The following is a 915880-nucleotide window of genomic DNA, read 5'->3' as shown; positions in this document are numbered from 1 at the left end:
ATCGAGCAACACTTCGGCCGGCCGATTGGCGTGGTGGACCAGCAGGTGAGGGCGGTGGTGCTGGCACCGGAGATTGCTCGCCACCTGCATGCCGAGGTGGGCTCGCCGGGGTTGAATATCCTGCGCCAGTACCGCGACGAGGCGGGGGTGACCATGGCGGTCTCGGAGACGTTGCACCCGGCGGACCGGTTTACTCTGGTGACGCAGATGCGGCGCGAGAAGGCGCCGGAGGCCTGATCCCGCGACAGGCGGCGTCTGCATCGCGGCCAAGGCCGGCTCCTACCACCGACCGTGTAGGAGCCGACTTTAGTCGCGATACAGACGACGCGGTATCAAGACAGTCCGTGAAGCTATTGATGGACAATTCACGGCTCACCCTCCAATCATCTATCCTCGGAAGCAACCTACGATGACGGCCCCATGATCCTGCGCCATTTCACCACCATCCGCGGCCAGATCCTGGCGCTCGTGACCGGCTCGTCCGTGGTCACGTTCCTGATCTTCCTGGGCCTGCTGTTCCTGCCCGGCGGCCCGCCCAGCCCGCCGTGGCCGTGGCAGACCACCTACCGGGTGACCAGCCTGGTGCAGATGCTGCGGGCCACCCCGCCCGAGGAGCGCGAGCATCTGCAGGGTGCCGCCCAGGCCCTGGGCCTGAAGATGACCCTGCTACCCAGCATCGCGCCGTGCCCGGACAGCAACCTCAATTCCCGCGACCTGCAAAAGGCCTTGCGCGATGAACTGGGGCCTGAGCAGCCGGTCAGCGCCCACGCCTGCAACCCCGACGCCGATCAGGCCAATATCCAGATTCTGGTACCGTTGGGCGAGCAGACGCTGGAGGTGCGCACCATGCGCATCGAGCGCGAGCCGCCGCGTTTTTCTTTCCCGTTCTTCGGTGCCTTGCTGTTTCTGTGCGTGGGCGTGGCCGCGCTGTCGGCCTGGGCCGCGTTGCGGGTGGTGCGCCCGTTGCGGCGGCTGTCCGACCAGGCCGAGGCCTTTGGCCGCGACATCGTGGTGGCGCCGATCGTGGAGGAGGGCCCGCTGGAAATTCGCCGCGCCGCCCACGCCTTCAATCTGATGCAGCAGCGCATCACCGCCTCCATCGAAGGCCGCACGCGCATGCTCGCCGCCGTCAGCCACGACCTGCGCACGCCGCTGACGCGCATGCGCCTGCAACTGGAAACCGACCGCAAGGAAATTTCCCGGGACAAACTGATCCGCGACATCAGCCTGCTGCAGACCATGGTCAGCTCGGCGCTGGCGTACCTGAGCAGCAGTTCCCATGCCGAGAAAAAGGAGCGCCTGGACCTGGGCGCGTTGCTGTCGACCTTGTGCGACGACTACGAGGACGCCGGCGCCAACATTGCCTACGATGGGCCGTTGCAATTGACCTTCCTGTGCCGCCCGGACGCGATCCAGCGAGTGATGTGCAACCTGATCGACAACGCCCTGGGTTTCGCCACGCAGGTGATGGTCAGTGCCACGGCGGTGGACGGCGTGATCACCGTCGAAGTGGCCGACAACGGCCCCGGCATCGACCCGGCGCGGCTCAAGGATGTGATCGAACCGTTCTTCCGCCTCGACCCGTCACGCGGCGACCGGCCTGGCAGCGTCGGCCTGGGGCTGTCCATCGTCAATGACATCGTGCAGGCGCACAACGGCACCCTGAGCCTGTCCAACCGCACCCCTCATGGGCTGTTGGCGCGCATAGTGTTCAGTTAAAACCAGCCCCATCGCAGCAGCGACACCTTACCCTCCTGTGTGGGACCGGGCGAAGCTCGGGAAGGGAACGACTCGCTGCTCCTGCCAACCGCTTCCCGAGCTTCGCCCGGTCCCACATGGGTTTACGCCTGAGGAAAACTCAGGGTGAAGGTGGTGCCAGCCTGCGCTTGTGAGCACACCGCTACGCTGCCCCCATGGGCGGCAGCAATTTCCCTGACGATGAACAGCCCCAGCCCCACGCTGCGCAGGTCATCATGAATGTGCGTGCCGCGGGTCATGGGCTCGAACAAGTCCGCGATCAGCGGTTCACTGATCGGCGGACCGAAGTTGTGCACGGCAATGACGGTCTCGGCGGCCGTTATCCGCGAGGTCACCGTGATGGGGTGGCTGCAGTCGCCGTACGCCACGCTGTTGGCGACCAGGTTGCCGATGATCTGCGACACGCGGTCGGCGTCCAGGCACGCGGTGCCCGCGCCTTCGCAGACATGGCGCAGGTTGGCCTGGACAAACGCCACCCGCAGCTCTTCCACGCAATGGGCCACCAGCGGGTGCGGGTCGATCGGCGCCGGTACTACGGTGATGCCGCGGCCCACGCGTGCCACCGCCAGGTCCAGCAGGTCGGAGACCATGCGCGTGGCGCGGTCCGCCGAACCTTCGATGCTGCCCAGCAACCGGGTTTCCTGCGGCGTGCGCTGCCCGCGGTTGAGGAACTGGGTGGCCATCTTGATGGCGGTCAGCGGGTTTTTCAGGTCATGGCTGACAATCGCCACCATCTGCTCGGCAAAGGTGGCCCGGCGTTGCGCCTTGGCGTAGGCCTGGGTGAGCTCGTCCTGGGCCGCCCGCAAGGCCTGCTCGGTGGCGGACTTTTCCTGGAGCAGCTGTTCGGCCGTTTTGCGCGCCTGCAGCAGTTCGCGCTCGTACTTGTCGCGATCGGCGGTGGCGAAGAAGGCCAGCTCCACGAACACGCCGGCCTCCCGCTCACGCCGCACACCGTTGACCAGCAGGGTGATGAGCCGGCCGTCGTGGTGAATCAGGTCGAGTTTTACCTCCGCCACCGAGCCTTGCATCTTGAGCAGCGGCGCCAGGTGCGTCTGGTGGAAGATTTTGCCGCCCATGGTCAGCAGGTCCTGGAAACGACGTGCGTGCACGGCCTGGTCACTGAGGCCCAGCCACTGGCTGAAGGTACGGTTGGCGCGCAGGATCTGACCATTTTCCGTGGTGACCAGCAGGCCGCAGGGGGCCTCTTCAAACAATGCTTCGGTACTGGGGCTACCGGCATCAGCACTCATGCCCGGCCTCCCAGGGCGTGAGGAAGGCATCCATGGCTTGCGAACAGGCGGTGGGCACGCTCATGTGCGGGCAGTGCCCCACGTTTTCCACCAGGCACAGGGTGCTGTTGGGCATGACCGCGTGCAGATGCTCACCGACCGCGATGGGGGCGATCAGGTCGTCCGTGGATTGCAGAATCAAGGTGGGTGTCTGCAGGCCCGCCACGTCGCGGCGGTTGTCGGACAGGAAGGTCGCCCGGGCGAACTGCTTGGCAATGTCCGGCTCGGTGCGGCAGAAACTGTTGGTCAGTTCCTCCCCCAGCGCCGGTTGGCCCGGGGCGCCCATGATGACCGGGGCCATGGTGCTGGACCAGCCCAGGTAATTGCTGTCCAGGGTGTCGAGCAGCGAGGCGATATCCGCCTCGTTGAACCCGCCGATATAACTGCCGTCGTTGATGTAGCAGGGCGACGGGCCGATCATCACATGCCCGGCGATGCGCCCCGGCAATTGCCGGTCGGCCAGTACACCGATCATGGCGCTGACGGAGTGCCCCACGACGATGACCGGGGCCTGGTCCAGCGATTCGATCAGTTCGACCAGGTCGGCCGCGTAACCGGCCAGCGAGCTGTATTTGCCCGCGTCGTACTGGCTGATATCCGACTTGCCCGCGCCCACCAGATCGTACAGCACCACACGAAAGCGCCCGCTGAAGTGCGGGGCAAGGTAGCGCCACATGGATTGGTCGCAGCCAAACCCGTGGGAAAAGACCAGCGTCGCCGCGCCGTTTCCGCAGATGTGGACATTGTTGCGATGCTGGACAGACATGAGAATTCCGCAGTTTTACCGTTGCTGTGCACCTGCAAAATACCGTATCGAGGTATGTGCATCAGTGGCTGGATTAACCTTGGGATGTTAGCAGCCTTGCCCCAGTGGCGGGGCAATTAGTTGCGGGCTGGACAACCGGGGCCCCTGTAGCCGCTGCCGCCAGGCGGCGCTGGCCGGTGTGCCCCCTGAAAATCTCCAGTGGTGCACAGGGCCAGCGCAGCCTGACGGCAGCGGCTACGGGCGATCCAGCCCTAGGGGCCGTAGCCGGTTCCGCCAGGCCAGGCGGCGGTGATTACTGCACGGTGATGGGTACGGTCACCGATTTACCGAACGTTGAGTTGACGGTCACCGTCGGGCTGGCGGCCGGGCCGTTGCCGGTGGTGGTCACCGTGATTCGCCAGCGGGCGCCGGTGGAGGTGGTGGTCAATGTGGCGGTGCCCAGGTTCAGCGGGCCGCCGGTGGTGGCCGCCACCACGCTCAAGGTGTTGCCCGTGCCGCGCGTGGTGGTGCCCGACAGGTCCCACACATACCGGTTGCCGCTGCGGGCGGTGACTGAGGCGCTGCTGACCACCAAGTCCTCATTGACCGTCGTCGGTGCCGCCACCGCTACCGTCACGCTGGCTGCGGCGTCCGAGATCGCCCCCTTGGCGTCGCGGGCCCGGTAGGTGAAGCTGGCGTTGAACGCGGCAGCGATCGTGGTGGGCGGGGTGTAGGTCACGCGGGTACCGTCGGTGCTGACCACGCCCATGCCCGAGTCCGGCTGTTCCAGGCCGACTACGGTGAGCGGCACGTTGCCGTCCGGATCGGTGTCGTTGGCCAGCACGTTGATGCTCACCGGCTGGCCATTGCTGCTGGCGGCGGTGTCGGGGTTGGCGACGGGTTTCTTGTTGTCCGGCGGGGTGTCGTCCTCGTTGTCGTCGCCATCACCGTCGCCATCGCTATCAGCGCCACCACCGGTCCGGAAGGTGGGCAGGGCCACAGAGTTGACGTATTTCACCCCGTCCCAGCCCGGCAGCGGGGTGGGCATCAGCTGGAACTGGCCAGGGTTTTCAATGTCCCAGCGCAGCAGCATGGAGGAGTCCTCGTGCTGGGTGTTGTGGCAATGCTCCACAAAGGTACCGGCGAATTCGCGGAAACGAATGGCCATTTCCACTTCCACCGAACTGTCTACCTCCGGGCCCACGCGATACACGTCCTTGCGTGCCCATTTTTCCCAGTCGGGGGGCGCCTTGCCGTCGCGGCTCAGGATCACGCCTTCTTCGAAGTGCACGTGCACGGGGTGGCTCCAGCCGTTGCCGCCGTTCTTGATCTTCCACACTTCCAGCGTACCGTCCCCGGAGAAGCCGGCGTCGGTAGGGCCGTTAGCCAGTTGCGGGGCGGCGGTGATGCGCCGTGGGTCCATGGCATAGCCGATGCCGCCGTCGGTCTTGACCGTCCAGGGGGCTTCGTCGGTGCCATCGGAGCGGCCGAAGATGAACTCACGGTGGCGCGCTGCCTTGAGTTTAGACTGCATGGTCGCATCGTCGCGGTTCACGGTCAGCGGGATCATTTTCTTGCCCGCGGCCTTGCCGGGTTTGGCCGGCTCGTAGTCGGCAGGGTTCATGCTCACGTCCTGGCCGCTGTAGGACTGCACCACCAGTTGCAGGAACTTGCCCACCACCGGGTCGCCTTTGTCCCACTGTGGGCCCTTGCTGCTGGCCTTGAGCACGGCCTTGTATTTTTCCGACAGCACTTCGGCCAGGCTCACTTCCTCTTTCTCGGGGCCCTTGCCGGTTTTGTGCTCCATCAGGTTGACGAAGTACAGCTTGTCCCCGGTCTTGATCCCGTTTTTGGCGAAGTTAATGATGATGTCGTAGCGCTCGGCAATGGCCTGGGTGGGCAGGATGCCGTTGTGCTCCCTGGTATTGCCGTCGCCGTCCAGGTCCATGCTGCCGTCGAAGGGGACGGCGTGCTCCATGATGTTGCCGTCGTTGCCGATCATGTGGAACGGCACGCGGGCGTAGGACACGCCCGAGCCCGATGGCCCGGGGAACTCGCCGCCGGTGCCGGCGATTTCACGCACCACGGCCAGCTTGAAGTAGCGCGATACCGAGCCGTTGAGGATGCGGAAACGATAGGCGCGCGCCCGCACTTTCAGGCGCGGCTGGTACTGCCAGTTCACCAGCATCTGGTCACCCAGGAAGCCGTCGGTGTTGAAGGGGTTGAACCACAATTGGCCATTGGCGTCCCAGGCCTTGTCGGCCAGCACCAGGTTGACATCGTAGTCACGGTTGCCCCAGGGCATGGCCGAGCCGCTGGGCAGGCGCAGGTTGACGCCGTCTTCCAGCGCCTCGTTGCCGCGGTCCAGGGCGCTGTAGTAGTTCATCATCACCGCGTTGCCCTTGTAGACGTTCTGCGCGGTGAAATCGAGCATATGGTCGTGGAACCAGTGGGTGCTCATGGTCTCGCGCCAGTCGCCGCGGATCTTGATGGTGCCGTTGTTGCAGGTTTTCAGGCCGGGGCTTGTGTCATTCACCCACAAGGTTTCACCCGGCGCGCACGGGAAGGCGGCGCGCGGGTCCTGGGCGCTGGTGTTGATGGTGTCGTAGCCGGCCAGTTGCACCGGCCAGCGATAGTCGTAGTACTGGCCCGGGAAGAAGAAGGCGTTGGCGAAGCCGTCGCTTTCGGCCGGGGAGTGGCCGTTGTGTTCGTGGGTGCTGATGGTGTGCAGGCCAAAACCCATGTTCGCCGATGGGTCGATGGGCAGGGCGTTGTAGTGACGCATCAGCACTGGCTGGCCGTAGCGCACCATCAGCAGCTTGGCGGGGAAGGTGCCGTCGAAGGTCCACAGGGCGTTGTGGTTCTGCAGCGGGAAGTTGGGGTGGAAGCGCGTGTCGATGCCCTTGGTGGTGCCGGTGGTGGCCGGGATGTCGGAGGTCTGGTAGTACAGGCCGCCAGGGCCGAACTCGCCCACCGCGTAGTTGTGCAGTTGACGACGGTCACGCATGCCGGTGTTGATACGCGCGCCGGCCTGCGCGGTCTTGTACGCCACCTGGGGGTAGAACTCGTTCCAGCGCTGGTGCGACCAGCCTTTTCCTGGCGGCCGCCCTTCGGCGGGCGAACCGACCGGGTGGCGGTTGAGGAACATCTCGATCTGCGCCTTCCAGGGGTTGCGGTCCAGCACGTTGGAATACTGGGTGGGGAACGGCGACAGGCCGGGCTGACGCAGGAAGGCATCCAGCGCCGCGCCGGCGGGGCCGCTGCGGGCCACGTTGTTAGGGTCCTGGGCAGGCGCCGGGCCGATGGTGGGCACGGGGAAGGTCAACGACTGCGGCGGCGTGGTGGGGTCGAGTTTTTCCGTGCCGAATTCTTCGAACAACAGCAGTTGCTGGGTAAACGGCAGCGCGCCGAACAGGGGGCTGGGCTTGCCGTTGGTGGGGAAGTTGAACGAGGTCTGCACGCTGGGTGGCAGCACGTTCTCGACGCGCGTGGTGGCGCGGTCACCGAAGGCGCCATTGGGCAGTTCCAGGGATTCGTGGTTGGCCTCGGGCATCAGCTCCAGGGCTTCGAGCGCCGCCTTCGGGTCATCCGGGGGATTGGCGTAGGCCGAGACGTCGGTGGGCGGTGGGGCGCTGACGTCATCGATGGGGGAGGCTTCGGCGGTGCTGAGGCTTAAGTGCAGCAGCAAGGCGGCGGTGATCCCCGGTTTCTTGAAAAAGGGTGGGGCGGTAGTGGGTGTCATGGTGGGGCTCCCGGTGGTCCGTTTGGGCGGCAGACTCTGTTGGGAGGCAGATTGCAAAAGTGGAGCCAATGTCTTTTTTGATAAAAACTCGCACTTAAATCAATGGGGTAGGTGTTTGCGAAGGCTTTTGATTGGGTGGGGAACTTTCCGGTGCGGTGGGTGTAGTCCCCCATTCCCGGTGGCGGGCCCACCGCCCGTAGCCGCTGCCGAAGGCTGCGCTGGCCCCGTGTCCCACTGCAGATTTTCAGGATACAGACGGGCCAGCGCAGCCTGGCGGCAGCGGCTACGGGGCGTCAGGCGGCCTTGGTTTCCACCTCGCAGGCTTCATCCATCGCCGCCTGCAAATCTTCGGTCACCCGCAACTCCACCCCGGTCGGCGACATCTGCGCCGCTGCTGCAAACGGCGCGGCGCTTTCCGGCGCGGCGCGCTGGGTACGGCGCCAGGCAAAGTAGCCCACCATCAGCAGGTTGAGCAGGGCGAAGGCCCAGAACAGCCCGTCGTCGCCGACCTTGGCCATCAACTGGCCCACGGTCATGGGGCTCAGCGCCGAGCCGATGGAGTTGATCAGCAGCAAGCCCTGAATCATCGGCACCACGGCGCCCGCCGGCGCGCGGTCGGCCGAGTGGCTGACGGCCACCGGGTAGATGGCGAAAATCCCGCCACCGAGCAGGAACAGCGTAGCGCCCAGCAGCCAGCCGGAGATCGGCAGCGCGATAATGGCCAGTGACAGCACCAGGCACGCGGCGCACAACACCATCAGCACCCATTGCCGGTCCTGACGGTCAGACCAGCGTCCCACGGGGTATTGCAGCACCATGGCGCCCAGGATCACGCACGCCATCATCCGGCCCACCTCGCTCAGGTCCATGCCCCGGTGCTGCAGGTACAGTGGCAACAGGGTGTAGACCGCCGCGATCGCCACGCCGGAACCAAAGCAGCCCATCACCCCGGTTGGGGTGACGCGCAGCAGTTGCCGTGGGCTCAGGGCTTCAACGCGCTCCACCAGCGGCGTCACGCGCGGGATCATCACCACCGGCATCACCGACAGCGACGCCAGCATGCCGATGATCAGGAAGGGGGCGCTGTCGCCCATGCCCGACACCAGACCGATGGCCGCCTGGCCAAACATGCCCGAGCCGTACAGCGCAATCATGTACACCGCCAGCACGCGGCCGCGGGCCTTGGGGTCGGAAGCCAGCAGCAGCCAGCTCTCGATCACCAGGTACACGCCCACGCAGGCCCAGCCATTGATCAGACGCAAGATGAACCAGGCGCTGATGTCGTTGCCCAGCCCCTGCAACATCACGGTGACGGCGATCATCGAGGCGAAGCAGCTGTAGGCGCGGATGTGGCCGATGCGCAGGATCAGGCGGTCGTTGAAAAACGAACCCAGGGTCAGGCCGATGAAATAGGCAGAGGACACCAGCCCGATCTGCAGGGCAGAGGCGCCGGCGGCGTCCAGGCGCAGGGTGGTGATGGACGACAGCAGGCCGTTGCCCATGCTGACGATGAACAGCCCAAGCAAAGGCGCCAGCGCCATGGCCAGGAGTTGTGGAGACATTGAAACCTCGGGAGTGAAAACGCTGACGCGACGGGGCGATGGGCTGCTGGCGATGGAAACGGGCGGCGCAAAAGGCTTGAGTACGCGGCCGCCGGAAATGGCGGCGCGCAGATTCTATGGATTTTTTGGCGTTTGGCTAGTGCCGTCTGGCGTGGTGCCTGCCAAGCAATGGTGGTTGAGACGTTTTGTCGCAGCGGCGGGCTGGCAGGTAATCTGTAGCCGCTGCCGCAGGCTGCGCTGGCCCTGAGCCCCGCTGCAGATCTTCAGGGTTCACACCGGCCAGCGCAGCCTGGCGGCAGCGGCTACAGCGCGATTCATCTGTGGGACCGGGCGAAGCTCGGGAAGGGTTCGGCGCGGAAGGCGGGTGGGCCGCTTCCCGAGCTTCGCCCGGTCCCACAGGGAAGGGGGCAACCGTACGTAGCCGCTGCCGCAGGCTGCGCTGGCCCTGAGCCCCGCTGCCGATCTTCAGGGTTCACACCGGCCAGCGCAGCCTGGCGGCAGCGGCTACAGCGCGATTCATGTGTGGGACCGGGCGAAGCTCGGGAAGGGTTCGGCGCGGAAGACGGGTTGGCCGCTTCCCGAGCTTCGCCCGGTCCCACAGGGAAAGGGGCAACCGTACGTAGCCGCTGCCGCAGGCTGCGCTGGCCCTGAGCCCCGCTGCAGATCTTCAGGGTTCACACCGGCCAGCGCAGCCCGGCGGCGGCTACGCGCGATTCATGTGTGGGACCGGGCGAAGCTCGGGAAGGGTTCGGCGCGGAAGACGGGTTGGCCGCTTCCCGAGCTTCGCCCGGTCCCACAGGGAAGGGGGCAACCGTACGTAGCCGCTGCCGCAGGCTGCGCTGGCCCTGAGCCCCACTGAAGATCTTCAGGGTTCACACCGGCCAGCGCAGCCTGGCGGCAGCGGCTACAGCGCGATTCATCTGTGGGACCGGGCGAAGCTCGGGAAGGGTTCGGCGCGGAAGGCGGGTGGGCCGCTTCCCGAGCTTCGCCCGGTCCCACAGGGAAGGGGGCAACCGTACGTAGCCGCTGCCGCAGGCTGCGCTGGCCCTAAGCCCCACTGGAGATCTTCAGGGTTAACACCGGCCAGCGCAGCCCGGCGGCTACGCGCGATTCATGTGTGGGACCGGGCGAAGCTCGGGAAGAGTTCGGCGCGGAAGACGGGTTGGCCGTTTCCCGAGCTTCGCCCGGTCCCACAGGGAAGGGGGCAACCGTACGTAGCCGCTGCCGCAGGCTGCGCTGGCCCTGAGCCCCGCTGCAGATTTTCAGGGTTCACACCGGCCAGCGCCGCCTGGCGGCAGCGGCTACAGCGTGATTCATGTGTGGGGCCGGGCGAAGCTGACGTGGGGCTACGGGGGGCTCGGCGTGGCGACCAGTTCGCGGCAGGTCGCCATCAGCAGCGAACGCAGCCACTGATGCCCCGCGTCCCGATGGCTGCGCTCATGCCAGGCCAGGGTCTTGGAAAAACCGGGTATGTCCACCGGCGGTTCCTTCATCACCAGCCCGGGCTGATTGAGCGCCAGGCGCTGCGGCACCACGGCAATCAGGTCGCTGACCCGCAGGATTTCCGGCAGCACCAGGAAGCTGGTCACCGAGGTGACCACCCGGCGGGTGTGGCCGATGCGGGCCAGCGCCGCGTCGGTGACGCCGGCGAAGGCGCCGCCGGACGACGACACCAGCACATGATCCAGCGCGCAGAAACGCTCCAGTGTCAGCTCAGCTGCCGAGGCGTCCGGATGATCGGCGCGCATCAGGCACACATAGCGTTCGTCGAACAGGGTGGCGGCATGCAACCCCGGGCTCAGGCTGTCCGGGGTGATCAGCGCAAGGTCGACATCGCCGCGGTCCATCTGCCCATCCAGCGCCTGATAATCAATGGGCCGCACGGCCACGCGGATGTTGGGCGCCTGCTCGCGCAAGGCGGCGAGAAACGGCACCACCACGGCGCGAAGGGCATAGTCGGTGGAGGCCAGGGTAACGGTCATCGCTGCGCTCGACGGCTCGAACGCTTGCGGGCGCAGCATCGTCTCGATGTCGCTGAGCAACTGTTTGACCGGCGCAGCCAATGCCTGGGCGCGCAGGGTAGGGACGATACCCCGTTGCGCGCGCACAAACAGCGGGTCGTCGAAGCTTTCGCGCAGGCGCGTGAGCATGCCGCTGACCGCCGGCTGCGTCAGCGACAGGCGCTGGGCCGCCCGGGTCACGCTGCGCTCGTCCAGCAGGGCGTCGAGTGCCTTGAGCAGGTTGAAGTCCAGGTGCTTGATATCAGGGTTCATGATGGGTCTGCCCAGCGGGCTTTTGATAGGCTTATGTCACGGTAGCAGCCAGTGTTCTGGGCAGTCCAGTCTGATTTCGTCTACCCAACGCGGACACGCCGAGGTCGCGCCGCCGTGTAGCAGCGGCCGCCAGGCCGCGTCACAGGCACTACGGTCCACGTGATACACCGCGTGCACCAGACGCAGCCTTCGGCAGCTGCTACAGAGGCAGGCTCCCACAGTGTGACCTCCACAAGACAGTTGCTCCCACATAGACAACAGGACGGCGTCGTCTGCATCGCGGCCAAGGCCGGCTCCTACCTCGGATGGCGTAGGAGCCGGCCTTGGCCGCGATGCAGGCGACGCGATCTACACGACCAGGCTCGACCAGAAGGCTTCGGCCACCGTGCCAAGGGGCATGCGCGGCCGGAAGATGCGGATGTCGGTAGCGATATCCGGCAACGCAACCTGCGCCCGCACCAGACGCCCGGAAGCCAGCTCCGTGGCCGCCAGGCTGTCGGGCAGCCACGCCACGCCCTTGGCCTGCAAGGCCATGGACAGCAGCACCGCCGCCAGGTGGGAGCTGAACACCGTGTCCATTTTCGGTTGATCAAGCTGCGCCTGCAGGTGCGAGGCCACGATCCGTCCCAGGCCCGATTCTGCGGTGTAGGCCAGGAACGGGATGCGTTCATCAAGCGCCAGCTCGGGCGATTGCAACGCCTGCAACGTGTCGCTGCCGATCACCTTGCTGTCGAACCGCGAGGTGTCAAAGCGCGGTGGCACGCCGGGGTGCTGGTGGCAGATCAGGAATTGCACCTGGCCGCCCAACAGCAATTGCTCACACGCCGCCATGTTGTCCGAATGCAGGCTGATGCCTTCCAGGGGCGCGCCATTTTCCACCGCCCTGATCCAGCCGGGAAAGAAGGTGAAGGACAGCGAATGGGTGGCGGCAAAGTGCAGGGTACGCACCGCCTTGCCCGCTACCTCCTGCACATCAGCACGCATCTGATGCAGCCGCCGGGTTAACTCACGGGCGTTGTCCAGCATGCTCAAGCCAGCTTCGGTCAAGGTTGCGCCCTGGGTGGTGCGCTCGAACAAGTCGACGCCCACCCAGCTCTCCAACGCTCGAATCCGGCGGCTGAACGCCGGCTGGGTCACGTGTCGCAACTCCGCAGCCCGGGAAAAGTTTTCGCTCTCCACCAGGGCGTTGAAATCCTCCAACCACACCAATTCCATGAGTGATGCCTTGTACGCATAGGGTGCCTCATTAATAGCATTGGCTTGAATTTTGAGTCCAGCCTTAGAGTTCTCTCGCACCCACCTGGCCCGCCAGGCACAACAATCAGAGAGGACTTTCCCCATGCGCATCGTCGACATTCGCGAGAAGACGGTTTCCATCGCATCCCCCATTGCCAATGCCTATATCGACTTTTCCAAGATGACCTGCTCGGTGGTCGCGGTGATCACCGATGTGATTCGCGATGGCAAGCCAGTGATTGGCTACGGCTTCAACTCTAACGGCCGCTACGGTCAGGGTGCGTTGATGCGTGACCGCTTCCTGGCGCGTATCACTGAAGCCGATCCCGAGACGCTGATCGACAAGGAGCACAACAACCTCGACCCGTTCGCCATCTGGAAAACCCTGATGACCAACGAGAAGCCCGGCGGCCACGGCGAGCGGTCGGTGGCCGTGGGCACGATCGACATGGCGGTGTGGGATGCCGTGGCGAAGATCGAGGGCAAGCCGCTGTATCGGCTGCTGGCGGACCGTTACCGCAACGGCGTTGCCGATGACAAGGTGTGGGTGTACGCCGCAGGTGGCTACTACTACCCCGGCAAGGACCATGGCAAGCTCAAGGCCGAGATGCAGAGCTACCTGGACCGCGGCTACGACGTAGTGAAGATGAAGATCGGCGCCGCGCCCCTGGACGAGGACCTGCGCCGCATCGAGGCGGTGCTGGAGGTGGTGGGCGACGGCCGCCGCCTGGCGGTGGACGCCAACGGCCGTTTCGACCTGCAGACGGCCCTGGCCTATGCCGAGGCCATCAAGCCCTACAACCTGTTCTGGTACGAAGAAGTCGGCGACCCGCTGGATTATGCCTTGCAGGCCGAGCTGGCCAACCACTACGAGTTGCCGATGGCCACCGGCGAGAATCTGTTTTCCCACCAGGACGCCCGCAACCTGCTGCGTCACGGTGGCATGCGCCCGGACCGCGACTACGTGCAATTCGACTGCGCACTGTCTTATGGTCTGGTGGAGTACATGCGCACGCTTGACGTGATGAAGGAACTGGGCTGGTCATCGCGCCGCGTGGTGCCCCACGGCGGCCACCAGATGTCGCTGAACATCGCCGCCGGCCTGCATCTGGGTGGCAACGAATCCTACCCGGACGTGTTCCAGCCCTTCGGCGGCTTCGCCGACGGCATTCGCGTGGAGAACGGCTACGTGGGCCTGCCGGACATTCCCGGCGTGGGCTTTGAAGCCAAATCCGAGCTGTACACACTGATGCGCGAACTCGGCGAGGGCTGATCCCCCTGGCTGTCAGGCGGCCCCCACGCACGGGGGCTGCTTTTGTCCTCATACAAAAACAACATCGAGGTACAACCATGAACACGGCCAAGCGCTGGTACACGCTTTTGTATGTCCAGGTGCTGTTCGGCATCATCATCGGTGGCCTTATCGGCTACCTGGTGCCGGACGTGGGCGCCAAACTGCAACCGCTCGCCGACGGCTTCATCAAGCTGATCAAGATGCTGTTGGCACCGATTATTTTCGGCACGGTGGTGGTCGGAATTGCCAAGATGGGCAGCATCAAGGAAGTGGGGCGCATCGGCGGCAAGGCGCTGCTTTACTTCGAAGTGGTCTCCACCATCGCCCTGGTGATCGGCCTGGTGGTGGTCAACATCATGAAGCCGGGCGCGGGCATGAACATCGACGTTGGCTCGCTGAACGCCGATGCCATCAAGGGCTATGCCCAGACGGCCCATGACCAGGGCGGCGCCATCGCCTTCTTCATGAACATCATCCCCACCACCTTCGTCGACGCCTTCGCCAAGGGCGCCATGTTGCAGGTCATCTTCATCTCCGTGCTGCTGGGCATCGCCCTGGTGCAGATCGGCGAGCCGGCCAAACCACTGATCAACGTCATCGACCTGTTGCTGCAGGGGCTGTTCCGCATCGTCGCCATGGTGATGCGCCTGGCCCCTATAGGCGCCGGGGCGGGCATGGCCTTCACCATCGGCAAATACGGCATCGGCACGCTGGTGTCCCTGGGGCACCTGATGCTGGCGCTGTATGTCACCACGTTGCTGTTCATCGTGGTGGTGCTGGGCAGCATCGCGCGCTGGTCGGGCATACCGCTGTTCACCTTCGTGCGCTATTTCAAGGACGAGATCCTGGTCACCCTGGGCACCTGCTCCACCGAAGCGGTGCTGCCGCGCATGATGATCAAGCTGGAGAAACTGGGTTGCCGCAAGTCAGTGGTCGGCATGGTGCTGCCCACCGGCTACACCTTCAACTCCGACGGCACCTGCATCTACCTGACCATGGCCGCCATCTTCGTGGCCCAGGCCACCAACACGCCGCTGACCCTGGCGGACCAGTTGGTGGTGTTGGGTGTGCTGTTGCTCACCTCCAAGGGCTCGGCCGGGGTGGCAGGGGCAGGCTTCGTGACGCTGGCGGCGACGCTGTCGGTGATCCCGGAAATTCCGCTGGTGGGGTTGGTGTTGCTGCTGGGGGTGGATCGGTTTCTCAATGAGGCGAGGGCGGTGACCAACTTGTTGGGCAATGGCATTGGGACGTTGGCGATTGCCAAGTGGGATGGGGCGCTGGACCAGGGTATGGCCCAGCGCGAGATTGCCTTGATGAACCAGCCACGAGGGGAGGCGGTGGTGCCGGTGGTCAAGGCGGGTAGTCACCTCTGATAAACGCGTAGCCGCTGCCGCCAGGCTGCGCTGGCCCTGTGGCTCGCTGAAGATCCTCAGGGTTCACACCGGCCAGCGCAGCCTGTCGGCAGCGGCTACGGGTTACCAGGTGCCATAGGGGATGCCGTATTTCTCGATGTAGGCTTTGTTTGCGGGCTCCATGGGGATGTATTGGCCGTTGCTTTTGCCGCCGTAGGGGCCGCGTGGGTCGACTTCGGCCTGGTAGCGGCCGACTTCCTTGTAGCCGAGGCAGCCGGCGCCTAACCAGACTTTGACGATGCCGCCTGGGGCCATGCCCAGGGTGAGGGTGTGGGGATAGAGGGTCATATCCCTTCGGGCAGGGACGCAGTACATGTGTGTTGGTTCTATCATTTCGTCACGGACCCATTGGGGGATATCTATCTTGATTCGGTAGGTTTGCGGCTCCACCAACGATTGCCATCGTAAAACGACCTGCACGGGCAAATCGATATTATTGATGGGCATGGTTTTTCCAACACCGCGATTCCAGCCCTCCGGTGTGGAGGCATACCCCGCAACTCCTCCAAAAACATCGAAATATAACTTTCGGCTTCTATCAAATACGTCCACACTTTCAACCCACACCTCCATGTGCCTCGGCGCGGAAAGACCGATGTACCAAGCGTTGTAGGGTAACTTTCGCCGCTCATTGGAGGGCCATCCACTTACACAGCCGACTAAGCAAAAAAACAGCCCAATGACTAGGCAAAGACGTTTCATTGCGGGTACCCCTTTTGAGGCTCGTGAGGATAAATATTGCGCTGGCTGGTGGGCGTCGGTTTGTTGACTGCCAACCCTAAGCGAAGGCTCCAATTTGCCGATTGATGGATGTAACGACTAATCAGCAATTTTTCCTGGTTAACGTCGAGGTCAGCGCTTTTGCCTCCCAATGCTTGTCCCAAAATGAGATCGGCGACGTCTTGCAGTTCTGCCGGCAAAGCCAAGTCAGGGCGCCCTTCAAGTCCTTTGAATGGCACTGCGTGACGAACAGCCAACTCACGCATCACCCGTAGCGAAACCAGGCTCAACTCACCACGCACCGAGCGATCCAATGTGATCACCATCCAGTGTTCCTTGGCCGCCATGGCGCGTCCTCGCGGCGGGTGTGGGGTTTCCCAGGTAACAACACCAATCTTGCCATCGCCAACGAGCGCGCTGGCGCGCAGCGTTTCGGCCCGATCATTGATCTGCCGCCATTGCGTGCTGTTTTCCAGCTTTTCGTTAAGCCCAAGCGTTACGCGAGCAGGTTGGGTCAACCACATCCGTTCCTGGCCCACGGGCAAATAACCACCGCCGATGTCAGAGTGCACCCCCGGCAGTTCTATCTCTTGGTGATCTTCCTTCACACTGTTAAGCGCGAAGTTCAACCGTACTTCGTCACGTGCCGTGAGCTGGAGCACTTTGCGGGCACAACCTGGAGGCAGATACAGGTTGACGCCTGGATTAAGGGCGTCAGTAATATTGAAGTTTGCCCTGCGTGGGTCCGCAACGGCGGCCACGGTGTCAAACAGGCCAATGAAGTTGAGCGTAACGTCGTTGGATGGGTCGAAATTTGGTAATATCCCTTGCTGCCCCCCTTTCAATACCCCGCTGAAGATACCGCGTCGCGGCTTGAGTAACTCATTAGCGCAGTGTCTAGCGGCTGCAGCGCCGCGACTGAACCCGAAAATGTCGAACTCGATCTTGCGGATCGTTTTCATGGGATTGGTTATCACGAAGCTCAGCAACTGCGCTGCAATCGCTTCAGGCGCTTCCTGCACCCTAGCTACTACACCTGTTTCTCCTTGGCCAAAGCCCTGTCCATAGTTGTTATCACCGTGGCCACTCCGAGTGCCGATGCCTTCCACGTAAATTGGAAAAAATGCCATCTCCGCATTGTCGGGAACACCTTCGATGGCGTGGTCTGGATACAACCGGTAAAGGTGAACCACATTACTCAGCGAATTTCCAAAGCTGCTGTCTGGTGCCGCCTTGAACCTCCCTTCCGAATACTCCTCATACCCAAGCTCCTTGCATTGCTCGATCAGCATCTTCAACGCTTCCCGATCAAACAACTCCGCATCCTCGCGTTGACACTGTTGAGCCGCCGCCGCATTGGACAAGTTGTTCCCCGTCCCATCGAAAAACAGCCCGATCCGCAGGGTAATACCCTCAGGCCGCTCTTCCTCCTCTTCTTCCTCTTCCTCCGGCAGGTCATAGCTGATCGACAGATCCGTCTCATCGACCGTCCACACCCGCGCGGTCAGCCCCTCCTCATCGGAAACCCCACGCCATTCCTGCGCCCCATCATGTGTCTTGATCACATACCGCGAGTTGGCCACTGGCATCTGCCCATCCGGCCGCAGCAACTGAAATTGCTGGCTGTACTCAAACGGCGGGTTATTGGGTGTGGGCAGGTCCGGCAACGTTGGCGCGTTGCGACACTTTTCGTTGTGGTAGGCGAAATACACCGACCGTAGATTGATCTCGCCTTCCGAGGCCGCTTCGATGCCGTAGCGGTCCATCTGGATGTAACTGCCATTCGCATTGAGGGTGATCTTTTTCCTCGCAGTAATACGAATCTCATCCTCGCTACTGGTGATATCCAACCCATGCCGCGCCAACAACTCCAACTTGTCGTTCTGCGCCTGAACACTCACCGGTCCCTGGTTGGCGATCAGCTTGATGCCCAGCTTGTCGACAAACGCACTCAACCCCGCGCCAATTCCCAAAAACAGCCGCTTCACCACGCTGACATCGGCCTGGCCGCCCGCGTTGAGGATCAGGTTCTGCTGCGCCGCCAGTTGAAGATGCTTGCCACTGGTAACGGCGATGCCATTGGGCGCGCTGAGCAAGGCGACCGCGCCGCGCAGTTGCTCGACTTCCTCGCGCAGCAGGGCCATCTGATGGTGAACTTCGGCGGGGTCAGCGCCGCAAGCTTCGGCTTCGCGGGACAGTTTGTAGCTCTGCTCACCGGCATCCTTGAGGCGATTGACGGCGGCTTTCATGTCCAGCACCGGGCCGCCAGCCTTCGGTTGGGCATCGGCGCTGATGAACACCCCTTGGCCGGCACGCAGGGCACCGTGGGCGTCGGTACGAAGCTCGAATCCGGCACCGCGTTTCTTTTTCGTGGAATCGACCACATGACCCAGGTTGAGCTGGGTCTTGCCGCCATGCTCGGTCGCCAGCTTCACATGCTCTTCGCCCCGCGTATCCTCCATGCGCAGCTTGTTGTTGGCCGGCGTGCGCAGGATGTTGCGCTTTTCGTTCTTGTAGTTGATGTGATCGGGGTGATCGCTGTCGTGCAGGGCATGGGCGATATAGGGCTTGTCGGGATCGCCATTTTCAAACGCGATCGCTACTTCCGTACCAATGATCAGCGGCAGGTGCAGGCCATGAGTATCACCGGCATACGGCCGTGCCAGGCGTAGCCAAGTACTTTCTTGCCCTTGTGGCCAAGTGTCGCGATCGAACAAGAAGCGCACGTGGTAGCGCCCTTGTTCATCAGTGTCGGCGTACTGGTTGTACTGCTGCTCACTGGAAATCCGCGCCGCCACCGTGCCCGCCATCACCGGCTTGGGCTTGAGCGCCGGACGGAAGCACACATCGCGGTCGTAGGGCATGCCGGTAAAGCAGGCAATAAAGCTGCTATCCCGCGCCGCCCGGGTGGTCAGTCCGACGATCACCGCGCCCGGCGCAAATGCCGCTGGCGCGTCGCCTTTCAGCGTCAGGCATTGGCCCGGTGCCAGAATGGGACTGCTGGTGGTCCCACTCAGCCGGGTCCGGTCATTGAGATAGCGCTCATGATGCAACCGCGCCAGGCCAATCCCGGTTTCCGGTTCTTGCTCATGCCGAAAGGCGTATCGGTCGCCCATGGCCGTAAACGCATCGCCGACATGGTGAGCATCGCCGTAAGTGGTAGTCGCCCCACGGGTCTGATCGATATCCCCCTCAAGCTTCGCGTAGACATCGTTCGGGTCATAGGTACGAACATGAATGTGCTTCTCGACCACCTGATGATGCGACTGCAATTGCCAGATAGCGTCCTGCTCACCACTCGATAAGCCCGACCCCGAACGGCACGGCAATTCCACGTCAAACCGGTAAAACCGCTGCTCATCATGAAACTCCAAGACCCCGATATTCAGGCGCTCGTCAGTCCCAAAGCGATACCAGATCCCCACCTCGGCCAACAATCGTTCAATAAAGGCCAGATCACTCTCGCCGTACTGCATCACCTGCAACCGCCGCGGATACTCGTACAACAGGTCAAACAGAAAATGCTGCCCCAGATAACCATGCCGGCTGCGCAGGATGCTTTCGACAATCTCCGGCACCGACTGCTGCTGATAGAGGCGGTATTCACGACCGCGCCCCAACAAAGCCAGGCGCGGTTGCAACACCACCTCGTAGCGCGCCTCGTCACGCGATGAAGACAAGCGCTTGAACTCCGTGATCACCCCATGCACCTTGCGCAACGGTACCGGCGCAGGCACCTGCATGCCGCGATACAGCGGCTTCTGCGGTAGCGGATACAAGCTGAAGTAGGCCTCATGGCCCAGGATGTCTTCGGCCGGAATGTCCTGCACCGCACTGGTGAATTCGATGCGGTACTTGAAGCACTGGCTCAACCGCTCCTCACCCTCGAACGCCAGCACATCAATCGGCGCCTTACAGTTGTACACCTTGAGCCGATGCCGGCTGTGGTCGAAGAAAACCGTGGGTTGCAAGGACATGGATTCCCCCTGTCATGATCAATGAGAGGAGGACTCTGGCAGCGCGCCCAGGGCAAAGCTGTAGGACGTTTCCCAAGGTTGCGCAGGCCCTTGTAGCCGCTGCCGCCAGGCTGCGCTGGCCCTTGAGTACGCTTAACATCTCCAGCGAGGCACAGTGCCAGCGCAGCCTGGCGGCAGCGGCTACGGGGTGGTTGATAAGTTAAACAAATTGTTTAATATTGAATGATATGTTGAATTTACAAGGCGTCTGCCCATGCCATCACCCGCCGTCCTCTCGCACCGCCACCTGGTGCTGCAAGTACTCAAAGCCACCCTCACCACCCTGGGCAGCGTCATCGGCCGCAACACCGAAATCGTCCTCCACGACCTCGAGAACCCCGAACACTCGGTGCTGGCCATCGTCAACGGCCAGGTCTCGGGCCGCGTGGTGGGCAGCCCGGTGCTGGGCGGCCCCCAGCAGGACCGTGGCTTTGCCGCAGTGATGCAGGCGTCGGCCGGGCAGGGCGGTGGCGAGCCGGTGGTGATCCCCGATTACCCCACGCACCTCAACGGCCGAACCCTGCGCAGCGCCACGGCGGTGTTTCGCGATGCCGATGGCACGCCGTTCGCCAGCCTGTGCGTGAACGCCGACATCACCGGCCTCAGTGCCGCCCAGGCCCTCCTGGACCAGTTGCAGCCCATGCTGCAGCCCGCCGCCCCGGCGACGGCTGAGCCTGCGGACATGGCGGTGCTGATGGGCCAGATCATCCAGGACTCACTGGCGCGCCATGGCCTGGGCAAGATGACCAAGCAGGCCAAGGTCGAGGCCGTGCGGGTGATGCAGGAGCGCGGGCTGTTCATCGTCAAGGGCGGGGTGGAAAAAGCCGCTGCCGCCCTGGGGGTCAGCCGCTTCACCGTTTACAACTACCTTGAGCAATTGCGCACCCCCATTGATGCTGCCCGGTAAACCTTCATGACCCTGCATATCCAGACCCCGCTGTACGAATCCCGCCCCATGAGTGCCAGCGCCGGCTGCCAGGTGTGGCTAAAACTCGACGCCCTGCAACCGTGCGGCTCGTTCAAGCTGCGCGGCGTGGGCCATGCGTGCGAAGTGCACCATGGCCGCGGCGCCCGGCATTTTGTCTCGTCCTCGGGCGGCAACGCCGGCCTGGCGGTGGCCTACGCCGGGCGCCGTCTGGGCGTTGCGGTTACCGTGGTGGTGCCGGAAACCACCACCGCACGGGCCAAGGAGTTGCTGGCACTGGAGGGCGCCAAGGTGATCGTCCACGGCGCCAGTTGGCAGGAGGCCAACGAGCTGGCGCAGAGCCTGATGGGCCCTGGCGACGCCTTCATCCACCCCTTCGATGACCCGCTGTTGTGGGCCGGTCACGCCAGCCTGATCGACGAAGTGGCCCAGGCCGGCGAGAAACCCGATGCGGTGGTGCTGTCGGTAGGTGGCGGCGGACTGTTGTGCGGGGTGATCGAAGGATTGCGGCGCAACGGTTGGCACGATGTGCCGGTGATTGCCGTCGAGACCCATGGCGCTGCGTCCTTGCATGCGGCGGTGCAGGCCGGGCATGGCGTGGCCATCGACCGTATCGAGTCGATCGCCACGTCCCTGGGCGCAAAGCGGGTGTGCGACCAAGCGGTGAAGGAACTGGCGGCGCACCCGATCCACAGCGTACTGGTGTCCGACCAGCAGGCGTTGCAGGCCTGCGAGCGCTTTTTGGAGGACCATCGCGTGCTGGTGGAGCCCGCCTGTGGCGCGGCCCTGGCCCTGGCCAGTCAGCCCGCGGCCCTGTCCGGTTACGGCAAGGTGCTGATGGTGGTGTGCGGCGGTGCCACGGCGACGCTGGCGCAGATCCGTCAGTGGTCGGCTGCCGTCGGGGCATAAGGCAACCCGCGCCAGATCGACTACCTTATGGTGCTGCAACGCAATAATCCGACCACAAGAAGGAGTGCACACCATGACCGATCAAGCCAGACGTCCGTTGCTGGTGCCTTTTGCCGGCCCTACCTTGTTGGGCACGCCGCTGCTCAATAAAGGCACCGCCTTCAGCGAGCAGGAGCGTGCCGAACTGGGCCTCAAAGGCCTGTTGCCCGCCCAGGTCGAGACCATCGACGAGCAGGCCCGGCGCGCCTTCGCCCAGTTCGAAGCCTGCTCCACAGACCTTGAGAAACACGTGCTGCTGCGCTCCATCCAGGACTTCAACGAAACCCTGTTCTACAAGCTGGTGGATGACCACCTGGACCGCATGCTGCCGATTATCTACACCCCCACAGTGGGCAAGGCGTGCCAGGAATTTTCGCGCATCTACCGCAGCCACCGCGGCCTGTTTATCAGCATCGACGACGGCCAGCGCATCGATGAAATCCTCAACAACGTCACCAAGGACAACGTCAAGGTGATCGTGGTCAGCGACTGCGAGCGCATCCTTGGCCTGGGCGACCAGGGCGTGGGCGGCATGGGCATCCCCATCGGCAAGCTGTCGCTGTACACCGCCTGCGGCGGCATTAGCCCGGCGCACACGCTGCCAGTGGTGCTGGACGTGGGCACCAACAACCCTGAGCGTGTGGCCGACCCGCTGTATTTCGGCCTGCGGCATGAGCGTGTGCGTGGGCAAGCCTATGACGATTTCGTCCAGGCGTTCATCGACGGCGTGAAACGGCGCTGGCCCAAGGCGATCGTGCAGTTCGAAGACTTCGCGCTGGCCCAGGCCATGCCACTGCTGGACCGGTTCCGCGATCAGCTGTGCTGTTTCAATGACGATATTCAGGGCACTGCGGCGGTTACCGTGGGCACCTTATTGGCTGCGTGCAAGGTCAAGGGCCAGCGTCTGGCAGACCAGGTGGTGGCGTTCGTGGGTGCAGGCTCAGCCGGTTGCGGTATCGCCGAGCAGATCATTGCCGCCATGCAGCTGGAAGGCGTGAGCGAGGCCCAGGCGCGGCGCCAGGTGTTCCTGATCAACAGCAAGGGGCTGCTCACCGATCGCCAGACCGGCCTGTACGATTTCCAGGCGCGCCTGGCCCATCCCAGTGACAGCCTGACGGGCTGGCAGTACGACGGTGACTGGCCGTCGCTGCAGGAGGTGGTCAGCAATGCGCGGCCCACCGTGCTGATTGGCGTGTCCGGCAAGGCCGGGCTGTTTACCCAGCAGATCATCGAGACCCTGCACCAGGGCTGCCCTCAGCCGATCGTGATGCCGCTGTCCAACCCCACCTCGCAGATCGAGGCGCACCCCAAGGACATCCTGCAATGGACCGACGGGCAGGCGCTGGTGGCCACCGGCAGCCCATTCTTGCCGGTTGAAGTGTTGGGCAAGGTGTTCCCCATTGCCCAGTGCAACAACTCCTACATCTTCCCGGGCGTGGGCTTGGGCGCCATTGTCAGCCAGGCCACGCGCATTACCGACGGCATGCTGATGGCTTCGGCCCACGCATTGGCCGATTGCGCGCGGGAGGGGCAGATGCTGCCGGCGCTGCGTGAGGTGCAGACGGTCAGCAAACGCATCGCCTTCGCCGTGGCCAAGGCAGCGCAGGCCGATGGGGTGGCAGTGCCGCAGGGTGATGACGATTTGAATGCGGCCATCGAGGCGCAGTTCTGGAAGCCGGTGTACCGCCAGTACAAACGCCGGTCGGAGGTGTAGCAGCGGCCGCCAGGTCGCGTCACGGACCCCGCGCATGTGCTGACCCTGCGCGCTGTCTGTGACGTCCGCTTCGGCAGCTGCGGGGATGCGGTTTCAAGACAGTGGCTGCCAATTTTCCCGTTTGTATAAAAACGTCAGTGTAAGTTCATCTGCCTGCGTTGAATGCCTAAAATTTAAACTCCGACAGTGGCTGTGTGGGAGGGGGCGATCTTCACTTCACGTTGTCCATAGTGAAATTTTATGAGGAAAACCACTGCGTTCTACTTGCACGTAGACGCGCAATCTACCTTAGTGATGGGTGCCCACCACTGGAATAGCAGTGGTGGGAACACCCTGTTGTAACTATTTTGCTTCGACTATATTGGTGCATTTTTTCCCAAATACGTGACGACATTGTCCAGTAGCACCGACCCTGCACCATCCACTGTGAACCGTAATGCCTTGACCTCAATGTTTACAGGGTACTCGATATCAATTCGTACCCCCTCAAGACCGCCGTCATAAGGTGTCTCGTATACAACGTCGCCGGACCTGTTCAAGCAAGCGAAGGTTCCACGGGTGCCGGGTAGCGCATAAGCACTCGGTTGGCCACCGGTAACCTCGTCATTCCAAGTGAAAGTGGCCGAAGCGTTGTTTCTGATGACAATGGCTTTCCCGGATATCAGGGGGGAATAGCGCTCGCCAAAATCCTCAATGGCGGCAGACCCGATAGGGAGGAGCCAAAAGTGAGAGAAAATGGCGGGAGAATAGGACGGAAGTTCACGCGGTATTTCGCTCTCAAAGGTTTCCGTCGGTGGCTGGTCAGGGTTCGGAGAAATCCCTACGTTGTCTAGGAGTACTGCACCATTCGCCTCAACCTGCCAGCGCAGCACTTTGGGGTTGAACCATACGGGAATATCGACATTGATAATGGTTCCCAGCGTGCCACCGTCAAACGAAGCTTCCTCTTCAACCACCCCCGACGGCGATAAAAAAGCATAGGTGCCCACGGTGCCTGGCAAGGCGAAAGCCCGCTGGGGTCTGAAGTGCGATTGGTCATCCAAAATGAGACTTACGGCTGAGTTGTGCCCGACGGACATGGCCTTGCCAGAAACCGCCGGGGTGTAAGTCTCGCCGAAATCCTCGATGGCCACCGAGCCTGAGGGCAGCGCCCAGAATAGCGAGAAGTAGGCGGGGGAGTTTGCGGGAAGTTGGCGGATGGTTTCGGTGTCGAAGGTTTCTGTCGGTTGTTCATTGAGTGAATATCTATTTTCACTTTTCATGGTCTAACTCCGTAGGTGAAAGTTCCAGGCGATCGAAGCAAAAAAGCAACCAAGCAGTTGGCTGGCTGCAGATGTCACCATTGCTGGCTGTGCCAGTTTTGATGGGCTGATTTAAAAGATCAACTGTAAGAAATGACAGGTGACTAGGTCGTGGCTAAGTCGCACTGCTTTTCCGATAACGTTAGGTGACAGCGCTGGGGCTTCACGTTACTCAATTTCATTAGTGCCCTCCCAGAACCCAGAGCGGACGGGATTGGAGCCAGACCGCGTCGCCTGCATCGAGACAATCTTTGCTGCTACAAGTGCACGTTCTGTAGGACCAGGCGAAGCTCGGAAAGGGGCTCGTCCGCCCATCCGCTTCGCCCGCTTCCCGAGCTGGCGCCCGGTCCCACAGGAGTGGGCTAGTTGCTGAAATCAGGCGGGAATCCCATGGCGATTCATGAATTAGAATTAAGAATGTAGTAAATCTGAGTTAACCCTGCGGCCTTGCGCAATCCCTATAGTCGCTCCACACAACAACAATTGAGTGGAGTTGACCATGAAGACTTACAACATTGCTGCCGTGCCAGGCGACGGTATCGGCGTGGAAGTGATCGATGCCGGTATCGAGGTGCTCAAGGCCCTGGCCCAGCGCGCCGGCACCTTCGCCCTGAACTTCAAGCAGTTTGACTGGAATTCCGACAACTTCCTCAAGCACGGCCACTACATCCCCGAAGGCGGCCTGGAAGAACTGAAAACCTTCGATTCGATCTTCTTCGGCGCCGTGGGTGCGCTCAATGTGCCCGATCACGTGTCGCTGTGGGGCCTGCGCCTGCCCATCTGTCAAGGCTTCGACCAGTACGCCAACGTGCGCCCGGCGCGCGTGCTGCCGGGGGTGAAGAGTCCGCTGCACAACGGCCACGAGATCGACTGGGTGGTGATCCGCGAGAACTCCGAAGGCGAGTATTCGGGCAACGGCGGCCGCGTGCACCGTGGCCTCCCCGAAGAGGTAGCTACCGAAGTGTCGGTGTTCACCCGCACCGGCGTCGAGCGTATCCACCGCTTTGCCTTCGAGCTGGCGCGCACCCGGCCACGCAAGCACCTGACCCTGGTGACCAAGTCCAATGCTCAGCGCCACGGCATGGTGCTGTGGGACGAGATTTTCTACGAAGTCGCCAAGGATTTCCCCGACGTCAAGGTCGACAAGGAACTGGTGGATGCCGTCACCACGCGCATGGTGCTCAAGCCATCGACCCTGGACGTGATCGTGGCCACCAACCTACACGCCGACATCCTTTCGGACCTGGCGGCGGCGCTGTCCGGCAGCCTGGGCATTGCGCCCACGGCCAACCTCAACCCCGGCAAGCGCTTCCCGTCCATGTTCGAGCCTATCCACGGTTCGGCCTTCGATATCACCGGCAAGGGCGTGGCCAACCCCATCGCCACGTTCTGGACCGCGGCGATGATGCTTGAGCACCTGGGCGAGCCGGCCGCCGCGCGGCAGCTGATGTCGGCCATCGAGGCGGTGACCGAGGCGGGCGTGCACACCCCGGACCTGGGCGGCACCGCGACCACGCGGCAAGTGACCGATGCCGTCATCGAGCTGATCAAGCGCTGATCCGCCACACGCCTACCCACGCTGTGGCGGCAGTCGCTCGCGGCTGCACGCCATGGCGCACCTGACAACAATAACAATCAGGGCCTGTCATGAAACGCATACTCGGCAAACTCTACGTACAAGTGCTCATCGCCGTGGTACTGGGCGCCATCGTCGGCGTGCTGTTCCCGGATACCGGCACCGCGCTCAAGCCAATCGGTGACGGCTTCATCAAACTGATCAAGATGCTGTTGGCACCGGTGATCTTCCTCACGGTGGTCAGCGGCATCGCCCGCATGGAAAACATGAAGGAACTGGGCCGCGTCGGTGTGCGCGCCTTGCTGTACTTCGAAGTGGTGTCCACCTTGGCCCTGGCCATCGGCCTGATCGTGGTGGATGTGTTCAAGCCCGGCGCCGGCATGAACATCGACGCCAAGGCGCTGGACACCTCCAGCATCGCCACCTACACCACCCAGGCGCCGCACAACTCGTTCATGGACTTCATCCTCAGCATCATTCCCGACACCATCGTCGGGGCGTTCGCCCAGGGCAACGTGCTGCAGATTCTGCTGTTCTCCATCCTGCTGGGCGTGGCGCTGGCCAACGCCGGGCCGCGGGCCAGGATCTTCATTGACGTGATCGACAGCCTGATGAAGGGCATGTTCAACATCGTCAACATGGTGATGCGCCTGGCGCCCATCGGTGCGTTCGGGGCCATTGCCTTCACCATCGGCAAGTACGGCTTTGGCTCGATGTTCTCGCTGGGCAAGTTGATGGCCTGCGTGTATCTGACCTGCGTGGTGTTCGTGATCTTCATCCTGGGGCCGATCTGCCGCTACAGCGGCTTCAGCCTGTGGAAGTTTTTGCGCTTCATCAAGGAAGAGCTGTTCACCGTGCTGGGCACCAGCTCGTCCGAATCGGTGCTGCCGCAGATGATCACCAAGATGGAACGGGCAGGGTGCTCAAAGCCGGTGGCCGGCATGATGATTCCCGCCGGGTTGAGCTTCAACCCGGACGGCCAGGCGATCTACTACACCATCGCCGCCATCTTCATCGCCCAGGCCACCAACACGCCGTTGACCCTGACCGATCAGTTGATCGTGCTGGCGGTGTTGATGTTCACCTCCAAGGGCTCGGCGGGTGTCAGCGGCTCGGGGTTCATCATCCTGGCGGCGACCCTGGCGTCGCTGGGCAAGATCCCGGTGTCGGGGATGGTCTTGCTGTTGGGCGTGGACCGCTTCATGTCCGAGGCGCGCGCCATTACCAATACCATCGGCAATGGCGTCGGTACCCTGGCAATTGCCAAGTGGGTGGGGGCGCTGGACATGGTCAAGCTCAACCGGGCGCTGGAGGGCAAGGATGAGGCGGTTGAGGAAACCGTGGCGGCCAAGCCTGCCGGGTTTGCCTTGCCGCCGCAGACCGAGGCTGCCAGCCGCAGCTGACCTGTAGCCGCTGCCGCCAGGCGGCGCTGGCCCTGTGTCCCACTGTGGATCTTCAGGGTCAACACTGGCCAGCGCAGCCGGGCGGCAGCGGCTACGGGCTATGTAGAACTGTCGCGGTCGGCGATGTTGTCGATGTGCCGGAAACGCTCGATCAAAAAATCGATCAGGCTGCGCACCCGCGCCGACAGGTGCAGCTGCTGCGGGTACACCGCGTACACGTCCGCGCGGGTCGGGGTGTGGTCTTCCAGCACCAGCCGCAGGCGCCCGCTGCGCACGTATTTGGCGATGTCCCACTCGGCGCGCAGCAGCAGGCCATACCCCTCCAACGCCCAGTTCAGGGCCACCTCACCATCGTTGCAGCCCAGCGCGCCGTGCACCTTGATGTTCTCGGTGCGCGAGCCGTTGCTGAAGGTCCACACGCCATAGGGCGATTCGTTCTGGCGAATGAAAATGCAGTTGTGATTCTGCAGGTCACTGAGGCTTTGTGGCACGCCGTGCTTCTCCAGGTACAGCGGCGAGGCGCACAGCAGCCGGCGGTTGGAGGCGATCTTGCGGGCATGCAGCGCGGCGTCCGGCAAGGTGCCGAAACGGATGCCCAGGTCAAAGCCGTGGGTGGTCAGGTCCAGTGGGTGGTCGCTGATCTCCAGCTGGATTTCCACCTCGGGGTACATCGCATAAAACGCTGCCAGCGCCGGGCCGATATGGCGGCGGCCAAACCCCAGGGAGGCATTGACCCGCAGCAGTCCCTTGGGCGTGCCACGGCTGCTGCTGACCAACTGCTCGACTTCGTCGATCTGGGTGAGGATGCGCGCGACATGGGCGTAGTACAGCTCACCCTCGGTGGTCAGGCTCATGGAGCGGGTGGTGCGATTGACCAGGCGCACGCCCAGGCGCGCCTCCAGTGCCGCCAGGCGCTTGCTGACCGCCGGCGGCGTCACGCCCAGCTCGCGGGCGGTGGCGACGAGGCTGCCCTGCTTGGCCAGCAGGTGGAAAAACCCCAAATCCTGGGCGTTGTTCATTCGTGACTCCAGGTTAATTGTCTCGGTATTTCAGGTTAACCATCGACTCCAAGTCACTACATATACTCCACCCGGCCTGTGGTTGAACACCCCCGTGCTCACTCATGACAACTATAAAAATCAGGAAACAAGATGAAACGTGTATTAAGCAAACTGTATGTACAGGTGCTGCTCGCCGTTGTACTGGGCATCACTGTCGGCGCCGTTTGGCCGGCAGCCGGCGAGGCACTTGCGCCGTTGGGCGATGGCTTCATCAAGCTGATCAAGATGCTGTTGGCACCGGTTATCTTCCTGACCGTGGTCAGTGGTATCGCCAGCATGGAAAACATGAAGGAACTGGGCCGTGTCGGTGCCCGGGCGCTGATCTATTACGAAGTGCTGTCCACCCTGGCGCTGGCCATCGGGCTGGTGGTGGTCAATCTGCTCAAGCCCGGCGTGGGCATGAACATCGATGCGAGGACGCTGGATACCTCCAGCATCGCCCTGTACACCACGGCTGGGCACCACAGTTCGGTCACCGGCTTCCTGCTGGGGATCATCCCCGACACCGTGGTGGACGCGTTTGCCAAAGGCAACGTGCTGCAGATCCTGATGTTCTCGATTTTGCTCGGTATCGCCCTGGCCAACGCCGGGCCGAGGGCCAAGCCCTTTATCGACGTGATGGACAGCCTGATGCGCGGCATGTTCAACATCGTCAACATGGTGATGCGCCTGGCGCCCATCGGCGCCTTCGGGGCCATGGCCTTCACGGTCGGCAAGTACGGCCTGGGCAGCATGTTCTCGCTGGGCAAACTGATGGGCTGCGTGTACCTGACGTGCATCCTGTTCGTGGCCCTGGTGCTGGGGCCCATCTGCCGCTATTCGGGCTTCAGCCTGTGGAAACTGCTGCGCTACCTCAAGGATGAGTTGCTGACCGTGCTGGGCACCAGTTCGTCGGAATCGGTGGTGCCGCAATTGATCACCAAAATGGAACGCGCCGGCTGTTCCAAGCCGGTGGCGGGGATGATGGTGCCGGCGGGGCTGAGCTTCAACCCGGATGGCCAGGCCATCTACTACACCATCGCCGCGATCTTCATTGCCCAGGCCACCAACACGCCGCTGACGCTGACCGATCAGCTGATTGTGCTGGGGGTATTGATGTTCACCTCCAAGGGCTCGGCGGGTGTCAGCGGGTCGGGGTTCATTATCCTGGCGGCCACCCTGGCGTCACTGGGCACCATCCCGGTGTCCGGGATGGTGCTGTTGTTGGGCGTGGACCGTTTCATGTCCGGCGCCAGGGCGTTGACCAACACCATCGGCAATGGCGTCGGTACCCTGGTGATTGCCAAGTGGGTAGGGGCGCTGGATACCGCCCGGTTGCACAAGGTGCTGGAAGGCGAGGAGGTGACGGCGCCAGTGGTGCCGCTGCCGGTGGAGGCCCAGGCGGAGCATGAGGTGCTTGAAGGCAAGGCCGCAAGGCGCGGTTGAGGCGACGGCCCTTTTACATTCCCTGGGAAAGCTGACAACGCGCCCGCACTCTGCAATACCTGTAGCCGCTGCCGCCAGGCTGCGCTGGCCCCATGCCTCACTGGAGATCTTCAGTGTTCGCACAGGCCAGCGCAGCCTGGCGGCAGCGGCTACGGGATCGGTGTTGTCACAGCACCTGCTTGAGATAATCCCGCGCCCACGCCGCATAGGTCTCGGCACCCGCATAATGGGCAGCCAGCGCCGTCGCATCGTAATACTCGTGCACCTTCAACCCCCGCTGCTCGCGCAGGCGTTCGTAGGTGGCCTTGATGGCCGCAAAATACGGCGCATGGCCGTCCAGCACGATACGCACGCCCAACTCCGCCAGCAGTTGGTCGTCGCTCAGCGCCGGGTTGCCGTAGGCCACCAGCATCAGCGGCACGCACAGGGTTTCGGCGATGGCGTGCAAGTGTTCCGCATCCTTCACCCCCACCAGGCAAATGGCGTCGGCACCGGCGTCTTCATAGGCGCGCGCCCGGTCGATGACGTCGGCCAGCGGCTGCACGCCTGCGTGGGTGCGGGCGATGATCGCCAGGGCCGGGTCCTGGCGCGCGCGCAGGGCGGCGCGCAGTTTGCCTACGCCTTCGGCCAGGCTGATCAGGTCGCTGGCCTTGCAGCCGAACTGGGCTGGCAGCACAGTATCTTCCAGGGTCAGGGCGGCGACGCCGGCGCGTTCCAGCTCGGCCACGGTCCGCATGGTGTTCAGCGCGTTGCCGTAGCCGTGGTCGGCGTCGACAATCAGCGGCAGGCGTGCCACCCGGCCGATGCGGGTGGCCTGTTCGGCGAACTCGCTCAACGTGATCAGGGCGACGTCCGGGGCGCCGAGCACCTGCAGGGAGGCCACCGAGCCGCCAAGGATCCCCACTTCAAACCCCAGGTCGGCGGCCATGCGCGCGGACAGCGGGTCGAAGATCGAGGCGGTGTGGTAACAGAAAGGGCCGGCTAGCAAGGCCTGAAAGGCGTTGCGCAGTTCATGGTGACTGGCGTTGTGCATAAGGAGTATCTGCGTCGGTAAGGGAAAGGGGCGGTCCAGGCAGGGCGAAGTGCAGGGGGCCGCGAAGTGCAGGGGGCTCTGCGAACACACCTGGAGCGGTGGGGGAAAGGGTGCGACGTTGCCCTGTCGGCGCTGCGTGGGCGCCGACAGGGCGTCGGTGCGGGGCGCTCAAGGGCGGCCCCGACGGATCATTGGCTGAACCGCCTTATTTGATGAACCGGACCTGGGCGTTGATCTTCTCGATGATCGCGCCTTTGCGATCGTTGAAGCGCACCTTGTTCTGCTCGAACAGGTTGTTGCCCTTGGTATCGATCGAGATGATCAGCGGGCCGAACTCGCGCACACGGTTCACCCACAGGGTTTCCGGCATGCCCAGGTCTTGCCATTCGGCGCGTTCAATCTCTTCCACCTTGGTGGCGGCCAGCACCGCGCAGCCACCGGGGAATACCGCGTGCACCGCCTTGTTCTCCAGGCAGCCGGCGGTGGTTTCCGGGCCCATGCCGCCCTTGCCAATGATCATCTTCACGCCGGTTTCTTCGATGAACTGCTTCTCGAATTTTTCCATGCGCATGCTGGTGGTGGGGCCGATGGAAACCATCTCGAAGCTGCCGTCGTCCTTCTTGCGCACGATGGGGCCGGCATGGAAGATCGCGCCACCGCGCAGGTCCACCGGCAGTTCGCGCTTGAGCTCGATCAGGCGGCGGTGGGCCACGTCGCGGCAGGTCACCAACTGGCCGGTCAGGTACACCACGTCGCCGACGTTGAGGTCGGCCAGGTCCTCGTCCTTGATAGGGGTATTAAGGACTTTGATCACAGTACTACTCCTTCGTGGGAGAGGATGTCGTAGGTCAGGTCGGCGTTGATGCGGATTTTGCCGCGCCGGTGTGCCCAGCAACCGGTGGACACGGCCACGCCGATGGTGGAGGGGTGGCGTGCCGAAGACTCAATGTTCACGCCCATCACGCTGCTGTTGCCGGTCAGGCCTTGCGGGCCGATGCCGACTTCGTTCAGGCCTTCTTCGAGCAGTTGTTCCATCAGCGCCGCGCTGGCGTTGGGGTGGCTGGAGTCGACCGGGCGCAGGATGGCGCGCTTGGACAAACGCGCCGCGGTTTCCACCGACGTCGACACGCCCACGCCCACCAGCAGCGGCGGGCAGGCGTTGACGCCGCGGGAGGTGATCACGTCAAAGACGAACTCGGTCACGCCTTCATAACCCTGGCCAGGCATCAGCACCTTGGCAGAGCCTGGCAGGGTACAGCCGCCGCCGGCCATGTACACGTCGATCAGCGCGTAATCGGCGTCGGGGATGATCTCCCAGTCCAGCCACGGGATTTTCGAGCCGGTGTTGGTGCCGGTGTTTTTCTCGATGAAGGTTTCCACCGCGTTGTGGCGCAGCGGGCCCTTGATGGTCGCTTCCTTGGTGGCGTTTTCCAGGATGTTTTCCAGCTCACCCAGCAGCGGGAAGCGGGCGCCGGCGCTGATGAAGTACTGGATCACCCCGGTGTCCTGGCAGCTGGGACGGTCCAGCTTGTCGGCGTAGTCCTGGTTCTCGGCCATGGAGTCGTACACGGCGATCGCCAGCGGGTTGGTCTCGGCGGCGCGCAGTTGCGCGGTCTTTTTCTTCACATCGGTCGGCAGGCGCTTGCCGATGTAGGCCGTGAACTTGGCCATGACATCGGTCAACGAATCAACGGCTGATTCTTTGTCCATCGTGTTCTCCTCAGTGCATCACAAGGCTTGTTATTGAAAGCAGGGTGGTTAGTGCGGACGTGGATACCCTGTAGTTCGTGTGGTTATTGCACTGAGTTAAAATTATCAGCTTTGCTCAAAGGATTTAATGGGTTGAAAGTTATTACACTAGTTCCTGCAAGTTAATTATCCGGACGATGTAGCCGCTGCCGCCAGGCTGCGCTGGCCTGTGTGAACCCTGAAGATTTTCAGTGAGGCACCGGGCCAGCGCAGCCTGGCGGCAGCGGCTACAGGATTGTTCATGAATCGTGTTCTGTCGGTTCACGGAAGCGATCTTGATGCAGATACGGCAGGCAATATGCTCTTGGCCACGTCCTCAACCAAAAAGACGACCGTGCCGCCATGACCAGCCCCCGCACCCTGTACCAGAAACACATCGACAGCCACACCGTCTGCACCCTGGACGACCAAGGCCACGTACTGCTGTACATCGACCGCCAGGTGGCCAACGAATACACCAGCCCGCAAGCCTTCAGCGGCTTGCGCGAAGCCGGCCGCGGCGTATGGCGCCCGGCGGCGACCTTGTGCGTGGTGGATCACGTCAACCCCACCACGCCCCGGCGCGACGGCACCGTACCCGACGCCGGCGGCGCTCGCCAGGTGGCCTACTTTGCGGAAAACTGCCGCGACTTCGGCATCGAGCTGTTCGACGTGCTGGACCCGCGCCAAGGCATCGAGCACGTGGTGGCGCCGGAGCAGGGCTTTATCCTGCCTGGCATGGTGGTGGCCGCAGGCGACAGCCACACCACCACCTATGGCGCATTGGGCGCCTTCGGTTTCGGCATCGGTACCTCGGAAATCGAGCACGTGCTGGCGACCCAGACGCTGGTCTACAAACGCCTGAAAACCCTGCGCGTCACCGTCAAGGGCCAGCTGGGTCCGGGCGTTACGGCCAAGGACATCATCATGGCGCTGATCGAGCAGATCGGCGCGTCAGGGGCCACTGGCTTCGCCATTGAATTCGACGGGCCGGTGATCACCGCGCTCAGCGTCGAGGCTCGCATGACCATCTGCAACATGGCCGTGGAAGCCGGTGCCCGCGGCGCCTTCATGGCACCGGACGACAAGGTGTTCGCCTACCTCAAAAGCAAGCCGCGCGCGCCCAAGGACGCGTTGTGGGAGCAGGCCGAACGCACTGGGCGCACGCTGTACACCGACCAGGGCGCGGTGTTTGATCGCGAGGTACTGGTCGACGTCGACACGCTGGAGCCCATGGTGACCTGGGGCACCAGCCCCGACCAGGCAGCGCCGGTCAGCGGCCGCGTGCCGGACCCGGCGCAGCAAGCCGATCCCATCCTGCGCCACGGCTTGCAGCGCGCCCTGAACTACATGGGCCTGCACGCCGGCATGGCCCTGAGCGACATCACCATCAGCCATGCCTTTATCGGCTCGTGCACCAATGCGCGCATTGAAGACCTGCGCGAGGTGGCCAGGGTAGTGGAGGGCAGGCACGTGGCATCCAGCGTACGAGCGATGATCGTCCCAGGCTCCAGCCTGGTGCGCGCCCAGGCCGAAGCAGAGGGCCTGGCACGCATCTTCCAGGACGCCGGCTTCGAGTGGCGCCAGTCAGGCTGCTCCATGTGCCTGGCCATGAACGACGATGTGCTGGCCCCCGGCGACCGCTGCGCGTCCAGCACCAACCGCAACTTCGAGGGCCGGCAGGGTGCCGGTGCCCGTACCCACCTGATGAGCCCGGCGATGGTCGCGGCCGCGGCGATCCGTGGCCACCTGGTCGATGTCCGTCACTTTGCCCAGGAGGCCTGAGCATGCAAGCGTTCACCCTTGTCACCGGCCAGGCCGCCCCGATGCTGGCGGCCAACATCGACACCGACATCATCATGCCCAAGCAGTTTCTCAAGGGCATTGACCGCAGTGGACTGGACAAAGGCGCGTTCTTTGACCTGCGTTTTTTGCCGTCAGGCGAACTCGACCCTGCATTCGTGCTCAATCAACCGGCGTGGCGCGAGGCGGCGTTCCTGGTGGTGGGGCCCAATTTCGGCTGCGGCTCCAGCCGTGAACACGCCGTGTGGGGCCTCAAGCAACTGGGTATCCGCGCCCTGATCGGCACAAGCTTCGCCGGGATCTTCTTCGACAACTGCCAGCGCAACGGCGTGCTCGCCATCCAGTTGCCCGAGCCGCAACTGCAGCGCCTGGGGCAGGTGATCAGCCAGCCGGCCACCGCCACCCTGCGTGTCGACCTGCCCGCCCAGCGCATCGAATTGGCCGACGGCAGCGTCATCGAGTTTGCCATCGACGGCCTGCGCAAACAGTCGCTGCTGCTGGGCCTGGATGCCGTGGGCAGCACCCTGCAACGCGCCGAGCAGATCCGCGCCTTCGAGGCACGGCACCTGGCCGAGCACCCTTGGCTGTAAACCTTTCAGGCCAATGAAAGCGTGCGAAAGTGTTCCTCAAAGAACGCCACGCACGCTTTCAACTTGGCCGACTCACTCAGCCGCCCCGGGTACACCGCCCACACGTTGGCGCTTTGCGAGTAGTCAGGCAGCACTTGCACCAGCTGACCGCTGTCCAACATCGGTTTCACATCCCACAGCGACCGCAGAATGATCCCGGCCCCGCTCAAGGCCCATTGCAGGACGATCTCGCCGTTGTTGGACGACAGCGGGCCGCTGACTCGCACCGACTCTACCTTGCGCCCCTCGCGGGCCAGCTCCCAGATACCGAAGGCATAGTTGCGTTCCTTCAGCACCAGGCAGTCGTGCCCGGCCAGCTCGTCGAGCTGTTGGGGTGTGCCTCGACGGGCCAAATAGTCGGGGGTGGCACACAGCACCCGGCGGTTCTTGACCAGTTGCGTGCCGTGAAACTGCTCGGGCAGGTCGTCGCCCACCAGGATTTCCAGGTCGAAACCTTCGTTGATGATATCGACCACCCGGTCGAATACATCCAGGCGAATGTCGAGTTGCGGGTAGCGCTGCGACAACAGGGTAATGGCCGGGGCCACGTGATTGCGGCCGAAGCCAAAGCTGCTGCACATATGCAGGGCGCCGCGCAGTTGGTGGGGGGCGTCGTTTAACTGGCCGAGGAAGTCGTCCATGTCGTCGAGCAGGCGGGTGGCCCAGGTCAGGGTCTGTTCGCCTTGGTCGGTCAGGGCGATGCGCCGCGTAGTGCGGTGCAGCAGGCGGGTGCCAAGGGTGGCTTCCAATACGCCGATGCGCTTGCTGATGTAGGCGGGCGAGTAGCCCAGGGCCTCGGCGGCGCTGGCGAAGCCGTTGTTGCGCACCACGGCGAGGAATACCCGCAGGTCGTCGGGGAGGGGAGATTGGCCACGGTGTGTGTTCATGCGGGTGCTGGCGTTGGCTGTTTATACGACGAAGTATGAAGTAGCGGCGTGGAAAACGCTCGGGCATAACGCTGAACGCCGACATTTGCGGGTAATATTGCGCAGTAGGGTCGCACCGCAGGGTGGCGTGCCAGGTGCCTGGAAGGTGGCCCGAATTTATTTCTTCAAAAGCATTTCTGGAGCGGGTGTGTGAAAAACGGCAAGAACGCGCTATACGACGACCTCAAGCGTCAGATCCTCACCATGGAGTTGAGCCCCGACGAGGTGCTGGACGAGGTTGGCCTGAGCGAGCGTTACGGGCTGTCGCGCACCCCCGTACGTGAAGTCTTCCGTCGTCTGGCGGGTGAGGGGTACATCGACATCCAGGAAAACCGTGGCGCCCGCGTGATTGCCATGAACTATGCCACCCTGCGCAACTTTTTCCTGGTGGCGCCGATGATCTACGCCGCCGTCGCCCGTCTGGCCGTGCACAACTTCAAGCCTGCGCAGCTGGAAGACCTCAAGCAGACCCAGGTACGCTTCCGCCAGGCCACCCGCAGCGGTGACGCGCTGGCCATGGTGCTGGAGAACAACCGCTTCCACGAAATCATGGGCGAAATGGCCGGCAACCAGTACCTGGAGCCCAGCCTGGGGCGCCTGCTGATCGACCACGGTCGTATCGGCCATACCTTCTACCGCCCACGCGACACGCAAATGGAGCAGCGCCTGGACCTGTCTGCCGACCACCATGACGCCTTCATCGAAGCGATCGAGCGGCGCGATGAAGACGCCGTGGTGGAGCTGGTGTTCGAACACTGGGAATTGTCGCGTGCCAACATGGAAATGTTCATCGCGCCCCAGGGCCTGGGCGCGGATGGCCTGGGCGATATCGCCCGCAGCCTGAAAACCCTCAAAGGCGCCTGAAGCCGCCCCCAACCCGCATAGCCGCTGCCGCCAGGCTACGCTGGCCTGCGTAAACGCTGAAAATTTCCAGTGGGGCATAGGCCCAGCGCAGCCTCCGGCAGCGGCTACGGTGAGGCCCCCTGTGGGACCGGGCGAAGCTCGGGAAGCGGCCAACCCGTCTTCCGCGCCATACCGTTCCCGAGCTTCGCCCCGTCCCACACCTGACCCGCGTAGCCGCTGCCGCCAGGCTGCGCTGGCCTGCGTGAACCCTGAAGATTTCCAGTGGGGCATAGGGCCAGCGCAGCCTCCGGCAGCGGCTACGGTTACGCTCCCTTTGGGGCCGGGCGAAGCCCGGGAAGCGGCCAACTCGCCTTCCGCGCCATACCCTTCATGATCCGCGTAGCCGCTGCCGCCAGGCTGCGCTGGCCTGCGTAAACGCTGAAAATTTCCAGTGGGGCATAGGCCCAGCGCAGCCTCCGGCAGCGGCTACGGTGAGGCCCCCTGTGGGACCGGGCGAAGCCCGGGAAGCGGCCAACCCGCCTTCCGCGCCGTACCCTTCATGATCCGCGTAGCCGCTGCCGCCAGGCTGCGCTGGCCTGCGTGAACCCTGAAGATTTCCAGTGGGGCATAGGCCCAGCGCAGCCTCCGGCAGCGGCTACGGTTACACTCCCTGTGGGACCGGCCGAAGCCCGGGAAGCGGCCAACCCGCCTTCCGCGCCGTACCCTTCATGATCCGCGTAGCCGCTGCCGCCAGGCTGCGCTGGCCTGCGTGAACCCTGAAGATTTCCAGTGGGGCATAGGCCCAGCGCAGCCTCCGGCAGCGGCTACGGTTACGCTCCCCTGTGGGACCGGGCGAAGCCCGGGAAGCGGCCAACCCGTCTTCCGCGCCATACCCATCATGATCCGCGTAGCCGCTGCCGCCAGGCTGCGCTGGCCTGCGTGAACCCTGAAGATTTCCAGTGGGGCATAGGCCCAGCGCAGCCTCCGGCAGCGGCTACGGTTACACTCCCTGTGGGACCGGGCGAAGCCCGGGAAGCGGCCAACCCGCCTTCCGCGCCGTACCCTTCATGATCCGCGTAGCCGCTGCCGCCAGGCTGCGCTGGCCTGCGTGAACGCTGAAGATTTCCAGTGGGGCATAGGCCCAGCGCAGCCTCCGGCAGCGGCTACGGTCCCACATAGGAATCGCGTTGTAGTCGCTGCCGCTGTTGAATTTTCCTCACTACATCGTTCATTTAAAGCGGGATTGTTGAGTATCGCCCATCAAAATAAGCTGTTGCGCATCCAGTCGCCCCTATCAGGAGCCCGTTTCAATGAGCAACAACATTTCCGAAAAAGTAGTGGTCATCACCGGCGCCAGCAGTGGCCTGGGCGAGGCCACCGCCCGCCATCTCGCCGCCCAGGGCGCGCGCGTGGTGCTGGGCGCACGGCGCCTGGAGCGCATCGATGGGGTGGCGCACGCCATTCGCGCCCGTGGCGGCGAAGCCATTGCGGTACAGACCGATGTCACCGACCCTGCCGCCGTCAAGGCGCTGGTGGACCAGGCGGTCAGCACCTTTGGCCGTATCGACGTGATGATCAACAACGCCGGGCTGATGCCTCATTCCCCGTTGCAGCGGCTGAAGATCGAGGACTGGCACCGGACCATCGACGTCAATATCAAAGGCGTGCTGCACGGCATCGCCGCCGCGCTGCCTTACATGACCGCGCAAAAGGGCGGGCAGATCATCAATGTGTCTTCCGTGGCGGGCCACAAGGTGCGCCCGGGCAGCGCGGTGTACGCGGCCACCAAAAGCGCCGTGCTGGCGCTGTCCGAAGGCTTGCGCCAAGAGGTCAAGCCCTACGATATCCGCACCACGGTCATCTCCCCGGGCGCCTTGGCCACGGAGCTGCCCGCCAGCATCACCGAAGCCGATATCGCCGGCCACATCCAGCGGTTCTACGACGAGTTCGCGATCCCTGCCGAATCGTTTGCCCGGGCCGTCGCCTTTGCCATCAGCCAGCCGGCGGAAGTGGACATCAACGAGATTCTGTTCCGCCCCACCCGTCAGGAGGGTTGAGGGCGGTTGTCCCGCCAGCGGCTATCGCTTGGTGGATTTGCCGTTGGTGGGCTGCGACGTCTGCGCCGTGCTCTGGGCCGTTGAATCGCGGCCAGGCGCTCCCGGCTTGCTGGGGCGGTGGGCGTCGTTGTCGCGTTCCACTTCGCCTGGGGGTTGGGCCTGAGTCGCGTCGGGCCCCGCATTTTTGTGCGAACTCATCATGGGTACTCCTCTTGGTTGTGATGCAACTGCCAACTGCCGTGGACGGATGGCGGCCACGGCATCGTCAATCACAAAATCGGCTTGCCACCGGTAACGCCGTAGCGAGTGCCAGAGATATAGCTGCCTTCATCCGAGGCCAGCAGCACGTAGATTGGCGCCACTTCCACCGGCTGTCCCGGGCGGCCCAGCGGGGTCTGGGCACCGAACTGGGTCACCTCTTCATCGGGCATGGTCGACACGATCAAGGGTGTCCAGACCGGCCCTGGGGCCACGCTGTTGACGCGGATATTGCGCTCGCCCAGCAGCTGCGCCAGGCCCGCGCTGAAGTTGGCGATGGCGCCCTTGGTGGCGGCATAGGCCAGCAACGTTGGCTTGGGCGTATCGGAATTTACCGAGCTGGTGTTGATGATGGAGCTGCCCGCAGTCATGAACGGCACGGCGGCCTGGCACAGGCGGAACATGGCGGTGATGTTGATATCGAAGGTCTTCACCCACTCTTCGTCCTTGATGTCCTCGAAGCGCTCGTGGGTCATCTGGAAGGCGGCGTTATTGACCAGCACGTCGATGCGGCCGAAGCGCGCCACCGTGTCATTGACCAGCTGCTGGCACACCGACTTGCGTGCCACGTCGCCTGGCAACAGCAGGCATTGGCGCCCAGCCGCTTCCACCCAGCGCGCGGTTTCGCGGGCGTCTTCGTGTTCATCCAGGTACGCCACGGCAACGTCCGCGCCTTCACGGGCAAAGGCGATGGCCACGGCGCGGCCGATGCCGCTGTCAGCGCCGGTGATGAGCGCAATCTTGCCGGCCAGGCGGCCGCTGCCCTGGTAGCTTTGCTCGCCGCAATCGGGCGCGGGGTCCATTTTGCGCTGCGAGCCAGGCACGCTTTGCGGTTGGCGGGGGAAGGGTGGTTTGGGGTAATCGCGCATGGACGCTTCTCCTTGGCGTGGATAGGGCATGTGATTGAGAGGGCGAGCATGGGCAAAAGGTTGGATCGGATACGGGTGTCGGCTCGACGAGTGGACGGATGCCAGTGCCCGCGCGGTGTTCTTTTCGCGGGTAGAACCTGCTCTCACGCAACGGGGTGGCATCTGCCTCAGTGCGGCGTGCGGATTTTCCCCGCGAACAAGCTGAAGCCAAAGGTGTTGTACGCCAAGGTTATCGGCACCAGGACCGCGAACCCCACCAGCACGAAGGCTTGGGTGTGCGGCCCCGCCGCCGCCTGGGCCAGGGTCAGGTCGGGCGGTACGATCAGTGGGAACAAGGCCACCACCATCAGCGTGAAACCCTCCACCACCAGGCACAGTGCTGCCATCAGCGGCAGGTAATCGCGGCGGCCGCGCAGCCCGCCGGCGAAGACGCCCAGCAGCAGGGCGGTCAACCCGGCTGCAGGTGCCAGCACCCCCGGGCGTAGCAGGTTGCGCGCGTACTGGTCGTCAAGCCTCAGGCTCCAGGCCAGGACGGCCGTCAACAGCATCAGCGACAGCACGCCCAGCCACACGGCCTGCCGTCTGACGCGTTGCTGCAAGTGGCCCTCAGTGCGCCAGTACAGCCAGCAGGCGCCCAGCCACAGGTAGCCGCTGACGTGTGCCACGGCACACAGCAGTGTGAAAGCGCTCAGGTGAGACCCGCTGCCGTCGAGGTGCCCGTGCCCTGGGCCGGGCGCCAACGTGATGCCCTGCACCAGCGTGCCCATGATGATCCCCTGGCAGGCCGTGGCCAGCAGTGAGCCGCTCACCAGGGCCGCGTCTGCCAGGTGCTTGCGGACCAGGTGCTCACGGAACTCCAGCGCCATGGCGCGGACGATCAGCGCCGCAAACATCAACAGAAATGGCCCGTACAGCGCCGGCAGCAGCAGCCCATAAGCTTGCGGAAACAAGGCCAGCAGGCCACCGCCGCCCAGTACCAGCCAGGTCTCATTGGCGTCCCACACGGGCAGGATCGACAGCACCATCACGTGCCGATGCCGGTCGCTTCGGGCCAGCCCCACCAGCATGCCGACCCCCAGGTCGGTGCCGTCCAGCAGCACGTAGGTCAGCACCGATAGTGCCAGCGCCGCAGCGCTGAGTTGGGTCAGCCAGTCGAGTTCGGCCACCGTCAGGGCTCCCTGGAAAAACCGGGTTGCGGTCCGGGCTCGTTCTCACGTAGCGGCTGCCTGAGGAGCCGCAACAGCACCCATAGGCCGATGCCGAACACCCCCGCATAAAACACCAGAATGGCCACGGTGGCCGACAGCACCTGCGCGCTGGACACCGCCGACAGGCTGTCGGCAGTGCGCAGCAGGCCATACACGGTAAAGGGCTGTCGACCCATTTCAGTCACTACCCAGCCGCTGAGCATGGCCAGAAAACCGGCAGGGGCCATCGCGACACTGAAGCGCTGCAACCAGCGACCTGTGACCAAGCGCTTGCGCCAGCGCAGCACCAGGCTGGCGACGCCTTGCACGCACATCAGCACGCCAAGCCCCACCATTGCCCGGAATGCCATGAACACCGGCAGCATGGGTGGATTATCAGCGGCGGGGAACTCATCGAGACCGGCGATGGTGCCGTGCAGGTCATGGGTGAGGTACAGCGAGGCCAGGCGCGGGATGGCCAATTCGTAATCATTGCGGCGCGCTTGCATGTCCGGTATCGCGAACAGCCGAAGCGGTTCACCGGCCCCCGGCGGCGGTCGCTGCCACGAGCCCTCGATAGCGGCCACTTTTTGCGGCTGCACGCGCAGGCTGTGTTGACCGTGCAAGTCGCCCACCACGATCTGCAGGGGCGCGGCCACCGCCAGCGCCCACAACGCCATGGAATATTGCAGCCTGGCTCGCGGGTTGCCGGGATCGCGCAGCAGGTGCCAGGCACCCACGGCGGCTACCAGGGTGGCAGTGCCCAGCACCGCCGCCAGCAGCATGTGCGCAAAGCGGTAGGGGAAGGAGGGGTTGAACACAATCGCCCACCAGTTTTGGGCGACAAAGCGCCCGGCGCTGTCGATGGAGTAGCCGGCAGGGGTCTGCATCCAGGAATTGGCCGCCAGAATCCAGAAGGCGCTTGCTACTGAGCCCACCGCGACCGCAGCCGTGGCAAAGCAGTGCAAGCGCGGCCCGACCTTGTTCAAGCCAAACAGCATCACGCCGAGAAAACCCGCCTCCAGAAAGAACGCCACCAGCACCTCATACAGCATCAGCGGCCCGATCACCGCGCCGGCCTGAGTGGACAGCCGCGACCAGTTGAGGCCGAACTGGTACTCCATCACCAGCCCGGAGGCGGTGCCCACCGCCACGGTCAGGGCGAATACCTTCAGCCACTGGCGGTACAGGTTCATGGCATGGGCATTGCCGCGCCACAGCCATAGCACCTCCAGCGTCAGCAGCCACTGGGCCAGCCCCAGGCTGAACGCCGCCAGCACGATATGGAAACTGATGGTGATGCCGAACTGCGCCCGTGCCGCCAGCAGGGCGGTGGCGCCATCCGCCAGTTCAGACAAGCTGGTCACCCGCCGGCAGTCCCCGGGCACGCTCGGCCGCCGACGGCGTGGCGGCGTGCAGGGTGATGGGGATGGACTTGGCCGCCGGCACCTTGCTGCGTTCCGCGTAGTGCCACAGCGGCACCAGGGCGTTGCACTCGGGGTAGTAGGCCGCCGCGCAGCCGGCCGGGATGTCGTAGGCAATGATCTGGAAAGGGCCCACCTGGCGCCGGATCTGCGGCTCAATGGCGGTGCGCAAGGTCACCCAGTCACCGGGCGCCAGGCCCAGGCGGACGATGTCGTTGCGGTTGAGCAGCACCACGCTGCGGGTGCCTTTCACCCCGCGAAAGCGATCGTCGTAGCCGTACACGGTGGTGTTGAACTGGTCATTGCTGCGGATCGTCATCAACAGCAGCACATCACGGCGCGACGGGTCGACGGCCACGTCGCTGTCTTCGTCGAGGCTGCGGGGGGTAATGAACCGCGCCTTGCCCGATTCGGTCAGCCATTGCCGCTGGCTGGCGGGCAGCGGGCGATGGAAGCCGCCTGCTTCCCACATGCGGGTTTCCATGTCGTGGAAAATCTGCGGGTAGACCTGGCCAATCGCGCTGCGAATCAAGGCATAATCGCGCCGCCATGCGTCCCAGGGAACAGTGGTCTGCGCCCCCAGCGTGGCCTGCGCCAGGCCTGCGATGATCGCCACTTCCGAGCGCAGGTGCTCGCTGGCCGGCTCACTGGTGCCTTTCCAACCATGCACGCAGCCGGTGCTGTCTTCGGTGCTGTACACCTGCAGGGTGCCGTCCTGGCGGTCGCGCTCGATGCGTCCCAGGCAGGGCAGCAACCACGCGCGCTGGCCCGGCAGCAAATGGGTACGGTTGAGTTTGGTCGCCACTTCGACATGCACGGCCAGGTTGGCCCAGGCCGGTTCCATGCGCAGCGTGTCGGGCACCGCCCGCAGAAAGTTGCCCCCCAGGCCGATGAAACCCTTGATGCTGCCGTCCAGCACCCCGGCACAGGCATCGACGGTGCTGGTGCCTTTGTTGGGCGGCACACTGAAGCCAAACAGCTGCTTGATCGTGTCCCCCGGCACTTTGCCTGGGTCTTCGGTGATGCCCACGGTGCGCTGGCCCTGCACGTTGGAGTGGCCGCGCACCGGGCAGATACCGGCGCCGGGCTTGCCGATGTTGCCGCGCAGCAGCAACAGGTTGACCAGCATCTGCACGTTCTCTACGCCGTGCCGGTGCTGGGTCATGCCCATGCCATACACCACCATCACCCGCTGGCTGCGCGCGTACACCGTGGCGGCCGCCTCCATGGCGCTGCGGGCAAGCCCTGAGCGACGTTCAAGCTCGGCCCAGTCGTGCTGCTCCACGTGGGCCATGAAGGCTTCCAAACCCTGGGTATGTTCCGCGATGAAGGCGTGGTCGAGCACCGCAGGCAAGCCTTGCGCCGTCGCCGTGCGGTCCAGGTCCAACAGGTGCTTGGCCATGCCGATCACCGCCGCCGTGTCGCCGCCGATGGCCACCTGGTGATACTGGGTACTGATCACCGTGGCGTCCGGGCCAAGCATCTGCGTGGGTGACTGCGGATTGACGAAACGCTCCAGGCCGCGTTCACGCAGGGGGTTGAAGGTAATCACCGGCACGTTGCGTTTGCGCGCCGCCTGCAACGGATGGAGCATGCGCGGGCTGTTGCTGCCCACGTTCTGGCCGAAGAAAAACAGGCAGTCGGTACGCTCGAAGTCGGCCAGGGTCACGGTGCCCACCGGCACGCCGATGCTTTCCTGCAGCCCCACCGAGGTACTTTCGTGGCACATGTTGGAGCTGTCCGGCAGGTTGTTGGTGCCATAGGCACGGGCCAGCAGCTGGTACATGAACGAGGCTTCCAGCGAGGCCCGGCCCGAGGCGTAGAACACCACTTGGTCGGGGGGCAGGCGATGCAGCTGTTCGGCGATCTCGCGGTAGGCCTGCTCCCAGCTGGTGGGCAGGTAACGGTCGCTGGCGCTGTCGTAGCGCAGCGGATGGGTGAGGCGACCGTGCTGCTCCAGGGCGTTGTCGCTCCAGGTGCGCAGTTGCGTCAGCGTGTGGGCGGCGAAAAAATCCGGCCCCGTGCGGTAAGACGTCAGTTCCCAGGCCGTCGCCTTGGCACCGTTCTCGCAAAACTCCAACGCATGGGGGTTGCCCGGCTTGGCCCAGGCGCAGCTGACGCAGGCAAAGCCGCCAGGCTTGTTCTGCCGCCATAACGCGGTGGGCGCACGCTGCAGCGCTTGCTCACGCCACAGAATGGACATCACCGAATGCGCAGAGCCCCAGCCACCGGAGGCATGGGTGTAGGGACGGTAGTGGGCAGTGGGGTGCAGAAGGTGCATGGGTATCCCTCGTTGCGCCGCCGGAGCTCGGTGACGGTCTGCAGCATAGGCAAGCAATAAAGCGCGATCATTCGACGGCAATGATCGCGCTTCATGGCGATGGCGCGGCGCGGCTCAGAACGCCGGAGCTGCGTCGGGCGCCCCAATGACGGGGGAGGGGATCAAGCCGTCGCCCGGCGTGAGGATGACCTTGCGGCAGTCCTCCTCTTTTTTGTCGAACATCTTGTAACCCTCAGCGGCCTGTTCCAGGGACAGGCGGTGGCTGATGATGGCCTCCGGCGCCAGCGCGCCGGTTTCGATATGGCCCAGCAGCTCGGGCAGGTAGCGCTGCACATGGGTCTGCCCCATGCGGAACGTGAGGCCCTTGTCGAAGGCGTCGCCAAACAGGAAGCCGTGGATGAACCCCGCATAGACGCCCGGTACGTTGACCACGCCGCCGCGGCGCACCGCCGCGATGCATTGGCGCAACGCCTTGCCGCTGCTGCCTTCCAGCTTGAGGGTGGCCAGCACGGTTTCGGTGGTACTGCCCTTGGCCTCGAACCCCACCGCATCGACTACCCCATCCACCCCGCGCGAGCCTGGGGTCTGGCGGATGATGGTGTCGGCGGGGTCGTCGTCCTCGTCGAAGTTGATCGGGATGACACCGTAGGTCTGCTGGGCGTAGGCCAGCCGGTAGGGGTGGTGGTCCACCATGAAAATACGCTCGGCGCCGAGCATCCGCGCCACGGCCGCGCACAGCAGGCCTACGGGACCGGCGCCATAAATGGCGATACTTGAGCCGGCACCGATTTCAGTGTTTTTCACTGCCTGGAATGCCGTGGGCAGGATGTCGGAGAGGAACAGCACTTTCTCATCGGCCAAGGTGCCCGGTACCTTGAATGGCCCGGTATTGGCCTTGGGCACCCGCACGTATTCGGCCTGGCCGCCGGGAATGCCCCCGTAGAGGTGGCTGAACCCAAACAGCGCCGCGCCCGGCGGGATGCTTTTCTTGTTCAGGATCGAGCCGCGGCCGGTGTTGGTGGTTTCGCAGGCAGCAAACAGGTCGTGCTGGCAGAAGAAGCAACTGCCACAGGCAATCACGAACGGGATGACCACCCGATCGCCGCGCTGTACGGCGGTGACCGCGCTGCCCACTTCCTCGACAATGCCCATGAACTCATGACCAAAGATATCGCCGTGCTCGGTTTGGGGGATCTTGCCGCGGTACAGGTGCAAGTCCGAACCGCAGATAGCGGTAGCCGTCACTCGCAGGATGATGTCATCGGTGTCGGCCAGGACCGGGTCCGGCACGGTGTCGACTTTGACGTTGTGGGCGCCGTGGTAGGTGAGTGCTCGCATGGTGGGGGTATCCTTGGGTTGGGGATACACAGCTGAGGAGGGGCCCGACGCGTTAGTTCAACCCGATCTACCAGCGGCGCCGGTGCCCCCAGCCCTATACACCACAAACCCGTCATGCCCTCAGCGTTCCGCCTCCGGCGCCCAGGGTTGCGGCTGCTCCAGATTGGTAAAGAAGATGCACCCCACCAGCCGCGCGAACAGCTCCAGGGTCTCCACCAGGTCCGGGTCCTCGAACAGCACGGCACGCGAATCCAGGGCGCACAATGCCCCGAATAGCCTGCCGTCTGGGAGGATGATCGGCACGCCGGCATAGCTCTCGATGCCGTAGCGCTTGACGATCGGGCGGCTGCAGAAGCGCTGGTTTTCGCTGATCTGCGACAGGAACAGCGCCTGCGGGTTGCGCCTGAATTCACTGCACAGGGTGGTTTCAATCTCAACGGTATCGCCGGCCTCGATACCGAACTGGGTAGGGTCGTAGACCGAGCACACCACCCATTCACTGTCGGTAAACTTGGCGATGCCGGCAAAGCGCAAGGTGGTCAGGCGTGTCACCAGCCTCAAGATACTGGTGGTGGCTTCGATTTCGGCGATGGCCGCGCGTTCTGCAACGGTCAGCAAATCGCTGGCCGCCAAGGTCAATCCGTTCATTGGTTACTCCTGTCCCGGGTGGCTGTACTGCCGTCCCTCGTGTGCGCTAATGCTTGCCGAACACGGCATGCAGCAGGTCATGCAATTCCCTCCATGGCCGGGGGTTCACTTGCTCGCGAGCGGGGCAATCGACGGTGTGGACAAAGGCTTTTTCGCCGTCCCGCCGTTCCTGCCCACGCCCACATTGCGCGCATTGCACGCAACTTCCAACCAGTCTCCATGACGCGTTCCATCTCCTTAGCTTCATGGGCCGATCTGGCATCATAGCCGCCTAAGCAGTGGCAAAACGTCATCATGGATCAGCCGATTGCCGTAAGTCCATGACAAAACTGACTAAACGGCGGCTCAATGAAGGGAATCGGACGACAGGTCAAGCGCCCGCCCGGCGAGGTGCTGGAGCAGGCGCGAGTGCTGGGCCTGACGCAGATCAACGTGATCGACACCTGAGGGGTCAGCGCTTGCGGCCTTGGCTCAGGCGATACAGCCAGCTTGCGCCAAGCCCCACCGCAAAGCCTGCAGCCACTGTCCACAGCACTGAGTGCTTCTGGCCTACCTGCGACAGGTCTTCGTCAAGGTCTGCGGCAGGTTCGGCGCGAACCTGCAATTCATGCAGGCCCAGCTGTACGCCGTCCGCCATGGTCAACGTAAGGCCTTCGATCGTGCCCGCCACGCGGTCGGGAAACACCGGCTCACCGGCTGCGTCCAGTTCGTCATACAGGAACTGCTGGCCCTCCAGCCAACCCACCGCCGTGAGCAATTCGGGCCCCAGGTAATATTTGCCATCCAGGAAAAACCCGGGGAACTGCTTGGTGCGCTCCAGGCTTTCTACCCCGTAGCGTTCGCCTGACTTCATGCCGGTCGCTGAATGGATCATCGCACACCCCTTGTTTGAGATTGAGAGCGGTAGTGGGTCGGTACTTCAGTCGTGATACTGATCTGAAATCGACCGCAGCCGGATAATTCAACTCAATTCACAAAAGGTCATCAGGCGCCCGTCAACGGCTGGAACGCTGGCTTTTGGCGTCCCTGCGTGGTGCGTGCATCAGTATCAATGTGCGGTCATGCGTGCCGTCGACGAATGCCTTGCCCCTGTCGATGCCCCACGCCATGGCTTGCGCCGGCGTCTGGTTGGACAAGGCATTCTGGTACTCCTCGATCAGCATCACCCCTAAAGCGTCATAGACCCCCAGAAACAGCTGAGTGATACCGACGCGCGAGACGCGCACTACCACGTCGATCTGATACCCCACACCATAGTCTTCAACGTGGGCGCAGTTAGCCAGTTGGCTGTCCGCCCATTGATAATAAGATGCCCCTCGCATGCGCATGACTGAGCGCCTCCCACGTTATATTCAGGAAGTTGTGTTGATTGGCAGGGAATACCGAGTCGCGCTACCCGGTGCGCGGCAAACTGGTGGCCAGCCAGCGCGCCCGTTCCACGCCGGTGAGCAGCGCTTCGCTGAGGCTGTCGGCGTCGGATTTCTTGTTGTACTCCTCGAAAATGGCCTGGCCGGCAGTGCCGTACACGCCGATGAACACCTGCAGGGCGCCCGTGGGATTCAGGCGCACCTCCACGTCTATTTCGTTGCCGTTGGCAAGCTCTTCGGCATGACACCGGCTATGGAGCTGTGAGTCCACCCACTCCCAATACTTCTCGCCACGCTGCCTCACGTTACTTCTCCTCGATTGAAAACAAGGTTTAATAATGTTAGTCGAGCTGTCGATATTGGAAAGTTGTTTGAGTGTGGGTTTTAGTTGCTCCCGATCAATGGATTTAAAACTTGTACAAGTAATTAAGTTTTGCAAAATACCCTGTATAACTTTTAAGTAACTGGGGCGATACACCTGTTGCCGGCGTGAAACAGACGCCTGGCCGCTGGCGCAGGCTGCGCTGGGCCTGTGCCTCGCTGAAAATCTCCAGGGTTCACAGTGGTCAGCGCAGCCTGGCGGCAGCGGCTACAGGCGGGGGACTATCTGAACTGTTGAATCACTGCCACCAGACGCTCCAGATTGATCGGCTTGCCCACGTGTTCATTCATGCCCGCTGCCAGGCATTGTTCGCGGTCCTGTTCGGAGACGTTGGCGGTCATGGCGATGATCGGCAACTGTTCGGCACTGATGGCCTGACGGATGCGGCGGGTCGCTTCCTGGCCATCGATGTCGGGCATGCGCAGGTCCATCAGTACCAGATCGTAGGGCGGCTGCGCCTGCACGGCACGCTCCACCCCGGCCATGCCGCAATCAGCCAGGTCGACGCTGGCGCCCTCGGCTTTGAGCAGGCCGGCGGCGACCATCTGGTTGACGGCGTTGTCTTCCACCAGCAGCAAGCGCAGCCCGGCCAGGCGCTTGGGGCGCCCGGGCTTGCTGGCGGGTTTGACCGGCGCCGGGCCTGCGGCCGGGTGCAGGTCGACGAGGTGCCTGGCCAGTTGACGCGGGGTCAGGGGTTTGGTCAGCAGCAGGGGTGGTGGCAACCCGGCTGCCTGCAAGGCATGGGTGGCGGCGTCGCGGGTGAACGCGGTCACCAACAGCACCCGATGACGCACATCCTGCAATGAGGTCAGCGTCTCTGCCGTCTGGTTGGCAACGGTTTGCCAATCAATCACCAGTACATCGAACGAATGCGCTGCCACCTGGGCGCAGTCAGTGACCCGCGCAGCCTGCCAGCCCAGGCCCTCCAGGTTGCGCGTGAGGATGACGCCTGCCAGGGCGTTGTTGTCAACGATCAGCACCTTCAGCGCCGGCAAGGGGGCGGCAGGTGCCTGCGCAGGGTCGATGGCCAGGTCCAATTCGAACCAGAAGCGGCTACCCAGGCCCGATTCGCTTTCAACCCGCAACTGGCTGCCCATCAGATCGGTGAGGCGCTTGCAGATCAGCAGGCCCAACCCCGAACCGCCGAACTTGCGCGCGGTGGATGCGTCCCCCTGGCTGAAGGCCTGGAAGATGCGCGCCAGTTGCTCGGCGCTCATGCCGATGCCGCTGTCTGCCACGGCGAACTCGATGCACACCCGGCCGTTGCTGCGCCGCACTTGCCGCACACTGATGATGACGTGTCCCGCTTCGGTGAACTTCAGGGCATTGCCCGCCAGGTTGATCAGCACCTGCTGCAACCTGAGGCTGTCGCCAATCAGGCCTTGGGGCAGTTGTGGGTCAGTGTCGAAAATCAGCTCGACGCCATTGGCCGGCTGATTGCCCGACAGCACCACGCCCAGGTCACGCAGCAACGCTTCCAGGTCGAACGGGTGCTCGTCGACCTGCAGTTTGCCGGCCTCGATTTTCGAGTAGTCGAGGATGTCGTTAAGCAGGCCCAGCAACAGGGTGGCGGCGGTTTGCGCGCGGCTGACGAAGTCCTGCTGGTCGGGGTTGAGGCCCGATTGCGCCGCCAGTTGCAGCATGCCCAGCACCGCGTTCATGGGCGTGCGGATTTCATGGCTCATGCTGGCCAGGAACGCCGACTTGGCCATGTTGGCCTTTTCTGCCTCGACCTTGGCCTTCTGCAGGCTGATCTCCAGTTCGCGCTGGGCGCTGACGTCGATGGCAAACCCCAGGTAGCCGGTGATGGCCTCGGTGTGGTCGCGCATCACGGTGACCACCAGGTGCACCAGCAGGTAGCTGCCGTCCTTGCGCCGGTAGTGGCACTGGAACACCTGCGGTTCGGCCTGGTGGCGGGTTTGCGCCACGTAGCCGTCGATGCCATGGAAGGGCTCGCCGAAACGGGCGGCCATCAGCTGGTTCTGCACGCGCAATTCGTCGGCGTCGTGCATCAATTCGGGGGTGAAGCGGCCGATCACTTCATCTGCCGTATAGCCGAGCATGCGCTCGGCGCCGCGGTTGAACACGCGGATAATGCGGTCCGGGTCGGTGGCGATGATCGAGACGCCGGTGGCGGCGTCGAGGATGTTCTTGAGCAGCAAGTCCAGGTCCTGCAGGGCCTGGGTGCGCTGATTGACTTCGCTCTCCAGGGTCTGTGCCAGCTGCTGGGCACGGGCATTGGACGCTTTCTGCGCGGTGATATCGCGCAGCAGTCGGTGGCGCAGCAATTGCACCAGCAGGGCCAGCAACAGGCTGCTGAGCAGACCCAGCGCCAGGATCAGCCCCGGCGCCGTGGGGTGCAATTGGCGCACGAAGGCCGGGTAGACGGTGAGGGTGATGGCCCAGGTGCGGCCAAACAGCTGTCGCTGCGTGCTGTAGCGGCCAAGGGCAACGGTGTCCTGTGGCCCCGGCGCCTGCTGGTAGAAGGGCGGGGAGGGGGGCGTGTCGGTGACGTCGCTGATCTCCAGCCCCGTACCGGCACTGCGCCGATTCAAGTCGCCCAGCACGTCCTTGATCAGCAACGACACATAACTCCAGCCCACCCCTTGGGCTGTGCGTTGCGCGGCCTCGTCTGGCGGGCGGGGCGTGCGGTACACCGGCATCACCATCAGGAACCCGCGGCGTACCTCGCCTTCGCTTTGCACCAGCGTCACCGGCCCGGTCAGTTGCGGCTGGCCACTGAGCAGCGCATCGTCGGCAGCCTTGCGGCGGTTGGGTTCCGAGGCGATGTCCAGCCCCTGGGCGATGTTGATCGGGCCAGGCGGCTCCACATAACGTATTACGTACAGATCGCCGTCGTGGGGCCCGAAACCGTGCACGGCAAAATGACTGTCACCGGCCGCCACGGCCTGGCGAGTGAAGTCCGCAAGTTGCGCAGGCGTCACCTTGCGCACCAGGCCAAAGCTCAGGGCGCCGGGGAACTCCACCGTCACATTGCGGGTGACGTTGTAGGCGGCGAACTGCGCCGGACTCAGAACGTCCAGGCCCACGCTGTGCCACAGCCCGCGCAGCGAGCGCAGGCCGTACTGGTACAGCGTCAAACGCTCAACCACCCGGTCGGCGATTTGATTGGCCTGTTGGGCGACGGCTTCGTCGAGCTCCTGCTGGTTGGTGTCCAGGCGCTGCCATACTGCCAGGGCGGTCAGCGCCAGCCCCGCCAGCAGGGCGGCGATAGCCCAACCGGGATTGGCGCGCAGCCTGGCGGCTTTGGTGTCTGAGGCCATGAAAGGGCCCTTGTGCCGCGGTGATGGTTGTTATCAATCTAGTCGTGATCGGCGGGGTGGGGAAATTTAAGGTGGGAACCGCCTCGCTTGAATCGCCAGCAGTCGGCCCTGATCTCGAACACGATCCAACACGTAGCCGCTGCCGCAGGCTGCGCTGGCCCTCTGCCTCACTGCTGATCTTCAAGGTTCACACCGGCCAGCGCAGCCTGGCGGCAGCGGCTAAGCTGGGGGTACACAAGGAGGTTTGCCCCATGTCCTGCCCACAAGTCTGCGCCGGTGCCACCCTGCAATGCTCCTTCGGCGCGGCGCCGTGCGTGCTCAACGTGCTGCCCGTGAACCGCACGCTCACCAGCAGCATGCCCGCGGCCACCATCATGGACCATATCCCGCTGGTCAACATCACCACCTTCGGCATGTGCCAGAGCCTGGCCAACCCCATGGTCGCCGCTGCAACGGCAGCCGCCCTGGGGGTGCTCACCCCCATGCCGTGCATTCCGGCCACGGCCTCGCCGTGGATACCCGGCGGTGCGCCGACGCTGTTGATTGGCAACATGCCGGCCATCGACAGCAACAGCATGTTGATGTGCAGCTGGGCCGGTGTGATCAAGGTGGTGGTGCCGGGGCAGGTGCAGATGTTGATTCCCTGATCGGCAGCGCCGTGGCAGCCACTGTCTTGAGACGGCGGTGTCTGCATCGCGAGCAAGGGCTAGGCGCCCCCCTTTCTCCGACAGCGTACGCCGCACCTCTGTAGCAGCTGCCGAAGGCTGCGTCACAGGCGGCGCGATGGATCAGACAGTGCGCGGCGTCAGTGACGCGGCCGGACGGCCGCTGCTACAGGTTGCCCAACACCATAGAATCTCCCACAGTGCCAAGGCAAACCCCACAGCACGGTCTAGCAGTCGCCGCGATGCTGACGCCCTGCGCCGCAGTGCTGCGGCCTACAGCGCTTCAGAATGCCTGACCCACCACCATTTCCACCGCGCCATCGGCTTGCCTTGCGCATCCAGCGGCCGACCGTCTTCGGCATAGGGCTGCGCCTGTCCCACCACCTGACCGTTGGCGTACTGCGCGCTGACTGCCACTTGCCCGTTGGCATGAAAGCGCTGATACGCCCCATCGCGCACGCCACTGCAATACCACTCGCGCTCCGCCACCTGACCATCGGGAAAGTAGGTGCAGGCCTCACCGTGCAGCAGGCCGCGCTGGTACTGCGCCTTGCGTTGCAACGCGCCTTCAGGTGAGTAAAACGTCGCCAGTCCCTGCACCTTGCCATCGACAAACGGCATCTGCGCGCTGGGCTTGCCGTTGGGGTGGTACATCGTCACCGGGCCGTTCAGTTCGCCCTGGTCGTAGCTAAGCTGCGCCAGCGGCCGGCCGGCTTCCTCGACCCGCACCGGGCCTTGCAGTTGGCCGTCCACTTGCTGGCCTTGCAGGGTGCTGTCACCGCGTTGTACATCGATGGGTGTTCGGGTTGCCATGTGCGAGCCTCAATTGACTTTGACGATGCCGCCCTTGATGGTCAGCATGCCGCCGCCGTCCACGGTCTGCTCGGCGCCGCCCTTGTTGGTCAGGCTGATGCCGGCGTCGTTGGTCAGCGTGGTGGCCGCCTTGTTCACCATCGACGTGCCGGCCTGGTTGGTGAAGGCAGTGCCGGACTTCTGCGTCAGGTCCATGGCCGCCTGGGCGGTCAGGCTGTCGGCAGTCTTGATCAGCAGGCTGCCGTCGCTTTGCAGGGTGAGGGTGCCGGCGACCTTGATGGTCATGTTGCCGTCCACGGTCAGGCTGTAATTGCCGGTGACCTGGTGGGCGTAGTCGCCGCCGGTGCTCTGCTTGTGGTCGCTGCCCACCTTGACGGTGCGGGTGTCCTTCACGTCCAAGGTGTCGCTGCCGGTCTGGATGGTTACGCTACGCTTGCCTTTTTCCAGGGTCACGGTCTCGTCGCCCTCCTTCACGGTACGGATGCGGGCGTTCTGTACGGTGAGGGTTTCGTCGTGGCCGACGGTGGCGGTGGTGTCGTTGAGCACGTTGATCTTCAGGTCTTTCTGCGCCTGCAAAAACACTTCCTCGGCGTCCTTCTTGTCCTCGAAACGCAATTCGTTGAACCCACCGCCGCCCTTGGACGACTGGGTCTTGATGCCCGATTGCGTCTGGTTGGCCGGCAGCGCATAGGGCAGGGCGTTGTCGCCGTTGTACACGCAGCCGGTCACCAGCGGCCGGTCCGGGTCGCCATCGATGAAGGTGACGATCACCTCCTGGCCAATGCGCGGCACGAACTGCATGCCGAAGCCCTTGCCGCTCCAGGGCAACGCCACGCGGACCCAGCAGGATGAGGCCTCGTCGTTTTTGCCGTCGCGGTCCCAGGGGAACTGGATCTTGATGCGGCCGTACTCGTCGGTCCAGATTTCCTCGCCGGCCTTGCCTACCACTTTGGCGGTCTGGGTGTGCATGCGCGGTTTGGGTGTTACGCGGGCTGGGCGGTAGGCGGTGGCCTTGGGGATGGCTTCGAAGCGGTTGCGGTAGTGCTCGTGATCAGCTTCGTGGCTGACTGAGGTCACCACCCAGTCTATATTCAGCGCCGCGTCGTCGTGGCCGGTGAGGGTGAACCAGTGGCCGGGGATCAGCCAGCGGCAGTCGCTTTCGCCCACAAGGCGTTTTTCCTGGGTGCGCAGGCCGTCGATGCGTTGTTTGGTGAGGGCGTCGCCGCGGGCCTTGGCGGTGTAGCCGCCGGGGTGCTCGTAGACAGAGCGGGGGCCGGCCACGGCTTCGGCTTGGCCGTAGAGTGAGGTGGTGGGTGTGGTGAACTCGTAGTCGGTGGCGCGGTACACCCCGGCTACCGCCTGCACGCACAGTTGCCCGGAGCGGATGCCGTGCATTTCCCGCACCCCGACTTGTTGGCCTAGGTAGGGGACTGTTGGGCCATTGGGGATTTGGAGGAAAGCGTCGTTGCTGTCAGCCAGCACCAGGGTGTGCTTGCCGGGTTCGTGGGTGAAGAACCAGAAGATGCCTTCTTCCTCCAGCAGGCGGGAGACGAAAGCGAAGTCGGTTTCGGCGTATTGGACGCAGTATTCCCGGGGCGTGTAACTGCCCGTCAGCGACAGCTTGAAGTCGGTGAAACCGTGGGCTTTGAAGATGGTCGTGACGATGTCGGAGGTGGTGAGGTTCTGGAAGACACGGTTGTTGCTGGCCAGGGTCAGCCACCAGAGCCAGGGGCGCAGCAGCAACTGGTAGCGTTCGGCGGTGGCGTCGGCGGGGAGTTGGCGAATCTCGGCTACCAAGAAATCCATCGGGCGTTGTTGGGCATCTTTACACAGGCTGGCGGTGACGTGAGTGGCAATGGTACCAAGCAAGGTAAAGGCGGTGCTGTCATTGAGCCCCTGGAGCGCATGCGTGCCGAGCGCATTTAGTCGTTCCTCGCCCGACAGCGACTCGGGGTAGAGCGCTGTGAGCGAGGAGGCAGTGAGGGAGAGTGTGGTGTTGGTGTCAGAGTTGCGGGGCATTGCGTTTCCTCGCCAACAGGCTGGGGCTTACAATCATTATTTGAATATTTTATAGATGGTCACGTTGTCCAGTTTTTCCAGAATTTGCACTGCTGCGATAGCCTTGGGTCTAGTGCTGAACTTTCCATAATAATCCAGATATGAAATGTTCCATTGAATCCGGTCACCGCACCCCTTGATGAATTTTGCCAACTTGGGGGCGCAGCCCTTAGGCCATAGCCCGAAGTCGTCGGCGTAGGCATTGGATGCATCCAGGCAAGGACTGTCCGTAAGGAAGAGATCGACTACAAATGGATCATCCTGTTTTTCTACTTCTTCTCGATAACCATCCCAACTGCGAATCATTATTTCCTCGGCATGCCCACCAAGCACGCAAGGTGTACAGGATCGAATCTGGCCGTTTTTTAGTTTCTCGAGACGGTCTGCGGGCCTGCGTCTATAGGGAGGTGTTACTGGCGCGTTGGAGTACGACTCTGACCAGATTGTCCAGAACATGCTGTCATTGTTGTCCCAGCGCATAAGTAAACCCACTTCGCCTGGTTTTTTATGATGGATCATTGCGTTAATGGCCTTGACAAACGTAGGAGAAAAATCTGTTTCTGGCATTTTATTGTCCCCTCGTCATCAACGACTGTTTCGGATGCTAGTGCTCAGGGTGATGACATAGTTTGCATTGTCCAGGATTCCCATCTCTGAACAGTACTGCACCCGAGCAGCGGCTTTTATGCCCAACGACAGAGAGTCGTTTGGGAAAGCATATTCATATTTTTTTGATGACATGACGACGTGCCGCACCCCGGATACATCTGTGCAGTTCAGTCTGACTACCATCACTCGCCCTTTATGACTTGGCATTTGCTTCTCCTTGAGTAATTATTTATCCAACACCCACTCCGCTAACTTCCCCGTCACCTGCGTCATCAACACATTCTCAATATCCCTGGCCCCAGCCCCACTGCACTTGGCCAGCACCGCCTTCACAATCCGATCATCAAACTCAAACTGCTTCCCAGTCGCCGCCCGGTACCGCGCGCGCAGCTTCTCAAGCTTGGCCAGCACAATCCCTTCCAGCGTGGCCTCATCCAGCGGCCGATACGCCACCACTGTCATGCGCGCCAGAAACGCCGGGCGGAAAGCTTTGAGCAGCACATGCCGCAGGGTCTCATTGAAAACATCAGAACCCAGCTGCGCCGGTGGGGTATCCAGCAACAAGTCAGCGCCCACATTGCTGGTCGCCAGCATCACCGTGTTCTTGAAGTCCACCACCAACCCGGTGCCGTCCTCCATCACGCCCTTGTCGAAGACGTTGTAGAACGCCTCCAGCACATCAGGGTGGGCCTTCTCGATTTCATCCAGCAGCACCACCGAATAGGGCTTGCGGCGCACGGCCTCGGTCAGCACGCCGCCCGTGCCGTAACCGACATAACCTGGCGGGGCGCCCTTGAGTTGGCTGACGGTGTGCGCTTCCTGGTACTCGGAAAGGTTGATGCTGATCAGGTTGCGTTCACCGCCGTACAAGGCGTCGGCCAGGGCATAGGCGGTTTCGGTCTTGCCTACGCCGGTGGGGCCGACCAGCAAAAACACGCCCACCGGTTTCTGCGGGTCGGTGAGCCCCGCACGATAGGCCTGCAACCGCTGGGCAATGGTGTTCAACGCCGTGGTCTGCCCCATCACCCGCTGCCCCATGCGCTGCCCCACGGTACGCACGGCATGGGCTTCGTCGGCGAGCATCTTGCCCACGGGTATGCCGGTCCACCCGGCGATGACGGCGGCCACGGTCTTGGCATCCACCTGCTCGGGCACCAAGGGATCATCCTGGCGGATCGCGTCCAGCCCGGCTTCGAGTCGCAGCAGTTCGGCGGCCAGATCGTCGAGGCGCCCGTCCGTATCCGGCGTGCCATCTGCCTGCTCAGTCAGTGCCAGAAGCTCCCGTCGCGTCACCAGCAATAACCTCACGGCCTCGCGCTCTTCACTCCAGCGGCTTTCCAGCTCGCGCATGGCGCGCTGGTTCTGCACCGATTCACTTTCCAGCAGGGTGATGCGCTCGCGATGATCCAGCCCCGTAGCCTGTTCCCGGCGCAGCCGATCAACCTCCTCATCAAGACTCTGCTCGCGATGCCTCAGGCTTTCCAGCGCAGGCGGCACATCATGCTGCGCCAAGGCCACGCGGGCGCATGCGGTATCCAGCACACTGATGGCCTTGTCCGGCAACTGCCGCCCGGAGATGTAGCGGTGGGATAGTTTTACCGCTTCGTGAATGGCCGCATCCATCACCTGCACACCGTGGTGCTGCTCCAGCTTGGTCGCCACCCCGCGCAGCATCTCCACAGCGGTGATCTCATCCGGCTCTTCCACTTGCACCAGTTGAAAGCGGCGGGCCAGGGCAGGGTCTTTCTCGAAGTACTTTTTGTATTCCAGCCAAGTGGTGGCCGCCAAGGTGCGCAGTTCGCCACGGGCCAGGGCAGGCTTAAGCAGGTTGGCGGCATCGCTGCCACCTTCGGCGCCGCCCGCGCCGATTAGCGTATGGGCTTCGTCGATGAACAGGATGATGGGCTTTTCCGCGCTGGCCACGGCATCGATAACGCCTTTGAGCCGCTGTTCGAACTCGCCTTTGACGCCGGCGCCTGCCTGCAACAACCCAAGGTCGAGCACCCGCAAGGTCACTTCCTGCAACGACGGCGGCACATCCCCGGCGGCGATGCGCAACGCCAGGCCTTCCACCACCGCGGTCTTGCCTACGCCCGGCGCGCCCACCAATATCGGGTTGTTCTGCCGCCGACGCAGCAGGATGTCGATGCACTGGCGAATCTCGCCATCGCGGCCAACAATGGGGTCGATGCGACCGTTGCGGGCGTCGGCGGTGAGGTCCTGGGTGTACTGGTCAAGCTGCGATTCCACGGCGGCGGCCACGGCTTTCTTGCCGCTCGCTTCACGCGACGTTTCAGTCCATTCCAGCCAATGATCACGCAACCCCTCACGAGGAATGCGCAGCAGGGACGAAGCACTGTTGAGCAGCAACGCCCGAAGCTCGTCACGCTCCAACAGCGCCAATAGCAACAGCCCCGAGCGAATCGACGGCAGATTCAGCACACTGGCCTGCACCACCGCATCCTCCAGCAGCCCGATGGTGTGCGAGGACAAGGCCGGGGTGCGGGTGCTGCCGGCCTTGAACAGCTCCAGCGAGCGATTGATTTCGCTAGCCACGGCATCGCGCTCAAGCCCGAAACGCGGCAACAGGCAGGCCAGGTCGCCGCCTTCGATGTCGAGCATTTCCAGCAGCAGGTGTTCGATCTCGACGAAGTGATGGGTGCGCAGCAGGCAGCGTTGGGCAGCGCGCTCAAGGGCGGCGCGGCAGGCGGGGTTGAGGCGGGCGATCAGGCCACTCAGTTCCATGTCGGTGTCCCGTGCAAGGGGAGGGTCAGGCGCTCTTCATGGTCATCGGCCACCCGCTGCAACCCGCCGCTCCAGCGCAGGCGCGCCTGGCCAAGTATTTGCGGCACCCGCCCGCGTACGCGCAGTTCGAGGGTGCAGTCCAGGTCCGGGCCGAAATACAGCGCGTGCAGGTCGGCCAGTTGCGTGTGGGCCTCGGCGCCGGGCAGGAACCCCTGGGCCTGATCGCGGCTCAACGGCCCCAACACCAGGCGGATGGCGGCGTGTTCGTCCCATACCCGTGAGCCGGCCACGGCGTTACGGCCCAGGGTCAGGTTGCGCCCGTGGCGCTTGATGATGCTGCGGCTCGCCGGAGGGATCTCCCGCCACGCGCCTTCGTAGGCCCGCGTGGCCACCTGCAGGCCGAAGTGTTGGCGAACGATGGCGGCAAAACCTGCCAGCGAACGCCGCCCACCGGCGAACAACGCGCTACGTGCCAGCACCGCTGCGTCGGGTAACGCCTGGCGCTCCTGAAGATCCTGCGGCAGCAAGCCGGTCAGGGCACGCAGCTGCCGATGGACTGGGCTGTCGGTGGGCGCGCTGAACCCAGCGGCCACCCGGTGCTTGCGCATGACTCGGTACAGCAGGCTCAACAGCCGATGCTGGAACATGTCCAGGAACGCCGCCGGGGCGTCGTCCTTCAGGCGCGCGCGCTGCTGCAACCACTCTTGATAGGCATAAGGCAACGGCCCATCCGGCCCGCCCAAGCCAAAGATCGGTGTGGTCAGCACTGGCTGGTCGCTGCCTTGATCCTCCAGGCGCTGCACTTCGCTGGCCGCAAACAAGGGTGTCAGCGGCCCACGCAGGCGCAACGCCTCGGCGTGGGGCGCGGTGCCAGTGCCCAGGGCTTCGGCCTGGGGTTGTTCCTGTTCCAGCACCAGCAACGCCTGCAGGAACTCGAAGGCGTGGGGGGTGGCGCGCAGGCGCTGGCTTACAGCGTCAGCGGCATCCCGGCTTGGGGTTCCCATGCCTTGATCTCCTTGTCATCGGCCACCAGCACTGTGCGCACAAAGCGGTTGGCGCTGGCGTAAAGGGAAAAGAACTGGGCCAGCACGGCGGAAAACAGCACCGCGCTGCTGCCGGCGAAATGCTGCGGGTCCAGGGTCAGGTTGACCTGCAAACCGTTGCGCCAGCCGCGCCAGGCGTCCCGGCCCACCTGCGCCACCACGCGCTCGCACAGCAGGCGCTGGATGCCGTCGATCTGTCGCTGGGCGCTGGCTTCGCCGCGCAGGTCGTGCAGGGCGAGCATTTCCTGCAGTGCTTGCAGGGCGTTGGGGCCTTCCACCAGGGACAAGTGATTGAGGGTCAGTTGCGACACCAGCCGCCAGCGCGATTCGCCGCCCAGCGCCGGTTGGCTCTGGGGCGTGGGCGGGTTGCGCAGGCGCGCCCAGGCCACCGGGCCGGGGCGTTCGAAGCCCAGTACGGTGCCGGCGCCCAGTTGCTGCGCCAGGTGGCGGTTGGTGCACCACAGCTCGCCGGTGACGCTGTATTCGCCGCTGTCCTGGTGCGGTTTGAAACCGCTGTCCACCAGGCTGACCAGCAGGTCGCTGCCCAGGCGGCCAGGGTTGAGGCCGTGCACCCGGCGGGCGTGCCAGTAGCGCTTGCCCGGCTGCTGGCTGTGCTGGGTGCCGTAGTAGGGCGCGATCAGTTCGGCGCGCATATCGCGGCTGGCGCGCAGGGCGCGGATGCTGTGGATCTCCACGCTGCTCTCGCGGTGGCTGTCGGCGACCAGGCGGTATTCGCTGCGGGTGCCGTCCACGCGCAGCGGCTCGGAGGTGCGCGGGAACAGGTTGATGACCGGCGCGCAGCCCAGTTGCACGTCGCTGGGTTGCAAGCGCAGGCGGCTGGCGGGGGCCTGGTCGAACACCAGGTACAGGTCCAGGTGCTGGGTGTCTTCGGCCGCCGCGCGCAGGGGCAGGTCGAAGAAGTGGAATTTGTCGGGGAAGCTGAAGTATTCGGCCAGCAGGCGCAGGGCTGGGTGCACGCCGTCTTCTTCAGGCAGCAGCGCCTGCTGGTCGGCAAAGCCGACGATGCCTGGCAGGCCGTCATGGGCCACCAGCGTGCCGTCCGGCGTGGCGCTGAAGACCTTCACACAGTGCGCTGCCAGCAGGTCGTAGAGCTGGGCGGTGATCACCGGTGAAGCGCTCAGGTGCACGCGCAACTGGCGCAGCGACAGGTCGGCCCAGCGTGTTTCGCCCAGGCAGCGCAGGCTGATGCGCAGGGCCGAGCGCGCCTGGGGCACACCCGTGAGACGGCGTGTTTCGTCGGCGTCGAGCATCAGCAGTTCATCAATGCGCAGCGGCCACAAGTCCACCTCGGCGGTGGTGCGCCAGTGGATGCTGTCGCCCTTGTCGGTGGTGACAAACAGCGGCGTGTCGCGCGGCAGCCGGTAGCCGGCGCTGAGGTCGCCCTTGCTGGTGTCCGGCTCGAACTGGGCGATGGCGCACGAGGGCAGGGGGCGCAGGGCCAGGGGATACAGTTGCTCCAGCAGCGCGTCGCTGAACTCGGCGTAGTCGTCGTCCAGGCGACGTTGCAGGCGCGCGGCCAACAGCGCGAAGCCTTCCAGCAGGCGCTCCACGTGGGGGTCGGGACACTCACCGGGCGACAGTTCCAAACGCCGCGCCACCTTGGGGTAGCGTTCGGCGAAGCTGGCGCCGGCGTGGCGCAGCCAGGTCAGTTCGCGCTGGTAGTAGTCCAGCAATTGGGCGTCGATGGAGTCACTCATGCCGCACCTCCAGGCCGTCGCCGGCCTGCTCGATCACCAGCACCAGCGGCCAGTGCTGCTGACCATTGCGCAGTTGCCCGCGCAGGCGCACGGCCAGTTGCTGCGGGTGCTGGGGGTGGGCGATCAGTTCAACCTCGGCCAGGTGCAGCCGCGGTTCGAAATGCACGATGGCGCGGCGGATCTCGCGCGCCAGTTGGTTGCGGTCGGTGCTGCGCTGGGCCTGCAGGTGCGCCCAGTCGAGAATGCCGTAGTCCACCACGCTGGGCGTGGTGGTGGCGCGTTCACTGCGGCGGGTGTTGAGCAGGCTCAGCAGCTCCTGGCAAATCGAGGCCACCAGCGCCCCGTGGTCGAACGCGGGGCGCAGGGCACCCAGGCGTTCTTCGGGGCTTGAGGCCAGGCGCTCGAGCAGCGGGGCGCGCAATTCGCCCTGCGGGCTTGCCGGGAGTGCTGGCATGGCGTCAGGCCTTGATCAGTTTGTTGGCGGCCAGGTCCCAGGTGGTGGCGGCCGTGCCTTCCTTGGTGCCGTCGTCTTTCTGCGCGGTGAGCTCCCATTTGATCTTGGTGAAGTTCAGCGACAGGGTTTCCACCGGTTTGCCGCCGGTGCCGCCGCTGACGCTGACGTTGGAAAGCACCACGTTGTTGAGGGTGTAGATGATGAACGGCAACAGCTTGCCATCGCCCTCGGCGGCGTTGCGGCCCACGGTGATTTTCACCTCGGGCAGCGGCTTGCCGGCGCAGGTGAATTCGTTCAGCGAGGGGGTGGCCGAGTCGACGAACTTGGTCAGGGTGAACTCACCGATGTGCGGCTTGCCGGAGGTGCGTTCCGAGTTGCTGACGTCGTTGGTCACCTGCATGGCAACGTTGTGGCTGTAGGACATGATCTCGATCTTGTCCTTGTAGCCTTCCAGCAGGCAGTCGCCTTTGATGTCGCCGCCCAGGTCGAGAATGATTGCATCCATGGCGTGTGGCTCCGAAAAATGATCAGGCAGTAGGGCCCCGCCGACGACGTCGGCGGGGTGTCAGCAGGGTCAGGCGGCGACCGGTGGCGGCAGGCTTGCGACCAGGCGGATCGAGGCGGTCAGCTCTTCAAGCTGGAAGTGCGGCCGCAAAAACACCGTGGCGCGGTAGGCGCCGGGCTTGCCGGCCACCTCGGTGACGTCCACGCGGGCTTCGCGCAGCGGGTATTGGGCCTTGATCTCCTGGGGGGCGTTGTCGTTGATCAGCACGTAGTCGGCGATCCAGTTGTTGAGGTAGGTCTGCACGTTGTCGCGGGTCATGAAGCTGCCCACCTTGTCGCGCATGATCACCTTCAGGTAGTGGGCAAAGCGCGAAGCGGCCAGCACGTACGGCAGCATGGCCGAGACGCGGGCGTTGGCGTTGGCCTCGTTGGTGTTGTACACCTTGGCCTTGTTGGTGGTCTGGCCGCCGAAGAACACCGCCAGATCGGTGTTTTTCTTGTGGCACAGGGCGATGAAGCCCAGGTCGTTGAGCTCTTTTTCGCGGCGGTCGGTGATCGCCACTTCGGTGGGGCACTTGAGCGAGATATCGCCGGAGCTGGTGCGGAAGGTGTGCGCCGGCAGGCCTGCCACCGCACCACCGCCTTCGGCGCCACGGATGGCCGCGCACCAGCCGTACTGGGCGAAGGCCTCGGTGATGCGCTGGCCCAGGGCCCAGGCGGCATTGCCCCACAGGTATTTGCCGTGGTCGCTGCCGTTGACGTCTTCCACGTAGTTGATGCCTTCCACCGGCACGGTGTCGGGGCCGTAGGGCAGGCGCAGCAGGAAGTGCGGCAGCACCAGGGACACGTAGCGCGAGTCCTCGCTTTCGCGGAACGAGCGCCATTTGATCAATTCGGCGCTCTCGAACACCTTGGCCAGGTCACGTGGCACGGCCAGTTCGGTGAAGCTGCTCATGTCGAACAGGCGCGGGTCGGCGGCGGCAATGAACGGCGCGTGGGCCGCGGCGGCGACGTTGGACAGCTTCTCCAACAGGCCGATGTCCTGGGGGTGGCGACCGAAGCTGTAGTCACCCACCAGCAGGCTGAAGGGGTGGCCGCCAAAGGTGCCGTACTCTTCTTCGTAGACCTTCTTGAACAGCGCGCTCTGGTCGAATTCGACGGCCTTTTCCAGGTCGTTCTGCAGCTCTTTCTGGGTGACGTTGAGCAGGCGCAGCTTGAGCCGGGTGCTGGTCTCGGTGTTCTGCACCAGCAGGTGCAGGCCGCGCCAGGAGGCTTCCAGTTTCTGCAGCTCGGGGTGGTGCAGAATCTCGTTGAGCTGTTCGCTGATCAGCGCATCGATCTGGGCGATGCGGTCGTTGATCATGGCCACGGTGCCCTTGTCCACGGTCAGGCGCTCATCGAGCACCTGGGTGGCGAATTCGGCGAGCATGTCGCGGGCGTAGACCTGCTGGCTCTCGTCATGGGCCATGCGCCCTTCGGCGACGATCTGGTCCAGCAGCGACAGCACGCCAGCGGCGGGGTGTTCGGCAACCTGGGTGGTGGTTGCGGCAGCGGATGAATTGGGCACGGCAAATCCTCCTTGAAAGGGTCAGGGGTCAGGCCTGGGGTTCGGCGTCGGGGGCGTCGGCGGCGGGGGCTTCCAGGGCGATCTGCGAGTCGTTGTCGGCCTGGGCGGCCTTGAGCTGTTCCAGACCTTCGGTGTTGGCGACGATCTCGAACAGCAGCTGGTCCAGGCGGTCATTGCCGTCCAGCTTGGTCAGCAGGTCACGCAAGCGATTGCGCGCCACCAGCAACTTGTTCAGCGGCGCCACCTGCTTCACCAGTTCCACGGGGGAGAAGCTGTCGATGTGGTTGAAGTTGAGCTCGACGTTGATCTGGCTGTCGTCCTTGGCCAGGGTGTTCTTGACCTGCAGCGTCGCCCGCGGGGCGATGGAGGCCATGACGTCGTTGAAGTTGTCGCGGTCGATCTCGACGAAGCGGCGCTCGCCCAGCTTGCCTTGATCCTTCAGCGATTTGCCCGCCAGGTCCGAGAGGATGCCCACCACCAGCGGCAGTTCCTTCTTCTCGATGGCGTCGCCGATTTCGACGTCGTAGGTGATCTGCACACGCGGCGGTCGCACGCGGTCCAGTTTGTGTTGGGTGCTTTGGGCCATGCTGTTTTATCTCCCGGCGGTAGGCGGACGCAATGCACCGGAGAGGGCCCGTTCATCGCAATCCATTGCTGAAAAACAGGCATGACGGCTCGTACGGCAGGTCGCTGTCATGTCTCTAATCGATTATCAGATTCGACTGCTGGACGAACTACCAATTAACCTAGAACAGGTCTATAAAAACGCAAGGGCAAACTTTTATTGGACTGCCATGAAGCGCAAAGATTTCAATTTCAGGACGAAAATTCTCGGTTTGCTGCTGGCAGTTGCCTGCCTGGGCGGCTGTTCCTGGTACGGCCCGCGCGTAGGCGTCGACCGCCTGACCCTGGACGTGGCCCCCAAGGCCAACAACGATGCGCCCATCGCCGTGGACTTCGTCGCCATCAAAGACCCCGACCTGCTCAAGCAACTGTCCGGGATCACCGCGCGCCAGTGGTTCGATCAGCGCGAGCAATTGCAGCGCGACTACCGTGATCAATTGAGTGTGTGGAGCCTGGAGCTGGTGCCCGGGCAACTGCTGGACAACCACGACTTCCCCTTGGGCGGGGAGAAGGCCGTGGGGCTGCTGGTGTTCGCCGATTACGCCAACCCGGGGCCCCATCGGCTGAGGTTATACGAACAGCGTTCGGCCTGGCTGAAATTCGACAGCCGGGACATGAACCTGCTCAAGGGCAAGGACGGCTGAGCTGCCCGGCGCCGGCGATCGATCACCTGACCACAGACAACCACGAAAGGATTTCGCATGACGGGGCTACCGGACGCAGTGTGCTGGTCGGAGGGCATGCAGTTGCTGCCCCAGCATTTCCAGTTGCAGGGCTTGCGCGCCGAGGTGCTGGCGGCGCAATTGGCCGCTGCCGCCAACCCCTGGTTCTGGGGCGTGCGCCGCCTGACGGTGGACCCCTCGGCGCTGAGTACCGGGCAGGTGCGATTGCTGGCGCTTGAGGCGACCTTGCCCGACGGGTTGAGCGTAAGCCACGTGGCGGGTGAGGGGCCGGTGCTGGAACTGGACGTCAGCGAGGCCATCGCCGCCAGCAGCGACGCCACCGCCATGGTTTATCTGGCGGTGACGCCGTTGGCCCGCGGCGGGCAATTGCTGCCGTTGCAGGGGCGCATGAACTCGGTGGTGGGGCCGGCGGTGCCGGATCTGGCCAGCGGGCTCTATCCGGAACCCATCACCGTGTGGCGGCCCAACTTGCGCCTGTGCACCGAACGTACCCGCGCCGACAATGTGTGCCTACCGCTGTTGCGCGTCAGTCGTGAGGGCGGCGGATTCATCCTGCGCAACTACCTGCCGCCCACGCCCGTGATCGAGCGCGATTCGCCGCTGGGGCGCAGGGTCAGCCAGCTGTGCGCGCGGGTGCGGGAAAAGGCCCTGTTCCTGGCCGGGCGCCTGCGCCAGAACCAGCAGGCCGGGCGCTTTGACGACGCCGCCGAAATCCGCCGTCAGCTGGAAGCGCTGTGGGTGCGCCTGCCCGAGGTGGAAGGCCTGCTGGCCAGCGGCACGGCCACGCCGCTGGCCCTGCACGGCCTGTTGCTGGGGGTGGCCGGGGCCTGGTCGGTGCTGGACCCGCTGGCCGGCGTGCCGGCGTTCGCGCCGCTGGACTTTCTCGACCTGCAGCACAGCTATGACGAACTGCTGGACTGGTTGTCGCGCACCCTGGAGTTGATCCGCGCCGGTTATCGCTGCCTGCCGTTCGACAAGCAAGAGCAGGTGTACAGCCTGCAACTGCCCGACGCCGACAGCCGCCAGCGCCTGGTGATCGGCCTGCGCATGCCGCCCGGCGCCAGTGACCAGGCCGCCGGGGAGTGGCTGTCGCGGGCCATCATCGCCAGCCAGGGCCACGTGCCGGTGCTGGCGCGCCAGCGCATGAGCGGCCTGGCGCATCAGGCCATGGGCCGCCAGGAGCAAATCGGCTACAGCGTGGGCGAAGACACGCGGCTGTTCGTGGTGCAGGCCACGGCGCCCTGGTTCGACCCTGCCCAGCCGCTGAGCATTGTCGCCGCGGCCAGCGCCAGTGGCGCCAGCCCGTGGCAAATCGTGTTGTTCATCGCCAACTCGGAAGTCGATGCGTAAACCTTCAAGGAGCCGTTCATGTTGCAAGCCCTGTTCGACGATGAACGTCAGGCGCCGCTGACCCAGGCATTCCGTCAGGCCTGGCTGCAGTGGCAGGCAGAGTGGCAAGAGTTGGACAAGGCCGTGGACGACCCCGCGCCGCTGGTGGACAAGGTGCTGGACATCACCTCGCGCCTGACCCGACGCCTGTGGCGCAGCGCTTTTGCCAGTGTCGGCGACGCCAACGGCGGCCAGGCCAAGGCCATGGTCTACGCCTTTGTGGCGCTGCTGGACGAAACCCTGGTATTCACCCCCTGGCCTGGGCAGCTTGCCTGGCAACAGGCGCCGCTGGAGGCCAGCCTGTACAACACCCGTCAGGCCGGCGAGCGGGTGCCCCTGGCGATCAAGAAACTGCTGGACCAGCGCAGCCCCCACAGCCGCGACCTGGCCAACGTCTACCTGCAGTGCCTGATCCTGGGCTTCAAGGGCCGCCTGCGTGGCAGCGGCGGTGAAGCCCTGCACGAAAAATGGCGCCACGCCCTGTTCGCCCTGGTCTACGACCGCGATCCGGACCTGCAGGCCGCCAGCGAGCGCCTGGAGCGCCCCACGCGCACGCCACCGGCGCAGTTGCCGCTGCGCCAGTCACTGCCCGACGGCCTGCGCCTGGGCCTCACCATCCTGGCCGGGCTGTTCGTGCTGCTGGTGATGGGGCACTGGTTTTGGCATGACATTGGCCAGTCGCTGGAACCGGCGCTGCGCCTGGTCAGCCTGCATGCCCAGAGCGGAGACGGCGCATGAACGGACTGTGGCTGTTCCTCATCGTGGCGCTGGTGCTGATCGTGCTGGCGGCGGGCTTGCTGTGGTGGCTGCGCAGCCAGGGCGGTACGGCGCTGCGCAGTTTCTATTCGGCCGTGCGGCAGATGGAGCACGAGCAAGGCGTCAGCGATCGCTACCAATCGCCGTGGTTGTTGATGCTGGGCGACGAGGGGCAGGGCGCACAGCTGTGCCGTGACTGGCAACTGCAACCTTCGGAGCACCCCGGCTGGTTCGGCCGTTGGTGGGCCGACGCCGATGGCGCAGTGCTGGTGGTGCCCCAGGCGCTGTTCCTGCCGCCCCAGGGCATGCGCTTGCACAGCGGCGCCTGGTGGCGGCTGCTGGGCTTGCTGGTGCGCCTGCGCGCGCGGCGGCCGCTGGATGGCATCCTCTGGAGCGTACCGGCGCCGACGCTGTTCGATGAGGCCGCCGCCGCTGCCTTGGGCCAGGCGGCGCGCAAGCGCTTCATCGACATTCAGCAACGCCTGGGCCTGAGCCTGCCGGTGTATGTGCTGGTGACCGGCCTTGAAGACCTGCCCGGCGGCCAGGCGCTGATCGGCGCGCTGCCGCCCAAGGGCCGCGAGCGCAGCCTGGGCTGGTCATCGCCGCACCCGGGTCAATCCCTGTGGCAAAGCGCCCAGGCGGGGCAGGCGCTGGACAGCATCTGCCAGGCCCTGTCCCTGGCCATCGTTGAACTGGGCACCTTGCATGGCCAACTCGACAGTGAACTGTATGGCTTGCCCGAGCACCTGGCGAAGGCCCGCTTCAATCTACAGGCGGTGCTGGACCCGGTGTTCCACGGCAACGCCCAGGGCGAGGCGCCCAATTTTCGCGGCCTGTACTTCACCGCCAGCCATGCGCTGGAGCCGGGCCTGGAACCGCTGAGCCATGTGGAACCCGCGCAGCAGCGGGTGTTCGCCCGCACCCTGTGGCAACAGCGGGTGGTGGCCGAGCGCGGGCTGGCCATGGTCATCCCCCGGCTGTTGCGCCTGCGCCAACGCTGGCAACGCGCGGTGGCGGTGGGGGCGGTGGTACTGGGCGTGGTCTGGGCCGTGGCCATGCTGTGGACCTGGCGCGAGGCGCGTCTGGATGCCGAAGAGCTCTCGCGCCTGACCCGCGATTTGCAGAAAGATTACGTGGCCTACACCGATGACAGTCACTTGCAGGAGCAGGCCCGGGAAAACGCCGACAGCCTGTGGTACCTGCTGGAAAACTCCCCGCGCTGGCACTACAGCTCGGTGTTCCTGCCGGCGTCGTGGTTCTCCGACCGCGACGAGCAGCTGGACCTGGCCCTGAAGACGGCAGCCAATCGTTACTGGCTGGAGCCGCTGTACCACATGATGAACCGCGACCTGCAGGCCTTGCTGGCGATCAGCGCCTCGGGGCGGCGCAACAGCGACGACGTGGAGGGCGATGATCCCGCACGCTGGGCGACTTACGTGCGGGCGCGCGACCTGATCAACCGTGCGGTGCAATTGCAGGAGCACAACCACCTGCTCACCGAGGCGCTGGCCAACAGCAAGACGCCCTTGGACGAGCTGGTGCAACTGAGCAACAGCGCGCTGGGGCAGAACTTCAACGTCACCACCCTGCGCCTGGCGCCGCTGTACAACCGTGTGCTGCTGGACGGCGAACACGAAACCCTCAAGCCCCTGGACCTGGCCGCGCAGCGCCCGGTGGTGTCGCAACACCTGCAGGAACTGATGCAGGCGTGGCTGGACCAGTACTTCCTGGCCGATAACTTCGTGCGCCCCGCAGGCTACCTGAAGCTGCATCTGGCGCGTTTGCAGGCGGGCAACGAAGGTACGCTGTCGGACCTGGAAGACATCGATGCGTTGATCGACACCTTGCAGAACCGTGTCGACGCCACCAACGCCGCCTGGTCCCATGGCGCGCCGGGGGAACTGGTCAGCGGCTACCAGGCGCTGCTGGCCAAGGTGCACGACAACGTGATGCTCGGCGCCACGGTGTCCGACACCCTCGACAGCCAGGCCGCCAGCTTGCAGCAGCGCTTCCGCGATCAGTGGATTGCCCGCGACGGCTCGGGCGACAAGCTGCTGATGCAGCAGGGCAACAGTCAGTTGGCCTTGCAGGGTAGCGTCAGCGCGCTGAATACCGCGATCGACACGCTGTTCAAGCGCGACTTCGTCGCCATGGCCCTGCGCGCCAACGACGCCACGGCCTTCGAAATCGACAGCATCGACACCGATGGTCTTAATCGCGCCCTGAGCTATTTCAACAGCTACAAGACCTACGCCGACCAGCAGTTGCCGCAGATCCCGGCCAACTACCGCACGCCCTTGCTCAAGGCCGCCCAGAGCGCCGCGGCCCAGGCCATGCTGGCCAGTTTGCAGGCGCCCAGCGGCGCGGTCGCCAGCCTGGACAACGACAGCTTCAACCTGTCCACCGACCAGGCCATGCTGCTGTACAACGCCTTCGCCGACGTGCAGCACCCGGAACTGGCGACGCTGTTGCGCAACCACCTCAACGACCGGGCGCTGGCCGACATTGGTGCCGCGTTGCGCGAGATCGATGCCCAGCCGCTGTTCCGTGGCCGGGTCGATGTGGCCAGTTGGGACGGTAGCAAAAACCTGGGCCTGCGCCTGTTCCGCGCCACCGATGTGCAAAGCCTGAAGCAGGACCTGGGGCAGCAGTTCTCCGCTATCACCGACATCGCCGAGCGTCGTGCCCCGGCCGTGGCCTGGCTCAAATTGCAAACCCAGGGGCTGTCGGCCGCCGACGCTGACCAGATGCGGCGCCTGGCCGAACTGCAGGACGAATCGCGCAAATACAAGGAGCAGAACCCGGCCAGCTCCCCGGCCCTGGTGGAGCAGCTGGTGGCCCGTGACTTCAATGACATGGACACCGGCAGTTGCCTGCAGATACTGACTTCGGCCAATGTGCCACGCGGTTTTGGCGAGCTCAGCCGCCTGGCCCAGGGCCTGCAGCAACAGGCGCTCAACCGCTGCCGTCAGTTGCAGGTGCAGCGTGCGTCCACGGCATGGGCGGCCCTGGCCGATTACTTCAACCAGTACCTGGCGGGTCGTTTCCCCTTTGCCCCCGGCACCCAGGCCAACGACGCCGACCCTGCGCGGGTGCAGCACTTGCTGGCACTGATCGACGCCAACCTGGCCGATGCCCAGGCCGGGCTGGCCATGGCTGACCCGTTGGCGCGCAGCAGTGCCCAGGATTTCCTGGCGCGTTTGCAGCAGTTGCGGCCGTGGCTGGGGGCCATGTTGCTGCGCGACAAGAGTGGCCTGACCGGTGTCGACCTGGACGTGCGCTGGCGCACCGACCGTGATCAGGAGCGCGGTGCCGACCAGGTCATCGCCTGGGGGCTGAACAGCGGCAACCAGCAGGTGATTTACCCCGCGGCCGATCAGCCGGCCCTGCGCTGGAACGTGGGCGACCCACTGCGCCTGACCCTGCGCTGGGCCAAGAACAGCACCCAGCGCCCGGTCAGCGACCCGTCGCAGCCCAGCCTTGCGGTCAACGACCTGCAGGCCGGTTGGGAGTACGAAGGCCCCTGGGCGCTGCTGCGTCTGATGCGCAGCCATGATGCTGCCCAGCGCCAACCCAACCTGGACTTCACCGACTTCCCCCTCAGCCTGCAACTGCCGGTGCATAACCCGGCCACCACTGAAAACCTGGCTCGGCTGTACGTGCGCCTGTCATTGATGAGCCAGGGCACCAAGCTGCCGCTGTCGATCCAGCCGCTGCCGTGGCGCGCGCCGCCATCGCCCTATGCCACCCTGAACCTGCCGGCGCCGCTGGCCAGCAACGAGGCCACCCCATGACCCCCGCAACCCTGGCGCTGGCGCCGGACGATGACCTGCTGGCGCCCATCCCCGGCCCCCAGCCGTGCGGCGCCAGCCTGCGTTACGACGCAGACTATGACCGCCTGCGCGAACTGCGCCGCGCCGACGACGACAGCCTGCCCACCGGCGTGTGGCAGGCCACCCTCAAACAGGCGGACTGGAGCGCCGTCGAGACCCTGGCCAGCCGCCTGCTGACTGAGCGCGCCAAAGATCTGATGGTCAGCGCCTGGCTGGGCGAAGCCTGGCTGCACCGCCAAGGCTTGCCGGGGCTGGAGGCGGCGCTGGCCTTGGTGTGCAGCCTGTGCGAGCGCTACCCCCATGACCTGCACCCGCAGCCCGAGGAAGGCGACCAGTCCTGGCGGGTCACGCCGCTGGACTGGCTGGTGCGCCGTTATGCCGAAGTGCTGCTGGTGCAGGTACCGCTGTACGCCGACAGCGATGCCCCCAGCCTGCACGCCTGGCAACAGGTACAACAGCACCTGGTGCAGGCCAACGACACCAAGGCCGCCAAGGCCCGCGCCGAAGAGGCCGCACTGCAGCGCAAAAAACTGATGGAGCGTGTGCGTCAGCTGCCGCCCGCCACCTGGCGCGACAGCCTGCAGCACCTGGAGCACAGCCAGCAATGGCTGCTGCGCCTGGAGCAGTGGAGCGACACCTGGCTGGACATCCTGGCGCCCACCGTGGCGCCCCTGCGGGAGATCATCAAGGCCTACATGGCCGTGCTCAAGGAGTTCGTTGCCATGCACCCGTCTGCCGTGATCGAGCCTGAGGTGATTGAAGAAACCGTGATTGCCGTACCGGCCACCGTGCCAACGGGGGTGCCGGTCAACCGCGAAGATGCCTACCGACAGCTCACCGTGATCGCCGATTACCTGGCGCGCACCGAGCCCCACAGCCCGGTGCCTTACCTGATCAAGCGGGCAGTGGAGTGGGGAAACAAACCGCTCAATGAGTTGCTGTCCGAACTGATCAGCGCCGACGCCGAGGCCCGCCGCGTGTGGACGCTGATGGGCGTGCTGTAGCAGTCCTGTGGGAGATTCTATGGTTTCGGGCAAACATTCAGTCACCCGAGTCACCTTGAACTGAGCCCGGTCCCACGGTGATGTGGCAAACACCGATGTGAGCCGCACCACTGTGGGAGATTCTATGGTGTTGAGCAACCTGTGGGAGCGGGTTCTACCCGCGAAAAGAACACCGCGAAGTATCTGGAATACCGCGGTGCTTTCTTCGCGGGCAGAGCCCGCTCCCACAATGCCAATGCCAACAACGATGTGAGCCTTGGCACTGTGGCAAAGCTTGCTCGCGATGGCAGCGACGCCGCAGTCCAGAAAAACCGCATCGCCTGCATCGCGGCCAAGGCCGGCTCCTACCACGATCGGCGTAGGAGCCGACCTTGGTCGCGATGCAGGCACCGCTACTTGTCCTGACACCATCCCGCACCAGCGCAATCGCGTAGCCGCTGCCGATAGGCTGCGCTGGCCCTGAGCCTCGCTGAAGATTTTCAGGGTTCACACGGGCCAGCGCAGCCTGGCGGCAGCGGCTACAGCAGTTACGCCAGCAAACGCTGCGTAGTGGCTGACTCACCGCGCCGCTTGTGACGCAGCCTTCGGCAGCTCCCACAAGACAGTTGCTGCTACAGAACGGCGTCGTTCACATCGCGGCCAAGGCCGGCTCCTACCACGATCGGCGTAGGAGCCGACCTTGGTCGCGATGCAGGCACCGCTACTTGTCCAGACACCATCCCGCACTAGCGCAGTCGCGTAGCCGCTGCCGATAGGCTGCGCTGGCCCTGAGCCTCGCTGAAGATTTTCAGAATTCACACGGGCCAGCGCAGCCTGGCGGCAGCGGCTACAGCCGTTACGCCAGCAAACGCTGCGCAGTGGCTGACTCACCGCGCCGCTTGTGACGCAGCTTTCGGCAGTTCCCACAAGACAGTTGCTGCTACGGGTTGTCGATAGCGGTGCCTGACACCATCCCGCACCAGCGCAATCGCGTAGCCGCTGCCGATAGGCTGCGCTGGCCCTGAGCCTCGCTGAAGATTTTCAGAATTCACACGGGCCAGCGCAGCCTGGCGGCAGCGGCTACAGCCGTTACGCCAGCAAACGCTGCGTAGTGGCTGACTCACCGCGCCGCCTGTGACGCAGCCTTCGGCAGTTCCCACAAGACAGTTGCTGCTACGGGTTGTCGATAGCGGTGCCTGCATCGCGGCCAAGGCCGGCTCCTACCACGGACGGTGTAGGAGCCGGCCTTGGCCGCGATGCAGACGACGCGAGGCAAGGGCTACTCCGGCTTGCCCCCCGGCATCCACTTCTCGGTGTGCCGGAACAGGAAGTACTGCGACGTATCAGCGCTCGACAGTTCGCTGCGCGCCTGCCAGGTGTCATCGTGCAGGTCCATGTCGGCGTCGTATTCCACGTGGCACCCCAACGGGCTGTTGAAGTACCAGAACCAGTTGGAGCCCAGCTGATGGCGCCCCGGGCCCCAGAAGGACTGGTAACCCTTTTCCACGAACCGGCTGCCCGCGACCATGACTTCGGTCGGCCCCGCCATGTGGAAGGTGAAGTGCTCGATGCCTTTCATGAACCCAGGGGTCTGAATGAAGAACAGCGTGTGATGGTCCTGGGTACCGGCCGGGCGCAGGAAAGGGCCGGTACCGATGAAACGGTCGGTGCACACGAATCCCAGACGGACATAGAAGGCTTCGGCCTTGTCTGCGTCAGGCACAAAGCACACCACATGGGACAAGCTGCGCGGCCGCGCCGGCATGTCGTTGCTGGCGCCCAGGCTGTTGATCGCACGCAGGGTGGCGGAGCCGGGGGCGTTGCTGACCTCGCCGGCCAGGCTCAGCTCGCGGCGTTGGGTGATGCGAAATCCCAGGGCAAAGCCCATGTCGTCGACGGCGCGCAGTACGCCATCCTCGCCACGGCTGACGTGACGGTCTTTGCTCAATTCGGTTTCGATGGCGTGCAGGGCGGCTTCATCCGCCACGCCATACACGGTTTCACGCAAGGTGGTGCCGGTCTCCAGTGGGGCAGGCAGGCGCGCGTCGCCGCGGTGGCGAATCACGATGCCCGTGCCATCCAGCGCTTCCAGGTAGCCACCCGTAGCATCGACGTCCACCGGGGTCAGGCCGTAATCGATCAAATACTGGACGCACGCGGTCACGTCGTCCACGCCAAATACCAGGTAATCCGGGCCAATAATGTTCATGAGCAGGTTCTCCAATGCGCAGTCAGGCCGTATGGCCACCCAGGGTTTCGCTGATCCAGTCGGCGATGTAGTGACCGGCGTTGATGCTGTTGTCGAAGCTGGAGTGCTGCACGCCGCCCTCACGCTCGGTGAAAATCTTCAGCTCGCGTTTCGGGCTGTTGACCAGCTGCTCATAGGTGCGCTCGGCCCATTTGAGCGGGATCTGGCTGTCCTTCTCGCCGTGGGTGACCAGGAACGGCACCTTGATGCGATCGAGGATGCCGTCCAGGTGGACGTTTTCGGCGATGGTGAAGAACTCGTCCATGTCCTTGGCGCCCCATACCCAACGCACGTGCGCCCAATAGTGCGGCACCGGCAGGTTGCCCTCGTTGGCCAGGCGGCGCTTTTGCACCTCGCGCCAATCGTGGTTGGCACCCCACACCACGCCGCAGGCGAAGCGCGGTTCGAAGGCCACGGCGCGCGGGCAGTAGTAGCCGCCCAGTGAAACACCCTCAAGGCCGATGCGCTTGGGGTCCACCTCGGGGCGGGTTTCCAGCCAGTCGACCACGCGGCTGGCCCAGTGCTCGCTGTCGTAGCGGGCGTGAAGGCCGTGCAGGCGCAGCGCTTCACCGGTACCCGGCTGGTCGATGACCAGTGAAGAGATGCCGCGCTTGGCCAGCCACGCCGGCAGGCCCACGCGGTATTTCATTTCTTTGGTGGAGTCCAGGCCGTTCACCTGCACCAGCAGCGGAGCAGGGCCGGTGACGCCTTCGGCGCGGGTGTACAGGCCAGCCAGGTGGGTGCCCTCGTACGGGATCTCCACGCGCTCGCAGTTTTCCGCAGACAAGGTGAAGCCGCGCTCGAAAGTGTCCAGAAAGCGCTGGTACAACGCCTCGCGGGCAGGCGCCCCGTGGGCCTGCAAGCGCTCGCAGGTGATGTAGTAGGTGGCGGCGCGGTTGTATTTTTCACCGGCCGACAGCAGGCGGCCACGGGCCTCATCCTCGGCGGCCAGGGCGCACAGCTTGTCGGCCATCTTCGCCCAGGTTTCACGGAAGGCCTGGGTGCCGGCGGCGTCGGGCTGTTTGGCGCTTTCCTGCAGCGGCGCGCACATCGCTTCGATCTCGCCGATGCGGGCACCCATCTCGATGGCCAGGTCGACCGACAGGTTCCAGACGTAGTTGGTGGGGAAGTAACGGAACATATTGTTATTGTCCTTTTCTCGATTCCAGAGTAGGGCGGCCCCGGGCGCTGGATCAGTGCGGCGGGGCGGCGCCTGCGGTGGAAACTCGCACGCCTGATGGGCATCGACAAATTGCGTGTTCGGATGCCAGCCATCACGTTTCGCAATAGGTCGCGCGGCGTGGCGCATCAGCATGCGCAGGGGTCAGGACAATACGGGGGGCTCGATACTCTGCACGGCGTCCAGCAGTTTGCTGCGCAACCAGGCCAGCATGGCGTCACTGTCCAGGCTGCGGTGCCAGCCCATGTGCTCGCGCATCACCGGCAATTGCACCGGCGGTGGCAGCAGGCGCAAGGGCAGCAATTTGGCGTACAGCGACGCCAGGCGGCTGTGCATGGTCGCGACGCGGTTGGAACCGATCAGCAGGTGGGGCAGGGTGTTGAAGTCATGGGTGGTGATCTCCAGGCGGCGTTTACAGCCGTACTGGTTCATGAACCACTCTTCCACGGCCGGTGTGCGACTGCGGCCAAAGGCGGCGGCCACGTGGCCCAGTTCCAGGTAGTTCTCCAGCGTGAAGGGATCGCGGACCAGGGTATTGCCTTCCCACACCACGCACACGTGCTGCTCCTCGAACAGCAGTTGCGAGGGATGGTCGGCGACGATGTGTTGCTCGGGCGCGATCATCAGGTCGATCTCGCCGCGCGTGAGCATCTCGCGCGCCGACTCGCTGGGGCTCACCAATTCGAACGTGACGTTGGGTGCCTCGGCGTTGACCCGGCGGATCACCTCGGCAAACAGCACATTGATCAGGTAGTCGGACGCCATGATGCGGAAGTGGCGCTTGCTTTGTGCCACGTCGAACACCGGCCGCGCGGCGATGGACGTCTGGATGCGCAGCAGCACTTCGCGCACCGGCGTCTGCAGGTCCTTGCCCAGCAGCGTGGGCGCCATGGTGCGGCCGACCTGCACCAACAGGTCATCTTCGAAATAGGAACGCAGGCGTCGCAGGATGCCGCTCAGCGCCGACTGGGTCATGTGCAGGCGCACGGCGGCGCGGGTGATGTTCTGCTCTTCGAGCAGCACGTCCAGGGCGACCAGCAGGTTGAGGTCCAGGTGGTTGAAACGCATGGGAGCAGGCTCATGTTGTATTTATTTTCAAAATACTTTCCATGCCGATACACCATTAGTCAACGCTTCGTTTCATCCCTATCTTCGCCGCAGGTACAACAAAAACAAGGTAGCCCGAATGAGCGAAGTCAATAAAATCCTGGTGGTAGGTGGCGGCATCGGTGGCCTGTGCGCGGCCATTGCCCTGCGCCGTCAGGGCATTGCAGTGGACCTGGTGGAGATCAAATCCGACTGGACGGTGTACGGGGTGGGCATCATCCAGCAGAGCAATGTGGTGCGGGAAATGGCGCGCCTGGGCGTGCTGGACCGCTACCTGGATGCCGCCTATAGCTTCGAGGACGTGGGTATCTACGACCTGCAGGGCACGCCCCTGGCGCGCATCCCCGGCCAGCGCCTGGCCGGTGAGCAATACCCGGCCAATGTCGGCATCTCCCGCCTGGCCTTGCACAAGGTATTGAGCGAGACGGCCATCGAACTGGGCGCCACCGTGCGCCTGGGCCTGAGTGTAGAGGCCTTCGAACAGGACGCTGAGGGCGTGCAGGTTAGCTTCACCGACGGCACCCAGGGACGTTACGAACTGGTGGTGGGCGCCGACGGCGTCTACTCGAAAGTGCGTGGCCTGCTGTTTGGCGAACAATACACGCCGCGCTTCACGGGCCAGGCGGTGTGGCGCTACAACTTCAAGCGTGATCCGTCCATCGACCACCTGGCCAGCTTCATGGGCGCAGACGGCAACGCAGGCCTGGTGCCGCTTTCGGACGAGCTGATGTACATGTTTTCCACCTCTCATGAGCCGCACAACCCGTGGTATCAGACCGAGCAACTGGCCGGCCTGATGCGCGAGCGTATCGGCCGCATCGGTGGCCTGATCGGCGACCTGCGCGAGCAGATCACCGACAACGCCCAGGTGGTGTACAAACCCATGGAGGTGGTGTTCGTCGACGAGCCGTGGTTCAAGGGCCGGGTGTTGCTGATCGGCGATGCGGCGCACGCCACCACCCCGCACCTGGGGCAGGGTGCGGGCATGGCTATCGAGGATGCGCTGGTGCTGAGCCTGGAGTTGGTCGGGCAGGGCAGCCTGGAGGAAAAACTGCAGCGCTTCATGGCGCGACGCTTCGAGCGCTGCAAGTTCATCAGCGAAAAATCGATCCTGGCCGGCGAGCGGGAAATGGCCCAGGACCCGACGTTCGATCGCATCGGCCTGACCAAGCAGATGCTCAAGCTCACTGCCGAGCCGATCTGACGCGGTGCAGGGTGTTTATTTATGCCCGGCCCAGGCGGTGGGCGAGGGCAGTGCGCTCGGGTTTGATCCGTTCGGCCTGGGTCGCGACACCCTGTTGCTGGTGCGCTGGCAGGGCCAGCTGCGGGCCTGGCGCAACCGCTGCCCGCACCTTGAGGTGCCCATGCATTACCGCAAGGACCGATTCATGGCCGCTGATGGCCAGCGCATCGTCTGCTTCGCCCACGGCGCGCAGTTCCGGCCCGACAACGGCTTGTGCGTGCTGGGGCCTTGCCTGGGGCAGTCATTGCAGCCTCTGGCTTTGCATGTGGACGAGCAGGGGGATGTCTGGCTGCTGGATACCCCGCTGTAGCCGAAACTGTCTTGCAACCGCGTCGCCTGCATCGCGACTAAAGTCGGCTCCTACGCCGTGCGTGTTTCGACGCGGTTTGGGGGTCGACGAGGTAGGTGGCACATCCACGGGCCGATGTGGGAGCAAAGCTTGCTCGCGATGCAGGCGACGCGGTCTGGCTGGGCTTGAGGCTCAGCGCCCACTTCCCCTGTGGGACCGGGCGAAGCTCGGGAAGCGCCAACCCGCCTTCCGCGCCGAACCCTTCCCGAGCTTCGCCCGGTCCCACACATGGATCGCGTTGTAGCAGCACCCGCATGCACGCATCACCACCCGTGTAGTAGGCACCGGTCAAGTATCGCGGTTTGAAATACATCGCATCAGAAGAGTCGATTAGTCAGACCGGCAAGTTCCAGACAAGCTCTACCCAACCGCTGCCCACGACGGCAGACAGGCTTACAACAATAAAAACAGTGTGAGGACTCCATGATCCCCGACCATGACCCGCTGACCTGGCAACCGACAATTCGCACACCCGCGCCACCCCCCTGATCATTGCAACGCTTGCACGGCCGTCCCCGGCCGCTGGCAGGCAAGAAAACCTGCGGATAAAAACAATAAAGAGGGTTCTTCGATGGTGAACAGCTATCGGGCAAAGGTACACCTGCGCCCCCATTTTGCACGCAATCCCCTGGTGCTGGCCCTGGCGGCATTCGTCACCGGTCTGCCGGTGGCCCAGGCATTTGAATTCGACAGCGGCAACCCGGATATCCGCACCCGTTGGGACAACACCCTCAAGTACAGCGCCGCCTGGCGCACCGAGGGCCGCAGCGACCAGCTCACTACCGGCACCACGGCGGTCAACGGCGACGATGGCGACCGCAACTTCAGCGGCGGCATGATCTCCGATCGCCTGGACCTGCTGTCCGAATTCGACATCAGCTACCAGAACGTCGGCGCCCGGATCAGCGGCGCCGCCTGGTACGACGACGTCTACAACAAGCGCAACGACAACAACTCGCCGGACACCAACAACAGCACCTCGGTGGACTACGACCACTTCACCGACAAGACCCGCAAGCTGCACGGCCGCGAGGGCGAGATCCTCGACGCCTTCATTTACGGCAAGGCCGACTGGGGCGATATGCCCGTGTCGGGCCGCATCGGCCAGTACGCCATGCAGTGGGGCGAAAGCCTGTTCTACGGCATGAACGGCATCGCCGGCGGCATGGCACCCACCGACGTGGTCAAGGGCCTGTCGGTACCCAACACCCAGTTCAAGGAGCTGATCCGGCCGGTGCGGCAGATGTCCGGCCAGTTCCAGCTGACCCCGGACGTATCGGTCGGTGCTTACTACCAGTTCGAGTGGGAGGCCAACCGCCTGCCAGCGGCGGGCAGCTACTTCTCCAGCTTCGACAGCGTCGGCAGCGGCAATGAGCGCCTGTTCGCCGGCAGCCCGGTGATCCCCGGCGGCGAGCCGTTGGCGTTCTACAGCGGCGGCAACAAGAACGCCAAGGACTCGGGGCAGGGCGGCGTGCAGATCAAGTGGCGCACCGAGACCGTGGACTACGGCGTCTACGCCATCCGCTTCCATGACAAGAACCCGCAGTTGCTGGTGCGCCCGGACTTCGCCAACCTCAACCCGGTCACCGGCCAGGCGGGCGAGTACTACTGGGTGTACCCCGAAGGCATCGAGGCGCTGGGCGCAAGCTTCTCCACCACGCTGGCCCAGTTCAACATCGCCGGCGAGTTGTCCACCCGCTGGCATCAGCCCCTGGCGTCCACCAACCAGCGCACCTTGCTGGCCGGCGAAAGCCTGGCCAACGAAGCCGACGACGCCCTGTACGCCACTGGCCACACGCTGCACGCCAACCTCAGCTGGCTGGCCAGTTTTGGCCCCACCTTCGTGGCCATGGAGTCCAGCTTCATCGGCGAGCTGGCGTGGAACCGCACCTTGAGCGTGACCCGCAACCCCGACGCCGTGGACCCCAACGCCACCCGCGACGCCTGGAGCCTGCGCACGGTGTACGAGCCCATGTACCGGCAGTTCTTCCCCGGCATGGACGTGAGCATCCCGGTGGGCATCAGCTACACCCACGGCGCCTCCGAAGCCCTGGGCACCGCGTTCGGCAGCAACCGCGGCGGCGACATGAACATCGGCATCAAGGGCAACTACCTCAACACCTGGAACCTGGGCCTGACCTACACCCACTACTACGGGCCGGCCAATACCTTTCTCGATGAAAACAACAACTACACCTTCGAACAGTCGCTCAAGGACCGTGATTTCGTGGCCTTCAGCGTCAGCCGTACTTTCTGAACCGAGGATCAGTCGATGAAAACCGTCACCTTGCTGCTCACTGCCCTGGCGTCATCGCTGTTGCTGGCCCACGGCGTCATGGCCGCCGTCCCGGCCAGCGAAGCCGATACCCTGAAAACCACCCTCACACCCCTGGGCGCCACCCGCGCCGGTAACGCCGACAACAGCATCCCGGCCTGGAACGGCGGCTTGACCCAGACCGACCCGGCCTACAAGGACGGCGGCAAGCGCAGCGATCCGTTCGCGGCGGAAAAACCGCTGTTCACCATCACCGCCCAGAACGCTGGCCAATACGCCGACAAGCTCTCGGCGGGCACCCTGGCCATGCTGAAGAAATACCCCGACAGCTACCATTTGGACGTCTACCCCACGCACCGCACTGCTGCAGCACCACAAGCGGTCTACGACGCGACCTACAAGAATGCCCTGAACGGCACCCTGGTGGACGGCGCCGCCGGCCCCATGCCGCAGAACGCCCAGGGCGGCATTCCGTTCCCCATCCCCAAAAGCGGTGCCGAGGCCATCTGGAACCACCTGCTGCGCTGGCGCGGGGCGTCCTGGCACGCCGAGTTCACGCAGTACCTGACCACCGCCGATGGCAAGCATGTGCTGACCAACGACTCCAAGGCCGACCTGCAAATGCCTTGGTACCTGCCTGACGGCGGCCAGAAGGATGGTGTGTTCTGGACCATCCGCATGACCAACGACGGCCCACCACTGCGGGCCGGCGAAGCCATCACCGGCCGTGAAAACCTCAACGCCGACAACGCCGGCGTCTGGACCTACCTGCCAGGCCAGCGCCGGGTACGCCGCCTGCCCAACGCCTGCTGCGATACCCCCACCCCGGCCACCGCAGGGGTGATGAGCTTTGACGAATTGTACGTGTTCAACGGCCGCATCGACGGCTTCGACTGGAAGCTGGTGGGCAAGAAGGAGCTGTACATTCCGTACAACTCCAACAAAGTGTTCACCGCCGCCAACCCCACCGACCTGCTGGGCGAGCACCATTTGAACCCGGCCGACATTCGCTGGGAGCTGCACCGGGTGTGGGTGGTGGAGGCCACCCTCAAGCCTGGCAAGCGCCACGTGATGCCGCACAGCACCTACTACCTCGACGAGGACACTTGGGCGGCCGTGCTGGGTGAACGCTACGACGCCCAGAACCAACTGGCCAAGGCGCTGTGGACCACGCCGGTGGTACTGCCCGACATGCCGGGCGTGGTGACCTTGACCAACGGCTTCTACGACCTGCTGTCCGGGGCCTGGTTTACCGGGGACATCTTCGCCGGCAAGCGCGAACAGTACCGCGTGGTGCAGGCCTACAAGGACACGGTATTCACCCCCGATGCCTTGGCTGGCGAAGGTGTGCGCTGAGATGAACCGCACCCTCATGATCAGTGCGCTGTGCCTGGCGCTGGCCGGCCAGGGCGCTCAGGCGGCCGATGTGCTGGCCCAGCCGGCGGTGCAATCGGCCCAGGCGCTGCACGCCGTGCTGCTGGCCGTGACCCGGGCCGGGGCGCGGCTGGTGGCGGTGGGCGAGCGCGGCACCGTGCTGCTGTCGGACAACAACGGCACCAGCTGGCGCCAGGCGCCGGTGCCGGTCAGCACCAGCCTCACGGCCGTGCAATTCATCGACGGCCAGCGAGGTTGGGCCGTGGGCCATGGCGGCGTGGTGCTGCACAGCGCCGACGGTGGCGAGCATTGGCAGTTGCAACTCGATGGCCATAAGGGCGCCGCGCTGGAGCTGGCAGCGGCGCAGTTGGCGGGCAACCCGCAGCGGCTGGCGGCGGCGCAGCGGCTGGTGGCCGACGGCGCCGACAAGCCATTGCTGGCGGCCAGCTTCACTGACGCCCGGCATGGCCTGGTCACCGGCGCCTATGGCCTGGCGCTTTACACCGAGGATGGCGGCGCCACCTGGAGCAGCTGGGCCGGGCGCCTGCCCAACCCCCAGGGCCTGCACCTGTACGCCGTCGCCCAGCGCGGCAGTGATCTGTGGATTGCCGGCGAGCAGGGCCTGGTGCTGCATTCCGGCGACGGTGGCCAGCACTTCCAGGCCCTGACCAGCCCCTATGACGGCAGCTACTTCAGCCTGGCCCTGCTGGCCGACGGCGACCTGTTGCTGGGCGGGCTGCGCGGCCATCTGTTCACCCTCAGGGGCGAGCATTTCAGTGAGGTCGGCAACCCTGTGCCGGTGTCCATCAACGCCGCCTGGGTCGGCGATCGACGCCTGCTGCTGGTCAACCAGGCCGGCACGGTGCTGCAGGGCCGCCTGGACGGCACCGGCCTTGTGCCCTTGCCGCTGGCGGCCGGCGCGCCGCTGTCGGCGGTGGTCGAGGCCAGCGATGGCGCCCTGGTGGGCGTGGGCTTTGCCGGCCCGTTGCGCCTGAGTTCGGCGCCCACCCAGTCTATAGCGGAGTAAGCCCATGCATGCCCCTCGTAATACCCAGGCGGCGCCGCACGGCGGGCGCCTGGCCGATTTCGACAGCCGCTCCGGCTCGCTGCTCGAACGCGCACTGTTCAACCACCGGCGCATCGTGCTGCTGTTGTGCCTGCTGGCCACTGTGGTGCTGGGCTGGCAGGCCACGCGCCTGACCCTCAATGCCAGCTTCGAGAAGATGATCCCCGGTGACCAGCCCTTCATCGCCAACTACCTGGCCCACCGCCAGGAGCTGTCGGGGCTGGGCAATGCCGTGCGCATCGCGGTCATCAATACCCGCGGCAGCGTGTACGACAAGGACTACCTGCACACCCTGCAGCAGCTCAATGACGAGGTCTACCTGCTGCCCGGGGTCGACCGCGCCTACATGAAATCCCTCTGGACCCCGGCCACGCGCTGGGTGGGCGTGACCGAGGAAGGCCTGGAAGGCGGCCCGGTGATTCCCGATGGCTACGACGGCAGCGCAGCCAGCCTCGATGCGCTCAAGCGCAATGTGGAGCGCAGCAACGAGATCGGCCAACTGGTGGCCTTCGACCAGCACTCGAGCATGCTCTATGTGCCGTTGCTGGCCACCACCGCTGACGGCAAGGCCCTGGACTACAGCGCCCTGGCCACGCGACTGGAGGCGCTGCGCAGCAAGTATCAAAGCCCGCGCATTGACATTCGCATCACCGGCTTCGCCAAGGTGGTGGGCGACCTGATCGACGGCTTGCGCCAGATCCTGCTGTTCTTCGCCGCCGCCATCGTCATCACCGCCGTGGTGCTGTACGGCTACACCCGCTGCCTGCGCAGCACGGCGCTGGTGATGAGCTGTTCGCTGGTGGCGGTGGTGTGGCAACTGGGCCTGCTGCCGGTGCTGGGCTTTGAGCTGGACCCTTACTCGGTGCTGGTGCCGTTCCTGGTGTTCGCCATCGGCATGAGCCACGGCGCGCAGAAAATGAACGGCATCATGCAGGACATTGGCCGCGGCATGCACCGCCTGGTGGCGGCACGGTTCACTTTCCGGCGGCTGTTCATGGCCGGGCTGACGGCGCTGCTGTGCGATGCGGTGGGCTTTGCCGTGCTGATGATCATCAAGATCCAGGTGATCCAGGACCTGGCACTGATCGCCAGCCTGGGCGTGGCGGTGTTGATCTTCACCAACCTGATCCTGCTGCCGGTGCTGTTGTCCTACGTGGGCGTCAGCGCCACGGCGGCCAAGCGCAGCCTGCGCGGCGAACAAGCCGAGGCGGCGGGCGCCGTGCGTCACCCGGCCTGGCGCTTTCTGGATCTGTTCACCCAGCGCCGCTGGGCCAGCGTGTGCGTGGCGGTGGCTGCGGTGCTGGCGGTGGGCGGTTACCTGGTCAGCCTGAACCTCAAGGTGGGCGACCTGGACGCCGGGGCACCGGAGCTGCGCGCCGACTCGCGCTACAACCGCGACAACGCCTACCTGACCGCGCACTACGGCGCCAGCAGCGATGTGTTTGCGCTGATGGTCAAGACGTCGCCGGGTGGCTGTTCCAGCTACGACACCTTGCAACGGGTGGACAACCTGGACTGGCAGCTGCGCGGCCTGCCAGGCGTGGACTCCACCAACTCCCTGGCCTTGCTCAACCGTCGGGTGCTGGTGGGGCTGTCCGAGGGCAACCCGCGCTGGTACGAGTTGCTGCACAACCAGGCCACCCTGAACATGGTCACCGCCGGTGCGCCACGCGGGCTGTACAACGAAGATTGCAGCCTGCTGACCGTCTATGCCTACCTCACCGATCACAAGGCCGACACCTTGACCCGCCTGGTCGACAGCGTGCAGGCCTTCGCCAAGGCCAACGACAGCGACCAGGCGCAGTTCCTGCTGGCGGCCGGCAGCGCCGGTATCGAGGCGGCCACCAACATCGTGGTCAAGCAGGCCAGCCATGAAATGCTGTGGTGGGTGTACGGCGCCGTGGTGCTGCTGTGCCTGATTACCTTTCGCTCGTGGCGCGCGGTGCTGTGTGCGGTGCTGCCGCTGATGCTGACGTCGATCCTGTGCGAGGCGCTGATGGTGTGGCTGGGTATCGGCGTCAAGGTCGCCACCTTGCCGGTGATCGCCCTGGGCGTGGGCATTGGCGTGGACTACGCGCTGTACGTGATGAGCATCGTGCTGGCGCAGATGCGCGCCGGCGCCAGCCTGTCCCAGGCCTACTACCAGGCTCTGCAGTTCACCGGCAAGGTGGTGATGCTCACCGGCGTCACCCTGGCCATCGGCGTGGGCACCTGGATGTTCTCTCCCATCAAGTTCCAGGCTGACATGGGCGTGCTGCTGGCGTTCATGTTTGTGTGGAACATGGTGGGCGCGCTGATCCTGCTGCCCGCGCTGGCGTACTTTCTGTTGCCCCGCCAACCGCAGTTGCAGGCTCAGGCGACGTCCCAGGCTGCGGCGGACAGCCGCGACAAACCCCAATCCTTGAGCCTGGAGGTGGCCCATGGACGCTGATCGTCACCCAGGCCTGCCGCAGTCGCTGCTGTTGCTGTTGGGCAGCTGCCTGCCGGTGCTGGGCGCTGTGCTGCTGGCCCCGGTACTGCCGCGCATGCAGGCGCATTTCACCGACACACCCGGCGTCGCCGTGCTGGTGCCCATCGCCTTGACGCTGCCGGCCCTGGTGATAGCCCTGCTGGCGCCGTTTGCCGGGGTGATCGCCGACCGGGTCGGGCGCAAGCCGCTGCTGCTGTGGGCCATGGCGCTGTACGCGCTGTGCGGCACGCTGCCGCTGTGGTTGCAGTCGCTGCCGGCCATCGTTGCCAGCCGTGCCGGCATCGGCCTGGCCGAGGCGGCGATCATGACCGGCTGCACCACGCTGATGGGCGACTACTACAGCGGCGCCCGCCGCGAGCGCCTGTTCGCCCTGCAAATGGTCGCCACCTCGCTGTCGGCGGCGCTGTTCATGGGCCTGGGCGGTCACCTGGGGCAAGACAACTGGCGCGCGCCGTTTGCCCTGTACGCGGTGGGGCTGGTGTTCCTGCCGTTGATGGCAAGGCTGCTGTGGGAGCCCGTGGCCCCGGTACAGGTCCAGCGCGATGCAACCGGCCTTGCGTGGCGCGCCTTGGCGCCGCTGTACCTGCTGGCGCTGCTGGCCGGTGCCAGCCTGTTTATCGTGCCGGTACAGGCCGGCTTCATCCTCAGCCTGCTGGGCATCGACGCCCCGCAGCAGGTCGGCCTGACCATGGGTGGCAACCAGCTGGGCGTGGTGGCAGGGGCCTTGAGCTTCCGACTGATCGGTCGTATCGCGCCTGCGCGGCTGTTGCTGCTGGCCTTTGGGCTGGCCGGTTGCGGCGGCGTGCTGATGGGCTGCGCCACCACGCATCTGCAGGTGGTGGTGGCGGTGGTGGTCAACGGCCTGGGCATTGGCCTGATGTTGCCCACCTTGATCACCTGGATCATGGCCCAGGTCGGCTTCCGTCAGCGAGGCCGGGCGACCGGGCTGTTCACTGCAGCCATTTTCGCCGGCGAATTCGCCAGCCCGCTGCTGGTGCTGGCCATCAGTGCCGGTGAGGTGTCGGCGGTGCCCCACGCAGTGCTGATGGTCGGCCTGCTGCAGGGGGTGGTGGCGCTCAGTTGTCTGATTGTGCCGCGCTGGTGCGGCGCGCGTTTGCAAGGAGAGCATGCATGAAACTGTTTGACCTCAGTGGCCAAGTGGCCCTGATCACCGGCGCCACCCGTGGTATTGGCTTGGCCATAGCCCGTGCGTACGGGCAGGCGGGTGCGCGCGTGGCCATCAGCAGCGAAAACCCCGAGGACTGTCGCCACGTGGCGGCGCAACTGGCCGAGGAGGGCATCGACGCCTGGCCCATGGCCGCGGACATGGCCTCCCGGGCGCAGGTCCAGGCCTTGGCCGAAGCAGTGCTGGGGCACTTCGGCCAGCTGGACATTCTGGTCTGCAACGCCGGCATCGCCCCGCACATGGGCCCCCTGGCCAGTGCCAGCGACGCCCAGTGGCAAGACACCCTGACCGTCAACCTGCACAGCGCGGCCTGGCTGACCGCCGCGCTGATCCCGGCCATGGTCGCGCGCGGCGGCGGCAGCGTGGTGTTGATGGCCAGCATCGCCGGCGTGCGCGGTAACCGCGGGCTGGGCCTGTACGGTCTGTCCAAGGCGGCGCTGGCCCAGCTGGCGCGCAACCTGGCGGTGGAGTGGGGGCCCAGCAACGTCCGGGTCAACGCCATCAGCCCAGGCGTGGTGCAGACCGAGTTTGCCCGCCCGCTTACCGATCAACCCCAGGTGATGGACAAGCGCCTGGCCCTCACGCCCTTGCGGCGCGTGGGCCGGCCCGAGGAAATCGCCGCCGTGGCCTTGCTGTTGGCCGCCCCCGGCGGGGCCTTCATCACTGGCCAGAACCTGATCGTCGACGGTGGCACCACCATCGGCGACGGCAATTGAACAAGGACTTTAGCGATGCAGACACTTCCCGGTTTCAAGCGTGTGGTCACCGGCCACGACGCCAACGGCAAGGCCACCGTGGCCATCAGCGGGCCTACGCCCAGTGTGTTCAATCTGCAAGCGGTGCCCGGCACGGTGTTCCATGAAATCTGGAACACCAGCGCCGCGCCCGCGTTGATCGACAACGCCGACGACCCCACCCTCAAGCCGCTGCAACTGAGCCCCGGGGCGTTGGGCAGCGTGATCCGGGTGGTCGACATTCCACCGGACGCCGTACAGAACGCAGTATCCCCTGAAGCCGCCGCCCAGGCATTCGCGGAAATCGGTCAGGCCCACGCGGGTACCGGGAACGCCGACAGCCGCCACCGGCTGATGCACCGCACCGAAACCGTCGACTACGGCATCGTCACCGAAGGTGAGGTGTGGCTGGTGCTGGACGATCAGGACGTGCACTTGCGCTGCGGCGACGTGGTGGTGCAGCGCGGCACCAACCATGCCTGGAGCAACCGCACCGAGCACATGGCGCGCATGGTGTTCATCCTGCTGGACGGGCAATTTGCACAAGGAATCGCACCATGAAACTGGCCACCTTGAAAGACGGCAGCCGCGATGGTCGGTTGGTGGTGGTGTCGCGGGACCTGGGCCGCTGCGTGTGCGCCAGTGCCATTGCGGCATCGTTGCAACAGGCGGTTGACGCCTGGGCCACCTGCGCACCCCGGCTGCAAGCCCTGTACCGGTTGCTGGAGGAGGGCCGCGCCCCGGGCGTGCAGCCATTCGACCCGCGCCAGGCCATGGCGCCGCTGCCGCGCGCCTATCAATGGTGCGACGCCTCGGCCTTCCTCAACCACGGCACGCTGATGCAGAAGGCTTTCAACCTCGACCCCATCGACGGCGCCGAGCGCACGCCGTTGATGTACCAGGGTGCGGGCGACGATTTTTACGGTGGCCGCGACGACGTGCGGCTGCCCAGCGAAGCCCAGGGCATCGACTTCGAGGGCGAGTTTGTGGTGTTGGTGGACGACGTGCCGCTGGGCTGTTCGGCGGCGCAGGCGGCCGGGCACATCCAGCTGGTGCTGCAGGTCAACGACGTCAGCCTGCGGGCCCTGGCCCCGCGGGAAATGCAGACCGGCTTCGGCTTCCTCCAGGCCAAACCGTCTTCCAGCTTCGCCCCGGTGGCGGTCACGCCTGACGAGCTGGGCGCGGCGTGGGTCGATGGCCGTGTGCAGTTACCGTTGCAGGTGCAGCGCAACGGTGAGTGGTTCGGCCACCCCCACGGCGGCGAGATGAATTTCAGCTTCGGCCAACTGATCGCCCACGCCGCGCTGACCCGCCGCCTGGGCGCGGGCACCCTGGTGGGTTCGGGCACCGTGTCCAATAAAGACCGATCGGTCGGCTCGGCCTGCATCGCCGAGCGTCGCGCCATTGAAATGATTGAGCACGGCAGCCCTCGTACCGCGTTTCTGCACTTTGGCGAGCGGGTGCACATGGACGTTATCGGCCTGGATGGCCAGTCGGTGTTTGGTGCCATTGATCAGCATGTCATCCAGGCCGACGAATAAGGGGGCGCCCATGCGTGTACTGATTACCGGAGCCAATGGCTTCGTCGGTCGGCAACTGGCGTTGCGGCTGTTGGCGCGCGGGCAACTGTGCGGGCGTGCACTGGACACGCTGCTGTTGCTCGACACCCAGCTCGACGCATTCGCCGCCGACCCACGCCTGCGGCTGCACGTCGGCAGCCTGACCGACTATGCGTTGGTGCGCCGGGTGTTGGCCGACGGCGTGGATGTGGTGTTCCACCTGGTGAGCGTGCCGGGCGGTGCTGCCGAGCAGGCGTACGAGGTGGGCTATCAGGTCAACCTGATGGCCAGCCTGGAGCTGTTGGACCAGTTGCGCGACAACCGCCGCCCACCGGTGTTGGTGTATGCCAGCAGCGTGGCGGTCTATGGCAGCGAGCTGCCCGTGCGGATGAACGAATCGGCTGTCACTCGGCCGCAGCTGTCGTACGGTGCCCACAAGTTGATGGTCGAGACGGCGCTGTGTGACCTGGCGCGCCGCGGCGAGGTCGACGGCCGCGCCCTGCGGTTGCCGGGCATCGTCGCGCGGCCATGGCAGCCCAACGGCTTGCGTTCGGCGTTCATGAGCGATGTGCTGCACGCTTACGCCGCAGGCCAGCCTTACACCTGCCCGGTGTCGCCCCAGGCCACCGCCTGGTGGATGTCGGCGCACTGCTGCGTCGCCAACCTGATTCACGCCGCCGAGTTGACGGGCCTGCCGATGGACAGCGAGCGGGTGTGGCAATTGCCCGTGCTGCACCTGTCGCTGGCCCAGGTAATCGATGCCCTGGCCAAACGCTTCGGCGAGCACCGCCGGGGCCTGGTGAGCTTCGCCCCGGACCCTGAGCTGCAAGCCCTGTTCGGCGCCATGCCGCCGTTGAAAACCACCCGTTCGCGGGCCGCCGGTTTCTGCCATGACGGCAACGCCGCCGGCCTTGTGCGCCATGCCCTGAACCTACCGAATACGAGGGTCGCTTTATGATCACTGCCAACCGTCGCCTGATCGATCTGTCGGTCACGCTGGAAAACAACCCGTACACCGATCCGCCGCCGCTGTTGCCGCACATCGAGTACATGGACCATCAGCAGGGCTGGCCGGAAATGGCGGCGATGTTCCCGGGCCTGACCCTGGAGCAGATGCCCGGCCACGAAGCCTGGGCGGCCGAACGCCTGACCATCACCACCCACAGCGGCACCCACATGGACGCGCCCTGGCATTACGCGTCCACCACCGATGGCGGTCAACCGGCCTGGGGCATCGACCAACTGCCGCTGGAGTGGTGCCTGCAAGCGGGGGTAAAGCTGGATTTTCGCCACTTGCCCGATGGTCATGTGGTCACCGCCCTGGAGGTGGAAGCGGAGCTTGCGCGCATCGGCCATGTGCTCACGCCGCTGGACATCGTGCTGGTCCAGACCCGCGCCGGCGAGCTGTTCGGCCAGCCCGGCTACCTGGACGCGGGCGTGGGCATCGGCCGGGAAGCCACGCTGTACCTGCTGGACCGCGGCGTACGCATCGTCGGCACCGATGCCTGGAGCTGGGACGCGCCGTTCAAATACACCCGTGAACGCTTCGCCGCCAGCGGCGACGCCTCGATCATCTGGGAAGGCCACAAAGCCGGGCGCGACGTGGGCTACGGGCAAATGGAGAAACTGGCCAACCTGGGCGCGCTGCCTGACAGCGGCTTCGTCGTCTCCTGCTTTCCATACAAAATCAAGAACGCCTCGGCAGGATTCGTCCGGGCGGTGGCGATCATCAATGAGTGAGGGCTGATGCCCGCGAAGGCCATAACGTCGCGTCGCCTGCATCGCGGCCAAGGCCGGCTCCTACCACCACGTACGGCGTAGGAGCCGACTTTAGTCGCGATGCAGGCGACGCGGTCTTTCAGGGTTGGCGCAAATCATGTAGCCGCTGCCGCCAGGCTGCGCTGGCCGGTGTGAACCCTGCGGATTTCCAGTGAGGCTGAAGGCCAGCGCAGCCTATCGGCAGCGGCTACGGTCGCGTCCCAGACTCCGCGCACTGGCTGATCCACAGCGCGCCTGATGCATGGATCCGGTCGCCTGCATCGCGGCCAAGGCCGGCTCCTACGCGGTGCGTGGTAGGAGCCGGCGGGGATTGCCACCATTCGCAAGTAAAACGCGTAGCCGCTGCCGCAGGCTGCGCTGGCCCTGTGCCTCGCTGTAGATGTTCAGGGTTCACAAGGGTGGTGGGTTCGAGAGGTGCATGTCTTGGGAATTATGGCGCGCATGAGATCGCGCGCCGCCCGCGCGGCGCTTCCCGAGCTTCGCCGGATGGCCGGCCCCCCGCTCCCACATCTGTTTCGGGCCAGTCATGCCAGTGAGATCACCTCGACCGCCGTGTCTGCACCACCACAAATCCGCAGTGAAAAAACAAGGCGGACCAGGTGATGCCACAGACATAATTGGCCCGAAACAAATGTAGGACCGGGCTTGCGCGTGAGGCGGGGAAGCGCCGCGCGGGCGGCGCGCGATCTCATCAACGCCACACATCCCAAGCCATGAGTTACACACCCCCCAGCCAACCGCCCCCCAACGCGCCATACAACGTCACCTCGGCCGCCCACTGCGCGAGCTGGTCGTTGATCAGCCCCTCCTGCGCGGTGAACAGCGAACGCTGCGCGTCCAAGTACACCAGGTGGCTGTCCAGGCCGGCGCGGTAGCGGTGGCGTGCCAGGTCGTAGTAGCGTTGCGTGGCCGCCACCAGGGCGCGCTGGGCCGTCAGCTGGTGCTGATACGTGGCGCGCGCGGCGAGGCCGTCGGCGACTTCGCGGAAGGCGTCCTGGATGGTCTTTTCGTAGTTGGCCACCTGCGTGTTCTGTTGCAGGCGGGCGTAGTCCAGGCTCGCGCGCAGGCTGCCAGCGGTGAAGATGGGCACGCTTAGCTGGGGTTCGAACGTCCAGGCGCCGGCACCCCCGCGCAGCAGGCCGGACAGTTCGCTGCTGGCACCGCCGGCACTGGCGGTCAGGCTGATGCTGGGGAAAAACGCTGCACGAGCGGCGCCGATGGCGGCACGGGCGGCCTGCAGCTGGTATTCGGCTTCGCGGATGTCGGGGCGCCGTTGCAGCAGGTCAGACGGCAGCCCCGCAGGCACAGGCGTGATCGGTGGCTGGTCGAAGGGCAGGTCGGCAGGGCGATCGGCCACGGGCACGCTCACCAGGGCGCTCAGCAGGTTGAGGTCCTGAGCCACCTGGCGGCGATATTTGGCCTGGGCGGCACGGGTACTGTGCACCGGCGTACGCGCCTGCACCTCGTCCAGCGCCGACACCGTGCCCACCTGGCGTTGGCGCCGGGTCAGGCGCAGGCTCTGTTCGTCGGCGTCCAGGGTCTGCTCGGCCAGCGCCAGCAGTGCCTGGTCGGCGCGCCAGGTCAGGTACGCGTTGGCCACGCTGCTCACCAGGCTCAGCTGTACGCTGCGCCGTGCCTGCTCACTGCCCAGGTACGTCAGCAAGGCCTGGTCGCGCAGGCTGCGCACGCGGCCGAACAGGTCAAGCTCGTAGGCACTGATGCCCAGGGTCAGGGAGTCGCTTTCAGTGATGGCCGCAGCGCCAGTGCCAGTCAGGCTGGCCGGTACCCGTTCGCGGTCCATCTGGGCGTTGGCGCTCACCTGGGGCAGCAGGGCTGCGCGCTGAATGCGGTACTGGGCCCGGTAGCTGCTGACGGTCAGGGCGGCCACGCGCAGGTCACGGTTGTTGGCCAGGGCGCTGTCGATCAGCTGCACCAACTGCGGGTCGCGAAACACTTGGTGCCAGTCGCCGCGCAGTGACTCGCTGTGCAGTGACTCGCTGCGCAGTGACGGGGCGCCGACGGGATGCGCGTAGGCGGGGCTATCCGGATAGGTCGCCGGTACCGGCAAGGTGGCGACCGGCGCATCCGGCACCAGCGTGCAGCCGGCCAGCAACAGCGCCGGCCAGGCGAAAGGGAAACGGGGCATGGGCAGTCTCTTGAAGTGGGGGCGTCAGGCGTTGGCCATCCAGCGGGCCAGGCCATGGCGGCCACTGACCCCAAGCTTGGCCGTGGCGCGCTTGAGGTAGGTTTCCACCGAGCTGTGCTTGACGTTCAGCCGCACCGCCATCTGTGCCACGGTGACGCCCTTGAGCAGGCCGATGCACACCTCCTGCTCACGGGCCGACAGGCTCACGGCGTCGTGGGCCAGCTTGCCGTTGAACGTCTGGTGCAGCACACCGCCATCCGGGTCGGCCAGGGTGGCCGGCGCGCCCGTGGCGCCGATCAGTTGCGCGTGGTGCTGGACCAGCGGCAGCAGGGTGTCGGACAAGGTCTTGAGCAACGACAGTTCGGCCAGCGAGAAGGCACGCAGGCTGGCCTGGCGATGAAAGCCGATGACCCAGCGCAGGTCGCCAAGGCGCGAGACCACGTAGCACTGATGGACACTGCCTTGGGGGTGATGGCCGCCCTGGTCGGCCCGCAGCTGGATCAACAAGGGTGCTTCCATGCGCATCACGCTGTGCAGCAGGGGGCGTGGCACATCCTGCGCATCGGTGACCGCGCTTTGCGGGCCCGTCAGGCCAAGACTTTTTATCTGCAGCGCCGCCGGCTGGTGCGGGGGCAGCGTCCACTCGGCCGTGTCCAGGCCATGGATGGCCACGCGGCTGTTGACGAAGGTCAGCATGCGTTCGGCGAAGTGTGCTTCGCCGGCGCTGGCCACCAGCTCGCCCAGGCGCAGGTACAGGTTGGGGTCATGCAGGTCATTGGGGCTGCTTGTCAGTTTCATCTGTATCTTCCTTGATTCTGACCCATCGAGAGGGTGCGGTCCGCAACACCCTGCCAAATGACGATACCGCTATTCAAACCCAGAGCAGCTGCTGGCGTCTGTACCGGAAAACAGGGACAAGCCTGCACCGGTTTGGCCACCGCCAGCAAGCATAGCCCCATCGTGTAACGCTTCGGCGACAAGGCGCCTGGCCAGCGCCTGGCCCCTGCGGCAGGGCGCCCCCATGGCCGCCATGTCCGGGTTTCAGGGGACATACAAAGGCGCGCCGGCGGTGCTTGAATCGGCTGCTAATCCCGCCAAGAAGGACCTTGTGCCATGTCTGCCGTCGACGCCTTGCCCCTCACCGCCGCCCAGCGCGACATCTGGCTGGACCAGATTGGTCACGGTGACTCGCCGCTGTACAACATCGGCGGTTACGTCGAGCTCACGGGCCCGCTGAACCCGGCGTTGCTGCAGCAAGCGCTGGAGCAACTGGTGGCGGCCCACGACGGCCTGCGTACGCAGCTGTTGCCGGGCGCGGGCGAGGGGGGGCTCCCGCTGCAGACCTTCGCCGCCCATCTGCCGGTGGCGTTGCCGGTGCATGACTTGCGCGGGCACCCCCAGCCGGCGGCCACGGCACTGGCGATGATCAGTGCGCAGATGCGCAAGCCTTACGTGCTGGAGGGCGGCCCGTTGTGGCGGTTCAGCCTGATCTGCCTGGGCCCCGACCACCACTGGCTGGTGACCGAGGCGCATCACCTGATCCTCGACGGCTGGGGCTTCGGGCACATGCTCAAGGCCCTGGGCGACCATTACACGGCCCTGACTCAAGGTGGCTGCGTGGCCAGCCCGGCACCGTCCTACGGTGAATTCATTGTGGATGACCGCCGCTATCAGGGCTCGCCCCGTCACGCCCTGGACCGGGCGTACTGGCTGGACAAATACCGCGACCTGCCCGAACCGCTGTTGGCGCCGCGCTACCACAACCGCCGGGCCACCGACCCGGCGCCGTCGCACACCTGCGTACAGGCCTTTCCGGCTGCCCTGCACGTGCGCATGCAGCAGTTTGCCGAGCGCTGCGGTGCCTCGGCGTTCCATGTGTTGCTGGCCGCCCTGCACGTGTATTTCACCCGCACCGCCCAGCGCGACGACTGGGTGGTGGGCCTGCCGCTGCTCAACCGCGGCGGGGCGCGGTTCAAGACCACCCTGGGCCACTTTGCGCAGATCAGCGCGGTGCGCCTGGGGTTTGCCCAGGACATGGACTTCGAGCAGCTGGTGCTGGCCGTGCGCGATACCCTCAAGCGCGACTTTCGCCATCAGCGCCTGCCGCTTGATGAGCTGAACCGCAGCCTGGGCCTGTCGCGCGAAGCGCGTGCGCAGTTGTTCGAAGTGTCGCTGTCCTATGAGCAGGACGACCATGATTACCGCTACGGCGAAGCCCGCGCCCACACGGTGAAGGTCTCCAACGGCCACGAGGCCACGCCGCTGGCTATCCACCTGCGCACCAACCGCTACAACGACAAGGCCTGGCTGCATCTGGTGCACCACCGTGCCTGGTTCGACACTGCCGAGGTGCAGGCCCTGGCCGAACGCTTGGTGCATGTGCTGGAGCAAGGCCTGGAACGACCCACCCTGGCGCTGACGGATTTCGAGCTGCGCACGGCCGCTGAACAACACCACCTGCAGCAATGGAACGACACCGCGGTGGCCTTTGCCGATGCACCGCTGATCCACCGGCGTATCGAGGCCCAGGCTGCCTTGCACCCCGACGCCATCGCGGCGCTGCACGATGGCCAGCCCCTGAGCTACGGCCAGTTGAACCGTCGCGCCAATGGCCTGGCCGAGCAGCTGATTGCCCTGGGGGTGCGCCCCGAGGACCGCGTCGCGGTGGTGGCCCGCCGCAGCCTTGATACCTTGGCCGGCCTGCTGGCCTGCCTCAAGGCCGGCGCGGCCTACGTGCCCATCGACCCGGCGCAGCCCCATGAACGCCTGGCCTATCTGCTGGCGGACAGCGCGCCCGTGGTGGTGCTGACCCAGGCGGCGCTGGTCGAGCGCCTGCCCACCCTGCGCCAGCCGTTGGTGGTGCTGGACAGTGATCAGGGCCGCCACGATGTCGACCGCAACCCAGCGGTGCCGGGCCTGACCCGCCACGCCCTGGTGTACGTCATCTACACCTCCGGCTCCACCGGCCAGCCCAAGGGCGTGATGGTGGAACACCACACCTTGGCCAACCTGGTCGACTGGCACTGCCAGGCGTTTTCCCTGGTGGCGGGCGATCAGGTGTCCTGCCTGGCCGGTTTCGGCTTCGATGCCATGGCCTGGGAGGTGTGGCCGACCCTGTGCGCCGGCGCCACCCTGCACCTGGCGCCGGTGCAGGACGGCGGCGAAGACCTGGACACGCTGCTGCGCTGGTGGCGGGCGCAGCCCCTGGACATCAGTTTTCTGCCCACGCCGGTGGCCGAGTACGCCTTCGGCCTGGCCTGGGAGCATCCCACCTTGCGCACGCTGCTGATCGGCGGCGACCGCCTGCGCCAGTTCAGCCGTGACCGCCGCTACGCAGTGATCAACAACTACGGCCCCACCGAGGCCACCGTGGTGGCCACCTCCGGCGCGGTCTCGGCCAGCGGCAGCCTGCACATCGGCGGGCCCATCGCCAACACCCGGGTCCATGTGCTGGACGCCCGGCGGCAAGCGGTGCCGCCGGGGGTGCCGGGCGAACTGTACATTGGCGGTGCCGGCGTGGCGCGCGGCTACCTCAACCGGGCGCAACTGACCCAGGAGCGCTTCGTCGCCGACCCGTTCAGTGATGACCCCAAGGCGCGCCTTTACCGTACCGGCGACCTGGTGCGCTGGAACCCGGACGGTACCCTGGATTACCTGGGGCGTAACGACGATCAGGTGAAAATCCGTGGCATGCGCATCGAACTCGGCGAAATCGAAGCCGTGCTGGCGTCCCATCCTGCGATCAAGGACGCCGTGGTGCTGGTCCGCGATCAGCATTTGCTGGCCTGGTACACCGAATTGTCGCCGGTGCCCCCCAGCGAATTGCGCGAGGCCCTGCGCGCGCAGTTGCCCGGCTACATGGTGCCCCGCGCCTTGATGCGCCTGGGTGCGCTGCCCTTGACCCAGAACGGCAAGCTGGACCGTCGGCGCTTGCCCGACCCAGACCCGGCGGCCCTGGCCGCGCGTGACTACCAGGCCCCGCAAGGCGCGGTGGAAACCGCCATGGCGGCGATCTGGGCGCACGTGCTGGGCGTGGAACGGGTAGGGCGCCACGACAACTTCTTCGAGCTGGGCGGCCATTCGCTGCTGGCGGTCAACCTGGTGGCGCAATTGCGCAAGGCCGGGCTGGCGGCGGATGTCCAGGTGCTGTTGGGCCAGCCGACCGTGGCCGCGCTGGCGGCCTGCGAGGCGGACGGCGGCGCGCTGTCGGTGCCGCCCAATCGCGTGCCGATGGGGTGCACGCGCATTACCCCGGACATGCTGAGCCTGACGCAGTTGGACCAGACAGCCATCGACCGCATCGTCGCCAAAGTACCGGGCGGGGCGGCGAATGTGCAGGAGATCTACCCCCTGGCGCCGTTGCAGGAAGGCATCGTTTACCACCATTTGAGCGCCGAGCACGGTGACCCCTACCTGCTGCAGTGGCGCCTGGCGTTTGACAGCCCGGCACGCCTGCAGGCCTGGGCGGCGGCATTGCAGCAGGTGATCGACCGCCACGACATTTTGCGCAGTGCCGTGGTGTGGGACGGCCTGGAGCGCCCTCAGCAAGTGGTGTGGCGCCAGGCCACGCTGCCGGTGGAAGCCATCGAGCTGCCTGCCGGCGACGCCCCGGTGATCGAGCGCTTGCAGCAACGCTTCGATGCCCGCCGGCATCGCCTGGACCTGGGCCAGGCGCCGCTGCTGCGCCTGGTGCATGCCGACGACCCGGCCCAGGGCGAGGTGGCGGCGGTCTTGCTGTTCCACCATCTGGTGCTGGACAACACCGCCATGGCGCTCGTCGCTGGCGAATTGAAGGCTTTGCTGGAGCCGGGACAAGCGCCATTGGCGCCGCCCGTACCCTATCGCCATTACGTGGCGCACGTGTGCCTGGGCCGTGATCAGGCCAGCCACGACGCCTTCTTCCGCGCCATGCTGGGCGACATCGACGAGCCAACCCTGCCGTTGCAGCAGCACGATGTGCGCGGCGAGGGCCATGACATCGAGGAAGTGCGCCAGGGCCTGGACGCCGACCTGGCCCTGCGCCTGCGCGAGCAGGCACGGCAGTTGGGCGTGAGCGCCGCCAGCCTGTTGCACGTGGCCTGGGCGCGGGTGCTGGCGGTGCTGGCCGGGCGTCGTGACCTGGTGTTCGGCACCGTGCTGATGGGCCGCCTGCGAGGTGGCGAAGGTGCCGACCAGGCCTTGGGCGTGTTCATCAACACCTTGCCGCTGCGGGTCGACACCGACCTGAGCGTGCGCGAAGCCGTCAAAGCGGTGCACGGCCGCTTGACCGCACTGCTGACCCACGAGCAGGCTTCCCTGGCCCAGGCCCTGCGCTGCAGCGGCCTGCCGGCGGGCGCGCCGTTGTTCAGTGCCTTGCTCAACTACCGCCACAGCGCTGGGGTGCAGGCCGTGCAATGGCCAGGGGTGCGGGTGATGGGCGGCGAGGTGCGCAGCAACTACCCCCTGACCCTGAGCGTCGATGACCTGGGGGCAGGCTTCGACCTGCAGGTGCTGGCCGCGCCCGGCATGGGCGCCGAACGCATCTGCGGCTGGGTGCAGGCCACCCTGGCGCGCCTGGTGGTTGCCCTGCAGCAAGCGCGTCCGGTGGCGCTGGCGGACCTGCCGCTGTTGACCGCGCAACAACAACGGCACTTGCTGCACGACTTCAACGCCACGGCCCAGTCCTTCGCCACCGGGCACACCGTGCACGCGCTGGTGCAAGCCCAGGTGGCGCGCACGCCGGATGCGCCGGCGCTGGTGCAGGGCGATCGGGTGCTCACTTACGCCGCCCTCAACCAGCAGGCCAATCGCCTGGCGCACTATTTGATCGGCCTGGGCATTCAGCCTGGCGACCTCGTGGCCCTGTGCTTGCAGCGCGGGCCGGCACGGGTGGCCGGGTTGCTGGCCGTGCTCAAGGCCGGCGCCGCCTACGTGCCGATTGACCCCGGCTACCCCCAGGAGCGTATCGCCTACCTGGTGCAGGACAGCGCGCCGCGCCTGGTGCTGACCGACGCGGCCAGCAGTGCCCGGCTCGGCACGGAGCGGCAGGTCAACCTGGACCGCGACGCCTGGTACGCCGAGGCCGACACCAACCCGGACGTGCCGGGCATCCAGGCCTCGGATTTAGCCTATGTGGTCTATACCTCGGGGTCCACGGGCCAGCCCAAGGGCGTGATGGTGGAGCACGGCACCCTGGCCAACCTGGTGCACTGGCATTGCCAGGCCTTCGCGCTGGGGGCGGGCAGCCACACCAGCAGCGTTGCCGGCTTTGGCTTTGATGCCATGGCCTGGGAAACCTGGCCGGCGCTGTGCGCCGGGGCGGTGCTGCACCTGCCACCGGTGGCTATCGGCAACGAGCATGTCGATGAACTGCTGGACTGGTGGCTGCAGCAGCCGCTGGCGGTGAGCTTCCTGCCCACGCCGGTGGCCGAGCAGGCCCTGGCGCGGCCGCATCAGCACCCGACGTTGCGCTGCCTGCTGATTGGCGGCGATCGCCTGCGCCAGTTCGACCGTGACCCAGGCTTTGCCGTCATCAACAACTACGGCCCCACCGAAACCACCGTGGTCGCCACCTCCGGCGCGTTGCGCGTAGGCGGCGCCCTGGACATTGGCCGACCCATCGCCAACACCTGCGTGTATGTGCTGGACGCGCAGCGCCAGCTGGTGCCGCAGGGCGTGGCGGGCGAGCTGTATATCGGCGGGGCAGGCGTGGCCCGGGGCTACCTCAATCGCCCACAGCTGACCCAGGAGCGCTTCGTCGCCGATCCGTTCAGCGAGCGGCCAGGCGCTCGCCTGTACCGCAGCGGCGACCTGGTGCGCTGGAATCCCGACGGTACCCTGGACTACCTGGGGCGCAACGACGACCAGGTGAAAATTCGCGGCATGCGCATCGAGCCCGGCGAAATCGAAGCGACGCTGACAGCCCAGCCCGGGGTGCGCGAGGCCGTGGTGCTGGTGCGCGGCGACCGCTTGCTGGCCTGGTTCGTCGCCGACGGGCCGCAGGCCACCGAGCCGTTGCGCGAGGCCCTGCGTGAGCGCCTGCCTGGCTACATGGTTCCGCTGGCGTTGCTGCAATTGCCCAGCCTGCCCCTGACCCCCCACGGCAAGCTGGACCGCCGGGCACTGCCCGACCCTGATCCGAGCGCGCTGGCCAGCCGCCCCTTCGAGGCGCCGCAGGGCCCGCTGGAGCAGGCCATGGCGGCGATCTGGGCGCAGGTGCTGGGCCTGGAGCGGGTAGGCCGCCACGACAACTTTTTCGAGCTGGGCGGCCACTCCCTGCTAGCGGTGGCCCTGGTGGAACGCTTGCGCATGGCGGGCCTGGGTGTCGACGTGCGGGTGCTGCTCGGCCAGCCCAGTGTCGCCGCACTGGCGGCGTCGGTGGGCAGCGACCGTGAGGTGGCGGTGCCGGCCAACCGCGTGCCGGCGGGCTGCGCGCACATCACACCGGACCTGCTGAGCCTGACCCAGCTGGACCAGGCGGTCATCGATGGCATCGTTGCCGCCGTGCCCGGTGGCGCGTCCAACGTGCAGGAAATCTACCCGCTGGCGCCTTTGCAGGAAGGCATCCTTTATCATTACCTGACGGCCGAGGGGCATGACCCCTATCTGCTGCACCTGCGGTTGCGCTTCGACAGCCCCCTGCGGCTGCAGGCCGTGGCCGCCGCGCTGCAGGGCATCATCGCCCGCCATGACAGCCTGCGTACCGCCATCGCCTGGCAGGGCCTGCAGATACCGCAGCAGGTGGTGTGGCGATCGGCGCCGTTGCCGGTGGAGCAGGTCGTGGATGCCGCGGCCACCCAGGTGACGCAGATCGACCTGGGCCAGGCGCCGCTGATGCGCCTGGTGTATTGCGTGGAGCATGACGGCACGGTCGCCGCGACCCTGCTGTTCCATCACATCGTGCTCGATGCCACCTCGCTGGACGTGGTGCGTGAAGAGTTGCTGGCCGCCCTCCAGGGCGTGCCGGGCGACCCACGCCCGCCAGTGCCGTACCGCCATTACGTGGCCCAGGCACGCCTGGCGGGTCGTGAGGCAGAGCACGAGGCGTATTTCCGCGCGCAACTGGGCGACGTCGACGAGCCGACCCTGGCCTTCGGCGTGCGCCGCTTGCAGGGCCATGTGCAACAGGCGCAACAGCCGGTGCCCCCGGCACTGACCCGTGCCTTGCGCAGCCAGGCGCGGCAGTTGGGTGTCAGCGTCGCCAGCCTGATGCATCTGGCGTGGGCCCGCGTACTGGCGGCCGCCACCGGCCAGCAAAGGGTGGTGTTCGGGACCGTGCTGCTGGGCCGTCTGCAAGCCGGGGCCGGCGCGGACCGCGGCCTGGGCATGTTCATCAACACCTTGCCGCTGCGCGTGGACCTGGCAGGGGTGGGCGTGCGCGACGGCGCCCGCGCCACCCATGGCCGGCTGGCCGCGCTGCTGGCCCATGAGCATGCGTCGCTGGCCCAGGCCCAGCGCTGCAGCGGCGTACCGGCGCCGCTGCCGCTGTTCAGCGCCATCCTCAACTACCGCCATGCCCAGGCCCAGGCCCGCCAGGACGCCCGTGAAAACGCCTGGGAAGGCGTGCAGGTGGAGCCCTGCGCCACACACAGCAATTACCCCCTGAGTCTGGACATCGATGACCTGGGCGACGACCTGCGGCTGATCGTCAGCGCGCCGGCCGAGGTCGGCGCCACGCGGGTTGTCGGCTATGTGCTGCAAAGCCTGGAGGCCCTGGCCGCGGCCTTGCACACCCAGCCCGACCTGCCATTGCTGCACCTGCCGGTGCTGCCGCCCTCAGAGCGCCAGCAAGTGTTGCAGGCCTTCAACGCCAGCGACCGGCCGGTGGACGCACGGCAGACGGTGCACGGCCTGTTCCAAGCCCGCGCCGCCGCCACGCCCCAGGCCATCGCCGTGCGTGACGAGCATGGCGAGCTCAGCTATCGCCAACTCAATGATCAGGCCAACCGCCTGGCCCACCACCTGATCGAACAGGGCGTGCGCGCCGATGATCGCGTGGCCATCTGCGTGGAGCGCGGCTTGCCCATGGTGGTCGGCCTGCTGGCCATTCTCAAGGCCGGTGGCGCCTACGTGCCGCTGGACCCCGGCTACCCGCTGGAACGCCTGCGCGGCATGCTGGCCGACAGCGCCCCGGTGGCGATGCTGGTGCAGGCCAGCACCCGCGACTTGCTCGGTGGCGCAGCGGTTGCCCAGGTGGACCTGGCCGATGACGTCTGGCAACACCACAGCACCCGCAACCCCCAGGTCGACGGCCTGGCCTCGCACCACTTGGCGTACGTCATGTATACCTCCGGTTCCACCGGCACGCCCAAGGGGGTGATGGTGGAGCATCGCAACGTGGTCAACCTGGTGCAGTGGGCCTGCGACCTGTGCCCGGTGGGCCGCGACGGCGCGCTGCTGCACAAGACCCCGCTCAGCTTCGATGCCTCGGTGTGGGAACTGTTCTGGCCGCTGTGCGCCGGGTTACCGCTGGTGTTGGCGCGGCCCGACGGCCAGCGCGATCCGGCCTACCTGGCGCGGCTTATCCAGCATCAGCACATCAGCGTGGTGCAATTCGTGCCAGTGCTCCTGCAGCAATTCCTTGACCTTGAGGACAGCGCCGTGTGCACCAGCCTGACCGACATCGTCTGCGGCGGCGGCGAGCTGACCCACGCCCTGGCCTGCCAGGTGCGCCAACGCTTGCCGGGCGTGCGCCTGCACAATGTCTACGGCCCCACCGAAACCACCGTCGATTGCAGCGTGTGGAGCCTGGCGCCGGACCAGCCGGTGCCCGCCGGCACATTGCCCATTGGCCGGCCGATCGCCAATACCCGCCTGTACGTACTCGACAGCGGCGACCAGCCGGTGCCCCTGGGCGTGGTCGGCCACCTGCACATTGGCGGTGCCGGCGTTGCCCGCGGCTACCGCAGCCTGCCGGCCGCCGACGCCGAGCGCTTCATCGCCAGCCCCTTCAATGCGGGCGAGCGCCTGTACCGCAGTGGCGACCTGGTGCGCCAGCGCGCAGACGGCCTGCTGGAATTCATGGGCCGCAACGACGACCAGATCAAGGTTAATGGACTGCGCATCGAGCCGGGCGATATCCAGGCCTGCCTGCTGCGTCAGCCGGGCATCGAGCAGGCCGTGGTCATGGCCCGCGACGATCTGCCCGGTGGCCAACGCCTGGTGGCGTACTACAGCGGCGCGCCGGTGCCGGTCGACACCCTGCGCCACGAGGTGGCCAGCCAGGTGCCCGACTACATGGTGCCGGCGCTGTTCGTGCACCTGCACACCTGGCCGTTGAGCCCCAACGGCAAGCTCGACCGGCAGGCGCTGCCGATACCGGGCGCCGACGCCGGCCTGGCCCGTGCCTTCGCGGCCCCCCAGGGCGACACCGAGGCCTTGCTGGCCCGGTTGTGGGCCGAACTGCTGGGCCTTGAGCGGGTAGGGCGGCATGACAACTTTTTCGAACTGGGCGGCCACTCGCTGCTGGCGGTGAGCCTCACCGCCCGCCTGCGTCAGGAAGGCCTGGAGGCCGACGTACGCGCCCTGTTCGAGCACCCCACGCTGGCCGCTTACGCCGCCATCACAGAGAGCATGGAGATAACCCTGTGAGCATCACTGAACTGCTGGCCACACTATCGGCCCACGGCATCCACCTGTCGATCAAGGACGGGCAACTGGTGGTGCAAGGCAACCGCCGCGCGCTGAGCGACAACGGCCTGGTGCAGCACCTGCGCGACCACAAGGCGGCGCTGATGGCCCTGATCGAGCAAGGCGGCTACCAGGCCGGCGCGCGGGGGCGGGTGGCGGTGCCGGCCAATGGCATCGATGCTGCGGCCACGCGCATCACCCCGGCCATGCTGCCCCTGGTCAGCCTCGACCAGGCGACAATAGACCGTCTGGTCGACAGCGTGCCGGGCGGTGTTGCCAACGTTCAGGACATCTACCCCCTGGCGCCTTTGCAGCAGGGCATCCTCTACCACCATGCCAGCGCCGAGGGCGCCGACCCCTACGTGATGCAGGTGCAGTTCGCCTTTGCCGACCGCAGCCGGCTGGACGCCTTTGCCCAGGCCCTGCGCCAGGTGATCGCCCGGCATGACATCCTGCGCACCTCGGTGCATTGGCAGGGCCTGGCCACGCCGGTGCAGGTGGTGTGGCGCCACGCCGAGCTGCAGGTGGGCCCGCTGGCGTCCGCGGCACGCCTGGACCTGGGCCAGGCGCCGCTGTTGCGCCTGGTGCCCGGCCATGACCTGGACGGCGGGCCGGTGCGCGCCACGCTGCTGTTCCATCACATCGCCATGGACCACAGCGCCCTGGAGGTGGTGCGCCAGGAAATTCACGCCTGCCTGCAGGGGCAGGCCGAACAACTGGGCAGCCCCGTGCCGTTTCGCAACTACGTGGCCCAGGCGCTGTTGGGGGTCACCGAGCAAGAACACGAGGCGTTTTTCAGCGACATGCTAGGCGACCTCGACGAGCCGACCCTGGCTTACGATCGCCAGGACCTGAGCGGTGACGAGGGGATCAGCGAGCACAGCGTCACCCTCGACCACGTGCTGGGCCAGCGCCTGCGCAGCCAGGCGCGCAGCCTGGGCGTCAGCGTCGCCAGCCTGTTCCACCTGGGCTGGGCGCGGGTGCTGGCCGGGCTTACCGGCCGCGACAGCGTGGTGTTCGGCACGGTGCTGATGGGCCGCCTGCTGGGCGCCGAGGCCACCGAGCGCGCGCTGGGCATGTTCATCAATACCTTGCCGCTGCGCCTGGACCTGCAAGGCCAGGACGTGCGCAGCGCCGTGAGCCGCACCCACCAGCGCCTCACCGCGCTGATGCGCCACGAGCATGCGCCCCTGGCGCTGGCCCAGCGTTGCAGCGGCGTGGCGGCGCCCACGCCGTTGTTCAATGCCTTGCTCAACTACCGCCACAGCGCCGGCGTACAGGCGGCGGGTGAAACCTGGCAGGGCATCGAGGTGCTGCAGGCGCGCGAGCGCAGCAACTACCCCCTGGTGATGAGCGTCGACGATTTGGGCGACGCGTTCGGCTTCAGCGCCCAGGCCGCCGCCGGCATTGATGCCCACCGCTTGTGCGGATACCTGGCCTGCGCCATGGAGCATTTGCTGCAAGCGTTAGAGCAGGCACCGCACACCCTGGTCAGCGCGGTGTCGGTACTGCCGGCTGGCGAGCGCGCCCAACTGCTGCGTACCTTCAAGGGCCAACACCGCACCCCGGTCAGTGCCCAGACCGTGCACGGCCGCATCGAACGGCAGGCCGCCTTGACGCCCCAGGCCATCGCTGTGCAGGTAGGCCCGCACAGCCTGACTTATCAGGCCCTGAACGAGCAGGCCAACGCCTTGGCCCACCAGTTGATCGCCTTGGGCGTGCGCCCCGATGACCGGGTGGCCGTGCTGGCGCGCCGTGGCCTGGAGACGTTGACGGGGCTGCTGGCCGTGCTCAAGGCCGGCGCCGGTTATGTGCCCGTGGACCCGGCGCACCCCGACGAGCGTCTGCGTTACCTGTTGGACGACAGCCAGCCGCGGGTGGTGCTGACCCAGCTCGCCTTGCGCCAGCGGGTGCCGGACCTGGGCGTGGCGGTGTTGAACCTCGACCAGCCGACCTGGCCCCAGCGCCAGGACAACCCCCAGGTGCCCGGCCTGGGCGTGCAGCACCTGGCCTACGTCATCTACACCTCGGGCTCCACCGGCCAGCCCAAAGGCGTGATGGTGGAACATCATAGCGTCAGCCACCTGGTGGACTGGCATTGCCAAGCGTTCGACCTGCACGCCGGCAGCCACACGGCCAGCGTCGCCGGCTTTGGCTTTGACGCCATGGCCTGGGAAGTCTGGCCCGCCCTGTGCGCCGGGGCCACGCTGCATGTGCCGCCGGCCCAGGTCAATAACGAACAGCTCGACGCCTTGCTCGAGTGGTGGCTGGCGCAGCCGCTGCACGTGGCGTTCCTGCCCACGCCCGTGGCCGAATACGCCTTCAGCCGCGACCTGCGCCACCCCACCTTGCACACCCTGCTGATAGGCGGTGACCGCCTGCGCCAGTTCAACCATGACCCGGGTGTGCGGGTGATCAACAACTATGGCCCCACCGAAGCTACCGTGGTGGCGACGTCCGGTGCCTTGCTGCCGGGCGGTGCACTGCACATCGGCAAGCCCATCGACAACACCCAGGGCTACCTGCTGGACGCACACCAGCAACTGGTGCCCCTGGGCGTGGCCGGCGAACTCTACGTCGGCGGCGCGGGCGTGGCGCGCGGTTACCTCAACCGCCCGCAACTGAGTGCCGAGCGTTTCCTGGCCGACCCGTTCAGCGCCGATCCCCAGGCACGCATGTATCGCACGGGCGATCTGGCACGCTGGAACGCCGACGGTACCCTGGATTACCTGGGCCGCAACGATGACCAGGTGAAGCTGCGCGGGGTGCGCGTGGAATTGGGTGAAATTGAGGCACAACTGAGCCAGTTGCCCGGCATCGAGGAGGCCCTGGTGCTGGTGCGCGAGGACGTGCCGGGCCAGCCACGCTTGATCGCCTACTGCATCCACGCCCCCGACACGGCAGCCCAGGACGACCAGGCCTTGCGCGCGGCGCTGCAAGCGCGCTTGCCGGCGTACATGGTGCCGGCCGCGTTCATCCGCCTGGCGGCCTGGCCCCTGACCGCCAACGGCAAGGTCGACCGCCGTGCATTGCCCGCGCCTGGCCACGACAGCCTGGCCGGCGCAGGGTATCAGCCGCCCGAGGGCGAGGTGGAAACAGCCCTGGCGCAGGTGTGGGCCCAGTTGCTGCAGGTGGAGCGGGTAGGGCGCCAGGATCACTTCTTCGACCTGGGCGGCCATTCGCTGTTGGCCATGCGCCTGGTGTCCCAGGTGCGTGAACGCCTGGCCGTGGACCTGAGCCTGGCGCAGTTGTTCGCCCAGCCGCGCCTGGCCGACCTGGCAGGGGTGCTGGCCCAGGCCAAGGGCGCGGTGCACTCGCCGATCGTGGCGGTGCCGCGCGAGCAGCCTCTGCCCTTGTCCTTTGCCCAGCAGCGCCTGTGGTTCCTGGCGCAACTGGGTGACGAGCACAGCGCCTACCACATTCCTGCTGCCCTGCGCCTGCGCGGTGCGCTGGACCCGGTGGCGCTGGCACGGGCGCTGGACCGCATCGTCGCCCGGCATGAAGCGTTGCGTACCACCTTTGTACTGGGGCCGGATGAGGTAGCGCAGCAGCGGATTGCCCCGGCGGACGCAGGCTTTGCCTTGCGCCAGCAGGACCTGGCCGGCCAGCCGGATGCCGAACGCCTGTTGCAGGCGCTGACGCTGGAGGAAGCCACGGCGCCCTTCGACCTGGCGCACGGCCCGCTGGCGCGCGGCCGCCTGGTGCGCATGGGCGAGGGTGACCACGCGCTGCTGTTGACCCTGCACCACATCATCGCCGACGGCTGGTCGGCCGGTGTGCTGACCCGGGAGTTGGGCCTGCTGTACCACGCCTTCCGCCAGGGCGCGCCGGACCCACTGCCGGCGCTTGCGGTGCAATACGCCGACTACGCGCACTGGCAACGGGGCTGGCTGACCGCCGAGGTGGTGCAGCAACAAGGGCAGTACTGGCAACAGACCCTGGCCGGTGCGCCCAGCGTACTGGCCCTGCCCACTGATCGCCCGCGTCCGCCACAGCAGGACTACCGTGGTCAGCGCTTGGCGCTGGTGATCGACGCGCCGCTGACCCACAGCCTCAAGGCCCTGAGCCAGCGCCACGGCACCACGCTGTTCATGACCGTGCTGGCGGCGTGGGCCGCCGTGCTGGGCCGCCTGGCCGGCCAGGAAGATGTGGTCATCGGCACCCCGGCGGCCAACCGCCGCCACGCGCAGGTCGAGCAACTGATCGGCTTCTTCGTCAACACCCTGGCCGTGCGCATCGACCTGGCGGCTACCCCGCAGGTGGCGGCACTGCTGCAGCAAGTCAAACAGCAAGTGCTGGCCGCCCAGGCCCACCAGGACTTGCCCTTTGAACAAGTGGTGGAAGTGCTGCGCCCCGAGCGCAGCCTGGCCCATACGCCGGTCTTCCAGGCGATGCTGGCCTGGCAGGGCGCTGGCCACGGGCCGCTGGCGCTGGGCGAACTGAGCGTGGAAAACCTGGAACCGGCCCATGGCGCGGCCAAGTTCGACCTGCTGCTGGACCTGGCCGAGATCGACGACCAGTTGCAGGGCAGCCTGGAATACGCCACCGCCTTGTTCGATGAGAGTACCGTGCAGCGCTGCCTGGGTTATCTGCAGGCCATGCTGCGCGGCATGGTCGCCGATGACCGGGCCAGCGTGGCCAGCGTTGACCTGCTGGACGCCGGGCAACGCCGGCAACTGCTGGAAGGGTTCAACGCCACCGCCGTCGAGTATCCCCAGGGCCTGACCCTGCACAGCCTGTTCGAAGCCCAGGTGGCCCGTTGCGGCGCCGCCGTGGCGGTGCAGGACGAGCACGGCAGCCTCACCTACCAGGCCCTCAACGAGCAGGCCAACCGCATTGCGCACCGCCTGATCGGCCTGGGCATAGGCCCCGACGACCGCGTGGCGATCTGCCTGGAGCGTGGCCAGGCCATGGTGGCCGGCTTGCTGGGCATTCTCAAGGCCGGCGCCGCGTACGTGCCCCTGGACCCGGACTACCCGGCCACGCGCCTGAGCTATATGCTGGAAAACAGTGCCCCGGCAGTGATTCTCAGCCAGCAGTCGTTGCAAGGCCTGTTGCCGCCTGACGCGGCGCCGCTGCTGTTGCTCGATGCCGAGCATGCCCAGCGCGAGGGGTTGCTCGACCAGCCGCCGGGCAACCCCGGGCGTGCCGACGTCAGCCCTGAGCACCTGTGCTACGTGATCTACACCTCCGGCTCCACCGGCCGGCCCAAGGGCGTGATGAACCAGCATGGCGCGGTGGTCAACCGCCTGCTGTGGATGCAGCAGCAGTACCGCCTGGACGCTGCCGACCGGGTGCTGCAAAAGACCCCGTTCAGCTTCGACGTGTCGGTGTGGGAGTTCTTCTGGCCGCTGTTCACCGGCGCCCGGCTGATCATGGCCCGCCCCGGCGGCCACCGTGACCCGGCCTACCTGCACCAGGTGATCGCCGAGCAGGGCATCACCACGTTGCACTTCGTGCCCTCGATGCTCGACCTGTTCCTGGCCCACGGTGCGCCGGGCCATGCCGGGCTGCGCCGGGTAATGTGCAGTGGCGAGGCGCTGCCGGGGTCGCTGGTGCGGCGCTTCCGCCAGCAGTGGCCGGACAGCGGGCTGTTCAACCTGTACGGCCCCACCGAAGCGGCCGTCGACGTCACGGCCTGGGATTGCAACGGCCCGCTGGCGAGCATCCCGGATAACACGCCCATCGGCACGCCCATTGCCAATACCCGGATGTACGTGCTCGACGCCCACCGCCAGCCGGTGCCGCTGGGCGTGGCCGGGGAGTTGTACATTGGCGGCGTGCAGGTGGCGCGCGGCTACCTCAACCAACCGCAGCTGACCGCCGAGCGCTTCCTCGATGACCCGTTCTGCAAGGGCCGCCTGTACCGTACCGGTGACCTGGGGCGCTACCTGGCCGACGGCACCCTGGAATACCTGGGGCGCAACGATGACCAGGTGAAAATCCGTGGCCTGCGCATCGAGCTGGGCGAGATCCAGGCGCGCCTGGCCACCGCGCCCGGCGTGCAGGAGTGCGTGGTGGTGGCCCAGGGCGATGGCCTGGGCGACAAACGCCTGGTGGCCTACGTCACCGCACGCCAGGCGCAAGCTGTGCTGGATATCGCCGAACTGCGCGCCCATGTGCACGGCGTGCTGCCCGACTACATGGTGCCGGCCGCCTACGTGCAGCTTGATGCCTTGCCGCTGACCCCCAACGGCAAGCTCGACCGCAAGGCCCTGCCGGCCGCCGACGCCCGAGCCCTGGTACGCCGGGACTACCAGGCTCCCCAGGGGGCCACCGAAGCCACCCTGGCGCAGCTGTGGGCCGAGTTGCTCAAGGTTGAACGGGTAGGGCGCCAGGATCATTTCTTCGAGCAGGGCGGGCACTCGCTGATGGCGGTGACCTTGCTGGCGCGCATGCGCCAGGTGGGGCTGAACGCCGACATCCGCGTGCTGTTCGCGCAACCCACCCTGGCCGCCTTCGCCGCCGCCGTGGGGGAGCTGGTTGACGCCCAGGTGCCGGTGAACCGCATCGCCGCCGATTGCAGGCACCTGACCCCCGACCTGCTGCCCTTGGTCAGCCTCGACCAGGCGACCCTGGACCGCATCGTTGCCCAGGTGCCGGGCGGTGCTGCCAATGTGCAGGATATCTACCCGCTGGGCCCCTTGCAGGCGGGCATTCTCTACCATCACCTGAGTGGCGGTGACCAAGACCCCTACGTGCAGCAAGCGCGCTTTGCCTTCGCCGACCATGACCGCCTGGCTGCCTTCTGCCAGGCCTTGGAGGGGGTGATCGCCCGCCACGACACCCTGCGCACCTCGTTGTTCTGGGAGGGGCTGGCGACGCCGGTGCAAGTGGTGTGGCGCCAGGCGCCGCTGCAGGTGCGCTCGGTGCCGCTGGCCGAACTGGACAGCACCACGGGGCTGGATTTGAGCCAGGCGCCCCTGCTGCAGCTACTGCACGCCGATGGGCCCGGACAGCAGCCGATCCTGGCCGTGCTGCGCTTCCACCACGTGATCATGGACCACGTAGCGCTGGAGGTGCTCAGCCATGAACTCCAAGCACTGCTGCTGGGCCAGGCGCAACAGCTGACGGCGCCGGTGCCGTACCGCAACTACATCGCCCACGTGGTGCAAGGGACCGATGAGGCCGCCCAGGCCGCGTTCTTCAGTGAGCAACTGGGCGATCTTGACGAACCGACCCTGCCTTACGATCGGTTACCGACCACGCTGGCAAGCCTGCCCCGCGAGGCGCGGCAGACGCTGGATGGCGACCTGGCCCGGGGCCTGCGTGAACAGGCGCGGCACTGGGGCGTCAGCGCCGCCAGCCTCTGGCACCTCGCCTGGGGCCAGGTGCTGGGGCAACTGGCCGGCCGCGACAGCGTGGTGTTCGGCACCGTGCTGATGGGCCGCTTGCACGGCGGTGAAGGGGTGGAGCGGGCCCTGGGGGTATTCATCAACACCCTGCCGTTGCGCCTGGAGGTGGCCGGCCTTGCCGTGGCCGACGCGGTGCGCGCTACCCAGCAACGCCTGACGGCCTTGCTGGCCCACGAGCACGCGCCACTGGCCCTGGCCCAGCGCTGCAGCGGCCTGCCGGCGGGCGCGCCACTGTTCACCACGTTGCTCAACTACCGCCATGGCAGCGCCGCGCACGCCCAGGGCGAAGCCTGGCAGGGCATCGAACTGCTGGCCACCGAGGAGCGCAGCAACTACCCCTTGAGCATCAGCGTCGACGACCTGGGCCAGGGCTTCAGCCTGACGGTCCAGGCCACCGACGGGCTGGACCCGCAGCGCATCGGTGAGTACTTGCACAAGGCCGTGGCGGACCTGGTGGCCGCGTTGGCCGCCCAGCCCAGCCTGGCGCTGGAGCAGTTGCAGGTGGTGCCGCAGGCAGAGCGCCAGCGCTTGCTGACGCAGTTCAACCCTGGCCCCCGCGCTTACCCGCGCGCGCCCGTGCACCAGCTGTTCGAGCAATGGGCGCATCGCCAACCCGATGCGCTGGCCGCGGTGCACGAGGGCACCCGCCTGAGCTATGGCGAACTGAACGCCCAGGCCAATCGCCTGGCGCATTACTTGATCGCCCATGGCGTGCAGCCCGGCGACCATGTGGCGCTGCTGCTGCCGCGATCGCTGGCGCTGTTGGTGGGCCAACTGGCCATCAGCAAATGCGCCGCGGCCTATGTGCCGCTGGACACCAGCGCCCCGGCCGAACGCCAGGGCTACATGCTGCTGGATTGCGAGGCCGTGGCGGTGCTCAGCCACAGCGCCACGCCTACCGAATTGGCGTGCCGGCGCATCGACCTGGACGCGCTGGAGCTGTCCGATCAGCCCAGCGATAACCCTGGCCTGGCCCAGGATGCCGACACCACCGCCTACGTGATGTACACCTCCGGCTCCACCGGCATGCCCAAAGGTGTGCGCATCGCCCACCGTGGCATCGTCCGGCTGGTGCTGAACAATGGCTACGCCGAGTTTGACGCCCAGGACCGCTTCGCCTTTGCCTCCAACCCGGCCTTCGACGCCAGCACGCTGGAAGTGTGGGGGGCGCTGCTCAACGGCGGCCAGGTGCGGGTGATCGATCACGACACCCTGGTGCAGCCCGAACGTTTCGGCCAGGCCCTGCGCCAGGGTGAGGTGAGCGTGTTGTTCATGACCACCGCGCTGTTCAATCAGTACGCGCAACTGTGCCCCGATGCGCTGGCAGGCCTGCGGGTACTGCTCACCGGTGGCGAGCCTGCCGACCCGGTGGCCTTCCAGGCCTTGCTGGCGCGGGCGCCGCAGTTGCAACTGCTCAATGCCTACGGCCCCACCGAAACCACCACGTTCGCCACCACCTTCCCGGTGCGTGCGGTGGCCGAGGGCGCGCTGACGCTGCCCATCGGCCAACCGATCGGCAACACCACGGTGTACGTGCTGGACACCCACGGGCGCCTGGCGCCGACGGGGGTGACCGGTGAGCTGTACATCGGCGGTGACGGCGTGGCCCTGGGGTACTTGAACCGTTCGGCGCTGAGCGCCGAACGCTTTGTGGCTGATCCATTCAGCGATCGTCCCGGCGCCCTGATGTACCGCACCGGCGACCTGGGCCGCTGGGCTGATGACGGCCTGCTCGACTGCCTGGGCCGCAACGATGACCAAGTCAAAATCCGTGGCTTTCGCATCGAACTGGGCGAGATCGTCAGCCGTCTGCATGGCTTGCCGGGCATCAACGAAGCCGTGGTGCTGGCCCGCGAGGATGAACCCGGGCACGTGATGCTGGCGGCCTATTACACGGTGCAGCCGGGGCAGCAGGCGGCGCCCCCCGCCAGCTTGCGTGCCAGCCTGCAGGGGCTGTTGCCGGCGTACATGGTGCCGGCGGCGTTCGTGGAACTGGCGGCGCTGCCACTGACCGCTAACGGCAAGCTGGACCGCCGCGCCTTGCCGCGCCCCGAGCGTTCAGCGCTGTTCGAGCACCGCTATGTGGCCCCCGAGGGCGCACTGGAGACCGCGCTGGCGCAGATCTGGGCCCAGGTGCTGCAAGTGGAACGGGTAGGGCGTCACGACCACTTCTTTGACCTGGGCGGTCATTCGCTGCTGGCCATGCGCTTGGTGTCGCAGGTGCGTCAGCAACTGGGTATCGAACTGCCGCTGGGCGAGCTGTTCGCCCAGGGTGAACTGGCGGCCGTCGCCCGCGCCGTGGCCGGTGGCGAACGCAGCGCACTGCCGGAGATCGTCGCGGTGCCGCGCGACCAACCGCTGCCGGCCTCGTTTGCACAGCAGCGGTTGTGGTTCCTGGCGCAGATCGACGGCGCCAGCCAGGCCTACACCATTGCCCTGGCGCTGGGGCTGCGCGGGCCACTGGACGTGGCCGCGCTGAGGCTGGCGGTGGATGGCCTGGTGCAGCGCCACGAAGCCCTGCGCAGCCGCTTCGCGGCCGTCGACGAAGGTGCATGGGTGACGTTGGCGCAGGGCGTTGAAGGCGGGCTGCACTGCCACGACCTGCGCGACCAGCCCGATGCCTTGCACGGGCGGCTGACCGAGCTGAGCGCCCGGCCCTTCGACTTGAGCCAGGGCCCCTTGCTGCGGGCCGAACTGATGCAGGTGGGTGATGAGCATCACGTATTGGCGCTGACCCTGCACCACATTGCGGCGGATGGTTGGTCCATGGCCGTGCTGACCCGCGAGCTGCTGGCGCTGTACGCCGCCTTCAGGCAGGGCGCGCCCAACCCGCTGCCGGCCCAGGCACTGAGCTACGGCGACTACGCCGCCTGGCAGCGCCGCTGGCTGAGCGGCGAGCGCCTGCAGGCACAGGCCGCCTACTGGCAGCAGGCGCTGGAGGGGGCACCGGCCTTGCTGATGCTGCCCACTGACCGGCCGCGTCCGGCGCGCCAGGATTTCAGCGGTGCCAGTGTCGCGGTGCACATTGAACCGTCGCTGGCCGCGGGGCTGCGGGCCTTGTCCCAACGTCACGGCGCCACCTTGTACATGACCTTGATGAGCGCCTGGGCCAGCGTGCTGGCGCGATTGTCCGGGCAGACTGACGTGGTCATCGGCAGCCCGGTGGCCGGCCGCGGCCGGGTGGAGCTGGAGGCCATGGTCGGGTTGTTCGTCAACACCCTGGCGGTGCGCATCCAGGTCGATCCGCACGCCAGCGGCGAAGCGCTGCTGGCCCAGGTCCGCACCCAGGTGCTGGCGGCCCAGGCCCATCAGGACTTGCCGTTCGAGCAGGTGGTGGAAATCGTCCGTCCGGCGCGCAGCCTGGCCCACGCACCGCTGTTCCAGACCACCCTGAACTGGCTGCCGGGCCAGGTGCAGTTGCCGCACCTGGACGAGCTGGTGGTGACGGTGCAGGAGCAGGCGGTGCAGGTGGCCAAATTCGATCTGTCGCTGAACCTGGGTGAACAGGGCCAGGCCCTGGTCGGCACGCTGGAATACGCCACGGCGCTGTTCGATGAAGCCCGAGTGCATCGCCTGGTGGGTTACTTCCAATGCCTGCTGCGCGCGCTGGTGGCCGATGACCAGGCGCCGCTGGCCCAGGCCGCGCTGGTGGCGGAGCCCGAGCGCCGGCAGTTGCTCGATACCTTCAACCCCCCGGCCGTGGCCATGCCCCAGGGGCACACACTGCATGCCCAGATCGAGGCCCGGGCGCTGGAGTATCCCGACGCAGTGGCGGCGCAGGCGGGTGAACAACGTCTGACCTACGCCGACCTGAACCAGCGTGCCAACGCCCTGGCCCATCATTTGCTCGCCCAGGGCGTGCGCCCCGACGATCGCGTGGCAGTGGTGGCCCGTCGTGGCCTGCAGACCCTGGTGGCGCTGTTGGCCGTGCTCAAGGCGGGCGCCGCCTATGTGCCGGTGGACCCGGCACACCCGGATGAGCGCGTGCACTACCTGCTGGGCGACAGCGCGCCGGTGGCGGTGCTGGTCGAGCACGCTTTGTGCCAGCGCCTGCCGGTGCTGCAGGTGCCGGTGATCGCCCTGGACCGGCCTACCTGGCCCGCCCAGGCGCACAACCCGCAGGTGCCTGGGCTGACCCCGGCGCACCTGGCTTACGTGATCTACACCTCCGGCTCCACCGGCCAGCCCAAGGGCGTGATGGTGGAACACCAGAGCCTCAACCACCTGGTGCACTGGCACTGCCAGGCCTTCGACCTGCGCGCCGGCAGCCACACCGCCAGCGTCGCCGGTTTTGGCTTCGATGCCATGGCCTGGGAAATCTGGCCGGCCCTGTGCGTGGGGGCCACGGTGCACTTGCCGCCCGCCCAGGACGGCGCCGAACACATCGATGGCTTGCTGGCCTGGTGGCAAGCGCAGCCGCTGGACGTCAGCTTCCTGCCCACACCGGTGGCCGAGCACGCCTTCAGCCAGGGCCTGCGGCACCCGACGCTGCGCACCCTGCTGATCGGCGGCGACCGCTTGCGCCGGTTCCCGCAGGACCCGGGCTTTGCCGTGATCAACAACTACGGCCCCACCGAGGCCACCGTGGTAGCGACATCGGGCCGGCTGTGGCCGGGTGGGCGGCTGGACATCGGCAAGCCGGTGGGCAACACCCGTGTCTACCTGCTGGACGCCCACCGGCAACTGGTGCCCCAGGGCGTCAGTGGTGAGTTGTACGTGGGCGGCGCGGGCGTGGCGCGCGGCTACCTGCATCGCCCTGAGCTGACCGCCGAACGCTTTATCGATGACCCGTTCCAGGCGCAGTTGGGCGCACGCCTGTACCGCACCGGCGACCTGGCGCGCTGGAACGCCGATGGCACCCTGGAATACCTGGGGCGCAATGACGACCAGGTGAAGGTGCGCGGGGTGCGCATCGAACTGGGCGAAATCGACAGCCTGCTGGGCCAGTTGCCCGGCGTGGAAGCGGCGTTGGTGGTGGCCCGCGAAGACCAGCCAGGGCAGCCGCGGCTGGTCGGCTACTTCAGCGGCCCGGCCAGGGTCGATGACTTGCGCGCCGCCCTGCAGGCGCGCTTGCCGGCCTACATGGTGCCTACCGCGCTTGTGCGGCTGACGGCCTGGCCGCTGACCGCCAACGGCAAGGTCGATCGTCGTGCGTTGCCTGTCCCGGACCGCGAGGCGTTGTTCAGCCACGACTACCAAGCCCCGCAAACGGACCTCGAGCAGGTGCTGGCCCAGGTCTGGGCCACGTTGTTGCAGGTGGAGCGGGTAGGGCGCAACGACCACTTCTTCGAGCTGGGCGGCCATTCGCTGCTGGCCGTGACGCTGGTGTCGCGCCTGCGGGAGCTGGGCCTGAAAGTGGACGTCGGCACGCTGTTCGCGCAGCCGACCCTGGCCGCGCTGGCAGCCAGCGTGGAAGCGGCGGCCGGCCATCTGGCCCCGGCCAACCTGATCCCCGAACATTGCCCGCGCATCACCCCGGACATGCTGCCGCTGGTGGCCCTGGACCAGACGGCCATCGACCGCCTGGTGGCCGGGGTGCCAGGCGGTGCAGCCAACGTGCAGGATATCTACCCGCTGGGGCCGTTGCAGGCGGGCATTTTTTACCATCACCTCAGCGCGGGCGCGGACGACCCCTATCAATTGCAGGTGCGCTTCGCCTTCGATAACCCTTCCCGGCTGACGGCGTTCTGCCAGGCGCTGGAACAGGTGATTGCCCGCCACGACATCTTGCGCACCGCGCTGTTCTGGGACGGTCTGGAAACCCCGGTGCAGGTGGTGTGGCGGCAGGCGCCGCTGGTCACGCGGGCGGTGACACTGGACGAACTGGAACAGCCGCCGGCCCTGGACCTGGGCCAGGCACCGCTGTTGCGCGTGCTGCACGCCCAGGCACCTGCCAGCGACCGGCGGGTGGCCGTGCTGTGTTTCCATCACGTGATCCTCGACCACATGGCCCTGGAGCTGCTGGCCCACGAGCTGCAACACGTGCTGCTGGGGCAGCAGGACCGCTTGCTGGCGCCGGTGCCGTATCGCAACTACGTGGCGCAGACCCTGCACGGCCTGGGCGGAGCGGCCCATGAAGGGTTTTTCCGCGCCCAACTGGCCGATATCGACGAGCCGACCCTGCCGTATGGCATCGCGCCGACTGCCGACCACGGCCAGCCGGACGAGGCCCGTCTGCCGCTGGCGCCAGCCCTGAGTCGGCGCCTGCGTGAACAGGCCCGGCAGTGGGGCGTAAGCCCGGCCAGCCTGATGCACCTGGCCTGGGGCCAGGTGGTGGGCCAGCTCAGCGGCCGCCAGCAGGTGGTGTTCGGCACCGTGCTGCTGGGTCGCCTGCAAGGCGGCGAAGGCATGGAACGTGCCTTGGGGGTGTTCATCAACACCTTGCCGCTGCGCCTGGACCTGGGCGACCGGCCGCTGCGCGAAGCGTTGCTGGACACCCATCGGCGCCTGACCGGGCTGTTGGCCCACGAGCATGCACCACTGGCCCTGGCCCAGCGCTGCAGCGCCCTGCCGGCCGGCGCGCCGCTGTTTGGCGCACTGCTCAACTACCGCCACAGCGCCCCGGCTGCCGACGCCAGCGCCCAGGCGGCCTGGCAGGGGATCGAGCTGCTGCGGGCCGAGGAACGCAGCAACTACCCGCTGACCCTGAGCGTGGACGATCGTGGTGAGGGCTTCGAGTTGAGCGCTCTGACCACGGCGGGCATCGACGCCCGGCGCATCTGCGCCTACCTTGCGCAGGCACTGGCCAGCCTCGCCGATGCCTTGGCGTCGGACCCGCAGGTGTCGCTGCTGGCCATCGACGTGATCGCGCCGCAGGAACGCCAGCAACTGCTGGAAGGCTTCAACGCCAATGTCGCCGCGTATGCCACGGGCCAGACCCTGGCGCGGCGCATCGAGCAGCAGGCCGCCCAGCGGCCGCACGCCACCGCCGTGCAGGTGGGCGATCAGGCCTTGAGCTACGGCGCGCTCAACCAGCGCGCCAATGGCCTGGCCGAGCACCTGATCAGCCAGGGCGTGCGCCCGGATGACCGCGTGGCGGTGCTGGCCCGACGCGGGCTGGACACCCTGGTCAGCCTGCTGGCGGTGCTCAAGGCGGGCGCCGGCTATGTGCCGCTGGACCCGGCGCACCCCGACGAGCGCCTACAGTACCTGCTGGCCGACAGCCTGCCGGCCGCGGTCATCACGCAGCAGGACCTGGCCGCACGCCTGCCGGCGCTCAGTGTGCCTGTCATCGTCCAGGACACGCCGACGTGGCCACCGGCCCACGGCAACCCGAGCGTGCCGGGGCTGACCGAGGCACACCTGGCCTACGTGATCTACACCTCCGGCTCCACCGGGCAGCCCAAGGGCGTGATGGTGGAGCACCGTACGGTCAACAACCTGGTGGACTGGCATTGCCAGGCCTTCGACCTGCGCGCCGGCAGCCACACCGCCAGTGTCGCCGGCTTTGGCTTCGACGCCATGGCCTGGGAAGTCTGGCCTGCCCTGTGCGCCGGGGCGACCTTGCACCTGCCACCGGCCGACATCGGCAACGAACAGCTGGACGCCTTGCTTGACTGGTGGCGGGCGCAGCCGTTGCAGGTGGCTTTCCTGCCCACGCCGGTGGCCGAATACGCCTTCAGCCACGGCCTGCGCCACCCCACGCTGCGCACGCTGCTGATCGGCGGCGACCGCCTACGGCAGTTCAACCGCGACCCGGGTTACCGGGTGGTCAACAATTATGGCCCTACCGAAGCCACGGTGGTCGCCAGCTCCGGGGAGGTCAGCGTGGACGGTGTGTTGCACATCGGCAAGCCCATCACCAATGCGCGCCTGTATGTGTTGGACGAACATCGTCAGCCGGTGCCCCTGGGCGTGGCCGGCGAGCTTTATGTGGGCGGCGCAGGCGTGGCCCGCGGCTACCTGAACCGCGACCAGTTGAACGCCGAGCGTTTCGTGGCAGACCCCTTCAACCCGGCAGCGGGCGCGCGCATGTATCGCACGGGCGACCGTGTCCGCTGGCTGGCCGATGGCAACCTCGACTACCTGGGGCGCGATGATGATCAGGTGAAAATCCGTGGCGTGCGCATCGAGCCAGGCGAGGCCGAACAGGCCTTGCTGCACTGCCCGGGGATCCTTGAGGCCGTGGTGGTGGCGCAGGTGCTGGAGCAGGGCGACCCACGCCTGGTGGCGTACTTTACCCACCAGGGCCCGGCGCCGGACATTGCCGCCTTGCGTCAGCAATTGCAGGCGCGGCTGCCCGATTACCTGGTACCGGTCGCCTTTGTGCGCCTGGCGGCCCTGCCGCTGACCGCCAATGGCAAGGTCGACCGCCGCGCGCTGCCGGCGCCGGGCGTGGATGCATTGCCAAGCCGCGAGTACCAGGCCCCGGTGGGTGAACTGGAAGCGCGCCTGGCGCAGATCTGGGCCGCGCTGCTGGCCGTGGAACGGGTGGGCCGCCACGATAACTTCTTCGAGCTGGGCGGCCATTCGCTGTCGGCCATCCGCCTGGTCAGCCTGCTGCGCAAGGCGGACCTCAACGTGACCCTGGCCGAGCTGTTCCGCCACCCCAGTGTCGCCGACCTGGCGCACTGGCTGCACACCCAGCAAGCCGGCGATGAGGCGCCGCCGGTGACGGTGGTGCGCGCCGCCGGCAGCCAGCCGCCGCTGTTCCTGATTCACGATTTCACCGGCCTGGACGCCTATTTTCCGGTACTGGGCCAGCACCTGCCGGACGGTTATCCGGTGTACGGCCTGGTCGGCGTGCCACTGGGCCAGCCGCAGCCCGATACCTTGCAGGGCCTGGCGGCACGCCTGGTGACGCACATTCGCCAGCAGCAGCCGCAGGGGCCGTATCGCCTGGCCGGCTGGTCGTTCGGCGGGGTGCTGGCGTATGAGGTGGCCACGCAATTGCTGGGTATGGACCAGTCGGTCGCCTTTCTTGGCCTGATCGACACCTACGCGCCACGCCTGATTGACCAGGGCAAGGCGCGCTGGCAGGGCACGGACCTGTTGTCGCGGCAGCTGGTTGGCCATTTGACCGGGTACTGTCAGGACGAGGCACAGCGGGCCAGCCTGCGACTGCTGGCCGGTGATGCCAGCGGTTTTGACGAGGTGTTGCGCCAGTGCCGCGAGCAAGGTTTGCTTTACCAGGAGCTGGCCGAGGCCTCGGATGCCCAGGTACGCGATTACCTGGCCCGCGAGGTGGCCCACGGACATGCCCTGGCCCATTACCGTGTGGAGCCGCTGCCTGTGCCGGTGCACCTGTTCTGCGCCGAGCAGCGTGATGCACTGCGCGCCAACGGCAGTGCCGTCCTGGGCTGGGAGGCGCACGTGGCCGCCGAGCAGTTGCACGCCATCAGCGTGCCGGGTGATCACCTGAGCATGATGCAGGCGCCCCACGTCCAGGTACTGGGCCGCGCCCTGGGCCAGGCGCTGGAGGCGGCAATGCAGGCGCCCGCCGCGCCGCCGTCGGTGGCCGACTATCAGCCGGTGCTGGCGATCCAGAGTGGCATGGCCGGCCAGGCGCCGCTGTTCTGCGTGCCGGGGGCGGGCGACAGTGTCACCAGCTTCATTGGCCTGGCGGAGGCACTGGGGGCTCATTGGCCGGTGTATGGGATACAGCCCCGGGGGTTGGTGGGCCAGGCGGTGCCCCATAGCCGCGTCGAGGCCGCCGCCGATTGCCACGTGAAGGCCATCGACGCGTTGTACCCGGACGGTCCCCTGCACCTGGTGGGCCACTCGTTTGGCGGGTGGGTGGCCCATGCCATGGCGGTGCGCCTGCAGGCGCGCGGTCGGCAGGTGTTGTCGCTGACCCTGGTGGACAGCGAGGGGCCCGGTGACGGCAGGTCTTACACCACCACCCAGGCGTTGCAGCGTTTGCTCGAGTCGCTGCAGTTGGCCAGCGGCAAACGCCTGGGGCTGTCACCCCAGGTGTTTGCCGAGGCCGATGATGCCGCGCAGCTGACGCTGCTGCATGGGGCCATGGTCAAGGCCGAGCTGTTGCCGCCGCGCATGGCGCCCCAGGCGCTGCAGGCCATTGCCCGGACCTTCGCCAGTGCCCTGCGCACGCCGTATCGCCCCCAGGGCGGTTACGACGGGCCCGCCAGCCTGGTGTTGGTGGCGGACCCGGTGCTGGACAGCGCCGGCAACCAGCGCGAACAGGCCTCGATGCTCAGCCGCTGGCAGCAGGTGTTGCCCCAACTGGTGCCTTGGGACGGTCCCGGCAATCACTTCAGTGTGCTCAAGGCGCCGCATGTGTACAGCCTGGCCGCATGGTGGTTCGACGGCCAGGCCGTGGCCCTGGCGCGCAGCCCGTCCTGACAACCTCAGGCGGGGCTTGCCTGGCAAGCCCCGCCGCCCACGCAAGCAGGCAACCATGAACAGTTCAAACGTACGCAAGATTGCAATCGGCAGCGCCCTGGCCCTGGTGGCCTGCGCTGCCCTGTATGCCGTGGGTGGCTCACGCAAGCCACCTGCTTACATCACCGCCCAGGTGGAGCGCGGCGACCTTGAGAACGCGGTACTGGCCACCGGGGTGCTGGAAGGCATCAAGCAAGTGGATGTCGGTGCCCAGGTGTCGGGCCAGCTCAAGTCGTTGAAGATCAAACTGGGCGACAAGGTGAAAAAGGGCCAATGGCTGGCCGAAATCGACCCGTTGGTGTTGCGCAACACCCTGCGCCAGGCGGAGGTCGATGAAGAGAAGCTGCAGGCCGAGCGCCTGTCCACCGAGGTGCAGATGAAGCAGGCGCGGCGCCTGTACGAGCGCTACAAGGATTTGCAGGCCGATGAGTCCATCTCGCGCCAGGACTTCGATAACGCCCAGTCCGACTACGAGGTGCAGCAGGCCAACCTGCGCTCCCTGGACGCGCAGATCAAAAGTGCGCAGGTGCAGATCGACACCGCCAAGGTCAACCTGGGGTACACGCGCATCATCGCGCCCATCGACGGCGACGTGGTGGGCATCGTTACCCAGGAGGGCCAGACCGTGATCGCCAACCAGCTGGCGCCCGTGCTGCTGAAACTGGCGGACCTGGACACCATGACCATCAAGGCCCAGGTGTCGGAGGCCGACGTGATCCATATCCATCCCGGGCAGCCGGTGTATTTCACCATCCTGGGCGAGGATAAGCGTTACTACGCCACCCTGCGCGGCACGGAGCCGGCGCCGCAGAACTACCTGGACACCGACGCCACCGGGGCCAAGGCCAAGCAGGACAGTGCGGTGTTCTACAACGCGCTGTTCGAGGTGCCCAATGCCGACCATCGTCTGCGCATTGCCATGACCGCCCAGGTGCGCATCGTACTCGCCACCGCGCAGCAGGCCTTGAGTGTACCGGTGGCGGCACTGGGGGCCCGCGCCGGCGATGGCAGCGTCCAGGTGCAGGTGCTGGACAAGGACGGCTTCGCCCAGCCGCGGCAGGTCAGGACCGGTATCAACAACAATGTCCAGGTGCAGATCACCGAAGGCCTTGCCGAGGGTGATCGGGTGGTGATCGGCGAGCTGGCGGCCGCCACGGCGGGGAGCTGAGCATGAACCTCAAGGTAGAGCTGACGCCGCTGCACCCGACGGCCACCGATGTCGCGCCCCCCTTGCTGCGCCTGGCTGGCGTGAGCCGCAGCTTTCGCGCCGGCGACCGCGAGTTCCTGGCCCTCAAGCAGATCGACCTGCAGATTCACGCTGGCGAGCTGGTGGCGATCATCGGCGCGTCGGGCTCGGGCAAGTCGACCCTGATGAACATCCTCGGCTGCCTGGACCATGCCAGTGCCGGCAGTTACCAGGTGCACGGCCAGGAAACCCGCGAGCTGGACGATGAGGCCCTGGCGGCGCTGCGCCGGGACCATTTCGGTTTTATCTTTCAGCGCTATCACTTGCTGCCGCACCTTGACGCGGTGCGCAACGTCGAGATCCCGGCGGTGTATGCCGGCAGCGCCCAGGCCCAGCGTCACCAGCGTGCCCGCGAGCTGCTGGGCCGCCTGGGCCTGGCCGGGCACCTGCAGCATCGGCCCAGTCAACTGTCCGGGGGCCAGCAGCAGCGCGTCAGTATCGCCCGCGCGCTGATGAACGGCGGTCAAGTGATCCTGGCCGACGAGCCCACCGGCGCCCTGGATACCCACAGCGGCAAGGAGGTGATGCGCATCCTGCTGGAGCTGCATGCGGCAGGGCATACGGTGATCCTGGTGACCCACGACCCCAAGGTAGCGGCCAACGCCGAGCGGGTGATCGAAGTCAGCGACGGCCAGATCATCGCGGACCGGCGCACACCGCGTCCGCCGGCGCTGACTGACCCTGCCACCGAGCCACCGGCGCCCGCCCCACGGCGCCTGCTGGCCAGCCTGGGGTTGTTTCGCGAAGCCTTCAACATGGCCTGGGTGGCGCTGGTGTCGCACCGCATGCGCACGCTGCTGACGATGCTGGGCATTGTCATCGGCATCACCTCGGTGGTGTCGATTTCGGCGATTGGCGAGGGCGCCAAGGGCTATGTGCTCAAGGACATTCAGGCCATCGGCAGCAACACCATCGATGTCTACGCCGGGGCCAACTTTGGTGACAGTCGGGCCAAGTCCATCGAAACCCTGGTGCTGGCCGATGTCACCGCGCTCAATCAGCTGTATTACATCGACAGCGCCACGCCGGTGATCGGCCGCAGCACGCTGGTGCGCTACCGCAACATCGACGTCGATGCCCAGCTCAACGGCGTCAGCAACCGCTATTTCCAGGTGCGCAACATTCGCCTGGCCGCAGGTATTACCTTCAGCGAGGACGACGCGCGGCGTCAGGCACAGGTGGTGGTCATCGACCACAACACCGCCCAGCGCCTGTTCGGGCCGGGTGTGGAGCCGTTGGGGCAGGTGATTTTGATCGGTAACCTGCCGTGCACGGTGATTGGCGTGGCGGCCGACAACAAGAACCTGTTTGTCGCCAACAAGAGCCTGAACATCTGGGTGCCGTATGAAACGGCTGCCGGGCGGGTGCTGGGGCAGCGTCACCTGGACAGCATCAGCGTGCGGATCAAGGACGGCATGCCCAGCAAGATGGTCGACGAGCAGGTCAACAAACTGATGCTGCAACGCCACGGTACCAAGGATTTCTTCACCAACAACCTCGACAGCGTGATGCAGACCGTGGAGAAGACCAGTCGATCGCTGACCCTGTTGCTGTCGCTGATCGCGGTGATATCCCTGGTGGTGGGGGGGATCGGGGTGATGAACATCATGCTGGTGTCGGTGACCGAGCGCACCCGCGAGATCGGCATTCGCATGGCCGTGGGCGCGCGGCAATCGGACATTCGCCAGCAGTTCCTGGTGGAGGCGGTGATGGTGTGCCTGATGGGCGGGGTGGTGGGGATCGCGTTGTCCTATGCGATCGGCTATTTGTTCACCCTGTTCGTGAAACAGTGGCACATGGTGTTTTCCCCAGCGTCGGTGCTCACTGCGTTTGCCTGCTCCACCCTGATTGGCGTGGTCTTCGGCTTCGTGCCGGCGCGCAACGCCGCGCGCCTGGACCCGATCGAAGCACTGGCACGCGATTGAGTGCCGTGTGGGACCGAGCGAAGCTCGGGAAGGGTACGACTCGAGCTTAGGCTCTGTAATAAATGTGTACAGCGTCCGTGGAAAACTGTGGGAGCTGGCTCGCCAGCGAGCTTTTGAGGCCCGAAAAGCTCGCTGGCAAGCCAGCTCCCACACCAGAACCCGCCGTCACATGCTTTTTCATACGGACCCTAGTGTCGTACGCTTCCCGAGCTTCGCTCGGTCCCACATGCAGGGGGAGCGAAGACACTTAGCTGTCGCGCAGGGCTTCGTACAGCCATCGGGTCAGGGCGTGGCGGCCGCTGATGCCCAGTTTCTGCGCGGCGCGGCGTTGGTAGCTGCCTACGGTGTGAACGGTGAGGGTCAGGCGGTCGGCCTGCTGCTGGGCGGTGAGCCCTGCCAGCAGGCCCAGGCACACCTGGGTTTCGCGCTCGGACAAGCTCAGGCCTGCCTGGCACAGGCGTTCCTGGAAACGTCGGGCCAGGTTTTCCGGTGTCGAGGCTTCGGCGGCGGTGCAGGCGGCGCGCGAAGCGGTCACGTGCTGGTCCAGAATGGAAAACAACAGCGGTGACAGGACCCTCAGCCGCCGCCGTTCAGCCAAGGTGAACCCGCACTGCGGTGTGGCACGCAGCACGGTGATCTCGGCGCCCCCTGCGCCAGGCTCGTCAGGGGCCCGCAGGCACAGTGAACTGCCCTCTGCCACGTCCTTGCCATCGGATAACCAGCACACCTGTGTGGCGGCACTGGCCAACTGGGTATTGATCAGCTCACGCAGCGCGCAGGGGAAACCCTGGCTGCCGATCTGGGCAATGACGTTGCCGATTTGCGGAAAGGGCGTCGGGTGCATGGTGGGTCCCTCGCAGTCACGGCCTATTAACGGGATGTCGAACCCAGCGTCAGTTTTTGCGCCTTCTGGCCTCGCAGGTTGAGCAGTTGCAGCAGCACCCCGACGAAGGCCACCGCCCCAGCGCCGATGGCCAGGCTCCAGGTGGGCCACTGGGCCAACAGCAGCAGGCCGCCCACGGCCGCGCCAATGGCGCTGCCCAGGTACAAGGCCGATTCGTTCAGGGCCACGGCCAGGTTGCCGTCGCCATGCTCATCACGGGCAGCGATCAGCTCGTTGTTCTGCGGCACCTGCAACGCCCAGCCCACAGCCCCCCACACGGCAATCGGCAACATGGCCAACCAGGGCGTCACGGCCGCGGCAGCCGGAAGCAGCAGCAGCGCGACGGTCAGTACTACCATGATCAGCCAGGTCAGCATGGGCCCCTTGATGACGTCCACCAGCGGCCCCACCATGAAACTGCCGGCCACGCCGCCCAAGCCCCACACCCACAGGTAGGGCGTGACGTTGAAACTCGAGGCGCCGGTAGCATCGCTCATCAACGGCGCGATAAAGGTGTACAAGCCCAGGCTGGAAACGGCCGCCAGCAACGAGACGGCCAGGATGGTCAGCACCCGGGTATCGCCCAGCAGTGCCAGTTTGCGTTTCAGCGGCACCTGGGGCCCACCAGCGATGGCCGGCAACTGGAACAGCAGGCCCAGCCAGGCAACCAGGCCCAGCGCCGCCACCAGCCACAAGGCCGCCTGCCAGCCCAGATGATCGGCCAGGATCAGGCTCAGGGGTACGCCCAGCACCGTGCCGCTGGCCATGCCGGCCATGATCACGGCAATGGCCTTGCCCCGCCGCTGGGGCTCGGACACCGCAGCCGAGGCGGCGATACCGGTGGCCAGGTACACGCCGGCGCCCAGGCCGGCCACGGCGCGACACGCCAGCAACAAGGCGTAATCATCCACCAGCGCGCTGGCGGCGTTGGCCAGTACGAACACCGCCAGCGCCAGCAGCAGGCCCAGGCGTTGACGGTGCGCGGGCAGCACGGCCACCACCAGCGGTGAGCCGATGCCATAGGCCAGGGTGAAGGCGGTCACCAGTTGGGCGGCCACCGCCACTTGCACGTCGAAGGCGTGCTGGATCATCGGCAGCAGGCCGGCGGTCACGTAGGACGCCATGCCCAGCGCGAACGCGCCAACCGCGATCAGGTACACCGAAGGGGAGGTTGAATTGCTCATGTGTTTCTCCATTACTTGCTACAAGGCAGGCGGCCAGGGCCGCCCACCGGCTTCCATTCAAAGGCTGAGGTTGACGTCGTACTCGTTGAGCCAGGCGTTGAGGCCAACCGCCAGTTCCATGCCCATGCGGTCGTACATCGGCGAGTTGCTGCCCAGTGGCCGCGCCAGGGTGTCCTTGACCTGCCCGGCATCGAGCAGCGCCCGCACCGGGGCGTGGGTGTCGGCCATGATCGCGGCCAGGTCGCTGCGCAACGCGGCCTCGTAGGCCGGGTCCTGGGTGGAGGGGTAGGGGCTCTTGACCCGGTCGCTGATCGACGCGGGCAGCAGGTCGCGGGTGGCGGCACGCAGGATGCTTTTTTCTCGGCCATCGAAGGCTTTCATCGCCCACGGGATGTTGAAGGCGTACTCGACCAGGCGGTGGTCGCAGAACGGCACGCGCACTTCCAGGCCCACGGCCATGCTCATGCGGTCCTTGCGGTCGAGCAGGGTCTGCACGAAGCGGGTCAGGTTGACATAGGTCATCTGCCGCATGCGCACGTCGGTGGCGCTTTCGCCCGGCAGTACCGGTACTTCGGCCAGTGCCTGCTGGTACGAGTCACCGAGGAATTCGCTCATCTGCAGCTTGTCCATCAGGCCACGACTGAACAGCGGCTTGCCGTCGAAGTATTTGCCGGTCACCGACGTCAGCCACGGGAAGGTCTGCGCACCGATGGCGTCGGGGTCGTGGAACCAGCGATAGCCGCCGAAGACTTCGTCGGCCGACTCCCCCGACAGGGCCACGGTGGAATGGCGCCGCACTTCCTCGAACAGACGATACAGCGACGGCCACATGTCGCCCCAGAACGCCGGCGGCAGGTCCAGGGCGCGGATGATGCTGGTGCGCAGCTGCGGGTCGGCCATTTCCCGGCTGTCGAGCAGGATCTCGCCGTGGGTGGAGCGGATTTTCTCCACCAGGTCTTTGACGAAGGGTGCATCGGGCGTGCCGCGCACCGCGTCGCCGGTAAAACCGCCGCCGTGATCGACGAAGTCCAGCGAGAACGAACGGATATTCTCCTTGCCCGCCGCCAGCAGTTTTTTCGAGGCCAATGCCGTGATGATCGAGGAGTCCAACCCGCCGGACAGCAGGCTGCACAGAGGCACGTCGGCGACGATCTGGCGGTCGACGATGTCTTCGAGCAAATCGCGGGTATGGGCGATGGTCTGCTGCAGGTCATCGGTGTGCTCGCGGGCTTCGAGCTGCCAGTAACGGTGGCGCTTCAGGCCATTGCGGTCGACGGTGATGAACTCGCCCGGCAGCACTTCATGCATGCCTTCAAAGATGGCGTGCCCGGGGGTTTTAACCATCTCGAAGATTTCCCGCAGGCCGCTGGCACCGACCGTGCGCGGCACCAGCGGGTTGGCCAGCAGGGCCTTGGGCTCGGAGCCGAAGATTACGCCGTCGGCGGTGGGGTAGTAGTACAGCGGCTTGACCCCCATGCGGTCACGCACCAGGTGCAGGGCCTGGCTGCGCGCGTCCCAGATGGCGAACGCGTACATGCCGTTGAGCTGTTCGGTGAAGGCCACGCCCCATTCCAGGTAGGCGCGCAGCACCACTTCGGTATCGCTGTCGGTTTCGAACTGATGGCCGCGGCTGCGCAACTCGTTGCGCAGCTCGCGGAAGTTGTACACCTCGCCGCTGTAAGTGATGGTGGCGGCGAGCTTGCCGCCTTGGCGGCCGAGCATCGGTTGGCGGCCGCCCTCAAGGTCGATGATCGACAGGCGACGGTGACCCAGGCCCACGGGGCCGTCGATCCACAGCCCTCCGGCGTCGGGGCCGCGGTTGGCCATGGTCAGGGTCATGCGCTCAAGCACGTCGCGCTGGTGCGACAGGTCCTGGCCAAACGCGAGCCATCCGGCAATTCCACACATAGGTTCAACTCCTTGTAATCGGGTTCAGCCGAGGCTTTCGAGGTCGGCATTTTCGGGAATGAGGGTGCGCTGGCCGTTGACGATGTAGCGCACCGGCGCCGCGCTCAGGGAGCGGGCGTGAATGTCGTTGAGCAGGGTTTGCAAGCCGATGGTGGTGTCCAGCCCGGCGAATGGCTGGCGTGGCGGCTTGCCGGCGGCCACCTGGCCCAGCACGTCCTCGCACAGGCGCGTCAACTTGACGATGGTGGCCAGCGCCGGGTCGGTGCTGCCGCTGTAGTGGCGTTGCTCAAGCTCCACCAGCGCGCCGCTGGCGTTGCGGGTCCAGACCCGCAGATGGTCCACGTCCCAGTTGGGCTCGTCGAATTCCAGACGCGCATGAATGATGGCGCCGGCGGGGTCGGCAAAACTGAAGTCCAGGGTGCGCTGGCGGTGGATGTTGACGAAGCTGGCGTAGCCGGCCACGGTGGCCGCGCCCAGGCCTGCGCTGAACATCACGGTGTCCTGCACGCGGTCGCCGGAAATCGAAAAGTCCGAATCGATGCCGATCGCGTGGTGCAGACGCATGGGCTCGTGCGTCGGGCAGATCCAGCTGACCAGGTCCAGGGCATGGATGACCTCGCTGATCACGCCGCAGGTTGGGCGGTAGTCGTTGAGACGGTCCTTGCCCCAATGGAAGCTGGCACGCAGCAGGCGCCACTGGTCACGCTGCACCATGGCCTTGAGCAACGCCGTGGCCTCGGAATAGCGTTCCACCAGGTCCAGGGCAAAGCCGCTGGCACCGCGTAGGCCGGCGGCCAGGCCAGGCAGGTCGTCGCCGGGCACCAGCATCGGCTTTTCGCAGAGGATGAAGCCCCGGTACCCGTTCAGGTCGGCCAGTACATTGGCATGCTGGACATCATTGGCACTGACCACGACGATCTCGGGTTGCAGCTCCTGGAGGGCCTCCTTGAGGTTTGAGTAATAGGGTAGGGATGAGTGTTTCTGGCGCCGCGAGCAATACGCCAGGTGCAACGGGTATCGGCTGGCCAGGTGTTCAAAGGCGCGCTGGAAGCGCAAGCCGGCGTATCCCAGGCCGATGATCAGTACGTTCATGCGGCCGCCCCCCGAGGTTGCCAGGCCCACACCGTTTCATCGCTGCATCTGTAACCCAGGCGTTCGTACAAGGGTTCTGCGGCGCGGGTGGATTGCAGCATCACCTTGCAGACCGGGTGCTGGTCGAACCAGCTCATCAATGCCTCCATCAACTGCCGGGACAGGCCGGTGCCGCGGTGTGCGGGGTCGACCACCAGCGATTGCACCCAGCCACAGCGCCCGTTGAGGCAGTCGGGGCCCGGTGCGCGGGTGTCGACAAAGCCGGTCACGCAGCCCAGCACCTGGCTACCCCGTAGCGCCACCAGCACGCAGGTGTCGCCAGGCTGGGGCAGGGTGGTGGTCAGCCAGTCACGGTAGGCGGCGCGCCACTGCTGGCGCAGCGCCGGGTCGTGGCAGGCGTAGCTGGCCGTGGAGCCTTCCAGCAGCAGCGCCCGCAGGTTGATCAAGGCGTCGACGTGTTCCGTGGCGGCGGGTTGTACCGTGGCGCGGCTCACGCAACACCTCGCAGCAGGCTGTATTCGGCCAGGGGGAGGTCGAAGTGGCGGAAGGTTTCCTGGATGGCGCTGGCCAGGTGTTCGATCTGCTGCAGGCTGTGGTTGGGCGTGACGTTGACCCGGAAGCGTTCGCTGCCCACCGGCACCGACGGCGAATTGATGGGCTGCAGGTACACCCCATGGACGTTGAGCAGTCGCTCGGCGGCCAGTTTGCACAGGTGACCGTCGCCAACCAGAATCGGCAACACGTGGGTGGTGGAACCCGGCATCACCTCGATGCCCGCGCGCGCCAGGCAGTCGCGCAGCTGGCGCGTCTTGTCGTGCAGGGCCTGGCGTTCGCCCTCGTGATATTTCAGGTGCTCGATGCTGGCCAGGCAACCGCCCACCACGGCCGGCGGCAGGGCGGTGGTGAAGATGAACCCCGTGCACAGTGAGCGAATCGCGTCGACCAGGGTGCTGGTGGAGGCGATATAGCCGCCGATGATGCCGATGGCCTTGGCCATGGTGCCCTGAACGATGTCGACCTGGTCCAGCACCCCCAGCTCTGCGGCCAGGCCCGCGCCGCGCGGCCCGTACATGCCCACGGCGTGCACTTCGTCCAGGTAGGTCAGGGCGTTGTACTGCTTCGCCACCTTGACGATCTCGACGATGGGCGCACGGTCGCCGTCCATGGAATAGATGGACTCGAACACCACCACTTTCGGCCGCTCCAGGGGGTAGCTGGCCAGCAGCTGGCGCAGGTGCTCGACGTCGTTGTGACGGAACACCTGGCGCTCGCCGCCGGCGGCCCGAATGCCGTTGATGATCGAGGCATGGTTGAGCGCATCGCTGAACACCACACAATCGGGCAAGGCCCGCAGCAGGCATTGCAGGGTGGCGTCGTTGGAGCCGAAACCGGTGGGGAATACCAGCGCCGCTTGCTTGTCGTGCCACTCGGCCAACGCCGTTTCCAGGCGGTCGAACAATTGGTGCGTGCCGCCGATGTTGCGTGAACCACCGGCGCCGGCGCCGTACTGGTCCACGGCTTCGTGCATGGCCGCACGTACGCTGGGGTGCTGGGACATGCCCAGGTAATCATTACTGCACCAAACCACGACCTCGCTGTCATTCTTCTCTGGAAGACGAGCCATCGGGTAGCGCCCACAGACGCGGTTCAGTGTCGTGAAATGACGGTATTGCCCGGAGAGGCGCAAAGCCTCCAGTTGCTCCTGCAGAATTGCTTGATACATCTTGTACAACTCCTTGGCAGAATCCCGCGACGAGTCCCTGGCGGGCAAAAAGGGCCAGCAATGCTGGCAACGTGATTCTTAAGGAGGAAAAGAATCGTTACAATGAGTACCGTTTATGCTGTTACTAGGAGTTACTGGGCTATGGGACGGACACTCGAACGAACGCGTGATGACCTTGCGCAGTTCCTGCGCAGCCGTCGTGAACGGGTCACGCCTGAAGAAGTAGGGCTGCCTGGAACCGGCCGCCGCCGCACCCCCGGGCTGCGTCGCGAAGAGGTCGCAGCCCTGGCTGGCGTGGGGGTTACCTGGTACACCTGGTTTGAGCAAGGCCGTGACATAGGGGTGTCGGCCGCGTTCCTGGACAACCTGTGCCGGGTGCTCAAACTGGACGCGATGGAGCGTCGCCATCTGTACTTGCTGGCCTTCCAGCGCCCGCCCGCCGAGGTGGGCGAAACCTGGTGCGTGGTGCCGAAAATCATCATGCGCATGCTCGACGATCTCCCCTTGCGCCCCGCCTATGTGCTGAACCTGCGCTGGGACGTGCTGGCCTGGAACCCCGCGGCAGACAAAATCTTCGGTTTTTCACGCATGCTCCCCGAGCACCGCAATGTGTTGTGGATGCTGTTCATGGACGAGCACACCCGTTCGCTGTTCGAGCCCTGGGATGACCAGGCACTGCAGATGCTGTCCAGCTTCCGCCGCGATTACGTGCATGCGTCCAAGGAAAGTGACGTCGCCACCCTGGTCAAGGACCTGGAACGCATGGCGCCGCAATTCAAGGACTGGTGGAACCGCCAGGAAATCCACGGGCCTTGCCAGGGCATCCGTTACATGGCGGTCGAGTCGTTGGGGCCGTTGGTGCTTGAACACACCACCTTGACCGTGGACGTGGATCGGCACCTGCGGCTGGTGTATTACACCCCGGACGCCAAGGGGGGCTCGGTGTCCCGGTTTGAGCGGTGGTTGCAGGGGGAGGGGCAGGTGGTGAAGGCGAAGATATTGGCCGGTGGGTTGGCGTATTGAGGAGCGGCTGAGCGGTAACGTGGGGTGCCGTAGCCGCTGCCGAAGGCTGCGCTGGGCCTGTGCCTTGCTGGAGATTTTCAGGGTTCACACGGGCCAGCGCAGCCTGGCGGCAGCGGCTACAGGGCGCGGAACTGCGGTGTCTGTATCGCGACCAAGGTCCGCTTCTACGCCGACCGTGGTAGGAGCCGGCCTTGGCCGCGATGGGGACGCCGCCGCTCGCCAGCAAAGCGCGTAGCCGCTGCCGAAGGCTGCGCTGGCCCTCTCCCTCGCTGGAGATGTTCAGGGTTCACGAGGGCCAGCGCAGCCTGGCGGCAGCGGCTACGGGCGCAGAACTGCGGCGCCTGCATCGCGACCAAGGTCGGCTCCTACGCCGACCGTGGTAGGAGCCGGCCTTGGCCGCGATGGGGACGCCGCCGCTCGCCAGCAAAGCGCGTAGCCGCTGCCGAAGGCTGCGCTGGCCCTGTCCCTCGCTGGAGATGTTCAGGGTTCACGAGGGCCAGCGCAGCCTGGCGGCAGCGGCTACAGGGCCCGGAACTGCGGCGCCTGTATCGCGACCAAGGTCGGCTCCTACGCCGGCCTTGGCCGCGATGGGGATTACCGTCGTTCGCATGCAAAACACGTAGCCGCTGCCGAAGGCTGCGCTGGGCCTGTGCCTCGCTGGAGATTTTCAGGGTTCACACGGGCCAGCGCAGCCTGGCGGCAGCGGCTACAGGGCCCGGAACTGCGGTGTCTGTATCGCGACCAAGGTCGGCTCCTACCACGGCCGACGTAGGAGCCGGCCTTGGCCGCGATCGGGGTGCCGCCGTTCGCAAGCAAAACACGTAGCCGCTGCCGAAGGCTGCGCTGGGCCTGTGCCTCGCTGGAGATTTTCAGGGTTTACACGGGCCAGCGCAGCCTGGCGGCAGCGGCTACGGGGCCCAAAATTGCGTTGCCTGCATCGCGACCAAGGTCGGCTCCTACGCCGACCGTGGTAGGAGCCGGCCTTGGCCGCGATGGGGACGCCGCCGCTCGCCAGCAAAGCGCGTAGCCGCTGCCGAAGGCTGCGCTGGGCCTGTGCCTTGCTGGAGATTTTCAGGGTTCACACGGGCCAGCGCAGCCTGGCGGCAGCGGCTACAGGGCTCATGACCGCGGCGGCTGTATCGCGACCAAGGTCGGCTCCTACGCCGACCGTGGTAGGAGCCGGCCTTGGCTGCGATGGGATTACCGCCGTTCGCCTGCAAAGCGTCTGGCCCTTTGTATCGCCGCAGTCAGCGGATCTGCGATCAGCCGCGTGCCTTGAACGCGGCGGCCACCAGCCCGTCCAGCCAGTCCTGGTGGCCATTGATCATCGGGTTGGGCTTGGCGTTGTGCAGCTCAATGGCCGGCTGACCTTTCTGGGTTTCCTGGGTGAGGATGCGCACCCGGCCGCCTTCCAGGTTCTCGACCAGCCAGGCATGGTGCACATCCAGGCGTGTATCGCCTTCACCGGCCCAGCCTTGCCAGGCCACGCGGCCCGGCTGGCCGGCAGTGGGGGCGATGAATTCGTTGCACTGGGCCTCCACGGGGAAACCGAAGGTTTCAAAGTAGAACCGCACGCCGTCGGCCAGCGCCGGGCCTCGGTGGTCGTAGAAACGAGTGTTGGCGCTGTTGGCATAGTAAGTGGGCCACTGCGCTGGCACGACCAGCAACGGCCATACGTCGGCGGCGCTGAGGCCGGCGACGATCACTTCGTTGGACACATAGTTTTCGGTGAAACCGGGGACGAACCCTTCGGGCCAGTGAATGGCATTCTGCATGGCAGCTCCTGAGCAATGACGTGTCTTGGATGGGCAGAGGATGATCCTGGCCCTGAAATAAAACCAATCGTCATTTGTTATCCAGAGCATCACGCAGGCTGATATCAGCAGGCCGATTTCCGCCCCTGACCGTGCGCGGGCACGAGGGGGCGTCCGGGAGGTCGATATGGCAACTAATATTAGCTTATGAAATTTATGTCTTTTGCTCATCTTGTTTTGGATCCTAAGATCCTTGCACCCCACCACGGGATCACAGCCGAGCGCTGCACAGCGCCGAGGATAGGAAGAATGCTCATACGGATGACGACTGATGACCCATGCTGCCCGCCTGTTTCTGCGTATCACCCCCACCGCCGGCCTGCCGCTGGCCGCCGCCATCCCGAGTGCACCGTTACCCGCTGACCAGGCCCTCGAGGCCAGGACAGTGCCCCGGTTGCAGGTTCAGGGTTCGGTTCCACTGCCAGGGAGAACGGTCAATGCTCACCACCATCAGCGCTGATGCGCTGTCGCCGCCACTCATACACGACCTGCTGGAACACCGTATCTACGGTATCCGTATCCCCGGGTTCTGTAGCCAGCACAGCTTGCAGGCTGCCCGTGAAGGGCTGTTCGACCACCCGCAGCGCGGCGCCCTGGGGCACGCCCGTGAGTTCACCCGGCTGGGAATCGCCTATGCCGAAGTGAAAAGCGAAGCGGTGCGCAGCGCTTACCACCAGAACGCACGGGCGAACATCCAGCGGGTGCGCAGCCTGTTCACGCCATACCTGTCGCCCATCGACCTGGTCAACCGCCAGGGCTTCGCCTCGTGCACCATTGCCGTGACCGACATTCTGCAGCGTCACAACCTGAGCAATTACAGCTACGAAGAGGTGTACAAGGTCAGTACCGCCGCAGGCGACCAGTGGCTTGAACGCAATCAGTCGGCCATCAACCGCCTGGCCACCGTGACCCGTATCCTGCGCTGGGAGCAGTGCCTGCTGGACCCGGGCTATCGGCCATTGCTGGACCGCGTGCAGTTCGAGTACGAAAACAACCGGGCCTATCGCACCGAGGTCGACGGCACCATCGGCCTGTTCCTGGAGCGCCTGCACAAGCGCGATGCCCAGGCCGACCTCGATGAGGCCAAGTACCGCTGCCTCACCTACCTGATTGAAGAGTGCCCCATCATCATGCCGCTGTGGGCTTCCCAGGGCATCGACTTCGTCATCTACCCCCAGCCCATGACCCGGGCCATGGCCGATACCCGGCGGCTGTTCGTGGAACCGCATTATCCGGATCACGGGCACTGGCTGTCGCTGAAATTCAAGAAGCGCGCCGCTGCTGCCGACCAGCCTCGGCCAGTGGCCGCTCACCCTGTGTGGGCCACTGCCGCGTTCGCCATTTGACCGGCTCGGGGAGTTCGCTCCCCGACCTGATGGGAGTCAAGCATGAGTCATTCTGCAAACGATCACCGCCGGTGGTGGGCACTGGCCGGCGTCAGCATCGCCAGTTTCCTGGGCTGCGTGGATTTCACCATCGTCAACACCGCGCTGCCGGCGCTGCAAGCCCAGTTGGACGTGCCGGTCAGCACCTTGCAATGGGTGATCAACGGCTTTCTGCTGGCCATGTCCAGCTTCATGGTGTTGGTGGGGCGCCTGGCCGACCTGCACGGCCGCAAGCGTGTGTTATCCCTGGGGTTGGTGGTGTTCGGGTTGGCCTCGCTGGTGGCGGGACTGGCCCAGGGGGCTGGGGTGTTGGTGGCCGCCCGGGTGGCCCAGGGCCTGGCCTGCGCGGTGCTGTACACCGCGTCCGGGGCCATCGTGGCGCAGGCCTTTGCCGCCCATGAACAGGGCAGGGCGTTCGGGGTGCTGTTTGGTTTCAATGGTGTGGGCCTGGCCGTGGGCCCTGTGTTGGGGGGTGTGCTGACCCAGGCCTTCGGCTGGCCGTGGATTTTCCTGGTCAATGTGCCCTTCGTGCTGCTCAGCTTGCTGCTGATTGCGGTCAATGTCGATGAGTCGCGTGCGCATGAACCGCGTCAAAGCCTGGACTGGGCCGGGGTCATTGTGTTGCTGATCGGCCTGCCCAGCCTGGTGCTGTTGATTGTGCAGGGCGACGCGTGGGGCTGGGCGTCTGCGCAGAGCCTGGGGTTGCTGAGCGTGGCCGTTGTCGCCCTGGCACTGTTTGTTTGGGTGGAACGGCGTGTCGCAGCGCCCATCATCAACCTGCAGCTGTTCGCCAACCGGCACTTCGTGGCCGCCGTGCTGGCCAGCTTCAGCCTGGCGGTGTTCTATTGCGTGGCGTTTTTCGTCATGCCCCTGTACCTGACCCACGTGCGCGGCGCCGACGTGCAGGCCAGCGGCCTGTTGCTGTTGCCCACCACCCTGGGCGTGGCGTTGTTGTCGCCCTGGGTGGGCCGCTGGGTAGACCGCAAGGGCGCAGCGCCGCTGATCCAGACGGGGCTGCTGCTGTTCGCAGGCTCTGCGCTGCTGCAGATTGCCTTTGCGCCCACCACGTCGCTGCTCTACGTGCTGGCCGCCTTTGCGCTGATGGGCCTGGGCTGGGCCTGCCTGCTGGGGCCGTCCACGGTATTGGGCGTCAGTGCGGTGCCCGAGCAGTTTGGCTCGGTGGCCGTGGGCTCGCTGATGACGCTGCATAATGTCGGCGGCGGCCTGGGCCTGGCGTTAGGGGTGAGTGTGCTGCGGCATTACACCGGGCCTGGGCAGTCGACGCAGCCTGCGGCGTTGCTGGAAGGGTACCACGCGGTAATGCTCGCGCTGGCGCTGGTGATGCTGGTGGCGTGGGCGGGGCAGCGGTGGTTGCTGCGGGCGGGCGGTGTGCCGGTGCCGGCGCACCATCCGTAGCCGCTGCCGCCAGGCTGCGTCACAGGCGCCACGCTAGGCCTGATGCAGCGGGTGGACCAGACGCCGCCTTCGGCAGCTACACCCCCTCTGTGGGAGCGGGTTCTACCCGCGAAAAGAACACCGCGTAATACCTGGCACCCTGTGGCGTCCTTTTCGCGGGTAGAACCCGCTCCCACAAAGACAGTTGCTGCTACGGGACCGCGTCGTCTGTATCGCGGCCAAGGCCGGCTCCTACCATGGACGACGTAGGAGCCGACCTTGGTCGCGATGCAGGCGACGCGGTTTCAAGACAGTTGCGAATAAAGGGTCGCAGAGGATGGCCTGTCAGCGCTCGACCCCATGGGTGCGGTCGTACCCACTGACCTGCGGCGCGGTCCATCCTGCGGGCTGCTGCGCCGCTTCGTAGATTTCCACCAGCAGTGGGTAGCACTTGGCCGTATCGGATGAGTGTTCGGCAGAGCAGTCACCGCCCGGGCAAGCCGACAGGCAGCCCAACAGGTCGATCTCGGCAAAAAACTCGAGATAGTCGCCAGGCTGCACCGGGCTGGCCTTCATGAAGTACTGGCCGGTGTCGCGGGTAAAACCGGTGCACATGAACACGTTCAACACATCATGCACATGGGGTTCGGCGTCATGCAGGGCCAGCCCGGAGGAGGCCGACAAGGCGCGGGTCAGGTTGGAGTGGCAGCAATGGTGATACTGGCCGCCGCCACTGAGCAGGTTGTGGGTGTAGGGGTCGCACCGCGTGCCGATCACGTCGTGCACCGAACCGCCAAACTCATCGAAACCGTACCAGTCCAGCGTGTCATGGGTGATGGTCGCCATGGGGCGCAGGGTGGGGAAGCTTGAGAACAACTGGTCGCCCACGCCCAGGTGCGTGCCGTTGAGTGCGCGGGTCTTGCCGGTATAAAAGCGTTCGGTCAGATCATGCTGGTTGAACAGGTTCAGGTCACCGACTTGCGGCCCCTCGGTGGAGACGATGCGGAAGAAGCTGCCTGCCGGAACGGTGAAGGTGGCGGCGTCGCGGGCGGGTACCACCACGGTGCGGACGTGCTTGAGCCCATCGCGCACGGCGCGGTATGTACTGATGTCCGGGCGGGGCAAGGTCTCGACCGGGTAGCACAGCACGGGTTTGATGGCCTTGCGCTGGGCGGCGTCGACAGGGGCTTTGGAAAGTGGGGCAGGCTTCATGGGCTTCTCCATTGGTTGCACGCGTGCAGGTCTGTAGCGCTATGCACGGGTAGGGTGGCTTAACAGGTCGAGCAGGGCGTGCTCGGAATCGTCGAGGTAACGGTTCATGGCTTCGGCGGCCGCAGCGCGGTGGCCGGCCGCAAGCAGGTCATGGATTTCGTGGTCGCGCGCCAGCCACGGGCGCTGGAAGTTTTCTTCGTCGGGTGCGATGGCGAACACCAGGCGCATCTGCGCCGCGACGTTGGTGAAGAAGGCATCCAGCAGCGGGCTGCGCAGCAGGCCCACGATGTGCTGGTGGAAGCGCAGGCTGTGAGTGCCGAAGGCTTGCCAGTCTTCACGGTCGCGGGCCAGTTCAGCCGCTTCGATGGCGTCGAGCATGCGGTCGGACTGGTATTCGCGCAGCGGCTGGCTGCCCAGGATGGCCTGGATCTCCAGGGTGCGACGCACCAGGAACAGGTCGCGCACTTCGGCCACGCCCAGGCGGCGCACCATCACGCCTTTGTTGCGCACGTAGGTGGCCAGGCCCTCGCGGCCCAACTGGTGCAGGGCCTCGCGCACGGTGTTGCGCGAGGCGTTGTAGCGGTTCACCAGCTCGGCCTCGACCAGGGCCATGCCCGACAGCAGGCGGCCGCCGATGATGTCTTCGCGCAGCTCATGGGCCACCTGGTCGGCCAGGGACAGGCCGCCGGCGGCGTGTTCGGAAAGTTTTTCAGTCATGCCAGCTGTACATCCTTGAGGAAGCGGCCCATGCGTTCGCTGCGGTTATCCAGCAGTTCACGCGGCGCGCCGGCCTGCACGATCTGCCCGCGCTCCATGAACACCACCCGGTCGGAGACCTGGAAGGCGAACTTCATTTCGTGGGTGACAATGATCATGGTCATGCCGTCGCGGGCCAGGTCTTCGATGACCTTCAGCACATCGCCCACCAGTTCCGGGTCCAGCGCCGAGGTCGGTTCGTCAAACAACATCACTTGCGGGCGCATGGCCAGGGCGCGGGCGATGGCCACGCGTTGCTGCTGGCCGCCCGACAGCTGGTGCGGGTATTTGCCGGCGTGGTCGCGCAGGCCGACCTTGGTCAGCAGGGCCAGGCCCAGGGCGCGCAGCTCGCTGTCACTGCCATGGCCGTGATGGCGCGGGGCGAGCAACACGTTGTCGAGCACGGTCTTGTGCGGGAACAGGTTGAAGCCCTGGAACACCATGCCCACCTGGACAATGCCCGCCATGTGCACCCGTGGCCCCAGGCCGCCGCCCGGCTCGCCGCTGCCGCGCAGGAAGGGCGCGCCACACAGCTCCACCGTGCCGGCGTCCAGCCCTTCCAGGCCGTTGAGGGTGCGGATCAGTGTAGTCTTGCCCGAGCCTGATGGGCCGATGATGGACACCACTTCGCCGAAGCGCACGTCCAGGTCGATGCCCTTGAGCACTTCCAGCGGACCGTAGTGCTTGCGCGCGCCACGCACCCGCAGCGCATGCTCGCCCTGGCGCGCGGGCGCGGCGAGCTGTGCGGCTGGCGCGCCGGTGCTGTCGGGCACCACGCGGGGGGTGCGCTGGCTGACGTCCAGGTAGCGCTCCAGGCGTCGCAGCAGGTAGCTGAACACGGTGACGATCAGCACGTAATAGAACGCCACCGCCAGCATGGTTTCCATCACCAGAAAGTTCTGTGTGTACAGCTGCTGGCCCACCAGCAAAATCTCCGACAGCGAGATCACCGACACCAGCGAGGTCAGCTTGACGATGGTGATGTATTCGTTGGCCAGGGTGGGCAGCGCCACCCGCAGTGCTTGCGGGATGACGATCAGACGCTGCACGCCGCGGTAGCGGATGCCTAGGGCCTTGCCGGCTTCCAGTTGCCCCTTGTTCACCGCCAGCAGACCGCCGCGGTGAATCTCGGCGATGTAGGCCGCCTCGCTCAGCACCAGGGCGATGAGCCCGGCGGCGTAGGGGTTGGACAGCAGCACGCTGGTGGCCGGGAACACCTGGGGCAGGTTGTAGACGAAAATCAGCAGCACCAGCAGCGGCAGGCTGCGGAAGAACCAGATGTACACGGCGGCGGCGCGGTTGAGGCTGCGCCGTGGCGATTGCCGGGCCAGGGCCAGGACAAAGCCCAGCACGATGCCCAGCACCCAGGTTTCCAGGCTCAGTTCGACCACCGTGCCCACGGCTTTCCAGAAGTCGCCGTTGACCAGCAGGCTGGCGGCGTAATGCCAATCGAATTGCATGGGGGTTACTCCGGTTTACTGCGCGGCTTGCGGGTTCTGGCCCAGGGCCTGGGCGATCTCGGCGGCGCTGGGTTCACCCAGGTTGTACTGGCCCAGCAGGGTCTGGTATTCACCGCTGTCCTTCATGGCCGTGAAGCCCTGGCGCAACTCGGCCATCAGGGCGTCGTTACCCTTGTGCACGGCCAGGCCGATGACCACCGGGTAGATCAGGGCGGTGGAGCTGATGGTCACCCGGCCCTTGAGCTTGTCGGTGGTGATGCGCGCCACCGCGGCGTCCTCGAATTGCACGTCCACGGCCTTGGCCAGCAAGGCCTGGGCGGCTTCCGGCGAGGTGGGGAATTCACGCGAGTCGATCGGCGCCTGGCCGTTGGCCTGGCAGTAGTCCTTGGACAGGGCGGCCAGTTTGGGAATCCACGAACCGCCCTTGATCGACGCCACGCGCTTGCCGCACAGGTCCTGTGGCTGCTGGGGGCGGAAGCTGTCGTCGCTGCGCACCATCAGCGAGGCACCGCTTTTGAGGTAGGGCAGGAAGTCCACTTGCGCGGCGCGCTCGGGCGTCACGTACAGCGCCGAGGCCACCAGGTCGAAGCGCCGCGCGTTGACGCCCATCACCAGGTTGGCGAAGCGGGTGTCGACGAACTGTGGCTGAAGGTTGAGGTGGTGGCTGAGCAGGGTCATGAATGCCGGGTCGAAGCCGGCGGGCTTGCCTTGGTCCAGGAACGTGTAGGGCGGGTAGGTCAGGTCCGAACCGATGCTCAAGCGCTGTGGTTGCAGCGTGGCGGTGTCGGCCTGGGCGCAGGCACTGGCGATCAGGGACAGGGCAAGCAGCGAACGGGTAAAGCGTGCACGTGGGGACATGATGAGGCTCCGCAGGGACTGGATTGTTCAACAATCGATAATCAATGCGTAATCAATACCCGTGCCAACCGTTAAATAGTGAGCAGGCTGGCATGTACTAGAGGAAGGGTTTTCCGCCGGCGCCCGGGCCGCGGTGCGCCGTGATGGGGCATGATCGTTACGGTCGGGAACCTTGTGGTGCGCCGTTCAGCGCACCCGCACATGCCCCTCCGGCAGGCCTGCGGCATGCTCGGCGACCGCCTGGCGTGCCACCTCCACCAGGCTGCCCGCCATTTCCAGGCCCACGCCGGTGCGCCAGGTGGCGTACATTTCCAGGTCGGCGGGTACGGGCAGCACGTTCAGCTGGCACAGGCTGCCAGCGGCCAGCGCATCATTGACCAGCGCCGGGGGCAGGGCGGCGATGCCGAAATCCTCGGCCAGCAGCCGCTCCATCGCCGCTACCGAGTTGATGCAGCACAGCCGTGGCGCACGCAGGTCGTGAGCATGCAACAGGCCGAGCAGGTCCTGGTGCGGCCGGGAGTGACGGGAAAAAGTGATCAGCCGCTGGTGGGCCAGCATGGCCAGGCTGTCGCCGCGGTGCACGCCGTTGGTGCGGGCCAGCCAGGCCATGGGGTAGCTGGCCAGGTGGGTGTTGCGCAGGCCTTCATCGGGAAGCGGGTCGGTCTGCAGGATCAGATCCAACTGACCGCGGCGCAGTTGTTCGGCCAGGTTGCGCGCGGTATCGGCCTGCAAATCCAGTTCAAGGTGCGGGTGCGCGCTGCCAATGCGCTGGATGAACGGGCCGAGCCAGGTATGGATCACGCTCTCCATCACGCCCACGCGAACCCGTCCGGGATTGCCGGCATCCACCGCCTGACGCAATGCCTGGGTGCTGTCCAGCACCTGCTCGGCATACCCCAGCAGGGTCTGGCCGCGGGGGGTGAGGGTGGCACCGCGGGTGTCGCGGTCGAACAAGCGCACGCCCAACTCGTCTTCCAGCGCGGCGATGCGGTTGGACACCGCCGCCTGAGTGCTGAACAACTTCTGCGCCGCCAGGCGGAAGCTGCCCAGGCGCGCGACCCAGATGAAGGTTTCGAGAAACTTGAGGTTCATGGCATCGGCATCCCGGGGGCGTAGACGCTGATCATAACGGTGATCGACTTTTGTTATCACCCCTGTTGCGAATAACCCGCTGGACCTTGCGAGACCTCCACGTGAACAATTTGCCCATCAGCCCTCTGCGGAGCCTCACATGAAACGTCCCTTGCTCAACTGTGATATCGGCGAAAGCTTCGGTGCCTGGCCCATGGGGCTGGATGCGGAGGTGATGCCGCTGATCGACTGCGCCAACATCGCCTGCGGTTTCCACGCTGGCGACCCTGGCACCATGCGCCGCACCGTGGCCTTGGCGGTCAGCCACCAGGTGCGCATTGGCGCCCATCCCGCGTACCCCGACCTGGTGGGTTTCGGCCGGCGCAGCATGGCTTGCTCGGCGCAAGAGATCGAAGACATGGTGCTGTACCAGATCGGCGCCCTGGATGCGATGTGCCGCGCCGAAGGCAGCCGCGTGCAGTACGTCAAACCCCATGGGGCGATGTACAACGACATGATGGCCGACCCGGTGCGCCTGGGTGCGGTGATGCGTGCCGTGCATGCTTATGATCCGCAGCTGCCGTTGATGCTGATGGCTACCGCTGATACACGCGCCAGCCAATCCCTGGCCGACGAGATGGGCTTGTCACTGTGGTTCGAGGCGTTCGCCGACCGCGCCTACGAGCCCGATGGCCAGCTGGTCAGCCGCCGCCTGCCCGGCGCCGTGCACCATGACCCTGCGCAGGTGGTGGCTCAGGCCTTGGGCCTGGCCCGGGGCGAGCCGCTGGTGACCCGCGACGGCAGCGCCCTGCGCCTGCACGTCGACACCCTGTGCGTGCACGGTGATAACCCGGCGTCGGTGGCTGCGGTGCGGCAGATCCGCCAGGCGCTGGATGGCTTGTCGGCATGAAAGCGCGCATCGAGGTGGCGGCCATCGATTGCCTGACCCTGCGCTTGTTCGAGGTGATCGACGAAGCCAACGTGCCGTGGCTGCTGGCGGCGGCCGAGCGCTTGCGTGCCACGTTCGCGGACGCGCTGGTGGAGCTGGTGCCGTCTTACACCACGCTGATGCTGCAGTATGACCTGGCCCAGTTGGATGACGCCCAGGCCCGGGCTTTGTGCGATCAGGCCCTGACCGGGCTTGAGCCGGCTGCTGCCGACGGCGGCCGGGAGCTGGCCTTGCCCGTGTGGTACCACGCCAGCGTCGGCCCGGACCTTGAAGCATTGGCGCGCCAGCGCGGGTTGCCCGTGGATCAGGTGATTGCCTTGCACAGCGGCCGCGCCTACTCGGTGTTTGCCCTGGGCTTTGCCCCGGGGTTCGGCTTCATGGGCCTGGTGGACCCGCGCCTGGCCAGCCCGCGCCTGGCCACGCCACGGCAGCGGGTGGCGGCCGGCAGCGTGGGGATTGCCGAGCGGCAGACGGCGATCTACCCGGCAGTCTCGCCGGGTGGCTGGAACCTGATCGGGCGCAGCCCGGCGCGCCTGTTCGATCCGGCATTGGCAGGCTTCAGCCTGTTGCGCCCTGGCGATCGGGTGCGCTTCGTGCCGATACAACGCGATGAATTCCTTCGCCTGGGTGGCGATGACACGCCCATGGAGGCACAGGCATGAACGCATTGATCGTGGAAAAGCCCGGGCCCCAGGCCAGCGTGCAGGATGGCGGCCGCTTTGGCGTGCGCCACCTGGGCCTGACCCAAGGCGGCGCCCTGGACTGGCTGGCCCAGCACTGGGCCAACTGGATGCTGGGAAACCGCCTGGACGCCGCGGTGGTGGAAGTCACCCTGGGCGGCCTGCAGTTGCGCTGTGAAGGCGAGGGCTGGCTGGCGCTGGCCGGCGCCGACCTGGGCGCCACCCTGGACGGCCAATTGCTGGATGTGTGGCGACCGTTCAAGGTCATGGCCGGGCAGCGCCTGGGCTTTGCCAGCCCGCGCCTGGGTGCGCGGGCCTACCTGGCGTTGCCGGGCGGCGTCGATGCGCCATTGCTGGCGGGCAGTTGCGCGACCGTCGCCCGTGAGGGTGTCGGCGGTCTGGATGGCCAAGGCAGCAACCTGGCACTGGGCGACCGGCTGGCCTGGGGCAGCGAGCCTGGCGCGGTGCGCGCCGTACCACCGGCGTTGATCCCCGACCTGCGCGCCCCGGCGCAGCTGGAGCTGATCGTGGGGGCGCAGGCCAGCGGTTTCAGCGGCCAGAGCCTGTTCGATGCCTTCAACCAGGCGTGGACCGTGGACACCCGCAGCGACCGCATGGGGCTGCGCCTGACCGGCACGCCGCTGTGCTATGACGGCCCGGGGCTGGTGTCTGAGGGCATTCCGCTGGGCGCGGTCCAGGTGCCGCCCGATGGGCAGCCGTTCATATTGCTCAACGACCGCCAGACCATTGGTGGCTACCCCCGGCTGGGCGCCTTGAGCCCGCTGGCGGTGGCGCGCCTCGCGCAGTGCCTGCCGGGGGAGGCCGTGAGGCTGTGGCCGCAGGTGGCGTATGCGGCGCAGCAGCGGCATCAACGCTGTGTGCGTGAATTGTGCCGGGCTCAGTAGCCCGAACCGCGTTGTCTGCATCGCGACTAAAGTCGGCTCCTACGCCGTCCGTGGTAGGCGCCGGCCTTGGCCGCAATGCGGGCGACGCGATCGATAGGTTATACGCGCTACCGTAGCCGCTGCCTCCAGGCTGCGCTGGCCGGTGTGAGCGCTGGAGATTTTCAGCGAGGCGCAGGGGCAGCGCAGCCTGCGGCAGCGGCTACAACGGCGCGTTGCCTGCTCCTACGCCGTTCGTGGTAGGAGCCGGCCTTGGCCGCGATGGGGACGACGCCGTTTTTCTGAATTACGCCGTCGATGCCATCGCGAGCAAGGTCAAGGTTCGCATCGTTATTGGCATTGGCACTGTGGGAGCGGGCTCTGCCCGCGAAGAGCGCGCCGCGGTGTTTCAGATACTTCGCGGTGTTCTTTTCGCGGGTAGAACCCGCTCCCACGGGTTGCTCATCGCCATAGAATAACTGTCTGCATCGCGACTAAAGTCGGGTCTTACCCGGTGCGTAGGTGTTTCAACTCATCATGGAGCAGGGCAACTCATCGCAGATTCTGAAGCTCGTTTCGCACGATCTGCGCGCCGACACTCAACGCATTCAACTTGCCCCTGGCAACTCGCCGAGGCAAGGGCGCCATGCCGCAGTTGGTGCACGGGTACAGTTTATCGGCGTCTACAAACGCAAGTGCCTTGCGCAAGGTTTCGGCCACTTGCTCAGGCGTTTCGATGGTGTGGGTTGCCACGTCGATGGCCCCTACCATGACCTTCTTGCCGCGAATCAGCTCGATGAGCTCCATGGGCACGTGCGAGTTGTGGCACTCCAGCGAGACGATATCGATATTGGACTTCTGCAGTTTGGGGAACGCCTCTTCATACTGGCGCCACTCTGACCCCAGGGTCTTCTTCCAATCGGTATTGGCCTTGATGCCGTAGCCGTAGCAGATATGCACGGCCGTTTCGCATTTCAGCCCCTCAATGGCTCGTTCCAGCGTGGCCACGCCCCAGTCGTTCACCTCGTCGAAGAACACGTTGAAGGCCGGCTCATCGAACTGGATGATGTCGACACCGGCAGCCTCAAGCTCTCGAGCTTCCTGATTGAGGATCCCGGCGAATTCCCACGCCAGCTTTTCGCGACTTTTATAGTGGTTGTCATACAGCGTATCGATCATCGTCATGGGCCCCGGCAGTGCCCATTTGATGGGCTGCGTGGTTTGCCGGCGCAGGAACTTCGCGTCTTCGACGAACACCGGCTTTTGCCGCGCCACGGCACCCACCACGGTCGGTACACTTGCGTCATACCGATCACGAATCCTGACGGTCTCACGCTTTTCGAAATCGACACCGCTCAGGTGCTCGATAAACGTGGTAACGAAGTGCTGCCGCGTTTGTTCACCGTCGCTGACGATGTCGATGCCTGCCTGTTGTTGTTCTTGCAGGGACAGTCGCAATGCATCCTGCTTACCTTCGATCAGTTCTTCATCCTGCAACTTCCAGGGTGACCAAAGTGTTTCTGGCTGCGCAAGCCATGAGGGTTTGGGCAAGCTGCCGGCAGTTGAGGTGGGTAGCAGTTTTTTCATGTTTGAAAGCCTTGTCTATTCGAAGAATCAAAGTGCGCAGCGAGACGACCAGCGCTCAAGAACGGTCTGGTAGGGTTTGATGAAGTGCTCCTCGGCAAACCTGCCTTGTTCCATGGCCAGACGGCCACGCTCTTCGCGATCGTAAATAATTCGAGTTAGAGAATAATCCTGATGTTTCAAACTGGGCTGATAGGATTTGCCTGCCGCCGAATTGGCGTTGTAAATCTCCGGCCGGTAAATTTTCTGGAACGTATCCATTGTGCTGATGGTGCTGATCAGTTCAAGGTTGGTGTAGTCACCGAGCAAATCGCCGATAAAATAAAAGGCCAATGGCGCGACACTGCCGGCAGGCATGAAGTAACGAACCTTCAATCCCATTTTGCTGAAGTATTCATCCGTCAGCGAGTATTCATCCTGCTGGTACTCAGCCCCCAGTACAGGGTGTCTGTTTTCAGTGCGATGGTAGGTCTTGCTGCTCGAAACGCTCAGGCAAATCACCGGTGGTTTGCTGAAGTGTTGCCTGTAGGCGCTTGACGTCACGAAGCACTTGAACAGTTTTCCATGCAGATCGCCGAAATCGGCCGGGGTGCTGAAACCGGGCTGCCCCTGGTTGTGCCCTGACAGGCGTACGCTGAAGTCGTAATCGCGCACGTAGGATGAGAAGTTGTTGCCGACAATGCCGTCAATTCGCCCATGGGTCTCGCGGTCATGCACCGTGGTTTTCAATATCTCGATCAGAGGCAGGGCCTGTTCACTGCGCCGACTGTCAATATTCATCTCGACGGAAATGATTTCAAGCGTGACGCTGTAACGAGTGCCTGCGGGATTGTCCCAGTGCGCCAGCGCGTTGAAGCGGTTATCAATCATCATCAAGGTATTGCGCAAGTTTTCCTGGCGATTATTGCCCCTCGCCAGGTTGGCGAAGTTGGTGGTGATGCGCGTAGTGTTCGATGGGGTGTAGTGTTCATCGAAGTCAATACTGTTGATGGTGAAAGTAAAGTCATCGCTCATTGATCTGGCATCCTGGTCTGTGCTGTTTCACAGTGTGCCTGCACTGTTGTCGAGCGATATTCTAGGCGTGGCCATTGAACCAGGGCTAATGAATTGATTTCACAAAACCTTTAGGCATCTTCATGTGTGTGAACGCTGGAACTCTTCAGTGAGGTTGAGGGCCAGCGCAGCCTGCGGCAGCGGCTACAGGTGCAATTTCAAGTTCTGATAAACCCAATCAGTGCCTGCAACGCCGGTGGCACGTGTCGGCGGCTGGAATAGTACAGGTAGAAATGGCTGGCGGGTGCTTGCCAGTCGTTGAGCACTTGAGTCAGCCTGCCGTGGCCCAGATCCTCCAAGACCATGGCCTCGTAGACGGCCTTGGTGTCGTTTTCTCTGCTGGCCGGTGGCAGCTTTTGCATGTGGCTGGTATCCACGGGGCAAATCGTCTGCTACTTCATGCTCACCGCCGTGGCCAGCCTGGGGATAGGAGGGTTGCTCGTGTCCATCACCGGGATGATGGCCGAAATGGGTGATGCCGTGGAGGCCGGACACGGGCAGCGCGTTGACGGCGTGCTGTTCTCCCTGAACGCCTTGGCGATGCAAACCGGTTTTGCCGTATCGGCACTCTTGGCAGGGGTAATGATGAAGTTTTTCGGGTATGTCCCCAATGCCGCTGTTCAATCCCTGGGAGCCTTGTCGGCCATTCAGGGCATTCGGTGCCTGGGGCCAGCGGTGATTTGCCTGCTGGGTCTAGTTGCACTGCGCGCTTACTGGAAGTGCCAGGGCAACTCGCCACCGCTCAACCAGCCCGAGCATGTGAAAACACCGATCCGCTCGCAGGTCTAGCCGTGGGCACGCAAACGTTTTGATGACACTTGCGGTCCTTGCTGGACAGTGTAGTCCGTTCAACTACATTCACTTAGTCATCCCCATCGATCACGTCTGCGCCCCTTGGCCTGCGGACTGGAGAGCACACGACCATGAACACCCCCGCTACAGGATCAGGTCTTAGAACATTTACCGTGATTGTCGCCGCCCTGATCGGGTTGGTCCTGCTGCTTGGCGGGGTTTGGCTGACGGTCCTGGGCGGTTCCTTCTACTATGTGGTCGCAGGCTTGGCGCTGCTGGTGTTCGCGTTGTTGCTGCGGCGAAGCTCCGGCGCAGCGCTGTGGCTATACGGCGCGCTGATGCTGGTGACCACCCTGTGGGGCCTGTGGGAGGCCGGGTCGGACTTCTGGGCGCTGGTACCGCGCCTGGATATCCTTGGTGTGCTGGGGATCTGGCTGCTGGTGCCTGCCGTGACCCGGGGCTTGGGTGTCGACCTGAAGGCCGGCAGGACATTCCTGGTGGTGACGCTGGCCTTTGCGATTGCCGTGCTGGTGTATTCGATCTTCAACGACCCGCAGGAAATCAAGGGCACCCTCGCCGCGTCGCAGCCAGCCCAGGCCCAGGCCATCGACGGGGTTGCGCCAGGTGATTGGCCGGCGTACGGCAGGACCCAGGCGGGTACCCGCTATTCGCCGCTGAGCCAGATCAATGAAACGAACGTGGCGAATCTGGAGGTGGCCTGGACCTTCCGCAGTGGCGAAAGCAAGACGGCCAATGACTCAGGCGAGACCACCAACGAACTGACGCCGATCAAGATCGGCGACAACATGTTCATTTGCACCACCCACCAGATCCTGGTCGCGCTGGATCCCGCCACGGGCAAGGAGAAGTGGCGGTTCGATCCCAAGCTTCAGGCTGATCCGTCGTTCCAGCACCTGACCTGCCGCGGGGTGGCTTATTACGATAGCGCCAACACCGCCGAGTTCGCGACCAGCCTTGCCAGCGCGGCACCTGTGCAAAGTGAGTGCCCGCGCAAGGTGTTCCTGCCGGTCAACGACGGCCGCCTGTTCGCCGTCAATGCCGACAACGGCAAGCCGTGCAGCGACTTCGCCAACAAGGGCGAACTGGACCTCAAGCACATGCATCCCTACACCTATCCGGGTGGTCTGGAGCCTACCTCGCCTCCGGTGGTCACCGGTACCACGGTGGTGATCGGCGGCTCGGTGACGGACAACCTGTCGATCCATGAGCCGTCGGGCGCGCTGCGCGGCTACGACGTCAATACCGGGGCGCTGCGCTGGGTGTTCGATACCGGCGCCGAGAACCCCAATGCCGTGCCGGGCGACGGGCATACCCTGGTCAACAACTCACCCAACGCCTGGGCGCCGCTGGCGTACGATGCCAAGACCGACGTGGTGTACATCCCCACCGGTAACCCGACGCCGGACATCTGGGGTGGCAACCGCACCCCGGTCATGGAGCGTTACGCCAGTTCGGTGGTGGCGCTGAATGCCTCCACGGGCAAGCTGGTGTGGAGCTTCCAGACCACCCACCATGACCTCTGGGACATGGATGTGCCGTCCCAGCCAACCCTGGCCGACGTGAAGGTGGACTCAGGCGAAGCGGTACCGGCCGTCTATGTGCCGACCAAGGCCGGCAACCTGTTTGTACTCGACCGTCGCGACGGCAAGCCCATCGTGCCCGTCACGGAAGTGCCGGTGCCCTCGACCCAGGCGGCGCCGGGTGACCGCGCCAGCCCCACCCAGCCACGCTCGGGCTTGAACCTGACCTCCGTGCAAACCCTGACGGACAAGAACATGTGGGGCGCCACGATGTTCGACCAGTTGATGTGCCGGGTGATCTTCAAGCGCTTGTCCTATGCGGGCCAGTACACCCCGCCGTCGGAGCAGGGCACCCTGGTGTTCCCGGGCAACCTGGGCGTGTTCGAATGGGGCGGCATTTCGGTCAACCCTGATCGCCAGGTGGCGCTGATGAACCCGATGGCCTTGCCGTTCGTGTCCAAGCTGATCCCTCGCGGCCCCAACAACCCGCTGTGGCCAAAAGAGGGCGCCGCCGGTGGCAGTTCGGGCACCGAGATGGGCATCCAACCCCAGTATGGCGTGCCCTACGGCGTCGAGATCAACGCGTTCCTGTCGCCTTTGGGCTTGCCTTGCAAAGCCCCGGCCTGGGGTTATGTGGCGGGGGTGGACCTGAAAACCCACCAGGTGGCCTGGCGCAAACGGATCGGCACAGTGCGCGACAGCTTGCCGGGCATTCAATTGCCGCCGCTCAAAATCGGCGTGCCGATGCTCGGCGGCCCCATCTCGACCGCGGGTAATCTGATGTTCATCGCGGGCACCCAGGATAACTACCTGCGCGCCTACAACGTCACCAATGGTGATCTGGTGTGGGAAGCGCGCCTGCCTGCCGGGGGCCAGGCCACCCCGATGACCTACGAGGCCAATGGCAAGCAGTACGTCGTGATCATGGCCGGCGGGCATGGGTCGTTCGGGACCAAGATGGGTGATTATTTGATTGCCTATGCGTTGCCTTCCAGTCGTTAAGGCAGAAGGGGGCGCACACCTCGTAGCCGCTGCCGCCAGGCTGCGCTGGCCGGTGTGAGCGCTGGAGATTTTCAGCGCGGCGCAGGGCCAGCGCAGCCTGCGGCAGCGGCTACAACGCGACTAACGTCGGCGCCTACACCATCCGTGGTAGGAGCCGGCCTTGGCCGCGATGCAGGCGACGCGAACGATAGGTTATACGTGCTGCCGTAGCCGCTGCCGCCAGGCTGCGCTGGCTGGTGTGAGCGCTGAAGATTTTCAGCGAGGCGCAGGGCCAGCGCAGCCTGCGGCAGCGGCTACAACGCGACTAAGGTCGGCGCCTACGCCGTGCGTGGTAGGAGCCGGCCTTGGCCGCGATGCAGGCGACGCGATCGATAGGTAATGCCCCCCGTAGCCGCTGCCGCCAGGCTGCGCTGGCCGGTGTGAGCACTGAAGATTTTCAGCGAGGCGCAGGGCCAGCGCAGCCTGCGGCAGCGGCTACAACGCGACTAAAGTCGGCGCCTACGCCGTACGTGGTAGGAGCCGGCCTTGGCCGCGATGCAGGCGACGCGATCTATCGGTAATACCCCCCGTAGCCGCTGCCGCCAGGCTGCGCTGGCCGGTGTGAGCACTGAAGATTTTCAGCGAGGCGCAGAGCCACTGCAGCCTGCGGCAGCGGCTACAACGCGACTAAAGTCGGCGCCTACGCCATCCGTGGTAGGAGCCGGCCTTGGCCGCGATGCAAAGTCGGCTCCTACGCCGACCGTGGTAGGAGCTGGCCTTGGCCGCGATGCGGGCGACGCGATCGATAAGTTATACGCCCGCCCGTAGCCGCTGCCGCCAGGCTGCGCTGGCCGGTGTGAACACTGGAGATTTTCAGCGAAGCACGGGGCCAGCGCAGCCTGCGGCAGCGGCTACAGCAGCGCGGCGTCTGCATCGCGACTAAAGTCGGCTCCTACGCCGACCGTGGTAGGAGCTGGCCTTGGCCGCGATGCGGGCGACGCGATCGATAGGTTATACGCCCGCCCGTAGCCGCTGCCGCCAGGCTGCGCTGGCCGGTGTGAACACTGGAGATTTTCAGCGAAGCACGGGGCCAGCGCAGCCTGCGGCAGCGGCTACAACGGCGCGGTGTCTGCATCGCGACTAAAGTCGGCTCCTACACCATGCGTGGTAGGAGCCGGCCTTGGCCGCGATCGATAGGTTATACGCACCCCCCTACGGTGTACTCCCCGGCGCACCACCCCCTGACCCCGCGCCAGGCGGCACCTGCGGCGCTTGCGAGACGGTTTGGGTAAACACCACATCGTCCGTCTGGTCCGGCCCCGTTCCGGTGGCGGTGGCCCGTACGGCCCGCTGTACCGACTGCGGCAGCGGGTTGCTGTTGCTGACCGACAACTGTTGCCGGAACGGGCTCAACACGCGGGTGCGCAAGCGGGCGTCATTGGAGGCGCCGCCCACGGCGATGTTGAACACATCCGCGTCCACCACCCAGGCGTTGCGGTTGGGGTTGTAATACGCGAGTGAGCGCCCATTGAGCTCGATGGTCACGCGCTGCGTCTGGCCAGGTTGCAGGAGCACTTTCTGGAAGCCCTTGAGCTCCTTGACCGGCCGCGTCAGGCGTGGGTTGCGTTGACCGACGTACAACTGCGCGACCTCGGCCCCGGCGCGCTGCCCCGTGTTGGTGACGTTGAACGACACCCTGATGGGCGAGTTGCCGAACGCCACCGGCGGGTTGACCCTGATGTCCGAATAGCGGAACCGGGTATAGGACAGCCCATAGCCGAACGGGTAGAGGGGCGTGGTGCCCAGTTTTTCGTAGCCACGGTAGCCCAGCAACAGGTCGCCGGCGTAGCTGATCTCGGTGAGTGTGCCGTTGTTGTCAAACGCCGGGAAGAAGTTGTACAGGGGATTATCCTGCAGGTTGCGCTCCAGGCTGATCGGCAACTTGGCCGAGGGGTTGACCTGCCCGAAGAGGATCTCCGCCAGCGCCTGGCCGCCGTTCTGGCCCGGATAGAAGGCATGCAGCAGACCGGCCACCTGGTCGACCCAGTCGTTGACCTTGAGCCCCGTGCCGCCGTGCAGCGCGACGATGGTATGGGGGTTCTGGCTGGCGATGCTCTGGATCAGTTGCCCTTGGAACTCCGGCAACTCCCACATGTGGTCGAACCCTTCGCCCTCGTATTCGTTGCTGTTGCCTGCGGCAACCAGCACCGCGTCGTAGGTGCCAATGTCACTGGGCGCCACCAGCGAAGCCCAGCTCATCTGCACGCCGGTCAAGCCGCCCAGGCTGGCGATATAGCCCGGCCGGCGCGAGTATTCCAGCACCACGGTATAGGCCTGGCCGGCCTGGAGGTCGACCTTGGCGTATACCGGAATGGTCGGCGGTATCTGGTTGTCGGGCAGTGGCGCGCCGTCACCGTTGGCCAGGATCTCATTGCCATTGACGGTCAGGCGGATCAAGCCGTCGGCGCGCACCTTGAACACATGTTCGCCACTGACCGTGGGGGTGACGTTGCCGGTCCAGCGGATCGAGGTATTGGCCGTGTCGCCGTTGGTGGGCAGGTTCGCGTCGCTGTTCCAGTCAAGGTTGACGAAGGTGTCGGTGCGGGTCGTGGCTGGCGAGCCGGTCCAGGTCGGGTTAGTGAAGTATTCGGCGGTCATGCCGGGCACTTCGCTGGCGCCATCGGTGTGGGTCCAGGTGACGGCGGCGGGGTCCAGGGACAACCCGTCGAGGAACGTCACCTGGGCCTGGGGAGCGGCTTGCGCCAGGCCACTGGTTTCGCTGATGTAATTGAGCGCCGACGCATAAGCGCTGCCGAAACCACTGGGCGGCGCGTACTTGCCAAGCACGCCCACCACGGCAATTTTCTGCACGGTGGCGGGGTTGAGGGGCAGGAAATTGTTCTGGTTTTTCAGCAGCACAATCCCTTCACGGGCGGTGTTCAACGAGGCCTGGTTGCTGGCCAGGCTATTGGTGTCATGGACCGTGGGAGGCACGTAGGTGTCAAAGTCGAACAGGTAAATCTGGCGCAGTATGCGCCGGACTTTGTCATTGATAGTGGCGACGGCCAGGACATTACTGTCCAGATAAGGCGTCAATACCGTCGCGTTCATTTGCAAGCCAAACAACATGTCGATGTCAGTGCCGGCCTGGGCTGCTTTGAGGCCATCGAGGATGGCACCGTAGTCAGTTTGCACAAACCCGGTGAACCCCCACTGGTCTTTCAGTATCTCGCGCACTAAATGCGAGTTCTCACAGACGTGGTCGCCGTTGACCGCTTGAAACGAACACATCACCAACGCCACTTTGCCGTTCTTGGAGGCAGACTCGAATGGCGGCAGCGTTATTTCCCGCAATACGCGCTCAGGGATACTTTCATTGAGGGTAAAACGGTTGGTTTCCTGGTCGTTGGCCGCATAGTGTTTGGCATCGGCCCATACGCCCCGCGACTGGATAGCGTTGATGACCGCCGGCGCCATGCTGGCCCCGAGGAAGGGGTCTTCGCCGCTGACATATTCAAAGTTCCGTCCGCCGTAGGGCATGCGGTACATGTTCATCCCGGGGCCGGTGATGTAGTAGTAGCCACCGCTGGCGGTGTCATAACCCAGGGCACGGCCGAAATCCAACGCCCGCTGCAGGTTGAATGAGGCCGCCAGGCTGGGGCCGCTGGGGTAGACCACCCCCTGGTCGTTGCCCTGATTGGTGTAGCGCAGCCCCAGTCCGCCATCGGCGCCCAGGATCTGTGGCAGGTTGAAGCGTGGCAGGGGTTTGATGTCCCAGCCTCCGGTACCGCCGATATAGTCCAGTTTCTCCGCCAGGGTCATTTGATTGAGGGTTTGTTGTGCCAGCACATTGGCCTGCTGCAAGGTGCGCGCCCATGCCTGCTGCGTGCATATTTGGGCGACGCCCAGGGCCAACAAGGTAAATGAAGTGGCAAGTGTGGGTAGACGTGTTCTTCTCATTTTAATTACTCCCACCGACGACCCTTGAGGTAGGGCCGGGTGTAATAAATACAACGAGGGCGAACTTGTAAAGCGGGCGAAACAGAATCCGTTTCAAGTAGCCTTTAAAAAGGCTGGCATTTGATGCATATCAAGCTGCGCTGAAGTTTGGATCCGTTAGAGCCTGCTTCGGTTTTATTTTTTGCCATCGGGATGGCAAGTCAACGCTATAACGAGTAGTGAATGGGACTCCTGTGGGCAGTGGGTGTCAAACTTTAATGGCGCAACGGTTATTGTTTTTTCATCTGAGCTGGGGTGTGTTGCATGTATTTAGGTATTTAGCCGGTTTTTTTTGTAGCAGTAAGTCTTGCTGGGCTAATTGCCAATCGCAGTCGGCCTTAGTTGCATGGCTAACTAAGGTACAATTTTCATCGTCGCTGCATGCCTAAAGCTGAAATCAGAGTAAACAGTCCATTTTCGTCCTGCCTTTGCAGGCGCGCCATGCAACGAGAGATCACTGCACAAGATCGTTATGCCGATGATTGCGCGGCCAGCGCAATGCGCACATGGTCGATGGCCCGCTGTGCCCGCAGCGACAAGGGCCATTCCGCCCGATGGATCAGCCACAGCGTGTCCCGCACCGTAGCCCTGCAGGCCACTACGTTGATCTGCCCCTGCCGCCCAAACGCTTGGCGGGCATAGCGCGGCAGCACCGTGAAGCCCAGCCCACGGGCCACCGGCTCCAGGATCAGGCTGATCTGGTTGCTGAAACCGTGCTGGGGCAGGGTGCGGATGCCGGGGTTGCCGGGGAAGGCGCGGCTGAGCAGGCGGCTGGCCATGGCCTGGCCATCGGGGTGGTCGATGAAGCCCAACTGTTGCAGGTCCTGCCAGTGTTCGGCCGGGGTACCGGCGGGCACGATCAACTCCAACGGCTCCTCGGCGAAATGCTCGGCCACCAGGCGCGGGTCATCGGGCTTGAGGGTGACCAGGCCCAGCTCGAAGCGGTTCTCCAGCACGGCGGCCAGCACTTCGTTGTCGGGCGCGAAGCGGTGGCGCAACGTCAGGCCGGGATGGCGTTGTTGCCACTCCAGCAGCAATGGGTACAGGCACAGGCCGATGCTGCCGGGGCTGATCAGGCTCAGGTCGCCCTGGTCGGCATCGGTTTCGCACAGGCGCAGTTTCAGGCGGCGATCGGCCTGGGACAGTTCGGCGCAATAATCCAGCAGCGCAAGGCCGGCGGGCGTCAGCTCCAGCTGGCGGGTACGGCGGATGATCAGCGGCCCCAAGGCGTCTTCCAGGTGCCGCACGTGCTGGCTCACTGCTGCCTGGGTCAGGCCCAGGCGTTCGCCGGTGCGGGTGAAGTTGCGCTCCTCGGCCAGGGCGCTGAAGGTGCGCAGCCATTGCAGGTTAAGCATAAGGATCTCTTATCAAAGCGATAACGGGGCGGTGGTTCTAATTATGATTGAGCCACTCTACGCTACTACCATCGTTTCGTGCAGAGAGCCTTGTCATGTCCCAAACCTACCCACGCAGTTTTTCCCACATCGGCCTGTCGGTCACCGACCTGGATGCCGCCGTCAAGTTCTACACCGAGGTACTGGGCTGGTACCTGATCATGCCGCCCACCACCATCAGCGAAGATGACAGCGCCATCGGCGTGATGTGCACCGATGTATTCGGCGCCCAGTGGGGCTCGTTCCGCATCGCGCACCTGTCCACCGGCGACCGCATCGGCGTGGAAATCTTCGAGTTCCGCAACGCCCAGCGTCCGGAGAACAACTTCGAATACTGGAAGACCGGAGTATTCCACTTCTGCGTACAGGACCCGGACGTGGAAGGCCTGGCCGCGAAAATTGTCGCCGCCGGTGGCAAGCAGCGCATGCCGGTGCGCGAATACTTCCCCGGCGAGAAGCCATACCGCATGGTGTACATGGAAGATCCGTTCGGCAACATTCTGGAAATCTACAGCCACAGCTATGAGCTGACCTATGGTGCCGGGGCTTACCAGTAAGCCGCCTGGAGGTGCTCAACGTCAGCCTCGGTTTCTTCACTCCGGATGGGTCATTCCCTTGGGGGCCGCCGATGCGTCGGCTGGACATGCCGGGAAGGCCACAGGACGGTTGAACAATCCGGCCCGCAGGCCGCTCCAATGGTGACATTGGAGAGGATTGATCATGTATCCGCACATCGTCGGCTTGGACCTGCAGGGCGCCCGTGAATAGCCATGCCTGCGAGTAAGCTCGCACGTCCTGAACCGCACGCCGTCGCCACCGACGGTCCGCCGCAGCGCGGGCGCAGCAATTCGGCAGTGTTCCGGCTGACGTTGGGGTTCCTGTTGCTGGTGGTCATGACCTTTACGGCGGTGGAAGGTTGGCGGGCCTGGCGTGATTATCGGCAGGCTTACGCCATGGCGAAGGATTCGGTTCGCAACCTGGCGCGGGCCACTGCACAGCATGCTGAGGACGCCGTGCGCCAGGTCGACGTGGTCACGGCCGGCCTGCGCGAGCGCGTGGAAGGCGATGGCCTGCAGCACATCGACATTCCCCGGATTCGCTCAGTGCTTGAGCAACAGACGCAGCTGATGCCCCAGCTACAGGGCCTGTTCATTTATGCAGCCAATGGCGACTGGATCGTCACCAGCCAGTACGTGACGCCGGAAACGGCCAACAACGCAGACCGCGACTATTTCATTTACCACCGCACCCACCGGGACCGGGAGATCCGCGTCGGCAATGTGGTGAGGAGCCGCTCGTCACGGGAGCTGGTGATACCGATATCCCGGCGGCTGGACAACCCCGATGGTTCATTTGGCGGCGTGCTGTTGGGCACCCTGAAGGTCAGCTATTTCCTGGATTATTACGGCGACTTCCAGATCGATGACAAGGGTGCGCTGGTGCTGGCGATGCGCAGCGGCGAGGTGTTGGTGCGGCGTCCGTTCATTGCGCCCGGTGCGGGGCAGAGCCTGGCCGAGAGCGAGATCTTCAAACGCTACCTGCCCGTCTCCAACGAAGGCGTCGCCGAGGTCAAGGCGGTGATCGACAACACGCAGCGCTTGTATGCCTACCGGGCGCTGACCTCCTACCCGTTGGTGGTCGAAGCCGGTTTGTCCCGTGAATCATTTGTGGGGCCCTGGCGCCATGACCTGTTCAAGACCGGGATGGTATTACTGCTGTTGGTGGTGGGGTTGAGCGGGTTTGGCGTGCTGGTGCTCAGCCAGCTGCGCGCGCGGATGGTGCTGGAAAAAGAGATCAGCATCGCCCACCAGACGGTGCGGGACATGGCCTTGACCGACAGCCTGACCGGCCTGGCAAACCGCGGCAAGCTGGACCTGGCGCTGGCGCGGGAGATTGAGCGGGCGCGACGGCAGGATTCGCCCCTGGCGCTGATCATGCTCGATGTGGACTATTTCAAGCGCTTCAATGATTGCTACGGTCATCCCGCCGGTGACGATTGCTTGCAGCAGGTCGCGCACGCTATCCAGGCCGCGCTGAGGCGGCCGGCCGACTTCGCTGCGCGTTATGGCGGCGAGGAGTTTACCGTGCTGTTGCCCGATACCCACCTGGAAGGGGCGGGCAAGATTGCCGAAGATATCCTGCAGGCTATCCGCGCGCTCAACCTGGAACACGCGGATCATCCGCTGCGCAGGGTGACAGCCAGTGCCGGCGTGGCCTCGAGCATGCCCGCCAGGGAACTCACCACCCCGGCAGGCATGATCAAGGCGGCGGATGCCTGCCTGTACGTTGCCAAACACAATGGCCGCAACCGCTGGTACGCCGGGGCGGGTTCATCGCAAGGGGGGGCCGCCGCGGATCGGTAAGGTCAGAATCCCACCCTTTGATGGCCCCTTTAGGGTGCAGGGAATGCGGCTTTGTCGGGGAGCGTTTCAGGCATCCGCGTGACGGTCAGCAGTACTGCGGCGATGCGTTCCGCAGTGCGGTACCCGGGCGTTTCCAGTTCTTCCCCGAACACGTCGGGGTCCAGTTCCCGGTAGACCCATACCAACCCTGGTGCCGCCAGCTGAGGTTGAACCTGCTGGAAGAACAGGTCCTGGCCGTCCACGCACGGCGCCCCGGTATACAGCAACAGCGTGCCGCCCACCCGCAAGCGCGCCAATGCCTGTTCGACAATGCGCACCGACAACGCCGAGCCCATGCCTTCACCACCGTCGCGGTAGGCTCGGCCCTGGGTGTCCTGCATGTACGGCGGGTTGGCGACGATCAAGTCAAAGTCGCCTTCGGTGCCGGCCAATATATCGCTGTGCCAGGCCGTTACGTTGGCCACCCCGGCCAAGGCGGCGTTGACGGCAGTGAAGCGCAGTGCCGCAGGGTTGATGTCGACTGCCAACACCTGGGCCTCGCCACGGGCGCGGCCAATCAACAGGGCGCCGGCGCCGCTGCCGCAGCCAATGTCCACTGCGCGTTCGATGGGCTGGGTGCACGCCTGCAGGTGTGCCTCGATGGCCTGGGCAAAACGGTAGGTGTCAGGCCCCAGGAACACGGCGTCATGGGCCACCGTGGGGAAGGCGGAATGCACCAGCAGCAGATCGGCCAGGCTGGACCAGCGGATATCACTGGCCCACAGCCCGGCGTGCTCGCGCAGCACGCCACCGGTTGCCAAGGCATCGAAGTCGGCCGGGGCGAGTAATTCGCGGGCGAAGGGCCGGCTCCAGCCGAAGACATCGCGCGCACTTCGGGCCCTATGGTTTTCGGGACGAGCGTTGTTGCGCTGGTGGCTCAGCGGGGTAATGGTGGTAAAGCGGTAGCCTGCCGCCTGCAAGCGGCGGCCCAGTTGCAGGAGGGCGAGGTCGCAGCCCAGGTCGTCGACGTCGGCGACCGGGGGCGCGGCAGGGGTGGGCAACGATTGCATCAGTGGGCTCCCGTGGTGGTGAGCATACGGCTGAAGGTGCGGGTGGCCCGCAGGCCATCGGGGGTTGCATGGTGGGCAGGACTGAGCTGCGGCACCAGGCTGCGCAACGTGGCAGGGGCGCTGGCCAGCCGCTCGGCAGCTTCGCCCGCGGGCTGGCGCCCGGTGCGGTGGCGAAACTGCGCGCGGAAGGGCTGGCTGTCGCGGCCGGTTTGCCAAGTGCCAGCGATCCAGTCGTGCAGCAGTTGTTGCTCATAGCCGTTGAACACCCCGAACATCGGGGCGCCTGGGCCGTCTATCAGCTGCCAGAACCGGCTCAGGGCGGGGTCCTGATGGCGCTTTATCCAGCCGCGGGCTTGAAGGGTGTCGAGAAACGCCGGGATCTGCCCAGGCGTCTGCAGCCACTGGTTGACGGTCTTGCCATCCAGCCGGCAGTAGTCCGAATGCGTGTGCTGGCCGAACTCGCGTTTGCGCTCGAGCATGGCCACCACTTCGTGCGCCAGGTCGAAACCCTGAATCACCGCGGTGGAGCCCACGCCCAACTCGTTGAGGTTGTAGCCAGCGCGCAGGCGCTGCAGGAAGTGGGCGGGCGCCGTGCTGTCGGCCAGAAACGCGCAGGCGGCTTCGATGGCCTTGCGCGCGTGGCCGCAACTGGCGTTGTCGATGGTGACGTGCAGGGTGAAATAGTAGGGGTCGATGCCCAGCTCGTTAAGTTCGAACGAAGTGATCAGCAAGTGCAGCGGCAGCTGTTCGTAGCCCAGGTTGTAGCCAATCAGCTCAGGCAGGTAATCGTCGCCCACCGTACCCAGCGCCAGTTGCACCGCGCCCTGCACGTAATGGCCGGCGTCCAGGGGCTGGGTCGCGGCGCAATCATGGTCGGCGAGCAGTGTGCGGTACAGCGCTACATGGTTGAGGGCTGGATCACCGTCGCCCAACTCCTCGAGGTAGGTGCGAATCAAACCGTGATAACGCCAGTCGTCGGTGTGCTGCAAGGTACCGTAAAGCCAGGCGCCATCCACCAGTTTGGTAGGGGCCACGCGCTGCAGAAAGTACAGTGCATGGGCCTTGCAGGTGAAGTAGCGGCGCGGGGCGCCCGCGTGGCGCTGTTCCAGGTAGTGGGCATAGTCCTGCGCGACATGGTTCACTTTCGCGGTCATCCAGCCGGCAAACGTCGCGGGGTCATCCGGCAGTTCGCAGGGCAGGTCGGCTGCAGCCGCCAGGTGCTGGTTGAGGAACGCACGCAGGCCGTCGTCATCGACGTGCCGCGGGCCGTGCAGCAGGTCGTGGTAGACGTTCGCTGCGTCACGCGATTGGGCGCAGGGCAGGGTGGCACTGGCAGCAAGAGGCTTGAGAACGGTCATGGCTGGGTACTTCGTCGTTGTGTACCCATGAGAAAACCGTGGGGCCAGGATAATTCAACCGGCTTCGCGGACGGTCGTGTCGGCGCCCAGGTGGGCTCACACGGCATGGGGCTGCGCGTGTTCATGGGCCAGCGTGCATTGCCAGCGCCAGGCATCGATGAGCATCACTTCCAGCGAGCGCTGCGCCCGCCACCCCAGGTCGCGTGACGCCTTGCCCGGGTCAGCCCAGCACTGGGCGATGTCGCCAGGGCGGCGAGGTTGGTGGCTAAGGGGGACGGCCCGGCCGCAGACGCGCTCGAAGGTCTGCACCACCTCCAGCACCGAGTGGCCGCGGCCCGTGCCCAGGTTCCACACATGCACCCCGTGCCTGCCTTGCAGCGCCTGCAGGGCCGCGCGGTGCCCTTCGGCCAGATCCATCACGTGGACATAGTCGCGCACCCCGGTGCCGTCCGGGGTTGCATAGTCACGGCCAAACACCGCCAACGCCGGGCGTTCGCCACTCGCCACCTGCAGCAGGTAAGGCAACAGGTTGTTGGGTGTGAGGTTGGGGGCCTCGCCCAGGCGCCCGCTGTCGTGGGCGCCAATGGGGTTGAAGTAGCGCAGCAGCGCCACGCACCAGCGCGGGTCGGACGCAGCCAGGCTGGTCAGCACATGCTCGGCCATCAATTTGGATTGCCCGTAGGGGCTGGTGGGCTTGCCAGTGGCGCACTGCTCGTCGATCGGCATCACGGCCCGGTCGCCATACACGGTGGCTGAAGAACTGAAGATCAGGTTGAACACTTTGGCGTCAGCCATGGCCTGGCACAAGGTCACGCTGCCGCCCACGTTGGTATCGAAGTAGCGCAGCGGCTCGCGTACGCTTTCGCCCACCGCTTTCAAGCCTGCACAGTGGACCACCGCGCTGATGTCATGGGTGCTGAACAGTGCGTCCAGCACGGCGCGGCGTCTGACATCGCCGCGAATAAAGCCTGGCCGGCGGCCACTGATCGCGCTGATGCGCTGCACCACGCGGCGTGAACTGTTGCACAGGTTGTCCAGAATCAGCACTGCCTGGCCCTGCGCCTGCAAGGCCAGTACCACGTGGGAGCCAATGTAGCCCGTACCGCCGGTCACCAAAATCATCGTGCTCTCCCGTCGCCGCGCAGGCGACCGCAGTTAACTCGACGTCTGTTGCATGTAACCGCCGACGGCGCGAGGGATTAAGGCGTATGAAGCTTGGGGAGGGCAATGCGGCCAAGAGTTCAGCTGCAATGCCGGGCGGTCGCGACAGCCCATCGCGTGCCAGCCTATTAAATGGAACGCACGCAGCCGCGCCGGTCTCCATACCTTACCAGTGCGCGTTGCCCGCCGTTGTGACGACGGACGACTGTGGCTGCCCCCGGGTGTATTCGAAGCTGACAGGACGACTGGCTTTTGTCCCGTCCCTGCGTTTCGAGGTCATACCGATGAATTTACTGGCCCAGGCTTTACCGCTGTCTACCCGCCCGCTCGCCACCCCCACTCGCGAGGCCAGGCCGACATTGCTGTGCCTGTCGCACCTGCGCTGGGGGTTTGTGTACCAGCGTCCCCAGCATGTGATGTCGCGGCTGTGCGAGAGCTACGACGTGCTGTTTTTCGAAGAACCCTTGTTCGGCGACACCGCCCAGCCAAGGTTGGAAGTGTCGACCCCTGCCAGCGGCATCCGTGTATTGGTACCTCGCTTGCCGCACGGCCTGGACCCTATTCAGGTTGCGACCGCCCAGCGCGAATTGCTCGACGACTACCTGGGCCAGCAAGGCTCAGGCGAGCTGCTGCTGTGGTACCTGACGCCCATGAGTCTGGGCTTTACCGACCATCTGCAGGCCCAGGTGACCGTATTCGACTGCATGGACGAACTGTCGGCCTTCCTGGGTGCGCCGGCCGAGCTGATCGATAACGAACGGCGCCTGCTGGCGCGTGCCGATGTGGTGTTCACTGGTGGGTACAGCCTGTGGGAGGCCAAGCGAAGCCAGCACGGCAATGCCCATGCGATGCCCAGCAGCGTCGACATCGCGCATTTCGCGGCGGCCCGCCAAGGGTTGCCCGAGCCGGCGGATCAGGCCGCCATAGGCCATCCGCGCCTGGGTTTCTTTGGCGTCATCGATGAGCGCTTCGACATCGAGCTGGTCGGCGAGCTGGCGCGACAGCGCCCTGCCTGGAACATCGTGCTGATAGGCCCCGTGGTCAAGATCGACCCGGCGACGTTGCCGCGCCACGCCAATATCCATTACCTGGGGGCCAAGGGCTACGATGAGCTGCCCGCGTACCTGTCGGGATGGGACGTCGCGCTGATGCCCTTCGCCATCAATGAATCCACCCGCTACATCAGCCCCACCAAGACCCCTGAGTACCTGGCGGGTGGGTGCCCGGTGGTGTCCACGCCGATCCGCGATGTGGTCAACGGCTATGGCGGTTGCGCGGTGGTGAGCATCGCGGCCGGTATTGCGGCCTTCATCGACGCCGTGGAGCAGGCCTTGGGCGCCAAGGCTGATGGCCGGGTGGCAATCCATGCGGACGCAGCGCTGGATGGCATGTCCTGGGACAAAACCTGCAACGCCATGAAGGAGCAGGTCGAATGTTTCAGATCGCGCTAGACAGCCTCGGCGCCACGGGCGCCGAACCCTATGACTACCTCATCGTCGGCGCCGGCTTTGCCGGCAGCGTCATGGCCGAGCGCCTCGCCGCAGGCATGGGCAAGCGTGTGTTGCTCATCGACCGCCGCGACCACGTGGGCGGCAATGCCTACGATCACCTGGACGCGGCCGGCGTCATGGTGCATCGCTATGGGCCGCATATCTTCCACACCAACGCCCAGCGCATTGTCGATTACCTGTCGCGCTTTACGCAGTGGCGCGCCTACGAACATCGCGTCCTGGCCAGGGTGGACGAGCACTTGCTGCCTATCCCCATCAACCTGGATACCCTCAACGGCCTGTTCGGCTTGACCATGAACGAAGCCGAGGCCGAGGTGTTCCTGGCCCGGCGGGCGGAACCCGTGGCGGTGATCAATACCTCCGAAGACGTGGTCATCAACCAGATCGGCCGCGAGCTGTACGAAAAATTCTTTCAGGGCTACACCCGCAAACAATGGGGCCTGGACCCCTCGCAGCTGGACAAGTCGGTGACGGCCAGAGTGCCCACGCGCACCAATCGGGACGACCGCTACTTCACCGACACCCTGCAGATGATGCCCTTGCACGGCTATACCGCGATGTTCGAACGCATGCTCGATCACCCGGGCATCGAGGTGCTGTTGGGCGTGGATTTTGCCACGGTGCGCCAGCACGCGCGTTTCCGCGAGCTGATCTTCTGTGGCCCTATCGACGAATACTTCGGCTTCAGCCTGGGCCGCCTGCCGTACCGTTCGTTGCGCTTCGAGCATGAGACCCTGCCACAGGCCCAGTTCCAGTCGGTGGCGGTGGTCAATTACCCGGACCCCTCGGTGCCCTATACGCGCATTACCGAATACAAGCACCTGACCGGGCAGGTGCACCCGCTCACCAGCATCAGCTATGAGTTTCCCTGCGCCGAGGGCGATCCCTATTACCCTATCCCGCGCCAGGCCAATGCCGAGCTGTATCAGCGCTACAAGGCGCTGGCGGACGCAACGCCCGGGGTCCACTTCTTGGGCCGGCTGGGCACCTATAAGTACTACAACATGGACCAGGTGGTGGGCCAGGCGTTGGCACACTACCAGCGCCTGGCGCAGCGCGACGGCGTCGAGGCGTCGGCTGCCCTGGCCGCGGCCAAGTGAGCGGCGCAAGCCCCTTCAGCTCGTTTGTGATGGCCGGCTTCGAGTGTGCCAGCCAGCGCCGCGGCGATGGCCAGCGGGTGGATGTACTGGCCAGCACCGGCCATGACCGCTGGGCCGCGCAGGATTACGCCCGGCTGGCAGCGCTGGGCATCAACTGCGCGCGGGACGGCTTGCGCTGGCACTTGATTGAACGCAGCCCCGGGCACTATGACTGGAGCAGTTTCCTGCCCATGTTGCGCGCCGCGCAGGCGTGCGGGATACAGGTCGTCTGGGACCTGGCTCACTATGGCTACCCGGACGGCCTGGATACCTGGACGCCGGCGTTTGTCGAGCGGTTTGGGCGGTTTGCCGGCGCGGTGGCGCAACTCATGGTGGCGGAAGGCGTGGCGGTGCCGTTGCTGTCGCCCATCAATGAGATATCGTTCTGGAGTTGGGCCGGCGGGCAGGTGGGCTACTTCAACCCCGGTGCCCATGGCCGTGGGCAGGAACTCAAGCATCAGCTGGTGCGCGCCAGCATCGCCGCCATCGACGCCGTGCGCCTGCACGCGCCGCACGCGCGGTTCGTGCAGTGCGACCCGCTGATCCATGTGCTTGCCGCAACCTCAAGGGCCGACGAAATCAACGCCGCCGAAGCCTACCGACTGTCCCAGTTCGAGGCCTGGGACCTGCTGGCCGGGCGGCAGTGGCCGGGGCTGGGGGGCGCGGAAGGGTACCTGGATATTCTGGGGGTCAATTTCTACCCGCAGAACCAGTGGTACCTCGATGGCACGCGGGTGATGCGTGGCGAACCGGGCTACCGGCCCCTGGTCGGGCTGTTGGCGGAGGTATGGCAACGTTACCGGCGGCCACTGCTACTGGCCGAAACCGGTGCCGAAGGCGACCAGCGTGTGCCCTGGCTGGGCTACATTGCCCAACAGCTGACCTTCGCCCAGGCGCGGGGCATCGACATCCATGGACTGTGCTGGTACCCGTTTCTGGACTATCCGGGCTGGGATGATGGCCGGTATTGCCCGGCGGGGGTATTTGGCTATGCGGACGGCGAGGGAAGCCGTGCGGCGTGTCACCCCTTGCACCAGGCGATGCAAGGGCTGCGACGGCCATGACACCGGCGGGGCATCGAGCCCCGCCGTTTGCGTCCTCAGGCATCTTCAGGGTCCGGCTGGCCCCCTGAGCCCAGGTCGGCACCGGTGATGGGGTCACTGGCAGGGTCCGACTCGGTGCGGCTGGCGAGTTGCAGCAGCAACGCCTGGTCCTCTTCGTCCAGCTCGACGCTGGCGGTGCCGTCACCGCCATCCACGGCCGGTTCAGGGTTGGCCACGAATTCCCATTCCTCGCCCGAATTCCACGGCCCGCGCATTTCGCCGTCCCCCTGGGACAGGTTGAAGTACACGTTGGTGAACTCCGGCATGCCGGGTAGCTTGCCTTGGGGGAAGTTGGGCTGGATCGCGTGCAGCGCTTTCTCGAAGGACAGTTGGTGGGCGATCTCGCGCGTCATCAAAAAACCCAGCGCTTCCTTCACACCCGGGTCGTCGGTGACGTTCATCAGCCGTTCGTAGACAATCTTGGCGCGCGATTCGGCGGCTATGTTCGAGCGCAGGTCGGCGGTGGGCTCGCCAATGGTGTCCACGTAGGCAGAGGTCCAGGGTACGCCGGCGGAGTTGGTCAGCGGTGCGCCGCAGCCATACAGCAGGGCGGTGATGTGCGAGTCATTGCCGGCGCCGTTGATGGCGCGGTACAGCTCGCCTTCCTCGTCGACGCCTTCTGCCAGGTGGCCCTTGGCGCCCTTGTTGAGCATGACGATGATGGAGCCGACGATTTCCAGGTGGCTGAGCTCTTCGGTGGCGATGTCCATCAACAGGTCTTTGCGGCCTGGATCATCCTCGGCCAGGGCCTGGGTGAAGTAGCGCGACGCAGCGGCCAGTTCACCCTGGGCGCCGCCGAACTGCTCAAGCAGCAGATTGGCCAGGCCCGGATTGGGCTGCGCGACGCGCACGGTGTATTGCAGACGTTTGTTATGCAGGAACATGGTGGTGACCTCTCAGGCGAGGTGGGCGCGCACGGGTCAGGACGACATGGCGGCTCCCTCATACTGTCCGAGTGGGTCCGTTGCACCATCGTTACATTTGTTTGTGTTGCGTGTGACCGACGGGAACGACCCTGGTGCTGCCTGGTTCGTCCCTTCAGGGTGACAATCGGTACGCGGCGCGAGCGCTGAATCCGCCGTGAGAAACCTAAAAGGCACGGTGGCGCTGGAGCATGGGTTGGTAGCGGGCGGCATTCTCCGAGTCAGCGTATATTCTTAATGGGCATATATTATGTGTTTTTTATTCTTTTATTTTTAAAAATCACGCCATCATAGTAGCCCCCTTTTCAAGCGAAACGCTTTAAGTCCGGGAGGCAGGTGATGGATATCGATCATATTTCCCGCAATCAGGTGATCGATCAGTGGTTCAAAAAGGAGTATCGCTGGTTGCGGGGTTGGGTCAGGAAAGACACCGACTGCCCGCACAGCGCCGAGGATATTGCCTCCGAGACATTCGTTCAGGCCTTGACGTTGAAAGACTTGCTGGCCGTGCGCGCACCCAGGCCTTTGCTGAGCACCATCGCACGCCGATTGATGTACGAAGGGTGGCGCCGTCGCGATCTTGAGCGGGCGTACATGGCGCGGTTGAGCGCGCAGGCCGAAGGGTTGCACCCTTCACCTGAAGAACAGCATCTGATCCTGGAAGCCTTGTACGCGGTGGACCGCCTGCTGGATGGGCTGTCCAGCAACGCGCGCACGGCCTTCCTCTACCACCAGATGGACGGCATGACGTACGCCGACATCGGTCGGTTGCTGGGCGTGTCTGCCACCCGCGTGCAGCAGTACATGGCCCAGGCCATCAAATGTATTTATCGGGTGATGGAGCAGGCATGAGCCACAACGACCACCGCGCCATCGATGAAGCCGCGCAATGGCTGGCACTGCTGATGTCTGGCCACGCCAGCCAGGACGAGCAGCAAGCCTTTGCCACCTGGCGAGATAGCCACCCACGGCATGCCGAACTGATCGCGCGGATGGGCGGCGGGCTGGCACAGCTGCCGCTCGACGCCTTGCGTGCGGTGCCGCGGCAAACCGTGCTTGGCACGGTCAATACACCGTCCACGCGCCGCCGGTTCCTGGGTAAAAGCCTGTCGGTGGTGGGCCTGGGTGCGCTGGGCTGGAGCCTGGGCCGGCTGTACGGTTTCATCCCCGAGGCCGGGCAATTGCAGACCAGTACCGGCGAGCGCCGTTCGCTGACGCTGGATGACGGCAGTGCGTTGACCTTGAACGCACAAAGCCGAGTGGTGGTGCGTTTTGATAGTGCCCAGCGCCTGGTGTTGCTGCGTTGCGGCGAATTGCTGGTGGATGTAGCGCGTGACCCTGGCAGGCCGTTCGTGGTGGAAACCGAGCATGGGCGCATGCAGGCCTTGGGCACGCGTTTCCTGGTGCAGCGCAGGGGCGATCGCACTCGCCTGGTGATGTTGCATTCGGAGGTTGAGATCACCACCCGCTCAGGGCTCAAGCGGGTGGTCAAGGCTGGCGAGGCGGCCAGCTTCGATGACCACGGCTACTTGTCCGTGGAGCCTGCCAGTGGTTACGAGGATGCCTGGTCCGAGGGCCTGCTGGAGGTGCGTGAAAGCAGGCTCGGCGATGTGGTGGAGCATCTGCGCAAGTATCGGCGGGGCATCATTGTGGTCAGCCCGCAGGTGGCCGAGCTGCGCGTTACGGGGCTGTACTTTCTGGACGACAGCGACCGCACCTTGAAACTGCTGGAACGCTCGTTGCCGCTGAGCGTTCATTACTACTCGCCTTACTGGGTCAACATCGAGCCACGCGGCTGACGCTTGGCGCTCAAAGCGTCTGTGACGCGGCCTTGTAGCCGCTGCCGCCAGGCTGCGCTGGCCGGTGTGAACCCTGGGGATTTGCAGCGGGTCGCAGTGCCAGCGCAGCCTACCGGCAGCGGCTACGGGGTGTGGTCGTTGCAGCGGCGGTGCCTGGGCTGGTGTCATCGCGGTGTGCTGGAGGAATCGCGGCCTTGCGGCCGCTGCTACAGGTACTGGGGGTAAACCTTGTAGCAACCGCGTCGCCTGCATCGCGGCCAAGGCCGGCTCCTACCACGGATGGCGTAGGAGCCGACTTTAGTCGCGATGCAGACGACGCGGTCTGTCTGGTCTTCGACGTCGATGCCATGGCGACACTGTGGGAGCGGGCTCTGCCCGCGAAGAAAGCACCGTGGTGTTTCAGATACTTCACGGCGTTCTTTTCGCGGGTAGAACCCGCTCCCACGGGGTGCTCGACGCCATGGATTCTCCCGCAGGTGTAGCAGCAACTGCCTTGAAATCGCGTCGCCTGCATCGCGGCCAAGGCCGGCTCCTACCACGGATGGCGTAGGAGCCGACTTTAGTCGCGATGCAGGCGACGCGGTCTGTCTGGTCTTCGACGTCGATGCCATGGCGACACTGTGGGAGCGGGCTCTGCCCGCGAAGAAAGCACCGTGGTGTTTCAGATACTTCACGGCGTTCTTTTCGCGGGTAGAACCCGCTCCCACGGGGTGCTCGACGCCATGGATTCTCCCGCAGGTGTAGCAGCAACTGCCTTGAAATCGCGTCGTCTGCATCGCGGCCAAGGCCGGCTCCTACCACGGATGGCGTAGGAGCCGACTTTAGTCGCGATGCAGGCGACGCGGTTTTTCTGGTCGCCATCGCGAGCAAGGTCTAGCGCGACCCCGGTTGCTGACACCATAGGATCTGCCACAGCACGGTGTAGCAGCTGCCTTGTGGCCTGTCAGCTTGGCGACCTGAATAATTTTTTTTGCGCCCCCCTGTTTATTTCCCGAGGTTGTTTCACCTATCCCCATCAAAACACGTTTGCAGAGGCGATGTATGGGGTATCTGAAGGGATCGGTATTGGCGCTCGGGCTGCTCAGCGGCGCCTGCCTGGGGCAGGCTACGGCGGCCCCGGTGTCACCGGACAACGTAGTTCACTTCGACTTGGCCGCGTCAGCCCTGGACCAGACGCTGCTGCAGATATCCCGGCAGGCCGGCGTGCCCATCTCGTTTCAGGGGCGCACGCTGCAAGGTCTCAAGAGCAATCCGGTGAAGGGCGAGCTGACCGTGGAGCAGGCCGTCGACCAGGCGCTGCGGGGCACTGGCCTGCACGGCGTGCAGAGCGACATTGGCCTGAGCATCGAGCCCGATGCCGCCCCCGTCAGTACCGACACCCGTTTGAAGACGGTCACCGTGACGGGTCAGCAAACGCGCCAGCCCGCAGTCAATTCCGGGGCATTGGGCAGCGCCAGCGCCCTGGATACCCCATTTTCGGTGGTGCAGGTTGACAGTCAGGAGCTCAAGGACCGTCAGGTCAAGGCATTGAACAAGGTGTTTGTCGGCGACTCGACGGTGCAAAGCAACGGCGATACCTACTCCCTGACGGCCAGCAACCTCACCGTGCGCGGTGTGCGCCTGGACAACGCCGGCAGCTACAAGATCAACGGCTTGCCGATTTTCATCACCACCCTCGAACTGCCGATGGAGACGTTCGAGTCGGTGCAGTTGCTCAAGGGCGCCACGGGCTTCATGTATGGCTTCGGGGCGCCGGGGGGCGTGGTGAACTTCGTCACCAAGAAGCCCACCGACGAAACCACTCTGAGCGTGGATGCCGGTGTGCGTTCCAACAGTGTCTGGAGCGAGCACGTGGATGTGGGTGGTCGCACTGGGCCGGAAGATACCTTCGGCTACCGTCTCAATGCCACCCATGAAGAGGGTGAAACGCCCACACGCTCACACGTCAATCGTGACTCGTATTCGTTGTCCCTGGATGCGCGCATCAACCCGGACCTGACCTGGACCGCCGACACGATGTATCAGGAGCGTGTCATCAACGGTGGCATCCAGAACTATCGCCTGCCCAGCTACACCGGCGGTTCCAGCCTGCCCAGCGTGATCAACCCCGACAGTAATCGTCAGGGGATCAACGACACCTCGTTCCGTACCCGCGCCTGGATGGTCGCCACCGGGCTGCACTGGAACATCAATGACGACTGGTCGGCGAGCCTGGACTACAACCACTTCTTCCAGAACCGCAACTACCTCTCTGAATACCCGACCCTGCTGAACAAGGCCGGCGATTATCAGGACTGGATCAGCACGGGTAATGGCACGGCGGTCTACGACCAGGTGCAGGCCATGTTGCAAGGCAACTTCAGCACCGGCCCCATTGGGCACAAGGTGGTGCTGGGGGTTTCGTGGCAGGACTACGATCGTCGCTCGGCCACCACGTCGCTGTTCAAATCCATCGGCACCAACAACCTGTACAGCGACCCCACGCGCATCACCTATACCGGGCAGTTGGATTTCCCGACGTATCACGTGTCGGACATCACGCAAAAATCGATTTTTGCCAGCGATACGTTCGACCTGACCCATGGCTGGTCGCTGCTCACCGGCCTGCGTTCGACTGTTTACACCCAGGACGTCTACAACGCTTCCGGGGTTCAGACCACCGACTACCGGCAGGTGCCGCTGTCGCCGACCGTGGCGCTGATGTACAAGCCGCGCCCCGATACCACGTTTTACGCCAGCTATGTCAAAGCGCTGGAGGCGGGCGAGACAGTCGGCTCCACTTACACCAACTCGGGCGATACCCTGGAGCCGATTCTCAGCAAGCAATTCGAAGTAGGCGTCAAAACCGACCGCCCGACGTGGGGCGGATCGGCAGCGGTATTTCGGCTTGAGCGCGGCGCTGACTATGCCGACAGCACGGGCGCCTATGTGCAGGGCGGCGAGCAACTCTACAAGGGCCTGGAGCTCAACGGCCGCCTGAACGTGACCGACACCACCACCCTCAACAGCAGCTCTACCTGGCTGGATGCAACGTTCACCAAGGCCCAGGCCGCCCTGGTGGGCAACAAGGTATCGGGTGTGCCGCGCTTCCAGCAAAGCCTGGAACTGAACCAGAAAGTACCGACAGTGGACGGGCTCAATCTGTACACCAACGCGCAGTATTACAGTGCCTCCCAGGCCAACGACACCAACACCATCGACTTGCCGGCCGTGACCCTGTTCGGCGCCGGCGCCAACTACAGCATCCCGGTAGGCCGCCACGAAGTCACCCTGCGCGCCGCGATGGACAACATCGCCAACCGGCGCTACTGGGCGTTCGCGTCGAGCGGGTCGGTGTACCTGGGCGCGCCGCGAACCCTGTCGTTCAACGTCAGCTTCGACTACTGATACCGGGAGGTCGACGATGTTCCAGCGACTGGCCCGCTGCGCCTGGCTGATGCTGTTGTGCGCGCCGCTGGTTCACGCCCAGCCACAGACGTACCTGACCGTGTACGGCGAGGCGCCCAAGTACGCGGCGAACTTCACCCATTTCGATTACGTGGACCCGCGCGCGCCGAAGGGCGGGCAGTTGAGCATGGCGTCGAGTGCGGCCACCTTCGATCACCTGATCCCATTCGTGGATGCAGGGCGCGGCATCGACCAGCTTGAAGGCTGGTTGTATGCGCCGCTGGCGCGTCGCGCCGAGGACGAACCCTTCACCGTCTACGCCGATGTGGCGCAGACATTGGAGCTGGCCCCGGACCGTTCGTGGATTCGCTTCCGGCTCAACCCGGCGGCGCGGTTCGATGACGGCACAGCCATCACGGCCGAGGATGTGCGCTACACCTTCGAGCAACTGATGGCCCACGGCAAACTGCAATATCGCCTGCAATTCGCCACTGTCAGCCAGGTCAGTGTCGAGGGGCCGTTGCAGGTACGTTTCGACTTCGCCCACGGCCAGGATCGGACATTGCCGCTGGAGATCGCCACCTTGCCCGTGCTGCCTGCCCACTGGTGGCGGCAGCATGACTTCGCCAACGGTGCCGGTTTCGATATACCACCCGGCAGCGGGCCGTACCGTGTGGCGAAAGTCGACCCGGGCCGCAGCGTGCACCTGGAGCGGGTCCGTGATTGGTGGGGCGCGGCGTTGCCGGTCAACCGCGGCCAGTTCAATTTTGATCGGCTGAGCATCGAGTTCTTCGCCAACACCGGCAGTGGCACGGTGCAAGCCCTGCGCGCCCGGGCGTTCGATCTTCAGGGCGTGGGCTCCGCTGCGCAATACGCCACGGCGTACGCTGGGGACGCGCAACAAGACGGCCGCCTGCAACGCGAGCATCTGACCCCAGGCGCGATCCGCAACGCCCAGGGCTTTTTCTTCAACCTGGATCGCCCGCAATTTGCCGACCGCCGCGTGCGCCAGGCCCTGGCGCTGCTGTGGGATTTCGAATGGACCAACCACAGCCTGCTATACGACGTATACCGCCGTCAGCGCAGTTATTTTTCCAACAGCCCGCTGGCGGCCACCGGGCTGCCTGGGGCGGCTGAACTCACCGCATTGGAACCCTGGCGCGCGCAGTTGCCGGACGAGGTGTTCACCCAAGCCTTCCAGCCCCCGCACACCGATGGCAGCGGCATGATCCGCGACAAGCAACTGCAGGCCCTGGCACTGTTGGAGGAGGCCGGTTGGCACCCGCGCGGCAACCAGTTGGTCAATGCCGCCGGCCAGCCGCTGCACTTCACCTTTTTAAGCAGCGGCACGATGTTCGCGCGCCTGATCATGCCGTTCAAACGCAACCTGATGCAGATCGGCATCACCCTCGATTACCGCGCCGTGGACAGTGCCCAATACGTCAACCGCCTGCGCACCCGCGACTACGACATGATCATGGCCAGCATCCCGGTGTCCGCTACGCCGGGGCGTGAGCTGCTCAACTACTTTAGCTCGGCGGCCGCGCGCGATGCCGGCTCCAGCAACTACATGGCCCTGCGCAACCCCGTGGTCGATCAGTTGATCAACAACCTCATCACGGCCGACAACCGCCAATCGATGGCGGCCAACGCCCACGCCCTGGATCGCGTGCTGCAGTGGGGCTACTACTGGATCCCCAATTACTACCCGCCGGGAACCCCGGTGGTGTGGTGGAACCGCTTTGGTCGTCCCGCCCAGGCATCCCCCTACGAACCGGGGGTAGACGCCTGGTGGCAAGTGAGTGAGCAACCCCTTGATAACGCGCAGATGCGTGCGCGCATGCAGGAGCATAACCATGCTCGCCTATAGCCTGCGGCGCCTGCTGCTGATCATCCCCACGCTGGTGTGCATCCTGCTGGTCAACTTCGCCATCGTCCAGGCCGCCCCCGGGGGGCCGGTGGAACAGGCCATCGCCCGCCTGCAAGGCCTGGACGCCGGGCAGGGTATAGGTGCCGGCGTGACGGAGGTCATGGACACGCCGCAGGGCTCATCGGGCGGCCGTGGGCTGGACCCACGCCTGGTGGCCGACATCGAGCGCCAATATGGCTTCGACAAGCCACCGCTGCAACGACTGTGGCTGATGCTGACCCAGTACGCGCACCTGGACTTTGGCAAGAGCTTTTTCCTCGGCACCAAGGTGACCGACATGATCGCCGCGAAAATGCCCGTCACCCTGTCGCTGGGGCTGTGGGCCTTGCTGATCACTTATGGGGTGTCCATCCCGCTGGGTATCCGCAAGGCGGTCAGGCACGGCAGTGCGTTCGATGTCTGGAGCAGCGTGGTGATCATCGTCGGCTACGCCTTGCCGGGCTTCCTGTTCGCCTTGCTGCTGATCCTGGCGTTCGGCGGTGGCAGCGGCCTGGACTGGTTCCCGATCCGCGGGCTGGTGTCGGAGAACTTCGCCAGCCTGTCCACTGGCGGCAAGGTGCTCGATTACGTGCGCCACCTGGTGCTGCCCGTGGCGGCGCTGGTGGTGGGTGGCTTCGCGACGCTGACCTTGCTGACCAAAAACAGCTTTCTCGACGAGATGGCGCGCCAGTACGTGATGACCGCCCGGGCCAAGGGCGCTACTGAGCGCCAGGTGCTGTATGGCCATGTATTACGTAACGCCATGCTGACGGTGGTGGCGGGGTTGCCCCACGCCATGGTCCACGTGTTTTTCGGCGGTTCGCTGTTGATCGAGGTGCTGTTTTCCCTCGACGGCCTGGGGCGCATGAGCTACGAGGCCGCCGTGTCTCGGGATTACCCGGTGGTGTTCGGCGCGCTGTTTATCTTCACCCTGGCGGGCCTGCTGATCAAATTGCTGGGCGACCTGTGCTACCGGCTGATTGATCCGCGCATCGACTTCTCGTCAAGGGGGCACTGATGGCTCTTTCCCCGGTCAATCGCCGCCGCTGGCAGCGCTTCAAATCACACCGTCGCGGTTACTGGTCGCTGTGGCTGTTGCTGGCGGTATTCGCCATGAGCCTGGGCGGCAACCTGCTGGCCAATGACAAGCCCTTGCTGCTGGTCAGCCAGGGGCACTGGTATGTGCCCGTGCTGTCCAGCCACACCGAGCGCGAACTGGGCGGGCAACTGCCTTTCGAGCCTGATTACCGCAGTACCTATTTCCGCCGGCTGATCGAGCAGCAGGGCGGCTGGATGCTGTTCCCGCCCATTGCCTTTGGCGCGCAGACGGTGAACTACGACCTGCGTACTGCCGCGCCCAGCCCGCCCAACCGGGAAAACTGGCTGGGCACCGACGACCAGGCGCGCGATGTACTGGCGCGGGTGATCTTCGGCGTGCGCCTGTCCTTGCTGTTTGCCTTGGCACTCACCGGCATCAGCAGCCTGGTTGGCATCGCCGCCGGGGTGCTGCAGGGCTACCACGGCGGCTGGGTGGACCTGTTTGGCCAGCGCCTGCAGGAAATCTGGTCAGGCCTGCCCGTGCTGTACCTGCTGATCATTTTGTCGGGGTTTGTGCAGCCCGGCTTCTGGTGGTTGCTGGGCATGATGGCGGCGTTTGCCTGGCTGTCGCTGGTGGATGTGGTGCGTGCCGAGGTGCTGCGCGGCCGCAGCTTGGAATACGTTAAGGCGGCGCGCGCACTGGGCTTGAGCAACACCCAGGTGATGGTGCGCCATGTGCTGCCCAATGCCCTGACCGCGACCCTGGCGTACCTGCCTTTCATCCTCACGGGCGCCATCGGCACCTTGTCGGCGCTGGACTTTCTCGGCTTTGGCATGCCTGCGGGCAGCCCCTCCCTGGGTGAGTTGATCACTCAGGGCAAAAACAACCTGCAAGCGCCCTGGTTGGGCCTGACGGCTTTTTGCACCTTGGCGTTGCTGCTCAGCCTGCTGGTGTTCATCGGCGAGGCGTGCCGCGATGCATTTGACCCACGAGCCTGACATGACCGACCACCTGATTGAAATCGATGATTTACGGGTCAGCTTCGGCGACCAGCCTGTGGTGCGCGGTGTGGGCCTGCACATCCGCGCGGGTGAATGCCTGGCCCTGGTGGGCGAGTCCGGCTCGGGCAAGTCGGTCACGGCGCACGCCATCCTGCAACTGCTGCCCGCCAGCGCGCAGGCCAGCGGCAGCGTGAAGTTGTTGGGTGAGCAGTTGCTGGGCACCAGCGCCGCGCGCCTGCGCGCCATACGCGGCAACCGCGTGGCGATGATTTTTCAGGAACCCATGAGCTCGCTGAACCCGCTGCACAGCGTGGAGCGGCAGGTCGGCGAAACCTTGCGCCTGCATACCTCGCTGGATGGCCACGGCATTCGCCGGCGCACCCTGGAGTTGCTGGAGCAGGTAGGAATACAGCGGGCCGAGGAGCGTCTGCGCGCCTACCCGCACCAGCTGTCCGGCGGTCAGCGACAGCGCGTGATGATTGCCATGGCGCTGGCCTGCGAGCCGCAGTTGCTGATTGCCGACGAACCCACCACGGCCCTGGATGTGACGGTGCAGCGAAAGATCCTGCAGTTGCTCAAGGACCTGCAACGGCAGACCGGCATGGCCCTGCTGCTGATCAGTCACGACCTCAACCTGGTGCGGCACATCGCCCAGCGAGTGGCGGTGATGCGGGAGGGCTGCATCGTCGAGCAGGCCGACTGCGAAACCCTGTTCTGTCAGCCTCGGCACAGCTACACCAAGCTGTTGCTGGACGCCGAGCCTGGCAGTGATCCCTTGCCCGTGCAAACCAGCGGCACGCTGCTGCAAGGCCAGGGCATGCATGTGCGCTTTGCCCTGGGAGGGCCGTTCTGGCGGCGCCGTTACTTGGCGGCAGTGCAGGGCGTGGACTTGGCCGTGCGGCGCGGCACCACTCTGGGCATTGTCGGCGAATCGGGCTCGGGCAAATCTTCCCTGGGGCAGGCCATGCTCCGGCTGATTCAGGCCAAAGGGCAAGTGCACTTCGATGGCACCGCTCTGGAGGGGCTGGATGATCGGCAGATGCGCCCCTGGCGCCGACGCATGCAGGTGGTCTTTCAGGACCCCTACGGCAGCCTCAGTCCACGCCTGAGCGTGCTGCAGATTATCGCCGAGGGGCTGGGGGTGCACACCGATCTCGGCGCTACCGAGCGTGAAAACGCGGTCATTGCCGTGCTGCAGGAAGTGGGCCTGGACCCTGAGGTACGTCACCGCTACCCCCATGAATTTTCCGGTGGCCAGCGCCAACGCATCGCCATCGCCCGGGCCCTGGTGCTCAAGCCCGATTTCATCCTGCTCGATGAGCCCACCTCGGCGCTGGACCGCACTGTGCAGAAACAGATCATCGACCTGCTGCGCCGCCTGCAACAAAGCCATGGCCTGACCTACCTGTTCATCAGCCATGACCTGGCGGTGGTCCGCGCCCTGGCGCATGACCTGTTGGTGATGAAGGACGGGCAAGTGCTGGAACGCGGCGCCACGGCGCAGGTGTTCGACGCGCCCAGACACCCCTACACCCGGCAATTGCTGGCGGCCGCCTTTGCGTCCGGCACGCCGGCGCTGGCCGATGTGCACTAACCCAATCTGAACCAAGGCAGCCTCGCTGCCCCGCAATCGCTGTACAGGGAGTCGACTCAATGCTTGAAGATACATCCTCACTCCGGCTGCTGCTGTCGCGCTTCAGTCGGCTGCGCCTGGGCGCCGGCCAGTTTCACTCGCTGCGTTATGTGCAGCACGACACCGTGGGCCTGTCGGTGACCCGTAACGTCATCGACCCGCCGCGCCGCCAGTCCAGCTGCGGCGTGATGCTGTGCGTGCGCGTCAATGGCAACGAGGCCTTCGCCGCCACCAGTGACTTGACGGAGCAGGGCTTGAGCCGCGCCTACGATCGCGCCTTGCAACTGGCCCAGGCCACGGGTGAGCTGGGCCTGTTGAAGTTGCCGTCCCTGCAAGGCGAGGCGGTACACGCCATGTATGCCTCGCCCGGCGCCGAGCAGCCGTTACCCGACACGGCGTATTGGCTGGACGTGCTGCGTGGCGAGTCGGCCCGTGTGCCGCGCCACGACAAGCTGGTGAACTGGTCTGCCGGGCTGCGGGTCACCGACCGGCAACAGCTGTATATCGACAGCACCGGCAGCGAAATCCTCACCCACAAGCGCCTGTTCTACCCCCGTCTGGACGTGACCGCCTTTGATGGCAGGCAAAGCCAGCGGCGTACCTGGACAGTGGCCCGCCAGGGCAGCAATGCCGTGGTGCAGGACAGTGGCTTTGTGGGCCAGATCGAGCAGGTGGCCGACCAGGCCCTGCAGTTGCTGGCCGCGCCCAACACCCCACAAGGTCCGCGCGACCTGTTGCTGATGCCCGATCAGATGATCCTGCAGATCCACGAATCCATCGGTCACCCGCTGGAAATGGACCGCATCCTGGGCGACGAGCGCAATTTTGCCGGGACCAGCTTCGTCACCCCGGAGATGTTCGGCCACTACCAGTACGGCTCGCCATTACTCAACGTCAGCTTCGACCCCCAGGTGCTGAGCGAGCTGGGCAGCTACAGCCACGATGATGAAGGCCTGGTGGCCAATAAACACTTGCTGATCGAAGGCGGGGTGCTCAAGCGTCCATTGGCCGGGGCGTTGTCCCAAGCCCGCACGAGCATGGACGGCGTGGCCAACAGCCGCGCCTGCGACTGGAACCGCGCGCCCATCGACCGCATGGCCAACCTGAACGTCGAGCCGGGCGACCAGACGCTGGCCAACATGATCAGCAATATCGAGCACGGGATTCTCATGGCCACCAACCGCTCCTGGTCGATCGACCAGGCCCGCAACAAGTTTCAGTTCGGCTGTGAGTGGGGCCAGTTGATCGAAAACGGCCAGTTGGCCGGTGTGGTGAAAAACCCCAACTACCGCGGGGTGTCTTCGCAGTTCTGGCGCAACTTGAGCGCCGTGGGCGACCACTCCACCTTCCAGGTGCTGGGTACGCCCAACTGCGGCAAGGGCGAACCCAACCAATCCATCACCGTGGGCCATGCCTCGCCCGCCTGTGTGTTCCAGCAGATTGACGTGTTCGGGGGGCAAGCCTGATGAGCCATTTCCACTACCGCGACGCGTTCGACCAACTGGCCCAGTGGCTCAATCAACAGTTGGCCGGCGGCGAGCAGTTTTCCCTGGGCTACAGCGCCGAGGACTCGCAGTTCATCCGCTTCAACCATGGCCGCGTACGGCAGGTCAGCGAGGTCAGGCAGATTGAAGTCACGCTGCGCTTAATCCGCGATGAACGCCATGCCAGTGAAACCCTGACCCTGACCGGTGAAATCGAGCTGGATATCGCGCGTTTGGGCAAGGCGTTGGCGCAACTGCGTGCGCTGCTGGTGCAGTTGCCCGCCGACCCTTACCTGCAACTGCACCATCAGGCGTACACCAGTGAGCGTGAAAGCGACGGTGAAGTGCCCAGTGCTGCCGAGTTGATCGAGCAGGTGGTGAGCCTCAGCGACGGCCTGGACATGGTCGGTATCTACGCTGGTGGCCCGCTGTACCGCGGCTTCGCCAGTTCCTGGGGTGGGCGCGGTTGGCATGTGGCGACCAGTGCCAGCCTGGATTTCAGCCTGTTCCACGCCAACGGCGAGGCAGTGAAGATCACCTACGCGGCCAGCCACTGGGACCGCGATGCCCTGGCCGCGCAGTTCGCCCAGGGGCGCGAGCAGTTGGTGCACCTGGGCAAACCGCGCAAAAGCCTGAGCCCGGGCCGTTACCGCACCTACTTCGCCCCGGCGGCGCTGAACTCGCTGGTGTCGATGTTGCGGGGTGGCTTTTCCGCCCGGGCGCTGAATAACCGCAGCAGTGCCCTGCAAGCCCTGCAGTTGGGCACCGCCAGCCTGTCCGCCAGGTTCAGCCTGAGTGAATCGGCCTCCACCGGGCTGGAACCGCTGTTTAACGGCGACGGCAGCCTGCGTCAGGACCAACCGTTGATCAGCGCCGGTGAGTTGGCTGGCCAACTGGTCAGTGCCCGGTCGGCTCGCGAATACGGTTTGCAGGCCAATGGCGTGGACGGCAGCGAATTGCCCTCGTCGCTGGTCATGGCTGCTGGCGATCTGCCCACGGCCCAGGTGCTGCAGGCGCTGGGCACCGGCCTGTACATCGGCAATCTCTGGTACCTGAACTACTCGGACGTGGGCCTTGCGCGGGTCACCGGCCTGACCCGCTTTGCCAGTTTCTGGGTGGAGGACGGCCAGATCGTCGCGCCCATCGACACCATGCGCTTCGACGACAGCCTGTACGCGGTACTCGGTGACAACCTGCTGGCCCTGACCCGCGAAAGGACCCTGCGCATCAGCACCCGCACCTACCACCATCGCGATGCCCAGACGGTGCTGCTGCCGGGCGCCCTGGTCGAGGGTTTCACCTTGACCCTGTAAGCCACGTTCTGTTTCACCCTGTCGCAGCCGTCGAGGCGGCTGCGCTTCAACACTGCCAGGAAAGCCCGTTTGATGAGCTCAACCCCCCGTTTTACCCACAGTATTCGCGATCTGCCGCAGATCGATCATCGCCTCACCTTGCGACAGCCGCTGCAGCACAAGGATCCGCTCAAGGAGCGCCTGCATCGCAAGCAGCGGCTGGCCGCAGCCTACCGCCTGTTTGCCCAATTGGGGTTCGAGGTAGGGGTGGCGGGGCATTTCACCGCCCGCGACCCGGTGGACTCCGACCACTTCTGGATCAACCCACTGGGCGTGCCCTTTTCGCAGATCCGCGTATCGGACCTGATGCGCGTGGACGGCAATGGCCGCGTGGTGGAGGGCGAGGGCGTGCTCAATACCAGCGCGCTGGAACTGCACTATGACCTGCAGAAAGCCCGCCCCGAAGTGGTCGGCATCGCCCATGTGCATGGCTTTCATGGTCGGGTGTGGTCGTCGCTGGGCAAGTTGTTCCAGCCCATCACCGCCGAGTCCGGCTACTTTCAGGGCGACCAGGTGCTGTTCCCGCGCCTGGCCCTGCGCAACGCCGAAGGTGGCGTGGAGCGCGACCGCGACCGGGTCAGCCGCGCCTTCGTCGACACCTTTGCCCAGCACAACCTGCTGGTGTGGCAGAACCATGGCCTGTGGACCGTGGGCCAGAGCGTGGAGACCGCGGCCTGGCGCTTCATCCTGGCCGACGACACCGCGCGCGCGCATCTGCTGGCGTACTCGGCAGGGACACCGGTGATACCTGACCTGGACCCACCCAAGGCGAGCGACAAGCCCGGCCAGGAGTTCTTCGCCTGGCTGAACTTCCTGCCGCTGTGGGACCGCATCCGCGCCGAACAACCGGACCTGCTCGACTGAGCCTCCATTTACCCTGCCAAGGAGCAACCTTTGAGTCATTCCCCCAAGCAGATGATCCTGGGCGCGTTCATCCCCAGCGCCGGCTTCATGAGTTCGGTGTGGCGCCATCCTGCTGCCGCCACCGACCTGTTTCGCGACTTCGACCATTTCCGCTGGACTGCGCAAACTCTGGAGGCGGCCAAATTCCATGCGGTGTTTTTCAACGACGCGGTCAACGTCGACCCGGACAAGGCCACGCTGTACGGCAGCCCGACCAGCGTGCGCTGGGACCCCCTGGTACTGCTGCCAGCGCTGGCACTGACCACCCAGCGCATCGGCCTGATCGGCACGGCCAGCACCACCTACAACGAGCCCTACAACCTGGCGCGCAAGTTGGCCAACATCGACCACCTGAGTCACGGCCGGGTAGGCTGGAACCTGGTGACTTCCCTGGGCGGCGGCGAAAATTTCAACCTCGACGCCCATGTGCTGCACGCCGATCGCTACGCCCGCGCCGAAGAGTTCTACGACGTGGTCAGCGGCCTGTGGGACAGCTGGGAGGACGACGCCTTTGTCCAGGACAAGGACAGCGGACGCTTCCTCGACGTGAGCAAAATGCATGTGCTCAACCACCACGGCCAGCACTTCCAGGTGCGCGGCCCGCTCAACGCTTCGCGCCCGGTGCAGGGCTACCCAGTGATTGCCCAGGCGGGCTCATCCGACGCGGGGCGCGCCCTGGCGGCGCGTGCCGGCGAGCTGATCTTCACTGCCCAGCACACCCTGCAGCAAGGCCAGGTGTTCTACCAGGAAATCAAGCAGCGCGCCCAGGCGCTGGGGCGTAACCCGGAGCATCTGAAAGTACTGCCGGGGGTATCGCCCATCGTCGGTCGCACCCTGGAAGAGGCCCAGGCGCGCTATGACCAACAGCAGGCGTTGCTGAACCCGCCTGAGTTCCTGCGTTCGATCTCGCGGTTTGTCGGCCTGAGCATCGACCTGTCGGAGTTGCCGTTCGATTCCGTGGTACCGCTGCCGCCTGACGACCTCGACACCAACGGCCACAAAAGCCGGCAGAAACTGGTGGTTGACCTGATCCGCCGCGAGCGCCCCACCGTGCGCGAGCTGTTCAACCAACTGACGGCGGGCGGGCACCGCATCCTGATTGGCACGCCGCAGACGATCGCCGACGATTTTCAGGCCTGGTTCGAAGGGGGCGCCGCCGATGGCTTCAACGTGATGTTCTCGGGGCTGCATCACGGCATCACCGATTTTGCCGAGCTGGTGGTGCCCGAGCTGCAACGCCGAGGGCTGTTCCGCGAGGAGTACCACGGGCAGACGCTGCGCGAAAACCTTGGCCTGCCATTCATTGCCAACCGCTACGCCCAAGGTGTGGCGTAACTTGATTTCAGAAGGAAAGTGCTTGATGACCACCTACACCACCTTGATCGACGGCCCTGAACTGGCCGCGCTTGTGCGGCAGGGGCCAGCGCCGCTGTTGCTCGATTGCCGCTTTGACCTGGCCGCGCCAGACAGTGGCGAAGCGGCGTTCGCCGAGGGGCATTTGCCGGGTGCGCAGTACCTGCACCTGGATCGCGACCTGAGCGGGGCCAAGACCGGCCACAATGGCCGTCATCCGTTGCCTGCGCGCGACACCTTGGCCGTCCGCTTGCGAGAGCTGGGTTTGAATCAAGATCAGCAAGTCGTGGTCTACGACGCCCAGGGCGGTATGTTCGCCGCCCGCGTGTGGTGGCTGCTGCGCTGGCTGGGCCATGAAAACGTGGCCGTGCTGGACGGCGGGCTGCCGGCCTGGACCGCCGCAGGCCAAGGGTTGCAAAGCGAACGCTCGCAGCCGTTGCCGGGTAACTTTGTCAGCCGCCAGGCATTGGTCGACACCGTGGACCGCGCGGCGGTGCTGGCCAACCTGCAAGGGCAGGGGCTGCTGGTGATTGTCGATGCGCGGGCGCCCGATCGCTTCCGTGGCGAGAACGAAACCCTGGATGCGCGGGGCGGGCACATTCCTGGCGCGCGCAACCGCTTCTTCCGCGACAATCTGGGCGTGGATGGCCGCTTCAAGTCGGCGGCCGACCTGCGTACCGAGTTTTCTGCCTTGCTGGGTACCCATGAGGCGCAGCAATCGGTGCAGCAATGCGGCTCCGGTGTAACGGCCTGCCATAACCTGCTGGCCATGGAAGTCGCAGGCCTGGGCGGCGCACGTCTGTACCCGGGTTCCTGGAGCGAGTGGAGCAGTGATCCCCTCGCGCCTGTTGCCAGGGGCGAGGTTGCCTAAAAAGCAGGGGTAATGGACGTACTTAGCAGGGCGGGGAGATAGGGCGCCACGTCGCTGGCGCCCTGACAACCAAGCCTGCTGCCGCCTTACGGCGTTAGCGACAGGCTTGGTTGTCCGCCCCAGGCATCGCCAGGAACGTAATGGTCGCCGGCTCGAAAACAACGTCCCCGGCCTTGATGTCCACCCCTGTCAATCGAGGCAGGGTATCGCCGGCCGCCAGTTTCAGCACCGTCCCGTTCAACTTGACGTCCCTCGTCGACAGGTCACCGGAAGCCGCCAACGTGTACCGCTGGGACGGTTGCGCAAGGCGGATCTTGCTCGATCGCTGCTCATCGTTATTGATGACCAGCAGCACCACCCCACCTGGTGTGCCCCCCATGCACTGAGCGTAGGCATGCAGGCCGATGCGGTTGTTGATGCCGGTGTCCAGCACCCCAGTGCCCATCAGTCTGCGCCAAAGCAGCGCCCCCCAGTAATTGGGTTTTGGGGTAAACGAGTCCTCGTCCAGCAGGCCGTAGTCACTGGCCACCAGGGTGTTGTGGGCAGCAACCTTGACGCCTTGGCGTGCGAGGCGGCCGAGTTGATCCAGGTACCTGAATGTGTCCCTGAAGGTAGACGCCCACGGGTTGCCGCCACAGGCAGAATCGCCTGTCTCGGTAAGCCAGATGGATTTGCCGGGTTCGAACGTGTCGCGTTGCTGGCGATAAAAGGCCAGGGTGATGTCAGTGCGCGCCAGCCACTCCTCAGACAAGGCGGCCTGCGCGGTGGTCTGGTTCAACGGAGCACACCGCTGCGAGACACCGTAGTAGTGGTGGTAGGAAAAGTGATCGACACCCTCATTGGCAGCGCTCAACAGATCGTGCGTGGCGATCATGGGGATCCCGGTTTTGCCCATGCCCCACGCCGTGTCATTTTCCCCAACGGACCCAGGCCCCAGGATCAGCATGTCGGGGGCAACGGACCGGCTAAAGGCGTGAAAGGTTTTGAAGTCCCGACCGTAGGCGCCAGCGTCGTAACCCTTGGGCGCGCCACCGATTGCCGCGATGTTGGGCTCGTTCATGTATTCGGCGGCGGCAATATGGCCGCCAATTGACTGGGTGTAGCCGAGGAAGCGCTTGGCCTGTTCCGTTGTCCATGCACCGCTGCTGTCGCGGGTGCCGGGGCTTATCGCGAACGAGGTGATGATGGGCGCGCCCACCGCATTGGAAAACTCGACCAGCCCGCGCCATTGTTGATGCGTCAGCACGCCCGCAAAGCCTGTGGGAGGCTGCGCAGGCGCCTCATCGGCATCCGGAAAGTAGGTGCTGTTGGCCCAGGTGCCGCTGGTTCTCACGTAGGCCGGCGACAGCGCGGTGGCCAGTGTGCGCAGCCGCCGGTTGCCGAGGTCCAGCGGCGGCCGGTACGCGAACTTCGCCGGATCCATCCCGACGGGTTTTGCCGGCTGGCCGACAATGCCGTGCGCAGCATCGAGCGCGGAGTAAGGTTTCCAGAAGTTCCCGCCCGTTACTTCCAGCATCTCGATGTTGTAGGACTGGAAGCGTTCATCGGTATTACCGGTTTTGGCAAATTTTGCTGGCGTCAGTGTCGGCGTCAGTTCTGTCGAGAAGGAAGGGGAGGAGTAAAATCCCACCAGGCTCAACATCATTATTGTTTTTGTCATGGAGGATCGCGGCTTCATCAACTTCATCCTGTTATTGTTTGAATATCCATTGCATCAATGACGTGTGAGAGATAGTTGCCTACACCACTGGTTAGCGGTTGTGGCGTGGCCAAGCGTTGGACTTCTATGTTGTCATACAAGGGTGCGATCTTGATGCGCTTCAGGCTACCTGTCAACTGGCAATGCGGAGTAGGGCGGGGGCCTTTAATTCCAGGCCATAACCATAGATATGGCTTATACCAGGTATCCAGACAATGGATACTTTCGGGCGTCAAAAGGGCCTAGGCAAACGTTGCCTATCTTGTATGATGAGTTGGCGGCAGCGCACCTTGCCGTTTCGGTTGCTTATCGCCGATAACATGTTTGTCCAATAAATCTAACAAAATACGGGCTTCTCCATGTTTAAACCAACAGCAGCGGCTGCTTGCCTGGCCTCCTATTGTCTGTGCCTGGCCGGCCATGCGCTTGCCGACGATTTCTATGAACAGGACGATACATTGAGGCTGCGTTTGCGCAATGAACTCCGGCGTGCCGATAAGCCAAGTGCCGGTTCTGCACATGATATATACGCGTGGGTGCAAGGGGCTGCAGTTGAATACAACAGTCCCTTCATTGGCGGTGTCGTAGGCATTGATGCGGGGGCGTTCTACACCGAAAAGTTGGGGGATCACCAAGGCTGGAGTACGCGCTGGTACCTGGATGACCATGATGATTTCAGCCTGTACACGGCCGCCGTGAAACTGAAGCTGTCAGAGAGGCTGCGAGTGAAGATAGGCAGGATGGTCACCGACTCCGCCTACAGCGGTCAGGATGACATCCCGCTGATCAATTCATCCTCTCAGCGGACGCAGCCGTCCATGTCGGACGGGGCGTTGTTCAAGTACAGCCTGCGGCCTACCTGGGATATTTACAGCATGTATCGCGTGGGGGTGTACAACTATCCGGATGTGGCGCTGGGTGTCCACAAGGCCGGCCCTATCAATCCCGCAACCTATACCTACGACACGCTGCGCCCCCAGTACCTGGTTTCGACGGTCTACCATGCCAACCTCGACACGTATGCGTACAGCGCCAGCTGGCAGGACGATGTTGCTACCCAGCTGATGACGCGATCGTCGCAGCGCTACCCCGTCAGTGCCGACGGCCGCAGTTACTTCAAGCCTGAGTGGGTAGCCTTCTATGCACGACTCAATGGCACCTCTACCGGCTACGACGGTTCGGACCATACCTACGTGCTGGGGGGCAAGCTGAGCTACGTCACCGGGGCCGGATCGACGTCCGTTGCGGTGAACAAGGCGGGCCCCAAGCTGAACTGGCTGGCGGGTGTCGACACTGATTTGAGCTACACCTTCGACTTGAGCATTGATCGTAATTACAGCGATATGTGGTCCTGGCAAGTGGGCCACACCTGGAACCTGCCCCACGATACCTTCTTCGGCGTTGCGCAGTTGTTCACCAACGGCTATGAAGATTATCACCGGCAGGTCAAGATCAAAGGCACGGCGACTGACCTCTACCTCGGGTATACCCCCCACGATGGACCGTTGAAAGGTTTCCGTTCGTTGTTGGTGCTCAACCTGGCGCGTGAGCAACGCGATGGCAGCTCGCTGGGCAACCGGCTTGACTACTTCGATGTGAAAATGAACCTGCAATATGATTTCAACCTGATGTGATAGTGCAGACGCTGTCTTCCCTCGGTCCGCGTCGCCGGGTGGTTGGCAAGCCTGCCATCACGGCTGTCGCTCCATGACCTGCAGTTTTCCTGTTTATCAATTCAACCAGTGAGGATGTATGCTGAAACACGCGGTTATCCCGTTTTTGATCGGTACCGGTGTCCTGCTAGCGGCGCCTTTCGCCTTGGCAGCCCCTACCAGTCTGGTGTTTTGCTCTGAAGGCAGCCCCGCAGGTTTCGACCCCGCCCAGTACACCACCGGCACCGACCTGGATGCGTCGGCAGAAACGGTGTTCAACCGCCTGACCCAGTTCGAGCGTGGCGGCACTGCTGTCACCCCGGGCCTTGCAACCCGCTGGGACATTGCCCCAGACGGTCTGGTCTATACCTTCCACTTGCGTGAAGGGGTCAAATTCCAGACCACCGACTACTTCAAGCCCACCCGCGACTTTAACGCAGACGACGTACTGTTCACCTTCAACCGCATGCTCCACAAGGACATGCCGTTCAACAAAGCCTATCCCGCCGAGTTTCCGTACTTCACCGACATGGGCATGAACGACAACATCACCAAGGTCGAGAAGCTGGACGAGCACACCGTCACGTTCACCCTCAAGGGCGTCGACGCCGCGTTCATCCAGGACATGGCCATGAGCTTCGCCTCCATCCAGTCGGCCGAGTACGCCGATCAGTTGCTCAAGCAGGGCAAGGCCGCCGACATCAACCAAAAGCCCGTGGGCACTGGCCCCTTTGTGTTCAGCAAGTACGTCAAGGATGCCCAGGTACGCTTCAAGGGCAACAAGGACTATTGGAAACCTGAGGACGTGAAGGTCGACAACCTGATCTTCGCCATCACCACCGACGCCTCGGTGCGCATGCAGAAGCTGAAGAACAACGAGTGCCAGGTCACGGCCTACCCGCGCCCGGCCGACATCGCGCCGCTCAAGGCCGACCCGCAGTTGAAGATGCCTGAGCAGGCCGGCTTCAACCTGGGCTACATCGCCTACAACGTCACCCACACGCCATTCGACAACCTCAAGTTCCGCCAGGCCCTGGACATGGCGGTCAACAAGCAGCAGATCATCACGGCGGTGTACATGGGGGCGGGCCAACTGGCGCAGAACTCCCTGCCGCCGTCGCAATGGTCCTATGACACCACCATCAAGGACGCGCCCTACAACCCGGACAAGGCCCGTGCACTGCTCAAGGAAGCCGGTATCCCGGAAGGCACCACCATCAATCTGTGGGCCATGCCGGTGCAACGCGCCTACAACCCCAACGCCAAGCTGATGGCGGAGATGCTGCAGGCCGACTGGGCCAGGATCGGCATCAAGGCCAACATCGTCAGCTACGAGTGGGGCGAGTACATCAAGCGCGCCAAGGCTGGCGAGATGGACGCCATGCTGATTGGCTGGACCGGCGACAACGGCGACCCGGACAACTGGCTGGACACCATGCTGGGCTGCGACGCGGTAAACGGGAACAACTTCGGCAAGTGGTGCGACGCCGATTTCGACAAGCTGGTCAAGGCCGCCAAAGCCACTGCCGACCAACCCACGCGCACCGCGCTGTACCAGCAGGCCCAGCACCGCATGAAAGATCAGGTACCCATCACCCCGATCGCTCACTCCACGGTCTACCAGCCCATGCGCAGCAATGTGGAGGGTTTCAAAATCAGCCCGTTCGGTTTCAACTCGTTTTATGGGGTAGGCGTCGAGTCATCCGGCGACCGACGAGGTTGATGCGGGCCTGTGGGATAGGGCTCAGTGGGGCAGGTCGTGTTGATTGGAAAGATGCTTACAGTGCGCCGATGCGCGCAAGCTCGGCGCTCAGCTCGACACGGCTCAAGGTATCAAGGGGCAGGGCAAGCAAGGCGCTTACCCGTTCGCGGATCTTGGTCAGGGTGTCCTGGAACGCCTGTTCAATCTGTTGCTCCGTGCCGCTCACCGCAGAGGGATCGGCCAGCCCCCAGTGGGCTTGGAGCGAAGGGCCGAAATACAACGGGCAGGCTTCCCCGGCCGCGCGGTCGCAGACGGTAATGACGATGTCCGGTGGCGAGCTTTCGAAGGCATCAGAGGCCTTGCTGTAAAGACCGTCGGTGGCAATACCGGCGGCGGCCAGGGTACGCAGCGCCCGGGCTTTGACCTGGCCACTGGGGAAGCTGCCGGAGCTGACGGCCACCGTGCCAGCCGGCGCCAAATGGTTGAACAGCGCCTCGGAGAGAATGCTGCGGCAGCTGTTTGTGGGTACACATGAAGAGTACTTTCATGACGGGTGTCCAGGGTTCAAAGGCTGAGGCGCAAGGCGAGTGCGCACAGCGTGGCGACAAGGATGGGAAGCGTGAGCACGATGCCGGTTTTGAAGTAGTAACCCCAACTGACGGTGATGCCTTTTCTGGCCAGCACATGCAGCCACAGCAGCGTGGCCAGGCTGCCGATGGGGGTGATCTTGGGGCCCAGGTCGCAGCCAATGACATTGGCGTACACCATGGCCTCACGCACAACGCCAGACGCATCGGCGCCATGGATGGCCAGCGCACCCACCAGCACGGTGGGCATGTTGTTCATGATCGAGGACAGCACTGCGCTCAGCAGGCCGGTGCCCAGGGCAGCAGCCCATACACCGTGCTGGGCGAACACGTTGAGCAGTTGCGCGATGTAGTCGGTGAGGCCGGCGTTCTTTAAGCCGTAGACCACCAGGTACATGCCCAGCGAGAACACCACCACCTGCCAGGGCGCGCCCTTGAGTACCTTGCCGGTGTTGATGGCATGGCCCTTGGCGGCAATCAGGTACAGGACCAACGCACACGCGGCAGCGATGGCGCTGATGGGCACACCCAATGGCTCCAGGACAAAAAAGCCGATCAGCAGTGCCAGCAACACCCACCACCCGGCGCGAAACGTCCCGCGGTCGCGAATGGCTTCCTGCGGGGCTTTCAATTGCGCCAGGTCATAGACGTGGGGCAGGTCGGCGCGAAAAAACCACAGCAGCATCGCCAGCGTGGTGGCGATGCTGACCAGGGTGACCGGCACCATCACGGCGGCGTAATGAGCAAAGCCAATATCGAAATAGTCAGCGGAGACGATGTTCACGAGGTTGGACACCACCAGCGGCAAGCTCGCGGTATCGGCGATGAAGCCGGCCGCCATGACGAACGCCAGGGTCGCGGCTGGCGAGAAGCGCAGGGCAAGCAGCATGGCGATGACGATGGGGGTCAGGATCAGCGCGGCGCCATCGTTGGCGAACAACGCTGATACAGCAGCACCCAGCAGAATGTTAAAGGCGAACAGCCGACGACTGCTGCCACCACCCCAGCGGGCAACGTGCAGTGCGGTCCATTCGAAGAACCCGGCTTCGTCAAGCAGCAGGCTGATGATAATGACCGCGACAAAGGTCGCGGTGGCGTTCCAGACGATGTGCCAGACCAACGGAATATCGCCCAGGCTCACCGCGCCACCGAGCAGCGCCAGGACTGCGCCAAAGGTAGCGCTCCAGCCGACGCCGAGCCCTTTTGGCTGCCAGATGACCAGGATGATTGTGGTGATGAAGATCAGTAGCGCAGTCGACATGCGAGGCACCGGGGGAAGGGGGGCAGACAAGCGACCGCCAGAGGTGTCGCATATGACTATCTGAATATACGAATATCCATATGTCTGGTAAAGAGCTTGCAGCGTTTCGTGTCAGCTAAACCGTATTCATCTACTCAAACCGCCGACCTTTTTCCAGGGTCTAACAGCAAGCCGCCAGGCGCACAGGTCGGCCCTCCATTGAGGCCAGACGATCGCGGTCGCCGTGAACCCAAGACAGATTGGCGTCCAGGGTCAGTTGTAAAACCTGCAGCACCCAGTCCGGCAACTCCGGATGCAAACGGTAGTAAACCCATTGACCTTGCCGACGATCAGCCAGCAGCCCGCAAGCACGCAGCTGTGCCAGATGGCGTGAAATTTTTGGCTGGCTATCGTCAAGGGCCGCGATTAACTCACAGACGCACAGCTCCTGTTCAGCACGCACCAGCAGCATGATGCGCGCTCGGGTCTCGTCGCCTAGGCATTTGAATACGGCGGGGGGGGACATGCTCATCTGGCCTTATCCATATATCGCATTGCGTATATTCGTATTTACGCATGTGCTTTGGGTTTTGGGAAGGCAGCTGGCTGGATTGGGCGGCTCTCAAGCGGTGTACACGCCAGTCTGCGGGACGCAGCGCTGCTACGGGGGATAGCGAAATTCGCGTAGCCGCTGCCGTCAGGCTGCGCTGGTCGGTGCAAACCCTGCACATTTTCAGCGAGGCTGAAGGCCAGCGCAGCCTATCGGCAGCGGCTACGCACATCTGCGATTGTCTTGAGAACGCATCGCCTGCATCGCGACTAAAGTCGGCTCCTACACCGTCCGGGGTAGGAGCCGGCTTTTGCCGCGATGCAGGCGACGCGGTCCTGTAGCAGCAACTGTCTTCATGTGGGAGCGGGCTCTGCCCGCGAAGAGGACGCCGTGGTGGTTCAGATACTTCGCGGTGTTCTTTTCGCGGGTAGAACCCGCTCCCACAGGTGTGGGGTCTCCTACGCCGTCCGTGGTAGGAGGCGGCCTTGGCCGATGCCGTCGTTCTGTAGCAAGCTGCCGAAGGCTGCGTCTGGTCCCGCGCGGTGCATCAGGTATGGCGCGGCGTTTGTGACGAAGACAGTTGCTCCTACACCGTCTGGGGCAGACGCCGCGATTGCCGGGTTGATCAGCCATTATTCTTCCTCACGCCAGAGCGAGCAGTCGCTCGGCAGCGAGCAGCACCGCGATGATGATCATCGCCGCTCCCGACACCCGACTGACCAGGATCGCGACAGCCGGCCGCGAGGCAAGTACAGCGCGGGCGCTGAACCCGACGGCGAGGTACACCACCGCGCAACTCAGCCCATGCAGCAGCCCCAGCGCCAGTATCTGCGCTGACACCGGCCAGGCGGCAAGCGGGTTGGTGAACTGCGGCAGCAACGCCAGAAACAACAGCAGCACCTTGGGGTTCAAGCCACTCACACACAGCCCCTTGAGCGCCCATCGGCTCCAAGTGCCGTCGTCAGCGGCCGCCCCCTGGGCAGGCGCCGAGGGCTTGAGCAGCATGTTGATGCCCAGCCACAGCAAATAGGCCGCGCCCAGCAGCGTCAGCGTGGAGAGCGCATAAGGCACCTGCACCACCAGGCCACCCACGCCAGCCGCCACCAGAACGGTTGCCAACAGATGCCCCGACAGCATGCCGGCCACCGCCGGTACCACGACTCGGCCCCGCAGGCCCGCAGCAATGGCATAGGCCCAGTCGACGCCAGGGGTGATGACAAACAGAAACGATACGGCCCAGAAGGCCAGCAACAGGGATAGATTCACGACCAAACTTCCTTCGGTTCTCGTACGCAAGGCGGCTGACACCGCCGATTTATTGCGGTAGAAGAATAAAGAAAGCTTGTTAGTATCATCTTTTAAAGGTGCGTGACTGGCGGGGTGTTTGTGGAAGGTTTTTTGATATGGATCGAATAGACAGGAATATTCTTGCGCAGCTACAGGTGGATGGTCGCCAGTCCCTCACTGACCTTGCCGAACGGGTGGGCTTGAGCCTGTCACCTTGCCATCGTCGTGTGCGGGCGTTGGAGGAGGCGGGCGTGATTCAGGGCTACAGGGCCCACCTGTCGGGGCCGGCGCTGGGGCTGAATTTTTCGTCGCTGGTGTTCGTGACCTTGCGTGAAGGGCATCAGCAGGCGGTAGCCGACTTCGAAGCGGCCTTGCCGCGCCTTGCCTGTATTGTGCAGGCCCAGCGGTTGTTCGGTGACCCGGACTACTTGCTGATGGTGGTTACGGCGGATTTGCCGGCGTTTCAAAAATTGTATGACGAGGAGTTGTCGAGGCTGCCAAATGTGCAGCGGTTGACCTCGACCTTGGTGATGAAGCATGTGATCACGGACCGGCCATTGCCGTTGCCTTGAGGCCGGCGGCATGTACCCGGTGTACGAGCACAACCGGAAACGGCTGAGTAACACCAGGACATGCGCAGAATGGACAGACTGCGTGCGCTCGTGGACCTTGCCGCTGATAGGCTCGGTGCCGATTGAGACGCGCGGCGCTGGCGATGTAGCCCCCGTCTTGGCCAGGGCAATCGAGTGTCGTCGGCAGAATTGCTGGCGGGCGCGCCGCTGGTGATCAGTTTTTCTCGCAGCGTTTAGCGCTCAAAGTAGGCAAGAATTTCACAACCATCGCCGACCGGTACATGGGCGATGGTTTTGCGCGTGGCGATGTCCACCACACTGACGGTGGCGTCGTTCTCATTGGCAACGAGCAGGTAGTCCTGCGCAGGGCTGAAGCAGCCGTCCAGTGGCTTGTCACCCAATTGGGCATTGAACAGCCATTGCAGGTTTTCATCGAAAAAACTCACCATCGGTTCAAAGTCACCGATGACCGCCAACAGTCGGCCATCGGGACTGAAACGCACTACCTGCCCGGGGCGCTGGTGCCCAGGCAGTTCGAGGGTGTGCAGCACGCGACGCTGCCCGGTATCCACGACGTACAGCACCGGGTGATCCCCCGCAGTGGCCACTACCCAGGGGTGCAGGGGCGATGCGTCGATGCCATTCAACGGGCCGGGCATCCCCACGGCTTCGGGCGCCTGGCCGGGTTTACGCAGGTCGACGGCGTAGAGCTGGCCATCCTCTTCGCTTTCAGCCCACAGCTGGTCTGCGTGTGGCAGCGGCGTCAGGCGGTGCACATTCTTGGAAGGGACATGGATATGATCCACGATCTTGTCCTGAGCGGGGTCTATGACAATGATCGTCGCGCTGTTTTCACAGCACAGGTATACCAGGCCGTCACGGCCCAGGCGTCCGGTATGGGGTGAGACGTAGGGCAGGGTGTCGATGAATCCGCTCAAGCGGCGGCTATCGAGGTCGATCACGGCGACCTTGTGGTTAGGGTGGGGGTTGTCGCCGTGGATACCGTCACCGTAGATGGGCACGTAGGCCTTGCGCAGGTGTTCAAGCACGAGCAACTCATGGGGGCGGGAGGGCAGGTCGGTGACGGCAGCGATGACCGAGAGGTTCCCGGGGTCCAGGAACAGGACCTGCTGGCCCTGTTTGTCGACGGCGATTATTTCCTGTCCGACGCTGTGTTTGAGGTTCATCACATTCATCCTGTGCTGGGGTAGGCAAGCGTTGAATGTATGGATGGAGAGCCTTGCGAGGGCTTTAGTTCAAGTCGGTTGCCTTGGCTGGCGTGTGCTTGCTGGGGGCAACAATGATGCTGTAGGGACGTGGGAGCGCAAGTGCTGGGACGGTAGCGCTGAATCGAGTGGGGGACTCAGTCCGGCAACCCCCGCAGGCAACTGGAGCAGGAGATACCCGACCGCAGCGCTTGCCGCCAGTCAGCGTTTAGTAAATAACGTGACCACGGCGGTCATGTTCCTGTCTCCCAGGCCCTGAGAATGCCTGCACTGAAAACCATGTGGGCGGCGGCAATCGTCGGCGCGTCGTCTGGTGCGCGAGCGGCCTGCAAGGTGTAGCCAAAATCCTTTTCGATCAGCTCGATGGGAAACTGCATTGCTGGCTGAATCAGGCCCGGTGCGGTTGGACATATCAATCTCCGTCGGCAGGCCATGTCCATTGCCGTTATGTCCAAATACTCGAGAAAGCACACTCAATCCGCGAAATCAGTTGGTAGGTAATTCCCTCGAACGTCCCCCTACGTGCGTTACTGAGTGAACCGAGAAGGGGTGATTGATGAAGCGTCGAGGGCATCACTATTGGCCGTGGGCCGACTGCCGAATGCCACTGCATCCGCAGCGGTCGTCGCGGGCTATGTCAGAAAAGGCGCGTCGCGCTCAAAGGAGGTATTGATGCGCCTTTCCAGCTTTATCCTGGATAACGTCGAGCCCATTCTCCAAGCGTGGGAAGATTTCGCCGGCTCAATGACCACACCGGGCGGCCCGCTGAACGCGACAGAGCTACGGGATCATGCGGATCTGATGCTTCGTACTATCGCTGAGGATTTGGCCACAGAACAAACAGCTCAACAACAACATGAAAAGTCATGGGGCACAGGCCCGCACTATGACGGAACCGCCGCGCAGTCCCACGCCATGACCCGCCTGATGGCCGGCTTCACCATCGATCAAGTCGTCGCAGAGTTTCGCGCGTTGCGAGCGAGCGTGGTGAGCCATTGGATGTCCCAGGCAAGTGGCGGGGCGAAGCTTGAGGTGCAGGATATGATTCGGTTCAATGAAGCCATTGACCAGGCACTTGCCGAGTCGGTAGCCAGTTACACCCAGGCAGTGCAGGACTCGCGCAATATTTTTCTGGGCATTCTCGGCCATGACCTGCGAGCGCCGCTCAGCGCCATCCTGCTTGGGGCGGATGTGCTCTTGCGTACAGATGATCTGGGTGCGCGATCAACCAAGATTGCCTCTAAAATCTATACCAGCGTGAAACGCGCCAATCAGATCGTCGGCGATCTCCTGGACTTTACCCGGTCCCACCTGGGGCCAGGCATACCCGTTGTGAAAGCCTCGATTGATCTGATGCCCATCTGCGCCAGGATAATCGAGGAGTGCAGAACGATTTATCCTGAATCCACCATTGTGTTCAGTTTCGCCGGCGTCGCGAAAGGACGGTTTGACGAGGCGCGCCTGGGTCAGGTGTTCTCCAACCTCATCGGCAACGCTATTCAGCATGGGGTCGCGCATGCCCCAGTAACCGTCGCCATGATCGCATCTGATGACCACGTGAAATTCAGCGTGCACAACAGCGGTCTTCCGATTGCCCAAGAGGTGCTACCGCAGATATTCAATCCAATGGGGCGCTACTCGCCTCAATCTGCAGCTGACCACGGTCCACTGGCGAGCTTGGGGCTGGGGCTTTTTATTGCGGCTCAAATCGTGAATGGCCACCAGGGCCACATCGACGTCTGCTCGGACGCTGAGACTGGCACGACATTTCAGGTAACCCTGCCCAAATAGCCGCCGCTTTCCCACGCGGTGCGGCATCTGAGGTTTGAGGGCGCCCGTCGTGTTCACGACAAGCGCACGCAGGCTGATCTACGGGTCGACGGGGCTGTCTGAAATGGATTCCAGCGACGTGCGACTACTTTTCAGTCAGGGTGCGCGTGCTGTCTCGATCAACAATGGTAAAGCCCGTGTCGATACACACCGGTGGCGCCTCCGCCCCCGGCGCCGTGCGCAGTCGTGCCAGTAATGCCTCCGCTACCTGCTGGCCAATCAACGTGCCGTTGACCTGCACCGTCGACAGTGGCGGGTGCACGTGAGCGGCGCTGCTCAAATCGCCGAAGCCCATCACCGCCACATCCTCCGGTACGCGCAGGCCGCGACTCGCCGCTTCGGCCAGCACGCCCTGGGCGATGGTGTCCGAGCTGCACACCACCACCTGCGGGCGGTGGCCTTTGTCCAGCAAGCCTTGCAGGCCCAGGCGGCCGGACGCCAGGGTGGCGGGGGCGGGGAGGATTTCGGTGGGGGTGTCGGTGATGCCGTGGGCTTGCAGCTCTGTCTTCAGGCTGGCCACACGCCGTAGCCCGCGCGGGTCGTCAAGGGTCACCACGGCAAAGCGCCGGTAGCCCTTGTCCAGCAGGTTGCGGGCGATGCCCACGCCCACCTGTTCGTGGGAGAAGCCCACCAGCATGTCGATGGGCGCCTCGCTCAGGTCCCAGGCTTCCACCACCGGGATGCGCGCGGAGGCCAGGCGCTGGCGGCTGGCCTCGGTGTGCAGGGTGCCGGTCAGGACGATGCCATCGGGGCGCCGGCCGAGCACGGCTTCCAGCAGCGCCTCTTCCTGCTCGGCGCTGTAGCCGGTCAGGCCGATCAGGGTCTGGTAACCGGCCACGGTAAGGCGGTCCATCACTGCCTGCACGGTGTCGGCGAAGATCGAGTTGGCGATGGTGGGCAGGAAAATCGCCACCAGCCGGCTTTTGTTGGTGGCCAGGCCGCCGGCCAGCATGTTCGGCACGTAGCCCATGGCCCGCGCGGCCTCGCGCACCTTGTCCCGGGTGCGCTCACTGACCAGCTCGGGGCGGTGCAGGGCGCGCGACACGGTGATCGGCGATACCCCCGCCACGCGCGCCACGTCGATCAGGGTGTAGCCGGGGACACCGGCGGGGCCATTGCCGGAGAGCGACAGGTCCTTGTTCGACTTCTTGGCCATTTGCGGGTGTGTCTACCGTGGGGAGGGGGGGATATCTTAACCCACACACCTTTGATGTCGAATAGACAAGGCTGGCAATGCCGATCTCACAGGCCATGGTGTGGGAGCGGGTTCTACCCGCGAAGCGCCGCGTAGCAGCAACTGTCTTGAAATCGGGTCGCCCGCATCGCGACTAAAGTCGGCTCCTACAGCGTCCGTGGTAGGAGCCGGCCTTGGCCGCGATGCAGACGCCGCGATCAATGGGGTATACGGGCCCCCGCGGCAGCGGAGGTACACACCGCAGGAGAAAGTTGCGTCACAAACGGCGCGGTGAGTCAGCAACTGCGCAGCGTCCGTGACGCGGCCTGGCGGCCGCTGCTACAGACATCGGCGTAACTGCTGTAATTAGATGGACTCGCCCAAGCCGAGGCGTCAATGCGCCACGGTGGCAGTCTAAACAGCCAACGACAGCGAGGGCGAGTCCATGAAAAAGCATACTTCGATTGATCAATCCCTGTCTTCCGCCAATTTGTCGGTCTGCACGACCGTGGCGGTCGATCTGGCCAAACATGTCTTCCAGGTTGCCGGCGAAGACGCTCTAGGCCACGTGCACTATGAACAGCGCTTCAAGTCGCGCGAAGCGTTCTACGAGTTCCTTCAACAACTGGCACCCCACGTCATAGTCTTGATGGAGACGGGGCCAGGTGCGCAAGCCTGGGCGCGCCAGCTGCAGGAACAGGGCGTCGAGGCTCGGATTTTGCCGGCCAAGTTGGTGACGACACACCGCACAGGGCCTAAAAACGATCGTAACGATGCGTTGGCGATTTTGCGGGCCGGTCGTGATGAGAAAATCTGCGCAGTACCGATCAAGAGCGTTGCGGCGCTTGCCATGCAGGCATTGCATCGTGCTCGCCAGGGCTATGTGCGCCGCCGCACGGCATTGAGTAATCAGATGCGCGGCCTGCTGCTTGAGCACGGCGTGGTCCTGGCTCAAGGTGATGTCGCCATCAGCCAGAGAATTCCACGAGTATTGGAGGATGCCACTCAACCAGTGCCAGCCATGTTGCGCGAGTTGATCGATGAACTGCTGGCGGAATGGCGCTTTTTGGGCGAGCGCATTGCGGTGTTGACGGGCCGTCTGGAAGCAGCGGCAAATGCCGACAGCACGGCCAAGCGGCTGATGAGCGTGCGCGGTATCGGTCCGGTGACCGCCACGGCGTTGGTAGCCAAGGAAACCCAGCCCGAACGGTTCCCCAATGCACGCAAGTTCGCGGCCTACTTTGGCCTGGTTCCCGACCAACACAGCAGCGGGAATAAAGTTCGCCTGGGCGGCATGAGCAAGCGAGGCGATTCATATCTGCGCAGCTTGATGATCCAGGGCGCACACGCAGTGCTGCAGCAACTGCGACCTGACTCCGAGCAACCCGATGACCGCCGATTACTGCGTTGGATGAACCGCCTGGGCCGCAAGCAGGCTGCGGTCCGGTTGGCCAATCGCAACCTGCGTATCGTCTGGAGGCTTCTACAGAATGACCAGACTTATCGTCGACAGCATGGCAGCGGCCAGCCAGCGATGATGAGCCACTGATCCACCGAGTTCTGCCACCGAGGTAACGACTGTCCAACCCTGTGCTGAAAAACATTGACCCCAGATAGGATCGGCGTGGATTGATGCCTAAGCGGCTAGCGGCCTTCGAGGCCTGACTGTAATCGGCATACCACGAGCTCTTCCAATGTCGGCCAGAGGCCCAAAGCGGCTTCCTTGAATAGGCCTAATACATAGATGCAACGGGCGGCAGTTTTTCAAAAGCGGGTAGACAGGAGGGGCGAGTCCATACATAGCCGCTGCCGCCAGGCTGCGGCTACGGGGGCGGCGTTTTTTTTCGTTCTGGAGATCGAGCGCCGCCCGCGGGTAGAACCCGCTCCTACACCATGGCCTGACACACCGAGTTTTCAGCCTTGGTTGTTCGCTTCAGGGCAATGGGATGCCAACGCAACCCATCGGATTCCCTTGAATGATTGCGCAATCAGTGTAAGCTCACCCTCATTGGCCGCTGTCACCCCGGTGCAGGTGGCCGTTTTTATGAAGAGGAATGATTGCGCAATCATTGATTGCCGACACAGGCGCCACCCGATCCACCGCAGCGCTCACAACAAGGAAAACAACAAGTGAACCCAACCACGCCCCCGGTAGCCAGGACCCGCGTCCGCTACCTGATCCTGACGCTGATTTTCATCGTCACGGTGTTCAACTACGTCGACCGCGCCACGCTGTCCATCGCCGCCCCCAGCATGCGCACGGACTTGGGTTTCGACGCCATGACCATGGGCATCGCCTTCTCGGCCTTCGGCTGGGCCTACACCTCGATGCAACTGCCGGGTGGGGTGATCCTTGACCGCTACGGCTCGCGGGTGGTGCTGGGCGCCAGCCTGATGCTGTGGTCGACCCTGACATTTCTGCAGGGCTACGTGGACTATTTCGCCTCGGCGTTTTTGGTGCTGTTTGCCCTGCGCTTTCTGATGGGCGTGGCCGAGGCGCCGGCGTTTCCAGCCAACAACCGCCTGACCGTGATGTGGTTTCCGCGCCAGGAGCGCGGCCTGGCCACGGCGGTGTTCCAGTCAGCGCAGTATTTTGCCCTGGCGGCGTTCACGCCATTGATGGTGTGGCTGGTCAGCACCTGGGGCTGGCAGCATGTGTTCTGGGTCACCGGGCTGGCGGGAATTTTTATCGGCCTGCTGTGGTTCCGCCTGGTGCGCGAGCCGCGCAAGGACCACCGCGTCAATCAGGCCGAAATCGACTACATCGAGGCCGGCGGCGGTCTGCCGACCATTGGTGACGTGAAGACCCCCTTCAGTTGGAAGCGGGTCAAGGCCATCGGCGCCAACCGCATGATGGTGGGCATCTACCTGGGGCAGTTCTGCCTGACCTCCATCACCTGGTTCTTCCTGACCTGGTTCCCCACCTACCTGATTGAAGCCAAGGGCATGACCCTGCTCAAGGTCGGCCTGGTCGCGGCCATCCCGCCCATCGCCGGTTGCCTGGGCGGCGTGGTGGGCGGGGTGTGGTCGGACTGGATGCTGCGCAAGGGCTTCAGCCTGACCGCTGCGCGCAAGACCCCGATCATCTGCGGCCTGCTGCTGTCGAGCAGCATCGTTATCGCCAACTACAGCGCCTCGCTCACCGTGGTGATTGCGGTGATGTCCCTGGCCTTTTTTGCCAAGGGCGTCGGCAACCTGGGCTGGTGCATCGTCGGCGATGTGTCGCCCGCCCGGGCCATGGGCATCAGCGGCGCGATGTTCAACTTCTGCGGCAACCTGGCCAGCATCGTCACGCCCATTGCCATCGGGGTGATGATCAATCAACTGGGCTCCTTTGACGTGGCGTTGATGTACGTCGCGGCCATGGGGCTGCTGGGCGCCTTTGCCTATCTGTTTATCGTCGGGCCGCTCAAGCGCCTGGAGTTGGATGACTTTCCCGAACCGGTTGCCCAGGCCAGCCCTGTGGCAACCGCCGATTCTTTCCTGTCCCGTTAACAAGGAGAGCGCTCATGCTCACACAACAACAAGACCTGCCCACCGGTGATGACGACGCCATTGCCTGGGTGCGCGTGTCCTCGGTATTCCTGCCGCTGGCCAACCCCATCAGCGATGCCAAGGTGCTGACCGGGCGGCAGAAGCCGATGACCGAGATCGCCATCCTGTTTGCCGAGATCGAGACCAAAGATGGCCATCGCGGCCTGGGCTTCAGCTACTCGAAGCGGGCAGGGGGGGCGGGCCAGTTCGCCCACGCCCAGGAAATCGCCCCGGCGCTGATCGGCGAAAACCCCAGCGACATCGCCAAACTGTGGACCAAGCTGTGCTGGGCCGGCGCCTCGGTGGGCCGCAGCGGCCTGTCCACCCAAGCCATCGGTGCCTTCGACGTGGCCCTGTGGGACCTCAAGGCCAAGCGCGCCAACCTGTCCCTGGCGCGTCTGCTGGGTGCGCAGCGTGACAGTGTGCGTTGCTACAACACCTCCGGCGGCTTCCTGCACACACCACTGGACCAGCTGCTGAAGAACACTGACCTGTCGCGCGAGAAGGGCATTGGCGGCATCAAGCTCAAGGTCGGCCAGCCTGACTGCGCCATCGACATCGAGCGCGTGAGCACCGTGCGCCGCCACCTGGGCGATAAATTCCCGCTGATGGTCGACGCCAACCAACAGTGGGACCGGCCCACTGCCCAGCGCATGTGCCGGCAGTTCGAACAGTACAACCTGATCTGGATCGAGGAGCCGCTGGACTGCTACGACGCCGAAGGCCACGCCGCCCTGGCGCAGCAGTTCGACACGCCCATCGCCACCGGCGAGATGCTCACCAGCGTCGCCGAGCACGCCGAGTTCATCAAGCTGCGCGGCGCCGATTTCCTGATGCCCGATGCGCCGCGCGTAGGCGGCATTACCCCGTACCTGAAGGTGGCCGCCATGGCCGAGAACGCTGGCCTGATGCTGGCGCCGCACTTCGCCATGGAGTTGCACGTGCACCTGGCCGCCGCCTACCCGACCGAGCCGTGGGTGGAGCATTTCGAGTGGCTGGAGCCGCTGTTCAACGAACGCCTGGAAACCCGCGACGGCCGCATGCTGGTGCCCAAGCGGCCGGGCCTTGGCCTGAGCCTGAGCGAGCAGGTCAAGGCCTGGACCGCGCAGCAGGTGGAAGTGGGCAAGCGCCCCTGAGTGTATCGACCGCGCCAGGCCCCTGGCGCGGTTGTCTGTCCCGTGAATCACGACCTACAACAACGACAAGATGAGGACGTCCATGTGGAACATTCCAATGTTGCAGAAATCGCCGTGCCCGTTGCCGCCACCGTGGCCCGCAGCAAGGTGCGCTACATCATCCTGGGCATGCTGTTCATCGTCACCGCCATCAACGTCGGTGACCGTGCCACGCTGTCCATCACCGGCACCGCACTGACCCAGCAACTGGGTATCGACTCGATCACCCTGGGCTACATTTTTTCGGCGTTTGCCTGGGCCTATGTCATCGGCCAGTTGCCCGGTGGCTGGCTGCTGGACAAGTTCGGCTCGGCGCGGGTATATGGCACCTCGCTGTTCCTGTGGTCACTCATTACCGTGGCCCAAGGCTTGATCGGTTTCCTGTCGGTGCCGGTGGCCGTGGCGACCTTGTTTGCCCTGCGCTTCCTGCTGGGGCTGATTGAGGCGCCGGTGTACCCGGCCAACAACCGTATCGTCGCGGCCTGGTTCCCATTGCAGGAGCGCGGCATGGCCACGGTGATCTACAACTCGTCCATGTACCTGTCGGTGGTGATGCTGGCGCCATTGATGGGCTTCATCGCGCACACCTATGGCTGGGAGCACGTATACGGCTTCATGGGTGGCCTGGGTATTCTGGTCAGCCTGCTGTGGTTCAAGCTGGTCAAGGCACCTGGCGACCACCCCTGGGTGAACAGCGCCGAACTTGCGCACATCAAGGAAGGCGGCGCCGAAGTGGACATGGACAAGCCCAAGGCAGCAGGGGCGTTCAAACCCAAATTTTCCGACCTCAAGGTGCTGCTGAAAAGCCCGATGATGTGGTCCATCTACCTGGGCAAATACTGCGACACCTCGCTGCAGTATTTCTTTTTGACCTGGTTCCCCATCTACCTGGTGAAAGGGCGGGGTTTGAACATCATGGAAGCCGGCGCCATCGCCGCAGTGCCTGGCGTGTGCGGCTTATTGGGCGCGCTGTGCGGCGGCGCGGTGTGCGACTACCTGCTGCGCCGGGGTTTTTCGCTGACCGTGGCGCGCAAGATCCCACTGGTGTGCGGCATGAGCGTGGGGGCCACCCTGGTGTTGTGCAACTTCACGGACTCGGTGTGGGTAGTGACGTTGCTGATGTCGCTCGCCATCTTTGGCAAGGGCGTGGTGGCGGTGGACTGGACCCTGGTATCGGATACGGCGCCCAAGCAGATCACCGGGATGGCGGGCGGCCTTTTCAATATGTGCGGCAATATCTCCGGCATCTTCACGCCCATCGCCATTGGCTACATCGTCCAGGCCACGGGTTCATTCGAAGGCGCGTTGTATGTGGTGGCGGGGCATGCGCTGTTGGGGGCCTTGGCGTTTTTGAGCATGGGCAGGTTGCGCAAGCTGGTGTTGTAGGGGGTGGGGCAGAACCGTTGAGCGGTACCTCGTAGCGCACGGCACAACCTGTGCGCTGTAGCCGCTGCCGCAGGCTGCGCTGGTTCTTGACCACACTGCAGATCTTCGGTGCACTCAGGGGCCAGCGCAGCCTGGCGGCAGCGGCTACGGAAGGGTCGCGGCGGTAGTTGCTAGCGGATGTGCTGCCTGCGGGCCGTAGGGTATTTTCGTCGTTGACCCATGCATAGACGATGACCTTGGACCTTGAGTCGTAGCGAAAGAACAGCCGAAAGCGCCTGCCGATTTTTGCGCGGCGCCACTATCTGTAGGCGGTGCCCAGCGTGTTGCCTTGGCGGAATTCATCACGGCCTGGGTCGGCAGGCACAGCCTCCATGATCAGATGGCTCAACGCCCGAAACAGCTTGACGTTGGCGTTGCTCTCAAAACCTTGCGGATCGTTCTGCTCGGCTCGGGCGGCGGCTTCTTGCAATTTGCGTAGCTGTAAAGTCACACCCTCATGGAACAACAGTGTCCAGCTATGTCGCAGCATCAGATCGCGACCTCACCCTCGATATCTTCGTCCAGGTTTACGCAGTGGTTTGCGTTGGCGAGCATGGCCTGAGCCAGGTCTTCCGGCAGCGCGGAGAGGTTTCGCCCGCTGCGCATATCAGCCTCGAGCAGGTCCAGGAATGCACCGATGGCCGGGTCCTCGCGATCGGCCTCCACTCGGCTGACCACGACTTCACTTCCACGTACATCGAAGGCGATCTTGGTCCCCGCATTCAGGCCCAGCAATTGGCGGACAGATTTCGGTAGGGTGACTTGGCCTTTAGAGGTCAGCGTGGCGATTTCGTGGATGGCAGGCATGAAGGTTCTCCCGGATTCTTCGAAATCAATGGTAAGGAATAATCCTTACGTCGTCCGTGTCGGCTTTAGGCTGGTCGCGAATCGATAGCGTAGAGGCCGGAGGAGTTACACTACCGACCGGGACATGATCACACCTAAAGACTATCCGGGTCCCCAAAAAACATTTGGACATGGCTCTAGCACGATGGTTTTGGCGTGAAAAATCGAGAAGATACCCCCACTTGTACCCCCAGTCGCACTTCGTGGATCCGAGATCGCGAATGGCGATTTCTGACTGCGCGCCAGATTGGCACTGCGTTGTTGCAGTGCACTCCTGGTGGGGCGTTGATGCAGAGGAGGGCATAACTGCGGGAGGGCTCATGACCTCGGTCATCTAAAGTCTGCGCCTATCAACTACGACTCAAGCCGAGGGGCAACGGTAGTCGGTGACAGGCGCTGTTTGCCTCCATCGTGAGGCGGCCAGCCACGCGCATGATCTCGGACCTCGATCGGCAAGTGCGAACGTGCCCCGGCGACTCAAGAAATCACCGCGATCTGCACCTGATGGCCACCTCGATCCAGTCCAGCCGCCCTCTCGTCCGTGATCCCAGCGCTGGAAGTCAGCATTTTACCTTCACCGCCTACCGGCTTCACAGCACAGATAAACCAGACCGTCACGGCCCAGGCGTCCGGTGCGGGAGGCGGCCGAGTGTACTTTGCTGACGCAACACGTCGAGCAACAGCCGGAAGGCCGGCTTGTGCTGGCGACGCCCAGGGTAGTACAGGTGATAGTGCAGAGGCGTGTCGCACCAGTCGGCCATTACCCGCAGCAACCGGCCTTGGGCCAGGTCCTGCTCGACGACATGCTCCGGCACGTACGCCAGCCCGCAACCGGCGCGGGCGAAATCCAGCATCAGCCCCAGGGTGTTGCACACCATATGCCCGTCACCGCGCACCTTGATGTCACGGCCCTGTTTGGCGAACGGCCAGGCCCACAGGCCCCCTGAGGTGGGCAGGCGCAGGTTGAGGCAGGTGTGGTGGGTAAGGTCTTCAGGCGCCACGGGTTGCGCCCGCTGTTCGAAGTAGGCCGGGGCGCCCACCAGGGCCAGGCGAAATGGCGGGCCGATGCGCATGCTGATCATGTCCTTGGCCAGTTGTTCGCCCATGCGGATACCCGCGTCAAAGCGTTCGGCCACGATGTCCACCAGCGCATAGCTGTCGCTGATCTCGACCGTGATGCCCGGGTGTTCGGCCATCAGTTGGCTGACGGCCGGGGCCAGGGCCCAGGGGCTGGCGTGCTCCAGGGAGGTGATACGCAGATGGCCTGTGGGCCGGCCGCTCAATTCGCTCAGCTCCCCGAGACCCGCTTCGATACCATCGAAGTGCGGGCCGATGGTGTCCATCAGGCGTACTCCGGCGTCGGTGGGGGCGACGCTGCGGGTGCTGCGGGTGAGCAGCTGTACCCCCAAGCGCTCTTCAAGCTTTCTGATGGTGCGGCTCAGGGCGGGTTGTGAGACACCCAGCTGGGCGGCGGCCTTGGTGAAGCTGCCCTCGCGCGCCACCCGCAGGAAGGCCATCAGGTCGGTCACGGTATCGCGCATGATTAATGTCGTTAGGGTATAGGTCCATTCCTATCATACCCGCTAATCATCATTGTCCGGCGTTGCTAGAGTGGCTCCCTCGTTTTCAATCATCTATGGAGTACATCGCCACATGAGCAATCGGCCCTTTGATGTGATTATTTTCGGCGCCACCGGTTATACCGGGCGCCTGGTCGCCGAATACTTCTACGCCACCCACGGGGTCGATGGGCCAGTGAAGTGGGCGCTGGCCGGCCGCAACCTCGGCAAGCTGCAAGCCATTCGTGACGGCTGGGCAAACGCTGCCGCGTTGCCGCTGATCCTGGCCGATGCCGCGCAGCCGGCCACCGTGCGTGACATGGCGGCCGCCACCCGGGTGATGATCAGCACGGCGGGGCCGTTCTCGTTGTATGGCTCTGAGCTGGTGGCGGCCTGCGCCGACCTGGGCACCGATTACGTCGACCTGTGCGGGGAGATCCCCTGGATCGCCCAGATGATCAACCAGCATCAGGCCACGGCGCACGCATCGGGTGCGCGACTGGTATTTTCCTGCGGCTTCGATTCGGTGCCCTTTGACCTGGGCGTGTGGTTCACCCAGCAACAGGTCATGCGCGAACATGGCCGTTACGCCCCCCGCGTGCGGGCGCGTATGCGCAGAATGCAGGGCGTGCTGTCGGGCGGCACCTTCGCCAGCGTCGGCGCCGTCGAGGCGGCTGCTGCCAAGGATCCGTCGCTGGCCGCAGTGATGAACGACCCCTTTGCCTATACCCCAGGCTTCAAGGGCGTCGAGCAACCGGACGGGCAGACACCATACGTGGATGCGCTGGCGGGCAGCTGGGTCGGGCCGTTCATCATGTCGCCGATCAACACCAAGGCCGTGCACCGCACCAACTACCTGCAAGGGCATGCCTGGGGTGAGCACTTCCAGTATGACGAAATGCTGATGCTGGCCGCTGCGCCGTCCGCCGATGATGCGCCCAGCCTGGCCGGTTTCTCGTTCAACGAAGGCGGCCAGCCTCAGCCAGGGCAGGGGCCTACCCAGGCGGAGATGGCGGCGGGGTTCTACGATGTGGTGTTCATTGCCGAACTGGGCGACGGCCAGGTGGTGAAGACCTCGGTCAGCTGTGATGAGGACCCCGGTTACCTGTCGACATCAAAGATGCTGTCCGAAGCGGCGTTGGCCTTGGCTTATGACGTCGACCGCGACCAGACCCCGGGTGGCTGCTGGACGCCGGCAGCTGCGCTGAACACGGCGTTGATGGCGCGGTTGAGCGCACACGCGGGACTGCGGTTTGCGGTTGAGCGCTAGCGGCAGCGGCCGCACGGCACCCAACTTGCAAGTCTGCGCGTACTTTGCCTGCAACTCCTGGCGCTGTCGCTTGCGCAACTGCCCATGGGTGTAGCGCCGGCGCTCATGCTCATGGGGCCCGGCACACTGTGATCATCGCCGTATGCCCTACCTACGCAGTGATCGGCTGGTCGGCACTTTTGAGCGTCAAAGTCGGGCGGGAGCATGTACCTGCACTGGTCGCAGGCGTGTTGATGGTCACCCTGTGGACCGTGGCTAAGCAGTTGATCAACGTCATGCCCACGTATGCCTAAATCGTGCTGCGCCTGCCTCGGGACTAGGCTTACCCGTGCCTGCGCCGGCGGAGCTGTTTCCGGTTAATGTCCGGGCACTGGGGAGGCGCCTCGGCGCAACGATGACGGGAATAACGGAGGATGCCGTATGAATGGACCCATTGTTTTACTGGATGTAGGCAACGTGCTGTTCCATTACCAACCTGCCGCGCGCCTCGAAGCGCTGGGGCACTTCACCGGACTGGACCCCGCCCGGGTCGAGGCCGCGCTGGATGGGAGCAGGCTGGTGGCGCGACTGGACAAGGGCACCGCCACGCAGGAAGACTTGGTGGCCTTCATTGGCGCACTGGCGGGCAAGGCGGTGACCGCTGCCGAATGCTGGCATTTGTGGTTCAAGGTGTTCACGCCCAACGTCGGGCTTTTGAACCAACTGCCGGCCCTGACACGGACCTTTCGCCTAGGGGTGCTGAGCAACAACCCAGGCGCCCTGCGTGGGGTGTTGGAATCTCACCTGGGCTTGCAGACGGTGTTCCTGTCCGGTGAGCTGGGCGTTACCAAGCCGTTGCCTGGCATTTTCGAGGCGGTGGAACAACGCCTCGGACTGACGGGAGATGCCATCTGTCTGGTGGACGATAGCATCCCAAACCTTGAAGCTGCCGCGACGCGCGGCTGGCGCATACTGCACTATGCCTGCGAACCCGGCACACCGAGCATGGCCTTGGCCCCACGCCTGCGGGAGGTGACGGGATGCTGACGCCACGGGTGGGCGATTGGCAGCCGGTGCTGACCGAGCAGTTGGGCATGGCGGGCGAATCGATGGTGTGGCGTACGGTCGAGAATCCGCTTTCCCTTTATAGCTTCAAGCGCTGGCGCGGGCATTCGTTCGTGGTCAAGCAGCCCACGGCCCATGCCTTTTGCTGCACTTGCCGCGCTATTTGGGGGCGCTGGAAACAGCGATTGATGGTACAGGCACTGGCGGTGGTGCAGAGGGACTTTGATGGCCGCATGGTTTTCCTCAACCAGCGCAAGTGTTCATGCGGACACGATGTGCAGATCCTGGGAATAATCGTAGGTTACAAAAGAAAAACGTACCCCAATAATGCCCCCAGACGCCCTGGAAACGACTGGTTTTGTACCGACGGCAGTGGATAGGTTTTAGAGATAAACTAATATTTTACGAATTAGTCGATCTCAGTGTATCTAGGTCACGGGTATTGGGATGTCCCGCCTAAATAAGTTTTGGAATTCACAGGGCAGAAGGCGGCTCGGTCGCCTCTCGCAGACAGGTGGAGGGACAATTGATGTCAGTCGTTGCCCCTCCCCAAAAAAGATAGGGACCATTGGCGTGCCCTGAGATAAATTAAGGACGCAATATGTTCAGCAAATATCAGATTATTACCATCCCCGTCCTGGTGTTAGCGGTACTTCTACTCACCGGCTGCCCTCCACCAGCGTCATTCACCCAATGGAAACGTGCTTCTACCTCTGTAGAGGGCGTCAAAGCTGCAATGGCAGAATGTGGAGACCCGGTAGGGGGGGCACAAAAGCATTTTCCAATAAACGAGCAGGTACTTCATTTTCAGTGTATGCAGCGCTTGGGTTTTACTCGTAAAGATGGGTTTGAATACTGTGAAATAATGAAGAATACGCCTGCGTGCGTCGAGAAAAGGCAGGGCGGTCCGCTCAGCTTGTCCCAGCTCGAAGCGCTACCCTTCGTGGAAGATGAAGCATTTCATCCCATTAAGCCTAATTCAGGCCGGGATGAACGCATGCAGATCTCATGGCGTAGATCGGGAGCATCACTCCATTTCTCAGTCCAAATAGCCAATGATAGTGAAGCGCTGCCGATGATGTACGCCTGCGGCTATCCCAAACCACTTGGGTCAAATCTGAATGTCGCCAGCATCGGACGCACAGCCATAGTGCAACGCTGTATGATTGATCATGACTTTGAACCCAAAAACGAAATAATGCTGGTTTGCCGCACATACCCACAAGTGACGGGTTGTGCGTTGACAACGCCACCTAGTTGATTCCCCTAGCCTGACTCTCTGTAATCAGAGTCTCTATACACGAAAAATTATTTTCAGGAATGCGGCTATCGCGTTCGCTTGATCAGAAAGGCTAAACCATACTTTTGGCGTCCCCGGAATGCTGATTATGAAGAGGGTACACGACAACCACACTGACAGTGGCGATTCTGAAGATATCCATTGAGCCGTAATACGCGGCTAGTCTCTGGCAGCAACGTATTGGACCGCAGGGAAGGGAGAGAAAGATGGCAGATGATTTTCTGCAAGACGAAGTTGCCCATTCCGTCATAGCGGGGGAGCTAGGCTCTGTCTGAAATTCGGAGAAACTCAACTCCAGTGCGGCGAACACTGAGATTTTGTATGATTTTGAGCCATCTATGGAAAGGAATCCTGTGATGGCTAAGCGCTACGAGATTTCGGATGAGGCATGGGATATGGTCGCGGATCTTTTCACTCCAACCCACACCAGAGGCCAACCAAGATCGAGTGATCGCCTGATGCTCGATGGCATGCTGTGGTTGTTGCGCTCAGGTGCTGCTTGGCGGGACATGCCCGAGTGTTTTGGGCCTTGGCGTACGGTTTATCACCGCTTCAGGGTTTGGCGAAACCGAGGAACCTTTGATCAGATGCTCAAGCGATTACATCTCAAACTCAACGATCAAGGTCTCATCGACCTGCAGACCTGGATGATCGATTCAACTGCTGTTCGTGCTACCCGCGCCTCATCAGGTGCAGGTAAAAAAGGGGGGCTGATGAACCCGCCGATCACGCTCTAGGCCGCAGTCGCGGCGGCCTGACAACCAAAATCCATATGCTCTGCGACGCCAACGGGATACCGTTGCGCTTCCTTCTCTCTGGCGGCCAAGCCAGGGACATCAGCTATGCCCAGCCGTTGCTTGATGATGTCCGCATCCCGACAAACCAGCGTGGTCGTCCACGCAAACGATGCAAATGGTTGCTGGCTGACAAAGGCTACGACGCTGAGGCTTTGCGCCGTTACTGCGATCGATATCGGATGCAGCCGGTCATTCCGCTGCGCTCAATGAAACGCAAGCCCAAACCCGGCTTGCCGAGACTGTTTGATCGCCCCAAGTACCGCCAACGTAACGTGATCGAGCGTATGTTCGGCTGGCTGAAAGAGAACCGCCGAATCGTGACACGCTTCGACAAGCTCGCAAAAAGTTATGGAGCGATCGTCTCGTTGGCTTGTGGCATGCGGTGTCTGCGACACCTTTTTTCAGACAGAGCCTAGTAGGCTCGAACTGTGACAGTGTGGGTCGCCCGTTTTTGACCTGTCATGGTCTTATTAAGGGCGCCCAAACTGCTATTTGTATGCATCAGAGAAGGTGATCGCGTATTAGAGCCCAAGTTCACTCAAACCAGGGTGGTCGTCCGGACGCCGCCCCAAAGGCCAGTGGTACTTGCGGTCGGACTCAGCAATCGGCAGGTCATTGATGCAGGCAAAGCGCCGTTGCATAAGCCCGTTTGCGGCAAACTCCCAGTTCTCATTGCCGTACGAGCGGAACCAGTTGCCCGAATCGTCGTGCCATTCATAGGCGTAGCGCACGGCAATGCGGTTATCGGTAAAAGCCCACAGCTCTTTGATCAATCGGTAGTCCAGTTCCTTGCGCCACTTTCGTTCAAGGAACGCCTGGGCCTGGGCGCGACCTTCGATGAATTCACCACGGTTACGCCAATAAGTGTCTTGGGTATAAGCCAGGGCGACTTTAGCGGCGTCTCGGGAATTCCAGCCATCCTCAGCCCCGCGAACCTTCTGTATAGCGGTGTCGAGGGTGAATGGCGGTAATGGTAAACGTTTTTCTTCACTCATTTGGGCGTCCTCAGAACGGTTTATAAGGCAGAAATTTGCCGTCCAGGGTAATCACGGCACGTGATCCCCCTTCTGGATCTTCGACTTTTTTAATGTCCAGCTTGAAATTGATCGCGCTGATGATGCCGTCGCCGAACTGCTCATGCACCAGCGCCTTGAGTGTGGTGCCATAGACCTGCACCATCTCGTGGAATCGATAGATAGTCGGGTCGCTGGAAACGTCTTCGGCATTGCCGCGCAACGGGATAATTTGCAGTTGCTTGATCGCCTCTGCGTCTAAACCCAGGCGCTCGGCGACTACCTCAGCGACAGCTTCAGGTAACGGATGCTGACCGAGCAAGGCAGCGGTCACATAGACCACGCTCAACCCGGTGCCATCGGATAGCGCCTCCCAGGTAAGGTTCTTTGCTGTCTTGGCCTGCAAGATGCGCTCGGTCAAGGTTTGGCGGGGTGTTTTGGAAACATTGCCGTGCGGCATAATCAATCCTCCAAATGGAATTGCTTGAGGCACAGGATCGCCAAAATAGGCCATAATATCCAAGACCTATTACTGATCATTTCGATAACCTGAGATTATGGTGAGGCCGTGCTGTTACGTCATATCCGTTACCTGCTGGCCGTCGCCGATCATGGCAATTTCACTCGTGCCGCTGAGGCACTGCATGTGTCCCAGCCAGCGCTGTCGCAACAGATAAGGCAGTTGGAAAGTAATATGGGGGTACTGCTTTTCGACCGCAGTGGTCGCCGCATCGTGCCCACGGATGCCGGGCGCGTGTACCTGGAGTACGCGCGCCGCTCCCTGCGGGAGCTGGACGCCGGCAGGCGCGCAGTCATGGATGTCAGCGATCTTTCACGCGGCCAGTTACGCCTCGGGGTAACGCCAACCTTCACTGAATATCTGGTAGCACCGCTGCTTGATGGCTTTAATGAGTTGCATCCGGGGGTGGGAATCACCCTGACCGAGATGTCTCTCGAACAGATAACCGACGCTCTGATCAACGATGCCCTTGACCTGGCGATAGGATTTACGGGTGATCACGGCGCCGAGATTGATAGTCAGGCTTTGTTCGATGAAAAACTCTGTCTGGTCACGGCCGACTCACTCTTTGATGGGCAGGCGCCTCTCACACTCGCAGACCTGAAAACCCTCCGTTTCGCATTGCTGGCACCTGGGTTTGCGACCCGGACGGCAGTGGATGCCTGGTGCCAGAAGCAACGTTTCACGCCGAACATCGTGCTGGAAGCGAACTCAATTGCCATCTTGCTCAAGGTCGCCAAGCAAGGTCGCATGGCAACCATCCTTCCCGACGCGATAGTGCGTGAGCAAGCTGGATTGCGTGAGCTTCAGACAACCCACTTATTGCCTAGTCGCACAGCGGCATTGTTACGTCGAAAAAACGGGTATCAAAGCGTTGCCTCTGACGCTTTTGCGAAGCTCGCAAGCGGTTTCAGAGCCCGTATGTGAGCTGTTCTGCCCAGACCAAAATCGTTGGGAAGCGGGCGACTACATCTCGCCCGTTGTGGCCCCAACTAGCCGCGTATCGACCTATGAATAGCCCTGTAACGGGGGGCAGGTAGTCAGGCCAGGCATTATGCCGCCGGGAACAGCGGGAATCCGTTTCCGCCGAACGCTCCGGTGTCGAGCCAGAGGTACTGAAAGGATCTGCTTTTGAAAACCCAATCGTCTCCCGAGCGTTGTAGCACATCGAACGCAATGCAGTGATTGCGGTAGTACTTCTCGCCTGGGCCGCGTGCAGACTCATGCACGAATGTGCGAGTAGTTGCCTGATCACCGTCGATAACAATCACCCCCGGCAGTGCGAATTGAACGAAGAACTCCTTGCCTGAGCGCAGTTTGCGAAGCAGCGCCACGTTGTTGTCTGCGCCTTTGGAGTACTGGCCGTGAGGTGCTTGACCAATGATGAACTCGCCATCATCAGCCCAAACCGAGTGAAACATTGCGGGGTCTGCGCGTGTCGCGCTGTCGGCGAAACGTGCAATGGTGTTTCGGATGGACGCCTCGTCCATAAATTGCTGCAAGCGTGAGTGTTGGTCTGACATCGTCGTTCCTCTAAATCAAGTTACGTTGGATGCCGCCACTTTCACAAAAAACCGGCCTGACCACATCCTACATAGTGCTAAAGCCTTGCCTGATCCTACCAACTGCTTTAGCTTGAGAAACCGCTGGCTTATAGCGAGCACGACTAGGATCGACAGCCCTCATGTTGGAACATCTCCTCGCAATCGCGAGCCGACATCGCGGCTGCGCCGATCTATCAAACGCTCTTCCCCAACTGACAATCAGATCCACAGACGCTCCGGTTCCTCCGACCCCCGCTCTGTTTGCGCCGAAGTTTTATCTGCTACTGCAAGGCGCCAAGCGGATGAACATTGCCGATAGTACGTTCGATTGCCATCCGGGCACCTGTGCAGTGGCAGCGGTCGGGTTACCGTTCGTGAGTGAAGTGGTAGAGGCGAGCCCGGAACAACCTTATATCAGTGTCGAATTGATGCTCGACGCAGGGATCGTCGCTGGCTTGCTTCTCGATATGAGCGAGTCGACCCAACCAGCTCCGCAGGCGGGCGCTATCTCGTTAGCCCAAGCCGATAGCAGTTTTGTCGAGCCGTTGGTTCGTTTCATCGGTCTGCTTGATACGCCAGCAGAGCTTAAAGTGCTTGGCTCCCAGTTCGAGCGCGAGTTTTACTACCGTCTATTGTTGAGCCCGCTAGGCTCCAGGCTCCGCCAAATTGGAATGCACAACACCCGGTTCGGACAAATCAAAATCGCGGCAGACTGGATCAGCGCGAACGCCGATAAGCCAATGAGTGTGCATTGGCTTGCCGCTCAGGTCGGTATGAGCGTCACCTCGTTCCACCGTAAGCGTCCGGCTAAGTCACCTACCCGATCCCAGCTATAAGGGCGATGGTGTCCACTTAAAAATACGTGGACACCATCACCCTTATCGTCAGGATTGCCATGCGCCAACGAACCTCTTATCCCAAACCCTTTAAAGCCCAGATCGTCCAGGAATGCCTGGAGCCTGGCGTGTCGATGGCCAGCGTAGCGTTGCGCCACGGCATTAACGCCAACCTCGTCCGAAAGTGGATACCTGTTTATCGTGATCGTCAGGCGCCGACGTTGCCCGCTTTCGTTCCGATGAAACTAGAGTCCCGAACCCAGCTCGATCACCAAACATCCATCAGCATCGAGGTTCCTTTTGGGCCGCGGAAACTCACCGTGAAGTGGCCATCCTCAGATCCTGATGGGTGCGCACGTTTTATCCGCGAGCTGGCCCAGTGATCCGCATCGACGCCATCTGGCTTGCCACCGAACCTATGGATATGCGTGCCGGCACCGAGACCGCGCTGGCCAGAGTGATCGCCGTATTTGGTGCGGCGAAGCCGCACTGTGCCTATCTCTTTGCCAACCGCCGCGCTAACCGGATGAAAGTCCTGGTGCATGACGGCGTGGGTATTTGGCTTGCCGCGCGACGACTAAACCAAGGGAAATTTCACTGGCCCGGCATCCGCCATGGGGCGGAAGTCGAACTCGATAACGAGCAACTTCAAGCCTTGGTACTGGGTTTGCCTTGGCAGCGGGTCGGCGCGGGCGGCTCGATCACAGTGCTCTAGCACCTGCCATTAGCCTATCGGTTTATCGCCGCTGAACGCCTGCTCTGGCACAATCAACGGCATGACTTCCTCGCCCAATCTCGACCAGATGACACCGGAACAGCTGCGTTCCTTGGCCGAACAAACCATGCAGCTGCTGTCCCAAGTCGACTCGATGGGCCAGAAGATCCACCGTCTCGAAACGGTCAACGAGCAACTCGCTCATGAGATCGCCATCCTCAAACGGCACAAGTTTGCCAAGCGCAGCGAGCAGCTGAGTCCCGACCAAGGCAGCTTGCTCGATGACCTGCTCGACACTGATATCGCGGCCATCGAAGCCGAGTTGAAGGAGGTCAATCCGCCCCCTGCACCAGCCGAGGCAAGTCAAAAACCCAAACGTGCACCGCTGCCGCCGCAGTTTCCACGCACCGTGATCCGTCACGAACCAGAAAACACCCAGTGCGCCTGCGGCTGCCAACTTCAACGCATCGGCGAGGACATCAGCGAGAAGCTCGATTACACACCTGGCGTGTTCACCGTCGAGCAACATGTGCGTGGAAAGTGGGCCTGCCGCCAGTGCGAAACACTGCTCCAGGCACCGGTTCCCGCGCAGGTCATCGACAAGGGCATCCCGACCGCAGGCCTGCTGGCGCATGTGATGGTGGCGAAGTTCGCTGACCACTTGCCACTGTACCGGCAGGAGAAAATCTTTGGCCGCGCCGGGCTGGTGATCGCTCGCTCGACGCTGGCGCAGTGGGTTGGACAAACTGGCGTACAGCTTCAGCCAGTGGTCGACGCACTGCGCGAAGCGGTACTGGCCGAGAGCGTAATCCACGCCGATGAGACCCCGGTGCAGATGCTCGCGCCGGGCGAGAAGAAAACTCACCGAGCGTATGTCTGGGCCTACAGCAGCACGTCGTTTTCGGCACTCAAGGCCGTCGTTTACGACTTCAGTCCAAGCCGAGCGGGCGAGCATGCGCGTAACTTCCTCGGCTCCTGGAACGGCAAGCTGGTGTGCGACGATTTCGCTGGCTACAAAGCCGGCTTCGAGAAAGGCATGACCGAAATCGGGTGCATGGCCCACGCCCGCCGTAAGTTTTTCGATCTGCACGTGGCGAATAAAAGCCAGTTGGCCGAACAAGCACTGCACTCGATTGGCGGCTTGTACGAAATTGAACGCCAAGCGTGGGACATGAGCGATCAGGATCGCTGGCGAATACGCCAGGAAAAGGCAGCGCCGATAATCAAAACGCTGCATGACTGGATGTTGGCCCAGCGCGATCTGGTGCCCAATGGATCAGCAACGGCCAAAGCCTTGGATTACAGCCTCAAACGCTGGGTAGCGCTGACGCGCTACCTCGACGACGGCGCTGTGCCCATTGACAACAACCAGGTCGAAAACCAGATCCGGCCGTGGGCACTTGGACGCTCGAATTGGTTGTTCGCCGGGTCACTACGCAGCGGAAAGCGGTCGGCGGCGATCATGAGTTTGATCCAGTCGGCGCGCATAAACGGGCATGATCCGTATGCCTATCTGAAGGACGTTATGACTCGTTTGCCGACGCAGCGGGCGAGTGATATTACGGAGTTGCTGCCGCATAAATGGGCGCCCGTTTAACCACGCAAGACATGTCCGCCGGACGCTAACTATTCAATGGCTGTAGGTAGGACTTGCTACGGCTATGAAAGGGCCAACCGCAAAATCGCAGGCATCGTAGTCAGTATCAAAATTATGGACATAGAGATGTTGAAGGTTAACGAATAACTGGGGCGCGTTAGCACCTGCCGTAATGCAACCCCACCCACTGCCCAGATCCCCACGCACAGCATCGACAGAGCCGCCAATAGAGCACCTGCTAGGCATAGGTTTAGGACATGGTTTTCGACGGGTATATAGGTTGCAGATGCGCTAATTGAAAGCGCCCACGCTTTCGGATTTATCCACTGAAATGCCGCGCCCGCCACTAGCCCCATTGGGGGCCGGCTGTCCTGACCGATTTCCAGCGGGCCGCTGGTTGCAATTTTCCAGGCCAGCCAAAGGATATAGCCTGCGCCGACGACGCCTAGCGCTGTATGAAAACCTGGCGCCGCGTCAAATAGGGTACCTAGCCCCAGCCCAAGCAGCACGAATTGCAAGCTGACTCCAAGGGCGATACCACTCACCAAAGGCATCGTTCGCATCACGCCAACCTTCGCACCTGAGGCCAGCACCATGGCGTTATTAGGGCCCGGTGTACCGGTCATCACTATGGCGAAAATCATAAATGGAATGAGGAGCGTGGGATCGGTCATGACAAGGGTGAGCCTGGTTGAAAAGTGCGTGCATTTTATAGCGCAACACACGCATAATGGTTGCATAATCACGCAAAAACCCAGGACTTACGCAACTAATGGCAGAGTTCGACCAGATCGACAGAAGAATATTGCATGAGCTTTCTCGGGACGCCCGCCAGACCAATTTGAAGCTGGCCGAACGAGTCGGGCTGTCTCCCTCCGCCTGTCTGAGAAGGGTTCAAGAGCTGGAGCGATCTGGGGTCGTCACAGGCTATAGGGCGGTCATCGACAGATCTCGCCTAGGAGCAGGGTTTGTGGCCTACGTCACCGTAGGACTCTCCAATCACACGAAGGACAGTCTTCGGGCTTTTGAAAAAGCGATCAGCGCATGTCCGGATGTGGTTGAGTTTCACACCGTCACCGGGACTATTGAGTATCTTCTGCGTGTTGAACTAGCGGACATGAAGGCTTACAAGACATTCCACAATGATGTCTTGGGTACGCAGCCGCATGTTTCTTCGATTACGAGCTACATCGTAATGGACACGCCAAAGAACGACCGTGCCTAAGCTTAGAGACCGCGGACGGCGACACGTAGAGCACCGGTCTTGATGCAGAGTTCGAAAGATGAGTTACCCGGACGCTTACGACGCGGTTGCCGACACAGCGGGCCAGTGAGATCGGGCAATTGCTGCCGCATCAGTGGGTGCAGGCCTAGCTTCAATAAGGTGATCTTCCAAGTGGACAATAGCTCGACAATTCAAGCAATTATTTCGGATGACTCTATTCGGCGAAGGATGCTCGAAATAGTGCGCTCCTTAAACTTGCCCGACTGCTGGATAGGAGCAGGTTTCGTCCGAAACGCGGTTTGGGATCATCTGCACGGTCGCAGCGCATCTACGGTCTCAACAGACGTTGATGTCATCTGGTTTGATGCCACGCGTTCTACCCCCGAGCAAGATGAAGCCCTGGAGGCAGCCCTCAGAGACTTAGACCCGAACGTACTGTGGTCTGTGAAAAACCAAGCGAGAATGCATGTTCAGAACGGCGATGAGCCCTATCAGTCGGCGACCGATGCAATGCGTTACTGGCCAGAAACTGCCACAGCTGTAGCGATAAGACTGCGGGAGGACGGCAAATATGAAATCGCTGCCCCGTTGGGGTTTGATGATCTTTTCGACTTGATAATCCGGCCAGCAGGAAGGTTCGCTACAGATAAAAATGCTATCTATCAAGACCGCGTCACGTCCAAAAACTGGTTGAAGGTTTGGCCAATGCTTACGCTCTCGGGGCTACCTCCCAGCCCTTGCGTCAAGGTGACTTAACCGGACGCTTACGTTCCACCGACATTTCAAGGCGGTTACTGCACATAGTCCGCTCGCTTACCAGCGACAACTGAGGCTACTAACTGCCCGACGGCTGCTCGCATCCGGAGCATCCAATGTTACAGGTGTCGCATTTGAGACCGGATACGCCAGCCCCTCTCAGTTCAGTCGAGAATACAAGAAGGTTTTCGGCGTAACGCCGAACCGAGACGCTTTATCACTGCGCCGCTGAGTTGAGCTTTTTCAACCGGATCAGGCTTGAATTATGCGTGAGCCCTCTATGCGTAAGGCGACTGGAGAGCTTAAAGCGCTTTAAAGTGAAGGTTTTAGAATGTCGACGAAGGTCAGGCGCAGTGCCGGGTTTACGGCTTTCGGCGTAGTTGCAGTTTGTACTACCCAAGGGGGCTTAGTGTATGGGGTGCGACGGTCGTATGACCGCTTCTGGCCGAAAGCGGCTATTCACCCACCAAACAGTTGCAATTTGAGAAGGAGGGACTTCCGACACGGACAACTTCAAAGACAGGTGTTATCGCCCTGGCGGACAAATTTCAGCTTTGGCCATTTGAGTAGCCAGTGCTTTGAATTCACCCGTTCAAGAAACGTCGGATACTTCTCACCGCTAAAATGAGGTGTTGCCTTCAGGACCAGTGCGAACAAGTCGTCAAGGCCAAACGGCGCGGCTATTTCGATCTCGTCACTTGGCTTGAGTCTGACCGCGACGGCGGTCGCGGTTTCGGGCCAGTGGGTCATTGCCTGTGTCGCGGATTCATAGACTGCATCGCTGTTGCGGACATGCATTCGGCGCTGGTTTTTCACAGACCAGTTCACTTCGGCATCCATGGCTGACAAAGAGGTTTCCAGGTAAAGGTCAGCCAGTTCGTTGTCCTGTTTGGCGTCGTACCAAATGACATCAATGTCGTCAGGCAGTGGAGAACAGGCTCGATGATGAAGCCTGTCCCACACCAGGCTTCGTACAAATCCTGCCGCCACCCAGCAGTCCGGAGCGTTCAGCGCGCGAACGTGCCTGAGAATCCGCATTCGGGCTGGATCTTCCGCAAGATGGTCCTTCAACCAGCGTTGTTGCTCACTGAATGTACTTGGATCGCCAGTCATGTTGAGTGATCTTCTATCCCGACGATTTCGGGGGAGGTGAGTGATTTCAGCCGTGTATGTCGGCGCCAAGTGCCGTACCCTCCATACGTTCGAGCCAACTCACGGCCTGTCTCGATCACACCGCTTCTGATCGCTTGCAGGACGTTTGCGTCTACATGCTCATTTGTGATCCATTCTTGCATGATGTATCCCGCTGTGTGCTCTTTCAAGGCGTGACAACCGCATAGGCCTTTGACGCCGGGGACAGTATTGGGATTGGCTCACCGTGCAGTAGCAGGGTTGTTTGCAATATCGTAACCAGGAGCGTTTGAGAGAATGGATAATCGATCACTTGTCGTCATGCCACCGCCGTTGATGTGCCTGCTATGTGTGAGTTGGGTCAGTTGCTCAACGCGATCCACCATGCTGCACGGCCCGAAATCTATACCGTTGCCACCCATGATTTCTCTCGGGATGCTCCTCATTGGATGAGCTTCTTCGAGAGGCCGGGGCAGATTGCCTTCATTTCTCATGTCAATGGGATAGCGGCGGGGTTTATCACTGCCAGCCTTTTGTCAGCCCAGTGGACCACCGATGCAGCCAATGAAATTCGTTCGGATTGGCTCGGTATGTGTGGCAGAGCGCTTTTGTGGCAACGGTATCGGCCGCAAGCTGGTGAATTTGGCTCAGGATTGGGGGCTCAACAAGGTGCCAAAGACGTCAGATCGGCTTCCCCGGACGCTAATTATCGTGAGAGCACACGACAACCAGCCTGACAGCGGCGCTTGGGAACACATTGCTTGAGCCGTAATACATGGCTAGCCTCTGTACGGAATGTGTGGAGCGTCCGTGGAATACTGTGGGAGCCGCCGTCACATGCTTTTGCATACAGACCCTAGGACTTCAGACACCGCTCTAGAACGCAGACCTCATTTCAAGGCGCGGAAGGAGTATCGCCATTGCGGCGAATGCGTCTTCCCTATCTCAGTCTCAGCCACGAACATTCGTTGGTAGGCGTTTGGCCACAGAGCGCTGCTGCACGTGGTGTGGTCAGTAAAGGTGGATCTGGCAGATCAACGAACGTTGACATTCATGAACGTGTCTACTACGGTTGGCTGACTACATCGACAAGCGGCTTGAATGATGTCGCTTCAAAACGCAATCGTTTTGTTAAGTCGGGCGTGTCTTCGTTATGCTTTAAATAGCTGCCAATACTTATCCAGAGGTTATAATGGAAACTTCGGAGTATAAGGTGGTTTTTGGTGCTGAGCGCGATATCGAAAAGGCTGTTGTTGCACTCACCAACTGCAAGGTCGAGTTTTCAAGCCGGGATGAACTTGATCGGAAGGCTGTCATCGAGTCAGATGAAAGGCTTGCGCAGCGTCCAATGGAGGCTGTCTTCTATGATTGGCAGTTGGCGACCGTCATTAAGGGGCTGACTATGTTCTTTGGTGTGCGGTGGTACGATCGTGATTACTTTGATAAGAATCGTGATGTGTATAAGAATAAAATGCACGATCATCTGTTTGCCAAGTTTGGTGTAAGCGCTGAAAGCTTTAAGGTTAGTCACTTTGTTGCTGGATAGCTGGCGATTGGAGGCCTGCAGGCATAATCGCTAATGCAGGCCTTTCACAAAATGGAGACAGGAATTGTGAAGTGAACGTCTTTGTGAAATACATGTGTCTTGAGATCCTTGTTTGGGTCTATTTGGGTTGTTGGAATGTCACAGTTCCGCTTGTGATCATAAAGCAAGGAAGTTTAGCGGAGCTGGCTACGTATGAAACAGTGCTCGCGCTCGCAGCTGTGATCTCAATGATAGGTTTGGCCTCTCGCGTGGAAATGATGCGGCGTACCACTGCGCTTAAGCTTGCGTGTACTGTCGTTGTAGTCTCGGGACTCTTGCGCTACCTCTGTGTTTCGAAATTTTATTCCTTCGCATTCCTGATTATTATTGACGTCTTGGCTGTTTCTGCGTTTGGCGTCATTCAACCTCTTTTTGGGGTATACCCAGCCGAGGTTGTTGCAAAGGATCGGGTGGAATATGCGTTCCGGGTTCGCCGGATTGCGATGACCATAAGCCGTGTGGCTGGCCCACTGGTAGCGGGGGTAGTCATTGCGATGTATTCGACAGGCGCGTCCCTGCTGTTCTCTGCCATCTTAGGCATGGTTGCCCTAGGCATCTCGATTGCTCTGCCGAAGAGCACCTCCCCTAAGGTGTCAAGCAGAAAAAATATGACCCAACGTATCCAAGACATGTCTTTAGGGATTAAGTTGAAGTTTTCTCTTCCGCCGGAACGCTTTTTGACCCTCTCCGGTTTTCTTCTTGGTTTGGTAACGGCGGCGACTCTGCCACTGTTGGTTCCGAGCATTGTCCATGCCTATGGGCTGGGTGAGGAACAAGTTGGCCTGCTTGGCTCAACCTTTGCAGCAGGGGCAGTGACGGGCTTGGTAGTGTTGAGCCCTTTGATCGCAGGTAGAAATAAGCAACAGAAAAAATTCGCATCGCTTTGGGCGCTGTTAACGTTTGCACTCGTAGCATCTGCGTACTCGACAACCATTTGGCAGTTGCTTCCGTCTTTGTTCGTTGTGGGAGCGGCTAGCGCCTGCCTTTCTCTTATCGGGCTGGACAAGCGAACCCTTGCTGTACCCCCCGCCGTGCGGATTAGGCTTACCGCTGCCACTCTTGTCGTGGGGCAGTTGGCAAATGCTATGTCGTACCTGATTGTAGGAGCTACTCTCTCTCGCTTTGATTTTTATGGGCTGGTTGTGATGTATGTGGTAGTGTTCTTTATTGCGCTCATCTGTATAGGGTTGTCAACGGTGGTGTGGCGGTTTCTTGAGGATTCAGGTGACTCAGAGCTTTATTACAGAAATAACCATCCAACGGTTATGAGGGATATGACGGGTTAAGCCTTTTAGGATTGCAGGCTTGTTCTGCCTGCCACCTAAGGGGGCGATGAAGGAACTTGGAATTCACGTTTCAACGCCCTGTTCGCAAGTTTCTCCTTGGGGCGTTCTGATTGCCTGATCCGCATGCTGTAATCGCCGGCCATTTGACCGGTCTGCTTGTCGTCGTTTCAGGCCTACTCTGGCACAATCGGCGGCATGACTTTCTCGCCCAACATCGATACAAAAGTTATGCCGCGATGGTCGCTCTGGCTTGCGCCATGCGGTGTCTGCGGCATCATTTTTCATACAGACCCTAGTCTCTGGTAACCGCGCATCAGACCGCAGGAAACGGAGGAGAATATGGTATCTGATTTTCTGGGAGACGAAGTCGCCCATTCCGTCATAGTGAGGGCGTTAAAACCTGAGGTGTCGGTGCTGCTCTTTCCAGGCTGTGTTTTGTTTGAAATCGCATTGGCACTGGAGCAGATAGCAAGCCATTTCAGTGTTAGGTTTTACACACCGCTGGGTGATTCTCACGTTAGCTCACAAGGATTTGAACTTCAGCCACATGGGAGTTACAAGACGCTCGTAGCAGCTAAAAGCGCTGCCGTACTTGTTCCCGGCGGCGACTCGCGCGGCGCGTTGAGTGCCGAGCACCTCGTCAAAGAGGCGCTCCAGGCACAGCTACATCGAGGCGCTCTGATCGCTGCCATTTGCGCCGGCAACCTAGTACTTGCGCATGCAGGGATCTTGGATGGGCGACGCGGTACTCATAACTACACGGCAGAACATGCACCACAGGCCAAGGTCGATGCCGCATCCCGATATTGGGACGGTATGATCTTTGAGCGTTCTGATCTTGTAATCGACGGCAACGTCATCACTGCCCAGCCGTGGGCGTACCGGGACTACGCTGCGGCCGTTGCGGAGTACCTTAATATCGTTTCCTCTGAGCAAGCAGGCGCGCTGATCACCTACCCTGAACGTCGCCGATACAACAACAGCGGTGGCAGTACGGAGTGACGGCTTCGGCCGTTATTGGCCTGTCGCGTCTGGCAAGCAAGTTCCTGCTTTTTCAAAGGAAATATAGGAAGACAGCCACCACTGGGCGCTTTCAACAGTGCGCCAACATTCGGCGTGACTCCGATGATCTAACGCGTTTTTCAATACGGCGTCTTGATTCCAAATGGCGACTTCTGCCCGAAAGCTCCGAGTCGACGCCCCAAGCTGCGGCATTAGTAAGGATGTAGCATCGAACCGTGAGTTTGAGCTGCGGGTGCCACCTCAGTAGGTGCTCGACCGACATTTCAAGATCTGTTCGCTGGTGAGCGAGCGTTGTCTACGTCGCCCGCTTTGGCGAACCTATGGAGGGGCAGCGGGGCGATGGTCTTGCCCCTAAAAAAATTGTCGCGTCGCGGATTTCAGTTAGGATGATCGTAGATCATTGAATTGAAATCTCCCGGCCTGCCGATGCAAGGAGACAGGGCGTAATGGAACTACGTAGCGACCGAGTGTACATGAGACAGATAACGGTCGATGACTGGCCGTTGTTCCTTGCCCTGCATACCGACCAGCGAGTCACACGGTATGTCTGTGAAATCCAGACTCAATCTCAAGCCCGTGAAAAATTTGAATCCAGATTGCCCCAGTGGCTCCCCGGCTCCGTCCACTGGCTATGCTTGGTGATGTTCAATATCCAAACTGGTGATGCGCTCGGCGTGACAGGATTGAAGGTGATGTCACCGACTGAATTGGTCGCCGAAGTCGGCTATATGTTGCTTACGCAGCATCAAGGCAAGGGGTACGGATCCGAATCACTTCGAACAGTGATGAGTTACGCTTTTGACACGCTTGGGATGGGCACACTCAAAGCCGTCGTGACCGAAGGGAATTTAGCGTCTTGCCGTGTGCTGGAAAAGTGCGGTTTTAGGCTGGCACAACGACACTCCAATGCTTTCAATATTCGTGGGCAGCTTTTTGATGACCTTGTTTATTACCATAGGGTATCTGGCTTAAAGTCTGGCCGAATCAGGTTGTAAGTGGGTTCGCCAAACGCTTGCTCCTGGTTGGCTGCCATGGCACGTTGCGCACAATCACGCACTTCGGCCGTCCAGGGGGCTTCAGGTCTGATGTCACGGATTTCGTTTGTACCAGGAAAATTAAGTGCGGTCCCTGGCGACCAGTTCGAGATACTGAGGAATGGTTGCCTCAGATAGCGCTTTAATCATTATGAAAACCACATTTTCCTTCAGGCCCATGACCACCCTGTTGCGCTCGCAAACTTTGGAAAATCCTTGGGATTCCCAGAAACGTTGGGCCCTTACGTTATCTGCGACCACACCGATGCGAAGCCAGCGTGCTCCTTGAGTCACTGCCGGTGCTCGGTCGCACCATAGATTAGGTGAGCATCACCTTTTCCATGACGGCGTGCGTCCAAAAACAGAAGCCCGATATGCCAAACGCCCTCAGCAAGCAAATCCTTAATAATATGTTCTACCGCGATCAATCCAGTACCTTGCTCACGAAAGCCGATAAACCACTGCTTGTTGCACGCTAGTCCGTCCGGTAGCGTTAACTCCAGTTCCGTCGCAGCTTCGTCGGGGCGTGCAGGTTCGCCGTGGCAAATCCGAAAGTATTCAGGGTCACGGTCGAAGAAGCTTTGTAACTCGGCGGCATCCGCTGAATGTAATTCATCAGCATGGATTATCGAGTTAGAAACGATGGGTAGCAGTGAGGTTTGCATTGTGTCTGCCCCGTATTCGTCTGACGATCAATCTTACCTGATTGAACCGGTTACCACACATGAGGCAGCCACTCGTGTTCTGGTGTTGACCAACGTTCCAGCATGGGCGCGCAGCCCATACCAGCCATTGATGGCTGGGGTGCCGCTTTGAGCCGGCAGTAGTCCATCATCGTGGGCCCCCGTGCTACGAAGTTTGACATTGCTTTCTGAAACATCAGATGATGCCCCCATGACTACTTGCAGCCGCGTAACCATGATGCGTCCCATGATGACCGCCTTCGGCGGGCCATAGGGCGTTGCGCGCGTAGAACCCCGTATCCCCGAAGCCCCGCCATCAATGGTCGGGGCTTTTTCATGCTCCGGTCATGAATATCCATGACAAGGAGAGCGAGCATGTTGCAGATCCGCCCAGCCAGGTACAGCGACGCCGAGGTCGCGTTCGAAATCCGGCTTCAGGCCATACGACACCAGTGTATTACCGTCTACACGCAAGAACAGGTTCAAGCCTGGACACAGGTGCCGCTGACGGACAGGTACCGGGCTAGTGTGGCGCGCCAATACCACATTGCATGGTGGGACGAAGTGGCGGTTGCCACGGGGCTGATCGATTTCCAGTCCCAGGAGCTGGGCGCTCTCTTTGTGCTGCCCGCGTACATGGGGCGGGGCATTGGCAAGGCCATGATCCAGCACCTTGAACAACTGGCGCTTGCGGCTGGACTTGCTGAAATTAATCTGGATGCGACCCCGAATGCCACAGGGTTCTACCATCGGTGTGGTTACCACGGGGAGGTTGGTGGTATCTATACTTCGCCTTCGGGGCTTGAACTGGCATGCACGCCTATGCACAAGCGTTTGGTCGGCTGAGGTGTCTCTGGCGGTGCGAATCTGCGGTTGGTTCGCTTTCGACTGTGGATTCAACCCATAGCCGCCATTCATCCGCGAACGGCGTGGTCAGAAACCTGTTCACTAATCCTTGAGTTTCAGCGTGGGGCGGCAAACAGGGAGAGCACATTACCAGCTCCCGCACCAACATCCGCCGTCACATGCTTTTTCATACAGGCCTAGACCTTCTTGGAGACGTGCCAAGTACCTTGGTGCCAGTGCAGCCGGGCGGCAGCCGTTCGGTGGAGGGGAGCCTCATAGGTGGAAAGGACGCTTATGGCCGAAAGCAGCCTTTTATGACCGGCCGCTTTTGCCCTGATAATGCCGCGACATTTCTCCATGGCCTCAATCTGACAGGTGCTTATCATGCACTGACACTTCGACTCGGAATGAATTCCTGGTAGAGGACCCTCTGTCGTTCCAGGTCATGACTAGGCGCGACATTGGTGCGATACCCTTGAAGGGTATTGCATTCAATCACTCACAGCGCTTGTCCACGGGTGCATAGATATTTTCCGGACCCGGGAACGCCCTCGAACGTACTCCATCGGCATAGGCGGCCACCGCGCCATCAATGCGCTGCCCCAATAAATCAAACTGCTTCACGAACCTGGCGGTGCGTTCAAACATGCCCAGCATGTCATCGACCACGAGCACCTGACCGTCACACTTGGCCGAGGCGCCAATGCCTACCACCGGGCATTGCACCGCCTGGGTCACGGCAATGGCCACAGCTTCCGCGACGCCTTCAACCACCACGGCGAACGCCCCCGCATCGGCCAGCGCCTGGGCATCGGCAACGATCTGGTGGTGCTCCTCTGGCGTTCTGCCGCGGGCGCCGTAGCCTCCCAAGGTGTTTACCGATTGCGGAGTCAGGCCGACGTGGGCCATCACTGGGATGCCACGTTTGGTCAGGAACGCCACCGTCTCCGCCAGCTCGGCACCGGCTTCGAGCTTGACCGCTGCGGCCCCAGTCTCTTTGAGGAGGCGTGCCGAAGCGTGAAACGCCTGCTCCGGGCTGGCCTCATAGGTGCCGAAGGGGAGGTCGATGATGACCAGGCTTCGCTGTGCGCCTCGAACTACCGCTGCACCGTGCGCAATCATCTGCTCCATGGTCACCGGTACGGTGCTGGGCAAGCCGTAGATTGCCTGCGCCAGGCTATCGCCCACCAGCAGCGCATCACAGTGCGGATCAAGCAACTCGGCCATTCTGCAGGTGTAGGCGGTCAGCATGACCAGCGGAGTTCCATTTTTTCTGGCGCGAAACGCAGGAACAGTCATTTGTTTTGCATGTGAGGATGACGCGGATGACATCGTGCTACCCAAATTCAGGTCAAGAGGAGTATCACAGAGCGGCGAGTTGCAGACGTTGCTCAGGCACGGCAGTGAACGCGCAACACAATCGCTACGTTGTGTAATAACTCATTGAAATATATGGTCATTCTGAAGGAATGGCACATGCATTATCTGAATGTGCACCATCGGCAAAATCGATGGTGGAGCGGCACGCTGGGGTTAGGCCCCGGACTAACCCCTGGGCGTGCGCAAGGTGACGAACTCTTCGGCGGCGGTGGGGTGCACACCGATGGTTTCGTCAAAGACCTGCTTGGTCGCTCCGGCCTTTAGCGCAATGGCCAGGCCTTGAATGATTTCCCCTGCGTCCGGCCCCACCATGTGGCAACCCAGCACCTGGTCGGTGTTGCTGTCCACCACCAGTTTCATCAGCGTACGCTCGTGGTCGTCGGTCAGGGTGAGTTTCATTGGCCGGAAATCGCTTTGAAAAACCGTAACCTCGTGTCCCTGGGCGCGTGCCTGTTCTTCACTCAAACCCACCGTTCCGATGGGGGGTTGACTGAACACGGCCGTGGGAATAAGCGCGTAATCGACCGGCCGATAGTGCTCGGGTTGGAATAGCCGACGTGCCACGGCCATGCCTTCGGCCAGCGCCACCGGGGTCAGTTGGACGCGACCGATTACATCGCCCACGGCCAGCACCGAGGGTTCGGTGGTCTGGAATAACTCATCCACTTTGATGAACCCACGCTCGTCCAGTTCGACTGCAGTGTTCTCCAGGCCCAGGTTTTCGAGCATGGGGCGCCGACCGGTCGCGTAGAAAATGCAGTCCGCCAGCAGTTCGCGGCCGTCGTTGAGGGTTGCCTTGAGGGTGCCGTCAGCCAGCTTGTCGATGCGGGCGATGTCGGTATTGAACTGCAGGTCGACGCCGGCACGTCTCATCTCGTCGCATAAATGCTGGCGAACAGAACCATCAAATCCGCGCAGGAACAGGTCGCCACGGTACAACTGCGTAGTGCGCGCGCCCAGCCCATTGAAGATCCCGGCAAACTCGGCCGCGATGTAACCGCCACCCACGACGATGACTCGCTTGGGTAACTGCTCGAGGAAAAATACCTCGTTGGAGCCAATAGCATGCTCGCGACCGGCAATGTCAGGGATAACAGGCCAGCCGCCGGTAGCGAGCAAGATGTGTTCAGCGCTGAAGGTCTGGCCGTTGACCTGCACCGTATGGGCGTCAAGCATCCGCGCATGACCTTCGAGCAAGGTCACTCTGCTGTTGATGAGCAGGTTGCGGTATATGCCGTTAAGGCGCTCGATCTCGCGGTTCTTGTTCGCGATCAGCGTGTGCCAGTCAAACGATCGCTCGCCTAGCGCCCAGCCATAGCCCTCGGCATGGGCGAAGTCGCCTTTGAACTGAGCGCCATACACCATGAGTTTTTTCGGCACGCAGCCCACGTTGACGCAGGTGCCCCCCAGATACCGGCTCTCGGCGACGGCCACCTTGGCGCCGAAACCGGCGGCAAAGCGCGCGGCGCGCACGCCTCCCGAGCCGGCGCCAATGACAAACAGGTCGAAATCGTAGGGCATCACATCATTCCTTCGGATTAATAAGGGGCCGCCTTGAGGGCGAGGCGAGCCGCCGCGCCCTCAACCGGCCGGGTGGATCGTCCCCTGGTCGGGGAGAGGCTAGATGGCTACCTGATCGTGCAGATTGACCCCGCTGCGCTGCGCCATCCGCAGTCGGTAGGCCTCAACAGCCGGCGGATAAACGACACCCTGGACGATCGAGAGGCTGCGCAAGGTCGCGAACAAGTGGATGTCATCCTCCGAAAGCGCCCCGTTCACGGCGTCCGGCGACTGAATCAGCGATGCGAGCGCCACCAGGTGGCGGTTCAGGATGGCGACGTAATCCGGGCTGGCCGCCATATGGTCTTTGAAACTGCCGATCATGCGTTCCTTGTTTGCGCTGAAATAGGCGCGCGCCGTAGGTGTCGCGAACTCTTCAAAGGCAGCGGCAGCCCAGCGTGGCAGTGCCAGGGAGAACAGCGGGCCGGCTACATCGTTGGTCCACTGGGTGACGGCCGGGTTGCGCGGGCCGGACAGTACCGGGGCGCCGTCGATGCCGTCGATATGCGCAACGATGTCCATGCTCTCCGCAATGTGCTGCTCCCCATCGGCCAGGATGGGCAGCATTTTTTTGCCAATCATGCCAATCGGGGTGGCTTCATCATCGTTCAGCAGGGTGATGAGTTCGAAGGGGGTGTTTTTCAAGCCGAAAATCATGCGTGCTTTGACGCAGAAAGGGCAATGGTCGTATACAAAGAGTTTCATCAGATTCAATTCCAATCGTGCAGGAGTGAGAGCGGGCTTGATATCACTGCTTAATCAAATACCCGCGACAGTGGCTGAAATTACTGAACCGGTTAAATAGGTTCGGGGTTAAGCGTTGCCGATGAAGTTGCTCGCGAGGGTGCAAGCCATACCAGGCCGAAGCCCATTACAGCCAACCAAACGCCAATGTTGACCGAAGAAGCCAACCCTGGTGCTTCATGCGCATCTTGCATCACCCGCATTTGCAGTGGGGGGTACTAGCCCAAACGCTGCGCCGCCCCAGACGAGTGATGCAACCGCGGCGCCCACTTCGGAACGAGCAAGCAGTGGGAGAGCAAACATTGAAACGGCAAACTGCTGTTAGCTGGCGAGAGCATTAAAGAAATGGATCTCGGGTTTACCGACCATCAAATGCTCTGCATCGCGCTCGAAGGTATAAAAGTGAGGCTGGGTCAGGTGAAGGTCAAATGCCGCGCGGTCACGGTATATTTCATGAAAGAAGACGTAGTCCCCACCTGTTTCCGGAAGCAAGATGTTGAAGGCGATACATCCCGGTTCAGAGGCCAAAGAGTCTCGTGCGTCCGCTGCGGCCACCGGAAGGAACGCGGTGAGTGCCCCCGGCTGCAAATTGATCTTGGCGATAACAACGAAATTAGCTGGCGACATTACGCTTGCTCCTTACAACAACATCAAAGATTTGAGGCCCCACTTTATTCGGTGCATCATTGAAACAGAATGCCCGTTGGTGAGATCATTCCTTTCATAAATGAGAGGGTTGGGTATGGATCTCAACGCAGTGCAGATGCTGGTCGCCATTGTCCAGGCGGGGAGCATGACCGCCGGTGCAGAACGTCTGGGCGTGCCACTTCCCACGGCCAGCCGCAGGATTCGTGCGCTTGAGCAAGAATTGAAGGTCGAGTTGCTGGAGCGTTCGGCCAGGGGTGTGAAACTGACGGAAGCGGGGGCGCGCCTGTTCGAGCACGCCAGCCGAGGATTGGAGCTGCTGCAGGAAGGGCGCGATGCAGTGGTCAGCGACCAGGCCCACGTCGAAGGGAAACTGCGGCTGTCGGTACCGCCATCGTTCTCGCCCTGGTGGCAGTTGATCACCGACTTTCAGCACGCTCACCCCGACATCCGCGTTCATCTGCTGTCGACTGAGCGTCGTGTTCACCCGATCGAGGATGGCGTCGACGTGGCACTGCGCGTTGGCAAACTGGAGCACGACACGCTGATCGCGAGGCACTTGCTCGATTACCGGCATGTGCTGGTTGCCAGCCCGGGTTACCTCGCCAGCCACGGGACGCCGAAGCACCCGGGTGAGCTGATCAATTTCCCGTGCGCCACCTGGAGCCTGGGTACCAACACCAGCAGCACGTGGCGTTTTCCGAACGCGCCGGTGGTGCCCAACCCGGTTTTATCGACAAACGACAGCATGCATCTGTTGCACAGTGTGATGGCCGGGGAGGTCATGACCGAGCTTCCACCCTTCATCGTCAAGGACGCGATTGAGCGCGGATTGCTGGTGCCGTTGTTGACCGACCACCCCTTGCCAGCTGTTTCGTTGAGTCTTCTGTACCCGGCGCATCGACACCCCTCAGCGGTGGTGCGTACGTATCTGGAGTACTGTCGTAACCGCGTACCGTGGCTGCTGGAAGCCTGTACGCCGGTGTTGCCGGCGGATTAACTCAGCGCCGCCGCCTCCAACCGGTCGGCCTTGGACGGTGCAGGCAGCGGAAGGGCGGCGAAGCTGTCTGCTTGCGCCATGTGCCACATGCGCGCATAAAACTCGGCGCTGATGTCACCTGCCAGCAGTTCGCCAGGCTGCAGGAACATATGGAGCTGGGAGAACAGCCGGACTTCGGTGCTGGTTAGGCGTCGAACCAGATGCTTGGGCTGCAGTTGCCCGGGATGCTTCAGGCCGGCGGCGCTGAGCATCTCGCCGAGGGCCACCAAGGTGTTGCGGTGAAAGTTGTGCACCCGCTCGGCCTTGTCCGTGACCTGCAGCGCCCGTTGCCGCAATGGGTCCTGCGTGGCCACCCCGGTGGGGCATTTGTTGGTGTGGCAGCTTTGCGACTGGATGCAGCCTATGGCGAACATGAAGCCACGCGCGGCATTGACCCAGTCGGCACCGATCGCCAGGACGCTGGCGATGTCGAAGGCGCTGACCACCTTGCCGCTTGCACCCAGCTTGATCTGAGGCCGCAAGCCTGCGCCCACCAGGGTGTTGTGGACGAACAGCAGGCCTTCGCGCAGTGGCATGCCGATGTTGTCGGTGAACTCGCGCGGCGCTGCGCCGGTACCGCCTTCCTTGCCGTCCACCACGATGAAGTCAGGCTGGATGCCGGTCTTGAGCATGGCCTTGACGATAGCCATGAACTCCCAAGGGTGGCCCAGGCAAAGTTTGAAACCGATGGGCTTGCCTGACGACAGCTTGCGCAGGCGTGCAATGAACAGCAGCAGCTCCACCGGGTTACTGAATTCCGCATGGCGCGACGGGGAAATGCAGTCTTCGCCCATGGAGACGCCGCGGGTGCTGGCGATTTCCTTCGTGACCTTATGTTTGGGCAAGATCCCGCCATGCCCAGGCTTGGCCCCCTGGCTGAGCTTGATTTCAATCATCTTCACCTGGGGTTGGCGGGCCTGCTCGGCAAAGCGCACAGGGTCAAATTGGCCACTCAAGGTTCGGCAGCCGAAGTAGCCGCTGCCGATCTCCCAGATCAGGTCGCCGTCATACTCGCGGTGATAGGGGCTGATGCTGCCTTCGCCGGTGTCGTGGGCGAACCCGCCCATTTTTGCCCCTTTGTTGAGGGCACGAATGGCATTGGCGCTCAGGGCGCCGAAACTCATGGCGGAAATGTTGAAGACCGAGGCGCTGTAAGGTTGCAGGCAGCCGGGCCCACCGATGACCACGCGAAATTCCCGGGGATCGCAGGCTTCGCTGGGCAGCATGGAATGGCTGATGAACTCGAAGCCTGGTCGGTACACGTCGGTCAACGTGCCGAACGCTTTTTCTGCTGGTTGATTTTTCGCGCGCTGATAAACGATGGAGCGCTGAGCCCTGGAGAAGGGGAGTTGCTCGTCATCGCCCTCGAGCATGTATTGGCGGATTTCGGGGCGAATGGTTTCCATCAGGTAGCGGACGTGGCCGAGGATGGGGTAGTTGCGGCGCACTGAATGGTGGGTTTGCAGCAGGTCGTTGATGCCGATGAGGCTCAGCGCTCCCGTAAGCAGGGTGAGGGTGGCCAGCCAAGGGGTAAACGGCAAGGTCAGGAGGCTGAACAGCGTGAAGACCACGCAGGCAGCCAGCACGGCGTATCGGCTCAGAAGCGATAGTTTCATGGTGGGTCCTTGTTGGGCCAGCGGCCCGCCTGCGGACCGAAGGCCAGTCAATACGGGGTCAGTCGAGGGTGACAAGCTCGCGAATCTGGTCATAGCGCGCCTGCAGTTCCTGGCGCTGCTGCTTGCGTAGCTGTGCCTGGGCGTAACGACGACGCTCAGTGGACGTGTCGGGCATCAGCGCGCGCACAGGGCTGGGGCGCCCCTGGGGGTCCACGGCGACCATGGTGAAGTAACAGCTGTTGGTGTGGCGCACCGTGCGTTCATGGATGTTTTCGGTCATCACCTTCACACCGACTTCCAGGGAGGTGCGGCCGGTAAAGTTCACGGAGGCCAGGAAGGTCACCAACTCGCCCACATGAATGGGTTCCTTGAAGATCACCTGGTCCACTGACAGGGTCACCACGTACCGACCGGCATAGCGTTTCGCACAGGCGAACGCTACTTCGTCAAGCATCTTCAGCAAGGCCCCGCCATGCACGTTGCCGGAGAAATTGGCTTTGTCGGGGGTCATGAGCACGCTCATGCTCAATTGATAGCTGCCAGGTTCCATAAATTCCTCATCACGGTCGGCGATGCCGCCCCTGCACCATGTCGGTCCGGCGCTAGGGGCGGCTGCTGTTCTTGGAGGGAAAAAGGTAGCAGCGGATCAAGATAGTTAGCTAGCTAATATATCGAAAGGGTGTTTTCCGATATGGACAACAATGTTGGAGGCCGGCACGCACGCAGCGCTTCGAGGTGCAGCAAGACTGGTGTGAGTCGGGCTAATCCAAGTGTGCCTTGAGATAGGCCACACCCTGCTCAAGGGCGGCCTGGCCCTTGGAGTGACTACGCTTGTCTTTGAAAAACTGGATGAAGCCATGGGTCTGGCCTGGATAAACCTCAAGGCTCGCCTCGACGCCGGCGTGCTCCAAAGCATGGGCCAGGTCGATGTTCTCGTCTCGCAGCGGGTCCAGCTCACCCACCTGGACCAACGTTGGGGGCAAGTCGGCAAGCGGCGCCCACAGCGGCGCGACCAAGGGAGAAAAACAATCAATGTTGGGAGGAACATAGGCTGCGATCGCGGTTTCGTTGGCGGCGCGCGTGGGAAAGTGCGTTTCCCCCAGTGCCTGCCAGGACGCACTGTCCATCTTGTTGCTCAGGGTGGCATACATCAACCACAGCGCCCTGAGGGTAGGGCCCTTGCGGTCCCTGGCGAGCAAGGCAGTGGCGGCCGCGATGTTGCCGCCGGCGCTGTCGCCGCAGATGGCCAGTCGGTCAGCATCGCCTCCCCATTGGCGAGCCTGCTTTGCTGCGTAGGTCAATGTGGCATACACGTCTTCCAGGCCAGCCGGGAATGGATGCTCCGGAGCCAGGCGGTAGTCGACGCTCAGCACCAGTGCGCCGGCGCCGTTGGCGATGGCCCTTGCCAGCACGTCATGGGTATCGAGATCCCCGGAAATGAACCCGCCACCGTGGACGAACAGGATGACGGGCAACAGGCGGTTCGACTCACGGGACGGCAGGTACAACCTGGCGGGAATGATGCGCGCCGGGTGGGAAGCCGGTACGGCGATCTGGTTGACCTGAGCCACAGGATCAGGGGCGCCGGTGAGCGGGATCAAGGCCCGGTATTGTGACCGAGCGGCCAAGGCGTGCTCCTTAAGGCGGTCGAGGTCGAGGGTAGGCACATCTGCGTGGTCCGCCATATGGCGTGTCTCCTCAGGAGCAAGGTGTGTAGTGGCTGAGCGCTAAGGCAATGGCGCGAATAAGCGATTATTAAGGGGGACAGTAGGCGACGATAAAGCAGCGTTTCGAATAAACAGTCGAAACGCGTTAGTGCTAATCCCTGAAGCCAAGCGGCGTTGGGGGGACGTGATTGGCTGTCTGGATAAATAGTGGGAAGGATTTTTTGTGGGACGTAAAAAGACCACTATTCCCGGGGGGGCGGGAATAGTGGTGCAGGGGGGTAGCGAGCAGTTGGTAGACTCGCTGCGGGCACTTTACGCACCGTGCCAGTGTAGATCGAGCAGTAATTGAGGAATGCTCTATTCCCGATGGCGTAACAATCCAAACCCTTGAATACAAGAGAAAAACGGGTATTTGTGATAGCGTTGAAGTTTAAGCGATGTCAATCAAATTAGTGCCTGTTCTACAAGGGTCTTTTGTTTTAGGTGGAATAATGCGTTATTACAAAACAGTTGTCGGCAGCCTGCTGCTGGGCCTCTCCTTGAGCCAACTTTCCGAAGCCGCGGTGTTCGGCTGGCAGGAAAAAGCGGTTATTCAACCTGAGCAAGCTAGTGTGGAGATGGAGCTCGACCCTACCTCCGCCAAGTCTTCGCTTGAGGTCCAGGACCTCACGACCTTTCAGAAAGACGGAGAAAACTGGGTCCGCTTCAGTATTCCAGTGGCGGGGGCATTGACGGGCACTTCGGACCTGACGCTGGAAAGGAAGGTGCTGCGCACCGAGAAATCCAAAGGCACGTTCGGCAGTGGGCAGCACCAACTCGTCCGCATGTCCCTGTGCCTGGGAGACAAGGTGTATGCCGAGGACCTGACCCTCAAAACCCATGGCAAAGGAACGTCGCCGGTCAAGTTGGGCCGTGACGTATTGGCCCACTTGGGCCTGGTGGATGCGTCACGGGCCGATACCGTCAAGCCGGACTGCAAGTCCTGAGCAGGCACCTGCCTCTCCCGCCAATACCGGGATGAGGCAGGTCCTGGCTCACTGGTTGAGAATGCCGCGGTCCCAGGCCTGCTGATTCCTGCGGGCATCCTGGATGAAGGGTGACCACTGGATCAGCTTGAGCACCACCCGATTGAGCAGGCGGCCGGGCAGTGTCATGGGCCGCTGCACGTCGAGGAACAGCACCACGCGCCGCTCCGGCGTGTCGTTCCAGACCTGATGCTTGTAGGTGTCATCAAACACCAGGCAACGGTCCTGCTCCCAATGGCGGACCTGGTCGCCCACTTCGATGCGGCATTGCTCGGCCTGCTCGGGAATGATGAGCCCCAAGTGCACCCTCAGTAAACCATTGTAGGGGCCACGATGAGGCGGGATATGCTTGCCGGGGCTCAGTATCGAGAAGAACGCGGTGTACATGCCCGGGATGGCCTCGATGGCGCGGGTGGTTTGCGGGCACTGGTTACAGTTGCCATCGATCTTGTAGCCGTAGCCATAAAGGAAAAAGGTCTTCCAGCGATCGTCCTGGGTCAGGCGCGCCTGGTCCTTGGAGATCTGTTGAAAGCTGGGGATGGCCTCGCTGTTCTTCAGCACGGCATCGAGTTCTGCCCGGATCGCCGCAGATTGGGCTTGCAGGTCGCGCGTCCAGGCGAAGATCGCAGGGTCGAAAAACGGCGTGTTACCCACTGTGGAGCTTCGTCGAATCAGGTTCTCGAGGCGCTTGATGATCCACAGGCCGATGGCGACACTGGGGCGATGCTTGCGTTTTTTCTTCGGGGCCAAAGCCGTCTTCCTGGCGGTCATGGAAAAGTCCTGTGTGGTTCATGTACGGGGTCGTTGTTTGAGCAGCTTCCACAGCAGCGGCCAGCAGAACACCAGGGGATAGCGGCGTAGGCGCTCACGCTGCCGGATGGGTTCGCCCCAGTGCCGTTCCAGTTTCCAGATGGCGTAGTCCACCCCACCCCTGACAGTAAAAAGCGCCTTGACCAGGCGCACCAGGTTCAATAACCGACCCTGGATGCGCCTGATGCGCCAACGCCTTGCCTGGCGCAGCTGCTGTTGGGACGTTGTGTGGTTGATGTACAGCTCATCTGTCATGGAGCCGGCATACCCGGCGCCTTTGATGTGGGCGACCGCGCGCAGCAGGGCGGCCAGGTAGGCCTGGTTCTGGTGAGTGATCAGGGCCGGGCGATCGCTGTTTTCCGGCCGCAGTTCCGTGCCGTAGGTAAGACCCAGCGCGCGGGTCCAGAAGGTATCGCTGTTGAACAAGGGTGCCTGCACCGGCAGCGCTTCACTGATCATGCGCAAGGCTGCACGACAAACGGCACGCTCCACGCGCCGGTGCACGGTGGTGGTGCGGCTGAACACCAGCCGGCTGGGCTGGGCAAAGCGTGCCCAGAGGTAGCTTTGAAACCAGCGGTGTGTGCCTTCTTCAAAGTCGCGCACGGACAGGATGGCGCATTTGGCGCGCAGTGTTGTGCCGCCAGGCGTCGCGGTCGTGAACAGAAACACCGTGGGCGGCAGCAGGGCATTGGCCCATTGGCCGAGCTGTGTGCGATGGATGTCCTGGTAGTGATCCACCAGAAGATACAAATCCACCAATCCTTCACCAGTGCTGTGGGTGCGCAGGCACGAGCCGTAGAACAGGATCGCCGAGATGGCCTCGCCATACTGGGCCATCAGGGCGTGGGTGAGGGTGTGCAAGTCCCGGTTTACCGGGCGGGACAGCTCGCGGGTCACCTGTTCGAACAACGGCAGCATCGCCGGGTCGCGTTCAATCTCGTTCATGGAGCATCCTTCACACGGTAATGAAGCGCACGGGCGTGCTGGTCTGGATGGACAGCGTGCCGGTTACCGGGAATATCTCGCCATCCAGCAGATATTCGCGCAGGTGGTCGATGTCGGCGGCCTGGGCGTTATGGCTCAAATAACCCGAATCGTGGCGCATGGCATCACTGGGCCGGCCACGCAGCACGGCGGGCAGGGCGCGGCAGAGGCGGGCAGGCGGTTGGTCGATGGCGGTCAGGCGCATGGGGTGAGGTTCGCGGCCCCAGAACGGCGTGCTGCCCAACAGCAACTTGTCCAGGGTGGTGGCCAACACCAGCAGCCAAGGGGCCTGTCGCGTCGTGCCGTTCACGCTGATGTGTGCGTTGACGGTGGGCAGCAGATGCCGGGAGCGGCGGGAAAACAGGGCCAGCAACATGCGCACAAAAGCCGTCAGCGGGCCGGCGAGCCCCTTTAGGCCGGTGGGCCGAACCTGTTGGTGGAAGTAGCGGACGCCGGCGACGATCGATCCGGCGCCGAAGAACAGACCGCATTGTGGTTGTGGGCGATGCGAGTCCTTCACCATCAGCACCGCAGTGGGGCGCTCGCCTCCAGTGAGACGATCGTTGCCCAGCCAGTTTGCCAGTGCCTTCATCACCCTGACCGGGTTGCCTTTGAGCCCCAGGGCGTTAGCGCTCATGTTAGTGGTGCCGCCGGGTACGATAAATACCTTGGGCACCGGGGTGTCTGCGGTCTTGAGCAGGCAGGTCAAGGCCGCCTGCAAGGTGCCGTCGCCGCCAACCACCACCAGCAGGTCATCTTCCAACAGCCCCCAGGAGGCAATGGCGGCTTCGATCTCCAGCGGGTTGCGTGCCTGGGCGACGCGCGCCCGCGGCAGCCGGTAGACCAGGCGGCACAGCGGCACCAGTCGCTGACGCACAGCACCACTGAGAGGGTTGATCAAAATGCCGATGCGTATGGGCCGAGTAATCGAAGGTAGGTTCATGGTCATGGGATGGGTCAAGCGTGTCGATCGAAACGATGGACCAGCACCATTGCCACGCCGAGGATGAGCAGTGGTGGCAGCAGGGTGGTCAGGAGCGGGTTCAGGGTAAACAGCAACCCCAGGTTGACGATGATCTGGTTGCCCACATAGGTCAGCAGCCCCACGATGGCGCCCACCGCCAAGCGGCTACCCAGCCCGGGCGAGCGCTGTTGCACGAAGGTGAAAGGCACGGCCAGCAGGATCATCGCCAAGGTCAGAATGGGCCGGCCGAACTTCTGCCACAGGGCGATGCTGTACTGGTCAGCGGGCTGGTCGGTAGCCTTGAGAAAATGGATATAGCGGCTCAATTGCTTGATGGAAAAGCTGTCGCTGGGCAAGGTCAGTTCCTTGAGATGGACGCTGGAGAAGATCGATGTCCATGGCAGGCTGTCTTGCGTGTGCACGGTTTCCTCACCGTTGTTCCATTGCTTGACGTTGACGTGGTTGAGTGTCCACGTCCCCGCCTGGAGCACGGTGGCCGTGTCCGCATGGACGTAGCTGGCCAGCGTGTTGTCGGGGTTGTAGCGAAATATCTCGATACCCATGGGCCGGTTGTGCGCCCCCAGGCTGTCGATCCGGGCGACCTCGTTGCCGCGCCTGGCCCACAGGGTGCCCTTGGCATTGACGGCTTCATCGGAACTGGTGATGGCGGCGCTGCGCATCTGCAGGCCACGTTGTTGCAGGGGTGACGCCACCCATTCATCCAGGGCTGCCAGGCTTGCAGTCAGCAGGCTACCCGCGATCACCGCCGCCAGGGCGATGCGCACGATGGACACGCCGGCCGCGCGCAAGGCGGTGAGTTCCTGGCTGACGGCCAGTTGGCCCAGGCCAACGATGCCGCCCAACAGGGCGATGAACGGACCCAGGTCGATCAGGCGACGCGGCAGGGTCATCAACACCACGGTCACGGCCTGGGTCCAGCGGTAGCCGCCGGGGCTTACATCATCGAGTTCGTTGATCAGGTCGAAGGTAGTGAACAGTGGAATGAGCAGCGCTGCGGCCGCCGCAAAGCCGACGAACACGTTTCTGATCAGGTAGCGGGTCCAGGTGCTCATCGCGTGAACCTTGCCAGCAAGCGCAGGTCACGGGCGATCAGGGTACCCAGCCCAACCAGCATCAGCAAAGGGACCAGCCACAAGCCCGGCGTCAGCGGCAGTGCGGTATTGGCCACCAGTGTGCGGCACAGGTTGCCGCCGTAGAAGATCACCGTGAACAGGATCGCGATGGGCAGCAGGGTAGAGAAGCGTCCCTTGCGCGGAGCCGTCCGGCTCAGTGGCACGGCCAGCAGGGCCATGAGAATCGCGTTCAGCCCGCGGCTTTCGCGCCATTGCAGTTCGGCCTTGTCCTGCGGCAGTGCCGACATGGCCAGCACGGCGCTAGGGGTGGATTTGCGTTTAGACTCCTCGGTCGGCTCCACGGGTTTGAGGTGCAGCAGCAACTGTTGGTAGTTCAAGGTGCTGTCCTTGGTGCCGCGATGCTCCAAGGTGTAACTGGTACCTTGCCGCAAGGTCAGCACCGGGGCGGTGGGGTCGGGGTCGGTGATGGTCGCGACCTGGGCGCGCAACACCCGGCTCTTGCCTTCGCTGGGGTCGTAGATCAGCGCGTCGGTCAATTGATTGGTGTCCGGGTCGATGTGCTGGGCCAGAATCATCCGGCCGTTGTCATCGTTGAGGTTGAAGCGCTGGGCCTGCAGGTGGCTCACGTCCAGGTCCGAGCGCGATTGCTGTTCCAGCTGGTAAGTCTGCAGGTAGGCCCACGGCCGACCGTAGAAGGACAGCGCCGCCACCGCCAGCGCCAAGGGCAGGGCGATGATCAGGATGGCGCGGTAAATGCGCAACGGGCTGGCACCCGAGGCCAGGATGGCCGTGATTTCCGAATCGTTGTACAACCTGCCCAGGGCGATGGCGACCGACGCGTACAGCCCGACAGGCAGCAGCATCTCCAGGGCGATCAGGACTTTGTAGAACACAATGTCGAAGACCACGCCCAGGGCCAGCGTGCCATTGGCTGCTTCGGTGAGGTAACGCTCGGCGGAATAACTGGCGAAGATGAAAGTCAGGAAGCCGACCATCATCGTCACTGGCCGTCGGACTTCCGCCATGATGTAGCGTTCGATTATAAGCATGTACCGCAAGCCTTCAACGCGGCATCAGCCGTGCAGGGTAATTGGAAATAGGGGGGCAGTCGTTCAGGCAGCAGGCGCTGTGTAGTGCTCGGCCACTTCGCGTAACGTCTGTTCGACGAGGGCAAAATCGTTGGCAGAGTCCACGTCTACCGCCGCCTCGGCAAAGGGCATTGTCACGGCGCCGACCCTTACGCCCAATGCGCGGGAGAGCTGTGCCAATGCGTGTTCCAGCGTCAATTCACCCAACAGGTAGCGGACCGTCGCCAACGGTCCCAGCGCGCGTGCTATCACATGGCGGGGCCGCTTGCGAGCCTCTTCCATGCCTTTCCAGTACTCTGCGACCCTGGCCCCCTCGGGTGTCAGGAAGGCGAACAGGTTGCTCCCGCAATACGGGCCGCCTTTGAGCCGAATGGCTGTCCTGGCAGTGCCTGGGAAGCGTTGCAACACGACCGGCAAGGGCGTCACGGCCACTGCCACGTCACATTCCAGCGTGGCGGCCTGTTCAAGGAAGTAATTGACGATATCGCCGCGCAGCAGGGCGTGGTCAGCCGTTGTCACCAGTAACGGCCGGTGATGGCGCTTGGCCAGGCCATGGCAGACGCTGGTCGCCGGCGTGGCTTGCGGCTCCAGGAAACTCACGCGTTCACTGAGGATCAGTGAGCGCACATGCGCGTCCTGTTCGAGCAAGGGCAGCGCCGGCCCGATCAGTGTCACCTGGCCAACCAAAGTGCTGTCGTCCAGCGCGCCCAACACTCGGTGCAGCATAGGCTGCCCAGCGATCGGGGTCAGCGCCTTGCAGCCAGCCGCCCCCAGCGCTGCGACCGGATCGTCGCCGTGGCGATCGGCGCCCAGTACCAGCGCGTCGAAGCGCGGTGGCTCAGATGGTTTTTTCATACAGGCGGTACCGTTTGTAGGGATCGGCACCAATGCGCTCCAGGATGGCCTGCATGCCGGTGTTGGATTCCAGAATCCAGGACATTTCCAACGCTTCGATGTCACGCTTTTCGAAGGGAATCTTCAGCGCTTCGATCAGCAGCAGGGCGATGATCGGTCCCAGTCGGCTGAACTGGTATTGCTGGCGCACGCCCATCAGCGGCACCCTTGCGGTACGTACGCCGCTGACCTTGAGGCGCCACAACAGCTTGGCCCAACCCAGCGGCAGCAGGCTGCCATTAAGGTCGGCGATGGCCTCATTGATATTGGGCAGCGCGACGATAAAGGCACAAGGTTGGCCGTCGACCTCGGCAATGTGGATCATGTCGTCCGGGACCAGGAACTTCAGTTGCGCGCCCATCTCATCGAATTCACGTTCGGTGAAAGGCACAAACCCCCAATTGTTCTGCCAGGCGTCATTGAACACCTCGCGAAGCACCTGCATCTCCTGGGCGAAGTGCTTGCGGTCCAGTTGCCGCACGGTGACTCGGCCGCGCATGCGGTCCATCAACGACGTCAGGGCAGGGGTGAAGGACAGGTCGGTGCGCCGCATCCAGTAAGCCAGCAGGTCCATGCCCTTGGCATAACCTTGCTGTTGGAGACGGGCGGCATAGTAAGGTTTGCCGTGGTCCATCAACGCTGAGGGCGGGGTGTCAAAACCTTCGACCAACAGCCCGCTTTCCTGATTGATGTTCAAACCGAACGGCCCCGTGATGCGGCGGGCACCTTGCTGGCGCAGCCAGGTTTCAGCTGCATGGGTCAGCATGCCGAACACTGCTTCGTCGTCGATTGCCTCGAGCATGCCGAAATGGCCCGTGTCGCTACCGTGCAGTTCACGATGCAGCGAATCTACCTGAGCCGTGATTCGACCCACCACGGTATCGCCGCGCCGGGCGATCCAGGCCTGCCAGCGCACATGGTCGGAGGCCGGGTTCTTCTCGGAGAGGTGCTCGACCCGTTCCACGTACAGTGGTGCAACCCAGTGCGGATCATCCGCATACAGACGAGAGGGCAGGGAAATGAAGGCTTTCAAACCAGCCTTGTCGCTGACCTGTTCTATGGAAATCATGACTGACCTAATTCAACAAACTTCGAGAGGGCATCAACCAGACACGGGCGACGCCGCCGTCAATGCGGCGTAAATGAAACCGTTATTTACGAAGTTTGTACATCAAATCACCATCGCTGTTTCAGATGGCGGGTATCTGATAAATGAATACTTGTTCAGGAAACCACTGCTGTTAATCTTCGTGCCGAATTCGATTCAACCCGAACTTTAAAACTGCGCAGGCAACAACGCTGGCTGGTGCGGCGCGTTGCGCTGTTTCCTGTCTATTTTCGCCTGAAAAGTGCATCGGCCACATGAAATAGTGTTGGTGAATTCGCCGTCACGCGATCAGGCAGAAGGTTCACATCTAATGGCTGTGCTGTATATGTCAGAAACAAGCTCGATTCATTCAATTCCCATGCGTCATGCCGATTTCGCCAGTTTGGTGGAAGCGCTGGATTATGCCGCGACCAGTAATGCCGGCATGAACTTCTATGACCGACGCAGTCAATTGGTCAGTTCATTCGAATACCGCATGTTGAAGCGTCGTGCCCTGATGGGTGCGCGCCGTCTGCGCGGCCTGGGCTTGGTGCGGGGTGACCGTGTGGCGTTGATTGCCGACACCAGCGCCACCTTTGTCGAGGTGTTCTTCGCCTGCCAGTACGCCGGTTTGATCCCGGTGCCGTTGCCCATTCCCATGGGCGTGGGCCAGCACGCGTCCTATGTCGAGAAACTGCGCGGCCTGTTGAGCAGTTGCAGCCCGGCGGCCGTTTGCGGCGGCGAGGACTGGCTGCCCCTGGTGCGAGAGGCCGCCGTCGGGCTGCCGCCGATGTCGCTGCTCAGCGGCGCCGATATTGACGCCCTGCCTGAGGCCGAAGTGGAACTGCAGGCGCCCCAGCCCGATGATATTGCTTACCTTCAATACACCTCGGGCAGCACACGCTTTCCACGCGGCGTGGTGATTACCCAGCGCGCCGTCATGGCCAATCTGCAGGTCATCAGCCGCGACGGTATCCGGTTGCGCGAGGGCGACCGTTGCGTGTCCTGGTTGCCGTTCTATCACGACATGGGCCTGGTGGGCTTCGTGCTGACGCCGGTGGCCACCCAGCTGTCTGTCGACTATCTGCGTACCCAGGACTTCGCCATGCGTCCGCTGCAGTGGTTGAAGCTGATCAGTCGTAATCGCGGTACGGTGTCGGTGGCGCCGCCATTTGGCTACAACCTGTGCCTGCGACGTTGCAATGACAAGGACCTTGCCGAGCTGGACCTGACCAGCTGGCGTGTTGCTGGTGTGGGCGCCGAACCGGTGCCCTTTGAAGCGCTGACGCAATTTGCCGAGCGCTTCGCCGCCGTCGGCTTTGGCACGGATACCTTCATGCCATGCTTTGGCTTGGCCGAGAGCACCCTGGCGGTCAGCTTCGCCGACGCGAGCCGTGGCCTGCGTGCCGACGTGATCGACCGCGATGTGCTCGAGCGCCGCGGTCAGGCCGTACCTGCCACGGCCCAGACCCGGGCCGTGAGCACCTTCGTCAATTGTGGCCCGGCACTCCCCGGTCACCGCATCGACATTCGCAATGCCCAAGGCAAGGCGTTGGCCGAGCGGGAGGTAGGGCAGATCTTGATTGCCGGGCCAAGCTTGATGAGTGGCTACTTCCGGGACCCTGAGTCGCACCTGCAGGCTGGCCAATGGCTGGATACCGGGGACCTGGGCTATTTGCTTGACGGCGACCTGCATGTCACCGGCCGCAAGAAGGACCTGATCATTATCCGTGGCCGCAATATCTGGCCGCAGGACATTGAACACGTGGCTGAAGGCGAGCCCGATGTTCGCCCAGGCGATGCAATTGCCTTCGTCACCGCGCGCGATGATGAGCCCGTGGTGGTCATGCAAATCCAGTGTCGCGTGACGTCCCCAGCCTCACGCGAACACCTGGTGCGCTCCCTGTCCGGGCGTATCCAGAGTGAGTTCGGGGTCAGTGTCGACATCCAACTGGTGCCACCGCAGAGCATTCCGCGTACCTCCTCCGGCAAGCCGGCGCGTGCCGAGGCCAAGCGTCGCTACTTGAGCATGCTTGATGCCCTGGCGCTGCCGACCGTGGCCATCGCCTGATGACCTGGACGGTGGCCATTACCGGCGCAACCGGTTTCATCGGCCGGCGCATTCTGCAAACGTTGCTGGAGCACGGGATCGCCGTGCGCGCGCTCACGCGTCGGCCGGCGGCACGGCAGGAAGGGGTGACGTGGGTCCAGGGCTCGCTGGAGGACAAGGCGTCGCTGGCCCAGCTGGTCCATGGCGCTGGCGCCGTGATCCATTGTGCCGGTCAGGTGCGCGGCCGCAATCGCGAGGTGTTCCAGCGCTGCAACGTCGAGGGCACGGTGCGCCTGGTGCGCGCCGCCAAAGTGGCAGGCTGTGGACGGTTGCTGCTGTTTTCCTCGTTGGCGGCCCGGTATCCACGGCTGTCCTGGTACGCGGAGTCCAAGTTCGATGCCGAGCTGGCGGCGATTGAGGTCGCCGGCGGCATGCCGATCAGCATCTTCCGGCCTACGGCCGTCTACGGTCCGGGCGACCGCGAGCTGCAGCCACTACTGTCCACGCTCCTTCGCGGTTGGCTGCCGCGGCTTGGGCGCGCGGATGCCCAGCTGTCGTTTCTGCATGTGGACGACCTTGCGGCCGCGACCTTGCGCTGGTTGGACGCAGACATCGTCCATGGGGCGCGCTACGAAATCAATGATGGTGCCAGGGATGGCTACAGCTGGAAGCAGCTGGTTGCCATGGGTGCGCAGATCCGCGGCGGGCCGGTGCGCCTTGTGAATATCCCCACGGGGTTACTCAGGCGCCTGTCGCAGTTGAACCTGGCCTGGCATCGCCTGGTAGGGGGCGAACCCATGCTGACCCCCAGCAAGGTCAACGAACTTGTCCATCCCGACTGGTCATCCAGCAATCGCACCATCTCACGGCATCTGGGTTGGTACCCGGCCATCGAGTTGGAGCGTGCGCTGCGTGAGCGGTTGTTCTGATCACACTTTCATACAGAAATCAGACTCAATTTATGTTGAAGCGCGAAGTCGTCACCGACTACATCCTGGAATGCCTGCGCGGCCTGGCCGCCGACAAGCAACGGCCGGTAGGCCCGCATAGCAACCTGATCGAAGACCTGGGCCTGGAGTCCATCAAGATCATGGACCTGCTGATGATGCTGGAAGACCAATTCGACCTGTCGATCCCGATCAATATCCTGATCGATGTAAGCACGCCCACCGACCTTACTGATGCACTGATGACCTACCTGGAGAAGCATGATGGGCTTGTATGACGGCTTCTCCCGGCTGGCCGAGGAGCGCCTGGCGTTCCAGGATGGCGGCCTCAACCCCTTCGGTACCTGCATCGATGGCATCCACTCCGCCACCCAGGGGCGAATCGGCAACCACCGCGTGATCCTGGCCGGGACCAACAATTACCTGGGGCTGACGTTTGATGCCCAGGCGATTGCTGCGGCGCAGGCGGCGCTGGTGGAGCAGGGCACCGGTACCACGGGGTCGCGCATGGCCAACGGCAGCTACGGTGCACACCTGGCGCTGGAGCAGGAATTGGCAGCGTTCTTCGACCGGCCCTCGGCCATCGTGTTTTCCACGGGCTATGTCGCCAACCTGGGTGCCATCAGTGCCTTGGCGACCCCCAAGGCGGTGGTGCTGCTCGATGCCGACTGCCACGCCAGCATCTACGATGCCTGCGCGCTGGGCGGCGCGCAGATCATTCGCTTTCGCCACAACGATGCGGCCGACCTGGAACGGCGCATGCAGCGCCTGGGCGAGCGCGCCAAGGATGCCTTGATCATCGTCGAAGGCATCTACAGCATGCTCGGGGATGTGGCGCCGCTGCAGGACATCGTCGCGATCAAGCGGCGCCTGGGCGGGTACTTGCTGCTCGACGAGGCGCACTCCTTTGGCGTGCTGGGCGAGACCGGCCGCGGGCTGGCCCAGGCCTTGGGAGTGGAGCAGGATGTAGATATCATTCTGGGCACCTTCAGCAAGAGCCTGGCGGCCATCGGCGGCTTCGCGGTGGGCAATGACCGTGGCATGGACGTACTGCGCTACGCCAGTCGTCCGTACATCTTCACCGCCTCGCCGTCGCCTTCGGCCATCGCCTCGGTACGTTCGGCATTGCAGACCATTGCCCAATCCCCCGAACTGCGCGACAAACTGTGGCAAAACGCCCATCGTCTGTATGACGGCCTGGCTGCGCTGGGCTACCGCGTAGGCCCCCACGCCAGCCCAGTGGTACCCGTCATGATCGGTACGCGCGAACAAGGCGTGCGTTTTTGGCGAGCGCTGATCGAGCAAGGCGTATACGTCAATCTGGTGCTGCCGCCTGCGGCCCCTTCGGGCATTACCCTGGTGCGTTGCAGCGTCAGTGCAGCTCATTCGGATGAGGAAATCGATGCCATCGTCGCCGCCTTCGCGGCCCTGATGGACAGCGACATCCTGGAGCCGGCGCCATGAGAATCATCCTTGCATTTGGCAAGTCCTACCCGCTGCGCACGATACTGATGCTGCTCAGTCTGGTGGTGGCAGGCGTGGTGGAGGGTGTGAGCCTGACCACCATGCTGCCGCTGGTGTCGGTGATGCTGGGTGACAGCGGGCACACCAGCATGGTGGCCAGCCACGTCGCTGCCGTGCTGCACAGCGTGGGGCTAGAACCCACCATCACGGTATTGCTGATCATTATCGTGGCCGGCATGTCCTTGACCAGCCTGTTGATACTGCTTGCCAACCGCCAGGTCGGCTATACCGTGGCGCACGTTGCCACCGACTTGCGTGTCGACCTGATCAACGCCACCCTCGGCAGCCGCTGGGAACATTACCTGCGCCAGCCGGGAGGTGCGTTAGCCAATGCCGTGGCCACCGAGGCCTTCCGTGCATCGACGGCCTACGAGCACGCCGCCAACATGGTGGCACTGACGATCCAGGCCATCGCCTACGGCATCATCGCCTTTGTCGTGTCCTGGCAGGCCGCGCTGGTGTGTATCGCCCTGGGCCTGGGTATTCTGCTAGCCCTGCGCGGCCTGGTGAAAACCTCGCGCAAGGCGGGCAAGAGCCAGACCGGGCTGATGCGCGAACTGCTGATCAACCTCAGCGACACCTTGGGTTCGGTCAAGCCGCTCAAGGCCATGGCCCGGGAGGATATCGCCGATTCGCTGCTGCGCAGCCAGGCGGCGGAGCTCAATTCGGCCATGGAGAAGGAAGTCACCAGCCGCGAGACACTGCGAGCCCTGCAGGAACCGCTGCTGGCGTTGCTGGCCGCAGGCGGTCTGTACGCCGGGCTGGTGGTGTGGAAGCTGCCGATGTCGTCGGTGATGGTGCTTATTTTCATGGTGGTGCGTGTGCTGGGCCTGATGCACAAGGCGCAGCAGCGTTACCACCGCATGGTCGGCCAGGAAAGCGCGTTCTGGGCCCTGCGCGAAGCGGTGGAAGAAGCCCAGGCACAGCGCGAGCCGCCGGGCGGCGACCATCAGCCCACGCTGACTCGCGAAATTGCGTTCGACCAGGTGTCGTTCACCTACGGCGGCCGGCGCATCCTGGAGGACGCCAGCGTGAGTTTCCAGGTGGGCAGCATGACTACGTTGATCGGGCCATCGGGTACGGGCAAGACCACGGTGCTGGACTTGTTGTGCGCCTTGTTGGTTGCCCAGCGTGGCCGCATCAGCGTGGACGGCCAGGCATTGGCCGATCTGCAGCGTCATGGCTGGCGCCGGATGATTGGCTACGTGACCCAGGAAACATTGCTGTTGCATGACAGCGTTCTGGCCAACGTGACGCTGGGTGAACCGTCCCTGACCGAAGCCGATGCCGAGCATGCCTTGCGCCAGGCCGGCGCGTGGGAGTTTGTCCAGGCACTGGAGCACGGTGTGCACACGCGGGTGGGCGAGCGGGGTGGTCAGTTGTCCGGAGGGCAACGTCAACGCATCATCATTGCCCGGGCGTTGGCCCACCGTCCCAGCCTGCTGATTCTGGATGAAGCCACCAGCGCCCTGGACGCGGAATCGGAAGCTGATATATGTGCAACTCTCAAGGCCCTGACGCCCGACATTACCATCATCGCCGTCTCGCATCGGCCTCGCCTGATCGAGGTAGCCGACAAAGTGGTGGAACTGGTAGACGGGCAGTTCACCACCGTGAGGGCGCAGCAGACCGATGCGGCGCATCCGGTTTTGAACCAAGGCATGGGAGGGCGCTGAAGTGACGCTAGCCAATGAAAACGCGCTTGCGCCGGTCATTGCCTTCGTGGGCTGTGACGGCGCGGGCAAGACTACGGTGTCCGACGCCATTATGGCGTGGATGCGCGAATCCGGAACGACTGAAAGTTGCCACTTGGGCATTCAATCCAAGGCCCTGGGCGAGAAGCTGGTGAAACTGCCGCTGGTGGGGGGCACACTCAAGCGGCTTATTGCTCGCAATACTCCAGAAACGCCGACAGTGGGCGAAACCATCCAGCGGCCGCCCAAGGCACCGAGCACGTTGGCGGCGATTGCCATTTTCCTGCTGTCCGTGCGGCGCTGGCGGCGTTACCAGAAGATGATGGCACTGCGGCGCCAGGGGGTGGCGGTGATCGCCGACCGCTTCCCGCAAATTGCCGTGTCGAAGATGAAAATCGATGGGCCAGGCCTCAGTGACGTCCCCCATCGCAACGCATTGGTGCGTTTGTTGGCCCGTTGCGAGCGGCTGTTGTACTGCTACATGGTCAGCTATCGCCCCGACGTGGTGATTCGTCTCAACGTGGATCTGGAAACGGCGTACAAGCGCAAGCCCGACCATCGCTATGCGTCCCTGGCGACCAAGATTGCTCTGGTACCGCAGCTTGAATACCAAGGTAGTCCGATTATCGACCTGGACAGTACCCAGCCTTTGGAGGAGGTGATTGCCCGGGCCAAGCAGGCTATCGATGCGCACTTGTCTTCGCGGCGTGGCGCGTGATGGCTGACGGGTGCGCCGTCAGGCGTCTGGCACCGTTGGTGGCAATCATCGGCCCCGACGGGGCCGGGAAGACCAGCACGGCCCAGTACCTGTGCTCAGTGATCCCCAACAGCCAATATGCCTATCTGGGTTTGGGGTCCGGAGCGCTTGGGCTCAGGATTCGGGGGTGGCCAGTGCTGGGGCCCGTCCTGGAGCGTTATCTGGGCGCCAAGGCCAAGCGCGCCCGTACACCCGGCGAGCGTATCCCTGGCCCCTTCACGGCTGCCGTCATCTATGGGTTCGCCAGGCTGCGCATGCGTCGTTTCCTGGCCATGCTGGCGCTGCGCGAGAGTGGGTCTCTGGTGATCTGTGACCGCTATCCCCAGGCACAGATCGCCGGGCTCAATGACGGGCCCGGGCTATCAGCCGCCCGCGCCAGCGGTTGGCTGACCCCTTGGCTGGCCAGGTGCGAACGTGAGCTTTACACCGAGATGGCGCAGATCCCGCCTACCCTGGTGATCCGCTTGAACGTGGATGCGCGCACCGCCTGGCTGCGCAAGCCCGACCATGATCTGGCGCTGATCGAGCGCAAGGTGGCGGCCACCGCCGCATTGACCTTTGCAGGCGCGCGAGTGGTGGAGGTGGATGCGCGCCTGCCCCAGGCGACGGTGCACGCCATCTGCCGGCAACTCATTGAGCGGCTAATCGACCAATCCCCAAGCCTTCCCTTTACTTTAGAATCGCAGGTTGCCCGCGTTGACTAAGCCATTGCCCCGCGAGGGCGCACACGACATTCCCGCTACCGGCACCCCCCGTGTCCGGATTCGCTCCAATGCCTGCTCTCTTGCCCGTATGTACTTGTTTTTCTGGTACTTTTCCGGTCCATTGCAACTCTTTATCTTTCATTCCGGAGTCGCCGGCCTGTCGGGCTTCTGGCAAGCGTCACTGGCAAGCCTGCTGTGGCTGATTCCGCCATTGCTGTTTCCGCGCTGGACGCGCAGCATCACCGGGTTCACCGGGTTGGTGCTCTGGGCATGCTCGCTGACGGCACTGGCGTACTTCCTGATCTACGGTCAGGAGTTCTCGCAGAGCGCAATCTTCATCATGTTCGATTCGAACATGAGCGAGTCCAGCGAGTACATTTCCCAGTATTTTTCCTGGTCAAAGCTTGGGGCGCTGATCGCTTACACCGTCATCGCGCTGGGATTGTGGCTACGGGTGCGTCCCGTCAGGATTTCGGGCGCTGCCAAAGGTGCATTGTGTCTGCTCATCGCCTTCGTCTCGGTCGGCTATTCGGCCATTCACGAGTTCCGCAAGCGTGGCGACCTCGACATGCGCATCGGCAAGTTCGAGCAGAACCTGCAATCGGCAGCACCTTGGCAGATGGTGATCGGGTACGCTCAATATCGCCAGCAGTTGGCCGACATGGCCAGCATGTTCCAGAATTGGAAAGCCATCGCGCCGCTGCAGCACCTGGTGGATGCCCATGCCGGCCAGCCAGCGACGTTGGTGTTGGTCATCGGCGAATCAACGGACCGCCAGCGCATGAGCCTGTACGGTTACCCTCGCCAGACCACGCCGCAACTGGACGCCTTGCGCCCCGAACTCGACGTGTTTGACCAGGTGGTGGCACCGCGACCCTACACCATCGAGGTGCTTCAGCAGGTGCTGACCTTTGCCGATCAGAAGCACCCCGATCTGTACCTCAGCACCCCGTCCTTGATCAGCGTAATGAAGCAGGCTGGCTACAAGACCTTCTGGATCACCAACCAGCAGACCATGACCCAGCGCAACACCATGTTGACTACCTTCTCCAAACAGGCGGATGAGCAGGTCTACCTGAACAACAACAGGGACCAGAACTCCACCAGCCAGTACGACGAAGATGTGCTGGAGCCGTTTAGCCAAGTGCTCAAGGACAGCGCACCGCGCAAACTCATCGTCGTGCACCTGTTGGGTACTCACATGGATTACCGTTATCGGTTCCCCAAGAACTTCGCGCGCTTCCAGGACAGTGCCGAGGTACCTCGTTATGTCACCGACAAGGCGCTGCGCAAGTACAACGACTACGACAATGCCGTGTACTACAACGATCACGTGGTCAGCTCGTTGATCAATCGCTTCAAGCGCTCCAACCCCCACGGCTTCCTGGCTTACCTGTCCGATCACGGGGAGTCGGTGTACGACCCGGTGGCGCCGCGCATGCTGGGCCGTAATGAGGAGGCGCCGACCCGGCCGATGTACACCGTGCCGTTCCTTGTATGGCGTTCGCCCAGTTGGAAAGAGGACACCCCGCTGGATCTGCACGACGCGTTGCATCGGGAGTGGACCACCTCGCGCTTCATCCATACCTGGTCGGACCTGGCGGGGCTGCGTTATGACACGTTCGAGCCGTGGAAAAGCATCGTCAACCCGGCCTATCGCCGTGGCCAGCTGTTGATTGGTGACCCCCATCAGCCAGCCAAACTGCGCGACTTCAACACCTTGGGCAGCGCGCCGTGAACACTCGGCTATGGCGCAACTGTGCCCGCCAGGTTACCCATGTGCTGCTCCAGCCGGGTGCGCAGCCAGCGCTCGGCCGGGTCGTTGTCGGTCAAACTCAACCAGACCATCGACAGCTCAAGGGGTGGAACGTCGAAGGGGCAGGGCTCATCGCGCAAATTGCCCCAGCCCAGCAGCGCCTTCGCCGCGTAATCCGGGCAGCTCGCCAGCAGGTCGGTACCGTTGAGGGCCGCCGGCAGCGAGCTGAACTGCGGAATGGACAGCACCACTTTGCGGTCGCGGCCAATCCGGGCCAGGCACTCATCCACGATGCCGTGAATGTTCGCCGTGTAGGACACCTGGACGTGCGGGCGGGCGCAGAATTGCTCCAGGGTCAGCGGGCCAATGGCGTTGTCGGCCCGCAGGATGCGCGGCTCGATACGCCGCAGCAATTTGCGCTTGGCGTTGGCTGGCAGTTCGCGGGTTTCGCTGATGCCAACGGTAATATCGCCAGAGGCGAGCAGATCCGGAATGCGCCAATAGTCCGCATGCTGGATGATCACGATCACGTTGGGTGCCTCTTCGCGCAGTGCCGCCAAAAAGGGTGGCAGCAAGGCGAATTCAACGTCATCGGAAAGGCCGATCTTGAAGGTCAGGCGGCTTTCCCGTGGGTTGAACTGGTGCGCCAGGCTTAGCGCCGTGGCCATTGCATCCAGGGCAGGGGATAGGTGGCGGATGATTTCCTCGGCGCGTCGCGTGGGTTCCATACGGTGGCCCACGCGTACAAACAATGGGTCATTGAACAGCGTTCGCAACCGCCCCAGCGCGGTGCTGACGGTGGGCTGGCCCAGGTGCAGCTTTTCTGCGACTCGCGTCACGTTTTGTTCTTGCATGAGCGCTTCGAAAATGACCATCAAATTGATGTCGGATTTTCTGAGTTCATTTCGATTCATGGGGGCTTTTCAAGTGCCGTGCACGGCTGTGCAGGGTTGAGCGAAGGAGGACCAAGTGGGCAGGCAAAACCACTCAAGTATTGAGTCATGGCGGATCGAATAAAGTTGCGGAAGTTAGCATGCCGATTGCCAAGGTGCCACGGTGGTTTTGGGAATGCCTAGTTGCGCCAGGCGCAACAATCGTGCACGCACTTTAGTGGGGTACTGAGAAACATTGTTTTCCGCAATACGTAATAAAATCCTGCGGCAACGTCTCGTAGAATGCGGGCGCTAGCAAGAAATATCGGAAGCTGAAAGTGCCAGGTTGTCGCACTTAGGGTTAAAGTGTTCTGCCGGTTTACTTTGCTGTCGTCATGTCGAGGATATAATTATTATGAAGCGTTTTTTCGTGCCCTTGCTCGTTGCCGGGGGCGCAAGTGTACTTTCGTCGGGAGCCAGTGCGTCGTCAATGTTTGATCTCTTGGTCGGTACTTATACGGATACAGGCAGCAAAGGCATTTATCGCTATGCCTTCGACAGTGCCACAGGCCAGATTGACGCAAGCCCCCAACAAGTGGCCATCAGCGAAAACCCATCCTGGCTCACTATCAGCGCAGGGCAAAAATACCTGTATGCCGTGAATGAAAATGGCCCTGGTGGCCCAGACGTGGTGGGCAAGGTCAGTTCGTTCCGAATCGACCCTTTTACTCACGAACTGTTGCCGATCAACCAGGTGCCAACCGACGGCGAGGAGCCGACGTTCTCCAGCCTGGCCAAGGGCGAGCATCACTTGTTTATCGCCAACTACGCCGTGCAACCGGTACCCGGCGGCAGCCTGGCGGTGGTCAGTGTTGGCAGTGATGGGGTCCTGAGCCCGGTGGTAGAGCAACAGGCTCATGCGGCGTCCAAGGTAAACCCCCAGCGTCAGGCCAGCAGCCATGTGCACTCCGTGGTTTCCAGCCCGGATGGCAACTTCGTGTATGTCCAGGACCTGGGCGCTGACAAGGTGTTCATTTACAACTACGACGCCAGCAACGTGACCCATCCGCTGACGCCTGCATCACCGGCCTCGGTCGCACTGCCGCCAGGCAGTGGACCGCGCCATTTGTTGTTCGCCGCCGATGGCCGCCATGCTTACCTGACTCTGGAAATGAGCGGGGCGGTGGTGGTGTTCGATGTCAAGGCCGGCAACCTGGTGCGCAAGCAATTGATCGAACTGGCCAAGGGCGGTGACGCCGCACACAAGGCCGGTGCTGCACTGCATTTTTCCGCCGATGGAAAATTCCTTTATGTGACCAACCGTGGCCAGGCGAGTGAGTTGCTGGTGTTTAGCGTGGACGCAACCAGCGGTACCTTGCAGGAGGTTCAGCGTCGCTCGGTGGAAGGCGTTGAACCGCGGGAGTTCACCTTCGACCCTGACGGTAACTTCGTGGTGGTGGCCAACCAGAAAAGTAATCAGTTGGTGGTCATGGCGCGTGACCCGCAGAGCGGAAAAATCGGCGCCACCGTGCAGAAGCTCAACATCGCTTCGCCATCGGACGTGAAGTTCTTGCGTTAAGCCTTGAAGCAGATGCCCATCGCCAGGATGGGCATCAGATGATCATCGAAAAAGGACGTAGCCATGCCTTATTTTTTACCGGCCCCGCAACGGCGGCGTAATACTCTCATCACGGTGCTCACCTTGTGTGCGGCGTCCAGTTGGGCTGTCGCCGCACAGGCTGCGGATGCCTTCGCGGTCGACTCGCCCTGGATGACCGGCGACTGGGGTGGCTTGCGCACACAATGGCTGAATCAGGGCATCGACATCCAGATGGGGTATACCGGCGAGTCAGCCTCCAATGTGCACGGGGGCTACCAGAAGCATGACAAGGTGACCCGTTACGCCGATCAGTTCAACCTGGGCGCCACCATCGATCTGCAGAAGCTGATGGGCTGGAGCGATGCGGCGTTCGCCATCTCGTTGACCAACCGCAATGGCGATAACATCAACGACAAGATCAGTGACCCGCGGGCTACCGGCATGAGCTCGACCCAGCAGATCCAGGGGCGCGGCAGCGTGACCCGGCTCAGTGAACTGTGGTTCAGCAAAGGCTGGTTCGATGACCGGATCAACCTTAAGGCGGGGCGTTTCTCGGTCAGCGATGATTTTGCCGTGGAGGACTGCCAATTCCAGAGCCTGGCCTTTTGCGGGTCGCAGCCGGGCAACTATGTGGACAGCATCTACAACTCTCCCATCGGCCAATGGGCTGCCCGGGTACGTGTGCGGCTGAACCAGGATATTTACGCTCAGATCGGCGCCTTCAATATCAACCCCTCCGACCTGGATAACGACAACGGTTTCAAACTCAATGGCTCGGGTACCACCGGCACATTGGTACCGGTGGAGTTGGTGTGGACGCCCCAGGTCAACCGTTTGCCTGGCGAGTATCGTCTGGGCTACTACCACAGTTCGGCCAACGGCACCGACGTCTACAAGGACGAAGCCAACCAGGTGGCTGTGCTGAGCGGCAATGACTACCGCAGCGACAGCAGTCGGCATGGATTTTGGTTGATCGGCAAGCAACAACTGACGTCCGTGGGGGGCGATACCTCCCGTGGGCTTACGCTGTCGGCCAGCGCCACCTTCCAGGATAAGGCCACTACACCGGTCGATAGCTATCAGAAAGTGGCCCTGGTGTACAAAGGCCCGTTCAACGCCCGGCCCTTGGACACTCTGGGGTTCGGTATTGCGCGCATCCATGCCAGCTCGCGGTTCTTGCGCAATGCCAGGACTGCCAACGACCAGAGTGGCTTGAGCTACGACGATGCCGGCTACGTACCTGAGCAGCACACTGAATATGCCACGGAGCTCAACTATGGGATTCAGGCCACCCGGTGGCTGAATATCATGCCCAACCTGCAGTTCATCAAGAACCCCGATGGCGTGCGGCAGGTGGACAATGCCCTGGTCGTCGGCTTGCAGGTCCAGTCCCAATTCTAAGCACCGCCTGCGCTTCCATGGCGTCAAGGTGGTTTCAATGGCGGCGCCTGAAAGGCGCCGGTACCTTTGTAACAGGAGTAACTTTGCATGCACTCACGCAGCAAGAAGGCGATCGACCAACTGACCAAGGCCTGCCTGCTGGCCAGCGCCATGCTGGCCCCCTGGGTTGCCCAGGCCGCCGAGCAGGACCCGTGGGAGGGCGTCAACCGCGGGATTTTCCGCTTCAACGATACCGTCGATACCTACGCCTTCAAACCATTCGTGAAAGGCTATCAATTCGTCACCCCACAGTTTGTTCAAGACGGTATCCACCATTTTTTCCAGAACCTGGGTGATGTCGGCAACCTGGCCAACGACCTGCTGCAAGCCAAGCCGAGTGCGGCAGGGGTAGACACCGCGCGATTGCTGCTCAACACAACACTGGGGGTGGGCGGCCTGTTCGACGTCGGCACGCGCATGGGGCTGCAACGCAACGACGAGGACTTCGGTTTGACGCTTGGCAAGTGGGGCGTGCCCAGCGGTCCATTCGTCATGCTGCCACTGCTGGGGCCTAGCACTGTGCGCGACGGCGTTGCCAGAGTTCCGGACGCCTACACCCAGCCGTACCCGTACATGGACGACATGTCGCTGCGCAACAGCCTGTTCGCCGCCAATATGGTCGATACCCGTGCGCAGTTATTGCCGGCAGAGAAGCTGATCAACGGCGACAAGTACATCTTCGTGCGCAACGCCTATCTGCAGAACCGCGAATTCAAGGTGAAGGAGGGCAAGGTGCAGGATGATTTCTGAGTTCAGCAGACGGCCGCCGCGTTGGGCGCAGCATCACCCAGGGGGGATGAAACCAGCGCTCGCAGGCAGTCGATCAAGGTCTTGACGCGCACGTCCAGGTAGCGGCGGCTGGCATAGATGGCGTAGACCGACAAGCTCTGCAGGCGGTACTTGGGCAGTACACGGACCAGTGTGCCGCGATCAATCGCTGGTTGCGCGGCAAATATGGGCAGCATGCCGATGCCCATGCCAGCTTCCAGCGCACTGATCATCGTATCGCTGGCGTCGACTTCGAAGCCTCCCGTATTGGGTGTGATCCGCTCTACGCCGTCGGTGCTCTCGAAGCACCATTGTCGCAATTCCGTCGTCGGGCCAGTGAGCTGCAGGCATTGATGCTCCAGCACTTGGGTAGGTACCCGGGGTTCGCCATGGGTATCAATGTAGCCGGGTGAGGCACACAGGACATTGAAGGTTTCCCCCAGGCGTTGGCACACGTTGCCTGAATCGGGCAGATGATCGGCTAGCACGATGGCCACATCAACGCCTTCCTCCACGAAGTGCGGTATCCGGTTGCCCATGGTCAGCTCGAAGCTGACCTGCGGGTGTAGCTGGCGCAGATGGGCAATCGCCGGTATCAGGAAATGCCCACCCACACCGACCATGGAGTGGACACGCAGACTGCCTGCCAGCGGTGCGTTTACGCCTTTGGCTTCGCGCTCGGCCTCGCTCATCTGGGCGATAATGTGCTCGCAGCGTTGCAGATACCGCTTGCCGGTCTCGGTGACCACCAACTGTCGTGTGGTGCGGTGCAGCAACCGGGCATTCAGGCGGGCCTCGAGCTGCGCAATGTTGCGCGACACCGTCCCCACGCCAACGCGAAGGGTGCGGGCGGCGCCGCTGAAAGTGCCGCATTCAACCACTGCCACAAAGGTGCGCATGTTTTGCAATGTATTCATGAAACGCTCAATCGTCTTGACTGCGGCAAAGTGTCTCATACACATCTAGTAACATTTGCCGTGATTCAGGTAATGAAGTGTTCGTGAACACGCAACAACGCGCGTGGGTTCACCTGTTGTAAGCTTGGTATCGCAGGGCTGCCTATTGCCCGAATCTGTTTCTTCGTCTTTTCAAGGAAGCCCTCTAATGCGTACAACCCCTTTGGTTATCGTCGCCTCGTTGGCGTGCCTTGTCGGCTGCACGACTCCATTGACCGAGGCAGGGGCGAAAGTGGAACTGATTACCCCTGCCCAAGCGCAGAACTGTGAAATGTTGAAGCTGTTTCAGGTCCAGGGCGCGTCCCCCGATGATGTGCTGCACCAGGCACAGAATCAGGTGGTCGAACTGGGAGGGGACAGTGTGGGCATCTCGGATGGGCAGCAGACCGGTCATGGTGACGTCGTCACGGCCGTGGCCCTTCGGTGCCATACCCCGCGCTCATGACCGGGGATGACGTCGGCTGCCGTGGCCCCGAGGGTGTCGAGGCCATGGGGCGCGTTGCGCGCCGGTGATTACAGCGGGTGGCTGTAGAACAGCGAGTAGGATTCAATCCCGTCGTTAGGCTGCTGAATACTGGCGTTGGAGTAATGGATCACTCGCACGCCCACCTTTTCCCCATCGGCAAACTTCAGGCCGGCGCCCAGGCGGTCCTCGAAGTTGAACGCCGAACCAAACTGTTGATCACCGGCACTGGCGCCCGTAAACATCGAAACGCCTACGCCTGCTTCAATGAAAGGCTTGGTGGGGCCGTTGCCGAATTCATACACGAACACTGGCGAGAACGACAGCGAATGCCGGCCACCGGCGTGATCACCGGCTTGCCAGTAGGTATAACCCAGGTCCCAGTAACCGGTCAGCAGGCCGGTCGAGCTCTGCAGCCATGTCTTGTCCCAATTGAATCCCAGCGCCGCGCGGGCGGTGACGCCGCCTTGACCCGTAGTACCCAATGCCCCGGACAAGTCGGCCCCTTGTGCGCCGCTCATTGCAGCGACGCTCAACAACAGGGAAGAAAGAATTTTCCGCATGATAATTCTCTGCGCTGATTGAGGAAGTAGAGCGCGCAATCATAGCAAATGGCTATTTAACTTTGTGCGCTCGTCCAACGCAAAAAAGTGTTGTGTCTGGCAAATTAATTGAACTGCAGCCGTAGTGTTTTTACACTTTAATTGAAACGCATCGAATGTGCTTGGTGATTCAGTCTAGGCTGTTGCCTGAACTATGATTTCCACTTTTTTGTTTATGGAAATAATGGGAGGCAGTGTGCAAAGTTTGATCGGAAAGCGAACCGTGGTTACCGGCGCCTCTGACGGAGTGGGGTTTGCGATGTGTATCGCCCTGGCCCAGAGTGGCGCTGAAGTAACCATCCACGATCGCCGCGATACGGCAGTCGCCGCAGCGGTGGAGTGGTTGAGGCTGGCAGTGCCGGGCGTGGTGACCCATGGGATAGCCACCCAGGCGGTGTCCACGCAACTTGAAGGGGTTGACCTCTGGGTGGTAGATGCGCTCGATGGGCAGGCTGCACACCTCGGTGAGTGGCTGACAAGCCACTGCCCAGGCGTGGTGTTGCTGCTGGAACTGGACCACGCGCAATCTTACGTCGACAGCGCAGGCCCAGCCGCCATGTCGTTGCAGGTGCAGCCGGTGATGCGGCCTGCTACAAGCCCCGCAGGAGCAGGGCTGGTCTATCGAATTACGGTGGCCAACCCCATGGTGGCGGGCGCTGCCGACATCATGCGGGCGGAGGTGCTGCGCACCGGCGAATCGCTGTCCCAAGTCAGCGATCAACTGTCGCGAGACCATCGACCCGTTGCCGTTCAGCAAGCCGCCCGGCTGGTACAGGCACTGACCGGCGAGGTAATTCGATTGAGTTCAGGCGCCGCCAGTCCGCGACCCTGAGGCTCACTGGAAATAGGCAGTGCTCGCACAGTCTCTGTGGGAGCGGGTTCTACCCGCGAAGAAGGCAACGCGGACTTCCGGCTTACCGTGGCGTACGTTCGTGGGCAGAGCCCGCTCCCACGTGACAGTCGTTGCCTGCGCGGATCAGCCGCCCGAGGCCAGAGCTGCGGCGGTTTTTTCGGCAAATGCGCCATCATCCGAGGATACGCCGCCGGCCACGCCCACGGCGCCAATCAGTTGGCCGTCGATGCGCACCGGCACGCCGCCCTCCATGGGCAGGCTGGCTGGCAAGTCGAGGAAACCGGGGTGGCCCTGTACGGCGTTCTGTTCGAGCACCTTGGTACTTACGCCGTAGCCAGCAGCCCCACGCGCCTTGAGGATCGACGCTTCAACCATGCTGCTGGGTACGCCATCGGCACGTTCCAGGTAGATCAAATGACCGCCGTCATCGACCACGCTGATCACGAAGGGCGCTTTGTTGGCCTGCGGCAACCTGGCAGTGGCGGCCACTGCAGCTTTTGCCGCCGCCAGACTGATCACGGGTTTGGTGGGTGCAGGCGAAGCGTGGGCGAAAGCGCTGCCCAAGGACAGGGTAGCGAGGGTGAGGCACAGGAGGGATGGTTTCATGAGTATCTCAGGCAAGCGGTCAACAAGATCACCCAGGGGGTGGACAGGTTCCAGCTTGATAGAACGAGTGCGTGAGATAAATGCAGGCCACCGACATTGACCGTTTCGGCGCGCGAGACAATCGCACGCCGAAAAGGCCGTCTGGCCTAAGGGGTGGTGGCCGTGGCGTCCCAGCCCCCACCCAGCGCGCGGATCAACCGCACGGTGGCCATGGACTGCTCGCCATACAACGCGGCCAGGTTGCGTTCGGCTTGCAGGGTGCTGCGGTCGGCGTCCAGTACGCTGAGGTAGTCGCGGGCGCCCTCATGATATTGCGCCTGGGTGATACGGCTCGCGCCCCGTGAGGCCGTGACGGCCACGGTTTGCACCTGCGCCTGCTGTTGCAGCAGCCGCACGCTGGCCAGGTTGTCCTCCACTTCGCGCATCGCATCCAGCACGGTCTGGCGATAGTGGGCCACTTGTTCCTGATAGGCCGCCCGGGCGTGCTTCAAGTCGGCCTTGCGCTTGCCACCGTCAAACAGCGGCATGTTCACCATGGTCCCGGTCAATGGGCCGAGCAGCCACGCCTTGCTGCCCCCTTCGAACAACTTGCCCAAGGTATTGCCCTCGTAGCCGGCGCTGCCCGTCAGCGTCAAGGAGGGAAAATACGCTGCCTTCGCCACGCCGATGCGAGCATTGGCCGCCGCCATCGCGCGCTCGGCGGCAGCAATGTCGGGACGCCGTTCGAGCAGGGCCGAGGGCATGCCCACCGGTACCCGCAAGGTCAGCGGTTCGATCGGTTGGGCTGCAAAGGTGAACGACGCAGGCGCCTGGCCCAGCAACACGGCCAGACTGTGCTCGCTGGTCGCCCGCTCACGGATCAGCGCCAGCGATTGGGCCTGGGTGTTGGCCAGTTCCGTCTGCGCACGCATCATGTCCAGGTCACTGTCCTGCCCACTTTCGGCACGGTTGCGGGCAAAGGCGAGGGCGTCCTGGCGCAGCGTGAGCGTATCGTTGTAGACCTTGATCTGGGCGTCCAGGCTTCTGATCTGGTAGTAATTGACGGCCACATCTGCTTGCAGGGCCAGCAGCACCGACTGATACAGGGCGGCTTGCTGCTGGGCTTCGGCGCCCGAGGCCTTGATGGCATCGCTGACGCGGCCGAACAGGTCAGCCTCGTAGGCGACGTTCATTTGCGCACGCCAGTAGGTTGTCGCCGGTTGCGGTGCGTTGGTCGAGGATTGCGAATCAAGTTCGCGCGATGGGCCGAAGCCTGCACCTACGCTCGGCAGCCGCCTGGCCTCAACGCCTTGATAATAGGCGCGTGATTCCTGAACGCGGGCCATCGCCTGCTTCAAGCCCTGGTTGGCGGCCAGCGCCTGGGTTTCCAGGTCGTCAAGCGTGGCGTCGGCAAAGGCTTTCCACCACTGGCCGCGTGGAAGCTGGTCCACCGGTTGCGCGGTTTTCCAGCCGGGCAGGGCCGCCAGGCTCTGCTCCTTGAACTGCGCCGGGGTGGTGTCGGCGGGCACGCTGTAATCGGGTGCCAGCGAGTGGCAAGCCGACAGCGAGACCAGCGCCGAAGTGGCCAGCGACACGCTGGCCCAGTGTTTGATTGCAGAAAGGTTCATGGGAAATCAGGCCTCGATATCAGCGACACGCATGTGCTCGGCGCGTAGCGGTTTGCTGCCGGACAACTTGCGCAGCAGCACGTAGAACAAAGGAGTCAGCATCAAGGCGAACACGGTCACCCCCAGCATGCCGAAGAACACACTCACCCCGATGGCGTGGCGCATTTCCGAGCCCGCCCCGTGCGCGATCACCATGGGCACCACGCCCATGATGAAGGCCATGGAGGTCATCAGGATGGGGCGCAGCCGCAGACGGCTGGCCTCGATGGCGGCATCGGTGATACTGCGGCCCTGCATTTCCAGTTCGCGGGCGAACTCGACGATCAGGATGGCGTTTTTCGCCGACAGTCCCACCAGCACCACCAGCCCGATCTGGGTGAAGATGTTGTTGTCGCCATGGGTCAACCAGACGCCCAGCAACGCCGAAAGCAGGCTCATGGGTACGATCATGATCACCGCCAGGGGTAGCGACAGGCTTTCGTACTGGGCAGCGAGTACCAGGAACACCAGCAGCACGCAGATCGGGAACACCATCATCGCGGCGTTGCCGGCCAGTTGTTGTTGGTACGCCAGGTCCGTCCACTCGAATTTGATGCCCGGTGGCAGGGTTTCCTTGGCGATCCGCTCGATGGCTGCCTGCGCCTGGTTGTTGGAGTAACCCGGGGCCGGGCCGCCGTTAAGGTCGGCGGCGGTGAAGCCGTTGTAGCGCACCACCATTTCCGGGCCGTAGGTAGGCTTGACGTGCAACAAGGCGTCCAGGGGCACCATTTCGCCGGTACGGCTACGCGCCTTCAACTGGCCGATGTCCTGGGCGAAAGCGCGGTAGTGTGCGTCAGCCTGTACCCGCACCTGATAGACGCGGCCGAAGCGGTTGATGTCGTTGACGTACAACGAGCCCAGGTAGATCTGCAACGTGTCGAACACTTCGTTGACCGGTACGCCCAATTGCTGCGCCTTGACCCGATCCACTTCCACATCCAGTTGCGGAATGTTGATGTCGTAGCTGCTGAACAGCGGCGTCAGTTCCGGCGCTTTGGCTGCCGCCGCGATGAACGCCTCGGTGGCGTCATGCAGGGCCTGGTAGCCCAGGGCGCCGCGGTCCTCCAACTGCAGTTTGAAGCCGCCAAGGGTGCCCAGCCCCAATACCGGCGGGGGCGAGAACACGGTGATTTTGGCGTCCTTGATTGCGGTAAACTTCTTGTTCAACGAGGTAGCGATGGTGTCGGCGCTCAAGTCGGCGCCGTGGCCGTAACGCTCGTCGAAAGCGGTCAGTGGCAGGAACATCACCACCGAACTGGACGAGGAGGTGAAGCCGTTGATCGACAGGCCTGCGTGGGACACGGTGAAGCCGACACCCGGCTCCTTGAGGGCCATGCGCCCCATTTCCTGGGACACTTCATCGGAGCGCGCCAAGGTCGCGCCACTGGGCAACTGAGCGACCGCGATCAGGTATTGCTTGTCCTGCGCAGGCACAAAGCCGCCTGGTACGGTATCGCCCATGAACACTGCTAGGCCCAGCAACAGCGCATAGCAGATCATCATCGCGCCCTTGTGCTTGAGGGTGCGCCCCACGCCATTGCCGTAGGCCGTCGAACCACGGTTGAACAGGCGGTTGAAGGCAGCGAAGAAACGGCCAAATACCAGATCCATCCCGCGCGTCAGACGGTCCTTGGGCGCGTGCGGGCTGCGCAGCAGCAGCGCGGACAGGGCAGGGGACAGGGTCAGGGAGTTGAAGGCGGAGATGATGGTCGAAATCGCGATGGTCATCGCGAACTGCTGGTAGAACTGACCGGTCAGCCCGGACATGAACGCCAATGGTACAAACACCGCGACCAGCGTCAGGCAGATAGCGATGATCGGGCCGCTGACCTCGTCCATGGCCTTGTAGGTGGCTTCCCTGGGGCTCAAGCCGTGTTCAAGGTTACGCTCGACGTTCTCGACCACAACGATGGCATCGTCAACGACAATGCCGATGGCCAGCACCATGCCGAACAGCGATAACGCGTTGATCGAGAAGCCGAAGGCGAGCATCAGCGAGAAGGTGCCGACAATGGCCACCGGCACCGCCAGCAGAGGGATCAACGAGGCGCGCCAGTTCTGCAGGAACAGGATCACCACCAGCACCACCAGGGCGATGGCTTCGAGCAGGGTGTGGACGACCGCCTCAATGCTGGCCACCACGAACCGGGTCGGGTCGTAGTTGAAACCGTAGCTCACGCCTTTGGGCATGTCCTTGCCGATGTCCGCCATCTCGCGGCGCACGTCATCGGCAATCTGCAAGGCATTGGCGCCTGGCTGCTGAAACACCCAGATGGTCATCGAGGTCTTGGTGTTCAGGTGCGTGCTTTGTGTGTAATCCGCCGCGCCAAGGGCCACGCGAGCCACGTCACGCAGGTAGGTTACACCGCCGTCGGGGTTGGTCTTGACCACGATGGCCTCGAACTCTTCGGGGGTCTGCAGGCGGCCCTTGACGTTGATGTCCAGCTGCATCTTGACGTCGGGGGCGCTGGGCGTGGCACCGACCATGCCGGCCGATACCTGGGCGTTCTGTGCCTGAATGGCGCTGACCACGTCGGTGGCCGACAGTTGCCGTTCGGCCAGTTTGCGCGGGTCGAGCCAAACGCGCATGGAGTAATCGCCACCGCCCTTGAGCTGTACATCGCCCACGCCCTGGATACGTGCCAGGCGATCGCGAATGTGGATCAGCCCGTAGTTGTGCAGGTAGTCCACGTCGTATTGGTCATTGGGCGAGTACAGGGTCACGGCCAGGGTCATGGTGCTGTTGGCCTTGATCGTGGTCACGCCCAGCTTCTGCACGGCCTCGGGCAAGCGCGGCAGGGCCTGGGATACACGGTTTTGCACCAGTTGCTGGGCCAGGTTGGGGTCCATGCCCAACTGGAACGTGACCGTGGTGGTCATCTGCCCGTCGCTGTTGGCCTGGGACTGCATGTAGAGCATCTTTTCCACCCCATTGATCTTTTCTTCAATGGGGGCGGCGACGGTCTCGGCAATGACCTTGGGGTTGGCGCCAGGGAACTCGGCGTGTACCAGCACTTGTGGCGGTACCACTTCCGGGTACTCGGCAATGGGCAGCTTGAACGCTGCGATCACACCCATCAACAGGATCACGACCGATAGCACGGCTGCGAAAATGGGGCGATCGATGAAAAAACGGGAGAACTTCATCGCAAGGTTTTCTTCGGTAATAGGGGGAGCGGCGACGCGCAGTGCATGCCGCATCGGATGTGAACAGATCAGTCTTTGGGGGCGGTGTGCTAGCGGTGGGCTGCCAGCTCGCCAGGTCGGGTGTCCATGGCCACGACACGCGCGGTGACATCATCGTCTGCGTGCACGCGCTGCATGCCGTCGACGATGATGTGGTCCTGGGCGGTCAGCCCACTGTCGACGATGCGCAGGCCGTCATACAGGTCGCCCAGTTTGACTTCGCGGTAGTGCACGCGGCCCTGGCCATCGACCACCATCACGTACTTGCGATCCTGATCGGTGCCCACTGCGGCGTCATTGACCAGCAGGGCGTCGCGGCGCTGGCCGGCGCTGACCTTCACGTGGGCATACATGCCAGGCACCAGCAAACCTTGTGGGTTGTCGAAGCGCGCGCGCACGCGAATGGTGCCGGAGTTGCCATTGAGTTGGTTGTCGATGGAGTCGACGACCCCCTGGCGGCTGAACGCGGCCTCATTGGCCAGCCCCAGCGCCACCTTCACCGGTTGCGCGTGGGGCTGGCCCAGGAAGCGCACATAAGTCTGCTCGTCCACTTCGAAGTTGGCGTAGATAGGCGAGATCGACACGATGCGGGTCAGCACGGGAGCACTGGCGCCGGCCGCCACCACGTTGCCCAGCGTCAACTCGGCACGCGAGACACGGCCACTGACCGGGGCCACTACATGGCAGTAATCCAGATTCACCTGGGCGGTCTGCAAGCGTGCCTGCGCACCCTTGAGCTCGGCTGCGGTGGTCTGCTCCAGTTGCGTGGCGGCGTCCAGGTCGCGCTGGGCAATAGCGTTCTGGCCCAGCAGGCGCCTGGCGCGCGCCGCGTCGGTATGGGCGTAGGCGTTGCGGGCACTGGCGGCGGCCACGTCGGCCATGGCCTGGTCGACTGCCGCCTGGTACAGGCGCGTATCGATGGTGAACAACGGATCACCGCGCTTGACCTGGGCGCCATCCTTGAAGTGCACGCCAGTGATGGCACCCGACACCAGCGGGCGCACATCAACGTCATCGATGGCTTGGATCTTGCCGGAGTAGGTCTGGTATTCGTTGATGGCGGCAGCAATAGGGCTGGCGACGTCCACCTCAGGGTGGGTGGCCTGGCTGCCCGCTTCAGTGGCCGCGGCAAGGTTGTCGGGTTGCGACCCCAGCAGGTGATATCCGCCGGTGGCGGCGGTGATCAGCGCAAGGGTCAGCACGAGGGGGCGTTTCTTGATGAGTTTCATGGGCTCGACAAATAAAAGGGTGTAGGTAAGAAAGGTGGGCAATGCTAGAGTAGATATCGCGATCGATAAACACGCTGAAAATCCTCAAACTGTAGCCCTCAGGTTTCCAATGAGTCTTACCCATGTCCATCCCTGAAAATTTCAACGGTATCCATACCTTCGTCACCACAGCCCGTTCCATCAGTTTTACCGAGGCTGCGGAGCGCCTGAATGTCTCCAAGTCCGCAGTGGGCAAGACCATTGCCCGGCTCGAACAGCGCCTGGGCGTGATGCTGTTTCATCGCACCACCCGCAAGCTGTCCCTGACCGCTGACGGCGAGGCTTACCTGGCCGCCTGCAGCGGCGCCCTGGACGAAATCCGCGACGTGGAAAACTGCCTGATGTCCAAGGCGCACGAACCCTCCGGGCAGCTACGGGTCGACATGCCGGTGGCCTTGGGACGTCAGTTGGTCCTGCCGGTGATGATGGAGCTGGGTCAGCGTTTTCCGGGGCTGTCATTCACCCTCACGTTCAATGACCACCTGATCGACCCCGTGGAGGAGGGGGTGGACCTGGTGATCCGCTTCGGCGACCCGGGCAACCAGCAAGGCCTGATCGCCCGGCCGTTGACGCGCCAGCGTCTGATCATTTGCGCGGCGCCGGCCTACTTGCAGGCGCGCGGCGTGCCGCAGACGCTGAATCAAGTGCATGAGCATGCTTGCGTGGTTACTTTTCGCCGCGGCCAGCCATTGGGCTGGCGCGTGACAGACGAAGGGGAGCCGCGGCGGATGGTGCCACCGGCCACGCATCAGATTGGTGATGGCCAAGCCATGATCGATGTCGCGTTAGCGGGGCTTGGCCTGTGCCAAATGCCACTGTGCGTGGTCCGCGAGCACCTGCAATCGGGTAGGCTGGTCAGTGTTCTGGACGACTACGAGCCCGAGCCGCTGACGGTCTATGCCCTGTGGCCGAAGACGGCGCACCTGCGCCCCAAGGTGCGCTGCCTGATTGACACCCTGATCGAGCTGGGCGAAGCCGGGCGGCTGCAGTAGCACCCCCCCGGCCGTGGCGCCCGCGGCGTCACATCTCGCGTTCAATCCACTGCAGTACGGAGCCATGGACCGGCGCCCAGTTCAGCTCGGCACGTGCCCGGGTGGCGCGCACTCGGCTGTTGACCCCCAGTGATTTCACCGCGAGGTAGCTGCCCAGTTCCCGGGTAGCCTGGTCCTGGTCCCAGGTTGACGGCCCTGGCAGGTTGAAACGCCGGGCAATGGCGGCGCCCATCTGTTCAAAGGAGGCTTCGCCGTTTTCGCCGAAAAAGAACGCTCCCGCAGGCCCCTTTTCCAAGGCCAGCTCATACAGGTCCAGCAGGTCCTCCAGGTGTACGTTCGACCAGACGTTCTTGCCATCGCCGACCATGCCGACCGTGCCGTGCGCCTTGGCATACTTGAGCAGCATGGGCAGTTGCACGCTGTCCCGGGCCAGCCCCAGGCCGTGGCCGTAGATCAGTGCCGGGCAGACCACCATGGCGCGGATCCCGCGGGTGGCGCTGTCCTGGATCGACACATCCAGCGCGTGGCGGCTGACCCGTTCCGGCAAAGGTGAATACGGCGTGTATTCGTCATAAATCACGTCGGTGCAGAACGCACCGGCCGCGTCATCGGCCATCTTGCCGGCACCGCTGGTGTGGATGAACGCCTTGCCGCTGCCTTCCAGGGCGTCGAGCAGGGCGGTGATGGCGCCACGGTGGTCGCTGTCTGCAGCGTTGATCACGGCATCTGCTTCGCTTGCTGCACGCTTGAGCAGGGCTGCATCGTCGAGATCGCCCAGGATCGGCTCGATCCCCAGCTCGAGTAGCTGCTGTGCTTTTTCCTGGGTACGGACCAGACCGCGAACCACGTGGCCCTTGCCGAGCAATCGCGCAGCCAGTGAACCCCCGATGTAACCCGTGGCGCCGGTGATGAAGATATTCATGAGTAAGGCTTCCTATCGGAAAATGAAGTAGAGGAATTCTATTTCGCTAGTTCGATGCTAATCGAACTATGGTAATAAATGGAAGCCCTGTTATGATTGCACCATGAGAAATATCCCGCCCCCCGACGCTAGCCAATTGACCCTCGAGCGTGTGCTATACGCCTTGAGCGATTCGGTTCGTCTGGAGATTGTGCGCGCGTTGGCTGATGGCTGCGAGGCAACCTGCGGGGACCTGGACGGCGGGCGTCCCAAGTCCAGCATGTCCCATCATTTCCGCGTGCTTCGCGATGCCGGTCTGGTGCAGACTCGGCGGATGGGCACCGCGTACCTGAATTCACTGCGTACCGAGGCCGTCGATCAGCGGTTCCCGGGCCTGCTGGCGTCGATACTTTCCCAGGGCTGATGCAGGCTGCGAGGCTGCTCAGGGTTTGCCGAGGGCTCTATACAGGGTGTTGCGCGATACGCCCAACAGCTTGGCTGCCTTGCTGATGTTGCCGCCGACGCTGCGCAGAGTCTCGCGCATGTGTACCTGGGACAAGGCCTGCAGTGAACCGCCGTCATGCACCGAGGCATTGCCTGCCAGCGCTGTCGCAGCGTGCTCGCCACAGACTTTGGTGTAGAACACGATGCCATTGTTCAGGCTGGACTTCAGGCAGTAGCCCGTGACCACGGCCAGGTCCTGCTGGAACAACTCCCTCACGTTACAGCGCCTGGCAAACGGGTCCAGGTCATCGAGCATTTCCCGGGCGTTGCGGGTGGCCGACAGGAGATCGCCCGCCGTATTGATTGCGATCAGCCCGGCCAGGTGTGTATCGATGAAGTCGGCGTCGTAGTGGATCTTGAATACCGTGTGGCGCTGGTGAGCTTCAAGGAACAGCCGGTTTTCGATTTTCACCGCAGCGCTCATCAGCTTGCGCTCCACCAGGCGCGATTTGAATGCCTCGCTGCCGGTGATGTTTAGCACCCCCACCAATGTCCCTAGCGGGCCCCAGAGCGGCACCGCGCAACAGAAGAAATCCCCGAATTCATCCAGATAGTGCTCGGCACCCACCAAGGTCACTGCGTGCCCTTGCGCGATGGCACACGCGGGGGCGGTGGTGCCCAGGTCCGACTCCTGCAGCCGCCGGCCCACGTGCAGGGCAAACGCATGGGCCAATGGGTTGCTGCCGTGCCGCACTCGTGTGATCAACCCCTGGGCATTGGTGCAGTACACGGCCCAGTTTTCTCCACCGAAGGAATCCCAGATGGCATCGATTTCCTCGCCCGCCACGGTGGACAGCTGACGATCTGCGTCATCGATCACGTAGAGCGGGTAATTGGCGGCCAACAGCCTGCGATCATCACAGCGTATACCGTGCGCGTGACTGCGTTGCCAAGACTGCAAGAGGGTAGGGGCGATAGTGGTAGCGTGTGGCGCGTCCCCCCGCATGATGGCTGCCTTGGCCTTGCGCAGGTCGGTCACGTAGGCCTCGAAGTCTGCAACCGCTGCGTACATGTGCCCTGCCCCCCCTCCCGGCTGAACCGCCGTGATTCATTGTTGTTCAATTTTGGAACAGTCATGGCTCAAACCACCGGTTTTCCCGGGGCAAACCGCTGTCTGGCTGCCACCATCGTCTTCTGCCGTCCGCGCCGCCTGCCTCCAATAATGGGCACTCAACAGCAAGTCGATGTGGATGGTAAAAACAAATGACAAATAAAAGCTTTGACGTGCTCATTATCGGCAGTGGCGCCGCCGGTTGCGTAGTGGCGGGGCACTTGGCCGAAAACACTACTGCCAGTATCGCCATTATCGAGGCGGGCGGGAAGGACGCCGACCCCCTGATCCATATTCCTGCCGGATTTGGCAACATCCTGGCCAAGGACCGCCACGTTTGGCGTGACAGCACCGTGGACCAGCATGGCACCGCCCGGCGTTTTCGCTCCGGCAAAGTGCTGGGCGGCGGCACCTCGGTCAATGCCATGTGCTACGTGCGCGGGCAAAAGCGCGACTTCGACGCCTGGGAGCAGGCCGTCGCAGGGAAGGGTGGATGGTCGTACGAGGGCATGTGGCGCGCGTTCATCGAGCAGGAGAAGAACGACAGCTTTCACAACGAGCATCACGGGATCAACGGCACGCTGGCGGTGCAATTGCCCAAGGGCATCAACCTCCTCAACCAGCACTGCCTCAAGGCCTTTCAGGAATATGGGCTGCCCTACAACCCCGATTACAATGGTGCCAGCCAAATCGGCGTGTCGCCCGTGCAGTCGAACATCGACAACAGCCGCCGTTGCAGCGCCGTGGAAGCGCACCTGCGTCGTCACCTGGACAGCGGCCGGGTCACCCTGCTGACCAAGAGCACGGTCACCCGCGTATTGATCGAGGATAACCGCGCCGTGGGCGTGGAAGTGCAAACCAGCGGCGGCAAGCACGAGATTCAGGCCAGGCACGTGGTACTCAGCGCCGGTGCCGTGCACAGCCCCAAGATCCTGATGCACTCGGGCGTTGGCCCGCGGGCTCAACTCAATGATTTCGGTATCCCTGTCAAGGTCGACGCGCCTGGGGTCGGCGAGAACCTGCATGACCACCCCATCATTCCGCTCAGTGCCTACGTCAAGGGCGACCTGGGCTATCAAAAGGTCGCCCAGGGCTTGGGCACTCTGAAAGCCGGGGTGCGCTATATCCTCACCAAGGACGGTCCGGCCTCGGGCAACGGCATCGAGACCGTGTCTTATTGGGACCCGCTGGACTTCAAGGGCGAACCTACCGTGCAGTGCTATCACGTACCGATCATTTCCCAGGACGGCCTGAGCCCCACCGGCTCCCGTGCCGGGGTGACGTTCGAACTGGTCGTGCTGCAACCCAAGAGCCGCGGCTGGATTCGCCTGGCCGACTCGGACCCCACGTCCATGCCGCTGATCAACCCCAACTTCATCGGCCATGAGTTCGACTTGCACGTGGCGGTGGAGTCGGTGAAGGCCATGCGCGCGGTCATGGAGCAGCAGTCGCTCAAGCCGGTGATTGATGAAGAAGTGTCGCCGGGGCGCAGTGTGCAGACTGACGCGCAGATCGGCGAGTGGGTCAAGCGCGTGGCCACCACCATGTGGCACCCGGTGGGCACCTGCCGCATGGGCATCGACGAGGCTGCGGTGGTGGACGAGCGGCTGCGCGTCAGAGGGGTGGAACACCTGCGGGTGATCGACGCCTCGATCATGCCCAACATCACCAGCGGCAACACCAACGCGCCTACCCAGGCGCTGGCCTTGCACGCGGCCAAGATGCTGGTTGCCGACCACTTCTGACCCACCCGTCCATCGACGGCCGACAGGCTCGGCAAGCGCCTGTCGTGCCAGGGAAATGCTCATGACACGAACCAATAACAAATACGTGCAAGCGTTGCTGCTGAGCAGCGTGATACCGGCCATCCCTGCCAGCTGCCTGGCCTTGGACATTGACGGTGGCGACTACACGCCACTGCCCGATGGCACCAACATGGCGCTGCTGTACTACCACCACAGCCATGCCGACAGCGCGTATGCCCACGGCCGGGGCACCGGCGCCGGCACCCACCTGAGCCAGGACGTCGGCACCCTGCGGATGATCCACTTCATGGACGTGGGCGGCTACACCATCGATCCACAGTTCCTGTTGCCCTTCGGCCACCTCGATGGCAAGCAGGGCGGCGCCGACTTGGGCACTGGCAATGGCCTGGGCGACCTGATCCTGGCCAACACGGTGTGGCTGGTGAACAACCCGGCCTCGGGCACCTATTTTGGCGTCACGCCCATGGTTACGTTGCCCACCGGCAACTACGACAAGGATGACGCGCTGAACTTGGGTGAAAACCGCCACAAGTACACGCTCCAACTCGGTCTCAGCCAGCAGATCACTGATCGGTTGGCGCTGGATGCGGCGTTCGATGGCACGCATTTCGGAGACAACGATCGCTACGGCAGTACGAAAAGCACACTGTCGCAGCGAACCCTCTATCAAGGGCAGGTGATCGCCCGCTACAACCTCACCCCCAGCCTGGACCTGCGTACGTCCTACTCCCGTCAGTGGGGCGGCGAACGGTTCGTCGACGGTGTCAGCCAAGGCCGCCCCGGTGAAAGCAAATATTCCATCGGCACCGCCTACATGCTGCCCAGCAAAACCCAGCTGATCCTGGGGTGGGGCCGCGACACCAGTATTGATAACGGCTTCAAGACCCAAAGCCAATTGAGCTTCCGCATCGCGCAACTTTTCTGATTGCTTAAAGGAATCCACCGCATGACCTATCTACCCGCAACTGCCATCGATGCGCTGTTTGCGCGCCAACAGGCGTTCTTCGCCTCACGCCAGACCCGCAGTCTCGACTTTCGCAAGGACGCCTTGCGCCGCCTCAAGCAGGCCATCGAGGATCACCGCGAGGGTCTGTACGCGGCGCTTGACGCCGACTTGGGCAAAACACGGGAAATCGTCGACCTGGCCGAAATCGGCGCGGTTATTCACGAGATCAACTTCGCCTTGGCCCATCTGGATGAATGGGTCAAGCCCCAACAGGTACCCACGGCGGAGATCATCGCGCCCTCCACCTGCGAGATTGTCCAGGAGCCGTTCGGGGTCACGTACATCATCGGCCCGTTCAACTACCCGGTGAACCTGACCTTGACGCCCCTCGTCGGTGCAATCATCGGCGGCAACACCTGCATCCTCAAGCCTTCGGAAACCACGCCGCATACCTCGATGGTGCTTGAGGCGATCATCACCCAGGCCTTCGAGCCGCAGTACATCGCGGTGGTGCAAGGTGGCAGGGAAGAAAATACCCACCTGCTGAGCCTGCCGTTTGATTTCATCTTCTTCACCGGCAGCCCCAACGTGGGCAAAGTGGTGATGGAAGCTGCCGCGCGGCACCTGACGCCAGTGGTGTTGGAACTGGGCGGCAAATGCCCGTTGATCGTGTTACCTGACGCTGACCTGGATCAGGTGGTCGAGCAGATCATGTTCGGTAAATTCATCAACAGCGGCCAGACCTGCATCGCGCCGGACTACCTGTATGCCCACCGCAGCATTCGGGCGGCGCTGTTGCATAAACTGCTGGAGCGGATCAAGGCGCAGTTGCCGCAACTGGGCGCCACCGGCAAGTTGGTGACCGCGCAGCAAGTGGCACGGCTGCAGGCGATGGTGGATCAAAGCCGTGGCGAAGTGCTGGTAGGGGGGCAATCCGACGCTCAGGCGCGGCTGTTCAGCGCCACGGTGGTCGACAATGTGCAGTGGGATGATGCCTTGATGGCCGAGGAGCTGTTCGGGCCGATCCTGCCGGTGTTGGCATTTGAGGACACCCAGGTGGCTGTCGAGCTGATCAACCAGCACCACCCCAAGCCGCTGGCGGTCTATGTGTTTACCCGCGACCCGCATTGGGCGCGGTCGATCATCGAGCAAATACCTTCAGGCGATGCCCAGGTCAACGGTGTGATGTTGCATGCGTTCTCACCCTACCTGCCGTTTGGCGGCGTCGGAGCATCGGGCATGGGGGAATACCACGGGCATTACAGCTACCTGGCCTTCACCCATCGTAAATCCATCCGCTTCGTGCCGTGAAACCGCGCCGTCGGTAATGCGCTCATCGCACTGTCGACGGCAGATAGCCAAAACGCTGCTGGAAACGGCTCGCGAACCGGGCTCGTGAGCGATAGCCGCAGGCCTGTGCGACCTGCTCGATTGGCCAATCGGTGGTCTGCAACAGCATCAAGCCGTGATGCATGCGGACCTCCACCAGCACCGCATCGAAGCGAACCTGGTCTGCGGCCAGGCGGCGGCGCAGCGTCGCTTCGCTCATGGCCAGCGCGAGGCCCGCTTCCCGCGCCGTCCACGGGTGCTCCGGGCTGTCGCTGATCAGCCTGCGCAGGCGCGTGGCCGTGGCGGCTGGGCGAGGGCGGCCGTAGCCCACGCCGCGCTCATCCAATGCCGCCAGCAGGTCCAGCAGGCGGTACCGCAATCGCTCGTCGCTGATCAGGGTATCGGGCACGCTGGCGCACACCCAGCGCAGGGTCGTGGCCAATTCTGCGTCCAGAGGCGTCAGCCGCACAGCATCAGGGACCGCCGAGCGTTGCACGGGGCGGTTGCGGTGATACTGCTCGACAAGGCCTGGGCTGAATGTCAGAAACACCGATCGAAAGCAAGGTTGCAGCCCACCCGGCGTTTTCTGAAGATTGGCCCAGGTGTCGGGCTCCACCAGCACCAGGGTCTGATCATTATCGATGACCAGGTCGTGGTCTGATCCGCCCAGGGTCAATACACCGGATGCCACCAGTAGCAGGGACGCGGCCTGGAAGTGAAACTCAGGGGTGGGCTGCGTACGACGCAGGCAAGGCTGGGCGAGGGCACACACGCCGTGACGCGCCACCGGACGGGCCAGCGCCAACTGCCACGGCGGCGCCTGGGTTGACCATTCGGGGACCGCGTCGGGGCGCGGCAAATCGACGATGGCGGTATTCACGCGAAGCAGGCCCCGGGCTTCAGCCCACGTCAGGATTCAAGGTATACAGGCCGGTCAGGCTCGCTTGCGCCAGCACCGGTGCCTGGGCCAATGCGTTGCGCACGTTGGCACCGCTCAGCTCACCACCAACATCCAGGCTCGGCCGGGCAAGGGCATACAGGGTGAACACGTAACGGTGCATCAGTGTGTCGTTCCAGGGTGGGCAGGGGCCGTCGTAGCCGAAGTAGGTACCCTTCATCTGCTCGTCGCCGGCAAACCACCCGGTGTAATCGTTGATACCGTGGCGCAACCCCTGGGGGGCTTGCGGCCCGGGCTTGCCGCGGGCCGTCACCGCAGAGCAGTGCGAGCCTTCGGTGATTTCCCTCGCGGTGGCAGGAATGTCCAGCAACAGCCAATGGAAGAATTCCACCCGCGGCAGCGAGGCGGGCACCACACGTCCCTCCTGGTTGACGTCGGTGCCGGAGCTGGGGACGTCCGGGTCATGGCACACCAGCACAAACGATTGGGTACCTGCGGGAACCTCGGCCCACCCTAGGTGAGGGTTGCGGTTTGAGGACAGTTCTATGTGCTGGGCGGGGCTGGCAACGGCGAAGGCAAATTGGCCGGGGATGACTTGTCCCTCACCGAAGCTGTGACTGAAAAGCTGCATGGCAATCTCTCATGGGTTCATGGACTGGATGGCGGCCATGCTAGACCAGTCGCTTTGCTAGCATGTACGCCCAGCCACTCAATCCTGGCCCTTTTCCGATCATTGTGAGGGCTTGTGCGCGGTTCACGGCTTGCCAGCGCGCAAGAAATCAGCCCAGCGCCGCACCAGATAATTGTGCTCATCCATCACCGAGTTCCACACGCTGATGTGGCCCATGCGCTGGGCGTATGACCCACCCTCACGGCAGGCGCCGGCATCGATCAGCGGCAAGCCGTCGCTGCCCATCAACTCCTCACGGGCGGGCTTGCCGTCATACCAATAGTCCCATTCCGCAGGGCTCAGATGGTCACGGGTACGCAGCGGATTGGAGATATAGAAGCCCTGGCGCGCCATGACCGCGCCCGGCCAACCCGCCAGCCACCAATTGAGGTAGGCATAGGCAGCGTCCTTGACCCGACCTTGGGCGCAGCGCGACAGTGACAGCCCCCCAAACCAGGCGCGATAGCCTTCCTTGGGCACTGCCAGCCGGTATTGCACCCCTGCACGGTGCAATTGCATCAGCGTCGGCGACCACAGGCTTTGAATATCGATTCGCGGTTGCAGCATCAGCTCGCCGGCCTCCTGACCGTCGGACCAGAACGCGGAAAAGTGACCGTGGCGCTGCTTGTCGATCAGGATTCGAGCCAGTTGGTCTATTTCCTCCAGCTCAAGGTTGCCAATGTGCTCGAAGCGGGCCAGCCCTGCCGCCTGGACGGCCAGTGCGGCGTCCAGCGCGCCAATGGACGCATCGCTTTGCAAGGCAATGCGCCCGCACCATTTTTCATCCAGCAGCCACGCCCAGCTTTCGTCTTCAGTGGACAGGCCACTGGGCAGGCGCTCGGGGCGGTAGGCGAAACTGTCCGCATTGTGGGTCAGCGGCAGCATGCTGATTAGGTCAGTGGGGCGGCTGCCCAAGTTGCCATCGTGTTGAACGTACAGTCGGTCACACGGCAGGCTGCCGGTGGCCAGGCGATCGCCGGGGCTCAGGCGCCCGCGCTTGGGCAGATCGTTGATTTCTTCCCATAAGGCCAGGCGGCGAGTATCGATGGGCTGGATGGCGCGCGCTGGCCACACCAGATCAACGTTATGAAACCACTGATCGTAGAGGTCGTAACTGTCGGGTTGCATTACCGCGATACGCTGCGCCTGTTGCACCTCGTGGATCTGGTAGACGATGCGGATGCCCAGTTCTTCTTCCGCCCGCTGGCGAATCGACTCCAGCAAGGTCACGGAGGTACCCAGAACTCGGAGGGTGACGGGCTCGCTCATGCCGCTGCCACCACGGGTTGACGCAGAAAAGCGGCGAATGACCGCTTGAGCAGGGCGGTGTCCAGGTCGCGGACGATAAACACCAGCCGCGAACGGCGGGCCCCGGCCGGCCAGGCCGCCAGGTGCAGGGGAGCATGCAGGCAGTGCTGCACGCCGTGGATGACGATTGGCTGTTCGCTGTTGATCACTTCCAGGATGCCCTTGACTCGCAGGATTCGTTCGCCGTGGCATCTTAGCAGCATGGACAGCCATACGCCGAAGGTCATCCAGTCCAGCGGCTCCTCGAACTCCAGGCAGCAAACCTGAGCCTGACTGTGCCGCTGGCTGTCCACCGGCTTGAACAACCGCCAGCGAGCCACTTCTTCGCCAATGGCATCGCCGCCCAGGCCTTGTCCCCACAGCAGTTCATCGCCACCGCCCACGGTACGCGCGAGCCGCTGCGCGGCGCCGGGGTTCAGGTGCGCCAGGCGCTCGCGTACCTGGGCCAGCAGCTGCGTGTCGACTTGATCATCCTTGCTGATCAGCAGGCGATCGGCGGCCGCCACCTGGGCCAGCCATTCGGGGTGCAGGCGCTCCTGAAGGCTGGCGTGCATGGCGTCGACCACGGTGATCATCAACCCCAGGTGGTAGTGGCCACGCAGATGGTTGTCCTTGGCCAAGGTGGCCAGGATGGGCGCCGGGTCAGCCAGCCCGGTGGTTTCCAGCAACACGCGGCGGAAGGCGGGCAGTTGCCCCAGCCGGCGGCGCTCCTCCAGCCGCAGCAACGCCGCCTTCAGATCGCCGCGTACCGAGCAGCACACACATCCGTTGGGCAGCAGCACCGCATCGGGGGCGATGTCTTCGACCAGCAGATGATCCAGGCCGATTTCTCCGAATTCATTGATCAATACCACGGTTTCCCCCAACGCCTGGTCGGTCAGCAGGCGTTTGAGCAAGGTGGTCTTGCCGCTGCCCAGAAAACCGGTAATCACATTCAGCGGCAGGCTCATGAGGTGGTCTCCAGATAGTCCAGTACGCGCGTGTCCAGCGGGTCCAATGGTCGGCCAAGGATCGCCTGGGCCTTGGCCCAGAGATCCTCAAGGCCATTGGCCAGTTCCTGGCGCCCGGTGGCGCCGTGCAGCAGATAGGCCGTGCCCTGGAAGTCAGACACGCTGAGCCGGAACGGTGCCAGTACACGATTGATGGCGGCGATGCGCCGCAAGCGTTCGCGACGCCGCGGCAGCTCGTCGCTCAAGGGATCGCTCCAATGAATGTCTTCGCCCAGCAAGCCACAGAGTCCGCACATGGAATTTGCCTTTTGTGGTGGCCGGTCAGGGCATGACGTCGCCGGAGTTGGGGCCCAGTGTCTGCCCCACGAACAGATTGCCGCCCGGCTCGGAGGCCAGTAGCACGGCAATGGGCGCCACCTCTTCGGCCAGCCCGAAGCGGCCCAGAGGCAGCTCCTTGGCCTTCGCGGCCTTCCAGTCCTGGCTCAGGTCGTCCACCAGGGCAGTGGTGATGGGGCCGGGGGCGATGGCGTTGACCAGCACGTTGTCCTTGGACACCTCCAGCGCCAACGACTTGGTGAAGCCAATCACCCCCGCCTTGGCGGCTGCGTAGTGGGTCAGTTCGGCACCGCCCTTGATGCCCAGCTGCGAGGCGACGTTGATGATCCGCCCCCAGCGCTGAGCGAGCATGGCGGGCAGGGCGCGCTGGCTGGCGATGAACACACTGGTCAGGTCGACGCGCAGCATATCGTCCCACATCTCCTGGGTCAGGTCCACGCAACGCGCCTGGGTGAGCATGCCGGCATTGTTGACCAGGATGTCGATGCCGCCGAAGGTGGCAAGGCAAGCATCGACGCCCGCATGGGCGCCGGCGCGGGTGCCCACGTCGGCGACGCACTCGACCACTTCCGCGCCCAGCGATCGGCAGCCGCCCGCGACACGTTCCAACGCCTGGCCATTGCGATCGGCCAGCACCAGCCGGGCGCCGGCTTCGGCGTAGGCGTGGGCAATGGCGGCGCCGATCCCGCTGGCCGCGCCAGTGATGACTGCACGGCGCCCAGCCAACGGGTGGGCCAGGGTTCTAAGGGTATCTTGCATCATGGCTTACTCCGGCCAGCGAACGGTGAGGCCGCCGTCGATGACTATGCTTTGCCCGGTCAGGTAACTGGCGTCGGACGAGGTCAGGAAAGCCACCAGGGCAGCCACTTCATCGGCGCGCCCCACGCGACCCAGGGGGATGGTGCGGGCGGCCTTGGCCAGCCCTTCGGGGCCGAGCGAGTTTTTCGCGTCCAGCGACTGCGGGGTTTCGATCAGACCGGGGATCAGCGCGTTGCAACGAATGCCGCGCGGCGCCAGCTCCACTGCCAGCGACCGGCACAGGCCTGGGACGCCAGCCTTGGCCGCCGCGTAATGGGCATGGTCCTGCCAGCCGTAGACGCCGCCGGCGATGGAGGAGATGGCCACCATGGCGCCGCCGTCACCCAGGTAGCGCGAGGCCGCGCGGAAGGTGCGCATCACGCCGGTGAGATCGACGTTGAGCAATTCGTTCCAGCGCTCGTCAGTCATTTCCAGCAATGGCGCGGCGCGCAGTAGCCCGGCGTTGGCCACGGCGTAGTCCAGGCGACCGAACCGTTCGACAGCCTGCGCCGCGGCAGCGTCAACGGACTCGGTGGACGTCACATCCAACGGCAGCATAAGGCACTCACCACCGACGCTGGCGACGCGGTTCAGGGTGTCCTGATGGTCATGGGGGTCTCCCGGAAAGTAGCCACCTACCACACGCACGCCGCGTTGGGCGTAGGTGACGGCCAGGGCCTGGCCGATGCCGCTGGCGGCGCCGGTAATGAAGGCTACGGGGGAAGTATTGACATCAATCATAGAGAACTCCGATCACTTGACGCTTTCAGGGCTGACGTGGCGCGCTGCCAACATCACCAGCCCGGACAGGAAGCAGGGCACCGCACCGAACCAGATGGCCGCGCTGTACCACTGGCCACCGCTGGTGAGCACGCCAGTGATGCCCAGGCCGGCTGCCACGGCGCCGATGGGCCCCATGGCGTGGACGATGGCGCCACCGGTGGCACGGATACTGGTGGGGAAGCTTTCGCTCATGAAGAACAGCAACGCCGAGTACGGGCCGTTGAGGAAGAACAGGCCAACGCTGTACAGCGTGACCACGGTGACCAGATCGCTGGGGCCGTAGATCATGGCTGCGAAGGCCACGCCGCCGCACATCCAGCCCATGGCCACGGTGTTGCGTCGGCCGATACGGTCACCCAGCCAACCATGGAACAGGTAGCCGCAGAAGCCCACCAGGTTGGACAGCACCAGAATCCACAAGGAATTCTGGAACGACACGTTGTGCACGCTGACGATCACCGAGGTGCCCAGCACGCTGAACACCTGGATGGCAGACCAGTTGAGCAGCAGGGCGACGCTCAGTACCAGGGTGGCGCGCAGCGCCTGGCCACGGAACGCCGCGCCGATGCCGGCCTTGGCGTGTTCCTGGTAGTCGATACCGTAGGCCTTGGCCAGGGCTTGCGCCTGGACTTCTTCACCTGCCTTGCGCAGTTGAGCGATGCGCAGGTGCAGCTGGAACTGCGGGCTTTCCTTGAGCTTGCGCGCCAGGATCGCCACCACGAACGCGGGGATGGCGGCGAACACGAAGCAACCCTGCCAGCCGATGGTGGGCAACAGCAGCGCCGTCAGGCCAGCGGCAATGAGGGCACCGACGGGCCACCCGCTTTGCACCAGGCTGTAGATAAAACCGCGGCGCTTGATCAGTGTCGGGTCGGTGGACGCGGCATAGATTTCGGTCAGGTAGGTCGCGTTCACACCTTCCTCGGCGTAGCCAAGCCCGGCCACCGAACGCACGCCGATCAGGCCGCCCTTGCCCATACCGGCGGTGAACGCCGTCAGCAACGAGCACAGTGCAGAGCCGGTCACGGTGAAGATGATGCCGCTGCGGCGGCCCAGGCGATCCACCACCGGGCCGATGGCAAAGGCCACCACCGCGCCGCCCAGCGCCACCCACGTGGCAATCTCGGCCTGGGTGGCCTGGTTCCAACTGAAATGCTCACCCATCACCGGCAACAGGGTGCCGAACAGGATGAAGTCGTAGACCGCGAACACCCAGGCGAAGAACGCGATCCAGGTGGCGTATTTGACATCTCCTGACGTCAGGTACTGCGGCTTCCATTCGGCAGCGGGCACCTGCTCGGGTGCGAAAACGGCGGCGGGCGTAGTCATGGTCAATCCTCGGCGGGATAAAGGTCAGCGCTGGCGGGGGGAACGTTTGATGAAGTCGTCGGCGATTTCGTCCATGGTCACGAAGCGAACGCCGGCATGGCCTTGCATGTGCTCAATGAACCGCTCGAGCATCAACAGCACTTGCGGACGGCCGGACACGTCGGGGTGGATAGTGATGGGGACCACGGCGTAGTCGTGTTCGCGGTACACCCAGTCGAACTGGTCGCGCCACATTTCTTCCAAATGGCGCGGGTTGACGAAACCGTGGCTGTTGGGCGACTTCTTGATGAACATCATCGGTGGCAGGTCGTCCAGGTACCAGTTGGCGGGGATCTCCACCAGGTCGGTTTCCTCGCCGCGCACCAGCGGTTTCATCCAGGTGTCGGGGTGCTGGCTGTAGTCGATCTTGGTCCACTGATCACCCACACGCACGTAGTAGGGGGTGAAATCGTTGTGCATCAGGCTGTGGTCGTACTTGATGCCTTTCTTGAGCAGCAGCTCGTTGGTCACACGGCTGAACTCCCACCACGGCGCCACATAGCCGGTGGGGCGGCGACCAGTCAGTTCGGTGATCAGCGCAATGGATTTGTCGAGTACGATTTCCTCCTGCTCGGCGGTCATGGCGATGGGGTTCTCGTGGCTGTAGCCGTGAATCCCCACTTCGTGACCGGCGTCGGCGACGGCCTTCATTTCCTTGGGGAAGGTTTCAACCGAATGCCCCGGAATGAACCAGGTGGTGCGCAGGTCGTATTTCTCGAACAGTTTGAGCAGGCGCGGAGCGCCGACTTCGCCAGCGAACAGGCCACGGGAAATGTCGTCGGGCGAATCCTCGCCGCCGTACGAGCCTAACCAGCCGGCGACCGCGTCAACGTCCACGCCGATCGATACCAGAATCTCTTTAGTCATGGGTAAATCCTCCACCCGGTTACAACGGATGAACGCACGGGCCGGGTCCCGGGCGTTCCTGAATGGCGTCAATCAGGCGTTTAGCGCCAAGGTCTGTTCCACCGCCAACGCGGCGCGCAGCACCTGTGTGTCGCTGCCGCTGCAACCTGCCAACAGCAGGCTGGTAGGAAGCCCGGTTGCGTCGATGCCGCTGGGCATCGCCACGCCCGGCATGTCCAGCAGGCTGCCGGCCATGGTCAGGCGCAGGGTGGCGAGGTTGGTCGCGACGAACAGGTCGTCATCCTGTTCAAGGGGGGCCAGCAATGGCGCCACATGGGCAACGGTCGGGGTCACCAGCACGGCGCCATCGAGCTCGGCCTTGAGTTGGGCCTGCAACTGCGCACGCAAGCCGTACAGACGCAGCTGCACACTGGCCGGCAGCGAGCGGGCAGTTTCCAGGCGCTTGCGTACCCGGGGGTCGAGTTGTTCGGCGTCGGGGCCATCAAGCATTTGCTCATGCAGGGCAAAGGCTTCTGCCGCGCCCAGCCAGCCGTGTTCAGCGATGCTCAGCAGCGTTGCCTGCCAGGCCTTCACGGGGCGGCGATCGATGATCGCACCGGCAGCCTCAAGGCATCGCAGGCACCGTTCCAGGTTGTCGCGCACGGCGGGCGTCACGCGGGAGTCAGCCACGGTGGCCTCGTCGATGCGCAGGTGCAGTGCGCGCAGGTCTGCCGGCATCGGTCGCGGCCCTGGGCACAACAATTGATCGATGGCCACGGCGTCGCGCACGCTGCGGGTCAATGGCCCCAGTGCATCGAGGGTGCGGGCAAGGCTGAACACGCCGTCGAAGCCATAGCGCTTGCGGCTGCTGCGGTAGCCCACCAGGCCGTTGAAGGCGGCGGGGATACGGATTGAGCCTGCGGTGTCGGTGCCCATGGCAATCGGCACAATCGCGCTCGCCACGGCGATGGCCGAGCCAGAGGATGAGCCACCGGGTGCCCGCGGCAAGCCGTCGAAGGCCGGGTTGACCGGCGTGCCGAAATGCGGGTTCAGGCCCAGTCCGGAGTAGGCCAGTTCACTGAGGTTGGTTTTGCCCAGGTTGATCATGCCCGCACGGGTAAGCCGCTGTACCAGGGTGGCATCCTGGCGGGCGGCGGGGGCATTGCGTCGATAGGCAGCGCCGGCAGTGGTGACCATACCGTTCATATCGAACAGGTCTTTCCAGGCAATGGGCACGCCATCGAGCATCGACAGCGCAGCGCCTGCTTTCCAGCGCCCGCGGGAAGCCTCAGCCTCGCGCAGGCCACGGGCCTGGGCCAGGGAGATGAAGACCCCGGTCTGCCCTTGGGCTTGCCGCAGCGCCGTCTCACAGACGGTAACCGGATCACGCTCACCCGTGGCGTACGCCTGGGCCAGCGCTGTTCCGTCCAGAGCATTTAAGACAGCAGACATGTCGCACTCCAAAAAACGTACAACATAAAATGTACATTTACTATTTAGGTACGTTTTAGGTAGCAGTGATCATGCCAATGTGGCGCCGCAGTCGTTAATTTTGCTGAGATGGCTCTCGGCAGGGGGTTGTGAGACCAACGTTTCCATCGGCTATAAAATGGACCAATACATAAATATCCGTTTGTGAGCCAAAAAGTAACAAGTCCATCCCCTGCGGCCCCAATGTGGTGCCGATGCCCCGTCGAGGGATAGGTGTGAGAGAATTTCGCCGACTGGGAGAGGGAAGCCGTACATGCTGGCCGAAGATGCGCCGATCACTGAAGACACTCGAAGCGCCCCGCGCTACGGTTTGATCCGTAGCGCCTTGCGCGATGCGATCCTGCACGGCCGCGCGGCACCGGGCCTGGTATTGCTGGAGGCGCCCCTGGCCGACCTGTTCGCCACTAGCCGTGTACCGGTGCGTCAGGCGTTGGCGTTGTTGTGTGAGGAGGGCCTGATCCGGCGCTTTGACGGTCGAGGCTATGTGATCGATCCCCACGGCGATGTCGGTGAGCCGGTGCGCAAGCCCTTGAGCCGGGCGTTGCTGGGCCTGGATACCCAACAGGAGCTGATTGATCAGCGACCATTGAGCGAGCGTGTCTACGATGACATTGCCGCCTGCGTGTCGACGGTTATGGTGTTCGGCCACTATCGCCTGGACGAGCAACTGGCGGCTGACCACCTGGGCGTCAGTCGCAGCGTGGTGCGTGAGGCGCTGATGCGGCTGCGTGACCGCGGACTGGTGGAGAAGGAGCCCTATGCGCAATGGCTGGCCGGTCCGCTGACGGCCAGGGAAATCACCGACGACTATGAACTGCGTGCCTTGCTGGAACCGCAGGCCCTGCAACAGACAGCCGTGCATCTGGGGCGAGAGGCGCTGCAGCAGATGCTCGAGCACATCGTCCAGCTCCAGAAGAATCCCGCTGCGGCGACCAGCGCTGACGTCGAGCGGCTTGAGCATGACTTGCACGTACGCTGTCTGGAAGGGCTGCGCAACCGCAAGATGGCAGCGTTGATTCAGCTTTACCAAAGCCCGATGAACGTCAGCCGGATCTTCAACGAGGCTTTGAACATGGGCATCGACGAGGCAACCCTGATTGAGCATCGCCTGGTCATCGAGGCACTGTTGCATGGCAATGTCGATGCGGCGGCGTTGAGCCTGCGCGATCATCTGCTGCGGGCACGGGAGCGCACCCTGCAGCGGCTCAAGGTGCTATCGGTATTGCCGGAGCCGGAACTGGCGCCATACCTGATCCGGTTGAGTTGAGCGACGATTATCGCCGCGCCGACAACTGTTCGGACAAAAACTCGATCAGGGCCCTGACCCGTTGTGGCATGTAGCGGGCGCTGGGCAGCACCGCATAGATGCCCAGGGGACTGGCGTCAAAGTCTTGCAGTATGACCTGCAGTTGGCCTGCGCTGATGTACTGATCCAGGATGAAGTCTGGCTGCACGGTGATGCCCATGCCACTGACCGCCGCCTCGGCGAGGGCATCGCCATTGTTGGCCTGCAGGCGGAACGGGGGGTAGAGCGATTCGCTTTCGCCGTTGATGGCATAGGTCCAGGGCCGGTTGGTCATCTGCGGGGAATAGGTCAGGCACGCGTGGCCTTCGAGTTCGCGGGGGTGCAGGGGCGTGCCATGCGCCGCCAGGTAGGCCGGTGAGGCCACCGTCAACAACCGGCATTCGCCCAGCTTGCGTACGATCGCGCCGGGGGCCAGCAAATCCGTGATACGAATCGACAGGTCGATGCCTTCTTCGGCCAGGTTGAGGGTGCGGTCGCTGAAGTCCAGGGCCAACTTGATTTCAGGGTAAAGGTGGCAAAACTCGTTCAGCAGGGGAACCAGCCGGCGCAGGCCGAAACTGAGCGGCAGACTGATCCGCAAACGACCGCGCAAGGTATGGCGCTCCTCCATCACCACCGATTCGGCTTCTTCCAGCAAGCCCAGGATTTCCCGGCACTTCTCAAGGTACGCATGCCCGGCCGACGTCAGCGAAACGTGGCGGGTGGTGCGCACCATCAGTTTGACCCCCAGGTACATCTCCAGCGACGCAATCTGCCGCGTCACCAACGAGCGGCCTATCCCCAGTTGCTCTGCGGCGGCGGAAAAACTGGCCAGTTCGGCAACCTTCACAAACATCGTCATGGCATCGAGGCGATTCATTGTTGCTCTTTAAGTAAACAGACAGTTCCACATTGTCTACTTTTTCGCATCAATGTAAATCTTTAGGATGCACCGCATCGAGACATGTAGCGCTCGCCCACTCTGAGCAATGACCGTGACACGCCATTACACCCGCACCGCCAAGACACTGCACTGGACCCTGGCGATCCTGATCTTCGGACTGCTGGGCCTGGGCTTCTACATGCATGGCTTGCCGATATCGCCCGCCAAGTTGAAGTACTACTCCTGGCACAAATGGGCGGGTGTCACCGCGTTTCTGCTGGCTGTGATTCGCTTGGCTTGGCGTGCGGGGCACAAGGCCCCCGCGCTGCCTGAAAGCATGCCGGCGCTGCATCGGCTGGCTGCCCACGCCGGGCACGGCGTGCTGTATGTGCTGATGTTGGTCATCCCGCTGTCGGGCTGGCTGATGAGCTCGGCCAAGGGCTTTCAGACCGTCTGGTTTGGCGTATTGCCCTTGCCCAACCTGGTGGCCCGCGACAAGGCATTGGGTGATGTGCTGCTCAATGTCCACCTTGCGTTGAACATCCTGCTGATCCTTGTGCTGGTCGGCCATGTGGCCGCCGCGCTGAAACACCATTTTATCGATCGCGACGACATCCTGACCCGGATGCTTCCTCGATCGCCTTCCCGTCATTGAGAGGAGTCTGCGTCATGAAATCCCTGGCACTTGCCATCGCGCTGCTGACTGCGGGCGCAGGCTCTGCGTTCGCGGCATCGTTTACTCAGTTGCAAGCCGACAAGAGCAGCGTCGAATTCACTTACGAGCAGATGGGCGTCTCCATGGACGGCCATTTCAAAACGTTGGCCGGGCAGGTCAGCTTCGACCCTGCCCACCCTGAAAACGCCAAGGCGGTACTGGACATTGACTTGGCCAGCGTCGACACCGGCTCGCCCGAGAATGACGACGAGGTGGTGGGCAAGTCCTGGTTCAACACCGCATCGTTTCCCAAAGGCCACTTCGAACTCACCAGCCTGACCCCCAAGGGCGGCAATCACTATGACGTGGCTGGCAAGCTGACGATCAAGGGCATCAGCAAGGATGTCGTGGCAGCGTCCACCTTCACCGAACAGGGCAACACCGGCGTTTTCGAGGGCACGTTTGTGCTCAAACGCGGTGATTACTCGATCGGCGAAGGCGAATGGTCGTCCTTCGACGTCGTGGCCAACGACATCAAGATCAAGGTTCGCCTCACCGCGACCAGCCAATAACTCAACCCGCACTAGCGTTCCACCCACAGAATCCGAGGAAATACCCCGTGAAAGCACTGACCAAACTTACCGCAGCCCTGTTGCTGGCCGGCACCGCTACTTTGGGCGCCACCGCCGCCATGGCCGCCCCCGAAACCTTCGTGATCGACAACTCGCACACCTTCGAGCGCTTCTCGTACAGCCACTTCGGCATGTCGACGCAGATGAGCAAGTTCAACAAGACCACGGGCTCCGTGATCATCGATACCGCGGCCAAAACCGCCAAGGTCGATATCACCATCGACACCACCTCCGTGGACACCGGTTTTGACGTGTTCAACGGCCACATCCAGGGCCCTGACTTCCTCGACACCGCGAAATACCCGACGGCGACCTTCAAGGGTGACAAGGTACGTTTCGAAGGTGACAAGCCTGTCGCCCTGGACGGCCAGCTGACCATCAAGGGCGTGACCAAGGCAGTGACCCTGACCATCACTCACTACGTGGCCATGCAGCACCCGATGCTGAAAAAGGACGCCATCGGTGCCAATGCCGAAGTGGTCATCAAGCGTAGCGATTTCGGTGCCAGCAAATACGTACCGTACGTAGGTGATGAAGTGACCATCACTGTATCGCTCGAGGCGGTCGCCAAGTAAGGCCACCGCGTTGCGGCGTGCCTTTACGAGGGCATGAAAAAACGCCAGCCCGGCTTGCCCGGGCTGGCGTTTTTGCGTTCAGGGTGAATCAGCGCAGGTGCGGGGAATAGCTGGCTGCAGCCTGCCGAACCTCGGTCGTCGAGCGTACCCGCAGGCAATATTCCAGGGTTGCCGCCAGCCACATGGAGTAGGCCAATAGCTCCACACCTTCCTCTACCGTGGTCTTGGCCAGGCGCGCATACCCATCGCCAAGGATCAGGTGCCACAGGCTGCCCATGCCGAATACTCGCGAAAACAGCAGCACACCGAAGCCGGTCACCAGAGCACCGAAGGCGCGCGTGCGGGTAAAGGCGGCAAGGTCCGCCAGCGTGGCTTGTCGATTCCGCGGGTTGGCCGCGATACTCACGCAAAACAGCCCGATGGCCATGAACGGCCAGCACCAGGCACTGTGGCTGATAGGGTCGAACAGGCCATCGAGCTCACGTATCAGCAAACAGGCGAAGAAGCCGCCTGCCAGGGTCTTGAATCCAGCGTGTCCGGGATCTGCAGGCACGGTCCAGAAGAGCAGGGCGCACGCCAGCAGCATTAATTCCTGAGTAATTTCCGTGAAGGATATTTCCAATATCTGCGTGTGGAAAACCGCAATGTCGAGCCAGATCATGGCCAATGCCAAGGACACCAGGGCCATTCTCAACAACAGGGAATAGCCGGCGTGCTTGAGATCGTGTAGGTAGGAGGGCAAACCAAACTCCGGGGGTATATTTGAAAGGAATTCCTATTTAACGATATTTTGACATTTGTCATTGATGGTCATGTTCGATGATTATTATCGATGTAATTGATAATTAAGCGAGTTGAGGCAGTTGACGATCAATTCCATTCAAAACGTTTAAGGTGTTGTTTTGAAATGGATATTATGAGAGTCGCCAAATACCGGTAGAGTGCCCGCTGGCGTGTACTGCCGGCGAGAGTTTGATTGATCCATCATGCAAAATGATTTGTTTGCGCCTGCACCAGGCACGTTGAATTTACTGCCGGTCGACGGCCTGCTCAATGACTTGGGAATGATCGTATCGGCACGCGAAGCCGATAACTTCTTGCATTGCTTGATGCGCGACGTGCCTTGGCAGGCAGACACGGCGCTGATCAAGGGGCATCTCGTCACAAGCGGACGGCATGTTGCCTGGTACGGCGATCAGCCTTATCGGTATTCACATTCCGGGGTACTGCGCCAGGCCAGGGTGTGGGATTTGCCCGTGCTGGAAGCCATTCGGCAACGAGTCGTGCAGGCCACCGGCGGCGCATTCAATAGTTGTGTGCTCAACCGCTACCTGGACGGTAGTCAGGCGATGGGGTGGCACAGCGACCCGGAAGCGACCGGGCCCCATGGCCTGATCGCCTCGCTGAGCCTGGGTGCCACGCGCAAATTTGCCTTCAAGCACAAAAGATCGGGGGACCGTCGTGCGCTGATGCTCGAGCATGGCCAACTGATCGTCATGGGCGGCGACACCCAGCGGCATTGGCTGCACGCCCTGATGCGCACTTCGCAGCCCGTGGCCCCGCGCATCAGCCTGACATTCAGATTGTTCCCCGAGCATGAGGATTGGTCCTGAACTTCGGGCTCTTGAAGAAGCCGCTGCCGAAGGCTGCGCTGGCCCTTATCCACGCTGGAAATCTCCAGTGCCTGTCGGGGCCAGCGCAGCCTGTCGGCAGCGGCTACAGGGTTTTGCGACGCCCTTTGTAGCAGCGGCCGTCAGGCCGCGTCACACGCAACGTCCTGCACGCTGCTTCAGCGAATCACGCTTGGTTCAACGCTTGGGCGTGGTGCCGCAGGTGCTCCTCAATGAACGTGGCAATGAAATAGTAGCTGTGGTCGTAGCCAGGCTGCAGGCGCAGCTTAATCGGGTGCCCGGCTGCTTCAGCCGCTCGCGTCAGCGCGGCAGGCATGAGCTGGGTTTCCAGGAAGTCATCACTCTGACCCTGGTCGATCAACAGGGGCAGACGTTCACTGGCAGTCTCGATCAGCACAGAAGCATCCCATTCACGCCAGACGCTGCGATCGGTACCCAGGTAGCGAGAGAACGCCTTTTCACCCCACGGGCATTTCATCGGGTTCGAAATAGGGGAGAACGCCGAAACAGAGCGGTATCGTCCTGGGTTGCGCAGGGCACACACCAGCGCCCCATGGCCGCCCATCGAGTGGCCACTGATGCTGCGCGCTTCACTGGCTGGGAAATGCGCTTCAACCAGGGCGGGCAACTCACTGACCACGTAGTCGTACATGCGATAGTGCTGCGCATAGGGTGCCTGGGTGGCATTGACGTAAAAACCGGCCCCCAGCCCGAAGTCCCATGCGCCGTCCGGGTCGCCTGGTACTTGTGGCCCACGGGGGCTGGTATCGGGGGCTACGATGATGATCCCCAGCTCAGCGGCAATGCGCTGCACGCCGGCCTTCTGCATGAAATTCTCGTCCGTGCAGGTCAGGCCGCTCAACCAGTAAAGCACTGGCAATTTGGCGACTTGCTCAGCCTGGGGCGGCAGGTAAACGGCGAACACCATGTCGCAGTCGAGTACGGTTGAGCGATGCTTGTAGCGCTTATGCCAGCCGCCGAAGCTTTTTTGGGACGAGACGATTTCAATGCTCATTGAGTGCTCCGATTCACAGGTGTGTGGTACTGGAAAAAACGTGTCATGGGTAGGCGCAAACGCATTCGATCGGTGGCATAGGCGGCAGCATAAAAACCTGCACTCAGCGCGGCGATCCAGAACGTCGTTGGCCAGTCGCTGTAGTAGGCCAATACGATACCCAGCCAAGCCTCGACCAGGGCGATCACCATCGACAAGACGATGCCGCGCAATACATTGTTGGTCAGCCGCAACGCGGTGGCTGCCGGACCAACCATCAGGGCAAAGACCAACAGCACACCGACGATCTGCACGCTTTCAGCGGTGGCCATCGCGGTAATGACCAGGAAAGCGATTGAATAGCGCCTTGGGCGAAGCCCCTTGGCCTGGGCAAGCTCGGGCTGCAGACTGACGAACAGCAGTGGCCGGGAGATGATCGCCAACCATCCAAGGCTGACCACGGCCAGTACCAGCAAGACCTGGATGGTACCGACGCTGACCGCCAAGACGTTGCCAAACAGCAGTGCGGTGGCTTGCGTCGCCGAGGTTGTCATGAAGTGCAGGAACAGCAAGCCAATGCCGAGTGTGAGCGACAGCACCAAGCCGATGGCCACATCGCGTTGTGCCGACTTTTCGCTCATCGCGCCCATGGCGGCGCCTGCTGCGACACTGGCTACCACCAGCCCGGCCAACGGCGGGAAGCCGACCAATAGCGCGCCGGTCGCGCCGGTAAATCCGACATGGGCCAGGGCATGGCCGGCAAAGGTCTGGCCACGCAGCACCAGAAAATAACCCACGGCTCCGGCCAACAAGGCAACGATGGCCGAGGCGATGAATGCGTGTCGGATGAAATCGTACTCAAGCATAGTGACGCGCCTCCTGATGACTGAGCGGGCTCTGCCCGCCGACGTTGCCATGAGCATGAAGCGGGGTGACACCGGCGCCGGCACCAGGCACGACGAAAATGCGGCCTTCAGCGTGGATGACTTCCATTTTCGATTCGTACAAGCGCGACAACACGGGTGAGGTGATCACTTGCTCAACGGTCCCGAGCGCTGCTTGCCCACGTGCCAGGTACAACACCTTGTCGAGCGCCCCGACCAGTTGGTTCAGGTCATGTGCGCTGAGCACAACGGCGATTCCCAGCTCCTTTTGGACGCGCCTGATGAGCATGAGCATGTCGTTGGCCCGGTGAGGGTCAAGACTGTTCAATGGCTCATCAAGCAACAACAGTTCGGGGCCACCCAACAGCGTTTGGGCGAGCAGCAGGCGTTGCCGCTCCCCGCCCGACATGTCGTTCAGCGAGCGTTGTGCCAGGGCGCCGGCGTCCACCAGCTCCAAGGCGTCTCGAACTTCAGCACGCTGGGCTTTGCTGTGGATCGGCAACCCGAATCGGTGGCCCTTGAGCACGCTGGCGACGAAGTCCCAGCCACTGAGCCGCATGGTGCTTGATGAGCCGCGAAGTTGCGGCATGTACCCGATCTTGGTGCTGCCGTGGGTAACCGGGCTGCCGAGTACGTCGATACGTCCCTCGGAAGGGTTGACCAGGCCCAGGATCGATCGCATGAGCGTGGTTTTACCGGCGCCATTGGGCCCCAGCATGCCCACGAGTTCCCCTTGCGCAATGGCGAAACTCACCTGGCTCAGCACGGGGTGGGCGCCCAGGCGAAGTGTAACGTCCTCGAACCTCACAGCAGCAGCGGTAGTCATTTTTCCAATGCCTCCTGAAGGGTATTCAGGCTGCCAAGCAGCCAGGCCTGATAGGTCAGCCCGGCAGGCAGCATTTCGGTGACAGCAACGGTGGGTACATCTGCCTGTCTGGCGATGGCCAGCATTCGCTCTGCCAAGGGAGAAGCTGTCTGCCGGTTGTAGACGAGCGCCCGAACTCGGTGGTTTTGCAGATCGTCCTGGAAGGCTGCCACATCACTGGCGCTGGGCTCGGTTTCGTTCATGACGGACAGTTGAAAGCGCTGATTGCGTACCTGCGCGCCCACCGCTTGCAGCACATAGCCATACACCGGCTCGGTCGCTGTGACTGCCACTGTTGGAAAGCGAATCTTGAGGTCGGCGACCATCACGGCAATAGGGGCCAGGGACCGATGAAACGCGTTTAGCCTTGTTTGATAACCGGGGGCGTGCAGGGGATCTTGCACCCCGAGCTCGGCGGCCAATGTATCCGCGAGCGCAGCCATGGCGTCGCGTGAGTACCACACATGGGGGTTCTCCCCAGCGTGCTTGCCCAGCAGTTGCGCGACGACGATGGCCTTGCGATCAGGTCGTGGCGCGGCACTCAACAGTTGCTCGATCCACGCGTCGTAGCCAAGGCCGTTGTAGATCACCAGCGAGGCATGCGACAGGCTTCGAGCCACGGACGGGCTGACGTCGAATTGGTGAGGATCCTGGTCGGGATTGCTCAGGATGCTGGAGACATCCGCATCAGGGCCTGCGATCTGCCGGGCTATATCGCCGTAGACATTCTCTGCTGCGACGATCGAAACCCGCTCAGTAGCATGGGCCTGAAGGACGCAGGCCATCAACGCCAACCAAAATACCAACTTCTTCACTGTGTGTGCCTCGGATGTCCGTGCGGTCAATGCAGCTTCAAGGCGGGTTTGATTCGGTTGCCCAAAAAGCCGCCGATGACCGCCAACGCCGTTCTCATCACCCCGTACAAGGCGACCTGGTGCATCTGATAGAGGGACATGTAGAAGTAGCGCGCCAAATGCCCTTCAAGCTTCTTCGTGCCCATGATGGTGCCAACGGCCGAAAACCTGGACAACGAGATCAATGATCCGTAGTCCTTGTAGTTGAACGTAGGGAGTGACTGATGCTTGATTCTGGCTTGAATTGATTTGACCAGCGTCGATGCCTGCTGATGCGCCGCTTGGGCGCGAGGTGGCACATTTCTACCGGTGTTGGGGTCGAAGCAGGCCGCGCAATCGCCGAAGGCAAAAATCGATTCGTCGCGGGTGGTCTGCAGCGTGGAACCCACCACCAACTGGTTGATGTTGTTGGTTTCCAGACCATCCAGATCCTTGAGGAACGAGGGCGCCTTGATGCCCGCCGCCCACACCTTGAGAGAGGACTCGATACGATGGCCTTCGCGTGTGGTGAGCCCGGCTTCGTCGATGCTGGCGACAGCAGCGTTCACCATGACAGTGACGCCTAGCCGTTCCAGCGTTTTCAGCACGGCGTCACCAATGCGTGCTGGCAAGGCTGGCAGAATCCGCGGGCCAGCCTCTATCACCGTGATATTCACATTGTCCGGGCTGATTTGCCCAAGGCCGTAGCTGGACAGCTCTTGGGCGGCATGCCGCAACTCGGCGGCAAGCTCTACCCCGGTGGCCCCCGCACCCACTATCGCGATCGAGATCGATCCAGCGAGGTCAGGATTGCTGTTGGAAGCCAGGTAGGCATTGAGCAACTTGCGATGCAGCACGTCGGCCTGTTGGCGGGTGTCCAGGAACACGGTGTGATCCCTGGCCCCTGCGATGGCAAAGTCGTTGGAGGTGCTACCCACGGCAACGATCAGCGTGTCGTAGCTCAGGCTGCGGGCAGCAATCAGCGGATCGCCTTGTTCGTCCATTACAGCCGCCAGGCGGATGGTCTTGGACTGGCGATCCAGACCTTCCATTCTGCCGAGCTCGAAGGAAAAGTGGTTCCACTTGGCCTGGGCATGATAATTGAGTTCTTCGGTGGCGGAGCTTAAGGCGCCCGCCGCCACTTCATGCAGCAGCGGCTTCCAAATGTGCGTGAGGTTGGCATCGACCAGTGTAATGGAGGCTTTGTCTGACCGGCCGAAGCGCTTGCCCAGTTTAGTGGCAAGTTCCAATCCGCCGGCACCACCCCCGACAATGACAATTTTATGTTTCATTAAAGTGCTCTAAATAAAGTTGGAAAACAGTACGAATAAAAAAGATGTACTCGCTCGCCAGCCGTTTCGCAGGCGAGCGAGTACGTTCGACAACACTCAGTGTTATCGCGGGTGCGGCTTAATCATTAACGGTGTTGCAAGCGGCTTAGAGCACGCCGTTCTGCTTGGCGGTGTGAGTCGCCAGGGCGTCCATCAGTGCTGGCGACAGGCAGTCGTAGGGTTCCAGGCCGATTTCGCGGATGCGGGCGCGAATGCCGTCCATTTCAGCCGGCGGGGTGCCGGTTTCGATGACCGAGGATACGAACGCGGCGAACGCCGGAGCGCACCAGCCGGTCTGTGGGGACAGTTCGGTGTGGACGAAGTCCAGGCCGTGGAACGCGTGGCCGGTGTTCTCGATGCGACCGTACAGGTGTGCGCCGCAGTCTTTGCAGGCGTGACGTTGAATGGTCGCGCTCTGGTCGACGATGGCCAGTTTCTCGCCATGGGCGGTTACGCTGACCTTGTCGCGTGGGACAACGGCGATGACGGCAAACTTGGCACCGGCCGGTTTCCAGCACTTGCTGCAGCCACAGGCGTGGTTGTGCAGGGTCTGGGCATCGATTTTCACTTCTACTTTGTCGGTAGCGCACAGGCACTGCAGCGTGCCGCCGGCAAAGTTGGCATCAGCCGGTTTGAAACCGTTATCCAGGGACGGGTGAAGTTTTACATTGCTCACGTTGGTATCTCCAGGTAGAGCTTCAAGGGGATTCGAACCTGTGCCTGGGGCGTGCGCCCCAGGCACGGCCATCAATACTTGATGACGGTGCGAATCGATTTGCCTGCATGCATCAGGTCGAACGCTTCGTTGATGCGTTCGAGCGGCATGGTATGGGTGACGAATGGCGCAAGTTCGATATCGCCTTTCATCGAGTCTTCGACCATTTTCGGCAGTTGGCTACGGCCTTTGACACCGCCGAACGCCGAGCCTTTCCAGGTGCGCCCGGTGACCAGTTGGAAGGGGCGAGTGGAGATTTCCTGACCGGCACCGGCAACGCCGATGACGATGGACTGACCCCAGCCGCGGTGGGCACATTCAAGTGCGGCGCGCATCACATGGACGTTACCAATGCACTCGAAGGAGTGATCCACGCCCCAGCCGGTCATTTCAATGATCACTTGCTGAATCGGCTGCTCGTGATCCTTGGGGTTTATGCAGTCGGTGGCACCGAACTGGCGAGCCAGGTCGAACTTGGCCGGGTTGGTGTCAATGGCGATGATGCGACCGGCCTTGGCCTGGCGGGCGCCCTGGATGGCTGCCAGACCGATGCCGCCCAGGCCGAAGATGGCCACGGTGTCGCCCGGTTGTACTTTGGCCGTGTTGTGCACGGCGCCGATACCGGTGGTCACGCCGCAGCCCAGCAGGCAGACGTGCTCAGGGTTGGCATCGGGGTTGATCTTGGCCACCGAGACTTCGGCGACCACGGTGTACTCGCTAAAGGTGGAGCAGCCCATGTAGTGGTACAGCGGCTGGCCATTGTAGGAAAAACGCGAGGTGCCGTCGGGCATGACGCCTTTGCCCTGGGTAGCACGTACGGCCACGCAGAGGTTGGTCTTGCCGGATTTGCAGAACAGGCATTCGCCGCATTCGGCGGTGTACAGCGGGATCACGTGATCGCCGGGCTTGAGGCTGGTAACGCCTTCGCCCACTTCCACCACGATGCCAGCGCCTTCGTGGCCCAGCACCACAGGGAACAGGCCTTCGGGGTCATCACCCGAGAGGGTGAAGGCGTCGGTGTGGCAGACGCCGGTGTCGGTGATTTTGATCAGTACTTCGCCGGCGCGGGGCGGCGCGACATCGATTTCCACGATTTGAAGCGGCTTGCCAGCTTCGAATGCTACGGCTGCACGGGATTTCATAGGGTCTCTCCTAGTGGGGTGCTCATTGAACCGAAGGTGTCGCGCCCGTCGACAGGGTGTGAGGTGTCTACTTGAGGTACGTCCGCACCAACGAGACCACTTCGTCGATCGAGGAGCGCTGTTCCTCGGTTGTTTCTACCAAATTAGTGAATTCTTCCCTGAGGTGGCTTTCCAGCACGCCAGCCATCAGTCCGTTGACGGCACCGCGCAAAGCGGCGATCTGCTGCAAAACGGGGCCGCACTCGGCGCCTTGTTCCAAGGCGTTTTCCAGTGCATCCAATTGGCCTCTGACACGACGAACCCGTCCCAGGACGCGTTTTTTCTCTGCAGGTGAATGGGGCATTGATCTTCTCCAGTAGGTGACTGGCAAAGAGTGTACCTAAGGTACTGGTAGGGAGTATGCCAGAAGTACTGGGGGGGAGTATATGCGCATACTGGTAGGGAGTATATTTAATGTGGTGCGGTCAATTGACGCGGGGGCTTCCATCCAGTTCGCAATCATGATCAACGGCCTGCGTGGCGCCTCCGAGGGAGGCATTCAAGATGAAAATGCTGATCATTAAGGGTGGACCCGAACAGCGGGTGCGACAAGGAACGAATCGTTTCTAGACTCGGGTCGGTTCGTTTCGAATGGGCATGACGGCCCGTTGGGGCCGTGGCAGGGCGGGGAGAGGGGGGAGATGCTCAGCGTTGCAGTTGCTGTACTAACGTTGCCTTGAAGCTTTCTATCACCGGCTCGTTGCGAGTGAAGAAATGCACCTGGCCAGATTTGTGTAGTTGCACCAGGCCCACCCAGCGAAGCAAGGACAGGTGATTGGAGACCGATGAGGGCGATAGCCGGCATCGTTTGACTATCTGGCCCATGCAGACGCCCATATGGTGGCCGTATTCCTGATCAGGGAAATTTGCCTGCGGATCCTTCAACCATTCCAGGATCCTGCGGCGCATGGGGTGTGAGTAGGCACGCATGACCGCGTCAAATCGCGTGGTGACCGGCGCGGCGCCAGGTAGTGGAGTGTCGAGCAGCATGGGCTGATTCTTTTGCGCAAGGTAACGGGCAATGGGCGTGGTTGCTCACGCCCATCATGTTCAATCAAGCAAGTCGGCGATTGACTCGGCGGCAATCTGATAAGACTGGCACCGCGCCATGGGGTCGTGGATGCGCGCGTCGATGATCACTTCGTCGGCCTGGGTGGTGTCGATGAATTGCCGCAGCCAGCTGCCCACGTCGTCTTTGTCACCCACAGCCGTGCAGGCCATGGCCTCGGTCAGGCTGTAGCGGTCGAACTCCGACAGGTTTTCCATAAAGCCTTCGGTTGGACGCGGCAGGGGCCCGGAACGGCCGGCATAGAGATTGCTGACCCAATGCCTGTGCGAACTGGCCAGGTAGTCGGCTTCCGCGCGGGTGGGGGCGGCGAAGACATTGGCGCCGATAATCAGGTATGGCTGCTTGAGGGTCGCCGAAGGCCTGAAAGTGGCACGGTAGTGGGCAATGGCGTCCATCAGCATGCGCGGTGCGAAATGGGAGGCGAACGCGTAGGGCAGGCCGCGCTTGGCGGCCAGGTCGGCACTTTGCAGGCTTGAACCCAACAGCCACAGCGGCACGTCGTGCTTGCCTGGAATGGCGCGCACGGGCTGGTGACCATCATCGGCCAGATAGTCGCACAGCAGGTTGATGTCATTGGCGAAGTCCCGCTCCGGCGCGCCGCCACGCAACGCGCGTATCGCCGGCCCTGCCGAGCCAGGGGCGCGACCCACGCCCAAGTCGATGCGGCCGGGGAACAGCGTGTCCAGCGTGCCGAACTGTTCGGCGACCACCAGTGGCGAGTGGTTGGGCAGCATGATGCCGCCGGATCCCACGCGCAGCGTGCGGGTAGCTGCCGCCAAGTGTTGGATCAGCAGGGTGGTGGCCGATGAGGCGATGCCCGGCAGGTCGTGGTGCTCGGCAATCCAGTAGCGCTTGTAGCCATGCTGCTCGACGTGGCGTGCCAGAGCAACCGCGTCATTGAGGGTATGGGCGAAGGTATTGCCTTCGCCGATCATCATCAGGTCCAGAACAGAGAGCGCTGTCATGGCAGCCTCCAGGTCAATAGTAGGGAAAGGTCGATTATTTGAGCGGGAAATCCGACCAGGCCGGTCGGCGTTCAAGACGTCGGTCAACGTCGCGCAAGGTGGTCAGGCAACGTTGCAGTTTGAGGTAGATGTCGCCGCCATAGTCCCAGCCCAGTACGCCAATGCTGCCGGTGTAACCCACGCGATCCAGCGCAGCCAGCACGGCGAAATTGTCCATTTCGCCACGATCGACCGGCTCCATGGTGGCGACGCCGCCCCAGCCCAGTTGCGACAGCGCGCTGCCGGAGGTCACTACCTGCATCAACCACGGCTTCATCGCCTCAAGGCGTTTTTCCAGGCGGCCCTCCTGGCTGCCGTACCAGTGGTAGGCGTTGAACGATGCGCCCAGGCGTGGGTGGTTGAAGTGTTCGCAGATCTGCACCACTTGGGTCGTGGTCTGGGTGACGTGGTGCAGGTGGGGATAAAGCGCAATGCGCAAGCCTCGACGCTCGGCGATCGGCAGTATCGACTCGATGAACCGCAGAATCCCGGCACCACCGTTGATCGACGTCTGCACCGCCAGTTCGATCAGCTCGACGCCTTCTACTGTTTCGATGATGCGTCGCAATTGGGCATCGTTGCGACCTTCATGCAATACCACGTACAGGGCTTCGACTTTCAAGCCATGCTTGCCTGGCACGCCGGGCAGAAGCGTGAGATCGGTGTGGGGCGTGCCGCCCCAGGCCGATACGGTCATGCCGTCGTAACCCAGTTCGGCGAGCATTTCGCATTGGCTCTCGAACGCATAGATCCCCATCGACGAGTAGAAGAAGGAGTCCAGTGCGTGAATGGAACGGGCCATGGTTACCTCCGCCTCAGTAAGGCAACTGGTTGATCAGCGCCCATTCGGGGTGGGCGGCCAGGCGCTGTTCCATGGAGCGGAACGCATTGACGGAGCGGCGCAGGTTCCCGTACACGTCGCCCCCCATGCTTTCCCAGCCCAGAACGCCGACACGGCCGTCGAAGCCACGGCGCTCCAGGGCGCCCAGCAGTACGAAGTTGTCCATTTCGCCCTCATCCAGCGGTTCGATGGTGGCCAGCCCACCCCAACCCAGTGGCGAGCGGCGGGTGCCGGCGATATTGACCTGGTGCAGCCATGGCCATACGGCGTCCAGGCGTTGCTCCAAGGCGTTTTCTTCCATGGCGTACCAGTGGTAGCCGTTGAAGACGATGCTCAGGTTCGGGTGATTGAACTCTTCACACAGGGTCACGGCCTGCGCCGTGGTCTGCATGCCGTAACGGGCGTGGGGGTAGAGGGCAATCTGCAGGCCGCGGCGCTCGCAAATGGGCAGCACTCGCTCCAGCATACGGCGATCCAGGTCGGTGACCTCGTCGCCCGAGTGCAGCGCCAGTTCGATGGTTGAGCAGCCCTCGATCGACTCGAAGATCTGGGTGACAAACGATTCCAGGCCTTCTCGATAAATCAGGTAGACCGCGCCCACGTCCAAGCCCCAGGTGGGCTTGATGCGGGGGATGGAAGCCAGGTCCTTGCTCCAGGCGGACATGGTCAGCCCCTGGTAGCCGGTTTCTACCAGCATTTCGCACTGGGCGGACAATGGGTAAGTGCCCAGTTTGGTCTGGAAAATGAAGTCCATGTGGTGGAGGGGGCGGTTCATGGGTGGTTCGGCGCCTCTGGCTGTGAAGGGGGGAGCGGCAAGCTGGGGAAATGCGGCAGCAAGTATTCGCCCAGCTCGTCAATGACTTCCGAGGCCGGGCGGCGCTGCGGCTTGAAATGCAGGGCGACATGGGCGACGCCCTGTTCCTGCTGGCGTTTCCACAACTCAATCAGGGTGTTACGGCCTGCGCGCAGGACGCGACCGGGCTGCAGGGGGTAATTGGGGTCACGGTCCAGGTCGAACAGGGTCCCGTAGCCGTAGGGTTTGTAACCATTGCCGGCGCAGGCGGATTGCCAGCGATCGATGACCTGGGGCAGGGTTTCAGGGTTGGAGATGTAGGAGATCATCCCGTCGGTGTGCTCCCCAATCCATTGCAGCGACTGTCCTGCATAGCCGATCACCAGCGTGGGCAAGCGTCCACCTACCGGCTTGGGCACCAGATCGATCTTGCCACTGAGCTGGCCGTAGAACGCCGAGCCGTGGCTGGCCCAGTGCCGTTCGGTGGCCGCACGGATCATCGCCAGGGCGTCGCGGAAGCGGGCGGCGCGATTGTCGAAATCCAGCCCGAATGCCGGGTATTCGACCGGTCGGTCGCCGGTCGCCAAACCGAGGATGAACCGTCCCCCCAGCAGTTGATCGACGCTGGCTGCCTGTTTGGCGACGATCAGCGGGTCGCGCAACGGCAGCACGATACCGGCCGTGCCAACGGCAATCTGGCGGGTGGCCGCAGCCAGGTAGCCTGCATATACCAGGGGGTCGAGGATTTGCCCCACATCGCCAAAGTTGGGATCGTAGAAGGGCACGTCGCGCAGCCAGATGGCGGCAAACCCTGCCTCATCCACCTTGCGGGCCATGGCCATATGGTCGCGCAAGGTAGGGGCGGGGCTGTTGGGGTAGCTTTCCAGCGGCGCAATGAAGCCGAAGGTCAAATGCCCGGGTTGGAACACTCGGGCGTAACCTGGGTGGTACTTGAGCGGCTGCGAAAGGCCCTGGGAAGAAGCCTGGGTCGTCATACGTCTAGTCTCGTCTGCTGTCTTCCACGGCGCAGTCCTCCTGGGCCATGAAAATTGATGCAAGTGACTATAAGCGGGTTGGCTCGAAAGAAAAATAAGCTAGAATTCCGAACATTCAGGAACCGAAAGCTTTAATAAGAGGCCGCGATATGGACCATTTTGGCGCGCTGAGCGCTTTCGTTCACGCCGCGCAGACGCGCAGTTTTACCGAGGCAGGGCGGCGCATCGGTGTCTCGTCCTCGGCAGTGGGCAAGGCTGTGGCACGTCTGGAGGAGGAGTTGGGTGTCAGACTGTTCCATCGTTCTACGCGGGCGATCACCCTGACCTCCGAGGGCAGCCTGTTTCTGGAGCGCTGCAACCGGATATTCGCCGAATTCGAAGTGGCCAGGCGCGAGCTGACCCAGGCGGCCGGCAAACCCCAGGGCAAGCTGCGCCTGGGCCTGCCGCAATTGGGCATGCGATTGATGTCGCACCTGATTGCCTTCCAGCAGGCCTACCCAGAGGTGGAGTTGGAGCTTGAATTCAGCGACCGGCTGGTAAACGTCATTGAGGAAGGTTTCGATGCGGTCATGCGCATTGGCGAAGTTCAGGACTCGCGACTGATGATGCGCAAGCTCAACGGCTACAGCCATCGGCTGGTGGCCTCGCCGGATTACCTCGCGGCACGGGGTGAGCCAGTGCGGCCTTCCGACCTGGCCGCGCACCTGTGCCTGCGCTATCGCTACCCCTCCAGCGGCAAGCTGGACCCCTGGCCGTTGGTTTCCAAGGGCGGCCAGGGGAATGTCGACCTGCCGCAATCGGCCACCGCCAACGCCATCGAGCCGCTGATGGCAATGGCAGAAGCCGGTCAGGGTATCGCCTGCCTGCCCGACTTTTTTGTCGAGCAGGCGGTTCAGGAGGGGCGGCTGGTGCCGGTGTTGGAGCGGTATGTTCGTGACCACCGTACCTTCAGTATTCTGTGGCCTTCAAGTCGGCAGCCGTTGCCCAAGATCAGGGCGTTCGTGGAGTTCATGACCGCCAGGCTCGCCTGACTGGTACGAGTTTCAAGGTTAACGGGTGGCTTCACGAATCATATTGCGCGCAATCACCACCTGCTGAATCTGGGTCGTCCCCTCATAGATCCGGAACAGACGCACATCGCGGTAAAAACGTTCGATGGCGTAGTCGCTGACGTAGCCGGCGCCGCCATGGATCTGCACGCATCGATCAGCCACGCGGCCGCACATTTCCGTGGCAAACATCTTCGCGCAGGAGGCCTCGGTGCTGACGTTATGGCCGTCGTCGCGTCGGCGCGCAGCGTCCAGCACCATGCACCGGGCAGCATAGATTTCGGCCTTGCTGTCGGCCAGCATCCCCTGGATCAGTTGGAATTCGGCGATGGCCTGGCCAAATTGCTTGCGCTCCAGGGCAAAGCGCAGCGCATCGGCCAGCATTCGCTCGGCGGCTGCCACGCTGACGGCGGCAATGTGCAGCCGGCCTTTGTCCAGCACTTTCATGGCGGTCTTGAAACCGACCCCTTCCACGCCACCGATCAACTGGCTGGCCGGCACCCGCACGTCCTCGAAAATGACGTCGCTGGTATGGGCACCTTTCTGGCCCATCTTGTGGTCAGGTTTGCCCAGTGACAGGCCCGTTGCCCCCCGCTCGACGATAAACGCGCTGATGCCTCCAGCGCCCTTGACGCTTGGGTTGGTTCTGGCCATTACGGTATATAGCCCGGCATGGGGCGCGTTGGTGATGAAGCGCTTGGTGCCATTGATCAGGTAAGTGTCCCCGTCGCGTATTGCCGTGGTCTTCAGCGACGCTGCGTCGGAGCCCGAGTCCGGCTCGGTGAGGCAGAACGAGCCAAGCAAGGCGCCGCTGGCCAGTTTCGGCAGGTAATCGCGTTGCTGCTCTTGTGTGCCGTCCAGCAGGATGCCCAGGGCGCCGATGCCATTGTTGGTACCGATGTAGGAGCGGAACGCGGGGGAGGTACGGCCCAGTTCGAACGCAATGAATACCTCTTCCTCCATGGTCAGGCCCAGGCCGCCGTAAGTTTCGGGGATGGTCAAGCCAAAAAGCCCCATGTCGCGCATCTGCTCGATGATATCCGGCGGCATGCGGTCATTGGCCTCGACCTCCTGTTCGCGGGGGATCAGCGCCTCGCTGACGAATTGGCGCACCGAATCGATCAAAATCTGCAGGGTTTCCGGGTCGCGAATCATGGTGTGGCTCCAGGCGGCAATGGCGGTCAGTGATGACAGGGTAGGCCAGGATTTCAAAAAATATCAATAAAATAAAATAAGATTCCGCATGGCGGAATTGCTCGCAGATTTATAAGTCCATCCGATTGGCTGTTTACAAGCGACAGAAGCTGTGCCTATCCTTTTTTTCGTTTTTAATAAAACTAAATACCGCACAGCGGAATTAAAGGTAAGTGGACCATGAATTCAGATCGCTCAGTCGTTCAGGTGGAATGGGTCGACAAGGCCGTACCCGTTATCCGGGTCCATCGCCCGGACTCGCGCAACGCCCTCAACAGCGAGGTACGGGAGCAGCTGGCGCTGCATTTTTCTCACCTGGGGCATGAGCCTTCGGTGCGGGCGATCGTGCTGACCGGTAGCCCGGACTGTTTCGTCGCTGGCGCTGATATCCGTGAGTTCGCCACCGCCGGCGCCATCGAAATATACCTTCGCCACACCGAACGCTTGTGGGAAGCCATCAGTGGTTGCCCCAAGCCGATCATTGCCGCCGTGAATGGATACGCCTTGGGCGGGGGCTGTGAACTCGCCATGCACTGCGATCTCATTGTGGCCGGCCAGTCGGCTTGCTTTGCCCAGCCCGAGGTCAAGTTGGGCTTGATGCCGGGCTCGGGCGGCACCCAGCGGCTGGTGCGAGCGGTGGGCAAGTTCCAGGCGATGCGCCTGGCCCTGACCGGTTGCCTGATCAAGGCACCCGAGGCCTTGGCCATGGGGCTGGTCAGTGAAGTGGTGGCCGATGACCAGGCTTTGCCCAGGGCGCTGGAATTGGCGACGCATATCGCCGGCCTGCCGCCGCTGGCGGTTGCGCAGATCAAGGAAGTGATCCTGGCCGGCGCTGACTTGCCGCTCGACAGTGCCCTGCGCCTTGAGCGCAAGGCATTCCAACTGCTGTTTGCCTCGCGCGATCAGAAGGAAGGCGCGGCGGCGTTCCTGGAAAAACGCACCGCTCGTTTTGTGGGAGAATGATCATGACCCAGTCCATTGAATTGATTGGCATAGTCGGCACCGGCGTCATGGGAACGGGCATTGCCCAGGTGGCGGCACAGGCCGGTTACCGCGTCATGCTGTACGACGCCAGGGCGGGCGCGGCGCAGGCGGCCCTGCAACAGCTGACGGGCACCTTCGATACCCTGGTGAGTAAGAACAAGATCGGCGCCGGGGACGCCGAAGCTGCGCTGGCCCGCCTGAGCATCTGCACCCAACTCGACGGGTTGGGGGATTGCGACCTGGTGATCGAGGCCATCGTGGAAAACCTCGACGCCAAGCAAGGTTTGCTGCGGGCATTGGAGCAGGTGGTTGCGCCCACCTGTCTGCTGGCGACCAACACGTCGTCCTTGTCGGTTACCCGCATCGCCAGTGTCTGCGAGCATCCGCAGCGGGTGGCCGGGCTGCATTTCTTTAATCCGGTCCCGTTGATGAAGGTGATCGAAGTGATCGATGGCCTGGCCACCGATCCATTGGTGACGGATAGTCTGCAGGCCTTCGCTACACGGCTGGGCCATCGCGGTATTCGTGCCAAGGACTCTCCCGGTTTCATCATCAACCACGCGGGGCGCGCCTACGGCACCGAGGCGTTGCAAATACTCAAGGAGGGCGTGGCCTGTCCCGCGGATATCGATCGAATCCTGCGCGAAGGCATGGGCTTCAGGATGGGGCCGTTCGAGCTGTTCGACCTGACGGCGCTGGATGTGTCACACCCGGTGAACGAGTCCATCTACCACCAGTTTTATGAGGATCCCCGTTATCGGCCATCGTCCCAGACCCAGCGGATGGTGGAGGCAGGGTTTGTGGGGCGCAAGGTGGGCAGGGGCTTCTATCGCTACCCCGAGGCGCCTGTACAGCCGGCGGCCGAGCCAACGCCCCAGGCGGTACCGCCCGTGTGGGTCGGTGCCCAGCGTAGCGAAGACAGGGTGCGATTGCTCGCGCTGCTGCTGACCCTGGGTGCTGAAGTTGAAACCGCACCTCGCCCCTCGGCCAACGCCTTGTGCCTGCTGGCCCCCTATGGCATCGATGCCGCCCAGGCGTGCCTGGACTTCGATACGCCGCCGTCGCGGACGGTGTGCATTGACCTGCTGCCGGCGCTGGATCGTCACCGCACCCTGATGCCCACCCTGGCCACCCTGCCGGCCATGGTGGCGGCCGCACGCACCTTGCTGAGCCGCGATGGCGTGGGCGTCACAGTGATTTCGGACAGCGTCGGCTTCGTGGCGCAACGGGTGATGGCGATGATCGTCAACCTGGCCGGTGAAATCGTCCAGCAGCAGATCGCCAGCGTCGAAGACCTGGAGGAGGGCGTGCGCCGCGGCCTGGGGTACCCCTATGGGCCGTTGGCGTGGGGCGATGCGCTGGGTGCCGGTCGCCTGCTGCTGATCCTCACCCGCATGTGCGAATTGACCGCCGATCCGCGCTACCGGCCGGGCTTGTGGTTGCGCCGACGCGCAGGGCTGGGGCTGGGGCTGGGGCTGGCGCTGGGCACGGCAGCGCAGGGGGTAGTCTGATGCGCGATACCGACATCGAACAGAAGGAGGCCCCTATGGGAGCGTTGACAGGGTACCGCGTGCTGGACCTGAGCCGCGTGCTGGCCGGCCCTTGGTGCGGTCAGATCCTTGCGGATCTGGGCGCCGAAGTGATCAAGATCGAGCGGCCAGGCGTGGGTGATGACACCCGCGGCTGGGGGCCGCCGTGGATGCCGGATGAGGCGGGGGAGCCGACTCACGAATCTTCGTATTACCAGTCCACCAACCGCGGCAAGCTGTCGGTGGCGCTGGACATTGCCACGGCGCAGGGCCAGGAATTGGTGCGTGCCCTGGCCTGCGACTGCGACGTGCTGATCGAGAACTACAAGGCGGGTTCCCTGGCCAGGTACGGGTTGGACTACCCCTCATTGGCGGCGCTCAATCCTAGCCTGGTGTATTGCTCGGTGACCGGCTTCGGCCAGACCGGCCCCCGCGCCCATGAACCCGGCTATGACTTCATCATTCAGGGGTTGGGTGGGCTGATGAGCATTACCGGCGAGCGCGACGACCTGGCGGGGGGAGGCCCACAGAAAGCCGGCGTGGCGTTTTCCGATCTGATGACGGGGCTGTACTCAACGGTGGCGATACAGGCCGCCTTGCTCAGCCGCCACGTCAGCGGGCAGGGACAGCATATCGATATGGCGTTGCTGGACGTACAAGTCGCCACGTTGTGCAACCAGAGCCAGAACTACCTGGCGTCCGGCAAGCCGCCAGGCCGTTATGGCAACGCACACGCCAACATCGTCCCTTACCAGGTGTTCAGCGCCCAGGACGGCGAGTTCATCATTGCCTGCGGCAATGACGGCCAGTTCGTGCAATTGTGCCAGGCCATCGGCCTGCCGCAGTTGCCACTGGATGCCAGGTTTACGCGCAACGCTGACCGGGTGAATAACCGAACAGCCTTGGTCGAGATCCTGGCCCCTCACTTTCTTACCGATTGCGCCCGACACTGGGTCAACAAAATTCACCCCAAGGGCGTGCCGGTAGGCCCGATCAATGACATCGCCGCAGCGCTCGCCGAGCCACAGGTTACGGCGCGCAACATGCTGGTATCGATCGCCCACCCGCTCAAGCCGGATTTCGTGACCGTCGGCAGCCCGTTGAAGCTGTCGGCAACGCCAGTGCAGTACCTGCGCCCCGCGCCCATGCTGGGTGAGCACACCGATCAGGTGCTGGGGCAGCGGTTGGGGTTGGACCCTCAGCAACTTGCCGCTCTCAAGGTACGCGGGGTCATCGAGCAGCGGGGAGGCGACGCCGGCGTGGATTGAAAACACAGCGTTTGCAGTGTCCATGCGTTTTGGGGCTTTAAGGTGGGGGGCGGGTGTTTTCAAATGTCCGATCGTGTGGATTGCAGGGATCGCATTCGGGGCGAGGCGTTGTTGCTTGATTCGCTGACAGGCGATCCAGGCGTCCACCGACCACGACCGTTCCCCATTGAAGGCCGCACATGTTCAAGAAAACGCTGATTGCTACCTGGCTGGCTGCTGGCCTGCTGGGCTGCGCCACTGCCAGTCACGGTGCGACGCTGCGCATTACACAGGGCGCCCTGAGTGGTAACACCTCGGGCAATGTGGAGTCTTACCTGGGGGTGCCGTATGCCGCACCGCCCACCGGCAATAATCGCTGGCGCCTGCCGCAACCGGCGCCAACGTGGCAAGGCATTCGCGCCGCCACGGCCTTTGCGAGCAGTTGCCAACAGGAACTGAGCACTGGCTTCGGGCCTTACACACCTGAATACATGGTGCCGGGGGCTGTCAGCGAAGATTGCCTTTACCTCAACATCTGGCGCCCCTCCCAAGCATCAAAAACACCGTTGCCCATCCTGGTGTGGATTCCTGGCGGCGGTTATGTGACCGGCTCGGGATCGGTGCCTATCTACGATGGCCGCGCCATGGCAGCCAAGGGCGTGATCGTGATCAACCTCAACTACCGCCTGGGTGTGTTCGGCTACCTGGCCCACCCAGAACTGGCCCGCGAAGGGGAAGGGGTTGGCAATTACGGCATCGCCGACATCTTGGCTGCGCTCAAGTGGGTCAACGCCAACGCCAAGGCCCTGGGGGGCGACACGCGCAGAATTACCCTGGCCGGCCAGTCGGCGGGTTCCATGGCCATCCATGACCTGATCGTCAGCGCTGAAACCCGGCTCCTGTTCACTCAGGTCATCTCCGAGAGTGGGCCCGGCATGGGCAGGCCGCCCGTGCCCCTGGCCACGGCCGAACGTACGGGGCAGCAGTTGATGGACGCCGCCGGGGTGACCACGATCGAGCAATTGCGCGGTCTGCCGGCGCAAACGCTGATGGCGGCCGCCAGCAGCCTGGGCCCAGGCTTGCTGCGCTTTGCTCCGGTGATCGATGGCCATCTGATTCCCCGTGACCCCTACGGTGCCAGCTTGCCTGGCGATAGCAGTACGCCTATGTTGGCAGGCATGAATGCCGATGAAGCCTTCAGCCTGCCCCATCAGGACCTGACGGGCCTGCGTGATGAGGTGAAGGCGTTCTATGCTGACCTGGCGCCTCGTGCCGAGGCGCTGTACGGGGTCAAGGAGGGCATCGACTACGCGGCGGCGAATCGACTTATCCGGCGTGACCGCGGCCTGGCATCCACTTGGACGTGGGTCGACAGCCGTACCCGTGCGATGCACCAGCCGGTTTACCTGTATCAATTCAACCACGTCGAACCGGGCACCGAGGCGTGGGGGGCTTTCCACACCTCTGAGGTGCCTTACGCCTTCGACAACCTGGATCAGGCTTCACCGCGCGCGTTCACCGCTGTCGACCGCCAGGTGGCTGCTACGGTCTCGCGCTATTGGGTCAATTTCATCAAGACCGGCAACCCCAACGATGACCGGCTACCACACTGGGCACAGTTCGATCCCCAGTCGCCGTCGATCATGGCCTTGGGCGCCACCCCGTCGATGCAGCCACTGCTGAACAAGCAAAAGATCGAGTTTTATCAGCAGGTCCGCGCCCAAGGCGGTCAGCTGTCATTGTTCTGAAACGCAGGACACTTTCACCTTCGGGCCGCCTTCATGGTGGCCCATTATCCGATCACCATAAGGACAGGATTTATGCGTGCACAACGATTGTTCACCCCTCGCCACAACGTGCTGCTGGCGATGCTGGGTAGCCTGCTCGTGACCTCGGGGGCAGCGCAGGCGCAGGAGGCACCGGCATCGTTTCGCTGGGGCGCGGCCTCGGCCGCCTACCAGGTGGAAGGGGCCACCCATGCCGACAACCGCGGCCGTTCCATCTGGGACGAGTACCTGGACGATAAGTCGCTGGCAGGCCCCGGCATGTCAGGTGCCACGGCGATCAACTTCTATGACCGCGACCAGTACCTGAAGGACATCGCCTTGATGAAAAAGCTGGGCCTGACCAGCTATCGGTTCTCCATCGCCTGGCCGCGCATCATCCCCGATGGCGTGGGGCCGGTGAACCTGGCGGCGGTGGCCCATTACCGGCAGTTCATCACCGACCTCAAGGCGGCTGGCATTCAACCCATGCTGACCCTTTACCATTGGGACATGCCGTTGTCGCTGGCCCGTGCCGGTGGCTGGGACAACCGCGCTTCGGTCGAGTGGTTCCGTCATTACGCCGAGGTGGTGTTCGATAACTTCCACGACCAGGTCGACCTTTATGTGCTGGTCAATGAGCCGCTGGTCGAGCATGCCATGAAGCTACTCGCCGAACAGCGCATGACGAGCAAGCCTGGGCAGTTTGCAATTGTACCCGCCAGTGGCGACCTGCCGAGTGCGTTGCGCACCTTCAACCACCTGTTGCTGGCCTCGGCCGCCGCCAAGCAAAGTTTTGATGCCCGGGGCTACAAGGGGCAGTTAGGTCTGGCATTGCCCTTGTTCCCGACCTTGACCGCGCCGGGTGCAAGCCAAGGGGATAGGGAAGCGGCGACCCTGGCTGATGGCGTCATGAACCGCTGGTTCCTGGATGCGATGTACAAAGGTCGCTATCCGGCCGACGTACTGGCTGCAGCCAAGGCGCTGGGCGGTGACCTGGATATCCGCGCGGACGATGCGGCGACCATCGGCAAGGCCCATTTCGATTACCTGGGCATCAATTACTACGCCCCCTTGTTCATCCGCCGGCCTGCCCAGGCCAAGGCCACGGGCTTTGCCGCCGAATCGTTCGTGCCTCCAGGTACTTATGCCGCCTACAACGGGCCGGTCAGGCCTGATCAGTTCCGCGCCCTGTTGAACCGTATCCGCACGGACTATGGCAACCCGCCGGTCTATATTACCGAGAACGGCGCGGGGTTCCCGGATGACGACAAGATGGTCAAGGGGGCTGTCCCCGACGTGCAGCGTTGCAAGTACCTGGTGGAGCACATCGACGCCATGCACGCCGCCATGGCCGAGGGCGCCGATGTGCGGGGTTATCACGTATGGTCCAGCCACGATAACCTGGAATGGCTGTTCGGCTATGGCAGCCGCTTCGGCATCATTCATGTGGACTTCAATACCCAGGCCCGCACGCCCAAGCTCAGCGCCCAGGTGTATGGGGACATAATCAGGGGCAAGCAGGTGACCACCGCCGACTGTCGCCCTGATTAAGCCTTCCTCCAGACGAAAAAAACCCGGAGCCCAATGGCCCGGGTTTTTTTATTGGGGTCCAACGTGCAGCTTATGCTTTGCTGGAAGCCTTGGCGGCAAATACACCATCACCCAGCAAGGCCACGACCAGCGCGGTCACGGTCAGGTAGATGGGGTATTCCCAACCACCGTTGGCGTTGGTGAAGCTCCAGCCGTTGCCGAAGTGAACGGTGGACGCCACGAACAGTTGGACCACGGCGATGGCCGCGACCCAGCGTGCGTAGACGCCCAGCACCAACATCAGGCCGCCGATGACTTCGAAGGCCATCACCGGGTAGGCGAGAAAGCCGGGAAAGCCAATGGATTCGAAGAACCCAGCCGTGCCTGCCGGGGTAAACACCAGTACCTTGGTCAGCCCGTGGGCGATGAACATGATACCCAGCGCCAGGCGCAGGATAAATGCCGCGTATGGAACAGTGCGTGTATCGATCATGTTGAAGCTCCCGTTTTTTAGTTGGATAGGTGCAGCGTGGTATCAAGCCATTGAGCAAAGTCGGCCATTTCTTCGCCGATGATTTCGTGGCCCATGTTGTACAGGTGGGTTTCGTGTTTCACGCCAATGCGCTCCAGCCAGGCATCGGCCTCTTGCGCCCACTCAACCGGCAGCACGTTGTCGCGGTGGCCGTGGGCGATGAAGGCGTTCACGTGCTCCAGGCGAACGGGCGGCGCGATCTTTGGCGCGATTTCACGCAGCATGCGACCGCTGAGCAAGGCAAAACCCTTGACCAGCTCCGGCTCGGTGACGCCAACGCTGGAACTCATGATGCCGCCCTGGCTGAAGCCTGCGATTACGGTTGGCAGCGGCGGCAGCGCCTGGATGAAACGCTGCAGCAGCAGGCGGCTGGCCTCGGCCTGTTCTTCGTTGAACGAGGGGCCGTTACCGGTAAAGGTCACCTGATACCAGGCAAACCCTTGTGGGCCGACTTGCAGCGGGCCACGCAACAGCAGCACTTCCAGGTCTTCAGGCAACGCCTCCGCCAGAGCGGCGAGGTTTGCTTCGTTGGAACCAACGCCATGCAGCAACAGCAGACGGCCCTTGGGCGCGGTGGTATTGCAGGCCTTGCGGAAAAAAATGCCCGATTCGGGTTCGCGGGCGGGGTCGGAAAAACTGATGTCACGCATGGTATTAGGCACCTTGAATCGAGTGGGCAGGTTCACGCTCAGCGGCAGGGGCTGAAGAAAACAGGTAACTGTCCATGGCCAGTACGCCATAGGTCACGCCGCCTTCCAGAACACGTGTGTTGTAGTGCTCGCCGGCTGCCCCCAGGGCAATGAACAACGGCAAGTAGTGTTCATCGGTCGGGTGGGCACGCTCCGCATTGGGGGCGTACTGCCGATAATCGAGTAAATGTTCGATGTTGCCGGTATGCAGGGTCTGCGCGGTCCACGCTGCGAACTGTTTGACGTAGTCCGCGCCGTGGGGGGTAGCCCCGCGAAACTCGTACAGATTGTGGGTCAGGCTGCCGGAGGCCACGATCAGCACATTCATGTCCCGCAAGGGTTTCAGCGCTTGGCCCAGCTTCCAGGCGCTGCGGGTATCCAGCGTTGCCGGCATGGACACTTGCACCACTGGAATGTCGGCGTCAGGTGCCAGGTACAGCAGCGGTACCCAGGCGCCGTGGTCCAGCCCGCGTACGGGGTCAAGCCGTGACTTCCAGCCAGCGTGGGTGAGCATGTCGACAATCTTGCCGGCCAGCGCAGGAGCGCCTGGGGCCGGATAATCAATCTCGTACAACGCGTCAGGGAAGCCGCCGAAGTCATGAATGGTTTTTGGTGCGGTGCTCGCGGTCACGCTGACTTCGCCGCGGGTCATCCAGTGGGGCGAAAGGATGACGATGGCGTCGGGGCGTGGCAGTTCGCGACCGAGCTCGGCCAGCCGTGGACCAGCCTGACCGGGCTCGATGGCAAACATGGGAGCACCATGAGACACAAACAGCAGGGGATACGAAGTGTTCATGGTGATTGCTCCTTATTCAGTTACTTGGACAGCCAGGCCGGGGCAATGGAGGTGCCCAGCCCTGCGCCGTAGCCCAGGTAGATGTTGAAACCGGCCACCGGCTCCAGGTAACGGGAATTGACAAGGCCGCCTGCATCAACGGTGTTCCAGCCCAGGCTGCGGGCCAAGGTGATAGCGGTCTGTTTGGCGCGTTCACTGTCGCTGGCCACGAATACGCTGCCAGTCTGGTTGTCGGCAAATGCCGGGCCATCGGCCAGGACCTGGGCGAACAGCGTGTTGAAGGCCTTGACGACCTGGGCCTGCGGAACGGCCTTGGCAATCTCCTCGGCGGCGCTGGTCACGTGGCCCACAGTCAGCGACATGTAGTCGGCGCTCAGCGGGTTGGTGATATCGATCACGACTTTACCGCTCAGGTCGCCCAGGCTTTGCAAGGCTGCGGTGGCATCGCCGAAGCCGGTGGCCAGGATGACGATGTCGCTGTCACCCAGTGCCTGCGCGGCCGGGAAGGCGCTGACGTTGTCGAATTGAGCGGCTAGCGTGTTGGCCTTGTCGATGTCCCGCCCGGTGATGCGGACGGTGTGGCCGGCGGCCGAAAGTTGTTTAGCGAACGCCGAACCCATGTTGCCGGTACCCATTACTGTGATTTTCATAGCGACCTCTGTTAGGTGGTGTTGCGTTGTGATGGGGCTAGTTTATAGGTTGCAGGATTGAGATAAATCGGGCTGAATGCGATGAACAGTTCCACTAATCGAGATAATCATGGATCGCGCGTTGGAGATGCAGGTGTTCTGCATGGTGGTGGACAAGGCCAGTTTCGTAGCGGCCGCTGAACCGCTGGACTTGTCCAAGGCAGCGGTATCGCGTTACGTAAGTGCATTGGAAGAGCGGCTGGGCGTGCGCTTGTTGCACCGCACTACCCGGCGCCTGTCGCTGACGGACGAAGGGCGACAGTTCTATCACCAGGCCCGTGAAGTGCTGGCATTGATGGATCAAGCGGAGGAGGCGGTGTCCTCGGCGGCGCCCGAGCCCAGCGGGGTGCTGCGCATCAATGCCCCGGTCAGTTTCGGCGTGCTGCATTTGGGGCCGGTGTGGGCTGATTTCATGAAGGCGTACCCCAAGGTCGAGCTGGACATCAGCCTCAATGACCGCCTGGTGGACCTGGTGGAAGAGGGGTTCGACGCGGCGGTGCGTATCGCGCGGATGGAAAGCTCGTCGCTGGTGGGACGGCGTCTGGCGGGCACGCGCATGTGCCTGTGTGCTTCACCGGATTACCTGGCCAGCCATGCACCCATCGTCAAACTCAGTGATCTTGCCGAGCACGGGGCAGTGGCCTACACCAACTTTGCCAGTGGCAGCGAGTGGACATTTGAAGGGCCCGACGGGGCGGAAAGCGTACGCACACGCTCCATCGTACGCTGCAACAATGGTGATACCTGCCGCAGCATCGCCTTGGCGGGCGGTGGAATCTCCCTGCAGCCCAGCTTCATGGTGGCGCAGGATCTGCGTGCCGGTGCCTTGGTTGAAATCCTGCCGCAGTACAAGTCGGTTGAGTTGGGTATCTATGCAGTCTACCCGTCACGCAAGCACCTGGCGCCCAAGGTGCGTGTGCTGATCAACTTTCTGGCGCAGCGCTTCGCAGCGCCAGCCTGGGAGATGTAAGAGAACAACGGCCAGGCTGCGGCCCAACCTGCTTGTCCTGGGTTGTGCTGCGCATCTACAGGGTCAATGGGGCCAGCCATCCGATTCCTCAGGCCCGCCGCGTGCGCCGTGAGGCCGCCCTCGACCGCGCGTCCACGGGCGGTCGATTGCGTCGTCTGCATCGCGGTCTCAAGGCAGCTACTGCCACAAACACCATGTAGCCGCTGCCGGCAGGCTGCGCTGGCCCTGAGCCTCGCTGGAACTCACCAGGGTTCACACCGATGAGCGCAATCTGGCGGCAGCGGCTGCGGTGAGGGGGGGTGAAAGGGGGGTGAAAAAAATCCCGGCTGCTCAAAGTGGGGGAGCGCACACAGCCGGGCAAAAGGAGTTCTTGGAGACGTTGGCCAGTTGGCAGGCCGGGGGTCGTTACTGTAATGCGTTGAAAAATGAGATAAAGATCTAATTCAGGAATGGACTGTTTCGTTATCCGAAGCAATCAACGTCGTTGCAAATGAAGTGTTTGGACACTCTTAACCAATCGAGCGTTTTTCGGGCGCAACAAGTTATCTAGAGTAGGGCAGCGCTTTCAACGAGGTACTGATCATGAAGCTTGATGTCACAGACGGGTTATCAGCCAACGTGCCCCCCGAACACTTCACATGCTCGGGTGTCATGTTGACACCAGGCCAATACCAGGGGAGCCAGGCCCTGCAGGTTCGGATGCCGGCCACCCGTTACCAAGACCCACGTGTCGAGCAACTGAGCGATCGTGATTTCATGGCCTGGCTACCGGGCGACTTCGGCGACGGCGTCATCGAGGTGGATATCGCCAGCGATCTGGCTTCTGATGCCCCGGACTATGCCCGAGGCTTTGTAGGCATCGCGTTTCGAATCGACCATCATGGGCATTTTGAAAGCATCTACCTGCGGCCTACCAACAGCCAATGCGATGACCAAGTCCGGCGCAACCATTCGGTGCAATACGCCGCTTATCCTCATTTCAGGTTTCACCAGCTACGGCTTGAATCTCCGGAGAAATACGAGACATATGCGGATATTGACCTGGGACGCTGGATTCATCTGACGCTTGAAATCTGCGGCACGCGCGCCGTGCTCTTTCTGGACCATCAACCCAAGCCCGCCTTTATTGTGACCGACCTCAAACTGGGCGATAGGCAACGGGGCGGGGTGGGCATCTGGATCGAGTCTGGCACGGTATGCCATTTTAAGGATTTGCGCGTCACCCCTGCCTGATCGGCAGACTCAGGCCTTATCCAGGAAGGCGCGCAAGTCATGGGCGAATTTTTCCGGGTTCTTGAACGCCAGGAAGTGATCGCCTTCGTCTTCCTTGCTGTACAGGTGCAGTTGCGCGCCTTCGATGACCGAGGCCATCCAGCGCTGGCTTTCCAGCCAGTCGCTGTACTCGCCAGAAAAGATGGCGGTTGGCACGTTAATCTTCGATTCGATCACGTCGCGCCAGTCGTTCGTGGTGTGATCGAACAGCACGCGCGTGGCGAAATCCATGTCGTCCTCGACCATGGCCTGCGCCAGGCTGATGCTGTTGTGGTAATAGGGGGAATCCAGGGCCATGGCGCGTTCGAGCACGCCGTTGGCGGAGATCAGTTTATTGCACGGTTCCATGGTGGCGTAGGACGCAATCATGCGTTCAGGTGAGGTGGTGAACGCACCTGCCTGGAGCCGCTCCTGTTCCGACCAATCGGCATGGCAGTAGATAGATGGCGCCTGGTCGATGATGCTCAGGCTGCGAAGGCCCTGGGTACCGAACAGGTCGATGTAAGCCCACATGATCGAGGCGCCCATGGACCAGCCGCAGAAATGAGCTTTGTCCAGTTGCAGATGCTCCGCAAACTCCTTCACGTCCACAGCGTAGCGCGCGATACGGTTGCCGAAGGCGACTTTTTCGGACAGGCCCTGGTTGCGTACATCCAGCACGTAGACGTGATAGTGCTTGCTCAGCAGGTGCATGAGGTGGAAGTACATCGCGCCATTGGCCGACCAGCCTGGAATGAACACCAGGGGCGCGCCTTCGCCGGCTTCCCAGTACGCCAGGTTGACCTGGTCGCTGGTCTTGAAGCTGCTGACGGTCAAGCCCTCGAACTCGCTGACGCGAGCCGGATGACCGTCCAGGGCATGGGGCAGGGCCAGGTCTTGTTTGAGCAGTGAAGCAATGGAGCGGTTGTGCAGGGGATACATCATGTGGGCATCCTGAACGTTGAGGTGCGGTTACAAGCCCAACCACGTGGGAGAGCTTGGCATGGCCTTGTGGCGGTTGCGGTTGAGGTAGCGGTTCAACAAACCCAGCTGTTCAAGCCAGGTGCCGTGGTTCAAGGGGCCGGCATCGATAGCGTCAAGCTTGAGGGTGCGGGCGATGGCGGCGATCTTGCCTTTGGCCACTTGGTCATCGCCGGCGATGAGCGTCTGCGGCCTCCTGGTTCTGCTGGAGGGGGCGATCAGTTGCTGTGCCGACAGGGTGTTGAATGCCTTGATCACCGAAGCCCGAGGTAGCGCCGCTTGCAGCCGCTCTACCCAGCTTTCCACTGGCGTTTGGCGGGTATCTGGTGGATTGCTTAGGTCCACCAGGATCTTGTTTTCAAGGTTCTGGAGCGGCTTGAGGGCCGGCAGGATGCAGTCGTAGGGAAGGGCGATGAACGCGACTTGGGCAAACTTCAGCGCCGCTTCCATCCCGCCACCCTCGGCCATGCTTCCCAGTTTGAGCGCCAGTGCCGCCGCTTTAGCAGGGTCGCGATGGCCTATCACAACTTCGAATTGGGCGCCGATCAGTGCGCGAGCTAGAGCTTCGCCCATGCGTCCGGCCCCTAATACGGCAATTTTCACGTGTGCACCTCCGCAACATCAGTGCGTATAAGATAAGACTTGAAACCTTTTGGGATAAATACTCAAAATAGATAGACATTTGAAACGGATCATAAGCAATGGATCGAATTACTAGCATGATCGCGTTCGTGAAGGCCGTTGAAATGGGCTCCTTCAGCGCGGCCGGTGATGTGTTGCAGATGTCCGCGCAGTTGGTTGGCAAACATGTCAATCACCTGGAGCAACGGCTTGGCCTGCGCCTCTTGAACCGAACGACCCGGCGTCAGAGCCTCACTGATTTCGGCCAGGGCTTTTACGAGCGTTGCAAGATTATCCTGGCCGAAGTTGAAACCGCCGAGAGCATGGCCGCGCAAACTCATGCATCGCCCAGCGGGCGCTTGCGCATCAATGCCCCGGTGAGCTTTGGCATGCAGACACTGGCGCGCCGGTTGCCGGAGTTCATGAAAGCCAACCCGTTGGTGAAGGTTGAGCTGAGCCTGGCCAATCGCGCCGTCGACTTGATCGATGAGGGCTACGACGTGGTATTCCGCGTGGGCCAACTGTCAGACAGCGGGCTGGTTGCCCGGCCGCTTGCTCCATACCGCTTGGTGTTGTGTGCCGCGCCTGCTTACCTGCAGGACACGCCGCTAATCACGTCGCCCTGGGACCTGCAGGAGCATGAATGCCTCGGTTTCTCGCACACCGAATTGCGCACCCATTGGACCTTCGATGGACCCGAGGGCAGGATCATGGTGCCGGTCAGCGGTCGCTTGATGGTTGATCATGGTGAGCCACTTTTATGCGCCGCGCTGGCCGGACTTGGGGTCATGCTTCAGCCGCTGGAATTGGTGGAGTCGCACCTGCAACAGGGAACACTGGTGGAACTGCTACCCGAGTTTCCGGTGCCGTCCCGCCCGCTGCACGTGCTGTATGCGCCAGACCGTCGCCTGACACCCAAGCTTCGGAGTTTCCTGGACTTCGCGACTCAGGCATTTGGGCCGCACGCGGAGGCGCCCGTTCGAAACGCTGCGTTGTAAATCTCGCGTCAAAATGGCCATTTATCATTGATGAGCGTCTCAATACAGTGTCTTGATTGAAGAAAGGTGAGCGCCATGCTCCCGCTGATCTGGAGAAATGATGAATATCCAATTGAACGGCAAACGTGCATTGGTCACTGCCTCAACCGGCGGTATCGGTTTCGCCATCGCCACGGGGTTGGCGGTGGCGGGCGCCAGCGTCATTGTCAACGGCCGCAGCGACCGCTCGGTCAACGAGGCAGTTGCCCGCCTGACTGCTGCAGTGCCAGGCGCCGCCGTCACTGGCGTGGCGGCTGATTTGTCCACCGGCGAAGGCGTGGCGCAATTGGTCAGTGGTGTTGGCACCGTCGACATTTTGGTCAACAACGCAGGCATTTACGAAACACAGGATTTCTTCGAGGCCGGCGATGATGTGTGGGACAGCTACTGGCAAACCAACGTGATGTCCGGCGTGCGCCTGAGCCGTGCGCTGTTGCCGGCGATGGTTGAAAGTGGCTGGGGGCGCGTGGTGTTCGTGGCGTCGGAGTCAGCCCGGAATATCCCGGCTGACATGATTCACTACGGGGTGTCCAAGACTGCGCAACTGGCCTTGGCCCGTGGCCTGGCCAAGCGCGTGGCCGGCAGCGGCGTCACGGTCAACAGTGTGCTGCCGGGCCCCACGCTGTCCGACGGTGTTGCCCAGATGATGCAGGGCGAAGCCGAGCGCACCGGCAAGTCCCTTGACACCGTGGTGTCGGAGTTTGTGATGCAGCACCGCCCCAGTTCGATCATCCAGCGCGCCGCCCGTGTCGAGGAGGTGGCCAACATGATCGTCTACGTTTGTTCCACGCAGGCGTCGGCCACCACCGGCGCTGCGCTGCGCGTCGATGGCGGTGTGGTTGACGATATCGTCTGATGCTGGCGTGCGGGTCGCTGGCGTTGCCTTAGTGGCTGGCCTGCGACCCACACGGCGTTCAGCGGTGGTTGCGGTTGGCGAAACTCAGGTAGGGGGTATGGGTGAAGGAATGGCTGCGCGGCTGCACTGTTTTCTTCAGCCGATCCAGCAGCAATCCGGCGATCGCTTCTTCATCGGCCGGGACCGTGGCATCGGCACCGGGCGACTGCAATTGCCAGCTGCCCTCGGCCGCTTCTGCAATGGTCATGCGGTCATCCAGGCCGTTGCGTACGATGACCCGGATGTAGTCGGCGCTGTCGCGATGATGTATTTCAGGGGTGAAGTCCAGCTCCATGCCCGCCGCTTGCACTTTGATGCCGGTCAGTTCCAGATCCGTGCTGACGCTGCCGTGGGTCAACACCATCATGCGCACCACTCTGACATGGCTAAGGAGCTTGGCTTCGCGCGGCTTGCTCAAGGCTGACTCGACAATGGTGACGAATGCCTCGCTGCGGCGCGCCAGGTTGGTGGCCATCTGCTTGACAGCGCCACGTTCGAGCGCTTGCTTGTTCGACAGTTCCAGCAGGTGTTCGGTCAGTTCTTCTACCGCGGTCATAAGCAACTCATCTTGGTCTCAGGGAAACGAGCGTGAGGATGGTAAACGCCAAGCCGCTTGTTGATAACGGATCAATCGAATAATGCAGCATTACGCAAGACGCAAAGGTTGCCGGGGAGCGAGTCATGGATTTGTTCAATAGTTTGAAGGTGTTTGTGCGGGTGGTGGAAGGCGGCAGCTTTACAGCGGCGGCCAACGCGCTGGACATTTCCACCGCACAGGTGTCGCGCCTGGTGTCGGAGCTGGAGCAGCACCTGCAGGCGCGGTTGTTGCAGCGCACCACGCGGAGGATCAGCCTGACGGATGTGGGGGAGCGCTTTCTGCCACGGGGGCGCAGAATCCTCGAGGAGATGGAGGAGGCGACCGAGCAGGCCAGGGGCGCACATCTCAAGCCCGCGGGCCGTTTGCGGGTGCACACCATGACGGCGCTGGGTACCTTGATGACCCCCCTGATTGCCCGCTACTGCGAACAGTATCCCGAAGTGGTTTTTGAGTTGAGCCTGTCCCAGCGTCATCCCGATGTGGTGGAGGACGCCCAGGACGTGGTCATCTCGATAGCGCCGGGGTTGCCGGATTCGCAATTCATTGCCCATGAACTGGGACGGATCTACAGCGTGCCTTGCGCATCGCCTGCCTACATCCAGGCCCAGGGCGCACCGGCGGTGCCATCGGACTTGCAGCACCATCGCTGCCTGCGGTTGATCGACCCTCTGTATGGTGATGATTGGCTTTTCAATGACCCCGAGGGCGAGCACCTGATCAAGCCGGACAAAACCTTCCAGTGCAACGTGGCCGATGCCATGGTGGGGGCCTCCGAGGCCGGCATGGGCGTCAGTCTGCTGCCCTTTTACGTGACCACGCGGGCCCTGACCGAGGGCACCTTGCTGCGCCTGTTGGGGCACCACCGGCTGCGGGAGCGATCGGTGTATGCCATCTATCCCTCCAGGCGTTTTTTGGATGCCAAGGTGCGCACCTGGATCGAGTTTCTCAAATTGGAATTGCCCAAACTGTTCGCCGAGCATGAGCAGATTCTTCAGAATGTCCGCTATTGGGCCTGAGGTCTCCGTCGATCGATCATTGAGTAACTGTTTATGAATTGGGAAGATTTGCGGGTATTTCTCGCCGTTGCGCGTGTCGGCTCGCTGTCGGGCGCTGCACGTCAGTTGTGTGTCGATCAGACCACAATCAGCCGACGGCTGTCCGCTCTGGAAGACGTACTGGGAGTGCGCTTGGTTGACCGGTTGCCGCGAGCCTCACAGCTTACGGCAATTGGTCTTGAAATCCTCGACGAGGTAAGCGGCATCGAAGAGCGTTCACTGGCTGTGGCGCGTCGGTGTCTGGCATACAACGCCCAGACACGATCGAAACTGACGCTGTCTGCGCCGCCCATTCTAGCAAGGCACTTTATCGCGCCCAACCTTCAGACCCTTTCCCAAGGCCATCCCACCGTTCAATTGTCGATTTTAAGCGAACCCAGGTTCGTTTCCTTAGCTCGAATGGAAGCGGACCTTGCGCTGCGGTTATCCGCCCCGATCGAGGAGAGCGATATTGCTCGGAAAATCGGCAAGATGAAATTCGCGCTGTACGCCACCCCGGACTACGCGAAACTAGAGTCGCCCCAGGAGTGGGCCTTCATTGGCTACAACGATCGCCAAGGCGACTTTGCGCACAAAGTCTGGCTCTACGAACTTATTGGTGAACGGCAGGTGGTGTGTGAGGTGGCGGACTTGAGCAACCAGTACGAGGCAGCCTGCACCGGCATAGGTGTGGCCGGGTTACCGTGTTTCCTGGCCGATCATGAGCCCCGATTGACGAAACTCCGCCCTGCGTCCGGTATGTCCCTGCTGGAGCTGGATATCTGGATCGCCAAGCACCCGGATCGGCGTGGCGACCGTGTGGTCAGCGCGGTATCGCAGGCGCTCAGAGCATTACTGGATGCCCATGGTCTGGGTCTTGACCAGCGTGATGCACAGCAGCGGGGGTGAGCCGCTGCTGCACGCGCGATCAGACGTATTCGAGCACGTCCTTGACAGCCTTGCGTGGCTTCTGTGGCCAGTTGCCCGAACCCGGGTAGCCAACGGTGACCAGCATCACCGGGATTTCATAGGCCGCCAGGTTGAACGCCGCCGCGACACCGGCCTGGTCGAAGCCGATCATCGGCGTGGAGAGCAGCCCCTGGCCTTTGGCGGCCAGCATCAGGGTCATGGCAGCCAGCGAGCCGGAACGAATGGCCTCGTCGCGCTGCAACTGCGGGTTGTCCTGATACATACCGGTGGCGGCACCCACCCACATGTCGAATATCGACTGATCGAGAATGCCGGCGTCCACGGCCGGCTTCAGCGAAGCGGGCAGGCTCTGGTGGGGGTTCAAGGTGCCGCAGACGATGAAGGTCACCGCCGAGTCCACGACCTTTTCCTGGCCATAGGCCAGCGGCAATAGGCGCGCCTTGGCTTGGGCACTGCGAACGGCAACAAAACGCCAGTTCTGTGCGTTGAACGCCGATGGCGCATAGGTGGCCAGTTCGATCAAATCGGCGATCTGCGCATCGGACAGCGCGCGTTGCGTGTCGTAGCTGTTGCCCGAAATGCGGGATTTGATGACTTCAGCGATATTGGGCATGGGGTCCTCTCGAGACGCTTACGGAAGGTGCCGGACGGGCGCGTATCAGCGGCTGAAACCGTCGAACGGGGTCATGTAGACCGCACCGAAGGGGTCCAGGCGCTTGCGGATTTCGGCGTCGGGGGTGCCGTAGACGAACAGACCGGTGACGGTGGCCATTTCCAGGAAGCGGGCGCCGAACGGGGCGAAGGTATTATCGACGTGACTGACCACACCTTCGACCTTATAGCGTTCCAGGATGTGGGCCGTGTTGTTGGCTTCGTTGACGCTGTACTCGTAGACCAGGGTGCCCGCTTCTTTCTGAGTCGCTTCGACGATCTGGGCTATCAGGGCTTTGAAGGCCGGGAATTCCTCGGGCTTGATGGACAGTTGGAACAGGCAGGAAATATAGGGGTGCATGCAGGATCTTCCTTTATGGGCATCGGGAACAGCGAAATGCACCGCTGGCTCAGCCGGTGCATTGACAATCAAGTGGTTCAGGCCTTGTCGGGCGCTTCGCCGAACAGCTTGCCGGCGCCTGCCCAGTCCGAAGCAGCCACGTCTTCGAAGATAACGTAGATGTAGTTTGGATCGGTGCCGGTGTGGTCAACGATGCTCTTGGTGATGTCGGCGGCGACGGCGGCCTTTTGCTTGTGTTCTTTACCTTCGAACCAGCTAACGCGTACTACAGGCATGGTGTAACCCTCTTCAAGCAATGATGGACAGGGACGGGGTGTGTTTGGACACCCCAGGGCTCGGACATGACGTTGTCGAGCGATGGGTTCATGCTAGTGTAGAAAAGCTTGGCGATAAATGGCCTGAAACTATAATCTGGGTAGACACAGATTCTACAATGAGCGTAATGCGTTGATTCCCATAGACTCCTTCCAAGGCGTCATCACCTTCGTGGTGGCGGCGCGTTCGCAAAGCTTCACCGAGGCGGCGGACCGCCTGGGCCTGTCGAAATCAGCGGTAGGCAAAGCCATAGCCCGCCTGGAGGAAAGGCTGGGTACGCAGTTGTTCCACAGAACCACCCGGCGCATCTCGCTGACCGCCGATGGAGATGCCTACTACGCCGCCTGCACGACGGCGCTGGAAGAATTCAACGCCGCCGAGGGTGCACTGGGGCCTGGAACCAAGGAGCCGTCCGGCCGCCTGCGCGTGGACATGCCAGTGGCGTTCGGGCGGCGCGTGGTGGCGCCCTTGCTGTTCGAGATCGCGAAAAAATACCCAGACCTGCAGCTGAACATTACCTTTTCCGACCACTTGGTCGATCCCATCGAAGAAGGCATCGACCTGTTGGTGCGCTTTGGTGAACTCAAGGACACCAGTGGCCTGGTCGCCCGGCGGTTGACGCGCCAGCGCTGGGCCATCTGCGCGGCGCCGGCGTACCTGAGCAGCTTCGGTGAGCCTGAAACGCTGGCCTCGCTGGCGCAGCACCATTGCATCGTCGGCCATCGGCGCGGACAGCCGCTGTCCTGGCGGGTGCGCGAAGGCGGGGAAACTTTCCGCTTCGCGCCGCCCTCCACCCACCAGATCGGTGACGGCGAGGCGATGATTCTTGCAGCGGTTGCCGGGATCGGCCTGTGCCAGATGCCCAGGAGCCTGTTTGCCGAGGACATCGAGGCGGGCAGGCTGGTCGAAGTGTTGGGCGACTACGAGCCAGAACCTGTCGAGGTCCATGCCGTGTGGCCCAAGGTCTCGCACCTGCGGCCAAAGGTCAGGTATGTAGTGGATGAGTTGGTCAAGGTGTGCCAGCGCTGGCAGTAGGCTCAAGCCAAGCGCTCATAGGAACCCTTGCCAGGCATCCTGATACCGTGCTGGTTGACCTTGCGGTACAACGTGGCCCTGGAAATACCCATTTCCCGCGCCGCCAGCAGCGGCTTCCAGCGGTTGCGCACCAGCACGTCGATCAACGCCTGACGCTCTGGCGAGCCCAGCCCCGACGGCTGGGCCGGGACGTCCGTGGCCGCCTGCAGCGCCGCCGGCAGATCCTCCAGCCGCAAGGTACCGTCCTGGCTCAAGGCGCTGGCATAGCGCAAGGCGTGATGGAGCTCACGTATGTTGCCCGGCCAGGGATAGGTCAACAGGCGCTCCAGAGCGGCATCGCTTAACTGCACGGGCAGGGGAGTGCGCTGCGACTCCTGCGCCAGGTACTGGTTGATCAAGTTCAGCTTGTCGGTGCGGTTGCGTAGCGCGGGCAGGTCAAAGCGCGCCCCGCTGAGGCGAAAGTAAAGGTCTTCGCGGAACTGGCCTTGCTGAACCAGCGCGTGCAAGTCTCGGTGGGAGGCGCAAATCACCTGCACATCGATTTTCTCGCTGCCGGCCGCACCCAGCGGTGATATTTCACCTTCACTGAGCACCCGCAGCAAGCGCGTCTGCATCGTCAGCGGCATGTCGCCGATTTCGTCCAGGAACAGGGTGCCGGTGTTCGCCTGGCCAACCAGGCCACGCTTGCCCTTGGCGCTGGCGCCCGTGAAGGCGCCGGGCACGTAGCCGAACAGCTCACTCTCGATCAACGACTCAGGCAATGCGGCGCAGTTGACCGCAATGAACGGCCGGTCCCGGCGGGCGCTTGCGCAGTGCAGAGCGCGGGCAAAGTGCTCCTTGCCGCATCCCGTCTCACCGTGCAGCAGTATGTGTAGGTCTCTGTCCTTGACCCGCACCGCTTTCTGCAAAGCCTGGTGCACGGTCGTATCCACTTGGGTCCTGGTGTTGGGAGAGATGCCCTGACTGGTTTGCCGCGGTGCTTCAAGCCTCACGTACAGCCCGTGGTCGGCCAGAAAGTGCTGACGCCCCATGGCGTGGGTAAACAAAGTATCGGCATCGAAGGCTTGGCGAAAATGCTGTGGCAGGCTGCCAAGGCGTTGCACCAGGTAGCGCCTGGCCGACGCGTTGGCGGCGGTCACGCGTCCATCCTCGTCCCAGGCGAGCAGCAGGTCAGGTTGGCTGTCCACATAACCTGGGGCGGCATGGGCCCGCAGTCGCCAGCATCCCTGGGTGCTGTGCATGAAATAGGCATTCTCGATGTCGCGGGCACTCTGGATCACCATATGCCGCAGCAGTTGCTGGCTGTTGCGGTCGTCGGGCGACTTGATGGCGGATACGTCGAGCACTGCGAGCAGTTGGCCGTCCGGCGCGAAGATAGGCGCCGCCGAACAGGTCAGGTCGATGAAGGCTGCGCGGAAATGGTCACGTTTGTGCACCGTGACCGGCACCTGGTTGAGGATCACCTGGGAAACGCCGCAGGTGCCTTCCTCGCCTTCCGACCAGCAGGTGCCGAGGTCCATGCCAGCCCGCCGGCAATCACGGGCAATACCGCCATCCACGCGGTAATCGATGGTGCAGCCCTGGACGTGAGCCAGCATCACGCAGTAATCGCCGTGGCGAACTTTCATGTGCAGTCGGGCGAGTTCATCCCCGGCGATCCCCAGGAAATCCTCCACGCGCTGGCGATGTTCGCGCAAGTGGTGACTGTCCATGATCCGCGGGCCGTGCAACGAGCCGGGGTCCAGGTGATGGTGTTCGATGGCGCGGCGCCATGATTGCAGGATGAGGTCTGGCACCGGTAGGTCGGGGGCGCAGCAAGCGGTACGCAATACGCGGCTGACATGAGCCTCGTGGGCACGCGAGTAGCCTGGGAGCATGGAGCCTCCGTGCAGCTTGTCTAGTTATTGTGCCTTCATTAGAAACGCCTGCGGTGCTTGGCACAAGCCGTTTCGACGTTCGTCGCACTCTGAGACATAACATCTCACTGTCTCGGCGCCAGACCGCAACCAGCAAGACATCATGTCTTGTCCAACGCTATGAAACGGCGCTCGCCTGACCTGCCGCCGGTGCTCTGGGACAGGGCTTTGCGCCTTTTTTCAGCCATGTGGCACCGGCCTTGCTCTGTGTTCAAGGCGTGAACCTGGACAGGTCGCCTTTCAATAACAACAAAGCGAGACGACACATGAACACTACTCATCCAATGGATTTTTCCCTGGCAGGCAAAGTGGCCCTGGTGACGGGGTCCGGCAGGGGAATAGGCCTGGGCATCGCCTTGAGCCTGGCCAAGGCCGGGGCAGACGTGGCCCTGGCCGACTACGACATCGGCATCGCCGAGGAGGCTGTAGCACAGGTCCGGGCCCTGGGGCGCCAGGCCATCGCGCTGCAGGTGGACGTCAGCCAGCCCGACAGTGTGAACCGCATGATCGAGCAGGTGATCGAGCAGTTCGGGGTGCTCGAGATTGCCGTCAACAACGCCGGCGTGGTCAGCCTGGGCAACATCGATGAGCTGTCCGTGAGCGAGTGGGACCGGATCATGAATATCAACGCCAAAGGCGTGTTCCTGTGTTGCCAGGCTGAAGTGAAGGTCATGCGCGACCGGCGCTTCGGGCGGATCATCAACATCGCCTCCATCGCCGGCAAAGTCGGGTTCCCACACCTGTCCCATTACAGCGCCTCCAAATTCGCGGTCATCGGTTTCACCAATGCCGTGGCCAAGGAAGTGGCCCGCGACGGCATCACCGTCAATGCCTTGTGCCCTGGCATTGTCGGTACCGGCATGTGGCGAGGCGAGGAGGGCATCGCCGGCCGCTGGGCACTGCCGGGCGAGACGGAAGCCCAATCCTGGGAACGCCAGCAAACCAGCCTGTTGCCCCAGGGTGAGGCGCAAACAGTGGAGGACATGGGCCAATTGGCGGTGTACCTGGCGTGTGCCGCGCACACCACGGGGCAAGCCGTGGCCTGCGACGGCGGGTTTTCGCTCTGAGATCACCTTGACGACTTCAGACCCATCACCAGCAGGAGTTCACCATGATGAAATCTGACGCAACCCACCGTTCTGTCGCCGAGATTGACTACGACGCCATCGTGATTGGCGCAGGCTTTGGCGGCATCTACATGCTCAAGAAACTGCGTGACGAACTGGGGCTCAAGGTACGGGCCTTCGACAAGGCTGGCGGCATCGGCGGTACCTGGTACTGGAATCGCTATCCCGGCGCGTTGTCCGACAGCGAATCCTTCGTGTATTGCTATTCGTGGGACAAGGCATTGCTGCAGGATTGGACGTTTTCCCACCGTTACGTGGCGCAGCCGGAAATCCTGCGTTACCTCAACCACGTGGTCGACCGCCATGACCTGCGCCGCGATATCCAACTGTATACCAGCATCGAGGCGGCCATATTCGATGAGATCAATCACCGCTGGCTGCTGACTGCCGAGGACGGGCAACAGTACACGGCCAAGTACCTGATCACCGCCCTCGGCCTGCTGGCGGCCACCAACGTCCCGCGCTTCAAGGGCGCCGAGCAGTTCAAGGGGCAGACCTACCACACCGCCCATTGGCCCGAGCATGCTGAGCTGGAAGGCAAGCGGGTGGGAGTGATCGGCACCGGTTCCACCGGTAGCCAGGTGATCACCGCCATTGCCCCGGTGGTTGGGCATTTGACCGTGTTCCAGCGCTCGGCGCAGTACACCGTGCCGGTGGGCAACCGGCCGATGGCCAGCGAGGCCGTGGCGCAGATCAAGCGCGACTATGACGCGTTGTGGTCGCACGTGCGTACCTCGCGCCTGGCGTTTGGATTCGAGGAAAGCCAGATTCCTGCCATGAGTGTGAGCGAGGGCGAGCGCGAAGCCATTTTTCAACGCGCCTGGGACGCGGGAGGCGGTTTCCGCTTCATGTTCGAAACCTTCAATGACATAGCCGTCGACGAGCAGGCCAATGCTGCAGCGCAAGCTTTCGTACGCAGCAAGATCAAGCAGATCGTCAAAGACCCCGAGACGGCGGCCAAGCTCTGCCCGCGCGAACTCTACGCCAAGCGGCCACTGTGCGACAGCGGCTACTACGCCACCTTCAATCGGCCCAATGTCGCCCTGGTGGACGTCAAGGCCAATCCCATCCAAGGCCTGACTTCCAACGCAGTGCTGACCTCGGATGGCGTGGAGCATGAACTGGACGTACTGATCTACGCCACCGGCTTCGATGCGGTGGACGGCAATTACAAACGCATGAACATTCGCGGTCGCGGCGGGGTACCCATCTGTGAACATTGGAAAGACGGCCCCTCCAGCTACCTGTCGGTGGCCACGTCCGAATTTCCCAACCTGTTCATGATCCTGGGGCCCAATGGGCCGTTCACCAACCTGCCACCTACCATCGAGACGGAGGTGGAATGGGTGGCTGAGCTGATCGGTTACATGGAGGACAACGAGTTGGCCACCGTGGAGGCCGTGGCCGGGGCCGAACAACAATGGGGGCAGACCTGTCGCGACATTGCCGACCAGACCCTGTTTGCGAAGACCGACTCGTGGATTTTCGGCGCCAATATCCCCGGCAAGAAAAACGCAGTCTATTTCTACATGGGCGGGCTTGGGGCATTCAGCGATACCTTGAAATCGGTCGCCGAGCAGGACTATCGGGGGTTCAAGTTCAAGGCGCTGAGTGTGCGTGGCGCGCAGCCGCAACCGCGCGCCCGGGTGCCCCGCAACGCGTGAGGCATGCGTAGGGCTGGCAACCCTGCCAGCCCTCGCGTTCAGTCGCTGAACAAGTCGAACATCAGTTGGCGAAACCACTTGTTGGCCGGGTCGCGGTTCAATTTCGCGTGCCAGAACAGGTTGATGGCGATCTCTGGCAAAGGCAGTGGGAGCGGCAGCGCCGTCAACCCGAATGGGCCGCTGCAACTGCTGGCGAAGCGTTCCGGTACGGTGGCGATCAGGTCACTGTGCTGCAGGATATGCCCTACCGCGACGAAGTGGGGCACTTCCAGGCGGATGTCACGTTGCAGGCCCGCGCGTTGCATATGGGCGTCTATTTCGCCGTGGCCGGTGCTGGCGGCGACGATCCGGACATGAGCGTATTGGCAAAATGCCTCCCGGGTCATCGGCATCTGCGTGAGTGGGTGGCCGTTGCGGCATAGGCATACGTAGCGATGGTGGAATAATCGGCGTTGATAAAAGCCGGTCTGCAGGTCAGGCAACAGCCCCACCGCCAGGTCTACCTCACCGTTGGCCAGCGCCTGGGACAAGCCCTCGTCGCTGCGCAGGGTGCTGACCGAAATCCCGGGCGCCTGCTCCAGCAAGGCCTTGATCAGCCGTGGCATGAAGTAGATCTCGCCGATGTCGGTCATCGCCACCACGAAGCGTTTCTGGCTGCTGCCTGGATCGAAATCGTCCGGTCGGTTCAGTGCACCGTGAAGCGTACCGATGGCCAGCGATACCGGGTCGGCCAACTGCGCCGCCAAGGCTGTAGGTTCCATGCCTTGCGAGGTGCGCACGAACAGATCGTCGTTCAGGGTATTGCGCAGGCGCCTGAGCGCATTGCTTACCGCGGGCTGGCTGAGGCCCAGATGCTCGGCTGTCAGCGACACGTTTCGGTCATGGAGCATCTGGTGAAAGATCACCAGCAGGTTCAAGTCGATATCACGCAAATGCATGGCAGTTTTCTCGTTGTTGGGTGCCAGGCTGTGGAGTGTGTATTCAGGTTGGTAATACTGTCTATAAGACTTAGACCATTTATCAATGGGGGGCAGGGGAGCATCATCGGGTTATTCCAAAAACAACACATAAGGTTTTTTCCCATGAATAGCCCTCAATCTGCACTGCGCGTCTCCATTGTCGGCGGAGGTATTGCCGGCGTCGCCCTGGCACTGGATCTGTGCCGTCATCAACACCTCGATGTTCAATTGTTCGAAGCCGCACCCGCGTTTGGCGAGGTCGGTGCCGGTGTGTCCTTTGGTGCCAATGCCGTCAAGGCCATCGAAGGTCTGGGCATCGGCAAACCCTATGAAAACATTGCCGACCGCACGCCTGCCCCCTGGCAGGACATCTGGTTCGAATGGCGCCGCGGCGTCGATGCCGGCTACCTGGGCGCCAGTGTCGCGCCGGGCGTGGGCCAGTCATCGGTGCACCGAGCGGACTTCCTGGATGCCCTGGCGTCGCAGCTGCCTGAAGGTATCGCGCGCTTTGACAAGCGTGCCGTTCGCGTCGAAGAAGTCGGTGACCAGGTGCGCGTGCACTTCGCCGATGGCAGCGAGCATGAGTGCGACCTGCTGATCGCCGCTGACGGCATCAAATCCAACCTCCGAGATTACGTGCTGCAAGGCCTCGGTCAGCCGTTGGTTGCGCCGCGTTACAGCGGCACCTGTGCCTACCGGGGCATGATCGACAGCGAGCAACTGCGCGCCGCCTACCGTGAAGCCGGGGTCGACGAGCACCTGATCAACGTGCCGCAGATGTACCTGGGGCTGGACGCCCACATCCTGACTTTCCCGGTCAAACAGGGCCGCTTGATCAACGTCGTGGCGTTTATCTCCGACCGCAGCCAGCCCGACCCGCAGTGGCCCAAGGATACGCCGTGGGTAAAAACCACCAGCCAGGCCGAAATGCTGCAGGCGTTCTCCCACTGGGGCGATGCCGTGCGCGTACTGCTCGAGTGCATCCCGGCACCGACGCTGTGGGCCCTGCATGAGCTGGCCGAACTGCCCGGCTACGTGCACGGCCGCGTGGCCCTGATCGGCGATGCCGCTCACGCCATGCTGCCCCACCAGGGCGCCGGGGCGGGGCAAGGCCTGGAAGATGCCTGGTTGCTGGCGCGGTTGCTGGCTGACCCACGCGTGCAGCAGGGCGACGCCCGCCAAGTGCTTGACGTCTACGACGCCATTCGCCGTCCCCGCGCCTGCCGCGTGCAACGCACGTCCTGGGAGGCGGGTGAATTGTACGAATACCGCGACCGCCAGGTGGAGGGTGATGAAGCCCGGATGTCGACCACCTTGGCCGAACGCTTCGACTGGCTGTGGAACCATGACATGGACACCGACCTGGCCGACGCTCGTGCACGCTTGGGCTGGGCGCAGCCTGCCTGACGATATCGCCAACGTGCCAGCCTGGGGCTGGCACGTGCTACCGAACCCCAAACAATAAAAGGTACTGCCGACATGACCGTGACCATTACCCAATCCCCTGACGTCCAGGCTTTTTTCAAGGACGCTGCCGGCTTCAAGAACCAGGAAGGTAACGCGCGCCACAAGCACATTGTCCTGCGCTTTCTGCAGGAAACCGCCAAGCTGATCGAGGAGCTCGAACTCACCGACGACGAGTTCTGGGGCGGTGTTGAGTACGTCAATCGCCTGGGTCGCAGCAACGAAGCCGGGCTGCTGGCCGCAGGGCTTGGCATCGAGCATTTCCTTGATCTGCTGCACGATGCCAAACAGGCCCAGGTGGGCATCAGCGGCGGCACGCCGCGTACCATCGAAGGCCCCCTCTACGTCGCCGGCGCGCCGCTGCGCGAAGGCTTCGACCGCATGGACGATGGCAGCGAAGACGGCGTCGCCGTGCCGATGTTCCTCGATGGGCAGGTGCTCGATCTGGATGGCAAACCCATCGCTGGCGCGCTGGTCGACCTGTGGCAGGCAGACAGCAAAGGCAACTACTCGCACTTCGACAAGAGCCAGTCAGCCTTCAACCTGCGCCGCCGCATCGTCACCGACGCCGAAGGTCGCTACCGCGTGCGCAGCATCGTGCCATCGGGTTACGGCTGCAACCCGGCGGGCCCTACCCAGGAATGCCTCAATTACCTGGGGCGCCATGGCCAGCGCCCGGCCCACGTGCATTTCTTCATTTCAGCCCCCGGCTACGAGCACCTGACCACCCAGATCAACCTGTCCAACGATGCCTACTTGTGGGACGACTTCGCCTACGCCACCCGCGATGGCCTGATCGGCGAGGTGCGGTTCCTCGAGGACGACGCCAAGGCGGCCAGCCACGGCATCACCGGCCGCTTTGCCGAAATGACCTTCGATTTCCAACTGCGCCGCGCGCCGACAGCGCAAGCCGAGCGTCGCAGCAACCGTCCGCGTGCCCTTCAGGACGCATAAGCATTACTTCCAGGCAAAACAATAACCATAAAGAGGAATAAGGCATGTCTGTTAGCGAACTGAAACCTGTAGATGTCCAAGTCGCCGTCTTGCGTGAGGCCGGTGGCAAACTCAAGCTGGAGCGTGCCCAACTGGGCGCGCCACGCCCCACGGAAGTGCGTGTGCGCATCGTCGCCACCGGTGTGTGCCACACCGACATGGTGGTGCGCGACCAACTGTTCCCCACGCCGCTGCCCATTATCTTGGGCCATGAGGGCGCAGGCATTGTCGAGGCGGTGGGGGCGGCGGTCACCACCATCGTGCCTGGCGACCATGTGGTCATGACCTACATGTCGTGCGGGCTCTGCCTGCCCTGTGAGACCGGTCACCCGGCCCACTGTTCGCACATGCACCCGCTCAACTTTGGTGGCGGTCGCATGGACGGCAGTACCTCTACCTGCAGTTGTGAAGGCAATGCGCCGATTCACGATCATTTCTTTGGGCAGTCCTCGTTCAGCACTTACGTGGTGGCCAACGAGCGTAATGTGGTCAAGGTCTCGCGCGAGGCGCCGTTGGAACTGCTCGGGCCGTTGGGTTGCGGCATCCAGACCGGCGCAGGCTCCGTGCTCAAGGCGCTGGAGGTGAAGGCGGGTACCAGCTTCGTGGCCTTCGGCGCCGGCGCCGTCGGCCTGGCCGCAGTGATGGCGGCCAAGGTCGCCGGTGCCACCACCATCATCGCCGTGGACGTGACCCCCAGCCGCCTGGAACTGGCCTTGGAAGTAGGCGCTACCCATGTCATCAACAGCCGCGAAGAAGATCCGGTGGCGAAGATCCGTGCCATTACCGGCGGTGGCGCCAACTACAGCCTGGAATGCTCCGGCCGCGCCGAAGTGCTGCGCCAGGCCATTGATGCCGTGACTACCCTGGGGGTGTGCGGCATCGTCGGCGCCACCAAGATGGGTACCGAAGTCGCGTTCAACATCAACGACGTGATGATTCCCGGCAAACGCATCATGGGCATTGTCCAGGGCGACGTAGTGGCTAACGCCTTCATTCCGACCCTGGTCGACCTCTACCTGCAGGGCCGCTTTCCCTTCGACAAGCTGTGCCGTTTCTATGCCTTTGACCAGGTAAACGAAGCGATGGCCGACAGTGAAAGCGGCATCACCATCAAGCCCATCCTGCGCATGCCGACGCACGCCTGATTTCTCGACTTAGTGAAGGTAAGCAAGATGAACGTGCAACTGTTGATTGATAACGTCAAACATGATGCGGCCGGTGGCAAGACTTACCAGCGCATCGATCCACTGGCCTCGAAAACCGTGACTACCGGTGCTGCCTGCTCGGTTGATGATGCCCTGCGCACCGCACAGTCGTCGCAGCAGGCCTTTCGCATTTGGTCCAAGGTAGGCCCTACTGAGCGCCGGCGTATTCTGCTGGCCGCCGCCGACGCCCTGGAAGCCAAGATGGGCGAGTTCTGCACCGTCATGGCCGAGGAAATCGGCGCCTCCCAACTGTGGGCGCAATTCAATGTGGGGGCTTCGGCAAACCTGATTCGCGAGGCTGCCGGGCTGACCACGCAGATCAAAGGCGAAACTATCCCTACCGACAAACCGGGGACGGTGTCAATGACGCTGCGCCAACCCGTGGGCACGGTGTTGAGTATCGTGCCGTGGAACGGCCCGGTGATTCTGGGCGCCCGGGCCATTGCCTACCCGCTGGCGTGCGGCAACACAGTGATTTTCAAAGGCTCGGAAAACAGCCCGCGCACCCACGAGTTGCTGGTGGAGGCGTTTATAGAGGCCGGGTTGCCACCAGGCGTGCTGAATTTCATCATTACGGCGCCGGATGATGCCGCACGCGTTACTGATGCGCTGATTGCCCACGACACCGTGCGCCGAGTGAACTTCACCGGCTCCACCTATGTCGGGCGCTTGATTGCCGAGACCAGTGCGCGCTACCTCAAACGCTGCTTGCTGGAATTGGGCGGCAAGGCGCCTTTTGTTGTGCTCGCCGACGCTGACTTGGAGGGGGCGGTCAACGCAGCGGTATTCGGCGCCTTCCTTTATCAAGGGCAGATCTGCATGTCCACCGAGCGTTTCGTGGTGGACGAAGCCGTGGCTGATGAATTCGTGGCGCGTTTTGGCGCACGGGTCCGCGCGCTCGAAGCGGGTAACCCGGTAACGTCACCGGCCTGTGTGGTAGGCCCGGTGATTGCCCAGGGCTCGGTAAAACGCATCAATCAATTGCTCGACGATGCCTTGGGCAAAGGCGCACAGATCGTTGCCGGTGGCCTGGCGGAAAACGCGCTAATGGGCGCTACGCTGGTTGACCACGTGACCGCCGAGATGGACATCTACGACGAAGAAACCTTCGGCCCGGTGACCACGGTGGTGCGCGTCAAAGGCGCGGAACACGCCCTGCAAGTGGCCAACGATACCGCCTACGGGTTGTCGTCGGCCATCTTTAGCCGCGACGTCACCCTTGCGCTGGACCTGGCCAGCCACCTGGACGCCGGTTGCGTGCACATCAACGGCGCCACCGTGCAGAACGAGCCTCAGGCCCCCTACGGCGGCATGAAGAACAGCGGCTATGGCCGCTTTGACGGCAGCGCCGTGATCGAGGAGTTCACCGAAGTGAAATGGGTGACCGTCGAGCAGGCAAACCAGCCTTATCCGTTCTGACCGACCCTAGCCAACGCGTTACCTGAGACCTCGTTTCGACACTCGTCGAAGCGAGGCTCGCTTGCGTCTATCTCTTTGAATGGTTGCCATAATGAATAATAAAAAAGCCTATGCACCTCAACGTTTTATCAAACACATTCCCAGCCTGATGGCCGGCTCCGCGCTGGCAGTGGCACTGCCGGCGGCGCACGGTACCGAAGGGGGCGGGTCGTCCTATCCGATGGGGGCCGAAAACTACCTGACAGGCGCCATGCCGCCTCCGGGATGGTACGCGCAGGTGTTTGCCGAAAGCTACCGGGCCGATCGGCTGCTCGACAAACAGGGCCACAAGGCGGTCAACGACTTCCACCTGAGCGCCGATGTGATTGCGCCGCGGTTGATATGGGTCACCAACCAGAAGCTGCTCGGCGGCGACCTGGCCTTCCATGTCAACGTCCCCCTGGTCGACCTGAAGGTGGACGTTAACGGACAGCATCAACGCAAGACTGGCATGGGCGACATTATTTTCGGGCCGGCACTGGGGTATCACTACAGCGAAAAATTCCACGCCATCTACGCCCTGGACATCTTTGCCCCCACCGGCCGCTATGATCGGGGCGACCTGGCCAACCTTGGCCGCAACTATTGGGACTTCGAGCCGATTGCGGCGTTCTCCTACGTGGACCCGGCGGGCATCAACGCCGACATCAAGATGATGTATGACTTCAACCAGCGCAATCGCGACACCGACTACCGTTCCGGGCAGGAGGCGCATGCCGACTACTCGCTGGGCTGGGGCTTTGGCAACGGCTGGGTGGTGGGCGTGGGTGGCTACGTGTATCGCCAGACCACGGATGACCGCCAGAATGGCGACCGGGTCGAGGATAACAAGGGGCGCGCCTTCGCGATCGGCCCGTCCATCAAGTACAGCAGCGCTTCGGGTTGGTTTGTCACCGCCAAATGGCAGCAGGAAAGTGACGTGCGCAACCGTCCTGAAGGGGATGCCTACTGGGTCAAGTTCACTTTGCCGCTTTAGCCCGTGAAGGGGGCGCCGCACTCCGGTTGCGGCGCCGCCTTGAGCCAGGATTGCGGTCTTCCGCTGTGCGGAATATAGTTCCGCCACAATGGCTCAAGGCTTTACCGACATGAATAGCTCCCCGCACGACGACGCCACTCACGATGACGAGGCGGGCAAAGACCGCAATTTCATTACCGCACTGGCCCGTGGCATCGACGTACTGCGCTGTTTCGGCCCGGGGGCCAGCGTGCTGGGCAACCAGGAACTGGCCGCCCGCACTGGCCTACCCAAGCCTACCATCTCGCGCCTGACCTACACCTTGTGCCAGTTGGGCTGCCTGAAGCAGGTGCCGCATTCCTCGAAATTCCAGCTCGACGTCGGCGTGCTCGCGCTCGGCTACGGCATGCTGTCGAACCTGTCCATACGGGCGATCGCCCATCCGCTGATGGAAGAGCTGGCTACCTATGCCGGCGCGGCTGTGGCCATGGCCGCCCGTGACCGCATGCAAATGGTCTACCTGGACGTGGTGCAGGGCGAAGCCAACCTGACCATGCGCCGCCAGATCGGCACCTACCTGCCGTTGCACTTGAGTTCGGTAGGGCGCGCGTGCCTGGCGGCAATGCCGGACAGCGAGCGGGATTTTATCCTGGACCATATCCGTGAACGCCATGGCGCCGATTGGCTGACCATTCGCCGAGGCCTGGAGCAGGCGTTCAAGGATTACGCTGATTACGGCTACTGCCTGTCGTTGGGTGACTGGGCCAAGGACGTCCATTCCGTGGCCGTGCCGCTGGTGCACAGCGAATATGGCATTCTGGCCTTTAACTGCGGCGGTCCCAGCTTCCTGCTGCCACGGGCAAAGCTGGAGGACGATATCGGGCCGCGGCTCAAACACCTGGTGAATACGTTGCAAGGTGCAGCGTTCTAGCTGTCCAGTTGAGTCTTAGGTTGAATATGAAATGTGTGGAGCGCCTGTGAAAATCTGTGGGTTGGCTAGCCAGCGAGCTTTTGAGGCGCGAAAAGCTCGCTGGCAAGCCGGCTCCCACAGTGGGCACCGAACAGGCATATAAATTTCATGCAGTGCCTAGGGATAAATCGCGAATTGCTCGCCTTGGCTCAACACCTGCTGGGCCACATCACGAAGCTGCGTTCGGAACCAGTTCAAAGCAGGTGTGTGCTGCGTGGTCCGCCGCTCGGCGATGACAATGTTAGCGTGTGGCAACGCCATCGGCGGTGGGCACAGGCTCAGGCGTGAACCTTGCGCCAGCGCGTAGGCCGCGTGGAGGGGCAGGGTGGCAATCAGCCCTTTGCCTTTGAGGAAAGCAGGCACCAGGGCATGTTGGGTGATCGACACCTGCACATGGCGCTCCATGCCCCCCGCTGCCAATTGGGCGTCCAGCACCGACTCACGCTCACCGGTGCGCACACTCAAGTGAGGTAGGCGCTGAAAGTCCGCTTTCGACAGCGGCATGTCGGCCTGGCACGCCCAGGAGTCCAGCAGGCAGGCATAGGCACACGTGCCAATGACTTCCTGGTTGAGCCAACTGCGCTCCGGGAGTTGCGCGACCATCGCGACATCAATCTCACCCATTTCGAACAGCGTACCGGTATTGTGGGCTTCGCTGGGCACGAACTGCACGGTCGCCAGCGGCGCAAGGCTGCTCACATGCTGGACAAGGCGCGGTGCCATGGCCAGTTGCAGGTCATCGGACATGCCCACCAGGAAGCGCGTGCGTGCGCAGGCGGGGTCGAAATGGTCAGGTTCGGTGAAGGCGTCAGCCAGGGCGCCCACGCCGAACTTGAACTTGGTGGCTATTTCAAAGGCGCGGGGGGTGGGCTCCATCATCCCTCGCACGCGAACGAACAAAGGATCACCCAGGGCCTTGCGCAGCCGTGCCAGAGCCCCGCTGACGGCCGACTGGGTGAGTGACAGTTGCGCCGCTGCCTTGGACACGCTGCGTTCCTGCCAAATCGCCAGAAAGGTGATGGCCAGGTTGAGATCGAGCCGGCTCAGTTCACTGAAAGCGCCGTCGTGGGTGGCTGTCATTGCAGGGCCTTGAGGGAGAAAGGGCAGATTCATTTGAAGGTCTTCTGTGCCATGGACACACCGAGCGCGATGATCGCCACGGCGATGACTGCCCAGAAGTACTCCATGCTGGCCACCAAGGTCGATTGCTGGTGCAGACTCTGCGCCAGGGTCGACAGTGAAATCTGGTTGGCGGGGCCTGCGCCCACCTGAGGGGTCAGGGCCTGGGCCAGATGCTGGGTCTGTTCCAGGTACAGCGGATCGCCAGCGGCGAAATGGCCGTTGAGGTTGTTGTACTGCAGCGTGGTGCGCCACTGCAGGAACAAGGTCGCCACGGCGGTGCCCATGGCCATCGCGATTTGCCCCAGCATGCTCTTGATCTGGTAGGCGTGGGCGAACAGCGTGTCGTGGTGCGTTACATCACGGAAGGTCTGCATGGCCGCGGTGGCCAGCACCAGCATCACGAAACAGCCGTTGAGAAACAACGCCGGCAGAATGTTCGTCCACATGTTGGCATCGGTGGTGATTGACGACAGCAGGCAGCCAAAACTGATCAGCGCGGCAAAACCGGCGACGAAGAATTTCTTCGGTCCCGGGAATTTCGGGATCAGCATGGCCATCACCAGCCAGGTCACCAGTGCGCCGCCCAGGCCGAAGGCCTGGAACGTGCCGATGGTGTCCCAGGAATACCCCAGTCCCGTCTGCAAAAAGTAAGGCAGGATGTAGTTGTTGCTGCCCAGCACCACGTAGGTGAAGCAGAACAGCGCCACACCCAGCACGTAGCGGGGCTGCATCAAATCCCGGACCTTCAGGAAGGGCTGATGCTTGCTGTGTTCGGCATGGAAGAAGATGTACACCCCCAAGGCCGCCAACAGCGCGAACGCGACGAGGATGAACGTCTCGTTGTAGAAGTCGTAGTAGGAACGCTGCAGCACGTAGAGCAGAAAGAAACTGCTGACCGAGAGCAGCAGAATGTTCGCTGGGCTCGACGGCGTGCGATCTTCCAGCGGCGCTGGCGCGGTGGGCAGGAAACGGGTGCACAACAGCGCGGCCACGACGGCACCGGCGATCAACACCCAGAAGATGGCGTGCCACGTGTCCTCGACCACCACCAGCGACGAGATGAACGGCGCCGATGCAGTGCCACTGGCCAGCCCGGTGGCAAACACCTTGACGCCGGTGAAGCGTCCGGGACCTGCGGGCAGGAAGTTGACCATCAGCCGCGCCGAGGTCATGAATGACGCACCGCCCAAGGCCATTACCACCCGCCCGGCGGTGAAGGCGGTCAGGTCGCTGCTCACGCCGCACACAAATGCGCCCAGCACGTAGATGCTGATCGAGCCCAGCATGAAGTTGCGCCAGCCCAGGCGCTCGACCAGCCAGCGCTGTTTGGAGATCACCACCACGGCGATGCACGCGTACAGGGCGGCCACCAAGGTAAACTCCTCGGGACTGGCGTCGATTTCACCGCGAATGGGTGCCGAGGCGAAGGCAATCATGCCCGCCTGCAGGTACTCCAATGCGCACAGCAGCCCGACCGTGATCAGCAGGGCGGCATTTTTCCGGTACATGAGGTGCCTCGTTAAAGGTTAGGGCCTTTGGCGTCCCGCCCACGGTCTTCGTTGGCGCTGATCACTTGCTCGACAACGTCGTTGGCGTCCTTGAGCTCGTTCTGGAAAATGTCGGTGCTGTAGGCCGGCTGCGCAGGCGCTTTCTTGTTCAGCACCGGGCCGTCCAGGTCGTGGGTATCCACCGACACCCGCATCGACAGGCCAAGGCGCAACGGGTTGCGCTCTACTTCCTCGGCCTTCAGTGCAATACGCACGGGCACCCGCTGGGTCACCTTGATCCAGTTGCCGGTGGCGTTCTGGGCAGGCATCAGCGAAAACGCACTGCCGGTACCAGCGTCCAGGCCCACGATCTTGCCGTGGAAAACCACGTCACGGCTGTAGGCATCGGCGCGCAGTTCAACCGGCTGGCCGATGCGCAGGTCTTCGATCTGTGATTCCTTGAAGTTGGCATTGACCCAGACCTGGTCCACCGGCACCACCGACATCAAGGCCACGCCGGGGTTGATGCGTTGGCCTACCTGAACGCTGCGTTTGGTGATCAGGCCGCTAACCGGCGAATAGATCTGGGTGCGGTGCAGGGAAATGTAGGCATCACGCAGATTGCTCGCGGCGACCAGCACATCGGGGTGTGTGCGCAACGTGGTGTTGTCGACCATCGCCAGGCGCACGGCCAAGGCGTGCTGGGTGCCATCCAGGCCTGCCAGGGCATTTTTCAATACTTCTTCGGCGTGGCTGATTTCTTCGCGCGATACTGCGCCGCTGGCCGCCAACTGGTTACGGCGGCGTACGTCATCCTGGGCCTTGCGCACATCGTTCTGGCGCTGGTTGACCTCGGCCTGCAGTTGTTGCACCTGGTAGTACTGGGTACGCGCCTGGCGTACGGCCCGGGCCAGGTTGGATTTGGCGCGCTCGTATTGAATCTCGGCGTCGACGGCGTTGAGCGTGACCAAGGGCGAGTTGGCATCCACGTGGTCGGTGTTGTCACCGCTGATGACGGTTACTGTGCCGCTGACCTGCGAGGTCACCTGGACGATGTTGCCGTCCACATAGGCGTCGTCGGTGGACTCGGTGCCCAGGCGGGTGATGTACCAGATGCCCAAGGCCAGGATCAGCAGCACGATGGCCAGGATCAACAGCAGTCGCGGGCGGTTCGAGGTCTTGGCTTGCGCCGGGGAAGCGGGAGAGGGTGCGTTCGTGGTCATGATTTGTCAGCTACGGTTGGAGTGGCATCGGCGGTGGCGGTGATTGCAGGGCGGTAACCGCCCCCCAGCGCCCGGCTAAGGTTGGCTTGCAGGGACAAGGCGCGGGACTGCAGGGTGACCAGCTGGCGTTTCTCGGCCAGGGTGGTGTTCTGCGTGGCCAGTACCTGCAGGTAAGTGGCCAGCCCGGCGGCATAACGCTTGTTGACCAGGTCTGAAGCTGCCTGGGCGGTAGCCACGGCGTCGTTCTGCTGCGCCATGCGCTCTTTCAGCCAACGCAGAGATGACAGCTGGTCGGCGATGTCGCGCAGGGCATCCACCACGGTCTGGTTGTAGTTTTCCACGGCCAGGTCGTAAGCGGCGTCCTGGGCATCGAGGTTGCCGCGCAGCCGACCGCCTTCGAAGATCGGCAGGCTGATGGCCGGGGAGAAGCCCAGGATACGGCTGCTGCGGTCGTTGAAGGTATCGAACGCCAGGCTCTGCATGCCGATGAATGAGGTGAGGTTCACATCGGGGTAAAAGCGTGCCTTGGCGACTTTGATTTCGTGGCCCTGGGCTTCGACGCGCCAGCGCTGGGCAACGACGTCGGGACGGTGCCCAATCAGCTCGGCAGGGATGTTGGTCGGCAACGTGATCGTGTTGCTTGCCGCCATGCGCGGGCGAGTGATGCTGCGGCCGCGATCAGGGCCCTTGCCCAGCAACGAGGCCAGTTTGTTCTGGTTCAGCTCGATCAGCTCTTTGAGCGCCGCGATGTTGGCCCGGCTGGCGGGCAAAGACGCCTGGGATTGCTTGATGTCGATCTGGGTACCCAATTCCGCGGCAAAGCGCTGCTGGGTCAGCTTCTCGATTTGCTCCTGTTGATTGAGTAGTTGCTGGGCAACGTCCAGCTGTTCATAGGTATCCTGCAGGGCGATGTAGGCCTGCACCACCGAGCTCGAAAGCATCAGCGCTGCAGCGCGCTCATCGACTTCCAGCGCATGCCGGCGTCCCACCGCCGCTTCCACGGCTTCACGGTTCTTGCCCCAGAAATCCAGTTCGTAGCCAAGGTTGAACGTGGCCTGGTCGACATTCTGCCAAGTGCCTTTGACGGGCGAGGGCGTGGTGCCGTTGGAGCTGAAGCGCTCGCGGGTGGTGCTCATGGCAACGTCAGCATGGGGCAGCAACGAGGCGCCCTGGATGTCTTCCAGTGCGCTGGCCTGGTGCACCCGCGCAGCCGCTGCACGCAAACCGGGACTGCCGGCGAGGGCTTCCTGGACCAGTGCATTGAGCTGCTGGTCGTTGAAGCCGGTCCACCAGGTATCGCTGGGCCATGCGGCCGGTGTCAGCGTAATGCCGCTGTTGGCCAAGGTCTGTTCGACATCCTGGGGCGAGGACAGGTGGGCGCTGGGCTTCAGGTCACTAAAGGCGCACCCGGTAAGCGCAACCAGCAGGACGGCCATCGGCAAGTGCGCTGCCAAGCGCAAGGCAGACCGCACGTCCTTGGGGTCCTGTGGGGTGGGACTGTTCATCAACGGATTTCTCTGGCGCTGAGGGTGGATGGGTACGCACGCTGGAAGCACGCGAGTGGCAAAGGCATTTATAAAAACTCTTAGTGTCGTTAAGGTCGCAAAAAAGCGCCGAGCCCCCGGCAAAGGGTCAGTCGGCGCGTAATCCCTTGACGATCACCGCTACACAGTGATCGATGTCGTCCAGGTTATCCAGGTTCGCGGTGACCAGGTGCAGCCATGACATGCCGGTGAGCATGGACACTGCCGCATCGATCGCCGGGCCGTCGACAATTTCGCCGGTGCTGACAGCCCTTGCAAAAATCTTGCGCAATGTGCGTTCGCGGCGGGGCAGAAATGCCTGGCGAAACTCTTCGATGGCGTTTACGTCCAGGCCGATCTCGATGAACACGCTGCGCAGGGTCTCGCCAGCGCTTGAGGAGCGCCACCATTGCCAGAGCGAACGCAAATGCACGATCAAGTCCTGCTCCAGGTTGCCGGTGTCCGGCGAGGTAACGAACGTCAGGGCCGCGCGTTCGTAGACATCGCGCAGTAGCGCACCCTTGCTACGCCACCAGCGGTAGATGGTGGGCTTGCTGGAGCCTGCGCGTTCCACTAGCGCATCCATGGTAAAGGCCTTGTAGCCTTGCTCTTCGAGAATGGCGGCGGCCGCCTCCAGGATGGCCTCGGTACTTTGCGGGCTGCGGACCGCGCCAATCGATGAGCGGCTGCGCGGCTTGGTGAGCTTGGACGGCTTGGTTTTCTCGGTCATGGGTTCCACGCGGTTCAATAGCTTGGGAAGCGTGCCTCGCAAACCTAATAGACACTGTCAGTATTTATACCGTAGAATTTTTTCCGGGTCAACGCGACGGCCGGGCGCCGCCCAATGTTTCCGGTGATATTCAGTACAAATCTTGAGGCAGAGTCATGGGTACCTTGCAAAACATGCGCACGTTCATGTGCGTAGCCCAAGCGGGCAGTTTTACGGCCGCCGGCAAACAGATGCGTCTTGGGGTACCGACGATTTCCCGGAACATTGCCAAGCTGGAAGCACACTTGAGTGCCCGGCTGCTCAATCGCAACACGCGTCAGGTGGCACTGACCGATGCGGGTTGGCGCTACCTGGAGTGGTGCCAGCGCATCATCTCCACAGTCGACCAGGCGGAGGTTGAGGCCCGAAGCACCGTGTCCTTGCCCGAAGGGCGTTTGCGTTTGCACGCCATGGTCGGGGTTGGCAGGCATTACGTGGTGCCGGCGGTGGCGGAGTTTCGTGCCATGCACCCGGCCGTCAGTTTCGAATTGACCATGTCGAACCGCATCCCGGACCTACTGGAAGAGGGAATCGACATCGCCATTATTGCGGCCGACAGCCTGCCGGATTCGGGGTACGTGTCTCGCCATCTGGGCAAGACCCACAGCATCTTGTGTGCCTCGCCTGCCTACCTGACCGCAAAGGGCGTGCCTGCGTCGCCACAAGACCTGCAGCAACACGATTGTCTGCAGCTTTGCGGGCCAATGACGTCATCGGTGCAATGGCGCTTCATGGCGGATGGCAACGAGTATGTGGTGGCACCCGGCGCAGCTTTCTTCGAAATGGACTCCACCGAGGCAATGATTCAGGCGCTGGAAGCGGGCATGGGCATCGGCTTGCTGCCGGCCTTCGCTGCCCAGCGGGCGCTGGAGCAGGGGACGCTGGTGCAAGTGTTGCCTGGTCATGGGCTGCAAGGCTTTAACTTGTACGCCATCTACGCGACCAGGTTGTATCTGGATGCCAAGATCAAAGCCTTCATCCGCACCTTGAACAAGCTCATACCCTGAAACGTCAGCCTGTCATCCATTGGCGGATATCCTGTTGGCAGGCGGACAACGCGTCCTTAAGGTGCTGTAACTGTGTCTCGAAACGCTCCTTCGGCACGGCCAGCACCAAGGCGTAACGTTGGGTCGGGTCGCTGGCGATGCCTGCCGCGAGCGTGCAAACCCCAGGCGCATAGGCCTCACGTGCGAGCGCCCAGCCTGCTTCACCCGCCTGCCTTGCGCAGACACTCCAATCAGCGGCGGTCGTTGCATCGGCCGTGCCTGCCCGCGCCAGCGAAGCGGCGATCACGTTCGTGCGTTCGGCATCGGGCAATGAGCTGAGCAAAATCTGCCCAGCGGCCGTGCAATGGCTGGGGTAACGATCACCGACCGCCATGCTGACCCCCAACATATGAGTGGCCGGGTAAAAGGCCACCACCACCGCGCACGCGTCACGCAGCGCACAGACCGCCACGGCCTCGCCGGTCGAGCGGTTCAGGCGTTCGAGCAGGGGGGCGATGATGGTCAGGAAATCCAGCTTCGACGCGCTGGCTAGCCTGGCCAATGCAGGGCCCAGCCGTACACCGTGCGGCCCGGCCATCAGCATCTGGTGGCTCTTGAGTGCATCCACCACGCGCTGCACGGTGGAGCGTGGCATGCCGGTAGCGCTGGCCAGCCCACCCAAGCTCAACCCCAGGGGCTGGTGTTCCAGCGCGTTGAGAATCGCCATGGCGCGATCAAGCACATGGATGCTCTGGCTTGTGCTCATGGTGCGGCGGTGGCCTGCAGGTTATGGAACATCTGCACGATGGGCGCGAAAGGTGTGATGGGCTGCGCCCCCATGATGTCCAGGGCGGCCTGATGGGCTGCTTGCCCAGCCGGTGCCAGGGCAATCAGTACCGTGCGGCGATCCACGTCACTGCGGGTTCGGGTGATGAAGCCCTTGCGCTCCAATACATCCAGTGCTCGCTTTACCGATGGTGTGGTCATTTCCAGCAACCGGCCGCATTGAACGGCAGAGGTGGCCTTGCGCGTGTGCACCATGTCGAGCAGGTAGAAATGGGTGGCCGTGAGGTTGGCTCTGGCCAAATGAGTATTGATGCTGCGCTCCAGTGCGTTGCGCGCCTGCGTGACCAGCAGGTAGGTATCGAGATAGGAAGAGTTCATAAAAGTGCCGAAAGAAAACAAAGGTCTGCGCAGCGAGCGTCCCTCGCTCAGGGCTTGCACCAGGACAAAATACGTCGCTTGATTATCAACGGCGTGCCAAGGGCTGGCACGACCCGATTTCACAATGCTGTTTTGCCTTTTTGCCAAGAATCAGCGGGCCGGGACTGGCAAGCTGGGGAAATGTGGCAGCACGTGCTCGCCCAACTCGTCGATGACGTCCGCAGCAGGACGGCGCTGAGGCTTGAAGTTCAGGGCCACGTGGCACACGCCCTGGTCCTGTTGCCGCTGCCAGAGCTCGATGAGCGCCTTGCGCCCGGCACGCATCACCCGACCAACCTGCAATGGGCAATCCGGATCACGGTCCAGGTCGAAGAAGGTGCCATAACCATAAGGCTTGAAGGGCTTGCCCTGGCTCGCCGCCTGCCACTGCGCCAACACCGCAGGGATACGCGCCGGGTCGGTCAAATACCACAAAATGCCGTCGGTGTGCTCCGCCGCCCACTCCATGGTTTGCCCGGCCATGCCAACCGTCAAGGTGGGTAGCCGAGTGCCTACGGGGCTGGGGACCAGGTCGAGGTTGCCAGTCAGTTCACCGTAATGGCGTGAAGCATGGCGCGGCCAGTGCTGCTCGGTGGCAGCCCGGATCACCCCCAGGGCGTCCCGGAACCGATCGGCACGGTTGTCGAAGTCCTTGCCAAAGGCCGGGTATTCGACTGGTCGGTCGCCTGTAGCCAAGCCCAGGATAAAGCGCCCGGCAAGCAAGTGGTCGACGCTGGCAGCTTGTTTGGCGACGATGAGTGGATCGCGCAGCGGCAACACGATACCGGCGGTGCCAATGGCTATGTGCTTGGTGACCGCCGCCAGATAGCCTGCGTAGACCATTGGGTCCAGCACTTGGCCGACGTCGCCGAAATTGGGGTCGTAGAAGGGCACGTCCCGCAGCCAGATCGCAGAGAAGCCGCCCTCATCAGCCTTACGTGCCATGTCCAGATGATTGGCCAGGGTAGGGCCGGGGGATTCCGGGTAGCTCTCCAATGGCGCGATGAAGCCAAACGTCAGGCGGCCGGGCTGGAACACGCGGGCAAAGCCTGGGTGACCTGCCAGTTCAGAGGGGAGTGACGTGAGTTTGCTCATAGGCTTTTTTACCTCGGTTTGACCAGGCTGGATTGGTCGCCGTTAATCAGTCGGGGCACTATAAACCGATTATCTTGCTAGAAAAATAAGCTCCAAATCCGAACATTAAGGAGCCAAAGGATGTAATTGTTTTAAAGGTATTGACTGTTTGATGTAGGAGGGCGGTGCACTTAGGCACCGCCCTGTCATTTAGAACGGATAAGGCTGATTCGCCTGTTCCACGGTCACCCATTTCACTTCGGTGAACTCCTCGATCACAGCGCTGCCGTCAAAGCGGCCATAGCCGCTGTTCTTCATGCCGCCGTAGGGGGCCTGGGGCTCGTTCTGCACGGTGGCGCCGTTGATGTGCACGCAACCGGCGTCCAGGCGGCTGGCCAAGTCCAGGGCACGGGTGACGTCGCGGCTGAAGATCGCCGATGACAGGCCGTAGGCGGTGTCGTTGGCTACCTGCAGCGCCTGCTCGGCGCCCTTGACGCGCACGATGGTGGTCACCGGGCCGAAGGTTTCTTCGTCGTAGATTTCCATGGTGGCGGTGACGTGGTCCACCAGCGTCGGGCCCATCAGGGCGTTTTCGGCCAGGCCGCCAGCGGCGATGTGGGCGCCCTTGGTAACCGCGTCGTCGAGCATTTGGTTGATGCGCTGCACCGAACCCTGGGCGATCATCGGGCCGATCACCCTGTCAGGGGCCTGGGACGGTACACCCACCGGCAAGGCCTTCACGCGTTCGGCAAACTTGGCGACGAAGGCATCGGCCACGGCTTCATCGACCACGAAGCGCTCGGTGGACATGCAGATCTGCCCTTGATAGAGGAAGGCGCCGAATACCGCCGCGTTGACCGCACCGTCCAGGTCGGCATCGTCCAGCACCACGAACGGCGCCTTGCCGCCCAGTTCCAGCAGGCAGCGCTTGAGGTACTTGGCACTGGTCTGGGCAATCGCGCGTCCGACTTTGGTGGAACCGGTGAAGTTGACCCGGCGCACGGTGTCGTGGGCGATCAGTGCTTCGGTCACCGCACCTGCGTCGGCAGGGGCGCTGATCAGAAAGTTCAACACGCCCTTGGGCAGACCGGCTTCATAAAACGCCTCGGCCAGCAGTGCATGGGTGCGTGGGCTGTTTTCCGAGCCTTTGAAAATCACTGTGTTGCCGCACGCCAGCGGGTAGGCAATGGCGCGTGCACCAAGCAGGATCGGGCCGTTCCACGGCACGATGCTCAGCACGGTACCGGCAGCCTGACGCAAGGTCATGGACAGGGTGCCGGGCTTGTCGGTGGGGATGGTCTCGCCTTTGATCTGCGTGGTGAGCGCCGCCGCTTCACGCAGCAGCGCAGCGGAGCCGCCCACGTTGAACTGCGCCCACAACTGGGAGGCGCCGATTTCCTCGGCCATGACGGTGCAGAATTCGCCCATCTTGGCTTCCAGGGCATCGGCGGCGGCCAGCAGAATGCGCCGGCGCTCGGTGGGGCCGCTGCGCGACCAGCTGTGGAAGGCTTGTTGCGAGGACTGCGCGGCGCGCAAGGCATCCTCCACGCTGCAGGCGGCCGCGACGCTGACGGTTTGTGCGGTCAGCGGGTCGATGCGCTCGTAGGTCTTGCCGGTGCTGGCGTCGAGTTTTTGGTTGTCGATGACAAGTTGAACGGTCATGTAATAAAGGTCCTTGGGGTTAGTTGGATTCGGAAGGCAGGCTCAGGCCGGATCGAAAGCGGGCATGCGCAGGATGGGTTTGATGGTCACGCCGCGCTCGCTGTCGGCCATCGCTTCGTTGACTTGTTCAAGGGAATAGAAGCGGCACAGCTTGTCGAAGGGAAAGCGGCCCTGCAGGTACAGGTCGACCAGTTTGGGAATGAACGAATTGGCCACCACGTCGCCCTGGACAATGCCCAGGATGCGCTTGCCGGGGATCATCACGTCGTTGACGTTGAAGGCGGCTTCGGTGCCCATCTTGGTGGCGCCGACGATGCCGCAGGTGCCCAGGATGGTCAGTGCATCGATGGCCTGGCGCAGCACTTCGGCGCGGCCGGAACACTCCAGGCTGAAGTTGGCGCCATTGCCGGTGATCTCATGGACGCGCTTGACCGGGTCTTCTTCGCGGCTGTTGATGACGTGGGTAGCACCCAGTTCCAGGGCCAGTTCCAGGCGGCTGGGGGTCACGTCCACGGCGATGATGGTGGTGGCACCGGCGACCTTGGCCGCCATCACCGCGGCCAGGCCGACGGCGCCGGCCCCGAAGGCCACGAAACTTGACCCGGCCTGGACCTTGAGGGCATTGAGTACGGAGCCTGCGCCGGTCTGGATGCCACAGCCCAACGGCCCAAGCAGCTCCAGCGGCGCCTGTTTGGATACCTTCACCACGTTGCGCTCACTGGCGATGGTGTAGGTGGAAAAGGACGACTGGCCAAAGAAGTGGTCGTGGATGGGATGACGGTCGCCACAGGAGCACGCCGCACTGCTGCCGTCCAGGCGCCCGCCGCCGAAATTGAGCGGGTGCATCTGCGTGCAGTGGGCCGGATGGCCAGTTTCGCAGGGCACGCACAGGCCGCACGACATGTAGGTCATCACCACGTGATCGCCGACGGCCACGGTGGTGACGTCAGCCCCGACTGCGTCGATCACGCCGGCACCTTCATGGCCCAGGATAATGGGCATCGGCGTGGGGAACAGTTGGTCGCGCACCACCATGTCGGTGTGGCACACACCCGAGGCAACCACGCGCACACGCACTTCGTTGGCCCGCGGTGGTTGCAGCAGGGCATCTTCCAATTGCAGGGGGGCGCCCGACTGGCGCATTACGGCAGCTTTGATTTGCATCGGTTCAGCGGTGTTATCGGACATGATCATTTCCCGAAAAACATGACAGTGAAATAGGGCGAGGTGCCCTGGAACAAGCAGCCGGGAGCCTCGAGGGCACGACTGGCTCGATGGTCAACGCGTGGGCGTAGGGGAGGCTGACCCGCGGGGGCTGGGCGCCAGTGTCTTGAGGCTCAAGGTGCAAGGCTGCACCCGCAGGCCTCTCAGTGCAGCTTGAGCCGCGGCTCGGTGCCCCGCGCAATGCGGTTGCCGAGCATCAGCATCAGGGTGCGCAAGGGGCCGTAAAGGGCCATCTGGTGCATGCGATATAGCGAGACGTAGAACATCCGGGCCAGCCAGCCCTCCAGCATGACGCTGCCGGTCAAGTTGCCCATGAGGTTGCCGACCGCCGAGAATTTCGACAGTGACACCAGCGAGCCGTAATCCTTGTACTGGTACAGCGGCAAGGGCTGGCCAGCCAGGTGGCGGGTAAGTGACTTGACCAGCATCGAGGCCTGTTGGTGGGCGGCCTGGGCGCGCGGGGGCACCGGCCGTTCGGAGCCAGGCTGGGGGCAGGCGGCACAGTCGCCGAAGGCGAAGATATTGATGTCGCGGGTGGTTTGCAGCGTCGGCGACACCACCAACTGGTCAATGCGATTGGTCTCAAGGCCGTCGATGTCCTTGAGCCAGGCCGGTGCGCGAATACCCGCGGCCCAGACCTTGAGCGTGCCCGGGATAACCTGCCCATCAGCGGTGCGCAGGCCGTCGGCGGTGACCTCCTTGACGGCGGTGTTGGTCAACACGTTGACCCCAAGCTTGGTCAAGGTCTGGTGCACCGGTTGGCTGATGCGCTCGGGTAGGGCCGGCAACACCCGTGGCCCGGCCTCGACCACCGTAATGCGCAGGTCCGCCGGGCTGATGGCGCCCAAGCCATAGTCGGCCAGTTCATGGGCGGCGTTGTGCAGCTCTGCCGCCAGTTCCACGCCCGTCGCGCCTGCCCCGACAATGGCCACACTGACGCCGCTGTCCTCGGCGAGGCCGGTAGCGTGGGCACGCAGGTAAAGGTTGATCAGCTGTTGATGAAAGCGTTCGGCCTGTCGGCGGGTGTCCAGGAACAGGCAATGTTCGGCGGCGCCCTGGGTGCCGAAATCGTTGGTGGTACTGCCGACCGCCAGCACCAGCGTGTCATACGCCAGGGTGCGGGACGGCACCCGTTCCACGCCATCATCGTCCAGGGTGGCGGCCAGGTGAATCAACTTGTTGGCGCGGTCCAGGCCACTCATGCGGCCTTGCTGGAACTGGAAGTGGTTCCACTTGGCCTGGGCCACGTAGTTGAGTTCGTCTTCATGGGAGTTGAGCGAGCCGGCGGCCACTTCATGCAGCAGCGGCTTCCAGATGTGGGTGAGGTTGGCGTCGACCAGGGTCACTTGGGCGCGCTGGCGCTTGCCCAGCGACTTGCCCAACCGGGTAGCCAATTCAAGGCCTCCGGCGCCGCCGCCAACGATGATGATGCGATGGGTCATGTGATTCTCGACAACGTCGGGAGTCGTTCAGCGGCGATGCAGTGACTGCAGCGAACGGTCCCATGATGGATGACGTCGCAGGCCCAGCTCCAGGTGGAGCGGCAGCCAGACAGGCTGGCAGCCAGGGGCGCGACAAAACAGCGCAGCCATTAGAATCCTGAATACCGGGGGGATAAATCGCCAACTTGGATGGATTGATACAACGTTTTGTTTCGAATCCTGTGCATGCCCCGCTTCGACAGTCACGCTGGCGGAACAGCCGCGAGGCCGTACCGCCAGCGTGAGCACCGATTAGAACAGTCGCTTGTCGGCTTCATTGTCGTTGGCCGGCAGACGCCAGCCGAAGCGTAGCGATGCCAGGCGCAGCACGATACAGCTGCCTGCCGCCAGCCACGGTGACCATGCCGAGCTTGCCCCGAAGTGGTTCAACGCAACCTCGACACTGGCGCCCACCAGCGCGGCGGAGGCATATATTTCCCGCTGCAGGATGCTGGGGACCCGTGACAACAACACGTCCCTTAGCACCCCGCCGCCCACGGCGCTGACCATACCCAGCACAATCGCAACCTCGGCGCCGGCATGGGCCGCCAGGGCTTTTTTTGCTCCGGCCACCGCGAACAACCCCAGGCCGATGGCATCGAAAAGCTGCACCGGCGATCTCATCCGCCGCACGGTGGGGTAGGCCCACATCACCCACGAGGCGGCCAGCAGCGAAACTGCCAGGTAACGCCAGTTCGCCAGCCCTGCGGGCGGCAGGGTGCCCAGGCACAAGTCCCGGACGATGCCGCCGCCGCAGGCAACGATAAAGGTGATGGTAGCGATGCCAAACAGGTCCAGGCGCTGCTGGCGGGCCGCCACCGCGCCGCTGATCCCGAAAGCAAAGGTACCCAGCAGGTCGAGTACCGTGTAGATCAAGTGACTGTCCATCGTGTGTTACTCAGCGCTCCCGAACCAGGCAAATGCCGCGCAGATCATGGTTTCCAGGCCGGTGCGCAGGGTAGGGTGCAGCAAGGGAGCAAACTTGGGTGAGTGGTTGCTGGGGATGCTGTTGATTTGGCGCTTGGCCTTGGCCTGTTCGTAGATCTGCGGGTCGGTGCAGCCGACGAACCAGAATACGTAGGGTACGTTCCAGGCGCGGCCGAACACGCTGAAGTCCTCACTGGCGGCTGCCGGTGCGGTTTCATAGGCACGGTCGCCAAACCAGGTGCCGAAGGCCTCTGCCAGGCGCGTCGAAGCCTTGGCATCGTTGACGGTCAGCGGGTAGCGGTTGAGGGTGGTGAATTCAGGATCGCGCGGCGCGTTGGAGGCCGAGCATTCGGCGCAGCAGATACGCTTGATGGCGCCCAGCATGTGTTCGCGCACCCCCTCGTCGTAGGTGCGCATGTTCAGCTTCAGCGTGGCGTCGTCAGGGATGATGTTTTCCTTGGTGCCGGCCTGCAGGGAGCCAATGGTCAAAACCGCCTGGTCCTGAGGGGAAATTTCCCGCGACACGATGGTTTGTAACCGCATCACGGTCGAGGCCGCCATGATCACCGGGTCAATGGAGGTTTGCGGCTGCGAACCATGGGAGCCCTGGCCGAACAGCTTGATCTTCATACTGTCGCCGGCCGACAGGATGGTGCCGCTGCGGTGGCCGACTGTACCGGCCGGGCCGACCATGACGTGCTGGCCCAAGATGATGTCGGGCTTGGGGAAGCGCTCGATCATACCGTCGTCAATCATGTTCTGGGCGCCGACGCCCACTTCCTCGCCAGGCTGGAATACCGCCAACACGGTACCTTGCCAGGTGTCGCGATGCTCGGACAACACACGCGCCACGCCCATCAACCAGGTCACGTGCATGTCATGGCCGCACGAGTGGCAAACGGGCACCTCAACGCCCTCTTCGTTGCGGGTGACCACGTCGGCTGCGTAGGGCAGGCCGGTGGCTTCGGCCATGGGCAGCGCGTCCATGTCGGCACGCAGCATCACCACCGGCCCCTCGCCGTTCCGCAGCACACCGACCACACCGGTTACGCCAATTTCACGGCTCACTTCGTAGCCGTAGCGCTCCAGGTAGTCTGCGGCGATCTTCGCGGTACGGTACTCGCACATCGACAGTTCCGGGTTGCGGTGCAGGTCTTTGTAGATGTCCTCCAGCTCTGGCAACAGGGCATCAAGGGTGGGGATCAACTTTTTCAGGGACGACATGGGCTACTCCTTACATAAAAGAGGGTAAAAAACTGCTGGGTTTTTGGGGGTGTCAGCCAGGCGCTAGCAAGCTGTCCACCAGCTTGGAAAGCAGGGCGTCCAGCGTTTCGCGCTCTTGCCGTGACAAGGCGACGACGAGGCGTTCTTCAAGCTCGGACCCGACTCTGGATGAATCCTCTGCGACCTGTGCGCCCATGGCAGTGGTGCGCAGGCCGACGCTGCGGCGATCAACCGGGTGAGGGTGGCGGGAGATCAGTTCACGGGATTCGAGCAGGGACAGGGTTTTGGATAACAGGGTCTTTTCCAGCAGTGCGCGGGCGGACACTTCCTTGGGGGTGATGTCGGGGCTGGCCTGGATAAGGCGCAACACGCGCAGGCCGCGCACGTCCAGGTCCCAATGCTGCCGGTACACGGCATCGGCCTCCTGCATCAGCAAGGCGCTGGCCATATCGAGCTTGAAGTTCAGAAAGTCGGAGTACATGGTTGCTGGGCCAGTGAAATGTAGGAGCTCAGCTTAGCGATATAGTTGAAAATATCAACTATGTGACTGGATTTGAGCCATGCCTTTTTTGCAAGGCCTTGCAGGTCAGTCCCGCCAGTGACACGCCAAGGGCAGAAAAGATGCCGTAGACGGTAGTAGCAAGCCCCACGCTGGTGCCGATCAGCCCCGCCAGCAGTACGGCTGCAGCCGCGCAGGCGTAGGTAAGTGCGGTAAAACCTGCCAAGGCGAGGCATGAAATGCCTGTCCATGAGCTGGTCAGCGATAAGACTGCGCCCAGTGCACTGGCAGCTGGTCCTAAGGAGTCTTTCAAGTGGTGCGGCAGCCATGGGCTGGACAGTTGACTGGCAGCACACGCCACCAGTAGAACGATCACGCCCAGGGAGCTCGCATACGGCATGTGCTCAGCGGCATAAAGCGAGGGGAGCGTGACGATCGACAGGCTGATGAGTACCCATGACAATGCGCCTTTTATCAACGTGGCTCGATGTTTGCGCAGTACAGGGCCTAGTGCGCTTTTTGGGGCTGGGTGGGCTACGGGGTGCGAGGCAGGGGCCTTGGCTTTGCGCCGGAACATCGCCGACAGTGCCAGAAAAAGGCATAGGCAGGTGGTGCCATGGATAACAAATGTAACGTGCATGGATGCATCGCCCCAGTAAAGGGCGCATGCCTGACCTAATGCGGTCCCAGCCACGGCGCCGATCAGATTGCCGGTGGTAGATATCGTCCTGCCTTTGGCACCAAGCGCCGAGACGACCAGAGTGGTTGCCGAGCCTGTGCCCACCCCGCATGCAATGCCGACCAATAGACGACCCAGCAGAATGTGACCGAGGTTTGCTGCCGAAAGCAGGTAGTCGGACATTGCCGCCAGTACCAACGCCATACTTAGAGTAAACAGCGCCCTGCGGGTGATGGAGGGACGAGAGCACAACAGTAACGTGCCGATGAGCGCTGATACGTAGCAGACAAAGGTGAGGGACAGATGCAGGGGGGTGAAGTGCAGGACTCTCTGATACAGCGGTAACATCGGGTTGATCGCATTGGTTCCTGCCAACAAAGCGCTGAATGATATCGCTGCCAGCAGACCTTCTACAGGTCCTGCTGTGGTGGTCTGTGCGCCGGGTGTTTGCGCAGAAGGTCTATTTACGTTGAGATTCATGTCATCGCTCTGGTTGAACGGCTGGCCGTACCAATAGCCCGCCGTCCAGGTCGGCGATAAGGTCGGCTGTTTTATTGCAGGTGGTCGAACTCGGGTTTCCCGCGTATCTGCGGTATCGAGAGTGCAACGCCATCGACTCCGGCGTAAGTCACCAGCACTACCGCACCCTCGTCCCCGGTCACACCGCGGTGGACTGCACCGACCGACTCGGCGAAGGCCTGACCGGCACCCACGACCTTGGAATGACCGGACTGTTTATCCTCGATGGTCAGTTTCCCCGATATCACGTAGGCCACGTTGGGTATGGGGTGTTCATGCCACGGCAACTTGCAGTGGGGTGGCAGCACGATCCTCAAGGTGGTCAGTTGCGCCTGTCCGCTGGGATATTGGCCATATTCCCGGCCATCCCATGAGGTCGAACTCTTGAGTACCACCTGCGCTTGCGCCGTTGGCTGCCCCGCTGCCTGACTGACGCCGTACTCCAGGGTAGCGATGCAGAATATGGCTAGCATTGTTTTGTAATTCATTATTTTTTCCTCGCCAATGGGTGCTTGAGTGATCCAGGCAACCCCATTTTCAGCGAGGGGGCACGACAGGTCTTGAATAAAGCGGCCAAGACCTATCACGTATGGCTGATCGAGCAGCGCTGTGCTTTCCCTACTTAAGCCTTTGCCGGAACAAGAGGCTTGCGAACCAGGCGCAGGTTGGTGACGATGCACACCACCAAGGCGCCGACGCACACCAGCATCGACTGCGACATGCCGTGGCTGAACGCAACTGGATCGTTCTGGGCAATCAAAATACCGAAGACTGCGACGCCGATGACACCACCCAATTGGCGGGCCGAGGACATCAACCCTGACGCCATGCCCGCGTCCTCATGGCTGACCGCCGCCAGCATGGAGTTGTTCATTGACGGGACGGTCGAAGCACTGCCGATGCCGACAATCACCAGCGCACCGTTGAGCAACCAGAATGAACTGTCTGGTCCTACGTTGGACAGCATGACAAAACCCACGATTTGCAAGGCAAGGCCGGTTGTCATGATTTTCAGCGCGCTGACATGTTTGGCGATGCGCGCGGAGGTGAGCGAGGAAACCGTCATGACGGCGGTCAGCGGAATGAAGGCCAGCCCCGTGTGCACGGCGTCGTAGTGCAGCACAGTCTGGAAGTAGATGCTTAGCACGAACACCACGCCGTAGAACGTGAGGTTAATGACCGCGCCGGTGAGCATGGTGGCCAGCAGCACGTGATTGCGCGCCAGGCGACCTGGCAGCATGGGGGCCTGTACTTTTTTCTCGACCAGGATGAAGACGGCCAGTGCCAGTGCAGCCAGCCCCATGGTGCTCAGGGGAATGGTCGTCCAGCCCAGGTTACTGGCCTCAGTCAGCGCGTACGTCAACAGCGCCAGGCAGATGGCAATGCTGAGCTGACCATAGACATCGAGTTTTTTTTCAACCTTTGGGGAAGGCGGTGTGCAGCGCAGCGTGAGGCCGATGGCCAACACACCCAGCGGGATATTGATCAGGAACACGCTGCTCCACCCCAGATGCTGGATCATGAAGCCGCCCAGCACAGGCCCTGCGGCCAGGGCGACGCCGCCGCAAGCGCCCCACAGCGCGACTGCGGAGCGACGTTTGTCCGGGTCGCTGAAATTCTGCCGAATCAAGGTCAGGGAGGTGGGAATCAGGAACGCTGCGCCCAACCCTTGGACGCAGCGCATGGCAATCAACATCGGCATGCTTGACGCCAGGCCACACCCCAGCGAAGCCAGGGTGAACACGGCGAAGCCAAACACGAACACGGGTTTTGCGCCCCATTTGTCACCGCTGCCACCGCCGAGGATGAGTAGCGCTGAAAATACCAGGGCGTAACTGTTGATCACCCATTGCAGCCCGGTCAGGTTAGTCTCAAAGGCGGATTTGAGTGCGCCCAGGCCCACGTTGACAACACTTACATCCAGTTGAACAACGAGGAAACCCAGGCAAGTGGCGGTGAGTATGGCGGGCAGATTTTGAGCGTTGGACATGGAGGAACCGGCGTCATTCGAAAGATGGCAACGAGGCTATCCCTTCGTCCAACAGGCGTAAATGCCCGCCGATGCAGGCCTTCCCTGCATATTTGCAGGGCTGTTTGCGGTTGCGCCGGCTCTTCAGCCTTTGATCCAATGGCCGTCCTGTTGAGGATCGATCTCGATGTCGAACGTCTGTATGTAGCCAGACAACATGCGGTAGTAGCCCAGTACGATGATGGCATCGCTTAGTTCTTGCAGCGAGAAGTGCTGTTGGGCGTGCTTGAAGAGCACGCCTGGTGCCTTGCCTCGGTCCAGGATAGCCTGCCCGAAGCGCAGCAATACCCGTTCGTTTTCCTTGAAGGCCTCGCTGCACTCCAGGCGCCTCTCGGCGATGGCGATGAATTGATCCTGACGAACGCCCGCCACTTGAGCGATGGACACGTGCTGCTCCCATTCGTACGCGACCCCTTCATGCGCGGCCACCAGCAGCACGAGCATCTCTTTGTGGTAATCGCACAGGGTCAGATCGCGGAAAATGGCGTTGGTCAGGTCGATCATGGGGACGTAGGCACCGGTGCTGTACCCCAGCATCCGGAAGAAGTTGACCTTGGTGGGCAAGGATTCGAATTTTTCCCTTACCTCGTCCGGCAACGTCGAGAAATCGGGATATTCAATCGCGACCGTCGAACGGATGTTTTCGTCACTGTCGGCTGAGCGAGCCATGTCAATACTCCTGTGTCATCAATGAAATAGGTCACCGGGTGTATGACACAGACCTGCCAAAACAATTCAGGTAAGGGCGCATTGCGCCGTGTGCAACAATGATTCGCGTCATTGATGCTCAAATAGGCGGGTTTCCATTACCACCCACCGAAAGGGGCGTTATGTGGCTTGTTGAGCTTTCCCGTGACAATTACCTGGGCTACGTCACCGGCCTGTTCGGCGTTGCTGTGCTGCTGAGCATGGTGTCGTACTTCATCGTGCGGTTCATCATTCTCAGGCTGACGGTCAAACTGCTGTTCCATACAGGTCGCAACCACGCCAAGCACTACACCGAGCGCGAGATTCGCATCGTCAAGCGTTTGTCGAAAATCGCGCCGATCCTGGTTTTCTTCGTGCTCAGCAAGTCCGAACTGCTGTTGCAGCCCAACCTGGTGACGGCGATCCAGACGCTCTGCGGCGCGCTGTTCGTGGTCACCATGGCGCTGGTGGTCAATGACCTGCTTGATGCCGGCAGCGAAAAGCACTTGCTGCACAAGCACCGGTCGATCAAGGGCTACGTGCAAATTGCCAAGCTAGTGGTTGTGGGCGTTTCGGTGATCCTGATCATCGCCACGATCTCCAACAAGTCGCCGATCATCATCCTGTCCAGCCTGGGCGCGGTGGCGGCGGTGTTGATGCTGGTGTTCCAGCACACCTTGATTTCATTGGTGGCGAATATTCAGGTGTCCTCTTCCAATGTCATCCAGATCGATGACTGGATCGAGGTGCCGCAGTTGAATGTCAGTGGTGAGGTGATCGACATTGCCTTGCACACCATTACCATCAGGAACTGGGACAACACCGTTTCACGGGTGCCGACCAAGACCTTTATCACGGACAGTTACACCAATTGGCAGCCCATGTTCAGTTCCGGGGGCCGTCGCATCATGCGCAGCTTCTACGTCGATCAGTCCAGCATCGCGTTTGTCGATCGGCCGTTGCTGGAGTCCATCGAGTCGGTGATTTACGCCAAGGACAACCTGCATCACGAGATAGAAGCCATGCTGGCCGCGCAAAATCACAAACAGCTCATGTTCGATGGCGTGACAAACCTGGGGTTGTTCCGGCGCCATCTGGTTGCGCATTTGAAAGCCAGAACCGACATCAACCAGGGCATGTACCTGGTAGTGAGGCAACTGGCACCCACCGCCAATGGTTTGCCGATCGAGATCTACTGCTTCAGCCAAAGCACGGACTGGGTGGACTACGAGGAAGTGCAGGCTTCGATCTTCGAATACGTGTTCGCGGTGGCCAGCTACTTTGACCTGACCATCTTCCAGAGCCCCAGTGGCCGCGATATCCACGCCTTGGCCCGCGGACCTCGGGCCGCGAAGGTGGCGGCTACGCGCTCGGCGTAAGCGTGCAAGGCTCAGGCGGTGCCGAAGCAAGGGTTGCCGGGGCACGACCTGGCCTGCCTGAATTGCAGCGGCGTCATCTCCAGCTTTTCCTTGAACAGCCGGCTCATGTGGCTCTGGTCCGAAAAGCCACATTCGCTGGCCACCACCTTCAGCGGTACATCGCGCACATTCGTCAGTAGCCATTCGGCGCGTTTGATGCGCCGTGCCTGCACGTACTGATGAGGGGGGAGGCCGAAGGTTTTGCCAAACACCCGCACAAAGTGCGAAGGGCTGAGGTCGACCAGCATGGCCAGGCTCTTGATCGACAGCGGGCAAGCCAGGTGGGCGTCGATGTATTCCTGCAAGCGGCTGCGCTTGGCACTGGATAGGCAGGTGGGGCCTAGCTCGCGAAATTCGCACCGGGCGTACTGGCGCACCAGGTGAATGCAGATTTGCAATTCCAGGGTCTGGGCATACAACTGGCCGCCGGGCGCATCGCCCAGGCTTTCGGCCTCATAGGCTGCCATCAGCGCCGACAGAGGCCGATCATTGACGATAGGACAATGATCGATACGCAGGTTATCGAGGTCTTGCTCGAACACATCGCCCGCCACCCTGGCCATCATGGCTTGGGGGACGTAGATATGGCTGACCTCGATATCATTCATCCAATACCAACGCGATGACTCACCACAGGTGAGCAGCGTGACATCGTGATCAGTAATCGCGCCCTTGAGCCACTTCTTGCCATTGTGGAAGCCCAAGTTGGCGGTACCGGTCTTCCACCTCACCAGTTCGTAATCACGCATGCGCGGAATGTCGACCTCGGTCTTGGCGAACCGGTAGCCGCGCAGCGACATACCGCCGCTGGTCGTAGTGCCGACCGTCCCCTTGAAGGTGACCTCACCTGGGATGACGTCCAGCATCTTGTCCGGGGTCAAAAGGGTAGCGTTCATCGTGACTCCTGTTATTTTTTTGATGGAGTACTTCATCAGGCGTGCAACGCAGGCGGTGGACAGTTCGTCCACCGCTTTTATTCAGCATATCCAAAGTCGGCAGGGGGCAACAGTCATGGGCGACCAGCAGGATTGAAGCTGCCCTTACTTCACCTGCGTCTGCTCATCGCCAACCTGGCTGGCGTGGGGGCGCCAGCGACGCAATGCGGTGCGTTGTTCGTAGGCCTGCGCAGAGGGATAGGTCACCAGTTCGATGGTGCTGCCCCAGGGCGTGCGCGTGTACACATAGCGGTTCCCCGGGCCTGCATCGGCGCCAGGCAGATCACCGGGCGAGCTCAACAATATGCCGCCTGCGCCCACCAGGCGCTCGGCGGCGGCGTCGATGTCGTCCACGTAAATGCAGAAATGCTGGATGCCCAGATCGCTGGGCACCACGGGGCGCGCCTGAGCGATACCCGAGTAGGAAAACAGCTCGATATTGGCGCCGCTGCCCAGCCTGAGCATGCGGATGGCATCGATGACGGCGCCTGGTCCGATGCCCAGGCCGGCCTCGACCGCGGCCCCGGCCAGGGGGGCGTCGAGCATGTCGTAGAGTGGCACGGCGCCGAATGCCTCGACGAAGAAGCGGGTGGCCTGTTCCATGTCGGGGACGGTGATGCCTACGTGTTCAATGCCTCGGACAGTCATGCGGGTTCTCCAATGCGTGCGGCGGCCCAGAAGCCGGATTGTGTTGCCTCGTACAGGCGCCCGCCGCGTGCACGGGTGCCGATGCTGTGCACCCGCAGGCCGTCGACGAGGGCTTGCTGGAAGGTGGACGGTAGGCGCGGACCTGCCAGGATGACGTGTCCCTCAGTTGGTACGCCGCCTTGCGTGCTGATGGCTACGCCGTGTTGTTCCAACAGCCCGCGCAAGTGGTCGCGCTGCATGTCATTGGTGTCGATCCCGATCTGTGCCAAAGGGGAGATGAGGCAGACCTGCTTGCCCTGTTCGGCCAGCCACAGGGCGGCGAACAGGGCAGTCTCCGTTTCCCCGAATACGTTGACCCGGTCGCCATCGGGCAGGCGTGCGTTAGCCAGCATCCATACGGCATCCTGGCTCTGCTGTTCGGCTTCGGTGCCGGTGGCCAGCAGCACGGTATCCCAGGCAGACAAGTCCATCGTATCGCCATCGCTGTTGAGCCAGACGCTGACACCTACGCGCTCCAGTTCACGTTCGTAGAAGCGGATCATGTGGGTGATTTCCATCTGCAGCACGCTGGCCGCGGCCCAGGCGTTGAGCTGCCCGCCGATGCGAGCCTCGCGTTCGACCAGCACCACCTCGTGACCGCGTTCGGCCGCCAGTATCGCGGCTTCGCAGCCCGCTGGCCCGGCGCCCACCACCAATACCCGCTGCTGCGTGGCGGCGGGCCGGCGAGCTTCATTGGCGCGACGTTCCTGGCCCAGGGCCGGGTTGATGACGCATTGGGTGCCCTTGCCGTTGAACATCCAGCGCGAAATGCATTCGTTCACGGCGATGCAACGGCGCACGCTCTGTGGTTCGCCGCGGCGGGTCTTGACGACTGTGTCGGGGTCGGCAAGCCCTGCGCGACCCAGCGCCACGAAGTCCAGCTCACCGTCGGTCACGGCCTGGCCCATGTCGTCAAGCAACCAGGTCAGTCGCCCTACACCGATGACCGGCACCGACACTCGTTGCTTCACCGCCTTGGCATAGTTGACCAGTGAACCGGGCCGCCCCATGGGCAGCAAGGTCATCGCAGTGTCGTAGTTGCCAGCGCTTACGTCCAGGCCATCGACATAAGGTTCCAGCATTTCACAGAAACTCAGACCGTCATCCAGCGACAGGCCGCCCTCGTAGGGTTCGGTCACGCTCAAGCGATACAGGATGGGGTAATCGGGCCCAACCTGGGCACGGATCCCTTTAACAACCTCAAGGGCGAAGCGGGCACGATTTTCCAGCGAGCCGCCCCAGCCATCAGTGCGCTTGTTCGTGAACGGCGAGAGAAACTGGCCCAGCAGGTAGCCGTGGGCACCGTGCAACTCGACAGCGTCGAAACCTGCTGCCACTGCACGGCGGGCGCCCTGGACGTATTTATCGATCAGGCCGGGTATTTCGTGCGCTTCGATCGCCCTAGGTGGCGTACCGAAAGCACTGGTGATGCCGGCCGTAGGGGCAATGGGAGGTTCATTGCGCTCGGTATTGCCCTGCGAGTTCTGGCGTCCGGTGTGATGCAGTTGAACGGCAATTTTGGCGCCTTCGCCGTGGACGGCATCCACCAGATTGCTCAAACCACCGATGAAGCGGTCGTGATCAATGCGCATGGGGTGGCCAGCGGTGCGTCCCACCTCCCAATCTATAGAAGTATTTTCAGTAATGATCAGCCCCACGCCACCGCGTGCGCGGGCTCGGTGGTACTCGATCAGCTTGTCGTCGACCTCGCCGAATGTGCTGGCGAACTGGGTAAAGATGGGGGCTTGGACAAATCGGTTGCGCAGTTGCATCGTGCCGATCCGGCCGGGCTGGAACAACGCCCCGACGGCGGCATCGGAGGCGAGGAGGGTGCGCTCATCAAACGCGGTCATGGTCATTCCTCATTGTTTTTCTTGTGAGGTTTGATCATCGGCGGGTGAGTGCCTGGGGTATTGAAGATTCGTATCCACGTATTGAAGGAATGGACTCTGGGCCGGCATCAGCCCAGTGTCTGCGTCCAGCGTCTACGAGGCGTGCACCGCCTGGGCGCACGCTGGGTTATTTGCCTGCGGTACGGTGAGGAATGTAATGGTGGCTGGCTTGAACACCAGCGCTCCCGCTTCGGTGGCGGCGCCTGTCAGCTCTGGCAGGCTGTCATCGGCGTTCAATTTCAGCGGCACACCGTTGAGCGCTACCTGTTTGCCCGACAGCGCATCGGTCGTCGCCAGGGTGTAACGGGTCGAGCGTTGCGGCAGGTCAACGGTACTGCTGTTCTTCTCGTCGTTGTTGATGATGAGCAACGCCACGCCGCCGGGCGCACCCCGCAGGCACTGCGCGTACAGGTGCAGGCCCTCGCGATTCTCGCTCCCTGCATCGAGCACGACCGTTCCCATGAACCTACGCCACAGCAGGGCGCCCCAGTAATTGGGCTTGGGCGCGAAGGTTTGCTCGTCGAGCAAGCCGTAATCGCTGGCCACCAGGGTATTGTGTGCCACTACCTTAACCCCCTGTTTGGCGAGGCGGCCGAGCTGATCCAGGTACCTGAAGGTGTCCCTGAAAGTTGCTGCCCAGGGATTGCCACCGCACGCAGCGTCACCGGTTTCAGTCAGCCAAATGGCTTTGCCGGGCTCAAAGGTATCGCGCAGGTGACGGTAGAACGCGAACGTCACGTCGGTACGTGCCAGCCAATCCTGGGACAGCGCGGCTTGTTCGGTGGTCTGGCCTGCCGGTGCGCAGCGTTGCGAAACAGCGCTGTAGTGGTGATAGGAGAAACGATCAACGCCACTGCCGGCGGCTTGCAACAGCGCGGCCGTACCTATCATTGGAATGCCCGTATTGCCCATGCCCCAGCCGGCATCATTTTCCCCCACCGAGCCGGGGCCAAGGATCAGCATCTGCGGGGCCGCTTTACGCGCGAACGTATGGAATGCCTTGAAATCCAGGCCGTAGGCCTTGGCGTCATATCCCTTGGGCGCGCCGCCGATGGAGGCAATATTGGGTTCGTTCATGAACTCCGCCGCGGCAATATGGCCCCCGATCGATTGGGTGTAATTCAGAAAGCGCCGAGCCTGGTCTGACTGCCACACACCGTTACTGTCACGCACGCCAGGGCTGGTTGCGAACGAAGTAATGATCGGAGCGTCCACGGCATTGGAAAACTGCACCAGCGCCTTCCACTGCTGGCGCGTCAGCACGCCGGCAAACCCGGTGGGAGTCTGGTTGTTGGCAGTGTCTGAATCGGCAAAATAGGTGTTGTTCGCCCACGTCCCGCTTGTTCTCACATAAGCTGGCGCCAGTGCAGCGGCCAGGTATCGCAGACGGGTATTGCTCAGGTCCAAGGGGGGACGATAGGAAAACAACGCCGGGTTCATGCCAGGTGGCGTCGAGGACTTGGCCCCGGCTAAGGCAGTAGGGGCCGCGCTGGAAATCTCTGAATAGGGCTTCCAGAATTTTCCTCCCGTGACTTCCAGCATTTCGATGTTATAGGACTGGAATCTCTCTTCAACCACTCCCACCGGGGGAAGTGCTTGGGGCGAAAGCGTTACGCGTGTCTGCGCAGCACAGGCATACCCCCCGGCAGTGCTCAGTAGGGCCAGCGCAACTATTGTTGTGATTGTAGAATTTCGCTGTTTCATCCGTTCATCCTTTGAGTTTATTTCCTTTGCAGGCGCCGATACAGCGTGCGCCAAGTACAGCTTGTCATACAGGCTGGGAGTATCTTCAGTCGTCTGCAGGGTGTCAACGACAAGGATGATGATATGGGGCTATCGCAAGTTTAATCAAAGGTATGGCGATACGAACTGGCAGGTATGGGGAAAAGTGATAGCTGTGATGGTGGTCTTAGCACCCAGGCTTAGCTATAAACCTCTTGTCTTGTATGATGAGTGTCTCTAGGCACTACCAGTCATTGCGTTTCACACGTCGCGGCTTACCGATTACGTGTCTGGTTGTTATCCGTATTACCTCAAGCTGTTTCGTCTAATAAATCCAATAATAAGCGAGCTCCGATGATGGATCGTCAAAGAAGCACTGCCGCGTCCTTGGCAGTTGTATTGTCCTGCCTGACCTGTCACGCCGTGGCGGCGGACTTTTACGAGCAGGAAGATACGTTGCGACTGCGCCTGCGTAACGAATTGCGGAGGGCCGACAAACCCAGCGCCGGCGCTGCGCACGATATCTATGCGTGGGTACAGGGCGGCGCGCTGGAGTACAACAGTACCTATGTGGGCGATGTGCTGGGCCTTGACGCAGGGTACTTTTACACCCAGCGCCTGGGTGATCACGACGGCTGGAGCACGCGATGGTATTTGAATGAACAGGCCAGCTTCAGTCGATACACGGCAGTATTGAAACTAAAGCTCTCGGACAAGCTTAAGGTGAAAGTAGGCCGGATGGTGACGGATTCGGCTTACAGCGGGCAAGACGATATACCCTTGATCAATTCTTCGTCGCAGCGCACTCAACCTTCTTTGTCCGATGGCGCTCTGCTGAAATACAGTCCGCAATTCAATGTGGATGTTTATGGCATGTACCGCGTTGGCGTCTATAACTATCCTGATGTGGCGCTGGGCGTGCACAAGGCCGGCCCCATCAATCCCAAAACCTATACCTACGATACGTTGCGCCCTCAATACCTGGTCTCCACGGTGTACCACAATAATCTGGATACCTATGCGTTGAGTGGCTCATGGCAGGATGACGTTGCCGGCCAGATCATGGGGCGGGCCGCGCAGCGCTACGCTGTCAGCGCCGATGGCCAGCATTACGTGAAACCAGAGGTGATCGCGTTTTATTCGCGGTTGAACGGGACCTCCACACGTTACGATGGCTCAAACCACACCTACGTAGTGGGCGGCAAGCTCAGTTACGTCAACCCGCAGGGCGCAACTTTCGTAGCGGTCGGCAAGGCGGGCCCCAAGTTCAACTGGTTGTCTGGTGTCGATACCGACCTGAGCTATACCTTCGATCTGAGCATTGATCGTAACTACAGCGACATGTGGTCGTGGCAAGCCGGGCACACCTGGAATCTGCCGCATGATGCGTTTGTCGGCGCGGCCCAACTCTTTACCACCGGCTACGAAGATTACCGCCGAAATGTCCGGATACGCGGTGCTGCCACTGATTTCTACGTGGGTTATGGCCCGCGTGATGGTGCGCTCAAGGGCTTTCGCTCACTGTTGACCTTAAGCCTTGCGCGGGAGAAAAGAGACGGGAGTTCACTTGGCGATCATCTCGATTATTTCGACGTGAAAATGACGCTTCAATACGATTTCAACCTAAGGTGAACGCGGGCACGCCAGCAGGCCAGCGCATCCAGATGGGTACGAAGGAGGGCAACGGTACATCCATACCTACTGGGTATGGAGGCAGACTTTGGCGATATTGGCGTTGTCAGCCTCATCGGGTAAAGATAGGTATCTGTCCGGCATTGCGAGGTGCCGGAACACTATAAAAATAATTCGAGTGATGATGCCATGCAAACGCCTCTGCTAGGCCAGCGCAGCGAAGTATTCAATCAAGCCGATCCCCATGCGGTATCGGTATACGTCAATCAACATGTGGGCAATCACTGCATTCAGTTGCCCAGTGCCAGTCGTCCCCTGGCCCACTTGAGCCACCGTACATTCGCCGAACTGGATTTGTGCCGTATCACCTACGGTGCGCCGGTACGGGTGGTGTCGCCCGCGCTGGAGCGCTGCTTTCATCTGCAGGTATTGCTGGCCGGGCATTGCTTGTGGCGGCTAGGGCGAGAAGAGCATTTTCTGGCGCCTGGCGAGTTGTTGTTGATCAATCCCGATGAGCCGGTGGACCTGACTTACTCGGCCGATTGCGAGAAGTTCATCGTCAAGATTCCCGTAGGCTTGCTGGCAGACCTGTGCGAGCAGCAGCGCTGGGCCGTGCCGGCGCCTGGTGTGCGGTTCCTGCAGAACCGGTACCGCCTCGATGAGGTACAAGGCCTGGTCAGTTTGCTGGGCATGATCTGCCAGGAATCCGAAGAAGTTGATCCCCAACCGCTGGTGCAAGCCCACTTCACGCAGATCATCGCCAGCAAGTTGCTGAGCCTGGTGAAAACCAATGTCCGGCACACTCAGGAGCCGGCATCGGCGCTGAATTTCCAGCGAGTGGCCGAGTACATCGAGCGCCATCTGCAGCACGAACTGGACACCGATACCCTGGCAAGCCTGGTCCAGGTCAGTTCCCGCACCTTGTACGGACTGTTCGAGCGCAACGCTCATACCAGTCCTGCCGACTACATACGCCAGCGCCGTCTGGCCCGGGTCCACGCGTGTCTCAGTGATCCGCAATGCACTGTGCGCAGCCTGTCCGAACTGGCCATGGACTATGGCTTCATGCACCTGGGCCGCTTCTCCGAGCAGTACCGCCGGCAGTTTGGCCAATTACCGTCCGAAACCCTTCGCCAACGCCGCCTCGGCATTGCGAAAAACGGATAGCGGTCTGCGAAAATCGGCTATCGACATTACCCACCCATTCGTACGCTGGAGGTGCCTGAATAATAACAACGGAGGCCCTGGCCATGACCCTGGGAATCGATTACCTCAATGCCTTGCTGCAGGAAGACCGCGAGCAAGGCATCTACCGCTGCAAGCGCGAGATGTTCACCGACCCGCGGCTGTTCGACCTGGAGATGAAGCACATCTTCGAGGGCAACTGGCTGTACCTGGCCCACGAAAGCCAGATCCCCAACGTCAACGACTTCTACACCACGCAGATGGGCCGCCAGCCCATCTTCATCGCTCGCAACAAGGCCGGCGAACTCAACGCTTTCCTCAACGCCTGCAGCCACCGCGGCGCCATGCTATGCCGGCACAAGACTGGCAACCGCAGCTCCTATACCTGTCCGTTCCACGGCTGGACCTTCAATAACTCCGGCAAACTGCTGAAAGTGAAGGATCCCAAGGAAGCCGGTTATCCCTCAAGCTTCAATTGCGAAGGCTCCCATGACCTGACCAAGGTCGCGCGCTTCGAATCCTACCGCGGCTTCCTGTTCGGCTCCCTGAACCCTGACGTACCGTCCTTGGTGGAACACCTGGGCGAGTCCGCCAAGATCATCGACATGATCGTCGACCAGTCCCCCGAAGGCCTGGAGGTGCTGCGCGGCTCCAGCAGCTACGTGTACGAAGGCAACTGGAAGCTGACCGCCGAAAACGGTGCTGACGGTTACCACGTCAGCGCCGTGCACTGGAATTACGCCGCCACCCAGCAGCAACGCCAGCAGCGCGAGGCCGAGGCTGCGGCCAAGACCATGAGTGCTGGTGGCTGGGCCAAGCAGGGCGGTGGTTTTTACTCGTTCGACAAGGGCCATATGCTGCTGTGGACCCGCTGGTCTAATCCCGAAGATCGTCCGCTGTACGAACGTCGCGACGAGCTGGCGCAGAACTTTGGCAGCGCCCGTGCCGACTGGATGATCCAGAATTCGCGCAATCTGTGCCTGTACCCCAACGTCTACCTGATGGACCAGTTCAGCTCGCAGATCCGCATTGCCCGGCCCATCGACGTCAACCGCACCGAGATCACTATTTACTGCATCGCGCCCAAGGGCGAAAGCGATGCCGCGCGCGCCCAGCGTATTCGCCAGTACGAGGATTTCTTCAATGTCAGCGGCATGGCCACCCCTGACGACCTGGAGGAGTTCCGCTCGTGCCAGATGGGCTACCAGGGCAGCACCACCGCCTGGAACGACATGTCCCGGGGCGCCGAGCATTGGGTGGAAGGCGCTGACCAGGCCGCCCGGGAGATTGACCTGCACCCGCTGCTCAGCGGCGTGCGCACCGAGGATGAGGGCCTGTTCGTGATGCAGCACAAGTTCTGGCAGGAAACCATGATCAAGGCTCTGCAGGCCGAGCATGCCAAGCGTATCGACGTGGAGGTGGTGCAATGACGATCGCCTACGAGACGGTGCGTGACTTCCTGTTCCGTGAAGCCCGTTACCTGGATGACAAGGACTGGGACAACTGGCTTGAGCTGTACGCCCCCGACGCGACGTTCTGGATGCCCAGCTGGGACGACAACGACGAACTGACCCAGGATCCGCAGCGCGAGATCTCACTGATCTGGTACGGCCGCCGCGATGGCCTGGAGGACCGCATCTTCCGCATCAAGACCGAACGCTCCAGCGCCAGCGTGCCCGACACCCGCACCTCGCACAACCTCAGCAATATCGAACTGGTGGAGGAAGGCGACGGCGTGGCCTACGTGCGCTTCAACTGGCACACGCTGAGCTTTCGCTACAAGACCGTGGACAGTTACTTCGGCACCAGCTTCTACACCCTCGACATCCGTGGCGAACAGCCGCTGATCAAGGCCAAGAAAGTGGTGCTGAAGAACGACTACGTGCGCCAGTTGATCGACATCTACCACATCTGAGGCGGCCATCATGACCTACAAGATCGCACTGAATTTCGAAGATGGCGTCACCCGTTTCATCGACAGCAGCGCCACCGAGACCGTGGCTGATGCAGCCTACCGCCAGGGCATCAACATCCCGCTGGATTGCCGTGACGGTGCCTGCGGTACCTGCAAATGCTTCGCCGAGGCCGGGCAATACGAGCTGGGGGAAGAGTACATCGAGGATGCCCTGACCGAGGAAGAGGCTGCCCAGGGCTATGTGCTGACCTGCCAGATGCGCGCGCAGAGCGATTGCGTGGTGCGCGTGCCGGCATCCTCCGAGGTCTGCAAGACCAAGCAGGCCAAGTACGAAGCCACCATCAGCGCCGTGCAGCAGTTATCCGACAGCACCATCGCGCTGAAGATCAAGGGCGAGGCTCTGAACCAGTTGGCGTTCCTGCCGGGGCAGTACGTCAACCTGCACGTGCCGGGCAGTGAGCATACCCGTGCCTATTCCTTCAGCTCGCTGCAACGCGATGGCGAGGTCAGCTTCCTGATTCGCAATGTGCCGGGCGGTTTGATGAGTAGCTTCCTGACCAGTCTGGCCAAGGCCGGTGACAACATGACCCTGGCCGGGCCGTTGGGCAGCTTCTACCTGCGCGACATCCGCCGTCCGCTGTTGCTGCTGGCCGGTGGCACCGGCTTGGCGCCATTCACGGCGATGCTCGAGCGCATTGCCGAGCAGGGCAGCGATCACCCGGTGCACCTGATCTATGGCGTGACCCACGACATCGACCTGGTGGAAACCGCCCGCCTCGAAGACTTGGCCGCGCGTATCCCCACCTTCACCTTCAGCGCCTGCGTGGCCAGCCCGGACAGCCGCTACCCGCGCAAGGGCTATGTCACCCAGCATATCGAGCCTGGGCACCTGAACGATGGTGATGTCGACGTCTACCTGTGCGGCCCGCCGCCGATGGTGGAGGCCGTAAGCCAGTACCTGCGTGACCAGGCCATCGTGCCTGCCAACTTCTACTTTGAAAAATTCGCGGCGGCTTGATGCCCCATCACCGTAGCCGCTGCCGAAGGCTGCGCTGGCCCTGAGCCCCGCTGGAAATCTTCAGGGTTCATTCCGGCCAGCGCAGCCTGGCGGCAGCGGCTACAGAGGACACCTCATGAATCGATTCGAGAACAAGGTTGCGCTGGTCACCGGCGCCGCCCAAGGCATTGGCCTGCGTGTGGCGCAGCGCCTGGCCGCCGAAGGGGCCCGCCTGGTGCTGGTGGATCGCTCCGAGCTGGTCTACGAACTGGAACACCTGCCCAACAAACCACTGGTATTGACTGCCGACCTGGAGCGGTACGAAGAATGCAGCCGCGTAGTGTCTGCGGCCGTCAAGCATTTCGGCCGCCTGGACGTGCTTATCAATAACGTGGGTGGCACCATCTGGGCCAAGCCCTTCGAGCATTACGAGCCGGCGCAGATCGAAGCCGAAGTGCGCCGTTCGCTGTTCCCCACGCTGTGGTGCTGCCATGCGGCGTTGCCGGCCATGCTGGGGCAGGGCAGTGGCGCTATCGTCAATGTCTCGTCAATCGCCACGCGCAGCGTGAACCGCGTGCCCTACGGTGCGGCGAAGGGGGGTGTCAATGCGCTCACCGCCTGCCTGGCCTTCGAAACGGCCGGCCGCGGCGTGCGCGTCAACGCCACCGCGCCGGGTGGCACCGAGGCGCCGCCCCGGCGCATCCCGCGCAACAGTGCCGAGCAGAGCGAGCAGGAAAAGGTCTGGTACCAGCAAATCGTCTATCAGACCCTGGACACCAGCCTCATGCATCGTTACGGCACGGTGGATGAGCAGGTGGGAGCGATTCTGTTCCTGGCCTCGGATGAGGCCTCGTACATCACTGGCGTGACCTTGCCGGTAGGCGGGGGGGATTTGGGCTGAACGCCCCTGCTCCTAGGAAGGATCTGTAACCCATAACAACAGGTAGAGTTGACCATGACCGTTAAGATTTCCCATACGCCAGAGCTACAGGCGTTTTTCCAGCAGGTGAGCGGCGCTGGCAATGACCAGGGTAGCCCCAGGGCCAAACAGATCCTGCGGCGCCTGGTCACTGAACTGGCCCGGGTGCTGGAAGACCTGGAGGTAACCGACGATGAGTTCTGGGGCGCGGTGGACTACGTGAATCGCCTTGGTGCCAACAACGAGGCCGGCCTGCTGGTCGCCGGGCTGGGCATCGAGCATTTCCTCGATCTGCTGCATGACGCCCGGGACGCCAGCCGAGGCCTGGCGGGTGGCACGCCGCGCACCATCGAAGGTCCGCTGTACGTCGTTGGTGCGCCATTGAGCAAGGGCGAGGCGCGGATGGATGACGGCAGCGAGGAGGGCGTCGCGACGCCGCTGTTCATTCGCGGTGTGGTGCGTGACGGGGAAGGCAACCCCATTGCCGGTGCTGTGGTTGACCTGTGGCACGCCAACACACAAGGCACCTATTCCTACTTTGACTCGCGCCAGTCCGATTACAACCTGCGTCGACGCATCGTCACCGATGCACAAGGCCGCTACCGTGCGCGCTCGATCGTACCTTCAGGGTACGGCTGCAATCCGGCCGGGCCGACTCAGGAGTGCCTTGACCTGCTGGGCCGCCACGGTCAGCGGCCGGCGCACGTCCACTATTTCATTTCTGCGGCTGGCTACCGACACCTGACCACCCAGATCAATTTGTCGGGGGAGAAATACTTGTGGGATGACTTCGCCTTCGCCACCCGCGATGGTCTGGTCGGCCAGGTTGTTTTCGCTGAAGCGGGCTCCGCCGAACAGGCTGCCGGAATCAATGGGCGGTTTGCCGAACTGGAGTTCGACTTTGAGCTGCAAGCGGCCGCAGCCCCCGCTGAGCAGTTGCGCAGCAAGCGTCCCCGGGCGTTGCAGGGCGCTTGAACCCCGATACCTGCGACCCACAGACAAACATCGGTACAGCCGCATCAGCGACCGTACCGGTGTTGTGTCTACTGGCAGTCGTAGGAAGCGCCTGCGTTCACATCGCCGCCTTTGTAATGCAGCATGCTCGGGAACTTGCACAGCGGGTGCTCCACGCTGTTGTCGGCATTGGCCAGCATGATCCGTCCGGGCGGTTGCTGATGCTCCACCCAGTCGACCAGTTGCTGGTACAGCTGCCCCCTGGCCGGCAACGGTGGCGCAGCTGCCGGGCTTACGCCGGGCAGGCCGTTGGCTGAGCCGATGCCTTCGCAGTGACCCATGGCCGGTACTGTGTACAGCCGGTAAAAGCGGTCCGCCTGGCTCAGGCCGCCTTCGTGGCGCACCAGCGCGTCGAAGTAATGGAGGGTGCCACTGAGCGGGATCACAACGTCGGACGTGCCGTGGTACACCATCATTTTTCCGCCCCGGTCGCGGAAAGCGGACAGATCGGGGTTGTCGGTGTCGATTCGCGCGAACGCTTGCTGCTGGGCAACGCCTTGATCGTAGGCGCGGGCCAGGTCGGCGTACGTCAGCTTCTTCCAGTTATCCTGGCCGTTACCGGTGGCATTGCTGAAATTGGCGGTGGCCAGGCTGGCGTCATGCAGATTCAGCGCAACCTGGTTGGCAGCAATGGGGAAGGGCAACGCCACACCGTCCTTGGAGTTGGCCAGACCGCGGGGCAGGGAGGTACCACGGGTGACGCCAAACCACAGCTGCTTGTCCACCAGGCCCGCGCCGTAACCGGTGCTACGCGCAGGGTCCGGGGCGCTGCCATCGAGGGTTTGCCCAAACCAGATCTTGTTCACCGTTGCGGCCTGGGCCGGGGACACGCAGGCACTGCTGGTGTCGGTACCGCCGCTGTTGCGGCACAGCACCGTGGGGTCCTTGGTAGGGTTGTAGCGGCAGCTCGCGGGGTCGGCGATGTAGCCCAGGTGCTGGCCGTTTAGCGTCGTGTCACAGGCGCTGATTGCCGCAGCTGATACATGGTCAAGCTGCGCTGGCGAGATCGGACCGCCGCCGTCCTGCTGCATCGCCACTTGCGGATACAGTTCGGCAGTGATGAACCGGGTCCAGTTGATCGCCGGCGCCCCTGCCAGAATTCCGTCGTAATCCTGGGGGAAGCGTTGCGCGTACTTGTGCGCCTGGCGACCACCCGTGGAGCAGCCTTCGAAGTAGGCATGGCGTGCGGGAGTTCCGTAGAACGCTGCGGTCAGGCGCTTGGTCAGCGCGGCGGTCTGGTGAATGCCGCGCTCGGAGAAATCCATCCACTGCACGGTGTTGACGGCGCCAGATGGCAGCATCAGGAACGAGCCATTGAGGGCCGGTGGCGCCTGGCCAGGGGTGGTGTGCCCGGTATCGGTTACGGCGCTGACGGCCCCTTCGGCGTTGGCGATCTGTGACACCGGCGCGATGCCGCTGAAACCTTGGGCCAGTTGGTCTCGAGCGGTGATTGAGGGGGCACCCATGTACCCGCCGCCACCCACGTTGTGAATGCGGCCGTTCCAGGCTTCGGGGGCCGGTAGCCACAATTCGATGCCGATGCCTGCCTGGGTCGAGGGGGCGCCTGCAGGCCCGGGCGAGCCGGGCCCCACCAACAGCTTGGCCATGCACAGATCACGTTCGGCCAACGGCGCCGATGCCTGGGGTTGCAGGGTCAAGGGTTGACCGGCGTGGAAGGCGCGAGTGGCGATTACCGATACCTGCGGGCCCTGATCCAACAGTCGGGTAATGCCCGCGTCAGTGCAGTTGGCCAGGCCAATGGCAGGGGCGGCGTGGACGACCGCTGTGGCGAGCAGGCTGTTGCCCACGGACATGAGCAGAATCCAGTGTCGAAGCGACTGATGGGGCGAGGTGTTGCAGGGCTTCAATTTCATCATGAACAAGTAGCACCTTGGTGGGGAAAGGCCTGCTGCGGCAGGCCGTACGACGGCCGCTTCAGTGGGCGGCCAGAACGGGTTGCGGACCACTGCCGTTTACTACCGGGCGAAGCATGGCCAGGCCGACCAATGCAATGACCAGTGGCGCGGCGAGCGCGCAATAAAAGCCCGGGGGGCCGGCAAGCTCCAGAAAAATGCCGCCCGTGGCAGAACCTATGATCGCCCCCAGCCGACCAGCAGCAATCGCCCAGCCGGTCGCCGTGGCGCGCAGGGCGGTTGGATACGCCTGGGCGACGAGATAATTCAACACGATCTGTTGGCCGCCAATGCCCAGGCCGGCCATGCTCACGAGCGCAAACACTGTCACCCAGTTGTTGCCGCTCAGCGCAAGGCCGACACTGAGGCCGATGCCAAGCAGAAACAGTCCCGCCAATAATTGACGGGTATTGACCCGGGGCAGCAGCATGGACAGGGGGATGGCACAGACAACGAATACGGCGTTGACTGCCACGGTGCCCAGCGGAATATGTTCCAGCGCCAACCCCGAGGCTTTGAGTACCGTTGGCAGCCATGACAGCAACATGAACCAGGCGATCCAGTTGAACAAATACACCACCCATACGCCCAGCGTATTCCGGGCCAGCCCGTTTGCGAACAGTGAGCTAACCCGCGTTTTTGTTTCACCTTCGGGCACGTAATAGACGGCCGTGGCGCACGCCGTTCCTGGCCGAAACCGATCAATGATGCGCCGCACTGCCTCCTGCTGGTCGGCGGCCGTGTGCCTGATCAGATAATGCAGAGATTCCGGCAGTGTCCACCAGAGCACGGGGAGCAATACGAGCGGGGCGAGGCCTCCAGCTGCAAATATCCCTGGCCAGCCGGTGCTGGGCATCATGCGGGTGGCCAGCATGGCACCCAGAATGGCCCCGGCCGGCAATCCCAACAGCACTGTCGTCATCACGGTGCCGCGCTGCCTGGCCGGGCTGTACTCGGCCGCCAGCGCCAGCACCAGCGGGGTCGCCCCGCCCATGCCTATGCCGGCGATAAACCTGAGGACCAGAATCTGCTCAACCGTGTTCGCCATCGCGGTGCTCAGCGTCGCCACCCCAAAGAGCGCAACCGCCATGATGATAGTCGGGCGTCGACCCAACCGGTCGCCGACAAGACCCAGCGTCATGGCCCCGACTACCATGCCGAGTATTCCAGCCGTCAGAATGGGGGCAAGGGCACTGGATGCCACATTCAGGCCCAGAATAATCGATGGTCCGGTGAAGGCGATGGCCTGTGTATCGAATCCATCCAGTACCGCGATAAGGAAACATAAGCCAAAGATTCGCCACTGATAGCCAGTGATGACGGCAGAGTCGATGATGGATTGAACGGATACCTGGTTTGGCATTGCACGCCTCAACATTTTTATTGTTATCTCGCTTAAGAGCGAGTTGATGAGGGGAAGCTAATCAGGGGAGTCGGAGGCGTCTAATATCGTTTAGGTGTCATACGATACCGGTTGGGTATGCATGCGAGAGCGGCCCCATCTGGTGCTCGGGATGGGGGTGTCCAAGCTGGCGCTAAATGGGCTTTATGCGCCCAGTCGCCTCGACCCGCTCCAGCAATTCGATGTACTTGCGTTCAGGCACCCCCTTCGTCCTCTCAAACACCTCAAGGTTTGGATCAAGGATGCGCAGGTATTCGCGGCACTTGCCCTCGCTAAACTTGTCGCCGTTCTCATGAACGTCTTTGGCAAACGCAGATGCATCAGCCTCGCATTGATCTAGAAATTCCTTATGGTCTGTCAAAAACCTAATAAGAGTTGCCCGTAGCTCAGGCCCAATCTGGTTGTTGGTTTCTGCTCTGTGGAGAAGTGAATTTTGATCTTGAATAGATTTCAACCAGGATGTTCTACTCCTTTCGGTTTTCACAAGCACCTCTTGCCGTAGCATAAAGAGCTCCTTTGCCCTTGAGCGATAAAATCCGATCACGTTGAACAGGAAGCTGAAAGTAGAAATCGCTATCGCGATCCATGCAACCAGTGAGGTTGTGCCCACATTTCACCTCTGATCTTGCTGACCTGTATCGATTCTATGCGGGCTTGCGATCCACCCAAGTGTTTTCACGACGTGGCTCGCTTGGTCACCGTAACAAAAGGGGGTGTCATCTTTCCGGTAAAAAAAGCAGCCCTCTAGAGCTGCCTTTCTCCTCTACTCACCCTTTTTGTGCTTGTGGGGCTTCAGGTCTGGGTGCTCTTTCTGCTTTTCAGGGGTGACCCTCTGTCTTTTGTCGGGGGTACCATCTTCGTTGGTTCATTTAGGGCCTGGCTTGATGCTCACTATAGATTTCCTTTTTCGCGTAGAGTGTCGGTTGCTGTTAGGTAATTAGTACAGCTTTCGAGATCTGTCAAAGTAGCCCCAGCGCAGAACCGCTTCGTAAATGAGTCAACGGATTGGGAAGAGCTCCTGACGCATTCCGGGCGGCTTAGTCGCCGTTTGTTGACTTCGCCGAAACGCCTGTGTCTCTGCGCTTATAGCGATGCAGGTCAGACTGCCCAGGGCCACTCGCTCCCAGTTGCCACTGGCAGCGAGTCCAATGCTGAGAAGGGAGTGCGTATCTAATGTCGTCGCAGTCCCGCTGGGCTTGAGCCAGCGATTTGCGGCCCCCCTGGCGCGCTCCGCGTTAGTCCTCAGAATCAATTGGTGCTGTGCGATGCCAAAACGACGAGCACCGTGCGATTACCTAACCCCCCAGGTGGAAAAGTACGGAGACGCGGATCGCGGTGGATGGGGAAGCGTATGTTTATGTGTGACTGCGGTATGGCCGGGGAAGTAGGGATTGTGTTAGGGCACGGACAGTTTGCGTTCAAACGCCATCGGACGCTCGCTAGGAAGACTTTCAGGGTATCAGGATTTAAGTTCTCACAGAGTCTGTAACTTTATCGCGTTGCAGGATCGTTATCGCAAGGTTTGGTTTTACGTATATGAGGAGCCTGTATCAAATGTTGTCGTGAGGTTGCAATAGGTCTGTAAGCACGAAATGCTCGGTGAATCTAAAACACCAGTCAGGTAAGCGGGGTCGGCATCTTGAAGTGGACGATGTGATAAGCGAACACCTTGCGCGTGCAGTGATAGCAGAATGCTGTATCAAATAGAGATGCTTTTCATTTTAATTCCATCGTCGCTAAGTGACTCGGTTAAAAAACAAAGAGAATTGATTTAGGGGGTGGGCGCCAGGAGTTAGGGTTAAAATCACAGGGTGGTCAATAAAATTTTTAATATATTATAGCAGTTAATCCCCTTTGACCGCACCAGTTGATTCGCCACGCACTGTCATGACCAACCACGACCGGCATCCATCCGAACTGGGTTGGTCGCTGGCGAAGGAAAATGGCGAGGTGGCTGGCACTCTGCTAGCGTCATCTGACCTACTAATAAGAAGGGAATCATATATGGACACGCAGGGGCAGGTTCGCACATGGTTGCTCGAGCAACAGGACTGGCTTCAGGAGGCTGCGGACAAGCTCCTAAAGCAGGGGAACCTCACGCCGAAGGATATCTCACACCTGGTTGCTCTGCTTAAAACGCCTGCTGGGCAAGCCGTTTCAAAGCATCGCTGCTTTGATGAGCTGACAAATGCCCCGGTCGGGTCGGTACTTCGATTGAAAAGCATTGCGGATGTAGAGGGTATCGAGAGCTTGGGACCTCGTGCACCGCTAGACTTTGGCCCAGGTAATTTGACGGTCATCTACGGGCACAACGGGTCTGGAAAGTCGTGCTACACCCGGATTTTGAAGAAAGCGACGGGGAAGGCCCGTGCAAGCGACCTGAAACCGAACGTTTTCCACGCCGCGCCCGCAGCGAGCAAGTGCACGTTAAACTTTGAGCTGGACCAAACGGCTGAGAGCGTGGAATGGCACATCACACACCCAGCGATAGAGCAGCTCCGCGAGATCGACATCTTCGACAGTGACGAGGCCCTGCATTATCTGAAGAGTGAGAGTGCAGCGACCTACAGCCCGCCGATTATGGGCCTGTTTGAGAAACTAGCAGCCGGTACTGACGCGGTAAAAGATGCGTTGCAAGCCGAGCAGGATCACCTTGTGAGTAAGCTTCCGGTCATCCCCGCGTCTTATCAGGAAACCAGCATTGGCAAATCATACCGCAGCCTTGGCACCCTCGCGGCGTCGGCTGCTGAGCAACTGCTACGCTGGGGCGCTGAGGACGCCACCAGTCTGGAGGCGTTGAACGAGCGATTGAAGACTGCAGATCCTGCATCCTTGGCAAAACAGAAACGCGATACCAGCGTGCAATTGATGCATCTCATCAACGGTGTCAAGAAAGCCGCAGTGGCGTATGGACCGGTGCAAGCTGAAATTATTCGCGCGCAGCGTTCGGCGGCCTCCGAAAAACGGCAGATTGCGATGGAAGGGGCTCACGCTAAGTCCGCGGTTCTGGAGGGGGTCGGCACGTCCACTTGGAAGGCAATGTGGGAGGCGGCCCGCACGTATTCCCAGATCCCCTATCCCGGGCAACTGTACCCGGTCACGCAGGGCGGGCGATGCGTTCTCTGCCAGCAAACGCTCCCCCCCGACGCCCAGCAGCGCTTGAACGATTTCGAAGCGTTCATCCACAGTAGCTTGGAGACCGACGCGAAGGCCGCCGAGCTCACCTACAACGAAACACTGCGTGCGCTGCCGGGCAGCCTCACAGAAGCCGAGGTCCAGACCCAGTGCACGGCTGCAGCCTTGACCTCCCCGGAGTGGCAGACCGCCCTCTGGGGGTTTTGGCACAGTATTGGAGAGTCGAGGAAAGCGCTCCTGGATCACGAGCAGGCAGGCTTGGCAGGCCTCACCCCAGATTTCACTGCGAACCTGCTCATACTTGATAAGTTCGCCCAGCAACTTACGTCAGAAGCCGCGCAGTTTGACCAGGATGCGCTGCAGTTTGACAGGCCGAAAGCACTCGCGGAAAAAGCGGTGCTTGAAGCACAGCAGTGGGTTTCTCAGCAGAGCGAGGCGGTCAGGAAAGAGCAGCAACGGTTGAAGGATTATAAGTTGCTCGACAAGCTCAAGAGCACCGCGAGCTCGCGCCGCATCTCCACCAAGGCAACGGAAATCTCCGAAAACGTGGTTACCGAGGTCTACGTGGCACGCTTCAATAAGGAGCTGCGAGCGCTCGGCGCGACGCGTATTCAAGTCGCATTGGTCAAGACCAGAACTTCACGGGGCAAAGTGCTGCACCAACTGAGACTTAAGGCGGTAAAAAGTGGCGATCACTCGCCGGACAAGGTGCTGAGCGAAGGAGAACGCCGGATCATATCGTTGGCGGCGTTTTTAGCGGATGTGACTGACAAACCGGGGGTTGCCCCGTTTATCTTCGACGACCCGATTTCGTCGCTGGACCAAGATTTTGAATGGAAGGTTGCCTGCCGGTTGGCCGAGTTGGCAAAAGAGCGCCAGGTTCTGATTTTCACCCATCGGTTGTCGTTGTACGGGGCAATGGATGATGTCGCCAAAAAGATTGGCGAATCCTGGAAAAAAAACAACTTTCAGCAGATGTGCATCGAATCCTTTGGTGGGGCGTCCGGGCATCCCGCTGACCAGGCTGTGTGGAACAGCTCCACCAAAACAGCAAACAATATCCTGCTCGACCGGCTTCGCGACGCCAAGAAAGCTGGGGAGGCCGCGGGTGCGGCGGCTTACTACGCCTTGGCGCAGGGGATCTGCAGCGATTTTAGGAAACTGATCGAACGATCGGTGGAGGATGATCTGCTTTTCAAAATCGTTGTGCGCCATCGCCGAGGAATATCCACGGATGGTCGCCTGCCAGCATTGCTTGGGATCACCCGCGAGGACCTTCATCGTATTGACGATTTGATGACAAAATACAGTTGCTTTGAACATAGCCAGTCGGATGAAGTGCCCGTCCAACCGCCTGAAGAGGCGGAACTCAAAGCTGATATCGAATCACTCAAGCAGTGGCGGGATGACCTGGAGGCGCGGCGCAAGAAGGCAGCGTAGCAAGAGGGCAACGGAAGTCAGCGCTATTGCGCCACGCGGAGGAAAGCGACATTTAGGTCGCATGGATGATTCATGCCTGGAATCGTGACTAAGGCTTGAGCATTGCCCCATGATGGCGCGCATTGCACTTGAAACAAACTAATTACGCTAAGGAAAATTTAAATGGAGATGGTTCGGGTCAATTCCTCAGCCATGATTGCTGTGGGCTATGATGCCGCTACTGGGCAATTGAGGATTATGTTTAAACAGGGACGGTCGTACGACTACTGCCGAGTCCCGGCACAAATTCACGAAGGGCTTATGCGGGCAGGGTCGAAAGGGACGTACTTTGACCGGTACATCAAGGACCGGTACCAGTGTTAGGTTGCTGACCGCTTACAGATACTATCAGGTCGACTACGAGGGACGGTCGGCCTGTCGATTTTCGGCAGGGGTTGTCACTGTGGCGCTCATGCGCCTTTCAACCTTGTGACCAGAAATAGTGTGCGGGGAAACCGCCGTTTGTTTCGTGACAACGCCGGCAACGACCTAGCTGCAACGCCAGATACCTCCCTGCCTGGGGAGCTAGATCTATCCAACCACCGGACCTTGCGGTCACACTGGATAGTCGAGTCTGAGGAACGGGTTGTCCATAGGGGGCTGCTCTGTAATTAGCCGGGGGTCCAATAGCAAGTACCCATTGAGGTTGGCTTTCTTGCGAGGCCCTTGAACGTGGCAAGTCCAGATATTTCGACCATCTGCACTGCGCCGGTGAAGATTCATTTTTTCAAACGCCCTCTGCACCGCCTTCCAGCTGCGAGAGTCATCGACCTGGGCTATTTGGCCCCGGAAATCCTGAACATAGCGCTGGAAAATTCCCGGTGTGACCAAAAAGAGAGTGCCGTTCACAGTATGCACTTTCGCTCGGCTGTCGTTGATTATCAGTCTGTGGTCCTCCAGACCGGCACGCAACCATTCTACAAACCGGTTGCCTAGCTGTTCAGAGGCGCCTTTCGCCGGGTTGTCGGGTGGATTCTGCTGTACATCACTGGGTGTTTCAAAAAGCTCCAGCAATGCGCCAAGGTAGTCAGCATCATCCGGATCGATAGGGGCAACTTCCGCTGGCATCGAGCCTGTTGAGGCCTGCGAAACAGCTGGGTTGGCCATAGGGGGGGCTGATCCGGCGAGGCCAGCCAATCCCGGATGTTCGGCCTCGCCGGCCTCGAGCTCAACTGCGACGTCGACTGTGCCGGCGAAAGCGTTCGGGCGCGGTCCATTCGCCCAGATCAGCGAAGGTTGCAGCCGCAGGAGGGTAAACTGTTGCTGCCAAGCAGCATCGGTGACGCTGGCGGTCCAGATGGCCTTGCCTACGGGGTTGGCCTCAACCAGGCCGTGGGACTGCAACTCGTCAAACATAGCGATGTTGGAGGAGGGGATGCCGTCCACGGATTGGGCCAGCAGGTAGGCACGCAGCTTGTCGGTGACGGTCTTGCTGACCAGCCACAGGTGCTCATCGGTGAGCCAGCCGGCGGCGCCGGGCTGATTGAGCTTGAACTCGTTTTTCACCAGGTGACGCAGGCCGCTGAGCAGGTGGTGCTGCAGGGAGTGTGTGGGCGCCTGCAGGGCCTTGCTGGGGTTGGCGCCGATGTTTTGTGCTGTCGAGACGCGATCGGCTTGCAGGACCAGCTCGCCGAGGATGCCGGCGTGCTCGTAGTGGTTGGTCAGCAGGTACAGCAACTTGCCCCACAGCGCTGGATAGCCACTGAGCCAATCGAGGATGGCGCGGTCCAGCACGTGATTGTACAGCAGACCCGCGGCGGCACCGTGCAGCTGGTAATCACGGCCCTTCAGGTAGCGAAAGCGGTAGGGTCGTCCCAGGGGGCCATGCCAAGGGTGCCAGGGCTGGCTGTCCTGGTATTCCACCTGCAGGTCCACTGCGATCTTGCCGATATCGTGGAGCAGGGCGCCGTAGGCAATGCCGGCGCTCCAGGCATCAGCTTGGGCCGCCTGGTCTTCCGGAGCGGCACCACTGGGCAGCAGATGGGACTGGCGCAGCTTGAGGCTGCAGGCCACCAGCTCCAGGCCATGGTCGAGCATGCCGCCGGGGTAGGCATGGTGGTGGCTTTCACTGGCAGGCAGCTGCTGGACATAGTCGGCGTAGCGGCGGATCGGTCTCAGGTAGAGCTGCTCGAACTGCGGCTGGGACAGCGCAGTGTATTGCCAGATGCGCTCGAGCAGCTTCTGCCGGTGCTCCGCGGCGAGCAGCGCCTCGGCCGTCATCGGCGCGTAATAGCCCTCGGCAATGGGGGCAGGTGAGGGCGTGGGGACTTTGGCCTTTTCATGCGTGAACCAGCTCGGCATCGTCGCCACCTCGGTTAAATGCCCATGAGGTCCTTTTGCCTTTTCGGATAAGCCTCTTACCCTTGCCAGCCCTTCCTTTGCCGCTCTTACCCTTTACCCCTTTTCCCTTTGGCTCGCGTGCGGGAATGTGAAAGTGCAGGTATCGAGTACTGGGATCAGGGTGATCAGCCGAAGGTGTCGGTGCTGGTGCCTGTTCGCGAGGTGGAGGCTGGGTGCTCATTCCAGGCGGCAGAGACGATCCGCACGTGGGAAGAGCACCCGAGCGAGACGTGGACTATTCAGTCACGGTGATGCGCGTCTGGGTCATAGATCGAATGGCAATCTCCCGCGCGCGTTGTGCTCCCATCGCCAGGGCCTTGCCGACGGAGGCGCCTGGCAAGTCGGCATAGCTTTCTTCGGCAAGCATGCGTCCGTCTCCTTCATAGACACTCAAGAACACTTCCGTCGCGCCGCTGCGCGCAATCCTGGCCCTGACATCAATCTCGGTACCGTCGTCCAGGGTCTCCGCGTGGACCACGGCGTAGATCCTGTGATCCTCCCACGCGGTGAAGCATGAGCCTCGTTGACGCATGACAACCTTCTCCTTTCCAGCGCCTGTGTGGCCGGGTGGACACCATGGCGTGCACCTAGGATAGGAGCAGATGATTGAAATGGGGGCGCTGCGGCAGGCAATAAAGTGTGTGACGGTATGTCTGAATCAACTACGCCATCTAGGCTGCCCGTGCTGTATTGTTCGACGCACACTGTCCCAGTTTCGTCCTGGACTGACTTGATCTACGCTTGCCAAGTCGATTAGGCTATTTTCCATCCCTTTACAAGTTATTGCGCCCCATCCGTGGCGTGCGGCCTGTGCTGTTGAAACACCCTTGAGTATTTGAAGATGCATGATTCGCTGACAGAACAACAAATGCGTGAAGCATTATTCGGCCCTTCTGCTGCAGCTGCGCCTGCGGAGACTGTGGACTCGACAGAGCTCCTGTTCGTGCCGACCAAGCGTGCGGCGTCTAAACCAATCGCGAAGAAGGCGAAGCCTACGTCATTGTTCCCGAAGCTGCGGGTCACGATGCAGGTGACCAAGACCTTCGAGGGTGAAGTTGAAACCCTGGTGCATGAAGCCCGGACATTGAGCTCGCTACTGGCGGAGCAAGAGGCGCGGGACCTGGCCAAGAAAAAGAAATTCAAGTACATCGACATTGTCTCCATCGAGCAGGTTTAGCCAGCGCTGGAATGCATTGCTGATCTGTTTAGTGGTTGTGCACGAGATTTCCGCGATTGGTTGGCGTAGTTGCGTATCCTGCGTGAAATAGTTCTGAACCTTTCGGCTATTATTTTCCCTAAACTATTTCAGACAATCATCCTCACTCTTGCAAAAGGATTTCCTATGTCAAAACTTGCAGAATTCAAAGCCCTAGAGGCCCAACTGGCCGCGCAGATTCAGCAGTTGGATGCCTTGAAAAATGATGCCGAACTGAAACGGGAGATCGAGTTCGAGAGCAAGCTCAAGGCGCTGCTGGAAGAGTACGGTGTCAGCCTGAAACACATCATTGCGATCCTTGACCCCGTCAAAGCCGGCGGATACTCGACCGCGAAGTCCGCCGCTACCCCGCAGCGCAAGCCGCGCGAACCCAAACGCTACAAGCACCCAGATAGCGGCGAAGTGGTGGAAACCAAAGGTGGCAACCACAAGATCCTCAAGCAGTGGAAGCAGGAGCACGGGGCAGAGACGGTGGAGAGCTGGCTGCAGTAATCGACGCTGGACCATCGGCATCCTTGCTTGAGCGTGAACAAAACAAAGGCCCCATGGGGCCTTTGTGGTTTTCTCTGCTGAGTCATGCGGTGAGTTGGTGAAGTGGCTCGGTGCTGCCTTGATCGTGCAGCGTCATGAGGTACTCCGACGCTTCGCGTGCCTGGCCGCTGGCGCGGAAGATGGCACGCTTGTCTTCCCGAAGAATACTCAACCATGAGGCCAGGTACTCCTCATGGCGCAGCTCTCCCTGAATGCCGGTGAGGGCGCACAGGAACGCTGCAGCCATCTCCGCCACCAGCTCTTCGAACGCATACTCCGCAGAACCGAAGCGGTGTCCGCCGGTGATGCCGTCGCGCTTGAGGCGCGATTGATGGCCGGACCAATGCGTCAGCTCGTGCAGGGCCGTGGCGTAATAGCTACCGACGTCCTCGAATTGTGCTTTGGTGGGCAACTCAATCAGGTCGCGCAGCGGATGGTAGAAGGCATCATCCCCGAAGCGATGCTCGATGCGCGCACCCGATAGCTCCAGGACGCGCTCGGCTGGCCCATGGTCGATGAAGGGGGGGCCGGGTTCTGCCTTACCTGTATCCTCAGGCTCGCTGACCAAGCCCTCGGTCTGCTCGATGTTGAACAGGCAATGGGTACGCAACAGTGCGAACTGCACCATCTTGATGTTGCCTTGTTCATCCCGAACAACCTCGCCATGCTCGTCCTGAGCTTCCTTGCTCATCGGTTTGTACAGCACCGCCAGGGTCGATTGCTCGCCCTTGCGGATATGCCCGCCCGCCTGGCGTGCCTGGTTGAAGGTCAGCCAGCGGTCCTGACGATAGCCGCGCAAGCGCGCCTCCGCCCAGAGCAGGGGGATGTTGATGCCGGCGTACGCTCGTCGGGTGATGGCATTGGTGGGGAAGGGTGAGTCAGCCCCTGAACCAGGGGTTGACCAGGGTTTGATCCAGGGCACCATCCCCTGATCGATAGCGGTAATGATCTTGGTGGTGACGTCGAGGTAGATGTCGGACATGACGTTCTCCTGAGCTTAGAGGGAACGCCGCCCGACCGGGAGGGGTTCCCGGTGGGGTGAAAGGAGTGTTGCAAGGCGGTGTTGGCCGGCCGCTTTCAGGGGCCGACTGTTGCCTCGCTGGGTAGGTGAATCAACAGAAACGCAGGTTCTCCAGCAGGATTCATCTTGTTGACCTGCACATGCTGCAACGAGCCCACTGGGAGGTCGGCGTCGAGCTCTAGGTCGACTGCAACGCCGTTAAAGCCGGTACTGGCCAGCGATAGGGTGGAACGCAACAGGCGTGAAAGACGCTGGCTCGAAAGCCCAGATAGAGGACTTCCACCGTTGGCTTCCATAACGTATTGCCATACGCCGGGACTCAGTACGATGGCAGTAGACAGGGGGCTGGGGTTAAGCATTGCTACCTCCCAAATCTCGGCTGAGCACGGCACCGGGCATATAAACAGGTGGCTGCTCGTCGCAGGTTTGATGTGAAAAGCATTGCTGGTGGCTGTGGTTTAAACCCAGCTGGGCGAAGGGTCAATCCGGGCTCGCGCAGCCAAATGGCATGCGGGGTCCAGCGAATTCCAGGGAAGACAGTGCAGCGCTTTAACCAGATGAACGGCTGATGTTGCCTTGGTCGTTGTTGCCGGCGCCCCTCAGAATGAGGGGCTGTCTGCACAGGTAGTGGTGGATTGGCTCACAGCTTTCCAGGAACGGTAACTTCGGCTGCCAGGCACAGGTGTGTAGGAGTGGCTTCAAGCAGCAAAGAACCCGAGGTACCGCGAAGCGCGGCCAGCACGGGATCGTCGACGTTGAAGTATTCGACAAAGTCGTCACCACCAAACTCATCCCGAGCGCGGTGCCACCATGACTCGAAGTCGTCAATTTCAGGATTGCAGCCGGTTGCGTAAGCAACCCGCTTGCGCCCACCTTCGGGTTTGGACTCGCCGATCTCGGACATGAGGTAAACGCCGTGATCCTTGACCAGTAAGATTCGGCAGCCATTGATACTGGCTTCCGCCAGCACTGCTTGTAGTTCTGTTCCCGTGAATCGAAGCATGATGAGTTCCTCAAGCAATAGCGCTGAGGAATACCGTCCGGCTGGGAGGAATTCCCAGCGGTGGAGCGGTTGGTATGAAGGCCGAGGTAAGCAGGGCCTGGTGATGAAGCGTTCATCTCCGCAGGGGCGGCGATCGTGTGAACTGCCGAACGCGAATCACACTTGGGAGAACCATCGTTAAAGCGACGTAGCCTTCAAGGTTCTGGCTACCTAGGTGCTGGAATCCAGCAGTTGCAACTTACAAATATCCCACCTACCGAATGCGTTTCAAGAGGCAAGAATGGATGTTTTGCCAAGTTGTGCCGGTGAAGAATTCTACTTGGCAATGACCTGATGGATGGTCAACCGCATGCAGATGGGAGGAGTAGCATTAAGAGGATCCAAATTTTTGGATCAGTCAATGTGTGGTAGTTGGAATGGGACACCGAAGCGACTCGACAATGACTTTTTCTTACCGGATTGGGGCTTCCGTAGGCGGGCTTTGGGTACGCTTTCGAAAAGCGCAGCGAGCGTTGATCGATTCGTCGAAGCTCTCTGATATTCCGCTACCGATTCGTCATGGATTTCTCTCGATTGCAACGGGCGTGTTCATCGTGGTGATTGTGCTAGGTGCGGTATTTACTGTTTGCTTTGTATTGGGCTTGGCGGTTCTGCGCAGGTTGCCGCCGCTGGACGTTGGCCCTGACGCGCCACCTGGATACGACGACATTGACCACCCCTACCACCGCGTGACTTATCCTGAACGCTACGATGATTTCGGTTCGTTACGTTGAAGATTGTTGCCATCAACGCGTAGATTTTTTCGCCGCAGTCATCAGCTGGGAAGTGCCTTTCGCCGCTGAAGCTTCTGCTGAATGAGAGCCTCTATTCAGCATCCCCTCAATGTTTGCTCCGACGGCGTAACCTGCCCAGCTCATTGCACCCACGAATGTCATAGGTAACACCACGAACATCGCGCCCATCACGTATTCGATAACTTGGGCTGTCACGGTGCCGTCCATAAATCCGGAGGTGGGCAGTGACAACAGCGTCTGGTCGGTCCCTGACACCTGGTTGTACAAAGTGTCCAACATGCTCGAGTCCACCCACCGAGCCAGCTCCCACCAAAACGTCAGCATGTGCAACGTGAACAGTGCGAAGGTAACGGTCATCAAGGCCCTCAACTGATAAGTGCTGATCAGCAGCACCAGCGGCAGGCTGATGATTGCACCCAGGATCAGGAACGCCTGCACCATCGGCAGTGCGGCGCGGAGCGCGTTCATCGCCGGGAAATTGCTGAATGACCCAAGCGCTAGGCCAGTATTCGTGGCCAGGTTGTTCAGACCCTGCGTGATGGAACCGCCTCGGGCGCTGCTGCCATAGTCCTGGAACACCTGGCCCGGGGACGTGCTGATGGACTGCTGCCGCGGGCTGACCAGTTCGCGTAGCGTGGCATCTTCGACCTCGGTGTAGGTCCGCCCGGTCAACCAGCCCTCCAGGCGAGAAATCAGCGAGGGATCGACCTCGGCCAGCAGGCGCGCGCGCAGGCCAACATCGGCATCGCTCCACCATTGCTTGCAATTGGGGTAGCCCGCGCCGTTGGCCAGCTGAGGCAACGACGTGTCGCGAGCCTCGTCGTAGGGCCAAGCGACCCTCGGCGTCCGTGAGCGGTCGATATCGTAATAACCCGCGGTATTGAGGAAGTAGCTCGAGCCAATCCAGGAGGCGTCGTAGCTTTGCGCCTTGTCGAGCTCTGGCCGATTGGTAAACAGCCGCGACCGTGAGTAGCCGTAGCAGTCCCGCGTGAAATCCGCGACCTCCTGCAGCAACACCTGGTTGCTGATGCGGGAGCTGTCGATCTCCATGCGCATTTCACGGATATCGGGTTCGCAGGGGATGGCTGCCGTGGCTGCGGCGGTGATGCCCTTGCTCAACGCATGAACAAGGTACCACCACACCGGTACGTTCGCCGACTTGTCGCCGATGGTATTGAACGTGGTGCCCCAGGACGTATCAGCCGGCTTGGCCAGTGAGATGCCGCAGCGCTGGCTGGCCGCGTCATCGAAGGTAATCGACGACAGGTTCAGCGGGAAAAACGGGATGCAGGCGAACAGGATCACCACGTAGGCCATCCATAAACGGTTTTCGACGCGAGGGATCGACAGTAGTCCTTTGTTGCCCTCATCAGCGCCTTGTTGTCGTGCTGACAGCCACTCCTGGAGGATGATGGCCCCGAAGGGCACGGCGAACAGCCCCGTGTCGACCAGGGTGTTCCAGATGCCGTTGTTGATGATCCAGGCCAGCAACGACAGATAGAACTCCAGGTAGCTGTTGGTGCTCAGGGTCATGGTTCACCTCACGAGCGCGTCAGTTCAACCAACGCAATGGCACTGAAGCCGATCATCGCCAGGCACTGCAGTCGGCGCCGGCCTTCTGTAGAGCGCTGCATTCGGAATGCACGCCACCAGCCGGCGCTGATCAGGCTGTAGAGCAAAACGCGCCAGCATGCGAGGTAGCCGCTTAGGGCACGCGGGATCCTTGGCCATTCAGGCCACAAATTCAGGGAGTGAATGGCCAACCAGGCAATCGACACGAGGACGACGCAAGCGCCACTACCGAGCAGCAGGCCTATCAGACCTGCCTTGAGGCTAGCCATCGTCATGGCGTGCTCCTGCCTTGATCAGCGCGCTGGAGCCTGCCAGGTTCCGGGTCGCGCTGATCGATGATGCGCGAGGCGTCTGCACCGCCGGCATGGCGGTCCAGCACCAGGTTGGCGGTATTGGTGGCCAGGGATTGCCGAATCTGCAGCTCGGTCTGCAGCAAGCGAATCTCTCTATCCAGGGTTTCGACGTTGTTGTTCAGCGCGTTGGTTGCGGGCTGCGCCGATGCCACGTTGGGCTCATGACTGCCTGCCAGCAGGGTGCGCTGCAGCAACATGGCCTTGTAGATGACGCTCGACAGCGCGGTTTCGCTTGCAAGACGCCGGGCGAGCAAGTCCTGGTCGGGGTCATCGCGCAAGCCTTCGATCACGCCGCGCGACACCGATAGCAGCGGGCTGGATACCTTGCTCAGATTCTCGGGCGTAGGTTGATCTGTGCCCACTACCAGCCGCTGCAGCCCGGTCAACTGCTCGGCGTAGGCTTCTTGGATCAGAGGCGAAAGACCGGTTCCTGTCGTCGCTCGCAGGGACTCACAGTCGTCACAGGTCTCCACCTCGGTCTCGCCCAGCACCCGGGTAGCCCAGTCGGCGGCTTCGCCTGGGCTGAACCAGGCTTGGCAGATGGCACCGTTCTGGCAGGCAGAGCCCACAGCAGAGCTGTCGTCCAGCGAGCGGTTGTGCAGCAGGTTGTACCCTGCTTTGACGACGTCGGCAGTCACCCGGATGGGCGCTTGGGCTCGTCCACCGGCTTTCTGCCCACCGACCCAGCTGACGCCATTGTTGCCGTTGTTGGTTTCGGTGTTTTTCACCGCGGTTACCGCGTCGCCGCCGGACTGCTCAAGGTTGGCCTGCATCTCCTGGTTCTTCGCCATGTCGCCCCAACCCGCTTGGTCGACCTTGTCGGCCATCTTGGCGGCCATAGCCTGGCAGGTAAGCTTGGACCGGTCGAAATCGAGCCGACCCTGCAGCACTCCGTTGCTGAGCAATTCGTAGAGGCCGGGGTTGGCACGCTGGATGATCATCGCTGGCAGGGACATCACCGCCTGCGTGGCATTCTGGATGACGTTGCCCATGATCTGCTGGAAGCCCTGGGTGGCGCCGTTCAACTGGTTCTGCAGCGTGTTGGCGAGGTTCATGTTTCCGCACATCATGTTGGCGCGCCATGACAGCCCCACGCCCAGGCCACTGGGGCGGTACAAGGAGGAGGGGGCTCCCGCAGCCGAGCCACCACCGATGGTGTACATCACCCGGTCATCCAGTACCTGACCTTGATCCCCGAGGTGGTAGTCACCATCCGCCGCAGCGCTGGAAGCGCATGCCAGCGCACCCATCAGGCCGAGCAGCATGGCAATTGGATAGTGCCATTTGCGCGCACTCATCAGTGGCCTCCGTCGAAGTCGATGCTGAACAGGAAGGTCTGGCCCATGCGCTGGCAACAGCGGTAGGGCCGCCACAGCGACCAGGCATAGGCACCGTCGTTGCTTTGAATCGCGGGGCTTGGAAACACCGCACACCTAGTCTGCACTTGCGGGTAAAGCAGCTGCCAGCGATGGTTGCTGACGTCGTTTTCCATTACCGGCAGCGGCGGCCAGTAGCCGTCGTACGGCATAGGTTGCAGCGGCAGGTAGATGTGCGGTTGCCCCATCCGGGTGATGAAGTCGCTGGCGCGTTGGGCCATGACGGCGGCGGCTTTGAAGTCGTCTGGCTGGACCAGGAAACCCTCTCGGGGATAGACATTCCCCCACATCTCGCCCAGCGCCTGGCTGCCGATTTCACGTACGCCGGGCACCAGCGCCTGGGGGTAGACCGATTCGGGTACGCCGTGGCGCCAGCCGAGTGGGTCAAGGGTGCTTAGGTAATAGGGAGTAAGCGGGGTTGCGCCAGTCGGGCAGTTATAGCCAAAGCGCTGGGCGAGGGCTGTCAGCGCCAGCCCTCCGGGATGGCCGATGGCGTCGACATTCTTGAAGCGGGGTAGGTTGTCGCGTCGCGGGGAGGGGGTAATGAGGTTACCCCCTCCTTCCGAACCGGGAACGGGCATCGACAGGGCCGACATTTCGAGCCAAGGATTGGCCCCGGTGTCGGTGTAGCTCGATACCACCAGTTCGGGAATGAAGTGGCGGATTTTGGGCGAGGTGCGGACCGTGCAGCCGAAGGGGGTACACAACAGCCAATAGCAGATGCCGACGACCCGGTACTCCAGGCATTGCAGTGAGCTGACCGAGGCAACGATGGCCGGCGTCGTCAACGCCAAGCACGGTGTGGAAACGATGATGGAGGCGAGAGCAATCGCCTGCCGACGTAGTCTGCAACCGAGTCGCTGGCTGAAGGCTATCGACCTTGAAGGCCTGGGGATGCATTTGAAGATACTTACGTTCATGGGAAGCGCTCAGCAGCTCAACCGTTTTGCATCCATTGCGCCGACCTTCAGCATCGTGGATTGCAACACCGAAACCGCCTTGTAAATTGAGTTGCGGGTGATCGTATTTGCGGGTTGACTGCAGGCAGTGGTGGTGGGCGAGTCGAAGAGCTGGGGACTTTCAAGAAAGAGTACAAGTGTACTCCTGGCCGTCATCAGCGACCTGTTAGCGAGGTTGCTGGGAAGCAGCAGGGCGAGTTTTGGCAGGCGCCGCTGCGTGGTTGGCCGGCTGGGTGCAGTCGTTTGGCTCAACCCACGGTGTGTCGCCCGCTACAAAGGCCGCAGGTTGCTACAACAACGCGGCCGGCGTATGGGTGACGGGAGTGCACGCGGTAACGCCCGATTTTCAGGGCTGATTGATGGCTTCTTTGCCGAGCGTTTCCAGGCAGGCCCCAATCAGAGCCGATGACTCGTCCAGGCCGTTCAGGGCGCTCCGCACATTAACCGCGGCCTCACTGCCTCCGTTGTTTTCAGCCCACAACGCTAGTTCCTCCACCGCCGCGCCGAGGGCGTGGTGGGCCTGCACTTGCGCCACCATCAATTTCTGCAACATTTGAATAGCCGTCATCAACGTTTCCTCCTGGTTAGTCCTGAGGTTAGCAGCGGGATCCGCGGAGGTGTTTTTACGATAAGGGCCGGCGTGTAAGGCGATTTTCAGTGACCTACATACGGTGGCCGTTGCTTTCTCGCCTTACCCTGGACGTTGGGCAAATCGATGTCGTGGTACGCCCGCCCAGAGTGACACGCGGCCCTTCATCCCGGTCGCCGACCAGCGCGAGCGCCCCCACCTGTCGAAATACCTCGCCGCCAAGATTGACCCGGAGGATGATTTTACTTTTACTGTATGCATATACAGTTTACGCAAGGCGTTCGTCATGAGCATCACATTCCTGGGACCGTTGGGTGAGGGCGGGGCCACGCTTCCGTTGTATTCGTTCAAGGTCCCTGCCGGCTTTCCTTCACCCGCCGCCGATCATATCGAGAAGCACATCTCGCTGGATGAGTTGCTGGAGATCCGCGCACCCCATATCTACCTGGTGCGGATCTCGGGCAGCAGCATGGAGGGGGCTGGGATCTTCGACGACGATTTGGTCGTCGTCGATCGCTCGATCACTGCCGAGCACGGCCATATCGTGATTGCCGCAGTGAATTGCGAACCGGTGTGCAAACGCCTGTGCAAGCGGGGAGACAGCATCATCCTGATGTCCGAAAATTCCGGCTACCCTCCGCGCTACATTCTCGAGGGCGATGAGCTGGTTGTCTGGGGCGTCGTGACCTTTAGCGTGCGCGCCCATGATCCCAAAGCCTAATCTTGTCTTCGCCCTCATCGACTGCAACTCTTCCTGACCCTTATTAACCGTTAGTATTGCTTTTATTCATATAATTCAATGGGTTACTTTTCGTAACTATTTATAGATTTTTCTAGGTGTGGATTCTACTGAATCTGGCCAATGACAAGAATCTGCATAGGTAAACAGTTTTGGCAGCGATGCATTCGGAATGTGATCATGCATGGCGCCTCTGCGGATCAATTCAATGTTGCAATCACCGAAGCCAGCCTGCGGGGGCTTTGATTTCGATCGCGCTAGCCTGACATCAAGCACTTAGCCCCTGAAGGCGCTTGGATTTATTGAATCCGGCGCTATTGCCAATTCGATTTCGGCATCAGAAGATGGAGGTGGAATTTTCGCAGCGACTGGATGTTGGCCACGGTACGTTTACAGGAGGTAAAAAATATGAGTTCGGCTCGGCATGACTACCAGCAATTCCTAACTTGGCTTCATCTTCCAGAACGCGGTGCTACCGAAGATACTCGACGGTTTGCAAATCTGGTCGACCAAGATTTCGACACCGTGGCCGCACACTCGCGCGCTATGAGCCGCCGATCGGTTCTATTGGCTTCCAAGGCTAAAGAGTCTCTACTCCAGACCGACTTTACACCTCCCGCAGCTGCGGGAACGGTTACTGTTGGTGAGTGGGCATGGAGCGCACTGCATAGTCTAACCATCGGCCCTTTTCGTGGCTTCAGAGTGGCTGAGACATTCAATTTTCCTCAGCGAATTACCATGTTCTATGGCCCTAATGGCAGCGGAAAAACGAGCCTCTGCGAAGCGTTAGAGCTGGCACTCTTGGGGGCCGTAGATGAGGCGTCGGCTAAGCGAATCCCTGCTCAACGCTATTTTGCGAACCTTCACGAAAATAGGTATGAAGCCCCCACCCTCGCTGCACGAAGCGCGGAAGGTCAGGTGTCGGCAGTGCAAGCGGACTCAGAGGCCTATCGATTCTGCTTCGTTGAGAAAAACCGCATAGATAACTTTTCGCGAATCGCATCTAAGAGCGCAGGTGAAAAGAAGGATCTGATAGCGGCTCTATTTGGTATGGAGCAGTTCCATGACTTCGTCACTAACTTCAACGAGTCGATGGACCAGCAGCTCAATCTAGTTGCGATCCAACAGCAGGAGCTCGAAACGCAGCGTGCAGCGCTGCAGCGTGATCAAGCAACAATAAATGGCGAGCTCCAGGCGGTTCAGACAATCGCGCAAGAGGAGACTGCCTATGCTGGAGCGTATGCTACCGACCTCTCGTACCAGCAGCTTCTTGAGCTCATCGGCAGCGATGCCGCCCCAGGTCGTCTGCATTACCTCAATGCGCAACTGGATGGGCCAACGCCAGGTCTCTATGGCGTCAGCAGCGAGGCGTTGATTGCGGCATATCAGGCTGCGGATCGTGAGCAGGAGCTACTCGAGGATGTGGACAAAAGGCTAACTGCCAAGATTGGTGAGACCTCCTTCCAAAATCTGTACAACGCGGTTCTTGGCTTACAAGCCTTGTCGCCCGATAACTGCCCAGCTTGCGGGACGCCAATCAATGGTGATTATCACGTTGTACGTGACCCATACGTGCAGGCGCGTGACGGTCTGGCTCAGCTTCAAGAGCTCGCTAGTCTGCAGGCTGAAAAAAACGCAGTACGAGGCGAATGGGAACGTGCGTCCCGAGGCTTGGAGGGGCTGTTAACTGCCTTCGGTCAGCGCGTTAGCGCTCAGCCTGATCATGCCGATGACAGGGTGCGATATCTCGCATCTCCGGGTGCTGACCACCGTGCTGCCTGGTGGAAAGCTAGCTATGTAAAACAAGGCGATGCGCCTTCGATGGCCCAAAGGATCGTCGATTTAGCAGTCGAATGCGAAAGGATTGATACCCAGACAAACCAGGCACTGGCAGATCGCGCGGCACTGGCACAAGAGCGCACTCGGCTTGTTCAGGCAGCGCAAGATGTAGCTGGTTTTCAAACACGTCGCGCTGAGATAGCCCGGCAAGTCGGCATAGCTAGACAAACAATTGCGAACTTTGATCAAGCGAATGCAGCGCTCATCGATGCTGTGCAGCAAGAGGCAGTGCAGCTCGTACTCAGTCGACGCATTAAAGCGGCCTATGACGAATTCTTGAGGCTGCTCAGGCAGTTCAGATCAGAGCTACCCGGTACGCTCATAGCTGGGCTTAACACTGTCGCTCTGGAGATCTATAACGAGTTCAACAGACGCGATCATGACGGCGACAAGCTGGCGGCACTTTATCTGCCGACCAACGAGGAAGAGCGTATCGGGCTGGCGTTTCGTGCTGCCCCAGATACTAGGGTAGATGCGTTGCACGTCCTCAGCGAGGGACATGTTCGTTGCCTGGGCGTTGCAATCCTTCTTGCAAAGGCGCTGCATATTCAGGCTCCGACGATCATCTTTGACGATGCGATCAACGCGATTGACACCGAGCACCGTGAAGGCATCAGAGAGGCGATCTTCCAGAGTGATCGCTTCGCAGCAACTCAAATTATCGTCACGTGCCATAGCAGCGAATTCATCAAGGATCTGCAGAACCATGTCGAGAAAGGCCAATGGACGGCCTACTACTTCATGCCTCATATCGGGGACCACCGGCCGCGGGTAAAAGGTAACGAGATCACCTTCAACTACTTGGAGCAGGCCCGTGCCGCCTTGGACATTGGTGACTGGCGCAACGCACTGGGCGCATCCAGGCAGGCCCTGGAGATGCTTACGGAAAAGATTTGGAAGTGGCTCGGCAAGAACGACCTCGGAGTAATAACCCTGCCGTTAGCTGGACGCGGGGCGGAGCCGAATCTGAGAAATCTCTGCGAGGCTTTGAAAAGACGGCTCGATGACTCGAGAACATTTGTGCACCAGGACAAGCCCGCCGTAGTTCAAGGGCTTGGTGACGTCATAGGTGTTCCGGTGCAATCGAACGTATGGACGTATCTAAACAAAGGAGTCCATGAAGAGGCTGACAGAGATGACTACGACCCGAACCTCGTCCGCACCATTGTGGAGAACCTTGAAAGGATGAATCAGCTTCGGCTTGGTTCAATGCCTGTTGCTATCGCTGGAGCCGCCCAAGCGGCAGTTACGCAAGCGGTCGCTGACGTGGCTAATCCGCTATAACTGTTTTCCGTCATCGGTAACCCGGCGACACATACAGAGGAGTAGCCAGGCTTTTCCAGTGCTGTCGACGACCTCGGGGAGTTGAATATGGAGTGCTTCAGAATCGACGAAAGTGGCTATACCGGTTTTGACCTGCTAAATCTCGAGCAGAGGTTTCAAGGGGCCGCAGCCATTGCCATTGATGATGATCAGGCCAGACGCTTGATCCAAGAGCACTTTCCTAAGCTACAAGCGGAAGAGCTCAAGTACCGGGCTCTGTCACGCCGGCCAGCCAATCACCCACGGCTTCTGGCGTTGATGCGCGATGTCCTGACCCATCACAAGTGCGTTACCTACGTCTGTGATAAACGCTTTCTGCTGCTGCTGATGTTTCTGGATTACGCAGTCGAACCGTACTACTACGAGCGAGGATGCGCCTTTTATAAGGATGGGCAGAACTACGCGCTCGGGTCGCTGCTTTATGTGGCGGGCCCCACTCTTCTCGGAGAGGCAGCCTTTGAGCAGTTGCTCGTTTGTTTCCAGCGCGCAGTAAAGGAAAAAAGCCCTGCAGCGCTTACCGACCTCGTGGCTGCTGCTCGCGCTACACGCTGGCAGGAATTACCGGAAGCTTTGGGGCCTTTGGCGCAGTATGCCGCGCCGGAATGCCTTCAAGCGATCGCCACATCAGGTGTCACCACTGACGCCGCTTTTGTGGTGTTGCAATCGCTGATAAGTCGGATGGAAGTCATGGCTGATGGCCCCTACTTGGTTGAACATGATCAGTCCAAGAACCTGCTGACTTACCATGACTTGCTGCTGCGCTTTATTAATCACAAGGAGGAGGTCACATTTCGCCAATCGGAGATCGCGAGCCTCACCTTTCCACTCAAGCTCCAGTCAGTGACACAAGTCGACTCGAGAACCAGTCCTGCAATACAGCTGGCGGACGTTATGATTGGTGCTGCCATTGAGGCGACTAACATGCTTACGGGACAGCGCGCCGGAGGCTTGAATCCTCATGATGTTATGTCCCTCTATGCGGATCATCAGATAATCCACATGCTGCCTTCGACTGACTTCGAAGGGCAGAAGCGTTTCCGCCAGGATACGCAGGCCAATGAGGTCATAGATTATTTCGGCAAAAATTTCAGTAATCCCTAGTGGTATTCCGCTTCGGGTGGAAAGCTATCTTCATGAAGCGGCTGCTTCTGGCCGACTCCTGCCGTTTGGCGACAGGTAGAAACCGGCCAGAAGCATCCATTCGGGCGTGTCTACGAGCTCTGGGGAAAATCAGACCAGTGACGGCACTGTGATATCATTGCTCTGATATGCGACTAGTTAGACCGGGTGTAGGTAGGAGCTTTTAGAGTCAATTGAACGAGCGCACGCAAACATACATGGATGAAGGAATAAGGCATGCCTGATATCATGAAGATGGCAAATTCAGGGCTTTTGCTGTCACACAAGAAATTTTACAAGACACCTAGGAGCTTCTCTAAAATTCTAGGAGGTAACAATAGGCGAGAACTATTACTACATCTTTCCATACTCTCCTATGCTCACAAGGAAGAAAAGTTCTTTCGTGAGTGGGCGATAAAAAAAATTTGCAAAACAAAGTCGCAGCGAGCTTACGCTCAGAAGCGAGCGGTGTTTTCAAGATTGCAATGCTGGCGTCTATGGACGCTACTTTTCAAAGAGTGGTCGTCAGGCATGGATTCCCCAGGTGCTCGACCAGAATATGAAGTGCTACACGAAGCATTCGCTAAGCTTAATGATAGGCCGGACGACCTCAAGGATGATAACGAGCAGGTCTTTCTAAAAGCGATCACAAGCAACGGAAGAGATCACAGGCTTCTCAAGCTCAGAAGAGCACAACATATTTTCTGCACTGAAAGCCCCTTAACTCCATACATAAAGGTCTTCGAGAAAAAGATCGGAGTTCCAATCAAAACTTATATCAGTACCATTTACTACCTGATCGAGTACTGGCACGATTTGCGAGCCCACCTGGGTAAAACGCACGGTTTTGACGAATGGGGAGTTTCGGCAGAATGGTTCAGCATTCAGCTCAATACGCCCGCATCGCAAATTGCCGCCATATTTAAAGAGATTTCGTTCTCAGCTGCAGAGGGCAAAGTATTTTCTGACAACACGAACAACAAGCCAAACGAATTTATATTATATCGGGAGCGACCGCTTTTCGAAATTGATAATGGAAAATATATACCTGTCGAAGGAAAGCTACTAGAGGAGTTGCTATTTGAAAATCTTCTTTATCGAGTCCACGACGCCAATGGCAAGGTTGATGTTTTTCTAAGTAAGTTTGGTTTTGAATTTGAAAGGTATGCTCAGAGTTATGGTCTAAGCCTTATGAATGGCCTCGGGCAGTATAAAGTCATTGAGGAGTTTAGTTTCGGCGCTGACGGTGGTCTAAAGTCACCCGATCTGATGATCGCTGTGCCGGAAGAAAATTGCATCGTCGTATTCGAATTTAAGTCTGCGCGTCCACTTTATGCTAGCTTGTCTTCGGAAAACAAGCCGGAAAAAGTAAATGAAAGTCTGGAGAAGTTATTCGACAAGCCATGGGAGCAATCAGTTAAAGCTGTGACGAACATTATGGAAAAGCAAGCTCATCCTGCTTTTAATGAGGGGGTGAATTACTTTTTTGTGATCGTTACTATGAATAATTATCCAATGACTTTGAAGGAGAACGTTATTCGTAATATGGCAGGTAAGGATATCTCATCGTACTTTCATTCCTTCGATATCGAAACGTTCGAACTTCTTATGCGGGCGGCCCGGCTGTCACCTGAATACAGCCTCAGAGATCAGCTCAAATGGTGCTATGACGCACGTCACGAGATGTCTGCCAAAACCAAGCTCAAACACTTCGTTGACGTCATGGAAACCCGAGGGGTCGTAGATGATCATGTCTATCATGAGCTCCTGCAAGAAGCCGTTATGCAATATCGTTCGTACTTCAAGTCCTTTTCTGTCTGAAGTTATGAGAGCACTTCTGGCGAGTAGCATCATGAACGGCGAATAAAGCTTTAACGGCCCCAGTGATGCTCCATTTGTAGCTCCTTACGACCCAAAGCAGTTGGCCGCGACAGGCAGCAATCGGCCGATTCTGTTGAAAAAGTAGCGACCTCCTCGTGCCAACGGCAGAATCACTCTGTCGGTGAGCGCGGGGGCGAACAGCATGCCGCTGACGAATTCACCTTGGCTGCGACGGTGCAGAACCTGCGCCGCATGGCCAAGCTTTTGCCTCAAGGGCCACCACTCACGGGATAGGTGCGCCTGCGGCCAGCAGAAATCCTCGAATTAACCCTCAGATCTGGGCAAGGAAGCTCAGTGAAACGCCGAAAGGCAACTTGAAGTGGCTTCCAGTCACTTCGATAGCAGGCACCGCTGACCAGCTGGCTGCCGCAGAACTTAGTTTTTCAACAGAATCGGCCAATAGCAGTCATTCAGCGTGTCTACATAACCTAGGGTCATTTTCAATCCTTGCAGTCAGTAAGAGAGGAGGCGAGGTGCCTAGCCACTAATTTTGGTATTTAGACCACACGTCAGAGCAGAAAATCATATGGTGCTTGGATTGGAAACCCATTCAAGAACCTGGTCAACACCAGGTCGATGAGCCTGAGCGCGCAATGTCCTACCAATCGGAAATGGAGCTTCCATTCTGCAGCGTTCTGCAAAACGGACGAAATTTTTATCAGCTGAGATGATGACGTCTGCGTCAACCAAATGGGTTGCTAGGCGGGCATCACCAGGTGTGCCTGTCGTGACCGCATGCCATGCTTGGAGAAATTCGAACGAACCACGTAACCATTGGCGTGGAACCAATGCTGGGTCTAGCTCATGCAGCCATAGTCGATTCATCGACTCCGATGAAGAAAGCATTGCACGTACATCAATCTCACTGTCGAGCCATTCACTGACCGAACTCTCATACACCTGCAGTTCAGTCTTGAACATATGCAGACTGGGCACCCGCCAGTAGTGAACTGGTTTCCCTGACCATCCTGGCGTGCCGGCCTCAGGTATGTGGCCGGCGTACTGTAGATGGGTTTCACCGCCAGGCTTTTTGACATCCTTCAGCCGGCCTCTAATGGCGAAGGACTGCTCGACTGCCAATCGTTCCTCCTCGTCCCGTCGAACGCTCTCGTTCGTTGGAGCGGTTTCGATCCCTCGGCGGGCTCGATCCCAGAACCCGTCTTTGAGTCTGACCCAGTCATACCTTACCCGGTTGAACTCCTTCTTATTTGGATTGGGAATAACCCATTCGGGACGCAGTCTGATTATCTCCGATTTCACTTCAGCGCATTCGCTGAAAATCTCAGGCATTAACCTCTTCCAGTCGCTTCCTGTCAGAAGCTGAATCAACCTGCGACGGCCCTCCAGGTCTGACATCTGCTGCACCTCGTCCACCACAGCCGGAGAGACAACGATTTCATTTCCCGCTATCCGTGCGCGCTTGGCTAGATCGCTGCCAGCACCTTCGCTTGCAATGTAGCTCCAGATATTTGTATCCAAAAAAAAACGCATAAACGCTGTCTCAACTCAAAAATGTGTGTTTCGCTTTACGTCAGAATATGCACGGGGGCAGGTCGATCACCTTGGAGTCGCTCTGCTTTGCCTTTAGAAGTCGGTTTTCGGCTATCAAAACCTCGTTGATGGAGGCAAGGCTGGCGATCTTGGCGCGCAGTCCCTCTATCTCCGTGCGAAGCGCGCGATTCTTCTCACGCTCCGCACGGAGATCCTGGTGTTTCACATTGCGGATTCCACGCCATCCGGACACTCAGCCCACCAACATCCGGACACACGTTCCACGCTCATCCGGACAGGCAGTCGGAGCGCAGCGACGCAGGTTTGCATTGTTAGTCTGAGGCCACTGCCGCCGTCAATTTCGTTGCGCGTCTGCGCATCGATTCGCCCTTCAGTTCGATCCGATAAGCGTTATGCACCAGCCGGTCGAGGATCGCATCGCCCAACGTCGGATCCCCGATCAGTGCATGCCATTTGTCCACCGGCATTTGGCTGGTAACCAGCGTCGAGCGGTTGCCGTAGCGGTCGTCCAGCAGCTCAAGCATGTCGCGCCGTTGCGCGGCGGTAAACGGTGCCAGGCCCCAGTCGTCCAGGATCAGCAGGTCGGTCTTGGCGTAGCCGGCCATCAGTTTGGCGAAGCGGCCGTCGCCATGGGCCAGGCCCAGCTCTTCCATCAAGCGCGGCAGGCGCAGGTAACGCACGCTGTAGCCGTCGCGGCAGGCTTTATGGGCTAGCGCGCAGGCAAGCCAGGTTTTGCCTACGCCAGTTGGCCCGCCGATGATCAGGTTCAGGCCATCGCGCAGCCACTGGCAGCTGCCCAGTTGTAGGATCAGGGCCTTGTCCAGGCCACGTGGGCTGCGGTAGTCGATGTCTTCCAGACAGGCGTTGTGGCGTAGCCGCGCCGCTTTGAGGCGAGTGGTCAGGCGGGCGTCTTCGCGCTCGGTCAGCTCGCGGTCGACCATCAGGCCAAGGCGCTCGTCGAAGCTGAGATCGTTGATGTCGGGCGTAGCGTGTTGCTCGCTGAGCGCTTTGATCATGCCGTGCAGGCGCAAGGTTTGCAGCTTGTCCAAGGTCGGGTTCGGTAGCATTTTGGTCCTCCTTTTTCAGGTCAGTGGTAGTAGCCGGGGCCGCGCAGATTGATGTGCTCGTCGGGCAACAGTGGCAGGTTTTGCTGGGCCAGCGGCAAGCGCTCCAGCCCTTGGCGCAGTATCGATTCGAGGCTTTTGTAGCTGCATGCGCCCAGTGCCAGCGCACGCTGGCACGCGGCTTCCAGCCGCGCTTCGCCGTGCTGTTTGCTCAGGCGCAGGATGCCCAGGGCAGGCGCGGAAGCCGTGCTGTGGGTGGATTCGGCGTTCGAGGATGTAGGCGATGACGCCAGCGGTGTTGGGCCCGGTTTGCTCTGCCCAGCGGATCAGCCGTTGCGGCGTCCACTCAGCATGTTCGCGGTGGCTCTTGGGCATGTGCTCGGTTTGGGTGGTGTGGCGGCCTTTGTGCAGCGAGCGCAGATGGCTGGCCACGCGCTGATTGGCGTGGAAGCACTCGACGGTCTGGGCCGTGAGCCGCACTTCGAGTTGTTGCTTCACCAACTGGTACGGCACCGAGTAAAAGTGGCCATCGACCTCGACGTGGTAGTCGATATGGACGCGTACCTTTTTCCATTCAGCGTAGACGTAGGGGTGTTCCGGCAGCCCTTGCAGGGCCGGTTGGTCGAGGGCCTCGAAGGCTGACCGGCGTGAGCCGGGCAGCTTTTTGAAGGGCTTGTGGTTGAGGCGATCGAGCAGCAGTGCGATGGCGTTATTGAGTTCGCCAAGCGAGAAGAACTGGCGGTTGCGCAGCACCGCCAGGATCCAGCGTTCGACCACTTGCACGCCGACTTCGACCTTGGCTTTGTCCTTGGGCTTGCGCGAGCGAGCAGGCAGCACGGCCACGCCGTAATGCTCGGCCAGGTCGCGGTAGCTGGGGTTGATATCGGGTTCGTAGCGATGGGCTTTGCTTACGCCGCTGCGCAAATTGTCAGGCACCAGGATCTGCGATGTGCCGCCAAGAAAAGCGAAGCAGCGCACGTGGGAGCCCAGCCAGTCTGGCAGCTTTTGCGACCAAGTGGCCTCGGCAAAGGTGTAGCTGGAGGCACGGAGGACGGCGACAAAGATCTGCGCCTGACGGATCTCGCCAGTGCTCCTGTCGATGATTGGGGCGGTCTGGCCGGCGTAATCGACGAAGAGCTTTTCGCCAGCACGGTGTTCCTGGCGCATGACCACATCGACCTTGGCGGCCCAGAGGCGGTAGTGCTCGCAGAACCAGCTGTATTGAAAGCCTTGCGGGTGAGCGAGTCGATATTCCTGCCAGAGCAAGGTCAGAGTGACGCCGGGGCGGCGCAACTCGGTGTGTACCCATGACCAGTCAGGCATCGGGCGCTGATCGCTCGGCACGGGCGCTGCCGGTGGAAACAGCCGTCGATTCAACTCCGCGTCAGAAATATCGAGGGGCCACGGAAGCCCACTGGCGGCAAACCGGCAAAGGTAATCCCCTGCACTGGAATGGCCGATGGATAAGCTGGCGGCGATCTTGCGCACGGACAGGCCGGCGTCGAACTTTAGGCGTAGTACCTCTCGGATTTTACGCATGGATAAACGCTCCACGACGACCTCTTCGCTTCGATAAAAGAGGTCGATGGTAGTGAATAATCCTGCGTTGCTGCCTGCCTGAAAGTGTCCGGATGACCGTGGAATCGGTGTCCGGATACTCGTGGAATGAGTGTCCGGATCAGCGTGGAATCAGTGTCCGGATATCGGTGGAATGGGTGTCCGGATGGTCATGGAATCCGCACATAGTGGGCGCAAAGAATAACCCGGCCACCAACACTGCTCCCGAGAGGCTGGCAATGTTGTAAGCCATCAACAAGGGCAGTGTCGTTACGGCAGTTGAGAGGCCACCCAAAAGCAAGAGCTTGTGCAACGACGTTTTCAGTTTTAGCGCACCGAACAACAAGACGGCGGCGCACGAGCCGATGGCGTAACAGGACAACACGATACTGGCTGTCGCCGGACTGCCCATTTGTTCAGCAAACGCGACACTCACGATATCGACCGTTCCGACGATGATGCCCATCGCTACCATCAGCAATGTTAATAGCCGGACGTCCGCCAAGCGCAAGACTGAGACTGTTCGTGTGCTCACTTCTTCAGCGGATTCTACTGGCGGTTCGGTAGAGGCTTGTGCTGCCAAAGCAAGTGCGCCAATCGCCAGCAGTACAACTGCGGCTAACGGTCCTGCCTGGGGAAAGGCAGCCACGCTCAAACCGACGGAAATCGGAGGGCCTGCGATAAACGTCACTTCGTCCAGCACGGTTTCGAGTGAGTAAGCTGTTTGCAGGTGCGGCTTGCCCCTGTAGATCGCAGTCCAGCGAGCGCGGACCATCGCCGACATGCTCGGCATGAAACCCGCTAACACAGCGGCCACGAACAATATCCAGTCGGGCGTATGCCAGTAGGTAAAGGCAAGCAGTAGAAGAATCCCTGAAACACTGATGCCAGCAAACAAGGGGAGTACCCTGCGCTGACCGTATCGATCCACCATGCGTGAAACTTGCGGTGACATCAATGCATACGTCAGGACGAAGGTGGCAGCAACCGCGCCTGCCAGTGCGTAGCTGCCCCGCAACTGCGAAAGCATGGTGATGATGCCGATACCTGTCATGGGGAGCGGTAAACGGGCGAGCAAACCTGCCAGGGAGAATCTCATGGTGCCGGGGGCCTGGAACAGTATTCGGTACGGATTGGCCATGCTCGATACTCCTTATCGAATGAGTTCAGCTTGTCGGGGCGTCGCTGAATTGTGAATATACATTCACTGCGTATGATTAAAACCATATAATCATACTCGGTGAATGTAAATGGCTTATTGGTCTGGGAGATATCATGGTTCGACGTACACGCGCTGATATGGAAGAAACACGTGCCACGCTGCTAAAGACCGCGCGCCAGGTTTTCAGCGAACGTGGCTATGCCGAAACGTCCATGGATGATTTGACAGCGCTGGCTGGTCTGACGAGGGGCGCGCTTTACCATCATTTCGGCGACAAGAAAGGTTTACTCACAGCTGTGGTCGCTCAAATTGATGCGGAGATGGACGCGCGGCTCCAAGTGATTTCGGACAGTACAGAAGACGCATGGGAGGCTTTCAGAGATCGCTGTCGCATGTACCTGGAAATGGCACAGGAGCCTGAAATACAGCGCATCGTATTGCGGGATGCGCGCGCTGTTCTGGGTAGCTCCCCCCCAGAAGCGCATCGGCACTGTGCAGCTTCCCTGCAAAAGATGCTTGAGCAACTGATGCTGCAAGGGACGGTTGTACAAACCGATCCCGAAGCATTCGCGATGCTGATCCATGGTGCCTTGTGCGAAGTAGCATTCTGGATCGCGGAAACTGAGCCAGGTTCAGGCAGGCTGTTGCAGGCCCTGGGGGCACTTGAGCTTCTGCTTAAGGGCGTCCGTAGCTGAAATCAGGAGCATAGGGGCGCAACCCAGTGTGGGTAATACAGTGCGGTTGATAATGGGGGTGCTCTTCCAAGACGACGAATTCTTCATGGAGTTTTCGTGGTGGAACGAAAAAGAAGGGCGTAATCATTGCATCTGAGGGGCAGCCGGTGCCAGCGGAGAAGGTGATGGGGGTGTTGGATGAGATCAATGAAAGGTGGGGGACGTTGCGGAACGGGAGTGTGCCCAGTGATCCGGGGTGGGCGATGCGGCGGGAGATGATGAATGGGAGTTTTACTACAAGGGTGGATCAGCTTTGGACCGTACGCTGTAAATAATCTGGCGGCATTGGCCTGTGACTGCTAACGACCCAAAGGGGTCATTCATATGGGTCAGCTAACGGGCCAGAAGCGGACGTCAGACATCGGCGACTAAAATCAGCTAGTGGCGGCAGAGCGTAGTAACGATCGCACATTTCTCGGCTACGCTCCCAAAAACGGAGCGGCTTTTTGAGCTCTCCTCGATTGGCAAGGGAGCCGAAACCGATGGATAGCCTGCACGATATTCCTCAGCCACCAACTACTGTCCTACTGGTCGACGACACCGCCGACAATCTGATGCTAATGGTCGATCTGCTCAAGGATCGTTATCGCATCAAAGCAGCCAATAGCGGCGAGAAGGCGTTGCGTATTCTTGAAAGCGACCCGTTACCGGATCTGATTCTGCTAGACATAATGATGCCTGGGCTGTCCGGCTACGAGGTGGCCGAGCGCCTAAAGAGTTCCCCGCGAACTTGCGGTATTCCAATCATCTTCCTTACCGCCATGGCCACCATCGAGGATGAGATCCTCGGCTTTGAGATGGGTGCTGTCGACTACATAACCAAACCGATCAGCCCACCGTTAGTTCTGGCAAGAGTCGATACTCAACTCAAAGTCAAGGCGGCTGCCGACTTCCTGCGCGATCAGAACGACTTTCTTGAGCAGGAGGTGCAGCGGCGCACCCGTGAGGTTATGGCGATTCAGGACGTCACCATCCATGCAATGGCTTCTCTTGCCGAGACCCGTGACAACGAGACCGGCAACCATATCCGCCGTACTCAGCACTACATCCGTTTATTAGCGGACCTGCTGCGCGAGCATCCACGATTTCGGCATTTTCTAGATGAGGACACCATTAGGCTGCTGTTTAAGTCCGCGCCTTTGCATGACATCGGCAAGATCGGAATTCCCGACCACATTTTGCTCAAACCTGGGCGCTTCACCCCGGAAGAATTCGAGATTATGAAGACCCACACCACTTTGGGACGCGACGCCATCCAGCATGCCGAGAATCAGCTGGGAGTGAAGGTTGATTTTTTACGTCTTGCCAAGGAAATCGCTTACAGCCATCAGGAAAAATGGGACGGCAGTGGCTACCCAGAGGGGCTGGCTGCTGACGATATTCCTATCAGCGCCCGCTTAATGGCGGTAGCGGACGTGTACGACGCCCTGATCAGCCGTCGCGTTTACAAGCCGGGTATGCCCCATGAGCAGGCAGTCGGCATCATTCGCGAAGGGCGCGGCTCGCATTTCGATCCAGATATCTGCGACGTCTTTGTGGCTAACGCAGGGCGCTTTCGGGAAATATCCGAGCGTTTCTCTGACACCGACCAAGACATGGCCAAGCAGCTGGCAACGCTCAACAGCATTGCCCAGCAGCCTTGAGTACAGTGCGCCCTGTTAAGAGACGATAAATGACCCGATTATTTGACTTGCTGGAACGACTTCCTCTGGGGCGTAAGCTGCTGATTGGCTTCACCACTCTGCTCGCGATGATCCTATTGCTTGGTGTGCAAAGCCTACTTACTCAGAACTCTCTCAAGCACGAGATGCAGCAGCTGTATCAGCAAGATTTGGTGGGGATAGAAATGGTGCAGGAGGCCCGGGTCCAGTTGCCCCATGTGATGCAGGCCCTGCAAAGAGCAGTCGGCACCAACAATGCGGAAATCCGTATAGCTGCATTGACCCACATGCATGACGCGCAGAAGCGATTGCAGGACGCTGTAACTCAGGCACGCCCCACCCTGCGTCGACAAACTAGCCTGAAGGGCTTGGCTGAGTTCGAGGCTTCCCTGCAACGCCTGCTGGACAGCGGTGATGATGCGCTCGCGCTGGTAGATCGCGGTTATCTGGGCCAGGCCATGGCTGTGCTCAATAGCCAGCAGTTCATAGACCTAGAAATGGAAAGTGACGCGCTGTTGGATCGGGTGGCGGAAAATAAGAGCGCCGATATCCACGATACGGCGAAATATCTCGCCGATTACGCAGTGCGCAGCAGCAATGTCACCTACGCCCTGTTGTTGGGTGGTTCAACGCTGGCACTAATACTTGCGTGGTTGGTGAGCCGATCGATTCGCCTGCCTCTCAACCGGGTGCGCGTTGCTGTGGACGAGCTGGCTTCCGGCAAGCTTGATCAGCAGATTCCCCATACAAACCTGCAAAACGAGACCGGCGACTTGGCGCGTGCTATAGCCAAGCTCCAGCTTGAGTCGCGTCAGCTTGAGCGCCAGCGCTGGATTAAAGGGCACGCTTCCTTGCTGCAGATCGATCTACAGCAAGCGGAAACACCGCAGGGTCTGGCCCAGGCCTTCTTCAGCCGCATAATCCCGCAGTTGGGCATGTGTCAGGGGGCGCTGTATGTCCTCTATCAGGGAGCTTCACAGCTGCGATTGCTAGGAGGCTATGCCGTGGATGGCAAGAGCCCGCCGTGCGTAGAGGTGGAGCTCGGAGAAGGGCTTGTAGGCCAATGTGCCAGTGATCACGAACCGCGTCAGCTAAGCAATCTTCCTAAATCCTTTTGGCATGTACGTTCCCAATTGGGCGAGGCTCGAGTCAGCCATCTACTGGTACAGCCGATAATGCGTGGCGAGCGCCTACTCGGCGTGCTGGAGCTAGCCGGGTTTCATCCACTGGACGAGGACGAGGAACTTCTGCTGCAGGAGGTGCTGCCCAGGTTGGCTGGTGCGTTGGCGATCATGGAACGTAGCGAAACCGCTCAGGCATTGCTGCAAGAGACGCGTCGCCAAGCAGACGAGATGGGAAATCAAACGCAGCAGCTGGAGCGCCAAACTCAGGAGTTGGAGGCCCAGCAGGCAGCACTGCGAGCGACCGAGGCCTGGTATCGCGGCATCATCGAGGCATCGCCTGACGGCATGTTGGTACTGGGTGCTGACGGCCGCATCATGATGACCAATCCGCAACTCGACGTTCTATTTGGCTATGAACAGGGCGAACTAATCGGAGCTTTTGTCGAGCAGTTGGTACCGCATGCCGCTCGCGAACGGCATGTTGGTTTGCGGGACGGTTTCATCGCTAGCGGCACCACTCGTCAGATGGGGGGTAACTCAGATGACCTGCGCGGCGTGCGTAAAGACGGCAGCCAATTTTCGGTGGAGATTGGCCTCTCACATCTGCCTAGCCTTGAGGGGCGTGGTATTTGCGTTTGCGCATCGGTGCGTGACGTCAGTGAGCGCCGGGCGATGGAAACCAAGCTGCGCACGGCAAGCGACCGCTTGAGTCTGGCTCAGGAGGCGGGTGACATTGGCCTGTTCGACGTTGACTTGGTTACTGGTCACGACTACTGGACGCCGCAGTTGGAACATATGTTCGGGCTCGAAGCTGGCGATTTCGGCGGGACTATGGCGCACTGGAATGCACTCCTACATCCCGATGATGCGGATGCTGCCGATGCCTCTTACGCGGAGGCGATTGTCAGCGGTGTTGACCGCTTTGAACTGGACTTCCGCATAGTACGCCGGAACGACGGTACAGTACGTACCTTCAAGTCGCTCAGCCGTTTCACTCGTGCCGCAGATGGTAAGCCACTGCGTGCTACTGGTGTCAACATCGATATCACTGAACTGGTCGAGGCGCGGGCCGTGGCTGAGGAGGCCACTCGAGCCAAGAGCGAGTTCCTCGCCAATATGAGCCATGAAATTCGCACTCCGATGAACGCCATCATCGGCATGAGCCACCTAGCGCTGCGCACCGAACTGGACAGCAGGCAGCGCAACTATATCGAGAAGGTGCATCGCTCGGCGGAGAATCTGTTGGGCATCATCAATGACATCCTCGACTTCTCCAAGATCGAGGCGGGCAAGATGAGTCTTGAGCACACTCCCTTCCGACTGGAGGACGTACTCGACAGCTTCGCGAGCATGGTCGGCTTGAAGGCTGAGGACAAGGGGCTGGAGTTGCTGTTTCATACCCAACCGGAATTGACTACTGCGCTGATTGGCGATCCCCTGCGCCTGGGACAGGTGCTTATCAATCTGGGCAACAATGCCGCCAAGTTCACAGAGCGTGGTGAGATTGTGGTCGGCGCAGAGCAGATTGGTGCGAATGACGAGCAGGTTGAGCTGCATTTCTGGGTGCGTGATACCGGTATCGGTATGACGCCCGAGCAGTGCGAGCGAATGTTCCAGTCGTTCAGCCAAGCCGACAGTTCGACCACGCGCAAGTACGGGGGCACCGGGTTAGGTCTGTCCATTTCTAAGAAGCTGGTGGAGCTGATGCAAGGACGGATCTGGGTGGAGAGCGTCCCGGGACTGGGCTCTACCTTCCATTTCCAAGTGCGCCTAGGCATTCAACAAGGTGTACAGCCTCGGCGCATGTTAAGGGCAGACGAATTGCCGGGTATGCGTGTGCTGGTGGTGGACGACAACGCCAGCGCCCGCGAAATCCTATCAGGTATGGCGCGCAGCTTCGGCCTAGAGGTAGACGTCGCCGAGAACGGCAGTATGGCCCTTCGTCTATTGGCCGATGCCGAGGCGCAGGAGCTGCCTTACGACTTAGTGCTGATGGACTGGCGGATGCCTGGTATGGACGGTATGGAAACGGTGAGCCGAATGCGTTCTGGCAACCTGCGCCTCACGCCGTCAGTGATCATGGTTACCGCGTTCGGTCGTGACGACGCCCGCGATGAGGCCGAGCGGCAGGGCATCCAACTGCCAATTGTGTTGACCAAGCCGGTTACCCCATCGTCATTGCTCGAAGCCATCGGCACAGTGTTGGGCCGGGTGCCCCAGGGTGAGACCCGGATGAGCGAGCGTTCCGAGCAGAGTGCCAGCACTGTTGCCGGACTACGCGGCGCGCGGCTGCTGCTGGTGGAGGACAATGAGTTAAACCAGGAACTCGCATGGGAGTTGCTGGAGAGCGCCGGGATACAGTTGCGCCTGGCGCGGCATGGCCAAGAAGCTCTGGACATCCTTGTTGTCGATGCCGACTTCGACGGTGTACTGATGGACTGCCAGATGCCGGTAATGGACGGCTATACCGCCACTCGCAGGATTCGTGAGCAGGCACGTTTCTCGGAATTACCGGTGCTGGCTATGACCGCCAACGCGATGGAGGGTGATCGCGAGCGTGCGCTGGCCTGTGGTATGAACGACCACATATCCAAACCACTGAACGTCGACGGTATGTTCGCCACTCTGGCCAAGTGGATCCATCCCAAGACTTCTCGCCATAAGCCGGCACCGTCATTGCCGGAGCACGCTTTGGATGACCTGCCGCAGCATATCGAAGGCATCGACATCGCGGCCGGCTTGAGCACCTGCATGGGGCGTCGTGATCTCTACCTGCGCCTGTTGCGCAAATTCCGTGACACCCAAACTGGCTTCGTTGAGCAGTTCCAAACTGCCTTAACCGATACGGACACCAGCGCTGCTGGCCGACTCGCGCATAGCCTGCGGGGCACTGCCGGTAATATCGGCGCCAAGACTGTGGCCCAAGCTGCAGGCGCGCTTGAGGGGGCCTGCCAGTCCGGCGATCAGGAGCTGACAATCCGCAATTTAGTGGCCGAGGTGCAGCGATGCCTGGCGCCAATCCTGGCGGCCTTAACTGCTCTGGGCAATGGCCCTGCGAGCCCGGAGAACGCTGCTCGGTATAACGACGCTGAGTTGGAACGAGAACTGACCTTACTAGCGCGTTTGCTGGAGGAGAGCGACACGGCTGCCGTGACAGTCCTTGAGGAGCTGCGCCGACAGCCGCTTGATCAGCTCATTGCTAAGCGCCTTGCGCTAGTGGCTCAACAGGTTGAGCGGTTTGACTTTGACCGAGCCCTGGCGTTGCTGCAGGGCGAGTCAGCAACAGGCGCCTGACTGGCGTATCCCAATCCCCCGACCTGGAGCCCTACGCATTATGATTACCGCCGATACCGTATTCTTAGTCGTCGACGATGCCGACACTATGCGCAGGGTCAATAGTAGCCAATTGGAGCGTCTTGGGGTACGACACATCCTCACTGCTGCCAATGGTGCAGAGGCTCTCGCGGTACTAAAAGCGCGTAAGATAGATGTGATTCTTTCTGACTGGAACATGCCGGTCATGGATGGCCTCACTTTGTTGCGTAGGCTACGCAGTGACCCCAAGTTGGCCATGCTTCCCTTCATCATGATTACCGCAGAGAGCTCTCGCTCCCAAATTACCGAGGCCATCGCTGCCGGTGTCAGCAACATACTGATCAAACCCTATACCGCCAATGACCTTTCGCAGCGCGTAACGCGTGCCATGAGTCACCGTCCTCGGCTGCATTCGCCACCAGTGAGTGCTCAGCCTGCCCGAGAGCCAAAAGCTCAGGAGCGTCGTCCCACGCTGCTGGTGGTCGATGACGTACCGGACAACCTAGCACTGATTGCTGGGCTGTTTCAGGACGAGTATCGCGTATTGGCTGCGCGCGACGGGCGCAGTGCATTAGCCATCTGTACTTCCGAGTCCCCGCCAGACCTAATTCTTCTGGATGTGATGATGCCGAATATGGACGGTTTCGAACTGGCCCAGCACCTTCGCAGCCATCCCAGCGCTAGCCGCATCCCGGTCATCTTCATCACGGCCATGAGCGATCCGACAGCACAGTTGCGTGGGCTTGAGCTGGGCGCAGTGGATTTTGTCAGTAAGCCTGTTGATCCCACGTCGCTACATCTTCGGGTGGTCAACCTGTTGCGCCTGGTAGAGCAACGCAAAGATCTGCAACAGGAGTACGACACAATGCTGGAGCTGGAGCGCTTGCGCGAGGAGGCCAGCAGTATTTCACGTCATGATCTGAAAGCGCCTCTGTGCAATATTCTCGGCTTGGCCCGCGGCCTGCTTGAAGGTGGCAACCTGCTGCCGCGCCAGTCGCAGATGCTGCACAGCCTAGAAGCCGACAGCCAGAACCTGCTAGGAATGATCGACATGGCTGGCGACATCTACAAGATCGAGACCGGTCGTTTCGAACTGAAGCCGGTCGCGGTCGAACTGCCTCCTCTGGTAAGGCGCCTATGCGACTCGGCCAGGCTGACTTACCAAGCAAAAAAACTAACAATTGAAGTATTGGCGGAAAACACCAATGAATCGACACCAGTGCTAGCTAGCGGAGACGAATTACTGTGCTTTTCGCTACTAAACAATCTGCTGAAGAATGCCTGCGAGGCGGCCCCTGAGAAAAGCCGCGTGCGGCTCATATTGACATCCACCCACCATGTTGAGTTGGTAATGGAGAACCAGCCAGCAGTACCCGTGGCATTTCGGTCAAGGTTCTTCGAAAAGTACGCGAGCCATGGCAAGTCTAGCGGTACGGGGCTGGGTACCTACTCAGCAAAATTACTTGCGGAGGCCCAGCAAGGCAGCTTGGAGTTGGAAGTGGATGACGAGGCGAACCTGACACGCTTACGGTTGCAGTTGCCGCCTAGATAATTAAGTTCTGCAGTTTTTCTAATCAGATCTAGGCCAAGCAGGGTGAGGGCACCTTTAACTACTCAATGACCGCTTCTGGCCGATTGCTGCCGGTTGGATTACGCATAACACCTCTAAATGTCCGATTCAGAGACAGCGACATTTAGTGTGGCACGGAATTGACACGGAGTGAGGGCACTGACTGACATGTAGCATTAGTGGTTAGGTTCCTAGCCGTACTCTTCTTCTGGCCGCTGTTGGCCGATTCTGTTGAAAAAGTCGGACGCGGTTCTCACGGCAGAAAAGTAAGCGCATGAGATTAAAATCTTGAATTGCAGCACAGGTCCACCAACGACTTGTACAGGGAGTGAGGCATCGAATCGGAGCCATCATTGCTATGGACATCACGTGGGGCTTCGCAAAAAAAATGGAACCAAGGTATGGACATTTACGAATCTGCGCAGAGGGCCGCCTGGATCGACGTGTGGGTATGTCCATACCCATTAATCTTTCCTTTAAATTGACGAAGCGTTCGCCGATTTGTCTGGCGTACCTGGTGACCTGGAGCAGCTTGGCCGTCAGATTCGCGCACAGGTCTACCGGAGCACCGGCATACCCGTCGGTGTAGGGATTGCCGGCACCAAGACCTTAAGCAAATTGGCCAATCACGCGGCGAAAAAGTGGCAGGCGCAAAGCGGTGGGGTGGTGGATCTGCGCGATCAGGTCAAACGCGATTGGGTACTGAAAAAATGCCCCGCGTCGGATGTCTGGGGCGTCGGCCGCAAGATGACTGCCCACTTGGAGGGTATGGGTATCAAGAGTGCCTGGGAGCTCTCCAAGGCAGATCCCTGGATGCTGCGTAAGCGCTTCAGTGTGGTGATCGAGAAGACCGCGCGCGAGTTGGCCGGCACACCCTGCCTGGAACTGGACGAGCCGGATCCCCCCAAGCAGGAGATCTGTTGCAGCCGGATGTTTGGCAAGCGCCTGACGGATGTGGTGCCCATCAAGGAGGCGGTGGCGACCTATATGGCGCGTGCCACCGAAAAGTTGCGGGCGCAGCAATCGCTGTGCAAGAAGATCCGTGTGAGCATTCGTACCGGGTTTTTCAACCCCGATGAAGCCAAGTACGCTAACGGTGTCATCGTCGAATTGCCCTATCCCACGGACGATACACGGCTGATGACTAGGCTTGCCGTTGAGGCGGTTGACCGTATCTACCGAACGGGTTTCAAGTACAGCAAGGCCGAAGTCCTCTTGCTGAACCTCTGCCAGAAAGGCGAGTACACCGAGGACCTGTTCTCGATGTCGCAGCCGGCAGCCACCGAGAAGGTCATGGGGCTGATAGATGCCATCAACGGTCGATGGGGCCGGGGCACCATGCGCCTGGCCAGCGTGCCGACCAATCCTGATTGGGGGATGCGTCGGGAGATGATGAGTCAGAGCTTCACCACCCGGCTGGACCAGTTATGGACGGTGAGTTCCAGGTAGCAAGGCAGACCCGAAGCAGGTGCGGTGCATTAGAAACCGCGCAGGCAGTCGATCTCGGCGGCCACGTGCAGTGCGGCCTCCAATTCGGAGATTTGCTGTTCTTCCATCAGTCGCCAGCGTTCGGCTTTTTCCTCGGGCTCGGTCATGGCCAAGGCCAAATAGAGGCTCGGGGGCACGGCGCGGAACAGTGTCTCCATGTTCTTGGCCAGCACCACCCCCTCGGTGTACTTGCCCGATGCCTTGCTTGCCGATAACAGCAACGCCTTCTGCGCCGGCGTCAGCTTCTTGAAGCGGGCGATTTCCTCGATCTCCGCCGGCGGCATGTTCAGGCAAATCCACCATTCGATCATGTTCAGCATGGTCTGCGCGGCGCTGGGGAAGTCGGCCAGGTTCTGCGTCGCCAGCCAGAACCACGCCCCCAGCTTGCGCCACATCTTCGTGCCCTTGACCACGAACGGCGCCAACAAAGGGTTCTTGGTGATGATGTGGCCCTCGTCCGTCACCATGATCAAGGGCCGGCCCAGGTATTGATCGCGTTCGGCCAGGTTGTTCACGGTGTTCATCAGGCTGATGTAGCTGATCGACATCTGCGCCTCGTAGCCCTCGCGGGCATAGGTCGCAAGATCGACGATGGTGACGTCACTCTCGGGCCAAGGCGTGCCGGTCCGGTCAAACAGCGTGCCCTCGAATCCCTGGCAGAACAGGTCCATGGACTCGGCCATCTCCTGGGCGCGCTCGCGGCGCTTGTCGGGCAGATGTGCATCGCAGGCAACCCGCAGCAGCGCATCCCGCACGTCATGGGTCATGACCTGCTGCTGGGCATCCGCACAGGCTTTTGCGGCATCGAGGATGCATTCCCGGATCAGGCTGCGGTCCGCGCGGGTCAGGCGCGCTTCTTCCTTGGCTTCACCACCGGTGATCATCAGTCGTGCAGTAATTTCCAGTTCGCCCAAGACATCGCGTTGCTCGTCGTTGTCCGTGTTGCTGTCGTCGAGGTCATCGGTGGCCAGGTTGGCGACCTGGTCGGGGCGCTCGACCAGCCGCCGGGCGTCGGCGAAGGGCGCCAGACTCAAGCCGCTGCCCGGCTTGAGTTGGACCTTGTTGACCGATAGCCCCAAAGTAGCGAAATAGTCACCTTGCAGGCCAAACGAGTTGCCGGCCTCGACGATGAACAGACGGGGCCGGTAGACGGCCATCACCTGCATGAGGATCGAGACCAGGGTGGCCGACTTACCCGCGCCGGTAGGGCCGAACAGCAACAGGTGACCGTTCATGGACCGGTCAAACCGCGACAGCGGGTCGAAGGACAGCGGAGCGCCGCCGCGGTTGAAGAACGTGATGCCTGGATTGCCGGTGCCGACGCTGCGCCCCCACAGCGGCAAGAGGTTGGCAACGTGCTGCACGAACAGCAGCCGGGTGTACCAGTTTCGTTTGTCGCGGTTGGCGTTGTACACCATGGGCAGCCAGCGCAGGTAGCTGTTGCACGCGGCAACTTCATCGCCGTCGCGCACTGGCTGCAGGCCAGCACCGAGCAGGACGTTGGCGGCCTGGATGGAGCGCTGGCGCAGCTCTTGCTCGTCCTTGCCGCACAGGTAGAACGCCAAGGTGCCTCGGTAGAGCTTGTGCTGGCGGCCGATCAGCGAGCGCGCCTCCTCGACATTCTGGCGGGTCTGGGTCGAGGCCAGGTTTTCGCCAATGGCCTTGCGGGCGAGCCGGTTCAGTTGCTCCTCGAGTACGTCTTGCGGCGTCACCACCAGCGTCAGGCTCATGACCGTGGCTTCCGGCATTTGATCGAACAGCGCATTGAGCGCCTCGCCCTTGCGCGTCTCTCCGGTGAGTTGGCCGATGTGGGGTGGCTTGCGCAGCTTGTCGACCACCATCACCCGGTGGGGGTGCTGATCGAAGTACCACAGCCCCTGCTCAACGTCGGAGCGCGGTTCCTGGTAGAACAGGCGCTCGGCAAAATCGTGGTCGAACGGCAGTTGCAGAGAGTCTGTTTCCCCGTCATCGGGATAGGGCACGCGCCGGTAGAACTCGACGGGTGATTCGCCCGTCAGGGCTGGGGCCGGATTGAACCAGGGCAGCAGCCAAGCGTAGAAGTCGCGCCCGTTCAGCCGCCGAGGGCTGACGCCGCAAGCTTGCAGGGAGGCGGTGATGCGATCGCAGGCCCTGGCCAGCAGCTGAATGGGCGCTTGTTCCTGGCTGTCGGGTTGAGCATCCAGCCAACGATAGATGACCAGGCGAATCCGTCGATTGCTGCCGCGCCACGGCAAGTGCGACACCACGTGGTCGTCAAACAAGCCCCCGGGCTTGGCCACGGCGGCCAGGTGCCGGCGCATCAAGCCGAGAAACGCCTCGGTGAATGGCGTGCCCGCCGCCCGGGGAGCGATATAGCGCTCCAAGCGCTCCAGATAAGGTGAGAAGTCACTGTCGTCCTGGCAGTAGAACTGCACCACCCACGGCGCCTGGTCGAGTTCATCGAAGCTGTCCTGCAGGGCATCCTCCAGTGCGTCACGGGCGGCCAGCAGCCACTCGGGCTCGCGGCCTTCGGTGCCGATCGGCTGCAGCTCGAATGCAGCACCGACCGAGCGGTTGTCGTCGAGCAGGAAGCAGCGCTCGGCCTCTAGGTACTCCACCCACGGTAGGTGGTCGGTGAAGCTGGGGTTGTGCGCGTAGTGCGCGGTTTCATCGGCTTGCGTTGCACGTCGGCGCTGGGCGGCGCGCCATACTTTCCAGCGTGGCTGCCCCTCATCGCGCTCTTCGGCCATCACAGATCGTCCAGGCGCTCGCCCGGCAGCGCGTACTGGACCTTCTCGTACAGCGGAAACACCGTCGAATAGCCAGGGACGGGCGCCTGCTGAGTGCCGCTCAGGTGCGGGTAGACGTACATCACCAGATCGGGGTTGGGCAGTCGTGGAAACTGCGCGCGGATCTCGTTGGCAGCGGTACGTGTGTAGGAGGCCTGGTCACTGATCATCCGCTCGGGTTCGAGGATCGGCCGGCGCAGTTCGCTGCGGGCCTCCAGCAGTTGTACCTGGGTGCCCACGGAGCCGGCGCCGTTCCAGATGTCGAGCATCGTCTGGTCGCCATGGGGCAGCAGTTTGTCCTTGTCGGTGCTGCAGCCGAGCAGCGCCAGGCAGAGCAGGCTAATCCAGGTCCAGCGTCGAAACGGATGAGTTTTCATGATGGACTCTCCGGCCTTTGGGCTCGTAGTCGATGGTGATCTCGTGGTCCAGGTGCAGCGCGACCTTGGCGGAGGGCGGCACGTAGATGGCGGCAAAGGCCTCGCCATATAGCTTGTTAATCCAGTCACGGATATCGCCGATGCCACCGCTGATGACCGAGTTCAGCGCGCTGTTGCCGCTGCTCTGGCTGACGCCCAGTGAGCTGCTGCTTGAACTGATGAAGGAGGCGCTGTTCTGCTCGCTGCCCAAGGCCGCGGCAAAACCGGCGCCGGCGGCGGTGATCAGGCTCTGGCTGCCCAGGTACTGCTGGGCGTTGGAGCGGCGCTCGCCGGAAACGCAGGGAATGCCGTAGGGGTCGGAGATATAACCCAGGCCGCCGCGGATCTTCTCGGTATTCGAGGACTGGCTGGTGGCGCTGTTGCGGCTGACTACGGCCTGAGGCTGCGGCACGGTGCGCACGGTACCGTCGGCAAACACGAAGGTGATCGACTCGACCTGGCCCCGCACGCAGGACAGTGTCCAGTCGCCGGAGGCGGTACCGCTCATGACCGCGCCCACTACTTCGGGCAGGTCAATGCCGTTGGCCGTGAGGTTATCCGGTCCGACCAGGACCTTGAAGGGATAGGGGTCGTTGACCGTGCCATCCACGGGGACTCGGCCAATCAGCGCGGTCATGGCCACCGAGCCCATCAGGGTCGCGTTCTCCGGGATGGTGTAAATGGGCTTGGCGCCTTCGTTGCGATCATGCTGAGCCGCGAGATCACGCTCACCCTTGGCCACGGCACGCAGCTGTTTCTGGCCACGGTCGATGGCGTTGTCCTGCAGCCCCTCCAGGCCATTGAACTTCGAGGACAGCTTGGACAGCGGGCTGTCAGCTTTCGGGGCGCCGTCGCTCGCCGTGCGTCCCGACGCTGGCTCTATCCATTGCAGCGTATCCGCCGAGGGCGGCACGCCCTTGATGGCCTGCTCATCACCGGGCTCCAGGCCAAAACCCACGGGTAAGTCGGACTTTGGTCCTGACATCCCGGCAATCTGATCCTTGAGCTTCGACAGCAGCCCTTGGGTTTCCCGGTGCTGTTGTTCGGCTTTCTGCCGAGCATCATTGGCTTGCTGGCGCTGCTCGGTCACCTGCTGGGTGACGCTGCCCAGGGTGTTCTGGATGCGGCTGTCGATGCTGCCCTCGCGGGTACGCAGCCGGTTGTTCTCGGTCTGCAGCGATTTGTTGCTTTTTTTCAGCGTCAGCATATCGCTGCGCATGGCTTTGACCTGGCCGACCAAGGTGGCCACCGTATCGCGCGGCGTATCGCCTGCGATGCCGAGGGCCTTGGCTTGCTCGGCAGTGAGGGTGGTGTTGTCCTGGGGTTGAGGATGCTTTTCACCCTGCGGTGCAATCCAGGACCTGAAGATGATCAGCACGACGGCGATCAGTAAGCCGGGCACCAGCCACTTCAGCAGCACGTTAGCTTTCATGGTCGGTTCCCTTCGGCTTGGGCGGGGACAGCAGCAGTGCCTGTTTCAGGCCTCCACCCCGCGTGACCAGGTAGGCCACCGTGGTGTCTTCAGGCGTTCCGGAGCGCCCCAGCGAGGTGTGCTGGAACGTCGCCGCGAACAGGGTCGCCTGCAGATGACGCGGGTCGAGCAGAACCTCGCCTGGCCCCTGGTTCACCAGCTTTACTGCGGTGACCCAGTAGTCGCCGAGCCGCCAGGCGGCCAGGGCCTTGGCGGTAACGTGTTCGGTGGGCAGCAGGGAACTGAGTGCGGCGGACTTACCAACCGGTACGCGGCGGACACCAGGCAGCGGCGCGACTGTACGCAACGGCGCATAGAGATTTTGCGCGGCATAGCGGGTGAGCACCACCGGGATCGGCGTAGCTGGTACCGCAGGCGTGGTGCTTGAGTTAGCTCCCGCTTCAGGTGCCTTGGCGTCCGCGACGATCTTGATCGGTTCCAGCGCGGCAGTGCCGACCACCGCTTCAATGTCGATCAGCACCATATCGCCGGACTTCACCGACTGCAGCTGCAGGCGCGTCGGCGGAATCGCGTCGGACGCCAGCAAATACACGGTGCTGCCAACCGATTGCACCCGCAGCTTGGCACTGATCGCATTGGGTACGCCCACGCGAACGTCCTCGTCGAGCATCAGGATGCGTTCTTGGCCAACCACCAGTGGCACGGCCAAGGGTAGGCGATCCCAATGCTTGATCTCAACGGCGCTCGCGGTTGCGCACCAGGTAGCCGACCATACGAAGGCCAGGATCAATAAGTGTCTGTTCATGACGCACCTCCCGGTAGCGACAGCTTCTGCGGCGTGCCTTCGTAGCAGTCCAAGGCCAGGCCCCACTTGTTGTGCTCGGGGTCGACATCGAAGCGCACCACGCGCAGCGGGTAACGCACGACCACGCGCTTGACCGGTTCGGCCGCGTAGTACTCATCGGCGTTGAGATCGAGCTGCACCAGCCAGCTGTGCGCATCCAGCTGCTTCACCCGCAGGCCGGGGTCATCGCTGTACCCGCGGCCGAGTACCTCATAGACGCCCCGTACGCGACCGCGCAGCTCCCCGGCGACCTTGCGGTACTCGAAGTCACCGTCGAGGAAGGTCTTGCAGGCCGGCGTGAGGTACGGCTGCAGGGCATAGATCGCCCGGGGGTAATCGGCCTCGCCATCCGTAGGCCAGCGATTGAGCTGGCCAAAGATGTACAAGGCGAAGGAATAGATGTTTTCCGGCGGCACATCCCACCATTTGCGCGTGCTCCCCGAGCGCAGATCCGGCGGTACATGGATGGTCAGCTGGCTCGGGGCGGTCTGCCAGCCATACCAGAGCCCCGCACAGAGCAGCGCCAGTGCCCCGACCGCCAGGCGCAGGCTGAAAATATGCGCCTGTTGCGCATCGACCTTGTTGCGGAAGCGGCTCATGGGTTGCCCTCCCGATGACGACGGGTGCGCCTGACCGTCCAGGGGCCTGAGTGCAGGATCAGGTGCTGGGCGCCGACGCCCCAGTGCAGGGCCAGATCCCATTGCAACCTGCGGTACAACCAGGTCTCGGGTCGGGCGCGTTTGGCGCGGCGCAGCAGCTTGCCGCCGGCAAACAGTGTCAGTGCCATGCTGGCGATCATGCAGCTGGGCAGCATGGCGATGGAGGCGGTGGCCAGTGCCAGGGGCGCACCAACAATGAGGCCAATGCTGGCACCGATGGCCAGGGCCACCCACATCTCATCGTTGGTCAGGCCACGCAGCACGGCAGGGTCACGATTGAGCCGTTCGGGCAGGAAGGTCAGGGTGCCGTCGGGGAGGGTCGCGATGGGATCGGGCATGGCGACCTCACAGGATGGCGGCGGCTTTGGTTAGGAACCAGATGATGACCACCACCAGCAGCGCACCGACACCGACGACCGCGCCCAGATCCTTCCAGGTTTTGCGCTGGTTCTGCACGTCGGCGTAGACCGTCAGTGAGTGCCAAGCCACACCGAGAAAGGCGAGGAGGGCGATCAGCAGGCCGAGCAGGATGCCACCGTCGTAGGCGTAGTTCTTGATGGTCTCGATCAAGCCGTTGCCCTCGCCGCGAGAGGGCGCTTCCATGGTTGGGAGATCGGCGAAGGCCAGGCTCGACATCAAAATCAGCAGGCTACTCAGAAAGCCTTGCTGCAGGCGCTGGCGTAGGTGGATGAAGCGGACGGGACGAAATAGGCGAAGGGGCATGGCTAGGGTCTCCTGTGATCAGGACAGCATGAAAAACATCAGGACAATCAGTGCAAGCGCGAGGCGCGCCGTGCTCCCGCCGAGGGCACCGAAGCTGATGTTGCCGGCCGCCCAACCGCGGTAGCCAGTCCATAGCGCCCAGCTGCACCAGAGCAACGCGAGAACCAGGACCGCCGAGCGCCACATGACCGAGCACAGCTGCGGGGTAAAGCCGGCAGCCGCGGTAAAGGCGGTGATTTGGCTGTCAGTCATGCTCATGGGCATTCCCCACGGAAGTGGTGTCATGGCGGTAGTCAGCCGGCAGCTCGATCAAATCGGCCGGCTGTGCGCGCGAAGGTGACAGGTACGCATGGATACCTTGGCGGACTCGTTGTAGGTCGTGAGTAAACCGGAGGTAGTCAAAGCGATAGCGGGCGGAGTCGGATGCGCCAACAGTCATTTGAGCGCGATCTGCCGACTGCTGGATGGAGTCGAACTGTCGAACGATAAGGGCAAGTTCAGCTCGTTCCTGGCTTTCTACTGCCCAGACGGAAGTAGAGAGTACGATCGCGTAGGTAAACAGCCAGAAGCGGGGAGCAAGGGTCATGTCGGCAGCCCTGTAGAGGTCTGCAGTCACCATGCTCAATTCGAACGGGTTTTACCGGGGCAAAAGCGAAACCGCCGACATCGCATAACCACGCGGCCCCCTCGCGTTGCTTTAACGCAAATTTTTATCAGGCGGCTAGAGCGTTGCACTCCCTCACGCAGGCTGCGCATGAATCAGCGCAAGCAGCACACTGAAGTGGGCAGGCATCAGCATGAGGGAATGGTAGATAAGCTCTATTAAATGGGTGGGCGCGTCCACACCTCGCACATTAGACAAAGTTGCCTATTATTCGCCAGGTACGGTCCCAGTGATGGAGGCATGTTTTTTCAATTTCCATAGGCAGAAGCTTTCCTCAGTATGCCCATCTGGACCAACTATAGGGAAGATTTCAAAACAATGTGGCTACCTATTGGGTGATCGTGGGCAACCAGAGCGAAACCTGGGTACCTTCCTCTGGTTGCGACGTAATGCTAAAACAGCCACCGGCTTGCAACACCATGCCGTGCACGGTAGAAAGACCTAGACCTGTCCCGTTACCCACCCCTTTTGTTGAAAAGAACGGGTCAATGCATCGGGCACGGGTGTGTTCGTCCATGCCTCGCCCCGTATCGCTTACGAGCAGGCGCACATAATCGTGTTTAACCCCCGGCGACCTTGGTTCGATGTTTGCGCTGATGGTCAGCACGCCATCAGCGGGCATTGCGTCCTGCGCGTTGGTGGCAAGGTTGAGAACGGCGAGTTCCAAATAGTGCGGATCGATCCACAGTGCTGGTAATGTGTCTGGTACGTTGATCTGCAGCGTTGTCCCTGGGGCCAGGAACTGCCGGATTCGAGGAGTCAAGTCATTCATCAGCGTCGTCAGGTGGACTGCTTGGGGCCGCATGGGATGCCGTCCTGCAAAGGTCAGCAATCGGGCTATCAACTCACGTGCCCGCTCCGCCGCCTGGAGCGCGATATCGATTAGCTTAATCGAGCGCGGTTCATCACAGCGGCGACGAAGCAGTTCCAAAGAACTGATAATGGGCGTCAGCAAGTTATTGAACTCGTGGGCAACACCGCCACCCAATCGTCCCACCGTTTCCATCTTGCGGGCTTCTTGCAATTGCGCGATCGCCTGGGCTCGCTCATTGACCAGGGCCAGCACTCGTCGTTCCAGCTCATCGTTGAGGCAGTCGGCAGTCGGGGTGGCGCCGCCGGTTGCTGGAATGAGGTCCACTTGCAGCAACGTCGCCTGTCGGTGCTGAAATTTCACGCGCTCGGTCGTCTCCGTAACCACACACAGCACGCCGCCCACTGTGCCATCGGCGTCGGGCACAGCAGAATAAGAGACGTCGAAGTACACGGTCTCACCCCCGCCGTGACGCTCGATGTAAAACGGCCTATCCCTGGCAGAGAACGTCTGACCTGTGTCACGCACGCCTTGCAATAAAGGCCACAGATCCGCCCATAACTCTGTCCAGTGCTCACTGGCGGGCCGGCCTAGCGCGTGCGGGTGCTTATCGCCGATGCTAGGGGCATAAGCATCATTGTACAGGGCGACAAATTGCTCCCCCCAAAACACGACGATCTGAGCGTGCGCTGGCAGTACCGTGGCCAGCAGCGCCTTGAGGGGGCCGGGCCATTGCGCGGGTGCGCCTAGCGGCGATTCCGCCGAGCCGAGCATCTTCAACCTATTGCCTGTTTCCCCGCCGTTGGCGAGGAAAGCTAGTTTGTCGGGAGCTGCGGCGCCAACCGCGCTGCCGTGGGATCGCTTCATGCTGAGGGTGCTCTGAGTGGTGCGAAAGGGGCGGACTCGAAAGCTTCGAGTGGCTGCTATTCACCCTTGACCTCGCAGCAGTTGTTAAAATTCCCCATGAGCGCCGGCTTATTCATCCAGAACGTTGGAGTAGACCCTGTATTCCCAAGGTTGATGATCATCATCGGCGTTTGGAGCGGTATCAGTCGGCGATCGGGGCTCCGTTCGTGGTTTGGTACTTGGGCGATTGATGCAGTTGCGCAGGCCCAATCGAGTATTGGGCGCCTCCTTCCTGGTTGCCAGCGCCGCGATTTTTACCATCGGCCATACGATTGGCACCGCATCGCTGGTGGCACCTTTTATTTTTATCGCTGGATTTTGCGTAAGCGGCACGATGGTTGAGGTGACTGGTTTGGTGGCTACGTACTACCCGACAGCTAGTCGAGCGACATGGGTTTGCTGGGCCTCTGCTGTTGAGCGGATAGGCTCCATGTTTGGATCTGCCACGGGAGGGTACTTGCTTGCGTGCGGATTAGGTTTCACAACCCTGTTCATGTGCGTAGCTATCCCAGCATTGGTAGCTGCAGTATGCATGTGGATGATGCCAATGGAGAAGGATCAGGCTAAAGCGAATGATGCTTTGGTCACCAGGACTGAACATTCTTCCGCCTAAAGTCTTCAGTCGGTCGGTATCAATTAACGGGCGCTCTCTGAGGCGCCCAACTGCTTCCGGTGTACTTATGCCTGCACGCTCGTTGAAGGCCAGCGATCAATTGCGTTGATCTGTCAATCGAAGCCAAGTGGTTGAGCATGCCATTACCCATCTGATGGAAGAGAGCATTGCTTTTGTAGAAGGCTCCCTTATTCGAGTTTTGTACTGCCCACCCTGCCGTCCGCCACTCGGCTGTGCTCGAGTTGCTGCGCTGGCTGATACCCAGATCCGCCGCAATGTTTTTACTGGGGTACCCGGTTAACACCATGTCCATGATCTGGCGCTAGCGTGCCGTCAGGGTAGCGATGTAATCGATCGCCTCCTGACGGCTGGCTAGGATTTTGTGAATGTGGTGTGAATGGCCTACCGCGCGCTGGATGCTGTCTAGCATTTCGTTGCGGTTAAACGGTTTTTCGATAAAGTCCCAGGCGCCAGCCTTGATGGCCTCCAGGGCATGGAGATGTCACGGGTGCTGCTGCTGATGATGATGATGATGGTGGATAACAGGTCGCCGTGTTGGCGCATGTCGATAGTGTTCAGGCCCGGCAGGCGGCCTCCTATTGACTCCTTCAGAGATATTTTTTAAATGTTGCTGTGGTGATGGCCACCATAAATCCAAGAAGTCCCGCGCACGGCAGCAGAATGATCAAGGGATTGATCGACCACGGCAGTGACAGATAGATCAGCCAAGGGGACAGCAGCAGCGGCAAGATCAAGCGCCGCGCCCGATGATAGATGAAGCTGCTTTCTCGTCCGGCGCCGAACCGGCGCAGGTCACGGCGCATCAAACCGTCGACGCCACCGGTTAGCCCCGCCAGGAGAAACAGCGGGGTGGCCAGCCCTAGCACGATCATACGCACGACGAAGGTCAACATCGTGAACAGCGCGGCTATCAAGTAGTTCTCACTATCCAGGTAAAGTTGGGCGAGTAGACCCTGGAGACTGTCCTCGCGACTGAGGTTTGGCACATGCTCGTGAACATATGCCCAGCCAGTCTCGACCATCAGCCAGTGATTCAGGTAGCCAAGCAGGTTTGTGGTGGTCTGCGCGGGCTCTGCGACCAGCAGCGAGTGCGTGAAGTGCTCGCCGAGCCAGCCGAGCTCCGCGATCAACATGGCTTCGGCGTGGTGCCAGCCTTGCTCCGGCCAGATCAGCAGCAGGCCAAGCATCTCCAGCAGGATCGAGCATAGCAGCGAAGCCAGCATCAGCCCGAGCAGGCGCAAAGTCAGCCCGATCATGCCCAGAATCAGGCCAGGCTTTTGCTGCACTGGAGGTGGGTTGCTAGGCGTAGTGGGCATGCGAAACCCTCGGCTTGAGGGGAATCATGGCGACGGCGATGGTGGCTTTCGGCTCCCGCGCCCCGGCAGCGGCCGCTCCGGGTCAAAGTTCTCGGTCGGCGCGCCGCCGGCGCTCGCCCACCACTGGCCGGCGTTGGCGTTGTAGCGCTCGCGCATGTGCCGGGCCAGCGCCTGCAGATCCTTAGGCATGGCATCGTCAGCGGCTGCCAATGGCAGCGGCATGCGCACCTTCCACAACTGGCCACCTTCCTGAAAGGAAAACATCTGCCCCTTCGGCAGGCTGACGATATGCGCGGGCTCAATCAGCGGCACGGCGGTACTGCTGACACGGTCCTGGGAGGAGGAGGTGAAGTCGGTATGGGCATCCGGGTCGGCGGTGTCGGTGGCCCCGGAAACCAGCGTGCGGGTCTGCACGTTGACCTTGGGCAGTTGGTTGGTCAAAAGCTCCGCGGTTGCGGTCTCCCGCACCCGCAGCATCTGCAAGGTGTTGAAGTTGCCGGTCACTTGGCCGGCCTTGGCGCGGTTGCCGATGCGCGCCTCGATATCGCTCAGTGTCTGGGTGTAGGCGGTGACTTGGATGCCGGCACCGCCGCCCTTGTTGATCAGCGGGATGAACTCGTCGCCCATCAACTCATTGAATTCGTCGGCGTGCAGGTTAATTGGCAGCTTCTCTGCCGAGCTGTAGACGTCAGGGAGGCCATGGTCCACGCCATGCTTGTAGATGTGCCCCGCGACTGAAACCAGGTCGGCGAACATCGAGTTGCCCACGGCGGCGGCGACCTCGGCATCGGTCAGTGCATCGAGACCGACGTAGACGATCCCGCGTTTGCGGATCACCTGCAGCCAGTCGAAAATTGGCCGTGGATCGTCCAGGTCGGTGTAGTTGGGGGCCAGCAATTGTGCGGTCTTGCCACTGGTGAGCTTTTCCAGCAATGGCAGCAGGGAGGCGACGATCTTGTCGAAGTAGGTGCGGTCGTAGCGCACCGCCGAGCGCAGCCCATCCATTACTGGATCGAAGATGCGTTTGGCGGCCAGGTACTGCTCGATGGCGACCACACGCTTTTCGCGGCCGATCATGTGCCGAGGGATGTTCTTCTCGTTGAGCCGTCCCTCAATCTGCACGATGGCCTCCCAGGCCTGGGGATCGTGGCGGGCGAAAAACTGCTGCGCATACTCGATGAACAGGGCGTCGATATTGACCACGTGGCGCTGGATCTGTAGATAGTCCGGACGCCGGCCCAGCTCGATCAACGCGCGGGCAATGATGTTGACGAAGCGCCAGGCGAATTCGCGGAATGCGGCCGAATTGCCTTCGCCGCTCAACTGCCCGGCGATACGCGTGGCGACCTCGGAGATACGCCCGAAGCGGCCGATGGCGTTGTAGCGGGCGGAGATCTCCGGCCAGCCCAGGTGGAACACGTAGAACTCCTTCTCGCGCCCGGCGCGGCGCGCCTCGACGTACATGCGCTTGAGCAGATCGGCATCGCCCTTGGGGTCGAAGACGACCACCACTTCATGCGGTTTGCGCTGGATGTCCTGGGTGATGTACACCTCGGCCAGGCGCGTCTTGCCGACTCGCGTGGTGCCCAGCACCAGGGTATGGCCGACCCGTTCGCCCAGGGGCAGGCTGGCTTCGCTTTCATGGGGCTCGACCCCGTGCAGCAGCGGTGAGCCGCCTACCGGCGGCAACGGACGCACGGGATTGAGCGGGCTGTCCCAGGCGGTGAGCCGGGCCAGATGCGACAGCGGGAAGGGCGCGCTTTCCAGCGCGCGCTCCAGGCGCCGTGCCTGCTGGTAGGCGGCCGACTGGTTGACGTAACGCGCTAGTGCCGGGTCCTGGGCCTCGACCAGGCGCTGGGTGTGCAGCCGTGTCCAGCGAAAGCCACGGCCCATGAACAGGCGCTGCTGGCTGACCGGGATCTGCCGGCTGGTCAGCGCGTAGCGCGGCAGGCGGCGGATGTTGCGGCGGTAGCGCAGCACCACGCGGGCTTGGTTGAGGCGTTTGAGGCCAAAGGCGGTGTACGCCAGGGCCATGCCCGCCCCGATCTCCGGCGACAGCGCCACCGCCCACGGCGAGTGCAGGCACAACGCGGCGGCGCCAGCGCAGACGCCGGCGGTGTACAGCTCGACGGCGGGCCTGAGCAAGGACTCCATCGCGTGATCGGCCATGGTCTATCCCCCTCATTGTTCCAGGGCGGTTGGCGTAATCAGCACGGGGTAATGCTCCAGGTGCAGGCGCGCGGCGATGTCATCACCGCTGACCGGCCAGATCGGTAGCTCCGGCGCTTTTGCCTGGATGCTCTGTAACGCTCCGCTGTCCGCGACTTCCACGGCCAGACCGCTGGCGCCGATCGCCTGCAAGGCCGGGGCATGTTCAGCCAGCCATTGCAGGGAAAGCGGGTCCTGACCGACCAGAAACAACGGTGTTATTCCCGTCATATCCAGCACTCTGCGGGTGACCGGACCTGGGCTCAGCTGACTGCTGTGGATAGGCAGGACCCAGCTCAATCGGCGTGGGTCGGGTGGCGAGGGCGTTGGCTCCACCGTCTGGGCGGCCACGCCCTGCCACAACAAACACGATATCATCAGGGCAAGGATTCGCAACGGTGTCATGGTTGGCTCTCCAGGGTTAGGGCAGCCGATGCGTCGACCCGCTGCCAATGGCGGATGAACTGCGCGCGATAGCGGGCGGCAAGCTCGCCTCCGGCTGGCCGGTGATAGCGGCCAGCGGCTTGCACCCAGTTGCCGGCCGCTTCGTAGTGTTCCTTGAGCAGGTCGGCGGTGACCGCCAGGTTGGTCCGCGGATCCAGCGCTTCACAGGCGCTGCTATAGCGCTCGGGGTGGTAGCCGAGGTTGGTTTGGCCCAGGCCAACGTCGATGCGCCGAGGATCCTGGCGGGTGAGCTCGAGCATGAGGGCGGTGCACGCCTGCTGACGATTGGCGAAGCGCTGCGGATTGCCGGCGACATTCAACGTCCAGGGCCAGGGGATGGTCTGGCCGCGCAGCCGAGTACCACTTTCCTGCAAGGCAATGGCGAACAACACCGAGGAGGGAATGCCGGCCTGCGCGGCGATCACCTGGTAGGCAGGAGGGGGTATCACCTCTGCGCCTGCCTGAGTGCCAAGGCCCAGCGCCAGGGCGCAGATCAGTCGACGCGCTGCCATTGTCCGTCCACCTGTTGATAGCGTGCTGGCAATGGACGGCTGGCGCCCAAACCGAACCAACTTCCCCGATCATGGTTAAGGGTGACCTGCCCGCTGCTGACCTGCGCTGCTGTGATGCCCGCTTGGCGCGCCCAGTGCCGGATCACGTCATCCTTGCCCTGACTGCCGACCAAGAACACATCCAGCTGCACGCCCTGTTTCGCCAGTTGTGAGACTCGGGGTTGGCAGGCCGAACACTGCTCTTCGACGAACAGCGCGTAGCGAGTCCCGGCTGAGGGAGTGTCCGCGCTACTCATGCCCTGTACAGGTTGCAGACCGGGGAACAGCCGCGTCCACGCGGCGGTGTACGCCTGCTGGTAAGCCAGCTCGCGCTCGGCCCGTTTGGCCTCCAGGCGCACTTGCAGCTCGGCGTAGCGCTGCCGCTCCTGGTCGGAGTCCGCCTCCACGCCCAGGGTGGTCAGCGGGTCCAACTGCGGTGACCAGTAGTGCCGGGGGCCGCTTTGCAGGTGTTCAAACTTGGCCCATTCATCGTCAGTCAGTCCCCACGCCTGCGCGGCAGTGGTCTGTTTCTGCTGCAGCGGCGTGACGTCGCTGTTCCGCTGCGTGGATTCGGAGACTTCCTGGTCCGCCGCGGCAACAACGGCAGCGTGCAGACTGATTGGCAGCAGAAGCACGTTGAGGAGAGCGAAAAGGCGCATGGCAGCGTCCTCAGGGCAGGGGTAGGCTGCGGTCGGCATGCCCCGCGATCTGGAACACGGCACGGTCGCTTTCGATTGTGCGCAATTGCCAGCCATCCAGGCTCTCGCCCGGCTGCAGCAATTGCACGGCGGACAGCGAGCGCGCACCGGTTGGCAGCACCGACACGAATCGGGCGCTGCCACGCGTCTCGATGCCGAGCACCGACAGCGGCGGTTCGGCAGGGCGCGGTGTTATCGCCTTGGGCGCTGGCGTCGGGGTGGGTTTGGAGTGGGGCAGGGGTTGAGATTTTGCCGCGAGCTGGGCCTGCAGATGGGCAAGCTCACCTTCGGCTTTGTCCAGTCGTTGCTGCCAAGCGGTAAATACCTCGGTGCTGGGGGCATTGGCTGTTGATCTCGACTGCTCGGCAACGGCAGCGCCGAGCCGATCAAACTGCTGCCGGGTTGCCGCCAGGCTGGCTGTGACAGCCTCCTGTTGGCTGCTCAGGTCGCTCATCTGTGCCTGCAAATTTGCCTGACCATCGCGGAGCAGATCCAGATCCCGCCGCAGGGCCGGAGCAGGATCGGGCTGGGCCTGTGCGGCCACCGCGACCATGGCCGCGAGTTGCTGATGGTGGTTGTAGGTCAACGCTGCCAGCAAGGTCGCGGCGATGCACAGGGCGCCGATCAACAGGTCATGGAAGGTCTGGATTTTCATGGGGCGAGCCCCACCGCCCCGACCGATGCTGCCGGCGATGGCGACCGCAGCGTATAGCAGACCGAGCGATTGAGTGGGTCGACGCTGAGCTCCCAGGCAGGGCCACCGAGGATGGTCAAGGCGTCAATCAAGGCCATCGGTCCGAACTGGTAGTGCACCGCCGGCAGCGACCGGCTGAACAGCAGCGCCTGCGGCGGGACATCCGGACACAACGAATAGCCCGAACGCTGCAGCACATGACGCAATGCCTCGCCGACATCACTGTGCAGCGCCGGCGGAATACTGACCTCGACCATCTGCAGCAGCGGTTGGCGTTGCTCCAGCGTCGGGCGGGCGCTGACCAGGGTGTAGCGACCTTGCCGCACCCAGTCAGGTGCCTGGAGCGTTTCCGGCACCAGCGGCTTGGCGGGCGTCGCGGGCTTGTCGGCGGCCGGCGTTGGGCCGGGAGGGGGCGCAGCATGGCTGCAGCCCGCCAGCAGGGCGGCAATGACCAGCGTGAGCATGAGTGGACGATGCATGGCGATGTCTCAGGGAAGGTTGTCGCTACCATGGCGAAAAGTGCGGCTGTCGCCCCACCGATAAAGCGATTCCCGCCCACGGCTATTCGCGCCCCATAAAAAAGGCGCCCGTAGGCGCCTTGCATCAATCATCGCGAAAAATAGGTAGCTCGGGCAGTCGTCGGGCGTCTGGATCAAACACCAAAAAGCGCACGTCCGCTTGCCCGGCCAGCAGCAACAGCTCGGTCAGCACCGGCGGGATTTGGTCGTCATGCATGCGCGCCAGGACTTCTGCGCGGCTGGCGACACACTCAGGGCAGTTGCCGCCGTCTTGCCAGGGCGTCGAATACAGCTTGCAGCCGATGGCATGGCTGTCGAACAGCTCGAAGCACTCGAAAAAGCCGGACGCGATGCCGCGCCAGGTACGCTCTTCCAGCAGTTTGAACTCCGCAGGCGGCAGGTGCGCCGAGCTGATCTCCCAGCTACGGCTGTAGTGCCCCGTGGCAAAGGTCAATTGCGTGATTACCGCTTGCGCCGACTCTTCGCTGGGATAGTCACCCAAATGGGCGGACTGGCCGAAATGGTCGGCGACGACCGTGTAGACCACCGCCACCACCGTGCCGTCGTCAGTGCATTGCCCCACGGCTTCCCTGACCAGGGTTTGCCCCCGGGTGATCAGCACGAAATCATCATTGAATATGCAAGGCTGGCGACTAATGTCATGGTCCAGCAGCTGAGCCTGCGAGTCATGCAGGGGCCGGTAGCAGGGCTCACCGTAGTCTTCGTAGATAATCTGGATAAGGCGTTCACAGCGGAAGGATTGGTAGCCGCGAACGAAGGGAGTGGACGTAAGAGGATGCATGGCTGCTCTCCAGTGGAAGTTGAGGCCACCCCATGCAGGCGGTGGCGTCGGGACGACGGTTCAGATCCAGCCGAATTCGGCCAGGGACAACGGACGGCCTTCGCCGATGATGATGTGGTCCAGGACGCGGACCTCAACCAGGGCCAGGGCCTCGTTCAGGCGTTGGGTCAGCACGCGGTCGGCGTTGCTGGGTTCAGGGCAGCCGGAAGGGTGGTTGTGGCTGAAGATCACGCTGGCGGCGTTATGCTCCAAAGCCTTGATGACTACCTGGCGCGGGTAGACGCTGGCGCCATCGATGCTGCCGAAGAACAGCTCGTCGAAGCTGAGCACGCGGTTGCGCGAGTCCAGGCAGAGCAGGGCGAAGACTTCCTGTCGGTAGGGGGCCAGGCGCAGCTTCAGGTAAGCCGCGGCATCGGCAGGCTGGATCAGCAGTTCGCCGCGCTGGAAATAGCGGCGGTCGAGCAACTGCAGGGCCTGCTCGATCAGCGCATCCTCGTTGACGCGCTGAATCACGGCGGGATCGACGGTGTCGACCAGGTTCAGGCTGGTGTTCATGGGATATTCCTCGTAAGGACGGAGCGCCCCCAGGGGGAGAGCCCCCGTTGGGTAGTTATCAGCAGTTCAAAGCCGGGTGAAGCGATGCCGCGTACCGTGCAAGCGGCTACAGCAGGCTTCGCAGGGCGCGGTGGAAAAGTCCTCGATGCCGACGCCGGTCTCAGGATCAAAGTCGGCACTCAAGGGCAGGAGGGCTAGCAGGGCGGCGCGCATCCGGGCGATGCGCTGGTCGACCTCAGCCTCGCTGTAGTACAGCGACAGCGCGCTGAAGTCCTCAAAAGCCACCGCCTGCAGGCAGTCCTCGCAGAGCCAGTAGCTCTCCATGGCAACCTCCGACACAGGTGAAAAAAAGGCGCTCGTCCGAGCGCCTGGTGGGTGGGTCAATCGCCTTACGCAGACTGACGCGCCGGGGTGGAGGTGCGACGGCCGTTGGCAGCCGGGGCTTGACGGCGGCCGGAGCTGGCGCGGGAGGTGTCGGCGGGCGCTTCAGGTTCGGCGTCGGCCTCATCAGCCTGCTGCTCCGGTTCAACTGGAGCAGGGGCTTCAGCACGGGGTGCTGCCTTATAGGTCAGTTGGCCATCGACCTTGATCCACTCGATGAAGATCAACCGACCCTTGAGGCTGGCGCCCGGCAGGCCTTTGCGCTCACCTTTTTCATAGGTGAAGGCGTCGACCCACAGATCGCCGATGCGAAAGGCCAGCAGCACCTTGCGATCGGCCTTGACGTCTTCCAAGTGCTCGCGGATCAAACGTTCCGCTTCACCGCCGGCGACCTTGCAGTCGAAGCGGGTGTACTCGACGTCATCCGACGCACCGTGCAGCGCGGCAATGTCGCAGGCCATGAACGGTTGACCGCGACGTACCGGGACTTCGCGAATACGGTTCAGGTAGCCAATGCCTTGGGTGTGCAGGTTGAAGTAGCTGGTGGGTGCAGCGTTGTTTGCAGTAGCCATGGTGAATCTCCTGTTTGCAAGAAACGCGGATATCCACCAGCCCTGGCGGGAGGTGAGTTCCGCAGGGGGAGGCAATAGTGGTCACAGGACCGGTCGAGGAGCGCTCATCACCGAGGGATCGGTGACCGTGCGAGCTGCCGAGCGCTGATCGCACTGGGGAAGAACCACCCGCAATGGGCGTAGCCTTTAAGGTTCCGGCTACCAGGGTGCTGTCATCGACAGCGAGGTGCAGTTCATCTATAGATCGAGGTGAGCCCCGCGTCAACAGGGGCTTGAACGGGTCTTCGGCGGCCGGAAGCTGATGGTATTCAGTGGAAAACGGCCGGCGAAAAAATAGCCCGACGGTCATCAGGCTAGGATGAGGAGGACCACCTTTGACCCGGTACCCTGACCGCGAAGTCCATCGCAAAACTGTCGCCGGTCATTCACCTGGTTCAACCGACCCTTGTCGTGGCCTGGATCGGAAACTGCAGGCACGCATCCGCGCACAAAAGGCGCCCAGTCTTTCGCCGGCGGGCACCGGTGCTGAGCATCATCGCCGAGGCGGATGAGCCCTGGGGCCTGCTGCAAGCCGCAGGGGTCATCCGCCTGGAGGATCTATGACGCCGAAAAGCATTCACGGGGAAGAGGTGTGGCATGGCTCCGAACACGACGGTTCGACCGAGCTGCCCGGAGCGTATCGGTCTTGGTTCGCCTGGTGGCGATGGGGCGCCTTCACTACAACAGGCTCAGCGGGGAGCGTCAAGGTGCCGCGTGTTGCTCAGGAGGAGCGGGGCTTGCTGGTGCGCTTGGGTGTGGCCACCGGCTTGGTGCCCGTGCAGTCCGGATAGCGCGAGCATGACCAGAAGGCACCGGTGCGGCCCTTACGCTGGCGCATGGCGCTGCGGCACACCGGACACGCGGGGCCTTTGGCGGCGGCTGGCACGCGTAGGGTCAGCGAGGCGTGGCTCTGCACCAGTTGCGTGAGCCAGGCGGCCTGCTTGGCCAGGAAGGTCTCGACGTCCAGCTGCCCCGATTCGATGCGGTCCAGCGCCTGCTCCCACAGGGCAGTCAACACCGGGTCGGCCACCTCCGGCGGTACCGCCTCAATCAGCGTGTGCGCGGCCGCGGAGGCCGCAAGGCTGCGTTTCTTCTTCGCCAGGTAGCCGTGATCGATCAGTCCCTGGATGATCGCCGCGCGGGTGGCCTCGGTGCCGATGCCGATGCTGTCCTTGAGCTTCTGCTTCAGGCGCGGGTCGGCGACCTGGTTGGCAATGGTCTTCATCGCCTTGATCAGGGTGCCTTCCGTATAGGCTTTGGGCGGCTGGGTGCGGTGCGCGTTGACCACGGCATCGAGCACGGGCAGCGACGCACCCTCGCGCAGGGTCGGCAGTCGCTGGCTCGGTTCGCCCGGTTCGCTGCCGTCGGCCTCATCGATCACCGCCTTCCAGCCGCGCTCCTGGATCTGCTTGCCGCGAGCCTGCAGCTGGTCTTCGTCGCTTACGAGCAGCACCTGGGTTTTCAGATATTCGTGGTCGGGCAGGAACTGCGCCAGGTAACGCGCGCGAATCAGCGCGTAGACCGCCTGCTCGCGCTCGGACAGTTGCCCCAGGTCGAGGATCATGGTCGTGGGGATGATGCCGTGGTGGGCGGTGATCTTGCTGCTGTTCCAGGCCCTTGAGCGTCGGCTCGGGTCAGCCTGCTTCAGCCACTGCCCCAGCGACGGCGCGCTGGCTGCCAGGGCATGCAGGACGCGCGGTACCTCATCGAGCATGCTCTCGGGCAGGAAACCACAGTCAGTGCGCGGGTAGGTCGTGGCCTTGTGGGTCTCGTACAGTGCCTGCGCCGTGTTCAATGTGTCCTGGGCGCCAAGGCCAAGCTTGGCCGAGCAGATCTCCTGCAAGGTCCCCAGGTCGAAGGGCAGCGGCGGTCCTTCGCACACTCGCTCCACGTCGACGCTCGACACCCGCGCTTGGGCGCGTTGCGCCAGCCGCCGCGCCGCCCGTTGCCCGACGGCCTCATCGATGCAGCGCCCGCTGTCGTCGCAACTGCCGGCAGGCGGCTGCCAGCGCGCCAAAAACACCATGCCCTCGGCCTGCAGCTGCGCATCGACCGTCCAGAAAGGGCGGGGCACGAAGCTGGCGATCGCTCGATCGCGTTCCACCACGAGGCGCAAGGTCGGCGTCTGCACGCGGCCCACCGGCAGCAGGCCATCGAAGCCGGCACGCCGGCCGAGCAGGGTGAACAGCCGGCTGAGATTGATGCCCACCAGCCAATCGGCGCGGGAGCGCGCCAGCGCACAGTTATACAGTGACAGCGTCTGCTCGCCCGGGCGCAGTGCGGCCAGTGCCTTGCGGATCGATGCCTCGTCCAGCGCTGAGAGCCACAGGCGCATAACCGGCCCCTGGTAGCGACAGCGCTCGAGGATCTCGCGGGCGATCATCTCGCCCTCGCGATCGGCGTCGGTGGCCACCACCACCTCGTTGCAGGTTCGCAGCAGCTGTTCGATGACCTTCAACTGCGCCGCGACCTTGGGCTTGGCAACCACTTGCCAACGGCTTGGGATGATCGGCAGGTCCTCCAAGGTCCAGCGCTTGTACTGCGCACCGTAGCTCTCCGGTGGCGCGGTCTCCAGCAAATGGCCCACGCACCAGGTCACGGTTACCGCATTGCCCTGCAGGCAGCCGTCACCGCGGCGATTGGCCTGCAGCACGCGGGCGATATCGCGGGCCTGGGAGGGTTTCTCGCAGATGTACAGGCGCATGACTAGGCTCCCCTGATCAGATAGCGACAGGGTGCGGGTGGGGTGGGAAAGATCCAGCGCAAAGTTGAACCGGGCGCCTTCGTTTCTGCGTGGCTTAGGGACGCGGGGGGAAGCGCGGAGCGTGAGAATCGTTACTTGGGCGCTAAGTGTGCGGCCATGCGTTCCAGCATCTCGAGGGTGAACTGCCGGTTCTCGTCGCTGAGCTTGTCCAGTAGCGCCGTGATTACCTGAGCCTGGTCCTGTGTGCGGGTGCTTATGGCCATCAACAGTTCGGCGGCGGGGCATTCGAAGATGTCCGCCAGCTGCAGCAGCTTGGCTACAGAGAGATCGACCTGACCGCGTTCCAGGCGCGAGACCGCCTCGGCGCCGATATCCAGGCGTACGCCGACCTCCTCCTGGGTCAGGTTGCGGGCAAGCCGAAATTTGGCCAACTGGCGACCGATGTGGCGTGGGCTAGGCTGTTTGACGGGCAACGGGGCACTCTCCAATTCGACCCGTATGGTTGACCATCAACCCGCGCATATGAACGCCCTATAAGGTTGACTAGCAACCTAATGGGGCGTATTTAGCTGAGAAAGAGAGGCGCGACCTGTCAGCACGAGGAGGCAAACATGGACCGTTCCGATGACGCCGACATGACGGCGCTGGAGATCAAGGCCTACGAGCTGTTCCTGGCGACTCACGTGGAGCCGGACAACCTGCAGGCAAGGGAGGCGTTGGCCAGTTGGGTCAAGCAGAGCCCGGCGCATTGGCGGGCATTCCGTGCCCTGGACCGGCACCTGTACGAGGTGGCCTTGCTGCTGGCGCATGCCCAGCACGAGCTAGCCCGCCAGCAGTAATCAAGGGTTGCAGGAACCGCGGTGGCTGCAGGCCGGGCAGGTGGCCGGCCCAGCGTGAGTCTCGCGTTGAGTCGGCGCGATTCCACTGACGTCCACCTTCAATCCGCTTTGCGCGCGCCTTTCCTGCCGCCAGTCTTGCGCGCCGAGCCGTCGCCCTTGGTCGGCTCGCTGGCTTTCTCGCGCATGATCACCGAGGCCAGGCGATGTGGCAGGATACCGATGCGCCGCGCTTCCACCTTGAACGTCACCCGCGCGTTGTCCTCGCTGTCCTCCCACTCGTCCTTGACCGTGCGGCCCTCGACCAGGATGCGCATGCCTTTCTGGAACAACGTGCTCCAGTGCTCGGCATCACGGTGCCAGAGCTCCACCGGCGCCCAGTAGCCGCCGCGATCCTCGTAGCCGCCCTCGCGCGGTACCGGGTTGTCGAAGTACACGTTCAGCCGCAGCAGGCGCCTTGGCTCATCGGGGTTGGTGTTGAATTCCTGGAATTCGGGGACACTGCCGATGTTGCCTTCGCCGACAAACAGAGTGCTCATGGTTGCTGCTCCACGGTGGGGGTAGGGGAGTGATCGAAAAGGGTCTCGGCGGCCTGCAGCTTGGCCGCGCTCGCCGTGGCGTGCCGGTGCAGCGAATGCAGGCTGCTCATCTGCAGGTTCAGGGTGATGCGGTTGACCTCCAGCTGCAGCATGGCCTCGCGCACCGACTGCGCCAGGTGCGGCTGTGCCATCGCCCGCTGCCACACCAGCGCGCCCATGCGATTGAAGTCACGGCTGCGCCAGCGCAGGAAGTTCGTGCCGGCTGCGCTGCGCTGCACCACCAGGCGCAGGTCCAGCAGTGAGAAGGGTGGTTGCGCCACGATGGCCAGCAGCACGCTCATCAGCTCGGCGACCTGGGTTTCCAGGCGCAGCGCGGTATCGGCCAGTTGCTGCAGCTCCCCCTTACCCTTAAAAGGCTTTAAAAGGCCTTTTAGGGAGGCACCCTGTTCGAACTGCCGATAGGCATCCGTTGACAGGCGTCGGGCGATCGCCTCGGCCAGGGTCATGCCACACCGCCTTCGGGCTGGACGGCCGGTTCAGCCGCCACTTGCTCGTCTGGAGCCTCGTCATCGAGCTCCGCCTCATGGATTACGGCGGGATGGCGTACGGACGGCGGGGCGAACTGCGAACGCCGCAGGCCTTCGAGGATGTCCTGCGGCGGCAGGCCAAATTTTTCCACGGCGTCGCGGGCGCGGGCATTGTTCGCCGCCATGTCATCGCGGCTGACGCCGGCCAGGCGGTAGCGCTGCGCCAGGCCAAATAGGCTACGCAGCAGGTGCGCACCGCGGTCGATCCAGATTTCCATGTCGCTGCGGCCGATCAGCGCCGTGTGGTGGGCCAGCAGCACCCGCCGCACCAGGGTGTCGTAGTCGGTGAGCAAGTAGACGGCGAGAAACCCCAGCTGGCTGCCGATGAACAGCGGCAAGGTCACTGGGTGGATGTTGAGGTTGTCGCCGATGTCGACCTGGCTGGGCAGGTCGCGCTCCAGGCGGCCTACTTGCTCGGACAGGGCAAGCATTTCGGCCTTGGCCAGCAGCAGTTTCTCTTCCAGCTGCAGCATGAACCAGTCGGCGAACGGATCATCCTGGCTGCTGGCCTGCTTGAGCAGGTTGGTGACGCTGATGTAGCCGGCCATGCCCATGATCGCATGCACGCCTTCACGCGCGAGGCGCCCCTGCCACAGGCGGGCGGCGTGATGGGTGTGCAGCGTAAGGGTGATGCTGCTGCGCAATGAACCCAGGTTGAGTTGGTAGTGGTCGACCATCGCCGGTTCCTCGCCGTGGAGATGGCGCTCACCTTGGTCGGTCTTTCGACGCTCCACAGCGATCAATGCGAAGGCGATCGCTTCGGATTGCTCGGCATCGCTGGACGTCGCTGGAGTGATGCCATCAGCATCAGTTCCACCGGGAGCCATCGAGGATACCACTTCGTGGCGGTGGTTCAGGGAGGCACGCTACTGACTCATGCCATGTCGGCAGGCGAGCACGGCGGCTCGGTTGCGCTGATCAGTGCCCCGGCCCTTCCGAGATGGCTTCACCGTGGCAGACGTGGGTGATCGATCGCATCGTTGGTCCTGATCGTCTTCATCGGTCTCCTTGCCATTCGAGCACCTGTGACGACGGCAGCAGGGCCAGTTTTGCGCGGCGATCAATGGAAGAAGCGCTCCGGATCGCCCGCTATCAGTGGACCTCGCTGGACGTGATGTCGTTGGCATCAGATCCGTCAGCTGGCGCTGACCACGCGGCATCGTTGCTTCAGCTCGCTGAGACACGCCAGTGCCAGTGGCGAAGCCTCGCGGGGTGGCTTGGACGTCTTCGTCGGCTCGTGCGATGTCGAGGAGCGGTGGCAAGCGGCCTCCGGTTCGCCGGTGAGTGCCCGCGCCGCCCAGAGGGTGAATTCGCCGTTGCAGGCACGCTTGATCAGCCCCATCAGGTAGGCCGCAGGTTTTCGGACAGTGCCGCGGATGCAGCGGGCGACTGCCTCATTGATCACCGCTTGGCGTTGTTCGGGTTCCAACCGATGCAGCGCCTGCTGCGCCATCTTGCGCTCACCCAGGCTCAGTTGCAGTGTTTCCGGCCACTGCGCCGCCGCGTCCGCCAGCGCCGCGCGCGGTACTGTTTTTTTATTGCTTTGGCTTTTAAGTACTGTACAGGTCGCGTTCGGATTCCGAACATCAGCCAAAACCAGGGGCTCGCTGACATCGACGCTCCCTGCCGATCTGACTGCAGAATTCCGAACGTTGTCCGCTACCTTCCGTTCGGAACCCTCACGCTTGGACGGGGTATCGAACGGCAATGCTTGTTGTACCGCACGCTCCGCTGCCTGGTCGAGGCCCCTGAGGACATCGGCAGGCACCTGTACATCATCCCGTAGCTCCTGCAGCACGTGCCGCGCCAGGTCGCGCACGCCCTTGGTGGCATGGCTGAGGTTCTGCCGGATCAACGCCAGGTAGCCGCTGTCGACGTTGAGCGCCTGGTGCGGTGGCAGCGGTTCGTCGTAGAGCACGTAGACGCTGCCACGCAGGCAGCCTTGCTCATCGCGCGCGCGGTCGGTCAGGCTCAGCCAGCGGGTGCTGCGCAGCACGTTCAACGCCCGGGCGATGGTCTCGCGCGAGGCTTGCGCGCCGCAGGGGCTGGTGGCCAGGTACGGTTGCAGGTCCTGGTAGCGCGGGGCCTCGACGTGGCGTTCGGTGATCAGCCAGCGTAATACTTGCCAGGCGTTGCGCTCCAGCGGTGTCAGGCGAGTGTCGAGCAGCAACGCCTGGGGCATCGGATTGTTCTTGCCTGCGTAGACAAAGCGAGGGGGCTCTGCTTCGAGCGCCGCTACCCGCAGCGCTTCCTGCTTGGCCAGGTACCGATTGTGTCGCTCCAAGGCCGGAAGGCTCTGTCGTACGACGTCGGCCCAGTCTATGTCGTAAAAACTCAGCATGGCGCACCTCCGTAGAGATCGATCTGCTGCCACACCAGGGTCAGGCTGATGTGCTGCTCCTCGGCAAGCATCATCATCGCGTCCAGGGGGTCGAAGTGCTGATCGTCGTCGCGCAGCTGGCACCAGCGTTGCCACACCGCATGCTCCTGGGCCTCGCTAAGTTGTACCGGACGTCCACGGTGAGTCTCGATCTTCAGCACGCGCCGGCGCAGTGCGGTTTCCGAATGATCCAGCCCGAAACAGCGGTACATGATGCTGGAGCTGGCACCCAGCTTGAGTGCGCGATTGATCAGCCGCTCGTTCTGTTCGTCGCGTTCGGCCTGGATGATCAGTCGACGCAGGACAGTGATGTCGACCTTGACCTCAACCCAGGAAATATTTGAGTGCGCCAGGTGGGAGAGGGTAGTGGGCGGCAGTGACTGCAGCACTTCGATATCTTCCTCACCCAAACCGAGGGCTTTGCAGCGCTGCACGCGGCCATGACGCAGCTCATGCAGCACCTGGTTGAGCATGGCGTGATTCAACAGATTGAACGTCGTGCCCATGGGGCACCTCCGAGTCTTTAGCGAGTGGACGATAGCGAGAGGTCGATCAACTGGCGGGACAGGCGGACAAGGCAGAACAGTTGCAGCAACTGCTCGTCAGGCAGGCGTTCGAGCTTCACCGGCAGGGGGCGATGGTCCTCCAGCGGCTGGTCGTAGACCCCGGTCAGCAACTGACCGAATAGCGCGGCGGGCAGTTGCTGTTGATGCTCCCAGAGCACCTCATCGTGAAGCCGCAGCAGGCCGCCCAGTAGCAACTGGATGCCGACGCTGCGCGGTTCAGAGGGAGGTTCGATGGCGGGTGTCAGGGAGAAGCCCAGGTGCGTGTTCATCGGGAGGACCCAGTCGCCGAGGTTGCCGTATTCGGCCAATTGCAAGGCTAACTGCGCGCAGGCCCGGCGCAGGTGCTCAGGGTTGGCGTGATCGGCTCTGAACAGCCACAGCTGGTCGAGTGAAGTTGGCAGAATGATCTCTGGCGAGCTTGCTGGCGAAGCGGCGGCAGGATGATGTGCCGGTTGATCCTCATTTTCATACTCTGCCTGGGGCGTCGTAGGGTGGGCATCGGACAGCGAATTATGCTCACTCGTCTGCGCCACGGGATTGTGGTCGGGCGTCGCGTCATGGCTGAGCGATAATTCCGATAGCGGTGCGAGGGAATGGTCTGTCACTCCAGCCCCGTCCACCGCAGCCTGCGGCGGCGCACTCACGACGCTACCTTCTTGAGCCAAGTCCAACGCAAGTGTGCGAGGCGACTGCCGCAGTATGTCTGCCATCCGGGCGAGGAGTTCATCCTGCAACTGGGATAGATCGAATTCGCCAGCGTCGCCGTCAAACTGAGACAAGGTCTCCAACCACAGGGGTTCAAAGTCTCCGACGTCGAACGCATAGCGGTTCCAGACTGCTTCACTCCTGCGTCGCAAACTGATAGTGCGCTCGATGAGTTGTTTGCCAAGTCCGGTGTATAGCACTTGAGGAATGGCGGGCAGAAGGTGCTCCAAGGTATCGAACATGCGGCTGATATGCGGTTGCGAGATGGGATAACCTCCCTCGCCCAGGCGCTTCGCCAGCTCACGTTGGCTTAAACGGGCGCTGTCGGCTTCCAGCATGTCCTTGAGCTTCGCCACCGCCAGAGCACGTTCGATGAAGGTCAGTTGACCATGCAGGTCGCTTTCGGCCAAATGCCCCAGCAGCGCGTGTGGCTCGGTTGACCAAGGCCGGAACAGGCAGGCAATCCGGAAGAACTGCTGGTCGCGGGTTTCCTGCCATAGCTCATTGAGGATCGCCAGGCGCGTGTTGCCGCCGTTGCGGATAATGAAATGAGCCTCGCCGGGACGTCGGGTGATGGCCGGCGGCTGGTCCAGGCCGCGTTCCCGGATCGACTCTTTGATTTCGGCATACAGCGGATTGCGGATGAACCGCGGGTTGTGATCATAAGGGCGCAGTTGCTCCAGGGTCACCACCATCGGCGTATCGCAAGCTGGATCTGCCGGTTGCTCCAGGCTAGTCGTGCTGGGAAAGTGGGAGTGCTGCAGCTTGCGGGTGATTTCCTCTGAGGTGGGTGTCTTCATGAGGGCAGCCCGGGTCAAGCCATGCCCGGTTTAGGGCACGGTAGGGTGGTTGGAGATTGCTTAGGAACCAGTCCTGCGTCTGTCAGAGCCGGTTGTGGTCTTGATCAGTTGCTGGCGCCAGTGGGGAAACAATTCCGAGGCCAAGTCTCGCATCACCTGGGCGGCTGGACGACCGCGGCCGCCCCCCAAGGGGTGTGGCTCGACACGGTGCACGGGCATCCCCAACGTGGCAGCGTTCAGATAGGCCACTCGGTCGGGAATGACCGTGTCACAGAGGCTGACGTGTGCATCGTCCGCGAAGGTCGTCCGTAGACTCTGCATGATCAGGCGCGTATCCCGGCGGTTGAAATTGACCTGGTTGAGCAACAATTTCACCGGCGGCAGTGACACCCCCAGATGTCGGTAGGGCTCCAGTTCTTCGAACAGCTCCAGTGTGCCGCGGCGCAGCTCTCGCGCCGCAAGCATCTCGGGAGGCAAGGGGCACAACGCGCAGCCCGATGCGAGGATGGCCATTTCCACGACGACACTGCGTGCGCCCTGGGTATCCACGACCATCACGTCATAGTCATCGGCAAATGCCGGCAGCAGGTTACGCAGGCGCAGGCGTCCATCGGGGGCATGCAGCAATAAGGTGTTGAGATGGCCGGCACGGTCATTGGAGACAATCAGATCAAGGCCGGGGATCGCGGTGGCGCTGATGACCTGGTCGGCCAACGTCAGGTTCTGCGCAATCAGCTCGTAGGCGCCGGCAGCGCGGGGTTGGGGCAGGGCATAGTAACTGGACAGTGTCGGCTGGCTGTCCAAATCCAACAGCAGAACCCGCAGGCCGGCATCAGCCAACAAGCCACCCAGGTTGGCGGCGACGGTCGTCTTGCCGGCGCCCCCCTTGGTTGAGATCAGCGAGAGCACGTCCATGGCGTTAGTCCCGGATCGACAGGCGATCTTGCACCCACTGCTCGATTTCCAGCGAGTCCCAACCCACCGCGCGGGTGCCGATGCGCCGGCATTGCGGGAACAACCCGGCTTTCATCAGGTTGTAGATGTGCGAGCGCTTGAAGCCGGTTTTCTGTTCGACCTCGTCACGACGCATGATGTGGCGATCGGCGGAGGCGGCGATGGTGGCGGACTGCATGATGTCACTCCTTAGCGTCGTTTGGCGCGTGGTGGGATGTGACATTCAGTCAATAACCAGAATGGGGGATTGTCATTGCCAGGCAATTGCAACAATTGCCTGGCAATCGCTGGCAAGGCTTACCCCGCTTGCTTCAGACAGCGCCGGGCCTGCGCAAATTTCCGATCAAGGGTGCGTTTGCTCAGTCCTCGAATATTGGCGAAGCGGCGCAAAATCTCAGCTACGATGGCGCTCTGGTCCTTGTAGATGGATTGCACCTGGCCTTCAGGGGATTTACCGGCGCCAATGGCCAGTAACGCCCCGATGATCACGTAGTGCAGCAGGCTGGAGTCGTTGCTCGGCGTCTCCGACAGCCCCATGTGATCAATCACCGCTTGCAGCTCGCTGACCTGCGACTCCAGCTCTGCGGTCCGGCTGGCAAGTGTTTGGCGAACTTTTTGCAGTTCACGAGCAGTGGCCTCCAGCTCGGACTTTTGCGCCAAATGCGCACCAAGGCTGACACATTGAATATGCTGGGCATCGCACTTAAACAGAAACGCTGGCTTATCGTCGGGGTAGTCACGGGCCACCCAGCCCCTTAAATCGGGGCTACGAACCGTAAGGTAAGCGCGGTTGACATCACTGTCCGGACGGTACTGATGTCCTAGATACCAAGCAGGAAGTTCGCCGCAGAGAATAGCGTCGTAGATCCGTTCGGTATAAAAGTGAAGAGAAGGCCATTGAGGGAACAGCGCGAGAAGTTTGTCAGGATCATAAAAGGCCACCGCCAGAATCTCAGTCGCATGGTCAGCAAGGTTACACCAGTGCAGGGCAACCTCAATGGGGTGGTAGTCAGTTTTGAACGAGAGCATTTGAGTATCCTCCCTAGATATTTCAGTCCATAAGCAGGGCTCTCCCACGAACTGCTATTGGTGGATGACCTGCAGCCGGGACCTGATCCTCGCAGCGAAGTTCATATTAGGGTCCCAGATGCAATCAAGACTGGAATGCAGGCTTATGGTTCCTGCATTTTCGGTATCGAGCGCGTTACACAATGTCTTATTAACTTGACGGATTAGTCAACTAGCGGGAAGGGCAGGGAACGGGAACCTTTGATTTAAGCGGTATTGGATCCGAAAAAATCGCGCTTGTCTGAGGGGCATCACACTAATGATATAGAAATATTTAGTTACGAAGTCGCGGGCACTGGGTCTTGATGGGTAACGGGATGCACATTTGCCATCGGGACGATTACCGCGATCAGCGTGGGTGCCTAAGCTCCGAAGGGCATATAGATGAGCTCTAGGGCCAGGGTTGGCGGGAGAAAACAATAAAGCTGTCCACCGGATTTATACCCCGAGCCGTACGTCGCGAATCCTGGAATGAGATCGGCGATTTCGCCCGTCGCCTTCTAAAATGCGGAAAGTTTCCAGTCTATAGCCAAATCACGGATAAGATCGAACAAGCGGCGGCAGTCACGCTGAGATTGAAGGACCAATCTTGAAGATGTGGTTTCAATCAACTGCATAAGGTTTTTCTTGTCAGCGGCTCGATACCGGGCTGGTTGCACAGGTTTATCACCCCGACCGCCCCATGCGAGACTGGTCCGGCGTGCTCCCCCCCGCCTATCGCCGATGAGCAGTTACAGTTTTGCGACAACCTGCTACTTCATGGGCAGTTCTTCGACAAATGACTGACAAGGCACACCAGTTTCGACAGGACTCAAAATGCCTTGGATTCTATATTGGCCGCGGTCTGGAGCTGTCTGGCAAGGGGTAGCAGTTATGAGTATCAGCGAGAATGGCACTGCGCGGTCAGCGCCGAACGGCCTGGCGACCACACCGTACGGTGTGCTGGTTTTTGCCCTGCAATGCTGATCGCGTTGTCCTGAGCCTCTCTCCCCGTTGTTGATCGCGTGACTGTGCTCTTAACCCGTGCATACAGCCATGCCGCAATTGCCCATATCGTCACCGTATCCCGTGGCCACGTCTCTGGCCACGGCGGTGCCGCATGCCAGTAGTAGGTCTGCGATAACCGCATGATCGATCCTATTTCACACGGAGCCTTGTTGTGCAACTTTCCAAAGCGCACCGCATTCCTTGCATACTTGTTTTTTCGACGCTGCTCGGCGCCTGCCATCAGGAGCAGCCCGTGGCCAGCACCGCCCCTGTCGAAGTGGGTGTCTATACCATCACTGCGGCCCCTTTGACGCTCACGACCGATTTGCCAGGCCGGACCTCGGCTTATCGCGTAGCTGAAGTACGTCCCCAGGTCAGTGGCATTCTTGAACACCGGCTTTTCACTGAAGGCGCAGAGGTCAAGCAGGGGCAGCGGCTGTACCAGATTGATCCTCGCACCTACGTCGCCCAGCAGGCCCGCGCGGAGGCCAATCTGCGTAGCGCCCGAAACCTTGCCGAACGGTACGAGCGCCTGTTGAAGACCCGCGCGGTCAGCCAGCAGCAGTATGATGACGCCCTTGCGGCCTGGAAACAGGCCGAGGCCGATAAACAAGTTGCCGACATCAATGTGCAATACACCGAGGTAATGTCCCCGATTTCCGGGCGCATCGGCCGTTCGGCCGTCACCGAAGGGGCGCTGGTGACCAATGGCCAAAGCAGTGCCATGGCAACTGTTAACCAGCTCGATCCGATCTACGTCGACGTGACTCAACCCATTACCAGGATCCTGGCGCTCAAGCGCGCACTGAGTTCTGGCGCGCTCAAGTCCGCAGGTGCCGATCAGGCAGAGGTCAGCCTTACCCTTGATGACGGTAGCGCCTACCCACTGACGGGCACGCTGAAATTCTCCGAAGTGAGCGTGGACGAGGGGACGGGTTCCGTGACCCTGCGGGCGGTGTTCCCCAACCCCGACCGAGCGCTGCTGCCCGGCATGTTCGTGCACGCCCAGTTGAAGGAGGGCGTGCGAGAGGGCGCCATGCTGGTGCCCGAGCAGGCGATCGTTCGCGACAGCCGTGGCATGGCCACCGCCTGGGTTGTCACCCCCGACAATCACGTCGAGCACCGCGACCTGGCGGTGGTTCGCACCATGGGCAATGCCTGGCTGGTGGACAGCGGCGTCAAGCCCGGCGAGCGAGTGATCACTGAAGGCCTGCAGCACCTCGATGCCACCAGCGTAGTGCACGCCACGCAGGCGCAAAACGTCGATCTCGATGCGCTGACCGCGTCACGATAAAGGTAATTTCCCCATGTCTCGTTTCTTCATTGACCGGCCAATTTTCGCCTGGGTCATCGCGTTGGTAATCATGTTGGGTGGTGGATTGGCGATTCGTTCGCTGGCGATCAACCAATACCCGAATATTGCCGCACCTGCTATCCAGATCAGCGTGACGTACCCAGGGGCTTCGGCGCAGACCGTCCAGGACACTGTGGTCCAGGTCATCGAACAGCAACTCAATGGCCTCGACGGCCTGCGTTACATCACGTCCAATTCCAACTCCGATGGCAGCCTGCAGATCATTGTGACGTTCGATCAAGGCACCAATCCGGATATCGCCCAGGTTCAGGTTCAGAACAAGCTCCAGCTTGCCGAACCCATGCTTCCTGAAGAGGTGCAGCGCCAGGGCATCCGCGTGGTCAAATATCAGATCAACTTCATGTTGGTGATGGCGTTGGTGTCCAAGGATGGGCACCTCTCAAATTTTGATCTGGGCAACCTGATCGTCTCCCAATTCCAGGACCCCTTGGCGCGCACCAAGGGGGTGGGCGACTACCTGATCATGGGTGCCCAGAATGCCATGCGCATCTGGCTGGATCCGGCCAAGCTCAACAGCTATCAACTTGTGCCCGAGGATGTTGTCGACGCCGTCTCGGCGCAGAACGTGCAGGTATCTTCCGGCTCCATTGGCGGCTTGCCGACCCGTGGCGGTGTACAGCTCAACGCCACGGTCATTGGCAAGACGCGCATGCGTACAGTCGATGAATTCAAGGAAATCCTGGTCAAGGTCCAGCCTGATGGCTCGCAGATTCGTTTGAAGGATCTGGGTGAGGTCACTCTGGGCAGTGAGAACTACTCGATCAGTGGCGAATACAACGGTAAACCCGCCGCCGGTATCGCGCTGCGGCTGGCCACGGGTGCCAACCTGCTCGATTCGATTTCCCGAGTACGGGCCACGGTCGATAAGCTCAAGCCCTACCTGCCCGAAGGGGTGGAGGTAGTGTTCCCGTATGACACTTCACCGGTGGTCAACGCCTCGATTCACGCGGTCATCCATACCCTGTTCGAAGCCATCGCGCTTGTGTTCGTTGTCATGCTGCTGTTCCTGCAGAACATCCGCGCCACGCTGATTCCGTCGCTAGCGGTGCCGGTAGTACTGTTGGGTACGTTTGGGGTGCTGTTTGCCTGCGGTTTTACCATCAACGTGATGACCATGTTCGCCATGGTGTTGGCGATCGGGCTGCTGGTGGATGACGCCATCGTAGTGGTTGAAAACGTCGAGCGGCTGATGGTCGAGGAGCATCTCTCGCCCAAGGAGGCTACCTACAAGTCCATGGAGCAGATATCCGGCGCCCTCGTCGGTATCGGCTTGGTCATCAGTGCGGTCTTTTTGCCAATGGCGTTTTTCGGCGGGTCGGCAGGCATCATCTATCGCCAGTTCGCCATCACCATCATTTCTTCCATGGCCTTGTCGGTACTGATTGCACTGGTGTTCACCCCGGCGCTCTGCGCCACGCTGCTCAAGCCGCATGCCTCTGGCAGCGGTCCCAAGAAGGGCTTTTTCGGCTGGTTCAATCGCACCTTTGAAAGCAACGCTGCGCGATACGAGCGTGGCGTCGGCCGTTTGCTACGCGCACCCAAACGCACCTTCGCGATTTACGTGTTGCTGCTGGTGGGCGTGGCGTTGCTGTTTCGTGAGTTGCCATCTTCCTTCCTGCCCGACGAGGACCAGGGTGTGATGATGGTTCAGGTGCAGACCCCTCCCAACAGCAGCGCGGAACGCACGCAGGTGGTCATGGACCAGGTGCGCGACTACGTGCTGGCGCACGAGCAGAGTGCGGTGAGTTCGGCCTTCGAGGTCAACGGCTTCAACTTCGCGGGCCGTGGTCAAAGCTCCGGGCTGGTGTTCATTGGCTTCAAACCATTCGATGAGCGCACCACACCCGACCAAAGCGTGGCCTCGGTGGCCGCGCGCATTGGCCAGTTTGCGGCGGGTATCAAGGACGCTAACGTAGTCCCTATCGTGCCGCCGGCCATTCAGGAAATGGGTAACGCCATCGGCTTCGACCTGTTCTTGCAGGATAACGCCGGCCTTGGCCATGCCGGGCTGATGAAGGCGCGGGACCAGTTCCTGGCGCTGGCGGCCAAGGAGCCGATGCTACGCCTGACCCGCCCTAATGGTCTGAATGACGAAGGTCAGTATCAAGTCACCATCGATGACGAAAAAGCCCGGGCGTTGCAGGTATCCATCACCTCCATCAACGACACCATGTCCGTGGCCTGGGGATCATCGTATGTGAATGACTTCATCGACAAGGGTCGAGTCAAGAAGGTCTACGTCCAAGGCCAGAAGGACTCTCGGCTGGCGCCTGAAGACTTCAGCAAATGGTACGTACGCAATGACGCTGGGCAGATGGTGCCTTTCTCGGCCTTTGCCAGCGGCAAGTGGATTTATGGCTCGCCGAAGCTGGAGCGTTACGGTGGTATTCCGTCGGTGGAACTGCTAGGCCAGCCGGCCGAGGGTTACAGCACCGGTGATGCGATGGCTGCGGTAGAGCGTTTGGCCGCACAGTTGCCTAATGGTGTGGGGCTGTCCTGGACGGGGCTGTCGTACGAGGAGCGTGCCGCAGGCTCCCAGGCACCCATGCTGTATGGTCTGTCGCTGTTGATCGTGTTCTTGTGTCTGGCGGCCCTGTACGAGAGTTGGTCTGTACCGGTTTCCGTGATGTTGGTAGTGCCATTGGGCGTGCTGGGTGCACTGGCGGCGACCTTGGGTCGTGGGCTATCCAATGATGTGTTCTTCCAGGTAGGCATGTTGACCACGATGGGCTTGGCGGCCAAGAACGCGATCCTTATCGTGGAGTTTGCCAAGGACCTGCACGAGAAGCATGGTCGTCCGTTGATGGACGCAGCTCTGGAAGCAGCGCGCCTGCGCTTGCGTCCGATCATCATGACGTCCATCGCCTTCGTGATGGGTACTTTACCCTTGGCCCGCGCGCACGGCCCTGGCAGCGGCAGCCAGCATTCGATCGGAACAGGCGTCGTCGGCGGCACGCTGGCGGCGACTTTCCTGGCGATCTTCTTTGTCCCCCTGTTCTACGTGAGCGTTATGAAACTGTTCACCTCCCGACGTTCGGCCAAGGTCGAGCACGCACAAGGAGCAAGCCATGAGGCATAAGCCGCTATTTCTCGCCGTGGCTGCTTGCCTTGCAGGTTGCAGCTTTATCCCGGCGTATCATCGCCCGGATATGCCCGTCCCCGGTGCCTACCCCCAGGGTGCCGCGTACGCGGCGCCGCAAGGGGGCGATGCGGCTCCGATCGACTGGCAGCGCTTCTTCAAGGACCCGGCCTTGCACCGCCTGATCGACCTGTCGTTGGCCAACAATCGCGACCTGCGCAAGGCTGCGCTGAACGTCGCCGCGTACCGGGCGCAGTTCCAGATCCAGCGTTCGGCACTGTCGCCGGAAATCGGCCTTGACGGCGAAGGGGGGCGCTCGCGTACCCCCGCCGACCTGTCCGACACGGGCAAACATTTGACCACCGGTGACAACGGCGTCTCGGTGGGCCTGACCAGCTATGAGCTGGACGTATGGGGGCGGATCCGCAGCCTGTCGAAAGAGGCGCAGGAAACCTACCTGGCCAGTGAGGAGACCCGTCGCAGCGTGCGCATTGGCCTGGTGGCCGATGTAGCAGTTGCCTACCTGACCTGGCAAACCGATCAGCATCTGCTGGAGGTCACCCGTTCGACCCTGGATAATTATGGGCATAACCTGTCGCTGATCCAGGCCAGCAGCGATGCCGGTACCGCGTCGGACCTTGATGTCCGCCAGGCACGCACCTTGGTGGACAGCGCCCGTGGGCAAGTCCAGGCCTATACGCGCCAAGTCGCGCAGGACATCAACGCCTTGCGATTGCTGGTGGGCACTGATCTGCCGACGGGCATGCCGGTCATCTCGCTCGAAGACCCGGTATTGGCCCAGGTACCGGCAGGTCTGCCTGCCAACCTGTTGCTGCAACGCCCGGATATTCGCGCCGCTGAGCACCAACTGTTGGCGGCCAACGCTGATATCGGTGCGGCCCGGGCCGCTTTTTTCCCCGCCATCAGTCTGACCGCCAGCGCTGGCACGGCCAGCAGTCAGCTCAGTGGGCTGTTCAATCCGGGCTCGGAGAGTTGGTCCTTTGTACCGCAGATTCACCTGCCCATCTTCACCGGTGGCAGGCTATCCGCCAGCCTGGACTACGCCAAAATCCAGAAAGACATCCATGTTGCCGATTATGAGCAAACCGTCCAGACCGCTTTCCGCGAAGTGGCCGATGGCTTGGCAGCGATGGGCACCTGGGAGGAGGAACTCAAAAGCCAGCAGGATTTGGTACGTGCCTCGGACGAGTACGCGCAGATGGCCCAGCAGCGCTATGACGAGGGGGTGGACAGTTATCTGACGCTGCTCGATGCCCAACGGCAGTTGCTGTCGGCTCGTCAGCAACTGCTGACTGACCGCCTTGCCGAACTGACCGCACAGGTCCAACTCTACAAGGCGTTGGGCGGCGGCTGGACTGACGTTGATCAGGCCCCAGTCGTCGCGCACAACTCCCCTTAAACTACCACCGATTCCGAGCAGCGCGGCTTGACGCCGCGTTGCGCCGGATCACGCTTTGGGAAGGCTGATACGGGCACTCAGCCCTTGCCGCGAATTATGCAGCGTGACGTCCCCCCCGTGCTGCCGGGCAATGGACCGTGCGGTCGACAAACCCAGTCCCACGCCACCGGTGTGGCGGTTGCGCGAGTGCTCCATACGGTAGAACGGCGTGAATACGTGCTCCATTTCATGGGCGGGTATCCCTGGGCCTTCGTCCCTGATATCGATCAGCACGTCGCTGGGGGTCTGAGACACCCTGATATGCGCTTGCGTACCGTATCGCACGGCGTTTTCAATCAGGTTGCGCAACGCCCGCCGCAGTGAGTCTGGGCGGCACGGCAGCGCTACTTTCCCTTCTCCAAGATAATTGACCTTCAGTCCCAGCTCCGCCAGGTCTTCGCACAGGCTTTCCGCCAGTGCCGTTATGTCGATCAACCGGGTGGACTCGCTGATGTATTCCCCACGTGCGTAGTGAATGGCGGCCTCGGTCATGGCGCTGATTTCAGCAATGGTGCCCAGCATTTTTGCTTGCAGATCTGCGTCGCCGACGAACTCAGCACGCAGGCGCAAGGAGGTTAACGGCGTGCGCAGATCGTGCCCGATGGCAGCCAGCATGCATGTTCGGTCCTCTACAAATCGGCGTATGCGCAGTTGCATGCGATTGAACGCCTTTGCCGTTCGCCGAATATCGGTAGGGCCAGTCTCCTGCAGGTCATCAGTGACTTCACCGCGTCCCAGCTTTTCGGCGGCCTCGGCCAAGCGTTTCAACGGGCGGCTGATTTCACGGGCAATCAAGGCGGCGATGGCGGACAAGGCCAGGGCGGTGATCAGCCAGGAGAACACCGCCTTTTTCTCAAAAGGCGAGCCTTCAACCGGTTTTGCATAGACGGCCTGCAGCCAGCTGCCATCCTTGAGTGGGGTGGCAATGCCCATGACGTTCAGGGGGGCAAGATAGACGAACTTGGCCGGGCGCGGAGAAGGCCAGAGGTTGGCAGCCGGTGTGCTCCAATTTGCCAGCGTATCGATGCGTTCGGCTGGCAGATTCTCGCTGGCTACCTTGGCGTTCAGGCGAGCGTCCTCAAGGTGATCATTGCCCGACAGTGGCGCAAGCAGATGCTCGCGTGCCGATGCCCACCATTGGGAGGGCGTGCGTGGCTCATTGCTGTTGACCCAGAATCGCCCATAGGTGGTATTGCTGACATTGAGAATACCGTCGCGGGTTTCGACAGGCATGCTGTCCAGCAATAGCGCCAGGGACGCCGAGCGGTTCAGGAACTCGCCCTTGGCCACTTCGCGCAGAGCATTGCCACGCTCATCCCATGAGATGCCCAGCGTCAGTAATTGCGAGGTGATCAGTGCCAGCAACAGCAGGAAGATGAATCGCGCCGTGAGGTTGGTTTCCCATGGCTTTTTCATCAGCCGCAATCCAGCAGCGAAAACGAATAGCCACCGCCCCAATGGGTTTTGATGTGCCTGGGTTGCCTGGGGTCCGTCTCGATTTTCTTGCGCAGCCGGCTGACCTGGTTGTCGATGCTGCGGTCGAAGTAGTCCTGCTGGCGCCCTGCGACCTGCTCCAGCAATTCGTCACGGGTGAGCACTTGCTCCGGATGGTCGACAAATACGCATAGCAGCTTGAATTCCGAAGCGCTCAATGGTGTGGAGATGCCATCGGCTCCGACCAGTTCGCGCAGCTTGCGGTTAAAGGTCCATTGGCCGAATTGGATTGACTCCGTCACTTGGGGGGCGGGCGCTTCCACCGGACGTTGCACTCGGCGCAAGATGGCCTTGATGCGCGCCAGCAGTTCGCGCGGATTGAAGGGTTTGGCCAGGTAATCGTCGGCACCCAGTTCAAGGCCCAATATTACGTCCAGATCTTCGGTCATGGCACTTAAGAAAATAACCGGTATATCCGTATGAGTACGCAGGTGTCGGCACAGGCTCAGGCCATCTTCTCCGGGCATCATCACGTCGAGAATTACCAGGTCGGGTGGTTGAACTTCAAGTAACTGGCGAAGTGACAAGGCATTTTCACAGGTCGTGACGTGGTAGCCATGTTGGCGAAGATATTGTCCGACCAAGTCCCGAATGTCTTCGTAGTCATCGACGATGGCAATGTGCGTTGCGCTGTTCATGAGGTGCGATTCGTCAGTTTTTTAAGCTTTCAGGGTAGAGGAGAGCGCCATAAAAGGAAAGCGTGGCCCCGCCTTGCAGGCGGTGTAAGCGATGTTCGCAACGGTGGATACAGTTTTGCGACAAGGTTCTACAAGAGGGTGATAAACCCGACAACACAGCGACAAAATTCGCTTGTTTCGGGAGGATTCAGATTCCTTGGCGGCCTATATTCGCCGAAGTGAAAATTACCCCTGTCCAAGGAAAAAATGAAATGAATAACTCATCCAAGGCGTTGTTGCAGTGTGCCTGTTTGGTGCTTACCGTGGCCGCTGGCACACCGTTGGCGACTGCCGGTGAATATCACTACGGCGACAATATGGATATTGCCAAAGTAGTGAGTATCGATACGCCAACTTCCCCTACCTGCAAGGTGGTGACCTCTACCATGCGCTACATCGATTCGACCGGCGCTGAGAAAACGGTCGAGTTCCGTCAGCTTGCGGATTCCTGCACGGCGTCCGACTAAGCACCGAGGTGCTGGACTGTCAGTCAGCGTTGCTGGTGACCCGTAGCCACTGTGCTTGCCGGTCAAGTCAATTGATTCTCTGCGTTTGAGTTCGTCGAGTGCGTGCCTTGCGCATAGCGCCAAAAAAAGCGAAGTAACCTATGGACAAGCAACCTATCAACGACCTGCGCAGCGCCCTGGCGCGCCTGCAGGCTCATCCTGGTCAACTACGGGAAACCGACCACCCGGTAAACCCCAACGCACAACTGGCCGGCGTGTACCGCCGCATCGGCGCCGGCGGCACGGTCAAGCGCCCAACCCAGCTGGGCCCGGCGATGATCTTCAACAACATTGAAGGCTACCCTCATTCCCGCGTACTGGTGGGCCTGATGGCAAGCCGGGAGCGCGTGGGCCTGCTGTTGGACAGCGCCCCGGAAAAGCTCGCCGAACGCATGGGCGAGGCGGTACGCAACCCGGTCGACCCGGTGATGGTGGAACACGCTGACGCGCCGTGCCAGGAAATAGTCTTCCACGCCAAGGACCCCGACTTCGACATTCGCACGCTGCTACCCGCACCCACTAACACCACTGAAGACGCCGGGCCATTCTTCTGCCTGGGCCTGGTGCTGGGCAGCGACCCGGAGTTGGGCCATACCGACGTCACCATCCACCGCCTGTGCGTGCAGGACCGTGACAAACTGACCATCTTCTTCGCCCCCGACCGCCACATCGACCACTTCCGCCAGAAGGCCGAAGCCGCCGGCAAGCCGCTGCCCATCACCATCAACATGGGCCTGGACCCGGCGATCCCCATCGGAGCCTGCTTCGAGGCGCCTACCACGCCACTGGGTTTCGATGAGCTGAAGATCGCCGGCGGCCTGCGTGGCCAGGGGGTGGAGCTGGTGGACGCGGTCACGGTCAAACAGAAGTCCATCGCCCGCGCCGAGATCGTCATCGAAGGCGAGATCCTGCCGTACGAGCGCATGCGCGAAGACATCAACACCAACACCGGCCACGCCATGCCGGAGTTCCCCGGCTACAATGGCCCGGCCAACCCGGCGCTGCCGATTATCCGCGTTACCGCCGTCACCATGCGCCGCGACGCCATCCTGCAAACCCTGGTAGGCCCGGGCGAGGAGCACACTAACCTCGCCGGCATCCCCACCGAAGCCAGCATCCGCAACGCCGTGGACCTGGCCATGCCCGGTTTTCTGGTCAACGTTTATGCCCACACGGCGGGCGGCGGCAAGTTCCTGGCAATCCTACAGGTGGCCAAGCGCAAGGCCGGTGATGAAGGCCGTCAGCGCCAGGCGGCGATCATTGCCCTGGGCGTGTACCGCGAACTGAAAAACGTGATCCTGGTGGACGAGGACGTCGACCCGTTCGACTCCGACGACGTGCTGTGGGCCATGCAGACCCGCTATCAGGGCGACATGGACACGATCTTTCTACCCGGCGTGCCAGGCCATGTGCTCGACCCGTCCCAAGGCCCGGAGTACAACCCCGCACTGCTGGTGCGCGGCAACACCTGCAAGACCATCTTCGACTGCACGGCGCCGTTCCATCTGCGTGAGCACTTCACCCGCGCCGAGTTCGTCGATGTCGATCCGCATCCGTATGCGCCAGAACTATTCCCTCGGAGGCCGGCATGAGTAGCCAACGTCAGCCCCAGGAAAGCGCTTCACCCGCCGGGTTCTCCTGCTACATCTTTGACTTGCAGGGCAGAGTGCTGATAACCCGCCGGGCCCTGGGCAAAGAAACCTGGCCAGGCGTATGGAGTAATTCGGTATGCGGCCACCTTGACGCAGACGAGCCGCTGGAGGCAGCAGTAAAACGACGTTGCGCCTTTGAACTGGGTGTAGTGGTGGATCAGGTTGAGTTGCTCATGGAGGATTTCAATTATCACGCCGAGGGCGCTGACAGCACCCTGGAACAGGGGTATCGCCCGGTGCTCAGGGCGATGACGTACGGAACGCCCCGTCCCGAGCCAGCCGAAGTCATGGAATGGCAGTGGGTCAATGCTGAGGCCGTGCTAGGCAGTGCCCGGGCCGCGCCGTTCGTATATAGCCCATGGATGGTCGCCCAGTTGCAGGCAATCCTGGTTCGGGGGCTTTACCTACGTTGGCTCGGCAGACGAAAAAGCCGCAGGCTAGGACCTTTGCCCCAGCGTTGGTAGGCGCAATGACTGACGCCAAGGGCAAATCCTGGCAATTGCAAATATCCGGCCATAGGTATTACGTCATTTCAGGAGGCGCCACCTCGCCCCTCTACAGCTGGGATAAGCCTCCACCACAAGAGGGTGGAGGCTTGTGCGGGTAGCGGCACTTTATCCTTTCTTGGGAAACAACTCCGGCGCCCACAGGCTGGGATCTACGTCCTTGAATTGGGCTCTCTCGAAATGCTGTTTCAGGTGGAAAGGGACCGTGCAGTCGAAGATCGTCTTTGTGGTCGTACCCTTCGTCGCAACCCGCGGGTCATATTCGGGTGTCTGCGACGGATCGAGCACGTGCCCGGCAATTCCTGGCAGGAATGTCGTGTCCAGGTCACCACTGTAGCGGGTCTGCATGGCCCATAGCACATCATCGCTGTCGAACAGATCCACGTCCTCGTCGACGATAATCACGTTCTTCAGCTCCCGGTAAACCGCCAATGCGATCAGTGCAGCCTGCTTCGTCATGCCGTCGTCACCGGCATTTTTCTTCGCGACCTGAAGTATCGCGAGGAACTTTCCACCCCCTGCACTGTGGGCATACACATTCTTCACTAAGCCAGGCAGCGCGTCCTCGCACTCCAGATGAATGCTCGCCTCGGTAGGGATACCTGCAAGGCTTACATGTTCTTCACCAGGACCTACCAGCGTTTGCAGGATGGGCGAAACGCGGGTGGTGATCGCCGTCACCTTGATGATGGGTAATGAGGGATTGGCCTCACCCGTGTACCCAGGGAACTCTGGCATGGCCTTGCCGGTTCCGGTGTGTTGATCTTCTGCTACGCGGACATTCGGCAGGATTTCGCCCTCGATAACGATCTCGGCACGGGCGATTGCGTATTGCTTGACGGTAAGGCACTCGACAAGCTCAACTGGCCGACCTCGCAAGCCACCAGCCACGCATAATTCGTTGAAACCAAAGGGTGTGGTGGGCGCTTCAAACGTCGCTGCAATAGGAATTGCCGGGTCCAGGCCCATGTTGATGGTCACCGGCAAGGGCTTTCCTGCGGCTTCGGCCTTTTGGCGAAATGCGTCGATATGACGCCCCGGCGCAAAAAAGATCGACAGTTCGTCTTTGCTCTGCACGCAGAGTCGATGAATAGTCACATCAACGTTATTGCGGTCATCCGGATCACTGCCCAGGACCAGACCCAGGCAGAAAAATGGGCCTGCATCCTCTGAGGTGTTGGTAGGCGCCGGCAGTAATTTGCGAATATCAAAGTCGGGATCACTCGCTCGATACACCACTTCCTGGCAAGGTGCCTTGTCGGCACCTACCACTACCGGCGGTAGCACATTGCGGCGTGCGCCTGCCATCTGTATACCCAGTTCCTTGACCGGTGCCCCCAGCAGTGCACTCACGCGCTGCCGGCTGGCCATGAGCCCAACCACGACACGTGAATCAGGAAAACCTTTGATGTTGTTGAAGGTCATCGCCGGCCCTATTCGCGTGGGTCGCATGACGGTGCCACCGGCACCAATGTGTCGGTATACGCCTGCCAACTCATCCTTTGGATCGACTTCACGATCCGTCTCGATGTATTGGCCAGGCAAGGTTTTGAGTAGGTCGACGGCGGAACGCAAATCGTTGATATCAGGAACATCCCAGCCCATGGGGTGGGCGGCGCCAGGCTCAATTACCGTATAGGATTCAGGTCGTTTCTGCGGCATCAGTGGACCTCCTCAATTTTCTTCGACGTAATGCTTTAGCCTGGTTAGCACATCACCCCAGTGTGTGTTGCAAAATGGCAGGTGGGGATCGTCTTCCACCCATTCGCCATCGCTGAGCTCCACTAGCGTCAACCCGTCTCCAGCATCACTCAAATGAAAAGTCAGCCGCTTGCCAGGGGAGGTGCCTGCGCCCTCTGTGCACGTTTGAACAATCTCGGTATCAGGGGTCAACGACTCGGTACGCCAGCTGAAACGCTGGCCCGGTTTAGGTGTGAGTGTGAAGACCTGACCCGGAGCGATCTCGCCCTCCAAGCCACCTTTATGCCAGCTTGCCATTTCGGAACGGTGGGTGAGTGCCGAGTAAACTTTCTGTCTGGTCGCGTTGATTTTTATGGCATGACGCAAAGTATTCATCACTACTCCTTGCAGATGGTTTGCCCGAAAGACTCAGAAATAATAGACCATGCCATGCTTTACATAGTCATGGAGCAGTCCCACCTGGTCAGTAAAACCAGCTTCGCGGTCCGATCACCATCCCTCATAAAAATAAACGTCGGCTGTATCAGCTATTCGCAATGTATTGACCCGTGTTGTTGCATGGCGTTTGTTGTCGGACGCTGCAATGCCCAATACCACGATTTGGCGCGATTTTCGGTTCGCTGGTTGAAGGGCTGTGTTGAGCATGGCTTGAATTAGCCTGACCTGCTCCTGATGCCGGGTACGCCGCTGTTTTTGCAGCATTGGCCAGCTTGTCAATGCGGCGGCCGGGCGTGGAACTTCCCAGGCACTCGCTGCTAGGCTTGTAGCTGGATTCCGCGACTTCCACACGGCGAGTTGTTCGAGCAGCAACGATGTACCGATTCCTCGAGGCGCACTCGGGACGGCGGCAAAAAGCCACAATCGTGTGTCCAAACGCGATAAATCAGACTGCCGTGACGGCTGGCTGCGGTGGTTCCATAGGTGTATCAACTGTCAAAACTGGGGGGCAACAGGCTTTCATCCCCAGTTGCTCTCATCGATTCTAGATAAATAACAACAAAGAAGGTCTCACGATGAATGTTGTAAATCGCCTCGCCGCTGCAATCTCCCTGAGTATGCTTGTTCCGATGGCCGCCCACTCGGCGGACAGTAAGGGTACCGTGGAAGTCGTTCACTGGTGGACCTCTGGTGGGGAAGCCAAGTCCGTTGCGGTGCTCAAGCAAATTGTCGAAAAAGACGGCTACACCTGGCAGGACAGTGCGGTGGCCGGTGGCGGCGGGGCCGCGGCCATGACAGTGCTGAAAACCCGGGCAATCTCGGGAAATCCTCCCTCAGCAGCCCAGATCAAAGGCCCTGATATTCAAGAGTGGGGCAAGTTGGACCTGTTGACCAATATCGACAAGGTCGCGATTGCCAACCACTGGGACAGCCTGTTGCCTAAAACGGTCTCTGACATCATGAAATATGACGGGCACTACGTGGCCGTGCCGGTGAACATCCATCGTATCAACTGGTTGTGGATCAACCCGGAAGTCTTCAAAAAAGCGGGTATTGCCAAGGCACCCACGACCCTTGACGAGTTGTACGCTGCAGGTGACAAGCTCAAGGCGGCTGGGTTCGTGCCGATTGCCCACGGTGGCCAACCCTGGCAGGACACCACGGTGTTCGAGGACCTGGTCCTGAGCATCATGGGTGCCGAGGGTTTCAAAAAGGCATTTGTAGACTTGGACGAAAAGACCCTGACTTCGCAGAAAATGACCGACGTCTTCGTTGCACTGCGCAAACTGCAGACCTACATGGATCCGGACGGGGCCGGGCAGGATTGGAACCTGGAGGCCGCGAAGGTTATCAGCGGCAAGGCGGGGATGCAGATCATGGGTGACTGGGCCAAGAGCGAATGGACAGTGGCAGGTAAAAACGCCGGTACCGACTATGAGTGCGTACCATTCCCGGGCTCAGCGGGTATTTTCACTTACACCATCGATTCCCTGGTGATGTTCAAGCTGGCATCGAGCAAGGACACTCCCGCCAATAATGCGGCTCGTGATGACTTGGCCAAGGTCGCCCTGGAGCCCGAGTTCCAGTATGTCTTCAACCAGAACAAGGGCTCCATTCCCGTCATCAAGGGGCTGGACATGAGTAAGTTCGACAGTTGTGCCCAAGCGTCCGCCAAAGACTTTGCCGAAGCAGAAAAAGCCGGAACACTGGAGCCAAGCATGGCATTCAACATGTCGACTTCGTTGGCCGTACAGGGCGCGGTATTCGATGTAGTCACCAATTTTCTGAGTGACAAGAGCACGGACCCAGCCAAGGCCGGCAACCGCCTTTACTCGGCGATGAAATCAGCCATGTAGTAATGAGTGGGCTGAAACCCGAGAATGAAATAGCCCACCTTGCGTGGGCTATTTTTTGCTTGTTCAACCGTTGAAAATATCCCTGCTCAGCGCCGATGATTTCTTCTCCGCGGCCATGGCATGTTGTCGGGCGCGTCGCACCGCGAGACGCACCCTGACGGCAGCGACATCACAGGCTTACGCCAATTCGGTTGTCGCATCCTCACGGCTGGTGACGCCCAGGTCCGTCGTCATGATATGGTCGGCCACCCGCAGGGCCTGCGCGGCAATGGTCAGCGATGGGTTGACGGCGGCGGATGTGGGCAAGAAGCTTGCGTCCACCACAAACAGGTTCGTGTGGTCGAACGACCGGCAGAAGGTATCCACCACGGCCGTCCGCGGATCAGTGCCCATTTTGGCCGTGCCACACTGGTGTGAAGGCGTACGGCGATCGAAGGGGCGGCTGAGTGTGATAGGGAAGCCAGCTTGTTTCAAGGCTGCCTTGAGCGCCGCGACCAGGGCCAGGTGAGCCTTCCAGTTGGTTCGTTCCCACTTCAGTGTGATCCGGTCGCCTTTTACCGTGACGCGGTTTTCAGGGCAGGGCAAGTCCTCGCTCATGGCATAGAAATCTATGCTGTGGCCACTCAGCCGGTTTAACAGCCATTGCGGAGCGCTCGGCATGCTGCCCTTGAGAATCGCGCCAGAAACCCGGCCAAGTAGTTGGATATTGCCCAAGGGCGGTCCGCCCTTGCCATCTTGCAGATAGAAGTCATCGATGCCAAACGTCTTCTGGTAGACCGAAGTGTTTTTGAACCACGGACTGAAGCCGATAACGGCTGAGGCATTGTGATTCATGAAGTTGCGGCCCACTTGATCGGAGCTGTTGGCCAACCCGTCAGGGTGGTTTTTATCGGCCGAGCGAAGCAGCAACGCGGCGGATTGAACAGCACCAGCGCTGAGGATAACGCGGTTGGGGTTCAGCGTGACGGTTTTGCCTGCTCGCACATACTCCACTTCAGTGATGGGACCATTGCGCTCCTGTGTTCTCAATGCCACGACACGGGCACCCGTTATCAGAGTGACGTTATCAAACTTCAGGGCTGCCGACAGCGCAGCGGTCTCGGCATCCATCTTCCCATCGTTGCAATGAGGGTGAGCATCCCAAGGCGTCGACCGATTGCTCAGCCATTGTTCTATATCGACACCTAGCGGTAGGGAGTAGGGACGCAGCCCCGCTGTGGTCAGGCGCTCGCGAACCATGGCAATCGCAGGTTCGTCCGGAACAGGCGGATAGCTGTAGGGCCTGGAGTGGAAGGGCTCGGTGGGATTCTGCTGATGCGCACCGCGTACCTTGTAAAGCGTTTCAGCACGGCTGTACCACGGCTCCAGTTCATCATAGGTGAACGGCCAGGCGGGCGAGGTGCCTTCAAGGTGTTCCATGGCATCAAAGTCTTCCCGGCGATACCGGGCCAGGACTGCACCATAAAACTTTGAGTTACCCCCCACGTTGTAATAATTACCGGGGGTGAAAGGCGTGCCGTCTTCTTCGTACCAGGACTCTTTGGGGCGAAAGTATTGGCGCTGAAAGATGGCGCGTTGGTCACGTTGCTCCGCTTGCGGTACAAGGTGCTCCCCGGCTTCAAGCACGGTGATTCTAACGCCGCTCGCGGCTAGCCCGGCGGCGACGGTTGCCCCGCCGATACCGGAGCCGATGATCAATATTTCAGGGTATTGGTCCATGTTGCCTCCGAGCCTCAAGCGATGACGACAGGCGTGGTCCGTCCAGTTCGGGCCGCTTCGACCACGGCGATACCGGTGGCCAGTGACCACACGCCGTCCTGGCCTGTGGCAGCGGGCTCGGAGCGCCCGGCGACGGCCTCGCCAAAGGCTCGGAAGCCAGTCTCATAGAGGTTGACGTGCTCAAGAATCAGCTTTCGCGTGCCCTCAGCATTGACCAGACAAACCTCCCCGATTGGCTGCTGGGTCATGACATCCCTGGCGATCAGCGTGCCTTCGGTGCCGATTATTTCCAGGCCGGTGTGTGCATGCTTGGCGGTGAAGGAATCATGGAACTGTGCGATAAGGCCGGACTTGAAGCGCATCACCCCCATGACCGATTCCGCCAGGCCTGACTGGCTGAGCACGCCAGTCTGAGTCAGCGCCGTGACTTCCACGGGGTCATCGTTGAGGACATAACGCAGTGTGTCGGTGTCGTGCACCGTGATATCCAGGATCACGCCACCGCCATTGGCGCTGTCGGCAATGCGCCAGCCTTGCAGGCTCGCCGGCAGCGAGACGGCGTGAAACACTTTGGCGGCCAGCGGTCGGCCAATCAGTCCGCCCTGAATGGCCCGGCGCAGCGCGGTGTGGCTGGCGGCATTGCGTAGATGGTGGTTGGTGGCAAACACCACCCCCGCCTTTTTGGCCGCAGTCACCATCTCCTGCGCATCTTCGACACTCAGGGCAAGAGGCTTCTCGCACATGACGTGTTTGCCGGCCTTGATAGCCAGCAGGGACTGCTCTTTATGAAGGTGATTTTTAGTGGAGATATACACTGCTTGAATGTCGTTGTTTTCGAGCAGTGCGTTGATGTCTGTACTGTAGTGGGCGATTCCCTGTTGCTGGGCAAATTCTCTGGCCCGTTTTTCGTCTGAGCTCACAACTGCAATGACGTCATCGCCAATGCTGCGAATTGCGGCAATGGCCCATTCCTTGGCAATCGTGCTGGCGCCGATCAGTCCCCATTTCATTTTGATAGTTCTCCTATTGTAATTGTTTAGAGTGAACATTTCAGTATTAGGCGGCGGCGCGGCGTGCGTACCAGCCGTAGAACCCAATGGCGCCGTAGCAGACGGCAGGCACAACGAGGGCACAGGAAAGGCTGCTCAGGTCCGCAGCCAGGCCGGTGAGTGGAGGAATGATCGCGCCGCCGACGATGGCGCAGCAGATCAGCCCGGAACCTTGGGCAGCACGTGCGCCCAGCCCTTCGGAAGCCAGGGCGAAGATGGTCGGGAACATCACCGAATTGAACAAGCCGATTGCCAGAATTGACCAGCCTGCCGTACTGCCGGTGGTATTGGCCGCGATGGCGATCAGCACGATCACCAGGGAAGCGGCCCCGGCCAGTAGTTTGCCCGGCGCCACATGACGCAACAGCGCTGCGCCGATAAAACGACCGACCATGGCTCCGCCCCAGTAGTAGGCGACATGCTTGCCGGCCAGCTCGGCGTTGAAGCCGAACGTGGAGTCCAGCATGAGGAAGTTGGTCAACAGGCTACCGATCGCAACTTCGGCGCCGACGTAGAAGAAGAGGCAGGCAGCGCCCAAGGCAAAGCGGGGCTGTTTCAGCAGGCTGAGCGCTGCCAGCGGATTGGCGCGCTGGGGGTTTGTGCTGGCGGGAAGCTGCTTGCGTTGTTGCCACACAACCATGGCCACCGCCAGCAGCGCCAGCGCGATCCCGGCGTACGTGTTGCTGATGACTTCGGCTTCCTTGGCAAGGAAGGCTGTCAGGGCAGTCGGCGAAAGAGAGGAGGGGTCGATTTCGTTGATTGAACCCAGGATGAGAATCGCACCAAGATAGGGGGCTACCGTGGTACCCAGGGAGTTGAAGGCGTGGGCAAAGGTGACTCGGCTATGCGCCGTTGTCGGGGACCCAAGCAGGCAGATCAACGGATTTGACACCACCTGGACCACTGTCACGCCGGTTGCCAGGATAAAAAGGGCGCCCAGGAAGGCGCCAAAAAGACCCACCTGGGTGGCGGGTATGAACAGCAGGCAGCCCGCAGCCATGGTCAGGAGGCCAATGGCTGCGGCACGCATGTATCCGATCCTGGCAATGAGCAAGCCGGCGGGTATGGAGGCAATGAAATAAGCCAGGAAGAAAGAGGACTGTACCAACATGGCTTCGGCATAACTGAGGCTGAACAGGCTTTTCAACTTGGGAATCAGTACGTCATTGAGACTGGTAATACTGCCGAAGATAAAAAAAAGTGAAAAAACAAACAGACTCAGCCGTTGAGTGTTGTTATGCGCAAGGTGAGTTGTTTCGTTTTTTGCGGTGAATGTCCCATGCATGATGGCCACTCCCTCTATTGTTGTTGGTCGAGAAAAGTCTGGGTGTCCTGCGTGCTCGGATGGCCTGCCAGGAACAGTGCGAGCGCCCCAGGTTATTGGTTAGAGTTGCTCTGGATGGCCTGGCTATGGTGCTCGTTGCTTTGACGGAGCGGCCTGCCAAATGGGGGGATGAGACTGGTGGGAATATTCATGTTTCACCTGTATCGGACTTATTGTTTTTAGCGATCAGCGGACGTCAGGATGCCTCCATCGCGGCGAAAGGGGGAGTGTGAGAACTCGCGTTGAGTGGTACGATTGTGGCGCAGATCGCCTATACCCATGCAGGAAACGTAGGAATTAGCGGTATGAAACCCAGTTTCGAGAAGGTGCCGACCCCGCCCAATGCGTCATGGTCGCTGCTCAACAGGCGTCTGGCCGATGAGATCCCGTTCGAATGGCATCATCACCCCGAATATGAGTTGACCCTAACCCTTAACAGCCGGGGGCACCGGTACATCAGCAGCGACGTGCAGCGCTATGACGACTGTGATTTGACGTTGGTGGGGCCCAATGTCCCTCACAGCTGGTGCTCCGCCGAGCTGATCGATCCTGCCGAACCGCATGTGGCGTTGGTGATCTGGTTCTCCGAGGCGTGGGCGCAATCTCTGGTGGGGCTGTTTCCCGAGCTGGGGCAATTGCGCAATCTGCTGGCTGCTGCTCAGTGTGCACTAACTTTCAGTCCTGATTTTGCGCGCCAGCTGCAGCCTACAATTGAAGCAATGGTCGATCAGGATGATCCCCAGCGGCTGGTCTCGCTCCTGCATGTGTTGACCCAGCTGATTCAGGATACCAACGCCCAACGTATCGTACCCGTGCAGGGGGCGGCCACGGCTGACATCATGAGTGAAGATCCACGCATTCATCGCGTTCTGGATTACATCCATGCGCACTACGCAGACCCGGTCACCATTCCGGAACTGGCGCAGATGGCGTGCGTCAGCGTGTCGGCGTTCCACCGCATGTTTCGCCGCCATACCCGCAGCACTGCGCTGGATTACATCGCTCGGCTTCGTGTAGGGAGGGCGTGCGCGCTACTGCTGGAAGGCAGCGCGATCATTTCGGCGGTGTCCGAGGAGGTCGGTTACTCCTCCCTGGCTTTTTTCAACCGCCAGTTCAAGGCACAGAAAGGCGTTACCCCCACCGAATTCCGCCGACAGCATGGCCGGCATTTTCGCTAGGCCAATGCCTTCCCACCGCAGGTCTCGCGTACGATAAGGCGAGGCTTGAGCAGGTATTTCATGGGTGGAGCGTCAGGGTTTTTAAGCCTTGCCAACAGCATTTCGCTGGCGACTTCACCCAGGTGCTCCGGTTCCAACGCCATGGTGGACAGGGGTGGATTGCAATAAGCTGAGGCCGCCACCCCATCACTGCCCATGATTGCGATATCCGTACCTGCCTTGAGGCCTCGATTGCCCATCTCATTCAAGGCACCTGTGGCAATCACATCGTTGTAGCACACTACTGCGGTGGGCCGCTGAGGTAGATCCAGCAACTGGCTCATGCCAGCGCGCCCGCCCTCAAGGTTGATCGGGGTCTCCACCATCCAGTCGGGGTTGGGCGTGATGCCGTTCTCGAGCAGGCACTCGCTGTAGCCTTTAAGTCGCTCAAGGCTTACCGCGTAGGTACTGTTGCGCCCTATGAAGGCGATGTCTGAGTGGCCAAGGTCAACCAAGTGCTGAGTAGCCATTTGTATCCCGAGGTAGTTATCGCAGCCAACAAAGTCGGTCGCTTCATCGCCCAGCGCCCTCATGACGGTCACGAACGGCATGCCCCATTGTCTCAACGACTCCACCAGGTCCGGTGGTGTCTCGAACGTTGGACAGATGATGATGCCCGCAGCCTTGTTTTCGCGCATCGAGGCCAGTACCTGGCGTTGCAGGCCCTGGTCCTCGGCCGTGTGGGCGAGGAGGGTGATATAGCTCGATTCCAGCAGCTTGCGCTCGGCCCCGATCAGTAACTCTACGAAAAATGAGTTGCTGAGGTCATTGACCACCATGCCGATGACGTTGCTGACACCTTGGCGCAGGTTGGCGGCGCTGCGATTGTAGACGTACCCCAACTGTTCGGCGGCCACTCGCACTTTCTCTGCGGTAGAGGGGCGTACCAGAGGGCTGTTGTTCAGCACCAGGGACACGGTGGACTTTGACACGCCACTGGCTTTGGCAATGTCATTGATGGTGGCTTTTTCTTCGATCTGGGACTTGGTCAACTGGAGATCTCTGCGTGGGGCAGCTACCGACTGCGGCCGGAACGTTCCAAACGTACCAATTTTTGCGGTGGCACGGCCAGCAGGATCTTGACCGCTTTGCCAACTGAAAGCCCTTTACCCGCCCTCAGCCTGCCATTTTCAGCATCGTCGTGCGTAGCGCAGACGACGTCGATGCGAGGAAGGTGTTGACAGTCATGATTCCACAAATTACATTTTTGGAACGTTCCAAAAACAGTTTGGAACGATTGAATAAAAATAATCGGTGATTTCCATGAAGCCTTTTTCCTCTCAGCTTCTGGTCCCCTGCCTGCGTGTGTGCGCGCAGTGGGCCTCCGCCATATTCCGCGGTTTGTCCGCAGGCAATGCGCCTGTTCCCACCCCCCATTCTGCCTACTCTGCCGATCCTTTCGCCGGGGCGTTGGGGCTGGCGCTGCACGCAAATTGTTCCGCTTTCAGCCCCCGGCACTAACTCACGGGGCTGCCACTTGAACTCAAACGGCGCAAGGATTTATGAAAAAGCTCATCACTACTGAACAGGCCGCCGGCCTGATCCACGACCACGACACTGTGACCGTCAGCTCGTCCAGTGGGCTTGCATGCCCGGACTCAGTGCTCGCTGCCCTGGGCCAGCGCTACCGCGAAACGGCCCATCCTGCCGGGCTGACCATGCTGCACCCCATTGCTGCCGGCGACATGTATGGCATCAAGGGGATCGAGCACCTGGCTCAGCCAGGCATGATCAACACGGTGCTCGCCGGGTCTTACCCAAGCGGTCCATCGTCGCTGCCCATGCCCGAAATCTGGCGCATGATCACCGACAATGAGATTGCCGCGTACAACGTCCCCAGCGGCATTCTGTTTGATTTGCACAAGGATGCCGCTGCCAAGCGCCCAGGCGTGCTGACGAAGGTCGGCCTGGACACCTTTGCCGACCCCGCTCGCCAGGGGTGTGCAATGAACGCGTTGGCATCCGAGCAGGCGATCGTGAAGAAAGTCGCGTTTGCGGGAGAGGACTGGCTGTTCTTTCCGACCATCGTGCCTAACGTGGCAATCATTCGGGCGACCACCGCCGATGAGCGAGGCAACCTGTCATACGAACACGAAGGTGGCCTGTTGGGGGCACTCGACCAGGCGCTGGCGGTACGCAACAACGGTGGCATTGTCATCGCGCAGGTGAAACGCGTAGTGCGTGCAGGCTCGTTGAAACCCCACGATGTGCACGTGCCTTGTAATCTGGTCGACCACATCGTTGTGGCACCGGATCAGATGCAGACTACGCAGGTGGTGTACGACCCGGCCATCAGCGGCGAGATCCAGCAGCCGGAGTCGGCATTCGAATTCGCGCCGTGGGGCGCAGAGAAAGTCATCGCGCGTCGGGCGGCGATGCAGGTGGAAAAGGGCATGGCGGTCAACCTGGGCTTCGGCATTTCGGCCAACGTGCCGCGTATCCTGCTGGAAGAGGGTTTCAACGGCGATGCAACCTGGGTCATTGAGCAGGGTGCCGTAGGGGGGATGCCGCTGCTTGGCTTCGCTTTCGGATGTGCAGCGAACGCCGATGCGATCATGCCATCCTCCGCACAGTTCACCTACTTCCAGGGCGGTGGCTTCGACCTGACCCTGCTTTCGTTTCTGCAAATCGACCGCTATGGCAACGTCAATGTCTCCAAGCTGCCGGGCAAGCCATACCTGACCGCAGGCTGCGGAGGTTTCGTGGACATCACGACTCACGCCAAGCGCATCGTGTTCTCGGGCTTTTTCACCGCAGGTGCCAAGCAGTCCGTCGCCGAGGGGCAGTTGGCGATCCAGCAGGACGGTAAATCCCGCAAGCTGGTCCAGGACGTCGATCACGTCACCTTCAGCGGTCGCATGGCACTGCAGCGGGGCCAGGACGTGACCTACGTGACCGAGCGCTGTGTGATGAAACTCACGGCGGATGGCCTTGTCGTGACTGAGATCGCCCCGGGCATCGACCTTGAACGGGACGTGCTGGCTCAGGCGGAGTTCGCGCTGCTGGTGGCCGACGACCTCAAAGTCATGGACCCACGTTTGTTCACGGAAGGTCCGATGGGGCTGCAACTTAAGGAGCTACGCCCATGAGCCCGGCCGAAGGATTTGTTTCCCTGGAAGTTCAGGGGCTGATTGCTGTCGTGCGCTTGGAACGTGCGGCGAAGCTCAATGCACTGACCCCGGAAATGATCGCTCAACTGGGGCAGATAGCGCAGGAGTTGGACAAGCGCACTGACCTGCGCGCTGTGGTGCTGACCGCCAGTGGCGATCGGGCATTCTGCGTCGGTGCCGATATCCGCGTGTGGTCGGGGCTGCAGCCGTTGGATATGTGGCGTCAATGGGTACGGGACGGCCACCGCGTATTCGACGCGTGGGCCAACCTGCGTCTGCCCGTGATTGCGGCGATCAATGGCCATGCTTTTGGTGGCGGCCTTGAGTTACTGGCCACCACGGATATTCGTGTGTCAGAGCTCACGGCGACTTTCGCGTTGCCTGAAGCCGGCATCGCTACCTGCCCCGGATGGTCGGGGACCCAGCGCCTGGTGAAGTTGATCGGCCCCAGCCAGGTCAAGCTCATGGCGTTGACGGGGCGCCGCATTGACGCCACTGAGGCTCAGCGGATCGGCCTGGTGCAGGACATTTGCGAACCGGGTACCGCGCTGCAGCAGGCGTTGGAAATCGCCGGGCAGATCGCCAAACAGGCGCCTATCTCAGTGCAATTGACCAAACAACTCATTGATGCCGGTAACGGCATCAATGTCGCCGCCGTACTTGAAGGGATGGCTGGCGCGCTTGCGGCCACCACCCTCGATGCCAAAGAAGGCTTGGCCAGCTTCAACGAGCGTCGTCCAGCTGATTACCAAGGGGTTTGAAATGAAGTTTTTGACAGTCGACGACAGCACACAAGTGATCGGCAAGCCCTACCAGGGCCGCATGCTTATCAATGGCGAACTCTGTGATGCCCACAATGGCGCCAAGGCCGAGCGTCTGAGCCCCGCGCATGATGTGGTGGTCGGGGTATACCCGGATGCCGGTGCCGCCGATGCCGAGCGTGCAGTGGATGCCGCGCGCGCAGCCTTTGACGAAGGCACCTGGCCCAATATGTCTGGGCGCGACCGTGCCGAGATATTGCTCAAGGTTGCCGAGGGCATCTCGGCCCGGGTGGAGGAAATGGCCCTGATTGAGTGCCTGGAAACCGGCAAGCCCTTGAGTCAGGCACGCGGTGAAGTCAGTGGCTGTGTTGACCTGTGGAAATACGCGGCTTCCCTGGCGCGTACCCTGCACGGCGAAAGCTACAACAATCTTGGCGAATCGACCCTTGGCATTGTGCTGCGCCAACCGGTGGGCGTTGTTTCGATGATTACCCCGTGGAATTTCCCGATCTGGATTCTCAGTCAGAAGCTGCCGTTTGCCCTGGCCGCCGGCTGCACTGCAGTGATCAAACCGAGCGAGCTTACCAACGGCACCACTTTGATGCTCGGTGAAATCCTGCTTGGGGCGGGGCTCCCCAAAGGTGTTGTCAATATCGTCACCGGTATGGGGCCGGCGGTTGGTCAGCCATTGGTGGGGCACAGCAACGTCGACATGGTGTCGTTCACCGGGTCCACGCGGGTAGGGCGCCTGATTGCCGCAGAAGCGGGGGCGGCATTGAAAAAGGTGTCGTTGGAACTGGGCGGCAAAAATCCGCAGATCATCTTCCCTGACTGCGATTGGGACGCTGCGGTCGATGCGGTGGTGTTTGGCGTGTATTTCAATGCGGGCGAATGCTGCAATAGCGGTAGCCGTATCCTGGTGCACAAGGACATCGCCCAACGCTTCAGCGATGCGGTGATCGAGCGTGCGCGCCAGGTGCCGGTCGGTGATCCACTGCATCCGGACGTCAAGGTCGGCGCGATTATCAGTGAGGTTCAGTTGGGGGGCATTCAGGCAGCGATCGACGAGGCCCGAAGTGCCGGTGCGACTATCAGCCTGGGAGGCGATCGCGAGCCCAGCGAACGGGGCATGTACCTGCAACCCACCATCGTTACCGGCGTGACCCCGCAGATGACGCTCGCCCGCGAGGAGGTCTTCGGGCCGGTGCTGGCGGTGCTCACCTTCTCGACCTTGGATGAAGCGATCGCGCTTGCCAACGATACCTGCTATGGGCTGTCGGCCGCCGTGTGGAGCAAGGACATTGATGTGTGCCTGAAGGCTGCTCGCAAGATCGACGCGGGCACCGTGTGGGTGAATACCTTCCTGGACGGCTTCCCCGAGTTACCCTTCGGCGGTTTCGGTGATTCGGGCCTTGGACGTGAATTGGGCCTTAATGCGGTCGAAGACTACACCGAGCAGAAGACCATCCAACTGCACATGGGTGAGCGGCAAAACTGGTGGCTCCCAAAGTAACGCGTAGCGTTGACTTGAACGAAAATTGGAACGTTCCAATCTATTGAGAATGCACCCATGACAAACAATAACAATTCTACTCAACGTCCCATCGCCCTGGTTACCGGTGGCCGACGGGGCATCGGTGCCGCCATTGTGCTGCGTCTGGCGCAGGACGGTTACGACGTGGCGTTTACCTGTCGTAATGAAGATGAAATGGCCCAACAGTTGTGCGCGCAAATTGAAACCGTGGGCGGGCGTGGCCTGGCCGTGGCCAGCGAGCTGCAGAGTCTGGAGGCGCATTCGGCCTTGTTGACGCGAGTCAAAGCCTGGGGCGGCACGATTGATTGCCTGGTCAACAATGCAGGCATCGGCTCACCCTCGCGTGGCGACCTGCTGGCCATGCAGCCAGAGGCATTTGATGTCGTGCTGGAAACCAACCTGCGTGGCACGTTCTTCCTCACACAGCAAGTAGCCCGGCTTATGCTGGACAGTCCCTCGGGGCACGCACGCTCCATTATCACGGTCTCCAGCGTTAGCGTTGACATGGCCTCGCCGGAACGGGGCGAGTACTGCATGTCCAAGGCTGCGCTGGGGATGTCCACCAAGTTGTTCGCCCTGCGTCTGGCGACTGAGGGAGTAGGGGTGTTCGAGGTCCGGCCCGGCGTGATTCGTACCGACATGACCGCCGGGGTCGCCGACAAGTACGAGCAGCGCTTCAGGGACGGCTTGGTACCCATGGGCCGCTGGGGGGAAACCAGCGACATTGCCGCCATCGTCAGTGCACTGGCCGGTGGGCAGTTCGGTTTCGCCACCGGCTCCGTCATCCACGCTGATGGCGGCCTCGCTATCCCCCGGTTGTGAGCATGGCCATGACATACGACTTCATCATTGTGGGCGGCGGCTCGGCAGGCTGTGTGCTTGCCAACCGGCTCAGCGAAGATCCCAGCAACAATGTACTGGTGCTTGAGGCGGGCGGCGGCGACCGCCATCCTCTGTTCAGCATGCCCGCAGGGTTTGCGAAGATGACCAAAGGCAGGGGCTCCTGGGGCTGGGAGACGGTGCCTCAGAAGCACTTGAAGAACCGCGTGCTGCGATTTACACAGGCCAAGGTCATCGGCGGCGGTTCATCCATCAATGCGCAGATCTATACCCGCGGTGCAGCGGCGGATTATGACGAATGGGCCAGCGAGTGTGGGGCCCTCGGTTGGGCCTACAAGGACGTGCTGCCGTACTTCAAGCGGGCTGAAAACAATCAACGGTTCGCCAATCAGTATCACGGTTATCAAGGGCCGCTGGGGGTTTCCAATCCCATCAGCCCATTGCCCATCTGCGAAGCCTTCTTCCAGGCTGGTCAGGAGCTGGGAATTCCTTTCAATCCGGACTTCAACGGCGCGGCCCAGGACGGCCTGGGTTATTACCAGCTCACGCAATACAACGCGCAGCGTTCCTCGACGTCAGTGGCCTACCTGCGTCCGGCAATGGGCCGGGCCAATTTGACGGTGGTGCTCAATGCGCTCACCCGTCGCGTGGTGCTTGAGCATGGACGTGCCGTTGGGGTGGAAGTAGTCCAGCCCAATGGTCAGGTAGTTTTTCACCGCGCCGCGCGCGAGGTGATCGTCAGCAGTGGTGCGATCGGCTCGCCCAAATTGTTGATGCAATCGGGCATCGGTCCGGCCGACCACCTACGGGAAGTGGGGATCAAAGTCGAACATGCCATGCCCGGTGTCGGTAGCAATCTGCAGGATCACCTGGATCTGTTCGCCATCGCCGAGTGCACCGGCAATCACACCTACGATCCGTATGGCAAACCACACATGGCTGCGTGGGCTGGCCTTCAGTACTTGTTGCTGAAGAAAGGGCCCGTGGCCTCCAGCCTTTTTGAAACGGGCGGTTTCTGGTACGCCGACCCGGCAGCACGTTCCCCCGACATCCAGTTCCACCTGGGGCTTGGCTCGGGTATCGAGGCCGGCGTGGCGCAGATGACCCATCCAGGGGTGACCCTCAACTCCGCATTCCTGCGGCCTCGCTCGCGGGGCACGGTGCGGCTGGCCAGCAGCAACCCGGCGGACGCGCCGCTGATCGACCCGAACTATTTCGCCGACCCTTATGACCGCGACATGTCGCTCAAGGGGTTGCGGCTGGTCCGCGAGATCCTTTCCCAGCCTGCGCTCAAACGCTTTGTGCAGGTCGAGCGCTTGCCCGGGCTGGATGTGCTCACCGACGCGCAGTTGTTCGACTACGCCTGCGCCAATGCCAAGACCGACCACCACCCGGTGGGCACCTGCCGGATGGGCAGCGATGACGACTCAGTCGTTTCTACTGACCTCAAGGTGCATGGCATCGAGGGCCTGCGCGTGGTGGACGCCTCGATCATGCCGCGTGTGAACAGCAGCAATACCAATGCCCCGACCATCATGATCGCCGAAAAAGCGGCGGATCATATTCTTGGCAAGGCCCCCCATTCAGAGGAGAAGACCCGTGAATATTCTGTTGCCCACGCTTGATGGCAGTGTTGAACGCTACAGCCTGGAAAACGCTGATGCGCCATTTGCCGAATTCAAAAAACGCCCGCTGAGCCGCATTGCCTACGCAGCGGCCCACGTGGTGGTCGATGCTGCACGACCGGCCAATCCCTGGGACCAAACCGTCGCCATCGACTGGGATAAGACCCTGGGCTTCCGCGAGTATCTGTGGAGCTTGGGCTTCAAGGTGGCCGAAGCCATGGACACCGCCCAGCGGGGCATGGGCCTGGGCTGGAACGAGTCGGCCGAACTGATTCGCCGCAGTGTCACCCATGCCCGCCAGATCGACGGCGCGGAATTGAGCTGTGGAGTAGGTACCGACCAACTGGTCGTAACCCCATCGACCACCCTGGACGAAGTGCTGCGCGCCTATCGCGAACAGTTTGAAGTCGTCGACAGCGTTGGCGGTAGCGCCATCCTGATGGCCAGCCGGGCACTGTGCGCCGTGGCCAAGGACGGGGAGGACTATGAGAAGGTCTACTCCACCCTGCTGGGCGAGGCTCGCCAAAAAGTCGTGCTGCACTGGCTGGGCGAGGCCTTCGACGCCAACCTGCGCGGTTATTGGGGCAGCACTGATGTACCGACAGCCATGAATACTGTGCTATCGATCATCGAGGCCAATGTCGACAAAGTCGACGGCATCAAGATCTCCCTGCTCGAAGCCGAGTGGGAGATCGAGTTGCGTCGCCGTCTGCCGGCAGGGGTGAAGCTGTACACCGGGGACGACTTTAATTTCGGCGAGCTCATTGCCGGCGATGCCACTCACCATTCCCATGCGTTGCTGGGTATTTTCGACCCCATCGCTCCGGTTGCGGCCCATGCACTGGCGGCCCTTACCGACGGTGATGTGGCGTGCTACCACGCGCTGATGAACCCGACGGTGGCGCTGTCGCGGGAAATTTTCCGGGCACCGACACGCTACTACAAGGCTGGGGTGGTGCTACTGGCCTGGCTCAATGGCCATCAGGATCACTTCAGTATGCTCGGCGGCCTGCAGTCGGCGCGTTCGCTGTCCCACTACAGCGAGGTATTTCGCCTGGCTGATCAGGCGGGCGTACTTATCCGTCCAGAACTGGCGGTCGAGCGCATGAAAGGGTTGGCGGCTGTGTGTGGCGGCATCACCGGTTAAGTTCTGCAAGCGAGGCCTGTGAGAACAGGCCTTGCGTTCTTACCCAAAACAACAAAAAGGGGCCTTCGATGAGCACCATAGCTGCTGGTATTGCGCCGACGACCGCAACAACCGTCGATAAAAAGGATTTGCACCGCGTCATTCTGGCGAGCATCGCCGGTAGTGCCATGGAGTGGTATGACTTTTCCATCTACGGTACCGCTTCGGCGCTGGTATTTTCCGAACTGTTCTTCCCAGGGCTCGACAAGGTGTCGGCGCTGCTGGCCATTTTCGCGACCTACGCGGTCGGGTTCGTAGCACGGCCATTCGGTGGCTTGTTTTTCGGTCGCATCGGCGATCGCAAGGGCCGCAAATTCGTGCTCGTCACGACTGTGCTGCTGATGGGTATTTCAACGCTGTTGATCGGGTTATTGCCTACGTATTCGCAGATAGGTCCCTGGGCAACCGGGCTACTGGTGGTCATGAGGCTGCTGCAAGGGTTTGGCTCCGGGGCGGAGCAAGCAGGTGCCTCGCTGATTGTGGCGGAGTTCGCGCCGAGACAAACCCGAGGTTTCTACGCATCGCTGCCGTTTGCCGGGATTATCATTGGCATCCTGCTGGCCGCCGGCATGTTTTCCGTGGTCCAGATGATGCCTCAGGACCAGTTTCTCGCCTGGGGCTGGCGGATTCCATTCCTGTTCAGCGCGGTGGTGATTGGGGTGGGCGTTTTCATCCGGTTGCGCGTCAAGGAAAGCCCGGTGTTCGAGGACATGAAGCGCAAAAAGCTTGCCAGCAAACAACCGGTGAAGAATCTGCTGCGTTACTCACGTAAAAACCTAGTCATCGCCTGTTGCCTGAGGGTTGGTGAAAACGGCACGTCTTACCTGTACCAGGTATTCGCCCTCAGTTACCTGGTCAAGGTGCTGCTGGTGGACAAATCAGTCGGCACGCTTGGGCTGATGTGCGCCGCAGCGTTGGCGATCTTTACCATCCCGCTGGTGGGTTACCTGTCGGATCGCCTGGGGCGTCGGTTGATGTACCGAGTTACGTCGCTGATCGCGGCGCTGTGGGCTTTTCCGGCGTTCTGGCTTTTCGATACGCTTGACCCCCGTCTGATTGTACTGAGCATGGTTGTGGCCATCAGCATAGGGGCCTTCGGCATGTATTCGGTGCAAGCCGCCTACTTCCCGGAATTGTTCGATGCACGTTATCGCTACACCGCCATTGCGGTGAGCAAGGAGTTTGCCGCTTTGGCGTCTGGTGGCATCGCCCCCTTTGTGGCGGCTGCCCTGTTGAGTGCAGCGGACAACCACTATTGGCCCGTGGCGACCTATATCGTGGTGCTGGCAGGCATTTCCTTCGTGGCAACGTTTTTCGCCCCGGAAACACGCAACACCGACATTAACTCCTGACGCGCTCAACAACCGACAGTACGACAAGAGGTGCCCATGAATCATTCTGTTGCGCTAAGGACCCATCAGCCTGCCCGGGCTGTGAGTTCTCAACGGTTCGCCCTTACGCTGGTCACCACGCTGTTCCTGCTGTGGGGGCTGTCACACGGCATGCTCGATGTGCTCAACAAGCATTTCCAGGATACGTTGAACGTTTCAAAGGCCCAGTCCGGGCTGATCCAGGCCGTTTATTTCGGGGCCTACTTCGTCGTTGCGCTGCCTATAGGGATTTTCATGGAGCGGCGCGGCTATAAGGCAGGGATTCTGGTTGGGCTTGGGCTCTTCGCCTTGGGGGCGTTGATGTTCATGCCTGCGACAGCACTGGGCACGTTTTCAGCGTTTCTGTTGGCATTGTTCGTACTGGCCTGCGGGCTAGGCTGTCTGGAAACGGCGGCCAACCTCTACGCAGCCGTACTGGGCTCAGCCGCTACGGCTGAACGCCGGCTCAACCTGGCACAGTCGTTCAATGGCCTGGGAGTCTTTATTGGCCCCTTGATCGGCGGTGCACTGTTTTTCGCCCCGCCGATTTCCATGGCTGGGTTCAGCCTCGATCCGGTAATGCTCACATATGTGGTACTGGCAGCCATCGTGCTGATGCTCATGATGGTGTTTTCAGCTGCTGCGCTTCCGGAGATGGTCGCTGAAGAAGATGCCACCTGTGCTGACGCAAGTCGCTCGATTTGGTCATTCCCTCATTTCACGGGCGCTTTAATTGCCCAGTTTTGCTACATGGCCGCCCAGGTGGGCGTGGGGGCATTTTTCATCAACTATGTGCTTGAACATTGGCCCGACATGACCAGTCAGAAAGCCTCCTACCTGCTGTCGATCGCCATGCTGACGTTCATGGCGGGGCGCTTTGTCAGCACTTGGCTCATGCGTTTCCTCGCACCGCGCCATATGCTGATGATATACGGGCTGATCAACGTTGCCCTGTCCGTCCTCGTGATAGCCGGCGTAGAGCGTGTTTCAGTGTGCGCCTTGGTGGCACTGTTCTATTTCATGTCGATCATGTACCCCTGCATTTTTGCCATGGGCGTGAAAAACCTCGGTGTTCACACAAAAAAGGCGGGCGCCTACCTGGTGATGACGTTAGTAGGCGGCGCTATCGCCCCTTGTATCATGGGGCTGGTCGCCGATCTCTATACCATTGAATGGGCCTATGCCGTGCCGCTGATGGGGTTCCTGGTAGTTTCGGCGTATGCCTGGCGCCAGCCTTCCGCGTATTAGTCTGGCTTCGGGTTGAACCGAATCTGCTGGTGGCTTGATACTGAACGCCATAATCGTATTGCACAACGCGCCAATCCACACTCCCGTCTGCCCGGGCGGGGGTGTATCTATATCTGCATTATAAAAACGCAGGTTTAGATCATGCCCTTCTCCCAATCCCGCCGCCCAAGATGGGCAACCGGCCTGGCCGGACCGCAGGGTGCCTGCACCTGCTAAAGCAACCACAGAGTCATCGCCGGCCTGCGAGATTCTGTACACCTGAACGACACGAGTTGATGATTCCCATGAAGACCTATCAGGCGTTCGAAAGCGCCGACCTTCCCGATAATTACAAAGACAATGTGATCACCATGAAACGCGTTTTGCGCGAGCAGATCGGTGATGTGAATGCGCTGTTTGCCGAAGTCAGCGCATTTATAGAGGGCGAGATCGCTTCCATCCGGGAACAGGAGGCTGCTACCGGGTCCGCCTGGCCTGTGCTGGAGTATGAAGCCATTGCACGCGGAGAGGTGACGGCCGATCAACTGGCATTGATCAAGCGCCGCGGCTGCCTGGTAGTGCGGGGGCATTTCCCTCGCGAACAAGTCCTGGGATGGGACAAGGCGCTGTTGGACTATCTGGACGAGAATGCCTTCGATGAAACCTATCGCGGCCCTGTCGATCAGTTCTTCGGCAGCCTGGATGCGTCCAGGCCTGAGATTTTCCCTATTTACTGGTCGCAGTCGCAGATGCAGTTGCGTCAGCATGAGCGCATGGCCACGGCACAATCATTCCTGAACCGTCTGTGGAAAACTCAATCCCAGGGCCAGACCTGGTTCGATCCTGACGTCAACGCGCTTTACCCTGACCGGGTACGCCGGCGTCCACCAGGCACCCGCTCCAAAGGTCTGGGCCCGCACACCGACTCCGGTGCGCTGGAGCGCTGGTTGCATCCGGCCTACTTGAAGGTGTTCGACAAGATCTATCGCAATGACTTCAAGTCGTATGACCCCTGGGACGCGGCCCACCGTACCGAGGTGGACGAATACGCGTACAAGGACACTGTCAAGTGTTCTGCCTTTCGGACCTTTCAGGGGTGGACAGCGCTCTCCGACATGAAAGCCGATCAGGGCGTGCTTCATACGCTGCCTATCCCTGCGGCGATGGCTTATATGCTGTTGCGGCCGTTGCTGGATGATGTGCCTGAAGACGAGCTGTGCGGTGTAGCGCCTGGCAAGGTGCTACCGGTTTCGGAGAAGTGGCACCCACTGCTGGTCAAGGGCCTGAGTGCTATCCCCGACGTACAGGCGGGTGACTCGGTCTGGTGGCACTGCGACGTCATTCATAGCGTTGCACCTGTTGAAGACCAGCAGGGTTGGGGCAACGTGATGTACGTTCCGGCCGCGCCGATGTGCCCGAAAAACCTGCGCTACGCGCGGGATGTCTTCAAGGCATTCGAGCAGGGAGCTTCGCCGTACGATTTTCCCCGCGAGGATTACGAGGTGACCTGGAAGGACCGCTTCACGGTGCAGCAGCTCAATGAGATTGGGCGTCACGGTCTGGGCGTTGATTAACGCATCAGCCTGAATGAGAAGATGCCCCCTTTTGGGGGCATTTTTTATCTGCGTGATCTTTATCCGTGGGAAAGATGCCCCCAAAAGGGGGCACTTTTTTTCAGCGTTGTTAGAGGTTTTTCGGTAACGCGTAGGCAATCACGTAGTCGCCTTCCGGGGTATGCATGTAGTGGTGCCCGCCGGGCGCAATGACCAGGTACTGGCGGCCGCCGCTTTCATACGTCATCGGTGTGGCCTGCCCTCCCGCCGGGAGTACGTCGCTCCACACCACCTTGCCGGTCTTCAGATCAATGGCGCGGATCAGGTTGTCGGTCGCCGCGGCAATGAACGCCAGACCGCCCGCCGTCACGATGGGCCCACCGTTGCTGGGCACCCCGAACAGTACAGGCAGCCCTGTTGGCATGCCGAACGGGCCGTTCGCCCGGGCGGTGCCCAGAGGCGATTGCCACAGCACCTTGCGAGTGTGCATATCGATCGCGGTGATCATGCCGAATGGCGGCTCGTTGCAGAGCACGCCGGTGAAGGGCACTTCAAAGGGTTGCACCGAGATCGCGTAGGGAGATTCCAACTGGGCGCCCGGACCTTCGGCACCGCCGCCGCCTGGTTTCCAGTTGGGATCATCAAACGCCTGTAGCCCGCGTTGGTCGGCTTCGGCCCGTGACAACAGTTGGTTGTACATGGGTACGGCATTCCAGTTCGAGATGAGGATACCGTTCTGCGGGTCATAAGCCATGCTGCCCCAGTCGACGCCGCCATTGTTGCCAGGGAACTCGATCCAGGGCTGGCTCAAGGTCGGTGCCGTGAACTCACCGTCATAACGAGCCTTGCGGAACTGGATGCGGCAGTACATCTGGTCCAGCGGGGTGAGGCCCCACATGGTTTTTTCGGTCAGGTCGTCCTTGCCCAGTCGAGGCATACCAACGGACCAGGGTTGAGTCGGCGAATGCGGGTCATCGGCAATCTCCAGGTGGTCAGGCGCGGGGCGCTCCTCCACGGGTGTCAGCGGCTTGCCGGTGGCACGGTCGAGTACGAAGGTCTGTCCACGTTTGGTCGGTATCAGCAAAGCCGGGATGGTGCTGCCATCGGGTGCGGGGAAATCGAATAGTGTTGCTTGCGAACCGATGTCGTAATCCCAGACGTCTTTGTGTACGGTCTGGAATACCCACCTTACGGTCCCGGTATGAACGTCAAGCGCCACCACCGAGGAGGATACGGCGTTCTCTTCGGGCGAACGAAGTTTGCTGTAGTAGTCCACTGCAGAGTTGCCGGTGGGCACATAGACCAGCCCCAGCTTGTCGTCCCCGGTCATGACCGCCCAGGCGTTAGGGGTGCCGCGGCTGTAGGTCTCGCCCTCCGGTGGCAAACCCTTGCGGTCGGGGCGCTTGACATCCCACGCCCAGACCAACTCGCCGGTTTCTGCACTGTAGCCGCGGATCACGCCCGAGGGTGCAGAGCGACGTTGACCATCCAGCACTTCCTGGTTTGTCACGATGACACCATTGACGATGGGCGGAGGCGACGCCTCGGAGACCATGCCAGGAACAGCTCGGCCCATACCCGCAAGGAGGTTGACCTGGCCGTTGTCGCCGAAGCTCTGGCAGGCCTCTCCGGTATTGGCATCTACTGCAATCAGGCGCCACCCTTTGACGCCATCATTGATAGTCGATTCGATAATACGTTCGTGACACGCCCCGCCCTCAGGCACTGTCGCGGATACGTAATGCACGACACCGCGGCAGGTGGCGGCGAAACGGGTATTTTTATATTCGATGCCCGACTTGTAGCGCCAGATCTCCTTGCCGGTATTGGGGTCCAGCTTGATGATGTCGTTGAGTGCGGAGCACAGGTACATTCCGTCACCGACCTTCAGTGGCGTGGTTTCCGCGCCCCTGACATTAATCTGGTCGGAAGGTGTCATGGCACCCGTGCGGTAGACCCAGGCCTTTTCCAGTTTACCGACGTTCGCCGGTGTGATTTGCGTCAGTGGCGAGAAGCGAGTGGCGTTCTTGTCGCGCCCATAGACGGCCCAATCGCTGTCGGGGATGTCTGTCGTGGTTTGCGGGTTGGTCACCAATGGTTTATCGGGGGCAGTGCCGGCCGCCACGGTGTCCTGGTGCGGGGCAAAAGCCAGGCCCATGGCCAGCGCCATGAAAGCCGCAGTGATACCTGCAAGCTTGAACGACAGCTTGCGCGAAGGACCATTGTCCAACCGTGGAAGCAGCACGCACAGTAGCAAGGCGAACACCAGCAGCACGTCCATGCGCGGCACCCATGCCCAGTACGCCCAGCCTCGCTCCCAGACAGTCCAGGCCAGCGTGGCGAAAAAGACCGCTGCAAACCACCCTGCGCCCGACCGCTTGCCGCGAAACAACTGGACGCCGGAAATGACTAGGCCTGCACCGGCAAGCAAGTAGTACCAAGAGCCGCCGAGCATCGCCAGCCAGGCACCTCCGGCGAAAAGCGCCGCACCGAACACAGCAAAGCAAAGCGAGAGCAGAATCAGTGGCCAGCGCGCAGCCGTCCTGTCCCTTTGTGGGTTAGACATTCTCATTATCTTCCATAAAATTTTCTCGAACACGTCTTCGCAGAGGGCAGGTGTTCACCCGTCTTGGGTTGCGAGAAAGGGTATTTGTTGATCACGTTGACGGCAGTGGTGGGTGTCCTGTTGCCCTGGTGTGGTTGGGTGCCGTGTGACGTTGTTGAGCGGAAAAAGGGTGTGACAGGATGCCACACCATTTCCGCGGGGGAACTATATCAAGCCTGGAATGCCCGACTTAGACGGTTTGCGCCGTCATGTCATACGATTGTGGCGTGAAGTTTCATCCGAGCCCCGGGCAATCCTTGCAACCGGGCATTTACGCTGGTTGATACGCCATGCAGGGTGTCCTACAAGCTGCGGGCTGCTTCATTTTCAACAGCTGGACACGGTTGGCGAACACACCATCCATAAGCCCCGATTGCTACGTAGCAGATGGCAGGAACAAAGAGGGCTGTGCCGAGCGAGGTGAGATCAGCGGCAACGCCGGTCAGCAACGGCACTATGGCACCGCCGACAATGGCGCAGCAGATCACCCCGGAGCCCTCGGCGGATCGCTTCCCTAGCCCCTCGCAGGCCAATGCGAAAATCGTGGGGAACATGACGGAGTTGAAGAGGCCGACGGCAATCAGGCACCAACCGGCCAGCATGCCCGTGGTAGCGGCTGCTAGGACGATCAGCAGTACCACGCAAGTACCGGCAATGCAGATGATCTTGCCTGGTGAAAACCTGCGCAGTAACCATGCACCGATGAATCGGCCGAGCATTGCCCCGCCCCAGTAGAGCGCGATGTGCTTTCCCGCCTGCGCTGCATCCAATGCCAACGTAGTAGGTAGCATCAAAAAGCTGACCAATATGCTGCCGATGGCCACTTCTGCGCCCACGTAAGCAAACAGGCAGATGGCACCGAATGCGAATCGAGGTCGTTTGAGTAGCTCCAGCATGTGACTACGTCCGCCTTTTACCCTTTCGGTGACTACAGGCAGCACTCCTCTCTGCTGCCAGACCACCATGGCGACAGCGATCAGCGCCAGGGCGATGCCGGTATAGGTATTGCTGATGACTTGAGCCTCCTGCGCTAGGTACTCCTTGAGCGCACCAGTGGACAGGAACTGCGGGTTTGCCTCGGAGAGGCTGCCCAGGATCAGCACTGCGCCAAGGTATGGCGCCAGGGTGGTGCCGACGGCATTGACGCCATGGGCGAACGTCATTCTGCTGTGGGCGGTGGTTGCCGACCCCAGCAGTGAGATCAGCGGGTTGGAGACTACCTGGATGGTCGTCACGCCGATGGCCAGCACGAAGAGGGCCAGCAAAAATGCCCCGAATAGCCCGGCCTTGGCGGCGGGGATGAACATCAGGCAGCCGGTGGCCATGGTGAGCAGCCCCACAACGGCGGCTCGCATGTAGCCGATGCGCCCAATCAGCTTTCCGGCCGGGATGGAAGCAACGAAATAAGCCAGGAAAAACGAGGACTGCACAAGCATCGCTTCCGAGTAGCTCAGACTGAACAGGCTTTTGAGTTTGGGGATCAGCACATCGTTCAAGCTGGTGGCGCCACCGAAAATAAAAAAAAGGGAAAGTGCAAACAGTCGCAGACGGTGGGCATCGCCCTTGTTGACGGCCAAATCCGGTTGTTTCACAAGTATGTCGTGCATGCAGTCCACTCCCGATAGTTGTTGTTTGTCAGGGCGTAAACATGAAATTGTGCAGCGCCTTACCCATGATGGACATGATGGAAGGCGAGCGCAGCGTTGATGGAGGGCGGTGCTACCTGGCTGTTCGCGAAGACGCGGCAACCAGCACGAAGCAGGGGATGCTCGATAACGACCGGTAAAGTTGCATGTTCATGGTATGGCCTACCTTGATTATTGTTGGGTTGAAAGGCACGTCTCCAGCATGCATTGCCCCGGCTTGCTCCGTGAGGCATTTGGCGGGCTTGTGCTGATACTATCCAGGCCACTAGGCCCACCGTTTTCCCGTCATCGTGGTGCTTGGCAGAAGGCTGCGCTGATCCGTTCCATATGACATCAAGGCTTTGAATGATCAACGAGAGCAGAGGTATTCAGTCGGTCGAGCGAGCCTTTGGTGTGCTTGAGGCCATTGCAGCAGCAGGGGGGGAGGCACGCCTTGTCGACCTAGCGGCGGCTATGGGCCTGCACAAGAGCACGCTGCATGGTCTGCTGAACACCCTCGGTGCCATGGGCTACGTCAGTCGCCACGGAACACGTTACGCCCTTGGCCTCAGGCTGCGTGAAGTAGCTCAGCCATTGACTGACGCCGATACGGCATTGCGACGGGATTTTGCGCCCGTATTGACCGCCCTCCACGAGCTGACCGGCGAGAGCTGTTATCTGGCCGTTCCTTGCGGTACTCGCCATTACGTCTACATCGACGCCATCAGCGGCTCGGCCCACATGCGGATTCGCTCCCCGCGGGGCCAGCGGGAGGCACTGGTAACCTCAGCGACAGGTCGAGTCTTTCTGGCTTTGGACGCCGACCTTTCAAGAAGTCTGCGCAAAGCCGGACTGCTTACCAGCAACCTGGAGCACGATCTAAACCGCATCGCCGAGCAAGGTTATGCTCTGGACCTTGAACAGGCTGAACCAGGGCTCAATTGCATGGCGATGCCGCTGCGCAAGCAGGGCCGGTTGGTGGCGGCGATTTCTGTAGCAGGGCCTGTTGAGTGCCTGCCAGAGCCGCGATTGATAAGCATCGCAAGCGTAGTCATGCGCGATTTGTACGGCATGATCAAACTTTGATGGCTAATTTTTCAGGTCTCTGGCATCCGGGTGGAGGCGCGCGTGATGATTGGCGCCCTTTGACCCAACTGGGGGATGCGCTGATGGTGGAAACGTACATTGAGGATCTCATCGCCCGAGCCAAGGGCCTCGCGCACGAACATGGCTTTTCAGTATGCATTTGCGTTGTCGATGCATCAGGGCTGCTCGCCGGCTTCTTGCGCATGGACGATGCGATTCCAGGCGCAATCGATATTGCCATCAAGAAAGCACGGACTGCGGCGCTGTTCCGTACCGACAGTGCTGAAATCGGTACGGGCGCCCGGCCGGGCGGCGCGATTTACACCCTGGAGGCGACTAATGGCGGGCTGATCAGCTTCGGTGGAGGCGTGGTACTGCACGATGCCCAAGGCAAGACCATTGGAGGGCTGGGCATCTCGGGGGCAACAGTGGAAGCCGATCAGATCATTGCGGTTGCAGCGGCCCGTCCCTGAGGGCCGCGGCTTATTCCGGGCCACAGGTCTTGAAGATAAGCGCAGACATGCGCCCCCTGCTCGAAGCAGTGCCGGTTGAGCCCGCAAGCTCCTGGGTGTTTTCACATCGCCAGTTGCAGGAAGGGATTCCCTACCAGTGGCATTACCACCCCGAATATGAATTGACGCTTACGCTCAACAGTCATGGCTATCGCTACATCGGGGACGATGTCAGCGCCTATGGTGAGGGTGACCTGGTGCTCGTTGGCCCAGGCATACCCCACAGTTGGTGTTCTACCTCCGCCATCCTCGATCACCTGCCGCACCAGGCACTTGTCATCAAGTTCTCTCAGCGCTGGGTGGACATGCTGGTGTCAAGCTTTCCCGAGATGACTGAAGTCGGTTCGTTGTTTGAGCGCTCTTTTCAGGGCCTGAGTTTTACTGGAAGGGTGTGCGAACGGGTGATACCAGCGATTACCAGTATGGTACGGCGACCACCGGCCGCGAGGCTTCTGACCCTTTTCGAGGTGCTCATTGAATTGGCGCATGACCGAGATTTCCAGGTATTGGGGCAGTTGCCGGGAATACGCTCGTCGCTGCCCACGGCTGAAGGAAAAATAGCGCGAGCACTGAACTATATGCACGAGCATTTCAGGGAATCACTGACTATCCCTCAGATGGCTGAAGCTGCCTTCCTGAGTTCATCGGGCTTTCAGCGCATGTTCAAGCGTCACACCAATACCACCCCTCTCGAGTATCTGGTGCGTCTGCGCATTGGCAAAGCATGTGCGCTCCTGGTTTCAACCGAGTTGACCGTCAACGCGATCGCAGGCGAGGTGGGTTATCAAAATCTTTCGCTGTTCAACCGACAGTTTCGAAAACTCAGGCTGGAACCGCCTGGACAATTCAGGAACCGTCACAGACGCTTGACCGGGACCGCTGCAGACTGAATGTACGAACCGGGCACCGGATCCATCGGCATGGCGGCACCCCTGCCTTGGTGGGTTTGAAGGTGATCGACCTTCCGTTCGACACCGCAGCGCGGGCACTGGGCACCGCCGGACGCCCATGAGGTGGGCGGTCCCAATCCGTTCGACGCCGGTGTGGACCCGGTCAGCAGTTCCACCCACAAAACCTTACCGGGGCACCCCAAGCACGGGGTTGGGGCGTCGTGTCGAGGATGCCGCCGCCCTGCAACTGTCCTCGACGGACAGATGCTAGGAGGGCTGCTTGGAAAGGGCTGAGGAACTTCGTTTACGCTGTCGGGGAGGCCTGTCGTCACAGGATGGGGCGGATGACCCATCAATGCGAGGCGGTCGCGCCATATGATCCAAAGCTGCAAGCACCCTCCGCCATGGATGCATGGCTAAGATTTAAGCTCCAGAGGACAGATTTTACTTAATGCGTGAGGCAGGGGAGTAAGCTTCGCACGGTGTTAAAAAGCATTGCCAAGTGAGAAGCCGGTGTAAGTCCGGCGCGGTCGCGCCACTGTTACTGGACAATCCAGAAGTCAGACCTCGCTTGGCGTTCCTCAACCTATAGGGCGCGTTTACCCTGACAGGTATTTTGTGATGATTCGACATCTCGCGCAGGTCTTCTGCGATTCCAACAACCCTGTGCGCACAAAGCTTTGCGGCATTTACGCCGTGCTGATCGCCATCAACGTCGTCGCCTGGCTATGGGCGCTCGCCGCCTTCCATGGCCACCCCGTGCTCCTGGGAACAGCATTGCTGGCCTACGGCTTCGGCTTGCGCCATGCCGTTGATGCGGACCACATCGCGGCCATCGACAACGTGACGCGCAAGCTGATGCAGGAGAAGAAACGGCCGGGCGCCGTGGGTTTCTTCTTTTCCTTGGGGCATTCTTCGGTAGTGGTCCTGGCCTCACTGGGCGTGGCGCTGGCAGCCTCAGTGATGAGGGACCGGTTCGAGAGTTTCAAGGCCGTCGGTGGTGTGATCGGCACTTCGGTGTCGGCGTTATTCCTGCTGGTCATCGCGCTTATGAACCTGCTGATCCTGCGCGCCATCTACAAGGCGTGGCGTAACGTGCGAAAGGGTGGCGTGTATGTCGACGAAGACTTCGACCTGCTGCTTGCCGATCGCGGGCTGCTGGCCCGTATATTCCGCCCGCTATTCCGGCTGATCACCCGCAGCTGGCACATGTACCCCATGGGGTTCCTGTTCGGCCTGGGCTTCGATACCTCCACCGAAATTGCCCTGATGGGAATTTCAGCCAGCCAGGCGTCCCAAGGCCTGTCACCCTGGTCGATCATGGTGTTCCCGCTGCTGTTCAGCGCTGGCATGTCGCTGGTTGATACCCTGGATGGCCACCTCATGCTCGGCGCTTATGGCTGGGCTTACATGAAGCCCATCCGCAAGATCTACTACAACATGACCATTACCTTGGTGTCCGTGGTGGTGGCTGTGGTCATCGGCAGCATTGAGGCCTTGGGGCTGATCGGTGACAAGCTGGCATTAAAGGGTGGACTGTGGGATTTCATTGGTACGCTGAATGACAATTTCGGCATGCTGGGATACCTGATTATCGGTATTTTCATTGTCAGTTGGGCGGTGTCGGTACTGCTGTACCGGCTACGCCGCTTCGACGACCTCGAGGCTGCCCACTAGCGGTGGCCGCCAGTATTTGTTCCATTGGGAACGCCCAGTCAACGAGTATTCTACCGTCGGCCAAATCTACTTGCCGCCCGGCTTTGCCAGGGCCAGGTCGCGGTGGCAAATATCGCTCTAGTCTGGCCTCGCCCAAGTGTTCTGGAAGCTAGGACCATCGGAAATTGGTGGCTGGGTTGGTCGGGCTATCTGAATCGTCACCGGTATCGGGAAGTCCACACCGACCCTCGCCACTTCCCCTTGTTGTAGATTCGGCAAGAAGGCCGCCGCGGAGCGATCGAGTTCACCGCAAGCTCGTTCCACTACTTCTCGATCCCAATGATTAGTGAGCCGATGAACGAGCAACGTACCCATTTGACTGAGCACCCCTTCCGTATTATCCCGGGGGCGTGGAGGGGCTAAAAAGATGTTCAGCCCATATTTTCGCCCTGCTTTGGCGATCAGCTCGAAAGCGTTCAAGTTCTGGAGGTCAACCTCACCCCCAACGAATTTGCCCAGGAAGTTATCAGATCGCTGGAAGGGGGCCGGCGAATACGAATGGAGCACCGGGCCAGCGTAGCCTTCGGCAGCGGCTTCAGGCGTGGTGCGTCAGAACTGACTCTGTACCTGCAAACCTGCGATCCAAGTATTGTCCACCTGGCGCTCACCATCCGGATCTTTGATGAACTGCAGGTTTGGCATTACGTCTAGCCAACGCGTCACTTTCACCCGGTAGTTGAGTTCGGCCACGAACATGCTGTGTTGCTCGGGCACATAGTTGGCATCCTCGAACGTGGCGCCACTGTTATCATTGGCGGTTTGTGCATTACGCAGGAAGCGGGAGCTGCCATGTACGCGGGCGATGCCAGCGCCGATCACGTCGGTCGGTCGTGCATCGAACAGACCGGTGTAAAGCAGCGCGACCTTCTGGTAGCTGTCGACCGGGGTGGTGGCCTTGTCCATGAAGGTGGCGCTGGCCACTGCCGTCAGGCCGCGGCTGGCATCGCCGCCCACGCTAGTGAGTTGCTGCTTGCCCACCACCCAGAAGCCATGGCGGCTTGAGTCGGCGCGGTACGGCTGGCCACTGATTGCGGCGGGCTGGCCGGATTGATCCTTGTACACGTCGGTGCCGTCGGCGGTGCTGTGATAGTAGCCCACGCGGTATTCGCCCGGCAGGCGGTTGACCGTGGGCTTCCACACCAGCTCGACCGGTACCAGCGTGCCCGTGGTGCCACGGGTGTACAGCTTCAGGCCGTTGTCGTTATCCAGGTTGGATGGGTTGACGTTGAAGGCGCCGATCTGTGCATACAGCGCGTTGTTCAAGCGATAGCGCAGGCGCGCCGCCCATTGGCTGATGGGGCCGTTGTAGATGCTGTCCACATAGTTGCCAGGCTGCGAGCCGCAGAAGGCCAGGTTCTGGAACACGCAGTCTTCCACGGCAAATTCGTCGCTGACGGCAAAGCGGCCCACCTTCAGGTCGAAGGTATTGTCCAGCCAGCCTTTGCTCAACCACAGCTCGCCAATGCGGGTGACACTGCCGCGGCCGTGCACCTCTTGCGCCGAGCCGAAGCTCTTGCCACGCGGGTCGCTGGTGATGTCGTCGATTTCGCTGCCGTTACGGTTGCTCAGGGCAATGCTGAATTTGGCGTCCTGCCAGCCGAACAGCTTCTGCAGGTCGGCATCCACGCCCATGCTGAACTGGTCGGAGTAGCGCGTGACCCGATGATGGGGGTCATAGCCGCCACGCAGGTTGGAGCCTGACTCGCCCATGTAGCCAAGTTTGATGTCGATGCCTTTTTCCAGCAGGTCGGTGCGCAGGCCGCCCCAATCGCCGGTCATCCACCGCGAATTTTCGGCGAAGGGTTCATCGGCCTGTGCGATGGAGGTGGTGGCGGCAACGGTGCACGCAGACACCAGCAAGGCGAAGCGTCGTGTACGGGAACGGGTGATTTCCATGGAATGATCCAAAGGTGGAAGAGTGGCCGCCGTTATGGGTGTTGTGGCGGCCATGGGGGGTTACTGGTTGAGCCAGGCCTGGGCATGCAGCTGTTCCCGGGCTTTCTTCACGTCCTTGGCACTCACCGCAGGTGCGCTGTTGCCCCAGCTGTTGCGGACATAGGTCAGCACCGCGGCCAGATCATCGTCAGGCATCTTCCAGTCGAAGCGCGGCATGCCGGCGCCGGTGGGGTTGCCGGCGGTCACAGGGCCGTCGGCGCCGAGCAGCAGCACATTGAGCAGGCTGGAGGGGTCCTTGGCATTGACCAGGGCGTTGCCCTTGAAGGCCGGGATCATGTTGCGCACGCCAGCGCCGTCGGCGCGGTGACAGGCTTCGCACTGGCTTTCCATCACCACTTTGCCGGTGACCATCTGTGCGTCTGCGCTGGCGACCGCCGGAGCTGCCTGATCGGCGCTGGCCGGCAATTGCTTGAGGTAGGCGGCGATGGCTTGCAGGTCCTGGTCAGTCAGGTGCTGGGTGGAGTTCTCCACGGCTTCCTGCATCGGGCCGGAAGCAACGCCCAGGCGGTTGGTACCGGTTTTCAGGTAGCTGACGATGTCGTCCGAACTCCACTGGCCCAGGCCCACGTGGGCGTTGGGGGTCAGGTCCGGGGCGTGCCAGCCTTGCAGGGTGCCGCCTTGCAGGCTCTGCGCGACGTCGCCGCCCAGCAGGTTCTTGCCGGTGTGGCAGGCGGCGCAGTGGCCCGGGCCGTTGACCAGGTAGTCGCCGCGGCTGACCAGCGGCGTTACGCCTGGCAGCGGGGTGAAGGGCTGGTCCTGGAAGAACAACAGGTTCCAGCCGGCCAGCAGGAAGCGCTGGTTGTAGGGGAAGGGCAGTTCGTTTTCCACCACGGTTTGCTTGACCGGTGGGATGGTCTGCATATACGCCCACAGGTCGGCCATGTCCTGGTCGGTCAGCTTGGCGTAGGCCGGGTAGGGCATGGCCGGGTACAGATAACCGTCGCGGCCGATACCGTGGCGCACCGCCTTGTCGAACTGGGCCAGTGACCAGGTGCCGATGCCGGTGTCCTTGTCTTGGGTGATGTTGGAGGCCTTGATCACGCCAAACGGGGTTTCCAATTTATACCCGCCCGCATACGGCGCATGGCCCGGCACGGTGTGGCAGGCGGCGCAGTCGGCGGTGGCGGCCACGTAGCGGCCGCGCTCGATGCGCGTCTGCAAGGGTGCGCTGATGTCGGCCTGGATCGCCGGGAAGGTGCGCTGTTCGCCATGCTGGGCAAAGGCGAAGAAGCCGGCGAAGCCGATCACGCCGCAGCCCACGGCCAGCGCGGCAAACGTCTTGAGTGTGTTCACGGGCAGCTCCTCAGCGTGTCAGCAGGCCGGGTTGGCGCAGGTAGTCGTTGATGATGGCCTTCGCCGTCCACAGGGTCAGGGCGCTGAGGGTGCCGGTGGGGTTGTAGCCGCCGTTGTTGGGGAACGACGAGGCGCCGATCACGAACAGGTTATGGGCGTCCCAGCTCTGCTGGTAACGGTTGAGCGCCGAGGTGGCCGGGTCCAGGCCCATGGCGGTGCCGCCGATGGTGTGACCGCTGTCGTAGGCGCGGCTGGGCGAGAAGGGCTGGTCAGGGAAGGCCACGGTTTCCCAGGTCTTGGCGCCGGTGGACTTGCAGATATCACCAATGCGGTCCTTGATGAAGCGGGCCATGCGCCGGTCGTTCTCGTTGAACTCGTAGGTCATGCGCAGCAGGGGCTGGCCGTTGTCGTCCTTGTAGTGGGGGTCCAGCGACAGGTAGCTCTCGGCGTGGGCGTAGGAGGTGCCCTGGCCCTGGATCTTGCCGTAGTTCTGGTAGCTGTGGCTGAACGCTTTTTTCCAGTCCGCGCCCCACATTTTGCTGCCGGCGGGCACCCGGTCGGTCATGCCCATGGGCGTGGCCTGGTCGGACAAGGCCATGATGCCGGCGCCGCCAATGAAGCCCAGGTCGCTGTGGTCGAAGTTATCGCCGTTGTAGTCATCCACCTGGGTGGCCAGGGCGCCGGTGGAGATGAACGGGTTCATGTGTTCGTTTTCGAAATACAGGAAGCCGTACGACATGGTCTGGAAGTTGTAGGCCCGGCCGATGGTGCCCGTGCGGGTCTCCGGGTCGTAGGGCTTGCCCACTTCGGAGAGCAGCATCAGCCGCACGTTGTCGAACTGGAAGGCGGCGAAGATGACGATGTCGGCGGGCTGGAAGCCGATATTGCGGTCCGAATCGATGAAGGTCACGCCGGTGACGGTCTGGCCGTCCGGGGCTTTTTCGGCCTTGAGCGCGGTGCACTCGGTGAGCAGGGTGAAGTTCTTGCGGGTCATCAGCGCCGGGATGATGCAGGCGTTGGGCGAGGACTTGGACCAGTTGCCGCAGCCATACAAACCGCAGAACCCGCAATAGGTGCAGGGTGCCATGTTGATGCCCAGCGGGTTGGTGTAGGCGGCGCCCGCCGTGCCAGCCGGGATAGGGAAGGGGTGCAGGCCCATTTTCTCGGTGGTGCCGTGGAAAATGTCGTTCCAGCGCGAGCGCTCCAGCGGCGGCGTCGGGTACTCCGCACTGCGCGAGCCCTCGAACGGGTTGCCACCAGGCTGCACCTTGCCATTCAGCACGCCGGCCTTGCCGGAGATGCCGGCAATTTTTTCCCAGCGGTCGTAGTGCGGCTCCAGCTCATCGTAGGTCACGCCCCAGTCCTGGACGATCAGGCCTTCGGGCAGCTTCATCTTGGGGTAGCGTTCCTTGACCCGGGTGGCCATGGTGAAGTCCGACGGCAGGAACCGCCAGGCGTTGGCCGACCAGTGCTTGCCGGCACCGCCCACGCTGTAGCCCACCACCCAGTTGCTGAAGTCGCGGCCCGGCAGGGCCACTTCCGAGCGGTGGTTGCGGAAGGTCAGGGTTTCCACGCTGGGCGGCCTTAACGCTTCGCGACGGGCGCCGTAGCGCAGCTCATCGGCGGCGATGTTGGGCGAGAAGTTGCGGTTGGTGGTTTCGTAGGGGCCGCGTTCGATGCAGACCACGTCAAGGCCGGCGCGGGTCAGTGCTTCGGCCATGAGCGAGCCCGCCCAGCCAAGGCCGACGATCACGGCGTCAGCTTTAGGTCGTGTGTAAGTCATGTCGTGTTTCCAGATCAGGCAAGCGCCTAAAGGGCGTCTTTTGGTTGGGCGAGGATCAGATACGGGCGATCAGGCTCACGGGGCGGATGTCCATTTTCTGGCCCTTGAGCGGCAGCACGTCGCGGTAGTCGTAGCGGGCGCCGGGGAAGCCGATCATTTTCCAGCCCGCCATGTCCTTGTTGCCGCCATAGATAGGGTCGGCGAAGAAGCCTTCCTGGGCATTGGTCAGCCATTGCTTGAACAGGCCTTGGGCAGGGATGGTGGCCAGTGCCACGTCGCCGCGCTCCATGCGCTCGAGCACGTCGTCCTGCTGGGCAGCGCTGAGGCTCTCGAAGCCTTTGCCGAACGTGGCCTGGCAGTACTGATCGAATTCGCTCAAACCGGTGCGGTACAGCTCGGCGGCGTTGCGAAGGGACTGGTCGCCCTGGGTGGGGCTGCCGTGCTGCGCCGGGCCTTTGCGGTAGCGGTAGTCGCCGCGACCGTAGGGGCCGGCCAGTTGGTGGTCGAGGAACACCACGCAACCCACCTGGGAAGCACTGGGGCTGAGTTCGTCGGCCGGGATCAGGCGATCGAAAATGGCCGTGACCTGGGCGTATTCCTTGTCGGTGAGAAAGACCCGCTTGCTCGCATCCACGGGCGTGGGCGGCAGGGTTTCCTTGGCATGCCACTTGTTTCCGCCGTTGAGCACGCGCAGGGCGGCGCCGGCGGGGCGGTAAATCGAGGCGGCGGCGCTGGTGACGATCAATACCAGGCCGGCCTTGAGAACGCTTCGACGATCCATAATCAAACTCCAAAGAGAGCGTTCTCATTTTTGATTCGAAAAAAGCCGCGGGTTGTCGCGGCTACTCATGAGAACGTTATCATTCGTGTGGCTAAAAAAACCAGCGGGGTAGGGCGCTGGCGGGCACAGATGATAGGCGCGACAATTTGCCTCGTCAACGCCACGTCGGTGATGGCGGATGAACCTGTAGCAGCTGCCGAAGGCTGCGTCATGGCCAACGCGGTGTGTCAGGTAGTGCGTGGTGTCAGTGACGCGGCCTGGCGGCCGCTGCTACAGGTAGGGTTGTGTTTAGGCGGGCTTGGGCGGGCCGGAGGATTGGCGGGTTACCAGCTCGACCGGTAGTACATGGCGCCGGGTGCGCTTGGCGGTGTCATCGATGATCTCCTGCAGCGCCTGCACCGCCACCTGGGCCTGGGCCTGGGTGTCCTGGCGCAGGGTGGTGAGGGAGAACACCGAGTTACCGGCGTGGGGGATGTCGTCGAAGCCCACCACCGAGACGTCTTCCGGCACCGCCAGGCCCATGCCGCGCAAGCGGTCGAGGATGCCCAGGGCCAGCAGGTCGTTGGAGGCGAGGATGGCGGTGGGCGGCTGTTCGCTGGCAAACAGCATGTCCACGCCGCGTCGGCCCGAAGCGGCGTCGTGGGTGCCGCGCAGGTAATTGGGTTCCAGGCCCGCTTCTTTCATCACTTCGCAGTAGGCCTTGGTACGCTCGCGCGCCGAGGCTTCCGCGCCGCCTCCCAGGTGGGCGATGCGGGTATGGCCCAGGGCAAACAGGTGCTCCATGGCCTGGCGCACGCCACTCTTATCGTCCACGGTAATGGCGGTGACCTGCGGATGACTGACCCGCAAACTGCCCAGGTACACGCACGGCAGGCTTTGCGCGATGTCGTCGATGGCCTTGGCGGTGAGTGAGTTGGCCAGCAAAATCACCCCGGCCGCCCGCAGGCGCAGCAGGCGTTCCACTTCGTTGGTGGCGGAGCCGGGTTCGGACAAGCTGAGGGTGGTCATGGGCTCGAAGCCGGCGGCCAGCAGGGCGCGGTCGATGCACTGGGCCAGTTCGATGTGGAACGGGTTGTTGGGGTCGCCGATCAGGATGCCGACGATGGATGATTGGGACGAAACCAGGCTGCGGGCGGCCAGGTTGGGGCGGTAGCCCAATTGGGCGGCCACCTTGGTGATGTGCTCGCGGGTTTCGGGACGAACGCCCGGGTCCCCGCGCAGGGCGCGGGAGGTCTGGGCGACGGACTTGCCGGCGGCGCGGGCAACGTCGATAAGGGTCGAGAATGGCTTGGTCATAAGTGGGCACGACTATACGGCGCGCCTGCGTGACAGTACAGACCGTGTCGATCCTTTCCCGAGCTTCGCCGGCCATCCGGCGAAGCTCGGGAAGGGCACCCCGCAGTCTATCCCCTGAACGACATCGACCCTCCCAACTGAATCCCCCCCACCGCATCAGGCAATTGCAACGAGTAGATATGAAACTGCCCGGAGGTGCCGCTCACGCCACGGTTGAAGTTGGCCATCAACTCGCCCTGCGTCGCCGGGATCAGCAAGCGCCGGTTGGCATCGATAAACAGCGCGTCGGGGCCGATCAGACGATCGTCCTGCAGCAGCGTGGCGCGGCGGCCATCGGGGGCCACCACGCCAATGCTGCGTGATTCCACCAGGCCCAGGTAGACGTTGCCCAGCGAGTCGATGCAGGTGCCGTTGATTGTGCCTTTGGAGAAGGCCAATACCACCAGCTTGGCCAGTTCCTGGTCGCTGATGGCCGGGTCGATCAACTGCGCGATCGGCACCTTGTACATGTCGCTGCTGGGCGTGGAGAACAGCAGCCACTTGCCGTCCGGTGTCACCTCGAGCATGTCGGCATGCACACTGGGGCGCTTGCCGTTCTGGTCTTCGTACGGCCGCCCGCCGGTGGCGAGGATGGGGCGGTCGGCAGGCTGGCGCACCACCGGCAGGTTGTGCAGCCGGCGCAGGGTTTTGCCGGTGCCCAGGTCGTGGACGATGATCGCGCCCACCCCGGCATCGGTGATGTACACCCGGTTGTCGAAGATGCGCAGGTCGTTCATCACCGCGCCAGGCGGCAGGATGGTCTCGTCGAAACGCAACACCCGCAGGGTCTTGCCGGTCTTGGCGTCGAACTGTGCCACCTTGGGCGCGCCCGGCAGGGTGGCGATGTTGTCGGGGGCGCCCTGGTCGACGATCCACACGGTTTCGTCGTCGAACACGTGCACCGAGTTGACCTGCACGAAGGCGTTGGTCACGTCCTTGCCCGGCGCCCATTCGTTCCAGCTGCCGCCGGGGAAGGGCGTGAGTTTGGTCGGGCTGTCCACGCGTACCAGCGACGGCGTCTTCACCGTCACGTGCCAGCGCGGCAGGCCGAGGAACAAGGTGCCATTGCGCGTGGCGGCCACTGCGTTGGCGATGGTGGCCACGGTGACTTCATTGTGCAGTTGTACCCCGCGCCCTGCGGCGAAGCTCAGCGATGGCATCGCTGCAGCCAGCAGGGCGGTCTTGATCAGTGTGCGTCGTTGCATGCCCGTACCTCTCCTGGTTGTTGAATATTGTTGTGGCGGTAAAGCGGGGGAAACAGTGCGGCGTTACTGGAGGATCCGGTCGTGCAGCACCAGCACTTCAGGCTGCTGCGCCAGCGCCGCCGTCACCACGTTGTGAAAGGCCTGGGTGGCAGGCTGGGCCTGGTGCTGCTGGTACGCCTTGTCATCGGCCCAGCGCTCGTAAATGACGAAGGCGTTGAGGTCGTCGCGCTGCTGGTACACGTCGAAGGCCAGGTTGCCGGGCTGGTGGCGGGCCTGCTCGATAGCCGTGGCGGCGGCGTCGATGAAGGCGCGGTGTTGGGCGTCGGTCACTTCCAGGCGGACCACGACATTGTGCGTAGGGTTGGGGTTGGTCACGTTCGGGCGCTCAGGCGCTGGCAGGCCGGGCACGTTTTGCAGCAAGTATTTGCGCTCCGGCTTGGCGAACGACGTGGGCACCAGCGCCAATACCGGGGCCACATGCTGGGACGCTTCGTGCTGCTGGTAGCCTGCGCGGTCGCGCCAGCTCTCGAACAGCACCAGGGTAGGGTCGCTGCCACCCGGCTCGGCAACGTCGAACACCCGGTTGGCGGCTTCCTTGCGGCTTTGCGTGGCGTTGTTGCGCATGGCCGTGATGAACGCATCCCGGGTTTGCGGGGCGATAGTCTGGATGTTGAGGTAGTACAGCGGACCGTCGTCATTGAGCGGGGCGGCGCTGGCGACGCCGGTGGCAGCGGCGCTGATGCATAACCCCAGGAGGGCGGAGCGGGTCTTCTTGAAAGGGAAGGGCATGATGACTCCATTTTATTGTTTTGAATTATTGAGTGGTAACGATACCAATATCGCGAGAACGTTCTCAAGCGCCTCGTGTACAAGATTTGTCGTGAATGCCCTCCAGCCTATGTAAATCGGGCCTCGCCTCGAAGCCAGCAGGCCTGTAGCATTCATCCAATCCCTTGATAGACGCATGGATATCGGTACCAACATGGCAGACCTGTCCCCGCCCGCCGGCAACAAGAACCGCAGCTCGGTCACCTTGAGCGATGTCGCCCGCCTGGCTGGCGTGGCGCCCATGACCGTGTCGCGTTACCTCAATAGCCCGCAAACAGTAAAAGGGGCCACCCGCGACAAGGTGCAGCGTGCCATCGAACAAACCGGCTACGTGCACAACCGCCTGGCGGGCGCCCTGCGTTCCAACTGCACGCGGCTGGTGGCGGTGGTGCTGCCGATGGTTACCAACCCGCTATTTTCTGACACCTTCCAGGCCATCAGCACGCGCCTGGCCGCGTCCGGCTACCAGGTGCTGCTGGGCGTTTCGGGGCATCAGCGCGAGCAGGAAGAGGAGCTGCTGGAGGTGATCCTCAGCCGCCGCCCTGACGGCATCATCCTGACGGGTACGCTGCACACGCCCGGCTGCCGCAACCGCTTGCGGGCGTCGGGCGTGCCGGTGGTGGAAACCTGGGACCTGAGCCCCGAACCCATCGACATGCTGGTGGGCTTCTCCCACGAGGAGGCCGGTCGCGAGGTGGCGCGCAAACTGCTCGCCCAAGGCTACCGTCGCTTTGCCCTGCTGGCCGTGGACGACCCACGCGGCCTGCGTCGCGCCGACAGTTTCCTCAAGGCCCTGAACGAGCAGGGCATCACCGATGTCAGCCGCCATGTGACGCCCGGCGCGCCGACCCTGGCCCTGGGCCGCGAAGGCCTGAGCAGCGTGCTGGAACACAGCATGACCGGCCCGGCCCAGCCGCTGGCCATTGTCTGCACCTCCGACACCATCGCCCACGGCGTGCTGACCGAGGCGGCCGCGCGTGGCTTGCAGGTACCTTACGAGCTGGCCGTGATGGGCTTCGGCGACATGAATTTCGCCGCCCATACCTTCCCGGCGCTTTCGACGGTCAAGGTGGATGGCACCTTGATCGGCGACCGGGCGGCGCACATGCTGTTGCAACGGCTGCGCGGCGAAGAGGGCGGCGAGCGCTTGCAGGACGTGGGTTTCACCCTGGTAGATCGCGACAGCACTGCCACCCTCAGGCGCTGACTGCCCGCCCGACGCTGACTATCCCCCTTGTTGTAGGACGAATTCTGCGGTACGGTTGATCCATAAATGGTAACGATACCATTTGTCGAAATGCCTCCAGGAATTACAACAATGTCAAAAATTACCTGCGTCAGAACCCTGCGCTTGCCTGAGCGCCCCAAGTTGATCTGGCTGGAAATCGAAACCGACGAAGGCTTGATCGGTCTCGGCGAAACCTTCCGTGGTGCGGCCACCGTCGAGGCGGCGGTGCATGAGCTGATCGCTCCTGGCCTGATTGGCCGCGATTCGCGCCAAATTGAAGCCATCTCGCTGGAACTGACGACCCCCTATGTCGGCTATCACAGCGCCAGCGCCGAGATCCGTGCGGCCAGCGCGGTGGATATTGCCCTGTGGGACATCAAGGGCCAGCGCCATGGCATTCCCATCCATGAAGCGCTGGGCGGTGCCTGCCGCGACAGCATTCGTGTCTACAACACCTGCGCCGGTTACGAATTCAACACCCAGCAGGGCGCCCGCCGTGAGATCACCGCAGCGGATCGTGCCCAGGGCCCTTACGACGATCAATTGGCCTTTGCCCGCGACGCTGGCGCCCTGGCAATCAGCCTGGTGGAAGAAGGCTACACCGCGATGAAGATCTGGCCCTTTGACCAGTTCGCCCGCCAAGCCGGTGCCAACACCATCAGCCTGGCCGAGGTGCGCAAGGGCTGCGAAGCGTTCCGCCAGATCCGCGACGCGGTGGGTGACCGCATCGAGATCATGTGCGAACTGCACAGCCTGTGGGACAGCACGGCGGCCTTGCGCATCTGCCAGGCGCTGGAGGCATTCGACGTGTACTGGGTCGAAGACCCGCTGTGCAAGATGGACGACGCCCAGGCCCTGGCCGACCTGCGCAACCGTACCCAGGTGCCGATCTGCGCCAGCGAAACCCTGGGTGGCAGCGTGGCCTACCGTGACCTGCTCAACGCCGGCAGCCTGGACTACCTGATGCTGGACCTGGTGTGGTGCGGCGGTTTCACCGAGGCACGCAAGATTGCCGCCCTGGCCCAGGTGTACAACAAGCCGCTGGCCCCGCACGACTGCACCGGGCCGGTGGCGCTGTTCGCTGGGCTGCAACTGGGGTTGCACGCGCCCACCGCGGTGCTTCAGGAGGTGGTGCGCGCGTCGCTGTCCACCTGGTATGGCGATCTGGTCACGCACCTGCCGGTCATCACCGCAGGCTTTGCCGCCGCACCCACGCTGCCGGGCTTGGGCACGGCGCTGCGGCCGGAAGTCAAGCGACGCCCCGACGCCATCATTCGGGAAACCCATCGCTGATTGACCACTGCTTTACGGGATCGAGAACACAATGAAAAAAATAGATTCTCTTCGCCGCTTTATCGCCCAGCACCGTCGCTACGAAGTGATCGCGCTGCTGTTTCTAATGATGATCATCAACCAGGGTGACCGCGCCACGCTGTCGGTGGCCGGGGCCAGTGTGTCGGGCGAGTTGGGCCTGAGCCACGGTGAAATGGGCTGGCTGTTTTCCGCGTTTGCCTGGGCCTACATGCTGATGCAGCTGCCCGGTGGCCTGGCCATCGATAGGTTTGGCAGCATCAAGGTGCTGGGCTTGGCGATCATCGGTTGGTCGCTGTTCACGGCAGCGATTGGCAGCGTCGCCCTGATGCCGGTGAGCGTGGCGTTCGTCGCCGTGTTCGCCTTGCGCTTCATGGTCGGCGTTGCCGAGGCGCCGTGCTTCCCCGCCAACAGCAAGATCGTCTCGCTGTGGTTCCCCACGGCAGAGCGGGGCACGGCCACCTCGATTTTCAATGCCTCGCAGTATTTCGCTGCCGTGGTGTTCACGCCGTTGCTGGCGTGGATTTCCACGCGCTGGGGCTGGCCGTGGATTTTCTACGTGATGGGCGTGGCCGGAGTGCTGATGGGGCTGGTGTTCATCTGGCGTATCAAGGCGCCCGTCGATCACGGCGCCTTGAGCCGCGAAGAGCTGGACGTGATCCGTCGAGGCGGTGCCGGCTTGCAGGAACAACCTGCGGCAGCGAGCAAGCAGCCGTGGCGCGAGACCTGGGCCAGTGCCAAGGCGCTGCTTGGGCAGCGCATGTTCCTGGGTATTTACCTGGCGCAGTTCTGCATCAGCACCCTGACGTTCTTCTTCCTGACCTGGTTCCCCGTGTACCTGGTGCAACAACGCGGGCTGTCGATCCTCAATGCCGGCCTATTGGCGGCGGTACCGGCCATCTTCGGCTTCATCGGCGGTATCAGCGGCGGCCTGGTGTCGGACTGGATGCTGCGCAAGGGCCTGTCACTGACGCTTGCGCGCAAGTTGCCGATCTTCGTTGGCATGGCGCTGTCGATGAGCATGATCCTGTGCAACTACGTGCAGACCGACCTGCTGGTGGTGGTGTGCATGGCCCTGGCGTTTTTCGGCAAGGGCATGGGCGCGCTGGGCTGGGCGATCATCGCTGACGTATCGCCCAAGCGCAGCGCCGGTATGAACGGCGCCATTTTCAATACGTTCGGCAGTGTCGCCGGCATCGTCACGCCGGTGGTGATTGGCTACATGGTGCAGTCCATGGGCTCGTTCAATGGCGCGTTGGTGTACGTGGCGCTGAACGCGGCCGGGGCTTTCGTCAGTTACCTGTTTATCGTCGGGCCGCTGCAGCGGCCGGATGACGTGCGCCCCGCACCTGACGCCGCCTTGCAACCTGCTGTTTCGCGCTGACCGTTCTGGTCAGCGCTTTCCTCTTCCAACAAAAACGAGAAAACCACGATGCTTGGATCGAAACCTTTGTGTCGCGCGCTGGCGTTGGCAGGTGTTGCGACGTTTTCCTTGATGGCGATGGCGACTGGCAACGAAGCGTTGTTGCGCCCACACCAGGATCTTTCGCTGCAAGGTGCCTCAGTGCTGCTGGAGCAGGCGGTGGCCAAGGCGGCCGCCGACCATGTGCACCCCTGCATTGCGGTCACGGATGCCAGCGGCAACCTGCTGGCCTTCAAACGCATGGACGGCGCGGCGCCAGGCTGTGTCGAGGCAGCCATCGCCAAAGCGCACTCGGCGGCCATCAATGACGTCGATACCGTGGTGTTCTACGACATGGCACGCAAGCAGAACCCGGCACTGGGCAGCATCCCGGGCATATTGCCCGCCGTGGCGGGCGTGGTGATTCGCCAGCACGGCGCATCGATTGGCAGCCTGGGGATCGCCGGCGGCGCCAGTGATGCCCAGGAACAACAAATGGCTACGGACCTGGTGCGCAGCTTCGAAAGCACCCTGTCAGCTACAGCTCTATGACTCAAGGAACGGTCATGAACAATGCATTTTTGCCTATGGCAGTGGTCGACGGCGTCAGTGCCCGTGATTATCGCCTGCTCAAGCCTGCGCATATGCCGCAATGGTTGGCGACCCTGGCCTTCGCCGTGACGCTGATGGCGGCGCTCCAGTGTGGCTGGGGTGACCATTCGCTGCCGGACTTCGCGGCCTGGTCGGCCACTTTGGGGTTGGGGATTGCCGTGCTGAGTGCGGCCTTCGTTACGCCACGCAATTTTACCGTGGGCTACTTGCTGTCGTTGCTGCCGTTCCTGATCGCCTGGCGAGTATCTGCGATGAATGGCGCCTGGACGGTGGTGTGGGCCGCAAGCCTCACCGCCGTGGTACTGTTGTTGCAATTTGCCGATTGCCTGGTCAGTGACTGGCGGCGTGATCGGCAATCACCCAGTGCTTGGCTGGGCACACTGCAGTGGCAGATGACCATTGTGCGGATGGTCTTTGGTCTCAATGAGCTGTGCCATGCGAGCGAAAAGATTTTCGCCGGCACAGGGTCGTTTCATGCGCTGGAGCAAGGCTTCCGCAACCTGGGTTTCGCTGAATGGGCAGGGTTGTTCGTGGTGCTCGGCGGCCTGACCGAACTGGCGGCTGCCGTCAGCGTGGGCCTGGGGCTTTTCGCGCGGTTGGGGGCGCTGGTGAGCATCGTCTACTTCCTGGTAGCGACGGTCGGCTTTGGCGGGGAGTGGACCCGGGGGTATGCCTGGGCGACGGCAGGCGGGGGCGGTTGGGAATACGTGATGATGCTGCTGGTGGTATTTGGCAGTGTGATGCTGACCGGGGCGGGCAAGTTCTCCATTGATGGCTGGCTGCTACACCGACGGGTGTTGCCGCAGGCGTTGGTGGTTTTGTGCGTGAATAAGGCAGGACGTGAATCACGTCCCGCCTAACCTCGCGCAAATACATGCCGCTGCCTGGCGGCGGCGACTACGCCGTCACGGTGTGCTCAGCTTGTTCCGAGCGCCGAGTGTTGCCCGCAGGCTGGCGACTTGCGCAGGCGATACCGCCGGCGCGGCATTGCCCCACGAGTTACGAATGTAATCGAGGATATCAGCCACCTCACGGTCGCTCATCTTCCACGCAAAGGAAGGCATGCCCGCCGCTGTCTGGCGCTGCTCGGTGTGCGGGGCACGGGTACCCATCAAGAGGGCGTGCAGCAGGTTGGTGGGGTCATCGGCCAGCATCCGCTGATTGCCTGCGAACGCGGTGACCATCCCCTTGATGCCTTCCCCTTGCAGGCCATGGCAGGCCGAGCAATTGACCTCGTACGCCAGCGCCCCGGCCGCCTGGGCGTGGCTGTCCAGTTTCATCGGTGTGCCTGGTATAGCAGGTGAGGGCGCCAGGGATTTGAGGTAGGTGCCGATCGCCTGCAGGTCATCGGTGGTGTAGTACTGGAACGAATGCTCCACCGCTTCGGCCATGGGACCTGCCGCGACGGCGACATCGTCCGAGCCGGTCTTCAGGTAGGCAGTAAGCGCGTCGGTGGACCACGATCCGATGCCGGTATGCGGATTGGGCGTGATGTCCGGCGCATACCAGGTACCCAGCAAACCGCCTTGCAGATAAGCACTGCTGCGCTCGCCGCCGAGCCCATTGCGCGGGGTATGGCAGGTGCCACAGTGAGCTGGGCCGTCGGTGAGATATTTGCCCCGATTCCACTCGGCGCTTTGTTCTCGGTCAGCCTGGAAGTGCTTATTGTCGAAAAACAGCAGGTCCCACCCCGCCATGGCCAGACGGATGTTGTACGGGAATTTCATGCCCGCGTTCTCGTCGATCGCTTGGCTCACCGGTGCCAGCGTGGCCATGTACGACCACAGGTCGTGCACGTCCTTGTCGCTCAGGCGGGTGTAGGCGGTGTAAGGCATGGCCGGGTACAGCAGGCCGTGGGAGCCGATGCCTTGGCGCACGGCATTGAAGAATCCACGCTCGGTCATCGCGCCGATGCCGGTCTGGCGGTCGGGGGTGATGTTGGAGGTGGTCAACGAGCCGAACGGCGTGTCTATTTTGTAGCCACCGGCGAAATTGGCCTTGTGGCACGCGGCGCAGTCGGCCAGGCGCATCACGTACTCGCCACGGCGCACGGCCTGCAGGTCTGTGCTTTTGTAGTCGGCCAGCGCCACGGTGTCATCGGCGACGTTGGAGCGTGAGGTGTCGAAGGTGCGCCAGGCGACCCAGCCGGCACCCACAGCGGCCACGCCCGCCAGCAAGGCGGTGCCGGTGGCGATTGCTTTCCAGTTTGTCATTGCGCTATCAACCCTTGACCAGTGCACCCGGATTCTTGAAGTAGGTTTCGTGGATGGCCCTGGCGGCCCGAATGGCCAGTGCGCCCACGGTGATGGTCGGGTTGTAGCCGCCATTGTTGGGGAAGGCCGAGGCACCGACCACGAACAGGTTGTGTGCGTCCCAGCTTTGCAGGAACGGGTTGACCGCCGAGGTGGTGGGGTCTGCGCCCATCACTGCGCCGCCGATGGTGTGCGAGCTGTGCTGTTTGTAGGGGTTCCAGCTGTGCTCGCCCTGGTTTTCGACGATCAGGTTCTGGCCGCCGGCCTCCTTCATGATGCGAACGGCGCGGTCAGTCACGTAGTCGAGCATGTTGGTGTCGTTGCGGTTCCAGTCGAAGGTCAGGCGCAGCAGCGGTTGGCCGTGACGGTCTTTGTAGGTGGGGTCAAGGTCCAGGTAGGCCTCGCGCACCGGCATCGAGGTGCCCTGGCAGAAGATGCCGCCTGATTGCTGGTAGTCCCGCGCGTAGGCCGCTTTCCATTCGCTGCCCCAGCGCCGTGTGCCCGGGCGCACGGTGTCGGCGTTCTGGATAGGGCGTCCGTTGGTGGAGTAGCCCATGATGCCGGCGCCGCCGATGAAATCCAGGTCGGCGTGGTCGAAGTTGTCGCCGTTGAAATCGTCGATCTGCACCGCCAGGGCGCCACCGCCGATGAAGGGGTTCATGTAGTTGTCGTCGAAGAACCCGGTGACGGTGGAACAGGTCTGGTAGTTGTAGTTGCGGCCGATGGTGCCGCGCCCGGTCACCGGATCGTACTGCTGGCCCACCTTGGACAGCAGCATCAGGCGCACATTGTCCATCTGGTAGGCGGTGATGCACACCACGTCCGCCGGCTGGAATCCTTCCACGCCCTCTTTGGTGATGAACTTCACGCCTTTCACGGTTTTGCCGTCGTCGTGCTTCACGGCGTGCAGCACTTCGGTCTCGGTGAGCAGGGTGAAGTTGGGGCGGCGCATCAGCGCTGGCAGGATGCACGCCTGTGGCGAGGATTTGGAGAAGTTGCCGCACCCATGGAAGTCGCAGAAGCCGCAGTAGGTGCAGGGCCCCATGGTGACGCCCAGCGGGTTGACGAAGGACTGGGAGATGTTGCCCGCAGGGATGGTGAACGGGTGATGACCCATGCGCGTGGAGGCATCACGGAAGGTCCGCATCCAGTGGGTGTCTTTCAGCGGCGGGGTGGGGTATTCACGCGAGCGCGGCCCTTCGAAAGGGTTGCCACCGGGCATGATCTTGCCGTTGATGTTGCCCGCAATGCCGGAAGTGCCCGCGATGCGCTCGAAGCGGTCGTAGTAAGGAGCCATGTCATCGTAGGTCACGCCCCAGTCTTGCAGTTGCAGGCCTTTCATTTTGGCTGCGCCGTAGCGCTCGCGGGTTTGCGTGGCCACCTGGAAATCCCACGGTGTGAAGCGCCACGACATGCCGGCCCAGTGCGCGCCAGCGCCACCCACGTTCCAGCCATACTGGAATGCCGACCAGCTGCGCACAGGCGCAGCCTGTTGGTCCAGGCGGTTGCGGAAGGTGGTGGTCTCCACGCTCATGGGTTGCAGCATCTCCCGGCGGGTGGTCCAGCGCAGCTCATCGGCGTCCACGGCGGGCGGAAAGTCCGTGGAGGTGTCGCGCCAGGCGCCCCGTTCGATAGCCACTACATTCAGCCCGGCGCGGGTCAGTTCCTCGGCCATCACCGAGCCTGCCCAGCCCAGGCCGCAAATCACCACATCGGCCCTTGCACGTGCATTACTCATTCAATACTCCTTGGGGCTCAGTCGGCCGGGATCAGGCTGACGGGCAGCAGTCGCAGGTTTTCGCCACGACGGTCTATATAGGGGCGGTAGTCGTAGCGCGCGCCGGGGAAACCGATCATTTTCCAGCCCGCCATGTTGCGGTTGCCGCCATACAGGGGGTCGGCCAGGTAGCCTTCGCGCACGTTTTGCAGAAGCAGTTCAAAGAAGCCCTTGCTGTCGATGTCCTGGCCCAGGCTGATGCGACCTGCTTCCAGTTCGGTGAGGAAGGCGTCGATCTGCTCGGCGGTGAGCTGCGCGAAGGCCTTGCCATGCACCTTTTGCGCATAGGCATCCAGCGCCGCCAGCCCGGTGCGGTAGCGCGCCAGGGGTGTGGCCAGGAACTGCGGGCTGCCCATCAGCATGCGTTCGTTGTCCGGGCGGATAGGGCCATCCAGGTACAACGCCTTGCCTGCGCCATAGGTGCCGGCCAGTTGGCTGTCGATGAACACCAGGCAACCCGCTTCGGTTGCCGAGGGACCGTGCTCGTCAGCAGGCAGCAGGCGATCGTAGACGGCGCCGAGGGTTTTCTGCTCGGTGGCGGTCAGCACCAGGAAGCCGCCGGTGCGCACGGCAGGGCGGGGCAGGTGGTCGGCGTTGAGCTGGGTTTGCTCGGGCACATCGTTGAGTTCTGTGGCGCGCAGGCTGGGGGCTACGGCCAGCGACGCGGCAATGGTGCCCAGGGAAAACAAGGCTTCTCTTCGGTTCATTCACGGATCCTTTGCAAGGCGGTGCTATTGTTTTTTCGCTGCAGTGGAAGCTGCTGATTATGATAACGTTCTCATTTGCACTGAAAAAAATCGCCCTTGATAGGGCTGTAGAGAGCGTTCTCATACTCTTGGCAAAAAATAACTCAGTGGACGGCATTGCGTGCCATCCACCGAGCTGATGCGCGGCGATCATAGGCGCGACAATTTGTCTCGTCAATCTTGCGCCCGTGCCTGGTGACCGGGGGCGTCCGCCAGTGAACAGCAGGCGGCCTGGGCACAGAGCCATTGGCGGAAGATTTCCACCGGGCCGTCAGACGCGATGTTCTGGGATTGCACCAAGTAGTAACCCTTGCCCGTGGCCAGTGCTGGCTCGAATACCTGTACCAGGCGGTGTTGCTCGACGTCATCCTCTACCAGCCATGGGCTGGTCAGCACCAGCCCCTGTTTGCGTCGTGCCGCATCAATGGCAAGCTCCGACTGGTCGAACTGCAAGGTGCTACCCCGCACCGCACTAGACTGCCCGCTCAGGGCAAGCCATCGTGGCCAGTAAGCGTGGGACGTCGTGGACAGCAGCGTGGCCGCCCTCAGGCCGCTGGCGCCCAGGCTGGCCAAGTAGGAGGGACTGGCGTAGACCCGAACCTCATCTGAAAGCAATAGGGCAGCGGCGACATTACTCGCCTTGCCGTCGAAGTGCCTTACCGCCAGATCGAACGGTGCGTGCTCAAGGTCCACCTGTTCGGTGGACGCGTTCAGGTGCAAGCTCAATTGCGGGTGCTGGCGCGTCAGGTAGGGCATGCGCCGAGCGAACCAGGTGGTAGCGAAGGCAGGCGGAAACGTAAGCCGTACCGAGTTGTCCGTTGCCAACAGTTGCGCGTGCGTATTGTCCAACTGTTCAAGGGCGGGGCGCACCTGTTCCCAGTAACGTTTGGCCGCAGCAGTGGGTTGAAGGTGGCGCACACTGCGAATAAATAGTGGGGTGCCTAGCCATGCCTCGAGTTTGCGGATTTGTTGCCCTACTGCGCCAGGGGTCAGGTATAGGTAACGAGCAGCCTCGACCAGGCTGCCAGCACGCATGACCGCGTCGAAGCAGGCGACGGCTTTCAGCGGTGTATCCGCTCTCATGGCGTAGTTTTTCTCCGTTATGACCTTAGAAGTAATGAGTTGTCCAGGGAGCGCTTGCGTAACAGAATCGACGTGACCACTGCCCCCGCCACCTTTTGGCCGGGCCGCTAGTACAGGAAGCCACAACCATGAACACCCTTATTGTGCATGCTCATCCCGAACCGAGCTCATTCAACGGTGCGCTCAAGGATACCGCAGTAAGCACACTGCGCGGGCTCGGCCATGACGTGCAGGTAAGCGACTTATACGCATTGGGTTGGAAAGCGGCGCTCGACGCCGGCGATTTCGCTGCCGAACGTGCCGATGCGGCATATCTGGACCTGTCCCTCGAACAGGAGTACGCCCAGGCCCATGCCACAGTAACCGAAGACGTGCGGCTGGAGCAGGCCAAGCTGATGCAGGCAGACCTTGTGATCTTGCAGTTCCCCATTTGGTGGTTCTCGATGCCGGCGATACTCAAGGGCTGGGTGGATCGCGTCATGGCCCGGGGGTTTGCATACTCGGCCGGACGCAAGTACGACTCTGGTCATTTACGCGGCAAGCGGGCCATGCTGTGCATCACCACGGGCACTGCGGGCACGCTTTACACCCCAAACGGCATCGACGGCGACCTGCATCATGTGCTTTGGCCTATTCATAACGGCATTTTGGCGTATACCGGTTTCACCGTTTTGCCCCCTTTCGCCGCCTGGATGCCTGGGCGTGTGTCCGAACAGCAGCGCACGCAGTACCTGACCGACTACGCGGCTTACCTGGTCCAACTCGACAGTGTTGAACCGCTGTATTTTCATCCTCACCAGGACTATGACGAACATCAGCAACTAAAGCCAGATGTCGTCGCCCGGTCTGGCGTGCAGTGGAATCCGCGCGCCGGCCAGAGTTTTCAGCAATCGGCAGCGAGCGAGCGTTCCCGCCGCTTGCTGGACAAGTAATCAACCAAGGCGACAGACGTGGAAAGGCTACTGGATTATTTTTGTGGCTGACGTCACGACCGGACTGCACAGCAACAGTCCGGTCGGCTGTGTCAACCTATCGGGCGAAAGTACAGCGTTGTGCCAAAGGTGCCGGGCACCGAAACGGTGAAGAATGGAGGCGACGTGCGTAACCGTTTAGAGGTGGGCGTAATACCACTTTGATGCAGCGCTCAGGCTACCAGGCCCAAGCCCCCATCCAGCACAAGCGTTTGACCGGTCAGGAAGCGGTTGTTCATGGCAAACACATAGGCATCGGCGATATCCCCTGGCTCTGCGGTGCGGCCCAAGGGGATGATGCCTGCAAAATGCGCCTTGGTACGTTCGATATCCGCTCGCGGTACGTTGCGCCACAGGGGCGTGTCCATCCAGGTTGGGGCGATGGCATTGACTCGCAGGCGCGGTGCCAGTTCTACCGCAAGGCCTTGAACGAGCAAGCTGATGGCCGCATTGCCGATAAAGGCCCCCGACGCGCTATGGGGGCGGCCACCCGCACCTGCGGTCAAGGTGATGCTGCCACCGTCGATAACCTTGGCAGCAACCGATTTGCAGATGTGCAGTGCATTGAAGAACTTCCCGTCGATAGCCTCGCGAAGCACTGCGTCGTCATTCACCATGAACCCGCCGCCCATTGCGCCCCCAACCATCGAAATGACATGGTGGACGGGCTCCAGGGTGTCGCAGAAGCGGGCCCACACGTTGGCGTCTGCGGCATTCAGTTCGCTGCCCGTGACCTCTGCACCCGCTTCGCGTAGCGCGGCAACGGCATTTTCCAGACGTTGCGGATCACGCCCTGCAATGATCAATCGGGCCCCCGCCTTAGCGGCCCGCTGCGCAGTCGCGAAGCCAATGCCCGAACTACCGCCAATAATCAGAATCGTTTTACCGTCAAGCGACATGGTCAATCTCCCGAGTTCTTCACTACCGCATGGAGTGGGATAAATTCAAATACTATGAGTATCTGAATACTATCCGGTATCCTGATGGCCTACCACCTACTTAAGTATGAGTACACTCCATGACGAGGCTGAGCCGCGGCGAGCGCCAGGTGCAAACCCGCAGACAATTGCTGGAGGCTGCACGTGAGCTGTTCAAACGCGATGGTTATGCCGCGACTTCCGTCGAGAGAATCGCCGATGCGGCGGGTTACAGCAAAGGCGCGGTCTATTCGAACTTCCCGGACAAGGAGTCGATTTTCCTTGGGGTACTGGCGATCGAAGGGTCCCAGAGTCTGGAAACGCTAATACGCGACCTGGATAATGCCCCGGACATTCACGCGATTACCGAGTTGCTGGCACAGTGGGCGGATCAGCGCTCCAGCGATGGTAACTGGTCTTTGACTATCCTTGAGCACGCGCAGCTGTCACGGCCGGGTACGCAAGCCCGTGAGCGACAGGCGGCGATGCTGCTAGGTTACTGGACAACCCTGGGTGACTACTTGCTGGGGCGTTTTCCAGCCATGGCGCAGGACAGTGCCGTGGTAGGGGCTCTGCTGCACGAAATTGCCTATGCCCCTGCGCTGACGTTGACTGGTGCGGTATCGGCAGGCGATCTCATGCGGCTTGCGTTAAGGGGGCTATTCTCGGCTCGCTAAGCTCAGCCCGGCGGCCAGGTCGCGTATCAATTCCGGGAAAGCAGGCAAGGCCACCTCCGATGTAGCTGGCGTAATCCCCATGCCCCGGCTGGTTCATCGTCTGGCAGCCTCCACCGTGTTTTTCAGCAGGTAGGCAATGGTCATCGGCCCCACGCCACCCGGCACCGGGGTGATGGCGCTGGCCACCAGGCGCGCGCTGTCGTAGTCGACATCGCCCACCAGGCGCGGCCCCTGCGGGGTGTCGATGCGGTTGATGCCGACGTCGATGACCACCGCGCCCGGTTTCAACCAACTGGCGTCGATCATGCGCGGCTTGCCCACGGCGGCTACCACGATGTCGGCCAGGCGGCACAGGGCAGGGGCGTCAACGCTGCGCGAGTGGACGATGCTCACCGAGCAGTGCGCCTGCAGCAACAGGGTGGCCATGGGCTTGCCGACGATGTTGGAGCGGCCGATGACCACCGCGTGCTTGCCGCTGAGGTCGCCGCAGGTCTGCTCCAGCAGGCGCATGCAGCCGCTGGGGGTGCAGGGTGTCAGCACTTCATGGCCTTGCACCAGGCCGCCGACGTTCTCGCGGTGAAAACCGTCGACGTCCTTGCGCGGGTCGATGGCGTGGATCACCGCTTGTTCGTTGATGTGCGCCGGCACCGGCAGTTGCACCAGGATGCCGTGCACGGTGGGGTCGGCGTTGAGTTCGGCGATTACCGCCAGCAGCTGCGCCTCGCTGCATTCGGCCGGCAGGCGGCGCTCCACCGAGCGGATGCCCACCTCGCCGGCGCGCAGGATCTTGTTGCGCACGTACACGTGGCTGGCCGGGTCGTCGCCCACCAGCACCACGGCCAGGGCCGGTTGAATACCTTGCGCGGCCAGTTCGCGCACCTGGGCGGCGACTTCGTCGAGGACGATGGCGGCCATGGCCTTGCCGTCGATGTCCCGGGCCATTTTCAGGGAACTGTTCATGGGGTGTTCCTTGGCAGGAGGAAAAAAGGGGGAGCCAGGCTCCCCGAAGCGTGTGAGGTTATGCCACCAAACGGTGGCAGGCGTAAACCACCAGTACCCCGGCGATCAGCGTCACGTAGGGCAGAACCCCGGCGCGGCGCACGCTGTCGTCGGCCTGCAGGTGCAGGTCGCTGAGCATGGCTGCCGGGAACCGGCCCTTGTCCTGCACGTAATGGCGGAACAGGAACACCGGCACGATCAGCAGCGCCAGCAGCACGCCGGTGAACAAGGTGCCGCTGCCCCAGATGTCGGCGCCCAGGCCCATGCACGCCAGGTTGACGAAGCTCAGCAGCGCGCCCATGCCCAGCAAAAGCGCCGGGGCCTTGTAGGGGCGCGACCAGGTGGGGCGGTCGAGGCGGTGAATCCAGCCGGCGTTGAGGTTGAGGAAGTTGAAGATGATGTAGCTGACGTTGGAAGCCGCTAGCACGAACACGTAATCGGACATCAGCAACAACAGCAGGTTGAAGCCCAGGTCCGTCCACATGGCCGCGGTGGGCGCGCCATGTTCATTGGTATGCCCCAGGTAGCGCGGCAGCCAGCCGTCCACCGAGGCTTGGTAGAGAGTACGCGAGGAGCCGGACATGGAGGTCATGATCGCCAGAAGCGTCGCCAGCACCAGCATGATCAGCACCACGTTGGCCACCAGCTTGCCGCCGCCCAGGCTGTCGGCCATGGCCTGGCCCACGCCCATGCCGCTGTAGATGGCTGGCGAAAGCAGGCCGCTGTACACAGCCGGGGTCACCACCGCGCCGCTGGCGTCCAGCACTGCCGGCGTCACCAACTGGCCCAGGCCAAGACTGCCCTGGAATGCCATGGGCACCAGGGTGAACACCAGTATGCACAGCAGGCCGGCGTAGAATATCGCCTTGAAGGTGTCGCGCTTGGGGTCCTTGAACTCACGGGTGTAGCATACCGCCGTCTCGAAACCGTAGGTGGACCAAGCGGCCATGAACAGCCCGCCGGCCATCAGCGACCAGCCCGACAGGTCCCAGGCGCCATCCACCACGTTGCCGGCTGCGTCATGGGCCAGCGGGAACAGCGGCAGGAAGTTGGCCTGGGTGGCGTCGCCGGTGACCAGCGGCACCACGCCCACCAGTAGCAACGGGATCAGCGACGTGAGGCCCAGCACCAGGGTCAGGCGCGCCGAGCGCAGGATGCCGCCGTGCTGCACGGCGAACACCGCCAGCAGAACCACCGCACCGATCAGGAAGGTGGCGTTGATCCGCAACGATAAGCCAGTCTTGACCCAGTCAAGGTTCACCAGCGTCAGTTGCCAGGTATTGATGGCGGCGTCGGGGGCGAACAGGGCGGTGAGGATATACCCCGCCGCCAGGCCCGAGCCGATGGACAGCACCGGGCTCCAGGCCAGCCAGTTGCACCACACCGACACCGGTGCGATCAGCTTGCTGTAGCGCACCCAGGCCACCGCACCGTACACCGAGGCGCCACCGGACTTGTGGGGGAACAGCCCGGCGATCTCAGCGTAGGTGAAAGCCTGGATAAAGCCAAACAGGATGGACACGATCCACACGATCCAGGCCGGCTTGCCCACGGTGGCGGCAATGGCGCCGATGGAAAATAGCACCAGCGCCGGTACGCCGCTGGCCACCCAGAAGGCTCCTCGCCAATCAATCTTGCGCTGCAGGCTGCCGACCGTCTGGTCGGCTTGCGGCACGTCTTGGAACGTTGTCGCTTCCATGGTGATGATCCCGTAAGTGGTTGAGTGAGGGCAGTTAGCAAAGGGTGCCGGGAAAAGTGAGTCAGGCGCGTACCCGCTGTTTCTCCGGGTCGTAGAAGACCGGTGCAGTGACCTGCGCATCCAGGCGCTTCTGCAAACCGTCCAGCTTGCCCACCTGCAGCGCCTGGCCCGGCGCGGTATAGCCCACGTCCACCCGGCACAGGGCAATGCAGCGGCCCAGCAGCGGGGAGCGGCAGGCGCTGGTGACCACCCCCACCTGGGCGCGACCGTGGAACACCGGGTCGCCATGGTGGGCGCTCTCGTTGCCATCAATCAGCAGCCCGACCAGCTTGTGTGTAGGGTGGGCGCTGCGGCGCAGCAGGGCGTCGCGGCCGATGAAATCGTCGGTCTTGCTGTTCAGCGGCACGCTGAAGCCGATGCCGGCCTCGAACGGGTCGGTCTGGTCGCAGAATTCAAAGCCGGCGAAAATCAGCCCGGCCTCGATGCGCAGCATGTCCAGCGCCTCCAGGCCTAGGGGTACCAGCCCCAATGGCGCGCCAAGTTGCCAGAGGCGGTCCCACACCTGCAGCGCGTGCTCGGGCTGGCACCACAGTTCATAGCCCAGCTCGCCGGTGTAGCCGGTGCGCGAGACCATCAATGGACAGCCATCATGGTCATCCAGGCGCCCGACCAGGAAGCGGAACCAGCCCAGGTCTTTCAGGGCGGGCTGGGTGCCTGGGGTCCAGACCATCTGGCGCAGCAGCTCACGGCTGCGCGGGCCTTGCACCGAGAGGTTATGGATGGTCTCGCTGGCGCTTTTCACCCACACCTTCATGCCCAGGCGCTGGGCCTGCTCGCGCAGCCAGGTGCCGGCGTAGTCGTCGCCGCCTATCCAGCGGAAATTGTCCTGGCCCAGGCGCAGCAGGGTGCCGTCGTCGAGCATGCCGCCGTGTTCGTGGCACAGCGCCGAATACACCACCTGGCCGATGGCCAGGCGCCGCACGTCGCGGGGCAGGCAGTACTGCAGCAGGGCTTCGGCGTCGGGGCCGATGATCTCGAATTTGCGCAGCGCGGTAAGGTCCATGACCGCCACCCGCTCGCGGCAGCCGTAGTACTCGTCGATGGCGCCGAAGCCGTCGTAGCGCAGCGGCTGCCACCAGCTGCGGTAGTCGCTGAACTGGCGGGTGAGGGCGCTGGTGCGCGGGTGGAAGGCCGATTCGCGGGTCATCACGGGGTCGGCGTCGGCAGTGGGTCGGCTGGCCATGGCGATAGAGAAGCGCTCCTTGTCGCTGTAGACGCGAACATGAATGTCCGTGGGGTTCCAGCCATTGGCCGGGTCGATGTCATCGGGGCACGAGGTGCTGGCGCACACCAGGTCGGTCATGGCGCGCAGCAGCACGAAGTCGCCGGGCCGCGACCACGGCTCGTCCAGTGTCAGCTGCTGGTGGGCGTCGATGTGGGTGTTGTAGAAAAAATTGATCGCCGGCCACGGCTGCGCTTCCACGCCGAACGGCCGCAGTACCGCGCTGAGGTTGTCGCTGCAGTTGTCGTGCCCGAAATAGCCCTGGCTTTCGTAATAGCGCGCGGCGCACGCCAGGGCGAAGGCGTCGTGGCGGCCCACGGTGTCCTGTACTACCTGCAGCATGGGCTGCATGTGCCGGTCGAAGAACCGCGAGAACAGCCCCGGCGCAGGGTAGGCGGTGCCGTTGAGGGTGCGCGTGACGGTCTGGTCCAGGTCCAGCAACTGCCCGCGGTCCAGGGCGCGACGGTCCAGGGCGACCATGTCCGAACACTGCCGGCCGGCCACGTCCAGCACCTGCAGGTACTGGCCTTTTTGCAGGGTGTAGCTGTGCGCGGTGCCGGGGCGCAGGGTGAACTCGTCCAGCACCTCGCCCAGCGGCTCGGGCAGCGGCGGCACCCACAGCAGCGGCTGAGCCGCGCGCTCGATGCACAGGCGCAGTTCGCTGCCGCGCAGTTGCTGCGCGACGCTTGTGGCCTGCGCCGGCGCGCCCACCAGCACCAGCAGCGCGTCGCTGGCGATGAACTGGCGGCTGAACCCGGCCGGGGTTTGCGCCGCCCACAATTGCGCGGCGGCCGGCAGCTGCCCGGGGGCCATCCCGCGTTTGTGCAAGGCCGCCAGCAGGCGCCGGGCTTGAGGGCTGCCGTCGGCCAGGCGCGGGTGAATGAAGGCACCGGCCGGGGCGCTGGCCAAGGCCCACTGGGCCAGGGCATCGCGGCCCTGGCCATCGATCACCAGCAACTCGCAGGCCTGCAAGCCTTCAAGGTCAATGATTTGCAAAGTGTCGCCGGCCTGCAACGCCACCAGCGTCAGGCCGCCGGCCGCCACCCGGTAGCGTTCCAGGTTCGGTGCCCGGGCGAACAGCCCCGGCTCGCGGGGGCGTGAGATGATCGGTGCGTTCATGGTTTCAGCCCACCGACTTGATGGGCGCGGCCGGCTCGCCCAGGTAGGCGGCCATGGAGTCGTCCAGCGCCAGCAGCCATGGCGTGTGATGGGGCGGCGACTGGGTGCCGGTCATCAGCGAGCGGTAGGATTTGTCGCGGTAGCCCATGATGTCGCGGGCCTTGTCGTGCTTCCAGTGCAGGAACGTCTGGTTGACCGCGGCAATGTCGAAGTCCGGGTAATCGGTGGCCTGCACCAACTGCTGGATGTAGGCGCCCTGGAACTCGAACATCTGCTGGGCGGTTTCCAGCGCCTGCTCGCGCTGGTGCCAGGCGGCGCCGTGGGCATGCATGGCGGCCGGCGCGGGCAGGGCGATGCGCCCCAGGATCACGTCGCGGGCATACCAGGCCTGGGCATCGAACATGTTGAACGAGTACCACTGGTCCTGCATGCCCAGGTACAGCAGGCGCGGGTTGGCCTCCCAGAAAATGCCCTGGTAGAGGTTGCGCGGCCACAGGCGGTTGTCGGTCTTGAGGCACAGCGCATCGGGCAGGAACGGGAAATGGTGCTTGTAGCCGGTGCACAGAATGATTGCGTCGATGTGCTTGTGGCTGCCATCGATGAACCAGGCACGGTTGCCCTCCACGCGCTTGAGCAGCGGCTTTTCTTCCCAGTTGTCCGGCCAGGCGTAGCCCATGGGCGCGCTGCGGTAGCAGCTGGTGATGCTGCGCGCGCCGTATTTGTAGCACTGCGAGCCGATGTCCTCGGCCGAGTAGCTGCTGCCGATGATCAGCAGGTCCTTGCCCTTGAACTCCAGCGCATCACGAAAATCGTGGGCGTGAAGAATGCGCCCGCCGAAGCGCTCGAAGCCTTCGAAATGGGGCACCGAGGGCGTGGAGAAATGCCCGGAGGCGGTGATCACGTAGTCGAAGGCCTCGCTGTACACGCGGTCCTGGCCGTGGTCATGCACGGTGACGCTGAATTGCTGGCTGGCCTCGTCATAGCTCACGTGGCGCACCACGTGGCTGAAGCGGATGTAGTCGCGCACCCCGGCCTTTTCCACGCGGCCCTTGATGTAGTCCCACAGCACCTCGCGCGGCGGGTACGAACCGATGGCGCGGCCGAAGTGCTCCTCGAAGCTGTAGTCGGCGAACTCCAGGCACTCTTTCGGGCCGTTGGACCACAGGTAGCGGTACATGCTGCCGTGCACCGGCTCGCCGTGTTCGTCCAGGCCGGTGCGCCAGGTGTAATTCCACATGCCGCCCCAGTCGCGCTGCTTCTCGAAGCACACCAGTTCGGGGATGGCGGCGCCCTGGTCGCGGGCGGACTGGAAGGCGCGCAGTTGCGCCAGGCCGCAGGGGCCGGCGCCGATGATTGCCACACGTAGGGTCATGGTCTTGGCTCTCGCTGGTCAGGGTCAGGAAAAGATCACGGTCTTGTCGTGGTTGATGAACACCCGGTGCTCCAGGTGGTATTTCAGCGCCTTGGAAAGGGCTACGGTCTCGGTGTCGCGGCCCACGGCCACCAAGTGCTCGGGCAGGTAGGTGTGGTCGACGCGCTGGATCTCCTGCTCGATGATGGGGCCCTCGTCCAGGTCCGAAGTCACGTAGTGGGCGGTGGCGCCAATCAGCTTCACCCCGCGCTCGTACGCCTGGTGGTACGGTTTGGCACCCTTGAAACCGGGTAGGAACGAGTGGTGGATGTTGATGGCCCGCCCGCTCAGTTCACGGCACAGCTCATCGCTGAGGATCTGCATGTAGCGCGCCAGCACCACAAGCTCGGTGCCGGTCTCCTGCACGATGCGCAGCAGCTCGGCTTCCTGGCTGGCCTTGTTGTCCCTGGTCACCGGCAGGTAGATGAAGCGGATGCCCTCGCGCTCGGCCATGGGCCGCAGGTCCAGGTGGTTGGAGACCACGGCGGTGATGTGCATGTCCATCTCGCCCTTGCGGTGCCGGTACAGCAGGTCGGTGAGGCAATGGTCGAACTTGCTCACCATCAGCAGCACGCGGGTGGGCTGGCTGCTGGAAAACAGCTGCCACTGCAGCTGGAAGTCACCGGCAAGGTCGGTCAGGCCCTGGCGCAGGGGCGCCAGCTGGCCATCGACGCCGGGGTTGAAGCGAAACACCAGGCGCATGAAGAACTGGCCGGTGTGGTCGTCGTCGAACTGCGCCAGTTCGCTGATGTAGCAGCCCTGGCTGGCCAGCCAGGTGCTGACGCTGGCGACGATGCCGGAAGTGGCCGGGCAGCTGATCTTGAGAATGTAGTGTTCAGGGTTCGGGTGCATGCCGGGCTCCTCAGTTCTTCGCCGTGCGTTTGCTTTTCTGCGGGTCGTCGAACGGCAGTGCGTGGGTGCTGGCGCTGGTCTCCACACTGCCGCGCACCTGCAGGGCGACGCCGGGTTCGGCGTAGGCGGGCGCGATACGGGCAATGGCCATGGAACGGTGGGTCAGGCGTGAGTACATGCCGCAGGTGATGGTGCCCACCTGGCGGTCGCCCACCCACAGGGTGTCGCCGGCGTCGGCGGCGCGGGCACCGTCCAGCAGCACGCCGGCGATCTTGATGCGCTCCTGGCCGCGCAGGCGGAAGTGCTCGTCGGCGCCACGAAAATCACGCTTGTCCGGCGACACGGTGAAGTCCAGGCCCAACTCCCACAGGGTGTCGCCGGCCTTGTCGTCGGCGAAGGGGTACATTTGCGAGTTGTCGTAGGGGAAGAACATCAGCGAACTTTCCACCCGCAACCAGTCCAGGGCGGTGAAGGCGCAGGGGATGATGCCCATGCCGGCGCCCTGTGCAAGGATGCTGTCCCACAGGAACGGTGCGTCGGCGGCCTTGCAGAAGATCTCGTAGCCGCGCTCGCCGGTGTAGCCGGTGCGCGAGATCATCACAGGGCGCTCGAACAGCCTGGTTTGCAGGTGGTGGAAATACGGCAGCTGGCGAATGCCGGGCACGTACTCGGCGAGGAAATCCACGGCCAGCGGCCCCTGCAGCGACAGGTCATGCAGGTCGTCGTCGAACAGCACCGCCACCTGGCGGCCCTGGGCCGAGCGCACCAGCATCTCGTGGCCAAGCCCGGCGCCGTGCACCACCATGAAGGCGTTGGGCCCGATGCGGTAGACGATGCAGTCGTCGACGAACTTGCCGCCTTCGTCGAGCATGCTGGCGTACACCGACTTGCCCGGGTACAGCTTGGCGATGTCGCGGGTGGTGGCCCACTGCAACAGGCTTTCGGCGTGGGGGCCCACGTAGTGCACCTTCTTCAGGCCCGAAACGTCCATCAGCCCTGCGCGGGTGCGGATGGCTTCGTGGTGGTCGGCCAGGGCCGTGTCGTAGGTCCAGGCGGTGCCCATGCCGTTCCAGTCCTGCAGCTGCGAGCCCAGGGCACGGTGACGGTCGGCGAGGGCGGAAATGCGCCATGAATGGGTCATGTCAGAAGTCCTTGTGAGAGGGGGAAGGCGTTCAGGCCAGGGGATCGAATTGGCTGAGCCACTGCACCAGTGCCTGGCGGTAGCGGGTCATGCCCTTGTAGTCGGCGATTGCATCGGGCAGGTCGCGCAGCACCCTGTGCAGGCGGCAGCCCCAGCCGGGCTGGGTTGCCAGTTCGTCGAGGCTGATCAGGTAGGTGCGGATGCTGAACAGCATGGCGTGGCTGCGCGCAAGCCTGGACATGTGCTGCAGTTCGACGCGCAGGTGCACCAGGCGCCCGGCGTTGTCGGCGGTCACGGTGCCGCGGTCGGCACCCCATTGGTGGTAGGTTTCAGGGGAAGAGTCCAGGCGCGGGTTGATGGTCAGGGTCCAGTTGAGCCGGCGCACCGGGTGGCCCACCTGCACGTTCAGCAGGTACTTCAGCGCGCGGTCGAAGATGCCCATCTGGTGGGCCATCGGCACTGGCGCGTGCCACTGCTTGAAACTCATGCCGGCGTCGAAGGCCAGCGACCAGTCGGCCGGGCAGGTGACGAGGCCGGCGTCCATGTACAGGTCGTTGTCGCGCTGGTCGAGCAGGGCGAAGTCGCCTTGCACCTGGCGGCCGATGTATTCCAGCGGCGGGCAAGGCAAACTGCCGGCATCGCCGAAGGTGAAGTGCTGTTCGATGCCCAGGGCCTGGTTGCGCCAGTGCCAGCGTTTGCCGTCGCGGTTCAGGTTGAACCACTGCGGGTAGTCCTCGGCCAGGTGCTCCATCAGCAGTTGCAGGGTGTCCCAGGCCGCCTCCTGCATGTGCGGCATCACTAGGCAGCGCGTGGGGTCGGCCGCCAGCACTCGGGCGCGCTCGGCCATTTCTGCCTGGTAGTGTTCGTCGATGTCGAACCAGTGTTCGTGGATGGTGCCGGGCTGGCCGGCCTGGGCGGGCTCGATGTTCACCGAGTACAGGTAACTGTCCTCGGTGAAGGGGAACGGGAAGCGCTCGATGGCCTGGCGGCTGTTGCGGAAGTTGAACGGCGGGTGGTAACGATGCGGGGCATTGAAGTGCATGGTCATGTGCAGGTGTCCTTAAAGGTCCAGTACCAGGGGCTTGCCGCAGCCGCGCGAGACGCAGGGCATGAGTGAATGCACCTGCTCGTCGCAGGCCAGGTACAGGTCGCGGTGTTCCACGTCACCGCCCAGGTGGCGGGTGACGCATTGGCCGCAGACGCCGCCGCGGCACAGGTTGGGAATGTCCAGCCCGGCGGCCTCCAGGGCTTCGAGCAGGCTTTGCTCGCCAGCCACCTGCAGGTGGCGGTTGCTGCGCGCCAGGTACACGGCGAACGGCTGGCCGGGCGCGGCGCTGCTGAAGGCTTCCCAGTGCACCCTGGCGCGTGGCCAGCCCAGCCGCTGGGCCTGCTCGCGCACCGCGTCGAGCAGGCGTTGCGGGCCGCAGGTGTACAAGTGACTGCCCAGGGGTTGGCTTGCCAGCAGCCGGGCCAGGTCCAGGCGCTGGCCCAGGCTTGCGTCGTAGCCGTGCAGGCGTTGGCCCAGGGCTTGTCGCAGCGGCGCCAGGTAGGCATCGCTGAGCCCGCCGCGGTAGGCGAAATGCAGCTCGAAAGAGGCGTCGCGTGCTTGGAGGGCGGCAACGTAGGCCATGAACGGGGTGATGCCGATACCGCCAGCGATCAGCAGGTGATGGCGCGCCGGTGCATGCAGGGCGAACAGGTTGGCGGGGGCGCTGATGTTCAGTTCATCGCCCACTGCAAGTTGCTGATGGATGTACTGCGAGCCGCCGCGCGAATCCGCTTCCAGGCGCACGGCAATGCGGTAGTGGTGCTGCTCGGCAGGGTCGCCGGTCAGCGAGTAGGCATTACGCACACTATGCGAGCCAACTTGCAGTTGCACTTGGACATGGCTACCCGCCGAGAACGCCGGCAGGGTGCCGCTGATGGGGCTCAGGGTAAGCTCGCGGATCAGGGGCGTCAGCAGTCGGGCAGCGCTGACCCGTACGGCCATCCAGGCGCTCACGTGCGAGCCTCGGCGAACGGTTGGTCGGCGTCTGCGCACACGGCCATGTAGGCGCCTAGCCGCCGGGAAAAGTGCTCGCGCACGGCCAGGCGCACGCTGCAGTGCTGGCAGATCAGCTGGACGGTGGGCTCAGCCTCCTGCAGCGTGGCGCAATGCACGCAGTACAGCCGGCGCAGGCCTGTGGGATCTGCCCAGGCGCTGATTTCCTCTGCGCCAAGGCCCGCGCTGCGGGCAAGGGCATGCAGGTGCCAGATGAAGGCCTCTTCGCCGATCAGGTACAGGTGGCTGCCAACATGGCTGTGGCGCAAGTGCTCGGCCAGTTGCGGTTCGACGCCCGTCGCGCTGCCTTCAAGCAGCAAGGCGCTGGGCAGTTGCGCGGCCAGTTCAGCCGCTGCGCCGCTGCATTGCGCCACGATGAGGTGCTGCACTGCCCCGGTGCAGGGCACCAAGGGCGTGTAGCGTGGCACGCTGCCGGTGTAATGGTGGGGTGCGGGTGTCATGCTGCCTCCAAGGAACTTTTTCCTGTTGGGGAAGATAATTTCCCCTAGGGAATTTTTGATCAATGCCGTCTTGGAGATACCCCCTTGGGGGTAGAGGGATAGACGCCCAGGCACGAGGCATGAAATTTGCTGCCTGATAGGCAGTGCCGCAAACAAGGGAAAGGGAGGATGGAACTGAACGCGCGCAAGCTGCTAAGCCATTGGTGGAGTTGGCGAACAGGGCATGACTGGGAGCAGGGGCTGACGCGGATACGCCAGACCGTCGCGCAATTGCCGGTCGCGGCGTGCTTGGGAGATGAGGCGTTGTCGGGCCTAGTGGCGCAGCTCGAATCATTGCCTGGCGTGCACCAGTGCGCGCTGGTGCTGGGCGGCGAGGAAATCAGCGTGGCCCGGCGGGACATGGTTCGCCATTGCCCGCTGGCGGCCACCTGCCTTTGGCGCCAGCGCGACGTAGCGGCGGGGCTGACCACCTGCGGTGGCTGCCTTGCGCAGGGTGTGCGGCGCCAAGTACTGCGTTTACCTGCCGACGCCAACGCCCAGTTGCTGGTAGACACACCTGCAGCACCGGGCCGGCCATTGCTCGGGCTACTGGCTGAGATTGCACCCGGCTTGAGCAGCGGGGTGCAACTCGTGCGTTACTTGCGTGCACAGCAGCACCGTGCGGCGCACTTCCAGCAGGGCGCACTGGCCCGCGAGCTACACGACTCGGTGGCCCAGCAATTGGCTTACCTATCATTTCAGGTCACGTTGCTGCATGGCCGCCTGCACGACCGCAGCCAGGCCGAGGCTACGCTCGGCGAATTGCGCGGTGGCCTCAGTCACCTGCAACGTCAGGTACGTGAATTGATTACCAGCGCTCGTTTGACCATGGACGGCCGCACGCTGCGCCAGGCCCTTGTCGACTCGGTAGCCGAGTTCTCGCGACGCTGCATCATCGCATTCGAACTGGACAACCGCCTGGCCGATGGCGCGCTCAGTCCGGAAACCGAACTGCAGTTGCTGCAGATCATTCGTGAAGCCTTGACCAACGCGGTGCGCCATTCCCATGGGCGTCATGTTCTCATTGAACTGCGTGATACCCGCGATGGCGTGATCAACATTTGCGTTGAAGATGACGGCATAGGCCTTGGGCCTGTCGCCGACTTGGACAATCATTTCGGCCTGGCGATCATTCGTGAGCGCGCCGCTAGTATCGGCGCCACTCTAATGCTTGAAGGTGTAGCTCCCCACGGCACCCGCGTGCGCCTGCGCCTTGCACACCCGCACGCTTTATCCTCAAGGAGAACCCCTGATGAACAGCACTCGGCTGCTGCTGATTGACGACCACCCGCTATTTCGCAATGGGCTGGCACAGTTATTCGCTGCCAGCGAGGATTTTGACGTAGTAGGCCAGGCGGGTAGTGGCCGCGAAGGCATTGCCATGGCGGTTAACCTGGCGCCGGCACTGGTCCTTCTGGACCTGCACATGCCCGGGCTCAGCGGCTTGCAGGTACTCGATGAGCTACGCCAATTGCAGCTGGGCTGCAAAATCATGGTGCTGACGGCTTCTATCGACCGCGACGAGTTGCTGACGGCGATGCGCCTGGGTGCTAATGGCTATGTGCTCAAGGAAACCGAACCCGACGCCTTGTTGTGCCATGTGCGCAACTGCGGTCAGGGCGCGGTCATTCTCGATGACAGCTTAGCGACGCTGCTCTCGGAGCAGCCGTTGCAGTCCCCAGTGTTGGACGGCAGTCTGACCGAGCGCGAGGGGCAGACGCTGTCGCTGATTGCCTTGGGCATGAGCAATAAGCAGATCGGCCGTGAGTTGGGTATCAGCGATGGTACGGTGAAGGTCTATGTCAAGAGTCTGTTGAAGAAGTTGCGGCTGCATTCGCGCCTGGAGTTGGCAGCGTGGGTACACCGCTTCACCGTACCCGACCGACCGAGGAGTCACTGATGGAACTGGATGGGCAGTGGACAATGCTTGACGGTTATCCGGTGTCGTTGCTGTGGCTTGATGACAACGGTCACGTGCGCTACGCCAATGCCGCATGGAAACAGCTGATGGGGGACGAACCTAGCCACGGGGCCTTGCTGGAATGGGTACACCAGGAAGATCGCGCAGGGTGGAGCGCCGCCTTGCAGCGCCTGCTTGAACACCCTGCACGGCCGTTGCGTCAACGCCTGCGCTTTACACCAGGGGCTGGGGCGTTGCACTGGTTGGAGGTCTACTTGAGCCGTGGGACGCAAGGTTTCCATATGGCCGCTCATGACGTCACCGTTCAAAAGCGTCACGAAACAGGTTTGCAAGCCAGTCAGCGAAGCGCCTCGACCTTGTTGAACGGCATTCCGGGTCTGGTCTATCGAGGCCGTAATAATCGTGATTGGAGTATGGAGTTCGTCAGTGCTGGGTGCCTGACACTGACGGGCTATCCTGCTGAGCTTCTGACGGACAGCAACGACTTCAATTACGGCTCACTGATTCACCCGGATGATGCTGATTATGTGTGGCGGGAGGTGCAAGCGGCGCTGGCGCGTCGCCAACCTTACGAGCTGTGGTATCGAATTTGTTGTGCGGACGGAGGGCTGAAAAACGTCTGTGAAAGAGGTGGAGGTATTTACGCTGATACGGGGGAGGTGTTGGGTATAGAGGGCATCATTTATGAGAGAAGCTGCAGTTGCCGACCTGCTCGGTGAAGGGGAGCTTTGTAACAGTGATCAAGGGCAACCCCTTTTCGTCGAATGAGTGCCTTGGTGAGTCCCCGGCGGATACACGATTGCCCGGTACGTACCGGGTTCCCGTGGTTCTGCTATTAGGCTCAATAGAAATGCATCCCAACTCGGTCAGGCTGCGTTGAAAACAGGCTCGGAATGCTCATTTACAATACGTAAACTCCGCTTCCTCGCGTGTGTTCGCCTTGCCTGGTCTTCGCTGGAATACATTTCATACAGACCCTAGAATTTGGCCTGTAGCAGCAGTTGCGCGTAGACGTTAGTATGGCTATTGTCTAACTGGGAACCTCCGTTGTTGATATCCTTTTCAGGTTTGTAGAAGCCGACCAACGGGATCGCCGACAGATGAGCATTGATCTGCCACATCGCATAGACGTCCAGTTCATTGCCCCCTAAATTGGCAAAGGCGCTGGCAGTTTTGCTCAGTGTTTCAAAATGGTAGCCCAGTACACCTAACGCTACGCTATCAGTGGGGCTGAGTGTCAGACCAATCTGATGAATGCGCGCATTGGTGCTGAAAGGACCTGAGTAGTTGCTGGCTACTTCACCCTGGAACCAGGTGCCTAATGCCCTGACGTTCCCATAAAACAGCGGGTCGTATCCTTCCGAGAAGCGGCTGAAGCGATAGCTTAGCGCAGGGCGCCAAGGCAGAGCGGAAAATGTCCAACCTGACTCCAGATACCAGGCACTTTCATCCCCTTCATTGCGGTTTTGTCGGGCGTACTCCCCGCTGAGTAGCAACTCAGGATGTCCTAAATTGCCTTGTGCCCTGAGCGAAACTGTTCTGGTACCGTCTCGATCCACAAAATCATAAGCGGGATCAGTGTCTACTACTTTCAGGTAGGTAAGGCCGATCGTGCCCAGCGCTTGGACGTTCTCCAAGGTGCCTGCAACGATTTCAGCCTTGCCCTGAGCTGGGTTATCGGACTTGAGCCACATTAAATCGCTGCGCAGGCCTTGCGTGCCGCCAATCTTGACGACCGCCGTTTCATCGAAGGCTTTACGCCCGGTAAGGTAATAGGCTCCTCCGCGGTTCACGGCGCCGTCCAGGAACGACTTCCCGATGTTGAGGGCATCACCCGCAATCAGGAATCCATCGCCAATAATGACATTCTGGCGTCCTACCGAAACGTCCAGGCCATCTTTACCCAAGGTCGAAAAGCTGTCACCGGATTTCCATCCCAGATACGCATCTTCGAGCTTGGTCGTGCGCTCGGTGCCATCCGTCCACCCGGCTGCATCGCCTTGGCCAAACGTAGCGCTGGAAACCCAGTTTAGCGCCCCGTACGTGTGCTGTGCCTGGCTCCCCGAATTGATCCATCCACTTAGCCCGTATTTCGCATAGGATTCCTGCCAGTCTTTGCTACCGCCAGTCGTGGAACTGGATTGACCATAGCTTTTTCCACTATGAAAAATGCCCAATGCCAGCTCTGCATCTGCGTTCAATACCCCGGAATCTGAAGAGTAAAGCTCATAGGCATTAGCCTCGAACGTGCTTTGCAGCAGGGTACTAAATAGCAGGACGCTCAGTTTTTTGTTAGGGGATACCATCTTTTGCTCCGCTATATATTTACCGGTTACGGCTGGGTAAGTTTGAGGGAAAAACAAGATGGCAGATAGGGAGTGCCCGAAATCTCGAACTCAATTCGAGAGCGCCTGTTAAGCGGGTTCAATACCCTGCCTTCTTATTGTTTTTAACGCACACGTTGCAGAGAACTGTAAGTTTCTGCCCTGCCCAAGCAGGCAAGGCAGGAGGAGCATTTAAAGTGGGAAGGCGCGCTCGCCAAGTTGAAGGGTAACCCATTTCAATTCAGTCATGTCCTGAACTGAGTAACGACCATTTTCCTTGCCATGGCCGCTGTCCTTGAACCCCCCAAAGGGGGCATTGGGATCATCATCGAATGAATTGTCGTTGATGTGTACAGATCCGGCTTCCACACGCAGGGCGAAGTCGAAGGCCTTTTGCAGGTCATTCGTGACGATACCTGACGACAAGCCATAGGATGTGTCATTGGCCAGTTCGACGGCGTGTTCATAGTCGTTGGCTTTGTAAATGGAGACCAATGGCCCAAACGTCTCTTCATTATAAACATCCATCGAAGGCTGCACGTTCGTCAGCACCGACGGCTGGAACAGATTACCGCTGTACTCACCCCCCGTCAGAAGCGTCGCACCTTTGGACAGTGCGTCGTCGATCTGTCCTTTGATAAACTCGCATTGGCGAGCATTGATCAATGGCCCGATGATGGTTAATGGGTCGGTTGGATCGCCACAACGTATCGAGCGTACTGTTTCCGAGAATGCACGACAGAATGACTCGTAGATCGGTGCTTCGACAATAATTCGAGAGTTGGCCATGCACACTTGGCCTTGGTTGAAGAAAATGCCGAAAGCCGCCGCTCGGACCGCGTAATTAAGGTCAGCATCCTGGAGAACCACAATGGGGCTTTTGCCGCCCAATTCCAGTACGATGCGCTTCTGAAACTTTCCTGCGAGTTCGGATAGGTATTGTCCAACCTTTGCCGAGCCGGTGAAGGTCACCATCTTCACGCGTTTATCGGAGAAGAACTTGTCGCCTAACGCCTCGTTAGTAGTCGGAAGGACGTTGAATACACCGGGCGGCAGGCCGGCTTCCTCTAGAATTTCAGCGAATAGCAGGCCGATGAGCGGCGTCTGTGGCGCTGGCTTAAGCAAGAAAGCGTTACCAGCGGCAAGTGCAGGTGCCAGCTTCTTGCCATTTAATAGCAATGGTGCGTTAAAGGGGCCAACACCTGCGATAACGCCAAGTGGTTGCCGGAACGACATCGAAATGCGCCCCGGCCCATCAGCGGGCATGGTCTCACCGCGAACATCGCGTGCCTGACCAGCGGCAATGCGGAAGGTACTGACCATGTAATCACATTCGAACATCGCCTTGCCGAATACATTGCCGCCTTCCTCGATAAGAATCTTCGCGATGTCCGCGCGACGACGCTCGATAATATCCGCAGCGCGGCAAAGGATGGCTTCTCGCTCCTTGGCCAACGTTTTGCCCCAGGCTTTCTGAGCTTCAAAAGCGGCGGCAATGGCGCTATCTATATCCTCCGCCGTCGCCAATTTAACGCGAGCGATAGCTGTTTGATTGTAAGGGTTGATGACAACCTGCTCGGGCTGGCCATGACTCGCCCAGGATCTGCCGTCGATATAAGGGTGGTAGGTTTTCAGTTGTGATGTCGCCAAGTCGGTCATGTCAGCTCGCCTTTGAGTAGGGAGATAGATCCGGCAAGATTTACCGGATCATCTCGGCAGAGAAATTTCAGTCGTAAAATCCAGGGGGATAGCGGCCCAGCTATCACCTTTAAACGGGCTCGCTGTTTTTCCAGTTGGCCATCAAGGTGTTCGATGGCAGCGTCTCGTCAAGCAGCTTCTGTGCGGTAATCACCCCTGCGACCGGGAGGCCCTCGGGGTTGAGCAAACCAACCTGTACCAGGAGGCTCGCCTGGTCCCAATAGATATGCTCATGATAGAGCTTGTCACCACGGAACCTCACTACGCCTAGCATCGGAATTTCGACGTATTTCCCGGTAGGTGCGACGTTCGGCAATAGCCAGTCGATCTCTGTGGTATGTGTGAAGCACATGATGAACTCATCGACAATCTGCAGCGCACCGACTGTCCGGGATAGCGGAATGAGCTTCATGTCTGGTGGATTGCTGTGGACGAAGTGATTCTGGTAGAAGCGGCTCAGTTGCTTGTAGCCCACACCACCCGTCATGGTCGGAATATGGTTCACATAAGGTTCGGCGACCATGGTTGCCATGGTAGCTGGAACGTCACGCGTCTCGAACTCATGGCGCACGTGCTCGTCCCAGAGGTCGGACAGATTGAAGTGTGGGCCTATCTCGCGCTTCAGCGCGGCGATGGTACGCTCATGGGCCATGAGCGCCGCCGGCTTGTCGAAGTGCTCGCTGCCAACGCGTGCGAACGCATGATCGACGTTGGGGTAGACGTAAAGCTCGGCGTGTTTATTTCCTTTGAGGGCTGCAGAAATCTTGCTTCGCGCGGCGGCATCGCAATAGCCATCGTTTTCGGCGAAATGCAGCACCAGGCGCCCCGATACTTCATCGATTTCGTCCAGATAATGGTCGATACCCATGCCGTAGAACCCGACAGAGCAAGCAGCTTTGGTGCGTGTGGCCGTCAGGTAGGCGAGCTTCCCGCCCATGCAGAACCCGACATATCCCAGTCGATCGCCTTCTACCTGGTCGAGATTTTCCAGCGTGACGAAGCTGGCGGCAATATCGTTGACAGCCATGTCCACATCCATACGTTGGAACAGATCAATGGCTTTGCTGAAGTCTTCCTGTGTATAGCCAAGGTCGACGTTACGCTCCAACCTCCAGAACAGATCGGGTACAAGTACTACATAGCCTTCCTCGGCATACAGGTCCGCTACCGCACGCATGTTGGCATTGACACCAAAAATCTCTTGCCCGAGCACTAAACCGGGCCCTTTTCCGCTAGCGGGCACTGCCAGGTAACCGCGGAAGGTGTTGTGGTCATCCAACGTACGGATATCAATGAACTCGCCCATCTGGAATGCTCCTTTACAATAAATTATCCACAATGACGCTGAAACCAGACCCGCGGCGATAAGCCTTGATCGGGCCCTAAAATCGAGAAGCCGCCATCGACCGGTACATCGACACCGGTCATCCATGAAGCAGCCGCGCTGCATAGGAAGGCCACCACATTGGCAATCTCCTCACCCCGGCCTACCCGGCCCAATGGGTGAAACGGTGCACCGACTTTGTCTGCAAGATCGATGTCGTTATCGGTCAATGAGGCGACACTTGGCGACCAGGTCCAGGCGGGGGAAACGCTGAGGACCCGGGTGCCTTGTGATGCAAGGCTAACGGCGAAATTCTTTGTCAACTGCAGCATCGCCGCCTTGGAGGCTGGATAGAGTGCTCTACCGGCCGCGCCAAATTTGCCACCGGTGCTGGTGATATTGATGATGGTGCTTCCTGCGCGCAGTAGCGGCGCGATTTTCTGCACGAAAATCGCTGAGGAAACGACGTTAACGTTCAGGCTTTTATGCCACGCCTCCCGGGAAGAGCCGATGCCATTGTCGTCGTATAGGCATGCGTTATTGACGAGAATGTCGATCTTGCCGAAATGATTGATCGTGTTATCAATGCATTTGTCGATGTCTTCGTCGTTTTCGACATCGCACTCTGTGTAAGACGCACACGGACCCAGCGAAGCGCTGAGTTGGCGGCCGGCCACGGCATTCCTGCCGACCAGCATGACTTCGGCACCCTGCGCCAGTAGTATTTTGGCGATATCCAGGCCAAGCCCTTGGGTACTTCCGGTAACAATCGCAACTCTGCCCTCGAGGTTCATTTCGGTGACTCCATCAGTTGGCTGACGCCGGAAATTTTTGCGATGAGACTCATGCTGCTCAGCGAAGCTTGGTGTGCCAAAGGGTCGGCAGAGGAGCATGCGTCAGCGGGTACGACGACGCGGTAGCCACAGTCCACTGCATGGCGAACCGTGCTTTCAACCACTGAATGGGTAGCCACGCCTGCAATGATCAAGGTGCGAGCGCCCAGCATCGTCAGCAGCGCTTCGACGTGGGTGCCGTAAAACGCGTTGATACGCTTATGCGTGACTATGTATTCCTTCCCGTTCTCATGGGGGCTCAAGGCATCGAGGAACTCTGCACCCCAAGAGCCCTCTATGACGGCACCCAGCTTTTTCACGTTCTCCAATATCGGCGCATTGGCGATCAGATCGGAGTAGTCGCCACGGTAGGCGACACGAGCATGAATGATTGGCCAGTCGTTTTTACGCGCACACCGTAGCAGGGCGCCTGCGGCTGAGATGAGAGTTGCACGGTGCTCTCCGTCCGTGTCCAGACCTACCTTGATACGACCGTCCGTGTGGAGGACATCGTTCTGGTAATGGAGTGCAATAACGACTGGCCGCTCCATCACACGAATACCTCCAAGTTGGCGAAAACATCATTGCAGTTGACCAAGTCAACCCGTTTCAGCTTGATGTTCCATCCTTCAACTTTATTGCCGATCAGTTTATAGGTATATCGACCCGCTAGCTGACGTTGGTCCAGGCGCCATTCAGTTGCCTGGAAGCTGGCACTGACAACCAGATAGTTATCTTCGTCTAGACCCTCGATACAAATATTGCCGACCAGGTGGGCTGTCTGCGTTTGCGGCTGCTGTGACCAGTTGCGGGCATTTTCAACCCGGCGGATACGGGTTTCACGCAGCATTCGGTTTTCCCAGAAAAGGGAAATATGATCAAACGGATTGGCCTGATTATGTTTCTGCGGCACCCAGTACATGCCGTCTTCGGTAAAGAGCTTGTCCCATTCCCAGAATTTCCAGGTATCGAGCATGCGTGCTTCTCGATAAATGAACTGTTCGATTGAGCGCATGGTCGATTCATCGACAGTGGCAGGAGTCAAAGAAGTGGTATTAACGTTAAAGTTACGGTCAAGCAACATTGTTGCTCTCCTTGGCGATGATGGTTCCGGTCATGAATTTCTTCCAGGCAGCGAACTGATTGCGCATCGGCAGTTCGCTAGTGCCGTTAGTTGAAACGGCGCCATCCTCAAGGATTTTGTCGGTGCCCACGTAGCGGTGCATGCTGATCCAGCTCCCCCCACGGGTCATGTTGCCTTCCTGGCAACGCGCATAAACCTCAACGTCGTCTGGCATGACGTTGGAGGAGGGTGAGTTAATGACGTTGGCGTAGGTCAATGCACGATCAAATACGACGTCAGGTGCGCCCTTGCAGCGAAATGTCTGAATCTCCACCACGGTTTTATCGACTGCAAGCGGACGAATGACGCGAAACTGCATGAAGACGGTGTGGGGCGAGCCACTACCGTAGATCACGGTATTGTGACGGTTCATGCCCATGATCTCCCGGGCACGGTCCGCACCATACGCTTGGCTCAGGCATTCGAAATGTGCTCTGGCGACTTCATCGCGCTCTGCAGCGCCAGGATCGAAAATCGCTTCCATGTAGCCGTGGCCATTGTGGTAAGCCCTCAGTTCCAGTTTCTCCCAGAAGTCATAGGGCTCGCCGTTGCCGTCCATGATTAACAGCTCGAAAGGCATTTCGCCGATGGACTCTGCTTCCTGGCGCGCCGCATCCACCGAGGATTCATGCGTGACGCGAGCGTGCATGGTGTCGTGCAAGTTTTCGTAGAAAACTTTCCAGTTGGAGCGCTGCTGCACGCGAAATATGCCGCCTGCTACTTCCAGTTCGCCAACAGGCGAGCGATCGCACATGTTGTCGATAGAGCTGACCACTCCACCCAGGAACGTCTTCAGGTCCTCGCCGTAGTTAGCTTGGCTGGCGAATACGAAGCCGCGGTAGCTGTCCACGCGGGCAACGCTGACCATGGAGAAGTCAGGGTGCTTAGGGTCGTAACAAGTGCCCTCGAAGCCGCTTTTCAGAGGCGCGGAAAGGTGCGAGCCATCCAGTTTGAACGTCCAGGCATGATAAGGGCAGCGGAAGAACTTGCCGACGTTACCGTCTCCGTCAGCGACCAACTTTGCGCCTTTGTGAGGGCAGCGGTTGTAGTGGACATTCACCTTTCCGTCGGACGCTCGTACCATGACGACATCTTGATCACCGATGCGAGTGGTATGGTAGTCCCCAGGGTTTTTCACCTGGCTTTCGTGCCCCACGTAAATCCAGGCGTGACCGTAAATACGCTCCATCTCGAGCTGAAAGAGAACAGGGTCGGTGTATACGCTTTTGTGAACGCTGTCGTCACGAACCAGGTCCGCGATTTGCTCATTCGTAGGAATCATTGCTTTCTCCATCACTGCTTAGAGGTCCAGTACCAACTTGGCGGTCTTGGCACGAGAAACACAGGTACAGAACGCTCCATTGGCGCGTTCGCGATCGGAGAGGCAGATGTCTCGGTGATCCGCCTCCCCATCAATAATCTGGGCAACGCACACACCACAGTCCCCGCGGCGGCAGTCGAACATCGGGTCCAAGCCGGCTTCGACCATCACGTCCAACAAGTTCTGCCCCGGGTTGACTACCAAGCTCACACCGCTGGTGCGTAGTTCCACCTCGAAGGGCAGGTCGCCGTCTTCTTCGAGCGTGCCGGCGAACAGTTCGTAATGCACCTGATCTTCTCGCCAGCCCTGCTCACGGGCCGTCTGGATGACCGAGGTGATCATTTCGGTAGGGCCACAGATGTACAGGTGGGTGTTGGCGGCTGGGTTGGCGAGTACCGTTGTTGCTGCAAAGCGTTTCGCTGCATCGCCGTCACTGATCCAGCAGCGGCTGTTCTCCATGCATTGAACTTCAGCGAGATAGGCCATGTTTGACCCGTCGCGGCCTGCATAATGAAGCGTGAATGCCTGCTGAGAGCTGATCAGCGCGCGTGCCATGCTCAGCATCGGAGTAATACCGATACCGCCCGCTATCAGCAGGTAGTGGTCTGCCCCGGCCACCAGAGGGAAATGGTTTTTAGGTGTTTCTACGTTGACGTACTGGCCCTCGACTAAGCTGTGAACCCACTTCGAGCCCCCCGTGCTTTGTTTGTCCAACTGAACAGCAATCTCGTAGTGGTCACTGTCGGACAGATTGACGATTGAGTACGCACGTTTTTGCTGACGCTCCCCCGGTAGATGAATCTCAATATGCGCGCCCGGAGTAAAGCAGGGCAGCGGTTTGTTGTCGCGTGCCGTCAATACGACACGGCGAATACGCGGGGTCAGATTTTCTATTTTTTCAACTTTCAATGACAAACTGGACATAACGAGACCCTGTACGCATAAGGCGACCGGTCGGTGAATAAGACCGGCGACCTGTAGTGACCATTTTTCTAGCTGTTACTTTCAGTGAATTTTTCAAAAAATATGCGCGCCGACGTGAGTGCGTTATGGGTGTGCCAGTGTTTGATGGATTCCACCATGGGGGGAGGGCCGCACATATAGATGTCAAAGGGTGTATCGGCTGTTTCATATTGACTGAGATGTGCCGGAATGAAACCTGTCAGCCCTTGCCACTGTTTGCCAGCATCGCTCAATACCGGTGTGAACTCAAACGCGCTGATCTTTGCCTTGTAAGCCTCGATACGCTCAAGCTCGCACAGATCCCGTTCTGTTCGAACGCCGTAGAACAGATGAATGGGGTAACCAGACCCGCCTTTTTCTGCCAGTTGGTCAAGCATACCGAGGAACGCAGACAATCCGGTGCCGCCAGCGACCATGACGACCGGACGATCAATGTGCCGTAGATAAAAAGCACCCAGCGGGGCTTCCATCTTGATGGTGTCACCGACCTTGCAGCGCTCCCGCACATAGTCGGTCATGACGCCGCTCGGTAGAAGGCGGACGAGGAATTCAAGGCTTCTGTTTCCGGGTGCACATGCAAATGAATACGAACGACTGTGGTCGGTACCCGGCACTTTCAGGCGCGCATATTGTCCCGGGAGAAAGTTCAAGTCGGGTTGATCGGCGGCAATGGTGACCCTGATTATTGCGGTGCTGTCGGACACTTGGGTCACTTCTGCCACGGTAGAGGTAACTTCAGTAGTCCCCTCGTTCGAGCACAAGGTTGAGTCAAAGTCGAAATAAAATGCAGCGTCCGATAATACCCGCGTCTGGCAGGACAATACCTTGCGCTCAGCCAGATCCTGTTCAGACAATGCCTCTTCATCGACGTAGTCCTGGGTATAACTTCCCGATTCGCAGCGGCCCTGACAGGTCGCGCAAACCCCTTCTCGGCAATCGAGGGGAATCTTGATTCCGCACTTGAGCGCCGCGTCCAACAGAATGCCATTGGGCGGCACCGCGCAAAACAGTGTTTTTCCGTCAGCGAAGTTCAACGCAACCTTGTACATGGCTTGACCTTTCTACGACTTAAATATGGTAAAAATCCAACACGGAATTGATCGTGTCGTTTAACAGCAAGCTGTGTTTCTTGGCGATCAGCCAGCTCTCCCCATTTGGGCGCAATGTATAGGTTGCCCGGCCGAAGAAATGCTCTGCGGTCGCTTGGCGGTAGTACAGCGTCTGCCAATTAACCCGCACTTCCAGGTATCCATCCTCCAAGGGATGGATACGGACATTACTAATCTGGTGAAGCGTGCGTGGCATTGGTGTCGCCGAGGCGGCCTTGCCAGTACGAATACGGAATACTCGATCCTCAAGACCGCCCCGGTTGGGGTAATAGATGAGTGACATGCCTTTCTTCGGATCAGTGGTATACACATGCTCAGCGTCCCATTGAGGCAAATGGAAAACACTGTCTTCGCTAAACAAGGCAAGGTAGGCGTCCCAGTCTTGGGCATCGCAGAGCTCAGCTTTTTTGTATAGAAACTGTTCGACCTGGTACTGAATTTCGGCGTTCATTTCTCACACCTCTTTAAGTTTCAATGACTGGGCGTCGGCCGTTTGACGAGCGAGCCCTGTGAGCAGAAACTTCTGCCAGTTGCCATGCTGGTTGACATACAGGCCTTCGTGGGTGAACTCCGCCCCGATCATGGCCGGTGAGATACCGATGGTTTCGGTATTGCGGGTAGGGCCGGTGGTCCATTTATCGCGACCGCGGGAAATATCACTCCACCGTTCAAGGCGTGCCTGAAACCCACGTTGGGCTTCGCGAAACTCGACCAAGTCGTCGGGTGTGCCCATACCGGAAACGTTGAAAAAGTCTTCGAATTGACGGATGCGGTTCTCGCGATCAGCGTCGGACTCGCCCTTCACGCCCAGGCAGAAGCTATTGATTTCGGTTTTATTCCATGCGATCGGGCGAATGATCCGTAGCTGCGAGCTGATCTGATCCAGAAAAAACATGCTGGGATAGACGTTCAGGTTACGCAGCCGATGCATCATCCATTCCGCTTTGTCCTGGCCATATTCTTCAACCAATCGCGGCATGATCGTGGCGTACCCCGGCCGCACTTCCGGATTTGGCATGTCGCTGAACAGCACACTGTGACCGTTATCGAAGGCGAACCAGCCGTCATCCGTTTCAGTGTCACCTGCGCCCAACTTGCTGTAGTCCAGCGTATCGCCTGAGGCCTGGCCTTTGGCGGCATTTACCTGCTGGCGATGCTGCACAGTGGAAACATAATTGTAATGGACGGTACTGACGTGGTAACCATCAAGACCATTTTCGTTTTGCAACTTCCAGTTACCATCGTACGTGTAGGCTGATTTCCCTGGCAGCACTTCCAGTTCACCCGTCGGTGACTGTGCGACCATCATGTCGAAAAAGACTTTGGCATCGCCAAGGTAGTCTTCAAGGGTATCAGTACCTTGAACATCAAGGCTGACGAAGACAAAGCCTTTGTAGCTTTCAATTCGTGCTTTCTTTAGCCCGCGCGTTGCCTTGTCGAAGTCGTCTCCATATTCTGCCGGGGCCTTGACCTTGACCAGGCGACCGTCGCTCTTGTAACACCAGGCGTGGAAGGGACAAGTAAAAGTAGACTGGTTACCTTTGCCGACGCGAGTCAGGGTAGTGCCGCGATGTTGGCACGCGTTGATCAGCGCATTCAGATTGCCTTCGCCGTCGCGAGTGATAATCAACGGTTGGCGACCGGCGCGGATGGTCACGAAATCGTGCTTGTTCAAGATTTCACTTTCGTGACAGGCGTAAATCCAGTTTTTTTCGAATATCAACTCCATCTCTAGATCGAACAGTTCAGGGTCCGTAAACATGTCCCTGGCGATACGATAGATGCCTTCTTCACTTCGAAAGTCCAGGCAGCTTTCGATGTACTCTTGCCATTGGCTTAAATCACGCATACGGCTCATCAGTAAATCCTCAATCGTGCGGCTTCCCAAGGCCCCCATTAAAGAGCGGATGGCAGGGGCGGTCTATCCGTTTTGTAGATGACTTAAAGCCACTTAAAGAGATGCCGTGGGTGAGCGGGAAGTTCTGAAGTTTCTAAAGTAGATGAGAACGATAATCGATAATCGATAATCTAGGATGTCACTTTTTCTTGAAGTTGTTTCGCTCGGTGTCAGCCCACATGCGCAGAAGGGTAACACCTGGTGCATTTATCTGAAGTGGATGCTCCGTGGTGGTGCATGTTGGCCAGTGCTCGGAACATATTGATTGCAGTGCGGGTAACCGATAATCCAAAAGGTCGGATGTAACTATCCATAAAAGCAGATGCGTCTGCATCGCTCTCTCGCGTGGCACAGCTCTTGCTGTCAGTCACTCACTCGCCGAAGAGCGACTTTTCCATTACCGTGGAGCCATGTGATGACCCAGCCCCATGTAGTCGCGGCTCGCGACATTAAAATCAGCAGCTATGACATGGCTGGCGCACGTGCGTGGATGGAAGAGGTTTGCGGCCCGCATAGCCTGCAGAGTCCGCAGCCTGAGAAGGTCTCGTTCAGGCATAGCGCCAAGGTGTTCAAGTCCTTCGCCACCACTTTGGGGGTCATGGAGTATGGCGCCGACGTACGCATTGGCGTGGAAGCTGCCGAGCACTTGGACAGCTACAGCCTCAGCCTGCCTCTGACGGGCGAGCAGGAGTTGGTGTATCTAGGCAACCGTATTCAGTCAAACAACAGTGTCGGCCTGATCGTTTCGCCGTTCCACAGTCAGGAGCTCATGATGACTGGCGATTGCCGCAAAATCTCGGTCGTTATTCCTCGTGTGACGATGAGGCTTGCGCTTGAAGAGATCCTCAAACGGCCGGTCGAAGTCCCCATTAATTTTGACCCAGTCATGGATGGCCAGACGGGTGCCAGCGCATCCTGGTGGAGGTTAGTTGCCCATTTCGTCTCCGAGCAGCAGGTCGGAGGTGCGGTCTTTGACCAGACCCTCTTTTCCCGAGATATCGAAGCGTCGTTGGTTCGCGGGCTTATCCTGGCGCAGAAAAGCAATTACTCCGATGAAATTCAGGAGAGTTTGATCGGGAGATTACCCAGCTACCTGTTGCGGGCGAAAGACTTTATCCATGCTAATGCGCGCGAGGATCTTTGCTTGGAAGATATTGAAGCGGCGGCAGGCGTGTCAAGGTTCAAGCTATTCGATGGTTTCAGGAAGCATATGGGTATGTCTCCCATGGCTTACCTTAAGAAATTACGACTCTCGGAAGTACGCAAACAGTTGCTAAAGGGAGGGAGAGGTACCAACATTTCGAATGTGGCGACCGAGTGGGGCTTCAATCATTTGGGCAGGTTCGCCAGTGAATATAAAAAACTATTCAACGAAATGCCTAGCGCTACCCTTCATCGGCATGACGTCGCACGCGCTCACATGAGTTGAGGAACGAGCGGGGAAAGTAGGCGGTGCATGAGCGATAGGCCCCGGCGATAATGTCGCCGGGGTTTTTTATTGGTCCCGCGCCCAAGGCGCGGAGCGTTGAAGGTAGCGTTGTACTTTACCAGCCTATTCGCCGGGCGCATGAAATTTTCGGCGATACAAATTTTCCGGACTAATTTGCTCGGTTTTTGGATTGTTCGCCTAATCGGTGTCGGGTGAAATAGATAGGCAGCGTCAGCGGTGTGGGCTGAATAAAGCATCGGTGAAATAGTGTTATCTATGTTTGCAAGAACTCGATCATGCAGGGTGAGTAGTGGAAGTCTGAACTCCAAGGGCTACCCCCACTCTGCGTGCTTTTGTCCAGCGGAATGGTGCAAAAATGTCTATTGACGATAAAGAAAACGAAAAAAAGAGCCCGTTGCAGTTGAGTCGGCGACACACGTTGTTCGGGATGGCTCTCGGCGCAACAACGTTAGCCGCTTCTTCCCTAGTACGGGCGGCAACCTCTGATAATGGCGCGGCAACCCTGCCTAAAGACGGGTACGATGTCATCATCATCGGTGCGGGCATGGCCGGCGCTACCGCTGCGCGAGAGCTCGGTGCTCGCGGGAAGAAATGTTTGGTGCTTGAAGCCCGTAACCGTCTGGGCGGTCGCACCTGGACGGCGGATATTTTTGGCCAGCAGTCCGAAGTCGGGGGGCAGTGGGTGCATTGGTATCAGCCACATGTGTGGGCCGAGATTAAACGATATGGCTTGGAAATTGACGAAACGCCTGGCGCCAACCCAACCTATGGCACTGTGTTGATCAACAATAAGCTGACGAACATTGACCCCGCCGACTCGTTTGCTCGCCTGGACGCAGGCATGAAGGTGTTCTGTGGGGATTTGATCAATGCGTTTCCGCGACCTTATGACCCCGGCTTCGATCCCAGCTTTCTCAAGCACGACGACATCTCGATCGCCCAGCGTTTGAAGCAGATCAATCTGGACATCACCACCCACACGATTCTTGAGTCGTTCTTCGCGACGGCAGTCAGCGGTAGCCTTGAAACTGCCGGCATGCTGGACCAAATCCATTGGTATGCACGTGCAGACAATGACATGGGTCGGCTATTGAGAGCGTGTACGCAGTACTACATCAAGTCGGGAACTTCGTCTCTGATCCACAGCATGCTTGACGAGAGTAAGGCGGAGGTAAAAACCAGCACTCCGGTGCGCAAGGTGGAGCATAACGCGTCAGGGGTCATAGTCACCGCGGAAAACGGTGATGTATTCAAGGCCAGTGCCTGTGTGGTCGCGATGCCCATGAACTGCTGGAACGATATTCAGTGGGTGCCCGCGCTGCTCCCTGGCAAGGTGGCTGCGAGCAAGGAGCGGCACGTGGGGGCTGGCTTCAAATTGAAAATAAAGGTCAAAGGCAACAAGGGCGCCTATCAGAGCCTGGCCGGTGCAGGGCACCCGGTGAATATGGTGTACACAGACCATTTTTATGACGACCACACCACACTTTTCTGCATGGGCTATCCGACCCCAGGCTTTGACTACAACAATAAAGCACTGGTGTTGAAAGAAGTCGAGAAGCTGTTGCCGGACGCCGAAGTGCTGGACACCTTCGCTTATGATTGGACCAACGACCCTTACTCCAAAGGCAGTTGGTGCGACTATAAGGTTGGTATGTGGAGTAAGTACGGCGCTGATATGCGTAAAACCGAGGGGCGGGTTGTTTTCGCAGGTTCTGACGTCGCAGATGGATGGCGCGGTTTCATTGACGGTGCAATCGAGACTGGGCTGCGTGCGGGCCGGGTGACGGCAGAGTTACTCTCCGGCAAAGCCTGATGAAAGCCTGCCTCACTCTGGCCTTGCTGGCGGCCTTACTCTTTAGCGCCTACGTCGGTGCTCAGGCGTGTGAGCCCTCGGCCGTCGAGCGTGCATGGGATCAGTGTTCTGTGTGCCATACAGTGGTGGCAGGCGATTTTTCCAAATTTGGACCCAATTTGAATGGACTCATCGGCAGACAGGCAGGGACGCTTCGGGGCTACGTTTTTTCCCCGGCTATGGCAAATAGCAATTTCATCTGGAGTCGCGAGCAGATTGATCAGTTTCTGCGGGGGCCTCAGGTGAAGGTACCGGGAAACAGAATGCCGTTTGGGCTCATATCAGATGACCAAACGCGAGCTGAAATAATTTGTAAGTTGGCGATCAGACAATAATAGTATTCTTGCGGTTAGAGGGGGCAACATAATGCAGACGTATTTCACGCGCAATCGGTTTTTACTCGTATTGAATGTACTTGCGGTGATCCTGTGTTTCAACACGGTCTACCTGGCCATCCAGGCCGGGAGTTTTGAATATGAGGCTACCGGCAATATCATTGGTCAGCTTGACGTGGGGGTCGAGGGATCTCCCAATCTCAAGTGGATGATGCTCAGTGACATGTTCGGATTTTACCTGTTCAGCATTCCGTCTGGACTTTATCTTTGGTTCGCCCTGCGTGAGGATCGCTCGTACTTGCTTTCCCTGGCGACGCTGGCGGGCATTATTTTTGGAGTGGTGGGTGCTATCGGCGCGGCACTATTGTCCGTAGTCTGGCCTGTGCTGACAGTATTGCATGCGAGTCTCGCAGACCCAGCCTCGAAGACTGTGACTCAGGAGTTGTTCCGAATTCTCACCATGGCCGTTCAGGACGGTATGTGGGGTAGACTGGAGTTTTTCCTATCGGGCATCTGGTATTTGGGACTCTCAGTCATCCTTTGGCGCCATAAGAAAGCGTTCGCTGCGGTTGCTCTTGTCAATGCAGCCTGTGCATTGGTATCCAGTTTTGGAAAAATCATGGACATGGGGGAGCTGGCCGGTCTCGCGCTCACCGGCGTGACGTATGCCACTCCGGTTTTCTACCTATGGGTGGGTATCATTGCCTGGCGGGGGCCGATTGCCGAGATGACGCCACGTTCACCTGCTGGTCGGGAATCGGTGGCGCAAGGCGTCTGAGCCTGACGGCGATAGAGTCGGCGAAAGCACTTCCATTTCGCACCGTTGTGATGGGTACCTTGATTGGTCTAGGGGTACCCGGTTTTAGAGTGTGCGACAAATCCTTGAGTGCGGCAAGACGCGGTGAGGCTAAAAAACTTCACCAGCGTCTGAAAAGTGTGGCGCTTGGGGGTTGGTTGTCTATTAACTTATTTTTGTCGAGGTGGCTATGGGACTCGTAGACTGGAAACACTGGCTCGTCATCCTGTTAGTAGTCGTACTGGTGTTCGGTACAAAAAAACTCAAGGGGCTTGGTTCTGATGTGGGTGAGACTATCAAAGGTTTTCGTGCGGCAATGAGAGATGACCACGCGCCGGGGCCATCGCCTGCTATCCAGGCAATAGAAACCGCGTCGACGCCGCGCGCCGCCGGAGCTAGTGCGACTTCGACGGCTGAGCATTCTATTCGCTCCGCTGCAGAATGATTTTAGACGGGATTGCCCGGATGATTGAAGCCAATACTTCACCGCAACAGGCCATACAGCGTATTCGATCTCCCGGGTTGATAATGCCTTCTTTGAGTTGGAGCGATGGCTTAGGGAAACTCCGAACAAGTTGCTCATCAGCCGGAAATGGGCGGCTTGAGGATGCCGAAAAGCCCGACTTTCAGCCGTTGATTATTGGAAAACCAAGGCACAGCCTTGGTTTTCTACCCTCACGGGCGCACCTCTCCCGCAGCAGGCAATAATTGCCGGCGCACCATCCACAGATTCGACAGGGCAAACAGCGTGGTCAGTTGCGCCGTGTTCTTGGCCAAGCCACGGAAGCGGGTTTTCACATAGCCGAATTGGCGCTTGATCACACCGAATGGGTGTTCGACCTTCGCTCGCGCCTGCGCTTTGACCTTCTCGATCTTGCGTCTGGCTTTGTAGAGCACGCTGCGTTTGTTTAAGTGTTTATAGCTGCTGCGACGAGCCGCAATCTGCCAGATCACCGGCCTTCCTTCATGCTCCGGCCGCTTCTCCACGCCGGTATAACCCGCGTCGGCACAGATAACATTTTCATCGCCATGCAACAGGTGAGCGACCTCCGTTACATCGGCCACATTCGCCGCTGTACCGTGGACGTGGTGCACCAGACCCGACTCGGCATCGGCACCGATATGCGCCTTCATGCCGAAGAAATATTGATTACCTTTCTTCGTCTGATGCATCTCGGGATCGCGTTTGTCTTCCTTGTTCTTGGTCGAACTGGGTGCGTGGATGATGATGGCGTCGACAATGGTGCCAACAGTCAACCCATTGCAGCCGTTGAGCACTGCAATAATCTCGGCGCACCTTAGTGCGTTTAGCATGCCTCTCTATGCTGAACACTTCGCCGCGCCGATTATCAGCGCCCCCCTGATTCTGGGTCTACGAGACATTACGTCGTTGCTACCGGCTCCCCTACAAAAGGATAATCGGTATAGCCAGCCGCATCGCCGCCGTAAAACGTATCTCGGTCATAGGTGTGCAGCGGGAGGTCATCATGCAGGCGCCTCGCGAGGTCAGGATTGGCGATGAACGCGCGTCCAAAGGCGACCATGTCGGCACTACCTTCGCTGACAAGCGCCACAGCGCTTTCACGTTGAAATCCACCCGCTGCAATGATCGGCCCGTTGAAAAGCGTGCGCAGATATTGAACAGCAACAGGCTTAGCACCTTCGTCGATGGTTTCATTACCTTTAATTCTTGGCTCAACGACGTGTAAATACGCTAGCCCCATCGTGTCTAGCTGCGTGGCGACATAACCGAACGTCGCCTTAGGGTTGCTGTCATGCATTGAGCCATAGCTGCTCGAAGGACTAAGGCGGACGCCGACGCGGCCTTGTCCCCATACCGAAATCACGGCCTGGGTAATTTCCAGCAGGAATCTGGCGCGGTGTTCGATGGGGCCGCCGTAAGCATCGGTGCGCCTGTTGGTGCCGTCCTGCAAAAATTGGTCAGGCAGGTACCCATTGGCGCCGTGAACCTCGACACCATCAAAACCGGCCTCCTTGGCCAGTTCGGCGCCTCGGCGAAACGATTCGATAATGTCCGGTATTTCGGCAAGCGCCAAGGCGCGAGGCATGGCGAAGGCCACCGGGCCTGTTTTCGCGTACGCATCCCCATCAGCCTTGATCGCCGATGGCGCGACGGGGTCAATATTGCACGGTTGCAGCAGTGGGTGGGATTGACGGCCCACGTGCCACAGTTGCAAAAAGATCAGCCCACCTTTCTCATGCACGGCGTCAACGACTGTGCGCCATCCGTCGACCTGTGCTTGGGTAAAGATGCCTGGCGAGCCCGCGTATCCAAAGCCATAGGGTGAAACCGGCGTGGCTTCAGCGATGATCAGCCCGCCTTGCGTCGCGCGCTGGGCGTAGTATTCGGCCATCAATTCGTTGGGGACATTGCCCTCGCTTGAGCGCATCCGGGTCAAGGGCGCCATGACAACACGGTGCGACAGTGTGAAGGGGCCCACCTGGGTTGGGGTAAACAGCGGCTGATTGCTCATGATCTGAAGTCCTTGTATATCAGGCTTGGGACGTAAGGGCGTTGGTGCGTTCGATACCGCGCAGCACGGCGGGTCGCTGGCTAACCGCGTTGAACCAACGTTCCACGTTCGGGCTTTCAGCGAAATCGACACCGGCAAACTCTTTGCGCCAGAGCCAGCCGAAGTGGGCGATGTCGGCGATTGAAAACTCATCTCCGGCGACATGAGTGGTGTCTGCCAGTACGCCATCGAGCACGGCAAGTGTGCGTTTGGCCTCGCCATGGAATCTCGCAATCGCCGCCGGGTTAGGCTCGTTGGCAACTTTCTGGAAGTAGCCGGACTGTCCAAAGGCCGGGCTCAGCCCACTGGCATGGAAGAACAGTTGCTCGAAGGCTCTGGCCCGCGTCACGCCCTCGGAAGGCAGCAGCCGACCATATCGCTCCGCCAGGTAGACAAGGATGGCGGCCGATTCGGTCAGCACCATGGGCTGGCCGTTGTCACCCAGCGGATCGATCAGCACCGGCACTTTGGCATTGGCGTTCAGGGCGATGAACGCCTCGTATTTTTGCTCTCCCTCGCGAATGTTCACGGGCAGTAACCGATAGTCGAGCCCCAGCTCTTCGAGGGCGATAGGGACTTTGACGCTGTTGGGGGTGGCAAACGCATGAACAATCAACATGGGGCAGTTCCTCAATCGACAATGGACTAGGGCATTGCGTGGTCACTAACGCAACGCTTCGTGCCAAGTGGCTACGATGGAGGCCAGTCTGCGTGGAACGGTTAGAGCGCAGCAGACCGCTCGCAGCGATATGAGTCATTCCTCCGAGGAATAAACATCCAAGGTTGCACGCGTCGAGTGAGGGCATTCCTGTTGAGCATATTTCCTATGCGGGTCAGCGCTCTACTGAGGGCGCTTCTACACCGCGATCATGAGTCTCGACACATCAACCATCGAGGAAATACTCATGACCCTTCAAGCCAAGCTGGATGCATTCAAGGCCGACTTCGTTGCCGGCAAGCCGCCCTATAATGCCCCAGCACCCGTACATGCGGTGATGCACCGCGCGACGGCTGAACTGATCGCCAGCGGTCAAGCCGAGCGAGCGCTGAAGGCCGGCGACCTGGCCCCGGTATTCAGCCTTCCAGACGCGGAGGGGAAGCTAGTGTCCTCAGCCGAATTGCTGTCACGCGGCCCACTGGTGATCAGCTTCTATCGCGGGGTGTGGTGCCCTTACTGCAATATGGAGTTGCAAGCCTTGGAAGAAGCACTGCCGGTCTTTAAGGAGCGCGGCGCGAGCCTGGTTGCGATCTCGCCACAGAGCCAAGCCAACAGCCGCAAGTCGCAGCGCCAAAATGGTTTGGGGTTCCCCATCCTGAGTGACACGGGTAATGAAGTGGCGGCTGCATTCGGCCTGCGTTTCAAACTGCCAGACTATCTGGCTGAACTCTATCTGAGCCTGGGTAACAACCTGCCGGTCATCAATGGTGACCAAAGCTGGACGCTGCCGATGCCAGGTCGTTTCGTCATCGGCCAGGACGGCATCATTCTGTACGCGGAGGTCAATCCCGACTACACGCTGCGCCCTGAGCCCACCGAGTTGCTGCCTGCATTGCGCGCTTGATTGTCCATCTTTCAAGGCCGCCTTAGGGCGGCCTTGCTTATTGCCGGCTCATCAAGCCTTCGACGAAATCGACAAACGCTCGCGCCTTGGCGCTCGCCAGGCGGCCTGTAGGAAATACCGCCCAGAGATCCAGCGGCGACAGTTGCCAGTCTTCCAACAGCGGCACCACGTCGCCCTTGGCGAGTTCATCCGCGAACATCCACTGGGACGTCAACGCTACACCCAGATGCCCGAGTACTGCCGCGCGCACACCCTCAGCCGCACTGACCCGCACCCGCCCGCTCACTGTCACCGACTGCACTGTACTGCCCTGCTTGAAGGCCCAATGTTCACCGCCGCCTGCCAGAGCGTATATAACCGCTTGGTGCTGTGCCAGGTCAGTCGGCACTGAGGGCTCGCCATGGGTCTGCACGTAAGCAGGCGTGGCCAACACCAGCCGCTGACATGCCCCGATCTTGCGTGCGATCAGGTTGGAGTCCGCCAAAGCTCCCATGCGCAGGGCGACATCGATGCCTTCCTCGACGAGATTGACCGTGCGGTCGTCCAGGACGATATCGATGTTCAGTTCGGGGTGTGCTTCGAGGAAAGCCCCCAGGTGCGGCAGCACATGCAAACGCGCGAAGGTCACTGCCGCGCAGACCCGCAAGGTACCGTGCAGCCCGCTGCCTGCACCACGCGCGGCAAGGTCGGCTTCATGGGCTTCCTCAATGGCACGTTTGGCGCGGTCGTAGTAGGCCGTACCTGCCTCGGTCGGCGTGAGTCCGCGAGTGGAGCGCAATAGCAGGCGAACGCCAAGGCGCTCTTCCAGTTGTGCAATGGTTTTCGACACGGCGGGCTGGCCGAGGTTGAGACGCCGCGCGGCAGCAGAAAACGAACCTGCTTCGAGCACACTGACGAAGGTTTCCATTGCAGCCAATCGATCCATCGTTGTTCCACCTGAAACGGTTAAAAAAGGCATGACAAAAAACGAGCGAAGCGTAGGCTTCGCTCGTAGCGGAAGGGTTATCTCAGCGCGGAGGGTACAAAGCAAGCCTCTCTAGAACGCAGCCTTGCCGATTGAAGCACCGCCATCGACGAACAATGTCTGGCCAGTCATGAAACCACTGCTCTCGGACAGCAGGAAGGTGATGGCCGCTGCGATCTCTTGCGGCTGGCCAAAGCGGCCCATCGGAACGCCCGAAAGGTAGCGGGCCTCGCCCTCGCTGCCAGGCGGGTTGTTCGCGCGGAACAAAGCTGTTTCGGTCGGCCCGGGGGCTACAGCATTGACGGTGATACCGGTCGTGGCCAGTTCCAGTGCCCACGACCGGGTAAAACTGATCAGTGCGGCCTTGGCAGCGGCATAGGCCGTACGGTGGGTGATTCCGAGCACGGTCAGGCTGGAGATGTTGACGATTCGGCCCCACTGCCGCTCGCGCATGCCCGGTAATACGGCTTGAGTGGCCAGAATCGCCGAATGCAGATTCACGCGCATCACCGCATCGAAGTCGTTCAGATCCACCTCGCCCAGCAACTGCGGGCGAACCAGCCCGACATTATTCACCAGGCCGTCAAATGCGTATTGCTCGGTGAGCGTTGCCAGGGCTTGCTCGGTCGCTGCGCTATTCTCCAGATCAACGGAGACCAAGGTGCCGGGGAAATCAATGTTCTCCACCTGGCGGGCAATGCCCACAACGCGGTGGCCAGCCTCCGCTAGCGCCTGAGCGAGCGCAAGTCCGATGCCTTTGCTTGCGCCGGTGATCAAAAAAGTTCGCATGGTCATGAGTGCTCCTGGTGCCAGCCCATGTCAGGGCTGGCTGAGTGATGGTCGGCGGTGTCTCTTAGACCGGCTTAGTCCATTCGTTACCCTTCATGAACGGATCGAGCTGAGTGTGCACCAGATGGTTGGTGTAGTTGCTCATGACCTTGGTGGCAACGCCCAGCACCACTTCCAGAACGTTGCGGCGAGTGAAGCCAGCAGCGAGGAACGCCTCGATACCTGCGTCGCTGACGAAGCCGCGATCACGCACCACCGCAGTTGTGAACACATGCAAGGCTTCCAGGCGGGCATCCGGGATGACAGTACCGGCACGCAATGCAGCAATCACCTCAGGCGCCATCTCGATCATCTTAGCCAGAGTGGTGTGCCCGGCCATGCAGTAGTGGCAATTGTTCTCGAAGTTCGAGGTGAGGTACACAACCTGCTGTTCATGCGCGGTGAGAGTGCTCTTGCCAAACAGATCCCAGAGTTGGCTGTAGCCGGCCAGCAACTCTGGCGATTCCGCCATATTGCCTTGCAGGTTGGGTACGAAGCTGAACGCGTTCTGCACCGCTTCCAGAACAGGCTTGGAGGCAGCAGGGGCGGTGTCGATGGTGTAACGAGTGAAAGTGGTCATCGCAGTTTTCCTTGAGTGGGTCAGCAAGAGTGCTGAAGCTATCTTGCGGTTCTCGTCAGAGCTGCGGAACGTAGGGAGTGGACATATGACTCATGCTTCACAGGAATAAAGCAGATTCGGAGCCACTGATGCATGCACGACCCTCGTGGAAGAAATGACGGCGGCAAATTACGTGACGAGTGCTGAAAGGCTACGGAGGCTCGACTTCTACCTGTCAAGGTGCGGCCGTGCAGGGGGGTATAACCGATACGAACGTGTGGTCATGTCGAATACAATCCGCTCGTCAAGCCAACGCAATACGCACCCTTGGCTAGGTGAGTTCGCTGGACGCTTACCTTCGTTGACCTTTGCTGTTATTGATCGCTCAACGCGCGCTTGTGCCTGAGGGCTCGGCCACGGCCAAGACACTGTATTACCGCTTGAAACGCTGGGTAGCGCTGATGCGCTACCTGGACGATGGTGCTGTGCCCATCGATAGCAATGCCGTGGAGAACCAGATCAGGCCGTGGGCGCTCGGTAGGTCGAACTGGCTCCAGAATAGCATCGGAAGGGTCATGCCTAGCCCTTTGCATGAATGACTGTGAGCCCAAACTGGTACGCGTCCGGTGAAATCAGGTTGATACAACCGGATTCGTGGCGCTCACTCCAATGGCAGTGGACGATCTGTGATGACGTGTTTCATTACTAAGGTCGAGCTTAGCCGCTGTACATTTGGCAGCCTCGATAGCTCCTCATCATAGAGCTTCTGAAACGCCGGAAGGTCTGCGGTTACGACCATTAGCAGGTAGTCCGGATCACCAAATAGTCGTTGAGCTTGGACAATGTAGGGGATACTTGGTAAGGCTTCTTCGAAGTCTGCTACGGCCTGCTGATGCCCTTCTCGTAACGTCACGAACACCAGTGAAGAGAAATTGAGCCCTAGCTCGGGGGCAGAGAGGTGGGCGCGGTATCCCTTGATCACTCCAGCCTCCTCTAAAGCTCGAACTCGTCGATGGCAAGGGGACAAGCTCAGCCCCACGCGCTCGGCCAAGTCCGTGAGTGACTGGCGGCCATCTTCTTGTAACTCCGCAAGAATCTTCCTATCGAGTCGATCCATTTCGAAAAACCTTCTACTGAAATTGGGGGCTGCGAGTATCTACGCAAGATAATACCATGAGACTTGCTTTATCCTTCTTCTCAGTTTCCGCCAGGGCCAAAGGTGCCGTACTGGTGATGAACGAGAGGAAAATTTATCGTGAGCGCTTCTTTGATGATGGCCTTCTGGGCCGTTTCGTTTCTGTTTGTTATTACCCCAGGGGCTGATTGGGCTTACGCCATTTCAGCGGGTTTGCGAGGCCATACCGTGGTGCCTGCGGTATTGGGCATGCTATCAGGCCATGTTCTCGCGACATTGATCGTAGCGGCCGGTGTGGGTGGCCTGCTGGTGAGAATCCCTTATGCGTTGTTGACGCTTACGCTGATGGGGGCTGCTTATCTCTTGTGGCTCGGCTTTAACATGCTGCTCAAACCCTCAGTACCCGCTCAAGGGGACGCCGCAGATGATGAGGGCTGGATCACCTGGGCATTCAAGGGACTGTGTGTGAGCGGCCTGAACCCAAAAGTGCTGCTGCTGTTCCTGGCTTTGCTGCCTCAGTTTACTGATTCGTCTGCCGCTTGGCCGGTTGCAGTCCAGATCATTGCGCTAGGGCTCATCCATGCTTTCAGTTGTGGAGTCGTTTATCTGGCCGTGGGCTATGGCGCACGCGCTGTACTGACTTCTCGACCTGGGGCCGCGCTCAATGTCAGCCGCATTTCAGGGGCCGCGATGATTGTCATCGCTGTCGTCCTCGCGGCTGAGCGGCTGACCGTTTAATGGAAGGTAAACCAATGTCTGAACAGACCACCGCCCCCTACGCTAGTCAAAATCGTGGGCGGGTAAGAATTCCTCATCTACACCAGATGAAAGCGCGGGGCCAAAAATGGGCCATGCTGACCGCTTATGACATGTACACCGCAGCCATATTTGAGGAGGCAGGAATTCCTGTGCTTCTGGTCGGCGATTCAGCCGGTAACAACGTCTTCGGCTATGACTCGACCTTGGCAGTAACCGCTGACGAAATGTTGCCCTTGGTCAGCGCGGTCTCTCGGGCTACCAAGCGCGCATTGATCATTGCCGATCTGCCTTTTGGTTCCTACCAGGGGTCACCTGAGCAATGCTTCCATACCGCCGTGCGCTTTATGAAAGAAGGTGGCGCGCACGCCGTTAAGCTCGAAGGTGGAATTGAGATGCTCCCCCAGGTCGAGAAGCTGGTGGCCGCAGGGATTCCAGTGATGGCCCATATTGGATTCACCCCGCAGGCAGAGCATCAACTGGGCGGTTACCGTATCCAGGGCAAGGGCTCAGACGCGCAAAGGTTGATTGATTTAGGGATGGCTTTTGAGCGCGCAGGAGCGTTTGGCCTGCTCATTGAGATGGTGCCAGGCGAGGTTGCTAGCCGAATCACCGAGGCAGTTGGCATCCCCACCGTTGGAATCGGGGCGGGGAACGGCTGTGACGCTCAAGTACTGGTATGGCAGGACATGGCAGGTCTGCGGCAAGGCCAATTGCCTCGATTCATCAAGCAATACGCTGATGTGCGAAAGGTGTTGAACGACGCTGCTCAAGCCTTCGCTAAGGATGTCGAGTCAGGATCATTCCCAGGATCTGAGCACACTTTTTGATGCGGCAGGAGAGTCCAATGAACGCGATACGCCAGAGGGCGATTGAAGGGCTTGAACAGGGCGACACATTCGAGATCAAGCGCACCTTCTCGGAGGCTGACATCGTTCAGTTCGAAGCACTATCGCATGATCACAATCCAGTCCACTCCGATGCCGGATACGCTGTAGCTAAAGGTTTTGACGGCACCATCGCCCAAGGACTCCTTACGGCGACTTTGATCACCGAGATTGGCGGGCACTTGGGTTGGCTGGCTACATCAATGAGCTTCAAGTTCAAGCGGCCTGTCTATGTTGGGGAGGAGTTGACCTGCGTATGGGCAATTGTCCGGATTGATGACCGACATCGAGCGGAAGCCGAAGTCATCGTGAAGAACAGCACCGGCCAAGCTGTGCTGCTGGCTGAAACTACAGGGGTGATTCCTAGCGAGGCTGAAAGGGCGGTTCTCGCGGCAACCCCAGGCGATTAGGTTTGGCCCGATGCTGTGATCAACGTATCCCACCGAAACTCTGGAATAGACAGTTCAGCATGCATTATCTATTGAAACTCATTATCCGGCCTGGAACTGAACTGGCTGATTCCTGCTTCCTGATCCTGGCTTTTATTGTGGGTGGTGGTGCAGGAGCACTGTTGGCTCACAAAATATCGCTGGGAATCGGACTGCCTTTCGCGTTGTTCGCCACTCTAGTACTTCATCTGATGTGGCGGACACCAAATTGTAAGCTCTAACCTGTCGAGGCCGGTGCCGAATTACCCATGTCCCTACGCCGGAGTAACCCACCTCCAGGTCGGAATAAACTAACACAAGCATGGTTCGTGAGGATTCAGACTGGGGCATGGATCTCTCGGCATCTGGGTCAACTCAACATCGGTGCCGACAGGCGTGCGCCTTAAGAGGCTGGCGTCCACGGCAAAGCCTTCACTTTTGACCAGGCCTGCGTCCATGCAGCGGCGCAGCACTCTGAATTCGCTCAACCTTGATGCCATTGATCCGTCTGATGCAATGAAAAACTTTGTTCACAGAATGGCCTTCAAGAAGACCCAAGGCTTCTCAGCCGTCGTTGCACTGGATGCCAGGAGTTTCAACCTGCAACGCGCTTGAATGCAAGCCAGCCCGGCGCAGTTAATGGCACAGCTAGCTGCGTCGGTACCCACAGGAGGCCTTAATTCGTTCACCCGTCGCCTGGAACGGTATCTCGTAGAGTGCACGGGAGACCAAAGGCTCATTACTCCTCCTGCTAGAAGCGCTATCATCCCGCCACCAGCTCAAGTTGGGGCCGTCTTGATCGGGCATTCGCCTGCACCCCCTGAGCATCTGAGACAAGGAAGGTTGCGCATGGACGAGCTCGTTCAACACGTCACCCCACAAGAAGAACCAAAGCCGAAAGAGCTCAAGATCCTCGCTACCTTGGTATCAAAGCTCAACCTGGCAGACTTCCAGAACGCGATTCCGGTTATTCATGAGCTACGCATCTCTAACGAAACGAGTGTGCGTTATCTCAACGCTACGCTGACGCTGACCTCTTCACCGGAAGTATTCAAGCCGAAAACCTGGCGTATCGAAGAGGTGGCGGCAGAGTCGTTCCGATCCATTCCAGGCCTCGATCTCATTCTGGATGGGCCTCTGCTAAGTAGGCTCACAGAAGCCGAAATGTCCACGTTCTCTTTCTCATTGGAGGCGGATTGCAACGAGGCTGAAAACGGTCGCAAAGTCATCGCTCAGCTTGAGCAGGTCGTTGAGCTACTGCCCCGCAATCAATGGGGTGGGTTAAAGCATATCCCAGATATGACGGCTGCGTTCGTTCAACCTAACGACCCGGCCGTGGAGCGGCTGCTTAAGCAGGCCGCTGAACTGATGCGTTTGAGTGAAAAGTCGCCCGCTTTGGATGGTTACAGCGGTGGGCCCAAGCGAGCTTGGCAACTGGCGTCGGCTGCATGGGGCGCAGTTGCACGCATGAAACTGGATTATTCCTTGCCGCCGGCCAGTTTTGAGCAAGCTGGCCAGAAGGTACGGAGCCCTAGCCAGATCACAGACTCCGGCCTGGCCACCTGCATGGATCTGACCCTTTTCCTATGTGCAGCATTGGAGCAGATCGGTCTTAACCCGGTGATCGTCTTTACCCGCGGCCATGCTTTCGCGGGGGTCTGGCTGAAACCTGAAGAGTTCACCACCACCTTAATCGACGACGTTTCGACGGTGAGGAAGAGGGTGAAGCTCAAAGAGCTTGCTCTGTTCGAGACTACGTTGCTCACTCAGCCATCGATCCCTTCCTTCGCCTACGCAGTTGAACGTGGAGCCAAGCAGATCGATGAGGAGGCTGAGTCCGAATTTGAAATGCTGCTTGATGTACGGCGTGCCCGCCTGCAGCGCATCAAGCCGTTGGCCAGCTCCGAAGCCCAGATTGCCCGAGTCGTAACGACTGACTTGGACGATGAGCCAGTTCTTCTCATTGAAGACGGCGACGATATCCCCGATGAGATCGTCAACGTTGAAGTCGAAGACATTGCCAAACTCAGCCCCAAAGACAGGCTAGAGCGTTGGCAGCGCAAACTGCTCGATCTCTCGTTGCGTAACAACTTGCTCAACTTCAAGTACGGGAAGAAGGCGCTGAAGCTTGAGGCACCGGATCCTGGCGCTCTCGAGGACATTCTTGCCAGCGGACAGTCGCTGAAGCTTCTGACACGCCCCGATCTCATGGATGGAGCTGATCCACGTGAGAAAGAGCTGTATGAGCAGCGTGAGCGTGAGGACGTTCGCCGGCGCCATGCAGAGGACGCCCTGAAGCGTCGAGAGGTGTTTGTAGCGCTCACCAATCGTGAGATGGATGTGCGCTTGACCGAACTTTATCGCGGCGCTCGTACCGCATTGCAAGAGGGTGGGGCCAATACACTGTTCCTGGCTGTCGGCTTCTTGAAATGGACGCGCGAAGACAAGGCCGGTCAAAAGTACAGTGCACCCTTGGTGCTGATACCAGTCAGTCTTGAGCGAAAGAGTGCGCGCTCCGGCTTTTCGATCGTACTCCATGACGATGAGCCTTGTTTCAACCCAACGCTGATCGAGATGCTTCGACAGGACTTCGAGCTGGGTCTGGGATCGCTTGAGACAGAGCTACCTCGTGATGACTCGGGCCTGGACATCGTTGGCATCTGGAGGCGAGTAGGTCACGCTATTAAAGACATTCCTGGATGGGAGCTGTCAGAAGATGTGACCTTGTCAATGTTCTCTTTTGCCAAATACCTCATGTGGAAGGACTTGTCAGAGAACGCCCACCACCTTCGGCAGAATTCTGTCGTGCAGCACCTTCTTGATACACCTCGGGACTCGTTTGCATCCGGTACTCCGTTTCCGGACGCAAAATTCCTTGATCGAGATTACGGCCCTGCAGACGTGTTCTGCCCGCTGCCATGCGATTCGTCCCAACTCGCCGCGGTCATGGCTGCATCCAAAGGTAAGGACTTTGTACTGATCGGGCCACCTGGTACCGGTAAAAGCCAGACGATTTCAAACATGATTGCTCAGTCGATCGCTCAGGGTCGGCGCGTGCTGTTTGTCTCCGAGAAAATTGCCGCTTTGGACGTCGTCTATAGGCGTCTTCGTGAAATCGGCCTCGGAGAGTTCTGCCTCGAACTGCACTCCAGTAAAGCCCGCAAGGCTGATGTACTGGCGCAGCTGCAGTCAGCCTGGGAAGCCAAAGGGGAAGTGGATACGGATGCGTGGGAGGTCGAGGCCCAGCGCCTTGCCTCTATCCGCGACAGCTTGAACATCTATGTAGAGCGTCTCCATAACAGATACCGTAACGGCTACACCGTATACGGTGCGATCGGTACCGTAACCTCCGGTACTGACGAGCCAATAGCAAACTTGAATTGGCTCTCGCCTGAAACTCATGACCAGAAAGCAATGCTGGAAATCCGTGAAATCGGCGATCGACTCGAGGTTAACGCTCAAGAGGTAGGTTATGAAAACCTTGGCGGCCATGCGCTTTCCGGAATCGGTCAAACTGAGTGGTCTCCGCATTGGAGACAAGAGTTTGTTCAAGCGGCTCGAGATGTACTGCCATCGGTTCTGGAGGCCCAAAAAGCGATTGATCGCTTCATCGAATTGGCAGGGCTGCCGACAGTTCCCCACACACCTTCGCCTCTTGAAGGTCTGTCGACTCTTTCTTCGGTGCTGCCAACCGCAGCTGGACATGATTGGCGCTTCGCTTTGTTGCCGAGTGCTCGATCAATTGCACACCGCTTAACGGATGGCTGTAACTGGATTGAGGAACACCGGGATCTTACTTCCAAGCTGTCCGCTATCTGGCCTGCCAGAGTCGCGGGTGATGCCAGACGTGCGATGGATTTGCTGAGCCAGCGCAGGTCGACTATGGACTCCCTGAGTCCTGCTTGGGCTCCTGTCGTAGTGGAAACGCTTCAAGATGCGCTTTCAAAATTCTCAATAATCAAAGAGCTCTCTGATCAGCTGTCCGTGAGCTACAGCGAGTTGGTAGAAGGGCTCGATGTTGAAAGCCTGCACCAAGACTGGCTGAAAGCTGATGATGCCATCTGGCCTAAATCTTGGTTAGGCAAACGACGTGTTACGGCTTCGCTTGCTGCTGTACAGGCCGCTCCTGGAGAGGCGGACGTAGCGAAGGATCTTTCGACTTGGATCGAAATCCGTGCTGTCAGGAAGTCGATTGACGAACTCCAACCTGGAGCCCAGTGCGCCGACGTTTGGAGTGGAGCAAAGACCAACCCTGGCCACCTTTCGCGTGCTATTGCCTTCCAGATCGCTTTGTCTAATCAGTTGAGCAATTCTGGGTGGCACGACGAGGGATTTGATGCCATCGAGCAAGGTCAACTAGGCGAAGCGCTGAAGGCTCAACTTTCCCGCATGCGCGCTATTGTTCGCCTCGACGGTGAGTTGGCGGAATTCACAGAGCTTGGTAGTCAGACTGCGGAGCTTTGGAAGGGGCTAGCTACCGAGACCGAAACACTCACGGCAGGATTGCAGTTCCAGTCTGAGCGGCGCGAGATTGAAGAGCGTGGTCGTCTCACTGATGACCATCCTCTTGTGGAGGAGGGGCGGTGCGGGCACGTCTTGAAGAATGACTTTGCCCTGCTCAAGAAACGGGGCATCCTCGAGCGAGATTTGGCAGACCTTTCTGACTTGCGAGAGGTTGTTCCACTTTGGAATGATTTGAAGACAAAAGTGGACGACGCACGCCAGGCAGTGCTCTTTCAGGGCCAGATTGCGGTGGCTTTGGCCAAGCTAGCCGAAAGCCCGGAGCAAATTGCAGGGTTCAAAGGGCCACTCAATGCGTTGCTTGGCGACGGAAATGCTTTGCTCGAGCCTGAAGGCTCCATCACTCAGTCGGGGGTTTTCCTTCGTGACAAGCTGAAGCAAGTAGAGGCGCGGTCGGCTCACTTGACGGCCGTGGGCCAATTCACCGAGAAAACCGTAGCGGCGAACTCAGAGCTTTCGCTCGAAGACCTCAAGCAGAACTGTGAGCTGATGGTGACTTCCGAGCCTCGCCTGAGAGCATGGTGCGCCTGGCGCAAAGTCCGCGATGAGGCGTATGCAGTTGGCTTAGCTCCGATCGTAGAAGCTATGGAGAGCGGCGCCATCACCGCCGGCAAGGTGCGTCGTGTACTTGAAGTGAACTACGCTCGCTGGTGGCTTAACGCGACCGTCGACAATGAGGCCGTCATTCGCACCTTTGTCAGCGCTGAGCATGAACAGCGCATTCGCGATTTCCGAGCGTTGGATGACAAGTTCATCGCCTTGACTCGTGACTGGCTGCGCGCGCGCTTGTGTTCTGAGCTGCCTAGCCAGGAGAGCGTGACGCGTTCATCGGAGTGGGGGTTGTTGCGCCATGAGATGAACAAGAAGACCAGACACATGCCACTGCGCGAGTTGATGAGCCAAGCGCCAGGTGCACTGACCAAGCTCACACCGTGTCTGCTTATGAGTCCGCTGTCGATCGCCCAGTACCTGCCATCTGATACGACACCGTTCGACCTGGTCATCTTCGATGAGGCATCCCAGATCCCTGTGTGGGATGCGATTGGAGCGATGGCCCGCGGGCGGCAGGTCGTAATGGTTGGTGACCCAAAACAGCTGCCGCCGACATCATTCTTCGGGCGTGCTGAATCTTCATCAGAAGACGAGGACACCGAGGCAGATCTGGAAAGCATTCTGGACGAATGCATCAGTGCAAACCTCCCAACTCGTAACCTTAACTGGCACTACCGTAGCCGTCACGAGAGCCTCATCGCATTCTCGAACCAGCGCTACTACAAGTCTGAGTTGGTTACATTCCCATCGCCATTTACTACCGACAAAGCAGTCACGCTGCATCCTGTTGCCGGTATTTATGACCGAGGCGGCTCACGCACGAACCGCATTGAGGCGCAGGCGCTCGTAGCGCACTTGGTTGCTAGATTGAAATCTCCAGCCTTCCGCGAGTCTGGCCACACCGTAGGTGTTGTGACCTTCAACGGCGAGCAGCAAAAGCTCATCGAGGATTTGCTCGACGAGGCCTGCCGTAAGGATCCGTCCCTGGATAGCTACTTCTCTGAGTCGCTACTTGAGCCGGTGTTCGTGAAGAACCTTGAGAGCGTGCAAGGCGATGAGCGAGACATCATCTACTTCTCGATCACCTTCGGTAAGGACGCCGCAGGGCACACTTCGATGAGCTTTGGCCCGATGAACGAGAAGGGTGGAGAACGTCGACTCAACGTAGCCATCACTCGAGCACGTCAGGAGCTTGTAGTGTTCTCGACGACTCGTCCCGAACACATGGATCTGTCTCGTACCAAGAATGAAGGTGTACGCGATCTGAAGCACTTCCTGGAGTTTGCTGAGCGAGGGCCGCAGGCCCTGGTTGAAGCTGATCGAGGAAGCGTTGGTGGCTTCGATAGCCCATTCGAGAAAGCAGTTGCGGCTGAGCTTTCCAAGACAGGGTGGCACGTCGTTACCCAGATCGGCGTGTCGTCGTTCCGCATTGACCTCGGCATCGTGCACCCTGATTCCCCAGGTCGATTCCTCGCCGGCGTTGAGTGCGACGGTGCTACCTACCATCGCAGCGCGACTGCCCGTGATCGGGATAAGCTTCGAGAATTCGTTCTGCGTGGGCTGGGTTGGGAGATCGTGAGGATCTGGTCGACGGACTGGTGGATTGACGCCGCGGGTACAGCAGAGAAGGTTCATCAGAAGCTCATGGCTTTACTTGAGTCTTCACGTGCGAAGCAGGCTGCGATCGATGCTGCAGAGGAAGCAGAGCGACTCAAAACCGACGCTGCCGTTGCCGAGGTGATTGAGGTGGTGGAGCAAGTTAGCCAAGTGATCACAGGCGAGGAGGGAATCCCTGTTGCCAATGACCCGGCTGGCGCCTTCCAGGAGCTCAAGTACGCGAAGGTGGCCACCGTTGATGCCGATCCCGAATACGTAGCCTACGTACCGGCAGACTATCCAGTCTATCGAGAGACGGATCCAGCTCAGGTCGTGAATGGCGTAAGCCCGGATCAATTCTTCGATGCCGCCTACACGCCGATTCTGCAGAGTATGATCGCACATGTTGTAAACGAAGAAGGGCCAGTACTAGACAGCGTGCTGTCCCGCCGCATTGCCCGAGCACATGGTTGGGTGCGCACGGGGGGGCGTATTCGCGATCGGGTTGATCAGGTCGCGCGCGCTCACTTCAGGTCTCATGAGGAAGACCAACTTGGCACCTTCTTCTGGCCGTCCAGCCTCGAGTCGGATGCTGCAGCTACATTCCGCCGCCCTAATGACGATGACTCTGTGCGTAGTCTTGCGGAAATCTGTTTACAGGAGTTGTCTGCGCTTGTGGGTGAGATGGAAGCAAAGGGGCACGCGGCTGAGGCCTTGATCCACGCCGTCGCTAAGGAGGCGGGTGTTATGAAGCTCGCACACGCTGGCCGCTCGCGAATCGAGAAGGCCATTCGTCATCACAGGAATGATTAGGCTGAGGTGCCCATGGTTTGGATTGTTCAAGCCCTGGGCTACTTAAGGTGATTGCGTTGGAGGTTTACCTGACCAATGTAAGGAATGGATTGTCCGCCGGTGGCTCTCGGGATATGGCTGCCTTTCCGCGCAGAAGGTAGCCATTGAGTGAGCTCGTTTTGCGAGGACCTTTAACCCTGCAGGTCCAAATGTTCTGGCCATTAGGCTTTTTTAGATGGACATCCAGTTTCCCAAATTGACGTTGTAGAAGTCGCCAGGAATCGCTCTTAGGGTGTGCGTCGGCCAAGTCTGGATGCTCAGCTACGTAGCGTTGGAAAATGCCCGGCGTGACCAGGAAATAAGTACCGTCTACAGTGTGGACCTTTGCCGTAGTGTCGTTGACCACTAAGCGATGACTGTGAACTCCTTTGCGCAGCGATTCAACGAAGGCCAGCCCCACCGCATCCTCTGGTGGAGCAGTGGCGGATTGCAAGCTTTCTATACTTGATCCACCCTCGTACTTGCCCGGCTCTTGCAACAAGTCCATCAAATTGTCGAGGTAATCGAAGTCCTGAACCGGGTGTTCGGGAGCGGGCTGTTTTTCATCCTGGGCTGGTTGCGGTCGATCAAAGGCCGACTTACTGGTTTCGCCGGTCGTCAGGCTATGATCCGTCATAGGCTCAACGGTGCCAGTGAAAAATTCAGGCCGCGGTTCATTGGCCCAGATCAGACTCGGCTGCAGGCGAAGGAAGGTGAAGCGATGCTGCCAATCACCGTCCGTGACAGTGGCGCTCCAAACCGCTTTACCTTCCGGTGTCGCGTCCACCAAGCCATGGGACTGCAGCTCATCGAACAAGGCGATGTTGCAGGTGGGGATACCATCCAAGGCCTGAGTCAGTAGGTGTGCGCGCAGCTTGTCGGTAGTGGTCTTGCTGACCAGCCACAGGTGTTCTTCGGTCAGCCAGCCGGCTGCGCCGGGCTGATTGAGCTTGAACTCGTTCTTCACCAGATGGCGGAGCCCTGTTAATAGATGATGCTGCAGTGAGTGCTTTGGCGCCTGCAGAGCTTTCGCGGGATTGCTACCGATGTTTTGCGCGGTGGACACCCGGTCAGCTTGCAGTACCAATTCCCTGAGGGTCCCAGCGTGCTCGTAGTGGTCGGCTAGCAGGAACAGCAACTGGCTCCACAATTCGGGGTAATCGCTGAGCCAGTCGAGCAGGACGGGCGACAGGATCTGCGTATAGAGCAGCCCCGCCGCGGCGCCGTGCAGCTTGTAATCGCGGCCTGGGTTGTAGCGGAAACGATAGGGCTGGTTCAGCGGGCCGTGCCAGGGGTGCCAGCGTTCGGCATTCTGATACTCCACCTGCAGGTCGACGGCGACTTTGCCGATGTCATGGAGCAGGGCACCGTAGGCAATCGCGGCGCTCCAGGCATCAGCCTGTGCTGCCTGGTTCTCCGGTGCCGCGCCGCTGGGAAGCAGATAGGACTGGCGTAGCTTCAAGCTGCAGGCCACCGACTCCAACCCGTGATCGAGCATGCCTCCGGGATAGGCATGATGATGGCTTTCGCTCGCCGGGAGTTGTTGTACATAGCTGGCGTAGCGGCGGATGGGCCCGAGGTAGAGCCGGTCGAACAGTGGTTCGGAAAGGGCCGTATACTGCCAGATACGTTCCAGCAGCCTTTTTCGATGATCAGTGGCGAGCAGAGATTCGGCCGAATGGGGAATCATGAAGCCCTCGGCGATGGGAGGTTGAGTAGGCTCTGTCGCCTCGCCTTTTCGGTATTTCAACCACCAGCGTTTCATCGCATGACCTGCTGTTCGTTCGGGAGGTCCTTTTGCCTTTTCGGATAGAGCTCTTACCCTTGCGCCCCCTTCCTTTGCTGCCATTCCCCTTTACCGTCTTGGCCTTTTTCGCGCGTGTGATAAATCGTAGCCAGGGACATCGGGATAGGCTGCCGATCGGAATAGCGGACCCTTTGTTCAGGGCGTAGACTGGCCGGCATCATTTCTAAAGCAGGGGTACGGATGACGTTGAGTGATGCGGTATTGATCGTGTTACTGGCCGATCGGATTCATGGTACTGATGCGGCCCTCCGGTCTGCGGCCAAGCGCTGTGCGAAAAAGCTACCGCGCAGCCAGCGCGATATCGTGTTTAAGGTCGGGAACAGCGCAAACCCGCGGCATCTTGTGGCGCACCTCTGTCAGCACTTGTCTGATTGAGCAACTGGGCGAAGCCGTTTGAACCGACGCTGTGCAAGAGCGGTGCGCTTTAAGAGTCCTCTGCCAAATTCGCAGTCTCAGGTATTATCCCTGCACTTGACCCACGCCTAGGAAGATCTTTCATGTCCAAACTTGCCGAGTTCAAAGCACTGGAAGCGCAACTGGCCGCCCAGCTGCAACAGCTGGATGCGATGAAGAACGACTCGGGCTTGAAGCAGGAAATCGAGTTCGAACAGAAACTTAAAGCGTTGCTGGAAGAGTACGGCATGGGCCTGCGCCAGGTGATTAGCATTCTGGATCCGACCAAGGGTCTGAGCGTAGCGACCGCAAGTGCATCCAGCAGTGCCCAGCGCAAGCCGCGTGAGGTGAAGCGCTACAAGCACCCGCAAAGCGGCGAAGTTGTGGAAACCAAAGGCGGCAACCACAAGATTCTCAAGCAGTGGAAGCAGGAGCACGGCTCGGACACGGTTGAGAGCTGGTTGCAGTAAATACAGGCTTCCTGATTCCGACGAATGTCATGCAGATTGTTGGCGCTGATTGAAAACTGACCCACCCTGCCGATTGAAAAATGACCCAGGGCAGATTGCCGATTCGTCATCAGCAATTGTGGATTAGCGTAGCATTCCTGTTCGACCTCTAAAGATCGAAGCCCCACCACATGATGCATGTGACAGGGCACCTTACGATCAAGATCAAAATGGCTCATCGTCCTCAGCAACATTATCTTCCTTACGCTTTCGTTCTCGTGTCTTGATCTTTGTCTGGTCAGCTAGAGTGCTGTGTTGCAGCCGATAGGACTCGTTACCTGTTTCAACGATGTGGCAGTGGTGCGTCAGTCGATCCAGCAGCGCTGTAGTCATTTTGGCGTCGCCAAACACACTCGACCATTCCGAGAAGCTGAGGTTGGTCGTGATGATCACGCTGGTGTGCTCGTAGAGCTTGGACAGAAGATGAAACAGCAGCGCTCCACCGCTTTGGCTGAAGGGCAGATAGCCCAGCTCATCCAAGATGACGAGGTCTGTGCGCAGCAGCCCCTGTGTAATTCGGCCCGTTTTCCCATCGTACTTTTCACGTTCCAACAGATTGACCAGGTCTACCGTGGAGAAGAAGCGGACTCGTTTGTTGTGGACGGTGATCCCGGATACAGCCAGTGCGCTGGCCAAGTGTGTTTTGCCTGTTCCAGGGCCGCCGATGAACACCACGTTTTGGGCCGTTTTCGTGAACTCCAGGCTGGATAGCTCTTTGACCAGACGGGCATCAGCGCTGGAAGCGCTGAAGTCAAAACCTGCCAAATCACGGTGCATGGGGAGCTTGGCCATGTTCATCTGATGATTCACGGAGCGCACGGCACGATCTGCTTGCTCCTGCTGGAGCAGATGCTCCAGCAACCATTTTGAGGACGCTGTCGAGGCTTCTCCTTGGGCTGCCAGTTCTTCCCAGGCGTGCGCCATGCCATGCAGGCGAAGCTCTTTAAGTTCTGCCATCAAGTCACGCATTTCGGCTCTCCTCATCTTTGGCGCGCAGTTGGTCGTACCGAGCCGTGTTGGCAGCCGGCGCGACCTTGAGCTGAAGACTCGTTTCTACAGAAGGCGGCGGTGCCGTCGACGTGAGTCGAGCCAGGACATTCAGGATGTGATCCGCGCTCAAGCTGCCGGACTCAAGCACCAGTTCCACGGCCACCAAAACGGAGTCCAGACCGGTAATGGGCACCGCAGCCAAGACTTGGGTCATGACGCGATCACCGTTCACATGACGCCGCAGGCCACGCTTGAGCAGGCGCAATGGCTTGGGCGAATCGGCAAATGGAGCGCCATTGCGAAGCGCGCCAGGCTTGCGCGCGATCAGCGGTATGTAGTGCTGCCAGTCGTAGCTGACCTGGTCTCGATCAAAAAGCCGCTCATGACTGGCGATAGTTGTCTCATCAGCAACGACCACAACCCGCGAAGGGTATAAACGGCTGCTGACCCACTGACCGACGAGTTCGCAAGGCACCGAGTAACGATTGCGCGTCATGCTGATCAGGCAGGTACTGGAGACCCGCACAGTACGTTCGACATAGCCGTCGAAAGCGCTGGGCATCGGCATCATTTCCACCCGCTCCAGCTCCAGGACATCTGCCACCGTAAGCCCTTTGTATTGCGGGTGCGGCAGCTCGCTCCAGAGAGTTCGGCAGCGCTGGCCGAGCCAGACATTCAGCTCATCGAAGGTATGAAACAGGCAGTCTTGAGCATCGAGCCAGATACGTCGCCGACTGTCTTGGACGTTCTTCTCGACGATCCCTTTTTCCCAACCTGAGGCTACGTTGCAGAAGTCTGGATCGAACAAATAATGCGCGCACATCACGGCAAAACGGGCGTTGACCGTCCGTCCTTTGCCTTTGCTGACCTTGTCGACAGCCGTTTTCATGTTGTCGTAAATGCCGCGATGAGGAACGCCGCCCAATGCCCCAAACGAGCGAGTATGAGCGTCAAACAGCATCTCGTGACCTTGGCTGGGATAGGCTACCAGCCAAAATGCGCGGCTGGCACAGAGCTTCATGTGGGAGACCTGGATCCGCCTGAACAGCCCACCGATCAGCAGACCTTCTTCACTCCAGTCGAACTGGAAAGCCTCGCCCAACGCGAAAGTCAACGGCACAAAGGCTCGCAGGGATTTTCCCTGCTCGCCGCGCCACGCGCGGATGAATGCGGTCAGTTGGCTGTAGCCGCCGTCGTAGCCCTCGGCTTTGATCCGCTCGAAGAGAGCCTTGGCGGTTCTGCGGTTGTGTTTGGCCCGAAGCGAATCGGCTTTGAGTGCCTGTCCCAGCGTTTCGTGGAAAGGACTGAGCTTGTTGAAAGCGGCTTGCCGCTGGTACACCGGCTGTTTGGTTTCGTGAGCTCTGACCCACTCTCGGATGGTGTTGCTGGACAGCCCGGTACGCTTCGCTATCTGGTGAAGCGACAGCTTGTCGCGGAAATACATCCGCCGAATTTTTCCCATCATTTCCATGCTGATCACCTGGTGTTCTCCTGCTCGGAAAGTGAGCAGAAGCAGTTGAACACCTGGGTCAGTTTTCAGTCGGCAGAACAGCCTTTAATGGGTCAGTTTTCGGTCAGCGGCAACAGCCTGAGACTACCGCTCGTAGGATCACCTCGTTTCAGTCAGGATTGGCCTGCCTTCATTGCTGTCGCAAATTCTTGGGGCGTTGGGCTTTCCAACCAAGTAGCGGCGTCGGCCGGAAGCGTCAGCCAAGGTTGTTTGTGCTTGACCCAGATATGAGCCATCGGCCTCAACTTAGAGCGATCCTCAAGCGTGCCCGCGCGCAAGACCCAGAAACCGGGGGCCGCAGTTGTGGTGTTGTAGACGCGTGTGTGGCAAGTCGCACACAGGTGATGATGCGCAATGTGGCCCTGATCTTCATAGGTGTACTCCAGAGTCAGGCCTTGCAGGACAAAAGCCTCACTGGGCAGCAGAGCATGCAGCGCGAAGCTGCTGCCACTCCAGGTCTGGCAGGACTGACAATGGCAGGCATAAACCGCCGCCTGCATGTCGCTGGTTGAACGATAAGATACGGCGCCGCAACGGCAGCCTCCAGCAAGCTTCATGGATAAATCCTCTTGTTCTCGACAGTAAACCCTTGATGCCAGGCATCAGGCGGATTAATCATGCCCATTATCCAACCTGATTAAAATTGATCAAACCGTATTACTAGCACATAGGAAATGTATGAGCATCCCGCCACTTCAGTGGGAAACCCAGCGGGTTTTCCTGGCTGTTCTGCGAACTGGCAGCCTGTCGGCTGCCGCCCGAGCGCTGGGCATAGCACAGGCCACCGCACGACGACGCATCGACTCGTTGGAGCACAGTGTAGGAACCAGCCTGTTCATTCGCTCGCCCGCGGGATTGATGCCCACGGACACCGCTCGGGAATTGATCGACCATGCACACTCGATGGCATTGGCTGCTGAAGCCTTTGCCCGTGCCGCATCTGCGCAGGCCAATGTGCCAGGTGGAACCGTGCGCGTGACAAGCAGTCAGCTGTTGGGTGTGGAAGTGCTGCCCCCGATGCTGGCCGAGATTCGTGCCGCCCACCCTCGGTTGGCGGTTGAATTAAGCGTGTCGAACCGGCTGGAAGATCTGGCATTGCAGGAAGCCGATGTGGCCGTCCGTATTCGTCGCCCGAACGAGGCTGCCGTCGTCACTCGCCACGTGGGCGACTTGCGTGTTGGCCTCTATGCCACCGCGCAATTGATCGAGCACCGAGGCCTGCCTCGCTGCGCAGATGAATTGACCGAATACCCCGTGATCGGCCCGGATCGCAACCTGACGGAACAGACGTTCCTGAGGGAACGCGGTTTTCTCTGTACGGGAGAGAACGCTGTCATTCGCAGCGATAACCACTTGGCCCAGTTCGCCTCGCTGCGGGCAGGCCTGGGAATAGGCGTCTGCTCAAGCCAACTCGCGCGACGTCATGGCCTCGTGCGCATCCTGCCCGACCAGGTGGACTTCTCGGTGGACGTCTGGATCGCAATGCATCACGACCTCAAGCGAGTTCGGCGTGTCACGCTGCTATTCGATGCACTTTCGCAATCGCTTTCACGCTTTTTGATCGACGCCTGATGGGTGAACAGGCGCCAGGCAAGGACCTATTGCAGCCGCTCAGTGGATGACTTGACTCTCATTGGGCGGAGCCTCCCACACTAACACTGCCGTCAACGCCACTACAGCTCCCGAGCCCACGTCTGGCTGACGAGGTCTTTTCCAAAGCTCTGCAACTGCTGCTCCTCGACGAGTTGAAAACCTGCTTTCTGATATAGCTTTCGGGCATCGGACAGCACGCTGGTCGTCCAGAGGATCATGCGCGTGTAGCCCGCGTGCCGCGCAAACTGAAGACTTTCATGCAGCAACCGATTACCGATTCCCATACCTCTGGCACTTGCATCCACATACAGCATTCGCAGCTTGGCGGTCGTTTCGTCATGTCTGACGACAAATACCGAACCGATGACCATTCCATCTTTTTCCGCAATCCAGCATCGCTCGCAGGACTGATCGAACTCACGAAGGTATTGCGCGACGATTTCTGCCACCAGCGCTTCGAACTCAGTATTCCAACCGTACTCACGGGCATAGAGTTGAGCTTGCTGCTGAACAACAATACCCATGTCCCCTGGTCGTGGATCGCGCAGAATGTAGGAGAGGTCCCTGTCGCCCAATAGCGTCTGGATTCGGCTCATGGCTTGGACCAATTGCTCCTGTTGTGGCTCAGGCAAGCCTTGCAGCACTACCACGACCTCTTCACGAGCGGCTTGCTCCAGTGAGGTCAGCACAGTACGACCTGTGTCGGTGAGCTGGATGTGAGACGCTCGTGCATCGATTGCCGAGCGAACCCTGCTGATCAATCCTTTTTTCTCGAATCCACCGATGACTCGGCTGAGGTAGCCAGCATCCAGGCCGAGCATATGGCATAGGTCTGAACTCTTCAGGCCAGCGCTGGTGCCCAATTCATAAAGGATGCGTGCTTCGGTCAAGGAAAATTCAGCCTGAAGCAGGTGCTCTTGCAGCGCGCCGATCTGCCGGGTGTAGAAACGGTTGAAGCGGCGGACCGCGTCAGCGCGCTTCATGATGGTTGCGGTCATGAAAACTCTCAAATAGTTGCCTCTAGCAGACATATTATTGCCTCGGGCAACTATGTCAAGCCTCTGATGCTCACGTGCGCAGTGCACGGTGAACAAAGGTCCTGGCTGGCCGACCGCTTTTGGCCGACTGCCGCTCGATGCAAAGGGCAGCAATGGGTCGATTCCTGCCGTTCACGGCGCAGACAGTAAGCTGGTCAGATGCGATGCAAGCAACTGGTCAGATCGAGTGCAAATGGGAGGCCAGTTACATGTAATTATGCAACTAGCCAAGCAGTTGCAAGAACAATGGGGGATCCTGGTGTGAAGCTCATCAGTGATGAGTAGGCTCCGCAGCCTCGCCGAAGGCACTGGATACTTAGCCTTCGGTCAACCTGAGAAAGGGATTGTCCTCCAAGAGGTTATCGCTGAGAGTCTGTGGCTCCTTGATGAGGTATCCGTTGAGTTTTCCTCGCTTGCGGGGGCCCTGTACGCGGCAGGTCCAAATGTTCTGACCTTCAGGCCTGCGCTGGTGAAGATTCAGTTTTTCAAAGCGTTTCTGCACGTTTAACCAGATCTCCGAGCCTTCAACCTCGTTGCCCTCTGGTTGGCGCTCCGAAGTGTAGCGTTGGAAGATTCCAGGGGTCACCAGAAAGTACGTGCCGTTGACGGTGTGGACCTTCGCTTGGCTATCATTAATGATCAGCGAGTGATCCTCCAACCCGGATCGAAGCCAGTCCACAAACTGGTGACCGAGATCGTTGCTGTTCTCTGGACTCGCCGCCGGCTCGCTGGAAGGTGGGTCACTAGGCTCGAACTTGGGCGTTTCAAATAGCTCCAAGAGAGGGCCTAGATAGTCGCTCTCATCGGTGTCGGAAGGACAGCGCTCCGGATGTTTGGGCCGGTTCGCATGGGCTGATGCAGGGGCGGCCGGTGTCGGTGTGGCGGTACCGGTACCGGGCGAGGGTGGCGGTTCTGCGGGGGCGGAGGAGACCTCAAGGACAGTCTCGAGGGTGCCAGTGAAGACGGGCGGCCGAGGTTCGTCTGCCCAAATCAATGAGGGCTGCAGGCGCAGGAAGGTGAACTGTTGCTGCCAGTCCTCATCGGTTACCGCAGCCGTCCAGATAGCCTTTCCGTCGGGCGTAGCCTCAACCAGGCCATACGATTGCAGTTCGTCGAACATGGCGATGTTGGAGGAGGGGATGCCGTCCACGGATTGAGCCAGCAGGTAGGCGCGTAGTTTGTCGGTGGCAGTCTTGCTGACCAACCACAGGTGCTCACCGGTGAGCCAGCCCGCAGCGCCGGGCTGATTAAGCTTGAACTCGTTTTTCACCAGGTGACGCAGGCCGCTGAGCAGTAGGTGCTGCAGGGAGTGTGTGGGCGCCTGCAGGGCCTTGCTGGGGTTGGCGCCAATGTTCTGCGCGGTCGAGACGCGGTCGGCCTGCAGGACCAGCTCGCCGAGGATGCCGGCGTGCTCGTAGTGGTTGGCCAGCAGGTACAGCAGCTTGCCCCACAGCGCTGGATAGCCGCTGAGCCAATCGAGAATGGCGCGGTCCAGCACTTGGGTGTACAGCAGGCCTGCGGCGGCGCCGTGCAACTGGTAGTCGCGGCCCTTCAGGTAGCGAAAGCGATAGGGTTGATCCAGGGGGCCATGCCACGGGTGCCAGGGCCGGCCGTCTTGGTATTCGACCTGCAGATCGACGGCGATCTTGCCGATGTCGTGGAGCAGGGCACCGTAGGCAATGCCGGCGCTCCATGCATCGGCCTGGGCCGCCTGGTCCTCGGGCGCGGCACCGCTGGGCAGCAGAAGGGACTGGCGCAGCTTGAGGCTGCAGGCTACCAGCTCCAGGCCATGGTCGAGCATGCCGCCGGGGTAGGCATGGTGGTGGCTTTCACTGGCCGGCAGCTGCTGGACATAGCCGGCGTAGCGGCGAATCGGGTTTAGGTAGAGCTGCTCGAACTGCGGTTGGGACAGCGCCGTGTATTGCCAGATGCGCTCGAGCAGTTTCTGTCGGTGCTCCGCGGCGAGCAGCGCTTCGACTGTTATCGGCGCGTAATAGCCCTCGGCAATTGGGGGAGGTGAGGGCGTGGGGCCTTTGGCCTTTTCATGCATGAACCAGCTCGGCATCATCGCCACCTCGGTTGAATGCCCATGAGGTCCTTTTGCCTTTTCGGATAAGCCTCTTACCCTTGCCAGCCCTTCCTTTGCCGCCCTTACCCTTTACCCCATTTGCCTTTTGCCAGGGTGCGCAAATCTGAACGTGCAAGCGTCGAATATGGGCAGGGTGGTGATGGCGGGTGGAGCGTTCTCTGGCCGGAGCCGCAAGCACAGTGCTCATTCCAGGCAACGGGAGTGATCGACGCCTGGGCATGAGCACCGCAGGGATGGGTCAATCAGTTTCGCCAATGCGCGTCTGGGGATGGCGCTGATGGCAATCTCCCGGGCACGTTGTGCCCCCATCGCCAAGGCCTTGCCGATGGAGGCGCCAGGCAAGTCGGCATAGCTTTATTCGGCAAGCATTCGTCCGTCTCCTTCATCGACACTCAAGAACATTTCCGTCGCGCCGCTGCGCGCAATCCTGGCCCTGACATCAATCTCGGTACCGTCGTCTAGGCTTTCCGCGTGAACCACGGCATAGAGCCTGCGATCCTCCCACGCGGTGAAGCATGAGCCTCGTTGACGCATGACACCCTTCTGCTATCCAGCGCCTGTGTGGCCGGGTGGACACCATGGCGTGCACCTAGGATAGGAGCAGATGATTGAAATGGGGGGGCGCTGCGGCAGGCAATAAAGTGTGTGACGGTATGTCTGAATCAACTATGGGATGGCGGGCTTGTAGAGGGCAGTTGGACGGAGGCCTATTTCAGCACAGGTTAGACGGCCTGTGCTGACTTGATCGGAGAATCCCTAGGGGCCGAGTGTTCGAATCACTCCGTCCTGAACATATTTTTCAATGACTTAGCCCGGTTCGGAAACGACCGGGCTTTGTTGTTTCTGGCGTTTGACCCATAGGTGATATCACTGTGATACTGCATTGGCCCACGCCAATATTTTTTTCGTTAAGCCTCAGAATGGATTGAGCCGAATCATGTCCTCCTGGCCTTTTTTGCTGGTCTAATCTGTTTGGGTGCACGGACGTATCTGGGAGGAAAGCATGAAGCTCGATCAACCCATTGTTTTGATTGTGGACGATCAGGTCAGTGATCTTCGCGTACTTGGGCAGGCGTTAGAGGGAATTGGGGACGTACACGTTGCCAGAGATGGCGCCACTGCCTTAAAGCTTGCTCGGGAATATCGTCCCGATGTCGTGCTGCTCGACGTCGAGATGCCGATGATGGATGGCTATTCGGTGTGCGAGCAGATCAAGACTGATCCACGACTGGCACACGCCGCTGTCATTTTCGTCACCGCCCATCAGCAGATAGAGCACGAGCTGCGTGGGCTGAAGCTAGGTGGGGCGGACTTTCTGCACAAACCCATCAACTTGCCTGTGGCACGCGCGCGCATTGAGGCCAGCCTCAAGCACGGCAGAGCAATGCGTCAGCTGGCTTATTACGACCCGCTGACGCAATTGCCCAACCGGACACTGTTGCTCAACCGTGCTGCGCAGGCTTTAGACCATGCCCGCCAGCGAGGTTGCCTGGTCGGCTTCCTGTCTGTAGACCTGGAAAACTTCAAGGCGCTCAACGACTCTGAGGGGCATGGGGTGGGCGATGTGCTACTGCAGCAGACCGCCCAGCGCTTGAGGCGTAGTTGCCGCCCCGGTGATACGGTCAGTCGCGCAGGCGGCCAGCGCTTCGTGCTGCTGGGCACGTCATGCCAAGATGCCGACGAATTGGGTCATTGTGCGCAGGCGATCCTGGCGGCTATCGGCGAGCCGATAATGATCGCCGGGGTACGCTACGATCTGGTGGCCAACGTCGGTATCAGTGTCTACCCCCAAGACAGCCACGACGTGGAGTCGCTGCATGAGCACGCCGATGCTGCGCTCTACCAGGCTCGCTTGGCCGGAGGGGGGCATTATCGCTTCTTCAATGCCGCCATCAATGACAGTGTCCGCGCTCGCCACCAATTGGAACGGGACCTGCGCGATGCGCTGGAGGGCCAGCAGCTGAGTGTGTACTACCAGGCCAAGGTCGATGCGGTCCGCCACTGTGTGGTCGGGCTCGAGGCTCTGGTGCGTTGGCCGCTGGCCGATGGCTCAATGATCACCCCGGATCGATTCATTCCCTTGGCAGAGGCCTGTGGCTTGATCGTGCCCTTGGGCGCTTATGTCTTCAACAGTGCGTGCGACGCACTGAGGCAATGGCATGAGCGCGGGCACCGCATCTGTGTCAGTGTGAATATCTCCCCCGCGCAGTTTCACCATCCCGGTTTCGAAGCCATGATCCATGCCGGGATTGCTCGCAGCGGCGTTTCGCCTCGCTACGTGGAGTTGGAAATCACCGAGGGTGTGCTGGCCAGTGCCGTCGACGAAACCTGCCTTGTTCTGGAGCGCATTCGGGCGCTGGGGTTGAAAGTTTCGGTCGATGATTTCGGCACCGGGTACTCGAGTCTGGCTTATCTGAAGCGGTTCCCACTGGACATACTGAAGATCGACCAGAGCTTTGTTCGCCAGATGCTGGACCACCCACGCGATCTAGCGATCGTCGAAACGATCATCCAACTGGCTCATGCCCTGAATTTGCAGTTGGTTGCTGAAGGCGTCGAGTCCCGAGACCATGTCCAGGCCTTGTTGGCGCGAGGTTGCGAAGTGATGCAAGGCTTCTACTATTGTCGGCCGCAGTCGCAGCCACAGATCACTGAGTATTTGAATACGCCGCCTGCTGTCGTCACTGCTCGCTGACCTGCGACCGCGCGGGCGGGAGGACCAGAGGGCATCCCTTTGAAATTTAAGCAGCAATTACAAGAAGTGTGGATCCAGGTAGGCTTGATTTTGGCCATAGGCTTGACCTTGACCGGGTTCGCCTGCGCCTTAGTCAACGCTCGAAACGAACGTCAGGTCAATAATGCGCTGCAGGATGCCTCGCAGATGGCACAGCGTTATGTGCTGGAGCGAATGAGTTACTACCAGTACGGCCTGCGCGGTGTACGCGGCGCGGTTATGGTAGCCGGTGAGCAAGAGTTCGATCACACGCTGTTTCTGCGCTATCTGCAGGGGCGCGATTCAGAGTCGGAGTTTGTAGGCGCCCATGGTTTTGGGTTCATCCGTCGCGTACCTGAAGCCCAGTTGGCTCAATTCCAGGCCAAGACCAAAGCCGAGCTAGCGATAGATTTCAACCTGCGGCAATTCGAGCCTCACGCTGGCGAACGTTATGTAATCCAGTATGTCGAGCCCTTGGAGCTCAATGCCAGTGGGATGGGCATGGACATCGCTTCGGAACCCCAGCGCCGAGCTGCGGCCCAGACCGCCATGCGCACAGGGCAGCCAGCAATGACTGCGCCGGTGGCATTGCGGCTCAACCAAGGGGTGTCATCCCCTGCGGCCTTGTTGTTCTTGCCCATCTATCGTGAGGCTTCAACGCCGACCGATAGCGTCATGCGCGAGCAATCCCTAGTGGGCTGGTCGTTCACTTCGTTAATCATGGATGAGGTACTCGGGGGGGTGGTGGTTCCCTCCGGCAGTCAGCTGCGGATCCGTGACGTCACAGACGCGGGCCAGGCGGTTGACTTCTTCAGTGCAGGCAAGGTCCCGGATGAGCGTGGACGTCGTCAGCGTATTGAAGATGCATACGTCTACGGGCGCCAGTGGCAATTCGACATGGTCACGGGCCCCGGCTTCGAGGCAGCTCTGCAATTGCCGGCGCCTTTCATGGTATTCCTGGGCGGCTCGCTGTTTACGCTGGCCCTGTGTGGCTGGGGTTACTTGCTGAGCATGAGCTCAATCCGCAGAAGACGCCTGATGCAAATGCAACTGCGTCTGGGGGCCATCGTCGAAAGTTCGACCGACGGTATCATCAGTAAAGACCTCAACGGTGTCGTCACCAGTTGGAACAAAGGGGCCGAGGGTATTTTCGGCTATAGTGCCGAAGAAGCGGTCGGCAAACGCCTGGATACTTTAATCATTGAACCGTCACGGATCGTGGAAGAGCAGCGCATCCTGCGCAAGATTCGAAAGGGCGAATACATTTCCAACTTCGACACAGTGCGGCGTCGCAAGGACGGTACGAGCGTGGACGTGTCGGTCAATGTCTCGCCGATCCTGGGGCCTGGCGGCGAGGTCACGGGCGCGTCGAAGACCGTGCGTGACATCACCAGGCAGAAGCAGGCCGAGGCCCGTATCCTTGAGCTTAACGCCGGCCTGGAGGTAGCTATTGCCGAGCGAACCAGGCAATTGCGCAGCACCAACCTGATGCTGACCAGTGTTCTCCGGGCGGCTACCGAGGTAGCGATCATCGTCACCGGCAGCGACGGCCTGATCCGAGTTTTCAACGCCGGAGCCGAGCGAATGCTGGGCTACACCGCAGGCCAGGTGGTGGGTTTGTGCACACCCAAAATGTTCCACGTGCCCGAGGAACTGGAACAGCAGGCTGCGCACGATAAGTTAGCGGGCGCGCGTGCAACTGATGACGATTTCGATACCCTGGTGCGTCAATGCCGCACCGATGGCGCCAGCACCCGCCAGTGGACCTTCGTGCGCCAGGATGGCAGCCGTTTCCCGGTCACGCTGATGGTGACGGAAATTCGGGACGAGGAGGGTGACCTGACGGGGTATCTGGGGATCGCGGTCGACATCACCAGCGCCCAGGCTGCGCAACAGGAGCTCACGGCGGCTCGCGATCATTTACTGATGGCTGCTGAGGTGGCTCAGTTGGGCATCTGGTCGTGGGACATCGAGCGTAACGAGCTGCAGTGGAACGACCGAATGTTCGAGTTCTACGATCAGCCCAAACGCTTGCGTGATACCGGCCTAACCTACGAGCATTGGCTGGAAAAAGTGCACCCCGATGATCGTCGTGAAGCCAGCCGTCGACTGATGGCGATCATTCGCGGTGAAAGCGTGCAGGATCAGACCTTCAGGGTACTGGCAGCGGATGGCCGGGAGCGCATCATCCAGTCAGGCGCGCATTTGGCGCGCGACCGTGAGGGCAAGCCGGTCCGGGTGACCGGCATCAACCTGGACATCACGGCCCAGCGTCAATTACAGGCGCGGCTGCTGGATGCCAAAGAAAAGGCAGATGCGGCCAGTGCGGCCAAATCCTCGTTCCTGGCCAACATGAGCCATGAGATTCGTACGCCCTTGAATGCCGTGTTGGGCATGTTGCAGTTGCTGGATCGGGCAGGGCTGGACGGGCGCCAAGCCGGGTATGTGGCCAACGCCCGTACGGCGGCGCGCTCGTTGCTCAGCCTGCTCAACGACATACTCGACTATTCCAAGATCGAAGCCGGCAAGCTGCAGTTGGAGGTGCACGGTTTCGATCTGGACCAATTGCTGCGGGAGCTGGCGATTGTCCTGGCGGGCAACCAGGCCAACAAGGAGGTGCAGATCCTTTTTGAAATCGATCCCCAGATGTCGTTGCACTTGAAGGGCGACAGCCTGCGGCTGCAGCAGGTGCTGATCAATCTGGCCGGCAACGCGTTGAAATTCACCGAGCGCGGCCAGGTGGTGGTGCGTATTGCCCCCTTGGCTGTTCATGCAGACGCCTTGCGGCTGAGGTTCGAAGTGCAGGACACCGGCATCGGCATCAGCCCGCAGCACCTGGAGCATATCTTCGAAGGCTTTATTCAGGCCCAGGCGTCAACCACACGCCGTTACGGCGGCACTGGCCTCGGATTGGCTATCTGCAGGCGGCTGGTCTCCTTGATGGGCGGCGAATTGCAGGTGCATAGCGAGCTGGGCCAGGGCAGTTGCTTTTGGTTCGAGATTGATCTGGAACTCGACAACGCATTTTCAACGGGCAACCACGCGCGCACCTCAAACCGCGTCTTGCGTGTACTGGTGGTGGATGACAACGACGTGGCCCGGCAAATTCTGACCCGCATGATTCACGGCCTGGGCTGGCAGGTGGATGCTGTCAGCAGCGGTCGAGAGGCGCTGGCGCAGGTGCGTGACCAGCAGGTCCGTGGCGCCGGTTACGATGCGGTGCTGATGGACTGGAGCATGCCCGAGATGGATGGCGTGACGGCGGCCCGCGGGTTGCTGGAAGCCTGCGAATCGTGTGCGGCGCCAGCCGTGATCATGGTGACCGCCTATCCTCAAGAGGCACTGGGGCAGTTGGAAGCGGGTGAGCGAGCACCGTTCCTAGCGCTGCTGAGCAAGCCGGTGACCCCGCTTCAGCTCGCGCAGGTGGTGCGTAAAGCCGTGGCGCCTGCCTGGGACGCGACATCCACGCCGCCCGAATCCATGGCCCGTATTCAGGCGCTGGACGGTGTGCGTGTACTGGTGGTGGAGGACAATGCCCTCAACCGTGAAGTGGCGAGCGAGTTGCTGGGGCAGGAGGGGGCCCGGGTCTACCTGGCCAACGGAGGTCTTGAAGGCGTGGCACGCCTAACCGTGGAGGGCTTGCAGGTGGATGCCGTGCTGATGGACATTCAAATGCCCGATATCGATGGCTTTGAGGCCACCCGGCGCCTGCGCGCCGACCCGCGTTTTGCGTCATTGCCCATCATCGCCATGACCGCCAATGCTTCAGCCGATGATCGCAAGGCTTCACTGGCTGTCGGCATGAATGCGCACCTGGCCAAGCCGATTGATCTGGCGACGGTGATCGCTACGTTGCGTCCGTTGGCCCATGGGCCAATATATAACCCGGCCGTGATTGCGCCAACGTCAAGCGGTACGCTGGAACCCTTACCCGTGCTACTGGCCCGTTTTGGCGGTAATCGACGCTTACTGGCATCACTGGCTGCGCGATTCGGGACGCAAACCCAGGCACTGCTGATGGACTTGCGCCACGCAGTGGAAGGAGGTGACCATGGGGGGCCGAGAGGGCACTCCATAGCCTCAAGGGTTCGGCTGGCAATTTAGGGGCCTGCTCGCTGAGCCAAAGGGCCGGTGAATTGGAGCAGCGCGTCCGCCAAGGGCCAGCCAGCGAACTGCCGGAACTTTTGCCCGCGGACTGCCTCAGCGAGTTATCGCAATTGATGAGCGCCAGCGTCGAACAATTGGCAGTGCTGACCGAGCCTGATCGGTCGGAACCTGCGCGCGACCATTTGACCGAGGCGGCGTTCAAGCAACACTTGGAAGCCATCCTGCCGCTGCTGCAAAGCAATAACCTGCGCGGAGTAACGATGATCGAGGCCCTGCGCGATTATCAGTTGCCTTGCGCCGTCCCAATATGGACGCAATTGAACGACCACTTGCTATCACTGGACTTCAAAGCCGCTGCTGGGATTGTGCAAGACCTACTACAGGCGTGAAGCTCTCAGCCTGCGCGTCAAAAAAAAGTAATAATTAAGTAGTCTTCGCGTGAAATTAATAGGGGAAGAGTGCCGTAGTAAAAATAAATAATGAGTTGGCTTATAAGTGCTTGGCTAACTATTAAGCGAAGTCAATCACCGCTTGAAAAGCTCTTTGGATTCTACAAAAAACGATTGCAGAAACTTGGCGTCAATTTAAAGTTTGGATATCATGCCAAGCTGACTGGCCATTCGGCCGTCAATCATAAGTTGCGTCAGCACTTTATAAGTTTGTGGTCATCGGCGTGGCGAATCTTCGCAGGATGCGGGTGCGTGGCTGGTAAGCCCAACGACAACAACAAGACACTCGAGGTTTTGCTAATGAGAACCAATCTCCCCGTCACGCAGCGCGAACATGTTTTTCCCGATCATCAACGTTTGATATCTGCCACCGACTCCAACGGCAATCTGACGTACTGCAACGATGAATTCGTCGCCGTCAGCGGGTTCAGCCGTGACCAGCTGATCGGTAGCCCTCACAATATCGTGCGTCATCCGGATATGCCCGAGGCGGTCTTTGCCCACATGTGGTCATACCTCAAGACAGGTAAAAGCTGGATGGGGATAGTCAAGAATCGCTGCAGCAACGGCGATCACTACTGGGTCAACGCCTACGTCACACCCATTTTTTCCCACGGGCAACTCGCCGGTTACGAGTCGGTGCGGGTCAAGCCCGACCGTGAACAGGTGCAGCGTGCCTCGGCGCTATACGCCCGCTTGCAGCGCAACCGCAGCAGTGCTCCGTTATCCCATTGGCTGCTTGATGCCTCCAGGTTCTTGCTGCCCCCGGCCACGGTGGCTGCGGCCAGTGCCGCCGGGTTCGAATGGGCCGGTACGCTTGCCGGCGCGGTAGTAGCGGTGGTGGGCGTCTTCGGCCTGCAAGGCCTGGCCTATGCCCGCGCCCGAGGCACGCTCAAGCGCATCAGCGCCGTGTCCCAAGGCAGTTTTGACAGCGAACTGATTGCCCGAACCTACACTGATGAACGCGGCAGTGTGGCCCAACTGCAGATGGTCTTGATCAGTGAGGGCGCGAAGATCAGAACCGCGCTCAGCCGGCTGGATGACTACGCCGTGCAATCGGCGTCGCTCGCCACTCGAAGCCAGGTACTGTCCAAGCAATCGGAAGCGGCACTGGGCAAGCAGCGCGACGAGGCGGACATGGCCGCCACGGCGATGAATCAGATGGCGGCGTCCATCGCCGAAGTGGCAGTGCACATTAATCAGACGGCGAAGGCCGCCGACGAAGTCAATGAGTTGACCCGAACCGGGTCCGACGAAGCGCACAAGACCCGGCAGGTGATCGAGAAGTTGGCTGATACCGTGGAGGCCATCAGCCAATCGGTGATCGGCCTCGCCCATGAAACCCAGTCCATCCAGCAGGCGGCGAACATCATCCGCTCTATCGCTGAACAGACCAACCTGTTGGCGCTCAACGCCGCTATCGAGGCTGCCCGAGCGGGAGAGCAGGGGCGCGGGTTCGCAGTGGTGGCCGATGAAGTCAGGGCGTTGGCGTCCAAGACCCAGGAGTCGACCCAGAGCATCCAACATATTATTCAGACCTTGCAGGACGTGGCCAACCAAGCGGTCGAAGTGGCTCGCCAGGGCAGTGGTGAAGCCCGTACCGGTGTCGACCAGGTGATCAGTACCCAGCAGGCGCTGGACGGGATCAACGGTGCTGTCGAACGTATTCACCAAATGAGCCAGCAGATGGCGGCTGCGTCGGAGGAGCAGGCCCATGTCGCCGAGGAGATCTCCGCGCAAATCACCCGTATCGCTCAGGTTTCGGATACAAACGCCGAGATTGCACAGGGTGCTGCCAACACGGGGTCAGAGCTGGAGGGTACGGCCCACGAGCTCAAAGCCTTGGTGTCGCGTTTCAACAGTTGAAAGGCAACGACGCTGGCAGGTCTGTAGGGCGGACGAACGTAGGACAGCTGTTTACTTTCCAACTGTCCGCCTCTTACCGCAATCAATCCGTACAACCGCCATGATCATCGGGGGCGTTACGGTCGTGTAGTTGGCAAATCGTTTGGGGTGGCTGGCTATTATAAAGCTCCGTTATGCTGCATGACTCAATATCAATAGGGGGAAGAGTGCATCCGTGCGGATCACTCATTAGAAATGTATTGAGTTGCGTTCGCGCTGTTGTGAAAGTTAATCAGCGGCTGGGCAGGGGGTGGGGGCAACACCTTTCAATAACGTTGCAATTTTAGCGTCGCGTTCAGTCCGCCTTCGCTCCGATTATACAACGTCACTTCGCCGCCCAAGCGTTGTGCAATGGTTTGCACGATTGTCAGCCCAAGGCCTGCGCCCTGAGCATTGCCTTGACTGTAAAATCGCTCGAACAGGCGCGCACGGTTTGCCTCCTCAATGCCCGGCCCCTGGTCCAGTACATGGATCGCGACGGTAGCGCCCGACGATTGCAGTTGTACGCTGATCACGCCTGCCGGCGGCGAGAACGTGGCGGCATTGGTGATCAGGTTGTTGATCGCGATCTCGATGGACGAACGTTCACCGAGTACTAACAGCGGGCTGTCTTCGCCTTCTAGGCTTATATCCAAGCCTTGATTCATCAACCACGGCGCCAACTGCGCCAGCATGTCCTGCAGCAGCGCATGCAAGTCCAGGGGGGCCAGGGCTGGCAGGGCAACGTGTGGCTCTAGGCGAGCCATGGTCAGCAACTGGTTCACCAGCCGTGATGTACGATCCACGCCGGTGATCAAGTTGTGCAGCGACTGTACGTGTTCAGCCTCGGTGCTCGGTTGTTGCAGATTCTGCGCATGCACGCGCATCACCGCCAATGGCGTGCGCATTTCATGAGCTGCATCAGCGATGAAGCGTCGCTCGCGGCCTAGTACAGCCTGTACCTGCGACAGCAGGCGATTGAGCGCCGACTGCATCGGTTCCAGTTCAACTGGCAGCGGGGTCAGGTGCAATGGCTCCAGCGAGTCCGGGTCGCGTGCTCGCAGGGTGGCTGCCAAGTCAGCCAAGGGTTTGAGACCCCAGCCGATCGCCAGCCATACCAGTAGCGCTAGCACGAGAGCGCCCAGCAGGTTGGGCAGCAGGGTGTTGCGCAGGATGCGGTTGACCAGGTCGCTGCGCACGTCGTGCCGCTCGCCTACCCAGATTGACAGGCCTGTGGTGGGGTCCAACAGCACAAAGGAGCGCCACTGCTTGTCGTGGGTATCGGTGACGTAGCCAAAGCCAGGTTGTGCTGGCGGTGTGGGCTGCCCAGGGGCGCTGGCGGTATGTACCAGTACTGTACCGTCGCGGTTCCACACTTGGAACGCCATCTTGCTTTCGTACGGGTGCCCGTCAACCTGGGGGCTGGCCGTGTTCAGTACCCGATTGAACGCCTCCCAGAGCGGCTCGTGCTGCTGCACCGGCATGTTCATCACGCCTTTGAGCAAGCGTGCGTTCTGTGCCAGTTGGGCATCGTAAATTTCGGCGATTTCATGATTGCTGTCATGCCAGTTGAGCAGCCCTAGCACCAGCATGCCCACCACCAGCAGGGATAGGATCAGCCACAGCGTACGCTGGCGGATGGACTTCATGGTTGCTCTTGCACCAGGTAGCCGACGCCACGGATGGTGCGGATCAATCCGGTCGAGAACTTCTTGCGCAGATGATGAATGTGCACCTCCAGGGTATTGCTCTCGGCTTCCTCGTTCCAACCATACAGCAACTGCACCAAGCGTTCTCGGGTCATGACCCGACCCGGTGGTGACAGCAGCTCATGTAGCAGCAAGTATTCCTTGGGCGTAAGGGCCACTGCCTGGCCCTGGTAGGTCACTTGCCGGGTGCCGGGGTTCAGGCAAATGCCCTGGTGCTCGATCAGCGACAGCGCGCGTCCTGCGCTGCGGCGCAGCAGGGCACGCAGGCGTGCTTTGAGTTCTTCCAGTTCGAAAGGCTTTACCAGGTAGTCGTCGGCGCCGGCATCCAGGCCGGCGATGCGATCCTCGGTGGCATCGCGCGCGGTCAGCACCAGGACGGGGAGCAGTGAGCCGCTTTGACGCAGGCGACGCAGCACTTCCAGACCATCCAGGCGCGGTAGCCCCAGATCCAGAATGGCCAGGTCGAATGTCTCGCTGAGCAAGGCGTGCAAGGCGCTGCTGCCATCCTTGACCCAGTCCACCGTGTAGTGCTCACGTCCCAGGGCCTGGTTGATCCCCTCACCCAGGGCCTGGTTATCCTCGATCAGTAACAGGCGCATGGCCGCTTCCTTCAGTTCAGTTTGCCCTCGACGTCCTTGAGCAACGCGTCGATGTCTTGTCGCCGCCCGGCGTCTGCCGTTTCCCTGCCGGGCCGTGGCGGCGCCTGCAAGGCCTTGAGCAAGGCTTGTTTGGCTTCAGCGTAGCGCTTTCGACGGTACAGGTGGTCGCCCCAGAAGTACAAGGTGTCTATGCCTTCGGGGTTAAGGGCCAAGGCTTGCTTGAGCAGAGATTCTGCCTTGTCGGCATCGCCAAAGCCTACTGGCCAGCCGGGGACGCGGTCGTACAGCGCGGCTAGGCTGGTGTAGGCCGAGCCCTGAAGGGCCTTGGGGTCCAGTCGCAGCGCGGTCTCGAAATCCGTTCGTGCGTCCTTGACCTTGCCCAGCGCCCCCAGGCCTCCTGTTGCGCCGGCCCAACTGCTGTCGACGATGCCTGCCCAGATCCACGCTTCGGCCATCTGCTGGCGGTCCTGAGTGAACTGAGTGGCCTGGATGTGCAGTTGCTCGAATTGGCCGCCACGCTTATCGGCCGGCATCTGATATTGAATTGATGCCCATTCGTTCTGGATCTGGGTCAGACGTTGTTGGTCCTGGCCTTCCAGCGCCCACGCGGGGATACACGCTAGGGACAGGAGCAATGGCAGTAGGGCGGGTTTCATGGCTGGTCTTTCCCGGGGGCGTGGCTGAAGTGGCGAATCAACGGCAGCTGTTTGCGCAGGCTGCGATCTACCAGGCTGGGAAACAAGCCGTTGAGGCGCACGAACAGGCGCTCTGGCCACCCCAGATAAAGGTCACGGCGATCGCCGGTGATGGCGTGAACGACGGCATCGGCAACCACCTGGGGATCGTCCACACCCGACTTCAGCGCATTGTTGAGGGCCTGGGCGGCTTGGCTATTCATGGCCGTGCGGGTTGCGCGCGGGGCCACGTAAAGCACGCCGATGCGGGTGTCAGCCAGTTCGCGTCGCAGGGCTTCGGAAAACCCACGCAGGGCGAATTTGCTGGCGCAGTAGGTAGCATAGCCAGGGTAGCCAATCGAGCCATACGTGGAGCCGACATTGACCACCATGGCCTCGGGGGCCTTGCGCAATACAGGCAGCAGCAGCCGGGTCAGTTGGATAGGCGCGCCGAGGTTGATGGCCAGCAGGGCTTGGATCTCGTCGTCATCCAATTGCTCGAGCATGGCGAAATGGTTGACCCCTGCGGCGTTGATCAACAGGTTGATATCGCCGTACTGCCGGACAGCGACCATGACCTGATGACGACCGGCAGCCAGGGTCAGGTCAGCGCACACCCACTGTAGTTGACCTGGGTAGCAAGCCATTAACGGCTCCAGGGCTGTCGGATGACGACTGACGGCCAACACCTGCGCTCCGGCCTTGCACAGCGCCTGGGCGATGGCCAGCCCGATGCCACCGCTGGCCCCGGTGAGCACTACCTTGGCTTCACGCAGATTCATGGGGCACCTCACAGGCATCGTCCGCGCCGGGCAGGGCCCTGAACATGCCGGCGTACAGGCGATACACCACCTTGGAGGCGTGCACCACAGCCTCTTGGTCGGCCAGCAGGTCCAGCCGATCCATCAGCCTTTGGTAGGTCTTCATGTGCTCCAGATCCAGAGCTCCATGGGAGGTGAGGTAGGTGAATGCCGTCGCGGGCAGCGCCAGTTGGGTCTGGATCGACTCGGCCGCGTGGGTGGCCAAGGCGATGCTGGTGCCCTCCAGCACATTGACCATGCCGAACAACCCGACGGGGTTGCCCCGGGCGATGAGGTCATAGAGGTAGCTGACCATCAGCTCGATGGGCAGGTCCGGTTGGCCTTGGGTCACGGCGTTGCGGTTGCCACCGCAGGCTTCGATGTCGTCAAGCACCCACTGTTCATGGCCGTACTCATCCTCGATGTAGTCGCATACGGCCTTGCGCAGCCACTCCAGGCGCGTGGGCAGGCGCGCCCCGCAGGCCATCATCAGAGGGACGGTATGGCGTACATGGTAATAGGCCTGGGTGAGGAAGGCGCGATAACTCTCCAGGGACACTTGCCCCGCCAGTGCCCGGCGGATGACGGGCACCTCGAACAGAGCGATGCGTTCGGCCTGGGTCTGGTTTTGCAGGGTGGCAAAAAAGCTCATGATGGCAGTTCCTCGGCAGTGGCAAGGGTGGTCAGCAGTGCACGATGCAAGGTGAGCAGGGCTTCGCGGCGCGGCCGACCATTGGCGGTCAGCAGGCCGTTGGCCAGGGTCATGGGGTGCGGCAGGCGGGCCCAGCGGGTGATCCGGGCGTAGTCGGGCAAACGCGCGTTGGCTTGAGTCACGGTCTGTGCCAGTTGTTCATCGGTACAGGCCGGGATGGCGGGCCACAGCAACGCAACGTTGATGGGCATGGCTTCGCCATAAACGAATGCTTGGCCAACGACACCGCTTTGGGTCAGCTCGGCCTCCACCCATTCCGGATTCACGTTGCGGCCGTAGCTGGTAATGAATTGGTGTTTCTTGCGCCCCCTGATGGTGAGAAAGCCCGCGCTGTCCAGTTCGCCGAGATCACCCGTAGCCAACCATGTCTGATTCACCGCCGGCTCGCCCAGGTACCCCAGCAGACAGGCGCCGGCGACCTCGATTTCGCCGTCCACGGCCAGTCGGACCTGCACATGCGGCAGTGGTTTGCCCACGCTGCCCGGTCGATGTGCGCCCGGTACGTTCAGGCTGACCACCGATGCGCATTCGGACAGCCCATAGCCTTCGAACACCTGCAAACCCAGGCGCTCACAGCGCTTGAGCAGTTCAGGGGATACCCGTGCGCCGCCCACGGCCACGAAACGCAGCCAGTGGGGGGGCAGCAGGCCCAATTCGCACACGCTCACCAGCCACTGCAACAGCTGGGGTACCAGAATCAGGCTATGAGGTTGACGTTGCGTCAGGCAGCCCAGCAGCCGATCGCTTTGTACGCCACTGGCCCCCAGCATGCCCAGGTTTGCCTGGCCCGGCAGGCTCAGGGTGGCACCGGCGTACAGCGCCGCGTAACTTCCCAGGTTTTCCAGCAGCACCGCCAGTGGCAGAATAGCTATATGGTGAAGGGGGTTGAGCGGGGCGCTGGCCTGATACAACTCGCGGGCGACGCGCAGCAGGCTGTCGGCACTCAGGCACACCCCTTTGGGCGTGCCGGTGGTCCCCGAGGTGAAAGTGATCTTGGCGGTGCCTACATGCAGTATGCCCTTGGCGCCGAACGCGCGGTGCCAGCCATCAGAGTCCAAGCGGTAACCGGCGTCGCTCAGGGTCTGGACGTGGCAGGGGGCGGCAATCACGCGGTCGGCCTGGCACGCCACCAGGCAATGGGCGACTTGAGTGGGGGTAAAAAACGGCGCCAGAGGCAGGCACGGCACTTGTTCCAGCAACGCGGCCAAGTCCCAAAGCATGGCTTCGATACCGTTATCCAGCATCAGGGCGAGCACGCGTATAGCTTGATCGCGCAGTTGTTGTCGACACGCTTGCAAACGGCGCCACAGGTGCTCGTAGTCAAGACGCTCGGCATCGCCCCACAGGGCGATGGCTTGTGGTTGCTCCAAGGCGTGCTGGTGCAGGCGTTGTTCGAACAGGATCAATTCAGGCGACATGGCCATGGCACTCCTGAGGGTCGGGCAGGCCCAGGCGCTTGAATAGCCCGGTGCGATGTAGATGATGGAAGCCGGCACGAATGTCGCCGTAGTGCACATGGGGGCGGCTCTGGTAGTACTGCCCCCAGTCCAGGCGTTCGTCGCCCAATCGTGCCGGGTCGGCCTCGCACAGGGTGACGGGCCGCAGGCCCAGGCGATGGAAACTGTTGACCAGGCCCTGGCCGCCGGTAAACACCACCCAGTGCAGACCGCGTACGGCCAGCAGCCAGGTGATGGTGATGATGCTCAGGCGAGCGCTGCCGCTGTCGGCGGCCGCCAAATTACCCACTTCGATCACCAGGTTGCGTGGCACCGTGATGCCAATTGCGTCCTGCAGACAGTCCTCGATGGGCGCGTCCAGATACCGCTCCAGAAACAGGGCCGCCTGATCCGCGTAGCGCAGACCGGCCACCGCGTGCAAGGCTGACTGCTCATCGACAAGCCCGACCAGTTCAGGCATGAAGGTCTGGATTCGGGCACCATGGGTCTGCAGGAAGCGTCGTTGCACGAACTGCTCCAGGACAGGCCGGGCCGTATCTTGCGGCAGCGCCCTGATCAGCTCCAGGGTGGGCTTGCCATCGACGCACAGGCGCAGCGGCAGGGAGGGGGGCTGGGCGGATGATGTCATGGGCGGGGACTCCGACGAAGTTCAGGCTCAGTATCACGACGCTGTCTTAAGGAAGTCTGAAGGTGGTGATTCGCAATCACGGTCGCGGCGCTTCAGATTGTCTTAAGCCTTGAGCGACACAGTAGCGACTCCTGAACCCTGCGAGGCCTATCGCCATGAATCAAAACCATGTACCCCAACGGTACGCCCGTCTCTCGATCGCCCTGCACTGGCTGATGGCGCTGCTATTCGTGGGTGTCTACGCCTGTATTCAACTGCGTGACCTGGCCCCCCGCGGCAGCGAGCTCAAAGGGGAGTTGCTGGGTGTGCACGGACTGTTTGGCGCAGCGATTTTCCTCTTGGTGTGGGTGCGAGTGGGCGTTCGCCTGCTCAACCCTCGGCCCCCCATCAACCCCGCGCCATCTGCCTTGCAAGCCGCGATCGCCCATCTTATGCACCTGGCCCTCTATGGCTTGATGATCCTCACACCGTTACTGGCCTGGGGCATGCTGACCGCCGGGGACAAGCCGTTCCCTTATTTTGGGTTCCAGTTGCCTGCCCCTATCGTGCTGGACCCGCAATGGGCCCGACCGCTGAAGCACTGGCATGAGTGGATCGGCAGTCTGGGTTACTGGCTGATCGGACTGCACGCGATCGCAGGGCTTTTTCATCATTACCTGCTGGGCGACAACACGTTGCGCCGGATGTGGCCCAAGCGCGGATAAGGGGCCGTTCACCTCCCTAGGCCACTGGTGGCTCGATGATCCACAGTCCCGTCGCTACTCGGTACAGCAGGCGCTCGGTGGTACTGCCGAGCAGGTGCATGCGGCGGCGCCGATGCCGCCGCCCCACCACGAGGATGTCGATGTCATGCGTCTCGACGAACTGAGCCAACGCCTTGGTGGGGCTACCGTACAGCAGATGATGGCGCATACGCTCAATGCCATTGCGCTCTGCCAGGGTATTGAACTCTGCAGTCTGGCTTTCAAGCAAGGTGCTTGGCAGAGTGCCACCCGCTTCGAGTGCGGTCCACGCGTATTGGGCTTCCAGCGCATCGATCGCAGACAGATCGTAGGCATATACCAGCTCAACTTCAGCTTTGCACTGCAGGCCAAGCTTGAGCGCGGTGTAGATCAGTTGATCGTTGAAGCCGGGATATTGATCCTCGGGAGCCATCAGATCCACGGCCACGGCAATGCGACGTGGCATCGGATGACGATCCTTGGCCACGAAGTGCAGCGGCACGTGACTGGCGTGCAGCAGTCGCATGTCCAATGGGGTGAACAAGGTGCGCATCAGCAGCGAGTCGTGCTCTACGTCCTTGATGACCAGATCGGGCTGGCTCTCGCTGATGTGCGTCAGCATTTCCTTGAGGGTATGCTCAACCCAGACCACCTCAGTGGTGACCGTCAGGCCGCTGTGTCGCAAGGGTTGGGCCTGCTCTTCCAGCCAGTGCCGATGCCGTTGCACATAGTCTTCGCGCAGCATCGCCAGCGCCTCGGCATTGACCAGGCCGGCGGTGGCCAGACCTTCCACATAATCAAATGCAACGATATGCAGGCTGGCCCCCTGTGCATGGGCGAGGGCGGCCGCGCGCTCCATGGCAGGGGTCTTGTGCATCAGGGGCTGGACAATCAGCAGCAGCCGTGGAATCGGGCTCATGGGGCACCTCCGGTAGGCGTGGGCAGGTTATTCCGACCGGTTTGAATCCTGCGCCGAAGAAGGGCCGTAAGCTTGACCAGGATCAATGTCGCTAGGATACCGCCCTGCCTCCGACAGGCGGCACGGGGCAGGCAGCCCTGGCAGCTGGATCCTTGATCTTGGTCAATATCGGGCGCGGGAAGTGGGCGCACCCTGATGTCATGTCTCCACCGAGCATCTGCCATGGCCAGCATGAGAGCAGCGACCTTCGTCGCGAAGGGCCGCATTGTCCTGACGCAAAAGCCCATTCCTCAGATCGGCCCCCTGGACGCCCTGATCCGTATCACGACCACCACGATTTGTGGTACCGACGTGCACATCCTGCGCGGCGAGTACCCCGTCGAGCGCGGTCTGACCATAGGCCATGAGCCGGTGGGAGTGATAGAGAAACTGGGCGCACAGGTGCAAGGTTTTGAAGAAGGCCAGCGCGTGATCGCGGGTGCCATTACCCCCAGCGGCCACAGTTTCGCGTGCCTGTGCGGTTGCGCTGCCCAGGATGGTGTGCAGGCCCGTCACGGCTTCAAGGCCATAGGTGGCTGGAAGTTCGGCAACACACTGGATGGCTGCCAGGCCGAGTACCTGCGAGTACCGGACGCGATGGCCAACTTGTGTGTGATCCCCGACCACCTGAGTGATGAGCAAGTGCTGATGTGCCCGGACATTTTGTCCACGGGGTTCAGCGGCGCCGAGCGTGGACAGGTGCGCATCGGCGACACCGTCGTGGTATTTGCCCTGGGCCCCATCGGTCTGTGTGCGGTGGCCGGGGCTCGGCTGCAGGGGGCTTCGACCATCATTGGCGTGGACACGGTACCGGCCCGCCTGGCCATGGCCCGGCGCCTGGGTGCCAGTCATGTGGTCGACTTCGCCCAAGGCGAGGTAGTGGATCAGGTCATGGCAATCACCGACGGGCGCGGCGCCGACGTGGCGATCGAAGCGCTGGGCACCCAGGCCACGTTCGAGTCGGCGCTGCGGGTGCTGCGCCCCGGCGGCACGCTTTCCAGCCTTGGGGTGTACTCCCAAGACCTGCGCATCCCCGTTGGGGCCTTTGCCGCAGGCCTGGGTGATTACCGCATCATCAGCACTTTGTGCCCGGGCGGCAAAGAGCGCATGCGCCGTCTGCTGGCCGTGGTCGCCAGTGGCCAAATCGACTTGCGGGCCATGGTGACCCACCGCTTTGCGCTGGATGACATCGAGGCCGCCTACGAACTGTTCAGCCACCAGCGCGATGGCGTCATGAAGGTGGCCATTACTCCCTGAGCCTGCGCGCAAGGCCTGGAACCCATTGGGCAAGGACGCCTCGTTACTCAATTGTCACGAGGAGCAAGCGCCATGACACCTGCCACCGTCTCTCTGGACGTCCGGCTGCAGCGCCTGATGCGTCGCGTGCAGCAATGGATATCGGCACGGCGCCGCACGGGCGGTGCCGATGACCTGGAAGCCATCACCCGCCGTGAGTTGCAAATCACCGAGCTGGGCCGTCGACCATGAACATCGCCCTGCGACCCGCCATCGACAGCGCCGCCTGCACGGTGTTGCTGGACGACCTGGCCATCTCTTTCCGAACCCTGCAGGACGCACAAGCCTTCGTTGCCACGTTGCGCCGGCGCATCGCCGAACCGCATCCCTGGCCGCGCACACGGTGCAGTAATGCTGGGACCATCCACTCCCAAGCCCTTCAAGAGGCCTGATATGACCCACCTTGCGTTCACCCTCACTGATCAAAACACGCCAGGTCAACAGGGGCGCTGCGCGCAGTGCGCCGTCAAGGCCTTGTGCCTGCCCGTAGGCCTGACGGCCGCGCAATGGGCCTTGTTTGGCCACGTGGTAGGGCCGCGCCTGAAAGTACTCAGGGGTGAGGCCCTGTTTCACGCCGGCGACCCGATGGGTAGCCTGTACGCGGTGCGCATGGGCTCGTTCAAGACGACGTTGGTCAGCCAGGATGGGCGCGCGCAAGTCACTGGTTTCTGGATGGCCGGGGACCTTATCGGCCTGGACGCTATCAGTGGCAACCGCCACCTATGCACTGCCCTGGCCATCGAGGACAGCGACGTATGTCCGTTATCCTTCAGTCAGGTCGAGCGCTTGGGGCGCGAAGTGCCCAGCCTGCAACATCATCTCAACTGCCTGTTGAGCAGGGAGATCGGCAAGGAGCACCATTTGCGGCTGTCCATGGGCAGCCTGGGCGCCGACGCGCGCCTGGCGGCCTTCCTGCTCGACCTGTCGCGGCGGCAGGTCGAGCGCGGCTACTCGGCCCACGGCTTTATATTGCGCATGTCTCGCGAGGACATTGCCTCCTACCTAGGGCTGCGTCTGGAGACGGTGTGCCGCAGCATCGCGCGGTTGCGCCAGGCGGGGTTGGTGCGCTGTCGCGGACGGGTCATCGATCTGCTGGATTTGCATGCGCTGGAAATCAGCGTGACGGGGGATCGCCATGACGCTGCCTGAACACCTTGCACTGGACCCCGGCCCCCGCAAGTCTGAGTACTGGGTGCAATCCTTGTCCGCTGGCTGTGTACTGATTCGGCCATGGGCAGCGCAGGATGTGGCGTTGGAGCGGCACTTGCTCAGCCGCTTGACGGCCGAAGCCCGTCGGTATTGGAGCCTGGTGAGCGCACAGTTCGCCGGTGATACGCAGGCGTTCGGGTTCGTGGCTTTGGCGCATGTGCACGGGCAATTGCGACAAGTGGGGCAGTCCCGATTGTGGGCAGGTCCGCAAGCCTCTGTTTGTCATTGCGCCGTAATCGTCGACGAACCATGGCAGCGCTGCGGGCTGGGTCATCAGCTGATGCAGCATTTGATTACGACGGCCCGTCAGCAAGGCTATACCACCCTGTGCTCGGTGGATCGAAGCAGTCATTACGGCCTTCACCGCCTGTTCAAGCGACTGGGGTTCAGCAGCCGTTATCCCCAAGGGGATTTCAGTGAAATTATTCATGAGCTGAAATTGTGACCTGACTACGGGGCAGGCGAGGGAGGGCAGCGCATGCAAGACCTGGCCAACATAAGTGCCCCGGCGGTCGCTCTCGGTCTAGGTTTGTTGGTGGGCATGGAACGCGAACGTCACAAGGGCCAGGGCAAGGAGCGTGCCGCGCAAGGGCTACGGACATTTGCCCTGGCCGCCGTACTGGGCGAGGTGAGCGTGCGCACGGGCGGCGTCATGCTGTTGGCGGTCGTTGTGCTGTGCGTGGCGGGACTGACAGGGGTGGCGTACTACCGGCAGCATGGTCAGGATCCTGGCTTGACCAGTGAAATCGCCTTGTTAGCGATCTTGCTGTTGGGGGCTCTGTGCAACAGCGCGCCTGCGCTGGCCAGCGGGTTGGCTGTGGTGATGGTGATGTTGCTGGCGTTCCGTGACCCGCTGCATCATTTTGTTCGGGATGAACTGAGCGATCAGGAAGTACGGGATTCCCTGATCCTGTTGGCCGCAGCCCTGGTGGTGTTACCCCTGGCTCCGGATCGCTACATGGGGCCTTACGCGGTGCTCAATCCGCAGACCCTGTGCAGGCTGGTGGTGCTGCTGATGGCGGTTGCGGCCCTGGGGCATTTCACCGTGCGAGGGTTGGGGGCTCGCTATGGCTATGCACTCAGCGCCATTGCCGCTGGATTCGCCTCCAGTGCCGCCACGGTGGCGGCCATGGGCACCAAAGCACGGGCCGACGATGCCCGGGTTCGAGAGCTGGGGGCTGCGGGCCTGTTGTCCAATCTGGCCACGCTGGTCCAGGTGGGGCTGATCGTGGGTGTGGTCAGCCCGGCCCTGGTGGTGCGCCTGGCGCCGATGCTGGCGGCGGGGCTGGTGACCGTCGCCTTATACGCCGCAGGCCTGTTGCTCTTGCACCGGGGAGTGGCTGCCACCGAGTCTGCGGTCGAGGCCAGCGTCTTCGACCTGAAGAAAATTCTGATGATCAGCGCAGTGATCACAAGCGTGACCCTGATGTGCGCCGCCTTGCTCGACCTGCTGGGTAGCCGGGGGCTGATGTTGGGCGCCTTGCTGGGGGGGCTGGCGGATGCCCATGCCCCTATCGTCTCGATTGCGTCACTGTTCGGTGGCCAGTTGCTGGCGGCGGATCAGGTGTCACTGTTGGTGTTGGCGGCGCTCACCAGCAACAGTGTGACCAAGTGCATGCTGGCCTGGATCGCAGGTGGGCATCACTATGCGGCCTGCCTGATCCCTGGGCAACTGCTGCTGGTGGCCGCCATGTGGCTGGTGGTGTGGCTATAAGCCGGCACCGGCTTGACCTGGATCAAGCGCGCGCTGGGCGTGGCGTCCACACTGTAGGTCCGTTCGTTGTTTTGCCCATAGCAGGAGCCCGCCATGCACTCCCCCTTGAGCCCGGAGCAACTCTACGCCTTGGACGCCTACTGGCGCGCCGCCAACTACCTGGCGGTGGGGCAAATCTACCTCAGGGATAATCCACTGCTGCGCCAGCCCCTGACCCTGGCCCATGTCAAGCCGAGGCTGCTCGGGCATTGGGGCACAACGCCGGGGCTGAACCTGATTTATACCCACCTTAACCGGGTGATCGTGCAGCTGGATCTGAACATGATGCTGGTGGTTGGCCCTGGCCACGGCGGCCCGGCCATTGCTGCCCAGGCGTACCTGGAAGGGACCCTGACTGAGCGTGATCCAGCATTGGAGCAAAACCTGAACGGGCTAGCTCGCCTGTTCAAGCAGTTTTCCTGGCCCCATGGGCTGTCCAGCCACGTGTCGGCACAATTTCCCGGGTCCATTCATGAGGGCGGCGAACTGGGGTATTGCCTGGCCCACGCGTATGGCGCCGCTTTCGACAACCCTGACCTGCTCGTAACCTGCGTCATCGGTGACGGGGAGGCAGAAACCGGGCCGCTGGCGGCCAGTTGGCACGCCAACAAATTTCTCAACCCGGCTCGCGATGGGGCAGTGTTGCCCATCCTGCATCTCAACGGCTACAAGATCGCCAATCCGACGATCCTGGCGCGTATCAGCAAGGACGAATTGATTGCCTTGCTGCGCGGCTATGGGTATGAGCCATATTTTGTCGAAGGGGACGAGCCTTTAGTCGTGCACCAAGCCCTTGCCGAGGCGTTGGACCAAGTCATGGAGGTTATTCATGACATCCAGGCAAGGGCGCGTCAACCAGGCTGGCAGGGGAGGCGGCCCATCTGGCCGATGATCGTGCTACGCACGCCCAAGGGGTGGACAGGGCCGCGGTTTGTAGAGGGGCATCGGGTCGAGGATACCTGGCGTGCCCATCAGGTACCGTTGGCCGACCTGCACCAACCGCTGCATTTCCAGCAGCTAACGGACTGGCTGGGTAGCTATCAGCCTGATGAGCTGTTCGACGCCAAGGGTGCGCTGATTGGCTCATTGGTTGCGCTGGCTCCGACCGGACAGCGTCGAATGAGCGCCAATGCCCATGCCAACGGTGGTCTGTTACTGATGCCCCTGGACCTGCCGTCCTTCCTCGACTTGGGTGTTGAGGTGGCAGAGCCGGGCTGCGTTCGCGCCGAGCCGACGCGCGTACTGGGTGGCTACCTGCGCCACGTGCTGGCCAATGCCGATAAGCGGGGTAACTTCCGCCTGTTTGGCCCGGACGAAACCGCCTCCAACCGACTGGATGCGGTCTATGCAGCCACTGGCAAGGCCTGGATGGCTGAGCGTATGCCAGAAGATACCAACCTGGAGGCTGATGGTCGGGTCATGGAGGTGCTCAGTGAGCACCTCTGCCAGGGCTGGCTGGAAGGATATTTGCTGACAGGGCGCCATGGGCTGTTGTCGTGCTACGAGGCCTTCATCCACATAGTCGACTCGATGGTCAATCAGCATGCCAAATGGTTGAAGACGGCCGCCCAGGTTCACTGGCGCGCCCCAATTGCCTCGCTCAATTACCTGCTGACTTCCCATGTGTGGCAACAGGACCACAACGGCTTTTCCCATCAGGATCCGGGGTTCATCGACCTGGTGGCCAACAAGCGTGCCGATGTGGCGCGTATCTACCTGCCGCCCGATGCCAACTGCCTGTTATCGGTGGCTGACCATTGCCTGCGCAGCCGTGGTTACATCAACGTTATTGTGGTCGGCAAGCAGCCCCAGTGGCAATGGCTGACTCCTGCAGCTGCGGCGGTGCATTGCCAGGCTGGCATCGGGCGTTGGGACTGGGCCAGCCATGATGATGCGGACCCAGAGGTGGTGCTAGCTTGCGCTGGCGACGTCCCGACCCTGGAAACATTGGCGGCGGTGACGCTCCTGCGCCGCCAGGTACCGGACTTGCGCGTGCGGGTGGTCAATGTGGTGGACCTGATGGTGCTGCAGTCAGACAGCATCCACCCCCATGGTCTATCCGATCATGCTTTCGAGGCCCTCTTCCCCAGCGACCGGCCAGTGATCTTCGCCTTCCATGGCTATCCTGCACTGATTCATCGACTGGTGTACAAGCGCCATAACCCTCAGCATTTTCATGTGCGCGGCTTCCAGGAGGAGGGGTCGACCACTACGCCCTTCGACATGTTAGTGCTCAACCACTTGGACCGTTTTCAATTGTCGCTGGATGTCTTCGAACGGGTACCTCGGTTGCAGGGCCGGCTCGAGGAGGCCCGCCAGCAGTATTGGGCGGCCCTGGAGCGGCACCATTTGCACATCATGGCCCAGGGCGAGGATCTGCCGGAGATCGTGCAATGGCGCTGGCGTGATTGAAAGGAGTCAAAGCTGCGGCGCGCAAGCGCCGCAGTGCGGGCAGGGGGGCTCACAGGGCCAGTCGATGAATGACTTGGGACATGTCTTGCGGATCTGGTGTCGTGGAAAAGCCCAGCGACTTCGCCAGATCACGCATCGGTGCATTGCTGGATGCATCCAGGGAGCTCATGGTGCGAAAGCCATTGCGACGGGCCGCCTGGATCAGGTGCTCCATCAACAAGGTGCCCACGCCCAGGTGCTGCCATTGATCGGCAACCGTGACCGCACATTCACAGGCGTGTTCGCTTGCAGCCGCGTAGCGGCTGACGCCTATTTCAATCAATTCCCCGTTCTCGTGCACCAAGGCTACGAACGCCACGCGCTCTTTGCCATCCACGTCCATCAGTTGGTTGAGCATGGCCAGGCTCGGCTCATTGATCTGCGCCAGGAACCGCATGTGGCGGGACTCGGGCGATAGACGTTTGATGAAAGCGTATTCACGTTCGCGGTCCTTCGCGGTCAGGGGGCGTATCAGGACGTGGCGGCCATCCTTGAGCGCTTCGATCCAATGTTTACCGGTGGTGGCTGTATACACAGCCGCCGCGCGGTCGTTGTGTTCCTTGACGGTGAGCATGGCGTGGTCCTCCCAAGGGGCGACGGCGACGGTCCAGGTATCGGTCCAGTCTCTCAAGATGTTCTACGCGATTGTCCGCCGAAAAATCTGATCTGGATCAGACCTGCCGTCTGCAGCGCGGCCGATTCTTGAGGCAGATCAAATCAAAGCGGGGCTAGGCGTGCAGACTGTTCAGCAGCGGTCGGCGGGGTGCCGACCCAAGACCCTGGGCAGGAGGGCGAAGTGATGGTCCGACCGAAGCGTCTGGTGTTGATTGCCGGTCCGCAAGCGGTGCACTCCCCAACCATTGGCTGTGCCGGTAAATGGGCCAAGGCGCTGAGAGCCCGGTTGCAGATGGTCGCTTTCGTCCACGCTCACCTGGTGGACCTGCTGGGGCATGCCCACGCCTCGCTGCGCGACAAGGCCCGGCAAGGCTTGCTCGATTCCTTTCGTCTGTGGCTCAGCAGTGAAGCCGTGCTGCTGCGAGAGCAGGGCGTGGATGTGCACTATGAGGTGCTGTGGGCAACCCCGTCTGCGGTCAATATGGCTGCCTATGCACAGACGGTGGAGGCCGATCTGGTGATTAAGGGATTTAATGACGAACCGCACCTCAAGCGCCTGATGATGTCCTCATTGGATTGGGACTTGCTTGCCACTAGCCATGTTCCGGTGCTGTATGTGGATCGTCTGCCAACGGCTTCCCCTCAGCGAGTGCTGGTCGCTGTAGACGCGGAACTGGAGGGGGAGGGATTGCAAAGTGAAAACGCCCAAGTGATCAGGCAGGCGATCCAATTGGCGAGTGACTTGGCAGCCACGGTGGATCTGGTCACGGTCTACGATCCGACGGTGGCATGTGCCTGGCGCTCGGCGGCCGCCCGCGCCAGCCGCCGCGAGGGTGGTGAACAACGGTTTCACGCCTTGGCGACCCAGTACGGATTTGCTCGCCCGCGTCAGCATTTTCTGACGGGCGCAGCCGACTTTATGATTGCTGATTACCTGCGACGTAGCGCTTACGACCTGTTGGTCATCGGCTCTGCCAATCATCACCTACTACGCTCCGACGTGGGAGCGAGCACCCAGCGCCTGCTCGAAAACCCGAGGTGCAACGTGCTGGTGCTCAAGCTTGCGCCCCTCATGGCACTTGCCAACGAGCCGCCCACCGTAATTCCTCCAATGGTTGCACAGGTGCAATCATGAACCGTTACTCCAGGCTGCTAGTGGTAATTGATCCGGACAAACCGGTGGACAGGGTGCTGCATTTTGCCATCGGACTTGCGCACGCCCATGGGGCCGTACTGCATATCTGCGTGCCGACGGCACCCATCGACTTCTCCGCATGGACCAGCGAAAGCTACCGCACCCAGGAGAAGAACCGCTGCCTGGCGCAGCTGCAGACCTGGTTGCAGAACAAGCTGGCGCACTGGCCCGCCGCGGGTTCCGTGATCTGCACCTACCCATGGAGCGAATCGTTCGTTGACACTTTGCTGGCGACTGAACAGCGCCTGGAGCCGGATCTGGTCGTCAAGTTGCAGGAGGATCGCTCCACGTTTGGTTGGCCCTTGGTCACGCCACCCGACTGGCAGTTACTGCGCGAATGTCGCCCACCCTTGTTATTGCTGGGGCCTACGGCTGGCGAAGGGACCATTAAAGTGATCGCCGCACTTGACCTGGTGCCGCCAGCAGAAGGCCACTCACTTGATGAGATGGTCATCCACGCGGCCATGCAGCTGGCCGAGCCCATCAACGCCGAGGTGCACCTGGTGCATGCCTTTGATCTTGCATCCATGCAGGTGGCCGTCGAGGGTGCTGGTCAGACGTGGCAGCAGTTGCTGTCCCGGCAGCGACGTCTGTGCGAGACACAGCTGGCACAAGCCGCGCAACGCCATGGGCTGCCCGCTGGACGTTGTCATTTGCTGGAAGGCAAGCCGGTGCCCACTTTGGTCAAGCTGGTGCCCCAGGTCGGGGACATGATGGTGCTGGGGCGTTCTGCTCATGACCGCCTGGAGACCTGGCTGGGTACCACCTCCGAACGGGTACTGGCCCGTCATCCGGCGTGCAGCTTGCTAGCGGTCGGGCCGGTGGATGATGAATCGGCGACAGACGCTCGGCGGCGACCGATTCGCGAGCGGCTGGATTCACTGGTGGGGATGATGTTCCCTGACTAGCGACACATGCTCGAACCTTTCCACACCCCGCCCAGGGTGGGCGAACAGGCACCGATCGCCACGGGTATTTGCTAGCAGGCCAAAGTGCCGGGAGGTTGTCATGAGTCAAAGTCCTTCGTTGCCGACCACTTTTCCAAACCGCATCGCGGCAGGCAAAGCCTTGATTGGCCTGCTGCAGGATTACGCCGATCGCCGCGACGCAATCGTTCTGGCATTGCCGCGTGGTGGCGTGCCAGTGGCCTTCGCGGTGGCCAACGCTTTACAACTGGATCTTGACCTGATGGTGGTGCGCAAGCTGGGTGTGCCCGGGCATGAGGAATTTGCCTTGGGCGCCATCGCGCCCGGTGGTGTTGAAGTGTTCAACGAGGATGTCGTGTACCACCATGCCCTGGATCAAGCGAACATCGGGGACATCGTTGAGCGTGAACAGCGGGAATTGGCGCGGCGCGAACAAGTGTACCGAGGTAACCGCCCGCCCCCCCAACTCAAAGGCAAGGTGGTCATCCTGATGGACGATGGGCTGGCCACGGGCGCCTGCATGAAGGCGGCGATACATGCGGTTCGCCAGCAGGCGCCTTTGCGCATTGTGGTTGCAGTGCCCGTTGCCCCGGCTGAAACCGTACAGGCGTTGCGCGATGAAGTCGATGACCTCGTTTGCGTGCTGACGCCGGACTGGATGGTATCGATTGGCTACTGGTACCAGGATTTCAGCCAGGTGTCGGATGAGCAGGTGGTCGAGCTGCTGCAATGTGCCTGGCAGCCAACAACGGGAGGCACGGCGAGATGAACATTAACGAAGCAATCACCGGGCGCCGCTCGGTGCGTGAATATACCCGCGATCCAGTGAGCGAATCCAAGATTCACCTGCTGATCGACGCGGCAATCCAGGCGCCCAGCGCCCGCAATGAACAGCCCTGGCGATTTGCGGTAGTGCGGGACCAAGCCCTACTTGATCAGGTCTCGGAAGCCGCGAAAGCCTATTTGCTCACTGCTGGCCCCGGCAGTAGCCCTGCCGGAGCATTCCAGGCGCGGCTTGGAGATCCCGCCTTCCAGATTTTCTACCATGCACCGGTGCTGATCGTGATCGCCGGACCAGCTCAAGGACATTGGCTGATCGAGGATTGTACCCTGACGGCGCAAAACCTGATGCTGGCAGCCTACGCTGCCGGATTGGGCTCATGCTGGATAGGTTTGGCCCAAGCGTTCCTCAAGACGCCTGAAGGCAAACAAATGCTGGGATTGCCTAAAGCCTGGATGCCGATTGCGCCTATTATTGTGGGGCTCCCGGCTGGACCGGTGCCGCGCGTACGGCGTCCGGCACCTGAAACGCTCTGGATCGGATGATAGGGCGGTGGGAATCTTCGGTCGACTTTAATGCTCCATATGGTACCAACGCTTGGCGAGGTTCAGGCCAACTTGGCCTTTTGGATCATTAACCCCCGTTCTGGTGGCGAAGCCGGTTCTGCAAGGCAGCAACCCATTGGCTTTCATGGGTTGCTGCCAGGTTATGCTGCCCTAGGCGATCAGCAGTTGATCTTCCACTTGTCGCACGCCGGGAACGGACCAGGCTGCTCGCTCCGCCACGGCGCGTTCGTGCCATAGATGCACTTTGCCTTGTAGCTTGACCACGTCGCCGTCGACCTTGACGCGTATATCCTGTGCACAGAGTTCCCCGTTGCGTTGGAACGCCTCTTCAATCCGTCGTTGGATGTCCAGTACTTTCAAATGGGGCTTGAGACTGATCTTGTTGTGGATACCCACCACGCCCGCCAACTTGCTGACGGCGTGTTCGACGGCGTCGCGTTGATACTGCCAATCTACTTTTCCTTCCAAGCTCACCCAGCCATGCTGCACCATGACCTGAATGTCCCCCTCCGGAATCTCTACATTCCAGGTAACGAGCTCGAGTACGCGCGAGGCAATGGTTTCGTCGTCGTGGCCTGCACCGGGCACTAGTTTTACCTGTATCTCCTCGGCAACAGCCCGCACGCCCTTAACGGCTTTGACGGCTCGCTCTGCGGCAATTTTCTGGGCGTAATTCTTGACGTTGCCGGTGAGGGTCACGATGCCTTGATGGACGGTCACACCAATTTCGGCTGCATCGATTTCGGGGACGAATTCCAGTTCGTCGAGGATACTGTTTCGCAGGATTAAATCGCTCATGGTCAGCTCCTGTTCATGGTTAGGGCAGCAGTGTTTGCCCTTCAGCGGTTTCTCGGGAAATTGGTGGTCGGTTTTAGCAACAGCCAGCAAGGTGTCGTTTGCCAACAGTCCTTGCCAGGTCAAGCGCTTGCCTCGCCGGCTAGATCCTCCGGCACGACCATCCATAGGCTGCAGGGCATGGCATTGACCAGTTGCTGCGCCGTACTGCCGACCGTACGAGCGCGGGAGGAGCGTGCCACTCGGCCCATCACGACCACGTCTACATGGTGCACGTTGACGTAATTGATCAGCACTTTTGCGGGGTTGCCGACAATCAGGTGGCGCTGGTGTTCGGCGATGCCATGGCGTTGTGCCAACAGCCTGAAAGCCTCAGCCTGGGCGGTAAACAAAGTAGTGGCCTGGTGGGAAGACAGCAGCGCCCTCACGCTGTCGGTCTCGAATTCGTCGGCGCGTATCGAGCAAAGGTCATGGGCATAGACCACATCGATAGTGGCATGACACAGCCCGGCCAGCTTGACGGCTTCATGAAGAATGCGGTCGTTCATGGCCTGGTAGCCGTCGCTGGTATGGAACGGGTCTACCGCTGCCAGGATGCGTTGCGGCAACACGTTGCCGGTTGGGTCGATGAAGTACAGCGGGGCACCACACCCCAGCAGCAACTGCGAATCAAGTGTGGTGAAAATCAGCCTTGTGAGCCAGGGTACCTGTTCGACTTCTTTGATCACCAGCTCAATCGGTTGTTCGCGCAAATGTTCAAGGATTTGCCGGTAAGGATCATCCAGCCATGTCACCTCGGTGGTAATGACCAAGCCCTCGCCGCGTAGCGGCGCCACCTGAGCTTCAAGCCACTGGCGGTGGCGCTGCAGATATTCCTGCTTGGCAGGCTCACTGAATGGGCGGTTGAAGGGGCTGAGTGTTGCCAGGCCCTCGAGGTAGTCGAAGGCGGCCACATGCAATGGTTTGCCTGCTGCCTTGGCGAGCGCGGCAGCCCTGACCAACGCCGCATTGGAGGGCATCAATGGGGATAGCACGAGTAAGTACCGCGATAGTTCCGACATGACGCGCCTCCGGATACAAGGATGGTCCGCCAAGCTTTACGCCAGATCCTGACTGGCGCTTGATCTGCGTCAGATAATCGGCGAAGTCCCCAGGATGGATTGCTTGATAAAGATCAGAAATGGGCTAGGGAAGCGGGGCGATAATGACTTCACACCGATTGATGCTCTACAGGAAACCGCCAATGAACACGCGATTGACGACTGCATTCTGCGCGCTGCTGGCATTGACCGCAGGCTGTTCCCAGCAGCGTGCCAACGAGCTGGACGCAAGGCTTGAGGGAATTGAGGCCAACGCCGCGACTGCCAGGTTGAGAGCTGGCGAAGCTTTGGTGAAGGCTGAGCAGGCCATGCAAATCGCCACCCACGCCCAACGTGACGCCGAAGCCGCGAACGAGCGCGCCATGCGGATCATCAGCAAAGCCGCTCGCAAATAGCTATCGCGTCGGTCCCGGCAGGTGGCCCGGAGCACGGCGCACTCTATCGTTGCCCACCGCAGGAATGGTCATGACCAGCAGTGCCCGAGTGTTATTGATCGCAGGCCCGGAGACGAAGCGTACCCCGGCGTTTGACCGGGCAATGGGACTGGCCAGGGCCATGGGGTTGCCTTTGCATATAATGGCAATCGACTTCTTCGAGGCGTTGATGCTAGCTGGCTACCTGGACAGTGAACACGTGGAGCGGGCTTGCAACGCCTACGTGGACAGTCATCGGCAGTGGCTTGATGAGCAGGCCCACGCCTCTCGCCACCTAGGCATTACGACCACTGTGGAGGTGGTGTGGACGCGTGACGCCTTCGAGGCCGTGCGGGAGTTCGTGATCCAAAATCCCGTAGCAATGATCATTAAGGATGCCCACCCGGAAGCGCTGGTACGCCGTATATTCTATTCGCCCCTGGATTGGCGCCTGTTGCGCGACTTGCCCACGCCAGTGCATCTGGTTACCGGCCCAGGGGCTGCTGTGCCCAAGCATATCGCGGCCTGCATCGACCTGCTGCGCAGCGAAGCGCAGGACGTTGATTTCAACGACCACATTGTCACGGCGGCCGTAAAGCTGGCCGAGCAGTGCGATGCACAATTGCAGTTGCTGCATGTGTTTGATTGGTCGGCCGCTTTCATGGCTGATGCAGGCATGAGCGGCATGCCCTTGGATACGGGCCTCTATACCGTGCTCAGTCAGGCTCAGCACCAGGCCTTTCAAGCATTGGCTGACCGGCACGGGGTGCCCGAGGACCGGCGATATTTTCTTGATGGCCTGCCGGTGCAAAGCATCGACGATTTTGTCGCGGCCAAGAGGATCGACGCGTTGGTGATCGGCACGCTGCGCCAGCACGGAATCAAACGTCGGATTGGCAGCACTGCTGAACGATTGCTGGCCGAGGCCCCCTGCAGCTTGCTGGCGGTAAAGCCCGATGAGGTGAGTGGCTGGAACGAATTGATCGCTTGACCACACGAGTGCCTAGGCAGGCCACATACGGCGAGGGCAGTACCATGCACCTGACATTTCTCGGGGCGGCAGGAACCGTCACTGGCAGCAAGTACCTCCTGGAGGATGAAGGCCGCTACCTATTGGTCGATTGTGGGCTGTTCCAGGGTTACAAACAGTTACGCCTGCACAACCGGGAGCCACTGCCGCTTCCGGCCAGCGGGCTGCAGGCGGTCGTGCTAACCCATGCGCATCTGGATCACAGTGGCTACCTGCCACTGCTTGTGCGCAATGGCTATCGGGGGCCGGTGTATGCGACGGAGGCAACGTGTGAGCTGGCCCGGATTCTGTTGCCCGACAGTGGCCGACTACAAGAAGAAGAAGCGGAATATGCCAATCACCATCACTACAGCCGCCATCATCCGGCATTGCCGTTGTACACCGAGCAGGATGCGCATCGTGCGCTGCGCCAGCTTCGCCCGATCAGTTGCCATCACCCTGTGCAGGTAATGCCCGGGGTCAGCTTGCTGTTGCGCAGCGCTGGGCACATCCTTGGGGCGGCGACTGCGCAGTTGACCGTGCACGGACAGACATTGGTGTTCTCCGGCGACCTGGGGCGTGCCGACGATCCCGTGATGCGGGCGCCGGAGCCGATAGTACAGGCTGATTACCTCCTGGTGGAGTCCACTTACGGCGACCGCCGTCACCCGCCTGACGCAGCGCTGCAACAACTGGCGCAGGTCGTCACCCAGACAGCATTGCGCGGAGGCATCACCTTGGTACCGTCCTTCGCCGTCGGCCGTACGCAACTGCTGATGTATCACCTGTATCGGCTTAAGGCCACCGGTGCAATCCCCGATCTGCCCATCTATTTGAATAGCCCGATGGCTACCGACGTTACCCAGTTGTATCAACGCTTCTGCCGAGAGCACCGTTTAAGTGCACAGGACTGTGCCGGGATGTGCCATGTCGCGCGCCTGATCAAGACCGTCCCCGAGGCGATGGCCCTGGAGCGGCTGCGTACCCCCGCGGTGATCATTGCCGCCAGCGGCATGGCAACGGGAGGGCGTGTGTTGCATCATCTTAAGCAACTGGCCCCGGACCCGCGCAACACGCTGCTGTTCCCCGGCTTTCAAGCCGGCGGCACACGCGGCGCGCAAATCGTTGCGGGAGCACCTTCGGTACGCATACACGGCACTGAGGTGCCCATTCGCGCCGAAGTCGTCACGATGCAGTCGATGTCAGCCCACGCCGACGCTGATCAAATCATGCGGTGGCTTGGTGGTTTTGCCACGCCACCGCGGCATACTTATGTGGTGCACGGCGAACCTGCAGCCAGCGATACCTTGCGCCGGCGTATCAGCCTCGAGCTTGGCTGGTCTGTGTCGGTTCCCGAATACCGCGACTGCGTGGACTTGAATATCCAGCACGATGACCCTCAGGGTACAAGTACTATCGCGCCGTTGACCTGACCTGAGCGCAGGTTGGCCAAGGCCTGATTGGCTTGGCTCAATGCCATGGGCGTCACATCACAGTGCACAGGACTGTGCTCCAGGGTCTTGAAAAATGCCACGCCGTCTTCACGGGTCAGGTTAGCGACTGACCGTACGCTGCGTTCGCCCCATAGCAGGCGGTAAGGGAATGTTGGAATGTCACTCATGTGGATGCCTGCGCAGACCACACAGCCGCCTTTGCTTGTCGAGCGCAATGCCTGCGGGACCAGTGCGCCGACCGGTGCGAAGATCACGCTGGCTTCCAGCAGCTGAGGAGGGACCTGGTCAGAGGCGCCCGCCCACACGGCGCCCAGTGAACGGGCATAAGCTTGACCTAGTGTGTCGCCCGGCCGGGTGAACGCATAGACGTGCTGACCACGGCTGCGGGCCACCTGGATGGCCAGGTGCGCCGCAGCGCCGAAACCATAGAGCCCCAAATGTTGCGCAGGTTGTGCCATCTGCAGCGCACGAAAGCCGATCAAGCCGGCGCACAGTAAGGGCGCCGCTTGCACCGGAGATAGGCTGTCGGGCAAGGGAAAGCAGAAACGCCAGTCAGCTACGGTATACTCAGCGTAGCCGCCATCGAGCTGGCAGCCGGTGAAGCGCGCCTCATCGCATAGATTCTCCCGGCCCGAGCGGCAGAAGGCGCACGTTCCACACGTCTCGCCCAACCAAGGCACCCCCACCCGCCGACCGATCCAGCGAGGGTGTACCTTAGCTCCCACCGCGATCACTTCGCCAACGATCTCATGCCCCGGGATCCGTGGCAGCACGGCTTGGGGCAATTCACCGTCTACCAGATGTAGGTCGGTTCGACACACCCCGCAGGCCTGGACTTTTATCAATAATTGGTGGACCCCAGGCGTTGGGGTAGGGTACACCACCTGCTCCAGTGCTGTTCCGGCGACCTTCAGGACCATGGCGTTCATCGTCGCGCTGGTCACGGCTTACTCCTGCGGCGGGCGACGACAGCCCACCACTTGCTGCTTGAGAGCTTCCATGTCGTTGACCCGTACCTCGCGGCCGTTGATCTCCACCAGTCCCTGGTCCCGCAGATGGGCAATGCTGCGGCATACCGTTTCCAGGCGCAGCCCCAGATAGGAAGCGATTTCTTCGCGGCGCATTTTTAGCACGAATAGGCGGGACGAGTAGCCGCGCGAACTCAGGCGCTGGGACAAGTTGAGCAGAAAGGCGGCCAAACGTTCATCAGCGCTCATGTTGCCAAGCATCATCAGCATTTCATGATCACGTGCGATTTCTTGGCCGAAGATTCGATGCAAATTGTGCTGCAGGGAGGGTAGTTCGCAGGCCAGCTTCTCCAGCTGAGTAAAGGGCAGCGGGCATACTTCACTGTCCTCCAGCGCCCAGGCACAGCAGGTGTGCCGTTCGCTGCCGATGGCATCCAGGCCCATGATTTCGCCAGGTAGCTGGAACCCGGTAACCTGCTCCCGGGCATCCAGGGACAACAGCGTGGTTTTGAAGGAGCCGATCCTGACGGCAAATAGAGCATGCAACGGATCGCCAACTAAGAACAACGAGCCACCCCGCCTGACTTTAAGGCGCTGGGCAATCAAGGTATCCAGCCGCTCGACCTCCACACCGTTCAGTCCGATGGGTACACACAGTTCGAGAACGCTACAGTTCGAGCAGGCCGCCTTGAGGTAGTGAGCCGACAGACTACGGATTTGGGCCATCAGCGTCACTCCGAGAGCAGCCAGTCGGCCATTATAAAACCAACTGCCGACCTCTGGGCTCCGCTGGTCTCAGCGCTAATTGCACGCGACCAGCGGCAGTGCGTCGAAGACGGCGTCAGTGGCGTTTCCAGTATTTCTGCATTTCCAAAAATAGGAACGACGCGGTCCAGGTGATCAGCACCAGCCCCGTCAAGGCTTCCAATCCGGTCAAGTACTTTAGCGGGCCTAGAGGGGCGACGTCGCCAAAGCCGATGGTGGTGTATGTGGTAAAGGAAAAATAAGCACAATCCATGAGCGACCCGTCGAAATTGCCGGTAAGTGTGCCCCAACGACCGCTGCGGGCCATCAGGAAGTAGACCATGGCGAAGCACCAGACCTCCAGGACGTGGGCGAGCATCGCGCCGCACACCCCCAGGGCCAATCGAAAATGTCCCCAGAGATTGAGATGGGTCAGTGCGTCGTTGAGCCGCAGCAGGCATTCGTAATGGATGACCACGGCAAGCATCACCACCAGGGCGTTGATCAGCGTGACTGTTAACATCGCGATTGTCTCCGGCGGGAGGGTAGGGCGTCATCACGTACCGTAACTCTAGCCAGTGTGGCAGCCGTGCAGGGTGGACGCTTGAGCGATGTCAAAGACCCGCGACAGTTTGATTCAAGTCAAACCGGCGTTGGTGAATAGGGCGATGCTGTCCCTCAGCAAATCGGAGAGGGCAGACCATGAAACTGATGGAATGGCGCGATCACGGTCAATCGACTGCGACCCAGCCCTTACCCCTGCGGCGTTCTTGGCTGCGCGAAGGGCTGATCTTGCTGTCGATCCCGCTGACGCTGGTCATTGGCTACGCCAGCGTTTTTCATTTCGCAGCACACGCGATGACCCAACTGGTCACCGACTGTACGGCACGTCTGGAGGCGGAGCTGTTCAGCGCCGACCTGGTGCCTACCGACTCAACCGTTTCCGCCGACCTATGCAATTGCCTGGCCCGCACACTGTTGGACAAAAATGGCATCTTACGCCTGGCGTTGGTGGATGTTCACCGCTATGACCCTATGGCGCTACAACCGTTGACCGACGTAGAAGAGGGCGCCTGCGTCGACCAGTGGTGGCGGCCATGATCGGGCCGTGGGTATGACTCGCTCGCCTAGGCCTGCATTATTGGTATGCAACGCCGGGTCTGCAACGCTCAAGCTCAGCTTTTACAACCTCGCACTGCCGATACCCACGCAAATAGCGCAAGGGCTGGTCATACGCGCGAGCGGCGCCACGCGTCTGCAGGCAATGACAGAACCCTTGGCGCCGATTATCAACACCGTATGGCCAACGGACGCTACGGGTATTTCTGGTACGGTACAGCGCGTGTTGGACTGGGCCGAACGTAGCGTCGGGCTGAAGGTACAGGCTGCCACGCACCGAATCGTCCACGGTGGCGACCGCCGTGAGGTAGCCGTGTGGGCCGATGAATCGGTGATTGCAGAGCTCCAGGCGCTAACCCCTTGGGCGCCGATGCATCAGCCGTTGGGCTTGGCCCCTTTGAAACACCTGGCGCGGTGCCGACCGACTATGCCACAGATGGCCTGCTTCGATACGGCATTCCACCAGACACTTGACCCCTTGGAGCGGCCTTTTGGCTTACCACGCGCCTTGATGCTGGAAGGCGTAAGGCGCTACGGCTTTCATGGATTGTCGTACGAGTACATTGCCACGGCGTTGGCTGAGCTCGATCCAGATGCCGCTGAAGCACGCACGTTGGTTGCTCACCTAGGCCAAGGAGCCAGCGTATGTGCGTTGAATCGCGGAGTGAGCCGGGCAACCTCAATGGGATTTTCCACCCTGGACGGTCTGATCATGGGCACCCGCTGTGGGCGCTTGGACCCCGGCGTGCTGCTTTACCTGCTGCGGGAACACAGAATGACGCCGGCAGCAATCGAGCATTTGCTGTACCACGACAGTGGGGTGCTGGGGCTTTCTGGAGGGTTATCCAGCGATATGCGAGTCCTGGCTGCTCATGACCACCCTTGGGCGAGGGAGGCTGTGGCGGTGTTCGTACGCAGCGTGGTCAAGGAAATTGGTGCCCTGGCAGCAGCAGTGGGCGGCATTGACACCCTCGTGTTAACGGGAGGCGTAGGCGAGCACCTGGCTTCGGTACGCGAGTCGATCTTGCGCGACTGCGCCTGGTTAGGACTGCAGGCCTTGGCGCCGCAGCCCGTTCAAGTAAACGCCCAGGCGGCTCGGTTATCGCGGCCTGGCAGCAAAGTGAGTGCCTGGGTTATTCCCACGGATGAAAACTTCGTCATGGCCAGGCACAGCTTGGCGTTGCTGTCCGCGTCCAGGCCTCTGCCCCCCATCAATCAGGAGCATTGATCATGCCGACCGTTAACATCGTTTGCGGAGATTTTCATCCGGGGCCATCTGCCTTTGATGGCCATTGTTTGACTCTGCAGCCTTTGGATCTGGATAAACCGTTGCTTAGCGTCGCCTGTTCCCATCTGACGGAGGTCGAGTGCGTGGGGTGTGAGGATAGCCTGTCACTGGCAAGTGCGCTGATGTGGGGTGGTGCCGGTCTGTTGCTAATGGGCCCGCTGGGCGCGCTGCTGGGGGTGGCATTGTGTGGAAGGCGGACCGAGGTCACGTTCAAGGCGCGCTTGCGGGATGGACGGGCCTTCGTAGCCGTGGCCAGTGCCCGTACCTTTCGACGCGTGTGTTCCAGCCAGGGTGCCAGGTCGAATATGTCGACGGCCCGTCTGGAACGGTCCAGATAAAAAGATCACGCGTCGGAGGCTTCAGGCGATCAGCAGATGATTGTCGACGTGCTCTACTCCAGGGGCTGCCCAAGCGGCATGCTCGGCCGCTTTGCGCTCCCGCCAGAGGTGCACGTAGCCATCGAGTCTGACTGACTTGTCTTGTACGTCAACCCTGATGTGGCGGTGGTCCAACTCGGCATTGCGTTGCAGCGCCGCCTCAATCTGTGCCTTGATATCCGGGGCCTGATTCGCCGGGCGGACCCCTATCCGATTGTCGATCCCGGAAACACCTGCGAGGGTCCGTACCGCGCGTTCGGCGGTGTGTTTTTGATGGTGCCAGGGTACCTCGCCCTGCAGCGTTACCCAGCCGTGCTGAACTTTGACTTGGATGCGGTCATCCGGTAGGTTCGCATTCCAGCGAATGAGATCCAGACAGCGGGCTGCGATTTCGTCGTCGGCAGGCGTTTCGTCATCGACAGCACGTACTTCGAGCTCCTCGGCAATGGCCTTGACGCCCTTGATGCTTTGCACCGCGCGTTCGGCAATCAGTTTTTGCCCATAGGTCGGTACGTGGCCGGTGAGGCTGACCACTCCATCCTCGACCGCCACGCCAATTGTCTGGGCTGGGAGCTGAGGACAGTATTCGAGTTCATCCAGAACGGCGCGGCGTAACTCCAAATCGTTCATGAGAGGGCTCCTGTCAGTGATGGCGGGTCTAGCCAGCCCTCTCGCCGCTCAGAACGAGAGGGCTGAAGGCTCAGCCTTTCTGGATCGCGATGGTTTTTTCCGATTTGATCGCCTCCGGTTTCTTCGGCAGCGAGATGCTCAGCAAGCCTTTGCTAAAGCGTGCCTGAACATTTTCCGGGTCCACCCCTTGGGGCAGGCTGAACAGCCGCTCAAAACTGCCATAGTGGCGTTCGGAAAGGTGGTACCCCTTATGCTGCTCATCTTTTTCGGCTTTTTTCTCCCCGCGAATGATCAGTTGCTGGTCGGTCAACTTGATCTCGATGTTTTTTTCGTCCATGCCCGGTAGTTCGGCGGTGATTTCGTAACTCTTTGCCAGCTCGCGAATGTCGACGGCGGGCTCCCGGCCCGCCATCCACTCGTAGCGGAAAAAAGGATCGCCGTCGAAAGGACTACGGCGCAGAGAGAAGAAATTTCCGCTTAGGCCAAAGTCCTCGAACAGGCGGTCCACTTGGTTGCGCAGGCGATCCAGGGGCCGCCAAAGTTCACTGGCAGGCAGTGGATGGGTTGCCGCCGGGCGGACCGGCATTTTTTTTACTGAATTGGACATGGTGGCGCCTCCTTCTGTGGATGGAAGTACACTTGTATCGTCATCCAACTACCCTGCGTAGGTTTGATCCAGATCAGACACAGCATGAACGGTCATGGGTTTAATCGCCTCAAGTGCTTTGCGGGCAATCGGCAAATCGTTCAGCAAGCGACCCCGCGCCGGTGGTACAGGCGTGTCAACTGGCCAGCTATGGAGGTGTGAGATGACCCGCCCATTGCGTTTATTGTTTCTGGCGTGCGCCACAGCCACTCCAGGCTACGGTCTGGATTTCGCGAGCGATTTGGCGCTGGCACTGAAGGCCCCGCTGCATGTGGCCTATTTTACCGATCCACAGGCAGCCGATGCTCACTCGGCGGGTCCTGACCCGACTGTCGTGCCGGTAGGCGACTCTCTGGGCCAGTGCCTCGACCGGCAAGCTGCGAGGCTCAGGAGCAAAGGGCTGGACGTCATTTCCGAATGCGTGGCAGCGCGAATGAGTGCGCCGCACTGCGTCGCCTATGCGCAGTGCATCCAGGCCGACATCATCATCAAAGAATTGACGACTCAAGCCCAGACCCTGTCGCCAATGGACTGGGAATTGCTAAGCCAGAGCCCGGTATCAGTCATGTACATCCAGCCAGGCCTCCAGGGAGCGGGTGGCAAAGTACTCGCGGCGGTAGATGTCGAGTTGCCTGTACGCCAGCAGGACAATGGTAATAACGCTACCATCGGGCTCGCCCAGTATTTGGCTAACGCTCTGGAGGGATCACTGGACGTGGTCAGTGTTTACGACAGTGCGGCGCACAGCGCTGCAACCGCCAGCTACGAAACGCGGCAACAGGCTTTCTTCGCATTGGCCGCCCAGCATGACATCGCTCCCGCGCACCGTCATTTTCTGGCCGGGACGCCGGCCAGCGCGGTGCATTCCTACCTGCAGCGGAGCCATTTCGACTTTTTGGTGATCGCGTCTGCTAATCACGCCACCCACGCCTGCGCTATTGGCACCATTACCGAAGGCCTACTCAAACATGCACCTTGTAGTGTCTTGGTCATGAAGCGGTCTTGCCTGCAAACGGCGGTTGGACGGGGTAAGCCTGATGACGCGGTCGAGGCACAGCGATCCGCTGATGCAGGAAGTGATGTCGCTTGAACGCTGCCCAGGATCGCAAGCGCGCAGCAGCCATGCGGCCCCTCCTTCCGAGGAAAAGTAAGGCTCATACGGCTGGGGCTGGCGTTGCAAACATAGAACTCGCTAACTTGGAACGCACCTTGCGTATGCCCCTTCGCGCCGGGAGGGGCAATGCGACCCCGATTCATGGACAGTCACCATATTTCATTGGGCGTGAGCCGGGCATCACGGCACCGCTGATGCTGGCAGAAACTCGATCTTCGACTCAAAAGAGGTGTGCAACTGCTGCCTGATGGTTCGCACATAGCCCGGAGTAGCGCAGGCTGCTCGCCCTCGGTCAACCACCCTAGACTACTCGCCTACCGTGAGCGTCGACAGACCTAACCCGCTGCGACTCAACAGTCTAAATTCAGCCTTTAGGGCGTCAATCCGACACGTCCGCCGCGGCGTTATTGCGCAACCGGTCCAGATAGTCGGCCCACTGCTGGGCGGCTTCGCGCCGCTGCACCAGCAGTTGCGCACGGGCATACACGGCGCCCAGCGCGCCTGGCATGCGGTGTGACAGCGACAGCTCCAGCACGATGGGGTCGATGCCCAGGTGTTCATGGGCGATGGTGCGGTAGGTGGCACGAAAGCCGTGGGCGGTGATGTCGTACTCCGGCCAGATCTTCTGAAACGATTTGAGCATGGAGGTCGGGTTGATCGGCCGGCCGGGATAGACCGGCGAGTCGAAGACCCAGCCGTTGCCCTCATCATCCACCACGCGCGTCTTGCGCAGCTCGCGCAGCAGCACCAGGGCCTGCTCGGGCAAGGGGACGATGTGCTTGCTGCGGTCCAGGTGCTTGGTTTTGCTGACCACATAACGCCAGTCGGCGCCGACCAGGTCGACGTCCTCCCAGCGCATCTTCACCAGCTCGCCGGGACGCACCGGCAGCATCACCAGCAGGCGCATGGCCGCTGCCACGGCGCCGGTGCTGCGCTCGTCGAGGCGCAGCAAAAAGCGGCCGAGGTCCGCCGGCCGCTCGATCGCCGGGTTGCTGGTCACCACATGGCGAATCTTCAGTTCCTCGATATTGCTCAGCGCCACGTTGCGCTCGACCCAGCCGCGCCCTTCGGCAAACCCCAGCACCGCGCGGATGATGGTGCGGACTCGGCGTGCCATGGCCATGATGCGCTGGCGGCGCAGCTCGGTGAGGATGGCGGTGATGTGCTCGAGCTTGATCTCGCTGACCGGCTTGTCGCCGATGCGCGGCAGGATGTGATTATTGAGCGCACCGGTGAACCCCGAGACGGACTTGGTCACCAGTTCCGCGGACTTGAAGTTCAGCCATTGCTCGGCGACGTAGCGGAAGGTGCGCGCCTCGTTGAGCAACTGGGCCTCAAGCTTGGCCGTCTTTGCCTTGAGCGGGGCAATATGGTTGGCCACGTCGCGTCGCGCCGCGCGGGCGATGTCGCGTGCTTCCTTGAGCCCAATGTCCGGATAGCGGCCGACGGCAAACAGGTTTTCCTTGCCGTGCAGGCGGTACTTGAGCCGCCAGTACTTGGACGCCGGCTTGCCGGCTTTCAGCGAGGTCTTCACCTGGAGGAACAGGCCGGGGACTTCGCCATCGGCGTATTTGCCCGACTGATCCACCGAGCGGACGAAGGCGTCGCTGAGTTTGCGCCGAAAAACGGGGGGGCTGTCAGGGGGCATTTGCTGGGGGTACCGTTTTCGTAAAATGAACAATTACCCTAAATATACCCCCAGAGGTCTTGGAAATCAGTGGATTTGGACGGACGGCAGTGGACAGGTTTTAGCGCTAAATTATTGTTTTATAACGAATTTGTGGCACTCAGTGGAACTCGATCACAAACTATCGGGGTCCCCAAAAAACATCTGAATCCGCGACCGCAACCACCGTTCCCCCGGATCATTATCCTGCGCCCCCCGCCACGCCATGTGCAGCTCGAACCCCGGCATCTCCAACGGCAACTCCTCCGCCCGAATCCCCCCAGCCGCCGTCAATGCCTCAGCCGTATAGTCCGGCACCGTGGCAACAATATCGGTCCCCGCCAGCAACGTACTCAGCCCATTGAACTGCGGCACCGCCAGCACCACGTGGCGCTTGCGTTCCAGCTTCTCAAGCTCGGTGTCGATAAACCCGCTCAAATCCCCGGCAAACGACACCAGTGCATGGGGCCGTGCGCAGAAGTCGTCGAGGCTGATGGGCCCGGGCATGGTGTCGGCGCGCAGCAGTTTGGGGCGGCTGCGGCGCAGTACCTTGCGTTTGGCGTTGGCCGGCAGGTCGCTGGTGTAGCTGACGGCGATGGAGATTTCGCCCGAGGCCAGCAGCGGCGGGGCGAGGATGTAGTTGACGCGGCGGATTACCAGGACGATGCCCGGGGATTCGGCGCGCAGGCGCTTGAGCAGCGGTGGCAGCAGCGCGAATTCGACGTCGTCCGACAGGCCGATGCGGAACACGGCGGTGCTGGTGGCCGGGTCGAAGTCGGCGGCGCGGCTGACGGCGGTGGAAATCGAGTCCAGGGCCGGGGACAGCAGGGCGAAGATTTCCACGGCGCGGGCCGAGGGCTCCATGCTGCGCCCGGTGCGCACGAACAGCGGGTCGTCGAACAGGCCGCGCAGGCGCGACAGCGCGGCGCTGATGGCGGGTTGGCCGAGGAACAGTTTTTCGGCGGCGCGGGTCACGCTGCGTTCGTGCATCAGCGTTTCGAAGACGATCAGCAGGTTGAGGTCGACGCGGCGCAGGTCGTTTCGATTCATCGGGCTCGCTTCAGGGCAAGGGTGACAAATGGTTCATGCGTGAATCTTACGGGCAAAGGCTGTTAATCTGCACGGGTAAATTCAGTTTTGCCTGGCGCGCAAGCCATCGCGCAATCAATGTCAGGCATGTCGACTATTAATAGCCACGGGTGGTCTAACGGCTAAAGCCCGGATAGAGTTCATGGCATTAGAGGTTAAAAAGGCGAGGTTTGCGATGTCCCGCACGATCCGTTTTCACAAGTTTGGCCCGGCCGAAGTGCTCAAGTGCGAAGAGCATGCGGCCGCCTTGCCCGGCCCGGGCGAAGTGCAGGTGCGCGTCGAGGCGATCGGCATCAGCTGGTACGACGTGCTGTGGCGCCAGAACCTGGCGCCGTCCCAGGCGCGCTTGCCCGCAGGCCTTGGTCATGAAATGGCCGGGGTGGTGACAGCGGTGGGCGAGGGCGTCGAAGGCTTCGCGGTGGGCGACAAGGTGGCCAGCTTCCCGGCCGAAAGCCCCAATCAGTACCCGGTGTATGGTGAAGTCATCGTGCTGCCGGCGCTGGCCCTGACCCGTTATCCCGATGTGCTGACGCCCGTGGAGGCGGCGGTGCACTACACGCCGTTCCTGATCGCGTCGTTTGCCTACACCGAACTGGCCCGCGCCAAGCCGGGGCAGACGGCGTTGGTCACAGACGCCAGCCACTGCGCAGGCCCCTCGTTCGTGCAACTGGGCAATGCCCTGGGGTTGAAGGTGATCGCGGCCACCAAATCGCCGGACGAGCGTGAGTACCTGCTGTCGCTGGGCGCCAGCAAGGTGATCGTCACCGAAGAGCAAGATCTGCTGATGGCGATCAACAAGTACACCGACAACCGTGGCGTGGACATGGTGCTCGATGGCCTGGGCGGCCCGCAGATGTCGATTCTGGGGGATGTGCTGGCGCCGCGTGGCAGCCTGATCCTGTATGGCCTGCAGGGCGGCAACCAGACACCGTTCCCGGCGTGCGCGGCGTTCCAGAAGAACATTCAGTTCTATGTGCACTGCCTGGGCAACTTCACCGGCAAGCCGGAGCTGGGCATCAGTCAGGATAATGCGGCGTTGCAGCGCGCCTTGCGTGAGATCAACCAGTTGACGGCTGATCGCGTGCTGGTGCCGCAGATTACCCGGGTGTTCCCGTTCGAGCAGTTTGTGGAGGCGCACCGGTTGATGGATGAGTGCCCGTGCGGGGGGCGGATTGCGTTGAGTTTGTAGGGTCTGACATAAGGTCTTCAGCGGTCTTGAGATCGAGCGCCGCCCGCGCGGCGCTTCCCGGGCAGAGCCCGGTCCTACATTTGTTTCGGGCCAATTATGTCTGGGGTATCACCTGGCCCGCCTTGTTTGTTCACTGCGGATTTGTGTCGGGCCAGCAGAGCGGTCGAGGTGATCTCACAGGCATAACTGGCCCGAAACAAACGTAGGACCGGGCTCTGCCCGGGAAGCGCCGTGCGGACGGCGCTCGATCTCAAGACCGCCAAAAGCCCAACGTCTGACCCCTGACCGCCCTAACGCAACCCCCAAAAATACCCCCCCTCAATTTCCGACATTTCCAGTCCCCCAAACCAGCCAGACACTTCCGTAACTTCAGTTGAAATTTCCTACAACCAAGCCCACCCCATTTTCCCAACCCCTCTAAACAGGGCTTTCGCCGTCTTTCGGCGAATTTCCCTCTGTATCTGCACTGGTTTTTGCCACTGTTCTGTCGCTATTAATCGCCTGCCAGCCCTGACTACCATGGATTCATCGGATAGCTCAGGGACCGAGTCATGCCTGTCCAACCCATTGCGCCTTGCCCGCTGGGTCGCTGTCGTTGTCCGTAGGAAGTTGTAAGAAAGTTCTGAAGATCAACAACAACTCCACATATACGGTGTCAATGAGTGACAAGTCATCACGTCAGCGTTATCCATCGCGAAGCCATGAGCAATATTTACCAGCAGGTGCTGGAAAAGTTGCTGATGCACTTTACCCATGCCCAGCGGGCAGCTTTGCAATTGCTGGTGCAGCGCATCGGCGTGGCCGCCGGTGGGCCCGAGCGCCTGGGGCAATTCAAGGTGCTGGTGGCCCACGGCGGTGGCAGTACCAGTGGCCAGTGCCTGGCACTGGTGCGGGCGGCGCAATTGAGCATTGCGGCCCGCCATCAGGACACCTTCGCGCTGCGGGTCGCCATCTATCGTCATTCGGGCATGGGCCAGGAGGTGATGGGCAACATCGAGCGTGGTTACGCGGCCCTGTCGTTGCACGATGATTCACGGGTGGAGCTGGTGGTGGTCGATGACCAGCAGGTGCTGCCCTACGACGCCCTGGTGCCGCTATCGTCGGCGACGCGCCTGCGCAACCGCACCGATCTGCTGGTCAACGGCCACCTGGGCGGCGACGGTCGCGCCGCGCTGTGCCATGGCTGCTACCTGGGGCGCGGCGATTTCTACCAGCGGGCCATGGCCTGGAATGGCGGGGTGCACGCCCTGGTCAGTGCCCAGCCGCCAATGCGTCAGCGCCGCTACCTGGCCTGGGGGCTGCGCGCGGCCCGCCAGGCCGGCCTGGGCGAGCGGGCAGGGGTGGGGGGCGGCACCGACAGCGCCCTGGAAGTCATCGGGCGCCTGGGCGAGGCCTATCACCGGCAGCTGTATGGCGAGAAGCCGGGCACCCGGCGCCTGCCACGGCCGCGACGCAAGGTGCACGTGCACGTGCTGGCCATGGATGACCTGCTGGCGGTGGCGCCCGAGCAACACTGGCGCCTGCTGGTCGAGTTCCTGGGCTTTCGGTTTTCGGCCCAGGCGCTGGGTTTCAGCGAGACCGCCTGTGCCAACCCCCTGCTGATGGCGCATCTGCAAGGCCTGCGTGCCGAGCACCTGGAATCGGCCAGCTACGGCGATGGGGTGGCGCAGTACCTGCGGCTGGCCCGGCAACTGATGACCCGCAAGGGCATGCCCGACCATTTGGTGGACCTGGTGCTGTCGGCGTACGACGACCCGCACAAGCTGCAGGAGCGCCGCACCCTGGCCCAGCAACATGCCCACACCAATTACGGGGTCAGTGAAGAGCAGCTCGTCTGCCTGTTGTTTACCCCCTTTGTTGACGCTGGCAAGGGGCTGGCCACCTGGCTGGCACGCTGCCAACCGGAGCGGGTGGATACCCTGGCGGCGCTGCACCAGGTGTTGCAGGGTACCCGCGTCGACGAGTCACTGTGCCGTTGGTTGACCGCCGTCAGCGGTCTGTCGATCCAGGCGCTTCGGCGCCTGTACGGCCAGCACGCCAGCAACGGCCCAGGGCCGCAGACACTGATTGCGCGGTTGCGCGCCAGCGATCCGGATGGTGCCAGGGTGCAGGTTGTCGATCTGCACACCGGTCAGGCGAAAACAGAATGGATGTGTGGCCGCTGATGTCGATCAAATCCCAACCAGGCTTTGCCTACCAGGCGGTGTACCGCTACCTGTCGGCGCTGATTGACGCCGGCGAGCCGGGCGTGCCGTTCCGGCTGCCGTCATTGCGGTCGCTGGCCACAAGGCTGGGGGTGTCGGTGTCCACCATCCAGACCAGCTACACCTTGCTTGAGCGCGAGGGGCGTGTGTACGCCGTCGCCAAGTCCGGCTACTACGCCCGTCCACCGGCACGCGCCAAGGCTGCAGGTGACCTGTTGCAGCGCATCCAGACCGAGCAGCGGCGCCAGGTGCCGTTGTTGGCCCTGGACGTGCCGCTGCTGCGCCTCGAGCGCCAGGCGCAGCGCCAGTACGCCACGCTGCCCACCCCGGCCTGGCACCCCAACGGCGATCCCGAATTGCGCGCGGCGCTGGCGGCGCGCTACACCCAGGGGCCGCGGCACCGCTGGCACGCGGGCAACGTCTACCTGGGCGGCGATCTGCGCGGCTTGCTGGACATCACGTTCGAGGCATTGGCGCTGGCGGGCGAGCCGGTGCTGGTGGTATCGCCCTGTTGCCCGCTGGTGCTGCAGGCCTTGCGCCTGGCGGGAGCGCTGATTGTCGAGGTGCCACTGAACGATGCTGGCCGCCTGAACATGGCCAGCGTGCGCGAACACCTGCTCACGCTGCCGGTGCGGATGATGGTGATGGACGCCGGTTTCAGCAGCGTGCACGGCTCACGCATGCCGGACGACGACCTCAGCACCTTGAGTGCCTTGCTCAATCGCCAGGACATCTGGCTGCTGGAAAACGACGTGCAGGGCGCGCTGGGTTTCGAGCCGTGCCGGTATCTGCGCGACAGCTTGCCGGCGTACCGGGTTTTGGTGGTGGGCTCGCTGGAGCCTTGGCTGGGAGGGGAGGCGCCGTTTGCCTATCTGTTGACCGCCGGTGCCGGGCAACCCCTGGAGGCTGCCTTCCAGCGGCGGGCGCTGCGCCTGTCGCCGCTGCGCCAGAAAGCCCTGGCCCGGTTGCTGGAGCAGGGCTGGCTGGACGAGCAGTTGCCATACCTGCGCATGCAGTTGCAGCAACAACTGTGGCGCATCGACCGCCAGGTACGCGCCCGCCTGGGCCGGCACCTGCTGGCCGTTCACCCAGTGGGCGGCACTGGCCTATGGTTGCGCAGCCGTTACCCCCTGGACATGCGCAAGGTGTTCGAGCGGCTGTTGACCCAAGGACAGGTGGTGGAGCCTGGCTCACTGTTCAGTGTCCACGGCTTGCACGATCGGTACGTGCGGATCAACGGCCTGGGCATCGACAGTGCGGCACTGGAAGTGCTGCTGAGCGCGCTGGGCGAGGCCATGGTGGAGGAGCGCAAGGCGCTGGAGTTGACGGACGATTGAGCTGCCGGGGGCCATCGGTCCAAAACCCGTTGCCAAGATCGGGGGTCTGTATGTATAACCAGTGCCTTTCCACCCTTGGCACTTCGGCACACCGTGACCCCTGGCAACCTCGACGACCCGTTCTACTACCTGATCAACTTCCAGCGCGTGCTGGACTGGCTCGACCGGCGCTACGCCGACCTGCTCGACAGCCAGGAACAGGCCTTTGTGCGCGGGTTCGGCGAACTGCCCCGTGCCTCCCAGGCGCTGCTGGTGCGCATGGTGATGCGCAAGGGCCCGCTGTACCGGGCCAGCAAGCTGGTCTATGACGAGATCGGCGCCACCCGCGTGGCTGTCGTGCCCTTGCTTCAGGCCGGCTGGGTTGATGACAACGGGCCGCTGTGCCTGACCCAGCTGTTCGAGGTGCTGCAGAAACCTGAGCTGCTCGCGCTGTTCAAGGGGCAGGTCAGCCGTGCCTCGCTGCGCAAGGAGCAGATGCTGGCCGAGTTGCTGGACCAGGCACCCGCGCCGCAGCCTTTTGCAGCGTGGTGCCCGCATTTGGACGATGCAGTCTATTCCCTGTCAGTACGTGAGTTGTGTGACCGCCTGCGGTTGTTGTTCTTCGGCAACCTGCGCCAGGGCTGGTCGGAATTCGTGCTCGCGGACCTGGGCATCTACCGCTATGAGCAGGTTGAGCTGGACCCGGCCTCGCGTGGCCTGCAAAGCCGTGCCGATATCGACTTCTGCGTGCAGCTGCAGGCCTGCCGACAGGCGCTGGAGGAGGGTGGCCTGCTCGAGCCGCTGTTACAGCAACTGGCGTCATTGCACAGTGACAACCCTTGGCTGCAGGGCCGTCGCGATCGCCTGATGTTTGCCGTGGGCCAGCAATGCGAGCGCCAGGGGCTGTTGGAAACCGCCCTGGACATCTACGGCCGTTGCGCCTACCCCGGCGCCCGGGCCCGCCAAGTGCGGGTGCTGGAGCGTTGCGAGCGCTTTGATGAGGCGTTGCTATTGGCTGACGCTGCCCTGGCAGCCCCCGAAAGCGCAGCCGAGGCACAGCAGATTCCCCGCGTGGTGCCGCGCCTGCGCCGCAAGCTGGGGCTGCCGGCATTGCCGCGTACGCCCAAGGTGGCGGTGGATGAATGGCAACTGGTGCTGCCCGCCGAGCCGGGGCTAAGCGTGGAAACCCATGTGGCGCTGCACCTGCATCAAGAGCAGGCGCCGGTGCACTATGTGGAAAACAGCCTGATCAACTCGCTGTTCGGCCTGTTGTGCTGGCCGGCGATTTTCGCGGCGTTGCCGGGCGCCTTTTTCCACCCGTTCCAGAGCGGCCCCACCGACTTGCATCAGCCCGATTTCCGACCGCGCCGCGATGCCTTGTTCGCCGAGTGCCTGGCGCAGCTGCAAGACGGTCGCTATCAGGACAGCATCCGTGCCTGTTACCGCGACAAGTGGGGGCTGCAGTCGCCGTTCGTGTATTGGCACGCCCTGAGCGAAGACCTGTTGGAACTGGCCCTGCACTGCCTGCCTGCCGAGCACTTGCATCACTGTTTTGAACGCTTGCTGCAGGACATCGCCGCCAACCGCGCCGGCATGCCCGACCTGATCCAGTTCTGGCCGGACGAACGCCGCTACCAGATGATCGAGGTCAAGGGCCCGGGTGACAGGCTGCAGGACAATCAATTGCGCTGGCTGGAGTTCTGCGCACGCCACGCCATGCCGGTGCAGGTCTGCTACGTGCAATGGGCGCAGCCATGATCTACCGGGTGGCCGTACGCGCACTGTGCGAGTTCACCGCCAAGGTGGGCGATCTTGACTTGCGTTTCACGCCTTCGCCCAGTGCCCAGGAAGGCATGGCCGGGCACCGCCGGGTGACCGCCGGGCGCGGCGCAGGTTACCAGAGTGAAGTGGCGCTGGAAGGTGAGTTCGGCCCGCTGCGCGTACGCGGCCGGGCAGATGGATATGATCCGGCACGCAATCGCCTGGAAGAGATCAAGACCCACCGCGGCGACCTGGACCGCCAACCCGCCAACCATCGCCAGTTGCACTGGGCTCAGGCGCGGGTCTACGGTTGGCTGCTGTGCCAACGCGACGGCCTTGAGCAGTTGAACCTGGCGTTGGTGTACCTGGACGTGGACACCGACCGCCAGACGGTGATCGAGGAACCCTGGCAGGCCAGCGACCTGCAAGCGTTTTTCGACCAGCAGTGCGCGCTGTTCCTGGCGTGGGCGCAGGCGGAGATGGCACGCGCAGCACTGCGTGATCAAGGCCTGCGCGAACTGAAATTCCCCCATAGCGACTTCCGCCTGGGCCAGCGCGACCTGGCGGAAACCGTGTACAAGGCCGTCAGCACCGGCCGCTGCCTGATGGCCCAGGCCACCACCGGTATCGGCAAAACCCTGGGCACCTTGTTCCCCATGCTCAAGGCGCTGGTGCCGCAGCAACTGGACAAGATCCTGTTTCTGACCGCCAAGACCCCTGGCCGGCAACTGGCCCTCGAAGCGCTGCGCCAGATCGGTGACAGCGCCCCTGAGCTCGCGTTGCGCAGCCTGGAACTGGTGGCCCGCGACAAGGCCTGCGAGCACCCGGACAAGGCCTGCCATGGCGAGTCCTGCCCATTGGCCAAAGGCTTCTACGACCGCCTGCCGGCTGCTCGCGCCGCCGCAGTACAGGTGCGGCTGCAAAACCAGCAAGCGGTGCGCGAGGTGGCGCTGGCCCATCAGGTATGCCCGTACTACCTGAGCCAGGAGCTGGCGCGCTGGGCCGATGTGGTGATCGGCGACTACAACTATTATTTCGACCTCAACGCCCTGTTGTTCGGCCTGGCCCAGGCCAACCAGTGGCGCCTGGCGTTGCTGGCCGACGAGGCGCACAACCTGGTGGAGCGCACGCGCGGCATGTACAGCGCAAGCCTGGACCAGTACCAGCTGGGGGCACTGCGCCGCGATCCGCCAGCGGCGCTGAAAAGCCCGTTGCAGCGCCTCAATCGGGAGTGGAATGCGCTGTACAAGGACCAGTTGGGGCCGTACCAGGCTTACCTGCATTTGCCGGACAAGTTCGTCATGGCGCTGTTGCGCTGCGTCAGCGCCATTGCCGATCTGCTGAACGAGCAACCCGAGGGCCTGGACCGTGCCTGGCTGGATTTTTACTTCGAGGCCTTGCAGTTCACCCGCGTGGCCGAACTGTTCGGCGAGCACTACGTGTTCGACATTCACGTGCGTGAAGGGGCAGGGCGGCGGCGCCAGGGATTGTTGTCGTTGCGCAATGTGGTGCCAGCGCCCCTGAGCGGCCCGCGGCTAAAAGCGGCGCGCAGTTGCGTGCTGTTTTCCGCCACCCTGAGCCCGCAGCATTACTTCGCCGACCTGCTGGGCCTGCCGGCCGACTGCGCCTGGATCGATGTGCAGTCACCGTTCCAGGCGGCGCAGTTGCAGGTGCGCATCGTCGACAGCATCTCCACGCGGTTCAACCACCGCAAGGCCTCCTTGGCGCCGATTGCCGACTTGATCGCCACGCAGTTTGCGGAGACTCCGGGTAACTACCTGGCGTTCTTCAGCAGTTTTGACTACCTGCAGCAGGTGGCCGAGGTGATGGCCCAGCGTCACCCCGCAGTGCCGTTGTGGTTGCAGGGCCGCAGGATGGACGAAGCGCAGCGGCGGGATTTTCTTGGCCAATTCAGCGAGCACAGCCAGGGCGTGGGCTTCGCAGTGCTGGGCGGCGCCTTTGGTGAGGGCATCGACCTGCCGGGCAAGCGCCTGATCGGCGCGTTCATCGCCACCCTGGGCCTGGCGCAGTTCAACCCGGTGAACGAGCAACTCAAGGGCCGCATGGGCGAGATCTTTGGTGCCGGCTACGACTACACCTATCTGTACCCCGGCCTGCACAAAGTGGTGCAGGCGGCGGGGCGGGTGATTCGCGGGCAGCAGGATCAGGGCGTGGTGATGCTGATCGATGATCGCTTCAACGAAGGCCGCATCAAGGCGCTGTTGCCGCGCTGGTGGGACCTGTCCCCCAACCCGTAGCCGCTGCCGCAGGCTGCGCTGGCCCTATGCCCCACCTTCGATCTCCAGGGTTCACGCGGGCCAGCGCAGCCTGGCGGCATCGGCTACAGGGGGCAGGTGTCAATTTTTAATGCACCGGGGGATCTAACCCGTCGCGCCAAGGTCAAACTGCCAGTAAACTGACCCCCTAGTGTCCCCGATTTCCTTTTTCAGAGGTTATGCATGAAGCTCAGTCCATTGGCGGGTAAACCGGCTCCAGCAAACGTGCTGGTCGATATTCCGCGACTGGTTACCGCCTACTACACCGTTCAGCCCGACGCCGCCGAGTCCACCCAGCGCGTGGCCTTCGGTACGTCCGGGCACCGGGGCAGTTCGTTCGATGCAAGCTTCAATGAATGGCACGTTTTGGCCATCAGCCAGGCGATCTGCCTGTACCGCCAGGCGCAGGGCATCGATGGCCCGCTGTACCTGGGCGCCGACACCCACGCGCTGTCCACCCCGGCCGCTGCCAGCGCCCTGGAAGTGCTGGCCGCCAACGGCGTGCAGGTGATGATCTCGCACAACGACGAGTACACGCCCACGCCGGCCGTGTCCCACGCCATCCTGTGCTACAACAAGGGCCGCAGCAGCGGCCTGGCCGACGGCATCGTCATCACGCCGTCGCACAATCCGCCGCAAAGCGGTGGCTTCAAGTACAACCCGCCCAACGGTGGCCCGGCCGACAGCCATGTCACCAAATGGATCGAAGCCAAGGCCAACGAACTGCTGGCTGATGGCCTGAAAGGCGTGAAGCGCATCGGCCACGAGCAGGCCCTGAAGGCCGCCACCACCCACCGCCACGACTACCTCAATACCTACGTGGCGGACCTGGGCAACGTCATCGACCTGGACGCCATCCGTGGCGCCGGGCTGCGCCTGGGCGTCGACCCGCTGGGCGGCGCCGGGGTCAACTACTGGTCGGCCATCGCCGAGCACTACAAGCTCAACCTGGACGTGGTCAACACCCACGTCGACCCGACCTTCCGCTTCATGTGCGTGGACTGGGACGGCCAGATCCGCATGGACCCGTCCTCGCCGTACGCCATGCAGGGCCTGATCGGTCTGAAGGATCGTTTTGATGTGGCCTTCGCCTGCGACCCGGACCACGACCGCCACGGCATCGTCACCCCCAACGGCGGCCTGCTGGCCCCCAACAACTACCTGGCGGTGGCCATCGACTACCTGTTCCAGAACCGTCCGCAGTGGCGCGCTGATGCGGCCGTGGGCAAGACCGTGGTCAGCAGTGGCCTGATCGATCGCGTCACCGCGCGCCTGGGTCGCCGTCTGTATGAAGTGCCGGTGGGCTTCAAGTACTTCGCCGACGGCTTGTTCGATGGCTCGCTGGGCTTTGGTGGGGAGGAGAGCGCCGGTGCCTCGTTCCTGCGTCGTGACGGCAGCGTCTGGGCCACCGACAAGGACGGCCTGATCCCTGCTTTGCTGGCCGCGGAAATCACCGCGCGTACTGGCCGCAACCCGGGCCAGGCGTACCAGGAGCTGACCCGCGACCTGGGCGAACCGTTCGCCACCCGCGTCGAAGCCAAGGCCAGCCCTGCGCAGAAAGCGGCGCTGGGCAAGCTGTCGCCTGAGCAGGTCAAGTCCACGGAGCTGGCTGGCGAGCAGATCGAGCAGATCCTCAGCCATGCGCCGGGCAACGACCAGGCCATCGGCGGCCTGAAAGTCATGACCGCCAACGGCTGGTTCGCCGCGCGGCCGTCGGGTACCGAAGACATTTACAAGATCTACGCCGAAAGCTTCGTCGACGAGGCGCATTTGCAGCGCCTGGTGGCTGAGGCGCAGGTGTTGGTGGACGCTGCCATCAGCTGATATCGGTGGTGGCCGTTTCCCGAGCAAGCCCGGTCCCACACCTGTCGCGGCAGTGGTGTCAGGGAGGCAAAGCACTCAGCTTTGGCTGCAATGCTTCAAAAGGCTAAGAGCTTTGCCTAACTGACACCACTGCCGCGAAAGGTGTGGGACCGAGCAAAGCTCGGGAAACAGGCGACACAAAAAAAGCCCCAGCATCACTGCCGGGGCTTTTCCATTCAGGCCACATCCACCAACACAATCTCGGCTTCTTCAATCGCCGTAACCCGCAGCACACGCTCTTCCGCCACCGCCACGCCATCGCGTGCCACAGCGCGCACGCCGTTGACTTCGATCACACCCGTGGCCGGTACCAGATATGCCTTGCGGCCTTCATCCAGCACGTACTCGGCGGTTTCACCGGCTTTCAGTGTTGCCGCCACCAGGCGCCCATCAGCACGGATGCGCAGGCTGACGTCGTCATTGGCACGGCCGCTGGCCAGGGTCACGAAGCCTTCGCCACGTTCGCCTTTGGGGAACGGACGGGCGCCCCACGACGGCGCTTCACCGCGTTTGTCCGGGATAATCCAGATCTGGAAGATGCGCGTGGCGCCTTTTTCCAGGTTGTACTCACTGTGGACGATGCCGCTGCCGGCGCTCATCACTTGTACGTCACCCGCTTCGGTACGGCCTTTGTTGCCCAGGCTGTCCTGGTGGGTGATGGCGCCTTCGCGGACATAAGTGATGATTTCCATGTCGCGGTGTGGGTGCTGCGGAAAACCGGTGCCGGGGGCGATCACGTCATCGTTCCACACCCGCAGATTGCCCCAGTTCATGCGGCTGGGGTCATGGTACTCGGCGAACGAGAAATGGTGATGGGCGTCGAGCCATCCGTGGTTGGCGCCACCCAAGGATGCGAAAGGTCTGAGCTGGATCATGGTGCACTCCTTAAATGGAAGATTTGAATCACGGAGCTAGTGTCCCGCTTTCACACATCGAAAAAAAGCGTAAAAACTTCACGATTCCAATCAACTAATTCGATTAGTTGTAGCCGCTGCCGCCAGGCTACAAGTACGTAAATGCTTGATTCCTCACGCTTTGGCTGGCAGTGTCAGTACCTGTCATTTCCACCCTGGTGCCCGCGTGTCCGAACTCCCCGCTGAACTTGTCCCACCCGCCCAATTGCCACTGCTCAAGCGCCTGGTGGCGCGCCTGCTGGGGCGTGGCTTGAGCCGTCTCAGCGCTCAGCATCGTGACTCCTGGTTCCACGGCCACGTGGCCGGCCAGCGCAGTGGCCATGGCGAAGGGCTGCGTGAGGGCTACGAGCGTGGGCGGGTGGAAGGTTTCGAGGAAGGCCAGCAGGTGCTGGTGATTCGCGACACCCGCCCCGACGAGCACGGCGTGCCAGGGGTGGACGACTACCTGTTCGATGCCTGGAAGCTGGGCCTGACCGCAGAGCTGAAAAAACGCATCAAGGCCGACGTCGCCCAGCGCCTGCCCGAAAGCGCCCAGCCCAGTACGGCGCAATGGAAGCTGATATTCAGCGACACACCGTCCACGTGTGTCATCGCCGGCGCCGGTGCGGGCAAGTCCACCTCGCTGGTGCTGCGCATGCTGGTGCTGCATCACTACCTGGGCATGGAGCTGGATGCGCTGACTGTGGTCACGTTCACGCGAGAGTCGCGCAAGGACTTCATCAATAAAGTGCTGCACGTGTTTGGCCTATGGGGCTATCAGCTCACCGGTAAGCAAGTGCGCGAAGTGGTGCGCACCTTCCACTCGCGCATCCTGCCGCTGGTGCGCAGCCTGCCGGGGTTCGGCCAGTTGCGTGCGTTCGAGAACCTCAGCAACCAGACACCGTTGCCGGGTGCCGAGGAGGACGCCGACAGCAACCCCTTCGACCTGCGCCTCAATGACGCCCAGCGCCAACAGATGAACTTGGCGTACCGCGACCTGATGCAGTCCAGCGAGCGCTTCGCCGAACTGATCGGCCAACTGCGCCGCCAGGCCCTGCAACTCAAGGAGCTCGACCGCGACCACCCGGACGTGCAGAAGCGCGTGGCGGTGACCGAGCTGTCGTCGCGTCGTGACGAAGAGCTGTGCGATGTGATCGAAGACCTGTGGTTCAACGCCGGCGCCTGGCCGATCAAGGGCATCGAGCCCAGCCGCGAAACCGTGGACATCAACGGTAGTCGCTTCCACTTCCACGGCTACATCCCCGAGATGGACGCCTGGGTGGTGCTGGGGTTCGACCCGTCCCAGGACCAGCAGATGAAACGCCCCGGCGCCAAGCTGCCGGTGTGGGCCGAGTGGGTGATCAAGCGCACGCTGTTCCAGGCCTTCTGTGCCAAACCGGTGATCTGGCTGGAAAACTACGCCCAGGCCCGGCGGCTGTTGGGCTCGCTGGCCGCCGATGCGGTGGCGGGGCCGGGCTTCGATTACAAGGTCAAGGGTGAGCTGGTATCGGCGCCGCTGCTGGACTGCTTTATTGGCGCGGCGGGTTTTATCGAAAACCTGGGGCTGGACGTGACCGCTGCCGTCAACCAGATGAGCTTCCCCAGCGACGACACCGATCGCCTGTTCTTCGAAGCCCTGAGCCTGTACTGGAAAGCCTTCGAGGCGCATCTGCTTGCGCAGTCGCCACCGGTCATGACCTACAACCGCATGTTCGCCCTGTTCGGCGAAAACAACCCCGAGAACCTGCGCCAGCTGGGCGATGAGATGCTGCGGCCGCTGTCGCACCTGATGATCGACGAGTTCCAGGACGTGTCGCCACAGATCGTCTCGTGGCTGCGCGCCACCCTGCGGGAAATCCGCAGCCGCGGGCCGCAGCTGTCAGTGGGGCGTGTGGCTCAGCATTCGTCGTTGCTGTGCGTGGGCGATGACTGGCAGTCGATCTACGGGTGGCGCGGCAGCTCGCCCAAGTATTTCATGGAGTTCGCCAAGCAGTTCCCGTCACCGGCCACCACCCGGGTGATGCTGGCCGACAACTTCCGCAGCCACCAGCACATCATCGACGCCGCCGAGCACCTGGTGCGCAATGCCCCGGCCATTGCCGGCAAGAAGGCGAGGGCGGCCGGCCCGCAGCCTGAAGCGCTGACGCCGGTGCGGGTGCTGGACCGGGACGACGAAACCATGGCCCTGACCGTGGCCGAGCACTATGACCGGGGGGATTCAATCCTGCTGCTGTTCCGCAAGGGCAGCGACCGGGCCAGTGCTGCCCAGCACCTGGTGCCCCTGTTGGCGCGCGACCAGGCAAGGCCGGCCGGTGAGCGGCAGATCAAGCAGCTGACCTATCACAGTGCCAAGGGCTTGCAGGCCGATGCGGTGTTTTTGCTGGGCGATTGCCAGCACGTCACCCGGTCGCCGTACAAGAACCAGGTGTATCGCGTGGCAGGGCTGGGCAAGGCGGGAGAGGCCGAGGCCTATGACAAGGCGCAGCAGGATGAAACCCTGCGCCTGGCGTATGTGGCGTTGACCCGAGCGGTGAGCCATTGCTACTGGTACGTGGAGCCGGCCACCAAGGACACCGCCGTGCTGCCACGCGCCTCGGACAACGTCGCCGGCGACAAGCCCTTCTTCGAAGACCTGCGAGCCAGCAAGTCACTCTGACGGGGGCCATTCGGGCATGCACTGTGGGAGCCTGCCTTTGTAGCAGCTGCCGAAGGCTGCGTCACAGGCGGTGCGGTGGATCAGCCAGTGCGCGGTGTCTATGACGCGACCTCCGGCCGCTGCTACAGGTTGCGGAGCTCAACCAAACGCCGACAACGAATGCGGTGGCACGAACGCCTCCAGCTCCGCTTCCACCGCTTCGATGATGCGCTCCACATCCGCCGCATTCATGACCGTGGCGCAGGGGATACCGGCGATGGCGATCAAGGTCTCGCCACTGGCCCGGTCAAACAGGCGCGCCACCATGCTGCTGGGCGCGTCCATGCTGCCCTCGAACCCCATGGGGTGAAAATGCCAACGCATCACCTGGCAGGCGTTGGGGAAAGTCATTTTATTCATTGTGCCACCTCTGCATCGTGCAGCTTGGCCGGGGGGCGGTGCCCCACCGTTTCGAGACTGTAAAAGTAGCATTGGGGGAGGGCTGACATGGAACTTTTTTAAATGAAAATTCCTCTTAAGGCGAATTTCTTGATGCAGGTCATAAAATTACCGACAAATGGCGGTGGTATTACATTGCCATGTTTTCCGCGCAAACGTTTCACCTGAATAACCTGGACTAACCCGTTAAAGAAAGTTCTGTTTATTTCAAATAAGCCCCTCATTTTTCTAACGTTCTGCCGATAGCTCTGGTAAGGCACGCCACTGTTCACCACGCGAGCCTATTGCGTGATTAGAAAGCATGGATGCCGTGTCTCCCCTGCCTGCGAGAGTTAATCCATGTCCCTACGAAATATGAATATCGCGCCCCGTGCGTTCCTGGGTTTCGCCTTCATCGCCTTGCTGGTGGTGGCACTGGGCATTTTTGCCTCCAACCGCATGGCGCAAATTCGCCAGGCGTCGATCGATATGCAGACGGTGCAACTGCCCAGCGTCAGCTTCCTGGGCAATATGGTGGAAGGTGTTGTACGTTTGCGCGTGACTTCTTTCCGTCTTCTGGTCAATCGCGAACCGGAAATGATCACCGATACCGACACCCGTATTGGCGTGCTGGTGGACAAACTCAAACTGGCGCAGCACAACTACGCCATATTGCCCGCCGGCCCGGAAGAGCAGGCGCTGTACCGCGAGTTTGAAAGTTCGCTCAACACCTACCTGCAGCTGCAAAGCCGCCTGCAAGACCTGTCGCACCAAAACAAGCTGGAAGACATGCGCACCTTGCTCAACACCGGTATCAAGGACGGCTCCGACAAGATGGGTGACCAGCTCAACCGGCTGGTGGCCATCAACCAGGCCGGCGCCAAGGCGGCCGGCGAAGAGGCCGCTGCTCAATACAGCCTGGCCAACTGGTGCGTGATCATCGTCTCGGTCATCGCCTGCCTGATGACCGTGCTGCTGGCCTGGTTGCTGACCCGCAGCATCGTCAACCCGCTGAACATTGCCGTGAAAGCCGCCCAGACCATTGCGGCCGGCAACCTGACCCAGGCGATTGTGGTCGACGGCAGCGACGAGCCGGCGCAACTGCTCAAGGCCCTGGGCCAGATGCAGGGCAATCTGCGCCAGACCATCGAACAGATCGCCGGCTCCGCCACGCAATTGGCCTCGGCCGCCGAGGAACTGAGCGCGGTCACCGAAGAAGCCTCCAAGGGCCTGCTGGCGCAGAACCAGGAAATCGAGCAGGCCGCCACGGCGGTGAATGAAATGACGGCAGCGGTGGAGGAGGTGGCGCGCAACGCCGTGTCCACCTCCCAAGCGTCGCAGGAGTCCAACCAGGTGGCGCTGCAAGGCCGCGACCGCGTCAGCGAAACCGTGGGCGCCATCCAGCACATGACTCAGGATGTGCAGCAGACGTCGGTGCTGATCGAAGGCCTGGCCGCCCAGGGCCGTGACATCGGCCAGGTGCTGGACGTGATCCGCGCCATCGCCGAGCAGACCAACCTGCTGGCCCTGAACGCGGCTATTGAAGCGGCCCGTGCCGGTGAGGCCGGGCGTGGTTTTGCTGTGGTGGCGGACGAGGTGCGGGCCTTGGCCCATCGTACCCAGCAGTCGACCCGCGAGATCGAGCAGATGGTCAACGGCATCCAGAGCGGTACTGGCGAGGCGGTGCAGTCGATGCAGCAGAGCAGCCACCGCAGCCAGTCCACCCTGGACATGGCCCGTCAGGCTGGCACCGCCCTGCAGCAAATCACCGAATCGATCTCGCTGATCAACGAGCGCAACCTGGTCATCGCCAGCGCCTCGGAAGAACAGGCTCAGGTGGCCCGCGAAGTGGACCGCAACCTGGTCAATATCCGTGACCTGGCCAACCAGTCCGCCGCCGGTGCGCACCAGACCAGCGCCGCCAGCCACGAACTGTCGCGCCTGGCCGTGGGCCTGAGCGGCATGGTGTCGCGTTTTGTGATTTAACTGTACGTGCGGCGGTGATAGGGTCAGGGCCCGCGACCTTGCATAAAGGATACATGCATGCGTTATTCCGCCCTGACCCAACGCATTGCCGGCGACGGCGCCGACGCCTGGCACATTCATTACCGCGCCCTGCGCCTGATCGAACAGGGGCAGGACGTGATCCTGCTCTCGGTGGGCGATCCGGACTTCGATACCCCGTCGCCCATTGTCGAGGCCGCGGTGCACAGCCTGCGCGCCGGCCATACCCACTATTCCGAAGTACGCGGCAACCTGGCGCTGCGCCAGGCCATCGCCCGTCATCACGGCCAGGCCAGTGGCCGCCACGTCGATGCTGACGAAGTGGTGGTGCTGCCCGGCGCCCAGTGTGCGGTGTTCAGCGTGGCCCAGTGCCTGCTGCAAGCCGGTGATGAAGTGCTGGTGGCCGAGCCCATGTATGTCACTTACGAAGCCGTGTTCGGCGCCTGCGGGGCCACCGTGGTGCCGGTGCCCTTGCGCCCGGAGCACGGCTTTACGCTGCAGGCGGCCGACCTGGCGGGCCGTATCGGTCCGCGTACCCGCGCGGTCATGCTCAACAGTCCCCACAACCCCACCGGTGCCAGCATCCCCCGGGCTACCTGGCAGGCCGTGGCACAGTTGTGCATCGAGCATGACCTGTGGCTGATCAGCGATGAGGTGTACAGCGAGATGCTGTACGACGGCGAGCACATCAGCCCCGCCAGCCTGCCGGGCATGGCCGAGCGCACGGCGACCATCAACAGTCTGTCCAAGTCCCACGCCATGACCGGTTGGCGGGTGGGCTGGGTGGTGGCGCCGGTGGAATTGGCCAGTCACCTGAATCATCTGGCGCTGTGCATGTTGTACGGGTTGCCGGATTTCGTGCAGCACGCCGCCCAGGTGGCCATCGAGGCGCCGTTGCCGGAGCTGACGGCCATGAAAGCCACCTACCGCGAGCGGCGTGACCGGGTGTGCGCCGCGTTGCGCGATTGCCCGGGGGTGAGGGTGGTCAAGCCTGATGGCGGCATGTTCGTGATGGTCGACATCCGCGAGACCGGACTCAGCGCCCAGGCGTTTGCCGATCGCTTGCTGGATGAGCATGGGGTGGCGGTGTTGGCGGGTGAGGCGTTCGGGCCGAGTGCGGCGGGTCATGTGCGGATGGGGTTGGTGCAGAGTGCGGATCGGCTGGAGGAAGCTTGCCGGCGGATTGCTCGTTGTGCTGCCTGGGTTCTGGAGCAACAGCCGGTAGTGCGGTGAGGCCGCTGGCCTCTCGCGAGCAAGCTTTGCTCCCACTGTGCAAGTCCTTGCACCGGTGGTTGGCGCGACACTGTGGGAGATTCTATGGTGCTGGGCAACCTGTAGCAGCGGCCGTCAGGCCGCGTCGCTGACGCCGCGCACTGTCTGATCCACCGCGCCGCCTGTGACGCAGCCTTCGGCAGCTGCTACAGGGGTGCGGCGTACACTGTGGGAGCAAAGCTTGCTCGCGATGAAGACGACGCGGTGTATCAGGCCTCGGCCAGCTTCTGATCGATGGCCGCAATAACGGGGGCAAAGATCGCCTCGGGCAATGCCGCCAGTGCTTCACGCATTTTCACCAGGAACGCCGGTGTGGCGGTGCGGGTAGCCCGGTGCACCCAGCTCGCGGCCTCCTGCAGCCGCCCGCGACGCACCAGCATAGACGCATAACTGCACTGCCCACGAAAATCCCCCGCCAGGGCCGAGCGCTGGAACCAGCTGAAGGCCGCGTCCAGGTCTTGCTCCACCACCCAGCCTTCCTCGTGAAAACGCCCCACCAGGTTCATGGCCTTGGCATGCCCAGTGTCGGCCGCACGCTGGTACCAGCCCAGCGCCGCCGGCATGTCTTTGGCCACGCCGCGGCCCTGGCTGAGCAGGTTGGCGTAGTTGTACTGCCCCCAGTCCAGCCCGCGCTCGGCACAGGCCCGGTAATGCCGCGCCGCCATGGCCAGGTCAGGCTTACAGCCCCAACCCAGCTCCCGGCAACGGCCCAGCATGTTCAGCGCCGCCAGGTGCCCGGCAGCGGCGGCGATGCCGAACCAGCGCAAGGCCAGCGCCGCATCGCGTTCGATGCCATGGCCGTCCAGCAGCACCTGGCCCAGGCGCGCCTGGGCCTCCACGTTGCCCGCCGCTGCCTGGTCCAGCAGCAGGCGGGTCACCGCGGTGCGATCCTGCACGCCCAGGCGCAGCACCGGGTCGGTCAGCATCAGAAGCGGTACTCGGCGGTCACCGTGGCACCGCGACCGTCGCCCGGCAAGCCGTAGCCACGGCCGTTGTACTCGGTGTAGTAACGCTTGTTGAAGAGGTTGGTGACGTTCAGGCGCACATCGATGTTCTTGTTGATGGCGTGGGTGAAGGCCATGTCGTGGACCACGTAGTCGGGCAGGGTGGTCTTGCTCTTCGCCGTGGTGGCCGAGTCGGCGCCGGTGCCAGTCCCCTGGTAGATGTCCACGGTGTCCTCGTAGCGCACGCCGTAGCTGAAGGTGTTGTCGCCCGGCAGTTTCCAGGTGTTCCACAGGCTGATGGTGTGCTTGGGCGTGTTGGCGATGCCCACGTCATCCTCGGACGTGGCGTTGGCCGCCTTCAGGGTTTTGCTGTCCTGGTAGGCATAACCGCCGTAGATCGACCAGTAGCGGTTGATGTTGCCCGCCACGCCCAGCTCCAGGCCGCGCACGCGCTGCTCGCCGCCCACGTTGAGGGTGGCGCCGGTGTCGTCGTCGGTGTAGGTCAGGTTGCGCTTGGTTTCGTACAGTGCAGCGGTCAGGCTCAGGTTTTCGTTGAACAGGTCCCACTTGGTGCCCAGCTCCACGGTCTTGCCGTGCTGGGTGCTGTCGCCGGTGCTGGTGCCGGTCTGCGCGATGGCGGTCAGGCTGCTGGGCTGGCGCGCGTTGGCGTAGCTGAGGTAGATACTGCCTTCTTCCACTGGCTTGTACACCAGGGCGGTGTGCACGCTGTTGAGCTTGTCCGACTCGGACGAGTCGCCGCCGTCCACCCACGCGGCAGTCTGGCTGCTGCGCGACCAGTTGCTGGTGATGCGTGAATCGTAGTGGTCCTGGCGGCCGGCCAGGTGCAGTTGCCAGTGGTCGTTGAAGGTCAGCGTGTCGAGCAGGTAGAACGCAGTGTCCAGCTGTTCGGCCGAGACCGAGGCACTGGTGTAGCTGTTGGCCGAGTACGGGTACTTGGACCAGCTGTTGCTGTCGGCGGTCAGCTCGGTCATGGTCGCTGCGTCGGCGGCGGTGAGCTTGAGGGTGTCCTCCTGCAGCGTCTGCTTGCTGTACTCAACGCCCGTGACCAGGGTGTGGCCAATGCCGAAGGTGTCGAACTTGAAGGTCAGGTTGCTCTGGTCGCTCCAGGTGGCGTTGGTCTGGTCGCGGCCCGGTGTGCTCAGGTAGCGGCGGTACACGCCCTTGTAGGCCATGATGCCCGGTGCGGGGCTGTTGGCGCCCAGGTAGGTGCCGCCCGGCGTGGTCACGAAGTAATCGTGGTCCAGGTGGAAGTACGTCATCTGGTTGTCGAAGGTAACGTTGTCGTTGAAGTCGTGAGCGAACCTGAAGCTCAGGCGATGCGACTCGTTGTTTTCCTTGTCCAGGTTGCGCCAGCCCCAGTAGCTGCTCCAGCTGCCCAGGCGGTGCGGGCTGCTGCCGTAGCTGCCGTCGACCGTGGGGATGCCGTAGTCGGTGTTGCCGTTGTCGTGGATGTATTCATAGGCAATGGTGGCGCGGGTGTCGGTGCCCAGCCCCAGCGACAGCGATGGCGCAAAGCCGTTGCGCTCACGCTGAATCCAGTCGCGGCCGTTCTCGCCACCCTTGTAGCCCACCACGTTGAGGCGGAAGGCGGCGCCTTCGCCCAGGCCGTCGAGGGTGTGGTTGATGTCCAGGGTGCTGCGCTTGTAGTTGGCCGTGCCCACGCCCACGTCCAGGGTGTCGAAGTCCTTGAGCTCCGGGGTCTTGGTGACCATGTTGATGGCGCCGCCGATGGCGCCCACGCCCCAGCCCGAGCTGCTGGAGCCCTTCATGACTTCCACCTGCTCGGTGTTGAACAGCTCGGAACGGGTGTACTTGGCCGGGTCGCGCACGCCGTCGCGGTAGATGTTGCCGTCGGCGCTGAAACCACGAATGTTGATGCTGTCGCCTACGCCGCCACCGCCTTCGCCGGAGTTGAAGGTAATACCGGGCACGTTGCGCAACACGTCCTGCAGGTCCTGGGCGTTCTGTTCTTCCAGTACGCGCTTGGGCACCACGCTGATGCTCTGCGGGGTGTCGCGCAGCGCTTCAGTGAACTTGCTGCCCGACAGTTTATCGGTCTGGTAGGGCGAGTCCTGGGTGTCTTCGATCACCGTCTGGTTCAGTTGCAGGGTGGTCGGCACCTCGTCGGCGGCGTAGGTCAGGCTGCTCAGGGTGGCGACGGCCATGCCCAGGGACATGTCCAGGCGGGGGTGGGAAGGGCGGGTGCGGGTCATGAAGGGCTCGTGGGCGGAGGTGATGGTAAATAACAACGATTCGCTTTCATAACATTTTGCAATAATTCCCCCCGACGAATGGTTAATAAAATCTCAGCTTTGTTACCTGAACGGCGTTTGTATCAATCATGTAACTGGAAACGATTCGCAGTAGACATGCAGTTGTAAATGGTAGGTCTTATCATTCGCGGTGGAGGCATTGTGCTTTCAAGGGGCAGCGCCCCATTCCCTTCCCGTGCAGGATTGACCATGTACCCACCTGTTTGCCCACGCGTTCCGTTTCGGCCCACGATGCTTGCCTTGCTGTGCTCGCTGGCCCTGACGGCGCAGGCGGCCACTGAAACCAACTCGCAGGATGCGACCGCACAGCAGGGTGATGGCACCCTGCAGTTGAGCGACGTGAACATCTCTGCGCAGTCGGTGACTGCCGCGCCTGCGCTGCCAACGGCTTACGCTGGCGGCCAGGTGGCGCGGGGCATGCAGATGGGCGTGCTGGGCAACCAGGACATCATGGACACGCCGTTTACCAGCACTGCCTACACCTCCGAGTTGATCGAGAACCAGCAGGCCGAGAACATCGGCGACGTGCTGCTCAACGACTCCTCGGTGCGCCAGGCCTCGGGCTATGGCAACCAGTCCCAGGTGTTCATGATCCGTGGCCTGCCGCTGGCCACCGATGACATTTCCTTCAACGGCCTGTACGGCATGCTGCCGCGGCAGATCATCTCTACCGACGGCATCGAGCGGGTGGAAGTGTTCCGCGGGCCGAGCGCCTTCACCAACGGCATTACGCCAACGGGCACCGGCCTGGGCGGTTCGGTGAACCTGCAACCCAAGCGGGCAGATGACACGCCGTTGCGCCGGGTGACCACGGATATCAGCAACAACGGTCGCTTGGGCGAGCACCTGGACATTGGTCAGCGCTTCGGTGAAGACAATCAATTCGGCGCGCGCATCAATATCGGCCAGCGCAGCGGCAACACCGGCGTGGACCACGAGAGCCAGAAGGAGCAGGTGTTTACCGCAGGCCTGGACTATCGCGGTGACCGGCTGCGCCTGTCTGCCGACCTGGGCTATCAGAAGGAAGACATCGACGGTGGGCGTAACTCGGTGTTCCTGGGCGGCGATGTCACCAAGGCACCGAAGGCGCCATCCTCGACCAGCAACGCCAACGCCAAGTGGGCCAATACTTCGCTGGAGGATACCTACGGCATGCTGCGTGGCGAGTACGACCTGAGCGACAACTGGACGGCCTACGCCGCCGGTGGCTACAAGCACACCCGCGAGAACGGCCGTTATTCTTCGGTGACACTGACCGACAATGTTGGCGGTGCCACCGTCACCGGGTCCGAGATTCCTCATGATGAGGACAACACCAGCTTCTCGGCCGGGCTCAATGGCAAATTTCAGACCGGTGCTGTCAGCCATCGGTTGAATATCGGCATGGCTGATATCTGGGCGCAGCAGCGCAGTGCCTATGACTTTGACCTGACCGGGGAGTCGTCGAACCTTTATCACCCGGTGGCTACGGATAAGCCGACTTATACCTTCCCGGGCGGAGACATGAGCGATCCGGGTATCACTGGGAAGACCTTTAATCGCAGCCTGGCAGCTTCCGATACGGTTGGGTTCCTGGATGATCGCGTGTTGGTGACCGCTGGGCTACGTCACCAGCAACTGGTGGTAGAGGGTTATGACTACAACTCTGGCGATCGCAATGCCAACTACGAGAAGACGATTACCACGCCGGTCTTCGGCCTAGTCATCAAACCCTGGGAGCATGTGTCGTTCTACGCCAACCGCATCGAAGGACTGGCGGCTGGCGACACTGCCTCCTCGACCGCGAGCAATGTCGGCCAGACTTTCGCGCCGGGGCGCACCAAGCAGGTCGAAGCTGGGGTTAAAGTCGACATGGGTACTTACGGTGCCACTTTGGGTGTCTACCGTATGGAGAAACCCACCACGGGCTACGTCAACGGTGACAACCTATACGTGCAGGACGGTACCCAGATCAACAAGGGTGTGGAGTTCAATGCCTTCGGCGAGCCGGTCAAGGGCCTGCGCATCCTGGGCGGCGTCACCGTCATGAAGACCCGTGTGGAAGACACCCAGAACGGCACCAACGACGGCAACCGCGCCATCGGCGTTCCTACCTTCCAGCTCAACGCCGGCGTGGACTGGGACGTACCGGGCCTGGAAGGCGTGTCGCTGAACGGCCGCATGCTGCGTACCGGTGGCCAATATGCAGACGCGGCCAACACCATCAGCCTGCCCACCTGGAACCGCTTCGACGCGGGCGCCCGCTACGGCTTCAAGGTCGACGAGCGCGACGTGGTGCTGCGCGCCACCGTGGAAAACGTGTTCAACAAGGACTACTGGGCCTCGGCCCAGGGCGGCTACCTGACCCAGGGCGAGCCCCGGGTGATGAAGCTGTCGGCGTCGGTGGATTTCTGATCGCTGCCTGACCAGTATCGTGGGAGCAGGGCTGACTTGTGGCAGGCCTCAAGGGCCTCTCGCGAGCAAGCTTTGCTCCCACAGTGTTGAGCCAACTATAGGTGGTAGGCCTTGCACTGTGGGAGATTCTATGGTGCTGGGCAACCTGTAGCAGCGGCCGTCAGGTCGCGTCACAGGCGCCGCGCGCTTACTGACCCACCGCGTCGCCTGTGACGCAGCCTTCGGCAGCTGCTACAGAGGCGAGGCGTACACTGTGGGGGCAAAGCTTGCTCGCGATGAGGCCCTCGAGGGCGCCACAGAGTTACACGGTGGCAGGATCTGTTTTGCCCGGGTCGATCTGCAGATCGACCAAGGCCTGCGCCACCACACCACGCTCAATCACGCCCTCATCGGCCAACGCCTTCAACGCCGCCAGCACGACAAACTGGCGGTCCACCTCGAAATGCCGGCGCAACGCCTCGCGGGTATCCGACTGCCCGAACCCGTCCGTGCCCAACGCCACCAACCTGCGGCCGTGCACGAACGGCCTGATCTGGTCGGCGAAGATCTTCATGTAATCGGTAGCCACCACCACCGGCCCCTGGCGCCCGGCCAGGCAATCCTCCACGTGACAGCTACGCGGCGTCTGCCCCGGGTTGAGCAGGTTCCAACGCTCCACGGCCTGCCCCTCACGGCGCAATTCCGTGAAGCTAGTGGCACTCCACACATCACTGTTCACACCATAATCGCGTGCCAATATTTCCCCAGCCGCGATCACTTCACGCAGGATCGAACCACAGCCCATCAACTGCACATGCGGCCGGCCCGGCTCCACCGCGGTGGTGGTCAGCGGGTACAGGCCTTTGAGAATGCCCTCGGTCACGCCCTCGGGCATGTCCGGCTGCCGGTAGTTTTCGTTGAGCAGGGTGATGTAGTAGTACACATCCTCGTTGTCCACGTACATGCGCTGCATGCCGGCCTGGATGATCACCGCCAGTTCATAGGCATAGGTCGGGTCGTAGGCCACGCAGCAGGGGATGGTCGAGGCCAGCACATGGCTGTGGCCGTCGTCATGCTGCAGGCCTTCGCCCATCAGCGTGGTACGCCCGGAGGTTGCGCCCAGCAGGAAGCCCTTGGCCCGCGCATCGCCGGCCGCCCAGGCCAGGTCGCCGATGCGCTGGAAACCGAACATCGAGTAGTAGATGTAGAACGGCAATGTGGCCACGCCATGGTTGGCGTACGAGGTGCTGGCGGCGATCCATGACGACATGGCGCCGGACTCGTTCAGGCCCTCCTGCATGATTTGGCCGTCCTTGCTTTCCTTGTAGTAACTCAGCTGCCCGGCGTCCTGCGGGGTGTACAGCTGGCCCACGTGGGAGTGAATGCCGATCTGGCGGAACAGGCTCTCCATGCCGAAGGTGCGCGATTCGTCCGGCACGATAGGCACTACCAGCTTGCCGATGTCCTTGTCCTTGAGCAGGGTGCCGAGGATGCGCACAAAGGCCATGGTGGTGGAAATCTCGCGCTCGCCGGTGCCCTTGAGCTGCGCTGCCAGCGCTGACAGCGGGGGGATGGCCAAAGGCGCAACCTGGGCATGACGCGCTGGCACGTAACCGCCCAGCCGCGCGCGGGCGGCCTGCAGGTAGCGGGCTTCCTGGCTGTCGGCGTCGGGCTTGAGGTAGGGCAGTTCGGCCACCTGTTCATCGCTGAGGTTCAACTGGAAGCGGTCGCGGAAAGCCTTCAATGCGTCGAAGCCCATCTTCTTCTGCTGATGATTGATGTTCTGGCCTTCGCCGGCCTCGCCCATGCCGAAGCCCTTGACCGTCTTGGCCAGGATCACCGTGGGCGCGCCGCTGGTGCGCATGGCCGCCGCGTAGGCGTTGTAAACCTTGAGCGGGTCGTGCCCGCCGCGCGACAGCTTCCAGATCTCGTCATCGGACATGTCCGCCACCAGCTCCAGCAGCTGCGGGTACTTGCCGAAGAAATGCTCGCGCACGTAGGCGCCGTTCTGCGACTTGTAGTTCTGATAATCGCCGTCCACGCACTCCATCATGCGCTGGCGCAGCAGGCCGCTGCGGTCCTTGTCCAGCAGCCGGTCCCAGCCGCTGCCCCAGATCACCTTGATGACGTTCCAGCCGGCAGCGCGGTACAGCGCTTCAAATTCCTGGATGACCTTGGCGTTGCCGCGCACCGGCCCGTCCAGGCGCTGCAGGTTGCAGTTGACCACGAAGATCAGGTTGTCGAGCTTCTCACGCCCCGCCAGGCTGATGGCCGCCAGCGACTCGGGCTGGTCCATCTCGCCGTCGCCCAGGAAGGCCCAGACCTTGCGCCCCTGGTGCTCCTTGAGGCTGCGGTTTTCCAGGTAGCGCATGAAACGCGCCTGGTACGCCGCACTGATCGGCCCCAGGCCCATGGACACCGTGGGGAACTGCCAGAACTCGGGCATCAGCCGTGGGTGCGGGTAGGAGCTGATGCCGTCGCGGTCGGTTTCGCGGCGGAAGTTGTCCAGCTGCGCCTCGCTCAGGCGGCCCTCCAGGAAGGCGCGGCCGTAGATGCCGGGCGAGGAGTGGCCCTGGATGTACACCAGGTCGCCGGCGAAGCTGTCGGTGCGGCCGCGAAAAAAGTGATCGAAGCCCACGTCATACAGCACCGCAGCCGAGGCATAGCTGGCGATGTGGCCACCCACGCCCGAATGTTTGCCGGCGCGCAGCACCATGGTCAGGGCGTTCCAGCGGATCAGGGCGTTGATGCGTTTCTCGATGCCCAGGTCGCCCGGGTAAGGTTTCTCGCGGTCGGGGGTGATGGTGTTGACGTAGGGGGTGCTGACGCGGCCGTGAAAGTCGCCGTGGCGGGACACGTCGAAGTCCAGCAACTGGTCGATCAGGTAGTGGGCGCGGCTGCGGCCCTGGACGTCGATGACTGACTCCATGGAATCCAGCCACTCGCGAGTTTCCTGGGGGTCCTGGTCAAGAAACCTCGATTGCTCGTTCATCATTCCTCCTGAAATATGATTGCAAATGCAATTACAGTCCCGAATCTAGACTCGGATGCCGTACAATTGCAACTACATTTATTCCACGGCAGGAGCTCCCATGGCCCAGGGCCAAGCTGATCTTTGGTTCAACTTCGTGCGTGCGCACCGCTCGCTGATCCGTGAAATCGAGCGCCGGTTGGCGGCTGAAGCGTTGCCGGCGTACGCCTGGTACGACGCCCTGTGGGGCATTGAAAGCGGGCCCCAGGGCACGCGGCGCATGCATGAATTGGCCGACGTGATGGTGATCGAGCGCTATAACCTGACGCGCCTGGTGGACCGGCTGGAGGCTGAAGGGCTGGTGCAGCGCCGTCGCGCCGAGGGCGATGGGCGAGGGGCCACGGCGTGCATCACCGACAAGGGCCGCGCGCTGCGCAAGCGCATGTGGGGGGTGTACGAGGGGGCGGTGAAGGAGTTGTTCCTGAGCCAGTTCGAGGCGGGGCAGGCGCAGGTGTTTGCCGAGACGCTGGAGCGGGCGCGGTTGGCAGCTAATGGCGAATGATTGAAGCCTGGGCCAGTTCCTATGTGTGGGACCGGGCGAAGCTCGGGAAGAGGCCCGCCAGATCGACGGCGTCGTTCGCTTCCCGAGCTTCGCCCGGTCCCACAGGGGATTGTGTTATGGCAGTGGTTTGTACGGTTTGAAGAAGTCATTCCCCAACCAGTCTGGCGTCGGCGCCGTGCTGATTGGCCCACCCCGATGGTAACTGCCCGCCACCTGCGGATCGCCCTTGCCGTTGTAAACCGCCACATACGGGAACGGATACAGCGGCCGCGTGCGCCCGGCATTGGCCTGGTCAGCCGCGCCCACCGGCAGGCTCATCGGCCCCATGGGCGGCAGCTTGCCTTTCAAAGCACCGGCTGGCGGGACCATCGGCGCGCCGAACCCCGGCGCCTTGGCGTTGGCCTGTGTGGTCAAGATCGCATCCGGCGCCTGTTGACGCTCCACCCAACTCATCATCGGCGTCAGCAAGTCCAGCTGGCTGGGGCCTTCGCCGCCGTTGCAGTGGTGCACACCGGGCAGCAGGTACAAGCGTTCAAACTGATCGACCCGCGCCTGGCCCATCTGCTTCACCACCGCCTGGTGATACGCCAGGCTGTTGAGCGGCGAGATGTGCGGGTCAGCCCAGCCGTGCCAGATGATCAGCTTGCCGCCACGTCCGGCAAAGGCCGACAGGTCGGGGTTGGTGGCGTCGTACAGCGGGTGCAGGGTGCGCAGTTGATCGAACGTCGCCTGGTCGAAATGGGCGTCCGCCAGGGTCAGGGTGCGCGCAGGGTTGGTCGCAAAGCTGACGTTCTGCAAGGCATCCAGGGCAATCTTCTGGCTGAAGATCGGCTGCTCGGCCGACATGGGCACGAACACACCACCCCAGGCCAGTTCGGAACCCGGTTGCGGACCGCCGATGGTCAGGCGCTTGCCGCTGGCGTCATGGGGGCCGTCGTAGAGCTTGCGCACGGCGCCGACTTCGGCAGCGGTGAGGCACTGGCTGCTGTCTTGCCCAGCCTTGCATTGAATAACCGCTGGGTCGAAGTGGCACGCACGCGGATCACTGATCAGCCGGTCAGCCTGGCCGTCCAGGGCGTCGCATTGCTTGAGCACGGCTTCATGCAGCAACGACAGGCGCCCGGCCACCAGGATCGGTTTGCCGTTGGCGTCTTCGTTGGCGTGGGCCTGCCAGGCGTGGTACAGCCCGTTCTGCACCTGGAAGTTCAGGGCCGCGGCGCCGGCGATGATGCCGTTGAAGTCGTCGGGGTAGCGCTGGGCTTCCATCAACGCTTCGCGGCCACCGTCCGAGCAGCCGTTGAAATAGGCATAGGCGGCGGGCTGGCCGTAGAACGCCTTGATCAACTGCTTGGCCAGCAGGGCGGTGAGGTGCTGGCTGCGGTAGGCGAAGTCCACGCGCTTCTGCGGGTCCTGGCCGAATTCGCTGCTGTTGCCCTCGTGGCCCATGTTGGTGGCACCGGTGACGAAGGCGCCGGTGTCCAGCGGGGCGCAGCCTTGGGCTGCGCCGACCTGGGTGGAGATGTTGCCGCACAGGCCGCCGCAGCCTACCTGCAGGTAACGCTGGGTCCAGGCGGTCATGGGCAGGCTGATACGCACGCCGATGCTGGGGGCCAGGGTGGCCAGCACCACGCACTGGCCGGCGTTTTCGCTGGCACTGTCGACGTGGCTGCCGGCGCCGCCCAGGGCGGTGAGGTCCTGGGTTTTCAGTGCGGTGCACGATTGCGTGGCGGGCACGGCGGGCAGGGCGGCGATGTCCTGGGCGTGGGCGGTGAGCGATAGCAGCGCCAGCATGGCGCCGGCAAGCAACGTTTTCATAACGCGATGGTTCTCCTGAAATGCTGTAGCCCCGTGGGAGTGGGCTCTGCCCGCGAAAAGGCCACCTCGGTGTGCCATTGGCTTGCCGGGGCGGCATTCGCGGGTAGAACCCGCTCCCACGGGGCTACGAATATGCGGCGATTTTTTAGAACGTCTGGCCCAGCGAGAACTGGAACACTTGGGCTTCGGAGCCGCTCGGGCTGCGGATCGGCAGCGCCAGGCTGAACGTCAGCGGGCCCAGTGGCGAGTACCAGGTGGCGCCTACACCGATCGACGCGGCCATTTCATCCAGGCTCACGTTGCCGCAGTTCTGTGTGGTAGCAAGGTAGCACTTGTCCGAGTACACCGTACCGAAGTCCCAGAAAATCGAGGTCTGCAGCGACTTCTGGTCCTTGATGAACGGCATCGGGAACAGGTATTCGGCGCCGCCGGTGATCAGGATGTTGCCGCCCAGCGAGTCGGTGCTGCGGTCAGAGTAGTATTCCTGGCCCATCGACGAGTAAGTGCCGGTGGCCGGGGTGCTGCGCGGGCCCAGGGTGCCGCTCTTGAAGCCGCGCACGCTGCCTTCGCCGCCCGCAGTGTAGTTCTCGTAGAACGGCAGGCCGTCGGTGGAACCGTAGCCGTTGCCGTAGCCCAGCTTGGTGTGCAGGCGAATCGAGGTGTTGCTGCTAGTGGGAAGGAAGGTCTGCCCGGTGTAGTCGACCTTGTAGAAGGTCAGGTCACTGCCCGGCACCGTGGCCATGAAGCTCAGGCTCTGGGAGTGGCCACGGTTGGCCAGCACGCCCCGGTTGAGGGTGGATTCGGACCAGGCCACGCTGGCCTTGAGGTTGGTGAAGCTCTCGCCGTTGCGCTCGATGAAGTCGTAGATTTCGTCGGCGCTGTAGGTGCCCGGGCTGATCTCGTCGTGCTGCAGCGTCAGGCCGTAGGTCATGCGCGTGGTTTCACTGATCGGGTAGCCGAACGTGGTGCCCATGCCGTAGCTATTGATCGAGTAGTACGACACGCCGTCGTCGTAGTAGTCGTTGTAGTCGGTCTTGTTGAGGAACAGGTTGTAGCCCAGGCTCACGCCATCGGGCGTGAAGTAGGGGTTGGTGTAGGCGAAGTTGTACTTGGTCTGGTACTCGGATTTGGTCAGGCCGATGCTGGCGTAGTTGCCGGTGCCCAGGAAGTTGCTCTGGGTGATCGAGCCGCCCAGGATCAGGCCGGCGCTCTGGGCAAAGCCGACGCTGGCGGTAATGGAACCCGAGGCCTGCTCTTCGACGCTGTAGTTGACGTCGACCTGGTCGTCCTTGCCGGGCACCCCCGGGGTTTCGACGTTGACGGTCTTGAAGAAGCCCAGGCGTTCAAGGCGCGTCTTCGACTGGTCGATCAGGTAGGTCGAGGCCCAGCCGCCTTCCATCTGGCGCATCTCGCGGCGCAGCACCTTGTCGTCGGTCTTGGTGTTGCCCACGAAGTTGATGCGGTCCACGTAGGCGCGTTTGCCTGGTGCCACCACGAAGGTAATATCGACCGTATGGTCGTCATCGTGGGTTTCCGGCACGCCGTTGACGTTGGCGAAGGTGTAGCCCTCGTTACCCAGGCGGCGGGTGATCAGCTCGCTGGTGGTGGTCATCAGCTTGCGCGAGAACACCTGGCCTTTCTGCACCAGCAGCAGGGCGCGTACCTGGTCTTCGGGGGCCTTGAGCTCGCCCGACAGCTTCACGTCGCGCACCGTGTAGCGCTGGCCTTCATTGATGTTGACGGTGATGAAGACGCTTTTCTTGTCCGGGCTGATGGACACCTGGGTGGAGGTGATGTCCATGTTGATGTAGCCGCGGTCCAGGTAATAGGAGCGCAGCTTCTCAAGGTCACCGGAAAGCTTTTCGCGTGCGTACTTGTCATCGTTCTTGAAGAACGACAGCCAGTTGCTGGTCTTGAGCGTGAACTGGTCGGTCAGATCCTGCTCGGAAAACACCGTGTTGCCCACCACGTTGATGTGCTTGATGGCGGCCACGCTGCCTTCGTCGATCTTGATCTTCAGGCTGACGCGGTTGCGCGGTTGCGGCACCACCTCGGCGTCCACGGTGGCCGAGTAACGGCCCTGGGCCACGTACTGGCGCTGCAGTTCGTTGCGCACGCCTTCCAGGGTGGCGCGCTGGAAAATCTCGCCCTCGGCCAGGCCCGACTGCTTGAGGCCCTTGGTCAGGTCTTCGGTGCTGATGGCCTTGTTGCCCTCGATCTCGATGGCCGAGATGGACGGGCGCTCCACCACGTTGATGATCAGGATGGTGCCGTCACGGCTCAGGTTGATGTCCTGGAAAAAACCGGTCTTGAACAGGGCACGGGTGGACTCCACCAGGCGGCTGTCGTCGGCTTGATCGCCCACGTTCAAGGGCAGGGCACCAAATACACTGCCGGCGGACACCCTTTGCAGGCCGTTGACACGAATATCGGAAATCTTGAACGCTTCGGCGTGCACCAATGTGGCATTGGCCACCAGTACAGCCGTGCAGAGCAGGCGCGACACATTCATCAGGACATCTTCCAGGACGCTTCGACAGACAGCCCAGGCGCACCGCACGCGGCTCGCGGTGACGCAAGGCGCCGCGCGGTCGCTTGGCTTGGGGGGTGAAGCATAAAAGGCCGGGAAGTTCGGTGCGGTTAACCGAATGTCAAGTTAGGTAAAGGTTGCGCAAGTGGCGGTGACGGCAATCGGGACTACGGTGATAATCCAGCGATATTCATTCAAGAGCGCGCCATGATTTCCGTATTGCTTGTCGACGATGACGAGGAGCTGACCGAGATGCTCAGCGAGTACCTGGAGCGCGAAGGCTTCTGCGCCACCGCCGTGCACACGGGCGAGGAGGGCGAGGTGCAGGCGCTGTCCGGGCGCTACAGCATCGTGGTGCTGGACGTGATGCTGCCGCGCCTGTCGGGCATCGAGGTGCTGCGGCGCATCCGCGCCAGCAGCCAGGTGCCGGTGCTGTTGCTGACCGCGCGCGGCGACAACATCGACAAGATCACCGGGCTTGAGCTGGGCGCCGATGACTACGTGCCCAAGCCCAGCTCACCGGGCGAGCTGGTGGCGCGCCTGCGGGCCATCATGCGCCGCGTGCAGCCCCATGACGCGCCGTCCGCCGACATGATCCGCACCGGTACCCTGATGCTGTGGCCGGGCAAACGCCAGGCCACCTGGCAGGGCAGCGAGCTGGACCTGACCAGCACCGAATTCAGCCTGCTGGAAGAGCTGGCCCGGCACGCGGGTCAGGTGGTGAGCAAGCAGAACCTGTCGATCAATGCCCTGGGCCGGCCGCTGACCCGCTACGACCGGCGCATCGACGTGCACATCAGCAGCATCCGCCAGAAACTGGGGCCCCGGCCCGACGCCAAGGCCTGGATACAGAGCGTGCGCGGCCTGGGCTACCTGTTGATCGCCGAATGATCAGGCCCAGCCGGCTGTTCTGGAAGCTGTTCCTGGCCTTCTGGCTGGCCACCAGCCTGACCTTCCTGGTGGGGCTGGCGATTCTGCTGCTGGGCCGCTTCTTCCCCGGCGACCCGCAGATTGGCACGGTGTTCTTCAATACCCAGCACGTCATCGAGCGCTTTGGCGTGGAGGCGGGCAAGCCGCTGTTGACGGTGTGGGCCGACGACCTGCACGGCAAGCAGATCGGCCTGTATGACCAGGACGGGCAGTTGCTGGCCGGCAAGCCCGTGGCGGCGGACACGTACAGCCTGCAGGTGACCGACAAGGATGGCCGCACGGTATGGCTGCGCGCCCCGGAAAACCCCGGCTCGCCCGAAGGCAAGGGCCCCAGCCACGCCATCCCGCTGGTGGTGGGCACGGTCATGAGTGCGCTGTTCAGCTGGTACCTGGCCTATTACCTGGTGTGGCCGCTGGTGCACCTGCGCCGCGCCATGCGCAATGTCGCCCAGGGGCGTTTCGAGACGCGGGTCAAGCCGATCATGGGCAGCCGTCGCGACGAGATCGTCGACCTGGCCGAAGACTGCGACCGCATGGCCACCCAGCTCAAGCTGCTGGTGGACGCCCAGCAGCATTTATTGCACGACATCTCCCACGAACTGCGCTCGCCGCTGACGCGCATGCGCGCCGCCATCGGCCTGTTGCTGCAGGCCCCCGAACGCCTGGAAATGCTGGGGCGCATTGAGCGCGAGTCCGAGCGCATCGACATCCTGATTGAAGAGCTGCTGACCCTGGCCCGCGTCCAGGGCCGCCCCGAGAGCCTGGACAGCGAGCGGCTGGACGTGATCGAACTGCTGGCCGATATCACCCAGGACGCGCAGTTCGAGGCGGGCATGAAGGAGTGCCAGGTGTCGTTGCAGGCACCGGCCAGTTTTGTCAGCCGGGTCAGTGGTGAATTGCTGTACCGCTGTTTCGAGAACGTGGTACGCAATGCCGTGCGCTACACCCGGCCCTCGACCACGGTGTGCGTGGTGGCCAGCGTTGATGCGGCCAGTGAGGCACTGCATGTGCGCATCACCGACCAGGGGCCCGGCGTTGAGCCGGACCGCCTGCAAAGCATCTTCAACCCCTTCGAGCGCGGCGCCGACCAGTTGGCGGCAGGCTTCGGCCTGGGGCTGGCGATTGCCCAGCGGGCGGTGGAACTGCATGGCGGGCGCATCAGTGCCAGCAACCGGCCTGAAGGCGGGTTGAGCGTGGACATCCACCTGCCGCGCCGGGATTGAGACGGCGTCGCCTGCATCGCGACTAAAGTCGGCTCCTACACGCCGTTCGTGGTAGGAGCCGGCCTTGGCCGCGATGAGGCCCTCAAGCCCACCCCAAAACCCAGCCCATCTTTACCCAATATTACATCCCCTTGACCGCCTTTAATCCGCCCCCCGCTTAAGCTTTGCCCCGAGGCGCCAGTTGCGCCCGGAGGTGGAGATGAAAGACCTGATACGCAACCTTGGTTTGACCTTCCTGCTGGACCAGAAAAAAGTCGACGGCCCGTACACCCCCGTCCCCGTGTTCCCGGCATTCAGCACCTACTGCGACTTCAACGTGGTGCAGGCCCAGGTGGCAGGCTATGCCTTCGGCTTCAGCCACCCGGTGGCGGTGCAACTGCCGTGGCAAACGGTGGAGGGCGCACTGTGAAGATGAAGCGCAAGCTCAAGGTCCGTCCCAAGCCGCTGATTGAAGAAGTGCCGGTCGACGTTCAGGACGCCCTGCAGGACCAACTGCGCGCCTACCTGGGCCGCGGCTTCACCCCGGTGCTGCTGGGCAGCGGCGGGCGCGACGGCTCACGGCGCTACCACCTGCAGATCCACCATGACAAAAGCGGCCAGTACCTGGAACTGCACGGCGACTTCGACGCCCACTGCGCCGAAGCCATTTTCAAAGTCGCGCACCAGCTCAAGACCATGGTGCAGCCCACCGCCCACAGCCTGGGCAGCAACGTGCGCCTGATCGCCCGCTTCACCGACCTGCCATGCCCGGATGCAGTGCAGGGCGCCGCCCTGCGCATCAGCCAGCAAACCCGCCGCTTTCAGTTCGCCAAGGACTGAAAGCGGCACGCCCGTCCCACCCCGATAAACAAATCACATACCTGCTTAAGCAGAACCCGCAGGCGCCCCAGCCACCTCTCCACGTACAGTTTGTTCCACTGCTGCAAACCGATGGCCCATAGAGGCCACGGCAACCTTACAAAAACAACAAGGTATACAACTATGCGTAACGACGCCGTCGACATCAAAGCGTGGATCGACACTCGGCCGGTGGGCTCCTACCAGTGGCTGATCATGGTGCTGTGCTTCCTGGTCGTGGTTTTCGATGGCCTGGACGTGGCCGTGATGGGCTTTATTGCACCTTCCCTGACCCAGGAATGGGGCCTGACCAAAGCCGCCTTTGGCCCGGTGATGAGCGCCGGCATGATCGGCCTGGCCATCGGTGCCCTGACCGCCGGCCCCTACGCCGACCGCCTGGGCCGCAAGAAAATCCTGCTGATCGCCGTGACCGGGTTCGCCGTGCTCAGCCTGGCCTGCGCCTTTGCCCGCAACCCCTGGGAACTGGCCGGCCTGCGCCTGCTGTCAGGCGTTGCCCTGGGCGCCGCCATGCCCAACACCACCACGCTGCTGTCCGAGTTCCTGCCACAGCGCAACCGCTCGCTGTTCATCACCGTGATGTTCACCGGCTTCAACCTGGGTTCGGGTGGCGGTGGCCTGGTGGCGGCCTGGCTGATTCCGTTGCACGGCTGGCAGTCAGTGCTGCTGGTGGGCGGTTTGCTGCCCCTGGCGTTGCTGCCGTTCCTGTGGCTGCTGCTGCCCGAGTCGCCACGCTTCCTGGCCAGCCGCAACGCCCCGGCCGCCGATATCGCCCGGGTGCTGAACAAGCTGGGCGGCAACTTCGACGCCAACACCGTGTTCACCCTCAGCGAGCCACCGGCGCAGAACAAGGCACCGATCAGCAAGCTGTTCACCGACACCTACCGCGCCGGCACCCTGGCCCTGTGGACCACCTACTTCATGGGCCTGATGGTGATCTACCTGACCATGGGCTGGTTGCCGACGCTGCTGCGTGACGGCGGCTTGCCGATCGAACGCGCTGCCACTATCACCGGCCTGTTCCAGATCGGCGGCACCGTGGGCGCCATCGTCGTGGGCTGGATCATGGACCGTCGCAATCCCAACCGCGTCATCGCCACCTCGTACGCCCTGGGCGGCGCATGCATCCTGCTGCTGGGCGCCTTCAGCCTGGAGTCGAGCTTGCTGGCCGTGGGCGTGATCGCCGCCGGCTTCTTCATGAGCGGCGCGCAGACCGGCCTGAACGCCTTTGCACCTGGTTACTACCCCACCGATTTCCGTGCCACCGGCGTCAGCTGGATGCTGGGCATCGGCCGCTTCGGCGCCATCTTCGGTTCGCTGATCGGCGGCGCGGTACTGAGCATGGGCCTGAGCCTGCCCGCGCTGTTCGCCATGCTGGGCGTGCCGGCCTTCTTCGCCGCCGTGGCGATCCTGCTCAACGGCGTGGCCAAGCGTCGCGCTGGCCAGGCACTGGCCGCCAGCCCAGCCGCCTGATCCCCCCCGCAACCCTTTCTGCTTCACCTCCGGCGCCCTGTCTACAGGGCGCACGGAGCCCCTTTGCCGCACACAAATGGAAAACAATAACAATGAAAAAGACCTTCAACCCGCGTGTTGTCAGCACCCTGGCCCTGATGGCCGCCTTGCCTCTGGACGGCATGGCGGAAGGCTTCGTCGATGACGCTACCGTCAACCTGAACCTGCGCAACTTCTACCTCAACCGCAACTTCACCAACCCGGGGTTGGCGCAGAACCAGGCGGAGGAGTGGACCCAGAGCTTCATCCTCGACGCCCGTTCGGGCTTCACCCAGGGCACGGTCGGTTTTGGTGTCGACGTGCTGGGCCTGTATTCGATCAAGCTCAATGGCGGCGGCGGTACCGGCGGTTCGCAATTGCTGCCGGTGGACAAGGACGGCGACCCGGCGTCCACCTTCGGCCGCCTGGGCGTGGCCGGCAAAATGCGCATCAGCAAGACCGAGCTGAAGGTGGGCGAGTGGATGCCGGTACTGCCGATCCTGCGTTCAGACGATGGCCGCTCGCTGCCGCAAACCTTCCAGGGCGGGCAGGTCACTTCCAAGGAAATCGCCGGCCTGACCCTGTACGGCGGCCAGTTCCGCCAGAACAGCCCGCGCAATGATTCGAGCATGACCGACATGTCCATGCAGGGGAACACCACCGGCACCTCCGACCGCTTCAACTTTGCCGGCGGCGAGTACACCTTCAACGACAAGCACACCCTGGTCGGCGTCTGGAACGCCCAGCTCAAGGACATCTACCAGCAGCAATACGTGCAACTGCTGCACAGCCAGGCCGTGGGCGACTGGACCCTGGGCGCCAACCTGGGCTACTTCTGGGGCAAGGAAGACGGCGCGGCCCTGGACGGCGACCTCGATAACCGCACCATGTCGGGCATGTTCTCGGCCCGCTACGGCGGCGGCACGCTGTGGGTCGGCCTGCAGAAACTGACCGGCAAGAACGCCTGGATGCGCGTCAACGGCACCAGCGGCGGCACCCTGGCCAACGACGCCTACAACTCCAGCTTCGACAGCGCCCAGGAGCACTCCTGGCAGCTGCGCTATGACTACAACTTTGCCGCCCTGGGCATCCCTGGCCTGACCTTGATGAACCGCTACATCAGCGGCAGCAACGTGCACACCGGCACCATCACCGACGGCAAGGAATGGGGCCGCGAGAGCGAAATCGCCTACACCCTGCAATCGGGCACCTTCAAGGACCTCAACGTGCGCCTGCGCAATTCCAGCATTCGTCGCGACTACAGCACCAACGAGTTCGACGAAAACCGCCTGATTGTCAGCTACCCGATATCGCTGTTCTGACCGCAGGCCCCCCGCTTGCGGTAACATGGGCGTTTTTCCCGCATTACGGAACAGCGCCCCATGGCCTCCACCCACAAGCAAGACAAACGCGCCGCGCGCGCCAAGACCAAGGCCAAGCAGAACCGCGTCAAGCGCGCCGTCGCCCCTGATGTAGAACTGGACCCGAACGATCAGCGCATCGACTTTGAATCGGTGGACCTCACCGAGCTGTTCAAGCAGATGCGCGACGCCGAAGCGATCAGCCAGCGTGCGATGTGCAAGGCGTTCCTGTCGCACCCGCTGCTGGTGCTGGTGTTCGAACAGGAAGGTGACGAAGGCGCCATGGACTTCATCCTCGCCGCCTTGCTGGAATACCGCCAGTGGTCGGCCGGCGCCGACGAAGCCCAGGCCCTGGCCTGGATCGAATCGCCGCAGTTCCAGGCCGACTACGTGGCCGCCTCCGACGAAATCGCCGCCGAAAACGCCTGACCGGTAACACACAGACCTCTGTGGGAGCGGGCTCTGCCCGCGAATGGGACACCGCCGTTCTTCTGGACCTGCGCGGTGCGGCCTTCGCGGGTAGAACCCGCTCCCACGGTTTGCAGGGCAATTCTGCCTATTCCCGGACCCACCCTTCAGTTCACCGCCCCCGCGCCGATGCCTTGCCAATAACTACAAGCAAAGCAGGAGTCGCGGACATGAAGATGCGCAACCTTACGATCAGCGGGCGTCTGTGGCTGATCCTGGCAGTGGCGGCGTTGATGCTGTGTGCGATGGCGGCGGCGATGGTCAAGCAGATCCACGATGATCTGTACGACGCCCGCGCCCAGGAAACCATGCACGTGGTGCAGACCGCCAGCGGCCTGCTGGACTATTACCAGCGTCTGGAAAGCGCCGGCACCCTGAGCCGTGCCCAGGCGCAAGCGCAAGCCATCGAGGCGATTCGCGGGCTGCGCTACAACCAGACCGACTACTTCTGGATCAACGACCTGCACCCGGTAATGATCATGCACCCGGCCAAGCCCGAGCTGGTGGGGCAGGACCTGTCGCGGGTGAAAGACCCCGACGGCGTCGAGGTGTTCAACGCCATGGTCAAGGTGGCCCAGGCCCAGGGCGCCGGCGTCGTCAATTATCGCTGGCCCAAGCCCGGCGCCAGCGACCCGGTGGCAAAGACCTCCTATGTCAGCCTGTTCGCGCCGTGGGGCTGGGTCATCGGCTCGGGCGTGTATGTGGATGACGTTGAAGCCCAGTTCCACCAACAGCTGTGGAAGGCCGTGGCGATTACCGCCGGCATCATCCTGATCATGGCCGCGCTGCTGACCCTGATCGCCCGCAGCATCATCGGCCCGTTGAACGCGGCCGTGCAGGCCATGGCGCAGATCGCCAGCGGTGACAGCGACCTGACCCGGCGCCTGGAAGAGCAGGGCCGTGACGAGATCACGCAACTGGCCCGTCACTTCAACGCCTTTGTCACGACCTTGCGCCAGGTGGTCAGCGACCTGCAGCAATCGGCCACGCACCTGGGCCAGGCCTCGGGCGAACTGGAAGTCGACGCCGATCAGGCCCAAGTGCGCAGCCAGCAGCAGTCCCAGCAAATGGAACTGGTGGCCACTGCGGTCAACCAGGTGACCTATGGCGTGCAGGACGTGGCCAAGAATGCCGAGCATGCGGCCAGCGAAATGCGCGACGCCGAGTCGGAGGCCCAGCGTGGCCAGGCCAACATCGACAGCAGCCTGCGCCAGATCGACCAGTTGTCCGGCACCATCGACCAGGCCGTGGAAGTGATCCGCACCCTGGCCACGGAAAGCGTGCAGATCGGCAGCGTGCTGGAGGTGATCAGCTCGATTGCCGAACAGACCAACCTGTTGGCACTCAATGCGGCCATCGAGGCGGCGAGGGCGGGTGAACAGGGGCGTGGCTTTGCCGTGGTGGCGGACGAGGTGCGCTTGCTGGCCCAGCGCACGCAGAAATCCACGGCCGAAATTCAGGCCATGACCGAACGCTTGCAGCGTCATTCCGACGCGGCGGTGAAGGTGATCGGCGACAGCAGCCGCGCTTCGCAACTGACGATCGAGCAAGCCAACCTGGCGGGGCGCAGCCTGACCTCGATCAGCCAGGCGCTGAATAAACTGAACGGTCTGAATGCCTCGATCGCCAGCGCCACCTTGCAGCAGTCCCACGTGGTGGAGGACATCAACCAGAACGTCACCCAGGCGGCGGAGTTGTCACGCAACGCCGCGCTGGCAGCCGAGCAGTCCAACAGCGCCAGTGCGCAGCTCAAGGCCCTGAGCCAACAACTGGACGGCGTACTGCGCCGCTTCCGCGTGTAAAACCCGTAGCCGCTGCCGCCAGGCTGCGCTGGCCCTGTACCTCGCTGGAGATCTCCAGTGTTCACGCAGGCCAGCGCAGCCTTCGGCAGCGGCTACAGGGTAACTGCCTGAATCTTGCGATCCCGCCGCCCATCGATCCACTCATCCACCTGCCCGCCAAACTCGGCCGGCGCCTTACGCGACACCCGCCGGGCCAAATCCAGGATGGTCTGCTGCGCCAGTGCCTCTTCCATGCGCTGCTGCGCCGTCTGCATGGCCCCGTGCACGGCGCACGGCCCATCCAGCGCCCACGTGGGCGGGCTGCCATCAAACAGCGCGCAGCGCCCGCGAATCTCGCGGCAATCAAAAATCGACTTGCGCCCATCGATGGCATTCACCACGTCCAGCAGGCTGATCTCATCCGCCGGCCGCGCCAGGCGAAAACCGCCGCGCACTCCCTCGGTGGCCGCCACCAGCTTGGCCTTGGCCAGCTTGGTGAAGATCTTCGCCAGGTAATCCTGCGGCACGCCTTGCAGCTCGGCCAGATCACGCACGCTGGCCTCGCGGCTGTCACCACCGGCACCCACCAGGAAAATCAGGCAATGAATGCCGTATTCAACGCCCGCGCTGTAGAGCGACATGGGGCTATCTCCGACTGAACAAGTCGCCATTCTAGCAACGTGGATGGCCACCAGCAACGCAGCCTGTCCGATGAGCGGGGGATTGCCAAATTAAACTACGATCAATATAGTCGTAGTTATCGAGGCGCAGCACAGGCGCCTCACTTGCCCATCGGGAGCGCAACATGCAACAGCACATTCTTATCCTTGGCGCCGGTTTCGGCGGTGTATGGACCGCCCTGGGTGCTACGCGCCTGTTCAACCAGCATGGCCACCACGACACCCGCGTCAGCCTGCTGGCGCCGCAGCCGGAACTGCGTATTCGCCCACGTTTCTATGAGCCCAACGCGCACCGCCTGGCAGCGCCGGTCGGCGAATTGCTGTACGCCGTGGGCGTTGAGTTCATTCAGGGTGCTGCGCAATCCATCGACGTAGCGCACAAACTGGTGCGTTACACTGACGCCCACGGCGCCAACCAGGTGTGCAGCTACGACAAGCTGGTACTGGCCACCGGCAGCGGCCTGGCACTGCCCAACACCCCAGGCGTGACCGAGCATGCCTTTGACGTGGACCAGATCGAGCAGGCCATGCGCCTGGAGGCCCACCTCAAAGCCCTGGCCAGCCAGCCAGAGAGCCGCGCACGCAATACCGTGGTGGTCGCCGGCGGCGGCTTCACCGGCATCGAGACAGCAACGGAAATGCCAGCGCGCTTGCGCACCATCCTCGGCCAGCAGGCGGCGGTCGAAGTGATCATCGTTGACCGCGGCAGCAAAGTCGGTGGCGCCATGGGCGAACAGATCGCCGAGACCATCGCCCAGGCCAGCGACGCGCTGGGCGTGACCTGGAAACTGCAGGCCTCAGTCGTTTCAGTGGACGCCGGTGGCGTGACCCTGGACAGCGGCGAGCGCATCGAAGCCAGCACCGTCATCTGGACCACCGGCGTGCGCGCCCACGGCCTGACCACGCACATCCCGGGTGAGCGCGATGCCCTCGGCCGCCTGCACGTGGACGCCAACTTGAAAGTGCTTGGCCAGGACGACATCTACGCCACCGGCGACGTGGCCCACACGGCCAGCGACGACCTGGGCAACCACGCCCTGATGACCTGCCAGCACGCCATCATGCTGGGCCGCTTCAGCGGTCACAACGTGGCCGCCGATGTACTGGGCGTGGCGCCACTGCCGTACCGCCAGCCCAAGTACGTCACCTGCCTGGACCTGGGCGCGTGGGGCGCGGTGTACACCGAAGGCTGGGACCGCCAGGTGAAACTGGTGCGCGAAGAGGCCAAGGCCCTCAAGACACAGATCAACACCGTGTGGATCTACCCGCCGGCGGCTGACCGTGACGCGGCGTGGGCGGCAGCCGATCCGTTGATTCCGATTGCCTGAGTGCTGACAACGCAGGCTGTCAGCCCCAGGTTTCGGCCAGTACGGTGCGGAACAGGTCTGACAGCAGGGGCTCTATTTCCCGACGATCAGTGCGTGCCGGTTTCAGGTGCTCCAGGCGTTCCAGTTCGCGCTCAACGAACGCCTGAATCGGCGCAATCTGCGGCGACAGCCCCAGTTCCGGCGATACGCGCTTGACCGCCAGCAGGTCGTCGATGGCCTGCTGCAGTCCCGGCTCTTCGTCCACCAGCACCCGCAGGCGTTCGAACTCGATGGGGGCCGGCGCGTTGAACGCTTCCAGCCAACGCACCGACAACAGCGGCCGCAGCACATAGAAGTACTTCTTCAGCGGTACCAGGTCAGTCTTCAGGTAACCGCGGTAGTTGGTCTTGGCCATGCTGCGGTAGTGATAGATGCCGCTTTCCACCGAATAGACCTGCGGCAACAGTGCCTTGGCCCTGGCGTGGAAACTGCCGGCGTGTTCATACACCAGCGGCGACTGCACCCATTCCACAAAGCCGGGGTTTGACTTCCAGAACAGCCGCAGCGCCTTGCGCAAATCCCAGCCGTTGATGTCCATTTCATCGACGATGGGGTATTCGATCACATCGCGTTGCTCCTCCAGGCCCACCGACAGGTACCACTGCGGCGTGTTCACGTAGATGAAGCGGGCGTCGTAATCGCTGTTGGGCGAGGCAAACCCCCAGGCGCGGCTGCCTGACTCCACGGCCAGCAGTACTTTGACGGCATGCTCGTGCTCGGCGCTACGCAGGCGGGCACGGACTTCTTCCTGAACGGCATGGGCGATCATCAAACCAGACTCTTGAACAAAAGGCGGGTCAAGCTACCGCTACGTGACGCCGGTGTCTACCTGCCCCTGTGGCTGCAGGTTCTGACAGTATCGCGGCTTATGGGGGCGGTGGTCAGATGAACTCGGCCTACGTTCATTCACCCAGGCCGGGAGAGCATTCATGACCGATAAAACGCCGAAAAAATCAGGCGCCATCAACCCTGTGTTTGGGGGCATTGTCACGCTGGATGGCAATTTGAGCGGCGAGGGGCGCGTTGTGCTCACAGACATGAGGTTCGTCGAGGACGCAGATGCGCGGATCGATGTCTACCGTGACCCTGACGCGGGTGACTGGGATTTCAACGTCATCTTCCCTGCGCGTGAGGGCAGTTACGACTTTGCCGGCGGCGAGGCGCAGGGGTACCTCAAGCATCATTCGCAGGCGGTGAAGCAGCAGTTCAGCTCGGGCACCTTGCAGGTGAAGGCCTATGACAGCGCAGGTGACCTTTATTGCGAACTGATCAACGTGGGGGCTGTGGCGGATCCCGGCTTTTTGATCACTCAGGGTTATATCGAGTTCAAACAGCCCGTCTAATCTGTTGCTGGCGGGTGCGTCGGCTCCTACGCTGTTTGCGGTAGGCGCTGGCCTTGGCCGCGATGCAGGCGACGCGGTTTTTCAGGGCCACGGCGGCGATGCCATCGCGAGCAAGCTTTGCTCCCACAGTGCCAGGCCTTGCACCGGTGGTTGGCTTGACACTGTGGGAGCAAAGCTTGCTCGCGAGAGGCCGGTCCAGGTTGCCCACAAGCATAGAATCTCCCACAGTGCAAAGCATCCGCACAGATGCTCGGCTCAACGCGCCCTCAGTCTGTCCTGCATTCGAGGAAGCCCTAGAAATGCAGGACAACACCTTGCGCCAGATGGCCGTGCTGTTCGAGCGCCAGGGCATGACCCTGGGCTATCCCGCCCCTGGTGCGCACCCTGGCGGATGGGCAGCGCATCGTGGTCGCCCAGGAAACCGGCGGACGTGATCGCGACGCGCGCGAAAGTGCCTGGCGTGGCGTGCTGCCATTCCTGATCCTGTTTCCGGTGCTGTTGATCGTTGTGGCCGACCTGGTGCGCAAAATGTTTCGCCCCATCGCAACGCTGGCGGCCGAGGTCGAGCAGCGCGACGAGCGCCAGTTGCACCCCATTGACGAGGGGCATCTGCCGGTGGAGATCCGCGCGTTCGGGGTGGCGATCAATGGCTTGCTGGCCCGTGTCGCCCAAGCCATGGAAGAACAACAACGCTTTGTGGCCGACGCTGCCCATGAACTGCGTTCACCCTTGACCGCCTTGTCGCTGCAAGGCGAGCGCCTTGCGGCCGCGGCCCTGTCAGATGAGGCGCGCACTCGCCTGCTGACGCTGCAGCGGGGCATCGAGCGCGGCAAACAGGTGGTCGAGCAACTGTTGTCCCTGGCGCGTGCGCAGGCCGATGCCGGGCCTTCGACGTCCACGACCTCGGTGCACCAGGTCTACCGGCAAGTACTTGAAGACTTGCTGCCGCTGGCGGCCCGCAAGGGCATCGACCTGGGCGTGGAGCCGGGGCCTGATGTGGCCGTGGCGATCAGTGCGGTGGACCTGCATGTGATGATCAGAAACCTGGTCGATAACGCGATCCGCTTTACGCCGCACGAAGGCCGCGTAGACCTTGGGCTGACGGTGGAGCAGGGTGGGGTGCGGCTGTGGGTGCGTGACAACGGGCCCGGCATTGCGCCGCAGGATCGCGAGCGAGTGTTCGACCCGTTCTATCGCAGCCTGGGCAGTGACGAGGTGGGGTCCGGATTGGGCTTGTCGATTGTGCGGGCCATTGCCGTGCGCAATGGCATGGAGGTCAGTTTGGAACCCGCTGACCCAAGCAGCGGGCGCGGTGTGCTCGCCTCGATAGAGGCAGCCTGAGCAGCATCTTGGACGACACCGTCCTGTAGCAGCGGCCGTCAGGTCGCGTCACGGACGCCGCGCACTGGCTGGCACACCGCGTCGCCTGTGACGCAGCCTTCGGCAGCTGCTACAAGACCAGCGGCGGGTCAGTATTGACGGTTGCTGGGATGGGCCTCGGGCGTTAGGGTAGAGACATCCATCCAAGTGAACGGGAGACGCGTATGTATCCGCAGGTGCAGTTGTATATCAACGGTCAATGGCAGGACGCCGCCGACGGGCGCAGCATTCCAGTCATCAACCCCGCCAACGGCGAAACCATCGGCAGCGTCGCCCACGCTGATATCGCCGACCTGGACAAGGCCCTGGCCGCCGCCCAGCAGGGCTTCGACACTTGGCGCAAGGTCAGCGCGTTCGATCGCTACAAAATCATGCGCAAGGCCGCCGAACTGGTGCGCGAGCGCGCCGACAGCATCGCCACGCTGATGACCCTGGAACAGGGCAAACCGGTGGCTGAAGCCCGCGCCGAAACCCTGGCTGCCGCCGATATGATCGACTGGCTGGCCGAAGAGGGCCGCCGTAGCTACGGCCGCATCGTGCCGTCGCGCGCCCAGGGCATCGAGCAACGGGTGATCAGCGAGCCCGTGGGCCCGGTTGCCGCGTTCACACCGTGGAACTTCCCGATCAACCAGGTGGTGCGCAAGCTGTCGTCGGCCTTGGCCGCTGGCTGCTCGATCATCGTCAAGGCCCCGGAAGAAACCCCGGCATCGCCCGCCGAACTGATCCGCGCCTTTGCCGACGCCGGAGTACCCGCTGGCGTGATCGGCCTGGTGTATGGCGTGCCTGCCGATATCTCCGGCTACCTGATTCCGCATCCGGTGATCCGCAAAGTCACCTTTACGGGCTCCACGCCGGTGGGCAAGCAACTGGCCGCCATGGCCGGCCTGCACATGAAGCCGGCCACCATGGAGCTGGGCGGTCACGCTCCGGCCATCGTCTTTGCTGACGCTGACGTTGAAAAGGCTGTGCAGGCACTGGTGGCGTCCAAGTTCCGCAACGCAGGCCAGGTGTGCGTGTCGCCGACGCGCTTCCTGGTGCAGCGTGAAGTGTTCGAAACCTTCCTGACCCGCTTCGTCGAGCTGGCCGGCAAGGTCAAGGTCGGTAACGGCCTGGAAGCCAGCACCACCATGGGCCCGCTGGCCAACGAGCGTCGCGCCCCGGCCTTGCAGGCACTGGTGGACGATGCCCGCAGCAAAGGCGCCACCGTGCACCTGGGCGGCGCGGCCATCGCCGGGCCTGGCTATTTCTTCGCGCCGACCGTGATCAGCGGCCTGAACACCAGCATGCGCCTGATGAACGAAGAACCGTTCGGGCCGGTGGCGCTGATCGTGCCGTTCGATACCGTGGATGACGCCATCGCTGAAGCCAACCGTCTGCCGTATGGCCTGGCGGCCTACGCCTTCACCAGCACGTCAAAAACCGCCCAGGCCCTGAGCGACCGGGTGGAGGCGGGCATGCTGTCGATCAACCACCTGGGCATCGGCCTGCCGGAAATCCCGTTTGGCGGGATCAAGGATTCGGGCCATGGCTCGGAGGGCGGCACCGAGGCTATCGAGGCTTACCTGGTGACCAAGCTGGTCACGCATCTGGGGTAATTGCCTGCGGGGGCGTCAACGCGGCGCCCCTGCATTCCTTCAGGCCAGCACGGCCACCGCCTTGATCTGCGCCCAGGCGCGGCTGCCCACTGTCAAACCCAACTGATCCCACGAGTAGCGCGTGATGCGCGCCAGCAACGTCGTGCCCGCCACGTCGAGGCTGACCAGCACGTGGGCGTTGTTATCAGCCACGCGCTGCCCGGTGACCGTCACCGGTAGGCGATTGAGGATGCTGCTCTGGCCGTGGTCGTCCAGGCTGAGGCTGACATCGCGGGCCTGCACCTTGACCCGCAACGCGCTGCCCACCGTCATGGGGGCATGGGCGACGCGCACCCGCAGGTCGCTGCCCGGCAAGCTCAGGCTGAGCAGTTGATAGGCCTCGTCGTAGTGCTCGACGCGCCCCTGGATCACCACCCCGGCGTCATCCCCCAACGCCAACGGCAGGTCCAGCCGCGCCAGGGTTTCGGTGACCGGTCCGCTGGCCTGCACGCGGCCCTGGTCCAGCAGCACCAGGTGATCGGCCAGGCGCGCCACTTCGTCCTGGGCGTGGCTGACGTAGACAATGGCGATGTCCAGTTCGTCGTGTAGACGCTCCAGGTACGGCAGGATCTCGGCCTTGCGCTGGCTGTCCAGCGCGGCCAGCGGTTCATCCATCAACAGCAGGCCGGGGCTGGTCAGCAGGGCGCGGGCAATACCGACGCGCTGGCGCTCGCCACCCGACAGTTTGCCGGGCATGCGCGTGAGCAAATGGCCGATGCCCAGCAACTCGCACGCCTGATGCAGATCGACCTGGCGTTGCGATGCCGGGATGCGTCGCCAGCCGTATTCCAGGTTGCGCTGCACGTTCAGGTGGGCAAACAGGCTGGCTTCCTGGAACACATAGCCCAACGGCCGCTGATGCGGGGGCAGGAACACACCGCGCTGACTGTCCTGCCAGACCTGGCCGTTAACCTCGATATAGGCCTGGTCCGCACGCTCAAGGCCGGCCAGGCAGCGCAGGCAGGTGGTCTTGCCCGAGCCGGACTGGCCGAACAGGGCGCTGACGCCGCGACCGGGCAGTTGCAGGTCAACGTCCAGGGTGAAATCGGCAAGGCGATGGCGGATGCGCGCCGCAATAGTCGTGGCCACGGGTCAACTCCAGCGGGCTTTGGCGTGGCCGCGGGCGTACAGGGCCAGCAACACCAGGAACGAGAAAATCAGCATGGCACCGGCCAGCCAGTGGGCCTGGCCGTATTCCATGGCTTCCACGTGGTCGTATATCTGCACCGAGACCACGCGGGTACGGTCAGGGATATTGCCGCCAATCATCAACACCACGCCGAATTCGCCCACGGTATGGGCAAACCCCAGGATGCTGGCGGTGACGAAACCGGGGCGGGCCAGGGGCACCACCACGCTGAAGAAGCAGTCCCAGGGGCTGGCACGCAGGGTGGCGGCCACTTCCAGCGGGCGGTCACCGATGGCGGTGAAGGCGTTCTGCAACGGCTGCACCACGAACGGCAGCGAATAGATGGCCGAGCCAATCACCAGTCCCACAAAACTGAAGGTCAGGGTGCCCAGGCCCAGCGCCTGAGTGGCGTGGCCGATGAAACCGGCGGGCCCCATGGCCAACAGCAGGTAAAAACCGATCACGGTAGGGGGCAGTACCAGCGGCAGCGCCACCACCGCCCCCACCGGCCCGCGCAGGCGCGAGCGGGTGCGGGCCAGCCACCAGGCGATCGGCGTGCCGATCACCAGCAGCAACAGGGTGGTGAGCGACGCCAGCTTGACCGTCAGCCAAATGGCCGACAGGTCGCTTGCGTCCAGCGGCATCAGAGTTCGTAGCCGTAGGACTTGATGATGGCGGCGGCTTTAGGTCCCTTGAGGTATTGCACCAGGGCCTTGGCGGCGGCGCTGTCCTTGCCTTTGTTGAGGATCACGGCGTCCTGCTTGATCGGGTCATGCAGGTTGGCCGGCACAATCCAGGCCGAGCCGCTGGTGACCTTGCCGTCCTTGAAAATCTGCGACAGGGCGACGAAGCCCAGCTCTGCGTTGCCGGTGGACACGAACTGGTAGGCCTGAGTGATGTTCTGGCCTTCGACGATCTTGGCTTTGGTGGCTTCAGTCAGTTTCAGTTTGTCCAGCACCTGGGTGGCGGCCAGCCCGTAGGGCGCGGCTTTCGGGTTGGCGATGGACAGGTGCTGGTACTGGTTGGCCTTGAGCACGTCCCCCTTGGCGTCGACGTAACCGTCCTTGGCCGACCACAACGCCAGGGTGCCGACGGCGTAGGTGAAGCGCGAGCCCTTGACGGTGTCGCCTTCGCTTTCAAGCTTGGCCGGGGTGGTGTCGTCGGCCGCCAGGAACACCTCGAACGGCGCGCCGTTCTTGATCTGCGTGTAGAACTGGCCGGTGGCGCCATACGCGGCGACCAGCTTGTGGCCGGTGTCGGCCTCAAAGTCCTTGGCAATCGCCTGGATCGGCGCGGTGAAGTTGGCGGCAACGGCCACTTGCACTTCATCGGCGTGGGCGTTGAAGGCCAACGCGGCGAACAGGCCGAGCAGGGCGAGGCGGGGGATAGCGACAGACATCGTGAAGCTCCTTTGCATAAATATTCTCGTTATGCAGCGGAATATATAGCGAAGCGCCATAACTGCCTACCCCCCGTTGCCCTGCCTGATCTACCGCGTTGCCAGCCATCGCGGCCAAGGCCGGCTCCTACCACGCACGGTGTAGGAGCCGACTTTAGTCGCGATGCAGACGACGCAGAATGTTCGGTGACACAAATCAACCAGTTGACAATTGAGACGGCCAGTCTAATATCCGTTGTCATGACTACGCCAACCCAAGCACCCGTCCCCCGCAGACCCGGCCGCCCTCCCAAGGTGCCTCGCGAGCATTACGACACCCGTGAGCTGCTGGTCCGTTGCGGTACCGAAATCCTTACTGAACAGGGCTTCAGCGCCACCGGCATCGACATGATTCTCAAGCGTGTCGGGGTGCCCAAGGGCTCGTTCTATCACTACTTCGCCAGCAAGGACGCCTTCGGCCGGGCCTTGCTCGACAACTACGCGCAGTACTTTGCCCGCAAGCTGGACCACTGGCTGCTGGACGAGTCCATCGCGCCGCTGGAGCGCCTGCTGGGCTTTGTCGAGGACGCGCAGACCGGCATGGCCAAACACGATTACCGCCGTGGCTGCCTGGTGGGCAACCTGGGGCAGGAAATTTCCGTGCTGCCTGAAGGCTACCGCGAGGCCATCGAAGCGATTTTCGCCGACTGGCAGCAGCGTTTGAGCACCTGCCTGAAGGCCGCCCAGGCGGCGGGCGACCTGCCCAAGGACGCCGATTGCGACGAGCTGGCCGCGTTTTTCTGGACTGGCTGGGAAGGCGCGGTACTGCGTGCACGGCTGCTGCGCGATGCGCAACCCATGCGCACCTTCGTCAGTGGTTTCCTGCGCTCGGCATTCTTCCAGATCTGATCCACTGCAAGCCGGCACCGCCGGCTTTTTCAACTCTATTTAAAGACATTCGGTCTAAACAAGGAGAGCAGCATGTTCAACGCCATTGTGATCGACAAGGACGAGCAGGGGCAGCGCGCCGCAGTACAGGTGCTGGACGAGTCGCAACTGCCGGCCGGTAATGTGACCATTGATGTGGCCTACAGCACCCTGAACTACAAGGACGGCCTGGCCATTACCGGCAAGGGGCCGGTGGTGCGCAGCTTTCCCATGGTGCCGGGCATTGACCTGGCGGGCACGGTGCACAGCAGCGAACACCCGGATTTCAAGGCGGGCGATGCGGTGCTGCTCAATGGCTGGGGCGTGGGCGAGGGGCACTGGGGCGGCCTGGCGCAGAAAGCGCGGCTCAATGGCGACTGGTTGATCCCGCTGCCAAAGGGTTTTACCGCGGCCGAAGCGATGGCCATCGGCACGGCCGGCTACACCGCCATGCTGTGCGTTATCGCGCTGGAGCGACACGGTGTTACCCCGGACCAGGGGGAAGTGTTGGTGACCGGCGCCAATGGCGGCGTCGGCAGTTTCGCCATCGCGCTGCTGGCCAAGCTGGGTTACCACGTGGTGGCGTCCACGGGCCGCAGCAGCGAGCACGATTACCTGAAACGCCTGGGCGCGCGCGACATCATCGACCGTGAAAGCCTGTCGGCACCCGGCAAGCCGCTGGGCAAGGAACGCTGGGCCGGCGCGGTGGATTCGGTAGGCAGCCACACCTTGGCCAATGTCTGCGCCACCACCCGTTATCACGGCGCGGTAGCCGCCTGCGGCCTGGCTCAGGGCATGGATTTCCCCGGCTCGGTGGCGCCGTTCATCCTGCGTGGGGTGTCATTGCTGGGCATCGACAGCGTCAAGCGGCCCAAGGCCGACCGCGTCGAAGCCTGGGACCGCCTGGCCCGTGATCTGGACCGCGACCTGCTGGTCGTGATCAGCCAGGAAGTGGGTTTGAGCCAGGCGGTCCAAATGGCCGATCAGTTGATGACCGGCAGCGTGCGCGGGCGTGTCGTGGTGGACGTCAACCGCTGAGGGTCAGCGCTTGCCCATCGAACGGCGGGTGCCGTTGGGCGCGCGGCCTGGGGTCTTGTCGTGGTTGGACTTGCCGGCGCCGGGGTAGGTGGCGGCTTTTTTCGCGGCGGCGAAGGCGCCGGGCTTGAACGGGAAACTGAAGGAAGGCACGGCCGGCTGGCTGTCGCTGCCGGTTTCTTCGGGCTGGGCGTCGGCAGGTGCGTGTTGATCGACAGTCATGTGGGGTGCTCCGGGCATGCAAGGTAGTGTCCGGGGCCGTCCCCGGGGGCGCGCAGTATACCTGCACGGCCCCGGACGCGCGCCTACTCGCCGCGAATATATTGCTCCAGCTGGCGGATCAGGTCGGCCTGCTCGGCAATGGCCTGCTTGACCAGGTCGCCGATGGACAACAGGCCGATCAATTGCTCGTCTTCCACCACAGGAAGGTGGCGCAAGTGGCCGTCGGTCATCATGTTCATGCAGTCGTCGATGCTTTTGTGCGGGTCCACGGTGATCACCTTGGCGCTCATGATGTCGCGCACCGGCGTACCCACCGAGGAGCGCCCCAGCAGCACCACCTTGCGGGCGTAATCACGTTCACTGACGATCCCCACCACGGCGCCATCCTGCACCACCGGCAGGGCGCCGACGTTTTTCTCGGCCATCAGGCGCAGCGCGTCCACCACCATCTGGTCGGGGCCGATGGTGTGCACTTGCTGGTTGTGCTGTGCCTTGAGCTTGAGCAATTCTGCAACGGTCTTCATACACGGCCTCTGCGGTTTTTTCTGGTTATTCATTTAGCGTAGCAGCGGCCGCGAGGCCGCGTTACAGGCGCCGCGCAATGTGTGACACGCCGCATTGGCCGTGACGCAGCCTGCGGCAGCTGCTACGGGTCCGCGGCGTCTGCATCGCGGCCAAGGCCGGCTCCTACCACGGACGGGGTAGGAGCTGACTTTAGTCGCGATGCGGGCGACGCGGTCTCAATGCCGGCGGCTGCGGCTGAGGCCGTCAGGTGTAGGAATGAAACCCCCGCCCAGCCTTGCGCCCCAGGTAACCGGCCGCGACCATCTCGCGCAACAGCGGCGCGGCGCGGTACTTGCTGTCGCCAAACCCTTCCAGAAACGCGTCCATGATCGCCAGCAAGGTGTCCAGCCCGATCAGGTCAGCCAGGGCCAGCGGCCCGATCGGCTGGTTGCAGCCCAGGCGCATGCCGGTGTCGATGTCCTCGGCGCTGGCCAGGCCTTCCTGCAACACCAGGATGGCCTCGTTGATCATCGGTACCAGAATGCGGTTGACCACGAATCCCGGGCGGTTGCCCGCATTGATGGCGGTCTTGCCCAGACGCCCGCTGACCTCCAGCGCCAGGGCGTGGGTGGCGTCGCTGGTCTGCAGGCCGCGGATCACTTCGACCAGGGCCATCATCGGTACCGGGTTGAAGAAGTGCAGGCCGATGAACCGGTCCGGGGCGCAGACGCTGGCGGCCAGTTGGGTGATGGACAGCGACGAGGTGTTGGAGGCGATGACGCAGGTGTCGCTGACGTGGTCGGCGATCTGCTTGAGGATCTTCAGTTTCAGGCCCAGGTTCTCGGTGGCCGCCTCGATCACCAGCTGCGCGTCGGCCAGGCGGGCGTAGTCGGTGCTGGTGGTGATCTGGCCCACGGCCTGGTCAGCCTGGGCCTGGGTCAGCGTCTCTTTGCTGACCTGGCGTTGCAGGTTCTTGTTCAGGGTGGCCAGGCCCTTGTCCAGGGCGGCGTCGCTGATGTCCACCAGGATGACTTGGTAGCCCGACAGCGCGCACACCTGCGCGATGCCGTTGCCCATGGTGCCGGCGCCGATGACGGCGATACGTTGCAATTGCATAGTTCAATCCTCGATATGTAGCCGCTGCCGGCAGGCTGCGCTGGCCCTGTATTTCGCTGAAAATCTTCAGGGCTTACACGGGCCAGCGCAGCCTGCCGGCAGCGGCTACGGGTGATCAGACGCGTTCGAACAACACGGCAATGCCTTGGCCGCCGCCGATGCACATGGTGGCCAGGCCGTAACGGCCCTGAGTGCGCTGCAGCTCATGGATGGCCTTGGTTGCGATGATGGCGCCGGTAGCGCCTACCGGGTGACCCAAGGAGATGCCCGAACCATTGGGGTTGACCTTGGCCGGGTCGAAATCCAGCTCCCGGGCCACGGCGCAGGCTTGTGCGGCGAAAGCTTCGTTGGACTCGATCACGTCCAGGTCCTGCACCCGCAGGCCGGCTTTGGTCAGTACTTGGCGGGTGGCGGGGATCGGCCCCAGGCCCATCAGCGCCGGCTCGACGCCACCATGGCCGTAGCCCACCAGGCGTGCCAGCGGGGTGAGGTTGTGCGCGCGCACGGTTTCGGCCGTGGCCAGCACCAGGGCGGCGGCACCGTCATTGAGGCTGGAGGCGTTGCCGGCGGTGACGCTGCCGTCCTTCTTGAACGCCGGCTTCATTTTCGCCAGTTGCTCGGCGTCCACGGCGCGCACGTTCTCGTCCTCGGCAAAACTGACGACGCCTTTGCGCGTGGCAATCTCAATGGGCACGATCTGCGAGGCAAAGCGGCCCTCGGCGATGGCGCGGGCGGCGCGCTGCTGGCTGACCAGCGCCAGGTCATCCTGCATCTGGCGGGTGATGCCGAATTTTTCCGCGATATTTTCCGCCGTGATACCCATGTGAATGCCGGCGAACGGGTCGTGCAGCACGCCCAGCATGTAATCCAGCGCCTGAATATCCCCCATGCGCGCGCCCCAGCGGGCTTGCGGCAGCAGGTAGGGGCCACGGCTCATGGACTCCACGCCACCGGCCAGCACGGCGCCGGCGTCACCCAGCAACAGGCTCTGCGCCGCCGACACGATGGCTTGCAGGCCCGAGCCGCACAGGCGGTTGACGTTGAACGCCGGGGTTTCCTGGGGGATGCCGGCGTTGATGGCGGCCACGCGCGACACGTAGGCGTCACGGGGTTCGGTGGGGATCACGGTGCCGAATACCACGTGGCCGATGTGCTCGGGGGCCAGTGCCGAGCGTTGCAGGGCGGCCACGGCCAGGTCGGTGGCCAATTGGGTGGGCGGCACGTCCTTGAGCGAGCCGCCAAAACTGCCGATGGCCGAGCGCACGGCGCTGACGACGAAAATTTCCGGGGTGTGCATGAAAGTCTCCTGCCTTGGCGTGTAATCTCTGCAAGTCTAGGCGCCCGGGCGGGCCGGGCCTATGCCGAAACTGCCCGGTCGTCCTGTCATTTTTTGCCACTGTTTGCCGTGGGGAGTGTTGTTGCGGTGCTTCGTGAAACCGATTCGGTCGCGGCTTATTTTGTTGATTCCATGCTGCATGCGTTGCGCGATCAGCCCCAGCGGCGGGCCGAGGTATTGGCCGAGGCGGGCATCGACAGCCGCCTGCTGGATAACAGTCATGCACGGGTGCCGGCCAGTGCCTTTGCGGCGTTGTGGCTGATTCAGATCCGCAATCTGCACGACGAATTCTTTCGTTTGGACAGCCACGGCATGCCGCCTGGCAGCTTCGCACTGATCTGTCGCGGGCTAATCCAGGAGCCCACGCTGGGCAAGGCCATGCGCCAGTGCCTGGGCAACTTCGGCCTGTTCCTGCGCGATATTCGCGGCAGCCTGAGTGTGCGCGGCACACGGGCCTTGATCACCCTGGCCTACAGCGGCGACACCGAGCGGCGCGGGTATGCCGAGGAGACCTTCGCCGTGCTGATGGTCAGCCTGTTGTGCTGGCTGGGCGGGCGGCGCATCAGCCTGGACCGCGTGGACTTTCATCACCGGCGGCCGGCGCTGGAGGACGACCCACTGCTGTGGGGCCCAAACCTGAATTTTGGCGCCGCCCAGACCGAAATCGAATTCGCCGCCAGTGTGCTGGCCCTGCCGATGGTGCAAGATTTGGCCGGGCTCAAGCAGTTTCTGCGCACGGCGCCGCAGTGGTTGATGATTCGCTACCGCAACCCACAGGGGCTGGTGGCGCAGGTGCATCGGCGCTTGCGGGGCAGTCAGTACGGGGAATGGCCGACGCTGGTCAGCATGGCACAGGCGTGCGGGTTGTCGGCGACGCGCTTGCGGCGGCAACTGGAGCGTGAAGGGTGTTCGTATCAGCAGCTCAAGGATGAGGTGCGGCGGGGGATGGCGTGTGAGTGTTTGCGCAGTGCGGGCTTGAGCGTTGCCGATGTAGCGCAGCGCACCGGTTTTCAGGAGACCAGTGCGTTTCATCGGGCGTTCAAGAAGTGGACGGGGGAAAGCCCGGGGGCTTATCGGGCTCGGCATGTTTAGCTGCAGATGAACCGTGTCGCCTGCATCGCGGCCAAGGCCGGCTCCTACGCCGATCGTGGTAGGAGCCGGCCTTGGCCGCGATGCAGACGGCGCGATTTCAGCCCTGAGGCACCATCGCAAACCCCACCCCAAACCGGTTCCAGGCATTGATGGTGGCGATGGCCAGGGTCAGGTTCACCACTTCAACCTCGCTGAAATGCTCGAGCAGCGCCTCATACTGATCCTGCGGCGCATGCTGGATCGACAACAGCGTCAGGCTCTCCACCCAGGCCAGCGCCGCACGCTCACGCGGGGTGAAGAACGGGGTTTCCTGCCAGACGGTGAGGGTTTGCAGCCGCGCTTCGGTCTCGCCAGCCTTGCGCGCATCGTTGGCGTGCATGTTCACGCAGTAGGCGCAGCCGTTAAGCTGCGAGGCGCGCAGGCGTACCAGCTCCAGCAGGGAGTTTTCGAGGCCAGACTTGCCCAGGGCCATTTCCAGTCCGACCATGGCTTTGTAGGCGTCGGGTGCTTGTTTGGCCCATTCGATGCGATTGCTCATTTGCTTGGCTCCAGTGCAGAAGGTGTGTGGGTGCTACCTTAAGCCCGGGCTGCAAGGGTTCGAATAGCCAATTGGCCCCTTTACAAGGGGGCCAATTGCAGCAGGATTTCCCGCACCCGGTCCAGGGCGGTGTCGATGTCCAGCAGGTCGATGGCGCCGAAGCCCAGCAGCAAGCCTGGTACCGGTGGCTGCTGGCTGAAGAAGGGCGTGATCGGGTACAGGCCGACATCGGCCTGACGCGCCACGGTTACCAGCAGGTCGAGGTCCATGGGGCGCTGGCACAGCGCCGTCAGGTGGTAGCCGGCCGTGGCCGGCACGGCCTTGAGCCAAGGGGCGAGGTCGCCGTCAAGGCGTTGCAGGATGCGTTCGCGACGGGCGCTGTAAATGTCGAAGCAGCGGCGTACGTGCTTGAGCAGTTCACCTTCGGCGATGAACTTGGCCAGCGCCCACTGGCTGAGCGTGGGGGTGTGCCAGTCGCTCAACTGCTTGGCCACCTTGACCGCCTGCAGGATGGCCGCCGGCAGCACCGCATAGCCCAGGCGCAGTTCGGGCAGCAGGGTCTTGGAGAAGGTGCCGACGTAGGCCACCAGGCCGTGCCGGTCCAGGCTCTGCAGCGAGTCGGTGGGCGGGCCCTGGTAGCGGAATTCGCTGTCGTAGTCGTCTTCGATGATGATCGCACCCAGTTGCGCGGCACGGGCCAGCAGGGCTTCGCGGCGTGCCAGGCTCATGGGCATGCCCAGCGGGAACTGGTGCGAGGGGGTGACATAGATCAGTCGCGTGCCGTCGGGGATCAGCTCCACGCACAGGCCTTCGGCGTCCACGGGCACGTCGATCACCTCGGCGCGTTGGGCTTTGAACAGCAGGCGGGCAGGGGGGTAGCCGGGGTCTTCCATCACCACCTTGCAGCCCGGCTCGATCAATACGCGGGCCACCAGGTCCAGCGCCTGTTGTGCGCCGTTGGTGATCAGCACCGACTCGCTGCTGGCCTGTACGCCGCGGGCGAAGCCGATATGCCGGGCCACTGCTTCGCGCAGTTCGGGCAACCCTTGTGGGTCGCCGTGCAGCATCCGCGAGCGGGTGAACTGGCGCAAGGCATGCAGGGTGCAGCGACGCCAGGCATCGAAGGGGAACTGGGTTTTCAGCGAGGCGCCGCCGATGAACTCGTAGCGGGCACGCCCCTGGGCGGCGGCCTGGGCCAGCGGCATGGGCATGTCGCGCCACATGGCGACCACGGCGGCGCTGGCCAGGGGCGAGGTGCTGGCCGCCGCAGGCCGGGCAGTGGGGCGGGCGTTGACGAAGGTGCCGCGGCCTACCTGGCCACTGAGCAGGTTGTCGTAGGTGAGCGCGCTGTAGGCGTCGGCCACGGTCTTGCGCGACACGCCCAGTTGCGTGGCCAATAGCCGTGTGGGAGGCAGCTGCGTGCCGGCGGCCAGGCGACCGCTGTCGATGGCATCAAAGAGTTGGCGGTACAGCTGCTCGCCCAGGTCCTTGCGGCCCTGGAAGGTGATGTGCAGTTCCATGGAGTGGTGCGGGGCAGTGGATAATGCCAAGGAGCGTATCACGCTCTGGTAGCAGCAACTGCCTTGTAGAGGTACACACTGTGGGAGCAAAGCTTGCTCGCGATGCAGACGACGCGGTTTTTCTGGATGACGGCGTCGATGCCATCGCGAGCAAGCTTTGCTCCCACAGGACGGTGTCGCTGCAGGAGGAGTAGTCAATCCCAGGCAGGCGCAATGCTTGCCGGGCTGGTCAGGCGCTCGCCACGCTCCAGCGCTGCCAGTTCGGCCATGTCGGCGGCGCTCAGGCGCAGGTCCAGGGCCTTGAGGTTGCTGGCCAGGTTCTCGCGGCGGGTCGAGGAGGGGATCACCGCGTGGCCCAGCTGCATCGCCCACGCCAGCACCACTTGGGCCGTGGTCGCCTGATGGCGCTCGGCAATGCGGACGATTACCGGGTCGTCAATCACCTTGCCGTAGGCCAGGGTCATGTACGAAGTGATCGGGATGCCCTGGCGCTTGGCGAATTCCGCCACCCGGCGGTTCTGCAGGTAGGGATGCAGTTCAATCTGGTTGGTGGCGATCTGATCGGCGCCCACCACCGCAATGGCCTGCTGCATCAGGTCGATGGTGAAGTTCGACACGCCAATCTGCCGTGTCAGGCCCAGGGCCTTGGCTTCGGCCAGGGCGGTCATGAACTCGCTGACGGCCACCGCGCCATTGGGCGACGGCCAGTGGATCAGGGTCAGGTCGACGTGGTCGGTGCGCAGTTTGGCCAGGCTGTCGCGCAGGCTGGGGATCAGCTTGTCGGCAGCGAAATTATCGACCCAGATCTTGGTGGTGATGAACAATTCGCTGCGTGGCACGCCGCTGTCGGCGATGGCCTGGCCGATCTCGGCTTCGTTGCCGTAGATCTGCGCGGTGTCGATGGCCCGGTAGCCGAGCTCCAGCGCGTTGCGCACCACGTCGATGACAACCTGGTCCTTGAGGCGGAACGTGCCGAGGCCGAAGGCGGGGATACTCATGGGGTGCTCCTGTAGGGGGAATCAATCTGGCGGGCAGTATCGGCGGCGTCGGCCGTGGGAAAAAGATCGACGGCGGCATTTGATATTTGCCTGGCCGGCACGAATCCGTGCATTCAGCCGCCGCCACGCACCACGACGAGTCCTGATCGAACGGACAGCATTGGCCGAGGGGTTGCACTTCAATGGCTTGCGCTGCGCGGCACGCTTATTGATAGGCCATGACGCCACAACACCGATAAGGACGCGCCCATGCACCCCACCGTTTCCACGGTCGTCGAACGCGACGGCCTGTACGAGCTGCACGAAGGCACCGACGTGCTGGACAGCCCACGCTACAACCCCGACATCGCGCCCACCCGTGTGCACGAGCGCACCTGGAACCAATGGCACATCACGGCGCTGTGGGTGGGCATGTCGATCTGCGTGCCGACTTACACCCTGGGCGGCGTGTTGACGGCCTATTTCGGCCTCAGCGTGGGTGAAGCGCTGCTGGCGATTCTGTTGGCCAACATCATTGTGCTGGTCCCGCTGACGCTGAATGCCTTCGCCGGCACGAAATACGGCATTCCGTTCCCGGTGCTGCTGCGTTCATCCTTCGGCGTCATCGGCTCCAACGTGCCGTGCCTGATTCGCGCCCTGGTGGCCTGCGGCTGGTTCGGCATCCAGACGCTGTTTGGCGGGCTGGCGATTCACCTGTTCCTGGGCTCGCTGTTCGAGGGCTGGAAGGCCTTGGGCGGAGTGGGTGAGGTGATCGGTTTCATGCTGTTCTGGGCCCTGAACCTGTGGGTAGTGATCCGCGGCGCCGAGTCCATCAAGTGGCTGGAAACCCTGTCGGCACCGTTGCTGTTGCTGGTGGGCGCAGGCCTGTTGGCGTGGGCGTTGCCCAACATCTCCATCACCGAACTGCTGGCCCAGCCGCCCAAGCGCCCTGAGGGGGCCAGCGTCACCAGTTACTTCTGCGCCGGCCTGACCGCCATGGTGGGTTTCTGGGCGACCCTGTCGCTGAACATTCCCGACTTCAGCCGCTACGCCAAAAGCCAGCGGGCGCAGATCGTCGGTCAGGTGCTGGGGTTGCCGCTGACCATGTTCCTGTTCGCGGCGCTGGGGGTGGTGATGACGGCGGCTTCCGTGTCCTTGGTGGGCGAGATGGTGTCGGACCCGGTCAGCCTGATCGGCCATATCAAAAGCCCCGGCTGGGTGGCCCTCGCCATGGCGCTGATCATTGTCGCCACCTTGTCCACCAACACCGCGGCCAATATCGTCTCGCCCACCAACGACTTCCAGAACCTGGCGCCCAAGCTGATCGGCCGTACCCGCGCGGTGTTGCTGACCGGGGTGGTGGGGCTGCTGCTGATGGGGCATGAGTTGCTGAAAAAGCTGGGGCTGATCGTGTCGGATGTCAGCCTGGAGACGGTGTATTCCAACTGGCTACTGGGGTATTCCAGCCTGCTGGGGCCGATTGCCGGGATCATGGTGGTGGACTATTTTCTGATCAGGAAGCAGCAACTGGATCTGGCGGGCCTGTACCGGGACGACGTGTACCCGGCCTGGCACTGGCGTGGCTTTGTCGCGTTGGGGGTACCGGTGGTGCTGACCCTGATGTCGCTGGGCAGCCCGGTGTTCAGCTGGTTCTATGATTACGGATGGTTTACCGGGTCGGCGTTGGGTGGGGTGTTGTACTACGGGTTGTGCGTGATGAGTCAGCCCGTTGCCACCCCCGCCCGCGCGTAACCCTGTAGCCGCTGCCGAAGGCTGCGCTGGCCCTGTGCCTCACTGAAAATTCTCAGCGTTGACAAGGGTCAGCGCAGCCTGGCGGCAGCGGCTACATCACACTAATGGCACCGGGCTGAGGGTACCCAGCAGCGACACGGCCGCAATCGCCGCCATGCCGCACAGCCACTCCAGCAGCACCGTCTGGCGCAACTTGTCCAAGGCAATACGCTGGTTGGCCAGCGCCGCCCGGTTGAACAGCGCCAACGCCAGCATGCACGCCACCAAGGACGCCTTGACCGCCAGCACCAGGGCAAAGCCCGAAGTCATCGGCGTGGGCCACAGGCTGCCGGTCAATACCCGCACATTGATCAGGCCAGTGACGATGATGCCCGCCACCAGTACCAGGCCGTAGCGGCTGAACCGAGTGAGCGTGCCACGCACGTCATGCCCATTTGGCCGCGCCTGGATGAACATCAGCAACAACAGCGCGCCCATCCAGCCGGCCACGCACAGCAGGTGAATCAGCTGGTTGAGCATCAGCAGCAACCCCGGGATGCCGCTGAGCATGGCGGCATGCCCCACGGGCGCCAACGTCGCCAACTGCACGGTGCTGATGCCCAGCAGCAGGCGATTGGGCAGGCGCGCCGGGATACGCAGGCACAGCAACAGGATCAAGCTGGCGAACAGGTGCACGAACCACGCCTTGCCGAAGAAAGTCTGGGTCAGCACCTTCATCACCGTGTCGCCATTGAGCGCGGCCTGCCAATTGCCGGTCATGTCGGCCGCCGTCACCATCAGCCAGGCGATGGCCGTGATCAGGCCGATGCCGGCCAACAGGCACAGGAACGGGTCCAGCCACAGGCGCATGCGCGCCTGCTGGCGGGCGTCACCGAGCAACAAGGGGCGGAATACCAGGCTGCCGAACACCAGCAGCACCACGCAGAAATGCAGAAAACGAACTACCACCAAAGCGCTCATGAGGTTACTGGGCCACCTTGAACTGGTAGCTGCCGTCGCTGTTGTGGGTGTCGACCGACACGGCATGCCATTTGACCGAGTAGTCGCCTGGGGTCAGCGGCGCGGCGGGGGTGACGATCAGGGTTTTCTTGTCGGTGCCCTGGGTGGCGATGCTCTTGATCAGCACGGCTTCGCCGCCACGGGTGAGTTCAACCTTGGTAAAACTTTGTTCAACGCCTTCGGTAAACACCAGGCTCAGCTCGGCCGGCGCGCTGACGGTGGCATCGGCAGCCGGGGTGGCGCTGACCAGGTGCGCGTGGGCGAACACCAGCGGCGACACCAGGCAGCTGAGCAGCAGGGTGGAGGCGGCGAACAGTTTTTTCAGGGGCAGGGCAGTCATGGAAAGAACCTCTGGCAGAAAAAGTGGCGCAATTAAACACGATCTCAGGGTAGCAGGCGGGTGAAATGTTTTACTTGAAGTCAAAGTTGGGTCAACCTCGCCACTTGGCAACCGCCTTCATTGTTACCGGAACCCGCGCTTTTCATGAATGTTTTGCACCGTGGCTGCACCCTGTTCGCGTTTGGCCTGTTACTGGCAGCGCCGCTGGCCCTGGCCGATGACGTGGTCATCACCTGGCCGGCGGGCTGGGCCGTGGAAACTTTGCCCGACGCCACCGACCCCGCCGTACACCGCCAGCGCGCGGCGAAAAACGACGACAACGGCGACCCGCAGATGGTAGTGGAACTAACCCGCACGGCCTTGGCGCCCGACCATCAGGTGAATCTGGGTGGCGTGGTGCTGGAAATGCGCAAGGCCTTGCAGATCAACTTCAGCCACGGGGGCTATCAGAGCGTGTGCACCAAGGTGCGCGACACCAAACTGGGCGATATCGCGGCGGTGGAGACCACCTGCAAGATCAGCCTCAATGGCGGGCATGTGATGACCCAGACGCTGGTGGCGGGCAGCACGCCGGGGGCGGCGTATTCGCTGTCTTATGCCGGTTCGGCCCAGGGTTACAGCGATAACGAGGCGCAGGTGCAGGCGATTCGTGATGGGTTGAAGCTGCAGCCGTAAGCCCAGGGCCTGCGTAGCCGCTGCCGCCAGGCTGCGCTGGCCTTCTGCCTCGCTATAAATCTTCAGGGTTCACGCCGGCCAGCGCAGCCTGGCGGCAGCGGCTACGCGGCGGTTGCTTTCGTGGTCACGCTGCGTTGCAGCAGCACGACCGTCGCCACGTTCACCAGCGCTAAAATCCCCAGCGCTGCCAACGTTGCCGTTGCCCCCAGATGCGCCTGCAGATACCCACCCAGCAACGGCGTCAACGCCTGTGCAATCAACACCGGCCGCGCAATGCGCCCCAGCACCACCGCATACGTCCCCGGCCCGAACAGCGCCAAGGGCAGGGTGCCACGCACAATCGAACGAATCCCGCTGCCCAGGCCATACACCACGATGGCCACCACCGCCCATTGGGTGGCAAACAGCAACCCGGCCAATCCGACCGCCACCAGCAGCACCGATGCCAGGGTGCTCCAGATAGGATGCGCATTGCGCCCCAGCACCACTTGCAACACCCGCACGCCGACCTGGCTAGGCCCGATCAGCGCCGCCACGCCCAGCGCCGCCGGCAAACTGAAGCCCAGCGCCTGCAACAGGCTGATCAACTGCACTGATATGGCGGTAAAGATCACTGCAGCCAGCGTAAAGCTGGCAGTCAGCAGCATGAACACTCGACGATCAGGCTCGGCGCCGTTGGCCGCGGGTGCGTGGGCACCGGTGCTTTTCAGGTGTGGCAATGCCGGCAACGTGCGCAGGTACACTGGCAGCACCACCACAAGCAGCATGACGCTGTAGGCCAGGCAGGCGCCACGCCAGCCCAGATGCGCCACCAGGGCGGCCACCAGTGGCCAGGTAATCGACGTGCAGAACCCCGATACCAAGGTCACTTGCGTGATGGCACCGCGAGCGTTGCTGCCGAAATATTGTCCCAGAGTGGCGAATAGCGGGTCATACAAGCCCGCCGCCATGCCAATGCCGATCACCACCCAGGCCAGCAGAAAACAGCCCAGATTGGGGGCAACCGCCAACAGCGCCAGGCCGGCGGCCAGAATCGGCGCACTGCTCACCAGTACCCGGCGTCCGCCCAGGCGCGCCACCAGACGGCCAACGGCGGGGGCCAGCAGGCCGGAAATCAGTATCGCCAGCGACAGCGCACCGTACACCCAGGCCTGGCTCCAGCCCGTGTCGGCGACCACCGGCGCGGCCAGCACGGCAATCAGGTAAAAGGAGCCGCCCCAGGCGATGATCTGGGCGATGCCCAGCAGGGTCGAGGCGGTCAAGGTCGGGCGTTGCGGTAGATCAGTCACTGCGGCTCCGGGTGCCATCCAGGGGAAGGCGGCAAGGGTATCCCAGCGAGGCGCGGGCGCCCAGTGGCGATACCGCTGATCCGTTGCAATCGACCTTCTTCCGCTCCCGTGGTCGGAAATATCTTATGGGGCGAGTAAATTTCCGCAAAGCCGCTACGTTCAGGTTACAGGCGCTTTGTTTCGCCGGCTTTTTTCGATTCAGTACAGCGAAGCGCTACCTTGAATACTGACAATCACCAGGCCGACTACGCGGCTCGCCGCCGACGGTCCATCCCCCTTGCCGCCCGCCCCAGTCTGGGGGCGATGAACGGCAGTGTTGCCGTGCCTGCGAATGGCCACTGGCTGCGCCGCCTGCTGGCGTTCGCAGGTCCCGGCTACATGGTAGCCGTGGGCTATATGGACCCTGGCAACTGGGCGACCGACATCGCCGGCGGTTCGCAATTTGGCTACACGCTGCTGTCAGTGATCCTGCTGTCGAACCTGATGGCCGTACTGCTGCAGGCACTGGCGGCGCGGTTGGGCATCGCCACCGGCCTGGACTTGGCCCAGGCGTGCCGGGAAAACTACCCCAAGCCGGTCTGCATCGTGCTGTGGCTGGCCTGCGAGGCGGCGATCATTGCCTGCGACCTGGCGGAAGTGATCGGCACCGCCATCGCCCTCAAGCTGCTGTTTGGCATCCCCATGCTATGGGGCGCCATCCTCTGCGCGCTGGATGTATTCCTGATTCTGCTGCTGATGAACCGCGGCTTCCGCGTGCTGGAAGCTTTCGTCATCGCGCTGCTGACCTTGATCTTCGCCTGCTTCGCCGCGCAACTGGTGCTGGCCCAGCCGCAGTGGCATGCGGTGTTCCAGGGCTTTATTCCGCAGGCCAGCGTGGTCACCAACCCGGCGATGCTGTACATCGCCATCGGCATCATCGGCGCTACGGTGATGCCCCATAACCTCTATCTGCATTCATCCATCGTGCAGACCCGCGCCTACCCGCGCACGCCGGAGGGTCGCCGCAGCGGCCTGCGTTGGGCCGTCACCGACAGCACCATCGCGCTGACGCTGGCGCTGTTCGTCAATGCTGCCATCCTGATCACCGCCTCAGCGGTGTTTCACAGCAATGGCCACACCGACGTGGTCGAGATCGAGCAGGCTTACGCGCTGCTGTCGCCACTGCTGGGGGTGGGGATTGCGTCAGCGCTGCTGGGGGTGGCACTGCTGGCGTCGGGCATCAACTCCACGGTTACTGCCACCCTGGCCGGGCAAATCGTGATGGAAGGCTTCCTCAACCTGCGCATCCCTGACTGGGCTCGTCGCCTGCTGACGCGGGGTATTGCCATCGTCCCGGTGGTCATCGCCACCGCGCTCTACGGTGAGCAGGGCACCGCGCACTTGCTGGTGTTCAGTCAGGTGGTGCTGTCGATGCAGCTGCCGTTTGCGGTGATCCCGCTGGTGATGTTCGTCTCCAACCGTGAGCGCATGGGGGAGCTGGCGATCGGGCCGGTGACCAAAGGGCTGGCGTGGTTGGTGTCGGCGGTGATTGTGGGGCTTAATTTGAAGTTGTTGTGGGATACGTTGGTGTAGATCCACACCGATCCAGCAGGCCATGGTACGTTGCAACAAATGTGGGACCGGGCTCTGCCCGGGAAGCGCCGCGCGGGCGGCGCTCGATCTCCAGAGCGCCGCCGCCATTCCGACATGCGCCTCTCAGCACCCCTGCGATCCCTTGTAAATCCTCTCTGACTTCCCCTGCTCCCGTAGCCGCTGCCGCCAGGCTGCGCTGGCCCTCAGCCTCACCCCAAATCTCCAGTATTCACGCAGGCCAGCGCAGCCTGGCGGCAGCGGCTACGCGATAGCGTCATGGCCACCAGTCACTAGCCGACACCTCTTTAGCGCTCTTGAGATCGCGCGCCGCCCGCGCGGCGCTTCCCGAGCTCCGCTCGGTCCCACATTTATTGCAACGTGCCATGGCCTGGGGGATCGGCGTAGGTAGCCTTCGTGTGTTCGTCTTGGGTGCGTGTCGATTTCGTACTGTATTACATATCCTGTAATTACATACCAAATAACGACGTATTTTATGGTCGTAATCTCGAAAATAAGAATTTGATAATGGAGGATTATCAAATGTCATGGCGTTCATCCACGAAAATTCCCCCGAAAACAGGTACGAAACGCAGGTAGACAGGGGGGGGGGGCAGGGCAGGCAAAGCTGCCCCTGGGGGGAATCTAGGCGCGCTTCAACCGCGCGCTGGGCTGCGGCGCAAGGCCTTGCAATAACAGCTGCGTAGCCGTCTGCGCGGCCGCTGCATAATCGATGGCCTGCAATTGCTCGCGCCCCTGCAGCCCAGGCACCTGCCAGCCCAGGCTGATGCACGACTGCGCCACCGCCCAGGTCGACAGCAGCACATGTTGCGGATCCATGGGTGCCAACAGCCCTTGGTCGATCCAGTGCCTCAGGCAACCGACGTTGTCCCGTACCCGCGCCGCCCACCGCTCGGCGTAGGCCGGCGGCAAGCGACTCGCACCTTCCTTCAGCTCAACCATAAACACCTTGGCGGCAAACGGCTGGCGCTCGAACAGGCGCACCATGGCCGTCACCGTGCGGGTCAGCGCTTCCAGGGGTTCGTCATCCACTCGCAGCGACAGGCAGGCGTCCATATAGGGCGTGGCGATGCTCTCCAGCACCTGGGCGTACAGGTTGTGCTTGGACTTGAAGTAATACAGCACGTTGGGCTTGGGCAGCCCGGCCTGGCGGGCGATGCCGCTGAGCGTGGCGGCGGCGAAGCCTTCGCAGGCAAACACTTGGCAGGCGGCTTCGAGGATCACGTCGGGCACGGCAAGCGGGGGCGTGGCGTCGAGCCGTGGGTCGAACGGCATGATGTACATCGGTCAATCCTTGTTGTGCTTCATCCCCTGGCGGGAATTGCTTTTGTAATATACAAAACTATATAGCGCTTGCGTAGCTGCCGTTATTGAGTAGGAAATTTCCTATCCTGGAAATTTCCACAACTTGTTCGGAATTTTCCTGCCATTGCTCAGAACCGTCCGATAGAACCTGCCAAGTGAGTTACATAAGATTCCCTCTTTCATCCGTTATCCGGATCTGACAGGGGCATACCATGGCTTCAAACCTTTCCAGCCTGCCGGTTTTATTCGACCACAGCCGCCACCGGCTTAGTATCCGCCGCTTCGACGAGCCCCTCGATGTCCTCGCATTCGAAAGCGATGAGCAACTGAGCCAGTGCTTCACCTACCGCATCGAATTCACCAGCCCCAGCCAGGACATCGCTGCCGAGCAGGTCCTTGGCCATTCGGCCAGTTTCAGCTTGTACCCGCTGCCGGAAAAACCTGCCTACCGAGGCGCCCAGGTACCGCCGCCCGAACCCCTGCGCATCGTCTACGGCGTGATCACCGGCCTTCGGCGGCTGTCCGCCTCCAGGGACGAAGCCCGCTACCAGGTCACCCTGCAACCGCGCCTGGCCCTGGCCGATCGGGGCAAGCAATTTCGCATCTACCAGCGCCAGTCGGTGCCGCAGATCGTGGAGAGCATCCTGTGCGAGCGCCACCGTTTCGCCCAGTACGACCTGCGCTGGCACCTGGTGCGCCAGTACCCCGTGCGCGAACAGGTGATGCAGTACGACGAAAGCGACCTGGCCTTCATCCAGCGGCTGCTGGCCGAAGTCGGCATCTGGTACTGCTTCGTCAACCACGAGAGCGCCGAGCTGGCCGTGGTCCAGTTCAGCGACATGCGCAAGGGCCTGCACTATGGCGTGGAGTTGCCGTACCACCCGTATTCCGGCCTGAACGTGGGCGAACAGGACAGTGTCTGGAACCTGCAGACCCAGCACCAGGTGGTAGAAAAACAGGTCAACGTGCGCACCTATCGCTACGAGGATGTGTGGGCTCAACTGGACGCCGACATCGACCAGACCCGCGGCAACACCACCACCCGCGGCGAGGCCTATCACTACGGCGACGACTACAGCCAGACGGGCGACCGCTACGCCTTTTATAAAGACGTACAACCTGAAAGCGCCGTCTTCTACGCCCGCCTGCACCACGAGCGCTACCTCAACCAGCAGACCCACCTGAGCGGCACCACCACCAGCCCCACGCTTGCGCCGCGCCAGGTGCTGACCATCACCGGCGACGCCCCGCAGGCCTTCCAGCCGCGCATCATCATCACCCAACTGACCACCCGTGCCGCCCGCGACAGCAGCTTCATCGCCCACTTCAGCGCCATCCCTTACCACCAGGACATCTACTACCGGCCGCCCGCACTGCCCAAACCGGTCATGGCCGGCACCCTGCCGGCGCGCATCACCAGCCATACCGCCAACGACCCTTATAGCCACCTGGACATGCAAGGCCGCTACAAAGTCAGCTTCCTGTTCGACCGCGACACCTGGAAACCCGGCGAAGAAAGCCTGTGGCTACGCCTGGCCCGACCCTACGCGGGCAACACCCACGGCCTGCACCTGCCGCTGATCCCCGGCACCGAAGTGGCGATCGCCTTCGAGCAGGGCGACCCGGACCGCCCCTACATCGCCCACGCCCTGCACGACAGCCACCGCCCGGACCTGGTAACCAAGCGCAACTACTTGCGCAACGTGCTTCGCACCCCGGCCAACAACAAGCTGCGCATGGATGACACCCGTGGCCAGGAACACATCAAGCTCAGCACCGACTTTGCCGGCAAGAGCCAGCTCAACCTGGGGCACGTGGTAGACGCCGAGCGGCGCAAGCGTGGGGAGGGCTTTGAGCTGCGCAGCGATCATTGGGGGGCGATTCGTGGGGGCAAGGGGCTGTTTATCAGTGCTGATGCCCAGGCCAAAGGCGCGGGCGATGTGCTGACCATGGGGCCTGCGATCAGCTTGCTGGACAAAGCACTGGCTGGGATGAAGCAGTGCCAGGACATCGCCCGCAGCCACAACAGCCGCCCCTTGGCGACCGAAGGTTTGAGCGCCCTGCAAGGCGACGCGAAAAACCTGCAGGCCCCGGCGATTCTGCTGAGCGCGCCGAAAGGAATCGCCGCCGTGACCCCGGCCAGCCTGCTGCTTAAAAGTGGCGACGGGTTGTATGTGCAGAGTGATGACGAAATCAACCTGGCAGCCGGGGCGCGCCTGGCCGTGCAGGCGGAGGAGGGGGTTTCGCTGTTGGCGCGCCAGGAGGGGATGCGCCTGGTATCGGGCGATGGACCGCTGGAAATCGAGTCGCATGCGCAGGGGATGAGCCTGATCGCGCAGCAGGATGTAACGGTGCAGACGGTGGAAGGGCACCTGCAACTGACGGCGAAGCAGGGGATTACGTTGGGGTGTGGGGGAGGTTACATCCGGATCACGGCGGCAGGCGATATAGAAATTCACAGCCCCGGCCTTGTCAGCGTCAAGGGGCAGCACCGGTTTACCGGGCCCGCCAGCACCGTATTTCAGCTACCGCATTTACCTGGGTCAGTTTGCGAAGAGTGCCAGGAGAAGGCTCGCGCCATGGGGCAGGCATTTGCCGTTCGGGAGGCGCAACCATGACCGAGGCCCAAATAAACGAGTGGGTCGAGCTGCTTGAAAACTGCTGCGCCGACGTACCTGCAGCCTCCTTGAACTTCATTATCGACCAGGCCGGCACCACACCCCTGCTGTCCAGTGTATGCAGTGTCGTACCCGCATTGACTTGGCAATCGCTGTTCGACGGATTGCCGGAAGAAGGCTCCCTACACCTCGCGCCAGTGCTAGTGAGGGTTGATTTGACACAACCGCTGCAACGGCAATGGCTGATCGGCTTGATCGGCGACCTGCATGACCGCTCGCGATTGTTGTTCTTGGTAACTCGCTGGCATTTCCCCGCACTGGCCGAGTACTTGCGCCGGTGCCTTGGCGCTCGCCATAGGGGGCGAGGCGGGCTGTTCAGGTTTTACGACCCGAGAGTATTTGCGTTGCTGTTCAGCCACGTCTTTGAGCTCGATCAGCAACAAGTACTGCTCAGGCCAGCCGAATTCTGGAGCTGGCTGGACCGCGATGGCCAGCCCCGCCATCTACCAGGCGCTGGTGACCTGCCGCAGCCGCCAGACGACTTCACTGCATTCGAGCTCACCGACAACCAGATTGAGCGGCTCAGTTGCGTCAGCGACGCCATGACTGCACAGGGCAACTTTGCGGGCGTTTTACCGAGCAAGTGGACGACAGAACAGCGATTTCACGCGTGTTACGAAGCCGTGCTTGAGGGCTTGGCAGCTGGGCACCGGACGGGGGCGGAGTTGGCTGCCCAAGTTCGCAAGAAATTAAGGGGCGCCTGAGTGCGTTTGTTTTTCATGAGAGGAGTGAGTGCTGTGCCGCCGATTTCGATTGGGAATTTTATATTGGCTACCAATATTGGGCTTACGGGGGCGTTATTTAGTGCTGGCTCGGAGGCAACTGTGATTGTGGGGAAGGTAAAGGCTCAGCGACGCACGCATCCTAAATCGGTTCCGCTACCTGACTACACCAATCAGAAGGTCTGTGGAGTGACTGTCCATTTTTTGCCCTGCAATGAAGTTGTACCGACTACTTCATGTTATGCGTACAGCAGCCCTGAGCACCCCGTTAAGGTGCCGCTGCAACCCGCGAAGGTTAAGCGATGTCAGGGCTGAATCTTGGAAGGTTCCAGTATTTGAAGGAATGAAGAAAAATACTGGTAATTGATAAGCTGATTGCTGCGCCCGAAGCATCGGGCAGTATCTGAGTGTGTTGCCCGTTGTTATAAGGAGCAGTTCTATGCGAAAGAAATCGTTTCGAGATTTGATATTGGTAACGAAGCTTGGGATTGCAGGCGTATTGGTTGCTTTGAATTCGGAGGCAGGCGTGATAAGAGGGGTTAATCATACTAACTTATCTATTAATCATTTCAGCGTTGATGGGCAGTCGGGAGTGGATGTTATCGGCCCCTACCAGAGCGGCGGGGGAGGATGTTGCTACGCTGCCCCGGAGCGCTGGAAAACCGGGCTGCAAGTGCAAGTAGATTGGCAAACTGGGGCGGGCGCTGGAAGCGAATTGGCGCGAGAGTTTCCAGGCTACGAAAACTGGGCACAATATCTGATATGGAGAGACAAGGTCGTCGCCCAGAGACAAAAGTATTCGAAAATAGTCCCGATTCCTGACTATGCAAACCAAGGTGCTTGCGGAATCACCGTTCATTTTTTGCCCTGCGACGAGGTCAAAGTTACCACAAGCTGCCACTCATTCGGTAGTCCCGAATATCCCATTAAGCTGCCGCTGAAGCTAGAAGAGGTTCAATCATGTTCGAGGTAAAATCTCCGTGCGTTTGGTATCCACCTGAGTTCCCAAGGTGGGGTAGGTTGCCTCGAAAAATCAAGGAGGTTCGAGAAAACATTAAGCGACAACGTGATTTGGAACATTCTTATCACGACGCGCTTTGTTTAGAGGCAGGATATCGCACGGCTCCACCTTGCTGTAAAACGCTGCATGTCAGCCTGTTTTTCGATGGCACGGGAAACAATTTCTATAACGACGCATTCATGTCCCACCCTCCACACCCAACCAACATCGCGCGCTTATTTCGCGCAACCATCGGTGACGGACATGTTGGGGGTATGGGGCATACAGGTATTCGTGCTCAAGAGTTAATCGATGGGGCGGTGCGGCATGGGGAATACTTCAAATACTATATGCCGGGGGTTGGCACTCCTTTTCCTGAAATCGGAGACTTGGACTATACGACAAGAGGCCTTGCGAGCGCCTATTTTGGTGAGGAACGTATAAATTGGGGGCTGATGATGATCATCGACGCCTTACGTCGGACCCTTGGGGGAGAAGGGCTAACTACTGATGATCTTAAAGCTGCGATCAGGGCAATGGGGACATGGATGGGAGCAGAGTCATGGACAGGATCGAAAAATCGAAAAACTCAATTTAACAAACAGCTTCAATCGCTAAAGCCATTATTGGAGATTGCATTCGGACCTCCAATTGGGGGGCAGTCAAAGTTACTGGCAGTTAAGCTATATGTGTATGGATTTTCCCGTGGAGCGGCTGCAGCCAGAGCGTTCGTTAGCTGGCTGAATGAGCTATTGGGAGTTAACGCATCTCTAGAAATAGATAGCGTTAGTATTCCGTTAAGTGTTGCGTATTTGGGTGTTCTAGATACCGTCGCTTCGGTAGGTATAGCAGATGTCCTACCTGGCGCTCGAGGACATATGAGTTGGGCTGATGGCAACCAGGAATTACCCAACAGCGGTCTAGTCAAGCGGTGCCTGCACTTGGTCTCCAGTCACGAGCAGAGACTTTGCTTTCCTTTGGACTCTATCCGGAGACAGACCGGCGAATATCCCGTCAACTGTGCAGAGGTAATCTACGCCGGGGTACACTCTGATTTGGGGGGCGGTTATCCACCGGGGGATCAAGGGAAAGCAAATGGGCGAGGCGATGGCGACCTGTTATCACAGATCGCTTTGCATGATCTTTATGCTGATGCGTTCGTTCACGGTGCCCCCCTAAAGATACAAAGGGAAAAAATGCCTGCCGACGTGGAGTTGGAGCCTTGGCGAATAATGGACCCTGTATCGTCGGTAGAGTTCGAGGTATCGCCCGAGGTCGTGAAACGATTCAATGCATGGCGCCAAGTGACGCTATCTCTGCGGACAGGTACAGAAATGCACACGCTTGAGCATTCAACCAACTATCAGCCATTATTGGGATCTACAACCCTAGAACAAGCCATCCGCTCCCAACTCGCCTGGATCACCGCTTGGCGAATCGACCGCTACGGCTTCGCCAGCCTCAAACAAACCCCTTTCTACCAACAAGCCAGCAACACCCACTCCGACCCTGTTGTCCAAGGCTTCGCGAAAGAAGAGCTCGCCAAGCAACAAGCACTGATCAAGAAAAAGCGCGAAGCGCAACTCGCCGCCGAACGTACCGGTCGCGTCCCCAAAAGACCCTTGCCCCCAGGCTTGCCACAATTCGACGCTGATATTGCGCAAACCCAACTTCTGGAAGCGGCTGAAGAATTCGCCGCAGCGTACCGCAATCCGCATGGCCGCGCCTCCGCATTGACCCGCCTGGTGCCCGCCAAATCTCCGCCGGCTTTTGTCCTGCGCATCATTACCGCCGACGCAAGGCACGAGGGCGAGCATCTGAAGGATGTTGGTCAGCAAAGAGTCCGCATCCTGTTTCCACCCAAGGAAAAGTACCGCAGTCACCTTGACGAAAACTATCGCGGCGAAGTGGATGAAAACCGCAATGCAACCCAACCCGAAGGACTGCTGCGGGCGCTGTTTGATGATCAAGTGCATGACTCACGCGCGTGGTTTCTCTACTCGATGGGGCGCGAGCCGCTGGGCAGCTACTTCCGCGAGCGCATGGTGTTTTTCGGTGAAGCCAGCCGCCGCGAGGTCGCGATGCACGGCGAGGCCCGGGATACCCGCGTTGTGGAGGCAGTCGGCGACGCCGAACACATGGCACAGGCCCGCCAATCCATCAACACGCGATGGGAAACGTACTACGCCAAGCATCAGGAGGTGACTGATGACCTCGCTTGAATACCCCCTATGGCCTGATAGACGAGGTACACCGATGAAACCAGTGATTCGCAAAGGCGATACGTTACTTGAGTACGGCGGCCAGGTCGTGGACGGTCATTACCTATGGTTCGGTCTGCCTATCGCCTGTCAGGGCGATGCTGTTCACTGCAAGCGCCATGGCCCTACCACGATTGCTGAAGGAAGCGACTTGATGTGGGTGGATGACCAGCCGGTGGCATTGGATGGCCACGCCTGTGCATGCGGCTGTACGTTGGTGAGCTCCATGCCTGATACGTGGGTGGCGTCGTGATCGCGGCCCCGCAGTTTTTACCGTACCCGTTGCGCCAGCCCCCGTCCTATTCTCGTTGGCTGGCCAGCGGCGTGGCCGTGCTGGCAGCGTTCAGTAGCGCGGGTGTGATATGGCAACCTGCGTTTGATCAGTTTCCTGCATCTCGCGTGGCGACAAGCCTGTTCACACTGTGGCTGCTGGCGCTGCTGATGCGCGTGCTGTATTACCGGCTCAATCGTCACAATGCTCAGTGGTACGAAGAGGCCGTGCAGCGAGTGCAAGTTGGGTGGTGGCAGCGGCACGGGCAACAGGCCGCACTGCTGGAGTCGGTCTTGATCGGGCCGCACTGCTGCGCGCCGGGTCAGCGTGATGACTTGTTAAGCGGGAATGTTCCGGCGCTTGCTACCGGAACGCGCGTGCTGCGCGTGTCGCTTGTGGCTAGCGACACGACTGCCGAGCGAGAGCAAAAACTGGCAAAACTGCTGGTCTCGCAGTGGCAGCAGCAGAGAGGTGAAAGCTCTGCCGCCAACATGCTGAGCTGCTACTGGCTGGGCTCTTCGGTGGCATGGGAAGCATTTTTCAAGGAGATGTCCGTCATTTTTCCGCAAGTCGGCCTGCCCGCACAACCACAACCCTGGCAAGGCATCGAAACCCTAAGCACCCTCATCGACCATCTGCAAACCGCGCCCCCCGACACCCGCATCCTCTGCGCCGGCTGCGAATCGTCACCCCCGCGGCCTGGCGCAACCATCCCCGCCGGCGAAGCCGCCGTCCTCTGGCTACTCGCCCCTCAAGGCGGCGTGCGCCTGTGCCGCGGCGAATGGTTCACCGCCGACAGCGAGCCCCTCAACGCCGTCGCCGAGCGTGCCTTGCAGCAAGCCCATCTCAGCGCACCGCCCGCCACTTGCGTGTCGTTCTCCCAACCCGACCCGCAGCCGGACCTGCCCTGGAACCTGCGTCAACACCTGCAGGATGCACATTTCGGCGCCTTGCCCATGCTCGGCGCCATGGTGGCGCAAACCCTGGCGGCTTGGCAGGCGCAGCAGCAGGGCGAACCCTGTGCCTGGCTGGCCAACGACCCTCAATACACCCTGGCCCTTGGAGTGGTGAAGCCCGATGACTCAAGTAACTGAAACGCCCAAGGTGTTTGCCTGGCAAACGGCTCTGTTGATGGCGCTGGCCATTGCCGTGGCCGTGACCCTGGCCGCCACGGCGTGGTGGTCGTGGGGGGAAGTCGCATTACAGGACGTCGTGCTCAAGGCCGTGGCGCTGTGGGCCCTGCTGTTCAGCGTGTCGATCATGATCTGGCTGCTGCACCAAGGCGGCCTGCGCAGTCTGGTGGAATGGCCTTACCGGCAGCAGGCAGTGCCCGAGCCCCGGCCGGTCCCGCACTTGGAAATGCTTGAGCACCTGCAGTTGCACTATGGCCGCTTTTGGCGCTGGCGTGTGCGTGTGCTGCTGGTGGTGGGCGAGCCTGAACAGATCGATGCCATTGCCCCTGGTCTGCTCGCGGACCGCTGGTTGGAGGGGCAGGGCACCGTGCTGTTATGGGGTGGCAGCATCGTTGCCAGGCAGGCGGATGAGCAAGCACAGTTAAAGGAAATGAATGCACGCCGACCTCTGGACGGCATTGTCTGGGCCCTGTCCGATGTGCAGAGCGCCGATGCCAAAACCATGACCGCCGCAGCGCGCTACCTGCGCGACCTGTCCAGTGCGCTGAGGTGGCAGGTGCCGCTGCACCTGTGGCAGGTGTGCGCCTATCAGTCCCAGCCCCAGGATTTCGTGCCGCCGGTGGGTTGTCTGCTGTCATCGAGGGCGACGCTGGCTGAGGTAGAAGAAAAGCTTAATGGGTTGGTGGATCCGCTCAACAAGCAAGGCATCGCGGTGATGAGAACCAACATGCGCCGCGATTTCCTGTTCCGTCTGGGTTACGAGCTTCGCGTGGGTGGGATCACACGCTGGCGTCAGGCGCTGGAGCCGCTGTTGCCGCAGTTTGGCCGGGCCATGCCGCTGCGCGGGCTGCATTTCAGCCTGGCGCGCCAGGACGGGCCGGTGCCAGGGATGCAGCATTTGTTGCAGCTCGATGGGGCGTGGGCGCATGTGCTGGCCGATCGTTACGTACGCGGTTGGCGGCGCGGCTGGTGGTCGGGGAAAGCCGCAGCCTGGGCGATGCTGGCCTTGGCCGGGGTGGCGTTGTGTGGTGTGGTGGTGTCGTTCGTGGGCCAGCGCAACCAGATGGCGCAAGTGGGCAAGGTGATCGAGTTGCCGGTGGGTGACATCGCGACCCTGACCGCGCTCACCGTTGAACTGGATCGCCTGGCGCAGGGCGAGCCATGGCATGCGCGTTTTTTTGGCGTTAGCCAGACTCAACCCCTACTGAACGCACTATGGGCTCGCTACGAGCTGGCCAATAACCTGCTGTTGCGTGATGTAGCCGCAACACACCTCACCCAACAGCTCAAAACCCGAGGCACCGACCAGACCTACCACGCGCTCAAGGCGTACCTGATGATGGCCAACCCTGAACAGGCCGACCCTGTTTTCCTGGCGCAAACCCTGGAAACGGCAGTCCCCGCGCCACCGGGGCTTTGGTCATTCTACGCCCGACACCTGCCCGCGCATCCCCAGTGGCGTATCGAGCCCGACCCAACCTTGATCACCCAGGCACGCCGAACACTGCTGGGCATGCTCAAGGAGCGCAACAGTGAGGCCCAGCTCTATCAGCAACTCATCAAGCGGGTGGGCAGCCAGTACCCCGCGCTGGACCTTGCGCAATTGACCGGTGATACCGACGCTGCCGCCTTGTTCTCCAGCCATACAACAGTCCCGGGCGCCTTCACCCGTCAGGCCTGGGAAGATCAGGTGCGCAGCGCCATCGACGATCTGGTCGACACCCGTCGCGAAACCGTCGACTGGGTGCTGGGCGATCTACCGTCAGGCCGACTGGCCCCCGACGCCTTGAAGGCGCGCCTGACACAGCGCTACACCCGGGATTTCAGCACCGCCTGGCAACGCTTTCTAAACAACCTACAGTGGCGCCCAGCGGACAGCCTGGCCGGCGCCATCGCTCAATTGACCTTGATGAGCGACGCCCATCAATCGCCCTTGCTGGCACTTATCGGCAACGTGGCGGTCGAGACGCAGGGCATTCTAGCTACGCCATTGCTGGGCCCATCCGCCGACCCCCAACTCAGCCTGCCCGGTTATCTCACTGCCGTCACCCGGCTGCGCTTGAAACTGCAGCAGGTGCACAGCACCCACGACGCGCAATCGCTGTTCCAAAGCCAAAACGCCGACTTTGCCGAAGCCCGCGACCAAGGTCGGCTGATCGCCGCCAGCCTGGGTAGCCAATGGAGCGAATTTGGCCAGACGCTGTTCGTGGAGCCGCTGCAGCAGTCCTGGCAACACGCGTTGCAGCCCTCTGCTGAGCGCCTCAACCAGCACTGGCAGCGCGCGATCGTCGATCACTGGAACGCCTCGTTCACCGGTCGCTATCCCTTCGTGGCCTCCGGCAGCGACACTTCGCTGCCCATGCTCGGCCAGATGATTCGAACCGACACCGGGCGTATCGAGCAGTTTTTGCAACAGCAACTGGGCGGCGTGCTGCGCAAGGAAGGCAACCGTTGGGTGCCGGACCCGCGTAATGGCCAGGCGCTGCGCATCAACCCGGCGTTTCTCGATGCGGTGAATCAACTGGCCCACCTGGCCGATGTGCTCTACACCGACGGTGGTATGGGCCTGGGCTTCGAGCTGCGGGCCAAGCCGGTGCGCGATGTGGTGCAGACCACCTTGGTGCTCAACGGTGAGCGCTTGCACTACTTCAACCAGAAGGAACGTTGGCAGCGTTTCACCTGGCCGGGGCGCGCCGGCTATCCAGGTGCACAACTGAGCTGGACCAGCGTGCACACCGGTGAGCGGCTATTGGGCGACTACGCCGGCACCTGGGGGCTGATTCGTCTGTTGGAACAGACCCAGGTGACAGCGCTGGACGACAGCGACACGCACTTCAGCCTGGTGCTAAAGGCGCCAGACGGGCTGCCCCTGACCTGGCACCTGCGCACCGAACTGGGCGCCGGCCCCCTGGCGCTGCTGACACTGCGCGGCTTCACCTTGCCTAAACACATCTTCCTGGCCGCCCTGTAGCCGCGGCTACGGTGGGTCATTTCGCGACGACTGACAGAAGGATATGCACCTTGAGCATGGACCACCTGCTACGCCAATACTTCATGGCCGAGATGCGCTACCTGCGCGAGGCTGGCCAGGAATTCGCCCAGCAATTCCCCGAACAGGGCCGTGACCTGGGCCTGGACAACGGCCAGCTCGACCCGGAGGTCGCGCGCCTGTTCAAGGGTTTCGCGCTGCTGATGGGGCGCGTGCGCGAAAAGCTTGATGACGACTTCCCCGAGCTGACCGAGGAGTTGGTGGGCCTGGTGTGGCCGCAGTACCTGCGCGGGGTGCCGTCATTGACGATGGTCGAACTGACGCCGGACCTCAGCCAGATGAGCCGCTGCGAACTCGTCGACAAAGGTCTTGAGGTGGTGTCGCACCCCATCAAACAGGATATTCAGTGCCGCTTCACCACCACGCAGGACGTGTTGCTGCGACCGCTGGTGCTCGAGAGCCACCAGCAGGAATTCGTCTTCAACGGCGAGGGCCTGCTGCGCCTGCGCTTTGCCCGCGGCCCGCTGGCCGCCTGGCGCGATATCGACCTGGGCAACTCGCCCATCTACCTCAAGGCTGACCCTGCACTGGCCTACGCGCTGCATTACTGCCTGGCGCTGGACCTGGCTCACATCCGCGTGCGCTACCCGGGCGTAGAGCAACCGCAGGCGGTCGATGCGTTTTTCACGCTCAGGGGGTTCTGCGAACAGGATCGCCTGTGGCCTCGAGGCGAAGGCGCCGCTCAGGGGTATCAGCTGCTGCTGGAATACTTCACCTTTCCCGAGAAATTCCTGTTCCTCACCCTGTGCGGTCTGGAACGATTGACGGTCCCCGAGGATGCAGCCTGGTTCGAGCTGGAAGTGGAGCTCCAACACCCATGGCCCGCCGATCTGCGCCTGAAGCAGGCCAGCCTGCACCTGCACGTCGTGCCGGCCATCAATCTGTTTCCCCTGGCGGTCGAACCCCTGGTGCTGGCGCCGCTTGCGTCGGAGTATTCGCTGCGCGCCTTATACCCGCAGGATGGGTTTACGCAGGTCTACAGCGTGGACGAGGTGCGCGCGGTCAGGGACGAAGCAAGCTACCCCTACATGCCGTTCAAGAGCTTTCGCCACAAGGGCGGCATGCTGCGCGACGAGATCCCGGAGCGCTATTTTCACACCCGCCTCAAACGCTGCGCCGATGCCAGCCACGACACCGTACTGGTCCTGGGGGGTGATGGGCTGGAACAGGACCGGCTGCCGCCCACCGAGCCGTTGACGCTGCGGGTGACCGGCAGCCACGGCACGCTGCCGCGACTGTCGCTCAGGCCCACTTTGCTCGACACGCCTGTCAGGGTGGGCCAGCTGACCTTGGCGGTGCGCAACCTGTGCATGCCGACGCTGCCATGCTACCCGCCCGATCGCGAGCGCTTCCACTGGCAGGTGCTGGGCCATCAAGGCTCGCACACGCTGCACATGCTCGACAACGCCGAAGCGCTGCGCAGCACGCTGGCGCTGTATGACTGGACCGACAGCGAGGTCAATCAGCGTCGGTTGGCCGCGATCCTCAAGGTAGAGCACTTTCTGCACCAGCATGACCGGATGCATCTGGAGCGGGGGGTGGACATTGAAATCACTTTGGACGAAGGCGGATTCCTGGGGCCGGGAGATATCGGGCTGTTTGGTGAAGTCATCAGCCACTTTTTTGCCTTGTATGCCGATGTGCACCTGTTCAACCGGGTGATGTTGGTACTGCACCCCAGCGGCCAGTGCCTGGCGTGGCCGGTGCGGCGCAGCCGGCGTATCCCTGGCTGAACACTGTAGGCGCCAGCCCAGGCACCGCAGCGCCCGCATCGCGACTAAAGTCGGCTCCTACACACGGTATACTGTTCGGCATCTGCATATCACCAAGGCCCCCCATGGTTTCCGACGTAGACCGCTACATCGCCGCCGGCACCCGTGAAAACACCCGGCGCAGTTACCAATCGGCGGTGGAGCACTTCGAAGTGACCTGGGGCGGCTTCCTGCCGGCCACCAGCGATGGCATCGCGCGCTACCTGGCGGCGTTCGCCGGCAAGCTGTCGCTCAACACCCTGAGGTTGCGGCTGGCGGCGCTGGCCCAGTGGCACGTCAGCCAGGGCTTCCCGGACCCCACCAAAAGCCCGCAGGTCAAGCAGGTGATGAAGGGTATCCGCACCGTGCACCCCCAGCAGGAAAAACAGGCCGAGCCGTTACAGTTGATGGCGCTGGAACGTTGCGTGCGTTGGCTGGACAGCGAGATCGCGTCTGCGCGGGTGCAGGCGGACAGTCGACGCCTGCTGCGTTGCCAGCGCGACAAGGCGCTGATCCTGATGGGCTTCTGGCGGGCGTTTCGCAGTGAGGAACTGTGCCGGTTGGATGTGCAGTTCATTCAGGCGCGGCGCGGGGAGGGGATGCGTATTTTTCTGCCGTGGAGCAAGGGCGATCGCGACAGCCGTGGCACCACCCACTCGGCGCCGGCGTTGGAGCGGTTGTGCCCGGTGGATGCCTATTGCGACTGGCTGGAGACGGCGGGCATTGCCCAAGGGCCGGTGTTTCGCGGGATTGATCGCTGGGGGCGGCTGGCGGATAAAGCGCTGCATCCTTACAGCGTGATGCATCTATTGCGCGAAGCGTTGGTGGGGGCGGGGCTCGATGGTGATGCCTACAGCAGCCACTCCCTGCGTCGAGGCTTCGCCAACTGGGCCAGCCAGAGTGGCTGGGACCAGAAGTCGCTGATGAGTTATGTAGGCTGGAAAGACAGCAAATCGGCCCTGCGCTACCTGGACGCCCGCGCCGAATTTCGCCTGCCCAGCCTCCAAACCCCGTAGCCGCTGCCGCTAGGCTGCGCTGGCCCTGACCCACGCTGAAGTTATGCAGGGTTCACACCGGCCAGCGCAGCCTGGCGGCAGCGGCTACAACTTGTGTATAGTGCCGCCCCATACAAAGTACGTAACGCAGTACACCTCAACAGGAGCAGGCATGGCGCGCGGCGGGATCAACAAGGCAGTGGTACAAAAGGCGCGTGAAGGGCTGTTGGCCCGGGGCGAAAACCCCACCATCGACGCCGTGCGGGTCGCCTTGGGCAACACCGGTTCAAAAACCACCATCCACCGCTACCTCAAGGAGCTGGAAGAGACCGACCAGCGCCGCCTGGCCCCGCGCGAGCACCTGACCCAGGAGCTGGGCGAGCTGGTGGGCCGCCTGGCCGAGCGCCTGAAGGAAGAGGGCGACGAATACGTGCAACAGGCCCAGGCCCGCTTCGACCTGCAAAAGGCCGTACTGGAAGCCGACCTGGACAAGGCCCTCAAGGCCAACGCCGCCTTGCAACAGCAATACGAGATCCAGGCCGAAGCCTTGGCCAGTGAATCCGAGCAACTGCTGACCACCCGTACTTCGCTGCAAACCGAGCACACCCGCAACGCCCGTCTCACCCAGGAATGCACTGACCTGCAAGTGCGCATCGCCGAGAAGGACGAGCAGATCCGCTCCCTGGAAGACAAGCACCAGCATGCCCGCGACGCCCTAGAGCATTATCGCCAGGCGGTGAAGGAACAACGCGATCAGGACCAACGTCGTCACGAGGGCCAGGTGCAGCAAGTGCAAGTGGAAGTGCGGCAATTGCAGCAAGGCCTGATCGTCAAACAGGACGAGCTGATGCGCCTGAGCCGCGACAACGAACGCATGCTGGTGGAGGCGCGTCAGGCGCGCAAGGACCAGGACAACGCCGCCCAGGCGCTGGCCGACAAGGTCAATGAAGCCAACGCCCTGACCCTGCAACTGGCCCAGGCCCTGGGCGCGCGTCAGGCGTTGGACGCGCAGATCGAGGTGTTCCGCCAAGAGCAGGCAGCCCAGGTCAAGGCCACCAAGGCCCATGTGCTGCGCGAAGCGCGTCTGGAACAGCAACTGCAACAGGCCAACGCCACCCTGGCGCAATGGCGCGCCGACCGCGCGGCGGCCAGCGCCGAGTAAGCCTTACGCGTCGCCCGGCGCCACCGGGTGCAGGCCACTGCGCAGGATACGCCGGGCACGCTGGACCTTCTCCAACGCCCCCGGCACGCCGTTGCCCATGTCCATCAGCGCCTTGGCGCACAGCTGCGGCCCATAACCGTCGAGCTTGGCGAACTGCTCGCCGGTCATGTGCACCGTCTTCATGGCGAATGCCAGCAAGTTCTCGCCAGGGTGCGGGCCTTCCATGATGCTTTGGATCATGTACGCCAGCGCCTGGCGGTACTGGCCTTGAGTGAGGATGGCGGCGCAGTCGATATCCGTGCCGGCGAAGGTATGCTGCATCCACTGACGCTGCACATCATCCAGCCGCTGCGGGTCGCTGCCATCGTCGGCAAACACCCGGGTGACACGCAGCGGGACGACGTTGTCCTGGTGGTCGGCCATGGGAACTCCTTCTCGACTTCGGCGATTAGGCTCTGTACGAAATGCATCCCAGCTCGCCCATGCTGCGTTGAAAACAGGCTCGTGCGCGAGTCCGATCGGAATGCTCATTTACAACCCGTAAAGTCGAGCGCGACTCCGACCGTTCCTCGCCTGTTTTCGCCTTGCTTGGCCTTCGCTGGAATACATTTCATACAGACCCTGGCCTTGAGTATGCGCCAATGCGTTGCCCTGTCCACAATCCACGTGGTTCTGTACAAGCCCTGGCGCTGCTCGCAACGGCACACTGGCCGCCTGCCTTAAGCCAGGAGTTGTCCATGACCGAGTACGTGATTGCCCCACCACCCGCCGCCAGCGTCGCCATCGCCGGTGACAGCCGCCGCTTCCCGATCCGCCGGGTGTTCTGCGTGGGCCGCAACTATTCCGAGCACGCCCGCGAGATGGGGCATGACCCTGATCGCGAGCCGCCGTTCTTTTTCTGCAAGCCGGCCGATGCCGTGGTGCCGGCTGAAGGTGTGATCGCCTATCCGCCGCTGACCAGCGACCTGCATCACGAAGTGGAACTGGTGGTGGCCATCGGCGAAGGCGGGGTCGACATTGACCCGGCGCACGCCTTGGCCCATGTATGGGGCTACGGCCTGGGGCTGGACCTGACCCGCCGCGACCTGCAGGCCCAGGCCAAGAAACAGGGCCGGCCGTGGGACTGGGCCAAGGGCTTCGACGAGTCGGCGCCGTGCACCGCGCTGATCCCGGCGGCCACCCTGGGCCACCCGGCCAGCGGCGCCATCTGGCTGACGGTCAACGGTGAGGAACGCCAACGCGGCGACCTGTCCGACCAGATCTGGCCGGTGTCGGACGTGATCGCCTACCTGTCGCGCTCGGTGGCGTTACAGCCCGGCGACCTGATTTTCACCGGCACGCCCGCCGGCGTCGGCGCCTTGCAGCCGGGCGACCAGGTCAGCGCCGGCATCGATGGCGTGGCCCAGTTGGAACTGCGCATCGGCAACCGCTGACGGCAGGCTTGGAGGAGGGCGCTGCGCGCTTTAGACTGGCGGCGTCTTCCCCCCAAGAGGTTGTTGCCATGTCGTCCCTGTCCCGCGTGCCCACCTATGGCATGCAGCAGCGCAGCAACCGCGACGACTTCTACATCCGCGACAAGCAGGAGCGCGAGGCCCTGACCTCGCCGCACCGTCACGAGTACTTCCAGATCCAGATCAACCTGGGCGGCGACACCGTGCAGCACATTGGCGGCGCCGTGCGGCCGTTCCCGCACAAGGCCTTGAGTTTTATCCTGCCCCACCGCCTGCACCTGATTCCGCACCCGGAGCAGGGCAATTTCATGCTGATCAACTTTGCCCAGGGCTTCCTGTTGCCGCATCTGCCGTGCGATCCGCTGGACCTGGAGGACGTGCCCCTGGCGCAAGCGCCGGAACTGGCGCCGTTCCAGTTCCAGGAGCACCTGGACTTCATCCTCGACGATCCGGCCTTCGCCGACATCGAAACCTTGATGCAACGCCTGCGCAGCCTGGACCGCACCCGCGAGTTCGGCACCACCACCCTGTTGCGCGCCGGGCTGTTGCAGTTGATCGGCGTGGTCAGCCAGCGCTTTGCCGGGCCCTTGCAGCAACTGGCCAGTGACAAGGCCACCCGCCGCGGGCGCCGCGACGCCCTGGCGCGGGTCACCGCCTATATCCGTGAGCACATCGCCGACCCTGAGTTGACCCTCAAGGACGCGGCCGCCGCAGCCTTCCTGTCACCCAATTACCTGACCCACCTGCTGCGCAAGGACACCGGCAGCACCTTCAGCGAACTGGTGCTGGAGCGGCGCATGCGCCTGGCGCGCACCCACCTGCTCAACAGTGACGAGCCCATCAGCCACATCGCCCAGCGCTGCGGCTTTGCTGACGAAGCCTACTTCTCCCGGCGCTTTCGCCAGACCCAGGGCCTGCCGCCCGGGCAATTCCGCCGGCAGCAGCGCGAGCATAGCGCCGGTCAATGATGGTTAGCGTTGTGGCCGGGGTTTGCTAGGGTAGGGGAAACGGATCACACGAGCACGGACGATGAAGGCCACACAGCAACGCAGCCTGGCGGTCAACGGCATCACGCTGAGCGTGCACAGCGCCGGCCCCGCCACCGGCAAGCCGATCTGGCTGCTGCATGGCTTTCCCGAGTGCTGGCACTCGTGGCGATCGCAGATCGAGCCGCTGGTGAGCGCAGGCTACCAGGTATGGCTGCCGGAAATGCGCGGCTACGGCGCCAGTTCCGCCCCCCAGGCGGTGGATGCCTATGATCTGCTGACCCTGTGCGCCGACATCCAGGGCGCCATGGACGAACTGGGCCATACCCAGGCGTGCATCATCGGCCATGACTGGGGTGCGCCCGTGGCCTGGCACCTGGCGCTGCTGGAGCCTGAGCGGGTCAAGGCCGTGGTGGCGCTGTCGGTGCCGTTCGCCGGGCGGCCGCGGCAACCGGCGGTGGACCTGCTGCGCGCGCACTTCAAGGATCGCTTCAACTACATCCTCTACTTCCAGAACCCCGGCGTGGCCGAGGCTGAATTGGATGCCGACATTGCCCATACCTTGCGCATGTTCATGCAGGGTGGCGACAACGGCGACCTGATTCTCAAGGACAAGCCCGCCACGGCGCAGTTGTTCGACGGCATCAACCAGCCGGACCGGTTGCCGGACTGGTGCAGTGCCGAGGACTTTCAGGTGTACGTGGACACCTTTGCCGGACGCGGTTTTCATGGGGCGCTGAATTGGTACCGCAATTTCGAGAAAAACTGGCTGCGGACCGAGGCGCTGGCCGAGGCCAATGTCGAGCAGCCGGCGTTGTTCCTGATCGGCGACCTGGACCCTGTCGGGGTGCTGGAAGCCCATACCTTGCTGCGCATGCCCAAGCGCGTGCCGCGCCTGGAGCAGCACGTGATCAAATCGTGCGGCCACTGGATACAAAGCGAACAGCCCGAAGCGGTGAACGCCCATTTACTCAAGTTCCTGGCCGCCCACTACGCCTGATGCCTGTAGCCGCTGCCGCCAGGCTGCGCTGGCCCTGACGTACGCTGAAATCTACAGGGTTCACGCAGGCCAGCGCAGCCTTCGGCAGCGGCTACACATGTAGCGTCATGAATCTTCGTTCATCTTTGCAACCTGCTGATCAATAAGGCATTGCGCAAGCCCGCGCGGTGGCTGCTTATGCCTTTTTTAACAAATTTTAGGATCAATTCAGGCATAAGCATAGGCCAACTCTGTATTTTTGAACCAAACCGTCCATTCCTACACTCGCCGTCCCTGACCTCACCAAGGACGTCCGATGTACCGTCAAGCCTTCCCCCTGGCCCTCAGCGCCGCCCTGTTCAGCCAGCCCCTGTGGGCCGACGGCTTCCTCGACGACAGCAAGGCGGACCTGACCGCGCGCAATTTCTTCATCAACAACGACAGCCGCAGCGGCACCGCCAACCCCTCGCGGCAACAGGAATGGGGGCAAGGCTTTATCCTCAATTACGCCTCGGGGTTTACCCAAGGGCCGGTGGGTTTCGGCGTCGACGCCCTGGGCATGCTCGGCATCCGCCTGGACTCGGGCAAGGGCCGCGCCTACAACAATGGCAGCAGTGGCGGCGGCATCGTCTTCCCCAGTGACAGTGACGGCCGCGCAGTGGCCGATTTCGCCACCCTGGGCCTGACCGCCAAGGCGCGGTTCTCCAATACCGAGGTGCGCGTGGGCACGCTGCAACCGCACTTGCCGGTGATCGGCATCAACGACGGCCGCCTGCTGCCGCAGACCTTCCAGGGCACCCAGGTCACCAGCCGCGAGATCGACAACCTGACCCTGGTGGGCGGCAAGATCACCTCCGTCAAAGGCCGCAACTCCAGCAACCAAGCCTCGCTGTCGATCGCCGGGGCCAACAGTGAAACCGGCCAGCGCAGCAATGCCTTCTACTACGCCGGTGCCGATTACAAACTCGACCCCCACACCACCGCCCAGTATTACTTTGCCAACCTCGACGACTTCTATGACCAGCATTTCGTTGGCCTGACCCATAGCAGCAAGCTGCCCTACGGCACGTTGCAGACCGACCTGCGCGGCTTCATCAGCAACGGCCAGGGCGAGAACGCCAGCGAAGCCGGGCGCCTGGCCGGTTACAAGAGCAGCGGGGCGGTGGGCAGCAACGGCGAGGTCGACAACCGCACCTGGAGCGGCCTGTTCACCTACACCCTGGGCAGCCAGTCGCTGGCGGCGGGGTACCAGCGGGTCACCGGCAAAAGTGATTTCCCGTTCATCAACCAGGGTGACGGCAACGCGCCGTACCTGATTACCAGCCGCCAGATCGGTCGCTTCCAGCACGCCGGCGAGCGCACCTGGCTTGCACAGTACAGCTACGACTTCGCCCGCCTGGGGCTGTCGGGGCTCAGTGCCTCGGTGATCTACCTCAACGGCGATCATATCCAGGCGGCCAGCACGGGCGGGGAGTGGGAGCGCGACCTCGCGCTCAATTACGTGGTCAACCAAGGCACGTTCAAAGGGCTGGGGTTCAGCTGGCTGAATGCGGCGTTCCGTACCGAAGTCACCGGCCAAAGAAGCCAGGATGAAAACCGCCTGATTGTCAGCTACCGGTTCTCGTTGTTCTGAGGGTTCGGCGGTGAAGCTATCGCGACCAAGGTCGGCTCCTACGTGGGCCCACAATTGGCGTAGGAGCCGACCTTGGTCGCGATAGCTTCACCGCCGATTACCCGTTGCACCCCAGAACCCCAACCCCCTATCCTGCGCCCATGAAAAATCCCGACCTGAACCTGCTGTACGCCCTCGACATCCTCCTGAAGGAAGGCTCGGTGGCCGGCGCCGCGCGCCGCCTCAACCTCAGCTCGCCCGCCACCAGCCGGATCCTGGCGCGCATCCGCGATGCCCTCGACGATCCGATTTTCGTACGCTCCCAGCGCGGCCTGGTGCCCACACCCAAGGCGCTGGCCATGCAGGCGCAGGTACGCGGCGCGGTGGAACTGGCCCGTGGTGTATTCCAGCAAAGCCAGGGCCTGGACCTGGCCACCCTGGTACGCACCTTCAGCCTGCGCGCCAACGACGTGTTCATCGGCGCCTACGGCAGCCGCCTGCGCGAGCTGTTGCGTCAGCATTGCCCGCGCTGCGTATTGCGCTTTGTGCCGGAAAGCGACCTGGACCATGACCCGCTCAATCAGGGCAGCATCGACCTGTCGATCAGCTCGCGCCGAGCCTTCGGCCCGGACATCAAGGTGCAGCACCTGTTCGAGACCGCCTTTGTGGGCCTGGCGCGCCGGGGGCATCCGATCCTGGAGAAGCCGGTGGATCTAGAGGCGTTCGTCGCCCATGAGCACGTGACCGTGTCGCGTCGCGGCCTGGCCCGGGGGCCTCTGGACGAGGCGCTTATGCAGCACGGCCTGACCCGCCGCGTGGCTTACATCACGCCAACCTTCCACAGCGCGATGTTCGCCGTGGCCGAGTCCGATCTGCTGCTGCCGATCATGCCGGTCAACATGCTGCCCACCCTCGAGCGGCTGGGGCTGGCGTTGCAGGCATTCGAGCTGCCGGTGGCCGTGCCCAGCGTCGAGATTGTCCAGGCCTGGCACCCGCGCCTGGACAACGACCCGGCGCACCGCTGGCTACGGCGCACCCTCAAGCACTTGGCGGACCCTGCGGCGTAGCCTGCCAGCCGCCCCCCAGCGAGCGGTACAGGTCGACCAGCGCCAAGGCCACCAGGGCGCTGTTGGCGACCTGCGCCGCCTGGTTATCCAGCAGCGCCGTCTGCACGTTCAGTACGTTGAGAAAGTCGACGCTGCCCTGGTCGTATTGCAGTTGGGCGCTATGCAAGGCCCGCTGGCTGGCCTCCACGGCTTGATCGAGGCTGGCCTGGCGACGCTGACGGGCCTGGTAGGCCGACAGGGCATCGGCCACCTCATGCCAGGCGCCCAACACCGTCTTGCGGTAGGCGATGGCCGCTTCCTGCTGACGACCTTCGCTCAGGCGCAGTGCCCCTTGCAGTCGGCCGCCCTCGAACAGCGGCAGACTGATGCCCGGCCCTGCGGCGAAACTGCGCGAGGCCCAGTTACCCAGGTTGGCCAGTTGCAGGGCCTGCAGGCCAACATCGGCGCCCAGGGTGATGCGCGGGTAGAAATCGGCCTGGGCCACGCCGATGGCGGCGGTGGCCGCATGCAACCGGGCTTCGGCTTCGCGGATGTCAGGGCGACGTTGCGCCAGTTCGCTGGGCAGCCCGGCAGGCACCTGGGCCGGGCCATGGGGCACGGGGGCAGGGGCTTGCAAGGCACCCTCGAGCGTCTCCGGCGGCTGGCCGACCAGCAGGCTGAGCGCATTGATCAGCACGCTTTCGCGCTGCTCAAGGTCGGGCAGGCGCGCTTCGATGGCGGCACTCAAGGCCTGGGCCTGGGCCACCTGCAAATCGGTGGCCACGCCCTGGGTGCGCTGGGCCTGGGTGAGGGTCAAGGTGCGACGGGCGATGGCCAGGTTGTCGCGGGTCACCTGCAGGGCGCTTTGGGTGCCGCGCAGTTCGATATAGTCGCGCGCGGTCAGGGCCATGATCGCCACTTGCAGGCCGTGTTGCTGCTCGCGCACCGCCTGCACACTGGCATCGGCCGCCTCCACGCTGCGCCGCACGCGCCCCCACAGGTCAGCCTCCCAACTGATCGACAATCCTGCGTTCCACACACTGTAGGCCTGCTTGCCGTCGTAGCCGGAAATGTCCATCAGCCCGTCCTGGCTGTTGCGTGCACGCTGGTAGCTGCCGCTGGCGTTTACTGCTGGTACGCGATCGGCTGCGACGGTGGCGCGCAGGGCCTGGCTTTGCTGCACGTGGCTGGCGGCGATGGCCAGGTCCAGGTTACCGGCCAGGGCCTGGGCCATCAGTGCCGACAGCTGCGGGTCGTTGAAGCTGGCCCACCACTGCGGGTTCACGCGGCCGTCCACGGCTTGCCAGCGGGCGGGCAGGTCGGCCTTGGGCGCCTTGAAGTCCGGCCCCAGGGTGCAGCCCTGAACCAGGCTGATCAGCAACAGCAGGGCAGTGATACGCCGCCTCATCGGGCACCTACCTGCGCCTGGGCGTCGTCGGTGTCGATGCGCGCCTGCACGGACATGCCCACGCGCAGGCGCTGGGCAAGCGGCTGGTCGGGGTCGAGGACGATCTTCACCGGAATGCGCTGCACCACCTTGGTGAAATTGCCGGTGGCGTTGTCCGGGGCGATGGCGGCGAAGGTTACGCCAGTGGCCGGGGCGATGCTGTCGACATGGCCCTTCAGCGTATGGCCGGGGAAGGTATCGATGGCGATCTCGGCGTGCTGGCCGGGCAGCATGTCGGTCAACTGGTTTTCCTGAAAGTTGGCCACTACGTAGGCCTGGGCACGCGGCACCACGGCCAGCAACGGGTCGCCTGGCTTGACGTAGCTGCCCACGCGCACACTGCGGCGGCCCACTTCACCGCCCTGGGGGGCATGCAGTTCGGTGTAGCTGAGCTCAAGCTGCGCCCGTTCGACCTGGGCCTGTGCTTGTCGCACCAGGGCTTGGGCTGTGCTGGCTTGGGCCTGCAATACATCGGTCTGCTTGAGCACGGCGGCCAGCGCCGCCCGGTGTTCGGCAGCCACGGCACGCACGCTGCGCAGGCGCGACTGGGCTTCCTGAAATTTCTGCACGGTGCCAGCGCCTTGGTTGGCCAGGGCCTGGTAGCGCTGCTGTTCATGTTCGGCAAAACCGGTTTGTGCACCGTCGGCGTCCAGCACTGCGTGGGCCTGATCGACCATGGCCTGCTGGCGCTGCAAGGTGGCCTGGGCATCGGCCGCCCGTGCCTGGGCCGCCGTCAGTGCCGCTTCGGCGGCCAGCAGGGCGTTGCGGTAGTCACGGTCATCGATGTGCACCAGGGGCTGACCGGCGTTCACTGGCTGATTATCGTCCACCAGCACGCGGTCGACGATGCCGGCGACCTTGGGCGCCACCAGCATCAGGTCGGCCTGCACATAGGCGTCGTCGGTGCGTTGCACCGGGTCGTTGGCCAGCAACAGGTAGCCAACACCGGCTGCCACCAGCGTGGCGCCTGCCGTCAGGGCCAGCCAAAGGCGTTTGGATTTCACTTCACTCATCATTCAACATCCATGCAAGGGTCAGGAGGCCGCGCGCGGTGGATACACGCGCGTCGGCAGGATCGGAATCAGCGCAATCAACAGCAGTGCCAGCAGGCCCATGGCCCGGTACAGGTCGGCCGCCGTCAGCACCTCGGCCTGGCGGTGCACACGCTCGGCCAGCTCGGCGCCGCCGCTGCCGGGCCAAAGATTGCCCAGGCGGTCCACCAGCATCGTGGAATGCAGGTGCAGGCGGTGCAGGCTCAGGGTTTCCAGGGCGCTGCCGGCGGCCACGGCGGCGAACCCCTTGATGGTGTTGAACCAGGCCGAGGCAGCCGGGCCGTCCGCCGGTTGCAGGCCGCTAGTGGCCAGCATCAGCAACGGGATCACGGCCATGGGCTGGGCAATGATCTGGATCATCTGCAGGGGGTAGAAGTCGCCGCGATGCCAGGCGCCGGTCAGGTGCGAGCCCAGCCAGCACACCAGCGCCATCAACCCCAGGCCTGCGGCCAGCACCCAGCGGCAGTCCACCACCCGGTTATTGAGCAGGGCCACCACCAGGGGCAGCGAAATCAGCTGCGGCACGGCCACCCACAGCAGCACGGGCGCCGTCTGCAAAGGGCGATAACCCTGGACGCTGGCCAGGTAGTTGCTGGGAATGATGATCACCGCCAGCAACACGAACAGCACGCCGCCCAAGGTGATCAGCGCATGGCTGAGGTTGCGCAACCGCAGCATCTGCACCTTGAAAAACGGCAGCGGGTGGAACCATTCGTTGATGAAGAACAACACCAGCAGCCCCAGGCCACCGCCGACCAGCAGGCGGATCAGGGGCGACTGGAACCAGGCCAGGCGCTCCCCCTGTTCCAGGCCCAGCACCAACATGATCAACGCGGGCAAGCCCAGCAGCAGGCCGCGCCAGTCCAGTTGGCGCAGGCGCTCCAGGCGCAGCGGGTCCTGGGGCAGGCCCCAGGCTACGCAGGCCATGGCCAGCAGGGTACCGGGGATGATTTGCCAGAACGCCCAGTGCCAGCCCAGGTATTCCACCGCCCAGGCGGCCAGCGGCAAGCCGAAGCTGGGCCCGAAGGTGGCCGTCAGGGCGTAACCGCCCAGGCCATACAGCTTGATGCCTGGCGGCAGAAAGCGCAGGGCCACGGACATCAACAGCGGCGGCAGGGCACCGCCGGCAAATCCCTGCAGGATGCGCAGCAGTAACAGCGTGTTGTAGTTGGGCGCCAGCGGGCACAGCAGCCCCAGCACCACGAAGGCGCCCATGGCCCACAGGCTGAAGCGTCGCAGGGTGAAGGTGGCCGCACACCAGGGCGCGAACGCCATGGCCGACACCGACGTGGCGGCGTAGCAGACCAGCAGCCAACTGGCCTCGTCGTGGCCGATACCCATGGCGCCGCGGATATCGGCCATGGCGAACTTGGTGACATTTTCGTTGAAACCCGACACCAGCACGGCCAGCAGTACGCCCACAAGGCCCGTGGCAATGCGCAGGCCGAAGGCGGCCGGGGCCGGTGACGCTGTTGCCCGAAGCGGTTCGGGCAGCAGCGGGGTGAGGGGCGCGAGGAGGGCGCTCATGGGGTAGCTCCGCAGTCAGTGACGATGCGGGCAGTCTAATCAGCGCTCCCGGTTACCAATATTGCTGTTTTGACACCTTCAAAGTGCGTTTTTTGCACTTGGCTCAGCGGCCGTCCACGGAGTACTTCCCAGGCCCGGTCACCGCCAGCAGTAACAGGCCGCCGATAATGGCCAGGTTCTTGAAGAAGTGGGTCTGGTTCATCATGCGGTCGGCGCCTTCCATGTTCCAGAACGGGTGGCCGATCAGCGCCGTGCCCAGCACGAACAACGCCATCAGCGCGGCCAGGGGGCGGGTGTAGAAGCCGAGCAGCAGCGCAATGCCGACGAAAAACTCCATCAACACGGCGATGGCCGCGGCTACCTGCGGCACCGGCGCACCCAAGGAGGCCATGTAGCTGACCGTGCCGGCAAAACCGGTGAGCTTGGCCCAGCCCGCAAGGATAAATAGGATCATCAACAAAATTCTGGCGATCAGGATGATTTCGTTGTTTTGGCGCGCGAAGAGGTTGTATCGCATGATGTTTTCCCGACACGGAGAGTGTTGGAATAACTGTAGCAGCCCTTGTCGGAACCGCGTTGGCTGCATCGCGGCCAAGGCCGGCTCCTACCCCGGACGGCGTAGGAGCCGACCTTGGTCGCGATGAGGCCGGTGAGGGCTATGTAGAACCCGGAGTTTTGTCATGCAGATAATGCTGCGTCGCATCCAGCACCTTCACGATCGCATCAATGTCCTGGGTGATGTCCGCCGCCAGCCTGTCATCCTCCAGCATCGTCACCCGCAATTTGAGCCGCGACAACGGCGTGCGCAGGTCGTGGGACACCGCCCCCAGCATGCGTCGGCGCATGTCCACCTGATCGCGGATCGACTGCTGCATGCGGTTGAGCAGACCGGCCACCTGGCGCGCCTCGACACTGCCGGTTTCCTCCAGCGGACGGCTGTCCAGGTCATCCCCCAGCCGTTCAGCGGCCTGGCTGAAGCGCTTCAACGGCCGGGTCAGCGAGCGGCTCACGTACCAGGCGATGCCCACCAGCGCCAGACCCTGGAACGCCAGCATTGCCTTGGGCCACACCAGCAAATAGTGGGAACTGGCCTCCAGTGCCTGCGCCGGGGTGTCGGTTTCCAGCGTGGTGCCCAGCCGCGGTGGCGGGGGAATGCGGTAGTGCACGATCCACAGGTAGGTCAGCCCGTGGGCGAGGAAGATCGCGCCCAGCGACACGGCGAAGATGCGGGCAAACAGGGTGCGGGACTTGATCATGGGGCAGGGCCAGGCAGGCGTATGCCCAAACGATAACACTCTGGCAAGGTTCCGACGTATCGCCTTGGTATCCGGCAATCGCGCATCGTTGCGCCGCCCTATACTCAAGGCATGTCCCTTGTCATTTGACGATACGGAGCCGCGGCGGTGTCCTTGCGCGCACTGGTGTTTGCCCTGACCCTGCTGCTGACCGCCTGCGCCGGCCGCACGCTGCTGGCAACGGCGCCGGTCAACCCGGCCACCTGGCAGCAAGTGGATGCGCAGATTGTTCAGGCCTCCAGCGACGCGCGCCAGCAAGCGCTGGTGTACGCGAAGGGCTCCATGGACCAGTGGCGCACCCGCGTCTATCAGCAGACCGACGAAGTGTTCATCCCCTGGTTCGACAGTTACTGGACCCAGGAATGGTTGTCGATGCGGGTAAGCTGGTACACCCTCAGCGCCGGCAAGGATAACGACGCCCCCGCCCGGCGCCTGGAGGCCTACCTGCAAGACCAGTATCACCACCGGGTGCTGGCCCCGGTGGCGGTGGACATCGAACCCAATGCCATTGCCGTGCAGGCCACTGACTTCTACCTGCAATTGCTCAGCACTCAGGTGGCCGATATCGGCCGCCAGCACAACCTGCCCGAATCCCAATACGCTCAACACTTGGCAGGCATCGTGGTGATCCCCGAAGGCAATGTCAGCCTGTACCAGCTGACCCACACCCAGCCACCCACCAAAGTGCCCGGCTACGCGACCCTGCTCAAGCGCCTGCAAGCGGGCGCCCAGGCCAGCCCGGCAGGCTTGGCCAACGTGGCCAAGGCGACCAACACCAAGCTGCAAGGGCAGATGAGTACCCGCGGCGCCGGAGGCATTGCGGCGGCAGTGGCGGGCAAGATCGTCGGGCCGCTGATTTCCATCGGCATGGCCGGCATCCGCGCCATCGTCCACGCCGGCGAACGCCCGGATACCGAAGCCCAATTGCGCCACGATCTGGGCGCGGCGTTCGACCAGGCCTGGTTCAAGGTGCTGCAAGACCCGACCGGCGGCGTCATGGCCGGCGTCAATAGCCTGGCAGATACCCTGGAGGCGCGGCTGAGCAGCCCGAGCGTTTCGCAATGGCTTGATAAACACTCACGCATCGCTGCCGGGGAATTCTGGCAACATGGCGCGCACGCCGGTTCAGGAAGCAACCATGGGTTTTGAAGCGTTCCGTTACATCGATTTACTGGGCACCTTTGTCTTCGCCCTCAGCGGCGCGCTGGCGGCCATCGACCGGCGCCTGGACCTGTTTGGCGTGGTCGTCATCGCCTTCGTCACCGCCTGTGGCGGCGGGGTGATCCGCGACCTGTGCATCGGCGCGCTGCCGCCGGCCGGCCTGACCAACCTGGCTTACGTCGCCGTGGTCGGCCTGGCCGTGACCCTGGCCGGCTGTTTCCAGACGCAGCTGCAACGCCTGACCCACCCCACGCTGTTCTTCGACGCCATCGGCCTGGGCTTCTTCGCCGCCTTCGGCGTGCACAAGGTCTACACCCTGATCCCCGACGTGGAACTGGCCGTGCTGCTGGGCGTGGTCAGTGCCGTGGGCGGCGGTATTCTGCGCGACGTGTTGCTGGGCCGCGTACCGGTGATCCTCAGCAAAGACATCTACGCCTCGGCGGCGCTGCTGTGCGCGCTGGTGCAGTTGTGCGGCGAGCTGCAGTGGTTGAACCCGCAGTTCAGTGCCTGGGTGGGGATCGCGTTGTGCACGGGGTTGCGCATGTTGTCGTTGCGCTATGGGTGGAATTTGCCGGGGATCAGGAAGGTGTTGTAAGAACGCCTCACCGATCCAATGCCAAATCCTGTAGCCGCAGCCTGGCGGCAGCGGCTACGAGTTGGGCGGCGTGGCTTCGAGGTGTAGGTCTTGAGGGGTGCAGGGTGCTTGAGATCGAGCGCCGCCCGCGCGGCGCTTCCCAGGCTTCGCCTGGTCCCACATCTGTTTCGGGCCAGTTTTGTCTGTGGCAGTGCCTGGTCCGCCTTGTTTGCATGGCATTACTCCCCAGTGTAAAGGGCATATGCTTTGCATAGGCCTAACGTTTGACGCATACTGCATAGGTCTGACATAGGCCGAGGCCACGATCATGCGCATTGTCTCCATATTCAAAAACGGCAAAAACCAGGCGATTCGCTTGCCCAACGACATGGCGTTCGATGGGGTCGGCGAGCTTGAAATCAGCCGCGAAGGCGACACCATCACGTTGCGTCCCGTGCGCCCTTCGTGGCAGTCCTTCGCCGAGTTGCCCCATGCTGACGACGACTTTCTTCAAGAGCGTCCCGATATCATCGACGACGATGGCAGGTTCAGCTTGTGACGACGTACATGCTGGATACCTGTATTTGCTCCTTCATCATGCGCGAGCGTCCGGCCTGTGTGCTGCAACGGTTGACACAGGCAGCCACGCGCAATGACCGAATCGTCATCTCTGCCATCACCTATGCCGAGATGCGTTACGGTCAAATTGGCAAGAAAGCGTCGCCCCATCACAAAACAATGGTCGATGAATTCGTGCGGCGCCTCGACGCCGTCCTGCCGTGGGGGCAGGCGGCCATTGATCATACAATCCAGATCAAGGCCCAGCTGACCGCAGCGGGAACGCCCATCGGCCAGAATGACACGGCTATTGCTGGGCATGCCCTGGCAGAGCAGTGCACGTTGGTGACCAACAATACGCGTGAGTTTTCGCGGGTGGTGGGGTTGGTGTATGAGGATTGGGTTCATTGAGCGCGATCAATCCCATGTAGCCGCTGCCGCAGGCTGCGCTGGCCCTGGTGTGCGCTAAAGATCTTCAGTGTACTCAGGGGCCAGCGCAGCCTGGCGGCAGCGGCTACGGGGTTGGCGGTGCGGCTTGTCCTTAATCAATGAATACTCGACGCCAACTCGAATATCGGGATGTACATCAATATCACGATCACCCCGATCAACAACCCGATAAACGTCATCAGCAGCGGCTCGAACAACCGCACGAACCACTCCACCCAGCGGCTGACTTCCTCGTCGTAGAAATCGGCGCTGCGTTCCATCATCTGCCCCACGTTGCCCGATTGCTCGCCCGCGCGCAGCAAGCGCAGTGACACCGGCGTCACCAGCTGGTTGCGCTCCAGCGCCGAGGACAGCGCCTGGCCTTCGCGCACGCGGGCGGCAGCCTGGTCCAGGCGGTGGGCCGATTGCGCGGTCAACAGGCCGCGGGCCATGTCCATGGCCGTGAGGATGGGGATGCCGCCTTGCAGCAGGATGCCCAGCGAGCGGTAGAACCGCGCCAACTCGTACATCACGATGCGTTGGTGGATGGCCGGCACCCGTTCGATCATGCGCCCCAAAAATCGCCGGAACGCCGGTTGGCGTTGCCCCATTACGCAGGCAGCTACCAGCACGGCCAATGCCACGCCGAACTCTCCCTGATGTTGATGCAGGAACAGGCCGGCATTCATCAGTACCTGGGACAGCCACGGCAGGTTGTCGCCCAGGCCTTCGAACACCAGGCTGAAGCGCGGCACCACATAGCCCATCAGGAACAGCACCACGCCACCGCCGACGATCAGCAGCAGCAACGGGTAAATCGAGGCGCTGACGATCTTCTGCCGTACCACGTCCATGCGCTGCCGATAGGCGACGTAGCGGGCGAGGGCGTCGCTGACGGCGCCGGTCTTCTCGCTGGATTGCACCAGCGCCACGTATAAAGGCGGGAACACCGAGGGCAGCTGGCTCAGGGCCAGGGAGAAGGATTTGCCCTCATATAACAGGCGCACCACCTCGCTCAGGGTTTTGCGCGCCTGGGCCGCGGTTTCCTTTTCCGCCAGGCTTTCCAGGGCGTCGATCAGCGGCAGGCCGGCGTTGAGCAGGGTGCTCAATTCCTGGCTGAACAGCACCAGGTTGAAGGTTTCACCGGCGTGCAGGCGCCAGGTGCGCCAGCGCTGTTCGGCGCGCACGCTGACCACGCGCATGCCCTGGTCCTCGGCGATTCGCCGGGCCTCGCTGGCAGCCGTGGCCTCGATGGCCATCGACACCACCACCCCTTTGCTCAGAGCCTTGAGTTGAAAGCGCATGGCCGTTCCTCACTATTGCCAGTTGGTCACTTCAGCGTTTTCACCTTCACCACCCGCCTGGCCGTCCTTGCCCAGGGAGAACAGGTCATATTCGCTGTGTTCGCCGGGGTAGCGGTACACGTAACTGCGACCCCAGGGGTCTTGCGGCAGCTTTTTCTGCAGGTACGGCCCGGTCCAGCGGCTTTCCTCCGGTGGCGCCACCACCAGCGCCTGCAACCCTTGCTCGGTGGAGGGGTAGTGACCGACCTCCAGGCGATAAAGGTCCAGCGCCTTGCCCAGGCCTTCGAGCTGCGCCTTGGCGACCTTGGTTTCGGAACGGCCCAACTGGGCAAAGTATTTAGGCGCGACGATGCCGGCCAGCAGGCCCAGCACCACCAGCACCACCAGCAGTTCAAGCAGGGTAAAACCACGGTGGCGTCGGGGCAGGGGAAGGCTTATCGGTTTCATGGTGACCTCGTGGGGGTTAGTACCGGTGCTGGGGTGATGCAATTGCCATGCTAACCCCCACACAAAGGTGTAAATACCAGCCTATTCAATGGGTTACTGAATCGGCACGACCTTTGCGTACTACCCCTTCGACCGCTGCCATTGGGGCATAACCCCCACTTTCCGGGAGCGGCGCAGGGGAGAACCACCATGCGAATCACTACCACGCTCTTTTTGGCCAGCCTGGCCATCAGCGGCGCCGCCCAGGCCGATATGTATGTGTCCCGGGACGCCAACGGCGGTTATGTGTTGTCCAATGTGATGCGCCCTGGGCGCCACTATGAGCGCGTTATCCGCGAGCCGGCCAGCGTCGCTGCCGTCGCCAGCTTCACGCCCAGTTCACCGCAGATGATCGCCAGCGCGCCGTTCGCCGAAGTCGTGCAGGCCGCCGCCGTCGCCAATCAACTGCCCGCCGCGCTGCTGCACGCGGTAATCGACAACGAGTCCCACTACAACCCCAAGGCCCGGTCACCCAAGGGCGCCGGTGGCCTGATGCAACTGATGCCGGAAACGGCGCGGGAACTGGGGGTGGCTGACGTCTATGACCCTGCCGCCAACATCCAGGGCGGGGCGCGTTACCTCAAGCGCCTGATGACCCTGTTCGACAACGACATGGCGCTGGCGGTGGCCGCCTATAACGCCGGCCCCGAAGCCGTGCTGAGCCGCGGCAAGGTGATACCGCCATTTGCCGAAACCCAGCGTTATGTGCCCAATGTAATGCGCCAGTACCGGCGTTTGCAGGGCCTGGCCCAGGACTGAAAGCGGGGAAACGGGTGGGGCATTTGCCCCACTGCATGAACTAGTTTCCATAAGCCCTTGAAAGGCAATGCAACAGCGGCTGGCATGGCGATTGCGTAAACGATTGCGTAGCACGTTGTCAGCGCGAATGAGGTGCACTATGTTTCAGAAGCCGGTGTCATGGCTGTTGAGCGCCTGCGCGCTGCTGGTGGCGTGCGCCCCGGGGCAGCGAATGGAGAACACCCGGGTGAACTTCGCCGACGTGCCATTGCTGGACCAGGCGGGGCAAACGGTGCGGCTGGAACGCGACCTGCTGGCCCACAAAATCGTGGTGCTGGGGTTCGTCTACAGCCAGTGCGCCGGCCCGTGTGCCCAGGTGCCACAGGTCATGACCCAGATGCACGCGTTGCTGGGCCCACGGGTAGGCAAGGACGTGCAACTGGTGTCGCTGAGCCTGGACCCCTGGCGCGATGACCCGCCACGGCTGGCGGCGTACGCCGCGCAGTATGGCGCAGGCCCCGGCTGGCGCTGGCTGACCGGCACGCCCCAGGCGGTGCAGGCCACCGTGCAGGGCCTGGTGGGCAGGCCGTTGGGCCTGGATGAAACGTTGCCGCTGATATTGGTGGGCGACGGCGACAAGCCGCAATGGACCGGCTACTACGGCCTGGCCGAACCGGCCGAGCTGGTGCGGGAGGTGGAGACCCTGAGCAGCCTGAACCGCGAGCGCCGGCGCACCGTGGTAGCCGGAACGAACTCGGGCAGCGAGCCCTTGGTCAAAGTTTTTCAAGTGAAGTGCGATGGGCAGACTATGTTGTCTGAGGATTGTCCCCACTAATGGGGGATATCATAGTGCTATCACCACGACGGTTCCCCACTTCTGGGGAAAGGATTTTCAAGCCGCCTGCAGGGACAGCAAAATCAATGGGTTAGCGCGGTAAAAAAGCGTCATCGTGTCTGGCATGAAGTGTGCTCTTGTCCTTGTGAGGGCGCGCTTCGACCGGTCAACCGACCTGAGAGTTCCACGGAGTCGACCTTGTTTAACAGAATACTGGTTGTGGAAGACGAACAGATCCTTGCGCAGAACCTGGAAGTGTACCTCCAGGCGCAAGGCCTGGATGTCCGTGTTGCCCACGACGGGGCAAAGGCGATCGGCATGGCCGAAAGCTTCGACCCCGACGTCATGGTGCTCGATTACCGTTTGCCCGATATGGAAGGTTTCCAGGTACTCGATGCCGTCCGCCAGGACAGGAAGTGTTTTTACGTGCTGATCACCGCCCACCCGACCGCCGAGGTCTGTGAGCGGGCCCGGGACCTTGGGGTCAGCCACATCCTGTTCAAGCCGTTTCCGTTGGCGGAGCTGGCCCGAGCCGTGTGTGACCTGCTGGGTTTCAAACGTGAGCCCCGTGCGGGGGTAACCATGTCCGAAGGCTTCGTCGAACGCCGCCAGAGCAAGAACGAGAGTTTCCCGCTGCAGTTGTATGACGGCAGTTGGGTGTTGGGGGATCGCCGCCGGCATGGTGTGCGCCCCTTGGCTTCCGACGACGAGCAACTGCTTACCGGGGATTAGTGACGCGGCGGACCTCCCCCGACGCGTCGATAGGGCCACCCGGCCCCGGGCGTTGGAGAGCAGGTCATGGAACGTTTGTCACTCGCCGTGGAGCCGCCGTTGCCGGCCCCCGCACCGACTCGATTCAACCGTGAACAATTGGCCCTGGCCAAGAACGATGCCGCCCAGTCCGGCGAGCGCATGCTGCAATCGCTGCAGACGCTGAGCGAACTGGCGGGCCCGGCTTTCGTCGCCTGCCTGGGGCAGACCCTGCATTACCCCGTGCTGGATACCGCCAGCCTGTTTGCCGCCACCCCCGCCTTTGACCGTGTCAGCCTGGCCCAGGCCATCAAGCGCGAGTTCGTGCTGCTGCATCACGACGGCCAGCTGGTGGGCGTGTTCGCCGATCCCTTCGACACCTCACGCCTGACCTGGATCGACGAAGCCCTGCGCGGCGCGCCGCTGTACCTGGCCCAGCTGGACGACCTCAAGGCCTACCTGGCCCGCCACGAAGAAAGCTTCCACGCGGTGGACGCCCTTGACGCCCAGGCCGACGCCAGCGCTAGCAACGACAGCCTGCACAGCCTGTCGCTGGCCAGCATCAGCGAAGACGCCAGCACCGTGGTCAAGCTGGTCAACTCCACCCTCTACGACGCCCTGAAGATGCACGCCAGTGACATCCACCTAGGCACCACCGGCACCGGCCTTGCCATCAAGTACCGCATCGACGGCGTGCTCAACAACATCAGCAAGATCCAGGGCTGCGAGTTCGCCGAGCAGGTGATTTCCCGGGTCAAGGTAATGGCCGAACTCGACATCGGCGAGAAGCGCGTGCCCCAGGACGGTCGCTTCAAGGTGGGCATCAACGGCCGCCAGATCGACTTCCGTATCTCGATCATGCCCAGCATCTTCGGTGAAGACGCCGTGCTACGGGTGCTGGACAAGCAGGACCTGAGCGACAAGGTCAGCGGCGTGCAACTGCAAGCCCTGGGCTTTGCTGACGAAACCCTGCGCAGCCTGCGCCGCCTGGCCGCCGAACCCTACGGGATGGTGCTGGTGACCGGCCCCACCGGCAGCGGCAAGACCACCACCCTGTACGCCATGATCACCGAGATCAACCACGGCGTGGACAAGATCATCACCATCGAAGACCCGGTGGAGTACCAACTGCCCGGCGTGCTGCAGATCCCGGTCAACGAGAAGAAGGGTCTGACCTTCGCCCGCGGCCTGCGCTCGATCCTGCGTCATGACCCGGACAAGATCATGGTCGGCGAGATCCGCGACCCCGACACCGCGCAAATCGCCGTGCAGTCGGCACTCACCGGCCACTTGGTGTTCACCACCATCCACGCCAACAACGTGTTCGACGTGATCGGCCGCTTCACCCAGATGGAAATCGACCCCTACAGCCTGGTCTCGGCCCTCAACGCAGTGCTGGCCCAGCGTTTGATCCGCCTGGTGTGCAGCCACTGCAGCGCCCCGGTGACCCCGGACGAGGAAACCCTGCTGGCCGCCGGCCTCAACCCGGCCCAGGTCGGCCACTACCACTTTGTCCACGGCAAGGGTTGCGGCCATTGCCGCGGCACCGGCTACCGCGGGCGCACGGCGATTGCCGAACTGCTGCACCTGGACGACGAACTGCGGCAGATGATCGTCGAACGCCAACCCATCGCCCGCATCAAGGCCCACGCGTGCAGCCGCGGTCTGCGGTTGCTGCGTGAGTCGGCGCTGGAACTGGTCCGCGAGGGCCGCACCACCCTGGAGGAGATCAATCGTGTCACTTTTGTCGCGTGATCAAATGATTGCCGTGCTCGGCGCCAGCAGCGTCGGCCTGGGGATGCGTCAGGGCAGCCAACTGCGCTGGCTGGGCAGCGTCGGTTTCATCGACGAAGGCCCGGGTGCCTGGGCCGTGGCGCTGGACACCCTGCAACGCCTGCTCAGCGAACACGCCCCGGCGCGTGCCTCGCTGCAAGTGGTGCTGTCGGCCCACCTGTGCCGCTTCTGCCTGGTGCCCTGGAGCGAGCAGATCCAGCGCCCTGACGAGTTGCAGGCGTTTACTCACGCTTGCCTTGAGGACCTGTACGGTGCCCCCGGCCAGGCCTGGGCCGTGACCCTGTCGCCGGCACCGGCCGGCCAGCCACGCATCGCCAGCGCCATGCCGCAGGCATTGCTTGAGCAACTGCGCAGCCTGGCCAAGGCCCGCCGCCTGCGCCTGGCCGCCGTGCAGCCGTACCTGATGGTGGCCTTCAACCGCTTCGTGCGGCCCCAGGCCGGTGACGACTTCCTGTTCGTGCTGGCCGAGCCACAGCGCAGCGTGCTGCTGACCGTGCAACAACGGCGCTGGGCTGGCGTGCGTTCGGTCGGCAGCGCCGACAGCGACGCAGCCCTGGCTGCCCTGATCGGTCGCGAACGCCACCTGCAAGCCGGCAGCTTTGATGCCCAGCAACTGTTTGTGCATGCCCCGGCGCGCCTGGATGCGCCGGCCCAGGTGCCCGACGCCCAGGCGTGCGGGTTGGACGATAACCAGTTGAGCGTGCGTGACGGCTTGTACGTCATGGCACGGGCGGTGGCCTGACATGCGCGCCCTGACCCTGGATTTTCAGCCCCACCCACGCTTTGCCGGCCTTGGCTGGTGCCTGCTGGCCGCCGCCGTGGCCCTGGCTGCCGGTTGCCTGGTGGCCCAGCAACAGATGGACGCCCAGACCGTGGCCCAGCAACACGAACTGCACCAGGCCCGCCAGCAACTGGGCGACGACAACGCCGCCAGCCTCAAGGCCAGCCTGACCCCGGCCCAAGTCCGCGAACAGGAACAGAACCTGGCCGAGATGCGCAAAGTGTCACAACAGCTGCGCCGCCCCTGGGAGCGCCTGTTCGCCATGCTCGAAGGCCTGCCGCGCACCGACATCGCGCTGCTGGCCCTGACCCCCGACGCCCATAAGGGCCAGGTGCGCATCACCGCCCAGGCCCGCAACCTGGAAGCCATGCTGGCGTTCCACCGCCAGTTGGAAGCCAGTGACGAATTGAGCGACGTGTCGCTGCTCAACCACGAAATCGATGCCGAGGCGCCTGAGCACCCGGTGCAGTTCAACCTGTCGGCTACCTGGGAGATCAACGATGGCGCTCAATAGATTGATCGTCCACGAACACCTCAAGGGCATCGGCGTGGCCGGCCTTGTGGGCAGCGGCCTGCTGCTGGCCGTCGGCGCCTATGCGGTGCTCACCCTGGTGCCGGCGTGGCACGCCCTGGACGATCTGCGCGAGCAGACCCGCCAGGCCGACGACTACGTGGCCCAGGTGGAGCAGGGCAGTGCCGCCGCCCCGGTGGTGCCGCAGCACCAGCTGGACGAGTTCCACCGCAAGCTGCCCGCCCAGCAGCAGGCCACCGTGGCCATCGACAAGGTCTACGCCCTGGCCGCCGAGGAGCACATCACCCTGGCGCGCGGCGACTACGCCCTGGGCATCGACCCCAAGACCCACCTGGCGCGCTACCAGATCCTGTTGCCGGTGCACGGCAGCTACCCGCAACTGCGGCGCTTCCTGCACGCCTTGCTGGGTCAGTTGCCGGCGGTGGTGGTGGAAGACGTCGAATTGCAGCGCAAGCGCATCGATGAAACCGACCTGAGCGGACGGATCCGCATGACCCTTTACCTGTCGAGGTCATGATGAATACCCGTCGCGTAATGGGCTGGACTGCGTTCTTCGCAGTGGCCGGCGCCCTGGCCTGGTACCCCGATCTGTTCATGAAGCAAGACGACCCCGCGCCGGCGCAAGCCAGCCGGGTGCCGTCCAGCGCACCCGCAGCACCCGCCCAGGCGCCCTTGCGCGACCTGAGCCCCGGCGCCGACCTGTTCGCCGCCCAGACCTGGGCCGTGCTGGCGCCTGCGCCCACCGCCGAGGAACTGGCCGCGCTGCAACAGCAGCAACAGGCCGCACCGGCCCCGACCGCGCCACCGATGCCGTTCCAGTTCATCGGGCGCCTGGATGACAACCGTGACCTGCAAGTGTTTCTGCAGAACGGCGAAAAACTATACGTCGTACGCAAAGGAGATGTGATCGACGACACCTGGCGGATCGAGAGCATTAACGACAAGGCACTGAGCCTGGTCTATCTGCCGTTGCATTTGACCCAGACCTTGTCTGTGGGGAGTAACCCATGAACGCACCTCGCTTAATGCTCACCAGCCTTGCCATGTGTGTGGCCCTCGCGGCTTGCAGTACCGCCAAAGTCGCCAACCAGGAAGGCAATGACCTGATCGAACACGGCCAATACGAAGCCGGCCTTGCCCGTATCGAAGACGGCCTGCGTCAGAACCCGCGCGATACGCAACTGCACCTGGCCCTGAGCAACGGCAAGGTGCGGGCGGTGAAAGACCTGATGAAGCAGGGCGATGTGGCCCGTGCCGACCATGACGTGGCCACGGCTCGCCAGGCCTACGGCCGGGTGCTGAACATCGAACCGGCCAACGGCCGCGCCAAGGACGCCCTGAACCAGCTGGATTACCTGCGCACCCTGGACGAGAAACTGGAGCTGGCCCGTGGCGACCTGCGCCGCGGCGACATTTTCACCGCCGACCGCCAGGTGCGGCAGATTCTGGAACTGGACCCGCGCCACGAAGGCGCCCTGGAGCTGCGCAGCCAGATTCAGCTGGTGCAAAGCCGCAACCAGATCACCTACCCGCAACTGCGCAGCAAGCTGGACCGGCCGGTGACCCTGGAGTTTCGCGACGCCAACATCAAGTCGATCTTCGAAGTGCTGTCCCAGGTCGCCGGCCTGAACTTCATCTTCGACAAAGACCTGCGCCCGGACCTCAAGGCCACCATCTTCGTGCGTGACGTGCGCATCGAGGACGCCGTGCAGATGCTGCTGTCGCAGAACCAGCTGCACCAGAAAGTGGTGAACGAGAACACCCTGCTGATCTACCCGGACTCGCCGCAGAAGGTCAAGGACTACCAGGAGCTGGTGATGCGCACCTTCTACCTGACCAACATCGACGCCAACACCGCGCTGAACATGGTCAAGACCATGCTCAAGACCCGCGACGTGTTCGTCGACGAGCGCCTCAACACCCTGACCATGCGCGACACCGAAGACGCGATCCGCATGGCCGAGAAACTGCTGCAGGCGCAGGACCAGTCCAACCCTGAAGTGGTGCTGGAAGTGGAAGTGATGGAAGTGGCCCGCCAGCGCATCCTCGACCTGGGCCTGCAATGGCCCAGCACCTTCGGCATCGTCAACGGCGACGGCAGCGCGGTCAGCGTGCTGTCCCAGCTGCGCGGCATCAACGCCGGGCGCATCTCGATCTCGCCGTCGCCACAGCTGAAAATCAACGCCCAGGACAACGGCGTCAACACCCTGGCAAGCCCCGTGATCCGGGTCAGCAACCGTGAACAGGCGCGTATCCACATCGGTCAGCGCGTGCCGATCATCAGCGCCACCTCGGTGCCGTCGACTCAAGGCCCGGTGATCACTGAAAGCGTCACCTACCTGGACGTGGGTCTGAAACTCGAGGTGCAACCCATCGTGCACCTGAACAACGAAGTGGCGATCAAGATTGCCTTGGAAGTCAGTAACGCCACCCCGCTGGAACCGACCCGCCAGGGCACCATCCCGGTTCAGGTGGACACCCGCAACGCCCAGACCACCCTGCGCCTGCACGACGGCGAAACCCAGGTACTGGCGGGCCTGGTGCGCAACGACCACGCCGACACCGGCAACAAGATCCCAGGCCTGGGCGATATCCCGGGGGTAGGGCGGCTGTTCGGCAGCAACAAGGACACCTTCGCCAAGTCCGAGCTGGTGCTGTCGATCACCCCGCGCATCGTGCGCAACCTGCCGTACCAGAGCCCGTCGGACATGGAGTTCTCCACCGGCACCGAGACCAGCATGCACGTGCAGGCCCCGGACCGCTCGATGCAAACCGTCGAGCAGCCACGGGCCCTGCCGGCCAACAGTGCGGCCACGCCGGTAGCGGTCACCGTGCCAGCCGTCGAGAGGCCATAAGTCATGAAGCGCGCAGCGGCCGGTTTTACCTTGATCGAAGTGGTGGTGACCCTCGCCCTGATCGGCCTGCTGGCCGGCATGGCGGCGCCGCTGACCGAGACGCTGGTGCGTCGCGGCAAGGAACAGGACCTCAAAAACGCCCTGTACCAGATCCGCGACGGCATCGACGCCTACAAGCGCGCTTATGACGCCGGCTACCTGGAGAAGACCCTGGATGGCAACGGCTACCCACGCAACCTGGAGATGCTGGTGGACGGGGTACGGGATGTGCGCAGCGCCAAGGGGGCCAAGTTCTACTTTTTGCGGCGCATCCCGCGTGACCCCTTTGCAACCAGCAAGCGCAACGACAACGGTGGCTGGGGCTTGCGCAGCTACGACAGCTCGGCCCAGAACCCGCGCGAGGGCGAGGACGTGTTCGACGTCTACTCCCTGGCACGGGGTACTGGCCTCAACGGCATCCCTTACCGGGAATGGTGAACCTTATGCGTCGGCAAACGGGTTTTACCCTGATTGAACTGATGGTGGTGATGGCGATCATCGCCACCTTGATGACCATCGCGCTGCCACGCTACTTCAACAGCCTGGAAGCGTCGAAGGAAACCACCCTGCGCCAGAGCCTGTCGTCGATGCGCGAGGCGCTGGACCATTACTACGGCGACACCGGGCACTACCCCGATTCGCTGGAGCAACTGGTGGAGCAGCGCTACCTGCGCAACGCGCCGGTGGACCCCATCACCGAGCGCAACGACCGCTGGGTGCTGGTGCCGCCACCGGCCGGCGTCAGCGGTGGCGTGGGTGATGTGAAAAGCGGGGCAGAAGGGAGGTCGCGCGATGGCAGTCCGTACGCTCAATGGTAAGGCCGCCAGTGCCGGGTTCACCTACCTGGGCGTGCTGGTGCTGATCGCGATCATGGGTGCCTCGCTGGCCAGTGCCTGCCAGCTGTGGTCGACCCTGGCGCGCCGCGAGCACGAGCGCGAGCTGGTGTGGGTGGGCACCCAGTACGCCGAGGCGCTGCGCAGCTACTACCGCGCATCGCCAGGGCTGGCCCAGTACCCCAAGGACCTGGCTGACCTGGTCCAGGACGCCCGCTTTCCCAGCCCACGGCACCACCTGCGTCGGCTGTACCCGGACCCGATGACCAACAGCGCCGACTGGGGCCTGTTGCGCGGCCTGGATAACCGCATCACCGGCGTGTACAGCGAGGCCCAGGAGCGGCCGCTCAAGCAGGTCGGCTTCCCGGCGCAATGGTCGGAGTTCGAAGGCATGGAGCATTACGCCGACTGGCAGTTCGTGGCCGAGAAAGCCACCGCCGACGGCAGCACCCAGCCGGCCGCGGCCAGCCCACTCAAGAGGCTGGCGCCATGAATCGCCTGAGCGCCGTGGCGCTGATGGTCCTGGCCTTGAATGGCGCTGCCCGTGGCGGCGAAGAGGACGAAATGATGGGTTTCGTGGTGGACAACGCCATTTCCCACGTGGGCCACGACTTTTACTACGCGTTCACCGAACGCTTGCGGGCCACCAGCCGCATGGATTTCAACCTGGTGGTGCGTGAACGCCCGGACCCACGGTGGGGCAGCCTTATTACCGTGGAATACCAACAACGCGTGATCTACCGGCGCTTCCTGCCGCCGAACACCGTGGAATTACAGGACACGGCCACCGAAGCCGCTGACCTGGTCAGGGCGCAGATCGTCCAGCGCAAGCTGGAAACCTTGCTGCAGGACACCACCGACCTCGAGAAGGACGAACTATGAACAATAAAACCCTCTCCGCCTGCGCCCTGGCCGTTGTCTTGGGGATCGGCACCGCTCACGCCACGGAACTGGTGTACACCCCGGTCAACCCTTCGTTCGGCGGCAACCCGTTGAACGGCACCTGGCTGCTCAACAACGCCCAGGCGCAGAACGATTTCGACGACCCGGACCTGAAAAAAACCACCACCACCGGTACCACCGCGCTGGAGCGCTTCACCAGCCAATTGCAGTCGCGGCTGCTGGGGCAGGTGCTGGACAACATCTCCACGGGCAACTCGGGCAGCCTTTCCACCGATGCCTTCATCGTCAATGTCATCGACAACGACGGGGCGTTGAGCATCAACGTCACTGACCGTGCCACCGGCGAAGTCTCGGAAATTCAGGTTAACGGCCTCTCCCAGTAAGGGACTTGGGCTACTTGGGGAGAATGTGCGATGAAAAAATTGATCCTGGCCGCGATGATCCTGGCCGCCCTGCAAGGTTGCGGCCTGCGCGAACCCATGTCCGCCGAGCAGGACAAAGACACCCCGACGCTGACACCGCGGGCCTCCACCTACTACGACCTGCTGAAAATGCCACGGCCCAAGGGCCGGCTAATGGCCGTGGTGTATGGCTTCCGCGACCAGACCGGGCAGTACAAACCCACCCCGGCCAGCTCGTTCTCCACCAGCGTGACCCAGGGCGCCGCCAGCATGCTGATGGACGCCATGCAGGCCAGCGGCTGGTTCGTGGTGCTGGAGCGTGAAGGGCTGCAGAACCTGCTGACCGAGCGCAAGATCATCCGCGCCTCGCAGAAAAAGGCCGATGCCCCGGTGAATATCGCCGGCGACCTGCCGGCCCTGCAGGCGGCCAACCTGATGCTGGAAGGCGGCATCATCGCCTACGACACCAACGTGCGCAGCGGCGGCGAGGGCGCCCGCTACCTGGGCATCGATATATCGCGTGAGTACCGGGTGGACCAGGTGACCGTCAACCTGCGGGCGGTGGACGTGCGCAGCGGCCAGGTGCTGGCCAACGTCATGACCACCAAGACCATCTACTCGGTGAGCCGTAGCGCCGGGATCTTCAAGTTCATCGAGTTCAAGAAGCTGCTGGAGGCCGAAGTGGGCTACACCACCAACGAACCGGCGCAGCTGTGCGTGTTGTCGGCGATCGAAGCGGCGGTCGGCCACCTGGTGGCCCAGGGCATCGAGCGCCACATGTGGACCGTCTCGGGTGACAACAGCGGCAATGGCAACGAAACCCTGGACCGCTACCTGAGCCAGAGCCGCCCGCAGGACACTGAAGAGTAAGCCAGACCTGTGGGACCTCCAGTCCCACAGGTGCATTCAAGTCATGCGCCAAAGGCTGCCAACGCCAATGCCCCAGGCCATCTGTGGGAGTGGGCTCTGCCCACGAAGCGCCGCGCGGGCGGCGCGCGATCTCAAGAACGCAGAAAATCCCAAGACCTGCACCAACGCCACGCCTGCATCGCGACTAAAGTCAGCTCCTACGCGGTCGGTGGTAGGAGCCGGCCTTGGCCGCGATGCAGACGCCGCGATATGCCCCCAACAAACACAACCCCCCGTAGCCGCTGCCGCCAGGCTGCGCTGGCCGGTGTGAACCCTGAAGATTTACAGCGAGGCACAGGCCCAGCGCAGCCTCACGGCATTGGCTACGGGGTTGCATCAAGGCTACCAGGTGCTCGTCGAGGTTTCTGTGGTGGTCTTGAGATCGAGCGCCGCCCGCGCGGCGCATCGCGGGTAAACCCGGCTCCTACATGTGGGACCGGGCTCTGCCCGGGAAGCGCCGCGCGGGCGGCGCTCGATCTCAAGAGCGCAGAAGATCCCAAGACATGCACCTGTAGCCGCTGCCGTTAGGCTGCGCTGGCCCTGTGCCTCGCTGAACATCTCCCGGGTTGACACCGGCCAGCGCAGCCTCACGGCAGCGGCTACGGGATTGCGTTGGGGCTACCAGGTGCCAGTCGAGGTTTCTGTGGTGGTCTTGAGATCGAGCGCCGCCCGCGCGGCGCTTCCCGAGCTTCGCTCGGTCCCACATTTGTTTCGGGCCAGCTTTGTCTGTGGCATCACCTGGTCCGCCTTGTTTGTCTGGCTTTGGATTGTGGTGCCGCGCCCATAAAAAAACCGCAGCCCTTGGGCTGCGGTTTTGTTTGCTGCCGCTTTCGTTAACGCTGCAACACCGTCGCGTTGTTCGCGCCACCATACTGCTGCACCACCGCGCTCTGCGACTGCCCGGCCTGGTCGACGTTCGCCATGTTCGCCGTGCCGCCCTGGGTCACGTACGCCACGTTCATGCTGTCGGCCTGTTTGATGGTGATCTGGTTGTCGCTGCCATACACCTGCGCGGTGTAGGCACGGTTGTTGTAGCCCGACTGGTCGAAGTTGGCGCTGTTGCCGTCGCCGCTCTGGGTGCCTTGCACCACGTTGTTTTCACCGCGCTGGTCAGAGATCAGGAGGTTGTCGCTGCCGTTCTGGTCAAAGTACAGCTCGTTGTAGCTGTCGGCCTGTTTGATGGTGGCCTGGTTGCCCTGGCCGCTCTGGTTGAGCTGGGTGGCCTGGCTGACACCGCCCTGGGTGAAGGTGGCGACGTTCTGGTTGCCGTTCTGGTTGATGGCGGCGCGTTGCCCGGTGCCGCTCTGGCCGCCCACGTGGCTGCCCTGATAGGGGTTGGCGTTGACGGTGTTGCCATTGCCCGTGGTGGCCACGGTCATGGTCTGGTTGGTGCCGGTCTGGTAGGTGTAGTGGGCGTTGTTATTGCCGCTCTGATACAGCGTCACCGCAGCATTGGTGGCGTTGGTCTGGTCGGCGTAGACGGTGTTGGTGTCACCCGATTGCAGCACCAGGGCGTTGTTGGTGTGGCCGTCGTACTGGTCGACGGTGGCGTCGTTGAGGCTGCCGTATTGCACCACATGGGCCTGGGTACCGCCGGTTTGCACGTCTTGCCACACGGTGGCGGCGTTCGAGTAACCGCCCTGGTCGATGGCCACGCTGCCACCAACGCCATCACCCTGTTCGCCGTAGGCGATGTGGCCGTCGCCGGTCTGGTTGATGGTGATGTGGCCATCTACCTGGCCCAGGTGCTCGGCGCGGGCGCTGTGGTTGTCGCCGTGCTGGTTGATCACGGCGTTGTTGTTGGTGCCGCCGAACACTTGCTGGATACGCGCGGTGTTGTAATTGCCGGCCTGCACGGTGGCTGCCTGACTGCCCACCTGGGTGTCCTGATACACCTGCGAGTAGTTGCCGTTGCCGTTCTGTTGCTGCAGACCATAGTTGCCCTGGCCGCTGGACTGGCTGGCGTCGACGGTGTTGTCGTTGCCGGTCTGCTGCTGCAGCAGGTGGCTGGCGCTTTCATCGATCTGTTCGGTGTAGGCGCTGTTGTAGTCGCCGTCCTGATTGAGTTGCATCAGGCTGTCGGTACCCATCTGGAAGGCACTGGCGGAGTTGCCCTGGCCTTTCTGCACTTGTTCGGCGCGGGCCTGGGCGGCCTGTTGCTGCTCAACGGCGGCGATGTTGCCGTTGCCGTTCTGGCTCTGGCTGGAAACGCTGTTGCTGGCCATGGCCTGGGCGCAGCCAAATACCAGGATTGCAGCGGCGAGAGGTTTGAGAATAAACATGGGTGTAGCCTCCTAGGGACTTAAGTGTCTTTCAGCGGTACTGCTTGACGGAAACGCTCATACCGTTGCCTGACTGCGTCACGGCGCTTTGCAGCCCCGTACCGGCTTGATCGATGCTCGCGTTGTTGTTATTGCCGTTCTGGTCGATCTGCGCGCGGTTACTGCTGCCGCGCTGACTGATGCTGGCGTTGTTGCCTGAACCTTGTTGCGTGATGGACGCCATGAGGTCGTTGCCCTGTTGCAGGATGTAGGCCTCCTGGTTGCTGCCCTGTTGCACGATGTTGCCCAACAGCGACTGACCGCTTTGCTGCAGGTGCGCCTCGTTGGCCTGGCCTTGCTGGTTGATCAGCGCATGCTGGCCCACCGGCGGCGGCAGTTCGCCCAGGTCGCTGGACGGCGCCAGGTCGGCGTTGTCCATCAGGTCGTCGGCCAGGCAAGTGGCCGCCTGGGCGGCGGCCAACAGGCACAGCAAGGCAGCAATCGGCAGGCGCATGGGCAACTCCTGGGTTGGGGTGGCCCGCCGGCCAGGTGGCCGGCGGGTACACGGGTTACAGCGTGGTGATGTTCACCGTACGCACCGTGCCTTGCGAGCTGCGGATGGTGGCGGTGGGGTTGGCGGACGGCGCCACGGTGCTGTTGTTGACGGTCAGGCGCCAGCGGCCGGTGGCCGGTACCGTGGTGGTGCCCAGGGTGACCAGGCCGGTCGGGGTGGTGACCTGCACGGTGATGGTGTTGCCCGTGACCACCGACGAAGTACCGGCGAAGTCCCAGACGAAGCGGTTGCCCGATTTCGCCTGCACGGTGGAGGTGGTGACCGTGAAGGTCTCCGCCGCCGGCCGTGGCGACACCTGCACCGTGACCGTCGCCGACGGCGACAGGGCGCCGAAGCTGTCCCGTGCCACGTAGGTGAAGGTGGTGGTGAAGGCCGCAGTCACCGTGGCCGGTGGGGTGTAGGTGACCTGGTTGCCGTTGTTGGTCACCGTGCCGCGCCCGGCAGGCGGTTGCGTGACGCTGGCCACGGCCAGGGGCACGTTGCCTTCAGGGTCGGTGTCGTTGGCCAGCACGTTGATCACCAGCGGTACGCCCAGGGTGGCGCCGGTGTCCGCGTTGGCCACCGGTGGCCGGTTGGGCGCCACGTTGACGGTCACCGTGGCCGGGGTCGAGGCCAGGCCTTTGCTGTCCTGGGCCATGTAGGTGAAGGTCGCGGCGATGGGCGCGTTGACCACGGCCGGTGGGGTGTAGGTGACCTGAGTAGTACCGTTGAGTACCACTGTGCCTTGGCCGGCGGCCGGCTGAGTCAGCCCGGTGACGACCAGCGGCGTGTTGCCATCCGGGTCGCTGTCGTTGGCCAGCACATTGAGGGTGATCGGCACGCCGAACCCGGTGGAGGCGGTGTCGGCCACGGCAACCGGTGGCTGGTTCTCCCCGGTATTGGGGGCATTGCCCACCACCTTGACCCACTCGGTGTCGCCGCCGCCGGCCGCGGACTTGACGGTGACGCTGGCGGGCGGTTGAGCCAGGTCGGTCACGGTCAGGCGCTGCAGGGTACCGTTCTTGGACAAGCGGCCGAAGCCGTTGGCGACCATGTCGGGCACGTTCACCTCGTCGGTGGACGTGGCCTCGATCAGCAGGGTCTTGGTGGCCCAGGTGTAGGTCGCGGTCTGGATCTTGACCAGGTCGGTGAGTTTGCTCGAGGTGGAGGTAGGCCGCGTGGTGCCGGCCGCATTGCTGGCGGTGATCACCACCACCGACGGCAGCGCGGCGTTGCCGGTGATCAGGTGCTGGCCAAAGAACAGCCCGCTGTTGTCACCCACCATCGGGGTCTGGCACGGCGAGGCCGGGGTGCCGGGCACCAGCGCCAGGGTTTCGCGGAAGCACAGGGTGGAGCTGTTGGGCGAGCTGGCGAACACTTCCACGCGGGTGCTGGGGGTGCCGCCATTGCTGGTACGCCGGTAAGTGACGCGACGGCTGTCCACGGCCGTCTGGACGCGCGGGTCGTAGATCTTGCCGCTCAGGGTGAACAGGTTGGTCTCGATGGTGCCTGCCGGCCCGCTGATGCGCACGAAGTTGGTGTTGTTGGGGCTGCCGGTCACCGGCTCGGTCAGGTTGGGGTCGCCAATGTAGGTTTCGCTGGCGCCGGTCTCGGGGTTTACCTCCACGTAGGGGCCGTTGACGCTGCGCAGGAACGGCCCGATGGCGCCGTTGAGCGCGCCACTGAAGTTGCCAGGCGCACCCACGCCGATGTCACGGGTGACGTTGATGGCGCGGCGGCCGGGGGCGGTCACGGTGAAGGTTTCCACGCCGTAGGGGTGGGTGACGGTGTAGGTACCCGCTACCGGCACGTTGATGCGCATGCGGATACGGGCAAAGCTGATCTGCTGGCCTTCGGTGGGTTCTTCCACGGTGAAGGCCGCTTCAATGCCGGCCACGTAGGCTTCCAGCTCGTAGCCGCTGTTGCCCACCGCCGGGATGGTGGTCTCGGCCAGGGTCCAGAACGCCTCGGGTGGCCAGTTGTCGGGAAACACGATGGGCAGGGTGTCATCGAAGATGCCCGGCTCGGGCAGGATGGTGCACATGTAGGACGGTGCGCCGACCGCGCCTGGCACCCGCGAGCTGACAGCCTTGGACTGGCACAGCTCCAGTTGCAGGTGGTTGGCGTCTTCATACCAGGCCGGGTAGTGGCCGGTGGCGGCGGTGTAGGGGCCGGTGTCGTAGGCGGGCAGCACAGCGCTGGCCGCGCCCGACAGGGTCATGAGGGTCATCGCCAGGGCGCTGAGGGCCAGGCTTGGGGGTTTGTTCATGGTGCCTCCTGAAGCGAATCTGGGCCTGTGGGCGTTCATTGCACGATGACCACTTCTTCAAGGTCGGTGCCGCCGTTGGACGACGTCACCCGCACCTTGGCCGGTGGTATGGGCGTGATGCTGGTGGCCAGGGTCTTGACGGCCCCGTCGCCGCCCAGCGCGCCGATGGCGGCGCCGCCTTCGGTGGTGGCGGTCAGCACCGGCGGCGAGGTCTCGTCACTGGTGGACGCAATCACGGTCAGTTGGCCGGTGGCCAGGCTGTATTCGGCGCGCTGGATGATCACAAGGTCGGTCAGCGGCATGCCCAGGGTGGTGGGGGTGCTGCTGGCGATGGCCAGGTGGTTGTCGGCGGTCAGTTGCAGCGTGGCGGGCAATGACGGGTTGCTGGACGACTGGCCGTACCAGTTGCCGGTGGACGTGGTTTCACCCAGGGCCAGGGGCGGGGTGTTGCTGTCCAGGGTCACGGTGCCGGGTGCCGGTGGCGCCTGCACGAACACGTCCTGCTGGGCAATCGGTGCACTGGTGCCGGCGCGGCGCGAGTAGGTGCCGCGCTGGGTGATCAGCGGGGTGGGGCGAACCACCGTCGACAGCTTGCCGGAGAGGGCGAACAGGGTGGTACGCAGGTCGATGCCGCCCGGGCCTTCGATGCGCACGAAGTTGGTGTTGAACGGGCTGCCGGTGGCGGCCTCGGTCAGGTTGGGGTCACCGATGAAGCGCTCGGCGGTACCGGTCTGCGGGTTGGTCTCGGTGTACGGGCCGTTGACGCTGCGCAGGAACGGGCCCACGTCGCCGACCAGCGCGCCGGTGTAGTCCTTGGGCGTGGTGATGCCGATGTCGCGGGTCATGTTGATGGCCCGGCGGCCCGGCGTGGTCACGGTGAACGCTTCGACGCCGTAGGGGTGGGTGATGATGTAGGTGCCGGCAGTGGGCACATCGACACGGATGCGGATGCGCGCAAAGCTGGTCTGGTCACCGTCCACCGGCAGCTCTTCGCTGAACGCGGCCTCGATCGCCGCGCCGTAGCTCAGGTTGACGCCGCGGGCGGCGTCCACCACGGTGGCATCGGCGGTGAACCAGAACGCCTCGTCGGGGAAGTTGGTGGGGAAGACCACCGGCTGCGCATCGTCGAATACCCCGGGTGTGGGCAACAGCGAGCACATGTACGACGGGGCGCCGGGTGTACCGGCTACCCGCGAGCTCACGGCCTTGGACAGGCACAGGTCAAGGGTGCGGCCGTGGGTGTCCTGGTACCAGGCGGCGAAGAAACCGTTGGCAGCCTGGTAGGGCCCCCGGTCCACTTCGAACAGCGCCGCCCGGGCCACGCCCTGGGCCAGGCAAGTCACCACCAGAACGGTGGCAGTTTTGGCAAGTAAAGGGTGCATTGGTTTTCTCCCTCTGGCAAAGGCCCTGCCCCTGCAGGGGGATGGGTCAGTTGCAGGGGGCGAGCGCAACTTGTGTGCCAGACAGGTTAAAACCTGCGGGCCAGAGCCTCGCGTGGCGGATTGCCGGGGAGTGGGGCATGGCGGGGCTGGGGTGTTTCCCCCATTTGTGGGGGGGCTTGGCACATTGCCCACTCGTTTTCCCGGAGGTGGGCTATACCCTTAGGGACGGGTAGGGGAACCACACATCCATGAAATGGCCACTTCAACGCCAGCGCGACGTGCCGCCCGACCGCACGCCGCCCCTGAGAACCTTCAACCTGCTGCGCTCGTTCTCCGTCACCAGCATGGCGATCATTGCCCTGGTGGCCCTGGGGCTGGGCGCGGTATCGACGCGCTTTGTGATCGGCCAGAGCGTGGAACGCGACGCCTTGCTGACCGCGCAATTCGTGCAGTCGGTCGCCGCCACTGAAGTGCGCCACATGAACATCGACAAGGTGCCGCCCATGGGCGAGCTGCTGGACCCGCGCCAGGACGGCAAGTACCCCGGCATTGCCCCGGGCCTGCGGGAGAAAGTGCGCGGCGAGTTTTTCGACCACGTGGCGCAGTTGCCCGACGTGCTGCTGGTGAACATCTATGCCCCGGACCACAAGGTGATCTGGTCCACCAACCCGCAGCTCAGTGGCAAATACATCCTGGATGACGAGGACCTGGACCGGGCGTTCGAAGAGAAAATCCCGGTGTCCAGCAGCTACCACAACCTGGACGATGCCCGCGAGGAGCAGAAATTCGTCAAACCGCCCGCGTTCATTTTCATCGAGAACTACGTGCCGCTGTTCAACGCCAGCGGCGATCAGGTGATGGCCATGGTAGAAATCTACAAGGAGCCCAAGGACCTGATCGCCCGCATGGAGCGCGGCTTGCTGCTGATCTGGATAGCCACGGTGTTCGGCGGTGCGCTGATTTACCTGGGGCTGTACTGGATCGTGCGGCGCGCGGCGATGCTGCTGGCCCTGCAGCAGCAGAAACTGGTGACCAACGAAACCTACGTGGCCCTGGGGGAAATGTCCTCGGCGGTGGCCCACAGCCTGCGCAACCCGCTGGCCACCATCCGTTCCAGCGCCGAGCTGGCCATGGAGTTCGACAGCGGGGCGGCGCACAAGAACATCGGCGATATCATCAGCCAGGTAGACCGCATGTCCACCTGGGTGCGTGACCTGCTGTCCTCCCTGCGCCCGCTCAACGATGACCCGGAACCGGTGAACCTGGTGGCCTGCGTGCACGACAGCCTGCTGGCGTTCGAACAGCAGATCGCCCGCGCCCAGGCCCGCGTGGTGTTCCACAGCCAGCACACGCCCATGGTACTGAGCCAGCAGGTGCAGCTGACGCAGATCCTCAACAGCCTGGTGGCCAACGCCCTGGAAGCCATGGGCAAGGGCGGCACCTTGACCATTGTGCTGACCTGCGACGACAACCGCTCGGCCTGCCTGAGCGTGACGGACACCGGCAAGGGCATGTCGGAGGAACAGCGCAGCATGGCCTTCCGCCCGTTTTTCACCACCAAACAGGGTGGGTTGGGGGTGGGGTTGGTGCTGGTGAAGCGGATCATGGAGCGGTTTGGGGGGAGGGTGGAGTTGCAGAGTGTGGAGGGGCAGGGGACGTGTGTGAGTCTGGTGTTTTGTTTGGTGGGGTAATCACCAGTCTCAAGCCAGGCAAACAGGGCGGACAAGGTGATGCCACAGACAAAATTGGCCCGAAACAGACGGTAGGAGCAGGCCTTGGCCGCGATGCGCCGCGCGGGCGGCGCGCGATCTCAAGAACACTGCAAAAACATCAACATGCCCCTCCAACAAACACCGCCGCCCCGTAGCCGCTGCCGCCAGGCTGCGCTTGCCCTAAGCCCCACTCAAGATCCCCAGGGTTGACGCCGGCCAGCGCAGCCTGGCGGCAGCGGCTACGGATTGCGGTGGGGCTGGGGGGCCTGTCTTGGGGCCTTGTGGCGTTCTTGAGATCGCGCGCCGCCCGCGCGGCGCATCGCGGCCAAGGCCGGCTCCTACAGTTTGTTTCGGGCCAGTTTTGTCTGTGGCATCACCTGGTCCGCCTTGTTTGTCTGGCATGAGAATGAGGGGGCTGCACCCAAAAAACCGGGTATGAACTTTCCCCGCAAGCGGGTGTCATTCCCCAGTCACCCCACCTCCCGGTTACCCCTCAGCACTGGTAACCTCATGTTTCAAAGGCTTTTGCACGGTTCGCTAAAAACTGGCCGACTAATTGCTCAGGTGTCATCACCCCTTTCCTGTGAGGCGGATGACAATGAACAAGAAACAATGGCTTTCATACCGAAGGATCGCCCGGCTGACTCCCTTGAGCGTCGCCCTGGCCATGGCCGTGACTTGTCACGGCACCTGGGCCAGCCCGATCGACGATGAGAGCCAGCCGCCCAGCTACGACAGTTCTGCCTATCAGGACGAGCCGGCGGACGAGACCACCGCACTCAACGCGATCCTGACCGCCCCCGAGGCGAACGAAGATTCGCTGGACCTGCCCGATGCCGTCAAAGGCAGCAAGGCCACCACGCGCATCGAGAACGTGCTGCCGCCGGCGGCGCAGACCAGCTTCAATTACCCCACCAACGGCAAACCCAGCCCGTTGTATGGGGCGCTGCCGTTTACCCAGCAGTTGACCCTGTTCGAAGAGTTCGGCCCGGAAAAACTGGACCCCACCACGCCCGCTGCACCGCTGCCGTTCCCGGCCCCGGTGAAAGGCCCGGCGCCGCAGCAGGACCCGCTCAGCGACGCCCGCAGCGGCCCGCCCAGCGCGGCGCTGGACGCCTTCCTGAAGCAACCGGGGCTCACGCCATTCCCCAGCCAGGTGTCCAACACCGTGGACCGCAACCCCTGGCAGACCCAGATCGAAATTTTCCTCAACCGTCACATCGGCTCCTCGGCCGAGGGGCGGCCACCAGGAAAGGGCTGGTCGCACCAGCGCTGGAACGAGTTCTACCCGCAAAACGCCTACAAGACGGTGCAAACCGGCGCGCGCGTCAATGGCGGGCTGCGTGACAGCAAGCAGCGTCACGGCTATCAGGTGGGCGAGTTCGGCCCCGGTGGCCTGTACCACAACGTGGCAGGTGTCCCGGCCACCGACGGTACCGCCAAGGGCGTGGACGCGCGCTTCCACCCCAATATGCCGGTGCAGAACCACAACTCGGTGTGGACCTTCGACGGCACCTTGCCGCCCAAGCTGCTGATGGTGCGCTACGGCCAGCCGGTGCTGATGCGTCACTACAACGGTTTGCCCATCGACCCGTCGGCCAACAAGGGTTTCGGCCTGCACACCATCAGTACCCACGAGCACAACGGTCATGCCCCGGCCGAAAGCGACGGTTACGCCAACGCCTTCTTCTTCCCGGGTCAGTATTACGACTATCGCTGGCCGATCCAGCTGGCCGGGTACGACACCCTCAACACCAACGCCCAGGACCCGCGCGCCGCGTTCCCGTGCTCGCCAGGCGAAACCCTGTGGGTCAACGACGCCACCCCGGGCCTGAAAACCTGCAACAACGGCACCATCAAGATCCGCGGTGACTGGCGCGAAACCATGAGCACCCACTGGTTCCACGACCATATGCTCGATTTCACCGCCCAGAACGTCTACAAGGGCAACGCGGCGATGATGAACTACTACAGCGCCCTGGACCGCGGCAACGAGGCGGTGGACGACGGCGTCAACCTGCGTTTCCCCAGCGGCAGCGGCCTGCCGTGGGGCAACCGCGACTATGACGTCAACCTGGTGATTGCCGACAAGGCCTGGGATCAGGAAGGCCAGCTGTGGTTCAACCCCTTCAACACCGACGGCTTCCTGGGTGACCAGCCCATGGTCAACTGGCAGTGGAAACCGGTGCTGGACGTGCGCGCCCGCAGCTACCGCTTCCGCATCCTCAACGGCTCGGTGTCGCGCTACTTCAAGCTGGCGCTGGTGCGCGAAATCAAAGGCACCAGCGGTGAGTTCCAGGGGCCCAAGGGCTCGGGGCTGTCCTATGCCCGGGTACCGTTCCACATGATCGCCAACGACGGCAACATCATGGAACACACCGTGCCCTTCGACGGCACCATGGACCTGGACGCCGACGGCGACAAACAGAACCACAACGCCATCCTGCCGACCCAGGGCATCGCCGAACGCTTCGACATCATCGTCAACTTCTCGAAAAACGGGGTCAAAGCCGGGGACAAAGTGTTCCTGGTGAACATGCAGGCCCACGACGACGGCAAAGGCCCCAAAGAGGTCATCCCGCTGGCCGACATCCTGTCGGAGAAATACCTGCCGGTGATCAAGCAAAGCAGCAAGGGCCCGCAGTGGGACAAGGGCGACCCCGTGGTCGGCAAGATCATGCAAATGAACGTCAAGGCCTACACCGGCCAGGACCTGGCCATGGACCCGTCGCTGTATGAACCAGCCAAACCGGGCAAGGCCGAAGGCCGCGTCATGATCCCGCTCAAAATCCACCGGGACAACGCTGCCGACAAGCTGATCCTGGCCAAGGCGCGCCACCGCACCTTCATCTTCGGCCGCTCGGACGGCACTGATGAAGCGCCCTGGACGGTCAAGACCGATGGCGGCTTCGGCTACCACATGGACCCACGCCGGCTGAACGCCTCCACGCAACTGGCCAACGGCCCCACCGATGCAGGCTATGGCGGCATCGGCACTCTGGAAGTGTGGAACATCAAGGCCGGCGGCAAAGGCTGGAGCCACCCGGTACACGTGCACTTCGAGGAAGGCATCATCCTCAGCCGCGGCGGCAAGGCACCGCCTGAGTGGGAAAAATGGGCGCGCAAGGACGTCTACCGCATCGGCTCGGAAGCGGACGGCCTGGACACCGTGGAAATGGCGATCAACTTCCGCGAGTTCGCCGGGACCTACATGGAGCACTGCCACAACACCCAGCATGAAGACAACTCGATGCTGCTGCGCTGGGACCTGGAGAAACCCGGGCAACTGCAGCTGATGCCCACCCCGCTGCCCAGCTGGGATGGCGTGCGCTACGTGAACTCTGCCGCACTGCCTACCTTCCGCAGCGGCGACGGCTTCGGCCCGCAAGTCAACGTCAAATAAGGAGACGGCCATGAGCAAGCACGACACCCGCGACAGCGCCTTGGGGCTGCATTGGATACTGATGCTGGTGACGTGCCTGCTGGCCTGCCAGGTACTGCGCGCCCACGAACTGGTGGTGGCGCCGGCACCCGAGCCGCAAGGCTCCGCCACCCCCTGGGGCGGCGATTACTTCCCCAACACCGCGCTGACCAACCAGGACGGCCAGCCGGTGCACTTTTTCGACGACCTGATCAAAGGCAAGGTGGTGGTGATCAACTTCATCTTCACCACCTGCACCGACTCCTGCCCGCTGGAAACCGCGCGGCTGCGCCAGGTGCAGAAGCTGTTGGGCGATCGGGTCGGCAAGGACGTGTTCTTCTACTCCATCACCATTGACCCGGAGCACGACACGCCCGCGGCACTCAAGCATTACATGGACAAATTCAAAGTAGGCCCCGGCTGGCAGTTCCTTACCGGCAACAAGCAGGACATCACCGAACTGCGGCAGAAACTGGGCCTGTTCATCGAAGGCGTGGATAACGGCCGCACCAAGGATCACAACCTGAGCCTGATCGTGGGCAATCAGAGCAGCGGTCGCTGGATGAAGGCCTCGCCCTTCGAGAACCCATGGATTCTGGCCGACCAGTTGGCCAACACCCTGCAGAACTGGAAAACCGCCAGCACCGAGCAGAGCTACGCCAACGCCCCGGAAATTCGCCCACCCAGCAACGGCGAAGAGTTGTTCCGCACCCGCTGCGCCTCGTGTCACAGCCTGGGGCCCATGGACGGGCAGGGCCTGGGCTTGCGCAGCATCGGCCCCGACCTGATTGGCGTGACCCGCAACCGCGACCCACAGTGGCTGCAACGCTGGCTGAAGGAACCGGACCGCATGCTGGCCGAAAAAGACCCGTTGGCCGTTCAGCTTTACCAGCAATACGACAGCATCCCCATGCCCAATCTGCGCCTGGACGACGTGTCGGTGAAGTCTATTCTGGAGTATCTCGACAGTGAGACCAACCGCCAGAAACCGCTGCCGGCGCCCGTTGCAGACGCGGATACAGGGCACACCAGGCACGCTGATCACGCGCAACACGACATGGCAAATATGCAATAGAGGCAAATTACTATCATGGGTAGCCCCGTCATAGCCAATCATCAGTGGCACAGGTGCTGGCGGGTCTATATCTTCAAGCAACAGCAGCCAGGAAACCCTGACATGCAGACCATCAACCCTTCGGCCACAGGCACTCGCGTGGGCAGTTTCAACCTGCTGCGCTGGTTCTCGCTGGCCAGCCTGCTGATCATCGGTGCCGTGGCGCTGGGGTTGGGGTACGTGTCGACGCGCTTTGTGGTGGATCAGAGCGTGGAGCGCGACGCGCTGCTGACTGCGCAGTTCATCCAGTCCATCGGCGAGGCCGAGCTGCGCCATGCGCATATTCCGGTCAGCCTGACCATTGGCGATGTGCTGGACGCCCAGGACCACCCGAACCTGCCGGGCTTCAGCGCCGACGCTCAGAATTCGGCCCGTGCCGAATTCCTGGACCATCTGTCACAGCTCCCGGACCTGCTGCTGGCCAGCGTCTACGGTTTGAATCGCCAGGTCATCTGGTCCACCAACCCGCAACTGATCGGCGCGCGCATCGATGACGACGACGAGCTCGACGAAGCGTTCGAGATGAAAGTGCCGGTGGCCGCCAGCTACCACCGTATCGCCGAGGAGCGCCCGGAGCAGAAGCTGCTGCGCGAACCCGAATACCTGTTCATTGAAAACTACATCCCGCTGTTCAACGCCGACCGCAGCAAAGTGGTGGCCATGGTCGAGATCTACAAGGAGCCGGCGGACCTGGTGGCCCGCATCCGCCTGGGCTACCTGATGATCTGGCTGGCCACCCTGTTCGGCGGCGCGCTGATCTACGGCGGCCTGTACTGGATTGTGCGGCGTGCCGCGATCCTGCTGCGTACCCAGGAGCGGCAACTGGTGGCCAATGAGACCTTCGTGGCCCTGGGCGAGATGTCCTCGGCGGTGGCCCACAGCCTGCGCAACCCGCTGGCCACCATCCGCTCCAGCGCCGAGCTGGCGCAGGAAGTGGCCAGCGAGGATTCGCAGAAGAATATTGCCGACATCATTGGCCAGGTTGACCGTATGTCGAGGTGGGTACGGGAGTTGCTTGTATCCCTCAAGCCCATGAGCACCGACAAGGAAGCGGTGGACCTGACCGAGGCCATTGAGCTGGCGTGCAAACAGCACGACAGCATGATCCGTCGCTGTGGCGTGCAGTTGAACTGGTCGCCGCGCGGCTACCCGAAGGTGGTGAGCCACCCGGTACAGCTGATGCAGATTTTAAACAGCTTGTTTACCAACGCGCTGGAGGCCATGCCCAACGGCGGCATTTTGACCATCGAGGTTCAGGAACTGCCCGGTGGGCGCCAGACCATGACGGTAGCCGACACCGGTAAAGGCATGACCCGGCAACAGGAACGCATGGTGTTCAAACCGTTTTTCACCACCAAGCAAGGTGGGCTGGGCGTGGGGTTGTCGCTGGTCAAACGGATAATGGAACGCTTCGAGGGCTCGGTCGACCTGACCAGTCAGGAGCAGGAAGGAACCCGTGTAAGTCTCAATTTCAGAGTGGCAGCGGGAGGGGAATATGGAGCACAGCATACTGCTGGTCGAGGATGATGAAATCCTGGCGCAGAACATTCAGACCTATCTGGAGCGCAAGGGCTTCGAGGTCACTGTCTGCCACAGCGCCGAGGATGCGCTGGAGCAATTGCGCACCTTCCAGCCCGACGCCGTGTTGACCGACAACTCGCTGCCGGGCCTGAGCGGCCATGACCTGATCCAGAAGCTGCGCATCAGCGCGCCGGATCTGAAGGTGATCATGATGACCGGCTACGGCAACATCGAGGACGCGGTGGTGGCCATGAAGGAGGGCGCGTTTCACTACGTGACCAAGCCGGTGGCCCTGCCCGAGCTCAAGCTGCTGCTGGACAAGGCCCTGGCCACCGACCGCATGGAACGTACGCTGTCGTTCTACCAGGACCGCGATGCGCAGAATTCCGGGATTCAGGCGCTGATTGGCGAATCCGCGCCCATGGTCAGCATGAAAGGCACCCTCAAGCAGCTGCTGGACGCGGAGCGGCGCATGCCTAACAACGACCTGCCACCGGTGCTGGTCGAAGGCGAGACGGGCACGGGCAAGGAGTTGGTGGCGCGCGCCCTGCATTTCGACGGGCCGCGGGCCAAGGGGCCGTTCATCGAGTTCAACTGTGCGTCCATTCCGTCCAACCTGCTGGAATCGGAGCTGTTCGGCCACGAGAAAGGCGCGTTCACCGACGCCAAGGACCGCCGCCTGGGCTTGGTGGAGGCGGCGGACGGCGGCACGCTGTTCCTGGACGAGGTAGGCGAGATGGACCTGCTGCTGCAGGCCAAGCTGCTCAAGCTGCTGGAAGACCGCACCATTCGCCGTGTGGGTTCGGTGAAGGAGCGCAAGGTGGACTTGCGCATCATCAGCGCCACCAACTGCAACCTGGAGCAGATGGTGCAGCAGGGCAAGTTCCGCCGCGACCTGTTTTTCCGCCTGCGCATTATCTCCATCAAGGTGCCGCGCCTGTTCAGCCGCGGTAATGACATCCTGCTGCTGGCGCGCCACTTCCTGGCGTCCCACGGCAAGCGCTACGGCAAGCCGAACCTGTATTTCAGCGACCAGGCCCAGGAGCTGCTGCTCAGTTACAGCTGGCCAGGCAACGTGCGTGAGCTGCGCAACATGCTCGAGCAGACGGTATTGCTGGCGCCCAGTGACTGCGTGGGGGCCAGCCAGTTGAACGTGTGCCACAGCCTGGTGGACAGCCCGGTGATGCCCGTTCAGGAAGAGGCCAGTGAGCCGCGCCCGGTTTTCGAGGACAACACCAACATGACCCTGCCGGCGGTTGAGCGCGACATGGTGCGCAAGGTGCTGGACAAGACCGACTGGAACGTCACCAAGTCAGCCCGCCTGCTGGGCCTGAGTCGCGACATGCTGCGTTACCGTATCGAGAAACTTGGCCTGATGCGCCCTGACAAACGTCAGTGGTAGCGCCTTGACGCGGGGGGTCGCCCAGGCAACTGGGGTCTGGCACCCGCGTATCCACGTATACCCCAAGCCTTGGATCGTAGACGCGCGCCACCACTTCGGCGCGCTCTGCGATGGCGGGCAGCTGCGAGTCGTAAAAGCGATGGGGGTATTCCACCACCACGAAAGGCTGGGGCGGATTGTCGATGTAGGGCTGCGGCGGCGTGGAGTAAATCGTGGGGTAATAGGTTTGCGCCATGGCCAGCGGCGACAGCAGGCAGCAGGCAAGGCAAAGCAGGCGAATCGGCATGTTCATGTCGGCACCGGTGCGTGAACCCCCGTACAACCCCAAGGTAGTCACTATAGCACCCCGCAACCCACCACCGATCCGTAGCCGCTGCCGCCAGGCTGCGCTGGCCTTGGGCTTCACTGAATATCTTCGGGGTTCACACCGGCCAGCGCAGCCTGGCGGCAGCGGCTACGGGCTCTGTCGCCGGCAAGGTCGGTGCGGAGGTGGGGGAGGGACATGGCCTGCCCCATCGAGTTATCAATCGATGGGGCAGGCCAAGGGGTTTTACAGGTCGTTGACAAACGGCAGCAGCGGTCCTTCAGTGGCCTTGCGGCCTTCGGCGCCGATTTCACGCAGTTGCAGCAATGCGTCCTGGGCCCGTGGCGTGTTCACGCCGGCATCCGGCGGCCGCACGGTGACGCTGTTTTCGTTGCCGATCTCGCCCTGCGGGATCACCAGCGAAGGGTGATCGAACGGTGCGCGCTCCCAGGCTACCCGCGGGTCAGTCAGGCCCACTTCCATGAACTTGACCAACGCGTCCTGTTCTTCCGGCGTAAGGTCGAGGCGGGTGATGTCGGCATCAAGGTTGGAGCCGTTGTGCTGGTTCACCGCCGGGTGATCGAAGCCGCTGGTGTTGCTGGCGTCTTCGCCGCGCCGGTCACCGCCGCGGTTGTAGAACTCCACCACCTGCTTGAGCGTAGAGCGGCTGCCGTTGTGAAAGTACGGCCCGGTCAGGGCGATATTGCGCAGGGTCGGCACCTTGAAGGCGCCATCCACCGCATCGCGGAAGCCCACCGCCGGTTTGGCCGTGGCATCGCAGGGGATGGCGGCAGTCAGCGGTAGTTCGAACTTGCACACATCCACCTCAAAGGGGTCAGGCACGTTGCCGCCCTTCAGCAAGGTGTTGTACTGGCGGGTGAACGACAGCGGGTTGCCCCACGGGTCGGTGCCACCGGCCGCCAGGTCCTCGGCAGTCGGGCGCACGCCGATGTTGTAGAAACCGTTGTCGTACAGCGTGGTGAGGTTGTCAGCCATCAGCATGCGTTCGATGCGCTCATGCGGCTCAAGGCGCAGGCGAGTGCCGGCGTTGGTCAGTTCCGGGCCGCCGTGGCAGTTCACGCACTTGCCTTTGCCCAGGAACACCTCCATGCCCTGAACCTGCTGAGCATTCATGGCCTGGGTGTTGCCTTGCAGGTACGCGTCCAGTGGGGTCTGCTCGGAGACCAGCGTGGCTTCGTACATCTGGATCGCCAGGCCGAAGAACAGCGGGAAGTTGGCTTCGATCTGGGTGTAGTTGGCACCGCCCAGCGAAACCGGCTGCGTGGCGTTCCACAGGCGCGGCTGGAACGCTGACTTGACCATCTCCCGGTACGTAGGGCGACGCGGCCCGGACATGGCGGCCAGCATCGAGTCGGTAGGGGCGATCTTCTGCCGGCTGAGGATCAGGCTGTCGAGGATACGCCGGCCAATGTCGGCGAAGGTACGGCCCCCGCACGACATTTCCACCGGGCTGCCGGGTGGGCCCACGGCCTGGGACGCTGCGGACGCATCTTCCAGGGCCAAACGAACCTTGGTGGCCACGGTACTGCGCCCGGCGGTGACGAAGATGCCGGCGTCAGGGTCGCGATTGCCGAACGGCGAGAAGCCATTGAACACGTTGTTGGCCCGGCCGTCCCAGAAGTTGCGCACGTTGAACACGGCGTTGATGGTGGTGGGGGCGTTGCGCCCGGTACTGCGCCGCACGTTGATGTTGTTGACCTGGAAAACCCCGTCGGGTTGCTGGGTGCACTTGTCGAATCGCGACTGCTTGGGCTTGGTGTAGTTGGCGTCAAACACACCCTGTGAGCCGACCACGTCATCGGTGGAATACACGATGGGCGAATTGCGGTCCAGCGGGTCGGCCAGTACGTGAGTGGGGAAGTCGCCACGCTTGAGGGTGTAGTTGGGGCCACCCTTGCCACCGGACAGCGTGGTGTAGGAGGGCACGTCACCCGGAATGTTGCCGGCCGCGAATGGCTTGTTGAACAAGGTGCCCACGTTGCTGTTGGTGTTGGCCTCCCCAGGGTTGATCTGGTTGGTGATGCGGTGGTCAACGCCTGCGTGATAATGGCAGGAGGCGCACGCGGTGGCGCCGTCACTGCCCACGTTCATGTCCCAGAACAGCGCCTTGCCCAGCCGTACGGCGGCGTCGCGGTTCAGTACATAGTCGGTCATCAAGTCCACCTTGCGTCCGCCCTCGGTGCCCGACGGGTCGGGGGGCAGCACGCCCTTCAAGGTTTGCAGGGTAGGGGTGTCGATCACCGGGTCGACGGGTTCTGGTTCGGGCTCGGTGGCCGCCAGGGCTGCCGCCATGGGCAACCAGCACGCCAGGCCCAGCGGCGGAATCAGGCTACGGTAGGGGAGTGTGCTCATAGGGGTGCTCGCTCTCGGTGGGGTCGGTCCTTTTTTATTGTTCGTTTCCCTGGCCATTATTCTTTCGAGCGCACGGCAGCGGTCCCGGGATATCGGGGCTGATAAAAAGCGCTAAGTTGCCTGATTGGAACTATAGCGAAGTTTTAATTGATGCCGCTGGACTTTTTTCGCATTTTTTAATATTTAAAACAAGTTGGGGCTGTATGCCATTATTTGGGGAATTTCCCCCGAAACTGGCGCTTTAGAGCGGTATAAAAACGGGGGAAGCCCTGCCGATCAGGCACTTGGCACCTTGGCATGCTTATAGCAACTTGCTCGTCTTTTAATTTAACGGTATGGCGTTACTTGCAACTTGTCGTGCAAGGCCGTGGTCGTGCATCATGATCGCCCTTATCTCTTTACTGTTTGGAAACTGCGCGATTGAACGTGTCTCCCATTTCCACCTTGGTGACTGCGATTGACCTGTCTCGTATTGATGAGCGCAGCGGAGCAACGTTACTGCAACCGCTGCATTTCACCTTGGCGCCTGGCAACCGAGTGGCCATAACGGGGCCTTCCGGCTCGGGCAAAAGCGTACTGCTGCGCACCCTGGCGTTGCTGGACGCACCCCATGCGGGCGAAATCCACTGGCAGGGCGCGCCTGTCGCGACCGCGCACATTCCCGATTACCGCCGCCAGGTGTGCTACATCGCGCAGAAACCGGCGGTGCTCGATGGCAGCGTGGAGGACAATTTGCGCTATCCCTATTCGTTAAAGGTGCATGCCAACGCGCGATTCGACCGCGATGTGGTGGTGCAACAGTTGGCCAAGGCCGGCAAACCGCCCGGCTTCCTCGGCAAGCAGGCCAGCGAATTGTCCGGCGGCGAAGCCCAAGTGATGGCCTTGGTACGCGCGCTGCAACTCAACCCCCAAGTGTTGCTGCTCGATGAACCCACCGCAGCCCTGGACCCTGCGTCGGCGCGTCAAGTGGAAGACCTGGTCGACGCCTGGTTCAGCCCTGATCGCGCGCTGATCTGGGTGTCCCACGACCCGATCCAGGCCGAGCGGGTCAGCAATCGCCAGCACGTGATGACCGCCGGGCGCCTGACATGAATTACCAAAGCCTGTCCAACCTGGACATTGCCATCGCTGCGGCCTTGATCTTGATCAACGGCGTGCTGTCACTGTGCCTCAACCTGGGGCTGGGTCGCCAGTTGCTGGTGGCTTCGATACGTACCGTAGTACAGCTACTGGCCATTGGGTATGTACTGACCTGGATCTTCGCCAATGCTCAATGGTATGTGGTGTTGCCGGTGATGTGCCTGATGACGCTGATCGCCGGGCTGTCGGCCGCTGGGCGTGGCAAGCGCACCTACGCCGGCCGACGCGCCGACAGCATTGGCTCGATCTGGCTCAGCAGTTGGCTGGTGGCGGCGGTGGGACTGTTTGCGGTGATCCGCATCCATCCCTGGTACGAGCCCCAGTACGCCATCCCCATCTTGGGCATGATCCTGGGCAACACGTTGACCGGCGTCTCGCTGGGCATTGAACGCATGATTCAGGAACTGACGGCAGGCCGTGGCCAGATCGAAATGACGCTGGCGCTGGGCGGCACCCGCTGGGAAGCTGCACAGCTGGCGGCGCGTCAGGCAGTGCGGGCGGGCATGATTCCCACCTTGAACCAGATGTCGGTGGTGGGGCTGGTGAGCTTGCCGGGGATGATGACCGGTCAGGTGCTGGCCGGGGAGAGTCCCCTGCAGGCGGTGCGTTACCAGATCATCATCATGTTTTTGATCGCCGCCGCGTCGGGGCTGGGCACCGTGGTGGCGGTATTGCTCACCTATCGCCGGGTGTTCTCGGCGCAGCACCGCTTCCTGCCTGCCAAACTGATCCCCCGCGAATGACGCCCGCGATCGCGTCGCGGCCACGGACGGCGTAGGAGCCGGCCTTGGCCGCGATGCAGACAACGCGGTTCCAACCCTATCGCCACCACAAGCAGGCGAAATACTGGCCCACCAACAAATAATTACCCGCCAAAATCACTGTACTTTCAGTCGGTTGGGGCAGGAATTAAATGCGCAATGTGATGATTACACTGGCAGGCGTCGCGCTGACAGGCGCGGCATTGTGCGCGCAGGCCAGGGAAGTGCGGCCCGATGACCGCTTCATGTGCAGCTGGGGCGCAGGCACGGCGGCCCGCGCCCAGGAACTCAAGCTGGCCGGCGTATCGCGCTATGCCGCCCGGGAAAAGATCCACACCATGAAGTTCGACAAGGGCTGGATGCGCATGATGGCCCTGGGCATTACCGAGCAGACCTTCGACAATGCCACGCGCGCCAAGCCAGCGGTGGTGCGGGACACCTTCTACGACGGCTGCATTCGCTATCGAGTGGCCCGCAAGTAGAGCTTTAGACCGATCGGTTCAGGCCAGGTAGCGGTGGAACCATTCCAGGGTCCGCTGCCAGGCCAGCTTGGCCGCCGGCTCGTCGTAACGCGGGGTCGAGTCATTGTGGAAGCCGTGGTTGACCCCGGCGTACACGTGTCCCTGGTAGGTTTTGCCCGCCGCCTTCAAGGCTTGTTCGTAGGCCGGCCAGCCATCGGTGATGGGCTTATCCAGCTCTGCGTAATGCAGCAACAGCGGTGCCTTGATGTGCGCCACGTCCTCGGCCTTGGGTTGGCGGCCATAGAAGGGTACTGCCGCCGCCAGTTCCGGGTAGGCGACAGCCGCGGCGTTGCACACCCCACCGCCGTAGCAGAACCCGGTGATGCCCACCTTGCCCGTGGTCGCCGGGTCTTTCATCAGCCACTCGATGGCGGCGAAGAAGTCGTTCATCAGCTTTTGCGGATCGACTTTCTGCTGCAACTCGCGACCTTCGTCATCATTGCCGGGGTAGCCGCCCACTGAGGTCAGGCCATCGGGCGCCAGGGCGATGAAACCCGCCTTGGCCACCCGGCGCGCGACGTCTTCGATGTAAGGATTCAACCCACGATTTTCATGCACCACCACCACGCCCGGTACCTTGCCGGCCGCCTTGGCCGGGCGCACCCGGTAGGCGCGCACGGTGCCGTTGCCTTTGGGGGAGGGGTAGGTGACGTACTCCGCAACGATATCCGGGTCGGTGAACGACACCTGCTCGGCCAGGGCGTAATTGGGGCTCAGTGACGCCAGCAGCGCCGAGGCGGTCAGCCCGCCCAGGGCGAACTGGCCGGCACGGTCAATAAACTGGCGACGGTTGATCTTGCCGTGCACATAGTAGTCGTACAGTTCCAGCAGTTCGGGGGCGAAATCCTTGGCGGTCAATCGTGTCATGGCGCTTTACCCGGGCAGTCAGTGAAAAGCAAAGCGTAGGCGGGCGCCGGCCTGCTGGCCAGCGCCCAGGCCGCCATCAGAGCAAGTAGTTGACCAGGCGCCCCACGCGAGCCCGCTTGATGCGGCGCAGGAACGTGCGCACCTTGAGCGGGTACTCTTCCGGCGTCTGCAGCGTGCTGAATCGGCTGATGCGCGTGGTATTCGCCGCCAAGTGCTGCAATTCCTCCTGACGCGGCCCCGACCAGACGCCTTGCGGGTCATCAATCAACAAACCGTTCTCCAGGTCCAACCGGAAGCCGCGCGGGTTCAGGTTGTTGCCAGTCAACAGGGTGTAGCGCTGGTCCACCCACACGCCTTTGAGGTGGAAGCTGTGTTCGCCATGCTTCCATACATCCAGCTGCAACTGGCCGCTGTCGATGGCGGCTTGATGGGCGTGGGCGAAGCGGCGCAGGTTGTTTTCATACACATAGGGCAGCACCGAGCTGACACTGAAGCGCTCGCCCGGGGCGGTGTAGAAATCGTTGGCCGTCTTGTCGCCGGTAATGATGCGCACGTTGACCCCGCGCTTAAGCGCCCGTCCGATTTCGCGGGCCAGCACCGGCGGCAGGTTGAAGTACGGCGTGCACAGCACCAACTGCTGCTGACACTCGGCGACCAGGCTCAGCACCGTGCGGTTGAGCGGATTGTTGCGGCCCACGCCCACCAGCGGAATCACCCGCAAACGGTCGGCCTGCGTGGTGCCGGCGCGGGTGTCGTAGGCGGCGCGCTTGAGCTGGTTGCGGAAGCCACGGATGGCCTTGTTCAGCGCCCGCGACTTGCCCGGGGCCGGCACATCCAGGCGGTGACACGCCTTGGGGTCCAGCAGGGTAGCGGTCACCAGTGCCTGCATGGCATCAGCCAAGGCGGCGTTGTCCAGCACGTGATAGCGGTCCAGACGGTACTTGTCGAACCGTTGCAGGTACACGTTATTGATGCTGGCCCCGCTGTAGATCACGCAGTCATCGATCACGTGGCCCTTGAGGTGCAGCACACCGAACAGCTCGCGTGTCTGGATCGGCACGCCATAGACCTTGATTTCACTGCCGTGGTACTTGAGCCGCTCCGCCTGGTACCAGGCCGCGTTGCCGGGCTGCTTGCCCGCACCGATCAACCCGCGCTGTGCCCGGAACCAGTCCACCGCGACAATGACTTCCAACTGCGGCCGAGCAGCCTTGGCGGCATACAGGGCGTCGAGGATTTCCTGGCCGGCCTCGTCCTCCTGCAGGTACAACGCTACCAAGGTGATGCGCCGCTGGGCGGTGGCGATGCGTTCAAGCAGGCAACGCCGGTAATCGGCCGGGCCGGGCAGGGTGGTGATCGCCTCGGCCGGCAGCTCGAAGCCGCGCAGGTTGGCCAGGGGGGAAGGGCTTGCAAAGGGTCGCATGGGTTTCTCTTTTTATAGGGAGGATTCAGGCCTGGGCCACATCGATCCATTGGGCATTCACCAGATTGGCCATGCGCTGGGGGCACAGCCGCACCGCGGCATTGATGGCGCCGCCGGCGGGCAACACCTCATCGAATGCCTGCAACGACACATCACAATACACCGCAACCGCCTGGGGCAAGCCGAACGGGCACACGCCACCTACCGGGTGACTGGTGTGGGTCACGACCTCAGCGGCATCGAGCATCTTGGCCTTGACCCCGAACTGCGCCTTGAACTTTTTGTTGTCCAGGCGTGCATCGCCACGGGTGACGATCAGGATGACCTGGTCGTTCACGCGCAACGACAGGGACTTGGCGATCTGGCCAGGCTCGACATTGTGCGCCGTCGCCGCCAGGGCCACGGTGGCGGTGCTTTCGGCAAGCTCGATCACGGACAAATCGGGGGCGTTGGCCGCCAGGAAGGCTTTGACGGTTTCCAGGCTCATTGCTGCTCCTTGTGTCAGGGTCTGAAACGCCCGATACCATAGCACGGTGCATTTGTGGCTTGCTTGCGCCGTTCGCTGAAACCGCCTAGGAGGGGCGTTACCTGCTTTGCGGCTGGTCAGAAAGGCAGGGTGGAGCAAAGAGAAAGGCCCTAATGAAAATAGCCAATTAATAACTCAACTAAATAGTTCTTTAGTTGAGTTATTAATAATCCTGATAGTAGCGCAGAGAAAGGAGGGTATCTCCCTGCACCCTTTCATGCAATCAACTACATCCTCCTCAAAGTCATACTGTCCTTCCCCAGCCACTGCCGCGACGCAAAAACGCCTCAAACCGTGCTTTGGAATCGCGCCTCTACGTAAAATGTGGCACCCAAGACCCTGCTCAAGTCGCCACTTTTCACCCAGGAACGCGCTATTTATCGTGGTTTTACAGGTAGATACGGCATAGCCATGAAATCATCGACCACCCGGGCACGTTGGTCGTGCATCAAACCCGGGGCCTGAAAAGGCTTATCCCAAGTGTCTGAGCGACCTTGCGCAAGACCCTATGGGTACTCACGTCGATCAATGTCCTGGCGATCGTTGCGTCGTACAGATGCTTAGCCATCTGCACGCCGTCCGGCCCGACGCCGCGTGGAAAATGATCAAACGTTGGGTAGCCTGACCCTGACGTTCGTCGGCGCGGTTCAGCAGTACCGTCATAAGCACTGGTAAACGAACCGTACTGCCGTCGTCGTTGGGCATCGCTTGCAGAGTACACATCGAGCTCATGGGCGATTGCTCGATTGTTCGAACCACAGCCGTTCGGATTTCACGCCATGGGCAGCCACGTGCTGGTCGAATTGTGAGTGCAGCGTCTTGAGGAAACCAGCGCCGAAGAAATCAGCGCGAGCATCGAGGAAGGAATACACGTACAGATTTCTCCTGCAGCGCGTTTTGTTCGGCGATGACGCTGGGTTTGGTGGTGCAGGCGTCAAGCAGTGAAACGATCAATGCAAGTGCGTGCAGCGGGAGGGATTTACGCAGGGCATTCGGAATTCTTTTAGGGTAAGGCGCGTTGCCAAGGTGTGGATAGGCATCGGCGGGATCTGGGGCTTTCTTGGGGTGTGAGATTGGGCTGCTGGGACAATACGAGACTACGCATAATGTATATTATGTTAAATTGCGTATTGGGGTGTGGGTGTAAATGACTGATCTGGGTCTGCTCCGCCCGAATCTCTGCATTGCCAGGATTTGAGGTGATCTGTGGGAGCTGGCTTGCCAGCGAGCTCTTCTGTCCATTTCCACTAACTCCCGGTCTGTTTTGCACAAAACCCCGTTCGATTGAAAATCAGCCCCTTGCGTTACCATTCTCACGCTCTCCCTTAGGTTGCCCTGTCAAGAACCTCCGTTTCCGCACCTGAAGCTTTGAAGACTGGCTAGCAACCAGTACGTCTGCTAAACGTAGATGCACCACTCGAAGATTTTAGCTCGCGGGTACACCCATGACGCGGCCGTTCATCCCATTCCCGATCTTTCCTCCTTACAGCCATTGGCGCCCTAAAAGCGCTACTGGTTTCCCCGCCAACCATGAAGTCTCCGCGCGCCTGAGCGAAGTCAGCCAATCAAGCCAGCCGTTCATTAGTACTTGGTACGCCGACCGGTTCATCAATTGGATCGCCCACAACTGGAGCCCCTTGAATTCCCAGCTGCAATACAACACCTGCATCCAAGGCTTGGAAAAGATGCTGAACTGGAGCTTCGTTAACGATCGCTGTCTGCTTGATTGGACACGCGCGGACTTCGAGGATTACTCGGCCTTCATTTGCAACCCAACTAGCGCTTGGGTCTCTTCAGGCAAACAGACTCGTTTCCTAGCCAGTCTTGCTATAGATTTCCAGGATTGGCCGATCAACCCGAACTGGGCACTTTTCCAAGGTGCCCGTGGTGCCAATTCTGACGACGATTCTTCGCAAGAAATCGACAAAAACGTGTGGAAACGCGAGATCCTCTGTGTCAAACCGTTCATGGATTTCTACCTCAAAGACGTTAGATCAAGCCGGCCAAACGTCGCCTCGAAAACGCCAGAATCATTGTTATTCAAGCGCCCAGACGCCAGAGGAATTATTTCAGATGAGGTTCTTGAGTGGATGCTCAAGACCATCCCAGATCTCTTCACCAGCCCGCATGTCGTCCGGGTCATTCAGATGTACCTAAGTATCGCGAGATACTCAGCCCGTCCCCTTTGGCAGGTGCTGGGGAGTCCTTCAAACCCAGGGCGTATCGATCAGTTCACGCGAGATAGCCAAGGCACATGGCTGGAGCCTCATCCCAAGACCGGTAGCCCAGCGCCGTTGCCGCCGGCGCTTGCAAAAGCATTTGATCGCTACCTGGTTTACCTGAATATTGACTCCGACCAGCCGTTGCCTGCTTCATACTTGTTTCCCAACGAGCGCTCGTCCGGCGCCCATGACCTGAGAGGTCTCTGGCGTATTATGCGCTTGATCAGGGAGGGCCTTGCCGATCGGGCTAAGGCATCGGGTAACCCGGATATTGCCCAAGCGGCTGATGACATCCGGCGTCTGACTGCGAGCATGCTGTCGAAGTCTTCGCCTGATAAGGCTGCGCCTTGAATTGAGTGCGAGCCCCCTCACCCATTTATTTATGGTGTTTTTGCCTATTTACCAGGTCGCCGGAGTCGTCCCTACTTTACCCTCAGAAAATTCAATAAATCTCGGCATGGCGTAAATCCTAAGGGTGCCAAATCTAGACAGTCTCGTCACTGTCACCTTCCTCTTCCCGAATTGCGTCAGGATATTTAAGAGGCATTATGGGTTGCGGCTGTTCGCCTTGCAGGTGGCTTGCCCCTGACGGGCTTTCAACTTCTGCAGGCCTGGGTGCTGTGCTTGCATTGGTCTGGGAGGGTTGTCCGCCCTCCCCCTGATCTCGACCATATGTGCACGTCAGCGGCCCAACGTCACGATTAATGTGAATGTCGAACCGGCTCAGGCTCCGTCATTCCAGGCGAAGCTCAGCTCCTGGGCGCTCGCTCCGTGGGAGCGATGATGAGCAGCTCAGAGTCCAAAACTGTCCGGGAAACAAATGCCAGTGTCCTCAGCGTTGGTTCGCGATCAATGGCTCTTGCCACATCATCCGGATCGACAGACTTGTGCCCCACAAGCTTACGGCGGGTTCTACTTTGGCGAAGGGCGTCGACGATGGTGTCGCCGATTGCGTGAACCCCAGCTTCATCCAAGGCACGAGAGTCACGTTGACCCTGCTGCGCGCCGAGCAAGCGACTCATCATCTGGAATCTAACCAGCTTTGGGTCATCCGAGCACCGGTAGGCTAACGGGCTGCTATCGAACACGACGTAGTGATCGTCATCATCGGGCAAAGCCCCGATATCGCTTGGACGAAATCCTGCCGATCGTCCGACGATTTCTTTTGATAGGTAGTGCGTATTCAGCTCCGCGGTTTGGTGGAAGGCTGGAGTGACGTAATAGACTTCGTTCCCCTTGCTTTCTAAGTCCAGCAACAAATCGTGCTGAGCAGAATGCTTCAACGCGTGGAGATGCCAGCGGTAGTAGGCTCCTCCCATCAGCGCGTATTCCTTGCTGTTGGTGCGCGCCATGAAGTGGCTGAGCTTAAACTGGAGGAAGAGCGGTGAGCCGAACGGGATCTTTACGTCGTAGCCGCCGCCAGGCTTCCCCTCCTGCTGTAGTGAGGGGAATTCTGGGGCTGCTACGACGTGGGAGCCAGGGGCGTGAATGAGCTCGTTGGTGAAGGCGAATCCATAGGAAAACTCAGACATCTCAGGTTTCATTGCTCGTGCATCCTTGCTGTGGATTCTGGCGGTATTGAAGGCCCCTGCATGGATAGGAGGCAGCTAACGTGGCCGCATAGCTTTGTTTAGGAGTGCCTTCTCCGCTTGAGTTTGCTCATTACCACATCTCTGGTGGGGATCGCAGCGTATCAGGCGGTTTTCATCCGTAGAAGTTGCTCAATGGCAGTCCGGGTTGGCGGTCATGCGTAATGCCCTGCGCCCATAAACAAGACTGGGATCTTATTCTCGAGGCTGCGAAGGGTTGAGGCAAGCCAGCGCGGTTGCTGATTCGCGGGTCTGTCATCAAGAGTTCTTGAAATGGAGGAGCTTCAGGTGCTGGTGTGCGCGGCCCTGCGGGCACAGCTGTCGTAAATCAAGCCACCCTCCCAGCCTCACGCGTTATAAACAGGCATTCGGGCGTGCAGCATCTCAACTAGTCTTAGAGGCCCAGCTGGCCTCCGATCGCTATTCTTCACTGTCTGGAGCCAACGGGTTTTCAAGTGTCTGGAGGCGGCCCAGTATGGCCTTAGCAATCGCACTCGAATACTTAATTCGCCCATCATCAATGATGTAGGTTGGCACCTCGCGGGGCTCTTTTTGAACAAATGAACATTTATCTGAACATTTATCATTAAGAATACTGAAAAGTCGTTCGAGTTCTGCTCCTGACATGATTGCCCCCCTTCTAATCATTCCAGAAATTGCACTTCATGTAGCTTAGCCTTTTGCCGACAAACCGCAAAGTGCAGTAATTTACCGTTGGAATTGTGAGCTGTTCGTCACTGCTGACCGAGTCGGCAATCTCTCAATGCCTTGGGCATTCTAAACGTGAGGCGGGCGAGGGCCAGATCACGAGTGCAATCCTCCTTCGACTGCGGATAAAAATGGTTGCGGCCATAGCAAATCATCATGCTGTCGACTGAACATCCGATCCTGGGAATGGCGCAGGGAAACCTGGGTGCTGGCTTGATACGTTACAGCAGCGCGCTTTACGACGCGGGCCACACCTTCTGGTTTTTTGTCCATGGACGACGCCATCTTGAGTCAGCAATCGAAGGTGGGGGCGGTCGAGACGGCGCTACCTTTTCCGGAGCCATCGACTTGTTCCGGGGCTTTCAGGCGTGGGTGGCTGAGCGGGTGGACGATGACTCGCAACTGTTCTATCAAAGCCTAGGAACATCAAAGGTAGAGGAGCATTACCGGCAACGGTGTCTGGATGCTCAGCTGTTCCTCAACCCCATGAATGACCTGGGCGCCCTGCCCGTCGCCTGCTACGACGTGCTGCGGCTGCCAGATCACAACGCCGAAGTCGGGATTACGTACCTAGGCTCTGTCTGAAAAAAGGTGTCGCAGACACCGCATGCCACAAGCCAACGAGACGATCGCTCCATAACTTTTTGCGAGCTTGTCGAAGCGTGTCACGATTCGGCGGTTCTCTTTCAGCCAGCCGAACATACGCTCGATCACGTTACGTTGGCGGTACTTGGGGCGATCAAACAGTCTCGGCAAGCCGGGTTTGGGCTTGCGTTTCATTGAGCGCAGCGGAATGACCGGCTGCATCCGATATCGATCGCAGTAACGGCGCAAAGCCTCAGCGTCGTAGCCTTTGTCAGCTAGCAACCATTTGCATCGTTTGCGTGGACGACCACGCTGGTTTGTCGGGATGCGGACATCATCAAGCAACGGCTGGGCATAGCTGATGTCGCTGGCTTGGCCGCCAGAGAGAAGGAAGCGCAACGGTATCCCGTTGGCGTCGCAGAGCATATGGATTTTGGTTGTCAGGCCGCCGCGACTGCGGCCTAGAGCGTGATCGGCGGGTTCATCAGGCCCCCTTTTTTACCTGCACCTGATGAGGCGCGGGTAGCACGAACAGCAGTTGAATCGATCATCCAGGTCTGCAGGTCGATGAGACCTTGATCGTTGAGTTTGAGATGTAATCGCTTGAGCATCTGATCAAAGGTTCCTCGGTTTCGCCAAACCCGGAAGCGGTGATAAACCGTACGCCAAGGCCCAAAACACTCGGGCATGTCCCGCCAAGCAGCACCTGAGCGCAACAACCACAGCATGCCATCGAGCATCAGGCGATCACTTGATCTTGGTCGGCCTCTGGTGTGGGTTGGGGTGAAAAGATCCGCGACCATATCCCATGCTTCATCCGAAATCTCGTAGCGCTTAGCCATCACAGGATTCCTTTCCATAGATGGCTGAAAATCATACAAAATCTCAGCGTTCGCGGCACTGGAGTTGAGTTTCTCCGAATTTCAGACAGAACCTAGGGTTCTACAACCAGCTGAAGCAGGAGTACGGTTTCGCCCGCCACTGCCTCTATCAAGGGGAGCACGCGGGTTCTGGCCATTTTGCTGACAAGGATCTGGCCTTGGCGATGAATCACGACTCTTCCCTGTATGGCGTGGGGTTGGAACAACTCAAGAACGCGTTCCGCAGCGCCTACTCGCTCCTGGATAAGGTTGCGTATTTTATCAATGCCTACTGGAAGCTCGGCGTGCCAGAGCGTGTTGTCAACTTTCGAACAATCTGGTTCAACACGACAGGCGCAGCACGAGTTGTTCGGGATGAATTTCGATTCACGCGTAACCTGCCGTTCCGCGCGTTGTACTGGGTGTCGCAGGATGTCTACTCCAAGGCGCTCAAAGACGTGGCTCGCCCTGACGCCCAGGCCCTCGACGAGTTGCGCAACCACCTTGAGCACAAGTACGCCAAGGTGGTCGATGGCTCTCCATTTAACGGGACAGCCTCTGCTTTCAGGGCCGACAACTTGGCGTTTGTGATTGGCCGGGATGATCTTGCCGCGAAAACGCTCCTGGTGCTCAAGCTTTCCCGCACGGCGCTGATTTATCTCTGTCTTGCCATGCACTATGAGGAGTTACGCGCTGAGCGAAGTGGCGATGGGTTGATCGTTCAGCTGCCGGTTGATGATTATCCCGACGACCGCAAGACCTGATGCCCCGGACTGTTAGTAAACCGCGTTGTTTACAAGCGCCTCCAACTTTTCCCGCAACTCCGCTTGTGTTTGCTCGTTGCTGAGCCCTTCCCTGGGCTCGCAACGTACCAAACGGGTATCAGTGGCGGGCCAGCTAAAGTCAGGGTCATCGTCAACCGCGACCCAGCGGGTGATGCCCGCTCTCGTTACAGCTGCACGTATTTGCTCGTGACGCGACCAGCTATCGTATCCCTCTATCTGAGATCGAAGCATCCGGGAGTGCCATGTTGCGCTTATGGTGCGCGCCTGAAGCGCCGGCGGCAGTGCAGCTTTCGCGCGGTTATAGCCCAGCAGTCTGACCCAGGAGGTACTCAACGCAATATGAACTCGAGGAAAGTCCTGCAACAGATCGGACAGGATGTGAGCATGCATCATTATTTTGCCTGGTGCGCGGAGCTCTAGGCCGTGCTTTGTGCGGTAAACAGCATCCGGGTGCAATACGCCATCGTAATCGAGAAAGAGCACTTGGTGGTCAGGACGTAGCGTGCGAGGTCTGGGATCTGCCGTCGTATCAACCGCGCGGATAGTGCGTGGCACGCCTTTCTCTACCGATGCTTTTAACATGTCTTCGTCTGTCGCAGTGCTCAATGGCAGTCCTGGTTCGGGGGCATGCGTAATCCCGCGCCTGTAAGTGCTGGGCTGGGTTCCCATTCTCGAGGCTGCGAAGGGCTGAGGCAAGCTAGCGTGGGTTTTGATTCGCCGGTCTGTCGTCAAGGGGGATTGAGATGGAGGCGCTTTAGGTGCTGAAGTGCGCGGCCCTGTGGGCACGGCTGTCGTGAATCAAGCCACCCTGCGGGTGTCTTGCCCCGGCGGGCTTCCATCCTCGCGCCTCCGGCCGGCGGCCTGCGCGCTCCGCTTGCCATGAACTGAGGCCTAGGCGGGCATGGCTGGAGGAGCAGCAATCGAATAGAGCCGGGGTTGGCCGCGACGAGTGCTCGTTCAGTCTTTCGAAACCAACAGTCGTTAGCAGCTGCGCAGGAGGATCCCTAGGTTGCTGACAATCTGGTGGGCGACCAGCTCAGGATCTAGCCCCTTGAGTGCAGCAATTGCCTGAACCACATCGCGCACATCCCGAGGAACCAATGGCTTTCCACTGGCCTGCACGAATGGCCCATCGGTTTCGGTGAGTACACGATCCAGTGGAAGCGATGCTACGAGTGCCCGATGCTTCGTAGACTTAAGCATTTCAATGTTGATGGAGAAATAGCACCCGAGATCCAGCGCCCGCTTGGCCTCGGCTGAACTGCCTGTAAACCAGTGCAAGACGACTCGCCCACGGTCGGGTGGAAGTTGGCGCTCGATGTGCCCCAGAACTTTGGCGGCGGTGCGAATGCTGTGAACCGTTAGGATCTTACCCCCCTGTTCAGAGCAGGCTGATAAGATCCGGGAGAAGACGCGCTCTTGTGCCTCAAAACTGGAGTAGAACTTGGGGCCAGCATCAAGACCGACCTCCCCCACGTATCGAACCCCTTCCAGCAAGCGTTCGAACAGCGCGAGCTCTCCTTCCCTTTCAGCCACCAACTGGGGGTGCAAACCTAATGCGACCCGTACATGCTTTGAGGCCTGAGCGAGTTCCTGGTTTCGAGCCCAGGCCTTTGGTGTGGTAGTGACAGCAAGCGTGGCTACCCCTTCACGATCGCACTCATGAATCAACGCTTCATGGTTTGGGTAGAGATCCAGGTGACAGTGAAAATCCACCAAGTTGGGACGATCGTGCGCTTTTGCGTTCATAGGGGTTGCGCCCGGACTCCGGTCAAATATCGATCCACTTCGTCGAGTCCGTCGACATACACCTGCTCATATGCCTGGAGGTCGTCCGGATGGTCGATCAAGGGCCCTGGAATGTGAATGTCGAACCTTGCACTGTGTGGTGCCCTCTCCAACCGCCGAATGGCCATCTGGAATGAGCGAACATGGGCCCCGTCAGCCTTATTCGTGTTCAGGATATGCGCGTGCAAGTCGGGTATGACATACGGGGTTGTATCATCGCCACATCCATGGGCAATGGCCGCCCGCCGGATGATACAGGGAACGCAGAAACCGCAGTGTTTGGGCTGCCGATTGGTCGGATCCCTTTGATACCGAGCTTTGCCCGGTGAGGAACATGACATGGTTTTGTGGACGTTTGCGCGTAAAAACGCACCGTCAGCGCACTGTTCAGCCATCTGCCCCTTGGTGCGGTGGCTGTACATGTTATGAAGCCGCATGCGAAGCCCAACGCCCGCGAATAGCTCATTTACTCGAGCCATGTAATAAGGGTGTGTTGTTCGCGTGCTGAGGGCTCCCAAGCGCAGAGGATCCAGTGGCACATTCAAGGAGATCAGGCCATTCTCCGGAACGTGAATGACCATTTCTGTGCCGGTGGCATCCGCCGCCAAGGCCGCCAAGGCAAAGAACAGGAATGAGCGCCCCCGCAGCGTGTCCTCCCCTTTGATATTTGCTACGAGCCCCTGCGGGAAGCCGACCCTGGCTTGTATCTGGTGGATCGCAGACTCTGGGTATCGCTCCTGGAGCGCCTCCAAGCATTGATCCTGATATTTGCTAGTGCTATTAGAGTCCCAATAGTGGCTCACCAACAGCGGTGATTCTCCTCTGGCCAACAGGTCGATAGCACCAATGAAACTGTCCATCCCTCCTGAGAACAAGCATACGCTTGTGGGATTGGCGCTCCTGAAGAGTTCGACGATGGGTGCCAACTCCTCCAAGCCATGAGGTCTATCGCGGAAGAAAACCCTCCATCGATCACCCGTCAAGAAATGCAAGGTGGAGGCAAGCAGCGCCGACACGGAAGTCCATAACCCCGGATCGGCGACGGGTACGTAGAGATCAATCTCACGCGTCCAAGCATTTTGGGATTCGGTCTTCCTGGAAATTCGGGTGTCAGCGGCCGTTAGCGCTCCGGCAACCAGTGCCAGATCGATTGCAGTTTCGCTGGGGCGCATCCCCTTGTTCGAGAGCTGATCGATCGCTTGCCCGATCCCAAAGTTCAGACGCTGGTAGTCATCCAGAAAAGAGATAGCGGTCTCATGACTTCCTGGGTGCTGAATCTCGATAGGGTCAATATCGTCAGCGCCGAGCCGGCAGATGATGCTGTGGTGTCTCATTGTGCTGCCTCCGCTGCGACGGCAATGATTTCGAACGCAGATTCGTAGATGCGGTTGATCACGCCCTGGATGTCTTGATCAGTGAGCCCTGGCAATCCCTCCAGTCGATCAGATAACCGCCCTCGAGTCGCACCTGTAATAAAATCGTGAAGCTCGGTCTGCATATCGCCGACTGCGTTAACGTCATCCGGGATAGTTATGCCTCGTTGACCGAGGTCGGCCATTACCATTCCCTCGATCGACTGCGACACGAAGTCGAGAAAGAACTCGTTCATCTGCTCGGGCGTCATTTCGCCGAAGGTCGTCTGCTCCGACTCGGCGAGCGCGATTACGCTTTCGAGCATGGCCTGGCGGGCGACGGCTTCGTCGATCGCTCCTCCGGCGGGGCAGACGAACTCCACGAGGGCCATGAAGACCTCAGAGGACGGGCGTCCAGCAAGGCCATTCAGGTTCAGCCGGCGCAGTACTTCACCAGCACCGAAGCGTTGCACATCTCTGATTACGCCCAGCAGGCGTCCGGCCGCGGCACGGGACGCGCCCATGCGCCGAGCAGCTCGCCCCGCACCGCCCGTCCCGCTTCTAACATAGCTCGACAGCGCCTTACCTAATGCGCTGCGGCTTCCGGTTCTGGCAAATCGGGTGAACTGACTTCGGGCACCCTGTAGTTTGGCAGTACCACTGTTGTCCACGGGGCGCTGCCCTGGCTGACCACCCTGCCCCGGTTGGTTTGGATCGCCGGAAGGGCTTGAAGCCTGCCCAGGATCATTGGTTTGCCCTGATGTGGTCGCTGGAGCCACATCATCCACCCAAGACGGAACCAGTCCAGAAACAGATCCCCCGTAACCTTTTGATGTACCCATGCTGCATTCCTTAGCGTTTCGGGCCCAGCTCCAACATTTGCTCGGCGGCTACCTTAAGTTTCTTGTTGCTTACTTGTGCACTCCACTCTTCAAGAACCTTGTAGAACGCGGAGTTGGCGTCTGGATCGATCAGACATTCGCCCCAAGACGAAGCGGCCCAGCCAGCAAGCCGTTCGACAGGCAGCCCCCGAATAAACTCGAGCAATCGGTTCTGAAGTCGTGATTGCTCTTTGACCAAGCCGACCAAACCGTCAACGCCATCGGGCTTTTTGTCGAATGAATCCCCTTGGAGAATGCGGTCTCGGATCGCGTCGAAGACCTCCTCCGCGTCTTGGGCAGAGAGCTCGCGCATACTGCTGAGCACCGCTGCGCTCTTCAACTTCATACGAGGCCCCATGAGTTTTTCCACCAGTGCCTCGAGCTGGCTAGTCGCCACAAAACCTGCAAGAGAGCTTCGCTTGTCGCGTGTGACAAATACGTAGGGTCTAAGATCAACACCTGCGAGTGGTGGGTCGATTCTTGCCCAATTGAGTGCCCAGTCACTTTTCAGCCATTGCTGAAGCTCAGCGCCGATAGCAACGGCCACCTTAGATTTAGCGTTCCGCTCGGGCTTTTCCTGCTCGTCCTCCTCAACGCCCTGGATCGCGGCTCTGGCCCGCTTTTCGAGCCCCGTCAAAGCTTCTGGCGTACCGTCCTGCGCCAAGGACGCGAGCCTTGCCACTTGCTCGTAGAAATCGCTGTAGAAGCGCTCAGCCAGCATGATTTTCGCCAGGACTGGCCGGCTAATCTCATTGCCGAACCCACGTTCCTCCGCGATCGCTTGGCGGAGCATCATGGAGTTTAGGAATCGCTTTATCTGACGGGGGTTGCCGCGCGTGCCCTCGCTCAAGATCTTGGTTACATGAGCGCTGATCGTGATCGCCTGGCTGACTTCCTCGGTAAGCGTGCCCCCCATAGCCGTCTGCACGACGTTGCGCTCAAGCCCTTTACTCTTCCATGGCCGCTTCATGTCCTCTCGGGCCACGTCCAGCAATGCCTGAAACTTCGGATTATCGGTACCCAAAGCATTTTCAAGCTGCAGCAAGGTGATGTAGACCCGTGTTTCGGCCAGACCAAGCGCCGGGATCCGGAACGGTACCTGGATCAGCTTCTCAAGGTAGTTGCGGGCGTAGTTGGCAGGGCCAGAGCTCTGTGGAAGATCAGGGAAATGCTCACGCACCGCATATTCGATCATGGCTTCGTCAGCACCGATGACGAACGCGGTACGCTCAACAAACAGGAACAGACGGATCGCTTCCAGGGTTTCGATGGCCGTTTTCGGCAGGCACCGATCAAGGTCATCCACTATGACAACCAACTGATCAATGTCGGCGGCGTCTAGCAGCTCTTTGAATTCTTCCCGGAATTTATGGATGTGTTCCGGCAGCTTCTCGGACTCGTTACCGCCTTCTTTCAAGAAGTCGCCGATCTTCTCGGCGGCCCCCCTTAAATCATCCTTGTTCAAATGATCCGCTGGGTTGGCAAGCACGGACGAGGCCAACTCATACATTCCCTTCAACTGCTCCATCGTAGGGATGCCGGTCATGGCGGTGAACGCGAAACCGCCTGCTTTGCGGGCGACCTTTAGCCAGTCAACACGCTTGAGCACCTTTGCTGCTGCAGCAGCGACTTTCGTCGACCCAGGTTTGGCACGCTTCAACTCATCGACGATGGTCTCGATCACCACCGTTTTGGCGTCTTCGAACCCTTCGAACGTCCACCCGTTGAACCAGATGCAGCAGACACGTTCGTTGATTTTGAGCTCGTCCTGAGTCATGCGCAGGACGCTAGATTTGCCAGCGCCCCAGTCCCCGTGTACCCCAATGGTGATGGGAGTGCCAGGGGTCTTCTTGATTAGCTTCACAACCGTCTTGGAGATCGCGCTGTAGTACAGCAAGTCCGTTGCGGTTTCCTGATCGTTTAAAAACACTGGGCTCTCCCTCGCCTGCAATTTGCCGATGGGGGAGTTATACAGGCAATGGGCCATCAAATGCCAACGCCTTCAGCGCTTTAGCCGGGACGCGAGGCACGATAACTGACGCCTACTGCGAAATTTTGGATTAACAAAATAGGCGTCATTTAGCGTCCTGATGTTGTGGGGCATGAGGCCCGAGTCCTCAGTCCGTGCTGTGCTCCATCGCAGCATCGGCAACCGGAGCCAGAACAGGTGCTTTTCTCGGTTTAGGATTTCGTCGATCTCGACCGCGTTGGCGTGCTTGCCGCTTCGCGTGCATGGCCTGAGAAGTCGTGACGGCACCAACTGCTTGGCCGTTTAAGTCCACGCGGGGTGCATTCACAACCATGCTTGCCCAATATCGAGTTCCTTGACACCAGGTCGAGATAGCGAGCTTGAGCTGCTCTTGGGTTATTCCGAGCAATTCCAGGTGCCTCTCAGCGTCTTTGATTATGCCCTCTTTCAGCGGTACTTTGGGGGCAGGGTTCACTGGGAAAGCCAATGGAAAATGCTTCTGCAGTCGCCAGATCGCTTCCACCGCCGGATCTTGAACGCGAGGCCCTCCTTCTGGGGAGGACTTCCGTTTGGGATGTATCACAGTATCGGCCGTCGTCTGCTTTGCTTCAGCCTGCAGACGGTCACGTAGTTCAGCTAATTTCTCAAAACCCATCGTTCAAATCACTGCTCGAAAGTAGATGCATCGCTCAAGGATATGGCATGCGGCGCGTGAGTGCACCTGAAGCGGGATAAATCGTCGTTAATTTCTGAACGAGGGCTCGCAGTCATTGTCCTGGCCGAGCAGGTCTGCCCGTCGCCCAGTTGGGCTGTTTGATGGAGCACCTTGTGTTAGCGTCAAAAGGACTTTTTGAGAGTTGAATTATAGGTGTTGATCGCAACATTAAGCCGATACTGGGCTTGCTCTGGCGTCAAGACAATTATCTGCTGAGAGGCAACCGTCTTAACCGAAGAATGGCTGTGGTGAAGACTTTGTGTGAATAGTCGCATCAGACGGTAACCAGCTACCTCAATACGCCCTCCCATTTGCGAGGGCACTTTGCCAGTAAATTTCCGACATCCTAGGTCACGAGGAACAATTGTTGCCCCTACGATCTTGCCGTTGCCCACATCCATCACAAGCTTTACGTTTGCCATTTTGGGAGGCTCAAACTCAATGGCCCCACTCAAGCGGACTTCTGGCAAAGTGAAGTAATCGCTTGTAGTGCGCTCATTTGTACTAGCAGCAGTCATGATGGTGCTCTCACGGAGGATATGATTAGGTTTAATGTTGCAGTGGTTTGCTGTGCCAAAAAATGCTGTGGATCAAACCTGTATTCCGAATTCGCCACTCAACTAAGCGGTATGCTTACGGTAAAGGCGTGCGGTGAGGTGAGCTTAGCTCTCACGAATAGCCTGTCAAATAAGTGGTCGTTGTGTGCGGCCTGATTGGACTAGCGAGGATTAGGGTTAAATCATCGAAAATGGAATGCATTGCAAATTGATTGGATAAGTATACCAAGTATACCCAGTGAGTGATCGTGACATGCGTCGCTCTACAGCGGCATTTACCTACTCCCGATATTTTGCCGAGCTTAATTGGTATTTTTCTTGGCAGGGGCTTGAAAGATACTAGTGATGAAAATTTAGAATGCGCTTTATGCCATTTTACGCTTTTGATTATGATAATTCAGACTAAGTGACAATTCATTTAGAGGCAACGGCCCATGGGATGCTTTGGCTCGCGCAGCCGATCTCCTGCGAGCCGCGCCAGCGATGATCGATGCTACAAGCGTGGAGGTCGGTTTAGGCTCAATCAGTGCTTCGAGAGCTAAGACGGTGATCGGTCGTCGAGATGCGCGGTTGAATATCTCGTGCTTGATTATTTCGCTAGGCTGTTCTTTACACTGAATCTTTATGCAGTTGCGAGGCATTCGTTGATTTGCGTGATAATTTCTTCTGGCTCCATTTCAATTCCATACGCCGTTGGCTCGCGCTCAGACCCGAACGATAAACGACAGCTTTGTATATGGAAGTGTTGACTGCCTAATCGGATGATTTTCGTTGAGGTGAGGAGCACGAATTCCTTCAATTGGAGGAGTTCTTCCACATTCAGGGTAAACGGCGCCCATTTTCCATAGTGCGTGTAAAGCTTGAGGGTGAAGCTCTGTTTTGAATTCATTTAAGTATCCTTTGAGTTATCCAAATCCGGGTCGTGAATTAAGTCACCCTGCGGGTGTCTGCCCCGCCTCTCCATCCTCTCGCCTCCGGCCTGCGCGCTCCACTTACCATATACTTTGGTCAAGTCGGTCATAAATGGAGCGGCAATAATCGAAAAATGATCTGCGAGTCGATTGCTCTCTGCCTTGCTTCGTTCTAGCGATGCTTAACTTAACAGGCTGCTAAATCTCGGTCGTCGGCAATGAGGTCGCCAGAGAGAACGTTACCGATCATGACACTCCTAAACCTTCCGCCCCGTCCCGGACAGATTCAAATGTCCAATCTGCCAAGCCTTCACAGCCACGGGCCAGATAGTCTGGCGGCGTTTCCACCCTTGGATCAGTTCCGACCGACAATGCGGCAAGTGCAGCATCCTGGGCCGACGGGGTCAGTTTATCCCACCAGGAGATACGGATGGCATGGTTCTCACAGGCCAGTAAAAGCCGCATCAGCATATCCTCAAGCTTTGCACCCTGGCGATACCCATCCCGCAGAGACTCACGCATCCACTGACAGGAGTCGTCGCTTGACTCATGCCAGGCGAGCACATAGGCCCAACCGCCATCTGTGGGAGCGGTAAAGAATGTCAGTAAATCGAGTGCCCCAGTCTCTGGCCCCAAGTCCTGAAGTTTACGACCAAGAAAATCATAATCTGGGAAAAGCAGTGCTGATGCTTGTATTGGGCAAGGAGAGCTTGATTGGAATGCGACGAATCGAAACTCTGCAAAAGCTGTTTCGGAGATGGCTGCGCCGTAGATGAGTTTGTGTTGCTGGAGTTGTTGTAAGCCAGATGCCACCCCCTGGGCAATATCTAACAACAACTGGCGATTTGCCTGAGGTAAGTCAGGGTGGTCGATCATCGCTGCCATGGAGCGTGCGGAGTTTTCCTTAACAAAATACTCACGACAAATGCTGCGGTAAGCGTAGAGAGCTATCTGCTCAGGATCGAATGTCAGTGGCCGGTCATCGATAGGGGCGAACAGGCTATTGTCGTGGTGTTTGCACATGCCACGGAAGGTGGAAACCTTGTTGATTCCCACCTTCTTCAGCTGCGGTTTACCCCCGGAGGCTCTCAACGTAGTGAGATCCCCGGTAAGGCGGTAGACGTGACCCTCTTCTGCGATCAGATTGAGCTGGCCGCCTTTCTGGATGGAATGCGCAGAGATAATTGTGTCGCAGCGTGCACCATTGTCGTGATGGAGGCATCGCCCCCTGTTGCGCTGCTGCGCCATGGCTGCTTGATGAGCGTGAGTAAAGGACATGTCGGTCTCTAATGAACGGTAGCTGGTAGCTTGCTTCTGTGCTGCGAGCGATCACGGGCAGGTTACGTATCAGCGCAACCCAAAGCCCATCCGCGCCAAACTCTCCAGAAGCTCTTCACGCCCATGCAGGTTCGACACGCTGCGCAACCTGCTGACCACTTGCTCAGACCAGCCTGCAGCCTTCATCCCTTCGCGCTGATAGAACTCGCCGAGTCGCTCATCGTACTCGGCTAGAGCGCCTTCCTCGCCGATGGTCGAGTAGGTTTCGTGGTGCAGCACGGCCTGTTGGGGTAGCCGCGGCTTAACCTTCGCAGGTCGGTCAGGAGATGGATGGCCGACGCACAGTCCAAAGACGGGATATACCTGCGGAGGTAGTCCGAGCTCCATAGCAACTCCTTCGATGTCGTTACGAATACCACCGATGTACACGCTGCCAAGCCCCAGCGACTCTAAGGCAACGACGGCATTTTGCGCCGCCAGCGCTGCGTCGATTGTGCCGAGCAGTAAGCTTTCCAGGTAAGGGAGCGCTTCCAGTTCCACTCCCTGCTGCTCCGCGATGCGCGATACCCGGGACAGGTCTGCAAGCCAGACAAGGAAGAGCGGTGCTTGATGGATGTAAGCCTGATTGCCGGCCAAGCCGGACAGACGCTTTTTACGATCGACATCTTGAACAGCTACGACGCTCCAGACCTGCAGATTTGAGGACGTAGACGCAGACTGAGCGGCTGCGATCAAAGTCTCGATGGTACCCTCAGGCAGAGATCGGTCAGAGAAGGCGCGGACACTCCGGTGATCGAGGAGTTGCTCGACGATTTCATTGCATTGAGTGAGCGGCGAAATTTCAGGCGTACCATAGCGCGCGGTGAGTTTTGAGTGTGCTGTCATGAGTATGTTCCCAAAAAGCAGAAGGCTACCAAATGGAAGCCGGCGTAACACGCCGAGGACACCAAGTTTCATTTACCATGCTGTCGACCCAGGCCAGGTACGAGCAGGCCCAAAGCCCCCTTTCGTTTGGCAGCAAAACCACTAACCGCCGGCGAGGCCTATCAAACCCTGCGCGACATTGCCCTAGTGGTTCGAACCATTCGGCGCATTGGTCAGCAGTCGTGGGTTGAGATCTACTGTGGCTTGATGACCATAGAGAGCGATGGCTGGGTGCTCACGCTCTATAACGACTTCGACACGCTGGATTACTGCGACAGCTGTGCCCAGACGGCCGCGCCTACGTTTTCGATTCGATGCGGTCGTACAGCACCGATCCTATAGAGCTTATGAGTACCTGGGAGCACTCGCAGTTGGAAAAGATGCTGAGCGATGCCTAGGCAGTCACAGCAATTAGCGGGGATCTACGTGGCTTACTAAAGCGCTCGCCGTGAGCGTCATCCCCATGGGCAACTTGCCCGACATCTGATGTAGCTCAAGGTGCCATCCACGCCTAGTCACGCCCCGAATCCGTGCTCAACTCGTCTGGCAAAATCGATAACCGTGTCAGTTTCAATTCTAGTTGTGATCATGCTGGCAGGCGCCTTTCCGCCAAACGCTCGGCGCGGACATTTCATCCAACGCTGCGCTGCTTCAGGGTCGCCCTCATAAAGGCGTTGTGCTGCGTCGAGCACTTCAAGATAACGGGCCTGGTGGTCAGGTGGCATGGTAGTCATGCGTAAAATCCTTCCGCGCTTCACGTAGTTAGGAGCACACCCCATCCAGCTTACACCCGGCCAGGAGGATCATCATCAGCGGCGTCTTACTCGCATGAAATGATGCGGCTAAGGTTGCTGGCTGTAGTGGTGTTTGCCCGCAGTGAAGCCTACAAGCGGGCCGTAGCTCAATCCACTGCAGGAGACCTCAGACGCCAAAGCCTTAGCATTGGCAGAGACTGTCAGGAGAGCATCGTGTTTAAAGCGAGGACTGACGCGCGCGCTTCAACCCTACTGCCTATTCCTGCAATGTGCATGAATGGCGGTTACGGAAATATCTCTTCCAGGCCAAGCCCCATACCCGTCCCTTTCCAGGGAAACGGAGGGTTGGGGATAGCTATGGCCACCGCACCAACTCAAGCTCCTTGAGCCGCAATGCCATTGCGGAGTCTGACACTCCAAACTGCTCCGATAGCGAGACAATGCGCACATTGTTGAAACGTTGGCACCGCGCGAGGGCTAGCTCCCGCTCCAACGAGTCGACTGACGCATCCAGCAGCCCTTCGATATTGTTGGCGTCCACGTGATACGCAACTGTGTCGTCGAAGTGCAGTTGATCCTTGCAGAAAAACTGCTTCCCGAAACGGTCAATCAAGAGCTTGGCAGGCATCAAAAAACAGGCCGCGAAGAAATCTGCTTCTCGCTCCTCAGGTTCACGAATGCCGGGCAGTGGCCGGCCGTCCAGGGCGCGGTCGCGATGCATCACTTCACCTTTGTGCAGCACCAGATGACCGATTTCGTGGGCACCTGTGAAGAGCTTCACCGCGGGCGAGAACTCCTGAGATACAGCGATCCGATTCGCTTGGCGATCAATCAAACCGGCGATTTTGGGCCCAACACCACCTTGGATAAACTTGGGGTCGCCAAGATTCGGATACTCCTGATAATCAAAGCCGCAGGCGACAGCAGCCATCCGCGGATCCCGGGCCTCAAGCGGTGTGATATCCCGATTGCCCCACAGATAATATCGGTCACGCCAGATGCGGCGTAACAGCTCAGACGCTTCTACCTCAACCTGGCTCATATCCATGCTTTCACCGCATATAGTGTCTATGATTTATTTTTAGCACAACATATGGGCATTTCAAGGTTTTAGCTCAGCGGGTCTCGTAGCTGCTCTGTAGGGCTGGATGCTCGCTGACGACTTGGACTAAGCGTCGCCGGGGTTGCCCTTCCCCCACTCACCTACCCCGGCCGCAACGGTGAGCTGTGCAATGCCCTGGGCAATAAACTGCGCATTTTCGTTAAGGGCCTCTACCGTTGCCGAGATATTCCCAGCGACTTGCGCAGCACCTTGCTGAGCGACCCAGAGCGCCAGCTCTTCAAGAGCCGCTTGGATCGCCGTTTGACTGTTGTCCAGCCGAGCAATTACCTGAATCAGCAACTGTGTATCGATCATCGCCTGCTCCTTCGGTTAGTACCCAGCGCGTCATCATGCGCCAGCACGCCTTGCGTGCTTCAGTCTTGCCAATCGCTTATTCAGAGCCAAACTCCAGGCTGAGCGCCCCCTCAAATCGGTCGTGCTCGATGCGAAGGTATCGTATGCCTACGCATGGCCGCTCTATATTGCCTTGACCGCCGCAGAGCTTGTTCCTGCGTCGACATCGGTTGCGCCGCTGCCAGGGTCAACGGCATTGGAAGAGACGCAGACACAGCTGGAGGAGGAGCCGGATTAGGGGAGCGGTACCTGCCCTGCGCGGGTTAGAAAGTCGTTGCTGCACAGATTGAGGGTTTATCTTAGGGCGTTGTCGATCGCGGCGATGATTTCGCCGGGTGTCATGGCAATGCAGTAATCGCCGGCAGTTTCGGGGTTGGTGCTCCCAAAGCTAAGGTAGCCAGCGCCCATCTTGAAGGCGTTTGCCCCCAAAACGACCGGGGCTGTAGTCCTGGTGTGTACCAGCATCCTGAGTTTCAAAAGCTCCTCGTTCGTGAGCTCGAAAGAGAGCTTTTTACGCCATTCGGTGAACAGTTCAACCTTGGGCATGCGCCAGCCTTGTTTAAGTGAGCGGGAGATCGCCTCCCTCGTGCAGTTACGCTACGCGAGGGAGGCAGCGCCGTGCGGTTTGCTTCAATCAGACCGGTGCGGGCGCACCGCATTCGGAGCAAAAACGGGCGGCATTGCCAATTGGGTGCTGGCATTGGGTGCAGGCGGTCGTACTACGCGCCATGATCGCTTTCTGGCGCATGTAGGCCAGTTGCACAATGCAGGGCACCGTGACTCGGTATGCCGGGCTAGCCAGGTCAGCGGCAGTCCAGAGCGCGGTGATTGCCCAGCCGATCGGGCCGATCGCGACGCTGACGCTGCGCATGATCTGACCATTTACAGCAAAGGTGAGCCCCTTGCCGATCAGCGCCTTAGCGATGGCGTTGGCAACGATTGTGGCTATCTTGAAAGTTGCAAATCCTCCTGCCTTGGCTGCGCAAATGGTAGCAATGGCCGCCGCAGGGCCCGCTGTTGAGAAGTTGACGACGCCTAACTCCTCCAGGATTGCCCGACGCTCCTCCTCTGACATGTCCTCGAACGCACGGGAAAGAATCTTGCCGAGGATTTCCTGCTCGATGACGCTGATCGAATCGTTGCCGAAATTGACCTTGAGGTGCTTGGCTACGTCCCGGACGATTTCGTCGTAGGGCACACCGTCCTTGCGGAACAGGTTCAACAAGGAGTTGCCACCGAACAGCCTAATTTCCTTGGCGATAAGCTTGTAGTCGCCCTGGGAGTAGTGACCCGCATCACGAGCGGCGATCAACCGTCTGCAGATGTCGCCATCCAGGGCCAGGCGGCCTTCCCCATTATCGGTGAGGTAGTCCACCAAGGCGCTGATGTCCTCCACGTCCGATATGGAAAGCAGGGCTTCAATGCTGGTCGTTGAGAGGACGTCTTCTAGATTCATCAATGGTTCTCTTGATTAATAATTCGAGCGCCCATGACGATGCAGAGCGGCAAGAGGTGGGTGTAGATGCCTTGTTCGAAATCGGGGTGCATGGGCATGGCGGCGGTTGCCAGGATGCCCTGTTGCATCTTCTGACTCAGCGCTGAGTTGTTGTGTTTGTTTACACCAACGTATTTCGCCATGCGCAGGACGGTCGCAGCTCGGGTCAGCGGCCGGTTGTTCTCCTGGCTACTCAACTCGTCAACCATGGCGTTGATGGACTCATTGTTCTTGACGTACCCAACTTCCAGAAGCCCTCGCGCCAGCTGGTGCCAGTCTTCTTCGCTCATCAGCAACAATGCAGGCGAGACGTTCAGTGCCGAAGCGAGCCGGCACAGCGTTTCCAGATCCGGGTTTGCTTCGCAATTTTGAGTGAGGTATTTGCTGATCGTCGAACGGGCCACGCCTGACTGTTTCGCCAGTTCTTTTTGGCTGAGTTTCTTGGGTTCACCGGTTGAGGTGACGCCAGAAACTTGCATCGCACGCAGCAGGTTGGCGCTGAGGCCAAGCTGGGTTTTCTTGAGGACGCAGCCCTGGGGCGTTATCGATTCGCTTGATGTCATAAGGCCACTTCCATCTGTGTGGCGCAATGATATCTGCTGGTGCGATCGTGTCTAGATCAAATTGTCCTCTCGCGCGGGCATTGAGGCGGTGCTGGCAAAACTGTCTTGGCGAGAGGTCGATGTTGCTATGCAGCGCAAAATCGAGTGGCACATCAAATTCGCCTACTGAGATGATGATGGCGACTTCACTGCGCGTCGCAGTGAAGCGGAATAGAGGCGCTGCAGATGACTTACGCAACCCTATCGCTTGATCTCAAAGATGCTCAGCACGTGCGAGATGACGTCTATGAAATGATTGAGCAAAAAAATTGGAGAAAGCTGGAGGGTGTCGATACTGTCTGGGCGGCTCAATATCTACACCTCAGCTATATCGATTCATCTGATGTCCGAAAAATGGTCAACGATATCTCGGGGATGATCATCGAGTGTGCTAAGACCCACAAGCTTGACCGGATTAACTACATCGCCCAAATCGGGAACCGGGACGTGATCGTACGCCAAGTGGTTCGCACCCCAACTGGCTATTCCGATCAAGCGTATGTCAAACCTGAGAAAGGCCGCTAAGGCTGAAGGGGTCAGGGTGACTCTCGGTGCAGGAAGTGCCGAACTCCGTCAGTGCTCATTATCGTGGTGAGCACTGACATCTATCCCTTATGTATCACCGCCAACCCACGCTAGCCTTCGAGGAGCGCAATGCCGCTCGTGGTCTGCGCATCGCCGGTATATCGTGGCAAATAGTCACTTATGAAAAGCACGTCTGCCTTCGCGAACGTGGATAAGGGAATGCTGGTTGCAGGCATCCAGTGAAAGGTCTGCCGGCGCGCATCATCGGTCATCCGCGGCTCTTCAGCCGTTGCCAGGCGCATCACGATGAAATCGACGACGCCTCCATAATCGTTAACAGCGCTCACGCGATCCACGAGGTTGCAGCCCGTCAGTCCCGTCTCTTCCTGCAGCTCCCTCACCGCAGCGGCCTCTGCCGACTCGCCTGCATCGACGGCCCCTCCCGGAAACTCATACACCCAGCCCTCTCGGCGCCAGCGATGCTGGATCAACACAAGCCCGTCACGAATGATCACGGCCATTGCTAAGTTCTTCATGGAACCTCCTTGCTTTGATGTCGTAATGCTCAAAGTGCCCGCTTTGCCCCTCCTCCAATAACACCTGTCCTGCCCTCAAAGCGCAATGCGACGTGCTGGGCAAAACGTCGCCGATCAACTATCAAAGCGACAGGAGTACATCCGTACTCCCTGGGTGTGGCTGACAGCCCTTTCCCCAGTACTCAAGGGCTGCGCTGGTCAAATATGGGAGCACCTCCCGTGCGACGTCCGTGAATCGGCCCTTATCATCGCCTTGGGTGTCATACCTGAACCAAAGGTCACACAAGGCCTTTGGCCCCAACCGCATCCGCCTGTTCGGATGCAGGTGCTTGGGCAAGACCTTGTTGGCTGGAACTGATTTGCCCCAGGCCATCACCACTCCTTCGGGTGGGCTTACCGCTACCTCAATGACAAAGCCTCCTCCCCATTTGTCATGCTGAACGGACAGGAGATCGACCTGGTGCGCCGTGATGCGGCGAAAATTAGGCAGTGAGCCTTTGAATCCGAGGCCTCGGAGAACGGGCACCAGATGAGCGTTCAGAGCTGCGTCCATGTGTTTACGGTTTTCGTTGCTGCTGGACATCGCTAAAGGCCTGTCGAATCAACATGGGGGGGCAAAGATCATCAGCACAGAGGTGATCGCCTGGGCATCCTGAGCGCGCTTAGCACTGAAGAAATTGCCTTGGAGAGAAAGCGTGAGGTCAGGAAAAACCTGCGGGGGGACGTTGGCAAGCTAGAGCCGACCAGGCGCTGCGCCTCGCCCCGATTGATCTTGGTGATCATCCGCTGGATGTTTTCGCGAGCTCGCTTGCGGCGTCCGTTGCGTATCAAGGATCCCTCCTGAATGTTCAAGCAAAGTGAAACGTGCGGACTAGACCGTATCATTACCGTTGGGACGATGACTAGCCTTGGCGCCAGCAGTGAAGGCAAATGTCATCGGTAGATCGGGTGGATGCCGGTTGAGTACGTTGACGGCAAAAGGCCATCGGCCGATGATCGGCTTTTTGATCCTGCATTGCTTGAGTTCATGATGAACCGATCGACATATTTTACTCCTGACGTCAGTCAATTCACTGATTGGCTGTCCTGCGTGCTAGGTGGTGCTCCTGTCCAGTTCAACGCCCCGGCAGCCATGCCCTACCAGCATTTGCATGACGCGCTAGCGGCATACCAATGGCCGCCAAGATCCAAGCATCCACTCGCAGTCGCTGTTCCCGGATTTCCCTACTTTCATCCCCAACTGAATTCGCTGGCTGCCGACAGCGATTTCCGTGCAAACGCCGCGTTACTGTCTGACCTGCAGCGTGCATTGAGGGCATCATTTGCATCGGGCTCTGCGCAGAGCCAAGAACTGGCCGGTGCTGTCGCTGCGACGCTCCATTGGGGAGGGGTGTACACGTCGCGGAGTAACAAGGGATGGCTGCTCAGGAACCATGCCCAGCTCCATAGCCTGATGAACCACTTCGTGGTCGACCACGCCGTCGGTGATGACGTATCAAACATCGTAGGGCTGAGATTCAACTCCGGCATGACGAAAGTCTACGCGCTGCTGCTTCAGGACTTCATCATCTACGATAGCCGCGTCGCCGGGGCATTGGCCTGGCTGGCGCTGCAGTGGTGGACGGTCTATCAGAAGCAACCAGCAGCGACCTTGCCCAGCGCGCTTAAGTTCGGCTGTCTAATTGGGAACGGTTCGAAAGCGCGGTACAGAAACCCATGCCCCGCCGTATTCCCCTGGCTTCGAAACAGCCCATTTGATCATTACACCTGGAATGTCCGGGCGAACTGGATTTTGGCTTCCGCGCAGAACCGGGCTGGCGCCGGCAGTCGCTTCGCGGATCTTCGAGAGATCGAGGCTGCGCTGTTCCAGATGGGAGATCGGGTTTGTTAGCCATCACATCGTCAACAGTCGACGCCGCCGCCCGCAGTCAATCCTGTGCTGTCCGCCTCCCCTCGCCTACCTGGCATGCGTAAGGAACCACTATGCCTTTGAGTACATTCCGTAACCGCAAAGCCTTCATCCAGTCTTTAGGCGCAACTTGCAGAAACTGGACGTGGAGCTGGTCGTTTGTCAACGAACAAGAGCGTCACATCATTTTTGGCGCTTGGGACATCAATACGCACGGTGACCGCGCGCTGATCCTCAGCGACAGATGGGAAATAGAAAACGGCCGGCGAAATCGAGGCTACGGACAGAGCCTGGAGCATGTGAGGATGGTGGAGGAGCACGGGTATCAGCTCTTCACCTTCGCGATTCGGCATTCGGATGAGCGCCAGGATGCACTCGGAAATGGGCCGGCGACGATCAAGGGGTTTGATCAGGAGGTGAGGCCCAAGCGACTCGTCCGGGAGGGTGGCAAGTGGTATGCGTGCGATGAGCTGGCGCCGGCGATGATTCCTGAGGAAGTCAGAGAGCCAGCGCTGTTTCTGGAGGGCTCGGTAAGCGTCATCCAAGTCAACGCCTATGAGCGCAATCCTGCGGCCCGTGAGGCGTGTATACGTCACTACGGAGTAACATGTGCAGCCTGCGGGTTCGATTTTGGAAAGGTGTACGGCGCCGTCGCTCAAGGCCTCATCCACGTGCACCACATCGTACCTCTCAGCAAAATTGGTAAAGAGTACACGCTTGATCCCATCAAGGATCTCATCCCTCTGTGTCCAAACTGCCATGCGGTTGTACACCGTGGTAAGGACACCCTGAGTATTGATGAATTGCGTGCGTGTTTGAGAAGCGACCATCCATGACGGGTGGGGGCTTGGGTGTGGCAGCAACCTGCACTGGCGTGGTTGGGTGACTGCACCGGCGGTGCGAGAGCTGTAGCCACTCACAAATTTAGGCAATAGGGGTTAGATAATGCTGTCAAGGTGTAGAGAGGGTCTGGTTGAACTCATTGCCGATCCGCAGAACAAGGTGATTGCGTTGTCCGGGAAGTGGGGAACGGGCAAGACCCACATGTGGCGCAACATCTGTGAAAACACTCAGGATAAGCAGGTACAGGAATCGATCTCCATTTCCCTGTTCGGCGTCAGTTCGATTAGCGAGCTCAAGCTTAGGGTTGTGCAGGCGATAGCGCCTACGCTGAAAGAAAATAGCGCCGCCGCGGCCAGGGCCACCACGATTGTCGCGGGCGCGAAAAAACTGCTGCGCTCATTTCACTCGGGATTTTCGGCGCTTGATGAGCTGGGGCTCCTGGTTGCTCCTCTTTTCTTGAAAGGTCGCTTCATTGTCATCGATGACATTGAGCGTAAGCACGAAAAGCTTGCGATTGATGAGGTGCTCGGTTTTATTGACGAGTGCGTCCAGAGTCACAAATGCCGGATGCTGCTTGTGCTCAACAGCGACAAACTCAATGACAAGGTTATCTGGGAGCAGTTTCGAGAGAAAGTCATCGACCAGGAGCTTCGGTTGGAGACGACGCCGGCTGAGGCGTTCGACATCGCAGTCCAATACACCTCGACCGCATGGGCTGATCAGCTCAAGCCTGCCATTGAGCTTTGTGGCATCACCAATATTAGGGTTATCCGGAAGATCATTGGCGTATCGAACCGGATTCTAGGCGCCTGGACGCAGCTTCCAGTCGTTGTGCTGGAGCGCGTGATCCCTTCCACAGTGCTGCTCAGTGCTATTCACTTTAAGGCGCTGGAGAATGGCCCTGGCGTTGATTTTGTCCTTAAGTTCAGCCCCACCGCGACACTGACGAGAATCTTGATCAAGCAGCAGAAAGGAGAAGCTGCAAGCGCTGAGGATAATGAGCAGAAAGCGTGGTGCAACCTTCTGCACAAGCTGGGTATCCGGGACTCGGATGGATACGAAAGACTAGTGGTTGACTTCCTTACCTCCGGAATGATGGACAGCTGGGCAGTGCAAGCAATCGTCCAGCGGTACATCGACCATGATAAGACGTTGATCGTCCGCAAGCGCGTCCAGCAATTCCAGTTGCATTACGACTGGCACTCTGACCTCTGCTTGGAAGACCTTATTGCCGAGCTGGAGGCGTTGCGCCCCGATGTGAGACATATGGATGCGTACACTGTTTCGCAGTTGGCTGTACGGGCTAGGCAACTGACCGGAAACACTGAGGCGTCGACCGCAATGATTCAGGAGTGGCTGGAAGCCTTTCGAGAAGATTACAAGAATGGCTACCGCCCCCAGCTTGATTCGGAGTTTCCGGTACACCCTGCAATCATCCAAGAGGTCAGTAGGCTGCAAGCGCTGGACGATAGTCATCTCTCTGTGCTGGAGGTGTACAAGTCGCTGGAAAACAGTCCCGGGTGGAGCAAGAAGGAAGAGAGAGCACTCAGAGCGGCGACAACTGAAGCTTACGACGAAGCGATACGAGCTCATCAAGGGGAGGATCTCAAGACGATCCTATTAAAAGGCACGAATCTATTAGAAAACCGTGCATCCCTTACAGAGCATTTTGGGGAGACCAGCGATCGGTTCCTGGAGGCGTGTCGATCCATTTACCACGGCGAACCGGACAGCCGACTCGCTGACATCATTGCTCGAGTTTTTAGCGCGTCCACAGTGAAAGCAGACCTTCTGCGCCCACTTGCGTTGAAGGAGTCTGAGGCTCAGGAGACCTGATAGACGAGGCATTGCAAGGTTGATGCCTCCCAGTTCCCGGGCGCTGCCTATGATTGAAGATGGGGCGTCGTCTGGGCGCCGCCCAGTCACCGACTCCGGAGGATGGCATGGACAGGGAAGCGTACCGGATAAATTTGCTGTGGCTGCTGGCGCATGCGGCGACGACCTACGTACGCGACCGAGTCGCAGCGTTCGACCTGATGTGTGATGCTTGTCGCCTGTAATGACGGCTGACAAGCTGGAAAGCAACCTTCAGCTGCCCGTTGAGGATTGGCTGCACGAGGCCATACGAGGCGATCTCAAAGGCCCCCTGCTGGTTTCTTCTAATGCTCCTACGCCGATGTGCAGCGAAATGCTTTTGGAGTTCAATGCATTCGAGCAGCTCAACCGCACACAGCGTCTTGTTCAGCGCGTCAGGGATAGCTGCAAGGTGCTTGCAGATGGTGACGAGTTGTACCGAGCCTTCCGTTTTTTTCTGGTCAACAATCCCATTACCGACCACCGCCCTGCCCGCCTTCTGTTTCAACCCTTGAATCTCTCGCTTGACGACTGTTACCGCCCGCCGGCGAGCCACGAACTCCTGGGCGGTTACCTGTACCTGTGTCCCTCCTGTGGTTGGCCGCTCAACGTCAGCCAGGCGAATATTGCTTGCCCGGCTAGATGGTGTGAGGAGGCTGGCAGCATTTTTGACCGAGCGGTTGATTATCGGGTCATCAATCGAGTCGATGGCAGCGAGCTCCAAGGATTGCCCGGGCAAGGCATGCTGGTGCTCCAGGAAGCATTCTGGAAGTTTACCCTGCTGCCTGGCTTGTTGGAGCTCAAGCTCGCGGAGGGCCTGCGGGCCTTGGGGTATTCGCCGGTGCTTTGGCCCAATGTCGATCAGGCAGACGTGCGGGTGAGCGTTGACGGGGAGCCGTTGGATCTGGATGCCAAGGTCTGGCGCTACCCTGAAGTGTTGAGGCGTCACCTTGGGTCAGTACCGCGCAGCAACAGGCGCTGGATCGTCATCCCCGATTACCAGAGCGCCTCGCTTTCCTACCTGCGGGAGAAGCTTGGCGTGAACGTCTACACCTATTCCGGGTGCCTCAAGGTGCTGAAGAAAGCAGTCGGCTAAGCGGCTGCCGTTGAGGATGGGAGGATCTAGGTGCAATGTCCAACACCGCATCTTCCTTCATCCTGAATCTCCTGGTTGGCCCCATGCCGTTTTGGCCGAACGCGTAGCATGGCTGCTGCGTTGACCTATTCTGCGATGAGGGCTGATTGATCGTTCCGTGCTTGGCGCCTTCAATTCGTCCCCTGGCGCTGGCGTGCAAGCGAATGGCCGGCTCTCGTTGCCCTCCCTACACCGTCCAGGCATACGGCCTGGTGATCGGCGATTTTGACGAAGGTTAAACAGATGCCTACTGATGCCACTATCGCGCACATAAACAAGAAGCGACCCGGTGCGTGAGGCATCTGAGGCGAGTTGTATGTTGTTTCTGGCGCTCGCGGTGCGCTTCGTCGACTCTAGCCCCAAGATTGAAGAAGCCGCGGCGTTGGCGGCTGGACAGGTGACACACAGGGTTGGACTTCAAACGTTGACCGTCCAGGAGTGTACAACGCTTCCTGTCGCGCTGCTACACGCTCACCCACGTGTGGCTGAGCCACGGGAATTCCTGAGAACAGCTCAGAGCATGCTATTGCGCAGCTGCCCGCTGTTCGAGCTGGATGGCGATGAACTGCTGGTCGAGTTGACTGATCAGTACCGCTATCACCTCGTAAACGCCGTGAGCGTCGAGGAGGTCATTGAGGAATACCTACGGGTGGTCTGCGCGTACACGCCACCTGTACGCAAGAAACTGCCAGAAAAATCCGGTTTCATTCTTAAGGCGAAGATTGCATCATCTGCGCCTGATAAAGACCGGTACGGCAACCACACCGCCCTGCGGCGCTTTCATCAAGCCTTCACTATCTACAACCTTTACGCCTTTACCTTTTACAAACTCGAAAATACTCTTTGTGCCTTCACGATCGATGTAACCACCTCCATCAACGATCGCGCTAAAGCCTGTCTGCCGTTGCTTCTCCATGAACTGCACTTGCTTGGTCAGTCCGAAGGTCTTGAGGCTAACGGACGTCAAATCAGACCATTTGAGTTGGAGAATCTCGGTGTAATGAAGTGTTCTCGTATCCCATCCTAGGACGGCCAGCGAGGTGGGTGTCAGCGCATATGTACAAAAACTTTGCCCGCCCGTGTTTGACCCAGGGGTTGCGACGATGACATCACAACGCCCGTGTTGAAGCACCGGCCCCTGAATGTCAGGGACTTGGTCGACTAGCTGGGCCGCATAGCCTGCGCGGTCGTAGTAGATACTAGCTTTGTCCAGGGGCGTATCAGAGCATCCTGACAGAGCGCTGAAGATAACGAACATGGTGAAACCTGAGATGCAGCGCATAAACTCGCCTTCCTAAAATCCAATTAATTCAATTGAGCATGAATTTGTCCCTAAGACAATTCACGCCAAGCCCCGCACTGATGTCAGCGCATTTTATTAGCGACATCAACGGTATACCGTTCACGCACGGAACCGTGAATAAATTCTGTGGTGCAGGAATGCGCCTTTCTGAACGGTGCACCGGCCAGCACATCAGGGCTTTAGTGACTTTTTAACTAGCTCAGTTTGTCCGACTAGCAGGCGCATTTTGCATTGATCTCAGATAGTCACAGGAGATATGCCAAATTTTGTGTTTACCACATATGACTCCAAGCCATCGGCTTCAGGAACGATCACAAAATAGTCACCCCCAAATTTCATTGTTAACACCCCATCCTCTCCTATGAGAGCTCCTTCGACTTTTAGATTTAAAAAATCAAAAAAGATCACACTGGTAGACACGTCCTCCCCATGCCCCCATTGCTCGTGCCCTTTAAATACACATCTAAAAGGACATTGAATGAGGATGCTTGCGCCATTTTCGAAGATTAGGACTTGCGAGCCAATCCCCACCGTTACACCTGTCAGCAATGTAGAACTAAACTCATTCAATTCCAGCTCATCTATCATGATATTCCTCTAGCGCGTTGGTGGCACAGTATCAGGTGGCAATGGTACATGGGTCTCGCCTTTTGTACCGGTTCCCCCAGTGGCTGGGTTGATTGGCTGTCCATTTTTGACCGATATCCAATATCCATTTTCCAAGCCAGGCACAGGCGTAGAGCCTGCCGGCATTAGACGAATATATGTGCTTCCTTTATCACTTGGTTCAGTACCAGGCGGATAATATATTGTGCTACCGGGGGTCTTGCCTGGGCGGCTAATCCAGTCTGAAGGTATAACCGGCCCTTGTGGTGGATTGGAGAACGCTTGCAAATTCTGAGGCACCTTCGGCCCCTTATTGGTCGAGGCAGCATCATTTGTAGCTACTCCACTACTGTCAGTACCAGTATTACTCTTAACATCTGGAGCTGCGCTTGACAACGGATCTTCATCGTTACTACCCTTTGACCCGCTGGAGGTAGCAGCAGGCTCATTGTTCTCTTCAACCGCTGTTGTCTGATCTGAGTTACCCTCCGAAGACTGCTTTCCTTCGCTGTTCTCAGCTACTGGCTTCTCAGCCTCTCCAGCATTTCCGTCCGGCTCAGATTGTGCACTTGATTCACGAGGAGCGCTGCTATTCTGGCTCTCAGAAGATCCTTCGCTTACCCCGGATGCCCGTCCCCCCCCTTCTTCAACAGCATTCGCGCTCGATCCATTAATAGATTTGGTACGTGAGCCATCGCTATTCGCCAAAACCTTGGTGACAGTCAGCCCAGCTGCAAACGTGATCAATCCAGCAGCCATTTCTGCGGCACGTTCTGGGCTAATTCCCAATTTTTCGACAAGAATGTCAGTTACGGCTTTTGCAGAATGTACGCTCGTCACGCTAGCCAATAACCCTTGGAACCCATCGTTCTCAGCGATGAGTTGGTTGTAGGCGGTCTGCGCTTCTGGTGAAGCCGAGGCGATTTCATCTTTGAAATGCTCTGTGTCTGCTTGAGCCTGAGCCACCAGATTGGAAACGCGCGCGCAGCTCGCAGGATCTTTCCCACAATCTACAAGAGCTTGCTGCTCTTGATTCTGGCTTAAAGTCTGATACGAGGTGTAGGCGGTCGTTACACACTTCGCATCGTCACCGCACCCCACTAGCTGTTTCGCCGCCCGGTCAAGATCGGAGTGATCCAGGTAGTTGTATTGGGTCGCATTCGCTGCGATGTTGGCAGCAATCGAGGGATCGCCTCCGGACACCACCGCCGTCAGCACCCCTACCAGCTGGGACATCGCCAACAAATTCGCTTTGGCCTGATCTGCCCCTGGCATGCTTGGGTCGTACCCTTGGGGCAGCACTAGCCCTGCGAGGTACTCCACGGTCGCTTCGTTGGCCCCGCCTGCCAAAGCACCGGTCTTGAAATCCCCGCCCATGGCCATGGATTTCAAACCACCTAGCAGTGCGTGGGCGGCTATCTTGGTAGGGCTTCCTTCAGCAAAGTTGAGGTTGCCGATTTTATTCGCCGCAACCGCACCGCCTATATCAATAACCGCTCCCAGCAGGTTATTGGCGAAGTTATCGCCCAAGCTACCGCCGTTGATCGCGGTCTGAACCAAGGTGTCGGCACCGGTCTTAAGTACGACCTGGCCTACGCTATTGAGATTGAATCCCAGCTTGGTAGGATCGTACCCTAGGGTACTTGCGATTCCGCCCATCAAGCCCGAGACCACGTAGCCTTTGAGGCTTTCGCTGCTGACCGTATCTTTGAGGGTTGCGCCCAGGTTCCCCTTGTTGCTAATCGCGCTGTTGATCGCTGTATTCTCGACAGCAACCAGTGTCGCATTGGCAATTCCCGCGGATAATGAGCCGGCTGTTGCTCCTACGAGCCCCGCTCCCGCGCCACCGGTCAATGCGGCTAGGGCAATTGCCAGTACAAGTTGAGCCGCAGCCCCCAGCCCAGAATTGGAATATTTGAAGCTGTTGTGAATCTCAGCGACCTGCTGCCAATTCACATCCCCCCGCGCCTCGGCATCCTTGATCCAGCTCAAACTCGGATCGGCCTTCACCATGGTGTCGATCACCTGGCTAACCGTTTCCTTGTTGATCTGCTTCACATCGATGTTCAGGCCGTTGACCGCGTTGATCACGGTCTTGCCCTTGGCAGTTATTTCCGTCTGCTGCAAGGATTCGTTGGTGCTGCCTTTGCCCTTCATGCTGTTCCAGGCAAGGCTGGTACTGCTTTTGGTGTGGGTCTCCTGATGCAGGTCTTTAACGCCCTCAAACGTCACTGCGCCGCCACTGGAAATGGTCAGGTCATTGCCGCTGTTGAGCTTGGCAGCTTGGTACAACTGATCATCATTGCTGGCCAGGGTAAGGTTGCCGCCAGTGGTTACCACGCTACCGATGTTGGTAACCTGGGTAACCTCGTCGTGCTTGGTTCTTTTCGAGCCGAAGCTGCCCTTCTTCTTCATGTCGTACAGCGAATAGTCGGTGTCTTGCGCCGCCAGTACGTTGAGCTTGCCGCCGGCAGCAACCGTCGCATCCGTACCTGCCGTTAGATGGCTGGACTCAAGCGTCAGGTCGCTTCCTGATTGGAGGGTAATGCTGTTGCCCGCAGTGACGTCACTGCTGACTTGGTGGACATGGTCTTCCTGGCGAGTTTCGTGCTTACCCTTTGAATAAGAGTGTGTTTCGTTGGCCGCCGAGCTGATGTCCAGCGTACCGGCGGCGGCCATCGCCACGTCACCTTTCGCGCTGAGCTGGCTGGCGACCACGCTGAGATCGCGGCCGGCCTGCACGGTCAGGTCGCCGCCACTGGTCACGGTGGAGCCCAATTGCGTAATGCTGGAGCTGGTGTGGTTTTTACCGGCACTGGCCGAGGTGGTCAGTGCGGTGCTGGCCAGTGCCACGTCGCGGCCGGCACTGATGCTGGTAGCGCCCACGCTTTGCAACACGCTGCCTTGGTTCGTCACGTCATTGCCGGCGTTTACCGTCAGGCCGTTTGCGGCTTCGATGCGGGCGGCGTTGTCGCTGAAGTCCTGGTGTCGCACACCAGCAACGGTGTTGCTGTCCAGCGAGCTGACTGTGCGCTCGTTAGTAACGTTGCCATCCACGGCGGTAATGCCGACGTCGCGCCCGGCGATGATGCCGCCAGCCTGGTTGACCACATTGTTGCTGGCCAACACGTCAAGACGCCCGCCTGCCTGGAGCACCCCACTGTTGACCACGTCGGTGCCGGCGGTGGCCGATAGGCTGTTGGACGCTGCTACGGTGCCCGCGTTGGTGATGGTCTGGCCAGCCACCAGGTTCACATCGGTGCCAGCGATTAGCGCGCCGGTCGGGGCCAGACGGTTGTTGGCATTCGCCAGGTATACCACCGGAACCAGCACGGTTTGACCGTCGACGATTTCGCTTTGCATCCAGACGATATCGTGGGTGAGCGCCGCGACCTGATCGGCTGTGAGTGCGGTACCCACCGTCAGGTTCAAGGTCTGCTGGGCGGCGATGCCGTTGTCCATCAGGTACTTGAATTGCGCTGCGTCGCTGGTTTCACCGTCGATGTAGCGTTGTCCAGTGCGGGCGACTACGGCTTGGTCTACCAAGGTTTGTTCGTAAAGACCATCGCCCAGGCGTTTTTCACTATCGTCCGGGTTGTACCCCAGCGCCGACAGCATGTAGTCAGAGCTCATGAACTGCTTGAGACTGGTGAGCGCCGGGTTGGTCTCGATCAGATATTTTTGTGGTTGGGATACGACACTGGTGTCTGGCACGCCCTGCACCCGAGCCACGGTCTGATTGGTGATGCTCGCGCCCGCGGAACTGGTGCCCGTGCTCTGGCCTAGGGAGAGGCTAGTGCTAGAAGCCGGTTCAGCGCTGCCAACTTTCACGGCACGTGCTTGTGCTACAGGTGCCGTGACCTGCGTCTGCACGCCGCTCAACTGGCCGCTACTCAGCGTCCAGTCCTTAGGCGCAACAACGCTGCCAGTGCCTTGGCCACTGATGCGGAACAGGCCGTTCTGGCCCGTGGGCAGGCTGAAGCCTGGCAGGGTCAGCGGATCGACCTCTTGCTGCGCCAAGTCAGGCGGTAACTGAGCGTTGACCCGGACGACAACCCGGGGGCCAGTGGTGGTCTGGGTGTTTTGAACTTGATTGGCGCCGGCGTTGTAACCGTAGTCCTCGTGGATGACACTATTGGTGAGGGTTTGGCTGGCAGTGATCGCTACAGTGCCCGCGGCCTGGATGACCGCGTTGCGGATAGTGCCGGTGCTCGCGGCACCTGTGTTGTCTGTGGCGGTCTCGACATCACTCACTAAGGTGTATTGAGTAAGAGCAGCCGGTAGTTCCAGCAAGTTCCCAGGCGCGTACTGAGAGGTTACTGTCTTCTCGAAGCCGTAGCTCAGACCAGACAGCGCAAGACCATAGACGTGCTCCCCCAGAGTTCCCCTGACCTCTTGCCCGGTAGCGGTATCTGTTAGCTTTACGCCCTTGTAGGTGGTGCCATCGCGCCCGCCGTCCCGGTAAGAATCGGAAACTGCCGTTGCTGTGCGGATAGCCCCGGAATCATCGATGTAGTAAACCAGCGGGAAGTTGGGATTATTGCGCTGGTTATACGGCACCACCGCGTCGACCATCAGTTGATTGGCCACGCCATTTGGGATGGTTTGCGTTTCGTAGGTACGGGTGCGCTGGATAGTGCCGCCCACTGAACCTACGTTCTGCAGGGTGTCGGCCTGGATCGTGATGTTGCCACCAGCAGCAATGGTGCTCTTGCTGTTAAGGAAAGTGCCTCCCTGAAATACGAAGTCCTTACCTACCGATAAGGTAGAGGCCGCACTGGTGTCTGTATCGGTACTTTCGAAGGTTTCCTGGGCAACCAGGGTCAAGTCATAGTTGTCGCCCTTGCAGTCGTTGCAACGAGCAGCAATAAAGCCTGAGGTCAGGGTTCGATCCCCTGTACCTGTGCCACCTTCGGTGCGATTTTCGAACGCATCGGCATCGATGGTGAACGCCCCTGCACTCTCCAACCCGCCAGAGATGTTGGACACACTGGCCGAACGCGTCACCCCGTTGAAGCCGGCGATGCTGACATCACTCAGGCCATAGACGTTGGCTTCATGGTTGGTGAAGGTGTTGGCCTGCAGGGCCAGGTTGCCACCGGCAAAGATCAGGCCGTCCTCATTGAGCAGCGTCGGCGTGCTCAGCGTCACGTCCTGGGCCGCACCCAGGGTGCCGTAGTTGTCGAGGGTGCCTGCGTTTACGGTGAGGCCGCCGTTGGCGGTGATGCGCCCCTGGTTAGTCAGGACGCCGCCAACGTTGATCCCGGCATTGCCGCCAGCGGTCAGCCGTGAGCTAGCGGCACTCAGGTTGACCTGGCTTGCGGCGAACGTCAGATCGCCAACGCTGGTCAGGCCGCCAGCACCGCCATAGCTACCGGTTACCTGCAGGTCGGCGCTGCCGTTACTGGCAATCAGACCATCGTTGTTCCAGTTGCCGCCACGCCCGGTAAAGCTGTGGTTGGCCAACAACTGGCCGGTGGAGGTTTGGTTGAGGGTGCCGACATTGACCGTCAGGTCGCCCACTTGCAGTACGCTGGAGTTAGTCCAACTGTCACCCGTGACGCTCAGGTTGCCGTTACTGACCAGGCTGCCACCCGCGTTTTGCAACAGGTTGAGCCCCAGGCCGAACGTGCCATCCCCACTGTGCAGAATCGAACCACCCTGGTTTTGCAGGGCACCTACATTAAGCGCCAGGTTGCTGTTCGCAGTTTCCAGCGTGCCATTGCTGTTGTTCAGCAAGCCGTTGACCGTGAACAGCGTGGTGCCGCTGCTGCCCAGGGCGCGCAGTTGGCCGCCCTGGTTGTCGATGCTGGCAGCGGTGACACCGAGGGTGCTGTCGCTTTCAACGATACCGTTCTCGTTGTTCAGCGCGCCACTGAGACTCAGGTCGATCTGCTGGCCGCCGATCTGGCCGTCGGCGGCGCCGCTGTTGTCCAAGTTGCGGGCAGTGACCTTGACCTTGCCGGTGGCGTACAGGCCGCCGTTCTGGTTGTTGAAGTCACCCGTGCTGATCACCGCGTCGCCGGTTTGTGCGGCGATGCGGCCGCCATCGTTGTTCAGGCCAGTGCTGGTCAGGTTCAGGCCCTGCGCCTGGATGGTGCCTTTCTGGCTGGCATTGGTCAGGTCGTAGCCGTTTTTCAGCACGCCGGTAAGCTGCGCGGTGAAACTGCCTGTCTGGCTGCTGAGGATGCCACCGCGGCTGTCGAGGTTGCCGGCGTTGACGCTCAGGTCGCCACCCTGGGCCAAGAGGGTGCCGCTCTGGTTGTCGATGTCGCCCGTGGTGGTGACGTTCAGCGCGGTCTGGCTTTGCAGGGTGCCGCGGCTGTTGGCCAGGCTGGCGGCGCTGAGGTTGAGGTCGGCGTTCTGGCTGTAGATCAGGCCGTCGGCGTTGTTTTGCACCGCGCCGGTGGCGGTAAGGGTCAGCGCGTCGTTGGCGGCGATCGTGCCGCTGTTGCTGTTGTCCAGTCCGGTGGTGAGCAGGGTCAGCAGGGTCTGGCTGGCCAGTTGGCCGTGCTGGTTGTTGACCTGGGTGGCGCCCTGGATCAGCAGGTCGGCGCCGGTGGCGAGCTTGCCGTTGGTGTTGGTCAGCACGTCCAGCAGGTTGAGGGTGCCAGCGCCGTTGCTTGTGACGCTGCCGTTGCTGTTGTCGAAGGTGGTGCCGGTGAAGGTGAAGGCGTTTTGCGCGGCGATGGAGCCGGCGTTGTTGGTCAGGCTGATGGCTTGCAGGGTCAGGCCGGCGGCGCTGGAGAGAATGCCGGCGCTGTTGTCGAGGTTGCCGGCACTGACGTTGAGCGCGCCCTGGCTGACCAGCGCGCCATTGTTGCCGTTAAGCAGGTCGCCCTGCACCGTGGCGGTGACGTCGCCGTAACGGCTGGAGACGGTGCCGGTGTTGCGGTTGTCCAGGCTGCCCGCCGTGACGGTCACGCCTTGCCAGCCGGACACCAGGCCGCCGGGGTTAAGCAGGCTGTTGGCGGTCAGGGTCAGCAGGTTGTCGCTGATCAGCTTGCCGCCGGTGTTGTCCAGGGTGCGGCCGGCCAGGGTGAGGCTTTGGCTGCTGGACAGTTCACCGTTCTGGTTGTTGAGGTCGCGCAGATGATTGACGGTCAGCTGGCCGGTGGTGGTGATCAGGCCGCCGGCGTTGTTGAGGTCGCCGGTGGCGGCGCCGAAGTCCAGGGCGATGGCGCTGGCCAGCAGGTTGCCGCCGTTGCTGTTGTCGATGGCGGCGGCGTTGATGGCCAAGGTGCCGTTGGCGTTGATCAGGCCCAGGTTGCTGTTGGTCAGCTGGCCGCTGACGGTCAGGTTGAGGTCGCCTTGGCTATTCAAGGTGCCACCAGCGTTGTTCAGGCTGGCGGCTTGCACTTGCAGGCTGGCGGCGGCAATCGTGCCGCTGAGATTGCTCAGGGCGTGATTGACCGTGACCGTCAGGGCCTGGTTGGAGAGCAGCTTGCCGTTGTCGTTGGTCAAGCTGTCGGCGCTGAAATCGAAGGCTTGGGCGCTGGAGATTTCGCCGCCACTGTTGTCCACCGCGCCGATATTTTTCAGCACTAGCACCGGGGCGTTGATCAGGCCAGCCTGGTTGTTGAGTGCCCCGTCGTTCAGATCTAAGGTCAAGGCGCTGTTGCTGAATAGCTTGCCGCCATTCTGGGCCAAACCCGTAACGCTGGCGGTGACAGCGTTCTGCGCGGCAATGCTGCCGCCATCACCGTTGCTAACTTGTCCCGCGTTCAAAGCCAGAGTTTCACCGCCGGTAATGCTGCCGCTGTACTGGTTGTTCAGCGAACCGGTGGTGATCGCCATGGCCTGGCTGGCACTGACGGTGCCTTGATTGCTGTTGTCGAGGCTGGCGCTGTGCAGATCCAAGCCCGCGTCGGTGACCAGTTGGCCACCCTGGTTGTCGATCGCTCCGGTGGTGGTCAGCCTCAATTGGCCGGCGCTGGACAGGCTGCCCAGACGGTTGGATAGGCCAGCGGCGCTGGCAGCCAACAGACCTTCGCTGCTGAGCAGGCCCTGAGTGTTGGTGAGATATCCCGTCAGACCGACCTGCAGGCTATGCAGGCTGGACAACACACCGCTGGTGTTGTCCAAGGTTTGGCCGGTGAGGTTCAGCGCAGCTTTACCTGTAAGCTGACCGTTATTGCGGTTGAGGATTTGGTCGACGCTTAACCCAAGGCTTTGCGTGGCGATCACCAGGCCGCCATCGCTGTTGTCCAGACCGCGGCCCGTCAGGCTCAGGTCGGTACCGCTGGATAACTCACCGCCTCGGTTGTCGACATCTCCCACATTCAGGGTCATGGCCCCGAGCGCACCTATCAAGCCATTTTGGCGGTTGTCCAGGGTTGTGCTGCTAATGCTCAGGGCGCCGCTCGCAAACAGCTCACCGTTCTGGTTGAGCACGCTGGCTGCCGTGACACTGACATCACCTTTGCCTGACACCGAGCCACTAGTGTTATCCAAGCTGGCTGCACTCAGCAGTACATTAGCGTCACTGATCAGCGTGCCGTGCTGGTTGGTAACCGCTCCAGTCACGCCCAGGTCGATGTTGCCTTGGCTACTTAGCGTACCGCTGGTGTTATCCAGGGTCGCACTCCGACTGGTCAGCACGGCAGCGGATATCATGCCGTTGACGTTGTTCAGCGCCTGCTGTACTGCTAGCGTCAAACCTTGGCTGGACGTAAGTTTGCCGCCAGTGTTGGTCAGCGCGGTGGAGCTTAGGCTGAAGGCTTGGGCACTGGATATCTCGCCACCGCTGTTATCTACGTCGGCCAGGTTGTTGAGTACAAGAATTGGCGCGTTGATCAGGCCGCTGTTGGTGAGTTGGCCCTGATTCAGGTCGAGGTTCAGTTGGCTGTTGCTGAACAGTTGGCCGCCCTGCTGGTTCAAGCCGTTGACGCTGGCAGTCAGGGTACCGGTACTGGCGATTCGGCCTGCGGTGCCGTTGATGACCTGGCCAGCGTTAAGATTGAGGGTGGCGCCGCTGGTTAGGCTGCCACCTTGTCCATTGTCGAACTGCCCGGTAGTGATACGAGTGGCGCCACTGCCGGAAATCTTGCCTTTCTGCCGGTTGTCGAGGCTGGTGCTATTGAGCGTCAGCGCTTGGTCAGTGGTAATCGCGCCGCCTTGGTTGAACACTGAGCCAGTAGTGGTCAGTGACAAACCCTTGGCACTGGAGATACTTCCCTGCGTGTTGTCCAAACTGGTACTGCTGACGTCTAGAGTACCTTCACTACTCAGTAATCCATTGACGTTGCTAAAGGCACCGGTCAGATCAAGGCTGATGGCAGCCAGGCTCGATACCTCGCCTGCGCCGTTGATGACGCTCCCCCCCTGCACGTTGAGCACGCCGTTGCTCGTCACTAGGCCATTGGTGTTCAGCAGCTGACCGGCGCTAAGCGCCAAGCTAGCGCTACTCAGTACACGGCCCTTGCCTTGGTTGTCGAACGTAGTGGCGTCGGCCTGCAGCTGTTGCCCGGCACTGAGCGTGCCGGCCTGGTTGACCAGGGTCTGCGTGACTTGCGCGGTCAGGTTGCGGCTGGCAATAAAGCTGCCACTGTTGGTGAGGTTCTGCGCACTGACGCTGACATCACCCGCAGTATTGCGGCTGTTATCGGCGTTGACCCCGGCTTCAATAATGCCGCTGTTGTTTAGTTGGCCGCCGCTGCTCAGGGTGATGGCATCACGAGCAGAGATACTTTGGTTATTGACGATGTCGCCAGTGGTGTTCACGTTCAAATGGCTGCCGGCATAAACAGTGCCTGCAGTCGCAACGCTTTGGGCGTTGACAGTCACCGCACCACTGGCAGCCGCTTGCGCCACATTCAGCTGGCCATTGGCATCCAGTTCGATATCACCGGCGCTTGCGGCCAGGTTGCCGGCCAGGTTCACGCCTACGCCCTTTTCCGTGCCCACCAACTTGATCGCGCCGGCGTACATGCCGCCCAGGGCGGTGGAGTCGATGGCCAGATTGGGCTTGGCGCTGCCGTCATCGGCACGCGTAGTGGCCTTCAAGGTATTGGCGTCGACGTCGTTGCGACCGGCGATCAGGCTCAGTTGGTTGGCATTGATCTGCGCGTTGATGCGCGCCGAACGGGTGATCACCTCGAAGCTGTCGACGTTGCCAGCGTTGACGCCCGAGCCATCAATGGCAACGTCCCCTCCGTCCACCTGGTAGTGATCCAGCTTGCCGTTGGCGTCCAGCACCGGCTTGCCGGTGGTTAACGTTGCCTTGGGGGTGTTGATGAAACCGCAGCCGTTGCAAGTGATGCCATAGGGGTTGGCGACGATCACGTGAGCGGCCTGGCCGGCAACCTCGGTGTAGCCTTCTAGCTGGCTACGGTTGTTGCCGGTGACTTCGTTGAGGATGGTGCTGGCGGCGTGTCCCTTGAGGTTGCTGTTGCCCAGGATGATGCCTCCCAGCTGGGTGCTCTGGGTGCTGCCGGTGGCGTTATTGAGGATCAGACCTTGGCTGCCGACGTTGTAGTCGCCAAACTGGTTGTGGGACAGGCCACTGGCGTTGGGCGCGGCGATGTTGACGATGGGCACGCCGTTAGCAGCTGCGGTCGTGGTTGTGCCCTGCCCGCTGACGGTGATACCTCCGGCCTGGGCCCAGAGTGGCTGCCAGAACAGGGCGTTGGCCAGCACGAAGGCCAGGCCACGCTTGGAGATGCCCCAGAAACGCTCGCGAGGTTGAATGGCAGCCGAGGGCTGGCGTGCCAGGAAGGCTAGTTGACGTACGTCCATGTGCAGGTCTCGCAAGCGTTGTTAAAGGAGGAATTCGACGCGCAAATACACCGGCGCCTCGCTGTCGGCCAGCACCGCTGGGCGCTGCAGCGAGTGGGCCATGGTCAGGCTTACGGTTAGGTGCTGGCCGCGGGCAAACAGCTCCAGCGAGTCGCTGGACACCCGGCCGTGCTCGTCGCCGGCGTGCTTTGTGTCGCTGATCACACCTTGGTCGTAGCCGATGTCGGTACCGTATTCGTTGAATACCGGCTGCAGCCAGGCCCAACCTATAGGGCGAGTCCAGCGAAGGTCGTTGCGCCAGTAGCCACCACTGTCGCCTGTGAGGAATTCGTCTTGGTAGCCACGGATAGACGACTGCCCACCCAGGCTCATGCGCTGTGGGCTGAACAGCACGTCTTCGCTGTGCTGCCCGGTGGCCAGGCTGCTAAAGCTCAATGCCTCGCCCAACAGCTTGAATGGCTGCAAGTAGCTGAGCGTGGTGGTGTACTTGCGGTAACGCGCGGTTGGGTCGCCCGGGCCTGGATCATGATCACCCTGGGCGTCAAGAGCGCCGATGCCCTGCTGCAGGCCCACATCCAGGTTTAGGAACGCGCCGCCGATGCGCCGGCCATGGTTGAGGCCGTACTGCAGTTCAGTAATCCGGTTGCTACTGGTGTTCAGGCGGCTGCCAGCGATGTAGTTGGTGGTAGCCAGGTGCGACAGGCCAAGGCTCAGGGAGGTCTTGCTCAGGGCGTCGCGATGAATCACCCGCTCGACCTTGAACTGGTGGGTGGTGCTGTCGCCGCTTTGCTTGAAGTCGAAACCGTTGGCCTGGGCTAGGGAGCGGTAGTCGCTGCGGTTGTAGCTGTAGCTGAAGTTCCACCACCCCCAGGGTAGGTTGTAGTTCAGGCCTGCGTTATGGCTGTTGTGCTGATCGTCGGGGTGGGCGTCCTGGCCGCCGTTGATGCTTAGTTGATCAGCCAGCCCCAGGGGGTTGTCCCAGTCCAGGCGCGTGCCCCACTGCTGCTGGCCGGTGCTCTTCTGGCCATCATTACTGTGTGATAGCGATGCACGCCAAGGCTTTTGTGGCGCATTGTTGACCTGTACGTCGGTGCTGCCCACCGTCTGCCCGGGCACCAGGGCCATCTGTGCTTGATTGGAGGGCAGCCGGTTGAGCTGGTCAACCAGCTGTTCCACCTCGCGCAGGTTGAGAACTTCTCCGGCGCGTCCGGGAAACCCCATGTCCAGCTCGCGTTGGGACAGGCCGCTGTCCTTCCCCGGCTTGAAACTTTGCAGATGGCCTTCGATCACTTGCACGATCAAGTGGCCTTTCGACAAATCCTGCGGCGGCAAATAGGCGCGGCTAGTGACCAGGCCCAGGGCGATGTATCGATCGGTGATCACCTTGAGCACTTCGTTGAGCTGGCCCACACCTAGGCACTGGCCCTGATAGGGTTTGACCAACGCGGGGGCGCCAGGCAAATGGTCTGCGCCCTTGAGTTCGATGGTATCAATGCGAAAACAGCGAGGGTTGGCGGGCGTGGGCGGGGCCGAGGGCGCGGGGGCTGGCCCAGGCAAATTCTGCAGGTCATCTAGGCGTTTGCGCTGCTCTTGCAGCAGACGATCCTGCCGGTCACGAATCAGATCCTGATCGCCAGGGCTAGGGCTGGAAACGGCCTGTGCAGCAGGCACTCCTGCAACCAAACAGAGTGCTAAACCAAGCCGGGGAGCGGGCTTCCTTGACCACATTGAATCGCATCCTTTGGCATCTTGTATCGCAATTTTTTACAATTGCTTACATTTGGAAAGGCACGATATTGAAATGCCATCATTTTGGCGTCAAATTAACAAAAACTCAGACTTGTGATTGTCAAAGGATGCTACGCCATGGAAAGGGACGTCACGCGCCAAGCTTCAGACGCAACGAGCTCGATCAGGAGCGCCTTTCCGGCATCGCTGGAATTGGAGGCTGCTGGATTGAGCCTGGTCATGGGCAATGCTCGTTTTTCTTATCACCCAGGCATGGAGGTCAAGATAGGCAGAGATAGCCTAGGCTCTGTACGAAAAATGATGCCGTAGACACCGCATGGCGCAAGCCAGAGCGACCATCGCGGCATAACTTTTTGCAAGCTTGTAGAAGCGCGTCACGATGCGGCGACTTTCCTTCAGCCACCCAAATACACGCTCAATGACGTTCCGCTCCCGGTATTTTGGCTTGTCAAATAACCTGGGTAAGCCGGGCTTCGGCTTGCGTTTCATGATCCGCAACGGAATCACAGGCTGCATTCGGAAACGACCACAGTAGCGACGTAACGCCTCGGCGTCGTAGCCCTTATCGGCAAGCAACCAGCGACAGCGCTTGCGAGGGCGCCCCCGGCCGCTGGGGATGCTCGCGCCGTCGAGCAACGGTAATGTCGCTAGCATTTCCACCCGAAAGAAGAAAATTCAACGGTACGCCGTTGACGTCGCTCAACATGTGGATCTTGGTTGTCAGCCCACCGCGACTGCGCCCTAGCGCATGGTCTGTAGGCTCGTCAGGCCCCCTTTTTTCCCGGCACCGGATGAGGCTCGGGTTGCGCGCACAGCCGTCGAATCGATCATCCATGTTCGCAGATCAATCAGACCTTGTTCGTTCAGTCTCAGATGCAGCCGCTTAAGCATCTGATCGAAGGTTCCCCGGTTACGCCAGTCCCTGAAACGCTGATAAACCGTTGACCAAGGACCGAATTCTTCAGGCATGTCCCGCCACGCGGCGCCGGATCGGAGGATCCAGAGCACGCCATCAAGCATCCTGCGATCGTCAATCCTGGGCCGGCCTCTGGTACGTCTTTCAATGAAAAGTTCAGCGACCAAGCCCCACGCTTCATCAGAGATTTCGTATCGATTTGCCATCACAGGATTCCCTTCCTTGGATAGCAGTCAACTCTACAAAATCTCCAGACCGAAGGGGTGTGGGGCAATTTCCTTGAATTTCGTACAGAGCCTAGCACCGTACGGGTATTGCCTTAATCTAGTGCTCGGCAACCGAGCATCGAACTGCGGGTTCGATGTAGGTCGTCGCCACAGTTCTAGAACGCTTAAAACTTCCGAAGGGGGCGCCAAATGACCGCAGGCAGGAAGAATCATAAGCAGCCGCAGCTACAGAAGGCTGAGACCTACCTCTCGAGGTGATGCTTCCACCTTCGAAAGGCCCGCCTCCGTGAAACGCTATGCAACCGTTGAACGCGGCTAACCAAGCGCGACCAGCAAAGAAACCACGTAATCGCCGGCCCCTCGGCGGCCGTTACCAACGGCAGCCAATTGAACGTATAAAAAATTGTATTCACTTTCCTCACTTGGCGGGGACATTCTCATATGGTGAACCCTCAACTACCCCCCATTTGTTAAAGCCATAACCTAGGATCGTTGCGATTAATATGAATCCGGATAGACTCGCTTGCGGAGGAAAGGGGGCAATGGAAAGCAGCACGCTGACAAATCCTGCAGTGACGAACATGATGGTGCCGCCAGCCGCCGACGAGGCCCCCGCCTTCTCACTGAACATCTCCATTGCTCTAGAAGCCGCTGCGGGTCTGACCAATGTCGTCCCTATTGTGCAGATGATCATCGGTATAGCTACAGTAGCAATCGACAGCTGAAACTGAATCATGCCTACCATGATGAGGCTAGACAGTCCCGACAGAGCCAATCCGAGTTTGATTTGGGTATCGATAGCTAGCGTTTTAGATAGGCGAGTAGCCAGGAGCCCCCCAGCCACATAGGCTCCTCCGTAAGCCAGAAGCACAAAAGAGTAAGTCAACGACGATACGCGGAGTGTTTCAAGAAATATGATGGGAGAAATAGCGATGAAGCCAAAGTGGCAAGAGAATGCCATAGCGGAGGTCATCCAAGAATACACAAAGGGCTTAAAACTAAAAATATCAGAGTAGCGCTTCATAATTTCGAGCTTTTGCGAACGGGGCGGAAAGCACTGATTTTGCAGGTTGGAAAAAAAACAGCATGGTCTGCACCAACAAGATTGCTGCCAACCCAGCAAACACGTAGAAACTCCCTTGCCAGTTGAGCATGTATTGTAGGTAAGTCCCGAATAAAGGAGAAAAAGAAATGCAGAGCCCGCTCAATGAAAGCATGTAAATTCTAATTTTCTGCCGGTCTTCGACTGTGAAGACATCCTGGACGATTGCTTGAGCTAATACAAAGCATCCGCATCCTGCACCTTGCACTACTCGCGCTAAGGCAAAGGCCACTTGAGAGCTGGATAGAAGGCAGCCAGTGATGCCAATGAGTGACACTAAAAGCCCAAGCTTGAGCATGATAGGCCTACCATATTTGTCAGACAGCGGGCCAACCACGACTTGGGAGATCGAAAACCCAACCGCAAATGTCGCCACAAAGAACGTGACTTCACTGAGTTTCATCCCAAAAGCATCTGCCAACGCTGGATAAGAGGGAAGCAACACATCCAGCGGAAATACGCCGAGGGCCACCATGACGGAAAGCAGGAAAAGTGCAGATGCCTTAGAAGGCGATTTAAGCCTAATGTTCATGAGGATCTCTACTGTCTGTAATTCCAGAACGCCAACATTGCTAACTCTGTGGCGACAAGCCATTCACTCTCAAGCTGACGCTTGAAAATTTAAAACAACGAATTCATTCGCCAAAGATGGAGTGGTGATGCAGCCACCTGCCGACCTTATTGCCGTCCGCTGCAGCCCCGATAGCCTGAAAGAGCTGCCCGGATGCATCGCCACAAACGTACAGTCCTCGACATTCTGTGCGGCCAAAACGATCCAGGGTTAGATAACCTTGGGCATCTATGCCGCAGCCTAATTGGCCGGCTAGAGCAACACGGGGAACAATTTTAGGGCGGAGGAACAAAGCACCACATTTCAGCGATTTACCATCGGTAAAGTTGATTACACAACCGGAATCACTACCCTTTCTGAAGGAAGCCACTTGGTTATATATAATGTCAATATCCCGATCGACCAAGCTTGCTTTGTGTTGATCTTCAAGCCAGTTTCCCCCATCGACTAAAAGCGTGACTTTAGCTGCCCAAGATAGCATTTTTATTGCCTCTGTGATTCCGTAGTCCCCCGACGCATATACGCTAACGTGTTTATTCGAAAGCTCGTATGCGTGGCAGTATGCACAACTAAAAATCCCTTCCCCCCACATTTCATTAGCTCCATCGATCATAGGCAATACATCATCAACCCCAGTTGCCAGGACTACAAAATTCGATTTTAGTAGTGGGCCATCATCAACCCGAATCAAGAAGACATCGTCCATTTTTTCTAAGCTGAGCACCAAGCCATCCACTGTTTTTATTCCATAAGAAAGGCGCTCGCTTTCAAAACGTTCCCTCACCGCCAACAAAGTATCCGACTCAAGGCCAAGAAAGGCATGAAGCGAACCAGAATTTTTGTTCCTTGGTTGCTTTTGATCAACAATCAGAACATTCATCTTTGACCTGGCTAAAACTAGCGCAGCCGAAGACCCCGAAAAGCTTCCACCGATCACGACCACATCAAACTCATACGACATAAATCCCCCACGCTCACGATCGGCACTTCGTTGTCAGGATGTTTAAACAAGCGTTCGCAAATCTTTATTACCCATGCAGCAAGCCCCAACTCCCACTAGCGCGGCCCCGAGGCTAGATATCAAGAGCCCCAGTTCCCCCGTCAAATCCGCCGCCCAAAAATGCTCCAAAATAGGGAATGATTTTATGATCTCGGCAGAGACCGTTCCAACCAGTGGAACTGAAACAAGAACTGAAATGGGGGCCAATAAATACATGGCTACCGATCGTAACGCAATCACCCTTCCCTGAATCTCTGCGGGAGTATGCAATTGCCATATCGTCTGATTCGCTACCGCTACCGCAGAGATCGCTCCACCAACCGCTGGTGTTAATAGCCATAATGGTACGCCTAATGCAGTCGCACCAATTAAAGCGAAGCTAAACCCGAGTGCAAATACCCCTCCAAATAACAAATAAAATGAATTCAATCGGACTTTAAGACGTGAAAGCACAAGCCCCACCAAGAACATCCCACCGCCCATGGCTGCAGAAGCGCTACCCAGCTGAAAGCTAGTCCCCTGTGCCAACACATACGGGGCAAGAGCAACCATAAATATGGAGATTGCTGCATTGATCATCAGAAAAAAGCACAACAACACCACGAGTGATTTCTGTTTCCTAACCCAACCCAGTGAATCCTTAACGCCCTCAACAAATCCGTTATTCACTCGGGATAACGGTTTATTGCCTACAAAGTTTGGAATACAGGAAAACATGAATAACGCGCTACAGGCAAATGTTGAGCCATCCGTAAGCAACAAGAGAGGCAGCCCAAGCAGATTAAAACCTACCGCACCAAGCAAGGGGCCAAGCATCAACGTAGAACCTCTGAATATTTGTTGAACGGAGTTCACTCTAATTAAGCTGTCAGAATTACAGATCTGAGGAATCAATGAAGAGGAAGACGTGTAGCGAAACTCATTCACTATCGCCAAGACTAAAACCACCAACGCAATAGTTAGAGTATTCAGCAACCCTGCTGCATACAGGGCTAGCGTCATTATCACACAGACGAAAGAAACGACATCCGACACAATCAACACTAGACGCTTACTGTACGTATCCGCAGCGTAACCCGCTATAGGTGCGGTCAAGATGATAGCTAGAGGTGAGGCAATCCCAACCAAAGCCATCGATGCGTATGACCCAGTCAGCCGAAAATTCCAAACTCCTAGGCCAAATGCAGTCAGGCTGGAACCGAGACTACTTACGCCCATCATGAACACCATCAGAAATGGAGAAAGCGCATATTTTCTCATTTTTATTTCCATATACGAGCTAATGCGTCAGGCGGAGGTTGTTTCGTTGTTCTTAACGTTTCCGCATACAGCACACCCTCTATACCTGGGGTACTCCATTCTCTCGAGATGACCTAGTCTCGAGACGCTAAAGCTGTTGAATAGCAGGTCATCTTCGCCATGGCCCGCTAGGAAATGAAGAATGGCGGAGGACATAAAACCAGCGATGATCGTTGGCCCTGGGCCGAAAGCAGCCCGCGCAGGAAGCGGGTCGACGGTGATTTTTTTAACAAAACTCGCAGCATCCGCATACCTAGACCGGTATGTTTTTGCTTGGCACAAGTAGCAAGAGGACACGAATGGAACGCTAATGGGCCCTATCCAATTATTGGCCATTGCCATGAAAGGGATTCGATTAAAAATCGACGCCTGCCCGATCCATGCACGTATTTCCAAACGCGGTTGATCCGCGCATAGCACTATAAAATTGCTCCCAGCTGTGAGGCTTTGGGCTTGCTTTGCGCCTGAGACAAACTCTGGTACCACCTGAACCTGCGTCTGTGAGTTATGTGCCTGAAGGGTTTCGGCCAACACACTGACCTTGCTTCTGCCGATGGAATTTTCTGGATAGAGAATTTGACGTGGCAAATTATCCTCCCCTACCGTATCCCCATCAATCAAACGAAGGGTACCTACCCCTGCCGCAGCCAGTAACATCGCTATCATTGACCCCAAACCACCAACGCCAATGATAGTAACTACTGAAGCATCAAGATTGCTGTTCATCAATCGGACGGGCATTTTGCTATTGGCAAACTTTCTAAAATATTCATCTTGCCAGCGAAATCTGGACGGTGGATGGCTTTGGCCTGGAAGCTCCAAATCTTCTGACGACCGTATCACTCCTAATTGCCATAAATTTGCAAGCGATGACAACTGATAACGCTTTCCTGTTTCGCGATTGTAACGAGCAGTTATTTGTTTAGCTTCCCCGGCATCCCTAATAATCCAATACTCATCGCTTTCCATTTTAAACTCAACGGAAGTCCCTTTTTCATCGTGAATCCATAGCGAACGATCGCTATACTCAACTCCCCACCCAGCAACGACTTCCATTACACAGCCATCATCACCAAGGTCATCCAAAATAGAAGCGCTAATTTTGATCACAAACAGAACCCCAAATTTATGTTGACTGGCTCGCGCGCAGGTCTCGACGCAAGCGATCATAAGTTTATGAGAAGGCGGCGACTCTCCTGGATCACCGCACGGGGTAAAGCCGCGGTAAATCCACATACCATCGCCTCACTACATCCGCGCCCAGTTTCTCATACACTTCGTGCATCGCTTTGCTCAGGACAGCTCTATTGATTTCAATGAAGCGTGCTGGATCATGTGCGGCCAGAGTCAAACTAGCGCCATTTACGCCATCAGGCGTTGGGATATGGTGTATATAACGATGAAAAAAATTCTGGCAGAACTTCGTATATTCCACGGTACTCAAAATAAATTCATGCCAAAAGGAATCAATAATGACTTGCTCTGGAAAGCTCGGAAAATCGAATTCCGAGCCATCCCTAGCACCAATCAACCACAGCCATTTCTTTAGATCAACAAACAAATCTTCAGATTCCGCTTGGGTGAGATTCATCTTTTTGGCATACGCACGCACCAGGGCTGGATTTTCATACGACATTACGTCTTCCAAGCTGACAATAGTATCCATGCAACCTCTCAAGAGCACGAGTGGCTTGGCAATTAGAGTGTGACTTGATAAAGATGAGCGAGGTGCGCCGACAACTTTCAAAATCGTACGATCGTCGGCGCACCTCGCGGAGCTTACATAAGCTCGCGCGACTCAGTACAGCAGCACAACGCGAGAGGCGGGTGTTCTTTCCAACGGTTGGAGCTTTCGTCTAGTATCTCAGCAATTAAATCTGCTGCTTCGGCGGAAGGGCGCGGTTTACGTTCTACTTCAACTTCGACTTCCATAGAATTACCTACCTTACTTTCGGCATTGTTTAGTGGTTTCCTTTACCCCATGGGGCACATGTAAAATAGGGATCCAATATTTCCCTGTCAAGTCAATCTCGACACAAACAGACACAAATTCAAACGCACTAATTCATAACACGCCCCCTCCATTATGGCGCGTGGTTATGCGCTTATAATTCAATGAGTTGTGAGGCTAGACGTGTTCCTGGCACCTAAATGAAGCGTGCGAATAAAACCATGTTCAATTCTGGACAGTACATTATTACAGTGCCCGGAATCAGTGCGCGCAGTAACTAAGCATCCAGCATGGCATCTGTGGTGGCATCGAATTAGCCGGCCACGTAGATTTGCCAGTGTTCGACGCTACTGGTAGCGACGCTTGTTTGATTGTAGAACGATAATTTCTGCTGGCATGAGACCTACACCACCGCGCGGCCTGGCCTCAAATGCTTCGCTGCGAGATTAGGTACGTACATCGGTACACAGGGCATCGAAAATCCGATGACAGGGGCTGATGAATTGGGCAGAAGTTCAGTGAAATACTTCCAGCCCATGGTCAGGCCAGAAGTATCCTCAAGGACTCTTGGGTTCAGCTGTCTGAGAGCTGGCAGCGAGATGAGTGCGGCAGTCCCTGAACCGCCGCGCATTTGCATCCTGACATTACTAGCCTTCTCTCAATCGTGTTGCGACGAAGGCTCGGGCTTAACGGCAGAACCGTTAATGAACCGGTCTTGAGCTTGCGCCAGGCTTGGCCTTAGCCTGTATTACCAACTCGACCTCGCGCTCGCCTCTCATAGCTTCATACCGCTCAATCAGCGCCTCTTCCCGAGCTTGAGATCTGGCCAACTGCGCCTGAAGGCTTTCGATGTAAGGCGATAGTTTTTTGATGGTGTCCTGCTGAGCTTGATCTTCTATCGCTGCCAAGCCTCCTCTCTCGCCGATGCGACCATTTCTGGCCGCTCCGCCAGAGCAATACTTGCCGGTTTTTTCGTTGAACCAGGTCGTTGTATATCCCTTCCGATAATCTGCTGGATTTTGCATACGCAGTTCACCTCAAAGACGAAAGAGTGGCCCGAGACTAGGCTCTGTACGAAAAATGATGCCGTAGACACCGCATGGCGCAAGCCAGAGCGACCATCGCGGCATAACTTTTTGCAAGCTTGTAGAAGCGCGTCACGATGCGGCGACTTTCCTTCAGCCACCCAAATACACGCTCAATGACGTTCCGCTCCCGGTATTTTGGCTTGTCAAATAACCTGGGTAAGCCGGGCTTCGGCTTGCGTTTCATGATCCGCAACGGAATCACAGGCTGCATTCGGAAACGACCACAGTAGCGACGTAACGCCTCGGCGTCGTAGCCCTTATCGGCAAGCAACCAGCGACAGCGCTTGCGAGGGCGCCCCCGGCCGCTGGGGATGCTCGCGCCGTCGAGCAACGGTAATGTCGCTAGCATTTCCACCCGAAAGAAGAAAATTCAACGGTACGCCGTTGACGTCGCTCAACATGTGGATCTTGGTTGTCAGCCCACCGCGACTGCGCCCTAGCGCATGGTCTGTAGGCTCGTCAGGCCCCCTTTTTTCCCGGCACCGGATGAGGCTCGGGTTGCGCGCACAGCCGTCGAATCGATCATCCATGTTCGCAGATCAATCAGACCTTGTTCGTTCAGTCTCAGATGCAGCCGCTTAAGCATCTGATCGAAGGTTCCCCGGTTACGCCAGTCCCTGAAACGCTGATAAACCGTTGACCAAGGACCGAATTCTTCAGGCATGTCCCGCCACGCGGCGCCGGATCGGAGGATCCAGAGCACGCCATCAAGCATCCTGCGGTCGTCAATCCTGGGCCGGCCTCTGGTACGCCTTTCAATGAAAAGATCAGCGACCAAGCCCCACGCTTCATCAGAGATTTCGTATCGATTTGCCATCACAGGATTCCCTTCCTTGGATAGCAGTCAACTCTACAAAATCTCCAGACCGAAGGGGGTGTGGGGCAATTTCCTTGAATTTCGTACAGAGCCTAGTATGCCCAGATGATCCACAATGACTCGCCCCCTGCTGCTAATACCTGAGTCGCTATTCATGGATGACATTCCGCAACCTTCAGATAATCTACCCAACCTTCAACACGCAATGCAGCGCAAGCTTGGGCGCTGCCTTCTGCAGCTACAGCAATACGAAAAGCTCTTGAAAGCCATGGTCGCCCACAGCTCGCTGAGTGGCCCTTTGGACCAACTGCCTACTATCCGAGAAAGGATGATCCAGGCTGTCCGTCAGAAGACGATGGGAGCACTGGTAGGCATACTGACCGAAAGCTACATGACCTCGCCCACCTCTGGGAACAAAACACCGCTAGCGGAAATCGATCCAGGCGATGATATCTGGGTTAGCTATCAACACGAGCTAAAAATCTCATCCGAGCAGTACGAGAGCACGAAGTCGGCTCTAAAAGAGTTGGTCGCACTGAGAAATGATCTGGTGCATCACTTCATTGACCGATTCGATCTTTGGTCAACTGAGGGCTGCGCCGCGGCAGATCAATTTCTGGAGGAGTGTTATGAAACTATTCATCACCACTATCTGAATTTACGAAGCTGGGCTAAGGCCATGAATGAAACCCACACCGCGATGGTTCAGTGGTTACAGAGCCCTGAGGCCGAAAGCATGCTCTGGGACGGTCTGGTTCCCGCTTCGTTCGACAGGGCTGATGGCTAAATATAGTGCTGTTTGCGAAAGGCTCTATACAGGGCCTAGCCGCGACTGGCTCTGGGGTATGAGCAGCGTCAGTAAACCCCGCAACGACGCACCCAGGGCCACCGCGTCGCCTCCTTCCCGAGCTTCGCCCGGTCCCACAAATTAGGCTTGGGGCTCCATGCCCGCACCTCTCACCCCAAAACCACCGCAATCCCCGGCGCCAACACCACCGTCAACACCCCACTAAAAATCATCGTCAAACTAGCCACCGCCCCCTCCTCCGGCCCCACCGCCCGGGCAATGCTCAGCCCAAACCCATGCGCCGCCGCCCCAAACGGTGCCCCCTTGGCCACCCGCGACCGCAACGGCAGCAACGCCAGAATCACCTCCCCCAACACAATCCCGAACAACCCGGTAATGATCACAAACAACCCCGTCAACTGCGCCGTCCCACCCAGGTGCGCCGAGGCCTCCACCGCAAACGGCGTGGACACTGACCGCGCCAGCAGGCTGCGTGCAATCTGGCTGTCGATGTGCAGCGCCTTGACCAGCAGTTCAGTGGTAGCGATGGACACTACAATGCCCGCCACGCTGCCCACGCACAGGGCCAGCCAATACTTCTGAATCAACCGCCGGTTTTGGTAGATCGGCAGCGCGAACGCCACGGTCGCCGGCCCCAGTAGCCAGACCAGCCAGTGGGCGTCCCGGAAGTACAGTGAGTACGGGGTGGAGGTGATCTGCACCAGCGCAATCAGCAGCAATGAGGTGACGATCGCGGGCATCAGCCATACGCGCTTGTAGCGTTTATAGACCGCCTGGTTGGCGTAGAACAGGCCCACGGTGGCCAGCAGGAACAGTAGGGAAATCAGCCAGGCTTGCATTACACCAGCTCCTGTCGGGCTGCCAATGGGCGTTTGCTGCGGTGCGCGGTAAGGCGCTGCAGTTCGCGTTTGCGCGTCCAGGCGCACAGCCATTCAACGGTGAGCGCGGTGGTGATCAGCACCGAGGTGAAGCCCACGCCGATGGCGATCAGCAGCTTCAGGCCTTCGCTTTCAAACAGGCTGGTGTATTGCACCACCGAGACCACCAGTGGGATGAAGTACAGCAGCATGTTGGCCAGCAGCAGTTCGCCGCCCTGCTCGAACAGGGTGGGCTTGACCACGCCGCTCATCAGCAGGGCTACCAGGATCAGCAGGCCCAGGATGCCGCCGGAGATGGGCAGGTGCGTGAGGGTGGCAATGCGATCGGCCAGGGCCCAGATCAGGATCAGGAAGGCAATCTGGCCGAGGGTCTGCAGCCAGCGCAGGGCGGGTTTGGATGGGGTGTGGGTCGACATGGGGCGTTCCGTGGTGCAGTGAATCCAGTGAAAGTGCCGCCATGCTAGCCAGTTGACCTTGAAAGATATAATGAATTAGCTTCATCAAAATCATGCCAATTTGGAATGCATCATGGATATCCGCGCGTTGCGCTATTACGTGGAAGTGGTCGACCAGCAAAGCTTCACCCGCGCGGCCACGCGCCTGCACGTGACGCAGCCGACGGTGAGCAAGATGGTGCAGCAGTTGGAGCAGAGTTTTGGTGTGGCCTTGCTGGCTCGCGATGGCAAACGGTTCCAGGTGACGGATGCGGGCATGGTGGTGTTGCAGCGTGCGCGGGAGATCATTGCGCTGCATGACACCATGAAGGTGGAGGTGCGCGACCTGCAGCAGGTGGAGCGCGGGGTGTTGCGCATGGGGTTGTCGCCGTTTACTCATACGGTGTTGGCGCCGGTGCTGGCGGCGTATCACGCCAATCATCCCAAGGTTGAGCTGAAGCTGTTCGAGATTGGCAGTAATGCCACGGTTGCTGATCTGCGTGACGGCGGGCTGGAGTTGGGTACGTTGCTGGATTTTCCGCGGGTGGCGGATATCTGGTCGGAGTTTGATTCGCTGCCGCTGTTTGAGTCGCCGCTGTGTTTGCTGGCGCCAGCGCAGTCGCCTTGGCAAGGCCGGGATTTTGTGGAGTTGCGGGAGCTGGCGGACTGCGATTTCATTTTCTATGGCGATGCTTTTGCGTTGAATGACCTGGTGACTGACGCCTGTGCCGAGGCTGGTTTTGTGCCGCGGATCAGCGGGCGTAGCGGGCAGTGGGATTTTATCGCGTCGCTGGTGGGGCTGGGCGTGGGGGTGGCGTTGTTGCCGCAGATGTATTGCCAGACCTTGCGGGCGGAGCAGTTCACGATTGTCGAGGTGCGCTCGCCGGCGTTGATCTGGAAGCTGGTGCTGGCGTGGCGGCGGCATGGGCAGTTGTCGTTTGCGGCGCAGGCTTGGTTGCATCTAGCCAGAAGCCTGCTCCCGGCCGCTGCCAACCCAGAACTGCCGCGCACGCCCCTGTAGCCGCTGCCGCCAGGCTGCGCTGGCCCTCAACCTCACGACACATGTTCAGTGTACCTGACGGCCAGCGCAGCCTGGCGGCAGCGGCTACGGAGGTCGGGGATTGGCGTTACTCCACGGCCTCCATCACGCCCTCATCCTCGCCCAGGAAGCCGCCGCTCTGGTGCTGCCACAACCGCGCATAAACGCCGTTGCGCGCCAGCAATTCAGCGTGCGTGCCCTGCTCGATGATCTGCCCCTCATCCATCACGATCAGCCGATCCATCGCCGCAATCGTCGACAACCGATGGGCAATGGCAATCACCGTCTTGCCCTGCATCATCTCGTCCAGGCTTTCCTGAATCGCCACTTCCACCTCGGAATCCAGTGCGCTGGTGGCCTCGTCCAGCAGCAGGATCGGTGCGTTTTTGAGCATCACCCGGGCAATGGCAATACGCTGCCGTTGGCCACCGGACAGTTTGATCCCGCGCTCGCCTACCAGCGTGTCGTAACCCGAGTGGCCGTCACGATCGCTCAGCTGACTGATGAACCCATCGGCTTGGGCATTGGCGGCTGCGGTGCGAATCTGCGCGTCGGTGGCGTCCGGCCGGCCATAGGCGATGTTGTCGCGAATGGAGCGGTGCAGCAGCGATGTGTCCTGGGTCACCATGCCCACGGCGCTGCGCAGGCTGTCCTGGGTTACCTCGGCGATGTTCTGGCCATCGATGCGGATGACGCCGCGGTCGACATCGTAGAACCGCAGCAGCAGGTTGATCAGGGTCGATTTGCCGGCGCCCGAGCGGCCCACCAGGCCGACTTTTTCGCCGGCACGAATGTGCAGGCTCAAGCCGTCGAGTACCTGGCGCTCGCCGTTGTAGTTGAAGCTCACCTTGTCGAAGGTAACCGCGCCGCCGGAGGTGGTCAGCGTGCCGGCGTCTTTGATGTCCTGCACCTTGGGCCCGCGCGTCAGGGTGGCCATGCCGTCCTGGACGGTGCCGATGTTTTCGAACAGCGAGGTCATCTGCCACATGATCCAGTGCGACATGCCGTTGATGCGCAGGGCCATGGCGGTGATCGCCGCGACGGCGCCGGTGCCGACCTGGCCTTGGTGCCACAGCCACAGGGTGTAGCCGCCCGCGTCCAGAATCAGGGCAACGACCAGCGCCTGGTTGACGATTTCGAACTGGCTGACCAGGCGCATCTGGCGGAAGCCGGTGTGTTTGAAGTCCTCCATGGCGGCGCGGGCAAATTGCGCTTCACGCTTGGAGTGCGAGAACAGCTTCACCGTGGTGATGTTGGTATAGGCGTCCGAGATGCGGCCGGTCATGGAGGACCGCGCATGGGCCTGTTCCTGCCCAACCTTGCCCAGGCGCGGCACGAAGTACAGCATCGCCAGCCCGAACAATACGATCCAGGCCAGGAAAGGCAGCATCAGTTTCAGGTCGAAGGCGCCAGCCAGGGCGATGATCGCGATGAAGTACACGCCGATGCCCGGCACGATCTCGATGATCGTGAACAGCACGTCGCGCACGGCCAACGCGGTCTGCATCACCTTGGTGGTCACCCGGCCGGAGAACTCGTCGGAGAAAAACGACAGGCTTTGCCGCAGCATCAGCCGGTGGAAGTCCCAGCGCAGCCTCAGGGGCAAATTGATCGCCAATACCTGGTGCTGCACCATCGTGCGCAGCGCCACCAGGCCGACGCTGGCCACCAGCACCAGGCCGATGCCCCACAGCACATGACGCTCCAGGCTTACGCCCTCGCCGCCTGCTTGCCAGGTGGACAGCAGGTCCACAACCTGGCCAAGGAAGGAAAACAGCCAGGCTTCGTAGATCGACACGCCGGCGCTGAGCAGCGCCAGCGCCAGCACGTAACCCCGTGCGCCTCGAGTGCAGGCCCACATGAATCGCGCCAGGCCCTCGGGCGGTGGCGGTAGTTCGTCAGGCGGAAAGGGGTCGAGCCGTTGTTCAAGCACGCGAAGCATGAGGGTCTCCATAATCATCCGATGCTGACGATTCTGCCATTTAACGAGCGCGTTGAGGCGTTTCGTGTGCCTGAACATGCGCGGAGTACATTTGTACTCCACTCCGAAAATGGCCTACGCGGGCAGCGCCAAGCGGTACCTCACCTCCTCCAATATCACGCCTCCCCGCTGAAGCGTGCGCTCGCTGCCGGTGTCCTCGACACACCCTGCCCTGCGGTAAAACCGGATGGCTCTGTCATTTCGGCTCAACACCCACAGCGTCAGATGCGCATGCCCTTGCTCCTGCAGGTACTGCACCCCTGCGTTCCACAAGGCCAGCCCGACGCCGGTGTGCCAATGGCTGGCCAGCACGTAGATGGCCATGACCTCGCCTGCGTTTTGCCCGGCGGCATCCTCGTCACGGCTGGCGCCCACGGATATCCAGCCGACCACGTCGTTGTCCACTTGCGCGACCCACAGGTTGGATTCGCCCGACTCGATCGATCGGCTCCAGAAGGATGCACGCTGGGCCAGGGATGCCTGCAAGGCATTTAGATAAGGGGCTGGCATCAGGTCACGGTAGGCTTGCTGCCAACTGCTGATATGCACTTGGGCGATGGCCTGTGCATCGGAGGGGAGCGCCCTGCGAATCATCGGTGCGGTCCTTGGTTGGGGATGAAAGCCTTATTGTGGCCCCCGCCGATGACGATACAAGTGTTGAGTGAGCGCCAGCGGTTTGGGTCAGCCAAGCCTGGTGGAAATCTCGGACACCACCTGCCTCACGGCCTCCTCGACGGTGCCTTCATTGCGACAAAGCACCCACCCCTGCTGCGCCGCGGCGAGCTCGAACGCTTGGGTCGCTGCGACTTGCTGCTCCAGATTGAACATCACCGTGCTCCCCAGCCCCCGCGTCCGTGCCGACGCCCTCGCCCATGAGATTTCAGGGGCAGTGACCACCCCGACCAGCAGGTCCGGCACACGCACGCCGTGCTCCAGGTTCAACTGCAGAATCTGCGCGAACGGCACCAGCCTGCGAAAGGCGGCATCCGAGGGATACCAGCGATCAATCAGAACAATACTGCCCGCCGCTTGCTGGGGCAGCACGTGCTGCGAGATCCAGGCCCGGCTTTGCGCCAGGCGCTCGCACACCCGCAGTTCAAGCTCACGGTCCGGGTTTCTGGCCAGCTGGTTGACCAGGGCCATGGTTTCGGCGCGATAAGGATCGTTGTTGCGCTCGCTGAGGCGGATCACCTTGCTGCCATTGGCCCGCAGTGCGTGGGTGATGGCCTCCAGCAGCGTGGTCTTGCCGGTGCCTTTGGGGCCATCCAGGGAAACAAACAGCGGGTGATTCATGCTTTCAATTAACGCCTGTGGTCAGAACGAATGCATCTGGTCGGGTATGGGGTACGTCGACCCGTTGTACTTCAAGGTGATCGTATCAACTCTTGGCGCACTGTTGTCATCCACACATTCCCCGCCACGGCGCAGGCTCTTGAGTTTGACGATCTCGGTGCGCACCACCAGGTCAGCGAACCCATGGGTGGTGGTACTGGCCATCTCGACGGTGCGCCGACGTTGCAGCCCTTCCCCCGTGCATTGCTCGGTGTCCCATTCGCCTTGCTGGCTTCGGGTGATCAGCCCGTCCAGCACAGGCCTCAGGTTGCGGCCTTCCTGGATGTACAGGGTCAACTGCTCGGCCGAGTAAGGGCTGTAGCTGGAGCCGTGCTCATATTTGGCCCGCAAGCCGAATGCCCGGGTGCTCGGGTTCAATACGTAGCGTGCGGTATCGATCGTCAGCCCCTGGAAGGCCACGGCATCGGAATTGTACAAGGCAGGCTGCTCGTAGGACGCCACCGGCGCCTGGCTGGTGGTGTCCTCAAGCTGCAGCGCCAAATCGTAGTCGCCGGTGTCGCCCGACGGGTCGGTCTTATCGGCGACGAAGGTCGTGGCGGTTCGGATGGTCAGCGTCGGCTTGGCGGGCCATACCTTGCAGGCAGCGCCCACGGCCAATGACGGTACGCATTCGGCGCTGGCCTGGGTGGCGATGAACAGCAAGGTGGTGAGGGTTAAGCGTGCATTTCTGTGCATGTCGACTGCAATCTTCCAATGATTTGAGTGTGGGTTGCCGGGTTTAGAAATAGCCCATGCCTGCCGCCAGGCGATACATGGACCCGTTGTAATGCAGGGTGGTCACTTCCACCGGCTCAGGCGTGCTTTTGATGTCGCAGGCATCCGGTTGGCCCACCGCACTCATTCGTACGGTTTGAGTGCGGACAATAAGATCGGCGAAGCCGTGGCTGACGCCTTTGCCGATTTCGACCGTTCGATGATGCTCGGCGCCCTCGCCCGTGCAGTTGGTCATGTCCCACTCGCCGGTCTGATCTTCCATGACCAGCCCATCCAGCACCGGGCGCAAGGTAGTGCCTTGCTGAATAAACAGCGCCAGCTTTTCAGTGGTATACGGGGTGGCCCTGGACTGGGTGTCCTGCAGCGCCCTCAGCCCGAACGCCCTCGTGGTTGGAGTCAGCACGTAGCGTGCGGTATCAAGGGTTACCTTGCGCAGGCCGACGGCGTCCGAGTACCACTGCTCGGGTTGTGTGTAGGTGGCAACCGTTGATTGGGTGGTTGTGTTTTCCAGTTGCAGCGTCAGGTCGTAAGTACCGCTGCCGCCCGTGGGGTCGGCCTTCTTGTCGGCCTTGAATGCCGTGGTCGCGTGGATAGTGAGCTCCGGCCTGGCGGGCCAGGCTCGACAATCGCTCAGTTCTGCGGGCGCGGGGCAGCCTGCATGAGCCCAGGGGGTGAACAGGGCGAGCAGACAACATGTGGCAGGGCCGATCCTTGGGGTGGAGTGCATGTGGCGGGGTCATCCATGGTGGTTTGAAGGGTGCGGACTTTAAGACGATGAAATGTTTGTCGCAATAGGCAGGCGTTCTCTGCCCGCGTAGGTTCTGTAGCCGCTGCCGACAGGCTGCGCGGGCCAGTGTGGGCGCAAGACATCTCCAGTGAGGTTGAGGGCCAGCGCAGCCTGCGGCAGCGGCTACGGTTCGCGGTGCGCAACCCCCTCGTTGCTGAGCTACAACACCTTTTTCAGCAGTCGCCATTATACTGTATGGACATACAGCCTGTGGATCGCTACAGTTCGCCATCACTGCCTGCTAAATGCACACCATCATCTGCGTCAAGGCAATCAAATGGAATCCCTACCCATTCAACCGGTCAATCAAGGAGAGCACATGACGACGATACCCCAAAGGAGGCACCCATGAGCCTTTCAATGACTATCATCACCATGATCGCCGCCTGGCTAGCGATTGCCCTTGCCATGCTGTGGGGGATCCTGCGGGTTGCCCGTCGGCGCGCCCCCGCTCCGCGCGTTCATGCGCAGCGCGTGGCACGTCCTCACGCATCGGTGTCCCTCTCTACATAGGGCTGACCTCATGCATCCCACCACGCCTGATGGCCGCTATTTTGTGGTCAAAGGTCAATTGTGGCGCTGCAGCAACCCCGCCCTGGACGCTGATACCCGGGACCACCTGGTGGCACAGCTGATGGCCGCCCGCCGTGCGGTGAAGATGGCCAAAGCATCCGATGCATCGGCCGACTTGGCCAAGGCCAGGGCCGCCGTCAACGATGCCAAGGTTGCGCTGGGCGAACGCGGGGCGGTCTGGTGGTGCGATGGTAGCCCGGACTTTAACCGCCGGCAGGTGACGAATACGCCTTACGCGCAGTGGTATGCCTGCCTGGACGGCGTCAAGCGTGACTAAAGGCAGGCATCGCCAGGCAAGCCCCCAGCCCGATCAGCGATCAATTCAGAACTTGGATGGCTGATCAGGTCAGCCTGAGCCTGGGGCGGATCAAGCGCTGAAATGCCAACTACAAAAAACCGGCCCTTAGGCCGGTTTCCTTCCACGCGCAGGTTATCTGCCCTCAGGCGTCCGATTGGCCAAGCGTGTGGAGCCCAGCATCGCAATGAACGGCCCCGCGACTGACTGGAATACCTTGGAGATAAAGCCGGCACTGCCAACGCCGGTCTGGCCCTGTGCTTCCAGGCGATTGATCCTGGCAATCATCCGCTCGATGTTTTCGCGGGCTCGTTTGCGGCGTCCGTTGCGTTTCATGTGGGGCTCCTGAATATCACCGGGTCAACGCTCGAAAGTGGAAAGCCCAGACCGTACCATCCTGATGCGCGTCATGACTAGTCCCCTCTCGCGTTCGCGGATAAGCGCGCTTCACCCACGGCCGTGTCATCGCTGCTTTAGGCAACGGCGACACGGCGGCGCACCGACATCCCTTGAACCAGCACCGCCAACACCGCCAACCCCGAACCGAGCAATGACATCCCCAACCAGCCACCCGCCGCCCACACCTGTGTGGCCACCGCAGCCCCCAGCGCGCCGCCCAGGAACATCGAGCCCATGAAGATCGTGTTCAGCCTGGCCCGTGCTGCCGGCATCAAGGCATAGATCAGATGCTGGTTGGACACCAACGCACTCTGCACGGCGAAGTCCAGCAAAATGCAGCCCACCACGATGCCGATCAGCGAGGTCCAAAGCCCCAGCACCAGCCAGGCCACCAGCGTCAGCACGCTGCCGACGATGATCACGCTGTGCGGGCCGCGGCGATCGGCGATGCGACCCGCCAGGGGCGCCGCCAGGATGCCGATGGCGCCGACGATGCCGAACATTCCGGCCGCCTGGGCGTTGAGTTCAAACCCTGGCGCTTGCAGACGCAGCGCAAGCACCGTCCAGAAGGCGCTGAAGGCGGCGAATAGCAATGCCTGGGTGATGGCCGCCACACGCAGCTCGGCGAAGCTGCGCCACAATTGCCCCAGCGAACCGATCAGGCGCAGGTACGACGTGCTGGCAGCCGGCACACTGCGCGGCAGCGTCAACGCCATCACCCCGCCCGCAGCCATCGCCAGCGGTGCGCCCAGCCAGAACATCGCGCGCCAGCCGTAGTGGGTGGCAACAAAACCGGACAGGGTACGGCTCAGCAGAATGCCGCACAGCAACCCGGACATCACTGTCCCCACCACGGCGCCGCGCCGCTCGGGGTGGGCCAGTTGCGCCGCGAAGGGCACGATCTGCTGGGCGACGGTGGACGCCATGCCCAGCAACAACGAAGCCACCAGCAACACCCCCGAGGACGGGGCCAGCGCAGCGGCGACCAGGGTGGCGGCCAGCACCATGAACTGCACAATGATCAGCCGCCGACGCTCCACCAGGTCGCCCAATGGCACCAGGGCGAACAGGCCGATGGCGTAGCCCAGTTGCGTGGCCGTCGGCACGTACGCCGTCAGGCTGCCCGGCAGGTCCGCTTGCAAAATGCCCAGCATGGGTTGGTTGTAATAGATATTCGCCACCGCAAGCCCCGCGGCCGCGGCCATGGCGAAGGTCAGCCCGGCGCTGATGTGCGGCGAAGCACTGTCCTGTTCTGCAAGCACGCCTGTGTTGCTCATGATCTGCCCCTGTGGGTTCGCCCGTTCCACAACCGCTCAGACGTTGAGGGCGCGCGGGCACTGGGGCAACTATGGTGCTATAACCGATTCCGGTGTAGACGTATAAACGGTTATGGCACTCTAACGGAAAACGAGACAATGAAACTGGAAGACGTGGAGGTGTTCGTCGACGCCGTGCAGGTCGGCAGCCTGGCCGGTGCCGCGCGCCGGCTGTCACTGACCGCCATGGCCGCCTCGCGCAGCCTCAACAACCTGGAAGCCGAACTGGGGATCCGCCTGGTGCACCGCACCACGCGCGCGCTGTCCCCTACCCGCGACGGCGAGATTTTCCTGCCCCACGCCCAGGCGCTGCTGGAAGGTCGGGACAATGCCATGGCGGCCTTGCGCCCCGATGGCGCAAGCCTGGCCGGGCACTTGCGCATCACCACCTCGGCGGCCTTCGGGCGCACGGTGGCAACGCCCATGCTGTGCGCCTTCATGCGTGAGCACCCGGCGCTGCACGTTGACCTGCTGATGACCGACGAGCAGGTCGATATTGTTGGCCAGGGCATCGACGTGGCCATTCGCATCGCACCGCTCAAGGACAACCGCCTGGTAGCGCGGTGTCTGGCTGACAGCCCGCGGGTACTGTGTGCAGCGCCCGCGTACCTTCATAACCACGGCACGCCACGGCGGCTGGCAGAGCTTGCCAGCCACAGTTGCCTGGTGACCACGGGCACGACCCATTGGGCGTTCAGCGCGGATGAAAAAAGCGTCAGGCAACGCATTGCCGGGCGCTTTACGGCCAGCTCGCTGGAAGGGCTGTTCACAGCGTGCGTGGGCGAGCTGGGCGTGGCCAATCTGTCGCGCTGGTATGTGGAGGCCGCACTGCAACAAGGGTTGCTGCAGGAGATTGTGCTGGAGGATGCGCAGCCTGAGCCGCTGGCGATCTGGGCGGTCTACCCGACCGCGCGCATGGTGCCGCCCAAAGTGCGCCGTTTCATTGAGGCACTGGAGCAGCATCTGGCCCTGGGTAATGCCTGATTCTGCGGGTGTCTAGCAGGGCCTCTCGCGAGCAAGCTTTGCTCCCACAGTGTCAAGGCTCGCATCGGTGTTTGCCACATCACTGTGGGACCGGGCGAAGCTCGGGAAGGGGCTTGCCAGGTAATCCGCGTTGCCTGTTTCCCGAGCTTGCGCCCGGTCCCACAAGAATCAGGCTCAGTTCAAGAAGCTTGCCCGAAACCATAGAATCTCCCACGGTATTGAGCAGGGCTATGGTAGCCGGCTTAAACACTGTGGGAGATTCTATGGTGTTGAGCAACCTGTGGGAGCGGGTTCTACCCGCGAAAAGAACACCGCGAAGTATCTGAAATACCGCGGTGCTTTCTTCGCGGGCAGAGCCCGCTCCCACAATGCCAATGCAAACAAGGATGTGAGCCTTGCCTCCGTGGGAGCAAAGCTTGCTCGCGAGAGGCCGGTGCAGGCGCGCCTCAAGGTCACAACCGCCCCGGCTGCAGCAGCTTGAACTGCCGCTGATACTCATCCGTCACTTCCCGCGCCTCACTGTTGTTGGTCACCACCCTGGGGGTGATCAACACAATCAACTCGGTGCGCCCCTTGGTGCGCGTGGTCGCACCAAACAGCCAGCCCAGCCCCGGCACCGAGCCCAGGAACGGCACTTTGCTCACCCCTTGGGCATCGTCTTGCTTGATCAGCCCACCCAACAGCACCGTCTGCCCGCTCTGCACCGCCACCTGGGTGGCAATCGAGCGCGTGGAGATGCGCGGGTTGACGTCCGTGGCCGTGGTGTTGCCGGCATCGCTGACCTGCTGCTTGATGTCCATGTACACCAGGCCACCAGGATTGATCCGCGGCACCACGTCGAGGATCACGCCAGTTTGCACGTATTCGACACTGCTCAAGGTGGTGTCCGAGGCAATGGTGTTCACCGTCGTCTGGCTGATCGGGATGTTGTCGCCCACCTGGATCTGCGCCTGCTGATTGTTCATCACCACCAGCGACGGCGCGGACAGCACCTGGGTCTTGCCGCTCGATTCCAGCGCGCGAATGGCGATTTGCAGGTTGTTGCCGACAAAGGAGTAGAACAGCGAGTCGGTCGCGCCCAGCCCGGCCCCGCCACTGCCCAGCGCGCCTTGGCTGCCGCCCACGTCACCGATGCCCGTGGTGGTGGAGTTGCCCGCAAGGCGCCCCAAATACCACTGCACGCCCAGGTCCAGCTCGCCGGTCAGCGACACCTCCAGAATCCGCGTTTCGATCTGCACCTGCATGGGCGGGTTGTCCAGGCGGCGAATGGCGCTTTCAATCTCGGCCCACTGGCTGGGCCGGGTGCGGATCAGCAACTGATTGCTGCTTTGCTGGGCCGTGATGCGGGTGCTGTCGTCCAGGCTCTTGCGGCCGCCGGTGTCGGTGTTGTTGGTGTCAGCGCCCTCGTCCGTGGCGGCCGCCTGGTTCTGCTGCCCGTAGTTCTGGCCTTGGTTGATACCGCCCTGCCCCAGATTGGTCGCCTGGCCCATGCCGTTGCTGCGGGTCAGGCTGCTCAACGTACCACTGCCCATGCCCGAGCCATTGGTGCCGCTGCTGCTGCCGATCGGCGTGCCCAGTGTGGTGGTGGTCATGCCCGGTGCCACTTCGGCGGCTGCTTCTTCCTTGATCGCGCCGGTGCCGTAGATCTGCCGCAGGTAGCGCGCCAGGTCGCTGGCCTTCATGTTGCGCACGTCGTAAACGTACAGCTGCGGCTCGTTACCGCCGCCGTTGTCGATGGTACGAATCCACTCGCCCACTTCCTGCAGGTACTGGGGCTGCGACGAGATGGCCACCACCGAGTTGGTGCGCTCGATGGGCATGAACCGCAGCATGCCGGCCAGGGGCGTGCCGCTGTCGGGGCCAAAGACTTTCTGCAACTCGGGCATCAGTTCCGCCACGGTGGCGCGCTGCAAGCCGAACACGCCGATGGACATGCCGCGCAGCCAGTCGACATCAAAGGTGTTGATGCTGGCCTGATAATTGGCCAGTTCATCGGCCGTACCGGCCATGCCCAGCACGTTGCGCGCCGGGTCCACCAGCAGGAAGGCGTTTTCACGGGCGAACGGCTTGAGCAGTTTCTGCATCTCCGGCGCGGAGATAAAGCGCAGCGGGAACAGCCGCACCGACAGCCCCGCCGCCGGTTGGCGCAAACCCATGGACGGCACCAGTTGCCCGGCCACCGCCTGGTTGGCCGGCAGGATCAGGTAACGGTCGCCCTGGCGGATCATGGCGTTGTTGGTCCAGGACAGCAGCGACTCCAGAATCGCCATGGACTGCGCCTTGTCCACCGGCTTTGAGGTAGAGAACGACACATCCCCGGTCACGCCCTGGGCAATGCTGTAATTCTCCTGCAACAGGTCGCCCATGATGGTGTTGATCACCGCGACGATGGATTGGTTGTTGAAGTTGAACATCACCCCGCCAGTGCCATCGCCCTGGCGCGTGCCCAGCGGCACCGGGCGCACGTTGCTGGGCACCGCGCCCTGCACGAAGCGCTGATTGCCCTGGATGATCTGCCGCTGGGTGCCGCTGGCGGTGCCCGGCGGATTGGCCACGGGGGGCGGCATGGGCGTGGCGCTGGCCGGTCCGCGCTGGTCACCGGTGCCGCGCAAGGCTTCGCGTTCCAGGCTGTAATCGTTGTCCAGGTTATGGGGCGAACTGCAGCTGGTCAGCAGCACCGCCAGCACGAGCAAAGCCGGAACCAAGGATGGTGGCATATTCAATGACCCCCGGGGGCAGGCGACGAATGCGCGGGCCTGTCCAGCAGTATGGACGACGGCGCAGGCGTCATTGGCATATTTGGCAGGCGTGGCGACGGCAACAGCAGGCGCCGTTGCTGGCCGTTGAGTTCCAGCTGCACCGCTTGGGCCTCGACCCGTTGCAGGCGCCAGCCGTTGGTGAGTTGCGCGCCTTCGCGCAGGCTGACGTCACGGCCGTCGGCCTGCTTGAACAGCGCGCGGCGCACGCTGCCGTCGATAACCACGCCGGTCAGGCGCAGGCCGCTGAGATCGGGGCTGGCCTGGGGAGTCTGGGCAGCCTTGTCCGGCGCCCGGTCGGGGCTGAACAGCGGCGTCTGCCAGGTGGCGGCCAGGGCCTGCAAGGACGGCGTCGGCGCGGCGTGCGGGGCATCGACAGGCGTTGTCGGGGCCGTTGCAGGCAACGCTGGCGGCCAGTGCGGCTGGCTGCCCACCCCCGTCCATAACCACGCCACCGCGGCCGCCAACAGCAGCGCCAGCAAGCCCAGCGCTTGCACCCGGGGCTGCCGCCAGGCGCTCATTGCGCGGGCTCCTGGGGTGGAGCCGCCAGGTAGCCGCCGACCAGCATGTGCACAGTCAGGCGCCCGGCCCCGCCGCTGGCAGGCGCATGGGTGGCGCGGCGGATGTTCAGCTCATCGACAAACAGCGGTGGCTCGGCCGACTCCAGTTGTTGCAGCAACACCATCAACGGCTCGATGCCGCAGTCCAGGTCCAGGCTCAGGCGCGCCTGGCGGAACGGCGTGGCGGCCTGCTCCTGAGTGACGATGGGCATGCGCTGGGTCAGCACGCAGCCGGCGCCGCGGTTGGCATTGGTCTTGATGCGCTGGGCGAGGTTCTGCATCAGGTCGGCCGCCACGGCGCTGGGGTCGTCGCCTGCCAGCAGCCCCACTTCGTCGCCCTGAACGGCTTCCAGTCCCTGTTCCAGTTGCTGACGCTGGGCCAGCAATTGCTGGTAGTGCTGACGCTGCTCGCCCAGCGTCTGCATCTGCTCATCGATGTCTTGCAGCGGGGCAATGAACAACGGCACCACCAGCAGCCAATAGATACCCGCCACCACTGCAGCCAGCAGCAGCCAGGCGCCGATGCGCCGCTCACGGCTGGTCAGGGTGCGGCGCATCGCCGGCCTCGCTGCGCGCTTTGGCGCGCAAATAGAAACGATCGCGGCCGCTGGCCTCGTCCGGTTGGATCACGCCCTGGTACTGGGCGTCGACCAGGTGGTTGCAGCCTTTGATCTGGCCGATCAGGGCGCTGGCGCGGGCACTGAGGCCGGCCATGTCCACCTGGCCGTCGGCATGGATTTCCAGGCTCTGCAGCCAGGTGTCGCGGGGCAGGCACGTGGTGAGCTCGCTGAGCAGCAGCGCCCGCCCCGGCTGCGCCAGGCGGCGCCGGGCAATGAACTGCGCGGCGCCCTGGGCCTCGTCGAGGTGTTTGCGCAAGGCGGCGACTTCGGCGGCCTGGGTACGCAGGTTTTGCACCTCGGCGTGCATGGCTTCCAGGGCCTGGGCGCGGTTGTGTTGCCAGGTCAGCGGGATAGCGGCCAACAACACCAGGCACAGCGCACTCAGGCCCAGGGTCAGGTGCCGCCCTTGGGCACTGGCCACCGCCTGGTGGGCCGAGGGCAACAGGTCAAAGCCGGTGGCCAGGCCCTGATCGTCCAGCAGGTGAATGCCCGACACCAGCCACCCCCGCGCCTGGCATTGGCCCAGGCAATCCTGCAGCCAGTCGCGCCGCACCAGGGCCAGGCTCACCCACAACTGATCGCCTGACACGGCTTCCTGGCGCACCGCGTAATGCACCTGCTCGGCGGTGAACGGCGTGAAGCGGTCGAGCTCGAACTGCATCAGTTGCGACAAGTCGCGTCCGGCCGCCAGGGGCAGCGCCAGGCGACGGCTCAGGGCGAACGCGGCCGGCAGCTCAAGCACCACCCGCTCGCCTGGCGTGCCGTTGTCAGTGCCCAGCGGCCAGGCAACAGGTCGCGGCGCCCGGCCGGGTTGCAGGCCACGGCGCACGGCGGCCGGCAGGCTGGCCACCAGTTCGCGGCCCCAGGCCCGAAAAAATGCTTGTACACCGCTTCCCTGCCAACGTCGTTGCCATTGCTCCTGCCACAGGGTTACACCGCGCATGGGCCAGGGTCTCACGGGTTGTAGCGCACGATTCTGAAGGGACGCGCGCCGTTCTCCATCGGTGACATTAGCACCGTGCTGTCGACCACGGCGGTGAATCCGTCGGGTAACCGCGCTTGGCTGCGAATACTGAGGATCTGCCCGGGGTCAGCGCCCAGCGCGGCCACCTTGGGCAGGCTCAAGGCACGTTGCAGCACTGGGGTGGCGAACGCCGGGTCGGGGCTTTCCTGACCGCTCCACACGGTGACCTGGTCGAGCAGCGCCTGATACAGCCGAACGTTCATACCGGGCAGATCGCGCAGCTCCTCCAGCGCCCGTATTGGCGGCTGGTTGCCGTCGCGGCGCTGCTCCAGTGCTTGGGCCAACGCCTGGCTGCTGGCGGGCGCGGCGCCCAGCACCTGCAGCAGCCGGGCGAAGTCCGTGGCAGGCGCCGCGTTGAGGTCAAGCTTGCCGCGTTCACTGCGCACGCTGACCTGCAGCGCCGCATCGTCAAAACGCAGCGCTTGCTCGCGGCCATCTGCCAGCCAGCGCCGCTGGCCATCGCGATCGCTCAACGCGCGCACGGCCAGGTTCAGACCGGCTTCGGCGGCCAGGCTGGCGCGGGTGTGTTCGCGCTGCCACAGGCTCAGCCGCGCTTGCTGACGCACTTCCACCACCAGCCCGGCCAGCAGCATGGCCAACAGCGCCATGGCCCACAGCACCAACAGCAGCGCCATGCCGCGCTGACGGCTGCTCATTGCGCCCCCGCCTGGTCACTGAGCTCCAGGCGCAGCGCCACCACCTGCGTGGCCCACGGCACCGGGCCACCGTGGGCCAGTTCGATGCGCACCGCCTGGGGCAGGCGCGTCGGCCATGGCCAGCGCGGCAGCCAGGCCGTGGCGCGGCCGCGCTCGTCACGGCCGCGATAGCTCAGGTGCAGGTCGCGCACGTTGTCCAGCAGTACCTGCGGCTGCCCCCAGGGCTTGAGTTCGCCGCGCAGCAGCTGGGTAAAGTGCACTTGCAGGGTGTGCTGAACCAACTCCACGGTGTGGATCTGAATGCCGCCGCCCAGGGCGCTGTCCAGGCCGGCGGCGAACACCAGCCGCTGCGGCTCGCCGTCGAACACCCGTGCCTGCTCGTCGTTGTCCAGCCCCACTGGCAACGCGCCTTGCAAGGCGCGCTGCAGAAAATTCTGGCTGGCGCGCATCTGCTCAAGCTGCTGGCTGAAGCGTTCGCCCTTGGCCAGCGCCCGGTTGGCGCCGATCAAGGCCGTGCCCAGCAACCCCATCAGCACCGCCAGCAACGCCAGGGACACCAGCATTTCCAGCAGGGTGAAGCCCTCGGCCAGGCGCCTCACCGCTGGGCATCCAGATCGGCCTGGGCCTGCACCGCCAGCGTGCTCAGGCGCAGGCTGCGGGTGCCTTCGCGCACGTGCAGGTCGATGCGTAGCAGTGGCAACAGGGTGGCCGAGCCGGGCTCGCGGCTGACGCGCAAGCGCCATTGCACACCGTCGCTGCTGCCTTGGCTGTCCCCGGGTACCCAGCGTTGATCACGGCGGGCATCGATCAAACTGCGCGCCACCAGACTCAGGTGATCACTGGCGCGCACCTGCTCCAGGGTCCGCGTCGCCTGCCCGAAGGCCACCAGCAGCACCGTGCAGCCCACGGCAAACACCGCCAGGGCGGCGAGCATCTCCAGCAGGCCGAAGCCCTTCATGGCAGCACCTGCAAACGCACATCGCCCAGCAACCAGCTAACGTCGATGCGCCACCGCCGCTCGCCACGGGCCAACAGCAGATTGCCGCCGCTGGAACTGCCGTCCGGATAGAACGCCACCGCCGGCCCCAGATCGGCGGCCGTGGTCAGTTGCAGGGCCAGGTCGGCCGGCCAGCGCCCTTGTGCCTGGCCAGGCGCCTGAAAGCGGTGGCCCGGCAGGTCGAAGCGCACCTGCGCGGGCACGCCACTGAGCACCGATTGCGTCCGGGCCTGGCGCAGCGCACCCACAATGTCGCGCAGTGCCTGGCGCTCACGGGCCGCCTCCATCCCGCGTCCCAGGCCCACGCCCAGCACGCCCAGAGCCACCGCCATCAGGGCGATCACCAGCAACAGCTCCAGCAAGGTGAAGCCGGAACGGAGCGTGTTCATTCCCAGTTGCCCAGGTCGGCGTTGTAGCCCTCGCCGCCCGGCTGGCCGTCCTGGCCGAAAAAGATCAAGTCGAAGCTGCCGTGCTGGCCGGGGTAGCGATAACCGAAAGCGTGCCCGAACGGGTCCTTCAAATCCGACGGCTTGGCATACGGCCCCGCCCAGTGACTGGCGCCGGCGGGCTTTTCGACCAACTGGTTCAAATCCCGCGGCGGCGCGCCCATGTCCAGGCCGTAGCTTTCGACTTTCATCGACAGGCTGGCCAACTGCGCCTTGCCCGCGCCGTACTTGCCCTTGTCGACATTGCCGCCCACCTGGCGCACCACGATGGTGGCGACGATGCCCAGCAGCACAATCACCGCCAGCATCTCCAGCAGGGTAAAACCGCGTGACTGCTTCATGTTCAGCCCTCAGATATTACTGGTCAGGCTCATCAGCGGCAGCATGATGGCCAACATGATGAACGCCACCATTACGGCCATGACAATGGTCAGGGTGGGCACCAGGGCGGCCAGCAGGCGGGCGATGCTGCGCCGCGCCTCGGCATCGAACACGTCCGCCACCTTCAGCAGCATGGTGTCGAGCTGGCCGGCCTCCTCGCCTACCTGAATCATCTGCACCGCCAGTTCCGGCAACAGGTTGTCGCGGCTCAAGGCCAGGGTCAGGGAGTCGCCGCCCTTGACCTGCTCGGTGGCCGCCTGCACCTGGGCACGTACGGCGCGATTGCTGGCCACTTCGGTGGCGATGCGCAGCGCCGCCAGCAGCGCCACGCCGTTGTGCAGCAAGGTCCCCAAAGTACGCGCCAGGCGCGCCGCTTCCAGGCGCTGCAACAGGCCGCCCACCACCGGCCAGCGCAGCAGGCGCCGGTCCAGCGCCTGACGCCGGGCCGGGTCACGGGCCAGGCGCCGCCCCAGCAACGCCAGGCCGATCAGCAGCGCCAGCACCAGCAGGCCAAAGCGATTGAAAAATTGCCCCAGGGCCAGAATCAGTTCGGTCACCAGCGGGATCGGCACGCCCAGGTCCTGGAAGATCGGCACAAATTGCGGCACCACATACGCCAGCAACAACACCAGCGAGCCCAATACGCCCACCACCAGGAACGCCGGGTAGATCAGTGCGTTGATCACCTCGCCGCGCAGGGCCTGGCTGCGTTCCAGGTAGTCGGCCAGTTGCTGCAGGCTGTCCTGCAAGGCCCCGCCCGCCTCGCCTGCGCGCACCAGGCTCAGGTACAGCGGGCTGAACTGCGCAGGCTCCAGGGCCAGCGCCGCCGACAGCGGCTGGCCGGCCTTGACGCCTTCGCGCACGCGGGTCAACAGCGCGCGCACCGGTGCCTGACCTTTGCCAGGCTGGTGGATGAGGATGCCCAAGGCGCGGTCCAGCGCCAGGCCGGCATGCAGCAGAATCGCCAGCTGTTGCGTAAAGGCCACCAAGGCAGCGGCATTCAGCCCGCGCCGTGGTTGCCAGGCCAGCCAGCGCCCGCCCGCCGGTTCGATGTGCAGCACCAGGGCGCCCTGGCGTTGCAGGTGGGCGGCCAGCGCCTCGCGATCGCGGGCCTCTTGCACGCCCTGCTGGGGGCTGCCATCGCTGTCGAGGATGCGGTAGCGGAAACTGGCCATGGTCACTCGCTGCGCGTGACGCGCAGCACCTCTTCCAGCGAGGTGATGCCCGCCAGCGCCTGGCGCAGGCCGTCTTCATACAGGGTGCGCAGGCCGCCCCGGCGTGCGGCCTGCTCCAAGGTGGCGGCGTCGGCGTGGTTCATCAGCAGGCCGCGCACCTCCTCATTCATCACCAGCAACTCGGTGATGGCGCAGCGGCCGCGGTAGCCGCCGCCGGGCGCATCGCTGCGGGGGCGGTACAACAGAATCGGGCGCTGCGTGGTGTACCGCTCCAGGCCATGCTCGGCCACCAGCGCGGGCGGCGCTTCAAAGGGCTCGGCGTACAACGGGTCAAGGCGCCGCACCAGGCGCTGGGCCAGAATGCCGATCACCGTGGAGGCGATCATGTAGCTTTCCACGCCCATGTCCAGCAACCGGGTGATGCTGGCGGCGGCACTGTTGGTGTGCAGCGTCGACAACACCAGGTGGCCGGTGAGCGAGGACTGGATGGCGATGCGGCAGGTTTCCAGGTCGCGCATCTCGCCGATCATGATCACGTCCGGGTCCTGGCGCACGATGGAGCGCAGCGTGGCGGCGAAGTCCAGGCCGATGGTCGGCTTGACCTGAATCTGATTGATGCCCTCGATCTGGTACTCCACCGGGTCTTCCACGGTGATGATCTTGCGCTCGCTGGTGTTGAGCCGGGTCAGCGCGGTGTACAGGGTGGTGGTCTTGCCCGAACCGGTGGGGCCGGTCACCAGCAGAATGCCGTGGGGCCGGTCCAGCAGCGCCAGAAAGCCCTGTAGGCGTTCGCCATCGAAGCCCAGGCTGGGCAGGTCGAAACTCACGGTCTGGCGGTCCAGCAGGCGCATCACCACCGACTCGCCGAAGCTGGTGGGCACGGTGGACACCCGCAGGTCCAGCTCGCGGCCCTGCATGCGCAGCATGATGCGGCCGTCCTGGGGCAGGCGTCGCTCGGCGATGTCCAGGCGAGCCATGATCTTGACCCGGCTGATCACCGCCGGCGCCGAGGTGGTGGGCGGTGCCTCGCCGTCCACCAGCACACCGTCGATGCGGTAGCGCACCTTGAACTGGCTTTCGAAGGGTTCGATATGGATGTCCGAGGCACGCTGTTCCACCGCCCGTTGCAGGATCAGGTTGACCATGCGGATCACCGGCGCCTCGCTGGCCAGGTCCTTGAGGTGTTCGATGTCATCGGCCTGCTCGCCCACGCCGTCGCCCAGGTTTTCGATCAGGCTGCCCATGGCCGAGCGGCCCTGGCCGTAATAGCGCTCGATCAGGCTGTCGACGTCGCTGCGTGTTCCTACACAGCACCGCACCGGGCACTGGCAGGCGAAGGCCACCGCGCGCAAGGGGTAAGGGTCAGCGGGTTCGGCGAGCAGCATGTGCAGTTGGCCGTCCTGCCAAGCCAGCGGCACCAGGTGATGGTGGCGCAAAAAGCGTTCACTCAGCGGTGGCAAGGGCGCCAGGGTGTCGGGCGCCTGTTCGACGTCCTGCAGCGGCACGTCCAGCACGGTGGCCCAGCCACGGGCCAGTTCCTGCTCGGAGACAATGCCCAGCCGCGTCAGCAGCCCCGGCAATGCCAGACCGTCGCTGCCCGGTGGTGCCAGGCGCGTGGCGCGTTCCAGATCGGCGGGTTTGAGTCCCGCATGCCGCCCCAGCCATTGGCACAGGGCGTCGACCGAGCCCGCATCAGGACTGGGGGGGACCACTGCGCCGGGCGGTAGGCCGCCCGCCCTGGGTTGCATCGCCATGTTGGTTTGCCGCTGTCGTGGGCTTTTGCAGGTGCTGTGACTGGATACTCAATGTAGCAGCTGCCGAAGGCTGCGTCGGGCCAAACGCGGTGTTCCTGACGAACCGCAGTGCCCGTGACGCGACCTGGCGGCCGCTGCTACAACGTGTGGGAGCGGGTTCTACCCGCGAACAGAACACCGCGAAGTATCTGAACCACTGCGGCGCGCTCTTCGCGGGCAGAGCCCGCTCCCACATCAAGACAGTTGATGCTTCAGGACGGCGTCGCCTGCATCGCGGCCAAGGCCGGCTCCTACCACGGACCGCGTAGGAGCCGACCTTGGTCGCGATGCAGACGACGCGGATTCAAGACAGTTACTGCTACAGAAGCGGGGTACACACTGTGGGAGCGGGTTCTACCCGCGAAGAAGGGCACGCGCACTTCCTAATATGCCGCGGTGTGCTTTTCGCGGGTAGAACCCGCTCCCACAAAGACAGTTGCCGCTACAGGACGGCGTTGTCCGCATCGCGGCCAAGGCCGGCTCCTACCATGGACCGCGTAGGAGCCGACCTTGGTCGCGATGCAGGCGACTCGGTTTCAAGACGCTATCCATGCTCGCTAAGCACCAACAGATAGTAATCCCCCTCCTCGCTCTCAATGCCATGGGTATCATGGGTAAACCCCGGAAACGAGCGATCAAACGCCTCCAGCGCCCGCAAGTACGTCAGCACCGGCCCTTGCAGCTCGCCCACCTTCTCCCCCGGCATCAGCAGCGGAATCCCCGGCGGGTACGGCACAATCCCCGTGGCCGCGATCCGCCCCGCTGCCTGCGCCAGGCTCACCCGCTCCACCTGATTGCGCACCAGCTTCTCGTACGCCTGCACCGGGCTGAACACTGCCTCGGGCAAGGTCCCGAATGCCTGCGCCATGGCGGCCGTGGTCTTGTGCTGCTTCATGGCGGCGAATATCTCGTCGGCCAGGTCCTTGAGGCCCATGCCGGCGTAGCGCTGTCGATGCGCCGCCAGCAGGTCAGGCAGGCACAGCTCCAATTCCAGGTTGCTGTCGTAGTCACGCTTGAAGTCGAGCAAGGCATTCACCAGCGTCCCCCACTTGCCCTTGGTGATGCCGATGGAAAACAGGAACAGAATGGTGAAGTCAGTAGTCTTCTCCACCACAATGCCCTGGCGCCCCAGGTAGGCGGTCAGCACGCAGGCCGGGATGCCGGTCTCCAGCAGGCTGCCATCGTCACCCATGCCGGGGCTGAGCACCGACACCTTGATAGGGTCGAGCATGCAGTAGCTGTCTTCGATGTCGCCGAAGCCGTGCCACACGGCGTTGGGGTGCAGCACCCAGCACCGCGGCTCGGTTTTGAGCAGCACGGGGTCCACTTCGTGGAACGCCACGTCCAGGCCATCGACCTTGACGCTGGGCGGCTGCCAGCAGGCAAAGAACCAGTCATCGTGGCTCAGCAGGTCGCTGTGCATGCGCGAAATCACCTGGCGAAAGGCAATGGCCTCCTCGATGGATTCGGTGGTCAGGATCTCACCCGTGGGCGCTTCCATCATGGCCGAGCTGACGTCGCACGAGGCCATGATCGCGTAGTTGGGCGAGGTCGACGCGTGCATCATGAACGACTCGTTGAAGCGCCCATGGGGGATGGGGTTGCGGCCGTCACGCACGTGAATCATCGACGCCTGTGACAGCGCCGCCAGCAGTTTGTGGGTGGACTGGGTGGCGAACACCGTGGGCCCCGTCGTGTCATGGTCGGCCGGGCTGCCGTGCATGGCAAAGCGGTCGCGGTACAGCGGGTTGAACCGCGCGTAGCCGTACCAGGCTTCGTCGAAATGCAGGCGGTCGACGCTCTGCCCCAGCAGCCCTTCCACGCGGGTGACGTTGTAGGTCAGGCCATCGTAGGTGGAGTTGGTGATGATGGCGTGCACCGGCGCCGGGTCAATGCCGCTGTGCACCAGCGGGTTGTTGGCGATGGCCTGCTTCACGCCCTCGGCGCTCAGCGTCTGCGGCAGGATGGGGCCGATGATGCCGTAGCGGTTGCGAGTGGGCACCAGGTAGGTGGGGATCGCGCCGGACAGGGTCATGGCGTGTTCGGCGGACTTGTGGCAATTGCGGTCGCACAGGGCGATCTGGTCGCGGGTGACGCTGGCCATCAGGATCACCCGGTTGGACATGGATGAACCGTTGGTGACGTAATACGTACGATGCGCGCCGAACACCTTGGCCGCATAACGTTCGCCCTGGCCGATCGGGCCGCTATGATCGAGTAGCGAGCCCAGTTCGCCCACCGAGATCGACAGGTCCGAACGCAGCAGGTTTTCCCCGAAAAACTCGTAAAACGCCCGCCCTGCCGTGCTTTTGAGGAACGCCGTGCCACCGGCATGCCCCGGCGTGTGCCAGGAATATTCATACGAGCGGGCAAAGCGCAGCAGCGCGCCGAACATGGGTGGCAGCACCGCCTGGCGATAGCGCTCGATGGCAGACAGAATGCGGCCACTGAGAAAGCGACTGGTGTCCTCCGGCAGCCAGATGAAGTCATCGGCGTGCTGCATCACGATCAACGGCACGCTGGAGGCGGTACTGCGGTCACTGATCAGGAACACCGGCACCCGTGTGTTGCGCTGACGCAGCGCGGTCAGCAGGTCGATGCAGGCCTGATGGCCTTCGCTGGTGTCCATCTCCCAGCTTAGCAGCACGCACTGGATGGCCGGGTCGGTGCGCAGGATCGAGGTGGCGTCGTTGAGGTTTTCCGACACCAGCACGCTGATGGCGCGTTCCTCCACGTCGCTGATCAACTGATTCAGGGCGCGGCCGAACACACTGCGCTTGTCGGGCGGCGGGCTGACCAGCAGCGCCAGCATGCCCAGCAATTGTCGATATTCGCTCATGGGTGCACCTCGTTGCTCAAGTCATTGACCGGGATCGCCTGGCCCTGGATGTGGCGGGCGGCGACGGTCTGGGTGGGCACGCTGTTGTTCAGCGCTTCCAGGCGGATCAACCGGGTGTTAACGAAGCCGAACAGCGTGTAGCCGACGATGGTGGCCACGCCGCCCAACATCAGCGCCTGGGCACCGGAGCTGTACAGCGCCAGGTAGCTGTAGGCCGCGGCAATGCCGGCGACGATATTGGTGATCAGCGCCTGGCGCGCCGGCACGTTGGAAATCTTCTGCAGCGTGGTCAGCGTGGCCATGGACAGGATGTACGGCACCAGGTTGGTGACCACCGCCAGGTTGACCAGGGTGTCGAACTGCTTGGCAAGGTCCGGGCTGATGGTCAGGAAGGCCATGGCTGTCTGGATCGCCAACAGAATCAACATGCTGATGATCGGCACGCCATGCTGGTTGGCCTTGGCGAAGATGGGCAGAAAGTAGCCGGTGTCCGCCGAGCTCTTGAATACCTGCGCCACGGTGAACTGCCAGCCCAGCAGCGAACCGATGCAGGCCAGCACCATCAGGCCCATGACCAGGTCGCCGATGGCGGGGTTGAACATCTTCGCGAACACCAGGCCGAATGGCGCGGTGGAGGACACCAGCTCGGCGTTGTCGACAATGCCGGCGATGACGTTGGTGGACACGATGTAGATCACCGCAGCGCCGAGGGTGCCGCCCAGCACGGCGATGGGCACGTTCTTCTCGGGGTTTTCCACGGCGTCGCCGTTGGCGCACGCCGACTCCAGCCCCAGGAAGGCCCACAGGGTGATCGCCACCGAAGCGCCGGCCGCCTCGTACCAGGTCTTGTCGTGGGGGTTCCAGCCGGCGGCATAAGTGCTGCTGTCAAACCAGAACCAGCCCACGGTGGACACCAGCACCACCGGAGCAATCACGCCCCACACCGTGACCGCGCCAATCTTGCCGGTAATACTGGCACCGCCGAAGTTGGCGAAAGTGGTCAGCCACAACAAGCCGATAGTGGCCAGGCCGACTTGCAACGAGTCCAGCTTTATATCAAACAGCGTCTGGATATAACCGACCGCTGTAATACTGATCGCTACATTGGCAATCAACAGTGAAAGGCCATAGGTGTAGTTGGTGATGTAATTCCCGGACTTGCCGAACGTATATTCCGCATAACCGCCCATGCCCCCGGTTTTGCGGCTCAGCATGCCGCAGCGCGCGAAGGCGTAGGCCAGGGCCAGGGAGCCGGTGGCCGTAATCAGCCAGGATAAAATCGAGATGCCGCCGACTTCGGCCAGTTTGGTGGGTAATAGCACAATGCCGGAGCCGAGCATATTGACGGCGGTCAACATCGTGAGTTGTACAACACTCATTTTCTTTGCACCTGTCATCTCGCTTTCCTCGCTGGATTAGGTGACCCAGTAGGCATAGCAGAACAACTAGTTAAATGAGAATTATTTTTTGTCACACCCCCGTAGCCGCTGCCGTCAGGCTGCGCTGGTCAGCATGAACACTGAGGATGTGCAGCGACCACAACGGCCAGCGCAGCCTGCGGCAGCGGCTACACTGCCTGCATCATCAAGCAGTTGAGGGAACCCTGCACCCATGATCATCTCGGCTTCAACCGACTACCGCGCCGCGGCGCAACGCACACTGCCCCCCTTCCTGTTCCACTACCTCGACGGCGGCGCCTACGCCGAGCGCACCCTGCGGCGGAACGTCGATGACCTGGCCGACATCGCCCTGCGCCAGCGCGTGCTGCGCAACATGTCTGAGCTGAGCCTGGAAACCCAACTGTTCGGCGAAACCCTGTCGATGCCCGCCGCCCTGGCGCCCATCGGCCTGGCCGGCATGTTCGCCCGTCGTGGCGAGGTGCAGGCAGCGAAGGCGGCGGACGCCAAGGGCATCCCGTTTACCCTGTCCACCGTCTCGGTGTGCCCCATCGAAGAAGTGGCCCCGGCGATCAAGCGGCCCATGTGGTTCCAGCTGTACGTGCTCAAGGACCGCGGCTTCATGAAAAACGCGCTGGAGCGCGCCAAGGCCGCCGGCGTCACCACGCTGATCTTCACCGTCGACATGCCGGTCCCCGGCGCCCGCTACCGCGACGCCCATTCGGGCATGAGCGGCCCCAACGCGCCGATGCGGCGCATGCTGCAAGCCGTCACCCACCCGGCCTGGGCCTGGGACGTGGGTGTGCTGGGGCGGCCCCATGATCTGGGCAATATCTCGACCTACCGTGGCAACCCCACGGGGCTGGCCGACTACATCGGCTGGCTGGGCAACAACTTCGACCCGTCCATTTCCTGGAAGGACCTGGAGTGGATACGTGACTTCTGGCAAGGGCCGATGGTGATCAAAGGCATCCTCGACCCGCAGGATGCCCGTGATGCGGTGAGTTTTGGCGCAGACGGCATCGTGGTGTCCAACCACGGGGGCCGGCAGCTGGACGGCGTGCTGTCCAGCGCCCGCGCGTTGCCGGCCATTGCCGATGCGGTGAAGGGGCAGCTGTCGATCCTGACGGACTCGGGCATTCGCAGCGGGTTGGACATCGTGCGCATGATTGCTTTGGGCGCCGATGCGGTGCTGCTAGGGCGCGCCTTCATGTACGCGCTGGCGGCGGCCGGCGGCGCCGGGGTGAGCAACCTGCTGGATTTGATCGAGAAGGAAATGCGCGTGGCGATGGTGCTGACGGGGGCCAAGTCCATCCGCGAAATCACCCGCGAATCCCTGGTGGCGGGCCTGTAGCCGCTGCCGCAGGCTGCGCTGGCCAGTGTGAACCCTGAAGATCTTCAGCGCGGCACAGGGCCAGCGCAGCCTTCGGCAGCGGCTACAGCGCTGATCAACCGTAGCCGCTGCCGCAGGCTGCGCTGGCCGGTGTGAACCCCGAAGATCTTCAGCGAGGCACAGGGCCAGCGCAGCCTTCGGCAGCGGCTACAGCGCTGATCACCCGTAGCCGCTGCCGCCAGGCTGCGCTGGCCGGTGTGAACCCTGAAGATCTTCAGCGAGGCACAGGGCCAGCGCAGCCTTCGGCAGCGGCTACGGATTACGCGAGGGGATACCGATCCGCCGGGGTGCCGTTGATGAACAGCGGACGGGTTTCACCCTGGCTCAGCTTCACCGCAAGCTCCGCCCACGCCGGGCGGAAATCGCCGCGCTGGGTGATCTGCAGGTCAATGCGCTGTGCATCGCTGCGCAGCGTCCACTCGATCCACAGCGCATTGCCCTGCTCCCAGCCACGGCTTTCCCCATCATCTTCAAACAGCACCCCGCGGCTATCGCCCTGCCCGGGCACCGCAAACACCAACAGCTCGCGCTGATCATCACGCGCCACATCGACATGGGCGCAGCGCCCCGACATCGGCAACGCCGCCCCGGCCCGCACCAGCAACGGCAAGCGTTCCAACGGCGCGTCCAGCACGACGGTCTGCCCGCCTGCATGCCACTGGCCGCTGTGATAGTCATACCAGCCATGCCGGTTCTCCGGCAGGTAGACACTGCGACTACGCTCGCCCTGACTCACCACACTGGCCACCAGCACATCGCGACCGAGCATGAAGTCATCGGTCTCCTCGAACGTACGCGGATCATCCTCATGGTCCAGGAACGTCGGCCGCAGCATCGGCTCGTCATCCACGCAGCTTTGCCAGAACAGCGTGTAGAAATACGGCAGCCAGCGATAGCGCAGGTTGATCGCCTCACGAATCATCGGCGTCACCGCCGGGTGCATCCAGGGCTCGTTGACGGTGTGGTCGTCGTTCCAGGAATGAATGGTGAAGCGCGGGTGCATCACGCCGTTCTGCACCCAGCGCACGAACAGCTCGGCGTCCGGCTTGGCACCGCTGAAACCGCCCACGTCGTGGCCGACGTTGTACAGCCCCGACAGGCTCATGCCCAGGCCCATGCGCGTGTTGTAGCGCAGGGTTTGCCAACTGGTGCGGTTGTCGCCGCTCCAGGTCTGCACGTAGCGCTGCATGCCGGCGCAACCGGAGCGCGAGATCAAGTACGGACGCTTGTCGGGGGCGAAACGCTGCTGGGCTTCCAGCGAAGCACGCATCATCAGCAGTGGCATCACCGGGCGGATGTGCTTGATGGCGATGGGACGACCGAAGCCGTGGCAGCGGGCGTTGCTGTCCCACACCTCGTACTCGTTGTTGTCGTTCCAGGTGGAGTCGATGCCCATTTCCAGCAACTGAGTGGTGACGTTGGCCTGCCACCAGGCGATGGTCTGCGGGTGGGTGAAGTCCAGGTGCGAACCTTCGTCGTCCCAGAATACCGAGCGCTCCGGGGCGTCGTGTTCCGAATCGCGGATAAACAGGCCCTGCTCGGCGACCTGCGCATACAGCGGGTGATCCTGCAGCAGGCACGGCTTGATATTGGCCGCCAGTTTCAGCCCCGCGGCGTGGAAGGCCTGGGACAATTCACGCGGTTGCGGCACCTTGTCGTGGTTCCAGTGGAACACGTAGCGCTTGTTGCCGATGGAGGTGTAGCCCGAGGACAGCTGGAACGAATCGCAGGCGATGTCGTGCTGACGGCACAGTTCGATAAAGCTCAGCAGCTGCTGCTGGGCGTCCGGGGCGTCGGTGTAATGCATGGTGGAGCCGCTGTAACCCAGGCTCCACTTGGGCCCGAACAGGGTCTTGCCGGTCAGGCGCACGAACGCCTTGGTCACGTCCAGCACCTGCGGGCCCAGGAACAGGTAGTAATCCAGGTCGCCGGCCTCGGCCTGATAACGGCGGTACGGCGCGTGGTAGTTGTCCAGCTCGTTGCCCAGGTCCAGCCAGGTGCTGCTGAGGTTGTCGTAGAACAGGCCGAAACTCACGCCGGCGCGGCGGGTGATGGTGAACGGGATATGCTTGTACAGCGGGTCGGTGGCGGCGGCGTTGTAGCCCATGGCGTCGAGGTTGCGCATCTCGAAGCGGCGGCCGCTGCGTTCCAGGTCGCCGCTTTTCTCGCCCAGGCCGTAATAGCGATCATCGGCATGGCGACGCTGATAATGCGCCACGCCTTCGCCCTGGGCGCCCAACAGGTAGGCGCTGGTGGGGCGGTCGTCGGCCAAAGGTTGCCACATGCCCTGCCCGTCCTGGTATTCCCACTGCAGCCACAGCGGCTGATGCACGGTGACGCGCAGGCGGTCAGTGGCCAGGGTCAGGCCGTGCTCGTGCTCCTCCAGGGTGAAGGCCGGCAGGCTGAACCCTTCCAGGCTCTCACGCGGGCGGCCTTCCCACGGCACATCCTGGGTAGGGGCGATAGACCAGGTGCGGTCCAGGGCCAGTTCGTCCTGGCGCTTGACCAGCACGCGGAACATCGCAGGCTCCAGCACGTACAAACAGAACAGGTGACGGTCATCGACCTTGAGGGCCACGTGATGAGGGCCACGGTGTTCCAGCGTCCAATGCTTCAAGGTTTTCATAAGGCAGTTCCGGGATTTTCGGTGGGCAGTGGCGAAGAAGTTGGCCGCGCGCTGCGGCGCTCGGCGATGAACAGCACCATGAACAGGCAACCCAGCAGGTCGAAGAAGCCCATGGCGATAAAGATCGGGTTGAAGCCGAAGGTGTCGGTGGTCATGCCGATCACCAGCGAGAACAGGAAGCTGGCGATCCAGGCGCTGGAGCCGCGCAGGCCGTTGACCGTGGCCATCTGGCTTTTGTCGAAGGACTCCACCACCAGGGCGCTGAGCATGCAGGAGATGATCTGGTGGCCGAAGCCGCCGATGGAGATCAGCGCAATGGCCACGTACGGGTCGCGGGTCAGCGCCACGCAGGCCAGGGAGACCATCAGCACCGCGCCGCTGGCGGAACTGGCCACCACCGAATTGACCCGTGAGCAGCCGAACACCCGGGTGTAGAGCCGGGTCAGGTAGCCACTGGTGACGCTGCCCAGGTCGGCCGCCAGAAACGGCACCCAGGCGAACAGGGCGATTTGCTTGAGGTCCATGCCGCGCTCGTTAGCCAGGTACAGCGGCACCCAGAAACTCAGTACCGCCCAGGCCGGTTCGGCCATGAACGCCGGGATGGCAATGCCATAGAAACGCCGGTTGCGCAGCACCGAGCGCAAGGTGCTGGGCAGCGATTGCTTGGGCAGCTCCGGTTCCTGATCCTCAAGGATCATCGCCCGCTCGCCTTCGCTGAGCCGTGCATGACGGTGCGGCGCCTCGTACAAAAACCACCACAGCGCCACCCAGACTGCCGCCAGAACCCCGGAGAACATAAACGCCCCGCGCCAGCCAAAGTACACATGGGCCCCGACGATGATCGGCGGCGCCAGCATGGCCCCCACCGAAAAGCCTACCCCGGCCCAGCCCGCGGCGACCGGCCGTTCCTTGCGCGGAAACCATTCGCCCAGGGTCTTGGCCGTAGCCGGTGTGGCAGCGGCCTCGGCGCCGCCCATGAAGAAACGCAGCACCGCCAACTGCAACCAGGAGCCGACCCCGGCGTGCATCATGCACACCACCGCCCACACACTGGCGCAGATCATGAAGCCGGCCTTGAGCCCCACCACGTCAATCAGCCAACCGCACAGCGGCTGGAAGAACGTGTACGCCAGCTGAAACGCGCCTACCACGTAAGCGTACTGCTGGGTGCTCATGTTCAGCTCGGTCTTGAGCTCGGGCGCCAGAATGCCCAGGGAATTGCGTGTGATGTAGTTGACGGTGACGCCTAGCAGAAACAGGCCCAGCATCCACCAGCGCAGGTGCCGGACGGACGCACGTGCGCCGTTGTGTTTGATTGCCATGTGGTGACCCATTACCCGAATTATTCTTGTTGGGTTGATGGCGCTGGGAAGTGCCATCCTATGGACATCATACAAGCCGGAGAAACTGGCTTGCAGGAACGAGCCCTGTGGCTAAGAGAAAGGCGAGAGAGTCATGTACACATCCTTGGCTTGATGACTGTAGTTGTCGTACAAGTTAAGGATAATTGATGGGGGGCTGTCAACCACCGCAACCCGTAGCCGCTGCCGAAGGCTGCGCTGGCCGGTGTGAACCCCGCAGATCTCCGGCGAGGCACATGGCCAGCGCAGCCTTCCGTCTACGGGTGCATCTTCAATTTCGTTTTGACGTACCCGGAAATATGTCCGCCTCGCACCGATAACCATGCACCCCAGCCTGAGTCGTTGGATCCCTGACCCTTGTCCTTCAAGACAAGGAGATCTGTATGGACGACGGATACGTAAACATTTCGAGCGGCTCAAGCCGTAGCCATAATTCGGGCGTGCGCTTCTCCACCGGTGGCCTATCCGGAGTTGGGGTAAGCGACAAGAAGGCCAAGAAGCGCAAAGAGGCGAGGCTTCGGCAAGAACAACAACTAGCACAGGCCCGCGCCGCCGAAGCCAAGCGCAAAAAGGAGGAGCAGGAGCAGCGCCTCAAGGAAGAAGCTGAGGCTGCCAGGCAAGCCCTGCGAATCCTCAACAGCCAACGTTTCAGTGAGACGTCCAGCACCCTGGACAGCCAGCATCATGCCAGACTTGGGCAACTCACCGACCAGCTACAGCAAGAGCTGGACGCGATCGCGATCACGGTGGCTGTCCCGCCAGAACAGGCCCACCTCTACGTTGCCCTCAAGCAACAGCAAAAAATCGAACACCTGCTTGCCCGCAGAAGCGAGGAACTGGCCTACCTCGACCAGCGCGCCCAGGCCTTCTACGCGCAATCCCCATTGGGCCAGTCCACTGAGGCTTTCCTCGATGCCCTCCAAGCACAAGGCAACGACGAGCAGGCTTTTGAACGGTGGCGGGCCGCTTACAGCGCGGCGTTGGCCGCGCAACGATTGCAGCGCAGCCTTGAGCTGCTGCAGGCACAGCAAGCCAATGCTACCCGTTTCAAGGCGCAATTGGATGCCGAACGCCTTGCCCGCGAAGCCCACTGGGAGCAACTGCGTCGCAAAGGCGAAACCCTTCAACTGGAACAAAAAGTCCGGGACGCTGCCGCTAGCGCCGAACTCAAGGCCCTGCGCCGCGCGGAAGCGATGCGCCGCGAGGCAATCGTCAATGCCGCTCACACGACCCAGGTAAAGGCCGCCGCGATCGCAGCTGGCCCCTCGATCATCACGGGGGGCGCGGGCGCCGCCGACATCGGTGCACTGCTGCAGCAGGTCATCCGCAAAGCCATCACTGAACTGCTCGAGGAAGCCGGCAAAGTGACGCCGCGCGCCGCAGGCACCTTCGTGACCTTGATGGCCCACTCGCCCGAGGCCGGCCAGGGCAGCGATGTGGTGCCAAGGTTGAGCGACCGAAACCTCCAGGTGGTTATGCCACTTGAGCAGTTCCATTCTGCCGACCCCGAGCATTTGCGCTCGCTGGCCGATACCCAGGGCGCCTTGCCCCTGCCATACCGGCTGAGGGCCGAAGCCGGGGATGATCTGACGGCGCTCTACCTGGCCAAGACCGATCACACGCTGATTCCCGCCGATGTCCCGGTTCGCCATGCGGTCTGGGACGCGGAACACAACCTCTATCGCATCACCCAGGACGGGTTTCCGGCCGCGGTCCTGGAGCTGACCCTTCCCTCAGACGGTGACAGCCCCACTACCTTCGACAGGTGAATGCCCGACAGCCTGGTCTGGGCCCCGGACCGGCCGACCGTGCAGGGGCTGCCCACCGGCGCCACCCTGGATTTCAATGACGTGATCGCCGTCATGCCGCCAGGCTCACCGGTTCCGCACCTTTACCTGGCAGGTACCAGCCGCTACCGCGAGCCTGGCGTGGTCAGCGGCGCAGGTCAGGAACTCGCAGCGGGCCTACGCGAGCGGATCCAGCAGGCGGGCAGCTCGCCGATTCCTGCCAGCATTGCAGATCAGTTGCGCTGGAACACCTACTCCACTGAAACCGACCTGCGCACCGACCTGTGGCGCACCCTGGCCAGGGAACAGCCGCTGGTGGCTTCGCTGGATGAGGTCAACCTCAGGCGCATGCAGAAAGGCTACGCCCCGGTGGCCCCAAGGGAGCAGTGGGTCGGTGAACAGCGGACCCTGGACTTTGACTACGTCCAGGCACCAAGGCAGCGCGGTGATGGCTTCAATCTCGATAACCTGCGTATCGCCAAGCCTGGCACGGCGGCCCACCCGCGCCCTGCCCCACTGCCATTCGTGCCCTGGAGCGACAGCCAGCACGAGGTGAGCAAATCCTTCGCTGCCGCAGTCGCGCAGAAAATCGAGGCGTTGAAAGCCCAACGAGCCGAGCAGGAACGCGCCCGGCTGCAAGCGCAACAGTTGGCGCAGCAACTTGAGGACCGCCTTGCCTTTGAACAATGGCGCAAGGCCGCCAGCACCTTCAGCGGCGAGCTGACGGCATTGGCGCAAGGACCGCTTCTACTGGCACCCGCTGGCGACATCGAGCTGCTGGAGAACGGCAGGCAACTGCTGGCAAACGCGTTTACCCACGCCCTGGGGGAGTTGCAGCAAGCCCCTGCGAATGGCACGACCCTGGCGATGGCGACCTTCGCCAGTGCCAACGCACATCCTGAGGCTGGCGACGACCAGCAATTGGCGTTCAGCACTCCGTTGAGCCGCTTGCTGAGTACCAGCACTGCCGAACTTGAACGCCTTGTCGAGGCTGGCCTGGGCCTGGCCATGCCAGCACGCATCGGCAGTTGGGCCTACGGGCAAACCACACAGTTGGCTGCGGTGTCGACGCCGACAGCCAGCGATATGTCCGAAGTTCGTATCCGCCGAGCGATCCTAAACCCGCTGACGGGCGAATTCAGTGCCCAGACCGATGACCTGCCACCGCGATATATCACCTGGACGCCTGCCGTGCCGCCGGGGGGCGATGAGCTGGGCATTCCCGCTCGACCAATCGTGCCTACGGCGATATCGGTTTATTCAGGCAGCCCAACCGTACCTGTCCTACCGGAAGTTGAGACGCTGCCGGCAGCGGATGTCGATATTGATGATTATATTTTTCTGCCGGATTCGGAGACGGGGGCGGAGCCGCTTTATTGGGCCTTCAACTATATACGCGGAACCTATCATCCGCCCCCCTTAACCCTGGAGGCGTTCCCCGACGCAAAAATCGCCCCATCCAAAACAAAAATCCAAAAGAGCGGCAAGGACCGACGCCGATGGAAAAATGACAAAGGTCAAATATTCGAGTGGGACTCCATGCATGGCACGGTGGAAATGTACACGCGTCGCGGAATTCATCTTGGTGAATTCAACCATGTCACCGGCGAACAAATTCCGAAAAAAGACAGCAAAAACAAAACACCAAAAAGGGTTGAACCATGAAATACAGAATTGATGGCTTTAGCGAAGGCAATGATTTTTACGAGTTTGGAGTCGAACTACCATTATCCACCGAGCAACTTAGCACAATAATGGATTGGCAAGAGCCGGAAGATGGATACTTTGTCTATACGTTAACCGCTGAGCAACTAGAGGCAATTGTCGAATTAAGCAATATCTCAATCCTGCCGAATCTGACCTATCAACTCGGGCCAGGTTGAGAACCAAGAGTCAAGGGCACAAGAAATGATTTAAGAGCCAGCCCTCCGAGCGAGGGCTGATGCAGCAATTCTACAAGCGAGTCAAACCCAAGTCGAAAGTACTAAGCAGAGGAAAAGAGCGACACAACTGGAAAAGATAAAAATGGTCAGATTTTTGAGTGGGACTACATGCACGGGACGGTGAAAATGTATAGCCGGCGTGGCGTACACCTCGGTCAGTTCAACGCCTTGACCGGCTAACGGATCCCGAGAAAGACAGTAAAAACAACTCCACAAAGGATTGAACTATGATATTTCAACTTGATGGCTTCAAGGATGGAAGTGACGAATACATTTTTAACGTTCAATTTGTCAATCCCTGACGGGCTACTGTTTCAGCTAAGCCTCAGGGGAGAATACGTGTCGCGCCTACAATAACAATCATAAAGATCAGTCTTCATATTCGGCACTGAGATCGCTATCTAATCAAATTGAACCTAGAGACTGTATGAAAAAGCATGTGAGGGTGGGTTCTGGTGTAGGAGCTGGCTTGCCAGCGAGCTTTAGGGGCCTCAACAGATCGCTGGCAAGCCAGCTCCCACAGTATCCACCAGCGATACACATTCCGTACAGAGCCTAGGAGAATTGAGCCATGACCAATATGACACACCTGATCCATGGATACAGCTCAACGGAAGACTTCCACTCATTCGAGACTAAGTTATCCATTTCAATTGCCCAGCTAGGGCAAATCATGGGATGGAGCAGGGATGACGAATGTTTTCTGGGATACAAACTCACGCCAACGCAAATCGCTCAAATCGAAACCATTACAGATACGTCGTTGCCCCGCAATTTGGAGCTTTATTTAAGTACTGATGTGGATTAGCAGTCAGGTTGGCAAGGCCACCTATATCACTTTCAGCCCTTCCACACAGGGCTGAGTCTGAATACCTCATTGAAAACTAACAGGAAACTTGAAGATGGACCTCAAACCACGTCTGGAAGACTACACCGAACACGAATTCCTCCAACTCACCAACCACCTATGGCATGTCCACGGCAGCGAACCCGAACATGACCGCCTCGTGGCTCACTTCCACCAGATATCCGGCCACCCTGAGGGCGCGGACCTGATGTTCTTCCCCAAGGCGGTGGCCGGGAACACCACGTCAGCGCGGAGCGTGGTCGAAGCGCTCAAGCTCTATCGCAGGAACACCGGCCTACCCGGCTTCAAGCCCAGCGCACCAGCGCCCACGCCAAAAGCGCTGAACGAGCCGCTTGACCGTTCAGGCTTGCCTATCATCAGCCCAGAAATCGTGCAACGCATGGCGGCGCGCGCTGCTGCCAAGGCCCACTGGAATGTGGCTTTTGCGGCTCAGGTTGCAGCAGCCAACGACCTGGACGTGGCCGAACGGCAGGCCGACTTTCAACTCAACCACCTGGAAATGCTGCTGCGTGATCATCACGCTCACCCGCTGCTGACGCCAGGCTTGGTGGCTGAAAAGAGCCAACTCCAGGCGCTGGCCGCCCTGATCATGCACATGACCTGGGCACACCGGCATGCCGAGCTGAGCCTGAGGGCAGCAGTAGGTCGACGCGCCAGCACGTTACGCGGGCTGGAGATCACCGCCCGCGCGCACGCACAGCGTGCTCGCCTACGCCCCGACCCACACGCCCAACAGGCCTTCGAACATATCACCGCGCTGCTGACGGCCCACCAGCAGCGGTTTACCGGCATGCAGGCCCACGAACAGAGGTTGCGCGACCAGACCCAACAGTGGCTGGCCAGGGCGAAGCACCAGCAGCTAACGTGGGAAGGACAACTTGGGCTTGGGCCACTCGGCCAGGCAGGCACCTTTACCGACACGGTTGGGCGAGCCACTGCCAATCCGTCCGTGCTGCTGGCGGACGAAGAAGCCGGTGACTACTTTAATAGCCTGATGGAATACCTGGGGCCGGATCTGGCGCAGGCCTGCTCGTCCCTGCATCAAGCGGGCAATGCCTTGGATGGACAATTTCAGTGCATCGACGTCTTGAAATTCAGCCAGCAGTTTGCAGAGCATGATCGATTCGCGATCACTGTACCTCTTGATTACCTGACGCCCAACCATGGTTGGGACCTGGAGCGTGTAGCCACTGCGCAAGGCCACGTACCACTGGCATTGCGCTTGAAAACAGGATTTATCCACGAAAGTAAGTTGCACATGAAAAAAGTTTCCCTGGTTAATGTGAAGGGATCTTCAAGTGGCGCAGTACGTGTTCGTAAAGCCGAATGGGATTCGCATCGGGCGGTTTACCGGTTCACTACCGATTCGGCACCCACCACGACGATCTTCTGGACCTCGTCCCTTAGAGCGAATAACCCGTCCGGCGCAGACTACCCAGGGGTCATGAAAATTGCACACGCTGCTGCCGGCAAAACAGATAACGTTGAAAGTGACGACTTCGTGGTGTGCTTTCCGCCAGCGTCCAACATCAAGCCACTGTATGTATTGATCAGGGATCGCCGTGACTACCCAGGTGTGGTCACGCTCGGAACGGATGTGGAGGGAAGCGGCAACCCGCTCCCACAGGCGATTGCCGAGGCGTTCAAAGGGCGGGTCTTTGATTGCTTCCAGGATATGCAAGTGGCGATCAGACAGGCACTGCCGCTCGATCATCCAGGGCGTACCCGCCTTACCCATCGTTTATCCCCCCGGGACGGGGGCAAGGTCTACGACCTGAATAATCTGCACATCCCAGACTGAGACCGCCACTGCCGAAGGCTGCGCTGGCCAGTGTGAACCCCGCAGATCTCCTGCGAGGCACAGGGCCAGCGCAGCCTAGCGGCAGCGGCTACAGATACATGGGTGCCTGTAGCCGCTGCCGAAGGCTGCGCTGGTCGGTGTGAACCCTGAAGATTTCCAGTGGGGCATAGGGCCAGCGCAGCCTGGCGGCAGCGGCTACGGGGTGGGGATCACGCGCCGCTATCGGCAAACTTCTCGAAGTACAACCGCACCGCCGGCAGCGCCTGGGCCTGCAGCCAGTCCTTGATCGACTCCACCATGGGCGGCGGCCCGCAGACGTATACATCGCTGGGCACCTCACCCAACGCCCGCGCGTCGAGGTGATCGACGATATAACCGCGATGCCCCTCCCACACCGCGTCACGTTCACTGATCACCGGAATGAACCGGAAACCGGGAATCCGTCCGGAAAAGGCTTCAATGCGCGCCACCTCACACAAATCCTGCGGCGTACGCACGCCGTAGTACAAGTGCACCGGCTGACCACACCCACCCTGCGCCGCCATCTGCTCGAGCATGCCCAAAAACGCCGACAACCCGGTGCCCCCGGCCACCAAGGTCAACGGCCGGTCGACATGACGCAGGTAGAACGTGCCCAGCGGTGCCTCGAACGGGATGACATCGCCCACCTGGCAGCGATCACGCACGTAATCGCTCATCGCCCCGCTGGGCAGCAGGCGGATCAGAAACTCCAGGCTATGGCCCCCCGGCGCGTTGGCGAACGAGTACGAGCGGCTGACGCCTGTCCCCGGTATCTGCAAACGCGCGTACTGGCCCGGCAGGTAATCCAGCGCACCGGCAGCCTCATCCAACGCCAGCCGCACAATGGCGGTGCCTTCCGACACACGCTCCACATGGCTGACCGTGCCCTGGAAAACCTTCGGCCCGGTGTTGTCACACAAACTGGAATCGAAGTCGAAATAGAACGCCGCGTCCGACTTCACCCGCGTCTGGCAACTGAGCACCTTGCGCTGGGCCAGGTCGGCGGCCGACAGCGCTTCATCGTCGACGTAATCCTGGGTGTACTGCCCCGACTCGCACTGCCCCTGGCAGGTAGCGCACACCCCCTCCCGGCAATCCATGGGCAAGGTGATGCCGCTGCGCAGGGCAGCGTCCAGCAGCAGTTCGTTGTTGTGCACGTTGCAGAACAGGGTCTTGCCGTCGGCAAAACTGAAAGCGACTTTGTACGTCATGGCGGCCACTCGCGGCTTCAGAGGTGATAGAAATCAAGGACCGAGTTGATCGTGTCGTTGAGCAGCACCACGTGCTTGCGGGCAATTTTCCAGCTATCGCCGTGGGGGCGCAGGCGGTAAGTGGCGCGGCCGAAGAACTGCTCCGCCACTTGCAGGCGGTAGTACAGGGTGTGCCAGTTGACCTGCACCTCCAGTTCGTCCGCCTGGCCCTGGGCGATGCGCACGTTGCTGATCAGGTGCACCGTGCGCGGCATGGGGATGGTGGACGCGGCCTTGCCGGTGCGGATGCGGTACACCCGGTCTTCCAGGCCGCCGCGGTTGGGGTAGTAGATCAGCGACATGCCCTTTTTCGGGTCCTGGGTGTAGACGTGTTCCGAGTCCCACTGGGGCAGGTGGAACTCGCTGTCTTCGCTGAAGCAGTCCAGGTACTGGTCCCAGTCCTGGGCGTCGCAGGCCGCCGCCATGTGGTACAGGAATTGTTCGACTTGGTAGTGAAGCTGGGCATTCATGGTTACACCTCACGCAGTTTCAGGGCGGATTCTTCAGCGGCCTTGCGGGCCAGGCCTTCGAGCAGGAAGCGCTGCCAGTTGCCGTGCTGATTGACGTACAGCCCCTCGTGGGTGAATTCGGTGCCGGTCAGCACCGGGTTGATGCCGATAGCCTGGCTGTTGGGCGTGGCGCCCTCGACCCACTTGTCATGGCCGCGGGAGATATCGCTCCAGCGCTCCAGCCGTGCCTGGAAACCGCGCTGGGCTTCGCGGAATTCCACCAGGTCGTCCGGCGTGCCCAGGCCGGACACGTTGAAGAAGTCCTCGAACTGACGAATGCGGTTTTCCCGATCGGCGTCCGACTCGCCCTTGACCCCCAGGCAGAAGCTGTTGATCTCGGTCTTGTTCCAGGCGATGGGGCGGATGATGCGCAGCTGCGAGCTGATTTGGTCGAGGAAGAACATGCTGGGGTAGATGTTGAGGTTGCGCAGGCGGTGCATCATCCACTCGGCGCGGCCTTGGCCGTATTCTTGCACCAGGCGCGGCATGATGCTGGCGTAGCCGGGGCGCACGCTGGGGTTGGGCATGTCACTGAACAGCAGGCTGTGGCCATTGTGGAACGAGAACCAGCCGTCATCGGTTTCGGCGTCGCCGGCGCCCAGTTTGCTGTAGTCCAGGGTGCCGCTGGCCGCTTCACCTTTTTGGGCATTGACCTGCTGGCGGTGCTGCACGGTGGCCACGTAGTTATAGTGCACGGTGCTGACGTGGTAGCCGTCCAGGCCGTTCTCGTTCTGCAGCTTCCAGTTGCCCTCGTAGGTGTACGCCGACTTGCCGGGCAGCACCTCCAGTTCGCCAGTGGGCGACTGCGCCACCATCATGTCGAAGAACACCTTGGCGTCGCCCAGGTAGTCGGCCAGGCTGTCGCTGCCGTGCACGTCGAGGCTGATGAACACAAAGCCCTTGTAGCTTTCGATGCGCGCCTTTTTCAGACCGCGGGTGGCCTTGTCGAAGCCTTCGGGGTATTCACCCGGCGCCTTGACCTTCACCAGGCGGCCGTCGCTTTTGTAGCACCAGGCATGGAACGGGCAGGTAAACGTGGACTGGTTGCCCTTGCCCACCCGGGTCAGCGTGGTGCCGCGGTGCTGGCAGGCGTTGACCAGCGCGTTGAGCTGGCCGTTGCCGTCGCGGGTGATGATCATCGGCTGGCGGCCCGCGCGCAGGGTGACGAAGTCGTGGTTGCTGGCGATCTCGCTCTCGTGGCAGGCGTAGATCCAGTTCTTCTCGAAGATCAGCTCCATCTCCAGGTCAAACAGCTCGGGCTCGGTGAACATCTCCCGGGCAATGCGGTACACCCCTTCAACGGGGCGAAAATCCAGGCAACCTTCAACGAAGTGCTGCCATTGGCTTACGGTTTTTGCGCTGCTCATCAGGGGGCTCCTTCTGCGGTTATCCGCCTTGGGCTGATTGAACCGCTGGCGCCTTGGCCCTTCTATCCACTTTTCCGGCACAACCTGTCCGTTTTCCGGTTATTTGCACAATCTGGATAGAGCTGGCACAGCGGCTGCAGTAACGTGAGGGTCGCCTGATCAACACACCGATAGAGTGTCGTCATGAAGTTACCCTCCCAGCCGCAACCCCGCGGCATCCGCGCCACCCACCACGACCTGGACGGCGCCCGCGCCTGGATGTCGACCATCTGCGGGCCGCACAGCCTTGAGGCAAGCGCGCCGCAACGCATCGAATTCGAGCATTCGGCCAATGTGCTGAGCGGCCTGTCCACGGTGCTGGGGCGTATCCAATACGGCACCGACGTGGTCATCGGCGTGGACCCGGACAGCTCGTTGAAGCGCTACAGCATCAGCCTGCCGCTGGACGGCGAGCAGGAACTGGACTGCGGCAAGCGGCGGCTGAAATCGGACGTGGGCACGGGGTTGATCGTCTCGCCGTTCGACCCGCAGCAACTGAGCATCAGCGGCAATTGCCGCAAGCTGCAGGTGGCCATCGACTGCACCTCGATGCAGCGGGTGCTGGAAGAGCTGCTGGAACAGCCGGCAGCGACACCGCTGGAGTTCGACCCGTGCATTAATGCCGAACTGGGTGCCACGGCGTCGTGGTGGCGCATGGTGCGCTACCTGGTGGACGAGATGGACGGTGGCGCCGAGTACTTCGGCCACCAGCCCATGACGCGGGACCTGGAGCGCAGCCTGATCAAGGGGCTGATTCTGTCGCAGCCCAACAACTACTCCAGCGCCTTGAGTGACCAGGCGCAGCGCCGCTGCCCGGTATTCGTGACCCGGGCGCGGCAGTTCATCGAGGACAACTGCGGCGAGGACATCCGCCTGGCCGACATCGAGCGGGCGGCGGGCATTGGTGCGCAGAAGCTGCATGATGCGTTCAAGGTGTACGTAGGGGTGTCGCCGGTGGCCTACCTCAAGCGTTTTCGCTTGCAGTCGGCGCGGCGCAGCCTGTTGCAGGAGCATGGCGGCTACAACATTGCCGGGATTGCTTCGCAGTGGGGGTTCAATCATCTGGGGCGCTTTGCCCAGGATTACAATCGGCTGTTCGGCGAGCTGCCGTCGCAGACGCTGGAGCGTCGGCGGCGGCATTGAATCCCGTGGGAGCGGGTTCTACCCGCGAAAAGAACACCGCGTAATCCCTGACGCCTCGTGGCGCCCTTTTCGCGGGTAGAACCCGCTCCCACAGGATGGTGTAGCAGCTGCCGAAGGCGGCGTCTGGCGCACGCGGTGCATCAGGTATACCGCAGCGTCTGTGACGCGGCCTGGCGGCCGCTGCTACAGGTGGGGCCTCAGAAGTGATGCACGTACCGCACCTGCACCCGACTCCCGTCCGGACGGTTCTGCACATCCTGCTCGAAGTACGCATTCACAAACACATGATCATTGGCCGAAAAGCTGTACATCCCCCCCGGCCCAATCGCCCAGACTTTCTCGCGCCGCCCCGCCACGTCATGCCCATCGATCTGGGTATCGGTGATCTGCTTGAGCCAGTAACCGTTAAGGCCCAACCGCAGGTGCTCGGTGACCGCATACTCGGTGGCAAAGTTGGCATGCAACGCCTGCCCCGCCTGAATGCTGTCAACCGCCCCCAATGACAACGCCGGGTCATCGTTCTTGCCGTTGTACAAATAATGCGCACGCACCGACGCCGTCCATTTCGGCGTAAACCAATAGGTCGCCGCCCAGTACGGGTCGAACGACCAGGCGTTGTTGCCCGGATTCACCGCGTGGCGGTCGTCGTACTCGCCGGTGGGCAGGTTGACCTGCAACTCGATGCGGTGCACGAACTTCGGCCCGTCCGGCCCCATCACCGGGTCGAACTGAATGAACGGCCCGATCAGCAAGTCCCCCACCCCGCTCTGCCCGCGCAAGGCGGCGTTGTTCAGGCCGTCGTCGACGCGCATGCGCGTGACCACCGGCAGCACCGCGTTCAAGCCCAGACTGCCGTTGCCCAGGCGCAGGGTGGACAGGTAGCTGAGCTGCGTCACGGCCACCTGGTAGTCCAGATCCTGCTTGGGCAACGCCAGGGCCTTGCCGTCCTTGTCGCGCAGTTTGTCGGCGCTGTAGTTCTGGAAATACTCCTGCAAATACCACCCCGGCCCTGCGGGCAAGCCACCGTCCAGGAAGCTGGTCAGCCCCAGGTTGACCACGGGCAAGTCGTAGGCCCCTGCTCCCTGGGCAATCAGCAAGCTGGCCCCGCACACAGACATCATTCGCGATTTCATGGGTATTCCCCGTCAGGCGGCAGCGTTATTGGGCCAGCTCAGGATGCGCGGCGGCGATCCGGTATTGGCCGGCATGGAAGACCAGCGGTTCTGCGCCGCTGTATCGGTAGTGTTCGATCTCGCCGATGAAGATCAGGTGGTCACCGCCCTCGTACTGGGTGACGTTGCGGCACACCAGGGTGGCGACCACGTCGTCCAGCAGCGGCACGCCGGCGGTGCCGCTGGCGTGGGCGATGCCAGCGAACTTGTCGTTGGCGGGCCGGGAAAAGTGCCGCGACAGGCCGTGCTGGGCCGCACCCAGCACATTGATCGCAAAGTGGCTGGCAGCGCTGAAATCGGCCAGGCTGGGGGGCCGAGCGCGCCAGGCTCCACAGCACCAGCGCCGGTTCCAGCGACACCGAGGAAAACGAGTTGGCGGTCATGCCCACCTTGCGACCGTCGGCGGTGCAGGTGGTGATCACGGTGACGCCGGTGGCGAACTGGCCCAGCACCCCACGCAGATCGCGAGGGTCGCAGCCTTGGGCAGTTCGCAAAGAAAGATCGAGACTCATGGGACGCTCCTTCAGGCAGCCACGTGCCGGGTGGTTTTGTCGATGAAGGCCTGGCACTGTTCGGCGTCGAACCACCAGGGGGCGAAGGTGCGCGGGTCGTCGAAGCCATTGACGATGGCCGCGGCCAGGGGCTGCGATTGGCTGGCCGCGCCCAACAGGCCCAGCAGGTACTCGGGCGGCGGCGTCAGCAAGGTGTTGGTCCACTGCACCACATGGCGGGCGTAGCCCCAGTACTGCTCGAAGGTCTGCGCCATCCACTGCGCATCAAAAGCCCGCGCGCCCTGGTCGAGGATCGCCTGCAGGTAGACCTTGCTGCACTTGGCAGCGTTGTTGGCGCCCTGGCCGGTGATGGGGTCGTTGACCACCAGCGCGTCGGCCATGCCCAGCACCGTGCGCCCGGACGGCAGGGTCAGCACCGGCTTGCGCACCATGGGCGTGAAGCGGCCCGAGAGAAAACCGTTGTCATCGGTCAGGGTCAGGTGCTGGCAGCGCTCGGCTTCCCAGGGCAGGTACTGACGCACAATTTCCAGGCTTTTGGCCAGGTGCGCTTCGGGGGTCTTGATGTCGTGCCAGCAGTCCATCGGGCCGCCGGGGACGCCTTCGAACACCATGATTTCGCAAGGGCCGCTGGTGGTCAGCGCCGGGAACACGAAGTACTCGCCTACCCCGGGGATCAGGTTGAAGGCTACTCGCGAGAACGGCGACGCCGGGGTCATGCCTTTCACGTAGGTCAGCGCCAGGGCCCGCTGCGGCTGGCTGAAGGCGCTGCGCTGGGTGTCTTTTTCGAATTGGTTGACCACCTCGCCCTTGCCCGCCGCCAGCAGCACCAGGTCGTGGGATTGGGTGAGGGTTTCCAGCTCGGCGATGCCCACGTCGGCAATCACTAGTTCGCCGCCGCGCTTGACGAACTCATCCATCCAGGCCGGCATTTTCAGGCGCTGGTCCACTGACTGGGCGTAACGCTCCAGCCGCGAGCTCCAGCTGAACAGGCGCTCGCCGGGCTGCTGCGGGTGCGGCACGGTCAGGCTGATGCCTTCCACAGCCGGGCAGTGCTGCTCCCAGAAGTTCAAGCCCAGGTCGCGCTCGGTCTGCAGCGCGGTGTTGAACATGCATTGGCTGGACATGACCTTGCCGCTGCGAATCTGCTCGCCCGTGCGGTTGGTGGTCAGGGTCACGTGGTAGCCCTGGGCAAGCAGGCCCAGGCCAAGCTGCAGGCCGGCCTGGCCGGCTCCGACAATAGCAATACTGCGCATGATGGTGTTCCTGTTGGGGTGAAGAAGTGGGGGGTGGTTCATTGCGCCAGGCGGGCAATGGCCGGCAGGTTCTGTTCCGGGCCCATGGCCGAGTAGCCGCCGTCCACCGCGTAGTCGGCGCCGGTGACGAAGCTGGCGGCGGGCGAACAGAGGAAGGTCACCACGTTGGCCACCTCGTCCGGTTCGCCCAGGCGGCCCAGCAGGTGGTAACTGGCGGCCACCTGGTCGGCCTTGCTGCGGTTGCCGCCACTGGCCTGCTCGATCACCCGCGACCAGGTCCAGCCCGGCGATACCGAATTCACGCGGATGCCGTCCGGCGCCAGGTCCATGGCCATGCTGCGGGTCAGTTGCTGGATCGCGGCCTTAGACACCGGGTACAGCCAGCGCCCGGTCTGGGCGCAGCCGGCCGAGATGGACGAGAAGTTGACAATGGCGCCACGGTTGGCGGCCAGGTCTGGGTGCAGGGCCTGGGTCAGCGCCACCGCCGACACCAGGTTGACGTTCAGCGCCTGCAACCAGTCCTGACGGCTGGAAGCCAGGCCGTCGTCCAGGTAGGTGCAGGCCAGGTTGATCAACAGGCTGACCGGGCCCAGCGTCTGGTGCACCGTGGCCAGGGCCTTGCTGATCTGCGCGTCCTGGGTGATATCGACGGCAAAGAACTGCGCCCTGCGGCCCAACTGCTCCGCCGCCTGCTGCCCGGCTTGGGCGTCGATGTCAAAGAGCACCACCCGCGCACCGGCGGCGATCAGGCCGCGTGCCACGGCCATGCCGATCAGGGTGGCGCCACCGCTGATCAGTGCCACCTTGCCTTGCAAGGCATCGGGATTCAGGAATGTGGACATGTCACCTCCTCAGGCGCGCTTTTCGGCGCTGGTAGGCCAATTGGGCATCAGGGTGTTGGACGGCAGGCTTTCATCGAGCAGCTTGTGCGCGGTCTCGACGCCGGCGATGGGCAGGCCGGTGGGGTCCAGGCGGCCGATCTGCACCAGCACGCTGGCCTGGTCCCAATAGATGTGTTCGTGACACAGCTTGGGGCCGCGGAACTTGACCACCCCCAGCATGGGGATCTGCACCGTGCGGCCGGTAGGCGCGATGCCGGGCAGCAGCCAGTCGATCTCGCTGTCGTGGGTGAAGCTCATGATGAATTCGTCGACGATCTGCGTGGCGCCCACCGTGCGAGAGATGGGCGTGAGGGCCATGTCCTGAGGGTTGCCGTGGACGAAATGGTGTTGGTAGAAGCGGCTGAGCTGCGCGTAACCGACCCCGCCGGTCATGGTCGGGATATGGTTGACGTAGGGCTCGGCGACCATGGTCGCCATGGTGGCGGGCACGTCGCGGGTGTCGAACTCGTGGCGTATGTGCTCCTCCCACAGGGCCGAGAGGTCGTAGTCCGGCCCCAGGGTACGACGCAGGGCGGCCACGGTGCGTTGGTGGGCCATCAGCGCGGCGGGCTTGTCGTAGTGATGGCCATTGGGGCGGGCGAAGGCGTGATCGACGCCGGGGTACAGGTAGGTCTCCACGCCCGTCAGCGGCTGGGCGGCGGCGAAGATGGCGGCGCGGGCTTCGCCGGGGCAGAACTGGTCGAGTCCGGCCATGTGCAAGACAAGTCGGCGGCCCTGCAGGCCTTCCAGTTCGGTCAGCGCCTTTTCGATGCCCACGCCGTAATAGCCCACGGCGCAGGCCACTTCCGGCAAGCGGCAGGCGGCCAGGTACGCCAGTTTGCCGCCCAGGCAATAGCCGACTACACCCTGGGCGGCGCCGGTGCATTCGGGCAATTGACGCAAGGCGTTGAGGCTGGCGCGGATGTCCTCGACACCCTTGTCCTCATCGAAGGCCTGGTACAGGGCGTATGCCTGGGCAAAGTCTTGCTCCTCGTAACCCAGTTCGATGCCCGGCGCCTGCCGCCAGTACAGGTCGGGCACCAGCACGCTGTAGCCTTCCTCGGCCAGAAAGTCGGCCACCTCGCGCATGGCCGGGTTGACCCCGAAGATTTCCTGGCACAGCACAACGCCCGGGCCACTGCCGCCAATGGCGGGGGCCAGGTAGGCCTGAAACTGTTGTCCGTCAGCTGCCGTGACGCTGATATAGCGACCGTTCATGGGTACGTCTCCAACATCGGGTGAAGTTGGAGCCATCCTGGGGCCGGCGGTCGGTGCTCACTATCCGCTGGCTGCAGGGTCTGTCCGCGCGGTGCGGAAAGTTTTGCGCGGCCGTGGCGCCGTGAAACCTGGCGCGGCGTTTGCTACCACCCCTGCAAGACCACCACAAAGTGGCCAAAAAGAAACAGCGCAGAGGCCGCAGTATCCAGATACTGCACCCGTTATCCGCCCAGCGAAAACGCCGGGTAACGTTATGGCCCACACTGCCTTGAAACCGTGCACGAGTGAGGTAGCCATGAACCCGCAAGCTGGTGGTGCCCGTTTTGAACACACGCCGCTGTTCACCCCGCAGAACCGTCTGTTCCTGCTGCACGACCGTGAACGCATTCGTGACCGCGTGGGCGATGTGTTCAAGCCTCATGACTTGAAGGTTGCGGCGCCCACCCGCGAGGTCAGCGCCTCGATGCACCACGTGCGCCAGGGCCGGCTGTCGCTGAACCTGCTGGAGTACGGCGCGCCGGTGACCATCGACCCCGGGCGGCTGGAGGACTTCCTGCTGGTGCAGATCCCCACGCGCGGCAGCGCCGAGATCCAGTGCGATGGGGTGCAGTTCACCTCGACCCCCGTGTGCGCCTCGATCATTTCCCCCCAGGCGCCGGTGTCCATGCGCTGGGCCGCCGACTCGCCGCAACTGACCTTGCGTCTGGACCGCGAGGAAGTGGAGCGCCACTGCGCCCAGCACTTGGGCCAGCCGTTGCAGCAGCCGCTGCGCTTCGAGCCACGGTTTGACCTGACCACGCCGGCGGCCGACTATTTCCTGCAACTGCTCGCGACCCTGGCCGACGCCCTCGCCGCGCCGCAGCACCCGATCCATCACCCGCTGGTGCTCAAGCAGTTCGAAGCCACCTTGATCAATGCCTTGCTGTACGGGCAGCCGAACAACCTGCAGGAGGGCCTGAACGCCCCGGCGCAGCCGCGAAAGATTTCGCCGTTTTTCGTCAAGCGCACCGAGGAATTCATCCTCGCCCATGCCCATGAACCGCTGGCCATCGAGCAACTGGCTGCGCAGGCAGGCGTCAGTGTGCGTACGTTGTTCGCAGGGTTCAGGGAATATCGTGGCACCAGCCCCATGGCGTTTCTGCGTGATGTGCGCATGGAGCGCGTGCATCAGGCGCTGCGCAGCCCGGGGCACGAATCGGTGACGGACATTGCGCTGAAGTGGGGGTTTTCGCATCTGGGGCGGTTTTCGCAGGAATACCGCAAGCGCTACGGCGAGCTGCCTTCGGCGACGCTGCGGTACCGTTGACCACGCCTACCAAGGCTGGCAACGCCTATCCATCAGGCCATGGGTGGGAGCGGGCTCTGCCCGCGAAGCGCCGCGCGGGCGGCGCTCGATCTCAAGAGCACCAGAAAAACCTCGACTGGCACCCGCCAGCCATGATGCGATCCCGTAGCCGCTGCCGCCAGGCTGCGCTGGCCGGTGTGAACGCTGGATATCTGTAGTGAGGCATAGGGCCAGCGCAGCCTTCGGCAGCGGCTACGGTGCTCCGTGGGGCATTGAGGCGCATGTCTTGGGGACTTGTGGCGGTCTTTAGATCGAGCGCCGCCCGCGCGGCGCTTCGCGGGCAGAGCCCGCTCCCACGTTTGTTGCAACGTACCATGGCCTGTGAGAGCGGCGTTGCCCTTCGGCAGCATCTGAACTCCTCGGCGATGCAGGGTGACTAATCCTCTACGCACGCTCTCCCGAGGAAGTCCAATGCCCAGCAAGAAAGTCGCTGAAATCGTCATCGAAACCCTTCAGGCCGCCGGGGTCCGCAACTGCTACGGCATCGTTGGCGACACCCTCAACCACGTCACCGACGCCATCCGCCGCAGCGATATCCAGTGGGTGCATGTACGCCACGAGGAAGTCGCCGCCTTTACCGCCGGGGCCGAATCGTTCATCAGTGGGCGGCTGACCGCGTGCGCCGGCTCTTGCGGCCCAGGCGGCCTGCATTTCATCAACGGGGTGTTCGAAGCCCAGCGCAACGGCGCGCCCATGGTGCTGATCGCCAGCCAGGTGATCACCAGCGAACTGGGCATGGACTTCCCCCAGGAGGTGGATTTCAAAGCCATCTATGGCCCCTGCACGGTGTTCTGCGAGCAGGTGTACACCCCCGAGCAGGCACGCCGGGTTACCGCACTGGCCGCCCAGACCGCGCTGAATGAAGGCGGCGTGGCGGTGATTATCCTGCCGTCGGACATCAGCCTGGCTGAGGTCAAGGACGATACGCCTTTCGCCGCCCACCACCCTCGCCCGGTTACCCAGCCCAACCCCGAGGAACTGGCGCAGATCGCGGCCCTGCTGGCAGCCGGCAAGAAGGTTTCGATCTACGCAGGCTTTGGTTGCGCCGGTGCCCATGACGAACTGGTGGAACTGGCGCGCCTGCTCAAGGCGCCCATCGCCCACACCTCGCGGGCCAAGGATTTCGTCGAATACGACAACCCCTACAACATGGGCATGACCGGCGTGTTCGGCGTCGAGTCCGGTTACCACGCGATGATGGAGTGCGACACCTTGCTGCTGCTGGGCGCCGACTTTGCCTGGAAGCAGTTCTACCCGGCCAAGGCCAAGGTTATCCAGATCGACCGCAAGGGCACGCATCTGGGCCGCCGCCACCCGGTGGACCTGGGCGTGGTCGGCGATGTGCTGCCCACCCTGCGGGCGCTGCTGCCGCTGGTGGAAGAAAAGACCACTGTGGGCTGGCTGGAAGAATGCCTCAAGCACCGCCAGCACACCCTCAAGGTGATGGCCCACGACCAGCGCCACACCGAGGGCGAGCTGATCCACCCGCAGTACCTGACCCACTTGCTGGATCAGCACGCCAGCAGCGACGCGCTGTTCACCGCCGACGGCGGCTCGCCGATGGTCTGGGTGCTGCGCCATATCAACGTCAACGGCGCCCGCCGCACGCTGACCAGCCTGCGCCACGGCACCATGGCCAACGCCATGCCCCAGGCGCTGGGGTTGCAGAAGGCCTACCCCGATCGGCAGGTCATCTCCCTGTCCGGCGACGGCGGGCTGGCGATGCTGCTGGGCGATCTGCTGACCGCGGTGCAGGAGAAACTGCCGATCAAGGTGGTGGTGTACAACAACGCTTCGCTCAATTTCGTGCAGATCGAGCAGAAGGTCGAGGGCTTGCTGGACAACTACACCGACCTGCACAACCCCGACTTTGCCGAAGTGGCCAAGGCCATGGGGTTGTGGGGGCGGCAGGTCAGCGAAGGGGCCGAACTGGAAGAGGCGGTGCAGGCCTTTCTCGCGCAACCTGGGCCGGCGCTGCTGGACGTGAAGGTCAACCCGGAAGAGCTGGTGATGCCCGCCAAGGTGGAGTTCGCCCAGGTGGCCGGCATGGCGCTGTATTCGGCCAAGGCCGTGCTGGGTGGGCGTGCGGGGGATGTGAAGGATTTGCTGGTGAATAATTTCCTGAAATAGGCGGCGCCTGCATCGCGACCAAGGTCGGCTCCTACGCCGATCGTGGTAGGAGCCGGCCTTGGCCGCGATGCAGGCAACCTGATCTCAAGCCTGGCGGCAGCGGCTACATCAGCGCTGCGACAGGACGTTGCCCAGCAATCCAGGAAAGCGACTCTCCAATACTTCACTGCGCAACGAATTCATGTGCATGGTACCCACGTTGCGGGTCTGCACCAGCCCCGCCTCGCGCAGCACGCGGAAATGGTGGGACATGCTGGATTTGGGCCGCCCGCCATCCAGCTCGCCACACGTGGCTTCGGCCACGCCGGCCAGGCAGCGCACGATTTCAAGGCGCACCGGATCACTCAAGGCGTACAGCAGACGCTCAAGGGTCAGGTCTTCGGGATTGGGGTGGGTATAGGCTCGCATGGCGCACATGATATCGAGGCTTCCATAAATTGCCATAGTTCGATTATGATCGAACTACCGAAAGTTACTCATTGCCGGAGTTGCACATGTCCGCGTTGTTCCAACCCTTCACCCTTAAAGACGTCACGTTGCGCAACCGCATCGCCATTCCACCGATGTGCCAGTACATGGCCAAAGACGGCCTGATCAACGATTGGCACCACGTGCACCTGGCCGGCCTGGCCCGTGGCGGCGCCGGTCTGGTCGTGGTCGAGGCCACCGCAGTCGCCCCTGAAGGGCGTATCACCCCCGGCTGCGCCGGCATCTGGACCGACGAACAGGCCCAGGCCTTCGTGCCCGTAGTGCAGGCCATCAAGGCCGCAGGCTCGGTGCCGGGCATCCAGATCGCCCACGCCGGCCGCAAGGCCAGCGCCAACCGTCCGTGGGAAGGTGACGACCATATCGCTGAAGGCAACCCTGAAGGCTGGCAGACCATCGCCCCATCGGCCATCGCCTTCGGCGCCAACCTGCCGAAAGTGCCGCGCGCCATGACCCTGGACGACATCGCCCGGGTGCGCCAGAACTTCGTCGACGCTGCCCGCCGCGCCCGCGACGCCGGCTTCGAATGGATCGAACTGCACTTCGCCCACGGCTACCTGGGCCAGAGCTTCTTCTCCGAGCACTCCAACCAGCGCACCGACGCCTACGGCGGCAGCTTCGACAACCGCAGCCGCTTCCTGCTGGAAACCCTGGCCGCCGTGCGTGAAGTGTGGCCCGAGCACCTGCCGCTGACCGCGCGTTTCGGCGTGCTGGAGTACGACGGTCGTGATGAGCAGACCCTGGTTGAGTCCATCGAACTGGCGCGTCGCTTCAAGGCAGGCGGTCTGGATCTGCTGAGCGTCAGCGTCGGCTTCACCATTCCTGACACCAACATCCCGTGGGGCCCGGCCTTCATGGGCCCGATTGCCGAGCGCGTGCGCCGTGAAGCGGACTTGCCGGTGACTTCGGCATGGGGCTTTGGTACCCCGCATCTGGCCCATGAAGCCGTCGAGGCGGGGCATCTGGACCTGGTGTCGGTGGGCCGTGCGCACCTGGCAGACCCCCACTGGCCGTACTTCGCGGCCAAGGAGTTGGGTGTGGACAAGGCCTCGTGGACCTTGCCGGCACCTTATGCGCATTGGCTGGAGCGCTACCGCTAACGCCTGACACCGACCTGGTGCCGAACACACAAGGCTAAAACCTCGGAGTGTCAGGCCATGGTACGTTGCAACAAATGTGGGACCGGGGGGCCGGCCATCCGGCTCTGCCCGGGAAGCGCCGCGCGGGCGGCGCGCGGTCTGATGAACACCACCACAACACCGGCATGCACCTTTACGCCACACCTCGGTCGTAGCTTGGCGGTAGCGGCTACGAATCGCGGTGGGGCGTAAAGGTGCATGCCTTTAGGGGGGCAGCGTTCATGAGACCGCGCGCCGCCCGCGCGGCGCTTCCCGGGCAGAGCCGGATGGCCGGCCCCCCGGTCCCACATTTGTTTCGGGCCAGTTATGCCTATGGCATCACCTGGTCCTCCTTGTAGGCCTGGCTTCAGACAGGTGCGCCCCGCTCATGGCACAATCCCGATCCCTGCCCTCCCCCTCAAAGGATCTGAATGTCGCTGTTTATCGATCAACCCGACGACGATGGACTGCCCGGCCCGCAACGGCGCCAGGCGATGGTAGCGGTGATGACGGCGACGGCCATGGCCGTCATTGACGGGACGGTGGTCAACATCGCCCTGCCGTCCATGGCCACCGCCTTTAACGTACCGGCTGCGACCACGGTGTGGGTTGCCAACGGCTACCTGCTGGCCGCCGCCATGACGCTGATGATGTTCTCGGCACTGGCCACGCGTATCGGCTTTCGCGCGCTGTTTGTCGGTGGCATGGGCCTGTTCACCCTGGCTTCGCTGGGCTGCGCCCTGGCGCCGTCGCTGGATGTGCTGATCGCCATGCGCGTGCTGCAAGGCATCGGCGGTGCGGCCACCTTGAGCATCGGCCCGGCCATTTACCGCACGGTGTTCCCCACCCGACTGCTCGGTCGAATCCTCGGCCTGAACGCCTTGCTGGTAGCTGCCAGCACCGCGATCGGCCCGGCGTTCGGCGGCACCGTGCTGTCACTGGCCAGCTGGCCGTGGTTGTTTGCGATCAATATTCCCCTCGGCATCGCCGCCTGCGTGCTCGGCCAGCGTGCGGTGCCCAAGCAGCGTTCGCGCAGCAGTGCCTCGTTCGACGTGGCCGGTGCCGTGTTGTCGGCGGTCACCATGGGTGCTGCCATTTTGGCGACCGAGGCGGTGGCCAGCGTGCAGAGCCTGGACCAGGCCGGTATTTTTGCGCTGGTCATGGTGTCGGCCGGTGCCGCGTTCATCTGGCGCCAACGCCGGGCCACCGTGCCCTTGCTGCCGCTGGAAATCTTCAAGTCGTCACGCTTTTCGCTGGCGGCCCTGACCTCCTTCACCGCGTTCGTCAGCCAAGGCATCGCCATCCTGGCGTTGCCGTTTCTGTTCCAGAACGCCTACGGCTACAGCGTGTTTGCTTCGGCATTGCTGTTCACGGCGTGGCCGGTGGGCATCATCCTGGCAGCGCCGCAGGCTGGGCGCCTGGCCGATCGACACCCACCGGCGGTGCTGTCCACCATCGGCCTGAGCCTGCTGACCCTGGGCCTGGCGCTGCTGGCCTTGCTGGCCCCCGACGCCAGCGCCGTGGACATCCTGTGGCGTGAATGCCTGTGCGGCATCGGCTTCGGGTTTTTCCAGAGCCCCAACAATCGCGAAATGCTCGCCAACGTCAGCCGCGAGCGCAGCGGCAGTGCCTCGGGCGTGCTGGCCATCGCCCGCACCTTCGGCCAATGCCTGGGCGCCGCCCTGGTGGCCGTGGTGCTGTCGGTGTACCTGGGGCATGCGGTGGGCGAACATGCGGTGGCGGTGCTGGAAGCCGGGGCGATGCACCTGGCCCTGGGCGTGGCGGCGATTGCCTCAGGCCTGGCCACCTGCGTGAGCATCAGCCGGATTCGCCGCTCAATGGCTTGAAGCAACCAACCCCACGCGTGCAGACTAAGGGCCTGACAACAATTAATTAAACAGGAAGGCCCCATGCGAACCTTTGATCTGATTCGCGACGCCGTGTTGCCCGAGTTCCGTGAGCGGGTGGCCGATTACCTGATCGAGTACGAAACCGTGCTGGGCCAGGGCACTGCCGATGCCGCGACCTTGCAGGCCACGGCCAACCAGTTGCGCGGGTATCTGCGCGGGTTGAACACCACGCGGGTGCTGGGGATGGCGGATTGGGAGGAGCTGGATCGGCGAATAGTTGCCACTTGGCTCAACTGATCTGTAGCCGCTGCCGCCAGGCTGCGCTGGCCCCGTGCCCCGCTGAGGATCTTCAGGGTTAACGCGGGCCAGCGCAGCCTGCGGCAGCGGCTACGGGGTGACGGGGTGACGGGGTGACGGTGTGGTTTACACCCCGATCATCGCCTTGGTTTCCAGATACTCCTCGAACCCATGCACCCCAAACTCCCGGCCATTACCCGAGCGCTTGTAGCCGCCAAACGGCGCATACGGGCTCCACGCCGGATAGTTGAGCAACACCTGCCCCGCCCTGATCCGCGACGCCACTGCGCGCACTTGCACCAGATCCTGGCCCTGCACATGGGCACTCAAGCCATACACGGTGTCATTGGCAATGGCCACGGCCTGTTCCACCGTGTCGTAGGGGATGATGCACAGCACCGGCCCGAATATCTCCTCCTGGGCGATGGGCATGTCGCTGGTGACTTCCGAGAAAATCGTCGGCCGGGCATAGAATCCCGTCTCCAACCCCTCTACCCGCCCAGGCCCGCCGCAAATCAGCTTGGCGTCACTGCTCAACCCCGAATCGATCATCGCCTGCACGCGGTTGAACTGCGCTTCGTTGGCAATCGGCCCCAGCACGGTGTCAACAGAGGCCGGATCGCCCACCACGATGGCATTGGCCGTCGCTGCTGCCAACACCTCGATGTCCGACAGCCGCGCGCGGGGCACGATCATGCGAGTGGGCGCGCTGCACGATTGCCCGACGTTGCGAAACGCCGTCATCACCCCCTTGGGGACCACGGTGTCGAAGTCGGCGTCAGGCAGCAGAATATTCGGCGACTTGCCGCCCAGTTCCTGCGTCACGCGCTTGACCGTAGACGCGGCGGCTTGGGCCACCAGGGCGCCGGCGCGGTTGGAGCCGGTGATGGAAATCATGTCCACATCCGGGTGCGCCGCCATGGCCTCGCCCACCTCGGCGCCGCTGCCGTTGACCAGGTTGAACACCCCGGCCGGCACGCCGGCGTCGTGCATCAATTGCGCGAACAGCAAGGCGCTCAGCGGCGACAGTTCGCTGGGCTTGAGCACCACGGTGCAGCCTGCGGCAATCGCCGCAGCAGCCTTGGCGGTGATCTGGTACAGCGGCCAGTTCCACGGCGTGATCAGCGCACACACGCCGATGGCTTCGCGGACGATGGCCGTGCCGCCTTCAACTTTTTCAAACGGGTAATCAGGCAGCAGGTCTCGCACCACGCGGATATGCTCGGCGGCCAAAGGCACCTGCATCGTGCGGGCAAAGGAGATGGCGGCGCCCATTTCCTGCGACAGCACCTGGGCGAAGACCTCGGTGCGCTCCAGCATCAGTTCATGCAGACGGGTCAGCACCTGCACACGGGTTGCCACCGGCGACACCGACCACTGCGCGAACGCCGACCGCGCCGCAGCCACGGCGCGGTCCACATCCGCAGCCGAGCCCTTGGCCACTTCGGCAATCACGGTCTCGGTGGCCGGGTTGATCACCGGCAGGCTCGCCGCCACGGCGGGCAGGCACCATTGGCCATCGATGTAGAAACGCTTGCACAGCTGCGGGTCGATCAGGGCGGTCATGGGAAGGCTCTCAGGCGAAGGGGTCCATGCCTGATACGCTAACAAAGTCGCCCTGCGCGAACGTGCTGTTGTTGGGCCGTGCATGGAAGGTTGTGCTGAATGCAGCCGGCTTTTCGCCGGTTGCTGCGTCAGTGGCGAATCAGCTTGCGCAGCGGCACCACTTCTTTCATCACCGGCGACTTGATGACGATGTAGCTGAAGTATTTGGCGATGCCGATGTTCTTGTCGATGATGCTCTCGATCACTTCCTGGTAGTGCTGGATGCTGCGGGTCATGAAGCGCACCAGGTAGTCGTAGCCGCCGCTGATGAGGTGGCATTCGAGCACCTCGTCCACCTGGCGGATGTTGGCCTCGAACTTGGCGAAGTCTTCGCGCTTGTGATCGCCCAGGGTCATCTCGGTGAAGATGGTCACCGAGTCGGTGATCTTGGCCAGGTTGATGTGCGCCTTGTAGCTGGAGATATAGCCGGCCGCCTCCAGGCGCTTGACCCGTTGCAGGCACGGGCTGGCCGACAGGCCCACGGCGTCGGCGAGGCTGACGTTGGTCATGCGCCCGTCCTTCTGCAGCTCCACCAGAATGTTGATATCGATGCGGTCCAGTTTGACCATGCCTTCCATTCACTTACCCTCGAATGCGCTAATGTCCCTGAGGTTCTTCAATCAATTCAACGGCGTAACGATAGCTGATGTTGCGCAACCAGGTCGGCCAGGCTGTTGATGCACACGTCCACCGGGCACTCGCCCGGCACACGGCGGCCACGGCGCAGCAGGCAAATGGCGCCCTGCTGCGCTTTAGGTTGCAAACCGGGTGGCAAGCCGGCACGCACCGACAGCGCCTGCTCGAACGGTATCTGCTGCTGGTCCAGCCAGGCCTGGGCCTCGGCGGGGGCCAGCAATTCCTCGCTGTGGATACCCAGGCGTTCGCACAATGCTTCACGGTCCTGGGCATCGCGGTCACACAGTATCACCAGGCGGTAGAACTTGCGCAGGTACAGCAAAGCCCCCGGCGCGTCCTCGAACAACGGCCAGGCGCTGGCGGTGCGGGCGAAGCTCAGGCTCTCCTCCCAACTGGCGCGCAGGCCCAGGCCCTCGGCCAACTGGCGATGGGCAAAGCACAGCAGGCCGGTGAAACCCAGCTCATCGAAGCGCGGGTACAGTCCGTCCAGCGACTGCGCGAAACGCGTCAGCACGGCGGTTTTTTCCGGGGCCTTTTCAAGGCCGGCGAACAGGCCCTGCAGCGCCGTCCAGACGCCGCTCTCACGGTCCACCAGCACACCGTCACAGTCGAGCAGCAATACACGATAGTCAGTCAGGCGCATGCCAACTTCATCTCCATGATGGACAACGGCGGCCCAGGCGCGAAGCCCGGGCCTGTCGTGGGGTTCAGGCAATCAAGACCCGTGCCAAGGCGGCCTCGAGAATGGCCAGGGCTTCGTCGAGTTCAGCGTCGGTGGTGGTCAGCGGCGCCAGGAAGCGCACCACGTTGCGGTGCACGCCGCACTTGATCACCAGCAGGCCGCCTTCGCGGGCGGCATCGATCACCTGTTGGGCCAGGGCCGCATCCGGCGTGGCGGCGGCATCGGCGCTGATCATTTCCATGGCCAGCATGAACCCTTGGCCACGCACGTCGCCGATGCGCGCATGGCGCTTCTGCAAGGCCAGCAGGCCCTGACGCAGGCGCTCGCCCAGTTGTTCGCTGCGTTCCAGCAGTTGTTCCTGCTCGAAAGCGTCGATCACCGCCAGTGCCGCCGCGCACGCCAGCGCGTTGCCGCCGTAGGTGCCGCCCAGGCCGCCCGGAGTCGGAGCGTCCATGATCTCGCTGCGGCCCACCACCGCCGACAGCGGCAAACCGCCGGCCAGGCTCTTGGCCACGGTGACCAGGTCGGGCTGGATGCCGGCGTGCTGGAAGCCGAACCAGCGGCCCGTACGGCCGAAGCCTGCCTGGATTTCGTCGAGGATCAGCATAATGCCGTGCTGCTGGGTCAGGGTACGCAAGGCCTGCAGGAACTCGGGTGGCGCGGTGAGGAAACCGCCGTCGCCCTGCACCGGTTCAACAATGATGGCGGCGACCCGGTCCGGGGCGATCTGGGTGGCGAACACCTCTTGCAGCGCGGCCAGGGCGTCCTCGGTGGTCACGCCGCGATAGGGGTTCGGGTATGGGGTGTGGAAGATTTCAGGGGCGAACGGGCCGAAGTTCTGTTTGTACGGCTGGCTCATGCCGGTCAGGCTGCAGCCCAGCAAGGTACGGCCATGGAAGCCACCGCGGAAAGCGATGACACCGGGCCGGTTGGTGTGGCCACGGGCGATCTTGATGGCGTTTTCCACCGCCTCTGCACCGGAGGTGAACAGCGCGGCCTTGTGCGGCACGTCGCCGCCTACCAGTTGGCTCAAACGCTGGGCCAGTTCGATGTACGGCGTGTAGGCCACCACCTGGAAGCAGGCATGGGAGACTTTCTGCAGTTGCGCCTGCACCGCTTCGACCACTTTGGGGTGGTTGTGCCCGATATTGAGCACGCCGATGCCACCGACGAAGTCCAGGTAGCGCTTGCCGTCCACGTCCCACAGTTGCGAGCCCTGGGCGCGGTCGATCACCAGCGGGTGGGCGGTGAGCACGCCACGGGGCACGCTCTGTTCGCGTTGCTGCAGCAGGCGGGGGGTGTCGTTGAGTTTGCTGTTCATGGGACCGATCCGGTAGTGGTTTGCAGTCACTCCAGAGTACGGGTTGCGCAAAGCCGACTTGGCCGAACTTGCCCGCCGCCTCAGGCAGATCGACTGTTTTGCCGCGCACAAACGGCAGAATCGCTTGGCGCCCTTGCAGCACAATAGGCGTCATCCCCTTTGCCTGCGAGACCACCATGGCCCTGCTCTACAAAGCCGACCCGCAACGCGGCGCGCGCTGGCGACAGCTGTTCGCCGAACATGCCCCCGACATCGAATTCCGCCAGTGGCCGGACATTGGCGACCCCGCCGACATCCACTACCTGGCTGCCTGGCAAGCGCCGGATGATCTGGCCACCCTGCTGCCCAATCTGAAAGCGCTGCTGGCGATTTCCGCTGGCGTCGATCAGTTGAACCTGCACACCCTGCCCGCCGACCTGCCGGTGGCGCGCATGCTGGACCCCAGCATCACGGCGGGCATGTGCGAGTACGCCACCTGGGCGGTGCTGAGCCTGCATCGGGACATGCTGCTGTATCGCAATCAGCAGCAGGCCATGCGGTGGGATGAACACACGTTGGTGCCCGCCGGTCAGCGGCGTGTCGGCATCATGGGGCTGGGGCAGCAGGGGCAGGCCATTGCTCGCCAGTTGCAGGGGTTGGGTTTTGCGTTGTCGGGGTGGGCACGTAGCGCGCATCAGATTGAAGGCGTTGAGTGTTTTGCCGGTGCCGGGCAGTTGCCTGCATTCCTGGGCGCCTGCGATATCCTGATCTGCCTGTTGCCGCTGACCGAGCAGACGCGAGGGATTCTGGATGGCCGGCTCTTCGAACAATTGCCTCAAGGCGCCAGCCTGATCAACATGGGCCGCGGTGGGCATCTGGTGGAAGCCGATCTGCTGGCCGCGCTGGACAGCGGCCACCTGGCCGGGGCGATTCTGGACGTGATGCAGCAGGAACCGCCTGCGGCCGAGCACCCGTTCTGGCACCACCCGCGCATCGCCATGACCCCGCACATTGCCGCCATGACCCACCCCGACAGCGCCTTCGCCGTGTTGCTGGACAACATCCGCCGCCACCAGCGCGGCGAGCCGCTGACCGGGCAGATCGATCGCCAGGTTGGTTATTGAAGCCTGACCACCGAGCGGCTCGCACCATCCTGTAGCAGCTGCCGAAGGCGGCGTCAGGGCCCCCGCGATACGCCAGACATTGCGCGGCGCCTTCGACGCGGCCTGACGGCCGCTGCTACAGGGTTGGTCCCCAGGCTTTACAACCCTCCGATGTGAAAGGCCTTGATCTCCAGGTATTCGTCCAAGCCATAGCGCGACCCTTCCCGCCCCAGCCCCGACTGTTTCACCCCGCCAAACGGCGCCACTTCCATCGAGATGGCCCCTGTGTTCAACCCCACCATGCCAAACTCCAATGCCTCGCCCACCCGCCACGAGCGCTGCAGGTTTTGCGTGAAGTAATACGCCGCCAGCCCATACGGCGTGTCATTGGCAATGGCGATGGCCTGGGCCTCATCGGTAAAGCGAATCAACGGCACCAGCGGGCCGAAGGTTTCTTCACGGGTGCACAGCATGTCGGTGTTGGCATCGGCCAGCACCGCCGGGCTGACGAACTGCCCTTCCCCGCCCGGCACCTCGCCACACAGCAAGCGCGCGCCCTGCCCCAGCGCATCGTCGATATGCCGCGCCACTTTCTCCACCGCCGCCTGATTGATCAACGGCCCCAGGGTGACGCCGCTGTCCAGGCCGTTGCCGACCTTGAGCGTGGCCACTTCTTCCAACAAGCGCGCGGCAAAACGATCGTAGATACCGGCCTGCACCAGGATGCGGTTGGCGCACACGCAGGTCTGCCCGGCGTTGCGGAATTTGCTTTGCATCAGGCCCGCCACGGCCTGTTCCAGGTCGGCATCGTCGAAGACAATAAACGGCGCGTTGCCACCCAATTCCAGGCTCAGGCGCTTGATGTGCTCGGCGCTCTGACGCATCAGCAAGCGGCCCACGGCGGTGGAACCGGTGAACGAGATCTTGCGCACCACCGGGTTGCCGGTCAGCTCCGCGCCAATGCCCTGCGGCAGGCCGGTGACCACGTTGAACACCCCGGCCGGAATGCCAACCCGCTCGGCCAGCACCGCCAGCGCCAGGGCCGACAGCGGCGTCAGGTCCGAAGGCTTGACCACGATGGTGCAGCCCGCCGCCAACGCCGGCGCGCATTTGCGGGTGATCATGGCGGTGGGGAAGTTCCACGGGGTGATGGCCGCGCACACGCCCACCGGTTGCTTGAGGGTCAGCAGGCGGCGGTCGCCGCTGGGCGCGGGGATGGTGTCGCCGTAGATGCGCCGGGCTTCTTCGGCGAACCATTTGACGAAGGTGGCGGCGTAGCGGATCTCGCCCTTGGCTTCGGCCAGGGGCTTGCCCTGCTCCAGGGTCATGATCAGCGCCAGGTCATCGACGTTGTCGAGGATCGCCTGGTGCCAGGCCTCCAGCAGCAAGGCGCGCTGGGCAGCGGGCAGTTCGCGCCAGGCGGGCAAGGCGGCGTCAGCAGCGTCGATGGCGCGGCGGGTTTCGGCGCCCTGCAACGCCGGCACCTTGGCCACGCAGGCGCCGGTGGCCGGGTTGATGATGTCCAGGGTGGCGCCGTCGTCGGCGGCCAGCCAGAGGCCGTTGATGTAGGCGCGTTCGGCGAGCAGGGACGGGTCTTTGAGGGTGTGGTCGTGCATGGGGCTGATCCTGTGAGGGGGCTATGGGATCAGTCTAAAAAGATGTGCGGGTGGGGGATGCCGAATGTGCGATGGCGACGGTGGTGAATGCCGAAATCAGCGGATGTGCAGCAGGACCTGCTTGCAGAGAACCTTCGTGATGCGGGTTCTGTGTGGGAGCGGGCTCTGCCCGCGAAATGAACACCGCGATTGATCTGAATGATAGCGGTGAATCCTTCGCGGGCAGAGCCCGCTCCCACAAGGGATCCGGTTTGACTACAACAACGCGGCCAGCAAGCTGCGCAGCAACTGCTCGCACGCTTGCAACTGGCTCACCTCCACATACTCATCGGGCTTGTGAGCCTGTTCGATGGACCCTGGCCCACACACCACCACCGGCACGTTCAGGCGCTGGGCGAACAGCCCGCCTTCGGTGCCAAACGCGACCTTGACCTGGGCGGTATCAGGCGCGGCGAAGGTCTTCAACCAGCGCACCGCTTCCACCGTTGGCGAGGTATCCAGCCCTGGGTAAGCATTGAGCGTCTGAATCTCGATGTCCGCCACGCCCGACACCAGTTTGGCCTGACGCACAATCACCTCGGCCTGCTCGGCCAGGTGCGCCAGCATCGCCTCGGGATCATCCGCCGGCAAATGCCGGATTTCGAAGTCCAGGGTGCAGAGGTTAGGCACGATATTCAGCGCCTTGCCACCGTCGATGCGCCCCACATGCAAGGTGCTGTAGGCGATGTCATAGGCATCGTCATGTGCCCCCTGTTCCTGCAAGCGCTGCTGGGTGTGGCGCAGGCTGGCGATGAAATCGCTGGCCAGGTGGATGGCATTGGCCGCCAGCGGCGCCAGCGAGGAATGCGCTTCCTGGCCATGGCAATGCACCCGGTACGAAGCCTTGCCCTTGTGGCCCAAGGCGAACTGCATCTGCGTGGGCTCGCCGACGATGCACAGGAACGGCCGTTGCGGCGCCAGGTGCAGCACGTCCAGCAAGCGCCGCACGCCCACGCAGCCGATTTCCTCGTCGTAGGACAGGGCCAGTTGCAGCGGACGCTTGAGCGGCTGGTCGGCAGCGGTCAGCAGCGCGTCGATGGCCACGGCGATAAAGCCTTTCATGTCGCAGGTGCCGCGGCCGTACAGCTTGCCGTCGCTGAGGGTGGCCTGGAACGGCGTGCGGGTCCAGGCCTGGCCGGCCACGGGCACCACGTCGGTGTGGCCGGACAGCAACACGCCGGGCACATGCTTGGGACCGACGCTGGCAAACAGGTTGGCCTTGCCGCCGGCCTCGTCGTGCACCAGGGTGCTGTCGATGCCTTTGCTGTGCAGCAGTTGCTGCACGTACTGGATCAGCGCCAGGTTGGACAGGTTGGAGGTGGTGTCGAAGCTGATCAGCTGGGTGAGGATGTCGAGGATGCGTGGGTTCATGGTAGCTCGCATAAAAAGGAATCGCACGACCTGTAGCCGCTGCCGTCAGGCTGCGCTGGGCCTTGGGTAGACTGCAGATTCTCAGTGAGGCAGAGGGCCAGCGCAGCCTGCGGTAGCGGCTACAGTCATGAGGTGGCCTGCAGCAGCGGGTGCGTGGCCGCAAACCGATCAATGTGGAAATCATGAATGCGGGTACTGGTCTTGCCCGTGGCAATCAACTCCGCCATCACCGCCCCCACCCCCGGCCCCAACTGGAACCCCGCGCCACAAAACCCGAACGCGTAATACAGCCCGTCCACCTGCCCGCTGGGCCCCATGATCGGCAACGAATCCGGCGTGTAGCTTTCAATCCCGCTCCACACCCGAATGATGTTCAACGGCGCAATGCCCGGCACCAGCCGGCGCATCTGGCTGATCTGGTTGAGGATGCTGCGCGGTTCCACATGGGCGCGGCGTTTGAGCATGTCCGGCTTGCTGCGGTAGCCGCCGCCGATGACGATGTTGCCGCGGGCGATCTGGCGGAAGTAGATCACTTCTTCCGGGATCTTGGTGTACACGCCGATCACGGTTTTCAAGGCGTACGGCACCGGCTCGGTGACCGCCATCTGCGGGCCGTTGGTGTCCAGCGGCACCGGCTCGCCGAACTGCGCGGACAGTTTGTCTCCCCAGGCACCGGCCGTGACCAACAGGTTGGGCGCAACGAAACGGCGACCATCGGTGGTGTCGACGTGGAAGTCGCCGCCCACTTTCTGCACCTCGCGCACTTCGGTGCGTTCATGCACCGTGGCCCCGGCGCGGATAGCGGCACGGGCAAAGGCTGGCGCGGCCAGGCGCGGGTTGGCGTGGCCGTCGTGAGGCGCATAGGAGCCGCCCTGCACTTCCGGCCCCAAAAACGGAAAGCGTTCGTGCAGCGCCTTGCCGGTGAAAATCTGCAAATCCAGCTCGCGGGCTTCCGGCGCCTGGGCGTAGGCCTCGAGGTCGGCAACATGGGCGGCGTCGTAGCACACGCGCATGTGCCCGCTGGGCAGAAACTCCAGGTCTTCGCCGATCAGTTCCGGCAAGCGCTTCCACAGATGAAACGAGCGATTGGACACCTCCAGCTGGCACAGGTAACGGCCCTGGCGCCGCACGTTGCCGAAGTTGACGCCGCTGGCGTACTGACCGATCTGGTCGCGCTCCAGCAAGATCACCGAACGGCCATGCTGACGCAGAAAAAACGCCGCCGCCGCGCCCATGAAACCGCCACCGACGATGACCACGTCTGCCTTTTGCACGGTCATGGTGCTACCTCCTGCAAACTCAGGGTCAAGGGTTTGACCGGCGCCTGGCCGCGCTGGCGGCCGACTTCGCGGACCGGTACGCCGGCCTCGGCGGCAATGATTTCGGCCCCCGCCTGGGAGCAGTAACGCCCTTGGCAGCGGCCCATGCCCACGCGGCTGAAGGCCTTGGCGCGGTTGACTTCGCAGGCGCCTTTTTCGCGCACCACGCCGCGTAGCTCGCCGGCGCTGATCATTTCGCAGCGGCAGACGATAGCGTCATCGGGCAGGTGTTTGACCTGGGCGGCTGGCCAGGGGAAGGCCTGGGTCAGGCCGAGGCGGAAGCGGTCCATCTGCGCCAGGGTCTGGCGCGCCTGCTGTTGCTGGCCGGCGTCCACCGCCAGGCCCATGTCCTGCAGCAGCGCCATGGCCGCCAGGCGCCCCGCCGCTTCGGCCGCGTCGGCGCCACGAATGCGCGCACCGTCACCGGCGGCGTACACGCCGGGCAGCGAGGTGCGGCCGTCGTCGTCGGTTTCCAGCAGCCACTGCCCCGAGGCCTCGTCGAAGGCAAAGGCGCAACCGGCCAGGTCGGCCAGTTGGGTTTCCGGCCGCAGGTGATAGCCCAGCGCGACCGCATCGCAGTCCACGCGCAGGGTTGCGCCTTTGCCGGTGCGCACGGTCACGCCTTCGACACCGGTGCGTTCGTCGCCATGAATCTGCAACGGCGTGACGCCCAGGTGCACCGGGATACCGGCACGGTACAGGCCAGCCAGCAGGCTCATGCCTGTGGCCAGCACGCCGGGCCGCGCCAACAGCTTGGGCGTGGCGCGCAGGCGCTGGTACAAGGGCGATGTGTCGAGCACCGCCGCCACCTTGGCACCGGCCTTGTGGTATTGGCTGGCCACCAGGTACAGCAGCGGCCCGGTGCCCATGAACACCACGTTGGCGCCGATGGACACGGCCTGGGCCTTGAGCGCGATCTGCGCGCCGCCCAGGCTGTAGGTGCCCGCCAGTTGCCAGCCCTGCACCGGCAGCAACCGGTCGGTGGCGCCGGTGCACAGCACCAGGGCGTCGTAATCGATGGCCGAGTAGCGGCCTTGGGTGGCGCAGCACAGTTGCTGGTCGGCCAGGTTCCACACCAGGGTCTCGGGGCGGTAATCGAGCTGCTCGCGCAGCTGGTCGAAACGCTCGTGCAGCGCCTGCGCCTTGCCGGCTTCGGTGCCGTACAGCTGGGTGTAGTTGCGCTTGAAGCCCTCAGGCTGGCGGCGGTAAATCTGCCCGCCCGCACGCCGCGCTTCGTCCACCAGCGTGGGGCGAATGCCCGCCGCCAGCAGGGTTTCGGCGCAACGGATGCCCGCAGGCCCGGCGCCGACAATGGTTACCCGCGCAGTGGCCATAGCGCCTCCGGTTGTGTGGTGAGGATGTCCAGGCCGTCGCGCACGTCCTGGGAGCAGGCGCGCAGGCGCTCGCCGCTGCGGGTCCACACCCAGCAATCCTGGCAGGCGCCCATCAGGCAGAAACCGGCGCGCCGGCCGTTATCGAATTCCGAGCCGCGCAGGCTGTCGCCGCAGGTGAGCAAGGCCACCATCAGCGTATCGCCTTCCAGCGCCTGCACCGGCTGGCCATTGACCTGCAACTCCACGACCGGGCGTTGCTGCTCGGCCAGGCGGACAAAACGAGCACTCATGCGTAGGCTCCCTGAGCAGGCACAATAATTGAGGACTGACCCGCCGCCAGTTGGCGGCTGTCCAGGTGACAGAGAATCTCGCTGCCGCCAACAATCGCGCGGCGGCTAGGCGCGGTATGGTTGCACAGCCCTTCCACGCGCAGCGGGCAGCGGTTGAGGAAGGTGCACAGCTCGCGCTGGTTGGCCACCGGCGCGCTGATCGGTGGCAGCTTGCAGGCCACGGCGGTGCTTTCCAGCCAGCCCTGGCGCAGCTCGGGCACCGAATTGATCAGCAGGTTGGTGTACGGGTGGAACGGCGCCTGGGCCAGGGCATCGCGGCTGCCGCTTTCGACGATATGGCCGCTGTACATCACCGCCACCTCGTCGCACAGCGCGCGGACGGTGGAAATGTCGTGGCTGATGAACAAGTACGACACGCCCAGTTCGCGGCGCAGTTCGGCCAGCAGTTCGAGGATGGCCGCGCCGACCACGGTGTCCAGTGCCGACGTCACCTCATCACACAAGATCAGGTCCGGCTCGGCGGCCAAGGCACGGGCCAGGTTGATGCGCTGCTTCTGCCCGCCCGACAGCGCGCCGGGGCGGCGTTCGGCGATGCTGCGCGGCAGCTTCACCAGGTCCAGCAGTTCATCGATGCGTCGTTGCTGGGCCGCGCCCTTGAGGCCGTGATAAGCACGCAACGGACGACCGAGGATGTTGGCGATGCTGTGCATGGGGTTGAGCGCCGTGTCGGCGTTCTGGAACACCATCTGGATGCGGCGGAACTGGTCGGCGCTGCGGCCCTTGAGGTCGCCGGACAGCGGCTGGCCGTCGAACAGCACCTCACCACGCGCCGGTTGCAGCAGGCCGGCCACCACCCGCGCCAGGGTCGACTTGCCCGAACCGGACTCGCCGATGATGCCCATGGCCTGGCCGCGGTGCAGGGTCAGGTCGATGTCTTCCAGCACGCGGATATAGGGCATGCCCTGCAGGTCACGCGGGCCGTAGCCGGCGGTCATGCCGCGAATGGTCAGCAACGGCGTGGCGGTAGGCGCCACGGCGTCGACGCGGATGCGTTCGGCCGGGCGCGCCGCGTCGAGCAGGCTGCGGGTATAGGCATGGTCCGGCGCCTTGAGCAGCGCCGGCGTAGGGTTGTGTTCCAGGATCTGGCCGCCGTTGAGCACGATGATCTGGTCGGCCATCTGCGCCACCACCGCCAGGTCGTGGCTGACGTACACGGCCGTGGCGCCGCGCTCGCGCACCACGCGCTTGAAGGCGCGCAGCACTTCGATCTGGGTGGTTACGTCCAGCGCGGTGGTCGGCTCGTCGAGCACCACCAGCAGCGGGTCGCTGATCAGCGCCATGGCGGCCATGATGCGTTGCAACTGGCCACCGGAGACCTGGTGCGGGTAGCGATCACCGATGTGCTCCGGGTCCGGCAGCGCCAGGTCGCGGAACAGGCCGATGGCCTTCTCGCGCAGTTGCTCGCGGTTGCCCACGCCGTGGATCAGCGCGCCCTCCAGTACCTGGTCCATCAGCCGATGGGCCGGGTTGAAGGCCGCTGCCGCACTTTGGGCAATGTAGGAGACACGGTTGCCGCGCAGCTTTTGCAGGGCCGGTTCGTCGAGGGTCAGCAGGTCGTCATCGCCGACCCGCACCTGGCCGCCGGCAATGCGGCAACCGCGCCGGGCATAACCCAGCAGCGACAGCGCGATGGTGGTCTTGCCCGAACCGGACTCGCCGATCAGCGCCAGTACCTCACCGCGCTCAAGATTGAAACTCACGCCCTTGACGATCTCGACTTCGCCGTGATCGCCACAGGCATTGACCCGCAGGTCTTTGACCTGAATGAGATGGCTCATGGTCAGTGCCCTCCCTTGCTGCGCTGGCGACGGCTGGAAATGCTGTCGATCAGCAGGTTGATGCCCACGGTCATGGAGCCGATGGCCAGCGCTGGAATCACCAGCGCCGGGGCGCCCTGGCTGAGGCCGCCGATGTTTTCGCGCACCAGCGAACCCAGGTCGGCGTCCGGTGGCTGCACGCCCAGGCCCAGGAAGCTCATGCCACTGAGCAGCAACACGATAAAGCCGAAGCGCAGGCCCAGGTCGGTGAGTACCGGGTTGAGCATGTTGGGCAGGATTTCCACACAGGCCACGTACCAGCGCGGCTCGCCACGGGTGCGCGCCACCTGCACGTACTCCAGCGCTTCGATGTTGGTGGCCAGGCTGCGGGCGATGCGGTAGGAACCCGGTGCGTAGCTGAGCACCGCGGTAGCGATCAGCAGCGGCACCGAGGCGCCGAAGGCCGAGACCACCACCAGCGCAAGCATTTTGCTGGGGATGGAGATCAGCGCGTCCATCAGGCGGCTGACGCAGCCGTCCAGCCAGCGCGACGACACCACCGACAGCAGCGCCAAGGCCGTGCCGACGCCGCTGGCCAACACCGCCGCCACCAGGGCCAGGCCCACGGTAAAGCGTGCGCCCACCAGCACCCGGCTGAGCATGTCGCGGCCCAGATAGTCGGTGCCCAGCGGGAAGGCACGGCCGATGTCGTCAAACACGTTGTTGGAAATCACATCGCCCACGCCATGGGGCGCCAGCCAGCCGCCGAACACGGCCACCAGCAGCCAGAACACGCACACGGCGGCGCCGAACATGCCCAGCACCGGGGTGCGCAGCGGCTTGAAGGCTTTGAGGGCTACAGGCTTGTCAATGACGTTGTTCATCGTTGTCTCAGCCTCGGGTTGGAAAGAATCGCGCACACGTCGGCCACCAGCACCAACGCCAGGTAAGCAGCGCAGAACAGCATGGTGCAGGCCTGCACCAGGGCCATGTCGCGGTTGGTCACCGCGTCCACCATCAGGCTGGCGATGCCGGGGTAGTTGAAGATGGTTTCGACAATCACCACCCCGCCCAGCAGGTACGACAGGCTCAGGGCCACGGCGTTGACGATGGGGCCGATGGCGTTGGGCAGCGCGTGGCGCAGCACGATGCGCACCGGGCTTGCGCCCTTGAGCCGGGCCATTTCCACGTAGGGGCTGTCGAGCTGGTCGATGACGGCGGCGCGGGTCATGCGCGCCATTTGCGCCACGATCACGCAGCACAGGGTCATCACCGGCAAGGCGTAGGCCCGCAAAAATTCGAGGGGGGTGTGCACCTCGGCGGCGAACGACAGCGCCGACAGCCAGCGCAGCTTCACCGCAAAGATCAGCACCGCCAGGGTGGCCACCAGAAATTCCGGCACGGCCACCAGGGTCAGGGTGCAGAAGCTCAGCACACTGTCCAGGCGCCCGCCGCGGCGCATGGCCGAGACGATGCCCAGGGTCAGCGCCACCGGCACCGACACCAGCGCGGTGACGGCCGCCAGCATCAGGGTGTTGGGCAGGCGGCCGGCCATCAGCTCGCTGACCGGCATGGCGTTGGACACCGATTCGCCCAGGTGGCCGGTGACCAGGCCCGTCAGCCAGTGCAGGTAACGCACGATGCCGGGCTGGTCCAGGCCCAGCTGGGTGCGCAGCGCCGCCACCTGTTCAGGGGTGGCGAACTGGCCCAGGGCCTGCTGCGCGGCATCGCCCGGCAGCACGGCGGTGATGGCGAACACCACCATCGACACGATCAGCAGCGTCAGGGCCACCAGGCCCAGGCGGCGTGCGATCAGCCAGTACAGAGTGTTGTGCATGGTACGTCTCCTGCACCTTTGTATGATGTGGCGGGTATGCGCCATACACCTGTGGGACCGGGCGAAGCTCGGGAAGAGGCCCGTCCAGGCCACCGCGTCGTTCGCTTCCCGAGCTGCGCCCGGTCCCACAGGGATATTCCCGGGCTTATGCGTCCAGCCACACCTGCTCGGCGAACATGTAGCCCATGAAGCCGCCCAGCGGGTTGCTGCCGTAGCCCTTGATGCGCGCATCCACGCCGTCGATGTTGCTGATGAACACCGGAATGCCGATGCCGCAGTGGTCATGCACCAATGTCTGCATGTCCTTGTACATCTGGCTGCGCTTGGCGTCGTCGGTCTCGCCACGGGCCAGCATCAGCAACTGGTCGAACTGCTCGTTTTTCCAACCCGACTCGTTCCACGGCGCCGAGGACTGGAAGAACTGCGAGAAGATGATGTCGGCATTGGGGCGCGGGTTGATGTTGCCGAAGCTGATCGGGTGCTTCATCCAGTGGTTGGACCAGTAGCCATCAGGCGGCAGGCGGTTGACGGTCAGGTCCAGGCCGGCCTGTTTGGCCGACTGTTGCAGCAGCACCGCCATGTCCACGGAGCCGGTGGCTGCAGGCGACGCCACCAACGGCATCTTGACGCTGGACATGCCGGCTTTCTTCAACAGGAAGCGCGCCTTGTCCGGGTCGTACGGGGTTTGCGGCAGGTCGGCGTTGTAGTAACGCGAACCGGGGGCAATCGGGTGGTCGTTGCCCACCACCGCGTAGCCACGGAACACCGCCGATTTCACCTGTTCGCGGTCCAGCAGGTATTTCATGGCCTGGCTGAAGTCGGCGTTCTGAGTGGGCATCTGGTCCTGGCGCAGGATCATGTCGGTGTAGTTGCCCGATGGCGCGTCCACCACTTTATGCCCGGCACTGGCGCTGATGCGGCTGGTGGAACGCGGGTTGACCTCGTTGATCATGTGCACGTCGCCCGACAGCAGCGCGTTGACCCGCGACGGCTCGTCCGAGATTGCGATGAATTCGATCTGGTCCAGGTACGGCAGGCCCGGCTTCCAGTAGTTGGCGTTGCGCACGGCCACCGAACGCACGCCGGGGCGGAATTCCTTGACGGTGAACGGGCCGGTGCCGATGCCCAGGTTGAAGTCGGTGGTGCCGGCCGGCACGATCAGCAGGTGCGATACGGCCAGGATCGACGGCAGCTCGGCGTTGGGCGCGGTCAGCTTGATCTGCACTTCCAGCGGGCCGGTGGCCTTGATTTCGGCGAACTGCTCCATCAGCGGCATCACTTTGGAGCCGGTGGCCGGGTCTTTGTGACGGGTCAGGGAGAACACCACGTCATCGGCGGTCAGCGACTTGCCGTTGTGGAAGGTGACGCCGCTGCGCAGGGTGATGATCCACAGGCTGGCGTCGGTGTGGTCGATTTTCTCGGCCAGTTCCAGTTGCGGCACCAGGTGGGAGTCGAATCGGGTCAGGCCGTTGTAGAACATGTACTGGCGGGCGTAGTCGGTGGACAGCGCGCCCTTGGCCGGGTCCAGGGTGTCGGCGGTGGACGAGGACATGCCCGCCACGCGGATGCTGCCGCCCTTCTTGCCCACGGTGGCCGGGCCGGCGTCGGCCTCGGCGGCGAATACAGAACCGGCACCGCCCAGCAGGCCACCCACACTGCTGGCCATGATCCCGGCCACACCCAGCATACGCAGCGCTTCACGGCGCGACATGCCACGGTTCAAACCCTCGAAGATACGCACGCTGTCCTGGCCGGTGATGAGCTGGGACTCGACCTTTTTGTCTGTCATGTCTGTTCTACCTGTCGAAAATCGGGTTACACGAAGGGCTCGCGGATGGCCGCGAACGTGCTTGAAGCGAAAGCAGGTTTATCAGTGCAAATGGTCCTGAAGCCGGTACCAGGCGCCGACCAGAGGCAAAAACCAGGGCTTGCCGAAATGCCCGGGGATGGCCGGCCATTCCAGTTCGCGCCACGGGTTGGCCGCCGCGTTGCCGCCCATCACATCGGCCATCACCCCGCCCATGTGCACCGACATCTGCACGCCATGGCCGCTGTAGCCCATGGCGTGGTAAACGCCGTCGTGCTGGCCGGCGCGTGGCAGGCGGTCGGCGGTCATGTCCACAAGGCCCCCCCAGCAATAGTCGATGCGCACGCTGGCCAGTTGCGGGAACATCTGCGTAAGGGCTGCGCGCAGTATCTCGCCGCTCTTGGCGTCGGAGCGCGGGCTGGACATGGCGAAGCGCGCCCGGCCGCCGAACAGCAGGCGGTTGTCGGGGGTAACGCGGAAGTAGTTGCCGATGATGCGGCTGGTGACGTACGAACGTTGCGCCGGCACCAGCCGCGCCAGCAGTTCCTGGGGCAGCACCTGGGTGACGATGATGAAGCTGCCCACCGGCGCCATGCGCCGGCGGTACCAGTTAAGGTCGCCCACTTGCGAAGCACCCGAGGCCAGCAACAGCTGCTTGGCCTGCACGGTGCCGCGCGCGGTGTGCACCTGGTAGCCGCCCGCCTTGGCTTGCCACTGGCTGACGGCAGCATTTTCGTAAATCATTGCGCCCTTGCGCGCCGCCGCCTCGGCCAGGCCCACGCCGAAACGGCCGACGTGCATCTGCACGCCGTTGCGTTGCAGCAGGCCGCCGTGAAACTGGTCCGAATCCACCTCGTCGCGCACCTGGGCCGCCGTCAGCAACTCGACGTCGGGGTCCACTTCGCGGCGGATCAATTCATAGGTCTTGGCCAGGCCTTCGTAATGCTGCGGCTTGGCCGCCAGTTTGAGTTTGCCGTTGCGCTGCAGCTGGCAGTCGATGCCTTCGCTGCGCACAATGCCATCGACGCTGGCCACCGCGCTTTCATAGGCCTGGTAAAACGCCCGTGCCTGGGCAGGCCCCAACTTGGCCGACAGCGCCGCGTAATCCTGGGCCACGCCGGTGTTGCACTGGCCGCCGTTGCGCCCCGATGCCTCGCCGATCACCCGGCCCGCTTCCAGTACCGCCACGCTCGCGCCCTTCATGGCCAGGGCGCGGGCCGCGGCCAGGCCGGTAAAGCCGCCACCGACGATGGCCACGTCTACCTGCCCTTCCACGGGGCCTGCCTGGCCTAGGCCAAAGGCGGGCGCGGTGTCCAACCAGTAGGATTCACTGCTCATGTCTTGCTCCTGCGGGCCACGGGTGATGGAGGGCTGCCACGGCGGCGACAGCCCCTGGGCAATCGGTCAGAGACCGACCAGGCCTGGCAGGCCGCCGATGTCGGCGATCTGGTTGTACTCGTAGCTGGCGTTGGCGGCCGGCTCGTGGCCACGGGCGACGAAGGCCTTGTTCTTGATGCCCATGTCGTGGGCCGAAAACAGGTCGTAGCGGAAGCTGGACGACACGTGCAGCACGTCTTCCGGGCCGCAACCCAGGTTGTCGAGCATGAACTCGAAGGCGGCCAGGCGCGGCTTGTAGACCTTGGCCTGGTCAGCGGTGAACACCTTGTGGAACGGCACGCCCAGCTTGTCGACGTTGGACATGATCTGCGAATCGCTGGCGTTGGAGAAAATCACCAGGGGGATCTTGTCGGCGATCTTGGCCAGGCCCGCGGTCACGTCCGGGTGTGGGCCCCAGGTCGGCACGGCGTCGTAGTACAGGCGCGCTTCGGCTTCCTTGAACGCCACGTTCCAGCGCTTGCAGGTGCGCTCCAGGGCGTTCTTGAGGATCACGTCGTAAGGCTGCCAGTCGCCCATCACTTCATCCAGGCGGTAGGCGGAGAACATCTTGACGAAGGCGTCCATGCGCTCGGCCGGCACGCGGTCGGCGAACAGCTCGCGGGTCATGGTGCCCATGTGGAAGTTGGTCAGGGTGCCGTAGCAGTCGAAGGTAATGAATTTGGGGCGTAGAAAGCTCATGGTGCCGTCCTGAGAGTTCGTGAAAGTGTTGGCGCAAGGGCCCTTGCAGCTATCCCCTGGAGGTGATGCCCTCCGTTGCGCAGCGACTTCATTACAACACTGTGAAATCAGCAGATGGCGTTTAAAGCGCAAGCTGGAAAACACAAAAAACCGTTTTGACGCGTTGCCGCAGCAGAGCGTGCTTTCTGCTCCACACGCGGGCAAAGGGCGAAAAAGTGCGCTGTTTTGGCCCCCAAATGCAGCGGTTGATGGCCAGCAGCAGCAGAATCTGCGCCCCACCCTGCCAATGCAAGACGGGCGCCAGAGTGCGTAACTGCCTTGTACAACAAGGGATTCAGGCCTTGTGCTTTATAGACGATGCGCGGCACACGTCAAAAACGCCGAAAACAGCCGATGCGTTGGCATAATCTGCTGGCGCCCTGCCCGGGCGCTCCGCCGCGCGACGACCCTGGCATTTGCTGCCGACCACAGGCGTTGGCGAAGCAGTTCCTGTGGCGGGCCTGCCTGCGCGCTGCACAATCTGCCGAATCGTGGCCGCCCCCTTGTCACCCTGCGGCGCAGGTGCGATACAAGGCGCCATTCGCGTTCATATCGGAGCCCGCCATGTCTACCTATCAGTACCGCCCCATGACCGCCGCCGACGTGCCGGCCGCCCATGCCTTGTCGGTGGCCCTCAAGTGGCCGCACCGCGCCCAGGACTGGGCCATGCTGCACAGCGTGGCCGACGGCTTCGTGGCCCTGGACCAGGATCGTGTCATCGGTTCGGCTTTTGCCTGTCATCAGGGGCCGTGGTCGACCATTGGCCTGGTGATTGTCAGCGATGAGTATCAGGGCCACGGCATTGGCCGGCGATTGATGGACCTGGCGCTGGACAGCATCGGGCCACGTACTGCCTTGCTCAATGCCACGCTGGCGGGGGCGCCGTTGTATCGCAAGATGGGCTTTGTGGAGTTCGGGCAGATCGAGCAACGCCAGGGCACGGTGATCGCCCCTACCCTTGCACAGGCTGGCCGCGTGCTGAGCGCTGCCGATCAACCGCGCCTGCTTGAGTTGGCCGATGCTGCAACCGGGCTGGATCGCGGCGAGGTGATGAAGGCCGTGTTCGCGGACATCGAGCAGGCCGTCGGTATTGATATTGACGGTAAGTTACAGGCCTTTGCCGCCATTAGACCGTTTGGTCGCGGCCGCTGCATCGGGCCGGTGGTGGCGCAGAACGTCGAGCAGGCGCAGCAGTTGATTGCGCAGCTGCTGGCGCCGCTGAACGATGCCTTCGTGCGCATCGACATCCCCGTGGGCTGCGGCCTGGAAGCATGGCTGGACGGTGTCGGGCTCAAAGGCGTCGACACCGTGGCGTGCATGAGCCGTGGCGAAATCCCCCAGGCGTCGGGCGGCGTGCAGACGTTCGCGCTGGTTACCCAGGCCATTGGTTGAATTGAATCGGAGACGTTTGAGCATGTCGCAACCTACTGCTGTATTGCTGGCCGATGCCAGCGGCCACGCCGACCTTGCTGCGGCCAGCGCCGATGCCTTGGTGGCCAATGATCCTTTTGCTGCAAGCCGGCGTATTGGCTATGCCGATGAGCGTTTTGCCGCGGGGGTGACCACGTTGCAGGGCACGCTCGAGGTGGCTGCATATCCGGTCAGTGAGATGCTGGTGGTGCATCGGGGGGCGTTGACCTTCACCGTTGCCGGTCAGACCGTGCGGGTGGGCTGCGGTGACAGTCTGGTGATTGCAGCGGGCACGGCGTTCAGCGTGCAGGCCAGTGCCGACACGCTGTGGGCCTGGTTCGCGGACATTCAACCAGAAGCCGATACCTCGCCCGGTTTGACCTTGCTGGACCCCCGCGCACACCTGAACCCGTCTTCGCCACCCGATGACCAGATCCTGATCGGCCCGGCGCCGCAGTGCCGTGCCAACAACCTGTTCGAGGCGGGTGCATTGCGCATCGGGGTGTGGGATTCGACGCCCTATGAGCGGCATGGCCGGGGGCATCTGTGTCATGAGCTGATGCAGGTGATCGAGGGCAGCGTGACGTTGCGCCTGGACGGTGGCGAGTTGCAGGTGAACGCTGGGGATACAGTGTTCGTGCCCAAGGGCGTGGCCTGCGCGTGGGTCAGCACCCAGTACGTACGCAAGTTCTACGCGGTGTCGTGACAGTACCGGCCTCATCGCGAGCAAGCTTTGCTCCCACAGTGCCGAGCCAGCCACCGGTGTAAGGCTCCCACAGTGTCAAGCGAACACTTTTGTCAGGCCTGACACTGTGGGAGCAAAGCTTGCTCGCGATGAAGGCGACGCGGTGCTGCGGATGCGCCGCGATCAGAAATCCTGTGCGGTGGGGCGCAGCACGATCTCATTGATGTCCACGTCCGCCGGTTGCTCGATGGCGTAGGCAATCGCCCGCGCTACCGACTCCGCCGGAATGGCCTGCTTGTAAAACTCCATCACCACGTCGGCACTCGGCTGATGCCCGCTGCCCAGTTTCAATTCCGAATCCACCGCACCCGGCTCAATGGTGGTGGTGCGGATGCTGCCACCCACTTCATGGCGCAAACCGTCGGAGATGGCGCGCACGGCGTACTTGGTGCCGCTGTACACCGAACCACCCGGGCTGAACACCTTGATGCCCGCCACCGACGAGATATTGATGAAGTGCCCGCTGTTCTGCTGTTCGAACACCGGCAACGCAGCGGCGATACCGTACAGCACGCCCTTGATGTTGATGTCGATCATGCGGTCCCACTCGTCAATGCGACGCTCGCGGATCGGCGAGATGGCCATCAAACCGGCGTTGTTGATCATCACGTCGACGCGGCCGAACTCGCTCAGCGCACCTTGCACCAACGTTTCCAGGTCTTGTTGGCGCGCTACGTCCACCGCGAACGCTGCCGCTTCACCGCCCGCCGCCTTGATTTCCTCGGCGATGGTTTGCAGACGCTCCAGGCGACGTGCGCCCAGTACCACCTTGGCACCCAGCGCCGCCAGGTGCCGTGCGGTGGCTTCGCCCAGGCCGCTGCTGGCGCCGGTAATGACCACGACCTTGCCTTGAATGTTGTTGCTCATGTCGGTCTTCCTTTCAGGGGGGAGTTGATGGAAGCGAGTGTGCGCCCATGCTTCCCTCCAGAAAATGGAAGAGTTAGGATTTGAGAATTCCACGTTATGGAACTAAAGGAGTGCCATGCTCAACCGCCTCGAACTGATGCGCATCTTCTGCGTGGCCGTGGAGTCGCCCACCTTCCGCGACGCCGCAACGCGCCTGGGCACCTCGCCACAGACCGTCACCCGCGCCATCAAGGAACTGGAGCGCAGCCTGGGCGAGATGCTGTTCCACCGCAGCACCCGCCAGGTGCACGTCACCGCCTTCGGCGCGCAGCTGGCCCAACAGGCCCGCGAGGCGCTGGACCAGGTGGACCGCCTGTTCATGACCCACGCCGACCGCCATGATGACGCCATCACTGGCCGCGTGGGCATCACCGCGCCTCACGCCATTGGCCGCCTGTACCTGGCCGATTTCCTCAAGCCGCTGATGCGCGACAACCACGGCCTGCGCATCGACCTGAGCCTGGATGACCAGCTCACCGACGCGGTGGCCAGCCAGATCGACATTGGCGTGCGCATTGGCGCCGTGCGCGACCGGCGTTACACCGCGCGTACTTTGGGGCATGTGCCGCTGATGATCGTTGCTGCGCCCGAGCTGCTGGCTGCCCGTGGCGTGCCCGGCAGTGTCGGGGCACTCAAGCAACTGCCGCTGTCGGTGCTGATCGACCGCAACAATGGCAGGCCCTGGCCGTGGGTGTTCGCCGATGGCGAGGCGCACCTGCCCGCCTCGCCGGCCTTTACCTGCGATGACCCGGAGACCGAGCGCGAGATGGTATTGGCAAGCTTGGCCCTGGCGCAGATGCCCAGTTACCTGGCCGAGCCGTACCTGGCGCAGGGCCGACTGGTGGAGGTGTTGCCCGAAGCGGCGCCGGCGCCGATGGAGTTGATTCTGTATCGCCCCCAGGTGGGGCCGGTGCCGCCACGGGTGCGGCTGGTGTATGACCATTTGCTGGCCTGTCTGTCGGACCCGGCCATGTTCCCGCATCAATAGACAAAGTCATGCCCCAGCTCGCTCTCCATCCACGCCAGAAACCGCCGCACCCTGGGGAAGCTTGAATGGGCCTTGGGGAACACCAGGTGATGGGCCGCCACCTGCGCGCTGAACGCCTGCGGCGCCACCTCCACCAGGGCGCCACTGTCCAGGTACTTGCGCGCCAGCAAGGTGCTTTCCAGGGCAAAGCCCTGCCCCAGGCTGGCGGCTTCCAGGGTCATGTACGAGCGGTCGAAGCTCAGGGTGTAGGGCTTTTCCGGCAGCGCCAGGCCCTGCTGGGCAAACCATTCGGGCCATTTAAGCAGGGTGGTTTCCGACAGGATCAGCTCGCAGTCGAGCAGGTCGGCTGCCCGGCCGATGGGCCGTTGCGCGAGCAATGAGGGTGCCGCCAACACCGCCAGCGATTCGTTGCGCACGGAGCGCACCTCGTAGCTGGGCCAGTTGGGCCGGCCGTGGCGCACGTCCACGTCGATCTTGTCGCGGCTGAAATGCAGCGCTTCATAGGAGCACGACAGGTTGATCTGAATATCCGGATGGCTGCTGCGGAACGCCTCCAGGCGCGGCATCAGCCACAGCAGGCCGAAACTGGGTGACGAGTGCAGGCGCAGGCAATCGAGGCTGACGTCGCTGGCCGCCCGCTCGGTGGCCACCGCCAGGGTCTGCAGGATGCCGGAGACCTCCTTGAGGTACTGCTCGCCCACCGGCGTCAGGCTGACGCCGCGGGCGGCGCGGGTGAACAGTTGGCGGCCGATCATGGCTTCCAGCTTGGCCAGTTGGTGACTGACTGCCGAGGGCGTCAGGTCGAGCATTTCGGCGGCGCGGGCGACGTTGCCGAAACGGGCGGTCTGTTCGAAGGCCTGAATGGCTTTCAGCGGTGGCAATACCGGGAGCGCGGGGCTGCCTGGCTGCATGGTCAACACCTCATTGTTTTTATGTGGGTTTATTCAAGCACCGGAAGCGCCACCTCGCGAGTGCTGAATTTTTTTCAGCAGCGAATGATTTTTCGCGCATTGCTCACCCCACTACCCCGGTCCAAGCTGAGGCATCGATTGGCACAATCGAGCCCATAACAACAATCAGGGGTATCGCTCATGCTGCTACAAGGGAAAGTCGCACTCATCACTGGCGCCGCCTCGGCCCGCGGCATTGGCCGCGCCACCGCCGCCACCTTCGCTGCCCAGGGCGCCAGGGTCATCATCCTCGACCTGGACGAATCCGCCGCCCGCGATGCCGCCGCCAGCCTAGGCGACGGTCATCTGGGCCTGGCCGCCAACGTCGCCGATGAAGGCCAGGTCAACCAGGCCGTGGCGCGGGTGATCGAGCACTTTGGTCGCCTGGACGTGCTGGTCAACAACGCCGGCATCACCCAACCGCTCAAGACCCTGGACATTCGCGGCGGCGACTACGACAAGGTGCTGGACGTGAGCCTGCGCGGCACCTTGCTGATGTCCCAGGCCGCGATCCCGCACATGCGCAAGCAGAAAAGCGGCAGCATCGTGTGCATGTCCTCGGTGTCGGCCCAGCGCGGCGGCGGCATCTTCGGCGGCCCCCACTACAGCGCCGCCAAGGCCGGCGTGCTGGGCCTGGCCAAGGCCATGGCGCGCGAGTTGGGGCCTGACCAGGTGCGGGTCAACTCCATCGCCCCGGGGTTGATCCACACCGACATCACCGGCGGCCTGCTGCAGGACGAGCGCCGCCACGCCATCATCGAAGGCATCCCCCTGGGCCGCCTGGGCAGCGCCCAGGACGTGGCCAACGCCGCGCTGTTCCTGGCCAGCGACCTGTCCAGCTATTTGACCGGCATCACCCTGGACGTCAACGGCGGCATGTTGATCCATTGACCGTATGAGCCGACCTTGCTCGCGATCGCGCCTGGCCTGATACAACGCAGCGCCTGCATCGCGACCAAGGTCGGCTCCTACCGGGCATGGCTGTGGTCGTCATCCTCATAACAACAAGAGATCAGACCATCATGACAACTCTATCGCTGGAAGCGGTCGTGACCGCGCGTTCCAACGCCTACCGCAAGACGGCGTGGCGACTGATGCCGTTCCTGATGCTGTGCTACCTGTGCGCCTACCTGGACCGCGTCAACGTCGGCTTCGCCAAGCTGCAGATGATGAACGACCTGGCCCTGAGCGAAGCGGTCTACGGCCTGGGCGCCGGGATGTTCTTCATCGGCTATTTCCTCTGTGAAGTGCCCAGCAACCTGATCCTGCACCGCGTCGGCGCGCGGCGCTGGATAGCCCGCATCATGATCTCCTGGGGCGTCATCTCGGCGCTGTTCGCCTTCGTCGAAACCGCCTGGCAGTTCTACGGCCTGCGCTTTCTACTGGGGATCGCCGAGGCCGGGCTGGCGCCGGGGCTGCTGCTGTACCTGACGTACTGGTTCCCCTCGTACCGCCGGGCGCGCATGACCGTGCTGTGGTTCATCGCCATCCCGCTGTCGGGGATGATCGGCGGGCCGCTGTCGGGCCTGATCATGGCCAAGTTCGCAGGTTTTCATGGCTGGACCGGCTGGCAATGGATGTTCGTGATCGAAGCCATCCCCACGGTACTGGTGGGCCTGCTGGTGCTGGGCTACCTGAAGGACGGCGTCGACCAGGCCACCTGGCTGCGCGACGACGAGAAGCAGATGATCAAGGCCGAGCTGGCCGAGGATGACAGCCGCAAGGTGACCCATGCCTCGGTGGCCGCGTTCATCGGCGACCGGCGCCTGTGGCTGCTGGCGGCCATCTATTTCTGCGTGGTGATGGGCCAGTACGCCCTGACCTTCTGGCTGCCCACGCTGATCCGCAACGCCGGCGTCTCCGACCCGCTGCACATCGGCCTGGTCACCAGCCTGCCGTACCTGTGTGCCATCGCCGCCATGCTGCTGATGGGCCGCAGCGGCGACAAACACCGCGAGCGCCGCTGGCACCTGATCATCCCCATGCTCGCCGGTGCCCTGGGCTTGACCCTGGCCGCGCTGATGAGCACCAGCCTGTTGTTTTCCACCCTGAGCCTGTGCCTGGCCGCCGCCGGCGTGCTGTCGGCCTCGTCGCTGTTCTGGATGCTGCCCACCACCCTGCTGGGCGGTGTGTCGGCGGCGGCGGGCATCGCCGGCATCAACAGTTTCGCCAACCTGGCGGGGTTCTGCTCGCCGTACCTGATCGGCTGGGTCGCCACCACCACCGGCTCCAGCGCCATCGGCATGTACCTGATCACCGCTGTGCTGTGCCTGGGGGCGTGGCTGGTGCTGCGCATCCCGGCCGCCTCGGTCAACCGTTGAATCAATGGAGTGTTCACCATGACAGTCACTGCCTCACCCGCATCATCCCCGTCGCTGGCGCAACGCGCCTTCAATATCCGCCGCAATGCCCTGCGCATGGGCCAGGTGCAGGGCCAGGGTTACGTGGGCCAGGCCCTGGGCGCCGCCGACCTGCTGGCCGTGGCCTATTTCCACGCCCTGAACTACCAGCCCCACAACCCGGAGTGGGAAGCCCGGGACCGCTTCTACCTGTCCATCGGCCATTACGCCATTGCCCTGTACGCCGCGTTGATCGAAGCCCAGGTCATCCCGCTCGACGAGCTGGAAAGCTATGGCTGCGACGACAGCCGCCTGCCCATGTCGGGCATGGCCGCCTACACCCCGGGCATGGAGATCACCGGCGGGTCCCTGGGCCACGGCCTGGGGATTGCCGTGGGCGCGTGCCTGGGCCTGAAGCGCAAACAGTCGGCGTCCTTCGTCTACAACCTGCTGTCGGACGGCGAATTGAACGAAGGCTCGACCTGGGAAGCCGCGATGTCGGCGTCCCACTGGAAGCTGGACAACCTGATCGCGGTCATCGACGTCAACAATCAGCAGGCCGACGGCCACAGCAGTCAGATTCTGGCGTTTGAGCCCATCGTCGATCGCTGGCAGGCGTTTGGCTGGTTCACCCAGCGGGTCGATGGCAATGACATCGACGCCCTGGTCAAGGCCTTCGACGCCGCCCGCAACCACAGTGGCGCGCAACCGCGGGTGATCATCTGCGACACGCGCATGGGCAAGGGCGTGGACTTTCTGGAAAACCGCGAGAAAACCCACTTTATCCGCGTTGACGAACATGAATGGCAAGTGGCGCTGGACAACCTGCAGATGGGGAGCAACCAATGAGCACGGCGAACACCACCACCGGCGCCAAGCGCCTGACCACCTCGGCGATGATCGCCTCGATTGCCGCCGAGGGCCAGGCCACCCGCCCGGCCCCCTTCGGCCATGCGCTGGCGGCGCTGGCCGAACAGCGCGCCGACATTGTCGGCTTGTCGGCCGACCTGTCCAAGTACACCGACCTGCACATCTTCGCCAAGGCCCACCCCGAGCGCTTCTACCAAATGGGCATGGCCGAACAACTGCTGATGAGCGCCGCCGCCGGCATGGCCCGCGAAGGCTTCGTGCCGTTTGCCACCACGTATGCCGTGTTTGCCTCGCGCCGCGCCTATGACTTCATCTGCATGGCGATTGCCGAGGAGCACCTCAACGTCAAGATCGTCAGCGCCCTGCCCGGCCTGACCACTGGCTACGGCCCCAGCCACCAGGCCACGGACGACCTGGCGATCTTCCGCGCCATGCCCAACCTGATGGTCATCGACCCCTGCGACGCCCTGGAAATCGAGCAGGCCGTGCCCGCCATCGCCGCCCACCAGGGCCCGGTGTACATGCGCCTGTTGCGGGGCAACGTGCCGCTGGTGCTGGACGAATACGGCTACCAGTTTGAAATCGGCAAAGCCAAGACCCTGCGCACCGGCAACGATGTGTTGATGATCAGCACAGGGCTGATGACCATGCGCACCCTGGAGGCGGCTGAGCAGTTGCGCGCTGACGGCATTGATGTGGCGGTGTTGCATGTGCCCACCATCAAACCGCTGGATGCGGCGACCATTTTGGCCGAGGCGCGCAAGCCGGGGCGGCTGGTGGTGACGGCGGAAAACCATTCCATCGTCGGCGGTCTGGGTGAAGCCGTGGCGGGCTTGCTGATGCGCAGCGGCGTGACGCCGACCTTCCGCCAGATCGCGCTGCCGGATGCATTCCTCGACGCGGGGGCGTTGCCCACGCTGCATGATCGCTATGGCATATCGACGAAAGCCGTGTGCGCCCAGATAAAAGCCTGGCTGTAGCAAACAACGCAAACCTGTAGCCGCTGCCGCCAGGCTGCTGGCCCTTATGTGCACTGCCCATCTGCAGCCAGGCACAGGGCCCGCGCAGCCTCGCGGCAGCGGCTACGGTTTGCGTCCGCGAGATGTCATGTAAATGAAATATTTCCCACCTACCATCTGCTGGATGACCGCTATATTGCAGTTTCAAGACAACGCCGACGACACAGGGAGTAAGTGATGCAATCGTCTCTTGATGAGCTTCGCCAGCAGATTCAGCGCGCAGAACCCATCCTCAAGCGTCTGGACGTGGAGATGGAAGGCCTGGACTTCGACCCGCTGGTGCCCGCCAGTGTCGCGGCGGCCAACGCCACGGTCTCCCACCTGATCGACACCCTGCTGGCCGGCTTTGCCGCCAACCCCATCCTCGGCCCCCTGGCCCGCGAACTGGAAACCCAGTACCTGGACGGCATTCAGGCCCGGGTCAACGACGCCAACAAAAAACGTCGTGCGCAGTTAATCCACGCGTAAGCCTCAGGCCGCCACGTCGGCCGCGCAGCGTTTAAGCAAGGTGCGGATGGCCCCGCGCACCTTGCGCTTGTGCACGTGCTTGGCCTTGAACCAGCGGCAGTCTTCGATCTCATTGCCGGGACGCGGCTTCTGCGGCAGGGTCAGGGTGGCTTCGAACAGGAAGTGGATGACCTTGTCCTGCTGGTATTCGGACACGTAGGCCAACTGCTCGAAGGCCAGCCCGGTTTCCTCCACCATTTCACGCAAGGCCGCCTGCAACGGGGTTTCGTCGCGCTCCACGCGCCCGCCCGGCAGGTTCCATTTGGCCTTGCGCTTGCGCACGAACAGGATCTGATTGTCGCGACGGTAAATCACCGTGGCGCGGCGTTTCATGCCTTTGTTGGCGACTTCAGTGGCTTCCATTGCCCCCATAGTGATTCCCTCCTGTCTCGCGGACCATAGACGTTGCGACGATAGTGCCCCGCCAACGTGTCGATATGATGACCATGTAGCCGCTGCCGAAGGCTGCGCTGGCCCTGATGTGCCCCGACGATTTGCGGGGTTCACACCGGCCGGCGCAGCCTGTGGCAGCGGCTACATGTGCTTTTGCGAACGATTCGCACGTCGTAGGGATCATCACCTTGGAGTTGCCCCCTCATGCCGTCGCCGAAAACCCTGCCCACCGCCCTGCTGGGCCTGGCCCTGGCCTGCCCGCTGGTGGCCGATGCCCAGGACATGGAACTGGGGGAGGTGCTGATTCGCGATCAGGATCAGAGCGGTGAAGGCCAGTCCATCGAGGACGCGGCCGCGCAGTTGGCCAAGGTGCCCGGCGGCACCAACGTGGTGGACATGCGCCGGCCGTTGCAGGGCCGCGTGGCCAGCAATCAGGACGTGCTGGCCTACCAGCCCGGCGTTTACGCGCAGTCGGCCGGCAATGAAGGCGTGAAGATTTCCATCCGCGGCTCGGGCATCAACCGCGCGCCCGGCGCCCATGCCTCGGGCCTTTACGCCATGCTCGACGGCCTGCCGCTGACCGGCCCCGGCGGTACGCCCTACGAGCTGCTGGAGCCACTGTGGCTTGAGCGCGTGGACATCATGCGCGGCGCCAACGCCTTCGACCGGGGCGGCCTGGCGCTGGGCGGTGCCATCGACTACATCAGCCACACCGGCTACGACTCGCCGCTGCTGCAAGTGCGCTATGCCATGGGCAGCCATGATTACCGCCAGCGGCAGATCAGCTCCGGGCAGGTGCTGGGCGACTTCGATTACTACATCGCCGTGACCGACGCCCGCTCGGACGGTTATCAGGACCACACCGCCAGCACCAGCCAGGGCGTGATCGCCAACTTCGGCTATCGCTTCAACCCCAATCTGGATACGCGCTTCTACATCCGTCACCGCGAGACCGACAACGAACTGGCTGGCCGGGTGACCAAGGATTCCATCGAGCATCACGCCCAGGCGGCCAACCCGACCTATGCAGCTCGCGACTACCAGCGTGACGAGCCGGGTAGCACTTTTATCGGCAACAAGACCACTTACTACATTGACGATGACTCCAGTATCCAGACGGGTCTTGTCTATCACGACTACCCGATGGACCTGCGCGAAGGCCCCAACCGGTTGAAGGTGGCCTATACCGACGTCAGCGGCACCTTCGACTACAAGCGCCATGACACCCTGTGGGGCCTGGACAGCAACAGCACCGTGGGGCTGCGCGTGACCAAGCACCTGCCCAATGACGGTGCCAGCGAGTTCGTGCGTATCCCCACCGGCAACACGGCGGGTTATGCGCCCGGCACGCGCATCCGCAACTTCACCTATCAGGGCTCGGACACAGTCCTGCATTTCAGCAACGACCTGGAGGTGGCCGACAACCTGTGGCTGACCACCGGCATCGCCGCCATCTACACCCGTCGTGAAAGCGCCGTCACCTACCCCGAGGGCGGTGGCAAGACCAGCCTGCACGACTGGGACTATGCACCGCGCCTGGGCCTGCGCTATCAGTTGACGCCGGATGTGCAGCTGTTTGGCAACCTCAGTCGTTCCGTTGAGGCGCCGCATCCTTGGTCGATGATCTACAGCGCCAATCAAAAGTTCGACAGCGGCGTGGCCAAAGGCGCCCAAAGCGTACCCGTGGCCTTGCACAACCAGACCGCCACCACCCTGGAAATCGGCGGCCGCGGCGACAGCAGCCTGGGCCAATGGAGCCTGGCCTGGTACTACGCCCAGGTGCGCCACGAACTGCTGTCGGTACTGCCCGACGCCAGCGCCGTCACCCCATACGAACTCAACGCCAGCCCCACCGTGCACCAGGGCGTGGAAGCCAGCCTGACCAGCACCCTGTGGTCGCGCGAAGGCGTGGGCGCCCTGAGCCTGCGCCAGGCCTACACCTTCAGCGACTTCCATTACCGCAACGACGACCAGTTCGGCAGCAACCGCCTGCCGGGGTTGCCGATGCATTACTACCAGGGCGAGTTGCGCTACGACTGGCCGCAAGGATTCTTCGTGGCGGGCAATACGCAACTGGTGTCCAAGGTGGCGGTGGATTACGCCAACAGCTACTACGCCGATGCCTACGCGCTATTCGGCGCCAGCGTGGGCTACAACGCGCCCAAGGGCGACTGGCAGACCTGGGTGGATATACGCAACCTGACCAACCAGCACTACGCGGCCACGGTGACGCCGGGGTATGACGACAAGGGGGTGGATGCAGCGCGCTCCACGCCGGGCGAAGGGTTGGGGGTTTACCTGGGGGTGTCCTGGAGCCTTCGCTAGCGGCCTACACCTGTAGCCGCTGCCGAAGGCTGCGCTGGCCCCGTTCCCCACTGCAGATGTCCAGAGATCACACCGGCCAGCGCAGCCTGGCGGCAGCGGCTACGGGATTTGCGTTGCCAGTACTTGTTCGGCGGTATTGAGGTCGTCGAGCGAGTCGATGTCGAGGGCTATGCCGATATCATCGACCGATAGGTCTAATACCCTGCCCGCCTGCCGATAAGCGCGGACGATGGCCGCCGCGCCGCTGTCACCGGTCAGTGCGCTGAGCGCTGCGAAGCACTCGGCGGGGAAGGCAACCGGGTGGCCGCGGCGGCTTTGGTAATGGGGTAGCACCACGGTGTCGGGCCGCACAGCGGCGGCCACCTGGCGAATCGAATCGGCGGTGATCAGCCCCAGGTCGCCCGGCAGAATCAGCCAGCCGCTGGCATCGGGTGTGGCCTTTACGCCACGGGCGATGGAGTCGCCCATGCCGCTGTTGTCACCCTGGGGGCGCACCACGTAAGCGTCCAAGCCGGTTTCGGCGACGGCGGCCAGCACCCGCTGCAACACGGGGATGCCGCCCAGCAGGGCATCGAGTTTGTGGGTGCTGCCGCCGGAGGCCCGGTAGCGCTCGCCGCGGCCGGCGGCGAGGATGATGATGGTGGCAGCCACGGGAGTGCTCCATTGGATGTATGAGGCTCACGATCGGCGTCGTTTTCATCGCGACCAAGGTCGGCTCCTACACCGATCGGCGTAGGAGCCGACCTTGGTCGCGATGGGGCCTAGCCAGACACCATCAACTTCTCTTTGGTAATGGGCAAATCACGCACCCGCTTGCCCGTGGCATGGTACACGGCATTGGCCACCGCTGCCGCAAGCCCGGTGATGCCGATCTCACCAATGCCCCGCGCGCCGAACTCGCTCATGTTCAGGTCGGGGTAATCGAGCAGCATCACGTCGATCTCGGGCTGGTCGGCATGCACCGGCACCACGTATTCGGCGTAGTTGTTGTTGGCCGGCAACCCCGTGCGCGGGTCGTGCTCGCCAGCCTCGAACAACGCCATGCCGATGGCCATGACAATCGCGCCTTCCACCTGGTTGCGCGCCGCCAGGGGGTTGACCACCTTGCCCACGTCAATGGCGCTGACCACCCGCGCCACGTGAAGGCGCGAGATGCCCGGGTCCCAGCGCACTTCGACAAAATGCGCGCCGAAGGAGCGGAACGAGTACTTGTCGTTCTTGGCGGCGTCGTTGTGGAAGAAGCCTTCGGCGCGGGCCAGGCGCTGCTTGTCCAGCACCTGGCCGAAGCTGGCCTGCTGGCCGCCGTGCTGCAGATGACCGTCCTTGATCGTCACCTCTTCTGCCTTGGCCCCGGCGAATACCCCGCCCGGTGCCACGGACCATTCCTGCAATTGCGCCAACGCCTTGCGGGTGGCGCCGGCCACGGCCGGCATGACGCTGGCGGTCAGCCAACTGCCGCCGGACAAGGTGCCCGGTGGCAGCGCCGAGCTGCCCAGTTCTACCTCGATGCGCTCCAGGGGCAACCCGGTCAGCTGGCTCACGGTCTGGGCGACGATGGTGTAGGTGCCGGTGCCGATGTCCTGCACCGCCGACTGCACCAGGGCGCTACCGTCGGCACGCAGAATCACCCGCGCCTCGGTGGGCATCTGGAAGGCCTCCCAGTTACAGGCGCCCAGGCCGTAGCCGATGATCTGATCGCCGTCACGCATGGCGCCGATCGTGGGGTTGCGGTCGTGCCAACCGAAGCGTTGCGCAGCCTGTTCCAGAGCCTCGGGCAAATGGTTGCTGGACCAGGGCAGGCCCTGGCTTTCATCCTGGGTGGCCAGGTTGAGCTGACGGAATTTCAGCGGGTCCATGCCCACGGCCAGGGCCATTTCGTCGATCGCCGATTCCAGCGCGAACAACCCCGGCGCTGCGCCCGGGGCGCGCATGGAGGTGGGCGTGCCGCGGTTGACCGGGCTGTTGTTGTGGGACACCAGCACGTTGGGGCAGCTGTACAGGCTTTGGGTCACCGAGCCACAGGTTTCGGTGTAGCTGTCCAGGGTCGAGGTGCTGTTGTACGACTCGTGCCGGATCGACACCAGCTTGCCCTGGGCATCGGTGGCCAGGCGCAGCCGTTGGCGGGTTTCCGGGCGGTGGCCGACGGTGGTGAACATCTGGGCGCGCGGCAGCATCAACTGCACCGGCCGGCCGGTGGCCTTGGCGGCCGCGCAGGTGGCCACCGAGTGCGGCCAGGGCCACAGCTTGCCGCCGAATCCGGAGCCGATGAAGGGCGCCCGTACCTCTACCCGTTCGGGCGGCAGGTCGAAGACGTTGGCCAGCATGTTGCGGTGGTTGACCACGCCCTGGGTGCTTTCATACAGGTACAGGCGGCCGTCCTGCCACCAGGCCGTGGTGGCGTGCATTTCCATGGGGTTATGCACTTCCACCGGGGTGGTGTAGGTCTGGTCCAGTTGATGCGGCGCGCCGTCAAACGCCGTGGGCGGGTCGCCGCGGTGGTGGCCCTTGCCGCCGTCCTTGGAGCCGTGCAGGCGCAAGGCCTGTTCGAGGTCCTTGGTGGGCTCGAGGGTTTCATAGTCGACTTTGACGCGGTAGGCCGCCGCCCTCGCCTGCTCGAAACTCTCGGCCACCACTAGCGCCACGAACTGGCCGGGGTAAGAGACCACGTCGTCCTCGAACGGCAGGCGATGTTCGTCGGCCTTGCTGGCCGTGAGCACGTCCTTGAGCGGCGCGTTGGGCGTGCGATGCAGCGCTTCCATATTGCCGTGGTGCAGCACGGTGACCACGCCGGGCATCTGCCGCGCCTGGCTATCGTCCAGCTGGCGAATGCGGCCGCTGGCCACCGTGCTGTACACCCCGTAGGCGTACAGCAGGCCGGGCATGGGGTGGTCGGCGGCGTAACGGGCGGCGCCGCTGACTTTTTGCCGACCGTCGACGCGACGGGTCGGGGTACCGATGATAGGGTCGCTCATCACAAGCTCCTAGGCCGTGAGGTCGCGCAGGTTGCGGATCACCGCCTGCTGCCCGAGGGGGATTTTGAACGCGTTGTGCTCATAGGCGTGCGCGCCCTGCATGGCCAGTTCCGCTGCCTTCTGGAACGCTTGCGGGCTGGCGGTTTGACCGACCAGTGACTGCTCGGCCTCCCGTGCTCGCCACGGCTTGGTGCCCACTCCGCCCAGCGCGATGCGTGCCTGGCTGATGCGCGCTCCGTCCAGCACCAGGATTACGGCACTGGAGGCCAGGGCGAACTGATACGAGGTGCGGTCGCGCAGCTTGAGATAGGCCGAGCGACTGCCACGCAGTGGCGCGTCCAGGGTCAGGTGGGTAATCAGCTCATGGGGTTGCAGGGCGTGCTCAAGCCACGGGGTGTCGCCGGGCAACAGATGGAAGTCGGCGAAGTCGATGTCACGGCTGCCTGTGCTGCCCTGCACCGTCAGCTTGGCGCCGATGGCGGCCACGGCCACGCACATGTCCGAGGGGTGGCTGGCGATGCAGTGGTCGCTGGTGCCCAGCACCGCGTGCACGCTGCGGTTCAGGCCGCCGATGGCCGCACAGCCCGAGCCGGGCTGGCGCTTGTTGCACGGCGAGATGCCGTCGCGAAAGTAATTGCAGCGCACCCGCTGCATGATGTTGCCGCCGGTGGTGGCCTTGTTGCGCAACTGGGTCGAGGCGCCGGCCAGCAGCGCCTGGGACAGCACCGGGTAATGCTCGCGCACCCAGGCATGGCGGGCAAGGTCGGTGTTGCTGACCAGCGCGCCTACCCGCAGGCGGCCGTCGGGCAGCGTCTCGATCTGCTTGAGCGGCAGGCGGTTGATGTCCACCACCTGATCGGGCTGCATCACGTCCAGCTTCACCAGGTCCAGCAGCGTGGTGCCACCGGCCAGGTACATGGCCTGGCCGCTGCCAGCGGCCTTGATGGCGTTGCCCGGGGTGTCGGCGCGGGCGTAGTCGAAAGTGCGCATCAGCTGACCCTCCCCATCTTGCCCCGCGCCGACTGCACGGCGGCGAGGATGTTCTTGTAGGCGCCGCAGCGGCAGATATTGCCGCTCATGGCTTCGCGCACGCTGGCGTCGTCGGCCGGGATGTTGGGGTCGTTGAGGATGGCCACCGCGCTCATGATCTGGCCGGAGGTGCAGTAGCCGCACTGGTAGGCGTCATGGTCCCAGAAGGCCTGCTGCACCGGATGCAATTGGCCGTTCTGTGCCAGGCCCTCGATGGTGGTGACTTTATCGCCGTCGTGCTGCACCGCGATGGACAGGCAGGCATTGATCGCCACGCCGTTGACCAGCACCGTGCAGGCGCCGCATTGGCCGTGGTCGCAGCCTTTCTTGCTGCCGGTGAGTTGCAGGCGGTCGCGCAGCACGTCGAGCAGCACGGCGTTGTTGGGTACGTCCAGGGTGTGTGACTGGCCATTGACCTCCAGGCGGATGCGCTGGTGGCCGGTGGCGGGCGTGGCCGGCTCGGCGGCCTGGCTGGCGGCCTCGGCGGCCGAGGGTGGAATCCAGTGCGACAGGGTCACTGCAGCGATACCGGAGGCACCGAACTTGAGGAAATTGCGTCGCGGGGCGACGGTTGCTTCGTCCTGCGGCATGGGCAGGCGGTTTTTGGGGTCGCTCATCAGGGGGCACCTTTTGCTGGGGGGCACGGTAAAAGGCAGTACCTAGAGTGGATGGCAGGGTTGGGTGACGGTTCAGCGGGGTTTGCGGAAAAGCGCTGTACGGCACGGTAGCGCAGGGGGTGGGGGTGGGACTATGGCGGGGGGTGGGATGGGGTTGTGAGGGGGATTCATTAATCAGGCGATGCTCGCTGGAGATCTCCGACGAAGCATACGGCCAGCGCAGCCTGGCGGCAGCGGCTACAGGCGCGCCCTTCGTAGCCGCTGCCGAAGGCTGCGCTGGCCCTGGTGTGCACTGGAGATTTTCAGTGAGGCACAGAGTCGGCGCAGCCTGCGGCGGCGTGGGTCAGGGCTTAAGCAACTGCATCTGCCGACGATAATCATCCGTCGCCCGCCGCGCATCATCGCCGCTAGCCACCACCCTTGGCGTAATCAGCACAATCAACTCGGTGCGGTCCTTGGACTTGCTGGTACTGCCGAACAACCAGCGCAACCCTGGGATTTTGCCCAGCCCCGGCACACTGGAGGTGGACTCGGCGTTGTCCTGCTTGATCAACCCGCCCAGCAGCACGGTCTGGCCGCTCTGCACCGCCACTTGCGTGGACACCGAGCGCGTGGAGATGCTGGGGTTGGTCTGGGTGGTGGTGACGCTGCTGGTGTCGGCGTCGCTGACCTGCTGCTGCACGTCCAGGTACACCAGGCCACCCGGGTTGATGCGCGGGGTGACGTCGAGTATCACGCCCGTCTGTACGTATTCGACACTGCTCAGGGTGGTGTCCGAGGTGCTGGTGTTCACGGTGGTCTGGCTGATGGGGATATTGTCGCCCACCTGGATCTGCGCCTGCTGGTTGTTCATCACCACCAGCGACGGCGCCGACAGCACCTGGGTGCGGCCGCTGGTTTCCAGCGCATGCAGCGCGACCTGGAAGTTGCTGCTCACAAAGGAATAGAACGCTGTGTCCGTGGACCCCAGCCCTGCCCCGCCGCTGCCCAGCGCGCCTTGCGAACCGCTGGTGTTGGCCACCGTGGTGCTCGACGAATTGCCGGCCAGTTTGCCCAGGTACCACTGCACGCCCAGGTCCAGTTCACCGGTGAGCTTGACCTCAAGGATGCGGGTTTCGATCTGCACCTGCAGCGGCCGGTTGTCCAGACGCCGGATGGCCGATTCAATCTCTTTCCACTGCGCCGGCCGGGTGCGCACCAGCAACTGGTTGGTGCTTTTGTTGGCGGTGATGCGCACGCTTTCTTCCAGGGTTTTCTGCGCGCCCTGGCTGCTGGCCGCGCTGTCGTCGCTGGCCTCGGTGTCGGTGCTGTCGTCGTCCTGATCGCTGGTGCGCTGGGTGGTGGCGGACTGTGTACTCAGGCCGCCCAGGGTCGAACTGCTGGTGCTGCTGCCCGTGCCGTTGAGCGATGACAGCGTGGTGGTCTTGAGCCCCGGCGCCACCTTGGCGGCAGTGTCGTCCTTGATGGCGGCGGTGCCGTAGATCTGCCGCAGGTACTTGGCCAGGTCCGTGGCTTTCATATTACGTACGTCGTACACATACATCTGCGGCTCGTTGCCGCCGCCTTCGTCGATGGTTTTGATCCAGTCGCCCACCTCCTGCAGGTAGGCCGGTTGCGACGAGATGGCGACGATGGAGTTGGTGCGCTCGTTGGGCATGAACTTGACCATGCTCGACAACGGCATGCCGCTGTCGGGGCCGAACAGTTTTTGCAACTGCGGCATCAACTCGCCCACCGAGGCGTGCTGCAGGCCGTACACGCCGATGGACATGCCCTTGAGCCAGTCGACGTCGAAGGTGTCGATGGTGTCCTGGTAGTTGGCCAGTTCTTCCGGAGTGCCGGACAGGCTCAGCACGTTGCGCGAGGGGTCCACCAGCAGGAAGGCGTTGTCGCGGGCGAAGGGCTTGAGCAGCTTCTGCATCTCGGTGGCCGAGATGTACTTGAGCGGGTACAGCCGCGCACTCAGGCCGCTGGAAGGCTGCGACACCGGCATTTCCGGCACCAGCTTGCCGGCCACGGCCTGGGCGGCGGGCAGGATCACGTAGCGGTCGCCCTGGCGGATCATGGCGTTGTCGGTCCAGGACAGCAGGGTTTCCAGAATCGACAGGGCCTGCTGCTTGTTGACCGGCTTGGAGGTGGAGAAGCTGACGCTGCCCTTCACGTCCTGGCGGATGCTGTAGTTGGCGTGCAGCAGGTCGCCCATCACCGTGTTGATCACCGCCTCGATGGGCTGGTTGGTGAAGTTGAACATGATGTCGCCCGCCCCGCCGCCATCGGCCACCTTGGCAGGCGCCTGGGGCTGAACGAAGCGCTGGTTGCCGGTGATGATCTGCCGCCGGGCGGGTGCGACGGCAGGCGTTGGTGCGGCAGCCTCGGGGGCTTGCGGCGGCAGGCTGGGGCGCTGGTCGCCGGTGCCGTTGAGGGCTTCGCGCATCAGCGCCGGGTCGCTGCCCGGGTCAGCCGACGGGGTGGCGCAACCGGCCAGGGCGACGGCGGCGGCCAACCCCAGCAGTGGGAATGAAAACAAACGAGCAGGAGCGGTCATGGGGTTTTCACGTCAGGAAGTTTGAGTACGGGGGCCATGGCGGGCGCTGGCAGGCGCGGCACGGGGATGTTCACGGTACGCGCCTGTCCCTGGCGCGAAAAAGTGGCGCTGGTGGCGCTCAATTCGGTCAATACCCAGCCGCCGTCCAGCGCTTCGCCGCGCTTGAGTTTCGCGTTGCGCTGGTCACGCAGGCGCAGCAGCGCCCATTGCGCGTCGCCGTCGATGACCACGCCGCCCAGGGTTACGCCCTCAAGGCCGGCGGATACCGCGCCGGCCTTGGCGGCATCGGGGCTGCGGTCGGGGCTGAACAGGGGCTGCTGCCAGCCTTGGGCGATCTGGGCATCGGGCAGCGGCGCCAGTGACGGCGCAGCCTTTGGCAGCGCAGGCAACGGTGCTGCGGGGCCGGTGCTGTCCCAGTCGACAGCACCTTGGATTGAAGCCAGCCACGCCAGGCTGGCCGCCAGCACGCCATTGACCGCGATCAATGCCAGGGACGCGCGCTTCACGGCGTCTGCCCCTTGGCGCTGGCGGCGGTGAGGTAGCCGCGCACCAATAGCTGCACCTTCAACTTGCCGGGGCCGCCCTTGCCAGGCGCATTGGCGTCGCGCTGCACGTTCAGCGCCTCGACGAACAGATAAGGCTGCCCGTATTCGAGGGCCTGCAGTACGCGCAGTAAAGGCTCGGTGGCGCACGCCAGGGTCAGGCTGACCTTGACCTGGCGATACGGCTGGGCCTGATCCTGCTCGGGCACGATGGGCATGCGCTGGGTCACTTCGCAGCCGGGCCCGGTGCCCGCCTGGGCCTTGACCTTGTCGAGGACGGCCTGCATCAGGTCAGCCGCCACCGCGCTGGGGTCATTACCGGCCAGCAGGCTGCGGCGGCTGGCCGGGTCCTGGCGGGCCTTGTCCAGTGCCGCACGCAGGGCCGGGGCCTGGCCCAACAGACGGGCGTAGCGCTGGTGCTGGGCCTGCAGGGTCGCGGCTTCGTCGTTCAATTGTGCGTACGGGCCGGCGAACCAGCTGTCCACCAGTACATACCAGCCGGCCCACAACAGCAGGGCCAACAGGCCCACGGCGAGGATCTTGCGTTCACGGGCGGTCGGAATTCGGCGCATCGGCGGCCTCCTGGGTGAGGCGCGCGGCCAGGGTGAAACGGTCAAGGCCGGTCTCGGTGTCCGGCTGGATGATGCCCTGGAAGCGGGTGTCATGCAGGCTGGGGCAGTCATGGGCGCGGGTGATCAGGGCGCTGGCGTGGCGGCTTTGACCGCTCAGGGTCAGTTCGCCGCTGTCGCGCACCTCCAGCTGTTCCAGCCAGGTGTCGGCGCCCAGGCACTGGCCCAGCTCGGTGATCAACAGGCTCAGGGTGGGCCGCGCGGTTTTCAGTGCAGCCAGGTAGCGAGCCGCGCCCTGGGTGTCGGTGAGTTCGCGACGCAGGGCTTCCAGTGCCTGTGCTTGCTGGCGTTGCTCGGCGACGTCGGCGCGCATGGCGGCCACGCTGGCCTCGCGGCTGTGCAGGGCCATGGCCATCACGCCCACCAGCAAGGCCAGGGCGAGCATTGCCAGGCGCCGGTTCAGCCGCATGGCAGTCGAAGGCGCCGGGCGCAGGTTCGCAGGCAGCAGGTCCACGCCCAGCACGCTGCCGTCGCTGTCCAGCGCAGCAATGGACTGCAGCCGTACACCACGCAGCTGACAGGCCTCCAGCACCTGCGCCAGGCGTTCACGACAAATAGCGACCAACCGCACGCTCGCCGTGGTGGCGGTTTGGCGTTCGACGCGGGCGGTGAAGTGCACCTGATCCACGGGCAGGGGTGTGTATTTATCGATCTCGAACGCCAGCACGCGATGCAAATCGCGGGTGGCCGCCAGTGGCAGCGTGATGCGTGGGGCCAGCACTTCATGGCCGGGCAACAGCAATTGGACCGGGCGGTCGTTATCGAAGTCATGGGGCAACGGCCACGGCAGCGTCTGCACGGTCGGGCCGCTGGCCAACCGGGCGCGCAGGGCCTGCGGCAGCACACCGTGCAGTTCAGCCAACCACAGGTGCAGCCAGCGCCGCGCCTGGCTGGCCTGCCAGCGAAGGGATGCCTGGCGCAGATGCGCCACAGGCTTTGCAATCAGCTTGTTCATTCTTGCCAGCGCAGGACCCGATACGGCCTGGCGCCCTCCTTTGCCAATGTCATCATCAGGGTCACGCGCACCTTGGCGTGGACACCGCCGGGCAGGCGGGCCTCGCTGGTCACGGTGAGGATTTGTCCGGGGTCGAGGTTGGGCGTACGCACCGTCGGCAGGCCCAGGGCCTTGGCCAGTCGGGGTGGTGCCAGGCTGGGATCGGGTTGCGCCTGGCCGGACCACACGGTGATCAGGGGCAGCACCCGGCGGTAAAGCTCGGCGCTCATGCCGGGCAGTTCGCGGAATTCTTCCAGCGTGCGCAACGGGGTTTCATCACCGTCCAGCGCACCGGCCACTGCCCCCGCCAGTTGCGGCGCCGCGCCGCACGCACGCAGCAATCGGGCGACATCGGCTTTGGACGCGGCATTGAGGTCCAGCTTGCCGCGCTCGCTGCGCACGCTGACCGCCACCTGCGCCTGATCGAACGCTACTGGGTGCGGCCTGCCATCCGCCGCCCAGCGCGCCTTGAAGTCCCGGGCTTGCAGGCTCATCACCGCCTGGCTCAACCCGGCTTCGGCCGCCAGCCGCGCCTGCATCTGGCCCGCCTGCCAGCCGGCCTGGCGCTGCTGCAACTGCACGGTGCCAGCCAACGCGGCCAGCAAGGTGCTGAGCACCGCCAGTACCCACAGCACCAGCAACAGGGCCACGCCACGCTGAGTGTTCATGGGCTGCCGGGCTCGCTGGCCAGGTCCAGGCGCAGGTTGACCTGCTCGGTCACCCACGGCACCACGCCGGCCAAGGTGGCTTCGATGCGCACCGCGCGGGGCAGGCGCTCCGGCCATGGCCAGTTCGATACCCAGCCGCTGTCCTGGCCCAGTGGTGAACGGCCGCGGTAACTGAAGGCGGCTTGTTGCACGTCATGCAGCAGCACCTGCGGCTCGCCGAAACGCTGCGTGGCCTGACCGTCGAGACGGGCAAAACTCACCATCAGGCGGTGGTCGGCCAGGCTTACGTGCTGCTGATACAGGCCGCCGCCAATGGAATCCGGCAACGGCCCGTGGAAGGTCAACTGCGCAGGCTGGCCAACGAAACGTGGGGGGTTGGCCTCGGGCGGCCCGGCGGCCAATGGCAGCGCCTGGCTGATGGCGCGACGCAGGTAATGCTGGGCGGCCTGCACTTCATCCAGGCGCGTACTGAACCGCTCGGCCTTGGCCGTGGCGCGGTTGGCACTGACCAGCGAGGTGCCGACCAGGCCCGCCAGAATGCCCAGCAGGCTGAGCACCACGAGGATTTCCAGCAGGGTGAAACCGGCCTGGCGCTTCATGGTGTCGCCCCGGCGCTACGCACGCGCAGGGTGCTGACGTGCACGCGGCGAGCGCCTTGATGCAGCGTCAGATCCAGCCGAAACAGCCGCGCCGAGCCGGGTACCGAGGGCACCACGGCGATGTCGCACACCCACTTGACGCCATCCCACTGCCCTTGCTGGCGGCCGGCCTGCAAAGGCCCATCGTCCAGGCTGTCGATCACCGAGGCGGCTGCCAGACTCAAGCGATCGGCCCCAGCGCTTTGCTGCAAGGCGCGGGCACTCTGGCCGAACGCGCCCAGCAGCACGGTGGCGCACAGCGCCAGCACGGCCAGGGCGGCGAGCATTTCCAGCAGGGTGAAACCGCGTTGTGGGTTCATGGCAGGTCGCGCAACTGCACGGCGCCCGTCAGCCAGGCCACGTCGATGCGCCAGTGCCGTGCGCCCTGAGTGATCAGGACATTGCCGCCGCTGGCGCCGCCATCAGGATAGAACTCGAAACCGGCGCCCAGGCCTTCGGCGGTTTGCAGGCGCACCTGCCAGTCGGCGGGCCAGTGCGCCAGGGGCTTGCCCGGCGCCTGCACGGTGCGACCTTGCAGATCGAAACGCGTGCGTGCCGGTTGCCCGGTGACAATCGCCTGCACCCGCGCGGTGCGCAGCGCCTGCACCATCTGCCCCAGGGCCTTGCGCTCGGCAGCGCTGTGCAGCCCGCGCTGCAAGCCATAGCCGACCAACCCTGCCGCCACGCCGATCAATACAATGACCACGAGCATTTCCAGCAGGGTGAAGCCCCGGGAGCGGCGCATGCGCTTACTCCCAGTTGCCCAGGTCGGCGTTGTAGCCTTCGCCGCCTGGCTGGCCGTCCTGACCGTAGAAAATCAGGTCGAAACTGCCGTGCTCACCCGGGAAGCGGTAGCCGAAGGCATGGCCAAACGGGTCTTTCAGGTCTGAAGGCTTGGCGTATGGGCCGGCCCAGTTGCCGGCATTGGCCGGTTTGACCACCAGCTGATTGAGGTTGGTGGGCGGCGCGCCCATGTCCAGGCCGTAGCTCTCGATCTTCATGCTCAGGCTGGCCAGTTGCGCCTTGCCGGCGCCGTATTTACCTTTATCGACGTTGCCGCCGACCTGGCGCACGACGATGGTGGCGACGATGCCCAGCAGCACGATTACCGCCAGCATTTCCAGCAAGGTGAAACCGCCCTGGCGGCGGGCCGTCTTCATGGTTTTCATGAGTGTTGTCCTTTAGATATTACTGGTGAGGCTCATCAGCGGCAGCATGATGGCGAGCATGATCACGGCGACTATCACGGCCATGACCACGGTGAGCGTGGGTACCAGGGCGGCGAGCATGCGGTCGATGCCGCGCTTGGCTTCCACGTCGAAAACATCGGCGACTTTCAGCAGCATGCCGTCCAGCTCGCCGGCCTGTTCGCCGACGTCGATCATCTGGATGGCCAGTTCGGGCAGCAGTGGCTGGTTTCGTCTGCCAGGGCCTTGTGAGAGTGGGACGTGGGCAAGCAGGTCTTGTGGGAGTCGGTCTTGTGGGAGCGGGCTCTGCCCGCGAAGGCCATCTCGCGACTCTTCAGACACACCGCGTCGAGCCGTTCGCGGGCAGAGCCCGCTCCCACCAAACCTGCTGCCACCAAAGTCTGGCGTGAGTGCTTGACTCAACCCCGTGGCCAGAGTGCCGCCGCCTTTCACCCATTCAGTGGCCTGTTCGACCTGAGCGACGATGGCGCGGTTGCTGCACACCTGACGCACGATCAGCAGCGCCTGCAACAGCGCCACACCGTTACTGAGCAAGGTGCCCAGGGTGCGCGCCAGGCGGGCGGCTTCGATGCGTTGCAGCAACGGGCCGATGATTTTAATTTTCAGCAGGCGCAGGTCGTTGCGCTGGCGGCGCGCCGGGTCGCGCAGGGCGATGGCGGTGCCCCAGATCAATACGATGATCGCGGCCAGCACCACCAGGCCCCAGGCGCTGAGAAACTCGCCCATGGCCAGGATGACCTGGGTAATCAGCGGGATCGGCACGCCCAGGTCGCGAAAGATGGGCACGAATTGCGGCACTACATACGCCAGCAGCAACGCCAGCGAGCCGAGTACGCCGACCACCAGAAACGCCGGGTAGATCAGCGCGTTGATCACCTCGCCACGCAGGGTCTGGCTGCGTTCGAGGTAATCGCTGAGCTGCCTCAGGGTGTTCTCCAAAGCGCCGCCCGCCTCGCCCGCACGGACCATGCTGATATAAAGGGTAGAGAACTGACCGCCCTCTTCTTCCAACGCCTGGGACAGCGGCTTGCCCGCCTTGACCTGTTCGCGGATGCGTTCGATCAGGGCGCGCGGTTTAGGCTCATGGGTTTGTTTAAGCAGGATGCCCAGCGAGCGCTCGAGCGGCTGACCGGCGCCCAGCAAGGTGGCCAGTTGTTGGGTGAAGCTGACCAGTGCCGCGCCATTCAACGCGCCGCGGTTCAGCGCCCGGCGCATACCGGGCCCGCCCATGGCGTCCACCTGCAACACCAGCAGCCCACGCTTCTGCAACACGGCCACGGCCGCCTGCTGATCACCCGCCTGCACGCTGCCCTGCTCGCTCTCGCCCACCGCCGTCAACGCCCGATAACGAAACTCAGCCATCGCGCGCCACCCGCAACACTTCCTCAAGCGAGGTAATACCCGCCAGCGCCTGACGCAGGCCATCCTCGAACAACGTCACCAGCCCGTTGCGCCGCGCCGCCGCTTCCAGGGTGGCTGCATCGGCCTGGCCCATCAGCAAACTGCGCAGTTCCTCATTCATCACCAGCAGTTCGGTGATGGCGCTGCGGCCGTGGTAACCGCCGCCGGGGCTGTCCTCGGCCGGGCGGTACAGCATGATGGGACGCTGGTCGGTGTACTGGTCCAGGCGGTAGCGACTGACCAGGTCGGGCGGGGCTTCAAACGCCACGCGTGTGGCCGGGTCCAGGCGCCGCACCAGACGCTGGGCCAGAATGCCCTGCAAGGTCGAGGCAATCAGGTAATGCTCCACGCCCATGTCCAGCAGGCGGGTGATACTGGCCGCCGCGCTGTTGGTGTGCAGCGTCGACAGCACCAGGTGGCCGGTGAGCGAGGACTGAATGGCGATGCGACAGGTTTCCAGGTCGCGCATCTCGCCGATCATGATCACGTCCGGGTCCTGGCGCACGATGGAGCGCAGCGCCGTGGGGAAGTCCAGACCGATGGCGGGCTTGACCTGGATCTGGTTGATGCCTGCCAGCTGGTATTCCACCGGGTCTTCCACGGTGATGATCTTGCGCACGGCGGTGTTGAGCCGCGACAACGCGGTGTACAGCGTGGTGGTTTTGCCGGAACCGGTGGGCCCGGTCACCAGCAGGATGCCGTGGGGCCGTTCCAGCAGGTCAATCAGGGTATTGAGGCGCGGGCCGTCAATGCCCAGGGTGGGGAAATCGAAGCTGACGGTCTGGCGGTCCAGCAAACGCATCACCACCGATTCGCCGAAGCTGGTGGGCACGGTGGACACCCGCAAGTCCAGCTCCTTGCCCTGGATGCGCAGCATGATGCGCCCGTCCTGGGGCAGCCGGCGCTCGGCGATGTCCAGGCGGGCCATGATCTTGAGGCGTGAAATGACTGCGGCAGCGTGGCTGGACGGCGGTGCTTCGCCGTTCACCAGCAAGCCGTCGATGCGGTAGCGCACCTGCAACTGGTCCTCGAAGGGTTCCACGTGCACGTCCGACGCGCGCTGCTCCACGGCCTTCTGCAGGATCATGTTGACCAGGCGGATCACCGGCGCTTCGCTGGCCAGGTCCTTGAGGTGTTCGATGTCGTCCTGCGGGTCGCTGTCCACGTCCAGCGATTCGATCAGGGCGTCCATGGCGCTGCGGCCTTGGCCGTGAAAGCGTTCGATCAGGGTGTCGACTTCATCGGCGGTGGCGATCACCAGGGTCAGCGGGCGGCGGGCGCAGTAGGCCATGGCGTCCAGGGCGTAGCGCGACAGCGGCGCGCTGGCGGCCACCTCGACATGGGCGTCATGGGCGTGCAGCACCACCAGGCTGTGGTGGCGCAGGAACCGTTCGCTGCCCAGCATCGGCGGTGTCGATGACGCCAGCGTGGTCAGGTCCAGGCGCGGCACGTCGAGCAAGGCGGCATACGCCTGGGCCACTTCTTCGTCGCGCACCGCGCCGAGGCGAATCAGGGTGCGCAGGATGTCATCGTCGTTGTCACTTTCGGCCAGGCACAGCTTTCTCGCCCGGTTGATATCGGCAACTTTGACTTCAGTGTTGTCGGCCAGCCAGTGGCAAATATCGACTTGCGTCGGTAGTTGCTCACCGCCACTCCAGCTTGATACTTCGGACAATACGGTCTCGATGAATACCCCGAAACAAGCGGCACTCTTTCGTCATCGGTTTTAGTTGGATCGTGCCATCAGCACATGGCACAGAAGAAGTTTAAAGCGAAACTAACGAGGCGTATTTTTCAACGCTGACACAGCTTACCAGAACCTAAAACCTAACTGCAATTAGGTTTACCAATGAGGTGTTTTGTGCTCTAGAAATGTGATTTTTTAGCGATTAACTGCTACGAATCACCTTTTTTACGCAACCAAACATGAATATTTGTCACAATTCCTGCTGAAACGCCTCGCAGACAGAAGCGCGAAAAGCGGTCGCACGTCGGTTTTTCGCGCACTTTTTAACCGTTCGGAAAAATATCTTTGCGAACATTGAACTTTTAAAGGCATCATCTGGACTTACACTTCGGCGCAACTTTGCATCGCAATCAAAGTGCCATCATTTAACCTTTCACTCGAGAATGAATCGATGAATCGACTCATGTTGCCTGTCATGGGCACTCTGCTTCTGTGCGCCCAGAGTTTTTGCGCACTGGCGGCGGATTCAACTTCCACGTCGGCCACTACCAATAGCCACGAGCAACTTCGCGAGCAGATGGAAGCCAAGCGCGACCAGCTGTCCGGCGTTGCCAGCGTGAGCAAAAGCACCGGCACCAGCCAAGCCTCGGTGCAAGACGCACCGGTGCAGACCGACGACGCCCCCACCCAGGAGCAGCAACAATGAGCACCGTATTCAAACAGGCCCTGAGCCTTAGCCTGCTGGCCTTCGGCGTGGCCCAGGCCAACCTGGCACTGGCCGAGGTCACCCCGGCCACCGGTAACGCAGTGGAAGCCCGGGTCAGCTCGATCCTGGACAACATGAGCACCTCGCAGAAGATCAACTTCACCCGCGTCAACGACGGCCACATGATCCCGCCGCTGCTCAACTGGGGCATCCAGGGCACCCTGGCGTACGATTCGTCCATGGGCGTGCACGTCAACAACGCCACCTTCGGCGCCCAGTACCCGTCGCAGTCTGCCCTGGCCGCCACCTGGAGCATCAACCGCGCCAAGGAATTCGGCTTGGCCATTGCCTACGAAACGCGCATCGCCGGCGCCCAGCAAATGCTCTCGCCGGGCGTCAACCTGTACCGCACCCCGTACGGTGGCCGCGCCGCCGAATACATGAGCGGTGAAGACCCGTTCCTGGGCGCCGTGCTGGCCCCGGCCGTGGTCAACGCCATCCAGGCGCAGGGCATCCAGGCCAGCGGCAAGCACTTCCTGGCCAACGAGCAGGAAGCCAACCGCCAACTGCTGGACGTCAAGGTCGACGAGCGCACCCTGCGCGAGCTATACCTGCCGGGCTTCGAGTCGCTGGTCAAGAACGCCAACGTGGCCACCATCATGTGCGGCTTCAACAAGATCAATGGCGACTTCGCCTGCGAAAACCATCACCTGATCACTGACGTGCTCAAGGGCGAATGGGGCTATCAGGGCAGCGTGATCAGCGACTTCAACGCCATCCACGACGCCTTCAAGGGCGCCTGGGCCGGTACCGACCTGGACATGCCGTCGGGCCTGCAGTTCACCGAAGCCAACCTGATGCCGTACCTGTGGAGCGGCCAACTGACCCAGAACGTCATCGACGACAAGGTCAAGCGCAACCTGCGCGCCGTGGTCAGCTACGACCGCCAGGAAAACATGAACACCGCCCAGACCCTGGTGCACACCGAATACGGCGCCACCGCAGCGCTGGACGCGGCGCGCGAAGCCATGGTGCTGCTGCGCAACGAGAACACCAGCGCCGGCAAACCGCTGCTGCCACTGGCCAGCACCGCCAAGATCGCCGTGATCGGCGACTGGGCCAACCAGGCCCCGGGCTCGCCGTTCGGCACCGCCAACTCGCCGCCCGACAGCTACGTCACCGAGCTCAGCGGCCTGCAGCAACTGGCGTCCAGCAGCACCAACGTGACCTACCTGCCCGCCCTGAGCCTGAACCCCAAGGCGTCGGTGTGGTACCAGCCGTCCACCGGCCAGAACAGCATCAGCAACTCCGGTGTGAAAGCCGAGTACTACAGCAACACCAGCTTCTCCGGTGACCCGGCGCTGACCCGCGTTGAACCGGGCGTGAACCTGAACTGGACCACCAGCACCAACGTCACCGACGCCGGCACCACCGCCGTGTCCGGTTTCACCCCAACCGCCGGTGCCTTCTCGGCGCGCTTCACCAGCGTGATCAAGCCGACCATCACCGGCCCGCAAGTGTTCAAGGTGCGTGCCGACGGCCCGTACAAACTGTGGGTGAACGATCAGCTGGTGCTGCAGAGCGACGGCGTGGCGTACTCCGCCGACGTGGTCAACGCCCTGGTCACCTCCGGCCAGACCGCTTCGCTGAAGGCGGGCAAGTCTTACACCGTCAAGCTTGAATACCAGCGCACCGCGGGCAACTTCACCCCGGCCCTGGGCGGCCTGGCCGGCGTGCAGATGAGCTGGGCGGCGATGCGCGCACCGGACGACCTGGCCAACTACGACGCCGTGGTGGTGGCCGTGGGCACCAACTACGAAAACGAAGGCGAAGGCAGCGACCATGGCTTCGACCTGCCCGACCAGCAGGCTGACCTGATCACCCAGGTGGCCAAGGCCAACCCGAACACAGTCGTGGTGATGCACGGCGGCGGCATCGCCAACATGCAGCCATGGGCCAAGAAAGTCGGCGCCACCGTGGAAGCCTGGCTGCCAGGCCAGCAAGGCGGCCAAGCGCTGGCCGAGATCCTGTACGGCAAGGTCAACCCGTCGGGCAAACTGCCGATCACCATCGACAAGAAGATCGAGGACAACGCCAGCTACGCGTCCTACCCGGACCCGGCGCAGTACCGTGGCGACAACGCGCTGACCGAGATGACCTACAGCGAAGGCCTGTACCTGGGCTACCGCGCGTATGACAAAAACAACACCAAGCCGCTCTACCCGTTCGGTTTCGGTCTGTCGTACACCACCTTCGGCTACAGCGACCTGAAACTGTCGAGCAATGTGCTGACCCCGGGCGCCACCGTGAACGTCAAGTTCACCGTGACCAACACCGGCGACAAGGCCGGCTACGAAGTGGCACAGCTGTACGTGCAACCGGTGAACCCGGCCGTGGACCGTCCGATCAAGGAGCTGAAGGGCTTCACCAAGGTGTACCTCAAGGCAGGCCAGAGCAAGACCGTCAGCATCCCGGTGGACTCGCGCTCGCTGGCTTACTACGTGGACAGCAGCGACAGCTGGAACGTCGATGCCGGCAAGTACAAGATCCGTGTGGGTACCAGCTCTGCTGACTTGGCCCTGAGCCAGACCCTGACCACGCTGTACGCCGAGCAACTGACCACCCGCGACAGCAACCCGCTGCCGGCGCCGGTGCAAAAAGCCGTCCAGGTCTCGACTTCGCAGACCTACTAAGCGGTGTGTTCAGGCTCAGGGATGAGCCTGTTCCCCCGTGCTCAAATCCTTGGCCAGGCGCCCCAGGTACAGCTCGAACACCTGCATCACGTCGACGCTGTCCCGGCCCCTGAGCCACTGGATCTGCAAGCCATCCATCAGTGAAAACAGCTCCAGCGCCAGGGACTTGATGTCCACGTCGGCGCGAATGGCACCGCTGGCCACCAGTGACGCCAGGTGCGCCTGGGCATGGCCGTGCACCACTTCGAACTTCTCCTGATACCACGGGAACGCCGGGTGCTTGTCCGACAGGCTCTCGACGTTGATCATCAAGGCTGCCTGGCATTCGCTGGCATCTTCCACACTGAAGCCCATGCTCATGCGCAGAAAACGCAGGAAACCTTCCAGCGTGGGCGCCATGTCGAGCTCGCCAAAACGCTCTACCACCCGTTCATCGCGACGGTCCAGCAGGGCCTTGAGCAGCGCCACCTTGTTGGGGAAGTGATGCAGCAGGCCCACCGTGGTGATGCCGGCGATATCGGCGACATCGCGCATCGAGGCGTTCTGGTAGCCATCCCTGGCGAACACTTGCGTGGCCGCGTCCAGCAACGCCATGCGGCGCATCTCGCCCTTGGGGGCGCGGCGTCGCTTGGGGGCTGGCGGCGGCGCCGCTTCGTGTTGAGTATCCGTGACTGACATAAACATCCGCTTGCTGTGAATTAAGGTCGCTGGCGCCCGTACTGCCGGGCCACGCCCATGGCCGTGGCGATGGCCAGCAGCGCCACCAGCGCGTTGCCGCTCCACATGCCTACCAACGCGCCGGTGCCGCCATACCAATGGGCACCCACGTAGACGAACGGGATGGAGCCCAGGGTGCCGCGCAACCAGCCGAAGGTGGGCACCCACCAGGCCCGGCCCAGGGTGAGGAACAGCGACTGGGCGACGAAGTCCAGGCCGAAGATGATCCACAACCCCGCGCCAAAATGGCTAAAGGCCAGGAACATCGCGCGGCCGGTGTCGGTAAGCTGGAAGTAGTCGGCGATGCCGGGGCCTGCCACCAGCAGCGCCAGCCATAGCGCCACACCATAGAGGACCACCAGCTTGCCTGTAAAGGCGATGGCCTGGCGGGCGCGGTCGGTGCGGCCGGCGCCCAGGTTCTGGGCGATGATGGGCACAAGGGCCGTGGGCAAGGCGAAGAAGGCGCAGTAGGCCAGCTGCAGCACGCGGTCCACCACCGCCATGCCGGCCAGCGCCGAGGCGCCCTGCCCGGCCAGGGTAATCATCAGGTAAGTGATGCCCACGGGCATGGCCAGGTTGGCGAGCATGGCCGGTACGGCGATGCGCGAGACGCGGGAGGCGTGCAGGCGCAGGAGCTTCAGATTAACGCGTGCGGACAGGCCGATATGGCGCTGGAGCAAGGCCAGGCCCACGGCCAGCGCGACCAGCGCCGATAACCCGTAGGACAGCCCGGCGCCGACCACGCCCAGGTCGAAGACAAAAATGAACAGTGGGTCGGCGACTGCCAGGGTAAGCGAGCCTGCCAGCAGCACCATCAACGCCAACCGGCCATGGCCTTGGGACCGGAGCAATTGCGCGCACATCTGCAGGGCGGCGGTGGGCACACTGGCCAGCAGCGTCAGCCAGACAAACCAGCGGGCTGCGTGATAGGCCGCAGCGTCCGCACCCAGCCAGCGGCTCAGCGGCCCCATGCAGGCAAATTCAAGCCCCGCGATCAGGGCCGCAACGGCGGCGGCCATGATCAGCAGATGCGTCACCCAGCGTGCCAGGCGCTGGCTGGCGTGCTTGCCGATGCGCTCGGACAGCACCGCGCCTGCGGCAATGACCACGCCGGAGACGAACGCGCCGTTGACGAACAGCAGCGTCTTGCCCAGGCCCACCGCGGCCAGCAGGCTGGGGTCGTGCAGGCGCGAGACGTAGACCAGGGTGAGGATATCCACCAGGAACACGCTCAACAGGCTCAGCGCACTGGCGCACGCCATGGCCAGCACGTGGCGGGGCACGGAGCCTTCGGTGAAGCGGGCGTGGGTGGATTGCATGGGGCGATGGCTCAGAGGGGGCTACGGCGCGCGATTATATAGAGTAAAGCCCATTAGCGTTGGGCCAAGGGCTGGACCGCGTCGTCTGCATCGCGACTAAAGTCGGCTCCTACCACGGACCGCGTAGGAGCCGACCTTGGTCGCGATGCAGACGACGCGGGTATTCAGCAGTTCTCGACCCTCTCGGCCGCCCCGGCACTGGCACTGCGCATGTCTTGGGGTTTTGTGGCGTTCATGAGATCGCGCGCCGCCCGCGCGGCGCTTCCCTAGCTTCGCTAGGTCCCACATCTGTTTCGGGCCAGTTTTGTCTGGGAGATCACCTCGACCGCTCTGTTGGCCCGACACAAAACCGCAGTGAAAAAACAAGGCGGACCAGGTGTTACCACAGACATAATTGGCCCGAAACAAACGTGGGAGCGGGCTTGCGCGTCAGGCGGCGAAGCGCCGCGGGGGCGGCGCGCGATCTCATGAACGCCACAAAACTCAAGACATGCACCCACACCCCTCTGGGCACGAAAGCCCTGAGCCATCAAAAACCGTGATAATCCAAATCTGCCCGTTCGATTACCCCCAAACCAGGATCATTTATAAGCTGCGCCCATTCTTTTTGCCGATGGACGCCGCTGACATGAATGTTCACCTCACCCTCGCCGCGATACTGGTGCTGTTTTTCTCGGTGGCGCTGATTCACGTGTAAAGCGCTAACGCCTGTAGCAGCTGCCGCAGGCTGCGTCACAGGCAGCACGGTGTACCTGATACCGCGCGGCGCCCATGACGCGACCTGCCGGCCGCTGCTACGATGAGTGCGCCAATCACGTCAGGACGACACATGCTCGCCACCCTTCGCCACTACCCCCTCGCGGTTAACCTGCTGCTGGCCAGCGCCTTGCTGTTGACCCTGGGCCGGGCCATCACCCTGCCCTATCTGGTCATCTACCTGACTTCGCATTACGGCCTGGACGTGTCCAGCGTCGGCGGCGTGATTGGTGGCGCCCTGGTGGCCGGCTCGGTGTTGAGCCTGTACGGCGGCTATCTGACCGATCGGCTGCGCCCCTACGGCCTGATTCTGGGTTTCACCGCATGCTTCATCGCAGGCTTCGTGGGCATGCGCCTCACCCCCAGCCTGCCGCTGTTCTTCCTCTTTTTGGTGCTGTTCAACTTCGCCTATTCAGTCATCGACGTAGTCGCCAAGGCCAGCTTCGGCCGCCTGTTGCCTGATCAAGAGCAGGCACGAGTGTTCTCGCTGCGCTACACCCTGATCAACATCGCCTACGCCGTCGGCCCGTTCGTGGGCGCGGGGCTGGCCGGGGTCAGCCTGCAACTGCCGTTCATGCTGTCGGCACTGCTGGGGGTGATCTTTTTCGGCCTGTACGCGCTGTATGGCGACCGCCAATTGAGCCGTCCCGCCTCGACCACCGAGGTATTTTCCTTTATCCGCGTCGGCCAGGTACTGCTCAAGGACAAGCGCCTGGTGTGCTTCACCGTGGGCGGCATCCTCAGCGCCGTGGTGTTCGGCCAGTTCACCGCCTACCTGTCGCAGTACCTGGTGCTGACCACCGACGCCGGGCGCGTGTATTCGGTGATCAGTACCGTGCTGGCGGTCAACGCCTGCGCGGTGATCCTGCTGCAATACGGGGTAGGCAAACGCATTGATCAGCGCCGCCTGACGCGCTGGCTGATCGCCGGCCTGGGTCTGTTCCTGGCCGGGCTTGTGGGGTTTTCCATGGCCGACAGCTTGCTGGCCTGGGGCCTGGCCATGCTGGTATTCACCCTGGGCGAGATCATCGTGTTCCCTGCCGAGTACATGTTCATCGACCGCATCGCCCCCACGCATCTGCGCGGCATGTATTACGCGGCGCAGAACCTGTCCAACCTGGGCGGCGCCCTGGGGCCGGTGGTGTGCGGCCTGGCGCTGGCCAGCCTGGCGCCGGCGGCGATGTTCTACGTGCTGGCGGGGTCCCTGATCGTGGGTGGCGCGCTGTATGTGCTGGGCGGCTCGCTGGCCGAGAAGGTTGGCTGATACGCCGGTTGGCGTTATGGTGCCCGCTTTTGAGCCCTTGTCACGGAGTACCCCCATGATCGACTTTATCCCCGACCCGGACCCCGAATCCATTTCGTCCGATGTGGCCGGCTTCAACGGCATCCTCATGTCGACGCAGATCCCGACCCGCGCCGATGGCAGCCTGGAGCTGGGCGATATCACCGCGCAGAGCGAATGCACGTTGCAGGCGTTGAAAGTGGCACTGGAAAAGGCCGGCAGCGGCATGGACCGGGTGATGCATTTGACCATTTACCTCATCGACATGGCTGACCGGGCGGCGTTCAACGAGGTGTACAAACGCTTTTTCGCCAAGCCGTGGCCAGTGCGTGCTGCGGTGGGTGTGGCCTCGCTGGCGGTGGAAGGCATGCGCGTGGAAGTCACCGCGATGGCCGCCAAGGCCTGATCGATCGACTGTTGTGGGACCGGGCGAAGCTCGGGAAGCGAACGCCGCCGAACGCCAGACACACCGCGGCGCCCTTTTCCCGAGCTTCGCCCGGTCCCACAACGGTGCCACCGGGCAGCGGGTAGTGCCGGTCAGGCGTTTCACCGCTACAATGCACGCCTTGACCGTGCCAAAGCCTGACTAAAAAAACATGTCCCTACCCAAGCATCACATCGAATTGCTCAGCCCTGCCCGCGATGTAGAGATCGCGCGCGAGGCCATTCTGCATGGCGCCGACGCCATCTACATTGGCGGGCCCAGCTTTGGCGCGCGCCACAACGCCGCCAACGAGGTGGCCGACATCGCCCGCCTGGTGGAGTTCGCCCGCCGCTACCACGCCCGCGTCTTCACCACCATCAACACCATTCTGCACGACGACGAGCTGGAGCCAGCCCGCAAGCTGATCCACCAACTGTACGACGCCGGTGTCGATGCCCTGATCGTCCAGGACCTGGGCGTGATGGAGCTGGATATTCCGCCCATCGAGCTGCACGCCAGCACCCAGACCGACATCCGCACCCTTGAGCGGGCCAAGTTCCTCGACCAGGCCGGCTTCTCCCAGCTGGTGCTGGCCCGCGAGCTGAACCTGCAGGAAATCCGCGCCATCGCCGATGAAACCGATGCCGCCATCGAGTTCTTCATCCACGGCGCCCTGTGCGTGGCCTTCTCCGGCCAGTGCAACATCAGCCACGCCCAGAACGGCCGCAGCGCCAACCGCGGCGACTGCTCCCAGGCGTGCCGCCTGCCCTACACCCTGAAAGATGACCAGGGCCGCGTCGTAGCCTTCGAAAAACACCTGCTGTCGATGAAGGACAACAACCAGAGCGCCAACCTGCGCGCCCTGGTCGAGGCCGGCGTGCGTTCGTTCAAGATCGAAGGCCGCTACAAGGACATGGGCTATGTGAAGAACATCACCGCCTACTACCGCCAGCGCCTGGACGACATCCTGGAAGACCGCCCGGACCTGGCCCGCGCCTCCAGCGGCCGCACTGCGCACTTCTTCGTGCCCGACCCGGACAAGACCTTCCACCGCGGCAGCACCGACTACTTCGTGACCGACCGCAAGGTCGATATCGGCGCCTTCGACACCCCGACCTTCACCGGCCTGGCCGTGGGCGTGGTGGAAAAAGTCGGCAAGCGTGACCTGCAAGTGGTCACCCACGAGCCGCTGACCAACGGTGACGGCCTCAACGTGCTGATCAAGCGCGAAGTGGTGGGTTTCCGCGCCAACATCGCCGAGCCCAAGGGCGAGTTCGAGGAAGACGGCGAGAAGCGCTACCGCTACCGCGTGGAACCCAACGAGATGCCGGCCGACCTGTACAAGGCGCGCCCCAACCATCCGTTGAACCGCAACCTGGACCACAACTGGCAGCAAGCCCTGCAGAAAACCTCGGCAGAGCGTCGCATCGGCCTGAACTGGAAAGCCCAGCTGCGCGAAGCGCGCCTGGAACTGACCGCCACCAGCGAGGAAGGCATCAGCGCCAGCGTCGCCCTGGACGGCCCGTTCGGCGCGGCCAACAAACCTGAGCAGGCGCTGGAGCAGTTGCACGACTTGCTGGGCCAACTGGGCACCACCCAGTACCACGCCACCGACATCAAGCTGGACGCGCCGCAGGCGTACTTCATCCCCAACTCGCAGCTCAAGGCCTTGCGCCGCGAAGTGATCGAAGCGCTGACCGAAGCCCGCATCAAAGCCCACCCACGCGGTGGCCGCAAGGCCGAGACCGTGCCGGCGCCGGTGTACCCGGATTCGCACCTGTCGTTCCTGGCCAACGTGTACAACCAGAAGGCGCGCGACTTCTACCATCGCCATGGCGTGAAGCTGATCGATGCCGCCTACGAGGCCCACGAAGAGCCGGGCGAAGTGCCGGTGATGATCACCAAGCACTGCCTGCGTTTTTCCTTCAACCTGTGCCCCAAACAGGCCAAGGGCGTGACCGGCGTGCGCACCAAGGTAGCGCCGATGCAGCTGATTCATGGCGACGAAGTGCTGACGCTGAAGTTCGACTGCAAACCGTGCGAGATGCACGTGATCGGCAAGATGAAAGGCCACATCCTTGACCTGGCCCCACCGGGCAGCAAGAAGAGCGTGGTGGGGCACATCACCCCTGAAGACCTGCTGAAAACCATCCCCCGCGCGCCGCACTGATACTGGATGCCGTGGGAGCGGGCTCTGCCCGCGAAAAGCGCACCGCGTATTGTCTGACATACTGCGGTGTTCTTTTCGCGGGCAGAGCCCGCTCCCACAAAAGCCGTGGCGTGCGTTATTTGAGGTGGTTCAGCACTGCCTGCGCCGTACGCTCAAACGCCAACGGCGTCACCGTCACATAACCATTGAACACCCCGTTGGTCTCTGTCCCCTCCTCATCCAGGCTGTCGGTACGCGACATGCTCAACCAGAAATACTCGACATTGCGCGGGTCTACCTGGCCCTTCACCTGAATCCCGCTCAACCGCCCGGTGCCTTGCGACGTAAACCGCGTGCCCTTGCTGGCACTGGCTTCACAATCCGGAAAGTTGATGTTCAGGCAACTGCCCGACGCCCAGTCCTGCTGCGCCACCTGCACCAGCACCTCCGGCCCCAGCGTTTCGGCGGTGGCCCATTTCACCGGCTGCCCCTTGGTGAACGCCTGGCTCAGGGCTGGTGCTACCACCCAGACTTCGCTTGCCAGCTTCGCGGCAAATTTCTCCAGGTACGGCGTTGAGGTCAGGCGTGTTGCGAAATTTCGACCAGGTTCAGGTCAGGGTCGCGCACATACACCGAACGAATCGGCCCCGTGGCGCCGGTGCGCATTACCGGCCCCTCGATGATTGGCCACGCCTGCGCTTGCAGGCGTTCAATCACCTGTTCCAGCCCGATGCTGGCGATGAAGCACAGGTCCAGCGCCCCCGGCACCGGCAGGTGGGCCTTGGGCTCGAACTCGTGGCCGCGGACGTGGACGTTGATCTTCTGGTCGCCGAAACGGAAGGCCAGGCGGCCTTGGCCGAAAGTTTCCAGACGCATGCCCAGCACGCGGGTGTAGAAGTCCTTGCAGGCGTCGAGGTCGATGGTGGTCAGTACCAGGTGGTCGAGGTGGTCGATCATCGTCACGCTTCCCTAACAATAGAGCCCGGATGATGCCCTGCCACAGCAGGGGTGAAAATACCGACGTTTGTCGATACCCTTTTGCGGTCACACAAGGAAGCCTACCGCCATGACTGACACCCGCCTGCTGACCGGCGCCGCTGGGCACATCCAGACCCTGATCGACACCCCGACCACACCGCGCGCCATCGCCCTGGTGGCTCACCCCCACCCGCTACTGGGCGGCCACGCGCAACACAAGGTGCCCTTCACCCTGGCGCGCACGCTCAACCGCTGCGGCGTGGCCACCTGGCGACCGAACTTTCGCGGCGTGGGGGCTTCGCAAGGCACTCATGATCGTGGCGATGGCGAGACCGATGACTTGCTGGCCGTGCTCGACCACATGCAGCAGACGCACCCTGACCTGCCCGTGGTGCTGGCCGGGTTCTCCTTCGGCGCCCACGTGATCAGCCGCGTCGCAGCACGCTGCCAGGCTGCAGGCCGGGGCTATCTGGACGTGGTTCTGTGCGGCATGCCCCACGGCGAGATCCAGGGCCATCGCCATTACGATTCGCCCATTCTGCCCCAGGCACTGGTGGTGCATGGCGAACTGGACGACAACGTGCCGCTGGCCCAGGCCTTTGCCTGGGGGGCGCAGGCGGCGCTGCCAGTGGCGGTGGTGCCGGCGACCGACCACTTCTTCACCGGCAAGCTCAATCAGCTGTCCAGCCTGGTCAGCGACCGCATCACCCTCAAACTTGCGCCGTAGCCGCTGCCGAAGGCTGCGCTGGCCCTCAAGACCTTCGCCCGCCTTCCATTTTTCCTGCATCTTCGCGCGCTACCCTTCTGCCTCCTCATTCAAGGCCCACCGCCCATGATCGACTTGCAGCACCCCCATGGCGCCCTCACCGCCCTGCGCAAACTCCACGGCTCCACCCTGGACGGCAAACCCGTGATCTTCCACTGGTCCGGCCACGCCTGGGCGCGCCGCGAAGGCGAGCCCGACCGTCTGCTGTTCAAGGTCGAAGGCATGAACGTTCGCCAATGCGCCAGCCTCAGCGATCCCCTGCGGGGCGCCGGCTTCCGGTTGGTGTCGCGGGAATTGATGCTGTACCTGGACCCGGTCACCGGGGAGCCGTTGCGCACCTGGCACAACCCGTGGACCCAGGCGGAGGTAGCGGTGATGCACGTGGCGAACGACCCGGTGAACCTGCGTCCCTTCTTTGAGCGCGATGCCCAAGGCCAACCGCTGGAGTCCAGTTTCCGGGTACAGGGCGAGCGTGTGTTCGCCGCCAGCGAGATCCCGCTGTTCTACCCCAACCCCATGGCCGGTGATTACCAGGAGTACGTGGGCAACCAATACCACGCCATGGAGATCTTCGACTTTGTCGCCGACCGTCAGACGTTGCTCAGCGAGGCAACCGACACCGCCGACGCCGCGCTGGCCTGGGTGCGCATCGCGCCGTGGCTGCCGTTCATGCGCATGGGCAGTCGGCCGGGGCTGATGGTGTTCAATGCCATGGGCCAGACCGTGGCAGCCATTGATGACCTACCGACGGTGTTGCGCGACGCAATCACCAAGGACTACCCCGCCTACGCACAGCCGCCAGCGCTGGACGACAACCGCACCAACGCCACCAGCTGGACCGTTGCGCGGCAGATGATCGACGCGCAACGCTGAGCCGACCTTACTGCAAGTGGGCCAGCCACTGCTCCACGGTGTCGCCGCTGCTGATGTTGCCCTGCACCAGACCATCGACCATGAACGTCGGCGATGCATGAATGCCGTTCTGGCGCGCGTATTTGCAGTGCCATTTGGTTTCGCGGTCCAGGTCGGGGATGGCGAAGGCCTCGGCCAGTTTCACGCCGCTGTAGTGCTCCAGGCGCGCGATGATGTCGTTGGGCGTGGCGTCCAGGTTGGGGCCGCTGGCGTGGTGGGTGAACTCGAATTCCTCGCGATGGGCAGCGACCGCGGCCAGCACGGCCTTGGCGTTGGCCTTGCCGCCGGGCAGGGTCGAGGCGGCCAGCACGCAGCGCACGATCACGCCGGAGAACAGGTGCCAGGGTTGCGATTGCAGGCGCACCTTGAGGGTGATGCGCGCTTCGCCGGCCAGGGCCAGCAGGTCGTCGAGCTTGTTGAAGGCGCGGACTGAGAAGGGACAGGTGGGTTCGAGGAACACCTCGAATACGCGGGGGCCGTGGCCCCAGGTGAGGGGGTCGGCTTGCCAGGGGGTGGTTGCCATTTTCGATCTCCTTGAGGGTCTGCGCGGGAGTATACCTGCCGTACCGCGTCGCCTTCATCGCGGCCAAGGCCGGCTCCTACCTCGGGCCGCGTAGGAGCCGACCTTGGTCGCGATGCAGGCAACGCGGTCCAGGACAATGATCAGGTATTAACTTATAACTTTAAGTGATTTAAATTTATTCTCTTATGCCTATATCTTCAGCGCTCTCACTCGCTGACCGCAAGGCTGATCACCATGGCATCACTCATTACCGCGTTTCCTCGCCTGAGCAAACTGACCACCGCGCTGGGCCTGGGCTTTTCGTTGCTGGCCGGTAGCCTGGTGATGCCAAGCGCGGCGCAGGCCGAAGGCCAGCTGCGCATCGCCGAGCAGTTTGGCGTGGTGTATTTGCTGCTCAACGTGGTGCGCGACCAGCACCTGGTGGAGAAGTACGGCCAGCAGGAAGGCCTGGACATCAAGGTGGACTGGACGCAGCTGTCCGGCGGCTCGGCAGTCAACGATGCACTGCTGGCCGGCGCCGTGGACGTGGCCGGTGCCGGCGTGGGCCCGCTGCTGACCATCTGGGACCGCACCTACGGCCGCCAGAACGTCAAGGCCGTGGCCTCGCTGGGCAATTTCCCGTACTTGCTGGTCAGTAACAACCCCAACGTCAAGACCATCGCCGACTTCACTGCCAAGGACCGCATCGCCGTGCCGGCGGTGGGCGTGTCGGTGCAGTCGCGCTACCTGCAGTATGCCGCCGCCAAGCTGTGGGGCGACAAGGACTATGCGCGCCTGGACCAGTACTCGATCAACCTCCCGCACCCCGACGCGGCCACCAGCATTACCTCGGGCGGCACCGAGGTGACCGGGCACTTCTCCAACCCGCCGTTCCAGGAACAGGAACTGGCCAAGCCGGGCGTGCACACGGTGCTGGACACCTACGATCTGCTGGGGCCGAACTCGCCGACGGTGCTGTTCGCCACCGAGAAATTCCGCAACGAGAACCCCAAGACCTACCACGCCTTTATCCAGGCGCTGAGCGAGGCCGCCGAGTACATCAAGAAGGACAAGGCCGGCGCCGCCGACACCTACATCCGCGTCACCCACGCCAAGATCGACCGTGCCGAGCTGCTGAAGATCATCGACAACCCGCGCTTCGAGTTCACCATCAACCCGAAGAACACCTACCCGCTGGCCGAGTTCATGTACCGCGTGGGCGCCATCAAGCACAAGCCGGCGTCGTGGCAGGACTACTTCTTCGAAGACGCGAAACCGTTGCAGGGTAGCTGATACCCCTTTTTGATCAACCGTACAAATCCTTGTGGGAGCGGGCTCTGCCCGCGAAGGGAACACCGCGATCCGTCAGTGGATCTGCAGTGTCAGCTTCGCGGGCAGAGCCCGCTCCCACATAAGCAATCGATGTGAACCTTGACCAGGAGCTCTCCCAATGACAATTAACAAACGTTTGCCCCTGCTGGCCGCGCTGCTGTTATGCAGTACCGCCACCCTCGCCGCCGGCCTGCTGGACAAGGGCCGTGCCGACGGCCTCACCGCCGGTATCGCCAACGAACAGCCCTACGCCTACATCGGCACCGACGGCAAGGCCACCGGCGCCAACATCGAGGTGCTGCAAGCCATCCTCACCCCGCTGGGCATCAGCCACCTCGACACCCCCATCACCGACTTCGGCTCGCTGGTGCCGGGCCTGGCTGCGGGGCGTTTCGACCTGATCGGAGCCGGGCTGTTCATCAACCCCAACCGCTGCAAGGTGATCAGCTTCTCCAACCCGGTCACCCGCTCAGGTGGTGCCTTCATCGTCAAGGCCGGCAACCCGCTCAAGCTGCACAGCCTCAAGGACGTGGCCAGCAACGGCAAGGCGCGCCTGGCCACGCAAACAGGCTCCAACCAGGTGCAGGAAGCCAAGGACAGCGGCATCGCCACGGGCAACGTGGTGCTGTTCGACAAGGACACCGAGGCCCTGGCCGCCCTGCAGGCAGGTCGTGTGGACGTGGTGTATTTCCCCGACGCCGAGATCATCGGCCTGGTGGCCAAGGCCAACGATCCGGGCATCGAACGCGCGCTGCCGTTCGAACAGATCCTCGACGCCAACGGCAAATCCACCTGGAACTACCACGCCTACGGTCTGCCCCGTAACGATGCGGCCTTCGCCCAGGCGTTCAACGAACAGTTGGCCAAGCTGCGCGCCTCCGGCGAGCTGCTGAAGATTTTGCAGAAGTACGGCTACACCGAAAACGAGTTGCCTGACACCAGCGTCACCGCGGCACAGCGTTGCAGCCTATGACACTGGACACCGCACTGTTCATTACCCGACAACTGGGCCATGGAGCAGTGATCACGCTAGAGATCACCTTGATGGCCGAGGTGCTGGTGCTTGCACTGGGCCTGGCCGTCGCCCTGATGCGCCGCTCACGCTTGCGCGTGCTGCGCGGCGTTGCCACGGTCTACGTGCAGTTGTTCCGTGGGCTTTCAGCACTGGTGCTGCTGTTCTATCTGTTCTTCATCCTGCCATTGTTCGGCATTCGCCTGCCGCCCATGGCCACCGGCGTCATCGGCCTGGGCCTGACGTTTTCCGCCTACGCCTCGGAGATCATCCGCGCCGCGCTGGACAATGTCGGCCAGGGCCAGCGTGACGCCGTGCGGGCACTGGACTTCGGCGCGCTTGCGGCCTTGCGCCGGGTGTTCCTGCCCCAGGCCCTGCCCTTCATGCTGCCACCGCTGGGCAACCTGCTGGTGGAGATGCTGAAAACCACTTCGCTGGTGTCGCTGATCACCCTCAGTGACCTGACCTTCGCCGGCAGCCAGCTGATCACTACCCTGGGCAACCAGTCGCTGATCTGGAGCATCGTGCTGGTGTGCTACTTCGTCATGGCCTGGCCGCTGAACTGGCTGGTGCGCCGCTATGAAACCCACAGCACGGCCTGGCGCCGGGCCAAGGAGTGAGCATGGATTTCGATGTCGCGTTCGCCTGGTCGATCGTGCCCGACCTGCTGGCCGGGCTGGGGGTGACGGTGCAGGTGGTGGTGCTGGGCTTTCTGCTGGCGGTGGTGCTCGGTTTGCTGCTGGCCCTGGCCGGGCGTGCGCCGTGGCGGTGGGTGCGCCGGCTGGCCGGGGGTTACCTGAGCTTCTTCCGCCTGACGCCGTTGATGGTGCAACTGTACGCGCTGTTTTTCGTGCTGCCCCAGGCGGGTATCACCCTGCCGGCCTTCGCCACCGGGGTGATCGGCCTGGGCCTGTACTACAGCGCCTACATCGCCGAAGCCTATCGGGGCGCCATCGAAGGTGTCGCGGCGGGCCAGTGGGAGGCGGCACGGGCGCTGGACCTGGGCCCGGCGGCCACCTGGCGGCGGATCATCCTGCCCCAGGCCTGGAAACCCATGGTACCGGTGCTGGGCAATTACCTGATCGGCATGTTCAAGGAAACCCCGCTGCTGGCGGTGATCACCATCCCCGAACTGTTCCAGGCGGCCAAGCAGGTGGCCGGCATGACCTACCGCTACAACGAGCCCTACACCCTGATGGCGATCCTGTTCCTGCTGATCAGCGTGCCCACGTCCCTGTTGTTCACTTACCTGGAAAAACGCAGCCATGCCTGACACTACCCCACAGATCCGTTTGACCCAGGTGGTGAAGGACTTTGGCGCCACGCGGGTGATCGACCACCTGGACCTGAGCATTCTCCAAGGCCAGAAAGTCGCCCTGATCGGCCCCAGCGGCTCGGGCAAGTCCACCGTGCTGCGCTTGATCAAGGGCCTGGAAAGCTACCAGCACGGGCAGATTGAAGTGGCCGGGGCGCCAGTACCCGAGCCGCCGCGCGGCTGGCGCTGGCCAGGCCAACGCCAACCCACCGTGCACCGCGTGGGCATGGTGTTTCAGCAGTTCAACCTGTTCCCGCATCTGACCGTGCTGGAAAACGTCATCGAAGCGCCGTTACAGGTGCTCAGGCTCAGCCGCGACGAGGCCGTGGAGCGTGCCCACGCCTACCTGACCATGGTCGGCATGGCGCACAAGGTCGACGCTTACCCCGCCACCCTGTCGGGCGGCCAGCAACAACGGGTGGCCATCGCCCGGGCGTTGGCCATGCGCCCGCAGGTGATGCTGTTCGACGAAGTGACCTCGGCGCTGGACCCGGAGCTGGTGGGCGAAGTGCTGGCGGTGATCCGGCGCATCGCCCATGAGCAGCAGATGACCTTGCTGCTGGTGACCCATGAAATGAAATTCGCCCGTGAGGTGGCTGACCGGGTGTTGTTCATGGAGCACGGGCGGATTGTGGCGGATGGTTCGCCGGAGCGCGTGTTGGTGAACCCCGAAAATGAGCGCACCCGCAGGTTCCTCAACCTGGTGGCGCATCACTGATACCTGTAGCCGCTGCCGCAGGCTGCGCTGGCCCCCAACCTCACTGAAGATCTCCAGTGTAAGCAAAGGCCAGCGCAGCCTGCGGCAGCGGGTACAGGGTCAGGCAGGCTCGGCCACCACCACGCGGTTGCGGCCCTGGTCCTTGGCGCGGTACAGCGCCTTGTCGGCGGCGTTGATCAGTTTGTGCAGGTCCTGGCCCACCTCGCAGGCCTCGGCCACGCCCAGGCTGGCGGTGATGTGCAACCCCGGCGCTGGGCGCAGCGCGGCAATGGCATCAAGCAGTTGCTTGGCGATGCCTTGCGCCTGTTCCAGCGTGGTGTCGGGCAGCAGCACGGCAAACTCTTCACCGCCCAGGCGGCCATGGATATCGGCGGCGCGGAACGAGCGGCTGATGACGTGGCCGATCTGGCGCAGCACTTCATCGCCCACCTGGTGGCCATGGGTGTCGTTGATGTGCTTGAAATGGTCCATGTCCAGCATCACCGCGCACAGCGGCATGTGGTGGTGCTGGCAGTAGTCGAACAGTTGCTGGGCGTGTTCGAAGAACGCCCGGCGGTTTTTCAGGCCCGTGAGCTCGTCGGTCTGCGCGGCATAGGTGGAAATGCTGTGGGCGCGCTCCATTTCGTGGGTCAGGCGATAGGCCTGCTCCAGCGCTTCGGAGAGTTTGTGGGTGGCGCGCACCACGAACGAGGCAAACACCAACACCGCCAGGGCCATGCCCAGTTGCAGGGTGGTGGGCTGCACCAGCAGCCACACCGTGCTGGGCAACAGCACCAACAGGATAGACATCACCGTCATGTGCCGGTAGGCCGAATAGCAGGACACCGCGCTCACCGACATGCCCACCGCGAACAGCATGACCACGGCCTGGGCCAGCAGATCATGGGGCGGCATGATCGCCAGGGCGCCCGCGCCCCAGATGGCCGCTGACAGTGCCAGGGTGCACCAGTATTGCCACTCCCAGCGTTGCGGGGTACGGTCGGCCTCACTGCTGCGAAAATAGCGCACGAACATGCTGATGCGCAGCACGGCGGCGCCGCTGAGCAGGCCTACCCACCAGAGCACTACGCTGTGGTCCAGGTGGTCCCAGCCCAGCCAGCCGAGCATGATCGCGGCCAGGTAGCTGCCGAAGACGGCTGACACTGACTGGCGGAACAGCTGCTGCAATTGATCGGTACGCACCTGTTGGGCGATGTAGACATCCTGTGTGTGCTGGCGTGCCCGGTGATCCATTCGACCTGCCTGATGTGCGGTTGCGACGTAACACCGATTGTCGCACCGAGGTGGCTTGCTCACAACACAATCCCTGCCGTAGCCGCTGCCGTCAGGCTGCGCTGGCCTGGGTGTGCACTGCAGATCTTCAGTGAGGCTCAGGGCCAGCGCAGCCTGGCGGCAGCGGCTACGGTTGAGGGCGATGTATCAGCGGCGTACGGCGATGCCGTCGATTTCCACCAGGGCGCCGGGCAATGGCAGGCCCGCTACCTGGATGGCGGTGCGGGCGGGTTTGTTGGGCTGCTCCGGGGTACCGAAGAATGGGGTGTAGCCGGCTTGCAGGCCGGCGAAGTCGAGGCGGCCGTCCAGTTCGGGGACGCCGACCAGGAAAACACGCAGCTGGACGATATCGCCCAACCCCAGACCCTGCTCTTCCAGCACGCCACGCAGTTTGCGCAGCACCGATTCGGTCTGGGTGCGGGTGTCGCCATAGGCAGCCACGGTGCCGGGTGGCGCCTGGTGGTCGGCGACATCCGGCAAGGCGCCGCTCAAAAACACCAGCTGGGCATCAGCGGGCACGCTGACGGTCTGGGCGATGGGGGCAGTGGCTGGGCCGGTACGTACGATGTTCTGGGTCATGTCGATGCTCTCTATTGAAGGATTCAAGAAGCCAGCGCGGTCTGGCGCTGACGAATAACCTGTTCGGCCAGTTGCCCGACCACGCGGCGCGCCGAGTTGGCGGCCGATTCCTGCCAGATGCCGATGCCGCTCTGGCCGAGGCCATCGCTGGCCAGGTAGACGCGGCCCTGGGGCACTTCCAGCAGCGCATGGGCGTCGGCGGGGAAATGCTCGCGTTGCAGCCATGGGCCTTCGCTGTAGGCCACCTGCTCCCAGGACACGGCCAGGGGGTTGCGCAAGTGGCTAGACTGGCCGGGGTGCAGCAGCTCCACGGCTTCGGCAGACGAGGCGTATTGATCGGCCAAGGCCTTGCGGCCGAAGTCGGCGGCGCCCTCGCCCGTCACGTAGCCGGCCACCAGCAGGCCCTGCGGGGTGTTGAGTTCGTTGCTGGGGTACCAGAGCAGACGCGCCGGGTGCTCCAGCCAGGACAGGCCGCCGTAGATGCGGTCCTTCTGCTCCCAGAAACGCGGCGCTTCCCACGCCACCTTGGTGGCCTGATCGTTGCGGGTGCTGTGCAGCGCGGCCTTGAACGGTGCGTCGAAGTCGGTGTCCAGGCGCGCCAGCAGCGGCAGCGGGAGGGTCGAGATCAGGTAATCGGCGCGTTCCTGGCGACTGCCACCACTGGCCGCATCGTCATAGGTCACTGTCACCCCTTCCTTGCTTTGCCGCAGTTGGCGCACCACGGCGCCGAATTGCAGCTCATCCTGCAAGCGCTGCTCAAAGGCGGCGGCGATGCGGTCCATGCCGCCCACCGGTTGCAGCATGGTGGCGGAGAACTCCGGGTACTCGGTGTGCAACAAGGCGCCCCACAGTTCCGGGTGCAGCAGCCGATCCAGCGCCATCGGGGCGCCGAAGCCGGGCAACGAGCCTGGCGCGGGCTCGGCGATGCCGTGCCCTGCACGCAGGCTGCCTTCGTACACCAGCTCCGCCGACAGATCGCCGTAGCCTTGCAGGAAGGTCAGCAGACGGCTGCGCTCCTCGGCCGACAATTGATCGTCCAGCGCGTCGCGGTTGATGGCCGTGGCCAACAGCCCGGCCAGATGCCCACGGGTGTCGTTCAAGGCCTGGCGCACGCTGAACGCCGGTTGCTCCAGGTCCGGCCGCACCTGGGCGCTGTGGCTGGTATTGACCAGCACCTCCAGGGGCACGCCCAACTGGCTGCAGTAGTCGAGAATGGTCCGGTGCTGGCTGGGCAGCCGCGCCGGACCTGCGTTGAAATACAGGCCCGGGGCGAACTGAGCGGTTTGCGTGCGGCCGTCCAGGTACTCGACCTCATCGCCGCCGCGCAGGGTCCAGTTACGCCCGCCGACCCGCTGCCGCGCTTCCAGAATGCGCACCTGAAAACCGGCGCGCTTGAGCTCGAATGCAGCCACAAGGCCGGCGATACCGGCCCCCAGAATCAGCACCTTGGCGCCCTTCCCGGCCTGGCCGTTGTAGTCCAGCTTTTGGTATTGCAGATGCGTGGAAGGCCCCAGGCCCAGGGCCGCCAGCGCGCCCTTGGCGGCCTGTTCGCCCCCCACCGCGTTGATGCTGGCCAGCGCTTCACGTCGTGTCAGTGTCATGGTCGAGTTCCTCTCAGTCCGGCAGGCCCGGCGGGTTGATCTGCGAATGGTCGATGCGCTCGGCGCTCAGGCCCCAGCGCTGCAGCACGCTGGCGTACTGGCCGCCGGCGATGGCGCCTTCCAGCGCAGTCTGGATCGGCGTCACCAGGCCGTTGCCCTTGCGGGTGGTGACGGCGATGTCGGCCTTCAGCGGCCAGCCGCCATTGACCAGCCCCACCTGCTTGATGCCACCGCGGGTGGCGGCGATGTAGGACAGCAGCGAGTTGGGCGCAAAGAACGCGTCCACGCGGCCCGACTGCACAGCCAGGGTGGCGGCCGCCTGGTCATCGAAGTACACCAGGGTGGCCGGCTCCAGCCCGGCCTTCTCGTTGGCCTCGTTCCAGGCCAGCAGCACTTTCTCCTGGTTGGTGCCCGAGCCGACGATGACCTTCAAGCCAGCCACGTCCTTGGCTTCCTTGATGGAGGTGATGGCGTTGCTGGATTTGACGTAGAAGCCCAGCACGTCCTGGCGGTAGGTGGCGAAGTCAAAGCGCTTCTTGCGCGACTCGGTCACGGTGACGTTGCTCAGTACTGCGTCGTACTTGCCGGAGCTGACGCCCAGCGGCCAGTCTTCCCAGCTGGTCTGCACCACCTTGAGTTCCAGGCCCAGGCTGTCGGCGATCAGCCGCGCGGTGTCGGCCTCGCTGCCGATGGTGGTCTTGTCGTCGCTGGCCAGCAGCGCCAGGGGTGGGCCTGAGGCGCCGGCGACGGCCACGGTGAACTTGCCTGGCTCGACAAACTTGAAGCCCGTCGGAATCTGCGCGATGGCCGCCGGGTTGCGCGGCGCATCGATGTGCGCCTGCTGGGGGCTGAGGTCGAACGGCGCCGGGGTTTCAGCCGCCAGTGCCGGCAGCGCGGCGGCGAGGGCCAGCAACACGAAGGTATGTTTCATGGCAGTCATTCCTTTAACAGGGGGGCAGTCAGCACCTTGCCCAAAAAGGCAGCGGTGCGCGGGTGACGCGGGTGTTGGAAAATCACTTCAGGGGGGCCTTGCTCGACCAGCTTGCCGTCGACCAGGAACACCACGTGGTCGGCCACCTCGCGGGCAAAGCCGATTTCGTGGGTGACCACCACCAGCGTGGTGCCGGAGTCGGCCAGGCGGCGGATCACGTCCAGCACCTCGCCCACCAGTTCCGGGTCCAGCGCCGAGGTAGGCTCGTCGAACAGCAGCACCTTGGGCCGCAACGCCAGGGCGCGGGCAATGGCCACGCGCTGTTGCTGGCCGCCGGACAACTGCCTTGGGTAGGCATCGGCCTTGTCCTGCAAACCTACCGAGGCCAGCAGGGTCAGGGCCTTTTCACGGGCCTCGGTACGGCCCCACAGCTTGTGGGCCAGGGGCGCTTCGGTGATGTTCTCCAGCACCGTGAGGTGGCCGAACAGGTTGAAGTTCTGGAACACGAAGCCCACGTCCAGGCGGCGCTTGAGCACTTCACGTTCTTTCAGCTCGTGCAGCTGGTTGCCCTTGCGCCGGTAGCCCACGTACTCACCGTCGATGGTGATGTGGCCGGCGTCGATCTTCTCCAGGTGGTTGATGGTGCGCAGCAGCGTCGACTTGCCCGAGCCCGAAGGCCCGAGGATCACCGTGACCTGGCCGGGTTCGACCGTCAGGTCTATATCATTGAGCACCCACTGGTTGCCGAAGCGCTTGCTCACGCCTTGAATCTCGATGCGTCCCTCAGCCATGGGTTTTCTCCTTCAGCCAGCCACGCAGGCGTTGCAGCGGCGTGGGCGGCAGGTTGCGCAGCGCACCGCGGGCGAAGTAACGCTCCACGTAGTACTGCAGACTGGTGAGTGCGGTGGTGATCAGCAGGTACCACACGGTGGCCACGATCAGCAGCGGGATCACCGCCTGGGTGCGGTTGTAGATCACCTGCACGGTGTAAAAGAGTTCGGGCAAGGCCAGCACGTAGACAATCGAGGTGCCCTTGACCAGGCCGATCACTTCGTTGAAGGCGGTGGGCACGATGGCGCGCAGGGCCTGGGGCAGGATGATGCGAAACACCCGTCGGCTGGCCGGCAGGCCCAGGGCCGCCGCCGCTTCGTGCTGACCGTGGTCCACACCGAGGATGCCGCCGCGGATGATCTCGGCGGTGTAGGCCGCCTGCATCATGCCCAGGCCCAGCACCGCCACGCTGAACTGGCTGAGCACGTCCACCGTGGACCAGGACTTGCCCAGCTCGGTGAACGGCACGCCCAGCCAGATGTGGTCGTACAGGTAGGCGAAGTTGTAGAGGATGATCAGCACCAGCAGCGCTGGCATGGAGCGGAAGAACCAGATATAGCCCCACGCCAGCGACGCCAGCAGCGGCGAGCGCGACAGCCGGGCCAGTGCCAGCGCCGTGCCCAGCACGGTGCTGAGCAGGGTCGCCAGCACCGTCAGCAGCAAGGTTTTGCCCAGGCCCTTGAGCACCGCCGGCGCCAGGAACCACTGGGCGAACACGCCCCACTCCCAGCGCGGGTTGGTGGCCAGGGAATGAACGATGCCGAGCAATATGAGCGCGGCAAAGGCCGAGCCCACCCAACGCCATGGGTGGCGCGCCGGGACGATCTGCAAGGTGGTGTCGACCCGCTGGGGGGCAGCGTGTTGGGCCGGGGCGCGGTAGTGCGCAGCGTCGGATACGATCGGCATGGCAGACTCCTCAGAAGGTGTACGTCAGGCGGGTGTAGTAGTAGCCACCGGTGAAGCCGTACGGCGAATACACGCCGTAGCTGCTGACCATGGTGGAAGACGGCACACCCTGTTTCTTGGGGTAGACGTCAAACAGGTTCTTGGCGCCCACGGCCAGGCTCAGGTCTTTGGTGAGGTGGTAGCCCACGTCCAGGTCGGTGATCCATTGGGCTTTCCACACGCGGTCCAGGGAGCGGTCGGAGGCATCGTTCACCTCTTTCCACGAGCCGTAGCGGGTGAAGCCCAGGTTCACGTCGAACTTGCCGATGCTCCAGTCGCCACCCAGGATCAGCTTGGTCTTGGGCTGCACGCCGGTGAGCATGTTGCGGGCCTCGCGGTCCATCAATTCGTACTGGGTGCCGCCGATGTCGGTGGTGCCCTTGTAGCTGAGGATTTGCGTCTGGTTCCAGTTGAAGGCCGCGGTGTATTTCAGCGAGCCCCAGGCGCCCAGGTCCTGGCGGTAGTTGCTGACCAGGTCCAGGCCCTTGGTGCGGGTATTGGCACCGTTGAGGAAGTACTGGCCGCCGGAAGTGGAGGTAATGCCATTGCTTTGCAGTACCTGGGTGACCTCGTCGCCCAACAGCGTGCCGGTCAGGGTGATACGGTCGCGGATGTTCACCACGTAGGCGTCGGCGGTGAAGGTCAGGCGGTCGTTGGGCGTGTAGGTGGCGCCCAGGCTGAAGTTGGTGGAGCGCTCAGGCTTCAGCGAGCTGGCGCCCAGCGCCTTGGCCGCCGCCGAGTCCACCGGCAGCACGCCGTAGTTGATCGACTGGTACACGCCGTCGACCACGCCATAGGTGGTGGAACGGGCACTGAACAGGCTGTTGGCCAGGGACGGCGCGCGGAAGCCGTTGCTGACGGTGCCGCGCACGGCGAATTCGGGGGTGAACTCGTAGCGGGTGGTGATCTTGCCGCTGCGGGTGGCGCCTACGCCTTCGTTGTAGTGCTCGTAGCGCAAGGCGGTGCCCAGGTACCACTGTGGCAGCGGGTTGATGCCCAGGTCGACGTAGCTGGCGACGCTGTTGCGGGTGGCGCTGGCTTCTTCGTCCGGGGAAATGCCGTTGGTGACCTGGGCCCCCGACGAGGCGCAGTTGCCGGCCGACACGCAGTAACCGCCATCGGCGTATGAGGCCCAGTCGCCCTTCTTCACTTCATAGCCGTCGCGGCGGTGTTCCAGGCCCCAGGACACGTCCATGGGTTTGCTCAGGCCGATGTCGTAGTTGCGCTTGAAATCCAGGTTGGTGGTCAGCTCGTCCGACACCCAGGTGCCGTTGGTGAAGCTGTTGGGCGTGGCCTCGCCCAGGGACGGGTTCTGGTTGTGGAAGCTGCCCTGCTCGGCTTCGTTGCGCCCGTAGGTGGTGGACAGGTCCCAGTCCCAGGCACCGACAAGCCCCTTGGCGCCGAAGGCAGCCTGGTAGTCGTCTTCGGTGATGGTCCAGGTGGGCGTGTAGCCGGCCGGGTAGCCGTTGGGGCCGGTGGTGATGGT

Annotated in this window: 764 protein-coding genes, 21 pseudogenes and 1 riboswitch (2 of these 786 cut by a window edge); of the genes and pseudogenes, 351 read left to right on the top strand and 434 right to left on the bottom strand. The window is 62.1% G+C overall.

Annotation, left to right across the window (positions count from 1 at the left end; genetic code table 11):
• Positions 1–237: the end of a GntR family transcriptional regulator gene (locus tag ACZ9GA_RS14990; protein WP_457361933.1), read on the top strand. The gene continues 504 nt to the left of window position 1, outside the view; 237 of the gene's 741 nt are visible here — the last part of the coding sequence; its start codon lies beyond the left edge, outside the window; it ends in the stop codon at positions 235–237.
• A 183-nt stretch (positions 238–420) separates the two neighbouring features.
• Positions 421–1719: an ATP-binding protein gene (locus ACZ9GA_RS14985; protein WP_457361934.1), complete on the top strand. Its 1299-nt coding sequence runs from the start codon at positions 421–423 to the stop codon at positions 1717–1719.
• A 122-nt stretch (positions 1720–1841) separates the two neighbouring features.
• Here the strand turns inward: ACZ9GA_RS14985 and ACZ9GA_RS14980 are convergent, their stop codons facing one another.
• From ACZ9GA_RS14980 to ACZ9GA_RS14955, 6 genes are all read right to left on the bottom strand, one after another.
• Positions 1842–3008 carry a PAS domain-containing sensor histidine kinase gene (locus tag ACZ9GA_RS14980; RefSeq protein WP_457361935.1) on the bottom strand — a complete coding sequence of 389 codons (1167 nt, stop codon included), beginning with the start codon at positions 3006–3008 and terminating at the stop codon, positions 1842–1844.
• Positions 2998–3813: an alpha/beta fold hydrolase gene (locus tag ACZ9GA_RS14975; RefSeq protein WP_457361936.1), complete on the bottom strand. Its 816-nt coding sequence runs from the start codon at positions 3811–3813 to the stop codon at positions 2998–3000. The genes ACZ9GA_RS14980 and ACZ9GA_RS14975 overlap by 11 nt, the downstream gene beginning before the upstream one ends.
• Before the next feature lie 292 nt (positions 3814–4105).
• Positions 4106–7534 (bottom strand): Ig-like domain-containing protein, encoded by a 3429-nt coding sequence (locus tag ACZ9GA_RS14970; RefSeq protein ID WP_457361937.1) that lies wholly within the window; start codon positions 7532–7534, stop codon positions 4106–4108.
• 293 nt (positions 7535–7827) lie between these two features.
• A complete protein-coding gene (locus ACZ9GA_RS14965; RefSeq protein WP_457361938.1) occupies positions 7828–9096 on the bottom strand; it encodes an MFS transporter in 1269 nt (422 codons plus the stop codon).
• 1346 nt (positions 9097–10442) lie between these two features.
• Positions 10443–11369: a LysR family transcriptional regulator gene (locus tag ACZ9GA_RS14960; protein WP_457361939.1), complete on the bottom strand. Its 927-nt coding sequence runs from the start codon at positions 11367–11369 to the stop codon at positions 10443–10445.
• 348 nt (positions 11370–11717) lie between these two features.
• Positions 11718–12584 (bottom strand): LysR family transcriptional regulator, encoded by an 867-nt coding sequence (locus ACZ9GA_RS14955; protein ID WP_457361940.1) that lies wholly within the window; start codon positions 12582–12584, stop codon positions 11718–11720.
• Positions 12585–12708: 124 nt separating this feature from the next.
• Between ACZ9GA_RS14955 and ACZ9GA_RS14950 the strand changes: the two genes are divergently transcribed.
• On the top strand, positions 12709–13878 hold the full coding sequence (locus tag ACZ9GA_RS14950; protein WP_457361941.1) for a mandelate racemase/muconate lactonizing enzyme family protein: 1170 nt from the start codon (positions 12709–12711) through the stop codon (positions 13876–13878).
• 77 nt (positions 13879–13955) lie between these two features.
• The gene (gene dctA, locus ACZ9GA_RS14945) at positions 13956–15272 is read left to right on the top strand and encodes a C4-dicarboxylate transporter DctA (protein ID WP_457361942.1); all 1317 of its coding nucleotides are present in this window, start codon (positions 13956–13958) and stop codon (positions 15270–15272) included.
• Between the two features lie 102 nt (positions 15273–15374).
• Here the strand turns inward: dctA and ACZ9GA_RS14940 are convergent, their stop codons facing one another.
• The 3 genes and pseudogenes from ACZ9GA_RS14940 to ACZ9GA_RS14930 form a co-directional block, all read right to left on the bottom strand.
• Entirely contained in the window at positions 15375–16013 is a 639-nt protein-coding gene (locus tag ACZ9GA_RS14940) for a DUF2931 family protein (RefSeq protein ID WP_457361943.1), read from the bottom strand.
• Positions 16010–16993 carry a phospholipase effector Tle1 domain-containing protein gene (locus tag ACZ9GA_RS14935; RefSeq protein WP_476227625.1) on the bottom strand — a complete coding sequence of 328 codons (984 nt, stop codon included), beginning with the start codon at positions 16991–16993 and terminating at the stop codon, positions 16010–16012. The genes ACZ9GA_RS14940 and ACZ9GA_RS14935 overlap by 4 nt, the downstream gene beginning before the upstream one ends.
• 741 nt (positions 16994–17734) lie before the next feature.
• Positions 17735–20008: pseudogene (locus tag ACZ9GA_RS14930) on the bottom strand (type VI secretion system Vgr family protein); the annotation flags it as partial.
• Between the two features lie 253 nt (positions 20009–20261).
• Here ACZ9GA_RS14930 and ACZ9GA_RS14925 point away from each other — a divergent pair.
• From ACZ9GA_RS14925 to ACZ9GA_RS14915, 3 genes are all read left to right on the top strand, one after another.
• Positions 20262–20954: a helix-turn-helix transcriptional regulator gene (locus ACZ9GA_RS14925; protein WP_457361944.1), complete on the top strand. Its 693-nt coding sequence runs from the start codon at positions 20262–20264 to the stop codon at positions 20952–20954.
• A 6-nt stretch (positions 20955–20960) separates the two neighbouring features.
• Positions 20961–21881, top strand: a complete 921-nt coding sequence (locus ACZ9GA_RS14920) for a pyridoxal-phosphate dependent enzyme (RefSeq protein WP_457361945.1) — start codon at positions 20961–20963, stop codon at positions 21879–21881.
• 73 nt (positions 21882–21954) lie between these two features.
• Positions 21955–23634, top strand: a complete 1680-nt coding sequence (locus ACZ9GA_RS14915; protein ID WP_457361946.1) for an NAD-dependent malic enzyme — start codon at positions 21955–21957, stop codon at positions 23632–23634.
• A 356-nt stretch (positions 23635–23990) separates the two neighbouring features.
• Here ACZ9GA_RS14915 and ACZ9GA_RS14910 read toward each other — a convergent pair whose 3' ends face one another.
• Positions 23991–24896 (bottom strand): hypothetical protein, encoded by a 906-nt coding sequence (locus ACZ9GA_RS14910; RefSeq protein ID WP_457361947.1) that lies wholly within the window; start codon positions 24894–24896, stop codon positions 23991–23993.
• Positions 24897–25434: 538 nt separating this feature from the next.
• On the opposite strand from ACZ9GA_RS14910, the gene ACZ9GA_RS14905 reads away from it, so the two are divergent.
• Together ACZ9GA_RS14905 and ACZ9GA_RS14900 are read left to right on the top strand one after the other, a co-directional pair.
• Entirely contained in the window at positions 25435–26493 is a 1059-nt protein-coding gene (locus tag ACZ9GA_RS14905; RefSeq protein WP_457361948.1) for a tartrate dehydrogenase, read from the top strand.
• Positions 26494–26582: 89 nt separating this feature from the next.
• Positions 26583–27914 (top strand): dicarboxylate/amino acid:cation symporter, encoded by a 1332-nt coding sequence (locus ACZ9GA_RS14900; RefSeq protein WP_457361949.1) that lies wholly within the window; start codon positions 26583–26585, stop codon positions 27912–27914.
• 98 nt (positions 27915–28012) lie between these two features.
• On the opposite strand, the gene ACZ9GA_RS14895 is transcribed toward ACZ9GA_RS14900, so the two are convergent.
• Entirely contained in the window at positions 28013–28933 is a 921-nt protein-coding gene (locus ACZ9GA_RS14895) for a LysR family transcriptional regulator (RefSeq protein ID WP_457361950.1), read from the bottom strand.
• Between the two features lie 132 nt (positions 28934–29065).
• Between ACZ9GA_RS14895 and ACZ9GA_RS14890 the strand changes: the two genes are divergently transcribed.
• Entirely contained in the window at positions 29066–30400 is a 1335-nt protein-coding gene (locus ACZ9GA_RS14890) for a dicarboxylate/amino acid:cation symporter (RefSeq protein ID WP_457361951.1), read from the top strand.
• Positions 30401–30566: 166 nt separating this feature from the next.
• Here the strand turns inward: ACZ9GA_RS14890 and ACZ9GA_RS14885 are convergent, their stop codons facing one another.
• From ACZ9GA_RS14885 to ttdA, 3 genes are all read right to left on the bottom strand, one after another.
• Positions 30567–31433, bottom strand: a complete 867-nt coding sequence (locus ACZ9GA_RS14885; protein ID WP_457361952.1) for an isocitrate lyase/PEP mutase family protein — start codon at positions 31431–31433, stop codon at positions 30567–30569.
• Positions 31434–31638: 205 nt separating this feature from the next.
• Entirely contained in the window at positions 31639–32247 is a 609-nt protein-coding gene (ttdB, locus tag ACZ9GA_RS14880) for a L(+)-tartrate dehydratase subunit beta (RefSeq protein WP_177019232.1), read from the bottom strand.
• Positions 32244–33143 (bottom strand): L(+)-tartrate dehydratase subunit alpha, encoded by a 900-nt coding sequence (ttdA, locus tag ACZ9GA_RS14875; RefSeq protein WP_027977699.1) that lies wholly within the window; start codon positions 33141–33143, stop codon positions 32244–32246. Before ttdA ends, ttdB begins: the two co-directional genes overlap by 4 nt.
• A 381-nt stretch (positions 33144–33524) precedes the next feature.
• On the opposite strand from ttdA, the gene leuC reads away from it, so the two are divergent.
• Both leuC and leuD read left to right on the top strand, forming a co-directional pair.
• Positions 33525–34946 (top strand): 3-isopropylmalate dehydratase large subunit, encoded by a 1422-nt coding sequence (gene leuC, locus ACZ9GA_RS14870; RefSeq protein ID WP_457361953.1) that lies wholly within the window; start codon positions 33525–33527, stop codon positions 34944–34946.
• Positions 34943–35554 (top strand): 3-isopropylmalate dehydratase small subunit, encoded by a 612-nt coding sequence (gene leuD, locus ACZ9GA_RS14865; RefSeq protein WP_457363719.1) that lies wholly within the window; start codon positions 34943–34945, stop codon positions 35552–35554. Before leuC ends, leuD begins: the two co-directional genes overlap by 4 nt.
• 5 nt (positions 35555–35559) lie before the next feature.
• On the opposite strand, the gene ACZ9GA_RS14860 is transcribed toward leuD, so the two are convergent.
• Positions 35560–36480: a LysR substrate-binding domain-containing protein gene (locus ACZ9GA_RS14860; RefSeq protein WP_457361954.1), complete on the bottom strand. Its 921-nt coding sequence runs from the start codon at positions 36478–36480 to the stop codon at positions 35560–35562.
• Positions 36481–36669: 189 nt separating this feature from the next.
• Here ACZ9GA_RS14860 and ACZ9GA_RS14855 point away from each other — a divergent pair, with 189 nt between their 5' ends.
• Positions 36670–37383, top strand: a complete 714-nt coding sequence (locus ACZ9GA_RS14855; RefSeq protein WP_457361955.1) for a GntR family transcriptional regulator — start codon at positions 36670–36672, stop codon at positions 37381–37383.
• A gap of 1289 nt (positions 37384–38672) precedes the next feature.
• Positions 38673–39419 carry an SDR family oxidoreductase gene (locus ACZ9GA_RS14850; RefSeq protein WP_457361956.1) on the top strand — a complete coding sequence of 249 codons (747 nt, stop codon included), beginning with the start codon at positions 38673–38675 and terminating at the stop codon, positions 39417–39419.
• A gap of 21 nt (positions 39420–39440) precedes the next feature.
• Here the strand turns inward: ACZ9GA_RS14850 and ACZ9GA_RS14845 are convergent, their stop codons facing one another.
• From ACZ9GA_RS14845 to ACZ9GA_RS14795, 11 genes and pseudogenes are all read right to left on the bottom strand, one after another.
• Complete coding sequence (locus tag ACZ9GA_RS14845; protein ID WP_457361957.1) at positions 39441–39617, bottom strand: hypothetical protein; 177 nt, start codon at positions 39615–39617, stop codon at positions 39441–39443.
• A 71-nt stretch (positions 39618–39688) separates the two neighbouring features.
• Entirely contained in the window at positions 39689–40546 is an 858-nt protein-coding gene (locus ACZ9GA_RS14840) for an SDR family oxidoreductase (RefSeq protein WP_457361958.1), read from the bottom strand.
• Positions 40547–40713: 167 nt separating this feature from the next.
• Entirely contained in the window at positions 40714–41712 is a 999-nt protein-coding gene (gene cydB, locus ACZ9GA_RS14835) for a cytochrome d ubiquinol oxidase subunit II (protein ID WP_457361959.1), read from the bottom strand.
• Between the two features lie 2 nt (positions 41713–41714).
• Entirely contained in the window at positions 41715–43100 is a 1386-nt protein-coding gene (locus ACZ9GA_RS14830) for a cytochrome ubiquinol oxidase subunit I (protein WP_457361960.1), read from the bottom strand.
• On the bottom strand, positions 43084–45438 hold the full coding sequence (locus ACZ9GA_RS14825) for an FdhF/YdeP family oxidoreductase (RefSeq protein ID WP_457361961.1): 2355 nt from the start codon (positions 45436–45438) through the stop codon (positions 43084–43086). The genes ACZ9GA_RS14830 and ACZ9GA_RS14825 overlap by 17 nt, the downstream gene beginning before the upstream one ends.
• A 114-nt stretch (positions 45439–45552) precedes the next feature.
• The gene (locus ACZ9GA_RS14820) at positions 45553–46776 is read right to left on the bottom strand and encodes a zinc-dependent alcohol dehydrogenase (protein WP_457361962.1); all 1224 of its coding nucleotides are present in this window, start codon (positions 46774–46776) and stop codon (positions 45553–45555) included.
• Between the two features lie 120 nt (positions 46777–46896).
• The gene (locus tag ACZ9GA_RS14815; RefSeq protein WP_457361963.1) at positions 46897–47424 is read right to left on the bottom strand and encodes a GAF domain-containing protein; all 528 of its coding nucleotides are present in this window, start codon (positions 47422–47424) and stop codon (positions 46897–46899) included.
• 565 nt (positions 47425–47989) lie between these two features.
• Positions 47990–48298: pseudogene (locus ACZ9GA_RS14810) on the bottom strand (short chain dehydrogenase); the annotation flags it as partial.
• A 121-nt stretch (positions 48299–48419) separates the two neighbouring features.
• Entirely contained in the window at positions 48420–48746 is a 327-nt protein-coding gene (locus tag ACZ9GA_RS14805) for a hypothetical protein (RefSeq protein ID WP_457361964.1), read from the bottom strand.
• Between the two features lie 70 nt (positions 48747–48816).
• Positions 48817–49095, bottom strand: coding sequence for a hypothetical protein (locus ACZ9GA_RS14800; protein WP_457361965.1), 279 nt, complete (start codon positions 49093–49095; stop codon positions 48817–48819).
• 299 nt (positions 49096–49394) lie between these two features.
• The gene (locus ACZ9GA_RS14795) at positions 49395–52457 is read right to left on the bottom strand and encodes a PAS domain-containing hybrid sensor histidine kinase/response regulator (protein WP_476226469.1); all 3063 of its coding nucleotides are present in this window, start codon (positions 52455–52457) and stop codon (positions 49395–49397) included.
• Positions 52458–52708: 251 nt separating this feature from the next.
• Between ACZ9GA_RS14795 and ACZ9GA_RS14790 the strand changes: the two genes are divergently transcribed.
• On the top strand, positions 52709–53104 hold the full coding sequence (locus tag ACZ9GA_RS14790) for a DUF4280 domain-containing protein (protein ID WP_457361966.1): 396 nt from the start codon (positions 52709–52711) through the stop codon (positions 53102–53104).
• Between the two features lie 291 nt (positions 53105–53395).
• Here the strand turns inward: ACZ9GA_RS14790 and ACZ9GA_RS14785 are convergent, their stop codons facing one another.
• The 10 genes from ACZ9GA_RS14785 to tssB all read right to left on the bottom strand — a co-directional run bounded on the left by ACZ9GA_RS14785 (position 53396) and on the right by tssB (position 65219).
• Positions 53396–53935, bottom strand: a complete 540-nt coding sequence (locus ACZ9GA_RS14785) for a toxin-antitoxin system YwqK family antitoxin (RefSeq protein ID WP_457361967.1) — start codon at positions 53933–53935, stop codon at positions 53396–53398.
• Between the two features lie 9 nt (positions 53936–53944).
• Positions 53945–55954, bottom strand: a complete 2010-nt coding sequence (locus ACZ9GA_RS14780; RefSeq protein WP_457361968.1) for a type VI secretion system Vgr family protein — start codon at positions 55952–55954, stop codon at positions 53945–53947.
• A gap of 36 nt (positions 55955–55990) precedes the next feature.
• On the bottom strand, positions 55991–56560 hold the full coding sequence (locus ACZ9GA_RS14775; RefSeq protein ID WP_457361969.1) for a hypothetical protein: 570 nt from the start codon (positions 56558–56560) through the stop codon (positions 55991–55993).
• 267 nt (positions 56561–56827) lie between these two features.
• Complete coding sequence (tssH, locus tag ACZ9GA_RS14770; protein WP_457361970.1) at positions 56828–59347, bottom strand: type VI secretion system ATPase TssH; 2520 nt, start codon at positions 59345–59347, stop codon at positions 56828–56830.
• Positions 59338–60351, bottom strand: a complete 1014-nt coding sequence (gene tssG / locus ACZ9GA_RS14765; protein WP_457361971.1) for a type VI secretion system baseplate subunit TssG — start codon at positions 60349–60351, stop codon at positions 59338–59340. The genes tssH and tssG overlap by 10 nt, the downstream gene beginning before the upstream one ends.
• A complete protein-coding gene (tssF, locus tag ACZ9GA_RS14760; protein WP_457361972.1) occupies positions 60315–62108 on the bottom strand; it encodes a type VI secretion system baseplate subunit TssF in 1794 nt (597 codons plus the stop codon). Before tssF (ACZ9GA_RS14760) ends, tssG begins: the two co-directional genes overlap by 37 nt.
• The gene (gene tssE, locus ACZ9GA_RS14755) at positions 62101–62562 is read right to left on the bottom strand and encodes a type VI secretion system baseplate subunit TssE (protein ID WP_457361973.1); all 462 of its coding nucleotides are present in this window, start codon (positions 62560–62562) and stop codon (positions 62101–62103) included. The genes tssF (ACZ9GA_RS14760) and tssE overlap by 8 nt, the downstream gene beginning before the upstream one ends.
• Before the next feature lie 4 nt (positions 62563–62566).
• Positions 62567–63067, bottom strand: a complete 501-nt coding sequence (locus ACZ9GA_RS14750; protein ID WP_457361974.1) for an Hcp family type VI secretion system effector — start codon at positions 63065–63067, stop codon at positions 62567–62569.
• Between the two features lie 69 nt (positions 63068–63136).
• Positions 63137–64633 carry a type VI secretion system contractile sheath large subunit gene (tssC, locus tag ACZ9GA_RS14745; RefSeq protein WP_457361975.1) on the bottom strand — a complete coding sequence of 499 codons (1497 nt, stop codon included), beginning with the start codon at positions 64631–64633 and terminating at the stop codon, positions 63137–63139.
• 28 nt (positions 64634–64661) lie between these two features.
• Positions 64662–65219: a type VI secretion system contractile sheath small subunit gene (tssB, locus tag ACZ9GA_RS14740; protein WP_027977735.1), complete on the bottom strand. Its 558-nt coding sequence runs from the start codon at positions 65217–65219 to the stop codon at positions 64662–64664.
• 208 nt (positions 65220–65427) lie between these two features.
• Here tssB and ACZ9GA_RS14735 point away from each other — a divergent pair, with 208 nt between their 5' ends.
• From ACZ9GA_RS14735 to tssA, 5 genes are read left to right on the top strand one after another with little or no spacing between them, the layout of a single operon-like run.
• Positions 65428–65901: a type VI secretion protein gene (locus ACZ9GA_RS14735; protein WP_457361976.1), complete on the top strand. Its 474-nt coding sequence runs from the start codon at positions 65428–65430 to the stop codon at positions 65899–65901.
• Between the two features lie 57 nt (positions 65902–65958).
• A complete protein-coding gene (tssK, locus tag ACZ9GA_RS14730) occupies positions 65959–67290 on the top strand; it encodes a type VI secretion system baseplate subunit TssK (protein ID WP_457361977.1) in 1332 nt (443 codons plus the stop codon).
• A gap of 18 nt (positions 67291–67308) precedes the next feature.
• Positions 67309–68067, top strand: coding sequence for a DotU family type IV/VI secretion system protein (locus ACZ9GA_RS14725; protein ID WP_457361978.1), 759 nt, complete (start codon positions 67309–67311; stop codon positions 68065–68067).
• Entirely contained in the window at positions 68064–71879 is a 3816-nt protein-coding gene (locus tag ACZ9GA_RS14720; RefSeq protein WP_457361979.1) for a type VI secretion system protein, read from the top strand. The genes ACZ9GA_RS14725 and ACZ9GA_RS14720 overlap by 4 nt, the downstream gene beginning before the upstream one ends.
• Entirely contained in the window at positions 71876–72922 is a 1047-nt protein-coding gene (gene tssA, locus ACZ9GA_RS14715; protein ID WP_457361980.1) for a type VI secretion system protein TssA, read from the top strand. Before ACZ9GA_RS14720 ends, tssA begins: the two co-directional genes overlap by 4 nt.
• 1258 nt (positions 72923–74180) lie before the next feature.
• On the opposite strand, the gene ACZ9GA_RS14710 is transcribed toward tssA, so the two are convergent.
• From ACZ9GA_RS14710 to ACZ9GA_RS14700, 3 genes are all read right to left on the bottom strand, one after another.
• Positions 74181–75110: a VOC family protein gene (locus ACZ9GA_RS14710; RefSeq protein ID WP_457361981.1), complete on the bottom strand. Its 930-nt coding sequence runs from the start codon at positions 75108–75110 to the stop codon at positions 74181–74183.
• Between the two features lie 22 nt (positions 75111–75132).
• Positions 75133–76290 carry an alpha/beta hydrolase family protein gene (locus ACZ9GA_RS14705; protein ID WP_457361982.1) on the bottom strand — a complete coding sequence of 386 codons (1158 nt, stop codon included), beginning with the start codon at positions 76288–76290 and terminating at the stop codon, positions 75133–75135.
• 183 nt (positions 76291–76473) lie between these two features.
• The gene (locus ACZ9GA_RS14700; protein WP_457361983.1) at positions 76474–77397 is read right to left on the bottom strand and encodes a LysR family transcriptional regulator; all 924 of its coding nucleotides are present in this window, start codon (positions 77395–77397) and stop codon (positions 76474–76476) included.
• A 118-nt stretch (positions 77398–77515) separates the two neighbouring features.
• Between ACZ9GA_RS14700 and ACZ9GA_RS14695 the strand changes: the two genes are divergently transcribed.
• The 12 genes from ACZ9GA_RS14695 to ACZ9GA_RS14640 all read left to right on the top strand — a co-directional run bounded on the left by ACZ9GA_RS14695 (position 77516) and on the right by ACZ9GA_RS14640 (position 91432).
• Positions 77516–78640 carry an FAD-dependent oxidoreductase gene (locus tag ACZ9GA_RS14695; protein ID WP_457361984.1) on the top strand — a complete coding sequence of 375 codons (1125 nt, stop codon included), beginning with the start codon at positions 77516–77518 and terminating at the stop codon, positions 78638–78640.
• Between the two features lie 4 nt (positions 78641–78644).
• On the top strand, positions 78645–78989 hold the full coding sequence (locus tag ACZ9GA_RS14690; RefSeq protein ID WP_457361985.1) for a Rieske (2Fe-2S) protein: 345 nt from the start codon (positions 78645–78647) through the stop codon (positions 78987–78989).
• Between the two features lie 610 nt (positions 78990–79599).
• Positions 79600–81285, top strand: coding sequence for a DUF1302 domain-containing protein (locus ACZ9GA_RS14685; protein WP_457361986.1), 1686 nt, complete (start codon positions 79600–79602; stop codon positions 81283–81285).
• A 15-nt stretch (positions 81286–81300) separates the two neighbouring features.
• Entirely contained in the window at positions 81301–82659 is a 1359-nt protein-coding gene (locus ACZ9GA_RS14680; RefSeq protein ID WP_457361987.1) for a DUF1329 domain-containing protein, read from the top strand.
• A 1-nt stretch (position 82660) separates the two neighbouring features.
• Positions 82661–83704 (top strand): WD40/YVTN/BNR-like repeat-containing protein, encoded by a 1044-nt coding sequence (locus tag ACZ9GA_RS14675; RefSeq protein ID WP_457361988.1) that lies wholly within the window; start codon positions 82661–82663, stop codon positions 83702–83704.
• Positions 83705–83708: 4 nt separating this feature from the next.
• Positions 83709–86174, top strand: a complete 2466-nt coding sequence (locus tag ACZ9GA_RS14670; protein ID WP_476226468.1) for an efflux RND transporter permease subunit — start codon at positions 83709–83711, stop codon at positions 86172–86174.
• Positions 86164–87348 carry an MFS transporter gene (locus tag ACZ9GA_RS14665; RefSeq protein ID WP_457361989.1) on the top strand — a complete coding sequence of 395 codons (1185 nt, stop codon included), beginning with the start codon at positions 86164–86166 and terminating at the stop codon, positions 87346–87348. Before ACZ9GA_RS14670 ends, ACZ9GA_RS14665 begins: the two co-directional genes overlap by 11 nt.
• On the top strand, positions 87345–88115 hold the full coding sequence (locus ACZ9GA_RS14660; protein ID WP_457361990.1) for an SDR family NAD(P)-dependent oxidoreductase: 771 nt from the start codon (positions 87345–87347) through the stop codon (positions 88113–88115). Before ACZ9GA_RS14665 ends, ACZ9GA_RS14660 begins: the two co-directional genes overlap by 4 nt.
• Positions 88116–88130: 15 nt before the next feature.
• A complete protein-coding gene (locus ACZ9GA_RS14655; protein ID WP_457361991.1) occupies positions 88131–88694 on the top strand; it encodes a cupin domain-containing protein in 564 nt (187 codons plus the stop codon).
• Entirely contained in the window at positions 88691–89674 is a 984-nt protein-coding gene (locus ACZ9GA_RS14650) for a fumarylacetoacetate hydrolase family protein (protein WP_457361992.1), read from the top strand. Before ACZ9GA_RS14655 ends, ACZ9GA_RS14650 begins: the two co-directional genes overlap by 4 nt.
• Before the next feature lie 10 nt (positions 89675–89684).
• Positions 89685–90650: an NAD-dependent epimerase/dehydratase family protein gene (locus ACZ9GA_RS14645; RefSeq protein WP_457361993.1), complete on the top strand. Its 966-nt coding sequence runs from the start codon at positions 89685–89687 to the stop codon at positions 90648–90650.
• Positions 90647–91432, top strand: coding sequence for a cyclase family protein (locus ACZ9GA_RS14640; RefSeq protein WP_457361994.1), 786 nt, complete (start codon positions 90647–90649; stop codon positions 91430–91432). Before ACZ9GA_RS14645 ends, ACZ9GA_RS14640 begins: the two co-directional genes overlap by 4 nt.
• Positions 91433–92189: 757 nt before the next feature.
• Here ACZ9GA_RS14640 and ACZ9GA_RS14635 read toward each other — a convergent pair.
• The gene (locus ACZ9GA_RS14635) at positions 92190–93617 is read right to left on the bottom strand and encodes an efflux transporter outer membrane subunit (RefSeq protein ID WP_457361995.1); all 1428 of its coding nucleotides are present in this window, start codon (positions 93615–93617) and stop codon (positions 92190–92192) included.
• 24 nt (positions 93618–93641) lie between these two features.
• The gene (locus tag ACZ9GA_RS14630; protein WP_457361996.1) at positions 93642–94415 is read right to left on the bottom strand and encodes a helix-turn-helix transcriptional regulator; all 774 of its coding nucleotides are present in this window, start codon (positions 94413–94415) and stop codon (positions 93642–93644) included.
• A 315-nt stretch (positions 94416–94730) separates the two neighbouring features.
• Here ACZ9GA_RS14630 and ACZ9GA_RS14625 point away from each other — a divergent pair, with 315 nt between their 5' ends.
• The 4 genes from ACZ9GA_RS14625 to ACZ9GA_RS14610 are packed head-to-tail and all read left to right on the top strand — an operon-like array spanning position 94731 to position 125092.
• Positions 94731–104186 carry a non-ribosomal peptide synthetase gene (locus tag ACZ9GA_RS14625; RefSeq protein ID WP_457361997.1) on the top strand — a complete coding sequence of 3152 codons (9456 nt, stop codon included), beginning with the start codon at positions 94731–94733 and terminating at the stop codon, positions 104184–104186.
• The gene (locus tag ACZ9GA_RS14620) at positions 104183–121882 is read left to right on the top strand and encodes an amino acid adenylation domain-containing protein (RefSeq protein ID WP_476226467.1); all 17700 of its coding nucleotides are present in this window, start codon (positions 104183–104185) and stop codon (positions 121880–121882) included. Before ACZ9GA_RS14625 ends, ACZ9GA_RS14620 begins: the two co-directional genes overlap by 4 nt.
• 55 nt (positions 121883–121937) lie before the next feature.
• Positions 121938–123089, top strand: coding sequence for a macrolide transporter subunit MacA (gene macA, locus ACZ9GA_RS14615; RefSeq protein WP_457361999.1), 1152 nt, complete (start codon positions 121938–121940; stop codon positions 123087–123089).
• A gap of 2 nt (positions 123090–123091) precedes the next feature.
• A complete protein-coding gene (locus ACZ9GA_RS14610) occupies positions 123092–125092 on the top strand; it encodes a MacB family efflux pump subunit (protein ID WP_457362000.1) in 2001 nt (666 codons plus the stop codon).
• 247 nt (positions 125093–125339) lie between these two features.
• Here ACZ9GA_RS14610 and ACZ9GA_RS14605 read toward each other — a convergent pair whose 3' ends face one another.
• From ACZ9GA_RS14605 to hemA, 6 genes are read right to left on the bottom strand one after another with little or no spacing between them, the layout of a single operon-like run.
• Positions 125340–125936, bottom strand: a complete 597-nt coding sequence (locus ACZ9GA_RS14605; protein ID WP_457362001.1) for a helix-turn-helix transcriptional regulator — start codon at positions 125934–125936, stop codon at positions 125340–125342.
• A 26-nt stretch (positions 125937–125962) separates the two neighbouring features.
• A complete protein-coding gene (locus tag ACZ9GA_RS14600) occupies positions 125963–127159 on the bottom strand; it encodes an MFS transporter (protein WP_457362002.1) in 1197 nt (398 codons plus the stop codon).
• Between the two features lie 57 nt (positions 127160–127216).
• Positions 127217–129067 (bottom strand): asparagine synthase (glutamine-hydrolyzing), encoded by a 1851-nt coding sequence (asnB, locus tag ACZ9GA_RS14595; protein WP_457362003.1) that lies wholly within the window; start codon positions 129065–129067, stop codon positions 127217–127219.
• Positions 129068–129091: 24 nt separating this feature from the next.
• Positions 129092–130159, bottom strand: coding sequence for a Gfo/Idh/MocA family oxidoreductase (locus ACZ9GA_RS14590; RefSeq protein ID WP_457362004.1), 1068 nt, complete (start codon positions 130157–130159; stop codon positions 129092–129094).
• A complete protein-coding gene (locus ACZ9GA_RS14585) occupies positions 130156–130653 on the bottom strand; it encodes a GNAT family N-acetyltransferase (RefSeq protein ID WP_457362005.1) in 498 nt (165 codons plus the stop codon). The genes ACZ9GA_RS14590 and ACZ9GA_RS14585 overlap by 4 nt, the downstream gene beginning before the upstream one ends.
• Positions 130650–131882: a 5-aminolevulinate synthase gene (hemA, locus tag ACZ9GA_RS14580; RefSeq protein ID WP_457362006.1), complete on the bottom strand. Its 1233-nt coding sequence runs from the start codon at positions 131880–131882 to the stop codon at positions 130650–130652. The genes ACZ9GA_RS14585 and hemA overlap by 4 nt, the downstream gene beginning before the upstream one ends.
• A 141-nt stretch (positions 131883–132023) precedes the next feature.
• On the opposite strand from hemA, the gene ACZ9GA_RS14575 reads away from it, so the two are divergent.
• Positions 132024–132905 (top strand): helix-turn-helix transcriptional regulator, encoded by an 882-nt coding sequence (locus tag ACZ9GA_RS14575; RefSeq protein WP_457362007.1) that lies wholly within the window; start codon positions 132024–132026, stop codon positions 132903–132905.
• A gap of 1262 nt (positions 132906–134167) precedes the next feature.
• On the opposite strand, the gene ACZ9GA_RS14570 is transcribed toward ACZ9GA_RS14575, so the two are convergent.
• A complete protein-coding gene (locus ACZ9GA_RS14570) occupies positions 134168–134680 on the bottom strand; it encodes an SRPBCC family protein (protein WP_457362008.1) in 513 nt (170 codons plus the stop codon).
• 476 nt (positions 134681–135156) lie between these two features.
• Here ACZ9GA_RS14570 and ACZ9GA_RS14565 point away from each other — a divergent pair, with 476 nt between their 5' ends.
• Positions 135157–136065, top strand: coding sequence for a hypothetical protein (locus tag ACZ9GA_RS14565; RefSeq protein ID WP_457362009.1), 909 nt, complete (start codon positions 135157–135159; stop codon positions 136063–136065).
• 42 nt (positions 136066–136107) lie between these two features.
• Positions 136108–137520 carry an MFS transporter gene (locus tag ACZ9GA_RS14560; protein WP_457362010.1) on the top strand — a complete coding sequence of 471 codons (1413 nt, stop codon included), beginning with the start codon at positions 136108–136110 and terminating at the stop codon, positions 137518–137520.
• 324 nt (positions 137521–137844) lie between these two features.
• Here the strand turns inward: ACZ9GA_RS14560 and ACZ9GA_RS14555 are convergent, their stop codons facing one another.
• The 5 genes from ACZ9GA_RS14555 to ACZ9GA_RS14535 all read right to left on the bottom strand — a co-directional run bounded on the left by ACZ9GA_RS14555 (position 137845) and on the right by ACZ9GA_RS14535 (position 142877).
• The gene (locus ACZ9GA_RS14555) at positions 137845–138711 is read right to left on the bottom strand and encodes an urea carboxylase-associated family protein (RefSeq protein ID WP_457362011.1); all 867 of its coding nucleotides are present in this window, start codon (positions 138709–138711) and stop codon (positions 137845–137847) included.
• Positions 138712–138750: 39 nt separating this feature from the next.
• The gene (locus tag ACZ9GA_RS14550) at positions 138751–139428 is read right to left on the bottom strand and encodes a GntR family transcriptional regulator (RefSeq protein ID WP_457362012.1); all 678 of its coding nucleotides are present in this window, start codon (positions 139426–139428) and stop codon (positions 138751–138753) included.
• Positions 139425–140927, bottom strand: a complete 1503-nt coding sequence (locus ACZ9GA_RS14545) for an amino acid ABC transporter permease/ATP-binding protein (protein ID WP_457362013.1) — start codon at positions 140925–140927, stop codon at positions 139425–139427. The genes ACZ9GA_RS14550 and ACZ9GA_RS14545 overlap by 4 nt, the downstream gene beginning before the upstream one ends.
• 15 nt (positions 140928–140942) lie before the next feature.
• On the bottom strand, positions 140943–141785 hold the full coding sequence (locus ACZ9GA_RS14540) for a transporter substrate-binding domain-containing protein (RefSeq protein ID WP_457362014.1): 843 nt from the start codon (positions 141783–141785) through the stop codon (positions 140943–140945).
• A 186-nt stretch (positions 141786–141971) separates the two neighbouring features.
• Positions 141972–142877, bottom strand: a complete 906-nt coding sequence (locus ACZ9GA_RS14535; RefSeq protein ID WP_457362015.1) for a LysR family transcriptional regulator — start codon at positions 142875–142877, stop codon at positions 141972–141974.
• A gap of 139 nt (positions 142878–143016) precedes the next feature.
• On the opposite strand from ACZ9GA_RS14535, the gene ACZ9GA_RS14530 reads away from it, so the two are divergent.
• From ACZ9GA_RS14530 to ACZ9GA_RS14520, 3 genes are read left to right on the top strand one after another with little or no spacing between them, the layout of a single operon-like run.
• A complete protein-coding gene (locus tag ACZ9GA_RS14530) occupies positions 143017–143766 on the top strand; it encodes a 5-oxoprolinase subunit PxpA (protein WP_457362016.1) in 750 nt (249 codons plus the stop codon).
• Positions 143763–144467, top strand: a complete 705-nt coding sequence (pxpB, locus tag ACZ9GA_RS14525) for a 5-oxoprolinase subunit PxpB (protein ID WP_457362017.1) — start codon at positions 143763–143765, stop codon at positions 144465–144467. The genes ACZ9GA_RS14530 and pxpB overlap by 4 nt, the downstream gene beginning before the upstream one ends.
• Positions 144464–145390, top strand: coding sequence for a 5-oxoprolinase subunit C family protein (locus tag ACZ9GA_RS14520; protein WP_457362018.1), 927 nt, complete (start codon positions 144464–144466; stop codon positions 145388–145390). The genes pxpB and ACZ9GA_RS14520 overlap by 4 nt, the downstream gene beginning before the upstream one ends.
• Positions 145391–145918: 528 nt before the next feature.
• On the opposite strand, the gene ACZ9GA_RS14515 is transcribed toward ACZ9GA_RS14520, so the two are convergent.
• The 3 genes from ACZ9GA_RS14515 to ACZ9GA_RS14505 form a co-directional block, all read right to left on the bottom strand.
• Positions 145919–146953 (bottom strand): methionine synthase, encoded by a 1035-nt coding sequence (locus ACZ9GA_RS14515; RefSeq protein ID WP_457362019.1) that lies wholly within the window; start codon positions 146951–146953, stop codon positions 145919–145921.
• 27 nt (positions 146954–146980) lie between these two features.
• A complete protein-coding gene (locus ACZ9GA_RS14510; RefSeq protein ID WP_457362020.1) occupies positions 146981–147964 on the bottom strand; it encodes a DUF1852 domain-containing protein in 984 nt (327 codons plus the stop codon).
• Between the two features lie 197 nt (positions 147965–148161).
• A complete protein-coding gene (locus ACZ9GA_RS14505; protein ID WP_457362021.1) occupies positions 148162–148365 on the bottom strand; it encodes a LysR substrate-binding domain-containing protein in 204 nt (67 codons plus the stop codon).
• On the opposite strand from ACZ9GA_RS14505, the gene ACZ9GA_RS14500 reads away from it, so the two are divergent.
• Together ACZ9GA_RS14500 and ACZ9GA_RS14495 are read left to right on the top strand one after the other, a co-directional pair.
• The gene (locus ACZ9GA_RS14500) at positions 148364–148792 is read left to right on the top strand and encodes an MFS transporter (RefSeq protein WP_457362022.1); all 429 of its coding nucleotides are present in this window, start codon (positions 148364–148366) and stop codon (positions 148790–148792) included. The genes ACZ9GA_RS14505 and ACZ9GA_RS14500 overlap by 2 nt on opposite strands.
• Positions 148793–148926: 134 nt before the next feature.
• Positions 148927–151338, top strand: a complete 2412-nt coding sequence (locus tag ACZ9GA_RS14495; protein ID WP_457362023.1) for a glucose/quinate/shikimate family membrane-bound PQQ-dependent dehydrogenase — start codon at positions 148927–148929, stop codon at positions 151336–151338.
• Positions 151339–152529: 1191 nt separating this feature from the next.
• On the opposite strand, the gene ACZ9GA_RS14490 is transcribed toward ACZ9GA_RS14495, so the two are convergent.
• A complete protein-coding gene (locus ACZ9GA_RS14490; RefSeq protein WP_457362024.1) occupies positions 152530–155277 on the bottom strand; it encodes a beta-glucosidase in 2748 nt (915 codons plus the stop codon).
• Positions 155278–155786: 509 nt separating this feature from the next.
• On the bottom strand, positions 155787–156671 hold the full coding sequence (locus ACZ9GA_RS14485) for a LysR family transcriptional regulator (RefSeq protein WP_457362025.1): 885 nt from the start codon (positions 156669–156671) through the stop codon (positions 155787–155789).
• 95 nt (positions 156672–156766) lie between these two features.
• Here ACZ9GA_RS14485 and ACZ9GA_RS14480 point away from each other — a divergent pair, with 95 nt between their 5' ends.
• A complete protein-coding gene (locus ACZ9GA_RS14480) occupies positions 156767–157267 on the top strand; it encodes a lactoylglutathione lyase family protein (RefSeq protein ID WP_457362026.1) in 501 nt (166 codons plus the stop codon).
• A gap of 213 nt (positions 157268–157480) precedes the next feature.
• Entirely contained in the window at positions 157481–159073 is a 1593-nt protein-coding gene (locus ACZ9GA_RS14475; RefSeq protein WP_457362027.1) for a sensor domain-containing diguanylate cyclase, read from the top strand.
• A gap of 29 nt (positions 159074–159102) precedes the next feature.
• On the opposite strand, the gene ACZ9GA_RS14470 is transcribed toward ACZ9GA_RS14475, so the two are convergent.
• The 3 genes from ACZ9GA_RS14470 to galE form a co-directional block, all read right to left on the bottom strand.
• On the bottom strand, positions 159103–160122 hold the full coding sequence (locus ACZ9GA_RS14470) for a methyltransferase (RefSeq protein ID WP_457362028.1): 1020 nt from the start codon (positions 160120–160122) through the stop codon (positions 159103–159105).
• Entirely contained in the window at positions 160122–161480 is a 1359-nt protein-coding gene (locus ACZ9GA_RS14465) for an iron-containing redox enzyme family protein (RefSeq protein ID WP_457362029.1), read from the bottom strand. The genes ACZ9GA_RS14470 and ACZ9GA_RS14465 overlap by 1 nt, the downstream gene beginning before the upstream one ends.
• Before the next feature lie 96 nt (positions 161481–161576).
• Entirely contained in the window at positions 161577–162602 is a 1026-nt protein-coding gene (galE, locus tag ACZ9GA_RS14460) for a UDP-glucose 4-epimerase GalE (protein ID WP_457362030.1), read from the bottom strand.
• A 323-nt stretch (positions 162603–162925) separates the two neighbouring features.
• Here galE and ACZ9GA_RS14455 point away from each other — a divergent pair, with 323 nt between their 5' ends.
• The 3 genes from ACZ9GA_RS14455 to ACZ9GA_RS14445 are packed head-to-tail and all read left to right on the top strand — an operon-like array spanning position 162926 to position 166355.
• Complete coding sequence (locus ACZ9GA_RS14455) at positions 162926–164092, top strand: glycosyltransferase family 1 protein (protein WP_457362031.1); 1167 nt, start codon at positions 162926–162928, stop codon at positions 164090–164092.
• A complete protein-coding gene (gene glf / locus ACZ9GA_RS14450; RefSeq protein WP_457362032.1) occupies positions 164074–165252 on the top strand; it encodes a UDP-galactopyranose mutase in 1179 nt (392 codons plus the stop codon). The genes ACZ9GA_RS14455 and glf overlap by 19 nt, the downstream gene beginning before the upstream one ends.
• Positions 165253–165281: 29 nt before the next feature.
• Positions 165282–166355, top strand: a complete 1074-nt coding sequence (locus tag ACZ9GA_RS14445) for a beta-glucosidase (protein ID WP_457363721.1) — start codon at positions 165282–165284, stop codon at positions 166353–166355.
• Between the two features lie 35 nt (positions 166356–166390).
• Here the strand turns inward: ACZ9GA_RS14445 and ACZ9GA_RS14440 are convergent, their stop codons facing one another.
• Positions 166391–167278 (bottom strand): manganese catalase family protein, encoded by an 888-nt coding sequence (locus ACZ9GA_RS14440; protein WP_457362033.1) that lies wholly within the window; start codon positions 167276–167278, stop codon positions 166391–166393.
• 378 nt (positions 167279–167656) lie between these two features.
• Here ACZ9GA_RS14440 and ACZ9GA_RS14435 point away from each other — a divergent pair, with 378 nt between their 5' ends.
• From ACZ9GA_RS14435 to ACZ9GA_RS14380, 12 genes are all read left to right on the top strand, one after another.
• The gene (locus ACZ9GA_RS14435; protein WP_457362034.1) at positions 167657–168169 is read left to right on the top strand and encodes a sigma-70 family RNA polymerase sigma factor; all 513 of its coding nucleotides are present in this window, start codon (positions 167657–167659) and stop codon (positions 168167–168169) included.
• Positions 168166–169116 (top strand): FecR domain-containing protein, encoded by a 951-nt coding sequence (locus ACZ9GA_RS14430; protein ID WP_457362035.1) that lies wholly within the window; start codon positions 168166–168168, stop codon positions 169114–169116. Before ACZ9GA_RS14435 ends, ACZ9GA_RS14430 begins: the two co-directional genes overlap by 4 nt.
• Before the next feature lie 1041 nt (positions 169117–170157).
• On the top strand, positions 170158–172503 hold the full coding sequence (locus ACZ9GA_RS14425) for a TonB-dependent siderophore receptor (protein ID WP_457362036.1): 2346 nt from the start codon (positions 170158–170160) through the stop codon (positions 172501–172503).
• A 16-nt stretch (positions 172504–172519) separates the two neighbouring features.
• Positions 172520–174373, top strand: a complete 1854-nt coding sequence (locus ACZ9GA_RS14420; RefSeq protein ID WP_457362037.1) for an extracellular solute-binding protein — start codon at positions 172520–172522, stop codon at positions 174371–174373.
• Positions 174360–175430: a microcin C ABC transporter permease YejB gene (locus tag ACZ9GA_RS14415; RefSeq protein WP_457362038.1), complete on the top strand. Its 1071-nt coding sequence runs from the start codon at positions 174360–174362 to the stop codon at positions 175428–175430. Before ACZ9GA_RS14420 ends, ACZ9GA_RS14415 begins: the two co-directional genes overlap by 14 nt.
• Positions 175430–176449, top strand: coding sequence for an ABC transporter permease (locus ACZ9GA_RS14410; RefSeq protein ID WP_457362039.1), 1020 nt, complete (start codon positions 175430–175432; stop codon positions 176447–176449). The genes ACZ9GA_RS14415 and ACZ9GA_RS14410 overlap by 1 nt, the downstream gene beginning before the upstream one ends.
• 1 nt (position 176450) lies before the next feature.
• Positions 176451–178046, top strand: coding sequence for an ABC transporter ATP-binding protein (locus tag ACZ9GA_RS14405; RefSeq protein WP_457362040.1), 1596 nt, complete (start codon positions 176451–176453; stop codon positions 178044–178046).
• A gap of 59 nt (positions 178047–178105) precedes the next feature.
• The gene (locus tag ACZ9GA_RS14400; RefSeq protein ID WP_457362041.1) at positions 178106–179551 is read left to right on the top strand and encodes a TldD/PmbA family protein; all 1446 of its coding nucleotides are present in this window, start codon (positions 178106–178108) and stop codon (positions 179549–179551) included.
• Entirely contained in the window at positions 179551–180882 is a 1332-nt protein-coding gene (locus ACZ9GA_RS14395; protein ID WP_457362042.1) for a TldD/PmbA family protein, read from the top strand. The genes ACZ9GA_RS14400 and ACZ9GA_RS14395 overlap by 1 nt, the downstream gene beginning before the upstream one ends.
• Before the next feature lie 72 nt (positions 180883–180954).
• Positions 180955–181785 (top strand): class II aldolase/adducin family protein, encoded by an 831-nt coding sequence (locus ACZ9GA_RS14390; protein WP_457362043.1) that lies wholly within the window; start codon positions 180955–180957, stop codon positions 181783–181785.
• A 51-nt stretch (positions 181786–181836) separates the two neighbouring features.
• A complete protein-coding gene (locus ACZ9GA_RS14385) occupies positions 181837–183159 on the top strand; it encodes an LLM class flavin-dependent oxidoreductase (protein WP_457363722.1) in 1323 nt (440 codons plus the stop codon).
• A gap of 25 nt (positions 183160–183184) precedes the next feature.
• Positions 183185–184048: a sulfurtransferase gene (locus ACZ9GA_RS14380; RefSeq protein WP_457362044.1), complete on the top strand. Its 864-nt coding sequence runs from the start codon at positions 183185–183187 to the stop codon at positions 184046–184048.
• A 94-nt stretch (positions 184049–184142) separates the two neighbouring features.
• Here the strand turns inward: ACZ9GA_RS14380 and ACZ9GA_RS14375 are convergent, their stop codons facing one another.
• The gene (locus ACZ9GA_RS14375) at positions 184143–185735 is read right to left on the bottom strand and encodes a glycosyl hydrolase family 79 N-terminal domain-containing protein (RefSeq protein WP_457362045.1); all 1593 of its coding nucleotides are present in this window, start codon (positions 185733–185735) and stop codon (positions 184143–184145) included.
• Positions 185736–186106: 371 nt separating this feature from the next.
• On the opposite strand from ACZ9GA_RS14375, the gene ACZ9GA_RS14370 reads away from it, so the two are divergent.
• Both ACZ9GA_RS14370 and ACZ9GA_RS14365 read left to right on the top strand, forming a co-directional pair.
• Entirely contained in the window at positions 186107–187381 is a 1275-nt protein-coding gene (locus tag ACZ9GA_RS14370) for an OprD family outer membrane porin (protein ID WP_457362046.1), read from the top strand.
• 118 nt (positions 187382–187499) lie between these two features.
• Positions 187500–189122, top strand: coding sequence for an ABC transporter substrate-binding protein (locus ACZ9GA_RS14365; protein WP_457362047.1), 1623 nt, complete (start codon positions 187500–187502; stop codon positions 189120–189122).
• A gap of 55 nt (positions 189123–189177) precedes the next feature.
• Here ACZ9GA_RS14365 and ACZ9GA_RS14360 read toward each other — a convergent pair.
• From ACZ9GA_RS14360 to ACZ9GA_RS14345, 4 genes and pseudogenes are all read right to left on the bottom strand, one after another.
• A pseudogene (locus ACZ9GA_RS14360) lies at positions 189178–189649 on the bottom strand (arsenate reductase ArsC).
• Positions 189650–189665: 16 nt separating this feature from the next.
• Positions 189666–190949, bottom strand: coding sequence for an arsenic transporter (locus ACZ9GA_RS14355; protein ID WP_457362049.1), 1284 nt, complete (start codon positions 190947–190949; stop codon positions 189666–189668).
• Positions 190950–191109: 160 nt separating this feature from the next.
• The gene (locus tag ACZ9GA_RS14350) at positions 191110–191460 is read right to left on the bottom strand and encodes a metalloregulator ArsR/SmtB family transcription factor (RefSeq protein ID WP_457362050.1); all 351 of its coding nucleotides are present in this window, start codon (positions 191458–191460) and stop codon (positions 191110–191112) included.
• 660 nt (positions 191461–192120) lie between these two features.
• The gene (locus ACZ9GA_RS14345) at positions 192121–192750 is read right to left on the bottom strand and encodes a LysE family translocator (RefSeq protein ID WP_457363723.1); all 630 of its coding nucleotides are present in this window, start codon (positions 192748–192750) and stop codon (positions 192121–192123) included.
• A 131-nt stretch (positions 192751–192881) separates the two neighbouring features.
• On the opposite strand from ACZ9GA_RS14345, the gene ACZ9GA_RS14340 reads away from it, so the two are divergent.
• On the top strand, positions 192882–193337 hold the full coding sequence (locus ACZ9GA_RS14340; protein ID WP_457362051.1) for an Lrp/AsnC family transcriptional regulator: 456 nt from the start codon (positions 192882–192884) through the stop codon (positions 193335–193337).
• Between the two features lie 233 nt (positions 193338–193570).
• Here ACZ9GA_RS14340 and ACZ9GA_RS14335 read toward each other — a convergent pair whose 3' ends face one another.
• Entirely contained in the window at positions 193571–194524 is a 954-nt protein-coding gene (locus ACZ9GA_RS14335) for a YncE family protein (RefSeq protein WP_457362052.1), read from the bottom strand.
• A gap of 272 nt (positions 194525–194796) precedes the next feature.
• Positions 194797–194940: a hypothetical protein gene (locus ACZ9GA_RS14330; RefSeq protein WP_457362053.1), complete on the bottom strand. Its 144-nt coding sequence runs from the start codon at positions 194938–194940 to the stop codon at positions 194797–194799.
• A gap of 295 nt (positions 194941–195235) precedes the next feature.
• Between ACZ9GA_RS14330 and ACZ9GA_RS14325 the strand changes: the two genes are divergently transcribed.
• On the top strand, positions 195236–196354 hold the full coding sequence (locus ACZ9GA_RS14325; RefSeq protein ID WP_457362054.1) for an ATP-binding protein: 1119 nt from the start codon (positions 195236–195238) through the stop codon (positions 196352–196354).
• A gap of 124 nt (positions 196355–196478) precedes the next feature.
• On the opposite strand, the gene ACZ9GA_RS14320 is transcribed toward ACZ9GA_RS14325, so the two are convergent.
• Positions 196479–197549 (bottom strand): LacI family DNA-binding transcriptional regulator, encoded by a 1071-nt coding sequence (locus ACZ9GA_RS14320; RefSeq protein ID WP_457362055.1) that lies wholly within the window; start codon positions 197547–197549, stop codon positions 196479–196481.
• A gap of 508 nt (positions 197550–198057) precedes the next feature.
• Between ACZ9GA_RS14320 and ACZ9GA_RS14315 the strand changes: the two genes are divergently transcribed.
• From ACZ9GA_RS14315 to ACZ9GA_RS14300, 4 genes are all read left to right on the top strand, one after another.
• Entirely contained in the window at positions 198058–199116 is a 1059-nt protein-coding gene (locus ACZ9GA_RS14315) for an IS110 family RNA-guided transposase (protein WP_457363710.1), read from the top strand.
• 581 nt (positions 199117–199697) lie between these two features.
• Positions 199698–201062, top strand: a complete 1365-nt coding sequence (locus tag ACZ9GA_RS14310) for an MFS transporter (RefSeq protein ID WP_457362056.1) — start codon at positions 199698–199700, stop codon at positions 201060–201062.
• A 14-nt stretch (positions 201063–201076) separates the two neighbouring features.
• Entirely contained in the window at positions 201077–202237 is a 1161-nt protein-coding gene (locus ACZ9GA_RS14305; protein ID WP_457362057.1) for an L-talarate/galactarate dehydratase, read from the top strand.
• A gap of 168 nt (positions 202238–202405) precedes the next feature.
• Complete coding sequence (locus tag ACZ9GA_RS14300) at positions 202406–203662, top strand: MFS transporter (RefSeq protein ID WP_457363724.1); 1257 nt, start codon at positions 202406–202408, stop codon at positions 203660–203662.
• Between the two features lie 175 nt (positions 203663–203837).
• On the opposite strand, the pseudogene ACZ9GA_RS14295 reads toward ACZ9GA_RS14300, so the two are convergent.
• The 3 genes and pseudogenes from ACZ9GA_RS14295 to ACZ9GA_RS14285 form a co-directional block, all read right to left on the bottom strand.
• Positions 203838–204191 (bottom strand): annotated as a pseudogene (locus tag ACZ9GA_RS14295) (type II toxin-antitoxin system YhaV family toxin); the annotation flags it as partial.
• Complete coding sequence (locus ACZ9GA_RS14290; protein ID WP_457362058.1) at positions 204191–204508, bottom strand: type II toxin-antitoxin system PrlF family antitoxin; 318 nt, start codon at positions 204506–204508, stop codon at positions 204191–204193. The gene ACZ9GA_RS14290 and the pseudogene ACZ9GA_RS14295, both read right to left, overlap by 1 nt.
• Positions 204509–205161: 653 nt before the next feature.
• Positions 205162–206091, bottom strand: a complete 930-nt coding sequence (locus ACZ9GA_RS14285) for a LysR family transcriptional regulator (RefSeq protein WP_457363725.1) — start codon at positions 206089–206091, stop codon at positions 205162–205164.
• Between the two features lie 109 nt (positions 206092–206200).
• On the opposite strand from ACZ9GA_RS14285, the gene ACZ9GA_RS14280 reads away from it, so the two are divergent.
• The 6 genes from ACZ9GA_RS14280 to ACZ9GA_RS14255 all read left to right on the top strand — a co-directional run bounded on the left by ACZ9GA_RS14280 (position 206201) and on the right by ACZ9GA_RS14255 (position 210933).
• On the top strand, positions 206201–207376 hold the full coding sequence (locus ACZ9GA_RS14280) for a saccharopine dehydrogenase family protein (RefSeq protein WP_457362059.1): 1176 nt from the start codon (positions 206201–206203) through the stop codon (positions 207374–207376).
• Positions 207377–207504: 128 nt separating this feature from the next.
• Positions 207505–207669, top strand: coding sequence for a hypothetical protein (locus ACZ9GA_RS14275; RefSeq protein WP_457362060.1), 165 nt, complete (start codon positions 207505–207507; stop codon positions 207667–207669).
• Positions 207670–207796: 127 nt separating this feature from the next.
• Positions 207797–208402: an HAD-IA family hydrolase gene (locus tag ACZ9GA_RS14270; protein WP_457362061.1), complete on the top strand. Its 606-nt coding sequence runs from the start codon at positions 207797–207799 to the stop codon at positions 208400–208402.
• Complete coding sequence (locus ACZ9GA_RS14265) at positions 208396–208800, top strand: hypothetical protein (RefSeq protein WP_457362062.1); 405 nt, start codon at positions 208396–208398, stop codon at positions 208798–208800. Before ACZ9GA_RS14270 ends, ACZ9GA_RS14265 begins: the two co-directional genes overlap by 7 nt.
• A gap of 221 nt (positions 208801–209021) precedes the next feature.
• Positions 209022–209681 carry a hypothetical protein gene (locus ACZ9GA_RS14260; protein ID WP_457362063.1) on the top strand — a complete coding sequence of 220 codons (660 nt, stop codon included), beginning with the start codon at positions 209022–209024 and terminating at the stop codon, positions 209679–209681.
• Positions 209682–210076: 395 nt separating this feature from the next.
• Positions 210077–210933, top strand: a protein-coding gene (locus ACZ9GA_RS14255) for an IS5 family transposase (protein ID WP_457362064.1) whose coding sequence is annotated in 2 segments (ribosomal slippage) — positions 210077–210431 and positions 210431–210933 — 858 coding nt in all. Because the reading frame shifts where the segments join, the coding sequence is not laid out codon by codon here.
• A gap of 105 nt (positions 210934–211038) precedes the next feature.
• Here ACZ9GA_RS14255 and ACZ9GA_RS14250 read toward each other — a convergent pair.
• A complete protein-coding gene (locus tag ACZ9GA_RS14250) occupies positions 211039–211512 on the bottom strand; it encodes a nuclear transport factor 2 family protein (RefSeq protein WP_395607633.1) in 474 nt (157 codons plus the stop codon).
• Positions 211513–211522: 10 nt separating this feature from the next.
• Entirely contained in the window at positions 211523–211990 is a 468-nt protein-coding gene (gene cynS / locus ACZ9GA_RS14245; RefSeq protein ID WP_395611379.1) for a cyanase, read from the bottom strand.
• Between the two features lie 108 nt (positions 211991–212098).
• Between cynS and cynR the strand changes: the two genes are divergently transcribed.
• Positions 212099–212977, top strand: coding sequence for a transcriptional regulator CynR (gene cynR / locus ACZ9GA_RS14240; RefSeq protein WP_457362065.1), 879 nt, complete (start codon positions 212099–212101; stop codon positions 212975–212977).
• 125 nt (positions 212978–213102) lie between these two features.
• On the opposite strand, the gene ACZ9GA_RS14235 is transcribed toward cynR, so the two are convergent.
• The gene (locus ACZ9GA_RS14235; RefSeq protein WP_457362066.1) at positions 213103–213573 is read right to left on the bottom strand and encodes a nuclear transport factor 2 family protein; all 471 of its coding nucleotides are present in this window, start codon (positions 213571–213573) and stop codon (positions 213103–213105) included.
• 161 nt (positions 213574–213734) lie between these two features.
• Between ACZ9GA_RS14235 and ACZ9GA_RS14230 the strand changes: the two genes are divergently transcribed.
• The 4 genes from ACZ9GA_RS14230 (at position 213735) to tnpC (ending at position 216742) form a co-directional block, all read left to right on the top strand.
• Entirely contained in the window at positions 213735–214430 is a 696-nt protein-coding gene (locus tag ACZ9GA_RS14230) for an AraC family transcriptional regulator (protein ID WP_457362067.1), read from the top strand.
• Positions 214431–214489: 59 nt separating this feature from the next.
• Entirely contained in the window at positions 214490–214813 is a 324-nt protein-coding gene (tnpA, locus tag ACZ9GA_RS14225) for an IS66-like element accessory protein TnpA (protein ID WP_476226466.1), read from the top strand.
• Positions 214810–215145, top strand: a complete 336-nt coding sequence (gene tnpB, locus ACZ9GA_RS14220) for an IS66 family insertion sequence element accessory protein TnpB (RefSeq protein WP_457362069.1) — start codon at positions 214810–214812, stop codon at positions 215143–215145. The genes tnpA and tnpB overlap by 4 nt, the downstream gene beginning before the upstream one ends.
• Positions 215146–215206: 61 nt before the next feature.
• On the top strand, positions 215207–216742 hold the full coding sequence (gene tnpC / locus ACZ9GA_RS14215) for an IS66 family transposase (protein ID WP_457362070.1): 1536 nt from the start codon (positions 215207–215209) through the stop codon (positions 216740–216742).
• 62 nt (positions 216743–216804) lie between these two features.
• Here the strand turns inward: tnpC and ACZ9GA_RS14210 are convergent, their stop codons facing one another.
• Positions 216805–217416: a LysE family translocator gene (locus ACZ9GA_RS14210; RefSeq protein ID WP_457362071.1), complete on the bottom strand. Its 612-nt coding sequence runs from the start codon at positions 217414–217416 to the stop codon at positions 216805–216807.
• Between the two features lie 98 nt (positions 217417–217514).
• Here ACZ9GA_RS14210 and ACZ9GA_RS14205 point away from each other — a divergent pair, with 98 nt between their 5' ends.
• From ACZ9GA_RS14205 to ACZ9GA_RS14195, 3 genes and pseudogenes are all read left to right on the top strand, one after another.
• Positions 217515–217967 (top strand): Lrp/AsnC family transcriptional regulator, encoded by a 453-nt coding sequence (locus tag ACZ9GA_RS14205; RefSeq protein ID WP_457362072.1) that lies wholly within the window; start codon positions 217515–217517, stop codon positions 217965–217967.
• A gap of 171 nt (positions 217968–218138) precedes the next feature.
• Positions 218139–218723, top strand: a complete 585-nt coding sequence (locus tag ACZ9GA_RS14200; protein WP_457362073.1) for a nucleotidyltransferase family protein — start codon at positions 218139–218141, stop codon at positions 218721–218723.
• A 22-nt stretch (positions 218724–218745) separates the two neighbouring features.
• Positions 218746–218955: pseudogene (locus tag ACZ9GA_RS14195) on the top strand (helix-turn-helix domain-containing protein); the annotation flags it as partial.
• Between the two features lie 281 nt (positions 218956–219236).
• On the opposite strand, the gene ACZ9GA_RS14190 reads toward ACZ9GA_RS14195, so the two are convergent.
• Entirely contained in the window at positions 219237–219836 is a 600-nt protein-coding gene (locus ACZ9GA_RS14190; protein WP_457362074.1) for a nucleotidyltransferase family protein, read from the bottom strand.
• Positions 219837–221046: 1210 nt separating this feature from the next.
• Here ACZ9GA_RS14190 and ACZ9GA_RS14185 point away from each other — a divergent pair.
• From ACZ9GA_RS14185 to ACZ9GA_RS14170, 4 genes are all read left to right on the top strand, one after another.
• Positions 221047–221400, top strand: coding sequence for a hypothetical protein (locus tag ACZ9GA_RS14185; RefSeq protein WP_457362075.1), 354 nt, complete (start codon positions 221047–221049; stop codon positions 221398–221400).
• A gap of 71 nt (positions 221401–221471) precedes the next feature.
• A complete protein-coding gene (locus tag ACZ9GA_RS14180) occupies positions 221472–222725 on the top strand; it encodes an MFS transporter (protein WP_457362076.1) in 1254 nt (417 codons plus the stop codon).
• 339 nt (positions 222726–223064) lie between these two features.
• On the top strand, positions 223065–223727 hold the full coding sequence (locus ACZ9GA_RS14175; protein ID WP_457362077.1) for a DJ-1/PfpI family protein: 663 nt from the start codon (positions 223065–223067) through the stop codon (positions 223725–223727).
• 467 nt (positions 223728–224194) lie between these two features.
• Positions 224195–224743, top strand: coding sequence for a GNAT family N-acetyltransferase (locus ACZ9GA_RS14170; RefSeq protein WP_457362078.1), 549 nt, complete (start codon positions 224195–224197; stop codon positions 224741–224743).
• A gap of 329 nt (positions 224744–225072) precedes the next feature.
• On the opposite strand, the gene ACZ9GA_RS14165 is transcribed toward ACZ9GA_RS14170, so the two are convergent.
• The gene (locus ACZ9GA_RS14165) at positions 225073–225447 is read right to left on the bottom strand and encodes a hypothetical protein (protein ID WP_457362079.1); all 375 of its coding nucleotides are present in this window, start codon (positions 225445–225447) and stop codon (positions 225073–225075) included.
• A 393-nt stretch (positions 225448–225840) separates the two neighbouring features.
• On the opposite strand from ACZ9GA_RS14165, the gene ACZ9GA_RS14160 reads away from it, so the two are divergent.
• On the top strand, positions 225841–226311 hold the full coding sequence (locus ACZ9GA_RS14160; RefSeq protein WP_457362080.1) for a GNAT family N-acetyltransferase: 471 nt from the start codon (positions 225841–225843) through the stop codon (positions 226309–226311).
• Positions 226312–226806: 495 nt separating this feature from the next.
• Here ACZ9GA_RS14160 and panB (ACZ9GA_RS14155) read toward each other — a convergent pair whose 3' ends face one another.
• The 4 genes from panB (ACZ9GA_RS14155) to ACZ9GA_RS14140 all read right to left on the bottom strand — a co-directional run bounded on the left by panB (ACZ9GA_RS14155) (position 226807) and on the right by ACZ9GA_RS14140 (position 230622).
• The gene (gene panB, locus ACZ9GA_RS14155) at positions 226807–227643 is read right to left on the bottom strand and encodes a 3-methyl-2-oxobutanoate hydroxymethyltransferase (protein ID WP_457362081.1); all 837 of its coding nucleotides are present in this window, start codon (positions 227641–227643) and stop codon (positions 226807–226809) included.
• Between the two features lie 213 nt (positions 227644–227856).
• Positions 227857–229212, bottom strand: coding sequence for a glutathione-disulfide reductase (gene gorA / locus ACZ9GA_RS14150; protein ID WP_457362082.1), 1356 nt, complete (start codon positions 229210–229212; stop codon positions 227857–227859).
• Positions 229213–229311: 99 nt separating this feature from the next.
• A complete protein-coding gene (gene grxB, locus ACZ9GA_RS14145) occupies positions 229312–229956 on the bottom strand; it encodes a glutaredoxin 2 (RefSeq protein ID WP_457362083.1) in 645 nt (214 codons plus the stop codon).
• A gap of 360 nt (positions 229957–230316) precedes the next feature.
• The gene (locus tag ACZ9GA_RS14140; protein WP_457362084.1) at positions 230317–230622 is read right to left on the bottom strand and encodes a putative quinol monooxygenase; all 306 of its coding nucleotides are present in this window, start codon (positions 230620–230622) and stop codon (positions 230317–230319) included.
• 115 nt (positions 230623–230737) lie between these two features.
• On the opposite strand from ACZ9GA_RS14140, the gene ACZ9GA_RS14135 reads away from it, so the two are divergent.
• Positions 230738–231640, top strand: coding sequence for a LysR family transcriptional regulator (locus ACZ9GA_RS14135; RefSeq protein ID WP_457362085.1), 903 nt, complete (start codon positions 230738–230740; stop codon positions 231638–231640).
• Here ACZ9GA_RS14135 and ACZ9GA_RS14130 read toward each other — a convergent pair.
• The 3 genes from ACZ9GA_RS14130 to ACZ9GA_RS14120 form a co-directional block, all read right to left on the bottom strand.
• The gene (locus tag ACZ9GA_RS14130; RefSeq protein WP_457362086.1) at positions 231637–233295 is read right to left on the bottom strand and encodes an FMN-binding glutamate synthase family protein; all 1659 of its coding nucleotides are present in this window, start codon (positions 233293–233295) and stop codon (positions 231637–231639) included. The genes ACZ9GA_RS14135 and ACZ9GA_RS14130 overlap by 4 nt on opposite strands.
• Positions 233296–233353: 58 nt before the next feature.
• Positions 233354–233845 (bottom strand): acyl-CoA thioesterase, encoded by a 492-nt coding sequence (locus ACZ9GA_RS14125; protein WP_457362087.1) that lies wholly within the window; start codon positions 233843–233845, stop codon positions 233354–233356.
• 211 nt (positions 233846–234056) lie between these two features.
• Positions 234057–234980, bottom strand: a complete 924-nt coding sequence (locus tag ACZ9GA_RS14120) for an alpha/beta hydrolase (RefSeq protein WP_457362088.1) — start codon at positions 234978–234980, stop codon at positions 234057–234059.
• Positions 234981–235453: 473 nt separating this feature from the next.
• Here ACZ9GA_RS14120 and ACZ9GA_RS14115 point away from each other — a divergent pair, with 473 nt between their 5' ends.
• Positions 235454–235948, top strand: coding sequence for a putative ATP-dependent zinc protease (locus ACZ9GA_RS14115; RefSeq protein WP_457362089.1), 495 nt, complete (start codon positions 235454–235456; stop codon positions 235946–235948).
• A gap of 48 nt (positions 235949–235996) precedes the next feature.
• Here ACZ9GA_RS14115 and ACZ9GA_RS14110 read toward each other — a convergent pair whose 3' ends face one another.
• The 7 genes from ACZ9GA_RS14110 to ACZ9GA_RS14080 form a co-directional block, all read right to left on the bottom strand.
• Positions 235997–236758 carry an aspartyl/asparaginyl beta-hydroxylase domain-containing protein gene (locus tag ACZ9GA_RS14110; RefSeq protein ID WP_457362090.1) on the bottom strand — a complete coding sequence of 254 codons (762 nt, stop codon included), beginning with the start codon at positions 236756–236758 and terminating at the stop codon, positions 235997–235999.
• An 18-nt stretch (positions 236759–236776) separates the two neighbouring features.
• On the bottom strand, positions 236777–237742 hold the full coding sequence (locus ACZ9GA_RS14105) for a hypothetical protein (protein WP_457362091.1): 966 nt from the start codon (positions 237740–237742) through the stop codon (positions 236777–236779).
• A gap of 10 nt (positions 237743–237752) precedes the next feature.
• Positions 237753–238730: a diacylglycerol/lipid kinase family protein gene (locus ACZ9GA_RS14100; protein ID WP_457362092.1), complete on the bottom strand. Its 978-nt coding sequence runs from the start codon at positions 238728–238730 to the stop codon at positions 237753–237755.
• An 8-nt stretch (positions 238731–238738) separates the two neighbouring features.
• Positions 238739–239818: an LPS export ABC transporter permease LptG gene (gene lptG / locus ACZ9GA_RS14095; protein ID WP_457362093.1), complete on the bottom strand. Its 1080-nt coding sequence runs from the start codon at positions 239816–239818 to the stop codon at positions 238739–238741.
• Positions 239815–240888: an LPS export ABC transporter permease LptF gene (gene lptF, locus ACZ9GA_RS14090; RefSeq protein ID WP_457362094.1), complete on the bottom strand. Its 1074-nt coding sequence runs from the start codon at positions 240886–240888 to the stop codon at positions 239815–239817. Before lptF ends, lptG begins: the two co-directional genes overlap by 4 nt.
• A 63-nt stretch (positions 240889–240951) precedes the next feature.
• Positions 240952–241812 carry a nucleotidyltransferase family protein gene (locus tag ACZ9GA_RS14085; RefSeq protein ID WP_457362095.1) on the bottom strand — a complete coding sequence of 287 codons (861 nt, stop codon included), beginning with the start codon at positions 241810–241812 and terminating at the stop codon, positions 240952–240954.
• Entirely contained in the window at positions 241766–242890 is a 1125-nt protein-coding gene (locus ACZ9GA_RS14080; protein WP_457362096.1) for an N-acetyltransferase, read from the bottom strand. The genes ACZ9GA_RS14085 and ACZ9GA_RS14080 overlap by 47 nt, the downstream gene beginning before the upstream one ends.
• A 364-nt stretch (positions 242891–243254) precedes the next feature.
• On the opposite strand from ACZ9GA_RS14080, the gene ACZ9GA_RS14075 reads away from it, so the two are divergent.
• The 8 genes from ACZ9GA_RS14075 (at position 243255) to cptA (ending at position 252322) form a co-directional block, all read left to right on the top strand.
• On the top strand, positions 243255–244979 hold the full coding sequence (locus ACZ9GA_RS14075) for a fatty acyl-AMP ligase (RefSeq protein ID WP_457362097.1): 1725 nt from the start codon (positions 243255–243257) through the stop codon (positions 244977–244979).
• Positions 244979–245887 carry an NAD-dependent epimerase/dehydratase family protein gene (locus tag ACZ9GA_RS14070; protein ID WP_457362098.1) on the top strand — a complete coding sequence of 303 codons (909 nt, stop codon included), beginning with the start codon at positions 244979–244981 and terminating at the stop codon, positions 245885–245887. Before ACZ9GA_RS14075 ends, ACZ9GA_RS14070 begins: the two co-directional genes overlap by 1 nt.
• Before the next feature lie 32 nt (positions 245888–245919).
• Positions 245920–246183 carry an acyl carrier protein gene (locus tag ACZ9GA_RS14065; protein ID WP_457362099.1) on the top strand — a complete coding sequence of 88 codons (264 nt, stop codon included), beginning with the start codon at positions 245920–245922 and terminating at the stop codon, positions 246181–246183.
• Positions 246167–247369 carry a serine palmitoyltransferase gene (gene spt / locus ACZ9GA_RS14060; protein ID WP_457362100.1) on the top strand — a complete coding sequence of 401 codons (1203 nt, stop codon included), beginning with the start codon at positions 246167–246169 and terminating at the stop codon, positions 247367–247369. The genes ACZ9GA_RS14065 and spt overlap by 17 nt, the downstream gene beginning before the upstream one ends.
• The gene (locus tag ACZ9GA_RS14055; protein ID WP_457362101.1) at positions 247366–249105 is read left to right on the top strand and encodes an ABC transporter ATP-binding protein; all 1740 of its coding nucleotides are present in this window, start codon (positions 247366–247368) and stop codon (positions 249103–249105) included. Before spt ends, ACZ9GA_RS14055 begins: the two co-directional genes overlap by 4 nt.
• Before the next feature lies 1 nt (position 249106).
• Complete coding sequence (locus ACZ9GA_RS14050; RefSeq protein WP_457362102.1) at positions 249107–249841, top strand: nucleoside/nucleotide kinase family protein; 735 nt, start codon at positions 249107–249109, stop codon at positions 249839–249841.
• Between the two features lie 173 nt (positions 249842–250014).
• Entirely contained in the window at positions 250015–250584 is a 570-nt protein-coding gene (locus tag ACZ9GA_RS14045) for a nucleoside/nucleotide kinase family protein (RefSeq protein WP_457362103.1), read from the top strand.
• A 28-nt stretch (positions 250585–250612) separates the two neighbouring features.
• Positions 250613–252322 carry a phosphoethanolamine transferase CptA gene (gene cptA / locus ACZ9GA_RS14040; protein ID WP_457363726.1) on the top strand — a complete coding sequence of 570 codons (1710 nt, stop codon included), beginning with the start codon at positions 250613–250615 and terminating at the stop codon, positions 252320–252322.
• Positions 252323–252330: 8 nt separating this feature from the next.
• Here cptA and ACZ9GA_RS14035 read toward each other — a convergent pair whose 3' ends face one another.
• A complete protein-coding gene (locus ACZ9GA_RS14035; protein WP_457362104.1) occupies positions 252331–253254 on the bottom strand; it encodes a LysR family transcriptional regulator in 924 nt (307 codons plus the stop codon).
• Between the two features lie 370 nt (positions 253255–253624).
• On the opposite strand from ACZ9GA_RS14035, the gene ACZ9GA_RS14030 reads away from it, so the two are divergent.
• The 3 genes from ACZ9GA_RS14030 (at position 253625) to ACZ9GA_RS14020 (ending at position 257002) form a co-directional block, all read left to right on the top strand.
• Positions 253625–254791, top strand: coding sequence for a lactonase family protein (locus tag ACZ9GA_RS14030; RefSeq protein WP_457363727.1), 1167 nt, complete (start codon positions 253625–253627; stop codon positions 254789–254791).
• 63 nt (positions 254792–254854) lie between these two features.
• Positions 254855–256213 carry a carbohydrate porin gene (locus ACZ9GA_RS14025; protein ID WP_457362105.1) on the top strand — a complete coding sequence of 453 codons (1359 nt, stop codon included), beginning with the start codon at positions 254855–254857 and terminating at the stop codon, positions 256211–256213.
• An 87-nt stretch (positions 256214–256300) separates the two neighbouring features.
• Complete coding sequence (locus ACZ9GA_RS14020; RefSeq protein WP_457362106.1) at positions 256301–257002, top strand: MlaA family lipoprotein; 702 nt, start codon at positions 256301–256303, stop codon at positions 257000–257002.
• Between the two features lie 2 nt (positions 257003–257004).
• On the opposite strand, the gene ACZ9GA_RS14015 is transcribed toward ACZ9GA_RS14020, so the two are convergent.
• Positions 257005–257937: a LysR family transcriptional regulator gene (locus tag ACZ9GA_RS14015; RefSeq protein WP_457362107.1), complete on the bottom strand. Its 933-nt coding sequence runs from the start codon at positions 257935–257937 to the stop codon at positions 257005–257007.
• Positions 257938–258124: 187 nt separating this feature from the next.
• Between ACZ9GA_RS14015 and ACZ9GA_RS14010 the strand changes: the two genes are divergently transcribed.
• Complete coding sequence (locus ACZ9GA_RS14010) at positions 258125–258421, top strand: hypothetical protein (RefSeq protein WP_457362108.1); 297 nt, start codon at positions 258125–258127, stop codon at positions 258419–258421.
• Between the two features lie 68 nt (positions 258422–258489).
• Here ACZ9GA_RS14010 and ACZ9GA_RS14005 read toward each other — a convergent pair whose 3' ends face one another.
• Positions 258490–259002: an acyloxyacyl hydrolase gene (locus ACZ9GA_RS14005; protein ID WP_457362109.1), complete on the bottom strand. Its 513-nt coding sequence runs from the start codon at positions 259000–259002 to the stop codon at positions 258490–258492.
• Between the two features lie 193 nt (positions 259003–259195).
• On the opposite strand from ACZ9GA_RS14005, the gene ACZ9GA_RS14000 reads away from it, so the two are divergent.
• Positions 259196–259873: an SDR family NAD(P)-dependent oxidoreductase gene (locus tag ACZ9GA_RS14000; protein ID WP_457362110.1), complete on the top strand. Its 678-nt coding sequence runs from the start codon at positions 259196–259198 to the stop codon at positions 259871–259873.
• 144 nt (positions 259874–260017) lie between these two features.
• On the opposite strand, the gene ACZ9GA_RS13995 is transcribed toward ACZ9GA_RS14000, so the two are convergent.
• The 4 genes from ACZ9GA_RS13995 to ACZ9GA_RS13980 all read right to left on the bottom strand — a co-directional run bounded on the left by ACZ9GA_RS13995 (position 260018) and on the right by ACZ9GA_RS13980 (position 266561).
• A complete protein-coding gene (locus ACZ9GA_RS13995) occupies positions 260018–260500 on the bottom strand; it encodes a GlcG/HbpS family heme-binding protein (RefSeq protein WP_457362111.1) in 483 nt (160 codons plus the stop codon).
• 146 nt (positions 260501–260646) lie between these two features.
• Positions 260647–262107 carry an efflux transporter outer membrane subunit gene (locus ACZ9GA_RS13990; protein ID WP_457362112.1) on the bottom strand — a complete coding sequence of 487 codons (1461 nt, stop codon included), beginning with the start codon at positions 262105–262107 and terminating at the stop codon, positions 260647–260649.
• A gap of 6 nt (positions 262108–262113) precedes the next feature.
• Positions 262114–265293 carry an efflux RND transporter permease subunit gene (locus ACZ9GA_RS13985; protein WP_457362113.1) on the bottom strand — a complete coding sequence of 1060 codons (3180 nt, stop codon included), beginning with the start codon at positions 265291–265293 and terminating at the stop codon, positions 262114–262116.
• An 89-nt stretch (positions 265294–265382) separates the two neighbouring features.
• Positions 265383–266561, bottom strand: coding sequence for an efflux RND transporter periplasmic adaptor subunit (locus ACZ9GA_RS13980; RefSeq protein WP_457362114.1), 1179 nt, complete (start codon positions 266559–266561; stop codon positions 265383–265385).
• A gap of 122 nt (positions 266562–266683) precedes the next feature.
• Between ACZ9GA_RS13980 and ACZ9GA_RS13975 the strand changes: the two genes are divergently transcribed.
• Positions 266684–267592, top strand: coding sequence for a LysR family transcriptional regulator (locus tag ACZ9GA_RS13975; RefSeq protein ID WP_457362115.1), 909 nt, complete (start codon positions 266684–266686; stop codon positions 267590–267592).
• Between the two features lie 28 nt (positions 267593–267620).
• Here the strand turns inward: ACZ9GA_RS13975 and ACZ9GA_RS13970 are convergent, their stop codons facing one another.
• Complete coding sequence (locus tag ACZ9GA_RS13970; RefSeq protein WP_457362116.1) at positions 267621–268514, bottom strand: NAD-dependent epimerase/dehydratase family protein; 894 nt, start codon at positions 268512–268514, stop codon at positions 267621–267623.
• A 103-nt stretch (positions 268515–268617) separates the two neighbouring features.
• Between ACZ9GA_RS13970 and ACZ9GA_RS13965 the strand changes: the two genes are divergently transcribed.
• A complete protein-coding gene (locus tag ACZ9GA_RS13965) occupies positions 268618–268917 on the top strand; it encodes an ArsR/SmtB family transcription factor (protein ID WP_457362117.1) in 300 nt (99 codons plus the stop codon).
• Between the two features lie 18 nt (positions 268918–268935).
• On the opposite strand, the gene ACZ9GA_RS13960 is transcribed toward ACZ9GA_RS13965, so the two are convergent.
• Positions 268936–269841, bottom strand: a complete 906-nt coding sequence (locus ACZ9GA_RS13960) for a helix-turn-helix domain-containing protein (protein ID WP_457362118.1) — start codon at positions 269839–269841, stop codon at positions 268936–268938.
• Between the two features lie 359 nt (positions 269842–270200).
• Here ACZ9GA_RS13960 and ACZ9GA_RS13955 point away from each other — a divergent pair, with 359 nt between their 5' ends.
• The 3 genes from ACZ9GA_RS13955 (at position 270201) to mdlD (ending at position 274071) form a co-directional block, all read left to right on the top strand.
• Positions 270201–271793 (top strand): GMC family oxidoreductase, encoded by a 1593-nt coding sequence (locus ACZ9GA_RS13955; RefSeq protein WP_457362119.1) that lies wholly within the window; start codon positions 270201–270203, stop codon positions 271791–271793.
• Between the two features lie 61 nt (positions 271794–271854).
• On the top strand, positions 271855–272739 hold the full coding sequence (locus ACZ9GA_RS13950) for a transporter (RefSeq protein WP_457362120.1): 885 nt from the start codon (positions 271855–271857) through the stop codon (positions 272737–272739).
• 21 nt (positions 272740–272760) lie between these two features.
• On the top strand, positions 272761–274071 hold the full coding sequence (mdlD, locus tag ACZ9GA_RS13945) for an NAD(P)-dependent benzaldehyde dehydrogenase MdlD (protein WP_457362121.1): 1311 nt from the start codon (positions 272761–272763) through the stop codon (positions 274069–274071).
• A 22-nt stretch (positions 274072–274093) separates the two neighbouring features.
• Here the strand turns inward: mdlD and ACZ9GA_RS13940 are convergent, their stop codons facing one another.
• From ACZ9GA_RS13940 to ACZ9GA_RS13895, 10 genes are all read right to left on the bottom strand, one after another.
• A complete protein-coding gene (locus ACZ9GA_RS13940) occupies positions 274094–274969 on the bottom strand; it encodes a helix-turn-helix transcriptional regulator (protein ID WP_457362122.1) in 876 nt (291 codons plus the stop codon).
• Positions 274970–274988: 19 nt separating this feature from the next.
• Entirely contained in the window at positions 274989–275618 is a 630-nt protein-coding gene (locus ACZ9GA_RS13935; RefSeq protein WP_457362123.1) for a YbhB/YbcL family Raf kinase inhibitor-like protein, read from the bottom strand.
• A gap of 123 nt (positions 275619–275741) precedes the next feature.
• On the bottom strand, positions 275742–276926 hold the full coding sequence (locus tag ACZ9GA_RS13930) for an ABC transporter substrate-binding protein (protein WP_457362124.1): 1185 nt from the start codon (positions 276924–276926) through the stop codon (positions 275742–275744).
• Positions 276923–277915: a CobW family GTP-binding protein gene (locus tag ACZ9GA_RS13925; protein ID WP_457362125.1), complete on the bottom strand. Its 993-nt coding sequence runs from the start codon at positions 277913–277915 to the stop codon at positions 276923–276925. The genes ACZ9GA_RS13930 and ACZ9GA_RS13925 overlap by 4 nt, the downstream gene beginning before the upstream one ends.
• A complete protein-coding gene (locus ACZ9GA_RS13920) occupies positions 277912–278211 on the bottom strand; it encodes a hypothetical protein (protein WP_457362126.1) in 300 nt (99 codons plus the stop codon). Before ACZ9GA_RS13920 ends, ACZ9GA_RS13925 begins: the two co-directional genes overlap by 4 nt.
• 25 nt (positions 278212–278236) lie before the next feature.
• Complete coding sequence (locus ACZ9GA_RS13915) at positions 278237–279010, bottom strand: SDR family NAD(P)-dependent oxidoreductase (RefSeq protein ID WP_457363728.1); 774 nt, start codon at positions 279008–279010, stop codon at positions 278237–278239.
• Positions 279011–279016: 6 nt separating this feature from the next.
• The gene (locus tag ACZ9GA_RS13910; RefSeq protein ID WP_457362127.1) at positions 279017–279790 is read right to left on the bottom strand and encodes an SDR family NAD(P)-dependent oxidoreductase; all 774 of its coding nucleotides are present in this window, start codon (positions 279788–279790) and stop codon (positions 279017–279019) included.
• 12 nt (positions 279791–279802) lie between these two features.
• Positions 279803–281161, bottom strand: coding sequence for an MFS transporter (locus ACZ9GA_RS13905; protein ID WP_457362128.1), 1359 nt, complete (start codon positions 281159–281161; stop codon positions 279803–279805).
• A gap of 24 nt (positions 281162–281185) precedes the next feature.
• Positions 281186–282067, bottom strand: a complete 882-nt coding sequence (locus ACZ9GA_RS13900; protein WP_457362129.1) for a polysaccharide deacetylase family protein — start codon at positions 282065–282067, stop codon at positions 281186–281188.
• Between the two features lie 72 nt (positions 282068–282139).
• Positions 282140–283498: an amidase gene (locus ACZ9GA_RS13895; protein ID WP_457362130.1), complete on the bottom strand. Its 1359-nt coding sequence runs from the start codon at positions 283496–283498 to the stop codon at positions 282140–282142.
• A gap of 292 nt (positions 283499–283790) precedes the next feature.
• Here ACZ9GA_RS13895 and ACZ9GA_RS13890 point away from each other — a divergent pair, with 292 nt between their 5' ends.
• A complete protein-coding gene (locus tag ACZ9GA_RS13890) occupies positions 283791–284804 on the top strand; it encodes a GntR family transcriptional regulator (protein ID WP_457362131.1) in 1014 nt (337 codons plus the stop codon).
• Between the two features lie 7 nt (positions 284805–284811).
• On the opposite strand, the gene ACZ9GA_RS13885 is transcribed toward ACZ9GA_RS13890, so the two are convergent.
• The gene (locus tag ACZ9GA_RS13885; protein WP_457362132.1) at positions 284812–285702 is read right to left on the bottom strand and encodes a LysR family transcriptional regulator; all 891 of its coding nucleotides are present in this window, start codon (positions 285700–285702) and stop codon (positions 284812–284814) included.
• Positions 285703–285817: 115 nt separating this feature from the next.
• Here ACZ9GA_RS13885 and ACZ9GA_RS13880 point away from each other — a divergent pair, with 115 nt between their 5' ends.
• From ACZ9GA_RS13880 to ACZ9GA_RS13870, 3 genes are read left to right on the top strand one after another with little or no spacing between them, the layout of a single operon-like run.
• The gene (locus tag ACZ9GA_RS13880) at positions 285818–286360 is read left to right on the top strand and encodes a cytochrome b (protein WP_476226465.1); all 543 of its coding nucleotides are present in this window, start codon (positions 285818–285820) and stop codon (positions 286358–286360) included.
• A 14-nt stretch (positions 286361–286374) separates the two neighbouring features.
• Positions 286375–286932, top strand: a complete 558-nt coding sequence (locus tag ACZ9GA_RS13875; protein ID WP_457362134.1) for a YceI family protein — start codon at positions 286375–286377, stop codon at positions 286930–286932.
• A 47-nt stretch (positions 286933–286979) separates the two neighbouring features.
• Positions 286980–287567 carry a YceI family protein gene (locus tag ACZ9GA_RS13870; protein ID WP_457362135.1) on the top strand — a complete coding sequence of 196 codons (588 nt, stop codon included), beginning with the start codon at positions 286980–286982 and terminating at the stop codon, positions 287565–287567.
• An 88-nt stretch (positions 287568–287655) separates the two neighbouring features.
• Here ACZ9GA_RS13870 and ACZ9GA_RS13865 read toward each other — a convergent pair whose 3' ends face one another.
• Positions 287656–288228: a hypothetical protein gene (locus tag ACZ9GA_RS13865; RefSeq protein WP_457362136.1), complete on the bottom strand. Its 573-nt coding sequence runs from the start codon at positions 288226–288228 to the stop codon at positions 287656–287658.
• Between the two features lie 337 nt (positions 288229–288565).
• Here ACZ9GA_RS13865 and ACZ9GA_RS13860 point away from each other — a divergent pair, with 337 nt between their 5' ends.
• Complete coding sequence (locus ACZ9GA_RS13860) at positions 288566–289180, top strand: alpha-ketoglutarate-dependent dioxygenase AlkB family protein (protein ID WP_476226464.1); 615 nt, start codon at positions 288566–288568, stop codon at positions 289178–289180.
• Positions 289181–289364: 184 nt separating this feature from the next.
• On the opposite strand, the gene fghA is transcribed toward ACZ9GA_RS13860, so the two are convergent.
• From fghA to ACZ9GA_RS13795, 13 genes and pseudogenes are all read right to left on the bottom strand, one after another.
• On the bottom strand, positions 289365–290213 hold the full coding sequence (gene fghA, locus ACZ9GA_RS13855) for an S-formylglutathione hydrolase (RefSeq protein WP_457362138.1): 849 nt from the start codon (positions 290211–290213) through the stop codon (positions 289365–289367).
• Positions 290210–291058 carry a metal ABC transporter permease gene (locus ACZ9GA_RS13850; RefSeq protein ID WP_457362139.1) on the bottom strand — a complete coding sequence of 283 codons (849 nt, stop codon included), beginning with the start codon at positions 291056–291058 and terminating at the stop codon, positions 290210–290212. The genes fghA and ACZ9GA_RS13850 overlap by 4 nt, the downstream gene beginning before the upstream one ends.
• Before the next feature lie 331 nt (positions 291059–291389).
• Positions 291390–291902, bottom strand: a pseudogene (locus ACZ9GA_RS13845) (metal ABC transporter ATP-binding protein); the annotation flags it as partial.
• On the bottom strand, positions 291899–292756 hold the full coding sequence (locus ACZ9GA_RS13840) for a metal ABC transporter solute-binding protein, Zn/Mn family (protein ID WP_457362140.1): 858 nt from the start codon (positions 292754–292756) through the stop codon (positions 291899–291901). The gene ACZ9GA_RS13840 and the pseudogene ACZ9GA_RS13845, both read right to left, overlap by 4 nt.
• Before the next feature lie 26 nt (positions 292757–292782).
• Positions 292783–294066, bottom strand: coding sequence for an NAD(P)/FAD-dependent oxidoreductase (locus ACZ9GA_RS13835; protein ID WP_457362141.1), 1284 nt, complete (start codon positions 294064–294066; stop codon positions 292783–292785).
• A 145-nt stretch (positions 294067–294211) separates the two neighbouring features.
• Entirely contained in the window at positions 294212–294781 is a 570-nt protein-coding gene (gene gfa, locus ACZ9GA_RS13830; RefSeq protein ID WP_457362142.1) for an S-(hydroxymethyl)glutathione synthase, read from the bottom strand.
• Positions 294782–294852: 71 nt separating this feature from the next.
• Entirely contained in the window at positions 294853–295962 is a 1110-nt protein-coding gene (locus ACZ9GA_RS13825) for an S-(hydroxymethyl)glutathione dehydrogenase/class III alcohol dehydrogenase (RefSeq protein WP_457362143.1), read from the bottom strand.
• Positions 295963–296029: 67 nt separating this feature from the next.
• Entirely contained in the window at positions 296030–296305 is a 276-nt protein-coding gene (frmR, locus tag ACZ9GA_RS13820; RefSeq protein WP_457362144.1) for a formaldehyde-responsive transcriptional repressor FrmR, read from the bottom strand.
• Between the two features lie 341 nt (positions 296306–296646).
• A complete protein-coding gene (locus ACZ9GA_RS13815; RefSeq protein WP_457362145.1) occupies positions 296647–296991 on the bottom strand; it encodes an ArsR/SmtB family transcription factor in 345 nt (114 codons plus the stop codon).
• 60 nt (positions 296992–297051) lie between these two features.
• Positions 297052–298035 carry an LLM class flavin-dependent oxidoreductase gene (locus ACZ9GA_RS13810; protein WP_457362146.1) on the bottom strand — a complete coding sequence of 328 codons (984 nt, stop codon included), beginning with the start codon at positions 298033–298035 and terminating at the stop codon, positions 297052–297054.
• 34 nt (positions 298036–298069) lie between these two features.
• Positions 298070–298876 carry a sugar phosphate isomerase/epimerase family protein gene (locus ACZ9GA_RS13805; RefSeq protein WP_457362147.1) on the bottom strand — a complete coding sequence of 269 codons (807 nt, stop codon included), beginning with the start codon at positions 298874–298876 and terminating at the stop codon, positions 298070–298072.
• A 13-nt stretch (positions 298877–298889) separates the two neighbouring features.
• Positions 298890–299690, bottom strand: a complete 801-nt coding sequence (locus ACZ9GA_RS13800) for a sugar phosphate isomerase/epimerase family protein (protein ID WP_457362148.1) — start codon at positions 299688–299690, stop codon at positions 298890–298892.
• Positions 299687–300703: an LLM class oxidoreductase gene (locus ACZ9GA_RS13795; RefSeq protein WP_457362149.1), complete on the bottom strand. Its 1017-nt coding sequence runs from the start codon at positions 300701–300703 to the stop codon at positions 299687–299689. The genes ACZ9GA_RS13800 and ACZ9GA_RS13795 overlap by 4 nt, the downstream gene beginning before the upstream one ends.
• A gap of 149 nt (positions 300704–300852) precedes the next feature.
• Between ACZ9GA_RS13795 and ACZ9GA_RS13790 the strand changes: the two genes are divergently transcribed.
• Positions 300853–301734: a LysR family transcriptional regulator gene (locus ACZ9GA_RS13790; RefSeq protein ID WP_457362150.1), complete on the top strand. Its 882-nt coding sequence runs from the start codon at positions 300853–300855 to the stop codon at positions 301732–301734.
• Positions 301735–301752: 18 nt separating this feature from the next.
• Here the strand turns inward: ACZ9GA_RS13790 and ACZ9GA_RS13785 are convergent, their stop codons facing one another.
• On the bottom strand, positions 301753–302907 hold the full coding sequence (locus ACZ9GA_RS13785; protein ID WP_457363729.1) for an acyl-CoA dehydrogenase family protein: 1155 nt from the start codon (positions 302905–302907) through the stop codon (positions 301753–301755).
• Between the two features lie 219 nt (positions 302908–303126).
• Between ACZ9GA_RS13785 and ACZ9GA_RS13780 the strand changes: the two genes are divergently transcribed.
• The 5 genes from ACZ9GA_RS13780 (at position 303127) to ACZ9GA_RS13760 (ending at position 310023) form a co-directional block, all read left to right on the top strand.
• The gene (locus ACZ9GA_RS13780) at positions 303127–303909 is read left to right on the top strand and encodes an enoyl-CoA hydratase (RefSeq protein ID WP_457362151.1); all 783 of its coding nucleotides are present in this window, start codon (positions 303127–303129) and stop codon (positions 303907–303909) included.
• Positions 303910–303911: 2 nt separating this feature from the next.
• Positions 303912–305441: a 3-hydroxyacyl-CoA dehydrogenase gene (locus tag ACZ9GA_RS13775; protein WP_457362152.1), complete on the top strand. Its 1530-nt coding sequence runs from the start codon at positions 303912–303914 to the stop codon at positions 305439–305441.
• Between the two features lie 35 nt (positions 305442–305476).
• Positions 305477–306727 carry a CaiB/BaiF CoA transferase family protein gene (locus tag ACZ9GA_RS13770; protein WP_457362153.1) on the top strand — a complete coding sequence of 417 codons (1251 nt, stop codon included), beginning with the start codon at positions 305477–305479 and terminating at the stop codon, positions 306725–306727.
• 179 nt (positions 306728–306906) lie between these two features.
• Positions 306907–308454 (top strand): carboxylesterase/lipase family protein, encoded by a 1548-nt coding sequence (locus ACZ9GA_RS13765; protein WP_457362154.1) that lies wholly within the window; start codon positions 306907–306909, stop codon positions 308452–308454.
• Positions 308455–308526: 72 nt separating this feature from the next.
• Positions 308527–310023: a glycoside hydrolase family 1 protein gene (locus ACZ9GA_RS13760; protein WP_457362155.1), complete on the top strand. Its 1497-nt coding sequence runs from the start codon at positions 308527–308529 to the stop codon at positions 310021–310023.
• A gap of 70 nt (positions 310024–310093) precedes the next feature.
• On the opposite strand, the gene ACZ9GA_RS13755 is transcribed toward ACZ9GA_RS13760, so the two are convergent.
• Genes ACZ9GA_RS13755 through ACZ9GA_RS13740 form a run of 4 tightly spaced genes read right to left on the bottom strand, consistent with a single transcriptional unit; the run spans position 310094 to position 312669 of the window.
• A complete protein-coding gene (locus ACZ9GA_RS13755) occupies positions 310094–310495 on the bottom strand; it encodes a DoxX family protein (RefSeq protein ID WP_457362156.1) in 402 nt (133 codons plus the stop codon).
• 17 nt (positions 310496–310512) lie between these two features.
• Positions 310513–311184, bottom strand: coding sequence for an alpha/beta hydrolase (locus ACZ9GA_RS13750; protein WP_457362157.1), 672 nt, complete (start codon positions 311182–311184; stop codon positions 310513–310515).
• Positions 311185–311188: 4 nt separating this feature from the next.
• The gene (locus ACZ9GA_RS13745) at positions 311189–312019 is read right to left on the bottom strand and encodes a DODA-type extradiol aromatic ring-opening family dioxygenase (RefSeq protein ID WP_457362158.1); all 831 of its coding nucleotides are present in this window, start codon (positions 312017–312019) and stop codon (positions 311189–311191) included.
• 20 nt (positions 312020–312039) lie between these two features.
• On the bottom strand, positions 312040–312669 hold the full coding sequence (locus ACZ9GA_RS13740) for an NADPH-dependent F420 reductase (RefSeq protein ID WP_457362159.1): 630 nt from the start codon (positions 312667–312669) through the stop codon (positions 312040–312042).
• A 109-nt stretch (positions 312670–312778) separates the two neighbouring features.
• On the opposite strand from ACZ9GA_RS13740, the gene ACZ9GA_RS13735 reads away from it, so the two are divergent.
• Together ACZ9GA_RS13735 and ACZ9GA_RS13730 are read left to right on the top strand one after the other, a co-directional pair.
• Complete coding sequence (locus tag ACZ9GA_RS13735; RefSeq protein WP_457362160.1) at positions 312779–313678, top strand: LysR family transcriptional regulator; 900 nt, start codon at positions 312779–312781, stop codon at positions 313676–313678.
• A gap of 582 nt (positions 313679–314260) precedes the next feature.
• Positions 314261–314911, top strand: coding sequence for a hypothetical protein (locus ACZ9GA_RS13730; RefSeq protein ID WP_457362161.1), 651 nt, complete (start codon positions 314261–314263; stop codon positions 314909–314911).
• A 9-nt stretch (positions 314912–314920) separates the two neighbouring features.
• Here the strand turns inward: ACZ9GA_RS13730 and ACZ9GA_RS13725 are convergent, their stop codons facing one another.
• Entirely contained in the window at positions 314921–315874 is a 954-nt protein-coding gene (locus ACZ9GA_RS13725) for an alpha/beta fold hydrolase (RefSeq protein WP_457362162.1), read from the bottom strand.
• A 27-nt stretch (positions 315875–315901) separates the two neighbouring features.
• The gene (locus ACZ9GA_RS13720; protein ID WP_457362163.1) at positions 315902–316513 is read right to left on the bottom strand and encodes an NADPH-dependent F420 reductase; all 612 of its coding nucleotides are present in this window, start codon (positions 316511–316513) and stop codon (positions 315902–315904) included.
• A gap of 98 nt (positions 316514–316611) precedes the next feature.
• Between ACZ9GA_RS13720 and ACZ9GA_RS13715 the strand changes: the two genes are divergently transcribed.
• A complete protein-coding gene (locus ACZ9GA_RS13715; RefSeq protein ID WP_457362164.1) occupies positions 316612–317529 on the top strand; it encodes a LysR family transcriptional regulator in 918 nt (305 codons plus the stop codon).
• A 100-nt stretch (positions 317530–317629) separates the two neighbouring features.
• Positions 317630–318424 carry an SDR family NAD(P)-dependent oxidoreductase gene (locus tag ACZ9GA_RS13710; RefSeq protein WP_457362165.1) on the top strand — a complete coding sequence of 265 codons (795 nt, stop codon included), beginning with the start codon at positions 317630–317632 and terminating at the stop codon, positions 318422–318424.
• 58 nt (positions 318425–318482) lie between these two features.
• Here the strand turns inward: ACZ9GA_RS13710 and ACZ9GA_RS13705 are convergent, their stop codons facing one another.
• Entirely contained in the window at positions 318483–319019 is a 537-nt protein-coding gene (locus ACZ9GA_RS13705) for a hypothetical protein (protein ID WP_457362166.1), read from the bottom strand.
• 125 nt (positions 319020–319144) lie between these two features.
• On the opposite strand from ACZ9GA_RS13705, the gene ACZ9GA_RS13700 reads away from it, so the two are divergent.
• Both ACZ9GA_RS13700 and ACZ9GA_RS13695 read left to right on the top strand, forming a co-directional pair.
• The gene (locus tag ACZ9GA_RS13700) at positions 319145–320077 is read left to right on the top strand and encodes a LysR family transcriptional regulator (RefSeq protein ID WP_457362167.1); all 933 of its coding nucleotides are present in this window, start codon (positions 319145–319147) and stop codon (positions 320075–320077) included.
• 33 nt (positions 320078–320110) lie between these two features.
• Positions 320111–321004, top strand: coding sequence for a LysR family transcriptional regulator (locus ACZ9GA_RS13695; protein WP_457362168.1), 894 nt, complete (start codon positions 320111–320113; stop codon positions 321002–321004).
• Positions 321005–321023: 19 nt separating this feature from the next.
• Here the strand turns inward: ACZ9GA_RS13695 and ACZ9GA_RS13690 are convergent, their stop codons facing one another.
• From ACZ9GA_RS13690 to ACZ9GA_RS13680, 3 genes are all read right to left on the bottom strand, one after another.
• A complete protein-coding gene (locus ACZ9GA_RS13690; protein WP_457362169.1) occupies positions 321024–321638 on the bottom strand; it encodes a nitroreductase family protein in 615 nt (204 codons plus the stop codon).
• A gap of 45 nt (positions 321639–321683) precedes the next feature.
• Positions 321684–322037, bottom strand: a complete 354-nt coding sequence (locus tag ACZ9GA_RS13685) for a putative quinol monooxygenase (protein ID WP_457362170.1) — start codon at positions 322035–322037, stop codon at positions 321684–321686.
• Positions 322038–322114: 77 nt separating this feature from the next.
• Positions 322115–322312 carry a tautomerase family protein gene (locus ACZ9GA_RS13680; protein ID WP_457362171.1) on the bottom strand — a complete coding sequence of 66 codons (198 nt, stop codon included), beginning with the start codon at positions 322310–322312 and terminating at the stop codon, positions 322115–322117.
• Between the two features lie 172 nt (positions 322313–322484).
• Here ACZ9GA_RS13680 and ACZ9GA_RS13675 point away from each other — a divergent pair, with 172 nt between their 5' ends.
• Complete coding sequence (locus ACZ9GA_RS13675) at positions 322485–323387, top strand: LysR family transcriptional regulator (RefSeq protein ID WP_457362172.1); 903 nt, start codon at positions 322485–322487, stop codon at positions 323385–323387.
• 2 nt (positions 323388–323389) lie between these two features.
• Here ACZ9GA_RS13675 and ACZ9GA_RS13670 read toward each other — a convergent pair whose 3' ends face one another.
• Positions 323390–325264, bottom strand: coding sequence for a sigma-54-dependent Fis family transcriptional regulator (locus ACZ9GA_RS13670; RefSeq protein WP_457362173.1), 1875 nt, complete (start codon positions 325262–325264; stop codon positions 323390–323392).
• 305 nt (positions 325265–325569) lie between these two features.
• Between ACZ9GA_RS13670 and ACZ9GA_RS13665 the strand changes: the two genes are divergently transcribed.
• Positions 325570–326370 carry an SDR family NAD(P)-dependent oxidoreductase gene (locus ACZ9GA_RS13665; protein ID WP_457362174.1) on the top strand — a complete coding sequence of 267 codons (801 nt, stop codon included), beginning with the start codon at positions 325570–325572 and terminating at the stop codon, positions 326368–326370.
• A gap of 44 nt (positions 326371–326414) precedes the next feature.
• Positions 326415–328094 carry a flavin-containing monooxygenase gene (locus ACZ9GA_RS13660; protein ID WP_457362175.1) on the top strand — a complete coding sequence of 560 codons (1680 nt, stop codon included), beginning with the start codon at positions 326415–326417 and terminating at the stop codon, positions 328092–328094.
• 38 nt (positions 328095–328132) lie between these two features.
• Here the strand turns inward: ACZ9GA_RS13660 and ACZ9GA_RS13655 are convergent, their stop codons facing one another.
• The gene (locus tag ACZ9GA_RS13655; protein WP_457362176.1) at positions 328133–329032 is read right to left on the bottom strand and encodes a LysR family transcriptional regulator; all 900 of its coding nucleotides are present in this window, start codon (positions 329030–329032) and stop codon (positions 328133–328135) included.
• A gap of 144 nt (positions 329033–329176) precedes the next feature.
• On the opposite strand from ACZ9GA_RS13655, the gene salA reads away from it, so the two are divergent.
• From salA to ACZ9GA_RS13625, 6 genes are all read left to right on the top strand, one after another.
• A complete protein-coding gene (salA, locus tag ACZ9GA_RS13650; RefSeq protein WP_457362177.1) occupies positions 329177–330460 on the top strand; it encodes a salicylate 1-monooxygenase in 1284 nt (427 codons plus the stop codon).
• 72 nt (positions 330461–330532) lie between these two features.
• Complete coding sequence (gene catA / locus ACZ9GA_RS13645; RefSeq protein WP_457362178.1) at positions 330533–331471, top strand: catechol 1,2-dioxygenase; 939 nt, start codon at positions 330533–330535, stop codon at positions 331469–331471.
• 44 nt (positions 331472–331515) lie between these two features.
• Positions 331516–332655, top strand: coding sequence for an NAD(P)-dependent alcohol dehydrogenase (locus tag ACZ9GA_RS13640; protein WP_457362179.1), 1140 nt, complete (start codon positions 331516–331518; stop codon positions 332653–332655).
• Positions 332656–332682: 27 nt separating this feature from the next.
• Entirely contained in the window at positions 332683–334134 is a 1452-nt protein-coding gene (locus ACZ9GA_RS13635) for an aldehyde dehydrogenase (protein ID WP_457362180.1), read from the top strand.
• Between the two features lie 91 nt (positions 334135–334225).
• Entirely contained in the window at positions 334226–335149 is a 924-nt protein-coding gene (locus tag ACZ9GA_RS13630; protein ID WP_457362181.1) for a SphA family protein, read from the top strand.
• A 109-nt stretch (positions 335150–335258) separates the two neighbouring features.
• Positions 335259–336059, top strand: a complete 801-nt coding sequence (locus tag ACZ9GA_RS13625) for an IclR family transcriptional regulator (protein ID WP_457362182.1) — start codon at positions 335259–335261, stop codon at positions 336057–336059.
• A 156-nt stretch (positions 336060–336215) separates the two neighbouring features.
• On the opposite strand, the gene ACZ9GA_RS13620 is transcribed toward ACZ9GA_RS13625, so the two are convergent.
• From ACZ9GA_RS13620 to ACZ9GA_RS13600, 5 genes are all read right to left on the bottom strand, one after another.
• Complete coding sequence (locus tag ACZ9GA_RS13620) at positions 336216–337178, bottom strand: LysR family transcriptional regulator (RefSeq protein WP_457362183.1); 963 nt, start codon at positions 337176–337178, stop codon at positions 336216–336218.
• A gap of 29 nt (positions 337179–337207) precedes the next feature.
• Complete coding sequence (locus ACZ9GA_RS13615; RefSeq protein ID WP_457362184.1) at positions 337208–338728, bottom strand: MFS transporter; 1521 nt, start codon at positions 338726–338728, stop codon at positions 337208–337210.
• A gap of 11 nt (positions 338729–338739) precedes the next feature.
• On the bottom strand, positions 338740–339930 hold the full coding sequence (locus ACZ9GA_RS13610) for an HlyD family secretion protein (RefSeq protein WP_457362185.1): 1191 nt from the start codon (positions 339928–339930) through the stop codon (positions 338740–338742).
• Complete coding sequence (locus ACZ9GA_RS13605; protein ID WP_457362186.1) at positions 339927–341435, bottom strand: efflux transporter outer membrane subunit; 1509 nt, start codon at positions 341433–341435, stop codon at positions 339927–339929. Before ACZ9GA_RS13605 ends, ACZ9GA_RS13610 begins: the two co-directional genes overlap by 4 nt.
• A 127-nt stretch (positions 341436–341562) precedes the next feature.
• Positions 341563–342183 carry a TetR/AcrR family transcriptional regulator gene (locus ACZ9GA_RS13600; protein WP_457362187.1) on the bottom strand — a complete coding sequence of 207 codons (621 nt, stop codon included), beginning with the start codon at positions 342181–342183 and terminating at the stop codon, positions 341563–341565.
• 155 nt (positions 342184–342338) lie between these two features.
• On the opposite strand from ACZ9GA_RS13600, the gene ACZ9GA_RS13595 reads away from it, so the two are divergent.
• On the top strand, positions 342339–343229 hold the full coding sequence (locus ACZ9GA_RS13595) for a LysR family transcriptional regulator (protein WP_457362188.1): 891 nt from the start codon (positions 342339–342341) through the stop codon (positions 343227–343229).
• Positions 343230–343233: 4 nt separating this feature from the next.
• On the opposite strand, the gene ACZ9GA_RS13590 is transcribed toward ACZ9GA_RS13595, so the two are convergent.
• From ACZ9GA_RS13590 to ACZ9GA_RS13530, 13 genes are all read right to left on the bottom strand, one after another.
• Positions 343234–343974 carry an IclR family transcriptional regulator gene (locus tag ACZ9GA_RS13590; protein WP_457362189.1) on the bottom strand — a complete coding sequence of 247 codons (741 nt, stop codon included), beginning with the start codon at positions 343972–343974 and terminating at the stop codon, positions 343234–343236.
• The gene (locus ACZ9GA_RS13585; protein WP_457362190.1) at positions 343971–344495 is read right to left on the bottom strand and encodes a MarR family winged helix-turn-helix transcriptional regulator; all 525 of its coding nucleotides are present in this window, start codon (positions 344493–344495) and stop codon (positions 343971–343973) included. Before ACZ9GA_RS13585 ends, ACZ9GA_RS13590 begins: the two co-directional genes overlap by 4 nt.
• A gap of 27 nt (positions 344496–344522) precedes the next feature.
• Complete coding sequence (locus ACZ9GA_RS13580; RefSeq protein WP_457362191.1) at positions 344523–345506, bottom strand: LLM class oxidoreductase; 984 nt, start codon at positions 345504–345506, stop codon at positions 344523–344525.
• Between the two features lie 189 nt (positions 345507–345695).
• Complete coding sequence (locus ACZ9GA_RS13575; protein WP_457362192.1) at positions 345696–347147, bottom strand: aldehyde dehydrogenase; 1452 nt, start codon at positions 347145–347147, stop codon at positions 345696–345698.
• A 42-nt stretch (positions 347148–347189) separates the two neighbouring features.
• On the bottom strand, positions 347190–348335 hold the full coding sequence (locus ACZ9GA_RS13570; RefSeq protein ID WP_457362193.1) for an NAD(P)-dependent alcohol dehydrogenase: 1146 nt from the start codon (positions 348333–348335) through the stop codon (positions 347190–347192).
• Between the two features lie 179 nt (positions 348336–348514).
• The gene (locus tag ACZ9GA_RS13565; protein ID WP_457362194.1) at positions 348515–349813 is read right to left on the bottom strand and encodes an NAD(P)/FAD-dependent oxidoreductase; all 1299 of its coding nucleotides are present in this window, start codon (positions 349811–349813) and stop codon (positions 348515–348517) included.
• A 291-nt stretch (positions 349814–350104) separates the two neighbouring features.
• Positions 350105–350740 (bottom strand): trimeric intracellular cation channel family protein, encoded by a 636-nt coding sequence (locus ACZ9GA_RS13560; RefSeq protein WP_457362195.1) that lies wholly within the window; start codon positions 350738–350740, stop codon positions 350105–350107.
• A gap of 6 nt (positions 350741–350746) precedes the next feature.
• A complete protein-coding gene (locus ACZ9GA_RS13555; RefSeq protein WP_457362196.1) occupies positions 350747–352003 on the bottom strand; it encodes a M20 family metallopeptidase in 1257 nt (418 codons plus the stop codon).
• Between the two features lie 52 nt (positions 352004–352055).
• Entirely contained in the window at positions 352056–352484 is a 429-nt protein-coding gene (locus ACZ9GA_RS13550; RefSeq protein ID WP_457362197.1) for a MarR family winged helix-turn-helix transcriptional regulator, read from the bottom strand.
• A gap of 58 nt (positions 352485–352542) precedes the next feature.
• The gene (locus ACZ9GA_RS13545) at positions 352543–353661 is read right to left on the bottom strand and encodes an MFS transporter (RefSeq protein ID WP_457362198.1); all 1119 of its coding nucleotides are present in this window, start codon (positions 353659–353661) and stop codon (positions 352543–352545) included.
• 71 nt (positions 353662–353732) lie between these two features.
• Positions 353733–354188, bottom strand: a complete 456-nt coding sequence (locus ACZ9GA_RS13540) for a cupin domain-containing protein (protein ID WP_457362199.1) — start codon at positions 354186–354188, stop codon at positions 353733–353735.
• Positions 354189–354322: 134 nt separating this feature from the next.
• Complete coding sequence (locus tag ACZ9GA_RS13535) at positions 354323–355690, bottom strand: MFS transporter (protein WP_457362200.1); 1368 nt, start codon at positions 355688–355690, stop codon at positions 354323–354325.
• Between the two features lie 123 nt (positions 355691–355813).
• Positions 355814–356398: a carboxymuconolactone decarboxylase family protein gene (locus ACZ9GA_RS13530; RefSeq protein WP_457362201.1), complete on the bottom strand. Its 585-nt coding sequence runs from the start codon at positions 356396–356398 to the stop codon at positions 355814–355816.
• 161 nt (positions 356399–356559) lie between these two features.
• On the opposite strand from ACZ9GA_RS13530, the gene ACZ9GA_RS13525 reads away from it, so the two are divergent.
• Entirely contained in the window at positions 356560–357795 is a 1236-nt protein-coding gene (locus ACZ9GA_RS13525) for a mechanosensitive ion channel family protein (RefSeq protein WP_457362202.1), read from the top strand.
• Positions 357796–357806: 11 nt separating this feature from the next.
• Here ACZ9GA_RS13525 and ACZ9GA_RS13520 read toward each other — a convergent pair whose 3' ends face one another.
• From ACZ9GA_RS13520 to ACZ9GA_RS13505, 4 genes are all read right to left on the bottom strand, one after another.
• On the bottom strand, positions 357807–358802 hold the full coding sequence (locus ACZ9GA_RS13520) for a helix-turn-helix domain-containing protein (RefSeq protein WP_457362203.1): 996 nt from the start codon (positions 358800–358802) through the stop codon (positions 357807–357809).
• A gap of 72 nt (positions 358803–358874) precedes the next feature.
• Positions 358875–359417: a VOC family protein gene (locus ACZ9GA_RS13515; RefSeq protein ID WP_457362204.1), complete on the bottom strand. Its 543-nt coding sequence runs from the start codon at positions 359415–359417 to the stop codon at positions 358875–358877.
• Complete coding sequence (locus ACZ9GA_RS13510; RefSeq protein ID WP_457362205.1) at positions 359414–361309, bottom strand: FAD-dependent oxidoreductase; 1896 nt, start codon at positions 361307–361309, stop codon at positions 359414–359416. The genes ACZ9GA_RS13515 and ACZ9GA_RS13510 overlap by 4 nt, the downstream gene beginning before the upstream one ends.
• A 132-nt stretch (positions 361310–361441) precedes the next feature.
• The gene (locus ACZ9GA_RS13505) at positions 361442–362890 is read right to left on the bottom strand and encodes a glycosyl hydrolase family 79 N-terminal domain-containing protein (RefSeq protein ID WP_457362206.1); all 1449 of its coding nucleotides are present in this window, start codon (positions 362888–362890) and stop codon (positions 361442–361444) included.
• 534 nt (positions 362891–363424) lie between these two features.
• Here ACZ9GA_RS13505 and ACZ9GA_RS13500 point away from each other — a divergent pair.
• The 7 genes from ACZ9GA_RS13500 to catA (ACZ9GA_RS13470) all read left to right on the top strand — a co-directional run bounded on the left by ACZ9GA_RS13500 (position 363425) and on the right by catA (ACZ9GA_RS13470) (position 370693).
• Positions 363425–364702, top strand: a complete 1278-nt coding sequence (locus ACZ9GA_RS13500) for an OprD family porin (protein WP_457362207.1) — start codon at positions 363425–363427, stop codon at positions 364700–364702.
• Between the two features lie 189 nt (positions 364703–364891).
• Complete coding sequence (locus ACZ9GA_RS13495; protein WP_457362208.1) at positions 364892–365869, top strand: AraC family transcriptional regulator; 978 nt, start codon at positions 364892–364894, stop codon at positions 365867–365869.
• 83 nt (positions 365870–365952) lie between these two features.
• The gene (gene benA, locus ACZ9GA_RS13490; protein ID WP_457362209.1) at positions 365953–367317 is read left to right on the top strand and encodes a benzoate 1,2-dioxygenase large subunit; all 1365 of its coding nucleotides are present in this window, start codon (positions 365953–365955) and stop codon (positions 367315–367317) included.
• The gene (gene benB, locus ACZ9GA_RS13485) at positions 367314–367802 is read left to right on the top strand and encodes a benzoate 1,2-dioxygenase small subunit (RefSeq protein ID WP_457362210.1); all 489 of its coding nucleotides are present in this window, start codon (positions 367314–367316) and stop codon (positions 367800–367802) included. The genes benA and benB overlap by 4 nt, the downstream gene beginning before the upstream one ends.
• A gap of 10 nt (positions 367803–367812) precedes the next feature.
• Positions 367813–368820 carry a benzoate 1,2-dioxygenase electron transfer component BenC gene (gene benC / locus ACZ9GA_RS13480; protein WP_457362211.1) on the top strand — a complete coding sequence of 336 codons (1008 nt, stop codon included), beginning with the start codon at positions 367813–367815 and terminating at the stop codon, positions 368818–368820.
• A 115-nt stretch (positions 368821–368935) separates the two neighbouring features.
• Positions 368936–369700: a 1,6-dihydroxycyclohexa-2,4-diene-1-carboxylate dehydrogenase gene (locus ACZ9GA_RS13475; protein WP_457362212.1), complete on the top strand. Its 765-nt coding sequence runs from the start codon at positions 368936–368938 to the stop codon at positions 369698–369700.
• 54 nt (positions 369701–369754) lie between these two features.
• Positions 369755–370693, top strand: coding sequence for a catechol 1,2-dioxygenase (gene catA / locus ACZ9GA_RS13470; RefSeq protein ID WP_457362213.1), 939 nt, complete (start codon positions 369755–369757; stop codon positions 370691–370693).
• A gap of 68 nt (positions 370694–370761) precedes the next feature.
• Here the strand turns inward: catA (ACZ9GA_RS13470) and ACZ9GA_RS13465 are convergent, their stop codons facing one another.
• From ACZ9GA_RS13465 to ACZ9GA_RS13455, 3 genes are all read right to left on the bottom strand, one after another.
• Positions 370762–372609 (bottom strand): tannase/feruloyl esterase family alpha/beta hydrolase, encoded by a 1848-nt coding sequence (locus ACZ9GA_RS13465; protein WP_457362214.1) that lies wholly within the window; start codon positions 372607–372609, stop codon positions 370762–370764.
• Between the two features lie 58 nt (positions 372610–372667).
• A complete protein-coding gene (locus tag ACZ9GA_RS13460; protein ID WP_457362215.1) occupies positions 372668–374008 on the bottom strand; it encodes an MFS transporter in 1341 nt (446 codons plus the stop codon).
• Positions 374009–374180: 172 nt separating this feature from the next.
• Complete coding sequence (locus ACZ9GA_RS13455) at positions 374181–374657, bottom strand: hypothetical protein (RefSeq protein ID WP_457362216.1); 477 nt, start codon at positions 374655–374657, stop codon at positions 374181–374183.
• A 1277-nt stretch (positions 374658–375934) separates the two neighbouring features.
• On the opposite strand from ACZ9GA_RS13455, the gene ACZ9GA_RS13450 reads away from it, so the two are divergent.
• On the top strand, positions 375935–378622 hold the full coding sequence (locus tag ACZ9GA_RS13450) for an AAA family ATPase (RefSeq protein WP_476226463.1): 2688 nt from the start codon (positions 375935–375937) through the stop codon (positions 378620–378622).
• 162 nt (positions 378623–378784) lie between these two features.
• Positions 378785–378985 (top strand): KTSC domain-containing protein, encoded by a 201-nt coding sequence (locus tag ACZ9GA_RS13445; RefSeq protein ID WP_476226462.1) that lies wholly within the window; start codon positions 378785–378787, stop codon positions 378983–378985.
• Between the two features lie 231 nt (positions 378986–379216).
• Here ACZ9GA_RS13445 and mobH (ACZ9GA_RS13440) read toward each other — a convergent pair whose 3' ends face one another.
• Together mobH (ACZ9GA_RS13440) and ACZ9GA_RS13435 are read right to left on the bottom strand one after the other, a co-directional pair.
• The gene (gene mobH, locus ACZ9GA_RS13440; RefSeq protein WP_457362219.1) at positions 379217–380962 is read right to left on the bottom strand and encodes a MobH family relaxase; all 1746 of its coding nucleotides are present in this window, start codon (positions 380960–380962) and stop codon (positions 379217–379219) included.
• Positions 380963–381236: 274 nt separating this feature from the next.
• A complete protein-coding gene (locus tag ACZ9GA_RS13435; RefSeq protein ID WP_457362220.1) occupies positions 381237–381533 on the bottom strand; it encodes a hypothetical protein in 297 nt (98 codons plus the stop codon).
• Positions 381534–381842: 309 nt separating this feature from the next.
• Between ACZ9GA_RS13435 and ACZ9GA_RS13430 the strand changes: the two genes are divergently transcribed.
• The gene (locus tag ACZ9GA_RS13430) at positions 381843–382178 is read left to right on the top strand and encodes a hypothetical protein (RefSeq protein ID WP_457362221.1); all 336 of its coding nucleotides are present in this window, start codon (positions 381843–381845) and stop codon (positions 382176–382178) included.
• Positions 382179–382343: 165 nt separating this feature from the next.
• Complete coding sequence (locus ACZ9GA_RS13425; protein WP_457362222.1) at positions 382344–382709, top strand: histone-like nucleoid-structuring protein, MvaT/MvaU family; 366 nt, start codon at positions 382344–382346, stop codon at positions 382707–382709.
• Positions 382710–382791: 82 nt separating this feature from the next.
• Here ACZ9GA_RS13425 and ACZ9GA_RS13420 read toward each other — a convergent pair whose 3' ends face one another.
• Both ACZ9GA_RS13420 and ACZ9GA_RS13415 read right to left on the bottom strand, forming a co-directional pair.
• Positions 382792–383730 carry an ArdC family protein gene (locus tag ACZ9GA_RS13420; protein WP_457362223.1) on the bottom strand — a complete coding sequence of 313 codons (939 nt, stop codon included), beginning with the start codon at positions 383728–383730 and terminating at the stop codon, positions 382792–382794.
• A 679-nt stretch (positions 383731–384409) separates the two neighbouring features.
• A complete protein-coding gene (locus ACZ9GA_RS13415; protein WP_457362225.1) occupies positions 384410–384772 on the bottom strand; it encodes a DUF3085 domain-containing protein in 363 nt (120 codons plus the stop codon).
• A 440-nt stretch (positions 384773–385212) separates the two neighbouring features.
• Here ACZ9GA_RS13415 and ACZ9GA_RS13410 point away from each other — a divergent pair, with 440 nt between their 5' ends.
• Positions 385213–385545, top strand: coding sequence for a hypothetical protein (locus ACZ9GA_RS13410; RefSeq protein WP_457362226.1), 333 nt, complete (start codon positions 385213–385215; stop codon positions 385543–385545).
• 12 nt (positions 385546–385557) lie between these two features.
• Here ACZ9GA_RS13410 and ACZ9GA_RS13405 read toward each other — a convergent pair whose 3' ends face one another.
• From ACZ9GA_RS13405 to ACZ9GA_RS13390, 4 genes are read right to left on the bottom strand one after another with little or no spacing between them, the layout of a single operon-like run.
• Positions 385558–387099: a conjugal transfer protein TraG N-terminal domain-containing protein gene (locus ACZ9GA_RS13405; protein ID WP_457362227.1), complete on the bottom strand. Its 1542-nt coding sequence runs from the start codon at positions 387097–387099 to the stop codon at positions 385558–385560.
• Positions 387100–387107: 8 nt separating this feature from the next.
• Complete coding sequence (locus ACZ9GA_RS13400; RefSeq protein WP_457362228.1) at positions 387108–387413, bottom strand: hypothetical protein; 306 nt, start codon at positions 387411–387413, stop codon at positions 387108–387110.
• A complete protein-coding gene (locus tag ACZ9GA_RS13395) occupies positions 387410–388756 on the bottom strand; it encodes an integrating conjugative element protein (RefSeq protein WP_457362229.1) in 1347 nt (448 codons plus the stop codon). The genes ACZ9GA_RS13400 and ACZ9GA_RS13395 overlap by 4 nt, the downstream gene beginning before the upstream one ends.
• A 32-nt stretch (positions 388757–388788) precedes the next feature.
• Positions 388789–389655, bottom strand: coding sequence for a TIGR03756 family integrating conjugative element protein (locus ACZ9GA_RS13390; RefSeq protein ID WP_476226461.1), 867 nt, complete (start codon positions 389653–389655; stop codon positions 388789–388791).
• Here ACZ9GA_RS13390 and ACZ9GA_RS13385 point away from each other — a divergent pair.
• A complete protein-coding gene (locus ACZ9GA_RS13385) occupies positions 389639–389872 on the top strand; it encodes a hypothetical protein (RefSeq protein WP_457363785.1) in 234 nt (77 codons plus the stop codon). The two genes, ACZ9GA_RS13390 and ACZ9GA_RS13385, sit on opposite strands and share 17 nt — an antisense overlap.
• 300 nt (positions 389873–390172) lie before the next feature.
• Here the strand turns inward: ACZ9GA_RS13385 and ACZ9GA_RS13380 are convergent, their stop codons facing one another.
• On the bottom strand, positions 390173–390394 hold the full coding sequence (locus tag ACZ9GA_RS13380) for a hypothetical protein (protein WP_457362230.1): 222 nt from the start codon (positions 390392–390394) through the stop codon (positions 390173–390175).
• 307 nt (positions 390395–390701) lie between these two features.
• Between ACZ9GA_RS13380 and ACZ9GA_RS13375 the strand changes: the two genes are divergently transcribed.
• The 4 genes from ACZ9GA_RS13375 (at position 390702) to ACZ9GA_RS13360 (ending at position 397256) form a co-directional block, all read left to right on the top strand.
• Complete coding sequence (locus ACZ9GA_RS13375; protein WP_457362231.1) at positions 390702–391136, top strand: LexA family protein; 435 nt, start codon at positions 390702–390704, stop codon at positions 391134–391136.
• A gap of 426 nt (positions 391137–391562) precedes the next feature.
• On the top strand, positions 391563–394277 hold the full coding sequence (locus tag ACZ9GA_RS13370) for an AAA family ATPase (RefSeq protein WP_457362232.1): 2715 nt from the start codon (positions 391563–391565) through the stop codon (positions 394275–394277).
• 87 nt (positions 394278–394364) lie between these two features.
• On the top strand, positions 394365–395417 hold the full coding sequence (locus ACZ9GA_RS13365) for a DUF3800 domain-containing protein (RefSeq protein ID WP_457362233.1): 1053 nt from the start codon (positions 394365–394367) through the stop codon (positions 395415–395417).
• 255 nt (positions 395418–395672) lie between these two features.
• Entirely contained in the window at positions 395673–397256 is a 1584-nt protein-coding gene (locus ACZ9GA_RS13360; protein WP_457362234.1) for a hypothetical protein, read from the top strand.
• A 582-nt stretch (positions 397257–397838) separates the two neighbouring features.
• Here the strand turns inward: ACZ9GA_RS13360 and ACZ9GA_RS13355 are convergent.
• The 5 genes and pseudogenes from ACZ9GA_RS13355 to ACZ9GA_RS13335 all read right to left on the bottom strand — a co-directional run.
• On the bottom strand, positions 397839–398807 hold the full coding sequence (locus ACZ9GA_RS13355) for a PIN domain-containing protein (RefSeq protein ID WP_457362235.1): 969 nt from the start codon (positions 398805–398807) through the stop codon (positions 397839–397841).
• A 40-nt stretch (positions 398808–398847) separates the two neighbouring features.
• Positions 398848–399033 carry a coiled-coil domain-containing protein gene (locus tag ACZ9GA_RS13350; RefSeq protein ID WP_457362236.1) on the bottom strand — a complete coding sequence of 62 codons (186 nt, stop codon included), beginning with the start codon at positions 399031–399033 and terminating at the stop codon, positions 398848–398850.
• Positions 399034–399139: 106 nt separating this feature from the next.
• Complete coding sequence (gene istB, locus ACZ9GA_RS13345) at positions 399140–399895, bottom strand: IS21-like element ISPsy14 family helper ATPase IstB (RefSeq protein WP_457362237.1); 756 nt, start codon at positions 399893–399895, stop codon at positions 399140–399142.
• 20 nt (positions 399896–399915) lie between these two features.
• Positions 399916–401431, bottom strand: a pseudogene (istA, locus tag ACZ9GA_RS13340) (IS21 family transposase).
• 202 nt (positions 401432–401633) lie between these two features.
• Positions 401634–402590, bottom strand: a pseudogene (locus tag ACZ9GA_RS13335) (MFS transporter); the annotation flags it as partial.
• A 134-nt stretch (positions 402591–402724) separates the two neighbouring features.
• On the opposite strand from ACZ9GA_RS13335, the gene ACZ9GA_RS13330 reads away from it, so the two are divergent.
• The 6 genes and pseudogenes from ACZ9GA_RS13330 to ACZ9GA_RS13305 form a co-directional block, all read left to right on the top strand.
• Positions 402725–403306, top strand: coding sequence for a TetR/AcrR family transcriptional regulator (locus ACZ9GA_RS13330; protein WP_457362239.1), 582 nt, complete (start codon positions 402725–402727; stop codon positions 403304–403306).
• 140 nt (positions 403307–403446) lie between these two features.
• Positions 403447–403620: pseudogene (locus ACZ9GA_RS13325) on the top strand (DUF4113 domain-containing protein); the annotation flags it as partial.
• Positions 403621–403827: 207 nt separating this feature from the next.
• Entirely contained in the window at positions 403828–404988 is a 1161-nt protein-coding gene (locus ACZ9GA_RS13320; protein ID WP_457362240.1) for a response regulator, read from the top strand.
• Between the two features lie 29 nt (positions 404989–405017).
• Positions 405018–409424 carry a response regulator gene (locus ACZ9GA_RS13315; RefSeq protein WP_457362241.1) on the top strand — a complete coding sequence of 1469 codons (4407 nt, stop codon included), beginning with the start codon at positions 405018–405020 and terminating at the stop codon, positions 409422–409424.
• A gap of 40 nt (positions 409425–409464) precedes the next feature.
• Positions 409465–410997, top strand: coding sequence for a hybrid sensor histidine kinase/response regulator (locus ACZ9GA_RS13310; RefSeq protein WP_457362242.1), 1533 nt, complete (start codon positions 409465–409467; stop codon positions 410995–410997).
• A gap of 498 nt (positions 410998–411495) precedes the next feature.
• A pseudogene (locus ACZ9GA_RS13305) lies at positions 411496–412464 on the top strand (DinB/UmuC family translesion DNA polymerase); the annotation flags it as partial.
• A 29-nt stretch (positions 412465–412493) separates the two neighbouring features.
• On the opposite strand, the gene ACZ9GA_RS13300 reads toward ACZ9GA_RS13305, so the two are convergent.
• The 10 genes and pseudogenes from ACZ9GA_RS13300 to ACZ9GA_RS13255 all read right to left on the bottom strand — a co-directional run.
• Positions 412494–415232, bottom strand: coding sequence for a conjugative transfer ATPase (locus tag ACZ9GA_RS13300; protein ID WP_457362243.1), 2739 nt, complete (start codon positions 415230–415232; stop codon positions 412494–412496).
• On the bottom strand, positions 415232–415648 hold the full coding sequence (locus ACZ9GA_RS13295; RefSeq protein ID WP_457362244.1) for a TIGR03751 family conjugal transfer lipoprotein: 417 nt from the start codon (positions 415646–415648) through the stop codon (positions 415232–415234). The genes ACZ9GA_RS13300 and ACZ9GA_RS13295 overlap by 1 nt, the downstream gene beginning before the upstream one ends.
• Positions 415611–417119 (bottom strand): TIGR03752 family integrating conjugative element protein, encoded by a 1509-nt coding sequence (locus ACZ9GA_RS13290; RefSeq protein WP_457362245.1) that lies wholly within the window; start codon positions 417117–417119, stop codon positions 415611–415613. Before ACZ9GA_RS13290 ends, ACZ9GA_RS13295 begins: the two co-directional genes overlap by 38 nt.
• Positions 417109–417924 carry a TIGR03749 family integrating conjugative element protein gene (locus tag ACZ9GA_RS13285; protein ID WP_457362246.1) on the bottom strand — a complete coding sequence of 272 codons (816 nt, stop codon included), beginning with the start codon at positions 417922–417924 and terminating at the stop codon, positions 417109–417111. Before ACZ9GA_RS13285 ends, ACZ9GA_RS13290 begins: the two co-directional genes overlap by 11 nt.
• The gene (locus ACZ9GA_RS13280) at positions 417921–418562 is read right to left on the bottom strand and encodes a PFL_4703 family integrating conjugative element protein (RefSeq protein ID WP_457362247.1); all 642 of its coding nucleotides are present in this window, start codon (positions 418560–418562) and stop codon (positions 417921–417923) included. Before ACZ9GA_RS13280 ends, ACZ9GA_RS13285 begins: the two co-directional genes overlap by 4 nt.
• Complete coding sequence (locus ACZ9GA_RS13275; protein ID WP_457362248.1) at positions 418559–418960, bottom strand: TIGR03750 family conjugal transfer protein; 402 nt, start codon at positions 418958–418960, stop codon at positions 418559–418561. The genes ACZ9GA_RS13280 and ACZ9GA_RS13275 overlap by 4 nt, the downstream gene beginning before the upstream one ends.
• A 7-nt stretch (positions 418961–418967) precedes the next feature.
• Positions 418968–419345, bottom strand: coding sequence for a TIGR03745 family integrating conjugative element membrane protein (locus ACZ9GA_RS13270; protein WP_457362249.1), 378 nt, complete (start codon positions 419343–419345; stop codon positions 418968–418970).
• An 18-nt stretch (positions 419346–419363) separates the two neighbouring features.
• On the bottom strand, positions 419364–419603 hold the full coding sequence (locus tag ACZ9GA_RS13265) for a TIGR03758 family integrating conjugative element protein (protein ID WP_457362250.1): 240 nt from the start codon (positions 419601–419603) through the stop codon (positions 419364–419366).
• Positions 419590–419931, bottom strand: a complete 342-nt coding sequence (locus tag ACZ9GA_RS13260; protein ID WP_457362251.1) for an integrative conjugative element protein, RAQPRD family — start codon at positions 419929–419931, stop codon at positions 419590–419592. The genes ACZ9GA_RS13265 and ACZ9GA_RS13260 overlap by 14 nt, the downstream gene beginning before the upstream one ends.
• A 409-nt stretch (positions 419932–420340) precedes the next feature.
• Positions 420341–421687: pseudogene (locus ACZ9GA_RS13255) on the bottom strand (two-component system sensor histidine kinase NtrB); the annotation flags it as partial.
• 211 nt (positions 421688–421898) lie between these two features.
• Here ACZ9GA_RS13255 and ACZ9GA_RS13250 point away from each other — a divergent pair.
• Positions 421899–422339, top strand: coding sequence for an MFS transporter (locus ACZ9GA_RS13250; RefSeq protein ID WP_457362252.1), 441 nt, complete (start codon positions 421899–421901; stop codon positions 422337–422339).
• A 608-nt stretch (positions 422340–422947) separates the two neighbouring features.
• On the opposite strand, the gene ACZ9GA_RS13245 is transcribed toward ACZ9GA_RS13250, so the two are convergent.
• The 13 genes from ACZ9GA_RS13245 to ACZ9GA_RS13185 all read right to left on the bottom strand — a co-directional run bounded on the left by ACZ9GA_RS13245 (position 422948) and on the right by ACZ9GA_RS13185 (position 434315).
• The gene (locus tag ACZ9GA_RS13245; RefSeq protein WP_457362253.1) at positions 422948–423676 is read right to left on the bottom strand and encodes a TIGR03747 family integrating conjugative element membrane protein; all 729 of its coding nucleotides are present in this window, start codon (positions 423674–423676) and stop codon (positions 422948–422950) included.
• A gap of 24 nt (positions 423677–423700) precedes the next feature.
• On the bottom strand, positions 423701–425845 hold the full coding sequence (gene traD / locus ACZ9GA_RS13240) for a type IV conjugative transfer system coupling protein TraD (RefSeq protein WP_457362254.1): 2145 nt from the start codon (positions 425843–425845) through the stop codon (positions 423701–423703).
• Positions 425846–425857: 12 nt separating this feature from the next.
• A complete protein-coding gene (locus ACZ9GA_RS13235) occupies positions 425858–426262 on the bottom strand; it encodes an integrating conjugative element protein (protein WP_476227619.1) in 405 nt (134 codons plus the stop codon).
• 23 nt (positions 426263–426285) lie between these two features.
• Positions 426286–426840, bottom strand: a complete 555-nt coding sequence (locus ACZ9GA_RS13230; protein ID WP_457362256.1) for a lysozyme family protein — start codon at positions 426838–426840, stop codon at positions 426286–426288.
• Complete coding sequence (locus tag ACZ9GA_RS13225; RefSeq protein ID WP_457362257.1) at positions 426822–427538, bottom strand: TIGR03759 family integrating conjugative element protein; 717 nt, start codon at positions 427536–427538, stop codon at positions 426822–426824. The genes ACZ9GA_RS13230 and ACZ9GA_RS13225 overlap by 19 nt, the downstream gene beginning before the upstream one ends.
• Before the next feature lie 10 nt (positions 427539–427548).
• A complete protein-coding gene (locus tag ACZ9GA_RS13220) occupies positions 427549–428232 on the bottom strand; it encodes a hypothetical protein (protein WP_457362258.1) in 684 nt (227 codons plus the stop codon).
• Positions 428229–428750, bottom strand: a complete 522-nt coding sequence (gene pilL2, locus ACZ9GA_RS13215) for a PFGI-1 class ICE element type IV pilus protein PilL2 (RefSeq protein ID WP_457362259.1) — start codon at positions 428748–428750, stop codon at positions 428229–428231. Before pilL2 ends, ACZ9GA_RS13220 begins: the two co-directional genes overlap by 4 nt.
• A 124-nt stretch (positions 428751–428874) precedes the next feature.
• Positions 428875–429591 carry a DUF5983 family protein gene (locus ACZ9GA_RS13210; protein WP_457362260.1) on the bottom strand — a complete coding sequence of 239 codons (717 nt, stop codon included), beginning with the start codon at positions 429589–429591 and terminating at the stop codon, positions 428875–428877.
• Positions 429592–429651: 60 nt separating this feature from the next.
• Complete coding sequence (locus ACZ9GA_RS13205; RefSeq protein WP_457362261.1) at positions 429652–430146, bottom strand: JAB domain-containing protein; 495 nt, start codon at positions 430144–430146, stop codon at positions 429652–429654.
• 66 nt (positions 430147–430212) lie between these two features.
• A complete protein-coding gene (locus ACZ9GA_RS13200; protein WP_457362262.1) occupies positions 430213–430470 on the bottom strand; it encodes a hypothetical protein in 258 nt (85 codons plus the stop codon).
• A gap of 65 nt (positions 430471–430535) precedes the next feature.
• Positions 430536–431099: an STY4534 family ICE replication protein gene (locus ACZ9GA_RS13195; RefSeq protein ID WP_457362263.1), complete on the bottom strand. Its 564-nt coding sequence runs from the start codon at positions 431097–431099 to the stop codon at positions 430536–430538.
• A 760-nt stretch (positions 431100–431859) separates the two neighbouring features.
• Complete coding sequence (locus tag ACZ9GA_RS13190) at positions 431860–433842, bottom strand: DNA topoisomerase III (protein WP_457362264.1); 1983 nt, start codon at positions 433840–433842, stop codon at positions 431860–431862.
• Positions 433843–433973: 131 nt separating this feature from the next.
• On the bottom strand, positions 433974–434315 hold the full coding sequence (locus ACZ9GA_RS13185) for a helix-turn-helix domain-containing protein (protein WP_416425172.1): 342 nt from the start codon (positions 434313–434315) through the stop codon (positions 433974–433976).
• 138 nt (positions 434316–434453) lie between these two features.
• Between ACZ9GA_RS13185 and ACZ9GA_RS13180 the strand changes: the two genes are divergently transcribed.
• Positions 434454–434681 (top strand): hypothetical protein, encoded by a 228-nt coding sequence (locus ACZ9GA_RS13180; protein WP_457362265.1) that lies wholly within the window; start codon positions 434454–434456, stop codon positions 434679–434681.
• Between the two features lie 98 nt (positions 434682–434779).
• On the opposite strand, the gene ACZ9GA_RS13175 is transcribed toward ACZ9GA_RS13180, so the two are convergent.
• The 9 genes from ACZ9GA_RS13175 to ACZ9GA_RS13135 all read right to left on the bottom strand — a co-directional run bounded on the left by ACZ9GA_RS13175 (position 434780) and on the right by ACZ9GA_RS13135 (position 442238).
• Positions 434780–435217: a single-stranded DNA-binding protein gene (locus ACZ9GA_RS13175; protein ID WP_457362266.1), complete on the bottom strand. Its 438-nt coding sequence runs from the start codon at positions 435215–435217 to the stop codon at positions 434780–434782.
• Positions 435214–435723, bottom strand: a complete 510-nt coding sequence (locus tag ACZ9GA_RS13170) for a DUF3158 family protein (RefSeq protein ID WP_457362267.1) — start codon at positions 435721–435723, stop codon at positions 435214–435216. The genes ACZ9GA_RS13175 and ACZ9GA_RS13170 overlap by 4 nt, the downstream gene beginning before the upstream one ends.
• Positions 435720–436481 (bottom strand): PFL_4669 family integrating conjugative element protein, encoded by a 762-nt coding sequence (locus ACZ9GA_RS13165; RefSeq protein WP_457363732.1) that lies wholly within the window; start codon positions 436479–436481, stop codon positions 435720–435722. The genes ACZ9GA_RS13170 and ACZ9GA_RS13165 overlap by 4 nt, the downstream gene beginning before the upstream one ends.
• 458 nt (positions 436482–436939) lie before the next feature.
• Complete coding sequence (locus ACZ9GA_RS13160) at positions 436940–438145, bottom strand: STY4528 family pathogenicity island replication protein (RefSeq protein ID WP_457362268.1); 1206 nt, start codon at positions 438143–438145, stop codon at positions 436940–436942.
• Positions 438139–438690 (bottom strand): DUF2857 domain-containing protein, encoded by a 552-nt coding sequence (locus tag ACZ9GA_RS13155; protein WP_457362269.1) that lies wholly within the window; start codon positions 438688–438690, stop codon positions 438139–438141. The genes ACZ9GA_RS13160 and ACZ9GA_RS13155 overlap by 7 nt, the downstream gene beginning before the upstream one ends.
• Before the next feature lie 17 nt (positions 438691–438707).
• Positions 438708–440255, bottom strand: a complete 1548-nt coding sequence (locus ACZ9GA_RS13150; RefSeq protein WP_457362270.1) for a ParB family protein — start codon at positions 440253–440255, stop codon at positions 438708–438710.
• A 60-nt stretch (positions 440256–440315) separates the two neighbouring features.
• Entirely contained in the window at positions 440316–441170 is an 855-nt protein-coding gene (locus ACZ9GA_RS13145; RefSeq protein WP_457362271.1) for a ParA family protein, read from the bottom strand.
• A 4-nt stretch (positions 441171–441174) separates the two neighbouring features.
• The gene (locus ACZ9GA_RS13140) at positions 441175–441387 is read right to left on the bottom strand and encodes an AlpA family transcriptional regulator (protein WP_455921122.1); all 213 of its coding nucleotides are present in this window, start codon (positions 441385–441387) and stop codon (positions 441175–441177) included.
• Between the two features lie 119 nt (positions 441388–441506).
• Entirely contained in the window at positions 441507–442238 is a 732-nt protein-coding gene (locus ACZ9GA_RS13135; protein ID WP_457362272.1) for a hypothetical protein, read from the bottom strand.
• Between the two features lie 1249 nt (positions 442239–443487).
• On the opposite strand from ACZ9GA_RS13135, the gene ACZ9GA_RS13130 reads away from it, so the two are divergent.
• Genes ACZ9GA_RS13130 through ACZ9GA_RS13120 form a run of 3 tightly spaced genes read left to right on the top strand, consistent with a single transcriptional unit; the run spans position 443488 to position 449138 of the window.
• Complete coding sequence (locus tag ACZ9GA_RS13130; protein ID WP_457363733.1) at positions 443488–444558, top strand: efflux RND transporter periplasmic adaptor subunit; 1071 nt, start codon at positions 443488–443490, stop codon at positions 444556–444558.
• A 13-nt stretch (positions 444559–444571) separates the two neighbouring features.
• Positions 444572–447718 carry an efflux RND transporter permease subunit gene (locus ACZ9GA_RS13125; protein WP_457362273.1) on the top strand — a complete coding sequence of 1049 codons (3147 nt, stop codon included), beginning with the start codon at positions 444572–444574 and terminating at the stop codon, positions 447716–447718.
• Entirely contained in the window at positions 447708–449138 is a 1431-nt protein-coding gene (locus ACZ9GA_RS13120) for an efflux transporter outer membrane subunit (protein ID WP_457362274.1), read from the top strand. The genes ACZ9GA_RS13125 and ACZ9GA_RS13120 overlap by 11 nt, the downstream gene beginning before the upstream one ends.
• Positions 449139–449186: 48 nt before the next feature.
• Here ACZ9GA_RS13120 and ACZ9GA_RS13115 read toward each other — a convergent pair whose 3' ends face one another.
• Both ACZ9GA_RS13115 and ACZ9GA_RS13110 read right to left on the bottom strand, forming a co-directional pair.
• Positions 449187–450593 carry an ATP-binding protein gene (locus tag ACZ9GA_RS13115; RefSeq protein ID WP_457362275.1) on the bottom strand — a complete coding sequence of 469 codons (1407 nt, stop codon included), beginning with the start codon at positions 450591–450593 and terminating at the stop codon, positions 449187–449189.
• Positions 450593–451309: a response regulator gene (locus ACZ9GA_RS13110; protein ID WP_457362276.1), complete on the bottom strand. Its 717-nt coding sequence runs from the start codon at positions 451307–451309 to the stop codon at positions 450593–450595. The genes ACZ9GA_RS13115 and ACZ9GA_RS13110 overlap by 1 nt, the downstream gene beginning before the upstream one ends.
• A 251-nt stretch (positions 451310–451560) precedes the next feature.
• On the opposite strand from ACZ9GA_RS13110, the gene ACZ9GA_RS13105 reads away from it, so the two are divergent.
• The 3 genes from ACZ9GA_RS13105 to idi all read left to right on the top strand — a co-directional run bounded on the left by ACZ9GA_RS13105 (position 451561) and on the right by idi (position 453970).
• Positions 451561–451815, top strand: coding sequence for a DUF2790 domain-containing protein (locus tag ACZ9GA_RS13105; protein ID WP_457362277.1), 255 nt, complete (start codon positions 451561–451563; stop codon positions 451813–451815).
• 140 nt (positions 451816–451955) lie between these two features.
• Positions 451956–453446 (top strand): UbiD family decarboxylase, encoded by a 1491-nt coding sequence (locus ACZ9GA_RS13100; RefSeq protein ID WP_457362278.1) that lies wholly within the window; start codon positions 451956–451958, stop codon positions 453444–453446.
• Positions 453443–453970 carry an isopentenyl-diphosphate Delta-isomerase gene (idi, locus tag ACZ9GA_RS13095; RefSeq protein WP_457362279.1) on the top strand — a complete coding sequence of 176 codons (528 nt, stop codon included), beginning with the start codon at positions 453443–453445 and terminating at the stop codon, positions 453968–453970. The genes ACZ9GA_RS13100 and idi overlap by 4 nt, the downstream gene beginning before the upstream one ends.
• Positions 453971–454120: 150 nt before the next feature.
• Here idi and ACZ9GA_RS13090 read toward each other — a convergent pair whose 3' ends face one another.
• The 3 genes from ACZ9GA_RS13090 to ACZ9GA_RS13080 form a co-directional block, all read right to left on the bottom strand.
• Positions 454121–455674, bottom strand: a complete 1554-nt coding sequence (locus ACZ9GA_RS13090) for a UbiD family decarboxylase (RefSeq protein ID WP_457362280.1) — start codon at positions 455672–455674, stop codon at positions 454121–454123.
• Positions 455675–455686: 12 nt separating this feature from the next.
• Complete coding sequence (locus ACZ9GA_RS13085; protein WP_457362281.1) at positions 455687–456088, bottom strand: SRPBCC family protein; 402 nt, start codon at positions 456086–456088, stop codon at positions 455687–455689.
• A 114-nt stretch (positions 456089–456202) separates the two neighbouring features.
• Positions 456203–456523, bottom strand: coding sequence for a hypothetical protein (locus ACZ9GA_RS13080; RefSeq protein ID WP_457362282.1), 321 nt, complete (start codon positions 456521–456523; stop codon positions 456203–456205).
• Between the two features lie 203 nt (positions 456524–456726).
• Between ACZ9GA_RS13080 and ACZ9GA_RS13075 the strand changes: the two genes are divergently transcribed.
• Positions 456727–458007, top strand: a complete 1281-nt coding sequence (locus tag ACZ9GA_RS13075) for an ABC transporter substrate-binding protein (protein ID WP_457362283.1) — start codon at positions 456727–456729, stop codon at positions 458005–458007.
• 177 nt (positions 458008–458184) lie between these two features.
• Here the strand turns inward: ACZ9GA_RS13075 and ACZ9GA_RS13070 are convergent, their stop codons facing one another.
• The 3 genes from ACZ9GA_RS13070 to ACZ9GA_RS13060 are packed head-to-tail and all read right to left on the bottom strand — an operon-like array spanning position 458185 to position 462060.
• Entirely contained in the window at positions 458185–459726 is a 1542-nt protein-coding gene (locus ACZ9GA_RS13070) for an FAD-dependent oxidoreductase (protein ID WP_457362284.1), read from the bottom strand.
• 14 nt (positions 459727–459740) lie between these two features.
• Entirely contained in the window at positions 459741–460736 is a 996-nt protein-coding gene (locus ACZ9GA_RS13065; RefSeq protein WP_457362285.1) for a Gfo/Idh/MocA family protein, read from the bottom strand.
• A 46-nt stretch (positions 460737–460782) separates the two neighbouring features.
• Positions 460783–462060: a sugar MFS transporter gene (locus ACZ9GA_RS13060; protein ID WP_457362286.1), complete on the bottom strand. Its 1278-nt coding sequence runs from the start codon at positions 462058–462060 to the stop codon at positions 460783–460785.
• 344 nt (positions 462061–462404) lie between these two features.
• On the opposite strand from ACZ9GA_RS13060, the gene ACZ9GA_RS13055 reads away from it, so the two are divergent.
• Entirely contained in the window at positions 462405–463277 is an 873-nt protein-coding gene (locus tag ACZ9GA_RS13055) for a helix-turn-helix domain-containing protein (protein ID WP_457362287.1), read from the top strand.
• On the opposite strand, the gene ACZ9GA_RS13050 is transcribed toward ACZ9GA_RS13055, so the two are convergent.
• On the bottom strand, positions 463274–464308 hold the full coding sequence (locus ACZ9GA_RS13050; protein ID WP_457362288.1) for a LacI family DNA-binding transcriptional regulator: 1035 nt from the start codon (positions 464306–464308) through the stop codon (positions 463274–463276). The two genes, ACZ9GA_RS13055 and ACZ9GA_RS13050, sit on opposite strands and share 4 nt — an antisense overlap.
• A 510-nt stretch (positions 464309–464818) precedes the next feature.
• On the opposite strand from ACZ9GA_RS13050, the gene ACZ9GA_RS13045 reads away from it, so the two are divergent.
• The 9 genes from ACZ9GA_RS13045 to ACZ9GA_RS13005 all read left to right on the top strand — a co-directional run bounded on the left by ACZ9GA_RS13045 (position 464819) and on the right by ACZ9GA_RS13005 (position 476543).
• Complete coding sequence (locus tag ACZ9GA_RS13045; protein ID WP_457362289.1) at positions 464819–466405, top strand: acyl CoA:acetate/3-ketoacid CoA transferase; 1587 nt, start codon at positions 464819–464821, stop codon at positions 466403–466405.
• The gene (locus ACZ9GA_RS13040; RefSeq protein WP_457362290.1) at positions 466402–467187 is read left to right on the top strand and encodes an enoyl-CoA hydratase/isomerase family protein; all 786 of its coding nucleotides are present in this window, start codon (positions 466402–466404) and stop codon (positions 467185–467187) included. Before ACZ9GA_RS13045 ends, ACZ9GA_RS13040 begins: the two co-directional genes overlap by 4 nt.
• Position 467188: 1 nt before the next feature.
• The gene (locus tag ACZ9GA_RS13035; RefSeq protein ID WP_457362291.1) at positions 467189–468700 is read left to right on the top strand and encodes an aldehyde dehydrogenase family protein; all 1512 of its coding nucleotides are present in this window, start codon (positions 467189–467191) and stop codon (positions 468698–468700) included.
• 57 nt (positions 468701–468757) lie between these two features.
• Complete coding sequence (locus ACZ9GA_RS13030) at positions 468758–469543, top strand: 3-ketoacyl-ACP reductase (protein WP_457362292.1); 786 nt, start codon at positions 468758–468760, stop codon at positions 469541–469543.
• A 2-nt stretch (positions 469544–469545) separates the two neighbouring features.
• Positions 469546–471186, top strand: coding sequence for a GMC family oxidoreductase (locus ACZ9GA_RS13025; RefSeq protein ID WP_476226460.1), 1641 nt, complete (start codon positions 469546–469548; stop codon positions 471184–471186).
• Positions 471161–472333 carry a dihydrodipicolinate synthase family protein gene (locus ACZ9GA_RS13020; RefSeq protein WP_457362294.1) on the top strand — a complete coding sequence of 391 codons (1173 nt, stop codon included), beginning with the start codon at positions 471161–471163 and terminating at the stop codon, positions 472331–472333. The genes ACZ9GA_RS13025 and ACZ9GA_RS13020 overlap by 26 nt, the downstream gene beginning before the upstream one ends.
• A 68-nt stretch (positions 472334–472401) precedes the next feature.
• Complete coding sequence (locus tag ACZ9GA_RS13015) at positions 472402–473724, top strand: MFS transporter (protein WP_457362295.1); 1323 nt, start codon at positions 472402–472404, stop codon at positions 473722–473724.
• Between the two features lie 36 nt (positions 473725–473760).
• Positions 473761–474990, top strand: coding sequence for a sugar MFS transporter (locus tag ACZ9GA_RS13010; RefSeq protein WP_457362296.1), 1230 nt, complete (start codon positions 473761–473763; stop codon positions 474988–474990).
• 284 nt (positions 474991–475274) lie between these two features.
• Positions 475275–476543, top strand: a complete 1269-nt coding sequence (locus ACZ9GA_RS13005; RefSeq protein WP_457362297.1) for a DUF1479 domain-containing protein — start codon at positions 475275–475277, stop codon at positions 476541–476543.
• Between the two features lie 109 nt (positions 476544–476652).
• On the opposite strand, the gene ACZ9GA_RS13000 is transcribed toward ACZ9GA_RS13005, so the two are convergent.
• Entirely contained in the window at positions 476653–479088 is a 2436-nt protein-coding gene (locus ACZ9GA_RS13000) for a membrane-bound PQQ-dependent dehydrogenase, glucose/quinate/shikimate family (RefSeq protein ID WP_457362298.1), read from the bottom strand.
• A gap of 341 nt (positions 479089–479429) precedes the next feature.
• Positions 479430–480734 (bottom strand): sugar MFS transporter, encoded by a 1305-nt coding sequence (locus tag ACZ9GA_RS12995; protein ID WP_457362299.1) that lies wholly within the window; start codon positions 480732–480734, stop codon positions 479430–479432.
• A gap of 384 nt (positions 480735–481118) precedes the next feature.
• On the opposite strand from ACZ9GA_RS12995, the gene ACZ9GA_RS12990 reads away from it, so the two are divergent.
• From ACZ9GA_RS12990 to ACZ9GA_RS12975, 4 genes are all read left to right on the top strand, one after another.
• Positions 481119–481838 (top strand): IclR family transcriptional regulator, encoded by a 720-nt coding sequence (locus ACZ9GA_RS12990; RefSeq protein ID WP_457362300.1) that lies wholly within the window; start codon positions 481119–481121, stop codon positions 481836–481838.
• An 83-nt stretch (positions 481839–481921) separates the two neighbouring features.
• Positions 481922–482311: a GlcG/HbpS family heme-binding protein gene (locus ACZ9GA_RS12985; RefSeq protein ID WP_457363734.1), complete on the top strand. Its 390-nt coding sequence runs from the start codon at positions 481922–481924 to the stop codon at positions 482309–482311.
• Between the two features lie 47 nt (positions 482312–482358).
• A complete protein-coding gene (locus ACZ9GA_RS12980) occupies positions 482359–483240 on the top strand; it encodes a helix-turn-helix domain-containing protein (RefSeq protein ID WP_457362301.1) in 882 nt (293 codons plus the stop codon).
• A 478-nt stretch (positions 483241–483718) separates the two neighbouring features.
• Positions 483719–483856, top strand: a riboswitch (adenosylcobalamin (AdoCbl) riboswitch).
• Positions 483857–483861: 5 nt separating this feature from the next.
• Entirely contained in the window at positions 483862–484917 is a 1056-nt protein-coding gene (locus ACZ9GA_RS12975; RefSeq protein ID WP_457362302.1) for a HoxN/HupN/NixA family nickel/cobalt transporter, read from the top strand.
• Positions 484918–485505: 588 nt separating this feature from the next.
• Here the strand turns inward: ACZ9GA_RS12975 and ACZ9GA_RS12970 are convergent.
• The 7 genes from ACZ9GA_RS12970 to ACZ9GA_RS12940 form a co-directional block, all read right to left on the bottom strand.
• Positions 485506–486852, bottom strand: a complete 1347-nt coding sequence (locus tag ACZ9GA_RS12970; RefSeq protein WP_457362303.1) for a carbohydrate porin — start codon at positions 486850–486852, stop codon at positions 485506–485508.
• A 60-nt stretch (positions 486853–486912) separates the two neighbouring features.
• Positions 486913–488205, bottom strand: coding sequence for a c-type cytochrome (locus tag ACZ9GA_RS12965; RefSeq protein ID WP_457362304.1), 1293 nt, complete (start codon positions 488203–488205; stop codon positions 486913–486915).
• A 10-nt stretch (positions 488206–488215) separates the two neighbouring features.
• The gene (locus ACZ9GA_RS12960) at positions 488216–489988 is read right to left on the bottom strand and encodes a GMC family oxidoreductase (RefSeq protein WP_457362305.1); all 1773 of its coding nucleotides are present in this window, start codon (positions 489986–489988) and stop codon (positions 488216–488218) included.
• Between the two features lie 55 nt (positions 489989–490043).
• On the bottom strand, positions 490044–490769 hold the full coding sequence (locus ACZ9GA_RS12955; RefSeq protein WP_457362306.1) for a gluconate 2-dehydrogenase subunit 3 family protein: 726 nt from the start codon (positions 490767–490769) through the stop codon (positions 490044–490046).
• Between the two features lie 288 nt (positions 490770–491057).
• Positions 491058–492065: a LacI family DNA-binding transcriptional regulator gene (locus tag ACZ9GA_RS12950; RefSeq protein WP_457362307.1), complete on the bottom strand. Its 1008-nt coding sequence runs from the start codon at positions 492063–492065 to the stop codon at positions 491058–491060.
• 107 nt (positions 492066–492172) lie between these two features.
• Positions 492173–493309: an L-dopachrome tautomerase-related protein gene (locus ACZ9GA_RS12945; protein ID WP_457362308.1), complete on the bottom strand. Its 1137-nt coding sequence runs from the start codon at positions 493307–493309 to the stop codon at positions 492173–492175.
• A gap of 63 nt (positions 493310–493372) precedes the next feature.
• Positions 493373–494098, bottom strand: coding sequence for a putative quinol monooxygenase (locus ACZ9GA_RS12940; protein WP_457362309.1), 726 nt, complete (start codon positions 494096–494098; stop codon positions 493373–493375).
• Between the two features lie 175 nt (positions 494099–494273).
• Between ACZ9GA_RS12940 and ACZ9GA_RS12935 the strand changes: the two genes are divergently transcribed.
• From ACZ9GA_RS12935 to ACZ9GA_RS12915, 5 genes are all read left to right on the top strand, one after another.
• Positions 494274–495344: a LacI family DNA-binding transcriptional regulator gene (locus tag ACZ9GA_RS12935; protein WP_457362310.1), complete on the top strand. Its 1071-nt coding sequence runs from the start codon at positions 494274–494276 to the stop codon at positions 495342–495344.
• Positions 495345–495455: 111 nt separating this feature from the next.
• Positions 495456–496658, top strand: coding sequence for a mandelate racemase/muconate lactonizing enzyme family protein (locus ACZ9GA_RS12930; protein WP_457362311.1), 1203 nt, complete (start codon positions 495456–495458; stop codon positions 496656–496658).
• Positions 496659–496689: 31 nt separating this feature from the next.
• Positions 496690–498060 (top strand): MFS transporter, encoded by a 1371-nt coding sequence (locus ACZ9GA_RS12925; RefSeq protein ID WP_457362312.1) that lies wholly within the window; start codon positions 496690–496692, stop codon positions 498058–498060.
• Between the two features lie 111 nt (positions 498061–498171).
• Entirely contained in the window at positions 498172–498630 is a 459-nt protein-coding gene (locus ACZ9GA_RS12920; RefSeq protein ID WP_457362313.1) for a GlcG/HbpS family heme-binding protein, read from the top strand.
• Between the two features lie 14 nt (positions 498631–498644).
• Positions 498645–499550 (top strand): DoxX family protein, encoded by a 906-nt coding sequence (locus tag ACZ9GA_RS12915; protein WP_457362314.1) that lies wholly within the window; start codon positions 498645–498647, stop codon positions 499548–499550.
• 45 nt (positions 499551–499595) lie between these two features.
• Here ACZ9GA_RS12915 and ACZ9GA_RS12910 read toward each other — a convergent pair whose 3' ends face one another.
• From ACZ9GA_RS12910 to ACZ9GA_RS12895, 4 genes are all read right to left on the bottom strand, one after another.
• The gene (locus ACZ9GA_RS12910) at positions 499596–500903 is read right to left on the bottom strand and encodes a c-type cytochrome (protein WP_457362315.1); all 1308 of its coding nucleotides are present in this window, start codon (positions 500901–500903) and stop codon (positions 499596–499598) included.
• A 7-nt stretch (positions 500904–500910) separates the two neighbouring features.
• Positions 500911–502680, bottom strand: a complete 1770-nt coding sequence (locus tag ACZ9GA_RS12905; RefSeq protein WP_457362316.1) for a GMC family oxidoreductase — start codon at positions 502678–502680, stop codon at positions 500911–500913.
• 17 nt (positions 502681–502697) lie between these two features.
• A complete protein-coding gene (locus ACZ9GA_RS12900) occupies positions 502698–503426 on the bottom strand; it encodes a gluconate 2-dehydrogenase subunit 3 family protein (protein WP_457362317.1) in 729 nt (242 codons plus the stop codon).
• 213 nt (positions 503427–503639) lie between these two features.
• Positions 503640–504548 carry a LysR substrate-binding domain-containing protein gene (locus ACZ9GA_RS12895; RefSeq protein ID WP_457362318.1) on the bottom strand — a complete coding sequence of 303 codons (909 nt, stop codon included), beginning with the start codon at positions 504546–504548 and terminating at the stop codon, positions 503640–503642.
• Positions 504549–504676: 128 nt separating this feature from the next.
• On the opposite strand from ACZ9GA_RS12895, the gene ACZ9GA_RS12890 reads away from it, so the two are divergent.
• Complete coding sequence (locus ACZ9GA_RS12890; RefSeq protein ID WP_457362319.1) at positions 504677–505480, top strand: NAD(P)H-dependent oxidoreductase; 804 nt, start codon at positions 504677–504679, stop codon at positions 505478–505480.
• Between the two features lie 212 nt (positions 505481–505692).
• Here the strand turns inward: ACZ9GA_RS12890 and ACZ9GA_RS12885 are convergent, their stop codons facing one another.
• On the bottom strand, positions 505693–506418 hold the full coding sequence (locus ACZ9GA_RS12885; RefSeq protein ID WP_457362320.1) for an SDR family oxidoreductase: 726 nt from the start codon (positions 506416–506418) through the stop codon (positions 505693–505695).
• A 119-nt stretch (positions 506419–506537) separates the two neighbouring features.
• On the opposite strand from ACZ9GA_RS12885, the gene ACZ9GA_RS12880 reads away from it, so the two are divergent.
• Positions 506538–507113, top strand: a complete 576-nt coding sequence (locus tag ACZ9GA_RS12880) for a TetR/AcrR family transcriptional regulator (RefSeq protein ID WP_457362321.1) — start codon at positions 506538–506540, stop codon at positions 507111–507113.
• A gap of 93 nt (positions 507114–507206) precedes the next feature.
• Here the strand turns inward: ACZ9GA_RS12880 and folD are convergent, their stop codons facing one another.
• From folD to ACZ9GA_RS12835, 9 genes are all read right to left on the bottom strand, one after another.
• Complete coding sequence (gene folD / locus ACZ9GA_RS12875; protein WP_457362322.1) at positions 507207–508073, bottom strand: bifunctional methylenetetrahydrofolate dehydrogenase/methenyltetrahydrofolate cyclohydrolase FolD; 867 nt, start codon at positions 508071–508073, stop codon at positions 507207–507209.
• Positions 508074–508131: 58 nt separating this feature from the next.
• Entirely contained in the window at positions 508132–509811 is a 1680-nt protein-coding gene (locus tag ACZ9GA_RS12870; protein WP_457362323.1) for an APC family permease, read from the bottom strand.
• Between the two features lie 61 nt (positions 509812–509872).
• Positions 509873–512212, bottom strand: coding sequence for a DUF1989 domain-containing protein (locus ACZ9GA_RS12865; protein WP_457362324.1), 2340 nt, complete (start codon positions 512210–512212; stop codon positions 509873–509875).
• Between the two features lie 4 nt (positions 512213–512216).
• The gene (locus ACZ9GA_RS12860) at positions 512217–513584 is read right to left on the bottom strand and encodes an NAD(P)-binding domain-containing protein (protein WP_457362325.1); all 1368 of its coding nucleotides are present in this window, start codon (positions 513582–513584) and stop codon (positions 512217–512219) included.
• Between the two features lie 24 nt (positions 513585–513608).
• Positions 513609–514475, bottom strand: coding sequence for a formyltetrahydrofolate deformylase (gene purU, locus ACZ9GA_RS12855; RefSeq protein WP_457362326.1), 867 nt, complete (start codon positions 514473–514475; stop codon positions 513609–513611).
• Positions 514476–514485: 10 nt separating this feature from the next.
• Positions 514486–515616: an aminomethyl transferase family protein gene (locus ACZ9GA_RS12850; RefSeq protein WP_457362327.1), complete on the bottom strand. Its 1131-nt coding sequence runs from the start codon at positions 515614–515616 to the stop codon at positions 514486–514488.
• A 31-nt stretch (positions 515617–515647) separates the two neighbouring features.
• The gene (locus tag ACZ9GA_RS12845) at positions 515648–516664 is read right to left on the bottom strand and encodes a heme-dependent oxidative N-demethylase family protein (protein ID WP_457362328.1); all 1017 of its coding nucleotides are present in this window, start codon (positions 516662–516664) and stop codon (positions 515648–515650) included.
• Positions 516665–516676: 12 nt separating this feature from the next.
• On the bottom strand, positions 516677–517618 hold the full coding sequence (locus ACZ9GA_RS12840) for a PDR/VanB family oxidoreductase (protein WP_457362329.1): 942 nt from the start codon (positions 517616–517618) through the stop codon (positions 516677–516679).
• On the bottom strand, positions 517615–518118 hold the full coding sequence (locus tag ACZ9GA_RS12835) for a dimethylamine monooxygenase subunit DmmA family protein (RefSeq protein ID WP_457362330.1): 504 nt from the start codon (positions 518116–518118) through the stop codon (positions 517615–517617). Before ACZ9GA_RS12835 ends, ACZ9GA_RS12840 begins: the two co-directional genes overlap by 4 nt.
• A gap of 168 nt (positions 518119–518286) precedes the next feature.
• Here ACZ9GA_RS12835 and ACZ9GA_RS12830 point away from each other — a divergent pair, with 168 nt between their 5' ends.
• From ACZ9GA_RS12830 to ACZ9GA_RS12820, 3 genes are read left to right on the top strand one after another with little or no spacing between them, the layout of a single operon-like run.
• Entirely contained in the window at positions 518287–519438 is a 1152-nt protein-coding gene (locus tag ACZ9GA_RS12830) for an ATP-binding protein (protein WP_457362331.1), read from the top strand.
• Positions 519410–520057, top strand: a complete 648-nt coding sequence (locus ACZ9GA_RS12825; protein WP_268151028.1) for a response regulator — start codon at positions 519410–519412, stop codon at positions 520055–520057. Before ACZ9GA_RS12830 ends, ACZ9GA_RS12825 begins: the two co-directional genes overlap by 29 nt.
• Positions 520057–520797 (top strand): PAS domain-containing protein, encoded by a 741-nt coding sequence (locus ACZ9GA_RS12820; RefSeq protein WP_457362332.1) that lies wholly within the window; start codon positions 520057–520059, stop codon positions 520795–520797. The genes ACZ9GA_RS12825 and ACZ9GA_RS12820 overlap by 1 nt, the downstream gene beginning before the upstream one ends.
• Before the next feature lie 258 nt (positions 520798–521055).
• On the opposite strand, the gene ACZ9GA_RS12815 is transcribed toward ACZ9GA_RS12820, so the two are convergent.
• The 11 genes from ACZ9GA_RS12815 to antA (ACZ9GA_RS12765) all read right to left on the bottom strand — a co-directional run bounded on the left by ACZ9GA_RS12815 (position 521056) and on the right by antA (ACZ9GA_RS12765) (position 532631).
• Positions 521056–522384, bottom strand: coding sequence for an alginate export family protein (locus ACZ9GA_RS12815; protein ID WP_457362333.1), 1329 nt, complete (start codon positions 522382–522384; stop codon positions 521056–521058).
• Between the two features lie 210 nt (positions 522385–522594).
• Complete coding sequence (locus ACZ9GA_RS12810) at positions 522595–524061, bottom strand: aldehyde dehydrogenase family protein (protein ID WP_457362334.1); 1467 nt, start codon at positions 524059–524061, stop codon at positions 522595–522597.
• Positions 524062–524170: 109 nt separating this feature from the next.
• Complete coding sequence (locus tag ACZ9GA_RS12805) at positions 524171–525406, bottom strand: dienelactone hydrolase family protein (RefSeq protein WP_457362335.1); 1236 nt, start codon at positions 525404–525406, stop codon at positions 524171–524173.
• Positions 525407–525429: 23 nt separating this feature from the next.
• The gene (locus ACZ9GA_RS12800; protein ID WP_457362336.1) at positions 525430–526218 is read right to left on the bottom strand and encodes an SDR family oxidoreductase; all 789 of its coding nucleotides are present in this window, start codon (positions 526216–526218) and stop codon (positions 525430–525432) included.
• Positions 526215–526808: a cysteine hydrolase family protein gene (locus ACZ9GA_RS12795; RefSeq protein WP_457362337.1), complete on the bottom strand. Its 594-nt coding sequence runs from the start codon at positions 526806–526808 to the stop codon at positions 526215–526217. Before ACZ9GA_RS12795 ends, ACZ9GA_RS12800 begins: the two co-directional genes overlap by 4 nt.
• Entirely contained in the window at positions 526808–527341 is a 534-nt protein-coding gene (locus ACZ9GA_RS12790) for an aromatic-ring-hydroxylating dioxygenase subunit beta (protein ID WP_268151041.1), read from the bottom strand. Before ACZ9GA_RS12790 ends, ACZ9GA_RS12795 begins: the two co-directional genes overlap by 1 nt.
• Positions 527331–528662, bottom strand: coding sequence for an aromatic ring-hydroxylating dioxygenase subunit alpha (locus tag ACZ9GA_RS12785; protein ID WP_457362338.1), 1332 nt, complete (start codon positions 528660–528662; stop codon positions 527331–527333). The genes ACZ9GA_RS12790 and ACZ9GA_RS12785 overlap by 11 nt, the downstream gene beginning before the upstream one ends.
• Before the next feature lie 18 nt (positions 528663–528680).
• Positions 528681–529625: a PDR/VanB family oxidoreductase gene (locus ACZ9GA_RS12780; RefSeq protein WP_457362339.1), complete on the bottom strand. Its 945-nt coding sequence runs from the start codon at positions 529623–529625 to the stop codon at positions 528681–528683.
• A 68-nt stretch (positions 529626–529693) separates the two neighbouring features.
• A complete protein-coding gene (gene antC, locus ACZ9GA_RS12775; RefSeq protein ID WP_268151047.1) occupies positions 529694–530713 on the bottom strand; it encodes an anthranilate 1,2-dioxygenase electron transfer component AntC in 1020 nt (339 codons plus the stop codon).
• 19 nt (positions 530714–530732) lie between these two features.
• The gene (antB, locus tag ACZ9GA_RS12770) at positions 530733–531224 is read right to left on the bottom strand and encodes an anthranilate 1,2-dioxygenase small subunit (protein ID WP_268151049.1); all 492 of its coding nucleotides are present in this window, start codon (positions 531222–531224) and stop codon (positions 530733–530735) included.
• Positions 531225–531227: 3 nt separating this feature from the next.
• Positions 531228–532631, bottom strand: a complete 1404-nt coding sequence (gene antA / locus ACZ9GA_RS12765) for an anthranilate 1,2-dioxygenase large subunit (protein ID WP_457362340.1) — start codon at positions 532629–532631, stop codon at positions 531228–531230.
• Positions 532632–533085: 454 nt separating this feature from the next.
• Between antA (ACZ9GA_RS12765) and ACZ9GA_RS12760 the strand changes: the two genes are divergently transcribed.
• From ACZ9GA_RS12760 to tatA, 4 genes and pseudogenes are all read left to right on the top strand, one after another.
• Positions 533086–534099, top strand: a complete 1014-nt coding sequence (locus ACZ9GA_RS12760; protein ID WP_268151055.1) for an AraC family transcriptional regulator — start codon at positions 533086–533088, stop codon at positions 534097–534099.
• Positions 534100–534475: 376 nt separating this feature from the next.
• Positions 534476–535933 (top strand): flavin monoamine oxidase family protein, encoded by a 1458-nt coding sequence (locus ACZ9GA_RS12755; protein ID WP_457362341.1) that lies wholly within the window; start codon positions 534476–534478, stop codon positions 535931–535933.
• 405 nt (positions 535934–536338) lie between these two features.
• Positions 536339–537085, top strand: coding sequence for a hypothetical protein (locus ACZ9GA_RS12750; RefSeq protein ID WP_457362342.1), 747 nt, complete (start codon positions 536339–536341; stop codon positions 537083–537085).
• A 208-nt stretch (positions 537086–537293) separates the two neighbouring features.
• Positions 537294–537420 (top strand): annotated as a pseudogene (tatA, locus tag ACZ9GA_RS12745) (twin-arginine translocase TatA/TatE family subunit); the annotation flags it as partial.
• A gap of 358 nt (positions 537421–537778) precedes the next feature.
• Here tatA and ACZ9GA_RS12740 read toward each other — a convergent pair.
• The 3 genes and pseudogenes from ACZ9GA_RS12740 to ACZ9GA_RS12730 all read right to left on the bottom strand — a co-directional run.
• Positions 537779–538396: pseudogene (locus ACZ9GA_RS12740) on the bottom strand (IS5 family transposase); the annotation flags it as partial.
• A gap of 89 nt (positions 538397–538485) precedes the next feature.
• Positions 538486–539598 carry an alkene reductase gene (locus ACZ9GA_RS12735; protein WP_457362343.1) on the bottom strand — a complete coding sequence of 371 codons (1113 nt, stop codon included), beginning with the start codon at positions 539596–539598 and terminating at the stop codon, positions 538486–538488.
• 19 nt (positions 539599–539617) lie between these two features.
• The gene (locus tag ACZ9GA_RS12730) at positions 539618–540256 is read right to left on the bottom strand and encodes a glutathione S-transferase family protein (protein ID WP_457362344.1); all 639 of its coding nucleotides are present in this window, start codon (positions 540254–540256) and stop codon (positions 539618–539620) included.
• A 286-nt stretch (positions 540257–540542) separates the two neighbouring features.
• On the opposite strand from ACZ9GA_RS12730, the gene ACZ9GA_RS12725 reads away from it, so the two are divergent.
• Positions 540543–541199: a peroxiredoxin-like family protein gene (locus ACZ9GA_RS12725; RefSeq protein ID WP_457362345.1), complete on the top strand. Its 657-nt coding sequence runs from the start codon at positions 540543–540545 to the stop codon at positions 541197–541199.
• 37 nt (positions 541200–541236) lie between these two features.
• Here ACZ9GA_RS12725 and ACZ9GA_RS12720 read toward each other — a convergent pair whose 3' ends face one another.
• The 3 genes from ACZ9GA_RS12720 to ACZ9GA_RS12710 form a co-directional block, all read right to left on the bottom strand.
• Positions 541237–542124: a LysR family transcriptional regulator gene (locus ACZ9GA_RS12720; protein WP_457362346.1), complete on the bottom strand. Its 888-nt coding sequence runs from the start codon at positions 542122–542124 to the stop codon at positions 541237–541239.
• A 111-nt stretch (positions 542125–542235) separates the two neighbouring features.
• Positions 542236–542958, bottom strand: a complete 723-nt coding sequence (locus ACZ9GA_RS12715) for an SDR family oxidoreductase (protein ID WP_457362347.1) — start codon at positions 542956–542958, stop codon at positions 542236–542238.
• A gap of 58 nt (positions 542959–543016) precedes the next feature.
• Positions 543017–543571, bottom strand: a complete 555-nt coding sequence (locus ACZ9GA_RS12710; RefSeq protein ID WP_457362348.1) for a carboxymuconolactone decarboxylase family protein — start codon at positions 543569–543571, stop codon at positions 543017–543019.
• 356 nt (positions 543572–543927) lie between these two features.
• On the opposite strand from ACZ9GA_RS12710, the pseudogene ACZ9GA_RS12705 reads away from it, so the two are divergent.
• Positions 543928–544104, top strand: a pseudogene (locus ACZ9GA_RS12705) (IS66 family transposase); the annotation flags it as partial.
• Between the two features lie 107 nt (positions 544105–544211).
• Here ACZ9GA_RS12705 and ACZ9GA_RS12700 read toward each other — a convergent pair.
• The gene (locus tag ACZ9GA_RS12700) at positions 544212–544667 is read right to left on the bottom strand and encodes an Lrp/AsnC family transcriptional regulator (protein WP_457362349.1); all 456 of its coding nucleotides are present in this window, start codon (positions 544665–544667) and stop codon (positions 544212–544214) included.
• 153 nt (positions 544668–544820) lie between these two features.
• Here ACZ9GA_RS12700 and ACZ9GA_RS12695 point away from each other — a divergent pair, with 153 nt between their 5' ends.
• The 5 genes from ACZ9GA_RS12695 (at position 544821) to ACZ9GA_RS12675 (ending at position 554238) form a co-directional block, all read left to right on the top strand.
• On the top strand, positions 544821–545423 hold the full coding sequence (locus tag ACZ9GA_RS12695) for a LysE family translocator (protein WP_457363735.1): 603 nt from the start codon (positions 544821–544823) through the stop codon (positions 545421–545423).
• A 14-nt stretch (positions 545424–545437) separates the two neighbouring features.
• Positions 545438–546271 carry a 3-methyl-2-oxobutanoate hydroxymethyltransferase gene (panB, locus tag ACZ9GA_RS12690; RefSeq protein ID WP_457362350.1) on the top strand — a complete coding sequence of 278 codons (834 nt, stop codon included), beginning with the start codon at positions 545438–545440 and terminating at the stop codon, positions 546269–546271.
• Positions 546272–546288: 17 nt separating this feature from the next.
• Positions 546289–546738 (top strand): MaoC family dehydratase, encoded by a 450-nt coding sequence (locus tag ACZ9GA_RS12685; RefSeq protein ID WP_268151082.1) that lies wholly within the window; start codon positions 546289–546291, stop codon positions 546736–546738.
• Between the two features lie 474 nt (positions 546739–547212).
• On the top strand, positions 547213–547371 hold the full coding sequence (locus ACZ9GA_RS12680; RefSeq protein ID WP_457363786.1) for a hypothetical protein: 159 nt from the start codon (positions 547213–547215) through the stop codon (positions 547369–547371).
• Positions 547372–547605: 234 nt separating this feature from the next.
• Positions 547606–554238, top strand: a complete 6633-nt coding sequence (locus tag ACZ9GA_RS12675) for a DUF3320 domain-containing protein (RefSeq protein WP_457362351.1) — start codon at positions 547606–547608, stop codon at positions 554236–554238.
• Positions 554239–554302: 64 nt separating this feature from the next.
• Here ACZ9GA_RS12675 and mobH (ACZ9GA_RS12670) read toward each other — a convergent pair whose 3' ends face one another.
• Positions 554303–556021, bottom strand: a complete 1719-nt coding sequence (mobH, locus tag ACZ9GA_RS12670; RefSeq protein WP_457362352.1) for a MobH family relaxase — start codon at positions 556019–556021, stop codon at positions 554303–554305.
• 222 nt (positions 556022–556243) lie between these two features.
• Here mobH (ACZ9GA_RS12670) and ACZ9GA_RS12665 point away from each other — a divergent pair, with 222 nt between their 5' ends.
• Together ACZ9GA_RS12665 and ACZ9GA_RS12660 are read left to right on the top strand one after the other, a co-directional pair.
• Positions 556244–556438 (top strand): DUF7740 domain-containing protein, encoded by a 195-nt coding sequence (locus tag ACZ9GA_RS12665; protein WP_457362353.1) that lies wholly within the window; start codon positions 556244–556246, stop codon positions 556436–556438.
• A gap of 122 nt (positions 556439–556560) precedes the next feature.
• Positions 556561–556926 carry a histone-like nucleoid-structuring protein, MvaT/MvaU family gene (locus ACZ9GA_RS12660; RefSeq protein WP_457362354.1) on the top strand — a complete coding sequence of 122 codons (366 nt, stop codon included), beginning with the start codon at positions 556561–556563 and terminating at the stop codon, positions 556924–556926.
• Between the two features lie 204 nt (positions 556927–557130).
• Here the strand turns inward: ACZ9GA_RS12660 and istB (ACZ9GA_RS12655) are convergent, their stop codons facing one another.
• The 3 genes from istB (ACZ9GA_RS12655) to ACZ9GA_RS12645 all read right to left on the bottom strand — a co-directional run bounded on the left by istB (ACZ9GA_RS12655) (position 557131) and on the right by ACZ9GA_RS12645 (position 560022).
• Positions 557131–557934 carry an IS21-like element helper ATPase IstB gene (istB, locus tag ACZ9GA_RS12655; RefSeq protein ID WP_457362355.1) on the bottom strand — a complete coding sequence of 268 codons (804 nt, stop codon included), beginning with the start codon at positions 557932–557934 and terminating at the stop codon, positions 557131–557133.
• Positions 557927–559426 carry an IS21 family transposase gene (gene istA, locus ACZ9GA_RS12650; RefSeq protein WP_457363736.1) on the bottom strand — a complete coding sequence of 500 codons (1500 nt, stop codon included), beginning with the start codon at positions 559424–559426 and terminating at the stop codon, positions 557927–557929. Before istA (ACZ9GA_RS12650) ends, istB (ACZ9GA_RS12655) begins: the two co-directional genes overlap by 8 nt.
• A 152-nt stretch (positions 559427–559578) precedes the next feature.
• The gene (locus tag ACZ9GA_RS12645; RefSeq protein ID WP_457362356.1) at positions 559579–560022 is read right to left on the bottom strand and encodes a GFA family protein; all 444 of its coding nucleotides are present in this window, start codon (positions 560020–560022) and stop codon (positions 559579–559581) included.
• Between the two features lie 121 nt (positions 560023–560143).
• On the opposite strand from ACZ9GA_RS12645, the gene ACZ9GA_RS12640 reads away from it, so the two are divergent.
• Positions 560144–561037 (top strand): LysR family transcriptional regulator, encoded by an 894-nt coding sequence (locus ACZ9GA_RS12640; protein WP_457362357.1) that lies wholly within the window; start codon positions 560144–560146, stop codon positions 561035–561037.
• Positions 561038–561138: 101 nt separating this feature from the next.
• Here the strand turns inward: ACZ9GA_RS12640 and ACZ9GA_RS12635 are convergent, their stop codons facing one another.
• A complete protein-coding gene (locus ACZ9GA_RS12635) occupies positions 561139–562056 on the bottom strand; it encodes a bifunctional helix-turn-helix transcriptional regulator/GNAT family N-acetyltransferase (RefSeq protein WP_457362358.1) in 918 nt (305 codons plus the stop codon).
• A 355-nt stretch (positions 562057–562411) separates the two neighbouring features.
• Positions 562412–564163 (bottom strand): MobH family relaxase, encoded by a 1752-nt coding sequence (mobH, locus tag ACZ9GA_RS12630; protein ID WP_457362359.1) that lies wholly within the window; start codon positions 564161–564163, stop codon positions 562412–562414.
• Positions 564164–565187: 1024 nt separating this feature from the next.
• Here mobH (ACZ9GA_RS12630) and ACZ9GA_RS12625 point away from each other — a divergent pair.
• The 5 genes and pseudogenes from ACZ9GA_RS12625 to ACZ9GA_RS12605 all read left to right on the top strand — a co-directional run bounded on the left by ACZ9GA_RS12625 (position 565188) and on the right by ACZ9GA_RS12605 (position 573319).
• A complete protein-coding gene (locus ACZ9GA_RS12625; protein WP_457362360.1) occupies positions 565188–566879 on the top strand; it encodes a putative bifunctional diguanylate cyclase/phosphodiesterase in 1692 nt (563 codons plus the stop codon).
• Between the two features lie 39 nt (positions 566880–566918).
• Positions 566919–571001 (top strand): PAS domain-containing hybrid sensor histidine kinase/response regulator, encoded by a 4083-nt coding sequence (locus tag ACZ9GA_RS12620; RefSeq protein ID WP_457362361.1) that lies wholly within the window; start codon positions 566919–566921, stop codon positions 570999–571001.
• Positions 571002–571012: 11 nt separating this feature from the next.
• Positions 571013–571393, top strand: coding sequence for a hypothetical protein (locus ACZ9GA_RS12615; protein ID WP_457363737.1), 381 nt, complete (start codon positions 571013–571015; stop codon positions 571391–571393).
• A gap of 90 nt (positions 571394–571483) precedes the next feature.
• Positions 571484–572074: pseudogene (locus tag ACZ9GA_RS12610) on the top strand (PAS domain-containing protein); the annotation flags it as partial.
• A gap of 366 nt (positions 572075–572440) precedes the next feature.
• Entirely contained in the window at positions 572441–573319 is an 879-nt protein-coding gene (locus tag ACZ9GA_RS12605) for a methyl-accepting chemotaxis protein (protein WP_476227615.1), read from the top strand.
• 305 nt (positions 573320–573624) lie between these two features.
• Here the strand turns inward: ACZ9GA_RS12605 and ACZ9GA_RS12600 are convergent, their stop codons facing one another.
• From ACZ9GA_RS12600 to ACZ9GA_RS12570, 7 genes are read right to left on the bottom strand one after another with little or no spacing between them, the layout of a single operon-like run.
• Complete coding sequence (locus tag ACZ9GA_RS12600) at positions 573625–574986, bottom strand: ATP-binding protein (RefSeq protein ID WP_457362362.1); 1362 nt, start codon at positions 574984–574986, stop codon at positions 573625–573627.
• The gene (locus ACZ9GA_RS12595; RefSeq protein ID WP_457362363.1) at positions 574983–575645 is read right to left on the bottom strand and encodes a response regulator; all 663 of its coding nucleotides are present in this window, start codon (positions 575643–575645) and stop codon (positions 574983–574985) included. Before ACZ9GA_RS12595 ends, ACZ9GA_RS12600 begins: the two co-directional genes overlap by 4 nt.
• Positions 575646–575656: 11 nt before the next feature.
• On the bottom strand, positions 575657–576301 hold the full coding sequence (locus tag ACZ9GA_RS12590; protein WP_457362364.1) for a tetratricopeptide repeat protein: 645 nt from the start codon (positions 576299–576301) through the stop codon (positions 575657–575659).
• The gene (locus ACZ9GA_RS12585) at positions 576298–577101 is read right to left on the bottom strand and encodes an SDR family oxidoreductase (RefSeq protein ID WP_457362365.1); all 804 of its coding nucleotides are present in this window, start codon (positions 577099–577101) and stop codon (positions 576298–576300) included. Before ACZ9GA_RS12585 ends, ACZ9GA_RS12590 begins: the two co-directional genes overlap by 4 nt.
• On the bottom strand, positions 577088–577771 hold the full coding sequence (locus ACZ9GA_RS12580; protein ID WP_457362366.1) for a TenA family transcriptional regulator: 684 nt from the start codon (positions 577769–577771) through the stop codon (positions 577088–577090). Before ACZ9GA_RS12580 ends, ACZ9GA_RS12585 begins: the two co-directional genes overlap by 14 nt.
• Positions 577768–579249: an AMP-binding protein gene (locus ACZ9GA_RS12575; RefSeq protein WP_457362367.1), complete on the bottom strand. Its 1482-nt coding sequence runs from the start codon at positions 579247–579249 to the stop codon at positions 577768–577770. Before ACZ9GA_RS12575 ends, ACZ9GA_RS12580 begins: the two co-directional genes overlap by 4 nt.
• Entirely contained in the window at positions 579239–579916 is a 678-nt protein-coding gene (locus ACZ9GA_RS12570; RefSeq protein ID WP_457362368.1) for a thermostable hemolysin, read from the bottom strand. The genes ACZ9GA_RS12575 and ACZ9GA_RS12570 overlap by 11 nt, the downstream gene beginning before the upstream one ends.
• A gap of 155 nt (positions 579917–580071) precedes the next feature.
• Here ACZ9GA_RS12570 and ACZ9GA_RS12565 point away from each other — a divergent pair, with 155 nt between their 5' ends.
• Positions 580072–580620 carry a cytochrome b gene (locus ACZ9GA_RS12565; RefSeq protein ID WP_457362369.1) on the top strand — a complete coding sequence of 183 codons (549 nt, stop codon included), beginning with the start codon at positions 580072–580074 and terminating at the stop codon, positions 580618–580620.
• 16 nt (positions 580621–580636) lie between these two features.
• Here ACZ9GA_RS12565 and ACZ9GA_RS12560 read toward each other — a convergent pair whose 3' ends face one another.
• A complete protein-coding gene (locus ACZ9GA_RS12560; RefSeq protein ID WP_457362370.1) occupies positions 580637–581557 on the bottom strand; it encodes a universal stress protein in 921 nt (306 codons plus the stop codon).
• A 222-nt stretch (positions 581558–581779) separates the two neighbouring features.
• Between ACZ9GA_RS12560 and ACZ9GA_RS12555 the strand changes: the two genes are divergently transcribed.
• From ACZ9GA_RS12555 to ACZ9GA_RS12525, 7 genes are all read left to right on the top strand, one after another.
• On the top strand, positions 581780–582853 hold the full coding sequence (locus ACZ9GA_RS12555; RefSeq protein WP_457362371.1) for an NAD(P)-dependent alcohol dehydrogenase: 1074 nt from the start codon (positions 581780–581782) through the stop codon (positions 582851–582853).
• 72 nt (positions 582854–582925) lie between these two features.
• Positions 582926–583084, top strand: coding sequence for a hypothetical protein (locus ACZ9GA_RS12550; RefSeq protein ID WP_457362372.1), 159 nt, complete (start codon positions 582926–582928; stop codon positions 583082–583084).
• On the top strand, positions 583081–583284 hold the full coding sequence (locus ACZ9GA_RS12545) for a hypothetical protein (protein ID WP_457362373.1): 204 nt from the start codon (positions 583081–583083) through the stop codon (positions 583282–583284). The genes ACZ9GA_RS12550 and ACZ9GA_RS12545 overlap by 4 nt, the downstream gene beginning before the upstream one ends.
• A gap of 1 nt (position 583285) precedes the next feature.
• The gene (locus tag ACZ9GA_RS12540; protein WP_457362374.1) at positions 583286–584041 is read left to right on the top strand and encodes a helix-turn-helix domain-containing protein; all 756 of its coding nucleotides are present in this window, start codon (positions 583286–583288) and stop codon (positions 584039–584041) included.
• Positions 584028–584546: a GNAT family N-acetyltransferase gene (locus tag ACZ9GA_RS12535; RefSeq protein ID WP_457362375.1), complete on the top strand. Its 519-nt coding sequence runs from the start codon at positions 584028–584030 to the stop codon at positions 584544–584546. The genes ACZ9GA_RS12540 and ACZ9GA_RS12535 overlap by 14 nt, the downstream gene beginning before the upstream one ends.
• A gap of 33 nt (positions 584547–584579) precedes the next feature.
• A complete protein-coding gene (locus ACZ9GA_RS12530; RefSeq protein WP_457362376.1) occupies positions 584580–585815 on the top strand; it encodes an MgtC/SapB family protein in 1236 nt (411 codons plus the stop codon).
• Between the two features lie 93 nt (positions 585816–585908).
• A complete protein-coding gene (locus ACZ9GA_RS12525) occupies positions 585909–588266 on the top strand; it encodes a phosphoketolase family protein (RefSeq protein ID WP_457362377.1) in 2358 nt (785 codons plus the stop codon).
• Positions 588267–588315: 49 nt separating this feature from the next.
• Here ACZ9GA_RS12525 and ACZ9GA_RS12520 read toward each other — a convergent pair whose 3' ends face one another.
• Positions 588316–588879 carry a GNAT family N-acetyltransferase gene (locus ACZ9GA_RS12520; RefSeq protein ID WP_457362378.1) on the bottom strand — a complete coding sequence of 188 codons (564 nt, stop codon included), beginning with the start codon at positions 588877–588879 and terminating at the stop codon, positions 588316–588318.
• Between the two features lie 225 nt (positions 588880–589104).
• Between ACZ9GA_RS12520 and ACZ9GA_RS12515 the strand changes: the two genes are divergently transcribed.
• From ACZ9GA_RS12515 to ACZ9GA_RS12500, 4 genes are all read left to right on the top strand, one after another.
• Positions 589105–590055: a universal stress protein gene (locus tag ACZ9GA_RS12515; protein WP_457363739.1), complete on the top strand. Its 951-nt coding sequence runs from the start codon at positions 589105–589107 to the stop codon at positions 590053–590055.
• The gene (locus ACZ9GA_RS12510; RefSeq protein WP_457362379.1) at positions 590052–591023 is read left to right on the top strand and encodes a universal stress protein; all 972 of its coding nucleotides are present in this window, start codon (positions 590052–590054) and stop codon (positions 591021–591023) included. The genes ACZ9GA_RS12515 and ACZ9GA_RS12510 overlap by 4 nt, the downstream gene beginning before the upstream one ends.
• Before the next feature lie 100 nt (positions 591024–591123).
• A complete protein-coding gene (locus ACZ9GA_RS12505) occupies positions 591124–591810 on the top strand; it encodes a phosphoribosyltransferase (RefSeq protein WP_457362380.1) in 687 nt (228 codons plus the stop codon).
• The gene (locus ACZ9GA_RS12500) at positions 591807–592367 is read left to right on the top strand and encodes a nitroreductase family protein (RefSeq protein WP_457362381.1); all 561 of its coding nucleotides are present in this window, start codon (positions 591807–591809) and stop codon (positions 592365–592367) included. The genes ACZ9GA_RS12505 and ACZ9GA_RS12500 overlap by 4 nt, the downstream gene beginning before the upstream one ends.
• Positions 592368–592538: 171 nt before the next feature.
• On the opposite strand, the gene ACZ9GA_RS12495 is transcribed toward ACZ9GA_RS12500, so the two are convergent.
• Both ACZ9GA_RS12495 and ACZ9GA_RS12490 read right to left on the bottom strand, forming a co-directional pair.
• A complete protein-coding gene (locus tag ACZ9GA_RS12495; RefSeq protein ID WP_457363740.1) occupies positions 592539–593186 on the bottom strand; it encodes a BON domain-containing protein in 648 nt (215 codons plus the stop codon).
• Positions 593187–593305: 119 nt separating this feature from the next.
• Complete coding sequence (locus tag ACZ9GA_RS12490; RefSeq protein ID WP_457362382.1) at positions 593306–594244, bottom strand: universal stress protein; 939 nt, start codon at positions 594242–594244, stop codon at positions 593306–593308.
• Positions 594245–594426: 182 nt separating this feature from the next.
• On the opposite strand from ACZ9GA_RS12490, the gene ACZ9GA_RS12485 reads away from it, so the two are divergent.
• The 3 genes from ACZ9GA_RS12485 to ACZ9GA_RS12475 all read left to right on the top strand — a co-directional run bounded on the left by ACZ9GA_RS12485 (position 594427) and on the right by ACZ9GA_RS12475 (position 597138).
• Entirely contained in the window at positions 594427–594678 is a 252-nt protein-coding gene (locus ACZ9GA_RS12485; protein ID WP_457362383.1) for an Lpp/OprI family alanine-zipper lipoprotein, read from the top strand.
• 70 nt (positions 594679–594748) lie between these two features.
• The gene (locus ACZ9GA_RS12480) at positions 594749–595687 is read left to right on the top strand and encodes a universal stress protein (protein WP_457362384.1); all 939 of its coding nucleotides are present in this window, start codon (positions 594749–594751) and stop codon (positions 595685–595687) included.
• Positions 595688–595731: 44 nt separating this feature from the next.
• Positions 595732–597138 carry an MBL fold metallo-hydrolase RNA specificity domain-containing protein gene (locus tag ACZ9GA_RS12475; RefSeq protein WP_457362385.1) on the top strand — a complete coding sequence of 469 codons (1407 nt, stop codon included), beginning with the start codon at positions 595732–595734 and terminating at the stop codon, positions 597136–597138.
• On the opposite strand, the gene ACZ9GA_RS12470 is transcribed toward ACZ9GA_RS12475, so the two are convergent.
• The 3 genes from ACZ9GA_RS12470 to ACZ9GA_RS12460 form a co-directional block, all read right to left on the bottom strand.
• Positions 597105–598088 (bottom strand): zinc-dependent alcohol dehydrogenase family protein, encoded by a 984-nt coding sequence (locus ACZ9GA_RS12470; RefSeq protein WP_457363741.1) that lies wholly within the window; start codon positions 598086–598088, stop codon positions 597105–597107. The two genes, ACZ9GA_RS12475 and ACZ9GA_RS12470, sit on opposite strands and share 34 nt — an antisense overlap.
• 18 nt (positions 598089–598106) lie before the next feature.
• Positions 598107–598853, bottom strand: coding sequence for a helix-turn-helix domain-containing protein (locus ACZ9GA_RS12465; RefSeq protein WP_457362386.1), 747 nt, complete (start codon positions 598851–598853; stop codon positions 598107–598109).
• Between the two features lie 115 nt (positions 598854–598968).
• Positions 598969–599394: a potassium channel family protein gene (locus ACZ9GA_RS12460; RefSeq protein WP_457362387.1), complete on the bottom strand. Its 426-nt coding sequence runs from the start codon at positions 599392–599394 to the stop codon at positions 598969–598971.
• A 179-nt stretch (positions 599395–599573) separates the two neighbouring features.
• Between ACZ9GA_RS12460 and ACZ9GA_RS12455 the strand changes: the two genes are divergently transcribed.
• Together ACZ9GA_RS12455 and ACZ9GA_RS12450 are read left to right on the top strand one after the other, a co-directional pair.
• On the top strand, positions 599574–599972 hold the full coding sequence (locus ACZ9GA_RS12455) for a hypothetical protein (protein ID WP_457362388.1): 399 nt from the start codon (positions 599574–599576) through the stop codon (positions 599970–599972).
• Positions 599973–599985: 13 nt separating this feature from the next.
• Entirely contained in the window at positions 599986–601218 is a 1233-nt protein-coding gene (locus ACZ9GA_RS12450) for an acetate/propionate family kinase (protein WP_457363742.1), read from the top strand.
• Between the two features lie 419 nt (positions 601219–601637).
• Here ACZ9GA_RS12450 and ACZ9GA_RS12445 read toward each other — a convergent pair whose 3' ends face one another.
• Together ACZ9GA_RS12445 and ACZ9GA_RS12440 are read right to left on the bottom strand one after the other, a co-directional pair.
• Positions 601638–602285 (bottom strand): BON domain-containing protein, encoded by a 648-nt coding sequence (locus ACZ9GA_RS12445; RefSeq protein ID WP_457362389.1) that lies wholly within the window; start codon positions 602283–602285, stop codon positions 601638–601640.
• Positions 602286–602355: 70 nt separating this feature from the next.
• Positions 602356–602892 carry an Hsp20/alpha crystallin family protein gene (locus ACZ9GA_RS12440; RefSeq protein ID WP_457362390.1) on the bottom strand — a complete coding sequence of 179 codons (537 nt, stop codon included), beginning with the start codon at positions 602890–602892 and terminating at the stop codon, positions 602356–602358.
• A 202-nt stretch (positions 602893–603094) separates the two neighbouring features.
• Here ACZ9GA_RS12440 and ACZ9GA_RS12435 point away from each other — a divergent pair, with 202 nt between their 5' ends.
• On the top strand, positions 603095–604021 hold the full coding sequence (locus tag ACZ9GA_RS12435; RefSeq protein WP_457362391.1) for a universal stress protein: 927 nt from the start codon (positions 603095–603097) through the stop codon (positions 604019–604021).
• 403 nt (positions 604022–604424) lie between these two features.
• Here ACZ9GA_RS12435 and ACZ9GA_RS12430 read toward each other — a convergent pair whose 3' ends face one another.
• Together ACZ9GA_RS12430 and ACZ9GA_RS12425 are read right to left on the bottom strand one after the other, a co-directional pair.
• The gene (locus tag ACZ9GA_RS12430; protein ID WP_457362392.1) at positions 604425–605693 is read right to left on the bottom strand and encodes a tyrosine-type recombinase/integrase; all 1269 of its coding nucleotides are present in this window, start codon (positions 605691–605693) and stop codon (positions 604425–604427) included.
• A gap of 153 nt (positions 605694–605846) precedes the next feature.
• Positions 605847–606761, bottom strand: a complete 915-nt coding sequence (locus ACZ9GA_RS12425) for a LysR family transcriptional regulator (RefSeq protein WP_457362393.1) — start codon at positions 606759–606761, stop codon at positions 605847–605849.
• A 214-nt stretch (positions 606762–606975) separates the two neighbouring features.
• Between ACZ9GA_RS12425 and ACZ9GA_RS12420 the strand changes: the two genes are divergently transcribed.
• The 6 genes from ACZ9GA_RS12420 (at position 606976) to pgm (ending at position 617370) form a co-directional block, all read left to right on the top strand.
• Positions 606976–607989, top strand: a complete 1014-nt coding sequence (locus tag ACZ9GA_RS12420; RefSeq protein WP_457362394.1) for a zinc-dependent alcohol dehydrogenase family protein — start codon at positions 606976–606978, stop codon at positions 607987–607989.
• Positions 607990–608651: 662 nt separating this feature from the next.
• Positions 608652–610154 (top strand): hypothetical protein, encoded by a 1503-nt coding sequence (locus tag ACZ9GA_RS12415; RefSeq protein WP_457362395.1) that lies wholly within the window; start codon positions 608652–608654, stop codon positions 610152–610154.
• Positions 610154–611530: an aminotransferase class I/II-fold pyridoxal phosphate-dependent enzyme gene (locus tag ACZ9GA_RS12410; RefSeq protein ID WP_457362396.1), complete on the top strand. Its 1377-nt coding sequence runs from the start codon at positions 610154–610156 to the stop codon at positions 611528–611530. The genes ACZ9GA_RS12415 and ACZ9GA_RS12410 overlap by 1 nt, the downstream gene beginning before the upstream one ends.
• 93 nt (positions 611531–611623) lie before the next feature.
• Positions 611624–613267 (top strand): VRR-NUC domain-containing protein, encoded by a 1644-nt coding sequence (locus ACZ9GA_RS12405; protein ID WP_457363743.1) that lies wholly within the window; start codon positions 611624–611626, stop codon positions 613265–613267.
• Positions 613264–615528 (top strand): ATP-dependent DNA helicase, encoded by a 2265-nt coding sequence (locus tag ACZ9GA_RS12400; protein ID WP_457363744.1) that lies wholly within the window; start codon positions 613264–613266, stop codon positions 615526–615528. The genes ACZ9GA_RS12405 and ACZ9GA_RS12400 overlap by 4 nt, the downstream gene beginning before the upstream one ends.
• A 201-nt stretch (positions 615529–615729) precedes the next feature.
• Positions 615730–617370, top strand: coding sequence for a phosphoglucomutase (alpha-D-glucose-1,6-bisphosphate-dependent) (gene pgm, locus ACZ9GA_RS12395; protein WP_457362397.1), 1641 nt, complete (start codon positions 615730–615732; stop codon positions 617368–617370).
• A gap of 215 nt (positions 617371–617585) precedes the next feature.
• Here pgm and ACZ9GA_RS12390 read toward each other — a convergent pair whose 3' ends face one another.
• Entirely contained in the window at positions 617586–618284 is a 699-nt protein-coding gene (locus ACZ9GA_RS12390) for a pirin family protein (RefSeq protein WP_457362398.1), read from the bottom strand.
• Positions 618285–618489: 205 nt separating this feature from the next.
• Here ACZ9GA_RS12390 and ACZ9GA_RS12385 point away from each other — a divergent pair, with 205 nt between their 5' ends.
• A complete protein-coding gene (locus tag ACZ9GA_RS12385; RefSeq protein WP_457362399.1) occupies positions 618490–620958 on the top strand; it encodes a UvrD-helicase domain-containing protein in 2469 nt (822 codons plus the stop codon).
• A 138-nt stretch (positions 620959–621096) separates the two neighbouring features.
• Here ACZ9GA_RS12385 and ACZ9GA_RS12380 read toward each other — a convergent pair whose 3' ends face one another.
• Positions 621097–621357, bottom strand: a complete 261-nt coding sequence (locus ACZ9GA_RS12380) for a DUF1652 domain-containing protein (RefSeq protein WP_455921109.1) — start codon at positions 621355–621357, stop codon at positions 621097–621099.
• Positions 621358–621735: 378 nt separating this feature from the next.
• Between ACZ9GA_RS12380 and ACZ9GA_RS12375 the strand changes: the two genes are divergently transcribed.
• Together ACZ9GA_RS12375 and ACZ9GA_RS12370 are read left to right on the top strand one after the other, a co-directional pair.
• Positions 621736–623361, top strand: coding sequence for a methyl-accepting chemotaxis protein (locus ACZ9GA_RS12375; protein ID WP_476226459.1), 1626 nt, complete (start codon positions 621736–621738; stop codon positions 623359–623361).
• A gap of 57 nt (positions 623362–623418) precedes the next feature.
• Positions 623419–624612 (top strand): pyridoxal phosphate-dependent aminotransferase, encoded by a 1194-nt coding sequence (locus tag ACZ9GA_RS12370; RefSeq protein WP_457362400.1) that lies wholly within the window; start codon positions 623419–623421, stop codon positions 624610–624612.
• Positions 624613–624860: 248 nt separating this feature from the next.
• On the opposite strand, the gene ACZ9GA_RS12365 is transcribed toward ACZ9GA_RS12370, so the two are convergent.
• Together ACZ9GA_RS12365 and ACZ9GA_RS12360 are read right to left on the bottom strand one after the other, a co-directional pair.
• Entirely contained in the window at positions 624861–625577 is a 717-nt protein-coding gene (locus ACZ9GA_RS12365) for a tetratricopeptide repeat protein (RefSeq protein ID WP_457362401.1), read from the bottom strand.
• A complete protein-coding gene (locus tag ACZ9GA_RS12360) occupies positions 625577–627829 on the bottom strand; it encodes a TonB-dependent receptor (protein WP_457362402.1) in 2253 nt (750 codons plus the stop codon). The genes ACZ9GA_RS12365 and ACZ9GA_RS12360 overlap by 1 nt, the downstream gene beginning before the upstream one ends.
• A gap of 249 nt (positions 627830–628078) precedes the next feature.
• Between ACZ9GA_RS12360 and ACZ9GA_RS12355 the strand changes: the two genes are divergently transcribed.
• Positions 628079–630283 (top strand): TonB-dependent receptor, encoded by a 2205-nt coding sequence (locus ACZ9GA_RS12355; RefSeq protein WP_457362403.1) that lies wholly within the window; start codon positions 628079–628081, stop codon positions 630281–630283.
• Between the two features lie 301 nt (positions 630284–630584).
• On the opposite strand, the gene aceE is transcribed toward ACZ9GA_RS12355, so the two are convergent.
• The gene (gene aceE, locus ACZ9GA_RS12350) at positions 630585–633254 is read right to left on the bottom strand and encodes a pyruvate dehydrogenase (acetyl-transferring), homodimeric type (protein ID WP_457362404.1); all 2670 of its coding nucleotides are present in this window, start codon (positions 633252–633254) and stop codon (positions 630585–630587) included.
• A 100-nt stretch (positions 633255–633354) separates the two neighbouring features.
• On the opposite strand from aceE, the gene ACZ9GA_RS12345 reads away from it, so the two are divergent.
• Positions 633355–633795 (top strand): MarR family winged helix-turn-helix transcriptional regulator, encoded by a 441-nt coding sequence (locus ACZ9GA_RS12345; RefSeq protein WP_457362405.1) that lies wholly within the window; start codon positions 633355–633357, stop codon positions 633793–633795.
• 114 nt (positions 633796–633909) lie between these two features.
• Here ACZ9GA_RS12345 and ACZ9GA_RS12340 read toward each other — a convergent pair whose 3' ends face one another.
• Positions 633910–635610 (bottom strand): tannase/feruloyl esterase family alpha/beta hydrolase, encoded by a 1701-nt coding sequence (locus ACZ9GA_RS12340; protein ID WP_457362406.1) that lies wholly within the window; start codon positions 635608–635610, stop codon positions 633910–633912.
• 145 nt (positions 635611–635755) lie between these two features.
• Positions 635756–638122, bottom strand: coding sequence for an outer membrane protein assembly factor BamA (gene bamA, locus ACZ9GA_RS12335; protein WP_457362407.1), 2367 nt, complete (start codon positions 638120–638122; stop codon positions 635756–635758).
• 225 nt (positions 638123–638347) lie between these two features.
• On the opposite strand from bamA, the gene ACZ9GA_RS12330 reads away from it, so the two are divergent.
• The 8 genes from ACZ9GA_RS12330 (at position 638348) to ACZ9GA_RS12295 (ending at position 646270) form a co-directional block, all read left to right on the top strand.
• Positions 638348–639031, top strand: a complete 684-nt coding sequence (locus ACZ9GA_RS12330; protein ID WP_457362408.1) for a response regulator — start codon at positions 638348–638350, stop codon at positions 639029–639031.
• Complete coding sequence (locus ACZ9GA_RS12325; protein ID WP_457362409.1) at positions 639028–640293, top strand: HAMP domain-containing sensor histidine kinase; 1266 nt, start codon at positions 639028–639030, stop codon at positions 640291–640293. The genes ACZ9GA_RS12330 and ACZ9GA_RS12325 overlap by 4 nt, the downstream gene beginning before the upstream one ends.
• Positions 640294–640492: 199 nt before the next feature.
• Positions 640493–640702: a hypothetical protein gene (locus ACZ9GA_RS12320; RefSeq protein WP_457362410.1), complete on the top strand. Its 210-nt coding sequence runs from the start codon at positions 640493–640495 to the stop codon at positions 640700–640702.
• 2 nt (positions 640703–640704) lie between these two features.
• Complete coding sequence (locus ACZ9GA_RS12315; protein ID WP_457363746.1) at positions 640705–641112, top strand: hypothetical protein; 408 nt, start codon at positions 640705–640707, stop codon at positions 641110–641112.
• Positions 641113–641274: 162 nt separating this feature from the next.
• The gene (locus ACZ9GA_RS12310) at positions 641275–642621 is read left to right on the top strand and encodes an MFS transporter (RefSeq protein ID WP_457362411.1); all 1347 of its coding nucleotides are present in this window, start codon (positions 641275–641277) and stop codon (positions 642619–642621) included.
• A 92-nt stretch (positions 642622–642713) separates the two neighbouring features.
• Positions 642714–643961 carry an OprD family porin gene (locus ACZ9GA_RS12305; protein ID WP_457362412.1) on the top strand — a complete coding sequence of 416 codons (1248 nt, stop codon included), beginning with the start codon at positions 642714–642716 and terminating at the stop codon, positions 643959–643961.
• 60 nt (positions 643962–644021) lie between these two features.
• Complete coding sequence (locus ACZ9GA_RS12300) at positions 644022–644429, top strand: protein-tyrosine phosphatase family protein (RefSeq protein WP_457362413.1); 408 nt, start codon at positions 644022–644024, stop codon at positions 644427–644429.
• 209 nt (positions 644430–644638) lie between these two features.
• Positions 644639–646270: a methyl-accepting chemotaxis protein gene (locus tag ACZ9GA_RS12295; protein WP_457362414.1), complete on the top strand. Its 1632-nt coding sequence runs from the start codon at positions 644639–644641 to the stop codon at positions 646268–646270.
• A gap of 92 nt (positions 646271–646362) precedes the next feature.
• On the opposite strand, the gene ACZ9GA_RS12290 is transcribed toward ACZ9GA_RS12295, so the two are convergent.
• Entirely contained in the window at positions 646363–646890 is a 528-nt protein-coding gene (locus tag ACZ9GA_RS12290) for an RrF2 family transcriptional regulator (protein WP_457362415.1), read from the bottom strand.
• 164 nt (positions 646891–647054) lie between these two features.
• Between ACZ9GA_RS12290 and ACZ9GA_RS12285 the strand changes: the two genes are divergently transcribed.
• The gene (locus ACZ9GA_RS12285; protein ID WP_457362416.1) at positions 647055–648257 is read left to right on the top strand and encodes an NAD(P)/FAD-dependent oxidoreductase; all 1203 of its coding nucleotides are present in this window, start codon (positions 647055–647057) and stop codon (positions 648255–648257) included.
• 19 nt (positions 648258–648276) lie between these two features.
• On the opposite strand, the gene ACZ9GA_RS12280 is transcribed toward ACZ9GA_RS12285, so the two are convergent.
• Entirely contained in the window at positions 648277–649065 is a 789-nt protein-coding gene (locus ACZ9GA_RS12280) for a nucleotidyltransferase domain-containing protein (protein WP_457362417.1), read from the bottom strand.
• Between the two features lie 160 nt (positions 649066–649225).
• On the opposite strand from ACZ9GA_RS12280, the gene ACZ9GA_RS12275 reads away from it, so the two are divergent.
• The 3 genes from ACZ9GA_RS12275 (at position 649226) to ACZ9GA_RS12265 (ending at position 652614) form a co-directional block, all read left to right on the top strand.
• Positions 649226–649639, top strand: coding sequence for a hypothetical protein (locus ACZ9GA_RS12275; RefSeq protein WP_457362418.1), 414 nt, complete (start codon positions 649226–649228; stop codon positions 649637–649639).
• Positions 649640–650014: 375 nt separating this feature from the next.
• The gene (locus ACZ9GA_RS12270) at positions 650015–650980 is read left to right on the top strand and encodes an ATP-binding protein (RefSeq protein ID WP_457362419.1); all 966 of its coding nucleotides are present in this window, start codon (positions 650015–650017) and stop codon (positions 650978–650980) included.
• Between the two features lie 203 nt (positions 650981–651183).
• Entirely contained in the window at positions 651184–652614 is a 1431-nt protein-coding gene (locus ACZ9GA_RS12265; protein ID WP_457362420.1) for an NAD-dependent succinate-semialdehyde dehydrogenase, read from the top strand.
• 39 nt (positions 652615–652653) lie between these two features.
• On the opposite strand, the gene modC is transcribed toward ACZ9GA_RS12265, so the two are convergent.
• The 3 genes from modC to modA are packed head-to-tail and all read right to left on the bottom strand — an operon-like array spanning position 652654 to position 655181.
• A complete protein-coding gene (gene modC / locus ACZ9GA_RS12260; RefSeq protein ID WP_457362421.1) occupies positions 652654–653742 on the bottom strand; it encodes a molybdenum ABC transporter ATP-binding protein in 1089 nt (362 codons plus the stop codon).
• Positions 653743–653745: 3 nt separating this feature from the next.
• Positions 653746–654426 (bottom strand): molybdate ABC transporter permease subunit, encoded by a 681-nt coding sequence (gene modB / locus ACZ9GA_RS12255; protein ID WP_457362422.1) that lies wholly within the window; start codon positions 654424–654426, stop codon positions 653746–653748.
• The gene (gene modA / locus ACZ9GA_RS12250; protein ID WP_457362423.1) at positions 654426–655181 is read right to left on the bottom strand and encodes a molybdate ABC transporter substrate-binding protein; all 756 of its coding nucleotides are present in this window, start codon (positions 655179–655181) and stop codon (positions 654426–654428) included. Before modA ends, modB begins: the two co-directional genes overlap by 1 nt.
• A 240-nt stretch (positions 655182–655421) precedes the next feature.
• Between modA and acuR the strand changes: the two genes are divergently transcribed.
• Positions 655422–656069 carry an acrylate utilization transcriptional regulator AcuR gene (acuR, locus tag ACZ9GA_RS12245; RefSeq protein WP_457362424.1) on the top strand — a complete coding sequence of 216 codons (648 nt, stop codon included), beginning with the start codon at positions 655422–655424 and terminating at the stop codon, positions 656067–656069.
• 72 nt (positions 656070–656141) lie between these two features.
• A complete protein-coding gene (acuI, locus tag ACZ9GA_RS12240) occupies positions 656142–657125 on the top strand; it encodes an acrylyl-CoA reductase (NADPH) (protein WP_457362425.1) in 984 nt (327 codons plus the stop codon).
• 3 nt (positions 657126–657128) lie between these two features.
• Here acuI and ACZ9GA_RS12235 read toward each other — a convergent pair whose 3' ends face one another.
• From ACZ9GA_RS12235 to ACZ9GA_RS12220, 4 genes are all read right to left on the bottom strand, one after another.
• Positions 657129–657344 (bottom strand): hypothetical protein, encoded by a 216-nt coding sequence (locus tag ACZ9GA_RS12235; protein ID WP_455921078.1) that lies wholly within the window; start codon positions 657342–657344, stop codon positions 657129–657131.
• Between the two features lie 83 nt (positions 657345–657427).
• Positions 657428–657868: a CBS domain-containing protein gene (locus ACZ9GA_RS12230; protein ID WP_457362426.1), complete on the bottom strand. Its 441-nt coding sequence runs from the start codon at positions 657866–657868 to the stop codon at positions 657428–657430.
• A gap of 244 nt (positions 657869–658112) precedes the next feature.
• Positions 658113–658964, bottom strand: a complete 852-nt coding sequence (locus tag ACZ9GA_RS12225) for a 3-hydroxybutyryl-CoA dehydrogenase (protein ID WP_457362427.1) — start codon at positions 658962–658964, stop codon at positions 658113–658115.
• Positions 658965–659079: 115 nt separating this feature from the next.
• Complete coding sequence (locus ACZ9GA_RS12220; protein WP_457362428.1) at positions 659080–660261, bottom strand: acetyl-CoA C-acyltransferase family protein; 1182 nt, start codon at positions 660259–660261, stop codon at positions 659080–659082.
• A gap of 171 nt (positions 660262–660432) precedes the next feature.
• Here ACZ9GA_RS12220 and ACZ9GA_RS12215 point away from each other — a divergent pair, with 171 nt between their 5' ends.
• Complete coding sequence (locus ACZ9GA_RS12215) at positions 660433–661392, top strand: AraC family transcriptional regulator (protein ID WP_457362429.1); 960 nt, start codon at positions 660433–660435, stop codon at positions 661390–661392.
• 97 nt (positions 661393–661489) lie between these two features.
• Here the strand turns inward: ACZ9GA_RS12215 and ACZ9GA_RS12210 are convergent, their stop codons facing one another.
• The 3 genes from ACZ9GA_RS12210 to dkgB all read right to left on the bottom strand — a co-directional run bounded on the left by ACZ9GA_RS12210 (position 661490) and on the right by dkgB (position 664448).
• Complete coding sequence (locus ACZ9GA_RS12210) at positions 661490–661930, bottom strand: carboxymuconolactone decarboxylase family protein (RefSeq protein ID WP_457362430.1); 441 nt, start codon at positions 661928–661930, stop codon at positions 661490–661492.
• An 80-nt stretch (positions 661931–662010) separates the two neighbouring features.
• A complete protein-coding gene (gene pdxR, locus ACZ9GA_RS12205) occupies positions 662011–663450 on the bottom strand; it encodes a MocR-like pyridoxine biosynthesis transcription factor PdxR (protein WP_457363747.1) in 1440 nt (479 codons plus the stop codon).
• 194 nt (positions 663451–663644) lie between these two features.
• Positions 663645–664448, bottom strand: coding sequence for a 2,5-didehydrogluconate reductase DkgB (gene dkgB, locus ACZ9GA_RS12200; RefSeq protein ID WP_457362431.1), 804 nt, complete (start codon positions 664446–664448; stop codon positions 663645–663647).
• Positions 664449–664697: 249 nt separating this feature from the next.
• Here dkgB and ACZ9GA_RS12195 point away from each other — a divergent pair, with 249 nt between their 5' ends.
• The gene (locus ACZ9GA_RS12195; RefSeq protein WP_457362432.1) at positions 664698–666179 is read left to right on the top strand and encodes an NCS1 family nucleobase:cation symporter-1; all 1482 of its coding nucleotides are present in this window, start codon (positions 664698–664700) and stop codon (positions 666177–666179) included.
• Positions 666180–666275: 96 nt separating this feature from the next.
• Here the strand turns inward: ACZ9GA_RS12195 and copD are convergent, their stop codons facing one another.
• A complete protein-coding gene (gene copD, locus ACZ9GA_RS12190) occupies positions 666276–667139 on the bottom strand; it encodes a copper homeostasis membrane protein CopD (protein WP_457362433.1) in 864 nt (287 codons plus the stop codon).
• Positions 667140–667143: 4 nt separating this feature from the next.
• A complete protein-coding gene (gene copC, locus ACZ9GA_RS12185; protein WP_457363748.1) occupies positions 667144–667509 on the bottom strand; it encodes a copper homeostasis periplasmic binding protein CopC in 366 nt (121 codons plus the stop codon).
• Positions 667510–667662: 153 nt separating this feature from the next.
• Here copC and ACZ9GA_RS12180 point away from each other — a divergent pair, with 153 nt between their 5' ends.
• On the top strand, positions 667663–668193 hold the full coding sequence (locus ACZ9GA_RS12180; RefSeq protein ID WP_457362434.1) for a DUF4946 domain-containing protein: 531 nt from the start codon (positions 667663–667665) through the stop codon (positions 668191–668193).
• 101 nt (positions 668194–668294) lie between these two features.
• On the opposite strand, the gene ACZ9GA_RS12175 is transcribed toward ACZ9GA_RS12180, so the two are convergent.
• Positions 668295–669431, bottom strand: coding sequence for an MFS transporter (locus tag ACZ9GA_RS12175; protein WP_457363749.1), 1137 nt, complete (start codon positions 669429–669431; stop codon positions 668295–668297).
• Between the two features lie 321 nt (positions 669432–669752).
• Here ACZ9GA_RS12175 and ACZ9GA_RS12170 point away from each other — a divergent pair, with 321 nt between their 5' ends.
• Positions 669753–671054, top strand: coding sequence for an Nramp family divalent metal transporter (locus tag ACZ9GA_RS12170; RefSeq protein ID WP_457363750.1), 1302 nt, complete (start codon positions 669753–669755; stop codon positions 671052–671054).
• A gap of 642 nt (positions 671055–671696) precedes the next feature.
• Here ACZ9GA_RS12170 and ACZ9GA_RS12165 read toward each other — a convergent pair.
• Positions 671697–672356, bottom strand: coding sequence for a TetR/AcrR family transcriptional regulator (locus ACZ9GA_RS12165; protein WP_457362435.1), 660 nt, complete (start codon positions 672354–672356; stop codon positions 671697–671699).
• Between the two features lie 233 nt (positions 672357–672589).
• Here ACZ9GA_RS12165 and ACZ9GA_RS12160 point away from each other — a divergent pair, with 233 nt between their 5' ends.
• The 11 genes from ACZ9GA_RS12160 to ACZ9GA_RS12110 all read left to right on the top strand — a co-directional run bounded on the left by ACZ9GA_RS12160 (position 672590) and on the right by ACZ9GA_RS12110 (position 687399).
• Entirely contained in the window at positions 672590–674995 is a 2406-nt protein-coding gene (locus ACZ9GA_RS12160) for a type VI secretion system Vgr family protein (protein ID WP_457362436.1), read from the top strand.
• Positions 674992–675759, top strand: a complete 768-nt coding sequence (locus ACZ9GA_RS12155; protein ID WP_457362437.1) for a DUF4123 domain-containing protein — start codon at positions 674992–674994, stop codon at positions 675757–675759. Before ACZ9GA_RS12160 ends, ACZ9GA_RS12155 begins: the two co-directional genes overlap by 4 nt.
• 15 nt (positions 675760–675774) lie before the next feature.
• On the top strand, positions 675775–676092 hold the full coding sequence (locus ACZ9GA_RS12150) for a DUF3304 domain-containing protein (protein ID WP_457363751.1): 318 nt from the start codon (positions 675775–675777) through the stop codon (positions 676090–676092).
• 124 nt (positions 676093–676216) lie between these two features.
• On the top strand, positions 676217–676750 hold the full coding sequence (locus ACZ9GA_RS12145; RefSeq protein WP_457362438.1) for a DUF3304 domain-containing protein: 534 nt from the start codon (positions 676217–676219) through the stop codon (positions 676748–676750).
• A gap of 47 nt (positions 676751–676797) precedes the next feature.
• Positions 676798–678999, top strand: a complete 2202-nt coding sequence (locus tag ACZ9GA_RS12140; RefSeq protein ID WP_457362439.1) for a T6SS phospholipase effector Tle1-like catalytic domain-containing protein — start codon at positions 676798–676800, stop codon at positions 678997–678999.
• On the top strand, positions 678986–679291 hold the full coding sequence (locus ACZ9GA_RS12135; RefSeq protein ID WP_457362440.1) for a PAAR domain-containing protein: 306 nt from the start codon (positions 678986–678988) through the stop codon (positions 679289–679291). The genes ACZ9GA_RS12140 and ACZ9GA_RS12135 overlap by 14 nt, the downstream gene beginning before the upstream one ends.
• On the top strand, positions 679288–680403 hold the full coding sequence (locus ACZ9GA_RS12130) for a hypothetical protein (RefSeq protein ID WP_457362441.1): 1116 nt from the start codon (positions 679288–679290) through the stop codon (positions 680401–680403). Before ACZ9GA_RS12135 ends, ACZ9GA_RS12130 begins: the two co-directional genes overlap by 4 nt.
• The gene (locus ACZ9GA_RS12125) at positions 680387–683413 is read left to right on the top strand and encodes an ImcF-related family protein (protein ID WP_457362442.1); all 3027 of its coding nucleotides are present in this window, start codon (positions 680387–680389) and stop codon (positions 683411–683413) included. The genes ACZ9GA_RS12130 and ACZ9GA_RS12125 overlap by 17 nt, the downstream gene beginning before the upstream one ends.
• A gap of 50 nt (positions 683414–683463) precedes the next feature.
• The gene (gene tssF, locus ACZ9GA_RS12120) at positions 683464–685224 is read left to right on the top strand and encodes a type VI secretion system baseplate subunit TssF (RefSeq protein WP_457362443.1); all 1761 of its coding nucleotides are present in this window, start codon (positions 683464–683466) and stop codon (positions 685222–685224) included.
• Positions 685225–685328: 104 nt separating this feature from the next.
• A complete protein-coding gene (locus ACZ9GA_RS12115) occupies positions 685329–686258 on the top strand; it encodes a site-specific integrase (protein ID WP_457362444.1) in 930 nt (309 codons plus the stop codon).
• Between the two features lie 151 nt (positions 686259–686409).
• Entirely contained in the window at positions 686410–687399 is a 990-nt protein-coding gene (locus ACZ9GA_RS12110) for a DNA-binding protein (protein ID WP_457362445.1), read from the top strand.
• A gap of 3 nt (positions 687400–687402) precedes the next feature.
• On the opposite strand, the gene ACZ9GA_RS12105 is transcribed toward ACZ9GA_RS12110, so the two are convergent.
• Entirely contained in the window at positions 687403–687822 is a 420-nt protein-coding gene (locus ACZ9GA_RS12105) for a hypothetical protein (RefSeq protein ID WP_457362446.1), read from the bottom strand.
• A gap of 314 nt (positions 687823–688136) precedes the next feature.
• Between ACZ9GA_RS12105 and ACZ9GA_RS12100 the strand changes: the two genes are divergently transcribed.
• The 5 genes from ACZ9GA_RS12100 to ACZ9GA_RS12080 all read left to right on the top strand — a co-directional run bounded on the left by ACZ9GA_RS12100 (position 688137) and on the right by ACZ9GA_RS12080 (position 693494).
• Complete coding sequence (locus tag ACZ9GA_RS12100; protein WP_457362447.1) at positions 688137–688832, top strand: fumarylacetoacetate hydrolase family protein; 696 nt, start codon at positions 688137–688139, stop codon at positions 688830–688832.
• 68 nt (positions 688833–688900) lie between these two features.
• On the top strand, positions 688901–689818 hold the full coding sequence (locus ACZ9GA_RS12095) for a helix-turn-helix transcriptional regulator (RefSeq protein WP_457362448.1): 918 nt from the start codon (positions 688901–688903) through the stop codon (positions 689816–689818).
• Positions 689819–689879: 61 nt separating this feature from the next.
• Positions 689880–690836, top strand: a complete 957-nt coding sequence (locus ACZ9GA_RS12090) for an alpha/beta fold hydrolase (RefSeq protein ID WP_457362449.1) — start codon at positions 689880–689882, stop codon at positions 690834–690836.
• 295 nt (positions 690837–691131) lie between these two features.
• Complete coding sequence (locus ACZ9GA_RS12085; protein ID WP_457362450.1) at positions 691132–692448, top strand: OprD family porin; 1317 nt, start codon at positions 691132–691134, stop codon at positions 692446–692448.
• A gap of 140 nt (positions 692449–692588) precedes the next feature.
• Positions 692589–693494: a LysR family transcriptional regulator gene (locus ACZ9GA_RS12080; protein ID WP_457362451.1), complete on the top strand. Its 906-nt coding sequence runs from the start codon at positions 692589–692591 to the stop codon at positions 693492–693494.
• Here the strand turns inward: ACZ9GA_RS12080 and ACZ9GA_RS12075 are convergent.
• The 5 genes from ACZ9GA_RS12075 to ACZ9GA_RS12055 form a co-directional block, all read right to left on the bottom strand.
• A complete protein-coding gene (locus ACZ9GA_RS12075; protein ID WP_457362452.1) occupies positions 693466–694881 on the bottom strand; it encodes an efflux transporter outer membrane subunit in 1416 nt (471 codons plus the stop codon). The genes ACZ9GA_RS12080 and ACZ9GA_RS12075 overlap by 29 nt on opposite strands.
• Positions 694878–695933, bottom strand: coding sequence for an HlyD family secretion protein (locus ACZ9GA_RS12070; protein ID WP_457362453.1), 1056 nt, complete (start codon positions 695931–695933; stop codon positions 694878–694880). Before ACZ9GA_RS12070 ends, ACZ9GA_RS12075 begins: the two co-directional genes overlap by 4 nt.
• A gap of 21 nt (positions 695934–695954) precedes the next feature.
• Entirely contained in the window at positions 695955–697499 is a 1545-nt protein-coding gene (locus ACZ9GA_RS12065) for an MFS transporter (protein ID WP_457362454.1), read from the bottom strand.
• Positions 697500–697602: 103 nt separating this feature from the next.
• Positions 697603–698016: a DoxX family protein gene (locus tag ACZ9GA_RS12060; RefSeq protein WP_457362455.1), complete on the bottom strand. Its 414-nt coding sequence runs from the start codon at positions 698014–698016 to the stop codon at positions 697603–697605.
• A gap of 139 nt (positions 698017–698155) precedes the next feature.
• Complete coding sequence (locus tag ACZ9GA_RS12055; RefSeq protein ID WP_457362456.1) at positions 698156–698755, bottom strand: HAMP domain-containing protein; 600 nt, start codon at positions 698753–698755, stop codon at positions 698156–698158.
• Positions 698756–698902: 147 nt separating this feature from the next.
• On the opposite strand from ACZ9GA_RS12055, the gene ACZ9GA_RS12050 reads away from it, so the two are divergent.
• The 4 genes from ACZ9GA_RS12050 (at position 698903) to ACZ9GA_RS12035 (ending at position 701498) form a co-directional block, all read left to right on the top strand.
• Positions 698903–699943, top strand: a complete 1041-nt coding sequence (locus tag ACZ9GA_RS12050; protein ID WP_457362457.1) for a hypothetical protein — start codon at positions 698903–698905, stop codon at positions 699941–699943.
• Complete coding sequence (locus ACZ9GA_RS12045) at positions 699933–700550, top strand: trimeric intracellular cation channel family protein (RefSeq protein WP_455921054.1); 618 nt, start codon at positions 699933–699935, stop codon at positions 700548–700550. The genes ACZ9GA_RS12050 and ACZ9GA_RS12045 overlap by 11 nt, the downstream gene beginning before the upstream one ends.
• Positions 700551–700857: 307 nt before the next feature.
• Positions 700858–701088, top strand: coding sequence for a type II toxin-antitoxin system VapB family antitoxin (gene vapB / locus ACZ9GA_RS12040; protein ID WP_457362458.1), 231 nt, complete (start codon positions 700858–700860; stop codon positions 701086–701088).
• A complete protein-coding gene (locus ACZ9GA_RS12035; RefSeq protein ID WP_457362459.1) occupies positions 701085–701498 on the top strand; it encodes a type II toxin-antitoxin system VapC family toxin in 414 nt (137 codons plus the stop codon). Before vapB ends, ACZ9GA_RS12035 begins: the two co-directional genes overlap by 4 nt.
• Before the next feature lie 134 nt (positions 701499–701632).
• On the opposite strand, the gene ACZ9GA_RS12030 is transcribed toward ACZ9GA_RS12035, so the two are convergent.
• Positions 701633–702820 (bottom strand): type II secretion system F family protein, encoded by a 1188-nt coding sequence (locus ACZ9GA_RS12030; protein ID WP_457362460.1) that lies wholly within the window; start codon positions 702818–702820, stop codon positions 701633–701635.
• A gap of 12 nt (positions 702821–702832) precedes the next feature.
• Positions 702833–703267 carry a type II secretion system major pseudopilin GspG gene (gspG, locus tag ACZ9GA_RS12025; protein ID WP_457362461.1) on the bottom strand — a complete coding sequence of 145 codons (435 nt, stop codon included), beginning with the start codon at positions 703265–703267 and terminating at the stop codon, positions 702833–702835.
• 189 nt (positions 703268–703456) lie between these two features.
• On the opposite strand from gspG (ACZ9GA_RS12025), the gene ACZ9GA_RS12020 reads away from it, so the two are divergent.
• From ACZ9GA_RS12020 to ACZ9GA_RS11950, 15 genes are all read left to right on the top strand, one after another.
• Positions 703457–704065 carry a transglycosylase SLT domain-containing protein gene (locus ACZ9GA_RS12020; protein WP_457362462.1) on the top strand — a complete coding sequence of 203 codons (609 nt, stop codon included), beginning with the start codon at positions 703457–703459 and terminating at the stop codon, positions 704063–704065.
• A 139-nt stretch (positions 704066–704204) separates the two neighbouring features.
• Positions 704205–704879, top strand: a complete 675-nt coding sequence (locus ACZ9GA_RS12015; protein ID WP_457362463.1) for an SCO family protein — start codon at positions 704205–704207, stop codon at positions 704877–704879.
• A gap of 198 nt (positions 704880–705077) precedes the next feature.
• Positions 705078–705611, top strand: a complete 534-nt coding sequence (locus tag ACZ9GA_RS12010; protein WP_457362464.1) for a response regulator — start codon at positions 705078–705080, stop codon at positions 705609–705611.
• A 66-nt stretch (positions 705612–705677) separates the two neighbouring features.
• Positions 705678–707384 carry a GspE/PulE family protein gene (locus ACZ9GA_RS12005; protein WP_457362465.1) on the top strand — a complete coding sequence of 569 codons (1707 nt, stop codon included), beginning with the start codon at positions 705678–705680 and terminating at the stop codon, positions 707382–707384.
• On the top strand, positions 707365–708165 hold the full coding sequence (locus ACZ9GA_RS12000) for a hypothetical protein (protein ID WP_457362466.1): 801 nt from the start codon (positions 707365–707367) through the stop codon (positions 708163–708165). The genes ACZ9GA_RS12005 and ACZ9GA_RS12000 overlap by 20 nt, the downstream gene beginning before the upstream one ends.
• 1 nt (position 708166) lies before the next feature.
• The gene (locus ACZ9GA_RS11995; RefSeq protein WP_457362467.1) at positions 708167–708718 is read left to right on the top strand and encodes a pilus assembly protein; all 552 of its coding nucleotides are present in this window, start codon (positions 708167–708169) and stop codon (positions 708716–708718) included.
• Positions 708705–709253: a GspMb/PilO family protein gene (locus tag ACZ9GA_RS11990; RefSeq protein WP_457362468.1), complete on the top strand. Its 549-nt coding sequence runs from the start codon at positions 708705–708707 to the stop codon at positions 709251–709253. The genes ACZ9GA_RS11995 and ACZ9GA_RS11990 overlap by 14 nt, the downstream gene beginning before the upstream one ends.
• Complete coding sequence (locus tag ACZ9GA_RS11985; RefSeq protein ID WP_457362469.1) at positions 709253–709747, top strand: hypothetical protein; 495 nt, start codon at positions 709253–709255, stop codon at positions 709745–709747. The genes ACZ9GA_RS11990 and ACZ9GA_RS11985 overlap by 1 nt, the downstream gene beginning before the upstream one ends.
• Complete coding sequence (locus ACZ9GA_RS11980; RefSeq protein ID WP_457362470.1) at positions 709744–711591, top strand: secretin N-terminal domain-containing protein; 1848 nt, start codon at positions 709744–709746, stop codon at positions 711589–711591. Before ACZ9GA_RS11985 ends, ACZ9GA_RS11980 begins: the two co-directional genes overlap by 4 nt.
• Positions 711592–711594: 3 nt before the next feature.
• Positions 711595–712068, top strand: coding sequence for a type II secretion system protein (locus ACZ9GA_RS11975; protein WP_027977909.1), 474 nt, complete (start codon positions 711595–711597; stop codon positions 712066–712068).
• A 5-nt stretch (positions 712069–712073) separates the two neighbouring features.
• Positions 712074–712448, top strand: a complete 375-nt coding sequence (locus ACZ9GA_RS11970) for a type II secretion system protein (RefSeq protein WP_457362471.1) — start codon at positions 712074–712076, stop codon at positions 712446–712448.
• Complete coding sequence (locus ACZ9GA_RS11965) at positions 712423–712956, top strand: type II secretion system protein (RefSeq protein ID WP_457362472.1); 534 nt, start codon at positions 712423–712425, stop codon at positions 712954–712956. The genes ACZ9GA_RS11970 and ACZ9GA_RS11965 overlap by 26 nt, the downstream gene beginning before the upstream one ends.
• Positions 712953–713345, top strand: a complete 393-nt coding sequence (gene csgE, locus ACZ9GA_RS11960) for a curli production assembly/transport protein CsgE (RefSeq protein WP_457362473.1) — start codon at positions 712953–712955, stop codon at positions 713343–713345. Before ACZ9GA_RS11965 ends, csgE begins: the two co-directional genes overlap by 4 nt.
• Entirely contained in the window at positions 713342–713749 is a 408-nt protein-coding gene (locus ACZ9GA_RS11955; RefSeq protein WP_457362474.1) for a curli assembly protein CsgF, read from the top strand. The genes csgE and ACZ9GA_RS11955 overlap by 4 nt, the downstream gene beginning before the upstream one ends.
• A 30-nt stretch (positions 713750–713779) precedes the next feature.
• On the top strand, positions 713780–714637 hold the full coding sequence (locus ACZ9GA_RS11950) for a CsgG/HfaB family protein (RefSeq protein ID WP_457362475.1): 858 nt from the start codon (positions 713780–713782) through the stop codon (positions 714635–714637).
• Positions 714638–715509: 872 nt separating this feature from the next.
• Here the strand turns inward: ACZ9GA_RS11950 and ACZ9GA_RS11945 are convergent.
• Genes ACZ9GA_RS11945 through ACZ9GA_RS11930 form a run of 4 tightly spaced genes read right to left on the bottom strand, consistent with a single transcriptional unit; the run spans position 715510 to position 721141 of the window.
• Positions 715510–716958 (bottom strand): curlin, encoded by a 1449-nt coding sequence (locus tag ACZ9GA_RS11945; RefSeq protein ID WP_457362476.1) that lies wholly within the window; start codon positions 716956–716958, stop codon positions 715510–715512.
• Between the two features lie 31 nt (positions 716959–716989).
• On the bottom strand, positions 716990–717451 hold the full coding sequence (locus tag ACZ9GA_RS11940; protein WP_457362477.1) for a curlin: 462 nt from the start codon (positions 717449–717451) through the stop codon (positions 716990–716992).
• Positions 717452–717506: 55 nt separating this feature from the next.
• Positions 717507–719759, bottom strand: a complete 2253-nt coding sequence (locus tag ACZ9GA_RS11935; RefSeq protein ID WP_457362478.1) for an Ig-like domain-containing protein — start codon at positions 719757–719759, stop codon at positions 717507–717509.
• A gap of 35 nt (positions 719760–719794) precedes the next feature.
• Positions 719795–721141: a hypothetical protein gene (locus ACZ9GA_RS11930; protein ID WP_457362479.1), complete on the bottom strand. Its 1347-nt coding sequence runs from the start codon at positions 721139–721141 to the stop codon at positions 719795–719797.
• A 248-nt stretch (positions 721142–721389) separates the two neighbouring features.
• Here ACZ9GA_RS11930 and ACZ9GA_RS11925 point away from each other — a divergent pair, with 248 nt between their 5' ends.
• From ACZ9GA_RS11925 to ACZ9GA_RS11905, 5 genes are all read left to right on the top strand, one after another.
• Positions 721390–722832 (top strand): sensor histidine kinase, encoded by a 1443-nt coding sequence (locus tag ACZ9GA_RS11925; RefSeq protein WP_457362480.1) that lies wholly within the window; start codon positions 721390–721392, stop codon positions 722830–722832.
• Positions 722833–723451: 619 nt separating this feature from the next.
• Positions 723452–726256 (top strand): multicopper oxidase domain-containing protein, encoded by a 2805-nt coding sequence (locus ACZ9GA_RS11920; RefSeq protein WP_457362481.1) that lies wholly within the window; start codon positions 723452–723454, stop codon positions 726254–726256.
• 10 nt (positions 726257–726266) lie between these two features.
• The gene (locus ACZ9GA_RS11915; protein ID WP_457362482.1) at positions 726267–727349 is read left to right on the top strand and encodes an SCO family protein; all 1083 of its coding nucleotides are present in this window, start codon (positions 726267–726269) and stop codon (positions 727347–727349) included.
• A 102-nt stretch (positions 727350–727451) separates the two neighbouring features.
• Positions 727452–728915 (top strand): sensor histidine kinase, encoded by a 1464-nt coding sequence (locus tag ACZ9GA_RS11910; protein WP_457362483.1) that lies wholly within the window; start codon positions 727452–727454, stop codon positions 728913–728915.
• Positions 728884–730311 carry a sigma-54-dependent transcriptional regulator gene (locus tag ACZ9GA_RS11905; protein ID WP_457362484.1) on the top strand — a complete coding sequence of 476 codons (1428 nt, stop codon included), beginning with the start codon at positions 728884–728886 and terminating at the stop codon, positions 730309–730311. Before ACZ9GA_RS11910 ends, ACZ9GA_RS11905 begins: the two co-directional genes overlap by 32 nt.
• A 550-nt stretch (positions 730312–730861) precedes the next feature.
• Here the strand turns inward: ACZ9GA_RS11905 and ACZ9GA_RS11900 are convergent.
• A complete protein-coding gene (locus ACZ9GA_RS11900; RefSeq protein WP_457363752.1) occupies positions 730862–732928 on the bottom strand; it encodes a cytochrome-c peroxidase in 2067 nt (688 codons plus the stop codon).
• Positions 732929–733423: 495 nt separating this feature from the next.
• Here ACZ9GA_RS11900 and ACZ9GA_RS11895 point away from each other — a divergent pair, with 495 nt between their 5' ends.
• The 3 genes from ACZ9GA_RS11895 (at position 733424) to ACZ9GA_RS11885 (ending at position 735371) form a co-directional block, all read left to right on the top strand.
• Complete coding sequence (locus ACZ9GA_RS11895) at positions 733424–734080, top strand: ABC transporter ATP-binding protein (protein WP_457363753.1); 657 nt, start codon at positions 733424–733426, stop codon at positions 734078–734080.
• Positions 734077–734871 (top strand): ABC transporter permease, encoded by a 795-nt coding sequence (locus tag ACZ9GA_RS11890; RefSeq protein WP_457362485.1) that lies wholly within the window; start codon positions 734077–734079, stop codon positions 734869–734871. The genes ACZ9GA_RS11895 and ACZ9GA_RS11890 overlap by 4 nt, the downstream gene beginning before the upstream one ends.
• A 170-nt stretch (positions 734872–735041) precedes the next feature.
• The gene (locus tag ACZ9GA_RS11885) at positions 735042–735371 is read left to right on the top strand and encodes a hypothetical protein (protein WP_457362486.1); all 330 of its coding nucleotides are present in this window, start codon (positions 735042–735044) and stop codon (positions 735369–735371) included.
• A gap of 18 nt (positions 735372–735389) precedes the next feature.
• On the opposite strand, the gene yghX is transcribed toward ACZ9GA_RS11885, so the two are convergent.
• The 4 genes from yghX to ACZ9GA_RS11865 form a co-directional block, all read right to left on the bottom strand.
• The gene (gene yghX, locus ACZ9GA_RS11880) at positions 735390–736277 is read right to left on the bottom strand and encodes a YghX family hydrolase (protein WP_457362487.1); all 888 of its coding nucleotides are present in this window, start codon (positions 736275–736277) and stop codon (positions 735390–735392) included.
• Between the two features lie 76 nt (positions 736278–736353).
• Positions 736354–737700, bottom strand: coding sequence for a CDP-diacylglycerol--serine O-phosphatidyltransferase (gene pssA, locus ACZ9GA_RS11875; RefSeq protein WP_457362488.1), 1347 nt, complete (start codon positions 737698–737700; stop codon positions 736354–736356).
• A 25-nt stretch (positions 737701–737725) separates the two neighbouring features.
• Positions 737726–738187 carry a YbaK/EbsC family protein gene (locus ACZ9GA_RS11870; protein WP_457362489.1) on the bottom strand — a complete coding sequence of 154 codons (462 nt, stop codon included), beginning with the start codon at positions 738185–738187 and terminating at the stop codon, positions 737726–737728.
• 767 nt (positions 738188–738954) lie between these two features.
• Positions 738955–739098 (bottom strand): hypothetical protein, encoded by a 144-nt coding sequence (locus tag ACZ9GA_RS11865; protein ID WP_457362490.1) that lies wholly within the window; start codon positions 739096–739098, stop codon positions 738955–738957.
• Between the two features lie 573 nt (positions 739099–739671).
• On the opposite strand from ACZ9GA_RS11865, the gene ACZ9GA_RS11860 reads away from it, so the two are divergent.
• Positions 739672–740799: an integrase gene (locus ACZ9GA_RS11860; RefSeq protein ID WP_457362491.1), complete on the top strand. Its 1128-nt coding sequence runs from the start codon at positions 739672–739674 to the stop codon at positions 740797–740799.
• Positions 740800–741197: 398 nt separating this feature from the next.
• Here ACZ9GA_RS11860 and ACZ9GA_RS11855 read toward each other — a convergent pair whose 3' ends face one another.
• On the bottom strand, positions 741198–741992 hold the full coding sequence (locus ACZ9GA_RS11855) for a hypothetical protein (protein WP_457362492.1): 795 nt from the start codon (positions 741990–741992) through the stop codon (positions 741198–741200).
• 909 nt (positions 741993–742901) lie between these two features.
• Here ACZ9GA_RS11855 and ACZ9GA_RS11850 point away from each other — a divergent pair.
• A complete protein-coding gene (locus ACZ9GA_RS11850; RefSeq protein WP_457362493.1) occupies positions 742902–743330 on the top strand; it encodes a hypothetical protein in 429 nt (142 codons plus the stop codon).
• Here ACZ9GA_RS11850 and ACZ9GA_RS11845 read toward each other — a convergent pair.
• Positions 743316–744172, bottom strand: a protein-coding gene (locus ACZ9GA_RS11845) for an IS5 family transposase (protein ID WP_457362494.1) whose coding sequence is annotated in 2 segments (ribosomal slippage) — positions 743316–743824 and positions 743824–744172 — 858 coding nt in all. Because the reading frame shifts where the segments join, the coding sequence is not laid out codon by codon here. The two genes, ACZ9GA_RS11850 and ACZ9GA_RS11845, sit on opposite strands and share 15 nt — an antisense overlap.
• Before the next feature lie 104 nt (positions 744173–744276).
• Here ACZ9GA_RS11845 and ACZ9GA_RS11840 point away from each other — a divergent pair.
• Positions 744277–744954, top strand: a pseudogene (locus ACZ9GA_RS11840) (LA2681 family HEPN domain-containing protein); the annotation flags it as partial.
• Positions 744955–744966: 12 nt separating this feature from the next.
• On the opposite strand, the gene ACZ9GA_RS11835 reads toward ACZ9GA_RS11840, so the two are convergent.
• From ACZ9GA_RS11835 to ACZ9GA_RS11790, 10 genes are all read right to left on the bottom strand, one after another.
• Positions 744967–745557: an HAD domain-containing protein gene (locus ACZ9GA_RS11835; protein ID WP_457362495.1), complete on the bottom strand. Its 591-nt coding sequence runs from the start codon at positions 745555–745557 to the stop codon at positions 744967–744969.
• A gap of 399 nt (positions 745558–745956) precedes the next feature.
• Positions 745957–746724 (bottom strand): Qat anti-phage system TatD family nuclease QatD, encoded by a 768-nt coding sequence (gene qatD / locus ACZ9GA_RS11830; RefSeq protein WP_457362496.1) that lies wholly within the window; start codon positions 746722–746724, stop codon positions 745957–745959.
• Complete coding sequence (qatC, locus tag ACZ9GA_RS11825) at positions 746721–748097, bottom strand: Qat anti-phage system QueC-like protein QatC (RefSeq protein WP_457362497.1); 1377 nt, start codon at positions 748095–748097, stop codon at positions 746721–746723. Before qatC ends, qatD begins: the two co-directional genes overlap by 4 nt.
• Positions 748094–748957 (bottom strand): Qat anti-phage system associated protein QatB, encoded by an 864-nt coding sequence (qatB, locus tag ACZ9GA_RS11820; RefSeq protein ID WP_457362498.1) that lies wholly within the window; start codon positions 748955–748957, stop codon positions 748094–748096. The genes qatC and qatB overlap by 4 nt, the downstream gene beginning before the upstream one ends.
• A 10-nt stretch (positions 748958–748967) precedes the next feature.
• A complete protein-coding gene (gene qatA / locus ACZ9GA_RS11815) occupies positions 748968–750983 on the bottom strand; it encodes a Qat anti-phage system ATPase QatA (protein WP_457362499.1) in 2016 nt (671 codons plus the stop codon).
• 130 nt (positions 750984–751113) lie between these two features.
• Positions 751114–751620 carry a ProQ/FinO family protein gene (locus ACZ9GA_RS11810; RefSeq protein WP_457362500.1) on the bottom strand — a complete coding sequence of 169 codons (507 nt, stop codon included), beginning with the start codon at positions 751618–751620 and terminating at the stop codon, positions 751114–751116.
• A 182-nt stretch (positions 751621–751802) separates the two neighbouring features.
• Positions 751803–752198 (bottom strand): hypothetical protein, encoded by a 396-nt coding sequence (locus ACZ9GA_RS11805; RefSeq protein ID WP_457362501.1) that lies wholly within the window; start codon positions 752196–752198, stop codon positions 751803–751805.
• Positions 752199–752859: 661 nt separating this feature from the next.
• Positions 752860–753126, bottom strand: a complete 267-nt coding sequence (locus tag ACZ9GA_RS11800) for a hypothetical protein (RefSeq protein WP_457362502.1) — start codon at positions 753124–753126, stop codon at positions 752860–752862.
• Positions 753127–753394: 268 nt separating this feature from the next.
• A complete protein-coding gene (locus tag ACZ9GA_RS11795; RefSeq protein WP_457362503.1) occupies positions 753395–754426 on the bottom strand; it encodes a hypothetical protein in 1032 nt (343 codons plus the stop codon).
• A 69-nt stretch (positions 754427–754495) separates the two neighbouring features.
• On the bottom strand, positions 754496–755311 hold the full coding sequence (locus ACZ9GA_RS11790) for an NADPH-dependent oxidoreductase (protein WP_457362504.1): 816 nt from the start codon (positions 755309–755311) through the stop codon (positions 754496–754498).
• A gap of 126 nt (positions 755312–755437) precedes the next feature.
• Here ACZ9GA_RS11790 and ACZ9GA_RS11785 point away from each other — a divergent pair.
• Positions 755438–755748, top strand: a pseudogene (locus ACZ9GA_RS11785) (DUF7693 family protein).
• 117 nt (positions 755749–755865) lie between these two features.
• Here the strand turns inward: ACZ9GA_RS11785 and ACZ9GA_RS11780 are convergent.
• The 6 genes from ACZ9GA_RS11780 to ACZ9GA_RS11755 form a co-directional block, all read right to left on the bottom strand.
• Positions 755866–756084: an antitoxin Xre/MbcA/ParS toxin-binding domain-containing protein gene (locus tag ACZ9GA_RS11780; protein ID WP_457362505.1), complete on the bottom strand. Its 219-nt coding sequence runs from the start codon at positions 756082–756084 to the stop codon at positions 755866–755868.
• Between the two features lie 376 nt (positions 756085–756460).
• The gene (locus ACZ9GA_RS11775; RefSeq protein WP_457362506.1) at positions 756461–757153 is read right to left on the bottom strand and encodes an ImmA/IrrE family metallo-endopeptidase; all 693 of its coding nucleotides are present in this window, start codon (positions 757151–757153) and stop codon (positions 756461–756463) included.
• Positions 757154–757273: 120 nt separating this feature from the next.
• The gene (locus tag ACZ9GA_RS11770; protein WP_457362507.1) at positions 757274–757522 is read right to left on the bottom strand and encodes a hypothetical protein; all 249 of its coding nucleotides are present in this window, start codon (positions 757520–757522) and stop codon (positions 757274–757276) included.
• A 333-nt stretch (positions 757523–757855) separates the two neighbouring features.
• A complete protein-coding gene (locus ACZ9GA_RS11765; RefSeq protein ID WP_457362508.1) occupies positions 757856–758107 on the bottom strand; it encodes a hypothetical protein in 252 nt (83 codons plus the stop codon).
• An 88-nt stretch (positions 758108–758195) separates the two neighbouring features.
• Entirely contained in the window at positions 758196–759017 is an 822-nt protein-coding gene (locus tag ACZ9GA_RS11760) for a ubiquinol-cytochrome C chaperone family protein (RefSeq protein ID WP_457362509.1), read from the bottom strand.
• Positions 759017–759619 (bottom strand): helix-turn-helix domain-containing protein, encoded by a 603-nt coding sequence (locus tag ACZ9GA_RS11755; protein WP_457362510.1) that lies wholly within the window; start codon positions 759617–759619, stop codon positions 759017–759019. The genes ACZ9GA_RS11760 and ACZ9GA_RS11755 overlap by 1 nt, the downstream gene beginning before the upstream one ends.
• A 225-nt stretch (positions 759620–759844) precedes the next feature.
• On the opposite strand from ACZ9GA_RS11755, the gene ACZ9GA_RS11750 reads away from it, so the two are divergent.
• Entirely contained in the window at positions 759845–760183 is a 339-nt protein-coding gene (locus tag ACZ9GA_RS11750; protein ID WP_457362511.1) for a hypothetical protein, read from the top strand.
• Between the two features lie 110 nt (positions 760184–760293).
• Here the strand turns inward: ACZ9GA_RS11750 and ACZ9GA_RS11745 are convergent, their stop codons facing one another.
• Positions 760294–760719, bottom strand: coding sequence for an NUDIX hydrolase (locus ACZ9GA_RS11745; RefSeq protein ID WP_457362512.1), 426 nt, complete (start codon positions 760717–760719; stop codon positions 760294–760296).
• Positions 760720–760840: 121 nt separating this feature from the next.
• A complete protein-coding gene (locus ACZ9GA_RS11740) occupies positions 760841–761272 on the bottom strand; it encodes a DUF4304 domain-containing protein (RefSeq protein WP_476227609.1) in 432 nt (143 codons plus the stop codon).
• Between the two features lie 399 nt (positions 761273–761671).
• On the opposite strand from ACZ9GA_RS11740, the gene ACZ9GA_RS11735 reads away from it, so the two are divergent.
• The 5 genes from ACZ9GA_RS11735 to ACZ9GA_RS11715 all read left to right on the top strand — a co-directional run bounded on the left by ACZ9GA_RS11735 (position 761672) and on the right by ACZ9GA_RS11715 (position 767487).
• Entirely contained in the window at positions 761672–762610 is a 939-nt protein-coding gene (locus ACZ9GA_RS11735; protein ID WP_457362514.1) for a hypothetical protein, read from the top strand.
• A gap of 92 nt (positions 762611–762702) precedes the next feature.
• A complete protein-coding gene (locus ACZ9GA_RS11730) occupies positions 762703–763464 on the top strand; it encodes an HNH endonuclease (RefSeq protein WP_457362515.1) in 762 nt (253 codons plus the stop codon).
• Between the two features lie 109 nt (positions 763465–763573).
• Entirely contained in the window at positions 763574–765307 is a 1734-nt protein-coding gene (locus tag ACZ9GA_RS11725; RefSeq protein WP_457362516.1) for a P-loop NTPase fold protein, read from the top strand.
• 223 nt (positions 765308–765530) lie between these two features.
• A complete protein-coding gene (locus tag ACZ9GA_RS11720; RefSeq protein ID WP_457362517.1) occupies positions 765531–766421 on the top strand; it encodes a restriction endonuclease-related protein in 891 nt (296 codons plus the stop codon).
• 355 nt (positions 766422–766776) lie between these two features.
• On the top strand, positions 766777–767487 hold the full coding sequence (locus ACZ9GA_RS11715) for a hypothetical protein (protein ID WP_457362518.1): 711 nt from the start codon (positions 766777–766779) through the stop codon (positions 767485–767487).
• 513 nt (positions 767488–768000) lie between these two features.
• On the opposite strand, the gene ACZ9GA_RS11710 is transcribed toward ACZ9GA_RS11715, so the two are convergent.
• The 4 genes and pseudogenes from ACZ9GA_RS11710 to ACZ9GA_RS11695 all read right to left on the bottom strand — a co-directional run bounded on the left by ACZ9GA_RS11710 (position 768001) and on the right by ACZ9GA_RS11695 (position 781977).
• Entirely contained in the window at positions 768001–768351 is a 351-nt protein-coding gene (locus ACZ9GA_RS11710; RefSeq protein ID WP_457362519.1) for a hypothetical protein, read from the bottom strand.
• A 9-nt stretch (positions 768352–768360) separates the two neighbouring features.
• Positions 768361–779106, bottom strand: coding sequence for a two-partner secretion domain-containing protein (locus ACZ9GA_RS11705; RefSeq protein WP_457362520.1), 10746 nt, complete (start codon positions 779104–779106; stop codon positions 768361–768363).
• A 21-nt stretch (positions 779107–779127) separates the two neighbouring features.
• On the bottom strand, positions 779128–780834 hold the full coding sequence (locus ACZ9GA_RS11700) for a ShlB/FhaC/HecB family hemolysin secretion/activation protein (protein ID WP_457362521.1): 1707 nt from the start codon (positions 780832–780834) through the stop codon (positions 779128–779130).
• Between the two features lie 300 nt (positions 780835–781134).
• Positions 781135–781977: pseudogene (locus ACZ9GA_RS11695) on the bottom strand (IS5 family transposase).
• Positions 781978–782540: 563 nt separating this feature from the next.
• On the opposite strand from ACZ9GA_RS11695, the gene ACZ9GA_RS11690 reads away from it, so the two are divergent.
• On the top strand, positions 782541–782723 hold the full coding sequence (locus ACZ9GA_RS11690; protein ID WP_476226458.1) for a hypothetical protein: 183 nt from the start codon (positions 782541–782543) through the stop codon (positions 782721–782723).
• 282 nt (positions 782724–783005) lie between these two features.
• On the opposite strand, the gene ACZ9GA_RS11685 is transcribed toward ACZ9GA_RS11690, so the two are convergent.
• The 7 genes and pseudogenes from ACZ9GA_RS11685 to ACZ9GA_RS11655 form a co-directional block, all read right to left on the bottom strand.
• The gene (locus tag ACZ9GA_RS11685; RefSeq protein WP_457362523.1) at positions 783006–783632 is read right to left on the bottom strand and encodes an MFS transporter; all 627 of its coding nucleotides are present in this window, start codon (positions 783630–783632) and stop codon (positions 783006–783008) included.
• 103 nt (positions 783633–783735) lie between these two features.
• Positions 783736–784632: an NAD(P)/FAD-dependent oxidoreductase gene (locus ACZ9GA_RS11680; RefSeq protein ID WP_457362524.1), complete on the bottom strand. Its 897-nt coding sequence runs from the start codon at positions 784630–784632 to the stop codon at positions 783736–783738.
• A 42-nt stretch (positions 784633–784674) separates the two neighbouring features.
• A complete protein-coding gene (locus tag ACZ9GA_RS11675) occupies positions 784675–785931 on the bottom strand; it encodes an MFS transporter (protein WP_457362525.1) in 1257 nt (418 codons plus the stop codon).
• A 27-nt stretch (positions 785932–785958) separates the two neighbouring features.
• Complete coding sequence (locus ACZ9GA_RS11670; RefSeq protein ID WP_457362526.1) at positions 785959–787080, bottom strand: HesA/MoeB/ThiF family protein; 1122 nt, start codon at positions 787078–787080, stop codon at positions 785959–785961.
• Positions 787081–787171: 91 nt separating this feature from the next.
• Complete coding sequence (locus ACZ9GA_RS11665) at positions 787172–787636, bottom strand: glycine-rich domain-containing protein (RefSeq protein ID WP_457362527.1); 465 nt, start codon at positions 787634–787636, stop codon at positions 787172–787174.
• A gap of 986 nt (positions 787637–788622) precedes the next feature.
• Positions 788623–788946 carry a hypothetical protein gene (locus ACZ9GA_RS11660; RefSeq protein ID WP_457362528.1) on the bottom strand — a complete coding sequence of 108 codons (324 nt, stop codon included), beginning with the start codon at positions 788944–788946 and terminating at the stop codon, positions 788623–788625.
• 37 nt (positions 788947–788983) lie between these two features.
• Positions 788984–789826, bottom strand: a pseudogene (locus tag ACZ9GA_RS11655) (IS5 family transposase).
• 154 nt (positions 789827–789980) lie between these two features.
• Here ACZ9GA_RS11655 and ACZ9GA_RS11650 point away from each other — a divergent pair.
• Positions 789981–790613: a hypothetical protein gene (locus tag ACZ9GA_RS11650; RefSeq protein WP_457362529.1), complete on the top strand. Its 633-nt coding sequence runs from the start codon at positions 789981–789983 to the stop codon at positions 790611–790613.
• A 170-nt stretch (positions 790614–790783) separates the two neighbouring features.
• Here ACZ9GA_RS11650 and ACZ9GA_RS11645 read toward each other — a convergent pair whose 3' ends face one another.
• Both ACZ9GA_RS11645 and ACZ9GA_RS11640 read right to left on the bottom strand, forming a co-directional pair.
• The gene (locus ACZ9GA_RS11645) at positions 790784–791473 is read right to left on the bottom strand and encodes an LrgB family protein (protein ID WP_457362530.1); all 690 of its coding nucleotides are present in this window, start codon (positions 791471–791473) and stop codon (positions 790784–790786) included.
• Entirely contained in the window at positions 791473–791928 is a 456-nt protein-coding gene (locus ACZ9GA_RS11640; protein ID WP_457362531.1) for a CidA/LrgA family protein, read from the bottom strand. Before ACZ9GA_RS11640 ends, ACZ9GA_RS11645 begins: the two co-directional genes overlap by 1 nt.
• Before the next feature lie 112 nt (positions 791929–792040).
• Between ACZ9GA_RS11640 and ACZ9GA_RS11635 the strand changes: the two genes are divergently transcribed.
• Positions 792041–792967, top strand: coding sequence for a LysR family transcriptional regulator (locus ACZ9GA_RS11635; RefSeq protein WP_457362532.1), 927 nt, complete (start codon positions 792041–792043; stop codon positions 792965–792967).
• 106 nt (positions 792968–793073) lie between these two features.
• Here the strand turns inward: ACZ9GA_RS11635 and ACZ9GA_RS11630 are convergent, their stop codons facing one another.
• The 5 genes from ACZ9GA_RS11630 to ACZ9GA_RS11610 all read right to left on the bottom strand — a co-directional run bounded on the left by ACZ9GA_RS11630 (position 793074) and on the right by ACZ9GA_RS11610 (position 797760).
• On the bottom strand, positions 793074–794927 hold the full coding sequence (locus tag ACZ9GA_RS11630; RefSeq protein WP_457362533.1) for an ABC transporter ATP-binding protein: 1854 nt from the start codon (positions 794925–794927) through the stop codon (positions 793074–793076).
• A 114-nt stretch (positions 794928–795041) separates the two neighbouring features.
• Positions 795042–795560 carry a GNAT family N-acetyltransferase gene (locus ACZ9GA_RS11625; protein ID WP_457362534.1) on the bottom strand — a complete coding sequence of 173 codons (519 nt, stop codon included), beginning with the start codon at positions 795558–795560 and terminating at the stop codon, positions 795042–795044.
• Positions 795561–795647: 87 nt separating this feature from the next.
• Positions 795648–796259 (bottom strand): dTMP kinase, encoded by a 612-nt coding sequence (locus ACZ9GA_RS11620; protein WP_457362535.1) that lies wholly within the window; start codon positions 796257–796259, stop codon positions 795648–795650.
• A 21-nt stretch (positions 796260–796280) separates the two neighbouring features.
• Complete coding sequence (locus tag ACZ9GA_RS11615; RefSeq protein ID WP_457362536.1) at positions 796281–796994, bottom strand: PA3715 family protein; 714 nt, start codon at positions 796992–796994, stop codon at positions 796281–796283.
• A 43-nt stretch (positions 796995–797037) separates the two neighbouring features.
• Positions 797038–797760: a PA3715 family protein gene (locus ACZ9GA_RS11610; protein ID WP_457362537.1), complete on the bottom strand. Its 723-nt coding sequence runs from the start codon at positions 797758–797760 to the stop codon at positions 797038–797040.
• A 583-nt stretch (positions 797761–798343) separates the two neighbouring features.
• Here ACZ9GA_RS11610 and ACZ9GA_RS11605 point away from each other — a divergent pair.
• Positions 798344–798670: a hypothetical protein gene (locus tag ACZ9GA_RS11605; protein ID WP_457362538.1), complete on the top strand. Its 327-nt coding sequence runs from the start codon at positions 798344–798346 to the stop codon at positions 798668–798670.
• Positions 798671–798823: 153 nt separating this feature from the next.
• Here ACZ9GA_RS11605 and ACZ9GA_RS11600 read toward each other — a convergent pair whose 3' ends face one another.
• Positions 798824–799024, bottom strand: a complete 201-nt coding sequence (locus ACZ9GA_RS11600; protein ID WP_457362539.1) for a hypothetical protein — start codon at positions 799022–799024, stop codon at positions 798824–798826.
• Between the two features lie 137 nt (positions 799025–799161).
• On the bottom strand, positions 799162–800364 hold the full coding sequence (locus ACZ9GA_RS11595; RefSeq protein WP_457362540.1) for an MFS transporter: 1203 nt from the start codon (positions 800362–800364) through the stop codon (positions 799162–799164).
• Positions 800365–800502: 138 nt separating this feature from the next.
• On the opposite strand from ACZ9GA_RS11595, the gene ACZ9GA_RS11590 reads away from it, so the two are divergent.
• Complete coding sequence (locus tag ACZ9GA_RS11590) at positions 800503–801387, top strand: LysR family transcriptional regulator (protein ID WP_457362541.1); 885 nt, start codon at positions 800503–800505, stop codon at positions 801385–801387.
• Positions 801388–801839: 452 nt separating this feature from the next.
• Here ACZ9GA_RS11590 and gspD (ACZ9GA_RS11585) read toward each other — a convergent pair whose 3' ends face one another.
• From gspD (ACZ9GA_RS11585) to potE, 13 genes are all read right to left on the bottom strand, one after another.
• A complete protein-coding gene (gene gspD, locus ACZ9GA_RS11585; RefSeq protein ID WP_457362542.1) occupies positions 801840–804104 on the bottom strand; it encodes a type II secretion system secretin GspD in 2265 nt (754 codons plus the stop codon).
• 2 nt (positions 804105–804106) lie between these two features.
• The gene (locus tag ACZ9GA_RS11580; RefSeq protein ID WP_457362543.1) at positions 804107–804664 is read right to left on the bottom strand and encodes a hypothetical protein; all 558 of its coding nucleotides are present in this window, start codon (positions 804662–804664) and stop codon (positions 804107–804109) included.
• Positions 804661–805260 (bottom strand): type II secretion system protein GspM, encoded by a 600-nt coding sequence (gene gspM, locus ACZ9GA_RS11575; protein ID WP_457362544.1) that lies wholly within the window; start codon positions 805258–805260, stop codon positions 804661–804663. Before gspM (ACZ9GA_RS11575) ends, ACZ9GA_RS11580 begins: the two co-directional genes overlap by 4 nt.
• Positions 805235–806266, bottom strand: a complete 1032-nt coding sequence (locus tag ACZ9GA_RS11570; RefSeq protein WP_457362545.1) for a PilN domain-containing protein — start codon at positions 806264–806266, stop codon at positions 805235–805237. Before ACZ9GA_RS11570 ends, gspM (ACZ9GA_RS11575) begins: the two co-directional genes overlap by 26 nt.
• A gap of 11 nt (positions 806267–806277) precedes the next feature.
• Positions 806278–807003 carry a type II secretion system minor pseudopilin gene (locus ACZ9GA_RS11565; protein WP_457362546.1) on the bottom strand — a complete coding sequence of 242 codons (726 nt, stop codon included), beginning with the start codon at positions 807001–807003 and terminating at the stop codon, positions 806278–806280.
• The gene (locus tag ACZ9GA_RS11560; RefSeq protein WP_457362547.1) at positions 807000–807602 is read right to left on the bottom strand and encodes a type II secretion system protein GspJ; all 603 of its coding nucleotides are present in this window, start codon (positions 807600–807602) and stop codon (positions 807000–807002) included. The genes ACZ9GA_RS11565 and ACZ9GA_RS11560 overlap by 4 nt, the downstream gene beginning before the upstream one ends.
• Entirely contained in the window at positions 807599–807961 is a 363-nt protein-coding gene (locus tag ACZ9GA_RS11555) for a type II secretion system protein (RefSeq protein ID WP_457362548.1), read from the bottom strand. The genes ACZ9GA_RS11560 and ACZ9GA_RS11555 overlap by 4 nt, the downstream gene beginning before the upstream one ends.
• Positions 807958–808389: a GspH/FimT family protein gene (locus ACZ9GA_RS11550; protein WP_457362549.1), complete on the bottom strand. Its 432-nt coding sequence runs from the start codon at positions 808387–808389 to the stop codon at positions 807958–807960. Before ACZ9GA_RS11550 ends, ACZ9GA_RS11555 begins: the two co-directional genes overlap by 4 nt.
• Positions 808386–808787 carry a type II secretion system major pseudopilin GspG gene (gene gspG, locus ACZ9GA_RS11545; protein ID WP_457362550.1) on the bottom strand — a complete coding sequence of 134 codons (402 nt, stop codon included), beginning with the start codon at positions 808785–808787 and terminating at the stop codon, positions 808386–808388. The genes ACZ9GA_RS11550 and gspG (ACZ9GA_RS11545) overlap by 4 nt, the downstream gene beginning before the upstream one ends.
• Positions 808788–808796: 9 nt before the next feature.
• Positions 808797–810002, bottom strand: coding sequence for a type II secretion system inner membrane protein GspF (gene gspF / locus ACZ9GA_RS11540; protein ID WP_457362551.1), 1206 nt, complete (start codon positions 810000–810002; stop codon positions 808797–808799).
• A gap of 2 nt (positions 810003–810004) precedes the next feature.
• The gene (gene gspE / locus ACZ9GA_RS11535; RefSeq protein ID WP_457362552.1) at positions 810005–811714 is read right to left on the bottom strand and encodes a type II secretion system ATPase GspE; all 1710 of its coding nucleotides are present in this window, start codon (positions 811712–811714) and stop codon (positions 810005–810007) included.
• Positions 811715–812339: 625 nt separating this feature from the next.
• Entirely contained in the window at positions 812340–814634 is a 2295-nt protein-coding gene (locus ACZ9GA_RS11530; protein ID WP_457362553.1) for an Orn/Lys/Arg family decarboxylase, read from the bottom strand.
• Entirely contained in the window at positions 814631–816031 is a 1401-nt protein-coding gene (gene potE / locus ACZ9GA_RS11525; RefSeq protein ID WP_457362554.1) for a putrescine-ornithine antiporter, read from the bottom strand. Before potE ends, ACZ9GA_RS11530 begins: the two co-directional genes overlap by 4 nt.
• 214 nt (positions 816032–816245) lie before the next feature.
• On the opposite strand from potE, the gene lldD reads away from it, so the two are divergent.
• Positions 816246–817385, top strand: coding sequence for an FMN-dependent L-lactate dehydrogenase LldD (gene lldD, locus ACZ9GA_RS11520; RefSeq protein WP_457362555.1), 1140 nt, complete (start codon positions 816246–816248; stop codon positions 817383–817385).
• Positions 817386–817683: 298 nt separating this feature from the next.
• Here lldD and ACZ9GA_RS11515 read toward each other — a convergent pair whose 3' ends face one another.
• Both ACZ9GA_RS11515 and ACZ9GA_RS11510 read right to left on the bottom strand, forming a co-directional pair.
• On the bottom strand, positions 817684–820050 hold the full coding sequence (locus ACZ9GA_RS11515; RefSeq protein WP_457362556.1) for a glycoside hydrolase family 31 protein: 2367 nt from the start codon (positions 820048–820050) through the stop codon (positions 817684–817686).
• A complete protein-coding gene (locus ACZ9GA_RS11510; protein WP_457362557.1) occupies positions 820047–821372 on the bottom strand; it encodes an MFS transporter in 1326 nt (441 codons plus the stop codon). Before ACZ9GA_RS11510 ends, ACZ9GA_RS11515 begins: the two co-directional genes overlap by 4 nt.
• 422 nt (positions 821373–821794) lie before the next feature.
• Here ACZ9GA_RS11510 and ACZ9GA_RS11505 point away from each other — a divergent pair, with 422 nt between their 5' ends.
• The 6 genes and pseudogenes from ACZ9GA_RS11505 (at position 821795) to ACZ9GA_RS11480 (ending at position 827810) form a co-directional block, all read left to right on the top strand.
• Positions 821795–823180 carry an S-type pyocin domain-containing protein gene (locus ACZ9GA_RS11505; protein ID WP_457362558.1) on the top strand — a complete coding sequence of 462 codons (1386 nt, stop codon included), beginning with the start codon at positions 821795–821797 and terminating at the stop codon, positions 823178–823180.
• Positions 823181–824863: a colicin E3/pyocin S6 family cytotoxin gene (locus ACZ9GA_RS11500; protein ID WP_457362559.1), complete on the top strand. Its 1683-nt coding sequence runs from the start codon at positions 823181–823183 to the stop codon at positions 824861–824863.
• Positions 824860–825081, top strand: a complete 222-nt coding sequence (locus ACZ9GA_RS11495) for a DUF7683 domain-containing protein (RefSeq protein ID WP_457362560.1) — start codon at positions 824860–824862, stop codon at positions 825079–825081. Before ACZ9GA_RS11500 ends, ACZ9GA_RS11495 begins: the two co-directional genes overlap by 4 nt.
• Positions 825082–825225: 144 nt before the next feature.
• Positions 825226–825321, top strand: a pseudogene (locus tag ACZ9GA_RS11490) (colicin E3/pyocin S6 family cytotoxin); the annotation flags it as partial.
• A 391-nt stretch (positions 825322–825712) separates the two neighbouring features.
• Entirely contained in the window at positions 825713–825949 is a 237-nt protein-coding gene (locus ACZ9GA_RS11485) for a DUF7683 domain-containing protein (RefSeq protein WP_457362561.1), read from the top strand.
• Between the two features lie 94 nt (positions 825950–826043).
• Entirely contained in the window at positions 826044–827810 is a 1767-nt protein-coding gene (locus tag ACZ9GA_RS11480) for a bacteriocin immunity protein (RefSeq protein WP_457362562.1), read from the top strand.
• A gap of 209 nt (positions 827811–828019) precedes the next feature.
• Here ACZ9GA_RS11480 and antC (ACZ9GA_RS11475) read toward each other — a convergent pair whose 3' ends face one another.
• From antC (ACZ9GA_RS11475) to antA (ACZ9GA_RS11465), 3 genes are read right to left on the bottom strand one after another with little or no spacing between them, the layout of a single operon-like run.
• Positions 828020–829042 (bottom strand): anthranilate 1,2-dioxygenase electron transfer component AntC, encoded by a 1023-nt coding sequence (gene antC, locus ACZ9GA_RS11475; RefSeq protein WP_457362563.1) that lies wholly within the window; start codon positions 829040–829042, stop codon positions 828020–828022.
• Between the two features lie 17 nt (positions 829043–829059).
• Positions 829060–829551, bottom strand: a complete 492-nt coding sequence (gene antB, locus ACZ9GA_RS11470) for an anthranilate 1,2-dioxygenase small subunit (RefSeq protein WP_457362564.1) — start codon at positions 829549–829551, stop codon at positions 829060–829062.
• 2 nt (positions 829552–829553) lie between these two features.
• Positions 829554–830957 carry an anthranilate 1,2-dioxygenase large subunit gene (gene antA, locus ACZ9GA_RS11465; protein WP_457362565.1) on the bottom strand — a complete coding sequence of 468 codons (1404 nt, stop codon included), beginning with the start codon at positions 830955–830957 and terminating at the stop codon, positions 829554–829556.
• A 183-nt stretch (positions 830958–831140) separates the two neighbouring features.
• Between antA (ACZ9GA_RS11465) and ACZ9GA_RS11460 the strand changes: the two genes are divergently transcribed.
• Entirely contained in the window at positions 831141–832139 is a 999-nt protein-coding gene (locus ACZ9GA_RS11460; RefSeq protein WP_457362566.1) for an AraC family transcriptional regulator, read from the top strand.
• Positions 832140–832336: 197 nt separating this feature from the next.
• Here the strand turns inward: ACZ9GA_RS11460 and ACZ9GA_RS11455 are convergent, their stop codons facing one another.
• The 5 genes and pseudogenes from ACZ9GA_RS11455 to ACZ9GA_RS11435 form a co-directional block, all read right to left on the bottom strand.
• Entirely contained in the window at positions 832337–833272 is a 936-nt protein-coding gene (locus ACZ9GA_RS11455; RefSeq protein WP_457362567.1) for a SphA family protein, read from the bottom strand.
• A 25-nt stretch (positions 833273–833297) separates the two neighbouring features.
• A pseudogene (locus tag ACZ9GA_RS11450) lies at positions 833298–833823 on the bottom strand (flavin reductase family protein).
• Positions 833824–833834: 11 nt separating this feature from the next.
• Positions 833835–835076 (bottom strand): styrene monooxygenase/indole monooxygenase family protein, encoded by a 1242-nt coding sequence (locus tag ACZ9GA_RS11445; RefSeq protein WP_457362568.1) that lies wholly within the window; start codon positions 835074–835076, stop codon positions 833835–833837.
• A gap of 38 nt (positions 835077–835114) precedes the next feature.
• On the bottom strand, positions 835115–835918 hold the full coding sequence (locus ACZ9GA_RS11440; protein ID WP_457362569.1) for an SDR family oxidoreductase: 804 nt from the start codon (positions 835916–835918) through the stop codon (positions 835115–835117).
• Between the two features lie 9 nt (positions 835919–835927).
• A complete protein-coding gene (locus ACZ9GA_RS11435; RefSeq protein ID WP_457362570.1) occupies positions 835928–837175 on the bottom strand; it encodes a dienelactone hydrolase family protein in 1248 nt (415 codons plus the stop codon).
• A gap of 295 nt (positions 837176–837470) precedes the next feature.
• On the opposite strand from ACZ9GA_RS11435, the gene ACZ9GA_RS11430 reads away from it, so the two are divergent.
• Both ACZ9GA_RS11430 and ACZ9GA_RS11425 read left to right on the top strand, forming a co-directional pair.
• Positions 837471–838481, top strand: coding sequence for an AraC family transcriptional regulator (locus ACZ9GA_RS11430; RefSeq protein ID WP_457362571.1), 1011 nt, complete (start codon positions 837471–837473; stop codon positions 838479–838481).
• A 450-nt stretch (positions 838482–838931) separates the two neighbouring features.
• Complete coding sequence (locus ACZ9GA_RS11425; protein WP_457362572.1) at positions 838932–840650, top strand: thiamine pyrophosphate-dependent enzyme; 1719 nt, start codon at positions 838932–838934, stop codon at positions 840648–840650.
• Between the two features lie 108 nt (positions 840651–840758).
• Here the strand turns inward: ACZ9GA_RS11425 and ACZ9GA_RS11420 are convergent, their stop codons facing one another.
• Positions 840759–841094 carry an ArsR/SmtB family transcription factor gene (locus tag ACZ9GA_RS11420; protein WP_457362573.1) on the bottom strand — a complete coding sequence of 112 codons (336 nt, stop codon included), beginning with the start codon at positions 841092–841094 and terminating at the stop codon, positions 840759–840761.
• 50 nt (positions 841095–841144) lie between these two features.
• Between ACZ9GA_RS11420 and ACZ9GA_RS11415 the strand changes: the two genes are divergently transcribed.
• The 3 genes from ACZ9GA_RS11415 to ACZ9GA_RS11405 all read left to right on the top strand — a co-directional run bounded on the left by ACZ9GA_RS11415 (position 841145) and on the right by ACZ9GA_RS11405 (position 844401).
• A complete protein-coding gene (locus tag ACZ9GA_RS11415; protein WP_457362574.1) occupies positions 841145–842236 on the top strand; it encodes an NADH:flavin oxidoreductase/NADH oxidase in 1092 nt (363 codons plus the stop codon).
• 449 nt (positions 842237–842685) lie between these two features.
• On the top strand, positions 842686–844101 hold the full coding sequence (locus tag ACZ9GA_RS11410) for a DHA2 family efflux MFS transporter permease subunit (protein WP_457362575.1): 1416 nt from the start codon (positions 842686–842688) through the stop codon (positions 844099–844101).
• Positions 844102–844164: 63 nt separating this feature from the next.
• On the top strand, positions 844165–844401 hold the full coding sequence (locus ACZ9GA_RS11405; protein WP_455922570.1) for a hypothetical protein: 237 nt from the start codon (positions 844165–844167) through the stop codon (positions 844399–844401).
• A gap of 126 nt (positions 844402–844527) precedes the next feature.
• Here ACZ9GA_RS11405 and ACZ9GA_RS11400 read toward each other — a convergent pair whose 3' ends face one another.
• The 4 genes from ACZ9GA_RS11400 to gabT form a co-directional block, all read right to left on the bottom strand.
• A complete protein-coding gene (locus ACZ9GA_RS11400) occupies positions 844528–845967 on the bottom strand; it encodes an aldehyde dehydrogenase family protein (RefSeq protein WP_457362576.1) in 1440 nt (479 codons plus the stop codon).
• Positions 845968–846095: 128 nt separating this feature from the next.
• Complete coding sequence (locus tag ACZ9GA_RS11395) at positions 846096–846584, bottom strand: Lrp/AsnC family transcriptional regulator (protein ID WP_008373098.1); 489 nt, start codon at positions 846582–846584, stop codon at positions 846096–846098.
• 47 nt (positions 846585–846631) lie between these two features.
• Positions 846632–847285, bottom strand: coding sequence for an HAD family hydrolase (locus ACZ9GA_RS11390; RefSeq protein ID WP_457362577.1), 654 nt, complete (start codon positions 847283–847285; stop codon positions 846632–846634).
• Between the two features lie 64 nt (positions 847286–847349).
• Positions 847350–848645, bottom strand: coding sequence for a 4-aminobutyrate--2-oxoglutarate transaminase (gene gabT / locus ACZ9GA_RS11385; RefSeq protein ID WP_457362578.1), 1296 nt, complete (start codon positions 848643–848645; stop codon positions 847350–847352).
• A 176-nt stretch (positions 848646–848821) separates the two neighbouring features.
• Between gabT and ACZ9GA_RS11380 the strand changes: the two genes are divergently transcribed.
• A complete protein-coding gene (locus ACZ9GA_RS11380) occupies positions 848822–849748 on the top strand; it encodes a 2-hydroxyacid dehydrogenase (protein ID WP_457362579.1) in 927 nt (308 codons plus the stop codon).
• Between the two features lie 137 nt (positions 849749–849885).
• On the opposite strand, the gene ACZ9GA_RS11375 is transcribed toward ACZ9GA_RS11380, so the two are convergent.
• The 11 genes from ACZ9GA_RS11375 to ACZ9GA_RS11325 all read right to left on the bottom strand — a co-directional run bounded on the left by ACZ9GA_RS11375 (position 849886) and on the right by ACZ9GA_RS11325 (position 863233).
• Complete coding sequence (locus tag ACZ9GA_RS11375; protein ID WP_457362580.1) at positions 849886–851343, bottom strand: NAD-dependent succinate-semialdehyde dehydrogenase; 1458 nt, start codon at positions 851341–851343, stop codon at positions 849886–849888.
• 255 nt (positions 851344–851598) lie between these two features.
• On the bottom strand, positions 851599–852753 hold the full coding sequence (gene argE, locus ACZ9GA_RS11370) for an acetylornithine deacetylase (RefSeq protein WP_457362581.1): 1155 nt from the start codon (positions 852751–852753) through the stop codon (positions 851599–851601).
• A gap of 125 nt (positions 852754–852878) precedes the next feature.
• Positions 852879–854033: an NAD(P)/FAD-dependent oxidoreductase gene (locus ACZ9GA_RS11365; protein WP_457362582.1), complete on the bottom strand. Its 1155-nt coding sequence runs from the start codon at positions 854031–854033 to the stop codon at positions 852879–852881.
• On the bottom strand, positions 854030–855406 hold the full coding sequence (locus ACZ9GA_RS11360; protein WP_457362583.1) for an FAD/NAD(P)-dependent oxidoreductase: 1377 nt from the start codon (positions 855404–855406) through the stop codon (positions 854030–854032). Before ACZ9GA_RS11360 ends, ACZ9GA_RS11365 begins: the two co-directional genes overlap by 4 nt.
• Positions 855388–855696, bottom strand: coding sequence for a (2Fe-2S)-binding protein (locus tag ACZ9GA_RS11355; RefSeq protein ID WP_457362584.1), 309 nt, complete (start codon positions 855694–855696; stop codon positions 855388–855390). The genes ACZ9GA_RS11360 and ACZ9GA_RS11355 overlap by 19 nt, the downstream gene beginning before the upstream one ends.
• Positions 855693–857534 (bottom strand): ABC transporter ATP-binding protein, encoded by a 1842-nt coding sequence (locus ACZ9GA_RS11350; protein WP_457362585.1) that lies wholly within the window; start codon positions 857532–857534, stop codon positions 855693–855695. Before ACZ9GA_RS11350 ends, ACZ9GA_RS11355 begins: the two co-directional genes overlap by 4 nt.
• A 2-nt stretch (positions 857535–857536) precedes the next feature.
• The gene (locus ACZ9GA_RS11345; RefSeq protein ID WP_457362586.1) at positions 857537–858397 is read right to left on the bottom strand and encodes an ABC transporter permease; all 861 of its coding nucleotides are present in this window, start codon (positions 858395–858397) and stop codon (positions 857537–857539) included.
• The gene (locus tag ACZ9GA_RS11340) at positions 858394–859350 is read right to left on the bottom strand and encodes an ABC transporter permease (protein ID WP_027977833.1); all 957 of its coding nucleotides are present in this window, start codon (positions 859348–859350) and stop codon (positions 858394–858396) included. The genes ACZ9GA_RS11345 and ACZ9GA_RS11340 overlap by 4 nt, the downstream gene beginning before the upstream one ends.
• 145 nt (positions 859351–859495) lie before the next feature.
• A complete protein-coding gene (locus ACZ9GA_RS11335; protein WP_457362587.1) occupies positions 859496–861139 on the bottom strand; it encodes an ABC transporter substrate-binding protein in 1644 nt (547 codons plus the stop codon).
• 81 nt (positions 861140–861220) lie between these two features.
• Positions 861221–862495 (bottom strand): NAD(P)/FAD-dependent oxidoreductase, encoded by a 1275-nt coding sequence (locus ACZ9GA_RS11330; protein WP_457362588.1) that lies wholly within the window; start codon positions 862493–862495, stop codon positions 861221–861223.
• A gap of 66 nt (positions 862496–862561) precedes the next feature.
• Complete coding sequence (locus ACZ9GA_RS11325; RefSeq protein ID WP_455922556.1) at positions 862562–863233, bottom strand: haloacid dehalogenase type II; 672 nt, start codon at positions 863231–863233, stop codon at positions 862562–862564.
• Positions 863234–863836: 603 nt separating this feature from the next.
• Between ACZ9GA_RS11325 and ACZ9GA_RS11320 the strand changes: the two genes are divergently transcribed.
• Together ACZ9GA_RS11320 and ACZ9GA_RS11315 are read left to right on the top strand one after the other, a co-directional pair.
• Entirely contained in the window at positions 863837–864664 is an 828-nt protein-coding gene (locus ACZ9GA_RS11320) for a GNAT family N-acetyltransferase (RefSeq protein WP_476226457.1), read from the top strand.
• Positions 864665–864686: 22 nt separating this feature from the next.
• Positions 864687–865388: a cupin domain-containing protein gene (locus tag ACZ9GA_RS11315; protein WP_457362589.1), complete on the top strand. Its 702-nt coding sequence runs from the start codon at positions 864687–864689 to the stop codon at positions 865386–865388.
• 162 nt (positions 865389–865550) lie between these two features.
• Here ACZ9GA_RS11315 and ACZ9GA_RS11310 read toward each other — a convergent pair whose 3' ends face one another.
• Positions 865551–866294: an SDR family oxidoreductase gene (locus ACZ9GA_RS11310; RefSeq protein ID WP_457362590.1), complete on the bottom strand. Its 744-nt coding sequence runs from the start codon at positions 866292–866294 to the stop codon at positions 865551–865553.
• Positions 866295–866409: 115 nt separating this feature from the next.
• Here ACZ9GA_RS11310 and ACZ9GA_RS11305 point away from each other — a divergent pair, with 115 nt between their 5' ends.
• The gene (locus tag ACZ9GA_RS11305; RefSeq protein ID WP_457362591.1) at positions 866410–867321 is read left to right on the top strand and encodes a LysR family transcriptional regulator; all 912 of its coding nucleotides are present in this window, start codon (positions 866410–866412) and stop codon (positions 867319–867321) included.
• Here ACZ9GA_RS11305 and ACZ9GA_RS11300 read toward each other — a convergent pair.
• Entirely contained in the window at positions 867315–868232 is a 918-nt protein-coding gene (locus tag ACZ9GA_RS11300) for a LysR substrate-binding domain-containing protein (RefSeq protein ID WP_457362592.1), read from the bottom strand. The two genes, ACZ9GA_RS11305 and ACZ9GA_RS11300, sit on opposite strands and share 7 nt — an antisense overlap.
• A gap of 180 nt (positions 868233–868412) precedes the next feature.
• Between ACZ9GA_RS11300 and ACZ9GA_RS11295 the strand changes: the two genes are divergently transcribed.
• The 5 genes from ACZ9GA_RS11295 to ACZ9GA_RS11275 all read left to right on the top strand — a co-directional run bounded on the left by ACZ9GA_RS11295 (position 868413) and on the right by ACZ9GA_RS11275 (position 872967).
• Positions 868413–869162, top strand: coding sequence for an SDR family NAD(P)-dependent oxidoreductase (locus ACZ9GA_RS11295; RefSeq protein WP_457362593.1), 750 nt, complete (start codon positions 868413–868415; stop codon positions 869160–869162).
• A 131-nt stretch (positions 869163–869293) separates the two neighbouring features.
• Positions 869294–870592, top strand: coding sequence for an MFS transporter (locus tag ACZ9GA_RS11290; protein WP_457362594.1), 1299 nt, complete (start codon positions 869294–869296; stop codon positions 870590–870592).
• A gap of 18 nt (positions 870593–870610) precedes the next feature.
• Positions 870611–871459 (top strand): transketolase, encoded by an 849-nt coding sequence (locus ACZ9GA_RS11285; protein ID WP_457362595.1) that lies wholly within the window; start codon positions 870611–870613, stop codon positions 871457–871459.
• Positions 871456–872460: a transketolase family protein gene (locus tag ACZ9GA_RS11280; protein ID WP_457362596.1), complete on the top strand. Its 1005-nt coding sequence runs from the start codon at positions 871456–871458 to the stop codon at positions 872458–872460. The genes ACZ9GA_RS11285 and ACZ9GA_RS11280 overlap by 4 nt, the downstream gene beginning before the upstream one ends.
• A 216-nt stretch (positions 872461–872676) precedes the next feature.
• Positions 872677–872967 (top strand): hypothetical protein, encoded by a 291-nt coding sequence (locus ACZ9GA_RS11275; RefSeq protein ID WP_457362597.1) that lies wholly within the window; start codon positions 872677–872679, stop codon positions 872965–872967.
• Positions 872968–872970: 3 nt separating this feature from the next.
• Here ACZ9GA_RS11275 and ACZ9GA_RS11270 read toward each other — a convergent pair whose 3' ends face one another.
• Positions 872971–873378, bottom strand: coding sequence for an NUDIX hydrolase (locus tag ACZ9GA_RS11270; protein ID WP_457362598.1), 408 nt, complete (start codon positions 873376–873378; stop codon positions 872971–872973).
• A 225-nt stretch (positions 873379–873603) separates the two neighbouring features.
• On the opposite strand from ACZ9GA_RS11270, the gene ACZ9GA_RS11265 reads away from it, so the two are divergent.
• Positions 873604–875724 carry a TonB-dependent receptor family protein gene (locus tag ACZ9GA_RS11265; protein ID WP_457362599.1) on the top strand — a complete coding sequence of 707 codons (2121 nt, stop codon included), beginning with the start codon at positions 873604–873606 and terminating at the stop codon, positions 875722–875724.
• Between the two features lie 99 nt (positions 875725–875823).
• Here the strand turns inward: ACZ9GA_RS11265 and ACZ9GA_RS11260 are convergent, their stop codons facing one another.
• From ACZ9GA_RS11260 to ACZ9GA_RS11190, 15 genes are all read right to left on the bottom strand, one after another.
• On the bottom strand, positions 875824–876375 hold the full coding sequence (locus ACZ9GA_RS11260; protein ID WP_457362600.1) for a nucleotidyltransferase family protein: 552 nt from the start codon (positions 876373–876375) through the stop codon (positions 875824–875826).
• Between the two features lie 110 nt (positions 876376–876485).
• Entirely contained in the window at positions 876486–878696 is a 2211-nt protein-coding gene (locus ACZ9GA_RS11255; RefSeq protein ID WP_457362601.1) for a xanthine dehydrogenase family protein molybdopterin-binding subunit, read from the bottom strand.
• Positions 878697–878705: 9 nt separating this feature from the next.
• A complete protein-coding gene (locus ACZ9GA_RS11250) occupies positions 878706–879686 on the bottom strand; it encodes an FAD binding domain-containing protein (RefSeq protein WP_457362602.1) in 981 nt (326 codons plus the stop codon).
• A complete protein-coding gene (locus tag ACZ9GA_RS11245; protein WP_457362603.1) occupies positions 879686–880342 on the bottom strand; it encodes a (2Fe-2S)-binding protein in 657 nt (218 codons plus the stop codon). The genes ACZ9GA_RS11250 and ACZ9GA_RS11245 overlap by 1 nt, the downstream gene beginning before the upstream one ends.
• A gap of 343 nt (positions 880343–880685) precedes the next feature.
• Entirely contained in the window at positions 880686–882887 is a 2202-nt protein-coding gene (gspD, locus tag ACZ9GA_RS11240; protein ID WP_457362604.1) for a type II secretion system secretin GspD, read from the bottom strand.
• Complete coding sequence (locus tag ACZ9GA_RS11235; protein ID WP_457362605.1) at positions 882884–883393, bottom strand: hypothetical protein; 510 nt, start codon at positions 883391–883393, stop codon at positions 882884–882886. The genes gspD (ACZ9GA_RS11240) and ACZ9GA_RS11235 overlap by 4 nt, the downstream gene beginning before the upstream one ends.
• Positions 883390–884001 carry a type II secretion system protein GspM gene (gene gspM / locus ACZ9GA_RS11230; RefSeq protein ID WP_457362606.1) on the bottom strand — a complete coding sequence of 204 codons (612 nt, stop codon included), beginning with the start codon at positions 883999–884001 and terminating at the stop codon, positions 883390–883392. Before gspM (ACZ9GA_RS11230) ends, ACZ9GA_RS11235 begins: the two co-directional genes overlap by 4 nt.
• Positions 883976–885013 carry a type II secretion system protein GspL gene (locus ACZ9GA_RS11225; RefSeq protein ID WP_457362607.1) on the bottom strand — a complete coding sequence of 346 codons (1038 nt, stop codon included), beginning with the start codon at positions 885011–885013 and terminating at the stop codon, positions 883976–883978. The genes gspM (ACZ9GA_RS11230) and ACZ9GA_RS11225 overlap by 26 nt, the downstream gene beginning before the upstream one ends.
• Positions 885010–885720, bottom strand: coding sequence for a type II secretion system minor pseudopilin GspK (locus tag ACZ9GA_RS11220; RefSeq protein WP_457362608.1), 711 nt, complete (start codon positions 885718–885720; stop codon positions 885010–885012). The genes ACZ9GA_RS11225 and ACZ9GA_RS11220 overlap by 4 nt, the downstream gene beginning before the upstream one ends.
• A complete protein-coding gene (locus ACZ9GA_RS11215; RefSeq protein WP_457362609.1) occupies positions 885717–886319 on the bottom strand; it encodes a prepilin-type N-terminal cleavage/methylation domain-containing protein in 603 nt (200 codons plus the stop codon). The genes ACZ9GA_RS11220 and ACZ9GA_RS11215 overlap by 4 nt, the downstream gene beginning before the upstream one ends.
• On the bottom strand, positions 886316–886678 hold the full coding sequence (locus tag ACZ9GA_RS11210) for a prepilin-type N-terminal cleavage/methylation domain-containing protein (protein ID WP_457362610.1): 363 nt from the start codon (positions 886676–886678) through the stop codon (positions 886316–886318). Before ACZ9GA_RS11210 ends, ACZ9GA_RS11215 begins: the two co-directional genes overlap by 4 nt.
• Positions 886675–887103 carry a pilus assembly FimT family protein gene (locus tag ACZ9GA_RS11205; protein ID WP_457362611.1) on the bottom strand — a complete coding sequence of 143 codons (429 nt, stop codon included), beginning with the start codon at positions 887101–887103 and terminating at the stop codon, positions 886675–886677. The genes ACZ9GA_RS11210 and ACZ9GA_RS11205 overlap by 4 nt, the downstream gene beginning before the upstream one ends.
• A 4-nt stretch (positions 887104–887107) precedes the next feature.
• Positions 887108–887518, bottom strand: a complete 411-nt coding sequence (gspG, locus tag ACZ9GA_RS11200; protein ID WP_457363754.1) for a type II secretion system major pseudopilin GspG — start codon at positions 887516–887518, stop codon at positions 887108–887110.
• A 21-nt stretch (positions 887519–887539) separates the two neighbouring features.
• Positions 887540–888928 (bottom strand): type II secretion system F family protein, encoded by a 1389-nt coding sequence (locus ACZ9GA_RS11195; RefSeq protein WP_457362612.1) that lies wholly within the window; start codon positions 888926–888928, stop codon positions 887540–887542.
• Positions 888921–890642, bottom strand: a complete 1722-nt coding sequence (locus ACZ9GA_RS11190) for a GspE/PulE family protein (RefSeq protein WP_457362613.1) — start codon at positions 890640–890642, stop codon at positions 888921–888923. The genes ACZ9GA_RS11195 and ACZ9GA_RS11190 overlap by 8 nt, the downstream gene beginning before the upstream one ends.
• A gap of 475 nt (positions 890643–891117) precedes the next feature.
• Here ACZ9GA_RS11190 and ACZ9GA_RS11185 point away from each other — a divergent pair, with 475 nt between their 5' ends.
• The gene (locus ACZ9GA_RS11185; protein WP_457363755.1) at positions 891118–891360 is read left to right on the top strand and encodes a hypothetical protein; all 243 of its coding nucleotides are present in this window, start codon (positions 891118–891120) and stop codon (positions 891358–891360) included.
• Positions 891357–894053, top strand: a complete 2697-nt coding sequence (locus ACZ9GA_RS11180) for a beta-glucosidase (RefSeq protein ID WP_457362614.1) — start codon at positions 891357–891359, stop codon at positions 894051–894053. The genes ACZ9GA_RS11185 and ACZ9GA_RS11180 overlap by 4 nt, the downstream gene beginning before the upstream one ends.
• Positions 894054–894068: 15 nt before the next feature.
• Here the strand turns inward: ACZ9GA_RS11180 and ACZ9GA_RS11175 are convergent, their stop codons facing one another.
• Both ACZ9GA_RS11175 and ACZ9GA_RS11170 read right to left on the bottom strand, forming a co-directional pair.
• Positions 894069–894731 carry a TetR/AcrR family transcriptional regulator gene (locus ACZ9GA_RS11175; RefSeq protein ID WP_457362615.1) on the bottom strand — a complete coding sequence of 221 codons (663 nt, stop codon included), beginning with the start codon at positions 894729–894731 and terminating at the stop codon, positions 894069–894071.
• A gap of 20 nt (positions 894732–894751) precedes the next feature.
• Positions 894752–896089, bottom strand: coding sequence for an MATE family efflux transporter (locus tag ACZ9GA_RS11170; protein ID WP_457362616.1), 1338 nt, complete (start codon positions 896087–896089; stop codon positions 894752–894754).
• A gap of 829 nt (positions 896090–896918) precedes the next feature.
• Between ACZ9GA_RS11170 and ACZ9GA_RS11165 the strand changes: the two genes are divergently transcribed.
• From ACZ9GA_RS11165 to ACZ9GA_RS11155, 3 genes are all read left to right on the top strand, one after another.
• Complete coding sequence (locus tag ACZ9GA_RS11165) at positions 896919–898109, top strand: MFS transporter (RefSeq protein WP_457362617.1); 1191 nt, start codon at positions 896919–896921, stop codon at positions 898107–898109.
• Positions 898110–898164: 55 nt separating this feature from the next.
• Positions 898165–898533 carry a RidA family protein gene (locus ACZ9GA_RS11160; protein WP_457362618.1) on the top strand — a complete coding sequence of 123 codons (369 nt, stop codon included), beginning with the start codon at positions 898165–898167 and terminating at the stop codon, positions 898531–898533.
• Between the two features lie 190 nt (positions 898534–898723).
• The gene (locus ACZ9GA_RS11155) at positions 898724–900721 is read left to right on the top strand and encodes a peptidase U32 family protein (RefSeq protein ID WP_457362619.1); all 1998 of its coding nucleotides are present in this window, start codon (positions 898724–898726) and stop codon (positions 900719–900721) included.
• A 115-nt stretch (positions 900722–900836) separates the two neighbouring features.
• Here ACZ9GA_RS11155 and ACZ9GA_RS11150 read toward each other — a convergent pair whose 3' ends face one another.
• Positions 900837–901226, bottom strand: coding sequence for a 5'/3'-nucleotidase SurE (locus ACZ9GA_RS11150; RefSeq protein WP_457362620.1), 390 nt, complete (start codon positions 901224–901226; stop codon positions 900837–900839).
• 53 nt (positions 901227–901279) lie between these two features.
• A complete protein-coding gene (locus tag ACZ9GA_RS11145; RefSeq protein ID WP_457362621.1) occupies positions 901280–901657 on the bottom strand; it encodes a VOC family protein in 378 nt (125 codons plus the stop codon).
• A 109-nt stretch (positions 901658–901766) separates the two neighbouring features.
• On the opposite strand from ACZ9GA_RS11145, the gene ACZ9GA_RS11140 reads away from it, so the two are divergent.
• Positions 901767–902405 (top strand): alpha/beta hydrolase, encoded by a 639-nt coding sequence (locus ACZ9GA_RS11140; RefSeq protein WP_457362622.1) that lies wholly within the window; start codon positions 901767–901769, stop codon positions 902403–902405.
• Between the two features lie 105 nt (positions 902406–902510).
• Positions 902511–903317, top strand: coding sequence for a DUF1838 family protein (locus ACZ9GA_RS11135; RefSeq protein WP_457362623.1), 807 nt, complete (start codon positions 902511–902513; stop codon positions 903315–903317).
• Positions 903318–903324: 7 nt separating this feature from the next.
• Here the strand turns inward: ACZ9GA_RS11135 and ACZ9GA_RS11130 are convergent, their stop codons facing one another.
• Positions 903325–903879, bottom strand: a complete 555-nt coding sequence (locus ACZ9GA_RS11130) for a DsbA family protein (RefSeq protein WP_457362624.1) — start codon at positions 903877–903879, stop codon at positions 903325–903327.
• A gap of 234 nt (positions 903880–904113) precedes the next feature.
• Here ACZ9GA_RS11130 and ACZ9GA_RS11125 point away from each other — a divergent pair, with 234 nt between their 5' ends.
• From ACZ9GA_RS11125 to ACZ9GA_RS11105, 5 genes are all read left to right on the top strand, one after another.
• Positions 904114–905151 (top strand): ABC transporter substrate-binding protein, encoded by a 1038-nt coding sequence (locus ACZ9GA_RS11125; protein ID WP_457362625.1) that lies wholly within the window; start codon positions 904114–904116, stop codon positions 905149–905151.
• Positions 905152–905308: 157 nt separating this feature from the next.
• Positions 905309–906163 carry an ectoine/hydroxyectoine ABC transporter substrate-binding protein EhuB gene (gene ehuB / locus ACZ9GA_RS11120; RefSeq protein WP_457362626.1) on the top strand — a complete coding sequence of 285 codons (855 nt, stop codon included), beginning with the start codon at positions 905309–905311 and terminating at the stop codon, positions 906161–906163.
• Positions 906160–906822 carry an ectoine/hydroxyectoine ABC transporter permease subunit EhuC gene (gene ehuC, locus ACZ9GA_RS11115; RefSeq protein ID WP_457362627.1) on the top strand — a complete coding sequence of 221 codons (663 nt, stop codon included), beginning with the start codon at positions 906160–906162 and terminating at the stop codon, positions 906820–906822. The genes ehuB and ehuC overlap by 4 nt, the downstream gene beginning before the upstream one ends.
• A gap of 2 nt (positions 906823–906824) precedes the next feature.
• Positions 906825–907475, top strand: coding sequence for an ectoine/hydroxyectoine ABC transporter permease subunit EhuD (ehuD, locus tag ACZ9GA_RS11110; protein WP_457362628.1), 651 nt, complete (start codon positions 906825–906827; stop codon positions 907473–907475).
• On the top strand, positions 907468–908235 hold the full coding sequence (locus tag ACZ9GA_RS11105; RefSeq protein ID WP_457362629.1) for an amino acid ABC transporter ATP-binding protein: 768 nt from the start codon (positions 907468–907470) through the stop codon (positions 908233–908235). Before ehuD ends, ACZ9GA_RS11105 begins: the two co-directional genes overlap by 8 nt.
• A 99-nt stretch (positions 908236–908334) precedes the next feature.
• On the opposite strand, the gene ACZ9GA_RS11100 is transcribed toward ACZ9GA_RS11105, so the two are convergent.
• The 7 genes from ACZ9GA_RS11100 to ACZ9GA_RS11070 all read right to left on the bottom strand — a co-directional run.
• Complete coding sequence (locus tag ACZ9GA_RS11100) at positions 908335–909468, bottom strand: GGDEF domain-containing protein (RefSeq protein WP_457362630.1); 1134 nt, start codon at positions 909466–909468, stop codon at positions 908335–908337.
• A gap of 186 nt (positions 909469–909654) precedes the next feature.
• Positions 909655–910086: a RidA family protein gene (locus ACZ9GA_RS11095; protein ID WP_457362631.1), complete on the bottom strand. Its 432-nt coding sequence runs from the start codon at positions 910084–910086 to the stop codon at positions 909655–909657.
• Positions 910087–910109: 23 nt separating this feature from the next.
• The gene (locus ACZ9GA_RS11090) at positions 910110–911687 is read right to left on the bottom strand and encodes a flavin monoamine oxidase family protein (protein ID WP_457362632.1); all 1578 of its coding nucleotides are present in this window, start codon (positions 911685–911687) and stop codon (positions 910110–910112) included.
• Positions 911688–911700: 13 nt separating this feature from the next.
• Complete coding sequence (locus ACZ9GA_RS11085; RefSeq protein ID WP_457362633.1) at positions 911701–912618, bottom strand: ABC transporter substrate-binding protein; 918 nt, start codon at positions 912616–912618, stop codon at positions 911701–911703.
• A 5-nt stretch (positions 912619–912623) separates the two neighbouring features.
• Complete coding sequence (locus ACZ9GA_RS11080) at positions 912624–913409, bottom strand: amino acid ABC transporter ATP-binding protein (RefSeq protein ID WP_457362634.1); 786 nt, start codon at positions 913407–913409, stop codon at positions 912624–912626.
• Positions 913402–914355, bottom strand: a complete 954-nt coding sequence (locus ACZ9GA_RS11075) for an amino acid ABC transporter permease (protein ID WP_457362635.1) — start codon at positions 914353–914355, stop codon at positions 913402–913404. The genes ACZ9GA_RS11080 and ACZ9GA_RS11075 overlap by 8 nt, the downstream gene beginning before the upstream one ends.
• A gap of 10 nt (positions 914356–914365) precedes the next feature.
• Positions 914366–915880, bottom strand: the 3' portion of a protein-coding gene (locus tag ACZ9GA_RS11070) for a TonB-dependent receptor plug domain-containing protein (RefSeq protein WP_457362636.1). 921 nt of this gene lie beyond the right edge of the window; 1515 of the gene's 2436 nt are visible here — the last part of the coding sequence; its start codon lies off the right edge, out of view; its stop codon occupies positions 914366–914368.

This window comes from Pseudomonas sp. TE3644 (assembly GCF_056278815.1).
This window is presented reverse-complemented; position numbering and strand designations above follow the sequence as displayed.

Excerpts from the sequence above, each read along its gene's own strand:
- ACZ9GA_RS14985 (WP_457361934.1), top strand. The coding sequence starts at position 421 with ATGATCCTGCGCCATTTCACCACCATCCGCGGCCAGATCCTGGCGCTC.
- ACZ9GA_RS14980 (WP_457361935.1), bottom strand. The coding sequence starts at position 3,008 with ATGAGTGCTGATGCCGGTAGCCCCAGTACCGAAGCATTGTTTGAAGAG.
- ACZ9GA_RS14975 (WP_457361936.1), bottom strand. The coding sequence starts at position 3,813 with ATGTCTGTCCAGCATCGCAACAATGTCCACATCTGCGGAAACGGCGCG.
- ACZ9GA_RS14970 (WP_457361937.1), bottom strand. The coding sequence starts at position 7,534 with ATGACACCCACTACCGCCCCACCCTTTTTCAAGAAACCGGGGATCACC.
- ACZ9GA_RS14965 (WP_457361938.1), bottom strand. The coding sequence starts at position 9,096 with ATGTCTCCACAACTCCTGGCCATGGCGCTGGCGCCTTTGCTTGGGCTG.
- ACZ9GA_RS14960 (WP_457361939.1), bottom strand. The coding sequence starts at position 11,369 with ATGAACCCTGATATCAAGCACCTGGACTTCAACCTGCTCAAGGCACTC.
- ACZ9GA_RS14955 (WP_457361940.1), bottom strand. The coding sequence starts at position 12,584 with ATGGAATTGGTGTGGTTGGAGGATTTCAACGCCCTGGTGGAGAGCGAA.
- ACZ9GA_RS14950 (WP_457361941.1), top strand. The coding sequence starts at position 12,709 with ATGCGCATCGTCGACATTCGCGAGAAGACGGTTTCCATCGCATCCCCC.
- dctA (WP_457361942.1), top strand. The coding sequence starts at position 13,956 with ATGAACACGGCCAAGCGCTGGTACACGCTTTTGTATGTCCAGGTGCTG.
- ACZ9GA_RS14940 (WP_457361943.1), bottom strand. The coding sequence starts at position 16,013 with ATGAAACGTCTTTGCCTAGTCATTGGGCTGTTTTTTTGCTTAGTCGGC.
- ACZ9GA_RS14935 (WP_476227625.1), bottom strand. The coding sequence starts at position 16,993 with ATGAAAACGATCCGCAAGATCGAGTTCGACATTTTCGGGTTCAGTCGC.
- ACZ9GA_RS14925 (WP_457361944.1), top strand. The coding sequence starts at position 20,262 with ATGCCATCACCCGCCGTCCTCTCGCACCGCCACCTGGTGCTGCAAGTA.
- ACZ9GA_RS14920 (WP_457361945.1), top strand. The coding sequence starts at position 20,961 with ATGACCCTGCATATCCAGACCCCGCTGTACGAATCCCGCCCCATGAGT.
- ACZ9GA_RS14915 (WP_457361946.1), top strand. The coding sequence starts at position 21,955 with ATGACCGATCAAGCCAGACGTCCGTTGCTGGTGCCTTTTGCCGGCCCT.
- ACZ9GA_RS14910 (WP_457361947.1), bottom strand. The coding sequence starts at position 24,896 with ATGAAAAGTGAAAATAGATATTCACTCAATGAACAACCGACAGAAACC.
- ACZ9GA_RS14905 (WP_457361948.1), top strand. The coding sequence starts at position 25,435 with ATGAAGACTTACAACATTGCTGCCGTGCCAGGCGACGGTATCGGCGTG.
- ACZ9GA_RS14900 (WP_457361949.1), top strand. The coding sequence starts at position 26,583 with ATGAAACGCATACTCGGCAAACTCTACGTACAAGTGCTCATCGCCGTG.
- ACZ9GA_RS14895 (WP_457361950.1), bottom strand. The coding sequence starts at position 28,933 with ATGAACAACGCCCAGGATTTGGGGTTTTTCCACCTGCTGGCCAAGCAG.
- ACZ9GA_RS14890 (WP_457361951.1), top strand. The coding sequence starts at position 29,066 with ATGAAACGTGTATTAAGCAAACTGTATGTACAGGTGCTGCTCGCCGTT.
- ACZ9GA_RS14885 (WP_457361952.1), bottom strand. The coding sequence starts at position 31,433 with ATGCACAACGCCAGTCACCATGAACTGCGCAACGCCTTTCAGGCCTTG.
- ttdA (WP_027977699.1), bottom strand. The coding sequence starts at position 33,143 with ATGGACAAAGAATCAGCCGTTGATTCGTTGACCGATGTCATGGCCAAG.
- leuC (WP_457361953.1), top strand. The coding sequence starts at position 33,525 with ATGACCAGCCCCCGCACCCTGTACCAGAAACACATCGACAGCCACACC.
- ACZ9GA_RS14860 (WP_457361954.1), bottom strand. The coding sequence starts at position 36,480 with ATGAACACACACCGTGGCCAATCTCCCCTCCCCGACGACCTGCGGGTA.
- ACZ9GA_RS14850 (WP_457361956.1), top strand. The coding sequence starts at position 38,673 with ATGAGCAACAACATTTCCGAAAAAGTAGTGGTCATCACCGGCGCCAGC.
- ACZ9GA_RS14845 (WP_457361957.1), bottom strand. The coding sequence starts at position 39,617 with ATGAGTTCGCACAAAAATGCGGGGCCCGACGCGACTCAGGCCCAACCC.
- ACZ9GA_RS14840 (WP_457361958.1), bottom strand. The coding sequence starts at position 40,546 with ATGCGCGATTACCCCAAACCACCCTTCCCCCGCCAACCGCAAAGCGTG.
- ACZ9GA_RS14825 (WP_457361961.1), bottom strand. The coding sequence starts at position 45,438 with ATGCACCTTCTGCACCCCACTGCCCACTACCGTCCCTACACCCATGCC.
- ACZ9GA_RS14820 (WP_457361962.1), bottom strand. The coding sequence starts at position 46,776 with ATGCGAGCACTCACCTACCACGGCGCCCACAACGTCAAAGTCGACACC.
- ACZ9GA_RS14815 (WP_457361963.1), bottom strand. The coding sequence starts at position 47,424 with ATGAACGGATTGACCTTGGCGGCCAGCGATTTGCTGACCGTTGCAGAA.
- ACZ9GA_RS14805 (WP_457361964.1), bottom strand. The coding sequence starts at position 48,746 with ATGCGAGGGGCATCTTATTATCAATGGGCGGACAGCCAACTGGCTAAC.
- ACZ9GA_RS14795 (WP_476226469.1), bottom strand. The coding sequence starts at position 52,457 with ATGGCCTCAGACACCAAAGCCGCCAGGCTGCGCGCCAATCCCGGTTGG.
- ACZ9GA_RS14790 (WP_457361966.1), top strand. The coding sequence starts at position 52,709 with ATGTCCTGCCCACAAGTCTGCGCCGGTGCCACCCTGCAATGCTCCTTC.
- ACZ9GA_RS14785 (WP_457361967.1), bottom strand. The coding sequence starts at position 53,935 with ATGGCAACCCGAACACCCATCGATGTACAACGCGGTGACAGCACCCTG.
- ACZ9GA_RS14780 (WP_457361968.1), bottom strand. The coding sequence starts at position 55,954 with ATGCCCCGCAACTCTGACACCAACACCACACTCTCCCTCACTGCCTCC.
- ACZ9GA_RS14775 (WP_457361969.1), bottom strand. The coding sequence starts at position 56,560 with ATGCCAGAAACAGATTTTTCTCCTACGTTTGTCAAGGCCATTAACGCA.
- tssH (WP_457361970.1), bottom strand. The coding sequence starts at position 59,347 with ATGGAACTGAGTGGCCTGATCGCCCGCCTCAACCCCGCCTGCCGCGCC.
- tssG (WP_457361971.1), bottom strand. The coding sequence starts at position 60,351 with ATGGGAACCCCAAGCCGGGATGCCGCTGACGCTGTAAGCCAGCGCCTG.
- tssF (WP_457361972.1), bottom strand. The coding sequence starts at position 62,108 with ATGAGTGACTCCATCGACGCCCAATTGCTGGACTACTACCAGCGCGAA.
- tssE (WP_457361973.1), bottom strand. The coding sequence starts at position 62,562 with ATGCCAGCACTCCCGGCAAGCCCGCAGGGCGAATTGCGCGCCCCGCTG.
- ACZ9GA_RS14750 (WP_457361974.1), bottom strand. The coding sequence starts at position 63,067 with ATGGATGCAATCATTCTCGACCTGGGCGGCGACATCAAAGGCGACTGC.
- tssB (WP_027977735.1), bottom strand. The coding sequence starts at position 65,219 with ATGGCCCAAAGCACCCAACACAAACTGGACCGCGTGCGACCGCCGCGT.
- ACZ9GA_RS14735 (WP_457361976.1), top strand. The coding sequence starts at position 65,428 with ATGAAGCGCAAAGATTTCAATTTCAGGACGAAAATTCTCGGTTTGCTG.
- tssK (WP_457361977.1), top strand. The coding sequence starts at position 65,959 with ATGACGGGGCTACCGGACGCAGTGTGCTGGTCGGAGGGCATGCAGTTG.
- ACZ9GA_RS14725 (WP_457361978.1), top strand. The coding sequence starts at position 67,309 with ATGTTGCAAGCCCTGTTCGACGATGAACGTCAGGCGCCGCTGACCCAG.
- ACZ9GA_RS14720 (WP_457361979.1), top strand. The coding sequence starts at position 68,064 with ATGAACGGACTGTGGCTGTTCCTCATCGTGGCGCTGGTGCTGATCGTG.
- tssA (WP_457361980.1), top strand. The coding sequence starts at position 71,876 with ATGACCCCCGCAACCCTGGCGCTGGCGCCGGACGATGACCTGCTGGCG.
- ACZ9GA_RS14710 (WP_457361981.1), bottom strand. The coding sequence starts at position 75,110 with ATGAACATTATTGGCCCGGATTACCTGGTATTTGGCGTGGACGACGTG.
- ACZ9GA_RS14705 (WP_457361982.1), bottom strand. The coding sequence starts at position 76,290 with ATGTTCCGTTACTTCCCCACCAACTACGTCTGGAACCTGTCGGTCGAC.
- ACZ9GA_RS14700 (WP_457361983.1), bottom strand. The coding sequence starts at position 77,397 with ATGCGTTTCAACCACCTGGACCTCAACCTGCTGGTCGCCCTGGACGTG.
- ACZ9GA_RS14695 (WP_457361984.1), top strand. The coding sequence starts at position 77,516 with ATGAGCGAAGTCAATAAAATCCTGGTGGTAGGTGGCGGCATCGGTGGC.
- ACZ9GA_RS14685 (WP_457361986.1), top strand. The coding sequence starts at position 79,600 with ATGGTGAACAGCTATCGGGCAAAGGTACACCTGCGCCCCCATTTTGCA.
- ACZ9GA_RS14680 (WP_457361987.1), top strand. The coding sequence starts at position 81,301 with ATGAAAACCGTCACCTTGCTGCTCACTGCCCTGGCGTCATCGCTGTTG.
- ACZ9GA_RS14675 (WP_457361988.1), top strand. The coding sequence starts at position 82,661 with ATGAACCGCACCCTCATGATCAGTGCGCTGTGCCTGGCGCTGGCCGGC.
- ACZ9GA_RS14670 (WP_476226468.1), top strand. The coding sequence starts at position 83,709 with ATGCATGCCCCTCGTAATACCCAGGCGGCGCCGCACGGCGGGCGCCTG.
- ACZ9GA_RS14665 (WP_457361989.1), top strand. The coding sequence starts at position 86,164 with ATGGACGCTGATCGTCACCCAGGCCTGCCGCAGTCGCTGCTGTTGCTG.
- ACZ9GA_RS14660 (WP_457361990.1), top strand. The coding sequence starts at position 87,345 with ATGAAACTGTTTGACCTCAGTGGCCAAGTGGCCCTGATCACCGGCGCC.
- ACZ9GA_RS14655 (WP_457361991.1), top strand. The coding sequence starts at position 88,131 with ATGCAGACACTTCCCGGTTTCAAGCGTGTGGTCACCGGCCACGACGCC.
- ACZ9GA_RS14650 (WP_457361992.1), top strand. The coding sequence starts at position 88,691 with ATGAAACTGGCCACCTTGAAAGACGGCAGCCGCGATGGTCGGTTGGTG.
- ACZ9GA_RS14645 (WP_457361993.1), top strand. The coding sequence starts at position 89,685 with ATGCGTGTACTGATTACCGGAGCCAATGGCTTCGTCGGTCGGCAACTG.
- ACZ9GA_RS14640 (WP_457361994.1), top strand. The coding sequence starts at position 90,647 with ATGATCACTGCCAACCGTCGCCTGATCGATCTGTCGGTCACGCTGGAA.
- ACZ9GA_RS14635 (WP_457361995.1), bottom strand. The coding sequence starts at position 93,617 with ATGCCCCGTTTCCCTTTCGCCTGGCCGGCGCTGTTGCTGGCCGGCTGC.
- ACZ9GA_RS14630 (WP_457361996.1), bottom strand. The coding sequence starts at position 94,415 with ATGAAACTGACAAGCAGCCCCAATGACCTGCATGACCCCAACCTGTAC.
- ACZ9GA_RS14625 (WP_457361997.1), top strand. The coding sequence starts at position 94,731 with ATGTCTGCCGTCGACGCCTTGCCCCTCACCGCCGCCCAGCGCGACATC.
- macA (WP_457361999.1), top strand. The coding sequence starts at position 121,938 with ATGAACAGTTCAAACGTACGCAAGATTGCAATCGGCAGCGCCCTGGCC.
- ACZ9GA_RS14610 (WP_457362000.1), top strand. The coding sequence starts at position 123,092 with ATGAACCTCAAGGTAGAGCTGACGCCGCTGCACCCGACGGCCACCGAT.
- ACZ9GA_RS14605 (WP_457362001.1), bottom strand. The coding sequence starts at position 125,936 with ATGCACCCGACGCCCTTTCCGCAAATCGGCAACGTCATTGCCCAGATC.
- ACZ9GA_RS14600 (WP_457362002.1), bottom strand. The coding sequence starts at position 127,159 with ATGAGCAATTCAACCTCCCCTTCGGTGTACCTGATCGCGGTTGGCGCG.
- asnB (WP_457362003.1), bottom strand. The coding sequence starts at position 129,067 with ATGTGTGGAATTGCCGGATGGCTCGCGTTTGGCCAGGACCTGTCGCAC.
- ACZ9GA_RS14590 (WP_457362004.1), bottom strand. The coding sequence starts at position 130,159 with ATGAACGTACTGATCATCGGCCTGGGATACGCCGGCTTGCGCTTCCAG.
- hemA (WP_457362006.1), bottom strand. The coding sequence starts at position 131,882 with ATGTATCAAGCAATTCTGCAGGAGCAACTGGAGGCTTTGCGCCTCTCC.
- ACZ9GA_RS14575 (WP_457362007.1), top strand. The coding sequence starts at position 132,024 with ATGGGACGGACACTCGAACGAACGCGTGATGACCTTGCGCAGTTCCTG.
- ACZ9GA_RS14570 (WP_457362008.1), bottom strand. The coding sequence starts at position 134,680 with ATGCAGAATGCCATTCACTGGCCCGAAGGGTTCGTCCCCGGTTTCACC.
- ACZ9GA_RS14565 (WP_457362009.1), top strand. The coding sequence starts at position 135,157 with ATGCTCACCACCATCAGCGCTGATGCGCTGTCGCCGCCACTCATACAC.
- ACZ9GA_RS14560 (WP_457362010.1), top strand. The coding sequence starts at position 136,108 with ATGAGTCATTCTGCAAACGATCACCGCCGGTGGTGGGCACTGGCCGGC.
- ACZ9GA_RS14555 (WP_457362011.1), bottom strand. The coding sequence starts at position 138,711 with ATGAAGCCTGCCCCACTTTCCAAAGCCCCTGTCGACGCCGCCCAGCGC.
- ACZ9GA_RS14550 (WP_457362012.1), bottom strand. The coding sequence starts at position 139,428 with ATGACTGAAAAACTTTCCGAACACGCCGCCGGCGGCCTGTCCCTGGCC.
- ACZ9GA_RS14545 (WP_457362013.1), bottom strand. The coding sequence starts at position 140,927 with ATGCAATTCGATTGGCATTACGCCGCCAGCCTGCTGGTCAACGGCGAC.
- ACZ9GA_RS14540 (WP_457362014.1), bottom strand. The coding sequence starts at position 141,785 with ATGTCCCCACGTGCACGCTTTACCCGTTCGCTGCTTGCCCTGTCCCTG.
- ACZ9GA_RS14535 (WP_457362015.1), bottom strand. The coding sequence starts at position 142,877 with ATGAACCTCAAGTTTCTCGAAACCTTCATCTGGGTCGCGCGCCTGGGC.
- ACZ9GA_RS14530 (WP_457362016.1), top strand. The coding sequence starts at position 143,017 with ATGAAACGTCCCTTGCTCAACTGTGATATCGGCGAAAGCTTCGGTGCC.
- pxpB (WP_457362017.1), top strand. The coding sequence starts at position 143,763 with ATGAAAGCGCGCATCGAGGTGGCGGCCATCGATTGCCTGACCCTGCGC.
- ACZ9GA_RS14520 (WP_457362018.1), top strand. The coding sequence starts at position 144,464 with ATGAACGCATTGATCGTGGAAAAGCCCGGGCCCCAGGCCAGCGTGCAG.
- ACZ9GA_RS14515 (WP_457362019.1), bottom strand. The coding sequence starts at position 146,953 with ATGAAAAAACTGCTACCCACCTCAACTGCCGGCAGCTTGCCCAAACCC.
- ACZ9GA_RS14510 (WP_457362020.1), bottom strand. The coding sequence starts at position 147,964 with ATGAGCGATGACTTTACTTTCACCATCAACAGTATTGACTTCGATGAA.
- ACZ9GA_RS14500 (WP_457362022.1), top strand. The coding sequence starts at position 148,364 with ATGTGGCTGGTATCCACGGGGCAAATCGTCTGCTACTTCATGCTCACC.
- ACZ9GA_RS14505 (WP_457362021.1), bottom strand. The coding sequence starts at position 148,365 with ATGCAAAAGCTGCCACCGGCCAGCAGAGAAAACGACACCAAGGCCGTC.
- ACZ9GA_RS14495 (WP_457362023.1), top strand. The coding sequence starts at position 148,927 with ATGAACACCCCCGCTACAGGATCAGGTCTTAGAACATTTACCGTGATT.
- ACZ9GA_RS14490 (WP_457362024.1), bottom strand. The coding sequence starts at position 155,277 with ATGAGAAGAACACGTCTACCCACACTTGCCACTTCATTTACCTTGTTG.
- ACZ9GA_RS14485 (WP_457362025.1), bottom strand. The coding sequence starts at position 156,671 with ATGCTTAACCTGCAATGGCTGCGCACCTTCAGCGCCCTGGCCGAGGAG.
- ACZ9GA_RS14480 (WP_457362026.1), top strand. The coding sequence starts at position 156,767 with ATGTCCCAAACCTACCCACGCAGTTTTTCCCACATCGGCCTGTCGGTC.
- ACZ9GA_RS14475 (WP_457362027.1), top strand. The coding sequence starts at position 157,481 with ATGCCTGCGAGTAAGCTCGCACGTCCTGAACCGCACGCCGTCGCCACC.
- ACZ9GA_RS14470 (WP_457362028.1), bottom strand. The coding sequence starts at position 160,122 with ATGCAATCGTTGCCCACCCCTGCCGCGCCCCCGGTCGCCGACGTCGAC.
- ACZ9GA_RS14465 (WP_457362029.1), bottom strand. The coding sequence starts at position 161,480 with ATGACCGTTCTCAAGCCTCTTGCTGCCAGTGCCACCCTGCCCTGCGCC.
- galE (WP_457362030.1), bottom strand. The coding sequence starts at position 162,602 with ATGATTTTGGTGACCGGCGGTACGGGCTACATTGGCTCCCACGTGGTA.
- ACZ9GA_RS14455 (WP_457362031.1), top strand. The coding sequence starts at position 162,926 with ATGAATTTACTGGCCCAGGCTTTACCGCTGTCTACCCGCCCGCTCGCC.
- glf (WP_457362032.1), top strand. The coding sequence starts at position 164,074 with ATGTTTCAGATCGCGCTAGACAGCCTCGGCGCCACGGGCGCCGAACCC.
- ACZ9GA_RS14445 (WP_457363721.1), top strand. The coding sequence starts at position 165,282 with ATGGCCGGCTTCGAGTGTGCCAGCCAGCGCCGCGGCGATGGCCAGCGG.
- ACZ9GA_RS14440 (WP_457362033.1), bottom strand. The coding sequence starts at position 167,278 with ATGTTCCTGCATAACAAACGTCTGCAATACACCGTGCGCGTCGCGCAG.
- ACZ9GA_RS14435 (WP_457362034.1), top strand. The coding sequence starts at position 167,657 with ATGGATATCGATCATATTTCCCGCAATCAGGTGATCGATCAGTGGTTC.
- ACZ9GA_RS14430 (WP_457362035.1), top strand. The coding sequence starts at position 168,166 with ATGAGCCACAACGACCACCGCGCCATCGATGAAGCCGCGCAATGGCTG.
- ACZ9GA_RS14425 (WP_457362036.1), top strand. The coding sequence starts at position 170,158 with ATGGGGTATCTGAAGGGATCGGTATTGGCGCTCGGGCTGCTCAGCGGC.
- ACZ9GA_RS14420 (WP_457362037.1), top strand. The coding sequence starts at position 172,520 with ATGTTCCAGCGACTGGCCCGCTGCGCCTGGCTGATGCTGTTGTGCGCG.
- ACZ9GA_RS14415 (WP_457362038.1), top strand. The coding sequence starts at position 174,360 with ATGCTCGCCTATAGCCTGCGGCGCCTGCTGCTGATCATCCCCACGCTG.
- ACZ9GA_RS14410 (WP_457362039.1), top strand. The coding sequence starts at position 175,430 with ATGGCTCTTTCCCCGGTCAATCGCCGCCGCTGGCAGCGCTTCAAATCA.
- ACZ9GA_RS14405 (WP_457362040.1), top strand. The coding sequence starts at position 176,451 with ATGACCGACCACCTGATTGAAATCGATGATTTACGGGTCAGCTTCGGC.
- ACZ9GA_RS14400 (WP_457362041.1), top strand. The coding sequence starts at position 178,106 with ATGCTTGAAGATACATCCTCACTCCGGCTGCTGCTGTCGCGCTTCAGT.
- ACZ9GA_RS14395 (WP_457362042.1), top strand. The coding sequence starts at position 179,551 with ATGAGCCATTTCCACTACCGCGACGCGTTCGACCAACTGGCCCAGTGG.
- ACZ9GA_RS14390 (WP_457362043.1), top strand. The coding sequence starts at position 180,955 with ATGAGCTCAACCCCCCGTTTTACCCACAGTATTCGCGATCTGCCGCAG.
- ACZ9GA_RS14385 (WP_457363722.1), top strand. The coding sequence starts at position 181,837 with ATGATCCTGGGCGCGTTCATCCCCAGCGCCGGCTTCATGAGTTCGGTG.
- ACZ9GA_RS14380 (WP_457362044.1), top strand. The coding sequence starts at position 183,185 with ATGACCACCTACACCACCTTGATCGACGGCCCTGAACTGGCCGCGCTT.
- ACZ9GA_RS14375 (WP_457362045.1), bottom strand. The coding sequence starts at position 185,735 with ATGAAGTTGATGAAGCCGCGATCCTCCATGACAAAAACAATAATGATG.
- ACZ9GA_RS14370 (WP_457362046.1), top strand. The coding sequence starts at position 186,107 with ATGTTTAAACCAACAGCAGCGGCTGCTTGCCTGGCCTCCTATTGTCTG.
- ACZ9GA_RS14365 (WP_457362047.1), top strand. The coding sequence starts at position 187,500 with ATGCTGAAACACGCGGTTATCCCGTTTTTGATCGGTACCGGTGTCCTG.
- ACZ9GA_RS14355 (WP_457362049.1), bottom strand. The coding sequence starts at position 190,949 with ATGTCGACTGCGCTACTGATCTTCATCACCACAATCATCCTGGTCATC.
- ACZ9GA_RS14350 (WP_457362050.1), bottom strand. The coding sequence starts at position 191,460 with ATGAGCATGTCCCCCCCCGCCGTATTCAAATGCCTAGGCGACGAGACC.
- ACZ9GA_RS14340 (WP_457362051.1), top strand. The coding sequence starts at position 192,882 with ATGGATCGAATAGACAGGAATATTCTTGCGCAGCTACAGGTGGATGGT.
- ACZ9GA_RS14335 (WP_457362052.1), bottom strand. The coding sequence starts at position 194,524 with ATGAACCTCAAACACAGCGTCGGACAGGAAATAATCGCCGTCGACAAA.
- ACZ9GA_RS14330 (WP_457362053.1), bottom strand. The coding sequence starts at position 194,940 with ATGCAGTTTCCCATCGAGCTGATCGAAAAGGATTTTGGCTACACCTTG.
- ACZ9GA_RS14325 (WP_457362054.1), top strand. The coding sequence starts at position 195,236 with ATGCGCCTTTCCAGCTTTATCCTGGATAACGTCGAGCCCATTCTCCAA.
- ACZ9GA_RS14320 (WP_457362055.1), bottom strand. The coding sequence starts at position 197,549 with ATGGCCAAGAAGTCGAACAAGGACCTGTCGCTCTCCGGCAATGGCCCC.
- ACZ9GA_RS14305 (WP_457362057.1), top strand. The coding sequence starts at position 201,077 with ATGCTCACACAACAACAAGACCTGCCCACCGGTGATGACGACGCCATT.
- ACZ9GA_RS14300 (WP_457363724.1), top strand. The coding sequence starts at position 202,406 with ATGCTGTTCATCGTCACCGCCATCAACGTCGGTGACCGTGCCACGCTG.
- ACZ9GA_RS14290 (WP_457362058.1), bottom strand. The coding sequence starts at position 204,508 with ATGCCTGCCATCCACGAAATCGCCACGCTGACCTCTAAAGGCCAAGTC.
- ACZ9GA_RS14280 (WP_457362059.1), top strand. The coding sequence starts at position 206,201 with ATGAGCAATCGGCCCTTTGATGTGATTATTTTCGGCGCCACCGGTTAT.
- ACZ9GA_RS14270 (WP_457362061.1), top strand. The coding sequence starts at position 207,797 with ATGAATGGACCCATTGTTTTACTGGATGTAGGCAACGTGCTGTTCCAT.
- ACZ9GA_RS14265 (WP_457362062.1), top strand. The coding sequence starts at position 208,396 with ATGCTGACGCCACGGGTGGGCGATTGGCAGCCGGTGCTGACCGAGCAG.
- ACZ9GA_RS14260 (WP_457362063.1), top strand. The coding sequence starts at position 209,022 with ATGTTCAGCAAATATCAGATTATTACCATCCCCGTCCTGGTGTTAGCG.
- ACZ9GA_RS14250 (WP_395607633.1), bottom strand. The coding sequence starts at position 211,512 with ATGAGTGAAGAAAAACGTTTACCATTACCGCCATTCACCCTCGACACC.
- cynS (WP_395611379.1), bottom strand. The coding sequence starts at position 211,990 with ATGCCGCACGGCAATGTTTCCAAAACACCCCGCCAAACCTTGACCGAG.
- ACZ9GA_RS14235 (WP_457362066.1), bottom strand. The coding sequence starts at position 213,573 with ATGTCAGACCAACACTCACGCTTGCAGCAATTTATGGACGAGGCGTCC.
- ACZ9GA_RS14230 (WP_457362067.1), top strand. The coding sequence starts at position 213,735 with ATGTTGGAACATCTCCTCGCAATCGCGAGCCGACATCGCGGCTGCGCC.
- tnpA (WP_476226466.1), top strand. The coding sequence starts at position 214,490 with ATGCGCCAACGAACCTCTTATCCCAAACCCTTTAAAGCCCAGATCGTC.
- tnpC (WP_457362070.1), top strand. The coding sequence starts at position 215,207 with ATGACTTCCTCGCCCAATCTCGACCAGATGACACCGGAACAGCTGCGT.
- ACZ9GA_RS14210 (WP_457362071.1), bottom strand. The coding sequence starts at position 217,416 with ATGACCGATCCCACGCTCCTCATTCCATTTATGATTTTCGCCATAGTG.
- ACZ9GA_RS14205 (WP_457362072.1), top strand. The coding sequence starts at position 217,515 with ATGGCAGAGTTCGACCAGATCGACAGAAGAATATTGCATGAGCTTTCT.
- ACZ9GA_RS14190 (WP_457362074.1), bottom strand. The coding sequence starts at position 219,836 with ATGACTGGCGATCCAAGTACATTCAGTGAGCAACAACGCTGGTTGAAG.
- ACZ9GA_RS14185 (WP_457362075.1), top strand. The coding sequence starts at position 221,047 with ATGGAAACTTCGGAGTATAAGGTGGTTTTTGGTGCTGAGCGCGATATC.
- ACZ9GA_RS14175 (WP_457362077.1), top strand. The coding sequence starts at position 223,065 with ATGGTATCTGATTTTCTGGGAGACGAAGTCGCCCATTCCGTCATAGTG.
- ACZ9GA_RS14170 (WP_457362078.1), top strand. The coding sequence starts at position 224,195 with ATGGAACTACGTAGCGACCGAGTGTACATGAGACAGATAACGGTCGAT.
- ACZ9GA_RS14165 (WP_457362079.1), bottom strand. The coding sequence starts at position 225,447 with ATGCAAACCTCACTGCTACCCATCGTTTCTAACTCGATAATCCATGCT.
- ACZ9GA_RS14160 (WP_457362080.1), top strand. The coding sequence starts at position 225,841 with ATGTTGCAGATCCGCCCAGCCAGGTACAGCGACGCCGAGGTCGCGTTC.
- panB (WP_457362081.1), bottom strand. The coding sequence starts at position 227,643 with ATGTCATCCGCGTCATCCTCACATGCAAAACAAATGACTGTTCCTGCG.
- gorA (WP_457362082.1), bottom strand. The coding sequence starts at position 229,212 with ATGCCCTACGATTTCGACCTGTTTGTCATTGGCGCCGGCTCGGGAGGC.
- grxB (WP_457362083.1), bottom strand. The coding sequence starts at position 229,956 with ATGAAACTCTTTGTATACGACCATTGCCCTTTCTGCGTCAAAGCACGC.
- ACZ9GA_RS14140 (WP_457362084.1), bottom strand. The coding sequence starts at position 230,622 with ATGTCGCCAGCTAATTTCGTTGTTATCGCCAAGATCAATTTGCAGCCG.
- ACZ9GA_RS14135 (WP_457362085.1), top strand. The coding sequence starts at position 230,738 with ATGGATCTCAACGCAGTGCAGATGCTGGTCGCCATTGTCCAGGCGGGG.
- ACZ9GA_RS14130 (WP_457362086.1), bottom strand. The coding sequence starts at position 233,295 with ATGAAACTATCGCTTCTGAGCCGATACGCCGTGCTGGCTGCCTGCGTG.
- ACZ9GA_RS14125 (WP_457362087.1), bottom strand. The coding sequence starts at position 233,845 with ATGGAACCTGGCAGCTATCAATTGAGCATGAGCGTGCTCATGACCCCC.
- ACZ9GA_RS14120 (WP_457362088.1), bottom strand. The coding sequence starts at position 234,980 with ATGGCGGACCACGCAGATGTGCCTACCCTCGACCTCGACCGCCTTAAG.
- ACZ9GA_RS14115 (WP_457362089.1), top strand. The coding sequence starts at position 235,454 with ATGCGTTATTACAAAACAGTTGTCGGCAGCCTGCTGCTGGGCCTCTCC.
- ACZ9GA_RS14110 (WP_457362090.1), bottom strand. The coding sequence starts at position 236,758 with ATGACCGCCAGGAAGACGGCTTTGGCCCCGAAGAAAAAACGCAAGCAT.
- ACZ9GA_RS14105 (WP_457362091.1), bottom strand. The coding sequence starts at position 237,742 with ATGAACGAGATTGAACGCGACCCGGCGATGCTGCCGTTGTTCGAACAG.
- ACZ9GA_RS14100 (WP_457362092.1), bottom strand. The coding sequence starts at position 238,730 with ATGACCATGAACCTACCTTCGATTACTCGGCCCATACGCATCGGCATT.
- lptG (WP_457362093.1), bottom strand. The coding sequence starts at position 239,818 with ATGAGCACCTGGACCCGCTACCTGATCAGAAACGTGTTCGTCGGCTTT.
- lptF (WP_457362094.1), bottom strand. The coding sequence starts at position 240,888 with ATGCTTATAATCGAACGCTACATCATGGCGGAAGTCCGACGGCCAGTG.
- ACZ9GA_RS14080 (WP_457362096.1), bottom strand. The coding sequence starts at position 242,890 with ATGATTTCCATAGAACAGGTCAGCGACAAGGCTGGTTTGAAAGCCTTC.
- ACZ9GA_RS14075 (WP_457362097.1), top strand. The coding sequence starts at position 243,255 with ATGTCAGAAACAAGCTCGATTCATTCAATTCCCATGCGTCATGCCGAT.
- ACZ9GA_RS14070 (WP_457362098.1), top strand. The coding sequence starts at position 244,979 with ATGACCTGGACGGTGGCCATTACCGGCGCAACCGGTTTCATCGGCCGG.
- ACZ9GA_RS14065 (WP_457362099.1), top strand. The coding sequence starts at position 245,920 with ATGTTGAAGCGCGAAGTCGTCACCGACTACATCCTGGAATGCCTGCGC.
- spt (WP_457362100.1), top strand. The coding sequence starts at position 246,167 with ATGATGGGCTTGTATGACGGCTTCTCCCGGCTGGCCGAGGAGCGCCTG.
- ACZ9GA_RS14055 (WP_457362101.1), top strand. The coding sequence starts at position 247,366 with ATGAGAATCATCCTTGCATTTGGCAAGTCCTACCCGCTGCGCACGATA.
- ACZ9GA_RS14035 (WP_457362104.1), bottom strand. The coding sequence starts at position 253,254 with ATGAATCGAAATGAACTCAGAAAATCCGACATCAATTTGATGGTCATT.
- ACZ9GA_RS14025 (WP_457362105.1), top strand. The coding sequence starts at position 254,855 with ATGCCTTATTTTTTACCGGCCCCGCAACGGCGGCGTAATACTCTCATC.
- ACZ9GA_RS14020 (WP_457362106.1), top strand. The coding sequence starts at position 256,301 with ATGCACTCACGCAGCAAGAAGGCGATCGACCAACTGACCAAGGCCTGC.
- ACZ9GA_RS14015 (WP_457362107.1), bottom strand. The coding sequence starts at position 257,937 with ATGAATACATTGCAAAACATGCGCACCTTTGTGGCAGTGGTTGAATGC.
- ACZ9GA_RS14010 (WP_457362108.1), top strand. The coding sequence starts at position 258,125 with ATGCGTACAACCCCTTTGGTTATCGTCGCCTCGTTGGCGTGCCTTGTC.
- ACZ9GA_RS14005 (WP_457362109.1), bottom strand. The coding sequence starts at position 259,002 with ATGCGGAAAATTCTTTCTTCCCTGTTGTTGAGCGTCGCTGCAATGAGC.
- ACZ9GA_RS14000 (WP_457362110.1), top strand. The coding sequence starts at position 259,196 with ATGATTTCCACTTTTTTGTTTATGGAAATAATGGGAGGCAGTGTGCAA.
- ACZ9GA_RS13995 (WP_457362111.1), bottom strand. The coding sequence starts at position 260,500 with ATGAAACCATCCCTCCTGTGCCTCACCCTCGCTACCCTGTCCTTGGGC.
- ACZ9GA_RS13990 (WP_457362112.1), bottom strand. The coding sequence starts at position 262,107 with ATGAACCTTTCTGCAATCAAACACTGGGCCAGCGTGTCGCTGGCCACT.
- ACZ9GA_RS13985 (WP_457362113.1), bottom strand. The coding sequence starts at position 265,293 with ATGAAGTTCTCCCGTTTTTTCATCGATCGCCCCATTTTCGCAGCCGTG.
- ACZ9GA_RS13980 (WP_457362114.1), bottom strand. The coding sequence starts at position 266,561 with ATGAAACTCATCAAGAAACGCCCCCTCGTGCTGACCCTTGCGCTGATC.
- ACZ9GA_RS13975 (WP_457362115.1), top strand. The coding sequence starts at position 266,684 with ATGTCCATCCCTGAAAATTTCAACGGTATCCATACCTTCGTCACCACA.
- ACZ9GA_RS13970 (WP_457362116.1), bottom strand. The coding sequence starts at position 268,514 with ATGAATATCTTCATCACCGGCGCCACGGGTTACATCGGGGGTTCACTG.
- ACZ9GA_RS13965 (WP_457362117.1), top strand. The coding sequence starts at position 268,618 with ATGAGAAATATCCCGCCCCCCGACGCTAGCCAATTGACCCTCGAGCGT.
- ACZ9GA_RS13955 (WP_457362119.1), top strand. The coding sequence starts at position 270,201 with ATGACAAATAAAAGCTTTGACGTGCTCATTATCGGCAGTGGCGCCGCC.
- ACZ9GA_RS13950 (WP_457362120.1), top strand. The coding sequence starts at position 271,855 with ATGACACGAACCAATAACAAATACGTGCAAGCGTTGCTGCTGAGCAGC.
- mdlD (WP_457362121.1), top strand. The coding sequence starts at position 272,761 with ATGACCTATCTACCCGCAACTGCCATCGATGCGCTGTTTGCGCGCCAA.
- ACZ9GA_RS13935 (WP_457362123.1), bottom strand. The coding sequence starts at position 275,618 with ATGCAGCTTTTCAGTCACAGCTTCGGTGAGGGACAAGTCATCCCCGGC.
- ACZ9GA_RS13930 (WP_457362124.1), bottom strand. The coding sequence starts at position 276,926 with ATGAGCGAGCCCGTCACCCTCCGAGTTCTGGGTACCTCCGTGACCTTG.
- ACZ9GA_RS13925 (WP_457362125.1), bottom strand. The coding sequence starts at position 277,915 with ATGAGCCTGCCGCTGAATGTGATTACCGGTTTTCTGGGCAGCGGCAAG.
- ACZ9GA_RS13920 (WP_457362126.1), bottom strand. The coding sequence starts at position 278,211 with ATGTGCGGACTCTGTGGCTTGCTGGGCGAAGACATTCATTGGAGCGAT.
- ACZ9GA_RS13915 (WP_457363728.1), bottom strand. The coding sequence starts at position 279,010 with ATGCAAGATACCCTTAGAACCCTGGCCCACCCGTTGGCTGGGCGCCGT.
- ACZ9GA_RS13910 (WP_457362127.1), bottom strand. The coding sequence starts at position 279,790 with ATGATTGATGTCAATACTTCCCCCGTAGCCTTCATTACCGGCGCCGCC.
- ACZ9GA_RS13905 (WP_457362128.1), bottom strand. The coding sequence starts at position 281,161 with ATGACTACGCCCGCCGCCGTTTTCGCACCCGAGCAGGTGCCCGCTGCC.
- ACZ9GA_RS13900 (WP_457362129.1), bottom strand. The coding sequence starts at position 282,067 with ATGACTAAAGAGATTCTGGTATCGATCGGCGTGGACGTTGACGCGGTC.
- ACZ9GA_RS13895 (WP_457362130.1), bottom strand. The coding sequence starts at position 283,498 with ATGTCTGCTGTCTTAAATGCTCTGGACGGAACAGCGCTGGCCCAGGCG.
- ACZ9GA_RS13890 (WP_457362131.1), top strand. The coding sequence starts at position 283,791 with ATGCTGGCCGAAGATGCGCCGATCACTGAAGACACTCGAAGCGCCCCG.
- ACZ9GA_RS13885 (WP_457362132.1), bottom strand. The coding sequence starts at position 285,702 with ATGAATCGCCTCGATGCCATGACGATGTTTGTGAAGGTTGCCGAACTG.
- ACZ9GA_RS13875 (WP_457362134.1), top strand. The coding sequence starts at position 286,375 with ATGAAATCCCTGGCACTTGCCATCGCGCTGCTGACTGCGGGCGCAGGC.
- ACZ9GA_RS13865 (WP_457362136.1), bottom strand. The coding sequence starts at position 288,228 with ATGATCTGGCTCGACATTGCGGTTTTCCACACGCAGATATTGGAAATA.
- fghA (WP_457362138.1), bottom strand. The coding sequence starts at position 290,213 with ATGAGCATTGAAATCGTCTCGTCCCAAAAAAGCTTCGGCGGCTGGCAT.
- ACZ9GA_RS13850 (WP_457362139.1), bottom strand. The coding sequence starts at position 291,058 with ATGCTTGAGTACGATTTCATCCGACACGCATTCATCGCCTCGGCCATC.
- ACZ9GA_RS13835 (WP_457362141.1), bottom strand. The coding sequence starts at position 294,066 with ATGAAACATAAAATTGTCATTGTCGGGGGTGGTGCCGGCGGATTGGAA.
- ACZ9GA_RS13825 (WP_457362143.1), bottom strand. The coding sequence starts at position 295,962 with ATGAAATCCCGTGCAGCCGTAGCATTCGAAGCTGGCAAGCCGCTTCAA.
- frmR (WP_457362144.1), bottom strand. The coding sequence starts at position 296,305 with ATGCCCCATTCACCTGCAGAGAAAAAACGCGTCCTGGGACGGGTTCGT.
- ACZ9GA_RS13815 (WP_457362145.1), bottom strand. The coding sequence starts at position 296,991 with ATGCTGCTCGACACTCCACTACCTGGCGCCGCGCCGGTCACCACGCGA.
- ACZ9GA_RS13810 (WP_457362146.1), bottom strand. The coding sequence starts at position 298,035 with ATGACAGCGCTCTCTGTTCTGGACCTGATGATGATCGGCGAAGGCAAT.
- ACZ9GA_RS13805 (WP_457362147.1), bottom strand. The coding sequence starts at position 298,876 with ATGGCCCGTTCCATTCACGCACTGGACTCCTTCTTCTACTCGTCGATG.
- ACZ9GA_RS13800 (WP_457362148.1), bottom strand. The coding sequence starts at position 299,690 with ATGAACCGCCCCCTCCACCACATGGACTTCATTTTCCAGACCAAACTG.
- ACZ9GA_RS13795 (WP_457362149.1), bottom strand. The coding sequence starts at position 300,703 with ATGACGACCCAGGCTTCTTCCCAGGGCCTTTCGCAGCCGCTCAAGTAC.
- ACZ9GA_RS13790 (WP_457362150.1), top strand. The coding sequence starts at position 300,853 with ATGGACCATTTTGGCGCGCTGAGCGCTTTCGTTCACGCCGCGCAGACG.
- ACZ9GA_RS13785 (WP_457363729.1), bottom strand. The coding sequence starts at position 302,907 with ATGATTCGCGACCCGGAAACCCTGCAGATTTTGATCGATTCGGTGCGC.
- ACZ9GA_RS13780 (WP_457362151.1), top strand. The coding sequence starts at position 303,127 with ATGAATTCAGATCGCTCAGTCGTTCAGGTGGAATGGGTCGACAAGGCC.
- ACZ9GA_RS13775 (WP_457362152.1), top strand. The coding sequence starts at position 303,912 with ATGACCCAGTCCATTGAATTGATTGGCATAGTCGGCACCGGCGTCATG.
- ACZ9GA_RS13770 (WP_457362153.1), top strand. The coding sequence starts at position 305,477 with ATGGGAGCGTTGACAGGGTACCGCGTGCTGGACCTGAGCCGCGTGCTG.
- ACZ9GA_RS13765 (WP_457362154.1), top strand. The coding sequence starts at position 306,907 with ATGTTCAAGAAAACGCTGATTGCTACCTGGCTGGCTGCTGGCCTGCTG.
- ACZ9GA_RS13760 (WP_457362155.1), top strand. The coding sequence starts at position 308,527 with ATGCGTGCACAACGATTGTTCACCCCTCGCCACAACGTGCTGCTGGCG.
- ACZ9GA_RS13755 (WP_457362156.1), bottom strand. The coding sequence starts at position 310,495 with ATGATCGATACACGCACTGTTCCATACGCGGCATTTATCCTGCGCCTG.
- ACZ9GA_RS13750 (WP_457362157.1), bottom strand. The coding sequence starts at position 311,184 with ATGCGTGACATCAGTTTTTCCGACCCCGCCCGCGAACCCGAATCGGGC.
- ACZ9GA_RS13745 (WP_457362158.1), bottom strand. The coding sequence starts at position 312,019 with ATGAACACTTCGTATCCCCTGCTGTTTGTGTCTCATGGTGCTCCCATG.
- ACZ9GA_RS13740 (WP_457362159.1), bottom strand. The coding sequence starts at position 312,669 with ATGAAAATCACAGTAATGGGTACCGGCAACATGGGTTCGGCGTTCGCT.
- ACZ9GA_RS13735 (WP_457362160.1), top strand. The coding sequence starts at position 312,779 with ATGGATCGCGCGTTGGAGATGCAGGTGTTCTGCATGGTGGTGGACAAG.
- ACZ9GA_RS13730 (WP_457362161.1), top strand. The coding sequence starts at position 314,261 with ATGAAGCTTGATGTCACAGACGGGTTATCAGCCAACGTGCCCCCCGAA.
- ACZ9GA_RS13725 (WP_457362162.1), bottom strand. The coding sequence starts at position 315,874 with ATGATGTATCCCCTGCACAACCGCTCCATTGCTTCACTGCTCAAACAA.
- ACZ9GA_RS13715 (WP_457362164.1), top strand. The coding sequence starts at position 316,612 with ATGGATCGAATTACTAGCATGATCGCGTTCGTGAAGGCCGTTGAAATG.
- ACZ9GA_RS13710 (WP_457362165.1), top strand. The coding sequence starts at position 317,630 with ATGAATATCCAATTGAACGGCAAACGTGCATTGGTCACTGCCTCAACC.
- ACZ9GA_RS13705 (WP_457362166.1), bottom strand. The coding sequence starts at position 319,019 with ATGACCGCGGTAGAAGAACTGACCGAACACCTGCTGGAACTGTCGAAC.
- ACZ9GA_RS13700 (WP_457362167.1), top strand. The coding sequence starts at position 319,145 with ATGGATTTGTTCAATAGTTTGAAGGTGTTTGTGCGGGTGGTGGAAGGC.
- ACZ9GA_RS13695 (WP_457362168.1), top strand. The coding sequence starts at position 320,111 with ATGAATTGGGAAGATTTGCGGGTATTTCTCGCCGTTGCGCGTGTCGGC.
- ACZ9GA_RS13690 (WP_457362169.1), bottom strand. The coding sequence starts at position 321,638 with ATGCCCAATATCGCTGAAGTCATCAAATCCCGCATTTCGGGCAACAGC.
- ACZ9GA_RS13685 (WP_457362170.1), bottom strand. The coding sequence starts at position 322,037 with ATGCACCCCTATATTTCCTGCCTGTTCCAACTGTCCATCAAGCCCGAG.
- ACZ9GA_RS13680 (WP_457362171.1), bottom strand. The coding sequence starts at position 322,312 with ATGCCTGTAGTACGCGTTAGCTGGTTCGAAGGTAAAGAACACAAGCAA.
- ACZ9GA_RS13670 (WP_457362173.1), bottom strand. The coding sequence starts at position 325,264 with ATGCTCCCAGGCTACTCGCGTGCCCACGAGGCTCATGTCAGCCGCGTA.
- ACZ9GA_RS13665 (WP_457362174.1), top strand. The coding sequence starts at position 325,570 with ATGAACACTACTCATCCAATGGATTTTTCCCTGGCAGGCAAAGTGGCC.
- ACZ9GA_RS13660 (WP_457362175.1), top strand. The coding sequence starts at position 326,415 with ATGATGAAATCTGACGCAACCCACCGTTCTGTCGCCGAGATTGACTAC.
- ACZ9GA_RS13655 (WP_457362176.1), bottom strand. The coding sequence starts at position 329,032 with ATGCATTTGCGTGATATCGACTTGAACCTGCTGGTGATCTTTCACCAG.
- salA (WP_457362177.1), top strand. The coding sequence starts at position 329,177 with ATGAATAGCCCTCAATCTGCACTGCGCGTCTCCATTGTCGGCGGAGGT.
- catA (WP_457362178.1), top strand. The coding sequence starts at position 330,533 with ATGACCGTGACCATTACCCAATCCCCTGACGTCCAGGCTTTTTTCAAG.
- ACZ9GA_RS13640 (WP_457362179.1), top strand. The coding sequence starts at position 331,516 with ATGTCTGTTAGCGAACTGAAACCTGTAGATGTCCAAGTCGCCGTCTTG.
- ACZ9GA_RS13635 (WP_457362180.1), top strand. The coding sequence starts at position 332,683 with ATGAACGTGCAACTGTTGATTGATAACGTCAAACATGATGCGGCCGGT.
- ACZ9GA_RS13630 (WP_457362181.1), top strand. The coding sequence starts at position 334,226 with ATGAATAATAAAAAAGCCTATGCACCTCAACGTTTTATCAAACACATT.
- ACZ9GA_RS13625 (WP_457362182.1), top strand. The coding sequence starts at position 335,259 with ATGAATAGCTCCCCGCACGACGACGCCACTCACGATGACGAGGCGGGC.
- ACZ9GA_RS13620 (WP_457362183.1), bottom strand. The coding sequence starts at position 337,178 with ATGACAGCCACCCACGACGGCGCTTTCAGTGAACTGAGCCGGCTCGAT.
- ACZ9GA_RS13615 (WP_457362184.1), bottom strand. The coding sequence starts at position 338,728 with ATGTACCGGAAAAATGCCGCCCTGCTGATCACGGTCGGGCTGCTGTGC.
- ACZ9GA_RS13610 (WP_457362185.1), bottom strand. The coding sequence starts at position 339,930 with ATGACCACGAACGCACCCTCTCCCGCTTCCCCGGCGCAAGCCAAGACC.
- ACZ9GA_RS13605 (WP_457362186.1), bottom strand. The coding sequence starts at position 341,435 with ATGAACAGTCCCACCCCACAGGACCCCAAGGACGTGCGGTCTGCCTTG.
- ACZ9GA_RS13600 (WP_457362187.1), bottom strand. The coding sequence starts at position 342,183 with ATGACCGAGAAAACCAAGCCGTCCAAGCTCACCAAGCCGCGCAGCCGC.
- ACZ9GA_RS13595 (WP_457362188.1), top strand. The coding sequence starts at position 342,339 with ATGGGTACCTTGCAAAACATGCGCACGTTCATGTGCGTAGCCCAAGCG.
- ACZ9GA_RS13590 (WP_457362189.1), bottom strand. The coding sequence starts at position 343,974 with ATGAGCACAAGCCAGAGCATCCATGTGCTTGATCGCGCCATGGCGATT.
- ACZ9GA_RS13580 (WP_457362191.1), bottom strand. The coding sequence starts at position 345,506 with ATGAGCAAACTCACGTCACTCCCCTCTGAACTGGCAGGTCACCCAGGC.
- ACZ9GA_RS13575 (WP_457362192.1), bottom strand. The coding sequence starts at position 347,147 with ATGACCGTTCAACTTGTCATCGACAACCAAAAACTCGACGCCAGCACC.
- ACZ9GA_RS13570 (WP_457362193.1), bottom strand. The coding sequence starts at position 348,335 with ATGTCCGATAACACCGCTGAACCGATGCAAATCAAAGCTGCCGTAATG.
- ACZ9GA_RS13565 (WP_457362194.1), bottom strand. The coding sequence starts at position 349,813 with ATGACCCATCGCATCATCATCGTTGGCGGCGGCGCCGGAGGCCTTGAA.
- ACZ9GA_RS13560 (WP_457362195.1), bottom strand. The coding sequence starts at position 350,740 with ATGGACAGTCACTTGATCTACACGGTACTCGACCTGCTGGGTACCTTT.
- ACZ9GA_RS13555 (WP_457362196.1), bottom strand. The coding sequence starts at position 352,003 with ATGTCGTCCCTGAAAAAGTTGATCCCCACCCTTGATGCCCTGTTGCCA.
- ACZ9GA_RS13550 (WP_457362197.1), bottom strand. The coding sequence starts at position 352,484 with ATGTACTCCGACTTTCTGAACTTCAAGCTCGATATGGCCAGCGCCTTG.
- ACZ9GA_RS13545 (WP_457362198.1), bottom strand. The coding sequence starts at position 353,661 with ATGAATCTCAACGTAAATAGACCTTCTGCGCAAACACCCGGCGCACAG.
- ACZ9GA_RS13540 (WP_457362199.1), bottom strand. The coding sequence starts at position 354,188 with ATGAATTACAAAACAATGCTAGCCATATTCTGCATCGCTACCCTGGAG.
- ACZ9GA_RS13535 (WP_457362200.1), bottom strand. The coding sequence starts at position 355,690 with ATGTCCAACGCTCAAAATCTGCCCGCCATACTCACCGCCACTTGCCTG.
- ACZ9GA_RS13530 (WP_457362201.1), bottom strand. The coding sequence starts at position 356,398 with ATGGCTCGCTCAGCCGACAGTGACGAAAACATCCGTTCGACGGTCGCG.
- ACZ9GA_RS13525 (WP_457362202.1), top strand. The coding sequence starts at position 356,560 with ATGTGGCTTGTTGAGCTTTCCCGTGACAATTACCTGGGCTACGTCACC.
- ACZ9GA_RS13515 (WP_457362204.1), bottom strand. The coding sequence starts at position 359,417 with ATGACTGTCCGAGGCATTGAACACGTAGGCATCACCGTCCCCGACATG.
- ACZ9GA_RS13510 (WP_457362205.1), bottom strand. The coding sequence starts at position 361,309 with ATGACCGCGTTTGATGAGCGCACCCTCCTCGCCTCCGATGCCGCCGTC.
- ACZ9GA_RS13505 (WP_457362206.1), bottom strand. The coding sequence starts at position 362,890 with ATGCTGGAAGTCACGGGAGGAAAATTCTGGAAGCCCTATTCAGAGATT.
- ACZ9GA_RS13500 (WP_457362207.1), top strand. The coding sequence starts at position 363,425 with ATGATGGATCGTCAAAGAAGCACTGCCGCGTCCTTGGCAGTTGTATTG.
- ACZ9GA_RS13495 (WP_457362208.1), top strand. The coding sequence starts at position 364,892 with ATGCAAACGCCTCTGCTAGGCCAGCGCAGCGAAGTATTCAATCAAGCC.
- benA (WP_457362209.1), top strand. The coding sequence starts at position 365,953 with ATGACCCTGGGAATCGATTACCTCAATGCCTTGCTGCAGGAAGACCGC.
- benB (WP_457362210.1), top strand. The coding sequence starts at position 367,314 with ATGACGATCGCCTACGAGACGGTGCGTGACTTCCTGTTCCGTGAAGCC.
- benC (WP_457362211.1), top strand. The coding sequence starts at position 367,813 with ATGACCTACAAGATCGCACTGAATTTCGAAGATGGCGTCACCCGTTTC.
- ACZ9GA_RS13475 (WP_457362212.1), top strand. The coding sequence starts at position 368,936 with ATGAATCGATTCGAGAACAAGGTTGCGCTGGTCACCGGCGCCGCCCAA.
- catA (WP_457362213.1), top strand. The coding sequence starts at position 369,755 with ATGACCGTTAAGATTTCCCATACGCCAGAGCTACAGGCGTTTTTCCAG.
- ACZ9GA_RS13465 (WP_457362214.1), bottom strand. The coding sequence starts at position 372,609 with ATGATGAAATTGAAGCCCTGCAACACCTCGCCCCATCAGTCGCTTCGA.
- ACZ9GA_RS13460 (WP_457362215.1), bottom strand. The coding sequence starts at position 374,008 with ATGCCAAACCAGGTATCCGTTCAATCCATCATCGACTCTGCCGTCATC.
- ACZ9GA_RS13450 (WP_476226463.1), top strand. The coding sequence starts at position 375,935 with ATGACCAACCACGACCGGCATCCATCCGAACTGGGTTGGTCGCTGGCG.
- ACZ9GA_RS13445 (WP_476226462.1), top strand. The coding sequence starts at position 378,785 with ATGGAGATGGTTCGGGTCAATTCCTCAGCCATGATTGCTGTGGGCTAT.
- mobH (WP_457362219.1), bottom strand. The coding sequence starts at position 380,962 with ATGCCGAGCTGGTTCACGCATGAAAAGGCCAAAGTCCCCACGCCCTCA.
- ACZ9GA_RS13435 (WP_457362220.1), bottom strand. The coding sequence starts at position 381,533 with ATGCGTCAACGAGGCTCATGCTTCACCGCGTGGGAGGATCACAGGATC.
- ACZ9GA_RS13430 (WP_457362221.1), top strand. The coding sequence starts at position 381,843 with ATGCATGATTCGCTGACAGAACAACAAATGCGTGAAGCATTATTCGGC.
- ACZ9GA_RS13425 (WP_457362222.1), top strand. The coding sequence starts at position 382,344 with ATGTCAAAACTTGCAGAATTCAAAGCCCTAGAGGCCCAACTGGCCGCG.
- ACZ9GA_RS13420 (WP_457362223.1), bottom strand. The coding sequence starts at position 383,730 with ATGTCCGACATCTACCTCGACGTCACCACCAAGATCATTACCGCTATC.
- ACZ9GA_RS13415 (WP_457362225.1), bottom strand. The coding sequence starts at position 384,772 with ATGCTTCGATTCACGGGAACAGAACTACAAGCAGTGCTGGCGGAAGCC.
- ACZ9GA_RS13410 (WP_457362226.1), top strand. The coding sequence starts at position 385,213 with ATGACTTTTTCTTACCGGATTGGGGCTTCCGTAGGCGGGCTTTGGGTA.
- ACZ9GA_RS13405 (WP_457362227.1), bottom strand. The coding sequence starts at position 387,099 with ATGACCCTGAGCACCAACAGCTACCTGGAGTTCTATCTGTCGTTGCTG.
- ACZ9GA_RS13400 (WP_457362228.1), bottom strand. The coding sequence starts at position 387,413 with ATGACGATGGCTAGCCTCAAGGCAGGTCTGATAGGCCTGCTGCTCGGT.
- ACZ9GA_RS13395 (WP_457362229.1), bottom strand. The coding sequence starts at position 388,756 with ATGCTGCTCGGCCTGATGGGTGCGCTGGCATGCGCTTCCAGCGCTGCG.
- ACZ9GA_RS13385 (WP_457363785.1), top strand. The coding sequence starts at position 389,639 with ATGGCCGGCGTCGTCAACGCCAAGCACGGTGTGGAAACGATGATGGAG.
- ACZ9GA_RS13380 (WP_457362230.1), bottom strand. The coding sequence starts at position 390,394 with ATGACGGCTATTCAAATGTTGCAGAAATTGATGGTGGCGCAAGTGCAG.
- ACZ9GA_RS13375 (WP_457362231.1), top strand. The coding sequence starts at position 390,702 with ATGAGCATCACATTCCTGGGACCGTTGGGTGAGGGCGGGGCCACGCTT.
- ACZ9GA_RS13370 (WP_457362232.1), top strand. The coding sequence starts at position 391,563 with ATGAGTTCGGCTCGGCATGACTACCAGCAATTCCTAACTTGGCTTCAT.
- ACZ9GA_RS13365 (WP_457362233.1), top strand. The coding sequence starts at position 394,365 with ATGGAGTGCTTCAGAATCGACGAAAGTGGCTATACCGGTTTTGACCTG.
- ACZ9GA_RS13360 (WP_457362234.1), top strand. The coding sequence starts at position 395,673 with ATGCCTGATATCATGAAGATGGCAAATTCAGGGCTTTTGCTGTCACAC.
- ACZ9GA_RS13355 (WP_457362235.1), bottom strand. The coding sequence starts at position 398,807 with ATGCGTTTTTTTTTGGATACAAATATCTGGAGCTACATTGCAAGCGAA.
- istB (WP_457362237.1), bottom strand. The coding sequence starts at position 399,895 with ATGCTACCGAACCCGACCTTGGACAAGCTGCAAACCTTGCGCCTGCAC.
- ACZ9GA_RS13330 (WP_457362239.1), top strand. The coding sequence starts at position 402,725 with ATGGTTCGACGTACACGCGCTGATATGGAAGAAACACGTGCCACGCTG.
- ACZ9GA_RS13320 (WP_457362240.1), top strand. The coding sequence starts at position 403,828 with ATGGATAGCCTGCACGATATTCCTCAGCCACCAACTACTGTCCTACTG.
- ACZ9GA_RS13315 (WP_457362241.1), top strand. The coding sequence starts at position 405,018 with ATGACCCGATTATTTGACTTGCTGGAACGACTTCCTCTGGGGCGTAAG.
- ACZ9GA_RS13310 (WP_457362242.1), top strand. The coding sequence starts at position 409,465 with ATGATTACCGCCGATACCGTATTCTTAGTCGTCGACGATGCCGACACT.
- ACZ9GA_RS13300 (WP_457362243.1), bottom strand. The coding sequence starts at position 415,232 with ATGGCCGAAGAGCGCGATGAGGGGCAGCCACGCTGGAAAGTATGGCGC.
- ACZ9GA_RS13295 (WP_457362244.1), bottom strand. The coding sequence starts at position 415,648 with ATGAAAACTCATCCGTTTCGACGCTGGACCTGGATTAGCCTGCTCTGC.
- ACZ9GA_RS13290 (WP_457362245.1), bottom strand. The coding sequence starts at position 417,119 with ATGAAAGCTAACGTGCTGCTGAAGTGGCTGGTGCCCGGCTTACTGATC.
- ACZ9GA_RS13285 (WP_457362246.1), bottom strand. The coding sequence starts at position 417,924 with ATGAACAGACACTTATTGATCCTGGCCTTCGTATGGTCGGCTACCTGG.
- ACZ9GA_RS13280 (WP_457362247.1), bottom strand. The coding sequence starts at position 418,562 with ATGAGCCGCTTCCGCAACAAGGTCGATGCGCAACAGGCGCATATTTTC.
- ACZ9GA_RS13275 (WP_457362248.1), bottom strand. The coding sequence starts at position 418,960 with ATGCCCGATCCCATCGCGACCCTCCCCGACGGCACCCTGACCTTCCTG.
- ACZ9GA_RS13270 (WP_457362249.1), bottom strand. The coding sequence starts at position 419,345 with ATGCCCCTTCGCCTATTTCGTCCCGTCCGCTTCATCCACCTACGCCAG.
- ACZ9GA_RS13265 (WP_457362250.1), bottom strand. The coding sequence starts at position 419,603 with ATGAGCATGACTGACAGCCAAATCACCGCCTTTACCGCGGCTGCCGGC.
- ACZ9GA_RS13260 (WP_457362251.1), bottom strand. The coding sequence starts at position 419,931 with ATGACCCTTGCTCCCCGCTTCTGGCTGTTTACCTACGCGATCGTACTC.
- ACZ9GA_RS13245 (WP_457362253.1), bottom strand. The coding sequence starts at position 423,676 with ATGCCCACTACGCCTAGCAACCCACCTCCAGTGCAGCAAAAGCCTGGC.
- traD (WP_457362254.1), bottom strand. The coding sequence starts at position 425,845 with ATGGCCGATCACGCGATGGAGTCCTTGCTCAGGCCCGCCGTCGAGCTG.
- ACZ9GA_RS13235 (WP_476227619.1), bottom strand. The coding sequence starts at position 426,262 with ATGATATCGTGTTTGTTGTGGCAGGGCGTGGCCGCCCAGACGGTGGAG.
- ACZ9GA_RS13230 (WP_457362256.1), bottom strand. The coding sequence starts at position 426,840 with ATGGCAGCGCGTCGACTGATCTGCGCCCTGGCGCTGGGCCTTGGCACT.
- ACZ9GA_RS13225 (WP_457362257.1), bottom strand. The coding sequence starts at position 427,538 with ATGCGCCTTTTCGCTCTCCTCAACGTGCTTCTGCTGCCAATCAGTCTG.
- ACZ9GA_RS13220 (WP_457362258.1), bottom strand. The coding sequence starts at position 428,232 with ATGAAAATCCAGACCTTCCATGACCTGTTGATCGGCGCCCTGTGCATC.
- pilL2 (WP_457362259.1), bottom strand. The coding sequence starts at position 428,750 with ATGCATCGTCCACTCATGCTCACGCTGGTCATTGCCGCCCTGCTGGCG.
- ACZ9GA_RS13210 (WP_457362260.1), bottom strand. The coding sequence starts at position 429,591 with ATGCATCCTCTTACGTCCACTCCCTTCGTTCGCGGCTACCAATCCTTC.
- ACZ9GA_RS13205 (WP_457362261.1), bottom strand. The coding sequence starts at position 430,146 with ATGAACACCAGCCTGAACCTGGTCGACACCGTCGATCCCGCCGTGATT.
- ACZ9GA_RS13200 (WP_457362262.1), bottom strand. The coding sequence starts at position 430,470 with ATGGAGAGCTACTGGCTCTGCGAGGACTGCCTGCAGGCGGTGGCTTTT.
- ACZ9GA_RS13195 (WP_457362263.1), bottom strand. The coding sequence starts at position 431,099 with ATGGCTACTGCAAACAACGCTGCACCCACCAGCTACTTCAACCTGCAC.
- ACZ9GA_RS13190 (WP_457362264.1), bottom strand. The coding sequence starts at position 433,842 with ATGCGCCTGTACATCTGCGAGAAACCCTCCCAGGCCCGCGATATCGCC.
- ACZ9GA_RS13180 (WP_457362265.1), top strand. The coding sequence starts at position 434,454 with ATGGACCGTTCCGATGACGCCGACATGACGGCGCTGGAGATCAAGGCC.
- ACZ9GA_RS13175 (WP_457362266.1), bottom strand. The coding sequence starts at position 435,217 with ATGAGCACTCTGTTTGTCGGCGAAGGCAACATCGGCAGTGTCCCCGAA.
- ACZ9GA_RS13170 (WP_457362267.1), bottom strand. The coding sequence starts at position 435,723 with ATGACCCTGGCCGAGGCGATCGCCCGACGCCTGTCAACGGATGCCTAT.
- ACZ9GA_RS13165 (WP_457363732.1), bottom strand. The coding sequence starts at position 436,481 with ATGGTCGACCACTACCAACTCAACCTGGGTTCATTGCGCAGCAGCATC.
- ACZ9GA_RS13160 (WP_457362268.1), bottom strand. The coding sequence starts at position 438,145 with ATGCTGAGTTTTTACGACATAGACTGGGCCGACGTCGTACGACAGAGC.
- ACZ9GA_RS13155 (WP_457362269.1), bottom strand. The coding sequence starts at position 438,690 with ATGGGCACGACGTTCAATCTGTTGAATCACGCCATGCTCAACCAGGTG.
- ACZ9GA_RS13150 (WP_457362270.1), bottom strand. The coding sequence starts at position 440,255 with ATGAAGACACCCACCTCAGAGGAAATCACCCGCAAGCTGCAGCACTCC.
- ACZ9GA_RS13145 (WP_457362271.1), bottom strand. The coding sequence starts at position 441,170 with ATGGACGTGCTCTCGCTGATCTCAACCAAGGGGGGCGCCGGCAAGACG.
- ACZ9GA_RS13140 (WP_455921122.1), bottom strand. The coding sequence starts at position 441,387 with ATGCAGTCCGCCACCATCGCCGCCTCCGCCGATCGCCACATCATGCGT.
- ACZ9GA_RS13135 (WP_457362272.1), bottom strand. The coding sequence starts at position 442,238 with ATGCTCTCGTTCAAAACTGACTACCACCCCATTGAGGTTGCCCTGCAC.
- ACZ9GA_RS13125 (WP_457362273.1), top strand. The coding sequence starts at position 444,572 with ATGTCTCGTTTCTTCATTGACCGGCCAATTTTCGCCTGGGTCATCGCG.
- ACZ9GA_RS13120 (WP_457362274.1), top strand. The coding sequence starts at position 447,708 with ATGAGGCATAAGCCGCTATTTCTCGCCGTGGCTGCTTGCCTTGCAGGT.
- ACZ9GA_RS13115 (WP_457362275.1), bottom strand. The coding sequence starts at position 450,593 with ATGAAAAAGCCATGGGAAACCAACCTCACGGCGCGATTCATCTTCCTG.
- ACZ9GA_RS13110 (WP_457362276.1), bottom strand. The coding sequence starts at position 451,309 with ATGAACAGCGCAACGCACATTGCCATCGTCGATGACTACGAAGACATT.
- ACZ9GA_RS13105 (WP_457362277.1), top strand. The coding sequence starts at position 451,561 with ATGAATAACTCATCCAAGGCGTTGTTGCAGTGTGCCTGTTTGGTGCTT.
- ACZ9GA_RS13100 (WP_457362278.1), top strand. The coding sequence starts at position 451,956 with ATGGACAAGCAACCTATCAACGACCTGCGCAGCGCCCTGGCGCGCCTG.
- idi (WP_457362279.1), top strand. The coding sequence starts at position 453,443 with ATGAGTAGCCAACGTCAGCCCCAGGAAAGCGCTTCACCCGCCGGGTTC.
- ACZ9GA_RS13090 (WP_457362280.1), bottom strand. The coding sequence starts at position 455,674 with ATGCCGCAGAAACGACCTGAATCCTATACGGTAATTGAGCCTGGCGCC.
- ACZ9GA_RS13085 (WP_457362281.1), bottom strand. The coding sequence starts at position 456,088 with ATGAATACTTTGCGTCATGCCATAAAAATCAACGCGACCAGACAGAAA.
- ACZ9GA_RS13075 (WP_457362283.1), top strand. The coding sequence starts at position 456,727 with ATGAATGTTGTAAATCGCCTCGCCGCTGCAATCTCCCTGAGTATGCTT.
- ACZ9GA_RS13070 (WP_457362284.1), bottom strand. The coding sequence starts at position 459,726 with ATGGACCAATACCCTGAAATATTGATCATCGGCTCCGGTATCGGCGGG.
- ACZ9GA_RS13065 (WP_457362285.1), bottom strand. The coding sequence starts at position 460,736 with ATGAAATGGGGACTGATCGGCGCCAGCACGATTGCCAAGGAATGGGCC.
- ACZ9GA_RS13060 (WP_457362286.1), bottom strand. The coding sequence starts at position 462,060 with ATGCATGGGACATTCACCGCAAAAAACGAAACAACTCACCTTGCGCAT.
- ACZ9GA_RS13055 (WP_457362287.1), top strand. The coding sequence starts at position 462,405 with ATGAAACCCAGTTTCGAGAAGGTGCCGACCCCGCCCAATGCGTCATGG.
- ACZ9GA_RS13045 (WP_457362289.1), top strand. The coding sequence starts at position 464,819 with ATGAAAAAGCTCATCACTACTGAACAGGCCGCCGGCCTGATCCACGAC.
- ACZ9GA_RS13040 (WP_457362290.1), top strand. The coding sequence starts at position 466,402 with ATGAGCCCGGCCGAAGGATTTGTTTCCCTGGAAGTTCAGGGGCTGATT.
- ACZ9GA_RS13035 (WP_457362291.1), top strand. The coding sequence starts at position 467,189 with ATGAAGTTTTTGACAGTCGACGACAGCACACAAGTGATCGGCAAGCCC.
- ACZ9GA_RS13030 (WP_457362292.1), top strand. The coding sequence starts at position 468,758 with ATGACAAACAATAACAATTCTACTCAACGTCCCATCGCCCTGGTTACC.
- ACZ9GA_RS13025 (WP_476226460.1), top strand. The coding sequence starts at position 469,546 with ATGGCCATGACATACGACTTCATCATTGTGGGCGGCGGCTCGGCAGGC.
- ACZ9GA_RS13015 (WP_457362295.1), top strand. The coding sequence starts at position 472,402 with ATGAGCACCATAGCTGCTGGTATTGCGCCGACGACCGCAACAACCGTC.
- ACZ9GA_RS13010 (WP_457362296.1), top strand. The coding sequence starts at position 473,761 with ATGAATCATTCTGTTGCGCTAAGGACCCATCAGCCTGCCCGGGCTGTG.
- ACZ9GA_RS13005 (WP_457362297.1), top strand. The coding sequence starts at position 475,275 with ATGAAGACCTATCAGGCGTTCGAAAGCGCCGACCTTCCCGATAATTAC.
- ACZ9GA_RS13000 (WP_457362298.1), bottom strand. The coding sequence starts at position 479,088 with ATGTCTAACCCACAAAGGGACAGGACGGCTGCGCGCTGGCCACTGATT.
- ACZ9GA_RS12995 (WP_457362299.1), bottom strand. The coding sequence starts at position 480,734 with ATGCACGACATACTTGTGAAACAACCGGATTTGGCCGTCAACAAGGGC.
- ACZ9GA_RS12990 (WP_457362300.1), top strand. The coding sequence starts at position 481,119 with ATGATCAACGAGAGCAGAGGTATTCAGTCGGTCGAGCGAGCCTTTGGT.
- ACZ9GA_RS12985 (WP_457363734.1), top strand. The coding sequence starts at position 481,922 with ATGGTGGAAACGTACATTGAGGATCTCATCGCCCGAGCCAAGGGCCTC.
- ACZ9GA_RS12980 (WP_457362301.1), top strand. The coding sequence starts at position 482,359 with ATGCGCCCCCTGCTCGAAGCAGTGCCGGTTGAGCCCGCAAGCTCCTGG.
- ACZ9GA_RS12975 (WP_457362302.1), top strand. The coding sequence starts at position 483,862 with ATGATTCGACATCTCGCGCAGGTCTTCTGCGATTCCAACAACCCTGTG.
- ACZ9GA_RS12970 (WP_457362303.1), bottom strand. The coding sequence starts at position 486,852 with ATGGAAATCACCCGTTCCCGTACACGACGCTTCGCCTTGCTGGTGTCT.
- ACZ9GA_RS12960 (WP_457362305.1), bottom strand. The coding sequence starts at position 489,988 with ATGACTTACACACGACCTAAAGCTGACGCCGTGATCGTCGGCCTTGGC.
- ACZ9GA_RS12955 (WP_457362306.1), bottom strand. The coding sequence starts at position 490,769 with ATGGATCGTCGAAGCGTTCTCAAGGCCGGCCTGGTATTGATCGTCACC.
- ACZ9GA_RS12950 (WP_457362307.1), bottom strand. The coding sequence starts at position 492,065 with ATGACCAAGCCATTCTCGACCCTTATCGACGTTGCCCGCGCCGCCGGC.
- ACZ9GA_RS12945 (WP_457362308.1), bottom strand. The coding sequence starts at position 493,309 with ATGCAACGACGCACACTGATCAAGACCGCCCTGCTGGCTGCAGCGATG.
- ACZ9GA_RS12940 (WP_457362309.1), bottom strand. The coding sequence starts at position 494,098 with ATGCCCTTCCCTTTCAAGAAGACCCGCTCCGCCCTCCTGGGGTTATGC.
- ACZ9GA_RS12935 (WP_457362310.1), top strand. The coding sequence starts at position 494,274 with ATGGATATCGGTACCAACATGGCAGACCTGTCCCCGCCCGCCGGCAAC.
- ACZ9GA_RS12930 (WP_457362311.1), top strand. The coding sequence starts at position 495,456 with ATGTCAAAAATTACCTGCGTCAGAACCCTGCGCTTGCCTGAGCGCCCC.
- ACZ9GA_RS12925 (WP_457362312.1), top strand. The coding sequence starts at position 496,690 with ATGAAAAAAATAGATTCTCTTCGCCGCTTTATCGCCCAGCACCGTCGC.
- ACZ9GA_RS12920 (WP_457362313.1), top strand. The coding sequence starts at position 498,172 with ATGGCGATGGCGACTGGCAACGAAGCGTTGTTGCGCCCACACCAGGAT.
- ACZ9GA_RS12915 (WP_457362314.1), top strand. The coding sequence starts at position 498,645 with ATGAACAATGCATTTTTGCCTATGGCAGTGGTCGACGGCGTCAGTGCC.
- ACZ9GA_RS12910 (WP_457362315.1), bottom strand. The coding sequence starts at position 500,903 with ATGACAAACTGGAAAGCAATCGCCACCGGCACCGCCTTGCTGGCGGGC.
- ACZ9GA_RS12905 (WP_457362316.1), bottom strand. The coding sequence starts at position 502,680 with ATGAGTAATGCACGTGCAAGGGCCGATGTGGTGATTTGCGGCCTGGGC.
- ACZ9GA_RS12900 (WP_457362317.1), bottom strand. The coding sequence starts at position 503,426 with ATGAACCGAAGAGAAGCCTTGTTTTCCCTGGGCACCATTGCCGCGTCG.
- ACZ9GA_RS12895 (WP_457362318.1), bottom strand. The coding sequence starts at position 504,548 with ATGAGAGCGGATACACCGCTGAAAGCCGTCGCCTGCTTCGACGCGGTC.
- ACZ9GA_RS12890 (WP_457362319.1), top strand. The coding sequence starts at position 504,677 with ATGAACACCCTTATTGTGCATGCTCATCCCGAACCGAGCTCATTCAAC.
- ACZ9GA_RS12885 (WP_457362320.1), bottom strand. The coding sequence starts at position 506,418 with ATGTCGCTTGACGGTAAAACGATTCTGATTATTGGCGGTAGTTCGGGC.
- ACZ9GA_RS12880 (WP_457362321.1), top strand. The coding sequence starts at position 506,538 with ATGACGAGGCTGAGCCGCGGCGAGCGCCAGGTGCAAACCCGCAGACAA.
- folD (WP_457362322.1), bottom strand. The coding sequence starts at position 508,073 with ATGAACAGTTCCCTGAAAATGGCCCGGGACATCGACGGCAAGGCCATG.
- ACZ9GA_RS12870 (WP_457362323.1), bottom strand. The coding sequence starts at position 509,811 with ATGGAAGCGACAACGTTCCAAGACGTGCCGCAAGCCGACCAGACGGTC.
- ACZ9GA_RS12865 (WP_457362324.1), bottom strand. The coding sequence starts at position 512,212 with ATGAACGCACCGATCATCTCACGCCCCCGCGAGCCGGGGCTGTTCGCC.
- ACZ9GA_RS12860 (WP_457362325.1), bottom strand. The coding sequence starts at position 513,584 with ATGACCCTACGTGTGGCAATCATCGGCGCCGGCCCCTGCGGCCTGGCG.
- purU (WP_457362326.1), bottom strand. The coding sequence starts at position 514,475 with ATGCACCCGAACCCTGAACACTACATTCTCAAGATCAGCTGCCCGGCC.
- ACZ9GA_RS12850 (WP_457362327.1), bottom strand. The coding sequence starts at position 515,616 with ATGACCCATTCATGGCGCATTTCCGCCCTCGCCGACCGTCACCGTGCC.
- ACZ9GA_RS12845 (WP_457362328.1), bottom strand. The coding sequence starts at position 516,664 with ATGACCATGCACTTCAATGCCCCGCATCGTTACCACCCGCCGTTCAAC.
- ACZ9GA_RS12835 (WP_457362330.1), bottom strand. The coding sequence starts at position 518,118 with ATGACACCCGCACCCCACCATTACACCGGCAGCGTGCCACGCTACACG.
- ACZ9GA_RS12830 (WP_457362331.1), top strand. The coding sequence starts at position 518,287 with ATGGAACTGAACGCGCGCAAGCTGCTAAGCCATTGGTGGAGTTGGCGA.
- ACZ9GA_RS12825 (WP_268151028.1), top strand. The coding sequence starts at position 519,410 with ATGAACAGCACTCGGCTGCTGCTGATTGACGACCACCCGCTATTTCGC.
- ACZ9GA_RS12820 (WP_457362332.1), top strand. The coding sequence starts at position 520,057 with ATGGAACTGGATGGGCAGTGGACAATGCTTGACGGTTATCCGGTGTCG.
- ACZ9GA_RS12815 (WP_457362333.1), bottom strand. The coding sequence starts at position 522,384 with ATGGTATCCCCTAACAAAAAACTGAGCGTCCTGCTATTTAGTACCCTG.
- ACZ9GA_RS12810 (WP_457362334.1), bottom strand. The coding sequence starts at position 524,061 with ATGACCGACTTGGCGACATCACAACTGAAAACCTACCACCCTTATATC.
- ACZ9GA_RS12805 (WP_457362335.1), bottom strand. The coding sequence starts at position 525,406 with ATGGGCGAGTTCATTGATATCCGTACGTTGGATGACCACAACACCTTC.
- ACZ9GA_RS12800 (WP_457362336.1), bottom strand. The coding sequence starts at position 526,218 with ATGAACCTCGAGGGCAGAGTTGCGATTGTTACCGGAAGTACCCAAGGG.
- ACZ9GA_RS12795 (WP_457362337.1), bottom strand. The coding sequence starts at position 526,808 with ATGGAGCGGCCAGTCGTTATTGCACTCCATTACCAGAACGATGTCCTC.
- ACZ9GA_RS12790 (WP_268151041.1), bottom strand. The coding sequence starts at position 527,341 with ATGTTGCTTGACCGTAACTTTAACGTTAATACCACTTCTTTGACTCCT.
- ACZ9GA_RS12785 (WP_457362338.1), bottom strand. The coding sequence starts at position 528,662 with ATGATTCCTACGAATGAGCAAATCGCGGACCTGGTTCGTGACGACAGC.
- ACZ9GA_RS12780 (WP_457362339.1), bottom strand. The coding sequence starts at position 529,625 with ATGTCCAGTTTGTCATTGAAAGTTGAAAAAATAGAAAATCTGACCCCG.
- antC (WP_268151047.1), bottom strand. The coding sequence starts at position 530,713 with ATGTACAAGGTTGCGTTGAACTTCGCTGACGGAAAAACACTGTTTTGC.
- antB (WP_268151049.1), bottom strand. The coding sequence starts at position 531,224 with ATGAACGCCGAAATTCAGTACCAGGTCGAACAGTTTCTATACAAAAAA.
- antA (WP_457362340.1), bottom strand. The coding sequence starts at position 532,631 with ATGAGCCGTATGCGTGATTTAAGCCAATGGCAAGAGTACATCGAAAGC.
- ACZ9GA_RS12760 (WP_268151055.1), top strand. The coding sequence starts at position 533,086 with ATGACCCAGCCCCATGTAGTCGCGGCTCGCGACATTAAAATCAGCAGC.
- ACZ9GA_RS12755 (WP_457362341.1), top strand. The coding sequence starts at position 534,476 with ATGTCTATTGACGATAAAGAAAACGAAAAAAAGAGCCCGTTGCAGTTG.
- ACZ9GA_RS12750 (WP_457362342.1), top strand. The coding sequence starts at position 536,339 with ATGCAGACGTATTTCACGCGCAATCGGTTTTTACTCGTATTGAATGTA.
- ACZ9GA_RS12735 (WP_457362343.1), bottom strand. The coding sequence starts at position 539,598 with ATGAGCAATCAGCCGCTGTTTACCCCAACCCAGGTGGGCCCCTTCACA.
- ACZ9GA_RS12730 (WP_457362344.1), bottom strand. The coding sequence starts at position 540,256 with ATGTTGATTGTTCATGCGTTTGCCACCCCCAACAGCGTCAAAGTCCCT.
- ACZ9GA_RS12725 (WP_457362345.1), top strand. The coding sequence starts at position 540,543 with ATGACCCTTCAAGCCAAGCTGGATGCATTCAAGGCCGACTTCGTTGCC.
- ACZ9GA_RS12720 (WP_457362346.1), bottom strand. The coding sequence starts at position 542,124 with ATGGATCGATTGGCTGCAATGGAAACCTTCGTCAGTGTGCTCGAAGCA.
- ACZ9GA_RS12715 (WP_457362347.1), bottom strand. The coding sequence starts at position 542,958 with ATGACCATGCGAACTTTTTTGATCACCGGCGCAAGCAAAGGCATCGGA.
- ACZ9GA_RS12710 (WP_457362348.1), bottom strand. The coding sequence starts at position 543,571 with ATGACCACTTTCACTCGTTACACCATCGACACCGCCCCTGCTGCCTCC.
- ACZ9GA_RS12700 (WP_457362349.1), bottom strand. The coding sequence starts at position 544,667 with ATGGATCGACTCGATAGGAAGATTCTTGCGGAGTTACAAGAAGATGGC.
- ACZ9GA_RS12695 (WP_457363735.1), top strand. The coding sequence starts at position 544,821 with ATGATGGCCTTCTGGGCCGTTTCGTTTCTGTTTGTTATTACCCCAGGG.
- panB (WP_457362350.1), top strand. The coding sequence starts at position 545,438 with ATGTCTGAACAGACCACCGCCCCCTACGCTAGTCAAAATCGTGGGCGG.
- ACZ9GA_RS12685 (WP_268151082.1), top strand. The coding sequence starts at position 546,289 with ATGAACGCGATACGCCAGAGGGCGATTGAAGGGCTTGAACAGGGCGAC.
- ACZ9GA_RS12680 (WP_457363786.1), top strand. The coding sequence starts at position 547,213 with ATGCAGCGGCGCAGCACTCTGAATTCGCTCAACCTTGATGCCATTGAT.
- ACZ9GA_RS12675 (WP_457362351.1), top strand. The coding sequence starts at position 547,606 with ATGGACGAGCTCGTTCAACACGTCACCCCACAAGAAGAACCAAAGCCG.
- mobH (WP_457362352.1), bottom strand. The coding sequence starts at position 556,021 with ATGAAACGCTGGTGGTTGAAATACCGAAAAGGCGAGGCGACAGAGCCT.
- ACZ9GA_RS12665 (WP_457362353.1), top strand. The coding sequence starts at position 556,244 with ATGACGTTGAGTGATGCGGTATTGATCGTGTTACTGGCCGATCGGATT.
- ACZ9GA_RS12660 (WP_457362354.1), top strand. The coding sequence starts at position 556,561 with ATGTCCAAACTTGCCGAGTTCAAAGCACTGGAAGCGCAACTGGCCGCC.
- istB (WP_457362355.1), bottom strand. The coding sequence starts at position 557,934 with ATGCGTGACTTGATGGCAGAACTTAAAGAGCTTCGCCTGCATGGCATG.
- istA (WP_457363736.1), bottom strand. The coding sequence starts at position 559,426 with ATGGAAATGATGGGAAAAATTCGGCGGATGTATTTCCGCGACAAGCTG.
- ACZ9GA_RS12645 (WP_457362356.1), bottom strand. The coding sequence starts at position 560,022 with ATGAAGCTTGCTGGAGGCTGCCGTTGCGGCGCCGTATCTTATCGTTCA.
- ACZ9GA_RS12640 (WP_457362357.1), top strand. The coding sequence starts at position 560,144 with ATGAGCATCCCGCCACTTCAGTGGGAAACCCAGCGGGTTTTCCTGGCT.
- ACZ9GA_RS12635 (WP_457362358.1), bottom strand. The coding sequence starts at position 562,056 with ATGACCGCAACCATCATGAAGCGCGCTGACGCGGTCCGCCGCTTCAAC.
- mobH (WP_457362359.1), bottom strand. The coding sequence starts at position 564,163 with ATGATGCCGAGCTGGTTCATGCATGAAAAGGCCAAAGGCCCCACGCCC.
- ACZ9GA_RS12625 (WP_457362360.1), top strand. The coding sequence starts at position 565,188 with ATGAAGCTCGATCAACCCATTGTTTTGATTGTGGACGATCAGGTCAGT.
- ACZ9GA_RS12605 (WP_476227615.1), top strand. The coding sequence starts at position 572,441 with ATGGTCTTGATCAGTGAGGGCGCGAAGATCAGAACCGCGCTCAGCCGG.
- ACZ9GA_RS12600 (WP_457362362.1), bottom strand. The coding sequence starts at position 574,986 with ATGAAGTCCATCCGCCAGCGTACGCTGTGGCTGATCCTATCCCTGCTG.
- ACZ9GA_RS12595 (WP_457362363.1), bottom strand. The coding sequence starts at position 575,645 with ATGCGCCTGTTACTGATCGAGGATAACCAGGCCCTGGGTGAGGGGATC.
- ACZ9GA_RS12590 (WP_457362364.1), bottom strand. The coding sequence starts at position 576,301 with ATGAAACCCGCCCTACTGCCATTGCTCCTGTCCCTAGCGTGTATCCCC.
- ACZ9GA_RS12585 (WP_457362365.1), bottom strand. The coding sequence starts at position 577,101 with ATGAATCTGCGTGAAGCCAAGGTAGTGCTCACCGGGGCCAGCGGTGGC.
- ACZ9GA_RS12580 (WP_457362366.1), bottom strand. The coding sequence starts at position 577,771 with ATGAGCTTTTTTGCCACCCTGCAAAACCAGACCCAGGCCGAACGCATC.
- ACZ9GA_RS12575 (WP_457362367.1), bottom strand. The coding sequence starts at position 579,249 with ATGTCGCCTGAATTGATCCTGTTCGAACAACGCCTGCACCAGCACGCC.
- ACZ9GA_RS12570 (WP_457362368.1), bottom strand. The coding sequence starts at position 579,916 with ATGACATCATCCGCCCAGCCCCCCTCCCTGCCGCTGCGCCTGTGCGTC.
- ACZ9GA_RS12565 (WP_457362369.1), top strand. The coding sequence starts at position 580,072 with ATGAATCAAAACCATGTACCCCAACGGTACGCCCGTCTCTCGATCGCC.
- ACZ9GA_RS12560 (WP_457362370.1), bottom strand. The coding sequence starts at position 581,557 with ATGAGCCCGATTCCACGGCTGCTGCTGATTGTCCAGCCCCTGATGCAC.
- ACZ9GA_RS12555 (WP_457362371.1), top strand. The coding sequence starts at position 581,780 with ATGGCCAGCATGAGAGCAGCGACCTTCGTCGCGAAGGGCCGCATTGTC.
- ACZ9GA_RS12550 (WP_457362372.1), top strand. The coding sequence starts at position 582,926 with ATGACACCTGCCACCGTCTCTCTGGACGTCCGGCTGCAGCGCCTGATG.
- ACZ9GA_RS12545 (WP_457362373.1), top strand. The coding sequence starts at position 583,081 with ATGAACATCGCCCTGCGACCCGCCATCGACAGCGCCGCCTGCACGGTG.
- ACZ9GA_RS12540 (WP_457362374.1), top strand. The coding sequence starts at position 583,286 with ATGACCCACCTTGCGTTCACCCTCACTGATCAAAACACGCCAGGTCAA.
- ACZ9GA_RS12535 (WP_457362375.1), top strand. The coding sequence starts at position 584,028 with ATGACGCTGCCTGAACACCTTGCACTGGACCCCGGCCCCCGCAAGTCT.
- ACZ9GA_RS12530 (WP_457362376.1), top strand. The coding sequence starts at position 584,580 with ATGCAAGACCTGGCCAACATAAGTGCCCCGGCGGTCGCTCTCGGTCTA.
- ACZ9GA_RS12525 (WP_457362377.1), top strand. The coding sequence starts at position 585,909 with ATGCACTCCCCCTTGAGCCCGGAGCAACTCTACGCCTTGGACGCCTAC.
- ACZ9GA_RS12520 (WP_457362378.1), bottom strand. The coding sequence starts at position 588,879 with ATGCTCACCGTCAAGGAACACAACGACCGCGCGGCGGCTGTGTATACA.
- ACZ9GA_RS12515 (WP_457363739.1), top strand. The coding sequence starts at position 589,105 with ATGGTCCGACCGAAGCGTCTGGTGTTGATTGCCGGTCCGCAAGCGGTG.
- ACZ9GA_RS12510 (WP_457362379.1), top strand. The coding sequence starts at position 590,052 with ATGAACCGTTACTCCAGGCTGCTAGTGGTAATTGATCCGGACAAACCG.
- ACZ9GA_RS12505 (WP_457362380.1), top strand. The coding sequence starts at position 591,124 with ATGAGTCAAAGTCCTTCGTTGCCGACCACTTTTCCAAACCGCATCGCG.
- ACZ9GA_RS12500 (WP_457362381.1), top strand. The coding sequence starts at position 591,807 with ATGAACATTAACGAAGCAATCACCGGGCGCCGCTCGGTGCGTGAATAT.
- ACZ9GA_RS12495 (WP_457363740.1), bottom strand. The coding sequence starts at position 593,186 with ATGAGCGATTTAATCCTGCGAAACAGTATCCTCGACGAACTGGAATTC.
- ACZ9GA_RS12490 (WP_457362382.1), bottom strand. The coding sequence starts at position 594,244 with ATGTCGGAACTATCGCGGTACTTACTCGTGCTATCCCCATTGATGCCC.
- ACZ9GA_RS12485 (WP_457362383.1), top strand. The coding sequence starts at position 594,427 with ATGAACACGCGATTGACGACTGCATTCTGCGCGCTGCTGGCATTGACC.
- ACZ9GA_RS12480 (WP_457362384.1), top strand. The coding sequence starts at position 594,749 with ATGACCAGCAGTGCCCGAGTGTTATTGATCGCAGGCCCGGAGACGAAG.
- ACZ9GA_RS12475 (WP_457362385.1), top strand. The coding sequence starts at position 595,732 with ATGCACCTGACATTTCTCGGGGCGGCAGGAACCGTCACTGGCAGCAAG.
- ACZ9GA_RS12470 (WP_457363741.1), bottom strand. The coding sequence starts at position 598,088 with ATGAACGCCATGGTCCTGAAGGTCGCCGGAACAGCACTGGAGCAGGTG.
- ACZ9GA_RS12465 (WP_457362386.1), bottom strand. The coding sequence starts at position 598,853 with ATGGCCCAAATCCGTAGTCTGTCGGCTCACTACCTCAAGGCGGCCTGC.
- ACZ9GA_RS12460 (WP_457362387.1), bottom strand. The coding sequence starts at position 599,394 with ATGTTAACAGTCACGCTGATCAACGCCCTGGTGGTGATGCTTGCCGTG.
- ACZ9GA_RS12455 (WP_457362388.1), top strand. The coding sequence starts at position 599,574 with ATGAAACTGATGGAATGGCGCGATCACGGTCAATCGACTGCGACCCAG.
- ACZ9GA_RS12450 (WP_457363742.1), top strand. The coding sequence starts at position 599,986 with ATGACTCGCTCGCCTAGGCCTGCATTATTGGTATGCAACGCCGGGTCT.
- ACZ9GA_RS12445 (WP_457362389.1), bottom strand. The coding sequence starts at position 602,285 with ATGAACGATTTGGAGTTACGCCGCGCCGTTCTGGATGAACTCGAATAC.
- ACZ9GA_RS12440 (WP_457362390.1), bottom strand. The coding sequence starts at position 602,892 with ATGTCCAATTCAGTAAAAAAAATGCCGGTCCGCCCGGCGGCAACCCAT.
- ACZ9GA_RS12435 (WP_457362391.1), top strand. The coding sequence starts at position 603,095 with ATGACCCGCCCATTGCGTTTATTGTTTCTGGCGTGCGCCACAGCCACT.
- ACZ9GA_RS12430 (WP_457362392.1), bottom strand. The coding sequence starts at position 605,693 with ATGCCCCCTGACAGCCCCCCCGTTTTTCGGCGCAAACTCAGCGACGCC.
- ACZ9GA_RS12425 (WP_457362393.1), bottom strand. The coding sequence starts at position 606,761 with ATGAATCGAAACGACCTGCGCCGCGTCGACCTCAACCTGCTGATCGTC.
- ACZ9GA_RS12420 (WP_457362394.1), top strand. The coding sequence starts at position 606,976 with ATGTCCCGCACGATCCGTTTTCACAAGTTTGGCCCGGCCGAAGTGCTC.
- ACZ9GA_RS12410 (WP_457362396.1), top strand. The coding sequence starts at position 610,154 with ATGTCGATCAAATCCCAACCAGGCTTTGCCTACCAGGCGGTGTACCGC.
- ACZ9GA_RS12400 (WP_457363744.1), top strand. The coding sequence starts at position 613,264 with ATGATCTACCGGGTGGCCGTACGCGCACTGTGCGAGTTCACCGCCAAG.
- pgm (WP_457362397.1), top strand. The coding sequence starts at position 615,730 with ATGAAGCTCAGTCCATTGGCGGGTAAACCGGCTCCAGCAAACGTGCTG.
- ACZ9GA_RS12390 (WP_457362398.1), bottom strand. The coding sequence starts at position 618,284 with ATGATCCAGCTCAGACCTTTCGCATCCTTGGGTGGCGCCAACCACGGA.
- ACZ9GA_RS12380 (WP_455921109.1), bottom strand. The coding sequence starts at position 621,357 with ATGAATAAAATGACTTTCCCCAACGCCTGCCAGGTGATGCGTTGGCAT.
- ACZ9GA_RS12375 (WP_476226459.1), top strand. The coding sequence starts at position 621,736 with ATGTCCCTACGAAATATGAATATCGCGCCCCGTGCGTTCCTGGGTTTC.
- ACZ9GA_RS12370 (WP_457362400.1), top strand. The coding sequence starts at position 623,419 with ATGCGTTATTCCGCCCTGACCCAACGCATTGCCGGCGACGGCGCCGAC.
- ACZ9GA_RS12365 (WP_457362401.1), bottom strand. The coding sequence starts at position 625,577 with ATGCTGACCGACCCGGTGCTGCGCCTGGGCGTGCAGGATCGCACCGCG.
- ACZ9GA_RS12360 (WP_457362402.1), bottom strand. The coding sequence starts at position 627,829 with ATGACCCGCACCCGCCCTTCCCACCCCCGCCTGGACATGTCCCTGGGC.
- ACZ9GA_RS12355 (WP_457362403.1), top strand. The coding sequence starts at position 628,079 with ATGTACCCACCTGTTTGCCCACGCGTTCCGTTTCGGCCCACGATGCTT.
- aceE (WP_457362404.1), bottom strand. The coding sequence starts at position 633,254 with ATGAACGAGCAATCGAGGTTTCTTGACCAGGACCCCCAGGAAACTCGC.
- ACZ9GA_RS12345 (WP_457362405.1), top strand. The coding sequence starts at position 633,355 with ATGGCCCAGGGCCAAGCTGATCTTTGGTTCAACTTCGTGCGTGCGCAC.
- ACZ9GA_RS12340 (WP_457362406.1), bottom strand. The coding sequence starts at position 635,610 with ATGAAAACGTTGCTTGCCGGCGCCATGCTGGCGCTGCTATCGCTCACC.
- bamA (WP_457362407.1), bottom strand. The coding sequence starts at position 638,122 with ATGAATGTGTCGCGCCTGCTCTGCACGGCTGTACTGGTGGCCAATGCC.
- ACZ9GA_RS12330 (WP_457362408.1), top strand. The coding sequence starts at position 638,348 with ATGATTTCCGTATTGCTTGTCGACGATGACGAGGAGCTGACCGAGATG.
- ACZ9GA_RS12325 (WP_457362409.1), top strand. The coding sequence starts at position 639,028 with ATGATCAGGCCCAGCCGGCTGTTCTGGAAGCTGTTCCTGGCCTTCTGG.
- ACZ9GA_RS12320 (WP_457362410.1), top strand. The coding sequence starts at position 640,493 with ATGAAAGACCTGATACGCAACCTTGGTTTGACCTTCCTGCTGGACCAG.
- ACZ9GA_RS12315 (WP_457363746.1), top strand. The coding sequence starts at position 640,705 with ATGAAGCGCAAGCTCAAGGTCCGTCCCAAGCCGCTGATTGAAGAAGTG.
- ACZ9GA_RS12310 (WP_457362411.1), top strand. The coding sequence starts at position 641,275 with ATGCGTAACGACGCCGTCGACATCAAAGCGTGGATCGACACTCGGCCG.
- ACZ9GA_RS12305 (WP_457362412.1), top strand. The coding sequence starts at position 642,714 with ATGAAAAAGACCTTCAACCCGCGTGTTGTCAGCACCCTGGCCCTGATG.
- ACZ9GA_RS12300 (WP_457362413.1), top strand. The coding sequence starts at position 644,022 with ATGGCCTCCACCCACAAGCAAGACAAACGCGCCGCGCGCGCCAAGACC.
- ACZ9GA_RS12295 (WP_457362414.1), top strand. The coding sequence starts at position 644,639 with ATGAAGATGCGCAACCTTACGATCAGCGGGCGTCTGTGGCTGATCCTG.
- ACZ9GA_RS12290 (WP_457362415.1), bottom strand. The coding sequence starts at position 646,890 with ATGTCGCTCTACAGCGCGGGCGTTGAATACGGCATTCATTGCCTGATT.
- ACZ9GA_RS12285 (WP_457362416.1), top strand. The coding sequence starts at position 647,055 with ATGCAACAGCACATTCTTATCCTTGGCGCCGGTTTCGGCGGTGTATGG.
- ACZ9GA_RS12280 (WP_457362417.1), bottom strand. The coding sequence starts at position 649,065 with ATGATCGCCCATGCCGTTCAGGAAGAAGTCCGTGCCCGCCTGCGTAGC.
- ACZ9GA_RS12275 (WP_457362418.1), top strand. The coding sequence starts at position 649,226 with ATGACCGATAAAACGCCGAAAAAATCAGGCGCCATCAACCCTGTGTTT.
- ACZ9GA_RS12265 (WP_457362420.1), top strand. The coding sequence starts at position 651,184 with ATGTATCCGCAGGTGCAGTTGTATATCAACGGTCAATGGCAGGACGCC.
- modB (WP_457362422.1), bottom strand. The coding sequence starts at position 654,426 with ATGCCGCTGGACGCAAGCGACCTGTCGGCCATTTGGCTGACGGTCAAG.
- modA (WP_457362423.1), bottom strand. The coding sequence starts at position 655,181 with ATGTCTGTCGCTATCCCCCGCCTCGCCCTGCTCGGCCTGTTCGCCGCG.
- acuR (WP_457362424.1), top strand. The coding sequence starts at position 655,422 with ATGACTACGCCAACCCAAGCACCCGTCCCCCGCAGACCCGGCCGCCCT.
- acuI (WP_457362425.1), top strand. The coding sequence starts at position 656,142 with ATGTTCAACGCCATTGTGATCGACAAGGACGAGCAGGGGCAGCGCGCC.
- ACZ9GA_RS12235 (WP_455921078.1), bottom strand. The coding sequence starts at position 657,344 with ATGACTGTCGATCAACACGCACCTGCCGACGCCCAGCCCGAAGAAACC.
- ACZ9GA_RS12230 (WP_457362426.1), bottom strand. The coding sequence starts at position 657,868 with ATGAAGACCGTTGCAGAATTGCTCAAGCTCAAGGCACAGCACAACCAG.
- ACZ9GA_RS12225 (WP_457362427.1), bottom strand. The coding sequence starts at position 658,964 with ATGCAATTGCAACGTATCGCCGTCATCGGCGCCGGCACCATGGGCAAC.
- ACZ9GA_RS12220 (WP_457362428.1), bottom strand. The coding sequence starts at position 660,261 with ATGCACACCCCGGAAATTTTCGTCGTCAGCGCCGTGCGCTCGGCCATC.
- ACZ9GA_RS12215 (WP_457362429.1), top strand. The coding sequence starts at position 660,433 with ATGCTGCATGCGTTGCGCGATCAGCCCCAGCGGCGGGCCGAGGTATTG.
- ACZ9GA_RS12210 (WP_457362430.1), bottom strand. The coding sequence starts at position 661,930 with ATGAGCAATCGCATCGAATGGGCCAAACAAGCACCCGACGCCTACAAA.
- pdxR (WP_457363747.1), bottom strand. The coding sequence starts at position 663,450 with ATGGAACTGCACATCACCTTCCAGGGCCGCAAGGACCTGGGCGAGCAG.
- dkgB (WP_457362431.1), bottom strand. The coding sequence starts at position 664,448 with ATGAGTATCCCCGCCTTCGGCCTCGGCACGTTCCGCCTCAAGGACCAG.
- ACZ9GA_RS12195 (WP_457362432.1), top strand. The coding sequence starts at position 664,698 with ATGCACCCCACCGTTTCCACGGTCGTCGAACGCGACGGCCTGTACGAG.
- copD (WP_457362433.1), bottom strand. The coding sequence starts at position 667,139 with ATGAGCGCTTTGGTGGTAGTTCGTTTTCTGCATTTCTGCGTGGTGCTG.
- ACZ9GA_RS12180 (WP_457362434.1), top strand. The coding sequence starts at position 667,663 with ATGAATGTTTTGCACCGTGGCTGCACCCTGTTCGCGTTTGGCCTGTTA.
- ACZ9GA_RS12165 (WP_457362435.1), bottom strand. The coding sequence starts at position 672,356 with ATGTACATCATGCCGTTCGACCCACGGCTCGACGCCACGCCCCCGCTT.
- ACZ9GA_RS12160 (WP_457362436.1), top strand. The coding sequence starts at position 672,590 with ATGGCTTCAAACCTTTCCAGCCTGCCGGTTTTATTCGACCACAGCCGC.
- ACZ9GA_RS12155 (WP_457362437.1), top strand. The coding sequence starts at position 674,992 with ATGACCGAGGCCCAAATAAACGAGTGGGTCGAGCTGCTTGAAAACTGC.
- ACZ9GA_RS12150 (WP_457363751.1), top strand. The coding sequence starts at position 675,775 with ATGAGAGGAGTGAGTGCTGTGCCGCCGATTTCGATTGGGAATTTTATA.
- ACZ9GA_RS12145 (WP_457362438.1), top strand. The coding sequence starts at position 676,217 with ATGCGAAAGAAATCGTTTCGAGATTTGATATTGGTAACGAAGCTTGGG.
- ACZ9GA_RS12135 (WP_457362440.1), top strand. The coding sequence starts at position 678,986 with ATGACCTCGCTTGAATACCCCCTATGGCCTGATAGACGAGGTACACCG.
- ACZ9GA_RS12125 (WP_457362442.1), top strand. The coding sequence starts at position 680,387 with ATGACTCAAGTAACTGAAACGCCCAAGGTGTTTGCCTGGCAAACGGCT.
- ACZ9GA_RS12115 (WP_457362444.1), top strand. The coding sequence starts at position 685,329 with ATGGTTTCCGACGTAGACCGCTACATCGCCGCCGGCACCCGTGAAAAC.
- ACZ9GA_RS12110 (WP_457362445.1), top strand. The coding sequence starts at position 686,410 with ATGGCGCGCGGCGGGATCAACAAGGCAGTGGTACAAAAGGCGCGTGAA.
- ACZ9GA_RS12105 (WP_457362446.1), bottom strand. The coding sequence starts at position 687,822 with ATGGCCGACCACCAGGACAACGTCGTCCCGCTGCGTGTCACCCGGGTG.
- ACZ9GA_RS12100 (WP_457362447.1), top strand. The coding sequence starts at position 688,137 with ATGACCGAGTACGTGATTGCCCCACCACCCGCCGCCAGCGTCGCCATC.
- ACZ9GA_RS12095 (WP_457362448.1), top strand. The coding sequence starts at position 688,901 with ATGTCGTCCCTGTCCCGCGTGCCCACCTATGGCATGCAGCAGCGCAGC.
- ACZ9GA_RS12090 (WP_457362449.1), top strand. The coding sequence starts at position 689,880 with ATGAAGGCCACACAGCAACGCAGCCTGGCGGTCAACGGCATCACGCTG.
- ACZ9GA_RS12085 (WP_457362450.1), top strand. The coding sequence starts at position 691,132 with ATGTACCGTCAAGCCTTCCCCCTGGCCCTCAGCGCCGCCCTGTTCAGC.
- ACZ9GA_RS12080 (WP_457362451.1), top strand. The coding sequence starts at position 692,589 with ATGAAAAATCCCGACCTGAACCTGCTGTACGCCCTCGACATCCTCCTG.
- ACZ9GA_RS12075 (WP_457362452.1), bottom strand. The coding sequence starts at position 694,881 with ATGAGGCGGCGTATCACTGCCCTGCTGTTGCTGATCAGCCTGGTTCAG.
- ACZ9GA_RS12070 (WP_457362453.1), bottom strand. The coding sequence starts at position 695,933 with ATGAGTGAAGTGAAATCCAAACGCCTTTGGCTGGCCCTGACGGCAGGC.
- ACZ9GA_RS12065 (WP_457362454.1), bottom strand. The coding sequence starts at position 697,499 with ATGAGCGCCCTCCTCGCGCCCCTCACCCCGCTGCTGCCCGAACCGCTT.
- ACZ9GA_RS12060 (WP_457362455.1), bottom strand. The coding sequence starts at position 698,016 with ATGCGATACAACCTCTTCGCGCGCCAAAACAACGAAATCATCCTGATC.
- ACZ9GA_RS12055 (WP_457362456.1), bottom strand. The coding sequence starts at position 698,755 with ATGATCAAGTCCCGCACCCTGTTTGCCCGCATCTTCGCCGTGTCGCTG.
- ACZ9GA_RS12045 (WP_455921054.1), top strand. The coding sequence starts at position 699,933 with ATGGGTTTTGAAGCGTTCCGTTACATCGATTTACTGGGCACCTTTGTC.
- vapB (WP_457362458.1), top strand. The coding sequence starts at position 700,858 with ATGCGCATTGTCTCCATATTCAAAAACGGCAAAAACCAGGCGATTCGC.
- ACZ9GA_RS12030 (WP_457362460.1), bottom strand. The coding sequence starts at position 702,820 with ATGCGCTTTCAACTCAAGGCTCTGAGCAAAGGGGTGGTGGTGTCGATG.
- gspG (WP_457362461.1), bottom strand. The coding sequence starts at position 703,267 with ATGAAACCGATAAGCCTTCCCCTGCCCCGACGCCACCGTGGTTTTACC.
- ACZ9GA_RS12020 (WP_457362462.1), top strand. The coding sequence starts at position 703,457 with ATGCGAATCACTACCACGCTCTTTTTGGCCAGCCTGGCCATCAGCGGC.
- ACZ9GA_RS12015 (WP_457362463.1), top strand. The coding sequence starts at position 704,205 with ATGTTTCAGAAGCCGGTGTCATGGCTGTTGAGCGCCTGCGCGCTGCTG.
- ACZ9GA_RS12005 (WP_457362465.1), top strand. The coding sequence starts at position 705,678 with ATGGAACGTTTGTCACTCGCCGTGGAGCCGCCGTTGCCGGCCCCCGCA.
- ACZ9GA_RS11995 (WP_457362467.1), top strand. The coding sequence starts at position 708,167 with ATGCGCGCCCTGACCCTGGATTTTCAGCCCCACCCACGCTTTGCCGGC.
- ACZ9GA_RS11990 (WP_457362468.1), top strand. The coding sequence starts at position 708,705 with ATGGCGCTCAATAGATTGATCGTCCACGAACACCTCAAGGGCATCGGC.
- ACZ9GA_RS11985 (WP_457362469.1), top strand. The coding sequence starts at position 709,253 with ATGAATACCCGTCGCGTAATGGGCTGGACTGCGTTCTTCGCAGTGGCC.
- ACZ9GA_RS11980 (WP_457362470.1), top strand. The coding sequence starts at position 709,744 with ATGAACGCACCTCGCTTAATGCTCACCAGCCTTGCCATGTGTGTGGCC.
- ACZ9GA_RS11975 (WP_027977909.1), top strand. The coding sequence starts at position 711,595 with ATGAAGCGCGCAGCGGCCGGTTTTACCTTGATCGAAGTGGTGGTGACC.
- ACZ9GA_RS11970 (WP_457362471.1), top strand. The coding sequence starts at position 712,074 with ATGCGTCGGCAAACGGGTTTTACCCTGATTGAACTGATGGTGGTGATG.
- ACZ9GA_RS11965 (WP_457362472.1), top strand. The coding sequence starts at position 712,423 with ATGGCAGTCCGTACGCTCAATGGTAAGGCCGCCAGTGCCGGGTTCACC.
- csgE (WP_457362473.1), top strand. The coding sequence starts at position 712,953 with ATGAATCGCCTGAGCGCCGTGGCGCTGATGGTCCTGGCCTTGAATGGC.
- ACZ9GA_RS11955 (WP_457362474.1), top strand. The coding sequence starts at position 713,342 with ATGAACAATAAAACCCTCTCCGCCTGCGCCCTGGCCGTTGTCTTGGGG.
- ACZ9GA_RS11950 (WP_457362475.1), top strand. The coding sequence starts at position 713,780 with ATGAAAAAATTGATCCTGGCCGCGATGATCCTGGCCGCCCTGCAAGGT.
- ACZ9GA_RS11945 (WP_457362476.1), bottom strand. The coding sequence starts at position 716,958 with ATGTTTATTCTCAAACCTCTCGCCGCTGCAATCCTGGTATTTGGCTGC.
- ACZ9GA_RS11940 (WP_457362477.1), bottom strand. The coding sequence starts at position 717,451 with ATGCGCCTGCCGATTGCTGCCTTGCTGTGCCTGTTGGCCGCCGCCCAG.
- ACZ9GA_RS11935 (WP_457362478.1), bottom strand. The coding sequence starts at position 719,759 with ATGAACAAACCCCCAAGCCTGGCCCTCAGCGCCCTGGCGATGACCCTC.
- ACZ9GA_RS11930 (WP_457362479.1), bottom strand. The coding sequence starts at position 721,141 with ATGCACCCTTTACTTGCCAAAACTGCCACCGTTCTGGTGGTGACTTGC.
- ACZ9GA_RS11925 (WP_457362480.1), top strand. The coding sequence starts at position 721,390 with ATGAAATGGCCACTTCAACGCCAGCGCGACGTGCCGCCCGACCGCACG.
- ACZ9GA_RS11920 (WP_457362481.1), top strand. The coding sequence starts at position 723,452 with ATGAACAAGAAACAATGGCTTTCATACCGAAGGATCGCCCGGCTGACT.
- ACZ9GA_RS11915 (WP_457362482.1), top strand. The coding sequence starts at position 726,267 with ATGAGCAAGCACGACACCCGCGACAGCGCCTTGGGGCTGCATTGGATA.
- ACZ9GA_RS11910 (WP_457362483.1), top strand. The coding sequence starts at position 727,452 with ATGCAGACCATCAACCCTTCGGCCACAGGCACTCGCGTGGGCAGTTTC.
- ACZ9GA_RS11905 (WP_457362484.1), top strand. The coding sequence starts at position 728,884 with ATGGAGCACAGCATACTGCTGGTCGAGGATGATGAAATCCTGGCGCAG.
- ACZ9GA_RS11900 (WP_457363752.1), bottom strand. The coding sequence starts at position 732,928 with ATGGCGGCAGCCCTGGCGGCCACCGAGCCCGAACCAGAACCCGTCGAC.
- ACZ9GA_RS11890 (WP_457362485.1), top strand. The coding sequence starts at position 734,077 with ATGAATTACCAAAGCCTGTCCAACCTGGACATTGCCATCGCTGCGGCC.
- ACZ9GA_RS11885 (WP_457362486.1), top strand. The coding sequence starts at position 735,042 with ATGCGCAATGTGATGATTACACTGGCAGGCGTCGCGCTGACAGGCGCG.
- yghX (WP_457362487.1), bottom strand. The coding sequence starts at position 736,277 with ATGACACGATTGACCGCCAAGGATTTCGCCCCCGAACTGCTGGAACTG.
- pssA (WP_457362488.1), bottom strand. The coding sequence starts at position 737,700 with ATGCGACCCTTTGCAAGCCCTTCCCCCCTGGCCAACCTGCGCGGCTTC.
- ACZ9GA_RS11870 (WP_457362489.1), bottom strand. The coding sequence starts at position 738,187 with ATGAGCCTGGAAACCGTCAAAGCCTTCCTGGCGGCCAACGCCCCCGAT.
- ACZ9GA_RS11860 (WP_457362491.1), top strand. The coding sequence starts at position 739,672 with ATGACGCGGCCGTTCATCCCATTCCCGATCTTTCCTCCTTACAGCCAT.
- ACZ9GA_RS11855 (WP_457362492.1), bottom strand. The coding sequence starts at position 741,992 with ATGAAACCTGAGATGTCTGAGTTTTCCTATGGATTCGCCTTCACCAAC.
- ACZ9GA_RS11850 (WP_457362493.1), top strand. The coding sequence starts at position 742,902 with ATGCTGTCGACTGAACATCCGATCCTGGGAATGGCGCAGGGAAACCTG.
- ACZ9GA_RS11835 (WP_457362495.1), bottom strand. The coding sequence starts at position 745,557 with ATGTTAAAAGCATCGGTAGAGAAAGGCGTGCCACGCACTATCCGCGCG.
- qatD (WP_457362496.1), bottom strand. The coding sequence starts at position 746,724 with ATGAACGCAAAAGCGCACGATCGTCCCAACTTGGTGGATTTTCACTGT.
- qatC (WP_457362497.1), bottom strand. The coding sequence starts at position 748,097 with ATGAGACACCACAGCATCATCTGCCGGCTCGGCGCTGACGATATTGAC.
- qatB (WP_457362498.1), bottom strand. The coding sequence starts at position 748,957 with ATGGGTACATCAAAAGGTTACGGGGGATCTGTTTCTGGACTGGTTCCG.
- qatA (WP_457362499.1), bottom strand. The coding sequence starts at position 750,983 with ATGGCCCATTGCCTGTATAACTCCCCCATCGGCAAATTGCAGGCGAGG.
- ACZ9GA_RS11810 (WP_457362500.1), bottom strand. The coding sequence starts at position 751,620 with ATGGGTTTTGAGAAATTAGCTGAACTACGTGACCGTCTGCAGGCTGAA.
- ACZ9GA_RS11805 (WP_457362501.1), bottom strand. The coding sequence starts at position 752,198 with ATGACTGCTGCTAGTACAAATGAGCGCACTACAAGCGATTACTTCACT.
- ACZ9GA_RS11800 (WP_457362502.1), bottom strand. The coding sequence starts at position 753,126 with ATGAATTCAAAACAGAGCTTCACCCTCAAGCTTTACACGCACTATGGA.
- ACZ9GA_RS11795 (WP_457362503.1), bottom strand. The coding sequence starts at position 754,426 with ATGTCCTTTACTCACGCTCATCAAGCAGCCATGGCGCAGCAGCGCAAC.
- ACZ9GA_RS11790 (WP_457362504.1), bottom strand. The coding sequence starts at position 755,311 with ATGACAGCACACTCAAAACTCACCGCGCGCTATGGTACGCCTGAAATT.
- ACZ9GA_RS11780 (WP_457362505.1), bottom strand. The coding sequence starts at position 756,084 with ATGACTACCATGCCACCTGACCACCAGGCCCGTTATCTTGAAGTGCTC.
- ACZ9GA_RS11775 (WP_457362506.1), bottom strand. The coding sequence starts at position 757,153 with ATGGATATGAGCCAGGTTGAGGTAGAAGCGTCTGAGCTGTTACGCCGC.
- ACZ9GA_RS11770 (WP_457362507.1), bottom strand. The coding sequence starts at position 757,522 with ATGATCGATACACAGTTGCTGATTCAGGTAATTGCTCGGCTGGACAAC.
- ACZ9GA_RS11765 (WP_457362508.1), bottom strand. The coding sequence starts at position 758,107 with ATGCCCAAGGTTGAACTGTTCACCGAATGGCGTAAAAAGCTCTCTTTC.
- ACZ9GA_RS11760 (WP_457362509.1), bottom strand. The coding sequence starts at position 759,017 with ATGAATCTAGAAGACGTCCTCTCAACGACCAGCATTGAAGCCCTGCTT.
- ACZ9GA_RS11755 (WP_457362510.1), bottom strand. The coding sequence starts at position 759,619 with ATGACATCAAGCGAATCGATAACGCCCCAGGGCTGCGTCCTCAAGAAA.
- ACZ9GA_RS11750 (WP_457362511.1), top strand. The coding sequence starts at position 759,845 with ATGACTTACGCAACCCTATCGCTTGATCTCAAAGATGCTCAGCACGTG.
- ACZ9GA_RS11745 (WP_457362512.1), bottom strand. The coding sequence starts at position 760,719 with ATGAAGAACTTAGCAATGGCCGTGATCATTCGTGACGGGCTTGTGTTG.
- ACZ9GA_RS11740 (WP_476227609.1), bottom strand. The coding sequence starts at position 761,272 with ATGGACGCAGCTCTGAACGCTCATCTGGTGCCCGTTCTCCGAGGCCTC.
- ACZ9GA_RS11735 (WP_457362514.1), top strand. The coding sequence starts at position 761,672 with ATGCCGGTTGAGTACGTTGACGGCAAAAGGCCATCGGCCGATGATCGG.
- ACZ9GA_RS11730 (WP_457362515.1), top strand. The coding sequence starts at position 762,703 with ATGCCTTTGAGTACATTCCGTAACCGCAAAGCCTTCATCCAGTCTTTA.
- ACZ9GA_RS11725 (WP_457362516.1), top strand. The coding sequence starts at position 763,574 with ATGCTGTCAAGGTGTAGAGAGGGTCTGGTTGAACTCATTGCCGATCCG.
- ACZ9GA_RS11720 (WP_457362517.1), top strand. The coding sequence starts at position 765,531 with ATGACGGCTGACAAGCTGGAAAGCAACCTTCAGCTGCCCGTTGAGGAT.
- ACZ9GA_RS11715 (WP_457362518.1), top strand. The coding sequence starts at position 766,777 with ATGTTGTTTCTGGCGCTCGCGGTGCGCTTCGTCGACTCTAGCCCCAAG.
- ACZ9GA_RS11710 (WP_457362519.1), bottom strand. The coding sequence starts at position 768,351 with ATGATAGATGAGCTGGAATTGAATGAGTTTAGTTCTACATTGCTGACA.
- ACZ9GA_RS11705 (WP_457362520.1), bottom strand. The coding sequence starts at position 779,106 with ATGGACGTACGTCAACTAGCCTTCCTGGCACGCCAGCCCTCGGCTGCC.
- ACZ9GA_RS11700 (WP_457362521.1), bottom strand. The coding sequence starts at position 780,834 with ATGTGGTCAAGGAAGCCCGCTCCCCGGCTTGGTTTAGCACTCTGTTTG.
- ACZ9GA_RS11690 (WP_476226458.1), top strand. The coding sequence starts at position 782,541 with ATGGAAAGCAGCACGCTGACAAATCCTGCAGTGACGAACATGATGGTG.
- ACZ9GA_RS11685 (WP_457362523.1), bottom strand. The coding sequence starts at position 783,632 with ATGAACATTAGGCTTAAATCGCCTTCTAAGGCATCTGCACTTTTCCTG.
- ACZ9GA_RS11680 (WP_457362524.1), bottom strand. The coding sequence starts at position 784,632 with ATGTCGTATGAGTTTGATGTGGTCGTGATCGGTGGAAGCTTTTCGGGG.
- ACZ9GA_RS11675 (WP_457362525.1), bottom strand. The coding sequence starts at position 785,931 with ATGAGAAAATATGCGCTTTCTCCATTTCTGATGGTGTTCATGATGGGC.
- ACZ9GA_RS11665 (WP_457362527.1), bottom strand. The coding sequence starts at position 787,636 with ATGGATACTATTGTCAGCTTGGAAGACGTAATGTCGTATGAAAATCCA.
- ACZ9GA_RS11660 (WP_457362528.1), bottom strand. The coding sequence starts at position 788,946 with ATGCAAAATCCAGCAGATTATCGGAAGGGATATACAACGACCTGGTTC.
- ACZ9GA_RS11650 (WP_457362529.1), top strand. The coding sequence starts at position 789,981 with ATGGATGACATTCCGCAACCTTCAGATAATCTACCCAACCTTCAACAC.
- ACZ9GA_RS11645 (WP_457362530.1), bottom strand. The coding sequence starts at position 791,473 with ATGCAAGCCTGGCTGATTTCCCTACTGTTCCTGCTGGCCACCGTGGGC.
- ACZ9GA_RS11640 (WP_457362531.1), bottom strand. The coding sequence starts at position 791,928 with ATGTCGACCCACACCCCATCCAAACCCGCCCTGCGCTGGCTGCAGACC.
- ACZ9GA_RS11635 (WP_457362532.1), top strand. The coding sequence starts at position 792,041 with ATGGATATCCGCGCGTTGCGCTATTACGTGGAAGTGGTCGACCAGCAA.
- ACZ9GA_RS11630 (WP_457362533.1), bottom strand. The coding sequence starts at position 794,927 with ATGCTTCGCGTGCTTGAACAACGGCTCGACCCCTTTCCGCCTGACGAA.
- ACZ9GA_RS11625 (WP_457362534.1), bottom strand. The coding sequence starts at position 795,560 with ATGATTCGCAGGGCGCTCCCCTCCGATGCACAGGCCATCGCCCAAGTG.
- ACZ9GA_RS11620 (WP_457362535.1), bottom strand. The coding sequence starts at position 796,259 with ATGAATCACCCGCTGTTTGTTTCCCTGGATGGCCCCAAAGGCACCGGC.
- ACZ9GA_RS11615 (WP_457362536.1), bottom strand. The coding sequence starts at position 796,994 with ATGCACAGAAATGCACGCTTAACCCTCACCACCTTGCTGTTCATCGCC.
- ACZ9GA_RS11610 (WP_457362537.1), bottom strand. The coding sequence starts at position 797,760 with ATGCACTCCACCCCAAGGATCGGCCCTGCCACATGTTGTCTGCTCGCC.
- ACZ9GA_RS11605 (WP_457362538.1), top strand. The coding sequence starts at position 798,344 with ATGCATCCCACCACGCCTGATGGCCGCTATTTTGTGGTCAAAGGTCAA.
- ACZ9GA_RS11600 (WP_457362539.1), bottom strand. The coding sequence starts at position 799,024 with ATGAAACGCAACGGACGCCGCAAACGAGCCCGCGAAAACATCGAGCGG.
- ACZ9GA_RS11595 (WP_457362540.1), bottom strand. The coding sequence starts at position 800,364 with ATGAGCAACACAGGCGTGCTTGCAGAACAGGACAGTGCTTCGCCGCAC.
- ACZ9GA_RS11590 (WP_457362541.1), top strand. The coding sequence starts at position 800,503 with ATGAAACTGGAAGACGTGGAGGTGTTCGTCGACGCCGTGCAGGTCGGC.
- gspD (WP_457362542.1), bottom strand. The coding sequence starts at position 804,104 with ATGCCACCATCCTTGGTTCCGGCTTTGCTCGTGCTGGCGGTGCTGCTG.
- ACZ9GA_RS11580 (WP_457362543.1), bottom strand. The coding sequence starts at position 804,664 with ATGAGCGCCTGGCGGCAGCCCCGGGTGCAAGCGCTGGGCTTGCTGGCG.
- gspM (WP_457362544.1), bottom strand. The coding sequence starts at position 805,260 with ATGCGCCGCACCCTGACCAGCCGTGAGCGGCGCATCGGCGCCTGGCTG.
- ACZ9GA_RS11570 (WP_457362545.1), bottom strand. The coding sequence starts at position 806,266 with ATGCGCGGTGTAACCCTGTGGCAGGAGCAATGGCAACGACGTTGGCAG.
- ACZ9GA_RS11565 (WP_457362546.1), bottom strand. The coding sequence starts at position 807,003 with ATGAGCAGCCGTCAGCGCGGCATGGCGCTGCTGTTGGTGCTGTGGGCC.
- ACZ9GA_RS11555 (WP_457362548.1), bottom strand. The coding sequence starts at position 807,961 with ATGAAGGGCTTCGGCCTGCTGGAGATGCTCGCCGCCCTGGCGGTGTTT.
- ACZ9GA_RS11550 (WP_457362549.1), bottom strand. The coding sequence starts at position 808,389 with ATGAACACGCTCCGTTCCGGCTTCACCTTGCTGGAGCTGTTGCTGGTG.
- gspG (WP_457362550.1), bottom strand. The coding sequence starts at position 808,787 with ATGAAGCAGTCACGCGGTTTTACCCTGCTGGAGATGCTGGCGGTGATT.
- gspF (WP_457362551.1), bottom strand. The coding sequence starts at position 810,002 with ATGGCCAGTTTCCGCTACCGCATCCTCGACAGCGATGGCAGCCCCCAG.
- ACZ9GA_RS11530 (WP_457362553.1), bottom strand. The coding sequence starts at position 814,634 with ATGAGCGAATATCGACAATTGCTGGGCATGCTGGCGCTGCTGGTCAGC.
- potE (WP_457362554.1), bottom strand. The coding sequence starts at position 816,031 with ATGACAGGTGCAAAGAAAATGAGTGTTGTACAACTCACGATGTTGACC.
- lldD (WP_457362555.1), top strand. The coding sequence starts at position 816,246 with ATGATCATCTCGGCTTCAACCGACTACCGCGCCGCGGCGCAACGCACA.
- ACZ9GA_RS11515 (WP_457362556.1), bottom strand. The coding sequence starts at position 820,050 with ATGAAAACCTTGAAGCATTGGACGCTGGAACACCGTGGCCCTCATCAC.
- ACZ9GA_RS11510 (WP_457362557.1), bottom strand. The coding sequence starts at position 821,372 with ATGGCAATCAAACACAACGGCGCACGTGCGTCCGTCCGGCACCTGCGC.
- ACZ9GA_RS11505 (WP_457362558.1), top strand. The coding sequence starts at position 821,795 with ATGGACGACGGATACGTAAACATTTCGAGCGGCTCAAGCCGTAGCCAT.
- ACZ9GA_RS11500 (WP_457362559.1), top strand. The coding sequence starts at position 823,181 with ATGCCCGACAGCCTGGTCTGGGCCCCGGACCGGCCGACCGTGCAGGGG.
- ACZ9GA_RS11495 (WP_457362560.1), top strand. The coding sequence starts at position 824,860 with ATGAAATACAGAATTGATGGCTTTAGCGAAGGCAATGATTTTTACGAG.
- ACZ9GA_RS11485 (WP_457362561.1), top strand. The coding sequence starts at position 825,713 with ATGACCAATATGACACACCTGATCCATGGATACAGCTCAACGGAAGAC.
- ACZ9GA_RS11480 (WP_457362562.1), top strand. The coding sequence starts at position 826,044 with ATGGACCTCAAACCACGTCTGGAAGACTACACCGAACACGAATTCCTC.
- antC (WP_457362563.1), bottom strand. The coding sequence starts at position 829,042 with ATGACGTACAAAGTCGCTTTCAGTTTTGCCGACGGCAAGACCCTGTTC.
- antB (WP_457362564.1), bottom strand. The coding sequence starts at position 829,551 with ATGAATGCCCAGCTTCACTACCAAGTCGAACAATTCCTGTACCACATG.
- antA (WP_457362565.1), bottom strand. The coding sequence starts at position 830,957 with ATGAGCAGCGCAAAAACCGTAAGCCAATGGCAGCACTTCGTTGAAGGT.
- ACZ9GA_RS11460 (WP_457362566.1), top strand. The coding sequence starts at position 831,141 with ATGAAGTTACCCTCCCAGCCGCAACCCCGCGGCATCCGCGCCACCCAC.
- ACZ9GA_RS11455 (WP_457362567.1), bottom strand. The coding sequence starts at position 833,272 with ATGAAATCGCGAATGATGTCTGTGTGCGGGGCCAGCTTGCTGATTGCC.
- ACZ9GA_RS11445 (WP_457362568.1), bottom strand. The coding sequence starts at position 835,076 with ATGCGCAGTATTGCTATTGTCGGAGCCGGCCAGGCCGGCCTGCAGCTT.
- ACZ9GA_RS11440 (WP_457362569.1), bottom strand. The coding sequence starts at position 835,918 with ATGTCCACATTCCTGAATCCCGATGCCTTGCAAGGCAAGGTGGCACTG.
- ACZ9GA_RS11435 (WP_457362570.1), bottom strand. The coding sequence starts at position 837,175 with ATGAACGGTCGCTATATCAGCGTCACGGCAGCTGACGGACAACAGTTT.
- ACZ9GA_RS11430 (WP_457362571.1), top strand. The coding sequence starts at position 837,471 with ATGAACCCGCAAGCTGGTGGTGCCCGTTTTGAACACACGCCGCTGTTC.
- ACZ9GA_RS11425 (WP_457362572.1), top strand. The coding sequence starts at position 838,932 with ATGCCCAGCAAGAAAGTCGCTGAAATCGTCATCGAAACCCTTCAGGCC.
- ACZ9GA_RS11420 (WP_457362573.1), bottom strand. The coding sequence starts at position 841,094 with ATGGCAATTTATGGAAGCCTCGATATCATGTGCGCCATGCGAGCCTAT.
- ACZ9GA_RS11415 (WP_457362574.1), top strand. The coding sequence starts at position 841,145 with ATGTCCGCGTTGTTCCAACCCTTCACCCTTAAAGACGTCACGTTGCGC.
- ACZ9GA_RS11410 (WP_457362575.1), top strand. The coding sequence starts at position 842,686 with ATGTCGCTGTTTATCGATCAACCCGACGACGATGGACTGCCCGGCCCG.
- ACZ9GA_RS11405 (WP_455922570.1), top strand. The coding sequence starts at position 844,165 with ATGCGAACCTTTGATCTGATTCGCGACGCCGTGTTGCCCGAGTTCCGT.
- ACZ9GA_RS11400 (WP_457362576.1), bottom strand. The coding sequence starts at position 845,967 with ATGACCGCCCTGATCGACCCGCAGCTGTGCAAGCGTTTCTACATCGAT.
- ACZ9GA_RS11395 (WP_008373098.1), bottom strand. The coding sequence starts at position 846,584 with ATGGAAGGCATGGTCAAACTGGACCGCATCGATATCAACATTCTGGTG.
- ACZ9GA_RS11390 (WP_457362577.1), bottom strand. The coding sequence starts at position 847,285 with ATGCGCCTGACTGACTATCGTGTATTGCTGCTCGACTGTGACGGTGTG.
- gabT (WP_457362578.1), bottom strand. The coding sequence starts at position 848,645 with ATGAACAGCAAACTCAACGACACCCCCCGCCTGCTGCAGCAACGCGAA.
- ACZ9GA_RS11380 (WP_457362579.1), top strand. The coding sequence starts at position 848,822 with ATGGCCCTGCTCTACAAAGCCGACCCGCAACGCGGCGCGCGCTGGCGA.
- ACZ9GA_RS11375 (WP_457362580.1), bottom strand. The coding sequence starts at position 851,343 with ATGCACGACCACACCCTCAAAGACCCGTCCCTGCTCGCCGAACGCGCC.
- argE (WP_457362581.1), bottom strand. The coding sequence starts at position 852,753 with ATGAACCCACGCATCCTCGACATCCTCACCCAGCTGATCAGCTTCGAC.
- ACZ9GA_RS11365 (WP_457362582.1), bottom strand. The coding sequence starts at position 854,033 with ATGACCGTGCAAAAGGCAGACGTGGTCATCGTCGGTGGCGGTTTCATG.
- ACZ9GA_RS11360 (WP_457362583.1), bottom strand. The coding sequence starts at position 855,406 with ATGGCCACTGCGCGGGTAACCATTGTCGGCGCCGGGCCTGCGGGCATC.
- ACZ9GA_RS11355 (WP_457362584.1), bottom strand. The coding sequence starts at position 855,696 with ATGAGTGCTCGTTTTGTCCGCCTGGCCGAGCAGCAACGCCCGGTCGTG.
- ACZ9GA_RS11350 (WP_457362585.1), bottom strand. The coding sequence starts at position 857,534 with ATGAGCCATCTCATTCAGGTCAAAGACCTGCGGGTCAATGCCTGTGGC.
- ACZ9GA_RS11345 (WP_457362586.1), bottom strand. The coding sequence starts at position 858,397 with ATGAACAACGTCATTGACAAGCCTGTAGCCCTCAAAGCCTTCAAGCCG.
- ACZ9GA_RS11340 (WP_027977833.1), bottom strand. The coding sequence starts at position 859,350 with ATGCACAACACTCTGTACTGGCTGATCGCACGCCGCCTGGGCCTGGTG.
- ACZ9GA_RS11335 (WP_457362587.1), bottom strand. The coding sequence starts at position 861,139 with ATGACAGACAAAAAGGTCGAGTCCCAGCTCATCACCGGCCAGGACAGC.
- ACZ9GA_RS11330 (WP_457362588.1), bottom strand. The coding sequence starts at position 862,495 with ATGAGCAGTGAATCCTACTGGTTGGACACCGCGCCCGCCTTTGGCCTA.
- ACZ9GA_RS11325 (WP_455922556.1), bottom strand. The coding sequence starts at position 863,233 with ATGAGCTTTCTACGCCCCAAATTCATTACCTTCGACTGCTACGGCACC.
- ACZ9GA_RS11320 (WP_476226457.1), top strand. The coding sequence starts at position 863,837 with ATGTCTACCTATCAGTACCGCCCCATGACCGCCGCCGACGTGCCGGCC.
- ACZ9GA_RS11315 (WP_457362589.1), top strand. The coding sequence starts at position 864,687 with ATGTCGCAACCTACTGCTGTATTGCTGGCCGATGCCAGCGGCCACGCC.
- ACZ9GA_RS11310 (WP_457362590.1), bottom strand. The coding sequence starts at position 866,294 with ATGAGCAACAACATTCAAGGCAAGGTCGTGGTCATTACCGGCGCCAGC.
- ACZ9GA_RS11305 (WP_457362591.1), top strand. The coding sequence starts at position 866,410 with ATGCTCAACCGCCTCGAACTGATGCGCATCTTCTGCGTGGCCGTGGAG.
- ACZ9GA_RS11300 (WP_457362592.1), bottom strand. The coding sequence starts at position 868,232 with ATGCAGCCAGGCAGCCCCGCGCTCCCGGTATTGCCACCGCTGAAAGCC.
- ACZ9GA_RS11295 (WP_457362593.1), top strand. The coding sequence starts at position 868,413 with ATGCTGCTACAAGGGAAAGTCGCACTCATCACTGGCGCCGCCTCGGCC.
- ACZ9GA_RS11290 (WP_457362594.1), top strand. The coding sequence starts at position 869,294 with ATGACAACTCTATCGCTGGAAGCGGTCGTGACCGCGCGTTCCAACGCC.
- ACZ9GA_RS11285 (WP_457362595.1), top strand. The coding sequence starts at position 870,611 with ATGACAGTCACTGCCTCACCCGCATCATCCCCGTCGCTGGCGCAACGC.
- ACZ9GA_RS11280 (WP_457362596.1), top strand. The coding sequence starts at position 871,456 with ATGAGCACGGCGAACACCACCACCGGCGCCAAGCGCCTGACCACCTCG.
- ACZ9GA_RS11275 (WP_457362597.1), top strand. The coding sequence starts at position 872,677 with ATGCAATCGTCTCTTGATGAGCTTCGCCAGCAGATTCAGCGCGCAGAA.
- ACZ9GA_RS11270 (WP_457362598.1), bottom strand. The coding sequence starts at position 873,378 with ATGGGGGCAATGGAAGCCACTGAAGTCGCCAACAAAGGCATGAAACGC.
- ACZ9GA_RS11265 (WP_457362599.1), top strand. The coding sequence starts at position 873,604 with ATGCCGTCGCCGAAAACCCTGCCCACCGCCCTGCTGGGCCTGGCCCTG.
- ACZ9GA_RS11255 (WP_457362601.1), bottom strand. The coding sequence starts at position 878,696 with ATGAGCGACCCTATCATCGGTACCCCGACCCGTCGCGTCGACGGTCGG.
- ACZ9GA_RS11250 (WP_457362602.1), bottom strand. The coding sequence starts at position 879,686 with ATGCGCACTTTCGACTACGCCCGCGCCGACACCCCGGGCAACGCCATC.
- ACZ9GA_RS11245 (WP_457362603.1), bottom strand. The coding sequence starts at position 880,342 with ATGAGCGACCCCAAAAACCGCCTGCCCATGCCGCAGGACGAAGCAACC.
- gspD (WP_457362604.1), bottom strand. The coding sequence starts at position 882,887 with ATGACCGCTCCTGCTCGTTTGTTTTCATTCCCACTGCTGGGGTTGGCC.
- gspM (WP_457362606.1), bottom strand. The coding sequence starts at position 884,001 with ATGCGCCGAATTCCGACCGCCCGTGAACGCAAGATCCTCGCCGTGGGC.
- ACZ9GA_RS11225 (WP_457362607.1), bottom strand. The coding sequence starts at position 885,013 with ATGAACAAGCTGATTGCAAAGCCTGTGGCGCATCTGCGCCAGGCATCC.
- ACZ9GA_RS11220 (WP_457362608.1), bottom strand. The coding sequence starts at position 885,720 with ATGAACACTCAGCGTGGCGTGGCCCTGTTGCTGGTGCTGTGGGTACTG.
- ACZ9GA_RS11215 (WP_457362609.1), bottom strand. The coding sequence starts at position 886,319 with ATGAAGCGCCAGGCCGGTTTCACCCTGCTGGAAATCCTCGTGGTGCTC.
- ACZ9GA_RS11210 (WP_457362610.1), bottom strand. The coding sequence starts at position 886,678 with ATGAACCCACAACGCGGTTTCACCCTGCTGGAAATGCTCGCCGCCCTG.
- ACZ9GA_RS11205 (WP_457362611.1), bottom strand. The coding sequence starts at position 887,103 with ATGCGCCGCTCCCGGGGCTTCACCCTGCTGGAAATGCTCGTGGTCATT.
- gspG (WP_457363754.1), bottom strand. The coding sequence starts at position 887,518 with ATGAAGACGGCCCGCCGCCAGGGCGGTTTCACCTTGCTGGAAATGCTG.
- ACZ9GA_RS11195 (WP_457362612.1), bottom strand. The coding sequence starts at position 888,928 with ATGGCTGAGTTTCGTTATCGGGCGTTGACGGCGGTGGGCGAGAGCGAG.
- ACZ9GA_RS11185 (WP_457363755.1), top strand. The coding sequence starts at position 891,118 with ATGTTGCCTGTCATGGGCACTCTGCTTCTGTGCGCCCAGAGTTTTTGC.
- ACZ9GA_RS11180 (WP_457362614.1), top strand. The coding sequence starts at position 891,357 with ATGAGCACCGTATTCAAACAGGCCCTGAGCCTTAGCCTGCTGGCCTTC.
- ACZ9GA_RS11175 (WP_457362615.1), bottom strand. The coding sequence starts at position 894,731 with ATGTCAGTCACGGATACTCAACACGAAGCGGCGCCGCCGCCAGCCCCC.
- ACZ9GA_RS11170 (WP_457362616.1), bottom strand. The coding sequence starts at position 896,089 with ATGCAATCCACCCACGCCCGCTTCACCGAAGGCTCCGTGCCCCGCCAC.
- ACZ9GA_RS11165 (WP_457362617.1), top strand. The coding sequence starts at position 896,919 with ATGCTCGCCACCCTTCGCCACTACCCCCTCGCGGTTAACCTGCTGCTG.
- ACZ9GA_RS11160 (WP_457362618.1), top strand. The coding sequence starts at position 898,165 with ATGATCGACTTTATCCCCGACCCGGACCCCGAATCCATTTCGTCCGAT.
- ACZ9GA_RS11155 (WP_457362619.1), top strand. The coding sequence starts at position 898,724 with ATGTCCCTACCCAAGCATCACATCGAATTGCTCAGCCCTGCCCGCGAT.
- ACZ9GA_RS11145 (WP_457362621.1), bottom strand. The coding sequence starts at position 901,657 with ATGATCGACCACCTCGACCACCTGGTACTGACCACCATCGACCTCGAC.
- ACZ9GA_RS11140 (WP_457362622.1), top strand. The coding sequence starts at position 901,767 with ATGACTGACACCCGCCTGCTGACCGGCGCCGCTGGGCACATCCAGACC.
- ACZ9GA_RS11135 (WP_457362623.1), top strand. The coding sequence starts at position 902,511 with ATGATCGACTTGCAGCACCCCCATGGCGCCCTCACCGCCCTGCGCAAA.
- ACZ9GA_RS11130 (WP_457362624.1), bottom strand. The coding sequence starts at position 903,879 with ATGGCAACCACCCCCTGGCAAGCCGACCCCCTCACCTGGGGCCACGGC.
- ACZ9GA_RS11125 (WP_457362625.1), top strand. The coding sequence starts at position 904,114 with ATGGCATCACTCATTACCGCGTTTCCTCGCCTGAGCAAACTGACCACC.
- ehuB (WP_457362626.1), top strand. The coding sequence starts at position 905,309 with ATGACAATTAACAAACGTTTGCCCCTGCTGGCCGCGCTGCTGTTATGC.
- ehuC (WP_457362627.1), top strand. The coding sequence starts at position 906,160 with ATGACACTGGACACCGCACTGTTCATTACCCGACAACTGGGCCATGGA.
- ehuD (WP_457362628.1), top strand. The coding sequence starts at position 906,825 with ATGGATTTCGATGTCGCGTTCGCCTGGTCGATCGTGCCCGACCTGCTG.
- ACZ9GA_RS11105 (WP_457362629.1), top strand. The coding sequence starts at position 907,468 with ATGCCTGACACTACCCCACAGATCCGTTTGACCCAGGTGGTGAAGGAC.
- ACZ9GA_RS11100 (WP_457362630.1), bottom strand. The coding sequence starts at position 909,468 with ATGGATCACCGGGCACGCCAGCACACACAGGATGTCTACATCGCCCAA.
- ACZ9GA_RS11095 (WP_457362631.1), bottom strand. The coding sequence starts at position 910,086 with ATGACCCAGAACATCGTACGTACCGGCCCAGCCACTGCCCCCATCGCC.
- ACZ9GA_RS11090 (WP_457362632.1), bottom strand. The coding sequence starts at position 911,687 with ATGACACTGACACGACGTGAAGCGCTGGCCAGCATCAACGCGGTGGGG.
- ACZ9GA_RS11085 (WP_457362633.1), bottom strand. The coding sequence starts at position 912,618 with ATGAAACATACCTTCGTGTTGCTGGCCCTCGCCGCCGCGCTGCCGGCA.
- ACZ9GA_RS11080 (WP_457362634.1), bottom strand. The coding sequence starts at position 913,409 with ATGGCTGAGGGACGCATCGAGATTCAAGGCGTGAGCAAGCGCTTCGGC.
- ACZ9GA_RS11075 (WP_457362635.1), bottom strand. The coding sequence starts at position 914,355 with ATGCCGATCGTATCCGACGCTGCGCACTACCGCGCCCCGGCCCAACAC.